This is a genomic window from Acidovorax sp. 62 (genome assembly GCF_002754495.1).
GTDB lineage: Bacteria > Pseudomonadota > Gammaproteobacteria > Burkholderiales > Burkholderiaceae_C > Acidovorax.
On the sequence record NZ_PEFJ01000001.1, the window covers coordinates 2,732,158 to 3,530,000 of the forward strand.

Here is a 797,843-nt window from a genome sequence, read left to right on the forward strand (position 1 = left end):
CGGCCTTGTTGCCTTCGGCCACCACCATCACAAACTTCTTGCTCTGGTCGGTGCCCACGGCACGCTCGTTGATGAGCACCGCCTGCGTGTTGCGCGCCTGGCCCATGCGGATGCGTGCAAACTGGCCAGGGATGAGTGCGCCGTCGGCGTTGTCAAACACGGCACGCACGCGCACGGTGCCGCTCTTAGCGTCCACCTGGTTGTCAATCAGCTGCAGGTGGCCGGCGTGCGGCGTGCCGCCACTGGTGCTGGTGCCCGTGCCCATTTGCACGGGGATGCGCTCCAGCAACTGGCGCGCACTTTGCCCCTTGGCGCCGCTGCCCAGGTCTTGCAGGGCCTTCACCACGATCTGCTCGTCGGTGTCAAAGCTCGCGTAGATGGGGCTGACAGAGACGAGCGATGTCAGCACCGGCGCGCCCGCACCGGCGGACACCAGGTTGCCCACCGTGACTTCGATGCGGCCCACGCGGCCCGCCACCGGCGCGCGCACCTGGGTGTACGACAGGTTCAGGCGTGCGGTTTGCAATGCGGCCTGCGCAGCACGCAGGTTGGCATCGGCCTCGCGGTGGGCGTTCTGGCGTTCGTCGTGCTCGCGCTGGGCGATGGCGCTTTCTTGCAGCAGACGGGTGGAGCGGTCCAGCTCACTGCGGGTGTACGACACCCGGGCCTGCGCGGCGGCCACCTGGGCTTCGGCGCGGTCCACCTCGGCGGCGTAGGGGGCGGGGTCCACCGTCACCAGCAGGTCGCCCTGCTTGACGAGGGCCCCCTCCTTGAAGTGCACGGCCTGCAGCGCACCCGCAACGCGGGGGCGCACCTCCACGCGCTGCACGGCCTCCAGGCGGCCCGAGAACTCGTCCCACAGGGCTATGTCTTTTTGCAGCACAGCGGCCACCGACACGGGCACGCCCTGCGGGGCGGCCCCTGCCGTGGGCGATTCAGCGTGCGAGTCTTGCAGGCCCAAGGCCGTGCCCCCCACAGCCACAGCCGCCGCAATGGCGCCTGCCGTGGCCCACCAGCGGCGGCGGGGCGAAGAGAGAAGTGCGTTGTTCATGGTGTTTTCCTCCGTGTCATTGATTCGGTTCATCAGGTCTGTCCAGGTCTGCCGGGCATGCCGCTGGTGGCGGGCCCGCAGGGCTCAAAAGGCTCTCAGCGCCATTCGGAGCTGTCTCAAACGCCCCATACAGGAGAGCGCTGCAAAGCACAAAAATCCAGGCAAAGCACATCCCTCCGGCACTTCGGGCCAGATTCAAAATAGGTTGCGAAATCCAAGGGCAAGGCTGCGCCCAGCCAGCTCTGCAAGCAGGCTGGGCCAGCGGCGATCAAGCGCCGGTCAAGGGGTCAAGGTCATCGGTGCGATCTGTGTCAGGACGGGGCCCGACATCGGGTGGCTTCAAAAAACCGCCGGAACTCCTCTTGCACCGCACCGGCGCAAGGGCATTCGTGCGGGCCAGTCTCCAGCAAAGGCTCAGGCCATTTCTCGGCTTTGGCAAACACATGCTGCGTCACCACCAAGCCTGCGGCGCGCAGCCGGGCGGCATAGGCCAGGGCCTCGTCGTGCATGGGGTCGGTGTCACCCACCAAAATCAGCGTGGGAGGCAAGCCTGCCAGGCGGTGCGCAGAAGCCGGTACCGCGTAGGGGTGCTCGGCATCGCGTGGGCAGCGCAGGAAGTTGCGCCAGCCCTCCACCCACTTGCAGTCCACCGCGTCACCTGTCACCTGCCGCTGCGAGGCTGTGCCCACGCAGGGGTCGAGCATGGGCGAGAGCAAAATTTTCCCAGCCAGCGGAGGGTGGGACTGGTCACGCGCCATCAGGGCCACGGCAGCAGCCAGGTTGCCACCAGCCTCTTCGCCTGCCAGGTACACCAGCGCGCCCTGTCCGCCCAGCTTGGTGCGGTTGCGGTGCACCCACTTGAGTACGTCGTAGCCGGTGTCCACGGGTTGTGGAAACGGAGTGAGCGGATAAGCCACCGACACCACCACGGCGCCAGCGCCTTCCAGCAGGCCACCCACGGTGCAGCCATTGTCCAGGTCACCCGACACAAAGGCTCCGCCATGAAAGTGCACCACCACTGGCGAGGTCTGGCCCGTCTTCTTGCGGCCGTACATGCGCACCGCCACGCTTTGGCCGGCAGCCAGTTCAATGGCGCTATCGACACAACGCGCTGCGGCTGGCTGCACCTTGGGTGCGGCGGCTGGCTTGGACTGCGGGGCGGGACGGGGGGCGTCGGGTTGCATGGCATGGCCCCGGAAAGGGGACCCTAAATCTTGGGATGGTTGAAATGTACCGACACAGCAGCACCTGATAAACCCGGCAAACACCACCGCAGTGTTTCCAAAAGCTCAACAATCAAGCCATAGGTTGCGTGTGAGAATTCTTCAGCCCCCGCAGAACAAAGTTCTGCGGGGGCTGATCAACCCGTTTCGAGGAGGGGCCATGGACCAAATTCAGGCCATGCGCATATTCACCCGTGTCGTAGAAGCAGGCACATTCACGCGGGCAGCCGACTCTTTGTCGCTGCCCAAAGCCACCGTCACCAAGCATGTGCAGGCGCTGGAGGAGCGACTGCGCGTGAAGCTGCTCAACCGCACCACGCGCCGCGTGACAGTGACTGCCGACGGCGCCGCTTACTACGAGCGTACGGTGCGCCTGCTGGCCGACCTGGACGACATCGAAGCCAGCATGACCAACGCCCGCGCCAACCCGCTTGGGCGGTTGCGGGTAGACGTGGGCACCTCGGTGGCGCAGTTGCTCATCATTCCGCACCTGGCCGAGTTCCAGGCCCGCTACCCCGACATCCAGCTGGACCTGGGCGTGAGCGACCGCACGGTGGACCTGATTGGTGACAACGTGGACTGCGTCATTCGCGGCGGGGCGCTGAGCGACCAGTCGCTGGTGGCGCGGCGCATCGGCAACCTGGAGTTCCTCACCGTAGCGTCGCCCGACTACCTGGCGCGCAAAGGCACGCCCGCGCACCCCCTGGAAGTCGAAGAAAAGCACTCCAGCCTGCTGTATTTCTCGCCCCAGTCTGGGCGGCACTACCCGCTGGAGTTCCGCAAGGGCACCGAGTCCATCGACATCCACGGGCCGTACCAGGTCAGCGTGAACGAGGCCAATGCCTATGTGTCTGCAGCGGTGCAAGGCCTGGGCATCGCGCAGATCACCAGCTTTCAGGCGCAGCGGCACTTGCAAAGCGGTGCGCTGGTGCAACTGCTGCCTGAGTGGACCCAGCCCTTGCTGCCCGTCTATGTGGTGTACCCGCCCAACCGGCACCTCAGCGCCAAGGTGCGCGCGTTTGTGGACTGGGCCGCAGAGCTGTTTCAGCGCGAACCTTACATGCAGCGCACCGAATCGCCTTCGGCGTGAGAACCTGTTCAAAGGCCGGTGCCCACAGCATCCAGTCGCTTTATGCTCTGGGCCTATGAACACACCCCAAGCGCCCCAGGGGCCGCAGCCCCACAGCACTGACGCGCCAGACGGCACCAGCCCCGTGGCCGCCCCCTCCACCACCCCAGAGCCCACGGTGGCCGCTCCTGCCCCACCCGCCAAGCAGGCGCGCAATCCCTTGCATGGCATCACGCTGGAGGCCATCGTGGTGGCACTGTCAGACCACTATGGCTGGGCAGAGCTGGGCCGACTGGTGCCGGTGCGCTGCTTTCAAAGCGACCCCAGCGTCAGCTCCAGCCTGAAGTTTTTGCGCAAGACGCCGTGGGCGCGGGAAAAGGTAGAGAGCCTCTACCTTTTCATGCTGCGCCAGCAACGGCGCAACGGGTAAACCGCGCCTGGCGCAGTGGTCAGCCTCAGTCGCTGACCGCCACCAAAAAGTCGCGGCTGATGCCCGCGCCCAACTCGTTCACCTTGTCGAGGAACTGGGTCAGGAAGGCATGCAGGCCCTGCGACAGGATCTCGTCGATGCGGCCATATTGCAGATCGGCCAGCAGACGGCCTGCGCGGCGCTGGGTTTCTGACGAGTGGTCGTTGGCCAGCACGCTCAGGTTCTCCACCACTTCATGCAGGCTGGCGTGCAGCGAGCGGGGCATGTCGCGCCGCAAGATCAGCAAGTCCGCCACCCGCCCGGGCGTGATCACGTCGCGGTACACCTTGCGGTACACCTCAAACGCCGAGACGCTGCGCAAGATAGCGCTCCAGTGGTAGAAGTCGTTCTCCTGGTTGCGCTCGCTGGCGCGGCCAAAGAAGTCGTTCTGCACAGCGTGGAATTTCACATCCAGCAAACGCGCTGTGTTGTCGGCCCGCTCCAGGAACGTACCCATGCGCAGAAAGTGAAACGCCTCGTCTTGCAGCATGGTGCCCAGCGTCACGCCGCGTGAGAGGTGCGAGCGGTATTTGACCCATTCAAAAAACTGCCCCGGGTCGCGCTCAAACGCATTGCCTTCCAGCTGGCGGTGCAGCTCCAGCCAGGTCTGGTTGATGGTTTCCCAGACCTCGGTGGTCAAGGCACCGCGCACGGCCCGTGCGTTTTCGCGCGCTGCGCGCAGGCACGACACGATGGACGATGGGTTGTTGCCATCACGCACCATGAACTCCAGCACACGCTCGGGCGTCACCTCGCCATGCTTGGTGGTGTAGGCAGGGATCAGTTCGCTGATGGACAGCAAGCCCTCCCACCCCTCTTGCGCGGCCTCGGCAGCCTGGGGCAAGAGCGAGGTGTCGTAGCTCACGTTGAGCATGCGGGCGGTGTTCTCTGCCCGCTCTGTGTAGCGAGACATCCAGAACAGATGGTCGGCAGTGCGGCTCAGCATGCGGCCTCCTTGATCGAGCAGGGCAGAGAACCCCGCACGTGCTGCGCACGCGCGCGGTGTTGTGTTGAAAGCGCGCCTGCGGCACGCTTTTCTGCCCGCTCGGTATAGCGAGACATCCAGAACAGATGGTCGGCAGTGCGGCTCAGCATGCGGCCTCCTTGATCGAGCAGGGCAAGTCGGTAATAGGGCTAAAGCTCAGCATCATTCAGTCCCTCCATTTCCCAGCACCCAGGTGTCTTTGGTGCCGCCGCCTTGTGACGAATTGACCACGAGTGAGCCCTCTTGCAAGGCCACGCGCGTGAGGCCTCCGGCCACCATCTGCACTTCGCGCCCGCTGAGCACGAAGGGGCGCAGGTCGATATGGCGTGGGGCAATGCCGCTGTCCACAAAGGTGGGGCAGCTCGACAGGCTGAGCGTGGGCTGCGCGATGTAGCCTGCCGGGTTGGCCAGCAGGGCACCGCGAAAGGCTTCGATCTCGGCCTGCGTGGCGGCAGGGCCGATGAGCATGCCGTAGCCGCCCGCGCCGTGCACTTCCTTGACCACCAGGTCCTTGAGGTTTGCCAGCACGTACTGCAGGTCGTCCTGCTTGCGGCACATCCAGGTGGGCACGTTTTTCAGGATGGGTTCCTGGCCCAGGTAGAAGCGAATCATCTCGGGCACATAGGGGTAGACCGATTTGTCGTCGGCCACGCCGGTGCCCACGGCGTTGCAGATGGCCACGTTGCCAGCGCGATACGCCTCCATCAGGCCGTAGCAACCCAGGGTGGACTTGGGCCGGAAGACCTGAGGGTCAAGGAAGTCGTCGTCCACACGGCGGTAGATCACGTCCACCCGCTGCAGGCCGCGCGTGGTGCGCATGTAGACGAACTTGTCGCGCACCACCAGGTCTTGCCCTTCCACCAGCTCCACGCCCATTTGCTGGGCCAGGAAGGCGTGCTCAAAGTACGCGCTGTTGTGCATGCCCGGCGTGAGCACCACCACGGTGGGGTCGTCCGCCGTGGCGGGGGCGCTGGCGCGCAGGGTGTCCAGCAGCATGTCGGGGTAATGCGCCACCGGCGCCACCTTGTACTGGCTGAACAGCTCGGGGAACAGCCGCATCATCATCTTGCGGTTTTCGAGCATGTAGCTCACGCCGCTGGGCACGCGCAGGTTGTCTTCGAGCACGTAGTACTCGCCCTTGCCCTGGGCATCGGGCGCACGCACGATGTCGATGCCTGCAATGTGCGCGTAGATGTTCTGCGGCACCTGCACGCCGGCCATTTCGGGGCGGTATTGGGCGTTGTTGAGGATCAGGTCGGCAGGCACGATGCCCGCGCGGATGATGTCTTGCCCGTGGTAGACGTCATGGATGAAGCGGTTGAGCGCAGTGACCCGCTGCACCAGGCCCTGCTGCATGCTGCTCCATTCGTGCGCAGGAATGATGCGGGGGATGAGGTCGAACGGGATGAGCCGTTCGTTGCCCGCGCCGCCCTCGTCCTTGGCGCCATAGACGGCGAAGGTGATGCCCACGCGCCGGAAGATCATTTCGGCTTCGGCCCGGCGGGCCTGCATCACGTCAGGGGGCTGTTGGGACAACCACTGCGCATAGCGCTTGTAGTGTTCGCGCACATCGCTGCCTGCATAAGGAAGCGTGGCGTACATCTCGTCAAATTTCTGCATGAACTGGCCTCCTGCGGTCAGGATAGCAAGTTGTGCGCCCGACTCTCGGCTGGATGCCCCGAAACCAGCACAAACCCTGACAAGGGTCGAAGGCGAACGCCGTTGCGCGCCCAATCCCTTGGGCGATCTCTCAGAACCTGTTCTCAGGGCACAGCGTGCTGCCAATACCGGCGCCCGGTGTCGCGCTCACAGGCCACGGCCTGGGGCTGCGCAGACGACCAGCTCGCCGCGCCGCAGCGGGCAGACTCCACCACCGGCACATTGCGCTGGGCATAGCGCTGCAGCACTTCGGGCGCGGGGTGGCCAAAGCGGTTGCGGTAGCCAGACTGCACCAAAGCAGTGCGAGGCTGGACGGCATCCAGGAACGCGCCGCTGGACGAGGTTTTGCTGCCGTGGTGCGGCACCAGCAGCACATCGGCCTTCAGGGGCGCCGCGCGGGCCAGCAGGGCCTGCTCTTGCGGGGCTTCGATGTCGCCCACCAGCAAGGCCACGGCCTGGACGCCCGGCACGCCTGCGGCACTGCTCACCCGCAGCACACAGCTCAGGGTGTTGGGGCGTACAGGGCTAATGGGGCGATCAAGGTGGTCGCTGCGGTCCAGCTCGGCGCCCGTGGGGTGCAGCACCTCCAACGCCACGCCATCCCACTCCCAGCGCTGCCCGGCCACACAAGGGGTGGCCGGGCGCAGGGCCTGCAGCGCATGCTCGGCTTCGATCGAGCCCGTCAACGCCGCTGCGGGCTGCTGGGCCAGCACGGCAGCCGCACCCCCGGTGTGGTCAGCATCGCGGTGGCTGAGCATGAGCACATCCACCCGCTCGCCCAATGCCCGCAGCAGCGGCACCAGCACGCGGTGGCCCGCATCGCTCTCGCGGCTGAAGCGCGGGCCTGCGTCGTACAGCAAGGTGTGCGTGGCCGTGCGCACCAGCACCGCGTTGCCCTGGCCAATGTCGGGCGCCAGCAGCTCAAACTGGCCCACCGCAGGCCGGGGCGCCTGCCAGCACAGCAGCGGCACCAGCAAGGGCAGCGCCCACAGACGCAACGGCCAGGGCAGGCGCATGGCCAACAAACAGCCACCCAGCAAAGCCAAAGCGCCAGCCCATAACGGCGCAGCAGGCAAGAACACCACGGCCCAGGGCCAACTGGCCAGCCACTGCAGCCCCGCGGCCAGGGGCTGCAAGGCCCACGCCGCCAGCGACCACAGCGGCGCCCACACCACCCCGGCCAGCGCCAGGGGCGTGACCACCAGCGTGACCCAGGGTATGGCCAGCAAATTGGCCGCAAACCCCACCACCGACACCTGGCCAAACAGCAGCAGGCTCAGCGGCGTGAGCGCCAGCGTCACCACCCACTGCTCTCGCAATAATGCATAAAAATGGCCTCTAGCGCTTTTAGGATAAGCGCTAGCAGCTACAAAATCAGTAGCAAACAACACCCCCACCGCCACAAAGCTCAGCCAAAACCCCGCCTGCCACAGCGCCCAGGGGTCCGTCAGCACCACGGCAGCACAGGCCAGCAGCCACACCTGCGGCCAGGGCCAGCGGCGGCCACTGAGCTGCAGGGCCGCCACCACGGCCAGCATGGTCACCGTGCGCTGGGCGGGCACACCCCAGCCGCTGAACAAGGCGTAGCCGCCCGCCAGCACCACGCCACACACCAGGGCCGCCGTAGGGGCAGGCACGGCCAGGCACAGGCGCCGCGAACGCCGCCACAGCGCCCCCACCACGGCCGCAGCCAGCCAGGCAAACAAAGTGATGTGCAGGCCCGAGATGCTCATCAAATGGGCCACGCCAGTGGCGCGGAAGATGTCCCAATCGGCACGGTCAATGGCCCGCTGGTCGCCAGTGACCAGCGCAGCCACCACGCCAGACACACGCGCTGCGGCAGGCGCACCCAGCGCACTCGGGGCATCCTCATCCCCCACGGGGCTGCCTGCCAGGCGCTGCACGATGGCGTCGCGCACCGACTGGCGCCACTGCTCCACCGGGTGGCGCCAGGTGCTGGCCAGCCGCTCTGGGGGCGGGTCCTTAGGCCCGCCACGGACGTAGCCTGTGGCCTGCACGCCCTGCTCCCACAGCCACAGCTCGTAGTCAAAACCGTGCGGGTTGCGCAGGCCGTGGGGGGCCTTCAGGCGCACCGTCATGCGCCAGCGCTCGCCCGCGCGCAACTCGGGCGGCTGGCGCTGCAGATCGGCCAGGCCCTGCGCGTCACGCAGCGCGCCGCCGTACCAAGACACATCGATCAATGCGGGCACCTGCGGCGCAGCGCCCTGCCGATCGGGTGGACGGGCCTTGCCCGGCGTCCCAGGCACCGTCGCCCATTCGGCCGACTCCACCTCCAGCCGCAGGCGCACCCCGGCCTCGCTGCGCTGGGGCATGGCCGCCACCACGGCGGTGATGCGCAGGTCCTGCCCCTCCAGGGCCGCAGGCAGGCCCTCCCCGGCAAACAAGCTGGCCCGCAAGCCACACAGGGCAAAGGCAGCCACCAACCCCCAAGCCAGGGCAGCCACCCACCACCCCGCCTGCCACCTGGGCGCCGCCCCCACAGCCCCCAAAGCACCTGCAGGCCCTGGGCGCAAAGCCCTGCCAAGCCATCGCCTGCGCAGGGATTTGCGCCACACCACGGCGGCGCCCGCCCCCAGGGCCCCCAGCAAAGCCCAGCCATACACCGCCACAGGCCACAGCACGGGTTGCCACAGTTGCAGGGCTGATCCCACCACCACACCCATGAGCACCGCAGACAAGCGCCAAGGCTGGCGCGAATCATCGTGGCCCTCATGCTCTCCATGCCCGCCGTGCGCCCCTTGCCCCGTGGCGCCGCCATCGCCCTCGCCCACCTCACGGGGCAGCGGCGGCGGGACATTAGAAGGACTTATGGCAAACATGGGCTGATGCTAATGCGCCTTGCAGCAGCCCCGCGCGCACGGTGCACAGCCACGGCTGTGTAACACTTGGCGCCGCAGCCCGGTGCAGGCATTGCCAGCACTGGGCCTTTATTTCTCGCACCGTTTTCCCGCGCCGATGGCGCACAGCAACCAAGGAAGTCCACCATGAGCGTTTACGACAAACTGAAAGAACTCAACATCACCCTGCCCCCCGTGTCGGCCCCCGCAGCCGCCTACGTGCCTTATGTGCAAACGGGCAACCTGGTGTTCCTCTCCGGCCACATCGCCCGCAAGGACGGCAAGCCCTGGGCCGCGCAGTTTGGCAAGAACATCACCACCGAAGAAGGCAAGCTGGCCGCACGCGCCGTGGCCATCGACCTGATGGGCACACTGCACGTGGCCACGGGCGGTGACCTCAACCGCATTCAGCGCATCGTCAAGGTGATGAGCCTGGTCAACTCGACCGGCGACTTCACCGAGCAACACCTGGTGACCAACGGTGCCAGCGAGCTGCTGGGCCAGGTGTTTGGCGACAAGGGCGTGCACGCCCGCAGCGCCTTTGGCGTGGCCCAAGTGCCCATGGGCGCTTGCGTGGAGATTGAACTGATTGCCGAACTGGCTTGATACCGAGCTACTGCGCACAACAAAAAAGCCAACCGGCGACGGTTGGCTTTTTTACTTTCAGGCCAGCGCGCGTCACTCCACGCGGGTCACCGCGTTGGGCTTGAAGCCCAGGTCTGCCGCCTTGCCCTTGCGGCCGCGCGCGGCACGGGCGTTGTTCAGGCTGCGAATCTCCAGCGTCTCATCGCGCACCTTGCCGCCCCGGCCGATACCGTCGAGGCGAATGCTGCGCGTGTAGGCTGCAGCGCCTGCGAGCTGGTCTTTGTCTTCCAGGTCGATCAGCATCAGGCCCCGGCCGCCGTTGGCCATGGTTTTCAGCTCGGTGATCTCGAACGTGAGGATGCGCCCGCCCGTGGAGGCGCAAGCCACATGCGTGGCGGGCAGCACCGGCTTGCTGCCCGTGGTGCCTGTGGCGTGCGATGGCACGCACACGGTTTCGCCCTCGCCCAGCGTGAGGAAGGCCTTGCCGCCCTTTTGGCGCGACACCATGTTCTCGACCGCTGCCAAAAAGCCATAGCCGCCTGAGTTGGACAAGAGCAGCGTGGCGTTGGCAGGCCCGGCAAAGTAGTGCAGCACCTGCGTGCCAGTTTCCAGCTCGATGAGCGTGGTCACCGGCTGGCCGTCACCGCGCGCACCGGGCAGCAGCGACACGGCCACCGAGTACACGCGGCCGTTGCTGCCAAAGGCCAGCAGGGTATCGACCGTGCGGCATTCGAACGTGCCATACAGCCCGTCGCCCGCCTTGAAGGCAAAGCTCGCGGCCTCGTGGCCATGGCCGGTGCGGGCGCGCACCCAGCCTTTTTGCGAGACGACCACCGTTACAGGCTCGTCCACCACCTTGACTTCGGCCACAGCCTTCTTCTCGGCCTGGATCAGGGTGCGGCGGGGGTCGGCAAAGGTCTTGGCGTCCGCCTCAATCTCTTTGACCATGGTGCGGCGCAGCGAGCCGGGGTTGTTCAGGATGTCTTCGAGCTTGCCCTGGCTTTCGCGCAGCTCTTTCAGATCCTGCTCGATCTTGATGGCTTCGAGCCGGGCGAGCTGGCGCAGGCGGATTTCAAGAATGTCTTCGGCCTGCCGGTCGCTGAGGTTGAAGCGCGCAATCAGCGCCGCCTTGGGCTCCTCGGCGTGGCGGATGATGGCGATCACCTCGTCGATGTTGAGCAGCACCAGTTGCCGCCCTTCGAGGATGTGAATGCGTTCCAGCACCTTGTTCAAACGGTGCTGGGTGCGGCGGGTGATGGTGGTCTGGCGGAAGGCAATCCACTCTTCCAGCATCTGCCGCAGGGATTTTTGGGTGGGTCGGCCATCGAGCCCCACCATCGTGAGGTTGATGGGGGCCGAGGATTCGAGGCTGGTGTGGGCCAGCAGCGCGGTGATCAGCTCCTGCTGCGGGGTCTTGCCTGTTTTGGGCTCGAACACCAGGCGCACAGGGGCGTCTTTGCTCGACTCGTCACGCACCACGTCCAGCACGGCCAGCATGCTGGCTTTGAGCTGAGTCTGGTCCTGGCTCAGGGCCTTCTTGCCCGCCTTGACCTTGGGGTTGGTGATTTCCTCGATCTCTTCGAGCACCTTTTGCGTGCTCACGCCGGGTGGCAACTCGTTGACCACCAGCTGCCACTGGCCACGCGCCATGTCTTCGATCTTCCAGCGCGCACGCACCTTGAGGCTGCCCCGGCCCGTGCGATAGGCATCGGCAATGTCGCCCGCGCTGCTGATGATCTGGCCGCCGCCGGGGTAGTCCGGGCCGGGCACCAGGGCCAGCAGTTCTTCCTGGCTCAGCGACGGCGTCTTGATGAGCGCAACGCAGGCGTCGGCGATCTCGCGCAGGTTGTGGCTGGGGATTTCGGTGGCCAGGCCCACGGCAATGCCGCTGGCGCCGTTGAGCAACGCAAATGGCAGGCGAGCGGGCAGCTGGCGCGGCTCCTCGGTGCTGCCGTCGTAGTTGGGCATGAAATCCACGGTGCCTTCGTCGATCTCATCCAGCAGCAGGCTGGTGATGCGCGACAGGCGGGCCTCGGTGTAGCGCATGGCAGCAGCGCCGTCGCCGTCACGGCTGCCGAAGTTGCCTTGGCCGTCGATCAGCGGGTAGCGCTGGGCAAAGTCCTGCGCCATGCGCACCAGCGCGTCGTAGGCCGACTGGTCACCGTGCGGGTGGAAGCGGCCCAGCACATCGCCCACCACGCGGGCGCTCTTGACGGGCTTGGCCGCCGCGCTGCGCGTGGGGCCGCTGTAGCCCAGGCCCATGCGGTCCATTGAATACAGAATGCGCCGCTGCACGGGCTTGAGGCCATCGCACACATCGGGCAGCGCACGGCCCTTGACGACCGACAGCGCGTATTCCAGGTAGGCGCGCTGGGCGTAGCCCGCCAGGCCCAGGGAGTCGCCCCCGTCGTCGCCTGCGGTGGTGAAATCTAAAGTGGGTTGGTCGCTCATTCGTTAGCGCTCATTCGTTCGGAATCGTCGGTAGAGGTTCGTTGCTGGCGCGGGTGTGCGCCACCAAAGTGTCGGGCGGCAGGTTGCCACGGCCTTGGGCGCCGCCCTGCAATTGCATGCGCACCCGCCCCGGCGCTGCGCGCTGGGCCAGCACGGGGGCGGGCGGCTTGAGCTGGGTGTACAGCGCCAGCACCGTGCGCACGTAGTTCTGGGTTTCTTTGAAGGCAGGGATCTGGTTACCGGCTTTTTGCACCGCGCCCTCGCCCGCGTTGTAGGCCGCCAGGGCCAGGTCCATGCGACCAGGGAACAGGTCGAGCAGGTAACGCAGGTAGCGCGTGCCGGTGGGCACGTTCACGGCGGGGTCGGTCAGCTTTTGCTCCAGCGAGCGCTTGGCATCGGCCCGCACGCCAAAGCGGCTGGCCGTGGCGGGCATGAGCTGCATCAGGCCCACCGCACCTTTGGGCGAGACGGCCTGCGCATCAAAACCCGACTCGGTGGCAATCAGCGCCTGCAGCAGTTCATAGTCCACCGCCTGCTGCTCTGCGGCGGCGCGCAGGTGGTGCTTGATGCTTTTGTAGCCCGGCGCGATGTCAAAAAACGCCAGCAGGCGCGCACCGGCGCTGGGCATGCCGTGCGGGGTGGCGGGCGCGCCTGAAGGCATGTCACGGGTCGAATCGAACTCGGTGCCCCGAAAGAAGAGCTGGTACCGCGCATCGAGCTGCTCGGCTGCAAAGTGCGTCACCCCGCGCTCGTCCACATGCGCCCACAGGTCGGCATGGGCATGCTGCTGCAAAAAGCAGAGCAGCAAGCCCAATACAGACCAGCGCCAGAGGCAGATTTTGCGAAGTGGTGTCATGGCAAGCAGCGTGGGCGCCTGTGGCTCAGCCCGTCAGATATCGATCTCGACCGCATCGCCATGCAGCTCCATCAGCTCGCGGCGCGCGGCGGCTTCGCCCTTGCCCATGAGCTTGGTGATGAGGCCTTCGGTGGCGGCAAAGTCCACGTCGCCCAGCTGCACGGGCAGCAGGCGGCGGGTGTCGGGGTTGAGCGTGGTTTCCCACAGCTGCTCGGCATTCATCTCGCCCAGGCCCTTGAAGCGGCTGATCTGGCACTTCTCCTTGGGTACGCCGTCCTTGGCGCATTTGTCGAGGATGGCCGTCAGTTCACCTTCGTCCAGCGCATACATCTTGGCCGCAGGCTTTTTGCCGCGCGCGGGCACATCCACACGGAACAGCGGTGGGCGTGCCACGTAGATGTGACCGGTTTCGATGAGCTTGGGAAAGTGGCGGAAGAACAGTGTGAGCAGCAGCACCTGGATGTGCGAGCCGTCCACGTCGGCATCACTCAGGATGCAGACCTTGCCGTAGCGCAGGCCGCTCAGGTCGGGCGTGTCATTGGGGCCATGCGGGTCCACGCCAATGGCCACCGAGATGTCGTGAATTTCGTTGTTGGCAAACAGGCGGTCGCGCTCCACTTCCCAGGTGTTGAGTACCTTGCCGCGCAGCGGCAGGATGGCCTGGCTTTCCTTGTCGCGGCCCATCTTGGCACTGCCACCGGCCGAGTCGCCCTCGACCAGGAAGACTTCGTTGTGGGCGATGTCCTTGCTTTCGCAGTCGGTGAGTTTGCCGGGCAATACGGCCACGCCGGAGCCCTTGCGCTTTTCAACCTTCTGCCCAGCCTTCTGGCGGGTTTGGGCAGCCTTGATGGCCAGCTCGGCCAGCTTCTTGCCGTATTCGACATGCTGGTTCAGCCACAGCTCGAGCGCGGGGCGCACAAAGCCGCTCACTAGGCGCACCGCGTCGCGCGAGTTCAGGCGTTCCTTGATCTGGCCCTGGAACTGCGGGTCGAGCACCTTGGCTGAGAGGACATAGCTGGCGCGCGCAAACACGTCCTCGGGCAGCAGCTTCACGCCCTTGGGCAACAGGCTGTGCAGTTCGATGAAGCTCTTGACCGCGTTGAACAGACCGTCGCGCAGGCCACTTTCGTGGGTACCGCCCGCGCTGGTGGGAATCAGGTTGACGTAGCTCTCGCGCACGGGCTGGCCGTCTTCGGTGAAGGCCACGCACCACGAGGCACCTTCGCCTTCTGCAAAGCTCTCATTGCCGCTGTCGGCGAAGCCTTCGCCTTCAAACAACGGGATCACCGGGTCGCCGTTGAGCGTCTGCATCAGGTAGTCGCGCAGGCCGCCTTTGTACTGCCAGGTCTGGGTGTCGCGCGTCTTCTCATTGACCAGCGATACGGACACGCCCGGCATGAGCACCGCCTTGCTGCGCAGCAGGTGGGTCAGCTCGCCCATGGGCAGCGCGCTCGACTCGAAATATTTGGCATCAGGCCACACCCGCACCGAGGTGCCCTGCTTGCGCTCGCCCGCCTCCAGCGGGCGGGCCACCAGCGGCTCGACCACATCGCCGCCCGAGAACACCAGGCGGGCCGACTGGCCCTCGCGGTGGCTGGTGGCTTCGAGCCGCGTGGCCAGCGCGTTGGTCACGCTCACGCCCACGCCGTGCAGGCCGCCCGAGAAGCTGTAGGCCCCGCCCTTGCCCTTGTCGAACTTGCCGCCCGCGTGCAGGCGGGTGAAGACCAGCTCAATCACCGGGGCCTTTTCTTCAGGGTGCATGCCAAACGGAATGCCCCGGCCATCGTCTTCGATGCTGACCGAGCCGTCGGCGTGCAGCGTGACTTTGATCTTTTTGCCGTAACCCGCCAAAGCCTCGTCGGCGGCGTTGTCCAGCACCTCCTGGATGATGTGCAGGGGGTTGTCAGTGCGGGTGTACATGCCCGGGCGTTGCTTGACGGGCTCCAGGCCCTTGAGCACGCGGATCGAGCCTTCGGAATATTCGCTAGCGGAGACAGTAGTGGGTTTGGCAGCCATGGCGCGGATTGTAGTGCGGCAGCGCAACAAAGGCTGGATAAAACAACAGCCCAAACGCCTCAGCGGCCCTCCTCCCGCAGCCCCGCCCCTGCTGCCAACTGTATTGGTCGCCTCTGTACCAGCGCATTTCCCTCAATCTGGCTACATTCCCCCGCATGCATATGAATCCTCCCAAACTATCCATGCTCCAGGTGCTGGCCTGCGGCGCGGCCATCGTCACTTTGTCGATGGGCATTCGCCATGGCTTTGGCCTGTGGTTGCAACCCATCACCCAAGAGATGGGCTGGACCAGGCAGTCATTTGCCTTTGCGATTGCGCTGCAAAACCTGTCGTGGGGGGTGATGGGCATTTTTGCGGGCATGGCGGCCGACCGGTTTGGCGCCTTCCGGGTGTTGATGGGGGGCGCCGTGCTGTATGGGCTGGGGCTGGCGGGCATGGCCCTGTCGCCCACCCCGCTGCTGTTTGCGCTGACCACCGGGCTGCTGATCGGCGCGGCGCAGGCGGGCACCACCTATGCGGTGATCTACGGCGTGCTGGGCCGCCAGATTGCGCCCGAAAAACGCTCCTGGGCCATGGGCGTGGCGGCGGCGGCTGGCTCGTTCGGGCAGTTTTTGATGGTGCCTGTGGAGGGCTGGCTGATCACCGGGCTGGGCTGGCAGCAGGCGCTGCTGGTGCTGTCGATGGCGGTGCTGATGATCGTGCCGCTGGCCTTTGGTCTGCGCGAGCCCGGGTTTCAGGGCGCGGCGGCGCCCAAGCGTGAGCAAACCATTGGCCACGCGCTCAAGGAAGCCTTCAGTTACCCCAGCTTCAATCTGCTGATGGCGGGCTACTTTGTCTGCGGCTTCCAGGTGGTGTTCATCGGGGTGCACATGCCCAGTTATCTCAAGGACCACGGCCTGTCGCCCCAGGTGGCCAGCTATGCGCTGGCGCTGATCGGGCTGTTCAACGTGTTTGGCACCTACATCGCAGGCACGCTGGGGCAGCGCATGCCCAAGCGGTTCATCCTGTCGTTCATCTATCTGGCACGTGCCGTGGTCATCACCATCTTCTTGCTGGTGCCGCTGTCACCGCTTTCGGTGTATGTATTCTCGGCCGTGATGGGTGCGCTGTGGCTGTCCACGGTGCCGCCCACCAATGCCACCATTGCCCAGATTTTTGGGGTGCAGCATCTGTCCATGCTGGGCGGCTTTGTGTTCTTCAGCCACCAGATCGGCAGCTTCCTGGGCGTGTGGCTGGGTGGCTATCTGTATGACGCCACGGGCAGCTACGACATCGTCTGGTACATCGCCATTGCGCTGGGCGTGCTGGCGGGGCTGGTGAACCTGCCGATCAAGGAAGCCCCCATCCAGCGGGCGCAACCCCACGCGGCCTGACACCTTAAAAACCGTATTGAAAGAGGCCTGCCGTGAACCCCTCCCAGCCCACCACCCCATCACCGCACGCCCCCCGCGCGCGGCGCAGCTGGCTGCGGGCGCTGGGCTGGCTAGCGGCCGTGGCCGTTTGCCTTGCGGTGTTTGCGATGTACACCGTGCCAGACTTCATGGTCATGGTGGCCGACAAAGTCTGGTCGTGCTTTTGATTTGTGGTATTTTAGGCCCCTAGCGCTTGATAGATAAGCGCCAGCAGCTACCAATTTAATAGCAAACAACACATGCACGGCACGGAAGCACCCTCTGCCTGGGTTCAGCAATGGACGCACTTGGTTCCACCGCACGCCCATGTTCTGGACGTGGCCTGTGGCGCGGGCCGCCACATGCGCTGGCTGCAAGCCCAGGGCCATACCGTCACGGGCGTAGACCGTTCGCCCGAGGCCATCGCCGCCTGCGCCGGATTGGGTGAGTTGATTTGCGCCGACCTCGAAAACGGCCCCTGGCCCCTGCAAGGCCAGCAGTTTGGCGCCGTGGTGGTGACGAACTACCTGTGGCGCCCCCTGCTGCCCACCTTGCTCGCCAGCCTGGCGCCCGGCGGCGTGCTGATTTACGAAACCTTTGCACAAGGGCACGAAACCGTAGGGCGCCCCAGCCGGGCCGACTTTCTGCTGCGCCCGGGCGAGTTGCTGCAGGCTTTTGGGACGCTGCGCACGGTGGCCTACGAGGACGGCTACCTCGAAAACCCGGCCCGGTTCGTGCAGCGGATCGCGGCGGTACGGGAAACACCTCACCCAGAGGCCCCCGCGCGCCATGGGCTGCAGCCCGCGTCTAGTTAGAATGCCCTTTTACCGTTTTCATCTGCGGACATGACCTCTTCCTCCGTGCCTCTTACCGGCAGCATCGTCGCCCTCGTCACCCCCATGCACGAGGACGGTAGCGTGGACTACCCCACCCTGCGCAAACTGATCGACTGGCACATCGCCGAGGGCACAGACTGCATCGGCGTGGTGGGCACCACGGGCGAATCGCCCACGGTGAATGTCGAAGAACACTGCGAGATCATCCGCGTGGCCGTGGAGCAAGCCGCCAAGCGCGTGCCCATCATGGCGGGCTGCGGTGCCAACTCCACCGCCGAAGCGATCGAGCTGGCCAAGTTTGCCAAGAAGGTCGGTGCCGACACGCAGCTGCAGGTCGTGCCTTACTACAACAAGCCCACCCAAGAAGGCCAGTACCTGCACTTCAAGGCGATTGCCGAGGCCGTGGGCGACCTGCCCACCGTCCTCTACAACGTGCCCGGCCGCTCGGTGGCCGATATGCAGCACGACACCGTGCTGCGCCTGGCCCAGGTGCCCGGCATCATCGGCATCAAGGAAGCCACAGGCAACATCGAACGCGCGCAGTGGCTCATCCGCGAAGCCCCCAAGGGCTTTGGCATCTACTCAGGTGACGACCCGACCGCTGTGGCACTGATGCTGTGCGGCGGCCACGGCAACGTGAGCGTCACAGCCAACGTGGCGCCCAAGCTGATGCACGAGCTGTGCGTGGCCGCCATTGCGGGCGACGCACGCTGCGCCATGGAAATCCAGTTCAAGCTGATGCCCGTGCACAAGCACCTGTTCGTCGAAGCCAACCCCATCCCCGTCAAGTGGGCCATGGCCCGCATGGGCTTGTGCGGCGGAACCATGCGCCTGCCCATGACTCCATTGACCCAGGGCAACGAAGCCGTGGTCGAAGGCGCCCTGCGCAGCAGCGGCCTGCTTTGAGCCTGCCCACCCCTCACCGACATTCCAAGGATTTCCGAGTGAAAGCAAATACCCGTCTGGGCCTGCTGGCCCTTGTTGCTGCCCTGTCAGCCTGCTCGACCCTTGAGGGCGACAAGATCGACTACAAAAGCGCAACCAAGGGCTCGACCCTGGAAGTGCCCCCGGATCTGACCCAGCTCTCCAAAGACTCGCGCTACGCCGTGCCCGGCGGCGCCGTGTCTGCCGCCGCGCTGCAGGCCAGCCAACAGGCTGCACAGCCCTCCGCAGCCAGCCAGGCAGCGGCCACCACCATTGGTGACGTGCGCATTGAGCGAGACGGCAACCAACGCTGGCTGGTGATAAACCGCCCTGCCGACAAGCTGTGGGAGCCTGTGCGTGAGTTCTGGCTGGAGAGTGGATTCATCTTCACCCAAGACCAGTCCAACCTCGGCATTCTGGAAACCGACTGGGCCGAAAACCGCGCCAAGCTGCCCCAGGACATCGTGCGTTCGACCCTGGGCAAGGTGTTTGAATCGCTGTATTCAACTGGCGAGCGCGACAAGTTCCGAACCCGCCTGGAGCGCAATGCCAATGGCGGCACCGACATCTACATCAGCCACCGCGGCATGATCGAGGTGTACACCAACACGCAAAAAGACCAGACCATCTGGCAGCCCCGCGCAGCCGACCCCGAGCTGGAAACCGAATTTTTGCGCCGCCTCATGGTCAAGCTGGGCGTGAGCCAGGAGCAATCCAAAGCGATTGCTGCCACCGCCACCCCAGTGCAAGTGGCACCCGCAGCCCGTATCGCCACGGTGAACAACGCACCCGCTGTGCAGTTGGCTGAGAACTTTGACCGCGCCTGGCGCCGCGTAGGCTTGGCACTGGACCGCACCGGCTTCACCGTGGAAGACCGCAACCGCAAGGACGGCCTGTACTTTGTGCGCTACGTCGCCCCCAACGCAGACAAGAAGGAGCCTGGCTTCTTCGGCAAGCTGTTTGGCGGATCGTCGGCAGCCATTCCGCCACTGAAGTACCGCATCGCCGTGCGCAGCGAGGGCAACGCCTCCACCGTGTCCGTGCTCAATGAAGCTGGCGCCCCGGAAACGTCGGCCAATGCCGAGCGCATCGTGCGCGTGATTGCGGACGAACTGAAGTAACCAGCGCAATGCGGGGCACAGCACCGTGCCCCAATCCCGCCCCGCAGCCCCACACAGGAGCTGCGGGGCTTTTTTAATGGACAACACGGGACGCTGGACATGCTGCGCCTCAAAAACCTTGGCAGCGGCAGCTCGGGCAATGCCACCCTGATTGAAGGCAGCGATGGCCTGCACACACGGCGTCTGCTGGTCGATTGCGGCCTGGGCATACGCCAGCTGGAGGCCCGCTTGGCAGAGGCCGGGCTGGCACTGGCCCAGATTGACGCCATCTTCATCACCCACGAGCATTCCGACCACATTGGCTGCGCCCGCTCGTTGGCACTGAAACACCGCATTCCCGTCTGGATGAGCCATGGCACCCACGCCGCCCTGGGCTCCCCCGACCTGGACGGGCTGCTGCGCACCGCACACGATCTGGAGCCCATTGATCTGGGCAGTTGGCAAGCCACCCCCTTCACGGTGCCGCACGACGCCAGGGAGCCCCTGCAATTGCACTGCACCGATGGCGCCACACGCCTGGGGGTGCTGACGGACCTGGGGCACGCCAGCGCGCATGTCAAAGAGCAATTGGCGGGCTGCCACACCCTGATGCTGGAGGCCAACCACGATCCGCAGATGCTGGAGGCGTCGCGCTACCCGGCCTTCCTCAAGCGCCGCATCAGTGGCAAATACGGCCACCTGGCCAACACTGCAGCAGCCGAACTGCTCTGCGCCTTGCAACACCCCGGTTTGGCCTGTGTAATTGCGGCCCACCTCAGCGCACAGAACAACACCCCGGCGCTGGCCCAGCAGGCGCTGGGGGCTGCATTGGGCTGGCACACCGAGCGCATCGCCGTGGCCAGCCCGGCCAATGGAACGCCCTGGATCACCGTCGGGGCCGCATAGCCACAAGGGGCTATTGAATGCACATGGGGCCGGAACAGCCAGCGCTTCCGAAAAAATGACGCCCCAATGCAAAAGCCCCGCTTTTTTGCAAAAGCAGGGCTTTGGTGTGTGGTTCAAGCCGCCCCTTGCGGGAGGCTATGACCCATCCACGAATTACTTGGCTTGCGAAGCAGCGCCGGTGGCAGCAGCGGCAGCAGTGTCAGCAGCAGCCTTGGCAGCGTCAGCAGCAGGAGCGGCTTCAGCGGAAGCAGCAGGAGCAGCTTCGGAGGCAGCAGGAGCAGCTTCAGAAGCAGCGGGTGCTGGAGCTGGAGCGGGTGCTGCCACGGGAGCTGGTGCTGCAGCTGGTTCTTCTTTTTTACCGCAAGCGGCCAGGGCAGCAGCAGCGATCAGGGCGGCCAGAACGACGGAGTTCTTCATTTCAATTTCCTAGTTGGACAGACAAAAAGCTTGAAAAGCCACGGCGACCGGCCAGTTAAAGCCCTGGTACGCATTGGCGCAATGCACTTGAGGGTTGCACCATTTTCAGGCGCAGCCATAAATTATATTGGTATTTAGTCAATAGTGACTAACACCGAAAAAAGGTTTACGGCAAGTTGACATAGGCGCAGACGCAACACCGCCGCGCGTGGCAGCCTCTCAGACCAAGCCACAGCCTCTTGATTCGGATCAAAGCCCCAGGGTGGTGGATGGAAAACCTGGGGAACTCTTGCTGCGCACCCACTCGTTCAACGACTCACGCACCAGAACGCGGCGATCCGACTCGGGGCCCGCCACGCCCACGCACCGTTCTGGGTCAAGCCGCTGCATCACCCAGGCAGGCGACCACAGCACGCTGGGCAAGTCCAGGGGATCTGCCGAAGGACTCTTGCGGCAAGTGATGATGTGGTCCCAGGTGCCACGCCACTGCACAAAGCGCGCATGGCGCCGGATGACCTCGTCGTAGTTCACTGCCAGCATGCTGAAACGGCGCCCGCTCCGCGCCCAGGCCTGGAGCGACTCCACCACCGCCCGCTCACCCAGCGGCCAATCGTGAAAGTGCGCGTCGCTGATCCAGATTTCAGGCCACCCCTCGCGCGCCGCCGTGGCAAAGGCATCGCGCACCATTTGCTGAAACGCCTCTCGCCCGCTGAAGCGCCCCTCTGGCAAGCCGGGCTGATCGGGAGAGCCATTTACGGGGTGGTCTGTGGAGGTCATGGGGTGGCTTCGTCGTCGGTGCAGGCGTGTGCCCAGCCGTCATCGCACCAGATGGACAGCAGCTCCAGCGCATCGTCGCTGGCGCGCTGGACGTCTTTGGCGCTGAGGTAACGCTGGTTGGCCAGGCGGCGCATCAAGGTGGCATCCTTGCCTGCGGCACGGTAGCTTTCACCATTGATGAAGACATGTTGGGCGTCGTACATCATGCGGGTGCGGCGGTCCAGGCGCACAGCCTCCATCATGGCGCCTTTGCCACTGGCGTCAAACCAGACGCTGGGCTTGGGGTCAGTAAGGTACTCACCCAGCGCGCGCTCCAGAGCCAAGGGCTGCGACAAGGCACGCTCCAGCGCTTCGCGGGCAAAGGCCTGCAGGGTGGCGGGGATGGCACCAGGCTCGGCCACGGCCTCTTGCTTGGCATCGCGGTACATCTGCACCTGCTCGTCGTCGGCCGCGTCTTCCGACAAGCGCACCAGCAGCTCCTGCGCCAGCTCAGCTCGGGCTGGAGAGCGAAAGCCGATGGAATACGTCATGCACTCGCCTTCGGCGATGCCGTCGTGCGCGTAGCGGGGCGGCAGGTACAGCATGTCGCCTGGCTCCAGCACAAACTCTTCCTCGGGTTCAAACTCGGCCAGCACCTTCAGGGGAATGCCCTCCTTGAGGGTCAGGTCCTTCTGGCGGCCAATGCGCCAACGGCGGCGGCCATGGGCTTGCAGCAGAAACACGTCATAGCTGTCAAAGTGCGGCCCCACCCCGCCACCATCGGTAGCGTAGCTGATCATGAGATCGTCCAGCCGGGCCTCAGGCACAAAGCGAAACTGCTGCATCAGGCGGTGCACAGCGTCGTCGTGCAAGTCCACGCCCTGCACCAGCAAAGTCCATTCGCGCTGGTTCAGCGCTGGCAGGGCTCGGCGCGAAAATGGGCCGTGGCGCAGCTTCCAGCCACCCTTGACTTGCTGCACCAGACGGGACTCCACAGACTCTTGCGCCGCCAGCGCAAACATTTCGGCGCGCAGCACCGGGGGCTGAAAATTCGGGATCGCCTGGCGCACCAGCAAAGGCTTTTTGTGCCAATGGCGGCGCATGAACTGCTCGGGGGTAAGCCCGCCCAGCAGGGACAAAGGTTGTTGGATATCCATGAAAAGGCACCTGCCCCTGGCGGGGCTGTTGGTCAAACTGCGACAATTCTCCTATGGAAATTACCCAACAATGTGTGGTCGCACTGACCTGGACCCTCAAAGACACCCTCGGAGAAGAGCTGGACGTGCTGGATGAGCCGGTGGAGTTCCTGCTCGGCGGCAACGATCTTTTGCCCCGCATCGAAGAAGCCCTGCAAGGCCACAGCGCAGGCGCCAAGCTGGCGCTGCACCTGGAGCCTGAGGATGCCTTTGGCGACTTCAACGACCAATTGCTTTTTTTGGAGCCGCGCCAGCTGTTCCCGGCCGAGATCGAGGAAGGCATGACCTTCGAGGGCTCCGCCCTGCCCGCCGAATGCAATCCGGCTGCGCCCCGCAGCGGCCTGTACACCGTGACCGAAATCTACCCCGAGCATGTGGTGCTGGACGGCAACCACCCGCTGGCAGGCATTGCGCTGCGCCTGCAGCTGAAAGTGGAATCGGTGCGCGAAGCCACCGAAGAAGAAGTGGGCCGGGGCACCACAGGCACGGGCTTCTTCCGCATTGAAGCCCAAGCCCCCGGCAGTCAATTGCTGCACTGACCCACGCCCCACGCCCACCAGCGCGCGGTGGGCGTGGGTGCAGTAGCTGTTCAGCTTACTGGCGGGAGATTTGCCCGTTGTAGAGGCGCACGCGGTCTCCGATGCGCAGATCGCCCGGCGAACCCACGTCATACACGCGGTAGCCGCCATGGTCCAGCTGGACGGAAATCCGGTAGCCCTCGACGTAGTCGCCAGAGCTGTTGCGGCCCTCGATGGCGTTGCCCGCCACGGCACCGCCAATCACCCCCACGGCAGTGGCGGCAGCGCGCCCGCTGCCCTTGCCCACCTGGTTGCCCAGCAAACCACCCACCACGGCCCCCAGCACGGCGCCGCCACCCGAGGTCTGGCCAGAGCCACGGCTTTGCAGCACTTCGATGTTGGAAACCCGCCCAAACTCCGTACCACGGGGGTTGTTGTTCACGGGATAGGACGGTGCGGCCCCTTGGTAACCACCGCCATAACCACCACCGTAGTAAGGGTCGGGCCGGTTGTGGCCGCAGGCGGACAGGGCCAGCACTGCGGCGATGGAGCAAGCCACGATGGCAGAGCGATTGAATTGGGGCATAAAAGGTCTCCTTGAGAGGATGTGCCGAAGGCCCTGTGGATTGCAAGGGCCCCGCACGGGGATCAGGTACAAATTACACCAACGCGCCAAGGATGCGCCCAGTGCACAGCCCCCTGATGAAGCGTCGGTAAAAAGCCCAACGAAACGTAAGAATCGACCGACGCCCCTGCTGGCGGCGCGCCAGAGGCACCGCAGCGATCAGGCCTTGCCTGTAGAACCGTACCCGCCCGCACCACGCTCGGTGGCCACAAAGTCCGTCACCACGTTGAACTCGGCCTGCACCACGGGCACGATGACCATCTGGGCCAAGCGCTCCATGGGCTCGATGGTGAAAGCGACATCGCTGCGGTTCCAGGCACTGACCATCAACTGGCCCTGGTAGTCGCTGTCGATCAACCCCACCAAGTTGCCCAACACGATGCCATGCTTGTGCCCCAGGCCCGAGCGGGGCAGGATCAGCGCGGCGTAACCGGGGTCCTTCAGGTACACGGCAATGCCCGTGGGCACCAGTTGCCAGGCATTGGGCTGCAGGGTCAGGGGGGCATCCAGGCAGGCACGCAGGTCCAGCCCCGCGCTGCCAGGGGTTGCGTAAGCCGGAAGCTGCTCGGCCATGCGGGGGTCCAGGATCTTGACGTCAATCTTCATAAGGTTCGCTCTCGAAATAAAACCAGGCGCAATGCCATAAAAAAAGCCCTCTGCGCTGGCATGGCCCGGCAGAAGGCGGTGCGTAGAAAAGGAGGGGCCGGTGGTACTGGTTGCCTACAGAGCTCTCAGCGCTGCAGGCGCCGGGCGATTTCGCCCACCAGTTGCTGGGCCAAGGCGCGCTTGGAGGCGCGCGGCAGTTCGCTGTGCCCCTGCGCATCCACCAACAGCAAGGCATTGTCATCCTGCCCAAACGTGGCGGGGCCAATGTTGCCCACCAGCAGCGGCACACCCTTGCGGGCACGCTTGGCCGTGGCGTGCGCCAGCAGGTCGTGGCTTTCTGCGGCAAAGCCCACGCAATACAGCGCCCCCGACTGGGACTGGGGCGACTGGGCCACGCGGGCGAGGATGTCGGGGTTCTCCACAAAATGCAGCGCGGGGGGTTGGCCCGAGCCGTCTTTCTTGATTTTCTCGGCCGACTGCGCTGCCACGCGCCAATCGGCCACTGCGGCAGTTGCTATAAATACAGTAGCACCTTGCGCTTGTTCCTCAACCGCTTGCAGCATATTTTGTGCAGATTTCACATCCACGCGCCGCACCCCGCGGGGGGTGGGCAAGTGCACAGGCCCAGCCACCAGGGTCACGTCGGCCCCAGCCTCGCGCGCCGCACGGGCAATGGCAAAGCCCATTTTTCCGCTGGAGAGGTTGGTAATACCCCGCACCGGGTCGATGGCCTCAAACGTGGGGCCGGCGGTGATCAGCACCCTCTGCCCGGCCAGCACCTTGGGTGCAAAAAAGGCGATCAATTCTTCCAGCAACTCGCTGGGCTCCAGCATGCGGCCATCGCCGGTCTCACCGCAGGCCTGGTCGCCATTGCCCACCCCCAGCACCGTGGCGCCATCTGCTGCCACCTGGGCCAGGTTGCGCTGGGTGGCAGGGTGTGCCCACATTTCGCGGTTCATGGCGGGTGCCAGCAACAGGGGCACGCGGTCGATGGGGCGGGCCAGGCACATCAGGCTCAGCAGTTCGTCCGCGCGGCCCTGCACCAGGCGGGCGATGAAATCGGCACTGCAAGGCGCAACCACGATGGCATCGGCCTCGCGGCTGAGGTTGATGTGCGGCATGTTGTTGGGCTCGCGCGCGTCCCACTGCGATCCGTACACGGGGCGGCCCGACAGGGCTTGCATGGTGACAGGCGTGATGAATTGCCCGGCCGCTTCGGTCATCACCACCTGCACGGTGGCCCCGGCCTTGATGAGCTGGCGGCAAAAATCGGCCGCCTTGTAGCAAGCCACGCCCCCACTCAGACCCAGAACAATGTGTTTGCCAGCAAGCTCATTCATGGGCGCGAATTTAGCAGACCCCGACCAGGGCTCAGCCGGCAGCTGCTTTCATGCCCCATCTATAATCCCAATTTCCCACCACCATAAAACGACATGACCAAATTTGTCTTCGTCACCGGCGGTGTGGTGTCTTCCCTCGGTAAGGGAATCGCCTCAGCCTCCCTTGCCGCGATCCTCGAATCGCGGGGACTCAAAGTCACCCTCATCAAGCTTGACCCCTACATCAACGTAGACCCAGGCACCATGTCCCCCTTCCAGCACGGCGAGGTCTTTGTGACCGACGACGGCGCGGAAACCGACCTGGACCTGGGCCACTACGAGCGTTTCATTGAAACGCGCATGAAGAAGTCCAACAACTTCACCACCGGCAAGATCTACCAGTCCGTGCTCGAAAAAGAGCGCCGTGGCGACTACCTGGGCAAGACCGTGCAGGTCATCCCGCACGTCACCAACGAAATCCAGGAATACATCAAGCGCGGCGCGGGCATTGGCACCGACGACGCGGTGGATGTGGCCATCTGCGAAGTGGGCGGCACCGTGGGCGACATCGAGTCGCTGCCGTTCCTTGAAGCAGTGCGCCAGTTAAGCCTCAAGCTGGGCCCCAACAACTCGGCCTTTGTGCACCTGACCTACCTGCCCTGGATTGCCACGGCTGGCGAGCTCAAGACCAAGCCCACCCAGCACACCGTGCAGGAGCTGCGCAAGATCGGCATCCAGCCCGATGCGCTGCTGTGCCGTGCACAAAAGCAGGTGCCCGAAGAAGAGCGCGAAAAGATCTCGCTGTTCACCAACGTGCCTGAATGGGGCGTGATCAGCATGTGGGACGTGGACACCATCTACAAGGTGCCACGCATGCTGCACGAGCAAGGCCTGGACGGCCTGATCTGCGACAAGCTGCGCCTGAACACCCCGCCCACCAGCCTCAAGCGCTGGGATGAGCTGGTGTATGAAACCGAACACCCTCGCGGCGAAGTCACCATCGCCATGGTGGGCAAGTACGTGGACCTGTCGGACAGCTACAAGTCCGTCAACGAGGCACTGCGCCACGCGGGCATGAAGAACCATGTGCGCGTGAAGATCGAGCACCTGGACTCGGAGACCATCGACAGCGCCAACGCTGCTGGCAAGCTGACCAAGTACGACGCGGTTCTGGTGCCCGGCGGCTTTGGCAGCCGCGGTGTGGAAGGCAAGATCAGCACGGCCCAGTTTGCCCGCGAGCACAAAGTGCCTTACCTGGGCATCTGCCTGGGCATGCAAGTGGCCACCATCGAATACGCCCGCCATGTGGCCGGGCTGGCCGATGCCAACAGCACCGAGTTCAACCCCACCACGCCCCACCCCGTGATCGCCTTGATCACCGAGTGGAAGGACGCGGACGGCACCATCAAGAAGCGCGACGAGAACTCGGACCTGGGCGGCACCATGCGCCTGGGCGCCCAAAGCTCGGATGTGTCCAAGGACACGCTGGCCCACAGCATCTACGGCGATGTGGTGACCGAACGCCACCGCCACCGCTACGAAGCCAACGTGAACTACCTGGATCAGCTACGCAAGGCGGGCCTGGTGATTTCGGCCCTGACGCAGCGCGAGCAGCTCACCGAAATCGTGGAGTTGCCACAAAACGTGCACCCCTGGTTCATCGGCGTGCAGTTCCACCCTGAGTTCAAGTCCACCCCCTGGAACGGCCACCCGCTGTTCAACGCCTTCATCAAGGCGGCGGTGGAACACCAAAAGCAAGCGGCGAAAGCCTGAGGAAAACGGCCATGCAACTGTGCGGATTTGACGTTGGCCTGCAGCAGCGCTTTTTCCTGATCGCAGGTACTTGCTCCATCGAAGGCCTGGAGATGTCGCTCGACGTCGCGGGGCAGCTCAAGGAAGCCTGCACGGCCTTGGGCATTCCCTTGATCTACAAGGGCTCGTTCGACAAGGCCAACCGCTCGTCTGGCACCAGCCAGCGCGGCGTGGGCATCGATGCGGGCCTGAAGATCCTCGATGAAGTGCGCCGCCAGTTGCAGTTGCCCATCCTGACCGATGTGCACGACACCTCCCACGTGGCCGAGGTGGCCAGCGTGGTCGATGTGCTGCAGACCCCCGCTTTCTTGTGCCGCCAAACGGATTTCATCCGTGCGGTGGCCCAAAGCGGCAAGCCGGTGAATATCAAGAAGGGGCAGTTTCTTGCGCCCTGGGACATGAAAAACGTCATTGACAAGGCCCGTGCTGCCGCCAAGGAAGCCGGCCTGTCGGAAGACCGCTTTCTGGCCTGCGAGCGTGGTGTGAGCTTTGGCTACAACAACCTCGTGGCCGACATGACCAGCCTGGCCGAGATGCGCAACTCGGGCGCGCCGGTGGTGTTTGACGTGACCCACTCGGTGCAAAAGCCCGGCGGCCTGGGCGCAGTGAGTGGCGGCGCCCGCGATATGGTGCCCGTGCTGGCCCGTGCGGGTGTAGCGGTGGGTGTGGCGGGCCTCTTCATGGAGACCCACCCCAAGCCCGCCGAGGCCTGGTCGGACGGCCCCAACGCCGTGCCGCTCAAGCACATGAAGGCGCTGCTGGAGACCTTGGTAGCGCTGGACGATGTCACCAAGAAAAACGGATTCCTTGAAAACAACTTTGGAGCCTGAGACATGAGCAGTGGTTACGTCATCGCATCCGTCACCGTCACCAACCCCACGCAGTACGAGGAGTACCGCAAGTGGAGCACCCTGGCCATGCAAGCCCACGGCGCCGAAGTGTGCGTGCGCGGCGGCAAGGTGGAAGTGCTCGAGGGCGACTGGAACCCCGGCCGCACCGTCATCCTGAAGTTCGCCAGCTTTGACGCGGCCCGCGCGTTCTACGACACGCCCGAGTACCAAAAGGCCAAGGCCGCGCGCGAAGGTGCGGCCATCATGCGCATGGTATGCGTCGAAGGCGTTTGACCGCCTTCGCACCTGATCGCTCACTAATTGATAGCTGCTAGCGCTTATTAGATAAGCGCTAGAGCCCGATTTGATTTAAAACTTCTGCAAAAGGAAAACCATGAGTGCCATCGTTGACATCGTAGGCCGCGAAGTGCTGGACAGCCGCGGCAACCCCACCGTCGAATGCGACGTGCTGCTGGAATCGGGCGTGATGGGCCGCGCTGCGGTGCCGTCGGGCGCCTCCACCGGCAGCCGCGAAGCCATTGAGCTGCGCGATGGCGACAAGAGCCGCTACCTGGGCAAGGGCGTGCTCAAGGCCGTGGAACACATCAACACCGAAATCAGCGAAGCCGTGCTGGGCCTGGATGCTTCCGAGCAAGCCTTCCTGGACAAGACCCTGATCGACCTGGATGGCACCGAGAACAAGAGCCGCCTGGGCGCCAACGCCATGCTGGCCGTATCGATGGCCGTGGCCCGCGCTGCCGCCGAAGAATCTGGCCTGCCCCTGTACCGCTACCTGGGCGGCATGGGCAGCATGCAGTTGCCCGTGCCCATGATGAACGTCATCAACGGCGGCGCACACGCCAACAACAGCCTGGACTTGCAAGAGTTCATGATCATCCCCGTGGGCGCCCCCACCTTCCGTGAAGCCCTGCGCTGGGGTGCCGAGGTGTTCCACGCCTTGAAGAAGATCCTGCACGACAAGGGCATCAGTACCGCCGTGGGCGACGAAGGCGGCTTTGCCCCCAGCGTCGAAAGCCACGAAGCCGCCATCTTGCTGATCCTGCAAGCGATTGAAGCCGCAGGCTACACCGCTGGCGAACAAATCGCCCTGGGCCTGGACTGCGCTGCCAGCGAGTTCTACAAGGACGGCCACTATGTACTCGAAGGCGAAGGCGGCATCAAGCTCACCGCCCAGCAATGGACAGACATGCTGGCATCGTGGTGCGACAAGTACCCCATCATCAGCATCGAAGACGGCATGCACGAAGGCGACTGGGACGGCTGGAAGATCCTGACCGACCGCCTGGGCAAGAACGTGCAGCTGGTGGGTGACGACCTGTTCGTGACCAACACGAAGATCCTGAAGGAAGGCATCGACAAGCACATCGCCAACTCGATCCTCATCAAGATCAACCAGATCGGCACGCTGACCGAGACGTTTGCCGCCATCGAGATGGCCAAGCGCGCGGGCTACACCGCCGTGATCTCTCACCGCTCGGGCGAAACCGAAGACAGCACCATTGCCGACATCGCCGTAGGCACCAATGCAGGCCAGATCAAGACCGGCTCGCTGTCGCGCTCGGACCGCATCGCCAAGTACAACCAACTGCTGCGCATCGAAGAAGACCTGGGCGACATCGCTCACTACCCAGGCCGCGAAGCGTTCTACAACCTGCGTTGATGCCACCACGGGCGGTGCGCCGCAGTGCACCGCCCGGCTGAACGGCACCGACTGACCGAGTCTTCGACCCCTCGCACCCTTCACCGACTTCATGAGCACCCGCCTTGTCCCTGTGATCCTGCTGGCCTTGCTGGCCGCAGTGCACGCCCAGCTTTGGCTGGGGCGCGGCAGCTTGCCGCAGGTGACAGCAATGCAGCAGAAGATCGACGAGCAAAAGACCGCCAATGCCCAAGTGCGCCAGACCAATGAGCGTCTGGCCTCTGAGGTCCATGACCTCAAAGAAGGGCTGGACATGGTGGAAGAGAAGGCACGCAACGAGCTGGGCATGGTCAAGCCCAACGAGGTGTACGTTCAGTTCACGCCGCGCTGATCACTCGCAAGCGATCGCGCCCCCCCGGTTGGCCTTTGCCAGCCCACTCCTCACATGACCGTCCACATCCTGGGTGCCGCCCACACGGGCGCAGAAGCGCTCTGGCAGGCCTTGGCCGAGCGGCTGGGGCCATTGGCTGGGCACTTGCACCCATCAGGGGCCGTGCCCGACGATGCGCCCGCCCTGACTCTGCCCGCCCTGGTGGTGCTGATGGGCCTGGACTGGCCCTGCTCCGCTGCGGAACAGTCCCAGCGCGCCGAACAGGATGCCCAGTTGCGCCAAGGGCTGGCATTGCGCGGCATCGCCTACCGTGTGTTGTACGGCCCACTGGAGCGCAGGCTGTCCAGTGTTTTAGCGGCCCTGGACGAGGGCAAGACCAAACCGCCACAGCCCGCCATGGCGGCATCGGCGCCCCCCGCGCCAGACAGTGAAAGCAACCCAGACACCCGAGCCAGGCTGCGCGCATGGGGATGCGAGAAATGCAGCGATCCGGTATGCGAGCACCTGCTCTTTACGTCTTTGAAACTGGCGCCACCAGCCTAGAAGCAGCCTTGGGGCCTGGCCCTAGGAGCCTGTCGGACTTGGAGCGTCGATAGCAAAAATCGGCCCCAGCGAGGACAGTTTTTGCCGAATTTGCAGCTCCATAGCCGAGCTATGGGGCAAAAAGGCGGTGTTTTCAAAGAGCGGCGAAGCCAAAAATGGACCGCTGCGGTCGATTTGCAGCCGACGATTTCCAAGTCCGACAGGCTCCTAGGCACTCTCCTGGCTCACGCTGTGCCGAATGGACTTGAGCAGGATGATGATCTGGTTGGAGGCAAAACGGTAACCCCCGTTGAGAATGGCCACCACGCGCTCCCACTCCCCTTGCTGGGCCAGCTCCACGATCTCGGCGGCTTGCTCGTGAAAGTAGCGGTGCCGCGCCAGCAGCATGGGGTATTCGGGGTGGTGACCCAGCATTTCGCGCCCGACGCCGTGCAGCCAGCGGCCCAAGGCGCTGTAGTTGTCGCGCCGAATCACTTCGGGGTCCAGCCCCACCTGAGAGCGCCCTTCCAGATAGTCCATCAGCCGCGCTTTCCAGCGTTCATGGGCATTGATGGCGGCATCCACATCCAGCTCGGCGGGCACCGAATCAACAGGGGGCGAGGCCAATGCCAGCGGGCCATCGGCTGGTGCGGTTGACGACACGGAATTCTGGGCCGACGCCCCCAAAAATCGGCGAAGAAAATCCATGAAAACCCTCCCTTATGGGGGCGAATCTTATGTGAGGACTTGTCGCCAATGTGTCAACAATCGTCACATACGGGGAGCGGTTTCCAGGGGCCTGCGACAGGCCGCAGCCCGCCATGGGCAGCATTCAAGGTGCGCGTTTTGGCAAAGAATCAGAAGCACAGCGTCAGATCGGCGCCCCAAGCCAGGGCGCCGCCGCCGTTACTGCACCCCTGAAGGTGCGGGCGGTTGCGCCACCGTGGGAGGCACAAAGATCTGGGCAGCATCCACGGCGTCAAAGCGGTACTGCTGGCCGCAAAACTCGCAGCCCACTTCGATCTCGTTGCGCTCGGCCAGGATGCTCTCGGCTTCTTCCGCCCCCAGGCTGCGCAGCATGTTGGCCACGCGCTCCCGGCTGCAGGTGCAGGCAAAGCGGGGGCCCGACTCCCCTTGCTGCGGCTCAAAGCGCAGCAGCTTTTCTTCCCAGAACAGGCGGCGCAGGATGGTGTCCACATCCAGCGTCAGCAGCTCATCGCGCGTCAGGCTGGAGGCCAGGTGCGCAATGCGGTTGTAGTCTTCGTTGTGGCCGATCTGGTCTTCGTTCTCACGGTGCGTCAGCCCCTGCGCCAGATTGCCTTCGCCCTTGAGCGGCATGCGCTGGATCAGCAGCCCGGCGGCGACCTGGCTGTTGGCGGCCAACACCAGCACCGTATCGAGCTGCTCGGACTGCAGCATGTAGTGCTGCAGCACGTCCGACAGGCGATCGAGCTTCTCATGGTGGTCGCCATGCAAAGGCACCACGCCCTGGTAGGGCTGTTGGCCTGGGTGACGGTCCTTGGGGTCCAGGGTGATGGCGCAGCGCCCGCCGCCGCCCACGTTCACCATCTGGCTCAACTTGGCATCTGGCGGCACCTCGCCATTGACCGTGGCAGTGGCCCGCAGGCTCAGGTCTGACTGCACCTCGGCCACGGCCACCTTGACGGGGCCATCACCAAAGACCTGCAGCACCAGCGCCCCATTGAACTTGATGTTGGACTGCATCAGCACACCAGCCGCAGCCATCTCGCCCAGCAGCTCCTGCACCGGGGCCGCATAGGCGCCCGTGGCTGAGTTGCTGGCACGGCGCTGCAACACATCGGTCCAGGCATCGGTCAGGCGCACGATCATGCCGCGCACAGGCTGGCCTTCGAAAAGAAACTTGTGGAGTTCAGACACTCAGGGATTCCAGAAAAGCGTAAAAAAGGAGACGCACAACCAGCGGGGCTGCCGCGCGTCAGTCGATGCGGCGCAAGCCCGCCTTGAAGCGGCGGGCGTTCTCGATGTAGTGCAGCGCACTTTGGCGAAGGCCCTCGATCTGCTCGGGCGTCAGCTCGCGCACCGCCTTGGCCGGGCTGCCGATGATCATGGAGCCATCGGGAAACTCTTTGCCCTCGGTCACCAGGGCCCCGGCGCCCACCAGGCAGTTCTTGCCGATCTTGGCGCCGTTGAGCACCACAGCGCCAATGCCGATCAGCGATTCGTCCCCAATCGTGCAGCCGTGCAGCATGACCTGGTGGCCCACCGTCACGCGCGCCCCCACCACCAGGGGTTTGCCAAAGTCGGCATGCAGCACGCTGGCATCCTGGATGTTGGTACCCGCACCGATGGTGATGCTGTCGGTGTCGCCCCGCACCACCGCACCAAACCACACGCTGGCGTCTTCACCCAACGCCACCCGCCCCATCACCTGGGCGCTGTCGGCCACCCAGGCCGATGCGGGCACCTGGGGGACCACACCATCCAGTTCATACAAAGCCATGCCACACACTCCGGTTGAGGTAAAGAAAGAAACCCATCAAGAAACAAATGGCTGCCAATTGTTTACAAAGCGTGAGCAGTGCGGTAGGTGGCAGGGCCTAGAATTGTAAGGATGGAGCTTCGCCAACGTGCACTGCAGGTTTTATGCCTGACAGACCCAGACCAAAAAGCGGCCGCAGCGCTTGATCTACAAGCGCAACTAGCTACATATTCGATAGCGGACACATTCCCCACCAATACCGTGGACCCGGCCAGCCTGCCCGGCCACCCGGCCCGCCCCGCGCTGATGCGCCACACCGAAGTGGCCCGGCGCTCACCCGCTACGGCGCAGGGCCGCGCCATCCTGATCCACGCCATTGCGCACATTGAGTTCAACGCCATCAACTTGGCGCTGGACGCCGTATGGCGCTTTGACGCCATGCCCGCTGACTATTACCGGAACTGGGTGCAAGTGGCGGCAGAAGAAGCCATGCACTTTGGCCTGCTGCGCGACCACCTGCGGGCCCAGGGGCATGACTATGGCGACTTTCCCGCGCACCAGGGCCTGTGGACCATGTGCGAGAAAACCCAGCACGACATCGTGGCGCGCATGGCGCTGGTGCCCCGCACCATGGAAGCGCGGGGCCTGGACGCCACCCCACAGATCCAGAACAAACTGCGGCAAGTGGGCACGCCCGACGCCCTCGCAGCGGTCGAGATTTTGAACACCATCTTGCGCGACGAGGTCGGGCATGTCGCCATAGGCAACCACTGGTACCGCTGGCTGTGCGAGCGCCAGGGGATCAACCCCGAGACGCACTACGCCGAACTGGTCAAAAAGTACGAAGCCCCCCGGCTCAAGCCCCCGTTCAACAACGCGGCCCGCCGCCAGGCAGGCTTTACCGAGGCAGAGTTGCAGTGGCTACAGCAAGGCTGAAAAGCCTGTCGGAATTGCGCGTTACCTACAATCGATGGCCCTGCCAGATGCCTTTCATGAACCGTCCACCCGTGAGTAACTCACCATGTCCAACACACCAGCCCCTGCAGCAGCCTACCCTGCAAGCGCCACACCGGGGCAATCCGCTGTGGCCATGATTGCTCGCCAGGCCATCGTCAATGCGCAGCAAGCGGTCATTGGCTATGAGCTGTTCAACCGATCACGCACGGGCATTGGGCACACGGCGGCCACAGACGTCACCCTGGTGTTCACAGCGCTGTCGCACGCAGGCACTGAAGAACTGGTGGGCAAGAAGCTGATTTTTGTGAACTGCACGCACGAGAGCCTCTCGGGCGGCCACCTGGAATTGCTGGACCCTGACAAGGTCGTGCTGGAAATCCCCCCCCTGGGCCATGCGGCGGCACAGGAAGTGGAGACCCGCCTGCCCATCCTGATGGGCCTGCGCGCACGCGGTTTCCATCTCGCGTTCAACCACACCGTGCTCGAATCGGCCTACGCGGCCTGGTTGCCCCTGGCGGACTACATCAAGCTGGACCTGTCGGTGCTGGCAGCGGACCAGCTGACGGTGCTCATCCGTTACGCGGCCCGCCACACCCAGGCCGAGCTGATTGCGGAGAAAGTGGAGACCGCGCAGCAGTACGACATGGTCTCCAGCCAGGGCGTGCAGCTGTTCCAGGGCTACTGGTTTGCGCGCCCCTCGCTGGTCGAGACCAAGCTGCTGTCCCCCGCGCAGACCAGCATCGTGCAACTCATCAACCTGGTGCGCAAACAGGCCAGCACCGACGACATCGAAGAGGTGCTGAAGAAAGACGCAGGCCTAGCCTTCAACCTGATGCGCCTGATCAACTCCGCAGGCTTTGGGCTGAACCGCGAGATCACCTCCTTTCGCCAGGCCGTCATGCTGCTGGGGCTCAAAAAACTGTTCCGCTGGGCGGCGCTGCTGCTCACTGCCGCACGCACGGGCGGGGCGCCCTCGTCGGTAGGCCAAACGGCCGTGGTGCGCGGCCGCTTGATGGAATTGCTGGCCCTGGAGAGCATGCCTGCGGAAGAAGCCGATCAGGCCTTCGTTGTGGGCATCTTCTCGCTGCTGGATGTGATGCTCTCCATCCCCATGGAATCGGCCCTGGGCCTGCTGACAGTGCCCGATGCCGTGGCCGCAGCCCTGTTGCGCCGCGAGGGCGTGCTGGGCGATCTGCTGACCCTGGCCGAAGCCTGTGAATCCAGCGACGACGCGGTGTTCCACAAGGCGGCGGGCACCCTGCACCTCACCAGCCAGCAAATCAACCTGGCCCACCTGCAGGCACTGGCCTGGGCCGATCAGATGGCCGACTGAGGGACGCGCCCTGCGCACGGGTGTGTGCCCTGCGCCACCTGGCACGGCCACAGGCGCATGGACCGGCCCGGCAGGCCCTAGAATCTTGTGAAGCGCTTCGCTCAACCCATTCTTTAGCCGCACCATGTCGAGTACCCCAGACCAAGACACCCCCGACGTCGAGACCGCAGCCCCACAAGAAGACGTTGCAGCCAGCAACACGGCAATCATTGCCCGCCAGCCGATCGTAGACCACCACCGCGCGGTGTATGGCTACGAGCTGTTTGACCGCTCTACCGCCGCAGACGCCCACACGGCGGCCAGCGATGCCGCCCTGCTGTTCAACGCCCTGTCTTATGCGGGCACCGAAGCGCTGGTGGGCAAGAAGACCGTCTTCATCAACTGCACGCACGAGAGCCTGGCTGGCGGCCACCTGGAACTGATCCACCCCGAGAAGGTGGTGCTGGAAGTGCCTCCCCTGCCCGACACAGCCACCCAAGAGCAGATCGATCAGCGCGTGCCCGCCTTGCAAGCGCTGCGCGAGCGAGGTTTCCGGCTGGCGCTGAACCAAAACGCCTTGCGCAAGCCCTACGCCAGCTGGATGCCCCTGGCCTCGTTCATCAAGCTGGACATGCTGGCGTTCAAGCCCGAGCTGGCTGGGCCGCTGGTGAAGTTTGCCAGCCAGTTCTCCAAGGCCACCCTGATTGCAGAAAAGGTCGAAACCGCCGAGCAGTTCAAGCTCATGTCCGACCTGGGTGTGAAGCTGTTCCAGGGTTTCTGGTTTGCCCAGCCCTCGCTGGTCAAGGCCACCACGCTGCGCCCCTCGCAAGCCACCATCATCCAGCTCATCAACCTGGTGCGCAAACAGGCCGACACGAGCGAGATCGAAGACCTGCTCAAGAAGGACCCCACGCTGTCCTTCAACCTGCTGCGCTTCATCAATTCGTCGGGCTTTGGCTTGTCGTGCGAGGTGACCTCCTTCCGCCACGCCGTGATGATCCTGGGCCTGAAAAAGCTGTTCCGCTGGGCGGCGCTGCTCATGACCACGTCACGCGATGGAGCCCCACCCGCCGTGGGTCAGACCGCCGTGGTGCGCGGGCGCCTGATGGAGCTGCTGGCCGCCGAAATGCTGCCCGCCGAAGAGTGCGACAACGCCTTCGTGGTGGGTGTTTTCTCGCTGCTGGACTCGATGCTCAACGTCACGATGGAGAAAGCCCTGGAATCGGTGGCCCTGCCCCAGTCCGTGACCGACGCGCTGCTGCACGGCACCGGCGTGTTTGCACCGTTCCTGGCACTGACCAAGGCCTGCGAAAGCGGCGACGACTCCATGTTTGCCAAGATGGCCGACGAGCTGCACCTGTCCAACCGCCAGGTGAACTGGGCCCACTTGCAAGCCCTGACCTGGGCCGAAAGCCTGAGCATGGACTGAGCGGTCATCGGCATACCAATGACCCCATCAAAAAGGGCTCCCATGGTGGAGCCCTTTTTGCATCTGCGCCCAGTACACCCAATGCACCCAGCGCGCTCAGTGCATCGACCCGGCTCAGTCCCCCTGGATGCGCGCCGCGCGGATGATGCGGGCGTTGTTCTCTGACTCCTGCGCAATCTGGCGGGCAAAGTCGGCGGTGGTGCCACCGGTGGGCACGTTGTCGGTCGCGTCCAGCTTGGCGCGCAGGTCCGCCTGGGCCAGGGCCTTGTTCACCTCTGCATTCAGGCGCGCCACCACGGCAGCAGGTGTCTGCGCCGGGGCAAAAATGCCAAACAGCGAGGACAGGTTGGCCGCCGGGTGCTTCAGCTCCGCCAGGGTGGGCACATCGGGCAGCGAATCCAGCCGTGCAGGCGCGCCCACTGCCAGCGGCTTGAGCTTGCCAGCCTTGATGTGTTGCAGCACCGCCGGGCCCGCGTTGGTGGAGAGCACTTCAAACTGCCCGCCCAGCGCATCGTTCATCTGCTGGCCGCCGCCCTTGTAGGGGATGTGCGTGATCTGCACCTTGGCCACGGACTGGATCTGCTCCAGCATGATGTGCCCAAGGGACGCCTGGCCCGAAGTAGCCCAGCGCACACTGCCCGGCTGCGCCCGCGCTGCGGCCACCAGGGCATTGAAATCAGCCGCCTTGCTGGCAGAGGTGCCCAGCAGCAGCACAGGCGAATACATCACGCTCACCACCGGGGCGATGTCCTTTTGCGGATCAAACGGCGACTTGCCCAGGTGCGGGTTCAGCGCCAGCGGGCTCACGGCCGCAAAGCCCAGCGTGTAGCCGTCTGGCGCGGCCTTGGCCACCGCGTCCATGCCCAGGCTGCCGCTGGCACCGGCCTTGTTTTCGATCACCACAGGCGTGCCCAGTTGCGCCGCCAGTTTGTCGGCCAAGGCACGCGCCACGTTGTCGCTCACGCCCCCTGCGGGGTAGGCCACCACGATGCGAATGGGTTTGGCGGTGGGCCAGGCCTGGGCCGCAGCCCAGGTGCAGGCACCCAGAAGAAAAAGGCCCGTCAACAGTTTTTTCATGGTCGGAGAAAAGAGAAATAAAGGAAGTAAAAAACGAGAAACACCGCAGGCAGCGCCGCTCGCTCAACCGCGTGGATGGTGCTGTGCATGCAGCGCCTTGAGCCGTTCACGCGCCACATGGGTGTAGATGGTGGTGGTCGAGATATCGGCATGCCCCAGCAGCAACTGCACCACCCGCAAGTCGGCGCCGTGGTTGAGCAAGTGGGTGGCAAACGCGTGGCGCAGCGTGTGCGGCGACAGCGGCACAGTGATGCCCGCCACCTGCGCCCACTTTTTGACAATCACCCAGAACATCACGCGGGTCATACCCTCGCCGCGCTGGGTCACAAACAGGTCCTCGGTCTGCTGCCCGCCCAGGATGGCGCCGCGCGCCTCCTGCAGGTAGCGCTGCAGCCAGCTGCGGGCTTCATCGCCAAAGGGCACCAGCCGCTCTTTGCTGCCCTTGCCCATCACGCGCAGCACACCTTCGTTCAGCCCCAATTGAAAGGTCTTGAGCGTGACCAGCTCCGTCACGCGCAGGCCGCTGGCGTACATCAGCTCGAGCATGGTGCGGTCGCGCACGCCCAGGGGGTTGCCCAGGTCGGGGGCGTTCAGCAACGCCTCCACATGCGCTTGCGACAAAGTCTTGGGCACCCGCAGGGGCTGGCGAGCGGCCTGCAGACGCAAGGTAGGGTCTTCAGTGATGCGCCGCTCGCGCAGCGCCCAGTGAAAGTACCGGCGCAGCACGGTGAGCCGCCGGTTGGCCGAGGTGGCCCGCGTCTGGTCGTGGCGCGCGGCAAAGTAGCCGTTCAGGTGCGCCTCTTCGGTGGCGTCCAGCGCCAGCGGGGGCTGCTGCTGCGCCAGCCATTGGGCATACAGCGTCAGGTCGCGGCGGTAGGCCGCCAGGGTGTTGCGCGAGAGGCCGTCCTCCAGCCACAGGGCATCCACAAAGGTATCGATGGCACTCAGGCTGTCTTCAAGCATCTGAAAACGATAGCACGCGAAGCGGCAAGGGATGTCCTGCATAACCCTCGCGAGGCGGTGATAGTGCGGGTCGGGATGGGCCACAAGGCGTCTTTTTGCAGCCAATAGCCGTGCTATTGGCAAGAAAAGCAACGCAGTGGACCGCACGAAGCCGTACTGTCACCGTCCGCAGGGAGTTATACAGGACATCCCTCTCCCATGAAAAAAGCCGCGCAGGCAGGGCCAGCGCGGCTTTGCAGAAGAGGACCCATCAGGCCGATCAGTCGAGCGTCAGCTTCTGCTTGGCCACCACGTCCTTGTACACGCTGTACTCGGCCTTGATCTGCTCGGCAAACTGCTCGGGCGTGTTGCCCACCACGATAGAGCCGGTGTCTTCGATGCGCTTTCGCACGGCGGGGTCTTCCAGCGCCTTGCGCACCGCAGCATTCACCTTGTCCACCACCTCCTTGGGCAAACCCTTGGGGCCCAAGATGCCGTAGTAGGCCATGCGGTTCACGGGCTCCAGCCCCACTTCCTTGAAGGTGGGCACATTGGGCAAAGCCGCTACGCGCTGGGGCGCCGCCACCACGATGGGCACCAGGCGGTTTTCCTTGATGAAGGGCAGCGCCGACGGCAGGTTGTCAAAAATCATCGGCACCTGGCCAGCCACCGTGTCGTTCAGGGCCGGGCCCGCGCCCCGGTAGGGGATGTGAGTCACGAAGACGCCCGTCAGGCTCTTGTACAACTCCATCTGCAGGTGGCCAATGCCCCCGGTGCCCGACGAAGAGTACGAGTACTTGCCCGCCGATTTCTTCAGCTCCGCGATGAAACCCTTGTAGTCCTTGGCCGGAAAGCTGGGGTGCACCGCAATGATGTTGGGCGTGGCCGCAATGTTCACGATGGGCGTGAAGTCAGTCAGCGGGTTGTAGGGCGTCTTGGGGTTGATGGCCGGGTTAGCGGCCGTGGTCGACACGGTGGCAATGCCCAGGGTGTAGCCATCGGGGGCCGACTTGGCCGTTTCGTTGGCGCCCACGATGCCGCCGCCGCCGGCCTTGTTTTCCACAATCACGCTCTGGCCCAGGGCTTTACCCAGCGGGTCGGCAATCACGCGGGCAATGATGTCGGTGGTGCCGCCGGGCGCAAACGGCACCTGCAGCTTGATGATCTTGTTGGGGTAGCCTTGTGCTGCAGCGGATCCTGCGGCCGTGGCCAGCGCCAGGGCCATCCAGTGGCGACGGTTCATTGAGTGCTCCTTTGTCAGGGTTTCAAACACCCGCGATGTTATGCGCAATCAATCCCCACACCGCTAGGGATCCTCTGCACGAATCGAGCTGGCCAAGTGTGCGCTGCGGATCGGGATGGGCTGCAAGGCGCAAAACGCAGCAATAGCCGTAGCTATTGCGAGTATTTGCAACGCAGCAGACCGCCCGAGGCCGCAGATGCACACGGCGCGGTGATTTGTGCAGAGGGTCCCTAGGGGAATACACACCGCCTCCGGCGCACCCCGAAGCAGACCACGCCGCCGCCCCGGCAGGGCCCTTTTGAGCCGCCCCTGCTTCAGTTATTCTCGAAACGTGAACTACGCCCAGCTCCTGATCCCCGACTTTTCGCTCATCCTATTTGGCTACCTGCTGTGCCGGTACACCGCCCTCAATCGCTCCATCTGGCAGCCGGTGGAAAGCCTGGTGTACTACCTGCTGTTTCCGGTGCTGCTGTTCCAGTCCATCGTCAAAAGCCCCATCGATGTGGGCGCGGCCTCCAGCCTGATCGCGGCGGGGCTGCTGTCTGGCGTGGCGGGCATTGCGCTGGCGTATTCGCTGCCCTACTGGCCCGGGCTGGGCCGTTTCATCGACCGGCGCGACCACGCGGCCAGCGCGCAGGTTGCGTTTCGCTTCAACTCCTTTATTGGCCTGGCGCTTGCCGAGCGGCTGGCGGGCACACAGGGCTTGCTCATGATTGCGGTGCTCATTGGCGTGTGCGTGCCGCTGTTCAACGTGGCCGCCGTGTGGCCCATGGCACGCCATGGAGGGCACGGCTTTGTGCGTGAGCTGCTGCGCAACCCGCTCATCCTTGCCACCGCCTCGGGGCTGGTGGCCAATTTGCTGGGGTTTCGCATTCCGGGCTGGCTGGAGCCCACGGTGAGCCGCATCAGCGCAGCGTCGCTGGCGCTGGGCTTGATGGCGGCGGGTGCAGGCATGCAGTTTGGCCTGCTCAGCCGGGGCAAGATGCTGACGGCCTCGGTGCTGGCCATCCGTCATTGGCTGCAGCCGCTGATCGCCTGGGGCCTGGCGCTGCTGTTTGGCCTCAACGCCGTGCAGACCACGGTGCTGCTGGCCTTCTCGGCCCTGCCCACAGCGTCCACCTGCTATGTCCTGGCCGCCCGCATGGGCTACAACGGGCCGTATGTGGCAGGGCTAGTGACGCTATCGACCGTGCTGGGGGTGGTGAGCCTGCCGTTTGCGCTGGGCTTTTTGCGCTGAACCCGCAGCGGCGCGGGGCCCATCGGCAGCCCCAGCGCAAAACGCTACTTATTTGATGGCTGCTAGCGCTTATTAGATAAGTGCTAGAGGCATAAAACACTTAAAAAATTTGGCGTCACGCCTGCGCCAGCGCCCAGGCCACATGCTCGCGCACCAGCGCGCTGGGGTCTTGCGCGCGCAGCGCCAGGGCGGCGCGCAGGTCGGCCGCCCCGGTCTGGCGCAGGGCATTGCCCAGGGCCACGGCCACGTTGCGCAGCCAGCGCTCGTGGCCAATGCGGCGAATGGGGCCGCCTTCGGTCATGCGCAAAAAAGTGGGCTCGTCCCACGCAAACAGATGCACCAGTTGCTGCCCCGCCAGGCCCTTGCGCTCATCAAAGTCTGGCAGGCGGCTGACCTGGGCGAACTTGTTCCACGGGCACACCAGCTGGCAGTCGTCGCAGCCATAAATGCGGTTGCCCATGAGCGGGCGAAACTCCAGCGGGATGGGCCCCGCGTGTTCAATGGTCAGGTACGAAATGCAGCGCCGCGCATCCACCCGGTGCGGCGCCACGATGGCCTGCGTGGGGCAGGCATCGATGCAGGCGCTGCAACTGCCGCAGTGGGCGCTGACGGGCTCGGTGGCGGGCAGCGCCATGTCCACATAGATTTCGCCCAGGAAGAAGGTCGAGCCCGCCTCGCGGTTGAGCACCAGCGTGTGCTTGCCGCGCCAGCCCTGGCCGCTGCGGGCGGCCAGCTCGGCCTCCAGCACGGGGGCTGAGTCGGTGAACACGCGGTGGCCGAACGGGCCCACGGCCTCGGCAATGCGGTCACTCAGCTTTTGCAGCCGCGCACGCAATACCTTGTGATAATCGCGCCCCCTGGCGTACATCGAGACAATGCCCTCACCGGGCTGCTGCAGGCGCTGCAACTCCATCGCTTGCCAGCCGCCCGCCTGGGCCACGGCCGGGTTGTGGTCGCGCCCCTGGGGCAGGTAGTCCATGCGCGCGGTGATCACGCTCACGGTGCCGGGCACCAGCTCTGCGGGCCTCGCACGCTTTAAGCCATGTGCGGCCATGTAATGCATGTCACCATGGAACCCTTGCGCCAGCCATTGCATCAACCCAGGCTCTGACGCGGACAAATCCACCCCCGCCACGCCGATTTGGGAAAATCCCAGCTCGCGGGCCCACTCCTGCATTTGAGGAACGAGTTGACTGTTGCACCACATACCGGCCAGATTGTAGAAAGCCCCAGCCCTGGCCCAGCCACATTCGTTTGGCGCAGCGAAGAAGACACCGCCGCCTGGGCTCAGCAGCTGGCCGCGCAGCCTGCGCTGGCCCATGCATTCGTCACCCTGCACGGCGACCTGGGCGCAGGCAAGACCACGCTGGTGCGCCACCTGCTGCGCGCCCTGGGCGTGCAAGGCCGCATCAAAAGCCCCACCTACGCCGTGGTGGAACCCCACGAGACAGCGCAGCTGGCCATCTGGCACTTTGACTTCTACCGCTTTGACGACCCGCGCGAGTGGGAAGACGCGGGGTTCAGAGACATCTTTGCCAGCCCGGGCCTCAAGCTGGCAGAATGGCCCGAAAAGGCTGCAGCGCTGACCCCGACTGCAGACCTTGCTATCACCATTGAAGCAATGGACGAGACCGAAAGGAAAGTCACCCTGCACGCAGGCACCGCCACCGGGCGCAGCCTGGTGCAAGGGCTGACCCAAGGATGGAGCCAAGGACCGAGCGCATGACTGCCGACGCAAGCATGGACCACCCCACCAAGACGGACAACGCCTATACCCCCAACCGCCGCCACCTGCTGCAGGCAGGCAGCCTGGTGCTGCTGCTGGGCACCCAGCAGATTGCGCGCGGCGCCACCATCGTGGCGGTGCGCGTGTGGCCCGCGCCCGAGTATTCGCGCGTCACCATCGAATCGGACACCAAGCTGGTGGCCAAGCAGTTCTTTGTGACCACGCCGCCGCGCCTGGCGGTGGACATTGAAGGCATTGACCTGAGCCCCGAACTGCGCGAGCTGGTGGCCAAGGTCAAGCCCGACGACCCGAACATCGCGGGCATCCGCGTGGGCCAGAACGCCCCTGGCGTGGTGCGCCTGGTGGTCGATTTGAAGCAAGCCGCGCAGCCCCAGGTCTTCACCCTGCCGCCCATTGCGGCCTACCAGCACCGCCTTGTGTTTGACCTGTATCCCGCAGAGCCCGTGGACCCACTGGAAGCGCTGATTGCCGAGCGGCTGCGCGACGCGGGCACCCCAGCCCACGGCGGCGACAAGACCGCCGCCGCACCTGCGCCAGCGCCTGCCAAGGCGGCAGAGCCCGCCGACCCGCTGGGCGACCTGATCGCACAGCGCAGCAACCGCCCTGGCCCCAGCGCAGCTCCCTCTGCGGCCGAGCCTGCAACCACCACAGTCGCAGCCCCGCCGTCCGTGGCGACCAACCGCGCTGGCGGGCGCGCCACGGCCACGCAGACCGACCGCATCATCATCGTGGCGCTGGACCCCGGCCACGGCGGTGAAGACCCCGGCGCCATCGGCCCCGCAGGCACGCGTGAAAAAGACGTGGTGCTGCGCGTGGCCCACCTGCTGCGCGACCGCATCAACGCCACTACCGTGGGCGGCAACCCCATGCGCGCATTCCTCACCCGCGACGGCGACTTCTTCGTGCCCCTGGGCACGCGGGTGGAAAAAGCCCGGCGCGTGCAGGCCGACCTGTTCGTCAGCATCCACGCCGACGCCTTCACCACCCCGGCCGCACGCGGCGCCAGCGTGTTTGCGCTGAGCCAAAGCGGGGCATCAAGCACCGCCGCCCGCTGGCTCGCCAACAAAGAAAACCAGGCCGACCTGGTGGGCGGGCTGAACGTGCAAAGCAAAGACCAGCATGTGCAACGCGCCCTGCTGGACATGAGCACCACCGCGCAGATCAACGACAGCCTCAAGCTCGGCACCGTGCTGCTGGGCGAGATTGGCAACATCGGCAAGCTGCACAAGCCCCGCGTGGAGCAAGCCGGGTTTGCCGTGCTCAAGGCCCCCGACATTCCCAGCGTGCTGGTGGAGACCGCCTTCATCAGCAACCCCGAAGAAGAGGCCCGCCTGCGCAGCAGCACCTACCAGCAGGAGCTGGCGGACGCGCTCATGCGCGGCATCACCCGCTACTTCGCCAAGAACCCGCCGCTGGCGCGCAGCCGGTCGGTGTAACGCTCCCTGGCCTGAGGGCACAGCCTGAGGAGCCTGTCGCGCTTCAGGCCTGTCTTCCTACAAGCTCCCATTCCGTTGGCCGACGCGGCAAACGCCGCGCCTGCGCCACAGTCTAGGCATGGGCTGCTGCACCGCAGTGGCTCAAGAAAAAGGTTCTCACCTAACCCCATGCCAAAGGAGCACACCATGCTGCAATCTCGTCACTGGATCGGGCTGACCGCCCTCACCGCCGCCCTGGCCCTGGGCGGCTGCGCCTCCAACCCCACCAATGCACAAATCGGCACCGGTGTAGGGGCTGCGGCAGGCGGCGTGGCAGGCCATGTGCTGCTGGGCGGCCCTCTGGGCACCATTGGCGGGGCCGCAGCGGGCGCCCTGGTGGGCCATGAGATTGGGGAAGACAAGGACCAGCGCCAAAGACGCCGCTGATCCCAAAAAAAATAGCTGCTAGCGCTTGATTAGCAAGCGCTAGCAGCTATTTAATTGATAGCAAAATCAATCAGGCCGTTGCCTTGGATGTGCGACCCGCGCGCCAGGCACCAAAGATAGCAATCAGTCCAGGCACAAAAATCATCGCCCAGATGATCTTGTCCAGGTTCTCCTTCACCCAGGCAAAGTTGCCGAAGAAGTAGCCCGCCGTGGCAATGCCCAGCACCCACAGCAGCGCGCCGCCCACGTTGAAGGCCGTGAACTTGGCACGGCCCATCTCGGCCACGCCCGCCACAAACGGGGCAAACGTGCGGATGAAGGGCATGAAGCGAGCGATCACGATGGTGATGCCGCCATAGCGTTCGTAAAACGCGTGGGCCTGGTCAAACGCCTTGCGGTTGAACCAGCGCGAGTCTTCCCACTGGAACACCTTGGGGCCAAAGTAACGCCCGATGGAGTAGTTGCACTGGTCGCCCAAAATGGCGGCGGCCACCAGCACGGCGCACGCCAGCGGAAAGCTCATCATCCCAGCGCCGCACAGTGCGCCCACGATGAACAGCAGCGAATCGCCCGGCAAAAACGGCATCACCACCACGCCCGTTTCCACAAACACAATGAGGAACAGCAGCGCATACACCCACATGCCGTAGGTCTGCACAAAGGCCTCCAGGTGCTTGTCCACGTGCAGGATGAAGTCGATCAGAAAGGTCACTATTTCCATGGGCTGGCCTTGAGGGCTTTGAGCGGGTTGAGGGGGCTTTGGGTTCAGCATGCATCCCAATGAACTGTTCACTGAGAGCAATCGAAGCGCTGCGCAAGGTTTCGACAAGCTCAACCCGAACGGATATTTCAAGTTCTAAGAATCTGCTCAATAAAAAGCAGGGCGCATTATCGCTATCGCCCTGTAACCAAATCCCCACCAGAGCGACGCCTAAAATCCGTCCGGTGAACCCAACCGACTCCACCACCGACGCCCCCCTGGCCTCGCGCCGTCCCATCCGTGACCTGCCCGACGAACTCATCAGCCAGATTGCGGCTGGTGAGGTGGTGGAGCGCCCCGCCTCGGTGGTGCGCGAGCTGGTGGACAACGCCCTGGACGCCGGGGCCACACAGATCACCGTGCGGCTGCTGGCCGGTGGGGTGCGGTTGATATCGGTCGAGGACGACGGCCTGGGCATTCCGCCCGAAGAACTGCCCGTGGCGCTGCGCCGCCATGCCACCAGCAAGATCACCAACCTGCACGACCTGGAAACCGTGGCCACCATGGGTTTTCGGGGCGAGGCGCTGGCGGCCATCAGCTCGGTATCGGAGATGGCCCTGCTCTCGCGCCCGCCCACGCAGGCCAGCGCCTTTTTGCTGGACGCCCGCAGCGGGGAGCTGCGCCCAGCCGCCCGCAGCCAGGGCACGACCATCGAGGTCAAAGAGCTGTTCTTCTCCACCCCCGCCCGCCGCAAGTTCTTGAAGACCGACGCCACCGAGCTGGCGCACTGCATTGAATCGGTGCGCCGCCACGCGCTGGCACGGCCCGATGTGGGCTTTGCCATCTGGCACGAGGGCAAGCTGGTGGAGCAGTGGCGCGCCACCTTTGTGCCCGGCGAGGGCCAGAGCCCCCTGGATGCGCAAGACGCACTGGCCCGCCGCCTCTCAGACGTGCTGGGCGAAGACTTTGTGCAGCAGTCCGTCACCGTGCAGCACCGCGTGGGGCCCGTCACCGTCACTGGCCGCGCAGGCCTGCCCGACGCCGCCCGCTCGCGGCCCGACCACCAGTACTGCTACGTCAACGGCCGCTTTGTGCGCGACAAGGTGCTCACCCACGCCGCCCGCGCCGCGTACGAGGACGTGCTGCATGGCCACAAACAGCCCATCTACGCGCTGTATGTCGAGATCGACCCCGCCCGCGTGGACGTGAACGTGCACCCCACCAAGATCGAAGTGCGCTTTCGGGACAGCCGCGAGGTGCACCAGGCCGTGCGCCACGCGGTCGAAAACGCACTGGCCGCGCCCCGCGCTGCGGCCCTGGCAGCGGCCAACGCCGCGCAAGCCGCTGGCGAAGGTGCGGCACCTGCGGCCCACACTGCAGACTTAGAACAAAAAAGGCCTCTAGCGCCCGCCTGGCAAGCGCAAGCAGCTATGAAATTTGAAGAACGTGGCCACCGCGTGCAAGACCTGCAGGCCCTGTGGGCGCCGCGCGAAACCCCTCCAGCAGCGGCACCAGATGCTGCGCTGGGCGGCCTGTGGGCGCCCTCGGCCCAGCCTGCGACCGTGCAGCCCGGCGAGGCCACGGCCCATGACACCGCCGCAGCCTCAATGGCCCCGGCCTCCGCTGCAGCAGGCGGGGCCGTGAGCCCCGCCACGGGCGATGCAACCCCCAGCGAGACCATGGCGTGGCCCGAGCAGCGCGGCGACAACGCATCTGCCTGGCCGCTGGGCCGCGCCGTAGCGCAGCTGCACGGCGTCTACATCCTGGCCGAGAACGCCCAGGGCATGGTGATTGTGGACATGCACGCCGCGCACGAACGCATCGTGTACGAACGCCTCAAGGCCCAGGTGGACAGCGGCGCCCGCATTGCCAGCCAGCCGCTGCTGATCCCCGCCACCTTTGCCGCCACGCCGCAGGAAGTGGCCACGGCCGAAGAATCGGCCGAGGTGCTGGCCACGCTGGGGCTGGAGGTGGTGCCCTTCTCGCCCAAAACCCTGGCCGTGCGCGCCGTGCCCACCACGCTGGCGCAGGGTGATGCCGTGGAGCTGGCCCGCAGCGTGCTGGCCGAGCTGGCCGCACACGACGCCACCACCGTGGTGCAACGCGCACGCAATGAAATCCTGGGCACCATGGCCTGCCACGGCGCCGTGCGGGCCAACCGCAAGCTCACGCTGGACGAAATGAACGCCCTGCTGCGGCAAATGGAAACCACCGACCGCAGCGACCAGTGCAACCACGGCCGCCCCACTTGGCGGCAGTTGTCGATGAAAGAGCTGGACGGGCTGTTTTTGCGCGGGCGCTGAGGCGGCGCACCGGCGCAGTCCTGTCCGCACCAGTTAGCCAGCTCAGGACTCGCGCATCTTCGCAAAGGCCGCCAGCTTCTCGTACTTACCGCTCTCTTCGGCCATGAAGCGGGTGATGTCTTCGCGCCCTGTGGCCAGCACCATGCCCGCGTCTTCCAGCTTCTTGCGCACGGCGGGGTCTTGCAGCGTGGCCTGCAGGTGGCTCGCCAGCAGCGCGGCCACGTCGGCGGGCAGGCCCTTGGGGGCCATCAGGGCGTACCAGCCCACCAGCTCATAGCCCTTGAGGGGCGCAAACTCCGTCATCGCGGGCACCTGGGGCAGGCTGCCCAGGCGCTGGGTGCTGCTCACGGCCAGTGCGGTGATGCGGCCGCTGCGGATGAAGGGCATGGCCGAGCTGGGCGACAGCACGGCAAAGTCCAGGCTGCCACCGGCCAGGTCGCTGGTGAGCGGCGCCACGCCCCGGTAGGGAATGTGCGTCATGTACACACCCGCCTTTTGCTTGAACAGCTCGCCCGCAAAGTGCAGCGTGGAGCCCACGCCCGAGCTGCCGTAGCTGTATTTGCCCGGGTTGCGCCGCAGCAGGTCCAGCAGCTCCGGGATGGACTTGATGCCCGTGTGCGGCGCAGCCGTGAGCACCACCGGGGCGGTGGCCATCATGCCGATAGGGGTGAAGTCCTTGAGCCCGTCGTAGCGCTGCGCGGGGTTGACCATGCGCGTTCCCACCAGTTCGTTGCTGGAGCCGACCAGCAGCGTGTACCCATCAGGCGCGGAGGTGGCCACGCGCTGCGCGGCAATCGCGCCCGCAGCGCCGCCCTGGTTGTCCACCACGGCCGTGGCCTTGATGCGCGGGGCCATGGCATCGGCCAGCACGCGGCCAATCAGATCCACCGAGCCCCCGGCGGGGTAGCCCACCACCAGCTTGATGGGCTTGGAGGGGTATGCCTGCGCATGCCCCGGCAGGGCCAGCCCGGCGGCGCCCAAGGCAGCCAGCGCGCGCAGCACGTCACGGCGGGATGAAGGGGTGCCGTGGAGTGCGTCGGCAGAGGTAAGGAAGTCGTTCATGGTCGTGGCTCGCAGAAGGGGGATGGAAAAGAGCGTCAGGCCGCCGCGTTGGCCGCCAGGAAGTGCTCGGTGAGCTGCACCCAGTACGAGGCCGCCACGGGCAGGATGCGGTCGTTGAAGTCGTAGCCCGGGTTGTGCACCATGCAGCCGCCCGTGCCATGGGTCTCGCCCACGCCGTTGCCCACGATGAGGTAGCTGCCCGGGCAGGCTTCGAGCATGAAAGAGAAGTCTTCGCTGCCCGTCAGGGGTTGCAGGTTGGGGATGAGGGCCTCCTCCCCCAGCCAGTCCACCACCACCTGGCGGGCGATGGCGGTGCAGGCGGGGTCGTTGACCAGCGCGGGGTAGCGCCAGCGGTACTCCACCTCGGCCTCGGCCCCCAGCGCAGCGGCCTGGGCATGGGCCAGCGCGGTGATGCGCTCACGCAGCTGCTGGCGCACCTCGGGCCGGTAGGCGCGCACCGACAGGCGCAGTTCCACCTCGTTCGGGATCACGTTGGGCGCATCGCCCGCATGGATGGCGCCCACGGTGACCACGGCCATGTCGCGCGGGTCCACATTGCGCGACACCACGGTTTGCAACGCCAGAATCAAATGGGCCGAGGCCACGACCGGGTCCCACGACAAATGGGGCGCCGAGCCATGCCCGCCCTTGCCGCGCACCTTGATGATGACGGTGTCAGACGACGCCATGAACGAGCCCGGCATGAAGCCAAACTGCCCTGCGGGGAAGCCCGGCATGTTGTGCAGCGCAAAGATGGCATCGCACGGAAACAGCTGAAACAGGCCGTCTTCCACCATCTTGCGCCCCCCGCCCAGGCCCTCCTCGGCGGGCTGGAAGATCAGGTGCAGCGTGCCATCAAAAGGCCGCGTCTGGGCCAGGTGGCGCGCTGCGGCCAGCAGCGTGGCGGTGTGCCCATCGTGCCCGCAGGCGTGCATCTTGCCCGCGTGGCGGCTGGCGTAGGGCAGGCCCGTGGCCTCGTGGATGGGCAGCGCGTCCATGTCGGCCCGCAGGCCCAGGCGCTTGCTGCCCTGGCCCACACGCAGCGTGCCCACCACGCCCGTGCCGCCCAGGCCACGGTGCACCTCGTAGCCCCAGGCGGTCAGGCGCTCGGCCACCAGGTCGCTGGTGGCAAATTCTTCAAAAGCCAGCTCGGGGTGGGCGTGGATGTGGTGGCGCAGGGCCACCATCTCGGTCTCCAGCGCGCGGATGCCGGGCAGCACGGCGGTTTGCAAAAGGTCTTGGGTCATGCGGCGCAGTCTAGGCAGCGCCTGGCAGCGGCAGAAGACCAGCATTGCTTGGCCCGACAAGCTGCGCCATGCCCCTGCAGACCCAAGGCACAGAAAGTGCATCATCCCAGGCATGGACGCCACGCGCACGCCCCCTCACCTGTCGATGAAGCTGCACCAGATCCGCTACCTGGTGGCACTGGCCGAGTGCGGCAGCGTGCGGGCCGCAGCGCGCACCCTGGGCGTGACGCAAGCCGCCGTGACCCAGGGCCTACGCGAGCTGGAAGAGGCCCACCGCCTGCCACTGTTCCAGCGCCACAGCAGTGGCATGGTGCTCACGGCTGCGGGGCAGGTGCTGCTGCGGCACGCCCAACTCGTCACCGGCCAGCTGGAGCAAGCAGAGGCCGAGATGGCCGCGCTGCGCGACCCGCAGGCCCACATCCGCCTGTCTGTGGCCGTCACGCCCTGGATTGCCCACAGCCTGCTGCCCCCGGTGCTGGCCAGCTTCCGTGCCGAGCTGCCCCAGGTGCGGCTGGAGCTGTTCGAGGGCCTGTCGGCCGTGGCCCTGCCCCGCCTGCGCGAGGGCAGCATCGACTTGCTGATTGGCCGCGTGCCCACCGGCAGCGCCGCACAAGACCTGCATGCCACGCCGCTGTTTCGCTACGAGGCGGCCGTGGTGGCGCGCACCGGGCACCCGTTGGTGCAAGCCCGGTCGCTGCACGAGTTGCACGACTGCGACTGGCTGCTGAACTACACGCCCAGCGAAGAAAGCGCCATTTTCGAAAAGCTGTTTTTGCGGCACGGCATCGCGGTGCCCACCCGGCGCATCCACCTGGTGCACTCGGCATCGCTGCTGCTGCACCTGGTGGCGCACAGCGACATGGTGTCGTTTTGCCCCTGGCCGCTGATAGAGACCGAAGGCCCCCACGGCCGCATCGCGCCGCTGCGGCTGCAGGAACCCTTTGAGCCCCACACCGCCGGGGTGCTACAGCGCGGCCACGGCCCCCTGCCCTTTGCAGCGCAGCGGTTTGTGGCGCACCTGCTGCAACAGGTGCACGCCTGCCAGCACACGGCCGACCCGCAGTTGCAGCGGGTGTTCCGCTCGATCGACGTGCTGGATTAAGAACCTACTCAAAGACAACGGCCATGCAGGCGGTGGGCTTGCATGGCCGTTGGTGCTGCGTGCCGCGCTGCGGCACGCGCTCATCCGGTGCCCGGTATCAGTTGTCCCGCGCAGCCTTGGCCGTGTCGGCAAAGTCGCTGAACACTCCGTCCACACCCAGGTTGAAGAACAGCTTGTACTCGGCCTTGGGGTCGCCCTTGAAGTCCGAGGCCAGGCGCTTGGCTTCGTTGCGGAAGGTGTAGGCGTGCACAAACAGGCCGGCCGCGTGGGCATCCTTCACCACCGAGGTGGCGGGCATCATCACGCGGTCGCGCTCGTCGATCTTGCCGTCGCCATTCAGGTCGTCGGCCTTGCCATCGTTGTTGGCGTCCACTTGCTTGGAGGGGATCAGGTAAGGCTTCCAGGGGCCAATGCCGTCAGCGTAGGTCTTGACTTCCTTGAGGCCTGCGGGGGTGAGCAGGCTGGCGAAGGTGCGGGCATCACCGGCCACCGCAAAGTCGTAGGGCTTGTCGTACGGGGCCACCAGCGACATGGTGCCATTGGGGTTCACATCGTCAGCATCGACCAATTGCACCAGGCGGATTTGCGTCTTGGTGCGCAGGTACTTGAGGTTGGACACCTCAAACGACTGCACGATCACTGGCGAAGCCTTGGTGGTGTAGCCGTATTTGGCCAGGATGGTGAGCAGGCGGTCTTCCAGCGGCAGGCCCAGCTTGGCGTGGAAGGTGGGGTGCTTGGTCTCAGGGTACACGCCCACGGTGCGGCCCGCTTTGGCGCCTTCGGTCTTGGCCAGGTCCAGCACTTCTTCCAGGGTCGGAATCGAGAATTTGCCGTTGTACGACTGATCGCGGTCCGACAGGGGCTGCACGGCGCGCAGGGTCTTGATTTCGGCCAGGGTGAAGTCCGAAACAAACCAGCCTTCTTCTTCCACGCCATCGACCACCTTCTTGGTCTTGCGGCTGGCAAATTCAGCGCGGGTGGAGACATCGGTGGTGCCCGTGATGTTGGGCTCATGGCGGGCGACCAGCACGCCGTCCTTGGTGGCGACCAGGTCGGGTTCGATGAAGTCGGCACCCATGTCGATGGCGAGCTTGTAGCCCTCCAGCGTGTGGTCAGGCCGGTAACCGGCCGTGCCCCGGTGGCCAATCACCAAAGGGGTCTCGCCGTTGAGCGTGGGGTAGCTGGGGCTGTCGTTGCCGCCGCAGGCCGCCAGGGCCAGCGCGGCGGCCAGGGCCAGCGCAGCGGGCCGAATGCCATGGGGAATGCCCCGGGCAATGTCTTTGGAAATGCGATCGATGTAGGTGTGCATTGCGGTTCTCCTCGTTGTATGTGATCCCAGCGGCGCACTGTGGGCCCGCCTTGTGACAGCGCCATGACGGTGTGCCAGCCGTGTCATGTGCCAGACATACCCACAGCATCAAAGCACCAAAACAGAGCAAAAACAGAAGGCAAAAGCACCAAAACAATGCAATCTGCCTATCGAATCACCAAGTTTGTGCATTACCTTATGACGGTTTGACATAATTTGGTGCGCAGCGCCTTGCCTGTTGTTTTGATGCAGAAAGCCTTTTCCGACATGAAATACGAATCCGTGGACAGCTTCCTCTCCCAGGTCTCTCTTCGCAATCCGGGTCAGCCCGAGTTTCTGCAAGCTGTCACAGAGGTGATGGAAAGCCTGTGGCCTTTCATCCAGAAGACCCCCCGCTACGCTGAGCACGGCCTGCTGGAGCGCCTGGTAGAGCCCGAGCGCACGGTGATGTTTCGCGTGTCGTGGGTGGACGACCACGGCAGCGTGCAGGTCAACCGGGGCTACCGCATCCAGCACAGCATGGCGATTGGCCCCTACAAGGGCGGGCTGCGTTTTCACCCCTCGGTGAACCTGTCGGTGCTGAAGTTTTTGGCGTTTGAGCAGACCTTCAAGAACGCACTGACCACCCTGCCCATGGGCGGCGGCAAGGGCGGCAGCGACTTTGACCCCAAGGGCAAGAGCGCGGGCGAGGTGATGCGGTTTTGCCAGGCCTTTGTGACCGAGCTGTACCGCCATGTGGGCCCCGACACCGATGTGCCCGCAGGCGACATCGGCGTGGGCGGCCGCGAGGTGGGCTTCATGGCAGGCATGTACAAAAAGCTGGCCAACAACGCGGCCAGCGTGTTCACGGGCAAGGGCCTGTCGTTTGGCGGCTCACTGATCCGCCCCGAGGCCACTGGCTACGGCACGGTGTACTTTGCGCAAGAAATGCTCAAGACACGTGGCCGCTCGTTTGATGGGCTGCGCGTGTCGGTCTCTGGCTCGGGCAATGTGGCGCAATACGCGGTGGAAAAAGCCATGGAGCTGGGCGCCAAGGTGATCACGGTGTCGGATTCGAGCGGCACCATCGTGGACGAAGACGGCTTTACCGCCGAGAAGCTGGCCATCTTGATGGACGTGAAAAACCACCACTATGGCCGCGTGAGCGACTACGCCCAGCGCACGGGTGTGAAGTTTGAAGCGGGTGTGCGCCCCTGGCATGTGAAGGTGGATGTGGCCCTGCCCTGCGCCACCCAAAATGAGTTGGACGCCAACGACGCCAAGCTGCTCATCCAAAACGGCGTGCTGTGCGTGGCCGAAGGCGCCAACATGCCCTCGACCATCGAAGCGGCCAAGGCCTTTGAAGCCGCAGGCGTGCTGTATGCGCCCGGCAAGGCCAGCAACGCAGGCGGCGTGGCCACCTCGGGCCTGGAGATGAGCCAGAACTCGGCCCGCCTGTCGTGGCCGCGCGAAGAAGTGGACGCACGCCTGCTGCAAATTATGCAGGGCATTCACACCGCCTGCCTGCGCTACGGCCAGCGCGCCGATGGCAGCGTGAGCTACATCGACGGCGCCAACGTGGCGGGCTTTGTGAAAGTGGCCGACGCCATGCTGGCCCAGGGCGTGGTGTAACGCACAGGCCCTCAGGGCCGCCAAGCAAGGGGGCTACAGGAACCTGTTCCAAGCCCCCTTTTTCATTTGGCCGACCACTCCAATGCCAGTATGCTGGCCGACAGTCTCCCGCCTGAGGCCAAGAACACCTTCGTGGCCCCGGCGGTGCAACCCGTGAAGGAACACAGCGCATGGAAATTTTCAACTTCCTGAACCTCATGGTCGAAAAAGGTGGCTCGGACCTGTTCTTCAGCGTGGGCGCGCCCGTCAACGTGAAGATCGAGGGCATCACCCACCCGCTCAAGATGCCTGCGCTGTTGCCGGGCCAGGTCAAGCAGCTGGCGTACTCGATCATGAACGAGCGCCAGATCAGCGAGTTCGAGGCCAAGCAGGAGATGAACCTGTCCATCTCGGCCGAGAACCTGGGGCGCTTTCGGGTGAATGTGTTTGTGCAGCGCGGCGAGACCGGCATGGTGGTGCGCTACATCAAGAACAAAATCCCGCCGCTGGCCGCCCTGGGCCTGCCCCCGGTGCTGGAGAAGCTGGTCATGCTCAAGCGCGGGCTGGTGCTGGTGACGGGCGCCACGGGCTCGGGCAAGTCCACCACGCTGGCGTCCATGCTCAACTTCCGCAACGAGAACACCACGGGCCACATCCTCACCATCGAGGACCCGCTGGAGTTTTTGCACTCGCACAAGCTCTCGGTGGTCGACCAGCGCGAGGTTGGCATCGACACCCAGTCGTACGAAGAAGCGCTGAAAAACGCGCTGCGCGAGGCGCCCGACGTGATCATGATCGGCGAGATCCGCGACCGCAACACCATGAAGCAGGCCATTGCCTATGCCGAGACGGGGCACCTGTGCCTGTCGACCCTGCACGCCAACAACGCCAACCAGGCCATGGAGCGGGTGATCAACTTCTTCCCGGAAGACGCGCACCACCAACTGCTGATGGACCTGAGCCTGAACCTGGCGGGCGTGGTGTCGCAGCGGCTCATCCCCGGCCTGCATGAAAAGCTGGTGCCTGCGGTCGAGGTCATGCTCACCTCGCCCTACATTGCCGACCTGATTGGCAAGGGCGAGTTTTCGGGCATCAAGGAGGCCATGGGCCACAGCACCGAAATCGGCATGTGCACCTTTGACCAGGCGCTGTACAAGCTCTACACCGAAGGCCGCATTGCGCTGGATGAGGCCCTGCACAACGCCGACTCGCGCACCGACCTGGCGCTGCGCGTGCGCCTGGCGGCAGGGGTCAACACCTCAGACGCCGGGGATTTGACCATTGAGCCCACATCGCCCCAGCACCGGGCTTCGCAGCATTTTTGATGCGTCTGCAGGTGTGATCCCGCAATACCCGTTCGGGCTGAGCCTGTCGAAGCCGGGGCGCCCCCCCAAACCGCGTAGGTCGGGTTAGCCCGCAAGGGCGTAACCCGACGCCCACAGGGCACGCAGCGCTAACGTCGGGTTGCACTGAGGCAACGTCGGGTTACGCTGCGCTAACCCGACCTACACGGCTGAGTTTGCCCACGCCCCGCGCAGCACTTCGACAAGCTCAGCGTGAACGGGTGGCTGTGGATGGATACCTACCCATGAGCGTCAAAGCACCAGAACTTTCTGCCCCTGGGCCGACTCAGTCGCTTTCATGAGACGCACGCCCCTCTTCATCGCCCTGGCCGCCGCCGTGGCCATCACCGCCGGTTGCGCCACGCTGGACGCCAAGCAGCGCGAATGGATCTTCCAGCCCAGCGACCGCAGCTGGGGCGGTGCCCAGTCCACCGAAGACATGCAGGACGTGTGGATCGAATTCCAGTCAACCACCACTGGCCGGGCCGAGCGCCTGCACAGCCTGTGGATGCCGCAGCCGCGCGCCGGCGCGCCCGTGCTGCTGTACCTGCACGGCGCACGCTGGAACGTGGCGGGCTCGTCTGGCCGCATAAGGCGCATGCACGAGCTGGGCTTTTCGGTGCTGGCGATTGACTACCGGGGCTTTGGCAAAAGCAGCGCGGGCCTGCCCTCCGAGGTGACCGCCGCCGAAGACGCCCGCGCCGCTTGGCAGTGGCTGGCGCAGCAGCACCCCGATGCGCCCCGCTACATCTTCGGCCACTCGCTGGGCGGCGCCATCGCCATCGAGCTGGCCCGCAGTGTGGACGACGAACGGGGCACCCTGGTGGAGGGCACCTTCACCAGCATCGCCGATGTGGTGAGCACCTTCCGCTGGGGCTGGCTGCCGGTGTCGCCCCTCATCACCCAGCGCTTTGAATCGGTGCGCAAGGTGGCAGACATTGGGTCGCCCCTGCTGGTGGTGCACGGTAGCGAGGACACCCTCATCCAGCCCGCCTTGGGCCGCAAGCTGTTTGAAGCCGCCCAGGAGCCCAAGCAGTTCATCCTGGTGGAAGGCGGCTCGCACCACAACACCAACGCCGTGGGCCAGGGGCAATACCGGCAGGCGCTGGCCTCGCTGTTTCAGATCAAAGCCCCCTGAATCCAGCGGGCATCCACCCGTCCGCAGAGGGGCTCTCCAGCCTCCCCATCTGGTACCCTCAGCCGGTTATGTCTGCCCCTTCTGCCACCGCAGGCGCTGCGCCGCTCACGCCTGCCACGCCGCCTTCGCCCACCCCCGGCCTGGCCATTCTGGTGCTGGCCCTGCTGCTGAGCATCCAGCCCGTCACCACCGACCTGTACCTGCCCGCGCTGCCCGCCCTCACCCGCGACCTGGGGGCCACCGTGGCCGCAGGCCAGCTCACGCTCAGCGCGCTGCTGCTGGCCTTTGGCTGCTCGCAACTGGTGTGGGGCCCACTGTCTGACCGCTTTGGCCGCCGCCCGGTGCTGCTGGCAGGCCTGGGCATTTACACCGCCGCCTCGGTGGCCAGTGCCCTGGCGCCCAGCATGGGCATGCTGATCGTGTGGCGCGTGCTGCAAGGCGCTGCCATGGGCGCGGTGGTGATGTGCGCCCGCGCCATCGTGCGCGACCTGTACACGCCGCTGACCGGGGCACGCGCCATGTCCAAAGCCCTGACGGGGCTGGGCGTGGTGGCCTGCCTGTGCGCTCCCCTGGGCGGCATGCTGGCGCAGTGGCTGGGCTGGCGCGCCGCGCTGCTAGCCCTCACGGCCTACGCGGTGGGCACGCTGGCCCTGGTGGCCCTGCGCATGCCCGAAACCGTGCAGCACAAAAACCCGCAGGCACTGCAGCCTGCCACCCTGCTGCGCACCTGGCGGCAGGTGCTGGGGCACCCCACGTTCTGGGCGTTTTCGCTGCTCACCAGCGCCACCTATGGCGGGCTGTTCACCTTTTTGGCCGCATCGTCGTTTGTGTTCATCGAGGTGCTGCAGCTCACGCGCACCGAATATGGCTGGATGCTGCTGTCCACCAGCGCGGCGTATTTTGTGGGCACCTTCTTGTGCCGCTATCTGCTCGCGCGCCTGGGGCTGCGCCGCACCGTGGCGGTGGCCGGGGGCATGAGCCTGCTGGGGGGCTGCGGCATGGCGCTGGTGGCACTGGCGGGCTGGCACCAGCCAGTGGCGCTGCTGGCGCCGTTTTACCTGTTCATGCTGGGCCACGGCATCCACCAGCCCTGCGGGCAAACGGGCTCGGTCGGGCCGTTTCCGCAGGCGGCGGGCGTGGCCTCGGCCCTCAATGGTTTTGTGATGATGCTGGCCGCCTTTGCCACGGGCGGCTGGATTGGCGCCCACCTCAACGGCACCATCTGGCCGCTGATCTACGGCGTGCTGTTTTGGTCGGTGGTGCTAGGCGCCACGTCCTGGACTTTGGTACAAAAATTTGGAGAACCGCGACATGCTGCCTGAACACCTGCCTAACATTGCGCTGGCAGGCCCCACCGCCTCGGGCAAAACCGCTGGGGCGCTGGCCCTGGCAGCGGTGCTGGGGCGGCGCATGCCGGTCGAGATCATCAGCGTGGACTCGGCCCTGGTCTACCGGGGCATGGACATTGGCACCGCCAAGCCCACGGCGGCAGAGCGCGCCGCCGTGCCCCACCACCTCATCGACATCCGCGACCCGTTGCAGGCTTACAGCGCCGCCGAGTTTGTGCAAGACGCCACCCGCCTCATCGCCGAGATCCGCGCACGCGGTGCCCTGCCCCTGCTGGTGGGCGGCACCATGCTGTACTTCAAGGCGCTGATCGACGGCATTGACGACATGCCCGCCGCCGACCCCGAGGTGCGCGCCCAGCTCGAAGCCCAGGCCCAGGCCATTGGCTGGCCCGGCATGCACGCTGAGCTGGCCAAGGTAGACCCCACCACCGCCGCCCGCCTGGCGCCGGGCGACAGCCAGCGCATCCAGCGTGCGCTGGAGGTGTGGCATGTGTCCGGCCAGCCGCTGTCGAGCTTTCACACTACAAAAAAAGGAGCTGCCAGCGCAAGCGCAGCAAGCGCTACAGCCCTTTTTTCTTTAGAACCCGACCACCGCGCCTGGCTGCACGAGCGCATTGCCCAGCGGTTTGACGCCATGCTGGCCGCAGGCTTTATGGACGAGGTGCGCGGCCTGCGCGCACGCGGCGACCTGCATGCCGACCTGCCATCGATGCGCTGCGTGGGCTACCGGCAAGCGTGGGACGAGCTGGACTACCAGGCCCGCAAAGGGCCCGATGCGCCGCTGAACATCGCCCACTTTCGCGAGCGCGGCATCGTTGCCACGCGCCAGCTGGCCAAGCGCCAGGTGACCTGGCTGCGCAGCATGCCCGAGCGCCACGCCATCGCCTGCGACCACCCCACCGCCGTGGCCTCGCTGGTGCAGGCCGTGCTGCAGCGGCTGGACCAGGCAGACAAGCCAGCCGCCGCATTCAAAGAAGCCAGCGCCTGAGCGCAAAGCCCCAACGGCCCTTTATCCCCTTGGCGCAATCCCCTGTTGGCCCCTCTGCCCACCCCGCGACTGCCCACCAGCCCACCCGCCCATGCCCGCCCACACGCTGAGCCCCACGCCCACCCTGTCCGTCCAGCACCTGGGCAAGCACTACGGCAGCACAGCGGTGTTTTCGCGGGTGGACTTCAGCGTAGCGCCCGGTGAGTTTGTGGCCATCGTGGGCGACTCGGGCGTGGGCAAGTCCACCCTGCTCAACTGCCTGGCCGGGCTGGACCAGTGGGACCAGGGCGACATCACCTACACCGCCCAGGGTGGCACCAGCACCCGCCTGGCGGACCTGGACGACACCGCCCGCGCCCTGTGGCGGCGCGCCCATGTGGGCTTTGTGTTCCAGGCCTTCCACGTGCTGCCGCACCTGGACGTGGCGCAAAACGTGGCCCTGCCGCTGATGCTGCTGGGCCAGACAGACCCAGCGCGTGTGAAAAAAATGCTCGATGCCGTAGGCCTGGGCACGCTGGGCAACCGCCTGCCGCAGCAACTGAGCGGCGGGCAACTGCAGCGCGTGGCCATCGCCCGCGCCCTGGTACACCGCCCCGGCCTGCTGCTGGCCGACGAGCCCACGGGCAACCTGGACCCCACCACGGCAGCTTTGGTCATGGACCTGCTGCTGGCCCAGACGCGCGAGCACGGCGCATCGCTGGTGCTGGTCACGCACTCAGACGCCGCTGCAGCCCGGGCCGACCGGGTACTGCGACTGACGGCCAGCGGCATGGTGGGCTGAGCCTGCCTACGCGTTCCACCGCCTCGCGCAGCGCTTCGACAAGCTCAGCGTGAACGGTCGGGGGAAGGCGCACCCCAAAGCCCCGCCCCACACGTTCAGACTGAGCCCGTCGAAGCCAGGGCACATCACCCCACCCGTTCGGGCTGGGCCCGCCATGGCACGGATCTCTTGGAACCCCAAATACCCGTTCGGGCTGAGCCCGTCGAAGCCGGGGCACGCCCACCCAGACCTCGTAGGTCGGGTTAGCCCGCAAGGGCGTAACCCGACGCCCACAGGGCACGCAGCGTTGACGTCGGGTTACGCTGCGCTAACCCGACCTACACAGCTGAATCTACCCACGCGTCGCACAGTGCAGCGCTTCGACAAGCTCAGCGTGAACGGTTGGGGAAAGCACATGCCCCCCAGCCCCCCATCCACTGGGGCTGAGCCTGCGATGGCCTGGGCCGCTTTGAACCAGCACTTTGAACTAGCCCACCCGTTCGAGCCTGTCGAAGCCAGGGCACACCCCACGCCAGCGGCACAATGCCCCCATGCTCGCACTGCTTCGCACCTTCTCGTGGCAAGACCTGCGCCACCACCCCTGGCGCAGCGCCGCCGCCGTGGCTGCCGTCATGCTGGGCGTGGCGCTGGCGTTTGCCGTGCACGTCATCAACGCATCGGCGCTGGACGAGTTTTCGCAGGCCGTGCGCGCCGTCAACGGCCAGCCCGATCTGGAAGTGCGCGCCATGCAGGGCACGTTGGGCGAAGACCTGTTTGCCCAGATCGCCAACCACCCCGACGTGGCCCGCGCCAACCCCGTGCTGGAAGCCACGGCCATGGCCCGCCCTGCAGCACCCACTGCATCCACAGCCCCCACCGAGGCACAAGCCCCCTCCAACGACGCCATCCCCCTGCGCCTGCTGGGGGCCGATGCCCTGCTGCTGCCCGCCATGGCCCCGGCCCTCATGCCCCGCCCGTGGGAAGGCGCGGCACGCGATGCACTGTTTGCCCCCGCCACCGTCTACCTCAACCCCGCCGCCCTGCAGGCGCTGGGCGTGCCGCCCGAGGGCACCCAGCCCCGCCCCACACTGCAACTGCAAACCGGCCTGCAAACCCTGACCGTGCAAGTGGCAGGCACCGTGAGCGCCCCCGGCGCACCGCTGGCGGTGATGGACATTGGGGCCGCGCAAGATCTGCTGGGCCGCGTGGGCTACCTCACCCGCATCGACCTGCAACTGCAGCCCGGCACCGACCGCAGCGCCTTCAGGCAAGCGCTGCAAGCCCTGCCCGGCTGGCCCGCACAAGCCACCCTGGCCGAGCCGGGCGATGCGGCGCAGCGGGTGAGCAACCTGTCTCGCGCGTACCGCGTGAACCTGACGGTGCTGGCGCTGGTGGCGCTGTTCACCGGGGCGTTTTTGGTGTTCTCGGTGCTGGCCCTCAGCGTGGCACAGCGCGGGCCGCAGTTTGCGCTGCTGGCGGTGCTGGGCGCTACGCCGCGCCAGCGGCTGGCGCTGGTGCTGGCCGAATCGGCCCTGCTGGGCGTGGTGGGCAGCCTGGCCGGGCTGGCGCTGGGCACGGCCCTGGCCAGCGCGGCGTTGCAGTTGCTGGGCGGCGACCTGGGCGGTGGCTACTTTGCCGGGGTGCAGCCCCGCCTGCAATGGAGCTTGAGCGCCGCCCTGCTGTACGGCAGCCTGGGCGTGGCCGCTGCGGTGGCTGGCGGCTGGTGGCCCGCCCGCGCCGCGCAGGCCCTGCCCCCGGCCCAGACCCTCAAAGGCCTGGGCAGCGCCAGCGGGCGCGCTGGGCGGGGCTGGGTTGGTATGGTTTTGATAGCTGCCAGCGCTGGTTTGGCGGCGCTTCCGCCCGTTTTTGGCATTCCTTTGGCGGCCTATGTAGCGATTGGCCTGCTGCTGGTGGGCGGCATTGCGCTGCTGCCCTGGGGCGTGGCCTGGCTGCTGCAACGTCTGCAGCCGCTGGCCGTGCGCCACCCGCTCACCCTGCTGGCGCTGGAACGCGCCCGCCGCATGCGCGGCACCGCCGCCATTGCCGTGGGCGGCGTGGTGGCCAGCCTGAGCCTGGCCGTGGCGCTGACGGTGATGGTGGCCAGCTTTCGCGGCTCGGTCATCCAGTGGCTGGACGCGGTGCTGCCCTCGCCGCTGTACGTGCGCTCGGCCCTACAAGCTGCGGGCGGCGACGCCGCCCTGCTGCCCCCCGGCTTTGCCGAAGCAGTGGCCCGCCTGCCGGGCATCGACAAGGTATCGCCCCTGCGCACCAGCCCCCTGCAACTGAGCGCCGCCCGCACCGCCCTCACAGTGCTGAGCCGCCCGCTGGGCAACGACCCCGCCCAGGTGCTGCCCCTCACCGGCCCCGCCCTGCCTGTGCCTGCGGGGCAGATCGGCGTGTATGTGAGCGAGGCGGTGGTGGACCTGTATGGCGTGCACCCCGGCCAGGCGTGGCCCGAGCTTTCCAAGGCTTTTATGCCTGTAGCGCCGGATAAACAAGCGCAAGCAGCTACGTTTTTTATAGCAGGCGTGTGGCGTGACTATGTGCGTCAGACCGGGGCCCTCACCCTCGACAGCGCCGCCTACCAGCGCCTGACGGGCGACACCCGCATCAGTGACCTGGCCCTGTGGCCTGCCGAGGGGGTGGACTTGGCCGTGCTGCAGGCGAACATTCGCAGCCTAGCCCAGCCATCAGCTTCACAACCCGGCGCGTCCTCCGGGGAAAGGGCCGACACATCGCCCCAAACCTCGTCCGCAGCAGCCGATGGAGCGCGGCCAAACGGCACAAGCAGCGATCACCCCAACGGCGCGGCCAACCCATCCCCCAGCCTCATCGAATTTGTTTCCGCCCAATCCATCCGCGAACGCTCCCTGCAAATCTTCGACCGCAGCTTCGCCGTCACCTACTGGCTGCAGGCCGTAGCCATCGGCATCGGCCTCTTCGGCGTGGCCGCCAGCTTCAGCGCCCAGGTGCTGGCGCGCCGCAAAGAGTTCGGCCTGCTCGCCCACCTGGGCCTCACCCGCCGCCAGATCCTGGCCGTGGTGGCGGGCGAAGGCGCGGCGTGGACGGGCATTGGTGCCATCGCTGGCGTGCTGCTGGGCCTGGCTGTGTCGGTAGTGCTGGTGCACGTGGTCAACCCACAGAGCTTTCACTGGACGATGGAGATGAACATCCCTGCGCCGCGGTTGTGGGCGCTGTGCGCTGCGGTGGTGGTGTCGGGGACGGTGACTGCGTGGCTGGCTGGGCGGGCAGCGGCGGGGAGGGATGCGGTGATGGCGGTGAAAGAGGATTGGTGAGGGCTAACTGGCAACTGAAGCAGCCGACTCAAGTAACCTTAGCAACTCTGCGTCACCCCACTCAGAAGCTCATTTCTCAGGCGCTGCAAAACACATGTCTTTAGCTCACATGAACAAAGCAAAGAAATCCATCCTTGCCATTGGATTATTTTTCTCAGCCGCCAACGTCGCGTTAAAAATCATCGGAAATTTACTGGACGGAGAAGCTAATGCGCTCAGCCCCAACCTGATCTGGACGGCCATCTTTTGGTTTTTTGGCGGTGTACTTATCGGCTCCTTTGTTCAGAAAAGTCGGGCCAAATGAATTTAGTAGCCTTGCAAGCCCGCTGCAACACCGTTCTGCTCTAAACCAAGCAGGTAAGCCAAAGAATCACGGCGAAGCCCGTCTTACATACCACCGCAATGAAGTCACTCTTTTCACGGTCAGAGAAAATATTCGCCTGCACAGTCGCAGTGGTTTTTTTGTTTGCGGCAGTTTGGGGTACTTGGCTTGAACCCGACTCCAATCCCCTCCCTGGGTTTCGAGCTATCTCCAAGAATCTATGGGCAGCATGGCCAGGAGCCGCTTTGAGCGTCTACATTGCCTTTGTTGTTTCTGTTTCTCGCAAGTCCTCAGCCGCCTCGCTTCTTTTCCTGTCGGGATTCACGGCCTGCGCATTCCTCAGCCTCGTTGCTTTCGTGTCCTCCGGAGCTGCGGTAGGTCTCGCTTTTCTGTCGAGCATGCTCTATCGGAAGGTAGCGGCCACATTGTGAGAGATTCCTTCTGATCTCATGCCAGTTAAAGCCCCCAGATCGGGCCAACAAGGCAAGTACCCAAAAATTTGCAAGACCAATTGCCGTCGAGATTGAACCGTCTTCAGCATTACGGCAAGACACAACCAATCCTCCATGACTCAGACTCCCTCCCCCTGGCTCCACGAAGCCTTCGCCTAAATCGAAGCCGACTACCAGAGCGACGCCAAACTAATACTGCTGCGGCGGTTGCGAGCCAATTTGCTTCAACGGAAAAGTCCATGACCAAACATTTGTCCGCACGCGCAAAGCGTAGAGAAGAGCTCCTCTCAGGCGAAATGATCCATCGCGTCATGGCAAACACATTTCCACGCCGCAACGACTTTGGCCAAGGCTCGTTCGAGGAGCTTGTACCTGAGCTTGCCAAATTTGGCATTACAACGCTGGGCAAATTCCAGCGGCTGATGATCAAGCACCGCAAAGAACTACTTCGAATTGACCGTGATCGACTCAGCCCCGCAGAGGAGCGCCAATATGTCGAGTGGTGGGGCGCAGCATTCGTCAAAGACGCCGTGCGCAGACAATATTGGTTTGCCTATCCGGGCCTGGTCCGTATCGCAGCCGAACTAGAGTTCGGTGAGGGCGCAGCCATTACCGCAACAGAGCTCGACCATGGAGATGGACCTTGATACGCTGCCTCCCATCGGTCAGCACTGACATTGGGTTGCCAGACAGGTAACGTCCAATCCAAGCATCGTAATTCGACTACACGCCTTCATTCTGTCTACTCCCATGAACCTCCCCTCCCCCTGGCTCCACGAAGCCATCGCCCGCATCGAAGCCGATTACCAGCGCAGCGCCGATACGCACCTGATCCCGCTGCGCCTGCCCGCCTTTGCTGCGCACGGCATTGACCTGTACCTCAAGGACGAGTCCACGCACCCCACGGGCAGCCTGAAGCACCGGCTGGCGCGGTCGCTGTTTTTGTATGCGCTGTGCAATGGCTGGCTGCATGAGGGCTCGACGGTGGTGGAGGCGTCGAGCGGCTCCACCGCAGTGAGCGAGGCCTACTTTGCGCGGCTGCTGGGCCTGCCATTTGTGGCGGTGATGCCGCGCAGCACCTCGCCCGAGAAGATTGCGCAGATCGAGTTTCACGGTGGGCGCTGCCACTTGGTGGGCAGTGCGGGCCAGGTGTATGAGGAGGCCCGCGCCATTGCGGCGGAGACAGGCGGGCATTACATGGACCAGTTCACCTATGCCGAGCGGGCCACCGACTGGCGGGGCAACAACAACATTGCCGAGAGCATGTTCACCCAGATGGCGCGCGAGCGGCACCCGGTGCCGCGCTGGATTGTGGTGGGCGCAGGCACGGGCGGCACCAGCGCCACCATTGGCCGCTATGTGCGCTACCAGCGGCACGCCACGCAGGTGTGTGTGGCCGACCCGGCGGGCTCGGTGTTCAGCGCTTATCACCGCACAGGCGATGCCAGCCTGACGGCCCCCGGCTCGCGCATTGAGGGCATTGGCCGCCCACGGGTGGAGCCCAGCTTTGTCCGCACGCTGGTAGACCGCATGGTGGATGTGGCCGATGTGGATTCGGTCGCGGCCATGCGGGTGCTGTCGCAACTGCTGGGGCGGCGCGTGGGGCCGTCCACCGGCACCAACTTTGTGGCCATGCTCACGCTGGCGCATGGGATGCGGGAGCGGGGCGAGAGCGGCTCCATCTTGTCGCTGCTGTGCGATGCAGGCGAGCGCTATTTGCCTACGTACTACAACTGCGACTGGGTGTCGGGCACGATGGGTGACTGCACCGAGGCGCAGGCGCGCATTGCTGCGCTGCTGGATTGATCGGCACAACGGCGAACGAACCAGATGCCGATGCGTGCGCAGCCACCCATGCCAGCACCTGCAATGGTGCGGGCCCTTTCGCGCCGCAGGTGGCTGGCCTGGGCGCTGGGGGCGATGGGTGCCGGGGCTGTGCCACTGGCCCGGGCACTGCCTGCGCGCGAGCTGCAGTTTCCGCGTGACCATGGCAGCCACCCCGAGCTGCGCACCGAGTGGTGGTACATCACCGGCTACGCCACGGCCGGGGGGCGTCCGTTTGGGTTTCAGGTGACGTTTTTCCGATCGCGCATGGATGCGACGCAGGGCATGCAGTCGGCCTTTGCGGCCAAGCAACTGCTGTTTGCCCATGCGGCCGTGACCGATGTGCAGGGCCGCCGCTTGCTGCACGACCAGCGCATGGCGCGGGCCGGGTTTGGGGTGGCAGAGGCCAGCGAGGCCGATACCGCCGTGCGGCTGCGGGACTGGGGCCTGCAGCGGCAGGACACGGCGCGGGGGAAGCCCGACACAGCCACCAGCCGCTACACCACCCAGGTGGTGGGCGAGCACTTTGGCCTGCAGCTGCAGTTTGACGCCACCCAGCCCTTGCTGTTGCAGGGCCAACAAGGGCTGTCGCGCAAAGGGCCGCAGGCAGCGCAGGCCAGCTACTACTACAGCCAGCCGCAGTTGGCGGTGAGCGGCCGCCTGGTGCTGGACGGGCGCACACTGCCCATCGACACCCAGCAGCCCGCCCGTGCCTGGATGGACCATGAGTGGAGCGAGGCCCTGCTGGCCAACGATGCCGTGGGCTGGGACTGGATCGGCATGAACCTGCTGGACGGCAGCGCGCTCACGGCCTTCAGTCTGCGGCGGGCCGATGGCACGGCGCTGTGGGCGGGCGGGTCGTTCAGGGCCGTGGGCCAGGCCCCCCGCGTGTTCACCGCCACCGAGGTGGCCTGGCGCCCGCTGCGCTGGTGGACCAGCCCCGAGAGCGGCGCCCGCTACGCGGTGCTGTGGGAGGTGCAAACCCCCGTGGGTACCTACACCGTGGCGGCGGTGCTGGACGCGCAGGAGCTGGACAGCAGCGCATCGACCGGGGCGGTGTATTGGGAGGGTTTGTCAGACCTGACACATGCCGATGGCAACGTGGCGGGGCGTGGGTATCTGGAGATGACGGGGTACACCCGGGCCATGCGGCTTTGAGCGCAGGGCTGGGGTGCGGTGGAGCGCTATGGCCCCCGCCCCAACGAGCCACTGACCAATTTCAATGAATAAGAGCCTGCGGCGGGTGGCCGCAGGCTCTTTGGGATGGCATTTAGCCGAATGAATCAGGCTGCGATTCAGTCCCTGGACAGCGCCAAGGCCTGACCCCGCTGGGGCGATGCGCTGCCACCCCATGCAGCCGCGCCACCGTGGTCGAGCTTGAAGCCTGCCACAGCATCGGCCAGCGCCACCGCTTGGTGCTGCAGCGACTGGGCGGCGGCCGTGGCCTCTTCGACCAAAGCGGCGTTCTGCTGGGTGGACTGGTCCATCAGCGTGACGGCGCTGCCAATTTCGGCAATGCCGGTGCTTTGCTCCTGGCTGGCCAGGCTGATGTCGGCCACGATGGTGGTGACTTTACGCACGCTTTCCACCACCTTGTCCATGGTCGCGCCTGCCTCTTGCACCAGCTTGCTGCCCGCATCCACTTGCGAGGCCGATTCGCTGATCAGCTCCTTGATCTCTTTGGCGGCCGTGGCGCTGCGCTGGGCCAGCGTACGCACTTCAGAGGCCACTACCGCGAAGCCACGCCCTTGCTCACCAGCGCGGGCCGCCTCGACGGCGGCGTTCAGGGCCAGGATATTGGTCTGGAAGGCAATGCCGTCAATCACACCAATGATGTCCACGATCTTGCGAGCCGAGGCATCGATGCCGCCCATAGTCTGCACCACCTGCCCCACCACGGTGCTGGCGTGCGATGCGACCTGCGATGCGCCAGTGGCCAGGTCGTTGGCCTGGCGGGCGTTGGCAGCGTTTTGCTGCACGGTGGCGGTCAGCTGCTCCATGGCGGCGGCGGTTTCTTCGAGGGAGCCCGCCTGTTGTTCGGTGCGCGCTGACAGATCGTGGTTGCCGCTGGCAATCTCAGTAGAGGCCAGCCGCACGGACTCGGACGATTCACGGATGCTCACCAGCACCTTGGCGATCTTGTCCACAAACTGGTTGAACGAGGCGGCGATGGTGGCCAACTCGTCATTGCCCTCGGTGGCCAAGCGGCGGGTCAGATCACCCTCGCCCGAGGCAATGTCGCGCAAGGCATCGCTCACCAACCCCAGGCGGCGCAGCTGGCGGCTGACCGCCACCGTCAGCAAGGCCACGGCCACCAGCACACTCAGCACGGTGATGACGGCGGCAATCTGCAGCATGACGGTGACGCCATGCGTGGCCTCGGCGCGGTCAATCGCAATCGCCAGCGTCCAGGGCGTGCCCTCGACCTTGGCGGCATACAGCATCTGGTCGGCGCCATCGATCAGCACATCGGCGCGGGCACTGTCAGCGGCCAACTTGGTCAACAAAGCGGCGTCCACGCCTTTGGCAATGTCGGATGCGGGCTTGAGCGAGAGGTCGGCCTTGGGGTGCGCCAGCAGCTTGCCTTCGCCGTCAATCAGGAACGCAAAGCTTTTGGAGATAGGACGGATGGCGGCGACCTTCTTGGTCACAGTGTCCAGGTGCATGTCGGTACCGACCACGGCGGTGGGCTGCCCGGTAGGCCCCACGGGCTCGACAAAGCTGATGGTGAGCTTGCCCGTGCTTGCATCCACGTAGGCCGGGGTCAAGGCTGGCCCCCCGGTTTGCACGGCCTGCTTGTACCAAGGGCGGGCCGTTCCGTCGTAGCCATCGGGCATGGGGTGGGCAAAGATGTTGCGCTTGTCGGCGTAGACAAAATACGTGTCGTCAAACGCCCCTGCCTGCTTGGCAGCCAGCAAAAATGGCACCGGCTCTGCCTGGCCCACGGCCAGTTTCAATGAGCTGGTGATGCGCTGCTTCTCTCGCACCCACTCCGCCAGTTCGTTGGCATGGGATCGGGTGAGCTGGCCCACACGGTCGTCAATGCCGTTCAAGGTGTCTTTGCGAACCACCACAAAAGTGGCCAGCGCCAGCGTCAGGAGTGAAAACACCGTGATCGCAACGCAAATGGCAATCAGCCGTGCACGCAGTGTTTGAAACATGTGGAGCGCCTTGAATGTAAGTGTTTGAAAATTATCTGCCAGCCGTTTCACAGGTGGCGCAAATTTTCGGTAACGGCCCACATGGTGGCTAGTTCGCAACAAAGTACGCACTAGCTACGGGAAAGTACTGGCCCGTAAAAACAGGCGATCTCCTGCAGATTGCAAGCCCAGCAAGCGCGGTTTTGCCTATGCAATGCACTGCATAGCCCTCTTTTGCTTTGGGGTATTGGAGATGGAACGGCAATGGAGAAAATTGGGCCGCCTGAGGGCGCCGTACATGAAGCCGCCAGCATCGTTACCCACCAAGGCTGGCCACCACAGCATCGGTTTATCCGGCATGGATCGATGCAACTCGCCACTGCAAATTGACCTGCGCCTTGGTCCGTGCGAGCCATGGCTGCTGCGCCCCGCCCCGAAAGAGGCAACTACTGCAAGGGCTCTTTCAGGACAGGCGGAAGGGGAAGCACGGCAATGCCTTCGTCCAGCAATTGCACGGTTTCCTGCAGCGTGGCTTGCCCGCGAATGGCACGCTCATCGGCATCACCCGCATGGATTTTGCGAGCCTCTTCGGCGAAGCGAGAGCCCACATCTTCTGACTCTGCCACCATGCGCCGGGCTTGCTGCAGCCAGGTGGCGAGTTGTTGCGGGGGGTGTGCTGGGGATTCAGGCGGGGGCGCTGATTGGCTGAGGGCCGAAGGCCCGGGCGGCGTTGCGCCCAGGTTCAAACGCGGGGCACTCAGGCGCTTGTGTACTTGGCCATCACCACACAGAGGGCACTGCACCAACCCCCTCTGGAGCTGAGACTGAAAGTCTTCTTCCGATGCAAACCAGCCTTCAAAGACATGTTCGCTACGGCACTGCAGATCAAGCACCTTCATGGCGGCAAGCTTGCGCGAGGGTCAGGCAATCAACCGCGACGGCGCACAAGGTAGCGGTAGATGAACCCAGGGAATGCCAACGTGACGAACAACGTACCCGTGATGGCGTAGAACTCCCAACCTTGCGGCGCATTCTGGCCTGCACGGCGCTCCAGCAGCATGGCACAGCCACCCACGACGAAATACAGCGCCACCAGCTCCAGCAGTCGAACAAACAGGGCTTTGTGAGGCTTTGCCACGGGCCCCACCAGCGCCAGCCGCTGGCTCAGAAACGGCAGGTTGGCCGCAACCAACGCCGCGAAAATCACCAACCAGATGGCGCCTGTTTGAGACACGGGTCAAAAATTCCGGATCAAGTCGCGAGCGCACGCACGATGGCGTTGGCGCACAGCGTCATCAGCCCGCCGGGCAACAGACCCAACACCAGCACCAAGGCGCCATTGATCGTCAGCACCACACGGACATCTACTGGAGCGGACACATGGGTCGCGGTGAGAGGCGCGTCAAAGTACATCACCTTGACCACGCGCAGGTAATAGAAGGCACCAATCAACGACATCATCACGGCAAACACGGCCAAGGCGATGTACAGATTTTGGCCCGATGCCAGCAGAGATTGCAGCACAGAGAGCTTGGCGTAGAAGCCCACCATGGGAGGGATACCCGCCATGGAGAACAGGCACACGGCCATCACGCCGGCATACAAGGGGCTGCGTTGGTTCAATCCAGCCAGATCGGAAATCTCTTCGCTTTCAAAGCCTTCGCGGGCCAAGAGCAGGATGACACCGAAGGTGGCCAGGGTGGTCAGCACATAGGTGATGACGTAGAACATCGAGGCGCTGTAAGCGTTCTCAGCCACTGCCGAGTTCACCTGGCCATTGATCACGCCCGACAACAGACCCAGCAGCACAAAGCCCATTTGTGAAATGGTGGAGTAAGCCAGCATGCGCTTGAGGTTGGTTTGCGCAATCGCCGCGAGGTTACCGACCAGCAAGGAGCCAATCGCCAACACAGCGAGCATTTGCTGCCAATCGATCGCCAGGGGCAGCAGACCATCCACCAACAGACGCATGGTGATGGCGAAAGCAGCCAACTTGGGCGCGCCACCAATCATGAGAGTGACGGCGGTAGGAGCACCTTGGTAAACGTCAGGGATCCACATGTGGAAAGGCACAACACCCAGCTTGAAAGCAAGGCCAGCCACCACGAACACCAGACCGAAGACCAGCACCTGGTGCTTGATTTGACCCGAAAGCACCGCCTTGAACACTTGGCCGATGTCCAAAGAACCGGTAGCACCGTAAAGCATGGACAGGCCGTACAGCAAGAAACCACTGGCCATCGCACCCAAAACGAAGTACTTCATGGCTGCTTCTGTGGCCGTCGCGTTGTCGCGACGCAAAGCCACCAGGGCGTAGCTGGACAGGGTCAACAACTCCAAGCCCAGATAGATCACCAGGAAGTTGTTGCCGGAGATCATGATGAACATGCCCAGCAAGGCAAACATGGAGAGCGTGAACATCTCACCACCACGCAGCATGTCGCGGTCCGCGGCGTAAGGGCGGCCATACACCAGCGTCACCATGACTGCAATGGTGGCAAAGCACTTGAGCCAATTGCCCATGGCATCGCTGACCACCATGTTGCCAAAGCCGTAGAAGGTGTTGCCACTGCTGGCGTAAACACCTTCCAGGGCAGCCACCACGGCCAAAGTGAGCATGGTCAGCACGTAGGTCGCAGTGCGCCGTGGGCTGTTGACCCCCAGATCGACCAGCGCAATCACGCAGGCCATCACAAGAAGCACGATCTCTGGGTAGACCGCAAGCCAGCTGATGTTGTCAATCATCTCAAATCTCTCAGTTCTGTCGGTCAGTTCAGCTTTTGCAAGGCCACGTGCTTGAGCAGTTCAGCCACCGAAGCGTCCATCACATCCGTGAACGGACGGGGGTACAGGCCCATCGCCAGCACGGCAATGGCCAAAAGCGCCAGCACCAAGAACTCACGGCTACCGATGTCCGTCAACTCCTTCACATGGCTGTTGCCCACAGGGCCCAGGTAGACGCGCTTGAACATCCACAGTGTGTAGGCAGCACCAAAGATCAACGCCGTGGCAGCGGCCAGACCCACCCAGAAGTTGGCCTTCACGGCGCCCAGAATGACCATCCATTCGCCCACGAAACCAGCAGTTCCGGGCAGGCCGCAATTGGCCATCGCAAACAGCAGTGCAAATGCGGTGAAGTTGGGCATGGTGTTGACCACACCGCCGTAGGCAGCGATCTCACGGGAATGCACGCGGTCGTACAACACGCCGATCGACAGGAACATCGCGCCCGACACAAACCCGTGGGCAATCATCTGTACCAAACCGCCGGACACGCCCAGGTCATTGAAGATGAAGAAGCCCAGTGTGACAAACCCCATGTGGGCAACGGACGAGTAAGCCACCAGCTTCTTCATGTCCTTTTGCACCATGGCCACCAGACCCACGTAGATCACGGCCACCAGAGACAAACCGATCATCAGCCAAGCCCACTCGCGCGAGGCATCAGGGGCGATAGGCAGAGAAAAACGCAAGAAACCGTAGGCCCCCAGTTTGAGCATGATGGCAGCCAGCACAGCAGAGCCGCCCGTTGGCGCTTCCACGTGAACATCAGGCAGCCAAGTGTGCACAGGCCACATGGGCACCTTCACGGCAAATGCAGCGAAGAAGGCAAAGAAAAGCAAGGTCTGTGCGGTGCTGCCCAGAGGCAGCTTGTGCCACGAAGCGATGTCAAAGCTGCCACCCGACTGGTTGTACAGGTAGATCAGCGCAATCAACATGAGCAAAGAGCCCATCAGCGTGTAAAGGAAAAACTTGAACGCTGCGTAGATCTTGTTGGGGCCGCCCCAGATACCGATGATCAGGTACATGGGGATCAGCGTGGCCTCGAAGAACACGTAGAACAGCATGCCATCGAGTGCCGTGAACACGCCAATCATCAGGCCCGACAAAATCAGGAAGGCGCCCATGTACTGGTTCACGCGCTCTGTGATCGACTCCCACGACGCCAGAACCACGATCACTGTGATGAAGGCCGTCAGTGGAACAAACCAGAAAGAGATGCCGTCCACACCCAGGTGGTAGTGGATATTGAAACGCTCAATCCAGGCAGCCTTCTCGACGAACTGCATGGCTGCAGTGCCCGTCTCAAATCCGCCATACAGGGGCAGCGTGACCAAAAAGCCAACCACGGCACCCACCAGTGCAATCCAGCGCACCGCGCGGGCATGCTCATCTCGCCCCAGGGCGAGCAACACGACCCCAAAGACAACAGGGGTCCAGATTGCGAGACTCAACAACGAACTCATTTTGTTTTTTTCCTTACTTGATGAGCTGCATGAAGAAGTCGCCCCAGACAAACCAGGTCATCAGCGCGAAGACACCCAAAATCATCACCAAGGCGTAATGGAAGATGAAACCGGATTGCATCCAGCGGATCACGCCGGACACAGCACCGACGAGTTTCCAGGAGCCGTTGACCAGACCGCCGTCGATGATGGCTTGGTCGCCCACCTTCCAGAGCCCTGTGCCCAACGCACGGGCGCCACGGGCCAGGATGTTTTCGTTGATCCAGTCCAGGTAGTACTTGTTTTCCAGCAAACGGTACAGCGGCTGAACACGAGCCTTGATGCCTGCGGGAAGCGCTGGGTTGACCATGTACATGTAGTAAGACAAGGCGACGCCCGCGAATGCCAACCAGAAAGGCGCCGTTTGCAGACCATGCACAGCCATGGCTACAGGCCCGTGGAATATCTCACCCAGCTTGGCCATCGCGGGATGCTTTGCAGCGTCCACAAAAATCACGTTCTTGAAGAAGTCGCCAAACAGCATCGGCTGAATGAACAGGAAACCGACAATCACCGAAGGAATAGCCAACAGCACCAGAGGCACAGTCACCACCCAGGGCGATTCGTGTGGTTCATGGTGGTCGTCGTGACCATGTCCATGGTGATCGCCGTGGTGCGCGTCGGGGTTCTGGTCAAAACGTTCCTTGCCATGGAAAACCAGGAAGTACATGCGGAACGAATAGAACGCCGTCACAAACACACCGGCCAGCACAGCAAAGTGTGCGAAGTGCGCTGCAGGCAGATGGCTGAAGTGCACCGCCTCAATGATGCTGTCCTTGGAATAGAAGCCCGCGAACAGAGGGGTACCGATCAACGCCAACGAACCCAGCAACGAAGTAATCCAGGTGATCGGCATGTACTTGCGCACGCCACCCATCCAGCGGATGTCCTGGTTGTGGTGCATGCCCATGATGACCGAGCCAGCGCCAAGGAACAGCAGCGCCTTGAAGAACGCATGGGTCATCAGGTGGAACACGGCCACCGAATAGGCCGAGGCGCCCAGAGCTACCGTCATGTAGCCCAGCTGCGACAGCGTGGAGTACGCCACCACGCGCTTGATATCGTTCTGGATGATGCCCAGGAAGCCCATGAACAGGGCGGTGATGGAGCCGATGATCAGAATGAAGTTGAGTGCCGTGTCCGACAGCTCGAACAGGGGCGACATGCGCGACACCATGAAGATGCCTGCGGTCACCATGGTCGCTGCGTGGATCAGCGCAGAGATGGGGGTCGGGCCTTCCATCGAATCAGGCAGCCACACGTGCAGTGGGAATTGTGCGGACTTGCCCATCGCGCCGATGAAAAGGCAAATGCAGATCACGGTGATCAGCATCCAGTCGGTACCGGGAAATGCCAGGCCACCGAGTTCGCCCGATTTGGCAAAAATCTCGCCGTAATTCAGCGTGCCGGTGTAGGCCGCGATCAGGCCGATACCCAAAATAAAGCCGAAGTCACCCACGCGGTTGACCAGGAAAGCCTTCATGTTGGCGAAGATCGCCGTGGGCTTGTTGAACCAGAAACCGATCAGCAGATAAGAGACCAGGCCCACCGCTTCCCAGCCGAAGAACAGCTGCAGCAGGTTGTTGCTCATGACCAGCATGAGCATCGAGAAGGTGAAAAGCGAAATGTAGGAGAAGAAGCGGTTGTAGCCTTCGTCTTCTTCCATATAGCCGATGGTGTAGATGTGCACCATCAGCGAAACAAACGTCACGACCACCATCATCATGGCCGTGAGGCTGTCAATGAGGAAGCCTACCTCCATCTTCAAGCCGCCGACCACCATCCAGGTGTAGAGGGTTTCATTGAAGCGGGCACCATCCAGAGCAACGCTCTTGAGCGTCATGGCGGACAGAACAAAAGCCACCAGCACACCCAGAATCGTCAAGGTGTGGCTAAGGCGACGGCCAATCCAGTTACCACCAAAGGTGGTGCCGAAAACGCCTGCCAGCAAAGCACCCGCCAGCGGGGCCAGCGGGACGGCCAGGAGCGTTGAAGCAGAGAGGGTTTGACTCATTATTGAGAACCTTGGGAATACGGGTAACTCATCAACCCTTGAGGGTGTTGAGGTCTTCTGCGTTGATGCTGGACTTGTTGCGGAACAGCAGCACCAGAATGGCCAGCCCAATGGCGGATTCAGCAGCTGCCACTGTCAGGATAAAAAACACGAACACTTGCCCGTGCATGTCGTCCAGATAGTGGGAAAACGCTACGAAATTCATGTTGACCGCCAACAGCATCAGCTCAATGGCCATCAGCAAAACGATCAAATTCTTGCGGTTCAAAAAGATACCAATGACGGCCAGCGCGAAAAGCATCGCCCCGAGCGATAGAAAGTGCCCCAATGTCAACGTCATGCTTTTTTCTCCTGAGCCTGAGCTTCTTCCAGCGAAGGTTCTGCAGGCTTCTGTGTGGCGGCAACCTTCACCACCTCAAGTCGATCACGTGCACGAACGCGCACCTGAACGGAGGGGTTGATCGCCTTGCTGTCCTTGCGCTGACGCAGCGTCAAGGCAATGGCGGCAATCATGGCCACCAGCAAAATCACGGCCGCAATTTCTACGGGGTACAAGTACTCGGTGTAGAGCAACTTGCCCAATGTCTTGGTGTTGGAATACTGAACCACCTGGCCTGCGGCATCCAGCAATGGAGCAGCCACCTTGGGCTCATCCAGCCCCCGGAACCCACCCATCAACACCGCAGCCATTTCCAGTGCGATCAACGCGCCGACCGTGGCGGCCAAAGGAAAGTGTTTCCAAAAGCCTTTTCGCACGGTGTCGATATGGATGTCCAACATCATCACGACGAACAAGAACAGCACCATCACAGCGCCGAGATAGACCAGCACCAAGGCAATGGCCAAAAACTCCGCCTTGAGCAGCAACCAAACTGCGGCAGCTTGGGAGAAAGCCAGGATGAGATAGAGCACCGCGTGCACAGGGTTGCGCGCGGTAATCACCCGGAAGGCGGCAAAAAGCAGCACAACCGAGAAGAGGTAGAAGAAACCAGTCTTGGCGTCCATGGATCGGGTCTTTATAGAAAGTCAGGCAAACAGGCTGAGTTCAACACCGATCAACGGTATTTGGCATCTGCTGCCTTGGCAGCAGCGATTTCGCCTTCGTACCGGTCGCCCACAGCCAGGAGCATGTCCTTCGTGAAATACAGGTCACCACGCTTCTCACCGTGGTATTCAAAGATATGGGTTTCCACAATCGAATCGACCGGGCAGCTCTCTTCGCAAAAGCCGCAGAAGATGCACTTGGTCAAATCGATGTCGTAACGGGTGGTGCGACGCGAGCCGTCTTCACGCACATCGGATTCGATGGTGATCGCCATCGCGGGGCACACGGCCTCGCAGAGCTTGCAGGCAATGCAACGCTCCTCGCCGTTGTCATAACGGCGCAGGGCATGCAAGCCCCGAAAGCGGGGAGACAGCGGAGTTTTCTCTTCGGGGAACTGCACAGTCACCTTGCGGCGAAAGGCATAGCGCCCAGTCAGGGCCATGCCCTTGATCAACTCCACGAGCATGAAGCTCTTGAAAAAGTCTTTGAACGAAAAAGGCGCAGCAGCAGCAACAGCAGTCATTCGTGTCCCCGCTTATTTCCAGATATTCCAAGGCGAGAGCAACCACCCGCCGACGATCACCAGACACACCAAAGTGACTGGGATAAAAATCTTCCAGCCCAAACGCATGATCTGGTCATAACGGAAGCGCGGGAACGTGGCACGAATCCAGATGAACATGGACACCACCAAGAATGTCTTGGCTGCCAACCAGATCCAACCGGGAACGAAGGACAAGATATCCAGAGGTGGCAACCAGCCCCCCAGGAACATCAGTACAGCAAGGATCGATACCAACCACATGCTGGCGTACTCGGCCAGAAAGAAGATCGCGAAGCCCATGCCCGAATACTCGACCATGTGACCGGCCACGATTTCAGCTTCGCCTTCCACCACGTCAAAAGGGTGACGGTTGGTTTCAGCAACGCCAGAGATCAGGTACACCAAGAAAATTGGCAACAGGGGCAACCAGTTCCATGACAGGAAGGTCAGGCCTTTGTCTGCAGCCATGCCCTTAGCTTGCGACATGACGATCTCGGTGAGGTTCATGCTGCCGGACACCATGATGACCACGAGGAAACAGAACCCCATCGCGATTTCATAACTCACCATTTGGGCCGAAGCACGCAGAGCACCCAGGAAGGCGTACTTGGAGTTCGACGCCCAGCCTGCAATGATCACGCCATACACCTCAATGGAGGTGATGGCCATCACCAACAGCAAGCCTGCATTGACATTGGCCAGGGCAACATCGGGGCCGAAGGGGATCGCGACCCACGCAGCCAGAGCGGGCATGATCGCCATGATCGGCCCGAGCACAAACAGCCCCTTGCTTGCAGCGGTGGGCTGGATGATTTCTTTGGTGAGCAACTTCAAGGCATCTGCAATAGGCTGCAGCAACCCCAAAGGGCCCACGCGATTGGGGCCGTGGCGCACCTGCATGAAGCCCAGCAGCTTACGCTCCCACAAAGTCAGGTACGCCACAGCGCCCATCAATGGGGCCAAGATGCAAACGATCTTGAGCAGAATCCAGAGTACCGGCCAGACCATGCCAGTCCACCAGCCAAAGGAAAGCAGGTTCAGGCCCGCGTTGTAGATCGCGTCGATCATGCGGCCACTCCTTCACGAGCCATGCGTGCGTCGGCAGTGAGCTGCAGCGACGTGGAACGGCGCACCAAGCCGTCCAGTTGATAAATGGAAGCAACCACTGGCTCGCCAACAACAGCCGCAGCAGCGGACACCGTTTTCACAGCGTTTGACAGTTGTGCTGCAGGCAGTTGGGTGACCGAACCCGCTGGTGCGTTCGTAGCGCGGGCCACCACGTCCTGGGAGGTTTCGAAATCGAAACCGGGCACGCCCAGCAAGTTGGCCAGAACACGCAGAACCTTCCATGCAGGACGGGTGTCCCCCAATGGGCGCACCACCGCGTGGAAACTTTGCAAGCGACCTTCGGCATTGACGAAGCTGCCAGACGTTTCTGTGAACGGAGCAATTGGCAACAGAACGTCACTGAACTCCATGTTGGCCTTGAAGGGGCTCAACGTGACCACCATCTCGGCACCAGTCAGAGCGGTTGCAGCTTGTGCACCCGCAGCGGAGTCATAGACCGGCTCGGTGTTGAGCAACACTGCAGCCTTCAAACCACCGGAGAGCATTTGGGCTGCATTCAGACCACCATTGACAGGGTGAGCACCCGCAAACTGTGCGCCCACAGTGTTGGCCGCCTCAGTCAGGTAACCCACCGTTGCGCCAGTGTTGTCGGCAATCCAGTTGGCGAGTGCCAACAACTGCGTGGCTTGCGCATGGTGTGCAGCGCCGTTGCCCAGCAGCACCGCCTTGCGTTCACCGCCCAGCAGGGAACGGGCGATGGCTTGCGCGGCGTCGCTGGCGGCAGCCGCGCCTTGAGGGGCAGCAACGCCCTTCTCTTGGGCTACAGCAAAAGCGATACCACCCAGCGTGGTCACCCACTCAGAAGCATTTTGTGCAACGAATGGCTGCACAGGCATGGCCCAATCCTGGACCGCAGAGCCGACGGCGCTGACTTGGCAACCGTGGCGCGCAGCCTGGCGAATACGCTGGGCAAACAGTGGATGGTCCTTGCGCAGGTTCGAGCCCACCACCAACACACGTTGCAGTGTAGACAACGAAGCAATAGAAGCACCCAGCCAACGAATACCTTCGGGTGCAGCAAATTCAGCGTTGCGCAGACGGTAATCGATGTTGTCACTGCCCAAACCACGCACCAGAGCACCAGCCAGATACAACTCTTCCAGCGTGCTATGCGGGCTGACCAAGGCACCAATGCTCTTGGCACCGTGATCGTTCTTGATGTTCTTGAGACCGTTGGCAACGTACTCGAGCGCAGTTTGCCAGTCGACTTCTTTCCACACCCCACCCTGCTTGAGCATGGGCTGGGTCAAGCGATCTTCGCCATTCAGCGCTTCGTAGGAGAAACGGTCACGGTCGGCAATCCAACACTCATTAACGGCTTCGTTCTCCAGAGGCACAACACGCATGACCTTGTGGTTCTTGACCTGGACAATCAGGTTGGAACCGGTCGAGTCGTGCGGGCTCACCGAGCGGCGACGGGACAGCTCCCATGTACGAGCGCTGTAACGGAAAGGCTTGCTGGTCAAGGCGCCGACAGGGCAGATGTCGATCATATTGCCCGACAGCTCGGAGTCCACCGTATCACCCGTGACCGTGGTGATCTCGGAATGCTCACCGCGGTGGATCATGCCCAGCTCCATCACGCCGGCCACTTCTTGGCCAAAGCGCACGCAGCGGGTGCAATGGATACAACGGCTCATTTCCTGCATGGAAATCAGCGGGCCAACGTCCTTGACCGGTACCACGCGCTTTTCTTCTTCATAGCGCGAAGAAGAGCCGCCGTAACCCACAGCCAAATCCTGCAACTGACATTCACCGCCTTGGTCACAGATAGGGCAATCCAGGGGGTGATTGATCAGCAAAAACTCCATGACCGACTGCTGCGCCTTGATGGCCTTGTCGCTCTTGGTACGCACGATCATGCCTTGTGTCACCGGTGTGGCACAGGCGGGCATGGGCTTGGGCGCTTTTTCCACATCCACCAGGCACATGCGGCAGTTGGCAGCGATGGAAAGCTTCTTGTGGTAGCAGAAATGGGGAATGTAGGTACCCGCCTTCTCGGCAGCATGCATCACCATGCAGCCTTCGGCGACTTCTACTTTCTGACCGTCCAGTTCAATTTCAACCATATGTTCTCTCGCGATCAGACGGACGTCGCAGCCTGTGGGGCGTTGTTCCGGATCAGTGCCTCAAACTCGGGACGGAAGTGTTTGATCATGGCGCGCACGGGCATGGCGGCAGCATCGCCCAAAGCGCAAATCGTGCGGCCCTGGATGTTGTCAGCCACGGAATTGAGCAGGTTCAGATCACCTTCGCGCCCCTGACCGTGCTGAATGCGATCAATGACGCGCCACATCCAGCCCGTGCCTTCGCGGCATGGCGTGCACTGGCCGCAAGACTCGTGCGAATAGAAATAGGACAAACGCAACAGGCTTTCAACCATGTTTCGGGAGTCGTCCATGACAATCACAGCGCCAGAGCCCAGCATGGAGCCTGCCTTGGCGATGGAGTCATAGTCCATCGTGCATTCCATAATGATGGATGCAGGCAGAACCGGGGATGACGACCCCCCTGGAATCACAGCCTTGAGCTGACGCCCCTTGCGCACGCCCCCTGCCAACTCCAACAGCTTGGAGAACGGAGTACCCAAAGGAATCTCATAGTTCCCAGGTTTTTCCACGTCACCGGAGACCGAGAAGATCTTGGTACCACCATTGTTGGGCTTGCCGCATTCGAGATAGGCAGCACCGCCGTTGCGAATGATCCACGGCACGGCCGCGAAGGTCTCGGTGTTGTTGATGGTGGTGGGCTTGCCGTACAAGCCGAAGCTGGCCGGAAATGGCGGCTTGAAACGCGGCTGACCCTTCTTGCCTTCCAGCGATTCGAGCAATGCGGTCTCTTCGCCGCAGATGTAGGCACCGAAGCCGTGTGCGGCATGCAACTGGAAGCTGAAGTTGCTACCCAAAATCTTGTCGCCCAGGTAGCCCGCGGCACGTGCCTCTTCGAGCGCTTCTTCGAAACGGTCGTAAGTCTGGAAGATTTCGCCGTGGATGTAGTTGTAGCCCACGGAGATGCCCATCGCGTAGGCCGCGATGATCATGCCTTCGATGACGATGTGCGGGTTGAACTGCAGGATGTCGCGATCCTTGCAGGTACCCGGCTCGCCTTCGTCGGAGTTGCACACCAGGTACTTCTGGCCGGGGAATGAGCGGGGCATGAAGCTCCACTTGAGCCCCGTCGGAAAGCCCGCACCGCCGCGACCACGCAAACCGGATTCCTTGACCGTCGCAATCACTTGGTCTTGGCTCAAACCTTCAGAGCCATCCTTGCCCAGGATGCGGCGAAGTGCCTGGTAGCCACCACGCGCCTCGTAATCCTTGATACTCCAGTTTTTACCATCCAAGTCCGCATAAATCTGCGGATTGATATGGCGATCATGGAAGCACGTCTGGACACCCGTGGATTGAAACTGGGAAAGAATTTGTGCAGCTGTCGTCATCACTTGCCCTCCGCAGCACGAAGGCCATCGACCAGCTGGTCGAGCTTGTCGTTGTCCATGAAGCTGCACATCGTCCGGTCATTGACAAGCATGACTGGTGAGTCAGCGCACGCACCCAGGCATTCACATTGCTGCAGAGTGAACAACCCATCAGCAGTTGTCTCCCCCATGGAAACACCCAGCTTTTTTTCCAGATGGTGCAAGGCCTTCTGACCGTCACGCAACTGGCAAGGAAGGTTGGTACAAACATTCAGCTTGTACTTGCCCACGGGCTGCTGGTTGTACATGTTGTAGAAGGTGGTGACTTCATGCACAGCGATCTGCGCCATGCCCAGATACTCTGCGATCACAGCTTCACTGTCAGGACTGACAAAGCCCTGCTCTTGCTGCACGATGGACAAACAAGCCATCACGGCAGACTGCTTTTGGTCTGCGGGGTACTTAGCCACTTCACGCGCAAACCGCGCCAGCGTCGCTTCGGTAATCATCGGTCAATCTCTCCGAACACGATATCCATGGTGCCAATAATGGCCACGGCGTCAGCAATCATGTGTCCGCGCGCCATCTCATCCAAGGTCGCCAAGTGCGCAAACCCAGGAGCGCGAATTTTCAAGCGATAAGGCTTGTTGGCACCATCACTTACCAAGTAAATGCCAAATTCCCCCTTGGGGTGCTCCACCGCTGCATAAGCTTCACCTTCAGGAACGTGAAATCCTTCAGTGAACAGCTTGAAATGGTGGATCAGCTCCTCCATGTTCGACTTCATTGACTCACGCGCAGGCGCAGCAACCTTGTGATTGTCAGTAATCACTGGACCTGGATTGGCCTTGAGCCAATCCACGCACTGCTTGATGATGCGGTTGGATTCGCGCATCTCCTGCATACGGACCAAATAACGGTCGTAGCAATCACCCGTCTTACCCAGCGGAATATCGAAATCCACCCGGTCATAGGCATCGTAAGGTTGGCTCTTGCGCAAATCCCAAGCGATGCCAGAGCCGCGCAACATCGGGCCAGTCATGCCCAGATTCAAAGCACGCTCCGGTGTCACAACACCAATCCCCACAGTCCGCTGCTTCCAGATCCGGTTGTCGGTCAAAAGTGTTTCGTACTCATCCACACAAGCCGGGAAGCGTTGCGTGAAATCGTCGATGAAATCCAACAAAGAACCCTTACGGTTCTGATTCATTGCCTCCAGCGCCTTGGCGTTCTTGATCTTGCTGACCTTGTACTGGGGCATGCTGTCAGGCAGATCACGGTAAACACCGCCGGGGCGGAAGTACGCTGCATGCATACGGGCGCCGGAGACAGCCTCGTACATGTCAAACAGGTCCTCCCGCTCACGGAAAGCATAGATCAGGATGGTGGAACTACCGCAGTCGTTGCCGTGCGACCCAAGCCACATCAAGTGGTTCAGCAGGCGCGTGATTTCCGAGAACATGACCCGGATGTACTGCGCACGCAAAGGCACCTCAAGACCCAGCAGCTTCTCAATGGCCAGGCAGTAAGCGTGCTCGTTGCACATCATCGACACATAGTCGAGCCGGTCCATGTAAGGCAAGGACTGGATGTAGGTTTTGTGCTCGGCCAGCTTTTCGGTGGCACGGTGCAGCAGACCAATGTGCGGATCCGCACGTTGCACCACTTCGCCATCCAACTCCAGCACCAGACGCAACACACCGTGCGCGGCCGGATGTTGCGGGCCAAAGTTCAGAGAGTAATTTTTGATTTCTGCCATGATGGATCACATGAGAGCAAAGCGACTCAGTGCAAACCTCCGTACTTGTCTTCGCGAACGATGCGAGGCGTGATTTCACGGGGCTCAATAGACACAGGCTCATACACCACACGACGCTGCTCAGCGTCGTAGCGCATTTCCACATGGCCAGACAGAGGAAAGTCTTTACGGAACGGATGGCCGATAAAACCATAGTCCGTCAGAATGCGCCGCAAATCGTTGTGACCGTCAAACACGATGCCAAACAAATCAAAGGCTTCGCGCTCATACCAGTTGGCCGAATTCCAGAGATCTGCCACAGAGGCGACCACGGGAAAGTCGTCGTCCTGGCAAAACACCTTCACGCGCACGCGCTGGTTCAGGCTGACAGACAACAGATGGGAAACGACGCAATAGCGCGCACCTTCGTTGACCACATCTGCATACTCAGAATAGTCCACACCACACAAGTCCACCAATTGCTCAAAGCGACAGGCTTGGGCATCGCGGAGTGTGCGCATGGCATCCAGATAGTCTGCCGCGGCAACGACGACAGTCACTTCACCCAAAGCCACAGTGATCTCGCGAACCTTGGCTCCCAAGGCTGCAGCGACGTTGTCTTTGAGTTTCTCGGGCCGAATGGCAACAGCAGTCATCATCAACCCTTCAGACGCGAGCAATGGTATTGGTGCGGCGGATTTTTTGTTGCAGCTGGATGATGCCGTAAATCAACGCTTCAGCCGTTGGGGGGCAACCAGGCACATACACATCCACAGGAACGATGCGGTCACAACCGCGCACCACAGAGTAGCTGTAGTGGTAGTAACCACCGCCATTGGCGCACGACCCCATCGACAGCACCCAACGTGGCTCCGACATCTGGTCATACACCTTGCGCAAGGCTGGAGCCATCTTGTTGCACAGCGTACCGGCCACGATCATCAAATCGGATTGACGCGGACTGGCGCGAAACACCTCCGCGCCAAAACGGCCAATGTCATAGCGAGCAGCAGCCGCATGCATCATCTCTACCGCGCAGCACGCCAGACCGAAGGTCATGGGCCACAAAGAACCGGTTTTAGCCCAATTCACCACCGAGTCATAGCTGGTGGTGATGAAGCCTTCCTTCATCACGCCTTCAATCATCGCATTCGTCCTCTTATTGAAGCTCGATCATTCCCAATCCAACGCGCCCTTTTTCCACTCGTAGGCAAAACCCACGACCAGAATGGCCAAGAAGATCGACACCGCCACGAAGCCTGTCACCCCCACCTCATGCAGCGTCACCGCCCAAGGAAAGAGAAACGCAATTTCAAGATCGAACAGGATGAACAAAATGGCCACGAGGTAGTAGCGCACATCGAACTTCATGCGCGCATCTTCAAAGGCCTCAAAGCCGCATTCATAAGGGGAGTTTTTGGCTGCATCTGGACGATTGGGGCCCAGTACATAACCAAGAATCAAGGGGACAACGCCGACGGCGATGCCAACCAAGATGAACAAAAGGACGGGGAGGTACTGATCGAGGTTCATCTTGAGGATGCTCACCGCTGTAGCCCGATCCGTCAAAATTTTACAAATTTTGCGGACAGGCTTTTGTTTTGGTGCCGTCGGCGAGACTCGAACTCGCACAGCTTTCGCCACTACCCCCTCAAGATAGCGTGTCTACCAATTTCACCACGACGGCTGTTGTTGCATGTCTGGATGGCATGAGGAACCATGAAGGTTTTGGCTTTCCAGACAATCCGGAATTCTACTCCGGAAAAACCCTGCACAAAGAACAGGGCGTCAATTTAGTGCGGATTATTTTGTCGGGATCTGGGCCGCACCAGATGCGGGCACGACAGGGGCCGCATGCACAGCATCCACACCACCCGAAGCTGGCGCACCAGAAGGCGCAACCGCAGCAGGCGTCTCCAGCACGCTACCAGAACTGGCTGGGCGGGCATTGCCAAAATAGGCCAACGCCAACGTGGAGACAAAGAACACAGCCGCCAAGACCGCCGTGCTGCGCGACAAAAAGTTGGCACTGCCGCTAGCACCGAAAAGGCTACCGGAAGAGCCACTGCCAAATGCGGCCCCCATGTCAGCACCCTTGCCGTGCTGAACCAGGATCAACCCAATCATTCCCAATGCCGCCAGCATCTGCACGGCCAAAATCACATTCACCAAAACACTCATTTTTACTCCTAATTGAATAGCTTACTGCGCACAGCTCATTGGGCCGCAGCGATGATCTTTAAAAAATCTTCCGGCTTGAGCGAGGCTCCACCCACCAACCCGCCATCAATGTCTGGCTGTGCCAACAACTCTGCGGCATTGGCGGCATTCATGCTGCCACCATAAAGAAGACGAACCCGGTCCGCATGCGCACTGGCAGCCGCCAATTGCGCACGCAGCACAGCATGCACTTGCTGCGCCTGCTCAGGAGACGCCGTACGTCCCGTGCCAATCGCCCACACAGGCTCGTAGGCAACCACGATTTCACTGATGCAATGGCCATTGACATGGATGACGGCGGCCAACTGGCGCTTGACGACTGCCTCTGTATGACCCGATTCGCGCTCTTGCAGAGTCTCCCCCACGCAAACAATCGGGGTAATGCCCAAAGCCAGGGCTTGACGGGCTTTTTCAGCCACCACGGCGTCTGATTCACCATGGTATTGGCGGCGCTCGGAATGCCCCACCAGCGCATAGCGCACATCGAATTCCTTGAGCATGCCTGCAGCCGACTCACCGGTGTACGCACCCGATGCATGCGCAGACACATCCTGCGAGGCCAAGGCAATTGGAGAGCCCGCAGTCAAAGCCTGCACCTGCGCCAGATAAGGAGCGGGCACGGCCACCGCGATATCACAAGACGGCGCCGAAGCCAGCCCCGCCAGAAGCCCCCGAACGAGCCCATCGTTGGCAGCCAAGCCGCCATTCATCTTCCAGTTGCCTGCAATGAGTTTCTTTTTCATGATTACCAGGTCAAAACAATCTTGCCCGTGTGCTGATTGGACTCCATGAGCGCATGGGCATCGGCGACCTCACTTGCATCAAACGTGCGATAGATCACCGGACGCACCTGCCCCGACGCGATCAAAGGCCACACATGCTGGCGCAGGGCTTGGGCGACGGCTGTCTTGAACTCCACCGATCGGGGCCGCAACGTAGAACCCGTGACAGTCAGCCTGCGGCGCAGCACCAACCCTGCATTGAAGGCACTTTTGGTGCCGCCTTGCACCGCAATGATGACCAACCGGCCATCCTCCGCCAGGCACTCCACCTCGCGGGCCACGTAATCGCCCGCAACCATGTCCAGCACCACATCAACGCCGCGCTGCCCAGTGATGCGACGCACTTCTTCCACAAAATCCTGGGTGCGGTAGTTGATCGCATAGGAAGCGCCCAGCGCCACGCAAGCGGCACATTTCTCATCACTGCCTGCTGTGGCAATCACCTGGGCACCCCAGGCCTTGGCCAATTGGATGGCCGTGACGCCAATGCCACTTGTACCGCCCTGCACCAGAAGCCATTCGCCCGGTTGCAAACGCCCCCGGTCAAACACATTGCTCCACACCGTGAAGAAGGTCTCAGGCAGCGACGCCGCCTCGATGTCCGTAAGCCCCCCAGGCACCGGCAGGCACTGCCCCACCGGCGCTACGCACCACTGGGCATAACCACCACCCGCCACCAAAGCACAGACCCGATCACCAAGCTGCAAGCCCGCCAAAGCCAAAGCCTGCGCATCGCCAGACTCAATGACACCCGCGACTTCCAACCCCGGAAGATCAGAAGCACCGGGCGGTGGCGCATAGTGCCCCGCGCGCTGCAAGACATCAGGACGATTGATGCCGCTGGCACTCACCCGAATCAGCACCTCACCCGCACCAGGCACCGGCACAGGGCGATCCCCCAGACGAAGCACACCAGGCGCTCCGAACGAGGATATCTCTACAGCACGCATGAGACGCTCAGTCATAAGTCGGTACGTTTAGGCAATTTAAGCCTCTAACGCCTATCAAATAAGCGGTAGAAGCTATAAATTTAATAGCGAACTACTTCAATTCACGGACCCGAAGGTCCGATAAATCACTGCTGTTGCTGCTCTTGCTGTTGTTGCTGCTCGGAGGGCTGGCGACCGCCATCACGACCGCCATCACGACCGCCATCACGACCGTGGTCACGGCGTGGCTCACGGTCACCGCGCTCGGCGGGCGCAGGGCGGTCACTGCCACCGGCAGGGCGGTCTGCCAACACCTTCATCGACAGCTTGATGCGACCCTTCTCATCGGTCTCCATGACCTTGACCTTGACGATCTGGCCTTCGGTCAGGTAGTCACCCACGCGCTCAACGCGCTCGTGGGCGATTTGGCTGATGTGCAACAGACCGTCCTTGCCAGGCAGCAGATTGATCAACGCACCGAAGTCCAGAATCTTGGTCACTGGGCCTTCGTAGATCTTGCCGATTTCAACTTCGGCCGTGATCTGCTCAATGCGCTTCTTTGCCTCGTCCGCCTTGGCGGCATCCGTAGCGGCAATGGTGATGGTGCCGTCTTCGTCGATGTTGATCTGGCAGCCGGTTTCTTCGGTCAGCGCACGGATCACCGAACCACCCTTGCCGATCACGTCGCGGATCTTCTCGGGGTTGATCTTCATCGTGTAGAGCTTGGGCGCAAAGTTCGACACTTCGGTCTTGGCTTCACCCATGGCCTCTTGCATCTTGCCCAGGATGTGAATGCGCGCTTCCTTGGCTTGGGCCAGGGCAACTTGCATGATTTCCTTGGTGATACCTTGGATTTTGATGTCCATCTGCAGCGCGGTGATACCGGCTGTGGTACCAGCCACCTTGAAGTCCATGTCACCCAGGTGATCTTCATCGCCCAGGATGTCGGTCAGCACGGCAAAGCGGTTGGCATCCTTGATCAAGCCCATGGCGATACCCGCCACGTGCGCCTTCATGGGCACGCCAGCATCCATCAGCGACAGGCAGCCACCACAGACCGAAGCCATCGACGAAGAGCCGTTGGACTCGGTGATTTCCGACACCACACGCATGGTGTAGGGAAACTCTTCCTTGGTCGGCAGCACAGCCACCAGAGCACGCTTGGCCAGACGGCCGTGGCCGATTTCGCGGCGCTTGGTCGAGCCCATGCGCCCCACTTCGCCGGTGGCAAAGGGAGGCATGTTGTAGTGCATCATGAAACGGTCTTCGTACTCGCCAGCCAGCGCATCGATGCGCTGTGCATCGCGCTCGGTACCCAGCGTGGTCACAACCAGCGCCTGGGTTTCGCCACGTGTGAACAGCGACGAGCCGTGGGCGCGAGGCAGCACGCTGCCGCGGATTTCGATGGGGCGCACGGTGCGCGTATCACGGCCATCGATACGGGGTTCGCCCGCCAGAATCTGGCTGCGCACGATACCGGCTTCAATATCAAACAGCATGCCTTCGACCTTGACCGCGTCGAATTCAACGCCATCGGCCTTCAGCGCAGCCATCACGGCGGCATAGGCTTCACGGCAGGCTTGGGTACGGGCTTGCTTGTTGCGGATCTGGTAGGCAGCGCGCAGCTTGTCGTCGGCCAGAGCCACCACCTTGGCGATCAGGGCTTCGTCCTTGCCAGGAGCTTCCCACTGCCACACAGGCTTGCCCGCATCACGCACCAGTTCGTGGATGGCGTTGATGGCCACATTGCCTTGCTCATGGCCAAACACCACGGCGCCGAGCATGATTTCTTCAGACAGCTGCTGGGCTTCGGATTCGACCATCAGTACAGCAGCTTCGGTACCAGCCACCACCAGATCCATCTGCGAGTTCTTGCGCGCAGTCTGGCCGGGGTTCAGCACGTATTCGCCGTTGATGTAGCCCACGCGCGCGGCACCGATGGGGCCGTTGAATGGAATGCCAGAGATGGCCAGGGCCGCGCTGGTAGCGATCAGGGCTGCGATGTCAGCATCCACTTCAGGGTTCAGCGACACCGTGTGGATCACCACATGCACTTCGTTGAAGAAGCCTTCGGGAAACAGCGGGCGGATCGGGCGGTCGATCAGGCGGCTGGTCAGGGTTTCGTGCTCGCTGGGCTTGGCTTCGCGCTTGAAGAAGCTGCCAGGGATCTTGCCGGCCGCATACGTCTTCTCGATGTAGTCCACCGTCAGGGGAAAGAAGTCCTGGCCAGGCTTGGCACCCTTGGAAGCCACCACAGTGGCCAGCACCACGGTGTCGTCAATGTTCACCAGCACAGCACCGGAGGCTTGGCGGGCGATCTCGCCCGTTTCCATGATGACGGTCTTGTCACCCCATTGGAAGGTTTTGGTGATTTTGTTGAAAATGCTCATGTTCAGCTCCTATTTTGATAGCTGGTAGCGCTCTACCAGATTGTCTTGGAGGGCAATTCAGAACACGATGCCATTCCAGGGAACCTGCACACCAACCCATGGCGGCAACTTCATTGGAATGACACAGCTTCGCTCCGTTTTGCGACTCCGAAGTAAAAAACGCCTGAGCTAGCGGACTAACCCAGGCGTTTTCGCATGCAATGAAAATTACTTGCGCAGACCCAACTTGGCGATCAGCGCGGTGTAACGGTCAGCGTCCTTGGCCTTCAGATAGTCCAGCAGCTTGCGACGACGGCTCACCATGCGCAGCAGGCCACGGCGACCATGGTGGTCCTTTGCGTGTGTCTTGAAGTGAGGAGTCAGTTCGTTGATGCGGGCCGTCAGCAGGGCCACTTGCACTTCTGGGCTACCAGTGTCATTGGCAGCACGGGCGTTCGCCTTGACGACTTCGGCCTTGATGGAGGATGCGATCATGTTTTTTCCTTGAATGTGACCCGCCGCAAGCGGAAGATCATGGTTTTTACTTGCGCCAGCAGCTGGAACGGCCACGGGCGTGCGTCTTGCACCATGCAAAACCTCACAATTATAGCCCGGGTCCGAATTTGGCTTGCCAAGCACCCAGCGATCCAGAACACTGCGCCCAATCTGCTGCAATAGCTCAGCCTCGAAAGCACCCAGCCATGCGACACCCGTTTTCCCCCGCAAGCACAGCCCCTCACTCCAGACCTTGGAACAAGCGCCTGCGGCTCGCAGTAACCACTGGTGCCATTGGCCTGTGCATCCTTGTTGCCCCTTCTTACGCGCTGGCCAAAGGCTCCGCTGGCGACAAAACTACAGCAAATAACACGACGACCAACAAGAAAAACACAGGCAAAGTCACCCACCAACGCAGCCCATCGGAAGAGTCGCGCGCCGAACGAGATCGTCGCCTTTACCGAGAATGCAAAGGAATGCCCAACGCCGGGGCCTGCTTGGGGTACACACGCAGGTAGTCGCCGCTCATCCCCACGCTAGCGCCACTGGTCACACAGGCTGTCGCTGCCCAACCACGAACTCCTTAGGATCGCCCTCATGCATGCACTGCCCCCATCTCTGGGAATTCCACACCCTAAAAACCAGCGCGGTTTTACAGCCATTGAATTGATGGTTGTTGTGGCCATTGTTGCGATTTTGGCAACATTGGCAGCCCCCAGCTTTACTCCATTGATTGAACGTTGGCGCGTGCGCAGTGCCACCGAAGGCCTCACATCGACCCTCTACTACGCCCGTTCGGAGGCTATCAAGCGCGGCGGCGGCATCGCCATTGACGCCACCGGCGGGTGGAGCCTCGGCTGGAAAGTCACTTCCACCCAAAACGGAGTCTCAACAGACCTGCAAGTAAGCCCAGCCCCGAACAAAGTCAGCATGACCCAAAGCAACAACAAAGACATGCTGTACGTGGACCGCTGGGGAATGCTTTCAGAGACCAGTGGCGGCGCACCAATGGCTGTCGACATCGCAATCTTCCCTGATGGGAAAAGCGCAACGGACAGCAGCGCCATCAGACTCTGCGCCAAGGGTGGACGCATCGCACAGATGAAACATGGCGCTGCCTGCCCTTAAGTCGCTAAACCTCACAAAGCCATGCACCCCCACCACCCACCGCGACCAAAGTCTCGGCACGTTGTGACCGGCTTCACTGCCATTGAGTTGATGGTGGTGGTGTCCATAGTCGCAATCCTCATCTCCTTGGCAGCCCCCAGCTTCACCCCCCTGATAGAAGGATGGCGTGTGCGAGAACCTGCAGAGCAGCTACAAACAAGTCTGCAATACGCACGCTCTGAAGCCATTAAACGCAGCGGGCAAGTGGTTCTGCAAAAAATACCCAACAACACCAATGGCTGCACCACTGCCAGCGGGACCCGTGACTGGGACTGCGGTTGGATTGTCTGCCATGACATCAATAACAACGGCACATGCAATGCCGCCGAGCCCGTACTGCAGCGTGTTGAATCTATGGGCAAAGTGCACGTCAACCGCACCGGTGGCGGCGCCAGCATCCAATTCAATCGCTGGGGCCTTGTTGATGGCGCTTGGCTAGGGTTCACCTTGGTCCCCCTGAACAAAAGCTCCGCACATGCGGGCTCACGTGGCGTCTGCATGAGCTCTGGCGGCCGCATCCGTGTCATCCCTCAAGAAGCTATTCCATGCACCGGCTGATACCCATGACTACCCCATTGCACCATTTTCCAAACCTTCATCAGCGCGGCATCACGCTGATTGAATCCCTCGTTGCGATCGTCATTGCTGCCTTGGGTATTTTGGGCATTTTGGGAGTGCAGATGCGCACGCTGACTGACACACAAACCACCGTGCGCCGAGCACAGGCTATTCGTCTCATAGAAGACCTCAGTGAACGCATCAAAGCCCATCCCAATGCACTACTGACTTTGGGCAACTACCAAAGCGGATGGACGGACCCATCCACTGCTGTGCCTGCCCCTGCCGTTGACTGCGCTACAACGGCGTGCACCAGCGATCAGCTCACCACATACGACGTAGCTGTTTGGCGGCGAACCGTTCAGCAAATGCTGCCCATCGGAGATGCGACTATTTTCTTGGCCCCTGGAGATACAGACGCAGCCAACCGTCGGCAATTGGGTGTCATGGTTCGATGGAGAGAGAACGAAATCGACATTAGCGACGCAACCGACAAAACGACCCACAGAGACAATATTGATGCGTCCAAGACCCGCGATACGGATGGCACATTCAAAAACGGTGGAGGCACAGGGGTTGGCGCAACGTCTTGCACCGCAAATTACACCTGTCACCTGCAATACATCCCCGTCTCTGCACGCTGCGCACCCTACGACATCGGCGGAGGCCTTAAGCAGTTCTACTGCGCCGGAGAATAAATATGAAAACTCACCTCTCACGCTTTTCCGGCAAACGCAAACCATTTCGCAGCCATTATCAACTGGGTGTCACGCTGATTGAATTGCTGGTCGGCCTCTCCATCGGCCTGCTCGTCATCGCTGTTGCAATGGGCGCCCTCATGGTCTCGCGTGGCGTCTCCGGAACCGTCAGCGATGCCAGCAATATTCAGCAACAGTCTGCTTACCTGATGCGCGTTATTGGCTTGCAATTGCGCCAAGCTGGCTCGCTGTACCTCAACCCCGACCCCAGCAGTACATCAACGGGTTTCCCCGCAATGGTTCCCGTGGCATTCGAAACCGTGGCGCCTGCAATTAGCGGAGGAAACGACTTCGACCCCATAACACACACGTTGGGCGCCCCTAGCGGCGGGCTCAGCACAGGCTACCGTCGCTACAAGGAATCTGTATACACCGCAGCCACAGATCAAACCATCGGGCGCAACTGTCTGGGTGGACCGACTGACGTCGCGACCAATACAGACCAACGGGTAGAAAGTATTTTTCAGCTCAGTGGTAACGAATTGCAATGCCAAGGCAACGGAGGTGTCGCACAACCTATTGCACAGAATGTGGCCAATTTTCAGGTTCGTTATCTGGTTCAAAACAACACAAACCCCACCAATCTGACTGTCCAATACGTAGCAGGAGCTGCGGTAACTGATTGGCTCACGGTACAAGCCGTGGAGGTTTGCTTTGTGCTGTACGGCGCGGAAGCCATCAATATGCCCACAGGCGGCGCAAGCACCTACCGTGACTGCGATGGAACAGCGATTGACATGACAACCCTCGCTGGAGCGCGCAACCAACGTATGCACGTGACCTACCGCAATGTCTTCCAAGTGCGCAGTCAAGGCCTCACAAAAGCACAGTTGCTTCCGCTCTAACCACCTTGAAGAACTGATCATGCACCGTGCAATTCACAACCCCTCCCACCGCAAGCACCAGCGTGGCGTGGCGCTGTTCGTCGTCATCATATTCGTCATGCTTTCCATGCTTTTGGCATTGTGGGCATCGCGGACTTCCCTTTTCAATGAATTGGTGGTTGGCAACGATGCCGATTACCAACGCGCCTTCGAAGCTGCCCAGTCCCTGCTTCAGGATGCAGAACTGGACATTCGCAATCAGAAAGCCGACGGCACTGAGTGTGTAGGCGTTGGCGATATTTGTCGCACAAGCACTGCTGAGAAAATCCCACTAGACATTACAGAGCGCGACCTCTTGCTTGCAGAACTGGGGCAAAAAACTACGGGATGCGGAAATGGTCTTTGTACCAAACGCACAGGTAAGCTGGATTTTTGGAACGATACAACCGCCCTGAATGCAATGATGCCTCCTGCAGCGACCACCGGGGCCAGATACGGGCAATTCACAGGCGCAGGCAAGGGCAGTATCAGCACCCCAGTCAATCCACTCCTGCAGTGGGACATTGCAACCCCCCCCAATCAAGGCGGCTGGTATTGGATTGAAGTATTGCGTTACGACGAAAGTAGCAAGAACTCAGGCGTCATTGTGGGATCGGGAGCGAAAAATCTACTACGGATGAATCTGGGTGGCAATACCAGTCCTAATTTGGTTTATCGCATTACAGCCCTCGCTTATGGCCGAAAGCCAGGCACACAAGTGGTTTTGCAGCAAACCTATGCACCACAAAAGACAATGGATTAATTGCTCAAATAATTAAGAGAGCAATTCGCACGCATTCAAAGCGCGTTAGCAGCTAATTTAATCAAAACACTGTTTTTCTGAGGAGTACGCTATGTACCACCACACGCCCCCTCGCTTTCGCAAAAACCTGCTCGCACTCGCTGCCATTGCAGCATTACTTCCCAGCGGCGTTTGGGCCGTAGATTTGGTGCAGGCCCCCCCCGGCACCGTGCAACCCAGAGTGACCCCTAACGTCATCATTTCTATTGATGATTCCGGCAGTATGGATTTTCGGGTTGATGCAGAAAGCGCAACAGGAGCGACCAACAATACAACGCCCAATGCCGATGGAACTTGGCCCAGCACCAGCCGGCGGATGAATGTACTGAGGTATTCGTTACAGTCGATTTTTGATACAACCCATCCCAAATACGACAGTGCGTTAATGTCAGACAAGAAAATTCGTCTGGCTTGGCAGTCGATGAACGGGAACAACGGCACACCCAAAACACTGCCTGGGACCACGGGAAGCGCCCCCACACTTGCAACAAACTCCATGAAGATCCTCGAAGGAACTCATCGGACCAACTTTCTTGCATTCCTTACCAACCTCAAGCCGAGCGGCTCAACACCGTCCCATGGCGTGCTCAAGCAAGCAGATGAGTACATGCGAGCCAACTTGGATAAAAATGGGCCTTGGGCATCCGTCCCTGGTACTACCGCCGCACCTTACCTTGGATGTCGGCGCAACTATCATATTTTCATGACCGACGGTCGTTGGAATGGAGCTGTCTCCGGGGGATCGCAAGACGACAACACCAAGAACATCTCGCTACCCAACACCACCGTATTTGGCAGCACCAATGCAGCCACAAGGCCCAAAAACGCCTTGTATGCCGATACTTACAGCGACAACTTAGCTGACTGGTCTTTTGCCAGTTGGTCTAAGAAGCTGCAAACCGCCGTTGACGACGTCAATGGCGCTACCGGCTTGAAAGGCCTACCCCAGCCCACAGCAGAGTACAACCAAGCACCTGCAACAGAAAATTTTGGCAAAGACAAAGCTGGCAATGATGCGATTCTGGATCGATTCTGGAACCCACGCTATAACCCAGCTAACTGGCCGCACATGGTGACCCACACCATTGGTCTGAGCAAAATGGCTTACACATGGCCGGGAACAGACGGTGGTGGTAATGCCTATTCACCGAATCGCTGCAATACCACTAACAAAATTCTCGCTCCTGGCCAAACGTGTGACGCCAGCAACAATGCCACCTTCAACTCCACACTGATGGTGCCGTTTAACTACGACAAGGGATCCAACGGCAGTCTGCCTGACTTCATCACTGGCAATATCAAATGGCCCAACATCAACACGGGTGGTGAGCCTGTTCGCTCACTCGATTTATGGCATACCGCACTTAATGGTCGGGGTCGTTTTTACGCGGTTGAAAAGGGTGAGGATCTGGCCAAGGCATTCCGCGACATCTTCCAGCAAATCAACACCACGGTGGACCCAGAGATGACTTCCACCGCCACCAGCGGTTCAAACATCTCTCGTAACTCGGTGGGCAAGTTCACTGGAAATTACGAACCCAAAAATGCTTGGAAAGGCTTTGTCACAGCCGAGACTGTCAAAAAGGATGGCACCACCGTCCCCACACCATCATGGGGTGGCAAAAATACAGCCGACAAATTGGATGACGCAACGTTCAGCCTCACTGGTCGATTGATTTTGAGTTGGAGTGACCAATGGGTCGCCACCAAAGACAAAGGCGGTGTAGCCTTCCAATGGGCCACTGACGAAAGCAACCTGAGCACCGCTCAAAAAGCATTATTGGGAAAAAACCCCAGTGATGCGACTGTGACTGTCGCTACGAACGGTCAAAACCGCCTCAACTTCATTCGAGGCGATATGACGCTGCAAGGCAGCGACACCACCGGCTACACCGTAGCCAAGCCATTCCGTGAGCGCAAGAGCCGCCAAGGGGATATTGTCAATTCGGTGGTCTGGTACACCGGTAGCCCTTCCAGCAGTTACGCCCTGAAAGGCTATGACACGTATACGCTGGCCAACAAAAGCCGCACCCCGATGATTTACGTGGGCGGCAATGATGGCTTGTTGCATGGCTTCTCTGCCGTTGACGGTACAGAGAAGATTGCCTATGCACCACGCGGAGTGATTGCAAGCCTGCCACAGCTGGTTGACCCCGCATACAACAACAAGCACCGATTCTTTGTTGATGGATCGCCCATGACCGGCGATGTAGACCAAGGGACAGTGGACCCAGGCAACCCCACAGTCCATGTGCCTGACTGGAGAACATTCTTGGTCGGCACCATGGGCGCTGGGGGCAAAGGCTACTTTGTGCTGGACGTCACCAACCCCAATGCAGCAGATACCGCCTCGGGCGTGCCCGGATTTTCAGTAGGTAACGCGCAGAAGTTGGTCGTACTCGACCGCACCAAAGATACCACTCGGGTAGCGGAAACCACTCCCAATTGCGCAACCATGACCGGAGCGCAGAAAACGGCTTGCGACACAGCTGAAGCGGAGGACAAGGATATTGGTAACATCACCGCACGCCCCGTGCTGGACGAGACCAACGCGCTGCGCGCCTCGCAGATCGCTCGCATGAACAATGATCGATGGGCAGTGGTCATGGGCAATGGCTACAACAGCGCCAACCAACGGCCTGTATTGTTGATTCAATATCTGGATGGAAATAAAGAGCTCAAGCGGATCCCTGCGGCCGCCAGCGATGCTGTCGGCAGTGGCAAAGCCAAGGACAACGGCCTGGCGGCGCCTCGCCTGGTAGACCTCAATGGCGATGGACGTCCAGATGTGGTCTACGCAGGCGACAACCTGGGCAATATGTGGAAATTCGACCTCACAAACATGAGCGACGCCAACTGGAAAGTTGCATTCAACGATAGCCCCTTGTTCACAGCCACAGGGCCCGCAACACTGGGCAGCAGTTCGCGCACCCTCTACCAATCCATTTCCACAGCTCCCACGGTACGAGCCAACGACCGAGTCATGGAAGTAGGCAGTGGCCCCAGTGCCAAGACAGTGGCAGTAGGCGGCATGATGGTTGGTTTTGGCACAGGCCGTAACGTGACCAAAGCAGATGAGAATGACTCCACCGTACAAACCTTGTACTCCGTACTGGATAACACGCGTTACAGCGTTGTGACCACCGCGCTGGGTAAGCGTCTGGAGGTAAACCCGGGAGTAGTAGGTTGCGCCAAAGGCTCCAACTGCGTTCCAGTACCCGCTGCCCTGGGGGAAGGGATTGCCACAGCCAAGCTCGCTCAACAAAAAATTTCAGACGTGACATCCACCTACGCCACCGTGGATGTGACCGATGAGTTGAAGGAGGACACTTGGAAGGACTACAACGGGTGGTACATGGACCTGCCTGCAGTGGGTGAGCGACTGCTCAAGCCCATGGAGTTCTATGATGGCAGCAACATTTTGGCGGTATACACGCAAGTGCCTGCCAAGGGTTCAGACGTGGACCCCAATATTGAGACCTGTGAATCCAATACGGTGGACGAAGAGCGCCAATACCTGACCCTGCTGAACCTCATGGACGGCAAGCGGCCGACCGTTCAGCTGATGGATTTTGATGGTAACGGCAAGTTCTATACACCGCCAACCAGCGGACCAGGCTCTTGTTCCACCTGCGGTGATGATAAAAATGTATCCCGCTCCCAGGTCACCAAAGGCTCCCACACCATGGTCCGCAAGGATACTGGCAGCTGCCTTAACCAAGATATCGATGTCAAAAACAATCGAAAAGACATCGCTTGCATGCCAGAGCAATCGCTGCGCCCTAGCTGGCGCCAACTGAAGTAAGAGAAACACCATGATTCGACATATGAGCAAAGCACAGCGGGGCTTCACCCTCATCGAAGTGATGATTGTGGTGGCCATTGTGGGCATCCTCTCTGCCATTGCCATCCCCAGCTACAGCGAATACATCCGACGGGGTCACCGGGCGGATGCCCGGGCCGGATTGCTGCAGGCACAGCAGTGGCTGGAGAGGTCTAGCACGGCGACAGGCGTTTATCCGACCGCCCTGCCCAACGCGCTTCAATGGCGACTGGCAGATGGAACGCCAGATCCCACCAAGCGTTACACAATCGGCTTTCAAGCCGGAAATACCAACGCGATGTTTACTCTGGCTGCGACGCGCAAGGCAGGCCCCCAAGGTACAGATCGCTGCGGGGACTTCACCCTTACCAATACAGGTGTGCGAGAGGCTATCAACAAAACGTCTGGCACCACGACCACTGAGTGTTGGAATAAGTAGCCCCTAAGCTACTATCACAGGCGCAATGACAATTTCCGCGCCCTCCCCTATCAATCAAGCGCTTGGGCTAGCCACCCAAGCGCTTTTTCTTTCCAACCCCAATCCTCGCGTCGGCTGCGTGATTGCCTCGGCCGGTGGGGTCGTTCTGGGCCAGGGGTTCACCCAGAGGGCCGGAGGCCCGCATGCCGAGATGATGGCGCTGCGCGATGCCCAGGCGCAAGGGCACGAGGTGCGCGGGGCTACTGCTTATGTGACGCTGGAGCCCTGTTCGCACCATGGACGCACGGGCCCTTGTTGTGATGCGTTGATTCAGGCAGGCATTGCCAAGGTGGTAGCGTCGATAGCGGACCCTAACCCCCAAGTGGCAGGAAATGGTTTTGCCCGCTTGCGTGCCGCTGGCGTTCAAGTAGAGGTGGGCGACGGCGCGGAGGCTGCGCGTGAACTGAACATTGGCTTCTTCAGCCGCATGGTGCGCAAGACGCCTTGGGTACGGATGAAGGTCGCCGCATCGTTGGATGGTGCCACGGCCTTGCCCAATGGGGCGAGCCAATGGATCACCTCTGCCGCAGCCCGCGCGGATGGCCATGCCTGGCGTGCACGCGCCTGTGCAGTGCTGACAGGCATTGGCACCGTGCTAGATGACAATCCCAGATTGGATGTGCGCGAGGTGCCCACGCCGCGCCAGCCCCATGTGGTGGTGGTGGACAGCCAACTGCAAACTCCCACGAATGCTCATTTATTCATAGCTGGCCGCGCTTGCTATATCTACTGTGCAGCCCCCAAAGATGTGCAATTTGAAGCACGCAAACGGTCTCTAGAGGCCCAAGGGGCGGAGGTGATTCACCTGCCCAACCCACAGGGCAAGGTGGATTTGGCGGCGATGCTGTGCGACTTGGCGCACAAAGGAGTGAACGAGTTGCATGTGGAGGCAGGCAACAAGCTCAATGGCTCGTTCGTGCGCGAAGGGCTGGTGGATGAGATGCTGGTGTACCTGGCCCCCAAGATGCTGGGCCAGGGGTTGTCGATGGCGCAGTTCGGCCCGTTGACAGCGCTAGACCAGGCCCTGGCGCTGGAATTCAAAAGCGTGGAGCAAGTGGGTGAGGATGTGCGCATTGTGGCCCGCGTGCGCGGGTGCGATGGCTTTGGCATCACACCGACAAGCAGTCACGCAGCTGACGCATAGGCCCTCAAAAGTACCGTGCGCAACATCCACAGAAGCACCACAGAAACACCCCCCAGCCTCACGACCATCACGGCCAAGAGGATGCGCTGTGCAAGGCTTCGACAAGCTCAGCCCGAACGGATGTTTCCAGTGCAAAGAGGTTGAAGCGATCACCTGAAAGAGAGGCCAGAGGCATGGTTCCCACACTGGTCCCCAAAAGCAGCTTGGCCACCATGGATTCGCCCATGCTCGATACTGCTAAGCGTTTGAGCCTTGGGCGCCGAGCCACATAGGCTGGCACAGCTGGCAGCTATCCATCGTTCATGACCTCACCATTGACACCCTGACACTTTCAAAACCATGTTCACAGGAATCATCACCGGCCAAGGCCGCATTGCAGAAGTCGCCCCTCTGGGCGCCACAGAAGCCCACGGCAAACGCTTGGTCATTCAAGCCCCAAAGGGGTATCTGGACGACGTAGGTCTGGGCGACAGCATTGCCCTGAACGGCGCCTGCATGACGGTGACCACGCTGGAGCCCCAAGCGCTGCAGTTCACCGTTGATATCTCGGCCGAATCGCTGCTCAAGACCACGGGGCTGGACACGCCCGGGCCCATCAACCTCGAAAAAGCGCTGCGCGCCCACGACCGGCTGGGGGGGCACCTGGTATCGGGCCATGTCGATGGGCTGGGGCAAGTGACGCACTTTGCCCAGGTGGGCGAGAGCTGGGAACTGCGGGTCTTGACACCGCGCGATCTGGGCAAGTACCTGGCCTACAAGGGCTCGATCACCATCAATGGGGTGAGTCTGACAGTCAATCGCATCACCGATACCGAATCTGGATGCGAGGCCAGCATCAACCTGATTCCACACACGGTCGAAAACACGGCGCTGGGGAGTTTGAAGATGGGATCGCGCGTGAACCTGGAGATTGATTTGATTGCACGGTATGTGGAGCGCATGCTGGCAGCACCAGCCGCCGCACAGTGACGGCAGTGCGCTGACCAGCGCACCCAGGCGAGTCAACGCGGCATCCCTCAGCCCTACCCTGCCTTAGCCGGGGCTTGCACAGGGCACTCCCGCATTGCCGACTGTACCAACGGCGCCATTCATTTACTACCAAATTAATAGCTGCTAGGGATGCTCTGCACGAATCCCTCTGAGATGTGCTTGAGCCAGTGTGCAGGCGAGGACAATACGCTCATGAAGCAAAGCAGCCTGGGCCTGAGCAATACCACCAAGCGCACCCGCAAGCGTGAGTTTCTTGATGCGATGGAGTTGGTGGTGCCCTGGGTCGAGTTGGTCTCGCTCATTGAGCCTTATGCCCCAGAGATCGGACGCCGGGGCCAGCAGCCCTTTGCAGTGCAGACCCTGCTGCGTATCCATTTCATGCAGCAGTGGTTCAAGCTCAGCGATCCAGCCATGGAAGAGGCGCTGCACGATGTGCCAGCCTTTCGTGACTTTGCCGGCCTGTCTCACTGGGACGAACACATCCCCAGTGAATCGAGCATCCTGCGTTTTCGGCATCTGCTAGAGCGCCACAAGCTGGCCGATCAGATACTCGCTACGATCAATGCACTGCTGCAAGCCAAAGGGCTGCAACTCAAGGCAGGCACCGTAGTGGATGCAACGCTGATTGCGGCGCCGACGTCCACCAAGAACGAAGGCAAAGCACGAGACCCCGAGATGCATCAAAGCAAGAAGGGCAACGAGTGGTACTTTGGCATGAAGGCGCACATCGGGGTGGATGCTGACTCTGGGCTGGTGCACAGCGTGCGCGGCACCAGTGGCAATGTGAACGACGTGATTGAGGCCAACAGCCTGCTGCACGGGCAAGAAACGGATGCCTTTGGTGATGCAGGCTATCAAGGTGTAGACAAGCGGCCCGATGCTAACAAGAGTGTCCGCTGGCATGTGGCCCTGCGACCAGGACTGCGTCGGGCTTTGGACAAAGACAAGCCTCTTGAGGCGCTGATCGACCAACTTGAACGCACCAAGGCCAGCATCCGCGCCAAGGTAGAGCACCCTTTCAGGGTGCTCAAGCAGCAGTTTGGGTACGTGAAGGTGCGCTACCGTGGGCTCAAGAAGAACACGGCGCAGATCGTCACGCTGTTTGCGCTGTCAAATCTGTGGATGGCAAGGCACAAACTGCTGATCAGCCAGGGACAGGTGCGTGTGCAGGGGGCGTGATGCCCAAAGATCAAGGGCCAATGGCCCCCGCGCAGCGTCTGAGGGCGCACTGCTCAGGCCGAAGTTACTCAACGTGAGTGCTTTTAACTTCGCTCTGCGCCGTGGAACAACCACACCCGATTCGTGCAGAGTTTCCCTAGCGCTTACTGAATAAGCGCTAGCAGCTATTTTTACTTAGATCACAGCCTAATGCAGTGCGGACTGTCTCACCGACAAGGGCATCCAAGAGAAGATCCCCTGACGACCAAAGCCGAGCCCATTCGTCGCAAGAACCTGATCGGCACGATCTTGCGACAACGCACGCCCCATGCGGCATGGCGCTGAGCGCGGCAGTCCATGGGGTGCACCACATTGCACCCAACACCTCGCCATAGAGCACATTTCAGGCGCATTTCTTGCTTTATTGTGGTGCAAATTTGGCCTGCGGCACCCACGCATGCACCAAAACAACCCAATCAAACGCAAGAGGACGATATGGAAGCACTCAAACAGGGCACGGACGCTCTGTTCATTTTGCTGGGCGCCATCATGGTGCTGGCCATGCACGCAGGCTTTGCCTTTCTGGAGCTGGGCACTGTGCGCAAAAAGAACCAGGTGAACGCTCTGGTCAAGATTCTGGTGGACTTCTCGGTGTCCACCGTCGTGTACTTCATGGTGGGCTACGGGGTCGCCTACGGCACACATTTCTTTGTGGGGGCCGAGACGCTGGTGCTGCAAAGTGGCTACGGGCTGGTGAAGTTCTTCTTCCTGCTCACCTTTGCCGCAGCCATTCCCGCCATCATCTCCGGGGGCATTGCAGAGCGGGCGCGCTTTTGGCCGCAGTTGCTGGCCACGGCGGTCATCGTGGGGTTTGTATACCCGTTCTTTGAAGGTATCGCCTGGAACCAGCACTTTGGCGTGCAGGCCTGGATCAAGTCGCTGACGGGCGAAGAGTTCCATGACTTCGCAGGCTCGGTGGTGGTGCATGCCATGGGCGGCTGGATTGCCTTGCCCGCCGTGGTGCTGCTGGGCTCGCGGGCCAACCGCTACCGCAAGGATGGCGCAATCTCGGCCCACCCGCCATCGAACATTCCATTCCTGGCCCTGGGCGCCTGGATTTTGATTGTGGGCTGGTTTGGCTTCAATGTGATGAGCGCCCAGAGCGTGGACAAACTCTCGGGGCTGGTGGCGGTCAACTCGCTGATGGCCATGGTGGGCGGCACGCTGACGGCCCTGGTGATGGGCAAGAACGACCCGGGCTTTGTGCACAACGGCCCCCTGGCAGGCCTGGTGGCGGTGTGCGCGGGATCTGATCTGATGCACCCGCTGGGCGCCCTGGTGGTGGGCGCAGTGGCAGGCGCCATTTTTGTGGTGATGTTCACCCTCACTCAGAACAAATGGAAGATCGACGACGTGCTGGGCGTGTGGCCACTGCACGGGCTGTGCGGCACCTGGGGCGGCTTGGCGGCGGGCATTTTTGGCAGCAAGGCGCTGGGTGGGCTCGGCGGCATCAGCTTTGCCGGGCAGCTCATGGGCACGCTGATGGGCGTGGCATGGGCACTCATCGGCGGTGTGGTGGTCTACGGCGTGCTCAAAGCCACCGTGGGCCTGCGACTGAGCCAGGAAGAAGAGTTTGATGGCGCCGACCTGTCCATCCACAAGATCAGCGCCACCCCCGACCGCGAGGTGAGCTGGTAAGCCACTGGCGCACACGGCGGCCCTGCACAACGCAGCCACGGGTAGGCGCGTTGTCTGACACCCAGGGCCCGCATGGGTGGGTATACATTGGGGCGCAGCCAGAACTGCGCCACCCACCCCACCTCTGCATGCGCCTCGCCCACCCACCCCTGCCCAGCCTTCGCCCCACGCACCGCAGGCCCTTGTCCGGCTCGGCTGGCTGGACTGGTGTGGGTTGGGTACTGACGGTTGCGGCACTGGGCGCCGCGCTCACAGGCTGCGCGGGTTTGCCTGAGCAGGTGGACCGCCCCGTCTCCACAGCGCTGGCAGACCCCAGCCTAACCCCTTTGGCGCAGTGGGCGCAGACACAACGCAGCGCTGACAAGGCACGCCACCCCTCGGGCTTTGTGCTACTGAGCGGCCCCCAGGCGGCCTACGGCAGCCGCCTGGCGCTGGTGGATGCCGCACAACAAACGCTGGACTTGCAGTACTACGCCATCCATGCAGACGCCAGCACCGAGCGGCTGATGCTGGCCGTGGTGGCCGCGGCCCAGCGGGGCGTGAGGGTGCGGGTGCTGCTGGACGACTTTCACAGCACCGGGCGCGATGCCCAGGTGATGCGGCTGGCGTTTGTGCCCAACATCGAAATGCGCATGTTCAACCCCCTGACGGGCGCCCGCAACTCCCAGCTGGGGCGCATGTTCAGCCTGTTGGGCGATTTTTCTCGCGTACAGCAGCGCATGCACAACAAGCTGTTCATCGCCGACAACGCCATGGGCATCGCCGGCGGGCGCAACCTGGGCAATGCCTACTTTGGCAATGACGAGTCAGGCAACTTTGTCGACCTGGATGTGCTGGCCACCGGCCCTGTGGTGCAGGCGCTGTCGCGCAGCTTTGATGCGTATTGGAACAACCCGCGCTCCTACCCTGTGCAGTCACTGATCTCGCGCCCCGAGCTGCTGCGCATGCGCGAGAGCCTGAACATGCCAAGCCGCCCCGCCACGCCCAATGGGCCGCGCCCACAACCCCAGGGTGAAGCCAGCAGTGGCAACCCCACCACCGCAGCCACCGCCGATGGGCAACAGCCCGCCAGCGCCCAACGCACGCGCATCTGGAACCAGCAACCCCTGGACCTGCGCCAGATGCGCTGGACCTGGGCCCCTGCCGCCGTGCTGGTAGACCAGCCCACCAAAATTCCTGCGGACAGCACCGAGCCAAGTCCCCCGGCGCCGCCGCAAACCGCCGTGCCCTCGCCAACACCCTCCCCAGGCGCGACCCCAGCCACGGCAACGGCAACGGCGAGCAAAGCAGCCACCCCACCCGCCGATACGGTGGTAGACGGCTTGCTCCAGCTCATGGGGCAAGCCACCCAGGAGCTGCTCATCGTCTCGCCCTACTTCGTGCCTGGGGCCGACATGAAGCAGGCATTTGCCAGCGCCATTGCCCGGGGTGTGCGGGTGCGGGTGCTGACCAATTCGCTGGCGTCTAACGATGCGCCCCTGGCCCATGCCGGTTACGCCCGGCACCGGGCAGACTTGCTGCAAGCGGGCGTGCAACTGTATGAAATGCGCAGCGAACTGTCGGGGCTGCGCAGCATGTTCCTGGGTACGGGCAGCAGTGGCGCAGCGGGGGGAAATTCAGGGTCAGCGGGCGTGGGCAACTCGCGGGCCATGCTGCACTCCAAACTGCTGGTGCTGGACGGGCGGCTGCTGGCGGTAGGGTCGATGAACCTGGACCTGCGCTCACAGCTGCAGAACACCGAGATTGCCCTGCTGATCCAAAGCCGCACGCTGGCCACCCAGGCCACACGCCAGATCGAAGCCGCACTGAGCGATGCCGCCTGGCGCGTGGAGCTGGATGCGCAGGGCCAACTGGCGTGGCGAGCCCCTGCCCACAGCGGCCTGCAAGACACCACCACCGAGCCTGACGCCAGTGCACCGCTGCGCTGGCTGCTGCACCTGATCGGGCCACTGGCGCCCGACCATCTGCTGTAGCCGCTTGGCTCACACGGACTAGGAGCCTGTCGGACTTGGAAATCGCCGGCTGCAAATCCGACAGGCTCCTAGCGCGCGCCTACCTGCGCCTGCATGGACGCAATCCACAGCGTGATCGCGCGCTGGTCCGTCAGCGTGCGCACATGCTCAAAGGCCAGCTCTGCCTCGGGAAAGCGCCTGCGCAGCAGATTCAGCCACTGCTTGAGGCGGCCCGCGCGCTGGCGCGGCTCCAGCCCATCGCACACCAGTTGCCAAAAGGCCGCCAGGTGGGGAACCAGATCGGCCCACACCACCGTGTCCGTGCCTGCACACCCGGCATCGGCCGCCCGGATGGCGCGGGCCAGCCCTGGGTCGGCCACCGCGCCGCGCCCCAGCATCAGCGCCTCGCAGCCTGACACGGCGCGGCAGCGCTGGGCATCCTCCACGGTCCAGATTTCGCCATTGGCCACCACCGGGATGCGCACGGCCGCACGCACTTCGGGGATCAGCTCCCAATACGCGGGCGGGCGGTAGCCGTCGGACTTGGTGCGGGCGTGCACCACCAGCTCCACCGCCCCGCCGTCTTGCATGGCCTGCGCGCACTCGCGCATCAACAGCGTGTCGTTGAAGCCCAGGCGCATCTTGGCCGACACCGGCAAATGCGCAGGCACGGCGCGGCGCACGGCCGACACCACAGCAGCAATGCGCTCGGGCTCTTGCAGCAGGGCCGCGCCCCCCCCGTGGCGGTTGACCACCTTGGCCGGGCACCCAAAGTTCAGGTCAATCCCCTCCGGCTGCAAGGCCGCCAGCCGCGCCGCGTTCTCGGCCATACACACCGGGTCTGAGCCCAGCAACTGCGCACGCACCGGCACACCTGCCAGGGTGCGGCTGCCGTGCAACAGCTCGGGCACGTAGCGCAAAAAGACCTTGTCGGGCAGCAAAGTGCCCGTGATGCGAATGAACTCGGACACGCAGCGGTCCACGCCCCCCACCCGGGTAAGCACGTCACGCAACACAAAATCCAGAAGCCCCTCCATCGGGGCCAGCAACAAGGTCATGCCAACTCACCCAGTCCCATGCGTTTGCGCGCGGCACTCGCAAATCAAAGAAAAAATGCGTCTAGCGCCCTTTGACAAAGCGCTATCAGCTATCAAATATATAGCACCACCAATGCACCGCCGCACGGGGCGGATTACACAACTCAGCGAAGCGGCCCTGGCCAGGCGTTCCGTCGCAGGCAGTGCAAGCAGTACGACAACACGGAACAACGACGCCAGGGGTTAGCTCCGAGCCTCACCCCGTCATCACCATGTCACGGCCCGCTGTTGCAATACCGGCCACTGCCTTCTGCGCCCCCGCCTTTGCCAACGCCCGCCATGCTGCTTCTCAAAACCGACAAAGCCCGACAAGAACTGGCACCCGGCATGCGCACCCTGAGCCTGCGCGAGCGCTCGCTGCTGCTGTTGGCAGAAGGCAAGCCCCAGGCCGAGCTGCAAGCCATGTACAACGGCGGCGGCGCCCAGATCGTGGAGCACCTGTTGAACCAGGGCTACCTGGCGCCAATGGCGCCCACCGCACCCGCAGCAGCAGCCCCCACAACCCACCCAAAAACCCAGCCAAGCCCTGCCAGTGCCCCCAAGGCGGTACCAGCGGCCGCAACGGCAAGCCAACCCACCGACAAACCCACCGAGCCCAGTGACGCCCTGCGCTCACTGGCCGGTGCCCGGATGTACCTGTTCGACATTTGCGAGCGGCTGTTTGCCCGGCGCGACCCGGCCATGGCCCAGCATTTTCACAGCGCCCTGCGCTCAGCGCGCGACCGCGACAGCATGCTGGACGTGGGCGAGGCCCTGCTGGAAGAAGTGGCCCAACTCGCGGGCACCGAGCGCGCTCAGACCATTCGCGAGCGCATGGCCCAACTGCTGCCGCGCGAAGCCAGTGCAGCCCCCGCCTGAAAACGCAGCCGCAGCAACAGGCCCAGCAAAGCCGCCAGGCAGCAACGTGGCGTGTCTCAGGCCACGCCCAGGCGCCACAACGAGGTCACCTCGGCAGCCCGCGCAGCGTGCAGGGCATCGGTGGCGTCCGTGGCCTTGGAGTGGTGCGGCTTCACATCATGGCGGCCCAGCACCTGCAGCCCGGCCTGCGCGATCCACTCCAGCAGCTGGGCACGGGGGCGCAGCTCCAGGTGCTCGGCCAGGTCCGACAAAATCAGCCAGCCCTCGCCCCCAGGCTCCAGATGTGCGGCCAAGCCTGTCAAAAACCCGCGCAGCATGCCACTGCCCTCGTCGTACACCGCACGCTCGATGGGCGAGCTGGCACGCGCTGGCAACCAGGGCGGGTTGCACACCACCAAGGGCGCACGCCCTTCGGGGAACAGATCGGTCTGCAGCAATTCCACGCGACCTGCCACGCCCAGGCGTTGCAGGTTCTCGCGGGCACAGGCGATGGCGCGCGGGTCCTGGTCGGTGGCCACCACGCGCTGCACACCTCTGCGTGCCAGCACGGCAGACAACACGCCAGAGCCCACCCCCACATCAAAGGCCAGCGCTTTGGACGGCAGCGGCGTTTGCGCCACCAAATCCACATACTCGCCCCGCACGGGCGAGAACACGCCGTAGTGCGGGTGAATGCGATTGCCCGGCGCGGCCCCCAGGGCGGGCACTTCCACGCCCTTTTTGCGCCACTCGTGCGCGCCCACCAGGCCCAGCAGCTCGCGCAGCGATGCCACCACGCGCTGGCCGCTGGCAGGGCCCCAGGCCTCGGCGCATGCCTGGCGCAAATCGGGCGCGCGGCGCAGCCCGATGGCGTAATCGCCTTCGAGCACGATCAACACCGACGACAGCACCCGCGCCCGCTGCGCCTGGGCCTGCCGGTGCAGGTGAAACGCCTGGGCCGGTGTGGCATCGGCCGCCTTTTTGGCGGCTTTGGCTGCAGCCTTGGCGGGCTTGCGATCGGTGCGGCGCATCAGCGCCTGCAGCAGCATGCGCGCGTTTTGAAAGTCGCCCGTCCACAGCAGGCCCGTGCCTTCGCAGGCGAGGCGGTATGCGGTGTCTGCGGGCAGGGTGTCGTCTGCGGCCACTACCCGGCGAGGGGCCGGGGCGCCGCTCTCAGAGCGCCAGTGGGCGGTGTGGGCCTGGCCCTGGCTGCTCCATTCGATCATGGGAGGATCAGCCGTTGATAGGGCGCTTCAGGCGCACTTCTTCGATCTTCACGCCGCCGATCACAGCCGTTTTGGCCGTGGACAGCTCGCGCTTGAAACCTGCCATCTCGTGAAAGCGCAGCGCGCGCTCATTGCGCAGCGGCACCCAGGCGGTGACATTGGTGCAGCCCTCTTCTTGCAGGCCATCACGGGCGGCATCCCACAGGGCCAGGCCCACGCCTTGGTTCCAATGCGTGGGGGCGGCGTAGATGGCCCAGATTTCACCGGTGGTGGGGCGGGATTTTTCATCGCGTGAGCGGTCGTAACCGACGAAGCCGACGATCTTCTCGCCGTCCACGGCCACTTGCACTTGTGGCTCGCAATATTCAATGGCCTCGCGCCAGTAGGCCTGGCGCTTTTCGACCGACATGGATTTCAATTGCTCGTCTGGCACCAGTCCTTTGTAGGCCTCTTGAGCAGAGACAGTGTGGATCTGGGCAATGGCTTTTGCATCGCGAAGCGTGGCGGGACGAACCTGGATACTGGACATGGAAAAACCGAACGAAAACAGGGTGTAAAAAAACGAAAGGACCGGCATTGTCGCCGCAAACGGTTTTCCACCCCTTTGCGCTCGGTTACAGCGCGGGTTCAAAGCGCCTTTTTTAGGCGCTTTTTGCTTCCTTCAAAGACCACGAAAACGTCGCGCAAAGCCGCTCAGGCAATGGCCATGGCATTGCCCATGGCGCCCGCGGCCATGGCCTGCGCCGCGCGCTGCACCAGGGCGCGCTTGTTGCGCGGGCGGGGCGCGTGCACGGCGGGCGGCTGGCCATTGATGGCCCCCAGGCTCAGCACCAGTGTCACGGTGCGGGAATCGTCCTCACGGTCATCGATGGCATAGGCGCGGTAGCTGCCATTGCCCTGCCCATGGCTGCGGCGCACCGCATGAAAAACCACCCGTGCGCTCGCCACCCGATTACCCCCAAAAGGCAGTACCCGCACGCGGGCATCGCGGTCCAGGGCCAGGCCCAGGCTTCCGGCGCGGTTGATCAAATCGGTGCGCACTGTGCGCCAGGTTTGCCCGGCATCGGTAGAGAACTGCCAGGTACCCACCTGGGCGTCCAACTGCTCAATCACCATGCCCGCGTGCAGCGCCAGCTCAGGGCAGTTGTCCTGCAGGATCTGGATCACGCTGTTCCCCCCCACCCCGCCTGCCGCAGGCGAGGCGGCGGCACCTGAGCGGCGCTCTGCAGCAGCGCGCTGTGCAGTGGAAGACGCGGCGGAAGAACGGTTGGCAAATGCGGTCATTTTGGGCCCCTCTGTGGATGTTGAATGCAATGGATGCGATGGTTCTGAGCAAGGTCGGTACGCATTGACATTTGCACTCCAAGGCACCGTTCAATGCATGGGAGAAAGTCTAGAAAACGGACTGCAGCGCGTCCATCGCACAAATGGACTAACAAAAATGGACTAGTCCAAACGGGTGGTTTGTGGGCAATACTTGGCGGATGTCTGCCCGCCTACTGCTTGTTGATGACCACACCCTGTTTCGCACAGGCTTGCGCCTGATCGTTCAGGACCACCCATCGGTAAGCTCCATCGCAGAAGCGGGCTCTGTGGCTGAAGCCTGCGCACTGCAGCTGGCCGATACAGACCTGGTGCTGCTGGACATCCAGTTGCCCGGCATGAGTGGCCTGGACGGCCTGCGCCTCATCCGCCAGGCTTGCCCCAAGGCGCGCATCGTGCTGGTGTCTGCCAGCGTGGCGCCAGATGCGGTGAACGAGGCCCGGGTGCGCGGAGCCGACGGTTTTCTACCCAAATCGGCCAGCGGTGAAGACATCCTGGACGCCATCACCTGCGCATTGGCAGGGCTGCCCTGCTTTCCGGCAGGCAGCGGCCAGGCCCCACCCGCTGCGCGCGGGGCCGGTGCGTCGGCCCTCACAGCGCGGCAGCTGGATGTACTGACGCTGCTGTGCGCAGGCAAGCCCAACAAGGTGATTGCACGCGACCTGGGACTGAGCGAGAACACCGTGCGGGTGCATGTGGCCGCCATCTTTGGGCAACTGGGGGTCAACAGCCGCAGTGCGGCGCTGCTCACAGCGCAGCGCATGGGCCTGGTCGCCACCCCCAGCCATGACACCCTCTGAGCCCACCCACCCAGAACCTGCCGCTGCGCCACCAGCGGTACCGTCGCCATTGCACACGCCCACCCCATCCCTGATGGGCCGCCTGGGCTGGGCCTGGCCACGGTGGGAGCGCGAGGAAATCCTTCGTGAGCAAGTCTCGCTGCTGCGCCACAACTTCCCGATGACTTTGCTGGCCTCGCTGGCCACGGCCTTTGGCACGCTGTGGGTGATGCGCCCGGTGGCAGATCCGCAGGCCATGCTCGCCTGGCTGATCTCACACATCCTGGTGGTGAGCTGTGTGTACGCCGTGCTGCTGGGCATTGACCGCCAAGGCACCGCACACCCCAAGCGCGCCGTGTGGCGGCTGATGGTGTGCATGAGCGCCATGGGCATCAGCTGGGGCAGCCTGGCCCACGTGGTGCTGTACTGGGGCAGTGGCGAGAGCGTGATTTACGCCATCGGCATCATCAGCACCGTGTCATCGGGCGCACTGGGGCTGGGGGCACCGCTGCTGTGGGGCTACATCATCTACCTCACGTTTGCCATTGGCGGGGTGCTGCTGGCACTGGCCATGGCGGGCGGCGTGGTGATGTGGCCCGCCCTGCTGATGGTGTGCGTGTACTACGCACTGACCTCCATGCACGCACGCACCGGCGAGCAGGCCACGTTGCGCTCCATCGTCCTCAAGCTGGAAAACGAGCGGCTGGTGACCGAGCTGCGTGCCGAGTCACGCCGCGCCCTGGCCGCCCAAGAAGCCGCAGAGCAGGCCGACCGCGACAAGTCCCGCTTTTTGGCCGCAGCCAGCCACGACCTGCGCCAGCCCCTGCACGCCATGGGCCTGTTTCTGGAAACCCTGCAGCGCAGTCCGCTCAACGCCCACCAGCACACCGTGCTGGGGCACGCGCACGCTGCCTCTGGCGCGGCGGCCGAGATGCTCACCACCTTGCTCGACTATTCGCGCCTGGAGGCCGGGGTCGTCAAGGTGCGCCCTGCGGCTTTCTCGGTGCAATCGCTGCTCACTTCGCTGGAGCAAGAGTTCGGTGTGCAGGCCGATGCTGCAGGCCTCATCTACCGCACGCGCGAGACCTCTGCAGCGGCCTTTGCCGACCGCTCGCTGGTCGATCTGGTCATGCACAACTTCATCTCCAACGCCCTGCGCTACACCAGCCGGGGCGGTGTGCTGATTGCCTGCCGCCAGCGCGGCGCCCGGCTGGCGCTGGAGGTGTGGGACACGGGCCACGGCATTCCCGAGCACCAGTGGGAGGACATCTTCAAAGAGTTCCACCAACTGGGCAACCCCGAACGCGACCGGCGCAAGGGCCTGGGCCTGGGCCTGGCCATCGTGCAGCGGCTGGCCCGCGAGATGTGCACCAACGTGGAGGTGCGCTCGCGCCTGGGCAAGGGCTCGGTCTTCAGGCTTTGGCTGGACAACTGGCAAGGCGCCCTGGAAGACGAAGCCCAGCCCGTGCTGGACCCGCAAAGCCTGGCAGGCCTGAGGGTGCTGGCCATCGACGACGACGAGGCCGTGCGCATGGGCATGCAATCGCTGCTGCAAAGCTGGGGGTGCGAATGCCTGACGGCCGAATCCGGCGCCGACGCCATGCAAAGCCTGGAGCGCATGACCCCCGAGTTGATCATCACCGACTTCCGCTTGCGGCATGAGGAAACAGGCAAGCAGGTGCTGCAAGCGCTGCGCTCCCAGCTGGGCGCCATGGTGCCCGCCATCATCATGACGGGCGACACCTCGCCCCAGCGCCTGCGAGATGCGCAGTCCACCTCGGCCCTGCTGCTGCACAAGCCCGTGTCCACCGGCCAGCTGCGCGACGCCATTTCGCTGCTGCTGCAGCAACCCCAGCCTGCTGCCTGGCAGGCCGAAGAAACGACTGCGGACCCGACCTGAGCCTGCGCAGGCTCGGCGCCCGCGCCAACTCAAAACCAGCGGCGCATCAAATCCATCAAACGCTGAAACCGGGCGCCATACGGTGGGTAAAGCAACGCACCCAAGGACCAGCGCGACTGCACCAGCACCGACTTCTGGTGGCAAAACCGCAGAAAGCCCTGCTCGCCATGGTAGGCCCCCCAGCCACTGTCGCCCACGCCGCCAAACGGCAGGTTGTCGTGGGCCACATGCATCAGGGTGTCGTTCACCGTCACGCCCCCGCTGACCGTGCGGGCCAGCACATCGTCGCGCACCGCCTCGCTTTGCCCAAACCAGTACAGCGCCAGCGGGCGCGGCCCGGCGTTGATGTGCGCAATGGCATCGTCCAGGCGCTCGTAGGAAATGACGGGCAGGATGGGGCCAAAAATTTCTTCCTGCATGAGCTGCATGGCCGACGTGGCGCCAAACACCAGCGTGGGCAGCATCTGGCGGCTGGCGCCATCGCCCAGCGTACCCACCGTGGGCACGGCGGGCTTGCCTGAAGCGGGCTTGCCCACGGACGGGTCAATGGTCTGCACCTCAGCGCCCAAGGTTTGCGCCTGCTGCAGCATGGTGCGCAGCCGTGCGTAGTGGCGCGCAGTGATGATGGAGGCGTAGTCGCCATTGCCCTCAATGCTCGGGAACAGGCGCAGCACGGCCGCGCCATAGGCCTGGGCAAACTCGGCCTCGCGTCCCCGGGGCAGCAGCACGTAGTCGGGCGCCACGCAGGTTTGCCCGGCATTGAACAGCTTGCCGTGGGCAATCTTCAGGGCAGCCTCCTGCAGGTCGCAGTGGCCGTCGATGATGCAAGGCGATTTGCCCCCCAGCTCCAGCGTGGTGGGGGTGAGGTTGTGCGCCGCCGCCTGCGCCACCTTGCGCCCCACGGCGGTAGAGCCGGTGAACACCAGGTGATCGAACGGCAGTGAGGCAAACAAGGCCGACAAATTGGCATCGCCCTGCACCACACAAAACTCGTCGGCGGAGAAGAACTGCGCCACCAACGCCGCCAGTTGCGCCGAGGTGTGCGGCGTGAGCTCGCTGGGCTTGAGCATGACGCGGTTGCCCGCCGCCAGTGCGGTAATAGCGGGGGCCAGCGCCAGTTGGATAGGGTAATTCCACGGCGCAATCACCCCCACCACCCCCAGCGGCTGGCGGGCAATCCAGGCACTGGCAGGCTGCAAAAACAGGGGGGTGAACACCCGCTGGGGCTTCATCCAGCGGCCCAGGTGGCGCAGGGTGTGCGACAGCAAACTGCGCAGCACAAACAGGTCTGCCACCTCTGTCAGGCGCGGCGAGCGCATGCCGAAATCGGCCTGCACGGCGGCGGCCAGCACGGGGGCGTGCTCGTCCAGCATTTTTTGCAAGCGCAGCAAACGCTCGCGGCGCACCAGCAGGGGCACCTCCACTTGCGCGCGGCTGGCCTGGTGCTGGAGTTGGAACTGGGCGTGTATTTCGGCAGGGGTCATGCAAAGATCATAGGAGACCCTACCAGCGGGTGCGTCACGAAAGGGCACATGCGGCGCCTGGGCACCGCGCCCCTGGCGCCCCTGCGTCAGGCACCCGACACAGGGAATGCAATGCCATCAGCGCAACCCGGCAAGCTCCAGAGGCTTCCTACCAATCGAGCGAGAAGTGTGCGCGCAGAACGCCCGAGACCGCAGAGGCACACGGCGCGGTGATTCGTGCAGAGGGTTCCTAACCCTCAGCGGACTTCGCGCGCTTCCACGTCCGTCACCTGGGCTGCCCCAGGCAAGATGCCGCCACGGTGCTGTGCGGCGGGCTCATCCACCACGCCATCACCCGATGCGGGTGCCCCAGGCGCACCACGGTGGCCACCCGTTGACCAACGCTGCGTGGAACGAAAGGCGGTGCTGAAGCCCGAGCGCGGGTCCATGCGCATGACCCAAGGCGTCACGGGCTTGCCCGTCAGCCGCGCCCAGGCGGCGCGCAAGGCCCACACCAGGGCCAGCACCAGCACGGCGGCCAGCAGGCTCAAGAAAAGCACCACGCCCATGGCCAACACCACCACACGCAGCACTAGGCGCAACAGGCCCGCAACAATTTCGTTCAACTCACACCTCTCATTCACAACATGGGCGGGGCGCGACACCGGTGTGTCCACCAGCCTGCGCACCCGCCACCGCCGCTTGGCAGGTCAACCCTGCGGCGCGGCGCTGAACTGGAACACCCCCGGCTCCAGCACCGGGTTCACGTTCACAGCAATGACGCTCTTGGGAGGGAACTGCCCCTCCAGCAAGAGCTTGGACAGCGGGTTCTCAATCCGCTGCTGGATCGCCCGCTTGAGCGGCCGCGCACCAAACACCGGGTCAAACCCCACCTTGGCCAATTCTGCCAAGGCGGCATCGGACACCTGCAACTCCAAATCCATCTTCGCCAACCGGGTTTGCAGCAGCTGCAGCTGGATCTTGGCGATCGAGGCGATGTGCTGCGCGTCGAGCGCGTGGAACACCACGGTCTCGTCGATGCGGTTCAGGAACTCAGGGCGGAAGTGGTTCTTCAGCTCGCCCCACACGGCGTCCTTGATGTCCTGCGAATCCTGCCCCACCATGGCCTGGATCAGGTGCGAGCCGATGTTGCTGGTCATCACGATCACCGTGTTCTTGAAGTCCACGGTGCGGCCCTGGCCGTCCGTCAGGCGGCCATCGTCCAGCACTTGCAGCAGCACGTTGAACACGTCGGGGTGGGCTTTTTCCACCTCGTCGAGCAGCAGCACGCTGTAGGGTTTGCGGCGCACGGCCTCGGTGAGGTAGCCGCCCTCTTCATAGCCCACGTAGCCGGGGGGCGCGCCGATCAGGCGGGCCACCGAGTGCTTCTCCATGAACTCGCTCATGTCGATGCGCACCAAGTGGTCTTCGCTGTCGAACAAAAAGCCCGCCAGCGCCTTGCACAGCTCGGTCTTGCCCACGCCCGTGGGGCCAAGGAACAGGAACGAGCCCGTGGGCCGGTTGGGGTCGCTCAGGCCCGAACGCGAGCGGCGGATGGCATTGGCCACTGCAGCAATCGCCTCTTGCTGGCCCACCACACGCTCGTGCAGCTTGGTCTCCATCTGCAGCAGCTTGTCTTTCTCACCCTGCATCATCTTGGACACCGGGATGCCCGTGGCGCGGCTCACCACCTCGGCAATTTCTTCCGCGCCCACCTGGGTGCGCAGCAAGCGGTTGGGCGTGGAGGCGCCGTCCTTGCCTTCTTCCTTGGCCTGGGCTTCCTTGAGCTTGCGTTCCAGATCGGGCAGGCGGCCGTACTGCAGCTCAGACACCTTGGTCAGGTCGCCCTTGCGGGTGAATTCAACAATCTGTAGCTTGATGCGCTCGATCTCTTCGCGCACCTGGGCCGAGCCCTGGGCCTGCGCTTTTTCGCTGGTCCAGATCTCTTCCAGGTCGGCAATTTCTTTTTGCAGGCGCTCGATCTCTTCCTCGATCAGGCCAAAGCGCTTTTGCGAGGCCTCGTCCTTTTCGCGGCGCACGGCTTCGCGCTCGATCTGCAACTGGATCAGGCGGCGGTCGAGCTTGTCGATGGCTTCGGGCTTGGAGTCGATTTCGATCTTGATCTTGGCTGCGGCCTCGTCGATCAGGTCAATCGCCTTGTCGGGCAAAAAACGGTCAGTGATATAGCGATGGGACAGCTCGGCTGCCGCCACGATGGCGGGGTCGGTGATCTCCACGCCGTGGTGCGCCTCGTACTTTTCCTGCAGGCCGCGCAGGATGGCGATGGTGGCCTCCACCGTGGGCTCGCCCACCAGAATCTTCTGGAAGCGGCGCTCCAGCGCAGCGTCCTTTTCGATGTACTTGCGGTATTCGTCCAGCGTAGTGGCGCCCACGCAGTGCAGCTCGCCGCGCGCAAGAGCTGGTTTGAGCATGTTGCCCGCGTCCATCGCGCCTTCGCCCTTGCCTGCGCCCACCATGGTGTGCAGCTCATCGATGAAGACAATGGTCTGGCCTTCGTCCTTGGCCAACTCGCTCAACACGGTTTTCAGGCGCTCTTCAAACTCGCCCCGGTATTTGGCACCGGCCAGCAGGGCGGCCATGTCCAGTGAGAGGACCCGCTTGCCTTTGAGGCTTTCAGGCACCTCGCCCGCCACGATGCGCTGGGCCAGGCCTTCGACAATCGCGGTCTTGCCCACCCCGGGCTCACCAATGAGCACGGGGTTGTTCTTGCTGCGGCGCTGCAGCACCTGGATGGCGCGGCGGATCTCGTCGTCGCGGCCAATCACCGGGTCGAGCTTGCCTGCTCGGGCGCGCTCGGTCAGGTCCAGGCAGTACTTTTGCAGCGCGCCGCGCTGGCCCTCGGCCTCGGCGCTGTCCATCTTCTGGCCGCCGCGCACGGCTTCGATCGCAGCCTCCAGACTCTTGCGGGTGAGGCCGTTGTCCTTGGCTATTTTTGCGGCCTCGCCCTTGCTGTCGATCACGGCCAGCAAGAACAGCTCGCTGGCAATGAACTGGTCGCCGCGCTTGATGGCTTCTTTCTCAGTGGCCTGCAGCACGCGGCCCAGCTCGGGACCGCCCTGCACCTGGTCGTTGCCTTGCACCTGGGGCAGGCGCTTGACGGCAGCTTCGGCCGCCGCCAGCAGGCCGGGCACATTGGCGCCCGCACGCTGCAGCAGCGCCTTGGGGCCGTCGTCTTGCTTGAGCATGGCCACGAGCATGTGCACGGGCTCGATGTAGGCGTGGTCGTTGCCCAGCGCAATGCTCTGTGCATCGCCCAGGGCTTCTTGGAACTTGGTGGTGAATTTGTCGAGACGCATGGTCTATATCCTCCGAATTGCCCTGCAGTTGGGGTGGGCACTGCCTCATTTCAAGGCAGCGGGCACAGGAAGAGATTGACCTGGATCAGTGGGGCGCCACGACGACGGAGCACGCAGTTACTATCAAATCAATAGCTGCCAGCGCTTATTTGATGAGCGCTGGCAGCTATTTTTATTGAAAAGAACAGCCCCCAACCTAGGCTCAGGCGTTGCGTGCCGTGATGCCCCAGCGCGCCAGCGCGGCGTCGTCGCTCACCCGGGCATCCACCCAGCGGGCGCCTTGGGCGGTTTCTTCCTTCTTCCAGAACGGTGCCTGGGTCTTGAGGTAGTCCATCAAAAATTCGCAGGCCTGAAAGCTCTGGCCCCGGTGCGCACTGGTCACCGCCACCAGCACGATCTGGTCGAGCGGCTGCAGCAGCCCCACGCGGTGGATCACCCGGGCACCCAAAATATCGAAGCGCTGGAAAGCCTCTTGCACCATGGCCTCGATGGACTTTTCGGTCATGCCGGGGTAGTGCTCCAGCTCCATCGAGGCAACCTTGTCGCCCTCATTGCGGTCACGCACCGTGCCCACAAAGCTGCACACCGCCCCCACGCCCTTGTCTTCACGGCGCAGCGCGGCAATTTCGGCAGACAGGTCAAAGTCTGCGGTCTGGATGGAAACTTGTGCGCGGGTCATAGGCCGTAGCTCATGGCGCGCGGTGCAAGCGGGGCGCGGCCAGCAAGGCCCGCTCCTCTTCCACAAAGTTCTGCAGCTGCTGCAGCGCGGGCGATGGCGGCAGTTTGGCCAGCTGGGTTTGCAGCCGCGTGATGTCGCCCACCGTGGGGGCCACCTTGATTTGCGCCACTGCGGCGGCGTGGTTGCCGGACTGGATCAAAGCCAGCACCTTGTTCGGCCATTCACTTTTGGATCGTGCCATGGGGATGTTTTCGGTAGTTCAACAGGGTTTCTACAGGACATGGCTTACGCAAACAGGGCTCAGCCAAGCGGCATGCCCGAAAGCCAAGGCGGTGGTTGCATCCCGCTTTGCATAAGCCCTACAGGAATGTCTGTAGCATTCGCCCGCACTGTACCCCCACCACGCTGGCCCGCCACGCGCCCTGCCCTTACTTTTTTGAGCCCATGGCCACACAAACCATCACCACCAACCAGTACAAGCTCTACCCTTCGCCCCGCAACCAATACCGCGAAATTTTTGAGCACCAGGTCTTTGTGCCCCACCCCTACGCCATCATTGACCTGGATGCCATGGAGCTGGCCGGCAAAACCACGCTGTATGCCGCCTGCCGCTTGTCGGACATGAAGATGGGCCAGGTGGTGACCTTTGAGCTGGCGGCAGACCAAGCCAAGTTCGAGCGCCTGTTCACTCCCGACTGACCCACCACGCGGTCCCACAAGCGCGCCATGGGGTGCCCGCCCCCAAAAACGCCCGAAGAATCGCGAACAAATACACAGGAGCCACCGGTCATTTCGCCCAACGGCGCGCGGCGGGCAGTTTGCAGGCCCCGTCTCTGGGACACTTCGCGCTTTTTGGGAGAGCCCTGTGAAAAAGCACCTGTTTCTGGCCTTGTGCCTGGCCGCCAGCACCGCTGTGTGGGCCCAAAACACCCCGACCACCCCGACCACCCCGGCTGCAACGGCCGCAAAAACCAGCGCTGCAGCCATCCCCCAGGCCCGCCTGGTGGGCAAATGGGAGCACACCCTGCAAACGTCCGAATGGCTGCTGCAGCAAACCACGGAACTCAAGGACAACCGCAAGTTCACGCAGCACGCGGTGTACAAGGGCCCGGACGGGGCCGTGCTGGCAGACAACACCTCCAGCGGCGACTGGTCTTTTGATGGCACCCACTTCAAGCGGGTCTTCACCCACATCAACAACCAAAAGCTCAAGCCCAACCGACAGGTGCTGATGGAGCAAAAGATCCTCTCGCTGAGCGATTCGAGCTTTGACTTCTTTGACCCGGAAACCCAGAAGAAGCTGGTGTTCAACCGCGTGCAGTGAGTGGGCCACAATCTGGCCATGCTCGAAGACGACAACCAGATCCACGTTCCGCCCTCGTTCATGGCGGTGTACGCCGACCACCGCCAGCGCCTGCGCGAACCCGTTTCCATCGTTCGTGCCCGCTACGAGCTGTGTGAAGACCTGTCGGGGCATCTGGTGGAGCACGCGCAAACGCTGTACCACGTGCAGGCCCCGTCCGAAACAGAGATCCTGCTGCGCATCCATGCGGGGCTGTGCACGGCCGAGTCGGGCGTGTCGGTGGCCGAGGCCACCTGGATCACGACCCGCCTGGCAGAACTGCTGAACTGGCCCTGCCCAGAACTGCCATCACCGACCAGCGGCGATGCCGCCCCCTTATCCCACTGAGAGCCGCCCCACAGGGCATTGCCCCAGAAAAAAACGCGGCCCCTTAGCAAGAGCCGCGTTCTTTTTGGCACCTAGCGCTTGATAAATAAGCGCTAGCAGCTATCAATTAAATAGCACCCAACACCTCAGGAGCCACCAAACGGCATCTTGGGCATGCCGCCCAGGCCTTTCATGCCGCCCATGCGCTTCATCATCTTCATCAGGCCACCGCCCTTCATTTTCTTCATCATGTCCTGCATCTGCTCAAACTCCTTGAGCAGGCGGTTGACCTCTTGCACATGCACACCGGCGCCGTTGGCAATGCGCTTTTTGCGGGTGGCCTTGATGAGATCGGGCTTGCGGCGCTCCAGCGGGGTCATGCTCTGGATGATGCCTTCCTTGCGCTTGATGTCCTTCTCGGCCTTGTCCATATCGATGGAGCCGGCCTTGGCGGTGAGCTGAGACGGCAGCTTGTCCATCAGGCTGGAGAGCCCGCCCATCTGCTTCATCTGCTGGATTTGCGAGAGGAAGTCGTTGAGGTCAAAGCCGTCACCGCTCTTGACCTTGGCGGCCAGCTTTTGGGCGGCTTCGATGTCCACCCCGGCCGTGACCTGCTCCACCAGCGCCACGATGTCGCCCATGCCCAGGATTCGGCCCGCATGGCGCTCGGCGTCAAACACCTCCAGGCCGTCGATCTTTTCAGAGACACCTGCAAACTTGATGGGTGCCCCCGTGATCTGGCGCACCGACAGCGCGGCACCACCGCGCGAGTCACCGTCGAGCTTGGTCAGCACAATGCCGGTGAGCGGCAGGGCTTCCTTGAAGGCCTTGGCGGTGTTGATCGCATCCTGGCCCTGCATGGCGTCCACCACAAACAGTGTTTCCACCGGGTTGAGGGCGGCATGCAGGTCCTTGATTTCTTTCATCAAGGCTTCGTCAATGGCCAGGCGCCCGGCCGTGTCCACCAGCAGCACGTCAAAGTAGTGCTTCTTGGCGTAGTCCAGCGCCGCGCGGGCGATGTCCAGCGGCTTTTGGTCCGGGGTGCTGGGGAACCACTCGGCACCGGCCTGCGCGGTCACGGTCTTGAGCTGCTCGATGGCGGCGGGGCGGTACACGTCGCCCGACACCGTCAGCACCTTCTTCTTGCGCCGCTCGATCAGGTGCTTGGCCAGCTTGGCGGTGGTGGTCGTTTTACCCGCACCTTGCAGGCCCGCCATCAGGATGATGGCCGGGGGCTGCGCGGCCAGGTTGATGTCCGCCACACCCTCGCCCATGGTGGCGGCCAGCTCCTGGTTGACGATGCTCACCAGCGTCTGCCCGGGCTTGAGCGAGCCCAGCACCTCCTGGCCCAGGGCTTTTTCCTTGACGCGGGCGATGAAGTCGCGCACCACCGGCAAGGCCACATCGGCCTCCAGCAGCGCCATGCGCACTTCGCGCAGCATGTCCTGCACGTTGGATTCGGTGATGCGGGCCTGGCCACGCATCTCCTTGACGAGTCGCGTGAGTTTGTCGGTAAGTGCGGAGGCCATAGGAGATTTTGGAAAGGTTCCAGGGTTACCCGTTACCCGCACACAGGTCAAATGTGGGCAGGTTTGCCAAAGCGCTGGCAGCGGGCGAAAGGCTAAACTGTGACCCATGATTTTACCCAGTGCTTCCCCCGTCAGCTGGTTGCTGGCCCTTGCCGCAGCCTTGGCATACGCCGCACCTGCCGCAGCCGCCGCCCGGTTGGGCGCCACCGCCTCACGCAACGCTCTGCTGGTGGCATGGGTGTTGCACGGTGCCCTGCTGGTCTGGGGGCTGTGGGGTGATGCGCCCCGCTTCGGTTTTGCCCCGGCCTTGTCGATGACGGCCTGGCTGGTATTGACGGTGTATGCCGTCGAGCGGCAGCTCTTTCCCCAGATGCAGGCACGCTGGGTGCTGGCTGCCCTGGGCGCCGCCACCATCGTGCTGGCTCTGGCGTTTCCTGGACAGCCACTGCATGTGGCGGCATCGGCCTGGCTGCCGCTGCACCTGGCCTTGGGCATTGCCTGCTATGGCCTGTTTGCCGCTGCCGTGGTGCACGCCTGGCTCATGACCCGTGCAGAACGCCACATCCGCCAAGCCGAAGACCCGCACAGTGGCATTCCTCTGTTGACGCTGGAGCGGCTGACCTTTCGCTTTGTGACGGCCGGTTTTGTGCTGCTCAGCGCCACCTTGCTGGCGGGCTGGCTGTTCAGCGAAACCCTGTACGGCCGCGCTTGGCGCTGGGACCACAAGGCCGTTTTCTCGATACTCTCGTGGCTCACGTTTGCCACCTTGCTGCTGGGCCGCGCACGCTTTGGCTGGCGCGGGCGCAATGCCGTGCGGGTGCTGTACGCAGGCGCTGCATTGCTGATGCTGGCGTACGTGGGCTCGCGTTTCGTGATGGAAGTCGTGCTGGGCCGCAGCGTATGAAATACCTGGTCCTGTTCATCGTGCTGGTGATTGCCGTGGGCGTATGGCGCAGCAAGCGCGAGCCCGCCCAGCCAGCACGCACCCCACCCGCAGCCCCCCCCAAACCCCAGGACATGGTGGCCTGTGCCCATTGCGGCCTGCACCTGCCCTACAGCGATGCGGTCGTGCAACGTGGCGTGGCCTATTGCAGCGCGGACCACCTGCGCGCTGGCCCAGCGCTGCGCCCATGAAAGAAACCCTGTTGGCCGACGCCCGGCTGAACACTGCGGACGCGCCCTTTGTGCGCCTGTGGCGCGGCTTTCTCACAGGACGGGTGATGATTGCCGTGGCGCTGCTGGTGCTGCAGACCCTGGGGCAGTGGTTCAACCAAGTCAGCGACCCTGTCTTGATGGCCGTATGCGGGGCCTACCTGTGCGCTGCCGTGCTGCTGCGCATTCTGGGGCGCCATGCCCCCCCTGCTGCGGGCACGGGCGTGCAGTGGCTTCCCTCCATTGGCGTGGACATTGCCGTGGTCAGCGCCCTGCAGCTCTTGCACACGGGCGCCATGAATTTCACCCCCTTGTTCGGCCTGCCCATTCTGATGGCGGCCGTGCTCGGCACCCTGACCCTGGCACTGGGCACCACCGCCGCCGTGACGCTGCTGCTTTTGCTGTGGGCCTGGTGGAGCAGCACCCAATCGCTGAGCGACGACACCCAGCGCTACCTGCAAAGCGCGCTGACGGGCACCGGGTATTTTGTGGTAACTTACTTGGTGCACCAACTGGCCACCCGGCTGGTGGGCGAGCAGGAAGTCGCCCAGCGCAGCAAGATGGCAGCGCAGGTGCAGACCCAGGTGAGTGCCCTGGTGATTGAGCATTTGAGCGACGGCGTGCTGGTGGTGGACGAAAGCGACGTGGTCCGCATGGCCAACCCGGCCGCTCAGGGCCTGCTGGGGGAGAGCCAGCACACCCAGCTGCCTTTTTCCCTGGGCCGGTGCGAAGGCTGGCAGCCCCTGGTGGACCTGGCACACCGCACGTTTGACCAGGAAGCCCCCCAAACGGCCGACGTCGCATTGCTGCACCCTGGCGAAAGTCCCACCGGGCTGCATGCACGCACCTGGATGACATCCACCCACGCCGACCCACAAAGCCGTGGAGAGCGCCTGTGCGTGATGTTCTTGCATGACCTGCGGGAACTGGAGGCCCGCCTGCGCACCGAAAAGTTGGCTGCCATGGGCCGCATGTCTGCTGCCGTGGCGCATGAAATCCGCAATCCGCTGGCCGCCATCGTCCAAGCCAACGCGCTGCTGGAAGAAGACCTGCAAGACCCTGGTCAAAAACGACTGGCACAAATGGTGCAGCAAAACGCCGACCGACTGGCACGCATTGCCGAGGAGGTGCTGGACATTGCCCGCGTGCAACACCAGATCAGCCATGCGCCGGCCTCCACGCTGGCACTGGATGCCAGCGTGGCCCAGGTGTGGAGTGACTGGTGCGCCCAGGACCCCGCCAAGCGCCAAGGGCAAATCCTGCTGAATGCGCCGATGCTGCACGTAGAGTTTGATACCGAGCACCTGCGCCGGGTACTAGTCAACCTGCTGGACAACGCCTTGCGCTACATGGGGCCCCATGAAGACTCGTTGCAGGTGCAGACCCGCACCAGCGTCACAGGCCAGATCACGCTGCAGGTCTGGAGCGACGGCGCCCCCATGGACAAATCCGTGGAGCGCCACCTGTTCGAGCCCTTTTTCTCCTCAGAGAGCCGCTCCAGCGGCCTGGGCCTCTATATATGCCGCGAACTGTGCCAAAGGCACGGCGCCTCCATCAGCTACCAGCGCACCCACCGTACCACCGCGCGTGGCAACACCGGCGGCAATGCCTTCACCGTGGCGTTCAGGCGCACCACACGCCCCCAAGAAGCCGCCACGCTATTCGACTCCATCGTGATCTGAGAACCATGAACGCCACCGCTGCCTCCATTTTGGTCATTGATGACGAGCCCGACCTGCGCACCCTGTACGAGTTGACCTTGCTGCGCGAGGGCTACCGCGTCGAGACCGCCTCGACCGTGCAAGAGGCCCGTGAACAGCTCAAGGGCCGCCCCTTTGATGTGGTGATCACCGACATGCGCCTGCCTGACGGCTTTGGCATGGAGATCCTGCAAGACCTGCGCGACCAGCAACGCCGCGAACGCTGTGTGGTCATGACCGCCTATGGGTCGGCAGAGAACGCGGTGGAGGCCCTGCGGTCGGGCGCGTTTGACTACCTGACCAAGCCGGTCGATCTCAAGCAGTTCCGCTCGGTCGTGGCCTCTGCCGTGCAGGGCACCGGCGCGACACCCGCCCCCCGAGCGCCCCGTGCGGGCACCACCCAGCGCACGTCTGCCTCTGGTGGCGAACAGGCTGCCACTGCGCCAGGGATCGTGCCTGCAGCGCTGGCACGCATGGTGGGGGACTCCGAAGCCATGCGCAACGTCAAGCAGCGCATCACCAAGGTCGCGCGCGGCATGGCCCCCGTGTTGGTGCACGGCGAATCAGGCACCGGCAAGGAGCTGGTGGCCCAGGCCTTGCACGCCTGCAGCCAACGCTCGGACGGCCCCTGCATCGCTGTGAATTGCGGCGCCATCCCGGAAAACCTGCTCGAAGCGGAGTTCTTTGGCGCGCGCAAGGGGTCGTACACCGGCGCCAACCAGGACCGGGACGGCTACTTCCAGGCGGCACGGGGCGGCACACTGTTTCTGGATGAGATCGGCGACCTGCCTCTGGCCATGCAGTCGAAACTGCTGCGCGCGATCCAGGAGCGCAGCGTGCGCCCCCTGGGTTCGACCCAGGAGGAAACAGTGGATGTGCGCATCGTCAGTGCCACCCACCGCGATTTGGCCGCCGATGTCCAAACCGGCCGTTTTCGCCAGGACTTGTACTACCGCCTGAATGTGATCGAGATCGTGATACCGCCACTGCGTGAGCGCCGGGAGGACTTGCCCGCCCTGTGCGCCACCTTGCTGGCGCGCATCAGCCAAGAGTCCGGCATGCCCGTGCCCCGACTGAACGAAGCGGCCTTGCAGGCCATCGCATCGCACCCCCTGACAGGCAACGTACGTGAGCTGGAAAACCTGTTGCACCGCGCCGTGGCGCTGAGCGAAGGGGACGAATTGCAAGTGGAGTGGCAAGGCGACGCCACACCGCCACAACCCTCAGCCCGCCCCGAGCCCACGCCCGACCAACACACCCACGGCACGCCACATGCGGCGGCAGATTGCCCCGCCTTGCCCAACGACTTGCAGGCCTGGCTCGACCAGCAGGAGCGGGACATTCTGGTTCGGGCGCTGAAGGAATCCGGGTTCAACCGCACCGCCACGGCAGCGCGGCTGGGCATCAGCCTGCGCCAGATTCGCTACCGCATCGCTCGGCTGAACATTGCGGTGCCCAACGACCAAGACTTTCTGGACGAGATCGGCTGACATGGCAGCAGCCCCATCGGCAGTCCTGTGGGACGGTGGCTGGCACCGCGATGCCGTGCGACTACCTTCCCCCAACCACGGCCCCCGCCCTGTGGACGCCAAGCAGTCGGTGGACTTGGTCGTGGTGCATTCCATCAGCCTCCCGCCCGGGCACTACGGCACCGGGGCCGTGCAACAGTTGTTCACCAACACCCTGGACTGGGAGGCCCATCCCTATTTCCAGCAGATCCGTGGACTGCAGGTGTCGGCCCACTTCTTTATTGAGCGCAGCGGGCGCCTGTGGCAATTTGTGGACTGCGACCAACGGGCGTGGCATGCAGGCCAGTCGGCCTATCGCGGCAGAACCAACTGCAACGATGACTCGATTGGCATTGAACTGGAGGGACTGGAGGGGCATCGCTTTGAATCCGCACAGTACCTCACCCTGGCAGCGCTTTGCCATGCCTTGGCCGAACGTTACCCTCTGCGATATCTGGCAGGGCATGAGCATGTAGCCCCCGGGCGCAAGCAAGACCCAGGGCCTGGATTCAATTGGCACAAACTGGCAGAGCTGCTGACCCAAAGCACCCTGGAACTCCCCAGTCAAGTGACCCCTCGCTAAACCCGACCTGTTTTCAGGTTTAAAAATCGGGGCAGATTCAGGGTAGGATCGCCCCCCTTCCAAAAAGACAAACCAAGCACTGAGCGCCGCAGCGGCCCAAATACCGCGACAGCCCGCACCACCACAAGGTCTGCTCTTCCAAACCGTGTGGCACAGCGGGTTTTCACGCTCTGCGCCAACCCCTAAAGGGGTGCAAAACAGCTGGTTTCCAGAAACCCAACACCCAAGGCATTACACTACCGGTAGTGTCTTGAACACAATCGACACACCATATATAGTGTGCGACAGCCGAAAGGCTGGTGCACCACTCTCGCCTTTGCAGCCGCCCCAGCGGCTGCCCACACACCCCAGTCAGCCCACAGAAGAGGACACCCATGCAAGCTGCTTTGAACACGCCCGCCACCACGCACGCCACCCCTGAAGAAGCCGCAGGCGACGCCGCCAACACGGCAGCCAACGCCCAAGGCCACTACCAGATCATTCGGCGCAACGGCGCGGTCGTGCCCTTCGAAGCACCCAAGATTGCCATCGCTCTGATGAAAGCCTTTTTGGCGGTGCATGGCACCCAGGGCGCAGCATCGGCCAGCGTGCGCGAGGTGGTAGACGCCTTGACGCAGGGCGTCAGTCGCGCGCTGATGCGCTCGCGCCCCGGTGGCGGCACGTTCCACATTGAAGACGTGCAAGACCAAGTCGAATTGGGCCTGATGCGCGGCGGCCACCATGAAGTGGCCCGCGCCTATGTGCTGTACCGCGAGCGCCGCACGCAAGAGCGCGCCAATCTGGTCAAGCAACATGCCCCCGCCGTGCCTGTACTCCATGTGCTGGACAACGGCCAGCGCGTCACGCTGGACCTGCACCGCCTACAGTCCCTGATCGAATCGGCCTGCGTGGGGCTGGGCAAAGACATCAAGGCAGACCCCATCGTGGCAGAGACCATGCGCAACCTCTATGACGGTGTGCCCATGGACGAGGTATACAAGGCATCCATTCTGGCGGCCCGCACCCTGATCGAGAAAGACCCCGACTACACCTACGCCACCGCACGCCTGCTGCTGCACACCATCGTGCGCGAAGTGCTGGGCCGGGACGTCACGCAAGACCACATGGGCGCAGCCTACGCCGAGTATTTCCCCCAATTCATCCAAAAGGGCGTGGACAACGAACTGCTGGATGCACGCCTGCTGAAATTCGACCTGGCCCGTCTGGCGGCAGCCCTGAAACCCCAGCGCGACCTGCAATTCGACTACCTGGGCCTGCAAACACTGTACGACCGCTACTTCCTGCACGTGCGCAAGAGCCGTATCGAGTTGCCCCAAGCCTTCTTCATGCGTGTGGCCATGGGCCTCTCGCTCAATGAGAAAAACCCGGAAGCCCGTGCCATCGAGTTCTACGAAGTGCTCTCCAGCTTCGACTTCATGTCCAGCACGCCCACGCTGTTCAACAGCGGCACGCTGCGCTCGCAGCTGTCGAGTTGCTACCTGACCACGGTGCCCGACGACCTGGATGGCATCTACGAATCCATCAAGGAAAACGCCCTGCTGTCCAAGTTTGCTGGCGGCCTGGGCAACGACTGGACCCGCGTGCGCGCCCTGGGCTCGCACATCAAGGGCACCAACGGCGAGTCCCAAGGTGTGGTGCCGTTCCTCAAGGTGGTCAACGATACGGCTGTGGCCGTGAACCAGGGCGGCAAGCGCAAGGGCGCCGTCTGCACCTATCTGGAAACCTGGCATCTGGACATCGAAGAGTTCCTGGAGCTGCGCAAGAACACCGGCGACGACCGCCGCCGCACGCACGACATGAACACGGCCAACTGGATCCCCGACCTGTTCATGCGCCGCGTGATGGAAAAGGGTACCTGGACCCTGTTCTCGCCATCCAACGTGCCCGATCTGCACGACCTGTTTGGCGCAGACTTCGAGAAGGCCTACGTGGCCTACGAAGCCAAGGCCGCCAGCGGCGAACTCAAGCCCAGCAAGACCTTGCAGGCGACCGACCTGTGGCGCAAGATTTTGACCATGCTGTTTGAAACAGGCCACCCCTGGATCACTTTCAAGGACGCCTGCAATGTGCGTTCGCCCCAACAGCACGCTGGCGTGGTGCACTCGTCCAACCTGTGCACGGAAATCACCCTCAACACGAGCGACACCGAAACGGCCGTGTGCAACCTCGGTTCGGTCAACCTGCGCCAGCACTTGAAGGATGGCCAGATCGATCACGACAAGCTGAAGAAGACCATCACGGTGGCCATGCGCATGCTGGACAACGTCATCGACATCAACTACTACGCCGTGACGAAAGCCCGCGACTCCAACCTGCGCCACCGTCCGGTGGGCCTGGGGCTCATGGCCTTCCAGGACAGCTTGTATGAGTTGCGCATTCCTTACGCGTCGCAAGAAGCCGTCGAGTTTGCCGACAAGTCGATGGAGGCCATCTGCTACTACGCCTACTGGGCATCGACCGAGCTGGCCAAGGAACGCGGCCAATACTCCAGCTACAAAGGCTCGCTGTGGGACCGCGGCATCCTGCCCTTCGACACCCTGGACATGCTGGCGCAAGCCCGTGGCGGCTACGTGGAAGTGGATCGCTCCGCCACGCTGGACTGGGATGCGCTGCGCAAGAAGATCGCGCAGGACGGCATGCGCAACTCCAATTGCGTGGCCATTGCCCCCACAGCCACCATCTCCAACATCATCGGAGTGGATGCCTCGATCGAACCATCGTTTGGCAATCTGTCGGTCAAGTCCAATCTGTCGGGTGAGTTCACCGTGATCAACGGCGGCCTGGTTCGCGACCTCAAGCGCCTGGGCCTGTGGGACGACGTGATGATCATGGACCTCAAGCACTTCAAGGGATCGCTGCACCCCATCGACCGCGTGCCCGCCGACATCAAGGCGCTGTACTCTACCGCCTTCGAAGTGGAACCGAAGTGGCTGGTGGAGGCGGCCTCGCGCCGCCAAAAGTGGATCGACCAGGCCCAGAGCTTGAACATCTACATGGCCGGTGCATCGGGCAAAAAGCTGGACGACACCTACAAGCTCGCATGGGTGCGTGGCCTCAAGACCACCTACTACCTGCGCACGCAAAGCGCGACACACGTGGAAATGAGCACCGTGAATACGCGCCAGCTCAATGCCGTCTCCTCCGGTACCGAAGGCACTTCGGCCCACGGCGCGCAAGCCCACGGCAACGCGCCCGAAGCCTCTGCCGCAACCACATCAGCAGTGCCAGCCACCGACGTTCAATTCACGGCGATTGACGATGTGGCTTGCGAGGCGTGCCAGTAACCACAACCACGCGGCACACCGACCCCAATTGGTGTGCTGCGCATGTGCTGTGAAGCAACAAATCGTTGCTGCATAACGCTTCAGTGCTTTCCTTTTTGCAGCACTGCTTTCATAATCCGAACACTGGAAAATCTATGCTGACCTGGGACGAAGAAGTCAAGCCCTCATCGCAAAATCAAACGGACGGCGGTCTGCAAAACAACCGCCAAGCAGAGCAGTCTCCGCTGTCTTTTGAGTCCACGGCATCGCAGCCTGCAACCAGTGCACAGCAGGCCCCTGCAGCCACACACCGCCGTGTCAATGCAGCAGACAAGCGCATCATCAACGGCCAGACGGACGTCAACCAGCTCGTCCCGTTCAAGTACAAATGGGCTTGGGAAAAATACCTCGCCACCTGCGCCAACCACTGGATGCCGCAAGAGGTGAACATGACGCGCGACATCGCGTTGTGGAAAGATCCGAATGGGCTGACCGATGACGAGCGCCGCATCATCAAGCGCAACCTCGGCTTCTTTGTGACCGCCGACTCGCTGGCCGCCAACAACATCGTGCTGGGCACCTACCGCCACATCACCGCCCCCGAGTGCCGCCAGTTCCTGCTGCGCCAGGCGTTTGAAGAAGCCATCCACACCCATGCCTACCAGTACATCGTGGAGTCGCTGGGCCTGGATGAAAGCGAAATCTTCAACGCGTACAACGAAGTCCAGTCCATTCGTGACAAAGACGAGTTCCTGATTCCCTTCATCGAAGCGATCATGGATCCGAACTTCCACACCGGCACCCTCGAAACCGATCAGACACTGCTCAAGTCCCTGATCGTTTTTGCCTGCCTGATGGAAGGGCTGTTCTTCTACGTCGGCTTCACACAGATCCTGGCGCTGGGTCGGCAGAACAAGATGACCGGCGCGGCCGAGCAATACCAGTACATCCTGCGCGACGAGTCGATGCACTGCAACTTCGGCATCGACTTGATCAACCAACTGAAGCTGGAAAACCCACACCTCTGGACCCCAGAGTTCAAGGCCGAGATCAACGCCCTGTTCATGAAGGCCGTGGAGTTGGAATACCGCTACGCCGAAGACACCATGCCGCGTGGCGTGCTGGGCATGAATGCGTCGATGTTCAAAGGCTACCTGCGCTACATCGCCAATCGCCGCGCCACCCAGATCGGCCTGGAGACCCTCTTCCCGAACGAAGAGAACCCCTTCCCATGGATGAGCGAGATGATCGATCTGAAGAAGGAACGCAACTTCTTTGAAACCCGGGTCATCGAGTACCAGTCGGGCGGTGCCCTGTCTTGGGACTGATCAGATCAGATCGCGCACTTTCGGCCATGGACGCTTACACCACACCCCGCCCACAAGTCCCCTCACAGAAGGGGCTCGGCGGTGGTGTTTCCGTATTCATGGTGATGGAGCTCAAGAAGCGTCCATCACCATGGATCGCTTCTTGTCCACTGCAGACAGGAAGTGCTCTTTGCTAATTGACCCAAGGAGAACATGATGGCAACTGCGAAAAAACCGGCCGTAAAGAAAGCCGCCCCTGTGAAGAAGGCTGCTGCCCCAGCGAAGAAGGCTGCTGCTCCAGCGAAGAAGGCTGCTGCTCCAGCGAAGAAGGCTGCTGCTCCAGCGAAGAAGGCTGCTGCTCCAGCGAAGAAGGCTGCTGCTCCAGCGAAGAAGGCTGCTGCTCCAGCAAAGAAGGCTGCTGCTCCAGCGAAGAAGGCTGCTGCTCCAGCGAAGAAGGCTGCTGCTCCAGCGAAGAAGGCTGCTGCTCCAGCAAAGAAGGCTGCTGCTCCAGCGAAGAAGGCTGCTGCTCCAGCGAAGAAGGCTGCTGCTCCAGCGAAGAAGGCTGCTGCTCCAGCGAAGAAGGCTGCCGCCCCAGCGAAGAAGGCTGCTGCTCCAGCGAAGAAGGCTGCTGCTCCAGCGAAGAAGGCTGCTGCTCCAGCGAAGAAGGCTGCTGCTCCAGCGAAGAAGGCTGCTGCTCCAGCAAAGAAGGCTGCTGCTCCAGCAAAGAAGGCTGCTGCTCCAGCGAAGAAGGCTGCTGCTGCAAAGAAAGTGGTGAAGGCTCCTGCCGTGACTGCAGCCCCTGCTGCTCAAACCACACTGAACCCCCAAGCTGCTTGGCCATTTCCTACAGGCTCCAAGCCCTAAGGAATTCGCACTTTACCAAGCCCAACCCGGTGCCCTGCACCGGGTTTTTTTATGTCCAAACACTAGTGAGAACCTGTTCTAAAAACGAGGCTGCGCCTGCCAACACCCTCTCTCAAAGTAGTGGGGCGCGCCACATCAGCAGCGCGCCATGGCACCACGACCTCAGGCGTATTCTGCCGGAGAGAAATCCAGGGTGTAGTTCTGCGGGCCGCGCTGCGCGATCTTGAGCGCCCCCACCCGGTTGCCCAACTCGGCACAGCGCACGAGCGACCAGCCCTGCTCCAAGCCGAACAGCAACGCACCGCGCCACGCATCGCCACAACCCGTGGGGTCCACCACCGCCGCAGGCTGAGCAGGTGCCACACGGATGCATTCGCCGGCCACCCACACATCCACACCCTCGGCACCCAGCGTGACGACCAAGCCCTGTACCTTGCGCGAAATGTCCGACAGACTCAGGCCCGTGCGGTCGCACAGCATCTTGCCTTCATAGTCATTCACCGTGACCCAAGTCGCCTGCTCGATGAACTGAGACAGCTCGGCACCATTGAACATGGGCAAGCCTTGGCCTGGATCGAAAACGAAGGGGATACCCGCCGCCACAAACTGTGCTGCATGCTCAAGCATGGCATCGCGACCGTCCGGCGAAATGATGCCAAGCCGGATCCGAGGGTCTGCAGTGATGCGGGTCACATGCGCCTGCATCATGGCCCCTGGGTGGAATGCCGTGATCTGGTTGTTGTCACGGTCGGTCATGATCATGGCCTGCGCTGTGTAGGTGCCATCCACCTGCTTCACAAACTGGTCGCTGATGCCCAAAGCCGAGAGGCGCTGCAGGTACTCCGCACCGTCCGTTCCCAAGGTGGCCATCGGCAAGGCCTCGCCACCCAGCAACTTCAGGCTGTAGGCGATGTTGCCCGCACACCCCCCAAAGTCACGGCGCAAAGACGGCACCAGGAAGGAGACGTTCAAGATGTGCAACTGGTCCGGAAGGATCTGCTCCGCAAAGCGCCCCTCGAAGGTCATGATGGTGTCGAACGCCAGAGAACCACAAATGAGAGCAGCCATAGGAAACAATCAAAAAAAGAAAAATCAAGGATAGAAAGCCAGCAGGCGGTAGCCCGCCACCCGCGCGCCCCCCGTGGTGACCAACACAGACACTGCGGCATTCCACTCGCCACCCGCAGGCAGCTCTTGGGGCGCCGACATCTCTGAGGGCAGCAGCACCCGCCGCAGCACCGGTTGGTCTTGCGCATCGGTCAGCGTCAGTTCCACGGCCGGCATTTCCAACGGAAGGGTGGCACGGCTCTTCATGGTGATGGCCAGCACATAGCTGTCACCGCGCGCTTTGTTGAAGGACGAGCTGTCGATCACTACATCGCTGATTTGCCGCTGGGGCGCCAGTGCGCACTGCAAGGGCTCGCACAGCGCCAACAAGGCGGGGCGCAGCCGAGGCTCCATGGCCGCCAGGCGATTGCGCTCGTGTACCGCCACCTGCCCTGCCAGCACCGCCAGCAAGCCAAGAGACACGGCCACCAAGGCCACTCGCACCAAGGGTTTTCGCCAAAACGCACGGCGGCGTGCGGCCTTCACAAAACTCACATCTTCGGTGGGCGCGGCATCTGCGGTTGCGTCGTCGCCATCATCGCCCGCCGCATCCGCCAGCAGCTCCGCCGGGGCGCTGGAGAAAGCTGGAGACTCCTTGCGCTCCGAATCGGTGGACACCGACGGAAACGCCACAGAAGGAAGCGCCAGAGCAGGGGCGACCTCGCCGTCGACATCGTCTACGACGTCCCGGCCGTCACCCAACACCGAGGTCTCCAGGGGCTGCTTTTTCGCACGCCCCGCATTGCCTGCATCACCCTCCAACCGCTCAAGCCGCTCCGCAGGCTGGCTCTGTGCAGCCTCCAAGGCCGACACCCGCACCGCTTGCTGGGCAGGCGGGTCTTGGGGCCTAGTGGGCAAGTCCAATGGAGGATACGGTGCATGGACCTGGGAATCAGACTCGGGCGTGGCCTGCGGTGCTGCCGCAGCAGCCCCATCGGCTGGCGCAGGCACAGCAAGGCCCTGCGGCAATTCCAGGTCCTCTGACAAACCCTCTGGGAGCAAGGCAGTGTCTGCAAAATCTTCTGCGTAGGGCAGCTCGTAGCCGCCGGGCAGTGGCACAGGTGCCTGGGCTACCTGTGCAGCAGGAGCCTCAGGGGCGGCCACGGGCACGGGGGCACGCGTGCCCTGAAGCACCAACTCCAACATATCGGCCGACAGGATGCGGCTTTCCTGCCGCTCCACGAGCACAGGCCGAACTGACACAGGCGTTGGAACTGAGGTCGAAACCTGGGGCGGACTCCGGGGAGTGGGAGCAGCAGGTGCGCCCCCCCACGCAAACGGCGCCAACGGCTCCAAACCCAGCTCCGTACCTTGCGGATGCCCATCGCGGTCACCCGCTGGGGCGGCGGCGAGAAAGGCCGGCAGCACAGGATCGGGAACCGCCAGCACCTCTGGCAAAGGGGCCTGCGCCCGGGCTGGGCTGCTGGCCGGGGCAGAAGGTGCTACGACCGCAGGGGCCTGCGGCTTGGCCACGGCAGCCCCTTTGGCGGCGACTGGTGCCGATGCAGGGGGAGCCCCCCAGGCCCTGGTCGATTCGTCGGCACGCGCCACGGGCTGGGGCGGTGGACGCACATCGGTCAGAGAGACATCGGGCAGCAAGGCTGGCGGCGGTGCGGGCATCAGAAACTCGGAGGCGTCAAACACCTCGGCGCAATTGCCGCAACGCACCCAGCCTTCAGAAATGCGCAGCTGATCCGCGACCACTTTGAACTGGGTCGAGCAGGCCGGGCAGCGTGTAATCTGGCTCATCTGCAATGGATTGTAGAGCGCACACCCCGCAGCCTGCGGGGCCTGCAGGCACAGATCAACGGCTGGCCGTCATCAAGATCCAGCCGTCTTCCTTGTCGGCCACCTGCAACTGAAGCCAAGGCGCGTACGCCTCTTGCAGCTCCTGGGCCTGGCGCTCCAGAATGCCGGCCAGCACCAGGTGCCCCCCGGCCGCCACATGGCTGCACAGCAAAGGCGCCAACACCCGCAACGGCGTCGCCAGGATATTGGCCAGCACCGTGCGGTACTCGCCCTGGGCCTTGTCAGGCAAACCCGCCTTCAGTTGCACGCCATTGGCCTGCGCGTTTTGCAAGGTGGATTCGACCGCTGCCGGGTCAATGTCCACCGCATCAATGTCCACGGCGCCAAACTTGGCAGCGCCGATGGCCAGGATGCCGGAGCCACAGCCGTAGTCCAGCACACGCCCCAAGGTGCTTGCGGTGCTTGTGCCATCGGCCGCCACAGCCCCATTGCGCGCAATCCAGCGCAGGCACATGCGGGTGGTGGGGTGCGTGCCCGTGCCAAAGGCCAGGCCCGGGTCCAGGCGAATGCTGCGCACCGCCTGCGCTGGCAACTCATGCCAGGTCGGCACGATCCAGAAGTCTGGGGTGATGTCCACCGGGACAAACTGCGATTGGGTCAGGCGCACCCAATCTTGCTCGGGCACATTGGCAATGCCCAGCACCTGGCAACCCTCAAAAAAGTCCTGCACTGCCAGCAACTGCTGCGCTTCTTCGGCGGCAGCCTGGGTGGGGAACAGCGCCACGACCCGGCTGCGCTGCCAGCCATCCTTGGGCGGAGGCATGCCCGGCTCGCCAAACAGCGCCTGCTCGGCATCGGTCTGCGCATCGGCGTCTTCCACCGAAACGCTCAAGGCGTCCAGCGCATCCAGCGCATCGCTCACCGCTTCGATGCGGTCTTCAGGGCACATCAGGCTCAGCTCAAACATGAAAAACGCCTCTTTGCAAAAATGAAATGCTGGCACCCGTCTCCGGGAGCCAGCATGTGAACCCACTGTGGCAGCACCAGCCCAGGACTGGAATCAGCCTAACAAACACCAAACGCCCGCAGCCCTCGCTCCGCAAGCGACCGCCGCGCAAGGGCCGTCCCGCCGCGCTGGCGGTGTCCCCCTTCCCGAATGGCGCTGCCATTCGAGAGAAGGGGGAAGGCGCGAAGCGCCTCAGGGGGTTGTACGCTGCCTAGCGCTTGTGTTGCGACAACCACTCTTCCAGGTAGTGGATGTTGGTGCCGCCGGCCATGAACTTGGCGTCCACCATCAACTCGCGATGCAGCGGCACGTTGGTGTTGATGCCTTCGATCACGGTCTCGGACAGCGCCGTGCGCATGCGGGCCAGGGCCTGCTCGCGCGTGTCACCGTGCACGATGATCTTGCCGATCATCGAGTCGTAGTTGGGTGGCACGAAGTAGTTGGTGTACGCATGCGAATCCACACGCACGCCAGGGCCGCCCGGGGGATGCCAGGTGGTGATGCGCCCGGGGGACGGGATGAACTTGTACGGGTCCTCGGCATTGATCCGGCACTCGATGGCATGGCCTCGGATTTCGATCTGGCGCTGGGTGAACGGCAGCTTTTCGCCCGCCGCAACCATGATCTGCGTCTTCACGATGTCCACGCCGGTGATCCACTCGGTGACAGGATGCTCCACCTGCACGCGGGTGTTCATCTCGATGAAGTAGAACTCGCCGTTCTCGTACAGAAACTCGAACGTGCCCGCACCGCGGTAGCCGATCTTCTTGCACGCGGCCACGCAGCGCTCACCGATCTTCTCGATCAGCTTGCGGGGAATGCCAGGGGCTGGAGCCTCTTCGATCACCTTCTGGTGGCGGCGCTGCATGGAGCAATCGCGCTCGCCCAGGTACACCGCGTTGCGGTGTTTGTCGGCCAGCACCTGGATTTCGATGTGGCGGGGGTTCTGGAGGAACTTCTCCATGTACACCGCAGGATTGCCAAACGCAGCGCCCGCTTCGGCCTTGGTCATCTGCACGGCATTGACCAGCGCGGCCTCGGTGTGCACCACACGCATACCCCGACCACCACCGCCGCCAGCGGCCTTGATGATCACGGGGTAGCCCACGGCCTTGGCGATGCGGCGGATCTGGACCGGGTCATCGGGCAGTTCGCCCTCAGAGCCCGGCACGCAAGGCACGCCCGCCTTGATCATGGCTTGCTTGGCCGACACCTTGTCACCCATGGTGCGGATGTTGTCGGGTGTAGGGCCGATGAACTGGAAGCCGCTCTTTTCCACGCGCTCGGCAAAATCGGCGTTCTCCGACAGGAAACCGTAGCCAGGGTGGATAGCCTCAGCGTCGGTCACTTCGGCGGCCGAGATGATGGCTGGCATATTGAGGTAGGACAGCGGCGAGGGCGCAGGGCCGATGCACACGGCCTCTTCAGCCAGCTTGACGTACTTGGCGTCACGATCGGCCTCGGAGTAGACCATCACGGCCTTCACACCCAACTCATGGCACGCGCGCTGGATACGGAGAGCAATCTCTCCGCGATTCGCAACGAGAATCTTTTTGAACATGGGCGCCTTATTCGATGACGAACAGCGGCTGTCCGTATTCCACGGCCTGGCCGTTTTCACCCAGGATGCGGGTCACGGTGCCCGACTTGTCGGCTTCGATTTCGTTGAGGATCTTCATCGCTTCGATGATGCAGATGGTCTCGCCTTCTTTGACCTGGCTGCCTACTTCCACAAACGCCTTGGCGCCTGGGCTGGACGAGCGGTAGAAGGTGCCCACCATAGGGGACTTGACCACATGGCCTGTAGGCGCCGCAGCCGCAGGGCTGGGCAACTCGGCCACAGGGGCGGCCACCGGGGCGGCAGCCGCCACGGGGGCTTGCATGGGGGCGGCCACATATTGCTGAACCACGGCGCCGCCGCTCTTGACGATACGGACTTTGCCTTCGGCCTCGGTGATTTCGAGTTCGGAAACGTTTGACTCGGAAACGAGGTCGATCAAGGTTTTGAGTTTTCGCAGATCCATGGAAGCTCCAACGGCTATAAAACTAAATAGGGCGCGAATTTACTCTAATTTCGTACTACCTCAGCGATTGGGAGGTAATTTTCACCAACATCAAAGCCAAAAAGGCGGATGAAACAGCGCCAAAGGCCAGGCAGGCGCCCTGCCAAAGCGCTGCAGCGCCTATCGCAAACGGGCCCACTGCTGCAAATCCTGGGCCGTGACCTGCCCCATTTTACGATGCAGCACGTTGCCCCCCTGCCCCAAAACCACGGTGAACGGCAGGCCACCGGTGAGGTTGCCCAGCGACCTCCCCAGCTCCGTGCCCCCCATGCCCGCCAGCCCCACGGGGAAATCCAGCGGCAAGCGGCCCAGGAACTTGCGCACAGCCGAGGGCTGGTCGATGGCCAAGCCCACCACCTGCCAGCCCTTGGGGGCGTTTTCGCGGTAGAAGGTGTTGAGCATGGGCAGCTCGTCCACACAGGGTGGACACCAGGTGGCCCAGAAGTTGAGCAACACCGGCTGGCCCTGCAAAGCCTTCATCACCAAGGGCGCGCCACCCGCAGGGGTGTCGAACTCCATGCCCCACAGCGCAGCTTCAGCACCCTCTTGCTGTGCATGGGGCTGCAAGCGCCACCACGCCAGCCCGGCGCCGCCCAGCGCCGCAGCCCCGGCCACGGCGCCATACAGCCAGCGCCTGCGCGCGGCCTGGGCCGTGTTGTCAACGGATGGGGCGGTAGATGAGGTATCAGGCGGCACGCTCATGGGGCAGTCTCTTCCAGCAGGCGGCGCACGGCCGTCACATCGCCACGGGGGGTGCGCCCCTTGGCGTCGGGCTTGAGGGCGCCCCGCAAATCGTCCAGGTCATAAATCATCAGGTGCACACCAATCATTTCATTGAGTTCTGCGCATTTGCTGCCCAGGCTGAGCGCTTCGACCGATTCGCCGTGGAATCCGGTCACCGTGCGCGGCTCGTAGTCCACATGGTGGTCGATCAGCGCAATCTCGGCCGACTTGGAATCATCGCAAAACAGCTGGATGTAAATGTCCGACAGGCGCGTGGCCGTGCCATGCCACACCGCCCCGGCCAGGTGCGGGCGAAACTCGGCCATGCGCACCATCCACACCAGGGCCAGTTGACGCAAGGCTCGCAGCTCACGGGGCTGGGTGTCGGCACAAAAAATATCCAGGTATTCGCGCACAGCGGCCTCCACCTGGTCGTTGTCCGGCAGCGGCGTGCGGGCGGGCAAGCCCATCTCGCGCACCGCACGGCGCTTGGCAGGGCCCCATTCCAGCCCCTCTTCCACGACGATGCGGGCCGTGGTAGCGGCGATTTCGGCACTCAATGGGGTGGGATTAGGCATAGGAAAACCCTGAGGGATTCAGCAGCCGCCATTGTGGCGCGAATGGGCGACGCAGCGGGCAGCACCGCCCGCACGGGTTCGAGGGTTTCTCAGCCAATGCCTGTGGACGGTTGTGCTGAGCAAAATTACTATCAAAACAATAGCTTCCAGCGCTTTATCCACCTGCTGTATCTCGGTTTTTATTGTGAATGAGCGCGCATCTGCGGCTTGCACAGGCCCCGCAGCAACAGCGCATGCCCCTCGGAGGGCACCACAGCGCGCTGCGGCGGAGAAATTCCCTATAAAAATGGCTGCTAACGCTTTATTTACAAGCGTTAGCAGCTATCATTTTTTACAAAATCGCCACATCCCAGGGGGCAGCGGGCGCGCTCACCCCCCTCAATCCAGGCTAGCGCCCGACTCCTTGACCACCTTGCCCCACTTTGCACTTTCGGCCTGGATGAAAGCAGCGAACTGTTCAGGGGTCTCGCTGTAGGTTTCTGCGCCCTGCTCGTTGATCTTCTTCGCCACGTCGGCCTGATTCAGCACCTTCACGAGCGCCTTGTTGAGCTGGGCCAGCACCGGCGCGGGTGTACCGGCGGGCGCAAACATGCCAAACCACGAGGTGGCTTCGTAGCCTGGCACCCCGGCCTCGGCGATGGTGGGCACGTTGGGCAGCTCGGGCGAGCGCTTGGCCGTGGTCACGGCAATGGGCACCAGCTTGCCGCTGCGCACGTGCTGGATGGCCGAGGGCATGTTGTCGAACATGATGGCGATCTGGTTGCCCAGCAGGTCTGTGACAGCCGGGGCGCTGCCCTTGTAGGGCACGTGCACCATGTCCACCTTGGCGAGGCTCTTGAACAGCTCGCCCGACAGGTGGATGGAGCTGCCATTGCCCGACGAGCCAAAGTTCACCTTGCCGGGGTTGGCCTTGGCGTAGGCGATCAGGTCCTTCACCGTCTTGAACGGCTGGTTGGGGTTGGCCACCAGCAGGTTGGGCACATTGGCCACGCGGGTCAGCGGCGCAAAGTCCTTGATCGGATCGAACGGCATCTTCTTGTACAGGCTGGCATTGATGGCGTGCGTGCCCACCGTGCCCATGAACAGGGTGTAGCCATCGGCCGGTGCCTTGGCCGCCATGGCGCCGCCGATGTTGCCGCCCGCACCTGCGCGGTTGTCGACGATGACGGACTGGCCCAGCTCAGCAGTCAGCGCCTGGCCGATGATGCGCGCCAGGATGTCGGTCGTGCCGCCAGCCGCAAAGGGCACAACGATGGTAACGGGCTTGGTGGGATAGCTCTGGGCCAGCGTGGCCGAGCTGCCCAGCAGGCCTGCACCAGCCAGGGCGGCGGCAGCCACGGCAGAAAGGGCCTGGCGGCGGGTGGTTGGAATGCGGTTCATGGTTTGTCTCCTTCAAAAGGTGGATGAAATCGGTGCCACGGCTGCGGCAACGGACCGCGCCATGGCCTCAACCAGGGCTCTGCGGCCCCGGGCGAGAAGGTGTTGCGCCCCTTTGGGGGCTGGGAAATCAGGACAGGGTGTGAGTTGCTCTAAACCGGGGCCACCCCCAGCGTGGTGCCACCGCACACGTACAAAACCTGGCCCGTCACGAAACCGTTGTCGGGCGACAGGAAGAACAACGCCGCACGCGCCACGTCATCAGGCGTGCCCATGCGGCCCACGGCAATGCTGTTCAGGATGCGCTGCGTTTGCGGCGCGCCGTCGGGGTTGCTCTGGCGGAACAGTTCGGTCGCAATCGGCCCGGGGCCAATCGCGTTGACGGTGATGCCGTCACGCCCCAGCTCCGTGGCCAGCGTGCGCGTCATGCCGATCATTCCGGCCTTGGTGGCCGAATACACGATGCGGTCGGCCTTGCCTAAAGCGGCGCGTGACGACATGTTCACGATGCGGCCCTGGCCGCTGGCGCGCAGGCTGGGCAAAAAGGCTTGCACCAGCAGCATGGGCGCGCGCAGGTGCAGGCCCACCACATCGTCCAGCTGCGCGGTGGTGGCGGTGTCGATGGTGCCGGGGCGCGTGGCGCCGGCGTTGTTCACCAGCGCGGTCACGTTGTGCTTTTCAGCGATCTCGGCGGCGCGTTCGCGGGTCGGTGCCTCGTCGGTCAGGTCGCCCTGGTAGGACGTGAGCAGCGGGTGGCTCCAGGTGGGCAGCACGTAGTCCAGGTTGACCACGGCGCGGCCCTGGGCCAGCAAGGCTTCGGCAATCGCGCGACCAATGCCATTGCTGGCACCGGTGACGACGGTGACGGGTGTGCGTTGTTCGGTCATGCTCACACGCGCTCCAGGATGATGGCAATGCCCTGCCCCACGCCAATGCACATGGTGCACAGCGCGTACTGGCCAGCGTGCTCGTGCAGGCGGTTCACAGCCGTGGTGACCAGGCGCGCACCGCTGGCGCCCAGCGGGTGGCCCAGCGCAATGGCGCCGCCCCAGGCGTTCACGCGGGCATCGTCGTCCTTGATGCCCAGCGCGCGCAGCACGGCCAGGCCTTGCGCGGCAAAGGCTTCGTTCAGTTCGATCACGTCCATGTGGTCGATGGTCAGGCCCGTTTGCGCCAGCACCTTCAGCGTGGCGGGGGTGGGACCAAAGCCCATGATGCGCGGCGCCACCCCGGCCACGGCCATGCCCACCACGCGGGCGCGGGGCTTGAGGCCGTACTTGGCAGCATGGGCCTCATCGGCCAACAGCAACGCGCAAGCGCCGTCGTTCACGCCCGACGCATTGCCCGCAGTCACCGTGCCATCGGGCCGCACCACGCCTTTGAGCTTGGCCAGCGCTTCCAGGCTGGTCTCGCGGGGGTGCTCGTCCTGGCTCACGATGAGGGCGTCGCCCTTCTTTTGGGGGATGTGCACCGGCACGATCTCGCGCGCCAGGTGGCCAGCCTTGATGGCCGCCACGGCGTTGAGCTGGCTGCGCAGGGCCATCTGGTCTTGCGCCTCACGCTCAATGCCAAAGTCGGTCGCCACGTTCTCGGCGGTTTCGGGCATGGAGTCCACACCGTACTTTTCCTTCATCAGCTTGTTGATGAAGCGCCAGCCGATGGTGGTGTCGTACACCGCGTTGTTGCGGCTGAAGGCCGACTCGGCCTTGGGCATGACGAAGGGCGCGCGGCTCATGCTCTCCACGCCGCCCGCGATCATCAGGCCCGCCTCGCCCGACTTGATGACGCGTGCTGCGGTGCCCACGGCATCGAGCCCCGAGCCGCACAGGCGGTTGATGGTGGCGCCGGCCACGTCGATGGGCAGGCCCGCCAGCAGGCTGCTCATGTGGGCTACGTTGCGGTTGTCTTCACCGGCCTGGTTGGCGCAGCCGTAGAGCACGTCGGACACTGCTGCCCAGTCCACGCCGGGGTTGCGGTCCATCAGCGCCTTGATGGGGATGGCGCCCAGGTCGTCGGTGCGCACGCTGCTGAGCGCACCGCCGTAGCGGCCAAAGGGCGTGCGGATGGCATCGCAGATAAAGGCTTGTCGTTGGCTCATGGGTTTGTCTCCTGGAATCTAAAAATGGAATCAGGCTGCAGGGCGGATGGGCAGGCCCACCAGTTGCTCCAGTTCGGCCAGTGACAGGCCGGGCACGGTGTCGATGAGTTGCAGGCCCGTGGGGGTGCAGGCCAGTGTGCACAGATCGGTGTAGATGCGCTTCACGCAGGCGACACCGGTGAGGGGGTAGGTGCACTGCGTCACCACCTTGCTGGCGCCCTGCTTGGTGAGCAAATCCATCATCACCCAGGTCTGCTTGGCACCAATGGCCAGGTCCATCGCCCCGCCCACGGCGGGGATGGCGCCGGGCTCGCCCGTGCTCCAGTTGGCCAGGTCGCCCGTGGCGCTGACTTGAAACGCGCCCAGCACGCAGATGTCCAGATGACCGCCGCGCATCATCCCGAAGCTGTCGGCATGGTGAAAGTACGCCCCACCAGGCAGCAGCGTCACGGGCTGCTTGCCTGCGTTGATGAGGTCATAGTCTTCCAGCCCCGCCGCGGGCGCCGGGCCCATGCCCAGGATGCCGTTCTCGCTTTGCAGGATGACCTCGCGGCCTGCCGGGATGTGGTTGGCCACCAGGGTGGGCTGGCCAATGCCCAGGTTGACGTAGGCGCCGTCGTGGATATCCTGAGCCACACGCTTCGCCAATTCTTCTTTACTACGTTTTTGATAGCTGCTCACGCCTGATCCTTTTGCGGTAGGGGCCGATTTCATGCCGATTTTTTGAAACCACCGGCCTGCGTGGCGGTGCGGTCGATCTTCACGACATGGGTCACGTAGATGCCGGGGGTGACGATGGCCTCCGGGTCCAGCGCGCCCAGCTCCACCACCTCGTGCACGGTGGCAATCGTGGTCTTGGCGGCCGTGGCCATCACCGGGCCAAAGTTGCGGGCCGACATGCGATAGGTCAGGTTGCCCCAGCGGTCGCCCTGCTCGGCCTTGATCAGGGCGACATCGCCGTGGATGGGGTACTCCAGCACGTAGTGCTTGCCGTTGATCTCGCGCGTCTCTTTGCCAGCGGCCAGCTCGGTGCCATAAGCCGTGGGGCAGAAGAAAGCGCCGATGCCCGCCCCCGCAGCGCGCAGGCGCTCGGCCAGATTGCCCTGGGGAACGAGTTCGAGTTCGAGCTTGCCGCTGCGGTACAGCTCGTCGAACACGTAGCTGTCCACCTGGCGCGGAAAGCTGCAGATGATCTTGCGCACCCGGCCGGTCTGAAGCAGCGCCGCCAGGCCCTGGTCGGCATTGCCCGCATTGTTGTTCACCATCGTCAGGTCGCGCACGCCGTGTTCCATCAGGGCGTCAATCAGCTCACCGGGAATCCCGGCCGTGCCAAAACCACCAATCAGCACCGTGGCACCATCGCGCACCCCGGCCAGCGCCTGTGCGGCCGAGTCGGCTATCTTGTTGATCATGAATCCTTGTCTCCTGCAAAACGGATGGATGGGACCACCACCCCGGCGCCCCAACCTTGGCTTGAACCGACAGCACGCCCATCAGCACATCGATTCCAAACACCGATTCCAAATGTTCGCATAAAGAACATTTGTTCGTATAATGAATTATAGAGACTAAGCCCACCATGCCTACCCCTGAAAACCCCGAGGCCACCTCGGGCTTGCCTGCGTCCGCCCCTTCATCAACCCCTGCAGCGGCCGAGCCGCCCAGCGCCCCCAAGCCGGGCGACAGCTATGTGCAATCGTTCGCGCGGGGGCTGGAGGTCATCCGCTCGTTCAGCGCCAGCGCACCCCAGCAAACCCTGAGCGAGGTAGCCGCCCAGACGGGCCTGACCCGCGCCGGGGCACGGCGCATCCTGCTCACGCTGCAAACGCTGGGCTATGTGGAAACGGACGGCAAGCTGTTTCGCCTGTCGCCGCGCATCCTGGACCTGGGCTTTGCCTACCTGTCGTCCCTGCCCATGTGGAACCTGGCCGAGCCGGTAATGGAAGACCTGGTGGAGCAGGTGCGCGAGTCGTCATCGGCCGCCGTGCTCGATGGACTGGACATCGTCTACGTGCTGCGCGTGCCCACCCACAAAATCATGCGCACCAACCTGGGCGTGGGCTCGCGCCTGCCCGCGCCCTGGACATCGATGGGCCGCGTGCTGCTGGCCGGACTGAGCGACGACGCCCTGCAAGCCCGCCTGTCCACGCTGGAGCTGCAACCCTTCACCGCCCACACCGCCGCCGACCTGCCCACGCTGCTCGAACGCATCCGCCAGGCCCGCACCCAGGGCTGGTGTCTGGTGAACCAGGAGCTGGAAGAAGGCCTGATCTCGATCGCCGCGCCCCTCACCAACCGCGCCGGACAAACCGTGGCCGCCCTCAACATCAGCGGCCAGGCCAACCGCACCAGCGCCGAGCTGATGCAGCAAACCCTGCTGCCGCCACTGCTGCGTGCCGCGCAGACCATCTCTCGCATGATGGGGGCGGCACGGCGCTGACGCGCTGACGCACTGCCCACCAAGCCCCGCTGAGCACAAGGCAAGAAGGGGCGTGCTACGCTCGCGCCCCATGTTCAGCCCCTCCCAAGCCGATGTGCGCCGCTTCCTGTGCGGCGTGCACGCCAAAGCCCAAAGCGGCGCGCCCATGGAAGCCATCGAAACGCTGGCCAGCCTGTGGATTGCCGAGCACCCCGAGTACCACGCAGACCTGTCGGATGTGGACGCGGCCATCGCGCGCAACTACGACGAGACACCGCAGCAAACCAACCCGTTTCTGCACCTGTCCATGCACCTGTCGATCAGCGAGCAGTGCAGCATTGACCAGCCGCGCGGCATTCGCCAGGCGGTGGAACTGCTGGCCAAGCGGCTCGACTCGCTGCACGACGCGCACCACGCCGCTATGGAGTGCCTGGGCGAGATGCTGTGGGAGAGCCAGCGCTCGGGCCGCCCGCCCGATGGCAATGCCTACATCGCTGCCGTGCAGCGGCGCGCCACCCGCGACTGAGGACCTGGGTTCTGGGCGGTACTGGCAACGCAGCCAAGCCGCCTATCAAACGCTATTATTTTGATAGCTTCTAGCGCCTATTCAATCAGCGCCAGAAGCTATTTTCATTTCGAAGGCAACCTGCAGCCGGGCCCGGCGGCACACTCTGCGCGCAGGCTGCCCGCTACACTTTGGCCACTTTGATTTCACACCCTGTTGTGCTGTACGCCATGCCTTCTTCACGCACCCACACCTTGCTCGCTGCCGCCTTGCTCCTGGGCGCCGGATGGCCCACGGCCTGGGCCAACACCTTGTACAAGTGCACGGACCCGCGCGGCCAGGTGGTCTACTCTGACAAGGACTGCCGCAGCAGCGAGCCCCCGGCAGCAGCCCCCACCAAAAGCACGGCGGGCTTCAACAATGCCGCCGTGAAGGGCAAGCTGAGCGAAGCTGCCATCAACAGCATCCTGCGCCATGCCGTGGACCTGGGCGTGCGTGGCGACTACAAGGCGCAATGCGCGCTGGCTGCGCCAGACATCACCTTCTCCATCACCGACAACTCCACCCAGCCCGCCACCACGATCTCTGGCAAACGCAGAGAACTGTGCGATGCCCAGCGCACCTCGGCGCAAACACTGGAGTTCAACAGCCTGCGGCCCACCGTGCAACAAACAGGCATCCAGATCAAGGTGAGTGCCGACGGCACCCAAGCCACCGCCAAGCACACGCACACCACCACGCTCAAGCAGCACGGGCAGGTGGTGCTGGTGCAGACCTGCCAGCAAGAAGATGCGTTTGGCATCTACGACGGCAAGATCCTCTACAACAGCGTCAAATCGGTGTGCAAGCAAAGGTCTTGAGCACGCGCTGAAGGGGCCTCGCAGCCACACTGCGATCAAGCCACTTCGATACGCTGAACACCCAAAAGCAAAAAGCCCGCAAGTGCGGGCTTTTTGCTGCGGGGGCTACGCCAGTCGGCGGATCAGCGAAAGCGTGACTGAGGCACCACCTGCAGATCGCCTTCGACACTGCCCAGGTAGCTGGCCAGGGCCTTGAGCTCGGCGTTGGAGAACTGCTTGGCCACGCCGCCCATGATGGCGTTGCTGCGGCCCAGGTTGGGGTTGCGCGCATCGGCCTTGTACGACTTCAGGGCCACAAACAGGTAGTCGGCGTGCTGGCCTGCCACCTTGGGGTAAGACGGGTCGATGGGCCTGGCAAAGTTGTCGCCGTGGCAAGAAACGCATGCGCCTTTCTTCAGCAACTCGGCCACTTGCACGCTGGGTTCGCGGGCAGGCTTGGCGGGCAGCTCGGCGGCCTTCTTGCCGTGTTGTTCGTAGTAGGCCGCCACGTCCGCAATGTCTTGCTCAGACAGCGAATCAGCGATGCCGCGCATGGTGGGGTGCTTGCGATCGCCCTTCTTGTAGGCGTCCAGTGCAGAGGCAATGTACTTGCCGCTTTGGCCCGAAATCATGGGCACTTTGTGCACTTCAGGAAAGCTGGCCTGGTAGCCCGGAATGCCGTGGCAGCCAATGCACATGGCGATTTTTTTCTCGCCTGCCTTGATGTCACCCTTGACTTCCTGTGCATGAGAAACAGCGGTCACGGAAGCGACAGCCAAGGCAAATATCGTGGTCAGCGTTTTGTTCATTTTGCGCGCACAATCTCGTGGAAGTTCGGTTCTGGGCCCCGCTCAGGGTTTGATTATACCGAGCACCTGTCAAGCCCATTCATCAACGTTTCGGTGATTTCCCTTATGAAATTTCACGGTTCCCAGAATTACGTTGCCACCCAGGATTTGATGTTGGCAGTGAATGCCGCCATCACCCTGCAACGCCCTTTGCTCATCAAGGGCGAGCCCGGCACAGGCAAGACCATGCTGGCCGAAGAAGTGGCACAGGCCCTGGGCATGCCACTGTTGCAATGGCACATCAAATCGACCACCAAAGCGCAACAGGGCCTGTATGAATACGACGCTGTGAGCCGCCTGCGCGACAGCCAGCTCAATGACGGCGACAGCGCCGAGCGCGTGAAGAACATCCGCAACTACATCATCCAGGGCGTGCTGTGGCAGGCCTTCACGGCCGACGAGCCCGTAGCCCTTTTGATCGACGAGATCGACAAGGCCGACATTGAATTTCCGAACGACCTGCTGCGCGAAATCGACCGCATGGAGTTCTACTGCTACGAGACGCGCGAACTCATCAAGGCCAAGCACCGGCCGCTGGTGTTCATTACCTCGAACAACGAAAAAGAGCTGCCCGACGCCTTCTTGCGCCGCTGCTTCTTTCACTTCATCAAGTTCCCCGAAGCCGACACGATGCGCCAGATCGTGAACGTGCATTTCCCCACGCTCAAGAGCGAGCTGCTCACCGTGGCGATGAAGACGTTCTACGACGTGCGCAACCTGCCGGGCCTGAAGAAGAAGCCATCGACCAGCGAGCTGATCGACTGGCTCAAGCTGCTGGTGGCCGAGGACATCCCGCTCGAAGCCCTGCAAAGCGCCGACAACAAGGTGGCCGTGCCCCCGCTGGTGGGCGCGCTGCTCAAGAACGAACAGGATGTGAGCCTGTTTGAAAAGCTGGTGTTCATGAACCAGCGCAACCGCTGAGGCCGGACATGAGCGAGTCCAAGCGCCTGCTGATCGAGGGCCTGTCTGACGCCGTGGGGTTTGTGGGCGGGGCTCTGCTGGGCTTTGGTGCAGGCCTGGTGTTGGGCCTGGACATCTTTGCACCGGGCTACGGCACCCGCAGCCTGATCGGCATTGCGCTGGTGGGGCTGGGCGGCGGGCTGGGGCTGCACGGCGCCCGGCGCTGGCGTGCAGCGCAGGCCAAGCCGCGCGATTGAGCCTTGCCGCATTGCTATCAACTTAAGAGCAGCCACCGCTCTCTTAATCAGCGCTAGAGGCCAAAACCATGCTGATCGACTTCTTCTACACCCTGCGCGCAGCCAAGCTGCCCGTGTCCGTGAAGGAATACCTCACCCTGCTCGAAGCCCTGCAGGCGGGCGTGGTGGGCCCCAAGTCCGATGACGCATGGGCGCTGGACGACTTCTACAACCTCTCGCGCCTCACGCTGGTCAAGGACGAGAAGCACTACGACAAGTTCGACCGGGCCTTCGGCGCCTACTTCAAGGGCGTGGAGATGGTGGCCGACTTCACCAAGGAGATTCCGGCCGACTGGCTGCGCAAGATCCTGGAGAACGAGCTGACGCCCGAGCAAAAAGCCGCCATCGAGAAGATGGGCTGGGACGAGCTGATGGAGACGCTGAAGAAGCGCCTCGAGGAACAGAAGGAACGCCACGAGGGCGGCAGCAAGTGGATAGGCACGGGCGGCACCAGCCCGTTTGGCCACGGCGGCTACAACCCGCAGGGCGTGCGCATTGGCGGCGCGGGCAAGAACAAGAGCGCCGTGAAGGTGTGGGAGCAGCGCGCCTACAAGGACTACGACGACCAGCAGGAGCTGGGCACCCGCAACATCAAGGTCGCGCTGCGCCGCCTGCGCAAGTTTGCGCGCGAGGGGCACGAGCTCGAACTCGATTTGCCCGACACCATCCGCAGCACCGCAGCCAATGCGGGCTACCTGGACATCAAGATGGTGCCCGAGCGGCACAACAACGTGAAGGTGCTGCTGCTGATGGACGTGGGCGGCACCATGGACGAGCACATCCAGCGCGTGGAAGAGCTGTTCAGCGCCGTCAAGAGCGAGTTCAAGCACCTGGAGTTTTATTACTTCCACAACTGCGTGTACGACTTCATGTGGAAGAACAACCGCCGCCGCTTTGCCGAGAAGTTTCCGACCTGGGACATCATCCGCAAGTACAACAAGGACTACAAGCTGATCTTTGTGGGCGACGCGACCATGAGCCCGTACGAGATCCTGCAGCCCGGCGGCAGTGTGGAATACAACAACGAGGAGCCCGGTGCCGAGTGGCTCCAGCGCCTCACGCACGCCTTCCCAAAGTTCGCATGGATCAACCCCGAGCCGCAGGGCGTGTGGCAGTACCGCCAGAGCATCAGTATCATCCAGCAGCTCATCGGCAACCGCATGTTTCCGCTGTCGCTCAAGGGGCTGGAAGAGACCATGCGGCTGCTGTCCAAGTAGCCGCATAGCCCCGCCATGCGGCGCAATGCCGCTGGTGCTCACAGTCCCTGTCCTACAGAACTGCCGGGGTTTTCAGGGCATAGTGCCAGGCAGTTGCCTCCATACTCAGGCACTACTGCAACACGATTGCGGCATTGCACCCCTGACATGATTTTTTTCACGCCCGTTTCTGCTGCCAGCGCGCGCACCGTGCGCAAGGCACTGCCCCATTCAACGCCGGCCCCATGGTCGGCGTTGCTGCTTTGCGGCACGCTGGCGCTGCAAGGCTGCAGCCTGTGGCCACGCCAAGCCCCCACAGACGACGAGACCCACACCACCACCGACGCAGCCACAGCGGCAGCGCAGGCGACGTTCAGCCTGGACGTCAAAGCCCCTGACACGGTGCGCGAAACGCTGGAGCGCCACCTGGAGCTGCAACGCTTTCGCCAGTTGCCCGACCTGCAGGCCGAAGAGCTGCGCCGCCTGCTGCACGCCGCCGACGCCAATGTGCGCGAGCTGCTGGGCACCCTGGGTTACTTTGCCCCGGATATCACCATCAGCCTGCGCGAAGCCCCCGCCGACGCTGCGCCCCCGACACCGCCCTACGCAGTCACCATCACCGTGGAGCCTGGGCCCCAAACGCGCATTGCCAGTGCCGACATCCGCTTCACCGAAGGTGCAGAGACGGAGCCCGATGCCCGGGTGCGCCAGCTGGAGCGCGTGCAACGCAACTGGGCCCTGCCCGAGGGCAGCGCCTTCACGCAATCGGGCTGGTCCAGTGCCAAAAGCGCTGGCCTGCGCCAGCTGCAGGCGCGCCGCTACCCCAGCGCCAGCATCACCAACAGCCGCGCCGAGGTGGATGCGGACACGCAGCAAGCGGCCCTGTCCGTCACATACGACCCTGGCCCCGCCTACCGCTTCGGGCCGCTGAAAGTGCAGGGCAACGAACGCTATGACCCCGACGGCGCGCGCCGCCTGGCGCGGCTGCCCACCGGCACCGTGTATGACGAGGCCGAAATGCTGGACGCCCAGCAGCGCTTGGCCAGCAGCGGCTACTACGACGCGGTGTTTCTGACGCTGGACACCGACAGCCCCACCCCACAGGCCGCCCCGGTGATCGCCCAGGTGCGCGAGGCCAAACTGCAAAAGCTGGTGTTTGGTGTGGGCGTGTCCACCGACAGCGGGCCGCGCCTGTCCATCGACCACACGCACAACCAGTGGCCCACAGAGGGCTGGCGTGCCATCAACAAGCTCTCGCTCGACAAGAAGGCGCAGCAAATCGGCACCGGCTGGACCGCCCTGCCCGGCGAAAACGGCTGGCGCTGGTTCACCTCGGGCCTGGCGCAACGCCAGCAAACGGGCGACTACGACGTCAACAGCGTGGAAGTGCTGGGCGGGCGCAGCCAAAGCACCAAGAACATCGACCGCACCTACTACCTGCGCTACGACACTTCGCGCGCCCAGGGCCTCAATGCTCCGGCGGACAGCGCTGCCCTGAGCGTGAACTACGGCTGGACGGGCCGCTACTTCAACAGCAACACGGCCCCCACGCGCGGCTACGGCATTGCGGTGGAGCTGGGCGCGGGCGTCACGCTGCGGCCTGAGCGCAACCCCTTCACCCGCACGCTGGTGCGCTGGCAATCGTTCTTTCCCGCAGGGCGGGTCGAGGCGGGCGACGGCGTGGCCCGCAGCGCCCGCATTGCCGTGCGCACCGAAGTGGGCGCCGTGCTGGCACGCGACAGCGCCGAGATCCCCGTCGCCCAGCTATTCCTGACCGGGGGCGACACCACCGTGCGCGGCTACGGCTACCGCGCCATCGGTGCACGCACCGACAACAACCTGCTGTACGGCGGGCGCTACATGGGCGTGGCCAGCGTGGAGTGGCAACGCCCCATCGTCTACGGCGGCAACATGACCGACTGGGAAAGCACCCTGTTTGTGGACGCCGGTGCCGTGGCCGACCGCCTGGGCGACCTGGACCCGCGCGTGGGCGTGGGCACAGGCGTGCGCTGGCGCAGCCCCGTGGGGCCGCTGCAGGCCGACCTGGCCTGGGGCGTTCAATCGAAAAAGCTGCGGCTGCACTTGCGACTGGGGTTCACCTTCTGATGCAGACACCACAAGACACGTCCTCGCCCACACCGCACACCCCACCCACGCCAGCCGCAGGCCCAGCCCCAACGGGCCATCCGGCCCGCAAGGTGCTGCGCTGGCTGCTGTGGGCGCTGGCAGCCCTGTGCATCACCCTGGCCTGCGTGGCCGGGGCCGCCTGGTGGTGGGCCGGGCAGTCCACCTCACTGGCCACCGCCCTGACGCAAGTAGTCCAGTGGCTGCCCGCAGGCCAAAGCCTGCAAAGCCGCGACGTCACAGGCTCGCTGCGCAGCGGCGGCCGCGTGGGTTGGCTGCGCTGGAGCAGCCCGACCCTGGCAGTGGAAGTGACCGATGCCCAGCTGGGCTGGCAACTGCCGCCCCTGCTGCAGCGCCAGTTGCAGCTGAGCACCGTGAGCGCGGCGCGGGTGCACATCACGCCACTGCCACGCCCGGCCAACGAGCCACCGCCCGCCACCGCCCCCCTGGAGCAACTGCTGCTGCCCCTGGCGATGGAGGTTCCGTTTGAGATCGCACAACTGCAATGGGGCCAGGCCGAACAAGGCTCGGAGGACCAAGCAAGTACCGCAACCGCCACCGACAAGCCCAGTGCCTCCCCACTGCAGGTGCACGGGCTGGCAGGCCAGTACCGTTTTGACGGACAGGCGCACCACCTGCGCATTGACCACCTGGCGCTGGCGCAGGGCCAGTACACCGCGCAGGCCACCCTGCAAGGCGCAGCGCCCATGGCACTGCAAGCCTCGGTGGATGGCACCCTCACCACCGCCCTGCCCGGCCGCACCGAAGCATTCGCAGCCACCGCCCACGCCAGCCTGCAAGGCACGCTGGCCACAGCAGCCGCCCAATTGCAGTTGCAGGCGGATGTGCAGCCTGGCACCTCACTGGCAGGCACCAAGGCCCAAGCAGCCGCCATGCGCGCCAGCGTGCAGGCCACGGTGCAGCCCTGGGCAGCCCAGCCCGTTCAGCAAGCCCAGGCCACCCTGCAATCCGTGAACCTGGCCGCCCTGTGGCCCCAGGCCCCCGCCACCGATCTGCGGGGCACCCTGAGCCTGGGCACCACGGCGGGCAATGCCCCACAACCCGCCACCTGGCAACTGGCGGCCGATGTGACCAACCGCCAGCCCGGCCCGTGGGATGCACAGCGCCTGCCCCTGGCCCAACTGCAAGCCCAAGCCACCTACAACGGCACGCAGTGGGCAGTGCCCAACGCCACCGCCACCGTGGGCGCTGGCCCCAACGCGGGCAGCCTCAGTGTGCAAGGCCGCTTCACGCCCGCCAGCGGCGTGCTGGAGGGCGAGGCCCGTCTGAGCCACCTGTCGCCCGCCGCGCTACACACCGCGCTCGCAGCGGCACCGCTGTCAGGCAGCCTGCAGGCCAGCGTGCCGTCGCAGGCCACGCAGACCGTGCGCTTTGTGGCCGATGTGCGCGCCGCCCGCCCAGGCGCTACAGCGGGCAATGCTGCAGCCCTGCGCATCGATGCGTTCTCGGCCCAAGGCCAGTGGAATCCCCTGGACAACGGTGGCACTGCGCACATAGAGAAGCTGAACCTGCAAGCCCTGCAACTGCAGGCCCAAGCCACCGACCTGCGCATCAGCCGGGGCCCAGCTGCGGAGGCGGCTGCACAGACGACCACACCCAACCCCGCCCCCACGCTGGCAGCGCAAGGGCTGTTGAACGTGACCGTGCCCGGGACCGAGCTGCGCCTGCAAGGGCAAATGGCACCGCGCGCAGGCCAGGGCAATGGCCTGCTGCGCGTGAACGATGCGGAGCAAACCCTGCGCTGGTTGGGCCGCCTACCCTGGGTGGGCACCGCCGTGCAAAGCGCGCTGGGCATGGCATCGGCCAAAGGCCAGGCGCAGCTGCAATGGCAGTGGAATGGCGGCTGGCACACGCTGCAGCAACAACTGCAAGCCGCCACGCAGGGCACGGCCTGGCCCGCAGGCCAGCCTGCCTTTAGCGTGCAAGCCACGCTGAGCACCCCCCAGCTGGAGACGGTGCTGCCCGCAAGCTCGTCCAGCAACGTCGCCACATCCATCCAATGGCGGGCGGTGAAGGCCGAGCTGCAAGGGCAAATGACCCAAGCCAACCTGACAGTGGAAGGCGAGGCGCGCACCGGCACACAGCGCTGGTCGCTGCAAACCCGCCTGAGCGGCGGCCTCAGCGCCCCGGCGGCAGGCACTGGGGCGGGTGCTGCAGCAGGCTCCAGCACATGGCAAGCCCAGTGGAGCCATCTGCGCGCCCAGTGGCAAGACACGCGCCAGAGCGGCACCTGGGTGGCCCAGCTCACCGAGCCGTGGAGCGTGTCGTTGCGCAGCGGTGCCCCAGCGGCCAAACTGCTTCCCAAAGAACAGCCCCGCAAAGCCGCTGCCCACACACCTCAGGGCTGGGCCGTGCAAGCCACGGCCGGGCAAGCCCAGATCAAAGGTCCCCTGCCCGGCACCGTGCAACTGCGCTGGCAGCCCCTGCGCCTGACCACGGTGGCAGGCACCCTGCCCCGCGTGCAAACGCAGGGCACGCTACAGGGCCTGCCACTGGCCTGGGTGGATGCGCTGAGCACCGAGCAGGCCACCTCCCCGGCAACCGGCACCACACCCTCGCCCACCGCCCCCACCCTGGCCCCGCAACCTTTGCTGGCCCGGCTGGGCTTGGCCACGGACATCTTGCTGGAGGGGCAGTGGAACGTAGACACCACCGACACCCCACGCGCCAGCGCCAGCCTGCGGCGCACACAGGGCGATGTGCGCATTCTGGGCGGCGATGCATCCACCGGCGTGGTCAGCCACAGCAGTGGCCAGGGGCTGGGAGATGGCAGCGTGCAAGCGGCCACCGCCGCAGCCGCCGTCAGCACGGCGGGCGTGCGCCAGGCAGAGCTGTCGGTGCAACTGCAGGCCGACACCCTCAGCGCCCGCCTGCAATGGGCCAGTGCTCGCGCGGGCGAGATCGATGCCAGTGCCAACACCCGCATCCAATGGGATCAGGGTGAGCCCCCCTGGCCCGCCGACGCACCGCTGGCGGGCACCCTGCGCGCACGGCTGCCCGACGTAGGCGTGTGGTCGGCCCTGGCCCCCCCCGGCTGGCGCGTGCGCGGCACGCTGGACGCCAACGCCACCTTGTCTGGCACCCGCAATGCCCCGCGCTGGGCAGGCACCCTGGCCGCAGACGACCTGGCCGTGCGCTCCCTGCTGGACGGAGTAGACCTGCAAGGCGGCCGCCTGCGCGCCAACCTGCGCGGCAACCAGGTGGAATTGACCGAGTTCCAGCTGCAAGGCGGGCGCGGCAGCAAAGCCCGCATCACCGGCCAAAGCGGCAACCGCACAGCTGCCCCTGACGAGCGCGGCACGCTCTCGGCCACAGGCCGCCTGGCCTGGACCGATGCCGACCCGGCCACCAATGCAGCGCCCCGCATCAGCCTGAACCTGCAAGCCCAGGCCAAAGCGCTGCAGGTGCTCGTGCGTGCCGACCGGCAAGTCAGCGTCTCGGGCAACCTGCAAGCCACGCTAGAGCAAGGCCAGTTCAGCCTGACCGGCCAGCTCACCACCGACCGCGCCACCATCTTGCTGCCCGACGAATCCGCCCCCACGCTGGGCTCGGACGTGGTGGTGCGCTCTGCCGCGCGCGACAAGCAGGCCCAGGCCAGCGCGCAAGCCGCCGCCAAGGCCCAGCAAAAAGCCGAACAGCCCTCCCCCGGGCCCACGGGGCAGGTCACCGCCGCCAAGCCCCCGGTGATGGCCGTGACGCTGAACCTGGGCCGCGACTTTGCCCTGCAAGGCCACGGCATCACCACCCGGCTGACTGGCGAGGTGGAACTGCGCAGCAGCCCCACACCCGGCGCGCCCCCACGCGTGACGGGCGAGGTGCGCACCGAAGAAGGCCGCTACCGCGCCTGGGGCCAGGTGCTGGACGTGGAGACCGGCCTCATCCGCTTCAACGGCCCGTACAACAACCCCTCGCTCGACATCCTGGCGCTGCGCCCCAACATCAGCGTGCGCGCAGGCGTGCAGGTCACCGGCTCGGCACTGGCACCCCGCGTGCGCCTGTACTCAGACCCCGAACTGCCCGACGCCGAAAAGCTCGCCTGGGTAGTTCTCGGCCGCGACGCCACCGCAGGCGGTGCCGAAGCTGCTGTGCTGCAGCAAGCCGCCCTGACCCTGCTGGGCAACCGGGGCCAGTCGGTCACCGCCAACCTGGCCAGCCGCGTGGGCCTGGACGAGATCGGCTTCAAAAGCGCCGCAGCCGGCGAAGACGCCAGCGCCGCCGCCCTCACCTTCGGCAAACGCCTGTCCAAGGACTTGTACGTGACCTACGAACGTACCCTGTCCGGCACCATGGGCGCGCTGTACATCTTCTACGACCTCTCGCGCCGCCTCACCCTGCGCGGGCAAGCGGGCAGCAACAGTGCGGTGGATCTGATCTACACGATGAAGTACGACTGAGGGCGGAACTCACGGCCGAAGCCCATACAATCGCCGCCTGCCTCTTCGTAGTTCAATGGATAGAACGAGTGCCTCCTAAGCGCTAGATACAGGTTCGATTCCTGTCGAAGGGACCAGTCCTGCATCCGCCAGAGTCCACGCTCTGGCGGATTTTTTGTGGGTGGACGGGAGAGGCACGGGCCACAGCGCAACACCCCGAAAGCAGCCTCCCAGCTTATCCGCTGGCAGCGGTCACACTGAAATTGTCATAAAAACAAGCTCTAGCGCTTGCCCATGAAGCGCCAGCAGCTATCAAAAGGTGAGCGATCACCCCCTGGTAGGTCGCCGGTCCGATCCCACCGGGCCAGGCCTCGCTCGCAACGCCACCCGACATCACGCCGACTGAGGCTGCACCGCCACAGCAGCGGACTGGCGTGCGGTGGCCGCACTGCCCATCGACGCCGCCACAATGCACCCAATGGCGAGCCACTGCACCGCGCTCAGGTGCTCGCCCAGCAGCGGCAGTGCCAGCAGCGCGGCCACGGCGGGCTCCATGCTGATCATGATGCCGAAGGCCTCTTTGGGCAGGCGCTTGAGGGCCATCATTTCCAGCGAGATGGGGATGGCGCTGGAAATGGCCGCCACGCACAGGCCCACCAGCAGCACCGAGGGGGACAGCAGCGCAGCGCCTGCGTGCGCCACGCCCACGGGCACCACCACCATCGCGGCCACCAGCAGGCCCAGCGATACCGACTGCCCCGCGTGCAAATGCCCGGCCCGCTTGCCATAGATGATGTACAGCGCCCAGAACACGGCGGCACCCACCGAATACATCACCCCCACCGGGTCCAGCGTGCTGCCGCTCAGCCCCAAAGGCAGGAGCAAGCCCAGGCCCACCATGGCCAGTGCCACCCACACAAAGTCCACAGCGCGGCGCGATGACCAGATGGCCACGGCCAGCGGCCCGGCAAACTCGATGGCCACGGCCAGGCCAAATGGCAGGGTCTGGATGGACATATAGAACATGAGGTTCATGGCGCCCAGCGCAGCGCCATACAGGGCCACGGCCTTGGCATCGGCCCGCGACAGGCGCCAGCGCCAGGGGCGCCACAGCAGCAGCATCAACACCGCCGACAGGCCCACCCGCACTGCCGTGGTGCCCTGCGCGCCTACGGCCGGAAACAACACCTGCTTGGCCCACGAAGTGCCAAGCCCCAAGGCAGTGACGGAGCCCAGCACCGCAAGGAAGGGAAAGAAACGTTGAAGACGGGATGCAGTCATGCGCAAAAATGTAGTGCGTATGGCGCGTGCTTTTGGCTCTGTTTTGGGGCCTTGAACGCAACTTTCGCTCACTCCAGGGGCCTTGCATGACCACCACCGCTGCACTTGACCGCTTTGACCTTGCCATCCTCAACATCCTGCAGTCCGACAACACCACGCCCCAACGCGTGATAGCGCAGGCCGTGAACCTGTCGGCGCCGGCCGTGCAGCGGCGCATCCAGCGCCTGAAAGACAACGGCGTGATCCGCGCCAACGTGGCGGTGCTGGACCCGGTGAAGGTCGGCAAGCCACTGACCATCGTGCTGGAAGTGCACCTGGAAAACGAGCGCCCCGACCGCACCGCCCCGCTGCGCGAGCGCATTGCCGCCGAAGAGGCCGTGCAGCAGTGCTACAGCGTGACAGGCGAAGCAGACTACCTGCTGGTGGTGAACGTGGCCTCGATGGCCGACTACGAGGCGCTGACGCAGCGCCTGTTTGAGGGCGACGACAACGTGCGGCGGTTTCGGACCTCGGTGGCGCTAGGGTGCCTGAAAGCGGGGCTGCATGTGGCATTGGAGACAACGCCCGCTACGCCCGTAGGTCGGGTTAGCGCAGCGTAACCCGACAGGGACACCATACCTACACCCCCAACATTCGCCGCATTTCCAGCCCAGACAGCCGCAACCTCGGCCCGCCCAGCAACTCGCACATCCGCGCACTCAATGGCACAGCCATGCCCTGCTGGGCAGCCAAGCGCACCACGGCGCCGCACAGGGCGTCGATTTCTGTCACCCGCCCGGCCTCCAGGTCGTCCCACATGGATGAGCGGGCCGTGGCGTCGATCTGCAGCATGCGCCGGGCCACCCGGGTGAACAGCCAGTTGGGCAGGCGCAGCACGTGGGGCAACAGGGTGGGCGACACGGCCGTGAGCTGGGCGGGGGCGATGCCCGCCTGGGCCATCACGCGCAAAGCCTCGGTTTGCAGGGCGGCCAAGACACGGCGGCAGTCGCGGTCGAGCAGCTCCTCGCGCAACGGCAGGTTGGACAGCGCATTGACCGGGTTGTTCAGATTGAGCAGCAGCTTGCCCCACTGCACGGCGCGGATGTCTGGCGGCAGCACGGTGGCCAGGCCTGCGGCGTTGAAGACTGGGGCGATGCGCTCGGTGATGGCGTCGCGCTGCCACTGCATGGGGCCTGCGGTGGCGCGGTGCACATGGGCCCCGCGCAGCACCACGTTGTAGGGCACCATGCCTGCCAGTACCCTGAGGCGTGGCGCCACCTCAGCAATGCACGCCACGTTGTCCACGCCGTTTTGCAGCGAAATCACTGGGGTGCCTGGTGCGCAAGCCGTCGCCAGTTCGCGCGCGGCAGATGCCGTGGCGCCGCTTTTGACGCACAGCAGCACGATGCTGTCTGGGCCAGGCACGGCCTGCGCCAGCGTGGCCGCCTGGGGCAAGGCAGCGGCAGGCACGGTGTGGTCGAAGCCGTCCAGGTCGCTCACCCTCAGGCCCTGCTGGGCGATGGGCGCAAGTGCATGCGTGCGCCCCACCAAGCACACCGAATGACCGTGCGCCGCCAGACGACCGCCCACATAGCAACCGATGGCGCCTGCGCCGAGAACGATGAAGTGCATGGTGAGAGAACCTGAAATAGCGCGGGGCCTGCGTGCCGTGCAGGGCCCTGGTCAGCGCGGTGTGGGCATTGTGCGGGCCCAGCCGAGCGCCGTCTGGCGCCCAGGCGACGCTCGGCCATACCGGCATTCAAGTTTCAGAACCTGTCGAAGGTCTGTTTGCCCAAAGTGCCCTGGCTTTGACAGGCTCAGCCCGAACGGTTGGGTGGATGGGCAGGCTGAGACGGGTAGTCAATCAAGAATTATTGGCCTCCAGCGCTTATCCAGCAAGCGCCAGAAGCTATCTATTTAATAGCAAATTGCACAGACACCCTCAACCCGCCCAAGCGTTCAGACACGCCCAGCGCCACCGTAGCGCCGTGCCTTTGGGCGATGGCCTGCACGATGGCCAGGCCCAGGCCGCTGCCGGGAGCGCTGTCCGGGGTGCTGTCGGCCGTCACGCGCACAAAGCGCTGCATGGCGCGCTCGCGGTGCTCGGGCGCAATGCCGGGGCCGCTGTCTTCCACCGTCAGCACGGCCTGGCCGCCCTGTGCACGCACCTGCACATCCACCTGGCCGCCCGGCGGCGTGTATTTGATGGCGTTGTCGAGCAGGTTGCGCACCAGCATGCGCAGCGCCTCGGCGTTGCCGGGCAGCGGGGCGGGGTCTGACTCAAGCAGGCCCACGTCCATGCCCCGCGCCTGCGCAGCGGGGGCCACGTCGGCCAGCGCCAGTTGCGCCACCGCACGCAGGTCCACGGGTTCGGCGGGTGCGCTGCCAGATTCCTGGCGGGCCAGGGTCAGCAGTTGCTCCACCAGCCGGGTGGCCCGGTCAATGCCTGCGGACAAGCGCTCGGCGGCAGCGGAGCGGGCAGCGTCGTCACCTGCACGCTGCAGGCCTTGCAGTTGCAGGCGCAGCGCGGCCAGGGGCGATCGCAGCTCGTGCGCGGCATCGGCCACAAAGTGCTGCTGGGCCTCAAAGGCGCGCTGCACGCGCTCGAACAGCAGGTTCAGCTCGCCCACCAGCGGCTGCACTTCGTCGGGCAGGGCGGCGTCGTTCACGGGCGAGAGGTCATCGGCCTGCCGCCGTGCGAGCTGGCGGCGCACGCGCTCCACAGGGGCCAGAGACCGGCTCACGCCCCACCACACGGCCAGCACCAGCAGCGGCGCCATGATGGCCAGGGGCGCCAGCGTGCGCAGCGCCAGGCTGCGGGCCATGCCCTGGCGCGCGGCCATGTTCTGCGCCACCTGAATGACCTGCGAGCGCGTCTGCATCGAAAACACGCGGTAGGTGCCGCCCCGCGCCTTCACATCGGTAAAGCCCAGCACCGCGATTTGCGGCAGCGCCGCGCCCACGGCCGATTCAAAAATGCGCAGGCCCTCGTTGGTCCACACCTGCACGATGAATTCGTGGTTCTCGTCCTCCGGGTCCAGCCCCGGCCCCAGACCTTGCGCATCCACAGGCAGACCCGAGCGCAGGGCCAGCGCGGTTTGTTGCATGTGGTAGTCGAACAGGGCATCGGCCTCGGCCAGCGCCGCCCGATAAGCCAGCGCCCCCTGCACCGCCCCGGCCAACACGATGGCCGCGAGCAAGAACACCAGCAGCTGCATGCGCAGGGAGCGGGGGAGCATGGACTGCAGCGCGCTGCGCCAGGAGGTTGTGTGCACGTTCGTCATCTCAATCCACCCCTCCATCTGCGTGTTGCCCCGTCGCATGCCCAGGGTGTGGGATTGCGCGGAGACAGCCAGCAAGGGCCGCCCCGCAGCAAAGGCTGTCGTCCCCTTGGGGGGATGTGGCGAAGCCGCTCAGGGGGGTCATGCCTTCGGCACCAGATAGCCGACGCCGCGCACATTCAGCACCAGCTCAGCCCCCAGCTTTTTGCGCAGGCCGTGGATGTAGACCTCCACCGCGTTGCTGCTGACCTCGTCGCCCCAACCGTAGAGCTTGTCTTCGAGCTGCTGGCGCGACAGCACCATGCCGGGGCGGGCGATGAGCGGCTCCAGCACCGCCCATTCGCGGCCCGACAGCACCACGGGTGCGCCCTGCACAGTCACCTCGCGCGTGGCGGGGTTGATGCACACGCCCTGATGCTCATACACCGGCTCGGCCCGGCCCGCCGCGCGGCGCAGCAGGGCGCGGATGCGGGCGAGCAGTTCGTCCAGATCGTAGGGTTTGAGCACGTAGTCGTCGGCCCCGGCGTCCAGCCCCTCGATGCGCTGGGCCACGGCGTCGCGGGCCGTGGCCACCAGAACCGGGGTGCGGATTTTGCGGGCGCGCAGGTCACGCAGCACCGCCAGGCCGTCGCGCTTGGGCAGCCCCAAGTCCAGCATGACCAGGTCATAGGCCTGCGTGCGCAGGGCGGTGTCTGCGGCTTCACCATCCCGCGCCCAATCCACCGCGTACTGTTCGGCACGCAGCAGGTCTTGCACGGCTTCGCCGATCATGGGGTCGTCTTCAACGAGTAGCAATCGCATGGTGGGCAAGCATAGCGAATGGTGGGGTGCCGAGGCTGTGACCTGGCTTCGACAGGCGCAGCCCGAGCGGACGGGGGAATGACAGGGGCAGGGAACACAGCACCTGGCATTCAGCTGATCGATTCAGCCAATCTATTCACCCCAATCCGTTCACACTGAGCTTGTCGAAGTGCCGCCGTAACCAGTTCCCGGCTTCAACAGGCTCAACCCGAGCGGGTCGGGGTCAAGGCAGATTGCACGGCCCCGCCCTCTTTGCCGCTTACCCCAGCCGCACCGGCACAAAGATCTTGTCGCCGTCGCGCTCAATGAGCAGCGCCACCGACTTGCCCGCCTTGGCCATGGCGGCGCGCACCTGGGCGATGTCTTTGACTGCGGCACCGTTGATCGCCAGCAGCACATCGCCCGGCTGCACACCGGCGGCGGCGGCAGGGCCACGGGCTTGCTCGATCACCAGGCCTTCGGCACCGCCGATTTCGCGGCGCTCTTGGGGATCAAGCGGGCGCAGCGCCAGGCCCAGCTGGCCTTTGCCCACGGCGTCTTCGGCGTTGGCCTGCTTTTTGGTCTTGTCGCTGGCATCGCCCAGGGTGGCGGTCAGCTCCACCGGCTTGCCTTTGCGCCACACCGACAAGCGGGCCTGTTGGCCGGGCTGGGCCTGCCCCACCCAGGCGGGCAGGTCGCCCGAGGCCACGATGGGCTGGCCGTCCACCTGGCGGATCACATCGCCCGGCTCCAGCCCGGCCTTGTCGGCCGCGCTGCCTTTGCTGACGCTGGCCACCAGCGCGCCCTCAGGCTTGTCGAGCCCAAACGATTCGGCAAACGCCTGGTTCACCTCTTGCACGGCCACGCCCAGTTGCGCGTGGCGCACCTTGCCGGTGGCGACGATCTGGTCTTTGATCTTGGCGGCCAGCTCGATGGGGATGGAGAACGACACGCCCTGGTAGCCGCCCGAGCGGCTGTAGATTTGCGAGTTGATGCCCACCACCTCGCCGCGCGCGTTGAACAGCGGGCCGCCCGAGTTGCCAGGGTTCACCGCCACGTCGGTCTGGATGAAGGGCACCAGGCTGTCGTCGGGCAGCGAGCGGCCCTTGGCGCTGACCACGCCCGCGGTCACGCTGTTTTCAAAGCCGAAGGGCGAGCCGATGGCCAGCACCCATTCGCCCACCTGCAAATCCCGCGTGCTGCCCAGGCGCACGGTGGGCAGGTCCTTGGCGTCGATCTTGAGCACGGCCACATCAGTCTTGGGGTCTGAGCCCAGCACCTTGGCGCGGAACTCGCGCCGGTCGGTGAGCTTGACGATGACCTCACTGGCGCCCTTGACCACATGGGCGTTGGTCAGCACCAGCCCGTCGGCGCTGACGATGAAGCCCGAGCCCTGGCCGTGCGTGGGCACATTGCGCTGGCCCTGCGCACCCGCGCCCGGAATGCCGAACTGGCGGAAGAATTCGTAGAACGGATCGTTCGGATCCAACTGGGGACCCCGGCGCGATGCGGGCTGGCCGTCGTCGTCATCGTCTTCGGCCAGGGCGGTTTTGGTAGAGCCCGTCACGCTGATGTTGACCACGGCGGGCCCGTTTTGCGCGGTGATTTGCGCAAAGCTGGGCAATGCGACGCCGCTGGCCGGTGCGGCTTGCAGGGCTGCGGGGGCGGTGATGGCTGGCGTGCTGGCCTGCGCCCGGTACCCCATGAGGAGCCCCGCGCCCGTGCCGCCCAGAGCCCCGGCGGCCACCAGGGCCAGGATGAGTCGGCGGGGTGTGCTTGCGATGGAGTTCATGGTCTGCCTTTCCTATCAGGGTTGCGATGGAAGGCAGTGTGGGCAGGGACACTTAGACGAAACTTAGGCGGCGAGGGCGTGCCCTGCACCAGCTCTAGCAAGAGCCAAGCACTCCTATTTTTATAGCTGCTAGCGCTTATTCAGAAAGCGCTAGAGGCCAAAAAGACTGAAAACCCGGTCTCTACAAGCCGCTGAGGCAGCCCATCACCCCGTGAACCGGTAGACGATGGCGCCCCGCACCACGTCACCCGGCAACCACCATTGCACCGGGAAGGCAGGGTGGTTGGGCGCGTCGGGGTATTCCATGGGCTCCAGGCAGATGCCGTCGCCCGGCTGCCACAGCCAGTTGCCCTGCCCTGGCCCACGCCCCAGGTCGCGGGCCGGGTCGGCCTTGAGGCCGTGGCCTGCATACACCTGCACACCGGGGGCCGTGCTCCAGACCTGCAGGGCCCGGCCCGAGGCGGGGTCGGCCAGCTGCGCGGCCAGGCGCAGCCCAGGGGTGGCAGCGAGGGCTACGGACACTGAGGCGGCATCGTCCAACACCAGGTAATGGTCCAGGCCACCGGCCCGTGCCAGTTGCTCGTGAGGCAGCGCGGTGGCATCGGCCACGCTGCAGGGCTGGCGAAAATCGAACGGCGTGCCCTGCACCGATTCGAGGGTGCCCGTGGGGCACACATCGGGCGCCAGCGGCACGTAGCGGCTGGCAGGCAGCTGCAGCGTGTGGCCCAGGGTGCTGCCCGCGCCCGCCAGGTTGAAGAAGGCGTGGCCCGTGGGGTTGAACACCGTGGGGGCATCGGCCACTTCGGCCATCCAATCCATGTGCAGCGCGTTGTCGGGGGTGACCTGCAGGTGCAGCGTCAGTCGCACGGTGCCGGGCACGGCGTCGTCTTCGGTGCGGAAGGTGTGGGTCAGCACCATGGCATCGGCCTGCACTTCGGTCACGCCAAACACCTGAAAGCGGCTGCCCAGCGGCCCACCATGGTGGTGGTGCGGGCCGCTGTTGGTGGGCAACTGCAGGGTGCAGCCACCGGGCACATGCAGCTGCCCCGCGCGCAAACGCCCCGCCCAGCGGCCAATGAAGGCGCCCATGGAGAGCTGTCCATCGAGGTAGCCCTGCAGGTTGTCGTAACCCAAGGCCACGTCCACCAGACCGCCCTGCCCGTCTGGCACGGCCACTTGCACCAGGCGCGCGCCGTAGTTGCTCACCGCCACCTGCAGGCCACCCGCACCGCGCAGGGTGAACAGGTCGGTGCGCTGGCCGTGCAGCTCTTGTTGAAACGCTTCGCGTGAAAGTGTGTAAGCCATGTGCCAATTTTATTTGGCTGGCGCAGAGGGTGCCTTGGGGGCCGGGGCATCGCGCGTCACGAGCCAGATGCCCGCGCACACCAGCACCAGAGCGAGCAGGTTCTTCCACTCCAGCAGCGCCTCGCCCAAGAAGATGGCCGACAGCACCGCCCCAAACACCGGCACGGAAAAGTTGAACACGGTGACCTGGCTGACCCGGTTGTGCTTGAGCAACAAGCTCCACAGCGAAAACGCGGCCGACGACAGCAGCGCCAGGTACACAAGCAGCAGGGTGGATTGCCAGGTGAAGCCGGTGAGCGAGCCCCCAAAGCCCCAGCCAATGGCCAGCAGCGCCGCACCGCCTAAGGCCAGTTGCCAGCCGGTCATGACCATCGAATCCATGCGCTGCGACACCTGCTTGCCGTAAATGCTGGCTGCGGCCAGCACGAAGGCGGCAATCACCACAAAACCTTCGCCCAGCAAGGTGAAGTCCATGTCCAGCGGGCCGCGCCCCAGGTTGACCACCATCACCCCCGCAAAGCCCACCACGCAGCCCCAGATCTTGGCGTGGCTCAAACGGTCGTTGTGATAGATCCAGTGCGCCAGCAGCACGCTGAAAAAAGTGCCCGTGGCGTTCATGATGGAGCCCTTGACCCCGGTGGTGTAGGCCAGCCCCACGTAGAAGAAGACGTACTGCAGTGTGGTCTGCGCCAGCCCCAGCACCACCAGCTGGCGCGCAGCCCCCGCACCCAGCCCCCACACCTGGCGGCGCGTGGCCAGTGCCAGGCCCAGCAGGGCCAGCCCCGCCCACAGAAAGCGCCAGCCCGCAAACACCAGCTTGGTGGGCACATCGTGGGCGGCAATGCCAAACCATTCATAACCTGTCTTGATGGCCGGGTAGGAGCTGCCCCACAGCAGGCAGCACAGCAGCGCCAGGGCCACAACGGTTTTACGGTCAGAAAAGCGGGTGGAACCCATGCAACGGTCTTTCAGCAAGATGCGCCGCCCCAGCCGGGTGCGGCGAAGAAAACAACGATGACGACAGGAAAGCCGAGGGACAAGGAAAAAACGGGCGGGAGCGCAAGGCACCCGCCCGTCAAGGCCTTTCGGCGTCTCCTCAGCAAACCATCAGCCGGTCTTCAAGATCAGGTTGGGCAACCACATCGAGAACGAAGGCACGTAGGTGACCAGGCCCAGCGCCACGATGAGTGCGCCATAGAAGGGCCAGATGGTCTTCATCACCGAGCCCACCGAGATGCCGCCAATGGTGCAACCGATGAACTGCGTGGTGCCTACGGGGGGCGTGTTCAGACCCAGCGCGCAATTGATCAGCATGACGATGCCGAACTGCTCGGTGGTCATGCCGAACTGCTGGCAGATGGGCAAGAAAATGGGCGTGCAGATCAGGATGGTGGCCGCCATGTCCAGGAAGGTGCCCAGGATGAAAAGGATCACGTTCACGGACAGAAAAATCACCCACGGTGTGGTGCTGAAAGAGCGCAGGGCCTCAGCCGTCAACTCGGCCACGCCATACAGGCCAATCAGGTAGCCGAACATGGACGAGATGCCGATCAGCAGCAGCACGGTGCCCGTGGTCTTGACGGCCTTGGAGGCGGCCTTGAGGAACTGTTCACGCGTCAGGCGGCGGTACACCACCGCCGACAGGAACAAGGCCCACACCACGGCCACCGAGGCCGACTCGGTGGCCGTGAAGGCCCCCGACAAAATGCCCGCAATGATGATGACCACCACGGCCAGACCGGGCACCGACGCCTTGAACGAAATCCACACAATCGCCCAGCCAGGGAAGGTGCCAGCGGGGTAGCCGCGCTTCACAGCCACCAGGTAGGCAGCCAACAGGTTACACACGGTGAGCAGCACGGCGGGCACGATGCCTGCCAGGATCAGCGCGGCAATGCTCACCTTGCCCCCTGCGGCCAGCGCAAAGATGATGAGGTTGTGCGAGGTGGGCATGAGCGCGCCCACCAGCGAGGCGTGCGTGGTCACATTCACCGCGTAGTCAGCGTGGTAGCCCTCTTTCTTCATCTGCGGGATGAGCACGGCGCCCATGGCCGACACGTCGGCCACTGGCGAGCCCGAGACACCGCCAAACAGCGTGCAAGCCAGCACATTGCTCATACCCAGGCCGCCGCGCACATGGCCGGCCACGCTCTTGGCAAAGTCCACGATCTTGTCGGCAATGCCGCCATACATCATGATTTCGCCCGCAAAGATGAAGAACGGGATGGCCAGGAACGAGAACGGGTTCATGCCCGAAATCATTTGCTGGAAACCCACCGCCAGGGGCAAGCCCTCGTACAGGATGGTGGCCAGTGAGGACAGGCCAATCGAAAACGCCACGGGCACGCCCAGCAGCAACAGCAGCGTGAAGCTCACGCACAGAATGGTCAACGCCATGATGAAAGTCTCGGTGGGTGTCTGGGGAAAAAGGGCTCAGTGCCAGGCAGGCTCGACCTCGGTGCCGCGCACCAGGGCAATGATGTGTTCCAGCGAGAACAGCGCCACCAGCACACCGGCAAACGCGGGCGGTACGTACTTGAACGCCTCAGAGATGCCCAGGGTGGGGATCTTGTAGTCCATGACGGATTCGGCCAGCACGCCGCAATTCCAGGCCATCACCACGCCAAAGACGAGCACCAGCACGTGGATCAGGATTTCCATCTTCAGGCGCAGCCATTCGGGCGCCAGCACCAAAAAGGACTCCAGGCCGATGTGGCCTGCATCGCGCACACCCACGGCCATGCCCAGCATGGTGACGTACAGCACCAGCAGCACCGCGCCGCTTTCTGCCCAGGTGGGGGTGTCGTTGAAGATGTAGCGGCCAATGACCTGGTAGAGCACCGCAAACACCAGCAACACCATGCCAGCGACGCCGACCTTCAGGCAGGTGCGGGCAATGAAGGCGCACAGTCGCGTGTAGAGATTGAACATACGAGTGATTTCAAAAATGGCTGCGGAGACCCCCCGCAGCCCACTTGCAGACCCTTGCGGGCGTTTACTTCACAGCCTCAATGCGCTTGACCATGTCTTGCAGCTTGGGGTCCTTCAGGAACTTGTCGTACACGGGCTTCATGGCCGTCTTGAAGGGGGTCTTGTCCACTTCGATGATTTCAGCGCCACCGGCCTTGACGATGGCCAGCGACTTCTCTTCACGCTCGTCCCACAGCTTGCGCATGTAGATCACGGATTCCTTGGCGGCAGCGCGGATGGCCTTTTGCTCATCGGCACTGAGCTTGTCCCACACGCGCTTGGAGAACAACAGGATCTCGGGCGCCATCGAGTGCTCGGTCTTGTTGAAGTACTTGGCCACTTCAAAGTGGCGCGAGCTTTCGTAGCTGGGGTAGTTGTTTTCCGCAGCGTCCACCAGGCCGGTCTTGAGCGCGGTGTACACCTCGCCAAACGGCATGGGGGTGGCGTTGGCGCCCATGGCTTCGAGCAGCGAGACCCACAGGTCGCTTTGCTGCACGCGCACTTTCATGCCCTTGACGTCGGCCAGGGTCTTCACAGGCTTCTTGGCCGTGTAGATGGAGCGCGCGCCGCTGTCGTAAAACGCCAGGCCCACAAAGCCTTGGGATTCACAGTCTTTCAGAATCTCATCGCCAATGGCACCGTCCAGCACCTTGCGCATGTGTTCCTTGTCGCGGAACAGGAAGGGCATGGTGGGCACCATGGTGGCGGGGCAGATGTTGTTCATCGGTGCCACGTTCACCCGCGTCATGGCGATGGCGCCCAGCTTGGTTTGTTCGATGGTGTCTTTTTCGATGCCCAGGGCGCCCTTGGAGAACACCTTGATGGAGTGCTTGCCGCCCGTGGCCTTGGCCAGCTCTTCACCCATGTGGCGCACGGCCAGCACGGTGGGGTAGTCATCGGGGTGGATGTCGGAGGAACGGAACTCGGTGGCTTGCGCGGCCAGACTGCCCAGCGCAATGCCGATGGCTACGGTGACGCGGCCCAACAGGTGTGGAAATTTCATGCTTGTCTCCTTGGGTAACGGGGTCATTGCCCCGATGTGGTCGATGAAAAAGGGGTTTCGGGCAGTCCGCAGACACCAGGGCGGGTGACGAACACCGCACCGCCATGGGCCACGTCGTCGCCCACGGGCTGGCCGGGGCGGATGGAGGTGATGAAGAGCTGGTCCAGGTTGGTGCCACCAAAGCTGCACATGGAGGGCTTGCTGGCTGGCACGCGGATGGAGCGGTCCAGACGGCCATCGGGCGTGAAGCGGTGCACCAGGCCTGCGTCGTTGGCGCAGATCCAGTAGCCGCCCTCGGCGTCCACAGCCGCACCATCGGGGCGGCCGGGCAGGTCTTTCATGTCCGCAAACAGGCGGCGCTCGCCCACCGACCCGTCGTCGTGCAGCGGCAGCGTCCAGATTTTTTGCACCGTGGGGTGGCTGTCGCTGAGGTACATGGTGCGGCCATCGGGGCTGAAGCCCAGGCCGTTTTGCGTAACCAGCCCCTGCACCAGCGGGGCCGAGAGCCCGGCGGCATCGGTGCGGTACAGGCCGCCCGCAGGCCGGGCCAGCGACATGTCGCGCACCATGGTGCCCGCCCAGAAGCGGCCCTGGCGGTCGCAGCGCCCGTCGTTAAAGCGCATGCCAGGCTCAGGGTGGTGCACCATGGCCAGCAGCGTGCAATCGAGCAAGCCGGCAGCGCCGGGGCGCACATGGAACACGCCCGTTTCCATGCCGGCAATCAAGCCGCCCTTGGCGTGCAGGGCCACGCAGGCAATGCGCTCTGGCGCAGCCCAGCTCGTGAGCTGGCCATCGGCCATGGACCAGCGGCGCAAGGCCGGGGCTTCAATGTCCACCCAGTACAGGGCTTGCTCGGCCACGCTCCAGACCGGGCTTTCGCCCACGGCATCCAGGTGGCCGGGCAGCAGGATGTCAACGGAGGGCTGCGTCATTCGAAAGGCCCCGTGCGCACGAAGGGGCCACCCTGGAAGATGACGGCCGGGTCGCTCATATCGGGGGTGGGGTCTGCCGCTTCGATCTTGGCGCGGAAGGGCTCGGTGCTGTCTTGCGGGCGGTAGCCAATGTGGCGCGCCAAGGTGTTGTCCCACCAGGTGGTGGTGTTGTCGCCCATGCCGTAGATGATGCTGTGGCCCACCACGGGGGCCGTGAGGCTGGCCACCACCAGGCGCTCCAGGTCGTCGTAGCTCATCCAGGTGGCCAGCATGCGGCGGTTGCGCGGCTCAGGGAAGGACGAGCCGATGCGCAGGCACACGGTCTCGATGCCGTAGCGGTCAAAGTAAAAGCGCGACAGGTCTTCGCCAAAGGCCTTGGACAGGCCATAGAGGCCGTCAGGGCGGGCGGGGTCCTTCAGGCCCACCACCTCGTCCTGGCGGTAAAAGCCCGTGACATGGTTGGAGCTGGCAAACACTATGCGCTTGACACCCTGCTTGCGGGCCGCTTCGTACAGGTTGTAGGCCCCAATGATGTTGGCCTGCAAGATGGGCTCCCAGGGCTGCTCGGTCGACACGCCGCCCAGGTGCACCACGGTGTCCACGTCCTGTAGCAGCGCATGCACGGCGGCTGCGTCTTCGAGCTTGGCGGGGTGCAGTTCTTCTGCCGGCTGGGCGTCGCCCAGGTCGGCAATGTCAGACAGGCGCAACGTGGTGCAGTAGGCCTTCAGGCGGGTGCGTAGCTCGCGCCCCAAGCCACCGGCTGCGCCAGTGAGCAAGATACGGTTGAATCGGATTGACGTCGGGTGACTAGGCATGGCAATTCGGCAGGTTCTTGGTACAGTGGCGCACTTGATAGGTTGAACGTCATCAGTTGTCGTACAACGAAATGCAATGTACTACGTAGTACCACGAATCCACATAGGGATAACACCGAGACATGAACACAGAACCCGCCCTTCGCCGCAAACCACGCACGTTGGCCCTGGAGCTGGTGGATTCCCTGGGCGACCGCATCCGTGATGGGCGTCTGGCTGTGGGCGACAAGCTGCCCACCGAGGCAGCCATCATGGCCGAGTTCGACGTCAGCCGCACTGTGGTGCGCGAAGCCATTTCCAAGCTGCAGGCCTCCGGCCTGGTAGAGACGCGGCACGGCATTGGCACCTTTGTGCTGGGCATGGGGCAGAACCCTGGCTTCAAGATCACCCCCGAGCAATTCAGCACCCTGCGCGATGTGATTGCCGTGCTGGAGTTGCGCATCGGCCTGGAGACCGAAGCCGCCGCCCTGGCCGCCCTGCGCCGCACCGACGCCAACCTGAACACCATGCGCCAGGCCCTGAACGCCGTGGCCCAGGCGGTGGACGAAGGGCGCGATGCAGTGGCGGCAGACTTTCAGTTCCACCTGGAGATTGCACGCGCCACCCAGAACAGCCACTTCACGGAATTGATGGGCTCGCTGGGCAGCATGATCATCCCGCGCGCACGACTGGAAAGCGCCGACGACCAAAGCGACGAACGCCGCCAGTACCTTCGCCGCGTGAACGGTGAGCACGAAAATATTTTTGACGCCATCGTGGGCCAAGACCCGGATGCAGCCCGCGCCGCCATGCGCACCCACCTGGCCAATAGCCGCGAACGCCGACGCCGCGCACAAGCCGAAGCCAGCTGACGCCACAAAACATCGCCTTATCCGTATTAACCCGGACACCATTTTTGCGATTCATGTTGTACGATGACATACAACATGAATCCCTCATGTTCCTGAGACCAGGCCACTGAGCCGCTGTTCTTAGCTGGTAGCAGGAATTCCACCCTTTTCATTCCTACGGAGCCCGACCATGTCCCCTCAAGAACTCAAAAGCGTATTGCAAGCTGGCCTGCTGTCCTTCCCGCTGACCGACTTCGACAGCAACCTGCGCTTTGCCCCCAAGCCCTACGCTGACCGCCTGGAATGGCTGCAGCCCTACGGCGCTTCGGCCCTGTTCGCCGCAGGCGGCACAGGTGAGTTCTTCTCGCTGGAGCCAGGCGAGTACAGCGAAGTGATCAAGGTGGCTTTGGCCACGTGCAAGAACCGCACCCCCATCATCGCGGGCGCTGGCGGCGGCACCACTCTGGCCATTCAATATGCACAAGAAGCCGAGCGCCTGGGCGCCCAAGGCATTTTGCTGCTACCCCACTACCTGACCGAAGCCAGCCAGGAAGGCCTGATTGCCCACGTGCAAGCCGTGTGCAAGAGCGTGAAGTTTGGCGTGGTGGTCTACAACCGTGGCGGCTGCCGCCTGACCCCCGCCAGCCTGCAAGTGCTGGCCGACACCTGCCCCAACCTGATTGGTTTCAAGGACGGGTTTGGCGACATCGAGAAGTTCGTCAGCATCCGCCAGACGCTGGGTGACCGCTTCGCCTACCTGGGCGGCCTGCCCACCGCCGAGCTGTTTGCCGGTGCCTACAAGGCCATGGGCTGCCCCGTGTACTCGTCGGCCGTGTTCAACTTCATCCCCAAGACGGCGATGGAGTTCTACAACGCCCACGCTGCGGGCGACACCGCCACCTGCGACCGCCTGATCCGCGACTTCTTCATCCCCTACATTGCCCTGCGCAACCAAGGTGAAGGCTACGCCGTGTCGATCGTGAAGGCTGGCGCCACCATCATCGGCCACAGCGCTGGCCCCGTGCGCCCACCGCTGTCCGACCTCAAGCCCGCTGAAGTCGAGCAACTGCGCGCACTGATGGCCCCCCTGGGCCCTCAGTAAATCGCCCCACGCAGAACGCATAACCAAAAGGCGCACGAACTTCTGAACAGGTTCCAAGCGCCATCCCGGCCCCAGCCCTCTGGGGCTTTCTGCTTTTCCAACCACCATCCTGAGGAGACAACCATGAACCCATTCAATTCCCGCTGGAGCCTGCGCTGCGCACAAGGCGTGACCCTGGCCGCTGCGCTGGTCACCGCCCCCCTGGTGGCGCACGCCCAAGCCTCTGCCGAAGAGCAAGCCGTGGCTTCGGTCGTAGAGAAGCTGCGCGTCGCCATGGTCGACCCAGACCAGGCCACGCTGACCGGCCTGACCAGCCCCCTGCTGAGCTATGGGCACTCGGGCGGCAAGGTGGACACGCAAGCGAGCTTCATCGGCGCGCTGATGGACAAGTCTTCTGACTTTGTCTCCATCACGCTCTCGGACCAGACCATCAGCATCTCGGGCAACGTGGCCGTGGTGCGCCACACCCTGGCCGGAGCCACCAATGACCGTGGCACCCCCGGTAACGTCACCATCAAGGTACTGACCGTCTGGCAAAAAGATGGCGGCCAATGGCGCCTGCTGGCCCGCCAGGCCGTTCGCCCTACCTGAGCCTCCAGCCCAATCGCCGCACCCACTGCACTGACCCCACCCCATGCACACCTTGAACCGCATCCTCCAGGCTGGCAAATTGGTACCCGCGCTGGAACAAGCCCTGCACGCCCGCTACAACGTGCACCGCCTGACCGACGAACCCGATCCGGCCGCTTTCCTGGCTGCGCAAGGAGCACAGTTTGATGCCGTGGTCACCAGTGCAGCGATTGGCTTGTCGGCCCAGCACCTGGCCGCACTGCCCTCGGTCAAGGTGATTTCCAGCTTTGGGGTGGGCCTGGACAAAGTGCCGGTCGATGCGGCCAAGGCCCGGGGCATTGCCGTGGGCTACACCCCCGATGTGCTCAACGACTGCGTGGCCGACACCGCGTTTGCGCTGGTGCTGGACGTGGCCCGCCGCACCGCCGAGGCCGACCGCTTTGTGCGCGCTGGGCAATGGGCCCGCCTGGGCGGTAACAGCTTCGGGCTGGGCCGCAAGGTCAGCGGGGCCCGCATGGGCGTGGTGGGGCTGGGCCGCATCGGGCAGACCATCGCGCGCCGCGGCCTGGGCTTTGACATGGAGGTGCGCTACCACACGCGCCGCCCCGTAGCCGGGGTGCCCTGGGCGCACGAGCCCTCGCTAGTCGAGTTGGCTGCCTGGTGCGACTTCCTGGTGGTGGTCACCTCCGGCGGCCCGGCCACCCGCCATCTCATCAACGAAGCCGTGCTCAACGCCCTGGGGGCCCGCAGCTTCCTGGTCAACGTGGCGCGCGGCACGGTGGTGGATGAAGCCGCGCTGATCCGCGCCCTGCAAGACGGCCGTATTGCCGGTGCCGGGCTCGACGTGTTCGAAAACGAGCCCCAGGTGCCCGAGGCCCTGCTGGACATGGACAACGTGGTGCTGCTGCCGCACATTGCCAGCGCCACGCACGAAACCCGCCAGGCCATGGGCCAGCGGGTGATGGACAACCTGGAGGCGTTTGAACGCACGGGACAACTGGTCTCTGCCGCGCATTGAACGCTATCCCAAGCCACTCAACGCTATCAAACGCCTCTTCCCTTTTTCTTCTCACCAACCCACCCAAGTGACCATGAAACAAAACCTCATCGGCGGCCAATGGATCGAAGGCGTCCGCACCTACCAAAACACCAACCCGTCTGACACCCGCGACGTGATCGGCGACTACGCCGTCGCCAGCCGCGAGCAGGCTCTGGAAGCCGTGGCCGCCGCGCACGCCGCGTTCCCGGCCTGGAGCCTTTCCACGCCCCAGCAGCGCTTTGACATCCTGGACGCTGTCGGCAACGAAATCATCGCCCGCAAGGCCGAGCTGGGCGACCTGCTGGCCCGTGAGGAAGGCAAGACCTTGCCCGAAGCCATTGGCGAAGTGGGCCGCGCTGCGGCCATCTTCAAGTTCTTCGCCGGTGAGGCCCTGCGCCCCGGTGGCGAGGTGCTGCCCTCAGTGCGCCCTGGCGTGGGCGTGGAAATCACCCGCGAGCCCCTGGGCGTGATCGGCCTGATCACCCCCTGGAACTTCCCCATCGCCATCCCTGCGTGGAAGATTGCCCCGGCCCTGGCCTACGGCAACACCGTGGTGTTCAAGCCCGCTGAAGTGGTGCCTGGCTCGGCCTGGGCGCTGGCCGACATCCTGCACCGCGCGGGCCTGCCCGCAGGCGTATTCAACCTGGTGATGGGCCGTGGCTCTGAAGTGGGTGCCGTGCTGCTTGAAGACGAGCGCATCGCAGGCGTGAGCTTCACCGGCTCCGTCGGCACCGGCCAGCGCGTGGCCGCTGCCTGTGTGGGCCGCGGTGCCAAGGTGCAACTGGAGATGGGCGGCAAGAACCCCTTTGTGGTGCTGGACGATGCCGACCTGAACGTGGCCGTGGGCGCTGCGCTGAACAGCGGCTTCTTCTCCACCGGCCAGCGCTGCACCGCCAGCAGCCGCGTGATCGTGACCGAAGGCATCCATGACCGCTTCGTGGCCGCCATGGTCGAGAAGATGAAGACCCTGAAGGTGGACGATGCCCGCAAGGCTGGCACCGACATCGGCCCTGTGGTGGACGACCGCCAGCTGGCGCAAGACCTGGAGTACATCGCCATCGGTCAAAAGGAGGGCGCCAAGCTGCACGGCGGCGAAGCCCTGGCCACCAACGCCGACGGCGCCCCGGGCTACTACCTGCGCCCCGCCCTGTTCACCGAAACCACACCCGAGATGCGCATCAACCGCGAAGAAATCTTTGGCCCCGTGGTGAGCGTGCAGCGCGTCAAGGGCTACGACGAGGCCCTGGCCTTGGCCAACGACACGCCTTTTGGCCTGGCCAGCGGCATTGCCACCACCAGCCTCAAGCACGCCACGCACTTCAAGCGCCACGCCCAAGCGGGCATGGTGATGGTGAACCTGCCCACCGCCGGGGTGGACTACCACGTGCCGTTTGGTGGCCGCAAGGGCAGCAGCTACGGCTCGCGCGAGCAAGGCCGCTACGCTGCCGAGTTCTACACCACCGTCAAGACGGCCTACACCCAGGCCTGATAACCGCAGGGGGTGCAACGCCCCCTGCAGATTTCCGCGCCCCTGCTACCTCTTCAGAGGGACATCGGCACCGCAGGGGTGCGGACTCTTGGCCTGAGCACCGACCCGACCCCAGAGCCCTGCAGGCCCTCATTAGAATCCCCGGCCATGCACATACACATACTCGGAATTTGCGGAACCTTCATGGGCGGCCTGGCGGCGCTGGCCCGCGAGGCAGGGCACAAGGTCACGGGCTGCGATGCCGGGGTCTACCCCCCCATGAGCGACCAGCTGCGCGCCCTGGGCATTGAGCTGATCGAAGGCTTTGGCGCCGACCAGCTTGCGCTGCAGCCCGACATGTTTGTGGTGGGCAACGTGGTCAGCCGCGCCCGGCTGGCCGATGGCAGCCCGAAGTTTCCGCTGATGGAAGCCATTTTGGATGCGGGACTGCCTTACACCAGCGGCCCCCAATGGCTGGCCGAGCATGTGCTGCAAAGCCGCCATGTGCTGGCCGTGGCGGGCACGCATGGCAAGACCACGACCACCTCCATGCTCTCGTGGATTCTGGAAAGCGCCGGATTGCAGCCTGGCTTCCTGATCGGCGGGGTGCCGCTGAACTTCGGCATCTCGGCCCGGCTGGGCGCCAGCCAGCGCCCTCAGCCCGGCCCGGGCGCGCAAGGCCAACGCCCACTGTTCGTGATCGAGGCCGACGAGTACGACACCGCCTTCTTCGACAAGCGCAGCAAGTTTGTGCACTACCGCCCCCGCACGGCGGTACTGAACAACCTGGAGTTTGACCACGCCGACATTTTTGATGACTTGGCCGCCATCGAGCGCCAGTTCCACCACCTGGTGCGCACCGTGCCGCCTTCGGGCCGCGTGGTGGCCAATGGGCTGGAAGAAAGCCTGACCCGCGTGCTGAACACTGGCTGCTGGAGCCAGGTGAGCAGCTTTGGAGCCACCGTGAGCGACTTCAGCGCCGAGGGCAACCCGCAGGCTTTTGATGTGCTGCACCAAGGCGCCAAGGTGGCGCGGGTGGAGTGGGCGCTGACCGGCGTGCACAACCAGCTCAACGCCCTGGCTGCCATTGCAGCGGCGCACGATGTGGGGGTGGCGCCCGCAGTGGCCGCTGCGGCCCTGGGCCAGTTTGAGAACGTCAAGCGGCGCATGGAGCTGCGCGGCACGGTGCGCGGCATTGCCGTGTACGACGACTTTGCCCACCACCCCACGGCCCTGCGCACCACACTGGACGGGCTGCGCCGCAGCCTGAGCCCTGAGGCACGCATCCTGGCCGTGTTCGAGCCCCGCAGCAACACCATGAAGCTGGGCGCCATGAAAAGCCAACTGCCCTGGGCGCTGGAGCCTGCCGACCTGGCGTTTTGCCACACCGCCGGGCTGGACTGGGATGCCGCCGCCGCCCTCGCCCCGCTGGGCGTAGGCCCCGGCCAGCGCGCCCAAACCGCGCCAGACATTGCCACGCTGGTCACGCAAGTCACCCAAGCAGCCCGCCCGGGCGATCACATCGTGTGCATGAGCAATGGCGGCTTCGGCGGCATCCACGCGCGCCTGCTGGAATCGCTGAGGGGTTAAGGATTCTCCCCACTGCCCGCTCGATCAGCGCATGTCACGCGCTATAAAAACAATAGCTTCTAGCGCTTATAGATAGTGCGCTAGAAGCTATTTTTCTTTCAAATGCCCTGCCACCTCATGGGCAGAGTCTGCATGGGTAGGCCGACTCAATAGGTCACGGCCATGGCGGGCACGTCCACCCGCACAATGGGGCGGGCCAGTGCGGCACTGGCAGCGCGTGCAAACCGCTGGCCCCAGTCAGGCTGCGACAGCAAGCTGGCACCTGCGGCCTGCGCCACCGTCAACACTTTGTCGGCCAGCAGCACTTTGCCACTGGCACGCAGGGGTTCGCAGTCGAGCGCGGTGAATTGCTCGTCCAGCCACAGGCGCCCAGCCTCGTGGGCCATGGGCTCGGCGCCTGCCAGGTCAAAACGAAACTCCTGGTCTGCCGCCAGGCGGACCGATACTTCACTGTGCATGGGGTACCTCTTCTTGAATGCGTCGGGAGGGTGAAAACTGGTTCAAAGAGCCCTTGAAAAAGCGGCCGGACTGCGCGTGCCCGGCCGCTTTCAGGCACTCTCCGTCAACAGAGCTTACACGCTGCGCCGGGGCCGCTGCCTGGGTCTTTTCCCTGACACAGCAGCCCTCCACACAACGCCACCCTGCCCCCATCTCAGCGTGCGCGGCGCGCCTGCACGGCGGCCGACAGGTCGGCCAACGCGGCCAGCGAGTCGTCCCAGCCCAGGCAGGCGTCGGTGATGCTCTTGCCGTATTCCAGCGCGCAAGCATCGTCCTTGCCGGGGGTGAACTTTTGCGCACCGGCATTGATGTGGCTTTCGATCATCACGCCGAACACGCTGCGCGAGCCGCTGGCGATCTGGCCACCAATGTCGCGCGCCACATCGAGCTGACGCTCGTGCTGCTTGCTGCTGTTGGCGTGGCTGCAGTCCACCATCAGCGTGGCGGGCAGTTTGGCGGCTTCCAGGTCCTTGCAGGCCACGGCCACACTGGCGGCGTCGTAGTTGGGCGTCTTGCCGCCGCGCAGGATGACGTGGCAGTCCTTGTTGCCATTGGTGTTGACGATGGCCACCTGGCCATTCTTGTGCACCGACAGGAAGTGGTGGCCCCGGCTGGCCGATTGGATGGCGTCGGTGGCGATGCGGATGTTGCCGTCCGTGCCGTTCTTGAAGCCAATGGGTGCCGAGATGCCCGAGGCCAGCTCGCGGTGCACCTGGCTTTCAGTGGTGCGGGCACCAATGGCGCCCCAGCTGATGAGGTCACCGATGTACTGGGGCGAGATCACATCCAGGAACTCGCTGCCCGCAGGCATGCCCAGGCGGTTGATGTCGATGAGCAACTGGCGCGCAATGCGCAGGCCTTCGTCGATGCGGTAGGTTTCATCGAGGTAGGGGTCGTTGATCAAGCCCTTCCAGCCCACGGTGGTGCGAGGCTTTTCGAAGTACACGCGCATCACAATCTCCAGCGTGTCCTTGTACTGCTCACGCACCACCTTCAGGCGGCGGGCGTAGTCGAGCGCGGCCACAGGGTCGTGGATGGAGCAAGGGCCAATGATGACCAGCAGGCGGTCGTCCTGGCCAGCCATGATGTTGTGGATGTTCTTGCGGGTCTGGCTGATGAGCCCTTCCACCGGCGTATTGCTGATGGGGAAAAAGCGGATCAGATGCTCTGGAGGAGGCAACACGGTGATGTCCTTGATACGTTCGTCGTCGGTCTGGCTGGTTTTGTCGACGCTGCGGTACCAGGCATCGCTGGTGGGGTTGGCTTGCACGCTCATGTTGGCTTCCTCGTGTGGATTGAAAGGGTGAAAAACAGGGGGCTGAAAAAACAAAAACCGCCGGGCTTTGCAGCTGCGGCGGTTGGTATGGGGAGGTGTTTTAGTTGCTTGCGCGTTTTCCTCTCATCCGCCTAGGACCGAGATAAAAAACCAAAAATAAAACGCGCTGCGAACTTGCATGTCGATCAATGTAGCACAGCCCCCGGGTGGTTCCGCAAGCCCGTTGCGCAAAGCGGGGCCCAAAAAGCCACACAAAATTGCGCAGCCAAGGGTTACCACCAAGCGACTGGAATTCGGATTTTGGCGCGCTGAGCGGCGCGCAAAGCACCCCACCGCCGTTCAGCGGCCCCGCCCCAACCAGCGGCGCGCACGCTGCCACCAAGAAGGCGGTGGGCGTGCGGAACTCTGCTCCGTGGGCGTTTCCACGCGCCCATCGCACTCATACATGTCGATCAACAGCAGCGCCTCGCCCAGGGTGCGCCAGGCCAGCAGCTCGAATTTGTCGAAGCAGATCGCCTCGCTGGCGTGGCGCTGCTCCAGCGCCTCCTTCCAGGCGGCGATGGCGGTGCGCAGCTCCCACAGGGCACGCTGGTAGGCGGTGAATTCGTACAAGCCATGCCAAGCAGAGCCCAGCCCCGTCAGTAGCAACTGGTGCTCGCGAGCCCCCTGAAACAAGGCCCCCGCTGTGCGCTGAATGGCCTCGGTATCGGTGCTGGTGCGCCGTGTGCGCACGGCGTCTTCAATCAGCCCCGACAAATGGCCCAGGCTGTCGCGCAGCTGGCGGGAGTCTTCGTCGGCCACCCCTTCGCGCAAAAAGCGGCTGATGTCCCCGAACGACTGGAGACTTTGCGGCAAAAGGGTGCGCGACGCGGGCATGCAACCATTTTGCGCTGGGCGGTGGCATCTGTGGAGAGGTTTACCCACTCGCCAAGGCGCGCAACCAACACACGCCCCCCAGAGCAAGCTACTTTGAACAGGTTTTTAAGCCCGCACTGGGGTCACGCCGCCATCACATCAGGCGGTGCCGCCCACCGTCAGGCCTTCGATGCGCAGGGTGGGCTGGCCCACGCCCACGGGCACGCTCTGGCCTTCCTTGCCGCAGGTGCCTACGCCGCTGTCCAGGCGCATGTCGTTGCCGATCATGGTCACCTTCTTGAGCGACTCAGGGCCGCTGCCCACGATGGTGGCGCCTTTGACGGGGTACTGGATCTTGCCGTTTTCCACCCAGTAGGCTTCGCTGGCAGAGAACACAAACTTGCCCGAAGTGATGTCCACCTGGCCGCCACCAAAGTTGCTGGAGTACAGCCCCTTCTTGATGCTGGCAATGATTTCCTGCGGGTCCTTGTCGCCACCCAGCATGTAGGTGTTGGTCATGCGGGGCATGGGAATGTGGGCGTAGCTTTCGCGGCGGCCATTGCCCGTGGGGGCCACACCCATGAGGCGGGCATTGAGCGAATCCTGGATGTAGCCCTTCAAGATACCATCCTCGATCAGCACATTGCGCTGGCTGGGGTTGCCCTCATCGTCCACGTTCAGCGAACCACGGCGGTCGGCAATGGTGCCGTCGTCCAGCACCGTCACGCCCTTGGCGGCCACGCGCTGGCCAATGCGGCCGCTGAAGGCGCTGGAGCCCTTGCGGTTGAAGTCCCCTTCCAGGCCATGTCCTACGGCCTCGTGCAGCAAAATGCCAGGCCAGCCCGAACCCAGCACCACGGTCATTTCGCCCGCCGGTGCGGGGCGCGACTCCAGATTCACCAAGGCTGCGTTCACAGCCTCGTCCACATACTTGCCCAGCAAGGCGTCGTCGAAATACGCCAGGCCAAAGCGGCCACCGCCACCGGCCGATCCCACTTCGCGGCGGCCGTTTTGCTCGGCAATCACCGTGATCGACAGGCGCACCAGCGGGCGCACATCGGCCGCCAGGGTGCCGTCGGCACGGGCCACCAGCACCACGTCGTATTCACTGGCCAGCCCGGCCATGACCTGGGCCACGCGTGGGTCTTTGGCGCGGGCGCGCTGCTCCAGGCGCTCCAGCAGGGCCACCTTGGCGGTGCTGTCCAGCGAGGCAATCGGGTCCACGCCCTGGTAGAGGCTGCGGCTGGTAGCAATCTTCTTTGCGGGCACGCGCACCCGGCCACCCTGCGCCGCTGACGAGATCGAGCGCACCGTGCGCGCAGCGTCCAGCAGCGAGGCTTCAGAAATATCGTCGGAATACGCAAACGCGGTTTTCTCGCCACTGACGGCGCGCACGCCCACGCCCTGGTCGATGCTGAAGGAGCCGGTTTTCACGATCCCCTCTTCCAGGCTCCAGCCTTCGCTGCGGGTGTACTGGAAGTACAGGTCCGCGTCGTCCACCTGGTGGGCGCGGATTTCTGCCAGAGCACGCGCCAGGTGCCCTTCGTCCAGCCCAAAGGGCGTCAGGAGCAGTTCACGGGCGACATCGATGCGTTGGGTGGTGGCGGCACGCTGGGGCGCAGCAGTAGAGGAGCGAAAGGTCATCGCTGCATTTTAGGCGCCCCGCCCCGCCCGCGCGGCACAAGGGGGAAACAGGCCCCCAGCGGATAGCCAGAGCCTATGGCGCCGTCAGGTCATGCAGGCTGGCCGCCAGCGCGTGGCTTTGCACTGCCTCAATCCCGGCATCACGGGCCTTGGCGCCCGCGTACATCTGGCTTTGGCCAATCACCTGGCCATTGGCCGCCTTGAGGGTGAAATAAGGGGCACCGTTGCGGGCACACAGCCGACCGTAGCGGGTGTCGTTCGGGGCATGCTTCTTGACCGACTCGATGCCCTGCAGGGCACCCGCGTGCGAGTCATAGGTCTCGCTGGTCAAAATCACCTGGCCATTGGAGGCCAGCAGGTTGAAAACGAACTTGTCATTGGTCGTCTTCTTGAGCTCAAACTTCGCTGCCATCGGAAACACCTCCAGGGGATGTGAAAACCAACAGCCCGGTTTTTAACCGCAGCCCCCCCGTCCGGCAAGGGTGGGGACCCTTGTCCCTACGCCGTGGCGGGCTCTGCGCAGGGGCCACAGGCAAAGTGAGTGAACGCTACAGCGGCGTGCGCGCCTTCTCTGGCTCCTGGCGCTGCGCCCGTGCCACCGACATCAAAATCCCCAGCGCCAGCCCCAGCGTGACCATGGCTGTGCCGCCATAGCTGACGAACGGCAGCGGCACCCCCACCACGGGCAAGATGCCACTGACCATGCCCATGTTCACAAAGGCGTAGGTGAAGAAAATCATCGACACCGCCCCGGCCATGAGGCGGCCAAACAGGGTGGTGGCGCCCAGGGCGATGTACAGCCCACGCCAGACCAGCATCAAAAAGCACACGACCAGAAACAGGTTGCCGGCCAGACCAAACTCTTCGGAATAGGCGGCAAAGATGAAGTCGGTGGTGCGCTCGGGGATGAACTCCAGGTGCGTCTGCGTGCCCGCCATGAAGCCCTTGCCGGTGATGCCGCCGGAGCCGATGGCGATCATGCCTTGGATGATGTGAAAGCCCTTGCCCAGCGGGTCGCGGGTGGGGTCCAGCAGGGTGCAGATGCGCTGTTGCTGGTAGTCGTGCAGCACGGGCCAGCGCACCCCATCGGCGCACAGTTGCGGCTCAAACCACACGATGAGCGCGATGCCAATGCCGCCCAACACCACGGGGGGCAGCACCAGCTTCCAGGACAAGCCCGCAAAAAAGATCACCGACAGCCCCGCCGCCAGCACCAGCAGCGAGGTGCCCAGGTCTGGCTGCTTCATGATCAGGCCCACGGGTATGGCCAGCAGCAGCCCGGCGGCAGCAAAGTCCAGCGGGCGCAATTGCCCCTCGCGCTTCTGGAACCACCAGGCCAGCATCAAGGGCATGGCGATTTTCAAAATCTCGCTGGGCTGGATTTGCGTGACGCCGATGCTCAACCAGCGGGTCGCCCCCTTCTTGGTAATGCCAAACAGTGCCACAGCAAACAGCAGCGCCACGCCTGCGGCATAAAGCGGCACGGCAAAGACCATGATCTTTTGGGGCGGCACCTGTGCCACCAAAAACAAGAGAGTGGCGGCGATCAGCATGTTGCGCCCATGGTCTGCAAACCGCGTGCCGTGGTCGTAACCCGAGGAGTACATGGCCACCAACCCGGCGCACGCCAGCATCAGCACCACAAGGAGCAAGGGCAGGTCAAACCCCCTGAACAGGGGCAGTACGCGCTGCGAGAGCGAGGTCTTTTCAAAAACGGCGGCCATCCCGCGATTATCGGGCTGCCTGACCTCAGCCCGCTTGCCGAAAGGCCATCACCGCCTGGTTGCGCAGTGTGCGCAGCAAACCCAGGGCCTTGTCATCCACCACAATGCCGCCCACCGCAGACTGGTCGGCGTAAATGAGTGCAAAAGTCTGCCCCTTGATCTGCAGCGGCAGCAACAAGAACGAAGGCGCGTTGATGCCGCCCAGGTACCACTGCGGCAGGCGTGCCTGCATGCGCGGCTCCGTGGCGTCGTTGATGAGCGTATCGGCGCCGCGCAGGCACACGGCCGCAAACAGGTCGCCCGGGGTCTTGAGCGGCACCTTCATGGCGCGCACGGCCACCTCGCTGCCTTCGCCCAGACCAAACCGACCCGTCAGCACCTCCGTCTTGGCGTCGCGCAGGCAAAACACCATGCGCCGAAAACCCAGCGCGCGGAACATGGTCTCCAAGATCATGCGCAGCACATCGTTGAGCTGAAAGCTGTCCACCATGGCATTGGTGATGTCCTGAATGCCTGCGGCCAGCACTTCATTGACCTGCGCCACCGACACCGCGCCACCGGCCTGGGATGCCAGCACGGCAGGCAGGGGCTGGCTCTCGCTGGCCTTGAGCTCATGGGACCTGATAGCGTCATCAGGCGCCACCACGGCACCAGCCGCCAGGGGGAGCTTGAGCAACCGGGCCGCAGGCGATCCTGGCTCCACCCGCAAGTCCAGCGCCTGGGCCAATGCCACCAGTTTGTGGCGCGCACGCAGGGTGGCCTCTGCAATCGCCTCGGCCGACAAGGCCAGCGTGCGCGCGTAGCGGGTGCCGACCTGCGCCAACTGCGCCTCCAGTTGGGCAGGTTCACTGAACAGCAGCGCACTGGCCACCTCGTTGGCGGCCATGGCCGCCCAGCGCAAGCGCTCCACCCCTTGCTCGGGGGCGCGCTGCGTGGGCGAACCCAGCGGCTTGCGCATGCAACGCTTCAGGCTCTCAGGCAACCCCCAGACACGGGCGACCCCCACGCCCAGGTCCTCAAACCCCAGCCCCAGCACCTGCAAAGCGGCCGACTCCTCGCCGCCCTCCATCCGCCCCGAGGCCACCAGGCTGCGCACCTGCCGGGCCTCTTCGGGAAAGTAAAACTCGCACAGCATGCGTCCCAGGTTCTGGAACATGGCGCCAATGAAGGCCTCCTCGGCGGCCTGGCTGGTGCTGCACAGCTCCGCCGCCACCGACCCGGCCATCATGGCGCGCAAAAACTCTTCACGCATCTGGCTGGCGTGGGCCTTGTCCTGCATGTGGTCCAGCAGCACCAGGCTCAGGGCCATGTTGCGCACGGCATTGAAGCCCACCAGGCTCACCGCACGCGACACCGTGCTGATGGTGCCCCGGCTGGCGTGGGCGTAGTGCACGCTGTTGACCAGACGCAGCAGCTTGTTGGTCAGCGCCACGTCTTTCAGGATTTCGTGGGTCAGGTCGCTGATGCTGTCGTCTTCCGAGTTGGCCACGCGCTGGATGCGCGCCACCGAATCCGACAGCGCAGGGAAATCGCTTTTGTGGCGCATGCGCCGCAGCAAAAAATCCAGCGTGGCATTGCTCGCCGCCGTGGGGGCGCTCGCTGGGGCAGCCCAGGCGCGCAGCGCATCGCGAAACTCGGCCGCTGACGCATACCGCTCGCTGGGTCGGCGCGCCATGCCGCGCTGCAAAATGGCCCGCAGGCCGTCGTCCACGCCCGGCCCCAGGTCGTCAGGCAGCGCCAGGTCTTCATGGGCCACGCGGTACAGCGCCTGCCAAGGGTCCGTCTGGTGAATAAGGGGTTTGCCCGTGAGCAGTTCAATCAGCACCAACGCGGCGGAATACACATCCATGGCCGGGGTGGGCGCGGCGCCTTCGACGGCTTCCGGGGCCATGTAGGCAGGTGTGCCGCTGATCTGCTGCGGATCGGACGCACCCTGCACCGGCGCCGCCACCCCAAAATCCATCACCCGGGCATGGCGATGGACATCGACCATGATGTTGGAGGGCTTGAGGTCGCGGTGCACGATGCCCGCCTGGTGCGCCGCTTGCAGGCCATCCAGCACCTCCAGCATGAACGCCACGGCATCGTGCGGCGTGCAACGCCCTTGCTGGGCCAGGTGCGCGGCCAGCGTGCGGCCGGGCACATACTCAAACACGATGTAGGGCTGCAGGCCCTGCACATCGGCCTCGAACACCGGAACGATATTGGGGTGGGCCAGGCGCCCCACATGGCGCGCCTCGCGCAGCCACGGCTCCAGCACGGAGGGGTCCTGGTCCTGCAAGGGGCGCATGAGCTTGATGGCCACCTCGCGCTGCAGGCGCGGGTCCACCGCCAGCCACACCGTGGCCTGGGCACCGCGGCCCAGTTGCGTCTTTAACTCAAACCGGCCCAGTGAGGCAGGAGGCTTGTCGCCTGATCCGAGCGCCCATCGTCTGGCTGCGGAAAGCGGGGCAAAATCGGTCATGGTGCAGGTAGCAAAACAAGGCACTGCACGGCGCAGCGCACCTTGTGCTGCACATCTTATGCCTGAGCCACCCCGCCAAAAGCAGTGATTCCCCTGCCCCATGCCGTCCGCCCCTTGCGTGCCTCCATGACCACCACCCACCTCCTGTACTTGCACGGCTTTCGTTCTTCACCCGCCTCAGCCAAGGCACGCCAGATGGCGGCCCATGTGGCGCGCCACCATCCAGCGGTCACCTTTTGGTGCCCCCAGCTGCCGCCATCGCCCCAGGCGGCGATGGCGTTGGTGGTACAGGGTATTGCCCAGTGGCCTCGGGAGGCGATGGGCGTGATCGGATCGTCACTGGGCGGGTTTTACGCCAGCTGGGTGGCCCAGCATGCGGGCTGCCCCAGTGTGATGCTGAACCCCGCCGTGGACCCAGCCCGGGACCTGGCGCGCTACATCGGCGAGCAAACCACCTGGCAAAACCCCGAGGAGCGGTTTTACTTTCTCCCGGAATACATTGCCGAGTTGCAAGCGCTGGACCTGCGCGGCCAGCCCGCCCGGGCGCCCGAGCTGGCCATCATTGCCAAGGGCGACGAGGTGCTGGACTGGCGCGAAATGACAGCCCGCTACCCCCAGGCCAAGCTGTGCCTGCTGGAGGGCGGCGAGCATGCGCTGAGCGACTTTGAAGACCACCTGCCCCGCATCACCCGCTTTCTGGCCCTGGCTTAGGGGGACTTCGCGCTTGCTCAAGGGGCAGCGCTGGCCCCGGGCTCCCGTTCCTCTGTGATGTCTTCAGCGCCATCGGCGGCCGCCCGCGCGGACTCAGAGGCCAGCCAGCGCGCATGGTCTGCCGGGTAGGCGATGCGGTAGCGCTGCACATGGAAGGCCACCTCATCGTCGCGCCCCAGGGCCTGGGCACTGGCGATGAGTTTCTCGACCACCCGGGGTTCGGGCGAAAAATGCAGCAACGCCAGTGCTGCGGCATGCATCTGTGGGGCGTTGGCCGCCGTCAGCGCATGCGTAGTGAGCCAGGCAAAGCGCACCTGGTCCGGGAACAGGGTGCCCGAAGGCACGGGCACGGCGCGCACATCGCGCAGGGCTGCCGGGCGCTGGTCCGCGGGTTTGTAGAGCTGGCTCACGGTGCGGTACTGGTAGGCCGCCGTGGCCAGCAAGCCCACACCCACCAGGCAGGCCAACACCCCCAGGCGCCACAGCCACCGCCCTGGACACCAACCCCTCCGCGCCCAGCCCCCGCCGCAGCGCCCCAGCAGCAACAGCAGCGCAAACACCGTCGCCACCTGGAAGGGGCCGTACCACAGCGGATATTCAAGCAAGCTGTGCGCACCCACCAGGGCCAGCAGGCCCCAGGCCAGTTGGCGCACGGGGTCGGTCTCGCGCCAGGGACGCGCACGGGCCACCACCGTGGCGCCCCCCACGCACAGCAGCAGTGCGGCAGGCAGGCCCAGTTCCACGGCCAGGTGCAGGGGCAGGTTGTGGGCGTTGTCCAGCAGCATGCAAAAGCGCTCGTCCGGGAACAGCGTCACATAGTGGGCATAACCCATCTCGCCCCAGCCCCAGCCCGTCCAGGGCTTGAGCGAAATCAGGTGCAGCATGTTCGACCACAGCACCTGGCGGCTGGCGCACTGGCGCCCATCGCCTGCCAGGCGCGCAAACAGCCCCTCGCCCTGCACCCCGGTCAGGTGCAGCAGCACCTGGGGCAAGGCCCAGGCCGCCAGCACATACACCGCAAGGCCCAGCAGCGCCACGGGCAAGGCGCGCCTGGCGGGCGTGCCGCGCCACAGGCACAGCAAGACCACCATCAAGCCCCACTGCAACGCCCCGGTGCGCGACACCGTGGCCGCCGATGCCAAGGCCAGCAGCGGCAGCAGCGCCGCCAGAGACACCCCCAGCCAGCGCAGGGCGGCCTGCGCGGTACGCACCCACAGCCACAACAGCGCCCACACCCCCATGGCCACCAGAGTGGCCTGCTGGTTGCGCTGGCGCAGGTTGCCCACCGCCTGCCCCGGGCTGGAGGGGTGAATCCACGGCGAGCCCCAGGGCTCTGCACCCAGGTACTGCAGCAAGCCCACCACGCCACCCACCACAGCCGCCAGCAGCAGGCCCCAGGCCAAAACCAGGGCGGCCTGCCGGTACAGGCGGCCGCCCTGCGCACGGGTCTGCACCTGGGCACCCCGCACCAGCGCCCCCACCGCCAGCACACCACCACAACCCCAGGCAAACACCAGCGGCCAGAAGTTGGGCGACGGCGGCGCCGTCACCGCAAACAAAAACGGCAGGGCTACGGCCAGCACGGCAAACACGCCCAAAGGCATTGCAAAAGCAGAGAACGGCATCGGCAAGGGTTCGCGAAATCGGCGGGGAACGCGCTAAAGCCGCGCAGAAAAACGCGCGGGAGATGGGGCCAGGGGCCGAAAAGACGGGGTGAAGGGTGGGGATGATAGTGGCGATCCGCACAATCCATGCCAAATAGGCCTCTAGCGCTTTTTAGATAAGCGCAAGCAGCTATCAAATAAATAGCAAAAATCCCAAAGCCGACCAAGATGAGGTGACACGGAGGGCGCCCACCGCTGCGCGGCCAAAAAACAACCTTGCAGCCAACGGTAACCAGCGCACCTGATCGCCCATGGGAGAATCCCCGGATGCATGCACTGTTTGAAGAAGCCGGCAAATTCATGGCCGGACGTATCCTGTCCGAGGCGGAAAGCTCCGCCCAAGTCGAGCTCGATTCGGGCAAGCGGGTCAAGGTCAAGGCCGCCAACATCCTTTTGCGATTTGAAAAACCCGCGCCGTCCGAGCTGATCGCCCAGGCGCAAGCCGTGGCCGAGAGCATTGAGCTGGACTTGGCCTGGGAATTCGCGCCCGAGGACGACTTTGGCTTTGCCGACCTGGCGCGCGACTATTTTTCCGAGAACGCCACCCTGGTCCAGCAGGCAGGCGCGCTGTTCCGCTTGTACGACGCGCCCCACTACTTCCGCCGTGCGGGCAAGGGCCGGTTCAAGAAGGCCTCAGCCGAGATCCTGCAGCAGGCGCTGGCCGCCATCGAAAAGAAAAAAGCCCTCCTGGCGCAAATCGACGAGTGGGCCGCGGCCCTGGGCCGGGGCGAATGCCCACAGCCCATCCGCGAGCAACTCTACAAAATCCTGTTCAAGCCCGACAAGAACGCGCCCGAATACAAGGCCGTGGTCGAGGCCAGCCGCGCCACGCACACCGCGCCGCTCGATCTGCTGCAAAAGGCTGGCGCCATCGATTCAAGCTACCAGTTCCACTGGAAGCGCTTTTTGTTCGAGAACTTCCCCAAGGGCACGGGCTTTCCGGCCGTCACGGCACCGGCCATTGCGGACGAACTGCCGCTGTCCACCGCACAGGCGTATTCCATCGACGACTCGCAGACCACCGAAATCGACGATGCGCTATCCGTCCAGGGCCTAGGGACCGGCACCGTGGTGCTGGGCATCCACATCGCCGCGCCCGGGCTGGCCATCCAACCCGGCAGCGCCATTGACCAGCTGGGCCGCGCGCGCCTGTCCACGGTGTACATGCCCGGCTACAAGATCACCATGCTGCCCGACGATGTGGTGCAAACCTACACGCTGGACGAAGGCCGCGCGAACCCGGCCGTGTCGCTGTACGTCACCATCGACGAGGCCACGCTGGAGTTCAAGGGCTCTGAGACCAAGCTCGAGCGCGTGCACGTGGCCGCCAACCTGCGCCACGACCAGCTCGACAGTGTGGTGACCGAAGAATGGCTCAGCAACCCAGCGTTTGAGCACCAAAACGACCCGCAGCGCTTGTCTGACCTGCGCCCGCAGCTATCCTTTTTGCACCGACTGGCCAAAGAGCTCAAGGCCCGCCGCGAAGTGGTGCGCGGCAAGCCCGAGAACTTCAACCGGCCGGACTACAACTTCCGCCTGGTGGGCAACAACGGCGCCGAGCCCACGGGCCACGAGCAAGTGCAGATCAGCGTGCGCCAGCGCGGCGCGCCGCTCGATCTGATCGTGGCCGAGGCCATGATCGTGGCTAACAGCACCTGGGGCAGCTGGATGGCCGAGCTGGGCGTGCCCGGCATCTACCGCAGCCAGGCCAGCATGGCGCCGGGCGTGAAGGTGCGCATGGGCACCAAGGCGCTGCCGCACGCGGGCATTGGCGTCAAAGCCTATTCGTGGGCCACATCGCCCCTGCGCCGCTACACCGACCTGGTCAACCAGTGGCAAATCATTGCCTGCGCGCGCCATGGCGCCACGGCCGCGCTGGCAGCGCCGTTCAAGCCCAAGGATGCGGACCTGTTCTCCATCATCAGCAGCTTTGACGGTGCCTACAGCGCCTACAACGGCTACCAGGCAGGCATGGAGCGTTTCTGGACGCTCAAATACGTCGAGCAAAACGGCATCACCGAGCTGAACGCCACCGTCTTCAAGGAAGGCCCCGGCGGCAGCTTCCTGGTGCGGGCCGACGACATTCCGCTGGTCTTCCCGGTGCTGGGCGCGCAAAACCTGCCGCGCGGCGCGCGCCTGAAAGTCAAGCTGGGCGAGGTGGACGAAATCACGCTGGACCTGCACGGCACCGTGCTCGAGCGGCTGGACGACCCCGCCGATGCCAGCGATGATGCGCCCCTGGAAGACGACGGCGACGACGAAGCCGTGGCTGGCCCCATCGCCATTGCCGTGGACGTCAATGAGGCCGACACCCCCACCAACGCCAACGCTGACCACCCAACGCCGTGAACCTCCGCTCGCTCTTTCGCTCCTTCAGCACGCTGCAGATTGCACTGGGCGTGTCGGTGGCCGTGCACGCGGCCCTCATCTCCGTGCGCTTCATCGACCCCGAGGGCTTCAACCGCGTGTTCCAGGACACGCCGCTGGAAGTCATCCTGGTCAATGCCAAGTCCAACGAACGGCCTGAAAAAGCCCAGGCCATCGCCCAGTCCAACCTGGCGGGCGGCGGTGAAGCGGCCCAGGGCCGGGCCACCAGCCCCCTGCCCTACTCGGCCCTGACGGCGGTGGGCGACGACTTTGAAGAGATGCAGCGCAAGATGGACGCGATGCAAGAGCAGCAAACCCAGCTGCTCACGCAACTGCGCAAGCAGCTGGCCACCATGCCCGAGCCCGACCCGCGCAAGCAAAGCGACAGCGGCGAGCAGATGTCGCAAGAAGAAAAGCGCCGCCAGCTCGTCAAGCTGCTGGCCGAGATTGAAAAGCGCATCAACGAAGAAAACTCGCGCCCCAAAAAGCGCTACATCAGCCCCGCCACGCGCGAAGAGGCCTACGCCATCTACTACGACGCGCTGCGCCGCAAGGTGGAAGACAAGGGCACCGAGAACTTCCCCGAGCAAGGCGGCAAAAAGCTCTACGGCGAGCTGATCATGATCGTCACCGTCAACCACGACGGGCGCGTGCTCTCCACCGAAGTGGTGCAAGGCTCTGGCAAGGGCGCCCTGGACCGCCGGGCCGAAGCCATCGCCCGTTCGGCCGCCCCGTTTGGCCACTTCACCCCCGAAATGCGAGCCAAGGCCGACCAGGTGGCCATGGTCGCCCGCTTCAAGTTCACCCGCGACCAGACGCTGGAAACGAGTGTGAGGTAGCCCCCCTGAGTCGCCTGCGGCGCCTTCCCCTAAGGGGGACGCCGCCAGCGGCTTGGCCAAGCCAGTTTCGCGGCGGCCCTGGCCTGAGAGGCAGAGAAACCCTCAGCCTCTGCCCCGCCCCCTGCATGCAGCCCTTGTTGTTCCCATGACCTCTTCGCCGCTCCCCGCCGACCTGTACTGCGTGATGGGCAACCCCGTCGCCCACAGCCGCTCGCCCGCCATCCACGCCCGCTTTGCCGAGCTGACGGGCCAAGCCATCCACTACGAGCGCTGCCTGGTGCCGCTGGACGGCTTTGCCCAGGCCGTGCGCCACTTTGCAGTCCAGGGCGGGCGGGGCTGCAATGTCACCGTGCCGTTCAAGTTTGAAGCCCCCCAACTCGCCACCATGTGCAGCGAACGCGTGCACCTGGCAGGCGCGGCCAACACCCTCAGCTTTCAGGCCGACGGCAGCATCCACGCCGACAACACCGACGGCCTGGGCCTGGTGGCCGACATCACCCGCAACGCCGGTGTGCCCTTGCAAGGCGCCCGCGTGTTGCTGGTGGGCGCGGGTGGCGCCGCAGCAGGCGTGCTGGGCCCCCTGCTGCACGCCGGGGTGCACCACATCACCATTGCCAACCGCACCGTGGCCAAGGCCGAGGCGCTAGTGGCATCGCATGGCGCACTGGCATTGCTACAAAAAGCAGAGCTGCTAGCGCTTACACCACAAGCGGTAGAGGGTGATTTTGATGTCATCATCAACGCCACCGCCAGCAGCCTGAGCGGTGAAGCAGTGCCTGTGGCCGCCAGCGTGCTGCGCCCTGGCAGCCTGGCCTACGACATGATGTACGGCCCTGCCGCACAAGGCTTCATGGACTGGGCCAGCGCCCACGGCGCCACGGCACGCGACGGCCTGGGCATGCTGGTAGAGCAAGCCGCCGAGGCCTTTGCCATTTGGCGCGGGGTGCGCCCGCCCGCCGCCCAGGTGCTGGAAGAAATGCGCCAGACCGCCTGAGCCATGAATCGCCATGAACTTGCATGAACTGGATAGACCGTTCGGGCTGAGCCTGCCCGAGCCTTGCGCGGCGCTTCGACCAGCTCAGCGTGAACGGTTCAAGGAGAGCCATCAGCAGCGCCCCACTTTTGGAGCCATGCAACCATGAAGGCACTGGCCCGCTGGCTGGGCCTGGTGCTGATCGCACTGGTGGCCCTGCAACTGTTCTTTGTGCTGCGCATTGCGGCCATGGCGGTGGTCAACCCCGAGTCCACCACCTTCGAGCGGTCTGAAGCCTGGACGCTGCTGAGCAGCAAAGGCAGCATCCCCTGGCGCCAGCAGTGGGTGCCCTACGCCAAAATTTCCGACCACCTCAAGCGCGCCGTCATTGCCTCGGAAGACGATGGTTTTGTAAACCACGAAGGCGTGGACTGGACCGCCATCGAAAAAGCCTGGGAACGCAATGCCAAGGCCGAAGCCCAGGTGGCCAAAGCCCAAAACCGCACCCCCGACCGCCCCGTGCGCGCCCCCAAAATCCGTGGCGGCTCCACCATCACCCAGCAGTTGGCCAAAAACCTGCTGCTGTCGGGCGAGCGCACCCTGCTGCGCAAAGGCCAGGAGTTTGTGCTGACCCTGCTGCTGGAGCAGCTGCTGAGCAAAGAGCGCATCCTCGAGATCTACCTGAACAACGTGGAATGGGGCGAAGGCGTGTTCGGCGCTGAGGCCGCCGCCCAACACTACTTTCGCAAAAACGCCGCCCAGCTCACCCCCACCGACGCCGCCCGCCTGGCCGTGATGCTGCCCGCGCCCAAGCGGTTTGAGAAAACGCCCGGCTCGGCCTACCTGGCAGGGCGCACGCGGACGATTCTGGGGCGGATGGGGAGTGCGGAGCTGCCGTGAGGCAGCCAATGTTCAGCAGAGGAGGGATCGACTGATGAAACTCACGCAAGCTGAGCGCTGGATAGCAGCCACGAACATTGCGTTGGTTGCTGTATTCAGCGCCTGGAGCATCGGAGTTGCCTATGACCGAATTCCGATTTCAGCATGCTGCAACGTCCCGGGCTATGCCGAGACAGTGCTAGCCGCACTGAACTTCCCTTCATGGTTTCCCGCCGCACTTGCCGCGAAATCGCTTTACGGACAAGACTTCACTACCTTTGTTGCGTTCAAGCAGTTGGTATGGCTCGCCCTCTGCGGGCCGCAATGGTGGGCCTACATCTTCATCTTTCGGTTTTTGAGAGATCGACGACGCAAATCTGCGTAAATGCGCTTCCACGTCCGCCTCGCCTTGAGGCTGCCCGCGCCCAAGCGGTTTGAGAAAACGCCCGGCTCGGCCTACTTGGCGGGCCGCACGCGGACGATTCTGGGGCGGATGGGGAATGCGGAGCTGCCGTAGAACCTTGTCCGAGGTAGCCCTGCATCGCTCAGCCCACCACCCCAGGCCGAGGTTTCAGGCCATGGTAGAAAGCCCACGCCGCGCCCACATAGACGCACGGATAGGCGGCCACCCAGCCCAGTACCGCCAGGAAGGCAGACAAGGGCTCGTCTGAGGCCCACCCCGCCCGCACCAGCACAAAGCCCAGCCTGAGGGTGCAGCCCAACAAAGCCAGGTAGGCAACGCCGCAGACCATCACCCACCAGCCGCGCCGCTGTGGGCAAAAGTGGAGTTCCGCCCTCCAAAGCTGTTTGGGGATTTGGTACAGCTTCTGCAAGGCAAGTACCAAGACCAGCGGGAAGATCAACGCGGGCAATACCAACATAAGCCTTGACTATGCGCCACCCAAGATCAGCCCCTGCGCTCTAGCCACACCGACACCCGCTCCTCAGGCCGCAGCGTCACGTTCAAGCGGGGCGCGCAAGCCGGTGCGGCATCAGGCCAGCGCACGGTGTAGCGCTGCAGCAGCATGGCCGCCAGCAGCGTCATCTCCAGCATCGCAAAGTGCTGGCCAATGCACACGCGCGGCCCCAGGCCAAAGGGGATCCAAGCGCCCTTGGGGACAGGCGGCGCGCCGTCCAGAAAGCGCTCGGGCTGGAACTGCTCGGGCTGCGCAAACCAGCGCGCATCGCGGTGCAGCACCCAAGGGGTGATGCGCAGCAGGGCGCCCTGCGGCACGGCCACCCCACCCAGGGTGATGGGGGCAGTGGTGCGGCGGTTCATCAGCGCGGCGATGGGTGGGTACAGGCGCAAAGCCTCCTTGAGTGTGGCGCCCAGCCAGGGCAACTGGGCCAGGTGCTCTGGGCCGGGCACACCGCCTTGCAGCACCGCGTCCACCTCGGCCTGGGCGCGCGCGGCGGCTTCGGGGTGCTGGGCCATTAACGTCGTCCACCACAGCAAGGTGGTGGCACTGGTCTCGTGCCCAGCCTGGAAGGTGACCAGGCACTGGTCCAGCACTTCCTGTGGCGACAGGGTCTCGCCCGTGCTTTCGTCGCGCAGGGCCAGCAGCATGTGCAGCAAGTCGCTGCGCTCGGGCTTACCCGAGGCCCCATCGGCCACAGGGGCTTCGCTCTGGCGGGCGTCAATGTGCCGCTGCACCAGCCCCTTCAGCGCCCCCAGGGCCCGGCGCTTGTCGGCTTTGCCCGGCAGAGGCAGCCAGTCGGGCAGTGTGAAGGGCATGAACATTTCCCGGAAGGCCGCCTCCGACAGCGTCTGCGTGGCCCAGGCGGCATCGCGGGCATCGGCCTGGGCCGACTCGCTGAACAGCGTGCGCAAGATCACGTCCATGGCCACGTCCGTCCACAGCGCATCCACCGGCACCAGCGCGCGCGGCTGGCCCGTGGGCACGGCAGCGTCGAGTGCACGGCGGGCGGCATCGGTCATGAGCTGTGCATAGCCCGCCACACGCCTGGGGGTGAAGGCGGGCATGAGCATGCGGCGCTGGCGCTGCCAGGTGGCGCCCTCGGTCACCAGCACGCTTTGGCCAAACACTTCTTCAAACACCTCCATGCCCCGCTCCCAGCGGATCAATCGGTCGGCATGGGTGATGAGCGCCTCGCGCACCAGGTCGGGGTGCATCAGGTCCCAGGCGTCTTCGTAACCCAGGCGCATGCGGGTCAGGTCGCCGTGCTGCTGGTGCAGGCGCGTGACAAAGCCCAGGTAGTCGGCACGCATGTCACGCAACAGGGGCAGGCCCCACCAGGGGCTGCGCGGGCCACTGAGCTGCAAGGGGCGAGGAACATCGGCTGGGTCTGCCACCGCCGCCATGGCAGCGGTGGCAGAGGTGGCAGCGGTCAGCCCGGTCTGGACGGAGGGGGATGCGTGTACGGAGGTGTTCATGCCCCGCATGGTGTGTCACACGGTGCTGCGCGTATTGAACGAATACGACACCTGCGGCCAGGGATCCTCTGCACAAATCGCGTCGGCCAAGTGTGCGCTGCGGATCGGGACGGGCTGCAAAGCGCAGCCATCGCCGTCGCCGTCGCCATCGCCATCGCCATCGCCATCGCTATCGCTATCGCTATCGCCATCGCTATCGCTATCGCTATCGCTATCGCTATCGCTATCGCTATGCGAGTATTTGCAACACCGCAGACCGCCCGAGACCCCAGATGCAAACGACGCGGTGATTTGTGCAGAGGGTTCCTGGGTACACTCCGCGGCCATGGCCACCTTGGCACCTTTATCTGCAGACCACCCGCCCGGGTTGATCCCTTCAGGCCAACTCTGGCTGCCCAGGGCCTCGCTCACCTCTTGCCTGCGCGCCGCCATGGTGCGCAGCACCATGGGGTATGAGCTCACCGACGCGCAGCGGCTCAACCACTTCCCGGCCTCGCCCCTGTGCAGCCTGAGCTGGTGGTTTGAGGGTCAAGGCGAGACGCTGGTCCCGCGCAACCCAGGCACAGTGGCCACACTGGGCTGCGAGCGCGCCCCATTGCCCGGCCGCTGGGTGCTCAGCGGCCCACAGACGGCGCCAAGCACAAGCTGGTGCCCTGACCCCACCGAAGGCATGATGGTTTTGCTGCTGCCCGATGCCCTGCACCAGTTGACAGGGCTGGAGCCCGAAGCCCTGACCAACCGCTTTGTCGATGCCCAGGCCGCATTGCCGCCTGACTGGCGCCCCCTGCTGGAAGCCGTGCAATCACAGCCAGACAGCGCCAGCCGCCTGGCGTGCCTGGAAGACTTTTTGGAGCCCCGCTGGCAGGCTTGCCGACCCACTACCCTGCACAGTGCACACCGCTACACCGACTGGGCCAACCATCTGGCCCAACGCGCGGCACTGTCCGCCCCCGGCCGCAGCCTGCGCCAGCTAGAGCGGCGCATCAAGCGCTGGGCTGGGCTGCCCCTGCGGGAGCTGCGCGGCATGGGCAAATCAGAGCAAGCCTTTTTTGATGCGCTGACCGCCCATGTCGACCAAGGCACCGTGTCATGGGCTGAAGTAGCCGTGGGGGCAGGCTATGCCGACCAGTCGCACCTGTGCCGTGTCACGCGCCGCATCACGGGCTTTACGCCGCAGGCGCTGTATGACGGCATCCTGCGTGAAGAGGCGTTCTGGGCGTACCGCATCTGGGGGTAAGCACCGCCCGAGCCGTGCGGCACACCCCAAAATCCGCAGTTTCACAGCGCCCAATCTGCTCACGATCTGTGAATGCGCCGAGCCGCCCGGTCGCAGCGGTCTGCTCAAATCCTCACCAGTCAGCACAGCCCATCCAGCATGCCCATCGGCCCCCTCAGAAACGCTATGCAGTTTTCAATATTTCAAAAATTCAGACTTTTGGTTTTGTGCATTTTTGTAGAGAGCATTTACTACATCTTGGCACTAGTTCCTGCTGCGGTGATCACCTGGCTTTGCGCCGTCTTTTACTCGCCCAAGCCAGCGCCACTGGCGGGAGCAACGCTGTTCTTGGTCGTGCTGTGGGCCAATCGGCCAGACCCCATTGATGACCGCGATGCCATCGCCGTAGCACCAGGGAGTGTGCTTCACCGCTGGGTCACTGAGCTTTCGAAGACAGTGGGCCAATGCAAGATCCACCACATCGTTTTGACCGAAGAATTGAACGCATCGGCCTATGTATCACCCGGCTTTTTGGGGTTCGGGGCACGGAAAACGCTGCGCATAGGGCTGCCACTGCTGCAGTACCTGAGCAGCGACGAAGTCAAGTCCGTTGTGGCCCATGAACTGGGGCACTTCTCTCGTCAGCACAACCGGGTGGGCCAATGGATTTACCGGGTCCGATACAAGTGGAGCATTTTTCTGCTGAGCCGCAGATCAGAACAGGACGGATTTATTCAGTCGCTGCAAAAGCTCGCAGCCCGAAGGTTCATTCCTGCTTTCCTGCGCCAGTCCTCAGCATGGTCGCACCAATGCGAATACGAAGCCGACGACTGCGCCAAACGCGCCGGCCTGGCCAAGTGCTTGATCGATGCTCTGGTGAAGATGGAACTGCACGAGCACATCCAGCACCATGCAATGCAAAAAGATTGGGTGCAATGGAAGCTGCAGTCCGACACTCCACCCCAAAACATTCTTGAGATGATTCTCACGAAGGTGCAGTTTTATGCAGAGGAGTCCTTTGCATCCACGCTGACAACCGCCAAAACACGCCCACTGAGCCTGTACGACACCCACCCGCGCCTCCAGCAGCGGGCCGACCACCTCTGCGTCGCGATAGAGCCACCGCAGTGGAATAGCGTCTGCGCTGGCGTAGAAGCCTTCCCGGATAGCTGGGCGTCCATCTTTCGCGACTACCAAACGTCATGGATCAATAAACACCAGCATTCGTGGTGCTTCGATCACTACCGCATGCGCTGGCTACACGCCGAGGCGGAGGCCAATCCAGGTGATCTGGTTTTGCAAGCCGTTGCGACAGCATCGCTGTCTGCATCCACTACCGCACTGGATGCACTCCGGGCAATGGTGGCGACACATCCATCAGATGCGTACCTGAACTACGAGCTCGGCCGCGCTTTACTGGAGGGCAACCATGAGGAGGGCATTCAGCACCTGCAGACAGCCATCCGGTTGAACAAAAAGATAGCTGCTGTGGCCCTACAAAGGATCAGCGACTACCACCTAAGCCGCGACAACGCTGACACCATAGAACGATCTATCAGGAAGCTAGACGCCGCATTGGGCTGGACATCCCGTTTTATCGATGAAAACCTATGGACTCGCTTCGCCAACGAGCCACTGGAACCCCTTTGTGCCACGGCGCGTAACCTATTTCGCGACGCGATCAGCGAGAACCCGCACATAGATGGATGCTGGGTAGGGAGCCTCCCATCGAAACAGATTGATGGGTTCCAGTTCAAGATCAATCTGGTCATATTTCGCATGGATGGCTCCGTTGAATTCACCCCGCACAGCACGGAAGATCACATGAGGGCGCACATGGCCCATCTGCTGGAAACGGTGATCAAACCTGATGAATTGGTCTACGTGAAAGCGGTGTTTTACACCGAGCCAATGAACCCTAAACTCTTGCAAAACATCAATAGGTACCCTGGCGTCTGCATCACGCAACCCCAGGGGCCTGTAAACCACAACCTGGTCAGAATCGACGTGCTTTGAATAGCCCGCTGAGCCGGTTGCGACAGCAAGCAGAAGCATCGGTTGACTTGGCACAGAACAAGTGAGATGCCAGGAAGATCCCTGGCAATGCGAACTGCCCACAGCCATCGCCGCGTCGCTGGCCTGCACCCCCGTATCATCCCCGCCATGCTTGCCAAGTTAATGAGTTTCCTTTTGCTGGGCGTGGTGCGTTTCCTCACCGGGTCCCAGGCGCGTTGGTACGGGTGCCCGCCCAAGGCGGAGCAGCGAATCTACTTTGCCAACCACCAAAGCCATGCCGACATGGTGCTGATCTGGGCGGCGCTGCCGGAGGAATTGCGCAGCATCACGCGCCCCATTGCCGCCAAGGACTATTGGACCAAGACGCCGTTCAAGCAGTGGATCACCACGGCGGTGTTCAACGCGGTGTATGTGGACCGGCAAGCCAGCCCGGCACGCACGCCCGGCGCAGCCGCCGCGTCTTCAGCCGCCCCTGCGGCCCCCGCTGTGGTCGATACCGCGCAGGCCACTGCAGCGTTGGCCGTGCCACCGTCCAGCACCGAGGCCGAGACCGCCGCCGCTGGTGGCCCCGACCCGGCGCCCGATGCGCCGCCCCGTGAGCCGAGCCCCGAGGAGTTGCGCGCCGCGCTGCCCGAGGGCGACCCGCTCGCCCCGCTGGTGCACGCGCTGGAGAGTGGGGATTCGATCGTGATCTTCCCGGAAGGCACGCGCGGCCATGGCGATGAGCCCCAGCCGTTCAAGTCCGGCCTGTTCAAGCTGGCGCAGATGTTCCCGAACGTGGTGCTGGTGCCTGCATGGATCAACAACGTGCAGCGTGTCATGCCCAAGGGCGAGGTAGTGCCCGTGCCCATCCTGTGCTCGGTGACGTTTGGCGCGCCGATTGCGCTGGAGTCTGGCGAAGAGCGCCGCCCGTTTCTCGACCGCGCCCGCCGCGCTGTCATGGCCCTGCGCGAGGTGTGAGATGAAGCCCCCCCTAAAAGCGGCTCACAAAACTCCCCTGGCGTCGTTGTCCCGCCTTGTCGTACTGCTTGTACTGCCTGCGGCGAAACGCCTAGCCAGGGCCGCTTCGCTGAATTTTGTGAGCCGCTCTAAGCCGCTTCGCGCCTTCCCCCCGAGGGGGGACTACGCCCTCGCTGCAGGGCGGCCTTTGCTCGGCGTCCCTGGCAGGGGCAGCGCCCACCACAAAGGCAGCATTGAATGGGCCGATATGGGATTCTTGGAATGAATAGTTTTTTGCGCAATCTCACCCCCTCCCAGCAGATTGGTGCCTTGTTCATCGTCATGTTTGGCGTGCTCTCGCTGGCCACCCTGTGGGGCTTTGCCAAAACGCTGCGCGAGCATGCCAGTGACGACCCGTTGGCCGATGCGCGCATGCAGGAAGCCAAGCGCTTCTGGGGCCTGATCAAAACCTCGTGGATGATGGCCACGGTGTTCTGGATTGGCTGGGCGCTGGGCGATACGATGGCCACGGTGCTGTTTGCCATCGTGGGTTTCTTCGCGCTGCGCGAGTTCATCACGCTCTCGCCCACGCGGCGTGGCGACCACCGCAGCCTGGTGCTGGCCTTCTTTGTGGTGCTGCCGCTGCAGTTCACCATCGTGGGTAGCAAGATGTTCGACCTGTTCACGGTGTTCATCCCGGTGTACGTGTTTTTGGCGCTGCCGGTGGTGAGCGCGCTGGCCAACGACCCTGAGCGTTTTTTGGAGCGCAACGCCAAGCTGCAGTGGGGCATCATGGTCTGCGTGTATGGCATGAGCCATGTGCCCGCGCTGCTGCTTTTGGACTTTCCGGGCTACCGCGAAAAGGGTGCCTTCCTCGTCTTCTTCCTGGTGTTTGTGGTGCAGACCTGCATGCTGGTGCAGCACCTGCTGGGGCGGCGCTTTCCGCACAAGCCGGTAGCGCCGCAAGTGAGCCAGAGCTTTCAGTGGGCGAGCTGGCTGGCCGGTGTGGCCGCTGGCGGGCTGGCGGGCGGGCTGCTGTCGTTCATCACGCCGTTCAAGCCTGGGCAGGCACTGGGCATGGCGCTGCTGGCGTGCTTTGCGGGCAGCCTGGGGCATTTGGTGATGAAGGCGCTCAAACGCGACCGGGGCGTGACCAGTTGGGGCATGCAGGGCATGTCGGTCACCGGCGCGGGGGGGCTGCTGGACCGGGTGGACTCGCTGTGCTTTGCCGCCCCCGTGTTCTTCCACTCGGCACGCTGGTACTTCGGGCTTTAAACAAAATTGGCCTCTAGCGCTTATTAAATAAGCGCTAGCAGCTACAAATTCAATAGCAAATGCGCATCTTAGGGATTGACCCCGGCCTGCAGACCACCGGCTTTGGCGTGGTGGACATGGATGGCCACAAGCTCAGCTATGTGGCCAGCGGCACCATCCGCACCACCACCTTGGCGCTGGGCGACTTGCCTGGGCGGCTCAAGATTCTGTTTGACGGCATTACCGAGGTAGCGGCCCGCTACGAGCCCGATGTGGCCTCGGTCGAAATCGTGTTCGTCAACGTCAACCCGCAATCCACCCTGCTGCTGGGCCAGGCGCGGGGCGCGGCCATCACGGCCCTGGTGGCCAGCAACCTGCCCGTGGCCGAATACACCGCGCTGCAGATGAAAAAAGCCGTGGTGGGCCATGGCCGCGCGGCCAAAAGCCAGGTGCAGGAGATGGTGCGGCGTCTGCTGAGCCTGCCCGGCCTGCCCGGCACCGACGCGGCCGACGGCCTGGGCATGGCCATCACCCACGCCCACGCAGGCGCCGCCATGGGCCGCCTGGGCGAAGCCGCTACGCTGAACCGGCGCCAGCACGCGATGTACAAAGGCGGGCGCAGTTACTGAAGGGTGAAGGGGCCAAAGGCGGCGAGGCGTTGCGCGCAGAGCGCCCTGGCTTCGACAGGCTCAGCCCGAACGGATGGGGCGTCATCTGGGGTATGTGACGCACCAGGGGCATCAGGGGCATGCAATATGCCAAGAGAATTGCCCCACAGTGCCCGCAAAGCAAGCGCAAGCAGCTCACTTATTCATAGCAAAACACGCTGAATTTTCAGCACTGAATGCTGCGCTGCGCTCAGCGCCCCAGGCCGCGCTTGAGTTCTTTGAGCAGCAACAGCACCTGGTTGGATGCATGGCGGCAGCTGGTGTTGAACAGGTGCTGCGCCTTGGCCCCGTCGCCAGCCTGGGCCAGGTCGATCGCAGCGGCGGCTTGCTGGTGAAAGTACTGGTGGCGGGCCACCAACATGTCAAACGCCGGGTAGTGGCCCAGCCGCAGGCGCCCGGTGCCGCCCAGCCAGCGCCCCAGGTCGCAGCGGTCGGCCTGGCAGGTGGGGTCAATCTGCGGGACTTCGGGGGAGCGGCCGTGCACCAGATCGTCCAGTTGCATGCGCCAGGCCTCGTGGCTGGTGATGGCGGCATCCAGGTCCAGCTCGGTCATCAGGGTGGCGGCGTACTCGGGGTCCAGCACCAGCTCGCTGCCGTTGTCCTCCAAGGCCCAGGTGGTCTCTGCACTGTCTGGGTCTTGCTCGCGGATTTTGAAAAAACGGCTGAAAAAGCCCATGCTTTGCCTTGGTTGATGAACGGGAGAGAGGTACACCGCGAAGGGCAAATACACCTCCGTGAAACATTTTGTATCGCAACCTGTGTTTTGGCTATCAAAAAAATGCACTCCCGTTCGCCCCGTGCCGCAGCAACCCCGCTGCGGACAGCGGCTAGCGCCCGCGCCCAGCAGCCACGCTGGCACCAGCAGACAATGAAGGCATGACCACTGCACTTGCCCCCACCCTGCGCCGCCCCGCCCTTTCAATGCTTGACCTGGTCTCTGTGCGCGAAGGCGGCACGGTGGCAGAAGCCCTGAAGATTGCGCTGCGCACCGCCCAGCATGCCGAGACGCTGGGCTTTACCCGCTACTGGCTGGCAGAGCACCACAACATGGCGGGCATTGCCAGCTCGGCCACGGCCGTGCTGGTGGGGCACATCGCGGGGGGCACCTCGCGCATCCGCGTGGGTTCGGGCGGGGTGATGCTGCCCAACCATGCCCCGCTGGTGGTGGCCGAGGCCTTTGGCACGCTGGCCGAGCTGTACCCCGGCCGCATCGACCTGGGCCTGGGCCGCGCCCCTGGCACCGACCCCACCACCATGCGCGCCCTGCGCCGCAGCCGGGTAGAGACGGCCGACGACTTTCCGCAAGACGTGGCCGAACTGCAGCGCCTGCTGGGCCCGGCCGAACCCGGCCAGCGGCTGGTGGCCACGCCCGGGGCGGGCACCAACGTGCCCATATGGCTGCTGGGCTCCAGCCTGTTCTCCGCCCAGTTGGCGGCTGAACGGGGTTTGCCGTATGCTTTTGCATCGCACTTTGCGCCGCGCTTTTTGCACCAGGCGATTGACCTGTACCGCAATCTGTACCGCCCGTCGGCCGCCTGGCCCAAGCCCCATGTGGCGATTGGCGTGCCGTTGATTGCGGCCCCCACCGACGACGAGGCCGAGTACCTGGCCAGCAGCACCTACCAGCGCGTACTAGGCATCCTGACGGGCAGCCGCATCAGCCTGCAGCCCCCCATTGAGGGGTTTGCCGCCCGGCTGCAGCCGCAAGAGCGGGCGGCGATTGGCGATTTTCTGGCGGCCGCCGTGATCGGCGGGCCCGACACCGTGCGCGAGGGCTTGGCCCGGCTGGTGCAGGACACGGGGGCCGACGAGCTGATCCTGGTGTGCGATGTGTACGACCCGGCACTGCGCTTGCGTTCGCTGGACATTGCCGCGCAGGCACTCGCCGATATGGCGAGCGAGCCCACCGCACTGGCCTGAGCCTAGGGATCCTCTGCACGAATCACCGCGCCAGATAGCCGCCATCGACGGGGTAATACCCCCCGGTGACGAACGAGGCTTTGTCCGACGCCAGCCAGGTCACCAGCTCGGCCACCTCCTCGGGCTGGCCCAGCCTGCCGATGGGGTGCGAGGCCACAAGCATGGCCTGCACGGCGGCGTTGGCCTCCAGCCCGCTGATCATGGGGGTGTGGATAAAGGCCGGGCCCACAGCATTGATGCGCACGCCCTGGGCGCTGTACTCCAGCGCGGCGGCCTGGGTCAGGCCCACCACCCCGTGCTTGGCGGCCGTGTAGGCCGGTGCCGTGGCAAACCCCACGGCGCCCAGAATGGACGCCATGTTGACGATGGCGCCGCCTCCGCCTTGCAGCATGGCCGCGATCTGGTACTTCATGCCGTAGAACACGCCCGAGAGGTTGATGTTGATGACCTGCGCCCAGCCGTCCAGGGGGTAGTCGGCAGTGAGGGCCTGCGGGCCGCCAATACCGGCGTTGTTGCAGGCCAGGTCCAGCCGCCCATAGTGCGCCACGGTGCGCTGCACCAGGGCTTCGCTATCAGCGGCGCTGCCCACATCGGCGGCCACAAACAGCGCATCGCCCCCTTGGGCACGCACAAGCGCCGCAGTCTCCTCGCCCGCAGCGGTGTTCACATCGGACACCACCACCTTGGCGCCCTCCCGCGCCCACTGCAGTGCAATGGCGCGGCCAATGCCTGACGAAGCCCCGGTCACAAGTCCCACTTTGGTTTTGAGCATGCTTCACTCCCTGGTGTTTGACTGACATGGCCTGCCGCCCCGTGCCGCAGGCGCAGAGGCATTGTGCGACCATCAGAAAAGATATCAATAAACGCTGGGGCCCTGGGCCGCCCTTGGTTCACACCAAGCGGCTACCATCGTGGGCGGCGCAGCGCCCTGCCCTGCCCTGCCCACTTTGCAACCCGACACCGCTTGCCACCCGATACATGCCCGCTTTTTCATTTGAAGCCCTGGACGCCCAGGGCCAGACCCGCAAAGGCCTGCTGGAGGCCGACACCGCCAAGTCCGCACGCGGCATGCTGCGCGCCCAGGGGCTGGTGCCCATGTCGGTGGAGCTGGTGCAAACAGGACAAAACACCGCAGGGGGCAGCAGCGCGCTGGGGCAGCGCCTGTTCACCCGCCCGGTGTTTGGTGCCACGGCGCTGGCGATCTGGACCCGGCAGTTGGCCGGGCTGGTGTCTTCGGGCCTGCCGCTGGAGCGGGCGCTCACCGCGCTGAGCGAAGAAGCCGACGACGACCGACAAAGCCACCTGGTGGCCGCGCTGCGCGCCGAAGTGAATGCAGGCTCGACCTTTGCCCGGGCGCTGGGGCAGCACCCGCGCGAGTTTTCAGACATCTACTGCGCCGTGATTGGCGCAGGCGAGCACAGTGGCGACCTGGGCATAGTGCTCGAGCGCCTGGCCGATGACCTGGAAGACCGCCAGGCGCTCAAGGCCAAGCTCATCGGCGCGGCGCTGTACCCGGCCATCGTGACGGTGGTGGCCATCGTCATCGTGCTGTTTTTGGTGGGCTATGTGGTGCCCCAGGTGGCCAGCGTGTTTGCAGGCACCAAGCGGGCGCTGCCGTTTCTCACGGTGATGATGCTGACCATCAGCGACTTGGTCCGCCACTATGGCTGGTTGATGCTGATCACTCTCATTTTGATAGCTGCTGGCGCTCGCTGGGCGCTGACTTTCGAGTCTTTTCGTGAAAAGTTTGACGCCGCCTGGCTGAACCTGCCCGTGGTGGGCAAACTGGCACGCGGCTACAACGCAGCCCGCTTTGCCGGCACGCTGGCCATGCTGGCAGGCGCGGGCGTGCCCATCCTGAAGGCGCTGCAGGCCGCCGCAGAAACACTGAACAACCGCGCCATGCGCGCCGATGCGCTGGATGCGCTGGTGCTGGTGCGCGAAGGCGCCCCGCTGGCATCGGCTCTGGCACAGAAGAAGCGCTTCCCGGGGCTGGTGTCCATGTTTGCCCGCCTGGGCGAGCAGACGGGGCAACTGCCCTTGATGCTGCAGCGCGCAGCCACGCAAATTTCAACCGAAGTGCAGCGGCGCTCGCTGCAACTGGCCACCATCCTGGAGCCGCTGCTCATCGTGAGCATGGGCCTGATCGTGATGACCATCGTGCTGGCGGTGATGCAGCCCATCATCGAGCTGAACAAGTTTGTGAAATAAAGCCCCTCCGGAACTCACACCATGGCCGTAACGCTGGACGACAAACTGGTGGTGGCGATCTCGTCACGCGCGCTGTTTGACTTTGAAGAAGAAAACCGCGTCTTTGACCCGCTGGACCCGCGGGCCTACATGGAGCTGCAGCAAGCGCGCCTGGAGGTGCCCGCCAAGCCCGGCGTAGCGTTTCAGCTCGTGCGCAAGCTGCTGGCCTTCAACACGCCCCAGGCGCGGCGGGTGGAGGTGGTCATCCTCTCGCGCAACGACCCAGTCAGTGCGCTGCGTATCTTTCGCTCGGCCAAGGAGGCTGGGCTGCCGCTGGAGCGCGGCGTGTTCACCCAGGGGCGCGACCCCTTCCGCTACCTGCGGCCGCTGGGCGCGCACCTGTTTTTGTCGGCCAACGAGCAAGACGTGAACGCCGCTTTGGCGCTGGGCTTCCCTGCGGCGCGGGTGCTGACCGAATCGGTGGCCGCCGGGGTGGACTACCCCAACGAGCTGCGGATCGCGTTTGACGGCGACGCGGTGCTGTTCTCGGACGAAGCCGAGCGCGTGTACCAGGCCGAAGGGCTGGCGGCCTTCCAGACGCATGAAATCAGCAAGGCGGCCCTGCCGCTGTCTGGCGGCCCGTTCAAACCCCTGCTGGCCGCCCTGCACCAACTGCAACAGCAAGCGGGTGCCTCGGGCATGCGCCTGCGCATTGCACTGGTCACGGCCCGCAGCGCCCCGGCGCATGAGCGCGCCATCAACACCCTGATGAAGTGGAACCTGGCGGTGGACGAGGCCATGTTTCTGGGCGGGCTCGAAAAAGGCCCCTTCCTGCGCGAATTTGAGCCTGACTTCTTCTTTGACGACCAGACGGGGCACGTCAACTCGGCGGCGCAGCATGTGCCATCGGGCCATGTGAGCAGCGGCATCGCCAACACTCCGGCCCATTCCAGCGCACCAAGCACCCCGGAATAACCGGGCCCTGGCGATGCGGGCACCTATGCCGTCACGGTAAACGGCGGTGAAGAACTGCAACCTTTGGTGAGCCAGCGGACTCACACGCTTGCAAATGCGTTGCCAAGTCCCAAGCTGCCCTGACGACCCAACGGGAGCAGCGATGGGGTCTGGGTCTGCAGGGCCCTGATGACGCCCGCCGGCCCGCAGCCATCCCCCGAACCACCCAGGAGCGCGCCCATGTCTTTTCTGAAAACCCTGCTGGCCTGCGGCACCGCCCTGGCGTGCAGCCTGGCGCTGGCCCAAAGCCCAGCCCCCGCCCCAACAGAAACCAGCACTGCCAACGCAGCCCCCAGCAAGGGCGAGCAAAAGGCCATGCGCGAGTTCAAGATGTTGGATTTCAATGGCGACGGCAAACTCAGCCGCACCGAGGTCAAGCTGTTCCCCCGCCTTTCGGCAGCGTTTGACGAGGCCGACACCGACCACGACAACTACGTTTCATACGAGGAAGTGCGCGCCTTTGCCGCCAAATACCGTGCAGAGCGCGATCGCCAGAAAGCCGCCCAGGCGGCCCAGCCTTCGCACAATCAGGCACCGGAACAAGCCGCGCCCGCTGAAAACGTCAGCGCAGGCGCCAAGGCGGAATAAAACACGGGCCCGGCAGAGCCCCAGGCCTCGGTCAGAGCCCGGCCGTGCGCTTGATCTTGGGGTCGGAGTAAGTCAACTCTTCTTGCTTGACTTGCTGGGCCAGCCGCTCTTGCTGGGTCATCTTGTTGATGTCCTGCGCCACCTCCACGGCGCTACCGCTGGCGCGCCACATCGACTGGATCAGCTCCAGCAGTTGCTTGTAGATGGGCTCTTTGGGCGGCTCAGGCGGTTCCTCCACCGTTTCCTTCTTCTTGACTTCGGTCCAGTCACGGTTCTGGGTGTCGGTGGCAGACGGCTTGTCAGGCTCTCGCACGGTCGCCCCCTCGCCCAGTCGGTCCGCAGACTCGACGGGATTGGGTGCGTTGATGGGACGCACCGCAGGGGCGCCGGAGGCGCCAGTGGAATACAAATCAGCGCCCTGAGGACGCCAACTCGGCGATCGGTCGACAGGTGGCATTTGCATGGCAGTGGCCCGTGGTGAAGTGAAAACATGCGGTGGCTCTGCCACCTTCTTCGTACTTCATTTCGGCAAAAAGAAGGGCAAATTAAGGCCTTTTTTGCCAATTGGACCAAATCTAGGGTTTACCCCTAGAAACTACCCGCCACCCAGACCATCGCCGCTTACAAAAAGCGCTCCAGCAACTTGCGCGAATGCTTGTCCAGCGCCGTGGTGTCGGGCACCTTGAACTGCCCCCCCTCGCCCGCCGCAATCAAAAGCCGGGTACGGCCCGCCAGGCGGCGAATGTCTTCTTCGGCCTTGAGCACCAACCGGGCGGCACCTCGGTCGGTCTGCACATCCCAGGTGCTTGGGGTTGAGAAGCTAGACACTGCAATGATTTTTTCGATAGTAGGCACAAACTCCCGCACTGCCAACTCTTCTTCAAGCAATTGGCGCTGGGGGGCTGGCAAGGTGTCCAGTCGATCGATCCATTGCAGCTCATGCCCATCTGCGCCCACCAGGGACAAGCCTTCATGGGGCGCAGCAATGGGGAACGCGCGCACGGGCACCACACCCTCATGTGCGGTGCCATCAGGCAGGGTGAGCACCAAGCGGCCATGGGGGTTGCGGTGCAATTGCCCCGAGAAACCGGTGGATGAGGAGACAGGGGAAGTGGTCTGGGCAGTCATGGTTCTTCTTCTGTCTCAAGGGTTGCCCGCAGGGTGGGCGGGGTGCAGCAAGCTGCTGTCAATGATCACGCCAGCGGCCTGGGCGTCCTCTTCGGCTCGGCGGGCCTGGGCTTCATACAGGCGCCAGTAAGCGCCCTGCTTTTCCATCAGCTCGTCGTGCGGGCCCACTTCCACCACCTCGCCACGGTCCATCACCACCAGGCGGTCCGCCTTGCGCAGGGTGGACAGGCGGTGGGCAATGGCAATGGTGGTGCGGCCTTGCACCAGGTTGTCGAGCGCCTTCTGGATTTCCTTCTCGGTTTCCGTGTCCACGGCCGAGGTGGCTTCGTCCAGGATCAGGATGCGGGGGTCGATCAGCAGCGCACGGGCAATCGAGATGCGCTGGCGCTCACCGCCTGACAGGCCCTGGCCGCGCTCACCCACCAGCGAGTCGTAGCCATGCGGCAGGCGCAGGATGAATTCATGGGCATGGGCAGCACGCGCAGCCGCCACGATTTCTTCGCGCGTGGCGTGGGGCTTACCGTAGGCAATGTTCTCGGCGATGGTGCCAAAGAACAGGAACGGCTCCTGCAACACCAGGCCGATGTGGCGGCGGTAGTCCGCCACCGCAAAACGGCGGATATCGATGCCATCGACCTGGATGGAGCCATCGCTCACGTCGTAGAAGCGGTTGATCAGATTGACCAGGGTGCTCTTGCCCGAGCCGCTGTGGCCCACCAGGCCGATCATTTCGCCCGCGCGGATTTCCAGGTCCAGCCCCTTGATAACGGCACGGCTGCCGTAGCGAAAACCCACGCCCTGCATGGTGATGGAGCCCTCTACCTTGTCCACCTTCACGGGCTGGGCCGGGTCGGGCACGTTGCTGACGTGGTCCAGGATGTCAAAAATACGCTTGGCGCCCGCGGCAGCCTTTTGCGTCACGGACACGATGCGGCTCATCGAATCCAGCCGACCATAGAAGCGCCCAATGTAGGCAATGAACGCGGTGAGCACACCCACCGTGATCTGGTTGTGCGACACCAGCCAGATGCCGAACGCCCACACCACCAGCAAGCCGATTTCAGTGAGCAGCGAAACGGTAGGGGTGAAAAGACTCCAAGTCTTGTTGAGCTTGTCGTTGACTTCCAGGTTGTGCTGGTTGGCATCGCGAAAACGCTGGGCTTCGCGCTTTTCTTGCGCAAAGGCCTTCACCACGCGGATGCCGGGAATGGTGTCGGCCAGCACATTGGTCACTTCAGACCACACGCGGTCAATCTTCTCAAAGCCGGTGCGCAGGCGGTCGCGCACGGTGTGGATCATCCAGCCAATGAACGGCAGCGGCACCAACGTGACCAGCGCCAGCCAGGGGTTGATGGAGAACAGGATGGCCGCCGTCATGCAAATCATGAGCACGTCGGTCACGAAATCCAGCGCATGCAGCGACAGGAACACGTTGATGCGGTCCGTCTCCGAACCGATCCGGGCCATCAGGTCCCCTGTGCGTTTGCCGCCAAAGTAGTCGAGCGACAGGCGCAGCAGGTGCTCGTACGTGGTGGTGCGCAGGTCAGCGCCAATGCGCTCAGACACCAGCGCCAGGATGTAGGTGCGCGCCCAAGACAAGCCCCAGGCCGCCAGCGCCGCCAGCAGCAGCCCGCCCAGGTACACCATCACCAACGTAGGGTCGATTTTCTGACCGTTTTGGTAGGGAATCAGAATGTCGTCCATCAGCGGGATGGTGAGGTACGGCGGCACCAAGGTCGCAGCCGTGGACGCCATCGTCAGCGCAAAGCCTGCTGCCAATTGCTTGCGGTAGGGCCGCGCAAAGCGCCACAGGCGCAGCAGCACCCAGGTGGACGTTTGCGGGGGTTGGGCGCGTGCGCAGGCCGGGCACTCTTCGGTGTCGGGCGGCAGCGGGGTGTGGCAGATGGGGCAGGCGGGGTCGTCGGCCTCTTGTGCGGCGCTCGCCGGGTCCGCCGCATACGCCCGTTGCTGCTCAAACCGCTGCACCAGGCGTAGCGCCTGCGGGTGGTTGCCCAGGGTGAATCGCCAGAACGCCAGGCGCTTTTCGGGGCTGTGCAGCTCCAGCGTGCCCACACCACCGTGGTCTTGCATCTTCAGCGACAGCCCCTCTCCCACAGCCCAGGTTTGCCAGGTGGTGGAGCCCGCATCGCAAGCCATCAGGCGGTTGGCGGTCACGACCACCCAGCCCTTGGCAAAGCGCAAATCCACGCTCAGGTCAACCTGTAACGTAGCCAACACGTTTTCTTGGGGCGCGAGCATGGCCCGCAAATCGGCCCCCAAAGGGCCAGAAAAGACACCCGAGGCGTCTACAGAATGGTGATGTTGCATATTCTTTGTTTTTCAGCAGTCCACAGTCCAAAACTGCAGCCTGTGCAGATGCGGGAATTTTGACCGAAACACGGCCCTCCTACGAAAGCTGACACTTACATCTCCTCTTCCCGCCAATTTCCAGCCCAACCGGGCGCACAATTGCAACCCTGTCCGGCCCGTCCGGTGTCTCTGAACCGCTCCGATCCATGGCAAAAATCGACGACATCCAACTGCTTCGCATCAACTACCTGCGTGGCCCCAATATCTGGACCTACCGCCCCGTGCTGGAAGTCTGGCTGGACCTCGGGGTTCTGGAAGACCATCCCTCCAACGCACTGCCTGGTTTCAACGAACGCCTGACCGCCTGGCTGCCCGCCCTGATCGAGCACCACTGTGGCGTGGGCGAGCGCGGCGGCTTTTTGCAGCGCCTGCAAGAAGGCACCTGGTGCGGCCACGTGCTCGAACACATCGTCATTGAACTGCTGAACCTGGCGGGCATGCCCACCGGCTTTGGCCAAACCCGCAGCACCTCAGTGCGCGGCGTGTACCGCATGGTCTTCCGTGCCCGCGACGAGAGCGTGGCGCGTGTGGCGCTGGCCCAGGGCCATGCACTCATCATGGCCGCCATCAACGACGAACCCTTTGATGTGCAAGCCGCCGTGGCCCGCGTGCGCACCGAGGTAGACGACCAGTACCTTGGCCCCAGCACGGCTTGCATCGTCACCGCCGCCACCGACAGGGGCATCCCCCACATCCGCCTGAACGACGGCAACCTGGTGCAACTGGGTTACGGCGCCAGCCAGCGCCGCATCTGGACGGCCGAGACCGAGCGCACCAGCGCCATCGCCGAAGGCATCGCCAGTGACAAAGACCTCACCAAGAGCCTGCTCAAGGCTTGCGGCGTTCCGATTCCGGAAGGCCAGGTGGTCAACAGCCCCGAAGAAGCCTGGGAAGCCGCCCAAGACATCGGCCTGCCCGTGGTCGTCAAACCGTCTGACGGCAACCATGGCCGGGGCGTGACGCTGGACCTGCGCAAGAAAGAAGACATCGAAGCGGCCTACCACGTGGCTTACCCCGAGGGCAGCGATGTGATGGTGGAAAGCTTCATCCCTGGCGACGAGCACCGCATCCTGGTGGTGGGTGGCAAGGTCGTGGCGGCGGCACGGGGCGAGGTGGTCAGCATCACCGGCAATGGCCGCTCCACCGTCAAGGAACTCATCGACACTCAGCTCAACTCCGACCCACGCCGGGGCTACGAGGAAGAGTACCCGCTCGAAATCATCGATCTGGCCACCGACACCAAAGTGCTGCTTGAACTCAAGCGCCAGGACTTGGACGCCGACTCCGTACCCGCAGCAGGCCGCCAGGTGGTGGTGCAGCGCAACGGCAACGTGGCGGTGGACTGCACCGATGACGTGCACCCCGAGGTCGCCTACATTGCCCAGCTCGCCGCCAAGGTGGTGGGCCTCGATATTGCCGGTATCGACATGGTGGCCAAGGACATCTCCAAGCCCCTGCACACCCAGGGTGGCGCGATTGTGGAAGTGAACGCAGGCCCTGGCCTGCTGATGCACCTGAAGCCCGCCGTGGGCGCCCCCCGCCCCGTGGGGCAGGCGATTGCAGAGCACCTGTTCCCTTCCGAAGAGCACCAGGAAGGCACGGCAGGCCGCATCCCCGTGGTGGGCGTCGCGGGTACCCGCGAAACCGCCACCATTGCCCGCGTGGTGGCATGGCTGCTGCACCTGGGTGGCCACCACACCGGCCTGGCGTGCCGCGATGGCCTGTTCCTGGACCGCCGCCGTGTGGAATCTGCCGACAGCGCCCACTGGGAAGCTGCCCACCGCCTGCTGATGAACCAGATGGTGCAAGCCGCTGTGATCGAAAGCGATGCCCGTACCATCTTGCGCGATGGCCTGGCCTACGACCGCTGCAAGGTGGGTGTGGTGACCGACATGGACGGCCTGGGCGCGCTGGCCGAATTCGATGTGCACGAGCAAGACCAGATGACCAAGGTGCTGCGCACCCAGGTGGATGTGGTGCTGGACGACGGCGCCGCCGTGCTCAACGCCGCCATCGACCAGGTGGCAGCCCTCGCCCCGCTGTGCGACGGCGCCGTGGTGCTGTATGCGCAGAACCCCGATTTGCCTGCCATCGTGGAACACCGCGCCAAGGACAACGGCCGCGCCGTGCTGGTAAAGAACGGCCGTGTGGTGCTGGCCACGGGCAGCGCTGAACATGTGCTGGGCACCCTGGGCGAGTTGACCTTTGGCCGCAACGCCGTGGTGCCCAACACCGACGCCTTGCTGGCCGCCATTGGCGCAGCCTGGGCGCTGGACATTGCCCCCGACTTGATCGGCGCTGGCATCAAGACCTTCGAGCCCGAGCTGCAAGCCCCGGTGAGTCCCCGCCCCGCGTCTGTGACGACCCTGGGCACCCACTGAGCCGCACAGAGCCACCTTGGCAGACACCCCCTTCTTGTTGCACGCGATGACACCAGAGTGCACAGCGCACAGCACCGCACACTGACGGAACATAGAGAGAGAAATTCATGGACGTAACCCGCACCCGGGCCCTGCGCGGCCCCAATCTCTGGAGCCGCCACATGGCCATTGAGGCCGTGGTGACCTGCAGCGAGACCGAACGCGCCATTGGCAAGATCGCCGGTTTTGAAGCACGCCTGCGCGCCCTGTTCCCAGCCATCGGGGTACTGCACCCCGAAGGCGGCGACAGCGACATCTCGCTGGCGCATGTGCTGCAAACCGCGGCCCTGGCCTTGCAGGCGCAGGCCGGTTGCCCTGTGACGTTCGCCCGCACCACCGCCACCACCGATGTGGGCGTGTACCAGGTGGTCGTCGAATACAGCGAAGAAGCCGTGGGCCGCAAGGCGTTTGAAGACGCACAACAACTCATCCAGGCAGCGCTGGGCAACGGCAGCTTTGACGCCGAAAAGGCCGTGGCCGACCTGCGCGAGCTGGACGAAGACGAGCGCCTGGGCCCCAGCACGGGCTCCATCGTCGAAGCCGCCGTGGCCCGTGGCATTCCCTACCGCCGGCTCACGCGCGGCAGTCTGGTGCAGTTTGGCTGGGGTTCCAAGCAGCGCCGCATCCAGGCCGCCGAGGTCGATTCGACCAGCGCCGTGGCCGAATCCATTGGCCAGGACAAAGACCTGACCAAGCGCCTGCTGCACGCTGCGGGCGTGCCCGTGCCTCTGGGCAAACCCGTCGAAACCGTGGAAGAAGCCTGGGAAGTGGCCCTCAAGGTCGGCCTGCCCGTGGTGGTCAAACCGCAAGACGGCAACCAGGGCAAGGGTGTGACGGTGAACATCACCGACCGCGCCCAGCTGGAAGAAGCCTACAAAAACGCCGCCGACTACGGCACCGTGATGGTCGAGCGCTTTTTGCCCGGCCACGACTTCCGCCTGCTGGTGGTGGGCGACCAACTGGTGGCCGCCGCACGCCGCGAGCCGCCCCAGGTGCTGGGTGACGGCCAGCACACGGTGCGCCAATTGGTCGAAGTGGTGAACCAGGACCCACGCCGTGGCGAGGGCCATGCCACCTCGCTCACCAAGATCCGCCTGGATGACATTGCCGTGGCCCGCCTGGCCATGCAAGACCTGACCCCCGACTCGGTGCCCGCCAAGGGCCAGCGCGTCATCCTGCGCAACAACGCCAACCTGTCCACCGGCGGCACCGCCACCGATGTGACCGACGACGTGCACCCCGACGTGGCGGCCCGCGCCATTGCAGCAGCCCAGATGGTGGGCCTGCACATTTGCGGCGTGGACATGGTGGCCGAGACCGTGCTGCGCCCGCTGGAAGAGCAAGGCGGCGGCTTTGTGGAAGTGAACGCCGCCCCCGGCCTGCGCATGCACCTGGCCCCCAGCTACGGCAAACCCCGCAACGTGGGCCAGGCCATGGTGGACCGCCTCTACGCCCATGGCGACGACGGCCGCATTCCCACCGTGGCCGTGACCGGCACCAACGGCAAGACCACCACCGCACGCCTGATTGCGCACCTGTTCACGGCACAGGGCCTGCGCGTGGGCATGACCAACACCGACGGCGTGTACGTGAACGGCCGCCAGATCGACAGCGGCGACTGCAGCGGCCCCAAGAGCGCCCGCAACGTGCTGCTGCACCCCGAGGTGGACGCCGCCGTGTTCGAGACCGCCCGTGGCGGCATCCTGCGCGAAGGCCTGGGCTTTGACCGCTGCCAGGTGGCCGTGGTGACCAACATTGGCGAAGGCGACCACCTGGGCATGAACTACATCACAACGGTGGAAGACCTGGCGGTGCTCAAGCGCGTGATCGTGCAGAACGTGGCCCCCACGGGCTATGCCGTGCTCAACGCCACCGACCCCATCGTGGCGGCCATGGCATCGGCCTGCCCCGGCAAGGTGATCTACTTTGCGCTGGACCGCCACCACCCCGTGATGGCCACGCACCGCGCGCAAGGCCACCGCACCGTGTATGTGGACGGTGACTCGGTCGTGGCGTCCGAAGGCTCCTGGCGCGAGTCCATCCACCTGCGTGATGTCCCCATCACGCGCAACGGCCGCATTGGCTTCCAGGTCGAGAACGTCATGGCTTCCGTGGCTGCGGCCTGGGCTGCGGGCGTGCCCTGGCAGACCATTCGGCGCGGCCTGTCGGGCTTTGTGAACGACAGCGACAACGCCCCGGGCCGCTTCAACGTGATGGACTACCACGGCGCCACCGTGATTGCCGACTACGGCCACAACCCCGACGCCATGCGCGCCCTGGTGCAGGCTGTGGACGCCCTGCCCGGCAACCGCCGCAGCGTCGTCATCAGCGGGGCGGGTGACCGCCGCGATGAGGACATCCGCGCACAAACCGTGATCCTGGGCGCCGCCTTTGACGAAGTGATCCTGTACCAGGACGCGGCCCAGCGCGGCCGAGGCGACGGCGAGGTGATGGCGCTGCTGCGCGAAGGCTTGGCGGGCGCCAGCCGCACCAAGCATGTCGAAGAAATCCGGGGCGAGTTTGTGGCCATTGACTTTGCACTGGCCCGCCTGCAACCGGGCGACCTGTGCCTGGTGCTGGTGGACCAGGTGGAGGAAGCGCTGGCCCATCTGGCGCAGCGCTGCACCGAAGCCGGGCCTGCCGCATGATGGCGCCCACGTCCGCCCGCCGCATGGCATGCCACACGCTGGCGGCCCTGGCCCTGCTGGGAGCCGCCGTGCCGGGGGTGGCCCTGGCCGCATCGGGCGAGAAGATTGGCACGGTGGATACCGCCTTCCAGTGGATCGGCCGCGACCACGACATCATCGTGGAGGCCTATGACGACCCCGGCGTGCAGGGCGTGACCTGCTACGTTTCGCGGGCGCGCATCGGCGGCATCAAGGGCACATTGGGCCTGGCAGAAGACCGTGCCGAGGCGTCCATCGCCTGCCGCCAGGTGGGGCCCATCAGCATCCCCGAGCCGCTCAAGAAACAAGAAGAAGTGTTCAGCGAACGCATGTCCATCTTGTTCAAGCGCCTGCGCATCGTGCGCATGGTGGATGCCCCGCGCAACACGCTGGTGTACCTGACGTATTCCGAAAAGCTCATCGACGGCTCGCCGCAAAACAGCCTGACCGCCGTACCAGTGGACCGGGCCACGGCCATTCCTGTGCGCAAGTAAGCCACCCGCCTCACCACAAACGCCCCGCAGCGGCCATCGCTGCGGGGCGTTTTCCATTCAACATCAAAATACCCTCTAGCGCTTTATCTGCAAGCGCTAGCAGCTATCATTTTTGACAACCACTCAGGCCTCTGCAGCAATCTGCCGCAGCGCCTGCTCAAACACCTCCACCGGCTGGCCGCCCTGGATCAGGTGGCGCTCGTTGACGATGATGGCGGGCACCGAGTGGATGCCGTTTTGCAGATAGAACTGCTCGCGCTCGCGCACCTCGTCGGCATAGCGGCCCGATGCCAGCACCTCACGCGCCTGGGCCGCATCCAGCCCCACATCGCTCGCCACACGCACCAGCACCTCGTGGTCGCCAGGGCTCTGGCCGTCGGTGAAGTAGGCCTGGAACAGCGCCTTCTTCAGCGCACTCTGCAAGCCCTGTTCTTCGGCCCAGTGCAGCAGGCGGTGGGCGTCAAAGGTGTTGTAGATGCGGCTGCGCTTGTCCATGCGAAAGGTGAAGCCCAGCTCGGCCCCGCGCGCGGCGATAGCGTCACGGTTCTTCTGGCTTTGCTCGGGCGTGGCGCCGTACTTTTCCTGCAAGTGCTCACCAATGTCCTGGCCCTCGGGGCCCATCTGCGGGTTCAGCTCAAACGGCTGAAAGTGCAAATCCAGCGCCACCTGGCCCTGCAGCCGCTCGGCCGCTTGCTCCAGCGCCTTGAGGCCAATGATGCACCAGGGGCAGGAGACATCGGACACGAAATCGATCTTGAGGGTGGTGGTCATGAGAGGGCCTTGGTGAGCGAAAAGCAAGATGGTAGGTGTGGCGGGATAACCGAGAGAAAACGCGGTGTACTGTGGCGCCGCAAATTGATTGTGGTCAAGGTAAGCGGCATACCGGGCACGTCCGTTTTCCCTGGCGCAGGTATTACTACGCCCAATGGATGCTTTGCATAGTCGGTGCCATCTGCCATTTTTTATGGCTGGAATCAGATTCGCGCTCGTTAAGATAAGACCAAGGAGCGCAGGGAAAAGCATGAAACTTATCGACAACATCAACGACCTGTTGGGCGACGATATCAAGCAGTCCATCCGCCCCGGCGCAAAGATCAAAATCGCGGCCTCCTGCTTTTCCATCTACGCGTATGAAGCCTTGAAGACTGAGCTGGAATCTGTTGATTCTTTCGAGTTCATCTTCACCTCTGCAGCCTTCATGCCCGACGAAGTAACGGATGCCGCCAAAAAGGAGCGGCGCGAGTTCCATATCCCCAAACCTCCTTCCGAAGCGAAAACCGAGCGCAGCTTCTACGGCACGGAGTTTGAGGTCCAGCTTAAAAACAAACTGGCCCAACGCGCCATCGCGCGGGAATGCGCGGACTGGATGCGCCGCAAGGCCCAATTCCGCACCAACAGCGGCAACGCTCCTATGCAGCAGTTTGCAGCGGTGCAGGCGGCCACAACAGAAGACGCGCCCAATGCTGTCTACATGCCATTGCATGGGTTTACCGCAGTGGATCTCGGCTACCAACCCGGCAACGCCGTATCCAACATCGTTAACAAGTTCAACGAGCCCGCCAACACGGGCATGTTCCTGAACTTGTTCAATCAGATCTGGGCCGACCCAGCCAAGCTGAACGACGTCACCAACTTGGTGTGCGAGCACATTGCATCGGTGTACCAAGAGAACTCGCCCGAGCGCATCTACTTCCTGATGCTCTACAACATCTTCAATGAGTTCCTCGAAGACATCAATGAAGATGTACTGCCCGACGACCGCACAGGCTACCTGGACACGCAGGTGTGGCAGCGGTTATTCAACTTTCAGCGTGATGCGGCAACGGGCATCATCAACAAGCTTGAAACCTACAACGGCTGCATCTTGGCCGACAGCGTGGGCTTGGGGAAGACCTTCACGGCGCTGGCCGTCATCAAGTACTACGAACTGCGCAACCGTTCAGTGCTGGTGCTGTGCCCCAAGAAGCTGGCCGACAACTGGCTAACCTACAACCGCAACCTCACCACCAACATATTCGCCACAGACCGCTTCAACTACGACGTTCTTTGCCACACCGATTTACAACGCACCAGCGGCGAATCCTTCGGCACGCCCTTGAACCGGGTGAACTGGGGCAACTACAACCTGGTGGTGATCGACGAATCGCACAACTTCCGCAACAACGACGCCTACAAAGACAAAGAGACGCGATACCAAAAGCTGATGGACTCCGTCATCCGGCAAGGCGTGAAGACCAAGGTGCTGATGCTGTCCGCCACCCCCGTCAACAACCGCTTCAACGACTTGCGCAACCAGTTGGCGCTGGCTTACGAGGGCAACTCCTTGCAACTGGGCGACAAGCTGCACACCGAGAAAGACGTGGAAGAGATCTTTCGCCGGGCACAGGCCGCATTCAACAACTGGACCAAGCTGCCGCCCGAAGAACGCACGGCCGACGCTATCTTGAGCGCCTTGGACTTTGACTTTTTCGAGCTGCTGGACAGCGTCACCATTGCCCGGTCCCGCAAGCATATCGAGACGTTCTACGACACCAAAGACATCGGCAACTTTCCAGAACGCCTTACGCCGAAGTCTTTCCAATGCCCATTGACCCAGCGCCCCGATGTCATTGGCTTCAACGACATCTTCAACCAGCTCTCGCTCCTGAAGCTGGCCGTATACGCGCCTGTGGGCTACATTTTGAAGAGCCGCAAAAAGAAGTACGAAGACATGTACGACACCGAGGTTCCTAGCGGTGCCGGTTGGTTCAAACAGGCGGACCGAGAAAAGAGCTTGCAGGCGTTGATGACCGTCAACCTGCTCAAACGCCTTGAAAGTTCAGTCGCCTCCTTCCTGCTCACCTTGCAGAGTCTGCAAAGCAATCACCAGAAAGCGCTGGCCCAGATAGCCGCATTCAAGCAAACGGGCCAGGCAAAGCCGTTCACCGATCAGGCATCGGTTTTTGAGGACGCTGATTTCGACGACGAAGAACTGCCCGACTTTGACGACACAGGCGAGAGCACCACCGGAGGCAAGGTCAAAATTGATCTGGCCGACATGGACCTGCCATCCTGGGAGCATGACCTGAGTACCGACCTGGGCGTGATTGACGGCCTGCTGGCCGAGATGGAAAAGATCACCCCGGCTGACGACGCCAAGCTGCAACACCTCAAAGGCGAGATCGATAAAAAGCTCGCCAACCCCATCAACCCAGGCAACCGCAAGCTGCTGATATTTACCGCATTTGCAGACACCGCCAACTACCTGTACGACAACCTGGCGGCCAGCCTGCTCCAGGGCCACGGCATTCATGTGGGCAAGGTGACGGGCACCACCGAGCCCAAAACCACACTGCGGCTGGCCGCCAACCCGCGCCAAGGCATCGACTTTCAGACCCTGCTCACCCTCTTTGCGCCGCGCGCCAAAGACAAAGCACTGACCCTGCCCCACGAGCCCGGCGAGATTGACGTGCTGATCGCCACGGACTGCATCTCCGAAGGCCAGAACCTGCAGGACTGCGACACCGTCATCAACTACGACATCCACTGGAACCCCGTGCGCATCATCCAGCGCTTTGGCCGGGTAGACCGCATTGGCTCGCCCAACGCGCGCATCCAGCTGGTCAACTACTGGCCCGACATCAGCCTGGACGAATACATCCGCCTCAAAGAGCGGGTGGAGAGCCGCATGATGATTGCCGACGTTACGGCCACAGGCGATGACAACGTGTTGTCCGCACAGTCCAACGACGTGGCCTACCGCAAAGAGCAATTGCGCCGCTTGCAAGAAGAGGTCATCGAAATGGAAGACCTCAAAACCGGCGTGTCCATCACCGACCTGGGGCTCAACGACTTCCGCATGGACCTGCTGAACTACGTCAAGGCCCATGGTGACCTGTCTCGCCTTCCCAACGGCTTGCATGCCGTGGTTCCCTCCGATGCAGAAAAAGGCTTGCATCCTGGCGTGATCTTCACGTTGCGCAACCGCCAGCTCAATAGTGCTTCGGGTGCGGTGGTACGGCAAAAAAACCGCCTGCACCCCTACTACCTAGTGTACATCGGCATGGACGGCACCCTCATTGCCGACCACACCGAGGTCAAGACCCTGCTGGACCTGGCCCGCAATGCCTGCAAAGGCCGCAGTGACCCTGTGCCCGCCGTATTTGAGCCCTTCAACGCAGCCACCAACGATGGCCGCGACATGGCGGTGTATTCGTCGCTGCTGGACCAGGCCATCCACACCATGATCGAGCGCCAGCACGAGCAGGACGTGGACAGCCTTTTCTCGCCGGGCAAGACCAGTGCCTTGGTGCACGACGTGGCCGGGCTGGACGACTTCGAGCTGGTCAGCTTCCTGGTGGTGCAGCCTGCATGACCGAGCCGACTTGCCTGCCCACGCCCTCGCCAACCACCGCGCGCGCACGTGCACTTTGCGCCTGGCCCGCAAAAGCCACCGTGCTCCGGCCCGTGGCCAAGGCCAAAATCTATGCGCACGCCAAACCCACCCCTGCCTTGCGAAAGCTGTTTGCGCAGCAGGTCGAGAGCATCACCTGGGCCTACAAGCTGGCCCCAGAAAGCATCAACCTGCCCGCCACGCCTGAAGTGCCCGAAATCGAGGTATTTGAAATTGCGTTGAAGCGGCCGGATGTCAGCCACGCCGTGCTGCGGTGCATCGACAAGGCCATCCCCTTCCCCATCCTGTTTGTGCTGCGGCACGGTGGCCGCAGCCAGCCGATTGCCGCCTACAAGCGCCCCAGCGAAGCCGCCCACCCCCCACCCGGCCACGCCGTCACGCAATGGGTGCTGGACGACTACCATGCCGCGCCGTGGCAGCCGGACGACCTGCCGCGCCACGGCTTGCCCCTTGCGCTGGACCTGCAAGGCCTGTACGAACAGCTGCTGCGCCAGCACCTGGCGGTGCCCGCCCGCGCTGGCGAGACTTTGCGCGACCAGCTGGACCGGCTGGCGCAACTGCAAGCCAAACAGGTTGCGGCGGCCAGGCTGGAAACCCAGCTGGCCCAAGAAAAGCAGTTCAACCGCAAGGTCGAAATCAACGCCCAGTTGCGTACCATGCGCAGCGAGCTGCATGCGCTGGCCTCCTGAATGGGCAGCGCCACCCAATTTGCTACATATTTTATAGCTATTAGCGCTTTATAGATAAGCGCTAGAGGCCATTTTTACCATGAATAAACTAAAACTACACAGCCCCGACCTGACCCAGGCCAACATCGACAAGATGGCGGAGCTGTTCCCCAACTGCCTGACCGAGACACGGGGCACCGATGGCGTGGTCAAGCGCAGCATCGACTTTGACCTGCTGCGCCAGGAGCTGTCCACATCCATCGTGCAAGGCCCGCAGGAGCGCTACCAGCTCAACTGGCCCGGCAAGCGCGAGGCGCTGCTGACCGCCAATGCCCCCATTGCCAAGACGCTGCGCCCCTGCCGCGAGGAGAGCGTGGACTTCGACACCACGCAGAACCTGTTCATCGAGGGGGACAACCTTGATGCGCTGAAACTGCTGCAAGAGACCTACCTGAACAAGGTCAAGCTCATCTATATCGACCCGCCGTACAACACGGGGAACGACTTCGTCTACGAGGATGATTTTGCAGAGGATTCGGTATCATATTTCGAACGTTCAAATCAAAAGGACGACGCAGGTAGACGCTTAAATGCAAACACGGAATCCAACGGGCGGTTCCACTCCGATTGGCTCTCCATGATGTTTTCGCGCTTGAAGTTGGCCCGCAACTTACTCCGTGACGATGGTGTCATCTTCATCTCAATCGATGACAACGAGCAAGCCAATCTGAAGCGCATGTGCGATGAAGTTTTCGGCGATGAAAACTTCGTAAGCACCATAGTGTGGGAGAAGCGGTACAGCCCTCAAAACGCCGTGAAATGGTTTTCCGAATCGCACGACTTTTTGCTGGTTTTTGCGAAGAACAAGCTGAATTGGTTTCCGAACTTATTGGAGCGATCAGATGAGATGAACGCTCGTTACAAGAATCCTGACAACGACCCTCGCGGAGTTTGGAAGCCAGTAGATTCGACTGCACAGGGCGGGCACGGAACCAAAAGCCAGTTTTACGAGTTGACAGCTCCAAACGGTAAACGCCATACCCTGCCCAACGGCCGATGCTGGCTTTACACCGAGCCAGTTCTGAAAACGCTGATTGCTGATAACCGCATCTGGTTCGGAGCGGATGGAAACAACGTTCCTGCGGTCAAGCGGTTCCTGACGGAAGTCAAGCAGGGAACGGCGTGTCAAACGATCTGGAAGTACGGCGATGTGGGGCATAGCCAAGATGCAAAAAAAGAAGTCAATGATCTATTCCCGGAAAGCTCGGTTTTTGACACACCTAAACCGACTCGGTTGATCAAGCGGATTCTTCAAGTTGCTACCGGAGCAAATGACATTGCTCTTGACTTTTTCTCTGGTTCGGCGACCACTGCCGACGCAGTGATGCAAATGAACGCGGAAGATAGCGGCAACCGAAAATTCATTTTGGTGCAGATGCCCGAGGCTTGCGACGAACAATCGGACGCAGCCAAAGCTGGCTATCAAAATATCGCCGAAATTAGCAAAGAGCGAATTCGCCGCGCGGGGAGAAAAATCAAAACCCATCACGCCGGCAGGAAGGGTATTGACCGACTAGACATTGGATTTCGTGCGTTGAAGATCGATACCTCCAACATGAAGGAAGTGTTCTACACCCCCGATGCGGTAACCCAAGACTTGCTGTCCGATCAAGTCAACAACATCCGCGAAGACCGCACAGCCGAAGACCTGTTGTTCCAGGTGCTGCTGGACTGGGGCGTTGACCTGGCGCTGCCCATCACGCAGGAGACCATGGCGGGCAAGGCGGTGTACTTTGTGGATGCGAACGTGCATGGCAGCCCGGCGCTGGCCGCGTGCTTTGAAGAAGGCATCAGCGAAGACTTCGTCAAGCTGCTGGCCCAGCGCGCGCCACTGCGCGTGGTGTTCCGCGATGCGGGCTTTGCCACCGACAGCGTGAAGATCAATGTGGAGCAAATCTTCAAGCTGATGAGCCCCAGCACCGAAGTCAAAACCATTTGAGGTGATGGCCATGGACAAAGCTGCGTTGGAGGCCGTGCTTGGCCGCTTGATCTCCCGCTGGGAAGGCGAGGTGGTGGAGTTCAAGCAAGCCGGTAAGGACTATGACACCGACAAAATTGGCCGCTATTTTTCGGCCATGGCCAATGAGGCTAATTTGCGATCGGAGGATGGCGCTTGGCTGGTGTTTGGCGTGGACAACGCAACCCGCGCGGTGGTGGGAACGGATTACAGGCCCGAAGCTGAGCGTCTGCAAAGCTTGAAGATTCAAATTTCCAGTGACACCGAGCCCAGCATCACTCTGCGCGACATTCACGAGTTGCAGACGGACCGAGGCCGCGTGCTGTTGCTGGAGATTCCCGCTGCGCCGCAGGGTATGCCGATTGCATGGAAGGGGCACTACTACGCGCGCGCTGGCGAGAGCCTGACGCACTTGGGCTTGGACAAGCTGGACGAGTTGCGGGCCCAAGTAGGCGCCGCCGATTGGACAGCGCAGCAGGTGCCGGGGGCGACCCTTGCTGACTTGGACACTGCGGCACTGGCCAAGTCGCGCGAGTCTTTTGCGTTGAAGTACGCCAACCGCTTCACGCCGCAAGAGGTTGCCGCATGGCCCGACGCGGTGTTTTTGGACCGTGCACGGCTGACACAAAGCGGCAATATCACCCGAGCCACCTTGCTGCTGCTGGGCAAAGCGGAATCGGCCTATCGTTTGTCGCCCCACCCTGCGCAGATGACCTTGAAGCTGGCAGGCGAGGAGCGTGCATACATGCACTTCGCGCCCCCGTTTTTGCTGACCACCACCGAGCTGTACCAAAAAATACGCAATTTGCCGCTGCGCATCTTGCCGGACGACCAGCTGGTGCCCGTTGAGGTCGCTAAGTACGACCGGAAAATTGTGTTGGAGGCATTGCACAACTGCATTGCCCACCAGGATTACACGCGCAATGGGCGTGTAGTCGTCGTCGAAAAACCTGACCGTCTTGTGTTTGAGAGTGAAGGCGCGTTTTACGAGGGGCAACCCACCGACTACGTGAGCGGCCACAAGACGCCCAGGCGCTACCGCAATCCATTTTTGACGCAGGCCATGGCGGAGCTGAACATGATTGACACCATGGGCTACGGCATTCATGAAATGCACTTGGGCCAGGCGCGGCGGTATTTCCCGATGCCGGACTATGACCTGAGCGAGCCGCAAACTGTGAAGATGACGCTTTACGGGGCGGTAGTGGATGTGGCTTACAGCCGCATGCTGATTCAGAACACCAATTTGCCGCTTTCAGACATCTTGGCGTTGGACCGTGTGCAAAAGAAGTTACCGATAGACGATGCGGTGGCGAAGCGCCTTCGCCATGCCAAGCTGATTGAGGGGCGCAAGCCGCATTTGTACGTTTCGGCGACAGTGGCATCCGCTACTTCGGCGAAGGCCGACTACATCAACACACGTGGCCAGGACGATGAGTTCTACATCAAGCAGATCGCGGACTACCTGACCAAGTTTGGCTCCGCAAGTCGCCAAGAGATTGACAAGCTGCTGTGGAGCAAGCTGAGCGACGCGCTGGACTCCACGCAAAAGCAGAACAAGATTGGCAACCTGCTGACGGGCATGCGCATCGGTGGGGTGATCACCAATGCAGGCACCCGCAAGGTGCCCAAGTGGGTGTTCAAAAAAGAATAAAAAGAATAGGCCAAAGAATAGAGCTCCGTAACCCATTGATTTGATTTATGTTTTGTAAATTTCGTGGCGAGGCGTGGTGGTTGTCTTGTGGAGCGCCTGGACTCCACTAGGAGCGTTGTGGAGCCCAAAACAGAAAATGGACTCCACAAGAATGGCAATCGTCCCGCAGGCCGTGGGACAACTTGCCTCAAATCGACAGAAAAATGAGAAGTTGCAGAGAAATTTGCAGAGAAGCGCATGAAGCTCAAATTCAAAAAACAGGCCTACCAGACCCATGCCGTGGAAGCCGTAGCAGATTGCTTTGCCGGGCAGCCCAAGCGCGAGGGCTTGAACTACCGGCTAGACCCAGGCCGCGCAGTGGACGCCAGCGGCCAGGCCGTGGCTGCGTTGGAGTCATCCGGGTTCAAGAATGCGGATCTGGCGCTGACGCATGGCCAGGTGCTGGAAAACATCCACGCCGTGCAACGCAGGCAAAACCTGCCGCAGTCTGCCGCTTTGGTCAAAACCAAGGTGTGCGACATCAATCTGGATGTGGAGATGGAGACCGGCACGGGCAAGACGTATTGCTACGTGAAGACCATGTTCGAGCTGAACGCCCGGTATGGGTGGAGCAAGTTCATTGTGGTGGTGCCCAGCATTGCCATTCGTGAAGGCGTATTCAAGTCGCTGGAAATCACGGCAGAGCACTTTCTGGATGATTACAAGAAGCGCGCACGCTTTTTTATCTATAACTCCAAGCAGTTGCACAACCTGGAGAGCTTTTCGAGCGATGCGGGCATCAACGTCATGGTCATCAACGTGCAAGCGTTCAATGCCACGGGCAAGGATGCACGCCGGATTGGCATGGAGCTGGACGACTTTCAGTCCCGCAGGCCCATTGACGTGATCAGTGCCAACCGGCCCATCCTGTTTCTGGACGAGCCGCAGAAGATGGAAGGCGGCAAAACGCTGGATTCGCTGGCCAACTTCAAGCCGCTGGCGGTGCTGCGGTATTCGGCCACGCACAAGACAACGCACAACAAGATCCATAGGCTGGACGCGCTGGATGCCTACAACCAGAAGCTGGTCAAGAAAATTGCAGTGCGCGGCATATCGGTCAAGGGCCTCACTGGCACCAATGCCTACCTGTACCTGGAGTCGATTGAGGTGTCCACCAGCGCCCCGGTGGCGCGGGTGGAGTTGGAGATCATGCAGAACAACGGCATCAAGCGGGTGTTGCGCAAGCTATCGCGCAACGACAACCTGTTCGACCTGTCGGGCGGCTTGGAGCAGTACCGGGGCTTTGTGGTGGCCGACATCAATGCGTTGACCAACACCGTGAGCTTTACCAATGGGCACGAGCTGGTGGCGGGCGAAGCCACGGGCGATGTCAGCGAATCCGCGTTGCGCCGCATCCAGATCCGCGAGGCCGTCAAAGCCCACTTCGAGAAGGAGCAGGCCTTGTTTGCGCAGGGCATCAAGGTGCTGTCGCTGTTCTTCATCGACGCGGTGAGCAAGTACCGCAGCTATGACGAGGCGGGCGAGCGCAATGGCGAGTACGCCCAGATGTTTGAGGAAGAGTACAACCTGCAATTGGCCGAGGTGATGACGCTGGAAGATACGCCCTACAACCGGTATCTCAAAGGCATTGCCACGACGCGCACGCATGAAGGCTACTTCTCCATCGACAAGAAGAGCAAGCGCATGGTGGACCCCGAAACGGGCAAGAAGTCCACGGAAACCGACGACGTGGATGCGTATGACCTGATTTTGCGCAAGAAGGAGCAGCTGCTCAAATTTGAAGAGCCGGTGCGCTTCATCTTTTCTCACTCTGCTTTGCGCGAAGGTTGGGACAACCCCAACGTGTTCGTGATCTGTACGTTGAAGCACAGCGACAACACCATCAGCCGTCGGCAAGAGGTGGGGCGCGGATTGCGCTTATCTGTCAATCAGCAGGGCGACCGCATGGACGCGCCTGCAACGGTGCACCAGGTCAACGTGCTGACGGTGGTGGCCAGCGAGAGCTACAAGGACTTCGTAACCGCCTTGCAGCGGGACATGAGCGAAGGCTTGTCGGAGCGGCCACGGGTGGCCGACGAGTCCTACTTCACCGGCAAGGTGCTCAAAACCAGCGCTGGCGATGTAGAGGTAACCCCGCAATTGGCCAAGCAGATATACAAGTACCTGCTTAAAAACGACTACACCGACGACAAGGACCGAATCGCGGATGTCTACCATGAGGCCAAGAAGGAAGGAACGCTTGCCGCGTTGCCGCCAGACTTGGCGGCCCATGCCGAAGCGGTTTTTGCGCTGATCGACACCGTGTTCAGCGATACGAAGTTGCCATTGCCGGAGGACGACCGCAAGGCCAAGACCAATCCGCTGAACAGCAATTTTGAGAAAGCCGAGTTCAAAGCGCTGTGGAGTCGCATCAACCGCAAGGCCGCGTACACGGTGGAATTTGAAACGCCGGAGCTGGTGGCCAAGTGCGTGAAGGCCTTGGAAGCCGAACTCAAAGTGAGCCCCATGCAGTACACCGTGGTGGCCGGGGAGCAGCATGAGACGGCAACTTATGACGGCATTCGCCAGGGCGAGTCCTTCAAGGTCACCGAGTCCACGACGGACTACCACCGTGCATCCGCCCATTCCGCCGTCAAGTACGACCTGATTGGCCGCCTGGCCGATGAGACGCAACTGACGCGTGCCACGGTCGCCAGCATCTTGCAGGGCATCAACAAGGCCGTTTTCAGCCAGTACCGCACCAACCCCGAAGACTTCATGCGCAAGGCCGCGCGCCTGATGAACGAGCAGAAGGCCACGGTGATCGTGGAGCACATCGCCTACGACCCTACGGGTGAAACGCACACCATGGACATCTTCACCCAGGACAAGCCCAAGGAAGATTTCAGCAAGGCGGTGAAGGCCAACCACCACATCTACGACTACGTTTTCACGGACTCAAAGAACGAGCGCGACTTTGTGCGCGAGCTGGATGCCAGCACCGAAGTGGTGGTGTATGCCAAGCTGCCGCGTGGGTTCTTCATTCCAACGCCGGTGGGTAACTACAACCCGGACTGGGCCATTGCGTTCCAAGAGGGCAAGGTCAAGCACGTGTACTTTGTCGCCGAAACCAAGGGATCGATGTCCAGCATGGACTTGCGCAAAATCGAGGAAAGCAAGATCGAGTGCGCCCGCAAATTCTTCGCCAAGATCACGTCTGACCAGGTCAAGTACGAAGTGGTGGATGGCTATGGGAAGTTGATGGAGCTGGTGGCGTAAGAACGGATCGGCCGATTCCACGCGACATCGCCCGGCCCACCCTGCGACGCACGGACTGCGCTGGCGCAGCGTAGCGCGACGCACCATGCCCAACGCCCTCAAGATCAGCCCGCCGCATCAAGAAGCACCCGGTGACCACGCGCGCCCAAATCCCCACAGGGTGTGGCGTTGAAACCCGGTTGCCTAGACTGCATCTGGTCTTGGTGCGCAGCGGCCAAGCGGCGACCGACCCGCCAAGCTCTGCGCCCCACCGTTTTCACCCCACGCCTTTGCAGGCAACACGCCATGAACCTGGACCAGCAAAAATCCATTCTCACCATCGCCCTCCTGGCCGCGTTTGCGGACGGCAACAAGGACGACGCCGAGCGCGAAGAGATCCGCCGCATTGCCCAGTCGCTCGCGGGCGACGCGGGCATGGCGGACCTCCCGCGCATTTACCAGGATGTGCTCCTCAAGCGCACCAGTGTGCAAGCGGTGGTGCAAAGTCTGAGCGACCCCATGCACCGCCAGCTGGCCTACGAGATGGCGGTGTGTGTGTGCGATGTGGACGGCCGCCAGACAGTGGAGGAACGCGAGTTTTTGAACGATTTGAAGGTGGCTTTGCAACTGGGCGCCCCGCAGACGGCAGCCTTTGATCAGGAAGCCGACGCGCTGGTGGAGGAGGCTGAAAAGGCCGTGCCAAAATCAGTGCCCACCACGATCCCTGTGGCTGCAGCTGCCGCAGCACTGTCGGCAGCTGCAGCCCCGGGCAGCGCCCTGGATGCCGAGCTGGACAAATCCATCCTGAACTACGCCTTGCTCAATGGCGCGCTGGAGCTGCTACCCCAGTCCTGGGCCTCGATGGCCATCATCCCGCTGCAGATCAAGATGGTGCACGCCATCGGCAAGGCACACGGCGTGGAACTGGACCGGGGCCACATCAAGGAATTCATCGCCGCCGCCGGGGTGGGCATGGCGTCTCAGTATGTCGAGCAGTTTGGCCGCAAGCTGCTGGGCGGCCTGCTGGGCAAGGTGGCAGGCAAAACCATCGGCGGGCTGGGCGGGGCGGCCACTGGCATGGCGTTTTCATTTGCCACCACCTATGCACTGGGCCAGGTGGCCAAGCGCTACTACGCCGGCGGGCGCACCATGGACACCGCCCTGCTGCGCGACACCTTTCAGAGCCTGCTCGGCCCCGCCAAGCAAATGCAAACGCAGTACCTGCCGCAAATCCGGCAAAAGGCCGCCACGCTGGACGCCGGACAAATCATGGCCATGGTGCGCGGGGCCTGAGGCGTTTTCACAGGAACGGGTGGGTGACCCGTGATGTGACGGCCTCCAGCGGGGCTCGCGCTTTACTCCTTTTTTGATAGCTGCTAGCGCTTATCCATCAGGCGCTAGCGCCATTTGTGGTACATCAAAGTGCCACACGGGGCCAGCAAGAGCCCCCGCGCGGCCCGGGCACCGCCCAAACCGCGCTTTTCCACCGATCAAATCCTGGCAGGGCATGCCAGAATGGGCTATGCCCGCCCCATCGGTTCATGCCCCCCACATTCCTCTGATGTCCTTGGACTCCCCTTCCGACAGCGCCGTCACCACCCTCTACCGGGCCGCGCTGGGCCCTGTGAACACAGAGCGCTACGTTCAGGCGTTTGCCCGGCTCGACGCCATGGGCCGCACCCTGACCAGCTGGCACGGGGCCGCCTGCTTCTTCACCCTGGGCTGGATGGTGTACCGCCAGCTCTGGGGCGCCGCACTGGTGTATGTGGCCGCTGCCGAAGGCGTGGCGCTGCTGGTGTTTGGCCTGGGCCGCCCGCTGCTGCAGTGGCCGCAGGCAGTGGAATGGGGCGTGGTGGGCGCCTTTGCCGTGCTGGGCAGCGTGGTGCCGGGCCTGTATGCCCACGCCATCCTGCACGCCGACATCCGCAAACGCGTGACCAAAGCACTGGCCGCATCGGCCAACATCCCCGAAGCCTGCGACTTGCTGGCCAAGCAGGCGGTGTCGCGCAAACGGCTGACCTGGGTCATCGCAGGGCATGCATTGTTGGCGGGTGCAGCACTGCTCGCTTACCTGGTCTTCCCGCAAGGCACCTTCACGGGCGAGTCGCCAGCCCAGGCGGCAGCGCCGCAGGCCGCGGCCCCCAGCGCCAGCTGGAACACACCCTCCCCCACCCTCACCCCCGCCAGCCGCCCTGTGGCAGAAAAGGCCGACATGGCCGCTGTGCAGCCCAAGCCGCAGCCGCCCAGTGCACCCACAGTGGCCGTGGCCGCTGCCGCAGAAGATGCGCCGCCCGCAGCCGCCGTGGCCGCAGCACCACCGCAAGCCATTGCCGTTAAGCCCACTGCAGCACCAGCAGACAAAGCCCCTGCCGATGGGGCCAAGGGAGCCTCTCAAACGACGGACTCTGTCGCTGGTAAAGCGACCGAGAAAACACCAGCCAAGCCAGCGGATAAACCCGTCGAAAAGCTGGCCGAAAAACCAGCGGCAAAAGCCACCGAAAAGCCCACAGAGAAACCTGCTGACAAAGCCAAGGAAGCCCCGGCGCCCAAAGCCAGCGCGCAGCAGGCGGCAGCCTCCAAAGCCGTAGCAGCCAAGGCCTCAGAGTCCACGCGTGCCAAGCCTGTACCAGCAGGCAAAACACCTGCCGCATCCTCCGCGGCCCGCCAGGCTGAGGGCAAGGCCTCTGCCGCCAGCGACACCACCGTGGGCGCCGCGCCTGGTTTTTATATCAACGTGGGTCTGTTTGCCGATGAAAGCAATGCACGCAAAGCCCAGTCCCGCCTGCTCAACGAAGGCCTGCCCGCCTTCCGGCAGACCCTGGACAGCGCCAAAGGCACCCGCACCCGGGTGCGGGTGGGGCCTTTCGCCTCGCGCTCTGAGGCCGAGTCGGCTGCATCCAGCATCCGTGCGCTGGAACTGGATGCCGTTATTTTTCAAAAATAGAAGCGCAGCGGCGCAACAAAATCGGACCACTGGCACCGGGCATTAATAGCCCACGGCGCCCAAAGGTTTCTAAATGTAAACATATCCAGCCAGGGGTGGTAAATTGGCGCAAGATGGGGCGGGTCAACCAGCGCTCTCATTCCATTCGACGCATTCGGTAACCCATTGACAGGCAGTTTTGTGGACCTCAGCCGAGACTTTCAACGCCGCAAGGATTTCCTGTCGCTGACGCCGCAGGACGAAAGCGCGTTACAGCGCCTGAACGGGTTGCTGGGCGACAAAGCCCCCGGCTTCATTGAATCGTTTTACGAGCACCTGCTGTCCTTCAGCGAAACGCGTGCACTCATTCCGGACGAAGGCACCCTCGCCCGTCTTAAAAAGTCCCAGTCCAGCTATTTCAAGTCCCTGATTGCCGGGGTGTACGACCGCGCCTATCTGGAAGACCGCCTGCGCGTCGGCCTGGTGCATGCCAAGGTGGGCCTGTCGCCAGGCTGGTACCTGGGGGCCTACAGCCACTACCTGACCGAGCTGCTGCCGCGCATCGCGCAGGGGCTGAGCAGTGCCTCGGCCGAAGAGTTGCTGCACACCTTCCAGGCCCTCATCAAGGTGGTGTTTTTGGACGTGGGCCTGGCCATTGACAGCTACATCGCCCACCGCGACGAACTGATTGCCGACCTGCGCGACTACGGCGCCGCCTTTGCCAACCTGCCCTACGGCACCATGGTGGCCACCCCCGATTTGAAAGTGGTGTTTGCCAACCGTGCCTTTGAAAAGCTCTTTGGCTTTGCCCCCAACAGCCTGCGCGGCTGCCCCTTGGCCAATGTGATGGATGTGGCCAACATCGCCACCCTGATTGATGCCGCGCTGCGCCTGCAAAACGCCCGCGACACCGTGGAGGTGCGCCCCCACCACAACCCGCTGGCCGTGCCCGTGAGCATCACGGCCCACACCCTGCCCGCACCCGAGGCGGGCCAAGACCAGCGCCTGCTGCTGGTGTTTGAAGACCTGCGCGAGCAAACCCAACTCACGCGCGACCTGCTCAACGCCCAGGCCGTGGCCAACATCGGCACCTGGCAAACCCATTTTGATGGCGCCTTCGTTCTCACCCCCCAGGCAGCGCGCCTGCTGGGCTGGCCTGTGGCCAAACCATTCACCTACCCCGACTTTCTGACCTGCGTGCACGAAGACGACCGCCAGCGCGTAGATGGCGAATGGACAGCCGCGCAACGGGTGGGGCGCTTTCGCTACGAATGCCGAGTGCACTCCAGCCCCGGCGTGCGCTGGATTGAAGCGCGCGGTGTGATCGAAAAGGACCACCAGGGCAACCCGATCCGGGGCTATGGCACGGTGCTGGACATCACCGATCGCAAGTCCACCGAACAGGCCATGGAACGCCTGGCCTTCTACGACTCGCTGACAGGGCTGCCCAACCGCACCAACGGCATGATGCTGGCGCAGCAAATGCTGTACCGCGCGCAGCACCAGGGCCTATCGGCCGCCGTGCTGTTTGTGGACCTGGACCGTTTCAAGGAAATCAACGACACCCACGGCCATGTGGTGGGCGACAACGTGCTGGCCGAGCTGGCCACCCGCTTTCGCGCCGCCTGCGCCAAGGACGACGTCTTTGCCCGCGTGGGCGGCGACGAATTCATGTGCGTGTACGCCCTGGCGCCAGGCGAGGACAAACTGCTGCGTGCCCAGCAATTGCAAGCGGCGCTCACCCGCCCGGTGCTCATCGACAGCCTCAAGTTCGAGGTGGGGGCCAGCATTGGCGTGGCCACCTTCCCCGACCAGGGCGAGGACGTGGAAGACCTGCTCAAGCACGCAGACATCGCCATGTACGAAATCAAGGCGCGCGGGGGCGGCAGCCACCTGTACTCCGACTTACTGGGGCTGAAGCTGGAGCGCCGCATCTCCCTGGGCACCAAGCTGGCCCGCGCCTTGGCGCAGTCGCAACTGCAATTGCACTACCAGCCCAAAGTGCACCTGGCCACCGGCGCGCTGTGCGGGGTGGAGGCGCTGTCGCGCTGGTGCGATGAAGATGGCCACTGGATCAGCCCCGGCGAATTCATCCCCGTGGCCGAAGAGCGCGGCCTCATCGGCGAGCTGGGCGACTGGACGCTGACCCAGGCCGCCCGCGACATTGCCTACTGGCAGCAAGCCGGGGCCGCCGTGGTGCCCCGCGTGGCCGTCAACGTGTCGGCCGCGCAGATGATGGACGAGGGCTTTGCTGAACGTGCAGAGCGCCTGGTGCGCGCCCAGGGCGTGGCGCCCGGCATGATCGAGCTGGAGATGACCGAATCCGCCCTGATGAACGAGCCCGAGAAGGCACGGCTGGTGGCATCCAGCCTGGTCGAGGCGGGCTTTTGCCTGTCCATCGACGACTTTGGCACCGGCTACTCGTCGCTGGAGCGGCTGCAGAGCTTTCCGGTGTTCAAGCTCAAGATCGACATGTCGTTCGTGCGGGACATGGACACCCACGCAGGCAACCGCGCCATCGTCACTGCCGTGATCGGCATGGCCAAAGCCCTGAAGCTGGAGACCGTCGCCGAAGGCGTGGAAACCGCCGCACAGGCCGCGCTGCTGACCCAGCTGCATTGCGACGAGGCCCAGGGCTACCTGTATTCCAAGGCCATCGCGGCCGAGCCCCTGTTGCGGCAATGGCTGCACGGCCAGCCTGTGCAGCCGGCCCTGCCCACCGCGCCCTGACCTCCGCCCACGCGCGATGTCAGCAAGCACACACCTCCTGTTGCGCCCAGCCCCACAACCAGGGCAATGCATCTGGTGGCAAAGGCTTTCATGGCCTATGCTACGCCCCAGACTTTCCTGATCAACGCACCGCCTCCAGCCACCATGAGCCACCAAGATAAACCCGTCGTATTCGGCACCGAAGACCTGCTGATGAGCCTGTGCAACTCCGTCACGCGCGTGCTCTCCGTCGCCACGCAAAGCCAGGTGCACTACTCCGGCATGGTGCAACGTATCTCCAAAACCTGCCTCAAACCCGACATCGGCTGCTTCGTGCTGTTCGATGGCGGCTTCTCCGGGCTGGTCATCATCAACTTCTCGGCCTCGGCCGCGATGGAGCTGTACCAAAGCTACCTGCTGAGCATGGGCATGTCCAAGGACGACCTGGTCACCTCCTACACCTCGGACGAAGTCAGCAACGTGATGGGCGAGCTGATGAACCAGGTGGTGGGCGACTTCACCGGCAAGATCCGCCGCGAGCTGCAAACCCACATCACCCAGAACCAGCCCAAGATGCTGGTGCTGAACAAGCAAGTGATGCTGAGCGTGGACGCCAACCTGGACAACCCCGAAGCCCGCCGCGTGACCTTCTACACCGGCAACAACAACATCTTCTATCTGGAACTGGCGATGGACCGCACCGAGTTCATCAAGCTCTACGACTTCGAGGCCCAGGAAGCCCCAGACCCCGACGCCCTGATGGCCCAGTCCCACAACGCGCCCGCACCCGCCCCATCGACAACGGCCAGCGGCGACAGCGACACCGACGACCTGCTCAAGTCGCTGGGGATGTAACCCCCGCGCCGAGGCTAAGAACCTGTTCCCCCCAAAGCACCGCCAGTCGGTGCTTTTTTCCTGCCATCATTTCCATATTTCAATTATCATTGAATTATGGAAACCAACGATATCGTCAAAGCCCTGGCCGCACTGGCCCAAGCCTCGCGCCTGGAGATTTTTCGCGCCCTGGTCGTGGCGGGCACCGAGGGCCTGACGCCCAGCGCACTGAGCGAGGCCCTGGGCGTGGCACCCAACACGCTCTCGTTCCACCTCAAGGAGCTGACCCACGCCGGGCTGGTGGCGCAAGAGCGCGCTGGCCGCAACCTGATCTACCGCGCCCAGTTCGAGCGCATGAACGCGCTGATCGGCTACCTGACCGAGAACTGCTGCCAGGGCCAGGCCTGCCTGCCCAGCGCCGCCACCGCTGGTTGTGCCTGCTGAGCCTTCCCCTTTTTACTGCCGCCAAGAACCTGTTCCAAGGAGCCCCACCATGAAGCGCTTTCACGTTCACCTGCATGTTGACGACCTTGCCGCCAGCATCGCCTTCTACTCGCGCCTGTTTGCCGCCACCCCTGCGCGGGTGGAGGCCGACTACGCCAAATGGATGCTGGAAGACCCGCGCGTGAACTTTGCGATCTCGACCCGGGGCAACCAGCCGGGGCTGGACCACCTGGGCTTTCAGGTCGACGACGCGGCCGAACTGGCCGATTTGAAAGCCCGCGCCAGCGCCGCCGACATGGCGCTCTTGGACGAAGGCGCCACCACCTGCTGCTACGCCCGCAGCGAAAAGCACTGGGTGACCGACCCACAAGGCGTGGCGTGGGAGCACTTTCACACGCTCGAAAACATTCCTGTGTTCAATGAGGCGGCAGCGGCGCCGCAAGGCGCCTGCTGCGCCCCCAAAGCAGCTGCGGCACCCCAGGCCTCCACACAGGCCGCGTGCTGCGGCCCGTCCAAATCCTCTTCTTCCCATTGCTGCTGACCTGAGGCCCCGAATGACCGAATCCGCCACCCCCCTGAACGTTCTTTTTCTGTGCACCCACAACTCGGCGCGCAGCATCCTGGCCGAAGCGCTGCTCAACACCATGGGCGAAGGGCGCTTCAAGGCGTACTCCGCTGGCAGCAGCCCGCGCGATAACCAGCAGCCCAACCCGCTGGGCCTGCAGGTGCTGCAAAAAGCCGGTATCCCGACCGAAGGGCTGCGCAGCAAAAGCTGGGACGAATTTGCCACCCCCGGCGCACCCCACATGGACCTCATCATCACCGTGTGCGACAACGCAGCGGGCGAGGTGTGCCCCTTCTGGCCCGGCCACCCGGCCACCGCCCACTGGGGCTATGCCGACCCCTCCGAAGGCGATGGCAGCGAGGCCGAGAAATTGGAGGCCTTTCGCAAAACCCTGCACGCCATCCAGCGCCGCCTGTCGCTGTTGATCAGCCTGCCTGCCGACAAGCTGCAGCACACCGTGCTGCAAAGCTCCGCCCGCGAGCTGTCAGACCACTGATCCCCTCTCACACCAATTGCCCAAAGAGCCCCATGACAACCACGGCCCCCGCCAGCCCTCCCGCCCCCCAAACCATGAGCGTGTTCGAGCGCTACCTCACCGTCTGGGTGTTCCTGTGCATCGTGGTGGGCATTGGGCTGGGGCAGCTGTGGCCCGGGGCCTTCCAGGCCATTGGCCGCATGGAAGTCGCCCAGGTCAACCTGCCCGTGGGCGTGCTGATCTGGGTGATGGTGATCCCCATGCTGATGAAGGTGGACTTTGCCGCTCTGGGCGAAGTGCGCCAGCACCTACGGGGCATTGGCGTCACGCTGGTGGTGAACTGGCTGGTCAAACCGTTTTCGATGGCGCTCTTGGGCTGGCTGTTCATCCGCCACTGGTTTGCCCCCTGGCTGCCTGCCGAGCAGATCGACAGCTACATCGCCGGGCTCATCCTGCTGGCCGCTGCGCCCTGCACGGCCATGGTGTTTGTGTGGAGCCGCCTGACCGGGGGCGACCCGCTGTTCACCCTGTCACAAGTGGCGCTCAACGACAGCATCATGGTGCTGGCCTTTGCGCCGCTGGTGGCGCTGCTGCTGGGGGTGTCGGCCATCACCGTGCCGTGGGCCACGCTGCTCACTTCGGTGGTGCTGTACATCGTGATTCCCGTGCTCATCGCACAAGCCCTGCGCCGCGCCCTGCTGGCGCGTGGCCCGGCTGCGCTCGATGCCGCACTGCAGCGCATTGGCCCCTGGTCCATCGGTGCACTGCTGGCCACGCTGGTGCTGCTGTTTGCCTTCCAGGGCGAGGCGATCCTCACGCAGCCGCTGGTCATCGCCCTGCTGGCCGTGCCCATCCTCATCCAGGTGTTCTTCAATGCGGGCCTGGCCTACTGGCTCAACCGCGCTGTGGGCGAAAAGCACAGCGTGGCCTGCCCGTCGGCCCTCATTGGTGCGTCCAACTTCTTTGAGCTGGCCGTGGCCGCCGCCATCAGCCTGTTCGGCTTTCACTCCGGCGCCGCACTGGCCACGGTGGTGGGGGTGCTGATTGAAGTGCCCGTGATGCTGCTGGTGGTGCACATCGTCAACCGCAGCAAGGGCTGGTACGAGCGCGGGCTGAGCACGGGTTGAAGGCAGACTGAGCGCAGCCTGCGCACCATACGCTACCAAAAAGATAGCTGCCAGCGCTTTATTAATAAGCGCTAGGCAGCTTTTTTATGCAAAGAGCCGGTATGTTTAAACCACCTCTCACCGTTCGGGCTGAGCTTGTCGAAGCCCTGCGCGGCGCTTCGACAAGCTCAGCGTGAACGGATGGGGGTGAGGCGTAGGCAAGGACAAGCCTTGCCCCCCGTCACACGCGGCGCTGCGCAGCCAGGCGCTGCACCACCGCCACCAGCCGGTCGATCTCGTCAAAGGTGTTGTAGAACGCAAGCGACGGTCGCACCGTGGTCTCCACCCCAAAGCGGCGCAGGATGGGCTGCGCGCAGTGGTGGCCCGTGCGCACGGCAATGCCCTCTTCGTTCAGCGCCTTGCCCACCTCTTCGGTGGTGTAGCCCGCCAGCACAAACGACATCACGCTGGCCTTGTGGGCCGCCGTGCCAATCAGCCGCACGCCCCGGATGGCACCCAGGTGTTGCATGCCGTATTCGAGCAGCTCGTGTTCGTAGCGGGCAATGTTCTCGATGCCCACGCGGTTCACGTAGTCGATGGCCGCACCCAGGCCCACGGCATCGGCAATGTTGCCGGTGCCTGCCTCGAACTTGTTGGGGATGGGCTGGAACACCGTTTTCTCAAACGTGACATCGGCAATCATGTTGCCGCCGCCTTGCCAGGGGGGCATGTCCTCCAGCACCTCACGCTTGCCCCACACCACGCCAATGCCAGTGGGCCCGAACACCTTGTGGCCTGAGAAGACGAAGAAGTCCGCACCCAGGTCCTGCACGTCCACCCGCATGTGCGAGATGGACTGCGCGCCATCGACCAGCGCCTTCGCACCTGCCCGGTGGGCCATGGCCACGATCTCTTTGACCGGCACCACTGTGCCCAGCGCGTTCGACACCTGCGTGACGGACACGATTTTGGTGCGGCTGTTCAGCAGCTTCTGGTATTCGTCCAGCAGCACCTGACCCGAGTCGTCCACCGGAATCACCCGCAGCTTGGCCCCCTTGGCAGCGGCCAGTTGCTGCCAGGGCACGATGTTGGCGTGGTGCTCCAGGTTGCTGACGATGATCTCGTCGCCCTCGCCAATGTGCTGCGCACCCCAGCTCTTGGCCACCAGGTTGATGGCCTCGGTGGTGCCGCGCACAAAGATCACCTCGTTCACATCCGGCGCGTTGATGAAGCGCTGGACCCGCTGGCGCGCGCCTTCGTAGGCGTCCGTGGCGCGGGCAGCCAGCTCGTGCGCTGCGCGGTGGATGTTCGAGTTTTCGTGCTCGTAGAAGTAGCTGATGCGGTCGATGACCGCCTTGGGCTTGTGCGTGGTGGCCGCGTTGTCAAACCACACCAGGGGTCGCCCATTCACGCGCTCGGACAGCACGGGAAAGTCGCGGCGGATGGCGTGCACATCAAACGCCGGGTGCGCGCTGCCTGCCACCGCAGGCACGGCCCCCGCCCGCTGCGCCGCAGGGTGGCCCGGCGTGGTGTACCCCCCGGGCAGCACCACGGCATTGGCAAAGTAGAACTGCGGCTGGGCCGATGGCACCGTGCTGGGCACGCCCGGGCCTGCCGTGGGTGATGTGACCTGGGGCACATGGGCTGCGTCAAACGACTGGAACGGCAGGCGCGACAAGGCATCCAGCCCATCCCCCCTCTCTGGCGCTGACTGCGCCACCGCGCCGGATGGGCGCTCGCCCACAAAGTAGTACGGCGCAGAGGCAACAGGCGCGGAAGCACCCGAAGGCAGGGAAGCCACCGGCGCCACACCCAGCACCCCCGAGCCCAAGCGCGGCTCGTAGGCAGGCAAGGTGCTGACCACAGTATCGGGCAGGCCATTGCCCGCCGAGGCATGCGGCACCAGCGCAGGGGCGCGGTGCGCCAGCGACAACACGGGCGTGGGCGACGCAGGCACTAAGTTGCTGCCCGGAATCTGCCCTTGCGGGATGGGCGTGCCTGGCACCGAGGGGCCCAGCCCGGCCGGGCTGGCCAGGGGCGAGCCGGCAGGGGCCAGGTTCACCGGCGCCTGCACGCCGGGCGGAAAACCCGCCGCAGCAGGGCGCGGCACGGCAGAGGCTGCGCCAGATAGGTCCGGCTGCTCGCCCGGCAGGGCCGCAAACAGGGCCGATGCCATACGGGCCAGCGCAGCCGTGTCCAGCGGAGACTGAGGCGCAACCCCCGACGGGAGCGAGGAAGTGTGAGAGAGGTTCGTCACCGCGCGGCCACCTTATTTGTAGGTGTCTGGGTAGTCGTGGTACTTGTTGATCTCCACATCGTCCAGCACGGCCAGCGCGTCGGGCGTGAGCACCGCCAGCGAGCAGTACAGCGAGATCAGGTACGACGCAATCGCATGGTTGTTGATGCCCATGAAGCGCACCGACAGGCCGGGGCTTTGCTCGCCCGGCAGGCCCGGCTGGTACAGGCCCACCACGCCCTGGCGCTTGTCGCCCACGCGCAGCAGCAAGATCTTGCTCTTGCCATCGGCCACAGGCACCTTGTCCGAGGGGATCAGCGGCACGCCGCGCCAGGTGATGAACTGCGAGCCAAACAGGCTCACCGTGGGCGGTGGCGTGCCACGGCGCGTGGCTTCGCGGCCAAAGGCGGCAATCGCCAGCGGGTGGGCCAGGAAGAAGGCGGGCTCCTTCCACACCTTGGTCAGCAGCTCGTCCAGATCGTCGGGCGTGGGTGCACCGGTCAGCGGGAAGATGCGCTGCTCGTCCGTCACCTGCGCCAGCAGGCCGTAGTCGGCGTTGTTGATCAGCTCGCTTTCCTGGTTCTCTTTGATGGTCTCGATGGTCAGGCGCAGCTGCTCTTTGACCTGGTCGTGCGGGCTGCTGTACAGGTCGGAGATGCGGGTGTGCACGTCCAGCACCGTGCTCACCGCGTTCAGGAAGTACTCGCGCGGGTTCTCTTCGTAGTCCACGAAGGTGCGGGGCAGCTGGTTTTCCTTCTCCTTGGCGGTGCAGGCCACCTTGATGGCCTCGGGGTTCTTGACCTGGTTCAGACGGTAGATGCCCGCCTCCACCGGCAACCACTGCAGCAGGTGCGTAAGCCAGCGCGGCGAGATGGTGGAAAGCTGGGGTGCCGTCTTGGTTGCATTGGCGAGTTGCCGTGCGCCGCTATCGCTGAGTGCGGTGGTTCCGCCCACTGTTGCCGACATGTGAATACTCCGTGAGGTTGAAAACAAACAAGAAAAAAATCAGAAAACCCGCCCGCCCGATACAGTGCCCCACATCCCCACCTCTCGGTGCAGACCAGGGTGCGCACAGGCCAGCCAGTCACTGCTGCAGTGTCAAAGCTCCAGCGCCCCGCTTCAACAGGCTATAGCCGCCAACTGCAGGCCGCGCACCAGTTGCCTCTGGTGCACGGACTCGCCGCGTGTGACCAGCACCGAGGGCGCAACGCCCAGCGCGCTGGCCAGCTTCTCGACGGTGTGCAGGGATGCGATGACGCTGCCGCGCTCGATCTCGCCCACGTACGAGCGGTTGAGGTCCGACTGCTCGGCCAGCCGCTCTTGCGACCAGCCCTGCGCCTCGCGCGACTGGCGCACCGCAATGCCAAAGCCTTTGACGAGCGTGGTCACAGCGCCACCTCGGCCAGGATGGACGGGAAGCGCCCCGATGCCTGCGCACTGGCCTGCGTGACATGGCCGCCCGCAGGCACGTCGTGCGTAACCCACACGTTGCCGCCAATCACCGCCCCCTTGCCCAGCGTGACGCGGCCCAAAATGGTGGCGCCCGCGTAGATGACCACGTCGTCCTGCACCAGCGGGTGGCGCGGCAGGCCTTTTTGCAGCACGCCATCGGCATCGGTCGGAAAGCGCTTGGCCCCCAGCGTCACGGCCTGGTACAGGCGCACACGCTTGCCAATCACCGCCGTCTCGCCAATCACCACGCCCGTGCCGTGGTCGATGAAAAAGCCCGCGCCAATCTGCGCGCCGGGGTGGATGTCAATGCCCGTCTGGCTGTGCGCCAGCTCCGACACGATGCGCGCGAGCAGCGGCAGCCCCAGCAGGTACAGGCGGTGCGCAATGCGGTGGTGGATCATGGCCAACACGCCGGGGTAGCACAGCAGCACCTCGTCCACACTGCCCGCCGCCGGGTCGCCCTGGTAGGCGGCCAGCACATCGCTGTCGAGCAGGCGGCGGATGTCGGGCAGCGACTGGGCCAGGTCCTGCGCGGCCTTCAGGGCCTGCTGCTCCACGTCCTGGGCGTCGCGCGGCTGGTGGCGCGCGCCGTATTTCAGCTCCAGCACCATCTGCGCGTGCAGGGTGTGCAGCGCGGCGTCCAGCGTGTGGGCCACGTAGAAGTCTTCGCTCTCCTGGCGCAAGTCGGGCGGGCCCAGCCGCATGGGAAAGAGCGCGCCCTTGAGCTGCTCTACCACCCGCGCCAACGCATCGCACGACGGAAACTCGCGCCCGCCGGGCTCCTGCGATCGCTTTTGCGCATCGCGCCAGTCGCGGCGCACACCGTGCAGCGATTGCACGATCTGTTCAATGTCAAAGATGGCCATGGCTCGTTCCTCGTTGCAACCTGTCAGTCCTGCACCCAGGGCAGGCCGTGAAAGCGCCAGCCGTCGCTGCCGCCCCGGTGCAGTTGCGCGTCGATCTCGCCCTCAAAGCCTTCCAGCACATTGAAGACATGGGCAAACCCGGCAGCGGCTGCGGCCTCTGCCGCCAGCACCGAGCGCTTGCCGCTGCGGCACAGCAGCAGCACGGCGGCGTCCTTGCCGCCGTCTTTGGCCAGCTTGGCTTCCAGCTCGCGCACAAAGCGCGGGTTGCGCACCAGCGCTGTGCCGGTAGCCCAGGCCACGTGCAGGCTGCCGGGCACATGGCCCACAAACTTGCGCTCTTCGCTCGATCGCACGTCCACCAGCACGGCCTGGTTGGCCTGCACCAGGCGCCAGGCCAGTACGGGGGGCACGCCACCGGCGTAGGTCAGGCCCTCGGCCTGGGCAGCAGTGTGGAGGGTTTGCAGTTCTGGGGCGAGGGTCAGAGTGTCCTGTGCGGTGGTCATGGGGGGCTTTCAATAAAAACAGGCTCTAGCGCTTATCTATCAAGCGCAAGCAGCTATTCATTTAATAGCAATAAGTGGACGAACCGATTCAGTACGGCACATCGCCCAGCACGGTGGCGCGATGCATCACGCGGCGGTGGGGCAGGTAGTCCACCGTGGCGTAGTGCTGGGTCAGGCGGTTGTCCCAGAAGGCCAGGTCGTAGGGCTTCCAGCGCCAGCGCACGGTGAACTCGGGCTTGGCAATGTGCACCCGCAGGAAGGCCAGGATCGCGTCGCTCTCCTTCTTGTCCAGCTCCACGATGCGGCTGGTAAAGCCTTCGTTGACGAACAGGCCGCGCTTGCCGCTGACGGGGTGGGTGCGCACCACGGGGTGCGGAATGTCGGGGTACTTGGCCGCAGCGCTCTCCCACACCTTTCGCTCTTCAGGCGTGCGGGCATAGCGCCAGGCGGGGAAGGACTGCACAAAGCTGTGCTCGGCATGCAGCGGATCGAGAAACTTGCGCAGCGGCTCTGACAGCGCCTCGTACGCCGCAATGCCGCTGGCCCACAGCGTGTCGCCGCCCGAGGGCGGCAGGTGCCGCGCCGACAGCAGCGCACCCATGGGCGGCTTGTCGATGAAGGTCACGTCGGTGTGCCAGTTGTCGTTGTCGGGCGGGTTGTTGTCATCGGTGTCCAGCACGATGATTTCCACCGCGTCCGGGTGCGTGGGGTACACGGGATGGATGTGCAGCTCGCCAAAACGCCGCGCCAGGTCGCGCTGCTGCACGGGGGTGACGGGCTGGTTCTCAAAGAACAGCACATGGTGCTGGAGCAGCCCGGCCAGCAGCGCATCGCGCTGAGCGTCGCTCACGGGCTGGGTCAGGTCGATGCCGGTGACAAGGGCGCCAATGGCGGGGCCCAGGGCTTGGATGTGCAAGGTCATGGTGGCAGCTAATGCAAAAGATGGCTAAAGGCGGCTGAAAGTGGCCTCAAGCATCCCGCCAACCGCGCGGCGCACCAAGCTCGTTATTTGCATTTGCTATGTTGATTTCCTTCCATATCAACTTATTCATCTAAACATAGGATTTCCGTGACGCCCCTGCACCGCAGGGACAAACCCCTCGATCACCCCGATCACCGACACGGAGACCTTTTCATGAAATTCTGGAAACCCCTCGCCATCGCCGCCGCAGGCACCCTCGCCCTGGCCAGCGCCTTCAGCGCCCTGGCCGCCGACAAGAAAGTGGTGGTGGGCTACCAGACCGACGCCCTACCCTCGGCCGTGGCCATTGCCAATGGCGATTTCGCCAAGACCACGGGCTACCAGATCGACTTTCGCAAGTTCAACTCGGGCGCCGACGTGGTGGCCGCCATTGCCTCGGGCGACGTGCAAGTGGGCTATGTGGGCTCCAGCCCCTACGCAGCGGCTGCCTCGCGCGGGCTGGACATCCAGGGCTTTTACCTGGCCTCCATCTCAGGCACCGACGAAGCCCTGGTGGTGCGCAACGGCTCGGGCATCAAGAGCGTGAACGACCTCAAGGGCAAGCGCCTGGCCGCAGCGCCCGTGTCCACCGACCACTACCAGCTGCTGGCCCTCATCAAAAGCCAGGGCCTCACCGAAAAAGACGTGACGGTGCTGGCCATTCCGCAGCCCGAAATCGTGGCCGCCTACAACCGGGGCGATATCGACGGCGGCTTTGTGTGGGACCCCGCCCTGACCGAACTCAAAAAGAACGGAGCCGTGCTGGTCACCTCCAAAGACGTGGCGGAAAAAGGCGCCCCCACCTTCAGCGCCTGGGTGGCCACAGGCAAATTTGCCAAAGAGCACCCCGAGTTCCTGAAGAACTATGCCGCCGTCATCGACAAATACAGCCAGTCCTTCGCCACCGATAAAGCTGCCTGGGGCCCCGACAGCGAGAACACCAAGCAACTGGCCAAACTGCTGGGCGGCACCCCTGCCGACCAGGCCGCCGGGCTCAAGAACCTGAACCTGGTACCCCGCGGCGAGCAAGTCAGCGAAGCCTGGCTGGGCGGCGGCGAGAAATCCGGCGTGGCCAAGATCCTCAAGGAAACCTCGGCCTTCCTGAAGGAGCAAAAGAAGATCTCGCAGGTGCAAGGCAGCTACGCCAAGTACGTCACGCCCACAGCGCTGAAGTAAGCACCCTACCGCCCCACCGGAGCCCCACCATGCTGTCTGTGCGCGACGCCAGTGTTTTCTTTGAGGCCCGCGACGGCCGCGCTGTGCAGGCGCTGCACCGGGTCTCGCTCGACATCCCGCCGCGCGGCTTCGTGGTGGCCCTGGGCACCTCGGGCTGCGGCAAGTCCACCCTGCTCAACGCCATGGCGGGGTTTTTGCCGCTGTCCGAAGGCAGCATCACGCTGCACAGCCGACCCATCACCCGCCCCGGTGCAGACCGTGGCGTGGTGTTCCAGAAAGACACGCTGCTGCCCTGGAAATCGGTGGCGGAGAACGTGGCCCTGGGCCTGCAGTTTGCCGGTGCCAGCCGCGCCCAGCGGCGCGAGCGTGCGCAAGAGCTGCTGGAGCTGGTGGGCCTGCAAGACTTTGCCGACGCCGCGCCGTATGAGCTGTCTGGCGGCATGCGCCAGCGCGTGGGCCTGGCCCGCGCCCTGGCGCCCAACCCCGACATCCTGCTCATGGACGAGCCCTTTGGTGCGCTGGACAGCATGACGCGCGAGCAGATGCAAGAGCTGCTCGTGTCCGTGTGGCAGCGCACGGGCAAGCAGGTGTTCTTCATCACCCACTCCATCGAGGAAGCCATCTTTCTCGGCACCGAAGTCATCGTCATGTCGCCCCGCCCAGGGCGCATCGTGGCCCGGTTTGACCTGGACTACGTGCAGCGCTTTGCCCAAGAAGGCAACGCCAAGGCCATCAAGACCCTGCCCGGCTTTGCGCAGCTGCGCGAACAGATCCGCGACATCGTCCACCTCTCAGAACACACCGACAGCGCCCACAGCGCTGACAGCACTGAGCACGCCGCTGCGCACGCCAAACAAGGAGCCCTGGCATGAACGACCTGGTTTTGAACTACCTGCTGCCCACCGCAGAAAAGGGCGATGAATACGGAAGCGCTGAGGCGCCCGCCAAGACCAATGCGCCCATTCCCCCCGCCCCGCGCACCGTCAAGCCCCGGGGCTTTGGCGTAGGCGAGCGCTCCACCGTGCCCATCAGCATCGGCGCCGCGCTGGCCCTGCTGCTGGCCTGGTGGCTGGTGGCGCAAACCGGCTGGGTGCCCAGCCTGTTCATGCCCACGCCAGCCGAGGTGTGGGCCACGGGCGTGAGCATCTTCACCGAGGGCTATGCCAACGCCACCCTGTGGGAGCATGTGGCCGCCAGCCTGACGCGCATCGTCAGCGCCGCCGTCATCGCCGTGGGCCTGGGCGTGCCACTGGGCCTGCTGATGGGGCTGAACCGCTGGGCCAAGGGCGTGCTCGATGCGCCCATCGAGTTCTACTGGCCCCTGCCGCCACTGGCCTACCTGCCGCTCATGATCATCTGGCTGGGCATTGGCGAGACCTCCAAAATCGCCCTGCTGGCCCTGGCCATGTTTGCGCCCGTGGTGCTGTCGGCCCAGGCCGGCGTGCGCGCCCTGCCGCTGGAGCGGGTCAACGCCGCCCTGTCACTGGGCGCCACGCGGGGGCAACTGTTCACCCACATCGTGCTGCCCTCGGCCCTGCCCGAAATCCTCACCGGCATCCGCATCGCCCTGGGCGTGGGCTGGGGCACGCTGGTGGCGGCCGAGCTGATCGCCTCCACCCGGGGCATTGGCTACATGATCATGTCGGCCTCGCACTTCCTGGCCACCGACGCCGTGTTTGTCGGCATCGGCGTGATCGCCGCGCTGGCGTTTTCCTTCTCCCTGGCCATGCGCCTGGCCGAGCGGGTGCTGGTGCCGTGGAAGGGCAAGCACTGAACCGCAAACGCCATGCAAGGCGAAGTCAAAGCGCACGTCCTCGGGGTGAGCACCGTGCCGGGGGCAATGGACTGAGGACTGCAACGCTGGTGTCCCTTCAAGGCGCGAGACTCAGAAAAACCCAGCCGCCTCTGCAAAATTGGCGTTTTGCACGGCCTGGCTGCGCAACTCAGTCACCAGTGGTCGCAAGTCATCCCGGCGGGTGTGCAACGCATAGTCCAATCGCCCCAAGGGAACGGCGCTGGACAACTCCTGGAGCACCTTGCGTCGGCACATGGTCTGCGCGAGCCCTTCCGGAAGCAGGCCCACGCCCTGACCATACGCAAGCAACCCAACGATGCCCCCCCAATGGTTGCAGACCAGTCGCCGTGGTTCCGGTGCAGCAGCCTGCCGCAGCCAATCGTCCAGCAGGTGAGTGACCCCGGAGCCATGCGGCAAGGTGACCAATGGATGCCGCAACAACGTATCGGCATCCATGCGACGCACACCGTTTGCAACACGGGGCGCAGCGCACCACATGAATGCCGCCTGTGCCAGCGGCACCGACGTCAAGGCGCTGCGGCTGGCCGCACCCGCGATCACAGCGGCATCCAACTCGCCCTTTTCCAGCCGATCGGCCAGGGCCTCGCCCACGTCCACATGCACGCTCAGGTCCAGCTCCGGGTGCGCATCGACCAAGGCTGTGACCAGCAGGGGGAGCCAGGTCAACGCCGTGAGCTCGCCCACCCCCAGGCGGCAGGGCCCGCGAAGGCCGGTGGTGCTGCCCATTTCCTGTTGCAGGCGGTCTGCCTGCTGCAGCAGAGCACCGGCCAGTGGCACCAGGCGCGTTCCAGCCTCGGTCAACGCGGCGCGGTGCCCGGCGCGGTCAAACAGCACCTGGCCCAGAGAAGTTTCCAGCTCGGTGATGCGTTTGGACAGCGATGACACCGACAGGTGCACCCGCTCGGCCGCAGTGGCAAAGCTGCTGCACGTGGCAGCCCAGTAGAAGGCTTCGAGCTGCTTGAGGGTCATGTCATCGCCTTGTTTTCCATTTCATTCTGATTTGGCGAACAAATGAGTGTCAATAAATTCGCTTTCTTGATTATTGCGGTTTCAGGACACTGCCCTCCAGCCCTCTTTGAACCCCCTTGCCCGCTCTTGCCTGGAGCCGAGCCATGTCCACCTCCTCCCGCACCTCCACACCCCAACCACCCACCCCCAACGCCTGGGGCTCTTTCAGCGGCACGCGCCGCAGTGGCCGCACTGCCAATCTTCTGTCGCTGGACGACTTTGAAGCCGCCGCCCGCCGCGTGCTGCCGCGCCCCATCTTTGGCTACGTGGCCGGGGCAGCCGAGGACAACCAGGCGCTGGGCGACAACCGTCAGGCTTTTGCCGAGCTGGCCCTCGTCCCCCGCGTGCTGCGCAACGTGGCCGAGCGCGACCAGAGCGTGACGCTGTTCGGCCAGCGCTATGCCAGCCCCTTCGGCGTTGCGCCCATGGGCATTGCCGCCCTGTCGGCCTACCGGGGCGACATCGTGCTGGCCCGCGCGGCGGCGGCAGCAGGCATCCCTGCCGTGCAAAGCGGCAGCTCACTGATCCGGCTCGAAGATGTCATGGCCGCAGCCCCGGGCACCTGGTTCCAGGCCTATCTGCCCGGCACCCCCGAGCGCATCGACGCGCTGCTGCAGCGCGTGAAGAAGGCTGGCGTGCAGACCCTGGTGGTCACGGTGGACATCCCCGTGGCGGGCAACCGCGAGAACAACATCCGCGCGGGCTTCTCCACCCCGCTGCGCCCCAGCCTGCGCTTGGCGTGGGACGGCCTGGTGCGCCCACGCTGGCTGGCGGGCACGCTGCTGCGCACCCTGGCACGCCACGGCATGCCGCATTTTGAAAACTCGTTTGCCGAGCGCGGCGCGCCCATCCTGTCCTCACGCGTGCAGCGCGACTTTGCCGCCCGCGACCACTTTGATTGGAGCCACATCGCCCACATCCGCCGCCAGTGGCAGGGGCCGCTGGTGGTCAAGGGCATCCTCAGCCCGCAAGACGCCGCACTGGCCCGCCAGCACGGGGTGGACGGCATCATCGTCAGCAACCACGGCGGCCGCCAGCTCGACGGCGCCGTGGCCCCGCTGCGCGTGCTGCCCGCCATTGCCGAGCAGGTCGGCAGCGGCATGACGGTGATGCTGGACGGTGGCATTCGCCGGGGCACTGACGTGATCAAGGCCCTGGCGCTGGGTGCGCAGGCAGTGTTCGTGGGTCGCCCCTTCAACTATGCCGCTGTAGTGGACGGCGAGGCGGGCGTCGTCGCCGCCATCGACCTGCTGCGCGCCGAGGTGGACCGCAACCTGGCGATGTTGGGTGCCACCACCTGCGCAGAGCTGGGGCCAGAGCACCTCATGGACCGGCGAGCGCTCTGGGCATTGAACCCGCCAGCCGCCCATCCCCCGCGCTGATTCCGAAGCCAAACCCCAACCAACCAGGAGACAAAACCCATGAACCCTACCTTGCGCGCCTTTCACCCCGTGCCCCAGGCGCTCCACATGCGCCCACGTTGCTTGCCGGCCAGCGCCGCCACCGCAGCAGCAGTGAGGTCGGTAGCCGTAGCACTGTGCGCCAGCGCGCTCATCGCACCCGCAGCGCATGCCCAGCCCCCCGCGCAGACAGCCTACCCCATCAAACCCGTGCGGCTCATCGTGCCGTTTGCTGCGGGCGGCACCACCGACATCATTGCCCGCGTGGTGGCCACTGGCATGGCGTCTGCGCTGGGGCAGCCCGTGGTGGTGGACAACAAAGGCGGCGCCGGGGGCGCGTTGGGCACGCAAGAGCTGGCCCGCCAGCCCGCCGACGGCTACGTGCTGGGCATGGCCACCGTGTCCACCACAGCGGCAGGGCCCGCCATCAACCCCAAGGTGGGTTATGACCCGACAAGCGACTTCACTCCCATCATCAACGTGGCCGCCACACCCAACGTGCTTGCCGTGCACCCCAGCCTTGCGGTACGCGACTATCAGGAGTTTGTGCGTGCGCTCAAGGCACAGCCTGGCAAATACAGCTACGCCACCGCAGGCACAGGCTCCATCGGGCACATGCAGATGGAGCTGTTCAAAAGCCTCTCGGGCACCTTCATCACCCACATCCCCTATCGCGGCTCGGGCCCTGCGCTCAACGACACCATGGCAGGTCAGGTGCCCATCGTGTTCGACAACCTGCCCTCAGCTCTGCCCTTCATCCAGTCGGGGCGGCTGGTGCCCATCGTGGTGGCGGCCCCCCAGCGCCTGCCCCAGTTGCCGGGCGTTCCCACCTTCAAAGAGGTGGGCCTGGAGCCCGTGAACCGCATGGCCTACTACGGCATCGTGGGCCCCAAAGGCCTGCCCAAGGCAGTGGTGGAAAAACTGGCCGCCGCTGTGATCCAAGCCACCGACAAGCCCGATGTGAAAAAACGCATTGAAGACACGGGCTCGCAGCTGATCCTGAACACCCCCGACCAGTTTGCCGCTCAAATCCGCGCCGAGCTGGATGTATACAAACGCGTGGTGGAGAAGCAGCGGCTCACACTGGACTGAGCGAAGCGCCCAGGGCCTGAACTGCCCGCACAAGTTGGACAGCGGCCATCCCGCCAAAGGGAGCGAATCACAAGACTCAGCCAGGTGGCCCTGGCTAAGCGGTGCGACAAGGCGAGGCAACAACGCCGGGGGATCTTTGTGAGCCGCTCTCAGGCCGCCTCTTCAGTAGGCATTCCACCGGGTTGAGTCCTCGCAAGCTCAGTGTGAGCGGGCGGGCCTTGTCCAGCGCCCATCGGGCACCACGCTCTGGCGCCCGTGCTTCGTCGCTTTGAACAGCCTCAGAACCTGTTCTCAGGCCAGCTGCGAGAACTGGCTGTCAAACGTCTTGCTCACATCGAGCTTTTGCTTGACCAGGCCCACCTTCAGGTAGAAGTCTGCGGTGCGCTGCTGGTCGGCCACCACCTGCGCGTCAATCGGCAGCCAGCGGGTGGCGCGGCGCTCAAACTGCAGGCGCGCGGCCTCTTCGGGGATGCCGATGACGCGGGCCAGTGCGGCGCCAAACTCGGCCGGGCGTTGGTACGACCAGACCTGGGCACGCTCCACGCGGGCCTTGAAGTCTTGCAGCACGGCGCGCTTGTTTTGCAGGGCCGATTCTGTGGCCGCCAAAAAGCTCAGGCCAGACGACAGGCCGCGCCCGCTGACCAGCACGCGCGCGTGCTTGCTGGTTTCGGCCAGCGCGGTGTAGGGCTCCCAGGTGGCCCAGGCGTCCACTGCGCCTTGCGTCAGCGCCAGCTTGGCATCGGCGGGCGGGATGAACTTGATCTGCACATCGTCGGCCGTGAGCCCCACCGCTTCCAGCGCCTTGAGCGTGACGTAGTGCCCGATGGAGCCCCGGTTGGTAGCAATGCTCTTGCCCTTGAGGCTGCTGGCGTCCTTGAGCGTGGACTGCGGCGTGACCAGGATGGCCGTGCCATAGGGGTCAGAGCGGTTGGCGGCAAAGGCCTTGACGCGGCTGCCTGCGGCCAGGGTGAAGAGCAGCGGCGCGTCGCCAATGGGGCCGAAGTCCACCGCGTCGGCGTTGAGGGCCTCGGCCAGCGGCGCAGCGGCAGGAAACTCCGTCCACTTGATGTCGTAGCTCAGGTCTTTAAGCTCACCCGCCGCTTCGAGCAGGGCGCGCAAGCCACCTTTTTGGTCGCCCGCACGCAGCACGGTTTTGGCCTGTGCATGCACCAGCACGGGCGAGAGGAAAGAGGCGGCTGACACCGAGGCGGTGAGCAGGCGATGGAACTGGCGGCGTTGCATGGTCATGGCAGATCAGATGAGGGGCAGGATGAACTTGCACCCATTGCATCAGCCCGCCCCCCAAACACCAACGAAGCGTTTTGCAGTTGGATATGCGGTTTGCAGTGGCGGTGTCTTGCGGCCGTTCGGCACTGCGCGGCGGCAGGCCATGCCCAGGCTTTCAGTAACTACCGTGGCCCCGCACCAGATCGTGCAGGGCCTCGCCGCGCACATAGCGCCCCAGGTTGTCTGCAAACTTTTGCGCCGTGAGCGCAGGCGCATTGGCGGCAGACCACGAGAGGTGCGGAGTGAGCACCACGCGGGGGTGGTGGTACAGCGGGTGGCCCTCGGGCAGGGGTTCGGGGTCGGTCACGTCCAGCGTGGCACGGGCGATGCGGCCGTCGTCCAGCGCCTGCAGCAAAGCGGTCTGGTCCAACAGCGCGCCACGGGCAATGTTGACCAAGTGCAAGCCAGGGCGGGCGTGCTGCAATGTCTGTGCGTTCAGCACCTGGTGGGTCTGCGCCGTCAGCGGCAAGGCCAACACCAAGTGGTCTGACTGCGCCAGCAAGGCCTCTAGCGAATCCACCCACTGCACCGCATCGGCAGGCGCGCGAGACGGGGGCTGAGGCGCTGTGGCCGATGCCGCAGGCGTGCGCCGCCAGGCCAGCGTGCGCAGGCCCAGCGCTGCAGCGCGCTGGGCGATGGCCTGGCCAATGGCGCCATAGCCCGCCAAGCCCAGCGTCTGCCCTTGCAACAAGGCCAGCGGGCTGTGGGTGGCGCGATCGAACGTGGCCCGCCACTGCTGCGGGCTGTGCACGCGCAGGCTGGTCCAGTTCTTGGCATGGTCCAGCAGGGCGGCCAGCACGTATTCGGCAATGGGCACTGCGGCCACGCCACGCGAGCAGCTCACCTGCGGCACGTCCCACAGCCAGGGCGGGTAGTAGTCCACCCCGGCCGACGTCACGTGCACCCAGCGCAGGCGCCCAGGCCAGCCTGCAGGCCGCGCTGGTGGTGGCTTCAGCCAGCCGTTGCGCGGGCCGGTCAGCAGCACATCGCCCTGCGCGGCCACGGCCCAGGGGGCATCGCTTTCTGCGTCCAGCAGCTGCACGCCCAGGCCCGCAGCCTGCACGGCCTGGGCAGCAGCGCGGCCCGCCTGGTTGATGACCACGGGGCGTGGCAAAAACAAAGGCGAAGGCGAAGGCGAAGAGAGGGAAGAAGGCACAGCGGCCACGTTCACAGCCCCAGCGCCAGGCGCCCCGCCGCCACACGGGCGCTGTCGTCTTGCGGAGTGTGGATGCGGCCGCACAGCACGTCGCGCAGGTGGCGCTCCAGCGGGTTCTTGCGGGCCAGGCCGTGGTTGCTGGTCAAGGCCAGGGCCTGCTCCACCGCCTGCACGGCGTTGCCAGTGGTGATGGATTTGATGAGGCCGCTGTGCACGGCCGACAGGGGCGCGCCCTCGTCCGCATCGCGGGCCAGGCTGGCCACCAGGCGCTGGTTGGTCAGCAGCAGCGCCTCGATGCTGCCCAGGGCCTCTTGCGCACGCGGCAGGGTAGCCAGCGCTGCGCCCAGGCTGGCGGGCTTGCGTTCGTGCAGAAAGCGCACCAGCCAGTCGCGCGCGGCCTGGGCCACGCCGGTGTAGAGCGCGCCCAGCATCACCGCCATCTCCACCTGCAGCCAGGGCTCGCCGCCAGCCCAGTCGGCCGGGGCGCGCAGGTCGATGGCGTGGTCGAGCGGAATGAGCACATCGTCCAACACCACGTCGTGGCTGCCGCTGGCGCGCAGGCCCAGGTGGTCCCAGGTCTCGACCATGCGCGCGCCGGGCAGGCCCGCTTGCACCAAAAAATTACCAACACGGGGAACCACCTCGTCGGTGCGCGCCCACACGCTGTACCAGCGCAGGATGGGCGAGCCGGTGGAATAGATTTTGTGGCCGCTGATGCGCCAGCCCTCGGGCGTGTGCCGCGCCACGGTGGCGGGCAGGCCGCCGCGTGCGGGCGAGCCCAGCTCGGACTCCACGCGCAGGGCGTTGACCAGGGATACGCCTGCCGCCGCCTCGGCCACCAGCTTGCGCGCCAGTGGCTCGGGCCACGAGCGCGCCGGGCGCGAACCGGGTACGCGGCCCATGCTGCGGTGCTGGATGTACTGCATGGTCAGCACCAAAGCCGTGGCCGGGCAGGCGTAGCCAATGGCGCCGATCACGCTGCCCAGCTGTGCCAGCGTGGCGCCCTGCCCGCCCAGCGCCTGGGGGGCGGCCAGCGTCAGCAGACCGGCCTGGTGCAGCGCCTCAAAGTTCTCGAACGGAAAGCTGCCATCGGCGTCGTGCGCCGCAGCGCGGCTGGCAAACTCCACCGCCAGCGTGCGCGCCGTCTGCTCCCAGGTCAGTGGCGCATTCACTGCAGCACCTCGGGCTGCTGGCGCACCACGATGTCGTACAGGCTCTGGAACGCATGCTCGGCCCCGCCGGGGCGGCCGATTTGCGAATGCGTGAGCGCCGCCACCTCGGGCGAAATCGGGCTGGGTGTACCGGCCGCCTCGGCCAGCAGCTGGGCCTGGCAGGCGTTCTCTAGTGCGATGTACCACCACGCGGCCGACTCCACCGAAGGCCCGGCCGTGAGGATGCCGTGGTTCTTCAAGATCACGGCCTTGTGCTGGCCCAGCGCCTTGCCGATGCGAAAGCCCTCGTCCGTCTCCAGCACCACGCCGCTGAAGTCGTCAAACAGGCCATGATCGCCGTAGAACACGCAAGAATCCTGCGTGAGCGGGTCGAGCTTGCGGCCCAGGGCCGACCAGGCCTTGCCGTAGGTGGAATGGGTGTGGGCGGCCGCCACCACATCGGGGCGCACCTCGTGCAGGGCGGCGTGGATGGCGAAGGCCGCACGGTTCAGCGGCCCCTCGCCCACCACGATCTCGCCTGCAGCATTGACCAAGAGCAGGTCAGACACCTTGATCTGCGAGAAGTGGATGCCCAGCGGGTTGACCCAGAAGTGGTCGAGCCGCTCGGGGTCGCGGGCCGTGATGTGGCCCGCCAGGCCGTAGTCAAAACCAAACTGCGCAAACAGCCGAAAGGCCACGGCCAGGCGCTCCTTGCGGTAGCGGCGCTCGGCCTCCAGCGTGGGGCGCGCAGGGGCCGGGTCAAACCAGTCTTTGCGCTGCGGGTGGGGGTTGACGGCCAGGGCCGAGGGCGCAGAGTGGACGGAGGCATCGGCAAAGACATCGGGCACGGGCTTGAGAACGGCGGACATGGCGGCGGCTTTCAGTGGGGGTGGTTTCAAAAAGGAAGAGAAGGCAGTGCGCCCCCACCATAGAAGCCTGCGCCCCCACCGCCAACGAAGAAATCCGCGTGACCACATGCGGTTTTGGCATGTGCAGCAGCGGCGCCCGCAGCCACGGCAGGGCAGCGGCAAGACGCCCTCATTTCTTGCATATCGATGCTACGCAACAGTCTTTGCACAGTGGCCGCGCTTGGCCGAATCTCGCGGTCTTCTCCATCGATCCACGTAACCCGCCTCACTCCTGCCATGTCTGACACCCATCCACTGAACCGCCGCCACCTCCTGCAAGCCAGCCTGAGCGCCGCCGCCTGGGCCACCACGGCCAGCATGCCGGCGTGGGCCGCGCCCCCGGCCCCCACAGCGGCCGACCTCTCCAAAGTCACGCTGCGCATCGGCTATTACAAGGGCCTGTGGCGCCCGCTGATTACCGCTGCAGGCCTGGCACAACCGCCATACCGCATTGAATGGCGCGAACTGAACAACGGCGTGCTGCACATCGAGGCCCTGAACGGCGATGCACTGGACGTGGGCTCGGGCAGCGAGATCCCGGCCCTGTTTGCCGCACGCCAAAAGGCGCAGGTGCGCTTCATCGCCGTGGTGCGCGAAGACCTCAACAACCAGGTCACGCTCGCGCGCAAGGACGCGCCCATCCAGCGCATTGCCGACCTCAAGGGCAAGCGCGTGGGCTATGTGCGTGCCACCACGTCGCATTATTTTTTGAGCAAGCAACTGGCCGAGGCGGGCCTGAGCTTCAACGACATCCAGGCCATCAACCTCACCCCGGCCGACGGCCTCTCGGCCTTTGACCGGGGCGACCTGGACGCCTGGGCCATCTATGGCTACAACGGCCAGCTGGCGCGGCTGCGCTATGGCGCGCGCGTGCTCAAAACCGGGCTGGGCTACCTCTCGGGCAACTTCCCCATCTATGCCAACCCGCGTGCGGTGGACGACCCGCTCAAACACGCCGCCATTGCCGACTACCTGCAACGCCTGCGCCGTGCCTACCTGTGGGCCAACAGCAACTACCTGGCCTACGCCCAGGCCCAGTCTGCCGAAACCCGCGTGGCCGTGGGCGACTTGATTGAGCTGTGGAACAACCGCAGCACCGACTACGACCTGCGCGCCGTGGACGACAGCGTGGTGCAAGGCCACCAGGCCGTGGCCGACACCTTTTTGCAACTGGGTGTGCTGGACGGGCCCGCACAGGTGGCGCCGCTGTGGGACAAGAGCTTCAAGGCGGCGCTGGCGGCGCCCCTGGCCGCGCAGGTGGCAAAGGCTGCATAAAACACCGCCAGCCCGGCACGCTGACCGCTTACCATCCGGCACTCAACCGACGCAAAAGGGGACCAGGATGACAGCGATAAATAAACGCAATTTTGTGGCGGCTGGCGTGGGCCTAGCAGGCCTGTGGGGTGCGGCCAGCGCCAGCCAGGCGGCCCAGAAAGCGGCCCCCAAAACCGCCCTGCGCGGCCCGGCGCTGCTGACCGTGAGCGGCGCCATCACCCAGCCCAACCGGGGCGCGCTGGACACCACCATCGACCAGATGATGGGCAAGCACGGCATTCAGTTCAACGCGGCCTACGCGCTGGACGCTGCCGCGCTGCAGCGCATGCCCCAGGTCACCATCCGGCCCACGCTGGAGTACGACGCCAAGCGCCACACCCTGCAGGGCCCGCTGCTCACCACCGTGCTGGCCGCTGCGGGCGTGCCCGCCAACAGCCCCGTGCAACTGGTGCTGCGCGCCGTGGATGGCTACACCGTCAACATCAGCCTGGCCGATGCCCATGCCTACCGCATGCTGGTGGCCACCCACATCGACGGCCAACCCATGGCCCTGGGCGGCCTGGGCCCGCAGTGGGCCGTGTACGACGCCGATGTGCTGCCCGCCTTCCAGGGCAAAACCCTCAAGGAACGCTTTGCCCTGTGCCCCTGGGGCCTGTACCACATCGACGTGCAAAAGGCCTGATTCCACCGGTGTACGAACCCAGCGGGTGGACGTTAGCGCCGACCCAATCGCTATCATTTCAATAGCTTTTAGCGCTTAATCCAAAAGCGCTAGAGGCACTTTTCATCCATCACCGGCCCGCCAGCCGCACACCCAGCGCTGCCAGCGACCCCGCCGTGGCCAGGGCCACCACACCCAGCCAGCCCCACTGTGCCAGCGCCAGGCTGCCCAGCGCCGCCCCGGCCGACATGCCGATGAACATGCCGGTGAACAGCAGCGCATTGAGCCGGCTGCGCGCTGCGGGGTCGATGCCGTAGACGATGGTCTGGTGCGCGACCAGTGTGGCCTGCACGCCAAAGTCAAAGCCAATGGCGCTGACCACGATGAGCCCCAGCTGCGCCTGCGCAGGCAGCAGCGGTGCCAGCGCCATCAGTGCAAACGAGGCAGCGGCCAGCCCTGCGCCATAGCGCGTGACCACCTCGGGCCCGCGCTTGTCAGCCAGGCGCCCGGCCAGCGGCGCAGCCAAAGCCCCTGCCGCACCCGCCAACCCAAAAGCCCCCGCCGCCGCCGTGCCCAGCGCAAACTGGCTGTGCAGCATCACCGCCAACGTGGACCAGAACGCGCTGAAGCCCACGGCCAGCAGCCCCTGCGCCCAGGCCGCGCGGCGAAGCGCCGCGTGCTGGCGCCACAGCGCCACCATCGAGCCGATCAGCGCGCCATAGCCCAGCTGCGTGGTCGGCGCAAAGCGCGGCAGCCCGCGCCACACCGCCACCGTCAGCAGCGCAATCGCCACGGCCGCCGCCACATACACCGTGCGCCAGCCCCACTGCTGCGCCACAAAGCCGCTGACCACACGCGACAGCAATATGCCCAGCAGCAGCCCCGTCATCACAATGCCCACCATGCGCCCGCGCTGTGCGGCCGGGGCCAGCGTGGCGGCAGCGGGCACCACGTCTTGCGCCACCGTGGCCGCCAGCCCCACGGCCAGGCTGGCCGCCAGCAGCGCGCCCATGCCGGGCGCCAGGCCGCTCAGCAGCAGCGCCAGCATCAGCGCGATGGACTTGATGACGATGATGCGGCGCCGGTCATACCGGTCGCCCAGCGGCGCCAGCAGCAAGATGCCCAGCGCATACCCCAGCTGCGTGAGCGTGGGCACCAGACCCACCACGCGGCTGTCGGCCTGCATGTCGGGCCCCAGCACGCCCAGCATGGGCTGGCTGTAGTACAGCGAGGCCACGCTCAGCCCCGCCGTGGTGGCCAGCAGCAACAGCAGCGGCGCGCTCACCGCGCCCACGCCCTGCTCTGCGGACGCAGCGGCCGGGGCTGCACCCGTAGCACCGCTTTCATGCACATTTTGAATGGAAGACATCACAACACCATCGGTTGAAAAGGAATGGGGCGATTGTTCTGTCCAGACGTCGCTCTGGGTAGTGGGCTGAATTGCAGATTCGTTATACGCTTGGCGTATGACCGCCAACCTGCCAGCCCTCCCCCCCCGCCACCCGGCGCCGACCGCATCGAGCTGATGCAGACTTTTGTCCGCATCGTCGAAGCCGGCAGCCTGTCTGCCGCCGCACAGCAACTAGGCACCAGCCAGCCCACCGTCAGCCGCCGCCTGCAGGCGCTGGAGCGCAGCCTGGGCATCAAGCTGCTGCAGCGCTCCACCCATGTGATGAAGCTGACCGAAGACGGCGACCGCTGCTTTGCCCATGCCAAGGCCCTGCTGGAAGACTGGCGCGCCATGGAAGACGACCTGCGCGGCACGGCCGACACCCCGCGCGGCACCCTGCGCGTGCTGGCACCGCACGCCTTTGGACAAGACCAGTTCATCGCCCCGCTGATGGCCTACCTGCGCCGCTACCCCGAGGTGGACGTGGAATGGATGCTGCACGACCGCCGCCCCAACTTCATCGCCGAAGGCATCGACTGCGCCATCCAGGTCGGCGCGGTGGACGACCCCAGCGTGGTCGCGGTGCGCCTGGCCGAAGTGCCCCGCATCGTGCTGGCCGCCCCTGCCCTGATGGCCGGGCGCCCCACGCCCCGGCACGCACAAGACCTGCAGCCCCTGCCCTGGCTGGCACTGAGCACCTTCTACCGCCGCGAAGTTACGCTGACGCAAGAGCCCGGCGGCGAGGCCCACACCTTCGGCATCACGCCCCGCCTGGCCACCGACAGCCTGTACGCCCTGCGCAGCGCCGCCCTGGCCGGGCTGGGGGCGTGTATTTCATCGGCATGGATCGTGGACAACGACGTGCGCCAGGGACACCTGCTGCACCTGGTGCCCAACTGGCATGCGGCGCCGCTGCCGGTGTACTTGGTGTACCCATATGCGCGGTTTTATCCGGCACGGCTGCGGTTGTTTTTGGAGGCGATGCGGGGGGCGATGCCGGGGTTGGTGGGGATGCGGGCGGTGGGGTCGTGAGACCATGGCGACCCCGCCCATACAAGCCGGCTGTCACGCAATCATCCAAGGAGCCGCTTCCGCCATGCCGCACCGCTTTAATGTTTTTGGACGCATCATCGCCATCGAACGATCAGAGGCCGGATGGTCCGCGTTCCACGTCAGCAACGAGGGCAAGCGCCGCCCCGCAGGCCTGGCGATTCCCTCTGATGTACCACCGGCCGAGCTGACGCAGTACCTGTACGACATCTACCATGAGTCGGCGACACCGACGAACGGGGATGTCTTTGAGATTGCGCCTGGGCGCAGTGGCTAGCGAAACAGAAGCAAAGGCATCCGAGGATGCCGTCGCTCAGAACTTCAGGCCCAGCGACGCCGCCACAGATTCAAACGTGCAGCCACGGTCCGCAAAGTGGTCGGCCTCGGCCTGCACCAACCGCCGCGCATCTTCCAAATGGCCCACGGCATAGGCAATCAGCGCAGGGAAGCTCCAGGGCACAGCGCGCGCCCAACCCAACGCATCGAAATCCTTCACGTTGTGCACCGCAGCCAGCGGTTGCACGTAAACACGCTCCACCACAGATGCGATTTCGCGGGCAAAGGCCTCCATCGGTGTGTCAGTCGGCACGCCATAGAACGCCGGTAGCGCCGTATCCAGGCACTCCAGCCTCACCATGAACTGGCAATGTTCGTACTTGGGCGTGGGCGGAACCAACTCGCCACGCAGGGCAAAAATCTCGTCAAACATCACCCCGGCGTTGAGATAAAACACTCCCTCGTCGCCTCGGTTCCATTGAGAGAGTTGCACGTTGAAGTAATGGGTAACCGCCCCTGCGGACCGCCAAAAATTCAGGCCGCTTTTTCTGAAACCATGGGCTTTGAACATGGGCGCAAGTCCCCGCGCCACAACGTCTTTGATGCGATCTTTGGAACTTTGCATGGGTGCCCCGCAGGCTCGCGGGTGGGTATCAAAAACGAATTACGTGGGGCACCACAAACAACACATCACTGATGTGAGAGCGATAGCGCAGGACAGTGCCTCAACTTTGGCACGTTGCGCTCAGTGTGAGCGCGATGGTCAACCGTTCTCCCGATCGTAAGAGCCAGTGCGCACGGGAGGATCGAGCGATTCGCCGGACTCAAAATAGTCTGACACCACGCCGTGTGCATATTCATGCCAAGACGAGGCTTCACTCGGTATATGCACCACGTTGACCGCCCCCAGGTTTTCGTCTTCCGTGGGCTTGGCGCGCTCCAAAAAACACAGCTTGGGGAAATAGCGCACGTTCTCTTCCTGAAACCAACCCGCATCCAGTTCATACGCTTGGCTGAACATGAACTGCGCGCAGATCTCTTGCCGCTGTTCAGACGACGCAATGCCGTTCTCACGCAGCGCCGCGTTCAAGCGATGGGTCATGAGCGCCATGAACGTCATGGAGACTTCATCGAGCGTTTCGACGGTGTGGTCATCGTCGTGCTGGATCTGGATGGGCATGTGGACGTTTCCTTCGAATGTGGAAAAGTTCGGCGCTACCTTGGAAGTCAGGAAGCTGGCCGGAATTTGTCTCTATCTTTATCTAGTAGTTCGATTTGAACCGCAGAAACACCAGCCCGATGACAGAGCCCACAAAGCCTGAAAGTGCAGCGGCCAGATAAATCTCGCGATCAGACAGCCAATGGGCTGTGAACACAAACTTGAGCAAACCTGCCACCAGGAAGAAGCCGAGCAAAGCGCCGATGCCCGAATACATGCGGGCATCCAACGTATGCGCAGCCTTTTTGAATTGCTTTGAATGCCCTTCGGCCTCGTAAATCAACGTGGTCCTGCAATTCAGGCACCGCACGTCAGTGGCCGCATTGAATTGACTACAAGTTGGACATTGCACTAGACGCTCCCTCGGCTTTGTTGGTTTAAGTAGCCGAAGTGTAGCCAGAGACCCGGCTCAACAACAAATGAAGTTCGGCGTGTATCCCATGGAGGTGGCCGTAGCGACTTGGCCAAATCCGTCTTCCCGCTGATGCACCGCACCCACTGGACAACCTGTCCACTGCGTTCGCAGCGATGCCCCCTATGATCAACGGACGCAGCCCGCTTCATGCTGGCAGCTCGCTTTTAGAGCGCTTTGTGCCCCCTGTTCCATCACACCCAACCTGACACCATGGCCCAGATCAAATCCAAGTGGACCGACTCGGTCTACACCCGCGTCAAGGTACTCAACCACTCCAAGGGCCTGCGCCTGGAGCGCTTTACCAGTGAAGAACTGGACCAAATTGCCGACTGCGACGATGTGCTCGAACTGACGCTGGACCGCAGCAAGATGAAAGAGCCCTTGGACTTGGCGCGCATCGCCCACATCGCCAGCCTGCGCAAGCTGGAGCTGCAGGGGCTGAAGTTCACCAACCTCCAGGCGCTGCGGGCACTGCCGCGCCTGGGGACGCTGATCATCGACAACTGCCGGTTCTCGGACTTTGATGCGCTCAACGGCTTCAAGGTGTTGAGCCACCTGTTCCTGTTCAACAACAAGTTGACGGCCATTCCTGCAGGGCTGGACCTGCCGCAGCTCAAGGCCCTGTTCCTGTCGGGCAACAACATTGCTGACCTGCACTTCGTACAGAGCTACCCCGGTCTGGCCTTGCTGCATGTGGACCGCAACCAGATCACCGATCTGTCCCCGTTGGCCGCATGCCCGGCCGTGGTGGACCTGGACGTGCAGGAAAATCCCGTCACCAGCCTGGCACCGCTGGCGGGCAGAAAATTCACCAGCTTTTACGCAGACCCACAGCACCACGAAGAGCAGATCGCCCTGCGGCTTAAGCAGGATGAATGGCCCAGGGGGGAGCCCGTCGCAGAAGACCTTAAGGCAACGCGCCACGTGGCCGACCTGATGGCGAAAAATGATTGGCCAGCGCTCTACGCCATCACCGATTTGGCGCTGCTGGGCCGGGCCTTCGCTAGCTTATTGAATCGGCGTGGTGACGCAGCGACCCTGCGCGGTGCACTGGCGCACCCGGCGGAGGGCGCATTCCACGCCATGGTCGCCAACGGCCTGCGCCCGGACAAAGCGATGTCGGACTTGCTGGCGTACGTGCTCTGTGAAAACGGCGAACGCACCATCGCGCCGATGACCGAGTGCTTTTACACGGCGCTGGCACGGCCCACCTACCAGGAGGAGTTCTACGTCGGCAAGATGGAGTCCGAGCACGAGATCATCATGTGCGTCCTGACGGGTATCGCCAGCCCGGCCTGCACCGAGCTGTTCCTCGCCTTCTTCAACGAGCGCGAAGGCTTCTCTGAGAACTATCTGTACCTCTGCAAGCACCTGCTCGACGTGGTGGGTAAGACCAAGTCTGCGCAGTTGGCGGAGCCCATCATGGACCTGCTGCGCTTTGAGCAGAAAATCATCGGCGGCGACCCAGCCTTCATGAAAAAGATCTTCAAGGCCATTGGCCAACTGGGCCGCAAGGCCGACGCCGCCATGCTTGCCAGCCGCTTCAATGCGGCCGCTGAAGAAAGACCGGATGTGCTGCTGGCGTATGAAGCCACGCTGGCGCGTTTGGAGAAAAAGAAAGCCTGAGACGTTCAGAGCAGCGGGGATGGCATGGGCCCGGCAAGCTGCAGGGCTTCGTCCCATGCACTCCAGCCTCGACGAAGTAAGAGCAAAGAGCAGCACCCAAACGCTCTCATTTCAATAGCTGCCAGCGCTTATTCTTTAAGCGCTGGAGCCATTTTTGATTCAAATCCGGGGCTGCAGCCCGATCAGGCAGCCCCGCGCCACACCTGCGCATCCGTGATCGCCGCCACATCCACCCGTGTGGGCAAGATGCCGTCGCGGGCGGAGCGATCGGCCACCGTCTGCAGGGCTGCGATGTCTGCCTGCGTCACTGGACGGGCCGCGATGGCGGCGCGGCCGGTGATGATGCGCGACGCTTCGATGGGCAGGCGGGTGAGCTGGGTGTAGACCTGGGCATAGGCCTCGCGGTTGGCCAGGGCCCAGTCGCCAGCGCGGGCCAGGCGGTCGAGGTACTGGACGATGGCGGCGCGTTTGGCGGGGTCGGCCAGAGCGGCGTCGGTGGCGGTGATGAAGCCCAGCGCGGTGTTGATGCCGCGCCCGTCGCGCAGGATGCGGCCGCCTTGTTGCAGGGCGATGGTGTAGTAGGGGTCGAAGATGGCCCAGGCGTCGATTTGCCTGGACGCGAACGCAGCAGCAGCATCGGTGGGCAGCACAAATTTGACGGTGACTTCTTCGCGCTTGACGCCCGCTTCTTCCAGCGCGCCGTAGAGCTGGTATTGCGAGATGCTGCCGCGTGCGGACGAGACGATCACGGTTTTGCCGCGCAGGTCGGCCACGCTGCGCAGGGCGGAGTTGCCTTGCACCACGATGCCCAGCGAGTCGGGCTGACCCACCCGGGTGGCCACGATTTTGAGCGGGGTCTTGCCCACGGCGGCGGCCAGCACGGGCAGGTCGCCCGCCATGGCGGTGTCTACCGCGCCGCTGCGGTGCGCTTCAAACAGCGGGGCTGCGCCCTGGAAGTTGGCCCAGCGCCAGGCAAAGGGTGCGCCGTCGAGCGTGCGCGCTGCCTCGAACAGGGCGCGCAGGCCGCCGGCCTGGTCGCCCAGCACCAGGGCGGCCTGTCCACTGGATTGGGCGCTGGTTTGAGCCCAGGTGGCAGCGCCCGACAAGGTGCCTGCCATGCCCAGCGATGCGGCGCCCATGTGCTGCAGCCAGCGGCGGCGGGTGCCGTGTGCGGGGGGGATCGGGACGGTGGGAATCAAAGGGCTCATAGCGTTTGCAGGTTCCGTGGGTTGCACGTCGGCAAGGGGGTGCACGGGCATCACGCGGCCTTGCGTTCGGCGGGCTGGGCGGCGCGTGCGGCTTCGCGCTCGGCTACTTTGGCGCGCACCAGGGGCAGCAGGTCGCGGCCATAGGCAATGGCGTCCAGCAGCGGGTCAAAGCCCCGGATGAGGAAGGTGGTGATGCCCAGGTCGTAGTACCTGAGCAGCGCGTTGGCCACCTGCTCGGGCGTGCCGACCAGCGATGTGGTGTTGGAGCGCCCGCCGGTTTCGCGGGCAATGGCCGTCCACAGGTGTTCGTCCACGCGGTCGCCCTTGGCGGCATCGGCCAGCAGGCGGCGTGCGCCTTCGCTTTGCTGCGGGCCACCGCGTGCGTAGCCTTGGTCCACGCGCAGGCGGCGGGTTTCTTCGAGGATGCGGTAGGCGCGGGCCCAGGCTTCGTCTTCGGTGGCGCCCAGGATGGGGCGGAACGAGATGCTGAACTGCACGGTGCGGCCGTGGCGCGCGGCCTCGGCGCGCACGCGGCGCACCAGGTCGCCCGCCTGCTCCAGCGATTCGCCCCACAGGGCGTACACATCGGCGTGCTTGCCCGCCACCTGCAAGGCGGGGGCGGATGCACCGCCAAAGTAGATGGGCACGTAAGGGGCCTGCACGGGCTTGACCTCTGACCACGCGCCTTTGACACGGTAGTACGCGCCTTCGTGGTCAAAAGGTTTGTCGGCCGTCCACACCTGGCGCAGCAGGCCCAGGTACTCGTCCGTGCGGGCGTAGCGCTCGTCGTGGCCGACAAAGTCGCCATCGCGCTGCTGGTCTTCGTCTGAGCCGCCGGTGATGTAGTGCACGGCTACGCGGCCACCGGTGTAGTGGTCGAGCGTGGCGAGTTGGCGTGCCGCCAACGTGGGCGCCACAAAGCCGGGGCGGTGGGCCAGCAGGAACTTGATTTTGTCGGTGACGGACGCTGCGTAATTGACGGTGAGCAGCGTGTCAGGGCTGGAAGAGCTGGCGGGCACCAGGATGCGGTCAAAGCCCGCGTGCTCGTGCGCCTGCGCAAACACGCGCACGTAGGCTGGATCGACTGCCGGGCCTTTGCGGGTGATGGTTTCAGAGACTTCGTGCGGCTGGATCATGCCGATGAACTGGACGGACATAGCGGGCTCCTGGAACAGGGAAGAGGGGGAAAAGTTGCAGCCCATGATCTGCGCCCGCCCCGGCCACGCCAACGAAGAAAAACGTGTTTGTAAACTCTGGCTTTGCATACCTGGCCACCGCAAGGCAAGCACAGCACGCAAAACCCGCGAAAGCGGCGAAAGGTGCTGATCGTGTGGTGGCGAGCCCAGGACATTGCAAGCGTGACTGCGCCGCACCGAGGCGCAACCACAGACGGACAGGACGAGCCCCCTCAACCAGCCAGGAGCCCCCGATGCCATCCACACCCCAAGCCAGCGCCGCCACATTGGCCACCGAACGCGTGCTGCACGCCAGCCCGCGCAAGGTGTTTCAAGCGTTCAAACAACCCGAGCTACTGGCCCGCTGGTGGGGGCCTGCTGGCTTCAGCAATGCCTTTGAGCAGTTCGACTTCACGCCTGGGGGGCGGTGGGTGTTTGTGATGCACGGCCCGGACGGCAAGCACTACCCCAACGAGTGCGTTTTCCGGGCCATCGAGCCCGATGCACTGGTGGTGATTGAGCATGTGGTGGCCCCGCACTTCACGCTGACGGTGCAGCTGCGCCCGCAGGGTGAAAACCACACACACCTGGCGTGGGCCCAAACGTTTGACAGCGCAGAGGTGGCCGCCCAGCTGCGCGACTTTGTGGTGCCTGCCAACGAACAGAACCTGGACCGGCTGCAAGTGGTGCTGCTGAGCCAGTCGCAAAGGGCGTAGCCCAGGCAGAGGGGACACACCATGCTCTCTCATGTATTCGTGGGCATTTCCGACTTTGAACGCGCCCTGGCGTTTTACCGGCCGGTGCTGGCAACGCTGGGCGCCCAAGAGCGCTTTTGCGATGCCGCGCGGCCCTGGGCGGGGTGGGAGTCCACGCCAGGGCCCCGGCCGCTGTTTGTGATTGCCCGCCCCTTCAACGGCGAAGTCCCCAGCCCAGGCAACGGCCAGATGGTGGCCTTTATGGCCGCCACGCGAGGCCAGGTGGATACCGCACACGCAATGGCGCTCGCCCTGGGCGGCCAGTGCGAAGGCCGCCCGGGCCTGCGGCCCGAGTACCACGCGGACTACTACGGTGCGTACTTTCGGGACCCGGATGGCAACAAGCTGTGCGTGGTGTCGCATGGGGTGGCATAGCGCCAAGATATTTAACCAAAACGGCACCTAGCGCTTTATCCATAAGCGCTAGCAGCTATTAAATTGTGAGTAAACGGTGCACCACTGCACCACACACCTCAATGTGGAAATCCACCCCGGCGCAGGCGCACGGGCTCGGCGTCCATGCGGCGGATGAGGGCTTCGAGGCCATCAGCGGCGGGCGGAGTGGATGCTGCTGGCCGGGTGGGAGCCGCATTGGCGGGCCCAGCGGCACGGCAGACCAGGTCATCCTCCGACCACCCGCCCTGCCCTGGCAGCGCGCGGGCACGCAGCCAGCCGTTGCGGTCTGCCAGCATTTGCGCGCCCTGCGCGCCTTGCAGGCCCTGATCCCCATCGACCGCTTGCCCCAGCACCCAGGCCAGCACAGGCAGGGCATCGGGCTCTTGCACGGTGCATTCGGCGCGGTCGGCAGGGTCGCCAGCCGCCACCGCCTGGGCAGGCACCCACAGGGTGAGCAGGCGCGGGTCGTCTGGCGGCAGCGCGGCAACCCCGCCGCCCAGCACCACACGCAGGCGCTGGCCCTGCAGCTGGCGCACGCTGGTGGCACCTGTGTGGCGGCAGTGCACCCGGGCCTGGGGCATGCGCACGGGCTGGGCCCAGGCGCCGGTGTCGCGCAGCAGCTGGCCTGCCGCGTGGGCCTGCAGGTAGTCCAGCACCTGCCACACCTGCTCGTCGGCCAGGTCGGCAAAGGCGGGCATGGTCTGCACACCCGCAGCGCTCTGCATGCCGTGGCGCACGCGCCAGAAGAGCTCGCCCTCCAGCCGCTTCCACAGCAGCGATCCGTTCAGCGTGGGTGGCCACATGGGTAAGCCTGCGGCATCGGGCCCCTCGCCCTTGCCGTCAGCACCGTGGCAGCGCACGCACTGCTGCTGGTAGATGTGCGCCCCCTGCGTGATGGACTGCACCGTGAACCCTGTGGGCGATCGGTGCCAGCTGGTGGGCACAGCCGGGGCCTGCAACAGGGCCAGTGCGGGCCAAGGGGCAGTCAAGGCGACCACCAACAGGGCCGGGGCCAAGGCCCAGCGCGCCCACCGCCAGCGCAGCGCCAACAGGGCCAGCACCCCCAAGCCGAGCACACAGGCCAGCAGCGCCGTGGCCTGGCGGGCCAGCTGGGGTTCTTGCGCCAACACCTCGGCCGCCAGGCGCTGCACCCACGGCCACGCGGGCTGACCGTGCACGTCGGGCAGCCAGCCCACGGCGTGCAGTGCTGCTTGCAGGGCTTGCTGACTGCGCTGGGCCAGGGCCAGCAAGGCGTCCAACAGATCAGCGGGCAAGGTCCAGGCCATCATGCAGCGCCCACGCTGCGGCAAAGGGCGGTGGCAAGGTCAAACGCAGTCGTCACCAACTCGCGTCCAGCCCCAGCAGTGCCAGCGCCTGGTGCCGCAGCTCGGCCAGGCGCGGGTGGCCCCGGTGGCGCGGGTAAGGCAAGTCGTTCACCAACACCTGCTGGATGGTGGCGGGCCGCTCCGACAGCACCACCACGCGCTGCGCCATGAACAGGGCTTCTTCCACATCGTGCGTAACCAGCAGGGCCGAAAAGCCGGTGCGCTGCCACAGGTCCACCAGCTCGGTCTGCATGGCCAGGCGGGTGAGCGAGTCGAGCTTGCCCAGAGGTTCGTCCAGCACCAGCAGGCTGGGGTCGTTGACCAGGGCCCGTGCCAGCGCCACACGCTGCGCCATGCCGCCCGAGAGCTGGTGCGGAAAGGCCTTGCCAAAGGCCTCCAACCCCACCAGTTGCAGTGCCTGGTCCACGCGGTGGCGGTGGGTTTTGAGCAAGCCCCGCGCCTGCAGGCCCAGGGCCACGTTGTCCCACACAGTGCGCCAGGGGAACAGCGTGGGGTCTTGGAACACCACGATGCGCGATGGGTCAGGCTGGGTAATGGGCGCGCCGTCTTGCAGCAGCTCGCCCGCCGTGGCGGGCTCCAGCCCCGCCACCAGCCGCAGCAGAGTGGATTTGCCGCAGCCGCTGGGGCCCAGCAGGGCCACAAACTCGCCGGGCTCAATGGCCAGGTCCAGCTCGTCAATCACCTGCAGGGCGCCACCGGGCAGGTCAAACCAGTGGCTCACGTTGCGCACGTCGATGCGAGCACCCGTGGAGGTGGCCGCCTTAGCTTCCGCAGCGGGGGCTGCAGGGACGTGGGTTGAAGTCACCATTTCACAATCCCCTTTTGCCAGGACAACACCCGGTCACGCAGCGCAAACAGCAGCGAGATCACGCCCGAAAACAGCAGCGCCATGATGATGAGCGCGCCATACATGTTGGGGTAGCTGGCCCAGCCCTGCGCCCAGGTGAGGTACCAGCCCAGGCCCGATTTGACGCCCAGCATCTCGGCCACCACCAGGGTGGAAAACGCCGCGCCCAGCCCCATGAACAGGCCCACAAACACCTGCGGCAGCGAGGCCGGGATGGCCACGCGCAGCACCAGGAACCACGGCGATGCGCCCATGGTGCGGGCCACGTCGTAGTAGTTCTTGTGCACGCTGGCCACGCCCGACCAGGTGAGGATGGCCACCGGGAAGGCTGTGCCCAGCGCAATCAGAAAGATGGCCGTGGACCAGCTGGAGGGGAAAAAGTAAAACGAGATGGGCAGCAGCGCCGTGGTGGGCACCGGGCCCAGCACCCGCAGCACGGGGTGAATCCAGTAATTGGCACTGCGCGACCAGCCCATGAGCACGCCCACCACAAAGCCCACGCTGGCGCCAATCGCAATGCCCAGGGCCAGCAGCTTGAGCGAGTTCCAGGCGCTGTCGAGCAACCGCGCCCAGTCGGTCACGTACACCTCGGCCAGACTTTGCGGCGGGGCAAAGAACGGCGGGGGCAGCGTGCCCAGTTTGGCGGTGTAGACCTCCCACACCGCCAAGCCCACGGCAATGGCCACCAGCCAGGGGCCTGCGCCGCGCAAGCGTGCGGCCTGGCGCCCGAGCAGCCCGGGCCAGGCCACCAGCAGCCACAGCACAGCGGCAACGCCCCAGGCGGCCACGGCAAATTCCTGCGTGTAGGCCCAGTCGCTAAAGCCCACGGGCAGGTTGGGCCAGAACCAGGTGATGGCGCCCAGCGCCGTCCAGGCCAGTGCGGCGAACAGGCCCGTCCACCACAGGCGGGCCTGGGGTGCCCTGGCTGCGGGGGTTGCCTTGGGCATGGCGCGTGCAGCGGCGGGAAGTGATGGCCGTGCCGTGTGTGCGGGTGCAGCCGCCGTGGGCAAGCCCGTGGGGGTGAGCGTGGTGCTGTGTGCCATGGTGCAACTCCTGGGGCGCGGTCAGGCCAGCACGTCCACCGTCACATGCTGCGCAAAGCGCGCGGCATCGGTGTTGGGCTTGAGAACGCCCACCAGCTTGAAGTCGCGGGCGTAAAACTCCACCTCTTTTTGCAGCGCCACACCGCTGGGGTGGTTGCGGTGCGTGAGGGTGCCCAGCACAGCGCGCAAGTCGTCCACCGGCACCTTGGAATAGGGGCTGTAGATCTTGGCGGTTTCGTTGGGGTAGTCGGCCACAAACTCCGAGCCCTGGTTGATGGCGCGCACCAAGGAGGCCACCAGGGGCTTGTCAGAGCGGATGAGCTTGCCGCCCACGCCCACCACGCAGCAGGTCTTGGCCGCGTATTCGCCTGAGAGGTTGGTGGCCAGCTCCACCAGGCCCTTGGTGCGCCGCTCTATCAGGAAGAGGTTGGGGTCGCCATCGGCAATGGCGTGGGCCTCGCCCTTTTCTACCGCCAGGCCCAGCATGTCGCCGGGGAACTGGCGCCAGCTCACGTCTTTTTCCGGGTCGAGCCCGGCCTTGGTCAGCAGCACGGCAAAGAAGTTCTTGCCGGGGCTGTTGAGGTCGGACACCGCAATGGTTTTTCCCTTGAGCTTGGCGATGCTGGTGATGCCCGCCGGGCCATAGCCCACCAGGCGCGAGCAGCCGCCGTGGCTGCTGCCCACCAGCTTCACGTCCAGGCCCGACTCCAGCGGCTTGATCCAGCGGTGCACCATGCCCACGGCCGCATCGGCCTTGCCGGTGGCGATGGTTTCGAGCAACTGGTCGGTAGAGCCCGCAAAGTTCACCAGCTCGACCTTGAGGCCCTGCTTTTCAAAAAAGCCGCGCTCAATGGCCACGGGCACGGCAGACAGGCACACGGCATTGGCGTTCCAGGCCAGCGTGAGCGGGCGCAGCTTGCTGCTTTGGGCCAGCACACTGCTGCCCACCACGGCCGCCGCACCGGCCACTCCGGCGCCTGCTGCCGTGCGCAGCACGCGCCGCCGCGACCAACCACCCGATGCTGCTGCCCCTTGATCCTTGCCCATGCGAACCTCCTGTGAATGCAGTGAAACTGTTGAAGCCTGTGAAACGCCAAAGCAGGGATGAACCCGTGCCTATCGACCGTGGCGCTATTGCAAGGCCAACCCGCGCTCGGGAGAACGAACAAAATCACGCATCGATATGCAAAAGTTTCAGCAGCACAAAAGCCGCAAATGCGGTGCAATGCGAACATGAGCACAACCCCCACCCTCGCCCGCCTGCGCGAATTTGTGCAGGAGCTGGCCGCGCTGCTGCAGCGCAACCCCACCGAGCCCGATGTGCTGGAACGCGGCGGCGCCCTGCTGGGCCGTCTGGTGGCGCACGACGACTGGCTGCCCACCGCCTATGCCAAGCCGCACCCCGACCGCTACCAGCAGTACCTGTTGCACGCCGATGCACTGGGGCGCTTTTCGGTCGTGAGCTTTGTGTGGGGGCCGGGCCAGTCCACCCCTATCCACGACCACACGGTGTGGGGCCTGATTGGCATGCTGCGCGGCGCAGAGGTGGCCCAGCACTACGCCCAAACCCCGGAAGGCCGCTGGGCCCCCGAAGGCGCGCCCACGCGGCTGCTGCCGGGCCAGGTGGAGGCGGTGTCGCCCCGCATTGGCGACGTGCACCGCGTGAGCAACGCACTGGCCAACCAGACCTCCATCAGCATCCATGTGTATGGCGCCAACATTGGCGCGGTGGAACGGTCGGTGTACCTGGAAGACGGCACGCGCAAGCCCTTTGTCTCGGGCTACAGCAATACCGAGTTGCCCAACCTGTGGGACCTGTCAGCCGAGCGCAATGCCGCGCTGCGCGCAGCCACGGCAACGCCCCAGCCGGCCCCTTGAATCGCCCCAATCGTCCCCTCTGATTTCTTTGCCTAACCCCCATGACCCAAGCCCAGCCCATATCGCAAGAAGCGCCCCATGTGCCCCTGAAGACCACCGCCGATGTGCGCAACGCCCTGCTGGCGCAGCAGGAGATTGCCCTGATCGACGTGCGCGAAGAACACCCCTTTGCCCAGGCCCACCCGCTGTTTGCCGCCAACTTCCCGGCAGGCAAGCTGGAGATCGAGGTCTACCCCCGCATCCCCCGGCGCAACACGGCCATCGTGGTGTATGACGACGGCGAAGGCCTGGCCGAGCCCGCAGCACGCACCCTGCAGCGCCTGGGCTACACCGATGTGGCGCTGCTGGCCGGGGGCCTGCAAGGCTGGCGCGATGCCGGGGGCGAGGTCTTTATCGACGTGAACGTGCCCAGCAAATCGTTTGGCGAGCTGGTAGAGGCCGAGCGCCACACGCCCTCGCTGCCTGCGCAAGCAGTGAAGGCCCTCATCGACCAGAAGGCCGACGTGGTGGTGCTGGACGCGCGCCGGTTTGACGAATACCAGACCATGAACATCCCCACCGGCGTGAGCGTGCCAGGGGCCGAGTTGGTGCTGCGCGCACGGGCACTGGCCCCCCGGCCTGAGACACAGATCATCGTCAACTGCGCGGGCCGCACACGCAGCATCATCGGCACGCAGTCGCTCATCAACGCGGGGTTGCCCAACCCCATTGCGGCGCTGCGCAACGGCACCATCGGCTGGCTGCTGGCGGGCCAGGAGCTGGAACGCGGTGCCAGCCGCCGCTTTGACACCCAGCCCACGCACCACACACACGACACACCCGAGCAGCGCGCCGCCGCAGCGCAAGGCGCCCGCAAGGTGGCCGACCGCGCCGGTGTGCGGCGCGCCCGCACCGAGCACCTGCACGCCTTTGCACAGCAGGCCGAGCGCACCACCTACTTGCTGGACGTGCGCACGCCCGAAGAATTCAACCGGGGCCATGTGCCGGGCTTTCGCAATGCGCCCGGCGGCCAGCTGGTGCAAGAGACCGACCACACCGCCCCCGTGCGTGGCGCCCGCCTAGTGCTGGCGGACGACGACGGTGTGCGCGCCAACATGAGTGCATCGTGGCTGGCGCAGATGGGCTGGGATGTGTGGGTGCTGGACGGCCTGCAGAGTGCGGACTTTCACGACACCCGCCCGGCCCCGCAGCCCGTGCCTGAGCTGCTGGAGCCCGCGCAGTGGATCACCCCCGCCGACCTGGCAGAGCGCCTGCAGCGCGAGGCCCCCGGCCAGACGGTGGTGCTGGACCTGACCACCAGCGCCAACTACACCTTGCGCCACATCCCCGGCGCGTGGTTCGTGGTGCGATCGCAGCTGGCACAGGCCCTGCAGACCATTCCCAAAGCGCCGCACTATGTGCTGACCTGCGGCAGCAGCCTGCTGGCCCGCTATGCGGCGGTGGATGTGGCCCGCCTCACTGGCGCCACGGTGCAGGTGCTCGAAGGCGGCACCCTGGCCTGGATTGCCCAGGGCCTGCCGCTGGAGCAAGGCGAAACCCACCTGGCCTCGCCCCGCATTGACCGCTACCGCCGCCCCTACGAAGGCACGGACAGCCCACGCGAGGCCATGCAGGCGTATCTGGACTGGGAGTTTGGACTGGTGGAACAACTGGGGCGTGACGGCACGCATGGGTTCCGGGTGATCTGAGCGATCGCCAGGATGGCCGGATGCCCTGCAGCGCCAGGGTGCTGGAAAGACAAAAGGCCCGGAGCTTTCACTCCGGGCCTTTTGTCTTTCTGCGGGGCATGGGGACGGTGCCCCACGCAAACTATGCAGCCACCGCCTCGGGCAAAGGCTCTGCCACCTTGCCACCTACCGTACCCGGCTTTGCACGCGCAGCGGTGTAGCGGTTGGCAGGCACAGGCAAACCCAGGTTGCCCCGGAAGGTGGAGGCCGTGTACTCCTTGCGGTAGATGCCACGCGCTTGCAGCACGGGCACCACCAGTTCGGCAAAGTCCTTGAGTGAGGTGTTGGGCAGGGCTTCAAAGAAGTTGAAGCCGTCGGCGCCGCCTTGCTCAAACCAGCGCTGGATCTCGTCTGCCACCTGCTCGGCCGTGCCCACAAACGTGCGCTTGGGGCGGGCGTGCCACAGGGCCACCTCGCGCAGCGTGAGGCTGTGGGCCTTGGCGTGCTGCTTGATCTTGTCGCTGGCGCTTTGCTGGCTGTTGCGGCCCAGGTCGCCCAGGTCGGGGAACGGCGCATCCAGCGGGTATTTGGAAAAATCGTGGTCGTTGAACGGCCGGGCCAGGGCCGCAATGGCGTTCTCGATGGGCACCAGGGCGGCCAATGCTTCGTATTTGCGCTCCGCCTCTTCGGCAGTGCGGCCCACGATGGGACGGATGCCGGGCAGCAGGAACACCTTGGCTGGGTCGCGCCCCTCGGCGGCCACACGGGCCTTCACATCGCGGTAGTAGGCCTGGGCTTCTTCCAGCGTGTCGGCATGGAAGAAGATGGCATCGGCGCGCTGCGCGGCAAAGCGCTTGCCATCTTCGGATGCCCCCGCCTGAAAGATCACCGGCTGCCCCTGGCGCGAACGGCTGATGTTCAGCGGCCCTTCCACCGAAAAGAACTCGCCCTGGTGGTCCAGCCGGTGCAGCTTGGCGGGGTCGAGAAACTGGCCCGTGGCCTTGTCGCGCACCAGGGCGTCGTCCTCCCACGAATCCCACAGGCCCTGGACCACGTCCAGGTGCTCTTGCGCCAGGCGGTAGCGCACGCCATGGTCGTAGTGCTCTTTGCGGCTGTAGTTGCGGGCGCTGCCGTCCAGCCACGAGGTGACCACGTTCCAGCCCGCACGCCCGCCGCTGATGTGGTCGAGCGACGCAAACTGGCGCGCCACCGTGAAGGGCTCGCTGTAGCTGGCCGTTACCGTAGCCACCAGGCCGATGTGCGAGGTGGCTCCGGCCAGGGCCGACAGGATGGTGAGGGGCTCAAAGCGGTTGAGGTAATGCGGGCTGGAGCGCTCGGTGATGTGCACGCTGTCGGCCACGAACAGGAAGTCAAACCGCGCCTTCTCGGCCAGCTGCGCCTGCTCTTTGTAGAAACCGAAGTTCACGCTGGCATCGACCACCGCGTTGGGGTGGCGCCAGTCGCCCCAGCCCGCGCCCACGCCGTGCAAGACAAAGCCGAAGACCAGCTGGCGGGGGAGGGATGAGGGTGTGGATACGGGAGACGAAAGGGGTTGGGTCATGGAGCGGCCTGCGAGCAGTGGTGAATGACATCCAGCATCGGGAGCCCTTCGCTGGTCGTGCAGACAGCTTAGGAAGGACGCCCCACAGGGCGAAGGAATCAAAACAGATATGGATATGCGGTGCCGTACCTCACCCGGCGCCCCCCACTGCGCTCACTTCTCAACTTACTCCTGCGCTGGCAGGTCCCGCACCGCGCGCTCCACCGCCTCGCGGGTCAGCGTCGGGGCAAAGGTTTCGATGAAGCTGTACGCATAGCCCCGCAGCCAGGTGCCGCGGCGCACGCCCAGGCGGGTGACGTTGACCTCGAACAGGTGGCGCGCATCGAGCATGCGCAGGTGGCGGTCGCGCTCGGGGTCCACCGCGATGGAGGCCACGATGCCCACGCCCATGCCCAGTTCCACATAGGTCTTGATCACGTCGGCATCCATGGCAGACAGCACCACGTCGGGCTTGAGCCCCTCGCGGGCAAAGGCCTCGTCGATGTGCGAGCGGCCGGTGTAGCCCAGCTCGTAGGTGATGATGGGGAACTCTTGCAACTGCTGCAGCGTCACGGGCTCTTGCAGATCGAGCAGCGGGTGGCCCGGCGGCACGACGATGCTGTGCGTCCAGCGGTAGCACGGCAGTGTGACGAGGGTGTCGTAGTGCGACAGCGCCTCGGTGGCCACGCCAATGTCGGCCTCGCCGCTGAGTAGCATCTCGGCCACCTGCTTGGGCGAGCCCTGGTGCAGGTGCAGCGACACCTGCGGGAACATGGCCCGAAAATCGCGCACCACATGGGGCAAGGCATAGCGCGCCTGCGAGTGCGTGGCCGCGATGGACAGGCGCCCTTCGTGGCTGGAGCTGTAGTCCTGCCCGGCACGCTTGAGGTTGTCGGCATCCTGCAGCAGACGCTCCACAATCGGCAGCACCGCCTGGCCAGGGGGCGTGAGACCGGTCAGCCGTTTGCCTGCGCGCACAAAAATCTCGACGCCCAGCTCTTCCTCCAGTTCACGGATCTGGCGGCTCACGCCAGGCTGCGAGGTGTAGAGCAAGGCGGCCACCTCGGTCAGGTTGAAGCCGCAACGCACGGCCTCGCGAACGGAACGCAATTGTTGGAAGTTCATTGTTGTGTGGCTCTTTCGCAAGCGATGGGGAAAGCGAAAGGAGCCACAGGTGGCGGCCATGGCGACAACCAGCTACGACCAGCCACTGCAAGCCTCAGGCATGCATACCGTGCAGCCCCTTCGCGTGGCAGGTGCCAGGGACTGACACACGCCATGCCCTCACTTTAGGAGGCTGCGTGCATATCGATAAATGGTCATTCGCAATAAGCTAGGACTCAGCTCTTTTCGGCGTGAGCTCATGCCCCAGGGCTATGAGGAATGGAGGGCGAGCCTCCACGGCCATCGCCAGAGCAAGGACATCGAATAATCAAAAATGATAGCTACTAGCGCTTATTGGACAAGCGCTAGAGCCTATTTTTATTGAAACCCCTGACAGGCCGGTGCGCAATCAGCTCGCCAAAAGTTTCTGCGCCGCCTTGTTGCGTTTGACCACCGCCAGCTGCAGCGGCGTGCGGCCTTGGCGGTCACAGAAGGTGCGGTCCGCCCCCGCTTGCAACAGCAATGGGATGCAATCGGTCGCCTTGTACAGCACCGCCTCATGCAAGGCATTGCCCCCGTGGTACAGCACCCGGTTTGGGTTGGCACCGTGGGCCAGCAGCAGCGCCACCTTGGCTTCGGACTGGGCGTTGATAGCAGCCTCCAAGGGAGTGTGCTGCGCATCGGCCGGTGGCTCAGCGGGCAAGCCGAGCGCGAGCACCATCTCCAGCAACGCCACAGGCCGGTCCACGATGCGGCTGGTGAAATCCTTCAGGCAGCTGTTGGCGGCATTCAGCCAGGCGGTATCGCGCGTGGGAAAGGCCTCGGGCGCGCTGCGCTGCACCAGGTCTCGCATCGTGGCCACGTCCGTGCCTTCGTGCTTCGTGGTGCATTCCGCCAGCAACCGGGGCTCCGGGGTTGCGTCGATGCACATCAGCGCATGGTCTCCCGGCCGCCACAGCCGGTCCAACGCTGGGAGGTTCCCTTCGTCCACAGCCCTGCTCAGCAAGCCATGCCGATGGGCTTCGTCCGGCGGCGCCTGCGCCAGCAATTCATCCAGCAGCGCATGGTCGTGGTACGAAATCGCGTTGAGTTGCTGCTGCGGGGCGTCGTACTCCAGCGCGTAGTGCGGCCAGATTACCCGGCCGCCATGTGCCATGAGGAGATCGCGCAGCGCCTGGTGCACGCCCCCGGCCAGGGCCGAATCCCCGTGCTGGCTCACGGCGTTGACCGCTGCGCCCCGCTCCAGCAGCCACTGCGCGGCCTGCACGGCCATGGAGACGGGCTTGCTCAAATAGTGCGTTGCATCGGCCAGTTGCATCAAGGGTGTGCGCCCCTCGTCGTCCACCGCGTTCACATCCACGCCCGCATCCACCAGCGCCTGCATCAGGGCAATGTCGAACGCCCGGGCCGCGCAATGCAGCGGAAACACCGGCAAGGTGTAGCCGGGCATGCGGGTGACCAGCGCCAGCGGGTCAGGCCGCGCCCCGGCTTGCAGCAGGGCGATGATGGCCTCGGTGGGCAGCACGCCGCTGGCCTTGCCTGCCTGCGGCGTGAGCAAATGCACGATGAGCGGCCGGTGGTACAGCACCGTGTTGGGGTCCAGGCCGTGGTGGTGCACCAGGTTCAAGACCGCGCCGTATTGTTCTTTGGAGAGCAACTGGTGGACTTCTTCCAACGGGTCCAGCTTGCGCACCGCAGCTTCAAACTGCTTGCGCGTGACGGGTTTGGCACCGTTGAGAAAAAAGCCTTGCGCCTTGGGCCCGTCGTGCCATTCGCAGCTCAGCAGCTTGGCCCCCCGCGCCATCAAACCGGGTGGCCATTCTTCGGCAGGCAGCAGGTTCCACGGCCCCAGCACGGCCAGCTCTGCACACAACTGTGCCGCCCCCGCAAACTCAAAAGAGACCCCGGAGTCTTCACCCAAGCCGAGCATCGCGCCTAGCACGCGGGCTTGCTCTGGCGACGACAGCTGGGCGGTGGCCTCGGCCTCAGCAGCCCAGGCGGCCGCTTGGGCGCGGGACTCAAAGTAAACGGTGTAGTGCAGTCGGGATTCAGACATGGGATGGGTTCAACGGCAGAGACAAAACACAGCGTCATGCGGTGGCGGGGCTGCAGCGCATTAGCTCTTTTTCTTTTCCAGCTTCTTGAGGGTGGCCTCGTAGGCCTCGGCCACATCGGTGCGGGCTTCGACAGACACATCAAAGCGGCCAGCCAGCACGGCCGCATCGGCCCTCGTGCCCAGCTGGCCAATGGCCTTGAAGACCTTTTTCATGAACGCCGCATCGCCGCCCAGGATGTGCTTTTCGAACCGCAGCAGGTCGATGATGGGCTCCACCAGCTGCGGAGACTGCACTTTGCCCACCCCATCGAGCAGCTGCTTGTAGTGGTGCAGGTGGGCTTCGGAGAAGCCCTCGCGCAGGTTGAAGAACGCCAGGAACAGGTCGGCAAACGCGGGGATGGGAGCTTCCACCAGGATGCGGGCGATGGTGGCGTGCTCGTGCTTGAGTTTGCCCGCGTAAAACGGTTCGTACTCAGGGTAAAAAGCCAGCTCGGCATGAAAGCTCTGGGTCAGTGGCGCCACCAAGCGCTCGCCAAAGCTGCTGAGCACCGACACCAGCAGCTTGGATTCTTCCCAATAGTGCGGTCGCAATCCGTGGGTCACCATTGCATCGAACGCACCTGGAGCCGGGTGTGCCAGTGCGCCGCGCACCGTCTCCTCGTCAAAGTGCCCGTGCACCAGGCTAGCGAACGCGTCGCCCAACAACGCCACGTCGGTGATGGCGTAGAGCTGCGGCCAGTCCTTGGCCTCCATCAGCTTCGCGATGCGCGAGGCTTCGATGCTTTCCGGGTCGCGCACATACGCTTCCTCGGGCAACTCCAGCTGCAAGGCCGCACGCTCCGCACTCAACTCGTTGCTGACATGCAGTCGCTGGTAGCGCCGACCTGCCAGGGGCGCCAGTGTGGTCAGCGGGTTGTCATCGACCCACAGGGTCTCCAAGGCCGCGCAGCCAGCCAACGGAGCCAGGTCGGTGATCCGGTTGCCGTTCACATGCAAGCATTTGAGGGTGGGGTAGCTGGCAACGAACGACAGGTCGGTGATGCGGTTGTGTGACAGGTACAGACTCTCCAGCCTGGGCAACTGGAGCCCCGCCGGGAAGTGGGTGAACTTGTTGTTCCACACGAACAGCGTCTCGACATTGAGCCCGTTGAGTGCCTCGAAGTCTTTGAAGTCGCAGTATTCAATGGTCAGCGAATTCAGGTGCGGCAAGGCTTTGAGGGCCTGCAGGTTGGTGAACTGCATGCGATCCAGGCTCAAACGCCGAAGCCCCTGGATGTGCGCCAGGCGTGACAGATCGACCGGCTGCGCCGTGCGGTTGCTGCGCAGGTGGATGTCCAGGATGTCGTCGCAGTCGGCGATCTGGTCCAGATCGGCATCGGTGAATTTCTCCAGGTGCAGGCCATCGGCGTGGTTCAGCACGCGAATGGGGCTATGGATGCGGTCGGTCCACTTGGGCTTGGAGGTCATGGGATCGGGCGATTGAAAATGGGAGAGATGGGGCTGTGGCACGCGCTCAATCGGCGTCATGCCTGGGTATTGAGGTAGCGGGCGCACAGCTGGCCGATGGTGTCGCACAGCACCTCGGTGGTGGGCGGTGCGCCTGGGGCCATGGGCAAATCAATCGCCTCGCGCAGCACCCAGTCGTCGTTTTCCACCTGCGAGAAGCGGATGCGCATGACAGACCAATCGAAGACATGGACACCCATTTCCACCGCGCCGCTGCGGCTGAGGTACGACTTGGTGCGCGACAGCTTCAGGCCACGAAAGTAGTCGTCGTATTCCAGGTACAGCACGCCAGGCGGCACGCGCGGGTCTGCGCCCGACCCCAGGTGGGCGATCACGCCCTTGAGGCAGGTGCGCAGCCAATCGGGGTATTGGCTGGCGGTCCAGTCCGTGGGCCCGTCGATCAATCCGGGCGCACGCTCCCAGGTGGCGCGCTGGGCGGAGCCATCCGCAGCGGCCTTGGGCTTGGCGGGCTTTTTGGGGGCTACGGAGGTGGTCAACGCCGCCACGCGGGATTCGTATTCGGTGCCCCGGAACAGGCGCACGTCGGCAGCCACCAACTTGCCCTGGGCCGCCAGGGCTTCGGCCAGCACGGCAGCCACATTCAGGTTGCCTGCGCTGACGGCCAGGCGCAGTGGGGTGCGAGCGCGCGCGTTGGCTGCAGCGGGGTCCAGGCCCCAGTCGAGCAGCTGGCGGGTGGTGGCGACAGGGTCGACCCCTCGCTGCCACGCCACCGAAATGCCAGCCCGGCTCAGGTTCAGACCGTCCACATCGCCAGCACAGTGCATCAGCGCGTTGGTGCCTGCGGGGGTGGTGAAGTGCACATTAGCGCCGCGGTCCTTCAAAAAGCGTAACAACGGCACACTGCCCATAGAGGCGGCCATGAGCAAAGGGTTGTACATCTCACGGTGGTCCATGGCTTCTATGTCAGCCCCAGCTTGGAGCAGCAGGACGATGGCCTGATAGACGGCCTCCGCATGACTGGCCGGGGCGTCTTCGCGAAACGGCATGCTGAAAATTTCGCCGCGCATGTCGCCCAGCCCGAGGACAAGGCACAGCGCTGGTTCTTTGGTCTTGCGGGGGTCGCCGCCTGCTGCCAGGATCAGCGCCAGCCGCTCCAGCGCGCGGTGTTCCGCATAGCTTGAAAACTCCGTGCAGCACTCGGCCAGGGGGGTGGAATTGCGGTTCTTGCGCCGGTTGGGGTCACCGCCCTTTTCCAACAGCAGGCGCAACAGCGCGAACTGGGCATCCACCCGCCCGGGCACGCTGGCGTCGTCTGGACGGTCGTAATAGGCCCAGCGCGCAGAGCACGCCCACTGCATTGCAGACTCCTGGGATACGCTGATACGGTCGGGGTGTACGCCGGAGCGCACCAAGCGGTCTATGGACGACAGGATGTGATCAAACCCTGAGTCGTGCTCAAGGACAACAGCGGACGAGCTTGCCATGGCGAGGTGACTCCAGCCGTTTACCAGCGCACCGATGGGCCGTCGAAATCCAGCGTCACCACATGCTTGCCCCCGTCACGGAACTGAAGCTCCAGCAGTCCCGCATCTTCGTCCGCAAAGGCCAGGCCATCAATCATGGGGGCGTCGGCCAGGTCCTCGCTGTCGATGGCGATCACTTCATCCGTACGCAAATCCAACAAACGCAGTTCGGGGTAAACCATGTCTTCGCCGTATTCGATATAAGCGACCAGAGCCTTCGAGGCATGCAAGACGATGGCTGCGACCAGCCCGTCGCCCTCTCCTTCATGCGCCCGATCTTGCACGGCACCCCAGAGGGCTTTGTGGTCTTGGACCACCGAGGCATAGCGGGACTCAGGCGGCAGTGCGGGCGTGACAGATGCGTTTTGTGCGGTCATTGAAAGTTCCTCGGTCAAAAATTCCACTCTATTCAAAGCATGCGTATTTGGATGCAACGGCTCACGCAGCAGAGCGTGTGTCCCTGCCCAACACAGCCAACTCCTGGCGCAGCAGCTGCTCCACCTCGCTGGGCTCAAACTGGCCCTGCAGCAGCGGGATGGCGAAACGGTATTCGGCCTCTTGCTTGCGCAGCACGTAGGCCAGTTGCAGGCGGGCCAGCGACTGGCGCAGGGCCTGCGCATCGGCCGTGATGCCGTGGCTTTGCAGCAGCTGCGCCAGGGCCACCAAGCTGGTCTGCCCGGTCTGGGCGGTGTGGTAGACCACCACACGGTCAAGGCGGCAGGCGGCTTCGTCCTGGCTCAGGCGGCCCCAGCCGGCCAGCGCGTCTTGCACCGCCTGCGAGGCCAGGGCCTGGTTCAGGTGGAGGGCCTCGATGGCGCGCTCACCGGGTTGCAGGGCCTCCAGGCATTCCTGGCACAGGATGGCCACCAGGTTGGCGCGCTGACCGCTGGCATCGATGAGGCGCTCGACCAGCGCATCGCTGGCAAAGCCCAGGCGCAGGCGGCGCAGCGGCTCCGTGGCCAGCTCGCGGCAGGCGGCGCGCTCTAGCCCGCCGATGGTCAGCACCTCGCCGAAGTTGCGCAAGGGGCTTTGGTAGTCGAGCACGGCCGTGGCGTACAAGTCCCAAAACCCTGCCAGCATGAACCAGCAGCGCCCCTCTTCGCTGAGCGAGCGCAGGGTGGACAACTGGGCGTAGCCTTGGTCCGACTCGGCACGGAAGAACTGGTCGGCCTCATCAATCAGCAGCACCAGCCGCTTGCCCACCGCCTGCGCCTGCAGGTGGGCCACGATGTCCTCCAGCGCGGTGGCGGCGGGCAGGCCCAGTTGCAGTGCCAGGCGCGGGGCCAGTCGGTGGTCGCGCAGCGATACGTAGTGGCACACGGTGTGCGGGTGGCCCTGCAGGCGGCGCTGCACGGCCTTGAGCAAGCTGCTTTTGCCCAGCTGGCGCCCGCCCACCACCAGGTAGTTGGCAGGCTCGCGAGTGACCACGCGGGCCAGCAGCTGCGCGCGGCCAAAGAACGAGCCTTCGCGCGTGACGCCGCCGCGCGTCTGGTACGGCGAGATGCGGGTGATGCGCAACTGGGTGGACAGCAGGCGCAGCAGCACCTGCAGGGCCTGGCCGCCCAGCAGCCATTCAGTGAGGCTGGCGCTGTCCACCATCACATGCAGGTTGGCGCTGTCTTCGCAATGGGCACGCAGCAGAGGGAACGGATTTTCAGTGCTGTGCTCGCTCAGCACCAGCAGCACGTCGCTGCCGGTCTGCGCAGCGCGCAGGCTTTGCACCAAGGCGGCTTCGTCGAGCCCCGGCGTGGGCACCAGCACCAGGCATCGGTCCAGCGACACGGGCAGGTCGGGGGCAAACTGCCACTCCAGCACCACGCCGGGCAGCGCCCAATCGGCACTGGCCTGCTGGCGGGCCACCACTTTGTCGGCCAGGGCCTGGGCCAGGCCAGTGGCGTAGTCAAGCCCGTTCGCCTGCGCGCACAACACAGCGCGGCGCCAGTCTGCCGTGCGGACTTCAGCGGCCTGCAAGGTGGCATCCAGCCGCCCCATCCAGCGCAGCAAGCGGTCGATTTTCGGCAGGCGGTCCAGGGGCGTGCGGCGCAGGCGCGCGGGGCGCAGTTGGCCTGAGCCAATCAGGGGATGGCGCACCACCCACACCACCGCCCCGGCGCAAAAGATCACAGCACACCCAATGATCAATGACCGCAGCCACCCAAAGGGATCGGAGGCGGACGCGGAAGATGGCTTGCTCGGCTCCCTATCGTCGGTCACGCCGTCATCGCAATTGATGGGGAGGTAGCCTGGCGGAACGGGCGGATTGCCTCGGCGGCAGCTCCAGGTATAGGAGTCAGGATGGAACTCAATGATCACCTGCGTGCCAGCGATCTTGCCCAGCTCGGGGTGGTTGGCAATGTCACCCTGCAACACGTTGGGGCGTGGCGAGGTGACGCGCAGCTTGGCGTTGGCAATGGGCGGGGCGTATTTTTGGATGTCCGGCGGCCAGTCACCCAGCTCGTTGCGCGCATCGATCATGGCGGCGCGCCATTGCGCCACCTCGCCCCACACCGGGCCGACATTCATGGCCGCAAGAAAGGCGCTGCGCGTGAAGGGGTTGAGCTGGGGGGTGAAGATGGCGCTGGCCACAAACAACGTCACCACGGCAATGACCATGGCGCGCAGCACAGGGCGCGAGAGCAGCGGGCTCATTCGTTCGAGCATGATTCCAGCACCATCAAGCCAGCCTCGCGCACGATAGGGCAGCGCCAATGCAGCCGCGCCGCATCGCCCGCACCGCGCACCTGGACCAGGTTGCCCCAAAACAATCGGCGCAGGTCGTCGTCTTGCAGGTAGGGCCGGGCACGGCCCAGGTCAGCGGCCTGCAGCAGCTGCGCCAGGCGCTGGCGCGAGGCCGGTGCCTGTGCCAGCGGCAAAAAGGTTTGCCACAGGCGCGCACTGCCCAGCAGGTGGCTGCGCAGCTCGCCCGCTGCCACCACATCGCCTTGCAGTGCGGCGGTGCCATGGTCTACCAGCCATTGCAGCCCTTCTTCAAACAAGGCGGGGTGTGCGCCGCTGAGGTCTTGCAGAGCGGCCAGCACGGGCACGGCCCAGGGCTGCTCGGGCCAGCGGTGGCGCGCCAGCACCACCAGGTCGTCCAGCGTGGGCTCGGGCCAATGGTTGACCTGGGCAATGTTGAGCAGCGACAAGTCGCCGCTGCGGTACTTGAGGTCGGCCAGCGCCTCGCCTCCGCACAGCAGCAGGTGCAGACGGCCGCTGTGCATTTCGCTCAGGCTGCGCAAAATGCCCGCCAGGGTTTCGCGCAGTGCAGGGGTGCCCTGCTCAAAGCGGCTGACCAGGCAAAACAGCCGCTCGCCCGCCAGCAGGCGCTGCTCCAGCGCGGCTTCAAATTCGTAGTCGGAGGTGACTTCGCCCAGCCCGCACTGGCGGCCGATGGCGGCAAAGTATTCGTCGGCCGCCGTGCTCACGCTGTAGGGCGGCTGGATGTGCAGCACCGCGCCCTCGCCGTATTGCGCGCGGGCACGGGCCAGCAGCTCTTGCCGAAACGGCGGCTGGCCCCAGTGCGCGGGCGACAGCAGCAGCGAGATGGGGTACGGCATGGCCTGCGCCAGCTGGGCAAACAGCTTGTCCTGGAACACCGCAAACGGCTGTGCGCCCACCGATTCGGCCTGCAGCGGAAACTCGGGTTCAAACCCGGCCGCGCTGAGCAGGCGGTTGGACTCGGTCTCCGTCAGGCGCAGGTAGCGGGTGCAGGCCACCACGCGGTCACGCGAGCGGGGGTTGGGCACTGACACACCGTTGCGCCAGTTGTTCACGGCTTCACGGCTCAGGCCAATCTCCGTCGCCACCCCCGAGGCGCTGGCACGGATACGCCGCATGTAAAGCGAGAGAAGCACGGAGAAAGAATCGCTGGCCATGGAGGAAAAGGAGGTACGGGCTGGAAAAGGGAACGGCCTGGACAGGACACGCACAAGGCATGCCTGTCTGTGGATGCAGGCCGTTGAAAAAGCGCTTAGCGCTGCAGCAGCGATTGCACCATGGGCCAAGCCTTGTAGCAGCCCAAAGCGCAGACGACAAACACCGGGCTGTAGAGCAGCAGCATGCCCAGCACGGTGTAGAAGGTGCCGACCTCCTCGTCATCGTCATCGTCCTCGCTATCGCCCTCACCGCCTTCGCCCTGGCCTTGCTTCCCCTGGCTCGCCTGCACCGATGCCAGCGCAGCTGGCTCCAGCATGCGGGTCTCGGGGGCGTCTGTCACCACACTGGCGCTACCTTGACCCGTACCTGCGGCCTTGGCCTCTTTGGCGGTCTGGATGTTGTCCCAGATTTCCATACCCAGCGTAGCCACCATGGCCAGCAGTGCCACCGCCAGCACGCCCAGGTAGGCGTAACGCAACCCCGGGCGCTCCAGCGGGTAGAAGTAGCCCGCCAGCACCACAGCCGGGGCCAGAAAGAACACATGCGAGAGCAGCCGGTTGGCATCAAACCCTGCATCCTTGTCCAGCGCACCAATGGCCATGCGATACACCACGGCGCCCACGATAAACAGCACGCCCCCCCACCATTCAATCTCGGTCAACATCGTTTTTTCTCCCTCGTTTCTGTGTTTTCAATGTGTTGTATGCGGCCCATGCCATCAGACGCTCGTTCAGGAGAACAGCGACTTGCGCTCCGTGCTCATGTAGTACAGCGGCAGCACCACCGCCAGCAGCAGGCCCAGACCCATCCACAACCAAAAGCCCTTGAACAGCAGCACCGTGACCAAGGTGAACAGCGCGGCGTGCACCAGCCCCTTGAAGCCCGCCTTCAGCATGAAGATGCCCATGATTCCGTCCACCGGGTTGACGCCGCTTTCGCGCATGTCCTTGAACATGCCGACCATGGCATCCACCGCTTCGCGGCCTTCCCGCTCGCGTTCGTCCTGCTGGGTGCGCAGGGTGCCAATGGGCACCGGCTTGCGTGGGTTCTTGGTGCCGTCGCTGGCACCCTCCTCGTCTTCTTCTCCCGCTCTCTCTTCTGTATCGTCGTCAGCGCGTTCCACCACAGCCTTCAGGGTGGGGTTGCTGGCATAAAAAGACTGGCGGGTTACCCACATGCCTTGCTCGAAGAACATGCGCTCGGTCTCACCCACCTGGTCGTAAAACACCTCGGCCACGGCAGAGCGCAGGCCGTGAGCAAACAGCTCTTCCAGTATCTGCAGCGGAATCCCGTCGTGCGTGCTCGAATCAAAGTTCAGCACCAGCCCCGGGCCTTGGGCACGCACGCCATGGTTGAACCAGTCACTGTCCCACAGTTTGGCCAGGTCAGCCCCGCCCAGCTTTTCGGCCCAGCGCTCGGCCTGCTCGGTGTTGTCGGATTGCAGGTACTGGAACACCAGCTGGCAGTATTTGAGCCGGATGGGGTCTTCAAAGAACAGGTGCAGGGTGTGAACGTTTTGGGACATGGCGGGGGAATGGGTTCAGGGGCGATGGGGTGCGGTGATTGGCACGGATTGTTACCGGATATGACGCAGGCTGCGCTCTCAGGCTTGTCAGGTGCACTGGCCACCACACTGGACGAAATGTCCAGTGAAGGCCCCACGGGCGCCCGGGGACATTGATCCAGACCCGGCTCAGCTCCCGAGGCCACCCCTACAATAAACATTCCATACGGATGGTTTGTAGTGATGACAGAAGCCCACCGCCGACAAAAACAGCCCGAACTGATCCGCAGCCAGTTACTGATGGTGGTGCGCGACATCCTGGTACAAGATGGCCCCCACGCCGTGACGCTGGACGCCGTATCCCGCCGCGCCAGCGTGACCAAGGGCGGCCTGCAGCACCACTTTCGCAGCAAGCAGGCCTTGCTGCAGGCGCTGTGCGATCAGCTGTTTGAAGAATTCCAGGCGAACCTGGCACTGGCGTTTGAACGTGAACCCGCCGGGCCGGGGCGCCATGCCCGCGCCTACATTCGCACCTGCTTTGACACCCACAACCAACTGAACCAGGTCGAGACCCAGCGGGCCATTGGCCTGCTGGCCTTGACCCTGCCCGAAGCCCGCGAGCGCTGGCACCAGACCATGCAGACCGAGCTGGCCGCAGACGCCGAAACACCTGGCGCGGCAGACCGGCTGCTGGTGTGCCGGATGGCCGCAGATGGCTTCTGGTTTTCGCAAATGCTGGATGTGTATGCCCTGGACGACGCGCACCGCGCCCGCATCCTGGCCTTGTTGCTGCAACTGTGCGGCCAGAAAGAAGACTGATGCCCCTGCCCGCTTACGCCCTGCTGGGCGCCGCCATCTTGGCCGAGGTGATTGGCACCAGCGCCCTCAAAGCCTCCGAGGGCTTCACTCGCCCCCTTCCCTCGGCGTTGACCGCCGTGGCCTACGTAGCGGCGTTCTATGCGCTGTCGCTCACGCTCAAGACGGTGCCACTGGGCATTGCCTACGGGGTGTGGTCAGGCGTGGGGATTGTGCTGGTGTCTGCCGTGGGCTGGGTGGTTTACGACCAGCGCCTGGACACCGCAGCGCTGCTTGGCATAGGCCTCATTCTGGCGGGGGTACTGGTGATTCACCTGTTCTCCCGCAGCACGGGGCACTGAAGCCCTCCGGCACCCTGCCCTCTTGGGTTTTTCACCCACCGCCTTCTGCGCCCCATGGTTTCGTTGTTCATGACCTCCACCCCCAGCACCACAGCCACCACCACGGCCACCAGCCCCGTGACCGATCAACACCTGTCGCGGGCCGATCTGCAACGCCTGGTGGCCGACGCCCCTGCAGCACTGCAGTTTGAGCGTTGCACCTTTGACGGCGAGGATTTGTCACAGATGGACCTGCGCGGCGCCACCTTTATCGGATGTACCTTCGCAGACGCCGCACTGGAAGCCGCCACCCTCACCAGCACCCGCTGGCTGGACTGCCGCGCTGCGCGGGCCCAACTGCAACGCGCAGACTGCACCGATGCGCGCTGGCACCGCTGCGACCTCAACAACACCGACTGGACACGCGCAAGGCTGTCCAGCGCGCTGTTTGCCGAAGTCAAACTCACCGGGGCACACTTTCGCGAGGCGCACACCCTGGGGCTGGAGTTCCACGAATCACTGCTCGTGGGCGCCGATTTGCGGGGGCTGTCGTTTCGCAAGCAAACCCTGGCGCAGCTTGACCTGTCCGAGGCCGATCTGGGGGGCTGCGATTTTCGGGATGCGCTGTTTGAAGGCGGCAGCTTGCGAGACGCCCATTTGAAACATACGCGCTTTGACGGCGCCGACCTGCGCGGCGTAGACCTGGGCGGCCTGAAACTGGCGCAGGTGGCACCCTTCTTCAAGGGCGCCATCATCTCTGGCGACCAGGCGGCCGCGCTGGTGGGGGAATTGGGAGTGCGGGTGCTCTGAGCTCAGGAGGCCAGCGCCCGCATCTCAGCGATCAAGTCTGATTTACCCTCAAATCCAATGCCCGGCAGCGGCGGCAACGTCACGTAGCCGTTTTCGACCTTCACCCCATCGGGGAAGCCGCCGTAGGGCTGGAACAGGTCCGGGTAGCTCTCGTTGCCGCCCAGGCCCAGGCCTGCGGCAATGGCCAGCGACATCTGGTGGCCGCCGTGGGGAATGCAGCGGCTGGGGGACCAGCCATGTTCCTTGAGCATGTCCAGCGTGCGCAGGTACTCCACCAAACCATAGCTCAGGGCGCAGTCGAACTGCAACCAGTCCCGGTCCTTGTGCATGCCGCCGTGGCGGATCAGGTTGCGCGCGTCCTGCATCGAGAACAGGTTTTCGCCCGTGGCCATCGGGCCTTGGTAGACCTCGCCCAGCTTGGCCTGCAGCTCGTAGTCCAGTGGGTCGCCTGCTTCCTCGTACCAGAACAGCGGGTACTGCGACAGGGCCTTGCCGTATTCGATGGCGGTGTTCAGGTCGAAGCGGCCGTTGGCGTCCACGGCCAGCTGCTGGCCCGGGCCCAGGATCTTGAGCACCGACTCGATGCGCTCGCAGTCTTCGGCCAGGGTGGCGCCGCCAATCTTCATCTTGACCACCGAGTAGCCGCGCGCCAGGTAGCTTTCCATTTCCTTCTTGAGGCCGTCCAGCCCCTTGCCGGGGTAGTAGTAGCCACCGGCCGCGTAGACAAACACGCGCGGGTTGGGCGTGCCGTTGCCATAGCGCTCGGCCAGCAGCTGGAACAGCGGCTTGCCCGCTATTTTTGCCGTGGCATCCCACACGGCCATGTCGATGGTGCCCACGGCCACCGAGCGCTCGCCGTGGCCGCCGGGCTTCTCGTTGATCATCATGCGGGCCCAGACCTTGTGCGGGTCCAGGTTCTCACCGGTGGCGTCGAGCAGGCTGGCGGGCTCGGCCTCCAACACGCGCGGGATGAAGCGGTCACGCATCAGCGCGCCCTGGCCGTAGCGGCCATTGGAGTTGAAGCCATAGCCGATCACGGGCTTGCCGTCGCGGATCACGTCGGTGACCACAGCGACGAGGCTGAGCGTCATATTCGAGAAGTCGATGTAGGCGTTGCGGATGTCTGACTTGATGGGGCGGGTGGATTCAAGGATGTTGACGATCTTCATGGTGTTTGCGGTGTTGGAACAATGAAAGCGCGTGCGCTCGAAGCGATTGCCAATGGCCCCCCAAGCAAAGCGCTGGGGCCGTACAAGGTGCCAACACCCACCGATAATTCAGGCGGCTTGCGTGCAGTGCATGCGTTGGACAAGGCTTTGTGCGTCACGAAAGGCATCATTTCCTCAGTGCCGCCTGGCGTCCAATACTCCAATCGCATACATCTATCTGTGCACCCAGCCCCCACCACCTCGTGTAGACACCGCAGAAAGCAGACCCCATGGGACCTGGCAATCGCCCCCTCGACCTGGAATGGCTGGAAGACTTTCTGGCTTTGTGCGAAAGCGGCAATTTTTCGCGCGCGGCAGAGGCCCGCGCCATCGCCCAACCGGCCTTCAGCCGCCATATCCGCGCGCTGGAGGAATGGGTGGGGGTGGATTTGTTTGACCGCAGCGCGCACCCTGCCGTACTCACCGCCGCTGGGCAACGTTTTGAGCCACTGATCGAAGCAGTGCTGGCCCAGTTGGAGGCCGCCCGCACCAAGGCCCGTGCGGCCCACCACATGGCGCAAGCCAGCTTGCGCTTTGCGGCGACCCACGTGCTTTCGCTCACGTTTTTTCCACGCTGGTTGTCTGGGGTGGAAGCCCATCTGCAGGTGGGGCCGATACAGACTCTGTCTGACAGTTCACACGCTTGCGAAGACCTGATGCTGCAGCGCCGCGTGCAATTCGTTTTGTGCCATGGGCATGCCGATGCTCCCAGCCGTCTGGACGAGGCGCAGTACCCCATGCTTCGGCTCTCGGGCGATGTACTGCGGCCCGTGTCTGCAGCCAAGGTGCAGGCCAAGCCCATGCAGGGCGCCAGCGACACGCCAGCGCTGCAAATGCTGGCCTACAGCGATGCCTCGGGCCTGGGCAGGATCATGCGCTCGCACCTGTCTCGGCTGGAAAAGGATGCCCCGCAGACAGCGGCGTTCGGCGATGCGCCCACGGTCTTCACCTCGCACCATGCCGTGCTGCTCAAAACCATGGTGCTGGAGGGGCGTGGCGTAGCCTGGCTGCCCCAGAGCCTGGTGGCAGAGGAGTTGCGCAGCGGCCTGCTGGTGCCTGCGGGTCCAGCCCCCTGGAACGTGCCGGTCGACATTCGGCTGTACCGCCAAAAAGGGGAGATGACGCCCCTGGCCGAAGAGCTATGGCAATTGGCCAAGGGGCAGTCCTGAGCGTTCCCTATGCAGCCCCGGAGAACAAGGCCAGGGCTGGCAGACCTCACAAACGCAGCCCCAGGCCTGCGCCTTACACCGCGCCGTGGGCCTCGACGTACAGGGCATACAGCGAGTGGCTGCTGGCCATGTACAGGCGGTTGTTCTTGGGGCCGCCAAAGCACAGGTTGGCACAGCGCTCGGGCAAGCGGATGTGGGCAATGGCTTTGCCCTGGGGGTTGAAGACCATCACCCCATCCAGCTCCTCGGGCTTGCCCTTGAGCAGGAAGACCTTGCGCCCGCCTTGCTCCGAGGCCTCGGCCTGCAGTGCGCCATTGCTGCCCCAGCCGCACCACAGGTTGCCATCGCGGTCCACCTTGAAGCCGTCCAGGGCGCCTTGGTCAGCGGCATCGATCAGCTTGGTCTTGTTGCCCACCGTGCCGTCGGCGTTGACGTCATAGCTCCAGATGCTGCGGTTGGGCGTGCCCTTCCACTCAACGACATACAACTTCTTCTCATCAGGCGAGAAGGCCAGGCCGTTGGGGTTGACGATGTCGGTGATGACCGCCGTCAGCTTGCCGTCGGTACCGATGCGGTAGACATTGGTGGTGGCTTGCTCTGGCTTGGCGCGGGAGCCTTCCCACTCGCCGTTGATGCCAAACAAGGGGTCGGTGAACCACACGGTGTCGTCGGACTTGACCACGATGTCGTTGGGCGCGTTGAGCTTCTTGCCCTCATAACTGTCGGCCAGCACCGTGAGGCGCCCGCCCTTTTCGGTGCGCACCACGCGGCGGGTGACGGAGTGCTCGCAGGTGATGAGGCGCCCCTGCCGGTCACGCACATTGCCGTTGGCCCAGTTGGCAGGCTGGCGGAACACCGTGAAGCTGCCGTCTCGCTCGCTGTACTTCATGATGCGGTTGTTGGGGATGTCGCTGACCAGCACATAGCCCCCATCTTCCGGGAAGTACACCGGGCCTTCGGCCCAGCGCATGCCTGTGGCGACCTGCTCCACGGTGCTGCTGTAGATGCGGTACTTGGCGAAGCTGGGGTCCAGGATCTGAACGGCCGGATCGGGATAGCGCTGGTTGGGTCTGAAGTCGAAAGACTGCGCCAAAGCCCCTGAGCCCCAAACGGCCAGCCCGGTGCCTGCTGCCGCCTTGAGGAATTGACGGCGCGGTTTCTGGGTGGATGGTTGCATGCTTGTCTCCATTTTTATCGTTGGCATGCCAGGTGCTAGCGAACCCAAAATCTCGGGGCGCCGGCCAGGCCCACGATGCCCCACACCACCCCGTGGTGTGCAGGCTGGATTCCCACACCTGCTGCCGGTAGCAGCCGACAGCGATTCACGTCATGCGAAGGACCCGGGGGCCGCTTCGCACAGGCCACATCAACGCACCATGCAGGGCATCTTGTGGTTGAACTTCCAGCCCGGGATCAGGTACTGCATGGCGATGGCATCGTCGCGCGCACCCAGGCCATGCTGCAGGTACAGCTGGTGGGCCTTTTCCACTTCGACCATGTCCAGCTCCACGCCCAGGCCCGGCTTCTGGGGCACTTGCACGTGGCCGCCCACGATCTGCAGTGGGTCCTTTGTCAGGCGTTGGCCGTCTTGCCAGATCCAGTGGGTGTCGATGGCCGTGACGCGGCCCGGCGCTGCGGCACCCACATGGGTGAACATGGCCAGCGAAATGTCGAAATGGTTGTTGGAGTGCGAACCCCAGGTCAGACCCCAGTCGCGGCAGGTCTGCGCCACGCGCACAGAGCCCGCCATGGTCCAGAAATGCGGATCGGCCAACGGGATGTCCACGCTCTGCAGCGACAGCGCGTGGGTGAACTGGCGCCAGTCGGTGGCCACCATGTTGGTGGCCGTGGGCAGGCCGGTGGCTCGGCGAAACTCGGCCATCACTTCACGGCCGCTGAAGCCGTCTTCGGCGCCGCAGGGGTCTTCGGCATAGGCCACCACACCGCGCATTTTCTGGCCCAGGCGGATCGCGTCCCTGAGCAGCCAGCCGCCATTGGGGTCCAGCGTCACACGGGCATCGGGGAAGCGCTCGTGCAGCGCTGTCACGGCCTCCACCTCTTCGTCGCCGCGCAGCACGCCGCCCTTGAGCTTGAAGTCGTTGAAGCCATAGCGCTCGCGGGCCGCCTCGGCCAGGCGCACGATGGCCTGGGCGTTCATCGCCTTTTCGTGGCGCAGGCGGAACCAGTCATTCTCGGCCCCTGGGTCTGTGGCGTAGGGCAAATCGGTCAGTGCGCGGTCGCCCACATAGAACAGGTACCCCAGCATTTCCACCGAGGTGCGCTGCTGACCCTCGCCCAACAGGGCAGCCACCGGCACCTCCAGGTGCTGACCCAGCAAGTCCAGCAGGGCCGATTCCACCGCCGTCACAGCGTGGATGGTGGTGCGCAAGTCAAAGGTCTGCAAGCCACGGCCACCGGCATCGCGGTCGGCAAAGCTCTGCTGCACGCGCTGCAACACGCTTTGGTAGGAACCAATGGGCTGCCCCACCACCAGGGCGCGGGCGTCCTCCAGGGTTTGGCGAATCTTCTCGCCACCAGGCACCTCACCCACCCCGGTGTGGCCCGAGCTGTCCGTGAGAACCAGGATGTTGCGCGTGAAAAACGGGGCATGCGCACCGCTGAGGTTCAGCAGCATGCTGTCGCGGCCAGCCACAGGAATCACACGGAGTTCGGTAACAAGGGGGGTAGATGCGTTGGACATAGGTTCAGAGATGAAAAGAGCTTGGCTGGCGTGGGCGCACACAAAGACGGCGCCGGTGCAAAAACGCAGCCGCGGCCCCAAGAGGCAGCGGCTGCGCAGGCATCAATCGGCCTTGATGTTGCGTGCGGCGATCAGGTTCTTCCAGCGCGCAAACTCTGCGGCCTGGAAGGCGGCGAATTGCTCGGGCGTGTTGCCCACGATTTCAAAGCCCAGCTCCAGCAGCTTGGGCTTGACCTGGGGGTCATTCAGCCCCGCAACAATGGCAGCGTTGAGCTTGGCCTTGATGTCTGCGGGCAGGCCACGGGGGGCCGCAATCGCTTGCCAAGAGTACACGTTGGCGTCTTTGATGCCCGCTTCTTCCAGCGTCTGCACGTTGGGCAGTAGAGGGGAGCGCTTGGCGCTGGTGATGGCCAGCGCCTTGAGCTTGCCCGCCTGGATCTGCGGCATGGCGGTGTTGATGTTCATGAAGGACGCATCCACTTGCGCACCCAACAGGTCAGTCATCACGGGGCCGCCACCACGGTAGGGCACGTGGATGCCGCTGGTGTGGGTCTGCAGCCAGAACAGCTCGGCCGTGAGGTGGTCGCTGCTGCCGTTGCCCGAGGAGGCAAAGGTCATCTTGTTGGGGTTGGCTTTCTGAAAGGCAATCACATCGGCCAGGGACTTGTGGGCCGAGGATGCGGGCACCACCAGCACGTTGGGGGCCTGCACCGCCACGGTAAGGTAGTCAAAGTCCTTGAGGGCGTCGTAGGGCACCTTGGTCAGCAGGTGCGGCGCAATCACAAAAGGGCCCAACGAAGAAACCAGCAGCGTGTGCCCGTCCGCCGGGGCGCGTGCCACGGCGCCTGCACCAATCGTGCCTGTCGCGCCAGCCTTGTTGTCCACAATGAATGTGCCACCCAGCTTGTCTTGCAGCTTGGGAATCAGGGTGCGGGCGATCAGGTCGGTGGAGCCACCAGGTGGGAACGGCACGACCAAGGTGACAGGCTTGTCGGGCCAGGCAAACGCCGACCCCATGGTGAGGGCCGCAGCCAGAGTGCAGAGCAGTTTCTTCATGGTTGTCTCCTACAGGTTTTGGAAAGAGGTGTGGGCCGCGCACCCTTCACATCAACAGCATGCGGGCGCTACGGTAGATGCGGCCCTGCATCCAGGCCCTGGGTGCTTGCCGATTCATGGCGCACCTTTTCTCAAAGCCCAAATTTGGTACCGCTACCAAATCTTCAATGCGCAAATGGTAGCGGTACCAAATTGGGTCGTCAACGAGGGTTTAATGAGGGTTTTCCCTGAAATTTGGACCATCCATAGCGCGCGACGACACAAGCCGCAAACCTGCGAGCCCGCCTTGCAAATGGCCCCAAAAGGCACTCAGGTGGTATCGCGCTCCACGATGGAAAAGTCCACCTCGACCACCCGGCGATCCACCGAACGCCCTTCGGCGCAGTCGATCAGGTAGCGTGCCGCCAGATGACCAATGTGCGCGCCATTGATATGCACCGTGCTCAGTGCGGGCAGCAGGTCGGCCACGAAAGGCACATCGCCAAAGCCCATGATGGCCAACTGACCGGGCACAGACAACTGGCGGGCGCGGGCTTCCGTGACCACCCCCAGGGCCAGCAGGTCGGAGCTGCAGAACACGGCATCCACCTCAGGGCATTGCTGCAGCAGGCGCCCCAGGGCATCGCGGCCACTGCGCAGTGAACGCTGCGCCCCCACACTGATGGTGGTGACCGGCGGCAGTCCCGCCTGCACCACGGCCTCTGAAAACGCGGCGGCACGGCGCCCTGCCCGCTCATCGTCGGCAGTCACCAGCGCGAAGCGCTTGCGCCCCCGCTCCATGAAGAAGCGCGCCACGGCCCGGCCAATGTCCAGATGCGAAAAACCCACCAGCATGTCGATGGGGGTGGGGGTGAGGTCCCAGGTCTCGACCACCGGAATGCCCGACGCCACCAACCGCGTGCGCCCCTTGCCCGCACCCATGATGCCGGTGAGAAAAATGCCATCGGGGCGGCGGCCGATGATGGCCTCCAGCAGCAACTCCTCCCGCGCGGCAGAGTACCCCGACTGGCCCAGCATGAGCTGGTAGCCCGCATCGAACAGGGTGCTGTTGAGGGACTCGATGGTTTCCATGAACACCGACATCACCGTGCTGGGCACCACGGCCGCGATCAGGCGGCTGCGGGCCGAGGCCAGCCCACCGGCCATGCGGTTGGGCACGTAACCCGTGCGCTGCACAGCTTCGAGCACGCGCTGGCGCACCTCTTCAGACACCTGGTCTGGCGTGTTGAGCACGCGCGATGCGGTGATGGGCGCCACCCCCGCCAGCTTGGCCACGTCACGCAGGGTGATGGCCCCGCTGCTGCGGCGGGAACGCTTGGGGTTGTCTTTTTCTGTCATTGGTGGTTTAAAATGGTACCGCTACCAAACCCGTGATGCAAGACCACAGGCTGCACGCGAAGCGACCGATCATAGGAGACATGGATGTCCGAAACCCCACTCTCAGAGACACTGAAGCCCCTGACCATCCGGATGCATGAGAGCGACAACGTTGCCATCGTGGCCAACGATGGCGGCCTGCCTGCCGGCACTACGCTGCCTGAAGGCCTGACCTTGCGTGACAAGGTGCCCCAAGGGCACAAGGTAGCGCTGGTGGACCTGCCCGCTGGCGGGGCCGTGCTGCGCTACGGTGTTCCCATCGGCTACGCCATCGATGCCATCGCCGCAGGCAGCTGGGTGCACGAGCGCCTGCTGAAAATGCCCGAGGCACGTGAGCTGGACGCCTTGCCCATGGCGACCACCCGGGGCGTCATGCAGCCCGCACTGGAGGGCTTCACCTTCGAGGGCTACCGCAACGCCGATGGATCGGTGGGAACGCGCAACATTCTGGCCATCACCCAGACCGTGCAGTGCGTGGCGGGCGTAACGGACTTTGCCGTGCAGCGCATCAAATCAGAACTGCTGCCCAAGTACCCGAATGTGGACGATGTGGTGGCACTGGAGCACGGCTACGGCTGCGGTGTGGCCATTGATGCGCCCGACGCTGTGATCCCGATCCGCACCCTGCGCAACATCAGCTCCAACCCCAACTTTGGCGGCGAGGTCATGGTGGTGAGCCTGGGCTGTGAAAAGCTGCAGCCCGAGCGCCTGCTGCCCCCAGGCTCGATTCCCTTGGTGGATGAGCGCAGCAACACCCCTGCCGCACTGGACGTGGTGTGCCTGCAAGACGAGGCCCATGTGGGCTTCATGTCGATGGTGGAATCCATCATGCGCCAGGCCGAAGCCCACCTGCGGCGCCTGAATGCCCGCCGCCGCGAAACCGTGCCTGCCAGCGAGCTGGTGGTGGGTGTGCAGTGCGGCGGCAGCGATGCGTTCTCGGGCGTCACAGCCAACCCGGCCGTGGGCTTTTGCACCGACCTGCTGGTGCGCGCCGGCGCCAGCGTGATGTTCTCTGAAACCACCGAGGTGCGCGACGGCATTGCCCAACTCACCGCCCGTGCCACCACCCCCGAGGTGGCCCAGGCCATGGTGCGCGAGATGGCCTGGTACGACGCCTACCTGCAGCGTGGCAGTGTGGACCGCAGTGCCAACACCACGCCAGGCAACAAAAAGGGCGGCCTGTCCAACATCGTGGAAAAGGCCATGGGCTCCATCGTCAAGTCCGGCTCGGCGCCCATCGCCAATGTGCTGGCCCCGGGCGAAAAGCTTCAAGCCAAGGGCCTGACCTACGCGGCCACACCGGCCAGTGACTTCATTTGCGGCACGCTGCAGCTGGCCGCAGGCATGAACCTGCACGTGTTCACCACCGGGCGCGGAACGCCCTACGGCCTGGCCGAGTGCCCCGTCATCAAAGTGGCCACCCGCAGTGACCTGGCGCGGCGCTGGCACGACCTGATGGACGTGAACGCGGGCACCATTGCCGAAGGCTCCGCCACCATCGAGCAGGTGGGCTGGGAGCTGTTCCACCTGATGCTGGACGTGGCCAGTGGCCGCAAGAAGACCTGGGCCGAGCAGTGGAAGCTGCACAACGCACTGGTCTTGTTCAACCCGGCCCCAGTGACCTGATCGACAGACCCAACCCGGTCAGCCCAGCCGGTGTGCCAGCGTGTTCTGGCCCACCGGCTTTTTTGTGTGTGCAACGGGCTGCAGGGTCATTCCCCGGCGCTCTGCTCTTGCGCCGCCCAGCTGCCACCCAAGGCCTTGAACAGCGTCATGCGGTTGACCAGGTCGGCCAGTTGCAGGCTGATGCGCGCTTGCTGCGCCGTGTACAGCGACCGCTGTGCGTCCAGCACATTCAGATAGCTGTAGGAGCCATATTGGTAGCGCGCCTGCGAAAGTGTCAGGCTGCGCTGCCAAGCCCCCACCAGCGAGTTCTGCGCCGACAGCCGCTCGGCCAGGGACGCGCGAACCGCCAGCGCATCCGCTACCTCGGTAAAGGCAGTCTGCACGGTCTTTTCATAGGTCGCCACCTGGATGTCGCGGCTGACCTCGGCCACCCGCAGTTCCGCACGCGACGCCCCTCCGTCCAGCAGCGGGATGGTCAGCGACGGCACAAAGCTCCAGGCTCCGCCCTGGAACAGGTTGGAGAGGCTGCGGCTGGCTGTGCCCACCGAAGAGGTGAGGCTGATGCGGGGGAACAAGGCCGCACGGGCTGCGCCAATGTCGGCATTGCTGGCCTTGAGCACATGCTCGGCCGCCAGCACATCCGGGCGGCGCTGCAACACCGACGAGGGCACGCCCGCAGGCACGCCCAGCACCACAGCGCCAGAGGCCAGGTCCACCGCCCCGGTGGGGAGCAGATGCTCAGGCACCGCCGTGCCCACCAAGAGCTCCAGCGCGTACTTGTCCTGGCGCACCTGGCTTTCATACGCAGCCACATCGCGGCGGGCGCTGTCCACCGTGGTTTGCGCCTGTGCCAGCGTCAGGCTCGAATCCGCACCCAGTTGCTGGCGCTTGGCCACCAGGTCAAAGGTGGCTTGCTGGCTGCGCAGGGTGTCCTGCGCCAGCACCAGCAACGAGCGGTCTGCCGCCATGGTCAGCCAGGCCGTCGTGACCTCGGCCACCAGCGAGAGCTGCACGCTGCGCTGGGTCTGCTCGGTGCTCAGGAAGTTCTGCAGCGCCGCCTCTTGCAGATTGCGCACGCGGCCAAACACATCCACCTCATAGGCCGAGGTGCCCACCCCCACGCTGTAGCTGCGCGAGGTGCTGGACACGCCCGAGGCACTGGCCTGGCCCGGTGTGCGCGCAGCGCTCATGGATGCTGTGCCGTTGAGCGTGGGCCATGTCGCGGCCTCCTGGATGTTGTAGGTGGCGCGGGCCTTCTCGATCGCCAGCACCGCCAGCCGCACATCGCGGCTGTTCTGCAGCGCCAGTGTGACGGTGTCACGCAGCGGCTGCAGGGCCAGCAGGTCTGTCCATTCCACAGCAGGTGCCGCTGCGGTCTCCCTCGCCGCAGAGGCCTTGACGCCCAGCTCCTGCGGCCATTGCGCGGCCACAGGGGCTGGCGGCTGAACATAGTCCGGCGCCAGATTGGCGCACCCGGCAAAGAACGGCACCGCACAGCAGGCCAAGAGGGACAAGGCTTTGTGGTGCTTCATCATGCGGCCTCCTTCACTGCGATAGGTGCCTGGTCAGGGGCAGCCCCTTTGCGGGCCAACATACCGCGAATCAACACAAAGAACACCGGGACAAAGAAGATGCCCAGCACCGTGGCGCTGGCCATGCCGCCCAGCACGCCCGTGCCAATGGCCCGTCGGCTGCCCGCCCCCGCACCGCTGGCCAGCGCCAGGGGCAGCACGCCAAACATGAAGGCCAGAGAGGTCATCAAAATCGGCCGCAGGCGCTGGCGCACGGCCTGCAAAGTGGCATCGACCAAGCCCACGCCCTGCTCCTGCAGGTGCTTGGCAAACTCCACGATCAAGATCGCGTTCTTGGCCGCCAACCCCACGGTGGTGAGCAAGCCCACTTGAAAGTACACGTCGTTGGTCAACGAAGCCAGCGAGGTGAACACCAGCGCCCCAATCACCCCCAGGGGCACCACCAGCATCACCGAGAACGGCACCGACCAGCTCTCGTACAGCGCTGCCAGGCACAAAAACACAAACAGCACCGACAGCGCATACAGCGCCGGAGCTTGCGAGCCCGAGAGCCGCTCCTGGTACGACTGCCCTGACCATTCGTAGCCAATGCCTGGGGGCAGTTGCCGAATCACTTCCTCCACCGCGGCCATGGCCGTGCCCGAGCTGACGCCCTTGGCCGCCTCGCCCACCACCTCGTACGAACCCATGCCGTTGTAGCGCTCCAGCTTGGGTGCACCATAGGTCCAGGAGGTTTGCGCAAAGGCCGAGAACGGCACCATCACGCCCTGCGCATTGCGCACAAACCACTGCATGATGCTGTCGGTGTTCATGCGAAAGGCGGCATCGCCCTGGGCATAGACCTTCTTGACGCGGCCCTGGTCCACAAAGTCGTTCACGTAGGTGCCGCCCAACGCGGTGGACAAGGTGCTGTTGATATCGCTGGTGCTCAGCCCCAGCGCGCCCGCCTTGCGGTCATCGATGGTGATGCCCAGCTGGGGGGCATCGTCCAGCCCGCTGATGCGCACCTGGCTCAACTCGGGGCGCTTGCGCGCCAGCTCCAGGAACTGGTCCCGCGCCTTGGCCAGGGCTTCGTGCCCCAGGCCGCTGCGGTCTTGCAGCTGCACCACAAAGCCACCGCTGGAGCCCAACCCCCGGATGGTGGGCGGCTGCATCACAAACACGCGCGCATCGCGCAGGCTCGACAGCTCCTGGTTGGCGCGGCGGGCAATGTCTGCAGCACTCTGGCCCGCGCCCTTGCGCTCCGACCAGTCCTTGAGTCGGATGAACGCCCGGCCCGAGGCCTGGTCGCCACTGATCCCGGTGATCATGGTGTAGCCCTCGACATCCGCCTGCTGGCCCAGCCAGTTCTCAAACGCCTGCAGCGAGGCCTTCAGGCGCTCATCGGTCGCCCCTGCGGGCAGGCGCACCTCGGCCATCAGCACGCCCTGGTCTTCGTCCGGCAAGAACGAGGTGGGCAACTGGTGGTACAGCGCCACCATCGCCACCACCAGCGCGCCATACACCACCATCATGCGTTTGCTGCGACGCAGCAGCCCGCCGGTCACGGACTCCACCGATGCACTGCCCCGCTCAAACCCGCGATTGAACGCCTGGAAGAACTTGCCAAGCCACCCACGGCGGGCCACGGCGTGGTGCCCGCCCTCTGGGGCGTGCTGGAGCAAGGTCACGCACAGCGCGGGCGTCAGGCTCATGGCCACCGCCACCGACAGCAGCATTGACGACACCACGGTGATGGAGAACTGGCGGTAGATCACGCCGGTTGATCCGCCAAAAAATGCCATGGGAATGAACACCGCCGACAGCACCAAGGCAATGCCCACCAAGGCGCCCGAGATTTGCTGCATGGACCGCTGCGTGGCCTCCTTGGGCCCCAGCCGCTCTTCGGTCATCATGCGTTCGACGTTCTCCACCACCACGATGGCATCGTCTACCAGCAGCCCGATGGCCAGCACCATGCCAAACATGGTGAGGCTGTTGACCGAATACCCAAACGCCGACAGCACACCAAACGTTCCAAGCAGCACCACCGGCACCGTAATGGCGGGAATCAGGGTGGCCCTCCAGTTCTGGAGGAAGACATACATGATCAAGACCACCAGCGCGATGGCCTCGAACAGCGTCAGCACCACCTCTTCGATCGACACCTTCACGAACGGCGTGGTGTCGTAAGACATCACCGGCTCCAGGTGGTAGGGGAAGCTGGGCTGCAGCTCGGCCAGCTTGGCCTTGACGGCATTGGCCACGCCAATGGCGTTGGCCCCAGCCGCCAGCTTGACCCCCATGGCCGCAGCAGGCTGCCCCTTGTAGCGCGATGCGATGGAATAGCTCTCGCCTCCCAGCTCCACCCGCGCCACGTCGCGCAGGCGCACCACGCTGGCATCACTGCCCGTCTTGAGCACGATCTCCTCAAACTGCGCCACGGTCTGCAGCTTGCTGCGGGCGGTGATGGTCACATTGAGTTGCTGCCCCGCTGTGGCGGGCAGCCCGGCCACCTGGCCTGCAGACACCTGGGCGTTCTGCGCCGTGATGGCGGTGCTGACGTCCGAGGGCATCAGCGCAAAGCTGGCCAGCTTGGCAGGGTCCAGCCAGATGCGCATGGCGTGCCCTGTGCCCAGGGTCTGGATGTCGCCCACGCCGTCCACCCGGCTGATGATGTCCACCAGGTTGGAGGAGATGTAGTCCCCAATGTCAATCGCGCTGGCACTGCCGTCGCCCGATACAAAGGCAATCACCATCAGGAAGTCCGTGCCGGTCTTGGTGACCGTAACCCCTTGGCTTTGCACCGTTTGCGGCAGCTGGGCCATGGCTTGCTGCAGCTTGTTCTGCACCTGCATCTGGGCCACATCAGAGTTGGTGCCCGACACAAAGCTCAGGGTGATGCTGGCCGTGCCTGCCGATGAGCTGCTGGAAGACATGGCCAGCAGGCCATCGAGCCCCTTCATTTTCTGCTCGATCACCTGCGTGACCGAGTCTTCAATCGTCTTGGCCGAAGCCCCCGGGTAGGTGGCGTTCACCGTCACACGGGGCGGAGCGATGTCGGGGTATTGCTCCAGCGGCAAGGACGTGATGGACAAGGCCCCCGCCAGCATGACCACAATGGCAAGCACCCACGCGAAGATGGGGCGGTTGATGAAAAAACGTGCCATGGTTCAGCCTCTTAGCGCGCGGCCACGGTTGCTGTTGCGTTTGCCGCAACTTTTGCCGCTGCACCTGCCGCAGCCACCACCTGCGCTTGCACCACCTCACCCGCCTTGACCTTCTGCGAGCCCTCGACCACCACCTTGTCGCCCGCCGCCAGGCCCTCGCTGACCAGCCAGCGATTGCCCACTTGCCGGTCGGCCACGATGGCGCGCTTTTGCACCTTGTTGTGTTCGTCCACCACCAGCACCGAGGCCGACCCCGTGCTGGTGCGGCTCACCGCCTGCTGGGGCACCAAGATCGCCTGCTGGGCCACCGCTGCCTGCACCACGGCACGCACGTACATGCCGGGCAGCAACAGGCCATCGGGGTTGTCAAAGCTGGCGCGCAGCGTGATGGAGCCGGTGCCCGTGTTCACCGACACCCCGCTGAACTTGAGCTTGCCAGTGCGGGCATAGGTGCTGCCATCCTCCAGCAGCAGCTTCACGGGCACATCGTCCTTGCCCACGCGCTGCAAGCGCCCCTCGGCCAGTTCGCGCTTCCAGCGCAGCAGCTCGGCGCTGGACTGGGTGATGTCCACCTGGATGGGGTCGATCTGGCGCACGGTGGTGAGTGCGGTCGTCTGGTTCTCGGTGACCAGGGCACCCGGCGTCACGGTCGACACATCCACCAGGCCCGAGATGGGGCTGTCGATGGTGGTGCGCGACAGGTTGATGCGCGCCGTCTCCTGCGCAGCACGGGCCACCGCCAGCTCGGCCTGCGACTGTTTGAGCGCCGCCTGCGCATCCTGGTGTTCTTGCTGGCTCACGGCCTCGATGGCGGCCAAGGCCGCCTGCCGCTGGGCGGTGAGCTTGTTCGCATCCACCACGGCCTCTGCCTTAGCCACGCTGGCCTGGGCACTGGCGTAGGCGGCTTGGTAGCTGGCAGCGTCGATCTGGTACAGCGCCTGCCCGGCCTTCACCAGAGCCCCTTCCGCAAAGCGGCGGGTCTTGATGATGCCGCCCACCTGGGGGCGAATCTCTGCCACCAGGGGCGATGCCACGCGCGCAGGCAGTTCGGTGTCCACATCCAGCTTCTCGGGGGCCAGCACCACCACCCCTACGGCGATGGCCTTGGTCTCGCCGGGCGCGGCACCGGCCCGGTCCACACAGCCGCCCAGCCCCAACACTAGGGCCAGGCACGCGCAACCCACCAGGGATGCGCGAAAGGGCAACAACGAACGGTCTTTGAGAGACCGCAATTCAGACAAAACGGGCATGGCAACGCACTCACTTCACATTGGGATGGCGCCATGCTCGCGCCCAAATGTGGAGGAAATTTGGAGCCCCTGGCCGCCTCTCTGGCAAATGGGCCCGCGCTTTGCGCCACGCACCCGCTGGGGGACAATGCCATCCTCCCCAGGGCCCCGTATGCGACGCACCAGCATCACCGTTCAGCTTTTTCTTGCCATGCTGGCCATCGCCATGCTGGTCACGCTGCTGCTGGGCGCCACCACGCAGTACAGCTTTCAGCGGGGCTTCATTGGCTACATCAATGAACAAGCCACCTTGCGCATGGAGGCATCGCTGCCCCGGCTGCAAGAAGCCTATGCAGAGCACCAGGACTGGGAGTTTGTGAGGCACAAGCCGCCGGTCTGGTTTGGCCTGGTCCGGGCAGAAAAGCACAAGGGCCAAATGTGGGACGTTGACGATGCCACCCAGGGGCTGATCGCCTCTGACCTGCTCGGCGCGGGGCTGCGCATGTCCTTGCTGGACAGCCAGCGCCAGCATGTCATCGGCTTTCCCCACATCCTGGCCAACAGCGTGCAACGGGAAATCACCGTGCAGGGCCAGACTGTGGGGTGGCTGGTGATGGCCCCGGTGCAGAGCGTGACCGACGCCGCCTCCCTGCGCTTTCTGGACGATCAACTCAAAGCCAGCCTGGCCACCGGCGGGCTGGCTGTGCTGCTGGCCGCCACGCTGGCCTGGTGGACGGCCCGGCGGCTGATGGCCCCGGTGCGCGCCGTGGCCAAGGCCACCCACAGCCTGGCCGCTGGGGCCTACACCACACGGGTCCACACCGACCGCCAAGACGAAATCGGCCAGCTGGCCCGAGACTTCAACCAGCTCGCGCTCACCCTGGAGCGCAACGAGCAGCTGCGCCGCAACTACATCGCCGACATCTCGCACGAGCTGCGCACGCCGCTGGCCGTGCTGCAGGGCGAGCTGGAAGCCATGGAAGACGGCATCCACCCTGCGACACCGCAGGCGTTTGCGATGCTGCAGCAAGAAGTGCATTCGCTGTCCAAACTGGTGAACGACCTGCACGAGTTGTCCATGGCCGACCTGGGCGCCCTGCAATACAAGAAAGAGCCGCTGGACCTGGCCGCCCTGGTGGAGCGCGAGGCCCAAGGTTTTGTGGCGCGGTGCAAGGACTTGGGGCTGGAGCTGGTTCTGCCGCCCCCCGCACCCTCCCCTCTCATGGTGCAGGCCGACCCAGGTCGCCTGCGCCAGTTGATCCACAACCTGCTGTCCAACGCTGCCCGCTACACCCAGGCGCCTGGCCGCTTGCAGATCACCCTGCAGCGCGAGGGCGACAACGCCGTGCTGGACATCCAGGACTCTGCCCCTGGGGTGGACGCTGCGCTGCTGCCCAAACTGTTTGAGCGCTTTTTCCGGGTGGAGTCCTCACGCAGCCGCAGCAGCGGCGGCAGCGGCCTGGGCCTGTCCATCTGCGAGAGCATTGTGCTGGCGCATGCGGGCAGCATCCGCGCCATGCCGTCGCCCTTGGGAGGCCTGTGGATACAAGTCCAGCTGCCACTCGCACCGACACAACCCACACTCTCATGACGCCAGGCCACCTCAGCGGAAAAATCCTGATCGTCGAAGACGAACCGCGCCTGGCGCAGTTGCTGAGCGACTACCTGGCGGCGGCAGGCTACCTGAGCTGCATTTGCAGCGATGGCGATGCCGCCCTGCACATGCTGCGCCAGCAGCGCCCCGACCTGGTGCTGCTCGACTGGATGCTGCCCGGCCGCGACGGGCTGGGCATTTGCCAGGAGGTGCGCCAGTTCAGCAATGTGCCCATCATCATGGTGACGGCCAAGATCGAAGAGATGGACCGGCTGATGGGCCTGGAGACCGGTGCAGACGATTACATCTGCAAGCCCTTCAGCCCCCGCGAGGTGGTGGCCCGCGTCAAGGCACTGCTGCGCCGGGCTCCGCCGGGTGCATCGGCACCGGCCCACAGCGACAGCGCGGGCGAGCTGGTCATCGACGCCGCCCGCTACCAGGCCACCCTGATGGGGCAGGCGCTGGATTTGACGCCGCTGGAGTTCCGCCTGCTGTGCACCCTGGCGCAGGCCCCAGGCCGGGTGCTGTCGCGCTCGCAGCTCATTGACCGCCTGCATGAAGACCAGCGCGCCATCAGCGACCGGGCCATCGACAGCCACATCAAAAACCTGCGGCGCAAGCTGGCGCCCGTGACACCGGGCACCGAGCTCATCGGCTCCATCTATGGCGTGGGCTACAAGTTTGAAGGCGCGCAGGTGCGCTGCGTCACCGGCTGACGCAAGCCAGGTGCCCCCTGCTGCCTATGCGGCGGCCAACGGCCCAAACCGCCATTGCACGCTCAGGCGCAGCGCCTCCCCCTTGGCCAGCACCCGCAGGCCTGGCTGGCCGGGCAGGTGAAAGGCATCGATGGGCTGGGTGATGGGCTCAAAGCAAAACGCCGAGCCTTGCGGCGGCCGGTAAATCAGGCAGTAGTGCTGCGCAGCCCCACCGTCTTGTGCAAAGTCCGGCATGTGCGCCTGCAGCCGCACGCCCCACTCGGGCCAGTCGATTTGCGCCGTGCCGCCCCAGCCGGTGTAGGCGTTGTCAATCAGATCGCCGTGGGCCGAGATGCCGGCATTCAAGTCCCAACCGGGCGGGAAGTCTGCCGTCTCGCGCACAGGAATGGGGTCATCTCCGCACAGCCACACCGAGGCCACCGGGGCGCTGATGCGTGTGCGCAGGGTGCGCAAAAACCAGGGGTGCAAACCCAGGCCATAGGGCATGGGCTCTGCACCCCGGTGGCGCACCAGCACCTGCTGGTCCAGCCCGCCGGGCACCAAGCGAAAGGTCTGCACTGCCTCGTAGTCATAAGGGTTGCCCTGGAAGCGGTCAGAGCGCAGCGACATCTCCAGCGTGTCGTCCCCCACCTGGCGCCAATCCCAAGGCTGCAGCCAGCCATCGCCGTGGATGGGATATGGCTCGCCCGCACGGTTGGGCTGCATGGGGTGGAATTGCCCCCCCTGCGCAAAGCCACCGCCGCTGATCCGGTTGGACCAGGGCACCATCGCAAACGAGGCCATCTGGTACAGGTCTGCCGCAGCGCCATCCCAGGGGCGCCAAAGGTTCAACCGCCCCTCGGGGCTGGCAGCGTGGTCCATTTGCCAGGCAGCGACGCTGCCGCCCAAGGTGGGCACCAGGCCCAGGTGCTGGTCGGCATGGCTCAGCCAGACGACGGGGTGGAAGGCTGGGTTGGATGCAGGGGTCATGGGGTTGTGTCTTTCGATCAAGGGATGACTCAGAGCGGGTGCAGCGCAGACTGGACTGCGCATGGCCTGCACCTATCCACCAAACAAATGCGCAGGCACGCCAGGGCTGCCCACATCCACGGCAAACAGGCCCCCAGCCAAAGGCTGCGCGGTCAGTTGCTCCGGCGACAGGCCCGTGCGCGCGGTGGAGATGAACAGCGTCTGCAGGTCTGCGCCGCCAAAGGCGCAGTTGGTGACATGGCTGGTGGGCAGGTGCACACGCCCCAGCTCTTGCGCTGTTTCGGGGTGGTGGCAGCTGACGCAGGCGCCGCCCCAGTGCGCAATCCACACACGGCCCTCGGCATCGGTGGTCATGCCATCGGGTACGCCATCGCCCTCGGCCAGGCGCAGCCACAGTTGCTTGTTCGACACGCTGCCACGCACGGAATCGAAGTCGTAGCGGTACACGCAGCCCTGCACCGTGTCGTTGAAGTACAGGTGCCCACCCTGCGCCGCCCCGGCCCAGGTGGGGCCGTTGGTGACGACAAAGCCTTCGTCGTGCCGCGAGCACTGTCCGTCGGGGTCGTAGCGATACAGCGCGCCCGTGGGTTGTTGGCAGTCAAAGTCCATGGTGCCGCCCCAGAAACGCCCCTGGGCATCGCACTTGCCATCGTTGAAGCGGTTGCCAGATGGCTCGGCAGGCTGGTGCACATAGCGCGGTGCGGCGCCCGTGGCCGGGTCAAACCAGGCGAAGCCCCGGCGCAGGGTGACCAGCAAACCGGTGGCATCACGGCGCTCCGCCACGGCCGAGATCTCTTCGTCAAACGTCCACTGGGCCCGTTCGCCATCGCCCAGGCGCCAGCGGTGCAACTGCCGCCCCAGGATGTCGACCCAGTACAGGGCCTGCTCGCGCACCGACCACAGCACGCCCTCACCCAAGGCCGCCCCTGCGGCGTGCACGCAGCGCACAGCGCCCACAGGGGGCATGGCCCACGCCGCGCCCACCCCATCCGCCGCACCCGGCATTTTCAAAAGGCCCACGTTGGTCTCCGTTGTGTTTTTTGAACCGTTTTAGGGGCCGCTCAGGGCGATGCCTCTTGACGGCGGGCATCTTATCAACGTCAATTGATACTTGAATACTTATTTTTATTCATTGATTGATATTTAAATTGATATGTCAAATTTTTCAAGCGCTTCTGCCCCTGCCCTATCCACCCCTGCCATGGCACGTTTTCCCAGCCTGAATGGCCGCAGCGTCTTCGTCACCGGCGGCGGCAGTGGCATTGGGGCGGCCATCGTGACGGCCTTTGCAGAGCAAGGGGCCAAAGTGGCCTTCATCGACGTGGCCCAGGAGGCCAGTGAACGGCTGGTGCAGCAATTGGCCGACGCAGGCCTGCCCAAGCCCTGGTGGCGTGCCTGTGATGTCAAGGACATTGCAGCCCTGCAAGCGGCCATCCACGACGCAGCGGCGGCCCTGGGCGATTTCTCGGCCCTGGTGAACAACGTGGCCAGCGACGACCGGCACAGCCTGGAGTCGGTGACCCCCGATTACTACGACGAGCGCATCGCCATCAACGAGCGCCCCGCGTTCTTCGCCATCCAGGCAGCGGTCCCCGGCATGCGGCGGCTGGGGGCGGGCTCGATCATCAACCTGGGCTCCACCGGCTGGCAGGGCAAGGGCACGGGCTACCCGTGCTATGCCATTGCCAAGTCGTCGGTGAACGGGCTCACCCGGGGGTTGGCCAAGACGCTGGGGCAGGACCGCATTCGCATCAACACGGTGTCGCCGGGCTGGGTGATGACGGAGCGCCAGATCAAGCTGTGGCTGGATGCGGAGGGCGAGAAGGAACTGGCGCGCAACCAATGTCTGCCCGACAAGCTGCAGCCGCATGACATCGCCCGCATGGTGTTGTTTCTGGCATCGGACGATGCGGCCATGTGCACGGCGCAGGAGTTCAAGGTGGATGCTGGGTGGGTTTGATTTTTTTATTCAAAAATGGCTCTAGCGCTTATTTAGAAAGCGCTGGCAGCTATCATTTTTAAAGCAATTCTGCATTCTTGCGCAGGGGCGTTTAGGGTTGCGTGGAGCACAACCCCACCCGTTCGCGCTGAGCCCGTCGAAGCCTGGGCTTGCGCGCTGATCGGACGGCATGCTTGATTTGAGGGCGGGTGCCGGGATGTGCCCCCGGCGGGGCACCTTCTTTTCTTGCGTCGCCAAGAAAAGAAGGCAAAAGAAGGCGACCCCACTGTCTGCGTCCCCAGCGCTACGCACTGGGGCAACCTGCGGTGCTCGCGTCCAGCGGGGTCTCGCTCAAACTCGCTGCGCTCAAACAGTCGCGAGCCCTGATCCGCTGGCCGCTGCGCTCCTCGGCGCATACAGAGGGGTGGGACAACCAACATCCATTCGAGCCATTGCTTCGCTCGGCCCTGCCTGCGCAGCGCGTAGCGCTTGCGCCCGCGAGGTGGGGTCGAGCACAGCGACGACCCGTCTGGATGTTTGGATGTCCTTGGCTGCCCACCCCCTGTGGCTGCGCCTGCGTCGGGGCGGTTGCGGGGTGGCATGGGCGTCGAAGCGCCCATGCTTCGTCATCTGACTCGCTGCGGCTGTTTGAACGGAGCGCCCCAGGCGCGCAGTGAGTTCCGCAGCGCACCCCGCAACCGCCACGACGCAGGTTTGCCCCTTCGCAAAGCGAAGGGGTCGCAGACTTGGGGTCGCCTTTTCTTTGCTTACTTTCTTTTGGCGAAGCAAAAGAAAGTGAGTCGCCCGCCGGGGCGACAACCCGGCCCCCACCCTGGGCAAAGGCATGCTGTCCGATCAACGCACACGCCCTGGCTTCGACAGACTCAGCCCGAACGGACGGAGGGCGAACTGGACAGATGTCCCGAGACACCCCGCCCAATCACTACAAATTTAATAGCTGCTTGCGCTTATTCCACAAGCTCTAGCAGCGCATTTCACCCCAAACCATCAATCCCCCAACTCCAACCGCCGCCCATACTGCACCAGACTCGTCTGCTTGATCGCCTTCATCATCACCTTGGCCGCTGGCGACAACAACCGATCGGCCCGGGTGATGATGCCAAACGCATCCATGTGACACGGCATCGCCAACGGCAACACCGTCACGATGCCATGCGAGGCGTAGTACTGCGCCACATCCAGCGCCAGCACCGCCACCATGTCACTTTGCTGCAGCATGCGCGTGATGAACAGCAAGGCCGAGGTCTCCACCGTATTGGTCGGCGGGGCAAGGCCGTCTTGCTGGAACATCAGGTCAAAGCGATGGCGCAGCACACTGCCCGCAGGCGGCACGATCCAGCCGGCCGAGACCACATCGCGCAGCGTCAACCCCGTCATGCCCGACAGCGGATGCCCTGGCCGGGCCACCGCGCAGACCATCTCCTCGGTCAAAGGCTCGTAGCGCAGATTGCCCTTGTCGTGCTCGGCAAACAGCCGTCCCATCACGATGTCCAGCTTGCCCTGGTCCAGCCGCTCCAGCAGCACCGGGCTGGTTTCGATGTCCAGCGTGATGCGCAGGCTGGGGTGCTCCTGCTTGACCAGGGCAATCGCGGCGGGCAGCAGGCTCAGCGCGGGCGAGGTGATGGCCCCCACCCCCACCTGCCCGAAATGGCCCGACTTGAGCGCCACCAGCTCATCGTGCGCCTGGTTCAGGTTGGCCAATGCCATGCGCGCGTACCGGATCATGGTCTCGCCGTACCAAGTGGGGCGCATGCCGCGCGGCAAGCGCTCGAACAGCGGCACCTCCAGCACATCCTCCAGGTCCTTGAGCAGCTTGGAGGCCGCAGGCTGGGTCATGCTGAGCACCTGGGCGGCCCGGTGGATGTTGCCCTCCTCGGCCAAGGCCACCAGCAACAGCAGCTGCCGCGTTTTCAAACGGGCACGGATGAACCAGTGGTTGTAGTTGCTCATGGGGTTTTCCAGAATGCAGAGAGTGATATCTATTTTGCCTAAAAAACGATTGGATTGATATCAAAACACAACCTAGACTTTGCCACTCATCCATAGCAAAGGTCTCCATGCGACTCGGCGATATGCAGCAAACCCCCAGAAACCTCATCAACGGTCGCTGGGAGATTGGCACCACCACGGGGGTCAGCACCAACCCATCCGACACCCGTGAAGTGGTAGCCGAGTACGCACGCGCCGACCGCAACCAGACCGAGCAAGCCATCCGCGCCGCAGCCGACGCCCTGCCCTACTGGAGCCAAAGTACCCCACAGCGGCGCGCCGATGTGCTCGACCAAGTGGGCAACGAGCTGCTGGCCCGCAAAGACGAGCTGGGCACGCTGCTGGCCCGCGAGGAAGGCAAAACACTGCCCGAGGCTGTGGCCGAGGTGGCCCGCGCCGGGCAGATTTTCAAGTTCTTTGCCGGTGAGGCACTGCGCATTCAGGGCGAGCTGATGGCATCAGTGCGCCAGGGCGTGCAGGTGGATGTGACCCGCGAGCCTGTGGGGGTGGTGGGCATCGTCGCGCCCTGGAACTTCCCCATGGCGATTCCGGCCTGGAAGATTGCGCCCGCCCTGGCCTACGGCAACACCGTGGTCTTCAAACCTGCCGAGCTGGTGTCGGCCTGCGGCTGGGCACTGGCAGAAATCATCCACCGCTGCGGGCTGCCTGCGGGCGTGTTCAACATGGTGATGGGCAGCGGCCGCGAAGTGGGCCAAACGCTGGTGGAGCACCCGCTGGTCAACGCGGTGAGCTTCACCGGATCGGTCGCTACGGGCGAGCGCATCCTGCGCTCGGCCACGCTGCGCCGCGCCAAGGTGCAGCTGGAGATGGGGGGCAAGAACCCGCTGGTGGTGCTGGCCGATGCCGACTTTGAGCAGGCCATTGATTGCGCACTGCAAGGCTCGTACTACTCCACCGGGCAGCGCTGCACCGCATCAAGCCGCCTGATCGTGGAAGCCCCCGTGCACGAAGCCTTTGTCGCGCGGCTGCGCCAACGGCTCTCGACCCTCAAGGTCGGCCATGCGCTGGAGCGCGGCACCGAAATGGGCCCTGTGGTGGACAGCCACCAGCTGGCACACAACCAAAGCTACCTCGACATCGCCAGGAACGAGGGCGCCGAGCATGTGTGGGGCGGCGAGCTGTTGGAGCGCCCCACGCCCGGGCACTACATGAGTCCAGCGCTGTTCCTGGCGCAGCCAGAGCACCGCATTGCCCGCGAAGAGGTCTTCGGCCCCGTGGCCTGCGTGCTCAAGGCCGACGACTACGACCACGCGCTGGCGTTGGCCAACGACACCCCGTTTGGCTTGTGCGCAGGCATCTGCACCACTTCGCTCAAGCGCGCCATGCACTTCAAGCGCCATGCCGCTGTGGGCATGACCATGGTGAACCTGCCCACCGCGGGCGTGGACTTCCATGTTCCGTTTGGTGGCCGCAAGGAATCGAGCTACGGCCCCCGCGAACAAGGCCGCTACGCCGCCGAGTTCTACACCACCGTCAAGACCGGTTACATGCTGGCCTGAACCCACCCCCTATTTACGGTGCGCAACAGCGCCGCTCCTGTCTGAAAGACGCGGCGCCACGCAACGCACCTGCAGCGTTCCCCCTCACCCAAACCATAGCAACAACAGACAGGAGACAACACACCATGACCATCAATCGCCGCACCTTCGGGTCCGCCATCGCCTGCGCCTCGGCCGCCGGGCTGCTGGCGCCCACCGCCTGGGCCCAAAAGCCCCTGGTTCTCGGGTTCAGCCAGGTCGGGGCCGAAAGCGAATGGCGCACCGCCAACACCGAGTCCATCAAGTCTGCCGCCAAAGAAGCCGGCATTGAGCTTAAGTTCTCGGACGCGCAGCAAAAGCAGGAAAACCAGATCAAGGCCATCCGCGCCTTCATTGCCCAGAAGGTGGATGTGATCGCCTTCTCGCCCGTCGTCGAATCGGGCTGGGAGCCCGTGCTGCGCGAGGCCAAGGCCGCCAAGATCCCCGTGGTGCTGACCGACCGCGCCGTGAACACCAAGGACACCTCGCTGTACGTCACCTTCATGGGCTCGGACTTTGTGGAGGAAGGCCGCAAGGCTGGCCGCTGGCTGGTCGAAAAGATGAAGGACCAAAAGGGCGAAGTCAACATCGTCGAGCTGCAAGGCACCGTGGGCTCCGCCCCGGCCATCGACCGCAAGAAGGGCTTTGAGGAAATCATCAAGGCCGACCCCAAGTTCAAGGTGGTGCGCTCGCAAACCGGCGACTTCACCCGCGCCAAGGGCAAGGAGGTGATGGAAGCCTTCCTCAAGGCCGAGGGCAAGAAGATCAACGTGCTGTACGCGCACAACGACGACATGGCCATTGGCGCCATCCAGGCCATCGAAGAAGCGGGCATGAAGCCCGCCAAGGACATCACCATCATCTCCATCGATGCCGTCAAGGGCGCCTTTGAAGCCATGATGGCTGGCAAGCTGAATGTGTCGGTGGAATGCAGCCCCCTGCTCGGCCCGCAGCTGATGAGCGCCGTCAAAGACATCAAGGCCGGCAAGCCCGTACCCAAGCGCATCGTGACCGAGGAAGGCATCTTCCCGATGGAAATCGCGGCACAAGAGTTCCCTAAGCGGAAGTACTGATTCCCCCTGAGCCGCCTGCGGCGTCTTCCCCCTGAGGGGGACGCCACCAGCGCGGCGGGGCGGCCCTTGCGCGGTGGCACTCGCCTGGGGCAGCGACAGTTTCATAAGGTCCGGCGTACCCGAGCCTCAGCCCATCAAAACAACACTAGGAGACAGAATCAAATGAAGCGAGCAATTTTCAAGGCCGTCTTGGCAACCGTCGCACTGGCCGCCGTGGGTGCCACATCGCTGGCATCGGCCCAGGACAAGGGCAGCATCGGGATTTCGATGCCCACCAAGTCGTCTGCGCGCTGGATCGCTGATGGCGACAACATGGTCAAGGTGCTCAAGGAGCGCGGCTACAAGACCGATCTGCAATACGCCGAAGACGACATTCCGAACCAGCTGGCGCAGATCGAGAACATGATCACCAAGGGCGCCAAGGTGCTGGTGATTGCGTCGATCGACGGCACCACGCTGTCGCGCGTGCTGCAAAGCGCGGCCGACAAAGGCGTGAAGGTCATCGCGTACGACCGCCTCATCAAGGGATCGAAGAACGTGGACTACTACGCCACGTTCGACAACTTCCAGGTGGGCGTGCTGCAGGCCACATCGTTGGTGGACAAGCTCGGCCTCAAGCAAGGCAAGGGCCCGTTCAACATCGAACTGTTTGGCGGCTCGCCCGACGACAACAACGCCTTCTTCTTCTATGACGGCGCCATGAGCGTGCTGCAGCCCTACCTGGACAGCGGCAAGCTGGTGGTGCGCAGCAAGCAGCTGGGCATGAACAAGGTGGGCACGCTGCGCTGGGACGGCGCCGTGGCGCAAGCGCGTATGGACAACCTGCTCTCGGCCTACTACGGCAAGGACAAGGTGCACGCGGTGCTGTCGCCCTATGACGGCATCTCCATCGGCATCCTGTCGTCCCTCAAGGGCGTGGGCTACTGCACCGCCCAGCAGCCTTGCCCCGTGGTCAGCGGGCAAGACGCTGAGGTGCCCTCCATCAAGTCCATCCTCAAGGGCGAGCAGTACTCCACCGTGTTCAAGGACACCCGCGAGCTGGCCAAGGTGGCGGCCAACATGGTGGACGCGGTGCTGACGGGCAAGCAGCCCGAGATCAACGACACCAAGACCTACAACAACGGCGTGAAGGTGGTGCCCTCGTACCTGCTCAAGCCCGTGGCGGTGGATGCCTCCAACTGGAATGGCGTGCTGATCGGCAGCGGCTACTACACCGAAGCGCAGGTCAAGTAAGCCTGCACCCCGATGGGTGGGGCCACGCACCACGGGTGCCCGGCCCCATCCCGCCCTATCGATCACCGGCTGTAAGCCTCCGTGCACGAGCCATCCAGATCAGACACCACCATGTTGCTAGAGATGCGGGATATCCGCAAAACCTTCCCTGGCGTCGTTGCCCTCAACAAGGTCAACCTGCGGGTACGCGCCGGAGAAATCCACGCCATCGTGGGCGAGAACGGCGCGGGCAAATCCACGCTGATGAAAGTCCTCTCGGGCGTTTACCCCCACGGCAGCTACAGCGGCGCCATCGTGTTTGAAGGGGAAGAGCGCAAGTTCCAGGGCATTCGCGACAGCGAACACCTGGGCGTGGCCATCATCCACCAAGAACTGGCCCTGGTGCCCCTCTTGTCCATCACCGAAAACGTCTTTCTGGGCAACGAGCCCGCCAAGCGGGGTGTGATCGACTGGATGGCTGCACACCAGATGACGCAGGCCCTGCTGCACAAGGTCGGACTCAAAGAGTCGCCCGACACCCTCATCACCCACCTGGGCGTGGGCAAGCAGCAATTGGTCGAGATTGCCAAGGCCTTGTCGCGCAAGGTCAAACTGCTGATCCTGGACGAGCCCACGGCCAGCCTGAACGAAACCGACAGCCACGCCCTGCTGGAGTTGCTGCTGGAGCTCAAAAGCCAGGGCATCACCTGCATCCTGATTTCGCACAAGCTCAATGAAATTTCCCACGTGGCCGACTCCATCACCGTGCTGCGCGATGGCAGCACCGTCGAGATGCTGGACTGCCACGCGCAGGCGGTGAGCGAGGACCGCGTCATCCGGGCCATGGTGGGCCGCGAGATGGCCGACCGCTACCCGCAGCGCCAACCCAACATCGGCGAGGTGGCCTTTGAGGTGCGCAACTGGCGCGCCTACCACCCCCAGCGCAACGAGCAGCCCTTCATCAAAGGCATTGACCTGCAGGTGCGGCGCGGCGAGATCGTCGGCATTGCCGGGCTGATGGGCTCGGGCCGCACCGAGTTGGCCATGAGCCTGTTTGGCCGCTCATGGGGTCGCCGCATCAGCGGCGAGGTGCTGCGCAACGGCCAGCCCATCGATGTCAGCACCGTGGGAAAGGCCATACACAACGGCCTGGCCTATGTGACCGAAGACCGCAAGGGCAACGGTTTGGTGCTGAACGAAGACATCCAGTTCAACGTCTCGCTGGCCCACCTGCAAGGGGTGGCCACAGCGGGCGTGATCGACCACGGCAAAGAGCACCAGGTGGCGCAGGACTACCGCCACAAGCTGCGCCTGCGCTGCTCAGGCGTGGACCAAAAGACGCTCAACCTCTCGGGCGGCAACCAGCAAAAGGTGGTGTTGGCCAAATGGCTGTTCACCAACCCCGAGGTGCTGATCCTGGACGAGCCCACCCGCGGCATCGACGTGGGCGCCAAGTACGAGATCTACACCCTCATCGCCCAGATGGCGGCCGAGGGCAAATGCGTGATCGTGATCTCGTCAGAGATGCCCGAGCTGCTGGGCATCTCCGACCGCATCTACGTGATGAACGAAGGCCGCTTGGTGGCCGAGATGCCCACGACTGAGGCGTCGCAAGAAAAAATTATGCGAGTGATAGTGAATGCTCCCCCTGAGGCGCTTCGCGCCAGCCCCCCCGAGGGGGACGCCGCCCGTGCGGCAGGGCGGCGCGACCAGCAAAGGCCTTTGCACGGCGGCACTGGCATGGACCGCGCCAGCACAACCGCATCGGGCAGCCCCCAGCACAACGAAAACCGGATATGAGCCAGATGACTACTTCTTCCCCAACGGCCTCGGCTGCAGCCCATACACCTGCCAAATCGGCGCGGTCACTGCTGGACCACGCCAAACACAACCTGCGCGAATACGGCATGTTGATCACGCTGGTCGCGATCATGGGGTTCTTCCAGTACATGACCGACGGCACGCTGATGCAGCCGCTCAACCTGACCAACCTGATCCTGCAAAACAGCTACATCGTCATCATGGCGCTGGGCATGCTGCTGGTGATCGTGGCGGGGCACATCGATTTGTCGGTGGGGTCTGTGTGCGGCTTCATCGGCGCGCTGGCTGCGGTGCTGATGGTGCAGTACCAGTGGCACTTCGTGCCCGCCACGCTGGCGTGCCTGGTGTGTGGCGGCCTCATTGGTGCGGTGCAGGGCTGGTTCGTGGCGTTCTCGCGCATTCCTTCGTTCATCGTCACGCTGGCAGGCATGCTGGTGTTCAAGGGCCTGGCGCTGGCGTTGCTGGCAGGGCAGTCGGTGGGCCCCTTTCCTGAGTCGTTTCAGATGCTCAGCTCGGGCTTCATTCCCGACTTTGCCAACGGCGAAGGGCTGCGCATCACATCCATGGTGCTGGGCTTGGCAGTGGCTGTGGCCCTCACGGTGTCGGCGGTGCGCGAGCGTGCCAACCGCCTCAAGCACGGCGTGCACACTGAGCCTGCGGCTTTCTTCGCGATCAAGACGGCGGTGTTTGCCTTGCTGCTGATTGCCTTCAGCTACCTGCTCGCCTCGTACAAGGGCCTGCCCAACGTGCTGGTCGTCATGGCGCTGCTGATCGTGTTTTTTGAATTTGTCACCAGCCGCACCACGGTGGGCCGGCGCATCTACGCCATGGGCGGCAATGAAAAAGCCGCCAAGCTCTCCGGCGTCAAGACCGAGCGCCTTTCGTTCTATGCCTTCATCAACATGGGCGTGCTGGCCGCCCTGGCAGGCCTGGTGTTTGCCGCGCGGCTGAACACCGCCACGCCCAAGGCGGGCCTGGGCTTTGAGCTGGACGTGATTGCCGCTTGCTTCATTGGCGGGGCCTCTGCCTCAGGCGGCGTGGGCAAGGTCATGGGCGCAGTGATTGGCGCCTTTGTGATGGGCGTGATGAACAACGGCATGTCCATCCTGGGCATTGGCATTGACTACCAGCAGGTCATCAAAGGCGTGGTGCTGCTGGCCGCCGTTCTGGTCGACGTTTACAACAAAAACAAAGCATGAGGAATGAAGCACCCCCTGAGTCGCTTCGCGCCTTCCCCCTCTCTCGACTCGCTACGCGATTCGGGAGGGGAACGCAACCAGCGCGGCGGGGCGGCCCTTGCGCGGCTGCCCGCGCTTGCATCGCGCCCGTATCGCGGACTGAAGGCATGACCGAGGCCTCCAAAAATTCATGAACACCGCTACTTCCAATCCCGTGCTGCAGCTCTCGGGCATCCACAAGCAGTTTGCGGGCATCCCCGTGCTGCGCGATGTGCAGCTCAACCTGTACCCGGGCGAGATCCACGCGCTGATGGGACAGAACGGTGCGGGCAAGTCCACGCTGATCAAAGTGCTGACGGGCGTGCTGGAAGCCAGCGGCGGGCAGATGCGACTGGGGGAAGAAGCCGTGTGGCCGGATTCGCCCCTGGCGGCGCAACGCCTGGGCATCAGCACGGTGTACCAGGAGGTCAACCTCTGCCCCAACCTCTCGGTGGCCGAGAACATCTTTGCGGGCCGATACCCCCGCTGCGGCTGGGCGCAGGGCTTTCGCATCGATTGGAGCGCAGTACACCAGCGCACCCAGGCACTGGTGCAACGCGTGGGGCTGGACATCGACGTCACGCGCTTGCTGTCGGACTACCCCGTGGCCGTGCAGCAGCTGGTGGCAATTGCGCGGGCCATCAGCATCGAATCGCGCGTGCTGATTCTGGACGAACCCACCTCCAGCCTGGACGACGACGAGGTGCAAAAGCTCTTTCAGGTGCTGCGCAAGCTGCGCGGCGAGGGGCTGGCCATCGTGTTCGTGAGCCACTTTCTGAACCAGGTGTATGCCGTCTCTGACCGCATCACCGTGCTGCGCAACGGCAGCTGGGTGGGCGAATGGCTGGCCAGCGATTTGCCCGCGCCAGCCCTGATTGCCGCCATGCTGGGGCGAGAGCTGGCCGCACAAAGCGCCCATGCCCCCGCGCCCCATGCCATGGACGCCGCCACGCCCGCACTGGTGCAAACCGAGGGCCTGGGCAAGGCGGGGCAGCTCAAGCCGCTGGACTTGCAAATCCGGGCGGGTGAAGTGGTGGGGCTGGCGGGGCTGCTGGGCTCGGGCCGCACCGAGCTGGCAAGGCTGTTGTTTGGCATGGAAGCCCCGGACCGGGGTGTGCTGCGGGTGGACGGCAAAGCCATCACCTTCGCGAGCCCCATGGACGCCATTGCCAGCGGCCTGGCGCTGTGCCCTGAAGAGCGCAAGACCGACGGCATCGTGGCCGAGCTGTCGGTGCGCGAGAACATTGCGCTGGCGCTGCAGGCCCGCCTGGGGCTGTCGCGCTTTTTGTCGCGCGCCGAGCAAGCCGAGATGGCGCAGCGCTACGTGCAACTGCTGGGCATCAAAGCCGCCAGCGTGGACACGCCCATTGGCCTCTTGTCGGGCGGCAACCAACAAAAGGCCATTTTGGCGCGCTGGCTGGCCACCGAGCCCCGCCTGCTGATCCTGGACGAGCCCACGCGCGGCATCGACGTGGCCGCCAAGCAGGAAATCATGGAGCAGATCCTGCGGCTGGCACAGGCGGGCATGGCGGTGCTGTTCATCTCCTCCGAAATGAGCGAAGTGGTGCGCGTGGCACACCGCATCGTAGTGCTGCGCGAACGCGAAAAGGTGGGTGAGTTGCCCGCAGGCAGCAGCGAAGACGATGTGTATGAATTGATTGCAGCCAACCATGCCTGAAAACAAACCCTCTGTACTTCGGGCTCTCATGGCCCACCGGCTGGCCTGGCCGCTCATCACCCTGCTGTTGCTGCTGGGTGTGAACACCGCATTCAACAGCAGCTTCTTGCACCTGGAGTGGCGCGATGGGCATCTGTACGGCAGCCTCATCGACATCCTCAACCGCGCAGCCCCACTGGTGCTGGTGTCGCTGGGCATGACGATGGTGATTGCCACGCGCGGCATCGATATCTCGGTCGGTGCGGTGGTGGCCATTGCCGCTGCCGTGGCAGCCTGGATGGTTGGCGGTGCGGTGTCGGGCACCGAGAGCCGGTTTCCGCTGCCCGTGGCCATTGCCGGGGCCATCGGCATCGCGCTGCTGTGTGGCCTGTGGAATGGCTTGCTGGTGGCCAAGGTGGGCATGCAGCCCATCATTGCCACGCTGATCCTGATGGTGGCGGGCCGGGGCATTGCCCAGCTCATCACCGACGGGCAGATCATCACCATCTACTACACGCCGTTTTTCTTTCTCGGGGGCGGCTACCTGCTGGGGCTTCCGTTCTCGCTGTTTGTGGTGGCCGCCGTGTTTGCCGTGCTCTACCTGGCCGTCACCCGCACGGCGCTGGGGCTGTTTGTGCAGGCCGTGGGCATCAACCCTGCGGCGGCACGGGTGGCCGGGGTGCAGGCCCGGCGCCTGGTGGTGGCGGCCTATGCGTTTTGCGGCGTCTGCGCGGGCATGGCCGGGCTGCTGATCTGCTCCAACGTCAAAAGCGCTGATGGCAACAACGCAGGCCAGCTGCTGGAGCTGGACGCCATCTTGGCGGTGACGCTCGGGGGCACTGCCTTGACGGGTGGGCGCTTCAGCCTGGTGGGCAGTGTGGTGGGCGCGCTCATCATCCAGTCGCTCACGTATGCCATTTACTCCCTGGGCGTGCCGCCAGAGATCAACCTGGTCGTCAAAGCCATCGTGGTGTTCCTGGTGATGCTGCTGCAATCCCCCGAGTTTCGGGCGAGCGTGGGCGCCATGGCTCGCCGCCCCGCAGCGACAGGAGTTTCGGCATGAGCAGCCTGCCCCAACCCCTGATGAACGCCGCCCCATTGAGCGAGGCCCCGCATCCAGCCCAAGTGCCTGCAGCTTCGGCAGCGTCCCGCCCTCGCCTGAACCCCAAATACCTGCCCCTGGCCACCACCATCGCGCTGTTCACCGCCATGGCCACAGCGGGCTCTGTGCTGTACCCCGGCTTCTTTTCAGCACAGGTGTTTCTCAACCTGCTGATCGACAACGCCTTCCTGGTGATCGTGGCGGTGGGCATGACGTTTGTCATCCTGTCGGGCGGCATCGACCTCTCGGTGGGCTCTGTGGTGGCGCTGACCACGATGGTGCTGGCATCGCTGGTGGAGCGCCATGGCTGGAGCCCCACCGCCGCCATTCCACTGGTCTTGGCGATGGGCACGGTGTTTGGTGCCTGCATGGGCTTTTTGATCGAGCGGTTTCGGCTGCAGCCCTTCATCGTGACGCTGGCGGGCATGTTCCTCGCACGCGGCCTGTGCTATCTCATCAGCATTGACTCGATCAGCATCACCCACGAGGGCTACTCTGAGATGGCCCAGTGGCGCTGGTCGCTGGGCGAATCCATGTCGATTTCGCTGGGCGCCTTGATCGCCCTGGGGGTGTTGCTGGCCGCAGCGTTCATCGCGCACTGCACGCCCTTTGGCCGCAACGTGTATGCCGTGGGCGGCAGCGAGCACTCGGCCGTGCTGATGGGGCTGCCCGTGCGCCGCACGCTGGTGGGCGTGTACACGCTGTCGGGCCTGTGCTCTGCGCTGGCGGGGGTGGTGTTCACCTTCTACATGCTGTCGGGCTACGGCCTTCACGCCACGGGCATGGAGCTCGATGCCATTGCCGCCGTGGTGATTGGCGGCACCTTGCTCACCGGCGGCGTGGGCTATGTGGCGGGCACGCTGTTTGGCGTGCTGATGCTCGGAATCATCCAGACCCTGATTTCCTTCGACGGCACGCTCAGCTCCTGGTGGACGCGCATCGTCGTCGGGGTGCTGCTGTTTGTCTTCTGCCTGCTGCAACGCCTGCTCACGCACCGCACCGCCCAGCGCCACTGATTCAACGCTCTCTTTCTCCCTCTCTGATTCTCTCTGACCCCCACCATGACTACCCCCAAGCGCAAACTCCGCTCCACCGAATGGTTTGGCACCGCCGACAAGAACGGCTTCATGTACCGCAGCTGGATGAAGAACCAGGGCATCCCGGACCATGAGTTCGACGGCCGCCCGATCATCGGCATCTGCAACACCTGGTCTGAACTGACGCCCTGCAACGCGCACTTTCGCAAGATCGCCGAGCACGTGAAGCGCGGCATCTACGAGGCCGGCGGCTTTCCGGTCGAATTCCCGGTGTTCTCCAACGGCGAATCGAACCTGCGCCCCACGGCCATGCTCACGCGCAACCTGGCCAGCATGGACGTGGAAGAAGCCATTCGCGGCAACCCCATCGACGCGGTGGTGCTGCTGGTGGGCTGCGACAAGACCACGCCTGCGCTGCTGATGGGCGCTGCCAGCTGTGACGTGCCGGCCATCGTGGTCACGGGCGGGCCCATGCTCAACGGCAAGCTCGACGGCAAGGACATCGGCTCGGGCACGGCCGTGTGGCGCCTGCACGAATCGCTGAAGGCGGGCGAGATCAACGAGCACCAGTTCTTCGCGGCCGAAGCGGGCATGTCCCGCTCGGCAGGCACCTGCAACACCATGGGCACGGCCAGCACCATGGCCTGCATGGCCGAATCGCTGGGCACCTCGCTGCCGCACAACGCCGCCATACCCGCCGTGGATGCGCGCCGCTACGTGCTGGCCCACATGTCAGGCCGCCGCATTGTGGAAATGGCGCACGAAGGGCTCACGCTCTCCAAGATCCTGACCCGCGAAGCCTTCGAGAACGCGATCCGCACCAACGCGGCCATCGGCGGATCGACCAACGCGGTCATCCACCTCAAAGCCATTGCAGGCCGCATCGGCGTGCAGCTCGACCTGGAGGACTGGACACGCATCGGCCGCGGCACGCCCACGCTGGTGGACCTGCAGCCCTCGGGCCGTTTTCTGATGGAGGAGTTCTACTACGCGGGCGGCCTGCCCGCCGTGCTGCGCCGCCTGGGCGAGAACAACCTGCTGCCCCACCCCAACGCCCTCACTGTCAACGGCAAGACGCTGTGGGACAACGTGCGCGAGGCGCCCCAGTACAACGACGAAGTCATCCGCACGATCGACAACCCGCTGATTGCCGACGGTGGCATCTGCATCCTGCGCGGCAACCTGGCGCCACGCGGTGCGGTGCTCAAGCCCTCCGCCGCCTCGCCCGAGCTGCTCAAGCACCGGGGCCGCGCCGTGGTGTTCGAGAACCTGGAGCACTACAAGGAGCGCATCGTCGATGAGAACCTGGACATCGACGCCAGCTGCGTGATGGTGATGAAGAACTGCGGCCCCAAGGGCTACCCCGGCATGGCCGAGGTGGGCAACATGGGCCTGCCCCCGAAGCTGCTGCGCCAGGGCGTCAAAGACATGGTGCGCATCTCCGACGCCCGCATGAGCGGCACCGCCTACGGCACCGTGGTGCTGCACGTGGCGCCCGAGGCGGCGGCGGGCGGCCCGCTGGCTGCCGTGCGCGATGGCGACTTCATCGAGCTGGACTGCGACAACGGCCGACTGCACCTGGACATCAGCGACGAGGAGCTGGCCGCGCGGCTGGCCGCATTGGCTGGCACGGACAACGGCGGGCGCGGCGGCTACCAGCGCCTGTATGTGGACCATGTGCTACAGGCCGACGATGGTTGCGACTTTGACTTCCTCGTTGGCTGCCGGGGCGCCGGTGTGCCACGGCACTCGCATTGACATGGAACACCCCCCTGAGTCGCTTCGCGCCTTCCCCCCGCTCTCGCATTGCTGCGCAATGCGGGCAGGGGGACGCAGCCAGCGCACGGAGCGAACGCGACATCGTCCATGTCGGGGCGGCCCTTGCGCGGCTGCCCGCGTCTGGGCCACGCCCCTTGCAAAATTCGCTACAAATTTAATAGCTACTAGCGCTTTATGGAAAAGCGGTAGAGCCCTATTTCAATCAATTTACCTATACCCGCCATGCCTGTCACGCATTCCCTCCAGAACCCTCGCTACCGAGGCATCTTCCCTGTCGTGCCCACCACCTTCCACGACGACGGCACCCTGGACATCGAAAGCCAGAAACGCTGCCTCGACTTCATGATCGACGCCGGTGTGGACGGCGTTTGCATCCTGGCCAACTTCTCTGAGCAGTTCTCGCTGTCGGATGCCGAGCGCGAAGTCCTCACCCGCACATCGCTGGAGCATGTGGCGGGCCGCGTGCCCGTCATCGTCACCACCACCCACTACGGCACCCGCGTGTGTGCCGAGCGCAGCCGCGCTGCGCAAGACATGGGCGCCGCCATGGTGATGGTGATGCCGCCCTACCACGGCGCCACCTTCCGCGTGCCCGAGGCGCAGATCTACGAGTTCTATGCCCGCGTGTCCGACGCGATCCGCATTCCGATCATGGTGCAGGACGCGCCTGCCAGCGGCACCGTGCTGTCGGCCCCGTTCCTCGCGCGCATGGCGCAGGAGATCGAGAACCTGGCTTACTTCAAGATCGAGGTACCCGGCGCCGCCAGCAAGCTGCGCGAGTTGATCCGCCTGGGTGGAGACGCCATCGAAGGCCCTTGGGATGGCGAAGAGGCCATCACCCTGCTGGCCGACCTGGATGCCGGGGCCACGGGTGCGATGACGGGCGGCGCCTTCCCCGATGGCATCCGCCCCATCATCGAGGCGCACCGCCAGGGCGATGCCGACCTGGCCTTTGCGCTGTACCAACGCTGGTTGCCCCTCATCAACCACGAGAACCGCCAGGGCGGCATCCTCACGGCCAAGGCACTGATGAAGGAAGGCGGCGTGATCGCCTGCGAAGCGGGCCGCCACCCCTTCCCGGCCATGCACCCCGAAGTGCGGCGCGGCCTGATCGATATTGCGCGCCGCCTGGACCCGCTGGTGCTGCGCTGGGGCAAGTGAGCCGCCATGGCAGACACCGCCCACCTCTCTGACACCCGCCTGGTGGCCCTGGACTGGGGCACCAGCGCGCTGCGTGCCTTTCGCCTGGATGACCAAGGACAGGTGCTGGAACAGCGCCACCGCCCCTGGGGCATCATGAACCTGCCCCCGGCACCGGCAGGCCACACCGATACGGAACCCGGCGCGGCCTTCGAGCGTGCCTTGCAAGACGCCTGCGGCGACTGGTTGGCCGCCCTGCCCTCTGTGCCGGTGCTGGCCTGCGGCATGGTAGGCAGCGCGCAGGGCTGGCGTGAGGCCAAGTACCTGGACACACCCACCTCGCTCGACGCCCTGGCACGCGGGCTGACTGTGGTGCACCGTGGCAACGCAATGCCCCTGCACATCGTGCCCGGTCTGCTGCAGCGCGGGGCCTTGCCCAATGTGATGCGCGGGGAAGAAACGCAGGTGCTGGGCGTGCTGGCGGATGCCGCCCTGGCGGGCCCAGGCCCGGTACTGGTGGGCCTGCCTGGCACACACAGCAAATGGGTGGTGGCGCGGCAGCACCGCATCGAGCAGTTTCACACCTTCATGACGGGCGAGGTGTTTGCCGCCCTGCGCGGGCACACCATCCTGGGCAAGACGATGCAGGCACCGGCCGCGCCCGACGACGCCGCGTTTGCGCAAGGCCTGCAGGTGGCACGCGGCAGCGATGCGGCACTGGGGCTGCTGTCGCACATCTTCAGCACGCGCACGCTGGGCCTGACCGGCGCCCTGCCCGCGACCGCGCAGGCCGACTACCTCTCGGGCCTGCTGATTGGGCACGAGATGGCCAGCCTGGCGCGCCTGTACCCGCCTGCCCCACACGCGAGTGACTCGCCCATGCCCCTGGTGCTGTGCGGCGAGGCTGACCTGTGCCGCCGCTATGCCATCGCCCTGCAGGCCTATGGATTCAACGCCCCCACGGTGGCCGCACAGGCCACGGTGAGCGGCCTGTGGCACATCGCCCAGGCTGCTGGGCTGGCAGCCCCAGGCCCGCTGCACACCCCAACAACCCAAAGCCAAGCCGCATGAATCCCACCCACACGCCATTGATCCAGGCCCTGCAGCAGTGCGGCCTGATCGCCATCCTGCGCGGGGTGCAGCCCCACGAAGTGGTGGCCATTGGCCACGCGCTGTACGACGCTGGCTTTCGCGCCATCGAAGTCCCCCTCAACTCCCCCGAGCCCCTGGCCAGCATTCGAGCCCTGCGCGATGCGCTGCCTGCCGACTGTCTGGTGGGCGCGGGCACCGTGCTCACACCCCAGGCCTGCGCCGACGTGGCCGCTGCGGGCGGGCAAGTCATCGTCATGCCGCACAGCGACCCCACGGTGATCCGCGCGGCCAAGGCGGTGGGCATGGCCTGCGCCCCCGGGGTGGCCACGTTGACCGAGGCCTTTGCGGCGCTGGCCGCTGGGGCCGATGTGCTCAAGCTGTTCCCGGCCGAGGCCTTGGCCCCGGCGGTGCTCAAGGCCTGGCGCGCCGTGCTGCGCCCGCCCGTGGCCTTGCTGCCCGTGGGCGGCATCACCCCCGACAACCTGGCGCCCTATGCCGCCGCGGGGGCCAGCGGCTTTGGCCTGGGCTCGGCCCTGTACCGCCCGGGCGACAGCGCCGAGCAAGTGGCCCGCAACGCGGCTGCATTCGTCCAGGCCTGGCGCCACGCTTATCCGCCCAGCGCGGTTTGAACACAACCTTCTACGGTCTTTTTTGCATCCATGAAAATCACCCGACTGACCACCTACCTTGTGCCACCCCGCTGGTGCTTTCTCAAGATCGAAACCGATGAGGGCATCGTGGGCTGGGGCGAGCCCATTTTGGAAGGCCGCGCCCAGAGCGTCGCCGCCGCCGTGGCAGAGCTGGGCGAGTACCTGATCGGCAAAGACCCCCGGCGCATCGAAGACCACTGGACGGTGCTGTACCGGGGCGGTTTTTACCGGGGCGGCGGCATCCACATGAGCGCGCTGGCGGGCATTGACCAGGCGTTGTGGGACATCAAGGGCAAAGCCCTGGGCGTGCCGGTGTCTGAACTGCTGGGGGGCAATGTGCGCGACCGCATCCGGGTCTACAGCTGGATTGGCGGCGACCGCCCCAGCGAGACCGCCGCCGCTGCCAAAGCGGCCGTGGCGCGGGGCTTTACCGCCGTGAAGATGAATGGCACCGAAGAACTGCAGTACGTGGACACGTTTGACAAGGTGGAGCGCTGCCTGCAGAACGTGGCCGCAGTGCGCGAGGCCGTGGGGCCCAACGTGGGCATTGGCGTGGATTTCCATGGACGGGTGCACAAGCCCATGGCCAAGGTGCTGTTCAAGGAGCTGGAGCCGTATCGGCTGATGTTCATCGAGGAGCCCGTGCTGAGCGAGCACTACGAGGCCCTCAAGGAGTTGGCCCACCTGTCGTCCACGCCCATTGCGCTGGGGGAGCGGCTGTACTCGCGCTGGGACTTCAAGCGCATCCTGTCGGAAGGCTATGTGGACATCATCCAGCCCGATCCGTCGCACTCGGGCGGCATCACCGAAACGCGCAAGATCGCCGCCATGGCCGAGGCCTACGATGTGGCCCTGGCCCTGCACTGCCCCCTGGGGCCGATTGCGCTGGCAGCCAACTTGCAGCTGGACGGGGTTTGCTACAACGCCTTCATCCAGGAGCAAAGCCTGGGCATCCACTACAACGCCAGCAACGACTTGCTGGACTATGTGAGCAACCACGAAGTCTTCTCTTACGAGGACGGCATGGTGGCCATTCCACAAGGCCCTGGGCTGGGCATTGAAGTGAACGAAGCCTATGTGCAGGAGCGCGCCCAGCAAGGCCACCAATGGCGCAATCCGGTGTGGCGCCACCGGGACGGCAGCTTCGCAGAGTGGTGATTCTCAAGCCTCCGTCGCAAATTGTGTCTTGATCGTGACGGACTTGATATTAATCAATTAGGCTTTTTGGGGGCACTCGTACAGTCGGCGCTTTACTGCTCCAACGCACTGCCATGGCCATCGAACTCTATCGTGACAAGAACCACGCCTGTCTCATGTTCACCGACCTCATCGAGGAAGATGGACAGGCAGTGCAGGCCAATCAGTTTTTGATCGTGGACGATGACACCGGGGCCATCATCGACCCCGGTGGCAACCTGGCATTCAACGAGCTGTTCATGGGGATGACCAAGCATTTCCCCCCACACAAGCTGTCGTACCTGATCGCCTCCCACGCCGACCCAGACATCATTGCCTCGCTGGACCGCTGGATGACCAGCACCAAGGCCACGCTGGTCATCTCGCGGGTGTGGGAGCGCTTTGCACCGCACTTCACCAAGGTGGGCAAGACTGAGAACCGCGTGATCGGCGTGCCCGACGGCGGCGGCCATCTTCCCCTGGGTCGGCACGAGCTGGTGCTGCTGCCTGCGCACTTCATGCATTCCGAAGGCAACTTCCACTTCTACGACCCGGTCAGCAAGATCCTGTTCACAGGCGACCTGGCGGTGTCCATGATGTCTGGCGCAGAAGCCGCGCGCCCCATCACCGACCTGAAGGCGCACATACCGCGCATGGAAGGCTTTCACCGCCGCTACATGGTGTCTAACAAGATCCTGCGACTGTGGGTGGCCATGGCACGGCAGTTGGACATCGCCATGCTGGTGCCCCAACACGGCGCCCCCATCATGGGCAAGCAGGCCATCAACGACTTTTTCGACTGGATCGAAAACCTCAAGTGCGGCATTGACCTGTTTGACGACCGTGCCTACCAAATCCCCACGGCCCACATCGACCCTGTGACGCGCCAAATGCGCCCTGCCTTGCGGCAAGTCGCAGGCTGAGCAGATTCGGGCCAACGCGGCTGCAGGCGGCCGTGCGCGCCCTGCAGTCCGTCAGGCCGCCGCAGGCTCGGCCCAGAGGTGGCAGGCCATGTCGCCCACGCGTGCCAGGGCCTGCAAATGCTCCAGCGACCAATCCCCGCCCACCCCAATGCGCAGGCAGTTGCGAAAGCGGCCACTGGCGCTGAACAGCGTGCCAGGCGCTACCAAAATGCGCTCGGGCAAGCAGGCCTCGTGCAAGCGGTTGGCGTCCATTCCGCGTGGCAACTCCACCCACAGCAGCAGGCCCCCTGGCGGATCGCTGACCCGCGTGCCTTGCGGGAAATGTGCGGCGATGGTGCTGCGCACCGCGTCCATGCGGGCCGCCACCGCAGCACGCAGTTGGCGCATGGACGCCGCATGGCCCGCCTGGGTGATCAGATCGGCCAGTGCCAGCTCCAGCACCGCCGACTGCCCGCCCGCCTGCAAGTCCTTGATGCCCCGCAGCTTGCTGGCCCAGCGCCCGGCCTCCACCCACCCCAGGCGCAGCCCCGGTGCCAGCGTTTTCGAGAACGAGTCGCACAGCATGACGTGGCCCGTGGTGTCGTATGACTTCACGGCACGGCGCATCTCATTGACCTCGACCAGATCGTTGTAGATCGCATCCTCGATCACCGCGATACCGTGGCGCGAGGCCATCTGCGCCAACCGCTTGCGCTCGCCCTGCGGCATGCAACTGCCCAAGGGGTTGCTCAGGGTCGGCACCACCAACACGGCCTTGACGGGTTGCGTGTCCAGCGCCAGTTGCAACGCATCCAGCGACAAACCGTGGCGTGGGTGGGTGGGTATCTCCAGCGCCTTGAGGTGCAGGCCCTGCAGCACCTCCAGAAACGAAAAATGCGTGGGGGACTCCAGCGCCACCACATCGCCCGGCTGGGTGACGGTGCGCAGGCACAGGGCAATGCTGTCCATGCAGCCGCCAGTGACCACGATGTTCTCCGGGTCCAGGCTGCAACCCAATCCCACGGCGTAACGCGCCAGCGCACGGCGGGCCTCCTCGTGCCCTGAGGACGACGGGTAGGTGCACAGCAAGTGCCGGTGCCTCTGCGCCGCCCGGGTCACGGCGCGGCGCACGCGGTCGGGGTTGAACAAGTCCGGCCCGGGGGTGCCACTGCTGAACGAGAACATGCCCTCGGGCTGCTGGCGCCCCAGAATGCGCTGCCCCAGCCAGTCCACCGACACGTCACGCGGCCGGCGCATGGGGCGGGGGGTGCTGGGCTCAGGCAGACTCACAGGCCGCGCCGCCACAAAAAACCCTGAGCGCGGGCGCGCAGTGACCAGCCTGGCATCTTCCAGCCAGTGGTAGGCCTGCACCACCGTGGTTTGCGCCACGCCGTGCTGGCGCGCCAGTTCACGCACCGAGGGCAGCTTCTCGCCCCGGGCCAAGGTGCCGTTGCGAATCAGCTGCGCCAGCTGCTCGGCAATCTGAAGGTACAGCGGTGGGGAGTCATCGGTAGCCATGGCTGCATTCTGTACTGACAAGCCCACGGGCATCCAGTACAGAGCCGCATGGGTGCGTACAGTACAGATGCACTGTACTGCCCATCTGTACTGCCCCAGATAGCGCCTGCCTGTGGCTGGCCTTCAGCGCCGCCTGCCCGCACAGTGGACGCCATGAACACACAGCCCCGCCCCCTCCCCTCGCCGCCCACCGCCGCCCAACCTGCGCCGGGTGCCCTGTCCCTTCAATGGAAGCGCCAACCCCTGCCGCCGCGGCAGGCCGTGCAGGTGCTGGACTTCCGCGCGAGCGAAATCGCTTTGCTGGAAGTGGAAGACGGCCGCGTCTGGGTCACCTGCGACGGGTTGTTGGAAGACTATTTTCTGGAAGCAGGCCAGCGCCTGTCCTTCACCGGCCCGGCCCGCCTGCGGGTGAGCGCCGAGGGGCCACGGACAGCACGCCTGCTGTGGGCGCAGCACCAGGCCGAGGCGGGCGCGGCCTACCCGCCCGCATTGACGGTGCCAGCGTCACCACTGAGCGTAGTACCCGCTGCAGCCGCCGCACCGTCGCAGCCGCTGCCGCGCGGGGCGATCAGCGCGGCTTGAGGGGGGTCTTCAGGCGCATCTCGGCCGCCTGTGCGTGGGCCTGCAGGCCCTCGCCGTAGGCCAGCTCGGCGGCGATGGTGCCCAGCACCTGGGCACCGGCCTCGCTCACCTCGATGAGGCTGCTGCGCTTTTGGAAGTCGTACACGCCCAGCGGGGATGAGAAGCGCGCCGTGCCGCTGGTGGGCAGCACGTGGTTGGGGCCTGCGCAGTAGTCGCCCAGGCTTTCGGAGGTGTAGGCCCCCAGGAAGATCGCGCCCGCGTGGCGCAGCAGCGGCTCCCAGCGGTGCGGGTCGGTGCTGCTCACTTCCAAATGTTCGGGCGCGATGCGGTTGCTGATCGCGCAGGCTTCTTCCATGTCCTTGGTGAGGATCAGCGCGCCGCGGCCGGTGAGGCTCTTGGCGATGATCTCGGCGCGCGGCATGGTAGGCAGCAGGCGGTCGATCTCGCGCTGCACGGCGTCGAGGTAGGCGGCGTCGGGACACAGCAGGATGCTCTGGGCCAGCTCGTCGTGCTCGGCCTGGCTGAAGAGATCCATGGCCACCCAGTCGGGCGGCGTGCTGCCGTCGGCCAGCACCAGGATTTCGCTCGGGCCTGCAATCATGTCGATGCCCACGGTGCCGAACACGCGCTTCTTGGCGCTGGCCACGTAGGCGTTGCCGGGGCCGGTGATCTTGTCCACCTTGGGCACGGTGGCCGTGCCGTAGGCCAACGCGGCCACGGCCTGTGCACCGCCGATGGTGAAGGCGCGCGTGACGCCCGCCACGTACGCGGCGGCCAGCACCAGCTCGTTGCGCTCGCCCTTCGTCGAGGTGCCCTCGCCCGTTCCGCCTGTCGCCACGCTGCCGCGCACGGGCGTGGGCACAACCATGATGATTTCCTGCACGCCCGCCACATGGGCCGGGATGGCGTTCATCAGCAGGCTCGACGGGTAGGCGGCCTTGCCGCCGGGCACGTAGATGCCCACACGGTCCAGGGGCGTGACCTTCTGGCCCAGCAGGGTGCCGTCTTCGTCGCGGTAGCTCCAGCTCTCGCCCGAGGCCTTCTTTTGCGCCTCGTGGTAGCTGCGCACGCGCTTGGCAGCGGCCTGCAGCGCGTCGCGCTGGGCCTGCGGAATGGCGTCGAACGCGGCCTTGAAGTCGGCCTGGGTCAGCTCCAGCGCCGCCATGTCGGGGGCCGAGAGGCCATCGAAGCGGGCGGTGTACTCCAGCACCGCCGCATCGCCGCGCTTTTGCACATCGGCCAGGATGTCGGCCACGCGCTGCTCGATGGCCGCATCGGTGTCGGCAGACCAATGCAGACGGGCTGCAAAATCAGCCTCAAAAGTGGCCGCAGCGGTTGAAAGACGAGCGGGAGCAGCTACTAAATTCATAGTGTGGTGCGCGGGGTGCGGTTCAGTTCTTTTCGGCAGGGATGGCAGACGCAAAGGCATCAATGATGCGGCGCAGCGGCTCGCGCTTGAGCTTGAGCGCCGCCTGGTTGACCACCAGCAGCGAGCTGATGTCCATGATGCGCTCCACCTCAACCAAATGGTTGGCCTTGAGGGTGTTGCCGGTGGAGACCAGGTCCACGATGGCATCGGCCAGGCCAGTGAGCGGGGCCAGCTCCATGCTGCCGTAGAGCTTGACCATGTCCACGTGCACACCCTTGGTGGCAAAGAATTCGCGGGCGATGGAGGTGTACTTGGTGGCCACCTTCAGGCGCGAGCCTTGCTTGACGGCGCGCTCGTAGTCAAAGTCTTTGCGCACGGCCACGCTCACGCGGCACTTGGCAATGCGCAGGTCCAGCGGCTGGTACAGGCCTTGGCTGCCGTGTTCGATCAGGGTGTCCTTGCCCGTCACCCCCAGGTCAGCGCCGCCGTATTCCACATAGGTGGGCACGTCGGACGCACGCACCAGCACCACGCGCACATCGGGCTGGTTGGTGGGCAGGATGAGTTTGCGCGATTTCTCGGGGTCTTCCAGCACCTCAATGCCCGCAGCGGCCAACAGCGGCAGGGTTTCTTCAAAAATGCGGCCCTTGGAAAGCGCCAGGGTGATCATGTTGCTGCTCATGCTTTTACTCGCTCGATGTCGGCACCGATGCCGCGCAGTTTGGCTTCCATGCAGTCATAGCCACGGTCCAGGTGGTAGATGCGGTCCACCATGGTTTCGCCATCGGCCACCAGGCCGGCAATGACCAGGCTGGCCGAGGCGCGCAGGTCGGTCGCCATCACCGTGGCGCCCGACAGGCGTGGCACGCCCTCGATCACGGCCACCTTGCCGTCCACCTGGATTTTGGCGCCCAGGCGCACCAGTTCGTTGACGTGCATGAAGCGGTTTTCAAAAATCGTCTCGGTCACCGTGGCCGTGCCCTGCGCGATGCAGTTGAGCGCCATGAACTGGGCCTGCATGTCGGTAGGGAAACCGGGGTATTCGGTGGTGCGAAAGCCCTGCGCCTTGAGCGTGGCCGCGCCCGCGCTTTGCACGCGGATGCCGCCATCCACCGCTTGCACGGTGGCGCCCGCTTCGCGCAGCTTTTCAATCACGGCGTCGAGGTGATCGGCGCGCCCATGGCGCAGCACCACATCACCACCCGTGGCGGCCACGGCGCACAGAAAGGTGCCCGCCTCAATGCGGTCGGCCACCACGCGGTGGGTGCAGCCGTGCAGTTTTTCAACGCCCTGGATGCGGATGCGGCTGGTGCCGTGGCCTTCGATTTGGGCGCCCATGGCGATCAGCATCTCGGCCAGGTCGGTGATCTCGGGCTCTTGCGCGGCGTTTTCCAGCACCGTTTCGCCCTCGGCCAGCGCTGCGGCCATCATGAAGTTCTCGGTGCCCGTCACCGTGACCATGTCGGTGGTGATGCGGGCGCCCTTCAGGCGCTTCCAGCCTGCGGGCAATTTGGCGATCATGTAGCCGTGCTCGACCACGATCTCGGCCCCCATGGCGGCCATGCCTTTGATGTGCTGGTCCACCGGGCGCGAACCGATGGCGCAGCCACCGGGCAGCGACACCGTGGCTTCCCCAAAGCGCGCCAGCAGCGGGCCGAGCGCCAGCACCGAGGCGCGCATGGTCTTGACCAATTCGTACGGGGCTTCGGGCGTGTTAAGCGCGCTGGCGTCGATGCGCACGGTGCCGTCGTCCGAGCGGTCGGCGGTCACGCCCATGTTGCGGATGAGTTTGAGCATGGTGCTCACGTCCTGCAGCTGGGGCACGTTGAGCAGGGTCACGGGCTCGGCCGTGAGCAGTGCGGCGCACAACTCCGGCAGGGCGGCATTTTTGGCACCAGACACCAGCACCTCGCCTTGCAAGGGGTGGCCGCCGCGAATCAGGAGTTTGTCCATCTCAAAAAACCAGAATAATAATAAAAAGTGCCTCTAGCGCCTATCCAATAAGCGCTAGCAGCTATCAATACAGGAGCAAACCACTCAGGCTTACTGGGCCGCCCACTCGGCGGGGGTGAACGTTTTCATGGACAAGGCATGCACCTCGTCGGTCTGCATCCGGTTGCCCAGGGTGGCGTACACGGCGCGCTGGCGCTGCAGGGTGCGCTGGCCCTCGAACGTGGCCGAAACGATGGTCGCATACCAGTGGCGGCCATCGCCTTCGAGCGTGATGTGTTCGCAAGCGATGCCAGCGGCGATGAGGTCTTTGAGTTGGTCAGCGGTCATAGAGGGGCGCTCGGAGTCAGTGAGGACTGACGCAAATCGGGATGCAACATCCGCCTCGCCCTAGAGGGAAGCGCTTACCTGAACCTTGTTTTGCGTCAGTCATGTCAGTTTCTAATTTTGTAGCCGGTGCGCAGCAGGTGCACGGCCAGCGCGCTCACGGCCAGCCAGGCGATGCCCACGATGCCCAGGCTCAGCCAGGGGGACGTGTCGCTCTGGCCAAAGAAGCCATAGCGAAAGCCGTCGATCATGTAGAAGAACGGGTTGAGGTGGCTCACCGCCTGCCAAAAAGGCGGCAGCGACTGGATCGAATAGAACACGCCCGACAGAAAGGTCATGGGCACGATGATGAAGTTCTGGAACGCCGCCATCTGGTCGAACTTGTCGGCCCAGAGCCCGGCAATCAGCCCCAGCGTGGCCAGCAGCGCGGCCCCCAGCAGGGCAAACACCAGAATCCACAGGGGCGCCGCAAACTCGGGCCGCGCAAACGCCAGCGTGACGACAAACACCCCCAAGCCCACCGCCAGCCCCCGCACAATGGACGAGCCCACATAGGCCACAAACCAGGCCCAGTGCGACAGCGGCGTGAGCAGCACAAACACCAGGCTGCCCATGATCTTGCTCTGGATGAGGCTGGACGAGCTGTTGGCAAAGGCGTTTTGCAGCACGCTCATCATCACGAGGCCGGGCACCAGGAACGCGGTGTAGCTGATGCGGTCGTAGACCTTGACGTGGTCTTCAAGCACATGGCCGAAGATCAGCAGGTACAGCACGGCGGTGAGCACGGGCGCGGCCACGGTCTGGAAGCTGACCTTCCAGAACCGCAAAACTTCTTTGTAAAACAGCGTTTGCCAACCCGTCATATCGCGACGCCCTCCAGGCGGATGTTCGATGCCGAGGTACCGGACATCACCTGCAAAAACACGTCTTCCAGATCCGGCCGGCGGATCTCCATGTCCTGCACATCGACGCCCGCAATGCGCAGCGCAGCCAGGTGGTTCTCGATCTCGGCGGCGTCGTGCGCAGGCAATTGCACGATACGGCCGGTGACCCGGGCCACGGCAGCCAGCGCGGGCGGCAGCATGGCGTCGGTCTTGAACTGCAGCACACTGCCCGAAGCGGCCTTGAGCAGCTCGGACGTGCGGTTGAGCGCCACCACCTGCCCCGCCTTGAGCATGGCGATGCGGCCACACAGGGCCTCGGCCTCTTCCAGGTAGTGGGTGGTGAGCAGCACGGTGTGCCCTTCCTTGTTCAGCCGGGCGATGAAGTGCCACAGCGTCTGGCGCAGTTCCACATCCACACCTGCGGTGGGCTCATCGAGCACGATGATGGGCGGCTTGTGCACCAGTGCCTGGGCCACCAGCACGCGGCGCTTCATGCCGCCCGAAAGCTGGCGCATGTTGGCGTTGGCCTTGTCGGCCAGGCCGAGGTTTTCGAGCAGTTCGTCGATCCAGGCGTCGTTGTTCTTCACGCCGAAGTAACCCGACTGGATGCGCAGCGCCTCGCGCACATTGAAGAACGGGTCAAACACCAGCTCCTGCGGCACGATGCCCAGCTTGCGGCGGGCGTCGGCGTAGTTCGCCTGCACATCGCTGCCTTGCACCAGCACGCGCCCACTGCTGGCACGGGCCAGCCCGGCGAGGATGCTGATGAGGGTGGTTTTGCCGGCCCCGTTGGGGCCGAGGAGTCCGAAGAACTCGCCTTGTTCAATGTCCAGGCTGACCTGGTTCAGTGCCTGGAAAGGGCCTTTGGGCGTAGCAAAGGTCTTGGAGATGGCTTGGAATGAGACTGCGGGCATGAAGCCCCTGATTTTAAGGCTTGGGCAACATCTGCGCTCGCCTGCGCCCATCAAACTGCGTGGTTCAGCAGGCCATCCACCCCATAAAGGCCGGCCATGCCCGCCAACGCACCGGGCAGCCCCTGCACGCCAAACCCCAGGCCCGAAGCCAGCGCCTCGCGCCGGAATTCAAGCAGCACCGCCAGCGCCGAGGTGTCAAACACCTGCAGGGGCGCAGCGTCCACCACCAAAGCGCTGCCGGGCAAAGCCCCCTTCAGGGACTGCAGCAACTGGGCCAGGCAGGCCGTGGCCTGCCGGTGGGTCAGCTCGGCGGGCAGGCGCAGTGCGGCGGGGGCAGTGGTGGTCATGGCCTTGAGAACCTCAGGAGTGTGCAAACAGCGCTATCAGAGGAGCCTTCAGCCCTTGGCGGCGTTGGACTTGTTGCGCGCCACCAGGGTTTCGATCAGGCCGTCGATGCCCTTGGCATTGATCTCCTGCGCGAACTGGCTGCGGTAAGTCTCGACCAACCACACGCCCAGCACGTTGAGGTTGTAGATCTTCCAGCCAGCGCCCTCACCCGGCGTCTTCTCCAGCCGGTATTCCAGCTGGATCGGGTCGCCCTTGCCCACGATTTCGGTGCGCACCAGCACATCCTTGTCCTCGGCTCCGGCACGCAGGGGCTTCATCTGCACCGTCTGGTCGTTCACCTGGGCCAGGGCACCGGCATAGGTGCGCACCAGCAGGATCTTGAACTCTTCCTGCAAGCGCTTTTGCTGCTCAGGCGTGGCCTGGCGCCAGCCTGGCCCCACGGCCGCAGCGGTCATGCGGCGGAAGTTGACGTTGGGCATCACGGTCTTGTCGACCAGTGCGATCACCTTGTTGATGTCCCCCGCCTGGATGGCCTTGTCACCGCGCACGGTGTTGAGCACATCCACCGACAGGCGCTTGATCAGCGCATCCGGTGTCTCATCGGCCGCCATGGACACCATGGGCAAGCCCAGGGCCAAAACGGTGCCAGCAACCAGGGCCACACGGCCCAACAAACGTCGATTCATCATGTCTTTTCAGCTCCGGCCGCACACCGTGCGGCCCTTCGTAGGATTTTGTGGTCATCCACCTGCACAGAGGCTTCAGCCGTGTACCAAGGTGCAAGCAACTGCAACATTCAGGCCAAGCTGCTCAGCCCACCCATGCGCAGCCTGCGCCGCTCAGCGGTCTGGCTCTGGGGGCAGCATGCCGTCGTTGGCGCCTTTGTCGGCATCGTCCCGGAACAGAGGTTCGCTCGACTGCCCTTGGCGTACCTGCATGAACACGTCCCGCGTGAAGGAGTATTTATCGAGCGCAGCGCTGTCGATCACCGCCCCCGCACGCAGCAAATTGGCCCGCGTATCGACGATGCGCAGCGCGTACAGCGAATTGCGCGCCGCCACAGGGTCCACATACCGCACCGGGTTGCCAGCCGCATCGACAGGCAGTGCCACGGTGTCGCGCAATGTGGAGGGCCCCAACAGCGGCAGCACCACGTAAGGCCCGGTGCCCACACCCCAGCGCCCCAGCGTCAGACCAAAGTCCTGGCGCGAGCGGTCGATGCCCAGTTCACTGGCCACATCCAGCAAGCCACCCAGGCCAAACAGGGTGTTCACGTTCACGCGCATGAAGCTGTTGGCGGCGCCTTCGGCGCGCAGTTGCAGCACGTTGTTCACAAACGACCACACGTCGGCCAGGTTGCCAAAGAAATTGCTCACGCCAGTGCGCACGGGTGCAGGCGTCACCTCCACATAGGCCGTGGACACCGGCTTGAGGACCGCCTCATCCACATGGTCATTGAAGCGGGTCATGCTGCGGTTGTAGGACTCAAACGGGTCGTCCGGGTTGGAGTGCGGCCCCGTGGCGCAACCTGCCAAGGCGGCTACCGCCAGCAAAGGAATGGCTCGGCGGGCCTGGCGCGCAGCAAAGGCGTGCAACGCTGTGGAGCGGGCCACCCGCGTGGCTGTCAATGTCGTTTTCATTTGATCGTCCCCGCTGCGGCGGGCTTGCTGCCGTCTTCGGCCTTGTTGTAGAGGAATTGCCCGATCAGGTTTTCGAGCACCACCGCCGACTGCGTGGCGGTGACGGTGTCGCCCGCAGCCAGGTTCTTTTCATCGGCCCCGGCTTCAATGCCGATGTACTGCTCGCCCAGCAGGCCGCTGGTAAGGATTTTCAGCGAGCTGTCTTTGGGGAAAGCATAGCGATCCTCCATCGACAGCGTGACCCGCGCCTGGAAGGTCTTGTCGTCAAACGTGATGGATTCCACGCGCCCCACGAGCACGCCTGCGCTGCGCACGGCCGCCTGGGGCTTGAGTCCGCCAATGTTGTCAAAACGCGCCGTGATGCGGTAGCCCTTTTGAAAGCTCAGGCTCAGCAAATTGGCCGACTGCAGCGCCAAAAACACCAGCGCCACCGCCCCCAGCATCACAAACAATCCTACCCACACATCATTTTTTGAGCGTTGCATCGCTGCTTCCTTCCACCACCGGCCGGGCCGGGGTCAAATACTGAACATCAAGGCCGTGAGGACAAAGTCCAGCGCCAGCACCGACAGAGAGGCAATCACCACCGTGCGGGTGGTGGCCCGTGCCACGCCCTCAGGGGTGGGGCGGGCCACAAAGCCCTGCAAAAGCGCCACAAAGGTCACGGTGAAACCAAACACCAGGCTCTTGAGCACGCCATTGCCCACGTCTTTCCAGACATCGACGCCGCCTTGCATCTGGCTCCAGAACGCGCCGGGATCGATACCGATCATCAGCACACCCACCACCCATCCACCAATCACCCCCACCGCGCTGAACACAGCAGCCAGCAAAGGCATGGTGATGACGCCCGCCCAAAAGCGCGGCGCCAGAATGCGGCGAACCGGGTCCACCGCCATCATCTCCATGGCGCTGAGCTGCTCGCCCGCGCGCATCAAGCCAATCTCAGCCGTGAGGGACGTGCCCGCACGGCCTGCAAACAGCAAGGCGGTGACCACGGGCCCCAGCTCACGCACCAGCGACAAGGCCACCAACAAGCCCAGCGCCTCGGAAGACCCATAGCGCTGCAGCGTGTAATACCCCTGCAGCCCCAGCACGAAGCCCACAAACAGGCCCGACACGGCAATGATGGCCAGCGAGTAGTTGCCCAAGAAATGCACTTGGTCGCGCACCAGAGCGGGCCGCGCAAACACCGCCCCCACCAATTGCAGCAGCCGGGCAAACAGGCGGGCGCCATGCCCCACATCGGCCAACTTGGAGCGCACGGCAAAGCCCACGCTTGCGGGGTGGAACCAGTTCATGAGCGGGTGCCTGTGAGAGGGCCAAAATCCTGCGCAGCGTCAGGCCCCGGGTAATGAAACGGCACAGGCCCCACGGGCAAGGCATGCACAAACTGGTGCACCAGCGGATCGGTGCTGGCCATCACCTCGGCGGGCGTGCCCTGCGCGGCCACCACACCGGCGCCCAAGATGATGACGTGATCGGCCAGCCGGAACGTCTCGGCCAGGTCGTGCGAGACCAGCACACTGGTCAGCCCCATGGCATCGTTGAGCTGCCGGATCAGTTGGGCTGTGGTGCCCAGCGAAATCGGATCGAGCCCCGCAAAAGGCTCGTCGTACATGATGAGCTCTGGGTCCAGCGCGATGGCGCGGGCCAGCGCCACGCGCCGGGCCATGCCGCCGGAGATCTGGCTGGGCATCAGGTCGCGCGCGCCGCGCAGGCCCACGGCGTTGAGCTTCATGAGCACCACGTCACGGATCAGCGCCTCAGAAAGATCGGTGTGCTCGCGCAGCGGAAAGGCCACGTTTTCAAACACGCTCAGGTCGGTGAACAGCGCGCCAAACTGAAACAGCATGCCCATGCGGCGACGCACAGCAAACAGGCCTGCCGTGTCCATGCGGCCCACCTCTTGCCCATCAAACAGCACCTGGCCGTGCTGGGCACGCTGCTGCCCGCCAATCAGGCGCAGCACCGTGGTTTTGCCACCGCCCGAGGCGCCCATCAGCGCCGTGACTTTGCCTCGCGGCACTTGCAGAGATACGTCGCGCAGGATCACCCGGTCCCCATAGGAGAAGGTCACGTTGCGCAAATCAACGAGGACAGAAGCGTCAGGCATTCAAAAAGAAGGGAGAGTCGAGAAGACAGGGGCAAACCCGGATTGTCGCGGACAGCGATTCGCCACAACGGCCGCTATGGTAACGCAAGGCAACATACATACATTCGTGTTTGTTTGTTTCCCAAACACGAATGCTGTGTTCGCCAAAACCGGGCCAGTGCGGGGCAACCTCACAGCATGTGGTTCAAGAAAGCGCGGCTGCGCTCATGTCCCGGCCCCGCAAAAAACTCGGCCGCAGGGCGGGTTTCCAGCAATTCGCCCTGGTCCATGAACGCCACGGTGTGCGCCACTTCGCGGGCAAAACCCATCTCGTGCGTTACCACCAGCATGGTCATGCGCTCCTGGGCCAAGGCGCGCATGGTGCGCAGCACCTCGCCGGTCAGTTCAGGGTCCAGGGCCGATGTGGGCTCGTCAAACAGCATGATGTCGGGCTCCATGGCCAGCGCCCGGGCAATGGCCACGCGCTGCTTTTGCCCACCCGACAGGCGCGAGGGATAGTTGTCCTGCTTGGCGCGCAGCCCCACCTTGTCCAGCAATGCCTCGGCACGGGCCACGGCCTGATCGCGCGCCATGCCCTGCACCACCATGGGCGCTTCGATGAGGTTCTCCAGCACCGTGAGGTGCGGAAACAGGTTGAAGTGCTGGAACACCATGCCGGTTTTGCGGCAGATGCGGCGCACCTCGGTCTCGCTCGCGTAGCTGCAACGCCCGGCAGCATCGGTCTGGGCCAAGGTTTGGCCTTCAATGGCGATGTGGCCACGGTCGATGGTTTCGAGGTGGTTCAGGCAGCGCAAAAACGTACTCTTGCCAGACCCCGAAGGCCCGATCAGCGCCACCACTTCGCCCTGCCCCACCGTGAGCGACACATTGCGCAGCACAGGCACCCGGCCAAAGGCCTTGTGGATACCGCGCGCCTCGATCATGGGCTGGCCTGGGTTGTCCATGGCCCCATGCTCACTCGTCGTGCTTGGCATAACGCTTCTCCAGACGCTGGAAGCCCCAGGTCAACACCAGGGTCATGACAAGGTAAAAAGCCGCCGCCGCGATAAAGGGCGTGGTGGTGAAGTCGCGCTGCACAATGCCCCGCGCTGCGCGCAAAAGGTCGTTGAGGGCCAGCACGTAGATCAGCGAAGTGTCTTTGACCAGGGTGATGGTTTCGTTGCTCATGGGCGGCAAAATGCGCCGCACCATTTGTGGCAGCACGATGCGGCGCATCGTTTGCCCATAGGTCATGCCCAGCACCTTGGCGCCTTCATACTGACCCCGGTCGATCGACTGAATGCCCGAACGAAAGATCTCTGCAAAGTAGGCGGCATAGTTCAGCGCAAAGGCCACCACCGCCGCCGGAAAATCCGGCAGCCGCACGCCAATGACAGGCACAAACGGCAGCGCAAAGTAGATGAACAGCATCTGCAGCATGAGCGGCGTGCCCCGCATGAGCCAGATGTAGCCGTTGACGAAGCCCGACAGGGCCTTCCTGCGCGACACCCGCGCCAGCGCCAGCGCCAGCCCAAGCGGCACGGCCAGCGCCAGCGTGATGGCGAACAGCTTCAGGGTGACCGTGGCGCCCTGCGCCAGCGGTCCCAGGAGGGAGAGAACGTAGTCCATGCTGTCGCGACAGTTCAGTATGTTTTGTACGCGGCCGTCAGCACGGGCGCGGCCCAAGCCAGCGGCCACCGCGCAAGGGCCTGAGCTGGCCGCGCCGCCCCGCCGCGCTGGTGGCGTCCCCCTTCCCGGCTCGCGCAGCGAGGCGAGAGAAGGGGGAAGCGGCGCAGCCGCTCAGGGGGTTGTACCTTGTTATTTGATGATGTTCTTACCAAACCATTGCTCAGCAATCTTGGCGGCAGCACCGTCGGCCTTCATGTCGGCCAGGGCCTTGTCCAGCTTGCCTTGCAAAGCGGCGTCGTCCTTGCGCACGCCTACGCCATAGTCTTCGGTGCCAAAGTGGGCATCCAGCACCACGTATTCCTGGGGCTTCTTGGCCACGTAATAGCGGCCCACCACCTCATCGACCACCACCGCATCCAGACGGCCGGTGGACAGGTCCATCAGCGCGGTCACGTTGTCACCAAAGGTCTTGAACTCCTTGAAGGTCTTGAAGACCGCGTCTTCCTTCTTCACGGCGTCCACCGCACTGCTGCCCTCCTGGGCCCCCACGGCCTTACCCGCCAGATCGGCCTTGGTCTTGACGTTGGACTGCGCGGCCACCACGATGATCTGGTGGTTTTCCATGTACGGCGCGGTGAAGGCAATGTTCTGCTTGCGCTCTTCGGTGATGGTCAGGCCGTTCCACAAGGCGTCCACGCGCTTGCCCGACAGCTCGGCCTCTTTGGCGCTCCAGTCGATGGGCTTGAACTCCACCTCGGCACCCAGGCGCTTGGCGGCTTCGCGGGCCATGTCGATGTCAAAGCCCACCAGCTCGTTCTTGTCGTTGCGAAAGCCCATGGGCGGAAAGTTGTCGTCCAGACCCACCACGATTTTGGTGACGGCGGCAGGCGCTGGCGCAGCAGCAGGTGCGGGGTTGTCGGTTTTGCTGCATCCAGCAATCAGGGCACCCAGCAGGGCCAGGGCGGCGGCGGTTTTTTTCATGGCTATCGGCTCTCAAATCACAAACAGGAAACCCAGCGCGCGCAGGCAACCTGCAGCGCAAAACCCTCTATTGTCCGCTATGGCGCTGCCCGTACCCCATGGGCGCTTGCGACGCCAAGGGCACTTTGAGCCAAACCATGGCCTAGCGCTTATTTGATAAGCGCTAGCAGCTATCAATTAAATAGCAAAAGAAAAAGCGCCCCGCAGGGCGCTTGGGTGGGCCACAGCGCAAGCGCCGCGGGCTCTATCAACGTGGCAGGTCGGAGTAGCCCATCAGGAACTCGTCCACCGCACGGGCGGCCTGGCGGCCTTCGCGGATGGCCCAGACCACCAGCGACTGCCCCCGGCGGATGTCACCGGCCGCAAACACCTTGGGCACGTTGGTGGCATAACCGCCGTCGAACTCGGTGGTGGCGCGGGCGTTGCCACGGGCATCCTTGTCCACGCCAAAGGCGTCGAGCACGGCGGCCACAGGGCTCACAAAGCCCATGGCCAGCAGCACCAGGTCGGCCTGGTAGTGCTTTTCGGTGCCTGGGATCTCGACCAGCTTGCCGTCCTTGAACTCGACCTGCACGGTGGTCAAGCTCTTGACCTTGCCTTTTTCGCCCGTGAACTCCTTGGTGGAGATGGCGAACTCGCGCACGCAGCCTTCGTCGTGGCTGGAGCTGGTGCGCAGCTTGAGCGGCCAGTAAGGCCAGGTCAGCGGGCGGTTTTCCACCTCGGGGGGCTGGGGCATCACCTCGAACTGGGTCACGCTAGCCGCGCCATGGCGGTTGCTGGTGCCCACGCAGTCGCTGCCGGTGTCGCCGCCACCGATCACAATGACATGCTTGCCCGTGGCCAGGATCTGGCCCTTGAGCTTGTCGCCTGCATTGACCTTGTTCTGCTGGGGCAGGAACTCCATGGCGAAGTGAATGCCATCGAGGTCACGGCCGGGCACAGGCAGGTCGCGCGATTGCTCGGCGCCACCGGTCAGCAGCACGGCGTCGAACTCTTTGTTCAACTGCTCGGGCGTGATGGTTTCCTTGGCCCAGTTGGTGACCTTGGAGTCCTTGCCCAGGCCGTCCTTGGCGGCGCCCACGAACACGCTGGTACGGATGACCACGCCTTCGGCTTCGAGCTGCTTGGCGCGGCGGTCGATGTGCGACTTCTCCATCTTGAAGTCAGGAATACCGTAGCGCAGCAAGCCGCCCACGCGGTCGTTCTTTTCAAACAGCGTGACGCTATGACCGGCACGGGCCAGTTGCTGTGCTGCCGCCAAACCTGCAGGGCCCGAGCCCACCACAGCGACCTTCTTGCCTGTTTGGTGCTTGGCAGGGCGGGGCTTGACCCAGCCCTCTTCCCAGGCGCGGTCGATGATCGCGTGCTCGATGGACTTGATGCCCACGGCGTCGTCGTTCACGTTGAGCACGCAGGCTGCCTCGCACGGTGCGGGGCAGATGCGGCCGGTGAACTCGGGGAAGTTGTTGGTGCTGTGCAGCACCTCGATCGCGCTCTTCCAGTCCTGGTGGTACACCAGGTCGTTGAAGTCCGGAATGATGTTGTTGACCGGGCAGCCGTTGTTGCAGAACGGCGTGCCGCAGTCCATGCAGCGCGCGCCTTGCACCTTGGCCTGGGCGCTATCGAGCCCGATGACAAATTCCTTGTAATGCTTCAAGCGCTCGGCAACGGGCTTGTAGCCCTCTTCGATGCGCTCGTATTCCATGAAGCCGGTAGTTTTTCCCATGACGGTGTCCTTGTTTATGAATGCTGTGCGAAGGTGAACGGCGCTGCCTTACTTGGCAGGGGCCGCTTCTTTTTTGGTAGCAGCTACCGCTGGTGTAGCGGACTCCTCCAGCACTTTTTGTTCATAAATTTCAGCCAGGGCACGCTTGTACTCGGTCGGGAAGACCTTGACGAACTTGCCACGCGATGCCGCCCAGTTGTCCAGCAGTTCGCGCGCACGCTTGCTGCCCGTCCAGCGGTTGTGGTCCTCCAGCAGCTTCTTGAGCTGGGCTTCGTCCGTCTGGCCGTTATGCCAGATGGCGCGCGGCACCGTGGCCTCTTGCTCCGAGGCAGGCAGGATGCGCTCCAACGTGACCATGGACATGTTGCAACGCGTGTCGAACTGGCCGTCTTCGTCGTAGACATAAGCGACACCGCCGCTCATGCCCGCTGCGAAGTTGCGGCCGGTCTTGCCCAGCACCAGCACGGTGCCGCCGGTCATGTATTCGCAGCCGTGGTCACCCGTGCCTTCGACCACCGCCGTGGCACCCGACAGGCGCACCGCAAAGCGCTCACCGGCCACGCCGCTGAAGAAGGCCTCACCCGTGGTGGCGCCGTACATCACGGTGTTGCCCACGATGGTGTTGCGCACCGCGTCGCCGCGGAAGTCGATGCTGGGGCGCACGATGACGCGCCCGCCCGACAGGCCCTTGCCCGTGTAGTCGTTGGCATCGCCAATCAGGTACAGCGTAATGCCGCGTGTGAGGAACGCACCGAACGACTGACCGCCCGTGCCTTCCAGCTGGATGCGGATGGTGTCGTCAGGCAGGCCTTCGGGGTGGGCGCGGGTGACAGCCCCCGAGAGCATGGCGCCCACGGAGCGGTTCACGTTGCGGGCCACTTCGATGAACTGCACGCGCTCGCCCTTTTCAATGGCGGGCTGGCTGCGCTCGATGAGCTTGCGGTCCAGCGTGTGCTCGATGTTGTGGTCTTGCACATCGACGTGGAAGCGCGGCACGTCGGCAGGCACGCTGGGCTGAGCGAACAGGCGGCTGAAGTCCAGGCCGCGTGCCTTCCAGTGCGAGAGGCCAGCGCGCATGTCGAGCAGGTCGGTGCGGCCGATCAGGTCGTCGAACTTCTTGATGCCCAGCTGGGCCATGATCTGGCGCACTTCTTCCGCGATGAAGAAGAAGTAGTTCACCACATGCTCAGGCTTGCCCGAGAACTTCTTGCGCAGCTCGGGGTCTTGCGTGGCCACGCCCACGGGGCAGGTGTTCAGGTGGCACTTGCGCATCATGATGCAGCCCTCGACCACCAGCGGAGCGGTGGCGAAGCCGAACTCGTCCGCGCCCAACAGCGCGCCGATGGCGACGTCGCGGCCGGTCTTCATCTGGCCGTCGGCCTGCACACGGATACGGCCGCGCAGGCGGTTCAGCACCAGGGTCTGCTGGGTTTCGGCCAGGCCGATTTCCCAGGGGCCGCCGCAATGCTTGATGGACGACCAGGGCGAAGCGCCCGTGCCGCCGTCGTGCCCGGCGATCACCACGTGGTCGCTCTTGCACTTGGCAACGCCCGCCGCAATGGTGCCCACGCCCACTTCAGACACCAGCTTGACGCTGATGCCCGCGTGAGGCGCAACGTTCTTCAGGTCGTGGATCAGCTGGGCCAAGTCCTCGATGGAGTAGATGTCGTGGTGTGGTGGTGGCGAGATCAAGCCCACACCCGGCACGCTGTGGCGCAGCTTGCCGATGTAGTTGGAGACCTTGCCACCCGGCAGCTGGCCGCCTTCACCGGGCTTGGCGCCCTGGGCCATCTTGATCTGGATTTGGTCGGCCGACGACAGGTATTCGGCCGTGACGCCAAAGCGGCCCGACGCCACCTGCTTGATGCGGCTGCGCAGCGAGTCACCGTCCAGCAAAGGCAGATCGACTTCGACGTTTTCCACACCGATCACGCTCTTGAGCGTGTCGCCCTTCTTGATCGGGATGCCCTTGAGTTCGTTGCGATAACGCGCTGCGTCTTCGCCGCCTTCACCGGTGTTGCTCTTGCCGCCGATGCGGTTCATGGCCACGGCCAGCGTGGCATGGGCCTCAGTACTAATGGAGCCCAGCGACATGGCGCCGGTGGCAAAGCGCTTGACGATTTCCTTGGCGGGCTCAACTTCGTCGATCGAAATGGCCTTGGCGGGATCGATCTTGAACTCGAACAGGCCGCGCAGCGTCATGTGGCGCTTGCTCTGGTCGTTGATCAGCTGGGCATATTCCTTGTACGTGTTCCAGTTGTTGGCGCGCGTGCTGTGCTGCAGCTTGGCAATCGCGTCAGGCGTCCACATGTGGTCTTCACCCCGGGCGCGCCAGGCGTATTCACCGCCAGCGTCCAGCATGGTTTCGAGCACGGGATCGTCGCCAAACGCCGCCTTGTGCATGCGGATGGCTTCTTCGGCGATCTCAAACACGCCGATGCCTTCCACACGGCTGGCGGTGCCGGTGAAGTACTTGCCCACGGTTTCCGTGTTCAGGCCGATGGCCTCGAACAGCTGGGCGCCGCAGTAGCTCATGTAGGTGCTCACGCCCATCTTGGACATGATCTTGGACAGGCCCTTGCCAATCGCCTTGACGTAGTTGTAGATGGCCTTGTCGGCCGACAGGTCGCCGCCCAGCTCTTTGTGCATGTCGGCCAGGGTTTCCATGGCCAGGTAGGGGTGCACGGCTTCGGCGCCGTAGCCCGCCAGCACGGCGAAGTGGTGCACTTCGCGGGCGGTGCCCGTCTCAACCACCAGGCCTGCCGTGGTGCGCAGGCCTGCGCCCACCAAGTGCTGGTGAATGGCCGACAGGGCCAGCAGCGCGGGAATGGCCACTTGCGTGGCGCTCACCGCGCGGTCGCTGATGATGAGGATGTTGGCGCCGCCCTTGATGGCGTCCACGGCCTGTGCGCACAGCGAGGCCAGCTTGGCTTCCACGCCCTCACGGCCCCAGCTCAGCGGGTAGGTGATGTCGATGGTGGCGCTCTTGAACTTGCCTTGGGTGTACTGCGCGATGTCGCGCAGCTTGGCCATGTCGGCAAAGTCGAGCACGGGCTGGCTCACTTCGAGCCGCATCGGCGGGTTGACCTGGTTGATGTCCAGCAGGTTGGGCTTGGGGCCGATGAAGCTGTTCAGCGACATCACGATGGCCTCGCGGATCGGGTCGATCGGCGGGTTTGTCACCTGGGCGAACAACTGCTTGAAGTAGTTGTACAGCGGCTTGTTCTTGCCCGAGAGCACAGCCAGCGGGCTGTCATTGCCCATCGAGCCAATGCCTTCTTCACCGTTTTTGGCCATGGGCGCCATCAGGAACTTGATGTCTTCCTGGGTGTAGCCAAAGGCTTGCTGGCGGTCCAGCAGGGGCAGGTCTGCAGCCTGGGGCGCAGCCGCCTGGGCACCGGCTTCGATGCTGTCGAGCTTGATGCGCAGGTTCTCGATCCACTGCTTGTAGGGCTTGGTGTTGACGACGTTGGCTTTGAGCTCGTCGTCGTCGATCATGCGGCCTTGCTCCAGATCGATCAGGAACATCTTGCCGGGCTGCAGGCGCCACTTGCGCACGATCTTGTTCTCAGGCACGGGCAGCACGCCCGACTCCGAGCCCATGATGACCAGATCGTCGTCGGTGATGCAGTAGCGCGATGGGCGCAAGCCGTTGCGGTCCAGCGTGGCGCCGATCTGGCGGCCGTCGGTGAACACGATGGAGGCCGGGCCGTCCCAGGGCTCGAGCATGGCTGCGTGGTATTCATAGAAGGCGCGGCGGCGCTCGTCCATGGTGGTGTGCTGCTCCCAGGGCTCGGGGATCATCATCATCACGGCCTGGCTGATGGGGTAGCCAGCCATGGTCAGCAGTTCCAGGCAGTTGTCGAACGTGGCGGTATCGGACTGGTCGGCAAAGCTGATGGGGTAGAGCTTTTGCAGGTCGGCCGCCAGCACGGGCGAGGCCATCACGCCTTCGCGGGCCTTCATCCAGTTGTAGTTGCCCTTGACGGTGTTGATTTCACCGTTGTGCGCCACGTAGCGGTACGGGTGGGCCAGCGGCCACTCGGGGAAGGTGTTGGTGGAGAAACGCTGGTGCACCAGGCCGATGGCCGAGATGCAGCGCTCGTCCGACAGGTCCTTGTAGTACACGCCCACCTGGTCGGCCAGCAGCAGACCCTTGTAGACCACAGTGCGGCTGGACATGGACGGAACGTAGTATTCCTTGCTGTGCTTGAGCTTGAGCGCCTGGATGTTGGCGCTGGCCGTCTTGCGGATCACGTACAGCTTGCGCTCCAGCGCGTCCTGCACGATCACGTCGTTGCCACGGCCGATGAACACTTGGCGCAGGATGGGCTCCTTCTTGCGCACGGTGGGAGACATGGGCATGTCCACGTTGACCGGCACATCGCGCCAACCCAGCAGCACCTGGCCTTCGGCCTTGATGGCGCGCTCCATCTCCTGCTCGCAAGCCAGACGCGAGGCATGCTCCTTGGGCAGGAAGATCATGCCGACGCCGTATTCGCCAGACGCTGGCAAGGTCACGCCTTGCTTGGCCATTTCTTCACGGTACAGCGCGTCGGGAATCTGGATCAGGATGCCGGCGCCGTCGCCCATCAGCGGATCGGCCCCGACAGCACCACGGTGGTCGATGTTTTCCAGAATCTTCAAGGCCTGCGTCACGATGTCGTGGCGCTTGATGCCCTTGATATGGGCCACAAACCCGAGGCCGCAGGCGTCGTGTTCGTTACCCGATGAATACAAACCGTGTTGTTGCAGATGCTGGATCTCGGCAGCCGTGGTCATGGCGCACTCCTCATATTTTTCGCAGGGATGCCGAGATTAGTGCAATGCAACATGGGATGCAAGCAGATTAAATAGGGTCAGATACTATTTAAATTCCAACAAAATTCATCAACAAATTATTGGGGACATATCAAATTAGGGCGCACCATCCCTTTGGGCAGCTCGCAATCAGTGGTCAGTCTGCGCTTTGCGAGGCCTTCCAGGCTGAGAGCGAGTCACGCGGCGCACTGTCTTCGCCTGGATTTCTTCCAAGAACGTCGCAGACCCCAGCGCCCACCCGTTCAAAGCAGAGTCCACCAGAGACTTTTGCTGCGATGCGGCCAAGCCAGACTCGAGCAGGGCCAAATAGGCAGCTTCGCGCGCGAAAGGAGTGTTGCCCAGCGCCCAATAGCAGGCATGGGGTGATAGGACGCGGTCATGGCGCAGGCCAAGCCAATGGGATGCACTGGACCACCGGTAGTCAGAGGCTTGCACCACCAAGCCACTGCGCACCGGATTCAGGTCCAAAAACACCATGCAAGGCAAAAGATAAGCCTCCGCTTCCAGCACCGTAGAGCGGTAGCGCCCTTCCCACAAAGTACCTGTGCGCCCATGGCGGCGGTTGAAGTACTGCGCATAAGTGCGGCCCACAGATTGCATCATCTTGGGCAGCCCGTCTGCAGAATCAGGTGTCGCCAGCAAGTGGAAGTGGTTCTCCATCAGCGCATAGGCATGCACTGCCACGCCATGCTTGAGCGCCTGCTCGGTCAATTGCGCCAGGAAGGCATCAAAGTCGTCGGCATCGGCAAAAATGGGCTGGCGGTTGTTGCCCCGCTGAATCACATGGTGCGGGTAACCGGGCAAAGTCAGTCGGGGCAAACGGGCCATGGGAGGCGTTGGCCAAAGCGGCCATGCGGCAAAAAGGGACGATGATAAATGCGTCCCCTATTTCCGCCGTGCGCCTGCACCCAATGGAGGTTATGACAGCGCTGCCTCAGCCTCCAACCCAAATCTGTGACCCATGGACTGCTGAAGGCCAAACTCATCCAACAAGGCCGCCAAGCGCTCTACCGCGCTGCGCTTCTTTTGCCCGGTGTAGCGGGCAATGATCAGCTCATTTTTCATGCTGTGCTCCCACCCCACCAGCTCCGTCACCGTCACTTGGTAGCCACGCGCCTCCAGGTACAGGCACCGCAACACGTTGGTGACTTGGCTGCCCAGCTCGCGGGTGTGCAGCGGGTGCCGCCAAAGCTCTGCCAATGGAGTGCGCGCCAACTGCAGCGCCTTGTCGCGGCGCAAGCAGGCGGCCATCTCAGCCTGGCAACAGGGCACCAGCACCATGGCACGGGCCCGCTTTTGTAGACCAAACGCAATGGCATCGTCGGTGGCGGTGTCGCAGGCATGCAAAGCCGTCACCACGTCCATCTGCTCTGGCAACTCTGCCACCCCCATGGACTCGGCCACAGAGAGATTCAAAAACGACATGCGATCAAAGCCCAGCTGGGACGCCAATCCACGCGACCGCTCCACCAGCTCGGCACGCGTTTCAATGCCGTAAATATGCCCGCGCCCCAGTTGCTTGAAGAACAAGTCGTACAGGATAAAGCCCAGGTAAGACTTGCCAGCCCCGTGGTCGGCCAGTCCCGGACTTCGCCCCTCTTCTGAAAACTCTTTCAGTAAAGGCTCGATGAAATTGAAGAGGTGATAGACCTGCTTGAGCTTGCGACGGGTGTCTTGGTTCAGGCGGCCATCGCGGGTCAGTATGTGCAGCTCTTTGAGCAGCTCAACAGACTGCCCCGGGCGCAACTCATCCAGCACAGAAGATGACTCTGACGGCCTTTTGCCGCCAGCCGCTCCGCTGGGTGCGCGACCTGCATCCGGCATAACTTTGCGTTTTGTTTGTGAGCTTGCCATGCCTTACTCTCCTTCACCAGAGCGATCCATGACGCCGTGCACGGGACAGCGTGCCCCCACATCCAACTCAGCCCAGCCCTGGGTGCCAAGACCTTCCAGAACTTCGATATTTCGCTCAAAAATGGCGTCCGCCTCTGGAAACACCGCCACCGCCCGGTCAATGCTCTCTTCGCGCAGCAGGTGCAAGGTGGGGTACGGCGTTCGGTTGGTGCAGTTGGAGACATCGTCCAGCTGCGTGCCAGCAAACTGAAATTGTGGGTGGAAAAAAGCCACTTGCAGCAGGCCATCTAAATCCAACGCCTGGACCAAATCGTCCACCAAAGCCGTGAAATCGTTGAAGTCCAGAAAATCAGCCATGCAGCGAGGTGCCATCAGGAGCGTGGTGTCTCGAACCTCCGGGGAGATGTCAGACAAAGCCAGCAACTCCCGACGCACATCCGCCAGCAAGGTGCCGGCCTCCGTGGCTGCGCTGACGACATAGTGCACTTGCCCTTTGACATGCACGCCCTTGGCAAAGGGGCAGAGGTTGAGCCCAATCACGGCGCGCTCCAGCCAACGGACGGTGTCTTCAATCACGATCGCCTCCGAGCCATCCTGGGTCAAAAGGGTCGCGTTGGAGCTATCTGGGGTGGTCGAAGTCATCGCACAAAGAGGCCAAAGCCGCAGCAAGAAAGAGGCGGATTGTATGCGTGCCCCTTTCTACCCCCTTCTGGATCAACCCATCAGACGCTGACCAGACAAGCGCTCGTGCTCCCGAATGGCAAACCGGTCGGTCATGCCAGCGATGTAATCGGCCACGATCACAGCCCCGGCCTGCGCATCACCCAGCTGTGCTTTTTCGGCATAAGCCGGTTTCATCTCAGCAGGGCGCTCCACATAGATCGCAAACAACTCCCGTACGATGCGTTTGGCATTGCCCGTGGTTTCCATCACTTGCGGATGGCGGTACAAAGCCCGAAACAAAAACCGCTTGAGCTCCAAGGATTGCTCACGCATGAATGCACTGAACTGGACCAGCACAGGCATCCTGCGTACAGCCTGGACATCGGCGGGCTGACACTCATCCAGTGCCAAGCGCGTTGCCGCAATCACGTCATACACCTGCGCACTGAGCATGCGACGAATCGACTCATGCAAACAGCGCCGCTGCATGGATGGCGAAGCCAGCTGAGGGTGTTCTTTCAGCGCTTCTGCACGATAGCGGTCAAACAAGGCCACTTCTTCCAACTGGGCCATGGAGAGCAACCCAGAACGCACACCATCATCAACATCGTGGGCGTTGTACGCGATCTCATCCGCCAGATTGCACAACTGGGCCTCCAAGCTGGGTCGCATTTTTTGCAAGAACCTCGCCCCCACCCCCTGCGGCTCGCTCATCTCAAGCAACTGAGCATTTGCAGGCGAACAGTGCTTCAAGATTCCCTCTCGGGTCTCAAAGCTCAGGTTCAGGCCATCGTAGGCGGGATAGCGCTCTTCCAAGCGGTCCACCACCCGCAAACTTTGCAGATTGTGCTCAAAGCCCCCAAAGGGCTTCATGCATTCATTCAACGCATCCTGCCCCGCATGCCCAAACGGCGTGTGCCCCAAATCGTGCGCCAGTGAAATCGCCTCGACCAGGTCTTCGTTAATACACAGCGTGCGGGCAATAGACCGCCCTAACTGTGCGACTTCCAAAGAATGGGTCAGCCGAGTACGAAATAAATCCCCTTCGTGGTTCAAGAAGACCTGCGTTTTGTAAACCAGCCGCCGAAACGCGGTGGAGTGAACAATCCGATCCCGGTCCCGCTGGTACTCCGTACGCGTTGGCGCTGCAATCTCTGGATATTGGCGCCCCCTGCTAAACGCAGGATCACAGGCGTATGGAGCAAGCAATGGAAGTTCCATTCAAAACTGACTCTAGCGCTTTAACAGAAAGCGTTAGAAGCTATCAAAAGCATAGCAATTAAGCACAACAGGCGTCGATCACTTCACGCACCAAAGCGTCTGGCGCTGGACGGACCACAGCCTTGCCCGGCCCATCGATCAACACAAACCGGATTTCACCAGCTTCCGATTTCTTGTCGATGCGCATCAGTTCTAGGTAGCGACCTGCATTGTCCTTAGGGTCGATAACCGGGCCCTTGATTGGCAACCCCGCTCGCTGAATCAGCGCTTTTAAACGCTCGACGAAGGCAGCATCCACCATCCCCAAACGGTGAGACAACTCTGCCGCCATGACCATGCCTGCAGCAACACCTTCACCATGAAGCCAAACACCGTAGCCCATACCTGTCTCAATGGCATGACCGAAAGTGTGACCGAAATTCAGGATGGCGCGCAGGCCGGACTCTCGCTCATCTTCCGCAACCACCAGGGCTTTAATTTCGCAGCACCGCTTGATGGCATATGCCAACAATGAATGATCTTTGGACATCAATCCATCCATCGATGACTCAAGCCAGTCCATGAAGTCAGCATCGTAGATGGGGGCGTACTTGATCACCTCTGCCATACCCGCACTCATCTCTCGGGCAGGCAGGGTGTCCAGCGTGTCGACATCACAGATTACCAGCTGTGGCTGATAGAAGGATCCAATCATATTTTTGCCCAGGGGATGATTGATAGCCGTCTTTCCACCCACAGAAGAATCCACTTGCGCCAGAAGCGTCGTAGGCACCTGCACAAACGGGATACCGCGCATATAGGTCGATGCGGCAAAACCGGCCATATCCCCAATAACACCACCACCGAGGGCAAAAATTACTGTCTTTCGATCACAACCATTTTCCAAAAGACAGTCGAATATTTTACTTAAGGAATTCCAATTTTTCTGGGACTCACCATCCTTTAAAACCAAAACAATAACATTAGAAAATTTATTATCTATTTTCCCAATCAATAGATTGGTGTAAATTGGAGAAACAATGTCATTCGTAACAATCAATGCAGAAGAGCCTAATGGAATGTAAAAATCATCGCCTGCATCAAAAAAACCTTGACATATTTCAATCAAATAAGATCGCCCCTCCAAACCAACACAAACACTTGAGAATTTGCGATACATATTTAAAAATTCAATATCAATTCACAAAGCAAAAAGAGCAGACTAGCTGCTCTTTTTGAACAATCACCTACAATTTAATTGGGGGAATTGCACCCCAAGGCTCCATAGGGCGGCTTTCTAAAAGAGCCATTAGCAACGTCAGCCTCAAGTGCCTGGGTCAGATAGAGCTTCTCAACAGAACCTTCAGAACCTGCAACATTGGTCGTTACCTTTACAGCATAGTCAATCCAATAAGCAACGCTCTGGGGATACTCAACTTGAATAGTTGCTCGACCGTTAGTACCAGTCACTTGCCCACCGACATACGAAATAATCACATCAGCTTTTCTCGGTTCAATGACACCATTACTATTGACATCTTCACCAGCATCCAAAAGACCATTGCGATTGGTATCTTCATTCAAACAGATCGAAGGTGTGCTTGTATAAGTAATCGCATCACTGACGACATCAATTCCGGCAGCTTTTCTATAATAGCGCAAATCTACGCTTGCAGAAATTTGAGCATTAGAAACAGCATTACCAGCCGCATCAGCGACAGCCACATCAAATTTCTTAATGTATGTCAGACTATTGGCCCCTGCGGTGAGCAAATTATTATCACCTAATGTGATCGAAAGTGGAGAGTTCGCAACCGTCATCGTTGCGGAGCGCGAATCAGGGCAAGCACCATTTGCAATTGCAGCATCCGTTAGTGCGTAACACGCGCGAATCAATATTCCATTCGTTGGGCTGGAACGGGTGCCAGAGATATAATCAGCTGTTGCAACACCATTTTGGTCCGTATAGACAGTTGCAGATCCGGTAGAAATTTGCTCACCAGCACCCAAACTAGGTTCTACAATTTCGAATCTGACTCGAATATTTTTAATCGCACGGTTTGACGCATCTTGGAATATTGCACGCAAAGCAGCTTTATTTGTCGTAGCACCGTTCAGATTTGGTGCAATGGTATTTGGCGTAATCGCGAGGCTCGCTGCTGAAATCACGCCAACCGCATCCGGCACGCTACCAGTAGGACCCACGATCTGAATTTCACGGCTTTTCGTGACACCCGATGCCGCTGTTACTACGGTGTAGGTCCCTACGGTCGTGGGAGCAGCCGACAAATTCGCTGTTGCAGTACCTGTGGAGTCCGTGGTCACAGTGCCTTTGAACCCCAAGCTTCCAGAAAGAGAAATAGGAGTATTACCAATACCCACGCCATTGACATCCACAACCTTGACGGTCAAAACAACACTAGCCCCCGGTGCAGGCGCGGCAGGTACTGTCGACAACGCAATGTCGCTCCCCGTCACGGTGATGGTGTCAGTCTTTGCCTTGCCACCTACAGTCATATTTACAGTAATAGTTCTATTCGATTTATTACCGCCCATCGAAATCTTTCCAACGGCCTTCCCCGACGTATCGGTAGTCGTATTCGTTGGCGTATAAATACCAGAACTCAAATTGACCTTGAAATCCACACCTGACACAGGATTGTTGTTTGCATCCAGTGCTGTCGCAGTTAATGTCGCCTCATCCGCACCAGAATTTGAAATAGAACTCTTATCTAACACGTAGTCAAAACTTGCAACAGTGGCTGTAGTACCACCGGGCGTCGTACCAGCGCTGCCACCGCCGCCACCGCAAGACGCAAGGAGTGCGACAGTCGCTATCGCAAATAAATTTCCGAAAAATTTCATAATTCAACACCCTCTTTTCAAAAAGAATCAACGACTAACGGTGCGATCCGTAATAACTTTTGGCGTTATAAAAACCAACATCTCACGCTTGACCGATTCTTTTGTTCTATTTTTAAACAAATTACCAACAACAGGAACATCGCCCAATAAAGGAATCTTATTTTCCTGATTGGATTCTTCCATTTCGAAAATACCGCCAATCACCACTGTTCCGCCATTCTCAATAAGAACTTGAGTCTTAATGTGCTTTGTATCAATAGCAACGCCCTGCGATGTGGTTTCGCCCCTGCTGTCCTTGCTAACATCCAAGTCAAGAATAATATTTCCCTCGGGAGTAATCTGAGGGGTAACCTCCAATTTCAAAACGGCTTTCTTGAACGCAATGGTAGTGGCCCCATTGGGTGCCGTTACGGAGTAAGGGTACTCCGTACCCTGCTCAATCAAGGCCTTTGTTTGATCAGCAGTAATCAAACGCGGGCTAGATACAATCTTACCTTGCCCATCCGCCTCCATGGCAGAGAGTTCAAGAGTTAAAAATCTATTCGCTGCCGAATTGAATATAGAAAGAGCGAAAGATCCAAAATTATCAACACCAGAAAGCGATGCCGGTAAATTAACGAATGTTCCACCAGTATTGACTGTAGTTCCATAGCCCGCCGAGCTTGTGGCGTTTGCGTAACTCGTACCAAAAGCGACACGGTTATTTCCACCGATTCCATAGCCGCCGTCACCGCCCAACTGTGCGCGAAGATCACCTCCGCCCAGTTTTACACCAAGAGAGCGACCAAAAGTATCGCGGGCCTCAACAATGCGCGCTTCAATCATCACCTGACGCACTGCGACATCTAGCGTTGATAGCAACTTACGGACCTCCTCCAATTTGCTTGGAGTATCCGTGACAAAAAGCTGATTGGTGCGAGGCTCAGATATAGCACTTCCTCGCTCAGAAAGAAATCTATTGGACGTTCCACCACCACCGCTGCTAGACGAACTGGTAGTCAACTGCGTCACCATATCGGCCGATTTAGCGTAATTCAGCTGAAATGCTTGGGTTTTTAATGGCTCTAGCTTTTGAATTGAAAGTGCCGCTTCATAATCTTTTTTGGTGCGATCATCTATTTCATCTTTTGGCGCAATCCACAAAACACTACCGGTCTTGCGCATCCCCAAACCCTTGGCATCCATAATGATCTGCAAGGCTTGATCCCACGGTACATCCTTTAATCGAAGGGTCAATGCACCGGTAACCGTATCAGAAGTGACAATATTGAAATTGGTAAAATCAGCAATCACCTGCAAGAGAGATCGAACTTCAATATTTTGAAAATTCAAAGAAAGCTTTTCGCCACTGTAATTGGGGCCTTGGGTCAATTTTGATAAATCAACTTTCTTCTGCCGAACTTCGATGACAAATTGATTGTCGCTCTGATAGGCACTGTGCTCCCAATCACCTATGGGCTCGACAAGCATACGCACCTTGTCGCCTTGTTGAGTCGTGGTGATTGACTGAACGGGAGTCCCAAAATCAGCCACATCCAAACGCCTACGCAGCCCCTCGGGCAAACTTGATCGCAAGAACTCGATAGCTAAGCCTTTCCCCTGTTGCCGGAGGTCCACGCCAATCTGATTGTTTGGCAGCTCAACAACAATTCGACCAGCCCCATCAGCGCCTCGCCGAAAGTCGATGTCCTTCAGTGTTAAAACTTCATTGTTATAGCTATCGGCAAACTTTGCGGTTTGCTGCACAGGAGCGCTTGAAGAAGCACTGACTGGATCTAGCATGATAAGCAGCGCACTACCCTGAATTTCAGCCCGATACGACGTAGGCTGCTTCAAATTGAGGACGATGCGCGAACGCCCGCCAGCTTCCACGACATTGGCAGACTTCAAATTACCCTGATTGATGTCAACAGCATTTTTTCCAGTTGCATTGGAGGCCCCTGGAAAATCCAAAGCAATACGCGCAGGCGATTGAGTCGCAAAGCCGGTTGGCAAACCTGCAAGAGGCTCCGCCAAATCAACCCGCAGAACCTCAGCTCCACCTTGCAATGAACCGGTCACAGACCGAATAGCTTGCTGTGCCAGCGCAGCTGTTGACAAACAAGTGATGCAGATTGCAACAGCTGTATGTTGGAAAACTTTCATTATGGAATCACTTTGTTGCTTCATTTTTTGGCACCCTCTTGTAGGTCAAGTGAAGTCATTCGCTCTGTCCAATCTCCGGTTGCATCTTGAACAATTTCTCGAATTTTTATTTCTGATTCAGAAATACTCAGAATACGTCCGTAGTTTTGCCCCAAATAGCTTCCGACCTGAACTTGATGCAAGAGCTTATCGACTTTAAGCAAAGCTGTAGGCTTTCCACTCTTACTCAAACTACCAACCATTACCATCGCATCCAACGGAAATGCCTCTAAAGGCTCTTTGCGCCTGATTTGCTCTGGCGCTATTAGTGCTGCATTTGCCCCTGTCTGCGAAGAATCACGCTTCAAAGCCTGCGTCAATTTGAGCGAGTTGAAAGGGTCCAACTCCGAAGCCACGGTGTAGGCCTGTGGTTCGAATTTCTTAGGCTCTGTAATCGGTGTGATTCTAGGTTTCGCTTGAGCACGTTCGCTGGCCATCCACTGGCGCAAATCGTCCTCTCCCGAAGAAATACACCCAGAAGTTAGAGCAATGACCGTTACAGCCAATAATGCTTTAAAAGCACTCATTTAGCGCCTCCTGCTTTTGTCGCAGTTGCTTTGCGTTGGGCTTGAATTTCTTCACTGTCCAAATAACGGAAGGTGCGAGCAGTACCCTCTAGGGTCAAAGCACTTGGATCTTTGGGATTAGCTGTCACAGACAAATCATTCAAGGTCACAATCCGCGAGAGATGAGCAACATCCGATGCAAAAGCACCAATATCGTGGTATTTACCCGCAACCTTCAACGAAATTGGCAATTCAGCATAGTAGTCTCTTGCAACCAGTTGCCCTGGCCTGAAAAGTTCAAACTGAAGACTCCGCCCCAAGCCTGCCTGATTGATGTCTGACAAAAGCGCTGCCATTTCAGCTTTGCTAGGCAACTGCTTCTCTAGTTGAATCACATATTGCTGCACTTGTTCACGTTGTTTCTTCAACGCATCAAGGCTGACGGCCTTTATCAATTTCTTTTGATAATCTGCGCGCAATGTAATTTCAGTGTTGCGCTCCGTCTCTAACTCAGCTTCGTAGTCTTTAATGACAACAAACCATAGAAGAACAGCGACAACGACTGCGGTGACGACATACAACAGCGCCCGCGGCAGAGCGGGCCAAAGAGATGGATCTTTGGTGTCCAGCCCGCTAAATTGCCTGGTTAGTTTTCCTTGAAACTCCGCAAAATCAAATTGCGGCGAGGACTTTTTCTTGGCCATTTTATGGTTTCCCCGTCACACCGGCCTTGCCAGCCGCCACATCTGAAGATTTTGCCGAATCGACAGGGCTCATCAACGTGAATGTCATTTTGAAAGCAGAAACGCGACGCTGATCTTTGGCTGACAGAGGCACATTCGCAGACACAATTTCAACCAGTTCAGGCTTGGAAATCCAAGGGGTGTTGCTAGAGAGATTGCGCAGCAGCTCTGAAACTCGCTCATTGGACTGAGCCATGCCTTGCATCGTTACAGTCTTGTTTGTCTGCTTGAAATTGCTGATAAACACGCCATCTGGGAGCTGCTTGACCAGCTCATTGAGCAAATGGACAGGAATATTCCGATCTGACTGGAGATTCTCGACAGCCTTTTGTCGCGCAACCAAGGCTGCGATTTCATCTTCAATCGTGGCAATTTCCTTGATTTGGTTTTCAAGAACAGCAATCTCTTGCTTGAGGAACTTATTTTTGTCCTGCTGCTCAGTTATCAATAACTGCAACCACCAGTAGATGGCTCCAGCAATGACCAAACCCATCAAAAACGATGCGAACAACGCAGCTTGGAACGCTTCGCGGCGGCGCTTTCGCGCGGCTTCACGGTGCGGAAGTAGATTGATCAAGATCACCGCAGGAACCTCCGCATTGCCAACCCACAAGAGGTGAGATATGACGGCGCCTCACGCACCATCTTTTTCAGACGTACTCCGCTACCGATTTCCATGCCATCAAACGGATTGACGGAACTGCATGCAAACCCCGACTGCTGAGTCACAGCTTCTGTCAAACCAGGCAGAGGAGCAGATCCTCCTGCAAGCAAAATGTGATCAACGCGGTTATGGGGCGTACTTGTGAAGAAGAACTGCAGCGCACGCACAATTTCCTGTGCCATGCTGTCAACGAAAGGACGCAACACAGCCGACTGATAATCTTCTGGAAGGTCACCGCTTCGTTTTTTGCTTTCCGCCTCTTCGACAGAAAATCCGTATTGACGAACAATCAACTGCGTTAGCTGCGCACCACCAAAGGCTTGATCTCGGTCGTACAGAACCTCTTCGTTCAGCATAACTTGCATGCTTGTCGTCAGAGCACCCACTTCAAACAGCGCGACCATCGCATTGGAGCCCTTGCCTGGAAGTGCTTCAATGAGACGACCCGCAGCCAATCTAGAAGCGTTCGACTCAATGTCGACAACGATGGGCTTGAGGCCTGCGGCTTCTGCCAGACCTTGTCGGTCCTGCACTTTTTCTCGTCTGGACGCAGCGATCAAAACTTCAACGTCCCCCGGCGAGCTTTTGCTAGGGCCGATGACGCAGAAGTCCAAACTCACTTCGTCCAAAGAAAAGGGAATGTATTGATTGGCTTCAGACTCCACCTGCACTTCAAGCTCTTGCTCGGTCATTCCACCGGGCAAAGTGATTCTTTTGGTGATCACGGCAGATGAAGGCAAAGCCAACGCCACGTTCTTCGTGCGTGTCCCGCTTTTTTTCACAAGGCGACGCACTGCCTCAGCAACCTCATCGAACTTTTCGATGTTGCCGTCAGTGATCCATCCCCGCTCCAGCGGTTCGATAGCGCAACGTTCCAGAACAAGGCCTCCCGCCTTATCCCGCCCTAACTCCACCAGCTTGACGCTGGATGAGCTGATGTCGATACCCAGCAGAGGCGCAGCCTGGCGACTGAACAAAGATCCCATTGAGATCAAGATTGGTCCCCTGTAACTTGTCAAAATGACGCAACAAAACTTAACACTTCACTTCAATGCTATCAGTAAGATAGTTCTCCAGCAAAGAATTTTGCCCGCCTTTGAACTGCAGAGCGTTGCCAAAACCAGACGATTTTTTCAGCGCCCGTAGCATCCGCAATCTCGCCAATCCAGAACAATGGATACGGCCGAGCCCCCAAAGACAAGTTCCAGACCGTAAATTTGTGTCAGCATTTTTATAATGCTGCGAACAGCCATTCGGAGCGATATGACGCCCCCCTCTCCCGACCAGACCCCTCAGCAAAAAACGTCCAAAAGAAGCGCAGGCAGCCGATGGTTGAGTGTCATTCTGAAAACTCTGCTTTGGTGCGCAGGCCTTGCCGCCGCTGCAGCCTTTGGCTTGGCTTTGACCATCGCCATAGCGCTGGCCGTTGCCTACCCCAACCTTCCCGATGTATCTGACTTGGCGGACTACCGCCCCAAGCTTCCTCTTAGGGTGTTCTCCTCCGAGGGAGCCTTGCTGGGCGAGTACGGTGAGGAGCGTCGCAATCTCACGCCGATCCAGGAAATTCCGCAGGTGATGAAAGACGCGGTGCTAGCCATTGAAGACACCCGCTTCTTTCAGCATGGCGGCGTCGATTACAAGGGCATGGTGCGCGCGGGTCTGGCCAACATGGGCAGGGTAAAAAGCCAGGGCGCATCCACCATTACCATGCAAGTGGCCCGAAATGTTTACCTTTCTTCAGAAAAGACATTTACTCGCAAAATTTACGAAATATTACTCACATTCAAACTAGAGCACATGCTCTCCAAAGATCAGATTCTTGAGATTTACATGAATCAGATTTATTTGGGTAACCGTGCCTATGGTTTTTCTGCTGCAGCTGAAGCCTATTTTGGCAAACCGCTGAAATCCATTTCGATTGCGGAAGCCGCCATGCTCGCGGGCCTGCCCAAAGCGCCATCGGCCTACAACCCCATCAGCAACCCCAAGCGGGCTCGGTCACGGCAGCTGTACATCATTGAGCGCATGGAAGAAAACGGGTTCATCACCGAGCAAGAGGCGGTGGATGCCAAGAAGGAAGAGCTCAAGATCCGCTCCGGTCTGAGCAACACCCGCGTGCACGCGGAATACGTAGCCGAGATGGCACGCCAGTTGATCTTCACCCAATACGGTAACGAAGCCTACACGCGCGGCTTGAACGTCTACACCACACTGAACGCAGGCGATCAGGAAGCGGCCTACACGGCCCTGCGCCGCGGCATCATGGACTATGAACGCAGGCAGCAATACCGGGGCCCCGAAAAGTTTGTCTCGCTTCCTGCGGGCACTGGCCAGGAGGTTGAGGAAGCCATCGACGATGCGCTGACCAACCACGTGGACAACGGTGACGTGCTGGCGGCCGTGGTGCTGGAAGCCTCCGCCAAAAAAGTGGTGGTGGCCCGAGGCAATGGCGATGCCATTGAAATCACAGGCGATGGACTCAAGCCCGTTCAATCCGGCTTGAGCGACAAAGCGCCCCCCAACATCAAGATTCGCCGGGGCGCAATCATCCGGATTGTGAAGACCCCCAAAAACACCTGGGAAATCACCCAACTGCCTGAAGTAGAAGGCGCGTTCGTGGCGGTCGATCCACGCTCCGGGGCCATCAAGGCCTTGGTCGGCGGCTTCGACTTCGACAAGAACAAGTTCAACCACGTCTCGCAGGCCTGGCGCCAGCCTGGCTCCAGCTTCAAGCCTTTCATCTATTCAGCATCTCTGGAAAAAGGCTTCACGCCTGCCACAGTGATCAACGACGCACCGCTGTTCTTCGATGCGGGCGTGACGGGCGGACAGCCCTGGGAACCGAAAAACTACGACGGTAAGTACGACGGGCCCATGACCATGCGCACGGGCTTGGCACGCTCCAAAAACATGATATCGATTCGGATCTTGCAGGCCGTCGGCCCCAAGACGGCGCAGGAATGGGTTTCGCGCTTCGGCTTTGACCCAGAGAAACACCCCGCCTACCTGACCATGGCGCTGGGAGCGGGCTCGGTCACTCCGTTGCAAATGGCGTCGGCCTACTCGGTCTTTGCCAATGGCGGCTACCGCATCAACCCCTGGCTCATCACCAAGGTGACCGATCACAAGGGCCGTGTCCTGTCCGAGACCACCACACCCGTGCTGGAAGAGCAAAACCGTGCCATTGATGCCCGAAATGCTTTCGTCATGAACAGCCTGCTGCAAGAGGTGACCCGCTCTGGGACCGCTGCCCGGGCGCAAGCCACGCTCAAGCGGCCTGACTTGGCTGGCAAGACCGGGACGACCAATGATTCGGTGGACGCATGGTTTGCGGGCTATCAGCCGACCATGGCGGCGGTGACATGGATTGGCTACGACACCCCACGCAATCTGGGCAGCCGTGAAACAGGCGGTGGGCTGAGCCTGCCGGTGTGGATCAGCTTCATGGAGCGCGCACTCAAGGGAGTCCCTGTTTCAGAGCCCAAGGTGCCCACTGGGTTGGTGAACATGGGCGGTGAATGGTTCTACGAAGAATATGCCCGCAGCGGCGTTCCAAGCGTCGGGCTGGAAGACCGCAACCCCTCTGCAGCGCCCACTGCGGGCCCCGCCGCTGCATCCGCCGCGCAGCCTCCTGTGACCGAAGAGCGCAAACGCATTCTCGATTTGTTCCGCAATTGAGAAAAAGGGCCTGGGAACACTCTTCCCGGCCCTGTCAATCCGCTGCTCACAACAGCCCCACCCAAGGCAAGGCCCCGCGTTCACGTGGGGCCTTTTGCTTGGAAAGCGACTAATCCTGCTGAAACGCCAGGCGCATTCCTGCTTGCGCAGAGGCATCGCGGCTCAGGCATGCGAAGAACTCACCACCGCCCTTGGTGTCTTGCCAAACACTGCCATCGTGGCGGTAGTGATAGCCCCCCGACTTGGCAGCCATCCAGACCTCGTGCAGCGGCTTTTGCAGGTTGATGACGATCTGGCTGCGGTTAGGGAAGGTGATGGTAATCATCCCGCCCGACCGCTGGTTGTCGATGTCCGCATCTGAGGTTTCGTTAATCGAGTCACAACTGCGCTCGACTGCGCCCAGGAGCTTCTCGGCGATATCCATGAATTCAAGATCGGTCATTACAATTCGCACATGTTGAAAGCAACCCAAATTCTAGTCAGGGTCATTGTCCTTGCAGTCAGTGCGGCAGCCTTTGTGAGCTGTGGACAGCGCGGGCCGCTGTACCTTCCCAGTGCACCAGAAGCACAGCAGCGCGCCACGCTGCCTGAGACGCTGAATCCAACGACCAAGTCCGACGCGGAAAAGCCCGCCAAATAGGCGCCTCCCACTCAGCCTCTCAACAAAAAAGCCCTGCCCCTCACATCGAGGGGCAGGGCTTTGCTGTTAGCGCAGCGGACTCTACGGTGGTGGCACCCTGGGGATGCCCGTTCTCACAGCGACCTCAGAAACGCCAGCAGCGCGTCTCTGTCGGCGGTGCCCAGCTTTTCGAAGCGCTGCCGCGCACGCTCGGCCTCGCCACCATGCCAAAGGATCGCCTCCGTCAAAGTACGGGCACGGCCGTCGTGCAAATAACCCGCCTTGCCGCCGTTGCCCATCACTTTGTCGGAGTAGCCAATGCCCCACAGCGGCGCGGTGCGCCACATGGCGCCCTGTGCTTGCCCTTCTGCGTACCGGTCGGCCAGGTCTGCCCCCATGTCGTGCAACAGCAGGTCGGTGTAGGGGCGAATGGTCTGCCCTCTCAGTTCCGCCATCAGATGGCCCGTGCCCGTTTTCATCTCAGCCGCATGGCATGCGGTGCAGCGCACTGACTGGAAGATTTTGGAGCCCAAAGTCACCTGGGCAGAATCCACCCGGTGCTCGTCCAGCGGCGCCACGCCTTTGGGGAAGCCGCTGGGCAAACTGCGCTGGGCGGGTACGGCCACCAGGGCCAGGTAGTTGGAGATGGATTGCAGATCCGCTTCAGAGATACCGCGCTCCGCTGCCCCAGATTTGCAGGTGGCAGCCCCACCCACGCAAGCGCGCTGCGGGTACACCGGAGAGGTGACGGACATGTCCAGCACCAGCGCTGCTGCGGCCTGGTGGCGCAGGCTCGCCTTCGATGCCTTCCAGCCAAAACGGCCCAAGCGGGTCTCGCCCGTCTCGGGGTCCAGCACGTAGTTGGCAACCCCCTTCACGCCGTCCTCGTCCGGCACGCTGCGCACCCGCGCCAGCACATCGGCCTCTGCGATCGCTTCCAGCAGCCCACCGCCCAGCATCGGTTGCGCAGCACGCAAGGAATAAACCTCAGGCACCGGCCCATCGAATGCCAGCGTCGGCTTGGACAACTCCACCACCAGCCCATCGGCCAGGCGCACCGTGCGCTTTTGAAAGCCTGACACCCTCACACCGTTGCCCCAATCGCGCTTGCTGCCACCGGCCGCTACCGCGTTCATCTGGATGGCGGCGCCATACACCGGGTGCGTCAACTGCTGCCCATTGGCGCCCAGCGAAGCTGTGCGAATGGCCATCTGATCCAGACGCTGATTGGCAGCCAGGGGCGCCGGGCTGCGGCCATTGTTGACGTGGCAAGCGACGCAGGCCGATTGATTGAAACGTGTGCCCTGCAACCCCACCGCCGCGGCATAGCGGTCATTGCCTGGCTCGTTGTGGTCACCGGTGGTGAAGTTCGTGTGGATGATGCGCCGCCCCTCCACAAACCGCTGCATGTTCTGCATGCCCGTGTGGTTCTGGGGCTGCTGGAACATCTGGTCGCCATTGTCCGAATAGTTGTACGACACAGACCCGAGCCCCCCCGTGAGGGTGTCTGCAGGCAACGGAACCGAGTTCAGCCGAGGCTGCACGCCATACCAGGGCACCAGCCCCGTGCCCACCACATAGACCCACTCGCCCGAGTAGTAACGGATGCCGCCATCGTCCCCCCGTGCGGCCATGGCCTCCCGCGTAGAGAACATGGAAGGCGCCACTTCAATCACATCACCCACCACAAGCGAACGGGCGGGCACGTTCTTGCCATTGGGGAAGCCATCGGCATCCAACGCACTGTGGCCCGGGTAATTTTTGATCAGCAAGGAGCAAATCGGATTGCCCAGCTTGCCGTTGGCCGGGTAAGGCATGGGAGGGCAGATGCTGGGGTTGCCCACCACCTCGCCGGGGTTCATCCACCCGTAGCCCGTGACCCCCACCCGGTCAAAGCCCCGGAAGAACGCAATGCCGCCCACCAGAAAATCCACCGTGTTGAACTGGTTGACCTGCAAGGTCGGCTTGGTCACGCCCGGCACCCGGCTGTTGTCCAGAATCTCCAGGCCCCAGGTGCGGTTCTTGAAATACTGCGGCACAAAGGGCAGATAAGCACCCGGCCCCTTGTCGCGCGGCGCACCGGTGGCCGCGTCCACCGTTTCATTGGGGCCATAGCCCACCTCGTTCCACTCCTCACCGCGCTCACGGCCATGGCGCCCCATCGCGCGCGCGCCAAAGCGCGTCACCAGCGTGCCATCGGCCAGCTTGAACTGGAGGGTCTCCAGCGGCTCCTGCGCCTTGGGCAGCGGCACCAGGCCCGCGCCGTTGGCTGGGAAGGCCAGCGCCACAGGGGCCACGGGGGCAATGGTGTTGTCGCTGCCCGGCGCCTTGAACTCCACCTCAAACAGCGAATAGCCGTACTGCGTCGCGCGCGCCACCCCACGAATGCGGACAAAGCGGGTTTTGGCCCCCAGGTTCAAAAATTCCTCGGTGCCGCCCGTGCCCTTGCCCACATAGCGCAGCGGCGCCCAAGATGCGCCGTCGTCCGAGGTCTCGATGGCGTACTCCTTGGCATAGGCGTTCTCCCACACCAGCTTCATCGCGCCCAGATAGACCACTTGGCCAAAGTCAAACTGGATCCACGAGTTGTCTTCAAACTTGCTGGCCCAGCGCGTGCTGGCGTTGCCATCCACCGCCATGGCTGCCGCCGTGCCACCGTTCTCTGACGACGACGCTGTGACCGCCACAGGCCGGAGCGCGGCCCCAGGGCGCGTCAACACATCGGGCGGCAGCGTGGGGTCGATGGGAGTGGTTGGCACCGGAGTGGGCACTGGCGCCACCTGCCCGCCTGAGAAAACGCTGATTTCATAAATCGAATATCCGTACCCCCCCGAGCGCTTGACACCCTGCATGCGCAGGTAGCGCCCGCTGGCGGCCAGGCCGCTCCAATCCTCTACACCGCCCTGCCCCGACGTCACGGCCTTCACCGTGGTCCAGGTGACCTGGTCGTTAGACACCTGCAGCAGGTAGCTGCTGGCGTAGGCGGCCTCCCACTGGATCTTCACGCGGTCAATGGCCACCGTTTTGCCGAAGTCCAGCACCAAAAACTGGTTGTCTGAAAAGCTGCTGCCCCAACGGGTCGCCGGGTTCTTGTCGATTGCCGCCGCCGCTGACAAGTCGCCCCGCTCCGCCGAGCTGGCCGTGGCTTGCACCGCCACCAGCTCCACCTCGGCCGTTGCCGCTTTGGCCTGCGCTGTCACCGCCTCTGCGGCCTGGTTCGCATCGGCCACGCCCGACTGCGTGCCATCGCCTCCGCCGCACCCAGCGGCCAGCAGGGCCAAAGCCTGCGCAGCCACCGCCCAGCGGTGCCTGCGAAATACGGAATACATCATGGGAAATCCCTCTCTCTCGGTGTTTTTGAATACAGCGCCAGCCCATCAGGCCCCACGGCATGCGCCTTGTTGGTGTTCCCCCATGCGGGGGTTGGGAGCCCCCCCGATTACAGCAACGCAACCCCAGAAAAACTGCTGGATTTTGTAAACAGCCGGCACGCCTGGTTCGCGCCACGCCGCCGACTCTGCCGCGCCCCTTTGGCGGCTCACCCGCCGTCAGAGGCCTGCACGCAACCAACGCCTTCCCAAGCATCAATTGCTATTATTTTTATAGCTTTTAGCGCTTATCAATCAAGCGCTAGAGCCACTTTTCATCTAAAACTCTTCCCAGAATGTCCTACTGGGACCAACGCTGCGACCAGGGATTGACAGGGCAGGCGGCCCCAGCGTCGGGCTCCACATATGGATAGACGGAATGATTCATTGGCGCGCAGGCCAGGTCGCTGGATCATCGACCGACACTTTTGATCCCTCAGCCCGCCATGAGCCACACCAGCCCCACCGCAGACCGCGCATCGCCCACCCCCACGGCCCTTCGCGCCGCCCCCGCCACGCCAGAACCCGGCTTTGTCCCGCACCGCACCGGCGTGGTGCAAGTGCCCGGCGATGCCGCCGAACTGCGGGCACGCATCAAAGTGCTGCTGCCCGAAATCGCGGCGGGCGCGTCCCACCGCGAACGGAGCAGGCAACTGCCCTACGCTTGGATACGCACGCTGGCCGAGGCAGGCCTGTTCGCCCTGCGCATCCCCCGCCAACACGGGGGGCCTGGGGGCACGGTGCGCGACCTGTTCGAGCTGCTGCTGGACATTGCCGCCGCCGACTCCAACATCGCGCAAGCCCTGCGCCCCGGCTTTGGCTTCGTTGAAAGCCTGCTGGCGGCAGGCGATGCCGCGCAGCTGCAGCACTGGCTGCCCCGCCTGCTGGACGGCGAAATCTTTGGCAACGCAGGGTGGGAGCGTGGCGGCCCCAATGGGCAAATCACCGCACGCATCACGCAAGACCCACGCACTGGCCAACGGCACATCACCGGCACCAAGTTCTACAGCACCGGCGCGCTGTATGCCGACTGGGTCAGCTCCTTCGCTCTGGACGACAACGGCCAGGAGACCGGCTTCGTCGTACCACGCGCACGCCCTGGCCTGGACCTGGTGGACGACTTTGATGCCATCGGCCAGCACCTCACGGCCAGCGGCACCACGGTGTTCACGCAGGTCGAAGTGCAACCGCAAGAGATTCGCCCCTCCATGCCGCGCGACCGGCGCTCGCCCCTGCCCCCGTACTACCAGCTGGTGCTGGCTGCGGTGGAGGCCGGCATCGCCCGCAATGCGCTCAACGACGCCATCGCATTCACCCGCGAGCACGCCCGCCCCATCAAGCACAGCACGGCCACCCGCTCGGTGGACGACCCCTACGTGCAGGAGACCGTGGGCCAGATTGCAGCGCAAGCCTATGCCGCCGAAGGTGCCGTGTTGCGCGCCGCCCTGGCCATCGACGCCGCCTGGCAAGCGGGGCTGACGCAAGAGGCTCTGACCACCGCATCCATCGAGGTTGCCCAGACCCAGCACTTTGCCGTGCAGGCGGCCCTGAAGGCCGCAGAGCTGGTGTTTGACGTGGCTGGCGCCACCGCCACGCTGCGCACCCACAACCTGGACCGGCACTGGCGCAACGCGCGCACCGTGGCCAACCACAACCCCCGCCAATGGAAGGCTGCAGCCGTGGGCAACTGGCTTTTGACCGGCACCCAGCCTCCCACCTCGGGCCTGTTTTGACAGCCCCGTTGGCCGCCACTCACCGCAACACACCATGAGCACCTTGGACACCCGCGTGCGCGATGCCCTGGACCAGGCCATCATTGAGCGCGCCGACGTACTGGCCCGCCAGATGGCGCCCAGCGTGGCGCAGCACGACCGTGATGGCCGCTTCGCGCACGACCACCTCGCCCTGCTGCGCGCCGACGGCGCCCTGGCGCTGACCTTGCCCACGGCCTTGGGTGGCGAAGGCCTTTCGCTGTACCGCACGCTGCTTTGGCAAAACCAGCTGGGGCGTGCGGCGCCCGCCACCGCGCTGTGCCTGGGCTGGCACCTCATGGCGCTGGGCTGCCTCTCGCACACCGCCTCGTGGCCCGCCGAGGCCTTCGCCCGCCTGGCGCACGACGTGGTGCACAAAGGCCACCTGATCAACATCCTGGTGACCGAACGCGACCACGGCAACCTCATGCGCGGTGCAGCCCCCGGCACCGTGGCCCGGCGCAGCGCCCAAGGCTGGGTGCTGCAGGGGCGCAAGGCCTATTGCTCATCGGCCCCGGCCTTGGCGCAGATGGTGGTGTACGCCCGCATTGAGGGCGAAGCGTCCTACGGCGAGTTTCTGGTCCCCCGCGGCGAGGGGGTGCACATCATCGACACCTGGGACACGGCAGGCATGCGCGCCACCGAAAGCCACGACATCGAGCTGCGCAACGTCTGGGTGCCCGACAGCGCACTGGTGCACCGCTACGGCCCGGGGCCTGATCGCCCCAGCAGCTTCTCCATCGGCAGCCGGGCCTGGGGCCTGCAGCTGCCCGCCTTGTACCTGGGCATTGCCGAAGCCGCCCGCGATGAAGCCCTGGCATTTGCCCGCAACTACCGCGCCGCCAGCCTGGGCGGCCAGGCCGTGATCGACGCCCCGGCCGTGCAGGCCAAGCTGGGCGAGATCGCCTTCTTGCTCACCAGCGCCCGCAGCCAGCTCTACGGCGTAGCCGAGCACTGGGAGCGCAACCCGCACCTGCAAGAACACCTGGGCGACGCCGTGGCCGTGGCCAAAGTGGCCGTGGGCCGCTGCGCCACGCAAGTGGTGCAACTGGCGGTGGAGATCGTTGGCGGCCAGGCCCTGTCGCGCCAGCACCCGCTGGAGCGCATGTTGCGCGACGTGCAGTGCCACCGCTTCAACCCACCCCAGGCCGATGCCGTGCTCTCAGGCCTGGCCCGCAGCCTGACCGCAGCCACAGACGGGCCCCACCCGCCCGTCCACGCAGCGCCTTCCGCCACGCCCCGCAACCCCTCCTTCGCCACCACAGCGCAAGCCGCACTGGCCACCGCCGCCTGAGCCCCACCATGAGCCCCACACCCACCACCCGCCAACGCAAGCCCATCGTCCTGAACGCGTTCAACATGAACTGCGTGGGGCACATCAACCATGGCCTGTGGACGCACCCGCGTGACCGATCCACCGAGTACAACACCCTGCCCTACTGGACCGACCTGGCCCGCACCCTTGAGCGCGGGCTGTTCGACGGCCTGTTCATCGCCGACATCGTGGGCGTGTACGACGTGTACCAAGCGGGCATCGACCTCACCTTGCGCGAGTCGATCCAACTGCCGGTGAACGACCCGGTGGTGCTGGTCTCTGCCATGGCGGCCGTCACCCAGCACCTGGGCTTTGGCGTCACCGTCAACCCGACCACCGAACACCCCTACCTGCTGGCCCGCCGCTTTGGCACGCTGGACCACCTCACCACGGGCCGCATTGGTTGGAACGTGGTCACCGGCTACCTCGACAGCGCGGCCCGCGCCATTGGCCTGCCCCAGCAAATCGGCCACGACGACCGCTACGACCAGGCCGAGGAGTTCCTCGATGTGTTCTACCAGTTGCTCGAAGGCAGCTGGCGCGACGATGCAGTCAAAGCCGACAAGGGCGCGCGCATTTACACCGACCCCGCCGCCGTGCGCAAGATCGCGCATCACGGGCGCCACTACCAGGTGGAGGGCGTCAACCTGACGGCCCCCTCACTGCAGCGCACGCCCGTGATCTACCAGGCAGGCACGTCCGACCGGGGCAAGGCCTTTGCCGCCCGCCATGCCGAGGCCGTCTTCATCTCGGGCAACAACAAAGCCCTCGTGCGCGAGAGCGTGGTCGCCCTGCGGCAAGCCGCTGCGGACGCAGGCCGTGCGCCAGAGGACCTGAAGATCGTGCTGGGCGTGAGCGTGGTGCCCGGCCACACTGAGGCCGAGGCCCGCGACAAAGACGCCGAGTACCGCCGCTACGCCAACCCCGAGGCTGGCCTGGCCCACTTTGCCGCAGGCACCGGTATCGACTTTGCACGCTACGGGCTGGACGAGCCCATTGCCTACGGCCAGACCAACTCCATCCAATCGGCCGTGGCTCTGGCCAAGCGCCAGGGGTGGACGCGGCGCGGCATGCTGGAGCAATACGCCCTGGGAGGCCGCTACCCCGCCATCGTCGGCACCGGCGACCAAGTGGCCGATGCCTTGCAATCGTGGGTGGACGACACCGGCGTGGACGGCTTCAACCTGACACGCACCGTGGTGCCCGAGAGCTTTGAGGACTTCATCGACATCGTCGTCCCCGAGCTGCAGAACCGGGGCCTGCACAAAAGCAGCTACACGCAGGGCAGCCTGCGCCACAAGCTGTTTGGCAAAGGCGATCGCCTGCCCGACCAACACCCCGCCGCCCGCTGGCGGCATGCCGCCCCTGCGGCGGCCCATCCACCGGCCACGGCACACAGCGCCACACCCACCACCACACCGACCACGGAAGAGAGCCCCGCATGACCTACCCCGCACGCATCCTGAGCACCCTGTTCGCCACCCTGGCCATCGCCCTGGGCGCACAGGCACAGACCTTGAAAGTAGGCGCATCCACCGGCGTGCATGCCGACGCCCTGCACGCCGCAGCGGCCGAGGCCCGCAAGCAAGGGCTGGACGTGAAGGTGATCGAGTTCACCGACTGGACCACACCCAACGAGGCCCTGGCCTCTGGCGATCTGGACATCAACTACTTCCAGCACCAAGCGTTTCTGGACAACGCCATCCGTCAGCGCGGCTACCCATTTGATGTGGCCGGCGTGGGCGTGCTGCCCAACATTGGCCTGTACTCCTACAAGATCAAGAACTTCAGCGAACTCAAGGAAGGCGCCCGCGTGAGCGTGGCCAACGACCCCGTCAACCAGGCCCGGGGCCTGGGCCTGCTGGAGAAAGCCGGGCTCATCCAGCTCAAGGAAGGACTGGGCGCCCGGGCCACGGTGAACGACATCGTGAGCAACCCCAAAAAGCTCAAGTTCATTGAAGTGGAAGGCCCCCAACTCGTGCGCGCCATTGACGACGTGGACCTGGCCCAGGGCATCCCCGCACACTTTGTCTCCGCTGGCAAGCCCGAGGTGGCCAGCAAGGCCTTGCTTTACACCGGGGCCTCGGACAGCTACTACGCCATCCGCTTCGTCACACGCAAAGACAACGTCAACGACCCACGGGTGCGCAAGTTTGTGCAGATCTTCCAGTCAGCACAAGCCGTGCGCGACCAGACCCACACATCGTTTGGCGGCGACACCAAGCTCTACACGCTGGCCTGGCTCAGCAAGTAAGGCACGGCCACCCCTGCAGCAACCCACCCCAAGGAACCCACCCATGCACACCACCACCCGACGCATCGCCCTGGCCATCGCAAGCGCACTCACCGGCACCCTGCTGGCCACCTGGAGCCTGGCCTCCACCGCACAGACGCTCAAGGTCGGCGTCACCCCCGGCGCACTGGCCGACTCGGTGCAAGTCGCCATCCAGGAAGCCAAGAAGCAAGGGCTGGACGTGAAGCTGGTCGAGTTCACCGACTGGACCACCCCCAACGAAGCCCTGGCCTCCGGGGACATCGACGTCAACTACTTTCAGCACCAGGCTTTTCTGGACAACGCCATCAAAGAACGCGGCTACAAATTTGGCGTGGCGGGCGTGGGCGTGCTGTCCAACATCGGCCTGTACTCCTACCGCATCAAACGCTTTGAGGACCTGAAGGAAGGCGCCAAAGTGGGCGTGGCCAGCGACCCCGTGAACCAGGGCCGGGGCTTGCTGCTGCTGGAGAAGGCCGGTCTCATCAAGCTCAAAGACGGCGTGGGCACCCGCGCCACCGTCAACGACGTGGTGGCCAACCCCAAGAAGCTCAAGCTGCTGGAAGTGGAAGGCCCCCAGCTGGTGCGCGCCATCGACGACCTGGACCTGGCCCAGGGCTACCCCAGCCACTTTGTGGCCGCAGGCAAGCGCGACATTGCCAGCTCGGCGCTGCTGTATTCCGGCATCTCGGACAACTACTACGCCATTCGCTTCGTGACACGCCAGGACAAAGTGGCAGACGCCCGGGTGCTGCGCTTCATCCAGCTCTACCAAGAGTCGCCCGCTGTGCGCGAACAGCTGTTCAAGTCCAACGCCAACGACGCCAAGCTCTACACGCTGGCCTGGCAACCCAAAGGCTGACAGCCACCGACGGCAGCACGCCCCACGCGCACCGCCCCACAGCCCTGACCAGGAGCCCCCCATGTCACTGAACCGCATCTTGCTGCCCGGTATTGCGTACTTTCGCGAGCAAAGCCCTCACGCAAAGCCCCCCAGCACCACCCACCTCCCCACGCCCCACACGGTGGCCACGGCCTCCCCCGCCAGCGGGGCAGACACCATCGGCTCGCCCCGCCACGATGCCGTCCGTTTTGACAAGGTCGGCAAGGTCTACGCCGCCAGCACGGGGGCCGTCGACGCACTGCAGGGCATTGACCTGTCGGTGCCTGCAGGCAGCATCTTCGGCATCATCGGGCGCAGCGGGGCGGGCAAATCCAGCCTGCTGCGCACCATCAACCGGCTGGAAAACCCCAGCACCGGGCATGTGTACGTGGCAGGGCAAGACATTGCCACGCTGGACGAAGACGGGCTGGTGGCCCTGCGCCGGCGCGTAGGCATGATCTTCCAGCACTTCAACCTGCTGTCGGCCAAAACGGTGTTTGACAACGTGGCCCTGCCCTTGCGGGTGGCCGGTGTGCGGCCCGCGCAGGTGCGCGAGCGGGTGAACGAACTGCTCCACCTGGTGGGACTGGACGGCAAGCAGAACGTGTACCCGGCACGCCTGTCGGGCGGACAAAAGCAGCGCGTGGGCATTGCCCGCGCCCTGGTGCACCACCCCGACATCCTGCTGTGTGACGAGGCCACCTCGGCGCTGGACCCCGAGACCACCCACGCCATCCTGGCGCTGCTGCGCGACATCAACCGCAAGCTCGGCCTGACCATCGTGCTCATCACCCACGAGATGAGCGTGATCCGCGAAATCTGTGACCAGGTGGTGGTGCTGGAGCAAGGGCGCATTGCCGAACAAGGCCCCGTGTGGAAGGTGTTTGGGCAACCCGAGCACGATGCCACCCGCGCCCTGCTGCGCACCGTGGAGCAGGGCCTTCCGCACGATTTGCTGCACAGCATTCAGCCTGCGCCCCCCGCCACGGGCGAGGCGCTGCGCGTGCTGCAGCTCACCTTCACCGGCGAGGGCGGCATCGAGCCCGACCTGGGCCGCATTGCCGACACGCTGGGCCACAAGGCGCAGCTGCTGCATGGCGGCATTGACCGCATCCAGGGCCATGCCCATGGCCGCCTCATCATCGCCACGCGCAGCAACGTCCCGGCGGAAACCCTGGTTCTGGGCCACCTGGCCCACCACGCGAAGGAGCTGGGCTATGTCTGACATCATGCTCGAGCGCCTGTGGCTGGCGCTGCTGGACACCATCACCATGGTCGGCGTCTCCGGCGGCATTGCGCTGCTGGCAGGCACACCGCTGGCGGTGCTGCTGGTGCTGACCACCCCCGGTGGCATCCTGCCCTGGCCCCGCTTCAATCGCATTGCCGGGGCCATCATCAACGCGTTCCGCGCCACCCCGTTCATTGTGTTGCTGGTGGCGCTGATCCCGCTCACACGGCTCATCACGGGCTCCACCATTGGCCTGTGGGCGGCGGTGGTGCCGCTGTCCATCAGCGCCACGCCCTTCTTTGCGCGCATTGCCGAAGTCAGCCTGCGCGAGGTGGACAAGGGCCTCATCGAAGCCGCACAGGCCATGGGCTGCAGGCGCTGGCACATCGTGCGCCATGTGCTGTTGCCCGAGGCCCTGCCCGGCATCATCGGGGGCTTCACCATCACCCTCGTGTCCATGATTGGGGCATCGGCCATGGCAGGCGCCGTGGGCGCCGGTGGGCTGGGCGACCTGGCCATCCGCTACGGCTACCAGCGCTTTGACACCACCGTGATGGTCGCCGTGATCGCGGTGCTCATCGTGCTGGTGAGCCTGGTCCAATTTGCCGGAGACTTCTGGGTGGGGCGCCTGAAGTCCCGCTGACGGGGGCAATGCCCCTCTTTTTTGCCAGAAAATCCGCTGCGGTACTGAGCGCAAGCAACGCAAGCAGCGGCGATTGCGCTATAAACCGGGCATCTTCAACTTTTTTAACCTAGAGCATCTATGAACCGCGCAGAACTCGTTGAAATCCTGGCTTCCAAGAATGACCTGTCCAAAGCAGCCGCCAACGCTGTGTTGGAAACCCTGATCGACACCGTCCAGACTGCCGTCAAGAAGGGCGATGCCGTCCAACTCGTGGGCTTTGGCACCTTCAAGTCCGCCAAGCGCGCTGCACGCACTGGCAAGAACCCCTCCACCGGCGCAGCCCTGAAGATCCCTGCAACCACCGTGCCCAAGTTCGTGGCCGGTGCCAAGTTCAAGGCCGTGGTGGACCCCAAGGCCGCCAAGCGCAAGGCTGAAAAAGCAGGCAAGTAAGCCCGGACTGACATCGGTCTGAACCGGGGTCTGAAAGAGCCGCCAGGTGCTGTAAAGCGCTGGCGGTTTTTTTATGCCCGGTGCAGTGGCAAGCCCGCCGCAGGCATTTCGGCGCGCAGCACACGGCCGTGGGTCGAATCGGTCACGTACACCGTGCGCCGACCCTCGCCGCCAAAGGCCAGGTTGGTGGTCGAGCTGCCCGGCGCACCGCGCAGCACCTGCACGGGCTCGGCCCGGTGGTTCAGCACCCACACATAACCCAGACCGGGGTTGGCCACCAGCAGGTGGCCTTCGGCGTCCACCGCCAGGCCGTCGGGGCCGCTGGGGCCATACGAGGTGAAGAACTGCCCCACCTTGGCCACGCTGCCATCGGGCAGCAGCGGCACGCGCCACACGCAGTTGCCGCGCGTCACGGCCAGGTACAGCACGCGGCCGTCGGGCGACAGGGCCACGCCGTTGGGGCTGGGCACGTTGTGCAGCAGCAAATCGAGCTGGCCGTTGGGCCGCAGGCGGTACAGGCGGCCGCTCGGGTCGTGCAGGCCGCTTTGGCCCTGGTCGGTGAAGTAGAGGTTGCCTTCGGCGTCAAAGATCAGGTCATTCACGCCCTTGAAGCGCTCGCTGTTGCGGCGCTGCAGGTACGGGGTGACGGCGCCGGTGGCCACGTCCAGCTGCATCAGGCCGTTCTTGTAATCGGTGATGAGCAGCGTGCCGGGCTTCAAGAACTTGAGACCGTTGGGCTCACCGTCGTACTCGGCCACCAGCGCCCAGTCGCCCTGCGGGTTGATGCGAAAGACCCGGCCCCAGGGGATGTCGCTGACGTAGAGGCTGCCTGCGTCGTCGAACACCGGGCCCTCCAGGAACGAATCGGTGATGGTGCCGCCCCGGTTGGCGTCAGCCCAGTCGCTGCGCTGGCGGCGGCGAAAGGGCTCGGGCATGGTGGTGAAGACGTCGAGGTCTCGGACCTCAGGGGCTTGCAGCAAAAACATGGCGGGTCTTTCCAATTCATTCAGGCGAGGGCGGCGGCATCGAAACCATACAGCCGCGCCGGGTTGTCGACCAGGATGCGGTCCATGGCCGCGTCGCTGCCAGCCCAGGCCTGCAGCAGGTCCACCAGATCGGCGTCGTTTACGGTGCCAGGCGTCTCGGTGGTGTGCGGCCAGTCGCTGCCCCACACCAGGCGCTCGGGCGCGGCCTGCACCAGGGCCTGGCCCAGCGGCAGGGTGTCGGCGTAGCTGGGGCCATGCACGGCTGAGCGCATGTAGGCGCCCGAGAGCTTGACCCAGGTGTTGCCACCATCGAGCAGGCCGCGCACCACGCCGTAGGTCTCTGCGGCCGGGCCTTCGGCGGGATCGATGCGGCCCAGGTGGTCGATGACCAGGGGCACAGGCAGCGCATGCAACTGGGGCGCGAGCGCGATGAGTTGCTCAGGCTGCGCAAAGATCTGGATATGCCAGCCCGCGCAGGCCGGGTGCTCGGCCACCTTGCGGGCCAGGGTGGCCAGCATGGCAGGCGTGGTGTTGCCCCACGATTGGGGCGAGACGAAATTGACCCGCAGCCCGCGCACACGGCGTGCGGCCAGGTGGCTCAGCTCGTCGGCGCTCACGTCCTCGCCCACCACAGCCACGCCTCGGGAATCCATGCCCAGTTGGTCCAGCGCATCCAGCGTGCAGGCGTTGTCGGTACCGTAGGTGGAGGGCGTGACCACCACCGTGCGCGTGGTGCCCAGGCGCGCCTGCAGTTGCCGGTACACCGCCACGGGCGCCACCGGTGGCGTGCGCGGCCAGTGGGCTGACGGCGCAAAGCGCGGGTCAAAGATGTGCATGTGGCTGTCGCACGCGCCGGGCGGCAACTCGCGCTGCGGGCGGTTCAGGCCCACGGAGTGGGGCACGGGGGTGGTCAGCGCTGGCAAAGGCATCGGTCAATCCAGCTTGATATTGCCCTTCTTCACCACCTCGCCCCACTTCGCGTCTTCCTTCTTCAGGAAGGCGGCAAAGTCTGCGGGCGTGGAGCAGATGGGCTGGGCGCCCAGGTCGGCCAAGCGCTGCTTCACTTCGTCTTCCTTCAGCACCTCTTGAAGGGCCTGCTGCAGTTTGGTGGCCACGTCGGCAGGCACGCCCGCAGGCAGAAACACGCCGTTCCACTCATAAGCCTCATAACCGGGGATGGCCGCCTCGGCCACCGTAGGCACATCAGGCAGGCGCTTGGAACGCTCGGGCGCCGACACGGCCAGCGCGCGCAGCTTGCCGCCCGCCACATGCGGGTAGGTGGCGGCCACCGTGCCGAACATGAAGTCCACCTGGCCGGCCATCACATCGGTGATGGCGGGGCCGCCGCTCTTGTAGGGCACGTGCACCATATCGAGGCCCAGCTTCTGGGCCATCAGCTCCGCCGCCAGGCGCTGCACCGTGCCGCTGCCGCCCGAAGCAAAGTTGATCTTGCCCGGCTGCGCCTTGGCCTTGGCGATCAGCTCGCCCACGTTTTTGTAGGGGGCATCGGCCTTCACGATGAGCACGTTGGGCGCCAGCAGCACCAGCGACAGCGGCTGCAGTGCGTTGGCGGCATACGGCATCTTGGGGAACAGGTGCGGGTTGATGGAGTACGGCGTGGCGTCGTACAGCATGGTGTAGCCATCTGCCGGAGCCTTGGCCACGAAGCTGGCGCCAATGGTGCCGCTGGCACCGGCCTTGTTGTCCACGATCACGCTGGCGCCCAGCTTGGCGCCCAGGCGGGTGGCGACCACACGGGCCACGGCATCGGCCGCGCCGCCGGGGGCATAGGGCACGACGATGGTGATGGGCCGCTCGGGGAAGGCGGCGTGGGCCACGCCAGCGGCCAGGGCGCAGGCGGCGATCAGGGGTTTGAGGAAGCGAAACATGGGTGTCTCCAATCAGTTCTAGGTTCTACAACAGGGCGGCTCAATCAGCTTTGAGATCAAGCGCCTTGGCAATCTGGCTATAGGTGGTCACCTCGCGGGCCACACGGGTCGCAAAGGTATTGCCACACACCGATTCGGCATCCATCCCCAGGCCGCGCAGCTTGTCAGCGGCCGATTCGCTCTTGGCAAAGTCGGCGGCCGTGCGCTCCAGCGCCTGGGCGATGGGCTCGGGCAAGCCCGCAGGGGCCAGCACGCCGTACCACACGTCGGCGGCATAGTTGCCACCGCCCGCCTCGGCAAACGTTGGCACCTCGGGCACCAGGGCCGAGCGCTGGGGCGCGCCCACGGCCAGCGCGCGCAGCTTGCCGCTCTTGATCTGTGGCAGCACCGAGCCCAGGGTGGCAAACGAGCTGTCGAGCTGGCCGCCCATCAGGTCGGTCACCGCGGGCGCCGCGCCCTTGTAGGGCACGTGGTTGAGCTGCAGGCCCTGGGCGCGGGCGAAGATCTCGGTGGCAAAGTGGCCCGAGCTGCCCACCCCGGCCGTGCCTGCGGTCACGCGGCCGGGCTCGGCGCGGGCCTTGGCTTGGTAGTCGGCCAGGGTCTTCACCGGCAGGCTGGGGGCCACAACCAGCACTGTGGGGCTGCCGGCCACCGTGCACAGGGGGCGGAAGGACTTCACCGCATCGAACTTGACGCGGCCCTTGTACAGCGCCGGAATCATGGTGTGGTTGGTGGCACCGAACAGCAGCGTGTAGCCATCGGCCGGTGCACTGACCACGGCCTGCGCGGCGATGATGGTGCCCGCGCCCGGCTTGTTGTCGATGATGAACGGCTGGCCCAGCGCGCGGCTGGCGTGGTCGGCAAATGTACGCGCCACCACATCGGTGGGGCCGCCTGCGGCAAAGCCCACCACCAGCTTCACGGGCTTGGTCGGGTAGGCCGCGGCGCCGGTTTGAGCGTGGGCGGCGCCAGACGCTACTAAAACAATAGCTGCCAGCGCATGAGGGATGAGCGCCATAGGCATTTTTTTCTTCAACATGGTGAAGGCCCCTTCAATCCATGCGGATGCCGGCAGTGCGAATCACCTCGGCCCACTTGGTGGTTTCAGTTTTCAGGAAGGCGCTGAACTCCTGCGCGCTGGAGCCTACGCCCTGCACGCCCAGTTCGGCAAAGCGCTTCTTCATTTCGGGGCTGGCCACGATGGCACGGGTTTCGGCCTCCAGCCGCTCCAGTACCGGGCGCGGTGTGCCTGCGGGGGCGAACAAGCCGTTCCACTCGCTGACCTGAAAGCCGGGCACGCCAGACTCGGCCACGGTGGGCACGGACTCCCAACCCTCGGCGCGGCGGGGCGATGTGATGGCCAGCGCACGCAGCTTTCCGCTTTTGACGAATGGGCCGCTGGCCGTGGTGGCGCTGAACATCACATCCACCTGCCCGCCGATCAGGTCGGTGAGCGCAGGCGCCCCGCCACGGTAAGGGATGTGGGTGATGGCCACTTTCTGCCCCTGCTTGAACAGCTCGCCCGCCAGGTGCTGCGCGCCGCCGTTGCCGGCCGATGCGTAGGTGAGGTGGCCCGGCCGCGCCTTGGCGACCTTGGCGACATCCGCCACCGACTGGAAAGGCGAGTTGGCGGGCACCACCATGAGCAGTGGCACCTGCAGCACCAGCGAGATGGGCGCAAAGTCTTTGGTCGCATCGAACGGCAGCTTGGGGAACAGGCTGGGGTTGACGGTGAAGGCTGTGGCATCGAGCAGCAGCGTGTAGCCATCGGCCGGCGCCTTGGCCACGGCCGTGGCACCAATCGTGCCGCTGCCGCCAGGGCGGTTGTCCACCACCACCTGCTGGCCCAGGCGCTGGCCCAGTTGCGTGGCCAGCAGGCGTGCGGTGTTGTCGGCATTGCCGCCGGCCGGGTACGGCACCACCAGCTTGAGGGGCTTGTCCGGCCAGGTGCCTTGGGCCTGTGCAGGCGCTGCGCCCAGCGTGCCTGCAGTGGCGGTTACTACCAAAACCATAGCTGCCAGCGCTTTATTCACTAGCGCTACCGGCCCATTCTTCATGAAACGTTGGGGCATGTTGCTTGTCTCCAGGGGGTGCCGGTGTCGCGCATCACTCCAGCGTGCGCGGCACGGGCACCTTTGTTGTTGTGGATGGAATCTGCGATCAGGCAGCCACGGCGCTGCGGGCCAGCACGGCCAGCAGGTTCTTCGCGGCACCCACGCCCATGTTCACGTAGGCGTCGCTCGTCACACCGCCGATGTGGGGGCTGAGGACGAAGTTCTTCTCGCCCTGGAAGGGGTGGCCTGCCGTCATCGGCTCCACCGCAAAGCTGTCGAGCCCTGCCGCCATGACCTGGCCCGAGCGCACGGCGGCCAGCAACGCGGCCTCTTCGATCAGACCGCCGCGTGCGGTGTTCACCACAATCACGCCGCGCTTGCATTGCGCCAGCGTGGTGGCGTTGAGCATGCCCCGGTTGTCGTCGGTCAGCGGGCAGTGCAGCGAAATCGCATCCGATTCGCGCCAGATTGTGTCCAGGTTCACCGCCTGCACGTACGCGGGCAGGTTCTTGGCAAACGGATCGAAGCCGATCACGCGCATGCCCAGGGCGTCGGCCATCTTGGCAAAACGCAGGCCAATGGCGCCCAGGCCCACCAGGCCCACGGTGCGGCCACCCAGTTCCAGGCTCTTGTGGGTGGCCTTGTCCCAGTGACCGGCGTGCATGCGCGCATCGAGTTGCACCACCGATTTGGCACAGGCCATCAGCAGCGCCAGTGCCTGCTCGGCCACGGCGGCGGCGTTGGCGCCCACGGCGGCCACCACTTCAATGCCACGGGCTTTGGCGGCGACCTTGTCGATGGTGTCGGTGCCGCTACCGTGCTTGGAGATGACCTTGAGCGCGGGGGCTGCGTCCATCACGGCCGCGCCCACCTTGCCGTAGCGCACGATCATGGCTACGGGGTTGTGCGTGCGGCACAAGGCCACCAGGTCTTCTTCCGTGGGCGCCTTGCCTGCGTAGACGATTGCATAGTCCGTCAGCAGGTCGAGGGCTTGTTGCGCCAGGTCTGCGCCAGTCACGATGATGGTAGGTTGACTCACAGGGTTTCTCCTTCTTTCAGCACGCCCGCGGCGCGTAGGGCGGCGGGCAGCCACTTCGAGGCGGTATCGCCCCGGGCAATGGCTTCGATGCGGGCGGCTTCATCGGCCACCTTCTTGTCGGCCAGGGCCAGCATGGCGGGGGCTTTCTCGCGCTCGATGACGACCACGCCATCGGCGTCGCCCACCACCAGATCACCGGGGTTCACGGTGGCACCACCGGCGCTGATGGGATGGTTGATGCGGCCGGGCACAAATTTGGTAGGGCCTGCGGGGTTGAAGCCCGCGCTGAACACGGGGAAGTCCAGCTCCAGAATCTCCAGCTTGTCGCGGATGGCGGCGTCCACGATCACGCCCGCCAAACCACGCTTCTTGCAGGCACTGAGCATCAGCGTGCCCATCAGCGCCGCCGTCTGGTCGCCCTTGCCGTCGATCACCAGCACATCACCTGGCTGGGCCAGGGCGATGGCGGCGTGGATCATGAGGTTGTCGCCGGGGCGCACCTCCACGGTGAAGGCGGGGCCCGCCACCTTCATGCTCTGGTGCACAGGTGCCACGCGTCCATGCATGGTGCCGCGGCGGCCTGCCACGTCGGCCAGGATGGCGGCTTGGTAGGTGGCGGCTTGGGCAACAACGTCGCCGCTCACGCGGTCCATGGTGCGGATGATTTCAGGGAGTTGGCTCATGGGAGTGGTCCGGTTGAGGGAATGAAAACGAGGAAGCAGCGGTATGTTGTTGACAGGTGGTGGATCGCGGGTATCAGTCGGCCTTGATGCCGCCGTCTTTGATCACCTTGGCCCACTTGGCAGAGTCGGCCTTTTGCAGGTCGCCCAGCTGCTGGGGCGTGCCGCCCACCAGCGTCACGCCCAGCTTGTCGGCCAGGGCGATGAGGGCGGGGTCTTTCAGCGTGGCGGCGATCTCGCGGTTCAGGTGCTGCACGATGGCGGCGGGCGTCTTGGCGGGCGCAAACACGGCCTGCCACTGCTCCACCACAAAGTCCTTGAGCCCCGCCTCGCCCATGGTGGGCACAGCAGGCAGGGCCTTGAGGCGCTGGGCAGACGTGACGGCCAGGGCGCGCAACTTGCCCGACTGCACATGCGGCAGCGCGGCAGCTGCGGGGGCAAACATGAACTGCACCTGCTCGGCCAGCGTGTCTTGCAGCGCGGGGGTGTCGCCCTTGTAGGGCACATGGATGAAGCGCGCGCCGGTTTGCTGCTGCAGCAGTTCGCCCTGCATTTGCAAAATGGTGCCGTTGCCGCCTGAGGCAAACGCCAGCTTGCCGGGTTGGGCCTTGGCGACGGCCAGCAGGTCGGCCACGGTGTTGAAGGGCTGGTTGGCGCCCACCACCAGGATGTGCGGGATGGTGCCGATGGTGATCACGGGCTCGAACGCCGTGAGGTGGTCGTAGGGCAGCTTGGCCATCAGGTGTGGCGCAATGGCCTGCGGGCCGATGGAGGTGCCCAGCAGCGTGAGCCCGTCGGGCGCCGCCTTGGCCACATAAGCCGCGCCAATGGTGCCCGTGGCCCCGGCCTTGTTGTCCACGATGACGTTGGTGGACAGGGCCGCGCCCAGCTTGAGGGCGATGTTGCGGCCCAGCACATCGGTGCTGCCACCGGCGGGGTAAGGCACCACCCAGGTGATGAGCTTGCCCGCAGGCCAATCGTTTTGCGCCCAGGCGGGTAGCCCCATCCCCACACCAGCGCCCGCAAGAGTCAGGGTGGTCAACAGGTGGCGGCGCTGCGCGCCGTGCGTGGAAAGGAGAGATACCAAAGAGGTCATGGTGCAAGGCCCTCAGACAGGGTTGGGGGATGAAGAAGTCGAGACCGGCGAGAAGCCGTAGAGCGCGGCAGGGTTGGTGACCAGCACGCGGCGCAGGGCATCCGCACCGGCCTGATCACACCAGCGCGCCAGGGTGTCGGTTTGCAATGCGTCGTCCGGCACGGGGTGCAGGCCAGCGCTGGCGGTGGCGTGGGGCCAGTCGCTGCCCCACAGCACCTGCTGCGGTTCGGCACGCAGGTAGCTGGCGGCCAGCGCGTCAAGCGCCGGGTCGTCCACCGCGTGGGTGGCGCTAACGATGTAGCCGCCCGAGAGCTTGACCCAGGCCCTGCCCTCGCCCAGCAGCTGCAGCAGCAGTGCGTGGGCCGGATGCGTCCCGGCTTGCTCGGGTGCGATGCGGCCCAGGTGGTCAAACACCAGCGGCACCGACACACGGCGCAGCACATCGCCCAGGCAAGCCAGCACATCGGGCGGCATCAGCAGTTGCAGGTGCCAGCCCCAGGGCGCAATGCGCCGGGCCAGCGGCAGGATGGAGTCCACCGAGCCCGTGACGCCCAGCGACAGGTTCAGCCGCACGCCGCGCACGCCCGCGTCGTGCAGGGCTTGCAGCTGGGCATCGCTCTCGCGGCCATCGATCACGGCCACGCCTCGGGCGTTGTCACCCAGTGCGGCCAAGCCCTGCAGCATGCAGCGGTTGTCCGCACCGTAGGTGGAGGGCGTGACCAGCACGGTGCGCTGGGTGCCGATGCGCTGTTGCAGCGCGCGGTAGTCCTGCACCGACGCGTCGGGCGGCAGCAGCTTGGCCCCCGGCGCTGCGGGAAAGCGCTGGTCGTACACGTGCATGTGGCTGTCGCACGCCCCCGCAGGCAGCGTGGTGTGCGGTGCGGCCGTACCCGCCGAGAACGGTACGGGCGTAGCAAAGCAATCGCGGGTCATGGCGATGGGCTGTCAGCGGGGATGAGCGTGGCGCGGCGCTATCAGTCCAGGCTGGCGCCCGAATCCTTCACGATCTTGGCCCAGCGAGGAACTTCGGTACGCAGCAAGGCGCTGAACTGCTCTGACGTGCCGCCCAGCACATCGCCGCCTTCGGACTTGAGTTTGTCAATCACATCCGCTTGCTGCAGCGCCTGGTTGATGGCCTTGTTGAGCTGCGCCACGATGGGGGCTGGCGTGCCTGCGGGCGCCAGGATGCCGAACCAGGTCACGGCCTCAAAACCCTTGTAGCCCTGCTCTGCCAGCGTGGGCACATCGGGCAGTTGCGATGAGCGCTTGGCCGAGGTGATGGCCAGGATCTTGAGCTTGCCGTTGCGCACCTGCCCCAGCAGCGTGGGCACCGACGACATGTACAAATCAATCTGCCCACCCACCAGGTCCGTCATGGCCTGGGCCGCGCCCTTGTAAGGGATGTGGCGCAGCTGGATGCCTGCGGCGTTTTCAGCAAGTTCACCCGCCAGGTGGGCCACGGTGCCGTTGCCCGAATAGCCCAGGGTGAGCGCATCGGGCTTGCCCTTGGACGCGGCCACCACGTCGGCAAAAGTCTTGAAGCGCGAGTTGGCCGGTGCCGCCATCACGATGGGCGAGGAAGACACCAGCGCCACAGGGGCCAGGTCCTTGATCGGGTCGTAGGGCAGCTTGGCGTAGAGCGAGGGGTTGATCGCCAGGTTGCTGGTCTGGCCCATGACCAGCGTGTAGCCGTCGGCCGCGGACTTGGCGGTGGCGTCCACCCCCAGGTTGCCGCCTGCGCCAGGGCGGTTGTCCACGATGACGTTCCACTTGTTCTGGTCCGCCAGTTTTTGCGCCACGGTGCGCGCAATCATGTCGGTGCCGCCGCCGGGCGGGAACGGCACGATGAGGCGGATGGGCTTGTTGGGGTAGGCGGCTTGTGCCAGCACCGAGGCGGTGGGCAGGGCCAGGGCCAGGGCAGCGGCAGCTGCCACAAACAGGCGCGAACGCAAGGAACGCGTGGGCGTGGAAATAGGCATGGCGATTTGTCTCCGTGATGGGTGTACCGGTCCCACGCTTGCTGCGTGGTGTGGCGCGACTTTATAAAAACGTTTCAACCCATACAATTGCGTTTCGCACAACGAAACACATTGCACCATGAGCAACCGCCTGCCACGCGCCCGCCCTCCAGCCGCAGCGGCCCCTTTGCCCTCCCTTGCTGCGGCCCCTTCACCCGCCGTTGCCCCCCCCGCAGACAGCGATGCCACCAAGGAAAGCGGCGGGGTGATTGCCGTGACCCGCGCCCTGCAGTTGCTCGAAGCCTTTGCGCTGGGCGAATCGCACCTCTCGCTGGCCCTGCTGAGCCGCCGCTGCGGCCTGCACAAGACCACCGTGCTGCGCCTGGCACGCACCCTGGCCCTGTCGGGGTACATGGTGCAGCGTGACGATGGCGAGTGGCGCCTGGGCCCTGCTGCGGGCTGGCTGGGCGCGCGCTACCAGGCGGGCTTTGATGTGCAAAACGTGCTGGAGCCCGCGCTGCGCGCCCTCACCCAGGCCAGCGGTGAAAGTGCCGCTTTTTACGTGCGCGAAGGCAATGTGCGCACCTGCCTGGTGCGGGTGGAAGGACCGCAAGCCCTGCGCCACCACGCGCGCATGGGCGAGGGGTTGCCGCTGGACAAGGGCTCGCCCGGGCGCGTGATCCTGGCGTTTTCAGGCGAGCCGGGCGATGTGTATGAGGAGATCCGCAGGCGCGGCTACCACTGCTCGATTGGCGAACGCGAGCAAGGCGTGGCCACCGTGTCGGCCCCCGTGTTTGGCATGCACTGGCGCCTGCTGGGCTCGGTGTGTATTTCCGGGCCCGCATCGCGCCTGCCCATGGCCAAGCTGGAGACCCTGGCACAGACCGTGGTCACCGCAGCCAATGCCTTGTCTTATGCACTGGCTGGCAACACCTCGGCCACCAGCGCGGTGCCTGCGCGTGCCAGCCACTGGCACCCTTGAGGCCGCACGGGGCTAGCGGCAACACGCGCTAGCGCCAGGCCCTCGCCCAGGCGTCAGCCATGTCAAAGGTGTGCAGGCAGGCGGCCTCATCGCCCACCGAGCACACGGCGCGCTCCAGCAGCTGGATGTCCGCCTCGTGCTGGCGGGCCACGTGCACGTCTTCAAAAAAGACCACCTTCTGGCAGCGGCGGTCCAGCACCAGCTCGGCAATCTGGGCATCGCCGCCCATGGGGCCGCTGCGAAACGGGTGCACCCAGGGCGTGTCGGCAGGCCAACCCCGGGCCCACGCCAGTTCATTGAGCTTGCGCCCCGTGGTGCCCGTGGCGTAGCGCACCGGCGTGCGCGACAGCACCTCGAAATGCTGGTCCGCAAACTCCACCATGCGCGCCTTCATGGAGTCGTGCGCAATCAAGGCCAGCGCCTGCTGCGCCAGGGGCCGGATGCCGCCTGCCGCATCGCCACGCAACGCGGGGCCACCGGCGTTGGCCCACTCCACCGCCATCCATTCAATGGCCGCAGCCACGGTGAGCAGCAGCGGCTTGCGGTGGGTGATGCATTGGCGCTTGAGCGCTTGCGCCTCGGGGTACAGCGAGGACGGGTCCAGCGGGTCCATCAGGTAGACCACACCGGCCAGCTCATCCTCAGGCCGAATGCCCCCTGCCACGCGGGAGACCAGCTTCATCAACCCACCCTCGTGCCCATACGGCAGGCGGTGCAATGCGGGCAAGGTCTGCAGCAAGCCCAGCCGCTCCAGCGCATCGGCAGCCCCACCCACGGCAGCAATGCGCAGTTGCAGGGCCCGCACAGCGGGCTCGCTTGCGTGGGCCCAATGCGCCAATGCGCAGGTGTGCGCGCTGCCATGCGCGGTGCGGTGCCGCCGGTGCGCCACCAGCCCGTAGGTGCGCGGCACCGGTGCGGCCTCGCCGAGGACACCGCTGGCGGCCAGGGGTGGGATCGCGCTCATGCGTGCTCTCCTTGCGGGGCCACACAGGCGCAGGCGTTCTGCCAACGCAGGCCCGCAATGCGGGGGTCAAGGGCGGCCACGAAGACTGGGGCGATGGAGACTGGGGCCGTGAGGGCAAGGGCTGGGGCGGCGCGGGTCATGTGCGTTGGGGGGTGATGGGCCAAATGCCCGGGTCAAGGAATGCTCTGCCCCGAAGTTACCCGACTTTGCAGCCAGCGTGCTGAAGGCAGCGGCCAGCGGATGGCGGCAGGCGGCGCATGGCCCCTTGGCCTGCCCGGGCATGCGGCCCGTGTGCGCCAGTACAACCAGCCCCACAGCGCGTTGCGGGTGCCCCCAATCCACTGCGCCGTGGCGATGCAGTCCGAAAATGCTATTAAAACAATAGCTTCCAGCGCTTTATCTGGTTGCGCTAGCGCATCATTTCATTCAAAACCGTGAGCCTGAAGCGCCCGCCGCCTCAAAACACCCGCCCCTCCTGCAGGTGCGTGGTCACACCGTTGAGGTGGTAGTCGCCCAGCACCCGGGTCTTTTGCAGCACCGGGGCTGAAGGCAGGGCATTGCGCCAGCCTCATGAAACCATGGAAACCTTGATCGACGGGGGGCTGTGGAGTTGGGTGCCTGGTGTTTAATCCGCTCACAGGCGGTAGGTAGCCACGGCATACCCGCCTTTTTGATTGAGCCGCATGCCACTTGATGGCACCACCTTATGACCAGTCACACCGATCCAGCCCCCTTTCCCTACAACGGCCCAGAGGAGCTGCGTCAGCCCATCTTGACCGCGTTGCGCCGCGTGGTGGACCCGGAGGTGGCCATGAATGTGGTGGATGTGGGCTTGATCTACGGCGTCGCGGTGGCCGCAGGCAAGCTCCATGCTCTGGTCACCATGACCTCTGCGGCCTGCCCGGTGACCGAGCTGATCATCGAAGAGATCGAAACCGAACTGGACCGCGACATGCCGCCCGATTTGCAGATTCAAGTGGAACTGGTCTGGGAGCCACCATGGACCACCGAACGCATGAGCCCGAGCGCCAAGCGCTTCATGGGATGGTGACCCCTCCCCCGCCCACCCACCTCGCCCGCAACCCAGCGGCGGCGGCCAAAGCCAGCGCCTGGCCCTTGGTGGTGCTGGCTCTCGGCATGGCGGCGTTGCTGGGGGGCATGGCCGGTGGTTTGCTGCGTGCAGGGGTGCCACTCCCACAGGCCATGGCGCCCACCGGCTGGGCAGGCCACGCCGCCGTGGCCCACGGCGCCTTGATGGTGTGCGGGTTCATGGGCACCGTCATCAGCATCGAACGGGCCGTGGCTGTGAAGCGGTTGTTTGCCTGGCTGGCACCCGCCGCGTCCGGCGCGGGCGGGCTGTGCCTGATGGCGGCAGAAACCGCTCTGGCAGCCGTCTTGCTCATCATCGCGGCCGCCGTCTTTGTCGGGGTCAACCTGGTGGTAGTGCAGCGCCAGCGTGCAGCCCACACCGCGCTGTTGCTTGCGGGCGCACTCGCATGGCTGGTGGGTTGCCTGCTGTTTTGGCACCAGCCGGGCAACACGGCCTGCCTGCCCTGGTGGTTTGCCTTCCTGGTGATGACGATTGCCGCCGAGCGGCTGGAGATGACGCGGCTCATGCGCCGGCGGCCAGGCGCCCAGCTGGCGCTGGGCGTGCTGCTGATCGCCCTGGTCGCAGGGGCCAGCGTGACCATCTTCTCGGCGCGCACAGGTGGTGTGCTCTACGGCCTTTCGCTGTTGCTGCTGGCGCTGTGGCTAGGCGTTTTTGACATTGCACGGCGTACCGTGGCTGCCCCAGGGCTGCCACGCTATATGGCCGTTTGCCTGCTGGGTGGCTACGCCTGGCTGGCCCTGGCAGGGGTCGCCTGGGTGGCCACAGCCCTGGGCTGGCCCTTGCGCGACGCCGCCCTGCACGCGCTGGGGCTGGGCTTCATCGTGAGCATGATCATGGGCCATGCGCCGGTGATCTTGCCTGCCATCGCGCGCATCAAGCTGCCGTTCAGCCGCCTTTTCTATCTGCCCCTGCTGGCACTGCACCTGTCACTGGTGGTGCGGCTTTTCGCTGGCCTGCATGACCTCACATGGCGAGGCAACGGCGCCCTGCTCAATGCCGTGGCCATCGGCCTTTTTGCCGCCACGATGGCGGGCACAGCGCTGCGATGGAAGCTGCGCGCCCTGCCCAAGAGCCCGCCACCAAAGCAGGGCTGATGTGTGGCGGCGGCGCCAACGTGGCATCCGCGCTTTAGGCGGTAGCCCGCAGGTCAGGCGGGCGTGGCGCACGCATCGTCCGTCTGCGCATGCACGTGCAGTCCGTGCATGAGAGTGGTCTCCACCAGCATCTGGGTGTAGGCATGCTGGGCAGCCCCGGAGCACAGGGAGGCAGTGTCGATGGCTTCAACGATGCGGCCTTGCTGCATCACCCCCACCCGATCACAGAGGTGCGCCACCACGCCCAGGTCGTGCGTGACCAAGAGGTACGTCAGGCCCTCCTGCTTGCGCAGCGATACGAGCAGGTTGAGGATTTCAGCTTGCACCGAGACATCCAATGCCGAGGTCGGCTCGTCCAGCAGCAGCACCCGGGGCTCCAAGATGAGCGCCCGCGCAATCGCCACGCGCTGCCGTTGCCCCCCAGACAGCTGGTGCGGATACCGGTGCCTGAAACTGTCGTCCAGCCCGACCTTGCGCAGCATCGCGCCAATGCGCTCATCCTGGGCGTCCATCTGGTGGATTTGCAACGGCTCGGCCAGCGTGGTTTGCACCGTGTGGCGCGGGTGCAGTGAGCCATAGGGGTCTTGAAAGACCATCTGCACCATGCGGGCCCTGGCGCGATCGAAGGTACGCCCCAGCGGTTGGCCTCCCAGACTCAAGGCGCCACTCCAGTGCATGAACTGGCCCGCCAGGCAGCGCAGCAAGGTGGTCTTGCCAGAGCCAGACTCGCCCACCAGGCCAAAGGACTCTCCTTGTGCCACAGAAAACGAGACATCGTGCAGCACGCGTGCGGCGCCAGGGCCTTGTCCAAAAGAGAGGCTCAGTTGTTCAACGTCAATCATGCGGCGACTCCGTCAACCCAGGCTGGGTCGCGTTGCAGGGTGGGAAGGTGCTCACGCCGGTTCTGCATGCTGGGCAGCGCCTCCAACAGTCCACGGGTGTAGGGGTGGCGGGCTTGGCCCAGGTCTGCAGCGGCAATGCTCTCCACCACGCGCCCGGCATACATCACCAGCACACGGTCACAGAAGTGGCGCACCAGGTTCAGGTCGTGGCTGATGAAGATCAGGCCCAGCCCTCTGCTGGCGACCAGCTCATTGAGCACGTCCAGCACCTGCATGCGTACCGAGACATCCAGCGCGGACGTGGGCTCGTCCGCAATCACCACCTCGGGCTGAGGGACCAGCATCATGGCGATCATGATGCGCTGCCCCATCCCCCCCGAGACCTGGTGGGGATAGAGCCCGTACACACGCTCAGGGTCGCGGATGCGCACGGACTCCAGCATGGCCAGCACCTGCTGGCGCGCTTGTGCTCGGCTGGCGCGGTGGTGGGCCAGATAGGCCTCTGCAATCTGGTCGCCAACGCGCATGACCGGGTTCAGCGAGTACTTCGGGTCTTGCATGATCATGGACATGCGCCGCCCGCGTATCCCGCGCATTTGTGCCGCGCTGGCCTGCAGCAGGTTGACATCGTCAAACTGCAATCGGGTGGCGTCTACCTTGGCATTGCGCGGGTGCAACCCCAGCAAGGCCCTGCCCACGGTGGACTTGCCCGAGCCCGATTCGCCAACGATGCCGAGCTTCTCGCGCCCTAGCGCGAAAGAGACTCCGCGCACGGCGTTGGATGTGCTGCCGTCGGGCGAGGTGAACTGCACGCGCAGATCCTGCACTTGCAAAAGAGGAGATTCGCTGGAGGTTGTCATGTGTGCCTCGATTCCTTGGTGCTTATTCGCTGCGCGGGTCCAGTACGTCATACAGGCCATCACCCAGCAGATTGAACGCGAGGCTGACCAGCAAGATGGCACCGCCGGGTGCAGCCACCAGCCACCACGAATCCAGCATGTACCTGCGCCCCTCGGAAATCATGGCGCCCCACTCGGGCAGCGGCGCCTGCGCCCCCAGCCCCAGAAAGCCCAGCCCCGCCGCCGTCAGGATGATGCTGGCCATGTTCATGGTCAGACGCACCACCACCGACGACAGGCACAACGGCGCGATGTACCGCAGCAGAATGCGCGAGGCAGACGCGCCTTGCAGGCGCGCTGCGGTGATGAAGTCGGCGTGCCGCAGCGACAGGGTCTCGGCCCGGGCCAAGCGCGCAATCGGGGGCCAGCTGGTCAATGCGATGGCGATGACAGCATGGTCCAGGCCAGGCCCCAAGGCCGCCACAAACGCCAGGGCGAGCACCAAGCCAGGAAACGACAGGAAGATATCGGTCACGCGCATCATGGCGGTGTCCACCCATCCACCAAAGTAGCCCGAAACAATGCCCACCAGCAAGCCAATGGGCCCCACGATCACGGTCACCAACGCCACCACATACAGCGTGATGCGCGCGCCATGCACCAAGCGGGAGAAGACATCTCTGCCGTACTCGTCGGTGCCGAACCAGTGCGCAGCGCTGGGCGCTTGCAAGGCCGCAGAGAGGTCTTGCGCGTAGGGGCCTTGGGTTGCAATCCAGGGAGCAAGCAACGCCACGGCCACCAGGCCCAGAATCACAGCCACACCGGCGGCTGTCAGCGGGTTGCGCAGCAATCGGCGCGACATGCGTGCCAGCTCGCGCAGCAGGGCCTGGGTGGCGGTGGTGGCTTGGGTGGTGGGAGCAGACTGGGACATGGCTATGGGCACAGCGGCAACATCGGCCGAAGGGTTCAAGGTCTGAGAGGTGTTCATCGGGATATTCCCTGGGCGTAAGCGGTAGCGACGGCGTGGGCTTTAGCGTTGCTGCTGGGTGCGGGGGTCAAACACCCGGTACAGCGCATCGGTGACGAGGTTGATCACCACGAAGATCACCCCCACCACCAGCACCGAGCCCATGACGGCACTCATGTCGCCCAGCAACAGGCTGCTGGTGAGGTACTGGCCAAAACCTGGCCACCCAAAAACGGTTTCAATCAGCACTGCCCCTTCCAGCAACCCACCGTAGGCCAACGCCACGATGGTGAGCAGTTGCACCAGGATGTTGCGAAAGGCGTGGCCCCACACCACCGTGCGCTCCGGCAGGCCCTTGACCCTTGCGGCCAGCACGTACTCTTGCGACAGCTGGGCCAGCATGAAGCTGCGCGTCATGCGGCTGATGTAGGCCATGGAGTGCAAGCCCAGAATGCACGCGGGCAAGGTGATGTGCCGCAAGGCACTGCGAAAGGCCGCAACGTCGCCTGACAAGAGGGTGTCCACCAACAAGAACCCCGTGACGACTGGCACGGCCCCCTCAAAGGCAATCCCCACCCGCCCAATGCCTCCGGCCCAACCCAGCCAGGCATAGAAGACCAGCAACCCCATCATGCCGAACCAGAAGACCGGCGTGGAATAGCCCATGAGGCTGAACAAGCGCATGCAATGGTCACCCCAGCGCCCCTTGCGCGTGGCGGCGTACACGCCCAAGGGAACCCCCAGGCCCGTTCCCAGCAAGATGGCCAGCGTGGCCAGCTCTATCGTTGCGGGCAGCACCCGCGCCAGGTCACTCACCACGGGGTGGCCCGTCAATACCGCTTGCCCCAGATTGCCGTGCAACAGGTCGCGCAGGTAGTAGCCAAATTGCACCCACAAGGGCTTGTCCAGCCCCAGTTGCCGGTACACCTGTTCATAGGTCGATCGGTCGGCGTCGGGCCCCACGATGGAGAGCACCGGGTCCAATGGCATGACCCGGCCAATGACGAAGGTCAGCGCCAAGAGGCCCAGCAAAGTCATCAAGACCGTCAGCGCCCGCGCCCCGACCGAATGGAACTGGCGCGCAAAGCGGCGTGCACGAGACTCGCCGTGTGCAGGCAAGGCTATGGATGTGGACATGTGAATCTGTCTCCGTGCTGTCTTTATTCAGACAGTCTATTGATTGAACAAACGCTCGGCAGGCCCATCCGCGCTCGGATCTTCAGCCATGGCCCGCCGCACCCAATGGCGCCGATGCCTTGAACACCCCATGCAAACGGGTGGTTGCCGAGGGGTGCCCCACATAGCCTTGCACGGTGTTGCGGTACACCACGGTCTCCACCATCTGGGAGATCGGCAAGATGGGCCCCACCTCTTCTTCGTATACCCGCTGGATGGCCTGGTAGGCCCGCTGTTGCGCCCCTGGGTCTGGCTCCAGCAAGGCCTGCTCAATCATCCCGTTCAACCGTGGGCTGTAAAACCCGGTCCGCCAGCCCTGGAAGTTGGTCAGGCGGGCGGCATCGCGGTTGTCAGTGTTGTAGGCCAAGGCCCGCAAACTGGAGTGAGGATGGGGCTCGGCCCCACCCCCACCCCGCCCCACCACGATCTCGAACTTGCGCTCGCGCATGGCCCCGTAGACCTGGTTGCCCGTGCCCGGCAGCACCGATGCGCGGATACCCGCCTGCGCCAAGGTGGACTGCACGCTGGTGGCAATGTTGATGAAAGGCGCTTCGGCCACCACCCGGATCGTGGTGTCAAACCCGTCGCCCAAACCCGCTTGCGCCAACAACGCTCGCGCTGCCGGAACGTCCAGCACATACCCGGGCTGCGGCAACGTGGCCGACAAACCCAGAGGCACAGGCCGCTGCTGCAGCCGCCCGTAAAAGGGCATCACGGCACGGTCGATACCCTGGTAGTCGATAAGGCTGCGCACCGCCTGCCGCACCCGCGGATCGGCAAACTTGCTGTCTTGCATGCTCATGGCCACGTAGTACATCGTCCCGCGCTGCACTGTGTGCACCACCATGCCGGGCGTGGTCTTGAGCGCCTGGATGTCCGGCACCGACAGCCCCGTGGCCATGTCCAGATCGCCACGCGCCAGCATGAGGCGCAGCGACTGCGATTCCGTCATGTGCCGCATGACCACCCGGCGCAATCGGGCAGGCCCGCGCCAGTACCCGTCAAAGCGGCTCATCATCAAAATCTCTTTGGCCCGCCACTGGTCGAGCCGGAACGCTCCCGAGCCCGCAGCATGGGTGTTGAGCCAGGCAGCCCCCAAGTCACCGTCTTTTTCGTGCAAGAGCACGGTCTGCCGGTCCAGCACGGCGGCGCTCACCGATGTGGCCAAGGTGTAGAGCACCATCTTCGGATCGGTGGCGATCGGCAGATCGATGCGCAAGGTGCGCTCGTCCAAAGCGCGAATCTGGCGCTCTGCATTTTTGGCGGTAAAGCCATAGCCCTTCCAAGGCGTGGCCAGTGCCAGGTTCAGGCGCAAGACCCGGTGCAGCGACCAGGCCGCATCCTGCGCAGTGACGGGCGCGCCGGACTGAAACCGCGCCCCCTCGCGCAGGTGAAAAACCAGGCTGCGCCCGTCGGCCCCCACCTCCCAGCGCTGCGCCAGTCCAGGCTCAATGCGCGTGGTGTCCTCGGGATGGAGTTCGATGAGGAAGTCGTAGAGGTTGGCCGCAATCTCCACCACCCCATTTCCCGTCGCACCGGCAGGGTCCAGGGACAGCAGGTTGTTCATGCTGATCCCCATGATCAGCTGGTCTTGCGGCGTGGCAGAAGGCGTTACCTGCACGGCCACTGCGTGAGCGGCTGGCCATAGCGCAGTGGCGGCACCTGCGGTCAACGCCATCGCCATCCATTGCCGACGGTGCAGCAACGCAGGCGAGGAGGGCATGCTCTCAAATTGGCTTGGCATGGCAAATGCGCTTGGGAAAGCTGAAAGTAGTTAAAGGACGCGAGGGACGCACAAGGGCAACGGGGTAGCAGCCTGAATCAACCGCCCTGGCATCAGTAGCGAGACACAGCGTGCGCCTCGATGTACTCGAAATCAATATCCTCCCCCAGGCCCGGCTGCTGCGACAAATGCACAAAGCCATCGCGGTCCATCGGGTCGGGCAGGCTGCGCAGGTAGGCGGGCTTGTCGTCGTATTCCAAAAATGGGTGCAGCAGCCCGCGCTCGTACCAGCGGCAGTTGCGAATGGCAGCACACACAGCCAGGTTGGCGGCGCCGTTGCCATGCACCTCGCAGTCCATCCCAAACGATTCCGCCAAGTGGGCCACCTTCAGGGTGGGGGTGATCCCGCCCACACCCGGCACGCCCGCCCGCAGAATATCGCAGGCCCCGGCGCGCACCCAATCCGCACGGCTGTGGTGCTTGCCGCCCAGGCTCTCAGGCCCCACGATGGGAATGTCCAGCTGCGACGACAGCCAGGCGTAGGACGCCATGCTCTGCTCGTTCATCATTTCCTCGAACCAGGCAAAGTTCAGCTTCTCCAGCGCGCGGCCGATGCGCAGCGCATCCATGCGGCTGTAGTTGTGGTAACCGTCGAGCATCAGCGCAATGTGGGGCCCGACGGCCTCACGCACGGCCGCACAGGCCTTGATGTCCATGCCCGGGTCGGGCGCAAACGACACCGGAGGCATCCAGGTGTGCAGCTTGATGGCCTTGTAGCCACGCGCCACCAATTTCTCGGCAAAGGCCGCATATTCCTCGGGGGTGGACAAGCCCCCTTTCAACTCGTCACCGCACATGGTGCTGCCATAAGCGGGCACCTTGTCCCGATAGCCACCCAGCAACCGATAGACCGGCTGCCCCAGTGCACGCCCGGCCAAGTCCCACAGCGCCTGCTCGATGGCAGCCAAAGCCCGGTCGGTGAATTGACCCGCACTGCCACGCTGCCAATGCTCCAAAGACATCCAGAGCTTTTCACGCATGAAGGGGTCGGCCCCCACCAGCACCTTGCGCGCATAGGACTCCACCACATACGGCCGAATCACCTCAGGGGGGGCAAAGGCATGGCCTTGGTGCCCATCGTCTGTGGTGATGGTCAGCATGGCCATGCGCCCTTGCGTCTCAGGCCCTGGATGGGAATGCCCTGCGCTGTCTACGACACGGAAGGTAGGAAAGGTGAATACGGTGCCTGTGACACGCTCGATTTTCATGAGATTTTCTCGTCAGTCGTCTGATGAGTTGATTGTTAGTTAGACATACGCCCAGCGAATCAGGACAAACCCTAAACCCAGCACACCACCCACATCCACACCAAGCCAGAGACCCAGCACCGCAAGATATAGTCGAAACACACCGGCCACCCCTCATGAGTGCACAAACCTCCACCCCAACCCCGCCAGCGCGCGCCATCAGCCAACCCCAGCGCGTGGTCGACGGCGTGACCGAACGCATTCACAACGGCACGCTCCAGCCAGGCGACCGCGTCCCCCCGGAGCCCGAGTTGATGCGCGAATTTGGCGTCAGCCGGTCTGTGGTGCGCGAGGCCGTCTCCCGGCTGCAGGCCAGCGGTCTGGTGACCACACGCCAAGGGGTGGGCACCTTTGTGCTGGAGAGCTCTCAGCAAACACGCCCCCTGCTGGCCGCCACGGCACGCGACGTTCGCATCCAGCAAGTCCTGGCCATGCTGGAGCTGCGCATCAGCCTCGAATCAGAGGCCGCCCACCTGGCAGCCCTGCGCCGCACAGACGCCCACCTCATCGCCATGCGGGCGGCGCTGGACGCCTTTGAACAACACCGGCGCTCAGGCGCCAGCACCACGGAAGACGACTTCAACTTCCATGTGCAAATTGCCGGCGCCACAGGCAATGAATACTTTGAAGAGGTGCTGCGCAACCTGGGCAGCGCCACCATTCCGCGCCCCCGCGCAACCCCTGCCGACACACCGCCCCAGGCTCCCTCGTTCGGAGCACCCCTCGCCTCGCTAGAGCACAACAAGGAAATCACACAGCGCGAGCACGAAGAGATTTACGACGCCATCCGCCGCCAGGATGCCGCCGCCGCCCGCGCCGCCATGCTCATGCACCTGATCCACAGCCGCGAGCGACTGCGCATTGCCCGCGGAGACGCATAGGGATCCTCTGCACCAATCACCGTGCCGCGTGCATCAGCGTGTGCCTCTGCGGGCTCGGGCGGTCTGCGTCGTTGCCAATGCTCGCAATAGCCACTGCTATTGCTGCGCTTTGCGCCTTGCAGCCCATCCCGATCCACAGTGCCCACTTGCCGCGCGATTCGCGCAGAGGATCCCTGGTCCACCTCGGGTTTGTCCGAATCCCTAAATTTTCAACTTTGCGCACACTCCAACACGTCAGACGACTGATGTTAATAAATCAAAGGAGACTCTTGTGCGAAGTTTGAAATCCCTGCGTGCCCCTGCCACCACTTGTGGGCTGGCCCTGGCCGCCTGCCTGGGCTGGGGCCCCACGGCAGCACACGCCCAAAGCGACCACCTCACGCTCTACGGCATCGTGGATGGCTGGGCGGGTGTACAGAAAACCAAGGCCGGTGCAGCCACCGGCACGGTGGGCATGGTGGAGAGCGGCGGCGCCCAAGCCAGCCGGTGGGGCATCAAGGGCACCGAAGACCTGGGCGGCGGGCTAAAGCTGAACTTCGTCCTGGAGCAGGGCATTGCCATCGACACAGGGGGCATCAGCACCGTGTCTGCCTCCAACGGCGGCTTCAACCGCAACAGTTTTGTGCGCCTGAGCGGGCCGTTTGGCGAACTCAAGCTCGGACGCCTGCTGACGGCCTACGACGCCTTGCGTGGGCCCATCAACCACTTGTACGACTCGTCCGGCTTTGCATCGACAGGCCAAACCTGGTCCGCCAGCACCACCGCAGGCAACGGGTTGCCCGCAGTGAGCGGAAGCGACTACCTCGCACGCACCAACAACACCATCCAGTATGGAACGCCCGAGTACCGCGACTTCAGCGCCGCTGTCAGCGTGGGCATGGGCGAAGGCGGCGTCACCGCCACCGCCGCCCCCCGCACCGTGACAGGCAATGTGATCTATGACGACGACACCACGCGCGTGGGCTATTCCTTTCAGCGCGAGTTCTACACCACGGGCGAGAACCGCTACCACCTGGTTTCCGGCAAGCACCGCTTCAAGGCCTTCACCGTGGTTGCGTCATTGCAAAGGCAAACCGACCACCGCGTGACTGGCGGCCAAACCGCCAACGAATACCAGGTGGGCGTGGATGTGCCCTTTGGGCAAGCCACCGTAGCCCTGGGCTACGCCAGCTCGCTTAACCGCGACGCACAAGACCGCAAGGTGATCGACGCCAGCGGCATCAGCGCCATGGTGACGTACGACCTGTCCAAGCGCACACGCCTGTACACCGCAGTGCGGCAACTGGAAGTCAAACGCGGTGACGGCAGCGTGTCCAGCGACGTGTTGCGCTGGGGGGTTGGCGTCACCCACCGCTTCTAACTCACTCCACGGTCACGCTTTTGGCCAGGTTGCGTGGCTTGTCCACATCGGTACCCCGTGCGCAGGCGGTGTGGTAGGCCAGCAGCTGCAGCGGCACCACGTGCAGCAGTGGGCTCAGGGGGCCGTAGTGCTCGGGCATGCGGATCACGTGCAGGCCTTCGGCACTTTCGATGTGGGTGTCGGCGTCGGCCAGCACGTAGAGCACACCGGCGCGGGCGCGCACTTCCTGCATGTTGCTCTTGAGCTTTTCCAGCAGCGCGTCGTTGGGCGCCACGGTCACCACCGGCATGGCGCTGGTCACCAGGGCCAGTGGGCCGTGCTTGAGTTCACCCGCAGGGTAGGCCTCGGCGTGGATGTAGCTGATTTCCTTGAGCTTGAGCGCGCCTTCCAGGGCGATGGGGTAGTGCAAGCCCCGGCCCAGGAAGAGTGCGTTTTCCATGCGGGCGAAGTCTTCGGCCCAGCTGATGATTTGCGGCTCCAGGGCCAGCACGCCCTGCAGGGCCACGGGCAGGTGGCGCATGGCTTTGAGGTGGGCGGTTTCTTGCTCTGCCGTCAGGCGGCCTTTGCTTTGCGCCAGGGCCAGCGTCAACAAGAAGAGCCCCGCCAGTTGCGTGGTGAAGGCCTTGGTGCTGGCCACGCCAATCTCCACACCCGCGCGGGTGATGTAGGCCAGCTTGCATTCGCGCACCATGGCGCTGGTGGCGACGTTGCAGATGGTGAGCGTGTGCTGCATGCCCAGGCTTTGCGCGTGGCGCAGCGCGGCCAGGGTGTCGGCGGTTTCGCCGCTTTGGCTGATGGTGACGACCAGGGTGCGCGGGTTGGGCACGCTGGTGCGGTAGCGGTATTCGCTGGCCACCTCCACCTGGGTGGGGATGCCCGCGATCTCTTCGAGCCAGTATTTGGCGGCACAGCCGCTGTAGTAGCTGGTGCCGCAGGCCAGGATGAGGACGTTGTCGATCTCCTTGAACACGCGCCACGCGGCGGCACCGGGCTCGCCGTGCAGGCCTGCGCCGTCAAACAGCTCGGGCACGATGCCTTCCACGCCTTCGAGCGTGTCGGCAATGGCACGGGGCTGCTCGAAGATTTCCTTTTGCATGTAGTGGCGATAGGGCCCCAGCTCGGCCGCGCCGCTGTGGGCCAGCACGGTGCGCACGGGGCGCTGTGCAGGCGTCAAGGCATTGCCGTCCTTGCCCACGATCCAATAGCGGCCCAGTTGCAGGTCCACCAGGTCGCCTTCTTCCAGGTAGACGATCTGGTCCGTCACACCCGCCAGGGCCATGGCGTCGCTGGCCAGAAAATGCTCACGGGAAGCCGACGCACCGGCGCTGGCGTCCTTGCCCACACCCAAGATCAACGGCGAGCCTGCGCGTGCGCCCACCACGCGATGCGGCTCGTCCTTGTGGATGACTGCAATCGCATAGGCGCCGTGCAACTGGGCCACGGTGGCCTGCACGGCCTCAAACAAATCGCCTTGGTAGAGGCTGTCGACCAGGTGGGCAATGACTTCGGTGTCGGTCTGACTCACAAACACGTAGCCGCGTGCCTGCAGGGCGGCGCGCAGTTCTTCGTGGTTTTCGATGATGCCGTTGTGCACCAGCGCCACCCGGCCTGGCTGGCTGGCAACATCGCCCGTGCCGTGGCTGAAGTGGGGGTGGGCGTTGTGCATGGCGGGCGCGCCGTGCGTGGCCCAGCGGGTGTGGGCGATGCCGGTGGCGCCATCGACATGGTCGGTGGCCACCTGCTCCAGCAGCTCGGCCACACGGGCGGTGCTGCGGGCGCGCTGCAAGCCGCCCTGGGGCGTGCCGTGGCGCGAGGCATCGAGGCTGGCGGCATGCACCGCCACGCCGCAAGAGTCATAGCCGCGGTATTCGAGCCGCTGCAGGCCCTGCACAAGGATAGGAACGATGTTGCGCGTGGATACCGCGCCGACGATGCCGCACATGGTGGATGCCTCCGTTAAAACCGATGGGGCGATGGTAGGCAGGCACCTAAGAAATATGCACTCAACATATCTTCAATTTTGAAATTTAATTTCTACAATTTACTACGGAGAAATTAAATTTCAAAAACAAAGCAATCATGGAATCCATATCACTCGATGCCATCGACCTGCAGCTGCTGGACCTGCTGCAGCACGATGCTGCCCAAAGCAACCAGGCCTTGGCCGAACGGGTGCATGTGTCGCCCCCCACCTGCCTGCGGCGGGTCAAGCGGCTGCACGATGTGGGGCTGATCGAGCGGCAGGTGGCCCTGCTGCAGCCCGACCGACTGGCCGCCGTGCAGGGCCACGGGCTGGCCTGCATTGTGGAAGTGAGCCTGGACCGCCAAAGCACCGAGGCGCTGGATGCCTTTGAAGCCCGCGCCGTGGCCGATGCCGAGGTGCAGCAGTGCTGGCGCGTGTCGCCGGGGCCCGACTTTGTGCTGGTGGTGCACACGCGCGACATGCCGGGCTACCTGGCGTTGTCGCAGCGGCTGTTCACCGCCGATGCGAACGTGCGCAACGTCAAGGCGTTCTTTAGCACCAAGCGGGCAAAGTTTGAAACAAAAGTGCCGCTAGCGCCTACCCAATAAGCGCTAGCAGCTATATTTTCAATAGCAAATCAAACCACTGCCGCAGGCCACTCCACCCGCACGGTGCAGCCCTGCCCCACCGCCGCCGTGGCGGTGATGTGGGCGCCGTGGCGCTCGGCAATGGTGCGGCACACGGCCAGACCTGCGCCCACGCCGTCAAATTCGGTTTCGCGGTGCAGGCGCTGGAAGATGCCGAACAGGCCCGCAGCGCGCTCGGGGTGAAAGCCCGCGCCGTTGTCTTGCACCTCCCATGCCACCCAGCCAGCGCCGCGCTCCGCAGGCACAGCGCGCACTGCAACGCAGGCAGCCGGTTGGCGTTGGCTGAACTTGAGGGCGTTGCCTAACAACTGCACCAGCAACTCGTGCAGCAGGGCCGGGTCAGCCTGCAGGGTGGGCAGGCCGGTGGCCACCGCCCACTGCACAGCGTCGGCGCCCGCCAACGCGGACAGGGCGGCCCGCGCCTTGGCCACCGCTGCGGCCAGGTCCACCGGCTGCAGTTGCAGCGGTGCGCGGCCCACGCGCGACAGGGCCTGCAGCCCGTCCAGCATCAGCACCATGCGGCGGGCCGACTGCTCCATGGTGCCGACGAACTCTTGCGCCTCTTGCAGCGGCGGGCTTTGCAGCACATCGGCAGGCAGGTCGCCCAGCACCTCTCGCACCAGCTTGCCGTACGACGTGATGTGGCGCAGCGGCGCACGCAGGTCGTGCGAGACCACGCGCAAGAATGCCTCTTGCGCAGCCGCCATGTCGGCCACCTGCTGCTGGCTGGCGGCCAGGGCGGCGCGCAGCTGGTCAGGGGTGAGGTCGGGGGTCATGTCTTCGTCAAGCATGGCGCTCGGCTCTCAGCTTCTCAAGCCTTCGGCAGCTTCTTCGGGCGTTGCCAGTTGGCAATGCTGACTTGTTTGCCCCGCGCTACGCTCAGTGCGCCGGGCTCGGTGCTCTTGGTGATGGTGCTGCCGCCACCCACCGTGCCGCCCGCGCCAATCGTCACCGGCGCCACCAGCACGCAGTTGCTGCCAATGTGCACATCGGCTTCGATCACCGTGCGGTGCTTGTTGGCGCCGTCGTAGTTGGCGGTGATGCTGCCTGCGCCGTAGTTCACGCGCTCGCCCACCGTGGCGTCGCCCAGGTAGGCGAGGTGGTTGGCCTTGGCACCGTCGGCCAGCGTGCTGTTCTTCACTTCCACAAAGTTGCCGATGTGCACTTCGCGGCCCAGCTGTGCGCCGGGGCGCAGGCGGGCAAAGGGGCCGATCAAGGCGCCCTCGCCCACGGTAGCTCCGGCCTTTTCGCCGTCGATGTGGGTGTAGGGATGGATGACTGCGCCCGCCGCGATGCGGGCATTGGCAATGCAGCAGTTGGCGCCAATGCTCACGCCCTCGCCCAGCTCCACACGGCCGGTGAAGACGCAGTTCACGTCGATCTCCACGTCCTGCCCGCAGACCAGCTCGCCGCGCACGCCGGTGCGGGTGTCGTCGCGCAGGTCAAAGCGGGCGGGATCGGCCAGACGCACGCCTTGCTCCATCAGCCCTCGGGCCTGGCGCAGCTGGTGGGCACGCTCCAGCTCAGCCAGTTGCAGCGGGCTGTTCACGCCCGCCACCTGCAATGCGTCGGTGATGCGGTGGGCGACCACGGGCACACCGTCGGCCACGGCCATGGCGACGATGTCGGTGAGGTAGTACTCGCCCTGCGCGTTGTCGTTGGTGAGCCGCGCCAGCCAGGGGGTGAGCAGCCGCGCGGGCACGGCCATGATGCCGCTGTAGACCTCGGTGATGGAGCGCTGGGCTTCCGTGGCGTCTTTGTGCTCGACGATGCCTTGCACGGCGCCTTCGGCGTTGCGCACGATGCGGCCGTAGCCCGTGGGGTCGGGCAGGGTCACCGTCAGCAGGGCCAGCTTGCGGCCTTCGCTGGCGGCCACCAGGGCGCGCAGGGTGTCGGCCTGGGTCAGGGGCACATCGCCCGAGAGGACGACCGCCGTGCCATCGTCACGCAGGTGGGGCACCGCCTGCTGCACCGCGTGGCCGGTGCCTAACTGCGGCTCCTGCCGCACAAACTTGAGGTCAAAACTGCCTGCAGCGCTTGCTGCACAAGCGGTAGCTGCTTCTACTTCTGTAGCACCGTGCCCCGTGATGACGATGGCGCTGCGGGCCTGCAGGTGCGCAGCCTGGTCCAGCACATGGTGCAGCAGCGGGCGCCCAGCCAGGCGTTGCAGCACTTTGGGGGTGCGGCTTTTCATGCGCGTGCCCTTGCCGGCCGCCATGATGAGGATATCGAGTTGCGTCATGGAATGGGGGGTATGGAGTGGCCCGCAGTGCCGCCACTGCGCAGGCCTGCCCGCATTATCGGCGCCAATGGCGGCTGACAAACGCCCACTAGCCGCGCACTAACCACCAACCAACCGCCCACCAATTGCCCACCATTCGCTATCAAAACAGAAGCTGCCAGCGCTTTATCTGCAAGCGCTAGCAGCCCATTTGATTGAGAAAATGTTCTAACGGACTCAGGCCAACCTGCGCGGCCACGCCCCTGCCAGGCGGTAGGCCGCAAACCGCGCTAAGCCCAGCACCAGCCGCCCCACCGCACCGGCGGCATCGGCCGCAGCCCCCACCACGGCGCGGCCGCCCTGCCCCAGGGCCAGGCGCAAATCGCGCAGGGGTTGCGCCACAGCGCGGTCCCAGCACACCACCACGGCAGCCGCCCCCTCGGCACGCACAGGGGCAGATGCCACAAGGCCTGCTGCGGGAAGGGCACAGTCCCAGCGAAAGGCCAGCGCGCCAGCAGCATCCACCGCGCCAGGGAGCCCCCAGGCCTCGACCACCGCATGCTGGCCGGGCAACAGGCTCAGGCGGTCTCCGGCGTGCAGCACGTGGTCTGCGGGCAAGGCCTGTGCGGCCCCGGTCAGCGTGACCCAGGCCCGGCCCTGGGCAATTTCCAACACACCAGGCTCACGCGGGCGCAGTGAGAGGGCGCGGCGTGCCTCCAGCTTCCAGCATCCCGCCAACAGGGCGGCGGGGCTGGCGGGACTCACGGAGGATTGCGATGCGGGAACAACATGGCATGGCATGTGGGACTCCTTTCTGCCACGAAGGGCTTTAATGAGGCCCAATGATCCGGCTGCAAACCCTTTGCGTCCAATGAAAACGCGCTACCCTATTGATGCGAAGACCGCATGAATACACCCACCGCCGCGCCATGTCCAACGACCCCAACGCCCCCGCCATCCAACGCACCCGTCCCGTCGCCGTGGGGCACTGGCGCGCCTTTCTGGCCGTGGCCCGGCACCTGAACTTCCGGGCCGCAGCCGATGAGATGGCCTTGACCCAATCGGCCGTGAGCCGCCAGATCCAGGCGCTGGAAGAAGAAGTGGGCGTGCCCCTGTTTCTGCGCCACACCCGCGCGGTGGAACTGACCAGCGCGGGCGCACAACTGCAACGCGCCGTGGTGCCCGCCCTGGAGCGCATGGACGCCGCCGTGCGCCTGGTGCGCCAGACCGCCGGGCGCAAAAGCGTGGCCATCACCACCTGGGCCAGCTTTGCATCGATGTGGCTGATTCCGCGCATGGAGGAGTTCCAGCACCAACACCCGGGCATTGACCTGCGCATTGATGCCAGCGACGTGAGCGTGGACCTGGACACCTCGGACGTGGACATTGCCCTGCGCTACGCCCTGCCCGGCCCCGGCATGCAGGGCGCACGCCGCCTGTGCGGTGAGCAACTGGCCGTGGTGGCCAGCCCCTGGCTGCTGAAAACAGCGCCCCCCATCCGCAAACCAGCCGACCTGGCCCAGTTCACCCTGATTGAAGCAGGCGACGCGCACCGCACCCAGCACCTGGAGTGGCTGAGCTGGCGGCGCTGGTTTGATGTGCAGCAGTGCCCCAAGCTGCAGCCCCAGCGCTGGCTGTACTTCAACTACGCGCACCAGATCGTGCAGGCCACGCTCAGCGGCCAGGGCCTGGCGCTGGCCCGCATGCCGCTGATTGCCGACGCACTGGCCTCGGGCGACCTGATCGAGGTGCTGCCGGGACACCGGCTGGATTCGCCGCTGGCCTACTGGATGCTGGTGGGCCCGCGCAGCGGGCACCGGCCCGAGGTGCAGGCCTTCAGCGCCTGGCTGGAGACCCAGGCCGCCGCCACCCGCGCCGCCATTGGCGATGTCCCCGACCCCGATACGCAAGACCATCTGGACTGAGAACCTGTTCAAGGAGCCCTGTGGGCGATCTCGCAGGCCACCGTCAAGCAGCGCCAAAGCCCCCCGTGAAAACACCAGCCACAACCCGCCCACGCAGGAGGACACTGGGGGCCTAGTTCACTCAGCCCCTGCCGCCCCACCCAACACCGCATCCACAGCCACCCGCCGCACACACCGCACCAGCCCCTTGGCCCCATGCACACCATCGAGCCCCCACCAGACAACTTCCGCTTACTGATCCGGCACGCATCAGCACTGTGCATGCTGGTGCACAGCCTGTACATCGCGCTGTTTGTCTGGGCTGACGTCGATGCCCTGGCGGCGCTGAATGTGCTGAGCGTGGCCACGCATGCGCTGGCCTTTTGGCTGGCCCGCCCCGATGGGCACCTGCGGGCGGCCACGTTGCTGCTGATTGGCGAAATCACCGTGCACGCCGCGGCTGCCACAGTGTTCATCGGCTGGGGCACGGGGTTTCACTACCTGATGCTCCCGGTCATCCCGGTGGCCATGCTGTCATCGAACGACCACAAAACCACCAAATATGCGATTGCGGTGTGTCTGTCGTTCATCTACCTGGGGCTGGACGGCTGGAGCAGCCAGAACGAACCCGTCTACGCCCTGGGCAACACGCTGGAAAGCCTGCTGCGCTACCAGAACATCGTCACGTTGCTGCTGACGTTCATCATCTTGTCCCGGGGCTACTACAACGTGGTGACCCAGGCGCAAGAGGTGCTGACCCGGCAGGCATCGACCGACCCCCTCACCGGCGCCATCAACCGCCGCAGGCTCATGGAAATTGGCCGCGCCGAGCTGGCCCGCCAGCCCCGGCAGGCACAGCCCATTGCCCTGCTGCTGTGCGACATCGACCATTTCAAGCGCATCAACGACACCCTGGGGCACAAGGCAGGCGACCAGGTGCTGCAGGACTTTTACCGCCGGGCGCTGGGGGTGACCCGCGCCAGCGACAGCATTTGCCGCTGGGGCGGTGAAGAGTTCCTGATCCTGCTGCCCGACACCGACGCACCGGGCGCCGACCACCTGGCAGAGCGGCTGCGCCAGGCCATCAGTGCAGATCTGTTCAAACCCGGCCACACGCCGCCTTTGCAGGTCACCGTCACCATCGGCGTGGCCACCGTGCAGGCGGACGAAGGCTTGCTGGACGCAGTGCACCGTGCCGACGAGGCGCTGTACCGGGGCAAGCAGCAGGGCCGCAACCAGGTGGTCAGCAGCCTGCCACCGGCAGCCCGCCCGGCGGCGGCAGAACCCCCTTTGCGCTGGCAGAAATAGGAACGGGCGCCAAAAAGCCCGCTTCAGAACCCCAGCACCGTTGACGCTGCGGTTGTGCCAAGGCATGACGCCCATAAAAAAGCGCAGAACGCTACACTTTCGATAGCTTCCCGCGCTTATTTGAAGGGCGCTAGCGCCCTTTTTCACATAAATCCGAATCAACCCAGCTGCACACGCGCAAACTTGCGCTTGCCCACCTGCACCACGTAGGTGCCAGCATCCAGCTTCAGGCCCTTGTCGCTGACCACGTTGCCGTCCACACGCACACCGCCGCCATCGATCAGGCGGTTGGCTTCGCTGCCCGAGGGGGCCAAGTTGGCCTGCTTGAGCAGCGCGCCAATGCCCAGTGGCGCGCCCGTCAGAGCCACTTCGGGGATGTCGTCCGGCACGCCGCCCTTGCTGCGGTTGGTGAAATCCTGCTCCGCCGCATCGGCCGCCGCCGCGCTGTGAAAGCGCGTGGTGATCTCCTTGGCCAGCATCACCTTGGCGTCTTTGGGGTTGCGCCCGCCGGCGATCTCGGCCTTGAGCGCAGCGATCTCGGCCAGGCTCTTGAACGACAGCAGCGTGTACCAGTCCCACATCAGCGTGTCCGAAATCGACAGCACCTTGGCAAACATGGTGTTGGGCTCTTCGGTGATACCGATGTAGTTGTTCTTGGACTTGGACATCTTGTCCACGCCGTCCAGCCCCACCAAGAGCGGCATGGTGAGCACGCACTGCGGCTCCTGCCCATACTCCTGCTGAAGATGGCGGCCCATCAGCAAATTGAACTTCTGGTCCGTGCCACCCAGCTCCAGGTCACTCTTCAAGGCGACCGAGTCGTAGCCCTGGAGCAGCGGGTACAAGAACTCGTGCAGGCTGATGGAACTGCCATCGGTAAAACGCTGGTGAAAGTCGTTGCGCTCCATCATGCGCGCCACCGTGTACTTGGCCGACAGCTGGATCATGCCCCGCGCACCCAGGGCATCACACCACTCGCTGTTGTAGCGGATCTCGGTGCGCGCAGGGTCCAGAACCTTGGCGGCCTGCGTGTAGTAGGTCTCTGCGTTGAACTTGATTTGCTCGGGCGTGAGCGGCGGGCGCGTGCTGTTGCGCCCGGAAGGGTCACCGATCAAGGTGGTGAAGTCACCGATCAGGAAGATCACCTGGTGGCCCAGATCTTGCAACTGTCGCATCTTGTTGAGCACCACGGTGTGGCCGATATGAATGTCGGGGGCCGTGGGGTCCAGGCCCAGCTTGATGCGCAAGGGTTGACCAGTGGATTCCGAACGCACCAGCTTCTTGGTCCACTCATCCTGCGGCAGCAATTCTTCCACGCCGCGCAGCGAAATTTCGAGGGCCTGGCGTACACCATCGGACAGCGGGCTTGTTGTAACAGCTGATTGATTCATAAGGGTTTTTTTCGATGTCTGAGGATGACGCGCCGCTATACTCGGGCTCCATTGCAAAGGCGGATTCTAGTAGGCCCGCCGTTTCGGCCCGGGTTTCACCCGCTGAAAATTGCCTTGTTTGCATCTCTGTGCCTCCGACTTCCGCAGGGCCCCTGGCCCAGGTCTTGAGCGAAGACACACTCACCTCTGGGGATAGAACATTGATTCACGGCTTGACCACCGCCAGCTTGGCTTTGCTTGATCGACTGTCCCAGACCGCTCAAAAACACCCCCGACGTATCACTGCCGCCATCGCAGCCCTGCTGCTGACCGGCGGCGGTGGCGCATTCGCCGTGGCCTCGCTGGGGCCCGACGCCTCTGAGCTGCCCACCAAGACGGTGAGCTACCCCGTCGAATCGCTGGCAGAAAACCTGGCCCTGGAATCGCTCGACGCCCCCGGTTTTTCGCTGTACCGCTCTGAACAAACCCGCAGCAGCGACACGGCAGAGTCTCTGCTGCAGCGCATGGGCGTGGCAGACCCGGCAGCGGCCGCTTTTTTGCGTTCTGACAATGCTGTGCGACAAAATTTGCTGGGCCGAGCTGGTCGGCTGATTTCGGCAGAGACCACCGACGACCACCGCCTGGTGCGCCTGACTGCACGCTGGGCCCCCGATGACAGCGGCACCTTCCGCCGCCTGGTGGTAGAGCGCCAGGACGAGCGCTTTTCCTCGCGCATCGAAACCGCACCACTGACCAAAGGCACGCGCCTGGCCGGGGGCGTGATCCGCAGCTCCCTCTTTGCAGCCACCGACGCCGCCAACATCCCCGATGGCGTGGCCGTGCAAGTGGCCGAGATCTTCTCAGGCAACATCGACTTTCACCGTTCGCTGCGCAAGGAAGACCGCTTTGCCGTGGTGTACGAAACGCTGGAGGCCGATGGCGAGCCCCTGCGCAGCGGCCGCGTGCTGAGCACCGAGTTCCGCAACAACGGCAAGACCCACCAGGCCGTCTGGTTCCAGGAGACCGAAGCCTCCAAGGGCGCCTACTACACCCTGGAAGGCGAGAGCATGCGCCGCGCCTACCTGGCCTCGCCGGTCGAGTTCTCCCGGGTGACCAGCGGCTTCAAGATGCGCCTGCACCCCATTTTGCAAACCTGGCGTGCCCACCTGGGCACCGACTACGCAGCCCCCACAGGCACCGCAGTGCGCACGGTGGGCGATGGTGTGGTGGAGTTTGCTGGCGTGCAAAACGGTTTTGGCAACGTCATCTTCGTCAAGCACCGCAACCAGCATGTCACCGTCTATGCCCATTTGAGCCGCATCGACGTGAAGAACGGGCAATCGGTCTCGCAAGGCCAAACCGTGGGGGCCGTGGGCTCCACCGGCTGGGCCACAGGCCCGCACTTGCATTTTGAATTCCGCATCAACGGCCAGCACCAAGATCCGCAAACCATCGCCCAGCAAAGCGAAGCAGCCGCCCCCGTGTCGGCCTCCGCCCGCGCTGCGTTTGACCGCCTGGCATCTGCCATGCGCATCCAGCTGTCATCGGCAGAGCTGATTCAGCAAGCCAGCGCCCAGTAACGCCAAGCCCACTCGGCCAGCCCCAGCGGGCCGCAGCTTGCCTCACACCGCTTGACGGCCCGATCCATGCGCGAGCTTTATATTGGCCTGATGTCTGGCACCTCACTCGATGGTGCCGATGCAGTGTTGGTGGACTTTGCAGGGCCCCAACTCCAGGTCTTGGGCTACCGCGCTCAGCCCTTTCCAGAGGGGCTCAAGAGCGACCTCCTCGCACTCAACACCCCGGGCGCAGACGAGCTGCACCGCGCTGCACTGGCAGGCAATGCGGTGTCTCGCATCTACGCCGAGCTGGTCAACACCCTGCTCCAGGACGCCCATGTCCAGGCGAGTGAAGTGCGCGCGATAGGCGCCCATGGCCAGACGGTGCGGCATCGCCCCCAGGAATTTGACGGCACGGGCTACACCCTGCAGCTGCAAAATCCCGCCCTGCTGGCAGAGCTCACAGCCATTGCGGTCGTGGCCGACTTTCGCAGCCGGGATGTTGCCGCAGGCGGCCAAGGCGCACCGCTGGTACCCGCATTCCACCAAGGCATCTTTGGAAGCGCCACAGAGACAGTGATGGCGCTAAACATCGGCGGCATTTCCAACATCAGCATCCTGCCCGCCCACGGACCGGTCATCGGCTTTGATTGCGGCCCGGGCAATGCACTCATGGACCACTGGTGCCAGCGGCACACAGGCCACCCCTACGACGCGCAAGGCCAGTGGGCTGCAAGCGGCTCCGTACACCCAGGGCTGTTGGCCGACTTCCTGCAGGAGCCGTTTTTGCAGAAGTTGCCGCCCAAAAGCACCGGGCGCGATCTCTTCAATGTGCACTGGCTGGATGCCAAGTTACAGGCCTATCCCGACATCCCACCTGCGGATGTGCAGGCCACTCTCACCGAATTCACCGCCCGCGCCTGTGCCGACAGTGCCACCTTGCACGGGCAATGCGCCACCCGCTTGGCGGTGTGCGGCGGGGGCGCATTGAACACCCACCTCATGCAAAGGCTGCAGGCCCTGCTAGGCCCCGTCTTGGTACAACCCTCGGACGCCCTGGGCTTGCCTGTCATGCAGGTCGAAGCCAGCGCATTTGCCTGGCTGGCCCGCCAAACCCTGCAAGGGCTGACGGGCAGCCTGCCAAACGTCACGGGCGCCCAAGGCGCCCGTGTACTCGGGGCGATCTACCCCGCATAAGCCCCCCTCAAAAAGGGGCGACATCTGTTGATCAGGTCGAAAAGCTCGAACCGCAACCGCAGGTCGTGGTGGCGTTCGGGTTCTTGATGACGAACTGGGCGCCTTGCAGGTCTTCCTTGTAGTCGATCTCTGCACCCACCAGGTACTGGTAGCTCATGGCATCGATCAGCAGCGACACACCGTTTTTAGTCATGGTGGTGTCGTCTTCGTTGGTGATCTCATCGAAAGTGAAGCCGTATTGGAAGCCAGAGCAGCCGCCACCCTGCACAAACACCCGCAACTTCAAATCGGGGTTGCCCTCTTCAGCAATCAGATCGGCCACCTTGGCGGCGGCACTGTCCGTGAACAGAATCGGGGCAGGCATCTCGGTGGAGACATTTTCGGCAACAGCGCTCATGGGGAACTCCGGGTTCAGTATTTGGCTGGGATGGTACTGCAACACGGCAGCGCCACCGCCTCAGGAATTGTTTGACGCTAGTTTGAGTGGGGGCTTTTCTTCCACCAACACGGCGGCAGGGAAGAGCTGCCCGGCAATCATGGCCCCCTGGTGCATCTCCAGCGCACGGTAGTGCACGTTGCCAGTGATGCGCGCCTTGGGCTGCAGCTCCAGTAGCTCTGCGGCATGCACAGGCCCCACCACCGAGCCATTGACGATGACATGGTCCGCATGCACCGCCCCATCCACCCGCGCTGTCTCCGAAATCACCAAAATGCTGGGCTGCTCTGTGGCGGCGCGGATATCACCAATGACATCGCCATCAATCCGAATGCCCTCCTCAAACAGCACATTGCCCTCGATCCGGGTGCCATGGGCAATCAAACTCTTGATGGGAGGCTGTTTTTTACGCGAGAACATAAAGGGACTCCTGAAGTGCACATCAAGGCACCAAATGAAGGAAGGGATCAGGGCAAGCCACAGAATGCCCCGCACATGGGTAATCTAAAGTCTGCCGAATGCTTGGCAGCGACTGGCATGGCCTAGTGCGCGCCTGCGGGCACCAGGGTCGCAGCCAAATCCCGCCGTCGATGTCAATCCAACTCAGTGGCCTGGACTGCACGCACCGCCTGCCCCTCCAAGACACGGGCAGTCACAGTTTTTACCACGACATTCACAGGCAGCGGAAGCAAGCCGTCCAGACGCCTGTACTGCCGAAATTGCAGCGGCTGCCCCTCGGGCGGCAAAATCTGCGTCCAAGGCTTACCCTCCCGGGTGCCGGTCACAACCAACTCCAGCCGTCCCTTGAAGTCAGACGCGTTGCGGGCCGCCGCCTGGATCACCAGCACCTGCCACCGCAATTGCACCCCACCCACCACCTCCGCCTGCAAGCCCCGGATGGCTACGCCGTCCGTATTGGAAACGGGCATCAGTTTTTCAAAAAAGCCCAGATCATCCCGCAGCATGCGGTTTTCAGTTTCCAGTTGCCGCACTTGGGCCGTCAAACGCTCCAGGGTCGCGCGGTCAGCGGTGAGCAGACTCTCGGCGGTCTGCGACAAGGTCTGGCGTTGCTGCGACTGCTCCCGCAGCTCTTCCACCTCTGTGCGCAGGCGCAGGATGTCATCACGGGTACCAGACTCCAGGCCAGCGATGGATTTTCCAAACTCGAACGCCCACAACGCCGCTGCGCCACTGAGTCCCATCACCAAGGCCAAAACCAGCCAGCGCAGAGGCCAGGGCAGTGCGCTACGCACCGCCACGCGGGGCGCACTGATCGTCAAACGACGACGAAGCAAACGAAAACGCATGAACGGTCCATCCCTCTTTGCGAAGTGCGCACCATAAACGAAAAAACCGCCCGAAGGCGGTTTTTGAGAGACAGGGTGCAAGCCCCTGCCTCGCAAGGTCGCGAAGATTAACGCTTCGAGAACTGCTTTGCACGACGTGCAGAGCGCAGACCGACCTTCTTACGTTCCACTTCACGCGCATCACGCGTCACGAAGCCAGCTTGGCTCAGTGCGGGCTTGAGCGTCGTGTCGTAGTCGATCAGAGCACGGGTGATGCCGTGGCGGGTTGCACCGGCTTGACCGGATTCACCACCACCATGGACATTGACCTGGATGTCGAAAGTTTCGACATGGTTGGTCAGCACCAGGGGTTGCTTGGCAATCATGATCGATGTTTCACGGCCGAAGTAGGACTGGATGTCCTTGCCGTTCACAGTGATCTTGCCGGAGCCTTTTTTCAGAAACACGCGGGCGACGCTGGACTTGCGACGGCCGGTGCCATTGTTCCATTCACCAATCATCTCAAGGCTCCTTAGATTTCCAGCACTTTGGGCTGCTGGGCGGCGTGGGGATGCTCTGCACCGCCATACACCTTGAGTTTCTTGATCATTGCGTAGCCAAGGGGACCCTTGGGCAGCATGCCCTTGACAGCCTTTTCCAGAGCACGGCCAGGGTGCTTGGCTTGCATGTCGCGGAAGTTGGTGGCTGTGATACCGCCGGGATAGCCCGAGTGACGGTAGTACACCTTGTCCAAGGACTTGGTGCCAGTGACCTTGAGTTGTGCTGCGTTGATAACGACGATGAAATCACCGGTATCGACGTGAGGCGTGTAAATGGCCTTGTGTTTGCCGCGCAAACGGAGAGCAACTTCGCTGGCTACTCGTCCGAGGACCTTATTGGTCGCGTCAACCACAAACCACTCGTGCACGACCTCAGCGGGCTTTGCGCTGAATGTAGACATGAGTTTCTCTTTTCAAGAGGGGTTTGAGGGCCCTTTTCCACGGTCGGTGCTTCTCTGAAGGAAGCCTCTTAGGTGGTAAGAAGTGTTCGCCGCGGGGCCACTAAATCGCTGCGAAGCCTGCCATTATACGAAGTTCAACGCAACTAGCACAAGCCTGATCTGCCGACAGAAAGAACACCGACCACTCAGAAAGGCTGTTCAACAAAGAACCGAGGCGCGGCCAGCGCCCAGAATGATCGACTCAGTTGGACATTTGCCGCGCACGCTGCTCGTCCGCTTCGTAGCGCTTGCGCGTTTCGACGCAGATGGCTAACCCAGCCTGCGAAGGCTTTTGGCACTCCTGGTGAATGCACATGGGCTTTGCAAAAAAGCTCGCATTGGCACACACCTCTTGGGGACTGGGAGCCCGTACAGGGGTGGGCCTGGGCTTGGGTTCTGGCGGCGGCGGGGGTGGCGGGGGTGGGGCTTCCACCACCTGGGGAGCAGGCGCTGGCTCGGGTTGGGCTTTTTTGGCCGCAGCACTGCGCGCCGTTGGCTTTGCGGGCGGGACTGCAGCCGAAGCTGTCGAGGCCGGGGACGCATCGACCGCGGCAGCCGACGCAGCTGCAGCCACAACCTCGCTGGCCACAAGCAACGGCTCCGATGCAGTCGTGTCAGGGGCCGATGCCTCCAGCATCGGTGGTGCGATCGCAGGCTGCGCCAGCTCTGTGATGATGTCGTCTTCCACAGTCGCTTTGCGTCCGTGGGTCCACCAAGCGGCAGCCCCGACCACCAACAAAGACGCCGCCAAGACGACACCCCAGCCCACGCCACGGCTGCGCCGCGCCCCGGAGGCGCGATGCGCACGCCGAGGCGTCGCGTCCTGCACGCCGCCCGACTTGCTGGCGCGTCCCTTGTGCGAGGAAGCAGCCACCGCGCGCGCGTCTGCGGCATGGCTTGCCCCATACTCGTCTTGCACCACGGTGTCCCCGGGATCCATGAAAACGGTGTCTGCCGCATCTACCGCCACCGTATCGGGCCCTGAGGCTGCATACGAGGCATCCCCATCAGAGGCTTTGCGCAAGGACGCCTCATTGGCTACCGAAGCGTCTTGCACCCCCAACACCTTTTCCGTCTGCGCCTGGATATCCGCGATGATTTTGGGCGCAGAGGTCACATCCACCGTCGGGGTCACCAAACCAGGGCCCGGCTGATCGGCAGGCTCTACCCAGATGTCCTCCAAATCGGCTCGGAAGTCGAAATCGGCAACCCCCTCGGGGGGCGACTCCATCTCCATGGCGTGCAAAAAGGCCTCAATGCTCTGCGGCCGATCCTCGGGGCGCAATGCCAATGCCTGGCCGATGGCGGCGACAAAGGGCGCGGAATACTCCACGCCCAATTGGCGCTTGACGGTTTTGGCCACGCGAGAGAAAGGCACCATGCGATCACGGATGGAGCGCAAGGTGGCGGGCAGCGGAGTGTCGTTGCACAGACAGCCATGCACCACTGCCGCCAAAGAGTAGAGGTCACTCCACGGCCCTTGGCGCAGATCCTCATCGGACTCGGAATACTGCTCGATCGGCGCGTAATTGACCTTGAGCACCGCCGTGTGCTGACGCCCCTGGTCGTTGATGGCATGGCGTGCAGCCCCCAAATCGAGCAACACTGGGGGGCCGTAGTCCTGCAAGAAAATATTGTCCGGCGAAATATCGCGGTGCAGCGTCTTGCCCTCATGCAACACCTGCAAGGCACCGAGCACCGACCACAGCACCTTGCGCAGCCAGACCTCTGGCGGCGGAATGCGCATTTGTGCCCTGGCTTGCTTGAACGTCATGCCGCTGTACAGGGGCATGACCATATAAGCCGTGTTGTTCGCCTCCCAAAACCGGAACACCTTCACCAGGGAGGGATGGTCAAACTGCGCCAGAAGACGCGCCTCGCCCACAAAAGAAGCCAGGCCCGCCTGGAAGGTCTGCTGGTCTGACGAAGAGCGCACCCACAGCGACTGTCCCTGCGCACGTCCGGCCAGGGCCGAGGGCATGTATTCCTTGATCGCGACAGCGCGGTGCAGCGAGTGGTCAAACGCCTTGTAGACCATGCCAAAGCCACCCACCCCTAGCAACGCCAGAATCTCGAACTCCGCCAAGCGGGTGCCAGGGGGCAGCGCATCGACGTGGCTTACGCCGCTGGCAGAGGTTTGACTGGAACGTTCGGTCATGGTGAAAAAAGCGTGGCAGTCCAGCGTCTAAAGCAAAATTCAGCGGGCACCAGCCCAGCGCCAGCCCGCTGACACAGGCGATGATGCTGCATCACCGCAGGTACAAAGGCAACAAAAAGCAGACTGTCTGCCAAAAACATCACAGCCTGCCCGAATGCCCTCGATTTTGCCTTGAACGCACGCACCACTGGCCGAGATAGATCAGGGTACGCCCCAAGAGACGGCCCGCAATCGTTACCATAGCGACATGTTCAGTTACCGCCACGCCTTCCACGCGGGCAACCATGCCGATGTGCTCAAGCACACCGTTTTGATTGCCACTTTGCAATACCTTACGGAGAAAGACGCGGCACTGACCGTGCTGGACACCCATGCGGGCGCCGGCCTGTACCGCCTGGACGGTGACTACGCCAGCACCAGCGCCGAAGCCGCCGATGGCATCTTGCGGCTGGTCGCCCCGGAAGTACCGCCCCTGACCCCGGCGCTGGCAGCCTACGTAGACATGGTGCGCGCCTTCAACCAGGGCACCAAGACCAAGGTGTATCCCGGCTCCCCCTTCATCAGCCAACGGCTGCTGCGCGAACACGACAAGCTCAAGGTGTTTGAGTTGCACCCGACCGACATGCGCGCACTGGCGGGCAATGTGGCCCAGCTCAATGCGGGCAGGCAAGTGGCCGTGCTGCATGAAGACGGCTTTGAAGGCATCAAGAAATTCTTACCGCCACCGGCCCGCCGCGCTTTGCTGCTGTGCGATCCCAGCTATGAAATGAAGAGCGACTACGGCAAGGTGCTGGACATGGTGGCCGATTCGCTCAAGCGTTTTGCGACGGGTACGTACGCCGTGTGGTACCCCATCATTCCGCGCCCCGAGGCCCATGACCTGCCCCGCCGACTCAAGACCATGGCCACCAAGGCCGGCAAGAGCTGGCTGCATGCCACGCTGACCGTCAAATCGAGCAAGATAACGGAAGACGCAGCAGGCGAAGTCAAGCGCCCAGGCCTGCCTGCCAGCGGCATGTTCCTGATCAACCCACCCTTCACGCTGAAAGCCGCGCTGAAAGAAGCGCTGCCACAAATGGTGGAGTTGCTGGCCCAGGACAAGCACGCCACGCATACGCTGGAATCCGGGGGCTGACCATCCATGCCCTGGCCCGGCCCTCCATCGGGCCAGGCCACCGTTCCAAGCTACTCAGGGCGTTTGGGCGGGCAAGTGTCTTCGCCAGAGCCCAGCGGAAACACATCCACCGGTTTAAGCCCCAAGCCGCCCATGCCCAGCGCCAACGCCGCGCCACGGCTTAAATCCAGCACCCGGTTGGCCACATGCGGACCGCGGTCGTTGATGCGCACCACCACCCCACGGCCTGTGGCCTGGCTGCGCACACAGACCAGCGTGCCAAACGGCAGCGTGCGGTGGGCGGCCGTCAGGGCATGCATGTCAAAGCGCTCTCCGCTGGCCGTGCGCCGCTTGTGAAAACCTGGTCCATACCAGGAAGCCAGCCCGGTCTCGCTGGGCTGCACGTCGGCGTCGTCGTCCTCTTCCACACCATCTACATCCGCCAGCAAATCAATGGACGAACGCTGTGCTGCGCGCCGCGCATCCGAGGCGGGAGACGGAGCAAGAACCTCCACCAAAGCGGGGGAACTGGCCTCAAGCGCTGCAGACACGGCAGGCACACCGGCCGCGGCGGGTGCCGCTGGCGCCAGGCCCTGCGCCAGCGCATCTGTGGATGCAACCAAGCCGACCCAAATGGCTGCACAGCCACCACACCGCCACACCAGTGCCAGCGCAGCGTGCAGGGAGTCCATTGCGCGGCAGTGTGCCTGCGCCCAGAGGGCGCCCTGTCGCAGCGGCACGCCTACAGCTCCAGACGGCGGCAGATTTCCAAAGTCGCGGCGCTTTGGTTCATGGTGTAGAAATGCAAGGCAGGCACGCCCGCACTGCGCAGTTGATCGCACAGGTCTGTCACCACGTCCAGGCCAAACGCCTTGATGCTGGCGGTATCGTCGCCAAAGCCTTGCAGACGCAAGCGAATCCAGCGGGGGATTTCAGCGCCACAGGCGTCGGAGAAGCGCATCAACTGCGTGGAGCTGGAGATGGGCATGATCCCTGGCACCACGGGGATGTTGGCGCCCAGCTTCTGGGTGTCTTCCAAAAACCGGAAGTAGGCATCGCTGTTGTAGAAATACTGGGTGATCGCGGCATCTGCGCCCGCTTGCACCTTGGCCACATAAGCCTTCAAGTCAGCCTCTGGCGAACGTGCCTGGGGATGCACCTCTGGGTAGGCAGCCACCTCGATGTGGAAGTCGCGGCCCGTTTCTTCGCGGATGAAGGTAACCAGATCGCTGGCGTACTGGAACTCGCCGCCCGCACCGTAGCCGCTGGGCAGATCGCCCCGCAATGCGACCAGGCGGCGAACCCCCATGCCCTTGAGCACGGCCAGTTGCTCACGCACCGACTGGCGGGTGGCGCCGATGCACGAGAAGTGCGATGCGGCGCTCACGCCCTCAGCGAGGATTTCACGCACCGTAGTGAACGTGCCCTCCTGCGTGGAGCCCCCGGCGCCGTAGGTCACGGAGCAAAACTCAGGGTGCAGCGCATACAGCTGCTGGCGCACAGCGCGCAGCTTTTCAGCCCCTTCGGGCGTTTTCGGGGGGAAAAACTCCAGACTCACCGGGAATCCGGTGGCTTCTGTCTTGGCAGCGTTCATGCCGTCCTCCTTGCATCCACAAAAAATTCCCGGTTGCCATCGCCGCCCTGGATGGGGCTTTCCATCCACGCAAGCACCTGCAAGCCCAGCTCTGCGCAGCAATCACGGATGCGTTTTTCCACGACGGCATACAAAGCCTCGTCGCGCACAATGCCGCCCTTGCCGACCTGGCCAGGCTGCAATTCGAACTGCGGCTTGACCAGCATGAGCAAACGGCCCTGCGGCGCCATCAGGGGCACCAGGGCGGGCAGCACCAAGGTCAGCGAGATGAACGACAGGTCACCCGTTACCAGGTCAAACACGGGCGTGACCTGCACGTCCTCTCGCCCCTCCCGGCGCTGGCGCACCACGGGCAAAGTGCCCTCAGCCCGCGCGCGGGCCTTGGCGGCTCGTTCGGCCTTGAAGGTCTCTACGTCTTGCTCTTTGGCGTCGTCGCTGTCGTCGTACTCTTCATCGATCAAGCCGCCATTGCGCATCCAGCTGTAGGGGGCCACCGGCTGGGTGTCGTTGTCTTCATGGTCTTGCACCAGCTCTTCGGACAAGGCCGCCTCGCAGCCTTCCAGCAGCGACTCGGCCGTCATCGCCCGGGCGTTGAGCCCTTCCACGCCCACCACGCGCACATCGCCCCGCAGGCGCTCGTGCAACTGCCCATGGCCCACGTCCACGCCCACCACCTGGGTCGCACCGTGCTGCAGCAGACAATCCGTGAAGCCCCCGGTGCTCTGCCCCACATCCAGGCAGCGCAGCCCTTGGACGGCCAGGCCCGTGGCCTGCAAAGCGCCTTCGAGCTTGAGCCCGCCACGCGAGATGTATTTGGCCTCGGCATCGTCCAGCAGCCGCACCTCGGCCACCGAGGGAATGTCATCCCCGTTCTTGGCCACTTTGTTCCAGGGCGACAAGGGCGTCAGGCGCCACTCCACCCCCGAGGCGATCAAGCGCTGCGCTTGCGAGCGCGTGGCCGCATGGCCGCCTTCCACCAAAAATACGTCTGCGCGCATGCATTCTCTCTCGTCGGTCGACGAACATTCAGATAAAAACAGGGGCTAGCGCTTACCAGATAAGCGCTAGCAGCTCCTAAATCAGGAGCAATCTCTCACCCCAGCCATCAATAACGGTAGGTGTCAGGCTTGTAAGGGCCTTGCTTGGGCACGCCGATGTAGGCCGCTTGCTCGTCCGTCAGCTCCGACAGCATGGCGCCCACCTTCTTCAGGTGCAGGCGTGCCACTTTTTCGTCCAGGTGCTTGGGCAGCACATAGACCTTGCCGTTTTCATAGAAGTCGCTGTGCGTGAAGAGTTCAATCTGCGCAATCGTCTGATTGGCAAAGCTCGACGACATCACAAAGCTGGGGTGGCCTGTGCCGCAGCCCAGGTTCACCAGACGGCCCTTGGCCAGCAGGATGATGCGCTTGCCGTCAGCAAAAATCACATGGTCCACCTGGGGCTTGATCTCTTCCCACTGGCAGTGCTCTTCGAGCTTGGCAACCTGGATTTCGTTGTCGAAGTGGCCGATGTTGCAGACGATGGCCTGGTCCTTCATTGCCTTCATGTGCTCGAACGTGATCACGTCGCGGTTGCCCGTGGTGGTCACGAAGATGTCAGCCTTGTCGGCGGCATATTCCATGGTCACTACACGATAGCCTTCCATCGCGGCTTGCAGGGCGTTGATGGGGTCGATCTCGGTCACCCACACTTGGGCGCTCAAGGCACGCAAAGCCTGGGCCGAGCCCTTGCCCACATCGCCGTAGCCAGCCACGACCGCCACCTTGCCAGCGATCATCACATCGGTGGCGCGCTTGATGCCGTCCACCAGCGATTCGCGGCAGCCGTACAGGTTGTCGAACTTGCTCTTGGTCACCGAGTCGTTCACGTTGATCGCACGGAACATCAGGTTGCCCTTGGCCGACATCTCCTTCAAGCGGTGCACGCCTGTGGTGGTCTCTTCGGTCACGCCAATGATCTGGGCGCTCTTGCGGCTGTACCAGGTGGCGTCCACCGCCAGCTTGGCCTTGATGGCGGCAAACAGGATGCGCTCTTCTTCGCTGCCAGGGTTGGCCAAGACCTTCTGGTCCTTTTCGGCCTGCTTGCCCAGGTGCATCAGCAGCGTGGCGTCGCCGCCATCGTCCAGAATCAGGTTAGGGCCTTCGCCCTCTGTACCGGCAGCGCCAAAGTCAAAAATGCGGTGGGTGTAGTCCCAGTAGTCGACCAGCGTCTCGCCCTTCACGGCAAACACAGGAGTGCCCGCAGCGGCAATGGCAGCAGCAGCATGGTCTTGCGTGGAGAAAATGTTGCAAGAAGCCCAGCGCACTTCAGCGCCCAGCGCTTGCAGTGTCTCAATCAGCACCGCCGTCTGGATGGTCATGTGCAGCGAGCCCGTGATGCGCGCACCCTTGAGCGATTGCTTGGGCGCGAATTCCTCGCGGATGGCCATCAGGCCGGGCATCTCGGTTTCAGCGATGCGGATTTCCTTGCGGCCCCATTCGGCCAGGCCGATGTCGGCAATGATGCAGTCAGTGTTGACCGGGGCGTTGACGCGTGCGTTCATGGTGTGCTCCAAAGCAGGTTTGAAAAGCCACTTGACGGGGGAAGATGCAACTCACCGCACGAAAAGTGGATGAGCGTCGTTGCTTGATGACTCCGAGCCTCACGCCCCGCAGGTAGCAGGGGGCGCTGCAACGCTCCTCGGATGGGCGGATTATAGAAGCAAGACTTTCAACGGGCACCCGCTCTGACAGGTAACGATCCGGACACGAATCGAAGAGACCACCAAGGTACGATTCAGCCTGCAGCGCCTGCGCAGACCTTGCACACTAGGTAACAACCTGCGCAGCCGCAGTTTCACGCATAGGTAAAATAATTGTTAACTGCGCTGTTCTTCAGCGCAACAACAGACCTTTGCAAAGTCTGATCTGGCAATGCTGCAACCTGCAGCGCTTGCCCTCCCATTCCAGGAACTTCCGTGTCCCACGCCCCAGAAACCCGGCGCCGCCGCACCTTTGCCATCATTTCCCACCCCGACGCGGGTAAAACGACGCTGACCGAAAAGCTGCTGCTGTTCTCGGGCGCCATCCAGATCGCCGGGGCCGTCAAAGGCCGCAAGGCCAGCCGCCACGCCACCTCCGACTGGATGGAAATCGAAAAGCAGCGCGGCATCTCGGTGGCATCGTCGGTGATGCAGATGGCCTACCGCGACCACGTGGTCAACCTGCTCGACACCCCTGGCCACAAGGACTTCTCCGAAGACACCTACCGCGTGCTCACGGCCGTGGACTCGGCCCTGATGGTCATTGACGCCGCCAACGGCGTGGAAGCGCAGACCCGCCGCCTGATCGAGGTCTGCCGCCAACGCGACACACCCATCATCACCTTCGTGAACAAGATGGACCGCGAAGTGCGCGACCCGCTGGACATCATGGACGAGGTCGAGCGCGAGTTGGGCATGCCCTGCTGCCCCATGACCTGGCCTGTGGGCCAGGGCAAGGCCTTCGGCGGCATCATCAACCTGCGCACCAAGACCATGACGGTGTTCGAGTCCGGCAGCGAACGCCGCCCGCAGGACTTCGAGGCCATCCCCCTGTCCGATGAAACCACGCTGCGCGCACGCTTCGGTGCCGAATTTGATGCCGCGCTGGAGAGCATGGAACTGGCCGTGGGCGCATCGCCCGCGTGGGACCACGACGCCTTCTTGGCCGGCAAGCTGACCCCCGTGTTCTTCGGCTCCGGCGTGAACAACTTCGGGGTGATGGAAGTGCTGGACGCGCTGGTGGACATGGCCCCGCCCCCCGGCCCCCGCGTGAGCACACTCGAAGTCAACAAGCAGCCGGTGGTCAAAACCATCCAGCCCGAAGACGAAGGCTTCTCCGGCGTGGTGTTCAAGGTGCAAGCCAACATGGACGCCAACCACCGCGACCGCATCGCCTTTGTGCGCGTGGCCTCGGGCAAGTACACCCCCGGCATGAAGCTCAAGGTGCAGCGTACTGCCAAAGAACTGCGACCCACCAGCGTGGTCACCTTCATGAGCCAGCGCCGCGAAGCGGTGGAAGAAGCCTATGCGGGCGACATCATCGGCTTCACCACGCACGGCGGCGTGCAGCTGGGCGACACCATCACCGATGGTGCCAACCTGCAGTTCACGGGCCTGCCCTTCTTCGCGCCGGAACTGTTCATGACCGTGATCCTCAAGAACCCCCTGCGCACCAAGCAACTGCAGCAAGGCCTGGCCCAACTGGGCGAAGAAGGCGCTATCCAGGTCTTCAAACCCGACGCGGGCGGCGCCATGCTCCTGGGCGCTGTAGGCCAACTGCAGTTTGAAGTGGTGCAGCACCGCCTGAAAGCAGAGTACGACGCCGACGTGCGCCTGGAAGGCTGCCAATACACAGGTGCCCGCTGGATTACCGCAAACACCCCCGCCGAATTGCGCGAGTTTGAAAACGCCTACCCCCTGCGCATGGCCCACGACGCAGCCGACACGCTGGCGTATTTGTGCACCTCACCGTACGACGTGCGGCTGGCGCAGGAGCGGTTTCCGAAGATTCACTTTCATCCGCTGCGGGAGCATGCGGGGTTGGCATTGCAAGCCGCGATTTAAATCCAATGACGAGCACAATCAAAATAACGGAAGAACACAGTTCAGACGCAAAGTTTTTTGGAGTTTTCTTTTCGCTTTTAGCACTGATATATGCAGGTTGGCTATTTGTTTTTTGGCCTGGAGTATTAGGCGAAGATAGCCGAGCCATACTTCTGGAAGTGATGAATCCAGATACGCAAAATTCGGGGAAACCAGTTTTTTGGTACTACTTTGTGCGCATTTTTTATCTACCGCACGAACGTGTAGAGTCGCCAGTTTTCGCCATGCTGATGATCTCAGCATTTATCCAAGCCCGAATTCTTGGATGGTGCTGGGCTAGACGCTTCTTCAAAACTGCGCTATTTTTATTTTTTTTCATATCTCTAGCGCCTCACTTCGTATTCTTCGCAGGATCACTGTACCCAGACGGACTTTTCGCTATCGGCACTGCAGGTTTGTTATTTGAAATTTGGCTAATTGCAAAGCAACGCCAAACCACAGCACTTTCGCTTGCGATTATTACTATATCGCTACCCATTGCCGCATTCGCACGAGCCAACGGCATCATTTTTTTACTTCCTTTCATCATATTGATTTTTCTGGCAACCCCTCAAGGACGATGGTGGCTGGGAAGCATCTTGATGGGGTGGTGCTCTTTGATGGCAGTAGGAACCCAATTTCACAAAAGCCAGGGTCAAGGCGTTTTATACCCTCTCGCCATATTCGAGACTGTCAATTTTTTGCAACCACGACCAATGAACCTTTGGGTGGCAGCACCTCGCATTTCACCGCTTACAGTTGAAACGCTGCAAAAATATAAGCCAATTGACAATTACATTAGTTATTATGACCCCGACTATTGGGATACATTGGTTTTCCAACCTGAAGGACCAAGAGTTATGTCTCTATCCAAACAGGATCAAAAAATCATCACCAAGCAGTTTTTCAAATATAACCTATGGCACAACATTCCATCATTCATTGGAAGCAGGGTCAATATTTTTCTAGTATCAGCACTTGCTCAAGGTGGTCTTCCAAGCTTTGACTATGCAGAGCATGTACTAAAATTCACAAAATCAAAATCCCAATACAGACAACACGATTTAAAATCCTCAGAAAATCTACTAAGAGCACACTATGAGCTTAGTTATAAATACAGATTTTTGTTATGGACACCATTTATTGGGATAGGCTTACTATTTTGGGCATTAAGACATGGAACAATAAAGCGCGACCTGGCATTGCTAATAATTTCCGCGCCCATGCTGATTCAACTGGGAGCCATATTTATTTTTTCGATAGCGGGAGAATACCGTTATATCCTGCCTTTCTTCACACTACCACTGGTACTATTGCCAGTGCTTGCAGCAACAAAAAAACATTAAAAAAATAATTTAATTATGTGTGCGTGAGCAAAAATATGCCTCCATTGATTATATTTTCGACCATTATTTGCGTATTTGGAATCTCTATTGGGCAAATGTTGTTCAAGAAGGCCGCACTTGTACTACCGACCAGCCCCACCTGGCATGATTGGATTTTCAACGGTTGGTTAGTTGCAGCCGTTCTTCTGTATGGAGCAACTACATTAGCGTGGGTGTGGATTTTGCGAAACGCACCATTACATCTGGCCTATCCGTTCATGGGGTTGGCCTTCTTAATCGTGCCCTTGCTGGCTTGGACGCTATTGGGAGAGCCTCTGCATTGGCGCACATTGGCAGGTGGAGCACTCATATTGAGCGGCGTAGTGCTGGCCTCAACGTCGTGAGACTCACACTTATGCGAATCGCTGTCGCCATACCATGCTTCAGAGTGACCCAACACATACTTGGAGTAATCGCGTCCATCGGCACCGAAGTTCACACAATCTATGCAATCGACGATGCATGCCCAGATGGCAGTGGTCGCTTTATCGAAGAGCACAATAAAGACCCACGCGTACGGGTGCTGTTCAATCCAGAAAACTGCGGTGTCGGCGGTGCCGTCGTCACCGCTTACAAAGCAGCCATCGCTGACGGCATGGACATCGTGGTAAAGATTGATGGCGACGGACAAATGAACCCCGCTCTTTTGCCCAAGTTTGTCCGTCCATTGCTGCGTGGAGAAGCGGATTACACCAAGGGGAATCGGTTTTTCCGTCCTGAATCCGTTCAAAGCATGCCGCCCATTCGGTTGTTCGGCAATGCGGTGCTGTCTTTCATGACCAAGCTCAGCTGCGGATACTGGAACATCATGGACCCCACCAACGGGTACACGGCGGCTCGAACCTGTGTGCTGGCAGAGCTGCCGTTGGACAAGTTGGAGAAGCGCTATTTCTTCGAAACAGACATGCTGTTTCGACTCAACACGCTGCGCGCCGTTGTCAAAGACATCCCCATGGACTCTGTCTATGCCAACGAGGAGTCCAACCTCAAGATCGGCAAAGTGCTGCCGGAGTTTTTGAGAAAGCACGCGTCACGCTTGTGGCGCCGGTATGTGTACAACTACCTGGTGAGGGACTTCAATGTCGGCACGCTCTACAGCATCTTTGGAACATTGCTGGTGATCGTTGGCTCGGCATTTGGAGCTATGCACTGGCTCGATAGCGCGCTGTCCAACCACCCGGCAACCAGTGGCACGGTCATGTTGGCTGCGCTACCGATCCTGATTGGCATTCAGTGCCTGATTGCTTTCTTGCACTACGACGTGAGCAATCTCCCGACCGAACCCCTAAGCCTTTCGTTAGAGTCCCCCGCTAAGGGCGATACCCAATGAATCAGATACTGAACCTGCGATTTGCGACGCTCGCATTTTTGATAGCCAACGGCATACCTGCGCATGCGCAGCAACCCATGCCAATCCAGCGCACGCCCATGGTCATCGCCCCCACGGTAGAGGGGATGTACCTGTGTGATGAGGCTGTCGCTGATGCAAGCGTGAAAGACATTGATGCAGCCTACGCCTATTGCAGCCAACGCAAGCGCAACGGCTCGGCCGCCATATCGCGTCTGCTGGACACGCTGGAGCCCGGGGGGGCCAAGGGCAGCGTGCAAGTAGGTTACACAGCCACCTTGCAGTTGCTATCGATCTATCAGAAGACACCTCAAGGCTGGGCCATCGACAAGGCCAAGGTCGACCAATTTTTAAATGTCATTGCAGAAGTGAAACGCCCTGTGGTGGTGTACTTTTCTGCAGATCACTTTGACTCCGTGAGCCCGCTGGCGGACGCACTGCGCAAAGACCCGGTCAACCTCATGCAGTTGCGGGACGGCAAGCCTCTGGAACTCAACTACTTTGGCTATCGGATCATCCCGTACACGCTGTCCGCAGATGCGGCCATTCCAGTCAACCAGTACCGATTTGAAGCACTGGACTACTTGGCCAAGCGCATCAAGGCGTTGCCCAAGGCCGTACAAAGCCGCATTGTGGCCTACACCCTGGCAGGGGAGCTGCATCACATGTTTCCCAACTTTGAAGGAGGCATGGGAAGCTACCAAGACATCCAGGTAACGGATTACAGCAGCAGCTCAGTCGCGGGCTTTCGTCAGTGGCTGCGAAACAAGTACAAGAGCATTGAACAATTCAACGCCCGCAACGGGTTCGCTTACGCCTCATTTGATGTTGTGCCGGCCCCCTCGAAAGACATTCGCAAAGAAAAGCTGACGTCATTCGGCGAACACTACGATGCCCATGCAGACGGCACGCTGCCTATTGCGGGATGGCTATGGGATCCCAACAAAACAATCGAGCAACTGGATTTGTACGTCAATGGGCAACGGGTAGGCCCCGTTGAGCGCGGGATGAACCGGCTGGACGTATACAGAGCCGAAGAATCCATCACCACACCCAACACGGGCTACCGCATTGACTACGACTACAGTGCGCTGCCCGCAGGCCGGTACACGGCCCAGGTGATAGCGCAATCGCGGGGAGCGCAATACAAAGTGGGCGAGGTGGAGTTTGCCGTGGTCGCCCGAGATCAAGGGCCGGTGAAGCCCGTGCGATTCACGGCCATCAAAGATGTTCAGAATTCCAAAAAACTGCCTGGCGTACGGACCTGGCTCGATATGCCACGTGGTTTGCAGGACGTGTACTACAACCCCTTGGCCCGCGACTGGAATCTGTACCGAGAGTCACAGGTATATGGTTTTTTGAATGTTTTTTATGACCGCGCCCTGCGTGCTGGCCTGCCTGCAGAAAAGCTGTACTCACACCAGATCGTTCCCCGCGTCAATTCTTCCTGGAACCCCCAGCTTTTCGCGGCCGATCAAACTCTGAACGGCAGCGCACCCTGGAAGCAAGGTTTGAACATGTACGGTGGTGCCACCGACAGTGCATGGGTGCGGGAGTTTATTGCGCAGCGCAAAATCACCGACTACGGGGTTCCAGAGTTCAACCCACAGCAGTGGAAACTCAGTGGCACGCATGTGGCTGCGATGCAGTCGCACTACAACGGTGGCGCAAGATTCATCAGCCCGTACTACTTCTCCGTGATCCCCGACCGCTTCAAGGGAGGGGCTGAGCATGGCGTGAACCGGATGGAACTACGGCCTGACAACCCCAAAGACGGCTCCGATCATTTTTACCGCGCCATCGTCGAATTCGCCAAGCAATGACAACTGCTGAGGCGACAACGTCGGGCATTGCTGTGCATTCGCCCATTCCGCCCCTTGCTAGCTGGCTCGGCAAACCATATCCCCCTTTGTGCGGGGTGTTCACCGACATCGACGACACCCTCACCACCGATGGCGCCATCACCCCAGATGCCCTGCAAGCGCTGGCAGACCTCAAAGCCGCAGGGCTGAGCGTGGTGGCCATCACCGGCCGCCCAGTGGGTTGGAGTGAGCCGTTTGCGGCGCAGTGGCCCGTGGATGCCATCGTGGCAGAGAACGGGGCTGTTGCACTGCGGCGGGCGGCAGAAGATTTGAATGAAATCGGCCTCCAGCGCTTATCAAATAAGCGCTGGCAGCTATCAAAATCATATCAACAGGCTCCAGCCATTCGGCAGCAAAACTATGCGCGCATGCAGCAGGTGCTGGCGCAGATCGAGGCCGAGGTGCCTAGTGCCCGCAGGGCTACGGATTCTGCGGGGCGGGAGACGGACATTGCGATTGACCACAGCGAGTTCACGCACCTTCCGCAGGACGCCATCGACCATGCCGTGCGCCTCATGCGTGCGGCGGGCATGAACGCCACGGTGAGCAGCATCCACATCAATGGCTGGTTTGGCGATCACAACAAGCTCGAAGGTGCACGCTGGATCGTGCGCGAGCTGTGGGGACGGGATCTGGATGCGGAGATGGACCGCTGGGTGTATGTGGGCGATTCGACCAATGACCAGTTGATGTTCCAGCACTTTGAGCACAGCGTGGGCGTGGCCAACGTAGCGCGGTTTGTGCCGCAGCTGCAGCATCTGCCGCGCTATGTGACGCAGGGCGAGCGCGGCGCGGGGTTTGCTGAAGTGGCGCGGGCCATCCTGGCCAACCGTTGATCAGTGCCCCTCGCAGCAGATGAGGGACATGCATCTCATGCAAAAAAAGCCGTATCGCGCGCCAATAAAGCGCAAGCAGCTATTGATTCAATAGCAAATCAACACTATTGATCCGGCCTGAGCCTACTTGAACCGCTCACTGAGCGCAGAGTCCAAGGCTGCGCTGGGTTTCGACAGGCTCAACCCAAACGGATATTTCAAGTTCAAAGAGGTCGAGTCCATGATCGTGCTGCGCGGGCATCACGCCTTGAGAAAAATCTCATGGTCTGGCGCAAAGCAGGCGTGCAGTGGCAGCAGTGCGCCGCCCAGGGCCCGGGCGTCCGAGCCGATGCTGCCCAGTTCCAGCCGAGGCGGCTGGTGCAGTCCTTCCCAGTTGTAGTCGGCCAGCGCCTGGCGCACGCCTTCGCACAGGGCTTGCAGCAGCTCGGGGGCGGCGGCGCCATCGAGCACCACGGCATCGAGGTCCAGAAAGGCCGCGCCCGACACCACGCAATGCGCCAGCGCCCGCGCGGCGTGGGCGATCCAGGCACGGCTATGCTCCAGCCACGGGGCCTGCAGCACGCGCTTGTCGTAGGCGGCCATGGGGTCCAGGCCATGTTCGCGAAAGCGCTGCTCCAACTCCCACAGGGATGCCTGGCTGATGAGCTGCGCAGGGGCCTGGCCTGGCTGGGCCGGTGCCAACGGCAGCGAGGCCACCGCGCCTGCGTTGCCATGCAGGCCGCGGTGCAGATGCGAGTTGATGACCAGCCCGCCACCCACAAAGGTGTCCATGAACAGGTACAGAAAGCTCGGGATGTCGCGCCCGCGCCCCTGCAACAGCTCGGCCACGCAAGCGGCCGAGGTGTCCTTGGCAAAGCTCACGGGCAGCTCGGTCATCTGCTGCACCTGCTCGGCCAGGTCGATGTTGTTCCAGGCCTCGGATTGCGCCTCGGTCAGCCCCAGCATGCGGTGCCAGCCACCCAGCTGAAACGGTGCCGCGACACCCACCCCCACCACGCGCGAGCGCAGCGGGCCCAGGCCGTCGAGCAACTGGTTCAGGTGCGTGCGGATGGCAGGCAGTAGCACGTCGATGTCGGGGAAGGCGTAGTCGAGCACCACGCGCTCGCGCACGTGGCCGGTAAAGTCCACCAGCAGCCAGTCGGCACTGCGCCGGCCAATCTTGATGCCGATGGCAAAGGCGCCGTCCGGGTTCAGGCCGATGGGCACAGAGGGCTGGCCCACGCGGCCGCGCACGGGGGCTTCGCGGCGCAGCAGTTGGTCCTCGTCCAGCCGGGCGGTGATCAGGCCGATGGTTTGTGCGGTGAGGCCCGTCACCCGCGCCATCTCGGCCTTGGCCAGGCTGCCGTGGGTGCGCAGGGCCTGCAGCACCACGCGCTCGTTGAACTGGCGCAGCCCTACGTGGTTGGAGCCGCGCTGGCGCAGCAGGGCCGGGCCGTTGCTGGGAGGTTCGCCCAAGTCTGCAGGGGGTGGGGATGGGTCAGTTTCCAGCATCGCGGGCGGGAGGTTCATACCAAGTGGCCTTCGAAAATACAAAACCGTTCACGCTGAGCTTGTCGAAGCGCCGCGCAGGGCTTCGACAAGCCTGTCCTGAGCCTGTCGAAGGGCTCCGCCCGAACGGTTCCCGGTGATTGAACACGAGCCCGATCAATCCCGCAGAGTTTCGCCGATGACGCCCTTGCGCAGCAGGAAATTGCCCCAGGGCTGCAGCTCGCCCGTCACAACGATGGCATAGGCCTTTATGACGCGCTCGTAGAAGGCAAAGCGCTCCACGCCCTCGGCCTGCGCACTGCTCACACCCTCGCATGCCAGCACGGCCAGCGTCTCGCGTTGCAGGGCAGACTGGTACGGCGCCTCGGTGCCACCCACCTGCATGTAGGCCACGGGGTGCGGCACATCTTGCGCCAGGGGCAGCACACTGGCCACGGCCTGCACGGCGCGCGCCATGCCAATGCCCGGCAGACGCAGCACGGGCTTGCCCGCGCCCAGGCTCATGGCGGTGAAGTTGGCGTCGGCCAAAACAATGGCGTCATCGTGGCCCATCTCGGCCAGCACCTTGAGCAGGTCGGGGGTCAGCAGGGGGTCGATGTTTTTCAGCATGGCAGCGTCTTCAGGCAAGGCATTCGGCGGGCAGGTCAGACGCGGCCATGGCGCCCGTCATCACGGCCACGGTGTCGCTCATGCTGATCTTTTTGGGGTTGACCACCGCCGCACGCTTGCCCAGGCGGGCGATGTGGATGCGATCCGCAATCTCGAACACATGGGGCATGTTGTGGCTGATGAGGATGACGGGCAGGCCCTTGTCGCGCACACGGCGGATCAGCTCCAGCACCATGTTGCCCTCCTTCACGCCCAGGGCCGCGGTGGGCTCGTCCATGATGACGACGTGGCGCGCAAAGGCAGCCGCCCGCGCCACGGCCACGCACTGGCGCTGGCCGCCTGAGAGCGTCTCGACCGCCTGCGTCATCGAGCGAATGCCGACCTTGAGCTCGGCCATGCGGGCCACACTTTCTTCCAGCATCTTTTTCTTGTCGAGCATGCGCAGCACGCTGCCCAGCAAGCCGGGGCGTAGCAGCTCGCGGCCCAAGAAGAGGTTCTCGGCGATCGTCATGGCGGGGGCCACGGCCAGGTCTTGGTACACGGTTTCGATGCCCGCCTTGCGCGCATCGATGGGGCTTTTGAACTGGATGCGCTGGCCGTCGAGCAGGATCTCACCCTCATCGGGCACGGTGGCACCCGATAGCGCCTTGATCAGGCTCGATTTGCCGGCGCCGTTGTCGCCAATCACAGCCAGGATCTCCCCGGCGCGCAGCTCAAAGTCAGCGCCATCGAGCGCCGTGACCTGCCCGTAGCGTTTGACCAGGCCCTTGGCCTGCATGACCAGCGGGGCGTTCGTTGTGTGTGTGGAGGCGGTCATGATCAACGCACTCCTTTGCGCGAGAGTTGGTCAGTGGCCACGGCCAGGATCACGAGGATGCCGGTGACGAGGATTTGGTACACGGACGACACGCCCATCAACGTGAGCCCGTTGCGGAACACGCCCACGATGAGCGCGCCCACCAGCGTGCCCAGGATGACGCCGCGCCCGCCAAACAGGCTGGTGCCGCCCAGCACCACGGCGCTGATGGCGTCCAGGTTTTCCGTCTGCCCGGCATTGGGGTCGCCCGCGCCGGTGCGCGCCACGGACAACAGCGCGGCAACGCCATAGAACACCCCGGCCAGCATGTACACACCCAGCAGCACCTTGTCGGTGGCAATGCCGGTGAGGCGCGTGGCCTCGGGGTTATTGCCCACCGCATACACATGGCGGCCGGGCGCCGTGTTGCGCAGGAAGAACCACATGGACACGTACAACGCCAGCATCAGCACCGCACCCCACACCACGGCGGTACCACCCAGCTGGAAGGTGTTGCCCAGGAAGGTCATGCCCTCTGGAATCTCGGTGATGGTCTGCGCGCCCGAATACAGCTGCGTGGCGGCAAAGGCGATGTTGAGTGTGCCCAGCGTGACGATGAACGGGGGCAGCTTGACCTTGGTGACCAGCAGGCCGTTGACCATGCCGAACAGCGTGGTCACCGCCATGCCGCAGGCAATGGCCACGGGGGCCGAGAGGCCGTAGTCCGACGCCACCTTGGTCATGACCACACCGCCCAGCGCCATCACCATGCCGCACGACAAATCAATGCCTGCCGTGAGGATGACCAGCGTTTGCCCGATGGCGATCACGCCCACCACCATCACCTGCTGCAGGATGAGGGCGAAGTTCTGGCCGGTCAGAAACCGGTCGCTCTGCAGCGCAAAGAAGCCGCAGGCCAGCAGCAGCGCAATGAAGGGCCCGAGCGTGGCCAGCGGCGGGAGCTTGGAGGCAGTGGTGTTCATGGCTTGGAAAGAGGTCGGTCAGTCAGCGCGCCGGGCATCGGCCCGACGCAACGCGGTCAGCAGCGAGGAGCCAAAGGCTTACTTCGCGCCCCAGCACAGATCGGTGCCCGTCTTCACATCCTTGCTGTCCACACCGGGCAGGGGCTTGGCAGAGATCAGTGTCACGCCGGTGTCGGTGTAGCCGCTCACCTTCTTGCCAGACTGGGCGTATTCCACGCCTGCCGCCACGCCCAGCGCAGCCATGCGCAGCGGGTATTGCTGGCTGGTCGCAGCGATCACGCCCCGGCCCACATCGGCAATCCCGGCGCAGCCGCCGTCCACCGACACGATGAGGGCGCTCTTGTCCTTGCCTGCCGCCTTGAGGGCGTTGTAGGCCCCAGCTGCTGCGGGCTCGTTGATGGTGTAGACGAGGTTGATGTCGGGGTTCTTCTGCAGGCAGTTCTCCATGGCGGTCTGGCCCTTGGCGCGGTCGCCAAAGCTGTCGGCCATGCAGGCCACCTCGGCAGGGCGCGAGAGTTCGTTGCTCTTGGCATCGTTGGCCTGCAGGCCAAAGCCCTTCAAAAAGCCGTTGTGCCGCTGTGCGCCCACGGGGTGGCCGGGGTGCAGGTCCAGCATGGCAATCACGGGTTTCTTGCCCGCCAGCGCGGCCTTGGCGTACTGGCCGATCAGCTCGCCGGCCTTGTAGTTGTCGGTGGCAAACAGCGCATCGGTCGCGTCGGCCGGATCGGTGGGGCTGTCCAGGGCAATCACCATCACGCCCTTGGCCTGTGCCTTCTTGATGGCGGGGACGATGGCCTTGGCGTCGCTGGGGGTGATGAGGATGGTCTTGGCACCTGCGGCCATCAGGTTTTCCATGGCCGTGACCTGGCCTGCGTTGTCGCCATCCGTCTTGCCTGCGGCAGACACCACCTTGGCGCCCAGCTTCTTGGCTTCGGCCGTGGCGCCTTCTTTCATCTTCACAAAGAAAGGGTTGGTCTCGGTCTTGGTGATCAGGCCGATCACGGGCTCGGCCGCCTGGGCCAGGCCACAGGCCATAGCGCCCGACAGAGCGATGGCAGAAAGTACAAAAGCGGGGGCACGTTGCATCACGGTTGTCTCCTGTGAATAGGCTGCGAACACCCGGCGGCGCGTCAGCTGCGGCCCCTCGGGTCAACCACCCTTGCCGGGTGGATGGGATCGAACTATAGTGCGCCACAACTTAATAAATCAAGTGGATTTACTTATGGTTTTCCCTAGCCAAACAGCGGCCCACGCCACAGGCCCAACCCCCCAGCCCAGTGCTGCAGCCACCCCATCACAAGGCCTGACATTGCCGCCCCCAAGGCCGTCCCCCTTGCTGGTAGCCACGGCGGGAGAAGCACTGTTTGACCTGATCGAAGAACCCGATGGCCGCCTGCGCCCCTGCGCGGGCGGCGCGGTGTACAACCTGACGCGGGCGCTGGGTTTGCAAGGGGTGGGCACGCTGTACCTGAACCCGCTGTCGGGCGATCTGCTGGGCAGGCAGCTGACCCAAGGGCTGCAGGCGGCGCAGGTCACACTGGCTGCACCGGCGCCCGTGCGCGAGCCCAGCGCGCTGGCCCTGGCCGCGCTGGATGCGCAAGGCAAGGCCAGCTACAGCTTTTACCGCGACGGCGTGGCCGACCGGGCCGTGACGGCCGAGGCCCTGAACGCCGCGTGCTCCGCCCACCCTGGCCTGCAAGTGGTGGCCACGGGGTGCCTGGCCCTGGTGGCCCAGGATGCCGCTGTCTACCAGCCCTGGCTGGCCGCCCAGCGTGCTGCGGGGCGCATGGTGGTGGTCGATGCAAACTTGCGCCTGTCGGCCGTGGACGATGCCCCTGCCTACCGCGCCAACGTGATGGCCGCGCTGCAGCAAGCCCACCTCATCAAGGTGAGCGACGACGATCTGGAGGCCCTGGGCACGCCGGGCGCCAACGCGCTGGAGCGCGCCCACCACCTGCTGCAGCACACGCCAGCGCAGTGGCTGGCGCTGACACTGGGGCCCGACGGTGCCTGGCTGTTGCAAAGGGATGGCCTGGCAGAGCACGCCCGCGAGGCAGCGCCGCTGGCGGTGGTGGACACCGTGGGCGCGGGCGACTGCTTTTTGGCGGGGCTGATCACCGCCCTGCTGGCGGGCCCTGAGCGCGGCCAGCAGGCCTTGGCCCTGCGCCCCGGCGGGCTCACCGCGCCCCTGGACGCAGCACGCCTGCGCAGCACGCTGCAGCACGCCCTGGCCAGCGCCAGCCACTGTGTGGAACGGGCGGGCTGCACGCCCCCGAGTTACGACGAAGTGCGCGCACGGTGGGCCGTGCGGGGCTGACAGCCCATCCGCACAACACCGCAGCGCTGCCCGATTGAGAGCGGCCCACAAAACTCCCCTGGCGTCGTTGTCTCGCCTTGTCGTACCGCTTGTACTGCCTGCGGCGAAACGCCTAGCCAGGGCCGCTTCGCTTAGTTTTGTTCGCCGCTCTTACCCTGCCGACTTGTCCGCTGGCTTGCGTGCCCGGCTGCGCGGGCGCGCTGGCGCTTTGGCAGGGGCTTGGGCCTGTGCCTCGGCAGGCGATGGGGCCTCAGCGGCAATGGGCAGGGCGGGCTGGGCAGCCCCTGTGCTCTTTGCGCTGCGCGCGCGCGGGGCTGCCGCCCTGCTGCCCGCTGCTGCGCTCTTGCCCGCACTGCTGCGCCCCTGGGCCCGAGGGCGGCTGGTCGCGGGTGCGGCCTCATTGGCTTCATCGCCTGGGCCTGTCACCGCAGCCTCCTGCGCTGTGGTCTGCTCCTCCGCCGCGGTCTCAGCGTGGGCCACCACACCGGTGGGCGGCACGGTCGACTCCGCTGCAACAGGCACTGCAGGCGTCGAGAAATAGCGGCTCACCGGACGGTCCATCGGGGGCTCTGCCGCAGGCTGATGCGATGCGGCGTGCATGCCTTCATCGCTCTCCGCCAAGGCCTCTGAAACTGCCTCTGCACGGCCCTGAGCCTCGCCACGGCGACCACGCGACCGGCCTGCAGTGCTGGGGGCATCACCGCCCCCCACTGGCCGCTCTGGCGCGACTGCCACCGCATGAAAGTCATGCCGCGCAGGGGCGCTGTGGTCCGCGCGTTCTGCCGCCGCATCTGGCTGCGCGGTCTGTCGCGGGTCCTGCCGCAAGTCCTGCCTCACGGAGGTGCCCCCTCCCGCGCCTTGGCCCAGGCTGCGAAACACATAGGCACCCGATTTTTCATCGCGGCCAAACTCCAGCAGGCCCCGTGCCTGGGCTTCTTCCAGCAGGTTGCCAAAGGTGCGAAAGCCGTAGCGGCCTTCGCTGAAATCAGGCTTGCGGCGCTTAATGGCCTCCTTGAGCACCGAGGCCCAGATCTTGCCGGTGTCACCCCGCTCAGACAGCAGGGCCTCAAACGTCTCGGCCGCCAGCTCCACACCCTGGGTGCGGCGTGCGTCCTGGCTTTCCTTGCGGCTGCGTTCCTCCTCAGGGCTGCGACGGGGCGCAGGTGGCGGGTTGCTGCCAGGGTTCTGGCGGCGGGCCTGAGCACGCTGGTTTTCGCGCACCAAGTCGTCGTAGAAGATGAATTCGTCGCAGTTGGCGATCAGCAGGTCGGACGTGGACTGCTTCACGCCCACGCCGATCACCTGCTTGTTGTTCTCGCGCAGCTTGGACACGAGCGGCGAAAAATCCGAGTCGCCGCTGATGATGACGAAGGTGTTGACGTGCGACTTGGTGTAGCAGAGGTCCAGCGCGTCCACCACCAGACGGATGTCGGCCGAGTTCTTGCCCGACTGACGCACATGGGGGATTTCGATCAACTCGAAGTTCGCCTCGTGCATGGTGGCCTTAAAGCCCTTGTAGCGCTCCCAGTCGCAATAGGCCTTCTTGACCACGATGGAGCCCTTGAGCAGCAGGCGCTCCAGGATGGGCTTGATGTCGAACTTTTCGTACTGCGCATCGCGCACACCCAAGGCGACGTTTTCAAAGTCGCAGAACAGGGCCATGCTGATGCTGTCGGAGGGGGATGCCATAAATGCTCGCGGTGTTCCGTTCAATGTTGGGACGGATCATCACACGGAACGTCATACGCCCTCCAGAGGCCTCGTCGCGGTACCGATGAATAGCTTGAGCGCGGACCTTCAGTGACAAAAGTTTGCCAGCGAAACGTCGTAACTGGCGCGTCCCAGGCCAGTGCCCCCGCGCAAGGGCCGCCAAGCCGCTTGCGGCGCTTCACTTCCGTGCGCTGGGGGCGTCCCCCTCACGCCAGCGCAGCGCAGCGAGAGAGGGGGAAGCGGCGCAGCCGCTCAGGGGGAGCTCACTTCAACTCGGTTTGGCCAGGCCCAGTTTTTCGACCAGCGCCTTCTCGCGCGTGAAGGTGTCCTGCGCAAACTTCTTGTACGCCGACGTGCTCATGTACATCGGCACCATGTCGTAGCGGGCCAGCGCCGTCTTGTAGCTGTCCTGCTCCATCGCCTGCTTGAAGGCATCGTGCAGGCGCTTGACCACCGCCTCGGGCGTGCCCTTGGGCGCGCCAATGCCAAAGGGCGAGTTCTGCACCAGGTCGAGCCCCAGCTCCTTGAGCGTGGGTGCGTCAGGAAACTTGGCCAGGCGCTCGGCGCCCCAGGTGTTGAGCACGCGCAGTTTGCCGGCCTCCACCTGCGGCGCAAAGCCGGTGGAGTCGGCCGCCGCCATGATCTGCCCGCCCAGGATGGACTGCATCAGGTCGGCGCTGCCCTTGTAGGGCACGTGCAGCAACTCCAGGCCCAGCTGCTGGGCGATGAGTTCCATCGTCAGGTGCGGGCTGGTCATGGTGCCGGTGGACCCGTAGCTCAGCTTGCCGGGGTTGGCCTTGGCCCAGGCCACAAAGTGCGTCCAGGTCTTGAGCGGGGAATCGGCTGGCACCACCAGGCCGAAGGCGTAGCCGGTGACATTGAGCACGTAGCTGATGTCCTTGACCGGGTCCCAGTTGATCTTGGTGGTGTAGGGCAGGCGGAACACGCCCAGAGGAATCTGCGCCACGGTGTAGCCATCGGCCGCCGCGCCCTGCAGCGCCTGCGCGGGCAGCGTGCCACCGGCGCCGGGCTTGTTCTCCACGATCACGGGCTGGCCCAGGATCTTGCTGGCGTTGTCGGCCAGCGAGCGCATGGTGATGTCGGTGGGGCCACCCGCCGGGAAGGCGATCACGAGCTTGATGGGCTTGCTTGGAAAGCTCTGGGCCTGCGCCAAAAATGCCGGGGCGGCGAGGCCGGCGCCCCCCCATTGGAGGATCTGGCGACGTTGCATGGCGGAGCTCCTGAACAAGCAAAACAAAGACTGCGCCATTGGACTGCAGACACGGGCGCAAGGGCATGCGGAAACCCCCTAGGCGCTGTCGCGAATGTGGCACAACCCCCTGAGTCGCTTCGCGCCTTCCCCCTTCTCTCGAATTGCTACGCAATTCGGGATGGGGGACACCGCCAGCGCGGCGGGGCGGCCCTTGCGCGGCGGTCGCCTACCTGCACCGCGCCAGTTTCACGCCCCGTGGGCTTAGCTTGCTTTGCCCATCTTGAGCCTCACGCCTTGTAGGTGGACAGCAGGATGCTGGTTTCGGTATTGGCAATGCCCGGGGTCAGGCGGATGCGCCCCAGCGCGGCGTCAAACGCCTCCAGGCTTTCAGAGCGCACCTCAGCCACGATGTCCCAGCGCCCGTTGGTGGTGTGCAAGGTGCCCACGGCAGGCTCGCCGCGCAGGGCATGGATGACCTCGGGTGCGGCATTGCCTTCGACGGCAATGCTCATCCACGCCCGGATGCGCTGGGGCTCGGACTCCGGGCGCAGCCGCACCGTGTACCCGGTGATGACGCCACTGTCCTCCAGCTTGCGAAGGCGGTTCTGCACGGTGCCCCGGGCAATGCGCAGCTTTTGCGCGAGGACCGCCACCGGGGTGCGGGCATCGGCCCGCAGGATGCTCAGGATCTCGCGGTCGGTGTCATCGATTTTGAACATTTAGCCACCTCAATCAGACAAAACGCCAATTTACAGGACTATTTGAGCAGCTTGTGGGCTGTTCGCTGGCGCATGCCCTCCGGAAAATTCCCCTCAGCACACCACAACGCTGAACTGGAGACACCCCATGACCCGCCTGATCGACCTGCCCACCCTCGCCCAGTTGGTCCACGACATCACCCCCGCCCGCTTCATGACCGAGCTGGCAGAGCACCTGCAAAGCGACTACCTGCGCTGGCCCGACTTTGACAAAACCGCCCGCGTGGCCAGCCACAGCGCGGGCGGTGTGATCGAGCTGATGCCCGTGGCCGACAGCGCCTTCTACAGCTTCAAGTACGTCAACGGCCACCCGGGCAACCCCAACCGGGCTACGGGAAGCCTGCCTACGGTGATGGCCTTCGGAGTGCTGTCCGAGGTGGCCACGGGCTACCCGCTGCTGGTGTCCGAGCTGACGCTGACCACCGCGCTGCGCACGGCCGCCACCTCGGCCATGGCGGCGCGCGCCCTGGCCCGCCCCGGTGCGCGCCGCATGGCCCTCATCGGCAACGGCGCGCAAAGCGAATTCCAGGCCCTGGCGTTCCATGCGCTGCTGGGGGTGGACGAGCTGAGGGTGTTCGACATTGACCCCGCTGCCACGGCCAAGCTGCAGCGCAACCTGGCCACGGTGCCCGGCCTGCGCGTGGTGCCAGCCGCCTCGGTGGCAGAGGCGGTGCGGGGTGCCGACATCGTCACCACCATCACTGCAGACAAGGCCAACGCCACCATCCTCACGCCCGAGATGATCGAGCCCGGCATGCACCTGAACGCCGTGGGCGGCGACTGCCCTGGCAAGACCGAGCTGCACGCCGATGTGCTGCGCGGCGCCCGCATCTTTGTGGAATACGAGCCGCAAACCCGCATCGAAGGCGACATCCAGCAACTGCCCGCTGACCACCCGGTGACGGAGCTGTGGGGCGTGCTCAGCGGCCAGGCGGCAGGACGCCAATCGGCACAGGAGGTGACGGTGTTTGACTCCGTGGGCTTTGCGCTGGAGGACTACTCGGCCCTGCGTTACGTGCACCAGCTGGCCACCGCACGCCACCTGGGCACTGAGGTCGAGCTGGTGCCCACCGATGGCGACCCCAAGGACTTGTTTGGCCGCACCCGGGGAGACCGCCAGCGCGTGGCCCTGCGCCGCGTGGCGTGAATACCGACACAGCACCGCCATGACTGCGACGACATCCCCTGCCCTGCCCCACGGCCAGCGCCCACGCCCGTCCATGCAAGCCCCCGCCGCCGTGGTGATGGTGCGCCCGCACCACTTCCACCCCAACCCCGAAACCGCCGCCGACAACGCCTACCAGCGCAGCAGCGGTGCGCCGCCCACCGAGCTGGCACGCCGCGCCCATGCCGAGGTGACCGAGGCCGCGGCCCGCATCGCCCAGGCGGGCGTGCGCGTGCACCTGTTTGACGACACCGGCGCACCGGGGCAGCCCGGCACGCCCGACTCGGTGTTCCCCAACAACTGGTTCTCCACCCACGCGGGCGGCCATGTGGCGCTGTACCCCATGTACGCGCCCAGCCGCCGCCGCGAGCGGCGCCACGACATCATCGAGCAGCTCAAGGCCCAGTACCGCGTGCAAGAGGTGGTGGATTACTCCGGCCTGGAGCAGGACGGCGTGTTCCTCGAAGGCACAGGCGCCATGGTGCTCGACCACATCGGCCGCGTGGCCTACACCGCCCAGTCGCACCGGGCCAACCCGGTGGCGCTGGAGCGCTTTTGCACCCACTTCCAGTACGAGCCCATGGTGTTTGCCACGGCCGATGGGGCAGGCCAGCCCTGCTACCACACCAACGTGATGCTGTGCATTGGCACCGGCTTTGCAATGGGCGGCTTTCACATGGTCAGCGACGCAGCCCGGCGGCGCGAGGTGCAGGAGCGGCTGTGGGAGAGCGGCCGCACCGTGATCGACCTGAGCCCGGAGCAGATCGCAGACTTTGCCGCCAACGCGCTGGAACTGCAGGGCACGGTGGGCCCCGTGCTCGCCCTGTCGGCGCGGGCGGCCGCCAGCCTCACGCCCGCACAGCGCCAAGCCGTGGAGCAGCACGCCACCCTGCTGCCCCTGGCGGTGCCCACCATCGAACTGGCCGGGGGCTCGGTGCGTTGCATGCTGGCAGGCATCCACCTGGCACCACGGCTGGGCGCGCAGGCCACACAGCCGCCCGCTGCAGAGTTTCAAACCATATTGGCACCTAGCGCTTGATAGATAAGCGCTAGCAGCTATTATTTCAATAGCAAACTACTTCTCAGAAGATGTGGGCTGCACCCGCAGTTGCGCATCGCACCCCACGCCCGAGGCAATCCACCGCCGCGCCAGGCGCGACAAGCCGCGCACCACCCAGGGGTGGCGCCAGCCGGTCACGCTGGCCGGGTCGGCCACCATGCCGCACCAGTAGCGCTGGTCAGCATCGCTCCAGCGCAGGGCCACGCAGGCGCCATGGCGGCGGCGTGACACCAGCACGCCCAACGGGCAGGGCTCGGCCAGGCAACACAGGCCGCAGCCGTTGCAAGGCGCACCCTCGGCAGGCTTGGGCGGCGCGGCGGGGTGCAGCCACACCACTTGCCCCGATGGGGGCGAAGGGTGAGGACCGGGCGCTTGCGGGGTATCCATGTCACTCACCGTGTGGGGCCTGGGCCCACCGCTTTGGGGCACGGCTCGGCACGCTGCGGCCCGCAGTACCGGAAATACGGGAAATGCGATAAGTGGCGGCGGTGAAGGAATGGGGGCATGGTGCAGGGCCCGTCAGAGCGGAGGAGGCAAGCGCCCGGGGGAAGCCATCCCCCATTCTGCGCAAGCACTTCAGCGTGAGCGTTTGATTGTGCATGCCTTGCAATAAAAAATCCCGCTCGCCCAGGAACTGGGGGAGCGGGATAAAAAGACCGGTCAAAGAGGGGAGGGAGGAGAGAACGACCGGTCCCAGGGGTAACCCCGTGCTGACAACCTGCATCACCGACCACGGGATCTGCGGGCTGGGCACTGGGGCTATCGTAGGCACAGCGCCCCACTGACCACATCAGACAGCCACCCACCTGCCTGTAGGACAGCGCCGGACACGGCGCCCAGCGCCCGATGCCCCAGCCCGGGGCCCCTCAGCGTTGCCCCAGGCGCTCCCGCAGCTTGTCTGCAGCGGCGCCTTTGGGCGCCAGCTCCAGATAGGTCGCATAAGCCTTGTTGGCACGCTCGGCATCCCCCGCCTTTTCATGGGCTTCGCCCAGGTTCAGGTAGGCCACGGCGCGCGAGGGGTCCATGCGGATGGCGTTGTCAAACCAGCGCGCCGCCTCTACAAACTTGTCCTGGCGGTAGTAGATGAAGCCCAGGTTGTTGGCGGCCAGCGCAAAGTCGGGACGGAGCTTGAGGGCTTCGGTGAACTGGGCCTCGGCCTGCTCGTACTGCTTTTCGCGGTAGAGCTGCAGGCCCCGGTCGTTGGCGCGCTGTGCCAACTGGCGGTTGGACAACGCCACCGCCTGCGGGGGCGTGATCTTCTGGTCATTGCCTTGCAGGTCCTTCACCACCACGGGCGCCACCACCTTGGGCACGGGGCCTGCGGCACCAGAGGCGGCAGACTGAGGCGCTGGCACGGCGGCAGGCTTGCCCGCATCGAGCTTGGTGTTCATGGCAATCGCTTCGCTGCCCAGCTGGGTGCTCTGCGCGCTCAAGAACTCGGTTTCGGTGGGCAGCTCAAACACGAAGTCGCCACCTTCGGAGCCCGGCAGGCTGCCAAACGCGGGCGTCTGGCTGGAGGCTGAGGCCACAGCAGGCGCCACATACGCGGCCAGCTCGGTGGCGGTGATGATGCCGTCACCGTTCAAATCGCCCTTGCCGCCCAGGCCCTGCAGCAGCGCCCAGGTGAACACTGAATGCCCGTTGGGCCCGCCATCGGCCACCAGTTGGTCGGCGCCACCGGCCGTCAGCATCTGACGCCCCACGCGCTTGGCGTTGTCGCGCAGGAAGTTGCCATTGCCGCCCCCGCGCGTCAGGCCCAGGCCGCTATAGCAGGCGTCCATCACAAACAACGTGTGCTTGGCGGTCACGCTCTCGGCAATGTTCTGCAGCTCGCTCATGGGAATGGCGTCGGTCGCAAACTGCTGTGGGTCGGAATCAACCGGGATGATGTAGCCCAGGTCACGCCCCGAGGTGAGCTTGCGCGTGGCACCGTGTCCGGCGAAGAAGACGAACAGGCGATCGTTCTTCTGCATGCCGCCATGGGCCAGCTTGTCGTGGAAGGCGGCCAGGATATTGGTGCGCGTGGCTTCCTTGTTCTCCAGCGTGACGATGCGCTCGGCCGCAAAGCCGAACTTCTGGATCAGCGTCTCACGCACCGAGCGTGCATCGCGCACGGCGTACTGCAGGCGCGGCCAGCGGGCGTATTCGTCAATGCCCACCACAATCGCCCACGACTGGCTGTAGCCACCCGCCGCAGCAGCGGGGCCCGGAGCCGCAGCAGCAGCGGCTTGCGCGCCCTTGGGCACCGCAAAGGCTTTGCCATCCCAGGTGGCGAACTGGTAGCCATCGGCCACCAACTTGGACAGGATGCCGGGCAACGCCTTCACGGTGCGCTCGTGGATGTCGTGGAACAGGATGATGCCCCTGCCCTCCTTCTCCAGCGTCGACAGCACGCGCTGCGCAATCGATGCAGGCACCGGGTCGGCCCAATCCAGCGAGTCCACATTCCACATGACTGAGCGCAGGTGCGCCGCGCTCAGGATGTCCATGCCCTCGGCGTTGCGCGCGCCGTACGGAAAGCGGAACAGCACGGAGCGGCGCTCGTCCACCGAGGTCAGCAGCTTGTCCGTCACCAGGATTTCATCACGCAGCGCATCGCCACTGCGCTTGGACAACTGCGCATGCGTGAGGCTGTGGTTGGCCAGCACATGGCCCGCCGCCTGCAGCTGCTTGCTGACCTGGGCTCGCGCATTCAAATGCGGCTTGCCGTCGGCCCCCACGGTGCCCAGGTTGCTGCCCACCTGGAAGAAAACGCCCGGCACGTCGTACTGCTTGAGGATGGCCGCGATCTCGGGCGTGTAAGTGCCGTGCGGGCCGTCGTCAAAGGTCAGAACGATGGTCTTGGGGGGCAAGTCGCGGCCCGAGAACTCCGCGCCTTCAGTGGTCTTGGCCTTGCCTTTGCCCTTATCGCTGGCCCCTGACGCAGCGGCGGGCTCGGGGTATGGCAACACCACACCATGGTCGCGCAGGATGGCCTCGCGCGGGTACAGGCGCTGCAACTGGGCCACGTAGTCGTCCCAGCGCTCGCGCTTCAAGGTGATGCCCCGGCTTTCAAAGCGGCCAAAGACCTCACGGATTTCTTTTTCGTAGTTGCGCTCGATCTCGGCCAGCGCATCCAGGTCTTCGCCAATGCGCTTGTGCAGCTTGATGGCGGGCAAAGTGCCGTCGCGTGCCATGGTGGCCTGCCACTGGCGCAACACCTCGCGAAAGGCCAGCCGGTCGGCGTCAAACAGTTCCGGGTCGCTCTCCACATAGTCGAGCAGCGCGGGCAGCACCTGCAGCCGCACACGCGGTGCGGCCAATGGCCCCTCTTCCAGCAACGCCACCAGCTCTTTGGCTTTGGCAATGTTGGCATGGAACAGCGCCATGCCCGCCTGGTTGGCGGCGGCTTTCTCCGCCGCCCCCAGCTTGGCCTCATCGGCCAGCAGCACGATGATCTTGCGGTAGTTCGCCAGCACCTCGCGCAGCGGCACCATGGCCTGATCGCGCTGCGCGCTGTCCGCATCCCCTCGCCCCACGGCACTGGCCATTGCGGGCTGCCCTGCACCACCGCTCAAGGGCTGCGCACCTGCCACATGCTGCTGCACCCCACCAAACCAGATTCCTGCGGCCAAACCCGCCAGCACCACGCCAGCACCCGCCACTGCCAGCCAAGGCTTCACTTGCTTCACCTGCATCCCCACCCCCTGAGATTGTTCTGCCGCCGCAGATCCAGCGGCGGTCAAAACCCGAGTATCTCAGTCTTGCAGAGGGGCCCCGCTGGCGCGCAGGGCGGGGGCAGCATCAACAACCCGCAGGTCGGTTAGGGCGCATGGGCACAATGCCGCTGACACGCACCGTGGCCCCGGACCCATCGGTGGCCGTGAGCACCTTGCGCGTCAGCTCCACACGGTCAAGGCTGCGAACCACCGCCGTGTCAATGGCGTCGCCACTGGCAAATTCACGGCCGGCAAAGGTGAGGTACGCCACGTACAGTGCCTCGGTATTGCTGCGGTAGCGCAAGTCGCCAAACGCAGTGGCCGACGAACCCACCTTGTTGGCACCATCAAAGCGGAAGGCGCACAGCTCGGGCGTGGAACCAATGGGGTTGGAGCGCTCGACGTCCGTCAGATTCAAGGCCCCGTTGCCGTAGACCCCGTTGAGGCCATCCACCGTGGATTCAGTCACGGTGAGCACCCCAGGCTCATTGCTGGGCGTCGGGTCGTCGTCATTGCCACCGCCACAGGCGACCAACAACACAGAAGCTGCAGCAACAGCGGTACAGGTTTTGATGAGAGAGTTCATGGTGCTGGATATCCTCGAAAGTGGATGGAAACAGGGACAAAGCCCCTGAAACCCATCGTAGGAATCCAACACCACACAGCGCGTGCGCCATGTTCAGCGCCGCGCGTAGGACATCGGGCAGCACGGTTGTGCGCGCCCCATCCACAACGTGCAGCACTCTGCCGTACGGCCATCGGCCAGAACGCGACCGGTGGCCCGTGAAGCGCAGGCTCAGCGCGCCAACACCGCCGCCAGCGCCTTGCCGGTGTGCGTGCCCGCAGCCACCACGTCCTCAGGTGTTGCTGCAGCCACAATGCGCCCGCCCGCGTTGCCGCCCTCCGGCCCCAGGTCCAGAATCCAGTCGGCCTCGGCGATCACATCCAGGTCGTGCTCGATCACGATCACGCTGTGGCCGCCATCCACCAGGCGGTGCAGCACGCGGATGAGCTTGTCCACGTCGGCCATGTGCAGGCCCACGGTGGGTTCGTCCAGCACATACAGTGTGTGCGGCGCCTTCTGGCCCCGTCGGCCCACCTCGTCGCGCACCTTGGTCAGCTCTGTCACGAGCTTGATGCGCTGGGCCTCGCCACCACTCAGCGTGGGCGACGGCTGGCCCAGTGTGAGGTAGCCGAGGCCCACGTCCTGCAGGAGCTGCAGTGGGTGCGCAATGCTGGGCATGGTGGCGAAGAAGCCCACGGCCTCGTCCACCTCCATCTGCAGCACATCGCCGATGCTCTTGCCGCGCCAGGTCACGGCCAGCGTTTCGGGGTTGAAGCGCGCGCCGTGGCAGGTTTCGCACGGCACCTTCACATCGGGCAAGAAGCTCATCTCGATGGTGCGCACGCCCGCGCCTTCGCAGCTGGGGCAGCGGCCTTCGCCGGTGTTGAAGCTGAAGCGCCCGGCCGCGTAGCCACGGGCCTTGGCCTCCAGCGTCTCGGCAAACAGCTTGCGGATGGTGTCCCAGAAGCCGATGTAGGTCGCGGGGCAGGAGCGCGGCGTTTTGCCGATGGGCGTCTGGTCCACTTCGAGCACGCGGTCGATGCTCTCGAAGCCCGACAGGCCTGTGCAACCCACCAGCGGCGGCGCCTTGCCTGCATCCATGGCATCGCGCCCGGCCTTGGTACTGCGCTGTTGCACCCAGGCCTGCACATTGGCCAGCAACACATCGCGCGCCAGGGTGGACTTGCCCGAGCCACTCACCCCCGTCACCGCCACCAGGCGGTGCAGCGGCACCGTAGCGGTCACGTTCTGCAGGTTGTGCAGCCGCGCTCCATGCACGGTGAGCCAGCGCATGGCCGCGCGTTCCTTGGCCTCGGTCAACGCGTCAGCCGCCAGCGATGCGGCCTGGGCTGCGCGCTTCTTGACGGCAGCGCTTTGCCGGCCGGTGGGCGCTGCGGCTTCGACCCGGGCGTAGGCAGCCGTCGCTTCGGCACTGACCTCGCTGGCCGACATGCTGCGGCGCAGTTGCAGCGGGTGCTTCATCGCGTGCAGCAGGTAGCGGCCGGTCTGCGAGTCTTCGGCCCCCGTGATGTCGGCCACGCTGCCCTGCGCCACCAGGCGCCCACCGCGTTTGCCCGCACTCGGGCCGATGTCGATGATGTGGTCCGCGCGGCGGATGGTGTCCTCGTCGTGCTCCACCACCACCAGCGTGTTGCCCTTGTCGCCCAGCTTGTGCAGGGCATTGAGCAGGATCTGGTTGTCGCGTGCGTGCAGGCCAATGGTGGGCTCGTCGAGCACGTAGCACACGCCCTGCAGGTTGCTGCCCAGCTGCGCGGCCAGACGGATGCGCTGCGCCTCGCCGCCGCTGAGCGTGGGCGCCCCCCGGTCCAGCGTGAGGTAGCCCAGGCCCACTTCTTCCAAAAATTCGAGGCGGCACTGGATCTCGGGCACCAGGTCGCGGGCGATGTCGGCCTCGCGCTGGGTCATTCCACCTTCGATGCGCAGGGTCTCGATCCAGCGGCGCACATCGGTCACTGAGAGGGCCGCGATATCGGTGATGCCTACACCGGCAAATCGGACCGCTCTTGCTGTGGCGTTTAGCCGCGTGCCACTGCAGCTAGGACAGGCGGTGTCTGCCAAGTCTTCCACCTCGGGCTCGGCAAAGGTCTGCTCGCGGCCTTTTTCCTTGTCGTCCTGCACCGAGTCGTCAAACACCTTGCGCTGGTCCTTGGTGAGCTTGACGCCTGTGCCCACGCAGTCGGGGCACCAGCCGTGTTTGCTGTTGTAGCTGAACAGGCGCGGGTCCAACTCGGCATAGCTGGTGGCACACACGGGGCAGGCGCGCTTGGTCGAGAACGCTTGCAGGTGGCCAATGCCCGCTGTGGCAGCGCCGCTTTGCATGGCCTCCGCCAGCGTGCCGATGCTGCTGAGCACATGCACCACGCCCTTGCCATGCGTGAGCGCGTCGGCTAATGCGGTGCGCAGTGCGGCTTCGTTCTCGGGCGACACATCGAGGCTGGCCACAGGCAGCTCGATGGTGTGTTCCTTGAAGCGGTCGATGCGCGGGAAATTGGTGGTGGGCAAGAAGTTGCCATCCACCCGCAGGTGCGTGTAGCCGCGCGGACGCGCCCAGTCGGCCAGCTCGGTGTACACGCCCTTGCGGTTCATCACCAGCGGCGCGAGCAGGCCGATGTGCTGGCCGCGGAACTGCGTGAGCAGCTGCGCGGCGATGCTCTCGGGCGTCTGCGGCTGCACGGCGGCGCCGTCTTTCACGCAATGCTGCGTGCCGAGCTTGACGTACAGCAGGCGCAAGAAGTGCCATACCTCGGTGGTGGTGCCCACGGTGGACTTGCGCCCGCCGCGCGAGAGGCGCTGCTCAATGGCCACGGTGGGCGGGATGCCGTACACCGCATCCACCTCGGGCCGACCGGCCGGTTGCACGATGCTGCGTGCGTAGGCGTTGAGCGATTCGAGGTAGCGGCGCTGGCCTTCGTTGAACAGGATGTCGAACGCCAGCGTGGACTTGCCCGAGCCGCTTACGCCGGTGACCACGTTGAACTTGCCGCGCGGAATGTCCACGCTCAGGTTCTTGAGGTTGTGCTCTTTGGCGTTGACGATTTGTATGGCATTTTTGGCCTCGAGCGCTTTACCATCAAGCGCTACCAGCTCTCTTTTTCGTAGCGCTGCGGCCTTTTCGTGCACCGAGTGACCGCCAATGCCCAGCGTCAACTCATAGTCGCGCAGTGCCAGGCCGGTGTGCGAGGTGGCGTGCTGGCGCACGTCCTCGGGCGTGCCCTCGGCCACGACGAGGCCGCCTGCGTAGCCGCCTTCCGGCCCCAGGTCGATAAGCCAGTCGCTGGCGCGGATCACGTCCAGGTTGTGCTCGATGACGATGAGCGAGTGCCCCGCATCGATGAGCTTGCGCAACGCGCGCATGAGCTTGGCGATGTCGTCAAAGTGCAGGCCGGTGGTGGGCTCGTCGAACAAAAACAGCGTGCCCTTGCGCGCCACCGCCTGGCGCGATTTGGACGCGCTGCGCGCGGCCTCGGCCAGGAAGCCCGCGAGCTTGAGGCGCTGCGCCTCGCCGCCGCTGAGCGTGGGCACGGGCTGGCCCAGCGCCACGTATTCGAGCCCCACATCGACGATGGGCTGCAGCGCGCGGATCACATCGCGGTCGCCCGCAAACAGGTCGGCTGCCTCGGCCACCGTGAGGGCGAGCACGTCCGCCACGTTGAGGCTGCGGCCGCCGCGTTCGATGGTGATTTCCAGAATCTCGGGCCGGTAGCGCTTGCCATCGCAGTCGGGGCAGCGCAGGTACACGTCCGACAGGAACTGCATCTCCACATGCTCAAAGCCCGAGCCGCCGCAGGTGGGGCAGCGTCCATCGCCGCTGTTGAAGCTGAACTTGGCGGCGGTGTAGCTGCGCTGCTTGGACAGCGGCGCCACGGCAAAGAGTTCGCGGATGCTGTCCCATGCACCCACATAGCTCACGGGGTTGGAGCGCGCGGTCTTGCCGATGGGCGACTGGTCCACAAACACCACGTCCGACAGGTGGTCGGCGCCCAGCATGCGGTCGTGCGCGCCCGGCGCATCCGTGGCCTTGCCGAAGTGGCGCAGCAGCGCGGGGGCCAGCACGTCCTGGATCAGGCTCGACTTGCCCGAGCCGCTCACGCCGGTGACGGTGACCAGGCGCTGCAGCGGAAACTCGACCGACACGTTCTGCAGGTTGTGCTCGCGCGCGCCTTCCAGGATGAGGCGCGGGGTGGATTCGGTCACCATGCGCTTGAAGCCGAAGCCCACCTGCTTGCGGCCGCCCAGGTAAGCACCGGTGAGCGTATCGGCCTGGCGCAAATCGGCCGTGGTGCCGTCAAAAACGATCTGCCCGCCCAGGCGTCCGGGGCCGGGGCCCATGTCGATCATGCGGTCGGCCGCAAGCATCACGGCCGGGTCGTGCTCCACCACCACCAGGGTGTTGCCCGCATCGCGCAGGCGCAGCATGGCCTCGGTGATGCGGTGCATGTCGCGCGGGTGCAGGCCGATGCTGGGTTCGTCCAGCACAAACAGCGTGTTGACCAGGCTGGTGCCGAGGGCCGTGGTCAGGTTGATGCGCTGCACCTCGCCGCCGCTGAGCGTGCGGCTTTGGCGGTCCAGCGTGAGGTAGCCAATGCCCACGTCGCACAGGTATCTGAGGCGCGTGGTGATTTCTTCGTGCAGCAATTTGAGCGCTTGCGCATCGCCGCCTTTGGCATCGTCGCCTACCGGCAACTGCATGCGATCAAAGAACCTTCGCAGACGGTCAATAGGCAGCAGCATCAGGTCATGCAGGCACAGGCCGGGCAGCGCCTCGAGCTGCTCGCGCGACCATTGCACCCCATCGGGCATGAACCGTTTGCCAGGCTCCAGCACCGCATCGGCGTCTTCCTTGCGACCGATGCGCCAGAGCAGGCTTTCGGTCTTGAGCCGCGCGCCCGCACAGGTGGGGCACGGCGTGTAGCTGCGGTACTTGGACAAGAGCACGCGGATGTGCATCTTGTAGGCCTTGCTTTCCAGGTATTCAAAAAAGCGCTTGATGCCGTACCACTGCTTGCTCCACTGCCCGTCCTTGTAGCCGGGCGCGCCACCAATGACCCATTTCTTCTGGTCGTCCGTGAGCTTGTACCAGGGCGTGTCGCGCGGAATGCCCGCTGTTTCGGCGTGGCGCATGAGGTCGTCCTGCGCCTCTTTCCACGCGGGGGTCTGGATGGTTTTGATGGCACCGGCGCGCAGCGTGAGCTTGTCGTTGGGGATGACCAGGCCGTAGTCCACCCCAATCACGCGGCCAAAGCCCCTGCAGCTGTCGCACGCACCCACGGCGGAGTTGAACGAGAAGGCCGAGGGGATGGGGTCGCTGTAGCGCAGGTCGCTGTCGGGGCAGTGCAGGCCTGTTGAAAAGCGCCAGAGTTCCGGCTCACCCTCGTCCACCAGGCGGTAGACATTTAAGCGCCCCGTGCCGCGCTTCAGTGCCACCTCTATCGCCTCGATTACACGCACCTTCTCGGCATTGCCCAGCCGGAACCGGTCCGCCACCACATCCAACACCTTGCGCGGGCCGGTGGGCGTGCCCACTTCGCGCTCGGCCTGCACCTTGGTGAAGCCACTGGCAGACAGCCATTGCTCGACCTGCTCTGCGCTGGTGTTCGCAGGCAACTCCACGGGGAACGTCAGCACGATGCGCGGGTCGCCCGCTGCGGCGCTGCGCTGCTGTAGCTCCGCATAAATGGTCTCGGGCGTGTCGTGACGCACCTGCTGTGCCGTCTGCTTGTCGAACAACTGGCCCGCGCGTGCGAACAGCAGCTTCAGGTGGTCGTTTAGCTCCGTCATCGTGCCCACGGTGGAACGGCTGGAGCGCACCGGGTTGGTTTGGTCGATGGCAATGGCCGGGGGTACGCCTTCGACCTTGTCCACGGCGGGCTTGTCCATGCGGTCGAGGAACTGGCGCGCATAAGCACTGAAAGTTTCCACATACCGGCGCTGGCCCTCGGCGTAGAGCGTGTCGAACACCAGACTGGATTTGCCCGAGCCGCTGGGGCCGGTGACCACCGTCAACTCGCCGGTGCGGATGTCCAGGTCCAGGTTCTTGAGGTTGTGCTGGCGTGCGCCACGGATGCGGATGGTTCCCTGGGTCATGGAGTGCTTTGTAGGTGGACGTTGGGGAGTGAGGCGAAACATTCTAGGCAGCCCCTGCTGACAACGCCATGGCAGCAGCACGAGACCCCAAAAACAGTACCGGCGCAAACCAGTGCGCCCAGCAAGGGCGCTTTCAGTTGGTTACAAGAGTCCGTTAAAGTACCGGCAACAAAGAAACACAAGGAGACAACCATGCGTGCATGGAAACAATGCGGGGCTGCCGTGGCCCTGTGCGCGGCGCTGGGCGCTGCAAATGCCCAACTCTTGATCGGGCAAACCGCTGGGTTCACCGGCCAGGTGGCGGCTGGCGTGAAGGAAACCTCAGACGGTGCCAAGCTTTACCTGGACAGCGTCAACGCCAAAGGCGGTGTCAATGGACAAAAGATCGAGGTGGTGGCGCTGGACGACAAGTTTGACCCCAAACTTGCGGCCGATAACGCCCGCAAGTTGATCGAAGAAAACAACGTGCTGGCACTGTTTCTGAACCGGGGCACACCGCACACCGAGGCCATCATTCCGCTGCTCGACAAGCATGGCGTGCCGTTGGTGGCGCCCTCCACCGGCGCCATGGTGCTGCACCAGCCCGTGCGCAAATATGTCTTCAATGTGCGCGCCACGTATCAGCGTGAGGCCGAAAAGGCCATGACCCACTTGGCCTCCATGGGCATCTCTCGCATCGGCGTGGTCTATGCCGATGACAGCTTTGGCGCCGATGGCCTTGCCGGTGCACAAAAGGGCCTGGTCGCCGCCAAGATCACCCCCGTGCTGCAAGAGAAGTTCGACCGGGCCAAGCCAGAGTTCACGCCCATTGCGGCCAAGCTCGCCAAAGCCGACGCGCAAGCGGTCTTGATCATTGCATCGGGTTCTGCCGTGGTGGATGCCAACAACGCCATTCGCGCCGCAGGCTCTGCCGCGCAGATCGTGACGCTGTCCAACAATGCCTCGGCGGGCTTTGTCAAAAGCCTGGGGGCCAATGCACGGGGCGTGATCGTGACCCAGGTCTACCCCAATGAGCGCGCAGTGACCTACCCCATGGTGAAGGAGGCACAGGAGCTGGCGCGTGCCAAGGGCCTGGGCGACATCAGTCCGGCCATGCTGGAAGGCTTTGCAGCAGCCAAGGTGCTGGTGGAAGGCCTGAAACGCGCCGGCCCCAAGCCCACCCGCGAAAAAGTGCAAGTGGCGCTGGAGAGCCTGCGCAAGTTCGACCTGGGCGGGCTGGAAGTCACCTACGGCCCTGACGACCATACGGGGCTGGGCTTTGCCGATCTTTCCATCGTCGGTACGGACGGCAAGTTCCGACGCTGAATGGAGGGCTCGTCGACGATTCCGCAGGGAATCGTTAACAGACCCTCACCCCAGGCTGGCGGCTTGCTGACAGCCCAAACCCCTATGGGAGGTTGGTGTCACCATTTGTAAATACACTGCGGGCACCCGCAGAAAAGACAAAGGAGACATCCCCATGAAACCATCCCTTCCGTGGTTGCGCACTAGCCTGGCGCTGGCCCTGCTGGCCTGGGGCACTTGCCAGGCCCAGATCCTGATTGGGCAGACGGTGGGGGTCACCGGCTCGGCCGCTGCCACCGTGCAAGAGGCATCCCAAGGTGCTTCGCTGTACCTGGACCATGTCAACGCCAAGGGTGGCGTGGGCGGGCAGAAGATTGAGCTGCTGACGCTCGACGACAAATTCGACACCAAGCTGACGCTGGACAACGCACGGGTGCTGATCGAGCAAAAGGGTGTGCTGGGTCTGTTCATGACCCGGGGCACCCCCCACACGCAGGGCATCTTGCCGCTGCTGGAGCAGCATGGCGTGCCCCTGGTGGGCCCATCAACCGGGGCCATTGCACTGCACAAGCCTGTGCACAAGTACGTGTTCAACGTGCGCGCGCCCTACCAGCACGAGGTGGAAAAGGCGATATCCCACCTGAACACCTTGGGCATCAAGCGCATTGGCGTGGTGCACGTGGACGACACCTTCGGCTCGGACGCCCTTGCGGGCGCCATGTCGGGCTTCAAGGCCAATCAGCTGGAAGCCCTGTTTGTGGAGAAGTTCGACCGCACCAAACCCGACTTCACGGCACTGGCACCGCGCGTGGCGCAAAAGCAGCCCCAAGCCGTGGTGTTTGTGGGCACCGGGGCTGCGGTGGTGGATGGCATCAAGGCGCTGCGCGGCGCGGGCGTTACCGGGCAGATCGTGACCTTGTCCAACAACGCCTCGGGCGGCTTCATCAAGGCGCTGGGCGACAGTGCACGGGGGGTTGTGGTCACCCAGGTGCTGCCGTCAGAGCGTTCGCTCAACTACCCGCTGGTGAAGGAAGCCATGGACTTGGCCAAGGCCAAGAACATTGCGGACCTCACCCCGGCCATGCTGGAGGGCTTTGTCAGCGCCAAGGTCCTGGTCGAAGGCATCAAGCGCGCAGGCCCCAAGCCTGACCGGGCCAAGCTGCAGGCGGGCCTGGAGAGCATCAAGAAGCTGGACCTGGGTGGGCTGGAGTTGTCTTACAGCGCCACCGACCATTCAGGGCTGGATTTTGCGGACCTGGCCATCATTGGCGCCGACGGCAAATTCAAACGCTGACCCACAAGAATGGCAGCAGCCCAATGAAAAGGCCCGCGTCCTTGAAGGACGCGGGCCTTTTCATTAGGTGACGCGAGTGATGCGAGCAGCGCAGACTGCCCTACCGGGTCGCATCAAGGCGCACTGGCGGCCGGGGCGGGGGTGCTGGCGGCTGCGGCGGGCTCGGGGGCGTGCACGGCATCAGCCCCGTGCTTTTCACCGCCCATGTCGGCCTTATCCCCGGCCTTGATGATCACAAAAATCGACAGCGCCGCGAACAGAGCAAAACCAACGGCAATCTTCCACATACGTATCTCCTGAGATGGGGTTGTTCAACGAAGAGGCCTCAGGCAGAGCACAGCCACCCAGATCGGTGGCGCGGACACCCGAAGCCTCTTGATTCAACACAGGGCCTGCGTGCAGCAGGCCCTGTACTCAGCACATCAGCGCATCAGCGCCTGGCTCAGTCGTTGGCGTAGATGTCCACGTCCTTGGTTTCCTTGATGAACAGGCCACCGATCACCACCGTCGCACCGGCGATGATGATGGGGTACCACAGGCCGTTGTACATGTTGCCGGTCTGGGCCACGATGGCAAACGCCGTGGTGGGCAGCAAGCCGCCGAACCAGCCATTACCGATGTGGTACGGCAAGGACATGGACGTGTAGCGGATGCGGGTGGGGAACATTTCCACCAACATGGCGGCGATAGGGCCGTACACCATGGTCACCAGCAGCACCAGATAGGTCAGGATCACGGTGACCATGACCTTGTCGATGCGTGCAGGGTCGGCCTTGGTTGGGTAGCCAGCGGCCTTGAGCGCATCGGCCACGGCCTTCTTGAACTCGCCGTCCTTCTTCTTGGCTTCATCAGCGGGCAGGCCCTTGCTGGTGTACGAGGCAATGACGGTTTCACCGATCTTGATGGAGGCGGGGGTGCCAGCGGCGCCCACGGCGTTCTCATAGCTCACCGAAGCGCCAGCCAGCACCTGCTTGGCGATGTCGCACGAGCTGGTGAACTTGGAGGTGCCAGTGGGGTTGAACTGGAACGAGCATTCCTTGGGATCAGCGGTCACGATCACCTGGTTCTTGGCCTGGGCTTCAGCCAGGGCAGGGTTGGCTGCCTTGGTGAGGGCGCCGAACACAGGGAAGTACGTCAGCGCGGCCAGCAGGCAGCCTGCCAGGATGATGGGCTTGCGGCCAATCTTGTCCGACAGCGAACCGAACACGATGAAGAACGGCGTGCCAATCAGCAACGACACGGCCACAAAGATGTTGGCAGTGGCACCATCGACCTTCAGCGCTTGCGTCAGGAAGAACAGCGCATAGAACTGGCCCGAGTACCACACCACGGCCTGGCCAGCGGTCAAGCCCACGAGTGCCAGGATCACGATCTTCAGGTTCTTCCACTGGCCGAAGGACTCGGTCAGCGGGGCCTTGGAGGTCTTGCCTTCGGCCTTCATCTTCTGGAAGGCAGGCGATTCGTTCATCGACAGGCGAATCCACACCGAGATCGCCAAAAGCAGGATCGACACGATGAACGGAACACGCCAGCCCCAGTCGGCAAAGGCCTCTTCACCCAGAACGGTGCGGGTGCCCAGAATCACCATCAGCGACAGGAACAGGCCCAGTGTGGCAGTGGTCTGGATCCAGGCTGTGTAGGCGCCGCGCTTGCCGTGCGGTGCGTGCTCGGCCACATAGGTGGCTGCACCGCCGTACTCCCCCCCCAGCGCCAAGCCTTGCAGCAAGCGCAGGATGATCAGGATGACCGGAGCGGCCACACCGATCGACGCATACGTGGGCAAGATGCCCACGATGAACGTGGACAAACCCATGATCAAGATGGTGACCAGGAAGGTGTACTTGCGGCCAATCATGTCGCCCAGGCGGCCAAAGAAGATGGCACCAAAGGGGCGAACAATGAAGCCCGCCGCAAACGCCAGCAGGGCAAAGATGAAGGCAGAGCCCGCATCCAGCCCGCTGAAGAACTGCTTGGCAATGATGGCGGCCAGCGAGCCGTATAGATAAAAGTCGTACCACTCAAAGACGGTACCGAGTGACGACGCGAAGATGACTTTCCTCTCTTCGGGCGACATCGGCCGCGGTGCGGGATGGGTTGTTGCCATGGTGTGTGTCTCCTGTATAGGTTTTTTCGGATGCGTAAAAGGCAATACACCAAACAGCCTCGCCGCTCCGTGAGGCGCAATATCAAGCCGTTATCTGACCGAAAACTGACAAGGTCACACACCTGTTTCCGGCCCAAAAAACAATTCTCCGGCGCAGGAAGCCTGGATCAGTGCCAACCCTTATGGCGTTTTTCTTCATGCGAGAAATCGGCGTTTTTTCGAGTGAAAACGCCGGACTCTGTCCAATGGGCGACGCAAGGCGTTGGGGTAAATCCGTACCCCGCCCCTACGGGGGAACCCTGCCAAGGACAAACCCCTAGACCAACGCGCGCCCTGCGTAAGTGGGCGGTCAGTCCCCGTTTTCAGAATCGTTCTCGGCATGTAGCGGCATTCGCATGGCGCTGCAGAAGATCCCGAAACCTATGGAGATGAACATGACCGACCCCGTGGCAGAAAGAATTCAGAGCCACCCGAAGTACCTGGAGCTCAAGCGCGAGCGCAACCGTTTTGGTTGGCTGCTTACCGCATTGATGCTTTTCGTTTATTACGGGTACATCGCACTGATCGCCTTCAACAAGCCCTTCCTCGCGCAGCCCATCGGTAACGGTGTCACCACGCTGGGGGTCCCCCTGGGCTTTGGCGTCATCGTGTTCACCATCGTCATCACCGGCATCTACGTGCGCCGCGCCAATGGGCGCTATGACGCATTGACCCAAGCCATCCTCAAGGACGCCGCACGATGAAAACGCAAAACTTCGCTGCCACTGCGGCAGCCCTCGCCGCGCTGGCCTTCGTCCCTCTGGCCCATGCAGCCGGTGGAGATGTGGGTGAAGCGGCCAAGCAGTCCACCAACTGGACCGCCATCATCATGTTCGGTCTGTTCGTGGCGGGCACGCTCTGGATTACCAAATGGGCCGCAGCCAAAACCCGCTCGGCGGCTGATTTCTACACCGGCGGCGGCGGCATCACCGGCTTCCAAAATGGCTTAGCTATTGCAGGCGACTACATGTCGGCCGCATCGTTCCTGGGCATCTCTGCGGCGGTGATGGCGTCGGGCTACGACGGCCTGATCTACTCGATCGGCTTTCTGGTAGGCTGGCCCGTCATCACCTTCCTTATGGCCGAGCGGCTGCGCAACCTGGGCAAGTTCACCTTTGCCGACGTAGCGGGTTATCGCTTTCAGCAAACCCCCATCCGTGCGTTTGCCGCCAGCGGCACGCTGGTGGTGGTGGCGTTCTACCTGATCGCCCAAATGGTGGGCGCAGGCCAGCTGATCAAGCTGCTGTTTGGCCTGGACTACTGGATCGCCGTGGTGCTGGTCGGTGGACTGATGATGGTGTATGTGCTCTTTGGCGGCATGACAGCCACCACCTGGGTGCAGATCATCAAGGCCTGCCTGCTGCTGGCCGGGGTGACCTTCATGGCCTTCATGGTCATGGCGCAGTTTGGCTTCAGTCCCGAAGCGCTGTTTGCCAAGGGCGTTGCGGTGAAGACCGCAATTGCCACCAACTCTGGCAAGCCTGCCGAAGAAGCCGCCAAGATCGGCCTGGCGATCATGGGCCCCGGTGGCTTTATCAAAGACCCCATCTCCGCGATCAGCTTCGGCATGGCACTGATGTTCGGCACGGCCGGCCTGCCCCACATTCTGATGCGCTTCTTTACTGTGCCTGATGCGAAGGAAGCCCGCAAGAGCGTGTTCTGGGCCACCACCTGGATCGGCTACTTCTATGTGCTGATCTTCATCATCGGCTTCGGCGCCATCACACTGGTGCTCACCAACCCTGAGTTTGCAGACACCGTCACGGGCGTCATCAAAGGCGGCGCAGGCACCGCCAACATGGCCGCCGTGCTGGTGGCCAAGTCGGTGGGTGGCGACGTTTTCTACGGCTTCATCTCTGCCGTGGCCTTTGCCACCATCCTGGCGGTGGTGGCAGGGTTGACACTGTCGGGCGCCTCTGCGGTGTCGCACGACCTGTACGCCACGGTGTTCAAGAAAGGCAAGGCCGATAGCGCCGCCGAACTGCGCGTATCCCGCATCACCACGCTGGCGCTGGGCCTTGTGGCCGTGGTGCTGGGCATCGTGTTCGAAAAGCAGAACATCGCGTTCATGGTGTCTTTGGCCTTTGCCATTGCCGCATCGGCCAACTTCCCGGTGCTCTTCATGAGCGTGCTGTGGAAGGACTGCACGACCAAGGGCGCTGTGATCGGTGGCTTCATGGGGCTGGTCTCCTCCGTGGGCCTCACGGTGGTATCACCCTCTGTGTGGGAAGCGGTGCTGGGCAACCCCAAAGGCAGCGCACTGTTCCCCTATACCTCGCCCGCCTTGTTCTCCATGGCCATTGGTTTCGCGGGCATCTGGATCTTCTCGCTGCTTGACCGCAGCGCGAACGCCCAACGCGAACGGGCCGCCTTCCCTGCGCAGCAAGTGCGCTCGGAAACCGGGCTGGGCGCCTCCGGCGCATCGGGCCACTGAGCGATTGCCGGGCCTGGCGGTACTTCAGGCGCTGCGAAGCAGCCGCCGCCAGGCTCCCGCCAAACTCACTCATCAAGGGCGGCAACAGCCCGTCAAGAGCCCCCTGCCAACGCGCAGGGGGCATAGGCATAGGGCAGCACCCACAGTGTGCCCGCCCTCATCTCCCCAAATTCCTTCTGAAGCCAGTCCGCAGGCGAGGGCGCGCGGTCTCTCCACACTAAGCCCTCCGTGGGGATGGCAGCGCCTGCCAAAGCCCTTGGGAAAGGCCAGCAGGTACCTCAAGTGTCCAACAGATCGACACCTTCAGAGGCGGCTGAAACAGATGTTCCGGCAAGAGATGGCGATTGCCAGAACTCACTGGAGTAGATGCTCATCTCGCACATCCACGCCATACAGACCCAAAACCCCCGCCCTCCTGGAAACTCGGCAGAACACGGCAAACAGCGCAGCAGGTTGGCGGGGATGGGCAAGATAACCTCCCCAGCGGTCCGGCTTGCCACCCACCATCACCTCCGTTGCTAGGCCCCAAAGCAAAAAAGCCTCGCATCCCAAAGGATGCGAGGCTTTTTCTCTATCAAGCCAAGACTGGCAACCTAGGCTGCCAGCATTGAAGCCCAATTAGAAGTTGTGGCGGATACCAACGGCCACGGAGCTGAAGTCAGCACCAGCCACGCCAGATTGGTAAGCAGCGTTGCGGCTGTTGTTCACGTGGGTGTAGTAACCGTACACCTTGGTGCGCTTGCTCAGGTTGTAGTTGTAGCCCAGAGTGTATTGGGTAGCGTCGCTGTCGTTCAGGTTCTTGTACTCACCAGCGCGGCCCACGTTCACGTGGAATTCGGAAGCGCCCAGGTTGTAAGCACCAGCCAGACGGAAGGTGTTGCGCTTGCCGCCGTTCAGGACGTAAGCGTCTTCGTCACGCTGAATGTAGCCGCCAACGGTGAAAGCACCGAAGGTGTACAGAGCGCGGGCTGCGAATTGGTTCACGTCGCCTTGCTTGGAGTAGCCAGCGCCCAGGGCCAGAGCACCCAGGTTGTAGTTGGCAGCCAGATCAAAAGCGTTCTTGCCAGCCTTGCCGGTAGGCTGCTCGTGCAAAGCCACAGCGGCGTCAATGGTCAGGCCACCGAAAGTGGGAGTGCGGTAAGCGATCTTGTTGGCATCGGGCATCACGTAAGCGTAGAACGCATCGGACGACGAACCGGTGTCATGGTTGTGCATGCTGACGTAGTCAGCAGTGGCGTAGTAGGACTCAGCAGTGAAACGGCCCAGACGCACGGCACCGAAGCCGCCGGACAGGTTCACTTCGCTTTGACGGCCGAAGAAAGTAGTGGCGGAAGCGCCAGTGTCAGAGTTGAAGCCGCTTTCCAGTTGGAAGCCAGCCTTCAGGCCGCCACCCAGGTCTTCAGAACCCTTGAAGCCGAAACGCGAGGAGTTGTTGAACAGGCCAGTGGTCTTGGCATCGCCCACTTCTTGGCGTTCCACCGTGGTGTTCACACGGCCATACAGCGTAACGCTGCTTTGAGCGAAAGCAGCGGTGGTGGTGCCCAGGAGAGCCAGCACAGCCAGTGCCAAACGATTCGTCTTTTGCATGAGGTTTCCTTGTTTGCTTTTAGTCCATCAGGAGGAGTGGCATCTCAGCTTGTGCGGGGTCTCCGCCCGAGCTGCAGCTACAACTTGCGAAATTTTAGGTGTTACACCCTGCCGAACTGGCTGCAAATCGCCACCAACGCCTTGATTTATGCATTTACGCAACACTTTGAAACGCCTCCGTCAAAATTCTGCAACGTTTTTCACGGCGAACCACCGTTTTCAAACCCTGGAGATGTCCTGCATAACTCCCTGGGGTCTTTGATAGCGCGGCCCTCAGGAAGAACGCAAGTGCTTTAACTTGATGAAAGCCAGCGCCGCCATCACCGCATCGTTGATGGCATCGTGCGCATCGCGTTCAGGCAGCTCCAGGTCGCGCATCAAGGTGCTCAGGCGCAGGTCGATGTCCGCGTTGGCGTGCTGCTGGTAGGGGGGCAACTGGTGGAACTTGTAGTCGTAGTACATCGCCGACACCTCGATGCACGGCTGCGGCAAGCCAATGCCCAGCAAGGGGCGCACGGCCCGGTTGAGCATGGCCACGTCAAACTCCAGGTAGTACCCAACGAGCGGGCGGCTGCCGACGAAGGCCAGCAGCTGCTCAATCGCTTCGTGCAGCGGCAGGCCGTCGGCGAGGTCTTGCGTGCGCAGACGGTGGATGCGTACGCTGTGTGCAGAGACGGCGCGCTCGGGCCGCACCAGCAGTTCCAGCCGCTCGCTGGTCAGGATACGGTCTCCCACAATGCGCACGGCGCCGATGGAGACGATCTCGTCACTGCGGACGTCCAGGCCCGTGGTTTCGCAGTCCAGCGCCACCCACTCATTCGCAGGCGGCGGCTGCAGCAGTGGCTGAAAGCGGGCATCGCGCAGGCGGTGGGCCAGCCAGCGGCGGCGCAGCGCCCCCCAGCCGGGCACCAGTTGCGGGCGCTGCCCGTCGGCGCCTGGGCGTGCCCAGCCCGTCAGCGCGCTGCCCATCACAGCGCCCCCAGGTGAAAGCGGGTGCGCAGCAACTGCTGAAAACGCTTGACCACGCCCAGTGCGTCCTTGAGCAGATCCCGGTCCAGGCTGCTGAGCTGCGGCAGCGTGACCGTGCCACTCACCGGCCTTGCCTGTGCCTGCTCGGCCAGTCCGGTCTTGAGCTTGAGGGCCATGAGCACGTGCAGTGCCTCCACCAGGTCCTCCCCCTCGCCCGGCGACAAGGCACCCAGGCCCACCAGCGCCTGCACCCGCGCCGTGGTCGAGGTGGCGCGCACCTGGTGCGCCAGGGCCAAGCTGCGCACACCATGCACCAAGGGAAAGAGCCCCTCCTTCTTCAAGTGCAGCGGTGCGGGCGATTCGCCCAACGAGAACAGCTTGCTCAGCCACCCGCCATGCGATCCAAAGGCGTCGATGGCGGCGGCAAACCGGCCCAGCAAGGCGTCGTTGTCGGTGGCCGACTGGTGCAGGCTGTCACTGACCTGGGCCAGCAGCTTGGCGTCACCCGCCACGGCGTGGGCGTCCATGAAAATGGCCAAGTGCATGAGGTTGTCGCCATCGGGCTGCCACACCCATTGGCGCAGCGTGGCCACAAAATCGGGTACCGAACGGCGCCAGGCGGGGTTGCTGAGCATGATGCCGCCAGGGCACGGGGGGTAGCCAAACTGGCCCAGTGCTTCCGAAAACTGCGCACAGATCTCGGCCAGATCGGCCGGTGGTGCATAGCCCTCACGCAAGACCAGGCCGTTGTCCTGGTCGGTCTTGAGCAGCTGCTCACCACGCCCCTCGCTGCCCATCACAAAAAGGCAGCTGTTGGCCACCAGCTCAGGCGGCGCAATGAGCTGCCAGGCCCGCTCAAACAGCCGGGCATTGAGCTGCTGCACCAGCCGCGCAATCAAGCCCACCCGCGAGCCGCTGCGAAACAGCAGCGCAATCACCTTGCTGATCTTAAGCGCCGCGCTGCCCAGGCTCTCCAGGTCGCGGGCCTGCTCGATTTGCAGCGTGACGATGTGCGACTGGTTGGAGAGGTAGCTCAGCAAATCCAGCGCTTCGAGCACGCCCAGCATCTGCCCGCCCTCTTCCACCACCAGGCGGTGGATGCGGTGGTGCAGCATGATGGCCATGGCGTCGCCCAGCGGCTCCGTGGAGCGGATCTCGATCAGCGGGTACTTCGACCAGTCCCCCACGGGCATGGACTGCAGGGGGCGCCCATCCAGAATGGCCTGCTGCAGCAAGGTGCGGCTGAAAATCCCCTTGCGCCCCGCCACCGCGTCCAGCACCACCACGCTGGAGGTGCGCTGCTCGCGCATCAGGCGCACCACGCTCAGGATGTCGGTGCCCGCATCCACGCTGTGCACCGGCCGCAAAAAGGCCTCGCCCACGCGTGACAGGCTCAGCGACGGCAACTCGCGCGGCTGCTGGCGTTCGGCCAGCACACTGAGCTTATGCCCCAGGTCAGAAAACAGCAACGCGCCAAACGTGGCGTTGCTGGCAATCAACTCAATCACCGTCTGCCGCGCCAGCTGGTAGGCCACCACCTCTTGCGCCGCCACAAACCGGCTGCTGACGCGCCCGGCCACCAGGCTGCGCCCGTCAAAGCAATCGTCCGGCCCCAGGGTGGCCACCACGTCGCCATCGTCGAGCTGCTGCACATAGCCTTTGACGATGACGAACAGGTGCAACGGCGTCGCCCCAGGCTCCAGGATCACCGCGTTCTGCGGAAAGTAGGCAATGTCCACACTGCCGCGCACCTGGCGCTGTTCGTCCGGGTCCAGGCAGTCAAAAGGCGACAAGGAAAACGGAAAGGCGTTGGGCATGCGGGGCTGTCTCCAAGGTGTGCAACCAAGTGCGCCCATTGCACCACCGCGCGCTTGCTGGGGGCTTGCAATCGCACGGCCCAGCGGTCCGGGCAGGCACTTTGCCAAAACCCAAGACAAATTGACCGCCAGCGCTTTATCTACAAGCGCAAGCAGCTATACATTCAATAGCAAAAAACTCAGGCCTTCAGGGCGATCGCATCTAAACGGCGATGCCCAAGAGGAGTTCCAAATAACCCAGACTCCACCCCGCGCGCTTGCGCTTGGCCTGCAGGCCGATCTTCACCGAGGTGTCATTCTTGAGCACCTGCAGCGCCATGCGTCGCAGCACCGTTTGGTTGTGCGGACTTTGATCCTTGTATGACTGCGCTGCATCCTCGCGCATCGCTACATCCAAACTCCAGTGCAACTGGTTCTCTACGCTCCAGTGCGCGCGAATGCTATGCGCCAGCACATGCGCCTGCGTGTGTGCTGGCAAACTGCTGATGTAGTAGCTCACCTCTTCGCTGTCCGGCTGGCCCGCCTGCTGGCGCTGGCGCACGACCTGCACCACGCTGGCCAGCCCCGGTCAGTGGGCTGCCGCTCGTTGCAACGCCTCGGGCACAGGGCTGAGCCGGTAGCTGCGTAGTTCCTGACGCCCGTGCCCGCTGCAGCTCTCGGTATAGGTGTTCTCATCGAACCGCTCTTGGCTACCCTGCACTTCAAAGTGCTTTTGCACCACTTGGTGCATGTGCCGCTGATTGCCCTTGAGACTCAGCACATAGTCCGCGCCATGCTCGTGAAGCTGCTGGGCGATGCTCTTTTGGCAGCCGATGGCATCAATGGTGACGATGCAGCCTTGCAGGTGCAGCAAGCGCAGCAACTTGGGGATGGCCGTGATCTCGTTGCTCTTGCCATCGACCTTGCACTGGCCCAGCAGCAACCCCATGTCAGCCGCCCAGGCGCTGACCATGTGCAGTGGCCTGCGAGCATCTCCTTTGCTGCTGCCGCGCACGCTTTTACCGTCAATGGCCACCGTGCCGTGCACCCTGCCTGCCACCTGGGCGAGCCATTGTTGACAGGCCAGCTCCAACTCGTTGGCATCGAGCAGGCGAAACACCCGTGCAAAGGTATCGTGCGAGGCAATGCCTGAGGGCAGTGGCACCAAGCGCTCAAACCAGTCTTGGTGCTGTTGGCCGAACTCGGCCATCTCTACGCAGTTGTCTGCGCCTGCAATGGTGGCGCACAGCGCTACTACCAAGATCGATTGCAGTTCGTGGCGGCGTGTGCGCTGCACGCGGGGATCGGGAATGTTTTGCAGGTATTGCAGCAGGCTCATCTCAACAGCGTTTGGCAAATGACTCAAGCGCTGCAGTGTCGCCGGGTTTAAGGCTCACTTTTAGATGCGATTGCCCTGCTCAGGCCTTGCGTTCGGCGGGCGTCGGCAGGCCGGATGGCACCTGCTGCACCGCATCCCACTGCGGGCCGTCAAACCAGGCGTCCCCCGCCAGGTAGGCCCGCAGCATGGGCAAGCCGTCGAGCCCCCAAAACACCTTGCCATCCACCCCAAACGCGGGCACGCCAAACACCCCGGCGGCCTGCGCCGCCTCGGTATTGGCGCGCAGCAGCGCCTTGGGGGCATCGCTGTGCATGTCCTGCCCAGGGCGCATCTGCTCGCTCAATTGCGCGGCCAGCACCTTCAGCCGCTCGGCGTCCAGCGCGTCGTGCCCGCCCTGCCACACATGGCGCAGCACCGCACCCGCCACAAAGCGGTTGATGCGGCCGTCGTCACTGCACGCCAGCGCCTGGCGCAGCAATGGCAGCGGGTTGAACGGGTGGCGCGCAGGCATCTGCAGTGGCGTGCCCTGCGCGTGGCCCAGCCAGGTCACGTGGCGGTAGGTCCAGTCGCGCTTGGGGGCAATGCCCGCCGGGCCGGGGTTGCCGTGCTGCTGCAGCAAGGCCCCAAGCAGCACCGGCTGGTAGGCCACGCTATAGCTCAGGCCCTCCAGCGCATCGGGCAAACGCTCAAACGCCAGCCAGGCGTAGGGCGACACAAAGTCCAGATAAAACGTGATGTGCTTCATGGGCTGGGCTCCTGGGTTACACACAGAGGCTGAACCCGATCACGCACGGCGCGGCGCTTCGACAGGCTCAGCGTGAACGGATCTATAGGACTCGCGCCAATTCAAGACGCAACGCCATGCGCGGCCAACGGTGCAGGCAAGGCCACACCAGCCCGCTGCAACAACGTCACCCAGATGGCACGCCGCTGCGCACTGTCGGCGCCCGACCAGGCGCGGATTTCGTCAATCGTGCGAAAGCAGCCTTCGCAGCGCGTGCGGTCGTCCGTCAGGCGGCACACCGAAATGCACGGCGATGGCACCACTTCGTCAGAGTTCAAATCAAAATAGCCCGCATCGCTCATCAATAAAGCGCGAGCAGCTATGGATTCAGTAGCACTCATACGCCAGCGCTCCCTGTGACTGGGGCGTCCACCGGGGCCGCAGGTGCCACCGCCTGCACCACGTCCACCACTGGGGCGCCCGTCAGGCGCTGCAAGTCGCTCGGGTGCAGAGGAAACACGCCATGCGGATGGCCCGCAGCAGCCCACACCACGTCAAAGCGCAGCAGGTCCTGGTCAATCAGCGTCACGGGCGGTGTGGCATGGGCCACGGGCGAGACGCCGCCAATCGAAAACCCCGTGCGCGATTTGACAAAGTCCGCATCGGCGCGGCCCACCTTGCCCACATGGGCTTCGACCTTCTTTTCGTCCACACGCCGGTCGCCCGAGGTGACCACCAGCACGGCCACGTCGTCGCTCTTGCGCCGAAAAATGATGCTCTTGGCAATCTGCCCCACGGCAATGCCCAAAGCGTCGGCGGCTTCCTGTGCCGTGCGGGCCGAGTTGTCGAGCATGCGCGGGGCATGCGGGTGGCCTTTGTCCAGCAAGGCGGCAGCCACGCGCTGCACGCCATCGGGCAAGGGGGTCAGTTCACTTCCACACATAGGTCTATCCTCAAGGTCCACCGCGACGCAGCACGCACCGCGCTTTGAACAGGTTCTCTGCGCTCAACCCGCACGCCGGGTCAGCAGGGCATTGGCCGCACGCGAGTTGGGCTTGCGGTCCAGAAAGCCGCTAATGTAAGCGCCAGCGTCAATCAGCTGGTCCAGGTCAATCCCCGTTTCGATGCCCATGCCGTGCAGCATGTAGACCACATCCTCGGTCGCCGCATTGCCGGTGGCGCCCTTGGCATAGGGGCAGCCACCCAGCCCGGCCACAGAAGACTGGTAGTTCCACACCCCCAGCTCCAGCGCCGCCAGCGTGTTGGACAGCGCCTGGCCGTAGGTATCGTGGAAGTGGCCCGACACATCGTCGATGCCGAAGTGCTGCAGCGTCGCCTCCAGCGCCTTCTGCACCTTGCGCGGCGTGCCCACACCAATGGTGTCGGCCACATCCACCCGCTGCACGCCAATGCCTTTGAGCAGGCCTGCGAGGTAATCCACGCGCTCGGGTGCAATCTCGCCCTCGTAGGGGCAGCCCACGGTGCAACTCATGGCCCCCCGCACGCGGATGCCTGCCGCCAGCGCGGCCTGCACCACGGGCGCAAAGCGCTCAATGCTCTCGGCAATGCTGCAGTTGATGTTGCGTTGGCTGAAGGCCTCGCTGGCGGAGCCAAAAACGACTATTTCATCGGGCTTATCGAGCACCGCCGCCTCAAAGCCCTTGAGGTTGGGCGTGAGCACCGAATACGCCACGCCGCTCTGGCGGGTGATGCCCGCCATCACCTCGTGGTTGTCGGCCATCTGCGGCACCCACTTGGGGCTGACGTAGCTGGTGACTTCGATCTCTTTCAGGCCGGCCTGCTGCAGGCGGTGCACCAGCTCGATCTTGACGGCGGCGGGCACCGGGGTCTTTTCGTTCTGCAGGCCGTCACGGGGGCCAACGTCGATGAGGCGGACGCGGGAGGGAATGCTCATGGGGCTACCAAGGGTGGACAAGGAATCTCGCCATTGTCTCGCTACCGCCTCCACACGGCGACCTCATATCGTGCCAGACCATTCGCCGGACGTGCCATCGCCCTCCACCTCCTGCCGCAGCAGCACCACCATGGCCTGCGCCGCCAGCGACAGCGGCCGCCCGCGCAGCGTGATCAGCCCGATGGGCCGATGCAGCACGGGCGCCTTGAGCGGGCGTGTGACCACCTCGGGCCGGCGCACCACCTGGGCGGCCAACTCGGGCAGCGCGCTCACACCCAGCCCCGCCGCCACCATGGCCGCAATGGTGGCCAGGTGTTCCACCTCGTAGCGGGGTTCAAAGCGGATGCGGTGCGTCAGCAAGGCCTCTTGCGCGTACTGCCGCACGCTGGTGCCCGCGGGCATGGAGATGTGGTGCAGCTCGGCCACGTCGGCCCAGGCGATGGCACCCCGCCCACGGGCCAGGGCGTGCGTGCGCGGCATCAGCAGCACAAACCGGTCGGACACCAGTGGGGTGTAGTCCAGATCCGCATAGGCGGGGTTGGCGGCGGTGAGGGCAAAGTCCACCCGCCCGGCGCGCACCATGTCAAACGCCGGGCCCGCCAGGCTGTCGATCAGCTCCATCTGCACACCCGGGTGCTGCGCGGCAAACCGGGCAAACGCGCGGGGCACGGCCCCGGCTGCCAGCGACGGCAGCGCAGCCAGCGCAATGCGACCCACCTGCAGCTGCGCCACCCCCTGCACGCGGCGCACGGTCTCCTCCATCTGGTGACGCAGAAACCGCGCCTGCTCGGCAAACACCTCGCCCGCCAGCGTGAGCTGCACGGTGCGCGTCGTGCGCTCGAACAGGCGCACGTCCAGCATCTCCTCCAGCCGCGCCACCGTACCCGACACCGCCGACTGCGACAGGTGCATCTGCAAGGCCGTGCGCCGAAAACTCAGCGTCTCGGCCAACGACAGGAACACATCCACCTCGCGGGCGGACCAATTGATCTTCATAGCCGATCAGTCTATCGAAAAAGACGTCTGGACCGCGCAATGCGAGCCCCCTAGACTGAATTCAACGCAAGCACACCGCTTGAGCAAATTGAGAGCAACAAGGAGACACGATGGAGAACAGTTCGCCGCGCAACGCACGCACCGTGGTGGTAGGCGGAGGCACCATGGGGGCCGATGTGGCCGTGGTCCTGGCCCGTGGTGGCGCACAGGTCACGGTGGTGGACCCCCACGCCGCCCGCCGCGAACACTTGCGGCCGCACATTGCGCAGGAGCTGGCCGCCGCAGGCCAAGCTACCCACGCCGGCCCGGTGCAGGTGTGCGCCAGCCTGCAGGATGTGGACTGGAACGGCGTGGTGCTGGTGGTGGAATGCATCACAGAGCAACTGGCAGCCAAACAAAAGCTGTTTGCCGAGCTGGAAACCGTGGCGCCCCCCAACGCCGTGCTGGCCAGCAACAGCTCGGGTTTTCCCATCAGTGCCATCGCCCAGGGGCTGGCCACGGCGCAGCGCATGCTGGGCCTGCACTTCTTCATGCCCGCCCACCTGGTGCCCCTGGTGGAGGTGGTGCTGGGCGAGCGCAGCGACCCGGCACTGGGCACCTGGCTGCACGCCTTCATGCGCGGCTGCGGCAGCGTGCCGGTGCTGGTCAAGAAGGACAAGCCCGGCTTTCTGGCCAACCGCATGCAGCACGCGCTCTCGCGCGAGGCCTTTGCACTCATCGACGAAGGCATTGCCTCGCCCGAAGACGTGGACGCCGCCGTGCGCTTTGGCTTCGGCTTCCGCTTTCTGGCGGCGGGGCCGGTGCTGCAGCGCGACCACGCGGGCATCGAGGTGCACACCGCAGCAGCAGCCACCATGTACCCCACGCTGTCGAACACCGACGTACCCGCCCAGGCCTTGCGCGACAAGGTGGCCCAGGGCGAGCTCGGCATGAAGACGGGCAAGGGCTTTTTTGACTGGCCCGAAGACCGCAAGCAGGCCGAACGCGCGCGCTACGACACGCTGCTGCGCCAGGGCCTGGCCCTGCTTGCCAGCGAGCTGCCCACCATCGAGCCCCCCACCGACACGTCACAGACGGACACCCCATCGACCACCGGAGCCCGCGCATGAGTGCATCGCCCGCATCACCCACCATTGCCAGCCAGTGGATTGACCCGCTGATCGTGACCGTGGCGCCCAACGGCGCCTACAAGCAGCCTGTCGACCATCTGGCCGTGCCCATCACACCGGCCACGCTGGCCACCACGGCCAAGGCCTGCCTGGACGCGGGAGCGGCCATGCTGCACATGCACATACGCGACGCGCAAGGCCGCCACAGCCTCGATGTGGAGGGCTACCGCGAGGCGCAGCGCGTGGTGCGCCAGGCTGTGGGCGGCGCGATGGTCATCCAGATCACCAGCGAAGCCGCAGGCGTGTACCAGGCCCCCGCGCAGATCGCCATGGTGGAGGCCCTGCAACCCGAAGCCGTGTCCATCGGCCTGCGCGAAGTGGACAAGCCCGAAATCGGCGAAGCCGGACTGCAGCGCTTCTTCACTGGCCTGGCCCAGCGCCGCACCATGGTGCAGGTCATCCTGTATGACGTGGCCGACTTGCGCCGCTGGCAGGCACTGCGCGCCAGTGGCGTGGTGCCGGATGCGCCTTGGTTCCTGCTGTTTGTGCTGGGCCGCTACAGCGCGGGCCAGACCTCCAGCCCGCGCGATCTGCTGCCTTTTCTGAACGCCCATGACGGCAACGAGCCCTGGGCTGTGTGCGCCTTCGGGGCGGCAGAGAACGCCTGCGTGGCCGCCGCCGCCGTGTTTGGCGGCCACGCCCGCGTGGGGTTTGAAAACAACCTGCTGTGCAAGGACGGCAGCGTGGCCCCCGACAACACCGCGCTGGTGCGCCAGGCGGTGGAAGCCGCGCAGGCGCTGGGGCGCCCACTGGCCACTGCCACCGACATCCGAAAACGCTTCGGCGCAGCCTGAGAACCGTTATCCAACACCATCAGCCCACACCAGATGGGTTTCATCCTCCAGGAGACAGACATGCCCCACCCAACGCCTTTACCCTCACTGCGCACAGCCCGGCGCGCCCTGCTGCACGCCGCCTGCGCATTTCCGCTGGCCCTGGGCTTCGCAGGCCAAGTCGCCGCACAAGCAGCAGCCAACACCTGGCCCAGCAAGACCATCCGCTTCGTCGTGCCCTACCCGCCCGGCGGCCCCACTGACCTGATGGCTCGCATGCTGCAGCCCGAGCTACAAAGTCGGCTCGGTGTGACCGTGATCGTGGACAACAAAGGGGGCGCAGGTGGCAACACCGGCAGCGCCGAGGTTGCCAAGCAAGCCCCTGCCGACGGCCACACACTGCTGCTGGCTGCCAGTGGCCCCATGGCGGTGAATGCATCGCTGTACAGCAGCATGCCTTTCAACCCGTTGACTGACCTGGCCCCGGTGGTGCAACTGTCGGCCTTTCCTCTGGTGCTCGAAGTGCACCCATCGTTGGGGGTGAAAACGCTGGCCGAGTTTCTGGCCATGGCCAAAGCGGGCAAGCCGGTGCTGAGCTACGCCTCTGCGGGCAACGGCACGCCCCAGCACCTGGCGGGCGAGTTGTTCAACAGCACGCTGGGTGTGAAGCTGGCGCACATCCCCTACCGGGGCGCGGGCCCGGCGCTCAACGATCTGATCGGCGGCCAAGTCAATGTGATGTTTGACATCGTTGGCAGCTCGCTGCCCCATATTCAGGCAGGCAAGCTGATACCGCTGGCCGTGACTTCCAGCGAACGCGCCAAGGTGCTACCCACTGTGCCCACATTGGCCGAGGCTGGCGCGCCGGGCTACCAGATCACCGGCTGGCACGGCATTGCCGTGCGGGCAGGCACACCGCAGCCCATCATCGACAAGCTCAATGCCACGGTGAACGCTATCTTCAAGGAACCCGCCTTCCGCGCTAAATGGGAGGCCATTGGCACCCCCGTGGTGGCGGGCAGCGCTGCGGACTTTGGTGCGCTGATCAAGGCCGATGCCCAGCGCCTGGGCAAGCTGGTGCGCGATGCGGGCGTGACGGTGGACTGAGCCACCGCACTGACTCTACGGCTCAATACCCACGCACCGGGTCCACCACCCCGGCAATCGCCTCGCCCCGCTGCAGCGCCGCCATCTTGCGCGCGATCTGGGCAATGCTCTCCTCGCGCAGCGTGCGCGCCGAGGTGTGGGGGGTGATGGTGATGCGCGGGTGGTTCCAGAACGCGTGGCCCGCAGGCAGCGGCTCGGTGCGAAACACATCGAGCGTGGCGCCTGCCACATGGCTGCTGTCGATGGCGGCGAGCAAATCCTCGTCCACCAGGTGCGCGCCACGCGCCACGTTGATCACGTAAGCACCGGGCTGCAGGCGGGCGAGCGCATCCCTGTTGATCACGTTGGCCGTGTCGGGCGTGAGGGGCAGCAGGTTGACCAGCACCCGGCTGGCGGCCAGGAAATCATTGAATTGGTCTGCACCGGTGAAGGCCCGCACGCCCTCGATGGCCTTGGGGCTGCGGCTCCAGCCGTTGACCGGGAAGTCAAACTGCGCGAGCGCCTTGGCCACCCGCTCGCCCAGCACGCCCAGACCCATCACACCGATGGAGAAGTCGCTGCGCAGACGGGGCTTGCGGTAGCCCCAGCGGCCCTCCGCCATGTCGGCCTCGTAGCCATCGAACTCACGAAAGTGGCGAATGACCGCGTGGCTCACGTACTCGGCCATCTGCACGGCCATGCCCGCATCATCGAGCCGCACCACCAGCGCGCCGGATGGCAGGCGCAGCTTGAGCAGCGCATCCACACCCGCGCCGATGTTGAACAAGGCCTTGAGGCCCTGCTGCTCGTCCATGAACTGCTGGGGCGGCGCCCAGACCACGGCATAGTCGGCCTGCGGCGCGCCGGGCTGCCACACGGAAATATCAGCGCCGGGCAGCGCGGCGGCAAGGCCCTGCAGCCAGGGCTCGGCTTTGGTGTCGGTACAGCAAAAGGTGATTTTCACTACTTTGCAGTTCTCAAAAGAAATTCGATGTTTCGGGACCACTCAGTACATAACTTCCGAAAAGACCGGCTTCGATCAAATGCCAGCTGTAAATCCATGCGAGCGGAGAAGCCTGGTTGATCAGTCGTCTCGCGATATGCACCATTCGTCATGCGGTCACGCATCCAACCTTTTGCATTGCGCGGCACTTCAGCACCTACCAGGTCATCGCGATGTTGATACACAAAAGACCTCACTCCATCCAATGACTTTGCGGCTGCGATAAACCATGCTTCATATTCGCGATTTGCCAAAACGACCCCAACAGACCGATGAGGTACAACAGCGGCAGCACGTCGCGCTATATCGCCTCCTCGTAACACAGGGCAATCATCATCGGCATCCAAGAGTATCAATATCCAACCCATTTCTCCCGACTTAGCAGCTGCGAGTTGCAAATGCCGACTGAACTCTTCCTCCCTATTCAAAAACCGGTCCTTATAGACGCGGATGGGAGCCAGAACATCGACATAGACCTCGGGCGTTCGCCACTCTGCTATGCGTCGTAGGAGCACCGGTAAGGCAGCTACCTCCCCATCTCCCTCAACGATTGCCGATAGGGAAATCATGAAGAAATATTTCCAAAAAGATCTGTTTGGCGCTGCGCCTCTAAGAATGCGCGGTCGGGCGCCAATTGATTCAAACGCAGCAACTCTCCTGCCGAGAAAAGATGGTCCCGCATCACAGATTTAGATGCTTCATCAAGGGGGGCTATCCGTGTTTCCCCTCCCTCGGAGACAACTGCGAGCAATTGATCAGGCGAAATATTGGGCGAATCGAGAAGGTCTGGGCTATGGCTAGTAACAATAATCTGAGTTTTCTCAGCCGCTTTTGAAAGTGCTTCGCGCAACGCTGCACTGGCGGCGGGGTGCAGCGCAGTTTCTGGCTCCTCGATCCCAATTAACATGGGCGAGTAGTCTCTGTTACCCTGGAAAAGTGCCGTTAATACACCTAACGCACGCAACGTTCCATCGGACATATTTTGAGCGGGGAAGCGCCAGGGATGCTTAGAACCTGCCATATCTTGCCGAAACTCTAACGTTTCCAATGGCCCAATCTGTTTTCTCTCAACACCATGAACCATTGGGACCACTGTCTGCAGATAACGTTGAATTTCCTCCATCTGCTCCGGAGCGACACGTTCAAGATGACCGAGAACGCTCACAATATTCTCCCCTACGGGCTTGAGTAGCCTGCCATCTTGAGGCTTCTGCGGTTCACGCATTAGCTTGGGGTTTAAGTTGTAAAAACCCATAGAGGTAAGGGCATCAAAGACTGGTCGAAAGACAGCCATTCCGGAAACACTTACCAGCGCCAATCTGTCAGAAGTTATAGCTGGGAATGTGGCCTCACTGCTTGAATGAAGCACCCCACGCTCCACACGGAAATAAGGCCCTTTACCCTTAGCGTTCACTACGCACTCCTCAGCCTGCACCTCGTAACCGCGCCCGGGAAGCGCACCAACATTGAAGACGTAGTGCCCCGGCAGACCTCCCGCCAGAGTGAACTCAAGCCGGATACCAAAATTGGTTGGATGGCCACTTGAGCGCCTACGGACCTCAGTCAACCCCCCACGCTCATTCAGCGCATTGTCCAGCGACCCCGACAAAGCGTCGCGAACCAAATGAAGGGCATCCAGAAAGTTACTTTTCCCAGATCCGTTCGCGCCGACCAAATAGGTCAGAGCACCTAGGCGAACATCGCAGCTACCAATACTTTTGTAGTTTCTCAGCACTATCCGATGCAAAAAAATAGGAAACTTCATTGGAACCTCTCATGGTCACCCTTAAAGCAACACGGGGTTTTCTGTAAAGGAGCGAAGGCTTTGATAGGGTCTGGAGATGATTTCGGCATACCTCCATTCTGAATCAACCCTCAACACCCTCTCTACACCACCAGCTTGAGCAGCTCTGCCCCCTCGGTCACCTGGTCGCCTGGCGCGTACAGCAGCTCCTGCACCACGCCGTCGGCCGGGGCGGCGATGGTGTGCTCCATCTTCATGGCCTCCATCACCGCCAGTGGCTGCCCCTTGGCAACCTTGTCGCCCGCCTTCACGGCAAACGACACCACCTTGCCGGGCATGGGGGCCGTGAGGCGACCACCCTCGGCGGCCGCTTCACCCGAATGGGCCAGCAGGTCGATGGCCTTGATCTGCGTGGCACCCTGCGGGGTGAACACGTGGTCCACCTCACCTTGCGCGTACACGGCAGCGCGGGTGCGCCGGCCGGCAAACTGCAGCTCGATAGCACCCCGGGGCGCGGCGCCAAACACCAGCGGCCCTGCCACCGCCGCATCGCCCTCACCCACCGTCAAGTGCAGGCTGCCACCGCGCTCGTAAGTGAGCAGCGCCTTGGCGTGCTCACCGCCAAATTCAAATTCAAACCGGCGCTGCACCACGCCATGCGTGTGAAAGCCGTCGCGGCGGCTGAACGGGTCCACGCCCTCGCTCGTGCGCTCATTCAGCAAGGCCTGCGCCACGGCCGCCGCAGCGGCCAGGGGCAAGCCCACGGGCTCCTGGTGGAACAACACGGCCTGCTCGCGCGGGATCAGCACCGTGTCCAACTTGGCGCTGGCAAACGCATCGGTGCGTGCCACGCGGCGCAAAAACTGCACGTTGGTTGCCAGGCCCACGATGTGGGTCTGGGCCAGCGCCTCGTCCAGCCGCGCCAGCGCCTGTTCGCGCGTGTCGCCGTGCACGATGAGCTTGGCCACCATGGAGTCATAGAACGGGCTGATCGCATCGCCCTGTCGCACGCCGGAATCCACGCGCACCGCGCCTCTTTCAAACGTCACGCAATCGGGCAGCGCATACACATTGAGCGCACCGGTCGCGGGCAGGAAGTTGTTGTCGGGGTTCTCGGCACAGATGCGGGCCTCGATGGCGTGGCCTGTGATGCGCAGGTCTTGCTGCTGGAGCGGCAAGGGCTCGCCCGACGCTACACGCAGCTGCCACTCCACCAGGTCGAGGCCGGTGATCGCCTCGGTCACGGGGTGCTCCACCTGCAGGCGGGTGTTCATCTCCATGAAGTAGAACTTCATCTGCTCGGGGGCGTCGTAGCCGCCCGGCTGCTCCACGATGAACTCCACCGTGCCCGCGCCCACGTAGTTCACAGCCTTGGCGGCGGCCACAGCGGCCTCGCCCATGCGGGCGCGCAGCTCCGGCGTCATGCCGGGCGCAGGTGCTTCCTCCAGCACCTTCTGGTGGCGGCGCTGCACAGAGCAATCGCGCTCAAACAGGTACACCACGTCCCCGTGCGTATCGCCAAACACCTGGATCTCGATGTGGCGCGGGCGCTGCACGTACTTTTCGACCAGCACCGCGTCGTCACCAAAGCTGTTGATGGCCTCGCGCTTGCAGGAGTCGAGCGCCGCCGCAAAGTCCTCGGCTTTGTCCACGGCGCGCATGCCCTTGCCGCCACCGCCGGCGCTGGCCTTGATGAGCACGGGATAGCCAATACGGTCCGCCTCGCGTTGCAGCAGCGCCGGGTCCTGGTCAGCACCGTGGTAGCCGGGCACCAGGGGCACCTGTGCCTGCTCCATGAGGCGCTTGGACTCGGCCTTCAGCCCCATGGCATTGATGGCGCTGGCGGGGGGGCCAATGAAAACCAGGCCCGCGTCAGCACAGGCCTTTGCGAAGTCTTCGTTCTCGCTCAGAAAACCGTAGCCAGGGTGGATGGCCTGCGCGCCCGTGGCCTTGGCGGCCTCGAAGATGCGCTCCCAGCGCAGGTAGCTGTCCTTGGGGGCGCTGCCGCCAATGTGCACGGCCTCGTCGCAGACGGCGACATGCTTGGCTTGCGCATCGGCGTCGGAGTACACGGCGACGGTTTTCACGCCCAAGCGTTTGGCGGTGGCCGCGACACGGCAGGCAATCTCGCCTCGATTGGCAATCAGGATTTTGTTGAACATGTTTAGGCCACCTTGGCAGAACCAGAAAAGAAAGAAGAAAGGCGCCGCACCACGGCGCGCAGAAACTTGAACAGCACCACCAGCAGCAGCACCGACACGACCACCATCAGCACCAGCGCAATGCCGAAGGCCACCGGGTACTGCGTGGCCAGCCACACCACGGCGACTACCAGCCCGTCTTCAAAGAAAGACAGCCCCCAGTTGGAAAAAGGCTCGGGCGAGGTGTTCACGGCGGCGCGGGTGGTCATCTTCGTGGCCAAGGCCGTGGCAGAGAGCGAGCCGCCCAGCAGTCCCGCCACCACGGCCATGGTGGCGTTGTCGGCGCCAAACACGCCATAGGCCAAGGCGGCGCCCGCAGGCACGCGGATGAAGGCGTGGATGGCGTCCCAGGCGCTGTCCACCCAGGGCACCTTGTCGGCAAAAAACTCCACCATCAGCATGAAGCCGCTGACCATCAGCACCAGCGGGTGCTGCAGCATGGCCAGGCCGGGCGGCAGGGGCATCCAGCCCAGCACGCCCATCATGCCGACCAGGAACGCCACGGCATACAGCCGGAACCCGCTGGCCCAGCCCAGTGCGGCGGCCAGCGCCAGCAGGCTGGGCATGTCGAGCTTCGCAGTTGCTGTAGCTGCCGCGTCGCCCACGGCGCGCGCGGTACCGCCATCCACATGCAGTCCCAGCGTGTGGAGCCACTGCACGATGTTGAACCAGAGGGTGTCCATGGCCTGCAGTTACCGATCAGCCCAGCCAGTTGGGCTTGCGCTTGTTCAGAAAAGACTGCACACCTTCCTTGCCTTCGTCGCTGGCGCGGATGTCGGCAATGCCCTGCACCGTGGCAGCGATCAAGCCTGCGTTGATCTCACGCTCGGCCACATCGAGCACCAGTTTCTTGCACACCCGCACGGCGTTCGGGCTGGCGCTGGTCAGGGCTTTGAGCAGTTCATCGACCTTGGCATCCAGCTGATCGACAGCCACCACGGCGTGCACAAAACCGATGCGCAGCGCCTCGGCCGCATCAAAGCGCTCGGCCGTCAGGAAGTAGCGGTGCGCAGCGCGCGCGCCCATGGCTCGGATCACATAGGGGCAGATGGTGGCGGGGATAAGCCCCAGCTTCACCTCGCTCAGGCAAAAGCCCGCCGTGTCCACCGCCACCGCCATGTCGCACGCCGCCATCAGGCCCATACCACCTGCGTACACATCGCCCTGCACGCGGGCAATCGTGGGCTTGGGGCATTCGTAGATCACACGCAGCATCTCGGCCAGCTTGCCGGCGTCGGCGATGTTTTCATCGCGCGTGTAGTCGGCCATGCGGCGCATCCAGTTGAGGTTGGCACCGGCGCAAAAAGCAGGGCCTTCTGCGGCGAGCACCACGGCGCGCACATCGGCACGCCCCCCCACCTCGGTGAAGGCAGCGGTGATCTCGGCAATGACCTCATCGCTGAAGGCGTTGCGGATCTCAGGCTGCGTGAGCGTGATGCGCGCCACGGCGCCTTGGTAGGTGATTTGCAGGTTGCTGCTCATGGGGAGACTCCGGCCTGTTCGGCCTGCAGGAAATAGACAAGGTCCAGCTCAGGACAGGGCTGGCCCAGGGCGGTCAGCGCGGCGGTGATCTGGCCCCGATGGTGGGTGCCGTGGTTGAACACATGCGCCAGCGTTGCAGCAAAGGGCAGCGACGCGGCCGTGCCGCGCATGGTGGTGTAGTCCAGCGTGCCACTCCAACGGTCTTGCGAGAAAGAGGCGATCAGCGGTGCCCATCGGGCTGCGCCTTCGAGCAAGCGCAGTGCCAGTGCCTTCCGGTCTGCCTCCACTTCAGCATCCAGCGCCACCCGGGGCGATGTACCTTCCGAAAATCGCACAAACCACAGCAGATGCTCACCCACCAGCAGATGGTTGAGCGTGCCGTGAATGCTGCGAAAAAACAGCGCGACATCGCGGCGATAGTCCGCTTCAGGCAAGGCCGCCACGGCATCGAGCAAGCGGGCGGTGGCCCACTGGTTGTAGCGGGCCAGCTGGCTGAAATGGGCTGTGGGGTTCATGGTGCCTTTCGAGCGCCCAGCACCCGGCTCCAGAAAGATTGCAGGGCTGCCTGAGATTCGGTTCGTGCCTGTGGGTTGCCCCCCTGGTGTACCCCTTGGACGGACGTTCCGTTGGGTACATCCCCCCGCAGGCGCACGGGGTCTTTGCCATCAAAGCCGTGGTAGCTGCCCTCGTACACATGCACCGTTACATCACTGCCCGCGCGGGCCTTGAGGGTGGTGGCCCAGTCCACGCAGGGTTGGGCCGGGGTCCAGTCGTCCAGCGCACCGAGCTGCATCAGCAGCGGCACGCTGTCTGCCACGGCCTGGTGTTTGAGCAGGGGCCCGCAGCCTGGGTAAAACACCGCCGCACCGGCCAACGCGGGCTCACCTTCTTGGGGGTGGGTGTGCCGCTGCACGAGCAGGTTCAAGGTGGTGGTGCCGCCGTTGGACCAGCCCATCACGCCGATGCGCTGGGCATCCACACCCGGCTGCGCCGCCAGCCACACCAGGGCGGCGCGAGCGTCCTGCACCCGTTCGTTCACGTTCAAGGTCCGGTCGCTGTAGCGGGTCTGGCATACATCGCGCAAACCGCGCGATCCAAAGCTGTCGGGCATCAGCACCGCATAGCTTGCGGCGTGCAAAGTATCAGCCGTCTCCCGGTAGCGCGAGGACAGCGCCCCACCCTTGGCGTACAAGCCTCCGCAGCCATGCAGTGCGAGCACCGCAGGTTGGGCAGAGGGCTGAGCCTGTGCGGCAGACTGCGGCGCTGGCAGCCAGTGGGCGCGCAGCACCGTGCCGGACGGCAATGGCAGCTCCACGCGCTGCATGGGGCTTGCCACGGCAGCAAGGCAGGCACCAGTCCAGGCCATCAGGACAAGGGATTTTCGAGAGTAAAAAAGCTTGAAGCGCATGCTGACGCCTTTAGTGGGGGGCCACAGGAGCAAACCCATTCGCATCCAGAAACTCGGACACGGCAGGCTGCCACACTTGCGGGAAGCGGGTGAAAAGGGAATGCCCATCTTCGCCATGCGGCGGGAACTGCACAAAGCTCGCCTTGCCCCCTGCCTTGGTGAATGCGGCATGCCACTGGCGCGGCAGTTGGGCGCCAAAGTACATGTCGTTCTCGGTGTAGACCCACAGCATGGGCACCTTGGCCTGCGCGCCATACGCCTGAAAGGTGCGCTCCAGCGCGGGCTGAGAGCAGGGGTTCTGCGGTCGGCCCTTGGGGTCGCCACCGCTGCCGCCCGCAAAATTGATGGCGGCCACCACGCCGGGCGGGTTTATCGCGGCCAGCGCCACCGTACCCCCGCCACCAAACGACTGCCCTATCACCAGCACCTTGTCGGGCGCCACATCAGGCCGCTGGCGCACCGCGCTCAGTGCGGCCAGCATTTGCACGGCAGCGGCGTCGAACCCTGGCGGGTAGTTGCGGTTGTTGCACGCCCCCGTGTCCTCCACGTCCTCGCCACCGCTCACGCCATAGCCCACACGGGTGGGCACGGCCACCACAAAGCCACGGCGCAGCAAGTAGCGCGATGCATCGGTATAGCGCGCGCGGCCCAGGCTAGCCCGGCCTTGCGCATCGGGCGCGCGGCCATGGTTGACGAGTGCAATCGGGGAGGGCTGGGGGTTGGTGTCGTCGGACCAGACCGTGACACGGATGGTGTGGGCCACCGGTTTGCCCCAGGCGTTTTTCACCTGCACGGGCACATCGATCTGCTCTTCCACCACCCGGGCGTGCGTGGCACCAGCCAGCGCCGCCAGTGCCAACCCCACAGCCCATCCATAAGACACGCGCATGTTTCCAGGCCCCTTTACATGCGGAACAGGCCGAACTTGGTGTCTTCGATGGGTGCATTGCGCGTGGCGGCCAGCCCCAGCGCCAGCACACGGCGGGTGTCGGCCGGGTCGATCACTCCGTCGTCCCACAGGCGGGCCGTGGCGTAGTAGGGATGACCCTGGTCTTCGTATTGACGGCGGATGGGGGCCTTGAAGGCCTCTTCCTCCTCCACGCTCCACTGGCCGCCTTTGCCTTCGATGCCGTCGCGCTTCACCGTGGCCAGCACACCAGCGGCCTGCTCGCCGCCCATCACGCTGATGCGCGCGTTGGGCCACATCCACAGGAAGCGGGGCGAGTACGCGCGGCCGCACATGCCATAGTTGCCCGCGCCAAAGCTGCCGCCGATGATGATGGTGAACTTGGGCACGCTGGCCGTGGCCACGGCCGTCACCATCTTGGCGCCGTTGCGGGCGATGCCTTCGTTCTCGTACTTGCGGCCCACCATGAAGCCGGTGATGTTCTGCAAGAACACCAGCGGGATCTTGCGCTGGCAGCACAGCTCGATGAAGTGCGCGCCCTTGAGAGCCGACTCGCTGAACAGGATGCCGTTGTTGGCGATGATGCCGACCATCATCCCCTCGATGCGCGCAAAGCCCGTGACCAGCGTGGTGCCGTAGCGGGCCTTGAACTCGTCAAACTCGCTGCCATCGACGATGCGGGCAATGATCTCGCGCACGTCAAAGGGCTTGCGCGTGTCCACCGGGATCACGCCATACAGCTCATCAGCTACAAACTTAGGAGCTACTGGCGCTTGATCTGCGTGCGCTAGAGGCTTATTTTTATTCAAATTGCGCACTGCATTGCGTGCCAGTTGCAGCGCGTGCAAGTCGTTCTGCGCCAGGTGGTCGGCCACACCCGACAGGCGGGTGTGCACGTCACCGCCGCCCAGGTCTTCGGCCGTCACGACCTCGCCCGTCGCGGCCTTGACCAGCGGCGGGCCACCCAAAAAGATGGTGCCCTGGTTCTTGACGATGATGGACTCGTCGCTCATGGCTGGCACGTAGGCGCCGCCCGCCGTGCACGACCCCATGACCACCGCGATCTGCGAGATGCCCATGGCGCTCATGTTGGCCTGGTTGAAGAAGATGCGGCCGAAGTGGTCGCGGTCGGGGAAGACTTCGTCCTGATTGGGCAAGTTGGCGCCGCCGGAGTCCACCAGGTAGATGCAGGGCAGGTGGTTCTGCTGCGCCACCTCTTGCGCACGCAGGTGCTTCTTGACGGTGAGCGGGTAGTAGGTGCCGCCCTTCACCGTGGCGTCGTTGCACACGATCATGCAGTCCACGCCGCTCACGCGGCCAATGCCCGCAATGAGCCCCGCGCTGGGCGCATCGTTGTTGTACATGTTGAGCGCGGCCAACGGCGCCAGCTCCAGAAACGGCGTGCCCGGGTCCAGCAGCATCTGCACACGTTCGCGCGGCAGCAGCTTGCCGCGCGCGGTGTGCTTGGCGCGGGCGGCTTCACCGCCGCCCTGGGCGACCTTGTCGAGCTGGGCGCGCAGGTCGTCGACCAGCGTGCGCATGGCCGCGGCATTGGCCAGGAAGTCCGCCGAGCGGGCGTTGAGTTGGGTGTCGAGAATGGTCATGCTGTGTTGCTTCTTTGTTTCATGCCGTTTGGGATTCGACCAACCCAAGCTGGTCCTTCATCTCGTCGCGGATCTTGAACTTCTGGATCTTGCCCGTCACCGTCATCGGGAAGCTGGTGACGAAGCGGATGTAGCGTGGCACCTTGTAGTGCGCGATCTGGCCCTTGCAGAAGGCGCGGATGTCGTCTTCTGTTGGCTGCGTGCCGGGCTTGGCGATGATCCAGGCGCAGAGTTCTTCGCCGTACTTCTGGTCGGGCACGCCCACCACCTGCACGTCCTGCACCTGGGGGTGGCGGTACAAAAACTCTTCGATCTCGCGCGGGTAAATGTTTTCGCCGCCACGGATCACCATGTCCTTGATGCGGCCGACGATGTTCACATAGCCCTCGGCATCCATGGTGGCCAGGTCGCCGGTGTGCATCCAGCCGCCGTCGTCGATGGCCTCGCGGGTCTTGGCCTCATCGCCCCAGTAGCCGTGCATGACGGAATAGCCTTTGGTGCAGAACTCGCCGCGCTGGCCGATGGGCACGATGGCGCCCGTGTCAGGGTCCACGATCTTCACCTCCAGGTGAGGCTGCACCTGGCCCACGGTGGAGACGCGCTTATCCAGCGGCGTGTCGGTGCTGCTTTGGCAGCTCACGGGGCTGGTCTCGGTCATGCCGTAGGCGATGGTGATCTGCGAGAGGTGCATCTGCTCCACCACACGCTTCATCACCTCGGTGGGGCACGGCGATCCGGCCATGATGCCGGTGCGCAGGGTGCTGAGGTTGAACTCGGCAAAACGCGGGTGGTCCAGCTCAGCGATGAACATGGTGGGCACGCCGTGCAGGCCGGTGCAGCGCTCGTCCTGCACCGTCTGCAGCACGGTCAGCGGGTCAAACCCGTCGTTGGGGTAGACGATGGTCGAGCCGTGCGTCAAGCAGGCCAGGTTGCCCAGCACCATGCCAAAGCAGTGGTACAGCGGCACGGGGATGCACAGGCGGTCGTCGGGCGTGAGCTTCATGCATTCGCCGATGAAGAAGCCGTTGTTCAGGATGTTGCGGTGCGTGAGCGTGGCCCCCTTGGGGAAGCCCGTGGTGCCGCTGGTGAACTGGATGTTGATGGGGTCGGTGGCCTTGAGCGTGGCGGCGATCTGCGCCAGGCGCGGGTCGGCCGCGTTGCCGCGCGCCAGCAGGTCGGTAAAACGCAGCAGGCCGGGCTCGTCGGCGCCCTGCTCCGCCTCCCCTACGCCGGGTGCATCAATCCACACCACGGTGTTCAGGTGGGGCAGCTTCACGGAGCCCAGCTGGCCCGGCTGCTGGTGGTGCCATTCGGGCGCCAGCTCGCGCAGCATGCCCAGGTAGTCGCTGGTCTTGAAGCGGGCCATGGTCACCAGCAGCTTGCAGCCCACCTTGTTGAGCGCGTATTCCACCTCAGACGTGCGGTAGGCCGGGTTGATGTTGACCAGCACCAGGCCCACCTGCGCGGTGGCCAGCTGCATCAGCACCCATTCGGCATTGTTGTGCGACCAGATGCCTACGCGGTCGCCAGGGGTGAGCCCCATGCCCAGCAGCGCGCTGGCCAAGCGGTGGGCTTCAGCCTGCAACTGAGCGTAGGTGTAGCGGCGGCCCTGGTGCACGCTGACCAGTGCCTCGCGCTCCGGCTGGCGGGCCACCATGTCGGCAAAAAAGGCGCCGATGGTCTGCTCGATCAGGGGCACATTGGTGGCACCACGGGCGTAGCTGTCTGCCAGCGGTGCGGATTGTGTTGCGGCTGCACTCGTCACGGGTTTGTCTCCTCTGTCATCCGGCCCAAGCCTCAAGAACACGCGGGCGGGCGATTCGCAAGCATAGGCAAGCATAGAAGCCCACGCCCCGGCCAGGTTGCCACAATGGTTGCAAATCGTGCCACGGCTGGCACACTCTGCGGCGTGAAACCGACCCACCATCCCAGCAACCGATTGGCGCCACCCGCCGCAGTCCCCACCGCTACGCCCATCGCACCTGCGGCAACGCCTATCGCATTCGTGCGCGCCATTGTTCTGGCGTACGAGCGGCGCAGCCTGAGCCCCGCGCGCGCCCTGGCCCAGGCACAGATTGCGCCGCAACTGCTGCAGGACGACAGCGCCCGCATCACTGCCTGGCAGATGGAGCAGATCTCCGACGCCGCCATGCAGGAGCTGGACGACGAAGCCCTGGGCTGGTTCAGCCGCCGCCTGCCCTGGGGCAGCTACGGCATGCTGGCGCGCGCCAGCATCAGCTCGCCCACACTGCAGGTGGCCCTGGCCCGCTGGTGCCGCCACCATGGTCTGCTGGCGGACGACATTGCGCTGCACCTCACCACCCAGGGCGACACCGCCACCCTGGCCATCACCGAGGCCCGCGACCTGGGTGCGCTGCGCGAGTTCTGTCTGGTGTCGGTACTGCGCAATGCCCATGGCCTGGCTTGCTGGATGGTGGACTCGCGCATCCCCCTCATCGCCGCCGAATTTGCGTTTGACGCACCGCCGCACGCCGATGCCTATGCCGTGTTATTCCGTGGCCCCGCCACCTTCCACGCGCCGCGCACCGCCCTGCACTTTGACGCCCGCTACCTGCACCTGCCCCTGCGCCGCGACGAACAGGCCCTGCGCCAGATGCTGCAGCACGCCCTGCCCCTGACCGTGCTGCACTACCGCCGCGACCGCCTGCTGGTGCAGCGCGTGCGCCAGTTGCTGGCCACCCCCCTGCCTGGCCAGCCCGCCCACGCCCTGCCCCAGCACAGCGCCGAATCCCTGGCCGCGCTGTTGCACGTATCGCCCCGCACGCTGCACCGGCAGCTGAAGGAAGAAGGCGCCACGCTGCAGGGCCTGAAAGACGAAGTGCGCCGCACACGCGCGGTGGAGCTGCTGCACCGCACGCAACGTCCCATCAAGCAGGTGGCGGAGGCGGCGGGGTTTGTGAATGAGAAGAGTTTTATCCGGGCGTTCCGGGGGTGGACGGGGCAGTCGCCAGCGGAGTTTCGGAGGACCAGGGAGACAATTCTTAGATGACTGATTCTCGCAATCATCACTACATACCGCAGGGCTACTTGCGCGGCTTCGGCTGGAAGCGCGGCAAGCACCACATGGTGATAGTCCACGATTTCAATGACAAAAAAACTTACGAAACCAATACGCGCAACGTCTGCGCTCAGCGCGATTTCATGCGATTCGAATTCAACGATCGAGCACCTGACTGGCTCGAGATCGAATTTGGAAAACTCGAATCGAGGTCTGTGACAGCAATACGCGAAGTTGTGTCTTCAGGGATATTTGACGGCGAGAACAAGGACTACATACTCAACCTGATGGCACTGCTCGCAGTGCGCTCGCCTGAGCAACGGGAAAACATGCGGGAGTTTCAAGCGCGCGTGACACAGCGCATGATGGACTTGGTGCTCGCGAAGAAAGAGTACTGGGAATCTCAAATGGAGGAGATGAAAGAAAGAACTGGCAAGTCGTCCCTAGTGACCTATGAGGAAGCAAAAGACTTCCACATGCGAGGCGAATACAAAATCGAGGTGGCGCGCGAACGCCATATTCAAACGGAGATCGGTCTGCATCACACAGTGTTGCAATTGCTTGGCCGGCGGAAGTGGACCCTGTACATCGTGTCCGGAGACTATGGCGAATTCATTACTACGAATCGACCTGTCGTTATTGCTTACATCAATCCCGAAAACGTGCCAATACTCCTGAGACACAGCCCAGGCTTTGGCCTCAAAAACACTGAAATTTATTTTCCACTGACAAGCCGCGCACTCCTAATAGGTCGTTGGACTGGGAACGAGGCGACAGTCAACCCAGCAAATCAGTCGTTCATAGGGGTGATGAACAACCAAATGATTCAGCACTCAAACGGTTTGGCTATTTCTTCATGCCGCACAGTGCTCTACCACGACCCACTACTTCGCCTTAGATACGATGACCAATTGATCAACAGATTCACAACTCCCCCAAGTGCGGAGGAGTTAGCAGAATTCAAAGCCAGTCACGGAATCGCCGACATCTCAGAAGCTAGTCAGGAAGATTGATCTAAGCCAGCTAAAAACTCAACCTATCTGTCTACTGATCACGCTGAAACTAGACAACGACGTCACTCCGCAGCCCCCATGCTCCACCTACACCACTGCGTCAGCGCCCGCTCCTTCCGCCCCCTGTGGATGCTCGAGGAGCTGCAACTGCCCTACCAGCTCCACATGCTCCCCTTCCCGCCCCGTGCCAAGGCCCGGTGGTTCCTCGACGAGAACCCGCTGGGCACGGTGCCCCTGCTGGTGCAAGGCGATGTGCGCATGACCGAATCGGCCGCCATGTGCCAGTACCTGGCCACCACGCACCCTGACGCGGGGCTGGATGTGGCGGCCACACACCCGGCCTATGGTGCTTATCTGAACTGGCTGCACATGAGCGATGCGACGCTGACGTTTCCGCAGACGCTGGTGCTGCGCTATGGGCGTTTTGAGCCCGCAGAGCGCAAGCAGCCGCAGGTGGTGGAGGACTACACGCGCTGGTTTCTGGCACGGCTAAGGGCGGTGGAAGCTACCGTGGCGCACAGCGACTACCTGTGTGCGGGCCGCTTCACGGCGGCCGATGTGGCGGTGGGGTATGCGCTGCTGTTGGCGCAGCACCTGGGACTGATGGAGCAGTTTGGCCCGGCCACGCAGGCCTATTGGCAGCGGCTGCAGGCGCGGCCTGGCTACCAGCGGGCCATGGCTGCGCAAACGCGTGCGGCAGAAGGACAAGACGTGCCAACCACCCCGGCCCCCGACACACGGCCTTGAACGGCCGTGGGTGCGACTGCGGGTTCTTTGTGCCCCCCGCGCCTTTACCTTCTTGGCGGCTCCCAGCCAGTTCGGTCCAGGCAGAGTGGTCTACCGCTCAATCCTGCGCCTGCAGCCGTGCAGGTGGTGCAGGTGGTGCAGCCGCTCCCTTCAGCGACCGCACCAGCGCCTGAAACTCTGGCGAATGGCGCAGCACGCTGCCCCCGGCTTCGATGAGCCCCGTGACTTCGTCGGGTGCAATCGAGAACGCCGTGGGCACTTGCAGCAGCCTGCGGCGGGCCACGGCGTCTGGGGCGTCGCGCAGGTTGACGGGGATGACGTGGACCTCGGCATCGTCGGCAAACGCATCAAAGCCGCCGCGTGCGCCCTCGGCCAGGGATTTGCGCCAGCGCTGGGTGATGTCGCGCAGAAACTCCTGCGTCTCGCGGGTGGAGCGCGAACCAGCGCCAAACAGCAGCGTGTCCACCACCTGCGCAATGTTGGGCACGGTGTCCTGCGCATCGATGTGGTACGAGGGGTCGCGCTCGGCATTCACGGTGATCAGCACCAGCTTGCGGATGCTGCGCGGGGGGATGCCGACCTCGCTGAAGGTCTCGCGCAGGCCGCCACCGGCCATGGCACGGTCAAGCAAGCGCTGCACGCCCAGGTTGTCGGCCAGCCCGCCATCGACCAGGTGGATGTAGGGCCTGCGCTCTGCGTCCTGGTAGCTCACCTCGTGTGCACGGTACAAGCGTGCCCGGTAGTCGTTGGCAGCAGCGCGCTCAGCGGCGACGGTGGTGGTGCGTTGGCGCTCGGGGCATTGATCGGCGTAGTTGCGCAGGGTGACGGGGCTGAGCAACAAGGGCACGGCCGAGGAAGCCGCCACCGCAAACGACAAGGGCACTTTGCGCAGGTCGGAGCAGATTAACGCAAACTGCTCCCAGGTGAACTCAAACCCCGTGCCCAGCGACATGTCGGTGGCGGTGATGAAGAGCTGCGGGTGGCGTGGGCGCTTTTCCACATCGCCAAAGGTGCGCCCTTCGTACAGCTCGTCCAGGCGGCGGGCCAGCAAGTGGGTGCGCCCCAGCCAGGGCGAGGTGAGGTCGATCAGGTTGCCGGGCCGCAGGGCCTGGGTGATGAGGCTGTTCTGAAAGTTCTGGCGCAAAAAGTCTTGCTCAAAGCGCGGCAGCCCCTCGATGCCGTGCGCAGCAAAGTAGGCGGCCACAATGCTGCCGCCCGACACGCCACTGACCACATCCGTCGCATCCAGCAGCGTGGTGGGCTGGCCGTCCCATTCAAAGCGGGTTTGCTGCATCTCCGTCAGCACCCCAAAGCCAAACGCCGCAGCGCGCGCGCCGCCGCCCGACAAGGTCACGGCCACCAGGATGGAGGGGTCGCGCTCGGACTTGCGCAGGGGCACGCTCTGGTCCTCTGCTGGCAAAGGCTCGTTGACCCAGGGCCGCACGGATGAGCAGGCACTCAAAAGCCCCAGTCCCACGATGAGCGCTGAGTGGGCCATCCAACGCCGCAGGGGGCTCAGGCGCTGGTGGGTGTTTGTGTGAAGAGGCACGTTGGCAACCCGGTGAAACATGGAACGGCTGCGCTCAGCAGCCCAGCAATGCAGGCAGATCGGCCATGCTGCGAAAGACCTGCACGGCCCCTGCTGCGCGCAGTGCGGCGCCGTCGTCCAGCGGGGCGTAGGCAAACACGGTGGCACCGGCGGCCACACCGGCCGTGACACCGGTCACGGTGTCTTCCACCACGGCACAGCGCTGCGGCGGGGTTTGCAAAGCGGCGGCAGCGGCCAGGTACACATCGGGGGCGGGCTTGGTGGCGGGCATTTCGTGGCCGCTGAAAATGCGGCCGTCAAAAAATGGGGTGAGCCCCACCTTGGCCAGTTGCATCTCGACCTTGAGCCGATCGGCCCCCGAGGCACAGGCGATGCGCCCGCTGTGGTGGGCGTGCACCCGCTCGATGGTGGGGTGGATGTGCTCGATGGCCGTGAGGCGGGCCTCCAACTCGGCGTTGCGCCGCGCATAGAACACGGCCATCCAGGCGTCCGTCAGCGGCTGGCCGGTGTGCAGCTCGATGCGGGCCGCCTCGCTGCGCACCGTCTTACCGATGAAGATGTCCATGCATTCCTGCGCACCGATGGCCCAACCGGCCTCGTTGAGCATGGCGCACAGCACGCCGTTGGTGATGGGTTCGCTGTCGACCAGCACGCCATCGCAGTCAAACAATACCGCGTCAAATTGCATCATCCGTTCACACTCGCTTGTACCCGTGGGGGATTCCCGTCTGGAGGGGGTTTTCAGTTTGGGGGGTTGCCTGCAGGCTCTGCCATCCGCTCACACAGGCCCGTGGCTTGCGCGGCCTCGCGGCGCGCCAGCTCGCGAACACCGGACACCTCAGGAGCTTGCAGGGCCGACCCGGGAGGGCCGCACCAGCGCATGGCCCAGTATGCACCGGGCTTGGCGCGGCGCAGGATGTCGGCACGGGTCTCTTGCGCCTGGCCGGTGTCACCCAGCCGCTGCATGACGGCCCACCGGTCCAGCTGCCACAGCGCATCACGCCGGGGCGACGCCGCATTGCGGGCGGACTGCAGCCAGGCCTGCCAGTGGGAGCGCAAGCTGGCAGAGTCTTGGCGGGCCATGGCCGACCACACCAGTGTCTCCAGCGCCCGATCTTGCAGGTGCACCCAGCTGGCGGTGACCGGTGCAGGCACCTGCGCCAGCACCTGCTGGGTGAGGGGCACAGCACGGTCGGTAGCCCCTTGGTCCATCAGCAGCCAGGCCAGGTCCAGCTGCGCATCGGCACGGCCCACGCGCGCAGCCAAGGCGCCGCGGCTGCGGTCGCCTTCGGCGGGGGTGGGCCAGGCATCCACATTGCGCTGCAGCAGGCGCTGGGCTTCTTGCTTTGCCTCTTGGGCATCACCCTCCCCAGCCTGCTGCATGCGCCAGCGCGACAAGGCGGAGCGCGCCGTGGCCGCGCTGTAGAACGAGGGCGAGAGGCCAGAGCGTGTGGCAACGGGTGGGCCAGCGGGTGGCCGGGCATCAGCCGCCTCCCACAGGGCCAGCGCGCGTTGCATGCGCTCGATGGATTCGTTCAGCGAGGCAGCGCTGTGGGCCAACGAGGACTCGGCCCGGGCCTGCAACAGGCGCAGCGACGCATCGGCGTCCGCAGGCATCTCGGCCAGCAGGCGCAGCCCCCAGGCGCGGGACTCTTGCGGGTCTTCCGTCGCCTGTAGCAGCCCCAGCAAGGTGCGCGCCCGCAGCGGGTTGCTGGCAGGCAATGGCTCGGCCAGTGCCCAGGCCTGTTGGTAACGGTCCAGCGCGGCCTGGGTGTCTTCCAGCTCCAGGGCGTCGTCTGCGGCCTCCACGTACAGCGGCAAGCGCTGGGACTCGGGCAGGGTGTCGGCTTTTTCGAGGCGGCGCGTCCATTCCTCAGGGGTGACAAAACCGCTGGCAGGTGCGCTGTAGGTGGGTGGGGATTTCTCATCGACCACATCGGGCAGGTACTGGGGCGCCGAGCGCGCCGCCATGAACAAGGGCCCGGCCCCAGTGGCCCACAACGCCGCTGCGGGCAAAGCAAGGCAAGCCAGATACAGCGCCAAACCTGCCAGGGTGCCAAGCAACCCGAGGCGCGTGCCCTGCAGCTCGGGCAGCAGGGCACGCACAGCGCCCAGGCGCTGTGCGAAGGACCAGCGAGCAAACTGCGGCTGCTGCAGAGCGGTGAACACCCGGGTCGCCGCCTCGGCCTCGGTCAAGGCCTTCCCCGCTGCGGGGCGTGGCACCTGGCGGTCCACACGCATCAGCCGCCAGTGGTGGGACAAGCCCAGGGCCAGCAGCCCCGCCAGGGCCAGCGTGATGGCATCGTGCAGCAACCAGCCCAGGGCCCCCAATGCCACCATGCCTGCGAGCACAAAGACAAAGCGCAGTACCGGCCAGCGCACGAACAGCAGCGACTCCACCACGCGCCCGCCGTCCAGCGGATGCACGGGCAGCAGGTTCAGGTAATTGACGATGAGGCACATCAGGACAAAGTCTTGCACCCACTCTGACGGCGCCAGCCAGCCCTTGGTCAATGCGCCCATCAGCCCCATGGCCAGCAACAGCCCTGGCACCGGCCCGGCCAGGTACACCGCCAGCTTGTTCCAGGTGGACGCGCTGGGTTTGTGGCCCAGGGCCACACCGCCGAGCCCCGGGATGAACAGCACCGAGAGGTTGCGGTAGCCCAGCGTGCGCATGGCCAGCCAATGCCCGCCCTCGTGCAAACCGATGACCACGAGCAGCACCAGGGCGCTGCGCCAGCTCATCAACACGCCCCCCACCAGCACAAACAGGGCGGCCGTGGCGCCCAGTGCCAGCCACTTGCGCCGCGGGCGGGCGGCAACCTCGGCCTGGTGCGACTGGTGTTGAGCAAAGGCCTGCAGGTCTGCATGCAATGCTGCGTTCACGCCCGCTGGCGAGACGGCGTCGGACAAAGGAGCCGAGGTTGCAAAGGAAGCGGCAGGCACTGGCGAGCGCGCCATCACCTGGGCGGCGCGGCGCATGCCACGCACCAGCGTGGGCGCCTGCCGCAGCGCGGCCCATCCGCGCATGCGCCACAGCGGCAAAGTGGGTGCGGCGGTTTCGCTGAGCGGCGATGCAGCCACCTGCGTCGAGATCGGCGTCGAGATGGGCTCCGGGATGGGTGCGAGGTAGCCACGGGCCTGCCCCTCGGGCAGCATGCCTTGCAGCAAGCCCAGGCACACCTCGCGCACCGCAGCCACATCGGTCACCGGCTGTCGGCCTGCAGCGCAGGCAGCGTCTACGCGGCGCTGGTGCCCGGCCCAGGCCTGTGGCACCGATGGCAGGTAGTCGTCGTGCACCTGCCAGGTGGCAGGCCACCACAGCAAGAAGTGGCGAAAGCAATGCACCGTCAGGTCATGCGGCCCGGCATCGGCCCACACGGTGGCCCACTGGAACGTGCAGGCGCGCCCGGCCTCGGGCAAGGTGGAGGGGGACACCTGCAACTGCGTGCGCCCGTCGGCCGACACATACACATCGCTGTACACCCAGGGCATGCCCGCAATGCAGGCCGTGGGGCTGCACTGCAGGCTGTAGCCGTAGGTGAACCCCATGGCCATCACATCGATAGCTGCGGCATCGAGAATGCCCCGGTGCGGCGCAGGCACGGCGGCGCGGTCCAGCACCTGCACGGCCACGGGCTGCAGCCGCAACTGCGCGAGGCTGCGGGCCATGGCCAGCCACATCCACAGGGGCAAGGCCACGGCAAGCAAGGCCGCCGCAGCGGCCACGGTCATCCAATGGTTCATTCCATCCCTCTCACGTTGTCTGGGCGCACCGGTGTTTCCCGGCGTCACCATGCGGGCTGTGCAGCCCCATCCTGATCACCAAGCGCTCAGCGGTGATCCCCGTCCACATAAAACCACCGCCCGCCTTCGCGCACAAAGCGGCTGCGTTCGTGCAGGCGCACGGCGCGGCCGCCCAGGCGGTGGCGGGCGACGAATTCGACTTCAGCGTGGTCGGCGTCTTGCACCCAGTGGCCGCGCACTTCCAGGCCCAGCCACTGGGTGGCCGGGTCAAAGTCGAGCGATTCGGGGCGGTGGCTGGGGTGCCAGGTGGCCTGCAGGTAGTCGGCACGCTCACGCACAAAGGCGGTGTAGCGCGATCGCATGAGGTGCTCGGCATCGGGGGCCGCCGCAGTGTCCCAGTGGTCCAGGTAGCGGCCACAGCAATCGGCATACGCCACGGGCTGGGCTTTGGCGCCCGTGCCTTGCTGGCGGCCACAGGGGCAGGCCGCCGTGGCAGGGGCCGCTTTCTTGGGGTTCAACGCAAGGCCCCAAACACCTTTTGCAGGATGGCGCTGCCCGCGCCTGCGGGGTTCTGGCGGATCTTGCGCTCTTCCTCGCCGATCATGAAGAACAGGCCGTCCAGCGTTTTGCCGGTGACGTAGGTGGCCAGGTTGGACTCTTCGGGCTTGAGCAGGCCAAAGCTGGCGGCCTTGCCCGCAAAGGCGTTGTACTTCTGGGTCAGGCCCACCTTCTCGGTGGCCTGGTTCACCACGGGCAAAAAGCGCTCGGCCAGCGGGGCGCGGGTCTTGGTGACGAAGAACTGGGTGACGGAGGTATCGCCGCCCGCCAGGATGTTCTTGGCGTCGGTCACGCTCATGGACTGCACGGCACCCACCAGCAGATCCTTGCCCATGGGCACGGCGGCCTCGGCTGCGCGGTTGATGGAGGTGACCAGTTCATCAATGCGCTTGCCCTGGCCCATGGACTTCATGACCTTGGCCGCGTCTTGCAAGTAGCCCGGCAGGCCGATGCGCACCTGCGGGTTGCCCAAAAACCCGTCGGTGCGCCCGAGCAAGGACACCGCTGCCTGTGCGCCTTGCGCCAGTGCGGCCTTGAGGCCGCTGGAGGCATCGGCATTGGTCAAATCGCCCAGAGACAGGGCCCAGGCACGGGAATCAATGGCCAACAACAGGGCACCCAGCGCCCCTGCGCTGGCTTGGTGGAAATGGCGGCGCTGCATGGTGGGGGTCTTTCAGTGGAGGTGGACAACACACTGGCGGCGCGGAGGGCGCCAGTGCGGCAAACAGGGCTGATTTTCGCCGAGAGGAGCCAGGCCCTAGACTGGCATCGCCAGACAAGGTGCAACAAGGAGTAGTGCAATGTGGCAAATGAGCGTGCCGTGGTGGGAGTTTGTCGTGCGGGGCATGGTGGTGTATGTGTTCCTGCTGGTGTTTTTGCGGCTGACGGGCAAACGCCAAACCGGGCAGTACGCGCCCTTTGACCTGGTGCTGCTGCTGGTGCTGTCCAACGCGGTGCAGAACTCGATGAACGCGGGCGATAACTCGCTGGTGGGCGGGCTGATCTCGGCCCTGACACTGATCGGCTGCCATGTGGTGCTGGCGCAGCTGACCTTTCGCTCGCCCTGGCTGGCCCGGTGGGTGGACGGCACGCCCCAGGTGCTGGTGGACAAGGGGCAGGTGAACAAGCGGCTGATGCGCGAGGAGCTGATCACCGCCGACGACCTGGGCGCCGCCTTGCGCGCCAGCGGCTGCCTGGCATTGCACGAGGTGGAGCGCGCCACCATCGAGACCAACGGCCAGATAACGGTGGTGCTGAAGCCGCGCAGCACACCCTGAATCTTTAAACCAAAATGGCCGCTAGCGCTTATTCAACAAGCGCTAGAAGCTATAAAATCAATAGCAATCACTCTGCAAAGGGTGGACCTCAGGCCAGCGCACGCTGGATGAGGATCTTCTGCACGTCGCTCGTGCCTTCGTAGATCTGGCACACGCGCACGTCGCGGTAGATGCGCTCCACCGGGAAGTCGTTCACCACGCCATAGCCGCCCAGCGTCTGGATGGCAGCGCTGCACACGCGCTCGGCCATCTCGCTGGCAAACAGCTTGGCCATGGCGGCTTCCTTCAGGCAAGGCTTGCCCGCATCGCGCAGCGCGGCGGCGTGCCAGATGAGCTGGCGCGCGGCCTCGATCTGCGTGGCGCACTCGGCCAGGCGAAAGCCCACCGCCTGGTGGTTGAAGATAGCGGTGCCAAAGCTTTCGCGCTCTTTGGAATACGCCAGCGCCACGTCGAACGCGCTGCGCGCCATGCCCACGCTTTGCGCGGCGATGCCGATGCGGCCGCCTTCGAGCGCGCCGAGCGCAATCTTGTAGCCCTCGCCCTCGGCACCGATCAGGTTCTCGGCCGGGATGCGGCAGTTGTCGAAGTTGATCTGCGCCGTGTCGCTGCTGTGCTGGCCCAGCTTGTCTTCCAGCCGCGCCACCACATAGCCTGGGTTGCTGGTGGGCACGAGGAAGGCGCTCATGCCCTTCTTGCCCGCGCCCTTGTCGGTAACGGCGATGACGATGGCCACGTGGCCGTTCTTGCCGCTGGTGATGAACTGCTTGACGCCATTGATGACGTATTCATCGCCCTGCTTCACTGCCGTGGTGCGCAGCGCAGATGCGTCCGAGCCCACATGCGGCTCGGTCAGGCAAAACGCGCCCAGCATCTCGCCACGCGCCAGCGGCGTGAGCCAGTCGCGCTTTTGCTGCGCGTTGCCGTAGCGCATGAGGATGGCGTTGACGGGGCAGTTGGTCACGCTGATGGCGGTGCTAGTGCCGCCGTCACCGGCAGCGATTTCTTCGAGCACCAGCGCGAGCGTGAGGTAGTCGAGGTTCGCGCCGCCAAACTCTTCGGGCACGCAAATACCGTAGGCGCCGAGGGCGGCCAGGCCCTGGTGGGCTTCTTTGGGGAAGTGGTGCTCCTTGTCCCAGCGGGCGGCGTGGGGCCACAGCTCGGTTTGGGCAAAGTCGCGCACAGCGTCGCGGATCATTTCCTGGTCTTGGGTGAGCAGCATGGTGGTTTGTCTCCAGAGTTTTTATATGTGATGAGGGGGTTGCGGCGGCGGCCTACCAGTGGCTGGCACGGCGGCCGTCGTGGTGCAGCAGCCGCCCTTTGTCGGCAGGCATGACGCTGGCCAGCGTGTTGCGCAAGCCACGCACGCTGTCCTCCACCGACAGCGGCGCGGTGCCGCCGCCCATGTCGGTCTGCACCCAGCCGGGGTCGATGGTGACCAGCGTGGCGCCGGGGTAGTTGTGCTGGGCGGAAGCCACGGCCATGTTCAGCGCCGCCTTGCTGGTACGGTACAGCCATGACTCGCTGTTGGGCACGCTGCCGATCTGCGACATGGAAGACGACAGGAACGCGAACACACCGCCCGCATCCGCGACCAAAGGTGCCACCTGCGGGATGGCCTGCATGGCGCCCAGCACGTTGGTGCGCATGACGGCATCAAAGTCTTGCTGGGTGGGCGGGGTGAGCGCGTTGGGGCGGCGGATCACGCCCGCCACGTACAGCGCCAAGTCGAGCTTTTCGCCGTCCAGCTGCCAGGCCAGGCCGCTGACGCTGGCGGGGTTCGACACATCCACCGTGAGCACGTCAGCGCCCAGGGCCTGCACGCGCTCGCGCCCGGCGTCGTCGCGCACGGTGGCAATCACGCGGCGGCCCGCTTCGGTGTACTGGCGCACCAGCTCCAGGCCAATGCCACGGGAGGCGCCGATGATGAGGATGGATTTCATGGATAAATTGGAATGAAATGAGGCTCTAGCGCTGATTCATCAAGCGCAAGCAGCTACAAATATAGGAGCATTTGCAACCACGCCATCGCATGGGGACACAGTTCGACGCACCACTCGCAGTCCACGAAACTGGCACGGCCCAGGCGAGAGACACCTGGCAAGGGCCGCCCTGCAGCGAGGGTGTCGCCCCCCCTGCTGGGGCTGAGAGGCGCGGCTCCAAACCTGCCTGCGAAGGTTTGGACGTCCTCGAAGAGCAACCGCCTCTGGCGGCTGCACCGAGGCGACGAAGGCGACCCAGGGGGTGCACCATGTCACGCATCGCCCAATTGCTGCTCTTGCGCCAGTTGGGCGCGGTAGCGCTGCAGCATGGCGGCGTGGGTTTCGGGCTCGGTGGCCAGGCCGATCTGGTCGTGGATCATCTGGTTCATGGACGGCAGCACGCTGCGGTCCACCTGCGCATCGGCCTGCCACAGGCGCGAGCGCATGAAGGCTTTGGAGCAATGCAGGTACGCCTCGGCCACTTGCACTTCAATGACCAGCCGGGGGCGCTGGCGCTCGCCAGCAAACAGGTCGGTGAAAGCGGCCTCTTCGCGCAGCCGGGCGGTGCCGTTCACGCGCAGGGTTTCGTCCACACCGGGGATCATGAACAGCAGACCGATGCGCGGGTCGGCCAGCAGATTGGTCAGCGTATCGAGCCGGTTGTTGCCGCCCGAGTCTGGCAGCAGCAGCGTATGGGCATCGGGCGCTTTGACAAAGCCCGGGGCACCGCCGCGCGGCGATGCATCGAGCAGCGCCCCACCCTGCCCCACTGGCTCACTCTGCGCCGTGGCCGCACCCGCGGAGGCCACCACGCAAAACGGCGACAGGGCGATGAAGTGCCGGCAATGGGCTTCAAGCAACGGCTGTTGTTTGCGCAGGGCCCGCTCGGCGGGTTGGGCGTACAGGCTGCGCAGCTGCTCCAGGGTTTCGATCATGGGGACTCCAGCGCTTTAGCGGTGACGGCGGACGTGGCCCGCCAGCGGGTGGACAAAGGGTTAAGAAGGATCAGGACAGGTAGCCCGCGTACTCAAAGTAGCCCGACCATGCGGGGTCAAACCCCACCTTCAGCTCCAGCGAGGCGGCCTCTTCACGCAGCAGCAAAGGCGCCAAGGTTTGCTTGGCCAGTTGCTCATCGCTCACGTAATACAGGGCCTGGCGGCGGCCAGCGCGCATCAGCGTCATCGCCAAGATGCCCAGTTGCGGCACCTGCAGCAGCGTGGCGGCCTGGTCGTGCAGGTCTTGCACGGCCGTGAGGGTTTCGCTGTTGGGCACGGCCAGGTCCAGCGTCAGGGCGTAGGCCAGATCGGCGCGCATGGCCACAGCGTTGGCACTGGTGTTGATCATCACCACGCCGGTTTCCTGCGGGCCTTCTTCGCCATCGCCGTCCTCTTCGACGTCATTGCCCTCATCATCCACAGCCACGTTGAACTGCAACTCCAGCCCGTCCCACGAGGGCTCGCCTTGCGGGAAGTGGCCGGTGCGCCCCAGGGTCTGCACCCAGTAGGCGTCGAACACGGGCTGCAGCTGGCTCAGGGGCGTCCAGGGCACATCCTGGTCGTAGTCGTCGCCCACAAAGTCCACGGCGCCGACCTTCACGGCAAAGTCAAATTCGCCCAGCACGTGGTCCATCATGATGAAGGTCATGTGGCGGGCGTGGTCCTCGAAGTCGTGCGGAATCTCGCGGGCAAAGCGCAGCTCTAGCGCCACCTGGCCGTTGTCTTGCTGCAGGGCCACCAGCACGTCGTTGGTGGACAGCTCAAACCCGTCCATGCCGATCGGAAAGTCAGGGTGCTTGCTGCGCTCGCGGAACGCCGTCACGCGGTAGTGCGCCAGTTTGGGCGCGGCGGCCACCACCTGCGAGAGCAGCGGAAAGTTCTCGATGCTGCCGTGGGCGGTGACGATCAGCTCGATCACCTCATCGTCGGGTCCACCCTGCATCTCCAGCGCCAGGCCCTGCACATGGGGCGTCAGCAGGTCATTGGCCTGCTCAACGCGCTCGCGCAGCGGCACGGCCTGGAGGGTGGCTTCGGCGGCTGCGAAATCGCGCCAGAACGCGGCGATGTGGGGAGTAGACGGCATGGGGTTCCTGAGGGGGTGAAAACCCGTAGTATTTCAGAAGCAGCAGCCCACTCCGCGCGGGATGGGCTGCTTTACATCAAGGCCAGCGGCGGGCCGTCACACCAGCTCAATGGCCATGGCGGTGGCCTCGCCACCGCCAATGCACAGCGTGGCCACGCCCCGGCGCAGGCCACGGGCCTGGAGGGCATGGATGAGCGTGACGATGATGCGCGCGCCGCTGGCACCGATGGGGTGGCCCAACGCACAGGCACCGCCATTCACGTTCACCTTGTCGTGGGGCAGGTTCAGCTCTTTCATGAGGGCCATGGGCACCACGGCGAAGGCTTCGTTGATTTCCCACAGATCCACATCGCCCACCTGCCAGCCCGCCTTGGCCAACACCTTGTGCGTGGCGCCCACGGGGGCGGTGGCAAACCATTCGGGCTCTTGCGCATGCGTGGCGTGCGCCACGATGCGGGCCACAGGCTGGCTGCCCAGCTGCTGGGCGGTGGACTGGCGCATAAGCACCAGCGCCGCAGCGCCGTCGTTGATGCTGGAGCTGGAGGCGGCAGTGATGGTGCCGTCTTTCTTGAAGGCGGGCTTCAAGGTAGCGATCTTTTCCAGCTTGACCTTGCCGGGGCCTTCGTCCACCGACACCACCACCTCGCCCGCGCGGGTCTTGACGGTGACGGGCACGATCTCGGCGGCGAATGCGCCGGATTCTGTGGCTGCCTTGGCGCGCTGCACGCTGGCGGTGGCAAAGGCGTCTTGCTGCTCGCGGGTGAACTGGTACTTGGCGGCGCAGTCTTCGCCAAAGGTGCCCATGGAGCGGCCGGCCTCGTAGGCGTCTTCCAGGCCGTCGAGCATCATGTGGTCAAAGATGCGGTCGTGGCCCAGGCGGTAGCCGCCTCGGCCCTTTTGCAGCAAATAGGGGGCGTTGGTCATGCTTTCCATGCCACCCGCCACCATCACGTCGTGCGTGCCGGCCAGCAGCATGTCGTGCGCCATCATGGCGGCCTTCATGCCCGATCCACACATCTTGCTGAGCGTGACCGCGCCCGCCTCTTTGGGCAAGCCGCCCTTGAAGGCCGCCTGGCGTGCGGGTGCCTGGCCCTGGCCTGCCATCAGGCAGTTGCCAAACAGCACCTCACCCACGGCACCGGGGGCAATGCCCGCACGCTGCACGGCAGCCTGGATGGCCACGCCGCCCAGGTCGTGCGCGGCCAGCGCAGCAAAGTCGCCCTGCAGCGCGCCCATGGGCGTTCGCGCGGCGCCAGTGATGACGATGGGGTCTTGGTGGGCGGGGGCTTGAGGTGTCGGCATGGAGGTCTCCTGTTTTAAAAAGTGGAAAGAAGCATGGGGAACTGCGGTCGGCGTGTGCGCACCATTCAGGCGGGGGAGTGCACAAAACGCCGCTCCTGGTCGTAGGGAAACACGTCGATCACGTGGCCGGCCTGGATGCGGGTTTTGTGCGCCTGCCAGAAGGCGGCATCCAGCAGGTCGGCGTGGTGCTGCATGAAGGCATCGCGCACCACTGGCTGGGCCAGCAGGAAGGGGCCGAAGGTTTCGGGAAACACGTCACGTGGGCCCACCGTGTACCAGACCTCGCCGCTCATCTCGTCCTCTTCGCTGCGGGGCGGTGGCACGCGGCGGAAGTTGCAATCGGTGAGGTATTCGATCTCGTCGTAGTCGTAGAAAACAACCTTGCCGTGGCGGGTGATGCCGAAGTTCTTCCACAGCATGTCGCCCGGGAAGATGTTAGCGGCCACCATGTCTTTGATGGCGTTGCCGTACTCGACCACGCAGCGCTCGATCTGCTGGCGCGCATGCGGGTCATCAGGGCCTGCGTCCAGTGCCTCTTGCAGGTAGATGTTGAGCGGGATCATGCGCCGCTCGATGTACAGGTGCTTGATGATGACTTCGGTCTGGCCATCGCCATCACGGTCGCTGATCTCCAGCTGCCTGGGCGCAAATTTCTCGATCTCGGCAATCAGCTCGTCGCTGAAGCGGTCACGCGGAAACGCCACCTCGCTGTATTCGAGCGTATCGGCCATGCGCCCCACCCGGTCGTGCTGCTTCACCAGCAAATACTTGCCCTTGACCTGCTCGCGCGTCGTATCCTTTTGCGGCGGATAGTAGTCTTTGATGAGCTTGAAGACGTACGGGAAGCTGGGCAAGTCAAACACCAGCATGACCATGCCCTTGATGCCGGGCGCAATGCGGAACTGGTCGGTGGAGTGCCGCAGGTGCTGCAGAAAATCGCGGTAAAACAGCGTCTTGCCCTGCTTGGCCAGCCCCAGCGCGTTGTAGATTTCAGCCCGGGGTTTGCGGGGCATGAGGCTGCGCAGAAACTGCACGTAGGCGCTGGGCACTTCCATGTCGACCATGAAATACGCCCGCGCAAAGCTGAACAGAATTTGCAGGTCTTCCTCGCCAAACAGCGCGGCGTCGATGGTCAGTTGGCCCTGGTCGTCGTGCAGGATGGGCAGAGCAAAGGGCACCTCGGTAAAGCCATTGATGATCCGCCCCACCACGTAGGCGCCCTTGTTGCGAAAGAACAGGCTGGTGAGCACCTGGATCTGGAAGTTGGCCCGCAGCTTGACCTGCGCCAGCCGGGTTTGCATGGCAGCCAGCACATGGCGCGTGTCGCGCTCCAGATGGGCAAAAGCGCGCTGCAGCCCGAAGTTCTCGACGATGGTGATCAGCGTCTGGTGCAGCGTATCGCGCGAGGGGTAGTAGGCGCGGTAGGTGGGCTTGGCCGTGGGCTCGTCACTCTCGATGTATTCGGTGCTGACGGCCGGGCGCACAAAAATGAAGTCGTTCTGAAAATGCGTGCGGTGCAGGATCTTGCAGGTGACCGAGTTGAAAAACGTCTCGGCCAGTTCGGGCTGGTGGTGGTTGACCAACAGCCCGATGTAGTGGAGCTTGGCCTGGTGCCAGACGGCCATGGGCTGCGCCCCCGCACCAAATTCTTTCTCCAGCCGCCGCACGCATTCCTTCACGCGCAGATCGTAGAACTCGATGCGCTCGCGCTGCGCCCGCTGCTGGCCCAGCCAGTCAGCCGTTTCAAAGCGGTGCTTGGCACGGGCCGATTCGGTGCGAAACAAGCGGTAATGGCGGTTAAAACCATCCATCATCGCCTTGGCGATGGCATAGGCCTGGGGAGAGTCGAGCCGCTGGGGGAACATGGCAGCGAAGGTGGGAGCTGATCGCCGGATTGCCCAGGGCCCGTTCTGGCGCCTTAACCCCGCCGTGTGGCAGCCACGCCAGCGATGGCCGCGCGGTACAGGGCGTCCAGGCCTTGGGTGCTGTCCACCGTCATGTGCAGGTTGTTGATGAGCCCGTCCTTGAGGCCGTAGCACCAGCCATGCAAGGTCACCTTCTGGCCACGGCCCCAGGCGTCCAGCATCACGGTAGTCTGCGCAATGTTGACCACCTGCTCGATGGCATTGAGTTCGCACAGCACATCGTGGCGCCATTGCGGCTCCACCGAAGCGATCAGATCGCGGTGGCGGTCACGCACGTCCGTCACATGGCGGATCCAGTTGTCTGCCAAGCCCACGCGAATGCCCTCCAACGCCGCCAGCACGCCGCCACAGCCGTAGTGGCCCACCACCATCAGGTGCTCCACATGCAACTGGTCTACCGCATATTGGATGGTGGACAGGCAGTTGAGATCGGTAGGCACCACCACATTGGCCACGTTGCGGTGGACAAAGACCTCGCCCGGCTCCAGCCCCGTGATCTGGTTGGCTGGCACCCGGCTGTCGGAACACCCCACCCACATGTACTTGGGCTTTTGCTGGGCCAACAAGCTGGTGAAAAAGCCGGGCCGCTCACGCTCCATCTGGGCCGCCCAGGCGCGGTTGTGTACAAACAGGTCGTCGATGGATGTGGGCATGGTGTCCTTTGGTTTTTGGGAATATCGGTCAGCAGGTCTCGGCAAACAGCTCACGGCCAATCAGCATGCGCCGGATTTCGCTGGTACCGGCGCCGATTTCGTACAGCTTGGCATCGCGCCACAGGCGACCCAACGGGTATTCGTTGATGTAGCCATTGCCGCCAAAAATCTGCACGCCTTCTCCCGCCATCCAGGTGGCCTTTTCGGCACACCACAGAATGACACTGGCGCAATCCTTGCGCACTTGGCGAACATGGTCCGTCCCCAGCATGTCCAGGTTCTTGGCCACGGTGTAGGCGAACGAGCGCCCCGCCTGCAGCACGGTGTACATGTCTGCGACCTTGCCCTGGATGAGCTGGAATTCACCAATGCTCTGCCCGAACTGTTTGCGGTCGTGAATATAGGGGATGACGTTGTCCATCACCGCCTGCATGATGCCCAAAGGCCCGCCAGTCAGTACGGCACGTTCGTAGTCCAGGCCGCTCATGAGCACCTTGGCGCCTTGGTTCACCCCGCCCAGCACGTTCTCGGCGGGCACTTCAACGTCCTGGAACACCAACTCGCCGGTGTGGCTGCCGCGCATGCCGAGCTTGTCGAGCTTTTGGGCTATGGAAAACCCCTTCATGCCTTTCTCGATCAGGAAAGCCGTGACGCCGCGCGCGCCCAATTCGGGCTCCGTCTTGGCATAGACCACCAGGGTGTCGGCGTCCGGGCCATTGGTGATCCACATTTTGTTGCCGTTGAGCAGGTAGTAACCGCCCTTGTCCTCGGCCTTGAGCTTCATGCTGATCACGTCCGAGCCCGCACCGGGCTCGCTCATGGCCAGGGCGCCCACGTGCTCACCGCTGATGAGCTTGGGCAGGTACTTGGCCTTTTGCACCCCGTTACCGTTGCGATTGATCTGGTTCACACACAGGTTGCTGTGTGCGCCATAAGACAGCCCCACCGAGGCGCTGGCGCGCGAGATTTCTTCCATCGCCACCATGTGAGCCAAGTAGCCCATGGCGGCGCCGCCGTACTGTTCAGTCACGGTGATGCCGAGCACGCCCAAGTCGCCCATCTTGCGCCACAGGTCCATCGGAAATTGGTCTGTGTGATCGATCTCCGCAGCGCGGGGCGCAATTTCCGACTGCGCAAAATCCCGCACGGCATCTCGCAAAGCATCGATGTCTTCACCCAGTTGGAAGTTCAAACCAGGAAGGTTGGATGGAAGGCTCATGGGGTTGTCTCCTTATCAGAATGGTTGGTGTCAATCACGCAGTTGCTCGCGCCCCGCTACCGCCATCAAGGTGCAGCCCATGGTGGCAACGAGCTTTTCGTGCCCCGCCTGCAGCGCAAAGGCACGGCCTTCAGATACGGTGATCGTGCGCCCAGACTTCAGCACACGACCTTCCATGCGAAAGCGTTCTCCCGAAGCGGGTGCCAGCAGATTGATCTTGAACTCGACGGTGAGGACCGCAACATCCTCAGGCATGAGCGTCAAGGCGGCATAGCCGCAAGCGGAGTCCAGAGCAGTAGAGACGACTCCGGCGTGCAAAAAACCATGCTGCTGGGTCAGTCCGGCAGCCCAGTCCAGTTCAATATCGACCGCGCCCGGTGCAATAGCAGCCAAGCGAGCGCCCAGCGTGGCCATCGCGCCTTGTTTGCGAAAGCTGTCTTCAACACGGGACCGGAATGATGTGCACCGAGGCTCAAACTTAGAAGCGGTCACGAAAGCACCATGAATTGACGTTTACGTAAACGTCAATTATGAATCATTTTTGCTTTTCTGACTTCAACAACAAAGCACGCGCCTCTTTTTCGTGGTCTCGGACTTCTTCCAGATTGGCTTGGAGGTCTGCCAATTGCGCCTCCAACTGCTTGCGATGGACTGCAAGCACATCCAAAAATTTTTTCAACTGCACGCCCGTATCTCTGGGACTGTCATACAGATCGATGATCTCTTTGGCCTCCGTCAGGGAGAGGCCTAGACGCTTGGCCCGCAGTGTCAAACGCAGACGCGTTCGATCACGCGCACTGTAAATACGCGCCCGCCCCCCCACCCCTGTGCGGTCAGGCTGCAACAAGCCCATGTCTTCGTAAAAACGGATAGCCCGTGTAGTGAGATCGAACTCTTTGGCGAGCTCGCTGATGGTGTAGGTGTTAGCCATGCTGAAGGAAACCGTGTCGCGGAGCCCAAAAGCACCACTCGGTTCAAATTGACGTTTACGTTTTCGTCAATGCTATAGCAAAGCGGACTATGTAGCTGGAGTAATGCCGTGAGCAGTCGACTGAGCGGCTTTGATCCCTTCGCCGAGCAGAAGTTAGCCTGCTGGAGCAAGGCTAGTTTCTCTCCATCCGAGGTTGGGGATAGTGTTCATTTCGATGGCCCCATAACGCAAAACCCCCCAATCCGTTGGGACTGGGGGGTATTGGGGCTATAAGAGCCTGACGATGACCTACTTTCACACGGGAACCCGCACTATCATCGGCGCAAAGTCGTTTCACTGTCCTGTTCGGGATGGGAAGGAGTGGTACCAACTTGCTATGGTCATCAGGCATAACTTGGTGCTGGGCTGTTCGTGGAACAGCCTGGCGAATTCATAGAGTTTGGAATCAGATTTTATGTGTTTTGACTGCGTCAACTTGGCATAACAATCTTTGAGCTTTTCACACAAGCATGACTGCTTGAGCGTTGGCTATCAAAGTTATAGGGTCAAGCCTCACGAGCAATTAGTATCAGTTAGCTTAACGCATTACTGCGCTTCCACACCTGACCTATCAACGTCCTGGTCTTGAACGACTCTTTAGGGGGCTCAAGGCCCCGGCAGATCTCATCTTGAAACGAGTTTCCCGCTTAGATGCTTTCAGCGGTTATCTCTTCCACACTTAGCTACTCGGCAATGCCACTGGCGTGACAACCGATACACCAGAGGTGTGTCCACTCCGGTCCTCTCGTACTAGGAGCAGGCTTCCTCAAATCTGCAGCGCCCACGGAAGATAGGGACCAAACTGTCTCACGACGTTTTAAACCCAGCTCACGTACCTCTTTAAATGGCGAACAGCCATACCCTTGGGACCGGCTACAGCCCCAGGATGAGATGAGCCGACATCGAGGTGCCAAACACCGCCGTCGATATGAACTCTTGGGCGGTATCAGCCTGTTATCCCCAGAGTACCTTTTATCCGTTGAGCGATGGCCCTTCCATACAGAACCACCGGATCACTATGTCCTGCTTTCGCATCTGCTCGACTTGTCAGTCTCGCAGTTAAGCACGCTTATGCCATTGCACTATCGTCACGATGTCCGACCGTAACTAGCGTACCTTCGAACTCCTCCGTTACGCTTTGGGAGGAGACCGCCCCAGTCAAACTGCCTACCATGCACTGTCCCCGATCCAGATAATGGACCTAGGTTAGAACCTCAAACACACCAGGGTGGTATTTCAACGTTGGCTCCATGAGAACTAGCGTCCTCACTTCAAAGCCTCCCACCTATCCTACACAGATCTGTTCAAAGTCCAATACAAAGCTACAGTAAAGGTTCATGGGGTCTTTCCGTCTTTCCGCGGGGAGATTGCATCATCACAAACATTTCAACTTCGCTGAGTCTCAGGAGGAGACAGTGTGGCCATCGTTACGCCATTCGTGCAGGTCGGAACTTACCCGACAAGGAATTTCGCTACCTTAGGACCGTTATAGTTACGGCCGCCGTTTACTGGGACTTCAATCAAGAGCTTGCACCCCATCATTTAATCTTCCAGCACCGGGCAGGCGTCACACCCTATACGTCCACTTTCGTGTTTGCAGAGTGCTGTGTTTTTATTAAACAGTCGCAGCCACCGATTTTTTGCAACCCCTTTGGGCTCCCTCTGTACGAGTTCACCTACTTGGGGCATACCTTCTCCCGAAGTTACGGTATCAATTTGCCGAGTTCCTTCTCCTGAGTTCTCTCAAGCGCCTTAGAATACTCATCTCGCGCACCAGTGTCGGTTTGCGGTACGGTCGTCAATAGCTGAAGCTTAGTGGCTTTTCCTGGAAGCAGGGTATCACTCACTTCGTCTGCAAGCAGACTCGTTATCACCCCTCATCTAAGCCCGGCGGATTTGCCTACCAGGCACGACTACAGGCTTGAACCAACATATCCAACAGTTGGCTGAGCTAACCTTCTCCGTCCCCACATCGCACTATTGATCGGTACAGGAATATTGACCTGTTTCCCATCAGCTACGCATCTCTGCCTCGCCTTAGGGGCCGACTCACTCTACGCCGATGAACGTTGCGTAGAAAACCTTGCGCTTACGGCGAGGGGGCTTTTCACCCCCTTTAACGCTACTCATGTCAGCATTCGCACTTCTGATACCTCCAGCATCCGTTACCAGACACCTTCACAGGCCTACAGAACGCTCTCCTACCACGTGCAATAAATTGCACATCCGCAGCTTCGGTAACTGGCTTAGCCCCGTTACATCTTCCGCGCAGGACGACTCGATCAGTGAGCTATTACGCTTTCTTTAAATGATGGCTGCTTCTAAGCCAACATCCTGACTGTTTTAGCCTTCCCACTTCGTTTCCCACTTAGCCAATTTTAGGGACCTTAGCTGGCGGTCTGGGTTGTTTCCCTCTTGAGTCCGGACGTTAGCACCCGGTGCTCTGTCTCCCAAGCTGTACTCGTCGGTATTCGGAGTTTGCATAGGTTTGGTAAGTCGCCATGACCCCCTAGCCTAAACAGTGCTCTACCCCCGACGGTAATACTTGAGGCACTACCTAAATAGTTTTCGGAGAGAACCAGCTATTTCCAAGTTTGTTTAGCCTTTCACCCCTATCCACAGCTCATCCCCTAGTTTTGCAACACTAGTGGGTTCGGACCTCCAGTACCTGTTACGGCACCTTCATCCTGGCCATGGATAGATCACTTGGTTTCGGGTCTACACCCAGCGACTGATTCGCCCTATTCGGACTCGATTTCTCTACGGCTTCCCTATTCGGTTAACCTTGCCACTGAATGTAAGTCGCTGACCCATTATACAAAAGGTACGCAGTCACCCTTGCGGGCTCCTACTTTTTGTAAGCATGCGGTTTCAGGATCTATTTCACTCCCCTCCCGGGGTTCTTTTCGCCTTTCCCTCACGGTACTGGTTCACTATCGGTCGATTACGAGTATTTAGCCTTGGAGGATGGTCCCCCCATATTCAGACAGGATTTCTCGTGTCCCGCCCTACTTTTCTCTAACTTAGTACCACACGTCTGTTTTCGCATACAGGGCTATCACCTGCTATGGCCGAACTTTCCATTTCGTTTTGCTAACAGTCGTGCTATCACTAGAAGGCTCTTCCGATTTCGCTCGCCACTACTTTCGGAATCTCGGTTGATGTCTTTTCCTCGAGCTACTGAGATGTTTCAGTTCACCCGGTTCGCTTCGCATACCTATGTATTCAGTATGCGATACCTCTTGCGAGGTGGGTTTCCCCATTCAGAAATCTCCGGATCAAAGCTTATTTGCCAGCTCCCCGAAGCTTATCGCAGGCTATCACGTCTTTCGTCGCCTGTAATCGCCAAGGCATCCACCACATGCTCTTAGTCACTTGACCCTATAACTTTGACATCTCTTTCAAGATATCGCCATTATTTTCAAGGACTTGCCAGGTCTTTCACCTGACGCGTTATGCCGTAATGTGAATAATTCCTCGACTCCAGGTATTTCTACCTTTCATCTGAGAACATTCGTCATTACTGAATTTCAATCAGCTTTCGCTTATTGAATATTCGTTTTGACGCAATCAAAAAATTGTCATCAGAGGCACGGTCTGCACTAAACCTTTACGAATGTGCAGTTTCCTCTGACAACTCTGATTCGACTCTATGAATTTTTAAAGAACAGCCGATTGATCAATCGATATTGATCAACAACAAAGTGGCCTTTTGCAAAGCCGCTTTGGTGTTGAAGTCCGATGCTTGTTGGTGGTGGAGGATGACGGGATCGAACCGACGACCCCCTGCTTGCAAAGCAGGTGCTCTCCCAGCTGAGCTAATCCCCCAGTTTCCTCTCACGTATCCGTCTATTGGAATATGGTGGGTCTAGTTGGGCTCGAACCAACGACCCCTGCGTTATCAACACAGTGCTCTAACCAGCTGAGCTACAGACCCATTCCGCCTTCTTGCGAATGACTTCGCAAGTCAGCAGCTTGTTCCAACAACCGATAAGTGTGGGCGTTCAATATTGAATGCAGTTTTCCAGAAAGGAGGTGATCCAGCCGCACCTTCCGATACGGCTACCTTGTTACGACTTCACCCCAGTCACGAACCCTGCCGTGGTAAGCGCCCTCCTTACGGTTAGGCTACCTACTTCTGGCAGAACCCGCTCCCATGGTGTGACGGGCGGTGTGTACAAGACCCGGGAACGTATTCACCGCGACATTCTGATCCGCGATTACTAGCGATTCCGACTTCACGCAGTCGAGTTGCAGACTGCGATCCGGACTACGACTGGCTTTATGGGATTAGCTCCCCCTCGCGGGTTGGCAACCCTCTGTACCAGCCATTGTATGACGTGTGTAGCCCCACCTATAAGGGCCATGAGGACTTGACGTCATCCCCACCTTCCTCCGGTTTGTCACCGGCAGTCCCATTAGAGTGCCCTTTCGTAGCAACTAATGGCAAGGGTTGCGCTCGTTGCGGGACTTAACCCAACATCTCACGACACGAGCTGACGACAGCCATGCAGCACCTGTGTTATGGCTCTCTTTCGAGCACTCCTCTATCTCTAAAGGATTCCATACATGTCAAAGGTGGGTAAGGTTTTTCGCGTTGCATCGAATTAAACCACATCATCCACCGCTTGTGCGGGTCCCCGTCAATTCCTTTGAGTTTCAACCTTGCGGCCGTACTCCCCAGGCGGTCAACTTCACGCGTTAGCTTCGTTACTGAGTCAGTGAAGACCCAACAACCAGTTGACATCGTTTAGGGCGTGGACTACCAGGGTATCTAATCCTGTTTGCTCCCCACGCTTTCGTGCATGAGCGTCAGTACAGGTCCAGGGGATTGCCTTCGCCATCGGTGTTCCTCCGCATATCTACGCATTTCACTGCTACACGCGGAATTCCATCCCCCTCTACCGTACTCTAGCTATACAGTCACAAATGCAGTTCCCAGGTTGAGCCCGGGGATTTCACATCTGTCTTATATAACCGCCTGCGCACGCTTTACGCCCAGTAATTCCGATTAACGCTTGCACCCTACGTATTACCGCGGCTGCTGGCACGTAGTTAGCCGGTGCTTATTCTTACGGTACCGTCATGGACCCCAGGTATTAACCAGAGTCTTTTCGTTCCGTACAAAAGCAGTTTACAACCCGAAGGCCTTCATCCTGCACGCGGCATGGCTGGATCAGGCTTTCGCCCATTGTCCAAAATTCCCCACTGCTGCCTCCCGTAGGAGTCTGGGCCGTGTCTCAGTCCCAGTGTGGCTGGTCGTCCTCTCAGACCAGCTACAGATCGTCGGCTTGGTAAGCTTTTATCCCACCAACTACCTAATCTGCCATCGGCCGCTCCGTTCGCGCAAGGCCTTGCGGTCCCCTGCTTTCATCCTTAGATCTTATGCGGTATTAGCAAAGCTTTCGCTTCGTTATCCCCCACGATCGGGCACGTTCCGATGTATTACTCACCCGTTCGCCACTCGTCAGCATCCGAAGACCTGTTACCGTTCGACTTGCATGTGTAAGGCATGCCGCCAGCGTTCAATCTGAGCCAGGATCAAACTCTACAGTTCGATCTTGATAAATTTAAAGTCTTTCGACTTAACTCATAAAAACGGAATTGAAGTGAACTTCACTTCTATTCTCATGAGCGTTTGTAGTGCTAAGCACTAGTTCCAAAGAACTTGGCACTCGCCATCAAACGCCCACGCTTATCGGCTGTATATTTTTAATGAACCGGATCACAAAGCAACCGAAGTTTTCTTTATTTTCCCGACTTAGCTGCAATCAGCTGAGCCTTGAATTCTAGCACAGGTTTTAAAGTTCTGTCAAACTTTAGGGTCTTTGCAGTTTGCAGCAATCACCCTTTTCAGAACAACCACCGCATTTAGCGCAGCCTTAGATTGTACAACAGTTTTTAACTCGCCGACAACAAAAACCTAACTTTCTGCAATTCCCTTCGCTACCCTAACAATCTAAACCGTCTCAGTAGCGAAGCCCTCAATCATAGCACCGTTTTTGAGACTCAAACAAGTCAGCAAGAGATTGTTAAGAACCTACTCCGCAAACCCGGCACCCCATAGCAGCAGACAGAGAGCCGCCTCAGAGGGTGAATCGAGTGAGCCACTCATAATTCAGGCCTTATGGCACTCATCACACTCATCAATGCGCAACTGGCCTTCGGCCACGTTGCATTACTAGACCATGCAGGCTTCTCTCTTGAGCAGACCGAGCGTGTAGGTCTGATTGGTCGCAACGGCGCAGGGAAGTCGTCCTTGCTCAAGATTCTGGGAGGACTGGCAAAGCCAGATGACGGCAGTCTGCAGGTACAGCAAGGCGTACGCATTGCGTATGTGGCACAGGAGCCCATCCTAGACGCCGAAGCTACGATCTTCCAGGCAGCATCAGCAGGCTTGCAGCGAGTGATTGCCATACGGGAGCAGTACCTGGCAGCCGAGGAAGGTGTGGACCTGGACGCCCTGCAATCAGAAATTGAAGCGTTTGATGCCTGGAACTGGGAGCAGCGCGTGGAAGAAACTCTTCAAAGGCTTCACCTTCCACCCGAAGCGATCGTAGGTACTCTTTCGGGAGGAACCAAGAAGAGAGTGGCGTTAGCCCAAGCACTCGTGTCGCGCCCAGATGTATTGTTGTTGGATGAACCGACCAACCACTTGGATCTGGACTCCATTGAGTGGCTGGAAGATTTGCTGCTGGACTTTCCGGGCAGCGTAGTCACCATCACACACGATCGGGCATTCCTTGATCGGATTGCAACCCGGATTGTGGAGCTAGATAGAGGCCAGCTGCGCTCGTATCCTGGCAACTTCGCTCAGTACCAACTCCAGAAGGAAGATCAGCTCGCGCAAGAAGCCGTCATCGCGGCCAAAGCCGACAAGCTGCTGGCACAAGAAGAAGTGTGGATTCGCAAAGGTGTGGAAGCAAGACGCACCCGAAGCCAAAGCCGAATCAGCCGACTGGAAGCTTTGCGCCAGAAGCGTGAAGCACGGCGCGACGTGGTGGGCAGCGTCAAAATGGACGTCGCAACCGGATCAGGCAACGGATATCAAGGCAAGATCGTTGCAGAACTCACTGATGTGGGCAAGGCATTTGGCCCCAAACAGATTGTCCAAGGCTTTACTGGCACTATTTTGCGCGGCGACAAGGTCGGCTTGATCGGTCCTAATGGCGCGGGCAAAACCACCTTGCTGAAACTCATTTTGGGCGAACTCCAACCCGACGAGGGCAGCATCAGGCAAGGAGCGAATCTTCAGATCGCGTACTTTGACCAAATGCGCCATGCCATCAATCTCGATGCGACGCTGGAAGACTTCATCAGCCCTGGCAGCGAGTGGATTGAGATTGGCAATCAACGCAAACACGTCAAAAGCTATCTCAGCGATTTCCTGTTCTCACCAGCCCGCGCTCATTCACCGGTGAGCTCACTCTCAGGGGGAGAGCGCAATAGATTGCTTCTGGCAAGACTGTTTGCACGGCCAGCCAATGTTCTGGTGCTAGACGAGCCTACGAACGATCTGGACATCGACACACTGGATCTGCTGGAAGAGCTGCTGGAAAGCTATCCGGGCACCGTCTTCTTGGTCAGCCACGATCGAACCTTTCTGGACAACGTCGTCACCAGCACCATTGCATTCGAGGGCAACGCTCACTGGCGGGAGTACGAAGGCAGCGTTCAGGACTGGTTGATCCAATCCAAGCGTGCCCGCGCTCAAGCACCCGCAGACAATAAAAAGGTTTCTGCGGAGATTCCAGCTCCAACAGCAGTCCAGGGCTTATCTAATAAGCGCGAGCAGCTATCAAAAAAGAAGCTGAGCTACAAAGAGCAGAAAGAACTGGAACAACTACCGGCGACCATAGAGGCGCTAGAGGTAGAACAAAAGATGCTGAACGAGCAGCTTGCCGATGGAAGCCTGTATGCATCTGATGGGATCAAGGCAACAGCAATGATGACAAGGGTCGCAGCCATTGAAGAGGAGCTGCTCTTGGCACTAGAGCGCTGGGAAGCACTGTCTGCCTAACCCTCAAAGCACTTGGCAACCAAACTACTCCACCGATTGCCAAGTGCTTTTCTCACGCACTCGGGCGATCATCGCCCGATGGACCGCTCTCAGGATCAAATGCGGTGCAGCACCCGATCCGAAGAGCCCCTCAACTTGGCCAACAGCGCGCCCGCAATTTGGCCCAGCGGAAGAACCTCATCCGCAGCGCCATGCGCTATGGCCTCCCTGGGCATGCCAAACACAATACAACTGGCCTCATCCTGCACATAGTTGTAGCTGCCAGCGTCCTTCATCTCTCGCATCGCAGCGGCGCCGTCATTACCCATTCCGGTCAACATAATGCCAAAGGCGTTGCGCCCAACCACTGCAGCGGCTGATTTAAACAAGACCTCAACGGAAGGCTTGTGCCTATTGACGGCAGGTCCGTCATCAACGACAGCTACGTAGTTGGCGCCACTGCGCGCCACATGAAACTGCTTTCCGCCGGGCGCAATATAAGCATGCCCGGGCAATATCCGTTCACCGTTCACTGCCTCTTTCACAATGATCTGGCAAAGCCCATTGAGCCTGGCGGCAAAACTGGTGGTGAAGCCTGGCGGCATGTGTTGTGTGATCACAATCGCAGGGGAATCCGCAGGCATCTGCACCAAAACCTCTTTGATGGCTTCAGTCCCGCCTGTGGATGCACCAATGCAGATGAGCTTTTCAGTAGACAGACGTCCCAGCAACCCCATGGCAGACACGGGGGCTGCAGCGGCCCCGCCCGCATGCAGGGGCGCAGGCGCCTGAGCAGGCGTCTCGCGGATGACGCCACGGCGCACTTGCGCAACAGCAGCCACACGGATTTTGTCCACAATTTGCTCGGCCAGATCATTCAAACCATTGGCCAACCCCACACGCGGCTTCGCAACAAAATCAATGGCGCCCAACTCCAGCGCCTTCATAGTCACTTCAGCGCCCCGCTCTGTCAGCGTGGAAATCATCACAACAGGCATGGGACGCAAACGCATCAACCGCCCCAGGAAATCGATGCCATCCATCCGGGGCATTTCGACATCCAAGGTAATCACGTCTGGATTGAGTTCCCGAATCATTTCTCGTGCGATCAGAGGGTCGTTGGCTGTTCCAATGCACTCCATATCACGCTGGCGGTTGATGATCTCGGCGAGCAGGCTACGAACCAGAGCCGAGTCATCCACAACAACCACCCGAATTTTCTTACTCATCAACTCGACCTTTTATCAAAACAAGTCCACAGAGCCACCCGCATTGCTCTTGGCGACAGTGGCAGCATTGCCCCGAACTTCTTGCGCGACATCTGGATGGGCATGGGCCAATCGCTTGACCATCGCCTTGCCAGTGACCGGGAAGAAAACCACCTTCCTGGGATAAATATCGAGAACGTCTTCAGAAACAATCGGAATTCTTTCCGTGTGCAGGTAATTCAGTACGAAATTTGTATTTCGCTCACCGACATTCATTGTTGTGAAATTATGCATAACCTGCGCACCACCAAATATTTTGGCTTGCATTGTTTCTCGCCTAGCGCCCAGCTTCAACATTTCATTGATCAACACTTCCATTGCATAAGAACCATATCGACCAGATGAGTCAGCCATATCTCCATCAGGAAGCATAAAGTGATTCATGCCACCGATGTGTGCACGACTGTCCCACAAACAGGCCGCAATACATGACCCCAGGACAGTCATGATCACCATATTCTCATTGGCAACAAAATACTCGCCGGGCAACACCTTGACAGCATTGTGCTGAAAATGATGATCTAGGTAGAAAAAAGATGCTTCACCGGGGCGTTTAGGCCGGGCCTTCAACTCATCTAAAGAAGAGTCCCTTGCCGCCCCTCCAGCAGAATAAATATCCGCACTCAGTGGTGCTATTCGCGGAGCTCTACGCCGCTCAAGGCCAGCCTGAGATGCCATTCCAGCAGCACCAGAACTGGAGGATACACCAGAGTGAAAGTTGGTCATGGGAACGGTGGCTTTATTGTTCAACAAGGTCAACGGCGTTCATAAACCGTCTTCCCCCGCAAAGTAAAAAGATCCTTGGATTCGCTGAAATTTTCAGCGTGCCCGACAAAAAGCATCCCACCTGGCTTCAGTACACGGTGAATTTTTTCCAGAACGCGCCTTTGCGTCGGAGCATCAAAATAAATCATGACATTCCGGCAAAAAACCACATCAAAGGGCTCTTTGAAAGGCCAATCGTCCCTGATCAAATTCACGCTCATGAAGTCAATCAACCGACGCAACTCCGGCTTGACTCGCACCATCCCTGAATTAGCGCCTTTTCCTTTCAAGAAAAACCGCTGCATCTTGTCTTGGCTAACCCCCTTCATGCTGTCAAGACGATAAACCCCATTTCCAGCAGTTGCCAAAACTTTGGAATCAATATCGCTGGCAACCAATTTAAAAGAGGGGTTCGAACCCAGTGCTTCAAAGGCCGTCATGACAATAGAATAGGGCTCCTCACCAGTAGATGCAGCGTTGCACCAAACCTTCCATTGAGCCCCCGAGGGGCGGCTTTGAAGATGGGAAGCAAATATTTCAAAATGATGCTGCTCCCGAAAAAAAGCTGTGAGATTTGTCGTCAACGCATTGACAAATTCCTGCCATTCAGGACCATCGTTGGTTTCAAGCCAGCTTAAATAGTCATGGAAACTAGCATGTCCCGTCTCTCTCAAACGGCGGGAAAGCCGACTATAAACCATTGCATGTTTTCCATCATGCAAACTAATTCCCGCACGCTGGTAAATCAGTGATTGAACTCTGGCGAAATCAGCATTTGTCCACACAAACTCTCTGCCCTGTGCAAGAGGTCCAGTGGATGCTGCACCATTACCCTCTACATCAATTCGAGCAACGGGTGCACGGGTGTTTTTCAATGCGTTAGTGGCTTGGGGCATATTTCATCCGAAGGGAATATTTTCTAGCACATATTTCTTGCCCATCACAAGCAAGCCAACACAAGCCCTTTCATCTGCACCACGTGCAGACAAGTAAATTTCACAAATTACTCGTCAACCGTGACCAACCCCATATCGACACCAGACATCAGCTTTTCAATATCCAGAAGAATTAGCATCCGCTCTCCCACGGATCCCAACCCTAAGATGCAACTGTTATCAATCGCACTTTCAATATCGGGTGCAGAACGAATACTATCCGCAGTCAACTCCATAACATCACTCACAGAATCCACAACAATTCCGACGACTCTATTGCGCAAATTCAAAATAATAACAACAGTAAAACTATTGTAATCTGCCTGCGCGCAATTGAATTTGAGTCGCATATCAACAATAGGAACGATAGTTCCTCGAAGATTCACGACCCCTTTAATGAATGCGGGGGCATTGGCGATACGAGTTGGTTGCTCGTACCCTCTGATTTCTTGAACCTTCAAGATATCAATGCCGTACTCCTCTTGATCCAACCGAAAAGTCAGATACTCCCTGGCCCCAGCTGGAGCCACATCTGCAGTTTTTCCAACAACACTCATAACAGCTCCTCAAATTGCGATCAAAACCAAATTCACTGATCACAACTTCTATTTAATGCCTCGCCCGGCGGACCAGGCCACCCGTATCCAAAATCAATGCAACGGTTCCATCGCCCAAAATAGTAGCACCAGATACATTTGGAACCTTGCGGTAATTAGACTCGAGGTTTTTCACCACAACTTGGTGTTGTCCAAGCAATTCGTCTACAAGCAGCGCAACACGACTGCCATCGGCCTCCACCACGACCATAATATTGCTTGATTTATTCAAATCAAATCGTGGGACTTGGAATATTTTCTCCAGCGCGATGACAGGCATATATTCATCACGAACTTTAACCAGTTGGGAGCCTTGCGCAACCGTACTCACATCATCAGCATTGACCTGGAAAGACTCAACCACAGAGGAAAGCGGCAAGATATAAACCTCTTCTCCGACCCCAACCGACATCCCATCCATGATGGCCAGTGTCAATGGAAGGCGCACGGAAACCTTCATGCCATAGCCTTCTGCCGAATCGATTTCAACAGAGCCATTGAGTGCGGCGATATTCCGCTTGACAACATCCATACCAACACCGCGACCAGATACGTCCGTAACCTCTTCGGCAGTAGAGAATCCAGGGGCAAAAATCAGCTGCCACACTTCTGAGTCCGTCATCTGATCAGATACATCAAGCCCACGCTCTTGGGCTTTTTTCAGTATCTTTTCACGAGACAAGCCCCGACCATCATCGCGGACATCAATCACAATCGATCCGCCCTGGTGGGATGCCGACAAAGTGATCGTTCCGTGCTCAGACTTGCCTTTCGCCAATCGATCTGCAGGCAATTCAATCCCATGGTCACAACTATTTCGAACCAAGTGCGTCAAGGGATCTGTGATTTTCTCGACCAGTCCTTTGTCCAATTCAGTGGCTTCACCCAAAGTCACCAAATCCACTTTTTTACCCAGCTTGTTCGCCAAGTCTCGCAACATCCGTGGGAAACGGCTGAACACAATAGACATGGGGATCATGCGAATCGACATGACCGACTCTTGAAGGTCTCGGGTGTTGCGATCCAGATCTGCCAAGCCAGCTAGCAATTGTTGGTACGCACCAGCATCCAAACCCCGGCTGTTCTGCGCCAGCATGGCTTGTGTAATCACCAACTCACCGACGAGATTGATCAGTTGATCCACCTTGTTCACGGCCACACGAATGGTTGTTGACTCCATCTGTGCTTGTGATGGCGCCTTTTGCTCGGACGACTTAGGCGCCACGGCCTTGGCGCGGGGTGCTTCATCGGCCACAGGAACCACAGCGTGTACAACCTCTGCGACCGCACCAGGAGCTCCTGGTGCATCATTAAAAAATCCATAGGCCGCGTCTGTATCGGACGCTGCTACAGGGGCCATCTCCGCGTCAGGCAAAACAGCAACCGTCGCCGCACCAGGATCCACGAAACGGACTTGATCTTTGGATACATGGAAAGCAAAGAGGTCAAGCAAATCTTCAGTGGAAGACGTTGTCTCTACCGCAAACACACGCATATCAGGAACTGCACCCGAAATATCCTGAATGGAGCCCAGCCCCGCAATGTCACGGAACAACTCTTTGATCGCATCGGCTTGCTCTAGGCGCTCAAGCGGTCCGATGTGAATCTCCAGTTGCCGAATCTGACCAGGGACATGAGGTGCTAGCGCTGGTGCTGCAGCTACAACCGGAGGAGCAGCAACGGAAGCCGGAGCATAAGCAGGCGGAGCCAAAGGCGTTGAATCCGACGGAGGAAGGCCTGCAGCAAGGTCACTGATGCGCTTTACCAAAGCAGTGGTGGAGACAGCTTCACCTTGCCCACCAGCCTGATGCCGGGCCAGCAAACTGCGAGAGGCATCTGCCGACTCCAGCAGAACGTCTACCATTTGTGGGATGGGCTGAAGTTCGTGTCGACGCAGCTTGTCGAGAAGCGACTCCATCTGATGGGTCAACTCAGCCACATCAGAAAAGCCAAAAGTTGCAGCCCCCCCCTTTATGGAGTGAGCGCAGCGGAAAATCCCGTTGAGCTCTTCATCATTGGCGTTGCTTAAATCCAGATCCAAAAGCATTTGCTCCATTTGGTCTAGATTTTCCCCAGCCTCTTCGAAAAAGATCTGATAGAACTGACTCAGATCAAAATCAGCGCCTGACCCAGATCCTTCTTGGTAGGTTTCTGCCATGGTTGGCTCCTATTGGATTTTCTAAACTAGGCCGCTTTAGCGGATTACCTTTTGAATCACTTCAATGAGTCGATTGGGATCAAAAGGCTTAACCAACCACCCCGTAGCACCCGCAGAGCGCCCTGCCTGCTTCATTTGGTCACTGGATTCGGTTGTCAAAATCAAAATAGGAATGGTTTTGAACTTTGGATGCTCACGGAGTTTTCGCGTGAGGCCGATACCGTCCAGCCTTGGCATGTTCTGGTCCGCCAAAACCAGGTGAATGTCATGGCTTTCCGCTTTTTCAAGGGCATCTTGCCCATCCACCGCCTCCACCACGTGGTAACCCGCACCAGTCAAGGTGAAAGACACCATTTTTCGCATGGATGGTGAATCATCTACGGCAAGTATCGATTGCATGTAAGGCTCCAACTGACTTGAATATTTAGGTTAGCCAATAACGTGACGATCAGAATAAATCGACGGAACCAGCATCCATTTCGCTCTGTGTAACAGGGTTTGGCCTGTCGGGCGCCATTTCGGCAAAGGGTGCAGCTTCTTCACCCTCCTCTTGCCCCATGGCTTCTGAAGCAAGGCGAAAAGCACAGCCTTGTAATACCTTGGTGGTGTGCCAAATCAACTGAGACGCCATGTCCTGAAACTGCAATTCAGTCACAGCACTGCGCAAGGCATTTTTCGCAGCCTGCAGTTCAGGAGAGTCTGCAACAAAGGAATCCGTCAAAACGGCATTGGCCTCGCCAAAGCGTTCGAGCAAGTTGTCTGTTGCATGACTAAGCAGGCCTTCCAAGCGGTGCAAGTCGTGCATGACAACCAGCAACGAGTCCTGGAGTTCTGCTGCCACCATGACAGGAACTTGAACCCCTGGCCCTCCAGGCGTTGTTAGCGTAGATTGCATCGTTTCTCCATCGCAAAAGCAGCCACAAAGCACGCGCGTGCCATCAAAGACGGCGTTTTATGGACATTTTGCTACTAGCAAGCCCAATTGCCTGAACTTATTGGACGCTGGGCAACCAACCCCCTCAATCGGACAAACACCCTTGTTTGTTCCAAGATGTATCCTATGATAACGCCCCTATGGTCACGATAGCACCAGAGCAACAGCTTCAAATACTCCACCTTGAAGATTCGCTTGCTGATCAAAAACTGGTGCACCGCGTCATTCTTCGGTCGTACCCCTCGGCTGCCATCACACCGGTTGACTCTCTGGATGCCTTTGCGACACTTGTTTCCCTGAGGTCATTCGACATCATCCTAGCGGACTACAGGCTCAACGGGTTTACGGCGCTTGATGCATGGCAACATGTTGCGCAATTGCATCACCGCCCCCCCTTCGTTCTGGTTTCAGGAGCGGTTGGCGAAGCTGCTGCGGTCGACGCCATGCACCTCGGCATCGCCGACTACCTTCTCAAAGACGACATTGGCCGACTCCCCCATGTCATGGCGCGCGCCATTGAAGTGCACCAAGCCAATAAAGACCGCGAGCTGGCCGTGGCAGAGTTGGCAGAGTCTCAAAAACGGCTGGCGGCTTTAGCGGAGCACTTACAGACATCCATTGAGCAAGAGCGCGCAGCCATCGCACGCGAAATTCACGATGACATCGGCGGGGCACTGACCGCAGTTCGCTTCGACATCGCATGGATAGGTCGGCACGCCACGACCGACGCCATGAAAGAGCATGCAGCGGCGGCCACAGACATGTTGCAGCATGCTGTGGGTGCCAGCCAGCGCATCATGATGAACTTGCGCCCCCCGGTGCTGGAGCAAGGGCTGGCCGCGGCGGTCAAGTGGCTGGCATCAGGTTTTGAGAGAAGAACAGACATCCCGACTCACGTGCGCCTCAACAAGGAAGACATCCATGTCAGTCCAGAAATCCAACTGGTGGCGTACCGCACCGCCCAAGAGGCACTGACCAATATTGGCAAATACGCGCAGCCCAGCAAAGTGAGCATCGACCTATCCGACTACGAGGGCGTCCTGACCTTGGAAATTGCAGACAACGGATGCGGCATGGGCCCCGAAATGCGAACCAAGCCCAAAGCCTTTGGGCTCAAAGGGCTTCAAGAAAGAGCTCGCACTGTTGGCGGCTGGCTGGATATCAGCAGTCAACCCACAAAAGGCACATGCATCACGCTGACAGTCCCGCTAACATCATCACCAACAAAATACCAAGAGGGGGAAGTTTGTGGCGATTAATGTTGTTCTGTGCGATGACCATGCCGTACTGCGTCGGGGCATCCGCGACACGTTGATTGAAGCCCATGACATTCAGGTCGCAGGAGAGGCTGGCAGCTACTCAGAGCTTCGGGAAGTTTTGCGCAGCGCGCCCTGCGACGTTTTGCTCCTTGATCTCAACATGCCTGGCCGCAGTGGACTGGAAGTGTTGGCAAGCCTGAAAGAGACAAATTCGGAGATCAAGGTACTGGTGGTGTCCATGTACCCAGAAGACCAATACGCCCTGCGATGCCTCAAAGCAGGCGCCCAAGGATATGCCAACAAGGCAGGGGATCCCGTGGCACTGATTGCAGCGGTTCGCACCGTCATGCAGGGACGCAAGTATTTGACTGCCGAGGTGGCACAGATGCTGGCAGAAAGTCTTTCGCAGCCTGTGCAAGAAACACCCCACGCCGCACTGTCTGAGCGCGAACTGCAAACACTCATCAAAATTGCATCAGGCCGTCGCCTGTCGGATATTGCAGAAGAACTGATGCTGAGCCCCAAGACAGTGAGCGTCTATCGCTCCAGGGTTCTTGAGAAGCTGCAACTCACCAACAATGCAGAACTGACGGTGTACGCAATACGCAACCAACTGGTATAGCAGACGCGTGGTAGCTTGCAGCAAGCGCACTGTATCGGTCAGCCGCGAACGAGGGCTATCTCTGTGCGGCAAAAATATCCACAGCCTGCTGCATGAGCGTCAAGATAGGCTGCTCGAGCATGGGTAAGGTGGCTGTAATACCGAGCATCCCGACCGTGAGTGTCACAGGGAACCCCACGGCATAAATATTCATCTGTGGTGCAACGCGGGATATCACCCCCAACGCAAGATTGACGAATAGCAGCAAGGCAATCATCGGCAGCGCAATCCACAAAGCGCTCGAGAACAGCGATGCCCCTAGTTCGTACAACCGCATCTGATTCAAGGCACTTAAAAAATTGCCGTTCACGGGAAATCGATCGAAGCTCTTGACGACCGCCATCACCACCATCAAGTGCCCATTAACCACGATGAACAACAACATGGACACATTGCCGAAAAAGCGAGCTACTGCACTGATTTGTGCATTGCTTGCCGGGTCAAAAAATGAAGCGAAATTCAACCCCATCTGCAAACCAATGATTTCCCCTGCCAGCTCCACAGAAGAAAACACCAAACGGACAGCGAAGCCAATCGATAAGCCAATCACCACCTGCTGCACGACGGCCCCAATCGCATCTCGCCCATTGATATCCACGATTGGCTGATTGACCAAAATACCCTGGGCACAGAGGGCAACAAGAAACGCTAAGCCAATCTTGACCCGCATGGGAATCATGCGCATGGAGAAAATCGGCGCCACAGAAAATACCGCCAGCACCCTCAAAAATGGCCACAGCACTGGCGATAGCCACGCAACCAGTTGCGCCTCATTGAAGGTGATCACGCGCAATCCAACGTCAACCGACAACGCTTGGAATGGATTCAATGGTCCGACGGATGTAATCCACCAAAGTGCTGATCATCCAGGGGCCACCAATGGCAAACACAATCATGGCTGCGATCAGCTTGGGCACAAAAGCCAGCGTCGCCTCATGGATCTGCGTCACTGCCTGAAAAATGCTGACCACCAAGCCCACAGCCATGACCACGCCCAATACGGGCATCGAGATCATGAGCAACAAGGTCAGGGCATCTCGCCCCATGGTCAAAACCATCTGAGAAGTCACCGCAAGCTCCTCGGGTCAAGTCACAAAGCTGGCAGCCAATGAACCCAGGAGAAGGTTCCATCCATCGGCCAGAACAAATAGCATGAGTTTGAAAGGCAGTGCAACCAGCACAGGGGACAACATCATCATCCCCAAAGACATCAAGATACTGGAAACCACCATATCGATAACCAGAAATGGGATGAAGATCATGAACCCTATCTGGAAAGCAGATTTCAACTCACTTGTCACAAACGCCGGCACCAGCACCCGCAGCGGCGCTGTTTCGGCGGTCACATCAGACCCCAAACGTGCCAAACGGGAAAACAGGGCAAAGTCTGACTGCCGCGTTTGCTTGAGCATGAATTCGCGCATGGGCGCCTCTGCTTTTTGCAACGCTTGTTCAAAACCAATGGCATTCGCGGTGTAAGGCACATACGCATCCTGGTACACCCTGTCCAAAGTCGGCCCCATCACGAACATCGTCAAGAAGAGGGAGAGTCCAATGATGACTTGGTTGGGGGGAGCCGATTGGGTGCCCAGCGCCTGCCGGAGAAGCGACAAGACAATCACGATGCGCGTAAAGCCTGTCATCAACAGCAGCACGGCAGGCAAAAAGGAAAGCGCCGTGAAAAATAGCAGTGTCTGAATGGGCACAGAATAGCTATTACCGCCAGAGCCTGCCCCCACCAGGATCGGTAAAGAACTTCCTGCCGTTTGGGCCATGGCGGGCGACTGCGCCAGTGCCAGTACCAGCCCTGTAGCAACCCCTGCCAACGCCTGCGAAGGCCGCAACCCGTGCGCCCACGCGAGGCCGTGGCGCACTGGGCTACGCATCTGCTTCTTTCAAAGCTGACGCCTGCGCTATTTCCTGCGCAAAAGAGACGTGTCGCTCTGCTGTCGGTAGGGGAACAGGGGAGGCCGGAATGGTATGCAAACAACTCACATGCTGCGCAGTCACCCCTAAAACCAGCAGTGTTCTGGCGTGCTCAGGCCCCACCTCCACTGTCACCACCCGCTGCTGAGGGCCTATGGCCACTGCCGAGAGCACCTTGGACGCAGCCGCGGCACCAGAGACGCCCGAGGCGCCCTTTCGTTGTTGCACCCAACGCACCAACCATGGCAAGCACGCCATGCCTGCAATGAACAGAACAACAACCAACAAGGTCTGGGTCATACCTGGACTATCCACGGCTCACGCGCCGCAGACGCTCTGAGGGCGTCACCACATCGGTGAGACGGATACCGAACTTGTCGTTCACGACCACCACTTCGCCTTGGGCAATCAAGTAGCCATTCACCAGCACATCCATTGGCTCACCCGCCAATGCATCCAACTCCACCACTGAGCCCTGAGCCAATTGCAGGATGTACTTGATCGGAACTTTGGTGCGCCCCAATTCCACGGACAGTTGAACAGGAATGTCCAACACCATGTTGATGTCATTGACTGTTCCATCACTGCCACCGGAGAAAGGCCGCACAGGCTCTCCAGACAGAGGCCCCCCCTGCTCTGCATCGGCAGGTTTGTCGTCACGCTTTTGCTCTTCCAGTGCTTCAGCCCAACCAGCAAATGGATCGTCTGCAGCGTCTTTGTTGTTTTCTTCAGTTGACATCTTTTTCTCCAAGCCAGCTCATGTCCGCACTTCGCAAGCACTCTTCAATGCGAATAGCGTATTTAGAGTTGTGCGTTCCGTACTGGCATTCAAAAATGGGAACCCCACCAATAGAGGCCTTGATACGCGGCTCTCGGTCCAGTTCAATAAAGTCACCTGGCTTCATCGCCAGCAATTGCTCCACAGTGGCATCGGCTTTGGCAAGTTCGGCCACCAGCGTCACTTCAGCGGCCTGGATCTCACGGGTCAAAACACGGACCCAGCGACGATCTACCTCAATGGAGTCGCCTTGGGTCGATGAATACAAAACATCACGAATAGGCTCCAACGTGGCATAGGGCATGCACACATGGATCGCGCCGGACAGGTCTCCGATTTCCAACTGAAACGCCGTAGACACCACGATTTCGCTCGGGGTCGCAATATTGGCAAACTGGGGCTGCATTTCTGAACGCTGATACTCCAGTTCGAGCGGGTAAATACCGTGCCATGCTTTTTTGTATTCCGCACAGATCACGTCCACCAAGCGATTGATCACCCTTTGTTCCGTGGGCGAAAAATCCCGCCCCTCGATACGGGTCTGGAATTTCCCCACACCGCCGTACAAGGTGTCGATGATGCCGAACACCAGCGAAGGCTCACACACAATCAAACCGCTGCCGCGCAACGGACGAATGGCCACAATATTGAAGTTCGTGGGTACAGCCAGTTCGCGCAAGAACGCGCTGTAGCGCTGCACGGAGACAGTACCCACCGATATCTCTGGGCTGCGGCGGATAAAGTTGAAGAGCCCGATACGGAAATTGCGAGCAAACCGTTCGTTGACGATTTCCATCGTCGGCATGCGGCCACGTACGATGCGCTCTTGGCTCGAAATGTCATAGTTACGGACCGAGCCAGCCTCGGCGACTTCCTCGACCGACTTCTGGCTCTCGCCCGTGACCCCCTCAAGAAGTGCATCAACTTCTTCTTGCGACAGGAACGAATCACTCATAGATGACCCCCTTGCGCGTCACTGAATGATGAAGCTCGAAAAGAGTACCCGTTTCACTGGGTTCTTATCGGCCTTGCGCCTCGCAGCGCGCTCTTCGGGATCTTCTTCTTCACCTTCAGCAACCACCCGTTTCTTAGCAACGGGCACTGAAAACCCCAGTGGTTTGGACACTTCCCGAAGAATGTCATTGGCCAGCTTCTCCTTGCCTTCGCGCTGGAGCAATTCGCCCGATGTTCGCTGCGACACCACCATCAGGATGCCGCTTCGAATCGAAGGCAAGTACTGCTTGACTTGGTCTGCTGTTTTGGCATCAACCACCTCCAGAGTGATACCAATCTGCGCAAAGCGCTCGCCCCCAGGGTCAGCCAAATTCACCACCATGTTGTCCATGGGTAAAAAAGTCGGTGGCGTCTTGGCGGCCTCTTTAGCTGGCGCGGGCTCTTCTGCGGCCTCGTCATCCTTGGGATGGGCACGACTGGAAAGAAACCAAGCGGCAGCGCCGCCTGCAACCACCAGCAAGGCGACCACCACAATGATGATCACCAGCATCTTCTTGCTTTTGGTCTTCTCCTTGGCCGGAGCGGCGGGTGCATTGGCAGACACGGGGCGGATTCCTTGCTGTGTTCAGCTGCCCAATCATGCCCAACAAGGCAATGACCAGACGCTAGGTTGCATTGTCGGGCGGGTACTCAACCAATAATAGCCAGAATAAAAGCCCAAAACCATGACTGTCCGGCACCTCACGCTACCGACGGCGCCATAGAACAAGCGTCTTCGGCTGCCTGTGGGCACACTCAAACAAATACATCCAGTGCGCGGCGCCCATCCACCCCGGCTGATTTACGCTCCGTGGCGCTATCCGCCGCAACAACCTTCGCTTGGCCCGTGCGTGAATCTGACCCTTGCTGGGCCTCGCCCCCCCGCGATTGGCCATCACGCGCCGAAGTCCCCACACTGGCACCCGACAAGATCAAACCTTGATCACGCAGCATGTCACTCAATTGCGCCATGCTGCCGTCCAGCATTTGGCGAGTTTGCTCCTGGTCGCTGCGAAAAGTCACATGGGCCTCGTTACCAGACAGAGAAACTGAAACTTCCACAGGTTGGCCGTCCCTCGTCAAAGTCATTTCTGCATTCTGGGTTTTCTGATTCACCCAGTAGGTGACCTGCTCGGCCAACGCATCTTCCGCTCCGGGAGGCACCAATCCATCCGAGCCACCGGCAACTGCCGTACCGCCATCGGAACGGGCTGCATCTGACTCCAGAGCCTGCGCGCCCCAGCCCCCTTCACCGCCATAGCTTGTCGCACCCATATCGCTGGAGTCACGCAACCAGCTTTCAGCACCGCCACTTCCTTGTAGTTCTGCCAACACGGCTGCGCTGTCCAGCCCAGCCAGCCCCAAAGACTCTCGCCCCCCCAAACCTTCATGCACTGCGGGCACAACGCCAGACTCACGCGTGGGCGCCACGGAAGCAAGGGCCCCTGACAATACCGTCGCAGCATCAGCAGCCCCATTGGCGGATTTACCTGGCTCTGCCCCTCCCGACTTCCCGGCCAGGGAACCCGCCAGTGCACTCAGGGCTTCACTGCGTTGAGCAAAACTCGTGGTGCCGCGCGCAAGTGTGGGGCGCCCTTGAGCCAGCAAGCCTGCTGCGGTATCGCCGTCCTTGACATCACCCAGCTTGTCCAGCACAGCGGTTTGCGCAACCAAGCCATCACCCATGGGATCCAGAGCCCAAGCAACGCGAAAACTGCCCACCAAACCGTCGCCCCCCGCTTGACCAACCGCCCCCGGCAAACCACTGGTACTGGCACTGGGAGCAGCACTTCCCAGAGCCGAAGCCAAGAAGCCCTGCACGTTAGAGAGTGCAGCGGGGTCATACATCTGCCCGGCAGCAGCAGACAAAGGGTCGATGATCGCGCCAAGATCCGATGGCTCTGTCGCATCATCGGCAGGCAGTCCATCCCCCAGTGCAGCCATCAGGGCCATAAAGCCCCCTTGCGCCGCCGGATCCTGCGCAGCGTCGTTAGCGGTCTTGGTTGCGCCTTTGGCGCGGACGGCGGCATGGGCACCCTGCGAGGACTGCTGGTTGGTAATTCGAGACTGTTCCATTTCAACTCTCCTGCCCTACAGGGCCATTGGCAGTACTGTGGTACTTGATTGCGGCTCGCTCGTCCGTTTGCTTTTGTTCGCGGCGTGCTTGCTGCAACGCCACATCACGGCGACGCGCCTCTAACACCTTTCGCAAACTGGCCAAACGCAGCTCAGCCGCCAAAAGCTGCCGAGATGCGGCATCCACCCGCTGAACCAGCTCCTGCACCACCCCTGACTGAAGGCCCGCTGCATGCCCCAAGCGACCCATGAACTGGTTGTGGTGGTACATCACCTCGGGCTTGAGGGTGGCACCTTCTTTGGCCCCCCAGCGCCCCTGGATCTCCTGTGCATAGCCCTCCAGTTGCGACAACTGGTTCAGCGCCGCTTGTTGCGACGCCTGGGCGTTCTGTAGCGTTTGCCGCGCCTCATCGCGCTTGCGCTCCGCAACGCTCACGGCCACCATCAGAGCATTCAGGGCAGACATGACATCCCCCTGGGCTAACTGTCAAGCACTGCAGCCATGGCTGCAACGCTCTGGTCCATGGACGCGGCATCAAACATGTCCTGCTGCAGGCATGCGGCCATTTGGGGTTGCAACCGGATCGCTTCATCCAAGGCTGGATCTGAGCCGCTCATGTACGCCCCCACCTGCACCAGATCGCGGCTCTTCTGATAGCGCGAGTAAACCGCCCTGAAGCGTCGAGCCAAATCAAAGTGCCCCCTGGATACCACGTTGTGCATCACGCGCGAAGCCGATTGCTCAATGTCGATGGCAGGAAAATGCCCGGACTCCGCCAACGCCCGGGACAAAACAATGTGTCCGTCCAAAATCGCCCGCGCCGCATCAGCAATAGGATCCTGCTGGTCATCCCCCTCCGACAACACCGTGTAGAAAGCCGTGATCGACCCCACGCCATGCAGACCATTGCCACTGCGCTCCACCAACTGAGGCAACTTGGCAAAGCATGAAGGGGGATACCCCTTGGTCGCCGGTGGCTCACCAATGGCCAATGCAATTTCACGCTGGGCCATGGCATAGCGGGTCAGCGAGTCCATCAGCAGCAACACGTGCTTGCCCTTGTCACGGAAGTGCTCAGCCACAGCCGTGGCGTAAGCAGCGCCTTGCATCCGAAGCAGAGGCGGCGCATCGGCAGGGGCAGCCACTACCACCGATCTGGCACGGCCCTCCTCCCCCAAAATATCTTCGACGAACTCCTTGACCTCGCGGCCCCGCTCGCCAATCAAACCCACCACGATGACATCGGCACGGGTGTAACGGGCCATCATGCCCAACAGCACGCTTTTGCCCACACCAGAGCCTGCAAACAAACCCAGGCGCTGCCCCCGCCCTACGGTAAGCAATGCATTGATGGCACGCACCCCTGTGTCCAACGACTCACGCACTGGATCACGGTCCATGGCATTGATCTGACGGCGGTCCATCGGCTCAGCCACCACATCTTGCACAGGCCCACCATGGTCCAAAGGCAGCCCCTGCGCATCCACCACGCGACCCAGAAGTCCATCCCCCATGGGCAGCCGCAGCACCCCGGCCCGTGGAACAGGGCGTGCCGTCTCGCCCAGACGAGGTGTGGGCACATAGGGCGCAGCAGGCACAACACTCGCCCCACTGGACAAACCATGGATATCTCCAGCAGGCATCAAAAATGCCTTGTCAGACGAGAAACCCACCACCTCAGCCAACACCGGCGCATGGCCAGGCATCTGAACCATGCACTGCGAACCGACAGGTACGCGGATACCGGCCGCCTCCAGCACCAACCCCGTCAAGCGCGTGAGGGTTCCACGCGTCTCCAGCGGGGTGCCTGCGGCCACGCGTTCACGTGCGTCGGTCATAAACCGCTCCCAAGACGAGGCAGGTTCAATCGGCATGCTCATCCCCCTCCAAAGAGGGCTCTTGCCAGGGAGACTGCAGCCCCAAAGTAGCCACAGCGCGATCCCAGCGCTTGGCAAGCGTCGCATCTACGACCGTGCCACCAGACTCAACCTGGCAATCACCTGCGGCAATCGCTGCATCCGGCAACCATTGCACCCCCGAGCCCCCAACCAATGAAGTCAGCGGTGCTTGGACCGCCTCCATGTCTGACGGGTTCATGCGCACCACGGCGGGCCGCCCTTCAGACAGCAGCATACCGACCGCCTCCTGAACAACCGGGAGCAAAACCTGCGGATTGCAAGACAACTCTTGGCGCACCACTTCTCGGGCGATATCGCAGGCCAGGGCCAAAACATCCTGGGCCATCTTTTGCTGGATACCCGCCAAAGACGCGTCCAGAGACTGCGACACAGCATGCAGGCTTTGCGCCAGCTCCTGCCCTTGCTGTGCCACATAGTCATCCATGCGGCGCTGCCACTCCAAGGCCGTTTCAGCCTGCGCCTGAGCAAAGCCTTGGGCATAGGCATCATCACAAGCCTGTTGCACAAGGGCCAACTGCGCCGCTTCATCAATCACCGGGACTTCCGGCAACGCCTCTGGCTCAGGTTCTGGCTCCACCAAATCAGAGCCATCCACCGCGCCAAACTTCCACTGCGTGACGGCACCCACCTCTTCGCTGGGGATGAAGCGGGAGTAGTAACGCTGATTAGACGAAGGCATCATCACCACCACCGCCAATCACAATCTGACCTTCGTCCGACAGACGGCGCACGGTCTTGAGGATTTCCTTTTGCTGCGCCTCCACCTCGGACAACCGCATCGGGCCACGCGACTCCAGGTCGTCGCGCAAGGCCTCTGCCGCGCGAGAAGACATGTTGGAAAGAAACTTCTCGCGCAACTCTGGAACAGCCCCTTTGAGCGCCACGATGAGCGTTTCCGAAGCAACTTCCTTGAGCACGGTCTGGATTGCCTTGTCGTCGAGCTTGAGCACGTCTTCGAACACGAACATCTTGTCCATGATCTTCTGGGCCAAATCCGGGTCGTAACCACGAATGGACTCCAGCACCACCGCATCCATATTGCCGCCCAGCAAGTTGATGATCTCCGCAGCGGCCTTGACCCCGCCCAGCGAGCTCTTGCGAATCTTGTCGCCACCGGCCAGCACCTTGAACAACACCTCGTTGAGGTCTTTCAAGGCCGTAGGCTGAATACCCTCAAGGGTTGCAACGCGCAGCAATACCTCGCTGCGCTGGCGGTCTGTCAGTTGCATCAGCACCGCAGCCGCCTGCTCAGAGTCTAGGTGCACCAAAATCGCGGCCACGATCTGGGGGTGCTCATTGCGCAGCAACTCCGCCACCGAAAGAGGGTCCATCCACTTCAGGCTTTCAATGCCCGAGACATCCCCGCCCTGCAAAATCCGGTCGATCAGCAAAGAAGCCTTGTCATCGCCCAGCGCACGCCGCAGCACAGAGCGCACATAGTCACCCGTGTCAGACACCAGCAGGCTTTGCGCAGATGCTGCATCCGAAAAACGGTTGATCACGCTGTCCACTTTTTCGCGCGAGACCGACTTCATGCGAGCGATGGTTTCGCCCAGCTTCTGCACTTCTTTGGGTGACAGATGCTTGAAAACCTCTGCGGCCTCTTCCTCGCCCAGAGACATCAGCAAAATCGCCGCGTCGTTGAGACCTTGTTCATCCATGGAAAATCGTCCAGTCAGTCATGGGCTCAGGCACCATCGCCATGCACCCAGGTTTTCAGGATATTCGCAACGGCCACCGGATTGGCCTTGGCCAATACCCGCGCTTCTTCCAGGCGCAGTTGCTCTGGGGTCACCTCTACGACTTCATCCTTCTTGGCCGGTGCAGGCAACGCGGGACGATCGGGCTCCTCAGACTCCAGCGCATTGAGCTGACCACCTGCCACTGGTGTGACATCCACAGGCTTAGCCGTGGAGCTCTTCAAGGCAGGCCTCACCAAACCCAGCAAGACCAACGCGGCAAACAACACCGCGCCCAGCGGCCAAGCAAAGGTCTTGGCCAAGTCCAGCACTTCAGGCTGCTTCCACAGTGGCACAGCTGCCGTTGGGGCTTCATCCATGAGGAACGGCGTATTCATCAGGTTCACCGAATCACCACGGTCTTTGTTAAAGCCGATGGTCTCGCGCACCAAACCCGTCATCTGCTCCAGTTGCTCTGGCGTCAGTGCCTTGACTGACGGTTTACCCTTTTCCTCGGCCCCAGCCTGGTAGTTGACCACCACGGCGGCGCTCAGGCGTTTGATAGCCCAGTTATTGCCCCGGGTCACACGCACCGTCTTGTCCACCTCATAGTTGGTGGTGGACTCGCGCTTGCTGTTGGACTCTTCTGTCCCTTGCTGGCCACCAGCTGCGGGCGCTGGATTGGCACCATTGACTGGCGCAGTGGACGGGGCAGGAGGTTGATTAGAGACAGCGCCTGGCACCCCAGTGGCTGTCTTATTGGCATTGCCTTTGCTCTCAAGCACCTGCTGGCTGCGAATGGCGCTGGAGTCGGGTGTTTGGTTGGGACGGAATTGCTCCGAAGTGGACTCGGTCTGGCTGAAGTCCAACTCGGCACTGACCTGTGCCTTGACGTTGTTGCGCCCCACCACCGGCTCCAGGATGTCCATGATCCGGCGCGTGTACTGCTGCTCGATCTGCTGCACGTACAACAGCTGCTGCGCATCCACCCCATTGTTGGCGGCCGCATCGGGCGATTGAGACAGCAGCTTGCCAGTGTCGTCCAACACGCTGACGGCAGAAGGCGCCAGCTCTGGCACGCTGGAAGCCACCAAGTGAACGATACCGGCCAGCTGAGCACGGTCCAGCATGCGGCCAGGGTGCAAACTCACCAAGACTGAAGCCGAAGGCTTTTGCTGCTCGCGGAAAAACCCATTCTGATTGGGCAAGGCCAAATGCACACGAGCACCTTGCACCGAAGAAAGCGCCTGAATCGAGCGGGTCAATTCGCCCTCAAGCCCGCGCTGGAAGTTCAGGCGTTCCTGGAACTGGGTCATGCCAAAGCGATTGGCCTCCATCAACTCAAACCCGGCCACCGAACCACGGGGCAGGCCCTGCGTAGCCAGGCGCAAGCGCACATCGTGCACACGCTCCGAAGGAATCAAGATCGCCCCACCGCCATCGGCATGCTTGTAGGGAACGTTCATTTGCGACAACTGGGCGATGATGGCGCCGCCGTCTTTGTCGTTCAAGTTCGCAAAAAGCACCTTGTAATCCGGCTGCCGCCCCAGCACCGTCGCAGCGACGGCGGCTGCCACCAGCAGCGCCACGCCAGCACCCAAGCGCATACGCTGGCCCCGGTCCAGAGTAGACAACCGCTGCAGCCAGTTGGGGCTTGCGGGAGGGGTGACGAGAGGGACTTCAGCAACAGCAGACATCTTGCTTTCCAATATGACAGGCCCGGCGAAAGACCTAGCGTTGGAGCGATTATTCGGCGAAGGCTCTCCGACGTTGGCTGGATAAGCCGCGCCTTTGTCCATCTATTCCGCAGGATCAGTACCTGCGCCCTCGATAGGATTGCAGCATACCCCGATTCCCTACGGACACTGCCATGGACCTTCGCATCTCCAGCTCCACAGCCCCCTTGGCGGGCGCCGGCCTGGCGCGCCGCGCAGTCGCCCCCCAGGCAGACAGCAACGACGTCGGCTTTTCCAGTGCGCTGAAAGGCGCACTGCAGTCGGTCAGCGCAGCACAAAACCGCTCAACCGAGCTGCAAAAAGAAGTGCAGATGGAGAACCCTGCGGTCAGCTTGGAAGAGACCATGGTGGCCATCCAAAAAGCACAGGTTGGCTTCCAAGCCACGCTGCACGTTCGCAATCGCATGGTCCAAGCTTACACAGACATCATGAACATGCAGGTGTGAGCCTCCCACCACCCCATAAAAAAAGCGCTTGCAATGCAAGCGCTTTTTTTATGGGTGATTGATCGCCAAGCCCCGGTACACGGGGCCAGGGAGTCAATGCATCATCTGCGGCTGACCTTCAAACAGGTGCTCAAACTGGGCCAGCCAAGGCTCGGCCAAGCAGCGGATCTGGGCATCGTTGCGCAAGATGCGCTGCATGATGCGCGTCTTCTCACGGCGGTGCTCAGGCAACAACTCATGCTCTTGCGACTTGAAGCGCAATTGCTCAATCAACACGGCACAAGCGCCTTCATAGCGTACCACCCCGTCCCAATCCTTGAGCTTGGCGGCCTCCAGCATCTTGGCGCTGCTGTCTTCAATGGCTTTGTAGTAATCAATCAACATGCTGGACATGATTTAAGCCTCCATCAGCACTGGCTTTCCAGACATGGCTGGCACAGCAACTTGCGGAGACATGGCGTTCTTTTTGATTTCGTTCCAACCCGTAGCGATGGGCTCTATCAAGCGCATGACTTCTTGCAACATGGCGTCGTCGTTTTGCGCATTGGCAGAGATCAGCTTTCGCACACAGTAGTCATACAGCGCGCCCAGGTTTTCCGCCAACTGGCCACCATCGACGCGGTCCAACGCCGTGCTCAAACCTTCTTCAATGATGCGGATGGCTTTGGCAATGCTGTTGCACTTGACCTGGACATCGCCGCGCGCCAATGCACCCCTGGCCGTGGCCACGGAACCAAGCACGCCTTCATACAACAGACTGACCAGCTGGTGCTGGTCAATGGTGTGCATGCTGGTTTCTACATTGATACGCTGGTAAGCGTTGACTGCACGAGGGTTGTGGGCGGTAAACATGCTGACAATCCTTCCGAGGTGATGATTTAGTTATCGGCCAATGCCGCGCAAACTAAAGGCCATCAACCCGAGGATTTATTCCATGTGGTGACTTGCTGGGAAATATAGGCATTCAAGGCCGTCAGGCTGGACATCTGGGTGTCCAGCGCGTTGTAGCGCGCCGTGATCCGCTTCTCAAAAGCGTCTACCTTGTCATTCACCCGGGTCACCTCGCTCGCATTGCGCTTGAGCGCCAATTGCAAGGCGTTGTCTTTGGACTTGAAGAACCCTGCATCCGAGAGCAAGTTGGTGGCCATGGCCTTGACTTTGACGGCAACACCATCAGCCGAGCCACCACCCGTATTGCGGAACATGTTCTTGAGCTCGTCCATGTTCTCGGTCATGGCTTTTTTCAGCTTGGTACTGTCCACCGCCAAATCGCCACCCCGCTGCTGGGTAATGCCAACATCCGCCAGGCGTTGAAACACCGAAGAGCCCGTCGTCACCGTTTGCACCGCAGAGCGCAACATGTTCTGCAAGGAAATGGTGGTCGAGTCGCCCTGCAACAACGCCCCCGTGCCAGCCGTCGAGTCGAACTTGGTTGCCTCATTGATCAGCTGATTGATGGCGTTGTACGCAGACACAAACGCGTCGATATTGGTCGAAACTGCTGAAGTGTCTTGCGCCACCGATATCTCAATCGGAGCGGTAGTGACCTGCACCGCAGTGAACGACACACCAGAGACAGTGCTCGCAAAGGTGTTGGTGCCGGAGGAGACGGCAATGCCATTCACCGTGGCTTTGGCGTCTGCCGCCGCTTGGGTCACCGTGCTGCCATTGACCAAACGCGACAGACCGGAGGCATCCGTATTGGCAGCACTGGTGATGTCGGTATCCCCGCCCTCCATCGCACTCAAGCGAAACCCTGCCGCCTCACCCGTTGTTTTGCTGCGCAGCAGCAGCCGCTCACCAGATGCGTCACTGAGGATGCTGGCCGTCACCCCCGCATTGGCACCATTGATCTTGCTGGCCACATCACTGAGCTTGTCGGAAGCAGAAATAGCGATATCCACAGGCACACCCGAACCCGGTGTGAACGAAGACGGAGACACGCTCCACTTGCCTAACTCAAGCCGCAACGTGCCAGCCCCCAGGGCACCACCTACGGGCAAGAGTGCAGAAGAGGCGGTGGCCTGCGCCTTGGCGAGGCTTTGCACCTCCACACTGAAAGTGGTGGGCAAAGTCCCACCCACTGCGGTTGCACTGACGTACTTGCTGTCTGAGGAGGTAGTGGACACTGCATTCCAGCCTGTCACGCTGCTGAGTTTGCTCGCAGCATCTGACAAAGTGGATACCAGCGACTTCATCTGGCCAAATGCGGAAATCTTGGCGTTGACCGTGGCCTTCTGGGTGGTGAGCGTGGTCAGCGGCGCCTTCTCCAACTCCACCAGTTTCTTAATGATGCTGGCGGAATCCAGCCCAGCGGTACCAACCCCAACCGATGAAATAGTAGCCATGGGAACCTCCTGAACTGCTTCTACAGAAATTATGGCGCCGATCACGCACCAAGAACGCCCGTAAACACGCCAGGAAACCCGTCAATTCGGACGCTCCCGGCTTGCACGTCCAAACACTGTGCCGACTTGCGGCGTTGAAAGGCCAAATGGCGGCGGCAGAAAACTGCCGCCGCCATGCCAATCAAGGTGTTTCTACACCTCTTGCTGCGACTCGCTTAACGCAGCAGAGACAACACACCTTGAGGCAACTGGTTGGCCTGGGCCACCATGGCGGTACCGGCCTGTTGCAGGATCTGGGCACGCGACAGGTTGGCGGTTTCCGAAGCGAAGTCAGCATCCAAGATACGCGAACGCGAGGATGACAAGTTTTCAGAAGTCACCTGCAGGTTCGAAATCGAGGTTTCGAAGCGAGACTGCAAAGCGCCGAGTTTGGCGCGCTCACCGTTGATGAACGACAGGGCCGAGTCCACGGTCTTCAGGGCATTGGTGGACTTGTCAAAGGTGGTTACATCCAGGTCAGACACCTTTTGCAAGGATGAGCCCCCTGTGGTCAACGCATTGCTGGCCGATGTCACCGAGAAAGACTTGTCCGAGTCCAGGGTGATGTAACCGCTCACCGTAGTGGAGTCAGCGGCAGTATCAGCTGTCAGAGTCACTGTGCCACCCACCGCTGTACCGTCAGCTTGCAGCTTGGTCACACTGGTGGTGCCTGCATTCGTCACCGCGGTATCGCCCACCACAATGTCATTGCCCGTGGCGTTGGTCAGAATCACGCGGTCACCAGCGCTGTTGAGCGAGGCGGTCACACCCGTCTTGGCAGACTGGTCGTTGATAGCCGACACGGCGGCCGACAAGCGGTCAGCGCCCGAGGTAGCAGTCAGGGTGAACGACACGTTTTGGGCCGTCGTGTTGTCGCCCTTGATCGACAGCGTGTACGAACCGGCAGTCGCAGCAACATTCAACTCAACTTGGGTGCGGGCCGTCGCCGTTACGCCAGAGTTGGCCTTGACCGCATTGATTTGGTCGGCAATGGTCTTGGCCGACGAGCTGCTGGCCACGCTCAAAGTAGCAGTGCCCAATGAGCCGCTGATAGACACCGCACCCGAGGTCACGCCGTTGGCTGGAACCGAAGTGGCAGCGGCTGCAGCGGACACCCCCGCACCGGCCGACGACAAATTCTGGTTGTTGCCATAGACGCTCGTACGCAAGTTGGCAGTGGATGCCGTGATGGTCTGGTTGGCGTTGGCGCCCACTTGGAACTGCTGGGTACCAAAAGTGCCGTCCAGCAGCTTTTGGCCGTTGAATTCAGTCGTTTGCGAGATGCGGTCCAACTCAGAAACGAGTTGCGAGACTTCTTGCTGCAGGGCTTGACGGTCGCCAGCGCTGTTGGAGGCATTGGCCGATTGCACAGCCAGCTCACGCACACGTTGCAGGATGTCGCCAGACGCCTTGAGCGCGCCTTCAGCGGTTTGCGCCAGGGAGATACCGTCGTTGGCGTTACGCACCGCTTGGTTCAAACCCTTGATCTGCGAAGTGAAACGCTCCGAAATCGCCAGACCGGCCGCGTCGTCCTTGGCGCTGTTGATGCGCAGGCCCGACGAAAGGCGCTGAATGGAAGTGTTCAGCGAACTCTGGCTTGCACCCAGATTGCGCTGTGCGGTCAACGAAGCAACGTTGGTATTGATAGTGGCTGCCATGGCAAATCTCCTGAAAAGAACTGACTGAATATGGCGTTTCCGCCAACTGAACGCCAGGTCTACCTGGCCACAGTGCTCACCAGCAGCTCCAGGGCTTTCGGGTGAACGGCGGGCCTCACTCTTGTGTCATGCGTCCCGTTGCATAGGTTTTCGGGTGTTCCTGGGAAAACTTTAGGGGCAAACGCACAGATTGAGCGGTTTTTCTGTGTCTTATCGCCCTAACACAAAAACAGCCGCTGCCCACAATTCATCCATCGTTCCCAAGAAGTCCGCCGGAGGGGCAACGCTTAAACCGGCAGAAATGTTTGTCTTCAGCTCTGCAGGAGTAACGCAATGGCATCCACTATCAATACCAACGTCGCATCGTTGACCGCGCAGCGCAACCTCGGCATGAGCCAAAGTTCGCTGAACACCTCCATCCAACGCCTGTCGTCGGGCCTGCGCATCAACAGCGCCAAGGACGACGCCGCAGGGCTGGCGATTTCAGAGCGCTTTACCAGCCAAATCCGCGGGCTGAACCAGGCGGCACGCAATGCCAACGACGGTATTTCTCTGGCGCAAGTCACAGAAGGCGCCATGAAGGCCGCTGGCGACATCCTGCAGCGTGTGCGGGAACTGGCTGTGCAATCGGCCAACGCCTCCAACAGCGCTGGCGACCGCCAAGCCCTGCAGCAAGAAGTCGGGCAATTGGTGGCCGAACTGGACAGAATCTCGCAAACCACCGAATTCAACGGCCAAAAACTGCTGGACGGCACCTTTGGTACCCAGCAGTTCCAAGTGGGCGCCAACGCCAACCAAACCATTGTGGCGGCCACAGCCAATCTGCGCACCAGCGTGTACGGTAACAACCAGAATTTGTCATCGGCTGGTGCGGGGGTGTCCGCAGCCGCCGCTGCCACTTCGGTTCCAGCCAACGGCGTGACTTCGGGTGCAGTGTCTATCAGCGGCTCATTGGGCACCGCTACTTTGAGCGTGGCCAGCAGCTCGTCGGCCAAGACCATTGCCGACCAGGTAAATGCGGTCAAGGCAAACTCTGGCGTGACGGCGACGGCCCGCACAGAGGTAGAGCTGGACATCGCAGCGGTAGCTGGCTCCTTCACCCTATCGCTTCAAGCAGACAACACGACGCCAGTCACCGCATCGTTCACATTGACTGCAACGGCAGGGGCAGACCGGCTCTCGGCCGCTGTCGCGGCCATCAACGACCAGTCTGCCAAGACGGGGGTGACGGCCTCGCTCAACACCACCGGTGACCGCGTGATTCTGACCAACGCCACGGGCAACGACATTGTGGTGGGCGACACGGCTGTGCAGAATGCAGGCACCACCACCGTGACCAAATTGCAGGCCGATGGCACGGCGGCGGGTGGTACGGTCACGCTGGCGGCAGACACCAATGCCAACTTCACGACCGTCAGTGGCTATATCACTCTGGATTCGGACAAGTCCTTTGCCGTGACGTCTGCCTCCAACGCGCTCACCACTGGTGGCTCGACCCTCAAGCGGGTGGCGGACCTGGATGTGACCACCTTTGGCAAGGCTACGGAATCGCTTAAAACCGTAGACTCCGCGCTGGCCTTCATCAGTGGCGAGCGCGCCAAGCTCGGCGCCTTGCAGGCGCGGTTTGAGTCCAGCATTGCCAGCCTGAACATCACGTCCGAAAACCTGTCAGCTTCACGCTCGCGCATTCTGGATGCCGACTTTGCGGCAGAAACCGCCAACCTGTCGCGCGCCCAGATCCTGCAACAGGCCGGTACCGCCATGGTGGCCCAGGCCAACCAGATCCCGCAGGGCGTGCTGTCGCTGCTCAAGTAAAAAAGCGCCATTGCCCTTGGACGGCAGGTTGGTGGACCTGCAGTCCACCCTGCCCTCACACCCCGGTGGCCGTCAAAGGTACCGGGGTTTTTTGTTGCCTAGCACCACGAGGTGCGGCGATGCACGCCAAAGCATCAAAAATAATAGCTGCCAGCGCTTATTGGTATTGGCTTAGAGCCATTTTTTATCAAAACCCTGCACTCCGGCTGCGCAAGGCCACACGCGTGGAACACCGGGCAATGCAGGCCCCCACGCTCGCCAGCGGGCCGCTGGCGACACCCCAGCGTGCAAACGGCTCAGCGCCGGAAGATGTCTTGCAACGGATCGCGGCGCGTGGGCTTGAAGACCACCTGCCCGCTTTGGCCGGGGTACACGGTGCAGTGGCCGGGCGTGGCCGTGTTGACCAGGCTGGTGCCCTGCGACAACACGGTGCCTTCACCCACCTGGCAGCCGCCGATGATGGCGGTGCCCGCATACATCACCACCCCCTCGCCCAGCACCGGGGCCGCGCCGTGGTTTTTGCCCACGGTGGAGTTCTGGTACACCACTAAATAGTTGCCGTAAGTGGCCTTGGCAAAGACGATGCCCACCGAGTGGCCAATAAACATCACCTCCGGCATCTCGATCTCGTAGAACAGATCGATCCCGTTGAGCGCCTTGTTCAGGCCAAACAGCTTGGTGCACAGCGTGCGGTTACCTGTCGCCTTCCAAATCGTATTGGCTAGGTAATAGAGAAACAGCGTGTACTGGGTGGAATGCAAATGGTCAAACTCATTGGGCGCCCACCAACGTACCTCGTTGATGCAGCGGCCCAGCCGCGCCAGGGCGGCATCCATATGGGCCGCCAGCACCGTGGGGGCATCGGTATCCAGCCCATCGGGGTAGAAAGTCGCCAATTGACGGGCCACATACGTGGAGAGTTCGTTGCGCGACAGATGCAGTGGCTTGAGCATGCTCAGGCTCCTTGGCCAGTGGTCAAAAGTTGGTCCAGCGCGGCCAGCAGCCCGCGGGGCTGCCATTGCAGCTCCGTGCACATGCGCTCGGTGCTGATACGCGGCGTGGGAGCTGGCCGGGTGTCCAGCAAGGGCTGCACGGCACAACCCCAGCGCTGCTTCAGGTAATCAAACAGTTCGGCATTGGACACGTTGACCCCAGAGGCCACGTTGTACACCGGCGCCTGCCCCCGCACGGCAATGCGGATCAGGGCATCGACCACGTCGTCCAGGTGCACGTAGTCGCGTGCGAAATGGGGCGATGACTGCACGGCGATCTGCCTAGCTCCGGAGGCATGGGCCTGCAGCACTTGCTTCAGCAAGGCGGGCAGAAAGCCATCGGCATCCTGTGGGCCTTCGTACACGCACGCCAGCCGCGCCACGCGGGCCCGGCCCTGCCCTGCCACATGGCACAGGGATTCCCCCAGCCCCTTGGAGAGGTCATACAGATGGCGGGGGTTGGCCGGGTCTATGGGCAGCACGGCATCCTCGCGGGCCTCGCCCTCACCACCTAAATCCCCCAAACCGTCGTACAGCCGGGTGGACGACAAATAGACCAGCGACTGCAGCGTGCCCTGCGACAGCCCGTGCTGAAGCACCTGCGCCAGGTGGCTGACATGGGCTTGCACGGTGTCGAAGGGGCGAGCCAGGTAGTCGGCCGTGAGCCCGGCGCAATACATGACATGGCCCAACACATGACCATGACCGGGCGGTGGCTGCCAGGACAACATCTCATGGCGGTCCGGTGCCCAGACCTGTGCGCCACGCGACCGCAAGGTGGCACACAGCCGCTGCCCCACAAAACCTGCCGCCCCCACTACGGTGAAGTGCTGGCCTTGCAGATCAAGGTCATCCGCACGCGACATCAAAAGCACACCCCGTCAGAACCCGCCCACGGGGTGGTGCAGGTGCGGGTCTTTGTGCGGCAGCAGCTTGGGGCTGACACCTTCCACGATGCGGAAGGCACTGCCCTGCACACGCGCCGCGTCGGGCACAGCCAGCATGTTGAAGCCATGGGGCGGGCCTTCCAGGTACACCGAATCGATCGGCACCAGCTCCACGGGCTGGTTGGGCATCTCGCGGTGGGAGTTGATGTCGCGCACCGCGTACACGGTGTAGCCCAGGTCCAGCAGCAGGCGGCACAGGGGCGTTGCGCGCAGGCCCTGAGACCAGTCTACGTAAGTGCGGTGCAGTTCGAACACCACATGGGGCTTGTCACGCGCCAGCACTTGCTGCGCGCCTTGCAGCGCCGCCAGCTCGGCCCCTTCAATATCCAGCTGGATCAGGCCAATGCGGCGGCCCTGTTGCTGGGCGTAGTCGTCCATGGCCACGGTGTCAAAGCCGCTGCCGTCCTGCACGCTGACCATGTTGGCAAACGAGTCAAACCCGTCCAGGCGCATGCGCTCGCCGCTGCGGCTCCACAGGCCCGCCACGTTCACCACCACGTTGCTCAGGTGGTTCAGGTCGATATTGCGCTGCAGCATGGCGGCCTGCTGGGGATTGGGCTCAAAGCAATGCACCTTCAGGTCACGCCCGGCGAGCTGACGGGCCACCAGCACGGCCTGATCGCCAAAGTACGCACCGCCCACCAACACGTCGCCTTGCAGGTCACGCCCCAGCTCCAGCAGCAGCTTGGTGGTTTGCGGCTCCCAGACATGGGTGGGGTGCTCCGCCTCGGACAGCAGAAAGTCGCGGGCGATCTTGGTGCGGTACAGAAACTGAAAGCGCGTGCCGTCGACCAGCACCTTGTCGTACTGGTCGGTGTCCAGGTGCAGGGCGTCGATGATGGGGCCCACCACCTCGTCGCGCACAGAGCCCGCAAAGGCAATCTGGCCCTCGCACTCGCGCAACAGGGCAATCATGCGGGCGCGCATCGCCGGATCGCGCCCCAAGGTTTGCATGGCGAGCTGCAGGCGCTTGCCGTCCAGGTCACGCGGGTCATTGCTGGTCATGGCAGGGGTGGAAGTCATGGCACAGGGCTCCTCAAATTCAAGCGATAGGGCAATTCAAAACACTTCCAGCCGCGGCACGGCCACAGCGAACTGGCCGCCCCAGCTGCGCACATCGCCCAGCTGGCTGGCGACTTCATCCCGCAGGTTCCAGGGCAGGATCAGCACCCGGTCAGGCCGGTGCGCGCGCAGGTGGGCTTCATCGACGATGGGGATGCGGCTGCCCGGCAGGTACTGACCCTGCTTGGCGGGGTTCTTGTCCACCACGTAGGGCAGCAGGTCGGGCCGCACACCCGCAAAGTTGAGCAGGGTGTTGCCCTTGGCGGCGGCACCGTAGGCCCCCACGGTGAGGCCTTCGGCCTGGCATTGCAATAAAAACGATAGCAGCTCGCGCTTGATCCGCAAGGCCTGGGGCTGAAAATCGCTGTAAAAACGTTCGCCCAGCAGGCCTGCAGCCGCTTCGGTGGCCAGCAGTTGCGCCACGCGGGCGGCGCCTTCGGGCGTGGCCTGTGGGTGGGATGCCGCATCCGCGCGAGCGGCAAACACGCGCAGGCTGCCACCGTGGGTGGGTAGCTCTTGCACATCCACCACCACCAGCCCATTGGCCGCAAAGATGCGCTGCACGGCGGTGAGTGAAAGGTACGAGTAGTGCTCGTGGTAGGCCGTGTCAAACTGGCAGCCCTGCACCATGCGCAGCAGGTGCGGAAACTCGAAGGTAGCCACGCCCCGGGGCTTGAGCAGGCGCGCAAAGCCCGCCACAAAATCGTTGATGTCGGGCACGTGGGCCAGCACATTGTTGGCGGCGATCAGGTCGGCCTGCCGCCCGGCGCCGGCCAACTCGTCGGCCAGGGCCACGCCAAAGAATCGCTCGACCACCGTGAGCCCCAATGCCCGCGCCGCCTTGGCCGTGCTGGCCGTGGGCTCGATGCCGTAGCAAGGGATGCCCGCCTGCTGCACATACTGCAGCAGGTAGCCGTCGTTGGATGCCACTTCGACCACGCAACTGCCTGCGCCCAGGCCCAGGCGCTGCTGCATGGCCTGCACATAAGCCTGCGCATGGGCGAGCCAGGAGGTAGAAAACGAGCTGAAGTAGGCGTAGTCGTGCGTGAACAGCGCTTCGCGCCCGGCGTGGTCTTCGGTCTGCACCAGCCAGCAGTGCGTGCACACCAGCACGCGCAGGGGGAACCAGACCTCGGGCGCGCGCAGGGCGGCCTCGCTCAGGTAAGCGTTGGAAGGGGGCGCGCTGCCCAGGTCCAGAAACGGCAGGTGCAGCGGCTGGCCGCAGTGTCGGCACTTCACAGGCGCACTCCTTCAAACGATTCGGTCAGCAGCGCGTGGCTGCGGTCGCGTTCGGACATCTCGCCCACCGGCAACGGCCAGGGCAGTGCCAAGTGCGGGTCCAGCGGGTTCAGCCCGGCCTCTGCGCCGGGCGCGTAGGCGGCGGAGTGCAGGTAGAGCAGCTCCGCGTCTTCCGTCAGCGCCTGAAAGCCATGCGCAAAGCCGGGCGGGATGAGCAGCGCGCAGGCGTTATCGGGCGACAGGCGCTCGGCGTGCCACTGCAAAAAGGTGGGCGAGCCTGCGCGCAAGTCCACCGCCACGTCCCACACCTCGCCGCGCAGGCAGCTCACCAGCTTCATCTCGGCATGGGGCGGGCGCTGGTAATGCAGGCCGCGCACGCTGCCGCGCTGGCGGGTGATGCTGTGGTTGATCTGAGCGATGGGCTGGGTCCAACCCACGGCGGCCAACTCGTTGGCGCAGAACATACGCTCGAACAGGCCGCGCGCGTCTTGCAAGGGCTGGCGCTGCACGCGCACCAAGCCGTGCAGAGGCAAGGGGGTGCAGACAAAGCGCGAACTCACTGTGCGGCCTCCCACGCATCCAGGTCGGCCAGGCACAGAGCGCGGGCATCGGCCCCGCCGTGCTGGGCGCGGTACCAAGCCATGGTGCGGGCCACGGCGGTGTCCAGACCCCAGCGGGGGGCCACGCCCAAGGCTTGCCGAGCGTGGGCGGTTTCCAGCGCCAACCAGCCCGCTTCGTGCGGGTTTTTACTATGATTTTCATAGCTGGTTGCGCTTTTTGGATAAGCGCTAGAGGCCATTTTTATGACATCCCCCACTGTGGCGGCCTCGTGCGGCAGTGGGCCAAAGTTGTAGGCGCCGGCGCGGGTGGGGTTGGCCCACAGGCGCTCGGCCAGGCACAGGTAGGCGGCCAGCGGCTCGATCACATGCTGCCAGGGGCGCGTGGCCTCAGGGTGGCGAATGTGCAGGGGCTGCCCGGCGCTCCAGGCGCGCACGGCGTCGGGCAGCAGGCGGTCGGCCGCCCAGTCCCCCCCGCCAATCACATTGCCCGCCCGCGCCGTGGCCACAGCCACACCTTGCGCGGCCAAAAAGGCGTCGCGGTAGCTGGCGGTGACGATCTCGGCCGCCGCCTTGCTGGCGCTGTAGGGGTCGTGGCCGCCCAGCGGGTCATCTTCGCGGTAGGGGTAAGCCCATTCGCGGTTGCGGTAGACCTTGTCGGTGGTCACCACCACCACGGCACGCACATCGGCCTGGCCCCGCAGCGTATCGAGCACATGGGCCGTACCCATGACATTGGTGGCGTAGGTGCCCAGCGGGTCGGCATAGCCTGCACGCACCAGCGCCTGTGCGGCCAGGTGCAGCACGATCTGCGGGCGCCCCGCCTGCACGTGGGCGGCCACGGCCTTTGCGTCGCGCACATCGCACTCGTGGCTCGCATGCATGTCGTCGGCCACGCGGGCCAGGGTGAACAGGTTGGGCTCGGTGGCGGGCGCCAGGGCCAGGCCCGTCACCTCTGCGCCCATGCGCGCCAGCCACAGGGCCAGCCAGCTGCCTTTGAAGCCGGTGTGCCCGGTCAGCAGCACGCGCTTGCCGCGCCAAAAGTCAGGGGTGGGACGCACGCGGCGCTGCATTACCAGCACTTCCACGGCGCTTGGCCGCTTTGCCACAGGTCTTCGAGCAGGTTTTTCTCGCGCAGCGTGTCCATGGGCTGCCAAAAGCCGGTGTGCTCAAAGGCGCGCATCTGGTTGCCTTGCGCCAGCTGCTGCATGGGTTCGAGCTCCCAGCTGGTGGTGTCGCCCTCGATCAGGTCAATCACTTCAGGCTGCAGCACAAAGAAGCCACCATTGATCCAACCGCCATCGCCCCGGGGCTTTTCCTCAAAGCCTGCCACCACATCACCACTGCGCACCAGCGCGCCGTAACGGCCGGGCGGCTGCACGGCTGTGACGGTGGCTTGGCAGCCGTGCGCGCGATGGAAGGCGAACTGCGCTGTCATGTCCAGGTCCGACACGCCGTCGCCATAGGTAAAACAAAACGGCTGGCCGGGCTCCAAATACTCTTGCACACGGCGCAGGCGCCCGCCGGTCATGGTGGTTTCGCCCGTGTCCACCAGCGTCACGCGCCAGGGTTCGGCGTGGCGGTGGTGCACTTCCATGCGGTTGTTGGCCATGTCAAAGGTCACGTCGGACATGTGCAAGAAGTAGTTGGCGAAGTATTCCTTGATGACGTAGCCCTTGTAGCCCAAGCAGATGATGAAGTCATTGACGCCATGCGCGGCATACATCTTCATGATGTGCCACAGAATGGGCCGCCCACCGACCTCGATCATCGGCTTGGGTTTGAGGTGTGACTCTTCGGAGATGCGGGTTCCGAGCCCGCCAGCGAGCAGTACGGCTTTCATGGCGTCAAGCATAGTGAGTCAAGTCCGACGGGCAAAGCTGGTGTCGGGGGGGAAAGACGGTGCATCTTGGGCCATTGTCTATCACCAAATGACTCCTGAGCCCCAGGTCCCCACATTGAGCACTACTGAGATGTTGCGCACCAACGGGCAAACATCTGGTCATAGGCGTCCTCCACATCGCGGGCGAAGCCGGGTTCGTCCATCAGGGCCGAGGTCTGCATCTGTAGCCGCAGCCGACGGCGGATATCCGCGAGCCGAGGAAGATCGGAGGCCAGAGCCACCAGCTTGTCCACGTACTCAGCCTCAGAATGCGCGATCCATTCCGGCCGCCCCACTGCGGCCAGTACCGAAGCGCCGAGGGTTCCCATGCTGGGCGTGCCCGCCAGGGACACGAATGGCAGCCCCATGTAGAGCGATTCCATCAGCGTGGTGCCGGAGTTCTGAGGGAAACAATCCAGTGCAATGTCAATACGGCGCAGGACATTCCACGGCGGGCTCTCAAAGCCCATCACCACACGCTCCCGCGCAATGCCAAGGGCCTCAAATCGCTGCCACCATTGCTCTTGCTCGTTCGCCTGGCTGAAATTGCCGCTGTTGAGCTCCAGACGCGAATGGGGCACCCGCTTGAGCAGCTCAGCCCAGGCACGGATGACCCGCTCATTCAGTCGCACGGCGCGGGTCAACGAACCAAAGGTAACGCACCCTTGAGCCAGTGCAGGCAATTCGCTGACCTCTCCTGCGTCGGGATTTGCCCGGTACACCAATGCAGTGTGCGGCAAACGCCAGGGCGTTTCCGAAAAGAGATGCTCGTAGCCGGGTGGAACGGTAACGGCATCGGTGAGGTAGTAATCAATGGCTGTCAATCCGGTGGTGTAACCCGAATCCAGCCAGTGCAACGATACCGGCGCCGGCTTGCGCGCAAACGCACCCAGCCGATGCCCCTTGGTCTGCCCAGCAATGTCCACCAAAATATCAATGCCGTCCGCACGGATGCGGTCGGCCAACTCATCGTCGCTCATCTGGCGGGTATCTATCCAATGCTCGAACAAGGTTCGATAGTGATCAGTGACGTCATCCTCAAGCTCGTAAAGACCGGAGTAGGCAAACAACTCCACCCGATCATGCGAGTGGTGCTCCAACAAGGGCATCAGAAAGGGCCGACAGGCATGCGTGCGAAAGACCGGTGCCACGTAACCCACCCGCAAGCGCCGCCCCGGCTCACGCACGTTCGTGTGCGGGCGCCAGTGGCCCCGGTAGGGCTTTCCAAAATGCTCATTGAATCGTTGATATGCCGCGTAGCGCACCAGCGGGTCCATGTCCGGAATGCAGTTGGACACGAACAGCAAACAGCTGTGTGCGGCCTGGTCCTTGGGATCCACCTCCAGTGCATGTCGCAACACCTCCATGGCTTCTGGCAAGCGCCCCTGGTCTTTGAGCAGCATGCCCAAGCTCACATGCGCCTGCGCCTGGGTCGGCTCCAGCTCTATAGAGCGCCGCGCGCGCGCTTCGGCCTCTGCGAATCGGTTCATTTCGCCCAGCAGGATCGCCAAGTTCAGCAACGCCCGGGACTCCTCCCCCCCTGCATCCATGCAACTGAGGTAAGCCTTCTCAGCATCTTGCAGACGGGCCTGGGCACGCATCACGATGGCCAGATTGAACCAACCCTGCTTGAACTTGGGCGCATGGCGCACTGCGCGGCGCAGCAACACCTCGGCCTGCACCATGTCGCCCTTCACTGACCGCGCCAGCCCATAGTTGCTGAGCATGTCCACATCACCAGGATGGAGTGCCAGCGCTCGCTGCATTGGCTCAATCGCTTCGTCGGAGCGATCGAGCCGCATCAAGGCTGCACTGAGAGACTTCCATCCCATGGCGCATTGCGGATACTGCCGGGTCATCTTGCGCCCCAAGGTCAAGACTTCTTCAAATCGCTGCTCATCAAAAAGGCGCGTAATCTCCCGAATCTGGCTCTGGGGCGGCATGCGGCCCTGCACAGGCTTGGACTGCCAAGCCGCATGCACAGCAATGTTCACCAGGCGCTCCACCATCTCCCCAACGGCTGCAGGCGCCAGCCCTGCACGGCGCGCATCCTCCAAGATATCTGCCGCCAGTTCGTTCTCTCCAGCTTGCATCAGCGCATCCACCAAACTCACCCAGTACTGGCGGTTTTTGGGGGTGGCCTGCAAAGCCGTCTGAAAAAAGGGCACCGCCGCCAAGAACTGCCCACACTCCACCGCTATCGCCCCCAAGTTGTGGTTCGCATCGGGGTGGTCTGGCGCAAGGCTCAGCACCGCACGGTAGAGCTCCTCGGCCTGCGAAAGGTCCTTGGCTCGATGGCGATCTAGCGCAAGGGCCATGGTTTGCGCCAGCAGTACCTGCACGGGGTGAGAGGCCTCTTCAGGCGACCGTCCCGTGGATTCGAGCACCGCTTGCGCCATAGAAGCATCAGTGTGTTGTGTGGCTTGCATCTGTCAGGGTATCTCGGGTGTTCAAACACGACCCCAATGACCGCCCGCACCGGCCAAGCGGTGCCAGAGAGCCAGTCAAAGGCGCAACGCATGGAGCATAAGCATTGCCCACGGGGTGTAAAGGCCGAAAAAGCAGAGAAACCAAGAACACTCAGCGAACGACATGGGCGTCTGCAGCACTTGCCGCCATGCAACCCAAAAACCACACCCGGCCAACAAGCCTGAATGAGAGCGGTGGTTTGCCACTTGCTTGCTTGTTTGGTTCGCGCACAATCAGATACAGTGAACTACAGGTGCGCAAACTCGGCGTGCCGCCCCCCTCTTTACCCAACCGAAGGCAGGCTCACGCCACCGCAACCACCGCACCAGCATGTTTGTCATCATCGGCTACGTCGTCAGCATGGTCTGCATCTTCGGCGTGTACATCTTTCACGGCGGGAATATCAAGGTCATCTTGACGGCCCTTCCCTTCGAGCTGATCACCATTGGCGGCAGCGCTATGGGCGCATTTGTGGTGAACAACCAGCCCAAGGTCCTCAAGGCCACGCTCAAGGCGATTCCGGATGCCCTCAAGGGTAGCAAGTACACCAAGGCCCGCTATATGGAATTGCTGGCCATGCTGTTTGACATCCTGCAAAAGGCCCGCAAGGAAGGCCTGATGGCCATCGAAAAAGACGTGGAAGCCCCCCACGAGTCCGAAATTTTCAAGAAATACCCAGTGGTCGGGCATGACCACCATGTGATCGAGTTCACCACCGACTACCTGCGCATGATGGTGTCGGGCAACCTCAACTCGCATGAGATTGAGGCGCTGATGGATGCCGAAATCGACACCCACCATGCAGAAGCACACGCCCCCGTAGCGGCGATTGCCCGCCTGGCAGGTGCGTTGCCTGCGTTCGGTATCGTGGCCGCCGTGTTGGGGGTGGTGAATACCATGGGCTCGGTGGGCCAACCCCCTGCAGTGCTCGGGGGCATGATTGCCTCGGCCCTGGTGGGTACCTTTCTGGGCATTTTGCTGGCCTACGGCTTTGTGGAGCCCTTGGGCGGCTTGATGGAGCAAAAGACCGAAGACGCTGCCAAAGAGTTCCAGTGCATCAAATCTACGCTGCTGGCCAGCATGCAGGGCTACAACCCGGCCACAGCCATTGAATTTGGCCGCAAAGTGCTCTTCTCGACCGACCGCCCCACTTTCTCGGAGCTGGAAGGCCACGTGAAGGGCAAGAAGTAACCGGACCTTGCTGTGGCAGAAAAGAAACTCCAGCCCATCATCATCAAGCGCGTCAAGAAGGGCGGCCATGCAGTCCATGGTGGCGCCTGGAAGATCGCCTACGCCGACTTTGTGACGGCCATGATGGCGTTCTTTTTGCTGATGTGGCTGCTGGGCTCCACCACCGATGGCGACCGCAAAGGCATTTCAGACTACTTCAGCGCCCCCCTGAAGGTGTCGCTGCAGGGCGGCCCAGGCTCGGGGTCCAGCTCCAGCATCCTCACGGGCGGCGGTGGCACCGACCTCACGCAGAGCGCCGGGCACGTCAAGCGGGCCGAAACGACATCCGAGAAGCCCAAGAAGCTCAACGAGGCCGATGTGAAGGCCGAGCAAGCCCGCCTGGATGCCCAGCGCATCAAGGCACTGCAGGCCAAGATTGATGCGCTGATCACAGAAAACCCGCGCCTGAACGAATACAAATCGCAGATCCGGATCGACGTGACCCCCGACGGGTTGCAAATCCAGATCGTGGACGACCAGAACCGCCCCATGTTTGACAGCGGCAGCGCGCTCGTCAAGCCGTACATGCGCGACATTCTTCGAGAGATTGGCGCCGCCCTCAATGGCGTGGAAAACCGCGTGAGCCTGGCCGGGCACACCGATGCAGTGCCCTACGGCAACAGCGAGCGTGGCTACAGCAACTGGGAGCTGTCGTCTGACCGCGCCAACGCCTCACGCCGCGAACTGGTGGCCGCTGGCATGCCCGATGCCAAACTGGGCCGCGTGGTCGGGCTGGCCGCCAGCGATTTGCTGGAACCCAACACCCCACGCTCTGCAGCCAATCGTCGCATTACCATCACGGTATTAACCCGTGAGGCAGAAGAAAGACTCATGGGGAAAGGGATTCCCACCGTAACATCGACAGAACTGACGATTGAAAAGCGGGAAAATCCTGACGAAGGCAGGTAGACGTTACGCCTTGTCACAAAACCTGCCACACTTGACAATACCTCCAGCCATTTTCGACCGAAAGGGTCCCAAGTGACCACAGCCCTTCGCTTCCTCATCGTTGACGACTTCTCCACCATGCGCCGCATCGTCCGCAATCTGCTCAAAGAAAGCGGGTTTGCGGATGCTGACGAGGCTGAAGACGGCGTCGCAGCACTCAACAAACTTCGCAATAGCAAGTTCGACTTTGTAGTGTCCGACATCAACATGCCAAACATGAACGGCTTTCAATTGTTGGCCGAAATCAAAAAGGACGACAAACTCAAGCACCTGCCCGTGCTGATGGTGACGGCCGAGGCGCGCAAGGAAGACATCGTGGCAGCCGCGCAAGGCGGCGCTGCGGGTTACATCGTCAAGCCCTTCACCAAAGCCACCCTGGAAGAAAAAGTTCTGCTGATTCTCAAAAAGATGGGAATGTGACGCCATGGACACGCCAGAAAACACCCACGCAGAGCCCGCTGCAGACGTCCATCAGAAGATTGGACTGCTGACACGGCAGCTCCACGATTCGCTGAACGAGTTGGGCTTCGCTGAAAAACTGCGGGGCTCCATGGGTGAACTGCCCGACGCGCAGAGCCGCCTCTCCTACATTGCCCGCCTGACGGGCGAAGCCGCAGAGAAGGTGCTCAGCCGGGTGGAGCTGGCCAAAGCACAGCACGACTTCATCGCCTCGGAAACCCGCCGCGTGGTGGGCTCTCTGGTCAAAGACCCCGTGGCAGCGGTCGCCAAAGGTGAGATCTTCAACTTCCTGACCGACGTAGAGCGCGTCACCAAGGAAGCCGATGTGCACCTGACCGAAATCATGATGGCGCAGGACTTCCACGACCTGACAGGCCAAGTGATTGCCAGGGTGGTGAATCTGGCCGCAACGATTGAAGACCAGCTGGTGCAGCTGCTCATTCAGACAGCGCCTCCCAATGCCCACGTGCCAGTGGCTGCGCCCGAGCCTGTGCGCCTGCAAGGCCCCGTGGTGGACCCAGAGAACACGCCCGACATCGTCACCGACCAATCCCAAGTGGACGATCTGCTCGCCAGTTTGGGATTCTGATCGAACCAGCGTTTTTGCATCGTTGAAAAAGGGGCCCCAGCGGCCCCTTTTCAGCCTTTAGGTTTTCGGGTCGCTCACGACAATGGCATGACACCAGCCGTCATGCCATCATGGACTCCAGCCAAGACAAAGAACTACCCGCCACGGAGCGCAAATTACAGAATGCGCGCAAGGATGGCCAGGGCGCGCGTTCGCGCGATTTGTCGCACCTGGCGATCCTGGGGGTTGGCGCCGCCAGCGTTCTGGCCTTGGCTCCCACCCTGATGGACCACCTGCAGCACGCCCTGGGTCGGCAGCTGATGTTCGATGCCAAAGTGGTCATGACTCCAGCCTCTATGCTGGAGCGCATGCAGGTCATGGTGATGGTGGGCCTGGTGGCCAGCGTGGTCTTCGCCCTGCTGACCAGCGCAGCGGCCATCATCAGCGCAGTGGGCGCGGGCGGCTGGATTTTCAGCGCCAAGCCCATCACCCCCCAGTTCAGCCGCCTGAACCCGCTCACCGGTTTCACCAACCTGTTTTCCAAGCAGCAACTGGCCAATGTGGCCAAGATGGTGTTCATGACCTCTGTGCTGTCGTTCGTGGCATGGAAATACATGGGCAACAGCATCGAAAGCATTGCCATGCTGGTGGCCCAGCCCTCCACCAGCGCCATCCGCTTCATGGCCGACTGGCTCACCACGGGTGTGAGCATGCTGTTGCTGGTGGTGTTTCTGGCAGCACTGGTGGACATTCCACTGCAAGCCTTCTTCTTCAAATCCGGGCTCAAGATGTCCCACGAAGAAGTGAAGCAAGAGCACAAGGAATCCGAAGGCGACCCTCACACCAAGGGACGCATCCGCCAAAAGCAGCGCGAACTGGCAGACCGCGCCAGCGTGAGCGCCGTGCCCAAGGCCGACTTTGTGGTGATGAACCCCACCCACTACGCCGTGGCCCTGAAGTACGACGAAGCCACCATGGCCGCGCCCCAGGTGATTGCACGCGGCACCGACCTGGTGGCCATGCGCATCCGCGATCTGGCCAAGGGCCACGAAATCCCCGTATTGCAATCGCCCATGCTGGCGCGGGCACTGTATGCCCACGCCGAACTGGACCAGGCCATTCCTGCCACGCTGTACACCGCCGTGGCCCAGGTGCTGGCCTATGTGTACCGACTCAAGGCCGCGCTGCGCGGCGAAGGCCGCATGCCTGGCGAGCTGATTGAGCCCTATGTCCCCCCTGAGCTGGATCCGCTGAACAAGCTCTCTGCCAAAGGCGCTGCTGTATGAACACCTCTGTCAACTCCCTGAGGCTGTGGGCAGGCAAGAACACCTCCGTCTTGCAAGGCATGTCCGCACCACTGCTGGTGGTGGCGATCCTGGCGCTGATGGTGCTGCCCATCCCCGCCTGGCTGCTGGATGCCTTTTTCACCCTGAACATCGCCGTGGCCTTGATGGTGATGATGGTGGCGGCCTACATGATCCGGCCACTGGACTTTGCAGCTTTCCCGTCCGTGTTGCTGCTCACCACGCTGATGCGCCTGTCGCTGAACGTGGCTTCCACCCGCGTGGTGCTGCTCGAAGGCCACACGGGCCCCGGCGCCGCTGGCGCGGTGATTGAGGCCTTCGGGCACTTCCTGATCGGCGGCAACTTTGCTGTCGGTCTGATCGTGTTTGCGATTCTGGTGGTCATCAACTTCATCGTGGTGACCAAGGGCGCCGAGCGTATTGCCGAGGTGTCTGCCCGCTTCACCCTGGACGCCATGCCAGGCAAGCAAATGGCCGTGGATGCCGACCTGAACGCAGGCCTGATCGACGAAAAGGAAGCCAAGCGCCGCCGCGCTGAAGTGGGCGAAGAAGCCAACTTCTTCGGCTCCATGGACGGCGCCTCCAAGTTCGTGCGAGGGGACGCGGTGGCCGGTATCCTGATTTTGCTGATCAACATCGTGGGTGGCTTCACGATCGGCATTCTTCAGCACGGCCTCACGGCCAAGCAGGCTGCCGACAGCTACATCCTGCTGGCCATCGGTGATGCACTGGTGGCGCAGATTCCTGGCCTGTTGATCTCGGTGGCGGCTGCCATGGTGGTCTCGCGCGTGGGCAAAGAGCAGGACATGGGTCGCCAGATCGTGCAGCAGCTGTTCATGTCGCCCCGTGTGCTGGGCGTGACGGCAGGCATTCTGATCATGCTGGGCCTCATCCCTGGCATGCCGCACATCGTGTTTTTGGTGATTGGCGGCTCGCTGGGCTACTGGGCTTGGGTGCTGTACCAGCGCCAGCAAATCCCGCCAGAGCCCGAAGCCCCGCCCGCCCCCATCGCAGCCGATGGGGAGGCCACCTGGGACGACCTGCAGCCCATTGACCTGCTGGGCCTGGAACTGGGCTACCGACTGATTTCGCTGGTGGACAAAAGCCGCCAGGGCGACCTGCTCACCCGCATCAAGGGCGTGCGCCGCAAGTTTGCGCAAGAGGTGGGCTTCCTGCCCCCTGCTGTGCACGTGCGAGACAACCTCGAACTCAAGCCCAGCGGCTATCGCATCACCCTGCGCGGCGTGGTGGTGGGCGAGGGCGAAGCCTTCCCCGGCATGTTCCTGGCCATCAACCCCGGCGGCATCACCACACCCCTCATCGGCACCCCCACCACCGACCCCGCTTTCGGTTTGCCTGCGCACTGGATTGACGACCGGCAAAAGGAAGCGGCACAAATGGCGGGTTTTACCGTCGTTGATTCAGAAACCGTGATGGCGACGCATTTGTCACACTTGATGCAAGTCCAGGCAGCCAAGCTCCTCAGTCGCACCGAAACCCAGCAACTGGTGGAACACGTGGCAAAACTGGCCCCCAAGCTCATCGAAGAAGTGGTTCCGAAAATGGTCTCGATCGCAACGTTCCAGAAAGTTCTCCAGCTGCTGCTGGAAGAGTCTGTGCACATCCGCGACATCCGCACCATCATCGAAACCCTGGCAGAGCATGCAGGCTCCGTCGCAGACCCTGTGGAGCTGGCCCGGCGCGTGCGCATTGCACTGTCGCCTGCCATCGTCCAGCAGATCTACGGCCCGACCCGCGAACTCAACGTCATCGCCATCGAGCCTGGGCTGGAACGCCTTCTGGTGCAGGCCTTGGGCAACGCCTCCGGCCCCGCGCTGGACCCCGGCGTCGCCGACATCCTGACCCAAAAGGCGGCCGAAGTGGCACTCAAACAGGAAGAGATGGGCTTACCCGCCTGCCTGCTGGTGCCTGACCAGATCCGCAACGCCATCTCCCGCCTGGTGCGCCGCGTCGCCCCCCGCCTGCAGGTGCTTGCGCACAGTGAAATTCCTGAGACCCACACCATCCGGATTGGGCCCATTCTCAAAGGTGCATCAGCATGAACATCAAACGCTTTACCGCCCCCACCTCCCGCGAGGCATTGGCCAAGGCGCGCATGGCCTTTGGCGAGGGCACCCTCATCCTGTCCAACCGCCCCACCGCCAACGGCGTGGAAGTGGTGGCTACTGCAGAAGACACCTTGTCGGCACTCGACAACGCAGCCCAGAACGCAGGCGGCCCGACGGGCTCCATGGGCTCGCAAGGCAAGTCGCTGCAAGGTGGCCGTGATTTTCAGGATTCGCGCAGCGCCCTGCACGAGCCCCTGCTGGCCCCCAAGAGCGCCGCCCGTGCACCGGTACGCCCCATGCAGATTGCGGCCACTGCCAACCGTCACAACCCGGTGGAAGAAGACACCGAGCAACTGGCCATGAGCACGCTGTCCTTCCAAGACTACGTGCGTGAACGCATGCTGCGCCGCCGCCATGAAGTGATGAACGGCCCGGCCGAGCCGCCAACGTTTGCCGAGCGCAGCCGCGACCAAGACCGCGACTTCCCCCGCGAGCGCCCCGCTGCCCCAGCCGTGGTGCGCCACAACCCTCTGCGCTCCATCCCGATGGACCTGCCAGAGCCGCCTCCTCGCCGCAAGGCCGAAGCCGCAGCGCCCGCCGCCTCCATGGCCCAGCAGCAAAGCCTGATGAACGAGCTGCAGGCCATGAAGGAGATGATTGAAGACCGCTTCAACACCATGGCCTGGCTGGGCCAGGCCAAGCAAAACCCCATCCAGTCGAACCTGATGCTGAAGATGATCCGTGCAGGCTACTCGCCCGCACTGGCCCGCGCCGTGCTGGAGCGCATGCCCGAGGACCTGTCGGCAGGCGACGCTGTGCGCTGGCTCATGGATGTGCTCGAGCGCAACCTCAAGACCGACGAGAACGAAGCGCCGCTGTACGAGCAAGGCGGCATCTTTGCCCTGGTCGGCTCTACCGGCGTGGGCAAAACCACCACCACCGCCAAGCTGGCCGCGCTGTGCGCCCGCGTGCATGGCCCTGGCAGTGTGGGCCTGATCACGCTGGACACCTACCGCGTGGGGGCCCACGAACAACTGCGCACCTACGGCCGCATGCTGGGCATCGTGGCGCACCTGGCCCACGACCGTGCCGCACTGCAAGACCTGCTGGGCCTGCTCAGTGGCAAGAAAATGGTGCTGATCGACACCACTGGCGTCGCGCCGCGCGATCCCCGCAAGCGCAGCATGCTGGACGTGCTGGACCTGCCCCGCGTGAACCGGCTGCTGGTGCTCAATGCCGGCTGCCACGGAGACACGCTGGACGATGTGCTCACCTCTTTCAAGACCGCTGGCTCGCAGCAGGCCATCCTGTCCAAGGTGGACGAAGCCGTGAAGCTGGGGCCCTCGATTGATGCGCTGATCCGCCACCAGATGGTGCTGCGCGGCGTCACCAACGGCCAGCGGGTGCCTGAAGACTGGGAACCCGCCGAAGCGCACAAACTCATCAGCACCTCCATGCGCGCGCCCGTGAAGTCGGCGTTTGACCCCAAGGCGTCAGACCTGAACTACTACTTCTCGAACGCCCCCGAGGCCCTGACAGAGAAAGGACTTGTGGATGCTTGATACCGGCTTTCACCAGGCGGCAGGCCTGAGCAGCTTCACACCGCAAGCCCAGTTGCGCGTGCTGGCGGTGGCCAGCCAGGAGCGCGCCTCCAGCGGGCTGGAGATGCTCTGGCAGATTTGCGCCAACCTGCAGCGCCTGGGCTACCCCGTGATGGTGCTGGACGGTACCGCACTGGAAACCGACGACACCCCAGGCCTGAGCCATGTGCTGCAGCAAGCCCCCTGGAACGACGGCCTGGGCTCCAGCGCCAGCGCCTCGGTCACCTCGGTGGCCGTGATCCCTGCGGCGAGGGGCCTGCACCAACTGCAGCGGCAGGCCTACACCGAAGGCGCCCCACCGCTGCAAGGGCTGCTGCCGTATTTCCGCGCCTACGGGCTGCTGGTGTTGCACGCCCCGGCAGGGCTGTTGGGCCCCTTGCTTACGCACACCAGCACCATCCCGCTGGCGGTGATGGAGGGCGGCTCCGCCGGTGTTTTGTCCTGCTACAAAAGCCTCAAGCAAATTGCCACGCACTCCGGCCTGCCCTGCACCGTGGCCTCGGTGCTGCAAGGCGATGGCGCCAGCGAACGTCGCCGCACGCTGGGAGCGTTACGCACCTTGCAAGACTGCGCCGAACGCCACCTGGGCGGGCGCGTGCGCACGACCACCGTCTCGGCCAATAACCCTCATGACGTTCAACGCTTGGCCTTGCAACTGCTGGAAAACGCGGGCACCATCAGCGGACCGCTGACTGCGCTACCATCCAGCCACGTGACGGGTTTGTCGGGCACACCTGAGCCAACGCCCACCGTCTGGAGCCACTGATCTGATGTACACCGCCAAAGGCCAGCTCGATCGTGATGCGATGATCCGCCAGCATGTTCCGCTGGTGAGGAGGATTGCGCACCACATGATTGCCAAGCTGCCTCCCAACGTGGAACTGGACGACCTGATCCAGGTCGGCATGATGGGCTTGGCGGATGCCCTGTCGCGCTACGAAATGGCCCAGGGCGTTCAGTTTGAGACCTTTGCCACCCAGCGCATCCGTGGCGCCATGCTCGACGAATTGCGCGAGGGCGACTGGATGTCGCGCAGCTCCCGCAAGAGCCAAAAAGACATTGAGCACGCCGTGCACCGGCTGGAGCAAAAGCTGGGGCGCAGCCCGCTGGAGTCTGAAATTGCCGATGAGATGGAGCTGAGCCTAGCCGACTACCAAAGCCTGCTGGGCAAGGTGCGCGGCACGCAGCTGGTGTACCTGGAAGACATGACCCACGGCGAGGACGATGACGGTTTTCTGGACCGCCACGTGGCCGACGCTGCGGCCGACCCGGTGGAGTTGCTGCGCGACCAGCGGTTGCGCACATCGCTGGTCAACGCCATCAAAAGCCTGCCCGAGCGCGAGCAGCACATCATGGGCATGTACTACGAGCACGACATGAATCTCAAAGAGATTGCCGCCGTGCTGGGCGTAACCGAATCGCGCGTGTGCCAGCTGCACAGCCAGTCCATCGCCCGCCTGCGCGCCAAGATGCGCAGCCACTGACCCGGCCGCACTTAAACAAAATAGCTGCTAGCGCTTGTAAATAAAGCGCCAGCAGCTATTATTTTTATAGCAATTCAAACCCAAGAGATTCAACCCTGCGCCAGATTGCGCACGGGAAGTGGTGGCCGTCCGCTCAACCCAACGAGCGATAGATGCGCGCTACGCCGCCCGCCTTCGCGCCTGCGGCTTGCGGGTTGCCATAGGTGGCGGTCTGGGCTCCATCGGCCTGCGGCACCACCACGGCCACCTGGCGGTCGGTCAACACCGCCACACGAGCCAGGTTGTCTCGCTGGATGGCCAAGTGTTGGCCAACGGCTGCCAGGCGCTGCTGGAATTGGGGGGGAAGTTCAGAAACTTGCTGGTGCTGCGCTTGCTCCAGCACCCAGGTGAAGCGCGCCGCCGCATCGCGCAGCGCGGTGCTGGCAATCTCCAGCGAGGGAGCGTCCAGTGCCAGCAAGGCGGCAGACACCTTTTCGATGTGTTGCTCTACCGTGGTGAGGGCTTCTTCTAACGACATGGTGGTGGTGCGCTAGACAAAGCCTGGGATCAGGCGTTTATCCGCGGGCGCGAGAAAAGATTTCTTGCGCATTGGACAGCAATTTGTCCGCAATCGCATCCGCATCCACCGAAAAAGTGCCGTTATTGATGGCAGCACGCACTTCGCTCACGCGCTTGGCGTCGAAATCGCTGGTGGTGCGACCAGGCTGCTCCAGGGCACGGGCCGAGCTGGACACAGTGACAGGCACACCGGCGGCCGACGCAGCAGCAGCGCCTTTTGCCACCCCTTCCGCAGCAGGGGCTGGACTTTTGGCTTGCTTGGCAAGCCCCGTCTGCGCCAATGCGCCCGGGAGTTCCGGTTTTTGACCTATCTTCATCGCTCTCTCCACCACCCCGTGTGATGTGGGGCTCAGTAGCAATGTTTTCGACCCGTTTTGGGCGGACTTTAGCTATTTGTGCGGGCAAATCCTCAAAGAGTGATGGTCACTGTTCCATCTTCAGCCACAATGCCGCTCACTACGCGACCATTATCCATTCTGACGCGCACAGTCTGCCCGACGGTGCCTGCGGACAACGCTTGCCCTGCAGAAACCACAGCATAACCCGGCCCCTGGGCAGAAACACGCACCTGCGCACCTGCGCGGAAAATGCTGGGCGCCTTGACCATGGATTGGCGCAAGGCCTGCCCGGCCATCAACTGGCGCGAGGCGGTCTGGCCCACCCAGGCCTCAGGGTTGGCCACCACCGGGGCGGGGTCGGCCGCCCAGTCCACCTCGGCTTGCGTGGCGTCGTTGGCAGTCAGCACGGCGCCGGGCGCCACGTTGCCGGTCAGCACCCAGGCGGGGCCCCAGGCCTTGATGGTGACGGGCAAGAACACATTCCAGGGCGAACGCCCCTCGACGCACCGCAGCCCCAGCCGGGTGCGCCCCCACAGGCGCGAGCCTGCAGGCAAATACGGCTCCACCCTGGCACAGGGGGCCAGGTTCAAGCGGCTGTCCAGCGCGCCCACGCTCACTTCCATGCGCAGCGTGGCGCCTGCCGCCTGGTTGCGGGCCAGGGCGTCGTCCAGCCAGTGCTGGGTCAGGTTGCCCAGCTCGGCGGCGGGGTCAGCCACCGCCTGGGCCTGGGCGGCGCCCACGGCCAATACCCCCCAAAGTGCCATGAGGGCCAGGCCAACGCTGCGCAGGGATGAAAGGGAAGGCATGGTGCGCTCTCCGGTAAAAGCGCCGACAAACCGCGGCGCGGTGGGACGGACCAGCGCCACGCCGTCCGCCTGAAGGGCCCGCGCACGGTTGCCAGGGAGCACCGCCAGCGCAGCAGGGCTCTGGGTACAGCACCCAGGCCTGCGGGCCATTCCAACGCATTCACTATAGGCCGCCAAGCCCCAGGGCAAAGCCCGAAACTGCCCAGCCATTTCCGCGTTCTTCGGGCTTTAGAAAAAAGCCGCCATTTCCATAATCGAACCACGCCAAAACCCGCACCGGGCCGTGGCGGCAAGCGATACAGGATGTGAGGCAACCATGCTTGACAAGATGACCAACCAGCTGGGATTTCAAGGCAACGCGCTGATACTGCGCGCCGAGCGCCAGCGCATCATCGCCAGCAACATTGCCAACGCAGACACCCCCGGCTACGTGTCGCGGGATTTCGACTTTGCCAAAACCTTGCGTGAAGCCACTGAATCGGGTGCCAGCAGCGTCGTGAAGAACCTGGCCACCGGTGGCACAGGCCCCGCCGTGAGCACCGCCACGTCAGACCCCCGGCATTTTCAAGCCACCACCACAGGTTCGGGCTCGGCATCCGCACTCTCAGGCCCCAGCAAGCTGGGCTATGCCGTGCAGACCCAGCCCGCGCTGGACAACAACTCGGTGGACCTGGACCGCGAACGCTCGAACTTCGTGGACAACGCCGTGCGCTACGAGGCCACGCTGCGCTTCATCAACGGCAACGCCAAAACCATGCTCAGCGCCATCCAGGGCCAGTAAGCCAGCGCAGAAAGCGAGACGCCCCATGTCCATGTTCTCCATCTTCAATGTGTCCAGCAGCGCCATCAGCGCGCAGTCACAGCGCCTGAACGTCGTGGCCAGCAACCTGGCCAACGTCGATGCGGTGGCGGGCCCCGATGGCAAGGCGTACAAGGCGCGCCAGGTGGTGTTTCAAACCGCCCCCATGGGCTCAGACGCCGCTGCAGGCGTGAAAGTGACCTCCATCAAGGAAAGCGATGCGCCAGGCCGCAAGGTGCATGACCCCTCACACCCCTCGGCCGACGAGCAGGGCTACGTGACGCACTCCAACGTGAACGCCGTGGAGGAAATGGTGAACATGATTTCCGCCTCGCGCTCGTACCAGAACAACGTCGAGGTCATGAACACGGCCAAGTCGCTGCTCCTCAAAACCCTGCAAATGGGCCAGTAAGCCCCAGGAGACTTCAGCATGATCCTCAGTTCGACCAAAGCCACCACCTCGACCTCGTCCACCAGTGGTACGTCCAGCTCCACCACCAGCGTGGCAGACCCCAACACCGACCCCAATGCAGCGCAGGACCGGTTCCTCAAACTGCTGGTGGCGCAGCTCAACAACCAGGACCCGATGAACCCTCTGGACAACGCCCAGATGACATCGCAAATGGCGCAGATCAACACAGTGACGGGCATCCAGCAGCTGAACCAGACCATGGCCAGCATGTCAGCGCAGTTCAACTCGCTGCAGGTCATGCAGGGCACGGCCCTGGTGGGCCGCAGTGTGATGACCGAAGGCAACAGCGTGTCCATCACCGACAAGACCGGCAAGGGCGGGTTCGAACTGGGCTCTGCAGCCACCGGGGTCAAGGTCGAGATCCTGACCGCTGGCGGCCAAGTGGTGGACACCGTGGACCTGGGCGCACAAAGCGCCGGTCGCCACACCTTTGACTGGGATGCCAGCAAGTACACGGGCTCTACCGAAGGCCTGCAGTTCCGCGTCACCGCCGTCAACGGCTCCACCAAGCTCGACTCCACCGCGCTCGCGCTGTCCAAGGTGACCGCTGCAGGCGCTGAGGACGGCCAACTGGTGCTGAGCCTGTCCAACGGCAAGACCATCAATTACAGCCAGATCAAGGCCCTGGTGTAACGCCAGACCCCAACGCATCGCACGCACTGCCCAACCAGGAGAACACCATGAGTTTCCAGCAAGGCCTCTCTGGCCTGAACGCCGCCAGCAAGAACCTGGACGTCATCGGCCACAACATTGCCAATGCCAACACCACCGGCTTCAAGGCCTCGCGTGCAGAGTTTGCCGAGATGGTAGCTTCGGCCATTGGCTCCACAGGCGGAACCAACGCTGGCATTGGCGTGGAAACCGCCAACGTGGCACAGCAATTCACCCAGGGCAACCTGACCATCACGGGCAACAGCCTGGATGTGGCCATCAATGGCAATGGCTTCTTCACCGTGACCCAGCCTGACGGAACGCTGGCCTATACCCGCGCCGGCAACTTCAAGCTGGACAAAGAAGGCAACATGGTGACCAACGACAACGACAAGGTCATGGGTTACCCCGTAGACCCTGTCACCGGCCTGCGCACCGGCACCGACCCGATACCGCTGGTGTTCCCCACAGCCCAGCCTATTCCGGCCAAGCAGACAACAAAGATCACGGCCGACTTCAATCTGCCAGCCACTGCCCCCGACGCAGCGGGCAACCCCACGGCGACGCCCCCCGTGCCCGCCACACCACGTGCCACGTACGGCACATCGATCAACGTCTACGACAGCCAAGGCGTGGCCAAGCCGATCAATCTGTACTTTCAGAAAACCGCCACGGCCAACACCTGGGACGTGTACGACAAGCTGGACGACCCCACCGCGGCGCCCCCAGTGGTGGCCACGCCCATTGGGCAGATCACCTTCGACAACACCGGCAAAATCATTGGCCCCGCCGCAACACCTCCGGCCACGGGGTTCCAGCTGCCACTCAGCGTCAACCCAAGCCCCCCCAACCCCAACAACCTGCCAGCATTCAACGTGGCCGTGAGCCTGGACAACGTTTCGGAGGGTGGGTCGAAATTTACCGTGTCCAACCTCAGCCAGGATGGCTACACCATTGGCGAGCTGACAGGCATCAACATCGAAAACAACGGGATGATCATGACCCGTTACTCCAACGGGGTAACCCGCTCGGAGGGGCAGATCGCGCTGTCGAGCTTTCGCAACACCCAGGGCCTGGCCTCGGTGGGCGGTAACAAATGGGTGTCGACCTTTGAATCCGGCCAACCCGTCGTGGGCACCGCCACCGATGGCAATTTTGGTGGCCTGCGCTCAGGCGCCCTGGAAGACTCCACCGTCGACCTGACGGCCGAGCTGGTCAACATGATGACCGCCCAGCGCGCCTACCAGGCCAACGCCCAGACCATCAAGACGCAAGACCAGGTGATGTCCACCCTGGTGAACCTGAGATGACACACCCCCTGAGTCGCTGCGCGCCTTCCCCCTCTCTCTACGCGCTGCGCGCTATGGGAGTGGGACGCAGCCAGCGCGGCGGGGCGGCCCTTGCGCGGCTGCCTCGGCTTGGGCCGCGCCAGCTGCACGCGCTGTGGACTGCGTGCGGAAACACAGGGAACTGAGAGGAACATCACGCCATGGACCGCATCATCTACACCAGCATGACAGGGGCCAAAGCCGCAGAGCACCGGCAAGCGGTGCTGGCCAACAACCTGGCCAATGCGTCCACCAACGGCTTTCGGGCAGAGATGTCCACCTTCCGCTCGGTGCCCGTGCAAGGCAATGGATCGACCACGCGAGTCTTCGCGCTGGAGGCCACCTCGGGCTACCTGAACACGGCAGGCCCCGCCAAGACCACTGGCCGCAACCTCGACGCCATGGCCATGGGCAACGCCTGGTTTGCCGTGCAAGGGCTCGACGGGCTGGAGGCCTACACCCGTGCGGGCTCGTTCGATGTGTCGGCCGCCGGCCAGCTGGTCACGCCCTCGGGCCTGCCGGTGCTGTCTGACGGCGGAGCCCCGATTGACGTGCCCCCCCGCGCCGAAGTGACCCTGGGCGCCGACGGCACCATCACGGCCAAGACGGCAGGCCAGCCCCCGCAGGCGCTGGGGCGGCTGAAGCTGGCATCGCCCACGGCAGAAGACCCGCTCAAGCGCGGGGACGACGGCCTGTTTCGCACCGCCTCGGGCGACCCCATGCCCAACGATGCCACAGCCCGCATGCTCAGCGGTGCGGTGGAGGGCTCGAACGTGAACACCGTGGAAAGCATGGTGGGCATGATCGCCGCGTCCCGCCAGTTCGAGCAACAGATGAAGCTGCTGCAAACGGCTGAAACCAACGACAAATCGGCTGCGCAGTTGCTCAGCCTCAATGGCTGAGGCCAAGCCCGTCGCCCCACGCTGAACCGAACGCAAGGAAACCGCCATGTTCACCGCCCTCTACACCGCCAAGTCCGGCATGACTGTGCAGCAGACCAATATCGACCTGCACTCGCACAATCTGTCCAACGTATCCACCACGGGCTTCAAGCGCAACTTCGCCAACATCGAAGACCTGGCCTACCAGAACTACCGCCAGGTGGGTGCCGCCGCCACCGAGCAAAACCAGTTGCCCACCGGGCTGCACATGGGGCTGGGGGCGCGCACGGTGTCCATCGGGCGCAACTTTGAGCAGGGCAGCCTGCAAGAGTCCAAGAACAACCTGGACGTGGCCATCAACGGCAATGGCTTTTTTGAAGTGACCATGCCCGACGGCACCATCGGCTACACCCGCGACGGCTCGTTCAAGGTGGATGCGCAAGGGCGCATGGTGACCTCGGGCGGCCTGCCGGTGGCCAATGGCATCACCGTGCCCGCCAATGCCACCAGCATCAGCATCAGCAGCGATGGCGCCGTGTCGGCCACCGTGCCGGGCAACACTGCGCCCCAGCCGCTGGGCACGCTGGCCATGTCGGGCTTTGTGAACGTTGGCGGGCTGGAGCCCATCGGGCAAAACCTGTTCAAGGAATCGGCGGCGTCGGGCCAGCCCCAGCAGGGCACGCCCGGCACCAACGGTCTGGGCATCATCAAGCAAGGGTTTTTGGAGTCGTCCAACGTCAACGTGGTGGAAGAACTGGTGAACATGATCCAGACCCAACGTGCTTACGAGATGAATTCCAAGGCCATCACCACCACCGACCAAATGCTGGCCAAGCTGAGCCAGCTGTAACCCACACGCACCACGGACCCTACCCCAGGTCCCCAGGAAGGCACGCCATGAACCGCACCACTGCAGCCCCCTTGGTCGCAGGCACACATACCGCCTGCACACGCACTGCCCGCCCACGCCATGGGCTTTGGGCGGTCACGGGCGTGCTCGCCAGCCTGCTAGCCACGGGCTGCGCCAGCCTGTCGCCAACACCGCCTGTGGACATCCTGCCCACCACCCCGCCGCAGCTCAGCATTGCGCCGCGTGCGGCGCCTCAGCCAGCCAACGGAAGTTTGTTCAACACCGCCAGCTACCGGCCAGCGTTTGAAGACCGCCGGGCCCGGCTGGTGGGCGATCTGGTCACGATCCAGATCGTGGAAAACGTGACGGCCAAGCAAGAGTCCTCCTCCACACTGGACCGCTCGGCCAACGTCTCCAATGCCGTAACAGCACTGCCCTTTGTGGGGGCAAGCGATGTCGGCAAGCTGGGACTCGGCGCCAAGTCTGGCAACGCGTTCTCCGGCAAGGGCGGCACCGAAAGCGCCAACACGTTCTCTGGCTCCATCACCGCCACTGTGATCGATGTCTTGCCCAACGGGCACCTCGTGGTGGCTGGCGAGAAGCAAATCGGCGTGAACCAGAACGTGGACGTGCTGCGCTTTTCCGGCACCATCGATCCGCGCGTGATGCAGCCCGGCAGCATCATCAACTCCACCCAGGTGGCCAACGTGCGCATCGAGTCGCGCGGCCGTGGCTCGCAAGGCGAGGTGCAGGCACAGGGCTGGCTGGGCCGGTTCTTCAACAAGGTCACGCCGTTCTGATCCGCACATGCCGGTGCCAAAGCGCCGCTGGCTGTCTGCATGCGCAGGGGGCCAGCGGCTTTTTCATGTCCGGACTGCACGTGCCGCACGCACCACACGCTTCAATTACTATCAAATTTATAGCTGCCAGCGCTTTACCAGTGCGCGCTAGGTGGCATTTTTATTGATATTTCTCGCCAAGTGGCGTCTAGGGCGGCGCCCACGCTTGAAGCGGCGGGCACCGCGCAGATCGCAGGCAAAAGGCTGGTGAACCGGCTTCTTTTTGGGTTTTAGTTTTTGCCATGGCAACCCACAATGGAAGCCATGAAAGCCTCGTCCCACTCCCTTTGGCCGCGCAAACTGCGCGCACTCTGGCTCCTGCTGGCCGCAGTGCTGGCGGCCGCCGCGCCCACCGCGCACGCCGTGCGCATCAAGGAAGTGGCGGCGGTGCAAGGCGTGCGCAGCAACCAGCTCACAGGCTATGGCCTGGTCGTGGGGCTGGACGGCACGGGTGACCAGACCACCCAGATGCCCTACACCACGCAGGCTATGTCCAACTACCTGCAGCAAATGGGCATCACCCTGCCGCCCGGCACGGCCTCGCAGCTGCAGCTCAAGAACGTGGCGGCCGTGATCGTCACCACCCAATTGCCCGCTTTTGCCCAGCCGGGGCAGATGCTGGATGTGAATGTGTCATCGATGGGCAACTCCAAGTCGCTCAAGGGCGGCACGCTCATTGCCACCCCGCTGCGCGGCGCCGACGGCGAGATCTACGCCCTGGCCCAGGGCAACCTGGTGGTGGGCGGCGCAGGCGCTTCGGCAGGTGGCAGCAAAGTGCAAATCAACCACCTGTCGGCAGGTCGTATTCCACAAGGCGCCCAGGTCGAGCGGTCGGTCCCCACCCCGTTGAACGAGGGCGACACCATCAACCTGGGGCTGAACGCATCGGACTTCCAGACCGCACGCAAGGTGGCCCAGACCATCAACGCCAAGCTGGGCAACGGCCTGGCCACCGCCCTGGACGGGCGCACCGTGCAGGTGCGCGCACCGCAAGACCCAGGCGCACGGGTGGGCTTCATTGCCGATCTGGAAGAGCTGCCACTCGAAAATTCCACCCCCGCCGCCAAGGTGGTCATCAACGCCCGCACTGGCTCCATCGTGCTGAACCAGGCCGTGACGCTGGGCTCATGCGCCATTGCGCACGGCAACCTGTCCATCACCATCAGCTCCACCCCGGTCATCAGCCAGCCCAACCCGCTGTCGCAAGGGCAAACCGTGGTCACGCAAAAGAGCGACATCACCATCAACCAAGAGCCGGGCAACATCATCCAGATGCCGCCCTCGGCCCAACTGGCCGATGTGGTGCGCGCGCTGAACCAGCTGGGCGCCACGCCGCAAGACCTGCTGGCCATCTTGCAGGCCATCAAGGCGGCAGGTGCGCTGAATGCGGAGCTGGAGGTGATCTGACATGGCCGTGACCCTGCCCTCGTCCACATCGACCGGCGCGCACCAGGCGCTGGCGGTGGACACGCGCTCGCTCAACAACCTCAAGTACGAAGCCGGACAAAACAGCCCCGAGGCCACCAAAGAGGCGGCCAAGCAGTTTGAGTCGCTGTTCATGCGCGAGCTGATCAAGAGCATGCGCGAGGCCACCATGAAGTCGGGCATGCTCGACAGCGCCGGAGGCGACCTGGGCACCGACATGCTGGACCAGCAACTGTCGGTGCAGATGTCGGGCCAGCCCGGGGGCTTGTCTGAGGCCATCGCCCGGCAACTGTCGCGCCAGATGGGTGCGGCCGAGCCCACGTTCTCCGTTCCCTCCACCTTGAGCCTGCAGCAAGTCACTGGGCGCAGCACTGCGGCCACCAAGGCGGCTACAGGCTCCGCCAGCATCGCGGGCGTGACCACTACCCCCGCCCCCAAAGGGCGCGATGAATTTGTGCAGCACCTGAGCAACACGGCCGAAACCGTGGCCAAGGAAAGCGGCATCCCCGCCAGCTTCATGCTGGGCCAGGCAGGCCACGAAACCGGCTGGGGCAAGAGCGAGATCCGCAACAAGGATGGCTCCACCTCCTACAACCTGTTCGGCATCAAGGCCGGCAAGGGCTGGACAGGCAAGGTGGCCGAGGTGACGACCACCGAGTACGTGGACGGTGTGCCCCGCAAGGTGGTGGCCAAGTTCCGCGCCTACGACTCGTACGAAGCATCGTTCCGGGACTACGCCCAGCTCATCACCAACAGCCCCCGCTACGAAAAGGCCCAAGCCACCGCCAAGACGGGCTCGGCTGTGGCTTATGCCACCGAGCTGCAAAAGGCGGGCTACGCCACCGACCCGGAATACGCCAGAAAGCTCAGCGGTGCGATCCATAGCGCGCTGCGGGCCCAAAAGGCACAAGCGTGATGGAAGCGGGGTAAATCATGGGACTGCTCAACGTAGGCGCCCGCGCCCTGATGGCCAACCAGGTCGCGCTGCAAACCGCAGGCAACAACATTGCCAACGTCAACACGCCCGGCTACTCGCGCCAGACCGTGGTGCTGCAAACCGTGCAGGGCCAGTTCACGGGCGGCGGCTACATCGGCCAAGGTGTGGATGTGCAAACCATTTTGCGCAACCAAAGCGAGCTGCTCACCCGTCAGTCGGCCGCAGCAGGCTCGGTCAGCGCCGCCGACACGGTGCGGGCCGAACGGCTGAGCCAGTTGCAAGAGATTTTCAGCGGCGGCACGGCCGGGCTGGGCGCCGCCATCACCGACATGATGAATGCGTTCTCGGACGTCGTGGCCTCCCCCACCGACCTGTCGGCGCGCACGCTGGTGCTCACACGCATTGATGAAACAGCGGCCCGCATGCGCACATCGGCCGATCGCATCAACGAGATCCAGTACACCGTCTCCCAGCAGCTGCAAAACAGCGCCAACACCATCAACAACCTGGCCCAGCAAATGGCCTCGGTGAACGAGCAGATTGCCCGCGCCACCGGCAACGGGCAAACGCCCAACGACCTGCTGGACCAGCGCGACCAGATCATCCGCGAGATCAACCAGTACGTTCAAACCACACAGATCCCAGCCGACGACGGCACCGTGGGCCTGTTCGTGGGGGGCAGCCAGCCCCTGGTGCTCGGCACCACGGCCACCACGGTCTCGATTGCAGACTCCTCCACCTTCCCCGCCAGCGGGCAGCTCAAGCTGCTCTTCAACCGACCCGGTTCACCCTCCATCGAACTGGACGAAAACACGCTGGGCGGCGGCAGTGTGACCGGCCTGCTCAAGTTCAACAACACCGATCTGGCCGAAGGGCGCAACCTGCTCGGGCGCATGGCCATGGCCATCGGCATGACGCTCAACGAGCAGCAAAACCAGGGACTGACGCTGGACGGCCAGCTGGGCAAAGACCTGTTTGCCCTGCCCACCAGCATGCCGGGCACCACCAACGGCACAGCCGTGGGCAATGTCACCTTCACCGACGCCACCCAGTTCGCCGCGTCGGACTACGAAATCCGCTTTACCACGCCCCCCGCCGGGCAAGTGGTGCGCCTGTCCGACGGCAAGGCCACAGCCTTCACCAACGCTGCCAATTTGGCCAGCCAGCAGATTGATGGGTTGACCTTCAACCTCACGGCCACCGGCGCTGCGGGTGAACGCATGCTGTTCAAGCCCTTCAGCACGGCCGCGGCCAACATGCAGGCACTGGTGTATTCGCCGCGCGATCTGGCTGCGGCCAACCCGGTGAATGCGGCCATGGGCACATCCAACGCAGGCACGCTGCAGCTGTCCAGCCTCACGGCCAAGAGCGGGTTCACCGCCCCTCCAATCCCCGCAGGTGTGCAGCTGACCTTTGCAGCAGGCCCCCCAACGACTTACAGCGTGACAGGCTCGACCACCCCCCCATCAGGCACCACGGGCCTGGCCTACACGGCGGGCACGCCCATCGTCATCGACGGCTGGGAGATCACCCTCAAAGGCACGCCCAAGACGGGTGACACCGTGAAGGTGGGCAATGCACTGGACCCCCAATACGGCGACAACTACACCCGCAATGCAGGCAACGCCACGGCGCTGATGAACCTGCGCGATGTGAAGATGTTTGACGAGTCCACCATGAGCGACGGCTACGCCAGCGCCATGGCGCAGGTGGGTACACGCACGCAAAGCGCGCTGTTTGCCTCCGAGCTGTCCACCACCATCGCCAAGAACCTGGAAAACGACCGCACCTCCGTGTCCGGCGTCAACCTGGACGAAGAGGCGGCCAAGCTGCTGCAGTACCAGCAGGCCTACCAAGCGTCGGCCAAAATGCTGCAGATTGCGCAGAGTGTCTTTGACACCCTGATCCAGAACCTGGGTCGATGACACCCTCTGAAGTCCTCCGTAGGAGCCTGACATGAGCAATACCATCTTTCGCGTTGGCACCGCCAACATGTATGACAACTCCATCCGCAACGTGTCGGCGCGGCAGGCTTCGCTGGTCAATCTGCAAGAGAACCTGACCTCGGGCAAACGCGTGGTGCGCGCCAGCGACGACCCTGTCTCAGCCGCCCAGGCCGAGCGGGCGATGACCCGCATGACCCGCATCCAGACCGAGCAGCGCGCACTGGAAACCCAGCGCAACGCCATTGCCCAGGCCGAGTCATCGGTGGGCGATGCCGTGAGCCTGGTGCAAGAGGTCCGCGAACTGATGGTGAACGCTGGCAACGCATCCCTGAGCAGCAGCGAGCGCGCCACCATTGCTAACCAGTTGCAAAGCCTGCGCGACCAGCTCACGGCCGTGGCCAATCGCACAGACACCAACGGCCTGCCGCTGCTGGGCGCCCTGGGCAGCGCGCAATCGCCCTTCATGGGCCCCTTGAGTGGCACGCCCGACTACCTTTTCTCGGGCCAGGCGGGGCAAAACGCCAGCACTGGGGTGTCGATTCCCAACACCCTGGATGGGGATGCCGCCTTCATGTTCGACGCCAACCGCGATGGCAGCTTTCACGCAACGATCACGCAAGGCACCAGTACTGTGATCCTGCCCGGCGCCACCACCGGCTCGGTGCCCACGGGCGCGCAACCCAGCCGCGCGCTGAACACCTCGGCCATTGACATTGCCCCAGGCACCACCTTTAACAAAGACCCCGCCACCGGGCAGGCCTACACCTACAGCGTGAGTTTTTCTGGCGTCACGCTCAACCCGGCCACCAACACCCTGTCGGCCACCTACAACATCACCAGCACCGACCCGGCCTTTGTGCCCCCCGCTGCGCAGACACTGAACCCGATCAAGATCGGCGAGAAGAATGAGTTCAGTATCAATGGGCTGCCCACCGGCATGTCGATGAAGATCACGGCCACGCCCACCAAGGCCGTGGACGGCACCATCACCGTGGCGCCCGCCAATGGCGACACACTCAATATCTCGCCCAACGCCAGCCTGTTCAGCGTCATAGACAAAGCCATCACCGAGCTCAAGGCGGCCCCTAACTCCAACGTGGCGGCACAGGCATCGGGGCAGGCGCTGGCCAACATCGACATCGGGCTTGAACGCCTGAGCAATATCCGCAGCTACGCGGGCGAGTTGCTCAACCGCGCAGACCGCATCACCGGCGACCAGGACAAGCGCTCCGTTCAGCTGGAAGCCGACCGTTCCAGGGCCGAGGATCTGGATATGATCAAAGGCATTTCGGACTTCCAGAACCAGCAGACGGGCTACCAGGCAGCGCTGCAGACCTATGCATCGGTTCAGAAGCTTTCGCTGTTCAACTACATCGGCTAGCGTTCCGACCCGCGCAGCGCGCCGGGTCGGCCAGACGGCCCACATCGCCTGAGAGCACATGGTCCAATCCGTTCTTGGCAGTTTGATTCTGGGCTACCGCCCCTTGTGGAACCGCGCCCGCAAACTTGCCGGTGTGCAGCTGTACTTGCACAACGAATCTTCGACGATGGTCGATGCGGGCCACCTGCTGCGCACCCTGCAAGAACTGTGGTCGGCCAGCTCGCCACCGCTGCTGCTGTCGCCCCAAACGCACCAGTTGCTCTCCAGCCTCCTCGAAAGCGCGCCGCGCGGCGCCCCCTGGATCGAGGTGCGCAACGACTGGCTGAACGACTCCACCATCTTCAACCAGGTGCGCGCCGCACACCGGCGGGGCCTCAAGCTGGTGTGGCGCGGCGAAATCGCCAGCCTGCCCCCCGCCGAAATTGCCCGCTGCTTTGACAACAGCCTGCTCACCCTGCGGCCTGAAGACACCATTGCGGCCCTGCAACGCGCACCGCAGCAGCCCGGCAGCCCCAAGCCACCGCCGCGCAACCTCAGCCCCATCCTGGCGGGGCAGATGTACGAAAACGTGGCCAGCCGCGCGCTGATGGAGCATTGCCTGGACAACAACGCCCTGGCACTGGCTGGCTGGCCCGCCGAAGACGTGCTCTACAGCATGCGCCACACCCCGCAGCAGCCTTCGCACGCAGTGATCCACAAGCTCATGCGCGCCATCGACGCCGAGCAATCGCTCGAAACGTTCGAAGACATCATGAGCGAGGACCCCATCCTGGCCTACCGGTTCATGATCTACACGAACTCGGCAGCGCTTGGGCTGCGCACCGGCATCGACTCGCTGCGGCGCGGGCTGGTGATGATGGGCTATGGCTCCATCCAGCGCTGGCTGTCTGACCAGCTACCGCATTCCAGCACCGAGCCCAACATGCAGCCCATCCGCGAAGCGATGGTGATGCGCGCGCACCTGACCACCCAGCTGCTCAACCCCGGCATGGAAAACGAGCTGCGCCGCGAGATTTACCTGTGCGCGCTGCTGTCGCAAATGGACGAGCTGCTGCGCGAGCCCCTGGGCACCATCCTGCACCGCATTCCGCTGTCCGAGCGCATTTACGACGCCACCGTGCTGCGCACCGGCCCCTACGCACCCAGCCTGCAAATGGCCTGCGCGCTGGAGGGAGACGACGCCAGCGTGATCCGCCGCCTGTGCGAAGAACACGAGATGGACCTGGAAGAGGTCAACCGCGCCCTGCTGCGGGTGCTGAGCGAGCTGGAAGTGGAACGCCCCCCGGCCAGCCGCTGAGGAAGGCTTAGGCGACTTAGAGCGGCTCACAAAACTCAGCGAAGCGGTTATGGTCAGGCGCTGCGTCGCAGGCAGTACGAGTAGCACGACAAGACGCTGCAACGACGCCAGAAGAGTTTTGTTAGCCGCTCTTACTCCAGCACCCCAGGCTGCGTGACCAAGTAGCTGTGCAATGCCGCAATGGCCTGGCGCACCTTGGCCGGCTGCGCATCGCGCTGGGGCGTGACGGCCCAGATATCGAGCGTGCCAAACGACCACTGCGGCAGCAGCCGCACCAGCCGCCCACTGGCCAGTGCGTCTTGCACATCCATGCTGCCCATCAGCGCCAAACCCAGACCGGACTCACACATCTGCTGGATCGACAACTGGTTGTTGCTGGCAATGCGTGGCTGCACCCGCAGGCTGCGCGTTGCGCCATCGGCATGGTGCAAGTCCAGCAGCAGGCCACCGCCTTCGCGCGCAAAGCCCAACCAACTGTGGGCCAGCAGCGCGTCGGGCGTGTCTGGCGCGCCATGCTGCGCCACCCAACCGGGTGACGCACACAGCCACCACTGCAACGCCCCCAAACGACGCGCCGCCCAGCTTGAATCGGCCAGGCGGCCAAAGCGCACGGCCAGGTCCACACGGGCGTTGATGAGGTCGATGGGCGCATCGTCTACCAGCAGCCGCAGACGCAGCGCTGGGTACTGCGCCAGCAAGGTGCCCAGCGCAGGCGCAATGTGCCGCGCAAAACCCACCGTGGCCGACAGGCGCAACTCGCCGCTGGGCGCATCGCGCGAGGCGGCCAGCTCGGCCCGCGCCTGCTCGGCCGCCGCGCACATGGCGGCGCACTGCGCGTGGTAGCGCTGGCCTGCCTCGGTCAACGCCAGTTTGCGGGTAGAGCGGTGCAGCAGCGTGACGCCGCCCTCGCGCTCCAACTGGCGCACCTGCTGGCTCACGGCCGAAGGGCTCATGCCCAGGGCCCGCGCCGCACCCGTCATCGAGCCATGCTGCACCACCGTGGCAAACACCGCCATGCGCTTGAGATCGTCCATTGTTTCACCCTTTGATGTCCATGGCCCAGCGCACCAAGCAAACAGGCCAACCCGGCCAATTCAGCCCATTGTGAAGCACAGCTTCAAAGACAAAGCCAATTTTGCCCTCTACCGCGAGGGCGTTGTTAGCCATAACCTTGCTCCATCTTCACTTGGAATAGCAACTCAGACTTGCAGGAACACACCATGCACATCGCACTGATTGGCGCCACCGGCTTTGTGGGCACCGCCCTGTTGAACGAACTGCTGCAGCGCGGCCACCGCGTCACAGCCCTGGCACGCACTCCCAGCAAAATCGCCCCGCGCGAAGGCCTGAGCGTGGTGCAAGCCGACGTAACCGACCCCGCCCAGGTGGCCCAGGCCGTGCGCGGCACCGACGCCGTGGCCAGCGCCTACAACCCCGGCTGGACGCACCCCGACCTGCACGACGAATTCCTGCGCGGCAGCCGCGCCATCACCGCAGGCACCAAAGCCGCAGGCGTGCAACGCCTGCTGGTGGTGGGCGGTGCTGGCAGCCTGTATGTGGCGCCTGGCGTGCAACTGGTGGACACCCCCCAGTTCCCTGCCGAGTGGAAAAACGGCGCATTGGCCGCCCGCGAAGCGCTGAACCTGTTGCGCCAGGAATCCACCTTGCAGTGGACCTTCTTGTCCCCCGCCATCTTGCTAGAGCCCGGCGAGCGCACCGGCCAGTACCGGCTGGGCACTGAATCGCCCCTGATGAATGGCGAGCAGCCCGGCAAGATCAGCGTGGCCGATCTCGCCGTCGCCATCGTGGACGAGCTGGAAGCGCCGCGCCACCTGCAGCAGCGCTTTACGGTGGCGTATTGAGCTGGGGGGTTGATTGCGTGAGGGCGTCTGCCAGCCAGCTCACAGCACGCGTTGCTCCACCACCATGCGCGTGAGGTGAATGGCCGACTCTGCCTGCATCTTGGCCAACACCCGGCCACGGTGCAGCTCCACGGTCTTGGAGCTGATGTTCAGGTCTCGGGCAATCACTTTGCTGATCTTGCCGTCCACCACACCCTGCATGACCTGGGTTTCACGCACCGTAAGCCCTGCCAATCGGCGCTGAAACTCAGGACAAGGCGCAGCCTGTGGGACTGCGTCCGCGCGAGGCGCAAACGCACGGGCCAGGGCTGACTCCAGCGCGCTCTCTTCAAACGGCTTTTCCAAAAACGTCACCGCACCTTTTTCCATCGCCTGCACCGCCAGCGGTACGTCGCCATGCCCTGTCATGTAGATGATGGGCAACGCCCCCCCGGGCCCCGCAACGCCGCAGGCAATCAGCGCATCGTGCACCTGCAGCCCGCTCATGCCGGGCATCCGCACATCCAGCAGGAGACAAGAGCGACCCAACTCCTGTGCGCTGAGCGCCTGCAGCGCAGCAATGGCCGCCTGTCCATCCTCAAAATCCACCACGTCATAGCCCGCACCGCTCAGCCACCACTTGGCCGTGGTGCGGAAATCCGTGTTGTCGTCCAACAAATACAGCGTGCGTGGCACGTCGGAAACAGCCTGTTCGGTCATGCGACAAAGTCTTTCGAATCGAGAAATTCAGGTAGCTGCTCTGCCTCGTCCATCAACGCCAGGGGCAACGCCACATAAAAAGTGCACCCACGGACCGCATTGGGCGTAAACCACAAGCGCCCCTGGTGCAGCTCAATCAGGCTGCGGCAAATGTTCAGCCCCACGCCCATGCCTGTGGGTTTGGTGGAGAAAAAGGGCATGAAAAGCTGCGCCGCCGCATCCTGCCCCACCCCGCAACCAGCGTCCGTGATCGCAATCTCTACCCGGTCATCCACCGCATCCACACGGCACACCACATCCAGGCGACGCTCTGCCACGGGCGTTTCCACCATGGCATCGATGGCATTGCGCAGCAGGTTCACCAACACCTGCTGCAGCATCACGCCATCACCCGCCACGGGCGGCAAAGCGCCCCCGCCAGGCAGATCCGCGGACACCGAAAACTGCACATGGTGGCGCGCCAAGTCCCAGTCCAGCAGCGTCAGGCTGTTGTGCAACAAGGCCATCACATCCACCCGCTCGCGCCGGGGCTGGTGCGACTGCGTGTAGTCGCGCACCCGTCCAATGATGCGGGCCGCGTACTGCACCTGGTCCGACGCCAACTGCACCCCCTGCGCCAACTGCTGCAGCGCCTGCGGCGTGGGCGGCACAGGCTGCGCCTGCACGGCAGCCAGGCGCGCCTTCAAGCCACGCAGCACATTGCCCACCGCCCCCAAGGGCTGGTTCAACTCATGCGCCAGCGTGCTCGCCATCTCTCCCACCGCCAAGCTGCGCGAGGTAAACAGCAAACGCTCCCGGTCCTCCATATGCCGCCGCGTCGCACTGCCCAGCTCCACCTCCGCCCCCAGGCGCAGCACCCAAAGCCCTGAAAGCCCGCTGTCACGCCCACCCGAAACTCGCGCGACATCCGCCTCCAGCGCACACAACCGCGCCGCCAGCCACCTGGGCTCCTGGCCCGGCAACACCCTCAACCCCAGCGCTCCCGCCCAGCCCTGCTCGCCCCCTGCGTGGGCAACATGCACCGCATGCGCAGCCCGCGCCGCCGCCACACCGGCAGCCAAGCCCTCCAGGCGTGCGGCCAAAATTCCCAACGGTAGTCCCTCGGGCACCACACCACCCGCCAAGGGCAGCAAATCGGCAAACGACGCACTGCACCACACAAGGCGCCCCGCCCCCACCACATCCAACACAGCCGCGGCATCGCCCAGCGCATCGAGCAGACGCACCACCACAGAAAGACTCCCCCCATCCGTCAGGCTCACCTGCCAACGCTCCATATCTACCCCATCTGAAACCACTGAAACGCTGCCAGCGCGGACATCACGGCACTACAGCAACCAACGACCCGAACGCCATCAACGGCGCCCACACCGCCATCAAGCTGCAGCCTGCCCAGCCGCCCCCGTACCGTCCAGCGGCAACGGCACCCGCAGCGCCACCAAAGTCCACTGCGATCCCAGCAACCGCCGCAAGCGGCGCGGCTCCTGCAGCGCAATGCGCTCAGACGCGCCCGGCCCGCCCGCCGCAGACTCTGCCGCACCATTCACAACCAACAGCGGCGTGTGCCGATCAGGCCGCGAAGCCCCCAGCCCCCAACGCCCCGCCGCATCCAGCTCCTGCCGCAAACGCCACACCCGCCACTGCGTGTCCGCAGGCATCGTGGCAGACCAACGCGCCATCAGCGGCCATGCCAGGCCAGCAGAGCCCGCAGTCAAACCCGCGCCCGCACCATCGGGGCGCAGCACATGGCCCCACAGCCGCATGTGCGACACATCGGGCGGCGCCAGCACCAGCACACAGCGGCCCGCCTCCAGCTCACGCAGCAGCACCTGCTGCGCATTCGCCTGCAGCCACACCCACAGCGCCCGGTAATGCTGGGCCGCAGCCTCGCGGCTCACATCGGCAGCAGCCTGCGCGCCATCAGCACCCGCCTCGGCATGCGCACCATCGGCCCCATCGCCGTCATCGCCCGCGCCTCCATCGCCGTCGCCCCAGGCGTCCAGCAAATCCTCGTCCTCCAGCTCCGCCCCACCGTGGCGCGGCATATCGCGCTCCACACGTTCCACACGGTCTTGCGAAGCCCGCCGCCGCACCTTCGGCGCCAGCGCCAAGGCCATGGCCATCGCATGCGGAACATCCGCCGCATCGCCAGCCCGCGCACGCCGCTCGGCCACACCATCCTCAGGCGCCGCCGCATCGCCCACAGCCGCACCCAGCGCAGGGGCCAGCTGCCCAGGGCGCACCACAGGCCCCTCAGCACCGCGCGCATCAGCACGCCGCCCATCGGCCACACGGCCCTGCCCCGGCCCTTGCATGGGCACCTGCGCCCCATCGGGACGCTGCCGCGCACCCAGCGCCACCCCATCGGCCCGCCCAGCCCGCTGCGCCAGTTCGGGCGAACGCGCCGCCCCCAGCCGGTCTGCGCCCGCAGCCATAGCCCCATCGCCCAGCCGCGACGCCCGCAGCGCCCACTGCGCCTGGGCCAACGCCATCGCAGCGCCCCCTGCGGTCATCTGCCCTGCCATCGTGCGCCCCACCGCCTGGGCCAACGCAGCCTGCGCCTGTACCACCGCCGACTGCGCACCACCCGCACGCCCGGCAGCCACCGCCACCGCGCCGCCCCGGGCATCCGCAGGCACACCCTGACCACCCGCAACGCGCGCAGCCGCGCCCTGGGCCCCACCAGCCTGCGCCGATACCAACGACTGGACTTGTTGTGTTTGTGTTTGAGATTGCGCTTGAGACGACTGCGCGGGCGTGTTCGCCACCCCGACAGACTGCGCCTGGAAAGCAGGCGCCCCCACGGCGCTCTTCACCGAGACCGAAGTCGACGCATAAGCCCCAGCATCCCCCCTGGCACCTGCGCCAACCGAAACACCAGCAGCCACGCCCGCCGGAACACCCACGGCCACACCAGCAGACACGCCCCCGGCGCCCCGCCCCTGGCCCGAAACACCCGCACCCACGGTGCCAGCGCCAACACCGGCCCCAACATTGGCCCCAACGCTAGTGCCCGGCCACGGGCCAGCACCTTGGCCCACAACCTGGCCCACGCCCTGCCCACGCCCCGCACCCTGGCCGCCGCCCTGGCCCACGCCAAAGCCCCAGCCAACCCCTTGCCCCGGCACCGACGAGCCACCGGCCACCCCCGGCGCAAAAGGCGACTGTCCCGCCCCCGTCTGCCCAGCAGCCCCACCCCCCTGGCCGCCCTGCGGGCTACCGACCGCAGGCGAGCCACCTTGGGGCACATAGCCCACCGGCACATTGGAGCCAGCCACCAGGCGCCCGTCGCCAGCACTGACATAACCCCCCCCACCAGCGCCCACCGTCCCCGAAAAATCCGGGGACGCAAAGCCACCACCCAGCCCGCTCGGGCCAGCTGCACCGGCACCGACACCGGGGCCAGTTCCAACACCGGTGCCACCGCCTATGCCCAGGCCACCCGCATCCGCACTGCCAGTCCCACCACCTTGTCCCTGCCCCTCGGTGCCGCCGGTATGCGGCGACCCCGCAGCCCCCGCGTCGCCACGGGAGCCATCGGCCAAAGAACCAGAGGAAGGAGAAGAGTCGCCACGCCCCACAGCGTCGGGTTGCTTGCCGACGACTGCGGGGTTGTCTCCTGCCGGAGTGGCACTCAATGGAGGATCGGCAGGTGTGTGAGGGAGACCAAGCGCCGGTGGCTGCGCCGGAGCCTCCGGCAAAGTAGCCGGCAGGTCAACTGCCTGTGAACCGGCCGCTTGGCTCGAGGGAACTTTACCAGACTGCATTATTTATGCATGGCACAAAAATTGTTTAGCCACGCAAATTAAAAACTGTGGCTTAAGCCTACCCCATAGTTATTAAAGTCCGATGTACGGGTATAGACAACATAAGCCGCCGTCCTCTTCGAAAACGAGTAAGCCCCACTCAGGCCGATATTTGTATACTTCTTCCCATCGAAACTAGAATTGCCAACAACATATTCAGATTTAGTGTCTCTAGCAATATCAAATCCCGCAGCAAAGCGATCCCAAGTAGCCTTGGCACCTAAAACAATCCCATTCGATTTAAACAATGCACCAGGCACACGCATTCTGGTTATGGGATCAAAATAAATTCCACTCGGCGTGCTGTAGTATGCAGACGATACTTCAATATTTTGATACTGGTATTTTGCACCAACTCCATAATTGGCATCGAGACCACTATTTTTGTTATACGCACCACCCAAAGTCAGCGCACCAACTTTATATGTGGCGGCCAAATCAACCTTACTACGATTAACACCGTCACGCAAATTTTCGTCCTTGGGTACATAAGCAGCCTCAACAGCCAAACCACCCAATTGCGGGGTGCGATAACTAATCTGGTTAGATTGGCGTTTTCCCTCGGCACCAACAATCCCATAAGTGGGAATCGCGATGGAATTATTTCCGCCAGCCATCACATCCCAAGACCTCATGGCGTTATAGCTAGGTGTATTGGCTCGCCCCAATGTAAATCGCCCCCAAGAGCCCCCCAGCCAAATATTGGCGCCATGAGCAAAAGCACCTTCAGGATCTGCGGTACCGCTGGAAGCATCCAAAGCTTGCTCCAGCTGAAAACCCACTTGCAGCCCACCGCCAATGTCTTCCACACCTTTGAAACCGACAAAGCTGTCCTGCAAATTCACACCCGAGGAGCTTTGCAGACCAATTTTCCCCGCTCTCAGTTGAGACAAATCCGATGGAACCTCCTTACCCACCGACATATCCACTGCACCATAAATCGTCACAGTCGATTGCGCCCAAGCAGGAGCGCATGCCGCCAAGGTAGCCAAAGCCAAGCCAGTCAGTTGGATCTTTTTCATGATTGCCTTATGTAGAAAAACGATATTTCTGTAAATTCGCGTAACAGATAATCCCCTGCCACGCAAAACCCGCCCATTACAGCAAATACCCCCATCCCTATCGACCTTGCTCACGGCCCAATGGCGGATAAGCAACATCAGGTGTTACCGCACCATAAGGGGGCGTGAAAAGAATGTTGCTTTTGTTTGCAATTGATTGGGGCACTCCGCCGCAGTTTGGGCGCCCCCGCGCCAACGGCCAGCGGGCGATAACAGCCGTGCCAAACACACCCCACCGCGCAGCAAACGCCTGCGCACCTGCAAACCGCTATGTTATTCATAGCTGCTAGCGCTTATAGATAGAGCGCTATAGCCCACTTTTACGCATTTCACAGCCCCGCCCCCGCAACAACCGCCCCGCCGCTCGTGGCCCACGCAGCCAAAGAAACCGCCCCGACCGATCGCGCAGTGCCAGCATGTAGAAGGGGTGAGCCAAAGCGGGGCTACGCCTCCGGCCTGGCCGGGGCCAGGTCTTGCCGGTGGCGCAGCTTCATCAGACGGTTGTTCACTTACCCAGCCATGCCCAGGGTTTGCCGTTGAGTTGCCCAGACATCCCTTCCCGCACCCGTCACGCCACCAACCCTTCCACCATGGGCCAGCCGTCGCGTTCACTGCGGCTGGCTGTGCTGAGGCTGCACGGAATGACCAAAGCCGCGAAGGCGCAGATTGAGGAGGATTCAGTGAACAAACGCTATTCAATTGATAGCTGATTGCACTTGACAGCAAAGCGCCAGATTCGGATTGGACTTGTGAGAGATGTGCTTGAGTGCAAGGGAAAAGGCACGACCCTAGCGCCTCGCTATCGGACCTGAGGAACACCAGGCTGTCGGTCTTCGTGACACTGGCCCCAAACTATCAAATCCGCCGTCATATGAAGTCTGGAGGCCATTTCTTGAATAAGGTCTGCGTTCTTAGAGTATGGGGCCTCTGCGACTAATACGCGTGCAGCGCTATACAGTTCCTTAAATGGAGCGCGTGGGATGGCTTGACTTCCTTTTAGCAAACGAGCCCATTCGCGTGATGATTGGTCAAGCTTTTCAAAGACGTCTTCGTTGATTTCCTTGCTGGTTTGCAACGGCAATAAGAAGTCAAAAATGTGGCGGCACATCTCGCCACCGACTCGCTCAATTTCACTCATTGAATATTTCCTCGATTCACTGGAAGACGGGGGCCGCCGAGAACCAAGCCATAAGTTAACGGCTTAACCACCGATATATGGCTTAGCGGACCACCAATGGCCTCAATCGGAACGTGCTGATAGATAGACACTTCTTGCGCCCAGATTGAACGATGGTAGGCCAAGGAGTCTACGGTATTGGACGTCTTAGTTGTTTCCACAGCTCAACTTGATTCTGCGCAGGCACCTTACCCAAGTAAATCGAAGCAACACCATTGCCTGTTTCTACTCCAGAAATTCCGCGACGATATTCATCTGCAACGTCATACCGGCGAGACGTTGCAATCCACGGATTGTTCATTCGAGCACCGCCTAGACCCGGGCCGTCATTCAACACGTGCTGTTCAGTGTTCCACATCCCGCGAGGTGCTTTTGCGGATAACCCCAGCCCTTCGTTCCATGCTGCAGAATCTTGGGATGTAAGACCCCTATACACAGTGTTGTTGAAAACCTCGTTCTCCGCAAGGCGCAGACCTTGGCCCGCAGAGGCGACTCCTGCCAAGAATGGAATGCCGTTATCAACGGCACGCGCTAGAGTAGATGATCCCGTGGACGACTCGACAAATTGGTATGTGATTGTCGGATTACGCCCCAACCCCACCAGGCGATTGAACCCCGTGCCGATGCTGTCGCCGCCATGGAATGCCAATGGGACACCAAGTACTGCGCCTGGACCTGTGGCGCTCAGGCTGATGGCGCCTGCCACTTCTAACCCACCACCAACCATCTGCGCTCCCCCTTGTGCCTCATCGGAATTGCGGAAGTAGTACTTGGTAGTGCCCCACGCCATATTTAACTTGTCGGCAAACGACAAATCGCTACCTGCAATTCCGCCCAACGAAGCCCAATATCCCTGGTCTGCTTTGATTGAGTCGTCTTGTGAGGCGGTTGGACCTCCGTCGGAGAACAGGCTGTCCCAGCTCGTACCGATACTGTTAGAGACCTGCGACGTGTATTTGAAATCAGCCAAGCCTGTTTCGGGGTTGACCAACAAACCCGCAGCTGGCGACGTATCTCGCACATCACCTGCGCCGCTGGCATACAGATCAGAGGAGAGTTGGGACGCTCTTGCCTGCGCAGCACGCCCGTTGCTGGCGCTCGAACTGGCAGCCAGAGCAGAGGCTTCCTCAAACAGGCTGATGTCACTGCTGACTTGCAGGCGGTCTGTACCACCCATGCCCATGCCGTTGTACCCCGGCCCTGCAGCCAACTGAATGCCATCACCACCATCAAACGAGGTGGGGTTGCTGAACGCATTCACAAACTGCTCATACACCGCAACATCGTTGCTAAGCCCCAGCCCATCACTCCAATCGGCGGGGAAGCGCAACCCCGTTGTGCTTAGGCCTGTCCCACCAAGTCCGTACGCGGTGGTCGGCGCAGCAGGTTGCAAGCTTTCCGCCAAAGAACCACCCAATGCGTTGCCAAGCCCGTCTCTCGACTGGCCATGACTAACCCCACCAATCCCATCACCCCAGCCTGACAGCGCATCACCCGAGACCCGCAGGCCTTGGCCGCTGCGCCCGGGCTGTAGGCCTTGGGCCTGGGTGGGGTCTACGTCACTGGCGCCCAGGCTTTGCACCCATCCGTTGTTGGGCTTGTCACCTGGGGTGGGTTGACTTGCTTTTTGGTATTGCTCTTCCAGCACGCCGCTGAGAAAGTCATTCGCAAACCCCGAGGCAGGGTCGTTGCTACCCGCCACACGCAATGCACTGGCAGCGGCACGGCTCATGAGCTTCAGTGCGCTGGATTGCTCGGGGCTGAGGTCTTTGAGCTCACGGATCTGACTGTCAAGGTGGGCTCCAACCTCGCCTGCAACACTGGCCAGTGCGCTGTTGATGAAGCCATCTTTGAACTTACCGCCGGTGGCTTCTTGCAGCACCCCTTGCAGGCCTGCCTTGCCAAAGCTGGCGAGGCTGCGTGTGCCCAGGTCGGTGCTTTGGAGCATCTCCCTCATGCCAGAAAATTCCATGACGCCGCTGGTGATTCCCCCGGTCAAGGCTGAGCGCAGCATGCTGCCAAAGTTGAGCTCACCCGTGGAGGCCAGCTGGGTGATGGAGCTGCCCAGTGCGCCCATCACTGCCCCTTGGACAAAGGTGCCTGCCCCGGCCTGAGCCAGGAAGTTACCAACGGGAGGCAATCCCATAAAGCTCAGCGCTGCGCCAAACAGGGTTGGCATCGCTTTGTCCAGGAAGCTGCTGCTGGGCCGGATGTTGTTCTCCAGGTCCGTGCTCCAGCCGTTGACGGGGTCAAACCACAGGTATTCGTTGTTGATGAGCCTGCGGTTTTGTTCGGGGGTGAGTTGGGTTTTTTCCAGGGTGGCGTCACGCCAGCCGCCAGGGTTGCCGTTGTCGTCCACGGTCTGGCCACCCGTGACCAGCTTGCTTTCGCCCAGGGTGTAGTAGGCTGGGTTAATGAATGGCCCGGCGTCACCGCCGCCGTATTCCTCGGCTTCGTGGAACTGCAGTGGCTCCTTGCCGTGCAAGCTGGCAAACGCCTTTTGCGCGGGGCTGTCGCCTGCGGCGTAGGCTTTGGCGAATTCGGCGGGGTCGGTCATGTGCCAATCGGTGCCCACGCGACCGCTCATGCCAAACTTCAATCGCTCGTCGATTGCTTTGAGATCACTTTCCTGAGAGGCGCTTGGCGGGTAGGTGACGGTATAGAGCGACTTCTCCGTTACATCACCGTCTCGCCAGTTTTCATGGCGCTCGATGAGTTCGCTGCCAGCCACATTGGGCCCAGGGTGTTGCTGGGCTTCGTCCAGGGCTTTGAGGAATTGGCCGCGCACGTTGTTTTGCGCTTCCTGCAGCTGCGTCAATCGCGCACCCAGGTTTGTGCCAAAGCGTGCCTGGATGCCTTGGCCCACGTCCGTGCCAGTGTTCAGTGGCGCCAGCGGCGGGCCAAACTGGGCGATCATTTCCTGGTTGGCGGGCTCTGCCAGCAACAACTCCAGCGCCGCAATTTCCATGGCGCTGGCTTTGGGGGCGGCCACGGCGGTGGCGGAGTCTGGGCTGGCTGCCTGCATTGCCGATTCGGGCGCGATCTGCAGGGGTTTGGTGTGCACCAGCTCCGCCGACTCACCCGTGGCGGGGTCCATCAGCAGGGGCTTGTTGTAGCCAATGTCGAAGTGGGGTGCGCCGTCGATCTGCAGCGGCTTGTTCACGCCATAGCCCACGGGGCCGCTGCCGTCCAGGCTGATCTGCAAAGGTTTGGTGTGCATCACCTCCAGCGCTTCGCCTGTGGCGGGGTCTACCAGCAGGGGTTTGGTGTAGAGGATCTCAAAGCCCGGCGCAGGTCCTTGCTGCAGAGGTTGGGGCTCTGCAGTGTCGTAATAGCCTGCGTTGCTGTCTTGCTGCTGGGGCGGGCTGTCCAGGGTGCCGCCGTTGTCGGGGTTGCTCGGGTCGTAGGCATTGACTGATGAGGGGAGGATGGGCTCGATGGTGGGGGCATCCCACGCGGCGGCAGCGCCGGACGATGTGACTTGCATGGCGGCGCAGTGTGCCGATGCGCTGCGCTGCGCTGCGCGTAACTGGGATGCTTCCTAGCTGGGAATCACCCTAGCTGGGAAGAACACCTATGTGCGCGGTAGTGCACAGGCGGGCAATTGCTATGAAAGGGATAGCTGCTTGCGCTTGATGGGTGCGCCATGGAGGCGAATTTCACCTCAAATTCGGTGGCCCATTTTTAAAAGTTTGCAGCACTTTACCCAGCCCTCACACCGCTTGATGCGGGGTTCACCGTGGCCTTCTCACAATGGGCGTTTGCTGAAAGGAGCTCAACATGAACTTTGTGAAAGCGGCTGCGTTGTCGTTGACTTTGCTGGCCTCGGGGGCCTGGGCGCAGCCTGCGGGCGGCCCACCTGGGGGTGATCGGCCGCAAATGAGCGCGGAGCTGAAGGCTGCGTTTGAAGCCTGCCAGGCGCAGGGCAAGCCGGGCGATGCGGCGTTTGAGGCGTGCATGACGGCCAAGGGTTTCAAAAAGCCCGAGGGGGCGCCCAAGCCGCCATCGCAGTGACGCGTTGAAAGGGGCCATCAGCCGTTGTCCCCATTTCGACTTCAACGCTCTGTCAAAGCCCCGCACCTGCGGGGCTTTTTTGTGGCTGGGGTATGGACCCAAGGCCGGTGGACGGGCGCTGACCTACGCCTCCTCTCCCGTTCATCACCGATGACCCATCGCAACTATTTCATGGCCGCCACCACGTGCTGGTAGGTCTGCCAAAAGGCGGCCTCCTGCGTGGTGGCGAAGTTGATGCGCATGAGGGTGCTGGGCTTGCGCTCGGCGTGGAACAGGGCGCCGGGGGCAAGCAGGTAGCCTTCGTCCAGCATGCGCTGGGCCAGGGCGTCGGTGTCCACGCCGGTGTCCACCCAGCCGAACAGGCCCACGGGCTCTGCTGCGAAGGTGCAGCCCGCCTGCAGGGCCAGCTTGACGCTGCGCGAGCGGGCAGCGTCAAGCCGGGTGCGGATGCGCTCGGCATGGCGGCGCAGCTGGCCTTGCTCGATGCACAGGGCCAGGGCTTTTTCCAGCAGCGCGGGGGTGGTGAGGGTGGCCAGCAGCTTGGTGTCGAGCAAGGGCTCGATCAGCCCTGGCGGCGCGGCCAGGAAGCCGATGCGCCAGTTGGGCGCGAGGATTTTGGCGAAGCCGCTGACGTAGATAGTGCGCTGCAAGCCATCGAGCGCGGTGAGGCGGGTGGCGTGCTCGGGGGCAATGTGGCTGTAGGTGTCGTCTTCGACCACATGGAAATTGTGCTGGTTGGCCAGCTGCAACACGCGGTGGGCGCTGCCGGGCGACAGGCAATACCCCGTGGGGTTGTGGAACACGCTCACGCTCACGTACAGCTTGGGTTTGTGCACTTCGCAGTAGCGGGCCATCACCTCCAGATCGGGCCCATCGGCGCGGCGCGGCACGGGCAGGATGTGCATGCCCAAAGCAGCCAGCCGCGCAAACTCCACCGCCCAGCCGGGCTCTTCCACCATGACCGGATCGCCCGGGCGCAGCAGGGTGCGACTGACGATGTCAAGCGCGTGCGTGGCCCCCACCGTGGTGATGATGTGCTCGGGCACCGTGTGCACGTTGAGGGTGGAGAGCTTTTTGGCCAGCAGGCGGCGCAGGCCCGCATCACCCAGTGGCTCGCCGTATTGCAGTGAGAAGTCTTGCAGGCTGCGCGAATGGGTGACCTTGCGCACGGCGGCGGGCATGAAGGTGGACTCCAGCCACGCGGGCGGAAACACGCCCATGCCGGGCTGCGGCTTGTCGCTGATCTTGTGGAACATGCCACGGATGAGGGCAGTGGCGTTCACCGGCGACACCCCTGGCGCCGCACGCCCGGCGGCCCGGGCGGCAAACCAGTGGGCGGTGCTCCAGTTGGCGGCAGAGCTTTCCAGCGCCGGGTCCACCGCCGCCGCATCCACGCCGTCGGCATCGGCTGCGTCCCGCATGGCATCGGTGGCGCGGCCGTTCTCGCGCACAAAAAAGCCGCGGTTCTTGCGCGCCTCGACCAGCCCTTGCGCCAGCAACTGGTCGTACGCAGACACCACGGTGGAAGGGCTGACCCCGTTTTGCTGCGCACACTGGCGCACCGAGGGCAAGCGCGCGCCGGGGGCAAGCAGCCGGTTGCGAATGCGCTCGGCAAACCGGGCAGACAGCTGCTCGGTGAGCGACTGGGTGGGCGATTTCATCAGCATAGGGTTATCCCGAAGGCGTCGACAGGTGTGGGTTTGTGTACTGTTCTGCCAGGCAATACAGATTGAAAAGTGCGCTGACTGTCTGTACTGGTTGTGTATTGGTTTGCAAGATTACATTGAATGCCTGTTCCCGACAACAAGACCTTCCCTGCCCCACCCCATGAGCGCCGCCGAACTCACCGCCCTGCTGCTGTTTTGCACCGCCATGAGCTTTTCGCCGGGGCCTAACACCACCTTGTCGACCGCGCTGGCGGCCAACCTGGGCCTGCGCCGCGCCTTGCGCTTTTGCCTGGCCGTGCCCACGGGCTGGACGCTGCTGATGCTGGCCAGCGGGCTGGGCCTGGGCGCCCTGATCACCGGGGTGCCCGCACTGCGCTGGGCCGTGACCTTGCTGGGGGTGGCCTACATGCTGTGGCTGGCGGCCAAGCTGGCCCGCGCCGGGCAGATGGGCACCGTGGACGCTTCGCGCCTGCAGGTCACCTTCTGGCAAGGCGTGGGGCTGCAGTTTGTGAACATCAAGGCCTGGATGCTGGCGCTCACCCTGTCGGCAGGCTGGGTGGTCAACGCCGCCGGGCAGCCCGCCACCAACCCGGGTGAGCGGCTGGCCATCATCTGCGTGGTGATGATGCTCTTCGCCTTCACCAGCAACTTTGTGTATGCGCTGGTGGGCTCGCTGCTGCGGCAGTGGCTGGCGCAGGGCGCACGGCTGCTGTGGTTTAACCGCACGCTGGCCCTGGTGCTGGTGCTCACCGCCACCTGGATGCTCACGCTATGACCATGAACGCCGCCCAAGAAAAAGAAGCCCTGCTGTGGGGCATGGTGGGCATCACCCTGTTTGCCGCCACCCTGCCCATGACCCGGCTGGCGGTGGGCACCACAGAGCTGCCCCAGCTCTCACCCTGGTTCGTCACCTTCGGCCGCGCGGCGGTGGCGGGGTTGCTGTCCATGGGCTACCTGCTGTGGCAGCGCAGTCAAGGTCGACTGAAGTTGCCCGTGCGGGCCGAATGGCCGCTGCTGGCGGTCACGGCGTTTGGGGTCATCGTGGGGTTTCCGCTGTTTTTGGCGCTGGCGCTGCGGCATGTGCCCAGCACGCACGGGGCCGTGGTCACGGCGCTGCTGCCGCTGTCTACCGCCGTGTTGGGCGCGCTGTGGTTTCGCCAGCGGCCCTCCAACGGGTTTTGGGTCTGCGCCGTGGTGGGCAGCGGCCTGGTGCTGGGCTTCATGGTGTGGCGCGCGGGCGGCATCTACCTGGGCGCGGCCAACATCTACCTGTTGATTGCCATGACCACGGGCGCACTGGGCTACATCGGCGGCGCGCGCCTCACCCCCCGCCTGGGGGCCGAGCAGGTGATTTGCTGGGTGCTGGTGTGCAGCCTGCCGCTCACGCTGCCGGTAGCGGCCTGGTTTGCGCCCAGCCATGCCACCGAGATCCGGGCCACCAGCTGGATGGGCTTTGTCTATGTCTCGCTGTTTTCGATGTGGATCGGCTTTTTTGCCTGGTACCGCGCCCTGGCGCTGGGTGCCGTGCGGGTGAGCCAGATCCAGCTGATCCAGCCGTTTTTGAGCCTGCTGTTTGCCGTGCCCCTGGCCGGTGAGCGGCTGGACGCCACCACACTGGTGTTTGCCCTGACCGTGATCGCCACGGTGTACATGGGCAAGAAGATGCCCATCGCCGCCCACCCCGCCCCAGCCACCACCGCCAAAACCACTGCCACAAAGCCCGCATGAAGCTCAACCACATCCCCTTTGCCACCACCGACTGGGCCGCCCTGCCCCGCGAAGAAAAAAGCGCGCAGGCGGGCCAAGCCTTCTGGCGCACGCAGCAGTTTGGCGACGTGCGCGTGCGCATGGTCGAGTACACGCCGGGCTACGTCTCTGACCACTGGTGCACCAAAGGCCACGTGCTGCTGTGCCTGAGCGGCGAGCTGCACACCGAGCTGCAAGATGGCCGCCAGTTCACCCTCAAGCCCGGTATGAGTTACCAGGTGGCGGACAATGCGGAACCACACCGGTCCACCGCACCACAGGGGGCTACCCTGTTTGTGGTGGACTGAGGGACCACCATGCGCACATCTATGGAGCAAGGATTGCTGCAGTTGCCGGGCCCCAACGGCGAGCGCTTTGCAGTGCTGATGGCCCACGGCAGCATGCGCACCGAGCTGTATGCACCGCGCGGCCACGATCCGCAGCAGCCTCACGCGCAGGATGAGCTGTATTTCATCCAGCGCGGCCATGGTGAGTTTGTGCAAGGTGATGAGCGCCACCGCTTTCAGGCGGGTGACGCGTTTTTTGTGCCTGCGGGGCAAGTGCACCGCTTTGAGCATTTTTCGGACGATTTTGTAACGTGGGTGGTCTTTTGGGGACCATCCGGAGGAGAACGAGAGTGAAACTGAACGACCTTCCACAGACCAGCACCTGGACCCTGGCACGCCGTGCCGAGCGCATGAACCCCTCGGTCATCCGCGAAATCCTGAAGGTCACGGAAAAGCCCGGCATCATCAGCCTGGCCGGTGGCCTGCCCTCGCCCAAGACCTTCCCGGTGTCGGCCTTTGCCGAAGCCTCGGCCGCCGTGCTGGCCAACGACGGCCCGGCCGCCCTGCAATATGCCGCCAGCGAAGGCTTTGCCCCGCTGCGCCAAGCCATCGCCGACTTCCTGCCCTGGGATGTGGATGCCGACCAGGTGCTGATCACCACCGGCTCGCAGCAGGCGCTGGACCTGATTGCCAAGGTGCTGATCGACGAAAACAGCCGCGTGCTGGTCGAAACCCCCACCTACCTGGGCGCGCTGCAAGCCTTCACCCCCATGGAACCCGCCGTGGTGTCCGTGGCCAGCGATGATGAAGGCGTGCTCATCGACGACCTGAAAGCCAAGGTGGGCACCGGTGCCGACAAGGCACGCTTCCTGTACGTGCTGCCCAACTTCCAGAACCCCACCGGCCGCACCATGAGCGATGCGCGCCGCGCTGCGCTGGTCAAGGCAGCCGCCGAGCTGAACCTGCCGCTGGTGGAAGACAACCCCTACGGCGACCTGTGGTTTGACAACCCACCACCCGCACCGCTCACGGCCCGCAACCCCGAGGGCTGCATCTACATGGGCTCGTTCTCCAAGGTGCTGGCCCCTGGCCTGCGCCTGGGCTTTGTGGTGGCACCCAAGGCGGTGTATCCCAAGCTGCTGCAAGCCAAGCAGGCGGCCGACCTGCACACGCCCGGCTACAACCAGCGCCTGGTGGCCGAGGTGATGAAGGGCAACTTCCTGGACCGCCATGTGCCCACCATCCGCGCGCTGTACAAGCAGCAGTGCGAAGCCATGCTGGCTGCGCTGACGAAGGAGATGCAGGGCCTGGACGTGCACTGGAACCGCCCCGACGGCGGCATGTTCCTGTGGGTGCGCCTGCCAGAAGGCATGAGCGCCATCGAGCTGTTGCCCAAGGCGGTAGAGCGCAACGTGGCCTTCGTGCCCGGTGCGGCCTTCTACGCCGACAACGCCGACCAGCGCACGCTGCGCCTGTCGTTTGTCACGTCCACGGCAGAGCAAATTGCCACCGGCATCGCCGCGCTCGCCGCCGCGATCCGTGAGCACAAGGGCTGATCCAACATGCTGAGACTGTGGGGGCGCCTGTCGTCCATCAATGTGCGCAAAGTGGTGTGGGCTGCGCAAGAGCTGGGCCTGCCCCTGCAGCGCACCGACGCGGGCGGACAGTTTGGCCTGGTGCGCGAAGCAGAATATTTGCAACGCAACCCCAACGGCCTGGTGCCGCTGATGGAAGACGACGACACCGGCTTGGTGCTGTGGGAGTCGAACGCCATCGTGCGCTACCTGTGCGCCCGGCATGCGCCCGGCAAGTTCTACCCCGAGGAGCTGCCCGCCCGCTTTGTGGCAGAGCAGTGGATGGACTGGCAACAGACCACCCTCAACCCCGCCGGGCGCGATGCCTTCATCCAGTGGATACGCACACCTGCGGCGCAGCGCAACAGTGCGCTGATTGCGGCCTCGGTGGCCGCCACCGAGCCTCTGCTGGACATGCTGGAGCAGCACCTGTCCACCCACCCGTTCATGGCGGGTGAGCGCTTCACCATGGCCGACATCCCCGTGGGCTGTGAGCTGCACCGCTGGTGGGGCCTGCCGCAAGAGCGGCCCGCACGCCCGGCGCTGGAGCGCTGGTACCGCACCGTCAGCACCCGTGCTGGCGCGCGGGGGGTGCTGGACCAACCCCTGGCCTGACCGAAGGGAAGGCCACCGGCCATGTACCCGCGCCCATTCAAGCAAATTGACGTGTTCAGCAACCGCCCTGGCGACGGCAATGCCCTGGCCGTGGTGATTGATGCCAGCCACCTGACGGACACCGCCATGCAGCGCTTTGCTGCCTGGACGAACCTGTCGGAGACCACGTTTTTGCTGCCCCCCACCGAGGCCGCGCGCGCCGCAGGGGCGGACTACCGCGTGCGCATCTTCACCCCCGGCTACGAGCTGCCGTTTGCAGGCCACCCCACACTGGGCAGCTGCCACGCCTGGCTGCAGGCGGGCAACACACCGCGTGAGGAAGGGCTGGTGGTGCAAGAGTGCGGCGCCGGACTGGTACGCATCCGATTGCAGGACGACGGCAGCATGGCCTTTGCTGCACCGCCCCTGGTGCGCGGCCCCGCCAGCCCCGCGCTGGTGCCCCTGATTGCGAGTGCGCTGGGCCTCAAGCCCTCGCAGATCCGCGCCAGCCAGATGCTGGACAACGGCCCCGTGTGGCTGGGCCTGCTGCTGGACAGCGCCGCCACCGTGCGCAGCCTGCGCCCGGACCACGCTCGCCTCAAGGACCTGGGCCAGGACGTGGGCGTGATCCACGTCACCCCCGATGCGGGCGACGACCCCGATCGCCCCTGCGCCGTGGTGCGCGCCTTTGCCGCCCCCATGGGCAACAACGAGGACCCCGCCACCGGCAGCCTCAACGCCAGCCTGGCCCAGTGGCTGATTGCCGAGGGCCTGGCCCCCACCCATTACCTCGCGTCCCAGGGCGAAAGCCTGGGCCGCGCCGCACGCATCCGCATCGCGCAAGACAGCCACGCCCAAGTGTGGGTGGGCGGCCACGCGGTGACCTGTATCGAAGGCACGGTGCTGATGTGAGCGGCCCCCGACAACCCATTTTCTGACCCGCTGCGGTGCGCAGGCATGGCCCCAGGCCAGCCCCCGGCGTGCGCACACCGCCCTCTTTTTTTGACGTTTCCAGTTTCACGTTTCACCGCAACCAGGAGAGCCCATGCACCACCGCCCCTTCCAACAAGTCGATGTGTTCACCGCCACCGCCTACCGTGGCAACCCGCTGGCCGTGGTGCTGGACGGCACGGGCCTGTCCACCGACACCATGCAGACGTTCACGAACTGGACCAACCTCTCTGAAGCCACCTTCGTGCTGCCCCCCACCCCCGAAGGCCGCGCCGCTGGCGCCGACTACCACGTGCGCATCTTCTGCCCTGGGCGTGAGCTGCCGTTTGCCGGACACCCCACGCTGGGCACCTGCCACGCGTGGCTGAAGGCGGGCGGCCAGCCCCAGGTGGCGGGCAAGGTGGTGCAGGAATGCGGTGTGGGCCTGGTCACGCTGCGCCAGCAAGGCGAGCAACTGGCCTTTGCCGCGCCCCCCTTGATCAAGAGCGGCCCCCTGGCGGAAGAAGACGTGGTGCTGATCGCACGCGGCCTGGGCGTGGCGCGCAGCGACATCCTGCACCACGCCTGGTGCGACAACGGCCCGAACTGGCGCGGCGTGATGCTGCGCAGCAGCGAGCAGGTGCTGGCACTGAAGCCCGACGCCAGTATCCTGGGCCAGTTGGATGTGGGCGTGGTCGGGCCTACAGCAGGAAGCGGCGCCTCCGCGCCGCGTGGCAAGGTCGGCGTGGTGGGCAGCACCGATGCCGAGGGCATCGCCTTTGAAGTGCGCGCCTTCTTCCCCGGCAACAACGGCCTGGCCGAAGACCCCGTGACCGGCAGCCTGAACGCCGCACTGGCGCAGTGGCTGATCGGCGCAGGCCTCGCCCCCGCGCAGTACGTGGCCAGCCAGGGCACCTGCCTGGGCCGCGCCGGGCGCGTGTACGTGGAGCAAGACGGCGACACCATCTGGGTGGGCGGCAGCAGCGTGACCTGCGTGTCGGGCGAGGTGCTGCTATGACAGCGAACCCCTTGGCCCCGTGCGTAGACCACTTGGTCGTGCTGGCTGCCGACCTGGCCAGCGGCGTGGCCTGGTGCGAGCGCACACTGGGCATCGCGCCCACGGCGGGTGGCGAGCACCCGCTGATGGGCACGCACAACCGCATCATCAACATCAGCAGCCCCGCACACCCGCGCGCCTATCTGGAGGTCATTGCTATCAATCCAGGAGCTACCAGCGCTCGACCAGCGGGCGCTAGACGCTGGTTTGACATGGATGATTCCACGCTGCAGGAGCAGGTGGCGCGCCACGGCCCGCAGCCCATCCACTGGGTGGCCAGCGTGCCCAACGTGGCCGAGCGGTGCGCCGCCCTGGAGGCGCTAGACATGGACCGTGGCCCCATCCTCACCGCCAGCCGCCCCACGCCGAACGGCCTGCTGCAGTGGCAGATCACCGTGCGCGACGACGGCCTGCGTTTGATGGACGGCTGCCTGCCCACCCTCATCCAATGGGGCGCCGTGCACCCTTGCGACAGCCTGCCTGCCAGCGGCGTGCAGCTGCAGCAGCTCACGCTGCAGCACCCGCAGGCAGCCACATTGCACGCGGCGTGCGCAGCCATCGGGGTGGCCACGAGCGTCGCCATCACCCCCGGCGATGCACCGCGCCTCACTGCGCAGCTCGCCACCCCACGCGGGCCTGTGGCCATCACATCCTTCACCCCGGAGACCTGACCATGCTGTTTTCGCCGCAAGAACTGCTGCTTTTCGCGCTCGCCGCCCTCGTGCTGGTGCTCACGCCCGGCCCCAACATGGTGTACTGCGTCTCGCGCAGCCTCACCCAGGGGCCGCGTGCCGGGCTCATTTCGCTGACCGGGGTGGTGCTGGGTTTTGTCGTGCACCTGCTGGCGGCGGCGCTGGGCCTCACCGCGCTGCTGGCGGCCGTGCCGCTGGCGTTTGATGCCATCCGCTACGCCGGGGCCGCCTACCTGCTGTGGATGGCCTGGCAGGCCGTCAAACCGGGCGGCGCCGCACCGTTTGAAGCGCGCAACCTGCCGCACGACAGCCCGCGCACGCTGTTCCTCATGGGGTTCATGACCAATCTGCTCAACCCCAAGGTCGCGATGTTCTACCTGTCGTTCTTCCCACAATTCCTGCACCCCGAGCGCGGCCAGCTGCTGCTGCAAAGCCTCACGCTGGGCGCGGTGCAGATCAGCACCAGCGCCGCCGTGAACGCCCTGCTGGTGCTGGGCGCCGCCCGCGTGGCCCTGTTCCTCAACCGCAACGCCGCCTGGATGCGCGCCCAGCGCTATTTCATGGGCACCGTCCTCGGTCTGCTCGCCCTCAAATTGTTGACTGAAAAGAAAGCCGTCGCATGAACGCCCGCCTCGACATCGCATCCCTGCTGCCCACCCTGGCCGACATCGAAGCCGCCGCCCAGGTCGTGTACCGCGACTTCGCCGCCACGCCCCAGTACCGCTGGGGCCTGCTCAGCCAGCGCCTGGGCACCGACTGCTGGCTCAAGCACGAGAACCACACGCCCGTCGGCGCATTCAAGATCCGGGGCGGCCTGACCTACTTTGACCAGCTCGCCCAGCGCGGCGCGCTGCCTGCTGAAGTGATCAGCGCCACGCGCGGCAACCATGGCCAGAGCATGGGCTGGGCCGCGCGCCGCCACGGCGTAGCCTGCACCATCGTCGTGCCACGCGGCAACTCGGTGGAGAAGAACGCCGCCATGCGCGCCCTGGGCGTCACCCTCATCGAACACGGAGACGACTTTCAAGAAGCGCGCGAGCACGCCATGCAGCTCGCGGCCCAGCGCGGCGCCCACATGGTGCCCAGCTTCCACCCCGACCTGCTGCGTGGCGTGAGCACCTACTGGTGGGAGTTCTTGCGCGCCGTGCCGCAGCTCGATGTGGTCTACGTGCCCATCGGCCAGGGCTCGGGCGCGTGCTCGGCCATTGCCGCCAAGCTGGCCCTGCAGCACCCCGTTCGTGTGGTCGGCGTAGTCAGCAGCCACGCCACCACCTACGCCGACTCGCTGGCCGCAGGCCACGTGGTCGAGGCGCCGGTGACCACCCAGCTCGCCGACGGCATGGCGTGCCGCGTGGCCGACCCCGAGGCCCTGGCCGTGCTGGCCCCGCACATCGACCGCATCGTGCAGGTGAGCGACGCCGAAGTGGCCGCCGCCATGCGCGCACTGTTCACTGATACGCACAACGTGGCAGAGGGCGCGGGCGCTGCCGCGCTGGCGGCTGCGCTGCAAGAGCGTGACCAGCTCCAAGGCCTGCACGTGGGCCTGGCGTTGACGGGCGGCAACGTGGATGCGCCCGTGTTTGCACAAGCGCTGCAGGCTGGCACTGCTTCTTGAAGGCAAAGCAGCGCCCATGAAAAAAGGGGGCGACAAGCCCCCTTGGTGTTGGTGCTGCTGGTGCACAGCAGCGGCGCACAAATTACTTGGCAGGAGGACGGCACTTGCCGCCTTGGGCCATCTCCAGTTTGGCGACGTCTACTTTGCCCTGCTCTTCCGACACCTGTTCCAGATCAGCTCCACCCACTAGTACACCCATCTTGATGAACTGGCGGATGAAGTAGTTCTTGCCAGATTCAAACATCACTTCCAACTTGTTCGGCGAGAACTCCGACTCGGTCTCCACCACGTGCTTCTTGCCACCGTCCACCTGGGTATAGAAGAAAACGCTGGGGGCGCTGGCACCCACGCAGTTGCCGTCGATACGCAAATCCTTGCTCAGCCCTTGGCCGAAAGCGCTGTTGCGATACAGGTAGACGCCGGCCTTGCCTGCGGGCGGCTTCTGGAATTCCTTGGCTTTGGCCGATTGCTCTTTGGAAGCCATATCGACAGACGCGCAGCCGGTCATCAAAACAGACAGAGCCAACGCGAAATACAGTGATTTTTTCATGGTGTTGCAGTGGTTGAGATCGCAAAGCCCGCTGGTCGCCTACGGCAGACCCAGCCCTCCTCGTGCTTTGCCGACGGGATTCTAGTCAGCCTTCACTACCGATTCGGGGTGCGTTACCGAGGGTTACGCCTAGCCTTCAAGGGAATTTTGCGAAGCAGCAAATTAACTCCCAAATTGATAGCATCCGTCGCACTAGCGACAAGCGCTCAACGCGCACTTCATCACAATCTGCCGCATGGGAACCCTCTACCTCGTGCGCCATGGCCAGGCCTCGTTTGGCGCTGCAGACTATGACCAGCTCAGCCCCCTCGGCCGCCAGCAGGCGGTGCGCCTGGGCGAGCATTGGCGCGCACGTGGGCAGGGGTTTGATGCCGTCATCACCGGCACACTGCGCCGCCACACGCAAACGCTGGAGGGCATTGCCGAGGGCTTGCAGACCCAGCCCGAGGTGCTGCAGCTGCCCGGCCTCAACGAGTACGACAGCCATGCGCTCATCAGCGCCATCCACCCCCAACCCTTGGGCCCAGCCGACACGCCCGAGCGCTACCGCGCGCACTTTCGCATCCTGTGTGACGCGCTGGCGCAGTGGATGGCGGGCGTCATCAGCCCCCAGGGCATGCCCACCTGGGACGAATTTGCAGGCGGCGTGCGCGCCGCGCTCGACCACGTGCGCCACCACCATGCGGGCCAGAACGTGCTGCTGGTGAGCAGCGGCGGCCCCATCTCCACGGCGGTGGGCGAGGTGCTGGGCACCGCGCCCGAGGTGACGATCGCACTGAACATGCGCATCCGCAACAGCGCGGTGACAGAGTTCTCGATTTCGCCCAAGCGGTTGATGCTGCAGACGTTCAATACCTTGCCGCATTTGAATGAGGTGGAGCATGTGGGGTGGGTGACACATGCGTGAGGTTTTTGATTTTTTTGGCCGCCAAGGCTTATGGAATGAGCGCTGAAAGCTACTGAATCCATAGCATTTAGCTGGCGGGAAATGTTCCTGCCCCCACCGTTCGAGCTGAGCTGATCGAAGCCAGGGCGCCACCCCCACCCGTTCGGGCTGAGCCTGTCGAAGCCGGGGCTTGCGTGCTGATCTTGCCGCGTGCCTTTGCCCGGGGCGGGAGCCGGGGAGTGCGCCCGGCGGCGCAGTAACTTTCTTTCGCTTCGCCGAAAGAAAGTCACCAAAGAAAGGGCGACCCCACTGTCTGCGTCCCTGCGCTTCGCTTTGGGCAACCTGCGGTGCTCGCGTCCAGCGGGGTCTCGCTCAAACTCGCTTCGTTTCACTGCGCTCAAACAGTCGCGAGCCCTGATCCGCTGGCCGCTGCGCTCCTCGGCGCATACAGAGGGGCTGGGCAGCCAACATCCATTCGGGCCATCGCTGCGCTCGGCCCCACTTCGCGGGTTCAAGCGCCTCGCGCTGGGCGCAACACTGACGGGGTCGAGCGCAGCGACGACCCGTGTGGCTGTTCGGCTGCTCGGCTGTCCACCCCCTGTGGCTGCGCCTGCGGCGGGGCGGTTGCGGGGTGGCATGGGCGTCGAAGCGCCCATGCTTCGTGAACTGACTCGCTGCGGCTGTTTGAACGGAGCTGCTACGCAGCGCAGTGAGTTCCGCAGCGCACCCCGCAACCGTCCCGACGCAGGTTTGCCCCTTCGCAAAGCGAAGGGGTCGCAGACTTGGGGTCGCCTTCTTTTGCCTTCTTTTCTTGGCGACGCAAGAAAAGAAGGTGCCCCGCCGGGGGCACGTCCCGGCACCCGCCCTCAGCAAAGGCATGCGTCCAAACCAACCAACGAGCCCTGGCTTCGACAGGCTCAGCCCGAACGGATGGCGGTGTGAATGGACTGAGGCGGTGCCCACGCTTCGACAAGCTCAGCCCGAACGGACAGGAAAGGCTCAGGGCATCACTACAAATTTCATAGCTGCTAGCGCTTACCAATAAAGCGCCAGAGCCCCAAAACACCTCAAACCCTGCGCCCCCACTTCACCACACACGCATCCACCGCAGCCAACACCACCATCGACACCCCCACCAACGGAAACACCACCCCGCCCACCGCCAGCACAACCACCACACCCACAAGAGCGCGACGATGCACAGGCAACGGCGGCACCCCCACACCGCCCGCAGGCCGACGCTTGAACCACATCACCGCGCCCGACACACACAGCAGCACAATGCCCGCGCACACCGCCACCAGCAGCAGCTGGTTGGCCACGCCCCACTCCTGCCCCAGATGGATGTTGATGCCCCACTCCAGCCAACGCCCCAGCGGGCCGTAGTCGGCGTACGACATGTCGAGCAGCGGCTGGCCGGTGAACTGGTCCAGGTGCACCACGCGCTGGCGGGCCAGGTCGTGCGGGTAGACGGAGGCGGTGAACACGCCCTGCGCACCCTGGGGCGGGTTGACGGTGTAGCCGGGGGCCAGTTGCAAGCGCTGCACCCGGGCCATCACAGAGTCAATGTCCAGCGCAGCGCGTACAGAGCCAGCAGTTGCGGGTGCAGGTTGCGCAGCCGCCCCCTCGCCATGCAGGGCGTGTGGGTTGTCTTCTGTCTTGACCTGGGCATGCGCTGGGTGGCCTTGATGACCTTCATGAACCGCACCGCCCGGCTGCTGCGTGTGCTGCAGCGTCCACGGCAGGTGCGCCGCATCGGCCAGGGGCTGGCCGGACATGGGCAACTGCACGCGCACTCCAGCCGGGTAGCCAAAGTTGTGGCCGTTCGCCCACGCATTGGCCTGGGCACCCCACAGCACCGACCAGGGCATGCCGGTGATGGCGAGGAACAGCAGGCCCACGCCCACCACCAGCCCAGTCACCGCATGCAGATCGCGCCAGTACACACGCTGGCGCGGGGTGCCGCGCACGCTGACCACACCGCCCCGCCCCGCTTTGCCTTTGCCTGCATCACCTGATCCACGCGGCCACCACAGGTACAGGCCAGTGAGCACCAGCAGAACAGCCCAGCCCGCCGCCATCTCGATGAAACCGCGCTGCACGGGGCCAAAGTATTTGAGGCTGTGCAGCTTGCGGATCGTCCAGCCCAGCGTGCCCCGATCGCTCAGGGTGCCCAGCACCTGGGCGTTGGCGGGGTTCAGGTACACGGCCACCTTGGCCCCATCCACCGTGCGCACGCCCACCTCGGCAGATTGGCCCGGTGCGGCGGCGGGCGTGTACTTGAACCACGCCCCCGGCTGGGCTGCCAAGGCAGCGGCCAGCACCGCGCTGTGCGATGCTGGCTCGACCGCAGGCGCTGCGGGCACGGGCACCGTCAGCAAGTCGGCGTGCACGCGCTGGTCGATGGCGTCATGGTAGATGTAGAGCGCGCCCGTCACCGCCAGCCAAATCAGCAGGGGCAGCACCAGCAGCCCGGCATAGAAGTGCCAGCGCCACACGGCGCGGTACAGGCTGCTGTGGGTCAGCGCATGGCCCGGCCCTGCCTGCCCATCGGCCTCAGAAGTGAGAGCGCGTGCCATGGTCAGAACTTCCAGTTCAGGCTGGCGTAGGCGCTGCGGCCATCGCCGGGCGAGTAGCCCGACGAGCCACTGTCGTACCACGCGTAGACATACTTGCGGTTCGTGACGTTCTTGAGCTGCACGCCCACATCCAGCGTGGGCGACAGGCGCCAGGTGGCCCCCAGGTTGAGCAGCGCGTAACCCCCGGTGCGGCCCAGGGTGTTGGTGCGCTCCAGGTAATAGTTGCCTTGCGCATTGGCCCAGGCGCTGAGCTTGAGCTGCGTGCTGGCCTGGTAGTCCACGCCCAACGTGGCCAGATAGTGCGGCACGTTTTCAATCTCTTTGCCGCGCGTGGCGGGAGCGCTGGGGTCGGGCTCCACAATGCGCGCGATTTGCGACGAGTAGCCCACCCAGCCGCTCCACTGCGCGTTCAGGCGTGCGTTGAGCTGCAGGTCCACGCCCTTGCGCAGGGTGCGGCCCACATTACCCTGGCCGCCGGGGTCGGGCAGGCCGTTCACGCCCAGCACGCGGGCCACTTCACCGCTGGCGCGTTGCTCCCAATAGGCCACGCGGGTTTCGATGCCTGCAGCAGGTTGCCACTTCACGCCCGCCTCCCAGCCATCGTTGAGCGATGGGTCCAGGTTGCGGCTTTGCGATGCGGTGCGGTAGCTGTCGATGCCCGTGCCGATCTGGAAGGTGCGGCCCCAGTTGGCGTAGACGCTGGTGTCGGGCCGCACGGCGTAGGCCACGCTGATCTTGGGCTGGGTGATGGTGCCGTAGTCGTGCACGGGCGATGTGGTGTGGGTGAGCCCGTCGGTAAAACTGCCGTTCACGCGGTCCACGCGCAGCGCGGGAATGATCTTGAGTGCCTGCACCGGCTGCACCACGGCCTGCACGTAGGCGCCCCGGGTGTTCAGGTCAAAGTCCCAGTCGCGGATCTGCGAGGTGCGCGCCTGCTGCACCGTGCGGTAGCGCTGGGCATCGTTGTCCTGCCACTGGGCATCGAAGCCGCCTTCAAGCGTGAAGGCATGCGCCCACGCCACCTTGGGCCGCCAGGTCAGCGTGGTGATCAGGCCTCTGTGGGTTTCATCGCCATCGCGCTCTTGCTGCACACCCGCTTCTGAAAAGCGCACAAAGCGCTGGTTCTCGTAGTGCTGGGTGTAGGCCTTGGCGGTCCAGGCCAGGTCGTTGGGCAGTTGGCCGTCCAGGTGCGCGCTCAGTTGCGTGGTCTCGCGTTCGCTGCGGTCCCACGCGGCGTAGGTGGGCGAGCTGCGCGGGGCGCGGGCGGCCTGCTCGGCCGTGAGGTAGCCGGATTCAAGCGCCTTGTTTTTGTAGTAACGGGCGATGACGCCCGCGCGCCACTGTCCGCCGTCGCTGGTATAGAACCACTTGCCCGCCAGCGCCTTTTTATCGGCATCGGCATGGTCGCGGTAGCCGTCCGATTCGCGGGTGGCCACAAAGTAGTTCTGGCTCCAGTTGCCACTTTCAAAGCCCTTGGCCAGTTGCAGCTCGCGCGTGCCGTAGCTGCCCAGCGTCACGCTGGCCTGGCCGTCGTTGCCGCCCTGGCGGGTGATGACGTTGGCATTGCCTGCAATGTTGTTCAGGCCGTAGCGCGGGTCGTTGGTGCCGCGCACGATCTCGATGGCTTCAATGTCCAGCGGAAACACCGCGTCCAGAAACGGCATGCCGCCCGCGTTGTCGTTGCTGGGGATGCCATCGATCAGCAGCTTGACGGCGTTGACCCGGCCTTCGCCGTTGAAGCCTCGCATCGAAAACCGCCCGGCGTCCGTGCCCTGCTTAAACTGCGTGACCTGCACGCCGGGGGCGCGGGCGAGCAGCTCCCAGCTGTAGTCCACATGCTGGTCTTGCAGCACGCTGGCGCCCAGGATATCGACCGAGCTGAACACATTGCGCACATTGAGCGCGCCCGAGGGCGCCGACTGCACGGTGATGGTGCCCAGCGTGAGGGCGGCGTCGTTGGCAGATTCGGAGACAGCGGTCTGGGCCCAGGCAGATGCAGCGAGCGAAGCGATGGCTGCGCCCACGGCGACAGCGATGAGGGAGCGGGCAGGCCGTGCAGGGCACGCAAAACGCACGCCCAAGGAAAGATAAGAAGACATGGTTGGCAAAGGGTTCACAACGCGCCCCCGGCACGGCACACCTGCACGCGGCCCACTCCGCTCACGCCTGCGGCCCCACCAGGATCGCTACAGGCGCGCAACAAAGCCGGGCCCCATGGGCGGGCGGTCTCGGGATCAGCGCAAAAAGAATCGGATCAAGAACGGCGCACCGCAGGCGAACCAAGCGCCTGCCGCATGCACCCCAAAGTCAGACCGTTGTGAACCCCGGCGGCCCCCGCGCAGGCAGCGGCGCGCCGTGCCATGAGGCCGTGAACACCCGCGCCTGCCAGGGCACGGGCACAGGCTGCGCCGCCACACGGGGCACCGCCACGGGCGGCAGGCTGGGCGGGGGCGCTTGCAGCTGCAGGCACAGAGTGCAATCGAGCCCGTGCGGGCCCAGCGCTTGCTGGCGGGGCGTTGATGCATCGTCGCCGGCCGCGCTCACCACCACCAGCTTGACGGCCCCGGAGGCACCGCACACCAGCTCCAGCGACTGCGGATGGATGAGCGGCGCCGCACCCGCCAGTCCGACCACGCCCAAAAACCACGCCAGCACCAGGCGGGCGAGGAAGGGAGTGGTGCGCAGGCGGTGCATGCCGCAGATTATGGCGGGTGGCTGGGGGTTGCGGTGGGGCTAAAAAGTGCAGGGGTGATGGAGATCAATTCAAAGAAATTTGGGCGCTAGCGCTTTGGGATCAAGCGCTACAAGCTATCAACTTCATAGCAATCAGACCAACCCGGGCCACCGCCGTTTGGATGGAGCCTGTCGAAGCCGAGGCACGCGCAAAGACGGATTCGGCATGGGCATGGAAATGCCAAGGCCCAACCCCCGCCAGTGCCCCCAGTTTCCCCAGTGCACTCCTGTTCTGTCGCACCACCACCGGGTGGCGCCGGGAAGGGCATGTCCGAAAGCAGCGCGCGTGGAACCCGCCGCCGCAGTGCAATGGCGGCTGACCCAACCACGACCGAAGAGGTGAAGCCATGAAACTGTCCGTACAGGGGATTCCGAGCGAGGTGGCGCGGCGACTGCAAGCGGGCGGCGACGACGCGAATGGGCAGACGCCATTGCAGACCGTGGCCCAAGGCCAGGCCAACCCGTGCCGCCACTGCCTGCAGCTGATCGCGCCCGGCGACGCCATGCGCGTTCTCTCTTACCGACCCTTTGCCGATTTGCAGCCTTATGCAGAAACGGGGCCGATCTTTTTGCATGCGCACGATTGCAAGCACTACCAAGCAGACCGACTGCCCGACTGGTTTGCCTATCTGGACCCGGCCGTGATTCGCGGCTACGGGCACAACCACTGGATACGGTACGAAACGGGGGCCATCGTTGCGGGCAAGGAACTCACCGACAGGTGCCGCCAGATTCTGGCCGACCCCGAGGTCGCGTATGTGCACATCCGCTCCAAGTTCAATTGCTTCCAATGCCGCGTGGACCGGGGATGAAATTGGCACAGCCACGCTGGCGACTGCGCGTGGCGCGGGTGCAAGCGGCAGCCCGTCTGGCGTACCCTGGTTGCGCCAGGGCAGCCCGCAAAACGCTATCAATTCAATAGCTTCTAGCGCTTATTGGACGGGCCAAACAGCCAAAAACATCGAAAACCTACCGCCGCACCGTCTCCAGAGGCAACGCCACCAGTTCGGCCAGCAGGGCCGCCAAGGCCTCGCCCGCAGCCTCCACCACCGCACGGCCTTTGTCGGCCGTAGCCGCATCGGCCTGCCCCACAGCGCCGCTCTCGTGATAGTCCTCCATGGCCCAACCCATCTTGGCGCTTTTGCCGTTACCCAAGATGGCGTGGCGCTCGGACCGATCTTGCGAGGTGGAGCGGAAGTTCTGCGCGTGTTCCATGCGGACGGTGCCGCGCGCCAGGTGCAACATCATCGACGTTTCAATATCACCCGCATGGATGCCGAAGCGGTGCTCTGCGGCGCTGAACAGGCCTTGCACCTCGGACGGCTGGGGCAGGCTAAACCAGCTGGCGCTGTACACCAGCAGGCCGTGGCGCTGGCGCAGCTCGCGCGCCACGATGTCCATCACCGCCACATTGCCGCCGTGGCTGTTGAAGAGGAGCAGCTTCTTGACCCCCGCCCGCGCCACGCAGGCGCCCAGCTCCGTCCACAAGGCGATCACCGTGGCGGGGGACAGGGTGAGCGTGCCCGCAAAATTTTCATGCTCGGTGCTCAGGCCAATGTTTTGCGGGGGCAAAAACAGCGCAGGCACGTCAGCCCCCAGGTGCGGCAGGGCGGCGTCGATCACGCCTTGCAGCAGCGTGGCATCGACCGACAACGGCAGGTGCGGGCCATGCTGCTCCACCGCCGCCACAGGCAGTACAGCCACCAGATGCTCTGCTTGGCCGCTGGCCTGCAGCGCGGCAAAGTCGCGGGTAGACAGGTCGGCCCAGAAGCGGGAGGACAAGGCAGAGGGTGCGGCGGCAGAAGTCATGACCCGCATGGTAGCGGTGCAGCAGCGCCGTGTGACTGAAATGCAGCCAGCGCAGCGGCAAGTTTGCCAGCGCCCGCTAACATCACCCCATGACCCAAGACCTCTTCCGCCAAGACGCCTACCTGCGCGAATGCAGCGCCCAACTCACCGCCGTGACCGAAGCGGGCATCGTGCTGGACCGCACGGTGTTCTACCCTTTGGGCGGCGGCCAGGCGGGCGACAGTGGGGTGCTGGTGCTGGCCGATGGCGCCCAGCTGGCGATTGCCGACACCCGCAAGGGCAAGGATGCCGAGGGCAACCCCACCAGCGACATCGTGCATGTGCCCGCACCGGGGCAAGAGGCCCTGCTGGCCACGCTGGCACCCGGCACCACCGTCACCGCCCGCATCGACTGGGAACGCCGCCACCGCATGATGCGGCTGCACACCACATCGCACCTGCTGTGCCATGTGGTGCCGCAGTTGGTCAATGGCTGCTCCATCACCCCCGACTACGCCCGGCTGGATTTCGCCATGACCGACCCGCTGGACAAGGAGCAGCTCACCGCCGCCATCGCCGCGCTGGTGGCTGCAGCCCACCCGCTCACGGTGGCGTCGATCAGCGACGAGGAGCTGGACGCCAACCCCACTTTGGTCAAAAGCATGAGCGTGCAACCGCCCCGGGGCACGGGGCGCATTCGCACTATCCGCATTGGCGGCGATGGCAGTGATGGCGGCGCGCCATTGATCGACCTGCAGCCTTGCGGCGGAACGCACGTGGCCAACACCTCCGAGATCGGCCCCATCGTAGTCACAAAGATTGAAAAGAAAAGCGCCACCACCCGCAGGGTGGTGCTGGGCTTTGCCCCATGAGCGCAGCGAATAGCGCTTTTCTTCGAGGTGCACTCGTTGGCGCGCAGCGCCAGTGGGGGCACACCAGAAGCCACGGAATGCCCGCCACCACCCGCAGGGTGGTGCTGGGCTTTGCACCGTGACGCTGCCGCGCTCTACAAAAAGATACTTCTGCAGCATGCCGGGCGCTGTTACCTTTGCACCTCTGTCCGCGTTGAAACCAGCCACGGGCCCGCAGCACCCCACGGTGTGCAGGGCCCCAGCCCACTTCATTTTCTGACCCTCCATGCCAGCCCCTTTGCGCGCCCTGCTCGGCCACCCCCAACTCATCGCCCTGCGGCAACGCCGCTGGTTCAAGCCCGCCACACGGGCGCTGGCCGCACTGCTGGGGGTGTGGGCACTGTCGTGGTTGTCGGTCCCCGCCCTGGTCAAGGGGCCGCTGGAGCGCCTGGCCAGCGAGCAGCTGGGCCGCACCGTCACGGTGGGCTCGCTCGACTTCAAACCCTGGTCACTGGAGCTGACGCTGCGCGACATTGCCGTGGCAGGTGCCAAAGGTAGCGAGGCAGGCCCCGCGCAGTTGACCATTGGGCGCGTGTATGTCGATGCCGAGCTGCAGTCGCTGCTGCGCCTGGCGCCGGTGGTAGATGCCTTCACGGTGGAAAACCCCGTGCTGCGCATCACCCACCTGGGCCAGGGCCGCTATGACGTGGACGATGTGATGGCCAAGCTGACGGCCCCCAAGGACGCACCAGAAACGCCCCCATCGACCGAGCCCGCGCGGCTGGCGCTGTACAACCTGCTGCTGCAGGGCGGGCGCGTGGACTTTACCGACAACGCTGTGGGCAAGACCCATTCGGTGCAGGACCTGTTGCTCTCCGTGCCGTTCATCAGCACGCTGGCCGACACAAAGGAAGTGCGCGTGGAGCCCCGGCTGGCCTTCACGCTGGAGGGCAGCCGCTTTGACTCGTCGGCCCAGAGCACGCCGTTCGCCCAAACGGGGCATGCCGACGCCCAGATCCGCTGGGAGGGCCTGAACCTGGCCCCCTACCTGGGCTACCTGCCCGCCAGCCTGCCCATTCGGCTGAAGGCCGCCACGCTGGACGTGGACGTGAAGCTGGCCTTTGAGCAGGCGCCGCGCATGGCTGTGAAGCTCTCGGGCAAGGTGCAGACCCGCGATGTGCAACTGACCGACCGCGAAGGGCAGGACCTGCTGACCTATGAGCGCCTGACGGTGGACATGGCCGATGTGCGCCCGCTGGACCAGGTGGTGGACCTGGCCCAGGTGGAGCTGGCCGCCCCCGTGCTGCACGCCCGCCGCGATGCCGCCGGGCTGCTGAACCTGGCGCAATTGGGCAACAGCCCGGCCGCAGGGGCGCCCAACGCAGCCACCGCGACGGCTGCCGCGCCTGAACCAGCGGCCTCCGCCGCAGCCGGTGCCGGTGCCGAGGGCAGCGAGCCCGCCAGCGCAGCCGCATCGGTCCCGGCCAGCGCACCAACCAGGGCATCCAGCAGCACGGCCAAAGCCAGCAGGCCCACCAAGCAAGCTGCCGCACCTGCTGCGCAACCCCCCGCCCCCTGGAAGGTGACCGTGGCCCGCGCCACAGTGCACCAAGGTACCGTGCACTGGGACGACCAAACCACCCGCCCCGCCGCCGCGTTGCAGGCGCAGCAACTGGCGCTGGAGTTGACCGGGCTGGCCTTGCCGCTGGAAAAGCCCGTGGCCTTCAAAGGCGCCATGGTGTTGCCCAATGCCAATGCAGGCAGTGCGGCCAGCGCGACCAACGCCACCGTGCCCCCCGCCCGACAGACGGGCAAAGCCAAGGCAGGTGCGTCCAAAGCGGTGGCAGCGAAGACAGACACACCAGCAGCCCCTGAAGGCAAGCTGGCGTTTGAAGGCGAGGCCACCGAGCAAAAAGCGCAGCTGCAAATCACCACCGAAGCGCTGGCGCTGCAACTGGCGGCGCCCTACGTGGCGCAGTACCTGGAGCCCAGCTTGGCGGGCCAGCTCACCGGCACCCTGGGGCTGCAATGGCAGGCCCCAGGCCAAAGCTCGGCCAAAAACGCCACAGGCCTGACAGTGACCGCAGGCCCGCTGGCGCTGGAGCAACTGGCCCTGCGCCAGGGCAGCAAGTCCCTCGTCAGCCTGGCCAAGCTGGAGGTGAAGGGCCTGCAGCTGCCGCTGGACGAGCGCACCATGACGCTGGAATCGCTGAGCCTGAACACTCCCCAGCTGGCCGTGGAGCGCGGCAGCGACGGACGCTGGATGTTTGAGCGCTGGGCCAAGGCCCAGGCACAGACACCCACCGCAGCGAGCGAGACCACGGCAGCAAAAACGCCCACCGAAGCCCCCTGGGTGGTGCGCGTGGGCGAGTTGGCCCTGCAAGGCGGCGCTGTGGCCTTTGCCGACAACGCCCAGCCCCGCCCCGTGGCCCTGGAGGTATCGGCCCTCGACGTGAGCGCCAAAAACCTGGCCACCGACAGCGGCAAGCCCGGCGCCTTCACGCTGAGCGCCCGCGCAGCGGCGGGCAAGGGCAACACCAAGAGCACAGCCGGCAAGATCGACTACCAGGGCACGCTGGCCCTGCAGCCCCTGGCCACCCAGGGCAAGCTGGACGCCACCCGCGTACCCGTGCACGGGCTGGACGGCTACCTGGCCCAGCAGTTGGCCATTGAGCTGCTGCGCGCTGATGTGGGCTTTCGGGGGCAGGTGGCGTTTGCGCAGTCTGACAAAGGCCCTAGCCTGAAGCTGGCGGGCGATGCGGCCATTGAAGAACTCAAGGCCAACAGCACGGGCGCATCCACCCCACTGACCGAAGCCCAGGTGGGCGAGGAACTGCTGGCCTGGAAGAGCCTGAACCTGCGTGGCCTGAGCGTGGCCACGGCCCCCGGCACCGCCCCCAAGGTGCAGGTGAGCGAGACCAGCTTGCAGGACTTTTTCGCGCGCATCACCATCAACGAGGCCGGGCGCATCAACCTGCGCGACATCGTGAAGGGCGATGCCGAGGCCACCGCAACGGCACCTGCAACCACGGCATCCGCAACGGCAGCTTCGTCACCCGCGCCTGCGGCGTCTGCGGCATCGGCCCCGCAGCCCGTGCAGACGGCAGCGCGCGACCCGCTGGCGCCGGTGGTGCAGTTTGGCCCGGTGAGCCTGGTCAATGGCAAGGTGCTGTTTTCTGACTTCTTCATCAAACCCAACTACTCGGCCGACCTGAGCGAGCTGACCGGCAAGCTGAGCGCCTTCTCGTCGCAGGCGCCGGGTGGCGAGCCCCAACTGGCCGCGCTGGAGCTGCTGGGCCGCGCCGAGGGCTCGGCCTCGCTGGAGGTCACGGGCAAACTCAACCCACTGGCCCAGCCGCTGGCGCTGGACATTGCGGGCAAGGTGCGCGACCTGGACCTGCCCCCGCTGTCGCCGTATGCGGTGAAGTACGCAGGCCATGGCATTGAACGCGGCAAGCTCAGCGTGGACGTGGCCTACAAGGTGCTGCCCAACGGGCAGTTGACGGCCAACAACCGCATCGTGCTGAACCAGCTGACCTTTGGCGAGCCCGTGGCGGGCGCGCCCAACAGCCTGCCGGTGCGCCTGGCCGTGGCGCTGCTGGCCGACCGGCGCGGCGTGATCGACCTGGACCTGCCCATCAGCGGCTCGCTGAACGACCCGCAGTTCCGCCTGGGGCCGGTGATTGGCAAGGTCATCCTCAACCTGATCGGCAAGGCCCTGACCTCGCCCTTCAGCCTGCTGGCCAGCGCCTTTGGTGGCGGTGAGGAGATGAGCAGCGTGGCCTTTGCCCCCGGCAGCGCCACCCTCAGCCCCGAGGCACAGCAAAACCTGGGCAAGGTCGCCAAGGCCCTAGCCGACCGCCCCACCCTCAAGCTCACCGTGACAGGCACCGCCAACCTGGCCGAAGAGCGCGAGGGCCTGCAGCGCGAACGCTTGCAGCAGCTGGTGCGCGCAGAAAAGCGCCGCGCCCAGCCTGACAGCACCGAGCCCGTCACCGCCGACGAGTACCCCGCCCTGCTCAAGTCCGCCTATGGCCGCGCCAGCATCCCCAAGCCCCGCAACCTGGTGGGCCTGGCCAAAGACCTCACGGCGCCCGAGATGGAAGCCCTGCTGATGGCCAACCAGCCCGCCACCGAAGCCATGGCGGCCGAACTGGCCGCCCAGCGCGGCCACGCCATCCAAAGCTATCTGGCCGCACAAAAGCTGCCTGCCGAGCGCCTCTTCCTGGCCGCTCCCAAAACCGGCAGCCAGGTGCCCAAGGGCGCACCGCATGCGGAACTGAGCCTGGCGACGCAGTGACCCCCCCTGAGTCGCCTGCGGCGCGGCGGGGCTGCCCTTGCGTGGGGGCACTGGTACTGGCGCCGCGTCAGTTTCCAAGGGATTGGGGGGCTCCGAGCACAATGGTGGGTTGAGAATCGAAACCATGGCGGGGCCGGAACCAAACCCGCCCTGCCCGCTCCCACACTGCACCATGCCTTCACGCCTGTCCCATCGCCTCGCAGCCACTCTCATTTTTATAGCTGCCAGCGCTTTATGGACAAGCGCTAGCGCTCAATTTGGCTCTAAATTGACCAACCAGGGCAGCAGCACCGTCACCACGCCCCATGTGCAGGCCGAGCTGATCGCCCACGCGCCGCAGGGCGTCACCCCCGGCCAGCCGCTGTGGCTGGGCCTGCAAATCACCCACCAGCCCGACTGGCACACCTACTGGAAGAACCCCGGCGACTCGGGCCTGCCCACCGAGCTGAGCTGGCAACTGCCCGCCGGGCTGGATGCGGGCGACATCGCCTGGCCCGTGCCGCACAAAATCGCCATCGGCACCCTGGCCAACTATGGCTACGAAGGCACCGTGCTGCTGCCCGTGCCCGTCACAGTGCCCAGCACCTTTGCCCCCGGCCCGCTGGCCAAAGACATCACCGTGCAGCTCAAAGCCTCGTGGCTGGTGTGCCGCAAAGAGTGCATTCCCGAAGAGGGCCAGTTCACCCTGCAGCTACCCATCCGTAGCACCACCGCGCTGAACGGCGCCGCCTTTGACGCCGCCCTCAAGGCGCAACCCCAGGCACTGCCCAGCGCCACGGCGAGCGACGCCCGCCAGGCCCGTGTGGACGGCGACAGCCTGCAGGTGCGGGTGCAAGGCCTGCCCGCCGCGCTGCACGGCAAAACGCTGGACCTGTACCCCGAGACGCCTGAAGTGCTGCACAACGCCGCCCCCGGCACCCAGCAGTGGGATGGCACGGTATGGACCGCACGCATCCCGCTGGCCGAGCAGCGCAGCGGCAGCCCCACCCTGCTGCCCGTGGTGCTGGCCGAGCGCGTGCAAGGCACCACACCCCGCCCCGGCTACCGGGCCGAGCTGCAGGTGCTGGGCACCTGGCCTGCGGCAGCCACCAAGGCCGCGGTATCGCCCGCGCTAGAGGCCGCCCTGCAAGCCAATGCGGCGATCGCATCGGGCAGTGGTGGCCCCTTGGCGCCTTCGGGGGCCTCCAGCCTCACGCTCACCGCCGCGCTGCTGGGCGCCTTGCTGGGCGGGCTCATCCTCAACCTCATGCCCTGCGTGTTCCCGGTGCTGGCCATCAAGGTGGTGGGCTTTACCCGCCATGCGCAAGACCGGCGCGCCCACCGTACCAGTGGCCTGGCCTACACCGCTGGCGTGGTGCTGTCGTTCCTGGCCCTGGGCGCCCTCATGCTGGGCCTGCGGGCTGCGGGCGAGGCCGTGGGCTGGGGCTTTCAGCTGCAGTCGCCCGCCGTGGTGGCCGCACTGGCCGGGCTGTTCACCCTCATCGGGCTGAACCTGGCGGGGGTGTTTGAGTTTGGGAACATGCTGCCCTCCTCCGTCGCCAGCCTGCAGGCACGCCACCCCGTGGCCGACAGCTTCTTGACCGGCGTGCTGGCCGTGGCCGTGGCATCGCCTTGCACGGCGCCGTTCATGGGCGCATCCATGGGCCTCACAGCCACGCTGCCAGCGGCGCAAGCCCTCGCAGTTTTTGCCGCCCTGGGCCTGGGCCTGGCGCTGCCTTATCTAGCTGCCAGCCTGTGGCCCGCTGTGGCACGCGCCCTGCCTCGCCCCGGCGCATGGATGGACACCTTCCGCCGCTTCATGGCCTTCCCCATGTTCGCCACCGTGGTGTGGCTGGTGTGGGTGCTGGGGCAACAAAGCGGCATCGACGGCGCAGCCGCCCTGCTGATCTTGCTGGTGGGCCTGGGCCTGCTGGCCTGGTCACTGGCCCTGCAAGGCCGCGCACGGCGCTGGCTGGGCAGCGTGGCCACCGTGGCCATGGCCCTGCTGCTGTGGGCCTTTGGCCCCCACGTCACGCGCATGGCCGATCTGGCGGAAGCACCCGCCAGCAGCACCGCCACCACGGCCATCACCGCGCAAAGCTGGCAACCCTGGGCCCCCGGCGCCGCCGAACAGCTGGTGGCCAGCGGCCGCCCCGTGTTCGTGGACTTCACCGCCGCCTGGTGCGTGACCTGCCAGTACAACAAGAAAACCACCCTCGCCAACGCTGAGGTGCTGGCCGACCTGCAAGCCAAGAACGTGGCCCTGCTGCGCGCCGACTGGACGCGCCGCGACCCGCGCATCACCACCGCCCTGGCGCAACTGGGGCGCAATGGGGTGCCGGTGTATGTGTTCTACCGGCCGGGCAAGCCGCCGGTGGTACTGACCGAGGTGCTGAGCGTGGACGAGGTGCGCAGCACCATTGCCGAGTTGTAGGGCAACGACAGGCTCGCTACCCAGCGGTGGCGCCTTCATTTCTGGCTCACTAAGATGCGGCGATGCACTGTGAACAATGCCACCGCCCACTGGCACATGCTGAGGATATTTGCCCAGTGTGTGCCGTGGAGCTGTCTCAGTCCACCGAAGCCGTACCGGACCTCACGGGCGCCGGGGGCCGCTTTCAATGCCCCGCGTGCCACGGAAAATTTGACCACTGGACCACCGCGCTGCATCCAGCCAATGCGCGCTGGTATGTGCCACAAGACCACAAGCCGACCTGCCCCAGGTGCGCGGCACCGCTGGAATGGAAGCGCTTGCCGGAGCCCCTGCAACTTCCACAAGACTTGCAGGGCATTGCGCTAGGCACGGCCTGGGCGCTCTGGAGCACCGTCCCGCCCGCACTCAATCAATGGATCAAAACGCAACTGGGCTGGGGGTTCGTCATCCTGACGCCGCTGGCATTGATCGCGCTCTTTTTTCTTGCCGTGCGCCCTGCCATGTGGACCACGGCGGGCCAAGGTACAGGTCACTTTGTCTTATCACACAGCACCGGGGCTTCGCGCAGAAAACCTTGGATGACTTTGCTGAGCATCGTGGGGTTCGCAGGCTGCTACTGGGCAACGCCGCAGGACCACAAACTCACTGTGTGGGCTGCGGGATTCGGCCTTGCCGTCATGGGATGCCTGCTCGCCGTTATCTGGCGCATCCGCACCGAAAAGCGATTGCGCAGGTCAGCACCCTGACCTGCTGATACCGCAGCACCCCATGCAGAGGTGCTGCGGTGAAAAAGCCCGGTCACGCAGCGGAGACCGGGCTTTTTGCTTACAAGCTCTTGAGCGCCACCACGTCCTTGCCCTTGAACGTGAACACCGTCACGGCCGAGGAGCGCAAATCATGCTTGGCGTCGTAGGCAAACTCGCCCGTCACGCCCATGTATTTGCCAGCGGCGATGTGCTCGGTCACCTTCTTCACGTCCAGCGACTGCGTGGCTTCCACGGCCGCGGCAATCAGGTGCATGCCGTCGTAGAACGCAGCGGCGTAGGTCAGCGGGTCGCGCTTGTATTCAGCACGGTAGGTGGCAGCAAACTTCTGGCCCTTGTCGCTGCGGTCGAGCATGGAGCCGCCCTGGGTGCAGAAGGTGTTGAGGTCACCCGTGACCTGCGACAGCATGGCGGTCTCTGACGAGCAGATGCCGTCGCCGCCCAGCAGGGCCGCCGTAATGCCCAGCGCGCGCATTTGCTTGAGCAGCGGGCCGCCTTGAGGGGAGTAGCCGCCGTAGAACACGGCATCGGCCTTGGCCGCGCGGATGTTGGTCAGGATGGCGCTGAAGTCGGTGGCTTTATCGGTGGTGAACTCGTTGGCGACGATCTTCAAGCCCAGGCGCTTGGCCTGTTCGGTGAATTCGCGCGCCACGCCCTGGCCGTAGGCCGTGCGGTCGTCGATCACGGCCACGGTCTTGATCTTCAGGTCTTGCGCCGCGTAGGTGGCCATCTTGGCGCCCAGCTGGTTGTCGCTGGCCCCGATGCGGAACAGCGTGGCATAGCCCTGCTCGGTCACCTTGGGGTTGGATGCCACGGTGAAGACACCCATGCCAGCATCGGCCAGCACGCGGGATGCGGGCATGGTGACGCCCGAGTTGTAGGGGCCCAGGACGAACTTCACCTTTTGGTCAGACAGCCGCTGAGCGACTTGCACGCCTTGCTTGGGGTCGGCCCCGTCGTCGTTGATGTCCAACTCGAACTGCACGGCCTTGCCGCCCACCTTGATGCCCTTGGCATTGATTTCCTTGAGGGCGAGCAAAGCGCCATCACGGTTGTCGATGCCGTTGGCGGCCTGGGGGCCGGTCACGGGGCTCATGAAGCCGATGCGCACCCGCTCTTGGGCAGACACGGAGAAGGCGGCAGTCAGACCGCAGGCGGCCAGCGCCAGCACGAGGGCTTGTTTTTTCATAGCTTGTTTTTTCATTGGAAAGGTACTCCTCAGGATAGGGGCAGCGCGCAGATCGTGTCCGGCCCGCCGCCCGCGCAGGAGTATGCAGCAAAGGGCCCGCCGCTCCGGGGCTGTCCGGCCTGCGCCCCAACCTCGCTGCGGGCAGGGTTGTCGCCCCCTTTGCCACAATGGGCCACAAAGACAGGACCCTCGCATGCCAGCCGATCCCCATCTGCCCATCTTTGAGCGCACCCAGACCATCGCCATCGTTGGCCTATCACCCAAGCCCGAACGCGACAGCCACCATGTGGCGCAGTACCTGCAGGCGCAAGGGTTTCGCATCGTGCCCATCAACCCTGCGGCCAACGAAGTGCTGGGCGAGCGCTGCTGGCCTTCATTGACCGAAGCCGCAAAGCACCACCGCATTGACCTGGTGGATGTGTTCCGGGACAGCGCCGCCGTGCCCCCGATTGCCGACGAAGCCATCGCAATTGGCGCCCAAGCGCTGTGGCTGCAAATTGGCGTGCGCCACGATGCCGCGCTGGCCAAAGCCCAGGAGGCCGGGCTGGCGGTGGTGCAAGACCACTGCACGCTGGTGGAGCACCAGCGGCTGCGGGCTGTTGGTCTGTTGCCACCCCATTGACGCTGGGGCCAGCGCCCACAAAGCAGCAGGCTAGCGCCCGCGTGCCCAACGGCGCCTGCGCTGCAGAGCGGGGGTTAGCCACAGCAGTTGAACGGCGGCATAGCCCAGCAGTGCCATCAGGGCCGCCAAGGTGGGCAAGCCCACCAGCAGCGGCGTGCCCAAGGCCTGCATCCAGGTGACCAGCGCTTGCACAGAGAAGTCACCACCTGGGGCCACGCTGCCCCACGCAGGCAGGGGCTGCTCGCCCGGCATGACCAAGGCCCCCAGGTAAAAGGCCAGCGCGTACAGCGGCACGGTGGTGAGGGGGTTTGTGTAGAACGTGGCCACGCCTCCGGCCACGATGTTGCCGCGCAGCCAGGCGCACACCAGCAAGGTGCCCGGAATCTGCAGCGGCCCGGGGATGAGTCCACAGAACATGCCAGCCGCCACGCCCCGCGCCAGGGGCTGGCGCTGAAAGCGGAACATCGCCCGCTGCTCCAGCCAGGGCTGAAAGCGTGCCAGCCAGCTCCCCTCTATCCGGCCCCGCACCTGTGGCTCCAGCCCACGCAGCCAGCGGCGCAGGGTGCACAGCATTTGCATCATGGGCCCCTCAACCCATCAGCACTGCGGCCGCAGTGCCTGCGCCCCACAGCGTCGTCAAAGTGGCCAGCAGCCCCACGTCTCGCAGCTCGCTGCCCGCCCAGCGGGCCGTTACCGTGGCGATCAGCAGGGCAACCAGCATGCACACCATTACCGATTCAAGCATGTCCATGGTGTGCGCCTTTCAGTCCTTGGGGGGCAGAGCAGCAGGCTGGCCGCCGTGCGCGCTTTCACCCGAGCTGCGCAGCGACAGGATGATGGAACCCGCAATCAGCGAAGCGGTGACCAGCAGCGCGTAGCCAATCGGGATCTTGACCAGGTCGATGAGCAGCATCTTGCCGCCGATGAACACCAGCACCAGTGCCAAGCCATAAGCCAGCAGGTGAAAGCGGTTGGCCAGATCGGCCAGCAGAAAGTACAAAGCGCGCAGGCCCAGGATGGCAAAGATGTTGGCCGTGAGCACGATGAACGGGTCGCTGGTGATGGCGAAGATGGCCGGGATGCTGTCTACCGCGAAGATGATGTCGGTGGTGCCGATGAGCACCAGCACCACGAACAGCGGGGTGTAGTGCTTGGCGCCGTTGATCAGCGTGGAGAGCTTTTCGCCATCGAACTGATCGGTGATGCGGATGCGCCTTTTCAGGAACTTGAGCACCGGGTTGGTCGCGATGTCAGGCTCTTGCCCCGCAGCAAACCACATCTTGGCGCCGGTGATGACGAGGAACGCACCAAACACATAAAGCAGCCAATGGAAGGTGGCCAGCAGCCAGGCGCCCGCCAGGATGAGCAGCGTGCGCAGCACGATGGCGCCGATGATGCCGATGATGAGCGCGCGCTTTTGGTACTGGGGTGGCACCGCAAAGTAGCTGAACAGCATCAGGAAGACAAAGATGTTGTCGATGGACAGGCTCTTTTCCACCAGATACCCGGTGATGAACTGCATCGATACCGTGTTGGCCACCTCGCGGCCTTGGGTGCCGTTCAGGTACCACCACAGGATGGCGACAAACACAAACGCCAGCGAGAACCACAGCGCGCTCCAGCGCAGCGCCTCGCCCATGGTGACCTTGTGCGCCCCCTGGCGCTCCATCACCAGCAAATCAATGCCGATGGCCACCACCACAAAGACGGCAAAACCCGCCCACATCCACCAGGTTCCTATTGTTTCCATGCGTCCTCTCCAAAAAGTTGTTTGCCCGCCCATGCGGGAAGCCCGCACACAGCCCCGCACTGTAGGGATACAGCCACTCTTTAAAAACCTGTCATATTGATAGTATTGGTTCGGTTTTTACGAACCAATGCACTCCATTGGACTGCCCCAAACGCACCACGCCCCCGAGGTCGCCATGAGCCAAAGCTTCAACTACCGCCACCTGTACTACTTCTGGGTGGTGGCCAAAGAGGGTGGCATTGCCCGCGCTGCCGAGCGGCTGGACATGGCCGTGCAAACCATCAGCGCCCAGGTGCGCGAGCTGGAAAAAGCGCTGGGCGTGAGCCTGCTGCGCAGCGAAGGGCGTAACCTGGTGCTGACCGACGCCGGGGTGGCCGCGCTGCACGAGGCCGACCACATCTTTGCCCTGGGCGAGCAACTGCCCCACCGGGTGCGCGAAGCCGCCACGGGCCCCACGCTGCGGCTGAACCTGGGCATATCGGACGGCATTGCCAAGCTGGCGGTGCACCGGCTGCTGACCCCGGTGCTGGACGAGCCCCATCTGAAACTGCTGTGCCACGAGGGCGAGTTCCAGCCCCTGCTGGGCGAGCTGGCCATGCACAAGCTCGATGCCGTGCTGGCCGACCGCCCCGCGCCCCCCAACCCCGCGCTGAAGACCACCAGCCAGCTGCTGAGCACCAGCGCCGTGGCCTGGTACGCCCCTGCCGTGTGGGCCGATGCGGCCAGCCACGCCTTTCCCAAAAGCCTGGGCGTCGTGCCGGTGCTGCTGCCCACCGACCACGCCGCCATGCGCGCACGCATCGACCACTGGTTGGAGCGCGAACGCATCCGCCCTCGCATTGCGGGCGAGTTTGAAGACAGCGCCTTGCTGAGCACCTTTGCCGCCACTGGCATGGGCGTGATGCCTGCGCCCGTGTTCCTGGGCGAGCACCTGAAAGCCACCCACGGCCTGGTGCACGTGGGCACCACGCCAGAGGTGGAGGAGCACTTTCACCTCATCTACAGCGCCCGCAAGGTGATGCACCCGCTGCTGCTGCGCTTGCTGAGCCCAGCGGGCTGAGTACCCGTTCAAACACTGCCTGGGCCACTCACCTCACCTCACATCGGCCCCTGCACCCAACACGGACAGTTACGCACACAAAAAGGGCAGCAGCCGTGCATCACGGTCCACGGTGCCACAAAGTGAGGCGAGACGGGAAAACCGCCGTAACCCATTGATTTGTATAGCACCGCATTGCCTGCCTTTTTCTCAGGCAACGCAAGCAAAGCCAATGCTGACAAGGCCTTGCGAAGGGTGCCACCGGGATATCAACAAAGTTATCCACAGAAATCCTGAACTTCCGGCGAAAGCCCTGGCAAATCAAGCACTTGCGGTGCAATCTGCACAATCCACAGAAAAAAAGACCTGCAACCGGGGTGGTGCTGCAAACGCGTCGGCCGCACTTGTGCACACCAATCGGTGGGCGCGACATGCGCGGCTGCATGCCCGCCCATAGCACAAGCGCAGCACCAAAAACCTGTCAGATGATTGATTCATAAGGACTTTTTACCTTGCCCAATTACAAGGCAATCTGTCCAAAGCCTTATGCCATGCGGGTTTGGCGCAAGTGCCGACAGCATGTCAACAAAGTTATCCACAGAAATTTGGGATGATTGTTGTCCCGTGTCCAGGGCACGCAAGTTCATGCCGTTTGCGCGCTGGGCGAGGCCTTTGCCCTGCAGAGGCGTTGGTACAGAGATATGCTGTGGCGCGTGGCCCAAAACTGCTCATAACACGCCACTGCCTCCGGCCTTCCGCCACCCGCCGCCCGTCTGCGGCCCCTCTTGCACACGCCAACGCCATGTCCTCATCGACTTCTTTGTGGAGCCCCCTGCGCCAGCCTGCCTTTCGGGGCATGTGGCTGTGTGGCGGCGTGTTCTTCATTGGCAATGGGATGCAGGCCATGGCGGCGGCCTGGCTCATGGTGGAGCTGACGGGCTCCTCGTTTTTGGCGGCGCTGGTGCAAACCGCCGTGTTTTTGCCCATGTTTTTGCTGGCGCTGCCCGCCGGGGTGCTGGCCGACACGACCGACCGCCGGCGCTTGATCTCTGGCGCGCTCATCGCCCAGACCCTGGCGTTTGCGCTGCTCACGCTGCTGGTGCTGGCGGGCTGGGGTGGGCCCGCCACGGTGCTGCTGCTGGTGTTTGTGGGCGGGTGCTGCACGGCCATGCTGACCCCGGCCTGGAACTCGTCGGTGATCGACCCGGTGCCGCGCGACGAATGGCCCCAGGCCATCACGGCGGTGAGCATTGCCTACAACGCCGCCCGCGCCGTGGGCCCCACCTTGGCCGGGCTGGTGTTTGCGCAATTGGGTGCGGGGTGGGTGTTTGCGGTGTCGGTGCTGTCCACGGTCGTCATGTGGGAGTCGATTCGCCGCTGGCCGCCGCGTGCACATCCGCCCTCACGACTGCCACCCGAACGCCTGTGGGGCGGCATGCTCAGCGGCCTGCGCTTTGCCTGGCACTCTGAGCTGATCCTCGCCCAGCTGGTGCGGGTGATGGCGTTCAGCGGCGCGGGATCGGCCCTGTGGGCGCTGCTGCCGGTGATTGCAGCGCGCCAACTGGGCACGGGCGCGCAAGGGTTTGGCCTGCTGATGGGCTGCCTGGGCACCGGGGCGGTGGCCGTGGGGCTGGTCATTGGCAAGCTGCGCGCGCGCTTCAGCCTGGATGCGATTGTGCTGGTCAGTTGCCTAGTGTTTGCAGCGGCCATGCTGGTGGCGGCACTCACCAAATCGGCCCCACTGGTGTACCTGGCCATGGTGCTCGGTGGCGCGGCGTGGATGTCGGCCATGTCCACCTTCAACACGGCCACCCAGGCCAGCGCTCCCCCCTGGGTGCGCTCGCGGGCAGTGGCGCTGCACATGGTGTCTACGCTGGGGGCGTTTGCGATTGGCTCGGCGTTTTGGGGCGCGGTGTCGGACGTGGTGGGCCTGACCCCCACGCTGTGCGTGGCGGCGGCGGCCATGGGCATTGGCCTGCTGCTGGCGCGCTCCATGCCCTTGCGCATGGGGGCACTGCACGAGGTGACCCCCGCCACGCCGTGGGACGAGTTGTTCATCGAAGCCGAGCCGCTGCCCGAGGCCGGGCCCGTGGCGGTGGAAATTGGCTACCGCATTGCGCCCGGCGCCGATGCCGCCTTCCTCGAATCCATCAGCCGCCTCAAGGCCCCACGCCGCCGCGATGGCGCCACCTTCTGGCGCGTGTACAAAGACCTGGGCGAGCCTTCGCGCTACGTGGAGCGGTTCATCGTGGAATCATGGGCCGACTACCTGCACCAACGCGCCCGCGCCACAGTGGCCGACCAGACCCTGGAGACCGAGGTGCGCACCTTCCTCGCGCCCGGCGAGACTGCCAGCATGTCGCACTACATCGCAGAACGCTGAAGCGCACCACGGCGAGGCAAGCAAGGCAGGACTGCGGTCTTGCCCTAGATCAATGTGGGCGCAATCCCCAAGGCGTGCGCGCCACATGGCCTGGAAGGTCTGGCACTCACCCTGCGACAATCAGCGGATGAGCTACGCCCCCCTCACCAACGACACCTTCCTGCGCGCGTGCCGCCGTCAGGCCACCGATTACACCCCCCTGTGGCTGATGCGCCAGGCCGGCCGTTACCTGCCGGAGTACAAGGCCACGCGCGCCCAGGCGGGCAGCTTCATGGGCCTGGCCACCAACGTCCAGTACGCCACCGAAGTGACGCTGCAACCGCTGGAGCGCTTCCCACTCGACGCAGCCATTTTGTTCAGCGACATCCTCACCGTGCCCGACGCCATGGGCCTGGGACTGACCTTTGCCGAGGGCGAGGGCCCGCGCTTTGCCAAGGTGGTGCGTGACGAAGCCGCCGTGGCCGAACTGGCCGTGCCCGACATGGACAAACTGCGCTACGTGTTCGACGCCGTGACCAGCATCCGCAAGGCACTCAATGGCCGTGTGCCCCTCATCGGCTTCTCGGGCAGCCCCTGGACGCTGGCCTGCTACATGGTCGAAGGCAAGGGCAGCGACGACTACCGCCTGGTCAAAAGCCTGATGTATGCGCGCCCCGACCTGATGCACCGCATCCTGACCATCAATGCCGACAGCGTGGCCGCCTACCTGAACGCCCAGATCGACGCGGGCGCCCAGGCTGTGATGATTTTTGACAGCTGGGGCGGCGTGCTGGCCGATGGCGCCTTCCAGGAGTTCAGCCTGGCCTACACCCGGCGGGTGCTGGCGCAGCTTAAGCGCACCGGCGTGGACGGCACCGACGTGCCCCGCATCGTCTTCACCAAGGGCGGCGGCATCTGGCTGGACGACATGAAGGACATCGACTGCGAAGTGCTGGGCCTGGACTGGACGGCCAACCTGGGCCGCGCCCGTGCCATCGTCGGTGGCCAGGTAGGCGGCCCCGGCAAGGCGCTGCAGGGCAACATCGACCCCAACGTGCTGTTTGCGCCACCTGCGCAAATCGAGCAGCAGGTGCGCCATGTGCTCGACAGTTTTGGCACCCCGCACACCGACCGCACCACCACCGGCCCGACCCACATCTTCAACCTGGGCCACGGCATCAGCCAGTTCACGCCCCCCGAGCATGTGGCAGCGCTGGTCGAAGCGGTGCACAGCCACTCGCGCGCGCAGCGCCAGCGCGGCTGAACAGAACGCCGTCCTGCCGGAATCCACCGGGCCTGCGCAGGCCCGGTTGTGCACAGCCCTGGTGCATACCTAAAAATCCCAAACGCTAGGCCGGTGGCGATTGATATTTTCAAACGTCATCGGCCTTGCGCCGCTAAGTGGTTGATTCGTATAGCACCACACCGGTTGCCACTTTGCTAGGCAACCTACCCCAACCCCAGCATTTCAAGGGGTTGCGGCGCGCATCCAGGGGATATCAACAAAGTTATCCACAGAAATTCTGGATTTCTTGCAAACCCTCGCCAAATCAAGCACTTAGCGGCCAAAGTGCACCCACTACGCCAAGCACTGGTGACGGCCGCTCACACATTGCGCAGGCCCCACCTATTGACGACGCTGAACATTGCACTTATGCACACGCAGCGGCAGGCAGCAGAGCCACCACTGGGTGGCAAGCCTTAGCACAGAAAAAACCCGTAAAAACCCTTCAGATGATTGATTCATAAGGATTTTTTCTGTACTGCCTATTTGCCGGGCATTCTGTTGAAAGCCTTATGCCACGCGGGTTTAGCACGGGTGGCTACAGGCTTTCAACAAAGTTATCCACAGAAAAACGGGATGAGTGCACGGCACCCGATGGAACCCGTCGATGGGCAAGTGTGTGCACATGTGGATATATGCCAAATTGGCCCCTAGCGCTCATGCAATAAGCGCAAGCAGCTATCAATACAGTAGCAAAACCACACATGGCGGCACGGCAGGATCCCACACACGATCGGCTACCCCGCGTGGCTGGCAAAGTAAACCACCCGCCAACCACGGCCCGGCAACCAGCGCAGGCGCACACCCAGCAGGCAAGTGCCTTCAAACTCGACACGCACCTCGTCCATGTCTACGCGCTGCCCGCGCAGTGCCCGGCGCAGGCGGTTTCCATGGGTTTGCAATGGCGATGTGCCCACCACGCGCCCCGACCGGCAACTGTGCCTGGCAGCTACGGCCTGCAGCGCCTGGGGTGTGGCGCCCGTGTAGCCCCCTTGCGTCGTCAGGGCCCAGGCCTCAGCGTACTGGTCCTGCTGCAAATGGCCCAAAAAGCGCTCGGCCACCGCAATAGGCTCGGTAGGCTGGTGCGCAGACCGGGCCCAGAGGCCAAAAAGCAGCCCGGCGAGCCCCAGCAAGCCCAAGGCACCCAGCGTCCAATTTTGGGTTTTCTTGTCCAACAAAGCACCCCTTTTGCCCGCCACCCCAACACGGCAGCCACTGCCCCAGCACAGTGCACGACGCGGCACCTACGCACAGGTGCACCGCACCCAGCCTCTTTTTTCTGATCCGGCGCAATTTTCTGGAAAAAATCGCCAAGGCATCGCTAAGTGGTTGATTTTATTCACATCGACACCACTGCCTTTTTCATGGGCAAACCACTGAAAGGCCCGATTTCACGGGGCTGGCGCGCGGTACACAGCGGATATCAACAAAGTTATCCACAGAAATTTGGGATTTCTCGCAAACCCTTGAAAAATCAACCATTTAGCCCGCACAGTGCATCTGAAGCAGGAATTTCACCGCACGGCGCTAGCACAAATTGACCGGGGCCAACGCTATTGACGCCAGCCCCGCACTGACTTATGCACACGGCGCCCGCTACGGCAGCCACACCCACCCAGCCCAGGCACTAGCACAGAAAAAACCCGCAAAATTCGTTCAGATGATTGATTCATAAGGATTTTTTCTGCGCTGCCCATTTACTGGGCATTCTGTTGAAAGCCTTACGCCATGCGGGTTTAGCGCGGGTGGCTACAGGCTTTCAACAAAGTTATCCACAGAAAGACTGGAAGACTTGTGAATCGTCTGTGAACTTGAAACCTGCTCTTACCCGCAGGCACTGGCAGCGACAATCAAGCGTCTCGCTCATCCCATCTCACCGTCGCCTTGTCTGCCCCCGCCCCATTCATTGTCCAAGTGGCTTTGCAAACCCCCTCGCACAGCGGCGTTGTGGATTTGCTGAGCTACGCCAGCCACGCACCCTTGCCTGCGGGCACGCTGGTGCGCGTGCCCCTGGGCCGCCGCGAGGTGCTGGGCGTGGTGTGGGACGCCGAAGAGGCCACCGGCGAGCTGCCCGATGGCGCCACTCTGCGCTCACTAGCGGGCGTGCTGGAAGGTGTGGCGCCGCTGGATGCGCACTGGCGCCGCCTGGTGGCGTTTGCGGCGCGCTACTACCAGCGTGCGCTGGGCGAAGTGGCCCTGGCCGCCCTGCCCCCGCAGTTGCGCGACCTCCAACCCGAGCAGTTGGCCCGGCGCCTGCGCCGCCCGGCCAAAGAGACTGGGAAAGCGGGAAAAGTAGGAACAACAGAAGAGTTGGGCGACCCACAAAATGCTATACAAAACATAGCACTTAGCGCTGAACAGGAAAGCGCCAGGGCCCGAATTTCTGCAGAAAAAGGCCCGTTTCTGCTGTTTGGCAGCACCGGCAGCGGCAAGACCGAGGTGTACCTGCGCTGCGTGCAAGAGATGCTGGAGGCCGACGCCACGGCCCAGGCGCTGGTGATGGTGCCCGAAATCAACCTGACGCCCCAGCTCGAAGAACGCTTTGTGGGCCGCTTTGCCCCGCGCTTTGGGGCGGGCGCCGTGGTGTCACTGCACAGCGGCATGACGAACCCGCAGCGCCTCAAAAGCTGGCTGGCCGCGCACAGTGGCGCGGCGCGCATTGTGCTGGGCACACGCATGGCCGTGTTTGCCAGCCTGCCGGGGCTCAAGCTCATCGTGGTCGACGAGGAGCACGACCCCAGCTACAAACAACAAGAAGGCGCCCGCTACTCGGCGCGCGACCTGGCCATCTGGCGTGGGCGCGAGCAAGGCGCCAAGGTGCTGCTGGGATCGGCCACGCCCTCGCTAGAGAGCTGGCACGCCAGCCGCCCGCCCACGCCCGAAGACCCCGAGGGCGGGCGCTATGTGCGACTGCACATGCCCAGCCGCATTGGCGCGGGCGCACTGGCCCGCGTGCGGCGGGTGGACATGAACCAGCAGCCCCGGCGTGCCGTGTTCAGCGCGCCGCTGCTGCAGGCCATCACCGAACGCGTGGCGCGCGGCGAGCAGAGCATGGTGCTGCTCAACCGCCGGGGCTACGCGCCCGTGCTGCACTGCGTGGACTGCGGCTGGAAAAGCGACTGCCCGCACTGCAGCGCGCACCAGGTGTTCCACAAGACCGACCGCACCCTGCGCTGCCACCACTGCGGGTTCACGGTGCGCGTGCCAGCGCACTGCCCCAGCTGCGGCAGCCCCGACATCCACCCCATGGGCCGAGGCACCGAACAGCTGGAAGAACAACTGGCCGCCCTGCTGCGCAACGTGCAACGCGCTGACGGCAACGCCGCCCGTGTGGCCCGCATCGATGCCGACACCACCAAGGCCAAAGGCGCGCTGGAGGCGCAACTGGCCCAGGTGCACGCGGGCGAGGTGGACGTGCTGGTGGGCACGCAGATGATTGCCAAGGGCCACGACTTTCGCCGCATCACGCTGGTGGCCGCCGTGCAGCCCGATGGCGCGCTGTTCAGCAGCGACTTTCGTGCGCCCGAGCGGCTGTTTGCGCTGCTCATGCAGGCCGCAGGCCGCGCCGGGCGCGACGCCGCCTACATGGCCGCCCAAGGCACGCCGTGCGAGATGTGGGTGCAGAGCTTTCACCCCGACCATGCCGTGTTTGAGGCGCTGCGCCGGCACGACTACGAGGCCTTTGCCGCGCAGCAATTGAAAGAGCGCCAAGAGGCCGCCATGCCCCCGTTTGCCTACCAGGCCTTGGTGCGGTCCGATGCCCGCACGCAGGAGGTGGCCCAGGGCTTTTTGAGTGCAGCCACCGCAGCCGCGCACGCCGCGGGCCTGCCTGGGCTGGAGCAGGTGACCCTGTTCCCACCCGTGCCACTCACCATCCAGCGCGTGGCCAATGTAGAGCGCGCACAGATGCTGATGGAAAGCAGCAGCCGCACCGCACTGCAGCGCTTTTTGGCCGCATGGCAGCCCGTGCTGCAAACCACGCGCAGCCAGCCAGAGCACAAGGGCCTGGTGCGCTGGCTGGTGGATGTGGACCCGCTGACGATTTGAGCTGCATTTGCGGCAATGTCCAGGGGGCAGAAGCGCTCAATCGATAGGCGGAACAGCCAACTGCGCGGATCCAAGAGGGCGCTTATCGAAGGTATTGCACGGCGCTACTGCCGGTAGCCCCTGGCTGGGCAGGGGCTGAAATCTGACACCACAGGCAGCACGCCCCAGGACACTCCCGGACACCGCCACCACAGTACATACTCCGGACACCGTCCATCCCTGCCCCAATGCGTTACTACACCAACCTCCTGCCCCCGCTGTGGACCACCATCGCCGTTGCAGTGGCCACCCTGGCGACCAACTGGATCTGGGCATCGTGGTTCATCAAAGCCAAAGGGACAGGCCTGGCGGTGCTGATGGTCTACAGCATCTTCGGGTGGCCGCTGATGCTGGCCGCCATCTACCTGGCTCTGGGTTTTATCCTCAGGCTCTGCGAGGGCCTGCCCTGGCTGCGCATGGCCATCGTGCTGGCAGTGATCGGGGCTGGCTTTGCCGTGTTTGGCGTGCCTGGCCCGTGGAACCTGCTCCTGTGCGCCGCCCTCGCCCTGTCTGTGGGGCTCCAGGCCATGCGCACGGCACAGGACGATGCCGATCTGGAGAAACTGTAAATGGCCGTCAAAGAGAGGCCGCCAAGCGGTCTGCTGGCCAGCTTTTCGGCGCCGCTGTGGGAGCGGCTGGGCCTGGTTGGCGTGCGGCCTGAATGGATCGTCAAAGGCCAGCACCGGGGCTATGACTGGATGGCCATCGAGCTTGACCACCGGCCCACGGGCATGTTCCAAGAGACGTACGTCACCACCACCGTCTTTGTGGTTCGGCTGCCGCACCAGTCCCCGGACTGGTATCTGCCCAGCCACCGCATCACGCCCGAGCAGCAGGTGTGCGTGGACGACGCCTGCGTCTACGCCGCTGCACTGGGGCAGCAGCCCCGTGTGCGCACATGGACTCACTGGCTGGACCTGGCCGTGGACGCGGCCGAGGAGGTGATCCGCACCGAAGGCATGCGCCGCAATGACAGCCCGCAGCAGAAAGCCGAGCGGGCCGACGAAGCCAGTTGGAACCCGTCTGATATGAGCCTGCTCCTTCTCTGGCTGGTGCCGATGGCGGTCTTCAGCTTTCTGAACGTGATGATGCTGCTGGAGGCCTATGGCGACTGGCAGCGCCACGGCGCCATCCTCCGCTGCCATCCCAAAACCGCCATGGGCACCTATCTGCAAGACTGGAAGGCAATGGCCTATGCCGCTTCGCTGGCAGTCCCCCTGTTGATCGTGCCCAAGGCGCTGTACACCATGGCCACGCGCATGTACAAGCCGGGTTTTCTGTTTCAGCTCTGCGTCGAAGGGGCAATCTGGGCAGGAACCACGTATGCGCTGTACCACGCCCGGCAGGCCCTGGTGGAATCGGTGCAGCGGGCTTGCTAAGAACCTGTTCAAACAGCAACCGCCCTGTGCAAGGGCCCCTGTGCGATGTGATTGAAAATGCCCTGATGACAAAACCATGGGCACATGGTGCCCGGTGTGCTGGCTGGTGGATGTGGGCCTGCGGACGGTTTGAGCGCCTTCACGGCGCAGAGCCAAACACCGCCAGCGCCGTCTGTTTATTGAGTAAATTTCGGCTCTAGCGCTTTCACAGAAAGCGCTAGAAGCTATAAAAACAGTAGCAAAACCACACCAACCTCCAGTCAAAACCCATTCAAGACCCAGAGGAGACAACCATGGCCCCCGATGCATTTGCCCAGACCCTTGCCGTGCAAGGCTTTGAGCCTCCAGTCACCGTGCAGCGCGAAGCCCACGGCATGCTGGCCCAGCACACCCACCCCTTCGAGGCCATGGCCTTGATCCTGGCGGGCGAGATCCGCATCGCCGCACATGGCACTGAGCGCACCTACCGCAGCGGTGACATCTTTCACTTGCCCGCCCACGAGCCCCACACCGAGCACTATGGCCCCGAGGGCGTGACCTATCTGGTGGGGCGCAAGGCGGGTTAAAGGGCTGGCGGCCCTCTGCTCAGGCAGCCGTCAACTGGGCATGGAAGCGTTGTACAACCGCAGGTAGCACACTTCGTTCGCCTGCAAGATGAGGCCCACTGTGCATTGCGGCGAGTACCCCGTAGGCACTTTGAACTGCCCGCCTGTGGCAGGCGTCAGCGCCGTGATGCGCTGGGGCTGGCTCGTCGTGTTCTGGACGGTGTAGACATAAAAGCGGTCACCAAAAAACAAAGCGGTCTTATGGGGAAGGTGGCCTATCCCTCCCGCAGCCTGGTCCAGCACTACCTCGGCAGGTCCCATCACAGCCAGGGCCGGTGCGCTCCACTGCGCGCCCACAAAGGCCGCGCAGGCCAGCAGGCCCGCCGCCAACACCTTGAGGGCCGCATGGCCCTGGCGCTTCATGGTGCGGTAGGCGCACGCCGTCAGCACTGCGGCCATGGCGATCAATGCCCATTCCGACAAGGTCGGCACGCTTTGGGAAGCCAGCGGTGAGTAAGCCACCGTCCCCATCGATTGCGCGCTCGCGCTTTGCGCTATCACCCCTGCAGCGGCGGCCAACACACCTTGCCGCATCCAAACCATCCATTGCTTCATTTGTTCACCAGCGTTGAAAAAGGGCGGATTCTGAAAGCGCCCTCGCCAAGTGCAAAGCACCAAATGGCAACCCAGCAAAACCTGCGGATAACGCAATGAATCATTGACACGGGGCCGCACAAAACAAAACGGCGCACTGCCTGGGCAGTGCGCCGTTCATGCCTTGGGGCAGCGGCCCCAAAAGCCGCAGCCTCGTTCAGGCCTGGATCACATCGCTGTCATCGGGCCACGGGCATCACAGTGCCCCGTCGCCCAGCACAATGCCCTCGCGGCGGGGGTCTACGCCGCCTTCGAGCTTGGTCTGGCCGTTGCGGTTGACGCGCATGATGGTGGACACGCCGCTGGACTGCGCGCCGTTGTTCACCGTGTGGCCCTTGGCCTTGAGGCCGTCGATCAGCCCCGTGAGGTTGAGCGCCGTGTTGGCACCGTCCACGTTGGTGGTGGCGCTGTTGGTGGCGCCAATGTTCACCAGCGAGGTGGCCTGCTGGGCATCGAGCCCCCAGTCCAGCGCGCCGACCACGGTCTTGAGCACGTACTGGATGATGGTGCCGCCGCCGGGCGAACCGGTGGCCATGACAAAGTCGCCGGGCGCAGTGCCCTTGAACACCAGCGTGGGGGCCATGGTGCTGCGGGGGCGCTTGCCAGGGGCCACGCGGTTGGCCACGGGCACACCGGCGGTGTCTGCGGGCTGGGCCGAGAAGTCAGTCAGCTGGTTGGTCAGCAAAAAGCCGCCCACCATGTGGTACGAGCCCATGCTGGACTCGACGGTGGAGGTCATCGACACCACGTTGCCGTAGGCATCGACGATGGAGAAGTGGGTGGTGCCCTTCTCCACGGTCTTGTCCACGCCCAGTGGCACATCGCCCAGGTTGCCCGCCGTGGCCGTGCCCATGGACTTGCCATCGGCGTTGATCAAAGCGGCGCGCTGCTTGAGGTAGGTCTTGTCGATCATGGACGACACACCGTTGCCAGGCAGCGGGATGAAGTCGGTGTCGGCCACGTACTTGTCGCGGTCGGCATAGGCCAGGCGCTCGGCTTCAGACACCAGGTGCACGCCCATCACGCTAGGCACGCCGCCTTCGTTGGCGGGGTTGGTCGGGCCGTATTTGGACAGCTCGAAGTTCTCCAGAATGCCCAGCGACTGCGCAATGGCGATGCCGCCCGACGAAGGTGGCGACATGGTGCAGATGTAGTAGCTGCTGCGGTACGTGGTGCACACGGGCTCGCGCTTCTTGGCCTGGTAGGCCTTGAGGTCGGCCACGGTCATCAGGCTGGGGGTGATGGGCGTCTTGGCCGTGTCATCGCCCACCGACTGGGCGGCCTTGGCCACGATGGCATCGGCCATGGCGCCAGAGTACATGGCCTCTGCGCCGCCGGACGCGATGGTGCGCAGCGACTGCGCATAAGGCAGGTTGGTGGTCACGGTGCCGCTGGTCTTGGGGGTGCCGTCGGCGTTGAAGTAGGCCGCCACGGCGTTGGCGTCCAGGCGCAGGCTGGCTGCGTTGGAGGCAATGGCGTCACCCATGCGGGTCGGAATCTTGTAGCCATTGGTGGCCAGGTTGACGCCTTCATTGAACAACTGGCCCCAGGCCAGCTTGCCGTGTTCTTTGTGGGCCATGTCCAGCATGCGCATCACACCGGGCACACCGATGGAGCGGCCGCTGCGGCGGGCACTGGGCACGGGCGCGGCGGACGACGCGTCGGCCTGGTTCTGACGCACCAGGTAGTAACCGGTGGCGGCTGCAGGGGCGGTTTCACGGCCGTCGTAGGCCACCACTTTCTTGGTGGCGGCGTCGTAATACATCATGAACGCGCTGCCTGCGATGGTGCTGGACTGCGGCTCGACCAAGCCCAGCACGGCCTGCACGGCCACGGCCGCATCCACGGCGGTGCCGCCGGCCTTGAGCACGTCGCATCCGGCCTTGGTGGCCAGCGGGGTGTTGGCCACCACCATGTAGTTGCTGGATTGCTTGGCCTTGTAGCCCAGGCGGTAGCCCGAGGCAGCCTCGGGCGCTGCGGGGTCGCCCGCCAGGCCCGAGCCCACCACCACGGGCGCGCCCGTGCTGGAGACGATGGAACAGCTCTGGGCGTTGGTGTCTACGATCAGGTCAGAGTCGGAGCCGCTTCCGCACCCATACAGCGACAAGGCCACGGCCACGGGCGTCAGCGCCCAAAGCCACACTTTTTTCTTCATTCCAGACTCCTGTGATGTCAAAACGGATTGCAGTGTCACACTGCGGAAACATTTTGACGCAACAAGCGTGCCGACGTGGGTGCGGGGCCTCTACCGAGGGAAAACCCTCGGAACCTGTTTGCGATCCCCCAGCCGCACCATTTTGGTGTCTGGCCGTTCTGGGGACTCAGGCGAGCAGGGCCACAGCCGCAGAAAAGCTCAAAAACGCCAGCGCGGTAGACACCAAAATGATGCGGGCGATGCGCCCGTTGTTGGCGCCAAACCGCTCCGCCAGCAGCGAGACATTGCTGGCGCTGGGCAAGGCCGACAGCAGCACCAGCACCGTGAGCGCAAAGGGCGTGAGCGGCACCCCCAAGGCCATGGCCGCAGTGCCTGCGCCCCACACCAGCAGCGGGTGCACCAGCAGCTTGGCCAGGGCGATGGGCACGTAGTCGCGCGCAGGCACCTGTTCATGCGCATTCATTTGCGAGCGGGCGAGCACCGCACCAATGGTGAACAGCGCCACGGGCGACGCCGCATCGGCCAGCATGGCCACCGTTTTGTCGACCGGGCCGGGCAGCTTGAACTGCAGGGCCGAGGCCAGCGCCCCCAGCGCTATCGACCAGGGCATGGGGTTGGTGGCCATGCCCTTGAAGGCACTGCGCAACGCCACGCCCACGCCGTGGGTGCCCGCTCCATCCAGGCGCGACAACGCAATACACAGGGAGCTGGTGATGACCATGTCCACCACGATGGTGACGATGGCTGGCCCCGCACTTTGCGCGCCCAGCAGCGCCACCAGCAGCGGCACGCCCATGAAGCCGGTGTTGGGGAAGGCCGCCACCAGCGCGCCAAAGGCGGCATCGTTCCAGCCCAGGCGTGCGTTGCGGGTCAAAGCCACGGTGGCCCCCACCATGACCAATGCACACAGCAGGTACACGCCCGCGACGGCAGGGTCGAGCAACTGGCCAATGGGCGTGCTGGCACCAAAGCGGTACAGCATGCACGGCAGCGCGAAAAACAGCACAAACGCATTGAGCCCCGGGATGGCGGGCTGCGGCAACACCCCCCGCCGGGCGGCCAGATAGCCGCACAGCACCAGGGCAAAGAAAGGGAAAGTGATGGTGAGGACGGACAGCACGCTTGCATTGTCCTTGCAGCGCCTGACCCCGGGGCCTGCAGCCCCTGAGGTGGTCAGCGCAAAGTCAGGTGGGTGGACTCGCGGGTGGCGAGAGCTGGCACCGGGTCACTGCTTGCGCTGCACGATGAGGTTGCGCTTGGCATCCTCAGGGTAGGCAAAGGTGATGGCGCCGTTCTTCACCATGCCCACCACCAGCATGTTGCGGGTGATGGCGTCTTTGTCGCTGGCGCTGAAGGGGTGGTCGTAGGTGGTGACCACGCCATAGTAGGTCTTCATCTTGCCTTCCAGCGATTCCTTGATGGCCTGGCCCGTCAGGTTGCCGTCGCGGATACCGAGGAACGAATACATCAGCAGGTAGGTGGCGTCGTAGGCGTTGGCGGCGGCCATGGGCACGGCGGGCTTGCGCTGGAACTTGCGGCTGTAGCCTGACAGGAACGAGGCCCGGCGCTCGTTGCTGGGCTCGGCCACAAAGGTTTGCACCGTGAGCGCGCCTTCGGCAGCATCTTTGGCGCCGTCCAGAAAGAAGGGGAAAGACAGCGTCCAGGGGCCGACTTGGGACACCTTCCAGCCCAGGGCCTTCTTGCCATTGGCGATGACGGCGTTCTCTGGCCCGACGGTGTAGCTGTAGATCACGTTGGCGCCCGCATTGCGCGCGGCAGACAGCTCCGCACTCAGGTCCTTCACCCCCAGCGGAAAACGCGCCACATGCACCGGCTTGAGGTTCTTGGCCGCCAGGGCGTCCACCACATCTTTGTAGCCGCCTTCACCGTAGCCGGTGGTGTCGGCAAAAATCGCCACCTTGTCCCAGCCGCGCTTGACGACCTCGTCCACCATCATGGGCGCCTGCAACGCATCGCGCCCCTGCACGCGGAAGATGTAGCTCTCTGGGGCGGGGTAGGTACTGGTGATGGCCGAGCCCGTGGCGCAAGGCACGATCAGGGGGGTTTTGGCTTGCTGGAACAAATCCAGCGACTTCAAGGCCACGCCGGAGTTGCAAAACCCCAGCACGGCAGACACTTTCTCAGACAGCAGCTCTTGCGCGGCTTGGCGCCCCCGGGCGGGGTCCGCCATGTCGTCTTTCACCACCAGTTCCATCGGGCGGCCCATGTAGCCGCCCACAGCGTTGATTTCTTCGACCGCCAGCTTGATGCCGTTGAGCATGGGCACACCAAAATCGGCCGAGGCACCGGTGAACGGCCCGATCACACCGATGCGCACAGGCACATGCGAGCCCTGGGCCTGGGCCCAGGGGGCACAGCCCAGCGCAAGCACAGCCCCCGCAGCGACCAGCGCGGTACGCAACAGGGAGACCGGTGCGGCAGGCCGCAAGGTCAGGGGGCTGGAAAGGCGGGGGGAAAAGCGAGAAACGGAGGAAGGGAAACGGAAGGAGAAGCGAAAGGCCTGCACTGTGTTGTTCTCTCTGATTTTTGGAATGCCGGGATGTGCGAAGCAGTATCTCGACAAGCACCAGAGCCCCCAAGCGGGATTTCCCGCAAGGGAGTGCAAACAAATGTTACAGACCTAGACCCCAAATATCAGAACTGCAGGGTCTTCTCAACCTCTTGTACCTTGCGGCGCGCCAGGGCCAGATTGGCCTTGGACTTGTCCAGCACCAGATACATAAAGATGCCATCTTTGCTGGCCATGGGGCGAATGATGTGGTACTGCTTGCCCAGGGTGATCAGGATGTCATCGATCACATCGTCCAGCCCCAGCGCGCGCATGGTCTTGACCTTGGCGCGGACCACTTCAGTGTTGCCAGCGGCAGCCAGCTCCATGTCAACGCCGCCACCAGCGCTGCCCAGCAGCATGCCACTTGCACTGTCCACAATGGCGGCGCACAGGGCACCATCGACAGCGATGAGTTGGCTCAGGGATTCATTCAGATTGGACATTTGCTTTCCTTTGATCGCACTGGCTTTGTTATGAAACAGGCGGTGGCTGCCAATGAAACGCCACGCCCGACCCTCAAATTCAACGCAGGCCAGCGGCCTGCCTGGCCCGCAGCATCAGCGCTGCCCAGCCAGGGTTTGGGAGATTTCTCCGGCAGACCACAGCGCCCGCCCCAGCACGGCCCCGGGCCTAAGCACCAGGCACAGAATGCAGGGAAAGTCGCCGCCAATGGCCTGAAAGACCACTACGTTGCCCTCGGCCTCAAAAGTGAGGCGGTTGCAGTTGGACACCTGGATCTCACGCCCCACCGCACGGCCCATGGCCATGAGCGAGCTGGCCATAGCGGCCAGCCGGTTGACTTGCAGGTCGGAGCGATTGCGCAGCGAAGCGATCTCAAAGCCGTCGGGGGTGGTAAGCAGCGCCATCTGCAACCCATCGATGGGAGCGGCATAGCTGTCTAACGCTTGCTTGGCAGAGGTCACCAAAGACGCCGGGATAGAGGGGTGGGATGGCTTCATAGAGACTCGTTACGCAATGACAACATCGTCACCAAAACCCCCAGGGCCTGCAACATCTGATTTCGGTCCCTGACGTCCACGGGCAACACCGGCACGACGCCATGCCCCGCGGCCATCAGGCCTGCGGCAAAGGCTTCGATCTGCGCTTGCGACGCCTCTCGGGCGCTGAGCACCAGGGTCACAGGGGGCAAGGGCACGGCCGCGGTTTCGTGCAGCAAGGCGCTGGTGAGCTCCAGGGCGTCCGGGGCGTGTAGGTCGGCCATGACGAAGATGCCCACGGACACCGAGATGACCCACTGGCGCATGAAATCAAACCGGTCTTGCCCGGGGCAGCCGCACAGCTGCACGCGCTCGCCGTCGCCCAGGTCGATCTCGCCAAATTCGGCGCCCACCGTGGTGTATTCCTTGGCGTGGGCCACACGGTCGAGGTTGGGCACATCGGTGGAGACCATGTCGCTGCCGCACAGCGCATGGATGGCAGTGGTTTTGCCAATGCCCATGGGGCCCAGCAAGGCAATGCGGTGCATGCCGCCGGGACCCTGAGCGGGGGTTGAAGGGTGTGTCATGTGCGAATGGCTCCACGCAGCCAGTGCGTCAAGCGCTGCACCAAGCGCCGCTGGCCCGCCCCCGGCGCGGGGTGCCCAGGTTGCACGCCCACCGGCTGTGCAGCCACCACCTGGGTGCGCAGCACACCGCGCTGGCGCAGCTCTACCAGCAAAGCACGCGCTTGTTCAGGTGCCAGGCCGCCATGCTCTTGCAGCTGAGCCACCGTCACGGCCTCGCGGGCCAGCATGGCCAGGGCGCGCAGGTAGCTGGGCCCGTTGAAGGGGGCGGCCAGCGCCACCCAGCTGGCCAGGCGGTAACGCGCCGTGGCATCAGCGCCCTGGCCGGTCGCCAGGGCCTGGGCGCCCACGGGCACAAAGGCGGGTTGGGGTTGGCGGGCCTTCCAGTCCATCAAGAAGACGGCGGCACGGTCCAGCATGTCAATCAAGTCGGCCACGGTGTAGTCCGGTGGCAAGCGCCCCACCCAGGTGGACGCCCGCATCCAGCGCGCGGGCTGCTCGCCCACCCAGATGACGCACGGAGGCCAGTGCGGCAGATCGATATGACCCGCCGAGGCATCGAGCACCAGCACTTGCGCACGCAAAAGTGCGGCCTCGCGCCAGGCAAACACCGACTTGCGCGATGCAACGGAAAACAGTTCGAGAAAACGGGCCCGCAGGGCCGGCGACAGCAAACCGGTTGCAATATCGCCACTCAAATTCTTTTTCATGCCAGGTCTCGTGGAGGGGTTGCAAATGGGCGTTAGAACCGGCTCAGAAAGAGCATGGCGCCGCTCAATAAGAGGTCAGCCCGGCCATCAACTGCTTTGTGGCGGGTCCGACAACGGCAACGGACACAATCTGCAACAGACTCCAAAAGAATAAGCCAGCTGACGATAAATTGCTGGGGTAAATACGGATTAAGAGCGCGCGGCAACCCTAGTTGACAATTGCACTGCACGGCTCGCAACACCGATGCATGTGCCCCTTGCCTGAAATCAACGCGGGGTATCATTCGCCCCCCTTGCACCTGCCGTGCATGTCCGCTCTCCCCCTCTCACTACCCCCCATCTAGCGCTCCATGTCTGCCGGTCTCAACCTCGCCCAGCTCCAGGCTGTCCACTACACCGACGGTGCCTGCCTGGTGCTGGCCGGCGCAGGCTCGGGCAAGACGCGGGTGATCACCATGAAGATCGCCCACATGATCGAAAAGGGGATGGACCCCAAGCGCATTGCGGCCATCACCTTCACAAACAAGGCGGCCTCTGAAATGCGCGAGCGTGCGCAGCACCTGATTGGCCGCCGCGCCAAGGATGTGCTGGTGTGCACCTTCCACGCCCTGGGGGTGCGCATGGTGCGCGAAGATGGCCATGTGCTGGGCCTCAAGCCCCAGTTCAGCATCCTGGATGCCGACGATGTGACGGGCATCCTCAAAGACGCCTCGGGCGGCACCACCGACATGGCCACGGCGCGCCAGTGGCAGTGGGTGATCAGCAAGTGGAAGAACATGGGCCTGACCTCCGAGGAGGCTCTGGCGCAGGCGGCGGACGACAACGAGCGCATCATCGCCACGCTGATGGCGCGCTACGAAGAGCGCCTGACGGCCTACCAGAGCGTGGACTTTGACGACCTGATCGGCATGCCGCTGCGCCTGCTGCGCGACTTTCCGGAAGTGCGCGCCAAGTGGCAAGCGGCGCTGGGCCATGTGCTGGTGGACGAGTACCAGGACACCAACGCCACGCAGTACGAGCTGCTCAAGCTGCTGGTGGGCAAGGACGGGCACTTCACGGCCGTGGGCGACGATGACCAGTCCATTTACGGCTGGCGCGGCGCCACGCTGGACAACCTCAAAAAGCTGCCGGTCGATTACCCGCACCTCAAGGTCATCAAGCTGGAGCAGAACTACCGCTCCACCAGCGCCATCCTGCGCGCAGCCAACAACGTGATCGGCCCCAACCCCAAGCTGTACCCCAAGACGCTGTTCAGCGAACTGGGCGAGGGCGAGCCAGTGCGTGTGGTGGACGCCGACAACGAGGAGCACGAAGCCGACCGCGCCGTGGCGCGCATCCTGAGCCTGCGCGCCTCGGTCAACCCCATTCCGGACTGGAAGAGCTTTGCCATCCTGTACCGCGCCAACCACCAGGCCAAGCCGTTTGAAAAAGCACTGCGCAAGGCCAACGTGCCGTACAAGGTGTCGGGCGGCACCAGCTTTTTTGACCGCGCCGAAATCAAGGACCTGTGCGCCTGGTTTCGCCTGTGGATCAACAACGACGACGACCCAGCGTTTTTGCGCGCCATCACCACGCCCAAGCGCGGCATCGGCCACACCACGCTGGCATCGCTGGGCGCCTTTGCCACGCAGCACAAGCAGAGCATGTTTGGCGCACTGTTCAACGGCATGCTGCCTGCAGCGGTGCCCAAGCGCGCCATGGACGGCCTGCATGAGTTTGGCCGCTACATCAATTACCTGGAATACAGCGCGCGCCGCACGCACGGCGCCGAGGATGCCCGCACATTCCTGAACGACTGGCTCAAGGAAATCGGCTACGAGCAGCACCTGTACGACAACGAAGACAGCGAGAAGGTGGCCGCCGCCCGCTGGAGCAACGTGATGGAGTTCTGCGACTGGATGGCGCAGCGCGCGGGCGGCCAGATCGACGACACGGCCGGCGCCGTGGTGGCCAAGGAAACCAAGAGCCTGCTGGAGGTCTCGCAGACCATTGCGCTGCTGTCCACCATCAGCGAGCGCGAGAAGGACCAGGACATGGTCACGCTGTCGACCCTGCACGCCAGCAAGGGGCTGGAGTGGCCCCACGTGGTCCTGGTGGGCGTGACCGAGGGCATGCTGCCCTTCAAGCTCGACGACGATGAAGGCCGCCAGCAAAAGATAAGTGACGACACGCTGCAGCGCCTACAGGAAGAGCGCCGCCTGATGTACGTGGGCATCACCCGTGCCCAGCGCACGCTGGCCGTGAGCTGGACCAAGCGCCGCAAAAAGGGCCGCGAAATGGTGGCCGCGCAGCCCAGCCGCTTCATCGCCGAAATGGGCCTGGACAAAACCACCGTGCGCGAAGACCCCCGCGAAAAGCTCAAAGCCTTGCGCGCCGAGTTTGCCGCCAAGAAGGCGCAGGCAGCCGGCACACCACCCGCCGCCTGAGCGGTGCCGCACCCCAGCAAAGCCACGCCATGCTCCGTTCCACCCTCCTGCCACTCCACCGCTCTTTGGCATCAGCCGCTTTGATTTTGATAGCTATCAGCGCTTGTCCTACAAGCGCTAGAGGCCAAAACAACCCACAATCCGGCGCAGCCTGCACGGCGGCGGTGGCCATGACCCACCAGCACCTGCAAGGGCGCTGGCACGCGGAACTGCCAACGGTCACAGCCGGTGCATCGCCCCCGCAACCACCCACCCAGGCGGTGCTGCAACTGGGCCCGCACCCGGAGCTGGCACACAGCGTGCGTGGTACCGTGCAGCGCAGCGGCGCCACGGCCCAGGTCAGTGGCGACGTCGATGACGGCGACCTGACGCTGGAAGAATCGATCAACGGCACCAACATCAGCGCCACCTGGACAGGCCGGGTGGTGGAAGGCAGTTGCGGCAAGGAAATACGCGGAACATGGAACAACTCCCAAACACCCAACACCCAGCAGCCCTTCATCCTGCGCAAGCAGGCGGGCTGGCAGTGACCCCCGCCCACTCGGGCCGCCGCAGCGCTTGGCCTGCAGCCTTGGCCCTGTTGCTGGCCCCTGCTGCCGCCATGGCGCAGACCGCGCCCGGCACACCCGCTTCCACGGCTTCCACCGCCTCGGCCAACGACGCCGCCTGGCGCCGCTGCGCCGCCCTGTCGGGCGACAGCACGGCACGCCTGGCTTGCTTTGACGCCTGGGCCGGACAGCAGGCCTGGCAGGCCCCTGCAGCGTCGGCATCGGCCTCTGCAGCAGCCTCGCCGGTGGCCGATGCCAACGCGCCTGCCACGCCGGTAGACACCACCTTGCCCGCCACGCGCATCATCGAAGTGGCCCGCACCGAAGGCTGCCGCGACCCGCAGTACAGCGACCTCTCGCGCTTTTGGGAGCTGGAGTCGGGCAGCGATTGCGGCACCTTCAGCTTCCGGGGCTACCGGCCCATCACCGTGTCGGTGGTGGCATCAGACTCGGTCAACCGCCAGCCCACATCGCCGTCTCCCGGCCATTCGGCCACCGAGAGCACGCCCTACCGCACCACCGAAAACCGCATCCAGCTGTCGGTGCGCACCAAGCTGGCGCAGGGGCTGCTCACGCAGGGGCACCCCACGCTCAAGGACTCGGTGTGGTTTGGCTACTCGCAGCAGTCGTACTGGCAGCTGTTCACGCCCCAAATCTCGCGCCCCTTCCGCGCCACCGACCACGAGCCCGAGGTGATGTACGTCTACCCCACCACCGCCCAGTTGCCTTTTGGCTGGCGCTGGCGCTACAGCGGCGTGGGTCTGGTGCACCAGTCCAACGGCCAAAGTGAGCCCCTGTCGCGCAGCTGGAACCGCGTCTACCTGATGAGCGGCATGGAGCTGGACAACCGCTGGAGCGTGAACGCCAAGCTGTGGAAGCGCCTGTCTGAAAGCGCGGACAGTGACGACAACCCTGGCATCAGCGACTATGTCGGCCGGGGCGAGCTGGCCGTGTTCTGGAACGCCAACAAGGACAACACGCTGGGCGCCACCTTCCGCAGCGCCCTGTCCAGCAGCGGCCGGGGCTCGGTGCGGCTGGAATGGATGCAAACCCTGGGCAGCGGCCTGTGGGGCAGCAAGAGCAACCTGCGCCTGCACACCGCGCTGTTCAGCGGCTATGGCGACAGCATGATCGACTACAACCGCAAGCGCACCGTGTTCAGCCTGGGGTTGAGTCTGGTGGATTTTTAAGCAGGCACATCCCCCTGAGGCGCTGCGCGCCTTCACCCCTTCTCTCGAATGGCTGCGCCATTCGGGAAGGGGGACGCAGCCCTCGCTGCGGGGCGGCCCTTGCTTGGCTGCACTGGCCTAGGCAGCGCCAGTTGCGTACGCATCTTGCCAATAAAACGGCCGGGCGCAGCCTGGGGCCAGACGCGCCAAACACCCCGCTCACAACTCGTTACGACATCTTCCTCAAGTTTCACAGAATGGTGCCGAGTGGCCGCCACAATGGCACGCGCACAACAACAGGCGTAGCCCTCTGTGAAAAGCGCTCAATAAGAGCCACTTTCCCATCGTTTTACCAGCCATTGCCTGCCCTGTGCGCCCTCGACAATGCCGACAAAGAGGAACACACCCATGGACATGCAATACCAGCTCAAAGCAGGCAGCTACTACCTGTACGACATGCGTGAAACGCCCAGCGCCGTCACGGGTGAGCGCAGGTTCAAGCTCAAGACGGACACCGTCGCCATTGCCTTTGACGCCCACACGGGCCAGGTGCACCAGCACGGCAGCCCCACCCGCATCCAGTCCTGGGCCAACAACACCCGCCGCCGCCTGCGTGCCGCAGGGGCACAGCAAGAGGCCAACGACATCGTCGTGGTGTCTGGACCCCTGCCGGTGGACGAACTCAATAAATGCCTGTGGGTCAGCGGCTACGTGCGCCGCATGTTCTCGCGCCTGGCCACCCTGCCCCACGGCAAGCTGCAGCGCCCTGCCGAGCCGTTTCGCAAGGCCGCCTGAGCGGGTCACCCCGCCTCCCGCCGCCGTAGCGCGGGGCACAAAAAAAGGCCGCATCGCGGCCTTTTTGCTGGGCGATCGCAAAGACCACCGGGCGGGCAAACCTCAGTCTTCTGTGTCCAGCAGCTCCACCACCTGGGCATGCTTGACGATGGTGACCGGCACGGCACTCGCCCGCGCCACCTCTTGCGACACCGAGCCCAGCAGCGCACTGCTCAAGGCCCCATGCCCCTTGGCGCCAATGACCACGAGGTCGACCCCATTGCGCTCGGCCATGTCCACCAGCGTGTGGGCCACGTCGCCCACACCAATGTCGGTTTCGCAGGCCACGCCCGCCGCATCCAGCAGCGCACGCGCTGAGGCCAGCAGGTGTTCACCCGCCTCCACACTCGCTGCTGCGATCAGGTCCGGGTCGCGGCTGGTGACCAGCTCGTACAACGTGGCGGGCTCTTGCACATGGGCCAGCACCACGCTGGCTTGCAGCCCTTGCTTCAGCAATTGCAGGGTGTGTTGCACCCCATCAAGCGACAACTCCGAACCGTCCACCGCCACCAGAATCTTGAGCATGCTGTTCTCCTTGTGCGTTGCTGAAAAGCCCAGTGTAGTCATGCCGCACAAGCCCTTTCAGACCCAACGCAAACGGGCTGCAAATTCCGGTGTCTGGAGGTTTCGGCCGAGGCTCTGGGACAATTGCACCCATGCTTCAGTTCGACCTTCTCAAAACAGACCCCTCCAGCCACGCTCGCCGTGGCACCCTCACGCTCAACCACGGCGTGGTGCAGACCCCCATCTTCATGCCCGTGGGCACCTACGGCACCGTCAAGGGCGTGATGCCGCAAAGCCTGCACGACATGGGCGCGCAGATCATCCTGGGCAACACCTTTCACCTGTGGATGCGCCCGGGCCTCGACGTGATGCAGAGCTTTGGCGGACTGCACGGCTTTGAGAAGTGGGACAAGCCCATCCTCACCGACTCGGGCGGCTTCCAGGTGTGGAGCCTGGGCGCCATGCGCAAGATCACCGAAGAAGGCGTGACCTTTGCCAGCCCCGTCAACGGCGACAAGCTCTTCATGTCGCCCGAGGTGAGCATGCAGATCCAGACCACGCTCAACAGCGATATCGTGATGCAGCTTGACGAGTGCACGCCATACGAGACCAAAGGCCACCTCACCACCGAGGCCGAGGCGCGCAAATCCATGGAGATGAGCCTGCGCTGGGCCAAGCGCTCGCGCGACGAATTCCAGCGGCTGGAGAACCCCAATGCGCTCTTCGGCATCGTGCAAGGCGGCATGTACAAAAACCTGCGCCAGGAGTCGCTGGAAGCGCTGGTCGAGATGGACTTCCCCGGCTACGCCGTGGGCGGCGTGAGCGTGGGCGAACCCAAGGACGAGATGCTGGACATCATGGCCCACACGCCCCACCGCCTGCCCGCCCACAAGCCGCGCTACCTGATGGGCGTGGGCACGCCCGAGGACTTGGTGCAGGGCGTGGCCGAAGGCGTGGACATGTTCGACTGCGTGATGCCCACGCGCAATGCGCGCAACGGCACCTTGTTCACCCGCTATGGCGACCTGAAGATCCGCAACGCACGCCACAAGTCAGACCACCAGCCGCTCGACACCAGCTGCACCTGCCACGCCTGCGCAGGCAAGGACGGCGTGGCCTGGGACCAGGGCGGGCGCGGCGGCTTCTCGCGCGCCTACCTGCACCACCTGGACCGCTGCGGCGAAATGCTGGGCCCCATGCTCACCACCGTGCACAACCTGCACTACTACCTGAACCTGATGCGCGAAGTGCGCGAGGCGCTGGACGCGGGCACCTTCAGCCAGTTCCGCGCCCAGTTCAAGGCAGACCGCGCACGGGGCGTTTGATGCACGGAGACAGGGTCGGCACCTTTGAACTGGAAATATCCGTTCGGGCTGAGCCTGTCGAAGCCTTGCGCAGCGCTTCGACAGGCTCAGCGTGAACGGTTCAAGAGGATTCAGGCCAAATCAAAACCACCAAAGCACCTCAACTCCGGTGCTGCCAAGTCATTCGCAAAACCATCAAGAGCCGGTGGAGCCGATCTCAGAGCAGATCCGCCCACCGGCTTTGTGCTTTCAGCGGCCTACGTCCGCCAGATCGATCTGGCTGGTTTCGCGGCTGGTCCACAACGCAGCCAGTGTGAACAAGCCATTGGCCGCCAGGTACAAGCCCACGCCGCCCAGGCCATAGGACTTGTTCAAGTCAATCGCAATCAAGGTGGGCAACGACGCCCCCACGATGGACGACAGGTTGTAGGCCATCGACGCGCCCGAGTAGCGCACCTCGGTCGGGAACAGCTCGGGCAGCAAGGCCGCCATGGGGCCAAAGGTGCAGCCCATCAGCGCCATGCCGATCACGATGAACAGCAGCACCGAGCCTGGCGTGCCATGCGTGAGCAACGCAGGCATCAGCGCACCAAACGCCATGATGCCTACGGTCACAGCCATCATCCAGCGGCGGCGGCCCCATTTGTCGGCCTGGTGCCCGGCCACCATGCAGAAGATGCCAAACACGATGGCCCCTATCAACAAGATGCCGGTGAACGTGTTGGCCGGGATGCCCAGCCCTGTGGGGTGGCCTGCGGCCGAAACGCCCGCCGGGCTTTTGGAGTACACCTGCACAAACGCCGTCATCAGGTAGAACAGCACGTAGGTGGTGGTCATGATGAGTGCGCCCTGCAGCACCTTGCCGCCATGCTGCGTGAACACGGCGCTGACGGGGGCTGCCAGCTTGCGGCCGCTTTTCTCCACGTCCTGGAAGACCTGGCTTTCGTGCAGCGTCAGGCGCACATACAGCCCCACCGCCACCAACACGATGGACAGCACGAACGGAATGCGCCAGCCCCAGGCGATCATGGCGTCGGGGCCAATGAGGGCGGTGATGATGAAGAACACGCCGTTGGCCGCAAACAGCCCGATGGGCGCTCCCAGCTGCGGGAAACTGCCAAACCAGCCCCGCTTGCCGGGGGGCGCATTCTCGGTGGCCACCAGTGCGGCACCGCCCCATTCGCCCCCCAGGCCAATACCCTGGCCGATGCGGAACACACACAGCAGCAGCGGCGCGGCCAGGCCGATCTGGTCGTAACCCGGCAGCAGGCCAATCGCTACCGTGGACAGGCCCATGGTCAGCAGCGAGGCGACCAGCGTGCGCTTGCGACCAATGCGGTCACCAAAGTGGCCGAACAGCGCCGAGCCAATGGGCCGCGCCAAAAACGCCAATGCCAGGGTGGACAACGACAGCAGCGTGGCCACGGCCGGATCGCCCTTGGGGAAAAACTGCGAGTTGAACACCAGCACCGCCGCAGCGGCGTAGATGTAGTAATCGTAGAACTCGATGGCCGTGCCGATCAGCGAGGCCACGGCCACCTTTTGGGGTGAGTTGCGGGGAGGGGTGTGCGGCGCATCGGCTGCGCTGGCGGGGGAAGCAGACATCAAAACCTTTCGCAGCAGAAGGCAGGCAACCGCCCGGACTCCCGCCTAGGGAAAACCCTCGATTTTAAAAACCGGCGCCCACACACCTGGGCACAGGCACCCCCTTCAGCATCTCGATACAAGATGTCACACATCGCTTTGAGCGATGGCAAAACACGGGCTGGCGAGGGCCATCCGGGACGCACAAGTCCCAGCGCCCGCAGGCTGCGCACAATGGGCGCGACGGGGCATCCTCCCCTACACGCAGACACAAGGAAATCTCACCATGCAGGTCTTGATCACAGGCGGCACCGGGTTCATCGGCCAGGCCCTGGTGCAGCGGCTGATGGCAGCGGGCCACGCCGTCACCGTCTGGAGCCGCAACCCCGCGCAGGCCGCCCGGCAACTGGGCGCTGGCGTGCGGTGTGTGTCCGCGCTCAACGCCATTGCCGCCACGGACCGCATCGACGCCATCGTGAACCTGGCCGGGGCCCGCGTGGTCGGCCCGCCCTGGACGGCCGCACGCCGCCAGGTACTGCTGGACAGCCGCGTGGGCACCACCCAGGCCCTGCTGCAATGGCTGCAGCAGACTGGGCAGCGCCCATCGGTGTGGGTGCAGGCCTCGGCCATCGGCTTTTATGGCGTACGCCCGGCCGAGGAGACCCTCACCGAGACCAGCGCGCCCGGCCAGGGCTTTATGTCAGAGCTGTGCGTGCGCTGGGAGCAAGCCGCCGCGCAGGCCACCGCCCTGGGCATACGGCAAGTGGTGCTGCGCCTGGGCGTGGTGCTGGGGCCTGGCGGCGCGCTGCCGCCGCTGCTGCGGCCCATCCGGCTGGGGCTGGGCGGGCGCATGGGCTCTGGCCAGCAGGTGATGAGCTGGATCCACCGCGACGATGTGCTCACGCTCATCACCACCGCGCTGCTCGGCACGCCCAACAGCCCGCAGAACAGCCCATCCATGCAGGGCATCTACAACGCCACCGCCCCTGAGCCCGTGCCCCAGGCCACCTTTGCCCGCACTGCAGGCCAATTGCTGCACCGCCCTGTGTGGCTGCCCGTGCCCGCAGCGCCCCTGCGCTGGGCCCTGGGCGAGATGGCCCAGCTGTTTGTCGATGGGCAAAACGTCGTGCCCGCCCGGCTGCAGCGCGAGGGGTTTGCCTTCGCCTACCCCGGCTTGCGAGAAGCCTTGCGCAGCCTGGTTTAGGCGCCCGTCAGGTCAGGCCACCCCCCCAGTGACCCGCGCGCGGGCTCCAGCCAAGGGTTCTCCAGTGGTACGACATCAGACATCAACTCCTATACTCCCGCCCCAGTGCAGGCGGCAGCGCTGGGGCAACCCAGGCCGCTGACCCGCACGCCATGCCCGCATGGCGACAACAACAACGACTGGAGACTGAACCATGCCATTTTTGAGAGCAGCGGTGTGCGTGCTCGCCGCTTTTTCCGCCTCTTTCGCCCTGCCCGCCGTGGCGCAAGAGAACTGGCCCACCAAGCCCTTGCGGCTGATCATTCCCTTCCCGGCAGGCGGCAGCAGTGACCAGTTGGGCCGGTTGATGGCCAAGGAGCTGGGGCAAAAACTGGGGCAGCCGGTGCAGGTGGAAAACACCGACGCCAAGGGCACCAAGGCCGCCGCCGGGGCTGCGCCCGATGGCTACACGCTGGTGCTGTCAGGCGTGGGCACCAACGCCATCAGCCATGCGCTGAACCCCAACCTCGACTACGACTCGCTCAAGGACTTCGTGCACATCTCGCAGTTGTCCGAAGGACCCAACGTGCTGGTGGTGGGCGCCGCATCGCCCCTGAAGTCGCTGCAAGACCTCATCGAAACAGGCAAAGCCCACCCCGGCAAACTCACCTATGCCCAGGTGCACGCCTCTTCGGGCCATTTGTCGATGGAGCTGCTCAAGCAAACCGTGAGCACCTGCGTGAGCGGCTCGTCCGGCGCCCGCAACTGCACCACGCTGGGGCTGACGGGCGTGCCCTTCACCGGCGCCAAGCCCGCGCTGGACGCGGTGCTGGACAACAAGGCGGGCATGATGTTCACCAACCTGGACGCCGTGGCGCCGCATGTGCGCAGCGGCAAGCTGCGGGCACTGGCCGTCACCAGCCTGTTCCGCAACCCGCAACTGCCCGATGTGCCCAGCATCTCCGAGGCGGGCTACCCGGGCTTCAAGGCCGTGTCCTGGGTGGGCATCTCGGCCCCCAAGGGCACACCACCCGCCGTGGTCGCCCGGCTCGAAAAGGAGATGGAGGCCGCCTTCAAGGCCTCGGACACCCGCAAGCAACTGGAGGCGCAAGGCCTGGTGGTGGTGGTCTCTCGGTCGGCCGACTACACCGACTTCATCCGCAAGGAAATCGAGCGCTGGCGCCGGGTGGTGAAGGTAGCGGGCATCCAATCGCCTGCGTAACGCCAAGGCAGCCAAATCACGGCAAGCCAGGGCCCTGGCTTGAGAAACCGCCGCTTGGCTTCAACTAAGCGGCTTGCACCCCTCTTGCTGCAGGCCCCATGTGCCGGAGCATGGGGCCTTCAATGCTATTACTTCAATAGCTGCCAGCGCTTTATTAATAGGCGCTAGAGGTCTATTTGATGCCCAAACCCCACTGGCTTCTGATCCCCCTGCGCTGGCTGGCCCATCTGGGCACCTGGCTGCTGGCCGTGCTGGTGGCCTTTGAGGAATGGGGCTGGGAGCCTCTGCAGCGCGTGCTCGCACGCATCGGGCGCTGGCCTGGGTTTCGGTGGATTGAGGGCTTTGTGCGCTCGCTGCCGCCCTGGGCTGCGTTGGCGCTGTTCGTGCTGCCGTCCCTCACCTTGCTCCCCATCAAGCTGCTGGCCCTGTGGGCCATGGGGCATGGCCATGTGGGGCTGGGCATGCTCATCATTCTGGGGGCCAAGGTGGTGGGCACCGCCGTGCTGGCGCGCCTGTTCACGCTGACGCGCCCGGCACTCATGCAGCTGCACTGGTTTGCCTGGCTGTACCAGCACTGGGTGGGCTTCAAGGAACCCCTGCTGGTGCGCGTTCGCGCATCGTGGCCCTGGCGGGCGGCCCGCGCCATCAAGCGGCGGCTGGGCACGCGCTGGCGCGTCTGGTGGCGGGGGCACACGCCGCCGGGGCCGGGTGCCTGACCCTCAACACCTGCACTGCATGTATCCGTCGCTTGGGTTCAGTTGCCCTCTTGGTAACTCATTGGGATGCTGCAATTTCATGGAAGGTTACTTATCCCGCATCGACTCAAGCACTCCAGGCAAATCCCGCAGTTTCGCGACTACCTGTGTCCCATGCCGCTCAACCTGCATACGGATGTGAGGCGCCATGTACGAGTCAGCCCTAAACACATCGATGTAGGGCGCATACATCGCGTGCATTGCATCAGGAAACTGACTATCACTGGGTAACTGGCGACGAGTTCCCCCCACATTGTCCCAAACCGAAGACAACATGGAACGCACTGTTGCATCGATTCCTGGGCAGTACAGGGCCAATTCATTCGCAGGGATTGTCCCCTCCAGCCTCATGCCGCCTTCAAGGGCAATACCGCGAACGGCACTTTCCATATGACCGCTTACCCAATTCTCCCAAGCAACCTTATCCGTGAGTAGTGCAAGGCTTGGCAGTATCTCGTTACTAAGTCCGTCGCCATCAGATGCCTTCAATTGCGCAGCAAGCGCCACGAGCGATCTCATCGCACTACCCAAGGTTTGCCCTGGCGCCCTGACCATGTCAGCAAGCGGAGCAGCCATTTCTGGATTCGCGGTGAACCAACGCATCAAACGACTTGGGTCACGAAAAGATGCACGCATGGCTTCCGTTGCTTCATCTTTGCCTGCTTGGCCAAGCGCGTAGCGTCTGAAAACGTGTGCATGGGCGGGATCCATGGGTAACGTCGAAACGAGAGCCTGCACATAAGATTCAGCGGTTTCGGCATGAATCGCTGCCTGAACTTCCGGCCGAAGCCCGCCATTCTTGAAGAACTTTCGCTCTGCTTCACGACGCTGTGGTCTAGCCATCGCCCGAACTTGGGGATCAGCGTTAAAGCGCTCACGTACCGCATCGACGAGCGGAGTGGTGTCCTCAAACTCGACACGGGGAAACCAGTCCTCCGTTTGATCAACATGCGCGCGCGGCAAAGTTTGATGCTCTGCCAGAGCCCTGACTTCACTTTGAACAAGGTCATTCGGGCATATCAATGCATTTCTTCCGCATAACTGCGCAAGGAGGTCACCACGGCGTATCGCGTAATCGACGGCGTGAGATCCGGTAGGAGCCGCCTCGGATACGACAAGCGCTGAAAACACAAACCGAACCTCCCCCAATGCTGCCATGCTCAGCAGCGCATTCTTCACATACGCAAGGTCGGGCCTCAATTGCGGTTCGGAGAGCGCCGAGTAGTCTTGACTATCCAAGTACACAGTAAGCATGCTGACTCCAGATACAACCTGTTCGTTAAGAATGGATGCGTACGCATCCCAGCCGACTCACGCCACCACGTAGTCCGGGTGCCGGGCGCAAATCTCGTCGAGCTGGCTCAGCGTGCCGGAGAGGTGGGCGCGCAGCTGGTCCTGGGCATCGGCCGGGTGGCCCGCCGCAATGGCATCGACGATGGCGCGGTGGTCTTGCACCACGGCGGCGGTTTTGCCCTCGGTGGGCAGGTGCAGGCGGCGCAACCGGTCCACATGGCCGGACATGCGGCGCACCAAGTCCCACAGGCCGGCCACCCCGGCCGCCTCGTACATCAGGCGGTGAAAGTCCTGGTCGGCGGCCACGAACTCGCTGTAGTGCTCGGGCCCCATCACCAGGACCATGCGCTCCACTTGGGCGCGCAGGCGCTCCAGCGTGGCCTGGTCGGGCTGCTGGGCCAGGGTGCGTACCACCTCCAGCTCAATGGAGCGGCGCAGGTAGTGCGCCTGCTTGGCCGCGCTGATGTCAATGCGGCTGACCACGGTGGCGTGCTGCGGAAAGATGTCGACCAACCCCTCCTCGCCCAGCTTGAGCAGCGCGTCGCGGATGGGGGTCTGGCTGATGCCGAACTGCTCGGCCAGCTCGGCGCGGGCCAGCACGGTGCCGGGCACCAGGTCCAGCGCAACGATGGCCTCGCGCAGTTTTTCAAACACCTGGGGCGCGGCATGGCGCGAGCGGTCCAGGCGGACTTTTTCGATCACTTTTTCAATCACGGGCATGGGCGGGATTGTCGCATTGACGCACTAATATATTAGTGCTTTAATGTTTTTATGACTCGCCGTACCTACGACTCTCTGCGCAGCGCCCGCTGGTTTGCCCCGGACGACCTGCGCTCTTTTGGCCACCGCTCCCGCATCATGCAAATGGGCTACGCGCCCGAGGACTGGGTGGGCAAACCCATCATTGCCATCGTCAACACTTGGTCTGACATCAACCCCTGCCACGGCCACTTCAAGCAGCGGGTCGAAGACGTGAAGCGCGGTGTGCTGCAGGCGGGGGGCTTTCCCATCGAGCTGCCTGCCATCTCGCTGGCCGAGGCCTTCGTCAAGCCCACCACCATGCTCTACCGCAACATGCTGGCCATGGAGACGGAAGAGCTGCTGCGCAGCCACCCCGTGGACGGCGCGGTGCTGATGGGCGGCTGCGACAAGACCGGCCCCGGCCTGCTGATGGGCGCGATGAGCGCAGGCCTGCCCTGCATCTTTGTGCCCGCAGGCCCCATGCTGCGCGGCAACTACAACGGGCAGATCCTCGGCTCGGGCTCGGACGCCTGGAAGCTGTGGGACGAGCGCCGCGCAGGCAACCTGAGCAAGACCGAATGGCTGGGCGTGGAGGCTGGCATTGCCCGCAGCCACGGCACCTGCATGACCATGGGCACCGCCGCCACCATGACGGCGATTGCCGAGGCCATTGGCATGACGCTGCCGGGCGCGTCGTCCATCCCCGCGCCCGACGCCAACCATGTGCGCATGAGCGCCGAAAGCGGCCGCCGCATTGTCGAGATGGTGTGGGAAGACCAGACGCCCGCCCGCCTGCTCAGCCGCGAGTCCTTCCTCAACGGCATCAACGTCGCCATGGCGGTGGGCTGCTCCACCAACGCCATAGTGCATCTGGTGGCCATGTCGCGCCGTGCCGGTGCGCACTGCGCCGTGACGCTGGACGACTTTGACGCCGCCAGCCGCCGCGTGCCCGTGCTGGCCAATGTGCGCCCCAGCGGTGACACGTATCTGATGGAAGACTTTTACTACGCGGGTGGGCTACTGGGCCTGATGTCGCGCATGCGCGAGCACCTGCATTTGGGCGCAGCCACCGTCACCGGCAAACCGCTGGGCGAGAACATCGAAGGCGCCAAGGTGTTCAACGACGACGTGATCCGCACCACCGAAACCGCCATCTACGCCGAAGGCGCGCTGGCCGTACTGCGCGGCAACATCGCCCCCAACGGTGCGGTCATCAAGCCCAGCGCCTGCGCCCCCCACCTGCAGCAGCACACAGGCCCCGCGCTGGTGTTTGATGACTACCCCAGCATGAAGGCCGCGGTGGAAGACCCCGACCTGGACGTGACGGCCGAGCACATCATGGTGCTGCGCAACGCGGGCCCCCAGGGCGGCCCCGGCATGCCCGAGTGGGGCATGCTGCCCATCCCCACCAAGCTCGTCAAACAAGGCGTGCGCGACATGCTGCGCCTGTCCGACGCGCGCATGAGCGGCACCAGCTACGGCGCCTGCATCCTGCACGCCTCGCCCGAGGCCTACATCGGCGGCCCGCTGGCGCTGGTGCAAACGGGCGACCTCATCACCGTGGACGTGCCAGCGCGCCGCATTCACCTGGAGGTGAGCGATGCCGAGCTGGAGCGCCGCCGCGCCGCCTGGGTGCCACCGCCACCGCGCTTTGAACGCGGCTACGGCTGGATGTTCAGCCGCCACATCCTGCAGGCCGACCAGGGTTGCGACTTTGACTTCCTCGAAACCGGCTTTGGCGCGCCCGTGCCCGAGCCCGACATCTTCTGACTCCCCTTCGGCCCCCACCTTTTTGCATTGAGCCCCACACCCATGGCACTGAACTCCACCACCCGCGCCTTGCTGGCCAAAGTCAGCACCGCCACGCTGTGCACCGCCCTGTTCAAGCGCGGCCTGCGCAACCAGTTTTTGCAAGACGTGCACCCGCTGCGCACCGGCCGCGCCAACATGGTGGGCGAGGCTTTCACGCTGCGCTACATCCCGGCGCGGGAGGACCTCAACCCCATCAGCGTGTTCCAGAACCCCGACCACCCGCAGCGCAAGGCGGTAGAGGACTGCCCGCCCGGTGCCGTGCTGGTCATCGACAGCCGCAAGGACGCACGCGCCGCTTCGGCAGGCTCCATCCTGGCCTCGCGCCTGATGCAGCGCGGCGTGGCCGGGCTGGTGACGGACGGCGGCTTTCGCGACACGCCCGACATTGCGGCGCTGGACATGCCGGCCTATCACCACCGCCCCTCGGCCCCCACCAACCTCACGCTGCACCAGGCCATCGACATCAACGTGCCCATTGGCTGCGGTGATGTGGCCGTGTTCCCCGGTGACGTGGTGGTGGGCGACAGCGAGGGCGTCATCGTCATCCCCGCCCACCTGGCCGATGAGATTGCCGCCGAGGCGACCGAGATGACGGCGTTTGAAGACTTCGTGACCGAGAAGGTGATGGAGGGCCGCACCATCATCGGCCTGTACCCGCCCACAAACCCGCAAACACTGACCGACTTTGCCGCGTGGCGGCAGGCGCACGGGCGCTGAAGGCTCGACACATTTATCCCCATCCAAGGGCCCGCAGAGGCCCTGGCCTTTTCATCCTTTGCAGGAGACATGTATGCAACCCGTTCCATTAACCCTTCACCACCCACTGCGCCGCGCCGCGCTGGCTCTGTGCGCCGCAGCGCTGCTGCCCGCACTGGGCACACTGACGGCCACCCAGGCCCATGCCCAGACGGGCGACTGGCCCAATGCCAAGCCCATCAGCTACGTGGTGCCCTTCACCGCCGGTGGCTCCACCGACATCATTGGCCGCACCATCGCCAACAAGCTGCAAGAGTCGCTGAAACAGGCCGTGGTGGTCGAGAACAAGCCCGGCCAGGCAGGCGGCATTGGCGCATCGTTTGTGGCCAAGGCAGCGCCCGATGGCTACACGCTGTTTGGCGGCACCATCAGCACGCACGCCATCAACGCCAGCCTGTACAAGAACCTGTCGTACCACCCGGTCAAGGACTTTGAGCCCGTGGCCCTGGTGGCCACGCTGCCCAACGTGCTCATCATCAACCCCTCGCTGGGCGTGAACAACGTGGCCGAGCTGATTGCGCTGCTCAAGAAAGACCCGACCAAGCGCATGTTCGCGTCCTCGGGCGCGGGCACCTCCACCCACCTGGCGGGCGAAATGTTCGGCGACCTGATTGGCGTGAAGCTCACCCACATCCCGTACAAGGGCACGCCCCCCGCACTCACCGACGTGGCTGCGGGCCAGGTGTCTTTCATGTTCGACCAGATGACCGCCGCCCTGCCCCTGGCCAAGGCCGGCCGCGTGAAGCTGCTGGCTGTCACAACCGGCAAGCGCATCCCCCTCGCCCCCGAGCTGCCGACCATGATCGAGTCCGGCGTGCCAGGCTTCGAGATGTCGTCATGGCAGGCCATCTACGCCCCCAAGGGCACACCCAAGGCCATCGTGCAAAAGCTCAACGCCGAAATCGTCAAAGCCCTCAAGCAGCCCGATGTGCAAGCCAAACTGCACGACCAGCTGGGCATGAACATTGTGGGCAGCACGCCCGAAGAGCTGGCCGCGCACATGGACAAAGAGATTCCGCGCTGGGCTGATTTGGTGAAGAAGTCGGGCGCAACGCCAGACTGATCTGGGTGACGACGGTGCAGGGCGAGTGCCTCCCTGCACCGAGCAGTGCGGTCAGCCCGCCAGGGGAGACGGTGGGCTCACAATCTCTTCAGGTTTTGAAAAATTCTGCCGAAATTAGCTGTGACATTCATTCGGAGCAATGAGGGCAGCAATGGGCATTCACATCAATATCCCCTCCGCAGGAACAGGCCGTCACCAACCAATCATCAAAGTCGACAGAGCCATCGCTGAGACAAGCAAGATATCTACATCGGCCACCTCAAGGCCTGAAATCGATCAGACGAGGGCCACTTTTTCAGCCAAAGCCCTGTCGCTGTCAAACCAGCAAATGGATGCGAACGATCCGGACAGCGTTCGAGCGTTTCTGTCCAATTTCGATTTCAGAAACATCAGCCCTGCAGACTTAGCGTATGTGGGAAGCACCCTCGCGGAAGCTGGCGTGATTGAGGATAAAGACGCCTTTCCCTTGATCGGTACAGAGTTGACATACGAACAGCCGCTGGATCGAAACAAAGCTGTCGATTCGTTCAAGATATTCGATGACACTCTGGCGACGAATATTGCAGCGGGCCCGACGGCGCTGGCGGGAAGGGACTATCACGTTCGAGCCGCTGATTTCATACGAAGACTGGATTCATTTGCCAGCTCAGACAGAAGCGAAATTTGAGTCTGGCAGCCCCCTCCCGAAGAACTCGCCGCGCACATGGACAAAGAGATTCCGCGCTGGGCTGATTTGGTGAAGAAGTCGGGCGCGACGCCGGACTGATCTGGGTGACTACGGTGCAGGGCCCGCGCCACCCTGCACCACGCTTTGCTGCCAGCCCAGCAACTGCGCCTGCAAGGCCCGGCACTGCGCAGCCGGGGCGGGCACGTCGCTGCTGCGGTGGCTGCTGCCATCTTTGAGCACCACCCGCACATAGCAAGGCCTGCCGGGCTTGGCAGAACCCACCAGCACGGTGTGAATCTCGTCGGCCTGCAGGCGCACCGGCAACTGCCAAGACCCGGCGTAGCGCAGCTCCAGCGCAGTGGCCTGCGCATGCAGTGCGACAAATCGGCCCCAGTGGCTGGCATACGCCCAGAACGCCCCCACGCAGCACAGGCCGAGGTAGCCCCACACCACCCAGCGCCCGCGCAGCGGCGTGGCCAGCTGGCGCCCACCCACCCAGGCCGCCAGCGCCATGGCGGTGAAGGTGATGCCCAGGCCCACCAACACTGCAGCAAAGTCCCCAGCCACCTGCGCCGGGGTGGCAAACTCAATGTCCATGCATTCCCCCTTTTGAAGCCCATTGTGCAGGGCTTGCAATCGCTATATTTTTAGTAGCTGCTCGCGCTTATCAATCAAGCCCTACAGGCCAATTTGATTCAAAATCGCACACCGATAGGCCACGGGCTTGCCTTTGCAGCCCGACGCCTTTGTAATCGGCTTCGCGCTTGCCATTGCCCCCTTTTACCCATCAGGCTTTTTTGATGAACTCTCCCGAGGACGATTCGCGCTTTGTCGCCGGTGACGGCCCCGTCAACCGGCGCACTGCGCTGCTGCACGAACGCCAGGCCCGCGCCACCGAGGAGCCCCCGGCCCACACCGAACTGGCCGAGCGGCTGCACCGCGCCCATGCGCGCACCCAGCTGGGCACGCCGCTGGCCGACTACTTTGCCGCGCCGCCGCTGGCGCATGTGGCGCCCTCGGCGCTGCACATTGCCACCAGCGTGCTGGCGGCGGGCGGTGCGGTGGTGGTGTTGCTGGGGCTGATCCAGTCGGCGGTGCTGCCGCTGGCAGCGGGCGCGGGTGCCACCCTGCTAGGTGCGCTGGGCTGGTGGCGCACACGCCCCGCACGGCCTGCCCACAGTGCGACGGCCCCGGCGGCGGCCTTGTTTGACACAGAAGCCCTGCAAGCCTTTGACCGCGCCCTGGAGGCCGCCGCCCCCGAGCTGGGCGAGCAGGCCACGCAGCGCCTGCTGGAGACCAAGGAAGCCTTCCAACGCATGGGCCACGAGCGGCCCACGCACGACGAACACTTCACCGTGGAAGACCGCCTGTTTCTGCGCGAGTGCCTGCGCCGCTACCTGCCCGACACGCTGCAGGCCTACCTGCGGGTGCCCGCAGCACAGCGCCGCCAGGTGCTGCACGAAGGCCAGCCCTCGGCCCACGATGCACTGCTGCAGCAACTGGCCCTGCTGCACGGTGAAATCCTGGCCCGCGAAAAGAAAATCGGCCGCAGTGCGGCCGAAGTGCTTGCAAAGCAGCAGCGGTTTCTGGAATCCAAGAAATCGCGCTGAAGGCAGCACCCGCCAACGAACAGGCGGGCGCTGCCCAATGGATCAGGAGGCTTCGCTGCCTTCGCGAGCACGGGCAGCGCGGCGCTCCAGCAGCTCGGCCTCTTGCGCATCGCGCACGGTTTTGGACAGCGTGAAGGTGGAGCTGACCAGGAACAGCCAGCTCACCAGCATGTAGTACTTCTGCCATTCGTCGATCTTCATGCGCCACAGGCCCCAGCCGGTCAGCAAGATGGCCGCTGCAAAGGCCACCCACACGGTGATGACCCACTGCGATGTGTCCACCGCCCCGTCGCGGTTGTCGCGCTGGGTCTTGGCCACGGCAAAGGTGCTGAACAGGCAAAAGAACAGGCCGATGGCCAGGAAGGCGCGGTCCAGCTCCTGGCCGGGCAAGTTGATCACGCCGATGGCGGCGCACAGCACCGACAAGGCAAAAGAGACGCGCACTTGCAGACGCCATGCGGTGGTGTCGCGTTGAACCATGTAGCGGGTTGCCATTTCAGTTTTCCTTCGTCAAGTTAAAAATAAGGGACACGGGAGAGACACGGGAAACAAGCAAAGTCAGAGCTTCACGGGCCCGCTGAGCTGCGACGAAGTGGCCTTCTTGGCCTGCTCCATGCGCACCTTGTCGATGTATTGCTCGGCCCGCTGGATTTCGGACGCGATCATCGCGTTGTTCTGCCCCATCACCACGATAGCCTTGGAGCGGAAGTCGTCCATCGCGTCCATGGCCTTGAAGGTCTGGTCGAACATTTCCTTGAGCTTGTCGATGCCCACCATGGGGTTCTGCGCAAACTGCGTGGTCTTGTCCACATGGGTGTTGAGCTGGCGGCCGGTTTCGGCGATCAGGTTCTCGATGGTGCTGTTCACGCCGGTGAGCATGTCCATCACCTTGATCTGGTTGCCGGTGGCGCGCGCCACGGTCTGGGCCACGGCCAGCGCGCTCATGCCGGTGGTGGCCACGCGCGAGCAGCCGTTCATCATCTCGCGCCCGGTCTTCTTGAGCACATCCAGCGCCAGGTAGCCGTTGGTGCACACGGCCTGCTGGGTCAGCATGTCTTGCAGGTTTTGGCGGGCGTAGAACAGCACCTCTTGCTCCAGCGCCTTGGCGCGCTGTGGCTCGGTGGCCCTCAGCGATTCGACCTTGGCCATGAGCCGCTCATCCAGCACCTGCGCAAAGCGCATGGCGCCGGTGAGCTTTTGCATGGCGTCCCACAGCTTGGTGCGGGTGGCTTCAATCTCGACCACATCGCGCTGCATGTCGTCGCGTGCGGCGTAGAGCTGCTCCATGCTTTTTTGCAGCTGGCCGCCCGCGCTTTCAAAGCGGCGAAAGTAGTTTTGCAACCGGTTGCCAAAGGGGATGAAGCCCAGCAGCTTTTGCGGCTGGAACAGGTCGCCCTCTTTGCCGGGGTTGAGCGTGTCGAGCTGGCGGCGCATGTCCTGGATGGCGCGAAAGGCGGTGCCGTCTTCCACGCCCACAAAGTTGCGCTCCATGAAGCGCCCCTGCATCAGGCTGGCTGCCACCGAGATTTCCTCGCGCCCCAGGGCAAAGGCGCTGTCGAGCTTGGCGCGAAAGCCTTCGCTTTGCACGTCTTCGGACATCAGGCTGTCGACGAAGCGGCTCACCTGGTCTTCCACGGCGCGCGCCACTTCGGGGGCCAATGGCACGGCCGTGCTGGCCACTTCGTTGCTGACGGGCTGCACCACCTCGGGTGGGGTCAGCACAAAGGTGCCTGCCGCTGCGCTGGGCGCAGGCTGTGCGGTCTGCACGGGGGTCGGGTTGGACATGCGCTTCTCTCCTCGGTTTGTCGTTGATTCTAGGGATGGGCGGGGCCTGCAGGGCGGCCCGCCGCGGCCCCTTGGGGCATCTGCGCAACACCCTCTGCTGCGCTATCAGTCGCGCTTTCAGCAGTGCTGGGGGTGCCGCACGAAAAGCAGTAGCGCGAGAACGCGTTCTTGCGGGTGCTGCAGTGGCCGCAGCGGTCAAACAGGCACAGGCCGCAATGGGGGCAGTAGTCGATGGCCTCGTTCTTGAGGTCCACCGCCCGCTCGCAGCCGGGGCACACGCTCTTGGCCAGACGGGCCATCACCACGTCGTAGCCCAGTTCTTCACGGCGCTGGGCGTCGGGCAGGGATTCGGCCAGCCTTTGGCGCTCCAGGTAGCGGTTCAGCGCCAGGATGGCGTAGCGCCCCACCAGCACCGTGATGCCAATGCCCACCACGTAGCGCACGTAGCCACCGTAGCTGGGCAGGTAAGGCACCAGCTCCACAAAGAAGGCAAACAGCGCAAAGAAGATGAAGCCCCACACAAACGGCCAGTAGGTGCCCTTGCGCTTTTTGACGAACAGCCAGCCCGCCGCCACCAACAGTGGCAGGGTCAGGGCCAGGCGGTACAGAAACACGCGCAGCTCCACCTTGCGGCTTTCCACACGCAGGCGCTCGTAGCCATCGGTTTCCAGATCGCTGAGCTGCCTTTGCGTGGCCGCCGCCGTCTGGCGGGCATCCAGCGCGGCCTGCTGCTGGGCCTCCACCCCGCGCAGGGCCTGGCGCTCGGCCTGCTTGAGCTGGTCCAGCTGGCGGGTGCGGGCCAGCACCTCGGGGTCGTGCTCGGCGCGCTCGGTCACGCGGCGGGTGGCCAGCCAGTTGTTGAAGGTTTCGCGCTCGGCCTGGTTGTCGCTTTGGGCCTTGCGGTGCTGCAGCTGGGCCTGCTCCAGCGCGGTCTGGGCGTCTTGCTCGGCCTCGCGCTGGGTGCGGATTTTGTCGCGCAGCGCCTGGGCCTGCGCCTTGTCCAGAAAATCATCCACCCGCAGGGGCCGCTCCACCTTGGGCAAGTCGCCCACCACGGTGCCCCCCAGCCCGATCAGAAAGCTGGCAAACACCACGGCCACCAGCCACAGCCCCCGCCGAAACCACTTCTCTGACAAACGCAAAGACTTGCTCATGGCTACCCCCACCTTAATTTGCTATTGTTTTCATAGCTGCCAGCGCTTTATTAGAAAGCGCTAGCAGCCATTTTTACTTCAATTGAATGGCTTCAGCGCTTGGCCTGCACACCCACCGGCGCTGCCGCCAGCTGTGTGCGCTGCATCCACGACAGCACCGAGTCCACTGTCACCGTCTCAATGCGATCGGAATACCGCTTGTCATTGGGATGGTCGTCAAACGCAATGTTGGCCGAGCCCACGCGCCCACCCAGCCGGGTCAGCGGCCCCAGCTTCAGCGCCGTGGGCTCGTAGCCCTTGAAGCGCAACCACGCCTGGGCCTGCTCACGGGTGCGCACGGTGGCGGGCTCCATAGCAAAGGCCAGGGTCTCCAGCGCCCACTGGTTGGACTGCTGGTACTTGGTGCCCCACGCGTAGCTGACCATGCTGTAGGGCTGGGCGTGCAGCATGGTGGCGCGGCCGTTGTCGCTGAGCACCGGCAGCAACTGGGCCTGCACAGCGGGGCTGGGCACGGCCAGCACGGCCTCAAAGCGCCACAGGTCGTCCAAAAAGAACTCGCCCAGGCCCTGGCGGTACACATGGCCTACAGCCGTTCCGCATTCGTTGAGCTTGTGCGCCACACGCCACGGGCCTTCGGCTGTTTTGTAGGCCCAGCCGAAGTGCGAGTAGCGCAGGCCGTACTTGCTCAGGTCTTGCCCGGCCCGGCCAATCAGCACCACCGTGGCGCCGCTGCGCTCGTTCTCGGCATCCAGCGCCTGCGAGGTTTGCGCCGCCAGCGCCATGCCACGCTCGATCACCTGGGCAGTGACGGGCTTGCGCTCGTCACAAGCGCGGCCTGCATGGGCGGGTGCTGCAGCCAGCACTGCGGCTGTGGCCAGCACGACACACCAGTGCATGGAACTGGCGCGGCCTAGGCCAGAGATGCCGAGCAAGGGCCTGGGCCGGCCGCACCGCCCCGCAGTGAGGGCATCGTCTCCCTTCCCGCACGCAGTGCGAGAGAAGGGGGAAGCCGCGTAGCGGCTCAGGGGGTTGTTGGTCATAGTTACAAGCGTTCGTTGTGCAGCAGGGCGCGGCCGATGGCATTGGGCACAAAGGCCAGCGCCTCGCCCGCCACCGACAACACCACCCCAGTGCCGATCACGCTGCAGGTCACGGTGGTGCCCACCGCCTGGGCCGAGGCCCCCACCCCGCGCCCGACCACCTCCACGCTGACCCGGGCGCCGTCCGAGGCACGCTCCAGCACATACAGCGTGCCCGCGGCAGACGCCTCCACCGACTTCACCACCAGCACGGCGCCCGTCACCGACAGCGCTGCAGGCACGGCCACCACGGCCCCGGCCGCCGCCGAAACTCCTCCAGCCACCGCCACCACCGAGGCCACCGGCAGCAGCGACAGCACTGCAGACGCCTCGCTGTGCGCGTGGGCTGGCGTCACAGCCGTTACAGCCAGCGCGCCCAGCGCCCCGGCAGCCAACAGCACACGCACCAGCGCCTGCTTCCACCGAGGGGCGGCCAAGGATGGGCTTGCCAGTGCCTGGCGGGGCGGGGCCACGGCGATGGCCTGAGAGACAACATTGCGGCGAAAGAGTCGCATGGGATGGGGGTGCTCCATGAAGGAGCCTGGGTTGAACACGGTGCGAATAGTGCCAACTCGTAACTTGCGTGTCTGCGTTCGAACGTAACAGTGCCTGCCCACCGGCCAAAAAGTACCGTTTTTTTGTACTTTTTGCGTCAAACCCGCTCCTGAGAGCTGCGTCAAAGCGCTTCACTGCCACCCATGCACCTGCGCGACAGCCTGGCAACCGGGCTGCCCAGACAATGCCCGCGAACCTGGTGCGCCCCACGCACCCACCTCCCATCCAGGCATCGCAGCCCTATTTTTTGAACCCCATTGCCATGACCAAAACCTTTGACCTCGTCGTCCACGGCGCCACCGGCTTCACAGGCCGCCTGGTGGTGGAATACCTGCTGCAACGCTACCCCGCAGGCAGCGGCCTGCGCTGGGCCATGGGCGGGCGCAACGCCGACAAGCTCGCCGCCGTGCGCGACGAACTGGGAGCCCCCGCCGACACCCCACTGGTCGTGACCGACACCTCCAACCCCGCCAGCCTGCAAGCGCTGATGAACACCACACGCCTGGTGCTGACCACCGTGGGCCCCTACCAGCTGTATGGCAACGAACTGGTGGCGGCCTGCGCCGCCAGCGGTGTGGACTATGTGGACCTGTGCGGCGAACCCGCCTGGATGCGCCAGATGATCGACGCCCACGAAGCCACGGCCCAGGCCAGCGGCGCACGCATCGTGTTCTCGTGCGGGTTTGACTCCATCCCGTTCGACCTGGGCGTGTACCTGTTGCAAAAGGAATTTGCCCAGCGCTTTGGCCACCCCGCCCCCCGGGTGCGCGGCCGCGTGCGCAAGATGAAGGGCACCTTCTCAGGCGGCACCGCCGCCAGCCTCAAAGCCACGCTGGTGGCCTCGGCCGCCAACCCTGCTGTGCTGGATTTGCTGCGCAACCCCTTTGCGCTGACCCCGGGGTTCGAGGGCCCGCGCCAGCCCTCGGGCAGCAAGCCCATGGTCGACGAGGCCCTGGGCACGGTGAACGGCGCGGGCATCTGGGTGGCGCCGTTTGTGATGGCGGCCATCAACACGCGCAACGTGCACCGCTCCAACCTGCTGCTGCAGCACGCCTGGGGCCAGGACTTTGTCTACGACGAAATGCTCATCACCGGCCCCGGCGACAAGGGTGAAGCCTTCGCCAACGCCGTGGCGGGCGACAAATCGATGGGCTCCGACCAAGGCCCCAAGCCGGGCGAAGGCCCCTCGCGCGAGGAGCGCGAAAGCGGCTTTTACGACGTGCTGTTTTTGGGCACCGATGCCGCAGGCCACACCCTGCGCGTGGGCGTCAAAGGCGACCGTGACCCGGGCTATGGCTCCACCTCCAAGATGATCACCGAAGCCGCCGTCTGCCTGCTGCAAGACGCCACCGCCACGCCCGGCGGCATCTGGACCACGGCACCGGCGATGGGCGACAAGCTGATTGCGCGGCTGCAGGCGAATGCGGGGTTGAGTTTTGGGGTGGAGGGGATGAGTTGACAGCAAGCCGGGCCAGCCACAACGGCACGGGTTGTTCAATGGGTAATGCGAAGACGCACATTTTTGCTATAAAAAATATAGCTTTTCGCGCTTTACCCATAAGCACCACATGCCTTTTTTGCTTGCATCATCCCCTCCAAGAGTTTTGAGCAGTTCGCCAGAGCATCGAGCGTCTTGATCGTGACCCACACCAGCACCGACACGCTGGGCGGTGGACAAACTGTCCAGCCGTGCGCTGTTCTCCGCGTCTAAGATATTGGCGCGGCCTTCGTATCCGCAAAGCCGATTCCGTGGCCACCACGCCCACCAACGAACCGATCAAGGAAGTCCATGTCGATGTCGAATTACCTGCTGATGCCCATCAGCAAGGAAGCGTTTGCAAACCCAGAAAAAACCAGGCAAGTGCTGGATTTACTGATAGGGGAGGGCCTGGCATCTGCCGATAACCCAACCGATGTGTGGAGCTACCCCTATGACGCAGAAGATGAAGACTATGGCGAGGCAAAACTTCCGTACACGACACTTCGCGAATTGAGGGATGCGCTCGACCGGGTGGATATGCAAGAAGTCAACTTTGACGTGGGCTTCAGTCGGTACGGCCTGGAAAGCAAGGACGACCTACCGGGCATGAACCAACTCACTGAGGAGTTGCAGACCCACATGGCTGAGTTCTGCGCAAGCCATGCGATCGATTACACGCTCGACGTTTACGGGCATGTGACCATCGGGTTCATTGCCCCAGACAGTGAGGACGAACAGGGCGAGCTTCGTGGCATCGGAGTGATGTGCGACGGGAGCTCTGCCGTCTTCATGGAAGAGGCGGGCTACCTTGAGGCAGCCAAGGAAATCGGCATTTATCGTGTCTTTGAAAAGATAGCGGCGATATACGGAGAAAAGCCGTCTCTTCAATTTCGGAACTGAAGGGGGTGTTGCACTTCAGATTTGAGGCCGCCTGAAGTAACTTTCATGATCCATGGACAGCTCTGCCTCCGAAGTCATAAACCTAGAACGGCTAACACGACCCAGCCTGTCCGTTTTTGACTGGGACGAGGCTGTCTTCCGCATAGCGCAGCCCCGGGTCCACGCGGACAATGGCACATCTTCCGTTGTGACCGCCACCGCCCCATGAACCTCCCCATGCGCCCCCGCGACCTATGCCTTGCCCTGCTCGTCATCGTGGTGTGGGGCTTGAACTTTGCCGTCATCAAGGTGGGCCTGCACGGCGTGCCGCCCATGCTGCTGGGTGCGCTGCGATACCTGCTGGCGGCGTTTCCGGCGCTGCTCTTTGTGCGGCCACCCAAGGTGCCGCTGCGCCTGTACCTGCTGTACGGCATGACGATGGCGGTGGGCCAGTTTGCGCTGCTGTTCACGGCCATCCACATCGGCATGCCTTCGGGGTTGGCATCGCTGGTGCTGCAGTCGCAGTCGTTCTTTACCCTGCTGCTGGCGGCCTGGTGGCTGCGTGAGAGTTGGCAAGGCAACCAGATGGCTGGGCTGATTCTGGCCGGGGCCGGGCTGGTGCTGATTGGCAGCGCGCACGGGGCCTCGATGCCACTGGCGGGGTTTGCGCTCACCGTGGCTGCCGCAGCGCTGTGGGGCTGCGGCAACATCGCCACGCGGGCGGTGGGGCGCTATGGGCCGATGAACCAGTTTGCGTTCATCGTGTGGTCCAGCCTGGTGGCGCCGCTGCCGTTTTTAGCGCTGGCGGTGTGGATGGACGGAGCGAGCGCCGTGCTGGCCGCTGTGCAAAACCTCTCGCTCACCTCCCTAGCAGCGGTGGGCTACATCGCCTGGGTCTCGACCTTGCTGGGGTTTGGGCTGTGGACTTTCCTCATGTCCCGCTACCCCGTGAACCGCGTGGCACCCTTCACGCTGCTGGTGCCCGTGGTGGGGCTGACGACGGGCTGGTGGGTGTTTGGCGAGCAACTGCTGCCCGTGCACTTTGCGGGCGCTGGGCTGCTGATGGCCGGGTTGCTGGTGAATGTGTTTGGAGGCCCCGCCTGGGCTGCGCTGAAGGGGCGCCTGGGCGCTGCGCCCTGAGGGAGCCAAGTTGGGGGATTGGCCTCAGGGGCGTCAAAGCGCCAGCGGCAGCTCGGTGGAGGACAACACATTGCGCAGCACCATGAACGAGCGCACCTGCCGCACGCCGGGCAGGTAGATGAGCTGCTCGGCATGCAGGCGGTTGAAGCTTTCGCTGTCGCGTGTGCGCACCAGCATGAAGTAGTCGAACTCGCCGGTGACCACATGGCACTCCATGCAGCCCGAGATCTTGATGGCGGCTTTCTCGAACTCGGCAAAGGACTCGGGCGTGGAACGGTCCAGCACCACGCCAATCATCACCAGCATGCCCGCGCCCACGGCCTTGGGGTTGAGCAGCGCCACCACCCCATCAATGAGCCCCAGGCGCTTGAGCCGCTCCACCCGGCGCAGGCAGGCGGGGGCGCTCAGGTGCACCTTCTCGGCCAGGGCCACGTTGGACAGGGAGGCATCGCGCTGCAGCTGGCGCAGGATGGCTTTGTCGGTGCGGTCCAGCTCGGCGGACACATCCGCCTGTTGCACATTCTTGGCACGAACTTTTGTTGCGCACATGGCTGTTTTCAAGAAATTTAGTAATGACTAATTTTCATATGAAAAACCAAAAAACCGAAATTTTGACAAAATTCACAACCCATTGATTCAGGCATTTTTCTACGATGAAGGCACTGCAAGCCCGCTTGCATACCCCCTCCTTCCATCGACCGGAAACGCCATGAACTTGCAAAAATTCCCCCGCCACCCGCTCACCTTCGGCCCCTCGCCCATCACGCCACTGTCGCGCCTGTCGGCCCACCTGGGCGGCAAGGTGCACCTGTATGCCAAGCGCGAGGACTGCAACTCGGGCCTGGCCTTTGGCGGCAACAAGACGCGCAAGCTCGAATACCTGATCCCCGAGGCGATCGATGGCGGCTACGACACGCTGGTGTCAATTGGCGGCATCCAATCCAACCAAACGCGCCAGGTGGCCGCCGTGGCCGCGCACCTAGGCATGAAGTGCGTGCTGGTGCAGGAGAACTGGGTGAACTACTCCGATGCGGTGTACGACCGCGTGGGCAACATCGAGATGAGCCGCATCATGGGCGCCGACGTGCGCCTGGACGCGGCGGGCTTTGACATTGGCATCCGCCCCAGCTGGGAGCAGGCCATGGAAGATGTGAAGAAGGCCGGGGGCAAGCCCTTCCCGATTCCAGCCGGTTGCTCAGAGCACCCGTACGGCGGCCTGGGCTTCGTGGGCTTTGCCGAAGAAGTGCGCCAGCAAGAAAAAGAGCTGGGCTTCCAGTTCGACTACATCGTGGTCTGCTCGGTGACCGGCAGCACGCAGGCGGGCATGGTGGTGGGCTTTGCGGCCGACGGCCGGGCGCGCAAGGTGATTGGTATCGACGCCTCCGCCAAGCCCGAGAAGACGCATGCCCAGGTGCTGCGCATTGCCCAGAACACCGCCAAGCTGGTGGAGCTGGGCCAGGAGATCACGGCCGAGGACGTGGTGCTGGACACGCGCTACGGTGGCCCAGAGTACGGCCTGCCCAACGAGGGCACGCTCGAAGCCATTCGCCTGTGTGCGCGCCAGGAGGGCATGCTGACCGACCCGGTGTACGAAGGCAAGTCCATGCACGGCATGATCGACATGGTGCGCAAGGGCGAGTTCCCCGAAGGCTCGCGCGTGCTGTATGCCCACCTGGGCGGGGTGCCAGCGCTCAACGCCTACAGCTTCCTGTTCCGCAACGGCTGAGCCTGCCGCGGGCTGATCGCAGCCCCACTCCTTCGGGCCGCTGCGCGGCCCGGCATTCCGCAATCCTGCCCCATCCGCGCATCGGTGCGCAGGGTTGCGTTCTCTGGCAGTCATCAGCAAGAGGAGCATGGATATGAAGAGTGATCTACGCCCAACCCGGCGCGCCTGCGCCGCAGTGGCCATTGCAGCATGGGCCGCCTGCACCCTGACACCTGCCGCACAGGCACAGACGTACCCCACCAAGCCCGTTCAACTGGTCGTTCCGTTTCCACCCGGCGGGGCCGTGGACATCGTGGCCCGGCTCATCAGCAAAAAGCTGGGCGAACACCTGGGCCAGCCCATCGTGATCGAGAACAAAGGCGGCGCAGGCACCATCGTGGGAGCATCCTTCGTGGCCAATGCACCAGCCGATGGGTACACGCTGCTGATCAGCTCGGGTTCGACCTTCACGGTGAACCCGGCCCTCAACCCCAAGCTGCCCTACGACCCCGTCAAGAGCTACGAGCCCATTGGCATGGTGGCGCGGGTGCCCTTGATTTTGCTGGCCCACAAGGATGTGCCCGTGAGCAACCTGAAGCAGCTGACGGCGGCCGTCCGCGCCACCCCCGACAAGTATGTGTATGGTTCGTTCGGCAACGGCACCACCGGGCACTTTGCGGGCGAGCTGATGTGGTCGGCCCTGGGCATCAAGGTCACGCACATCCCCTACAAGGGCAGCGCCCCCGCGATGAACGATCTGATCGGCGGGCAGATTCCACTCTCGGTCGACACCGTGGCAGCGGCGCTGCCGCAGCTCAAGGGGGGCAAGATCAAGGCGATTGCGGTGACGGGTGCCACGCGTGCCACGCAATTGCCGGATGTGCCCACCGTGGCCGAAGGCGGCTACCCAGGCTTCTCGGCAGATTCATGGCTGGCCATCGTGGCGCCGCGCGGCACGCCCGCCGATGCCAAGGCCAAGCTACAAAAGGCCTTGTCTGAGACCCTGGCAGACCCCGAGGTGCGCAGCAAACTGGTGGCCAGCGGCCTGGAGCACGCCTACGAAAGCGCCGCCGCCGTGGCCGCCCGCATTGACGACGAACTGCCGCGCATGCGCGCGATTGCGCAGCGGGCCAATATCCGGGCGGAGTGAAGGACTGGGGTGCGCAGCCACCACTACGGCTGCGCACTGAGTCCCTATCTCATCAAGCCCGCAGCAACCCCGCCACCCGTTCGCGCAGCACGGCGGGCTGCACCTGGGTGGCCTCCATCGCAGGCCCCACATTCAAGCCCACGCGGTTGAACATGCCCCGGCGGAAGGGCTTCGCCATGGCGGTGCCCTGCTCCACGCGGCTGAAGAACGAGCCCCACAGGTTGGTCAGTGCCATGGGCACCACGGGGGCCTGCACACCGTCGGCCTGGGCACGCTCGATGATCTTCATGATGCCGCCCTTGAACTCTTGCAGCTCACCGTCCTTGGTGATGCCGCCTTCGGGGAAGATGGCCAGCAAATCGCCCTCGCGCAGCACCTGGGCGGCGCGGTCAAACGCGGCCTGGTAGGTGGCAGGGTCGTCCTTTTGCGACGCCACCGGGATGGCCTTGGCCAAACGGAACAGCCAGCCCAGCACCGGCACGCGGAAGATGCGGTGGTCCATCAGGAAGTAGATGGGCCGGGGGCTGGCGGCCATGAGCAGCACGGCATCGACAAAGCTCACGTGGTTGCACGCCAGGATGGCCGCGCCCGTGGTGGGAATGTGCTCATCGCCGCGCACCTTGAAGCGATAGATAAAGCGCGACAGCACCCAGGCCACAAAGCGCAGCAGGTATTCGGGCACCAGCAAAAAGATGTAGGCGGCTACCACGGCATTGGCAATGCCGGTGAACAGGAAGACTTGCGGCACCGTGAAGCCCGCGCCCAGCAAGGCCCCGGCGATGACGGAGCTGCCGATCATGAACAGCGCGTTGAGGATGTTGTTGGCCGCGATGATGCGGGCGCGGTGCGTGGGCTGGCTGCGCATCTGGATCAGGGCGTACATGGGCACGCTGTACAGCCCGGCAAACAAACTCAGCAGTGCCAAGTCCAGCAGCACGCGCCAGTGCTGGTGTTGCGCAAGAAAGGCGGCAGCGCCCATCATCTCGGCTGCGGGCAGGCTGCGGGTGGCAAAGTACAAATCCACCGCAAACACGCTCATGCCGATGGCGCCCAGGGGCACGAGGCCGATTTCGACATGGCGGCGCGACAGCACCTCGCACAGCAGCGAGCCCACGCCAATGCCCACCGAGAACACCACCAGCAGCAGCGAGGCCACTTGCTCGTTGCCGTGCAGCACCTCTTTAGCCAGGGCCGGAAACTGCGACAGGAACACAGCGCCAAAGAACCACATCCAGCTGATGCCCAGCAGCGAGCGGAACACCACCACATTGCCATGCGCCAGCTTGAGGTTGCGCCAGGTTTCGGTGAAAGGGTTCCAGTTGATGACCAAGCTGGGATCGGTGGCGGGGGCGGATGGAATGAACTGCGCCACCAAACGCCCGACCAGTGCCAGTGCGACGCAGCCCACGGCCACCGCAGTGTGGCCAATGCCAGGGATGGCCACCAGCAGGCCACCGGCCACCTGGCCCAGCAAGATGGCGACGAAGGTGCCCATCTCCACCATGCCGTTGCCGCCTGTCAATTCGCGCTCGCTCAGCACCTGGGGCATGTAGGCAAACTTGACCGGCCCGAACAGGGTGGAGTGCAGCCCCATAAGGAAGGTGCACAACAACAGCACCGGCACGTTGTTGGCCACAAAGCCCACGGCCGCCAGCGCCATGATGGCGATCTCCAGGTTCTTCACGAAACGGATCATCCGCGTCTTGTCGAACTTGTCGGTGAGCTGGCCGGAGGTGGCCGAGAACAGCAAAAACGGCAGGATGAACAGCGCACCGATCACCAGCCCCGCCATGGTCGGCGGCAGCCACGACACGCTGAGCTGGTAGGTCACCATCACCGTGAAGGCGAACTTGAACAGGTTGTCGTTGCCTGCGCCTGCAAACTGCGTCCAGAAAAAGGGCGCAAACCGGCGCTGGCGCAGCAGGGCAAACTGGTTGGGCTCTTCGTGGGCCGGGTGCGCAGGGTGCGCGGCGGGCTGCCCGTGCTGGGGGGTCATGCGGTTCTCCTCAAGGCTTTTTGTAGGGTGGTGTGCGGTGCGCACGGTGTCACTGCCCATGTTGCCCGCCATTCTGCATGGCGCGGCGTGGCACGGGCGCAGCGATATAGCGGCTGTGGTGCAGACGCGCCATGGCAAACAGCACGGGCAAGGCGGCGCCAGCGGCCAGCAGGTGCTTGAGGGTGTGGCCCGACACCCACCCGGCCGTGGCTTCGTACACGGCATGGTCGGCCAGCTCCATGGCCTTGGCGGCGGCATACCAGGCGATCACGGCACCCAGCTGCAACGCCAGCGCACCATGGCGGTGGGGCAAACATGCCAAGGCCAACACCACCAGCATGCCGCCGATTTGCACCACCGCCCAAGGCAGCAGGTTGCCCGTGTGGGCCCACACCAGCACGGCAGCCGGTGCGGCCACCAGCAGACCCAGCGCTGTGGCCAGCCCGGCGCGGGGGCTGATGCGGCCCACGACGGCCAGCCCCAGCAGCCCGGCAAACGCCACCGACATGCCCAGGCGGTCCCACAGCAGGCCCGCATCGTCCGGCTGCCAGTGGTACCAGCTAGAGCCTGCGGTGGTGACCACCAGCCCCACAAAGAACAGCGCTGCCGTGGCGCGGGTGGCCAGGCACAACCGCAGGGCGCCCAGGCGGCGCAGCCACACCAGCCCCCACACGCCCGCCACGGCAAACGGCAGGTTGCTGAGCACATCCAGCGCGCAGGGCAGGCCCCACCAGCCACGCTGGTCGGCAAAGTTGTGCTGGTGGGCACTGGCGGGCAGGTGTGGCCCCCACACGGCCAAGGCCAGCAGCACGATGGCGGCGATGAGAAATCCCCACTCGGCACGCTGCAGTGCAGGCCAGCGGCGGGTGGATGAAGGCAAGGAATGGACAGCGTTCATGGCAAGAGCCCCTTTCAGGGCGGCAACACAAGATGGAACGCAGTGTGCAAAGGCCCACAGGTTTTTCCCTCATAAAGTCGCGTGCAGGGCTACCCAAAGCACTTCGGGTATCCATAATCGATACCCAATCGCCACAACCGATGAGCCGCCCATGAGCACGACCGCCGATCTTGTTGCCGCGCTGAAAAAAGAGTTGAAGAACGCCCAGATGACCTATGCCGACCTGGCGCAGGCGCTGGGCATGGCCGAGTCCAGCGTCAAGCGCATGCTGGCCAAGGGGGACATGCCTCTGTCGCGCATCGACGCCATCTGCCGCTCCCTGGCGCTGGACTTTGCCGACCTGGCCCGGCGCGTGGCCGATGAGCAGCCGCTGCTCAAAGAGCTGACGCAAGAGCAGGAAGCCGCCGTGGTGGGCGACAAGAAGCTGCTGCTGATGGCGATTTGCGTGCTCAGCCAGTGGACGCTGGAGCAGGTGGTGGCCACCTACCGGCTCACCGAGGCCGAGGGCATCAAGTACCTGGCACAGCTCGACCGCATCGGCATCATCGAGCTGCGGCCGCTGAACCGCTACCGCCTGAAGCTGGCCAAAACCTTCCGCTGGCGCCCCCACGGGCCGGTCATGCATTACTTTCGCGACCACGCGCTGCTCAACTACTTTGCCGGGGGCTTTGACGGCCCTGGCGAAGGCGTGCTGCTGGTGCACGGCTCCATCAGCCGGGCACTGGCCCCCGCCTTCATGGAGCGCATGCAGCGCGTGGCGCAGGACTTTGCGCAGCAGCACCTGGCCGACCAAAAGCTGCCCCCGCGCGAGCTGGAGGGCTACACCGTGCTGCTGGCCATGCGCAGTTGGGAGTTTGATGTGTTTGCCAGCATGCGCCGCATGGCGGGCTGATGGCCTGATGCCTCTACACAATCACTATCAATTTAATAGCTGCCAGCGCTTTATTCATAAGCGCTACAACCCAAAATATCTCAAATATGCCCGCTACACAGCCACGCCCGCCCGTTCAGACAACGCAGGTGCCACCGGGCACGGCCATCCATGCCAGCCTGCCCGCCGCACAGTTTTACGACGCCTACCAGGTGGCCGACCCGGCCCCAGCCCGCAGCGCATTGCAGACCTGGCTGGACCTGGTCGCCCAAACACCGCGCTGGACGCAGCACTTGATGGCGACACGCAACCGACTGGTGCGCATGGTCGGACTCAAGGACCTGGGGCAGTTGCACGACAGGCACCCCACCGCAACAGGCCAACTCTCGCGGAACGCTAGCGATTACCAAGTGGGCGATCGGGTGGGCATCTTCCTCATCCGCCACCTCAGTGACACCGAGGTGGTGATGGGCCAGGACGACAAGCACCTGGACGTGCAGGTGTCCTTGCACAAATACGCCCCTGCCGGGCACGCCCCCATGGTGGTGGTCAGCTCGGTGGTGCACATCCACAACGCGCTGGGGCATGCCTACATGGCGGTGGTCAAGCCTTTTCACCGGCGCATCGTGCGGGCCATGCTGGGGCGGCTGCAGTAGCCGCGGCACATTCCGTCACAACACTTCGCACTGCGCCTACAAACGCTTGACGTACCAGCGGCACCATGAAGGCTCCGGTTCTGAGAACCTGTTCTGAAGGAGCAAACACCATGGCACACACAGCCCGCAACCCGCGCAATGCCCACCACGCACTCACGGCCGCAGCGCTGGCCTTGCTCAGCCTGTGCACCCTGGCCCCCGCACACGCGCAAAGCTCGGCGGTGGTGGTCCAGGCAGGCAACGTGCAGGTGCAATACACACAGGCACCACCGCCGCCCCGCCACGAAGCCACACCCCGCCCCCGGCGCGGCATGGCCTGGGTGCCAGGGCACTGGGAATGGCGCGGCCACCGCCACGTGTGGATGAATGGCTATTGGGTCAAAGCCCGCCCGGGCTACCACTACCGGCCGGTGCAATGGCAAGAGCGCGACGGCCGCTGGCACATGCAGCCCGGCGGGTGGGACCGCGATGGCGATGGCATCGCCAACCGCTACGACCGCGACCGGGACGGTGACGGTGTGCCCAACCGGCATGACCGCCGCCCGGACAACGGGCACCGTTATTGAATGAAATATGGAGCGAAAACCATGCACCCAGCCTTGGCAGGGCGCATGGCCGGGTCAGAACAAAGGCACAAAGCAAAGGCACAAAGGCGCGTCTTCATCCCGGCTGACCCGTTGCATGGTCAGTTCAGCCCCACCGAACTACGCAATGCAACGCAGCTCTGCGCGCCCCACCCCACCCAGCTCAGCCACCACCACGGAGCCCGGGGCCACCAGCAGGTTGCCGGTGCACGAGCCCGTGGTCACCCACTGGCCTGCGCGCAGCCCCCCCAGGCTGTGGGCGCCCTCGTTGGCCAGCCACACCAGCAGGCGCAGCGGGTCGCCCGCCGGGTTGCCCCAGGCGGCGCGCTGCACGGCCAGGGTGCCATTCACCCACAGGCCCACGGGCAGTGCCAGCGGATCTAATGCCGCCAGGTCTGCCGGGCTGGTCAGGCCGCTGCCCACCACCAGCGCGCCGTGGCTGCCCTGGTCGGCCAGGCGGCTCCACGCGCTTTGCACGCCCCAGGCGGCGTAACGGGTGTCACACACTTCAATGGCGGCGCGGGCAGAGCGCATGGCCGCCAGCACCTCTGCGCGCGAGTAGGGCTGCGCACGCGGGGGCAGGTCGGTGCCCAGTTCATAGACCAGTTCGGCCTCCACCCCGATGACCACGTTGCCGCCGCAGGACAACGCTTGCGGCTGCCCCTGGGCGCAGACCCACACCGAGTCTTGCGTGAGCGCGCCCCGGGAGGGGGGTGCATCCGGCCCAGAGGCCCCCACCTTCCAGCCCGCCACCACACCCCGCGCCTGCACCACGGCGTCTTGCACGGCGTAGGCCTGCGCGGCGTTTTGCGGCTGCAGCGCAGCGGGCAGGTCGAATGGCCGGGGGCCTTGGCCCAGGCGTGCCTGGGTCAACACGGTGGCACTGGTCAGGGCATCAAAGGGAGCGAGCGCAACAGATTCAGACGTCATTCAAAAACCTTTTAAGGGGGTTAGGGCACAAAAGTGACGAAGGCGGCAAAGGCGGCTGATCCATCAGGGCTTGGCGCCCGTGGACTGCGCCACAAAGCGGGCCACGGCCTGCATGTCTTGCTCGGTCATTTTCTCGGCAAATGAGGGCATGGCGCCAATGCCGTTGCGCAGCGCTCGCAGCACCCGCTCGGCGTTGGGCTGGATCTCGTCCAGCACAGGCCCCACCTGCCCCTGCGCGCCCGCCGCCTGCAAGGTGTGGCACACAGCGCAGGCAGGCTGCAGCGTCAAAAAGAGCTGTTTGCCACGCGCCAGCTCCGCAGGGTCTGCGGCCCAGCTGGCTCCCGCAAGGCTGGCCAGCAGCCACAAGGCACCGGCCTGGGCCACTGCGCGGCGCACTCCAACAACCACCAGCACCTCAGGCCACCACCAGCGTCACGGCGTGGTCCAGCCAGCTGGCGTTGTTGTAGCCGCCCACGTTTTCCTCGCGCTGCTCGGGCTGCACGTTGCCAGCGGCATCGGTGGCCCGGCTGGCCAGCACATGGGTGCCCGCGCCCAGACGCACCGGCAGCACAAACTGGCGCCAGGCAAAACGCCCCAGGTCCGGGCCCACGAGTTGGGCGGCTTGCCAGGTTTTGCCACCATCGACCGACACATCCACGCCCTTGACGCCACGGGTGCCGCCAAAGGCCACGCCATGCACCTGCACCAGGCCGGGCTTGAGCGCCCCGCCTTCGGGCAAGGGGCCGTTGATCCAGGACTTGACCGTCATCTCCCACACCGAGGGCTGGTCGGGGCTGGCCTTGGCGCCGGGCGGCGTCATGCGGTAGCCGTGCTGCATGATGCGCGCCTGCGACTGGGCCTCGGTGAACGCCAGGCGCCGGATGTACTTGATGTTGTTCACGCCCTGGTAGCCCGGCACGATCAGCCGCAAGGGCCCGCCGTGCGCCAGCGACAAGGGCTCGCCGTTCATCTCCCACGCCAGGATGGCGTCGTCCATTGCCTTGATGGGCACCGAGCGCTCGACCAACACGGTCAGCGGGTCTACGCCTTCGGGCAGCTTCTCGCCGCCGGTGCCCGTCACGTAGGCCATGCCCCCGGCAAGGCCACCCAGGGCTGCCACCACATTGCGCACGGGCACCCCGCTCCAGACCACGCAGCCTGCGGCACCCACCGTCCAGGGCGTGCCGCTGGGCTTGCTGGGGAAAAAGCCGCGCCCATTGCCCGAGCACTGCAGCACGGTGGCCACGGTCTCCAGCCCCAGGGTCTTGAGTTCTGCCAGGGTGAGTTCACGCGGGGTTTTCACGCCCTCCACGCGCACCGCCCAGGCATCGCGGTTGTCCAGAATGGCGGCATCGGGCGCGGGCAGGTTGTTGCGCACATACAGCTGGTTGGCGGGCGTGATCACGCTGGTGCCGAAGGCTGCGCGGCGGGTTTCAAGCGTGCTGCTGGTGTGCACGATCAGGGCATTGCCACTCTTCCAGCCCGCGTAGGCGGGCAGCGCTTTGGGGGCGGCCGCTGCAGCAGCCTGGGCACTGGCAGCGCCCGTCCAGCTGGCCAGGCCCGCAGCGCTCAAGGCGGCGGCGCTGGCAGCCAGAAGGTGGCGGCGTGGCAGGGTGGACGAAGGGTTCATGAATGCACTCCTGTGGGTGGAATAAACAATGCGCCTGCAGCTGCGAGCCGACGTGGCACCGGGGGTGCAAGAAGCTCTGGGGGCGCGCTGCCAAACGGCAAACCGGCTCCATTCTGGAGGGCATGCTAGGTTGCCGCACACCGCTCGCCCACGCACATGTAAGCAACAGAAACAGTTGCGTAACAAGCGTTGACACCGAAGCATGCCGGTGCATATTTAACAGTTAGACAACAATAAAAACGACAGATTTCCGCGCAGGCCTCGTCCGCAAGGCCCGTGCAGCCCCATGTCTGTGAATGAGGAGAGACAACCATGAGCCAGAGTGTTCGTATGCGTTGGGTGCCGTTCGTGTTGGGGCTGTACCTGCTGGCCAGCAGCGCCGCGCACGCACAGCTCACTGCCATCGTGGCGGTGGAGCCCACCGAGAAAAAAGCCGGGCATTCCATCTTGCGCAGCGCGCTGGAAGCAGGACTTTCCCAGGCTACGGGCCAGGCCGTAAAGGTGACCACCACCGAAGACCTGGCCGACGTCATGCGCGCCACGCGCAGCGCGGGGTTTGACATCTTCATTGGCCCGCCGCAGGTGGCGGCCTCAGCACTGCAGCGCGGCTACGAGCTGGTGGGTTGCTCCCAAAAGTCTGACCACTATGTGCTGGTGGGCCTGACCCAGATCGAAACCGTGGCGGCCATGAAAGGCAAGCGCTTGTACCTACCGCAGCAGGACTCGGTCTACACCTACATGGCGCGCGGCATGCTGAACGAAGCCGGGCTGTCGTTCAAAGACCTCAAGGCGGTGCGGCACGAAAAATACCCGCAGGCTGGACTGAGCGCACTGACCCTGGGCACCACCGATGCCACCGTGGTGCGCGCCGAGGAGTGGGCCTTGTGGGCCACGACCTACCCCGGTGTGGCCAAGGTGCTCGCCACATCGCGCCCCGTGCCCGGCGGCTTCAGCGCCGTGATGCGCAAGGACCTGCCCAGCGACGTGCGCAGCAAGTTGTCGCAGTGGCTCAGCACCGCATCGGCCAGCGCGGGCCTGGCACCCATTGGCCTGCGCCCCGAGGCACAGGAGTACCAGAAGGTGGCAGAGCTGGGGCTGTTCACCCCCAACGCCTTGCCCGGCGTGAAACGCATCACCGCCAAAGACGCGCTGCAGCTGCAGGCCCAGGGCGCCCTGGTGGTGGACACGCGCACCGAGAAGGAATACCGCACCAAGCGCATACGCGGTGCGGTGTGGGCGGCCTATGGCGAGAAAAGCCTAAAGGACGTGGCCTTCAATGCGGAGCAGGATGACTTCAAGGCCCTGGAGTCGCTGGACCGCACCAAACCGCTGATTTTTTCGTGCAACGGCGCGGAGTGCTGGAAGTCGTACAAAGCCGCCCGGGTGGCCGCCGACAAGGGCTTTGCCAACGTGTACTGGATGCGCGGCGGCCTGCCAGAGTGGGATGCCGAAGGGCTGCCGACCGAAGGGGGCTGAAGCGCGCAGCGGCCCGCCAGCGCAGCGCCACCGGGCCGATGGCGCACCTCAAGCGTCAGTAAAGACCGTGAGCACGCCGGTGTAGCCGTACAGGTGGTGGTGCGCGATTTCGCCACCTGCAAAAAACCCGACCAAGGGCACATCGCCCAGTGCGTGGCGCACGATGTGCAGCTCGGCACTGGGGCCGCCAAAGTGTGGGCCGCCCCGGCCGGAGCAACTCACGTAAATGGCGCCCCGGATGGTGCGCCCCGCCAGCGGCGGCGTGTCTGCCAGGCCATTGGTGCCGGGCGCTGGGGCCACCGTGCCAGCGGCATCAGCGGTGCGGGCCCCACCCTCTGCCAGCGGCGCGTGCTCGAGTTCCTCGGGCGATAGTTCTTCGCGGATTTCGGCGCAGATGCGCATCAAATCGGCCCGCGCCGCCGCCACATTGCGCTGGCAAAACGCCAGGTGCATGCCGGGCTGCACCGGCTCGGCCAGGGCCACGCCACGGCGCGAGCCATCCAGCCCCACGATGTGGCGCACCCGCGTGTCGGTGCCAAAGTGGCCGGTGCGCTGGCGCCCCATGGGCTGGGTGCCCGCATCGACCAGCCCGGCCAGCGTAGCGCGCACCCGCCGCAGCGCGGGCTGGGGGTCGCCACCGTCCAGCGTCACTTGCAGGGTGTCCAGCAGCACGTCCAGCGCGGGTTCGTGGTCCAGCTCCAGCACCACGTTGTCGTTAGCCGCGGTGATGGTGCGCAAGGCCCCCACGGGTTGGCAGCCTTGGGTCACGCGCGAGAGCAAGGGCACGCGGGGGCCAAAGGCCACGCCCGACAGGCCGCCATCAAACACCCCGCTGGCAGCGCCCTGCCCGGCCATGTTGCCGTTGCCCGCCACAGCAAACTGCACGCTGGCCGCACGGCTGGCACTCAAGCCGCCAAAGAGGTAACCCGTCTCGGTACGGCCCGCCATTTCGTGCAGCAGCTCGGCCAGCTCGGGCGTGTGCCCATCGGCGTGTACCAGCGCCGTCTGGGCCACAAAGCCGCTGGCCGGGTGGCGCGGCAGCGGCGCCACGCCAGAGAACACGCGGTATTGGTCCGCAGGCACATCGAGCAGCATGACCGACAGCGCGGGCTCGTCAAAATACTCGGCGTTGTTGGCTGACACGCCCACGCCCACGGTGCCGCTCCAGTCGGTCACCTCGGGCAGCTCGCTGGCCAGGTAGTCGAGCAGTTCACGCGAGTCGTTGGCGTAATGGTCGGTGATGTACAGCAGCCCCAGGGTGGGCGCGGCGGCATACATGGGCAGCGCCATTTGTGCACGCAGCTGCGCCAGCACCAGCGCTGCCGCCATGCGCCACTGGGGATGGGTGGCGTGGCCTGTAGGAAAGAGGGTCATAGTGCGACGACTTTAGCGCGCCAGCGGCGTCTGCGCCCAGGCGCTGGGCTTGACCACGCGCTGCTCGGGAGTTCAGCCCCGGCCGCGAGCAGCCTTTTTGGCGGCGGCTGGCTTTTTGGCGGCAGGCTTCTTCGCCGCCACTTTGGGGCTGGCCGCAGGGGCGCGGCGGGTGGGCTTGGCGGCGGCCTTGGGGGCGGCGGCGTTCCTGGCGGGTGCTTTCTTGGCCGGGGCTTTCTTGGCAGATGCCGCCTTGGCCGGTGCCTGCGCCGCACGGGCCGCTTCTTGCAGGCTGTGCACACCCTGCGCGGCCAGGTGGCTGGCCATGTCGGTGGCTTTTTTCAGCGCGTCTTTGGCAAAGTGCTGGGTGCTGTCGAGGGTGCTGCTGTGCTGGGCCGCGTCCTTGAGGGCGTGGGAAGCGATCTCCTGGAACTGGGTGGTCAGCGCGCTCCACCAGTGCAAGGGGTCCACTACGCCGGGCTTGGGGGCGTCGGGCTCTGCGGCGGCCTCTGCCGCGGGGCTGGGGACTGCGGGCGGTGGCGCAGGGGGTGCCGGGGCAGGCTCTGGCGCGGCAGGCTGCGGGGCCGGGCTGGCGGCCGCACGGGCTGCGCCGCTGAAGGTCTCGGCCGCTTTTTGCATGCCCTGCATCACCGAATCAGCCCCCTGGAACTTGAACGCATTGGCCACGTCGCCCATGCTCATGTTCATGCCCTGCAAGGTGGCCAGCGTCATCTTTTGCACTTCCAGTGCCTGGATGGTGGCGGTGAGTGCGCGGCTGTTTTGCTCCAGCCAGAACTGCACGGCTTTGAGTTCGTCAATGCGCTTTTCCAGCTCTTCCACGCTGAGGGTGGGAGCCACCCAGTTGGAGAGCTGGGGCATTTGTGGAATGCCGCTGGACGCGCCTTTAGCGAGGCTTTGCAGGAAGTCAAAGCCGGGGACAAATTTGCCAAAACCAAAGTGGGAGGTATCGCTCATGGCCGCTGCGCTTTCTGGTGGAGGATGCTCGGCAGCTTACTCCACCAGGCGGCACATGGCGATGCGTGCCGACCCCAGATTGCAGGGCCGGGTGCAAGGGCGCTCAGTGCTTGTGGGCTCCGTGCTGGTGGTCTGCCGCTGCGGGCGCCGCCGCAGCGCCGGGGGCCGTGGTGGCCACGGGCAGGTTCAGCTCCTGCTTGCTTTCGGCGCCCTTGGCGTCCTTGAAGGTGAGCGTGACGGGCACGGTGGTGTCTTTGGCCAGCGGGGCCTTCAGGTCCAGCAGCATGATGTGGTAGCCGCCGGGCTTGAGTTCGACGGTTTTGCCTGCGGGCAAATCCAGCACCGGCAGGGCACGCATCTTCATCACGTCGCCGTCCATCTTCATCTCGTGCACCTCGGCCACACCTGCGGCGGGGGACGAGGCGCCCACCAGCTTGGCGCCTTCGGGGGCCGTGAGCTTCATGAAGGCGCCGGTGCCTTTTTGGCCCTGCACGGTGGCACGGGCCCAGGCCCCTTCGACCTTGACGCTGGCGGTTTGGGCAAAAGCAGTGCCGGTCAAGGCAACGGCGCTCAACAGGCAGGCCAGGGCCACAGTGGTACGGATCAAAGACATGGAATCACTCCTAAAAAAACGAAAGACACAGAGACGATAGAAAACCAAGAGGGTGGTGCTGCCATCAATGCTGGTGGCCCGCGCCGCCCGCCTGGGGCAACACTTCCAGCAGCGCGGCTGGGGCCTTGAGGTCGTGCAGCTTCTGGCCCGCTTTGGGGACTTCAGTCCAGTCATTGCGGCCTTCGGCACACACTTGGCGCACGGGCCAGTAGATGGAACCGGCGTTGTCAGGTGTCTGGCCCACCAGCACAAATTCATCATAGTGGGCACTGGGCAGCGCGTCTTCGGCGGTCTTGGCTGTCCAGGTGATGCGTGTGGTGTCCTCCGTCACGCTGCGGCCATGGCTGGTGTAGGGCGTGGCCAGCTTGCTGCGCTGCACCTCCAGTGTCCAGCCCGGCTTGGGCTGCGGGCGTGCGCCCTTGAAGCCCTCAGGAATGTCCACCACCACCTGCCGCGTAGGCGATGCGCCGCAGCCGTGGCCGACCTTGAAGGTGGCCTTGTAGCTGGCGCCCGCCGGGGCGACCTGGTATTCGAGCACCACATGGGCCGATGCAGTGCCAAACAGGGCTGTAGCGCTTATCAAGCAAGCGCAAGCAGCTATCTTTTTCATAGCATTCGCTTTCATATTTCGACCTTTTCGTTTCAACGGTTCATTGCCTTAAAAACTGACGCTCGCCAAGGCCAGAGCCACCGCGGAACCGGCTTTGCCGGGCCGCTGGAGGCGTCCCCCTGGGGGGATGCGGCGCAGCCGCTCAGGGGGCTTACAAGTCCACTTTCAGCTCCGCCATGTAGCTGCGCTGCGGGTAGGGGTGGAAGTTCCAGAACTGGTAGTTGTTGAGGTTGTCAATGCCCACGGCGGCGCTAACCTGCTTGGTGATCTGGTAGCGCACGCGCACATCGGTGGTGAAGTAGCGGCTCGCGCCCTGGTAGGCAAAGCCGTTGGGGTCGCTGTTGTCGAGCGTGCTGTACTGCTTGCCGCTGTAGCGCGCGCCCAAGGTGTACGACCAGGTGGCGTCGGGCCGGTAGGTGGCCACCGCAGTGGCGCGCCACTCGGGGATGCGGGGCTGCCATTGGCCGACGCTGGCCGGGAACTTGTCGTTCTTGGTGATCTTGGAATCCGTCCAGGTCAGGCTGCTGCCCAGCTCCAGCCCGCGCACAAAGACGTTGGCGACCTGGTACGACAGCTCAATGCCCTTGGTACGGATGGCATCCACGTTCTGCACGTTGGTCACGTTGGGCGTGACGAGCACATTGGTTTGCGAGTACAGCGCGTCCTTGGTGCGCTCAAAAAACGCGGTCAGGCGCAGCAGGCCATTGCCCATGTCCCGCTCGGCGGTCAGCTCGGTGGTCCAGCTCTTCTCGGGTTTCAGATTGGGGTCGTTGTTGATGAGCGTGCCACTGCCGCTGATGCCGCCCTGGTACAGCTCGGCCACGGTGGGCATGCGCACGGCGCGGCCAGTGGAGGCCTTGAGCACCCACAGGTCGCTGGCCTGGTAGGCCACGGCAGCCTTGGGCGACACATAGGTTTCGTTGCGCTCGGGGTGGCTCAGCGTGGTGGTGGCGTTGCCGGTCTGGCCATTGCTGGCGCTCCAGCGCTCGGCGCGGGCGCCCAGCACGGCCTTCCACCGTGGCGCGATCTTCCAGGTGTCTTGCGCCCACAGGCCAATGAGCTGCGTGTCGCCGTTGAAGGCCTGGTTGCGGGCGCCGGCATCACCGCTGATCCAGTTCGTCGTAGCGTTTTCGATAGTGCGCAGTTGGTAGCTGTCGCGCTGCAAGCCAAAGTCCACGATGTGCGTGCCCTGCAGCCCATCGGGCCGCCAGGTGCCCTTGGCGGCCAGCGTGTTCCAGCCCGTGCCCTTGCTGTTGACGATGCGCCCTGCCCCGCCGTTCAGCGCGGCAGGCAGCGCCACGGTAGCAGCGCGCAGGGTGTCGGTCTGGTAGTCGTACAGGCTGGCGGCCACTTCCCAGTCGAACACGCCCTGTGTGCGGCTCTTGACCGACAGACCGTGCATGAAATGCGTGAGGTCTTCGTTGGAGACGTTGAAGTCGGTGGGGGTGAGCGCAAACGAGCGGCCATTGATGTTGACCGTGCCGCTGTAGACCGCATTGCCATTGGCATCGCGCAGGTAGCTGGTGGGGCGGCCTTCGGATTCGTTGTGCCACCAGCCAAAGGTGTAGGCGGCGCGCACGGTGGGCGAAAAATCGTAGGCGATCTTGGCCTTGATGTGGTCTTGCTGCGTGTGGTACTGCGTGGCCGTGCCCAGCAGGTACCAGGGCTGGTTGCTGCGGTTGTTGCCCAGCACTGCCCCCGTCACCGGCGTGCCCGCATTGCCCACGGTCCCCGCAGACACGAGGCGCGTGGGGAAGGTGAGCGGCTGGCCTTCGCTGTCGGTCTTGTTGAAGTTCAGGAACCACGACCAGTCGTCATTTTTGTTGCCCACCGAGGCGCTCACCTGCTTGCCGCCGTAGGTGCCGTTGGTGTTGTACAGGTCAAAGGGCTGGTGCTGATAGCTGACCTGCCCGTGCGCCTCGAACTTTGTCGGCATGCGCGTGGCGTAGTCCACCACCGCACCCACCGAGTTGCCTGCGTAGGCGGCCGAAAACGGGCCGTAGAGCACGTCCACGCGCTCAATTTCTTCCGGCGTGACCAGCATCCAGCGTGGCGCGTTAGTGGGGCCGTTGCCCAGGTAGTTGCTCAGCAAAATGCCATCGGCAAACACCATGGACCGCGCCGGGTTGCCCGTGCCCGAGGCGCGGGTGGACAGCACGGCGTGGTTGTAGTCGCCGATGTAGCGCTTGCGCACCAGCAGACTGGGCAGGTACTTGAGGGCGTCTTCGCTGTCGGTGGCGTTGATCGCATGCTCGATCTGCTCGCGCGTGACGCCCTCGATGGTGGTGGGGATCTGCGTGGGCAGCGAGGTGGGCTGCCCGCCGGTGATGGTGACCACACCCAGTTCCTTGACGGGGGCATGGCTGGTGGTGGTGTCAGCGGTCTGGGCGAATACGGGCACGGCCACGATGACCGGCAAGGCAAGGACGATGGGAAAGGCACTGGTCACGGCCAGCGCCATGCGGCTTTTGCGCATGGGAACTCCTGATAACAAGCCAAATAGGCCGCTAGCGCTTATCAATCAAGCGCAAACAGCTATCAAATAAATAGCAAATCAGGAGAACGCAGGGGGCCCGCGCGGCGGCAGCGGCGCGGCGGTGCGCGCAGCAATGTGCGCGGCAGGAATCGGGCGCAACGCCTGCGCCAGGGGATGGACCACAGGCAGCTGGGCCTGCGCGGTGGGCGGCGGTGCGCCGACATGCGCGCACAGGGGGCAGTCCAGCGTGTGGCTGGGCATTTCCTTGGCGCCATCGTCGGTCTTGACCAAGAGCTTGATCGCGCCCGAGCCCGAGCAGATCAACTCCATCGCCTGAGGGTTGACCAGTGGCGACGCCACCGCAACGCCGATCGACAAAACAAACCACGCCAGCACAAGGCGGGCGAGCCAGCGGAGGCTGCGAATGGTTTGCATAACGCGCATTGTAGAAGCGCATCCCGCAAAACCCTTGATCGGCGTCATGCGATGGCTTCACCACGTGGCTGGCACACCAGCCATCGCACAGCCAGGTGCGGGCCTGTTCAGAGCTTGACCTCTGTCAACGCATCGCGCATCAGACCGGCGCACCATGAAAGCGTTCAGAGCAGCAAAGAAAACTCGACAAAGCGGTTCTGGCGAGGCGCCGTGTCACACGCAGTACGGTATGTGCGGCAGGACGCAGCAGCAACGCCGAAAGAGTTTTGTGAGCCGTTCCCCATCACTTGCAGGAGTTGACCGCATGGACAAGACACAAGCCACTTCGTACCGCAAACAACTGCTGGAACAGCAAGCGGGCATTCAAGCCCAGTTGGCCCAGCAACGCGGCGAGGCCACGGGCCGGGTAGAGGCCGCTGCTGAGCATTTCACGCAGGCAGAAGACTCCCGAGCCCAGGTCGCTTCGGAGCGCACGCTGGAATTTGCCCTGGAAGACCGAGAGGCAGAGCACCTCAATGCCATCGCCGCCGCCCTTGCCCGCATCGACGCAGGCACCTATGGCGAGTGTGCCGACTGCGGCCAGGACATTGCCGCCGCCCGCCTCAACGCCACCCCAGAGGTTGCGCGCTGCGTGCACTGTCAGGAGGCCATTGAGGCCCACCACAGGCCGGGCCACTAGGCCGCAGCACACCCACCGCACAGGCGTTATTCGATCACCCGTTTCCCTTTTTTCTTCACTTCAAGAAAGTAGACCCATGAGCACTTTTCACGCTGTTGTCTGGATGGACCATTCCGAAGCCCATGTCGTCATGTTTGACCGCGAACATGTGCAAGCGCAACGCATCAAATCCCGCAGCCACCACAAGCACCAGGGCAAGGGCGACGACGCCAGCGCCTTCTTTACCGATGTGGCGCAGGCCCTGCACGGCTCGCACGAAGTTCTGCTTTGCGGCCCCGGCTTGGCGCGCAACCAGTTCCGCGACTGGTGCAGCAAACACAGCGCCGCCGTAGCGGCCTCCGTGGTCGATTCGGTGGCTGCAGACCACCCCAGCGACGCCCAACTGGTCGCCATGGCGCGCCAGTATTTCAAGAAGTTTGACAACATGGCGGCAGACCCGTCTATGGCCTGATTCGACCCCAAGCCAAGGGCGACCACGGCTGCGCAAGGCCTGGGGCAATCCCAGGCCTTCTTTTCTGAGCCACCGCAACGGCAGCGCGACCTTCGCGCGCCTCCACTCAGGGCTCTGCGCTCAGCGGCGAGGGGCCAGCGGCAAGGACCCCAAGGCAAACACCGAATTGGGAATTTGCAACCGCGCCATCAAAGGGCGGGCCACCGGAGCAATCCCAGAGGTTTTCCGCAAGGTCTTTGCCTCAGGCTCAGGGGCAGTCACCACGCCCTGCGCTTGCGCTTGCTCCATCAGGTCCTTGAGCGAGACCGATTGCAGATATTCCAGCACGCGGGCATTGAAAGACACCCACAGCTCGCCAGTCATGGCCTTGAGCTGCGCCACCTGGGGGGCGGTCAGGGGCTGGTAGTCGTCCACGTCCATGTTCTCCACCGCCAGAATGATCTCGGCCACGGCAATCTGCTCGGCACGGCGCGCCAGGGCGTAGCCGCCGCCTGGGCCACGGGTGCTTTCCACCAGGCCGGCACGGCGCAACGCGCTGAACAATTGCTCCAGGTACGACAGCGACGTGCCTTGACGCTGGCTGATCGTCGTCAGCGACACCGGCTTCATCCTCTGATGCAAAGCCAGATCCGTCATGGCCGATACAGCGACTTTTCCTCGGGTCGTAATACGCATGGCAACTCCTTGTGAACACCCATCTGTGAAACGACTGGCAAGGCTCTCATCGCCTTGCCAGAAACCCACTGTAGTGCGTTCAACACTTCGCGTATATTCGTTTTATTGATAAAAACACTTCGATTTTTGCGATCAATAAAGCGACACCATGAACTTCAAACACCTCCGATACTTCTGGACAGCCGCCAAGGCCGGTGGCGTTATGCGCGCGGGGGAACAATTGCACACCACCCCCCAAACGCTGTCCGGGCAGATCAATCAACTGGAAGAATGGCTGGGGCATGAGCTGTTTCGCAAACGCGGCCGGGGCTTGGAGCTGACCAACGAGGGGCGCATTGCCTTGGGCTATGCGGAACAGATTTTTGCGCTGAGCGATGAGTTGGAAAAGTCCATTCGCCTGCCCCGGGGGCACTCTAAACCTCTGGAGTTCAAGGTGGGCGTGGCAGATTCGGTCGCAAAATCCGTCGCTTACCACCTGCTGGAGCCCGCGCTGGGCATGAAGGAGCAGGTGCACATGACCTGCCACGAAGGCAAATTCCCCGAGCTGCTCGCCCAGCTCAGCATCCATCGGCTGGACCTGCTGCTGGCCGATGAACCAGCCTCCAAGAAAATTGGGGTCAAGGCCTTCAACCATGCACTGGGGTCGTCCAGCATGAGTTTCTTCTGCGCACCAGCACTCAAAAACGAGCTGCAGGGGCCATTTCCACAGTGTCTGCATGGCGCCCCCATGCTCATCCAGGGGCCGCAATCTTCAGTGCGGCAGCAATTGGATCACTGGCTGAACAAGCACCACCTGCAGCCACGCATCGTGGGCGAGTTTGACGATAGCGCGCTCATGAATGCTTTTGGGCGGGAAGGACGGGGCATCTTCACGTCACCGACGGTGCTGGAACAAGAGACCCAGACTCAATTTGGCGTGGAAGCCATTGGCCGCTCCAGCGAATTGGTGGAGGAGTTTTTTGCGATTTCTGTGGAGCGCCGCATCAGCCACCCCTGCGTCGTGGCCATCACGGAGTCCGCCAGGTCAGACCTGTTTGGCCACTGAACGCAGGCAAACACTCCATTTTTCAGCGAAGACGCCACTCCGAGAGTGCCGCACTGACGCGAGTCCTGGCGCCCCATTCAAAGCCCCGCAAAGGACGGCTCGGGCGACCGCTCAGCAGCGCGCCATCTTGGGCTGCGGCACACTGACTCTCTAAACTGCTATTGCAACCCATCGAAAGATGGACCACGACCGACGCCTTTACAAACGGGCAAAAAAAAGCCCTCTAAAAGAGGGCTTTTTGATACGGCTTACGCCATGTTTGGTTGCGCGAGAAGGATTTGAACCTCCGACCTTTGGGTTATGAGCCCAACGAGCTACCAGACTGCTCCATCGCGCGGTAGATTTAAATTATACCCTATTATTCGGCTGCTGCCGAAGAATTTTCAGTTTCTGCAGCGCGGTCCACCAATTCAACCAGGGCCATAGGCGCATTGTCACCCACGCGGAAGCCCATCTTCAGAATGCGTGTGTAGCCACCTGGACGCGCGTTGAAGCGGGGGCCCAGGTCGTTGAACAGCTTGGTAACACTGTCACGGTCGCGCAGGCGGTTGAAGGCCAGGCGGCGATTAGCAACGGTGTCAACCTTGGCCAGGGTGATCATGGGCTCAATCACGCGGCGCAGTTCCTTGGCCTTAGGCACCGTGGTCTTGATGGCCTCGTGCTCGATGATCGAGTTCATCATGTTTTGCAGCATCGCAAGGCGGTGCGAGCTGGTGCGATTGAGTTTGCGAAGGCCGTGTCCGTGGCGCATGGTGCTTTCCTTTTTACTTTGATTAAATCAGGCAGCCGTATCAGGTACTGCCCAATGCACTGTTCCCGAAAAGGGGAAACCGAAATTATAACTTAACGCTTGTCCAAGCCAGCTGGCGGCCAGTTTTCAAGCTTCATGCCCAAAGTGAGGCCACGGGAAGCCAGAACTTCCTTGATCTCATTGAGCGATTTGCGACCCAGGTTAGGCGTCTTGAGCAACTCGTTCTCGGTGCGCTGAATCAGGTCACCGATGTAATAGATGTTCTCAGCCTTCAGGCAGTTGGCGGAACGCACGGTCAATTCCAGCTCGTCCACAGGGCGCAGCAGGATAGGATCGAACGTAGCACCACCGCGTGGGCCCGAAGGTGTTTCAAAAGCGGTCAACTCGCCGCCTTCCAACTGTGCAAACACTGCCAGTTGTTCCACCAAAATTTTGGCAGACGCACGCACCGCATCTTCCGCAGTGATGGCGCCGTTGGTTTCAATTTCAACCACCAGCTTGTCCAGATCGGTGCGCTGCTCTACACGGGCGCTTTCCACGGTGTAGCTGACGCGCTTGACTGGAGAGAAAGACGCATCCAGAACAATGCGACCGATGGATTTGGTTGCTTCGTCGGCATAACGACGCATGCTGCCGGGCACATAACCACGGCCCTTTTCCACCTTGATCTGCATGTCCAGCTTGCCGCCTTGCGACAGATGTGCAATCACATGATCAGGGTTGACGATTTCCACGTCATGGGGCGTCTGAATGTCACGGGCAGTCACCACGCCTTCACCATCCTTGCGCAGGCTCAGTGTGACTTCATCGCGGTTGTGGAGCTTGAAGACCACGCCCTTCAGGTTCAAGAGAATGTTCACCACATCTTCTTGCACACCGTCAATCGACGAGTACTCGTGAAGCACGCCAGCAATGGTCACTTCAGTCGCTGCGTAACCCACCATAGACGAAAGCAGAACGCGTCGAATGGCATTGCCCAGCGTATGGCCATAGCCACGCTCGAACGGCTCCAAAGCCACCTTGGCACGATTGTGGCCAAGCTGCTCAACATTGATCGCCTTGGGTTTCAGCAAATTGGTTTGCATTCAGACTTCCTCTCAATACCCCCAGCTCGTTACACCGGTAAGGCTGGTGAAGCGCCTAAACCGCGATGCCTCGCGGTTTAGGAACGGTTTACTCGAAAAATTAGTTCGAGTGATTAGCGCGAGTACAACTCAACGATCAGCGATTCGTTGATGTCTGCACCGAACTCATCACGATCAGGCACCTTCTTGAAGACGCCTTCTGCCTTGTCGGCATTCACATCGACCCACGCTGGCATGCCTACTTGGGCGGCCAGTTGCAGAGCTTCAGTGATACGGGATTGCTTCTTGGATTTTTCACGCACAGCAACCACATCACCCACCTTCACAAGGTACGAAGGGATGTTGACCGATTGGCCGTTCACCGTGATCGCCTTGTGCGACACCAGCTGACGGGCTTCTGCACGCGTGGAGCCGAAGCCCATGCGATACACGACGTTGTCCAGACGGGACTCCAACAGGAACAGCAGGTTCGCGCCAGTGTTGCCCTTCTTGCCGTCAGCAGCTTCAAAGTAGCGGCGGAATTGCTTTTCCAGAATGCCGTACATGCGCTTGACTTTTTGCTTTTCGCGCAGTTGCAGACCGTAGTCGGAAGTACGGGCACCGGAAGTGCGGCCGTGCTGACCAGGCTTGGAGTCGAACTTGGACTTGTCAGCGATCGAACGACGAGCGCTCTTCAGGAACAGGTCCGTGCCTTCACGGCGGGAGAGTTTGGCCTTGGGGCCGAGGTAACGTGCCACTTGAGCTTCCTTTTATGTCATCTACCGCAAACCATTGCGGGAGCCACCTGGAGCGCTTTCGCGTCTACAGGTGGCGGTGGGCTTGGGAAAATTAGATACGGCGGCGCTTTTGAGGGCGGCAGCCATTGTGCGGCACAGGCGTCACATCGGAAATCGATGTGATGCGAATACCCAGGGCGCCCAGAGCGCGCACAGAAGATTCACGACCAGGACCAGGACCCTTGATTTCAACATCCAGGTTCTTGATGCCTTGGTCAATGGCTGCACGACCTGCCACTTCGGAAGCTACCTGAGCAGCAAACGGAGTGGACTTGCGGGAGCCCTTGAAACCTTGACCACCAGACGAAGCCCAAGACAATGCATTGCCTTGGCGATCGGTGATGGTGATGATCGTGTTGTTGAAGGATGCATGCACGTGAGCGATGCCATCCGAAACGTTCTTGCGAACCTTCTTGCGAACGCGTTGAGCTGCGTTATTGGCAGGAGACTTAGCCATAATGATCTTTCAATCTCTTTATTTCTTCAGTGCAGCTGCACCCTTGCGCGGACCCTTGCGAGTACGGGCGTTGGTACGCGTACGCTGACCACGCATCGGCAAACCACGACGATGGCGGAAACCACGGTAGCAGCCAATGTCCATCAAGCGCTTGATGTTCATGGTGGTTTCGCGGCGCAGATCACCTTCAATGGTGAACTGCTCGATTTGCTCGCGAATTTTTTCCAGGTCGCCGTCCGTCAGATCTTTGATCTTCTTGGAGTAAGCGATGCCAGTTGCTTCGCAAATCTTGCGAGCGCGGGTGCGACCAATACCAAAAATGGAGGTCAGACCGATTTCCGCATGCTTGTGGGGCGGAATATTGATGCCAGCGATACGTGCCATATGCGTCCTCTAATACTTTCCAATCAACCCTGGCGCTGCTTGTGACGCAGATCCGTGCAGATCACGCGCACCACACCTTTGCGGCGGATGATCTTGCAGTTGCGGCAGATTTTTTTGACCGAAGCCGAAACTCTCATTGCATTCTCCTAAAACTTTTCCATCCGTCCCGGCTATTCTGCACGGAACACAATGCGTGCCCGCGAAAATTCGTGGGGCGCTCACTTAACTTATTCGTGCCAATCAATGACCACTTGATAGTGGTCATTGCGGCACCTTAACCACCACTGCCACCCTTGAAGTTTGCCTTCTTGAGCAGAGACTCGTACTGCTGCGACATCATGTAGTTTTGAACCTGGGCCATGAAGTCCATGGTCACCACCACAATGATCAACAGAGAAGTACCGCCGAAATAAAACGGCACGTTGTACTTGAGAATCAAAAACTCCGGCAGCAAACACACAAAGGTGATGTAGACGGCACCGGCAAGAGTCAAGCGAACGAGAATCTTGTCAATGTAGCGGGCAGTCTGCTCACCAGGGCGAATGCCAGGAATAAAGGCACCGCTCTTTTTCAGGTTGTCTGCAGTTTCACGGCTGTTGAAAACCAGCGCTGTGTAAAAGAAGCAGAAGAAAACAATGGCAGCGGCGTAGAACATCACATAGATGGGCTGACCAGGGGTCAGAGCACCAGAGATATCCTTCAACCAGCGCATTGAATCACCAGCACTGAACCAGTTCACCACTGTCGCAGGCAACAGAATGATCGACGATGCAAAGATCGGCGGAATCACACCAGCCATGTTCAACTTCAGGGGCAAATGCGAAGCCTGACCACCGTAAACCTTGTTTCCAACCTGACGGCGGGCATAGTTCACGAGGATCTTGCGCTGCCCTCGTTCAACGAACACAACAAAGTATGTTACCAGACCAACCACCAACACGATAAAAATCGCAGCAGGGGCGGACATTGCACCAGTACCAACCAGTTCCAGCAAACCACCGATAGAGCTGGGAAGCCCCGCAGCGATGCCAGCGAAGATCAGTATCGAGATACCGTTCCCCAAGCCACGCTCGGTAATTTGTTCACCCAACCACATCAAAAACATGGTGCCTGCAGTCAAACTGACCACCGCTGTCATGCGGAAACCAAAACCAGGGCTGAGAACCAGACCAGCAGAGCTTTCCAACGCTACAGCAATACCGAACGACTGAAACAGAGCCAGCCCCAAGGTACCCGCACGGGTGTATTGGGTAATTTTCCGGCGACCCGCTTCGCCTTCCTTCTTCAATTGCTCAAAGGTAGGAATGACGTAGGTCATCAGCTGCAGGATGATCGATGCCGAAATGTACGGCATGATCCCCAGAGCGAAGACCGTGAAACGAGACAGAGCACCACCCGAGAACATGTTGAACAGGTTCAGGATGCCGCCCTGTTGTCCGCTGAACAATTGCTGAAGTTGGGCTGGATCGATGCCTGGCACAGGGATATGGGCCCCGATGCGATACACGACCAGCGCAAGCAACAGAAAAACCAGACGGCGACGGAGATCGCCGAACTTGCCGGTCTTTGCAATTTGAGCTGCGCTAGTTGCCACAGATGCCTTCCTTGAGGAACGCTATCAGGCTACAGAGCCACCAGCAGCTTCAATCGCTGCCTTGGCACCAGCCGTTGCGCCCACACCCGTCAGCTTGACAGCCTTGGTCAAAGAACCGCTCTTGATGACCTTGACCACCTTGGCCAGTTCACCGATCAGACCGGCTTGCTTCAGAGCCAAAACGTCGACTTCAGGCAGACCCAACTGGTCCAGAGCAGACAGCGTGACTTCTGCGTTGAACTTCAGCAAATGGGACTTGAAACCGCGCTTGGGCAGACGGCGTTGCAAAGGCATTTGACCGCCTTCAAAACCCACTTTGTGGTAGCCACCCGAACGGGACTTCTGACCTTTGTGACCACGGCCAGCGGTCTTGCCCAGGCCGGAGCCGATGCCACGGCCTACACGGCGCTTGGCATGCTTGGCGCCGTCTGCGGGCTTGATGCTATTGAGTTCCATGATCGATCTCTCAGACGATTTTGACCAGATAGCTGATCTTGTTAATCATGCCGCGCACTTCGGGCGTGTCTTGCAATTCGCTGATGCTGTTCAGCTTGCGCAGACCCAGACCACGGACGGTGGCGCGGTGCGACTCTTTGGTGCCAATCGGGCTGCGCACCAGTTGAATCTTGACGGTTTGTTGCGTTGTCATATTCAGGCTCCGGTTCAGGCGAAGATATCTTCGACTGTCTTGCCGCGCTTGGCTGCCACATTCGACGGGGTCGTCGAATTGACGAGCGCGTCAAACGTTGCACGAACCATGTTGTAAGGATTGGAAGAACCATGGCTCTTTGCCACGATATCCGTCACACCCAACACTTCGAAGACTGCGCGCATAGGACCGCCAGCAATGATGCCGGTACCCTTAGGAGCGGGAGCCATCATCACAACAGCGGCGCCATGGTGGCCAGTCACGTTGTGGAAAATGGTGCCGTTCTTCAGCGAAACCTTGACCATGTTGCGACGGGCCTCTTCCATCGCCTTTTGCACGGCAGCAGGCACTTCCTTGGACTTGCCCTTGCCCATGCCAACGCGGCCATCACCGTCGCCGACCACAGTCAGTGCAGCGAAGCCGAGAATACGGCCGCCCTTCACGACTTTGGTCACGCGGTTCACCGCGATCATTTTTTCGCGCAGACCGTCGTCTTGACCTTCGCTCTGCACTTTGGGTTGAAATTTAGCCATTTTTTATTCCGCTCCGCTTAGAACTGCAGACCAGCTTCGCGGGCTGCATCGGCCAAAGCCTTGACGCGACCGTGATAAGCGAAACCTGCACGATCAAATGCAACCTTCTCAACGCCTGCTGCCTTCGCTTTTTCAGCGATGCGCTTGCCGATCAGTTGGGCTGCAGCGGCATTGCCACCCTTGCCCGAACCGCCCAAGGACTTGCGCACATCGGCTTCTGCCGTGGAAGCGCTGGCCAGCACTTGGCTGCCGTCGCCGGAAATCACACTGGCGTAGATATGGAGGTTCGTACGATTCACAGTCAAACGGGCCACGCCTTGCTGGGCAATGCGGATGCGTGTTTGACGGGCACGACGAAGACGCTGCTCTTTCTTTGTCAACATGTTGCAGCTCCTTATTTCTTCTTGGTCTCTTTGATCGTGATCTTCTCATCCGCGTAGCGGATGCCCTTGCCCTTGTAAGGCTCGGGAGGACGAACAGCACGAATCTCAGCGGCAATTTGACCTACGCGCTGACGGTCGGCACCCTTCACTACCACTTCGGTAGGGGTAGGTGTTGCGACAGTGATGCCAGCGGGCATTTCGAAATTGACGGGATGGGAATAACCCACAGCCAGGTTCAACTTGGAACCGGATGCAGCAGCTTTGTAACCCACACCAACCAAGCTCAGCTTCTTTTCAAAGCCTTTGCTCACGCCAACAACCATGTTGTTGACCAGCTGACGCAGCGTACCGCTCATGGCGTTGGCTTCACGCGAGTCATTCACAGGCTCGAAGCTCAACTTGCCATCATTGCTGGACACTTTGACCAACACGTTTTGTGCCAGTGTCAGTGCGCCACCAGAACCCTTGACGGAGATCTGGTCATCTTTGATCGACACATCCACACCAGCGGGGATGGTCACGGGCATTTTTCCTACTCGGGACATTTCAGTTACTCCTCAATGCCGCGGTTAGGCCACGTAGCACAGCACTTCGCCACCGACACCGGTAGCACGCGCTTTGCGATCAGTCATCACGCCCTTAGGAGTCGTGACGATTGCCACACCCAGACCGTTCATAACTTGTGGAATGGAATCACGGCCTTTGTAGACACGCAGACCAGGGCGGCTGACGCGCTCAATGCGCTCAATCACTGGACGGCCTGCGTAGTACTTCAGGGCGATTTCGAGTTCGGACTTGCCAGCTTCAGTTTTCACTTGGAAGCCGTCGATATAACCTTCGTCCTTCAGCACTTGGGCGATGGCGATCTTCACTTTGGAAGAAGGCACCAGAACCGTGGCCTTGGAGACCATCTGTGCATTACGGATGCGGGTCAGCAAGTCAGCGATGGGATCACTCATGCTCATGTTTAATCTCTCCTGCCTGCTTACCAGCTGGCTTTGGTGACACCGGGGATGTCGCCTGCAAAAGCCAGTTCACGGATCTTGGCGCGGGCCAGACCGAATTGACGGAAGGTACCGCGAGGGCGGCCGGTGATTTCACAACGGTTGCGCTGACGCGTTGGGTTGGCGTTGCGTGGGAGCTTTTGCAAGCCCAGACGAGCAGCTTCACGCTCTTCGTCACTACGCTTGGCATCGCCAGCAATTGCCTTCAGTTCCGCATACTTGGTTGCGTACTTGGCAGCCAGTTTTTCGCGCTTCAGTTCGCGCTGGATCAAAGCTACTTTAGCCATGCTTCGCCTCAGTTCTTGAACGGGAAACGGAAACCAGCCAGAAGCGCCTTGGCTTCTTCGTCGGTCTTGGCCGTTGTGGTGATGCTGATGTTCAGGCCACGCAGAGCGTCAACCTTGTCGTACTCGATTTCAGGGAAAATGATCTGTTCCTTGACACCGATGTTGTAGTTGCCACGACCATCAAAGGCACGGCCAGAGATACCACGGAAGTCACGAACGCGGGGCAGTGCCACGGTCACGAAACGGTCCAGGAACTCATACATTTGCACGCCACGCAGCGTGACCATGCAGCCAATAGCTTGACCTTCGCGGATCTTGAAACCAGCGATAGCCTTCTTGGCCTTGGTCACCACAGGCTTTTGACCAGCAATCTTGGTCAGATCAGCCACGGCGTTGTCCATCACCTTCTTGTCCGACACGGCTTCGCTCACACCCATGTTCAGGGTGATTTTGGTCAGACGTGGAACCTGCATGGGCGAGGTGTAACCGAACTGTTTGGTCAGCTCGGGGGCGACTTTGTCGCGGTAAATTTCTTGCAGTCGTGCCATGTTTACCCCTTAGGCCGCCTTGATTTCAGCGCCGCTGGACTTGAACACGCGAATGCGCGAACCATCAGCCTGCACCTTGATACCCACGCGATCAGCCTTGCCGGTAGCCGCATTGAAGATGGCCACGTTGGACTGATGGATTGGCATAGCCTTTTCAACGATGCCGCCAGTTGTGCCCTTCATGGGGTTTGGCTTGGCGTGCTTCTTGACCAGGTTGATGCCGTCGATGACCACATAAGAGTCATCCTTGCGCAGCGACACTGTGCCGCGCTTGCCCTTGTCGCGCCCTGTCAGCACGATGACTTCGTCGCCTTTGCGAATCTTGTTCATGGCGCGTCCTTAGAGAACTTCAGGAGCCAGGGACACGATCTTCATGAACTTTTCGGTACGCAGCTCGCGCGTCACGGGTCCAAAGATGCGGGTGCCGATAGGCTCCAACTTTGCATTCAGCAACACCGCAGCGTTGCCATCGAATTTGACGAGCGAACCGTCGCCGCGACGAATACCCTTCGCCGTGCGAACCACCACTGCGCTGTAAACCTCGCCTTTTTTGACGCGGCCACGTGGAGCGGCTTCTTTGATGCTCACCTTGATGATGTCGCCAACGCTTGCATAGCGACGCTTAGAGCCACCCAGCACCTTAATGCAAAGGACGGACTTAGCGCCGGTGTTGTCGGCAACCTCTAACCGAGATTCTGTCTGGATCATTTCAATATTCCCAACTTGCACCAGAAGACAACAGCCCCAGAGAACTTCTCAAGGGCTGCAAATCAGCCAGTCAGTCTTGGGCCCGTCGTCCGCACCGCAAACCATTTGCAGCACTTCCCGCTGGGCAGAAACTTCACGCTTTAAACGCGAAGCCTTTGATTATTGCAAACCCAAAGCGCCAAGTCAAGCGCCTATCACATTTCTGGGCGCAAATATTGTGGTGCCAATGCCAAAAAAGCAGGCAACTGCGGGTCGCCACCCAACTCTTCTCGCAGGATCTCTGCAACGGCAGGGGCAACCTCCTGGGCAAGGCGGGCGTCCAGGAACAGCATGCGCGAGCGGCGCGCCAGCACGTCCTCGACGGTTCGGGCGTATTCAAAGCGTGCAGCAAACCGCACCATCGCCTCGGTCAATCCACCGCCCAAGGCATTGGATGCCCCTGGCAAACCCGCCACTTGCGCGGCATCTGCCCCATAAGAATGCATGCCTGGCGCGTCGCTGATGCGGTGGCGCACCGCCTCGGTCGGGGTACCCACCAGCGGCAGCTGGTTGGTCACACCCGCAGCCTTGGGCGGCAAAGCCCCAGTATCAAAGCACTTTTGCAGCACGTCTTCGGCCATGGCGCGATAGGTCGTCCACTTGCCGCCCGTCACGGTGACCAGGCCGCTGCGGCTGGCCAGCACGGTGTGCTCCCGACTAATGCTCTTGGTGTTACCGCCGTCATCGTCCTGCGGCTTGACCAAGGGGCGCAACCCGACCCAGATGCTGCGAATGTCCTCGGGCTTGGGCGCGCGGGTCAGGTAGCGGGCAGACTCGTTCAGGATGAAGGCGACTTCTTCCTTGAACGGCAAAGGCTCGCGCACCACATCCTGGCGGGGGCTGTCTGTGGTGCCCAAAATGAGCTTGCCCAGCCACGGAACCGCAAAAAGCACCCGCCCGTCCGCCGTCTTGGGCACCATCAGTGCATGGTCTGACGGCAAAAATTCTTTGTCCACCACGATGTGAACGCCCTGGCTGGGCGCCACGATGGGCTTGACGGGCTTGCCAATGGCCTCCCCGTCCATTTGGCGCAGGCCATCCACCCACACACCCGTGGCATTCACCACGCAACGCGCCTTGACCGTGAAAGCACGGCCAGATTCCACGTCTTCACACTCGAACCCAGCCACCCGCCCACCTTCATGGACCAACTTCTTGGCGGGGCAGTAGTTCACCAGCAGCGCTCCGCGGCTGGCAGCGGTGCGCGCCAGCGCCAGGGCCAGCCGGGCGTCATCAAACTGGCCATCCCAATACTTCACGCCGCCTTTGAGCCCGTCTTTACGGGCCGTGGGCAGGCACTGCAAGGTGCGTTCGCGCCCCAGGAACTGCGTGGCACCCAGCCCGGCCTTGCCCGCCAGGGCGTCGTACATCATGAGGCCGATGCCGTAGAAGGGCGTCTCCCAAAAGCGGTAAGACGGCATCACAAACGGAAGGGGCTGCGCCAGGTGGGGGGCGTTGCTCAGCAGCGTGGTGCGCTCGTGCAGGGCCTCGCGCACCAGGGAGATATTGCCCTGCGCCAGGTAGCGCACGCCACCGTGCACCAGCTTGGTGGCCCGGGATGAGGTGCCCTTGGCGAAATCGTGCGAATCCACCAGCACCACACTGAAACCACGCGCCGCCGCATCCAAGGCCACCCCCAGGCCCGTGGCGCCCCCACCAATCACGGCCAGGTCATACAAGTGCGGCTGGGCCAAGCGGTCCAGAAGTTCGGCACGCGGGGTGGGAAGGGGGGCTAAAACATTGGTCATGGGTGCTGATTGTCCATGGGAGGCCACAGTTTTTAAGGGTTAACCCTTGATTTTGTAACACCAGTGGAGGGCTTGGGTAACAAACCTTGCGCCAGCACCAGGCGGGCGCAAGGTCAAAGAGGCAACAAAAAAGACACAAACACCCTGGGGCTGCCCACCACCATCGCCCCAGGGAGGGCGGCAGGCACGGCACACCTTGCTGTGCCGTGCGCAGCCATCAAACTACCCGCGCATCAGCGCACCTTGCCAGCCTTCCAGGCGTCCAGCAGGGTTTGGTAGGCGATGGTTTCGCCCTTCGGCTTTTCGTTGGCCAGCTTCTTCCAGGGGGCTTGCTTGTCGCTCAGCCACTTGTTGGGGTCTTCCTTCTTGTTGAGCTTGGGCGCGCAATGGGCCATGCCAGCGCGCTCCAGGCGGGCCATCACCTGGTCCATCTCGTCGGCCAGCGTGTCCATGGCGCCTTGCGGGGTCTTTTCACCCGTCACGGCCTGGGCTACGTTCTTCCACCACAGCTGGGCCAGCTTGGGGTAGTCGGGCACGTTGGTACCGGTGGGCGACCATGCCACGCGGGCGGGGCTGCGGTAGAACTCCACCAAACCGCCCAGCTTGGGCGCTGCATCGGTCATGGCCTTGGACTGGATGTCGCTCTCGCGGATCGGGGTCAGGCCCACCAGGGTCTTCTTGAGCGAGGTGGTCTTGGCCGTCACGAACTGGGCATAGAGCCAGGCAGCAGCGGTCTTGTTAGCGTCGTGGTCCTTGAAGAAGGTCCAGCTGCCCACGTCCTGGTAGCCGTTTTGCATGCCTTGCTTCCAGTACGGGCCGTTGGGGCCAGGGGCCATGCGCCACTTGGGGGTGCCGTCGGCGTTCACCACAGGCAGACCGGGCTTGGTCATGTCGGCCGTGAAGGCGGTGTACCAGAAGATTTGCTGTGCGATCTGGCCCTGGGCGGGCACAGGGCCCGCTTCGCCGAAGGTCATGCCGGTGGCTTCCTTGGGCGCGTACTTCTTCATCCAGTCCACGTACTTGGTCAGAGCGTAGACGGCGGCTGGCGAGTTGGTCGCGCCGCCACGGGATACAGAAGCACCCACCGGTGTGCACTTGTCGTCGGCCACGCGAATGCCCCACTCATCGATGGGCAGGCCATTGGGCGCACCGATGTCGGCGGTGCCGGCCATCGACAGCCAGGCATCGGTGAAGCGCCAGCCCAACGATGGGTCCTTCTTGCCGTAGTCCATGTGGCCGTAAATGGCCTTGCCGTCGATCTGCTTGACGTCATTGGTGAAGAACTCGGCGATGTCTTCGTAGGCAGACCAGTTCAGTGGCACGCCCAGGTCGTAGCCGTACTTGGCCTTGAACTTGTCCTTGATGTCCTTGCGCTCGAACAGGTCGGCGCGGAACCAGTACAGGTTGGCGAACTGCTGGTCGGGCAACTGGTACATCTTGCCGTCAGGGCCGGTGGTGAACTTGGTGCCGATGTAGTCCTTGATGTCGATGCCGGGGTTGGTCCACTCCTTGCCGGTGCCGCTCATGTAGTCGGTCAGGCTCATGATCTTGCCGTAGCGGTAGTGCGTGCCGATCAGGTCCGAATCAGAGATCCAGCCGTCGTAAATCGACTTGCCCGACTGCATGGAGGTCTGCAGCTTCTCGACCACGTCGCCTTCCTGGATCAGGTCGTGCTTGACCTTGATGCCCGTGATTTCCTCGAACGCCTTGGCCAGCGTCTTGGATTCGTATTCATGGGTGGTGATGGTCTCGGACACCACCGAGATTTCCTTGACGCCCTTGCCCTGGAGCTTCTTGGCGGCGTCGATGAACCACTTCATCTCGGCCATCTGCTGGTCTTTGCTCAGCGTGGATGGCTGGAACTCACTGTCGATCCACTTCTTGGCTTCGGCCTCGCCGGCCCAGGCGGCTTGCCCCAGGGCCAGGGTGGTGGCGGCGAACGCGATCGCCGTGAACTGCATCTTCATTGTTGTCTCCTCAGATGGAACCCCCATGGTGGATGAACACCGGCCCTGGGGGGAATCGGGCCGGGGCTTGTCATCATCAAAAACAATAGCTGCTAGCGCTTGCTGCACCTATGCTTCAGATACTTTTTTATCTCAATCACTTACCAAATAAGCGCAGGCAGCTATCGTTTTGATACCGCACAGATGCCCAAGCGCCCATCACCCCTTGCGCATCACCAGCGCCAGCAGCGCCATCGACAGCACAAAGCTGATCCAGATGGACGGATCGCCATCCAAGCTAAACCACTGCGCCAGCTTGCCGCTGATGCCGACAAAAATCAGGTTCACATAGGCCGCCGACAGCAGCCCGATAAACAGCCGATCACCGCGCGTGGTCTCCAGCGGCAAAAAGCCCTTGCGCATCGTTGTGGGCGATTTCACCTCCCACACCGCCATGCCGATCAGCATGAGCACGATGCAGATGAAGAACACCGCCACGGGCAACGTCCAAGCCATCCAGTCAAACATTTGAAGCATTCCTTTCCATTAGCGTGGCGTCAGATACCGCCAAAGCACATCCCTACTGGCACGCCCAAGGCCAGGGACGCCGAGCCAGGGCCGCCCCGCAGCGAGGGCGTCGTCCCCCTGGAGGGGGAAGGCGCCGCAGGCGACTCAGGGGGTGCATCACACCCGTCCCATCGCGAAACCCTTGGCGATGTAGTGGCGCACAAACCAGATCACGATCGCACCCGGCACGATGGTCAGCACACCCGCCGCCGCCAGCGTCGCCCAGTCCATGCCGCTGGCGCTCACCGTGCGCGTCATCGTGGCCACGATGGGCTTGGCGTTCACGCTGGTCAGCGTGCGGGCCAGCAGCAATTCGACCCAGCTGAACATGAAGCAGAAGAACGCCGCCACGCCCACACCGGCCTTGATGAGCGGCAGGAAGATGGTGAGGAAAAAGCGCGGAAAGCTGTAGCCGTCGATGTACGCCGTCTCGTCGATCTCGCGCGGAATGCCACTCATGAAGCCTTCCAAAATCCACACCGCCAGCGGCACGCTGAACAAAAGATGCGCCAGCGCCACGGCAATGTGCGTGTCCATCAGCCCTACGGTGGTGTAGAGCTGAAAGAACGGCAGCAAAAACACGGCCGGCGGCGTCATGCGGTTTGTGAGCAGCCAGAAGAACACATGCTTGTCACCCAGGAAGCTGTAGCGCGAGAACGCATACGCCGCTGGCAGCGCCACGGTAAGCGTGATCACCATGTTGATGCTGACGTAGATCAGGCTGTTGATGTAGCCCGAATACCAGCTCTCATCGGTGAAGATGGTCTTGTAGTTGTCCCACGTAAAGTGCTGCGGGAAAAAGGAGAACGTCGAGAGAATTTCGGCATTCGTCTTGAAGCTCATGTTCACCATCCAGTAGATGGGCAACAGCGCAAACAGCAGGTACGCGATCAGGAACAGCGTGCGTTTTTGAAAGCGTTTTTCATTCATGGCCAGCCCCTTCGTCGCTGACGGTGCCCACCCGCTGCATCCAGTTGTAGAGGATGAAGCACAGCAGCAAGATGATGAAGAAATAGATCAGCGAGAACGCTGCAGCAGGGCCCAGGTCGAACTGGCCCACGGCCTTGGTCGTGAGGTACTGCGACAGGAACGTGGTCGCATTGCCCGGCCCGCCGCCTGTGAGCACAAAGGGCTCGGTGTAGATCATGAAACTGTCCATGAAGCGCAGCAGCACCGCAATCATCAGCACGCCGCGCATCTTGGGCAGCTGGATGTAGCGGAACACCGCCAACTTGCTGGCACCATCAATGCGGGCCGCCTGGTAATACGCATCGGGAATGGACCGCAGCCCGGCAAAGGCCAGCAGCGCCACCAGCGGTGTCCAGTGCCACACGTCCATCAGCAGCACCGTCAGCCACGCCTGCGTGGCGTTGCCGGTGTAGCTGTATTCAATGCCCATCTCCTGCAGCATGCGGCCCATCAGGCCAATGTCGGCCCGGCCATAAATTTGCCAGATGGTGCCCACCACGTTCCAAGGAATCAGCAGCGACAGTGCCACCACCACCAGCACGGCGGACGACTTCCAGCCCTGCGCGGGCATGGACAGCGCCAGCAAAATGCCCAGCGGAATCTCCACCGCCAGCACGGCCAGCGAGAAGGTGATCTGCCGCCACAGGGCCGAGTGCAGCTCCTCGTCGCGCATCACGGCGGCAAACCACTCGGTGCCCACAAACACTCGGCGCTCGGGGCTGATGATGTCTTGCACCGAATAATTCACCACCGTCATCAACGGCAAGATGGCCGAGAAGGCCACGCAGAGAATGACCGGCAGGATCAGGAACCAGGCCTTCTGGTTCACGGGTTTGGTGGTTGCGCTCATGCCAGCAACTCCTCATTCTTGTAAAAGCAGGTGTGCTCACCCAGCACCTGCAGCCACACCGTGTCGCCTGCCGAGGGCAGCCGCGTCTCGGGGCTGAAGCGGGCCTTGAGCGTGTGCTCGCCCACTTTCGCGGTCAACATCAGGTAGGTGCCGATGTCCTGCACCTGTGCCACGCTGCAGGCCAGGGCGCCGGGCTGCTGCGCAGCGGCCAGCGCCAGGTATTCGGGGCGAATGCCGACCTGCAGCGAACCAACGGGCAGCACGCGCCCTGCGGGGGCCGCCAGGCGATGGCCCGCTACGGTCAGCTCGGCACCGTCCGACTGTGCAGGCAAAAAGTTCATGCCCGGCGAGCCAATGAAGTGCCCCACAAACACGTGCTGCGGCCGCTCAAACAGCGCATCGGCCGAGCCCACCTGCACCGCGCGGCCGCGGGTCATCACCACCACCTGGTCGGCAAAGGTCAGTGCCTCCACTTGGTCGTGGGTCACGTAGATCAGCGTGAGCTTGAGCTCGTGGTGGATCTGCTTGAGCTTGCGGCGCAGCTGCCACTTCAGGTGCGGGTCGATCACCGTGAGCGGCTCGTCAAACAGCACGGCCGCCACGTCCGATCGCACCAGGCCACGGCCCAGCGATATTTTTTGCTTCTGGTCGGCCGACAGGCCCGCTGCGCGCATGTTGAGCTGGTGGCTCATCTCCAGCATCTCGGCAATCGCGCCCACGCGCTCTTTGATCTGGGCTTCGGGCACCTTGCGGTTCTTCAGCGGAAAGGCCAGGTTCTCGGCCACCGTCATGGTGTCGTAGATCACCGGGAACTGGAACACCTGCGCAATGTTGCGCTCCTGTGGGCTGGCGCGGGTCACGTCGCGGCCATCAAACAGCACCTTGCCGTGCGATGGCACGAGCAGGCCCGACATGATGTTGAGCATGGTGGTCTTGCCACAGCCCGAGGGGCCCAGCAGCGCATAGGCGCCGCCGTCTTCAAATTCCATCTTCAAGGGCAGCAGCGCGTAGTCGCTGTCCTGCTGCGGGTGGGGCTTGTACGAATGCGCCAAGTCCAAACTGATACGCGCCATCTCAGCGACCTCCTTGTACAGCCAGGTGGCGGGCAGGCGCCCACACCAGGCGCTCGTCTGCGCCAAACACATAGGCCTGCGCCGGGTCCAGGTGCAAGGTGATGCTTGTGCCCAGCTCAAAGTAGTGCACGCCGGTGAGCTGTGCCACCAGCTCGCCCCAGGGCGTGTGGGCGTGCACAAAGGTGTCCGAGCCCGAGATTTCGGCCAGCTCCACCACGCCGCTCACGCTCACATCGCCGGGGTGGGCATGCACGCGCAGGGCACTGGCGCGCACGCCCACCGTCAAGGCGCCAGCGGCGCTGCCTGCGGGCAGTGGAATGGCCAGATCTCTACCGCCTTGCAACCGCACGCCTTGCGGCAATGGCGTGGCAGGGATCAGGTTCATCGGCGGGTCGCTGAAGGCGCGCGCCACACTCAGTGAATTGGGCGCATGGAATACCTCGGCCGTGGGGCCGTATTGCAGCAACCGACCTTCATCGAGCACGGCGGTGTAGCCGCCCAGCAGCAGCGCCTCGCCCGGCTCGGTGGTGGCATACACCACCGTGGACTGGCCTGCGGCAAACAGCTGCGTCAGTTCTTCGCGCAGCTCTTCGCGCAGCTTGTAATCCAGGTTCACCAGGGGTTCGTCCAGCAGCATCAGCGGCGCGCCCTTGGCCAGTGCACGCGCCAGCGCCACACGCTGCTGTTGCCCGCCCGACAGCTCGGCCGGGTAGCGGTCCAGAAACATGTCGATGTGCAGCCGCCCGGCCAACTCGCGCACCCGGGCGTCAATGTCCTTGTCGCCGCGCAGCTTCAGTGGCGAGGCGATGTTGTCAAACACCTTCATCGAGGGGTAGTTGATGAACTGCTGGTACACCATGGCCACATTGCGCTCGCGCACGGGCATGCCCGTCACGTCCACACCATCCACCGTCACCTTGCCTGCGGTGGGCGTGTCCAGCCCCGCCATGATGCGCATCAGGCTGGTCTTGCCTGCCTGGGTGGCGCCCAGCAGCACCGTCACGGCATTGCTTTGCAAGACCAGGCCCATGTCATAAAGCCAGGTCTGCGCCCCCACCCTTTTGCTGATGCTGTCCAGTGCCAGCTGCATGAAGCATCCTCTTCCGGCCCAACGGCCTGTGTGACAAGACGACCCGCATGGATGCCAGCCGCCCGTAATTTTCGATATTTTTCATTTTTGTTCTTTTTGATTCGAATTGAATCCAGGTTTACCCTTAATCATTTCGTTTTCGTTCGATTTAAAGTCCAGCAAAGCGTACGGCGTTCGCTTTCTGTTCATTTCAGTTTCGTTACGATTCGATGACAAAACACCGCCTGCACCACCCAGGCGAGCCCCCCGAACGCACAACCCATCCGTCTGCCCGTGAACACCAACCCCCGCCAACTGCAACTGCTTGAAGAAGTGCGCACCCGCAAGTCCGCCACCGTGGAACAACTGGCCGACACCCTGGGCGTAACCCTGCAGACCGTACGCCGCGATGTGCAGCGGCTGGCCGAGTCAGGCCTGCTCACGCGCTTTCATGGCGGGGTGCGCGTGCCCAGCTCCACGGTGGAGAACCTGGCCCACACCCAGCGCGAAACCCTGCACGCCGAAGGCAAAGCCCGCATTGCCCGCGCCGTGGCCGAACAGGTGCCTAACAACTGCTCGCTGATCCTGAACATCGGCACCACCACCGAGGCCATCGCCAAGGCCCTGCTGCACCACCGCGGCCTGCGCGTCATCACCAACAACCTGAACGTGGCGGCCATCCTGTGCAGCAACCCCGAGTGCGAGGTCATCGTGGCCGGCGGCGTGGTGCGCCCGCGCGACCGGGGCATCGTGGGCGAAGCGGCGGTGGATTTCATCCGCCAGTTCAAGGTGGACATCGCCCTCATCGGCATCTCGGGCATCGAGCCCGACGGCTCGCTGCGCGACTTTGACTACCGCGAGGTGAAAGTGGCCCAAACCATCATCGGCCAGGCCCGCGAGGTGTGGCTGGCGGCCGACCAAAGCAAGTTCAACCGCCCAGCCATGGTGCAACTGGCCACACTCAATCAGATTGGGCGGCTGTTTACCGATGCGCCACCGCCTGAGCCTTTTCCCGCGTTGCTGCAAGATGCCGGTGTGATCTGCACCGTGGCAGCCTGACCCCTGGATTTTTGACCATGACCTACCTGCTCGCACTCGACCAAGGCACCTCCAGCTCCCGCAGCATCGTGTTCGACGAACGCGGCCACATCGTGGCGCAGGCGCAGCTGGAGCTGCCGCAGATCTACCCCCAGCCCGGCTGGGTGGAGCACGACCCACTGGAAATCTGGCGCACCCAGCTGGCCACCGCACGCGATGCGCTGGCCAAGGCGGGCATTGCGGCCAGCGCTGTGCGTGCCGTGGGCATCACCAACCAGCGCGAAACCACGGTGCTGTGGAACCGCAAGACGGGCCAGCCCGTGCACCACGCCATCGTGTGGCAGGACCGGCGCGCCGAACCCGCCTGCGCCCAGCTGCGCGAACAAGGCCACGCCGCCACCATCCAGGCCAAGACGGGCTTGCTGGTGGATGCCTACTTCTCCGGCACCAAGCTGCAGTGGCTGCTCGACCATGTGCCCGGTGCGCGCGACGCGGCCGAACGCGGCGAACTGGCTTTTGGCACGGTGGACAGCTGGCTCATGTGGAAGCTGACCCACGGCCAGGTGCATGTGACGGACGTGAGCAACGCCGCGCGCACCATGCTGTTCAATGTGCATACCAACCAGTGGGACGACGAACTGCTGGCGCTGCTGCGCATCCCCAAGGCGCTGCTGCCCGAGGTGCTGCCCTCGGCCGCCCACTTTGGCGACACGGCGGCCGACCTGCTGGGCCACCCCATCCGCATCGGCGGCGTGGCGGGCGACCAGCAAAGCGCGCTGTTCGGCCAGGCCTGCTTCACGGCGGGCATGGCAAAGAACACCTATGGCACGGGCTGCTTCATGCTCATGCACACAGGCAGCACCTTTCAGACATCGCAAAACGGCTTGCTCACCACCAGCGCTGCGCAGGCTTCCAAGCAGCCCGAGTTCGCCATGGAAGGCTCGGTCTTCGTGGGTGGTGCAGTGGTGCAGTGGCTGCGCGATGGCCTGCGCGCCATCACCAACAGCAGCGAGGTCGAGTCGCTCGCGCAAAGCGTGCCCGACTCGGGTGGCGTGATGATGGTGCCCGCATTCACCGGCCTGGGCGCCCCCTACTGGAAGCCCGACGCACGCGGCACCATCACGGGCCTCACGCGCGGCAGCACCATTGCCCACATTGCCCGCGCGGCGCTGGAGAGCATCGCCTACCAAAGCGCCGCCTTGCTGCTGGCCATGAGCCGTGACGCCGTGGCCGCCGGTGGCGCCCCGGTGAGCGAGCTGCGCGTGGATGGCGGCGCGTGCGTGAACGACCTGCTGATGCAGTTCCAGGCCGACCTGCTGGGCATCCCGGTGGTGCGCCCTGCGGTCATCGAGACCACGGCGCTGGGCGCGGCCTACCTGGCAGGCCTGTCGAGCGGCGTGTACGCCAGCACCAGCGAACTCTCCCACCTGTGGCGCGCCGACCGCCGTTTTGTGCCCACCCTTAGCAACAGCCGCGCGCAAGAGTTGATGGCGAACTGGGAGCATGCAGTACGGCAGACTACGGCTGCATGACCTGCGCATGGAGACCGACTGCGGTGCAGTAGCCTCGCTTCAGCATCATGAAGCCTACAGCAAACCGTAGCGGCAGGCGGCAGGCCTGAGGCACCCGCGCTACCATCGTGGCCCTTCCAGACTGTTGACCGACCATGAGCACCACCTCTGCCCCCGCTTCTGCCTCCACCCTGCCCGTCATCGCTTTCATCGGCGGCGGCAACATGGCCAGCGCCATCATTGGCGGGCTGATCCACCAGGGCCTTCCGGCCAGCCAGATCGAGGTGGTGGAACCCTGGGCCGAAGCACGCGAGGCGCTGCGCAAAAACTACGGCATTGAAGCCCAGGCAGAGGCCGGCCCCGCCCTGCAGCGCGCAGGCATCGTGGTCTGGGCCGTCAAGCCGCAAACCTTCAAGGACGCGGCCGCACAGGCCAAGTCCCACACCCCGGCCGCCCTGCACCTGAGCGTGGCCGCAGGCATCCGCTCCAGCAGCATCGCCCAGTGGCTCGGCACCGAGCGCATCGTGCGCACCATGCCCAACACACCGGCCCTGGTGGGCAAGGGCATGAGCGCCATCTACGCCCGCCCTGCCGTGACGCCAGCCGAGCGCCAGAGTGTGGAAGCCATCATGGCGTCCACCGGCGAGTTCCTGTGGGTGGAGAGCGAAAAGCAGCTGGATGCCGTCACGGCCCTCTCCGGCTCGGGCCCGGCCTATGTTTTCTACTTCCTCGAAGCCATGACCCGCGCCGGCGTGGGCATGGGCCTGAGCGAGCAGCAAGCGCACCAACTGGCCGTGGGCACGTTTGTGGGCGCCTCTGAACTGGCCCGCCGCTCCGACGAGCCCCCGGCCGTGCTGCGCCAGCGCGTCACGTCCAAGGGCGGAACCACCTACGCGGCGCTGCAATCCATGGAAGGCGCTGGTGTGGGCCCAGCCTTTGAGCGCGCCATGGAAGCCGCACGCCAGCGGGCGGACGAACTGGGCAACGAGTTCGGCGGCTGACGCACCCAACACCAAGCCAAATAGACTGATCAGCGAGCTGCCTCAGACAGCTCATCCCCCAGCCGTTCGGGCTGAGCCTGTCGAAGCCAAGGCGCCTTTTGCAAACAGCCCTTCGACGGGCTCAGGGCGAAGGGTCTACCTGAGGCAGGCAACTATTTAAACAAATAGGCTTCTAGCGCTTATTGAACAGGCGCTAGAAGCTATATTTTTAATAGCAAACCAAACCCAAACGGCGAACGCCCCTCAGGCACGCCCCGCCGTCAGCCAGGCCACCAGCTCGTCGCTGATGAGCGACTGGTTGATGGCATCGTCCGACTGCTGCACCCATTGGCGCACCCGGTTCACCGCCGTGAAGCCCACGTTGCTGAACTTGTCCCCCAGGCCCTGGATGTAGGGGAACTGGGCGGACTGGTTGCTCACCCCCAAAAAGTGAAAGTACACCCCGTCGCCCCGCGCCTGTGAGGCAGACAGCAGCGCAGTGGTCCGGGCCTCGTCGGCGCTTTCGCCGTCGGTCACAAAGAAGATCAGCGTCTGGCGCGGCTTGGCGGCAGGAGCCGGGGCTTCGCCGCCGCCGAACAAGCGGCTCAGAAAGCCCTTGGGCTTCTCGGTCATCCACCCGAAATCGGTCAGCACACGCTCCAGCACGTAGGAGTAGTCGGTCGCGCCCATGTAGCCGGGGCAGCCAATGATTTCGCGCTGCACATAGCCCGCGTAGTTCTTGGCGCTCACATCCGTGGCGTGGTGCACATTGCGGGGGCCGTTGGAGAAGGTGTAGACCTCCATCTTTTGGTCCGGGTCGAACAGCGCGGCCCAGGGGATCAGGCGTGTGAGCAGGTCGTTGGTCACGCCCTGGCGGTGCTCGTCGTCAAACGAGCCGGAAACATCCATCACAAACGCTACGTCCACTTTGGGCGGTTCGCTCACGCCCGCCTTGGCCAGGTTGAGCACCAGGGCTTGTTGCGATTTGTTCAGGTCCAGGGTGAGCGCCATGTTCGGTCGTCCGTCAAGTTAAGAGAGGTGGAGCAGGCCCAGCAGGCCTTGCAGTTGCTGCGCCAGGGCGTAGCGTTCGGTGTCGTTCAACTGCCGCGCCTGGGTGGCCAGGGCCACTTTTTCTGTCCACGCAGGCAGGGCCATCAGCACGGTGTCCTGGATGCGGTGGACCAGCCCATCCAGGCTGTGCTGGCTGCCTTGGCGCAGCTGCAGGCCCCCATGGATGTGCAGCACGGTTTGCGCCAGCGCGCTGGCGCGTTGCAGCAGGGCATGGGCGCGTGGATCGGCGCCAGAGTCCAGCAGATCGGCCAGGTAGTGCGCGGCCAGGCTTTGCGCCTCCAGCCGCACGGCCAGCGGAGCCAGTTCGCTGCCAATGCCTTGCAGCTCGGCCTGCAGGCTGCGCAGGGCGGGCAAGGCCTCGGCCAGGTGCTGGCGCAGTTGCGCCAGCTCGCCCTGGCTGGCCTGCAACAGCGCGGCGGGCCCGGCGCTGGTCTTCCAGAACAGCAGCGGCGACTTGGCGGGGGCCAGCCATTCGTCGGCAATGCCTTGCAGCAGCGCATGCAAACGTGCCACATGGCGCAGGCTGGTCTGGAGCGTGGTGGCCTGGGTGATCTGCAACGAGGCATCGACCAGCGCGCCATAGCGCTGCTGGGCCTCTTCGCCCCAGCGGGCGGCCTGGGTTGCGCTCAGGGTATCGACGATGGTGGCCTGCAGCAGGCGCTGGGCTTGCTGCAGCGCCTCGGGCATCGCGGCCGGAAAGCGCTGGACCAGCTCCGGCAGGCTGACCTCCACACCCCGGCGAATCGTGCCCGGCACCACCGAGGGCGGGGCCTTTTGCGCCCCGGATGAAGCACTGGGCGATGCAATGGGTGCAACACCCGGCTGCGGCGCCACCGTGGTGGGCGCGGGGCGCGATGCTCCCTGCACCGTGGCAGGCACCCCACCCGGCGCAATGACCGTGGCCCGCAAGCCCGCGCCAACTGCGGCGTCAGGCCCCGGCGTGGCGGCTGCTTGCGCCTGCGGGCTGGCAGGGGTGTGGGTGATGACTTTGGGCTTCATCCGGCAAGGGGCATGGATTCAAAGGGGGCGTTACAGAACACGGACTGCGCCCCCGCCTCGCCGCTCACGAAAAGTGCGACAGGATGAAGTTGAAATCGCCGTTGAACCCGCTGCCTGCGGCCAGGTAATGCCAGCCGCTGCCGTCCAGCAGCAGGCTGCCCATCTGCACCGCGTTGAAAGGGCCGAATTCGTTGGACAGCAGGTACTCGCCCAGCACCAGGCCCTGGTCGTTCTTGATGCGGATGCCCGCGTTTTTCACGGACGAGAAGTTGGCGCCAGCTGCGGCGTGGATGGTCACGAAGATCGGGATCTCGTTCACGCCCGCAGGGATCTTGCTGCCGTCAATCGACAGGGTTTCGTCCACGTCCAGGTTCACGCCGGTGCGTGCATCGCCCGAGTGGGTGATGCCGCCTTCGGGTGTGGAGAACGAGCCATCGGCGTTGGTGGTCAACACGCCTTGCGGGTTGGTCTTCTTGGCGTTGTAGGTGCTCAGCACCTGGTCAAAGCTGGTGACCTTGGCGCCACCGCCGCCATTGCTGGCCAGCAGCGCATGGGTGTCCAGGTCGTGCGCCGAATCCCACGACAGCTCCACCGTGAAGCGCGCGGGCTTGGCCAGGTTCAGAGACAGTTTGGGGGCGGTATCGCCGGGCTTGGAGAGCTTCAGTTCAAGGGCCATGTCGGTTTCCTTCGGGGCAACATCAGGGGGTGTCTGGGCGCCCCGCCCTCACAGCGCATTGCGCGGGGCGGGCCGGGGGCCAGGGTCAGTATTTCAGGGCCTGGTCGGGGCGCAGCTGCTGGCCCACGGCCAGCATGTCCTGGCGGGCCTGGGCAAACATCTCGCGGGCCTGGGCAAACTTTTGCTGGTTGTCGGCACGGGCTTGCTCCACCACGCCCACCAGCTGCGCGGTGTCGGCCACGATGGCCTGCAGCTGCTGCGCCTGGGCCAGGCGGTTGTCGCCCGGCGCGTTGGCGGCCTTGGTCACCACGTCTTTCATCAGCGCCGAGCGCACACCGGCCAGGTTCTGGTCCAGCGCGGCGCCTTGGTCGGCCAACTGCTGCACCGACTGGGTGACCAGCGCGCCGTGCAGGGTGAGCAGCGTCATCTTGATGCTGGCAAAGCGGCTCGATGCGGTGGTGGTGGTTTCTTGCAGCGTGGCAATGGCGGCGTTTTGCAGTTGACGGATCACCAGCTGGTCGGCAGGCAGGCGGCTGAGCGTGCCTTCGAGCGCCAGCGCGCGCGATTCCAGCGCCTGCAGCTTGTCCTTGAGTTCGGTGACGTGGGCCGTGTCCTGCGGGTTGCCGGGCTGGGCGCTCAACTCGGCCTGCGCCACCTGCTCCCGCGCACGCGCCAAAAACAGCGACAAGAAGGCCACCACCACGACAAAGTCGCTGTAGCGGTCACGGTACGACTCCTTGAGCTGCTCCAGCGCACGGATTTCGGTGTCGAGCTTGTGCTGCTCCTGGCGCAACTCGGCATCCATCTTTTGCACCACGTCGACCAGCGTCTTGGTCTTGCCCAGGGCGATGCGACGGGTTTCCTCCCACACGGCGGCCAGCGCCTTGGCCGCAGCCGCCTTGTTGAACAGGCCACCAATGCGCGAGAGCAAAGTGGGCTCGGGGTTCAGGATGCGCTGCGCCAATGCGGGCAGGTCTTCCTTGTCCACGGCCTCTTTGAGGCTGGCGATCAGCTTGAAGATTTTGGGGTCGTTGCCCTGGTCGATGCGCGAGAGAAAGCCATCGAGCGTGCGGTGCAGGGCCGTTTCCACGTCGCCGCCCAGGGTGACGACCTCGCGCGTGGGCAGGGTCAGAAAGTCCACCTGCGACAGGTTTTGCTGCACCAGCTGCTGTTGATCGGCGTGGAGCGTGACGGGAAAGTGCGCAGGCAACGCCACAGGAGCGGCCGAAACCGCAGCCACGGACAGCGCCTCCTGAGCGGGGGGTTGCGTCACGACGGCGTTGCCGCCAATCACAGTAGCGGTCAGTGGATTGCGGGTCATGGGCGTCTCTGGGAGTTCATCGGCAGCGGCCGAGTTTAATGGCGAACCCATGGCGCTGCGGCGGGCGCCAGGGCTGCTTCAAAGGGGCGGCGCGGGTCCCGCTCAATACATCCCTTGCGGGCACTTGGCCTTTTGGGCGGGCTTGATCTCCACAGGCTGCCAACGGTCATCCAAGGCCCACGCACTGGCCCGCTTGCGGGTCATTTGGTTGCCTTTGCCCAGGCTGCTCACGTTGATGGCCACCACCTTGTTGAACTTGCCAAAGCTGCAATCGACCTCAAACTCCAGCCCCTCCTTGGCAGAGACCACAGGCAGGGGAACCTCCACCAGTTTCAGCGGGGACTTGGCCATTTCAGCGGGGGGCAAGCGGTCATAGTCGCTCGTCACATCCACCACAAAGCCCGCCCGGGAAAACCGTTCCAGGCCATTGCCTGCGGTGCTGCCTGCGGTCGACTGGGCCCAAAAGCCCGCGCTCTTGCCCGCCACGGTGTCAGACGACAGGTTGGACCATTGCTGGCGCAGTTCTTTGCGCGATGGCAAGGGCCCACCGGAGGGCTGCGGGGCGGAAAGGGGCACGGGCGCAGCGGACGGCGCGGCAGCCGCTGGTGCGGGTGCCGCCTTGGCCACAGGCATGGGGGCCGCTTCGCCCTTGAATTGGTACTTGCCGTCAAACGGCACATCGCCCCAGGCACTGGCACAGGTCTCGACATGCAGCTGCATGCCACCTGCCGCGCGCTTCAAGGTCATGCTGCACCGTCCTTCGCTGAAGCTCCAGCCGCCAGGCGCGTCGGACAAACGGCCTTCGCCAGCACCACTGCGCAACTGGCCCGGCTTGCCGATCTCCGAGACCTCCAGCGTGAACTTGCCATTGGGCTTGACGGTCAACACGCGCTCGAACCGGCTGTCGCTGGCGTCGTACACCCCGGCCTTGGGGTAGGGGCTGTAGTCGGCAGACAGCGCGGGGGCCGCCAGGCTCAGCAGCGCGGCTGCGGTAAACAGGCAACGTGCAGCACGGGGGAAGGTGGGTGATTTCATGCAAGCCAGACGAGAAGAAGGGGACAAGGAAGGGGGAACCGGCACCCATCGCTCGGCAGACCGAGGCTGCACAGGGCGCACGATCTTATCGAGCCCCCCTGCTCAGGAAAGCGCCACAAAGCGCCATCCACACACCTCCCAACAATCCTTACACCTTGCAACCATCCGCGCCACGAGTGCAGAAACTGGGGCCAGTTGGACGCGCTGCGCCGAAGAGGCCTCCAAGCGATCGCCAGGCCGCTGCGGCGCCGTGCAGCCTCAAGCCCCAACCACCCCCAGCCACCGCAGCAGGTAACTGCCCGCAATGCCCGCAAACACCGTGGCGCCCAGCCAGTGGTTGATGCGAAACGCCTTGAAGCAGCCCTCGCGGGTGCGCGTGCGGATCAGAGTGAAGTGCCAAACGGCCTGGGCCAGTGCCGCAGAAAGTGCTATATAAAAAATAGCGCCTAGCGCATAAGGAGCAAGCGCTACAGCCCAAATTCCTATGAAAAGCAGATAAAACAGCACGATGCCTGCCACATCAAAACGCCCCAGGGTGATGGCCGAGGTCTTGATGCCGATCTTGAGGTCGTCGTCGCGGTCCACCATGGCGTATTCGGTGTCGTAGGCCAGCACCCAGAACATATTGCCCAGCCACATCCACCACGCCACGGCGGGCACGCTGCCCTGCACCGCAGCGAAGGCGATGACGATGCCAAAGTTGAACGCAATGCCCAGCACCGCCTGCGGCATGGAGATAAGGCGCTTGGTGAACGGGTAGGCAATGGCCACCAGCACGGCAGGCACGGACCAGAGGATGGCGGCGGTGTTGGTGGTGAGCACCAGGCCAAACGACACGAGGGCCAGCACAGCGCCCAAACCCAGCGCCTCTTTCACCGACACGGCGCCCGTGGTCACGGGCCGCTGCGCCGTGCGCTTGACGTGTTTGTCAAAGTCGCGGTCGGCCACGTCGTTCACGCAGCAGCCCGCGCTGCGCATGAGGAAGGTGCCCAGCACAAACACCACCAGCAGATGCCAGCCGGGGAAACCATCGGCCGCAATCCACAGCGCAGACAGCGTGGGCCACAGGCACACCAGCCAGCCGGCGGGGCGGTCCCAGCGGATAAGGTCGAGATAAAGCGAAAAGCGGCTGCGGGGGACGGTGGTGGCGGCGGTCATGGGGCGGGATTTTCCCAGATGCAGGCCCGGCATCGGCCCGGCAAGAAAAACGCCCGGGGCCTTGCGGCCGCCGGGCGTTCGGTTCACAGCGCAGCGGCTGGCTTAGAGCGGGTAACAAAACCCAGCGCAGCGGTTCTGGCTAGGCGCCGCGTCGCAGGCAGTACAAGTAGTACGACAAGACGCGGCAACGACGCCAGAAGGGTTTTGTTAGCCGCTCTTACTCTTCGAGCAGCGAGCGCAGCATCCACGCCGTCTGTTCGTGCACCGTCAGGCGCTGCGTCAGCAGGTCCGCCGTGGGCTCGTCGCTGGCTTTGTCGGCCAGAGGGAACAGGCTACGCGCAGTGCGGGCCACGGCCTCGTGGCCTTCGACCAGCACACGCACCATGTCCAGCGCCTTGGGCGGCTTGGCGGGGGCGTCGGGCACCGTGGCCAGCTTGCCAAACTCGGCGTACGAGCCCGGCGCCACATGGCCCAGCGAGCGGATGCGCTCGGCAATCGGGTCCACCGCGTTCCACAGCTCGGTGTACTGCGCCATGAACATGGTGTGCAGCGTGTTGAACATGGGGCCCGTCACGTTCCAGTGGAAGTTGTGGGTGGTGAGGTACAGGGTGTAGGTGTCGGCCAGCAGGCGCGACAGGCCCTGGGCGATGGCAGCGCGATCCTTGTCGCTGATGCCGATGTTGATGCTGGGGGCAGAGGTCTTGCCGGGTGCGGCTTTGCCAGGAGCTTTGGCCATGGGGGTCCTTCCGTGCTGAAACATGAAACGCCCCGCGCTGGCTGGCCCGTGTGAGCGCTGCGCGCGGAGTCCTCAGCCACTGTAGCGCAAGCCACCGGCATCGCCTGTCAGCCGATGCCGATGTCTTGCACCTGGATCAAGAACCGGGGCCCAGAAAACACACGGGAGGCCCCCACCCGCAGGCTCACTGCATCTGCGGCAGGTTGCCGATGCGCACCAGCATTTCGGTGAACATCTGCATGTCCGCGTCCAGGTCCACCACTTCCTTGAACTCCTTGGCGTTGTGGGCCGTGTACTTCTTGCCGGGCATGGCGGGGCCAAAGTTGATGGCGTTGGGCATCAGCTTGGCCGTGGTGCTGCCAGCCGTTGGCACAGGCTGCGCGGGCAGGCCGGTGGTGTCGCCAAAGGTGTTGAGCAGCGTGGCCAGCCAGGCGCCCTTGGGGTCGCGGGCCATCCAGTTGCCTTGGTTGTGGTCCACCTCGACCGCCACACCGGCCTGGGTGCCCCAGGCCTTGATGCGTTCGGTGGTGGCCTTGGCCAGGGCTTCGGGCGTGTTGCCACGGGGCATGCGCACGTTCACCAGCACATCGACCTTGCCGTCTTTCTCACGGATCAGGTTGGGCGACATGGTCAGCGGGCCCATGAAGTCGTCGCTGTAGGCCAGGCCGATGGTGCGGCCCAGGTAGTCCACGCCATACAGGTCCGCGATGTAACGCACGGCCTGGGCATAGCCATTGGCGGCCACCGCCACCCCCGATTGCTGCAGGAACAGCGCCAGACGCGGCAGCGGGTTCACGCCTTCTTCAGGGCGCGAGCCGTGGGCCGAGACGCCCGTGACCTTGACCAGCACGTCTGCGCCTTCACGCGTCACATCGATGCTGAACTTGCCGCCCTGGCCGGTGTATTTGCCGACAAAGGCGTCCTTGCCAGCACTGAGCTGGCGGGCGGTGGCATCGGCGTTGCCGCCACGCAGGCGGGCCGTGGCCGTCTGGGGCACGGCGTTGGCCGATGCGGCGCCCGCCATGGCCACGATGGTGGGCTGGTTGCCTGCGGTAGCGCCCAGGGCAAAGGTGGTGCGCAGCGCGCCCGAGCCCTTTTCTGCCACCACGGCGGGGTACTTGCTGTCGAGCACGATGTTGTACTCAGGCAGCGTGGTCTTGGTGCGGTAGTACTTCATCGCGTCGCCACCGGTTTCTTCGGTGGTTTCGATCATGAGGCGGATGGTGCGGGCCAGCGGCAGGCCGCTTTCTTTCACCGCCTTCATGGCATACAGCACGGTGGCGATGGAGCCCTTGTCGTCAATAGAGCCCCGGCCGTACAGGTTGCCGCCCACGCGGGTCAGCTTGAAGGGGTCAAGCTTGGTGCCGTCGTCCAGCACCCATTCGTCGGCCACCACGGGCACCACGTCGGCGTGGGTCAGGATGCCGAACTCTTCGGGGCCGCTGCCGGGCAGCTTCACTTCAAAGATGCGGTTGTCCACGTTGCGGTATTGCAGGCCAAACTCTTTGGCCATGCCTTCCACCAGGGTGCCGAAGGCAATGATGTGCGGGTCTTCGTGCGGCGGCACCTTGTCGGATCGCACCGTGGGAATGGCCACCATCTTGGCGGTGGCGTCGATCACGGCGGTCTGGTTCTTCAGGCGGTTGTACAGGCCCAGCAGGCGGCTGATGTTGACGAGGTCATCGCCCTGCAACGCGGCCTTGCTGTTGTAGGCCGCCACGGCGGGGGCCAGCTCGGGCTGCATTTGCGCCGACAACGCCAGGAACTGGCTAAAGCTGCCGGACGCGGCGGTGGCCGACATGGCGGCGGGCGCTGCGGCAATGCGGTCCATCTCGGCTTTTTTGAGGGGGCCGCTGGCCTGGGGCACAGTGGAACAGGCGGACAGGGCAGCCACCAGCGTGGCGGTGAGCCAAAGCTTCTTCATGAGAACCTCTCTCTTCTTGGAGTCATAAGCCGCCGTTGCCATGTGGTCGGCAACGTTGCGGGTCAGGGGAATGCAAACACAATGCAAACGCCGGGCACGCGGTGCCAGCGCGGCGCGAGTGTAGCCCCGCCCAGTGACGGAGCGGGGGTAACAAAAAGTTTCATCCATCGACCACCGCGACGGGCCAGCAGGCCCCCCATCCCGCGCCAGCCAGCGTCAGGACAGGCGCGTCACACCCGGCAGTTCGCAAGCGTAAATGGCGTTGCGCAGCGAGGCAATGGCCTCATAGCGCGTGAAACTGCGCCGCCAGGCCAGCACCACGCGCCGCACGGGTGGCGGGCCGCCGTCTTTCTCCTGAATGGGCAGGTAGCGGATGTAGCTCTCGTCGCTCTTGCGCCGGCGCGACACGGTGAGCAGCGCATCGCGCGGCACCGACAGGCGCGGCACCAGCGTCACGCCCATGCCGGCAGCCACCATGTGCTTGATGGTCTCCAGTGATGAGCCTTCAAACGACTTGCGGATGCCCTCGGCATTGCTCGCAAAGCGCGCAAACTCGGGGCACACCTCCAGCACATGGTCCCGGAAGCAGTGCCCCGCCCCCAGCAGCAACATGGTTTCGTTCTTGAGTTCGGCCGCCGTGACCGACTTCTTGGCCGCCAAGGGGTGCGTGCTGGGCACCGCCGCCATGAAGGGCTCGTCATACAGCGGCGCCATGGCCAGGCCGGTGTCGGGGAAGGGCTCGGCCAGGATGGCGCAGTCGATCTCGCCCGTGCGCAGCATCTCCAGCAGCTTGACGGTGAAGTTCTCCTGCAGCATCAGCGGCATCTGCGGCGTGCGGGTGATGGACTGGCGCACCAGCTCGGGCAGCAGATAGGGTCCGATGGTGTAGATAACCCCCAGCGTGAGCGGACCGGCCAGCGGGTCCTTGCCGCGCTTGGCGATTTCCTTGATGGCCGCTGCCTGTTCCAGCACGCTTTGCGCCTGGCGAACAATGTCTTCGCCCAGCGGCGTCACCGTGACTTCGCCCGCGCTGCGCTCGAACAACTTCACATCCAGCTCTTCTTCCAGCTTCTTGATGGCCACCGAGAGCGTGGGTTGCGACACATAGCAGGCATCGGCCGCATGGCCAAAGTGCTTCTCGCGGGCCACCGCAACGATGTACTTGAGTTCGGTGAGTGTCATAGCGGCGCTCCTGAACCGTCATTGTGCAACGCCACGCGGCGCGCCACCCAGGGTACGACGAACGCCCGGTGCAGGGAAACACCCGTGAGCAGGACGAACACAGCCACCAACACCACCGGCAGCGGTGTGGCGAAGCTGCTGTTCGCCAGCGCATCGTCAAAGATCAGGCTGCGCAGCGCCTGCAGGGCCGCCAGCAACAATGTCCCCCAAGCCAGCGCCAGCACAAGGTGCGGCGCATGTGCGGGCAGGTCCCGGGCCGGGGCACGGTGGTGCTGCCAGGCTGCCAGCAGCAGGTGCAGCCCCACCACCGCGGCGGCGCACAACAGCGCGGCCCACCAGAACGTGGCCACACCCGACGCGAACAACGCGTGCACGCGCCTCCAGTGCAGAAGGGGCGACGCCGCCGCGATAGCCGCATGCACCATGGTGAGCGCGACAAGCAGCGCGGTGGCCAGCCATGCGCCGAGCAGCCCCGCGCAGTCCCAGGTCGGCACGGGACGCACCGGCAGACCCGCACCGCGCGCCAGCGCCAGCACCGCCTGCAAGGCACGCCCGGCATCCTGCCCAGGCTGCGCAAACCCGCTGACGGGGATGAAGTACGACTCTATCGATACAGCGCGGTACAGACGCAGCCCCGTCACATCTACGCTCACGGCCTTGAACCAACTCCAGCGCGAGCGCGCCTCGTGGCGCAGCGTGCCGTCGGGCGCCGTTAAGCGATAGACGAGGTCGTCGGCCGCAAACTCCCAGCGCGTGGCGTCGCCCACAAAGCCGTACTGGCGCTCCGTGGCTTTGAGCATCACGTGGTAAGTCTGCCCCACCCCCAGCGCCAGCAGCACCACGGCCAGCCCCAGCGCAGGCACATGCGCCAGGAAAGGGTCCGTGCCGTAGAGGCTGCCCAACAGCCCCCAGGGCGAAAACACCAGCGCGCAGCTCAGTCCAATCCACAGCGGCCCCATGAAGCGTGCCCAGGCAGGTCGGTCGAAAAGGGCCATGCGCACGGCACGGTCGCGGTAGGTACCGTCGCGCCCCCAGGCGGCCACTGCGGGCTGCACGATGTCAGAAGCAGGAAGGGTATCGGGCTGCGGCATGGGCATGGGTGCGTCAATCAGGCCTTGAGATAGTCCGATTTTCCCCCCAACCAGCGCGCCACATGTTTGGCGGCCAATTCCGGGTAACGATCCAGCATCTGGGGGGCCAGCTCGCGCGCCCATTCCAGCAGATGGGTATCGGTCGCCAGGTCGGCAAACCGCAGCAGCGCATCGCCTGATTGGCGGGCGCCCAGAAACTCGCCGGGGCCCCGGATCTCCAGATCGCGCCGGGCGATTTCGAAGCCGTCGTTGGTCTCGGCCATGGCGCGCAGGCGTTCCTTGGCGGTTTCGCCCACGCGGCCGCTGTCGTTGGTGGCGTACAGCAGTACGCAGGCCGAGGCCGCCGCGCCGCGCCCCACGCGGCCGCGCAGCTGGTGCAATTGCGAGAGGCCAAAACGCTCGGCATGTTCAATGACCATGAGCGAGGCGTTGGGCACGTCCACGCCCACTTCAATCACCGTGGTGCTGACCAGCACGCCCATCTGGCCGCTGGTGAAGAGCGCCATCACGGCCTTCTTTTCGGCGGTGGGCATGCGCGAGTGCAGCAGACCAACCATACAACCCGGCAAGGCCTCGCTCAGGTCGGCGTGTGTGGCGGTGGCGTTGGACAAGTCCAGCGCCTCGCTCTCTTCAATCAACGGGCACACCCAGTACACCTGCCGCCCGGCCTCCACCTGCGCGCCGATGCGTTCGATCACCTCGTCCTTGCGGCTGTCGGCAATGAGCTTGGTCACGATGGGCGTGCGGCCTGGCGGCAGCTCGTCGATCACCGACACATCCAGGTCGGCGTAGTAGCTCATAGCCAAGGTACGCGGGATGGGCGTGGCGCTCATCATGAGCATGTGCGGCTCCATGCCGTGGGCCGCCAGCTTTTGCCGCAAGGCCAGCCGCTGCGCCACGCCAAAGCGATGTTGCTCGTCGATGATGGCCAGCGCCAGGTTCTTGAACTGCACCTGCTCCTGGATCACGGCGTGCGTGCCCACCACCAACGCGGCTTCGCCGCTGGCCACCAGCGCCAGCATGGCGGTGCGGTCCTTTTTCTTTTGCCCGCCCACCAGCCAGGCCACCTTGCGGCCGCGCGCGGCCAGCAGCGGCTCCAGCCAGCCGATCATCTTGGCGAAGTGCTGCTCGGCCAGGATTTCGGTGGGCGCCATCAGCGCGCACTGCCAGCCCGCGTCCATGGCCAGGCAAGCGGCCAGGGCCGACACCACGGTTTTGCCCGATCCCACATCGCCCTGCAGCAGGCGGTGCATGGGCACGCGGCGGGCCAGGTCGGCCGCAATCTCTTCGCCCACGCGGCGCTGGGCCGCAGTCAAATCGAACGGCAGCACGGCCATGAGCTGCTCGTGCAGGGGCAACGCGCCCTCCTGGCCCATCTGCGGGCGCAGCACCGGAGCGCGCAGGCGGTCACGCTCACGGCGCGACTGGTATTGGGACAGCTGCTGGGCCAGCAGCTCCTCGGCCTTCAGGCGCTGCCAGGCGGGGTGGCTGTGGTCTTCGAGTGTGGACAGCGCCACATCGGGCGTGGGGTGGTGCAAAAAGATGAGCGCCTCGCGCAAGCTCCACGAGCCTTGGCGGCCATTTTGATGCCTAAAAACAGCAAAAGGCGGCTCTACCCCCGGCGGCAGGGTGTCCGACAAATCCACCCGCGCCAGCGCATTCACCACCGCACGGCGCAGATAGGGCTGCGCCAAACCGGCCGTGGTGGGGTACACGGGAGTGAGCGCGGCGGGCAGCTCGCCACCCGCCTGGCGAAACGCCGGGTGCAGCATCTGCCGCCCCCAAAACCCGCCCTTGACCTCGCCTCGAATGCGCAAGCGCGCGCCCACCGCCAGGGTCTTCTGGTGCGAAGGGTAAAAACTGAAAAAGCGCAGCTCGCAAGTGCCCGTGGCGTCTTCCACCTGCACCAGCAATTGGCGGCGCGGGCGCAGTTGCACCTCGCTGGCGGTCACGGTGGCTTCGATCTGCACGGTTTGCCCATCGCGCGCGCTGCCCAGGGGGGTGATGCGGGTCTCGTCCTCGTAGCGCAGCGGCAGGTGCAGGGCCAGGTCGATGTCGCGCCGAAGACCCAGCTTCTGCATGGCTTTTTGGGCAGCACTCTGGGCTGCCGGGGCGGTGGCCCTGGGGGCTGCGGGCATTTTCTTCAAAGGGGGTGGCAATTGGCGATGGCGTTGTCTGACAAAAAGGCTAACATGGTTACTGTTTGTTCTCCGTGTTTCCGGCAGTCTGCGATCTGGATAGTTGTCATGCTCAAGCGAATCAGTATTCAACATCTCACCCTGGGCATGTACCTGCACGAATTTTGTGGGTCCTGGATGGATCACCCCTTCTGGCGTGCCAAATTCGTGCTGAAAGACCCCAAGGATCTGGCACGCATCCAGTCAACGGCCATTGACGAGGTATGGATCGATACGTCCAAAGGGCTGGACGTGGCCGCTGGCGTGACCTCGGTGTCGCGCGAAGAGGCGGATCTGCAGATCGACTCGGAGTTTGCGCTGCTGGAGGACATGCCGGCCATCGTCATGGCCCCCCCTCCCCCACCGCCACCACCGCCCGTGCCCCCACGGGGTCGCCTGCCCGCGACGATGCAAAACGAGCTTCGGGTGGCCGCCTCGATTTGCAGTGAATCCAAGCGCGCGGTGGTGTCGATGTTCAATGAAGCACGCCTGGGCAAAGCGGTGGACTCGGCCAGTGCGCAGAACCTGGTGGAAGAAATCTCCGACTCTGTCACCCGCAACCCGGGTGCACTGATCAGCCTGGCGCGCCTGAAAACGGCGGACGACTACACCTACATGCACTCGGTGGCCGTGTGCGCAATGATGGTGGCGCTGGCCAAGCAAGTGGGGCTGAGCGAGGAACACACCCGCAGTGCGGGCATGGCAGGCCTGCTGCACGACCTGGGCAAGGCCGCCATCCCGCTGGCGGTGCTGAACAAGCCGGGCAAGCTCACCGACGACGAATTTGAGGTGATCAAAAGCCACCCCGTCGAGGGCTACAACATGCTCAAGGAGGGGGGCAGTGTTGAAGACTCTGTGCTGGACGCCTGCCTGCACCACCATGAAAAAATCGACGGATCGGGCTACCCCGACAAGCTCAAGGGCGACGAAATCACCCTGATTGCCCGCATGACGGCGATTTGCGACGTGTACGACGCCATCACCTCCGATCGCCCCTACAAGCGCGGCTGGGACCCCTCTGAATCGCTGCGCCGCATGGCCGAATGGACCAAGGGCCACTTTGACCCGCGCCTGTTCCAGGCTTTCGTCAAAAGCATCGGCATCTACCCCGTAGGCTCTCTGGTGCGGCTGACGTCCGGGCGCATTGGGGTGGTGATGGAGCAGGGCGAGAAATCGCTCACCTCGCCCCGCGTCAAGGTGTTTTTCTCCACCAAGTCGGACCTGCGCATCCCGCCCGAGGTGGTGGACCTGGCAGAGCCCGGCTGCAATGAAAAAGTGGTGGCCCGGGAAGATCCGGACAAATGGCGCTTTCCGGACCTCAACGAGCTGTGGTCCGGAATGCCCGAGCGCCCCTGGTAAGGCAACGCAGGGGCGGCCCGAGGCGCCCCTCGGATTCCCAGCCGCTCCACGGCTTGCCCCACAGCCCGCAATGACCCATTTTTTGACGCTCACGCTCAACCCGGCGCTGGACATTGCCACCCGCACCGAGCAAGTGCAAGCCACCCACAAGCTGCGCTGCGCAGGCGTGCAACGCTACCCCGGTGGCGGTGGCATCAATGTGGCCCGGGTGCTGCAACGTCTGGGCGCCCCAGTGCAAGCCTGGGCCCTGGCAGGCGGCCCTGCGGGCGCCCAGCTGCAGCAGCTGCTGGCGCGCGAAGGCGTGCCAACCCTGGTGCACCCAATCAGCGGCGACACCCGCGAAAACCTGTCGGTGCTGGAGACCTGCACCGGGCGCGAATTCCGTTTTGTGCTGCCGGGCCCCACGGTAGGGCCCGCAGACTGGCAGGCAGGCCTGGAGTTGCTGCGCACACCCCCACCGATCACTCTGTCTGCAGCACCCCACTGGGTCATCGCCAGCGGCAGCCTGCCGCCGGGCGTGCCCGATAACTTTTACGCCCAGGCCGCCCTCCTGGCCAAGGCCCAGGGCAGGCACGTGGTGCTGGACACCTCGGGCCCGCCCCTGGCCGCCGCCCTGCAGGCGGGCGTCACCCTCGTCAAGCCCAGCCTGCGCGAGCTGCGCGAATTGCTGCAGCAGCCCCTGGCCAGCCTGCCAGAGCAAAGCCAGGCAGCGCAGTCGCTGGTGTTGCGCGGCGCAGCCGACATGGTGGCGCTATCGATGGGCGAGGACGGCGCCCTGCTGGCCACCCGCCACGGTGTGTGGCAGGCCCCGGCGCTGAATGTGCCCGCCGCCACCGGGACAACGGGCGCGGGCGATTGCTTTTTGGCCGCCCTGGTCTGGGCGCTGGCGCAGGGTGAGGCGCCCCCCGACGCCTTGCGCTGGGGTGTGGCCGCAGGGTCTGCGGCTTTGCTGGCACCCGGTACGGCATTGGCCCAGCGCGAAGAGATTCTCCGGCTGCTTGCTACAGTCCCTGCGCCGCAAGCCGTGGCCAGCCCTGGCTGACTGCAGGCCGCCGTTGCCGTGCGCCCCCCGTGGGACAATAGCGCCCCCGTTTTGACGGCTACGTTTCTCCCGTCTTTTCCTCTTCCTTCTTGGCACGGGCCCGTTCGGCCCTCAAGCACATGACAGACATCACGCCCGCAGCCCCCGGCGCCCCTCGCGCCTACACCCTCAGCGACTTCGACTTCTCGCTGCCCCCCGAACTGATTGCCCAGCACCCCGCCTCCGAACGCAGCGCCTCGCGCCTGCTGGACGGCCGGGCCATGCAGCCGGTGGACCGCATCTTCCGCGACCTGCCCAGCCAACTGCGCGAGGGCGACCTGCTGGTGTTCAACGACACCCGCGTGGTCAAAGCGCGCATCTTTGGCGAGAAAGCCAGCGGCGGCAAGCTGGAGCTGCTGATTGAACGCGTGTTGCCCGCCGAGGCCGGAAACCAGGGGAATGAAGTCGTAGCCCACATGAAGGTCAGCAAAAAGCCCCTGCCCGGTAGCCTGGTGCACATGGCGGGTGGCCGCAAGGGCGGGGGTTTTGACGCACTGCTGCTCGGCCGCTGGCCCACCGAGGACGGCCCGCTGTTCCGCTTTGCGCTGCTGGGCCCCGCAGGCGAATCGCCCTGGGAGCTGATGGACCGCCACGGCCACCTGCCGCTGCCGCCCTACATCGAGCGCCACCAGAACACCGACCACGACCCAGACGAAGCCGAAGACAGCCAGCGCTACCAGACCGTGTTTGCGCGCGCCCCCGGCGCCGTGGCCGCACCCACCGCCGCGCTGCACTTTGACGAAGGCGTGCTGGCCGATCTGGCCGCACGCGGCATTGAACGCGCGAGTGTCACGCTGCACGTGGGCGCAGGCACCTTCCAGCCCTGCAAGACCGAAAACCTGGCCGAGCACCAGATGCACAGCGAGTGGTACGAAGTGCCCCTGGCCACACTGGCAGCGCTCGAGCGCTGCCGCCAGCGCGGCGGGCGCGTGGTGGCGGTGGGCACCACCACGGTGCGCACGCTCGAATCCTGGGCGCGCACCGGCCTAGCGACGGGCGACACGAATATTTTCATCACCCCGGGCTTCAGCTTCCAGGTGGTGGATGTGCTCATCACCAACTTCCACCTGCCCAAAAGCACGCTGATGATGCTGGTAAGCGCCTTTGCGGGCTACGCCCATGTGATGGGCCTGTACCGCCATGCCATCGCCCAGGGCTACCGCTTTTTCAGCTACGGCGACGCCATGCTGCTGGAGCGCAGCGCCCAGGCCTCCAAAGAGGCACCCCAAGTCCCTCCAACGGCCCGCTGAGCCGCCCATACAGCCCCGCAAACTCGGCAAAACTGCACAGAGTGTGGGTTTGCCGACACAGCGCCGGTGCGTGGCTGGCGTACCGGCCACCTACACTCGGCCACCTACACTCGGCCAGCCCTGCACACGGGTGGCCAGCCCCCCCGCACACAGGCGATCGGGCCACCCCGTGCGGGAGCCTGATTGCCTTATCCACAGGCATGCCCACTCAAGGCATGCTTCACCTCTCTCGGACCAGCCCTCATGAACTCTTTGGTTTCGCGCTTTGCGGTCATCCCCTGCACTTTGTCTGTTGCACTGATTCTGGGCGGCTGCGCATCTGCCCCAGCCCAACAGGCACCCGCCGCTTCGCCTGAAAACTCTGCGGCCAGTACAGCCTCATCCGCTTCATCGGGCAGCCAGACCGCCACTGAAGTCGGCAAGGCCATCACCTCGCCCCTGGGGGATCTGAACCTGGTCAAAGCCGACATCCCGGCCGTGCTGGCCGCTGCACGGCAAGCCCCCTACGCCGCCCCTGCCGACCGCAGCTGCACAGCACTGGCCGAACACATCCAGGCACTGGACACCGTGCTGGGCGCCGACCTGGACACCCCGTCCACCGACCGCAACCCCAGCCTGATCGAACGTGGCGCAGGCGCCGCCAAGAAGGGCGCGATCGGTGCCGTCAAAGGTGCCGCAGAAGGCATCGTGCCCATGCGCAGCTGGGTGCGCAAACTCACCGGGGCAGAGAAGTACGCCCGAGAGGTCGAAGCCTCCATCACCGCAGGCACCATCCGCCGCAGCTACCTCAAAGGCCTGGGCCAGGCCGCAGGCTGTGAAGCGCCAGCGGCACCACGGGCACCGGTGGCGGAGTAAACCCAAGGCACCGGACTCGGTGCGATCGTCCAACTCTGTGAAACAGGCCAAAGGCAGGCATCGCGGCGAAATCAGCCCTGGGTCTGCCCCGGCCATGTGCCTGCCCCCTATGGCGCATTCACAACACTTGCAGCCTGCCCATGGGGTTTGGGCCATACGCTTTTAGAATCCTACCCCAGCCCACTCAGAAACAAAGCCCGTCCAAGATTGGATGGAGTCAGGCTGTGTCCTGCTTGGCTTGCCGAGCGAGCCACCCACCGCCTGCATTGGCTGCGCAAGCGAAGCTGTCCGAGCAACCCAGGGTTCCTTTGGTGGTTGCCCCCTCTACCCTTTGAGCTGATCTATGCCCCGCAAGCATCGCCCATCCCGACTTCCCTTGCTCTTGCTGTCTCTGATCGCACCATTCTGTGTTCAGCCCGCGCAGGCCCAAGGCTCCGTCACCCTCCAACCCGATGGCAGCTTGCTGTACTCCGGTGATGCTGCACGCTTCTCCATTGGCTACTCCAAAGGCGGCAAGTTCCAGGGAGAGCTTTCAGGCGTGCTGCACGAACAGGCCAACAGCGCCTGGCTGGGCGAAGGCTGGGTGGCCCAGTCTTCTGGTGGCCTCAAGCTCAGCTACCACCAGCTGCAGGGTGCAACGGTACACAAATACTTTCTGGCCCATGACCAGAACCCCACCCGGGATCGCAAGATCACCTTGGGCTATGGCCGTGAAGAAAGCGACTGGTTTGGCAACCTGAATTTGAGCCGGGCCATCACAGGACGCCGCCTCATGGGCACGACGTCCAGCACAACGACATTGGACGAAACTGGGGTCGCTGACGGTCGCCCCTATATCGACACCATTACCCGTACCCAAAGCACGCGGTTCTACGAAAAAGCCTACGACTACGGCGTTGGCGTGCGGGCTGGTCGCACATTTGACAACCGCCAAGTCCGCGTCACTGCCGGGTACGACTACGAATGGGGCCGCAGCAATGCCCACCAGCACACGGTATCGCTGATGGCTGAAAAGGCGTTTGTGGGAACACCCCACAGCGTCGCACTGCAGGTGGACCGCATCTTCAAGAGCGGCGACCTGGACACCACCCGCAATGAAACCCGTGCGATGGTGGTGTACCGCTATGCCCTGGGGGGCAACAACAGCCAACCAGAGCGTCTGTTCCGCGTCACCCCCGTTGACACACCTGCCGCAGCGCCCTCTACAGAGCCAGCGATGGCCCAGCACCAGGCACCGCAAGAGCCTGTCAAACAGTGGGTGAAAACCAAGGCCAATATGACGGCCGAGGCGTTCTTCGCATTCAACAGCGCGCGCCTGACCCCTTCGGCCAAGGCAGAGCTGGACCGCGTGGCCCAGCAACTCAAAACCCAAGGGCACGAAGGCAACGTACTCATCATTGGCCACACCTGCGACCTGGGCAGCGACGCCGCCAACGACAAGCTGTCCCTGCAGCGTGCCACTGCGGTGCGTGACTACCTGGTTGCCGCCGGCGCATTTGGCGCGACCGAGTCCCTGGCAGAAGGCCGAGGCAAGCGCGACCCCAAGTACCCCGCAGAGCCAGCCACCCGCGAGAAGAACCGCCGCGTGGAATTGGAGTTCTACAGCTTTGTGGACGAAGAGCAAGAGGTGGCCCCTGCACCCGCCCCTGCGTCCACGACAACCGCTGCAGTCGCCCCTCAGCCCCCTGCCGTCACCTACGAGCGCGAACTGGTGGACCAACCCCCGGCCTGGGTTCGTCAAGCCCTGCGCACACCAGCGCTGCACAAACGCACGGTGGATGTGTATCGCACCAAAGAAGAAACGCAGACGGAAAATCGAAGCCGTACATGGGTCAACCGAGCGCCTACGGCCACCGATGACAGCTATCAGGTGGCACAAGGCTCCACCACCACCCTTCCCATCTTGGCGAATGACACAGACCCGGACCAGGGAGACACCTTGACGCTGGTCTCTGTGGGACAACCAGCGCAGGGCCGTGTGCGCATCGAAGGCTCGCAGGTTGTCTACATAGCACCGAGCAATTACGCAGGAGCTGACAAGTTCACTTACTCCATCCGCGACCAGCAAGGACTGACATCGACTGCTCAGGTCGTGGTTCAAGTCACGGGCAACGCGTCCAACCGTGCGCCAGTTGCCGTAGGAGATACCTACTGGGTCAGTGGAACGACCGCCGTCATGCTCTCTGTGCTGGCCAACGATACGGACCCGGATGGCGATACCCTTTCGATCGTTGGAGTGACGCAGCCTGACAACCTGTCGGGTACCGTGCAAATCATGGGATCGCAGATTCTCTTCACGCCCAAGGCCCCGTTCTACGCAGACACCTTCACCTATACCATCAGCGATGGCAAAGGCGGAAAATCCACCGCCATGGTGCACCTGCTGGACCCTTGAGGTGCAGAGCATGGCCTAGCGGCTGTGCCCCTCTCAAAAGCAAAGGGCGCTCTAGGCGCCCTTTGCTTTTGGGGGTTACCTCGCGAGGAGCCATGTCAGCGCCAGAGCCATCCAGCGCTCCCACGGAAGGTCAGAAAGCAGCAGCTACCCATGCTATGCGCAAAAGTCACTCCCGATGCCGCTCCCGAAACTCACGCGCCTGCCCAAAATGTCCGTTGCCGATGAATGGCACCGGGGGCCGCAAGGCAGACAGCGGCGAGGGGTGGTTGGAGGTGAGTACCAAATGGCCGCGATCCTGCGGAATGAAGGCGCGCTTGGACTGGGCGTGTGCGCCCCACAGCATGAAGACGACGGGGCGATCGCCCTCGGCCACATGGCGGATCACCGCGTCGGTCAGTAGCTCCCAGCCTTTGCCAGAGTGGCTGGCGGCCTGGCCCTCCTCCACCGTCAGGCAGGTGTTGAGCAGCAGCACGCCGCTTTGCGCCCACTTCACCAGGCTGCCGCCGGGGTTGGGAAACGGCGGGAAGGGCACCCCCAGGTCGCGCTGCATTTCCTTGAAGATGTTTTGCAGCGAGGGCGGCAGGCGCACCCCAGAGGCGACAGAGAATGCAAGCCCCTCGGCCTGGCCGCGCCCGTGGTACGGGTCCTGCCCCAGGATGACCACACGCACGGCCTCGGGCGGGGTCAGCTCCAGCGCCCGCAGAGGGCGCGGAGGGAAGATGGCCGCACCCGCCTCGATGCGGCCTTGCAGGTAAGCCAAGAGCTTTTGCCCCACGGCGCCGCCAAAGAACCCGTCCACCAGCGGCTGCCAACCTGCAGCCACAGGCCATTGCACAGGGTTGGCGGTCTGCAATTGGGTGGCAGCAAAGTCCTCAGATGCGGTATTCATGGTCAAAAATGCCTCTAAGGCTTGTTTAACAAGCGCAAGCAGCTATCAAATAAATAGCAATTATTGAAACAGCTTGGCCAGCGCCAGGCCCGGGTCGTCGGCCCGCATGAAGGCCTCGCCCACCAGGAAGGCGTGCACGCCCGCATCGCGCATGGTTTTCACGTCCTGAGGCTTGAGGATGCCGGACTCGGTGACCAGCAGGCGGTCTTGCGGTACGTCTTTCATCATGCCCAAGGTCGTGTCCAGCGTGACCTCGAACGTGCGCAGGTTGCGGTTGTTGATGCCCACGAGCGGGGTCTTGAGCTTGAGCGCACGCTCCAGCTCGGGGCGGTCGTGCACTTCCACCAGCACCGCCATGTCCAGGCTGCGGGCGATGGCTTCAAAGTCGGCCATCTGGGCGTCGTCCAGGCAGGCGGCGATCAGCAGGATGGCGTCGGCGCCCATGGCGCGCGATTCGTAGATCTGGTACGCTTCCACCATGAAGTCCTTGCGCAGCACAGGGAGCGTGGTGCTGGCGCGGGCCTGCTTCAGGTAATCGGGCTGGCCCTGGAAAAACTGGCGGTCGGTCAGCACCGACAGGCAGGCCGCACTCACCTTGCCATCGCCTTCCATGTAGCTTTGGGCAATGTCGGCGGGCTCGAAATCGGCACGCAGCACGCCCTTGCTGGGGCTGGCCTTCTTGACCTCGGCAATCACGGCCGCCTGGCCCTTGGCGATCTTGGCGCGCAGCGCACCTTCAAAGTCGCGCGTGAGCACGCGGCTCTCGGCATCGGCGCGAATCACGTCAAACGGCAGGCGCTTTTTGGCGGCGGCCACTTCCTCATGTTTGACGGCAACGATTTTGTTCAGGATGTCGGACATGATTTCACTTTCAAAAATGGACGATCGGGCAGGTCATTAGGTGCGTACACGCTGCCGCCTCGTACGCCTCACGCAGGGTCTGGCTTGGCGCTGCGAGGCAAGCCCGGCAGCGGTGCGCCCGAGCGACGGATCTCCAGCCGCTGCGCGAGGCGGCTGACAAAACGGTCTAGTGTTGCCATCTCTTCGGGTTTGCCGGAGTTGGCATGGATCAGCGCCAAAGCAGCCACAGGCCCCCGGCGCGCATGGCGCAACTCCAATTGCCAAGCGGCATCTTCGCCGTCACCCCCCACGTAGCAGCCCAAGCTGTAGTCCGGCCCCAGGGTAATGGCAGAGTGACCGTGCAGTCCGACCGGGGTCAACGTGCGCTGCTCGAAATGGACCTCCCAACCCTGTTGCTTTTTGCGTTGGCGCTTTTGCACCAAGGCCCATGTGGCCCAAGTCGCCAAGGCGCCCAGCACCAGCATCCAAACAAGCCATCCCAGCCCGCCAAGGCGCAACGATACAACGATGGAAAAGAAGAGCCCAGCAACGGCGGCCCACGTATTGAGCACTTCCAACCAGAGCACCCAAGCCCCTCCACCCGCATGCTGCGGCAACCACAGGCGAGGCTGTTGTTCTACCGCTGCAGCTAGGCCATTGAGGCTATGCTGCCGTATCAAGGGCCGACGGGTAGCGCTCACGGTTGTGCCTTGTCCTCAGGGGGGTGGGCCACGCTGTCGCCCTCCGGCCCCTTCAGTACACGCACAAACACGCGGTGCAGCACCACCCCCACCGCAATGAACAGCGCGGAAACGCCCAGGGCAATCCACAGACCAGGGTCGTGCCACATGGCTGCTTAGCCCGCCAGCGCGTGCGTACGCGTGACCACCTGCTCCAGCTTGGCCAGCGCGGCGCCGGAGGCAATAGCAGCGCGTGCCTTGGCAATGCCAGCCTGGATGGAGTCGGCCACATTGGCGGCGTACAAGGCCACGCCTGCGTTCAGGCAGACGATGTCCTGCGCGGCGCCGGGCTCGCCCTTGAGCACACCGATCAGCATCTCGCGCGACTGCTCCGGCGTCTCGACCTTGAGGGCGCGGTTGCTCGACATGGCCAGGCCGAAGTCCTCGGGGTGGATCTCGTATTCGGTGATCTGGCCGTTCTTCAGCTCGCCCACCAAGGTGGCGGCGCCCAGGCTCACTTCGTCCATGCCGTCACGGCCGTAGACCACCAGCGCGTGCTCGGCGCCCAGGCGCTGCAGCGCGCGCACCTGGATACCGACGAGGTCGGGGTGGAACACGCCCATCAAGATGTTGGGCGCACCGGCCGGGTTGGTCAGCGGGCCCAGGATGTTGAAGATGGTGCGCACGCCCAATTCCTTGCGCACCGGGGCCACGTTCTTCATGGCGGGGTGGTGGTTGGGCGCGAACATGAAGCCGATGCCCACCTCAGCGATGCACTGGGCGATCTGCTCGGGCTTGAGGTTGATGTGGATGCCCAGGGCCTCCATCACATCGGCGCTGCCGCTTTTGCTGGACACCCCCCGCCCGCCATGTTTGCTGACCTTGGCGCCTGCGGCGGCGGCCACGAACATCGAGCAGGTGGAGATGTTGAAGGTGTTGGCCCCGTCGCCGCCCGTGCCCACGATGTCCACCATGTGGGTGGGGTCCTTGACGTGCACCTTGGTGCTGAACTCGCGCATCACCTGCGCGGCAGCGGTGATCTCGCCGATGGTTTCCTTCTTCACGCGCAGGCCGGTGATGATGGACGCGGTCATGACGGGCGAGAGTTCGCCGTTCATGATGAGCCGCATCAGGTGCAGCATCTCGTCGTGAAAGATTTCGCGGTGCTCGATCGTGCGTTGCAGCGCTTCCTGTGGGGTAATGGGCATGGAATGTCTCCTGGTATTTATGCAGAGGGCTGGTCTGTGAAGGCCAGCTTGAGCCCGAAGCCGATGAACATGGCACCGGCCACGCGATCCAGCCAGTGCATGCCGCGCTGAATCACCCCGGCGCGCCGTGCCATCCACGATGCAGCCAGCGCCCAGCCCACGTTGACGGGGATGGCGTTGAGGTTGAACAGCACGCCCAACAGCACGAAGGCCAGCGCCTTGTTGTCCGTGCCCGGCGCGATGAACTGCGGCACAAAGGCCAGGAAGAAGATCGCGACCTTGGGGTTGAGCACATTGGTCCAGAAGCCACCGAGGAACACCTTGCGCAGCGGTGTGTGCTGCGCAGGGGCCGCCTGCGCGGCTGCCAGCGCTGCGCTGTTGCCCCCGTCCGCACCGGGCTTGGACAACAGCATGCGCACGCCCATCCACACCAGGTACGCTGCACCGATCCACTTGAGCACGGTGAACGCCGTGGCCGATGCGGCCAGCAGCGCGCCCAGGCCCACGGCCGCCGCAAAGATGTGCACAAAGCACCCGGCCGTGATGCCCAGCCCCGCCACGATGCCCGCGCGGGTGCCGGACTTGAGCGCATTGGTCACGATGTAGAGCACATCGGGCCCGGGCGTGAGGTTGAGCAGCCAGCCTGCGGCTATGAACATGAGTAGTTGATGGAATTCAGGCATAGATATGTCTAACAGAATGACGTTGAAGCAGAGTTACTCGTATTGGCGAAATGTGTGAATACGCGCTCCGAGCCATTCGCACAGTTCTCTCGCGAGTTGGGCAACCATTTCTGGATCAAAGTGGGTGACATCGGGCCCATAGCGCAGCTCACCCGGGTAACTCGAAATCGACTCCCATTGAGTAGCCTCCACAAAATGCCCAAAGCCTAAGTACCCACCATTCTTGGTAACCCTCAGATCCCGTATTACAACGCCCCGCCCCTGTCCCAGCGCATGCGTGAATGAACAACCGCCGACCGCCTTGGAAAGCGTCAGCAAGTTGTGACTCATCCGGCGGATGTCATTGACCGGCATACCCGCCTGCTCCAAAGCCGCTTTCAACGCCAGCTCAATTGACACGTGCGCTAGATACAGACAATTCCGGGGTCTTACTCCGCCGTCATGTGCCTGCTTTTCAAGCCCATCAATCGCCAGCTGCGCAAGATCGGCAGCCTGAGACAGGCTGTATTCAGGCAACGCGCTGCTCCAGAAAGTTCTTGAGCATGGCGTGGCCGTGTTCGGTGAGGATGCTTTCGGGGTGGAACTGTACGCCTTCGATCGCCAGCGTCTTGTGGCGCACGCCCATGATCTCGCCATCCTCCGTCCAGGCCGTCACCTCCAGCACATCGGGGCAGGTGGCGCGCTCAATGGCCAGCGAGTGGTAGCGGTTGACGGTGAACTGCTCGGGCAGCCCGGCAAACACGCCCTTTTGCGTGGTGGTGATGACGCTGGTCTTGCCGTGCATCAGCTCCTGCGCGCGGATGATGTTGCCGCCGAAGGCCGCGCCAATGCTCTGGTGGCCCAGGCACACGCCCAGGATAGGCAGCTTGCCGGCAAAGTGCTTGATCGCAGCCACCGAGATACCCGCCTCTGCGGGCGAGCAAGGGCCGGGCGAGATGACCAAGCGGTCGAGCTGCCCGGCATTCAGGCGCGCCTCGATCTCGGCCACGGTGATCTCGTCGTTGCGGAACACCTCGACCTCGGCGCCCAGTTCACCAAAGTACTGGACGATGTTGTAGGTAAAGCTGTCGTAGTTGTCGACCATCAAGAGTTTCATGCGGCGCTCCCAGCAAGGGCGGGCTCGCGCAGACGGGCGAACTCGCGGTGTTCATAGGCAATGCAGGCTTCCATGAGGCTGCGGTAGATGGCGTCCATCACGTCGGCGTCACCGCCTTCGGCCTGGGCGCGCTCGCGCACGCGGGCCACGATGGCCTCGATGCGCGCTTCATCGCGCACCTGTTCCACACCTTGCTTGATGCGAGCGGCCTGGGTCATGTAGCCCACGCGCTCCACCAGCAGGGGCACCAGCACGTCGTCCAGCGCATTCACTTCACGGCGCACGTCCTGCATGGTGGTGCAGGCCTTCACTTTGGCAATGGCGCGGGTCATTCCAGGCCCTCCTCGACCAGTTCGGCGGCGCGCAGCAGCGCGCGGGCCTTGTGCTCGGTTTCTTTCCATTCCAGCTCGGGCACCGAATCGGCCACCACACCGGCGGCGGCCTGCACGTACAGCGTGCCGTTCTTGATGATGCCGGTGCGGATCGCAATCGCCACGTCCATGTCGCCCGCGTAGCTGAGGTAACCACAGGCGCCGCCATACAGGCCGCGCTTGGTGGGTTCGAGCTGGTCAATGAGTTCCATGGCGTGCACCTTGGGCGCGCCGGTGAGTGTGCCGGCGGGGAAGGTGGCCTTGAGCACGTCCATGCTGGTCATGCCGTCGTGCAGGATCCCTTCCACGTTGCTCACGATGTGCATCACGTGGCTGTAGCGCTCCACGGCAAAGGCCTCGGTCACCTTCACGGTGCCGGTTTTGGCGATGCGGCCGATGTCGTTGCGCGCCAGGTCGATCAGCATCACGTGCTCGGCGCGTTCCTTGGGGTCGTTGATGAGTTCAACCTCGGTGGCCTTGTCCTTCTCGGGTGTGGCGCCGCGCGGGCGGGTGCCGGCCAGGGGGCGGATGGTGACCTTGGTGCCTTCTTCGGTCTTCTCCTGGCGCACCAAAATTTCGGGACTCGCACCCACCACGTGGAAGTCGCCGAAGTCGTAGAAGTACATGTACGGCGACGGGTTCAGCGAACGCAGCGCACGGTACAGCGATAGGGGCGACTCGGTGTAGCGCTTGTGGATGCGCTGGCCCACCTGCACCTGCATGAAGTCGCCCGCAGCAATCAGCTCCTTGGCGCGGTGCACGGCGGCCAGGTAGTCGGCCTTGGCAAAGTCGCGCTGGGCGGGGTGGCTTTCGGTGGCTTTGACCACCGGGGCGCTCACCGAATACTTGAGCTGCTCCTTGAGATCGCGCAGGCGCTTTTTGGCGCGGGTGTAGGCCTCGGGCTGGGCCGGGTCGGCGTACACGATGAGGTAGAGCTTGCCCGAGAGGTTGTCGATGACCGCCAGCTCCTCGCACTGCAACAGCAGGATGTCAGGGCAGCCCAGGGTGTCGGGCGGGCAGGTGTTTTCGAGCTTTTTCTCGATGTAGCGCACGGCGTCGTAACCAAAGTAACCCGCCAGGCCGCCACAAAAGCGCGGCAGGCCGGGGCGCAGCGCCACCTTGAAGCGCTTTTGGTAGTCGGCAATGAAGTCCAGCGGGTTGCCTGTGGCGGTCTCGACCACCTGGCCGTCGGTGACGACCTCGGTGCGCGCCGCAGCGCCAAAGCCGCTGGCCCGCAGCAGCGTGCGTGCGGGCAGGCCGATGAAACTGTAGCGGCCGAAACGCTCGCCACCCACCACGGATTCGAGCAGGAAGCTGTGCTTGCCGCCGTCCTTGGTGTGCGCCAGCTTCAGGTACAGCGAGAGCGGGGTTTCCAGGTCCGCAAAGGCCTCGACCATGAGCGGAATACGGTTGTAGCCTTCGCTGGCCAGGCTTTTGAATTCAAGTTCTGTGATCACGGGGAGAGCTCCCAGCTGTCGCAGCGCGTGTCCCTGTGCAGTAGAAAGGGGCGCTGCGGTCCATTCAATCGGCCTCACCGCATCGGGGTGGAGGCCACGGGTGCACGCTGGGGCGTCGTCGGCCCAGGTGCCATCAGGCGTTCAAAAGGACAGGCTGACGCCAGGGCCAGGCTCCCCGGTCGCTGCAACCTGTGATGAACACGTGATGAATGAACATGGGCCAAAGTGTAGCAAACGCGGTCATTGATTTTTGACAGAGCCCCTCAGCACAACACAACCTGCCGGCATCCCATCGAAAACCCTGTTGCGATGCGCTCACGGTGCAGCAACAATTTGAAACGAACGATCGTTCTTTTCTGACCATTCTTTTCCTATAGGGAGCTGTGCATGAAACTCATGGAGCGATGGGCGGTGGGCCTGTGCGCCTGCATTCTGGCAAGCAGTGCCTGGTGCCAGGCCGTGACGGTGGCCGATGTGAAGTACGACGCCACCAGTGCGCTGGGCGATACGGCCTTGCAACTCAACGGCGCTGGGGTGCGCTACAAGGCCGTGTTCAAGGTCTACACCGCCGGGCTGTACCTGGAAAAGAAAGCCTCCACCACCCAGGAAGTGGCCGCCCAGCGTGGCCCCAAGCGCATGAGCATCACCATGCTGCGCGAGATCGACTCCACCGAACTGGGCAAGCTGTTCTCACGCGGCATGGAAGACAACATGGACCGCGCCGCGTTCTCGCGCATCGTGCCGGGCGTGCTGCGCATGAGCCAGATCTTTTCAGAACACAAAAAGCTGCAGCCGGGCGACCAGTTCATGATCGACTGGATTCCGGGCACCGGCACGGTGATCACGGTCAAGGGCAAGCCCCAGGGCGAGCCGTTCAAGGAGCCCGAGTTTTTCAACGCCCTGCTGGGCATCTGGCTGGGCAACCTGCCCGCCGACTTCAAGCTCAAAGACGCACTGTTGGGCAAGCCGGCCTGATCCGACCAATGGAGTGGTGCCACAGCGCTATCCGCATCAACTGCCAAGCAATGCGCTGAGCGCGTCCACATACCCATCGGCATCCACCCCGCGCACCGGCTGGCCATGGTTGTAGCCATAGGTCACCAACACCACGGGGCACCCAGCAGCACGGGCGGCCTGTGCGTCGTTGCTGGAGTCGCCCACCATCAGCGTGCGCGCAGGCTGGCTGCCCAGCGCTTCGCAGGTCTTGAGCAGGGGCAGCGGATCGGGCTTCTTGCGCTCAAAGCTGTCGCCCCCAAACACCTTGCCAAAAAATCCCGCCAGCCCCTTAGCCTGCAACAAAGGCCGCGCAAATGACAACGGCTTGTTCGTCAGGCAAGCCATGCGCAGGCCCGCGCTGTGCAGGGCTGTCAGCCCCTCCACCACACCGGGGTACACCGCCGAATAGCTGCCGTTGATCTCCAGGTAATGGCGCTGGTAGCTGGCCCAGGCCTGGGGAAATAATGCTTCTGTTTTGATAGCTGCTTGCGCTTTATCCATGGTCGCTAGCACATGATTGAGCACAGATCGCAGCAAATGCTCCGAGCCCTTACCCACCATGCTCTCGATGCACTCGGCCTCGATGGCAGGTAAGCCCAGGTCGCGCAGCATCCGGTTCAGCGCCTCGTTGAAATCGCCCATGGTGTCCACCATGGTGCCATCCAGGTCCACGATGACGGCGTCGGTGCGGGACAGCATAGAAGACAGGGCGGTGGCGTGATCGGGCATGGGACGGGCTCTGATGAAAAAGACCGCCAAGTTTAAAGAGCCAACACGCTCACCTCTGCACACACTTCAGCGCAAGCTCAGCGTCTGCCGCTTCCACGCTGGGTCTTGCCAACGCTGGAACAAGGGCAGCGCTGCCACATCGCCCGTCACGCGCTCGGTGGTCAAGCCCTCCAGCCGCACCACCTCAAAACTCTTGCGGTAGCGGCCCTGGCCCCGGGCTTCGCGTGCCACCAGCATCTGCTGGCCGCCGGGCACCCAGCCCGCCCATTCGGCTACACCGGTCTCGGGCGTGGCAGCGGCGGGCGGCAGCACATCGGCCAGCCAGCTGCCTTCGGTTTTGCGCAGCACCCACAGCTCGCGCCAGCCTTCAATGGGCTGCACGGCCAGGGCCAAGGCTGTGCCTTCGCGGTTGGTGCTGGCCGATGCAGTCCACACCACGCCGTAGGTGCAGCGGCGCAGCAGCGGGGCCTTGGCGCTGTGCTGCACGTCCACCAGCAGCACGCAGGTTTCGCCGGGGGCGCCGGGTTCGGTCAGCAGCGTGGGGCGGGCTCCGGCGGCAGTCGCGACAGGCGCCGCAGCAGGCACCAGCGCCCAGCGTACGGCGCTCACGCGCATGGCAGCGTCGTTGTAGGCGCTCTGGTCCTCGTCGGGCAGGTCAGCCTTGCTCACGCCAGTGAATTCCGTCAGGGCGCGTGCGGCGGCTGCGGTCACCGCCGGGTCGGCTGCGTTCTTGCGGGCTTGCTGGAAGGCTGCGGCGCCCCACACGCTGGCGCGGCGCATCTGCACGCGGTTGCGCAGGTAGCCAGGCAGGCCCGCCACGTCCACGCGCTCCAGTACCTCCGCCTGCCAGGTGGTGACCTTGGCACGCTCGTGTGCGGGCAGGTCGGGGTTGATGCATTCGGGGCGGGTCAGCGCCAGGACGGCGCGGGCGCGCTGCTCGGCATCGGCCACGGGCATGGCCAGCAGGCGGCGAAAGGCCTCGCCCTCGTAGCAAACCTGCATGCGGCCTTCGACCTCGTAGGTGGCAAAGCGCACGCCGTAGCCATTGGCAACATCCAGGTGGGCCGACAACGTGGCGCCCGAGGCCTTGCCCGGCACGGCCACCGAGGCACGGCGGGCCAGCCGGTCGGCAAAGGTGCCCAGGGCATCGAAAGCCTGGGCACCCTCCACACCCGCCAAAGCCTTGGCGGGCGCGGCTTGCAGGTAAGCGGCGGTGAGGCCAATGCCCAGCGCCTCGGCACCCGGGGTGTCCTGCACAAAGCGCATCACGGCCAGCAGCGCGGGGCCTTCGGCCTCGGTCAGGGCCACGCGGCGCACATCGCTGGCGCGGATGAAGCCACCGCGCTCACGCTTGTGGTCCCACACCTGCAAATAGTCGAGGCGTTCGCCGCGCACTTCGAGCACTTCGCCCTGCCACAGGCTGGCCTGCTGCTGGGCACCATCGCGCGGTGCTGCGCGCAGACTGGCCTGGTCTTGCACCACGATGGCGCTGCCCTGGGCGCTGGGCGATGGCTGGGGGGCGGCCTCGGCCGCCACGGTCACTGCAGCGCTGGCGACGGCTGCCAGCAAAGTTGCGAAGGTGGCGTTCATGTTCACTGCTCCACGGCTTGGGTGGTGGTGGCGTCGTCGGCCACGGCAGCAGCCTGTGCGGCCCCGGCCTGGGCGTTCCGGTTGCCGCCTAGCAGCGCGGCACCAATGAAGTCGCCATTGGTGGGCGGGGGCGCGATGATGACCTGGATCTTGTCCGAGAGCTTGTCGGCCAGCGTCTTCTGGATAAGCAGCGGGTGTTTGGTCACCAGCGCGCCTTCGCGGGCCATTTGCTCGGCGTTGACCTTGCCCACGCGGTCCATGCGGTAGGCCTCGGCCTCGGCCAGCTTCTGGCGGGCGTCGGCCTCGCCGTTGGCTTCGATGCGGCGGGCCTGGGCGCTGCCTTCAGCGGCTTTGACGCGGGCCACGCGTTCGGCTTCGGCCTCCAGCTGGCGCTGCTCGATCTGGCGTTGCTTGAAGGGCAGCACATGCTTCATGGCTTCTTCCTGGGCCTTGGCGGCGATGACCTGCTCGCGCGCGGCGGCTTCGGCGGCCACTTCGCGACGCACCTTGTCGGCGTTGGCGTCCAGTTCGGTTTCACGCACACGCTTGTCTTTCAGCTCCAGCGTGTAGCGCATTTTTTCGGAGGCCAGCTCCTCGGCCAGCAGGCTGTCCATGCCCCGGCGGTACTCGGCGGGCAGGTCCACCTTGCCGATCTGCAGGCTGCGCAGCGTCACGCCATCAGCGGCCAGGCGGGCGCGCAGTTCGGTTTCGATGATTTGCGAAATCTCGGCGCGCTTGGACGAGAAGATTTCACGCACTGTGTAGCGGGCAAACACCTTGTAGACCAGGCCCTGCACCGCGGGCTCCACGATGTCGACACCCACGTTGTCGGGCAGGTTGCCGGCCTTGACGGAGGGCGAGTTGGAGTCCAGAGCGTAGCGCACGCTCAGGTCCAGGCCCAGCGACAGGCCTTCCACCGACTGCAGCGGCGCGCTGCCCGTGGCCTGGCGCATGGCTTCAGGGCGGTAGCTCTGGTCGCGCAAAGAGAACACGCGCACCGTGTGCAGGCCAGGCACCACCCACACGCTGCCATCACGCCACAGGCTCACCGCGCCGGTGAACTGGTTCAGGCGCACACCCAGGTCGCCTTGCGCCAGGTGTTGCACCGGGGGGTTGCGGTACACCATCAAGCCTGCGGCCGCCACCACCGCGCCAGCGGTCAGCCAGCGCACGGTGCGGGCGGTGGGCAGCAGGTAAGCCCAGTTCAGGCGAGGGGCATCGGCACCGCGTGCATCGGCTGCCACAGGGCTTTGCGATTCAGCGTCCAGCACGGGCTCCGTGCCTGCTTCGGACAACGGGGTAGAGCGACGGCCCTTCAGGGTCTGCACGATGCGGTTCCAGGTGGCTTTCATGGTGTTTCTCTCTCGGGTTGGTTCGGTGTTGTTGTCGTTTCTGAGCTGCCGCTGTGGCTTGCTCATTGAGGACCGATTGTTCGGATCCACCCCGGAAGCAACAATGCAGCGCGGCCCCCAATGCGCTCACACCGCCCGCACGAACCTTCCGGCCCCGGAAGAAAAACTCACACCGGCCAGAACCGGCCACCGGGATAATCTGCCCACCCTCTACTGCCCGCCCTGCCCATGACCCGCATTGCCGTGATCGAAGACGACCTGCCCACCAGCAACCAATTGGCCGGGTGGATACGCAGCGCCAAGAGCGGCATCGTCATCGACCAGTGGTTCACCCGCGACGAGGCCGAGGCCGCGCTGGCCCGCGAGCACTACGACGCGGTGGTGCTGGACATCGAACTGGGCCGCGAGCGCCATGCGGGCGTGGCCCTCATCAACGCCATCAACAAGCTGCGCCAGGGCACGCCGGTGCTGGTGGTGTCCGCCATGCCCGCGGCCATCTACCGCAGCATCATGAAGGCGCTGGACGCGTGGGACTACCTGCAGAAAACCACGTTCGAAGAGGCCGATTTCATCGAGACCTTTCTCGACATCCTGCGTACCACACAAGCCCAGGCCCCAGCCAGCGCGCCCCCCGCCCCCGTGGGTGATGCGCTGGTGCTGGACCCGCTGTGGCAACGCACCCCCACCTGGCGCGGCGAGCGCATCAACCTGCCACTGACGGCCCAGCGCATCCTGGCCACGCTGCACCAGCGCAGTGGCGAGGTGGTGTCGTATGACGAACTGTTCGAGGTGGTGAAAAGCGGGCGCAATCGTGACAACGTGCGCAAGCATGTGAGCACCATTCGCGAGGCGCTGCGTGAAGTCGATCCTGGATTTGAGGGAATAGAAAACGTGCCCATGCGCGGGTTCCGCTGGACGGTAAAGTGAACACCCCCCTGAGGCCCTGCGGGCCTTCCCCCCGCTCTCGCATTGCTGCGCAATGCGGGCAGGGGGACGCCGCCAGCGCGGCGGGGCGGCCCTTGCGCGGCGGCCCTGGCCTGGGCCATGCCAGTTTTGGCAGCCCTGCACGGTACTTTCACGCGAGAGGAATGGAGTGAAACGCCTACTGCACCCCGCACTTGAAATATCGCGTCTGGAAATGCCCCGCCTGGGCCTGCCCGCGTTCCGCCTGCGCATTCTGGTGCGCGGGGTGTTTGTGCTGCTGGCACTGGCCACGGTGGCGCTGAGCGTGGTGGTGCTCAAGGACGAAAAGGAGCGCGCCTGGCAGGCCTACCAGCATGGGTTTGTGCGCAGCCAGGCCGAGGTCATGGCACGGCTGCGCCACCCCTCGGGCCAGTTGGCGCTGCTCAACGCCAGCCACCTCGGCCAGGGCGTGACGCCGCTGGCGCCGCTGCTGCTGCCCTACGCGGCCATCGACTTTGACGACCCGCAAAAATCGCAACAGGCTGTGGAGATGGCGGGCTGCTCCGTGCAGTACCCCGATGGCGCCTCGGTGTGCGCGGCGATTGGCAACAACCCCTATGCGGGCGGCTTCATCTACCTGGTGGGCAGTTTTTATGCGGGCGAGCTGACGCCCCGCGAGCGCGGCGCCTTGGTGCCCGCCGAGGCACACCGTGCACGCATCACCCTGGACATGCGGGGTGCCACCTACCGCTGGATTGCGCCGTATGAGGCCATGCCCCCACAGGGCAGCGCGGCCGTGCGCGGGCGCCTGACGGGGTTTGTGGACAACGGCACGCCGCAGCTCGACGCCCGCGCGCGGCCCGTGCGCGACTTTCGCGGCTGGCTGTGGCAAAACGGCCAGTGCCGCGACCTGCCCCCCCCATCGGCCAGCTCGCCCACTGGCGAGGCCACCACCACTGACTGCCTGCGCCGCACCCACTACTCCATCCGCCTGCCGGTCGAACTGTTCCGCGAAGCGCTGTTTCGCAAGGACGAGCGCTTGGTCTGGCCGCCGGAAGACCTGGGGCAGATGCGGGTGCGGGTGGAGATGCTGGCACCGGGCGAGGACACCAAACCGCTGTTCGACAGCGACGCACCCGGCGCGCAACTGGCCGCATCGCTGGGCGACCTCTCGCGCAGTCTGCTGCCGGGTGAGCGTGTGCAGATCCGCAAAATGGGCAGCGACGAAGCCAGCGCCATCACCCTCAAGGGCGTCGAAGTGCAGGCCGATCCCTCAGCCCCCTGGCTGCTGCGCCTGATCCGCTGGCTGCCGCTGGAAGCCGCAGGCGTGGGCCCGGCAGCAGCCACGCCCGCCGCCCCCACGGCCCTGGACATTCTGGACACGCCCACGGGCAACTACGTGGTGAATTTCACCGGCCACCTGCGCGGCGTGGAGCAAGGCCTGGCCGCTGTGGCCACGCGCCTGTCGTGGTACCTGGGTGCCATGCTGGGCGCCATTGCGCTGGCCTGGCTGGTGGTGGAGGTGGGCCTGATCCGCCGCGTGACGGCCCTGACCCGCCGCGCCGCCGCCGTGTCGTACAACGTGCAGCCTGGCCACACCGGCCCCCGGCTGGGCGATCTGGATGTGTCGGACCTGCGCGGCTCGGACGAGCTGGGCATTCTGGCCGGTGGCTTGGCCGACCTGCTGCAGCGCGTGAAGGACGACCTGCAGCGCGAGCAGCTGCGCGCCCAACAAGAGCGCGACATGTGGCACGCCGTAGGGCACGAGATCATGTCGCCCCTGCAGTCGCTGATGGCGCTGAACGGCCCACAAGACCCCGGCCACCGCTATGTGCAGCGCATGCAGCAGGCCATCCATGTGTTGTATGGCACGGCATCGCCCGCCGAAGCGCTGCAGGCCGCCGATGTGCCCGAGGGGCGGCTGGACCTGGATGCCTTCTTGCGCAACGTGGCCGACAACGCCCACTTTGCAGGCATTCTGGATGTGGTGTACGACCTGGGCCCAAGCCACCCTGGCCCGGTCATCGTGCGGGCCGATGAGTTTGCGCTCGAAGACGTGGTGACCCACATCTTGCGCAATGCCGACCGCTATCGCCCCACAGGCAGCCCCATCAGGCTGACGCTCACCGCGTCGGAATCCACGGCCAGCGCCACGCTGCACAACCAGGGCTCGACCATTGCCGAAGACCTGCTGGAGCGGATTTTTGAATTGGGTGTATCAGACCCGGACAGCCCCACCCCGCTGGGCAAGGGCGAACACCGGGGCCAGGGCCTGTTTGTGGCCAAGACCTACATGGCCAAGATGGGCGGCACCATCAATGCCCGCAACACCGAAGGTGGCGTGGCGTTTGTGCTGACGTTTCAACGGCTGGGGTAGCCCCACCAGCCGTGGTGGGCCACCCCGCCCGCCATCAAGCGGCCCTTATGCAGCCAGTTGCACGCGCATGGCGTCGATCACGCCCTTGTAGTCAGGCTTGCCAAAAATCGCGCTGCCCGCCACGAAGGTGTCGGCGCCCGCATCTGCCACACGGCGGATGTTGTCAGCCTTGATGCCGCCGTCCACCTCCAGGCGGATGTCCTTGCCCGAGGCGTCGATGCGCTTGCGCACGGCTTCGATCTTGCGCAGGGCCGAGTCGATGAAGCTCTGGCCGCCAAAGCCAGGATTCACGCTCATGATGAGGATGAGGTCGATGTCGTCGATCACCCAGTCCAGCACATCCAGCGGCTCAGCGGGGTTGAACACCAAACCCGGCTTGACGCCCTTGGAGCGGATGGCCTGGATGCTGCGGTGCACATGGCCCGAGGCATCGGGGTGGAAGCTGATGTAGTCCGCACCCGCGTCGGCAAACGCGGCGGCCAGGGCGTCCACCGGCTGGATCATCAGGTGCACGTCGATCGGCACGGCCACGCCCGCAGGCGTTTTGGCATGCGGCTTGAGGGCCTGGCACACCATGGGGCCGAAAGTGAGGTTGGGCACGTAATGGTTGTCCATCACGTCGAAGTGGATCCAGTCTGCGCCAGCGGCAATGACGTTGCGCACTTCTTCACCCAGGCGGGCAAAGTCGGCAGAGAGGATCGAGGGGGCGATTTGGAAGGTGCGGCTCATCCCCCGATTGTCGCAAAGCTCGATCCCTGGGGTTTTACAGGGGTGCAAGCCCCCGCAAATGGGCCGCCACGGTTACCATCCGGCCCATGTCAAAGTACCAGTTTGCGGTGGAAGTCCTGCCCGAGTATCTGCCCGAGCAATCGGAGCCAGACAGCGAGGTGTTCAGCTTCGCCTACACCATCACCATCACCAACACGGGGGATGCGCCCGGACAGCTGATCTCGCGCCACTGGATCATCAGCGATGCCCGCGGCCACACCGAAGAAGTCAAAGGCCTGGGCGTGGTGGGCCAGCAACCCCTGCTCAAGCCCGGTGAAGCCTTTCAGTACACCAGCGGTTGCCGCCTGCGCACCTCCAGCGGCACCATGCACGGCACCTTTCACTGCGTGGCGGAAGACGGCGAGCCCTTCGACACGCCCGTGCCCTTGTTTGTGCTGGAGGCCATCCAGCACGGACCCTCGGGCCAGCCCTTGGGCACCAGGGTGCTGCATTGAGCCGCCCCGACGACCTGGCCGGCATCCTGGCCGCACTGCAGCCCCAGGCCGACCTGGCCCACCGCCACCTCTGGCTCATCCACCTGCTGGACTGGGTGCGCGGCCAGCGCGACTCGGTGCCCGGTGCGGTGGCCCGGTTTCAGCTGTTTCTGGACGCCGTGCAGGCGCGCCCCGAGCTGCAGGCCCGCCTGCAGGCCTGGTGGGCCAGGCTGATCGACACCGTTGACATCACCACCTTGCTGGCCGACTTTGGCTTTGCCCCGCGCACCGCACTGGTCAGCGAGCTGGCGGTGCGCCTGCGCACCAAATGGCTACCCGGCACGCCAGAAACCATCGATGCCTCGGAGTTGTTCGTACTGGCCCTGCCGCACGAGTTCGATGCCCAATGGGTGTCTGCACTGGACGAAACCCATCTGAACCGCCTGGCAGCGCTGCTGGCGCCCGCAGAGGGCACTGGCATCTCGCCTTGGCACAGGGCCCTGCTCAACGCCATGACGTACTGCGCGGGCCAGATTCTCTCGACCGGCTTTGCCCCCGAGCTGCGGCTGCGCATGAGCGAAGCCGCGCGCGATGCGCAGCCGTTTCATGCCCTCATCAGCGATGTGGAGAGCCTGCGCGTGGAAGTGCAGCACGCCCTGCGCACACCCGACCGCCTCAACGAAGCCGCGCAGCGCCTGCGCGAGCGGCTGGAGGCCTGCCGCGCCGCCGCAGCCACGGTGTACACCCACTTTGAAGACAACGGGATTTCGGTGGGGCTGGTGTTTCGCCTGCGCCAGTTGCGCGAGCGCATTTTGCGTGTGCGCTTGCTGCTGGACTGCCTGCTCTCGCCCAAACCCGCCGCTGCGGCCGCCAAGCTCATGGCCTCGCTGGTGCAGGTGGGGCAAGAGCGGCGCAGCCTGCGGGCGCTGTATGCGTCCAACTCATCGTTAGTGGCCGCCAAGGTGGCCGAGCGCAGCGCCGAGACGGGCGAGCACTACATCACCCGCACGGCGGCCGAATACCGCTCCATGGTCAAAAAGGCGGCGGGCGGCGGGCTGGTGATTGCCTTCACCACCCTGGCCAAGTTTGCGCTGTATGCACTGGCCTTGTCCGCCTTCTGGGCGGGTTTTTGGGCGGGGTTCAATTACGCCGTGAGCTTTGTGCTGGTGCAACTGCTGCACTTCACCGTGGCCACCAAACAGCCCGCCATGACGGCCCCCGCCATGGCCGCCAAGCTCAAGGAACTGGGCACAGGCGACGCCATTGAATCGTTTGTGGACGAGATCACCCACCTGGTGCGCTCGCAAGTGGCCGCCGTGCTGGGCAACGTGCTGGTGGTGTACCCGGTGGTGCTGGGCATTGCGCTGCTGATGCTGCACACCCTGGGCCAGCCGCCCATCAACACCAAACAGGCCGAGCATGTGCTGGAGTCCTTGCACCTGCTCGGCCCTTCGGTGCTGTTTGCGGCCTTCACCGGGGTGCTGCTGTTTGCCTCCAGCATCATTGCGGGCTGGGCAGAAAACTGGTTTGTGCTGGCGCGGCTGGACTCGGCCATCCAGTACAACCCACGCATCACCCGCTTTTTGGGAGCCCCTCGGGCCGCGCGCTGGGCGCACTTCCTGCGCGACAACATCTCCGGCTTTGCGGCCAACATTTCGCTGGGCTTCATGCTGGGCCTGGTGCCGGTGATTGCCACCTTCTTTGGCCTGGGGCTGGACGTGCGGCACGTCACGCTGTCGGCCGGGCAGATTGCCGCCGCCAGCGCCACCCTGGGGCTGGATGTGCTGCACCAGCCCTCCTTCTGGTGGGCCGTCGCCACACTGCCGCTCTTGGGCGCACTCAACGTGGGCGTGAGCTTCTACCTGGCCTTCAACCTGGCCATGCGCGCGCGCAGCGTGAGCGGGGTAGACCGCTCGCGCATTTACGCGGCCATTCGAGCGCGCCTGCGTCGGCGACCGCAGGACTTCTTCCGCCCCCCACCACAGCCTGCCACTGCCAAGTAGTGCAGCAAAACGGCATGCCAACATCGTCGCCTGCATTCTGGGCGTTCCCCAGATGCCGACTGCGTGCGACAACCACAGGCCAATTGCACTAAGGGCGCGGGGGGAAGGTACCCGTGGTGGCAATACACCAAGTGATAACCGTAATGGGATTGCGAATGTCCAGCGGTGCCCCCGAGCCTGTCACCCCCGTGTTCCCAGCCGCCCAGGTGGTGGCAGCCCCACCGGCATCGGCATAAATGCCCGCATTCTGGGCATGGGCCAACTGACGACCCGAAGCAGGCGCCGAATGGGTGGCGACACTGGTGCTGGCGGAGAAGGTCTGGGAATGGGAGTGCTCTGGCATGTTCGAAGCGCTCAACCTGATCTCCTCTTGCCCCAATGTCTGGCCACGCGTAAGCGGGGACAGCCCCGGGCCTTGCCCCTCGTGCACCGCTACGCGACCTCGTAAATCGGGCACTGCAAACGTTGACGCGCCATTGCCGCCATAGGTGGTGCCCAGCAAAGCAAACAGAGCCTGATTTTGAGCTATCGACATAGTCTGTCCGTTGGCCACCACCCACCCCTTAGGACAAAAACTGTTTGCTATGGGCATCAACTGCCCAAGAAACGGATCTGTTTGCGCATGTACCGCCCCAACCGAAACGATGGCCGCCGCAGCCACCACCCAAGCCCTGGCGCACTGCAGCTCGTGCCGTTTCGTCCACTTATGCACGCTCAACGTTTCCATGATCCACCTCTCACCATATTTACCATCCAATGTGCCGAGTGCTGTGCTTCTACGCGCCAGCACGAATCAAACGCGGCAACCACGCTAGGCCGTCGCGCAATCACTGCTGGGTGGGATACATGCCTTGGGTCGCAATACACCACATCATCACAATCGTTGGATTGCGAATGTCCACAGGGGTATTGCCCCCCGCGGCACCCGTGCTCAGGCTCTGGGTTGCCATCGGGGTGGTGGCGCCTCCCGCATCGGCATAGATTCCTGCATTCTGGGCCTGCGCCAGCATGCGATTCGAGGCCGGCTGCGAATGGGTGGCAGGGTTGGTGGTCGCAGCCATGCCAAGCGTGTGGCTGTGCGCTGGCAGGTGGGAGGCCTGCAGCTGCACCTGCTCCGCCCCCACCCTCTGGCCCGGGGATAGCACGGTGCCCTGAGAGGTTCGCCCCAAATGCACTGGCGCACGCCCTCGAAGATCAGGCAAGGCAAACGTGTTCTGGCCATCGCCACCATACATAGTCCCGTACAGCGAATAGAGCTCGTTGTGCTGGCCAATGTCTAAGATACTGCCGTTGGCAGGCAGCCACCCAACCGGGCAATACCCCGCCGCCGTGAGCATCACTTGCCCTAGCAACGGCGCAGATTGGGCATGCACCAGTGCCCCACCTCCAAGCGCCCCCACGGCCAATACCACGGCCAGGGCACGTGGCACCCAATGACGCATCATCCCATCACGCATACTGATTCACCTTCCCAAAATAAAGCACACCGCAGGCTCCACACCCGTGGGCCGGTTGGCACAACGCCGCTGGGTCTACCAGACCTGCCTCCCAGAAAGAGCCTTGGACACTGCGTGGGCGCAGCCCGCGCACAGCCACAGCGGATCAGTCGCGCTGGGGGTAGACACCAACGGTGGCAATGCACCAGTTCATCACCAACGCCGGACTGCGAATGTCTAGAGCGGCCCCCGATCCCGTCACCCCCGTGTTACCCGCCTCTAACGGCACCGTCGTCCCACTAGCGTCGGCGTAAATACCCGCGTTCTGAGACTGGGCCAACTGACGCCCAGCGGGTGCCGAATGGGTGGCGGCGCTGGTGCCTGCAGAAAGAGACTGGGAGTGGGAGTGCGCAGGCAAGTTTGAGACGCTCAACGCCGTCCGCTCAAGTCCCAAGGTTTGGCCGAGCGCCAGCCAGGACAGCCCCGGGCCCGCCCCCTGGTGCACCGCTGCGCGGCCCTGCAAATTGGGCAAGGCAAACGTTCTGACGCCATCGCCGCCATACGTAGTGCCCAACAAAGCAAACAAAGTCTGATTTTGTGCAACCGACAAAAGCTGTCCGTTAGCGTACACCCAACCCTTAGGACAAAAAGGGGCCCCTGTGAGCATCAACTGCCCAAGTATTGGCTGTTCCTGGGCACTAACCACCGGAGCTATGACGACTCCTGCCACAGCCACCCCCCAAGCCGTAGCGCATTGCAGCCAGTGGCGTTTCACCCACTTATGCATCGTCAACGTTTTCATGATTCACTTCTCACAACTTTCACCGTCCACTGCGTCGGGCGCTCCACTCAACGCGCCAGCCAAAAACAAATACGTTGGATGGTCTCCCCACCAGCGTCCAGCCAGCCGGGGGTGAGAGTGATACCAGCACTGGGATTCCCGCCCGAGGCCAAGGCGAGCGCACGGCCCGTGCTGGTGCGTCCATCCAGCATCAAGCTGTAGTTGCCCGCGCCCACCGCTGGGCTGAAGCTGACCGTGTACACCCCCGAGGCAAGGACCACGCTGTAACCCGAGCCAGAGGCCACAGTGCCTGCAGCGTCAAAGCACCCGTGGTGCACTTCGGTCACCCCGCTCACTCCGCCTGCGCCAGGAGGGCCTTGAATGCCCTGTACACCCTGCACGCCTTGGGCGCCGTTACAGGCATAGCGGGTGCTGGTGATTTCTCCTGCATCCAGTACGTTGTTGGCGTTGGCGTCCTTCCCAACATCCAGCCGATACCCACCTGAGGCGCAGTTCGCCCCAACCGCCTCTGCCGTGGCATTGACCATCCAGGCGTCGCCTTTAGGCCCTTGCACACCCGCAGCACCTTGAGGCCCTGTAGCTCCCGCTGGCCCAGCAGGCCCTGCCGGGCCTTGCGTGCCCGCCAAGGCGGCAGGGTCGCAACGGCCCAGCGTGCCGTTAGCGTCATGGCACACCGCCGTGGTGCCTGCGGCGGGTGTGGCGGCAATGCCGGGCAACTGCACCTCTCCATTGGACTGCACCCGCAGGGCCGCAGCCCCAGCAGCCGATTGAATAATGGTCGCGCTGCCCGCAGCGGGGGTCAAGGTCATGTCTGCAGCAACTGCCAAAGTGCTCACCCCTCCCAGGGCGACAAGAACCGCAAGGGCATGGGCCGATCGAGAAAAAACAAATGTCATGAAATAGCCTCAGAAAAATTCTCAGGGGGCTGGGGCTTCTGCAGCCCTGCGTGCGCGCAAGCTCCGCATTCCCCATATCCCTACCAACCCCACCAACATCAGCAAACCCCATTCGCCAAGGGTGGGCACGGCTTGGACGTTGCCCGGCGTTACAGCCCCCAGCGACAACGGAGCCATCGGATCGCTGATCGCACCCACCGTCGGGTCGCTGTCGCCATCTCCGTTGTCGGACACGGTGTACGTCACCACATCGCCTCCGGCGCCAGAACTGACAGACAGCCCCGGAGGACTGAACCAGCCTGTTTGGGCCGGCTGGCCAAAGGGTCCGTATTTGCGTACCGTGAGCCCAGAGAGGCTCCCGGCCGGGTAGGTGACTTGCACGGTGACCGAGGCCCCAGCGCAACCTGCCGCATTGAAGCGCAGCACACCCAGTGGGGTCGCCGCATTGGTCGGCAGCGCGGGGGCGCTATTGGAAATTTGCACACTGCCAGGCACCACGGTGCAACTGCCCGTGCCGCTGACCAGCACTTGCGCAGCACCTCCACTGCCGCCGGGCAATGGCACCGCGATGGGCACAGGAGCCGCCAGTTGCACAGGCCCCGCAGGGCCCACCACAGGGCACCCGGCAGAGGCCACTCGGGTGACGCCGCCAGTGGTAACCGTGACCGTGCCTTGGTTCACCCACTGCTGGGCCAAATCGACCGTGCCAGCCCCCACATTCAGTTGCGCACCTGCAGCCACTTGCACGTTGCGGGCCGATCCGGCAGAGCCCCCGGACAACGAGAGCGCGCCAGCCAACTGCAAATCCGTGCAGCCCAAGCGGGCCGAGCCGCCCCCCAGCTGCACGCTAGCACCCACAGGCAACACCCAGTCGGCTTGCACAGAGCCAACGGCAGCCACACCCGCAAAGAGCAAAAGAGGCCCTGCCAGCCTGCGGCCAGCCACATTGAAAAGCTTCATGAACAGTCAAAAGTTAAAGCAGAAACCGTGCAACCACCGGTGCGAATAACGCGGGGGCGATGCAGCCTGAAGCCACCTCAAAACACGAAGTGGCAGGCTGCAACAAAGGCGGTCTGCAAAGGAAAACTTTTATATCGCAGGCTTTTTGAAACGCAAAACAAAAACTGCGCAAGTGCTGCAACGCACCTGCAGCAGTCCAGCAGCACCCATGGATTGATCGAAGAGGCACAGCACAAATCAGGGCCTGTCCTACACCGAGCGAATGTGTCTTTCCGTAAATTCAAGCCCTCAGAACCCGCCGCCTCTTCACATACCAGAACAGTGCTGGCGCGCACCAACGCCAAGCCTGTGGTGAGGAGCAAAGTGGCGGGCTTTCTTTCTCCCTCGGGCGGGCAACTGCCACCCCGTTGTCAAGGCGACTGATATGAACGAACTTTTCAGCTTCTGGGCCCAATGGCTCAGACCCTCGGCGGGGCTGCCCACCGTGCAGTGGTCGCTGTTGCTGGCCGTGGCGGCCATGGTGGGCTATCTGGTGCATCGGCACTCGGGCCTGCCCAAAGTGCTCGGCTACTCGCTGGTCGGCACGGCAGCGGGCCTGGCGGGCTTTAGTGGGGCAGTGTGGCCGCTGCAGGGCATTGGCCTGTTTTTGCTGGAGCTGGGCATTGCCATCGTGCTGTTTGAGTGCGGTGGGCGCATCTCGTTGCGCTGGTTCCGGCACAACCCCATGGTGCTGGTGCAGAGCATTGCCGAATCCACGCTGACGTACTTCGCGGTGTATGGGATGTTGCTGTGGCTGGACCAGCCCGCGCAAGTGGCCGGCCCCCTGGCCCTGGTGGCGCTGGCCGCGTCGCCTGCAGTGCTGACCCGCGTGGTGGCCGACACCCGCGCGGCCGGCCCGGTGACTGAGCGCGCGGTGGTGCTGGCCACGCTCTCCACGCTGTACGCCCTCACGCTGGGCTCGGCCTGGTCTGAGCAGATGAACCGCCACAGCGCCACGCTAATGAGCACCGTGTACCCCATTGTGGTGGTGCTGGGCGTGTCGATCATTGTTGCCGCAGTGCTGGCGCTGGTGCTGCGCACGGCGCTGCGCTTTATGAGCCCCACGAGCGAGAACACCTCCATGCTGCTGCTGGCCCTCATTGCCGCAGGCACGGCAGTAGCGGCCCACATGGGCGGCTCGGCCCCGCTGGCGGCGCTGCTGGCGGGCATTTTGCTCAAGCAGCTCAACCCCCGGCCCTGGGCCTGGCCACGGCAGCTGGGCAATGCGTCCTCGCTGCTCACCATGCTGATGTTTGTGCTGGTCTCCACCGTGGCCGCGCAGGCCGACTGGAGCGGCCCCGTCGCAGGCCTGGTGCTGGCCCTGATTGCCGTGCGCCTGCTGGCCAAGGCGCTGGGCGTGGCGGTGGGCAATGTGGGCAGCGGTGCCAGCTGGCGCCAGGCGCTGTGGGTGGGTTGCGCGATGACGCCCATGTCATCCATTGCGCTGCTGATTGCCTCGCAGTTCGTGGTCGCCTCACCCTCCACCGGCTACCAGATTGCCAGCGTGGCGCTGCCCGCCATCTTGCTGATGGAGGTGCTGGGCGCCGTGATTGCCACCGTGGCCATTTACCGTGCGGGCGAAAGCTCGAAACCCTGGGCACCGCTGCTGCGCGGTGGCCGCAACGGAGAGTCCCATGAGTCTTGAAGCCTTTCACCACTCCGAACCGCTGACGCTGGGCGTTGAGCTGGAGCTGCAGCTCGTCAACACCAACGACTACGACCTGGCCCCCTATGCCGAGGACATGCTGCGCCTGATGAAGAAAACCCCGCTGCCCGGCAGCGTGGTGCCCGAGATGACGAACAGCATGATCGAAATCTCCACAGGCATCTGCCACTCGGCCAGCGAAGTGGTGGGCCAGCTCACGCCGATCCGCGATGCGCTGGTCAAAAGCGCCGACAAGCTCAACATCGCCGTGGTGGGCGGTGGCACGCACCCGTTCCAGCAGTGGCACGAGCGCCGCATCTACGACAAGCCGCGCTTTCGCGAACTGTCGGAGCTGTATGGCTACCTGTCCAAGCAGTTCACCATCTTCGGCCAGCACGTGCACATCGGCTGCCCCGACGCGAACGCCGCGCTGCTCATGCTGCACCGCATGTCGCGCTACATCCCGCACTTCATCGCACTGTCCGCGTCAAGCCCCTATGTGCAGGGGCAAGACACGGCATTTGACTCGGCGCGGCTGAACTCGGTGTTCGCGTTCCCGCTGTCGGGCCGCGCACCTTTTGTGCTGACCTGGGAAGCGTTTGGCCAGTACTTCGACAAGATGACCCGCACCGGGGTCGTGAAAAGCATGAAGGACTTTTACTGGGACATTCGCCCCAAGCCCGAATTCGGCACCATCGAAATCCGCGTGTTCGACACCCCCCTGACCATCGAGCGCGCTGCCGCGCTGGCAGGCTACGTGCAGGCCCTGGGCTCATGGTTCCTGGCCGACCAGCCCTTCATGCCGCAGGAGGACGACTACCTCGTCTACACCTACAACCGCTTCCAGGCCTGCCGCTTTGGGCTGGACGCGGTGTATGTGGACCCGGCCACGGGTGAACACATGCCGCTGCGCGAGCACATTTTGCAGACGATGAACCAGATTGCAGGCCACGCCGCCGTGCAAGGCGCCGCCAACGCGCTGCACCTGCTGCGCACCGAGACCGAAGCGGGCCAGAACGATGCCCGCTGGCTGCGCGAGCGCCAGCGCGAAGAGCAGTTGCTGGCCGAGGTCAGCCGCCAAGCAGCGCAGCGCTTTCGCGGCGTGCCGGTCTGAGCCCCCGACGGATCGACTGTTGCAGCCCCAACCCATCGACAATCGGAGCATGGGTGAATTTGACTTGATCGCGCGCTACTTCACGCGCCCCGTGCGCCACGCCGCTTTGGGCGTGGGCGACGACTGCGCCTTGCTGGCCCCGCGCCCCGGCATGCAGCTGGCCATCAGCAGCGACATGCTGGTCGAGGGCCGCCACTTCTTTGCCGATGTGGACCCTGAGGCCCTGGGCCACAAGGCGCTGGCCGTCAACCTGTCGGACCTGGCCGCCTGCGGCGCCAAGCCGATGGCCTTCACGCTGGCTTTGGCCCTGCCCCGGGTGGATGAAGCGTGGCTGGCGGGCTTCTCACGCGGGCTGCTGGCGCTGGCCGATGCGCACGGCTGCGAGTTGGTGGGAGGCGACACCACGCAGGGCCCGCTCAATATCTGCATCACCGTGTTTGGCGAGGTGCCTGCGGGCCAGGCCCTGCTGCGCAGCGGCGCGCGGGCGGGCGACGACATCTACGTGAGCGGCACGCTGGGCGATGCGCGCCTGGCGCTGGAAGCCCTGCTGGGCCACATCCACCTGCCCAACGACCTGCTGGCCCAGGCCCGCCTGCGGCTGGAGCGGCCCACGCCCCGCGTGGCGCTGGGCCTGGCGCTGCGCGGCATTGCCAGCAGCGCCATGGACGTGAGCGACGGCCTGCTGGGCGACTTTGCCCACATCCTCAAGGCCTCGGGCGTGGGGGCGTGCATTCACACCCATGAAACTATCAAATTGATAGCTGCTAGCGCTTATTTATCAAGCGCCACAGGCCTATTTGATACTCAAACCAGCGCACCGCTGCTGCACCAGTGCACGCTGGCAGGCGGGGACGACTACGAGCTGGTGTTCACCGCCCCGCCAGCGCACCGCGCCGCCGTGGCGGCGGCCGCCGCGCAAAGCCAGACGCCCGTGGCACGCATTGGCCAGGTGCAGGCCGAGCCCGGGCTGCGGCTGGTGGATGCACAGGGCCAGCCAGTGGAGCACCGCTTCGCCTCGTTCGATCACTTCGCCTGACGCACCCATCAGCGTGCAGGTGGGTGCGCTGATCGGCACGCGCATCCGTGCGCAGCGGGCAGCTCGCCCCCCCGCGCCCTCACTTGTTGGCGATGATGCTGAGCAGCTCTTCGCGCGTGGTGGGATCGTTCATGTACTTGCCGTACAGCGGCGACATGCGGCGCACGAAGGGCGATACGTCCTTGACCCGCACAAACTGCGCGCCCTGCTTGGCCGTGGTCTCCTGCGCCTGGGCCACGCGCTTGTTCCACAGCTCGCGCATCAGCAGGGCCGATTTTCCACCGGCGTCTTGAAAGACCTTGCGGTCGGCCTCTGACAGCTTGCCCCACAGCGCGGCCGACACCACCAGCGCCTCGGGCGAGACCACGTGGTTGGTCACGTACACGTTTTTGGCGACCTTGTAGTGGCCCGTCGCCTCGTACGACGGCATGTTGTTCTCGGCGCAGTCGATGGTGCCCTTTTCAAATCCGGCCATCACCTCTTTGAAGGGCAGCGGCACGGGCTTGGCGTCCAGCAGCTTGACCATTTCAATGTAGATCTCCGACTGCTGCACCCGGATGGAAGCCCCCGCCAGATCGCGCAGATTGTTCGGGCTGCGGCCAGCGCAGTAAAACGAGCGCGCCCCGCCGTCGTACCAGCCCAGCACCACAAAGCCAGCGCCTTTGAGGTTGGAGGCAAAGCGCTCGCCCAGCTTGCCGTCCAGGTGGCGGAACATGTGGGCCGAGTCGGTGAACAGGAAGGGCAGGTTCAGCACCTTGATGCCAGGCACCGCGTCGGACAGCGGTCCCGAGCTGAACTCGGCCAGATCAATCTCGCCGCTCTTGAGCATCTGCACCGCCTTGGGCTGGTCGCCAAGCGTGGCGTTGGAGAACACCTCGATCTGGTAACGCCCCTGCGTGCCCTTGTTCACCTGGTCGGCAAAGCTCTTCATCGCCTCGGTCACGGGGTAGCCGTCGGGGTGAATATTCCAGGCCCGCAGCTTGGTTTGCGCGCTGGCAGGCGCCACGGCGCAGGCCAGGCCCAGCGCCAGCGCCAGCGGGGCCGCCCATTGGCGGGCCTGCCGCAGCAGTTGGTGTGTCATCTCCTCACTCCTTTTTTGTGGGCTCGACCCCCTTGGGCGAACCATCCTCGGCTATTACTTATTAGTACGATGTCATATCAATTTGCACATCACTGAATACCGATTGCGGGATGGAAGGCACCCACGCCACCGGCTTTTCAGTTTGCAATTTTCCTTTGACACTTTTTCAGTGCATACCGCTTCGTTTCATTTTTCAGAGAGACGACAAGCATTTCATCTGCGAATGCATCCCATTTTTCAGCAACATTTGCTAACCAGCCATACGGGTAAACGCCATTCATGTGACAAATCAAACTCCAGAGAATCGCCTCTTGTTGTACGACATCATTTCTCTAAGTAATGTCCACACAACCTCGGCATCCAGACCGGACCTGTGGCGCCCCCCTGGCGGGCTGCCCCAGGCACACATCCATTCAATGAGGAGACAGACACATGAAGCGCAGAGACTTTGCCCTGACCGCAGCCCTTTCACCGCTGCTGATGACCGCCTGCGGCGGCGGGGGCAGCAATGGGGGCGTGGAGTTCAGCGGCGCCAAGGCCGAAGCGGCCGCGGGCCTCAAGCGCGCAGCACAGTACATGGACGAAGTGGTGTCCTACCAGGGCGGCTACGTGTGGTCGTACTCGCCCGACCTGAAGCAGACCTTTGGCGAGATGGAGGCCTACCGCACCATGTGCTGGATCCAGCCGCCCGGCACGCCCTCGGTGGGCCACGTGTACCTGGACGCCTACCACGCCACCAGCGACGAGCGCTACTACCAGGCCGCCGAGCGCACCGCCCTGGCCATCGCGGCCGCGCAGCACAGCTCGGGCGGGTGGAACTACATCCACGACTTTGCGGGCGAAGAGTCGCTCAAGAAGTGGTACGACACCATTGGCAAGAACGGCTGGCGGCTCGAAGAGTTCCAGCACTACTACGGCAACGCCACGTTTGACGATGCAGGCACCGCCGTGGCCTCGCAGCTCATGCTGCGCATGTACCTCGAAAAGCGCGACGCTCGCTTTCTGGCGCCGCTGCAAAAGGCCATCGACTTCATGGTCAAGTCTCAGTTTGGGCCTGAATACGGCATTGCCAACGGTGGCTGGCCGCAGCGCTTCCCCCACTTCCCTGGCTCGGTCAGCAGCATGCCGCAGCCCAATGCAGGGCAGATTCCGCCCGGCGGCATTGCGGGCATGGGCGATGGCGACTACACCCTGCACGTCACCTTCAACGACGACGTGATGGGCGAGAACATCAAGTTCCTGACCCTGTGCGTGATTGCCCTGGGCGAGACGCGCCTGATCAGCAACATCGAGCGCGCCATGGAATGCATGCGCCTGATGCAGCAGCCCGGCCCCCAGGCGGGCTGGAGCCTGCAGCACCTCTCGCGCCCCACGGGCGGCCGCCCCGCAGGCGCGCCCGCAGGTGCGCGCAGCTACGAGCCCCGCTCGCTGGCCACGCACACCACGCAGACCAACATCAACCAGCTGTTCAACTACTTCCAGCTCACGGGCGACAAGAAGTACCTGGCCCGCATCCCCGAGGCGATTGCCTGGCTCAAGAGCTGCCCGCTGCCTGCCGATGCGGCCACCAAGAACCCGCTGCTCGCCGGGGGCCGCACGCACCCCACCTTCATCGAGCTGGGCACCAACGACGGGCTGTACATGCACCGCTACGGCTCCAACATCCACAACGGCGCCTACTACGCCGACAAGGACTACACCAACACCATCAGCCACTACTCGGCAGGCCGCACCATCAACATCGCCACGCTGGAGGCCACCTACAACAAGCTCAACGCGATGACGAGCGCCGAGATCGCGGCCATGGTGGCCAAGTCACCGCTCAAGACCACCGGCACCCGCGCGCTGCCCAAGTACTTCTCGATCCGCGAGGTGGACTTCCCCGATCTGTTCGCTGGCGCCGTGATGGCCACGCCTACCGTGCCAGACACCGAGGTGCAGACGCTGCTCACCGAGCTGGGCACCAAGAACTACTGGACCTCGCCCGTGCCCGAGATCGTCAACCCCTACAAGGCAGACGGCCCCAGCACCGCCTACACGGGCACGGCCTACCGCAGCAAGCATGTGGGCGATGTGTACGACACCTCGCCCTACCCGGCCGACAACCCACCCGAGATCGAGCCCTACGTGAAGCGCGAGAAGCCGCAGTTCATCGTCACCTCAGAGTGGATCCGCCGCATGGGCCGCCTGATCGCCTACCTGACGCCCGTGGCCTGACACCAGCGGCCTGATCCGTACCGGGCCGTGCGACGCGGCTCGCCCTCAGCGCATCTGGAACAGCTCTTGGTGAAAGCTGCGCGGCCTGCGTCCCAGGCGCTGCATGGCGCTGCGCAGCGCCTGGCCAAAGCCCTGCGGCCCGCAGAACCACACGCTGGCCTGCGGCCCGGCGCTGGCCAGCAAAGCCTCGGCGGCCACCGGGCCCGCAGCGTCGCTGTGGTGCACGTGCAGCGTCACGCTGGGCAACTGCGCACACAGCTGCTGCATGCGCTGGGCAAACACCGCCTCGCCCGCATGGCGCACGCAGTAGTGCAGTTGCACCACGGGGGCCCGGGCCGGGTCAGCCACCAGCGATTCCAGCCACGCCACAAACGGCGTGGCGCCAATGCCCGCCGCCACCCACACCTGCTCGGGTGCGCGGTCTTGGCGGAAGTCGAACCGCCCATAAGGCCCCTCCACCCACACCGACTGGCCCACGGCCACGCGCTGGGCCAGCTGCGCGGTGTAGTCGCCCAGCGCCTTGATGGCAAAGCGCACTCGGCCATCGCCTGCATCGGCGTTGACCAGCGTGAAGGGGTGGTGCCCCTCGCCCGCCTGCAGGGTCAAGAAGGCAAACTGCCCGGCCTGGTGCTTCCAGGCGCCCTGCACCTGGCACTCCAGCTCCACCACGCCGCTGGGGTGGGCCTGCACCGCCACCACCTGCGCCGCATGGCGGCGGCTGCCGCCAATGCGCCCGGCCAGCGAACGCACGGCGCACAACACGCCCGCCAGGGTGGCCACGGCCACGAACGCGCCCGCAGGCTGCGCCCACCATTCGGGCGGCACCAGCACCACGGCATGGAAGGCCAGCACCAGGTACACCACCGCCAGCAGTTTGTGCAGGTAGCGCCACACGTGGTACGGAAACCGCTGCCACAGCGTGATGACCAGCATGGCCGCCAGGAACCACACCGCCCACTCGCCCATCTCTTCCGCCAAATGGCGGAAGGTGTTGAGCCACCAGTCAGCACGCGGGGCCTTTACAGGGCGGCCCACCCAGGCCACCAGCAGGCTCTTGGACAGCTGCGTTCCATAGTGCAAAAGCGACAGCACGATGGCCCCAATGCCCGCCCACTTGTGCAGGCGGTAGACCTTGTCCATGCCGCCCAGCGGCCGCTCCAGCCACGCGGGCCGCAGCGACAGCACCATGATCAGCGACATCAGCGCCCAGGCGCCCAGCCCGGTCAGCAACAGCACTTGGTTGCGCCACCACCAGACATTCATCACCGGCGTCGCTGGATCCTGCCACGGCACGGCCATGGCCCACAACAGCACCGCCAATGCCAGCGTGCTTCCCAAAACCTTTTTCATCATCGACCGTGTCCTTGTTTTGTCGGTCTTGCCACCATAGCCCCAGGGGATGAAGGGCGCCTTAACCCAACATAAACAAGCCGTAAAGCGTTGCGCCCCAGCGTTGGCAAGCGGCCCCACGCTGCTAGCATTCCACCCACCGCAAAGCGCGCGCCGCAGCGCCTGCGCCGTTTTGCCCCTCTGCCCCTCCCAGGAGCCCCGCCGTGAAGCACACCACCCCTGCCCGCCCCTTGCCCCCTGCCGCCATGACCACCCTGGCCACACTGGTCGCCCTGTGGGCCGCCGCCACCCCGGCGCTGGCGCAAGACACCGCCTCGCGGATTGCCCGCGTCACCGTGTACCCCGGCAGCGCCACGGTCGAGCGCGTGGCCAAGGTGCCTGCAGGCGCGCGCAGCATCACGCTGGGCTGCCTGCCCGCGTCGCTCGATGCGCAAAGCCTGCAGATCAACGCCGACCCCGCCGTGCGCGTGGGCGAATTCAATGTGCGCACCGAAGACCGCGACGTGGTGGCCGCCTGCGCCAGCCCGCTCGATGGCCGCATCCGCGAGCTGGAAGACCAGATCGCCGCCATCAAGGCCGAAGCCGCCTCGCTGCAACTGGTCGATGGCTACCTGAAGAACGTAGCGACAGGGGGAGCCGGCACCGAAACACCCGCAGGCCGCCTGCAAGCCACCACACCCGCACAGATCGCAGCCACCGCCGACGCACTGCGCAAATCGGCGCAAGAGTCGCAAACCCGCGCCCACCAACTGCAGCGCAAGCAAGAGGCGCTGGAACTGGCCCTCAAACCCCTGGCCGCCGAGCGCGAACGCACGGCCAGCCAGCGCGCGCAGGTGGTCTCCGTCACCGTCACGCTGGCCACCGACCGCGAGGCCGAGCTGCGCCTGTCCTACCAGGTGCGCGGCACCGGCTGGCAGCCCACCTACCGAGCCACGCTGGACGCCGCCAAACCCAGCGTACTGCTGGAGCGTCAGGCCCTGGTGGCACAAAACAGTGGCGAGGACTGGAGCAATGTGCAGCTCACCCTCTCCACCGGCCAGCCCGGGCGCGCCACCCAGGGCCGCCTGCCCCGCCCCTGGACGCTGGACATTGCACCGCCCATGCCCAAGGGCCCGCCGATGGCGGCAATGGCCCTGTCGGCCCCTGCCCCAGCCGCCATGCCCGTGGCACGCCGCGCCAGTGCCGAAGACGCCCTGCCCAGCTTTGAAGTGAGCAGCACCGACAAGGCCTTTGCCACCGAATTTGCGGTGCCGCAGCGCATCACCGTGCCCTCCAACGGCCAGCGTGTGACGCTGGCCCTGGGCAACTACACCGCACCCGCCACGCTACTGACCCGCGCGGCCCCAGCGGTGGAAGAGGCCGCCTACCTCGTGGCCGAGCTGGCACCGCCCCCCGGCGTGTGGCCCGTGGGCACAGCCAACCTGTACCGCGATGGCGCCTTTGTGGGCACAGGCCGCATCGACTTTGCCACCGCCACCAGCACCAACGGCACCAGCAGCCTGGCCTTTGGGCGCGACGAGCTGATCACCGTGCGCGCCGAGCCCGTGCAAGACCTGACGGGCAGCACCGGCTTCACCGGCTCGCGCATCGAGCGCCGCACCCGCCGCGCCTACACGGTGGAGAACCGCCACAAGACGCCCGTCACGCTGCAAGTGCTGCACGCAGCACCCCAGTCGCGCAACGAGAAGATCGAGATCGAATCGCGCTACCAGCCCCAGCCCACCGACCTGGCCTGGAACCGCAACCCCGGCACCGTGGCCTGGCAGCAGCCCCTGGCCGCAGGCGCCACCGCGCAGTTCAGCGCCGAGCACACCATCCGCTACGCCAAAGACCTGGACGTGCAGGAACGCCAATGACCTTTGACGCCCAAACGCCTGCCACGCCAACGCCCGCAGCCCCCGGCATGGGCGCACCGCGCCGCGCCAGCGCCGCCTTCATGCTGGCCCACCCGGCCCACGCCATCGCGCTGGGCTTTGGCTCGGGCCTCTCGCCCATCGCGCCTGGCACCGTGGGCACGCTGTGGGGCTGGATGTCGTTTTCGGTGCTCAAGCCCTGGCTCAATGCCTGGCAGATGGGCGCACTGATCGCAGGCGGCACCCTGGTGGGCTGGTGGGCCTGCACCACCGCCGCCCGCAACCTGCGCGTGGCCGACCCTGGCGCCATCGTGTGGGACGAAATCGTGGCCTTCTGGCTCGTGCTGTGGCTGGCCATGCCCATGGGCCTCACGGGCCAGATCGCGGCCTTCGCCCTGTTCCGCTTTTTTGACGCCGCCAAGCCCGGCCCCGTGGGCTGGGCCGACAGCCTGTTCAAAGGCTTTGGCTGGCGCGGTGGCTGGGGCATTTTGTTTGACGACTTTGTGGCCGCCTTCTGCACGCTGCTGGTGATTGCGCTGTGGAGGTTCTTTGCATGAGCGCCGCCAACTCACCCAGCGCACCGGCTGCGGATTTGCTACCAAAAAGTGAGCTTCCTGCGCTTATCCATCAAGCGCCAGAGGCCGATTTACTCCAAATTTCCACCACCCTGCTCGCCCGCGGCTGGATGCTGGCCACCGCCGAGAGCTGCACCGGCGGCATGATCGCCGCCGCCTGCACCGACCTGGCGGGCTCCAGCCAGTGGTTTGAGCGCGGCTTTGTCACTTACTCGAACGAGGCCAAGACCGAACTGCTGGGCGTGCCCGCTGCGCTGATCGCCGAGCACGGCGCCGTGAGCGAGCCCGTGGCCCGCGCCATGGCCCAAGGCGCCGTGGCCCACTCTCGCGCCCAGGTGGCCGTGGCCGTCACCGGCATTGCCGGCCCCACAGGCGGCAGCGCCGACAAGCCCGTGGGCACCGTCTGGTTTGGCTGGAACGTGAACGGCACCGTGACCACCGCCACCCGCCGCTTCGACGGCGACCGCGCCGCCGTGCGCCAGCAGACGCTGCACTGGGCCTGCGAGCGGTTGAACGCGCTGCTCAACGCAAGCAGCTGAGTCGCTCCACGCGCTGCGTCTTTCAGGGGGTGCGGCGCGCACCTCGCTTATGCCAAAACCGAGCATGCATATGCGCCCACCGATGCAAGCAAACCCAGTGCCTATGCGGGTTTGCGGCAGATCAAACGCTGGTGCAGGCGCATTCGAACAATGGGGCTTTCCTTCATTCCTGATGCTGAAAGTCCCTCATGAGCCTCAACGTTTTCTGGTTTCTTCCCACCCACGGCGATGGCCGTTACCTTGGCAGCACGCAGCAAGCGCGGGCGGTCGACCAAACCTATTTGCAGCAGATTGCACAGGCGGCTGAGCGCCTGGGCTACGGCGGCGTGCTGGTGCCCACAGGGCGCTCGTGCGAGGACTCGTGGGTCATCGCCTCCAACCTGGCGGCCGTCACGCGCACGCTCAAGTTTTTGGTGGCGCTGCGGCCCTCCACGTTCTCCGTCACGGCCAATGCGCGCATGGCCGCCACGCTGGACCGCCTCTCGGCTGGGCGCCTGCTCATCAACGTGGTGGCCGGGGGCGATGCGGGCGACCTGGAGGCCGATGGCACCTTTCTCTCGCACGATGCGCGCTACGACCATGCGCGTGAATTCCTCACCGTGTGGAAGGGCCTGCTGGCGGGCGAGACGGTGGACTTTGATGGCGAGCACGTCAAGGTCAAAGGTGCGCGCCAGCTCTTTCCACCGCTGCAGCAGCCGCACCCGCCGCTGTACTTTGGTGGCTCGTCCCCCGCTGCGCACGACCTGGCGGCCGAGCAGGTGGAGCTGTACATCTCGTGGGGCGAGCGCCCCGAAGATGTGGCTGCCAAGTTTGCCGACCTCCGCGCCCGCGCCGCCGCCAAGGGCCGCACCGTGCGCTTTGGTGTGCGCCTGCACGTGATCGTGCGCGAGACCGAGCCAGAAGCCTGGGCCGCCGCCGACCGACTGATCAGCGAGCTGGACGACGACACGGTGGCCCGCGCACAGGCGGCACTGGCGCGCCTGGACTCGGAAGGCCAGCAGCGCATGAGCGCACTGCACGGCGGCAAGCGCGACAAGCTGGAGATCAGCCCCAACCTGTGGGCCGGCGTGGGCCTGGTGCGCGGCGGCGCGGGCACGGCCCTGGTGGGCAACCCGCAGCAAGTGGCAAACCGCCTGAAGGAATACGCGGCACTGGGGGCTGACACGTTTGTGCTCTCAGGCTACCCGCACCTGGAAGAGGCCTACCGCTTTGCCGAGCTGGTCTTTCCGCTGCTGCCCGTGGCGGTGCAAGAGAAGGTGGGCGCCACGCTGCTGAGCCCGTTTGGAGAAGCCATTGCCGATGGCGCCGTGCCCCGGCTCAAGGTCGCGCAGAGCTGATACGGCGGCCGGGCGGCATGCTGAACTGCGGCCAGCGTCGCCCAGGCGGCAGTGCGGCCACCGCCCAGCGGGTAGCATGGGCGCCCACATTCAGGAGGAGACCCATGCACCCCAACGCCCAGACCCTGCAGCGCTTTTACACCGCCTTCAGCCAGCTCGACCACGCCACCATGGCCGCCTGCTACGCGCCAGACGCTACGTTTGACGACGAGGCCTTCTCGCTCAAAGGCCGCGAGCAGGTGGGCGGCATGTGGCGCATGCTGTGCAGCGCCACCCAAAAGCCTGGCGCGGCCGAGCACTGGAAGCTGGAGTTCAGCGGCATCGAAGCCGACACCAACGGCGGCCGCGCGCACTGGGAGGCGCACTACCTCTTCAGCGCCACCGGGCGCAAGGTGCACAACATCATCGACGGCACCTTCACCTTCACGCCCGACGGCCTCATCGCCACGCACCGCGACCGCTTCAGCTTCTGGCGCTGGTCGCGCCAGGCCCTGGGCCTGCCGGGCGTGCTGCTGGGCTGGTCGCCTTCGCTCAAACGCAAGGTGCGAAGTACGGCGGCGGGGAACTTGAAGAAGTTTTTGGCGCAGGGGTGATGGGGGTTGCTGTTCACTGGCAATAGCGTCTGAGACAGCGCGAAGGTCCGCTGCAGGCTCATGCGCGACGCGTCCGCGAGTGAGTACTATCGGCCAGAAACAGTCTTTCGATGCCGGATGGGCGACCGGCTACCCACATTCTGCAGCGGCCAGCTGGGCCGAGAAGCTAAACGTCCGCTTCTTGCCGATGAGGCAGGGGGCGCTTTCGCCTTGAGTGTGCGCTGTCGGTTTGGGAATGCATGAATGCCATGGACCGGCGTGGGATGGGTTGGCCCTGCCACTGAACCGGCCGGCGTGCAGCGCATCGGGAGCCTTCGAGTGGACAACTCGTCCACCGACCAGGTCTGGGGTTTCGCCACAATAGGCCATTGGCAGATGTCGCCGTACCTGCTGTCTCTGCCGCATGTCCGAAAAGCCGTTTGCGCTGCACCCTCCATTGCAGTCGCGCAGCTAGGCCCGCGCCTGGGCCGATGAAGCCTCTCTTCGGTCGCGAGCGGTGCGCGGGTGATGGCGGCAAGCGGCCCCCATGCAAGCGGTTCGAGGGCGACAGGCCGGCCCCCTTCGAGCCGTTCGAGGCGCCAGCCTCCAAGACGGGCTCGCTGCAAGAGGTACGCCCATGAAGGCGGCAGATCCGGCGGCCGATTCACGAAGGAAAATTTTGATCTACCCAACCCTCAATTTCGCAAACGGTGTCTTTTCCAAAGACAAGGCATTTTATTTTCGAGCTGGTTTGGTCAACAAGGTGGAGAACGGTGCTCTCAGCCTTGCCCACCCCTGCGAAAGGGTGGCAGACCCTTTGGTGGCCGCCGACGGCGCCGTTCTGAAACAGGCACACACCGGCAAGGACAGTATCGGGTTCAATCTCGAGTTGTTGCACCACCATGAAACGGCAAATTTCACCGACTGCGCGCTGATCAGCTTCGCAGACGGATGGCTTGTTCTCAAGGAGACCGATACGCCGAAATTCATCGCGTACAACTACCTGGAACAGCGCCGCCTGGAATTCAACAACGCCAGGGTGCGGGGCCTGCATCACGCGGCTGGCTTCTTCTTTGAAGAAGGCCGGCGGGGATGGGTGGTTTACGACCACAAAGGCACTAAGGTGTGCGAATGCGCTGTTGTCAGCGATGGCGATCGTCCAGTCAATGCGATCGACTTTTTGAGGATGGGCGACACCGTCTATCTCGGCACCGGCGGTGAAAATGGCGCGGCGTTCCTCGTCCCTTTTTCTCTGAGCCGAGGCACGCCGGGGCCTCAGATAGAGCGACCCAGCGGGTATGTTTTTTCCACGGTTCAGACACCGGATGGAATTTTCTTCGCAGACAGATCAGGCATTTTCAAAGCCGCATCCGATGATTTGCTGCTTGCAGAGAAAATTGCCGCTTTCGATCCAGACCAGTTCAAGGGTACGCTGCTGTTCTGGCACAACGAAGAAGCCCTGTATGCAGCGTCGTGTGGGGCTGATCTTCTCAACAGCTATGGACCTGATGGCACGGTGGTTAGCTCGGTTGTCCTGCCATCGCGCTGGAAATTCTGGCTGGGCAACCCTGCCCACCTTCAGGTGGCAGGCGGCCATAGCCTCGTTTACCTGTGTCCCGAGGATTACCACCAGTGGGGCTATGGGGCATTTTTGTCCATACCGGCAGGTACCTTGCTCAACCAGGCGATCTTCGAGGAAGAAAGTCTGCAGTCATTGGACATCCGCCAGACCATGGCGGCCGACGGCTCCCACGGATACCGCATGAAGATCGGCTCCGTTGACGCAGAGGTGGCCACCCGGCACGCCGCCCATCACCTGGCGAGCCTGGTGAACAAGGTGGCGGTGGGCCTCATGAACAGCGGCTTTACCCAGGACAAGAACTTCAATGGCACACTGGAACTCGAACTGGTCACACCGCAGCCCATCCGCCGCGAGTCCCTGCACATGGGCTACCTGGAAGAATTGTTCCGCCAGATGCAAACCACTCCGCAGAGCTACAACGCGGGCAACCGCAAAGGCCCGCTGCACCTGAGCGTGTTCTGGCATACCGATGCCGGTGAGCCTGAGGAACTGGTGTTTTCAAGCACGTGAGCGATTGCCGTCTTGCGCGCTGTGGATAACAGCTGCCCGCTAAACCTGCCGGCGCGGGCGCTTCGAGCCACCTGGGGCCGAACATCGAAAGTCTTTGGGCTACCCGACCCCGCCGCGCGAGCGAGCCCTCAGCCCAGTCATGCCGTTTGCGCAGCGCTCTTCCACAGGTCGGTGACACTGGCGACCCCATTCGGGTTGCCGATCTAAATTGCTGCCAGTTCAAATCGACCGGACAGCGAACCGAAGATTCGGGCGGCCGCCAGTTCTCCGCAGTTCGAGAAGTCCGGTGGTGTCATCCGGTGGTGTCAAAGCGACCTCCTGACCATGCTCTGTGCGTGTCACTTCAGCGTTGCCCCAGGGCAGCCTGACTCAGTGGACAACTTGTCAAGCCAGCGTGCACCAGGCCCCGACACAATGGCGCCTGGCCTCTGTGGCCCGGTCCACCCAGCTCACTTCAGAACTCGCTTTCGCTGCACCTGCATGTCCAGCCACGCGCCTAGGCGCGCACTGGCGAAGGCCGGGTCCACGGCCCGCCTGTAGGTGGCGGCGCGGTGCCACGCGCTGGCTTGCATGCGGGGCCTGCCCGGGCTGAAATGCGCGGCCCATGCAAACTGCTGCCCGGCAGCGGCGGGCCAGCGCGCGCTGTGTAAACGCATCTTGCGGAAAGAAACCTTCTACGCAGAGCCAAGGCTCTGGATTCGGAAAACTCGGTTAACTCCGCTGCCTCGTCGCCAATCTTTTCGCCTCTCAACTCCAGCCCCATGTCTTCCAACATCCTGACCTTTACCTGCATCGGTGCCGATGCCCTCATGCTTTCTGCGCTGCACGGTCATCTGCAGGGCGCCGTCGGCCAGTACGCCGACCAGTGGCCCGCACCCCTGCAAGAGTGCTTCGACGACTGGGAGAAGCCCTTCTTGGCCAGTGCGTCGCTGCGCGGCGAGACGCTGCGCTTCGTGGTCGACAGCTCATCCGGCGACGAACTGGAGAAAGCGCACATCCAGGCATTGCACGACGCTGGCGCGACGCACATCCGGGTACGCATCTGGTACGGGCAGGTCGGCGAAACGCGAACGCTGCACTACCAGGGCGGCAAGAAGGTTGCGGCCAAGGCCTTCCCGGCGCCGACGCTGACCGAGGAGGAGGAGCTGCTGGAGTTGCTGCTCGAGGGCAAGGAAGCAGCCTTCGCCAAGGCCATCAAGGGCGGTGCACCGAAGGACGCGCTCGTCGATGGCGCGCCGCTACTGGTACATGCGGCCAAGGCCAGCCTTGGCAAGGCGGTGTCGGCCTTGTTGAACGCCGGAGCTGACGTGATCGCTTGCCTTGCTTGGGTCGACGAGATCGCTGGGGCGATTCAGCGCCACGGCGGTAAGGCGGCACCGGCACTGCTGCGCACGCTCGTCGAGGCGCCGCAGGCCGATCCCTCGGCGCTGTGGCGTTCCGCAAATGTGCTGCTTGTGCTCTGCGAGTATCCTGAGCTATTGGCCTTGCTGGCGTCGCTCGAGGGCGTTGACGTCAACGCGCAGATCCGCTGGGCCCACAAGGGCCAACTGGAGGGGAGTCTGCTCTTCAACAGCAGATTTCTATTCGACAACCGGCCAGGCGTACTGGCCGTGTTGGAGGCATTGGGGGCGCGCTCCGTACCGCCGCCGACCATGAGTGATCAACGCCGCCTCGAGCGAATGTACTTTCAGGAACGCGACGCCGACACCGTTGCCGAGCTGGTCGCCGCGGGGGTGGACCTGGACACTCCGCTGTGGGATGACCGCCCCATCTCCTTGCTGCGCAACTTGTTTCGTCACCCCACGATGGGATGCAGACCGTTGACCCTGGCCAACGAACTTCTCGCAAGCGGTGCGAGCGCTGCATTCTGGATGGAGCCAGATGCGTTTCAGGACCAGGTGCTAAAGGGCCTTTTCGATACCGATAATCTGGCCTGGATAACCGATGCCACGCTAAGCGACGAGCGCCGTTTTGTCCCGCAGCGCGATGCCAACCTGGTCGCCAACTTCATTGGCGGGCTGCTTGCCCGAGGCCTGGACGCAAACATGACGGTGCGCCTGTGCGTGGAAAAGCTGTCGAGCAAAGGCAGAGGCGCGGCGGGTAGCTACAAGAGCCTGCATTGGCGCGGACCTCTTCTCGGTGCCGTCGCGTTGCTCCTGTGCGGTCGAGGCACGGAGATGCGTTCGATCTGCCTGCCACTTGTCGAGCTGCTGTTGAGCCACGGAGCCAACCCGGATACCGAAGGCGAGTTGCTCGACGCCATGAAGAACGAGACAAACTGGGTAGTCCATCTGCGTGGCGACTGGACCATCGAAGCGTGGCGAGACCATGCCGCAACAGGCACGGTGCTTGAACGCCTCCGGCAACGGCAGGCACAGGATCCGGACGAGGTCGATGCGGTCTTGATTGCCAGCATGGAGCGGACCGTCGCCTCCGCACGATGAGTTTGACTTGACCATGTCCACTTGCATTGAGTTGAACCTGGTCGAAAGTCCGCTCTGGGCCCAAAGCACCCTATCGCAACCCTGTTCACTCGGCAGCCGCATTCACACCAGCTGCACGCAGTGGCCCGAATACAAACCAAACAGGCCTCTAGCGCTTTCTAAGCAAGCGCCAAAAGCTATCAAATACATAGCAAACTCACCATACAGCGGGGCAACAGGCCTGGCTACCGCATTGGCGGGGCCGCCAGCCTGCACGTGCCGCACTTTGCCCGCCAACCCGCCCTACAGATTCCCCCCAACGCGCCGATAAATAGATAACTGTTTGTCAACCCAACACCCCGGGAGGGAATGCCCTTGACGTCGCTATCGCCGTTGTCTGCCGTGCGCGGGGCTGTGCCAACGCCTTCCATCGATCGCGAGGCGCTGCGCCAGCGGGTGCAAGAGGCGGGCGGCAGCGCGCAGGCCTCGGTGTCTGTGGCGGCCACGGCGCTGACCTTGGCCTCTGACGATGCGGCCCCCACGGCGTCGCTGATCTGGAGCCCCCTGCCGCAAGACCGGGTGGTGCCGCCCGACAACACCTACGGGCCGCTGGTGTCGGTCGCCTGGGGATCGGGGCCCAAGGCTGAACTGCCCGACAGCCCGGCGACAGAGCCGCAGCGTGTGCAGGCCTGGGCCACCGCGCCCGCTGGCGATGCCATCAGCCGCCAGATGGCGCGCAACGAGTTTCGCAGCACCGAGCGCACCCTGGCCAGCCAATGGAACGGCCTGGGCAGTGCGCTGTTGTCGCTGGCCTCCGCCCCGTCCACATCGCCGCTCAATTACCAGCAGACCTTGCTGTCGGCGGCAGACCCAACGCAGCCCCTGAAAGAGCAGTTTGACCGCCTTCAGAAAGGCGCCACCACCGTCACGCTGCAGATCAAAACACGGTCGGGGCAGACGGTGGACTTGCAGATTGCGGTCAACCGGCAGCCAGGGGCATTGGGCGAGGGCAGCAGCCAGGGCTTGCAGGTGTCCGTCAGCAGCACCGGGCCGCTGAGCGAGACCGAGCGTCGGGCACTGGCCGCGCTGTCGCAGGGGCTGGAGGACACGCTGGCCGGGCTGGGCGATGCCGATGCGCCGGAGATCGACCTCTCGGGCCTGCTGGCCTATGACCGCAGCGCGTTTTCGCAGCTGAATCTGGACATTCAGAACCCTACGGCTTCGGCGGCCCTGGGGTCATTTGCCTTGCACCTGGGCGATGGCGGCAGTTCGCTGTCGTACCAGGGCGCTGCGGGCAAGATGGACCTGCGGCTGGACGCCACGCCACCCTTTCAAACGGGCAGCGCGCAGCAGCGCCAGGCGGCCATTGCGCAGCAGTTGCAGCTCATCGATGCCGCCGCAGACCGCGGCCACGCCGATGAAAAGCTGGTGGCCTTGTTCAAAAGCAGCTTTTCGCAATTGCACGGTGCAGCGCCCACCACGGCGAGCGACACCCCTGTGGGCGAGACCGGCGCGGTGGACGCGGCCCTGGTCGAGAAGGTGCAGCCTCTGCTCAGCGGCCTGGTGGACTTTGAGGCCAGCTTCAGCGGCGACTTCAGCCGTAACAACCGCTGGGGCAATGTCAACGAACAGGGCAAGGCGCAATACGCCATCAACCAGAAGACCACCGTCGATGCGGACCGCAAGGAAAAGACGGCAGGCATCATTCAGACGCAAAGCGAGCAGCTGCAATCGAACTACGCCAAGGCGCGCTATGACGGCGCACTCAACGTGGAATCGGGCAACTTCGACCGGTATGCCATCCAGGACCACCGCACCGTGAGCACCCTGATCAGCGCAGCCGATAACAAGCTCACCAGTGCCGTGCGCAGCACCGACCGGCAGCAGCTGGAAACCCATGAAACGGTGGTGAAGCACCGCGTGGTGGACCGGCGCGAGACGCCGGACCAGCAGCACCTGCTGACGCTGCTGATGTAATGCGCGGCTCCCCGGTCTTTGCGCCCAGGCCATCGCTGAAGTGAATATCTGGTCCAGTGGCGAGGCCGGCCCACACCGCTCTCAGGTATGCACGACGCTCTGTGCCTCGGTCTAGCTATGACTTGTGCACGTCTCTAAAAATGAGCATTTCGGCGAGCGTTCGGACCTCGCGTCGTCGCCCCCAAAGCGGTGTAGCGCTCTTTGGGGTTAGTCCACGTGCCGAACAGCAGATCCCACAAAGGCAGCCCATAGTTCTGGGCGTGGTGGTCTATTTCGTGGTGCACGGTATGCATTTCAGGGCGCTGTACGAAGTAACCCAGCCACTGGGGCGCTCGCAGGTCGCTGTGCAGAAACAGGCCGACCGGGGCGGCCGAGCGCACTGGGAGACGCACTATCTCTTCAGCGCCACCGGGCGCAAGGTGCACAACATCATCGACGGCACCATCACCTTCACACCCAACGACCTGATCGCAACGTACCGTGACCACTTCAGCTTCTGGCGCTGGTCAAGCTAGGCTCTGGGCATGCCGGGCGTGCGGCTGGGCTGGTCACCCTCGCTCAAGCACAAGGTGCGGAGCACGACGGCAGGAACTTGAAGAAGTTTTTGACGCAGGGGTAATAGCCCAGCATGTTGGCGTGAACGCAGATATTTTTGTTTCTGCTGCCCAGCGGCAAGCTCAGGGGGCACCGGACACCTCCCGCGCCGGAGTGATTCACACAGCCCTCGGGCATGCGACGCTCAAACCACCGCAAAAACTAACTTCTGCGCCAGCGGATAAAAGAAGCAAGAAGGAGAATGAGACCGGTAATGGCGGCACCGGTTGTGTTGGCCGTGTGGTCATCGTATCGAACCAATTTGGGATTGTTCGAGACGTAAGTAACCAGGACATCTTGGCCACTGATCATTCTGTCAACGACCCAACTGGGGACACCAGCTGAAACCTCAATACGCTCTTTATTTGCCGTCATGAAATAGGTCGAGATACCCTTACTTTTGTATTCCCTGGGCGTGTTATCGAAGAAGGGGCTGTCTCTTTTTCGCTTGAATGTTGTGGTTTTATCAATATAACTATCGATGGGGGCTAATTGGGCTTTCAGCCCATACAGCCGAAAAGCTTTGTTCTCGACATAGCATCCCCAAGATAGGCCAAACATACCGATGGCAGCCAAAAAACAAACAACACGAGCCAACACGATCCATCCTCCCGCTCATCTAATTTTGATAATTCAAAAGCAGCCGTACTGCTACCTGGGCGTAGCGTCAGACCACTGACTGAAAATCATACGCCGAGCGATATATAACTCCCTCCTGCTGACGTTGTCTCGTGGTACCCGAACCACAGAGGGTGGGTCTGCCAGCGGTTCGCTAAATAAACGCAGCCGACGCCGACGGGCAAGCACTTACACATCCGGCGGATGGAAGGGTAGGCGGTCGCCCCAGGTTAGCCTGATAAGTCGGCGAATTATTGACCACACGCTTAGCTCGTATCGTCCAAAGCGCAGTTGTGCAGTTAGATCGGCTAACCAATTTTTTGCCTGCTGGCCGGTTGGTGGCAAGCGCCGGGAGGGTGCTGACACAGTAGGCAGTCAAGCAAAGCGTGAAAGGGAACACCGCATCGTTGAAACGCCTGTCTCGCCCTGCGGCGCCACGGCAGGTGTCACGTCACCCCAATGCGGTCAACCAGCACCGCGCTGGCCTCATTGAGCCCCAGCACCTGCACCGTGCAGCCGTGGTGGCGCAAGCGCTGCACCACCTTGTCGAGTGCAGCCACAGCGGTGATGTCCCAGAAGTGCGCGTGCGTCACGTCGATGCACACCGCGCGGCCTTCGGCGCCCAGTACGTCAAACGCCTCGATGAACGCATCGGCCGAGGCAAAGAACACCTGGCCGGACACGTGCCAAGTGCGTTGGCCGGTCTGGGCATCGTCGTGCATGCGCACATCGAGCATGCGCGAGACCTTGAACGCAAAGAACACCCCACTGAGCACCACACCCACGGCCACCCCAGCGGCCAGGTTGTGGGTGGCGATGGTGACGGCCACGGTGGCCAGCATGGCGGCGCTGGACAGGCGCGGGTGGCGCACCAGGGCGCCCAGCGATTTCCAGTCAAACGTTTCGGCCGACACCATGACCATGATGGCCACCAGCGCAATCACCGGCACCTGCGACACCCAGGGCTTGAGCGCCACCATGAGGATGAGCAGGAACACCCCGGCAAACAGCGTGGACAGGCGCCCGCGCCCGCCGTACTTCACGTTGCCCACGGCCTGGCCGATCATGCCGCAGCCCGCAATGCCGCCAAACAGGCTGGCTGCGATGTTGGCAAGCCCCAAGCCCGCGCATTCGCGGTTCTTGTCGCTGGGGGTGTCGGTCAGTTCATCGACCACGGCGGCGGTGAGCACCGATTCGAGCAGGCCGACCATGGCAATCGCCAGTGCGGGCAGCAGGATGATGCGCAGCGTGTCGAGCGACGCGGGCACCTGCGGCAGCGCAAACACGGGCAGTGCATCGGGCAGTTGGCCCAGATCGCCCACCGCGGGCAGCTTCAGCCCCAGGGCGGACGCCAGCACCGTGAGCACCACCACGCAGATCAGCGGCGACGGGATCACGGACAGCGCAGGCCACGCCAGCCGCTGGCCCAGCCACGGCAGGCCGTAGATGAGCGCCAGCCCCAACGCCAGCGCACCCCAGGTGGCCACACTGGCGCCGTGCAGGTGCGGCAGCTGCGCGGCGAAGATGAGGAGGGCCAGCGCATTCACGAAACCCGTGCGCACCGAGCTGGACACAAAGCGCATCAGCACGCCCAGCTTCATCAGCCCAAACGCCACCTGCACCGCGCCTGCCAGCAACCCCGCCGCCAGCAAATAGCCCAGCCCGTGCGACTGCACCAGCGGCGCGGCCACCAGCGCCACCGAGCCCGCCGCCGCCGACACCATGGCGGGCCGCCCGCCCGTGAAAGCGATGACCAGGCTGATGACAAACGAGGCAAAGAGCCCCACCGAAGGGTCCACGCCTGCCACGAAGGAGAAGGCGATGACTTCGGGGATCAGCGCAAAGGTGGCCACGGCCCCGGCCAGCAGCTCGCGGGGAATGCTGGGCGCCCATTCGGCGCGCAGGCGGGTGAGGAAAGATGGATTCATGGAAGCTGCAAAGCAAAGCGCGCCCGAAGGCGCGCTGCGAGACATATCAAACAAAAAGGCTCTAGCGCTTACCTACAAAGCGCAAGCAGCTATAAATTAAATAGCAAAAACACATTACATCTCACCGAGGATAGGGGGTCACAAGTTCGCATCAATCCCGATCTCGTCGGTGCGCGCAGCCCTACCAGCGGCCACCGCGCAAGGGCCGCCAACCTGCGCGGGCGGCGCTTTGCTTGCAGGCGCTGGTGGCGTCCCCCTTCCCGAATCGCATAGCGATTCGAGAGAAGGGGGAAGGCGCGTAGCGCCTCAGGGGGTTGTACTCATCCTCCGTGGCACTTCTTGTACTTCTTGCCGCTGCCGCAGTGGCAAGGGTCGTTGCGGCCAGGCTCTGGGGCTTTGCGCAGGGTCTCCACGCGGGGGCCCATGCTCTTCCACAGCTGGCGCAGGTCGTACACGGCCCAGATGGCTTCGCCAAAAGTCTCCACGCGCGCCTGGCTGGTGCTGGGGGGGCCGTCTTCGTTGTACATGCAGACTTCGGGCTTGCCGGTGTCGTCTTCCGTCAGGGCGACGACGCTGCTGAGCGCATCGTCCAGCCACTTGGCGGCTTCCTTGTCGCGGGGGGCGGCCCAGTCTTCGGGCCAGTTTTCTACGGCGAACATGAAGCCGAGGGCCCACACCTGGCCAAAGGACGGGATTTCCTGGCCCGCCATCTCGGCCCGTTCCTCCTCGGGCAGGCTGGCCACGGCGCCGCGCATGTCCATGGCTTCGGGCTGGAAGGTGCGGTCGTCGTCCAGCGTCTTCACGTCGGTGTCGAGCTGGGTCACGATCTCGTTCCAGCGGCGCATCCACAGGTCCATGAAGCGCGCTTGCTGGGCGGCATCGGCAAACGCGGGCAGCAGGGGCAGGGGTTCGCCGTCGGCCACTTCCAGCTCAGCGCCGTCGCCCAGCAGCATGGGCAGGTATTCGGCCGGGGCGATGGGGCGGCGGCTGCAGATCAGCGCGGTCATGAAGCCGTCGCAGAACTCCCACTGCGGGATTTCTTCGCCGCGCGTGCGCAGGTCGTCCAGCAGGTTGTCGAGCTCTTCCAGCTCTTCGGGGGCCAAACCGACGGTGCTGTCGGCAGGCGCGGCGTTGGCAGGGGTCAGGTCGGCGTCGGCCTGCGGTGTGGAGGATTCGGTGGGGGTCATGGATGAGGGCTCCGATAGGGGGAAGGCAGCCGGGGCGCGCAGGTGGCAAAGCTCTTATGATGCCTCGCACCGGCCCGCCCGGCCGGGGCGCAAAGCGGCCCCAAAATCGGCGGGTGCGCGCCGCGCCAAGGCGGCGAGTGTAGCCCGCCGCATCCCGAACCCCTCTAGCGACCGCCATGATCCACCAACTCAACCAGCTCTACCCGGTGCGCTACACAGCCTTTGCGCTGTGCATTGCCGCCCTGCTCTTCAATGCGGCGGCCCTGGTGGTCTGGGGGCCTGCACTGGTGTGGCTGGCCACGCTGGCGGTGCTGGCGGCCCTGGTGGCCCTGGGCATTTACGACGTGCGCCAGCAGCGCCACGCCATCTTGCGCAATTACCCGGTCATCGGTCACATCCGCTTCATGCTCGAATACGTGCGGCCCGAGGTGCGCCAGTACTTCATTGAAAGCGACAGCGAGGCCGCACCGTTCTCGCGCGCACAGCGCTCGCTGGTGTACCAGCGCGCCAAGGGCGACCCGGACAACCGCCCCTTTGGCACGCACCTGGATGTGGGGGCGCAAGGCTATGAGTGGGTCAACCACTCGATGGCGCCCACGCAACTGGCCTCACACGACTTTCGGGTGTGGATTGGCGGCAGCCCGGATGCGGCATCGGCCTCGGCGGCGCCATGCACCCAGCCCTACCAGGCCAGCGTGTTCAACATCTCGGCCATGAGCTTTGGCGCGCTGTCGGCGCAGGCCATCAAGGCGCTGAACCTGGGCGCCAAGAACGGCGGCTTTGCGCACGACACGGGCGAGGGCAGCATCAGCGAGCACCACCGCGTGCATGGCGGCGATTTGATCTGGGAGATTGGATCGGGCTACTTTGGCTGCCGCAACGACGATGGCAGCTTCAGCCCCGAGCGCTTTGCGGCCAACGCGCAAGACCCGCAGGTGAAGATGATCGAGCTGAAGCTGAGCCAGGGAGCCAAGCCCGGCCACGGCGGTGTGCTGCCCGGCGCCAAGGTGACGGCCGAGATCGCCGCCGCCCGGGGCGTGCCCGAGGGCCATGCCTGCATCTCGCCCGCACGGCACAGTGCGTTCAGCACACCGGTGGAGATGATGCAGTTCATCGCCCGGCTGCGGCAGCTCTCGGGCGGCAAGCCCACGGGCTTCAAGTTCTGCCTGGGCCACCCGTGGGAATGGTTTGCCATCGTCAAGGCCATGCTGGAGACCGGCATCACCCCCGACTTCATCGTGGTCGATGGGGCCGAGGGCGGCACGGGTGCTGCGCCGGTGGAATTTACCGACCACGTCGGAGCCCCGCTGCAAGAGGGCCTGCTGCTGGTGCACAACACGCTGGTGGGTGTGAACCTGCGCGAGCGGGTGCGCATTGGCTGCGCAGGCAAGGTGATCAGCGCCTTCGACATCGCCCGCATGATGGCGCTGGGGGCCGACTGGTGCAACGCCGGGCGCGGCTTCATGATGGCGCTGGGTTGCATCCAGGCGCAAAACTGCCACACCGGCCACTGCCCCACAGGCGTGGCCACGCAAGACCCGCAGCGCCAGCAGGCCCTGGTGGTGCCCGACAAGGCCACGCGCGTGGCGCAGTTCCATCGCAGCACGCTGCATGCGCTGCAAGAGCTGGTGCAGGCGGCGGGCCTCATGCACCCGAGCGACATCACCGCGCACCACATCGTGCGCCGCATCAGCGACACCGAGGTGCGCCTGCTCTCCAACCTGATCGCCCGCGTGGAGCCTGGCGCGCTGCTGGGACCGCTGGAGGCGCAGCACAATGTGTTCCGCCAATACTGGCCCCTGGCCAACCCCTACAGTTTTCAGGCCCACACTGCGGTGTAGCCTGCCGCCTGCGCTTTCCGCTTTCGCTTCCCGCTGTCCGCCTTCATGAATTTGCCCGCCATTTCAGAGCACCTGCAGGTGCCCGCCCCCGCCCCGGCGGTGGACTACGCCGCCTTCCTGGCCCGCCAGCTGCAAACCCAGCAATTCAATGCCGCCTGCTACCGCCTGGGCGACGAGCAGGTGTGGGTGAAAAAAGCCAACACGCCGCACGGCATGGCGCGCTACCGCGTGCTGGGCGCGCTGGCGCTGCTGTTTGGCCTGCCCGTGCTGCAGCCTGTGCCCAACCTGGGTGGCAACATTGCCATCGCCACCGAGGTGCAGCGCCTGCGCGACCTGGCCGCACGCGGCCTGCGCGTGCCCACGGTGCTGGCCGCGCAAGACAACGGCTTTTTGATGCGCCACCTGGGGCGCCCGGCCGAGCAAACGCCCTCGCTGGGCAACGAGATCGAGGCGGCCGTGCCCGCAGGCCCTGAGGCCGTGCTGCGCCTGTGGGTGCAGGGGCTGCGCGCCATTGAGCTGGTGCACAACCAGGGCGCCTGCCTGAGCCAGGCCTTTGCCCGCAACCTGGTGCGCTGCCCGGATGGCGTGGTGGGCTACGTGGACTTTGAGGACGACCCCATGGCCGTGCTGCCGCTGCCTCTGTGCCACGGGCGCGATGCGCTGTGCTACGCGCACTCCACCGCCATTTACCTGCGCCAGTGCGGCGCACTGGAAGACGCGCGCCCGCTGTGGGCGCAGTGGATTGCGGCCCGGGGCCCGGCCCTGCAAGCGGTGATGGCACAAAGCGTGCGCCGCCTGCGCCTGGCCCACCACCTGCCCCAAAGCCGCAAGCTGGGGCGCGATGTGCAGCGCGTGCGCGCGGCGTATGACTTGATGGCCTGAGAGGCGGGTTCAGATGCAGGCAGATGCAGATCGGGCGAGCCGCAGGCATCACCCGTCAGGCCGTGCCCAAACCAAAGAACGTCGGGTTACGCTGCGCTAACCCGACCTACGGGACGCAGCAAGGCCCAGCAAGGGTTCAACGGCGTAGGTCGGGTTAGCCGAAGGCGTAACCCGACAGCCCCCCGACAAAACCACCACCACACCACCCACACGTAGGGTTACGCTGCAGCGACCTCTGCGGCCACGGCGGCATCACTTGCTACCAAAACAATAGCTATTGCCGCTTGCGTATCCAGCGCCAGCAGCCGTTTTCGCATGCAAATGACGGCCTTGTCCTTGCTGAGCAAGATGGCGCGGTGCGCCACGGCCAGGTCGATGAACTGCTGGTCGTCGGCGTCCTTGCACACGGCCGACACGCGCGGGGCCACGTCCACCCAGCGCACCTGCGCGTCGTAGCGGGCCAGCACATCGGCGGCGGTGAGCTGGTAGTAGGCCAAGCGCGGCACGATTTGCGGGTAGGCCAGCACGCGGGCCAGCTCGGTGCGCATGGCCTGCGTGGCCACCCATTGCAGGCGGCCTGCGGCCAGCAGCGCCCGCACCGGGGCCACGGCCTCGTCGGCAAACACCAGCAGGTCGAGCACGATGTTGGTGTCCAGCACCAGGGGGCGCACGGGCTCGTCGCCCACCGGCTGGGCGGGCAGCGCCAGCACGGCGCGCAGGGGTTTACTGGCCATGGTTGGCCGGGGGTTGGGCGCCGCCCTCGCCCGCAGCCCCTGCACGGGGTGCGCGCACCGAGCCCTTGATGAGATCGAAGCGGAACATGCGGCATTCGATGGGGCCGTTCCACATGGGCACGCGGCGCGATTCCTTCAGGCGCATCTTGCCGGGCAGTTTGAGGTCGGGCGTCAGCATCCAGGCCGTCCAGCCGCTGTAGTTCTTCTTCCAGTGCGTGGCCAGTTGGCTGAAGAACTCGCCGCCATCGTCGGTGTGCGCCTCTTCGCGGCCCACGGCCATGCCCTGGGCACGGTCAGCGGCGCGCTCGCTGGCGTTGCGGCCCGCGCTACCTGCGGCGGCAATGCGCTCGCCGTAGGGCGGGTTGAGCAGCATCACGCCGGGCTGCTCGCACGGCGGCATGCGCTGCAGGGCATCGCCACCGCGCAGTTGCACGGCGTCGGCCACGCCCGCACGCTCGGCGTTGCGTTGGGCAAAGTCCACCATGCGGTGGGCTACATCGCTGCCAAAAATGGGCACAGGGCTCTTGCAGATGGCGCTGTCAGCTTCGTTTTTGATAGCAGTCCAGACATGCGCCTGGAAGGGCAGCAGCTTTTCAAAAGCAAAGCGGCGCAGCATGCCCGCGGGGATGCGGCAGGCGATCTGCGCGGCTTCGACGGCAATGGTGCCGCTGCCGCAGCAGGGGTCGTACAGGGGCTGGGGGTTGTCACCGAGCGGGTCCCAGCCGCTGGCGGCGATCATGGCGGCGGCCAGTGTTTCCTTCAGGGGCGCGTCGCCCTTGTCCTCGCGCCAGCCGCGCTTGAACAGCGGCTCGCCCGAGGTGTCGATGTAGATCGTGGCTTCGTCGGTGGTCAGGTGCAGGTGGATGCGCACATCGGGCCACTGGGTGTTCACATCCGGGCGCACACCGGACTTGGCACGGAAGCGGTCGGCCACCGCGTCTTTCACCTTGAGGGCAGCGAAGTTCAGGCTCTGCAGCGGGCTGTGCTGGGCCGTGACTTCGATCTTGAAGCTCTGGCGCGTGGTGAACCAGATCTCCCAGGCCACCTCGCTGGCCATGGCATACAGGTCGTTTTCTGAGCGGTAAGGCCGGTGGGCCAGTTGCACCAGCACCCGCTGGGTCAGGCGGCTGTGCAGGTTCAGCTGCAGCGCATGGCGCCACGAGCTGCGCAGCAGCACGCCGCCCCGCCCGACCAGCAGGTCTTGCCCCGTGAGGCCGGTGATGCCATGCACCTCATCGGCGAGGAAGCCCTCTACGCCAGCGGCGCAGGGAAGAAAGAGTTGGAGTTGGTTCATAAATTGGGCGTCAGGATACGCGGTCAGGGCACGCCCTGGCGTTTAAAGCGGTGTGGAAGCCCCCGCAGCGCTTGGCGCACGCGCCAGCAGCAGTTGGCGAATGGAGTCAGGGATGGGCGCTACCTTGCGGTCACTGCGGTGGACAAACACGATGCCCACTTTGCCACGGGCCACAGCGCGGCCGCTGGTTTTTTCGGTCATGCGAAACAGCAGGTCGAACCCGTAGCGGTTGAAGTCGGTCGGCGCCATCTCCACCCGCATGGTTTCGCCGTGAAAGCCCTCGGATTGGTACTGCGCCACGATGTCGCCCACCACGGTGGAGAGGCCGCCAACATCGGCCTCCGGATAGCCCAGCGACTTGAAAAAGCGCACGCGCGCCTCAGACACCAGGCTCAACAGCTGTGCGTTGTCCAGGTGCCCGCCCTGGTTCACGTGGCTGATGTAGATCTGCATCTCGGTGGCAAAGCCAAGCTGCTCGGGAAGGTCGAAAACAATGCGGGACATCGCGCGAAGGGAGTGAATGGTGGTGGCTGGTGGGCAGCGCCCTTGGGGTATGCCGGGCCGGGGGGCAACAAGTGGCCCGGCGGTGGCAGGCCCAGTGGCAGGTTCGGCAGGTTCAGTGGGGCTTCGCCACATCCAGGCGGGGCTCTGGCGGGTGGCAACGCGCTTTGGCAAGGCGGCCCCAGCACCTGCACCTGCTACCCGCCCTATGCAACAGTGGCGATTTTAGCGGCTGCCCCGCGCCATGGCCCTGGCTAGGCGTTTAGCCGCAGGCAGTACAAGGAGTACGACAAGGCGGAACAACGACGCCAGGGGAGTTTGGTGAGCCGCTCTTAGCCACGCAGGTGGTTACAGTGCTGTACCTCTGACTCCCACCCTGTTTCGCCCCATGCTCCGCCGACTCATCACCCTGCTGGCCCTGGCCTGCGCCCTGCCCGTCCATGCCGAAGAACTGCGGGTGGCCTTGCCCGGCCACGACGATCTGGTCATCGACCTCCCCGCCCAATGGCACGCCCAAGTCCGCCGCCCCCGGGCCGAGCTGCCGCCTTCGGTGGCCATCAGCGGCCCCGACGCGAGCGCACTGCAAATGGTGGTCACCCCCATCTGGCCTGTGAATGGCGCGCAGCCTGCCACCCCCAGCGAGCTGCGGGCACAGGTGCAAGGCGCAGCCACGCGGGCCAAGCCCAAAGCCGTGGAGGCCGAGCTGCCGCTCAAAGACCTCGGGGCCTCGGGCAAGGTGGGGTATTACTTCTCGGCCACGGACCGGGCACCGGATACCGGCGGCTTCAAGCACCTGACCCAAGGCGCCCTGGGCATGAATGAACTGCAAGTGACCTTCACGGTACTGGCCAACGGCCAGGCCGAAGAGCCCACGGCACTGGCGCTGGAAATGCTGCGGTCTTTGCGGCGCGCCCCTGCCGCCAAGTAAACCCGGGCTCAAGCCCGAGAGCTCTGGAACCTGCCGGTGGCAGGCTCTCAGAGCGACTTGCGCAAATTGGCTGGCGCAATCTTGAGCGATTCGCGGTACTTGGCCACCGTGCGGCGGGCGCATTCGATGCCCTGCTCCTTGAGCATTTCGGCCAGTTGGCTGTCCGACAAGGGCTTGGTGGGGCTTTCAGCGGCCACAAACTGCTTGATGAGGGCACGCACCGCGGTGCTGGAGGCGTTGCCCCCGGTTTCGGTGCCCAGGCCGGAGCCGAAGAAGTACTTCAACTCGTAGGTGCCGATGGGCGTGGCCATGTATTTGGCCGTGGTCACGCGGCTGATGGTGGACTCGTGCAGGCCCAGCTCGTCGGCAATGTCGCGCAGCACCAGCGGGCGCATGGCCAGCTCGCCGTGGGTGAAGAAGCTCTTTTGCCGCTCCACGATGGCGCGCGAGACACGCAAGATGGTGTCAAAGCGCTGCTGGATGTTCTTGATGAACCAACGCGCCTCTTGCAGGCGCTGCTGCATGCCCTGGTGGCCCTCGCCGCCCTTGTGGCCACGCAGCGCACCGGCGTAGATGTCATGCACGCGCAGGCGCGGCATCACATCGGGGTTCAGCGCCACGATGAAGTTCTGCTGCCCGCTGTTGCCATTGGCGCGCCCGGCTTTGCGCACGATCACATCGGGGATGATGATGTTGCGCTCCACGTCGGCAAAGCGGCGCCCGGGGCGCGGCTCCAGCCGAGCAATCAGGGCCATGGCGGCGCGGGTGCGTTCTTCACCCGCAGCGCCGCCTTCGGTGCAGGCCTGGGTGAGGCGGCGCACGTCGCGGCGGGCCAGCATCTCCAGCGGCTGCTGGCAGATCAGCAAGGCGGTCTGTACCACGGCCGCAGGGGCCTCGCTGTCAGGGTCGGCCGCCAGGGCGCTGAGTTGCAGGGTCAGGCATTCGGCAAGATTGCGGGCGCCCACGCCCACAGGCTCCAGGGTTTGCAGCAGGCGCTGGGCCACCGTAAAGCGGTGCACCAGCTCGTCAATCTGCTCCAGGTCATCCGGGCCCGCGAGGCTGACGGCCAGCTCTTGCAGCGGCTCTTCCAGGTAGCCATCGTCGTTCAGCGATTCGATGAGGAAGCGCAAGGCAGCGCGGTCCACCTCGGACAAGCGCAGCGCCAGGGCCTGGCGGTGTAAAAAGGCAGTGAGGGACTCTTGCGAGCGTGCCAGCTCCGTGGCATCGGCCTCGTCACCCTCCATGTCGTTGCGGGTGCGCGGGGGGGCATCGCCACCCCACTCGCTCTCATTGGGCGCCATCTCCACCGTGCCGTCCCCGCCCCAATCGGGCTCGTCAGAGGCGGTGCTGCTGGTGTAGTCGGCATCGCCCGAGGCGTCACTTTGCGCATCAGAAGTGGCCTCAGCGCTTGTGGATGAAGCGCTGGCAGCTCCTGAATAGATAGCATCGTCTGCGCTGTACTCGTCGGCCTGCACGGGGGTGTCGGCGTGCTCCAAGCCAAACTCTTCGCGCACGGCTTCATCGGCGTTGCGCTCCAGGAAGGGGTTTTCGTCGAGCATCTGCTCAACCTCTTGCCCCAACTCCAGGGTCGACAACTGCAGCAGCCGGATGGACTGCTGCAACTGCGGCGTGAGGGCCAGGTGCTGCGAGACCCGCAGGGACAGGCCGGGCTTCATGCCTCAGCCCCCTGCAACACCGCACGATCCGTCACACACCGCATAGCCACACCGCGCCAAGCCATCACATGCGGAAGTGTTCGCCCAGGTACACACGGCGCACCTCGGCGTTGTCCACGATCTCAGTCGGCGTGCCCTGCGCCAGCACACGGCCATCGCTGATGATGAAGGCGTGGTCGCAAATGCCCAGGGTCTCGCGCACGTTGTGGTCGGTGATGAGCACACCAATGCCGCGCGCCTTCAGGAAACCGATGATGCGCTGGATCTCGATCACCGCGATGGGGTCAATGCCCGCAAAGGGCTCGTCCAGCAGGATGAAGCGGGGCTGCGTGGCCAGGGCGCGGGCGATTTCGACGCGGCGGCGCTCACCACCCGACAAAGCCAGCGCGGGCGAAGCGCGCAGGTGGTCCACCCGCAGCTCTTGCAGCAGCGAGGTGAGTTGCTCTTCAATCGCCGCCCGCGACAGGGGGGCGTTGTGTTCATCGCGCTGCAATTCCAGCACCGCGCGCACGTTCTCTTCCACCGTCAGCTTGCGGAAGATGGAGGCTTCTTGCGGCAAATACGACAGGCCCAGCCGCGAACGGCTGTGGATGGGCATGTGCGCCACCGATTGGCCGTCGATGCGGATATCCCCCGCATCGCTGCGCACCAGCCCCACGATCATGTAAAACGAGGTGGTCTTGCCCGCCCCATTGGGGCCCAGCAAACCGACGACCTCGCCTTTTTGCACCACCAGGGACACGTCCTTGACCACCTTGCGGCTGCCGTATGACTTGGCCAGGTGGGCGACCTCAAGGCGACTGGAAGACGGCCCCGCTGCCGAGGCTTGCACGGAACGATCGTTCACTGGGTGGCACCGCCCAAAGAGGTGCTGGGCCGCAGCACGGGCGCCGAGGCTGCAGGGGCCGGGCTGGTCGCGCTGGAGCCCGGTGCCGAAGCTGGCGTCTTGGGGTCTTTGGGGGCCAGCACGGCCCGCACGCGGCCACCGCTGCTGGCCTGGCCTTCAGAGCCACTGGCGGGCAGGGACTTCTTTTGGCCATCGACCGTGAAGACATCGGTCAGGTTGTTGTAGACGACAACCGCACCGGTGATCTCGTCACTCAAGGCCCCGCCACGGTAGCGCCGCAGCTCGGCACGGGTGATGAAGCGCACGTTGTCGGTACGGCCGTCGTACTCGATAACTTCGCCTTCGCCTTCGATGAACTCTTCGGGCGCGCCCGGCAGAGTGTCACGCTTTTGGCGGAAGAACGCGCGTTTGCCCGCTTCGGCCGTGACGATGCCGGACTGGTAGCCCTCGGCATCCTGGCGCACATCCAGCCGCGCACCGCGCAGCACGATGGAGCCTTTGGTCATGACCACGCGGCCAGAGAACACGCTGGTTTGCTTGACTTCATCGTGGCGCAGCGCATCGGCCTCGATGTTCATGGGCTTGCTGCGGTCGGCCTTTTCAGCTTGCGCCACGCCAAAGGCGCAGGTCAAGGCTGCAAGCACAAGGAGGGGGGTAATGCGATGTTTCATGAGGGCACGAATCTTGCAATCATTGTAGCCATGCATTGCACCCCAGAACAAAAAAAGCCCGCTTGCGCGGGCTTTTGGTAGCGAGGTGGCACGGCGTATGCCGCAGGCGCATCAGCCCTTGCGGACCGAGCTCACCAGATAGTCCACCACTTGCAGCACGGTTTGCATGCTGCCAGCCATGGTGCCATCGGTGTAATAACGGCCTGCCACGCCCATGGAGGGCACGCCTTCGACGCCATAGTCGGCTTGCAACTGGGCCGCACGGCGGGCCTGGTTGGCCACGTTGAAGGAGTTGTAGATCTCCTTGAACTTGGCTGCGTCCACCCCCTGGTTGCCCACCCAGGCAAAAATATCTTCGTCCTTGGTCAGCTTGAGCTTTTCAACGTGGATAGCGCGGAACACCTTGGCATGCACAGCGTCGAGCTTGCCCATGCCTTCCAGGGCGTAGTACAGCTTTTGCTGCGACAAAAAGCTGGCGTTGAACGCCACGGGCACGCGGCGAATGACCAGGTCCTTGGATGCCGCCTTGATCCAGGCGTCCAGCACGGGCTCAAAGGCGTTGCAGTGGGGGCAGCTGTACCAGAAGAACTCGATGACTTCGATCTTGCCGGCAGCCGCTTCGGTCGCGACGGGCTTGGAGAGCTTTTGGAAGTCCTTGCCCTCCTTGAACTGGCGCACTTGCGCCACAGCGGGGGTGGCCATGGGCAGCGTGACGGCAGAGGCAGCAACCGCCGTAGCGGCGGACAGGGAAAACTCGCGACGTTTCATGAAAAGAACACTCCTTGATCTGGTCTTGGGGATGTGAGCGGCGTACCTGGAAAAAGTTCAGCAACGGCCGGGCGCAAAAACGTCAGCGCTGCACGCGCACCAGCGCGGACTCCACGCCGGTGTCGTCCAGTTTGTCCTTCAGGGCGGCAGCGTCATCCCGTTTGGCGAACGGGCCCACCCGCACGCGGAAGACCGGGCGGCCATTTTGCTCGCGCTCGCTCACCCGGGCTTCCCAGCCCATCATGGCCAGTTTGGCGCGCTGGGCGTCGGCATCGGCCTGGGTGCGGAAGGCCCCGGCCTGCACAAAATAATCGTAGGGGTCGGCCCCACCGGATTCTGCGGCCTTGGCTTTGGCCAGGTCGCCCAGCGGGTCGGCACTGGTGGCGGCGGGTTTGGCAGTGTCGGTTTTTTCCGGCTTACTGGCAGCCGCTTTAGGGGCCGATGCGGCCGTCGCCTTGGGGTCTGGCGTGGCGGCAGCCGTCTGGGCTGGCGTCACCGGGCCACTGGCGGCGGGGGCCGATGCGGCAGCCGCTGCCTGCGCAGCGGCCTTGGCCGCAGACTTGCTGCGCAACGGCGAGTTGGGGTCCCAGTCCTTGTTCTTTTGGGCCTCGGCGGCGTCTTGGTCCACCCCGCGTGCACTGCCTTTGTTCAAGAACGGCACGGGCACCTTGGTCACATACACGGCCACGGCCAGGGCAGAACCCAGTCCCACGATGACGCCCAGAATGAAACCCAGGATGGTTCCGCCCAACTGCTTTTTCTTCATGGTAGTTCCTGCTTACATTCTGGCCGGAGCCGACACACCCAGCACGGCCAGGCCGTTGTGCAACACCTGCGCCGTCGCGGCAACCAGCGCCAGGCGGGCTTTCTTGATCGCTTCGTCGTCCACCAAAATGCGCTCGGCATCGTAGTAGCTGTGGTAGGCCGATGCCAAGTCGCGCAGATAGAAAGTGACGTCGTGCGGGGCCTCGCCGTCGGCTGCGGCCGTGAGCATCTCGGGGTACTTGGCCAGCTGCAACATCAGGGCCTGGGCCTGCGGGCCTTCCAGGGCCGACAGATCCACAGCCTTGAGCGCAGCGACATCCCCACCGCCCGCCTCTTGCCACGCACGCAGCACCGATTGGATACGGGCATGCGCGTACTGCACGTAGTACACGGGGTTGTCGTTGTTCTGGGCCACAGCCAGGTCCACGTCGAAGGTGTACTCGGTATCGGGCTTACGGCTCAAAAGGAAGAAGCGCACGGCGTCCTTGCTCGTCCACTCGATCAAATCGCGCAGCGTGACGTAGCTGCCCGCGCGCTTGCTGATCTTGACCTCTTCGCCACCGCGCACCACGCGCACCATGGTGTGCAGCACATAGTCTGGGTAGCCTTGTGGAATGCCCACATCGGCCGCCTGCAGGCCAGCGCGCACCCGCGCGATGGTGCCGTGGTGGTCGGTGCCCTGGATATTGACGACCTTGGTGAAGCCGCGCTCCCACTTGGCGATGTGGTAAGCCACGTCGGGCACGAAGTAGGTGAAGGTGCCGTCCTGCTTGCGCATGACGCGGTCCTTGTCGTCGCCATAGTCGGTGCTCTTGAGCCACAACGCACCGTCTTGCTCGTAGGTCTTGCCGTTGGCCACCAGCTTGTTCACCGTGGCCTCGACGCGGCCGCTGGTGTACAGGCTGGATTCAAGGTAGTACTCATCAAAGTGCAGATTGAACGCCTGCAGGTCCTTGTCCTGCTCGTTGCGCAGGTAGGCCACCGCAAACTGGCGGATGTTGTCGTAGTCCTCGACATCGCCATTGGCGGTGAATTCGCGGTCATCGGCCTTGACGGTGGCTTTGGCCTTGAAGGCCTCTGCAATGTCGGCGATGTAGTCACCGTTGTAGAAGTTCTTGGCCAGCGGGTTTTCGCTGTCGGTGGGCCAGCAGTCGTCGCCGGGCTTGAAGCCCTTGGCGCGCAGTTGCGTGCTCTTGGTCAGGGTGTCGATTTGCACGCCCGCGTCGTTGTAATAGAACTCGCGGTGCACGTTCCAGCCCTGGGTGCTGAACAGGTTGCAGATGGCATCGCCCAGCGCAGCTTGGCGGCCATGGCCCACGTGCAGCGGGCCCGTGGGGTTGGCCGACACAAACTCAACCAGCACGCGCTGACCTTTGTCAGGCTGATAACCAAAGCGCTCGCCAGCGGCCAACACCTCGCGCACGATTTCTTGCTTGGCGGCAGGCTGCAGGCGGATGTTCAGAAAGCCTGGCCCGGCGATTTCAATGCCCGCCACCCAGCGGGCAAAAGCGGGCGTGGCCTCCAGTGCGGCCTTGAGTTGCTCGCCCAGCGCACGGGGGTTGAGCTTCAGCGGCTTGGCCAATTGCATGGCTGCGGTGCAGGCAAAGTCGCCATGGGCAGCAACCTTGGGGGATTCAAAGGCCGCCTTGGCGCCTGCGCCGGGCGAAATGGCATCCAGCGCGGTAGCCAATGTGGCCAGGAGTTCGTTTTTGACAGAGAGCATCGGAGGATTTTACGGGGCGCCACCTGTGGCGCTGTAAACGCAGTGACCAAGCACGCCACAGACCAGGGGCCACAGCGGCCCGAAAGCACCGATCAACACCCGCCACGGCCTCAAAGTGAGCAGGGCCATGATCGATAAGTCACCGATTGGCGTGAAGCGCAACAGATCGTAAGAAACAGGCCCCATGATGCGGAACTGTCAGCGCCGCCAGAATCTGGCGCGTTGAAACCCTACCATCCATACCGGATTGGTTATCGATGTTCCTAAAACATTCTGGAGCCCCTATGAAAAAGCTTCTCTCCCTGACCGCCCTGAGCCTGGCCCTTTCGATCAGCGCAGCCCATGCCGCCGATGCACCCGCCGCCGCTGGGGCCGCAGCACCTGCAGCCAAGACCGCTCCAGCCCCCGCCGCCGCACCGGCAGCAGCAGCGCCCGTGGCAGCCGCCCCTGCGACGCCTGCCTCCACTCCAGCAGCAGCGCACACCAAGCAACAATCCAAAATGGCCACCTGCAACACAGAAGCGGCGGACAAGAAGGGCGATGAACGCAAGGCGTTCATGAAGACTTGCCTGAGCAACAAGCCTGCGACGCAGCAAGACAAGATGAAGACCTGCAATGCAGACGCTAAGGCCAAGACGCTCAAGGGCGACGAACGCAAGGCATTCATGAGCGAGTGCCTCAAGAAGTGAGGGACTGGGCGGTTCCCACTATCCGCCCACCCCAAACGGAAAAGCCCGCCAGATGTGAGTCTGGCGGGCTTTTTCATTGGGGCTATGTACCGCGCTCAGTGCCCGTTACCACCCACGCGCCCAGAACACGGCAATCACCGCAACCACGGGCAGGATGTGGGACTGCACCATGACCCAGCGGCGGGTGCTGCGCACTTCGGCCTCGCCGGGCAATGCACCCGTGCTGTTCAGCACTTTGAGCCAGCGGCGAAAGGTCAGCGTGGGCTTGATGGAGATCAACCCCATCAACACGAACAAGGTGATCTTGATGTGGAACAGCGGCTGTGACACATACCAGGACAGCCCTTTCACCCCCAGATACAGGCGCGCCAGACCCGTTGCCAAAAGCACCACGGCCGTGATGCCGTAGATCAGGTCCAGCCGCGCCAGGCGCTTGACCACAGCGGGGCTCATCCATTCCGAGCGGCAAAGTGCGGCTTCGCTGGTCAAAAAAACCACCAGCGTGAGGATGGCCAGCAAGTGCAATGCGGCCAAAACGGCTTCGAGAGTCATGGAGTTTCCTTGGTATGCCCCGGTGAGAACGCCATTGTGCTTGAGGCAAATCCCACACGGCCCCAGAAAAAACGCGGCGCAGGCCCTGAAGCCTGCGCCGCGTTGGTCGAACCCCAGGGGAGGCGGATCAAGCCACCGTGCGTGCCGCAGCCCCCACAGGCACGTCGGCAGTCACCACCGGTGCGGCGGCCGCTACGGCGGGCGCAGGCAGCGCATGACCGTTGAGTGCGGCGTCCAGGCGTTCGTGGTCCAGCGCGTTTTCCCAGCGCGAGACAACCACGGTGGCCACGGCGTTGCCGATGAAGTTGGTCAGCGAGCGGCATTCGCTCATGAAGCGGTCCACGCCCAGGATCAGCGCCATGCCGGCCACAGGCACTTCGGGCACCACGGCCAAGGTGGCGGCCAGGGTGATGAAGCCCGCGCCCGTCACGCCTGCCGCGCCCTTGGACGACAGCATCGCCACCAGCAGCAGCGCCACCTGGTGGCCCAGCGTCAGTTCGGTGTTGGTGGCCTGGGCGATGAACAGCGCAGCCAGCGTCATGTAGATGTTGGTGCCGTCCAGGTTGAAGGAGTAGCCCGTGGGCACCACAAGGCCCACCACCGACTTGCTGCAGCCGGCCTTTTCCATCTTTTCCATCAGTGATGGCAGGGCGGATTCGGACGACGAGGTGCCCAGCACCAGCATCAGCTCGGCCTTGAGGTAGCGGCACAGCTTGAGCACCGAGAAGCCGCACAGGCGGCAGACAAAGCCCAAGATCACCAGCACGAACAGCAGCGAGGTGATGTAGAACGAGCCCACCAGCCACGCCAGGTTGACCAGCGAGCCCAGGCCAAACTTGCCAATGGTGAACGCCATGGCCCCGAAGGCGCCCAAAGGTGCTGCCTTCATGACAATGCCCACCACCTTGAACACGGGGGTGGTGAGGGCTTCCAGGAAGTTCAACACCGGACGGCCAGGCTCACCCACCATGGCCAGGCCGACGCCGAACAGCACGGCCACCAGCAACACCTGCAGGATGTTGTCGCCCACGAAGGGGCTGACCAGGGTCTTGGGGATGATGTCCAGCGCAAAGCCGGTGAGCGTCATCTCGTGCGACTTGGCCACGTAGCCCTTGACGGCCGTCTGGTCCAGGTCAGCGGGGTTGATGTTCATGCCCGCGCCGGGCTGCACCACATTGGCCACCACCAGGCCCACCACCAGGGCCAGCGTGGAGAAGAACAGGAAGTACGCCATGGCCTTGCCAAAGACGCGCCCCACGGTGGAGAGCTGCGACATGCCTGCGATGCCGGTCACAATGGTCAGGAAGATCACCGGGGCGATGATCATCTTCACCAGCTTGATGAAGGCATCGCCCAGCGGCTTGAGCGCCTCGCCATAAGAGGGCTCGAAGTGGCCCAACAGCACGCCCAGGACGATGGCCAACACCACCTGGAAGTACAGTTGCCGATAGAAGGGCAGCTTCAAGGTCGAAGCGGCTGGAGCGGAATGGTTGTGCATGGGGCGGGTCTCCAAAAATCGCGGGGCGCACCACCGGGGTGCGACAGGTGCGCGTTAAGGGTGCCGTTTGTACCGCTGCAATTTGTTTCAGCCGATAACCTATTGGTATTAGTCCCAAGCCGCCCCATAGGAGAGCACACGCGCCCCATCAGGGTAACTACCTAGCCCCCAACAGGGTGCGCACACTCTCACCCGCCCCAGACTGCACAACGCCCTCTCCACCACGCCCCCTCAGACATGTCTACGCCCCGCCTTCGCCAACTCTGGACGCTGCTGATCCTGCTCGCCGGCACGGTGGGCAGCATGTTGGTGGCCGGGCAATGGGCGTGGCACCGGTCGCTGCACGACGAAAGCGACAGCGTGCAGCGCCAGCTGGGCCTGTATGGCCAGACATTGGCCCAGCGCATCGACCGCTACCGCACCCTGCCGGAGGTGCTGGCGCTGGACGCGCAGTTGCTAAGCGCCCTGCAACGCCCCCTGCGCCCGGCCGAGGTCGAGCAGCTCAACCTCAAGCTGGAGCAGGCCAACGGCGCCAGCCAGTCGTCCACCCTCACCCTGCTCAACCGCGAGGGCCTGGCCGTGGCCGCCAGCAACTGGCGCACCGCCACCAGCAACGTGGGCGTGGACTACAGCTTTCGCCCCTACGTGCAGCAGGCGCTGGCCCAGGGGCGCGGCAGCTTCTACGGCATTGGCGTAACCACCGGCGAGGCGGGCTACTTCCTGTCGCAGGCCATTCGCGACGAAACCGGCCACATCCTGGGGCTGGTGGCCATCAAGATTGCCCTGCAGGAGCTGGAGCGCGAGTGGCTGCAGACGCCCGACATCGTGCTCGCGTCGGACGCGCACGGGGTCGTCTTTCTGGCCAGCCAGGACGCCTGGCGCTACCGCCTGCTGGAGCCGCTGGACGACGAAGAGCGCCGCGAGCTGACGGCCACGCGGCAGTACTCCGACCAACCCCTGCGGCCGCTGGAGTTGCGGGTGGACGACCGTCTGGACAACGGTGGCCGGCTGGTGCGCCTGCTCTCTGCCGATCTGCCCCCCCTGCCCGGCCGCGCGCTATGGCAAACCCAGCCGCTGCCCGGCACCCCCTGGCAATTGCACCTGGTGCACGAAACCCACAGCAGCCTGGCCGACAGCCGCTGGGCAGCTGCGGCTGGCGGGGGCGGCTGGCTGGCCTTGTCGCTGCTGGTGCTGTTTGTGCGCCAGCGCCAACGCCTGGCCCGCCTGCGCCAGCGCAGCCGCCAAGAGCTGGAAACTGTGCTGCAACAGCATGCGCAAGAGCTGCGCACCGCGCAGGACGGCATCGTGCAGGCCGCGCAGCAGGCCGCCCAGCAGACGGACACGGGCTTGAGCCGCAGCCTGGAGCACCTGCCCCAAGGCGTGGTCATCATCGATGCCGAACTGAACCTGGTGGCCTGGAACTCGCGCTACGTGCAGCTGTTTCGCTACCCCGCAGACCTGATGCAGGTGGGCCGCCCCATTGCAGACCTGCTGCGCCACAACGCCCGCCGTGGGCTGCTGGGGCCCGGCCGGGTGGAGGAATCCATCGAGCGGCGGCTGGAGCACCTGCGCAGCGGCACGCCCCACCTGCACGAAAGCGCCAAGGACGACGGCACCGTGCTGGAGATCCGGGGCAACCCGCTGCCCGAGGGCGGTTTTGTGACCAGCTACGCCGACATCACCAGCTACAAAAACGCCGCACGCGAGCTGCGATCGCTGGCCGATGCGCTGGAGCAGCGCGTGGCCGACCGCACCCGCGACCTGGACGCCGCGCGGCGCGAGGCCGAGCAGGCCAACCGCTCCAAAACCCGCTTTGTGGCCGCCGCCGTGCACGACCTGTTGCAACCGCTGAACGCCGCGCGCATGTTCACCTCGCTGCTGCGCAGCCACCTGCAGGGGGATGCAGCGCAGCATGCCGCCGACAGCATCGAAGGCGCGTTGGCCGCGCAAGACGCCATCCTGGGCAGCCTGCTCGACATCTCGCGCATGGAATCGGGCCAGCTCGACGTGCACATCCACGACGTAGCCCTGGGCCCACTGCTGCAGGTGCTGGCCCACAACTTTGGCGTGCTGGCCGAGAGCCAGGGGCTGAAGCTCAGCTGCGTGCCCACGCGCGCCGTGGTGCGCACCGACGAGAACCTGCTGCGGCGCATCGTGCAAAACTTTGTCTCCAACGCCATCCGCTACAGCCGACGCGGGCGCATTGTGGTGGGCTGCCGGCGGATGAAGCGGGCGGACGGCGAGCACCTGCGCATTGAGGTGCATGACCAAGGCCCCGGCATCCCCGAGGCACTACAGCGCGAGATTTTTGAGGAATTCCGCCGTCTGGACGAGGGCCGCGCCGACGACCGGGGCACAGGCCTGGGCCTGGCCATCGTCGAGCGCCTGGGCCGCCTGCTCGGGCACGAGATTGGCCTGCGATCGCAGCTAGGGCGTGGCAGCGTGTTCTGGGTGTGCGTGCCTTTGGGCGACCCGGCTGCGGCACAGCAGGCCGCTGCCCCCGCAACCACACAGCAGCCCGGCGACGATGCGCCCCTGCAAGGCAGCAGCGCCTGGGTGATTGAGGACGATGGCCCGACCTGCGCCGCCACGAAGGCCCTGCTGGAACGCTGGGGCTGCGCAGTGCCACTGGCGGGGGGCGCGCTGCAAGCGCTGGAGCAAGCCCAGCCCGGCTTGGCGCCTCAGTTGGTGCTGCTGGATGTGCACCTGGGCGCGAGCCACCTCGGCCCCGAGGTCTATACCGAGCTGTGCCAACGCTGGGGCCAGGCGCCCGCCGTGATCCTGGTCACCGCCGAGCGCGATGCCACCTTGCGCCGCCAAGCCGCCGAGCGCGGCTGGGGCTTTCTGGCCAAACCCGTGCGCGCGCCCGCACTGCGGGCGCTGGTGAGCCAGACCTTGCTCAGGTTGAAGCCAGGCTCACACCCCTGAGCCACTGGCGCGGCGCCCTGTGCTGCGCCTGACTCCTTGCCTTGGCAATTCGCTTCTTTTTTGATAGCTGCTCGCGCTTTATTGATAAGCGCTAGCAGCCTATTTCATTCAAACATCGGCAATCCGGCACCGCATCCAATGCGTGGCATCAGCCTGCAGAGCCGTCCTCTGCCTCCAGGCTCTTGACCAGCACCGCCGCCTGCGTGCGGCTGTAGCAAGCCAGCTTCTTCAGGATGGCGGTGACATGCACCTTCACAGTGTTCTCGGCCAAGCCCAGCTCGGCGGCGATCTGCTTGTTGAGCAAACCATCCGCCAAACACAGCAGCACGCGGAACTGCTGGGGGGTGAGCTGCGCCAGTCGCGCGGCCAGCTCGGCGTCGGCTTCGGAGCGCTCGGCCGCCATGGGCGGGAACCAGCTGCCGCCGTCGAGCACGGCGGCAATCGCTTCGCCCATGGCCTCGGCGGGGGCCGACTTGGGGATGAAGCCCGCCGCGCCAAACTGCTGCGCGCGGCGGATGACGCGCGGGTGGTCGTTGGACGAGATGATCACCACCGGCAACTCGGGATATTCGCCGCGCACATGCAGCAGGGCCGAGAAGCCGCGCGTGCCGGGCATGCTCAGGTCCAGCAGCACCAACTCCACCTCAGGGTGCTCTTGCAGCGCCTGGCCCAGGGTGGCGGCGCTGGCCGCCTCCAGTGTGCGGAACTGCGGCAGGCGCTCGCGCAGCACATGCAGCACAGCAGCGCGGAACAAGGGGTGGTCGTCAGCGACGAGGAGCGTGGGCTCGGACATGGGCTCAGTCTGCCACGGCGCGGGCGGCCTGGGTTGGAAAATGGGGCGCGTGGAGGGGAACGCGAAGGGGCATCACCGCCCCTCCCAGAACGCGGGCCGTGCGTATTGCTGCTTGAGGTAGTCGATCCACAGCCGCACGCGCAGGGGCAAGTGCTTGCGCTGCGGGAACACCACGTAAATGCCGTTGGGCGGCGCAGCAAACTCGCCCAGCACCTCCACCAGGCGCCCAGCGGCGATCTCGGACTCCACCTCCCAGGTGCTGCGCCAGGCAATGCCGTAGCCCGACAGGCACCAGTCGTGCAGCACCTGGCCGTCGGAGCAATCCAGCGGGCCGCCGGGCTTGAGGTGCAGCACCTCATGGCCGCCGCCCTCGGCCGGGATGCGGAACGCCCAGCCACGCACTTGCGAGGCTTCGCTGGAGAGCGTGAGGCAGTCAAACTGCACCAGCTCGCTCGGGTGGCGGGGCGTGCCGTGGCGGTGCAAATAGGCGGGCGTGGCCACGCACAGGCGGCGGTTGTCGGCAATGCGCACGCTCACCAGGGACGAATCGGGCAGGTCCCCCACGCGCACGGCGCAGTCGTAGCCCTCGCCCGCCATGTCCACCACGCGGTCGCTGAGGTTCAGGGAGATGGTCACATCCGGGTGCAATTCACGAAAGCGCGGCACCAGCGGGGCTACATGGCGGCGGCCAAAACCCGCCGGGGCGGTGATGCGCAGCTGCCCCGTGGCTTTCACCCCGCCCGCCGAAACGCTGGCTTCGGCATTCGCCACGTCCGACAGCATGCGCTGGCAGTCCTCCAGGAAGGCACTGCCCTCGTGCGTGAGGCTGATGCGCCGCGTGGTGCGCACCAGCAGCTTCACTCCCAGGTGGGCCTCCAGCGCATCCAGGCGGCGGCCCATGATGGCCGGGGCCACGCCCTCGGCCTTGGCCGCTGCGGTGAGGCTGCCGCGTGTGGCCACCGACACGAACGATTCAAACGCTTTGAGTTTGTCCATGGCCTCACTTTTGCATAAAAGTCATTGGTTTTGAGATTTTGATGATCTTTATATCGTCAAACATTTGCAATACAGTGACCCACAAGCTGTTCCCCAGGCCCCCTGGCAACTGGGAAAGACCCTCCTTTCAACCATTGCAACCATCGCTAGAGGCACGCACCATGACCGATCGCACCACCGTCCACGGCCTGCAAGTGGCCAACTCCCTGTTCCGCTTTGTCGAAGACAAGGTGCTGCCCGGCACGGGGGTCGATGCCGCCGCCTTCTGGAAGGGTTTTGATGCCATCGTGGCCGACCTGGCCCCGCGCAACATCGCCCTGCTGGCCGAGCGCGACCGCCTGCAGACCGAGCTGGACACCTGGCACAAGGCCAACCCCGGCCCCATCCAGAACATGGTGGCTTACCGCAGCTTTCTCGAAAAAATTGGCTATCTGGTGCCCCAACCCGCCGAGGTGAAGGCGACCACCGCCAACGTGGACGACGAGCTGGCCACCCAAGCCGGGCCGCAGCTGGTGGTGCCCATCCTGAACGCACGCTATGCGCTGAACGCCGCCAACGCCCGCTGGGGCAGCCTGTATGACGCGCTGTATGGCACCGATGCCATCAGCGAAGAAGGCGGTGCGGAAAAGGGCAAGGGCTACAACCCCGTGCGCGGCGCCAAGGTGATTGCATTTGCACGCCAGGTGCTGGACGACACCGCGCCGTTGGCCAGCGGCTCGCACAAGGACTCCACCGGCTACCGCGTCGAAGGCGGCCATCTGGTCGTGTCACTGGCCAACGGCAGCACCACAGGCCTCAAGGACGCGTCGCAGTTCAAGGGCTACCAGGGCAGTGCCGCCGCTCCGTCGTCGGTGCTGCTGCAGCACAACGGCCTGCACCTGGACATCCAGATCGACCGCAGCACGCCCATCGGCCAGACCGATGCCGCGGGCGTAAGCGACCTGGTGCTCGAAGCGGCCCTGTCCACCATCCTGGACCTGGAAGACTCCGTGGCCGCCGTGGACGCCGAAGACAAGGTGCTGGGTTACAGCAATTGGCTGGGCATCATCCAGGCCACGCTGACCGAGCAGGTCGCCAAGGGCGGCAAGACCTTCACGCGCGGGCTGAACCCTGACCGCGTCTACACGGCCCCCCAAGGCGGAGAAGTGCGCCTGCATGGCCGCTCGCTGATGTTCCTGCGCAATGTGGGCCACCTGATGACGAACCCGGCCATCCTCTGGACCGACGCGCAGGGTGCCGTGCGCGAAATCCCCGAAGGCATCATGGATGCGGTGGTGACCACGGCGATTGCACTGCACGACCTGCAGGGCCATGGACAAAACGGCATCCGCAACTCCCGCAAGGGCAGCGTCTACATCGTCAAGCCCAAGATGCACGGCCCCGCCGAAGTGGGCTTCGCCGCCGAGCTGTTCGGCCGCGTGGAGAAGCTGCTGGGCCTGGAGGGCAGCACCGTCAAGCTGGGCATCATGGACGAAGAGCGCCGCACCTCCGTCAACCTCAAGGCCTGCATTGCCGCCGCATCGAGCCGCGTGGCCTTCATCAACACCGGATTCCTGGACCGCACCGGCGACGAAATGCACACCGCCATGCTGGCCGGCCCCATGATCCGCAAGGGCGACATGAAGACCAGCGCCTGGATCCAGTCGTACGAGAAGAACAACGTGCTGGTGGGCCTGAGCTGTGGCCTGCGCGGCAAGGCGCAGATCGGCAAGGGCATGTGGGCCATGCCCGACCTGATGGCCGAAATGCTCAAGCAGAAGATTGGCCACCCCAAGGCCGGTGCCAACACCGCCTGGGTGCCCAGCCCCACGGGCGCCACGTTGCACGCGCTGCACTACCACCAGGTGAAGGTGAGCGACATCCAGATCGAGCTGGAAAAGACCGACGTGAACGCCGAGCGCGACAACCTGCTGACCGGCCTGCTGACCATCCCCGTCACTGGCACCCCGAACTGGACGGAGGCCGAAAAGCAGCAAGAGCTGGACAACAACGCCCAGGGCATTCTGGGCTACGTGGTGCGCTGGGTGGACCAGGGTGTGGGCTGCTCGAAGGTGCCCGACATCAACGACGTGGGCCTGATGGAAGACCGGGCCACGCTGCGCATCAGCAGCCAGCACCTGGCCAACTGGCTGCACCACGGCGTGGTGACCGAGGCGCAAGTGCGCGAAACCTTCGAGCGCATGGCCGCCAAGGTGGACAAGCAAAACGCTGGCGACGCGCTCTACCAACCCATGGCCGGAAACTTTGGTAGCAGCATGGCCTACCAGGCGGCGTGCGATCTGGTCTTCAAAGGCAAGGAACAGCCCAGCGGCTACACCGAACCGCTGCTGCATGCCTGGCGCCTGAAGGTGAAGGCCTTGGCAAAGTAAGAGACCACTATAAAAACAATAGCTGCTAGCGCTTATATATCGGGCGCTAGCGGCTTTTTTATGCTTAATTTGAGGCATTTCCGCACTGCAAGCTATGCCGCTTACAGCCGCAACGCATGGCTGCAAAGACGTAACTTATCTAAAGTTTGAGAAAGGTCATGTCGTAATGGCAGGGTAAACCCTCGATTCGACATGCACATCCACCACCTCTCCATCGGTAGCCGCTTGGCACTGGCGTTTTCTGCCGTGATTTTCCTCACAGCGGCCATTTTGGGCATCGGCATCTGGCAGCTGCAGGCCATTGCCAGCGAGACCGATGCCATGATGGAGCGGCCGCTGACCAAGGAGCGCCTAGTCTCCGACTGGTACCGCACCATCCACACCAGCGTGCGCCGCACCACCGCAGTGGCCAAGAGCTCCGATCCGTCCCTGGCCACCTTCTTCGCCCCTGAAAACGCAGAGGCCTCGCGCAACTCCACAGAGCAGCAAAAGCAAATCGAGGCCTTGCTGGAGACGCCCGAGGAAAAAGCCCTGTTTGCCACGTTGTCGCAAGCCCGCCAGCGCTACATTGCGGAACGAGACGCGGTGAACAAAGCCAAAGCCGATGGTCAGGCCGAGGAGGCAGAAAAACGCTTCAACAGCGATTTCCGCCCCGCAGGCGCGGCTTATCTGGACAGCCTGCAAGCCCTGCTGGACCAGCAGCGCACCAGCATCAACACCGCCGCAGCGAACGTGCAAAGCGGCTACACCCGGGGCCGCGTGCTCATGATCGGCCTGGGCGCGCTGGCACTGCTCACCGCTACGGCTCTGGCGTACATCATCACCCGCAGCATCACCCGCCCCCTGCACCGCGCCGTGGTGGTGGCCCAGACAGTGGCCAGTGGCGACCTGAGCACGCAGGCCGGTGCCGCTGCCAGCGCCCGCGACGAAACCGGCCAACTGCTGCGCGCACTGGACGCCATGAGCGAGCAACTGCGCTCCACCGTCGGGCAAGTGCGCCAGGGGGCAGAGACGATTGCGCTGGCCTCCAGCGAAATTGCGCGGGGCAATCTGGACCTGTCCAGCCGCACAGAAGAGCAGGCCAGTGCGCTGCAAGAGACGGCTGCGTCCATGGAGCAGATGACCGCAACCGTGCGGCAAAACGCGGACAACGCCCGGCAGGCCAATCAGTTGGCACAAGACGCCTCCAGCCTGGCCCAGCGGGGTGGCACCGTGGTGGGCAATGTGGTGAGCACGATGGGTGGCATCCACACCGCCTCACGCAAAATCGTGGACATCATCTCGGTCATCGATGGCATTGCCTTCCAAACCAACATCCTGGCCCTGAACGCGGCCGTGGAAGCCGCCCGCGCAGGTGAGCAGGGACGCGGCTTTGCCGTGGTGGCTGGCGAAGTCCGCACCCTGGCCCAGCGCAGTGCGGCGGCTGCCAAGGAGATCAAGGGCTTGATCGACGACTCGGTACAGCAGGTGGACGCGGGCAACCGGCTGGTGGAGGAAGCAGGCACCGTCATCCGCGACGTGGTGAGTGGCGTGCAGCGCGTGACCCACATCGTGGGCGAGATCAGCGCGGCCAGCCAGGAACAGACGGGCGGCCTGGAGCAGGTGAACCGGGCCATCGCCCAAATGGACCAGGTCACCCAGCAAAATGCCGCCCTGGTGGAAGAGGCCGCCGCCGCCACAGGTTCGCTGGAATCCCAAGCCACCCAGCTGGTGCAGGCCGTGGCGGTGTTCAGTTTGGGCAATGCAGACACCGGCCGGCTGCAGCGCCATCCCGGCGCTGCGTTGTCCATCGCGGCCTGACACTGGGCACGGCGCCCTCGGGCCGAGGGCTGGCAAAAAGGCACGCCAGCCCCCTACACTGCACGAGCCCTCTGCCCCCTCATCCCGATTGAACGCCGTGACCCCAGACCCATCGTCGTGCCCCGTGTGCGGCCAAAGCAACCAGTGCGCCGTGGAAGCGGGGCTGGGCATTGAGGCGTGCTGGTGCACCGCGACCCCCATTGAGCCCACGGCATTGCAGGCCATCCCCCAAGCTTCGCAAGGCAGGGCCTGCCTGTGCCCCGCCTGCGCCACCCGGGCCCACCCGCCACAGGGTGGCGGGCTAGCCAAGGCAAACCCGAGTGGGCACTAGGCACGGACCACGCCGATATGATGGGCCTTTAGCGTTTTCAACCCGAAAGGACTCCCCCCATGCCCACCTATCACATCGAAATGATGGAAGGCCGCACGATCGAGCAGAAGAAAAAACTCGTCGCAGAAATCACCCGCGTCTCGGTCGAAATTCTGGGCGGCTCGCCCGAGTCGGTCGACATTCTCATCACCGATGTGAAGCGGGAAAACTGGGCCACCGGCGGCACGCTGTGGACTGAGCGCAGCTAACCCCAACCCTGACCGGCATTTCCATGGGCACGCAACCATCCGGCTCGCTGGCCGTATTGCAAGAACGCTACGGCCAACGCTATCGGTGGTTGCTGCTGCTTTCGGTGATGGTGGGCACCATGGCCTCCATCATGTCATCCACCATTGTGAATGTGGCCATCCCGGACATGAGCCATTACTTCACGTTGGGGCAAGAGCGCGCCCAATGGGTGACCTCTGGCTTCATGGTCGCCACCACCGTGTCCATGCTGACCACCCCGTGGCTGCTGGCACGCTATGGGTACCGGGCTACGTATGTGGGCGCCATGCTCATCCTGCTGCTCGGTGGCGTAGGGGGTGGGTTGGCACAGAACTTTGGCTTGGTCTTACTGGCCCGCGTGGCAGAGGGCCTGGCCGCAGGGGTCGTACAGCCCATTCCTGCTGTCATCATTCTTTATGCATTTCAGCCCCATGAACAAGGCCGCGCCAGCGGCATCTTTGGCATGGGTGTGGTGCTGGCCCCGGCAATTGGCCCCAGCATTGGCGGCCTGCTGGTCGACTGGTTCGGCTGGCGCTCCATCTTCTTCATGGTGGTGCCGCTGTGCCTGGCCTCCATCTGGCTGGCCTACCGGTTTGTGCCCATGACAGCCCCAGGGGGAGTCCCCGCCAATCGATCCGGTGAAGGGCTGGACTGGCGCGGCCTGCTACTGGGCACAGTGGGGACCTTGTGCTTGCTCAACGGGCTGGTGTCGCTGCATGGCGGCACGGGCGCGGAAGCGGGCGTCTTGCTGCTGGTGGCGGTGGGAGCCTTTTTCGGGTTCATCGCCTGGCAAAAGCGCATGGCGAGCTTAGGAAAAAAGCCGTTGATGGATTTACGGCTCTTCCAATTTCGCCAATTTGCGATGGGCAGCATCGTGGCCTTTATCTACGGCACCGCCCTGTTTGGCTCCACCTACCTGCTGCCGGTGTTCATGCAGCTGGGGCTGGAGCTCACTCCCTCGCACGTGGGCACGTTGATGCTGCCCGCAGGCATTGTTTTGGCCATCACCATTGCCTGGGTGGGCCGCCTGGCAGACAGCCATCCCACCCATGTCCTGGTCAGTGCGGGCCTGGCACTGCTAGCCGCCTCGTTCGCGCTCATGCTACTGATCGGCTTGCAGTCCACGCTGTGGATGCTTATCGCATTCGCCATCCTTGGGCGCATTGGCCTGGGCTTCATTCTTCCCTCGCTCAACCTGGGAGCCATGCGCTCGCTGGACAAGGCGCTGATTTCTCAGGGTTCCAGCGCTATCGGCTTTGTGCGCATGCTCGGTGGCGCAGCTGGCGTGAGCCTATGCGGCATTGTTCTGGAGTGGCGCATCGCCGCCCATGGCGCATCCTTGTCGCTAGGCCCCAGCAATCCTCAAAGGATTGCAGCCTTCGGAGAGACCTTCCTCATGCTGGCCGCGCTGTGCCTGATCGCCATGGTGGCTGCGTGGCAATTGCGAGAAAAACCCGCAGCCGGCCCAAAATCTGCAAACTAACATTTAATCGCGCTCATCATGTGCCAACTGCTGGGAATGAACTCCAACACGCCCACGGACGTGACTTTTAGTTTCAAGGGCTTTGCCCAACGTGGCGGCAACACTGCCGATCACTCTGACGGCTGGGGCATCGCATTTTTTGAAGATCGGGGCCTCAGGCACTTTGTGGACCACCTGCCTGCGGTGGATTCACCGATTGCAGACCTGATTCGGCGTTATCCCATCAAAAGCCGCAACGTCATTGCCCATATCCGCAAGGCCACCCAGGGCGCGGTCGCACTGCAAAACTGCCACCCTTTCGTGCGCGAGCTGTGGGGGCGCTATTGGGTGTTTGCCCACAACGGCGATTTGAAAGACTTCCGCCCTCGGTTGCACTCCCATTTCCATCCCGTGGGCAACACCGATAGCGAGCATGTTTTTTGTTGGCTGATGCAGGAGTTGGCCAAGTCACATGCCTGTTTGCCACCGATTGACGAGCTCACCCTGACCCTCAAAGAGCTCACACGCTACATAGCGCCCCATGGGACTTTTAATTGCTTGCTCTCCAACGGCGAGGCCTTGTGGGCCCACGCCACAACCCAGCTTCATTACATCGAGCGCCAGCACCCCTTCAGCGAGGCACAACTGTCTGACGAAGATGTACGCATTGACTTTGCCAAAGAAACGCAACCCACAGACCGTGTGGCCATCATCGTCACAGCGCCGCTGACCAACAACGAGCGCTGGACCGCCTTCAACGCTGGCGAATTGGCTGTTTTTGCTGATGGGGTGAGGCGGAGCTGATTGAACTGTCCGCAGTCCTGACACAACGAGCGCGCAGAACAGGCGATCTGGCTTACTGGCGCGCGCAGGCATCAAAAGCGAAGGCGTCGGATACTCGAACAGCAGCCGCCACTAGGGGCTGTTGAGAATCAAGCACAACGGCTCGGAGGGCTGTGATGCAATAGGCGCATGAGCATTCGATGGGTACTGACAGACGAGCAATGGGCCAAAATGGAGCATCAATGCCTTGGCAAGCCAAGTGATCCTGGACGCAGCGGCACAGACAACCGCCGCTTCGTTGAGGCAGTGCTGTGGATTGCCCGCACAGGTAGCCCCTGGCGAGACCTGCCGTCAGAGTTCGGCAAGTGGAACACGGTGTTCAAACGCTTTAGAGACTGGGTTAAGGCCGATGTGTTCCAACGCCTGTTCGATGCAGTGAGCGAGCAGCCGGACATGGAATACGCGATGGTGGATGCCACGATTGTGAAAGTGCATCGGCACGGCCAGGGGGCAAAAGGGGGACTTCGGGCCAGGCCATAGGCCACTCGAGGGGTGGCATGAGCACGAAGATACTGGCGCTGACGGATGCGTTGGGCAATCTGGTGAATTTCGTCTTGATGCCAGGGCAGCGCCATGACACCAAAGGAGTCAAAGAGCTGATCGCTGATGTGCGCTTTGAAGCCTTGCTCGCCGACAAGGCCTTCGATGTGAACTGGCTGATCCAGGAGTTGGACAAGCGCGGGGCGCAGGTGGTGATCTCACAGATGCCGCGAAGGAGAGCGCCACTGGAGATTGACCGGGAGGTCTACAAATGGCGTCACTTGATCGAGAACTTCTTTTGCAAGCTCAAGGAGTTCAACCGTATCGCAATGCGCAGCGACAAGACGGATAGCAGCTTCGCAGCGATGATCTATCTCGCAGCTGGGGTTATTAACTCCCGTTGATTCTCAACACGCCCTAGAGCAAGGCTAGCGTGTGGCCATCCAAGGTTGGGGATAGTGTTCATTTCGATGGCCCCATAACGCAAAACCCCCCAATCCGTTGGGACTGGGGGGTATTGGGGCTATAAGAGCCTGACGATGACCTACTTTCACACGGGAACCCGCACTATCATCGGCGCAAAGTCGTTTCACTGTCCTGTTCGGGATGGGAAGGAGTGGTACCAACTTGCTATGGTCATCAGGCATAACTTGGTGCTGGGCTGTTCGTGGAACAGCCTGGCGAATTCATAGAGTTTGGAATCAGATTTTATGTGTTTTGACTGCGTCAACTTGGCATAACAATCTTTGAGCTTTTCACACAAGCATGACTGCTTGAGCGTTGGCTATCAAAGTTATAGGGTCAAGCCTCACGAGCAATTAGTATCAGTTAGCTTAACGCATTACTGCGCTTCCACACCTGACCTATCAACGTCCTGGTCTTGAACGACTCTTTAGGGGGCTCAAGGCCCCGGCAGATCTCATCTTGAAACGAGTTTCCCGCTTAGATGCTTTCAGCGGTTATCTCTTCCACACTTAGCTACTCGGCAATGCCACTGGCGTGACAACCGATACACCAGAGGTGTGTCCACTCCGGTCCTCTCGTACTAGGAGCAGGCTTCCTCAAATCTGCAGCGCCCACGGAAGATAGGGACCAAACTGTCTCACGACGTTTTAAACCCAGCTCACGTACCTCTTTAAATGGCGAACAGCCATACCCTTGGGACCGGCTACAGCCCCAGGATGAGATGAGCCGACATCGAGGTGCCAAACACCGCCGTCGATATGAACTCTTGGGCGGTATCAGCCTGTTATCCCCAGAGTACCTTTTATCCGTTGAGCGATGGCCCTTCCATACAGAACCACCGGATCACTATGTCCTGCTTTCGCATCTGCTCGACTTGTCAGTCTCGCAGTTAAGCACGCTTATGCCATTGCACTATCGTCACGATGTCCGACCGTAACTAGCGTACCTTCGAACTCCTCCGTTACGCTTTGGGAGGAGACCGCCCCAGTCAAACTGCCTACCATGCACTGTCCCCGATCCAGATAATGGACCTAGGTTAGAACCTCAAACACACCAGGGTGGTATTTCAACGTTGGCTCCATGAGAACTAGCGTCCTCACTTCAAAGCCTCCCACCTATCCTACACAGATCTGTTCAAAGTCCAATACAAAGCTACAGTAAAGGTTCATGGGGTCTTTCCGTCTTTCCGCGGGGAGATTGCATCATCACAAACATTTCAACTTCGCTGAGTCTCAGGAGGAGACAGTGTGGCCATCGTTACGCCATTCGTGCAGGTCGGAACTTACCCGACAAGGAATTTCGCTACCTTAGGACCGTTATAGTTACGGCCGCCGTTTACTGGGACTTCAATCAAGAGCTTGCACCCCATCATTTAATCTTCCAGCACCGGGCAGGCGTCACACCCTATACGTCCACTTTCGTGTTTGCAGAGTGCTGTGTTTTTATTAAACAGTCGCAGCCACCGATTTTTTGCAACCCCTTTGGGCTCCCTCTGTACGAGTTCACCTACTTGGGGCATACCTTCTCCCGAAGTTACGGTATCAATTTGCCGAGTTCCTTCTCCTGAGTTCTCTCAAGCGCCTTAGAATACTCATCTCGCGCACCAGTGTCGGTTTGCGGTACGGTCGTCAATAGCTGAAGCTTAGTGGCTTTTCCTGGAAGCAGGGTATCACTCACTTCGTCTGCAAGCAGACTCGTTATCACCCCTCATCTAAGCCCGGCGGATTTGCCTACCAGGCACGACTACAGGCTTGAACCAACATATCCAACAGTTGGCTGAGCTAACCTTCTCCGTCCCCACATCGCACTATTGATCGGTACAGGAATATTGACCTGTTTCCCATCAGCTACGCATCTCTGCCTCGCCTTAGGGGCCGACTCACTCTACGCCGATGAACGTTGCGTAGAAAACCTTGCGCTTACGGCGAGGGGGCTTTTCACCCCCTTTAACGCTACTCATGTCAGCATTCGCACTTCTGATACCTCCAGCATCCGTTACCAGACACCTTCACAGGCCTACAGAACGCTCTCCTACCACGTGCAATAAATTGCACATCCGCAGCTTCGGTAACTGGCTTAGCCCCGTTACATCTTCCGCGCAGGACGACTCGATCAGTGAGCTATTACGCTTTCTTTAAATGATGGCTGCTTCTAAGCCAACATCCTGACTGTTTTAGCCTTCCCACTTCGTTTCCCACTTAGCCAATTTTAGGGACCTTAGCTGGCGGTCTGGGTTGTTTCCCTCTTGAGTCCGGACGTTAGCACCCGGTGCTCTGTCTCCCAAGCTGTACTCGTCGGTATTCGGAGTTTGCATAGGTTTGGTAAGTCGCCATGACCCCCTAGCCTAAACAGTGCTCTACCCCCGACGGTAATACTTGAGGCACTACCTAAATAGTTTTCGGAGAGAACCAGCTATTTCCAAGTTTGTTTAGCCTTTCACCCCTATCCACAGCTCATCCCCTAGTTTTGCAACACTAGTGGGTTCGGACCTCCAGTACCTGTTACGGCACCTTCATCCTGGCCATGGATAGATCACTTGGTTTCGGGTCTACACCCAGCGACTGATTCGCCCTATTCGGACTCGATTTCTCTACGGCTTCCCTATTCGGTTAACCTTGCCACTGAATGT

Annotated in this window: 713 protein-coding genes, 5 tRNA genes, 5 rRNA genes, 5 pseudogenes and 1 riboswitch (2 of these 729 only partly in view); of the genes and pseudogenes, 305 read left to right on the forward strand and 423 right to left on the reverse strand. The window is 63.7% G+C overall.

The window, feature by feature from the left end; translation table 11 throughout:
- Together CLU86_RS12255 and CLU86_RS12260 are read right to left on the reverse strand one after the other, a co-directional pair.
- Nucleotides 1-1,051, reverse strand: partial view of an efflux RND transporter periplasmic adaptor subunit gene (locus CLU86_RS12255; protein WP_099743541.1) — the 5' portion only. Its footprint begins 212 nt before the window's first position; the window shows 1,051 of its 1,263 coding nt (coding positions 1-1,051); its start codon is at nt 1,049-1,051; the stop codon falls past the left edge of the window.
- Between the two features lie 311 nt (nt 1,052-1,362).
- Entirely contained in the window at nt 1,363-2,235 is an 873-nt protein-coding gene (locus CLU86_RS12260; RefSeq protein ID WP_099656317.1) for an alpha/beta hydrolase, read from the reverse strand.
- Nucleotides 2,236-2,434: 199 nt separating this feature from the next.
- Here CLU86_RS12260 and CLU86_RS12265 point away from each other — a divergent pair, with 199 nt between their 5' ends.
- Nucleotides 2,435-3,364 carry a LysR family transcriptional regulator gene (locus tag CLU86_RS12265; protein ID WP_099741790.1) on the forward strand — a complete coding sequence of 310 codons (930 nt, stop codon included), beginning with the start codon at nt 2,435-2,437 and terminating at the stop codon, nt 3,362-3,364.
- Nucleotides 3,365-3,419: 55 nt separating this feature from the next.
- Nucleotides 3,420-3,773: a VF530 family DNA-binding protein gene (locus CLU86_RS12270; RefSeq protein ID WP_099741791.1), complete on the forward strand. Its 354-nt coding sequence runs from the start codon at nt 3,420-3,422 to the stop codon at nt 3,771-3,773.
- 25 nt (nt 3,774-3,798) lie between these two features.
- On the opposite strand, the gene CLU86_RS12275 is transcribed toward CLU86_RS12270, so the two are convergent.
- The 4 genes from CLU86_RS12275 to CLU86_RS12290 all read right to left on the reverse strand — a co-directional run bounded on the left by CLU86_RS12275 (nt 3,799) and on the right by CLU86_RS12290 (nt 9,140).
- Nucleotides 3,799-4,758, reverse strand: a complete 960-nt coding sequence (locus tag CLU86_RS12275; protein WP_099656320.1) for an alpha-E domain-containing protein — start codon at nt 4,756-4,758, stop codon at nt 3,799-3,801.
- On the reverse strand, nt 4,752-4,907 hold the full coding sequence (locus CLU86_RS12280; protein WP_099741792.1) for an alpha-E domain-containing protein: 156 nt from the start codon (nt 4,905-4,907) through the stop codon (nt 4,752-4,754). The genes CLU86_RS12275 and CLU86_RS12280 overlap by 7 nt, the downstream gene beginning before the upstream one ends.
- A gap of 52 nt (nt 4,908-4,959) precedes the next feature.
- Nucleotides 4,960-6,417 carry a circularly permuted type 2 ATP-grasp protein gene (locus tag CLU86_RS12285; protein WP_099741793.1) on the reverse strand — a complete coding sequence of 486 codons (1,458 nt, stop codon included), beginning with the start codon at nt 6,415-6,417 and terminating at the stop codon, nt 4,960-4,962.
- A 143-nt stretch (nt 6,418-6,560) separates the two neighbouring features.
- Complete coding sequence (locus CLU86_RS12290) at nt 6,561-9,140, reverse strand: DNA internalization-related competence protein ComEC/Rec2 (RefSeq protein ID WP_233195275.1); 2,580 nt, start codon at nt 9,138-9,140, stop codon at nt 6,561-6,563.
- Nucleotides 9,141-9,461: 321 nt separating this feature from the next.
- Here CLU86_RS12290 and CLU86_RS12295 point away from each other — a divergent pair, with 321 nt between their 5' ends.
- Nucleotides 9,462-9,920, forward strand: coding sequence for a RidA family protein (locus CLU86_RS12295; protein ID WP_099741795.1), 459 nt, complete (start codon nt 9,462-9,464; stop codon nt 9,918-9,920).
- A 72-nt stretch (nt 9,921-9,992) separates the two neighbouring features.
- On the opposite strand, the gene parC is transcribed toward CLU86_RS12295, so the two are convergent.
- Genes parC through CLU86_RS12310 form a run of 3 tightly spaced genes read right to left on the reverse strand, consistent with a single transcriptional unit; the run spans nt 9,993 to nt 15,222 of the window.
- Nucleotides 9,993-12,350, reverse strand: a complete 2,358-nt coding sequence (parC, locus tag CLU86_RS12300; RefSeq protein ID WP_099741796.1) for a DNA topoisomerase IV subunit A — start codon at nt 12,348-12,350, stop codon at nt 9,993-9,995.
- Nucleotides 12,351-12,360: 10 nt separating this feature from the next.
- Nucleotides 12,361-13,206, reverse strand: a complete 846-nt coding sequence (locus CLU86_RS12305; RefSeq protein WP_099741797.1) for a lytic transglycosylase domain-containing protein — start codon at nt 13,204-13,206, stop codon at nt 12,361-12,363.
- Between the two features lie 33 nt (nt 13,207-13,239).
- A complete protein-coding gene (locus tag CLU86_RS12310; protein ID WP_099741798.1) occupies nt 13,240-15,222 on the reverse strand; it encodes a DNA topoisomerase IV subunit B in 1,983 nt (660 codons plus the stop codon).
- A gap of 155 nt (nt 15,223-15,377) precedes the next feature.
- On the opposite strand from CLU86_RS12310, the gene CLU86_RS12315 reads away from it, so the two are divergent.
- The 6 genes from CLU86_RS12315 to CLU86_RS12335 all read left to right on the forward strand — a co-directional run bounded on the left by CLU86_RS12315 (nt 15,378) and on the right by CLU86_RS12335 (nt 20,379).
- Complete coding sequence (locus CLU86_RS12315; RefSeq protein WP_099656326.1) at nt 15,378-16,595, forward strand: MFS transporter; 1,218 nt, start codon at nt 15,378-15,380, stop codon at nt 16,593-16,595.
- Nucleotides 16,596-16,627: 32 nt separating this feature from the next.
- A complete protein-coding gene (locus CLU86_RS22830; protein ID WP_158236327.1) occupies nt 16,628-16,801 on the forward strand; it encodes a hypothetical protein in 174 nt (57 codons plus the stop codon).
- Between the two features lie 72 nt (nt 16,802-16,873).
- Nucleotides 16,874-17,428, forward strand: coding sequence for a bifunctional 2-polyprenyl-6-hydroxyphenol methylase/3-demethylubiquinol 3-O-methyltransferase UbiG (locus tag CLU86_RS12320; protein ID WP_099741799.1), 555 nt, complete (start codon nt 16,874-16,876; stop codon nt 17,426-17,428).
- Nucleotides 17,429-17,458: 30 nt separating this feature from the next.
- On the forward strand, nt 17,459-18,355 hold the full coding sequence (gene dapA, locus CLU86_RS12325) for a 4-hydroxy-tetrahydrodipicolinate synthase (RefSeq protein WP_099741800.1): 897 nt from the start codon (nt 17,459-17,461) through the stop codon (nt 18,353-18,355).
- A 38-nt stretch (nt 18,356-18,393) separates the two neighbouring features.
- Nucleotides 18,394-19,494, forward strand: coding sequence for an outer membrane protein assembly factor BamC (bamC, locus tag CLU86_RS12330; RefSeq protein WP_099656329.1), 1,101 nt, complete (start codon nt 18,394-18,396; stop codon nt 19,492-19,494).
- A 99-nt stretch (nt 19,495-19,593) separates the two neighbouring features.
- On the forward strand, nt 19,594-20,379 hold the full coding sequence (locus CLU86_RS12335; RefSeq protein WP_099741801.1) for an MBL fold metallo-hydrolase: 786 nt from the start codon (nt 19,594-19,596) through the stop codon (nt 20,377-20,379).
- 153 nt (nt 20,380-20,532) lie between these two features.
- On the opposite strand, the gene CLU86_RS12340 is transcribed toward CLU86_RS12335, so the two are convergent.
- From CLU86_RS12340 to CLU86_RS12350, 3 genes are all read right to left on the reverse strand, one after another.
- On the reverse strand, nt 20,533-20,796 hold the full coding sequence (locus CLU86_RS12340; RefSeq protein WP_099741802.1) for a hypothetical protein: 264 nt from the start codon (nt 20,794-20,796) through the stop codon (nt 20,533-20,535).
- 249 nt (nt 20,797-21,045) lie between these two features.
- Nucleotides 21,046-21,573: a hypothetical protein gene (locus CLU86_RS12345; protein WP_099741803.1), complete on the reverse strand. Its 528-nt coding sequence runs from the start codon at nt 21,571-21,573 to the stop codon at nt 21,046-21,048.
- Entirely contained in the window at nt 21,570-22,709 is a 1,140-nt protein-coding gene (locus tag CLU86_RS12350) for a cupin domain-containing protein (protein WP_099741804.1), read from the reverse strand. Before CLU86_RS12350 ends, CLU86_RS12345 begins: the two co-directional genes overlap by 4 nt.
- Before the next feature lie 53 nt (nt 22,710-22,762).
- Between CLU86_RS12350 and CLU86_RS12355 the strand changes: the two genes are divergently transcribed.
- Nucleotides 22,763-23,287 carry a peptidylprolyl isomerase gene (locus tag CLU86_RS12355; RefSeq protein WP_099741805.1) on the forward strand — a complete coding sequence of 175 codons (525 nt, stop codon included), beginning with the start codon at nt 22,763-22,765 and terminating at the stop codon, nt 23,285-23,287.
- 55 nt (nt 23,288-23,342) lie between these two features.
- Here CLU86_RS12355 and CLU86_RS12360 read toward each other — a convergent pair whose 3' ends face one another.
- The 3 genes from CLU86_RS12360 to coaBC all read right to left on the reverse strand — a co-directional run bounded on the left by CLU86_RS12360 (nt 23,343) and on the right by coaBC (nt 25,837).
- Nucleotides 23,343-23,852, reverse strand: a complete 510-nt coding sequence (locus CLU86_RS12360) for a glycine zipper 2TM domain-containing protein (RefSeq protein ID WP_099741806.1) — start codon at nt 23,850-23,852, stop codon at nt 23,343-23,345.
- 198 nt (nt 23,853-24,050) lie between these two features.
- Nucleotides 24,051-24,497 carry a dUTP diphosphatase gene (gene dut / locus CLU86_RS12365; RefSeq protein WP_099656336.1) on the reverse strand — a complete coding sequence of 149 codons (447 nt, stop codon included), beginning with the start codon at nt 24,495-24,497 and terminating at the stop codon, nt 24,051-24,053.
- A 125-nt stretch (nt 24,498-24,622) separates the two neighbouring features.
- On the reverse strand, nt 24,623-25,837 hold the full coding sequence (gene coaBC / locus CLU86_RS12370; protein ID WP_099741807.1) for a bifunctional phosphopantothenoylcysteine decarboxylase/phosphopantothenate--cysteine ligase CoaBC: 1,215 nt from the start codon (nt 25,835-25,837) through the stop codon (nt 24,623-24,625).
- Nucleotides 25,838-25,930: 93 nt separating this feature from the next.
- On the opposite strand from coaBC, the gene CLU86_RS12375 reads away from it, so the two are divergent.
- The 6 genes from CLU86_RS12375 to CLU86_RS12400 all read left to right on the forward strand — a co-directional run bounded on the left by CLU86_RS12375 (nt 25,931) and on the right by CLU86_RS12400 (nt 31,052).
- A complete protein-coding gene (locus CLU86_RS12375) occupies nt 25,931-27,589 on the forward strand; it encodes a CTP synthase (protein ID WP_099656338.1) in 1,659 nt (552 codons plus the stop codon).
- An 11-nt stretch (nt 27,590-27,600) separates the two neighbouring features.
- Entirely contained in the window at nt 27,601-28,458 is an 858-nt protein-coding gene (kdsA, locus tag CLU86_RS12380) for a 3-deoxy-8-phosphooctulonate synthase (RefSeq protein WP_099656339.1), read from the forward strand.
- 3 nt (nt 28,459-28,461) lie between these two features.
- On the forward strand, nt 28,462-28,752 hold the full coding sequence (locus CLU86_RS12385) for a DUF1330 domain-containing protein (protein WP_056173684.1): 291 nt from the start codon (nt 28,462-28,464) through the stop codon (nt 28,750-28,752).
- Between the two features lie 100 nt (nt 28,753-28,852).
- Entirely contained in the window at nt 28,853-30,139 is a 1,287-nt protein-coding gene (gene eno, locus CLU86_RS12390; RefSeq protein WP_099741808.1) for a phosphopyruvate hydratase, read from the forward strand.
- Between the two features lie 91 nt (nt 30,140-30,230).
- Nucleotides 30,231-30,509 (forward strand): septum formation initiator family protein, encoded by a 279-nt coding sequence (locus CLU86_RS12395; protein ID WP_099741809.1) that lies wholly within the window; start codon nt 30,231-30,233, stop codon nt 30,507-30,509.
- 54 nt (nt 30,510-30,563) lie between these two features.
- A complete protein-coding gene (locus tag CLU86_RS12400; protein WP_099741810.1) occupies nt 30,564-31,052 on the forward strand; it encodes a hypothetical protein in 489 nt (162 codons plus the stop codon).
- Nucleotides 31,053-31,259: 207 nt separating this feature from the next.
- Here CLU86_RS12400 and CLU86_RS12405 read toward each other — a convergent pair whose 3' ends face one another.
- From CLU86_RS12405 to CLU86_RS12415, 3 genes are all read right to left on the reverse strand, one after another.
- The gene (locus tag CLU86_RS12405) at nt 31,260-31,739 is read right to left on the reverse strand and encodes a CZB domain-containing protein (protein ID WP_099741811.1); all 480 of its coding nucleotides are present in this window, start codon (nt 31,737-31,739) and stop codon (nt 31,260-31,262) included.
- A 198-nt stretch (nt 31,740-31,937) separates the two neighbouring features.
- Nucleotides 31,938-32,930 (reverse strand): Hsp33 family molecular chaperone HslO, encoded by a 993-nt coding sequence (locus tag CLU86_RS12410; protein WP_099656344.1) that lies wholly within the window; start codon nt 32,928-32,930, stop codon nt 31,938-31,940.
- 58 nt (nt 32,931-32,988) lie between these two features.
- Entirely contained in the window at nt 32,989-33,513 is a 525-nt protein-coding gene (locus CLU86_RS12415) for a gamma carbonic anhydrase family protein (protein ID WP_099741812.1), read from the reverse strand.
- Between the two features lie 111 nt (nt 33,514-33,624).
- On the opposite strand from CLU86_RS12415, the gene CLU86_RS12420 reads away from it, so the two are divergent.
- From CLU86_RS12420 to CLU86_RS12430, 3 genes are all read left to right on the forward strand, one after another.
- The gene (locus CLU86_RS12420) at nt 33,625-34,428 is read left to right on the forward strand and encodes a ferritin-like domain-containing protein (RefSeq protein ID WP_099741813.1); all 804 of its coding nucleotides are present in this window, start codon (nt 33,625-33,627) and stop codon (nt 34,426-34,428) included.
- Between the two features lie 85 nt (nt 34,429-34,513).
- Nucleotides 34,514-35,782: an EAL and HDOD domain-containing protein gene (locus CLU86_RS12425; protein ID WP_099741814.1), complete on the forward strand. Its 1,269-nt coding sequence runs from the start codon at nt 34,514-34,516 to the stop codon at nt 35,780-35,782.
- Nucleotides 35,783-35,906: 124 nt separating this feature from the next.
- Nucleotides 35,907-37,190, forward strand: coding sequence for an EAL and HDOD domain-containing protein (locus tag CLU86_RS12430; protein ID WP_099741815.1), 1,284 nt, complete (start codon nt 35,907-35,909; stop codon nt 37,188-37,190).
- Nucleotides 37,191-37,304: 114 nt separating this feature from the next.
- Here CLU86_RS12430 and CLU86_RS12435 read toward each other — a convergent pair whose 3' ends face one another.
- The 3 genes from CLU86_RS12435 to CLU86_RS12445 form a co-directional block, all read right to left on the reverse strand.
- Nucleotides 37,305-38,267 (reverse strand): tripartite tricarboxylate transporter substrate binding protein, encoded by a 963-nt coding sequence (locus tag CLU86_RS12435; protein ID WP_099741816.1) that lies wholly within the window; start codon nt 38,265-38,267, stop codon nt 37,305-37,307.
- A gap of 63 nt (nt 38,268-38,330) precedes the next feature.
- On the reverse strand, nt 38,331-39,230 hold the full coding sequence (gene xerD, locus CLU86_RS12440; RefSeq protein WP_099741817.1) for a site-specific tyrosine recombinase XerD: 900 nt from the start codon (nt 39,228-39,230) through the stop codon (nt 38,331-38,333).
- Between the two features lie 259 nt (nt 39,231-39,489).
- Nucleotides 39,490-40,452: a tripartite tricarboxylate transporter substrate binding protein BugE gene (locus tag CLU86_RS12445; RefSeq protein WP_099741818.1), complete on the reverse strand. Its 963-nt coding sequence runs from the start codon at nt 40,450-40,452 to the stop codon at nt 39,490-39,492.
- Between the two features lie 331 nt (nt 40,453-40,783).
- On the opposite strand from CLU86_RS12445, the gene CLU86_RS12450 reads away from it, so the two are divergent.
- Complete coding sequence (locus tag CLU86_RS12450) at nt 40,784-41,689, forward strand: AEC family transporter (RefSeq protein ID WP_099741819.1); 906 nt, start codon at nt 40,784-40,786, stop codon at nt 41,687-41,689.
- A gap of 115 nt (nt 41,690-41,804) precedes the next feature.
- Here the strand turns inward: CLU86_RS12450 and queG are convergent, their stop codons facing one another.
- Nucleotides 41,805-42,866, reverse strand: a complete 1,062-nt coding sequence (queG, locus tag CLU86_RS12455; RefSeq protein WP_099741820.1) for a tRNA epoxyqueuosine(34) reductase QueG — start codon at nt 42,864-42,866, stop codon at nt 41,805-41,807.
- A 12-nt stretch (nt 42,867-42,878) separates the two neighbouring features.
- Between queG and tsaE the strand changes: the two genes are divergently transcribed.
- The 3 genes from tsaE to CLU86_RS12470 all read left to right on the forward strand — a co-directional run bounded on the left by tsaE (nt 42,879) and on the right by CLU86_RS12470 (nt 45,298).
- Nucleotides 42,879-43,415, forward strand: a complete 537-nt coding sequence (tsaE, locus tag CLU86_RS12460; RefSeq protein WP_099741821.1) for a tRNA (adenosine(37)-N6)-threonylcarbamoyltransferase complex ATPase subunit type 1 TsaE — start codon at nt 42,879-42,881, stop codon at nt 43,413-43,415.
- Nucleotides 43,412-44,872 carry an N-acetylmuramoyl-L-alanine amidase gene (locus tag CLU86_RS12465; protein ID WP_199175119.1) on the forward strand — a complete coding sequence of 487 codons (1,461 nt, stop codon included), beginning with the start codon at nt 43,412-43,414 and terminating at the stop codon, nt 44,870-44,872. The genes tsaE and CLU86_RS12465 overlap by 4 nt, the downstream gene beginning before the upstream one ends.
- 186 nt (nt 44,873-45,058) lie before the next feature.
- Nucleotides 45,059-45,298 carry a glycine zipper 2TM domain-containing protein gene (locus CLU86_RS12470; RefSeq protein WP_099658755.1) on the forward strand — a complete coding sequence of 80 codons (240 nt, stop codon included), beginning with the start codon at nt 45,059-45,061 and terminating at the stop codon, nt 45,296-45,298.
- 70 nt (nt 45,299-45,368) lie between these two features.
- On the opposite strand, the gene CLU86_RS12475 is transcribed toward CLU86_RS12470, so the two are convergent.
- On the reverse strand, nt 45,369-46,019 hold the full coding sequence (locus CLU86_RS12475) for a DedA family protein (protein ID WP_099656356.1): 651 nt from the start codon (nt 46,017-46,019) through the stop codon (nt 45,369-45,371).
- A 224-nt stretch (nt 46,020-46,243) separates the two neighbouring features.
- Between CLU86_RS12475 and mutL the strand changes: the two genes are divergently transcribed.
- On the forward strand, nt 46,244-48,301 hold the full coding sequence (gene mutL / locus CLU86_RS12480; protein ID WP_099741822.1) for a DNA mismatch repair endonuclease MutL: 2,058 nt from the start codon (nt 46,244-46,246) through the stop codon (nt 48,299-48,301).
- Between the two features lie 42 nt (nt 48,302-48,343).
- Here mutL and CLU86_RS12485 read toward each other — a convergent pair whose 3' ends face one another.
- Together CLU86_RS12485 and CLU86_RS12490 are read right to left on the reverse strand one after the other, a co-directional pair.
- Nucleotides 48,344-49,363, reverse strand: coding sequence for a tripartite tricarboxylate transporter substrate binding protein (locus CLU86_RS12485; protein WP_099741823.1), 1,020 nt, complete (start codon nt 49,361-49,363; stop codon nt 48,344-48,346).
- 35 nt (nt 49,364-49,398) lie between these two features.
- Nucleotides 49,399-50,610: a M20 aminoacylase family protein gene (locus tag CLU86_RS12490; protein WP_099741824.1), complete on the reverse strand. Its 1,212-nt coding sequence runs from the start codon at nt 50,608-50,610 to the stop codon at nt 49,399-49,401.
- Here CLU86_RS12490 and CLU86_RS12495 point away from each other — a divergent pair.
- A complete protein-coding gene (locus tag CLU86_RS12495) occupies nt 50,609-51,712 on the forward strand; it encodes a LysR family transcriptional regulator (RefSeq protein ID WP_233194985.1) in 1,104 nt (367 codons plus the stop codon). The two genes, CLU86_RS12490 and CLU86_RS12495, sit on opposite strands and share 2 nt — an antisense overlap.
- A gap of 97 nt (nt 51,713-51,809) precedes the next feature.
- Here CLU86_RS12495 and CLU86_RS12500 read toward each other — a convergent pair whose 3' ends face one another.
- Nucleotides 51,810-53,021: a glycerophosphodiester phosphodiesterase gene (locus CLU86_RS12500; RefSeq protein WP_233194988.1), complete on the reverse strand. Its 1,212-nt coding sequence runs from the start codon at nt 53,019-53,021 to the stop codon at nt 51,810-51,812.
- Nucleotides 53,022-53,288: 267 nt separating this feature from the next.
- Between CLU86_RS12500 and gdhA the strand changes: the two genes are divergently transcribed.
- The 11 genes from gdhA (at nt 53,289) to CLU86_RS12555 (ending at nt 67,241) form a co-directional block, all read left to right on the forward strand.
- The gene (gdhA, locus tag CLU86_RS12505) at nt 53,289-54,632 is read left to right on the forward strand and encodes an NADP-specific glutamate dehydrogenase (RefSeq protein WP_099743545.1); all 1,344 of its coding nucleotides are present in this window, start codon (nt 53,289-53,291) and stop codon (nt 54,630-54,632) included.
- Nucleotides 54,633-54,802: 170 nt separating this feature from the next.
- Nucleotides 54,803-55,936: a PilT/PilU family type 4a pilus ATPase gene (locus CLU86_RS12510; protein ID WP_099741825.1), complete on the forward strand. Its 1,134-nt coding sequence runs from the start codon at nt 54,803-54,805 to the stop codon at nt 55,934-55,936.
- A 316-nt stretch (nt 55,937-56,252) separates the two neighbouring features.
- Complete coding sequence (locus CLU86_RS12515) at nt 56,253-57,092, forward strand: alpha/beta hydrolase (protein WP_099741826.1); 840 nt, start codon at nt 56,253-56,255, stop codon at nt 57,090-57,092.
- 68 nt (nt 57,093-57,160) lie between these two features.
- Nucleotides 57,161-58,414 (forward strand): multidrug effflux MFS transporter, encoded by a 1,254-nt coding sequence (locus CLU86_RS12520; RefSeq protein WP_099741827.1) that lies wholly within the window; start codon nt 57,161-57,163, stop codon nt 58,412-58,414.
- On the forward strand, nt 58,404-59,429 hold the full coding sequence (gene miaA, locus CLU86_RS12525) for a tRNA (adenosine(37)-N6)-dimethylallyltransferase MiaA (RefSeq protein WP_099741828.1): 1,026 nt from the start codon (nt 58,404-58,406) through the stop codon (nt 59,427-59,429). The genes CLU86_RS12520 and miaA overlap by 11 nt, the downstream gene beginning before the upstream one ends.
- Nucleotides 59,430-59,520: 91 nt before the next feature.
- Entirely contained in the window at nt 59,521-60,210 is a 690-nt protein-coding gene (locus CLU86_RS12530; RefSeq protein WP_099741829.1) for an ABC transporter ATP-binding protein, read from the forward strand.
- A gap of 530 nt (nt 60,211-60,740) precedes the next feature.
- On the forward strand, nt 60,741-63,485 hold the full coding sequence (locus CLU86_RS12535) for an FtsX-like permease family protein (RefSeq protein ID WP_099741830.1): 2,745 nt from the start codon (nt 60,741-60,743) through the stop codon (nt 63,483-63,485).
- 109 nt (nt 63,486-63,594) lie between these two features.
- Nucleotides 63,595-63,789, forward strand: a complete 195-nt coding sequence (locus tag CLU86_RS12540; RefSeq protein WP_099741831.1) for a hypothetical protein — start codon at nt 63,595-63,597, stop codon at nt 63,787-63,789.
- Between the two features lie 709 nt (nt 63,790-64,498).
- Nucleotides 64,499-64,906: a hypothetical protein gene (locus CLU86_RS12545; RefSeq protein WP_099741832.1), complete on the forward strand. Its 408-nt coding sequence runs from the start codon at nt 64,499-64,501 to the stop codon at nt 64,904-64,906.
- Nucleotides 64,907-65,009: 103 nt separating this feature from the next.
- Nucleotides 65,010-66,065, forward strand: coding sequence for a PLP-dependent cysteine synthase family protein (locus tag CLU86_RS12550; protein ID WP_099741833.1), 1,056 nt, complete (start codon nt 65,010-65,012; stop codon nt 66,063-66,065).
- Between the two features lie 48 nt (nt 66,066-66,113).
- Nucleotides 66,114-67,241, forward strand: coding sequence for a lipocalin-like domain-containing protein (locus CLU86_RS12555; RefSeq protein WP_369803822.1), 1,128 nt, complete (start codon nt 66,114-66,116; stop codon nt 67,239-67,241).
- Between the two features lie 137 nt (nt 67,242-67,378).
- Here the strand turns inward: CLU86_RS12555 and CLU86_RS12560 are convergent, their stop codons facing one another.
- The 23 genes from CLU86_RS12560 to rpsO form a co-directional block, all read right to left on the reverse strand.
- Entirely contained in the window at nt 67,379-69,244 is a 1,866-nt protein-coding gene (locus CLU86_RS12560; protein ID WP_099656368.1) for a methyl-accepting chemotaxis protein, read from the reverse strand.
- A gap of 425 nt (nt 69,245-69,669) precedes the next feature.
- Nucleotides 69,670-70,122 carry a DUF1178 family protein gene (locus tag CLU86_RS12565; protein WP_099741834.1) on the reverse strand — a complete coding sequence of 151 codons (453 nt, stop codon included), beginning with the start codon at nt 70,120-70,122 and terminating at the stop codon, nt 69,670-69,672.
- Between the two features lie 29 nt (nt 70,123-70,151).
- Entirely contained in the window at nt 70,152-70,457 is a 306-nt protein-coding gene (locus CLU86_RS12570; RefSeq protein WP_099741835.1) for a DUF2818 family protein, read from the reverse strand.
- Between the two features lie 17 nt (nt 70,458-70,474).
- Nucleotides 70,475-71,968 (reverse strand): NADH-quinone oxidoreductase subunit NuoN, encoded by a 1,494-nt coding sequence (gene nuoN, locus CLU86_RS12575; protein WP_099656371.1) that lies wholly within the window; start codon nt 71,966-71,968, stop codon nt 70,475-70,477.
- Between the two features lie 23 nt (nt 71,969-71,991).
- On the reverse strand, nt 71,992-73,470 hold the full coding sequence (locus CLU86_RS12580) for an NADH-quinone oxidoreductase subunit M (protein WP_099656372.1): 1,479 nt from the start codon (nt 73,468-73,470) through the stop codon (nt 71,992-71,994).
- 13 nt (nt 73,471-73,483) lie between these two features.
- Nucleotides 73,484-75,523, reverse strand: coding sequence for an NADH-quinone oxidoreductase subunit L (gene nuoL, locus CLU86_RS12585; protein ID WP_099741836.1), 2,040 nt, complete (start codon nt 75,521-75,523; stop codon nt 73,484-73,486).
- A 31-nt stretch (nt 75,524-75,554) separates the two neighbouring features.
- Complete coding sequence (nuoK, locus tag CLU86_RS12590) at nt 75,555-75,863, reverse strand: NADH-quinone oxidoreductase subunit NuoK (RefSeq protein ID WP_099656374.1); 309 nt, start codon at nt 75,861-75,863, stop codon at nt 75,555-75,557.
- Nucleotides 75,860-76,528, reverse strand: coding sequence for an NADH-quinone oxidoreductase subunit J (locus tag CLU86_RS12595; protein WP_099656375.1), 669 nt, complete (start codon nt 76,526-76,528; stop codon nt 75,860-75,862). The genes nuoK and CLU86_RS12595 overlap by 4 nt, the downstream gene beginning before the upstream one ends.
- Nucleotides 76,529-76,578: 50 nt before the next feature.
- Entirely contained in the window at nt 76,579-77,091 is a 513-nt protein-coding gene (gene nuoI / locus CLU86_RS12600; RefSeq protein WP_099741837.1) for an NADH-quinone oxidoreductase subunit NuoI, read from the reverse strand.
- Nucleotides 77,092-77,103: 12 nt separating this feature from the next.
- Entirely contained in the window at nt 77,104-78,180 is a 1,077-nt protein-coding gene (gene nuoH / locus CLU86_RS12605) for an NADH-quinone oxidoreductase subunit NuoH (RefSeq protein WP_099741838.1), read from the reverse strand.
- On the reverse strand, nt 78,177-80,309 hold the full coding sequence (gene nuoG, locus CLU86_RS12610; protein WP_099741839.1) for an NADH-quinone oxidoreductase subunit NuoG: 2,133 nt from the start codon (nt 80,307-80,309) through the stop codon (nt 78,177-78,179). Before nuoG ends, nuoH begins: the two co-directional genes overlap by 4 nt.
- A gap of 14 nt (nt 80,310-80,323) precedes the next feature.
- Nucleotides 80,324-81,679 carry an NADH-quinone oxidoreductase subunit NuoF gene (gene nuoF / locus CLU86_RS12615; protein ID WP_099656379.1) on the reverse strand — a complete coding sequence of 452 codons (1,356 nt, stop codon included), beginning with the start codon at nt 81,677-81,679 and terminating at the stop codon, nt 80,324-80,326.
- Nucleotides 81,679-82,167, reverse strand: coding sequence for an NADH-quinone oxidoreductase subunit NuoE (gene nuoE, locus CLU86_RS12620; protein ID WP_099656380.1), 489 nt, complete (start codon nt 82,165-82,167; stop codon nt 81,679-81,681). The genes nuoF and nuoE overlap by 1 nt, the downstream gene beginning before the upstream one ends.
- Nucleotides 82,164-83,417 (reverse strand): NADH-quinone oxidoreductase subunit D, encoded by a 1,254-nt coding sequence (locus tag CLU86_RS12625; protein ID WP_099656381.1) that lies wholly within the window; start codon nt 83,415-83,417, stop codon nt 82,164-82,166. The genes nuoE and CLU86_RS12625 overlap by 4 nt, the downstream gene beginning before the upstream one ends.
- Nucleotides 83,418-83,443: 26 nt before the next feature.
- Nucleotides 83,444-84,052 (reverse strand): NADH-quinone oxidoreductase subunit C, encoded by a 609-nt coding sequence (locus tag CLU86_RS12630; protein WP_099743547.1) that lies wholly within the window; start codon nt 84,050-84,052, stop codon nt 83,444-83,446.
- Nucleotides 84,053-84,062: 10 nt separating this feature from the next.
- The gene (locus tag CLU86_RS12635; RefSeq protein ID WP_007849129.1) at nt 84,063-84,542 is read right to left on the reverse strand and encodes an NADH-quinone oxidoreductase subunit B family protein; all 480 of its coding nucleotides are present in this window, start codon (nt 84,540-84,542) and stop codon (nt 84,063-84,065) included.
- Nucleotides 84,543-84,569: 27 nt separating this feature from the next.
- Nucleotides 84,570-84,929, reverse strand: a complete 360-nt coding sequence (locus tag CLU86_RS12640) for an NADH-quinone oxidoreductase subunit A (protein WP_099743548.1) — start codon at nt 84,927-84,929, stop codon at nt 84,570-84,572.
- Nucleotides 84,930-84,998: 69 nt separating this feature from the next.
- Nucleotides 84,999-85,083, reverse strand: a tRNA-Leu gene (locus CLU86_RS12645).
- A gap of 116 nt (nt 85,084-85,199) precedes the next feature.
- Nucleotides 85,200-85,577, reverse strand: coding sequence for a preprotein translocase subunit SecG (gene secG / locus CLU86_RS12650; protein ID WP_099741840.1), 378 nt, complete (start codon nt 85,575-85,577; stop codon nt 85,200-85,202).
- A gap of 35 nt (nt 85,578-85,612) precedes the next feature.
- Nucleotides 85,613-86,359, reverse strand: coding sequence for a triose-phosphate isomerase (tpiA, locus tag CLU86_RS12655; RefSeq protein ID WP_099741841.1), 747 nt, complete (start codon nt 86,357-86,359; stop codon nt 85,613-85,615).
- A 2-nt stretch (nt 86,360-86,361) separates the two neighbouring features.
- Nucleotides 86,362-87,348, reverse strand: coding sequence for an NAD(P)H-quinone oxidoreductase (locus CLU86_RS12660; protein ID WP_099741842.1), 987 nt, complete (start codon nt 87,346-87,348; stop codon nt 86,362-86,364).
- Nucleotides 87,349-87,473: 125 nt separating this feature from the next.
- On the reverse strand, nt 87,474-89,717 hold the full coding sequence (pnp, locus tag CLU86_RS12665) for a polyribonucleotide nucleotidyltransferase (protein ID WP_099741843.1): 2,244 nt from the start codon (nt 89,715-89,717) through the stop codon (nt 87,474-87,476).
- 207 nt (nt 89,718-89,924) lie between these two features.
- Nucleotides 89,925-90,191: a 30S ribosomal protein S15 gene (gene rpsO / locus CLU86_RS12670; RefSeq protein ID WP_005793232.1), complete on the reverse strand. Its 267-nt coding sequence runs from the start codon at nt 90,189-90,191 to the stop codon at nt 89,925-89,927.
- Between the two features lie 597 nt (nt 90,192-90,788).
- On the opposite strand from rpsO, the gene CLU86_RS12680 reads away from it, so the two are divergent.
- From CLU86_RS12680 to ribD, 8 genes are all read left to right on the forward strand, one after another.
- Entirely contained in the window at nt 90,789-91,319 is a 531-nt protein-coding gene (locus tag CLU86_RS12680) for a GspH/FimT family pseudopilin (RefSeq protein WP_099741845.1), read from the forward strand.
- A 21-nt stretch (nt 91,320-91,340) separates the two neighbouring features.
- Complete coding sequence (locus CLU86_RS12685) at nt 91,341-91,916, forward strand: GspH/FimT family pseudopilin (RefSeq protein WP_099741846.1); 576 nt, start codon at nt 91,341-91,343, stop codon at nt 91,914-91,916.
- Between the two features lie 5 nt (nt 91,917-91,921).
- On the forward strand, nt 91,922-92,614 hold the full coding sequence (gene pilV, locus CLU86_RS12690) for a type IV pilus modification protein PilV (RefSeq protein ID WP_099743549.1): 693 nt from the start codon (nt 91,922-91,924) through the stop codon (nt 92,612-92,614).
- A 2-nt stretch (nt 92,615-92,616) separates the two neighbouring features.
- Nucleotides 92,617-93,519, forward strand: a complete 903-nt coding sequence (locus tag CLU86_RS12695; RefSeq protein WP_099741847.1) for a PilW family protein — start codon at nt 92,617-92,619, stop codon at nt 93,517-93,519.
- 19 nt (nt 93,520-93,538) lie between these two features.
- Entirely contained in the window at nt 93,539-94,300 is a 762-nt protein-coding gene (locus CLU86_RS12700; protein WP_099741848.1) for a PilX N-terminal domain-containing pilus assembly protein, read from the forward strand.
- 91 nt (nt 94,301-94,391) lie between these two features.
- A complete protein-coding gene (locus CLU86_RS12705) occupies nt 94,392-98,144 on the forward strand; it encodes a pilus assembly protein (RefSeq protein ID WP_099741849.1) in 3,753 nt (1,250 codons plus the stop codon).
- 22 nt (nt 98,145-98,166) lie between these two features.
- Entirely contained in the window at nt 98,167-98,601 is a 435-nt protein-coding gene (locus CLU86_RS12710) for a type IV pilin protein (RefSeq protein WP_158236370.1), read from the forward strand.
- Between the two features lie 25 nt (nt 98,602-98,626).
- Nucleotides 98,627-99,784, forward strand: a complete 1,158-nt coding sequence (ribD, locus tag CLU86_RS12715) for a bifunctional diaminohydroxyphosphoribosylaminopyrimidine deaminase/5-amino-6-(5-phosphoribosylamino)uracil reductase RibD (protein WP_099741851.1) — start codon at nt 98,627-98,629, stop codon at nt 99,782-99,784.
- A gap of 67 nt (nt 99,785-99,851) precedes the next feature.
- Here ribD and CLU86_RS22835 read toward each other — a convergent pair whose 3' ends face one another.
- Nucleotides 99,852-100,010 carry a hypothetical protein gene (locus tag CLU86_RS22835; RefSeq protein WP_158236328.1) on the reverse strand — a complete coding sequence of 53 codons (159 nt, stop codon included), beginning with the start codon at nt 100,008-100,010 and terminating at the stop codon, nt 99,852-99,854.
- Nucleotides 100,011-100,123: 113 nt separating this feature from the next.
- Between CLU86_RS22835 and CLU86_RS12720 the strand changes: the two genes are divergently transcribed.
- The 4 genes from CLU86_RS12720 to CLU86_RS12735 all read left to right on the forward strand — a co-directional run bounded on the left by CLU86_RS12720 (nt 100,124) and on the right by CLU86_RS12735 (nt 105,603).
- On the forward strand, nt 100,124-100,753 hold the full coding sequence (locus tag CLU86_RS12720; RefSeq protein ID WP_099741852.1) for a riboflavin synthase: 630 nt from the start codon (nt 100,124-100,126) through the stop codon (nt 100,751-100,753).
- Between the two features lie 213 nt (nt 100,754-100,966).
- Nucleotides 100,967-101,953, forward strand: a complete 987-nt coding sequence (locus CLU86_RS12725) for an IS5 family transposase (protein ID WP_099740912.1) — start codon at nt 100,967-100,969, stop codon at nt 101,951-101,953.
- Nucleotides 101,954-102,427: 474 nt separating this feature from the next.
- On the forward strand, nt 102,428-103,630 hold the full coding sequence (locus CLU86_RS12730; RefSeq protein ID WP_099656394.1) for an ammonium transporter: 1,203 nt from the start codon (nt 102,428-102,430) through the stop codon (nt 103,628-103,630).
- Between the two features lie 128 nt (nt 103,631-103,758).
- Complete coding sequence (locus CLU86_RS12735; protein ID WP_099741853.1) at nt 103,759-105,603, forward strand: phospholipase D family protein; 1,845 nt, start codon at nt 103,759-103,761, stop codon at nt 105,601-105,603.
- A 68-nt stretch (nt 105,604-105,671) separates the two neighbouring features.
- Here the strand turns inward: CLU86_RS12735 and CLU86_RS12740 are convergent, their stop codons facing one another.
- Nucleotides 105,672-106,640, reverse strand: a complete 969-nt coding sequence (locus CLU86_RS12740) for a tRNA-dihydrouridine synthase (RefSeq protein WP_099656396.1) — start codon at nt 106,638-106,640, stop codon at nt 105,672-105,674.
- A 318-nt stretch (nt 106,641-106,958) separates the two neighbouring features.
- Between CLU86_RS12740 and CLU86_RS12745 the strand changes: the two genes are divergently transcribed.
- Nucleotides 106,959-107,537, forward strand: a complete 579-nt coding sequence (locus CLU86_RS12745; protein ID WP_099741854.1) for a hypothetical protein — start codon at nt 106,959-106,961, stop codon at nt 107,535-107,537.
- Between the two features lie 56 nt (nt 107,538-107,593).
- Here CLU86_RS12745 and CLU86_RS12750 read toward each other — a convergent pair whose 3' ends face one another.
- From CLU86_RS12750 to CLU86_RS12760, 3 genes are all read right to left on the reverse strand, one after another.
- On the reverse strand, nt 107,594-108,742 hold the full coding sequence (locus tag CLU86_RS12750) for a class I SAM-dependent methyltransferase (RefSeq protein ID WP_099741855.1): 1,149 nt from the start codon (nt 108,740-108,742) through the stop codon (nt 107,594-107,596).
- A gap of 7 nt (nt 108,743-108,749) precedes the next feature.
- The gene (locus tag CLU86_RS12755; protein WP_099658765.1) at nt 108,750-109,271 is read right to left on the reverse strand and encodes a GNAT family N-acetyltransferase; all 522 of its coding nucleotides are present in this window, start codon (nt 109,269-109,271) and stop codon (nt 108,750-108,752) included.
- 164 nt (nt 109,272-109,435) lie between these two features.
- The gene (locus tag CLU86_RS12760; RefSeq protein ID WP_099741856.1) at nt 109,436-110,026 is read right to left on the reverse strand and encodes a hypothetical protein; all 591 of its coding nucleotides are present in this window, start codon (nt 110,024-110,026) and stop codon (nt 109,436-109,438) included.
- Nucleotides 110,027-110,226: 200 nt separating this feature from the next.
- On the opposite strand from CLU86_RS12760, the gene CLU86_RS12765 reads away from it, so the two are divergent.
- Together CLU86_RS12765 and CLU86_RS12770 are read left to right on the forward strand one after the other, a co-directional pair.
- A complete protein-coding gene (locus CLU86_RS12765) occupies nt 110,227-110,865 on the forward strand; it encodes a response regulator transcription factor (RefSeq protein ID WP_099741857.1) in 639 nt (212 codons plus the stop codon).
- Nucleotides 110,852-112,744 carry a hybrid sensor histidine kinase/response regulator gene (locus tag CLU86_RS12770; RefSeq protein WP_233194990.1) on the forward strand — a complete coding sequence of 631 codons (1,893 nt, stop codon included), beginning with the start codon at nt 110,852-110,854 and terminating at the stop codon, nt 112,742-112,744. Before CLU86_RS12765 ends, CLU86_RS12770 begins: the two co-directional genes overlap by 14 nt.
- A gap of 29 nt (nt 112,745-112,773) precedes the next feature.
- On the opposite strand, the gene CLU86_RS12775 is transcribed toward CLU86_RS12770, so the two are convergent.
- From CLU86_RS12775 to CLU86_RS12795, 5 genes are all read right to left on the reverse strand, one after another.
- Nucleotides 112,774-114,228, reverse strand: coding sequence for a coniferyl aldehyde dehydrogenase (locus CLU86_RS12775; RefSeq protein ID WP_099741859.1), 1,455 nt, complete (start codon nt 114,226-114,228; stop codon nt 112,774-112,776).
- A gap of 236 nt (nt 114,229-114,464) precedes the next feature.
- Nucleotides 114,465-114,833, reverse strand: a complete 369-nt coding sequence (locus tag CLU86_RS12780) for a hypothetical protein (protein WP_099741860.1) — start codon at nt 114,831-114,833, stop codon at nt 114,465-114,467.
- Nucleotides 114,834-114,917: 84 nt separating this feature from the next.
- Nucleotides 114,918-117,524, reverse strand: coding sequence for an ATP-dependent chaperone ClpB (gene clpB / locus CLU86_RS12785; RefSeq protein WP_099741861.1), 2,607 nt, complete (start codon nt 117,522-117,524; stop codon nt 114,918-114,920).
- Between the two features lie 202 nt (nt 117,525-117,726).
- The gene (locus tag CLU86_RS12790) at nt 117,727-118,203 is read right to left on the reverse strand and encodes a molybdenum cofactor biosynthesis protein MoaE (RefSeq protein ID WP_099741862.1); all 477 of its coding nucleotides are present in this window, start codon (nt 118,201-118,203) and stop codon (nt 117,727-117,729) included.
- Nucleotides 118,204-118,213: 10 nt separating this feature from the next.
- Nucleotides 118,214-118,444, reverse strand: a complete 231-nt coding sequence (locus CLU86_RS12795) for a hypothetical protein (protein WP_099656406.1) — start codon at nt 118,442-118,444, stop codon at nt 118,214-118,216.
- A 203-nt stretch (nt 118,445-118,647) separates the two neighbouring features.
- Here CLU86_RS12795 and CLU86_RS12800 point away from each other — a divergent pair, with 203 nt between their 5' ends.
- From CLU86_RS12800 to CLU86_RS12810, 3 genes are all read left to right on the forward strand, one after another.
- Nucleotides 118,648-118,902 carry a hypothetical protein gene (locus CLU86_RS12800; protein WP_099741863.1) on the forward strand — a complete coding sequence of 85 codons (255 nt, stop codon included), beginning with the start codon at nt 118,648-118,650 and terminating at the stop codon, nt 118,900-118,902.
- Nucleotides 118,903-119,068: 166 nt separating this feature from the next.
- Nucleotides 119,069-119,527: a hypothetical protein gene (locus CLU86_RS12805; protein ID WP_099741864.1), complete on the forward strand. Its 459-nt coding sequence runs from the start codon at nt 119,069-119,071 to the stop codon at nt 119,525-119,527.
- An 18-nt stretch (nt 119,528-119,545) separates the two neighbouring features.
- Nucleotides 119,546-119,893: a hypothetical protein gene (locus tag CLU86_RS12810; RefSeq protein ID WP_099743550.1), complete on the forward strand. Its 348-nt coding sequence runs from the start codon at nt 119,546-119,548 to the stop codon at nt 119,891-119,893.
- A 125-nt stretch (nt 119,894-120,018) separates the two neighbouring features.
- Here CLU86_RS12810 and ffh read toward each other — a convergent pair whose 3' ends face one another.
- Complete coding sequence (gene ffh / locus CLU86_RS12815; RefSeq protein WP_099656409.1) at nt 120,019-121,401, reverse strand: signal recognition particle protein; 1,383 nt, start codon at nt 121,399-121,401, stop codon at nt 120,019-120,021.
- Between the two features lie 106 nt (nt 121,402-121,507).
- On the opposite strand from ffh, the gene CLU86_RS12820 reads away from it, so the two are divergent.
- The 8 genes from CLU86_RS12820 to CLU86_RS23050 all read left to right on the forward strand — a co-directional run bounded on the left by CLU86_RS12820 (nt 121,508) and on the right by CLU86_RS23050 (nt 131,778).
- Nucleotides 121,508-122,305: an inner membrane protein YpjD gene (locus CLU86_RS12820; RefSeq protein WP_099741865.1), complete on the forward strand. Its 798-nt coding sequence runs from the start codon at nt 121,508-121,510 to the stop codon at nt 122,303-122,305.
- Entirely contained in the window at nt 122,302-122,535 is a 234-nt protein-coding gene (locus tag CLU86_RS12825; RefSeq protein WP_099741866.1) for a PP0621 family protein, read from the forward strand. Before CLU86_RS12820 ends, CLU86_RS12825 begins: the two co-directional genes overlap by 4 nt.
- Nucleotides 122,532-124,235 (forward strand): ATP-binding protein, encoded by a 1,704-nt coding sequence (locus tag CLU86_RS12830; RefSeq protein ID WP_099741867.1) that lies wholly within the window; start codon nt 122,532-122,534, stop codon nt 124,233-124,235. The genes CLU86_RS12825 and CLU86_RS12830 overlap by 4 nt, the downstream gene beginning before the upstream one ends.
- Nucleotides 124,236-124,240: 5 nt before the next feature.
- The gene (locus CLU86_RS12835) at nt 124,241-125,743 is read left to right on the forward strand and encodes a sigma-54 dependent transcriptional regulator (RefSeq protein WP_099741868.1); all 1,503 of its coding nucleotides are present in this window, start codon (nt 124,241-124,243) and stop codon (nt 125,741-125,743) included.
- A 1-nt stretch (nt 125,744) separates the two neighbouring features.
- Entirely contained in the window at nt 125,745-126,344 is a 600-nt protein-coding gene (ampD, locus tag CLU86_RS12840; protein ID WP_099741869.1) for a 1,6-anhydro-N-acetylmuramyl-L-alanine amidase AmpD, read from the forward strand.
- 374 nt (nt 126,345-126,718) lie between these two features.
- A complete protein-coding gene (locus CLU86_RS12845; RefSeq protein ID WP_099741870.1) occupies nt 126,719-129,628 on the forward strand; it encodes a ribonucleoside-diphosphate reductase subunit alpha in 2,910 nt (969 codons plus the stop codon).
- 134 nt (nt 129,629-129,762) lie between these two features.
- Complete coding sequence (locus CLU86_RS12850; RefSeq protein WP_099741871.1) at nt 129,763-130,935, forward strand: ribonucleotide-diphosphate reductase subunit beta; 1,173 nt, start codon at nt 129,763-129,765, stop codon at nt 130,933-130,935.
- A 195-nt stretch (nt 130,936-131,130) separates the two neighbouring features.
- Nucleotides 131,131-131,778, forward strand: coding sequence for a histone (locus tag CLU86_RS23050; protein WP_099743551.1), 648 nt, complete (start codon nt 131,131-131,133; stop codon nt 131,776-131,778).
- A gap of 162 nt (nt 131,779-131,940) precedes the next feature.
- Here CLU86_RS23050 and CLU86_RS12860 read toward each other — a convergent pair whose 3' ends face one another.
- From CLU86_RS12860 to CLU86_RS12915, 12 genes are all read right to left on the reverse strand, one after another.
- Complete coding sequence (locus CLU86_RS12860) at nt 131,941-132,846, reverse strand: carbohydrate kinase family protein (protein ID WP_099741872.1); 906 nt, start codon at nt 132,844-132,846, stop codon at nt 131,941-131,943.
- 24 nt (nt 132,847-132,870) lie between these two features.
- Nucleotides 132,871-134,634: a zinc-ribbon and DUF3426 domain-containing protein gene (locus CLU86_RS12865; protein ID WP_099741873.1), complete on the reverse strand. Its 1,764-nt coding sequence runs from the start codon at nt 134,632-134,634 to the stop codon at nt 132,871-132,873.
- Between the two features lie 55 nt (nt 134,635-134,689).
- Complete coding sequence (gene prmA, locus CLU86_RS12870) at nt 134,690-135,601, reverse strand: 50S ribosomal protein L11 methyltransferase (protein WP_099741874.1); 912 nt, start codon at nt 135,599-135,601, stop codon at nt 134,690-134,692.
- A 250-nt stretch (nt 135,602-135,851) separates the two neighbouring features.
- Nucleotides 135,852-137,201, reverse strand: a complete 1,350-nt coding sequence (accC, locus tag CLU86_RS12875) for an acetyl-CoA carboxylase biotin carboxylase subunit (RefSeq protein WP_099656420.1) — start codon at nt 137,199-137,201, stop codon at nt 135,852-135,854.
- Nucleotides 137,202-137,208: 7 nt separating this feature from the next.
- On the reverse strand, nt 137,209-137,664 hold the full coding sequence (gene accB, locus CLU86_RS12880; RefSeq protein WP_099656421.1) for an acetyl-CoA carboxylase biotin carboxyl carrier protein: 456 nt from the start codon (nt 137,662-137,664) through the stop codon (nt 137,209-137,211).
- Nucleotides 137,665-137,823: 159 nt separating this feature from the next.
- Nucleotides 137,824-138,405 carry a TlpA disulfide reductase family protein gene (locus tag CLU86_RS12885; RefSeq protein WP_099741875.1) on the reverse strand — a complete coding sequence of 194 codons (582 nt, stop codon included), beginning with the start codon at nt 138,403-138,405 and terminating at the stop codon, nt 137,824-137,826.
- Nucleotides 138,402-139,004, reverse strand: a complete 603-nt coding sequence (locus CLU86_RS12890) for a hypothetical protein (protein WP_099656423.1) — start codon at nt 139,002-139,004, stop codon at nt 138,402-138,404. The genes CLU86_RS12885 and CLU86_RS12890 overlap by 4 nt, the downstream gene beginning before the upstream one ends.
- 378 nt (nt 139,005-139,382) lie before the next feature.
- A complete protein-coding gene (locus CLU86_RS12895) occupies nt 139,383-140,384 on the reverse strand; it encodes a tripartite tricarboxylate transporter substrate binding protein (RefSeq protein ID WP_099741876.1) in 1,002 nt (333 codons plus the stop codon).
- A 149-nt stretch (nt 140,385-140,533) separates the two neighbouring features.
- The gene (locus CLU86_RS12900; protein ID WP_199175121.1) at nt 140,534-141,268 is read right to left on the reverse strand and encodes an SDR family NAD(P)-dependent oxidoreductase; all 735 of its coding nucleotides are present in this window, start codon (nt 141,266-141,268) and stop codon (nt 140,534-140,536) included.
- Nucleotides 141,269-141,270: 2 nt separating this feature from the next.
- Nucleotides 141,271-142,479, reverse strand: coding sequence for a 3-oxoadipyl-CoA thiolase (gene pcaF, locus CLU86_RS12905; RefSeq protein WP_099741878.1), 1,209 nt, complete (start codon nt 142,477-142,479; stop codon nt 141,271-141,273).
- Between the two features lie 30 nt (nt 142,480-142,509).
- Nucleotides 142,510-143,160, reverse strand: a complete 651-nt coding sequence (locus CLU86_RS12910; protein ID WP_304528978.1) for a 3-oxoacid CoA-transferase subunit B — start codon at nt 143,158-143,160, stop codon at nt 142,510-142,512.
- Nucleotides 143,161-143,189: 29 nt separating this feature from the next.
- Entirely contained in the window at nt 143,190-143,891 is a 702-nt protein-coding gene (locus CLU86_RS12915; protein WP_099741880.1) for a 3-oxoacid CoA-transferase subunit A, read from the reverse strand.
- 167 nt (nt 143,892-144,058) lie between these two features.
- Between CLU86_RS12915 and CLU86_RS12920 the strand changes: the two genes are divergently transcribed.
- The 3 genes from CLU86_RS12920 to CLU86_RS12930 all read left to right on the forward strand — a co-directional run bounded on the left by CLU86_RS12920 (nt 144,059) and on the right by CLU86_RS12930 (nt 146,263).
- Entirely contained in the window at nt 144,059-144,919 is an 861-nt protein-coding gene (locus tag CLU86_RS12920; protein WP_099741881.1) for an IclR family transcriptional regulator C-terminal domain-containing protein, read from the forward strand.
- 70 nt (nt 144,920-144,989) lie between these two features.
- Entirely contained in the window at nt 144,990-145,424 is a 435-nt protein-coding gene (locus tag CLU86_RS12925) for a DUF1841 family protein (RefSeq protein ID WP_099656429.1), read from the forward strand.
- A 209-nt stretch (nt 145,425-145,633) separates the two neighbouring features.
- Nucleotides 145,634-146,263, forward strand: a complete 630-nt coding sequence (locus tag CLU86_RS12930; protein WP_143226705.1) for a hypothetical protein — start codon at nt 145,634-145,636, stop codon at nt 146,261-146,263.
- 122 nt (nt 146,264-146,385) lie between these two features.
- Here CLU86_RS12930 and CLU86_RS12935 read toward each other — a convergent pair whose 3' ends face one another.
- A complete protein-coding gene (locus CLU86_RS12935; RefSeq protein ID WP_099741883.1) occupies nt 146,386-147,051 on the reverse strand; it encodes a cytochrome c in 666 nt (221 codons plus the stop codon).
- Between the two features lie 105 nt (nt 147,052-147,156).
- Here CLU86_RS12935 and CLU86_RS12940 point away from each other — a divergent pair, with 105 nt between their 5' ends.
- The 6 genes from CLU86_RS12940 (at nt 147,157) to CLU86_RS12965 (ending at nt 156,137) form a co-directional block, all read left to right on the forward strand.
- Nucleotides 147,157-148,011 carry a MoxR family ATPase gene (locus tag CLU86_RS12940; protein ID WP_099656433.1) on the forward strand — a complete coding sequence of 285 codons (855 nt, stop codon included), beginning with the start codon at nt 147,157-147,159 and terminating at the stop codon, nt 148,009-148,011.
- 8 nt (nt 148,012-148,019) lie between these two features.
- Nucleotides 148,020-148,247, forward strand: coding sequence for a hypothetical protein (locus CLU86_RS12945; protein ID WP_099656434.1), 228 nt, complete (start codon nt 148,020-148,022; stop codon nt 148,245-148,247).
- Between the two features lie 68 nt (nt 148,248-148,315).
- Nucleotides 148,316-149,503 carry a VWA domain-containing protein gene (locus CLU86_RS12950; RefSeq protein ID WP_099656435.1) on the forward strand — a complete coding sequence of 396 codons (1,188 nt, stop codon included), beginning with the start codon at nt 148,316-148,318 and terminating at the stop codon, nt 149,501-149,503.
- 147 nt (nt 149,504-149,650) lie between these two features.
- On the forward strand, nt 149,651-151,588 hold the full coding sequence (locus tag CLU86_RS12955) for an autotransporter assembly complex family protein (protein ID WP_099741884.1): 1,938 nt from the start codon (nt 149,651-149,653) through the stop codon (nt 151,586-151,588).
- On the forward strand, nt 151,588-156,021 hold the full coding sequence (locus CLU86_RS12960; RefSeq protein WP_099741885.1) for a translocation/assembly module TamB domain-containing protein: 4,434 nt from the start codon (nt 151,588-151,590) through the stop codon (nt 156,019-156,021). Before CLU86_RS12955 ends, CLU86_RS12960 begins: the two co-directional genes overlap by 1 nt.
- Before the next feature lie 41 nt (nt 156,022-156,062).
- A tRNA-Arg gene (locus CLU86_RS12965) sits at nt 156,063-156,137 on the forward strand.
- A 256-nt stretch (nt 156,138-156,393) separates the two neighbouring features.
- Here CLU86_RS12965 and CLU86_RS12970 read toward each other — a convergent pair.
- A complete protein-coding gene (locus CLU86_RS12970) occupies nt 156,394-157,281 on the reverse strand; it encodes an EamA family transporter (protein WP_099741886.1) in 888 nt (295 codons plus the stop codon).
- Nucleotides 157,282-157,367: 86 nt separating this feature from the next.
- Between CLU86_RS12970 and CLU86_RS12975 the strand changes: the two genes are divergently transcribed.
- Nucleotides 157,368-157,880, forward strand: coding sequence for an Lrp/AsnC family transcriptional regulator (locus tag CLU86_RS12975; RefSeq protein ID WP_099741887.1), 513 nt, complete (start codon nt 157,368-157,370; stop codon nt 157,878-157,880).
- A 19-nt stretch (nt 157,881-157,899) separates the two neighbouring features.
- Here the strand turns inward: CLU86_RS12975 and CLU86_RS12980 are convergent, their stop codons facing one another.
- From CLU86_RS12980 to CLU86_RS13030, 11 genes are all read right to left on the reverse strand, one after another.
- Complete coding sequence (locus CLU86_RS12980) at nt 157,900-158,892, reverse strand: 2-dehydropantoate 2-reductase (protein ID WP_099741888.1); 993 nt, start codon at nt 158,890-158,892, stop codon at nt 157,900-157,902.
- A gap of 281 nt (nt 158,893-159,173) precedes the next feature.
- Nucleotides 159,174-160,499: an ATP-binding protein gene (locus tag CLU86_RS12985; RefSeq protein WP_233195280.1), complete on the reverse strand. Its 1,326-nt coding sequence runs from the start codon at nt 160,497-160,499 to the stop codon at nt 159,174-159,176.
- A gap of 183 nt (nt 160,500-160,682) precedes the next feature.
- Nucleotides 160,683-161,342, reverse strand: a complete 660-nt coding sequence (locus CLU86_RS12990; protein WP_099741889.1) for a response regulator transcription factor — start codon at nt 161,340-161,342, stop codon at nt 160,683-160,685.
- 259 nt (nt 161,343-161,601) lie between these two features.
- On the reverse strand, nt 161,602-163,113 hold the full coding sequence (locus tag CLU86_RS12995) for a DegQ family serine endoprotease (protein WP_099741890.1): 1,512 nt from the start codon (nt 163,111-163,113) through the stop codon (nt 161,602-161,604).
- Between the two features lie 204 nt (nt 163,114-163,317).
- Nucleotides 163,318-164,418, reverse strand: coding sequence for an aldose epimerase family protein (locus CLU86_RS13000; protein ID WP_099741891.1), 1,101 nt, complete (start codon nt 164,416-164,418; stop codon nt 163,318-163,320).
- A 9-nt stretch (nt 164,419-164,427) separates the two neighbouring features.
- Complete coding sequence (locus CLU86_RS13005; RefSeq protein WP_099741892.1) at nt 164,428-165,375, reverse strand: DMT family transporter; 948 nt, start codon at nt 165,373-165,375, stop codon at nt 164,428-164,430.
- Nucleotides 165,376-165,525: 150 nt separating this feature from the next.
- Complete coding sequence (locus CLU86_RS13010) at nt 165,526-166,815, reverse strand: TRAP transporter large permease (protein WP_099656461.1); 1,290 nt, start codon at nt 166,813-166,815, stop codon at nt 165,526-165,528.
- A 36-nt stretch (nt 166,816-166,851) separates the two neighbouring features.
- Nucleotides 166,852-167,349, reverse strand: a complete 498-nt coding sequence (locus CLU86_RS13015) for a TRAP transporter small permease (RefSeq protein WP_099656462.1) — start codon at nt 167,347-167,349, stop codon at nt 166,852-166,854.
- A 64-nt stretch (nt 167,350-167,413) separates the two neighbouring features.
- The gene (locus CLU86_RS13020) at nt 167,414-168,391 is read right to left on the reverse strand and encodes a TRAP transporter substrate-binding protein (protein WP_099656463.1); all 978 of its coding nucleotides are present in this window, start codon (nt 168,389-168,391) and stop codon (nt 167,414-167,416) included.
- A gap of 23 nt (nt 168,392-168,414) precedes the next feature.
- Nucleotides 168,415-169,323 carry an SMP-30/gluconolactonase/LRE family protein gene (locus CLU86_RS13025; RefSeq protein WP_099741893.1) on the reverse strand — a complete coding sequence of 303 codons (909 nt, stop codon included), beginning with the start codon at nt 169,321-169,323 and terminating at the stop codon, nt 168,415-168,417.
- Entirely contained in the window at nt 169,320-170,138 is an 819-nt protein-coding gene (locus CLU86_RS13030; protein WP_099741894.1) for an NAD(P)-dependent oxidoreductase, read from the reverse strand. The genes CLU86_RS13025 and CLU86_RS13030 overlap by 4 nt, the downstream gene beginning before the upstream one ends.
- A gap of 122 nt (nt 170,139-170,260) precedes the next feature.
- Here CLU86_RS13030 and CLU86_RS13035 point away from each other — a divergent pair, with 122 nt between their 5' ends.
- From CLU86_RS13035 to mpl, 6 genes are all read left to right on the forward strand, one after another.
- Nucleotides 170,261-170,989 carry a FadR/GntR family transcriptional regulator gene (locus CLU86_RS13035; protein ID WP_099656466.1) on the forward strand — a complete coding sequence of 243 codons (729 nt, stop codon included), beginning with the start codon at nt 170,261-170,263 and terminating at the stop codon, nt 170,987-170,989.
- 169 nt (nt 170,990-171,158) lie between these two features.
- Nucleotides 171,159-172,070 carry a 5-dehydro-4-deoxyglucarate dehydratase gene (gene kdgD, locus CLU86_RS13040; RefSeq protein ID WP_099656467.1) on the forward strand — a complete coding sequence of 304 codons (912 nt, stop codon included), beginning with the start codon at nt 171,159-171,161 and terminating at the stop codon, nt 172,068-172,070.
- Between the two features lie 123 nt (nt 172,071-172,193).
- Nucleotides 172,194-172,661 carry a nuclear transport factor 2 family protein gene (locus tag CLU86_RS13045; RefSeq protein ID WP_099741895.1) on the forward strand — a complete coding sequence of 156 codons (468 nt, stop codon included), beginning with the start codon at nt 172,194-172,196 and terminating at the stop codon, nt 172,659-172,661.
- 43 nt (nt 172,662-172,704) lie between these two features.
- The gene (locus tag CLU86_RS13050) at nt 172,705-173,658 is read left to right on the forward strand and encodes a 2-hydroxyacid dehydrogenase (RefSeq protein ID WP_099741896.1); all 954 of its coding nucleotides are present in this window, start codon (nt 172,705-172,707) and stop codon (nt 173,656-173,658) included.
- Between the two features lie 73 nt (nt 173,659-173,731).
- The gene (locus CLU86_RS13055) at nt 173,732-175,168 is read left to right on the forward strand and encodes an aldehyde dehydrogenase family protein (RefSeq protein ID WP_099741897.1); all 1,437 of its coding nucleotides are present in this window, start codon (nt 173,732-173,734) and stop codon (nt 175,166-175,168) included.
- A 147-nt stretch (nt 175,169-175,315) separates the two neighbouring features.
- Nucleotides 175,316-176,737 carry a UDP-N-acetylmuramate:L-alanyl-gamma-D-glutamyl-meso-diaminopimelate ligase gene (gene mpl, locus CLU86_RS13060; RefSeq protein WP_099741898.1) on the forward strand — a complete coding sequence of 474 codons (1,422 nt, stop codon included), beginning with the start codon at nt 175,316-175,318 and terminating at the stop codon, nt 176,735-176,737.
- Between the two features lie 146 nt (nt 176,738-176,883).
- Here mpl and CLU86_RS13065 read toward each other — a convergent pair whose 3' ends face one another.
- The 7 genes from CLU86_RS13065 to CLU86_RS13095 all read right to left on the reverse strand — a co-directional run bounded on the left by CLU86_RS13065 (nt 176,884) and on the right by CLU86_RS13095 (nt 185,198).
- A complete protein-coding gene (locus CLU86_RS13065; protein WP_099656472.1) occupies nt 176,884-177,195 on the reverse strand; it encodes a hypothetical protein in 312 nt (103 codons plus the stop codon).
- 194 nt (nt 177,196-177,389) lie between these two features.
- Nucleotides 177,390-178,511, reverse strand: coding sequence for a 3-deoxy-7-phosphoheptulonate synthase (locus CLU86_RS13070; RefSeq protein WP_099656473.1), 1,122 nt, complete (start codon nt 178,509-178,511; stop codon nt 177,390-177,392).
- A 339-nt stretch (nt 178,512-178,850) separates the two neighbouring features.
- The gene (locus CLU86_RS13075) at nt 178,851-179,387 is read right to left on the reverse strand and encodes a hypothetical protein (protein WP_099741899.1); all 537 of its coding nucleotides are present in this window, start codon (nt 179,385-179,387) and stop codon (nt 178,851-178,853) included.
- 138 nt (nt 179,388-179,525) lie between these two features.
- Nucleotides 179,526-181,010 (reverse strand): metalloprotease TldD, encoded by a 1,485-nt coding sequence (tldD, locus tag CLU86_RS13080; RefSeq protein WP_099741900.1) that lies wholly within the window; start codon nt 181,008-181,010, stop codon nt 179,526-179,528.
- Between the two features lie 73 nt (nt 181,011-181,083).
- The gene (locus CLU86_RS13085; protein WP_099656476.1) at nt 181,084-181,422 is read right to left on the reverse strand and encodes a YegP family protein; all 339 of its coding nucleotides are present in this window, start codon (nt 181,420-181,422) and stop codon (nt 181,084-181,086) included.
- Between the two features lie 136 nt (nt 181,423-181,558).
- Nucleotides 181,559-182,734, reverse strand: a complete 1,176-nt coding sequence (rodA, locus tag CLU86_RS13090; protein WP_099741901.1) for a rod shape-determining protein RodA — start codon at nt 182,732-182,734, stop codon at nt 181,559-181,561.
- Between the two features lie 25 nt (nt 182,735-182,759).
- Nucleotides 182,760-185,198, reverse strand: coding sequence for a serine/threonine protein kinase (locus CLU86_RS13095; protein ID WP_099741902.1), 2,439 nt, complete (start codon nt 185,196-185,198; stop codon nt 182,760-182,762).
- A 126-nt stretch (nt 185,199-185,324) separates the two neighbouring features.
- Here CLU86_RS13095 and CLU86_RS13100 point away from each other — a divergent pair, with 126 nt between their 5' ends.
- Complete coding sequence (locus tag CLU86_RS13100) at nt 185,325-185,909, forward strand: YqiA/YcfP family alpha/beta fold hydrolase (protein WP_099743553.1); 585 nt, start codon at nt 185,325-185,327, stop codon at nt 185,907-185,909.
- Nucleotides 185,910-185,926: 17 nt separating this feature from the next.
- On the opposite strand, the gene CLU86_RS13105 is transcribed toward CLU86_RS13100, so the two are convergent.
- Nucleotides 185,927-187,513: a Wzy polymerase domain-containing protein gene (locus CLU86_RS13105; protein WP_233194991.1), complete on the reverse strand. Its 1,587-nt coding sequence runs from the start codon at nt 187,511-187,513 to the stop codon at nt 185,927-185,929.
- Nucleotides 187,514-187,840: 327 nt separating this feature from the next.
- Here CLU86_RS13105 and CLU86_RS13110 point away from each other — a divergent pair, with 327 nt between their 5' ends.
- The 6 genes and pseudogenes from CLU86_RS13110 to CLU86_RS23055 form a co-directional block, all read left to right on the forward strand.
- The gene (locus tag CLU86_RS13110) at nt 187,841-189,922 is read left to right on the forward strand and encodes a ribonuclease catalytic domain-containing protein (RefSeq protein WP_099741904.1); all 2,082 of its coding nucleotides are present in this window, start codon (nt 187,841-187,843) and stop codon (nt 189,920-189,922) included.
- On the forward strand, nt 189,919-190,779 hold the full coding sequence (locus CLU86_RS13115; protein ID WP_099656482.1) for an energy transducer TonB: 861 nt from the start codon (nt 189,919-189,921) through the stop codon (nt 190,777-190,779). The genes CLU86_RS13110 and CLU86_RS13115 overlap by 4 nt, the downstream gene beginning before the upstream one ends.
- 145 nt (nt 190,780-190,924) lie before the next feature.
- Entirely contained in the window at nt 190,925-191,773 is an 849-nt protein-coding gene (gene aroE, locus CLU86_RS13120; RefSeq protein WP_099741905.1) for a shikimate dehydrogenase, read from the forward strand.
- 144 nt (nt 191,774-191,917) lie between these two features.
- Nucleotides 191,918-192,652, forward strand: coding sequence for a monofunctional biosynthetic peptidoglycan transglycosylase (gene mtgA, locus CLU86_RS13125; protein ID WP_099656484.1), 735 nt, complete (start codon nt 191,918-191,920; stop codon nt 192,650-192,652).
- A gap of 34 nt (nt 192,653-192,686) precedes the next feature.
- Complete coding sequence (locus CLU86_RS13130) at nt 192,687-193,016, forward strand: hypothetical protein (RefSeq protein WP_099741906.1); 330 nt, start codon at nt 192,687-192,689, stop codon at nt 193,014-193,016.
- Nucleotides 193,017-193,031: 15 nt separating this feature from the next.
- A pseudogene (locus tag CLU86_RS23055) lies at nt 193,032-193,148 on the forward strand (monofunctional biosynthetic peptidoglycan transglycosylase); the annotation flags it as partial.
- A 28-nt stretch (nt 193,149-193,176) separates the two neighbouring features.
- Here the strand turns inward: CLU86_RS23055 and CLU86_RS22635 are convergent.
- The 3 genes from CLU86_RS22635 to CLU86_RS13150 are packed head-to-tail and all read right to left on the reverse strand — an operon-like array spanning nt 193,177 to nt 195,473.
- The gene (locus CLU86_RS22635; protein ID WP_143226706.1) at nt 193,177-193,512 is read right to left on the reverse strand and encodes a hypothetical protein; all 336 of its coding nucleotides are present in this window, start codon (nt 193,510-193,512) and stop codon (nt 193,177-193,179) included.
- Between the two features lie 26 nt (nt 193,513-193,538).
- Nucleotides 193,539-195,026 carry a cytochrome P450 gene (locus CLU86_RS13145; protein WP_233194992.1) on the reverse strand — a complete coding sequence of 496 codons (1,488 nt, stop codon included), beginning with the start codon at nt 195,024-195,026 and terminating at the stop codon, nt 193,539-193,541.
- Nucleotides 195,027-195,041: 15 nt separating this feature from the next.
- A complete protein-coding gene (locus tag CLU86_RS13150; RefSeq protein WP_199175218.1) occupies nt 195,042-195,473 on the reverse strand; it encodes a hypothetical protein in 432 nt (143 codons plus the stop codon).
- On the opposite strand from CLU86_RS13150, the gene CLU86_RS13155 reads away from it, so the two are divergent.
- From CLU86_RS13155 to ruvC, 5 genes are all read left to right on the forward strand, one after another.
- Complete coding sequence (locus CLU86_RS13155; protein WP_233194993.1) at nt 195,457-196,263, forward strand: helix-turn-helix domain-containing protein; 807 nt, start codon at nt 195,457-195,459, stop codon at nt 196,261-196,263. The genes CLU86_RS13150 and CLU86_RS13155 overlap by 17 nt on opposite strands.
- Nucleotides 196,264-196,401: 138 nt before the next feature.
- Nucleotides 196,402-198,258: a M48 family metalloprotease gene (locus CLU86_RS13160; RefSeq protein WP_158236329.1), complete on the forward strand. Its 1,857-nt coding sequence runs from the start codon at nt 196,402-196,404 to the stop codon at nt 198,256-198,258.
- A gap of 147 nt (nt 198,259-198,405) precedes the next feature.
- Entirely contained in the window at nt 198,406-199,218 is an 813-nt protein-coding gene (locus tag CLU86_RS13165; protein ID WP_099741910.1) for a 1-acyl-sn-glycerol-3-phosphate acyltransferase, read from the forward strand.
- A gap of 261 nt (nt 199,219-199,479) precedes the next feature.
- Nucleotides 199,480-200,472: a phosphatidate cytidylyltransferase gene (locus CLU86_RS13170; RefSeq protein WP_099741911.1), complete on the forward strand. Its 993-nt coding sequence runs from the start codon at nt 199,480-199,482 to the stop codon at nt 200,470-200,472.
- A gap of 59 nt (nt 200,473-200,531) precedes the next feature.
- Nucleotides 200,532-201,080 carry a crossover junction endodeoxyribonuclease RuvC gene (gene ruvC / locus CLU86_RS13175; protein WP_099656490.1) on the forward strand — a complete coding sequence of 183 codons (549 nt, stop codon included), beginning with the start codon at nt 200,532-200,534 and terminating at the stop codon, nt 201,078-201,080.
- A 229-nt stretch (nt 201,081-201,309) separates the two neighbouring features.
- Here ruvC and CLU86_RS13180 read toward each other — a convergent pair whose 3' ends face one another.
- Nucleotides 201,310-201,795 carry a CZB domain-containing protein gene (locus tag CLU86_RS13180; protein ID WP_099656491.1) on the reverse strand — a complete coding sequence of 162 codons (486 nt, stop codon included), beginning with the start codon at nt 201,793-201,795 and terminating at the stop codon, nt 201,310-201,312.
- 200 nt (nt 201,796-201,995) lie between these two features.
- On the opposite strand from CLU86_RS13180, the gene CLU86_RS13185 reads away from it, so the two are divergent.
- The gene (locus tag CLU86_RS13185) at nt 201,996-203,039 is read left to right on the forward strand and encodes an LLM class flavin-dependent oxidoreductase (protein ID WP_199175122.1); all 1,044 of its coding nucleotides are present in this window, start codon (nt 201,996-201,998) and stop codon (nt 203,037-203,039) included.
- A gap of 22 nt (nt 203,040-203,061) precedes the next feature.
- On the opposite strand, the gene CLU86_RS13190 is transcribed toward CLU86_RS13185, so the two are convergent.
- Nucleotides 203,062-203,811: an SDR family oxidoreductase gene (locus CLU86_RS13190; RefSeq protein WP_099741913.1), complete on the reverse strand. Its 750-nt coding sequence runs from the start codon at nt 203,809-203,811 to the stop codon at nt 203,062-203,064.
- A gap of 206 nt (nt 203,812-204,017) precedes the next feature.
- On the opposite strand from CLU86_RS13190, the gene gspF reads away from it, so the two are divergent.
- The 3 genes from gspF (at nt 204,018) to CLU86_RS13205 (ending at nt 206,831) form a co-directional block, all read left to right on the forward strand.
- Entirely contained in the window at nt 204,018-205,250 is a 1,233-nt protein-coding gene (gene gspF / locus CLU86_RS13195; protein ID WP_099741914.1) for a type II secretion system inner membrane protein GspF, read from the forward strand.
- A gap of 21 nt (nt 205,251-205,271) precedes the next feature.
- Complete coding sequence (locus CLU86_RS13200; RefSeq protein ID WP_099741915.1) at nt 205,272-206,204, forward strand: 5'-nucleotidase; 933 nt, start codon at nt 205,272-205,274, stop codon at nt 206,202-206,204.
- Between the two features lie 219 nt (nt 206,205-206,423).
- Nucleotides 206,424-206,831 (forward strand): EF-hand domain-containing protein, encoded by a 408-nt coding sequence (locus CLU86_RS13205; RefSeq protein ID WP_099741916.1) that lies wholly within the window; start codon nt 206,424-206,426, stop codon nt 206,829-206,831.
- A gap of 31 nt (nt 206,832-206,862) precedes the next feature.
- On the opposite strand, the gene CLU86_RS13210 is transcribed toward CLU86_RS13205, so the two are convergent.
- From CLU86_RS13210 to CLU86_RS13220, 3 genes are all read right to left on the reverse strand, one after another.
- On the reverse strand, nt 206,863-207,294 hold the full coding sequence (locus CLU86_RS13210; RefSeq protein WP_099656496.1) for a hypothetical protein: 432 nt from the start codon (nt 207,292-207,294) through the stop codon (nt 206,863-206,865).
- Between the two features lie 158 nt (nt 207,295-207,452).
- On the reverse strand, nt 207,453-207,959 hold the full coding sequence (locus CLU86_RS13215) for a DUF1854 domain-containing protein (RefSeq protein WP_099656497.1): 507 nt from the start codon (nt 207,957-207,959) through the stop codon (nt 207,453-207,455).
- A gap of 15 nt (nt 207,960-207,974) precedes the next feature.
- The gene (locus tag CLU86_RS13220; RefSeq protein ID WP_099656498.1) at nt 207,975-210,287 is read right to left on the reverse strand and encodes an ABC transporter ATP-binding protein; all 2,313 of its coding nucleotides are present in this window, start codon (nt 210,285-210,287) and stop codon (nt 207,975-207,977) included.
- Nucleotides 210,288-210,475: 188 nt separating this feature from the next.
- On the opposite strand from CLU86_RS13220, the gene cphA (CLU86_RS13225) reads away from it, so the two are divergent.
- From cphA (CLU86_RS13225) to CLU86_RS13235, 3 genes are all read left to right on the forward strand, one after another.
- A complete protein-coding gene (gene cphA, locus CLU86_RS13225) occupies nt 210,476-212,710 on the forward strand; it encodes a cyanophycin synthetase (RefSeq protein ID WP_099741917.1) in 2,235 nt (744 codons plus the stop codon).
- Nucleotides 212,711-212,817: 107 nt separating this feature from the next.
- Nucleotides 212,818-215,397 (forward strand): cyanophycin synthetase, encoded by a 2,580-nt coding sequence (cphA, locus tag CLU86_RS13230; RefSeq protein ID WP_099741918.1) that lies wholly within the window; start codon nt 212,818-212,820, stop codon nt 215,395-215,397.
- A 23-nt stretch (nt 215,398-215,420) separates the two neighbouring features.
- Nucleotides 215,421-215,909, forward strand: coding sequence for a CreA family protein (locus tag CLU86_RS13235; RefSeq protein WP_099658777.1), 489 nt, complete (start codon nt 215,421-215,423; stop codon nt 215,907-215,909).
- Between the two features lie 123 nt (nt 215,910-216,032).
- Here the strand turns inward: CLU86_RS13235 and CLU86_RS13240 are convergent, their stop codons facing one another.
- Complete coding sequence (locus tag CLU86_RS13240; protein ID WP_099741919.1) at nt 216,033-216,680, reverse strand: DsbA family oxidoreductase; 648 nt, start codon at nt 216,678-216,680, stop codon at nt 216,033-216,035.
- Nucleotides 216,681-216,930: 250 nt separating this feature from the next.
- On the opposite strand from CLU86_RS13240, the gene CLU86_RS13245 reads away from it, so the two are divergent.
- The 13 genes from CLU86_RS13245 (at nt 216,931) to arsB (ending at nt 236,955) form a co-directional block, all read left to right on the forward strand.
- Nucleotides 216,931-220,263, forward strand: a complete 3,333-nt coding sequence (locus tag CLU86_RS13245; RefSeq protein ID WP_099741920.1) for a helicase-related protein — start codon at nt 216,931-216,933, stop codon at nt 220,261-220,263.
- Nucleotides 220,260-220,991, forward strand: a complete 732-nt coding sequence (locus tag CLU86_RS13250) for a DUF4391 domain-containing protein (protein ID WP_099741921.1) — start codon at nt 220,260-220,262, stop codon at nt 220,989-220,991. Before CLU86_RS13245 ends, CLU86_RS13250 begins: the two co-directional genes overlap by 4 nt.
- A gap of 79 nt (nt 220,992-221,070) precedes the next feature.
- Nucleotides 221,071-222,969 carry a site-specific DNA-methyltransferase gene (locus tag CLU86_RS13255; RefSeq protein WP_099741922.1) on the forward strand — a complete coding sequence of 633 codons (1,899 nt, stop codon included), beginning with the start codon at nt 221,071-221,073 and terminating at the stop codon, nt 222,967-222,969.
- A 10-nt stretch (nt 222,970-222,979) separates the two neighbouring features.
- Nucleotides 222,980-224,641: an RNA-binding domain-containing protein gene (locus CLU86_RS13260; RefSeq protein ID WP_099743556.1), complete on the forward strand. Its 1,662-nt coding sequence runs from the start codon at nt 222,980-222,982 to the stop codon at nt 224,639-224,641.
- 237 nt (nt 224,642-224,878) lie between these two features.
- Nucleotides 224,879-227,899 carry a type III restriction-modification system endonuclease gene (locus CLU86_RS13265; protein ID WP_099741923.1) on the forward strand — a complete coding sequence of 1,007 codons (3,021 nt, stop codon included), beginning with the start codon at nt 224,879-224,881 and terminating at the stop codon, nt 227,897-227,899.
- A gap of 285 nt (nt 227,900-228,184) precedes the next feature.
- Nucleotides 228,185-229,171, forward strand: a complete 987-nt coding sequence (locus CLU86_RS13270) for a YcjF family protein (RefSeq protein WP_099741924.1) — start codon at nt 228,185-228,187, stop codon at nt 229,169-229,171.
- A 268-nt stretch (nt 229,172-229,439) separates the two neighbouring features.
- On the forward strand, nt 229,440-230,822 hold the full coding sequence (locus CLU86_RS13275; protein ID WP_233194995.1) for an SPOR domain-containing protein: 1,383 nt from the start codon (nt 229,440-229,442) through the stop codon (nt 230,820-230,822).
- A gap of 180 nt (nt 230,823-231,002) precedes the next feature.
- Nucleotides 231,003-233,531 (forward strand): EAL domain-containing protein, encoded by a 2,529-nt coding sequence (locus tag CLU86_RS13280; RefSeq protein ID WP_099743557.1) that lies wholly within the window; start codon nt 231,003-231,005, stop codon nt 233,529-233,531.
- 144 nt (nt 233,532-233,675) lie between these two features.
- Entirely contained in the window at nt 233,676-234,365 is a 690-nt protein-coding gene (locus CLU86_RS13285; RefSeq protein ID WP_099743558.1) for a DUF3334 family protein, read from the forward strand.
- A 96-nt stretch (nt 234,366-234,461) separates the two neighbouring features.
- Entirely contained in the window at nt 234,462-234,788 is a 327-nt protein-coding gene (locus CLU86_RS13290) for a helix-turn-helix transcriptional regulator (RefSeq protein WP_099741926.1), read from the forward strand.
- A gap of 49 nt (nt 234,789-234,837) precedes the next feature.
- Nucleotides 234,838-235,329 carry an ArsI/CadI family heavy metal resistance metalloenzyme gene (locus CLU86_RS13295; RefSeq protein ID WP_099741927.1) on the forward strand — a complete coding sequence of 164 codons (492 nt, stop codon included), beginning with the start codon at nt 234,838-234,840 and terminating at the stop codon, nt 235,327-235,329.
- Nucleotides 235,330-235,342: 13 nt separating this feature from the next.
- Complete coding sequence (locus CLU86_RS13300; RefSeq protein ID WP_099741928.1) at nt 235,343-235,849, forward strand: arsenate reductase ArsC; 507 nt, start codon at nt 235,343-235,345, stop codon at nt 235,847-235,849.
- A gap of 32 nt (nt 235,850-235,881) precedes the next feature.
- Complete coding sequence (gene arsB, locus CLU86_RS13305) at nt 235,882-236,955, forward strand: ACR3 family arsenite efflux transporter (protein WP_233194996.1); 1,074 nt, start codon at nt 235,882-235,884, stop codon at nt 236,953-236,955.
- Between the two features lie 220 nt (nt 236,956-237,175).
- On the opposite strand, the gene CLU86_RS13310 is transcribed toward arsB, so the two are convergent.
- The 6 genes from CLU86_RS13310 to tauD form a co-directional block, all read right to left on the reverse strand.
- Nucleotides 237,176-239,110 carry a family 2A encapsulin nanocompartment cargo protein cysteine desulfurase gene (locus CLU86_RS13310; RefSeq protein ID WP_099741929.1) on the reverse strand — a complete coding sequence of 645 codons (1,935 nt, stop codon included), beginning with the start codon at nt 239,108-239,110 and terminating at the stop codon, nt 237,176-237,178.
- A 93-nt stretch (nt 239,111-239,203) separates the two neighbouring features.
- Nucleotides 239,204-240,136 carry a family 2A encapsulin nanocompartment shell protein gene (locus CLU86_RS13315; RefSeq protein ID WP_099741930.1) on the reverse strand — a complete coding sequence of 311 codons (933 nt, stop codon included), beginning with the start codon at nt 240,134-240,136 and terminating at the stop codon, nt 239,204-239,206.
- Nucleotides 240,137-240,289: 153 nt separating this feature from the next.
- Nucleotides 240,290-240,559: a helix-turn-helix domain-containing protein gene (locus CLU86_RS13320; RefSeq protein WP_099741931.1), complete on the reverse strand. Its 270-nt coding sequence runs from the start codon at nt 240,557-240,559 to the stop codon at nt 240,290-240,292.
- The gene (epsC, locus tag CLU86_RS13325; protein WP_099741932.1) at nt 240,556-241,488 is read right to left on the reverse strand and encodes a serine O-acetyltransferase EpsC; all 933 of its coding nucleotides are present in this window, start codon (nt 241,486-241,488) and stop codon (nt 240,556-240,558) included. Before epsC ends, CLU86_RS13320 begins: the two co-directional genes overlap by 4 nt.
- Before the next feature lie 23 nt (nt 241,489-241,511).
- The gene (locus CLU86_RS13330) at nt 241,512-241,991 is read right to left on the reverse strand and encodes a rhodanese-like domain-containing protein (RefSeq protein WP_099741933.1); all 480 of its coding nucleotides are present in this window, start codon (nt 241,989-241,991) and stop codon (nt 241,512-241,514) included.
- 88 nt (nt 241,992-242,079) lie between these two features.
- Nucleotides 242,080-242,913 (reverse strand): taurine dioxygenase, encoded by an 834-nt coding sequence (tauD, locus tag CLU86_RS13335; RefSeq protein ID WP_099741934.1) that lies wholly within the window; start codon nt 242,911-242,913, stop codon nt 242,080-242,082.
- Between the two features lie 213 nt (nt 242,914-243,126).
- Between tauD and tauA the strand changes: the two genes are divergently transcribed.
- Genes tauA through CLU86_RS13350 form a run of 3 tightly spaced genes read left to right on the forward strand, consistent with a single transcriptional unit; the run spans nt 243,127 to nt 245,902 of the window.
- The gene (tauA, locus tag CLU86_RS13340; RefSeq protein ID WP_099741935.1) at nt 243,127-244,128 is read left to right on the forward strand and encodes a taurine ABC transporter substrate-binding protein; all 1,002 of its coding nucleotides are present in this window, start codon (nt 243,127-243,129) and stop codon (nt 244,126-244,128) included.
- A 29-nt stretch (nt 244,129-244,157) separates the two neighbouring features.
- A complete protein-coding gene (locus tag CLU86_RS13345) occupies nt 244,158-245,000 on the forward strand; it encodes a taurine ABC transporter ATP-binding protein (protein WP_099741936.1) in 843 nt (280 codons plus the stop codon).
- Nucleotides 244,997-245,902, forward strand: coding sequence for an ABC transporter permease subunit (locus tag CLU86_RS13350; protein WP_099741937.1), 906 nt, complete (start codon nt 244,997-244,999; stop codon nt 245,900-245,902). The genes CLU86_RS13345 and CLU86_RS13350 overlap by 4 nt, the downstream gene beginning before the upstream one ends.
- Nucleotides 245,903-246,013: 111 nt before the next feature.
- On the opposite strand, the gene CLU86_RS13355 is transcribed toward CLU86_RS13350, so the two are convergent.
- Entirely contained in the window at nt 246,014-246,913 is a 900-nt protein-coding gene (locus tag CLU86_RS13355) for a LysR family transcriptional regulator (RefSeq protein ID WP_099741938.1), read from the reverse strand.
- Between the two features lie 143 nt (nt 246,914-247,056).
- On the opposite strand from CLU86_RS13355, the gene CLU86_RS13360 reads away from it, so the two are divergent.
- Nucleotides 247,057-248,334 (forward strand): alpha-hydroxy acid oxidase, encoded by a 1,278-nt coding sequence (locus CLU86_RS13360; RefSeq protein ID WP_099741939.1) that lies wholly within the window; start codon nt 247,057-247,059, stop codon nt 248,332-248,334.
- Between the two features lie 87 nt (nt 248,335-248,421).
- Nucleotides 248,422-249,444, forward strand: a complete 1,023-nt coding sequence (locus CLU86_RS13365; protein ID WP_099741940.1) for a tripartite tricarboxylate transporter substrate binding protein BugE — start codon at nt 248,422-248,424, stop codon at nt 249,442-249,444.
- Nucleotides 249,445-249,735: 291 nt separating this feature from the next.
- Here CLU86_RS13365 and CLU86_RS13370 read toward each other — a convergent pair whose 3' ends face one another.
- The 4 genes from CLU86_RS13370 to CLU86_RS13385 form a co-directional block, all read right to left on the reverse strand.
- Nucleotides 249,736-250,686 (reverse strand): ABC transporter substrate-binding protein, encoded by a 951-nt coding sequence (locus CLU86_RS13370; RefSeq protein WP_369803876.1) that lies wholly within the window; start codon nt 250,684-250,686, stop codon nt 249,736-249,738.
- 160 nt (nt 250,687-250,846) lie between these two features.
- On the reverse strand, nt 250,847-251,887 hold the full coding sequence (locus tag CLU86_RS13375; RefSeq protein ID WP_233194998.1) for an NAD(P)-dependent oxidoreductase: 1,041 nt from the start codon (nt 251,885-251,887) through the stop codon (nt 250,847-250,849).
- An 11-nt stretch (nt 251,888-251,898) separates the two neighbouring features.
- Entirely contained in the window at nt 251,899-253,059 is a 1,161-nt protein-coding gene (locus CLU86_RS13380) for an acyl-CoA dehydrogenase family protein (RefSeq protein ID WP_099741941.1), read from the reverse strand.
- A complete protein-coding gene (locus CLU86_RS13385) occupies nt 253,056-253,907 on the reverse strand; it encodes a class II aldolase/adducin family protein (RefSeq protein WP_099741942.1) in 852 nt (283 codons plus the stop codon). The genes CLU86_RS13380 and CLU86_RS13385 overlap by 4 nt, the downstream gene beginning before the upstream one ends.
- Nucleotides 253,908-254,183: 276 nt before the next feature.
- Here CLU86_RS13385 and CLU86_RS13390 point away from each other — a divergent pair, with 276 nt between their 5' ends.
- Together CLU86_RS13390 and CLU86_RS13395 are read left to right on the forward strand one after the other, a co-directional pair.
- Complete coding sequence (locus CLU86_RS13390; RefSeq protein WP_099741943.1) at nt 254,184-255,221, forward strand: ABC transporter substrate-binding protein; 1,038 nt, start codon at nt 254,184-254,186, stop codon at nt 255,219-255,221.
- Nucleotides 255,222-255,297: 76 nt separating this feature from the next.
- On the forward strand, nt 255,298-255,903 hold the full coding sequence (locus CLU86_RS13395; RefSeq protein ID WP_099743561.1) for a molybdopterin-dependent oxidoreductase: 606 nt from the start codon (nt 255,298-255,300) through the stop codon (nt 255,901-255,903).
- Nucleotides 255,904-256,012: 109 nt separating this feature from the next.
- Here the strand turns inward: CLU86_RS13395 and CLU86_RS13400 are convergent, their stop codons facing one another.
- Complete coding sequence (locus CLU86_RS13400; RefSeq protein ID WP_099741944.1) at nt 256,013-257,251, reverse strand: MFS transporter; 1,239 nt, start codon at nt 257,249-257,251, stop codon at nt 256,013-256,015.
- Between the two features lie 156 nt (nt 257,252-257,407).
- On the opposite strand from CLU86_RS13400, the gene CLU86_RS13405 reads away from it, so the two are divergent.
- Nucleotides 257,408-258,304, forward strand: a complete 897-nt coding sequence (locus tag CLU86_RS13405; protein ID WP_099743562.1) for a LysR family transcriptional regulator — start codon at nt 257,408-257,410, stop codon at nt 258,302-258,304.
- Between the two features lie 64 nt (nt 258,305-258,368).
- Nucleotides 258,369-258,599 carry a hypothetical protein gene (locus CLU86_RS13410; protein ID WP_099741945.1) on the forward strand — a complete coding sequence of 77 codons (231 nt, stop codon included), beginning with the start codon at nt 258,369-258,371 and terminating at the stop codon, nt 258,597-258,599.
- Nucleotides 258,600-258,635: 36 nt separating this feature from the next.
- On the opposite strand, the gene CLU86_RS13415 is transcribed toward CLU86_RS13410, so the two are convergent.
- The 3 genes from CLU86_RS13415 to CLU86_RS22840 form a co-directional block, all read right to left on the reverse strand.
- Entirely contained in the window at nt 258,636-259,223 is a 588-nt protein-coding gene (locus CLU86_RS13415; protein WP_099741946.1) for a DUF4304 domain-containing protein, read from the reverse strand.
- A gap of 138 nt (nt 259,224-259,361) precedes the next feature.
- On the reverse strand, nt 259,362-259,778 hold the full coding sequence (locus tag CLU86_RS13420) for a hypothetical protein (protein ID WP_099741947.1): 417 nt from the start codon (nt 259,776-259,778) through the stop codon (nt 259,362-259,364).
- 82 nt (nt 259,779-259,860) lie between these two features.
- Nucleotides 259,861-260,034 (reverse strand): hypothetical protein, encoded by a 174-nt coding sequence (locus CLU86_RS22840; protein ID WP_158236330.1) that lies wholly within the window; start codon nt 260,032-260,034, stop codon nt 259,861-259,863.
- 408 nt (nt 260,035-260,442) lie between these two features.
- Between CLU86_RS22840 and CLU86_RS13430 the strand changes: the two genes are divergently transcribed.
- On the forward strand, nt 260,443-261,858 hold the full coding sequence (locus CLU86_RS13430) for a leucine-rich repeat domain-containing protein (protein ID WP_099741949.1): 1,416 nt from the start codon (nt 260,443-260,445) through the stop codon (nt 261,856-261,858).
- 182 nt (nt 261,859-262,040) lie between these two features.
- Here CLU86_RS13430 and CLU86_RS13435 read toward each other — a convergent pair whose 3' ends face one another.
- Together CLU86_RS13435 and CLU86_RS13440 are read right to left on the reverse strand one after the other, a co-directional pair.
- Nucleotides 262,041-263,066, reverse strand: a complete 1,026-nt coding sequence (locus CLU86_RS13435; RefSeq protein WP_199175123.1) for an ABC transporter substrate-binding protein — start codon at nt 263,064-263,066, stop codon at nt 262,041-262,043.
- A 50-nt stretch (nt 263,067-263,116) separates the two neighbouring features.
- A complete protein-coding gene (locus tag CLU86_RS13440) occupies nt 263,117-264,223 on the reverse strand; it encodes an LLM class flavin-dependent oxidoreductase (protein WP_099741950.1) in 1,107 nt (368 codons plus the stop codon).
- A 272-nt stretch (nt 264,224-264,495) separates the two neighbouring features.
- Here CLU86_RS13440 and CLU86_RS13445 point away from each other — a divergent pair, with 272 nt between their 5' ends.
- Entirely contained in the window at nt 264,496-264,957 is a 462-nt protein-coding gene (locus CLU86_RS13445) for an SRPBCC domain-containing protein (protein WP_099656526.1), read from the forward strand.
- 21 nt (nt 264,958-264,978) lie between these two features.
- On the forward strand, nt 264,979-265,371 hold the full coding sequence (locus CLU86_RS13450; RefSeq protein WP_099741951.1) for a VOC family protein: 393 nt from the start codon (nt 264,979-264,981) through the stop codon (nt 265,369-265,371).
- A gap of 98 nt (nt 265,372-265,469) precedes the next feature.
- On the opposite strand, the gene CLU86_RS13455 is transcribed toward CLU86_RS13450, so the two are convergent.
- From CLU86_RS13455 to CLU86_RS13470, 4 genes are read right to left on the reverse strand one after another with little or no spacing between them, the layout of a single operon-like run.
- Nucleotides 265,470-266,678 carry a cytochrome c gene (locus CLU86_RS13455; protein ID WP_099743564.1) on the reverse strand — a complete coding sequence of 403 codons (1,209 nt, stop codon included), beginning with the start codon at nt 266,676-266,678 and terminating at the stop codon, nt 265,470-265,472.
- A gap of 52 nt (nt 266,679-266,730) precedes the next feature.
- The gene (locus CLU86_RS13460; protein WP_199175124.1) at nt 266,731-267,546 is read right to left on the reverse strand and encodes an ABC transporter ATP-binding protein; all 816 of its coding nucleotides are present in this window, start codon (nt 267,544-267,546) and stop codon (nt 266,731-266,733) included.
- The gene (locus CLU86_RS13465) at nt 267,540-268,628 is read right to left on the reverse strand and encodes an ABC transporter permease (protein WP_099741952.1); all 1,089 of its coding nucleotides are present in this window, start codon (nt 268,626-268,628) and stop codon (nt 267,540-267,542) included. Before CLU86_RS13465 ends, CLU86_RS13460 begins: the two co-directional genes overlap by 7 nt.
- Nucleotides 268,629-268,649: 21 nt before the next feature.
- Complete coding sequence (locus CLU86_RS13470) at nt 268,650-269,675, reverse strand: ABC transporter substrate-binding protein (protein WP_099741953.1); 1,026 nt, start codon at nt 269,673-269,675, stop codon at nt 268,650-268,652.
- A gap of 186 nt (nt 269,676-269,861) precedes the next feature.
- Here CLU86_RS13470 and CLU86_RS13475 point away from each other — a divergent pair, with 186 nt between their 5' ends.
- Together CLU86_RS13475 and CLU86_RS13480 are read left to right on the forward strand one after the other, a co-directional pair.
- A complete protein-coding gene (locus tag CLU86_RS13475) occupies nt 269,862-270,506 on the forward strand; it encodes a cysteine dioxygenase (protein WP_099743566.1) in 645 nt (214 codons plus the stop codon).
- 41 nt (nt 270,507-270,547) lie between these two features.
- Nucleotides 270,548-272,194, forward strand: a complete 1,647-nt coding sequence (locus CLU86_RS13480) for a rhodanese homology domain-containing protein (RefSeq protein ID WP_099741954.1) — start codon at nt 270,548-270,550, stop codon at nt 272,192-272,194.
- Between the two features lie 121 nt (nt 272,195-272,315).
- Here CLU86_RS13480 and CLU86_RS13485 read toward each other — a convergent pair whose 3' ends face one another.
- The 10 genes from CLU86_RS13485 to CLU86_RS13530 all read right to left on the reverse strand — a co-directional run bounded on the left by CLU86_RS13485 (nt 272,316) and on the right by CLU86_RS13530 (nt 285,264).
- Nucleotides 272,316-273,734, reverse strand: coding sequence for an LLM class flavin-dependent oxidoreductase (locus CLU86_RS13485; protein WP_099741955.1), 1,419 nt, complete (start codon nt 273,732-273,734; stop codon nt 272,316-272,318).
- Nucleotides 273,735-273,899: 165 nt separating this feature from the next.
- Nucleotides 273,900-274,838 (reverse strand): CysB family HTH-type transcriptional regulator, encoded by a 939-nt coding sequence (locus CLU86_RS13490; protein WP_099741956.1) that lies wholly within the window; start codon nt 274,836-274,838, stop codon nt 273,900-273,902.
- A 388-nt stretch (nt 274,839-275,226) separates the two neighbouring features.
- Nucleotides 275,227-276,873, reverse strand: coding sequence for an ankyrin repeat domain-containing protein (locus CLU86_RS13495; protein ID WP_099741957.1), 1,647 nt, complete (start codon nt 276,871-276,873; stop codon nt 275,227-275,229).
- A 60-nt stretch (nt 276,874-276,933) separates the two neighbouring features.
- Nucleotides 276,934-278,340 (reverse strand): leucine-rich repeat domain-containing protein, encoded by a 1,407-nt coding sequence (locus CLU86_RS13500; RefSeq protein ID WP_099741958.1) that lies wholly within the window; start codon nt 278,338-278,340, stop codon nt 276,934-276,936.
- Nucleotides 278,341-278,396: 56 nt separating this feature from the next.
- Nucleotides 278,397-279,824 (reverse strand): ankyrin repeat domain-containing protein, encoded by a 1,428-nt coding sequence (locus CLU86_RS13505; protein WP_143226708.1) that lies wholly within the window; start codon nt 279,822-279,824, stop codon nt 278,397-278,399.
- Between the two features lie 20 nt (nt 279,825-279,844).
- Complete coding sequence (locus CLU86_RS13510) at nt 279,845-280,240, reverse strand: hypothetical protein (protein ID WP_099741960.1); 396 nt, start codon at nt 280,238-280,240, stop codon at nt 279,845-279,847.
- A 61-nt stretch (nt 280,241-280,301) separates the two neighbouring features.
- Entirely contained in the window at nt 280,302-282,524 is a 2,223-nt protein-coding gene (locus CLU86_RS13515; protein WP_099741961.1) for an AAA family ATPase, read from the reverse strand.
- The gene (locus tag CLU86_RS13520; protein ID WP_099741962.1) at nt 282,509-283,738 is read right to left on the reverse strand and encodes a hypothetical protein; all 1,230 of its coding nucleotides are present in this window, start codon (nt 283,736-283,738) and stop codon (nt 282,509-282,511) included. The genes CLU86_RS13515 and CLU86_RS13520 overlap by 16 nt, the downstream gene beginning before the upstream one ends.
- Nucleotides 283,739-283,833: 95 nt before the next feature.
- The gene (locus CLU86_RS13525; protein WP_099741963.1) at nt 283,834-284,403 is read right to left on the reverse strand and encodes a hypothetical protein; all 570 of its coding nucleotides are present in this window, start codon (nt 284,401-284,403) and stop codon (nt 283,834-283,836) included.
- Between the two features lie 66 nt (nt 284,404-284,469).
- The gene (locus tag CLU86_RS13530) at nt 284,470-285,264 is read right to left on the reverse strand and encodes a hypothetical protein (RefSeq protein WP_099741964.1); all 795 of its coding nucleotides are present in this window, start codon (nt 285,262-285,264) and stop codon (nt 284,470-284,472) included.
- A gap of 222 nt (nt 285,265-285,486) precedes the next feature.
- Between CLU86_RS13530 and CLU86_RS13535 the strand changes: the two genes are divergently transcribed.
- The 3 genes from CLU86_RS13535 (at nt 285,487) to CLU86_RS13545 (ending at nt 287,189) form a co-directional block, all read left to right on the forward strand.
- Complete coding sequence (locus tag CLU86_RS13535) at nt 285,487-286,062, forward strand: TetR/AcrR family transcriptional regulator (protein ID WP_099741965.1); 576 nt, start codon at nt 285,487-285,489, stop codon at nt 286,060-286,062.
- A 5-nt stretch (nt 286,063-286,067) separates the two neighbouring features.
- Nucleotides 286,068-286,400, forward strand: coding sequence for an SMR family transporter (locus tag CLU86_RS13540; protein ID WP_369803877.1), 333 nt, complete (start codon nt 286,068-286,070; stop codon nt 286,398-286,400).
- 69 nt (nt 286,401-286,469) lie between these two features.
- Nucleotides 286,470-287,189, forward strand: coding sequence for a pentapeptide repeat-containing protein (locus CLU86_RS13545; RefSeq protein ID WP_099743567.1), 720 nt, complete (start codon nt 286,470-286,472; stop codon nt 287,187-287,189).
- A gap of 2 nt (nt 287,190-287,191) precedes the next feature.
- On the opposite strand, the gene CLU86_RS13550 is transcribed toward CLU86_RS13545, so the two are convergent.
- The gene (locus tag CLU86_RS13550; RefSeq protein WP_099741967.1) at nt 287,192-288,358 is read right to left on the reverse strand and encodes a mandelate racemase/muconate lactonizing enzyme family protein; all 1,167 of its coding nucleotides are present in this window, start codon (nt 288,356-288,358) and stop codon (nt 287,192-287,194) included.
- Between the two features lie 269 nt (nt 288,359-288,627).
- On the opposite strand from CLU86_RS13550, the gene CLU86_RS13555 reads away from it, so the two are divergent.
- On the forward strand, nt 288,628-289,566 hold the full coding sequence (locus CLU86_RS13555) for a LysR family transcriptional regulator (RefSeq protein ID WP_099741968.1): 939 nt from the start codon (nt 288,628-288,630) through the stop codon (nt 289,564-289,566).
- A gap of 73 nt (nt 289,567-289,639) precedes the next feature.
- Here CLU86_RS13555 and CLU86_RS13560 read toward each other — a convergent pair whose 3' ends face one another.
- The 4 genes from CLU86_RS13560 to CLU86_RS13575 all read right to left on the reverse strand — a co-directional run bounded on the left by CLU86_RS13560 (nt 289,640) and on the right by CLU86_RS13575 (nt 294,661).
- On the reverse strand, nt 289,640-290,743 hold the full coding sequence (locus CLU86_RS13560) for an SMP-30/gluconolactonase/LRE family protein (RefSeq protein ID WP_099743568.1): 1,104 nt from the start codon (nt 290,741-290,743) through the stop codon (nt 289,640-289,642).
- Between the two features lie 189 nt (nt 290,744-290,932).
- Nucleotides 290,933-292,267 (reverse strand): glucarate dehydratase, encoded by a 1,335-nt coding sequence (gudD, locus tag CLU86_RS13565; protein ID WP_099741969.1) that lies wholly within the window; start codon nt 292,265-292,267, stop codon nt 290,933-290,935.
- Nucleotides 292,268-292,369: 102 nt separating this feature from the next.
- Nucleotides 292,370-293,323: a tripartite tricarboxylate transporter substrate binding protein gene (locus CLU86_RS13570; RefSeq protein WP_099741970.1), complete on the reverse strand. Its 954-nt coding sequence runs from the start codon at nt 293,321-293,323 to the stop codon at nt 292,370-292,372.
- A gap of 309 nt (nt 293,324-293,632) precedes the next feature.
- A complete protein-coding gene (locus tag CLU86_RS13575) occupies nt 293,633-294,661 on the reverse strand; it encodes a LacI family DNA-binding transcriptional regulator (protein WP_099656553.1) in 1,029 nt (342 codons plus the stop codon).
- 84 nt (nt 294,662-294,745) lie between these two features.
- Here CLU86_RS13575 and garD point away from each other — a divergent pair, with 84 nt between their 5' ends.
- The gene (garD, locus tag CLU86_RS13580; protein ID WP_099656554.1) at nt 294,746-296,326 is read left to right on the forward strand and encodes a galactarate dehydratase; all 1,581 of its coding nucleotides are present in this window, start codon (nt 294,746-294,748) and stop codon (nt 296,324-296,326) included.
- Nucleotides 296,327-296,412: 86 nt separating this feature from the next.
- Here garD and CLU86_RS13585 read toward each other — a convergent pair whose 3' ends face one another.
- Genes CLU86_RS13585 through CLU86_RS13595 form a run of 3 tightly spaced genes read right to left on the reverse strand, consistent with a single transcriptional unit; the run spans nt 296,413 to nt 302,257 of the window.
- Nucleotides 296,413-297,858 (reverse strand): efflux transporter outer membrane subunit, encoded by a 1,446-nt coding sequence (locus CLU86_RS13585; RefSeq protein ID WP_099741971.1) that lies wholly within the window; start codon nt 297,856-297,858, stop codon nt 296,413-296,415.
- A complete protein-coding gene (locus CLU86_RS13590; protein WP_099741972.1) occupies nt 297,858-301,007 on the reverse strand; it encodes an efflux RND transporter permease subunit in 3,150 nt (1,049 codons plus the stop codon). The genes CLU86_RS13585 and CLU86_RS13590 overlap by 1 nt, the downstream gene beginning before the upstream one ends.
- 11 nt (nt 301,008-301,018) lie before the next feature.
- On the reverse strand, nt 301,019-302,257 hold the full coding sequence (locus CLU86_RS13595) for an efflux RND transporter periplasmic adaptor subunit (protein WP_099741973.1): 1,239 nt from the start codon (nt 302,255-302,257) through the stop codon (nt 301,019-301,021).
- 151 nt (nt 302,258-302,408) lie between these two features.
- Here CLU86_RS13595 and CLU86_RS13600 point away from each other — a divergent pair, with 151 nt between their 5' ends.
- A complete protein-coding gene (locus CLU86_RS13600; protein ID WP_099741974.1) occupies nt 302,409-303,827 on the forward strand; it encodes an ATP-binding protein in 1,419 nt (472 codons plus the stop codon).
- Nucleotides 303,824-304,546: a response regulator gene (locus tag CLU86_RS13605; protein WP_099741975.1), complete on the forward strand. Its 723-nt coding sequence runs from the start codon at nt 303,824-303,826 to the stop codon at nt 304,544-304,546. The genes CLU86_RS13600 and CLU86_RS13605 overlap by 4 nt, the downstream gene beginning before the upstream one ends.
- A 24-nt stretch (nt 304,547-304,570) precedes the next feature.
- Here the strand turns inward: CLU86_RS13605 and CLU86_RS13610 are convergent, their stop codons facing one another.
- Together CLU86_RS13610 and CLU86_RS13615 are read right to left on the reverse strand one after the other, a co-directional pair.
- Complete coding sequence (locus tag CLU86_RS13610; RefSeq protein ID WP_099741976.1) at nt 304,571-305,515, reverse strand: aldose 1-epimerase; 945 nt, start codon at nt 305,513-305,515, stop codon at nt 304,571-304,573.
- Nucleotides 305,516-305,587: 72 nt separating this feature from the next.
- Nucleotides 305,588-306,481 (reverse strand): SMP-30/gluconolactonase/LRE family protein, encoded by an 894-nt coding sequence (locus CLU86_RS13615; protein WP_233195283.1) that lies wholly within the window; start codon nt 306,479-306,481, stop codon nt 305,588-305,590.
- A gap of 235 nt (nt 306,482-306,716) precedes the next feature.
- Between CLU86_RS13615 and CLU86_RS13620 the strand changes: the two genes are divergently transcribed.
- Entirely contained in the window at nt 306,717-307,475 is a 759-nt protein-coding gene (locus CLU86_RS13620) for an SDR family NAD(P)-dependent oxidoreductase (protein WP_233194999.1), read from the forward strand.
- 987 nt (nt 307,476-308,462) lie between these two features.
- Here the strand turns inward: CLU86_RS13620 and CLU86_RS13630 are convergent.
- On the reverse strand, nt 308,463-309,425 hold the full coding sequence (locus CLU86_RS13630) for a LysR family transcriptional regulator (protein ID WP_099656558.1): 963 nt from the start codon (nt 309,423-309,425) through the stop codon (nt 308,463-308,465).
- Nucleotides 309,426-309,532: 107 nt separating this feature from the next.
- Between CLU86_RS13630 and CLU86_RS13635 the strand changes: the two genes are divergently transcribed.
- From CLU86_RS13635 to CLU86_RS13700, 14 genes are all read left to right on the forward strand, one after another.
- Nucleotides 309,533-310,984, forward strand: a complete 1,452-nt coding sequence (locus CLU86_RS13635) for an aldehyde dehydrogenase family protein (RefSeq protein WP_099741980.1) — start codon at nt 309,533-309,535, stop codon at nt 310,982-310,984.
- 125 nt (nt 310,985-311,109) lie between these two features.
- On the forward strand, nt 311,110-312,075 hold the full coding sequence (locus CLU86_RS13640) for an ABC transporter substrate-binding protein (RefSeq protein WP_099741981.1): 966 nt from the start codon (nt 311,110-311,112) through the stop codon (nt 312,073-312,075).
- A gap of 162 nt (nt 312,076-312,237) precedes the next feature.
- Nucleotides 312,238-313,308, forward strand: coding sequence for a multiple monosaccharide ABC transporter substrate-binding protein (gene chvE, locus CLU86_RS13645; RefSeq protein WP_099656561.1), 1,071 nt, complete (start codon nt 312,238-312,240; stop codon nt 313,306-313,308).
- Nucleotides 313,309-313,419: 111 nt separating this feature from the next.
- Entirely contained in the window at nt 313,420-315,087 is a 1,668-nt protein-coding gene (mmsA, locus tag CLU86_RS13650) for a multiple monosaccharide ABC transporter ATP-binding protein (protein WP_099741982.1), read from the forward strand.
- Entirely contained in the window at nt 315,084-316,307 is a 1,224-nt protein-coding gene (gene mmsB, locus CLU86_RS13655; RefSeq protein WP_099741983.1) for a multiple monosaccharide ABC transporter permease, read from the forward strand. The genes mmsA and mmsB overlap by 4 nt, the downstream gene beginning before the upstream one ends.
- Nucleotides 316,308-316,476: 169 nt before the next feature.
- Nucleotides 316,477-318,003, forward strand: coding sequence for a sugar ABC transporter ATP-binding protein (locus tag CLU86_RS13660; protein WP_099741984.1), 1,527 nt, complete (start codon nt 316,477-316,479; stop codon nt 318,001-318,003).
- Complete coding sequence (locus tag CLU86_RS13665) at nt 317,996-319,045, forward strand: ABC transporter permease (protein WP_099741985.1); 1,050 nt, start codon at nt 317,996-317,998, stop codon at nt 319,043-319,045. The genes CLU86_RS13660 and CLU86_RS13665 overlap by 8 nt, the downstream gene beginning before the upstream one ends.
- Nucleotides 319,046-319,065: 20 nt before the next feature.
- Entirely contained in the window at nt 319,066-320,100 is a 1,035-nt protein-coding gene (yjfF, locus tag CLU86_RS13670; RefSeq protein WP_099743569.1) for a galactofuranose ABC transporter, permease protein YjfF, read from the forward strand.
- Between the two features lie 45 nt (nt 320,101-320,145).
- Nucleotides 320,146-321,879 carry an IlvD/Edd family dehydratase gene (locus tag CLU86_RS13675; protein WP_099741986.1) on the forward strand — a complete coding sequence of 578 codons (1,734 nt, stop codon included), beginning with the start codon at nt 320,146-320,148 and terminating at the stop codon, nt 321,877-321,879.
- 243 nt (nt 321,880-322,122) lie between these two features.
- On the forward strand, nt 322,123-323,061 hold the full coding sequence (locus tag CLU86_RS13680) for a dihydrodipicolinate synthase family protein (RefSeq protein WP_099741987.1): 939 nt from the start codon (nt 322,123-322,125) through the stop codon (nt 323,059-323,061).
- A gap of 6 nt (nt 323,062-323,067) precedes the next feature.
- On the forward strand, nt 323,068-324,111 hold the full coding sequence (locus CLU86_RS13685; RefSeq protein WP_099741988.1) for a 2-dehydro-3-deoxygalactonokinase: 1,044 nt from the start codon (nt 323,068-323,070) through the stop codon (nt 324,109-324,111).
- On the forward strand, nt 324,108-324,761 hold the full coding sequence (locus CLU86_RS13690; protein WP_099741989.1) for a 2-dehydro-3-deoxy-6-phosphogalactonate aldolase: 654 nt from the start codon (nt 324,108-324,110) through the stop codon (nt 324,759-324,761). Before CLU86_RS13685 ends, CLU86_RS13690 begins: the two co-directional genes overlap by 4 nt.
- A 30-nt stretch (nt 324,762-324,791) precedes the next feature.
- On the forward strand, nt 324,792-325,940 hold the full coding sequence (dgoD, locus tag CLU86_RS13695) for a galactonate dehydratase (RefSeq protein WP_099741990.1): 1,149 nt from the start codon (nt 324,792-324,794) through the stop codon (nt 325,938-325,940).
- Nucleotides 325,941-326,053: 113 nt separating this feature from the next.
- Nucleotides 326,054-326,881, forward strand: coding sequence for an MBL fold metallo-hydrolase (locus CLU86_RS13700; RefSeq protein ID WP_099656571.1), 828 nt, complete (start codon nt 326,054-326,056; stop codon nt 326,879-326,881).
- A 51-nt stretch (nt 326,882-326,932) separates the two neighbouring features.
- Here the strand turns inward: CLU86_RS13700 and CLU86_RS13705 are convergent, their stop codons facing one another.
- Nucleotides 326,933-328,378, reverse strand: a complete 1,446-nt coding sequence (locus CLU86_RS13705) for a PLP-dependent aminotransferase family protein (protein WP_099656572.1) — start codon at nt 328,376-328,378, stop codon at nt 326,933-326,935.
- A 153-nt stretch (nt 328,379-328,531) separates the two neighbouring features.
- On the opposite strand from CLU86_RS13705, the gene CLU86_RS13710 reads away from it, so the two are divergent.
- Nucleotides 328,532-328,960 (forward strand): DUF2917 domain-containing protein, encoded by a 429-nt coding sequence (locus CLU86_RS13710; protein ID WP_099741991.1) that lies wholly within the window; start codon nt 328,532-328,534, stop codon nt 328,958-328,960.
- Here CLU86_RS13710 and hisD read toward each other — a convergent pair.
- The 28 genes from hisD to CLU86_RS13845 all read right to left on the reverse strand — a co-directional run bounded on the left by hisD (nt 328,947) and on the right by CLU86_RS13845 (nt 359,318).
- A complete protein-coding gene (hisD, locus tag CLU86_RS13715) occupies nt 328,947-330,329 on the reverse strand; it encodes a histidinol dehydrogenase (RefSeq protein WP_099741992.1) in 1,383 nt (460 codons plus the stop codon). The genes CLU86_RS13710 and hisD overlap by 14 nt on opposite strands.
- Before the next feature lie 22 nt (nt 330,330-330,351).
- Nucleotides 330,352-331,011 carry an ATP phosphoribosyltransferase gene (gene hisG / locus CLU86_RS13720; RefSeq protein ID WP_233195002.1) on the reverse strand — a complete coding sequence of 220 codons (660 nt, stop codon included), beginning with the start codon at nt 331,009-331,011 and terminating at the stop codon, nt 330,352-330,354.
- Complete coding sequence (gene murA, locus CLU86_RS13725; RefSeq protein ID WP_099741993.1) at nt 331,008-332,282, reverse strand: UDP-N-acetylglucosamine 1-carboxyvinyltransferase; 1,275 nt, start codon at nt 332,280-332,282, stop codon at nt 331,008-331,010. Before murA ends, hisG begins: the two co-directional genes overlap by 4 nt.
- A gap of 90 nt (nt 332,283-332,372) precedes the next feature.
- A complete protein-coding gene (locus CLU86_RS13730) occupies nt 332,373-332,609 on the reverse strand; it encodes a BolA family protein (protein WP_099741994.1) in 237 nt (78 codons plus the stop codon).
- 104 nt (nt 332,610-332,713) lie between these two features.
- Nucleotides 332,714-333,469 (reverse strand): ABC transporter permease, encoded by a 756-nt coding sequence (locus CLU86_RS13735; RefSeq protein WP_099656578.1) that lies wholly within the window; start codon nt 333,467-333,469, stop codon nt 332,714-332,716.
- Complete coding sequence (locus tag CLU86_RS13740; RefSeq protein ID WP_099656579.1) at nt 333,466-334,404, reverse strand: ABC transporter ATP-binding protein; 939 nt, start codon at nt 334,402-334,404, stop codon at nt 333,466-333,468. The genes CLU86_RS13735 and CLU86_RS13740 overlap by 4 nt, the downstream gene beginning before the upstream one ends.
- 50 nt (nt 334,405-334,454) lie before the next feature.
- Nucleotides 334,455-334,751, reverse strand: coding sequence for a lipid asymmetry maintenance protein MlaB (locus tag CLU86_RS13745; protein ID WP_099656580.1), 297 nt, complete (start codon nt 334,749-334,751; stop codon nt 334,455-334,457).
- A 48-nt stretch (nt 334,752-334,799) separates the two neighbouring features.
- A complete protein-coding gene (locus tag CLU86_RS13750; protein ID WP_162995903.1) occupies nt 334,800-335,441 on the reverse strand; it encodes a phospholipid-binding protein MlaC in 642 nt (213 codons plus the stop codon).
- Between the two features lie 150 nt (nt 335,442-335,591).
- Nucleotides 335,592-336,392 carry a VacJ family lipoprotein gene (locus CLU86_RS13755; RefSeq protein WP_099656581.1) on the reverse strand — a complete coding sequence of 267 codons (801 nt, stop codon included), beginning with the start codon at nt 336,390-336,392 and terminating at the stop codon, nt 335,592-335,594.
- Nucleotides 336,389-336,877: an outer membrane lipid asymmetry maintenance protein MlaD gene (gene mlaD, locus CLU86_RS13760; protein WP_099741995.1), complete on the reverse strand. Its 489-nt coding sequence runs from the start codon at nt 336,875-336,877 to the stop codon at nt 336,389-336,391. The genes CLU86_RS13755 and mlaD overlap by 4 nt, the downstream gene beginning before the upstream one ends.
- Before the next feature lie 33 nt (nt 336,878-336,910).
- Nucleotides 336,911-337,693, reverse strand: coding sequence for a lipid asymmetry maintenance ABC transporter permease subunit MlaE (gene mlaE, locus CLU86_RS13765; protein ID WP_099656583.1), 783 nt, complete (start codon nt 337,691-337,693; stop codon nt 336,911-336,913).
- Nucleotides 337,690-338,508: an ABC transporter ATP-binding protein gene (locus tag CLU86_RS13770; protein WP_099741996.1), complete on the reverse strand. Its 819-nt coding sequence runs from the start codon at nt 338,506-338,508 to the stop codon at nt 337,690-337,692. The genes mlaE and CLU86_RS13770 overlap by 4 nt, the downstream gene beginning before the upstream one ends.
- 170 nt (nt 338,509-338,678) lie before the next feature.
- Nucleotides 338,679-339,482: an amino acid ABC transporter ATP-binding protein gene (locus tag CLU86_RS13775; protein ID WP_099741997.1), complete on the reverse strand. Its 804-nt coding sequence runs from the start codon at nt 339,480-339,482 to the stop codon at nt 338,679-338,681.
- Nucleotides 339,463-340,116 carry an amino acid ABC transporter permease gene (locus tag CLU86_RS13780; protein ID WP_099658793.1) on the reverse strand — a complete coding sequence of 218 codons (654 nt, stop codon included), beginning with the start codon at nt 340,114-340,116 and terminating at the stop codon, nt 339,463-339,465. The genes CLU86_RS13775 and CLU86_RS13780 overlap by 20 nt, the downstream gene beginning before the upstream one ends.
- A 189-nt stretch (nt 340,117-340,305) precedes the next feature.
- A complete protein-coding gene (locus tag CLU86_RS13785) occupies nt 340,306-341,097 on the reverse strand; it encodes an amino acid ABC transporter substrate-binding protein (RefSeq protein WP_099741998.1) in 792 nt (263 codons plus the stop codon).
- A 247-nt stretch (nt 341,098-341,344) separates the two neighbouring features.
- A complete protein-coding gene (locus CLU86_RS13790) occupies nt 341,345-342,823 on the reverse strand; it encodes a glutamate synthase subunit beta (protein ID WP_099741999.1) in 1,479 nt (492 codons plus the stop codon).
- A 48-nt stretch (nt 342,824-342,871) separates the two neighbouring features.
- The gene (locus CLU86_RS13795; protein WP_099742000.1) at nt 342,872-347,605 is read right to left on the reverse strand and encodes a glutamate synthase-related protein; all 4,734 of its coding nucleotides are present in this window, start codon (nt 347,603-347,605) and stop codon (nt 342,872-342,874) included.
- Nucleotides 347,606-347,773: 168 nt separating this feature from the next.
- Nucleotides 347,774-348,472 carry a transposase gene (locus tag CLU86_RS13800; protein ID WP_099742001.1) on the reverse strand — a complete coding sequence of 233 codons (699 nt, stop codon included), beginning with the start codon at nt 348,470-348,472 and terminating at the stop codon, nt 347,774-347,776.
- A gap of 90 nt (nt 348,473-348,562) precedes the next feature.
- Nucleotides 348,563-349,468, reverse strand: a complete 906-nt coding sequence (locus CLU86_RS13805) for an SAM-dependent methyltransferase (RefSeq protein ID WP_099742002.1) — start codon at nt 349,466-349,468, stop codon at nt 348,563-348,565.
- 33 nt (nt 349,469-349,501) lie between these two features.
- Nucleotides 349,502-350,140 carry a DUF1415 domain-containing protein gene (locus CLU86_RS13810; protein WP_099742003.1) on the reverse strand — a complete coding sequence of 213 codons (639 nt, stop codon included), beginning with the start codon at nt 350,138-350,140 and terminating at the stop codon, nt 349,502-349,504.
- Nucleotides 350,141-350,212: 72 nt separating this feature from the next.
- A complete protein-coding gene (locus CLU86_RS13815) occupies nt 350,213-351,382 on the reverse strand; it encodes a deoxyguanosinetriphosphate triphosphohydrolase (protein WP_099742004.1) in 1,170 nt (389 codons plus the stop codon).
- 58 nt (nt 351,383-351,440) lie between these two features.
- The gene (aroB, locus tag CLU86_RS13820; RefSeq protein WP_099742005.1) at nt 351,441-352,541 is read right to left on the reverse strand and encodes a 3-dehydroquinate synthase; all 1,101 of its coding nucleotides are present in this window, start codon (nt 352,539-352,541) and stop codon (nt 351,441-351,443) included.
- 74 nt (nt 352,542-352,615) lie between these two features.
- Nucleotides 352,616-354,226 carry an Ig-like domain-containing protein gene (locus CLU86_RS22640; RefSeq protein ID WP_143226709.1) on the reverse strand — a complete coding sequence of 537 codons (1,611 nt, stop codon included), beginning with the start codon at nt 354,224-354,226 and terminating at the stop codon, nt 352,616-352,618.
- A gap of 27 nt (nt 354,227-354,253) precedes the next feature.
- Nucleotides 354,254-356,371: a type IV pilus secretin PilQ gene (gene pilQ, locus CLU86_RS13825; protein ID WP_233195003.1), complete on the reverse strand. Its 2,118-nt coding sequence runs from the start codon at nt 356,369-356,371 to the stop codon at nt 354,254-354,256.
- Between the two features lie 20 nt (nt 356,372-356,391).
- The gene (locus CLU86_RS13830) at nt 356,392-356,937 is read right to left on the reverse strand and encodes a pilus assembly protein PilP (protein ID WP_099742007.1); all 546 of its coding nucleotides are present in this window, start codon (nt 356,935-356,937) and stop codon (nt 356,392-356,394) included.
- Nucleotides 356,934-357,620 carry a type 4a pilus biogenesis protein PilO gene (locus CLU86_RS13835; RefSeq protein WP_099742008.1) on the reverse strand — a complete coding sequence of 229 codons (687 nt, stop codon included), beginning with the start codon at nt 357,618-357,620 and terminating at the stop codon, nt 356,934-356,936. Before CLU86_RS13835 ends, CLU86_RS13830 begins: the two co-directional genes overlap by 4 nt.
- Before the next feature lies 1 nt (nt 357,621).
- Nucleotides 357,622-358,242 (reverse strand): PilN domain-containing protein, encoded by a 621-nt coding sequence (locus CLU86_RS13840; protein ID WP_099656597.1) that lies wholly within the window; start codon nt 358,240-358,242, stop codon nt 357,622-357,624.
- The gene (locus tag CLU86_RS13845; RefSeq protein ID WP_099656598.1) at nt 358,239-359,318 is read right to left on the reverse strand and encodes a pilus assembly protein PilM; all 1,080 of its coding nucleotides are present in this window, start codon (nt 359,316-359,318) and stop codon (nt 358,239-358,241) included. The genes CLU86_RS13840 and CLU86_RS13845 overlap by 4 nt, the downstream gene beginning before the upstream one ends.
- A 268-nt stretch (nt 359,319-359,586) precedes the next feature.
- Here CLU86_RS13845 and CLU86_RS13850 point away from each other — a divergent pair, with 268 nt between their 5' ends.
- On the forward strand, nt 359,587-362,001 hold the full coding sequence (locus tag CLU86_RS13850; protein WP_099742009.1) for a penicillin-binding protein 1A: 2,415 nt from the start codon (nt 359,587-359,589) through the stop codon (nt 361,999-362,001).
- Nucleotides 362,002-362,110: 109 nt separating this feature from the next.
- Here CLU86_RS13850 and cyaY read toward each other — a convergent pair whose 3' ends face one another.
- Nucleotides 362,111-362,443 carry an iron donor protein CyaY gene (gene cyaY / locus CLU86_RS13855; RefSeq protein WP_099656600.1) on the reverse strand — a complete coding sequence of 111 codons (333 nt, stop codon included), beginning with the start codon at nt 362,441-362,443 and terminating at the stop codon, nt 362,111-362,113.
- A gap of 12 nt (nt 362,444-362,455) precedes the next feature.
- On the opposite strand from cyaY, the gene CLU86_RS13860 reads away from it, so the two are divergent.
- Complete coding sequence (locus tag CLU86_RS13860) at nt 362,456-362,641, forward strand: lipoprotein (RefSeq protein WP_099742010.1); 186 nt, start codon at nt 362,456-362,458, stop codon at nt 362,639-362,641.
- 113 nt (nt 362,642-362,754) lie between these two features.
- Here the strand turns inward: CLU86_RS13860 and CLU86_RS13865 are convergent, their stop codons facing one another.
- Complete coding sequence (locus tag CLU86_RS13865) at nt 362,755-365,952, reverse strand: di-heme oxidoredictase family protein (protein ID WP_233195004.1); 3,198 nt, start codon at nt 365,950-365,952, stop codon at nt 362,755-362,757.
- Between the two features lie 482 nt (nt 365,953-366,434).
- Between CLU86_RS13865 and CLU86_RS13870 the strand changes: the two genes are divergently transcribed.
- From CLU86_RS13870 to CLU86_RS13905, 8 genes are all read left to right on the forward strand, one after another.
- A complete protein-coding gene (locus CLU86_RS13870) occupies nt 366,435-367,721 on the forward strand; it encodes an acyl-CoA dehydrogenase family protein (RefSeq protein WP_099742011.1) in 1,287 nt (428 codons plus the stop codon).
- Between the two features lie 34 nt (nt 367,722-367,755).
- Nucleotides 367,756-369,033: an acyl-CoA dehydrogenase family protein gene (locus CLU86_RS13875; protein WP_099742012.1), complete on the forward strand. Its 1,278-nt coding sequence runs from the start codon at nt 367,756-367,758 to the stop codon at nt 369,031-369,033.
- Between the two features lie 8 nt (nt 369,034-369,041).
- On the forward strand, nt 369,042-370,499 hold the full coding sequence (locus tag CLU86_RS13880) for an LLM class flavin-dependent oxidoreductase (RefSeq protein WP_099742013.1): 1,458 nt from the start codon (nt 369,042-369,044) through the stop codon (nt 370,497-370,499).
- A complete protein-coding gene (locus tag CLU86_RS13885) occupies nt 370,496-371,308 on the forward strand; it encodes a MetQ/NlpA family ABC transporter substrate-binding protein (protein WP_099742014.1) in 813 nt (270 codons plus the stop codon). Before CLU86_RS13880 ends, CLU86_RS13885 begins: the two co-directional genes overlap by 4 nt.
- A 43-nt stretch (nt 371,309-371,351) precedes the next feature.
- A complete protein-coding gene (locus CLU86_RS13890) occupies nt 371,352-372,188 on the forward strand; it encodes a MetQ/NlpA family ABC transporter substrate-binding protein (RefSeq protein WP_099656605.1) in 837 nt (278 codons plus the stop codon).
- A gap of 61 nt (nt 372,189-372,249) precedes the next feature.
- The gene (locus tag CLU86_RS13895; RefSeq protein ID WP_099742015.1) at nt 372,250-373,434 is read left to right on the forward strand and encodes a methionine ABC transporter ATP-binding protein; all 1,185 of its coding nucleotides are present in this window, start codon (nt 372,250-372,252) and stop codon (nt 373,432-373,434) included.
- Entirely contained in the window at nt 373,427-374,080 is a 654-nt protein-coding gene (locus CLU86_RS13900; RefSeq protein WP_099742016.1) for a methionine ABC transporter permease, read from the forward strand. Before CLU86_RS13895 ends, CLU86_RS13900 begins: the two co-directional genes overlap by 8 nt.
- Nucleotides 374,081-374,200: 120 nt before the next feature.
- Nucleotides 374,201-374,512 carry an HU family DNA-binding protein gene (locus tag CLU86_RS13905; RefSeq protein ID WP_099656608.1) on the forward strand — a complete coding sequence of 104 codons (312 nt, stop codon included), beginning with the start codon at nt 374,201-374,203 and terminating at the stop codon, nt 374,510-374,512.
- A 71-nt stretch (nt 374,513-374,583) separates the two neighbouring features.
- Here the strand turns inward: CLU86_RS13905 and CLU86_RS13910 are convergent, their stop codons facing one another.
- The 10 genes from CLU86_RS13910 to CLU86_RS13955 all read right to left on the reverse strand — a co-directional run bounded on the left by CLU86_RS13910 (nt 374,584) and on the right by CLU86_RS13955 (nt 384,235).
- On the reverse strand, nt 374,584-375,498 hold the full coding sequence (locus CLU86_RS13910; protein WP_099742017.1) for an SMP-30/gluconolactonase/LRE family protein: 915 nt from the start codon (nt 375,496-375,498) through the stop codon (nt 374,584-374,586).
- 20 nt (nt 375,499-375,518) lie between these two features.
- Nucleotides 375,519-376,427: an amidohydrolase gene (locus CLU86_RS13915; RefSeq protein WP_099742018.1), complete on the reverse strand. Its 909-nt coding sequence runs from the start codon at nt 376,425-376,427 to the stop codon at nt 375,519-375,521.
- Between the two features lie 3 nt (nt 376,428-376,430).
- Entirely contained in the window at nt 376,431-377,387 is a 957-nt protein-coding gene (locus CLU86_RS13920; RefSeq protein WP_099742019.1) for a tripartite tricarboxylate transporter substrate binding protein, read from the reverse strand.
- A gap of 40 nt (nt 377,388-377,427) precedes the next feature.
- Nucleotides 377,428-378,426 (reverse strand): tripartite tricarboxylate transporter substrate binding protein, encoded by a 999-nt coding sequence (locus CLU86_RS13925; RefSeq protein WP_099742020.1) that lies wholly within the window; start codon nt 378,424-378,426, stop codon nt 377,428-377,430.
- A gap of 13 nt (nt 378,427-378,439) precedes the next feature.
- A complete protein-coding gene (locus CLU86_RS13930) occupies nt 378,440-379,399 on the reverse strand; it encodes a tripartite tricarboxylate transporter substrate binding protein (protein ID WP_099742021.1) in 960 nt (319 codons plus the stop codon).
- Nucleotides 379,400-379,547: 148 nt separating this feature from the next.
- Nucleotides 379,548-380,480 carry an NAD(P)-dependent oxidoreductase gene (locus CLU86_RS13935; protein WP_099742022.1) on the reverse strand — a complete coding sequence of 311 codons (933 nt, stop codon included), beginning with the start codon at nt 380,478-380,480 and terminating at the stop codon, nt 379,548-379,550.
- Nucleotides 380,477-381,163, reverse strand: coding sequence for a methyltransferase (locus CLU86_RS13940; protein WP_099742023.1), 687 nt, complete (start codon nt 381,161-381,163; stop codon nt 380,477-380,479). The genes CLU86_RS13935 and CLU86_RS13940 overlap by 4 nt, the downstream gene beginning before the upstream one ends.
- A gap of 73 nt (nt 381,164-381,236) precedes the next feature.
- Nucleotides 381,237-382,256 (reverse strand): tripartite tricarboxylate transporter substrate binding protein, encoded by a 1,020-nt coding sequence (locus tag CLU86_RS13945; RefSeq protein ID WP_099742024.1) that lies wholly within the window; start codon nt 382,254-382,256, stop codon nt 381,237-381,239.
- 12 nt (nt 382,257-382,268) lie between these two features.
- Nucleotides 382,269-383,189 (reverse strand): amidohydrolase, encoded by a 921-nt coding sequence (locus tag CLU86_RS13950; protein WP_099742025.1) that lies wholly within the window; start codon nt 383,187-383,189, stop codon nt 382,269-382,271.
- Nucleotides 383,190-383,230: 41 nt separating this feature from the next.
- Complete coding sequence (locus CLU86_RS13955) at nt 383,231-384,235, reverse strand: tripartite tricarboxylate transporter substrate binding protein (RefSeq protein WP_099742026.1); 1,005 nt, start codon at nt 384,233-384,235, stop codon at nt 383,231-383,233.
- A 118-nt stretch (nt 384,236-384,353) separates the two neighbouring features.
- On the opposite strand from CLU86_RS13955, the gene CLU86_RS13960 reads away from it, so the two are divergent.
- Nucleotides 384,354-385,196 carry an IclR family transcriptional regulator gene (locus CLU86_RS13960; RefSeq protein ID WP_099742027.1) on the forward strand — a complete coding sequence of 281 codons (843 nt, stop codon included), beginning with the start codon at nt 384,354-384,356 and terminating at the stop codon, nt 385,194-385,196.
- Between the two features lie 28 nt (nt 385,197-385,224).
- Here CLU86_RS13960 and CLU86_RS13965 read toward each other — a convergent pair whose 3' ends face one another.
- Together CLU86_RS13965 and CLU86_RS22845 are read right to left on the reverse strand one after the other, a co-directional pair.
- Nucleotides 385,225-386,160, reverse strand: coding sequence for a methylglyoxal synthase (locus CLU86_RS13965; RefSeq protein WP_233195005.1), 936 nt, complete (start codon nt 386,158-386,160; stop codon nt 385,225-385,227).
- Nucleotides 386,157-386,300: a hypothetical protein gene (locus CLU86_RS22845; RefSeq protein WP_158236331.1), complete on the reverse strand. Its 144-nt coding sequence runs from the start codon at nt 386,298-386,300 to the stop codon at nt 386,157-386,159. Before CLU86_RS22845 ends, CLU86_RS13965 begins: the two co-directional genes overlap by 4 nt.
- A 566-nt stretch (nt 386,301-386,866) precedes the next feature.
- Between CLU86_RS22845 and CLU86_RS13970 the strand changes: the two genes are divergently transcribed.
- Both CLU86_RS13970 and CLU86_RS13975 read left to right on the forward strand, forming a co-directional pair.
- Complete coding sequence (locus tag CLU86_RS13970) at nt 386,867-387,211, forward strand: metal-sulfur cluster assembly factor (protein WP_099742028.1); 345 nt, start codon at nt 386,867-386,869, stop codon at nt 387,209-387,211.
- On the forward strand, nt 387,160-388,365 hold the full coding sequence (locus tag CLU86_RS13975) for a hypothetical protein (RefSeq protein WP_233195006.1): 1,206 nt from the start codon (nt 387,160-387,162) through the stop codon (nt 388,363-388,365). Before CLU86_RS13970 ends, CLU86_RS13975 begins: the two co-directional genes overlap by 52 nt.
- A 53-nt stretch (nt 388,366-388,418) precedes the next feature.
- Here CLU86_RS13975 and CLU86_RS13980 read toward each other — a convergent pair whose 3' ends face one another.
- From CLU86_RS13980 to CLU86_RS14005, 6 genes are all read right to left on the reverse strand, one after another.
- Nucleotides 388,419-389,207, reverse strand: coding sequence for an ABC transporter ATP-binding protein (locus CLU86_RS13980; protein WP_099742029.1), 789 nt, complete (start codon nt 389,205-389,207; stop codon nt 388,419-388,421).
- Nucleotides 389,204-390,067, reverse strand: a complete 864-nt coding sequence (locus CLU86_RS13985; RefSeq protein WP_099656632.1) for an ABC transporter ATP-binding protein — start codon at nt 390,065-390,067, stop codon at nt 389,204-389,206. The genes CLU86_RS13980 and CLU86_RS13985 overlap by 4 nt, the downstream gene beginning before the upstream one ends.
- A gap of 22 nt (nt 390,068-390,089) precedes the next feature.
- Nucleotides 390,090-390,977 (reverse strand): ABC transporter permease, encoded by an 888-nt coding sequence (locus CLU86_RS13990; protein ID WP_199175192.1) that lies wholly within the window; start codon nt 390,975-390,977, stop codon nt 390,090-390,092.
- Between the two features lie 99 nt (nt 390,978-391,076).
- Nucleotides 391,077-392,150 (reverse strand): ABC transporter permease, encoded by a 1,074-nt coding sequence (locus CLU86_RS13995; RefSeq protein ID WP_099656633.1) that lies wholly within the window; start codon nt 392,148-392,150, stop codon nt 391,077-391,079.
- Between the two features lie 82 nt (nt 392,151-392,232).
- On the reverse strand, nt 392,233-393,933 hold the full coding sequence (locus CLU86_RS14000; protein WP_233195009.1) for an ABC transporter substrate-binding protein: 1,701 nt from the start codon (nt 393,931-393,933) through the stop codon (nt 392,233-392,235).
- Nucleotides 393,934-394,025: 92 nt separating this feature from the next.
- Nucleotides 394,026-395,180 carry a mandelate racemase family protein gene (locus CLU86_RS14005; protein ID WP_099656634.1) on the reverse strand — a complete coding sequence of 385 codons (1,155 nt, stop codon included), beginning with the start codon at nt 395,178-395,180 and terminating at the stop codon, nt 394,026-394,028.
- 155 nt (nt 395,181-395,335) lie between these two features.
- Between CLU86_RS14005 and CLU86_RS14010 the strand changes: the two genes are divergently transcribed.
- Complete coding sequence (locus CLU86_RS14010) at nt 395,336-396,100, forward strand: FadR/GntR family transcriptional regulator (RefSeq protein ID WP_099742030.1); 765 nt, start codon at nt 395,336-395,338, stop codon at nt 396,098-396,100.
- Between the two features lie 271 nt (nt 396,101-396,371).
- Nucleotides 396,372-397,460: a porin gene (locus CLU86_RS14015; protein ID WP_158236332.1), complete on the forward strand. Its 1,089-nt coding sequence runs from the start codon at nt 396,372-396,374 to the stop codon at nt 397,458-397,460.
- 1 nt (nt 397,461) lies between these two features.
- On the opposite strand, the gene glmS is transcribed toward CLU86_RS14015, so the two are convergent.
- Nucleotides 397,462-399,402 (reverse strand): glutamine--fructose-6-phosphate transaminase (isomerizing), encoded by a 1,941-nt coding sequence (glmS, locus tag CLU86_RS14020; RefSeq protein WP_099742032.1) that lies wholly within the window; start codon nt 399,400-399,402, stop codon nt 397,462-397,464.
- A gap of 137 nt (nt 399,403-399,539) precedes the next feature.
- Between glmS and CLU86_RS14025 the strand changes: the two genes are divergently transcribed.
- Entirely contained in the window at nt 399,540-400,031 is a 492-nt protein-coding gene (locus CLU86_RS14025) for an Lrp/AsnC family transcriptional regulator (RefSeq protein ID WP_099742033.1), read from the forward strand.
- A 29-nt stretch (nt 400,032-400,060) separates the two neighbouring features.
- On the opposite strand, the gene CLU86_RS14030 is transcribed toward CLU86_RS14025, so the two are convergent.
- From CLU86_RS14030 to CLU86_RS14040, 3 genes are all read right to left on the reverse strand, one after another.
- Nucleotides 400,061-400,861, reverse strand: a complete 801-nt coding sequence (locus CLU86_RS14030) for an ATP-binding protein (protein WP_233195011.1) — start codon at nt 400,859-400,861, stop codon at nt 400,061-400,063.
- A gap of 20 nt (nt 400,862-400,881) precedes the next feature.
- Nucleotides 400,882-402,312 carry a bifunctional UDP-N-acetylglucosamine diphosphorylase/glucosamine-1-phosphate N-acetyltransferase GlmU gene (glmU, locus tag CLU86_RS14035; protein ID WP_099742034.1) on the reverse strand — a complete coding sequence of 477 codons (1,431 nt, stop codon included), beginning with the start codon at nt 402,310-402,312 and terminating at the stop codon, nt 400,882-400,884.
- A 216-nt stretch (nt 402,313-402,528) separates the two neighbouring features.
- A complete protein-coding gene (locus CLU86_RS14040; protein ID WP_099742035.1) occupies nt 402,529-403,092 on the reverse strand; it encodes a DUF2917 domain-containing protein in 564 nt (187 codons plus the stop codon).
- Nucleotides 403,093-403,220: 128 nt separating this feature from the next.
- Between CLU86_RS14040 and CLU86_RS14045 the strand changes: the two genes are divergently transcribed.
- Nucleotides 403,221-404,216 carry a LysR substrate-binding domain-containing protein gene (locus CLU86_RS14045; protein WP_099743577.1) on the forward strand — a complete coding sequence of 332 codons (996 nt, stop codon included), beginning with the start codon at nt 403,221-403,223 and terminating at the stop codon, nt 404,214-404,216.
- Between the two features lie 195 nt (nt 404,217-404,411).
- A complete protein-coding gene (locus CLU86_RS14050) occupies nt 404,412-405,503 on the forward strand; it encodes a diguanylate cyclase (RefSeq protein WP_099742036.1) in 1,092 nt (363 codons plus the stop codon).
- A 158-nt stretch (nt 405,504-405,661) separates the two neighbouring features.
- Here CLU86_RS14050 and tyrS read toward each other — a convergent pair whose 3' ends face one another.
- Nucleotides 405,662-406,894 (reverse strand): tyrosine--tRNA ligase, encoded by a 1,233-nt coding sequence (gene tyrS, locus CLU86_RS14055; protein WP_099742037.1) that lies wholly within the window; start codon nt 406,892-406,894, stop codon nt 405,662-405,664.
- Nucleotides 406,895-407,094: 200 nt separating this feature from the next.
- Between tyrS and CLU86_RS14060 the strand changes: the two genes are divergently transcribed.
- Nucleotides 407,095-408,453 carry a M23 family metallopeptidase gene (locus CLU86_RS14060; protein WP_099742038.1) on the forward strand — a complete coding sequence of 453 codons (1,359 nt, stop codon included), beginning with the start codon at nt 407,095-407,097 and terminating at the stop codon, nt 408,451-408,453.
- A gap of 66 nt (nt 408,454-408,519) precedes the next feature.
- Nucleotides 408,520-409,629 (forward strand): anhydro-N-acetylmuramic acid kinase, encoded by a 1,110-nt coding sequence (locus tag CLU86_RS14065; RefSeq protein WP_099742039.1) that lies wholly within the window; start codon nt 408,520-408,522, stop codon nt 409,627-409,629.
- Between the two features lie 31 nt (nt 409,630-409,660).
- Here CLU86_RS14065 and erpA read toward each other — a convergent pair whose 3' ends face one another.
- The 6 genes from erpA to CLU86_RS14095 all read right to left on the reverse strand — a co-directional run bounded on the left by erpA (nt 409,661) and on the right by CLU86_RS14095 (nt 414,509).
- The gene (gene erpA, locus CLU86_RS14070) at nt 409,661-410,026 is read right to left on the reverse strand and encodes an iron-sulfur cluster insertion protein ErpA (RefSeq protein ID WP_099656675.1); all 366 of its coding nucleotides are present in this window, start codon (nt 410,024-410,026) and stop codon (nt 409,661-409,663) included.
- A gap of 60 nt (nt 410,027-410,086) precedes the next feature.
- Nucleotides 410,087-410,485 carry a polymer-forming cytoskeletal protein gene (locus CLU86_RS14075; protein WP_099656676.1) on the reverse strand — a complete coding sequence of 133 codons (399 nt, stop codon included), beginning with the start codon at nt 410,483-410,485 and terminating at the stop codon, nt 410,087-410,089.
- A 173-nt stretch (nt 410,486-410,658) separates the two neighbouring features.
- Nucleotides 410,659-411,372, reverse strand: a complete 714-nt coding sequence (locus tag CLU86_RS14080; RefSeq protein ID WP_099742040.1) for a DUF6776 family protein — start codon at nt 411,370-411,372, stop codon at nt 410,659-410,661.
- Nucleotides 411,373-411,479: 107 nt separating this feature from the next.
- The gene (rpsI, locus tag CLU86_RS14085) at nt 411,480-411,872 is read right to left on the reverse strand and encodes a 30S ribosomal protein S9 (RefSeq protein WP_099656678.1); all 393 of its coding nucleotides are present in this window, start codon (nt 411,870-411,872) and stop codon (nt 411,480-411,482) included.
- An 11-nt stretch (nt 411,873-411,883) separates the two neighbouring features.
- Nucleotides 411,884-412,312, reverse strand: a complete 429-nt coding sequence (gene rplM, locus CLU86_RS14090) for a 50S ribosomal protein L13 (protein ID WP_099656679.1) — start codon at nt 412,310-412,312, stop codon at nt 411,884-411,886.
- A gap of 241 nt (nt 412,313-412,553) precedes the next feature.
- Complete coding sequence (locus CLU86_RS14095) at nt 412,554-414,509, reverse strand: serine/threonine-protein kinase (protein WP_099742041.1); 1,956 nt, start codon at nt 414,507-414,509, stop codon at nt 412,554-412,556.
- Between the two features lie 247 nt (nt 414,510-414,756).
- Between CLU86_RS14095 and CLU86_RS14100 the strand changes: the two genes are divergently transcribed.
- A complete protein-coding gene (locus CLU86_RS14100; RefSeq protein WP_099656681.1) occupies nt 414,757-415,644 on the forward strand; it encodes a 23S rRNA (adenine(2030)-N(6))-methyltransferase RlmJ in 888 nt (295 codons plus the stop codon).
- A 50-nt stretch (nt 415,645-415,694) separates the two neighbouring features.
- Here the strand turns inward: CLU86_RS14100 and CLU86_RS23060 are convergent, their stop codons facing one another.
- The 4 genes from CLU86_RS23060 to ahcY all read right to left on the reverse strand — a co-directional run bounded on the left by CLU86_RS23060 (nt 415,695) and on the right by ahcY (nt 419,759).
- Entirely contained in the window at nt 415,695-416,315 is a 621-nt protein-coding gene (locus CLU86_RS23060; RefSeq protein ID WP_233195013.1) for a septal ring lytic transglycosylase RlpA family protein, read from the reverse strand.
- A 50-nt stretch (nt 416,316-416,365) separates the two neighbouring features.
- Nucleotides 416,366-417,217, reverse strand: coding sequence for a methylenetetrahydrofolate reductase [NAD(P)H] (gene metF, locus CLU86_RS14110; protein WP_099656683.1), 852 nt, complete (start codon nt 417,215-417,217; stop codon nt 416,366-416,368).
- Nucleotides 417,214-418,215 (reverse strand): TlyA family RNA methyltransferase, encoded by a 1,002-nt coding sequence (locus CLU86_RS14115; protein WP_099742042.1) that lies wholly within the window; start codon nt 418,213-418,215, stop codon nt 417,214-417,216. Before CLU86_RS14115 ends, metF begins: the two co-directional genes overlap by 4 nt.
- A gap of 107 nt (nt 418,216-418,322) precedes the next feature.
- On the reverse strand, nt 418,323-419,759 hold the full coding sequence (gene ahcY / locus CLU86_RS14120) for an adenosylhomocysteinase (protein ID WP_099742043.1): 1,437 nt from the start codon (nt 419,757-419,759) through the stop codon (nt 418,323-418,325).
- 64 nt (nt 419,760-419,823) lie between these two features.
- Nucleotides 419,824-419,904: riboswitch (S-adenosyl-L-homocysteine riboswitch) on the reverse strand.
- A 269-nt stretch (nt 419,905-420,173) separates the two neighbouring features.
- Here ahcY and CLU86_RS14125 point away from each other — a divergent pair.
- Genes CLU86_RS14125 through CLU86_RS14150 form a run of 6 tightly spaced genes read left to right on the forward strand, consistent with a single transcriptional unit; the run spans nt 420,174 to nt 427,251 of the window.
- Nucleotides 420,174-421,802 (forward strand): peptide chain release factor 3, encoded by a 1,629-nt coding sequence (locus CLU86_RS14125; RefSeq protein WP_099742044.1) that lies wholly within the window; start codon nt 420,174-420,176, stop codon nt 421,800-421,802.
- A complete protein-coding gene (locus CLU86_RS14130; protein WP_233195015.1) occupies nt 421,697-423,166 on the forward strand; it encodes a hypothetical protein in 1,470 nt (489 codons plus the stop codon). Before CLU86_RS14125 ends, CLU86_RS14130 begins: the two co-directional genes overlap by 106 nt.
- 35 nt (nt 423,167-423,201) lie before the next feature.
- Nucleotides 423,202-423,549, forward strand: a complete 348-nt coding sequence (locus CLU86_RS14135; RefSeq protein ID WP_099742046.1) for an EamA family transporter — start codon at nt 423,202-423,204, stop codon at nt 423,547-423,549.
- A gap of 11 nt (nt 423,550-423,560) precedes the next feature.
- Nucleotides 423,561-424,535 (forward strand): glycosyltransferase family 2 protein, encoded by a 975-nt coding sequence (locus CLU86_RS14140; RefSeq protein ID WP_099742047.1) that lies wholly within the window; start codon nt 423,561-423,563, stop codon nt 424,533-424,535.
- A complete protein-coding gene (locus tag CLU86_RS14145) occupies nt 424,532-426,376 on the forward strand; it encodes a hypothetical protein (protein WP_099742048.1) in 1,845 nt (614 codons plus the stop codon). The genes CLU86_RS14140 and CLU86_RS14145 overlap by 4 nt, the downstream gene beginning before the upstream one ends.
- Before the next feature lie 44 nt (nt 426,377-426,420).
- On the forward strand, nt 426,421-427,251 hold the full coding sequence (locus CLU86_RS14150) for an HAD-IIB family hydrolase (protein WP_099743579.1): 831 nt from the start codon (nt 426,421-426,423) through the stop codon (nt 427,249-427,251).
- Between the two features lie 240 nt (nt 427,252-427,491).
- Here the strand turns inward: CLU86_RS14150 and CLU86_RS14155 are convergent, their stop codons facing one another.
- From CLU86_RS14155 to CLU86_RS14175, 5 genes are all read right to left on the reverse strand, one after another.
- Entirely contained in the window at nt 427,492-428,742 is a 1,251-nt protein-coding gene (locus tag CLU86_RS14155; RefSeq protein WP_099742049.1) for an ROK family transcriptional regulator, read from the reverse strand.
- Nucleotides 428,743-428,895: 153 nt separating this feature from the next.
- Complete coding sequence (locus CLU86_RS14160) at nt 428,896-429,348, reverse strand: RbsD/FucU family protein (RefSeq protein ID WP_099743580.1); 453 nt, start codon at nt 429,346-429,348, stop codon at nt 428,896-428,898.
- 10 nt (nt 429,349-429,358) lie between these two features.
- Nucleotides 429,359-430,165 (reverse strand): ATP-binding cassette domain-containing protein, encoded by an 807-nt coding sequence (locus tag CLU86_RS14165; RefSeq protein ID WP_099742050.1) that lies wholly within the window; start codon nt 430,163-430,165, stop codon nt 429,359-429,361.
- 2 nt (nt 430,166-430,167) lie between these two features.
- On the reverse strand, nt 430,168-431,127 hold the full coding sequence (locus CLU86_RS14170) for an ABC transporter permease (RefSeq protein WP_099742051.1): 960 nt from the start codon (nt 431,125-431,127) through the stop codon (nt 430,168-430,170).
- A 78-nt stretch (nt 431,128-431,205) separates the two neighbouring features.
- A complete protein-coding gene (locus CLU86_RS14175; protein WP_099656693.1) occupies nt 431,206-432,213 on the reverse strand; it encodes a sugar ABC transporter substrate-binding protein in 1,008 nt (335 codons plus the stop codon).
- 247 nt (nt 432,214-432,460) lie between these two features.
- Here CLU86_RS14175 and CLU86_RS14180 point away from each other — a divergent pair, with 247 nt between their 5' ends.
- Nucleotides 432,461-433,444 carry a PfkB family carbohydrate kinase gene (locus CLU86_RS14180; RefSeq protein ID WP_233195017.1) on the forward strand — a complete coding sequence of 328 codons (984 nt, stop codon included), beginning with the start codon at nt 432,461-432,463 and terminating at the stop codon, nt 433,442-433,444.
- Between the two features lie 150 nt (nt 433,445-433,594).
- Here CLU86_RS14180 and CLU86_RS14185 read toward each other — a convergent pair whose 3' ends face one another.
- The 3 genes from CLU86_RS14185 to CLU86_RS14195 form a co-directional block, all read right to left on the reverse strand.
- Complete coding sequence (locus tag CLU86_RS14185; protein ID WP_099742053.1) at nt 433,595-435,133, reverse strand: NYN domain-containing protein; 1,539 nt, start codon at nt 435,131-435,133, stop codon at nt 433,595-433,597.
- A gap of 289 nt (nt 435,134-435,422) precedes the next feature.
- Nucleotides 435,423-436,385 (reverse strand): tripartite tricarboxylate transporter substrate binding protein, encoded by a 963-nt coding sequence (locus tag CLU86_RS14190; protein ID WP_099742054.1) that lies wholly within the window; start codon nt 436,383-436,385, stop codon nt 435,423-435,425.
- A 269-nt stretch (nt 436,386-436,654) separates the two neighbouring features.
- Nucleotides 436,655-437,086 carry an Lrp/AsnC family transcriptional regulator gene (locus tag CLU86_RS14195; protein WP_099656697.1) on the reverse strand — a complete coding sequence of 144 codons (432 nt, stop codon included), beginning with the start codon at nt 437,084-437,086 and terminating at the stop codon, nt 436,655-436,657.
- Nucleotides 437,087-437,213: 127 nt separating this feature from the next.
- Here CLU86_RS14195 and CLU86_RS14200 point away from each other — a divergent pair, with 127 nt between their 5' ends.
- Both CLU86_RS14200 and ctlX read left to right on the forward strand, forming a co-directional pair.
- Nucleotides 437,214-438,272, forward strand: a complete 1,059-nt coding sequence (locus CLU86_RS14200) for an ornithine cyclodeaminase (protein WP_099742055.1) — start codon at nt 437,214-437,216, stop codon at nt 438,270-438,272.
- A 19-nt stretch (nt 438,273-438,291) separates the two neighbouring features.
- Entirely contained in the window at nt 438,292-439,329 is a 1,038-nt protein-coding gene (ctlX, locus tag CLU86_RS14205) for a citrulline utilization hydrolase CtlX (protein ID WP_233195018.1), read from the forward strand.
- Nucleotides 439,330-439,365: 36 nt separating this feature from the next.
- Here ctlX and CLU86_RS14210 read toward each other — a convergent pair whose 3' ends face one another.
- The 4 genes from CLU86_RS14210 to uvrA form a co-directional block, all read right to left on the reverse strand.
- Nucleotides 439,366-439,737 (reverse strand): hypothetical protein, encoded by a 372-nt coding sequence (locus CLU86_RS14210; protein WP_099742056.1) that lies wholly within the window; start codon nt 439,735-439,737, stop codon nt 439,366-439,368.
- 479 nt (nt 439,738-440,216) lie between these two features.
- A complete protein-coding gene (locus CLU86_RS14215) occupies nt 440,217-443,027 on the reverse strand; it encodes a polysaccharide deacetylase family protein (RefSeq protein WP_099742057.1) in 2,811 nt (936 codons plus the stop codon).
- Nucleotides 443,028-443,133: 106 nt separating this feature from the next.
- On the reverse strand, nt 443,134-443,634 hold the full coding sequence (locus CLU86_RS14220) for a hypothetical protein (RefSeq protein WP_099742058.1): 501 nt from the start codon (nt 443,632-443,634) through the stop codon (nt 443,134-443,136).
- Between the two features lie 210 nt (nt 443,635-443,844).
- Nucleotides 443,845-449,718, reverse strand: coding sequence for an excinuclease ABC subunit UvrA (uvrA, locus tag CLU86_RS14225; RefSeq protein WP_099742059.1), 5,874 nt, complete (start codon nt 449,716-449,718; stop codon nt 443,845-443,847).
- Between the two features lie 192 nt (nt 449,719-449,910).
- Here uvrA and CLU86_RS14230 point away from each other — a divergent pair, with 192 nt between their 5' ends.
- Both CLU86_RS14230 and CLU86_RS14235 read left to right on the forward strand, forming a co-directional pair.
- On the forward strand, nt 449,911-451,023 hold the full coding sequence (locus CLU86_RS14230) for an ABC transporter substrate-binding protein (protein WP_099742060.1): 1,113 nt from the start codon (nt 449,911-449,913) through the stop codon (nt 451,021-451,023).
- Nucleotides 451,024-451,177: 154 nt separating this feature from the next.
- On the forward strand, nt 451,178-452,296 hold the full coding sequence (locus tag CLU86_RS14235) for an ABC transporter substrate-binding protein (protein WP_099742061.1): 1,119 nt from the start codon (nt 451,178-451,180) through the stop codon (nt 452,294-452,296).
- Nucleotides 452,297-452,409: 113 nt separating this feature from the next.
- Here CLU86_RS14235 and CLU86_RS22915 read toward each other — a convergent pair whose 3' ends face one another.
- Both CLU86_RS22915 and CLU86_RS14240 read right to left on the reverse strand, forming a co-directional pair.
- Nucleotides 452,410-452,583, reverse strand: a complete 174-nt coding sequence (locus tag CLU86_RS22915; protein WP_162995897.1) for a hypothetical protein — start codon at nt 452,581-452,583, stop codon at nt 452,410-452,412.
- 155 nt (nt 452,584-452,738) lie between these two features.
- Nucleotides 452,739-454,400, reverse strand: a complete 1,662-nt coding sequence (locus CLU86_RS14240; RefSeq protein WP_099656705.1) for an MFS transporter — start codon at nt 454,398-454,400, stop codon at nt 452,739-452,741.
- A gap of 434 nt (nt 454,401-454,834) precedes the next feature.
- Here CLU86_RS14240 and CLU86_RS14245 point away from each other — a divergent pair, with 434 nt between their 5' ends.
- Together CLU86_RS14245 and CLU86_RS14250 are read left to right on the forward strand one after the other, a co-directional pair.
- On the forward strand, nt 454,835-455,143 hold the full coding sequence (locus tag CLU86_RS14245) for a DUF485 domain-containing protein (RefSeq protein WP_099658808.1): 309 nt from the start codon (nt 454,835-454,837) through the stop codon (nt 455,141-455,143).
- Nucleotides 455,140-456,873, forward strand: coding sequence for a cation acetate symporter (locus CLU86_RS14250; RefSeq protein ID WP_099656706.1), 1,734 nt, complete (start codon nt 455,140-455,142; stop codon nt 456,871-456,873). Before CLU86_RS14245 ends, CLU86_RS14250 begins: the two co-directional genes overlap by 4 nt.
- A 618-nt stretch (nt 456,874-457,491) precedes the next feature.
- Here the strand turns inward: CLU86_RS14250 and CLU86_RS14255 are convergent.
- The 9 genes and pseudogenes from CLU86_RS14255 to CLU86_RS14300 all read right to left on the reverse strand — a co-directional run bounded on the left by CLU86_RS14255 (nt 457,492) and on the right by CLU86_RS14300 (nt 466,199).
- On the reverse strand, nt 457,492-458,460 hold the full coding sequence (locus CLU86_RS14255; RefSeq protein WP_099742062.1) for a porin: 969 nt from the start codon (nt 458,458-458,460) through the stop codon (nt 457,492-457,494).
- Between the two features lie 273 nt (nt 458,461-458,733).
- Nucleotides 458,734-459,429, reverse strand: coding sequence for a 3'-5' exonuclease (locus CLU86_RS14260; protein WP_099742063.1), 696 nt, complete (start codon nt 459,427-459,429; stop codon nt 458,734-458,736).
- Nucleotides 459,429-461,246 carry a DUF294 nucleotidyltransferase-like domain-containing protein gene (locus CLU86_RS14265; RefSeq protein WP_099742064.1) on the reverse strand — a complete coding sequence of 606 codons (1,818 nt, stop codon included), beginning with the start codon at nt 461,244-461,246 and terminating at the stop codon, nt 459,429-459,431. The genes CLU86_RS14260 and CLU86_RS14265 overlap by 1 nt, the downstream gene beginning before the upstream one ends.
- A gap of 202 nt (nt 461,247-461,448) precedes the next feature.
- Nucleotides 461,449-462,564 (reverse strand): annotated as a pseudogene (locus CLU86_RS14275) (ISAs1 family transposase).
- A gap of 79 nt (nt 462,565-462,643) precedes the next feature.
- On the reverse strand, nt 462,644-463,309 hold the full coding sequence (locus tag CLU86_RS14280; RefSeq protein ID WP_099742067.1) for a 2-hydroxychromene-2-carboxylate isomerase: 666 nt from the start codon (nt 463,307-463,309) through the stop codon (nt 462,644-462,646).
- Nucleotides 463,310-463,410: 101 nt separating this feature from the next.
- Nucleotides 463,411-463,689 carry a DUF1289 domain-containing protein gene (locus tag CLU86_RS14285; RefSeq protein ID WP_099656712.1) on the reverse strand — a complete coding sequence of 93 codons (279 nt, stop codon included), beginning with the start codon at nt 463,687-463,689 and terminating at the stop codon, nt 463,411-463,413.
- Nucleotides 463,686-464,231, reverse strand: a complete 546-nt coding sequence (locus tag CLU86_RS14290) for a YbaK/EbsC family protein (protein ID WP_099742068.1) — start codon at nt 464,229-464,231, stop codon at nt 463,686-463,688. Before CLU86_RS14290 ends, CLU86_RS14285 begins: the two co-directional genes overlap by 4 nt.
- Before the next feature lie 63 nt (nt 464,232-464,294).
- The gene (locus tag CLU86_RS14295; RefSeq protein ID WP_099742069.1) at nt 464,295-465,203 is read right to left on the reverse strand and encodes a hydroxymethylglutaryl-CoA lyase; all 909 of its coding nucleotides are present in this window, start codon (nt 465,201-465,203) and stop codon (nt 464,295-464,297) included.
- Nucleotides 465,204-465,266: 63 nt separating this feature from the next.
- Complete coding sequence (locus CLU86_RS14300) at nt 465,267-466,199, reverse strand: LysR family transcriptional regulator (protein ID WP_099742070.1); 933 nt, start codon at nt 466,197-466,199, stop codon at nt 465,267-465,269.
- Between the two features lie 110 nt (nt 466,200-466,309).
- Between CLU86_RS14300 and CLU86_RS14305 the strand changes: the two genes are divergently transcribed.
- From CLU86_RS14305 to CLU86_RS14315, 3 genes are read left to right on the forward strand one after another with little or no spacing between them, the layout of a single operon-like run.
- On the forward strand, nt 466,310-467,308 hold the full coding sequence (locus CLU86_RS14305) for a 3-hydroxyacyl-CoA dehydrogenase family protein (RefSeq protein ID WP_099742071.1): 999 nt from the start codon (nt 466,310-466,312) through the stop codon (nt 467,306-467,308).
- Complete coding sequence (locus CLU86_RS14310; protein ID WP_099742072.1) at nt 467,305-468,162, forward strand: 3-keto-5-aminohexanoate cleavage protein; 858 nt, start codon at nt 467,305-467,307, stop codon at nt 468,160-468,162. The genes CLU86_RS14305 and CLU86_RS14310 overlap by 4 nt, the downstream gene beginning before the upstream one ends.
- Before the next feature lie 60 nt (nt 468,163-468,222).
- Nucleotides 468,223-469,248 carry a tripartite tricarboxylate transporter substrate binding protein gene (locus CLU86_RS14315; protein WP_099743582.1) on the forward strand — a complete coding sequence of 342 codons (1,026 nt, stop codon included), beginning with the start codon at nt 468,223-468,225 and terminating at the stop codon, nt 469,246-469,248.
- Nucleotides 469,249-469,270: 22 nt separating this feature from the next.
- Here the strand turns inward: CLU86_RS14315 and CLU86_RS14320 are convergent, their stop codons facing one another.
- The 11 genes from CLU86_RS14320 to CLU86_RS14370 form a co-directional block, all read right to left on the reverse strand.
- On the reverse strand, nt 469,271-470,191 hold the full coding sequence (locus tag CLU86_RS14320; RefSeq protein ID WP_099742073.1) for a glyoxylate/hydroxypyruvate reductase A: 921 nt from the start codon (nt 470,189-470,191) through the stop codon (nt 469,271-469,273).
- Nucleotides 470,191-470,799 carry a DUF4276 family protein gene (locus tag CLU86_RS14325; protein ID WP_099742074.1) on the reverse strand — a complete coding sequence of 203 codons (609 nt, stop codon included), beginning with the start codon at nt 470,797-470,799 and terminating at the stop codon, nt 470,191-470,193. The genes CLU86_RS14320 and CLU86_RS14325 overlap by 1 nt, the downstream gene beginning before the upstream one ends.
- A complete protein-coding gene (locus tag CLU86_RS14330; protein WP_099742075.1) occupies nt 470,796-471,995 on the reverse strand; it encodes an AAA family ATPase in 1,200 nt (399 codons plus the stop codon). Before CLU86_RS14330 ends, CLU86_RS14325 begins: the two co-directional genes overlap by 4 nt.
- Nucleotides 471,996-472,117: 122 nt before the next feature.
- The gene (locus CLU86_RS14335; protein WP_099742076.1) at nt 472,118-474,136 is read right to left on the reverse strand and encodes an acetyl/propionyl/methylcrotonyl-CoA carboxylase subunit alpha; all 2,019 of its coding nucleotides are present in this window, start codon (nt 474,134-474,136) and stop codon (nt 472,118-472,120) included.
- A 2-nt stretch (nt 474,137-474,138) separates the two neighbouring features.
- A complete protein-coding gene (locus CLU86_RS14340; protein ID WP_099742077.1) occupies nt 474,139-474,858 on the reverse strand; it encodes a DUF4126 domain-containing protein in 720 nt (239 codons plus the stop codon).
- Between the two features lie 16 nt (nt 474,859-474,874).
- On the reverse strand, nt 474,875-475,657 hold the full coding sequence (locus tag CLU86_RS14345) for an enoyl-CoA hydratase/isomerase family protein (RefSeq protein WP_099742078.1): 783 nt from the start codon (nt 475,655-475,657) through the stop codon (nt 474,875-474,877).
- On the reverse strand, nt 475,654-476,172 hold the full coding sequence (locus CLU86_RS14350) for a DinB family protein (RefSeq protein ID WP_099742079.1): 519 nt from the start codon (nt 476,170-476,172) through the stop codon (nt 475,654-475,656). The genes CLU86_RS14345 and CLU86_RS14350 overlap by 4 nt, the downstream gene beginning before the upstream one ends.
- Nucleotides 476,169-477,065, reverse strand: a complete 897-nt coding sequence (locus CLU86_RS14355) for a dienelactone hydrolase family protein (RefSeq protein WP_158236334.1) — start codon at nt 477,063-477,065, stop codon at nt 476,169-476,171. Before CLU86_RS14355 ends, CLU86_RS14350 begins: the two co-directional genes overlap by 4 nt.
- A 10-nt stretch (nt 477,066-477,075) precedes the next feature.
- Nucleotides 477,076-477,954 carry a dienelactone hydrolase family protein gene (locus tag CLU86_RS14360; protein ID WP_099742081.1) on the reverse strand — a complete coding sequence of 293 codons (879 nt, stop codon included), beginning with the start codon at nt 477,952-477,954 and terminating at the stop codon, nt 477,076-477,078.
- Nucleotides 477,955-477,968: 14 nt separating this feature from the next.
- Nucleotides 477,969-479,576 (reverse strand): carboxyl transferase domain-containing protein, encoded by a 1,608-nt coding sequence (locus CLU86_RS14365; RefSeq protein WP_099742082.1) that lies wholly within the window; start codon nt 479,574-479,576, stop codon nt 477,969-477,971.
- A gap of 19 nt (nt 479,577-479,595) precedes the next feature.
- On the reverse strand, nt 479,596-481,341 hold the full coding sequence (locus CLU86_RS14370; protein ID WP_099742083.1) for an AMP-binding protein: 1,746 nt from the start codon (nt 481,339-481,341) through the stop codon (nt 479,596-479,598).
- Nucleotides 481,342-481,446: 105 nt separating this feature from the next.
- Here CLU86_RS14370 and CLU86_RS14375 point away from each other — a divergent pair, with 105 nt between their 5' ends.
- The 3 genes from CLU86_RS14375 to CLU86_RS14385 all read left to right on the forward strand — a co-directional run bounded on the left by CLU86_RS14375 (nt 481,447) and on the right by CLU86_RS14385 (nt 484,355).
- The gene (locus tag CLU86_RS14375; RefSeq protein ID WP_233195020.1) at nt 481,447-482,586 is read left to right on the forward strand and encodes an AraC family transcriptional regulator; all 1,140 of its coding nucleotides are present in this window, start codon (nt 481,447-481,449) and stop codon (nt 482,584-482,586) included.
- Entirely contained in the window at nt 482,583-483,608 is a 1,026-nt protein-coding gene (locus CLU86_RS14380) for a DUF4238 domain-containing protein (RefSeq protein ID WP_099742085.1), read from the forward strand. Before CLU86_RS14375 ends, CLU86_RS14380 begins: the two co-directional genes overlap by 4 nt.
- Before the next feature lie 78 nt (nt 483,609-483,686).
- A complete protein-coding gene (locus CLU86_RS14385) occupies nt 483,687-484,355 on the forward strand; it encodes a glutathione S-transferase family protein (protein WP_099742086.1) in 669 nt (222 codons plus the stop codon).
- 97 nt (nt 484,356-484,452) lie between these two features.
- On the opposite strand, the gene CLU86_RS14390 is transcribed toward CLU86_RS14385, so the two are convergent.
- From CLU86_RS14390 to CLU86_RS14410, 5 genes are all read right to left on the reverse strand, one after another.
- On the reverse strand, nt 484,453-485,904 hold the full coding sequence (locus tag CLU86_RS14390) for a patatin-like phospholipase family protein (RefSeq protein ID WP_233195021.1): 1,452 nt from the start codon (nt 485,902-485,904) through the stop codon (nt 484,453-484,455).
- Between the two features lie 34 nt (nt 485,905-485,938).
- The gene (locus tag CLU86_RS14395; RefSeq protein WP_099743584.1) at nt 485,939-486,592 is read right to left on the reverse strand and encodes an HAD family phosphatase; all 654 of its coding nucleotides are present in this window, start codon (nt 486,590-486,592) and stop codon (nt 485,939-485,941) included.
- A gap of 53 nt (nt 486,593-486,645) precedes the next feature.
- The gene (locus CLU86_RS14400; protein WP_143226711.1) at nt 486,646-489,651 is read right to left on the reverse strand and encodes a site-2 protease family protein; all 3,006 of its coding nucleotides are present in this window, start codon (nt 489,649-489,651) and stop codon (nt 486,646-486,648) included.
- A gap of 86 nt (nt 489,652-489,737) precedes the next feature.
- A complete protein-coding gene (locus CLU86_RS14405; RefSeq protein ID WP_099742088.1) occupies nt 489,738-490,169 on the reverse strand; it encodes a YchJ family protein in 432 nt (143 codons plus the stop codon).
- Nucleotides 490,166-490,870 carry a DUF4197 domain-containing protein gene (locus CLU86_RS14410; RefSeq protein WP_099742089.1) on the reverse strand — a complete coding sequence of 235 codons (705 nt, stop codon included), beginning with the start codon at nt 490,868-490,870 and terminating at the stop codon, nt 490,166-490,168. The genes CLU86_RS14405 and CLU86_RS14410 overlap by 4 nt, the downstream gene beginning before the upstream one ends.
- Nucleotides 490,871-491,009: 139 nt before the next feature.
- On the opposite strand from CLU86_RS14410, the gene CLU86_RS14415 reads away from it, so the two are divergent.
- On the forward strand, nt 491,010-491,486 hold the full coding sequence (locus tag CLU86_RS14415) for a DUF421 domain-containing protein (protein ID WP_099742090.1): 477 nt from the start codon (nt 491,010-491,012) through the stop codon (nt 491,484-491,486).
- Between the two features lie 88 nt (nt 491,487-491,574).
- Here CLU86_RS14415 and CLU86_RS14420 read toward each other — a convergent pair whose 3' ends face one another.
- The 15 genes from CLU86_RS14420 to CLU86_RS14495 all read right to left on the reverse strand — a co-directional run bounded on the left by CLU86_RS14420 (nt 491,575) and on the right by CLU86_RS14495 (nt 507,170).
- Entirely contained in the window at nt 491,575-492,705 is a 1,131-nt protein-coding gene (locus tag CLU86_RS14420; protein ID WP_099742091.1) for an acyl-CoA dehydrogenase family protein, read from the reverse strand.
- Nucleotides 492,706-492,757: 52 nt separating this feature from the next.
- Nucleotides 492,758-493,426 carry an SDR family oxidoreductase gene (locus CLU86_RS14425; protein ID WP_099742092.1) on the reverse strand — a complete coding sequence of 223 codons (669 nt, stop codon included), beginning with the start codon at nt 493,424-493,426 and terminating at the stop codon, nt 492,758-492,760.
- 311 nt (nt 493,427-493,737) lie between these two features.
- Nucleotides 493,738-494,400, reverse strand: coding sequence for a pyridoxamine 5'-phosphate oxidase family protein (locus CLU86_RS14435; protein WP_099742094.1), 663 nt, complete (start codon nt 494,398-494,400; stop codon nt 493,738-493,740).
- 70 nt (nt 494,401-494,470) lie between these two features.
- On the reverse strand, nt 494,471-495,544 hold the full coding sequence (locus CLU86_RS14440) for a DUF695 domain-containing protein (protein ID WP_099742095.1): 1,074 nt from the start codon (nt 495,542-495,544) through the stop codon (nt 494,471-494,473).
- A 96-nt stretch (nt 495,545-495,640) separates the two neighbouring features.
- A complete protein-coding gene (locus CLU86_RS14445) occupies nt 495,641-496,846 on the reverse strand; it encodes an acetyl-CoA C-acyltransferase (RefSeq protein ID WP_099742096.1) in 1,206 nt (401 codons plus the stop codon).
- Between the two features lie 65 nt (nt 496,847-496,911).
- Nucleotides 496,912-498,711, reverse strand: a complete 1,800-nt coding sequence (aceK, locus tag CLU86_RS14450) for a bifunctional isocitrate dehydrogenase kinase/phosphatase (RefSeq protein WP_099742097.1) — start codon at nt 498,709-498,711, stop codon at nt 496,912-496,914.
- Between the two features lie 53 nt (nt 498,712-498,764).
- Nucleotides 498,765-499,424, reverse strand: coding sequence for a carbonate dehydratase (gene can, locus CLU86_RS14455; RefSeq protein WP_099742098.1), 660 nt, complete (start codon nt 499,422-499,424; stop codon nt 498,765-498,767).
- A 28-nt stretch (nt 499,425-499,452) separates the two neighbouring features.
- Entirely contained in the window at nt 499,453-500,643 is a 1,191-nt protein-coding gene (locus CLU86_RS14460) for an isovaleryl-CoA dehydrogenase (protein ID WP_099742099.1), read from the reverse strand.
- Between the two features lie 30 nt (nt 500,644-500,673).
- Nucleotides 500,674-501,057 carry a PaaI family thioesterase gene (locus tag CLU86_RS14465; RefSeq protein ID WP_099742100.1) on the reverse strand — a complete coding sequence of 128 codons (384 nt, stop codon included), beginning with the start codon at nt 501,055-501,057 and terminating at the stop codon, nt 500,674-500,676.
- Between the two features lie 121 nt (nt 501,058-501,178).
- Complete coding sequence (locus tag CLU86_RS14470) at nt 501,179-501,574, reverse strand: MerR family DNA-binding transcriptional regulator (RefSeq protein WP_099742101.1); 396 nt, start codon at nt 501,572-501,574, stop codon at nt 501,179-501,181.
- A 275-nt stretch (nt 501,575-501,849) separates the two neighbouring features.
- A 5S ribosomal RNA gene (rrf, locus tag CLU86_RS14475) occupies nt 501,850-501,962 on the reverse strand.
- A gap of 153 nt (nt 501,963-502,115) precedes the next feature.
- Nucleotides 502,116-504,994: ribosomal RNA gene (locus CLU86_RS14480) — 23S ribosomal RNA — on the reverse strand.
- Between the two features lie 371 nt (nt 504,995-505,365).
- A tRNA-Ala gene (locus CLU86_RS14485) sits at nt 505,366-505,441 on the reverse strand.
- 32 nt (nt 505,442-505,473) lie between these two features.
- Nucleotides 505,474-505,550 (reverse strand) — tRNA-Ile (locus CLU86_RS14490).
- A 91-nt stretch (nt 505,551-505,641) separates the two neighbouring features.
- A 16S ribosomal RNA gene (locus CLU86_RS14495) occupies nt 505,642-507,170 on the reverse strand.
- The 16S, 23S and 5S rRNA genes sit together here with 2 tRNA genes alongside, the layout of an rRNA operon.
- 570 nt (nt 507,171-507,740) lie before the next feature.
- Here CLU86_RS14495 and CLU86_RS14500 point away from each other — a divergent pair.
- Nucleotides 507,741-509,633 (forward strand): ATP-binding cassette domain-containing protein, encoded by a 1,893-nt coding sequence (locus CLU86_RS14500; protein ID WP_099742102.1) that lies wholly within the window; start codon nt 507,741-507,743, stop codon nt 509,631-509,633.
- A 95-nt stretch (nt 509,634-509,728) separates the two neighbouring features.
- Here CLU86_RS14500 and CLU86_RS14505 read toward each other — a convergent pair whose 3' ends face one another.
- From CLU86_RS14505 to CLU86_RS14535, 7 genes are all read right to left on the reverse strand, one after another.
- Nucleotides 509,729-510,841, reverse strand: a complete 1,113-nt coding sequence (locus CLU86_RS14505; RefSeq protein ID WP_099742103.1) for a chemotaxis response regulator protein-glutamate methylesterase — start codon at nt 510,839-510,841, stop codon at nt 509,729-509,731.
- Between the two features lie 15 nt (nt 510,842-510,856).
- Nucleotides 510,857-511,558 carry a chemoreceptor glutamine deamidase CheD gene (cheD, locus tag CLU86_RS14510; protein ID WP_099742104.1) on the reverse strand — a complete coding sequence of 234 codons (702 nt, stop codon included), beginning with the start codon at nt 511,556-511,558 and terminating at the stop codon, nt 510,857-510,859.
- 77 nt (nt 511,559-511,635) lie between these two features.
- Nucleotides 511,636-512,541, reverse strand: coding sequence for a CheR family methyltransferase (locus CLU86_RS14515; RefSeq protein WP_099742105.1), 906 nt, complete (start codon nt 512,539-512,541; stop codon nt 511,636-511,638).
- Between the two features lie 107 nt (nt 512,542-512,648).
- Nucleotides 512,649-513,137, reverse strand: coding sequence for a chemotaxis protein CheW (locus tag CLU86_RS14520; protein WP_099656744.1), 489 nt, complete (start codon nt 513,135-513,137; stop codon nt 512,649-512,651).
- Nucleotides 513,138-513,189: 52 nt separating this feature from the next.
- Nucleotides 513,190-515,334 (reverse strand): chemotaxis protein CheW, encoded by a 2,145-nt coding sequence (locus CLU86_RS14525; protein WP_099742106.1) that lies wholly within the window; start codon nt 515,332-515,334, stop codon nt 513,190-513,192.
- A gap of 36 nt (nt 515,335-515,370) precedes the next feature.
- Nucleotides 515,371-515,733, reverse strand: coding sequence for a response regulator (locus CLU86_RS14530; protein ID WP_007853722.1), 363 nt, complete (start codon nt 515,731-515,733; stop codon nt 515,371-515,373).
- A 49-nt stretch (nt 515,734-515,782) separates the two neighbouring features.
- A complete protein-coding gene (locus CLU86_RS14535; protein ID WP_099656746.1) occupies nt 515,783-516,229 on the reverse strand; it encodes a hypothetical protein in 447 nt (148 codons plus the stop codon).
- Between the two features lie 179 nt (nt 516,230-516,408).
- Here CLU86_RS14535 and CLU86_RS14540 point away from each other — a divergent pair, with 179 nt between their 5' ends.
- Together CLU86_RS14540 and CLU86_RS14545 are read left to right on the forward strand one after the other, a co-directional pair.
- Nucleotides 516,409-517,527, forward strand: coding sequence for an ATP-binding protein (locus CLU86_RS14540; RefSeq protein WP_099742107.1), 1,119 nt, complete (start codon nt 516,409-516,411; stop codon nt 517,525-517,527).
- Nucleotides 517,517-518,149 (forward strand): response regulator transcription factor, encoded by a 633-nt coding sequence (locus CLU86_RS14545; RefSeq protein WP_233195024.1) that lies wholly within the window; start codon nt 517,517-517,519, stop codon nt 518,147-518,149. Before CLU86_RS14540 ends, CLU86_RS14545 begins: the two co-directional genes overlap by 11 nt.
- Nucleotides 518,150-518,204: 55 nt before the next feature.
- Here the strand turns inward: CLU86_RS14545 and fliR are convergent, their stop codons facing one another.
- From fliR to fliF, 13 genes are all read right to left on the reverse strand, one after another.
- A complete protein-coding gene (gene fliR / locus CLU86_RS14550; RefSeq protein ID WP_099658813.1) occupies nt 518,205-518,975 on the reverse strand; it encodes a flagellar biosynthetic protein FliR in 771 nt (256 codons plus the stop codon).
- Nucleotides 518,976-518,988: 13 nt separating this feature from the next.
- Complete coding sequence (gene fliQ, locus CLU86_RS14555) at nt 518,989-519,258, reverse strand: flagellar biosynthesis protein FliQ (protein WP_099656748.1); 270 nt, start codon at nt 519,256-519,258, stop codon at nt 518,989-518,991.
- A 15-nt stretch (nt 519,259-519,273) separates the two neighbouring features.
- Nucleotides 519,274-520,074, reverse strand: a complete 801-nt coding sequence (gene fliP, locus CLU86_RS14560) for a flagellar type III secretion system pore protein FliP (protein ID WP_369803823.1) — start codon at nt 520,072-520,074, stop codon at nt 519,274-519,276.
- Nucleotides 520,067-520,414, reverse strand: a complete 348-nt coding sequence (locus CLU86_RS14565) for a flagellar biosynthetic protein FliO (RefSeq protein WP_099742108.1) — start codon at nt 520,412-520,414, stop codon at nt 520,067-520,069. Before CLU86_RS14565 ends, fliP begins: the two co-directional genes overlap by 8 nt.
- A 7-nt stretch (nt 520,415-520,421) precedes the next feature.
- The gene (gene fliN, locus CLU86_RS14570) at nt 520,422-520,853 is read right to left on the reverse strand and encodes a flagellar motor switch protein FliN (RefSeq protein ID WP_099656751.1); all 432 of its coding nucleotides are present in this window, start codon (nt 520,851-520,853) and stop codon (nt 520,422-520,424) included.
- Nucleotides 520,843-521,847 (reverse strand): flagellar motor switch protein FliM, encoded by a 1,005-nt coding sequence (gene fliM / locus CLU86_RS14575; protein WP_099656752.1) that lies wholly within the window; start codon nt 521,845-521,847, stop codon nt 520,843-520,845. Before fliM ends, fliN begins: the two co-directional genes overlap by 11 nt.
- An 18-nt stretch (nt 521,848-521,865) precedes the next feature.
- The gene (gene fliL / locus CLU86_RS14580) at nt 521,866-522,450 is read right to left on the reverse strand and encodes a flagellar basal body-associated protein FliL (protein ID WP_233195025.1); all 585 of its coding nucleotides are present in this window, start codon (nt 522,448-522,450) and stop codon (nt 521,866-521,868) included.
- Nucleotides 522,451-522,641: 191 nt separating this feature from the next.
- Entirely contained in the window at nt 522,642-523,961 is a 1,320-nt protein-coding gene (locus CLU86_RS23065; RefSeq protein WP_233195028.1) for a flagellar hook-length control protein FliK, read from the reverse strand.
- 1 nt (nt 523,962) lies between these two features.
- Nucleotides 523,963-524,427 (reverse strand): flagellar export protein FliJ, encoded by a 465-nt coding sequence (gene fliJ, locus CLU86_RS14590; RefSeq protein ID WP_099742109.1) that lies wholly within the window; start codon nt 524,425-524,427, stop codon nt 523,963-523,965.
- A gap of 14 nt (nt 524,428-524,441) precedes the next feature.
- Nucleotides 524,442-525,800 carry a flagellar protein export ATPase FliI gene (gene fliI / locus CLU86_RS14595; RefSeq protein WP_233195030.1) on the reverse strand — a complete coding sequence of 453 codons (1,359 nt, stop codon included), beginning with the start codon at nt 525,798-525,800 and terminating at the stop codon, nt 524,442-524,444.
- A 25-nt stretch (nt 525,801-525,825) separates the two neighbouring features.
- A complete protein-coding gene (locus CLU86_RS14600; protein WP_099743589.1) occupies nt 525,826-526,563 on the reverse strand; it encodes a flagellar assembly protein FliH in 738 nt (245 codons plus the stop codon).
- Nucleotides 526,547-527,542: a flagellar motor switch protein FliG gene (gene fliG, locus CLU86_RS14605; protein ID WP_099656755.1), complete on the reverse strand. Its 996-nt coding sequence runs from the start codon at nt 527,540-527,542 to the stop codon at nt 526,547-526,549. The genes CLU86_RS14600 and fliG overlap by 17 nt, the downstream gene beginning before the upstream one ends.
- A gap of 26 nt (nt 527,543-527,568) precedes the next feature.
- On the reverse strand, nt 527,569-529,257 hold the full coding sequence (gene fliF, locus CLU86_RS14610; protein WP_099743590.1) for a flagellar basal-body MS-ring/collar protein FliF: 1,689 nt from the start codon (nt 529,255-529,257) through the stop codon (nt 527,569-527,571).
- Nucleotides 529,258-529,430: 173 nt separating this feature from the next.
- Between fliF and fliE the strand changes: the two genes are divergently transcribed.
- Nucleotides 529,431-529,742, forward strand: coding sequence for a flagellar hook-basal body complex protein FliE (fliE, locus tag CLU86_RS14615; protein ID WP_099742110.1), 312 nt, complete (start codon nt 529,431-529,433; stop codon nt 529,740-529,742).
- Nucleotides 529,743-529,835: 93 nt separating this feature from the next.
- Here fliE and CLU86_RS14620 read toward each other — a convergent pair whose 3' ends face one another.
- From CLU86_RS14620 to CLU86_RS14635, 4 genes are all read right to left on the reverse strand, one after another.
- Complete coding sequence (locus CLU86_RS14620; RefSeq protein ID WP_099656757.1) at nt 529,836-530,135, reverse strand: flagellar protein FliT; 300 nt, start codon at nt 530,133-530,135, stop codon at nt 529,836-529,838.
- A 3-nt stretch (nt 530,136-530,138) separates the two neighbouring features.
- A complete protein-coding gene (gene fliS, locus CLU86_RS14625) occupies nt 530,139-530,594 on the reverse strand; it encodes a flagellar export chaperone FliS (RefSeq protein WP_099656758.1) in 456 nt (151 codons plus the stop codon).
- 62 nt (nt 530,595-530,656) lie between these two features.
- A complete protein-coding gene (gene fliD / locus CLU86_RS14630) occupies nt 530,657-532,090 on the reverse strand; it encodes a flagellar filament capping protein FliD (RefSeq protein ID WP_099742111.1) in 1,434 nt (477 codons plus the stop codon).
- A 215-nt stretch (nt 532,091-532,305) separates the two neighbouring features.
- Nucleotides 532,306-533,787 (reverse strand): flagellin, encoded by a 1,482-nt coding sequence (locus tag CLU86_RS14635; RefSeq protein ID WP_099742112.1) that lies wholly within the window; start codon nt 533,785-533,787, stop codon nt 532,306-532,308.
- 333 nt (nt 533,788-534,120) lie between these two features.
- Between CLU86_RS14635 and CLU86_RS14640 the strand changes: the two genes are divergently transcribed.
- Nucleotides 534,121-535,602: a flagellin gene (locus tag CLU86_RS14640; RefSeq protein WP_099742113.1), complete on the forward strand. Its 1,482-nt coding sequence runs from the start codon at nt 534,121-534,123 to the stop codon at nt 535,600-535,602.
- Nucleotides 535,603-535,898: 296 nt separating this feature from the next.
- Here CLU86_RS14640 and CLU86_RS14645 read toward each other — a convergent pair whose 3' ends face one another.
- The 8 genes from CLU86_RS14645 to CLU86_RS14680 all read right to left on the reverse strand — a co-directional run bounded on the left by CLU86_RS14645 (nt 535,899) and on the right by CLU86_RS14680 (nt 544,710).
- Entirely contained in the window at nt 535,899-536,555 is a 657-nt protein-coding gene (locus tag CLU86_RS14645) for a hypothetical protein (RefSeq protein ID WP_233195032.1), read from the reverse strand.
- A gap of 2 nt (nt 536,556-536,557) precedes the next feature.
- Nucleotides 536,558-537,460, reverse strand: coding sequence for an NAD(P)-dependent oxidoreductase (locus CLU86_RS14650; protein WP_099742114.1), 903 nt, complete (start codon nt 537,458-537,460; stop codon nt 536,558-536,560).
- A gap of 15 nt (nt 537,461-537,475) precedes the next feature.
- The gene (locus CLU86_RS14655) at nt 537,476-538,564 is read right to left on the reverse strand and encodes an FkbM family methyltransferase (protein WP_233195034.1); all 1,089 of its coding nucleotides are present in this window, start codon (nt 538,562-538,564) and stop codon (nt 537,476-537,478) included.
- Between the two features lie 36 nt (nt 538,565-538,600).
- Entirely contained in the window at nt 538,601-539,842 is a 1,242-nt protein-coding gene (locus CLU86_RS14660; protein WP_099742115.1) for a class I SAM-dependent methyltransferase, read from the reverse strand.
- Nucleotides 539,839-540,402, reverse strand: a complete 564-nt coding sequence (locus tag CLU86_RS14665) for a dTDP-4-dehydrorhamnose 3,5-epimerase family protein (protein ID WP_099742116.1) — start codon at nt 540,400-540,402, stop codon at nt 539,839-539,841. Before CLU86_RS14665 ends, CLU86_RS14660 begins: the two co-directional genes overlap by 4 nt.
- Nucleotides 540,399-541,472 (reverse strand): CDP-glucose 4,6-dehydratase, encoded by a 1,074-nt coding sequence (gene rfbG, locus CLU86_RS14670; protein WP_099742117.1) that lies wholly within the window; start codon nt 541,470-541,472, stop codon nt 540,399-540,401. Before rfbG ends, CLU86_RS14665 begins: the two co-directional genes overlap by 4 nt.
- Nucleotides 541,472-542,242: a glucose-1-phosphate cytidylyltransferase gene (rfbF, locus tag CLU86_RS14675; protein WP_099743593.1), complete on the reverse strand. Its 771-nt coding sequence runs from the start codon at nt 542,240-542,242 to the stop codon at nt 541,472-541,474. Before rfbF ends, rfbG begins: the two co-directional genes overlap by 1 nt.
- Nucleotides 542,243-542,364: 122 nt before the next feature.
- Entirely contained in the window at nt 542,365-544,710 is a 2,346-nt protein-coding gene (locus tag CLU86_RS14680) for a tetratricopeptide repeat protein (RefSeq protein ID WP_099742118.1), read from the reverse strand.
- 370 nt (nt 544,711-545,080) lie between these two features.
- Between CLU86_RS14680 and motA the strand changes: the two genes are divergently transcribed.
- The 9 genes from motA to CLU86_RS14725 all read left to right on the forward strand — a co-directional run bounded on the left by motA (nt 545,081) and on the right by CLU86_RS14725 (nt 554,413).
- Nucleotides 545,081-545,941, forward strand: coding sequence for a flagellar motor stator protein MotA (gene motA / locus CLU86_RS14685; RefSeq protein ID WP_099742119.1), 861 nt, complete (start codon nt 545,081-545,083; stop codon nt 545,939-545,941).
- A 12-nt stretch (nt 545,942-545,953) separates the two neighbouring features.
- Complete coding sequence (motB, locus tag CLU86_RS14690; protein WP_099742120.1) at nt 545,954-546,889, forward strand: flagellar motor protein MotB; 936 nt, start codon at nt 545,954-545,956, stop codon at nt 546,887-546,889.
- A gap of 72 nt (nt 546,890-546,961) precedes the next feature.
- On the forward strand, nt 546,962-547,348 hold the full coding sequence (cheY, locus tag CLU86_RS14695; RefSeq protein ID WP_099742121.1) for a chemotaxis response regulator CheY: 387 nt from the start codon (nt 546,962-546,964) through the stop codon (nt 547,346-547,348).
- A 4-nt stretch (nt 547,349-547,352) separates the two neighbouring features.
- Nucleotides 547,353-547,976 carry a protein phosphatase CheZ gene (locus CLU86_RS14700; RefSeq protein ID WP_099742122.1) on the forward strand — a complete coding sequence of 208 codons (624 nt, stop codon included), beginning with the start codon at nt 547,353-547,355 and terminating at the stop codon, nt 547,974-547,976.
- Nucleotides 547,977-548,086: 110 nt separating this feature from the next.
- Nucleotides 548,087-549,241, forward strand: a complete 1,155-nt coding sequence (locus tag CLU86_RS14705) for a flagellar biosynthesis protein FlhB (protein ID WP_099656770.1) — start codon at nt 548,087-548,089, stop codon at nt 549,239-549,241.
- Nucleotides 549,238-551,322 (forward strand): flagellar biosynthesis protein FlhA, encoded by a 2,085-nt coding sequence (flhA, locus tag CLU86_RS14710; RefSeq protein WP_099656771.1) that lies wholly within the window; start codon nt 549,238-549,240, stop codon nt 551,320-551,322. The genes CLU86_RS14705 and flhA overlap by 4 nt, the downstream gene beginning before the upstream one ends.
- A complete protein-coding gene (gene flhF, locus CLU86_RS14715; RefSeq protein ID WP_099742123.1) occupies nt 551,319-552,890 on the forward strand; it encodes a flagellar biosynthesis protein FlhF in 1,572 nt (523 codons plus the stop codon). Before flhA ends, flhF begins: the two co-directional genes overlap by 4 nt.
- On the forward strand, nt 552,883-553,695 hold the full coding sequence (locus CLU86_RS14720) for a hypothetical protein (RefSeq protein WP_099742124.1): 813 nt from the start codon (nt 552,883-552,885) through the stop codon (nt 553,693-553,695). Before flhF ends, CLU86_RS14720 begins: the two co-directional genes overlap by 8 nt.
- Before the next feature lie 4 nt (nt 553,696-553,699).
- The gene (locus CLU86_RS14725) at nt 553,700-554,413 is read left to right on the forward strand and encodes an RNA polymerase sigma factor FliA (protein WP_099742125.1); all 714 of its coding nucleotides are present in this window, start codon (nt 553,700-553,702) and stop codon (nt 554,411-554,413) included.
- 133 nt (nt 554,414-554,546) lie between these two features.
- On the opposite strand, the gene CLU86_RS14730 is transcribed toward CLU86_RS14725, so the two are convergent.
- The 3 genes from CLU86_RS14730 to flgA all read right to left on the reverse strand — a co-directional run bounded on the left by CLU86_RS14730 (nt 554,547) and on the right by flgA (nt 556,115).
- Nucleotides 554,547-554,930, reverse strand: a complete 384-nt coding sequence (locus CLU86_RS14730) for a hypothetical protein (protein WP_099742126.1) — start codon at nt 554,928-554,930, stop codon at nt 554,547-554,549.
- A 37-nt stretch (nt 554,931-554,967) separates the two neighbouring features.
- Nucleotides 554,968-555,288, reverse strand: a complete 321-nt coding sequence (gene flgM, locus CLU86_RS14735; RefSeq protein WP_099742127.1) for a flagellar biosynthesis anti-sigma factor FlgM — start codon at nt 555,286-555,288, stop codon at nt 554,968-554,970.
- 92 nt (nt 555,289-555,380) lie between these two features.
- The gene (gene flgA / locus CLU86_RS14740; RefSeq protein WP_099742128.1) at nt 555,381-556,115 is read right to left on the reverse strand and encodes a flagellar basal body P-ring formation chaperone FlgA; all 735 of its coding nucleotides are present in this window, start codon (nt 556,113-556,115) and stop codon (nt 555,381-555,383) included.
- 316 nt (nt 556,116-556,431) lie between these two features.
- On the opposite strand from flgA, the gene flgB reads away from it, so the two are divergent.
- The 12 genes from flgB (at nt 556,432) to CLU86_RS14800 (ending at nt 568,921) form a co-directional block, all read left to right on the forward strand.
- Nucleotides 556,432-556,896, forward strand: a complete 465-nt coding sequence (gene flgB, locus CLU86_RS14745; protein ID WP_099742129.1) for a flagellar basal body rod protein FlgB — start codon at nt 556,432-556,434, stop codon at nt 556,894-556,896.
- Nucleotides 556,897-556,921: 25 nt separating this feature from the next.
- Nucleotides 556,922-557,326 carry a flagellar basal body rod protein FlgC gene (gene flgC / locus CLU86_RS14750; protein WP_099656779.1) on the forward strand — a complete coding sequence of 135 codons (405 nt, stop codon included), beginning with the start codon at nt 556,922-556,924 and terminating at the stop codon, nt 557,324-557,326.
- Between the two features lie 18 nt (nt 557,327-557,344).
- Entirely contained in the window at nt 557,345-558,019 is a 675-nt protein-coding gene (locus tag CLU86_RS14755; protein WP_099656780.1) for a flagellar hook assembly protein FlgD, read from the forward strand.
- 47 nt (nt 558,020-558,066) lie between these two features.
- Nucleotides 558,067-559,347 (forward strand): flagellar hook protein FlgE, encoded by a 1,281-nt coding sequence (flgE, locus tag CLU86_RS14760; RefSeq protein ID WP_099742130.1) that lies wholly within the window; start codon nt 558,067-558,069, stop codon nt 559,345-559,347.
- A gap of 179 nt (nt 559,348-559,526) precedes the next feature.
- The gene (gene flgF, locus CLU86_RS14765; RefSeq protein ID WP_099742131.1) at nt 559,527-560,267 is read left to right on the forward strand and encodes a flagellar basal-body rod protein FlgF; all 741 of its coding nucleotides are present in this window, start codon (nt 559,527-559,529) and stop codon (nt 560,265-560,267) included.
- A 46-nt stretch (nt 560,268-560,313) separates the two neighbouring features.
- Nucleotides 560,314-561,096, forward strand: coding sequence for a flagellar basal-body rod protein FlgG (gene flgG / locus CLU86_RS14770; protein ID WP_099656783.1), 783 nt, complete (start codon nt 560,314-560,316; stop codon nt 561,094-561,096).
- Nucleotides 561,097-561,143: 47 nt separating this feature from the next.
- The gene (locus CLU86_RS14775; RefSeq protein WP_099742132.1) at nt 561,144-561,896 is read left to right on the forward strand and encodes a flagellar basal body L-ring protein FlgH; all 753 of its coding nucleotides are present in this window, start codon (nt 561,144-561,146) and stop codon (nt 561,894-561,896) included.
- A 294-nt stretch (nt 561,897-562,190) separates the two neighbouring features.
- Nucleotides 562,191-563,342, forward strand: coding sequence for a flagellar basal body P-ring protein FlgI (locus CLU86_RS14780; RefSeq protein WP_099742133.1), 1,152 nt, complete (start codon nt 562,191-562,193; stop codon nt 563,340-563,342).
- Nucleotide 563,343: 1 nt separating this feature from the next.
- On the forward strand, nt 563,344-564,276 hold the full coding sequence (gene flgJ / locus CLU86_RS14785; RefSeq protein WP_099742134.1) for a flagellar assembly peptidoglycan hydrolase FlgJ: 933 nt from the start codon (nt 563,344-563,346) through the stop codon (nt 564,274-564,276).
- 17 nt (nt 564,277-564,293) lie between these two features.
- Nucleotides 564,294-566,222 carry a flagellar hook-associated protein FlgK gene (gene flgK / locus CLU86_RS14790; RefSeq protein WP_099742135.1) on the forward strand — a complete coding sequence of 643 codons (1,929 nt, stop codon included), beginning with the start codon at nt 564,294-564,296 and terminating at the stop codon, nt 566,220-566,222.
- Nucleotides 566,223-566,253: 31 nt separating this feature from the next.
- Nucleotides 566,254-567,624, forward strand: a complete 1,371-nt coding sequence (gene flgL / locus CLU86_RS14795) for a flagellar hook-associated protein FlgL (RefSeq protein ID WP_099742136.1) — start codon at nt 566,254-566,256, stop codon at nt 567,622-567,624.
- A gap of 58 nt (nt 567,625-567,682) precedes the next feature.
- Entirely contained in the window at nt 567,683-568,921 is a 1,239-nt protein-coding gene (locus CLU86_RS14800) for an HDOD domain-containing protein (protein ID WP_099742137.1), read from the forward strand.
- Nucleotides 568,922-569,052: 131 nt separating this feature from the next.
- On the opposite strand, the gene CLU86_RS14805 is transcribed toward CLU86_RS14800, so the two are convergent.
- Entirely contained in the window at nt 569,053-569,955 is a 903-nt protein-coding gene (locus tag CLU86_RS14805) for a LysR family transcriptional regulator (RefSeq protein ID WP_099742138.1), read from the reverse strand.
- Nucleotides 569,956-570,141: 186 nt separating this feature from the next.
- Here CLU86_RS14805 and CLU86_RS14810 point away from each other — a divergent pair, with 186 nt between their 5' ends.
- A complete protein-coding gene (locus CLU86_RS14810; RefSeq protein WP_099743594.1) occupies nt 570,142-570,783 on the forward strand; it encodes an NAD(P)-dependent oxidoreductase in 642 nt (213 codons plus the stop codon).
- 39 nt (nt 570,784-570,822) lie between these two features.
- Here CLU86_RS14810 and CLU86_RS14815 read toward each other — a convergent pair whose 3' ends face one another.
- The 6 genes from CLU86_RS14815 to CLU86_RS14835 form a co-directional block, all read right to left on the reverse strand.
- Nucleotides 570,823-571,482, reverse strand: coding sequence for a response regulator transcription factor (locus tag CLU86_RS14815; RefSeq protein ID WP_099742139.1), 660 nt, complete (start codon nt 571,480-571,482; stop codon nt 570,823-570,825).
- A complete protein-coding gene (locus CLU86_RS14820; RefSeq protein ID WP_143226712.1) occupies nt 571,479-572,759 on the reverse strand; it encodes a sensor histidine kinase in 1,281 nt (426 codons plus the stop codon). Before CLU86_RS14820 ends, CLU86_RS14815 begins: the two co-directional genes overlap by 4 nt.
- 99 nt (nt 572,760-572,858) lie before the next feature.
- The gene (locus tag CLU86_RS23240) at nt 572,859-575,120 is read right to left on the reverse strand and encodes a hypothetical protein (RefSeq protein WP_158236335.1); all 2,262 of its coding nucleotides are present in this window, start codon (nt 575,118-575,120) and stop codon (nt 572,859-572,861) included.
- A 167-nt stretch (nt 575,121-575,287) separates the two neighbouring features.
- Nucleotides 575,288-576,310: a porin gene (locus CLU86_RS14830; RefSeq protein WP_158236336.1), complete on the reverse strand. Its 1,023-nt coding sequence runs from the start codon at nt 576,308-576,310 to the stop codon at nt 575,288-575,290.
- A gap of 838 nt (nt 576,311-577,148) precedes the next feature.
- Nucleotides 577,149-577,487, reverse strand: a complete 339-nt coding sequence (locus tag CLU86_RS22650) for a hypothetical protein (protein WP_143226713.1) — start codon at nt 577,485-577,487, stop codon at nt 577,149-577,151.
- A 169-nt stretch (nt 577,488-577,656) separates the two neighbouring features.
- Nucleotides 577,657-581,013 carry a hypothetical protein gene (locus CLU86_RS14835; RefSeq protein ID WP_099742143.1) on the reverse strand — a complete coding sequence of 1,119 codons (3,357 nt, stop codon included), beginning with the start codon at nt 581,011-581,013 and terminating at the stop codon, nt 577,657-577,659.
- A 293-nt stretch (nt 581,014-581,306) separates the two neighbouring features.
- On the opposite strand from CLU86_RS14835, the gene CLU86_RS14840 reads away from it, so the two are divergent.
- The gene (locus CLU86_RS14840) at nt 581,307-581,540 is read left to right on the forward strand and encodes a hypothetical protein (RefSeq protein ID WP_099742144.1); all 234 of its coding nucleotides are present in this window, start codon (nt 581,307-581,309) and stop codon (nt 581,538-581,540) included.
- Nucleotides 581,541-581,704: 164 nt separating this feature from the next.
- On the opposite strand, the gene CLU86_RS14845 is transcribed toward CLU86_RS14840, so the two are convergent.
- Nucleotides 581,705-583,207 (reverse strand): PLP-dependent aminotransferase family protein, encoded by a 1,503-nt coding sequence (locus CLU86_RS14845; RefSeq protein ID WP_099742145.1) that lies wholly within the window; start codon nt 583,205-583,207, stop codon nt 581,705-581,707.
- Between the two features lie 160 nt (nt 583,208-583,367).
- Between CLU86_RS14845 and CLU86_RS14850 the strand changes: the two genes are divergently transcribed.
- The 11 genes from CLU86_RS14850 to CLU86_RS14900 all read left to right on the forward strand — a co-directional run bounded on the left by CLU86_RS14850 (nt 583,368) and on the right by CLU86_RS14900 (nt 591,702).
- A complete protein-coding gene (locus CLU86_RS14850; protein WP_099742146.1) occupies nt 583,368-583,982 on the forward strand; it encodes a LysE family translocator in 615 nt (204 codons plus the stop codon).
- 2 nt (nt 583,983-583,984) lie between these two features.
- Nucleotides 583,985-584,935, forward strand: coding sequence for a DMT family transporter (locus tag CLU86_RS14855; protein WP_099743595.1), 951 nt, complete (start codon nt 583,985-583,987; stop codon nt 584,933-584,935).
- Nucleotides 584,932-585,261 (forward strand): DHCW motif cupin fold protein, encoded by a 330-nt coding sequence (locus CLU86_RS14860; protein WP_099656802.1) that lies wholly within the window; start codon nt 584,932-584,934, stop codon nt 585,259-585,261. Before CLU86_RS14855 ends, CLU86_RS14860 begins: the two co-directional genes overlap by 4 nt.
- A 9-nt stretch (nt 585,262-585,270) precedes the next feature.
- Nucleotides 585,271-585,594: a cupin domain-containing protein gene (locus CLU86_RS14865; RefSeq protein WP_099742147.1), complete on the forward strand. Its 324-nt coding sequence runs from the start codon at nt 585,271-585,273 to the stop codon at nt 585,592-585,594.
- Nucleotides 585,591-586,796 carry a PLP-dependent aminotransferase family protein gene (locus tag CLU86_RS14870; RefSeq protein ID WP_199175128.1) on the forward strand — a complete coding sequence of 402 codons (1,206 nt, stop codon included), beginning with the start codon at nt 585,591-585,593 and terminating at the stop codon, nt 586,794-586,796. Before CLU86_RS14865 ends, CLU86_RS14870 begins: the two co-directional genes overlap by 4 nt.
- A 6-nt stretch (nt 586,797-586,802) precedes the next feature.
- Nucleotides 586,803-587,429: a glutathione S-transferase family protein gene (locus CLU86_RS14875; protein WP_099742148.1), complete on the forward strand. Its 627-nt coding sequence runs from the start codon at nt 586,803-586,805 to the stop codon at nt 587,427-587,429.
- A 21-nt stretch (nt 587,430-587,450) separates the two neighbouring features.
- On the forward strand, nt 587,451-588,320 hold the full coding sequence (locus CLU86_RS14880) for a PhzF family phenazine biosynthesis protein (RefSeq protein WP_099656804.1): 870 nt from the start codon (nt 587,451-587,453) through the stop codon (nt 588,318-588,320).
- Nucleotides 588,321-588,453: 133 nt separating this feature from the next.
- Nucleotides 588,454-589,356 (forward strand): PhzF family phenazine biosynthesis protein, encoded by a 903-nt coding sequence (locus CLU86_RS14885; protein WP_099742149.1) that lies wholly within the window; start codon nt 588,454-588,456, stop codon nt 589,354-589,356.
- Nucleotides 589,353-590,066: a VOC family protein gene (locus CLU86_RS14890; protein ID WP_099742150.1), complete on the forward strand. Its 714-nt coding sequence runs from the start codon at nt 589,353-589,355 to the stop codon at nt 590,064-590,066. Before CLU86_RS14885 ends, CLU86_RS14890 begins: the two co-directional genes overlap by 4 nt.
- Nucleotides 590,067-590,068: 2 nt before the next feature.
- The gene (locus CLU86_RS14895; RefSeq protein WP_099742151.1) at nt 590,069-590,710 is read left to right on the forward strand and encodes a LysE family translocator; all 642 of its coding nucleotides are present in this window, start codon (nt 590,069-590,071) and stop codon (nt 590,708-590,710) included.
- Nucleotides 590,707-591,702 (forward strand): threonine dehydratase, encoded by a 996-nt coding sequence (locus CLU86_RS14900; RefSeq protein WP_099742152.1) that lies wholly within the window; start codon nt 590,707-590,709, stop codon nt 591,700-591,702. The genes CLU86_RS14895 and CLU86_RS14900 overlap by 4 nt, the downstream gene beginning before the upstream one ends.
- 82 nt (nt 591,703-591,784) lie before the next feature.
- Here the strand turns inward: CLU86_RS14900 and CLU86_RS14905 are convergent, their stop codons facing one another.
- Nucleotides 591,785-592,252 (reverse strand): DUF2846 domain-containing protein, encoded by a 468-nt coding sequence (locus CLU86_RS14905; RefSeq protein WP_099742153.1) that lies wholly within the window; start codon nt 592,250-592,252, stop codon nt 591,785-591,787.
- Nucleotides 592,253-592,487: 235 nt separating this feature from the next.
- Between CLU86_RS14905 and CLU86_RS14910 the strand changes: the two genes are divergently transcribed.
- A complete protein-coding gene (locus CLU86_RS14910) occupies nt 592,488-593,159 on the forward strand; it encodes a histidine phosphatase family protein (RefSeq protein ID WP_099742154.1) in 672 nt (223 codons plus the stop codon).
- 1,046 nt (nt 593,160-594,205) lie between these two features.
- On the opposite strand, the gene CLU86_RS14915 is transcribed toward CLU86_RS14910, so the two are convergent.
- From CLU86_RS14915 to CLU86_RS14925, 3 genes are all read right to left on the reverse strand, one after another.
- Complete coding sequence (locus CLU86_RS14915) at nt 594,206-595,717, reverse strand: PepSY domain-containing protein (protein WP_099742155.1); 1,512 nt, start codon at nt 595,715-595,717, stop codon at nt 594,206-594,208.
- A 2-nt stretch (nt 595,718-595,719) separates the two neighbouring features.
- On the reverse strand, nt 595,720-597,816 hold the full coding sequence (locus CLU86_RS14920) for a TonB-dependent receptor (protein ID WP_099742156.1): 2,097 nt from the start codon (nt 597,814-597,816) through the stop codon (nt 595,720-595,722).
- Nucleotides 597,817-598,024: 208 nt separating this feature from the next.
- A complete protein-coding gene (locus tag CLU86_RS14925) occupies nt 598,025-598,411 on the reverse strand; it encodes a DUF2946 family protein (protein WP_099742157.1) in 387 nt (128 codons plus the stop codon).
- A gap of 386 nt (nt 598,412-598,797) precedes the next feature.
- On the opposite strand from CLU86_RS14925, the gene CLU86_RS14930 reads away from it, so the two are divergent.
- Nucleotides 598,798-599,262, forward strand: coding sequence for a DUF1203 domain-containing protein (locus tag CLU86_RS14930; RefSeq protein ID WP_099742158.1), 465 nt, complete (start codon nt 598,798-598,800; stop codon nt 599,260-599,262).
- Nucleotides 599,263-599,419: 157 nt separating this feature from the next.
- Here CLU86_RS14930 and CLU86_RS14935 read toward each other — a convergent pair whose 3' ends face one another.
- Entirely contained in the window at nt 599,420-600,259 is an 840-nt protein-coding gene (locus CLU86_RS14935) for a creatininase family protein (protein ID WP_099743597.1), read from the reverse strand.
- Nucleotides 600,260-600,348: 89 nt separating this feature from the next.
- Between CLU86_RS14935 and CLU86_RS14940 the strand changes: the two genes are divergently transcribed.
- The 4 genes from CLU86_RS14940 (at nt 600,349) to CLU86_RS14955 (ending at nt 608,548) form a co-directional block, all read left to right on the forward strand.
- Nucleotides 600,349-601,110 carry an alanyl-tRNA editing protein gene (locus CLU86_RS14940; RefSeq protein ID WP_099742159.1) on the forward strand — a complete coding sequence of 254 codons (762 nt, stop codon included), beginning with the start codon at nt 600,349-600,351 and terminating at the stop codon, nt 601,108-601,110.
- A 265-nt stretch (nt 601,111-601,375) separates the two neighbouring features.
- A complete protein-coding gene (locus CLU86_RS14945) occupies nt 601,376-605,389 on the forward strand; it encodes a DUF748 domain-containing protein (protein ID WP_099742160.1) in 4,014 nt (1,337 codons plus the stop codon).
- Between the two features lie 172 nt (nt 605,390-605,561).
- Complete coding sequence (locus CLU86_RS14950; RefSeq protein ID WP_099742161.1) at nt 605,562-607,802, forward strand: protein-disulfide reductase DsbD; 2,241 nt, start codon at nt 605,562-605,564, stop codon at nt 607,800-607,802.
- A gap of 317 nt (nt 607,803-608,119) precedes the next feature.
- Complete coding sequence (locus CLU86_RS14955; protein WP_143226714.1) at nt 608,120-608,548, forward strand: hypothetical protein; 429 nt, start codon at nt 608,120-608,122, stop codon at nt 608,546-608,548.
- 79 nt (nt 608,549-608,627) lie between these two features.
- Here CLU86_RS14955 and CLU86_RS14960 read toward each other — a convergent pair whose 3' ends face one another.
- Nucleotides 608,628-609,755: a branched-chain amino acid ABC transporter substrate-binding protein gene (locus tag CLU86_RS14960; RefSeq protein ID WP_099656819.1), complete on the reverse strand. Its 1,128-nt coding sequence runs from the start codon at nt 609,753-609,755 to the stop codon at nt 608,628-608,630.
- Between the two features lie 193 nt (nt 609,756-609,948).
- Between CLU86_RS14960 and CLU86_RS14965 the strand changes: the two genes are divergently transcribed.
- A complete protein-coding gene (locus CLU86_RS14965; protein WP_099742163.1) occupies nt 609,949-610,377 on the forward strand; it encodes a CoA-binding protein in 429 nt (142 codons plus the stop codon).
- A gap of 30 nt (nt 610,378-610,407) precedes the next feature.
- Here the strand turns inward: CLU86_RS14965 and CLU86_RS14970 are convergent, their stop codons facing one another.
- Genes CLU86_RS14970 through CLU86_RS14975 form a run of 3 tightly spaced genes read right to left on the reverse strand, consistent with a single transcriptional unit; the run spans nt 610,408 to nt 612,127 of the window.
- Nucleotides 610,408-610,959, reverse strand: coding sequence for a DUF2062 domain-containing protein (locus tag CLU86_RS14970; protein ID WP_099742164.1), 552 nt, complete (start codon nt 610,957-610,959; stop codon nt 610,408-610,410).
- 7 nt (nt 610,960-610,966) lie between these two features.
- Complete coding sequence (locus tag CLU86_RS22925) at nt 610,967-611,128, reverse strand: hypothetical protein (protein ID WP_162995887.1); 162 nt, start codon at nt 611,126-611,128, stop codon at nt 610,967-610,969.
- A gap of 12 nt (nt 611,129-611,140) precedes the next feature.
- Nucleotides 611,141-612,127 carry a TerC family protein gene (locus CLU86_RS14975; protein WP_099742165.1) on the reverse strand — a complete coding sequence of 329 codons (987 nt, stop codon included), beginning with the start codon at nt 612,125-612,127 and terminating at the stop codon, nt 611,141-611,143.
- Nucleotides 612,128-612,302: 175 nt separating this feature from the next.
- On the opposite strand from CLU86_RS14975, the gene CLU86_RS14980 reads away from it, so the two are divergent.
- The 3 genes from CLU86_RS14980 to hemE all read left to right on the forward strand — a co-directional run bounded on the left by CLU86_RS14980 (nt 612,303) and on the right by hemE (nt 616,792).
- The gene (locus CLU86_RS14980; RefSeq protein WP_099658825.1) at nt 612,303-613,187 is read left to right on the forward strand and encodes a LysR family transcriptional regulator; all 885 of its coding nucleotides are present in this window, start codon (nt 612,303-612,305) and stop codon (nt 613,185-613,187) included.
- Nucleotides 613,188-613,968: 781 nt separating this feature from the next.
- Nucleotides 613,969-615,549, forward strand: a complete 1,581-nt coding sequence (locus tag CLU86_RS14985) for an MFS transporter (protein ID WP_099742166.1) — start codon at nt 613,969-613,971, stop codon at nt 615,547-615,549.
- A 127-nt stretch (nt 615,550-615,676) separates the two neighbouring features.
- Nucleotides 615,677-616,792 carry a uroporphyrinogen decarboxylase gene (hemE, locus tag CLU86_RS14990; protein ID WP_099742167.1) on the forward strand — a complete coding sequence of 372 codons (1,116 nt, stop codon included), beginning with the start codon at nt 615,677-615,679 and terminating at the stop codon, nt 616,790-616,792.
- A gap of 758 nt (nt 616,793-617,550) precedes the next feature.
- Here hemE and CLU86_RS14995 read toward each other — a convergent pair.
- Nucleotides 617,551-617,988 carry a hypothetical protein gene (locus tag CLU86_RS14995; RefSeq protein ID WP_099742168.1) on the reverse strand — a complete coding sequence of 146 codons (438 nt, stop codon included), beginning with the start codon at nt 617,986-617,988 and terminating at the stop codon, nt 617,551-617,553.
- A gap of 150 nt (nt 617,989-618,138) precedes the next feature.
- Here CLU86_RS14995 and CLU86_RS23075 point away from each other — a divergent pair, with 150 nt between their 5' ends.
- The 5 genes from CLU86_RS23075 to CLU86_RS15015 all read left to right on the forward strand — a co-directional run bounded on the left by CLU86_RS23075 (nt 618,139) and on the right by CLU86_RS15015 (nt 622,844).
- Nucleotides 618,139-618,354, forward strand: a complete 216-nt coding sequence (locus CLU86_RS23075; RefSeq protein WP_143226715.1) for a hypothetical protein — start codon at nt 618,139-618,141, stop codon at nt 618,352-618,354.
- A gap of 373 nt (nt 618,355-618,727) precedes the next feature.
- On the forward strand, nt 618,728-620,860 hold the full coding sequence (gene priA, locus CLU86_RS15000) for a primosomal protein N' (RefSeq protein WP_233195036.1): 2,133 nt from the start codon (nt 618,728-618,730) through the stop codon (nt 620,858-620,860).
- 227 nt (nt 620,861-621,087) lie between these two features.
- The gene (locus CLU86_RS15005) at nt 621,088-621,468 is read left to right on the forward strand and encodes a hypothetical protein (protein WP_099742170.1); all 381 of its coding nucleotides are present in this window, start codon (nt 621,088-621,090) and stop codon (nt 621,466-621,468) included.
- Nucleotides 621,469-622,278 carry a hypothetical protein gene (locus CLU86_RS15010; protein WP_099742171.1) on the forward strand — a complete coding sequence of 270 codons (810 nt, stop codon included), beginning with the start codon at nt 621,469-621,471 and terminating at the stop codon, nt 622,276-622,278.
- Nucleotides 622,279-622,571: 293 nt separating this feature from the next.
- The gene (locus tag CLU86_RS15015) at nt 622,572-622,844 is read left to right on the forward strand and encodes a cupin domain-containing protein (RefSeq protein WP_099742172.1); all 273 of its coding nucleotides are present in this window, start codon (nt 622,572-622,574) and stop codon (nt 622,842-622,844) included.
- Between the two features lie 30 nt (nt 622,845-622,874).
- Here the strand turns inward: CLU86_RS15015 and CLU86_RS15020 are convergent, their stop codons facing one another.
- From CLU86_RS15020 to CLU86_RS15055, 8 genes are all read right to left on the reverse strand, one after another.
- Entirely contained in the window at nt 622,875-623,438 is a 564-nt protein-coding gene (locus CLU86_RS15020; RefSeq protein WP_099742173.1) for a midcut-by-XrtH protein, read from the reverse strand.
- A 235-nt stretch (nt 623,439-623,673) separates the two neighbouring features.
- Complete coding sequence (locus tag CLU86_RS15025) at nt 623,674-625,632, reverse strand: gamma-glutamyltransferase family protein (protein ID WP_099742174.1); 1,959 nt, start codon at nt 625,630-625,632, stop codon at nt 623,674-623,676.
- Between the two features lie 166 nt (nt 625,633-625,798).
- Nucleotides 625,799-626,752 (reverse strand): AEC family transporter, encoded by a 954-nt coding sequence (locus CLU86_RS15030; protein WP_099742175.1) that lies wholly within the window; start codon nt 626,750-626,752, stop codon nt 625,799-625,801.
- Between the two features lie 105 nt (nt 626,753-626,857).
- Nucleotides 626,858-628,081 carry an ABC transporter substrate-binding protein gene (locus CLU86_RS15035; RefSeq protein WP_369803824.1) on the reverse strand — a complete coding sequence of 408 codons (1,224 nt, stop codon included), beginning with the start codon at nt 628,079-628,081 and terminating at the stop codon, nt 626,858-626,860.
- Between the two features lie 206 nt (nt 628,082-628,287).
- Nucleotides 628,288-628,647, reverse strand: a complete 360-nt coding sequence (locus tag CLU86_RS15040; protein WP_099742176.1) for a hypothetical protein — start codon at nt 628,645-628,647, stop codon at nt 628,288-628,290.
- 114 nt (nt 628,648-628,761) lie between these two features.
- Nucleotides 628,762-629,163, reverse strand: coding sequence for a roadblock/LC7 domain-containing protein (locus CLU86_RS15045; protein ID WP_099742177.1), 402 nt, complete (start codon nt 629,161-629,163; stop codon nt 628,762-628,764).
- On the reverse strand, nt 629,160-629,729 hold the full coding sequence (locus CLU86_RS15050) for an ATP/GTP-binding protein (protein WP_099742178.1): 570 nt from the start codon (nt 629,727-629,729) through the stop codon (nt 629,160-629,162). Before CLU86_RS15050 ends, CLU86_RS15045 begins: the two co-directional genes overlap by 4 nt.
- Complete coding sequence (locus CLU86_RS15055) at nt 629,726-630,436, reverse strand: hypothetical protein (RefSeq protein WP_099742179.1); 711 nt, start codon at nt 630,434-630,436, stop codon at nt 629,726-629,728. The genes CLU86_RS15050 and CLU86_RS15055 overlap by 4 nt, the downstream gene beginning before the upstream one ends.
- 350 nt (nt 630,437-630,786) lie before the next feature.
- Between CLU86_RS15055 and CLU86_RS15060 the strand changes: the two genes are divergently transcribed.
- From CLU86_RS15060 to CLU86_RS15075, 4 genes are all read left to right on the forward strand, one after another.
- On the forward strand, nt 630,787-632,862 hold the full coding sequence (locus CLU86_RS15060; protein WP_099742180.1) for an ATP-dependent helicase: 2,076 nt from the start codon (nt 630,787-630,789) through the stop codon (nt 632,860-632,862).
- A 170-nt stretch (nt 632,863-633,032) separates the two neighbouring features.
- Entirely contained in the window at nt 633,033-633,392 is a 360-nt protein-coding gene (locus CLU86_RS15065; RefSeq protein WP_233195038.1) for a hypothetical protein, read from the forward strand.
- The gene (locus CLU86_RS15070) at nt 633,323-634,600 is read left to right on the forward strand and encodes a phospholipase A (RefSeq protein WP_099742182.1); all 1,278 of its coding nucleotides are present in this window, start codon (nt 633,323-633,325) and stop codon (nt 634,598-634,600) included. The genes CLU86_RS15065 and CLU86_RS15070 overlap by 70 nt, the downstream gene beginning before the upstream one ends.
- A gap of 387 nt (nt 634,601-634,987) precedes the next feature.
- Complete coding sequence (locus tag CLU86_RS15075; protein ID WP_099656839.1) at nt 634,988-635,374, forward strand: hypothetical protein; 387 nt, start codon at nt 634,988-634,990, stop codon at nt 635,372-635,374.
- A 102-nt stretch (nt 635,375-635,476) separates the two neighbouring features.
- Here the strand turns inward: CLU86_RS15075 and CLU86_RS15080 are convergent, their stop codons facing one another.
- Complete coding sequence (locus CLU86_RS15080; RefSeq protein WP_099742183.1) at nt 635,477-635,938, reverse strand: universal stress protein; 462 nt, start codon at nt 635,936-635,938, stop codon at nt 635,477-635,479.
- A gap of 131 nt (nt 635,939-636,069) precedes the next feature.
- Here CLU86_RS15080 and tgt point away from each other — a divergent pair, with 131 nt between their 5' ends.
- A complete protein-coding gene (gene tgt / locus CLU86_RS15085; protein WP_099656841.1) occupies nt 636,070-637,242 on the forward strand; it encodes a tRNA guanosine(34) transglycosylase Tgt in 1,173 nt (390 codons plus the stop codon).
- A gap of 228 nt (nt 637,243-637,470) precedes the next feature.
- Here tgt and CLU86_RS15090 read toward each other — a convergent pair whose 3' ends face one another.
- Nucleotides 637,471-638,826 (reverse strand): MFS transporter, encoded by a 1,356-nt coding sequence (locus tag CLU86_RS15090; RefSeq protein WP_099742184.1) that lies wholly within the window; start codon nt 638,824-638,826, stop codon nt 637,471-637,473.
- Nucleotides 638,827-639,091: 265 nt separating this feature from the next.
- Between CLU86_RS15090 and CLU86_RS15095 the strand changes: the two genes are divergently transcribed.
- The 3 genes from CLU86_RS15095 to CLU86_RS15105 all read left to right on the forward strand — a co-directional run bounded on the left by CLU86_RS15095 (nt 639,092) and on the right by CLU86_RS15105 (nt 641,926).
- The gene (locus tag CLU86_RS15095) at nt 639,092-640,009 is read left to right on the forward strand and encodes a TIGR01777 family oxidoreductase (RefSeq protein WP_158236337.1); all 918 of its coding nucleotides are present in this window, start codon (nt 639,092-639,094) and stop codon (nt 640,007-640,009) included.
- Between the two features lie 193 nt (nt 640,010-640,202).
- On the forward strand, nt 640,203-641,210 hold the full coding sequence (locus CLU86_RS15100; protein WP_099742186.1) for a tripartite tricarboxylate transporter substrate binding protein: 1,008 nt from the start codon (nt 640,203-640,205) through the stop codon (nt 641,208-641,210).
- Nucleotides 641,211-641,389: 179 nt separating this feature from the next.
- Nucleotides 641,390-641,926 (forward strand): hypothetical protein, encoded by a 537-nt coding sequence (locus CLU86_RS15105; protein ID WP_199175129.1) that lies wholly within the window; start codon nt 641,390-641,392, stop codon nt 641,924-641,926.
- 87 nt (nt 641,927-642,013) lie between these two features.
- Here CLU86_RS15105 and CLU86_RS22660 read toward each other — a convergent pair whose 3' ends face one another.
- Nucleotides 642,014-643,219 carry a hypothetical protein gene (locus CLU86_RS22660; RefSeq protein WP_143226716.1) on the reverse strand — a complete coding sequence of 402 codons (1,206 nt, stop codon included), beginning with the start codon at nt 643,217-643,219 and terminating at the stop codon, nt 642,014-642,016.
- Between the two features lie 57 nt (nt 643,220-643,276).
- Entirely contained in the window at nt 643,277-643,978 is a 702-nt protein-coding gene (locus tag CLU86_RS15120; RefSeq protein WP_099742189.1) for a GntR family transcriptional regulator, read from the reverse strand.
- A gap of 51 nt (nt 643,979-644,029) precedes the next feature.
- On the opposite strand from CLU86_RS15120, the gene araD reads away from it, so the two are divergent.
- The 4 genes from araD to CLU86_RS15140 all read left to right on the forward strand — a co-directional run bounded on the left by araD (nt 644,030) and on the right by CLU86_RS15140 (nt 648,297).
- Nucleotides 644,030-645,769 carry an L-arabinonate dehydratase gene (gene araD, locus CLU86_RS15125; RefSeq protein ID WP_099742190.1) on the forward strand — a complete coding sequence of 580 codons (1,740 nt, stop codon included), beginning with the start codon at nt 644,030-644,032 and terminating at the stop codon, nt 645,767-645,769.
- 42 nt (nt 645,770-645,811) lie between these two features.
- A complete protein-coding gene (locus CLU86_RS15130) occupies nt 645,812-646,528 on the forward strand; it encodes a ribonuclease activity regulator RraA (RefSeq protein ID WP_199173444.1) in 717 nt (238 codons plus the stop codon).
- Nucleotides 646,529-646,601: 73 nt separating this feature from the next.
- A complete protein-coding gene (locus tag CLU86_RS15135; protein ID WP_099742191.1) occupies nt 646,602-647,630 on the forward strand; it encodes a tripartite tricarboxylate transporter substrate binding protein in 1,029 nt (342 codons plus the stop codon).
- Nucleotides 647,631-647,781: 151 nt separating this feature from the next.
- On the forward strand, nt 647,782-648,297 hold the full coding sequence (locus CLU86_RS15140; RefSeq protein ID WP_143226717.1) for a hypothetical protein: 516 nt from the start codon (nt 647,782-647,784) through the stop codon (nt 648,295-648,297).
- Nucleotides 648,298-648,405: 108 nt separating this feature from the next.
- On the opposite strand, the gene CLU86_RS15145 is transcribed toward CLU86_RS15140, so the two are convergent.
- Entirely contained in the window at nt 648,406-648,894 is a 489-nt protein-coding gene (locus tag CLU86_RS15145) for a hypothetical protein (RefSeq protein WP_099742193.1), read from the reverse strand.
- Nucleotides 648,895-649,097: 203 nt separating this feature from the next.
- Here CLU86_RS15145 and CLU86_RS15150 point away from each other — a divergent pair, with 203 nt between their 5' ends.
- On the forward strand, nt 649,098-649,907 hold the full coding sequence (locus CLU86_RS15150; protein WP_099742194.1) for a hypothetical protein: 810 nt from the start codon (nt 649,098-649,100) through the stop codon (nt 649,905-649,907).
- Between the two features lie 42 nt (nt 649,908-649,949).
- Here CLU86_RS15150 and CLU86_RS15155 read toward each other — a convergent pair whose 3' ends face one another.
- The 5 genes from CLU86_RS15155 to CLU86_RS15175 form a co-directional block, all read right to left on the reverse strand.
- On the reverse strand, nt 649,950-650,402 hold the full coding sequence (locus tag CLU86_RS15155; RefSeq protein ID WP_099742195.1) for a YiaA/YiaB family inner membrane protein: 453 nt from the start codon (nt 650,400-650,402) through the stop codon (nt 649,950-649,952).
- Nucleotides 650,403-650,465: 63 nt separating this feature from the next.
- Entirely contained in the window at nt 650,466-651,692 is a 1,227-nt protein-coding gene (locus CLU86_RS15160; RefSeq protein ID WP_099742196.1) for a toxic anion resistance protein, read from the reverse strand.
- A gap of 29 nt (nt 651,693-651,721) precedes the next feature.
- Nucleotides 651,722-652,846 (reverse strand): serine endopeptidase, encoded by a 1,125-nt coding sequence (locus CLU86_RS15165; RefSeq protein WP_099742197.1) that lies wholly within the window; start codon nt 652,844-652,846, stop codon nt 651,722-651,724.
- A 92-nt stretch (nt 652,847-652,938) separates the two neighbouring features.
- Entirely contained in the window at nt 652,939-653,742 is an 804-nt protein-coding gene (locus tag CLU86_RS15170) for a DUF2145 domain-containing protein (protein WP_099742198.1), read from the reverse strand.
- 146 nt (nt 653,743-653,888) lie between these two features.
- Nucleotides 653,889-654,440, reverse strand: a complete 552-nt coding sequence (locus CLU86_RS15175; protein WP_233195039.1) for a hypothetical protein — start codon at nt 654,438-654,440, stop codon at nt 653,889-653,891.
- Between the two features lie 302 nt (nt 654,441-654,742).
- Between CLU86_RS15175 and CLU86_RS15180 the strand changes: the two genes are divergently transcribed.
- The 3 genes from CLU86_RS15180 (at nt 654,743) to CLU86_RS15190 (ending at nt 657,979) form a co-directional block, all read left to right on the forward strand.
- A complete protein-coding gene (locus CLU86_RS15180) occupies nt 654,743-655,939 on the forward strand; it encodes a trans-acting enoyl reductase family protein (protein ID WP_099743601.1) in 1,197 nt (398 codons plus the stop codon).
- Nucleotides 655,940-656,269: 330 nt separating this feature from the next.
- The gene (locus CLU86_RS15185; RefSeq protein ID WP_143226718.1) at nt 656,270-656,860 is read left to right on the forward strand and encodes a hypothetical protein; all 591 of its coding nucleotides are present in this window, start codon (nt 656,270-656,272) and stop codon (nt 656,858-656,860) included.
- 204 nt (nt 656,861-657,064) lie between these two features.
- Complete coding sequence (locus CLU86_RS15190; RefSeq protein WP_099742200.1) at nt 657,065-657,979, forward strand: EamA family transporter; 915 nt, start codon at nt 657,065-657,067, stop codon at nt 657,977-657,979.
- 33 nt (nt 657,980-658,012) lie between these two features.
- On the opposite strand, the gene CLU86_RS15195 is transcribed toward CLU86_RS15190, so the two are convergent.
- Nucleotides 658,013-658,528 carry an Lrp/AsnC family transcriptional regulator gene (locus CLU86_RS15195; RefSeq protein WP_099656856.1) on the reverse strand — a complete coding sequence of 172 codons (516 nt, stop codon included), beginning with the start codon at nt 658,526-658,528 and terminating at the stop codon, nt 658,013-658,015.
- 160 nt (nt 658,529-658,688) lie between these two features.
- On the opposite strand from CLU86_RS15195, the gene CLU86_RS15200 reads away from it, so the two are divergent.
- Both CLU86_RS15200 and CLU86_RS15205 read left to right on the forward strand, forming a co-directional pair.
- Complete coding sequence (locus CLU86_RS15200) at nt 658,689-659,705, forward strand: 1-aminocyclopropane-1-carboxylate deaminase (RefSeq protein ID WP_099742201.1); 1,017 nt, start codon at nt 658,689-658,691, stop codon at nt 659,703-659,705.
- A 133-nt stretch (nt 659,706-659,838) separates the two neighbouring features.
- Nucleotides 659,839-660,834 (forward strand): tripartite tricarboxylate transporter substrate binding protein, encoded by a 996-nt coding sequence (locus CLU86_RS15205; protein ID WP_099742202.1) that lies wholly within the window; start codon nt 659,839-659,841, stop codon nt 660,832-660,834.
- A 52-nt stretch (nt 660,835-660,886) separates the two neighbouring features.
- Here the strand turns inward: CLU86_RS15205 and CLU86_RS15210 are convergent, their stop codons facing one another.
- Nucleotides 660,887-662,830 carry an MFS transporter gene (locus tag CLU86_RS15210; RefSeq protein WP_099743602.1) on the reverse strand — a complete coding sequence of 648 codons (1,944 nt, stop codon included), beginning with the start codon at nt 662,828-662,830 and terminating at the stop codon, nt 660,887-660,889.
- A gap of 49 nt (nt 662,831-662,879) precedes the next feature.
- Nucleotides 662,880-663,728 (reverse strand): hypothetical protein, encoded by an 849-nt coding sequence (locus tag CLU86_RS15215; protein WP_199175130.1) that lies wholly within the window; start codon nt 663,726-663,728, stop codon nt 662,880-662,882.
- 151 nt (nt 663,729-663,879) lie between these two features.
- Between CLU86_RS15215 and CLU86_RS15220 the strand changes: the two genes are divergently transcribed.
- The 3 genes from CLU86_RS15220 (at nt 663,880) to CLU86_RS15230 (ending at nt 665,821) form a co-directional block, all read left to right on the forward strand.
- A complete protein-coding gene (locus tag CLU86_RS15220) occupies nt 663,880-664,620 on the forward strand; it encodes a helix-turn-helix transcriptional regulator (protein ID WP_099742203.1) in 741 nt (246 codons plus the stop codon).
- An 86-nt stretch (nt 664,621-664,706) separates the two neighbouring features.
- On the forward strand, nt 664,707-665,255 hold the full coding sequence (locus tag CLU86_RS15225) for a DUF2867 domain-containing protein (protein WP_099742204.1): 549 nt from the start codon (nt 664,707-664,709) through the stop codon (nt 665,253-665,255).
- 110 nt (nt 665,256-665,365) lie between these two features.
- Nucleotides 665,366-665,821 carry a YXWGXW repeat-containing protein gene (locus tag CLU86_RS15230; RefSeq protein WP_099742205.1) on the forward strand — a complete coding sequence of 152 codons (456 nt, stop codon included), beginning with the start codon at nt 665,366-665,368 and terminating at the stop codon, nt 665,819-665,821.
- 138 nt (nt 665,822-665,959) lie between these two features.
- Here the strand turns inward: CLU86_RS15230 and CLU86_RS15235 are convergent, their stop codons facing one another.
- From CLU86_RS15235 to CLU86_RS15245, 3 genes are all read right to left on the reverse strand, one after another.
- Entirely contained in the window at nt 665,960-666,769 is an 810-nt protein-coding gene (locus tag CLU86_RS15235) for a 2-keto-4-pentenoate hydratase (RefSeq protein ID WP_099742206.1), read from the reverse strand.
- Between the two features lie 63 nt (nt 666,770-666,832).
- Nucleotides 666,833-667,183: a cytochrome c gene (locus tag CLU86_RS15240; RefSeq protein ID WP_369803825.1), complete on the reverse strand. Its 351-nt coding sequence runs from the start codon at nt 667,181-667,183 to the stop codon at nt 666,833-666,835.
- 1 nt (nt 667,184) lies between these two features.
- Nucleotides 667,185-668,399: a sulfite oxidase gene (locus tag CLU86_RS15245; protein WP_099742207.1), complete on the reverse strand. Its 1,215-nt coding sequence runs from the start codon at nt 668,397-668,399 to the stop codon at nt 667,185-667,187.
- Between the two features lie 312 nt (nt 668,400-668,711).
- Between CLU86_RS15245 and CLU86_RS15250 the strand changes: the two genes are divergently transcribed.
- Nucleotides 668,712-669,875 carry a PhnD/SsuA/transferrin family substrate-binding protein gene (locus CLU86_RS15250; protein WP_199175131.1) on the forward strand — a complete coding sequence of 388 codons (1,164 nt, stop codon included), beginning with the start codon at nt 668,712-668,714 and terminating at the stop codon, nt 669,873-669,875.
- A 48-nt stretch (nt 669,876-669,923) separates the two neighbouring features.
- Here the strand turns inward: CLU86_RS15250 and CLU86_RS15255 are convergent, their stop codons facing one another.
- From CLU86_RS15255 to CLU86_RS15280, 6 genes are all read right to left on the reverse strand, one after another.
- On the reverse strand, nt 669,924-671,249 hold the full coding sequence (locus CLU86_RS15255; protein ID WP_099742209.1) for an FIST N-terminal domain-containing protein: 1,326 nt from the start codon (nt 671,247-671,249) through the stop codon (nt 669,924-669,926).
- 72 nt (nt 671,250-671,321) lie between these two features.
- Entirely contained in the window at nt 671,322-672,221 is a 900-nt protein-coding gene (locus tag CLU86_RS15260) for a PhaM family polyhydroxyalkanoate granule multifunctional regulatory protein (RefSeq protein ID WP_099742210.1), read from the reverse strand.
- Nucleotides 672,222-672,324: 103 nt separating this feature from the next.
- The gene (locus CLU86_RS15265; protein ID WP_099742211.1) at nt 672,325-672,834 is read right to left on the reverse strand and encodes a copper chaperone PCu(A)C; all 510 of its coding nucleotides are present in this window, start codon (nt 672,832-672,834) and stop codon (nt 672,325-672,327) included.
- A gap of 64 nt (nt 672,835-672,898) precedes the next feature.
- Nucleotides 672,899-673,444 (reverse strand): YcnI family protein, encoded by a 546-nt coding sequence (locus CLU86_RS15270; protein ID WP_233195041.1) that lies wholly within the window; start codon nt 673,442-673,444, stop codon nt 672,899-672,901.
- A 151-nt stretch (nt 673,445-673,595) separates the two neighbouring features.
- Complete coding sequence (locus CLU86_RS15275) at nt 673,596-675,920, reverse strand: TonB-dependent receptor (protein ID WP_099742213.1); 2,325 nt, start codon at nt 675,918-675,920, stop codon at nt 673,596-673,598.
- 78 nt (nt 675,921-675,998) lie between these two features.
- A complete protein-coding gene (locus tag CLU86_RS15280) occupies nt 675,999-676,364 on the reverse strand; it encodes a DUF2946 family protein (RefSeq protein WP_099742214.1) in 366 nt (121 codons plus the stop codon).
- Nucleotides 676,365-676,659: 295 nt separating this feature from the next.
- Between CLU86_RS15280 and CLU86_RS15285 the strand changes: the two genes are divergently transcribed.
- Both CLU86_RS15285 and CLU86_RS15290 read left to right on the forward strand, forming a co-directional pair.
- Complete coding sequence (locus CLU86_RS15285; protein ID WP_099742215.1) at nt 676,660-677,034, forward strand: TraR/DksA family transcriptional regulator; 375 nt, start codon at nt 676,660-676,662, stop codon at nt 677,032-677,034.
- A 76-nt stretch (nt 677,035-677,110) separates the two neighbouring features.
- Nucleotides 677,111-677,485 carry a hypothetical protein gene (locus CLU86_RS15290; protein WP_099742216.1) on the forward strand — a complete coding sequence of 125 codons (375 nt, stop codon included), beginning with the start codon at nt 677,111-677,113 and terminating at the stop codon, nt 677,483-677,485.
- 120 nt (nt 677,486-677,605) lie between these two features.
- Here CLU86_RS15290 and CLU86_RS15295 read toward each other — a convergent pair whose 3' ends face one another.
- Nucleotides 677,606-678,160, reverse strand: coding sequence for an Rrf2 family transcriptional regulator (locus tag CLU86_RS15295; protein WP_099656874.1), 555 nt, complete (start codon nt 678,158-678,160; stop codon nt 677,606-677,608).
- Nucleotides 678,161-678,308: 148 nt separating this feature from the next.
- Between CLU86_RS15295 and nhaR the strand changes: the two genes are divergently transcribed.
- A complete protein-coding gene (gene nhaR, locus CLU86_RS15300; protein WP_099656875.1) occupies nt 678,309-679,205 on the forward strand; it encodes a transcriptional activator NhaR in 897 nt (298 codons plus the stop codon).
- 260 nt (nt 679,206-679,465) lie between these two features.
- Here nhaR and CLU86_RS15305 read toward each other — a convergent pair.
- The 25 genes from CLU86_RS15305 to CLU86_RS15425 form a co-directional block, all read right to left on the reverse strand.
- Nucleotides 679,466-679,542: transfer RNA gene (locus tag CLU86_RS15305), tRNA-Met, on the reverse strand.
- A gap of 21 nt (nt 679,543-679,563) precedes the next feature.
- The gene (gene rplQ, locus CLU86_RS15310; RefSeq protein WP_099656876.1) at nt 679,564-679,956 is read right to left on the reverse strand and encodes a 50S ribosomal protein L17; all 393 of its coding nucleotides are present in this window, start codon (nt 679,954-679,956) and stop codon (nt 679,564-679,566) included.
- A 92-nt stretch (nt 679,957-680,048) separates the two neighbouring features.
- A complete protein-coding gene (gene rpoA / locus CLU86_RS15315) occupies nt 680,049-681,041 on the reverse strand; it encodes a DNA-directed RNA polymerase subunit alpha (protein ID WP_099656877.1) in 993 nt (330 codons plus the stop codon).
- A 113-nt stretch (nt 681,042-681,154) separates the two neighbouring features.
- Nucleotides 681,155-681,778, reverse strand: coding sequence for a 30S ribosomal protein S4 (gene rpsD, locus CLU86_RS15320; protein ID WP_099656878.1), 624 nt, complete (start codon nt 681,776-681,778; stop codon nt 681,155-681,157).
- Between the two features lie 91 nt (nt 681,779-681,869).
- Nucleotides 681,870-682,274, reverse strand: a complete 405-nt coding sequence (gene rpsK / locus CLU86_RS15325; protein ID WP_005793662.1) for a 30S ribosomal protein S11 — start codon at nt 682,272-682,274, stop codon at nt 681,870-681,872.
- A gap of 18 nt (nt 682,275-682,292) precedes the next feature.
- Nucleotides 682,293-682,658 carry a 30S ribosomal protein S13 gene (rpsM, locus tag CLU86_RS15330; protein ID WP_099656879.1) on the reverse strand — a complete coding sequence of 122 codons (366 nt, stop codon included), beginning with the start codon at nt 682,656-682,658 and terminating at the stop codon, nt 682,293-682,295.
- 23 nt (nt 682,659-682,681) lie between these two features.
- Complete coding sequence (rpmJ, locus tag CLU86_RS15335; protein WP_005793651.1) at nt 682,682-682,795, reverse strand: 50S ribosomal protein L36; 114 nt, start codon at nt 682,793-682,795, stop codon at nt 682,682-682,684.
- Between the two features lie 137 nt (nt 682,796-682,932).
- Nucleotides 682,933-684,252 carry a preprotein translocase subunit SecY gene (gene secY / locus CLU86_RS15340; RefSeq protein WP_099656880.1) on the reverse strand — a complete coding sequence of 440 codons (1,320 nt, stop codon included), beginning with the start codon at nt 684,250-684,252 and terminating at the stop codon, nt 682,933-682,935.
- Nucleotides 684,253-684,276: 24 nt separating this feature from the next.
- Nucleotides 684,277-684,708: a 50S ribosomal protein L15 gene (gene rplO / locus CLU86_RS15345; RefSeq protein ID WP_099656881.1), complete on the reverse strand. Its 432-nt coding sequence runs from the start codon at nt 684,706-684,708 to the stop codon at nt 684,277-684,279.
- A 10-nt stretch (nt 684,709-684,718) separates the two neighbouring features.
- Complete coding sequence (gene rpmD, locus CLU86_RS15350) at nt 684,719-684,901, reverse strand: 50S ribosomal protein L30 (protein ID WP_044399276.1); 183 nt, start codon at nt 684,899-684,901, stop codon at nt 684,719-684,721.
- Nucleotides 684,902-684,915: 14 nt separating this feature from the next.
- Nucleotides 684,916-685,434 (reverse strand): 30S ribosomal protein S5, encoded by a 519-nt coding sequence (gene rpsE / locus CLU86_RS15355; protein ID WP_069103887.1) that lies wholly within the window; start codon nt 685,432-685,434, stop codon nt 684,916-684,918.
- A gap of 17 nt (nt 685,435-685,451) precedes the next feature.
- Nucleotides 685,452-685,817, reverse strand: coding sequence for a 50S ribosomal protein L18 (gene rplR, locus CLU86_RS15360; RefSeq protein WP_099656882.1), 366 nt, complete (start codon nt 685,815-685,817; stop codon nt 685,452-685,454).
- Nucleotides 685,818-685,828: 11 nt separating this feature from the next.
- Nucleotides 685,829-686,362: a 50S ribosomal protein L6 gene (gene rplF / locus CLU86_RS15365; RefSeq protein WP_099656883.1), complete on the reverse strand. Its 534-nt coding sequence runs from the start codon at nt 686,360-686,362 to the stop codon at nt 685,829-685,831.
- 24 nt (nt 686,363-686,386) lie between these two features.
- Nucleotides 686,387-686,782, reverse strand: coding sequence for a 30S ribosomal protein S8 (rpsH, locus tag CLU86_RS15370; protein WP_005793636.1), 396 nt, complete (start codon nt 686,780-686,782; stop codon nt 686,387-686,389).
- 20 nt (nt 686,783-686,802) lie between these two features.
- Nucleotides 686,803-687,108, reverse strand: coding sequence for a 30S ribosomal protein S14 (gene rpsN / locus CLU86_RS15375; RefSeq protein ID WP_099656884.1), 306 nt, complete (start codon nt 687,106-687,108; stop codon nt 686,803-686,805).
- A gap of 8 nt (nt 687,109-687,116) precedes the next feature.
- A complete protein-coding gene (rplE, locus tag CLU86_RS15380) occupies nt 687,117-687,656 on the reverse strand; it encodes a 50S ribosomal protein L5 (protein ID WP_099656885.1) in 540 nt (179 codons plus the stop codon).
- Nucleotides 687,657-687,665: 9 nt separating this feature from the next.
- Complete coding sequence (gene rplX / locus CLU86_RS15385) at nt 687,666-687,986, reverse strand: 50S ribosomal protein L24 (protein ID WP_099656886.1); 321 nt, start codon at nt 687,984-687,986, stop codon at nt 687,666-687,668.
- Between the two features lie 9 nt (nt 687,987-687,995).
- Nucleotides 687,996-688,364 carry a 50S ribosomal protein L14 gene (rplN, locus tag CLU86_RS15390; RefSeq protein ID WP_007861702.1) on the reverse strand — a complete coding sequence of 123 codons (369 nt, stop codon included), beginning with the start codon at nt 688,362-688,364 and terminating at the stop codon, nt 687,996-687,998.
- Nucleotides 688,365-688,558: 194 nt separating this feature from the next.
- Entirely contained in the window at nt 688,559-690,151 is a 1,593-nt protein-coding gene (locus CLU86_RS15395) for a glycerol-3-phosphate dehydrogenase/oxidase (RefSeq protein WP_099742217.1), read from the reverse strand.
- A gap of 233 nt (nt 690,152-690,384) precedes the next feature.
- A complete protein-coding gene (locus CLU86_RS15400; RefSeq protein ID WP_099742218.1) occupies nt 690,385-692,118 on the reverse strand; it encodes an ABC transporter substrate-binding protein in 1,734 nt (577 codons plus the stop codon).
- A 198-nt stretch (nt 692,119-692,316) separates the two neighbouring features.
- On the reverse strand, nt 692,317-692,625 hold the full coding sequence (locus CLU86_RS15405) for a DUF2160 domain-containing protein (RefSeq protein ID WP_099656889.1): 309 nt from the start codon (nt 692,623-692,625) through the stop codon (nt 692,317-692,319).
- A gap of 156 nt (nt 692,626-692,781) precedes the next feature.
- A complete protein-coding gene (locus CLU86_RS15410) occupies nt 692,782-693,594 on the reverse strand; it encodes a carbohydrate ABC transporter permease (RefSeq protein WP_099742219.1) in 813 nt (270 codons plus the stop codon).
- Entirely contained in the window at nt 693,587-694,483 is an 897-nt protein-coding gene (locus tag CLU86_RS15415) for a carbohydrate ABC transporter permease (protein WP_099742220.1), read from the reverse strand. Before CLU86_RS15415 ends, CLU86_RS15410 begins: the two co-directional genes overlap by 8 nt.
- Entirely contained in the window at nt 694,480-695,556 is a 1,077-nt protein-coding gene (locus CLU86_RS15420; protein WP_099743604.1) for an ABC transporter ATP-binding protein, read from the reverse strand. The genes CLU86_RS15415 and CLU86_RS15420 overlap by 4 nt, the downstream gene beginning before the upstream one ends.
- 1 nt (nt 695,557) lies before the next feature.
- Nucleotides 695,558-696,646, reverse strand: coding sequence for an ABC transporter ATP-binding protein (locus tag CLU86_RS15425; protein WP_099742221.1), 1,089 nt, complete (start codon nt 696,644-696,646; stop codon nt 695,558-695,560).
- A gap of 273 nt (nt 696,647-696,919) precedes the next feature.
- Here CLU86_RS15425 and CLU86_RS15430 point away from each other — a divergent pair, with 273 nt between their 5' ends.
- The 3 genes from CLU86_RS15430 (at nt 696,920) to proC (ending at nt 700,175) form a co-directional block, all read left to right on the forward strand.
- The gene (locus CLU86_RS15430; RefSeq protein WP_099742222.1) at nt 696,920-697,684 is read left to right on the forward strand and encodes a DeoR/GlpR family DNA-binding transcription regulator; all 765 of its coding nucleotides are present in this window, start codon (nt 696,920-696,922) and stop codon (nt 697,682-697,684) included.
- A 17-nt stretch (nt 697,685-697,701) separates the two neighbouring features.
- Nucleotides 697,702-699,195: a glycerol kinase GlpK gene (gene glpK, locus CLU86_RS15435; RefSeq protein ID WP_099742223.1), complete on the forward strand. Its 1,494-nt coding sequence runs from the start codon at nt 697,702-697,704 to the stop codon at nt 699,193-699,195.
- Nucleotides 699,196-699,329: 134 nt separating this feature from the next.
- Entirely contained in the window at nt 699,330-700,175 is an 846-nt protein-coding gene (gene proC, locus CLU86_RS15440; RefSeq protein ID WP_099742224.1) for a pyrroline-5-carboxylate reductase, read from the forward strand.
- Between the two features lie 243 nt (nt 700,176-700,418).
- On the opposite strand, the gene CLU86_RS15445 is transcribed toward proC, so the two are convergent.
- From CLU86_RS15445 to recG, 11 genes are all read right to left on the reverse strand, one after another.
- Nucleotides 700,419-701,165 (reverse strand): VWA domain-containing protein, encoded by a 747-nt coding sequence (locus CLU86_RS15445; protein ID WP_099742225.1) that lies wholly within the window; start codon nt 701,163-701,165, stop codon nt 700,419-700,421.
- Between the two features lie 18 nt (nt 701,166-701,183).
- The gene (locus tag CLU86_RS15450) at nt 701,184-702,224 is read right to left on the reverse strand and encodes a hypothetical protein (RefSeq protein ID WP_099742226.1); all 1,041 of its coding nucleotides are present in this window, start codon (nt 702,222-702,224) and stop codon (nt 701,184-701,186) included.
- A 64-nt stretch (nt 702,225-702,288) separates the two neighbouring features.
- Nucleotides 702,289-702,900: a TerD family protein gene (locus CLU86_RS15455; RefSeq protein ID WP_099742227.1), complete on the reverse strand. Its 612-nt coding sequence runs from the start codon at nt 702,898-702,900 to the stop codon at nt 702,289-702,291.
- An 85-nt stretch (nt 702,901-702,985) separates the two neighbouring features.
- Nucleotides 702,986-704,221: a hypothetical protein gene (locus CLU86_RS15460; protein WP_143226719.1), complete on the reverse strand. Its 1,236-nt coding sequence runs from the start codon at nt 704,219-704,221 to the stop codon at nt 702,986-702,988.
- A 102-nt stretch (nt 704,222-704,323) separates the two neighbouring features.
- Nucleotides 704,324-705,256 carry a hypothetical protein gene (locus CLU86_RS15465; RefSeq protein ID WP_199175132.1) on the reverse strand — a complete coding sequence of 311 codons (933 nt, stop codon included), beginning with the start codon at nt 705,254-705,256 and terminating at the stop codon, nt 704,324-704,326.
- 258 nt (nt 705,257-705,514) lie between these two features.
- Entirely contained in the window at nt 705,515-706,414 is a 900-nt protein-coding gene (gene ubiA / locus CLU86_RS15470; RefSeq protein ID WP_099743605.1) for a 4-hydroxybenzoate octaprenyltransferase, read from the reverse strand.
- Nucleotides 706,415-706,631: 217 nt separating this feature from the next.
- On the reverse strand, nt 706,632-707,150 hold the full coding sequence (locus CLU86_RS15475) for a Dps family protein (protein ID WP_056647935.1): 519 nt from the start codon (nt 707,148-707,150) through the stop codon (nt 706,632-706,634).
- A gap of 184 nt (nt 707,151-707,334) precedes the next feature.
- The gene (locus CLU86_RS15480) at nt 707,335-709,074 is read right to left on the reverse strand and encodes a dipeptidase (protein ID WP_099742229.1); all 1,740 of its coding nucleotides are present in this window, start codon (nt 709,072-709,074) and stop codon (nt 707,335-707,337) included.
- Between the two features lie 216 nt (nt 709,075-709,290).
- The gene (locus CLU86_RS15485; protein ID WP_099656901.1) at nt 709,291-710,256 is read right to left on the reverse strand and encodes a LysR substrate-binding domain-containing protein; all 966 of its coding nucleotides are present in this window, start codon (nt 710,254-710,256) and stop codon (nt 709,291-709,293) included.
- The gene (locus tag CLU86_RS15490; RefSeq protein WP_233195043.1) at nt 710,253-711,347 is read right to left on the reverse strand and encodes a hypothetical protein; all 1,095 of its coding nucleotides are present in this window, start codon (nt 711,345-711,347) and stop codon (nt 710,253-710,255) included. The genes CLU86_RS15485 and CLU86_RS15490 overlap by 4 nt, the downstream gene beginning before the upstream one ends.
- 17 nt (nt 711,348-711,364) lie before the next feature.
- Nucleotides 711,365-713,485: an ATP-dependent DNA helicase RecG gene (gene recG, locus CLU86_RS15495; protein ID WP_099743606.1), complete on the reverse strand. Its 2,121-nt coding sequence runs from the start codon at nt 713,483-713,485 to the stop codon at nt 711,365-711,367.
- A gap of 108 nt (nt 713,486-713,593) precedes the next feature.
- On the opposite strand from recG, the gene CLU86_RS15500 reads away from it, so the two are divergent.
- From CLU86_RS15500 to CLU86_RS15520, 5 genes are all read left to right on the forward strand, one after another.
- Nucleotides 713,594-714,883, forward strand: coding sequence for an HD-GYP domain-containing protein (locus CLU86_RS15500; RefSeq protein ID WP_099656905.1), 1,290 nt, complete (start codon nt 713,594-713,596; stop codon nt 714,881-714,883).
- 70 nt (nt 714,884-714,953) lie between these two features.
- The gene (locus CLU86_RS15505) at nt 714,954-715,925 is read left to right on the forward strand and encodes a 1-phosphofructokinase family hexose kinase (RefSeq protein WP_099742231.1); all 972 of its coding nucleotides are present in this window, start codon (nt 714,954-714,956) and stop codon (nt 715,923-715,925) included.
- A 119-nt stretch (nt 715,926-716,044) separates the two neighbouring features.
- Nucleotides 716,045-717,214, forward strand: a complete 1,170-nt coding sequence (gene queA / locus CLU86_RS15510) for a tRNA preQ1(34) S-adenosylmethionine ribosyltransferase-isomerase QueA (protein WP_099742232.1) — start codon at nt 716,045-716,047, stop codon at nt 717,212-717,214.
- A gap of 243 nt (nt 717,215-717,457) precedes the next feature.
- Complete coding sequence (locus CLU86_RS15515; RefSeq protein WP_233195048.1) at nt 717,458-718,069, forward strand: hypothetical protein; 612 nt, start codon at nt 717,458-717,460, stop codon at nt 718,067-718,069.
- A gap of 343 nt (nt 718,070-718,412) precedes the next feature.
- A complete protein-coding gene (locus tag CLU86_RS15520; RefSeq protein ID WP_099742233.1) occupies nt 718,413-720,464 on the forward strand; it encodes an Ig-like domain-containing protein in 2,052 nt (683 codons plus the stop codon).
- Nucleotides 720,465-720,630: 166 nt separating this feature from the next.
- Here CLU86_RS15520 and CLU86_RS15525 read toward each other — a convergent pair whose 3' ends face one another.
- The 10 genes from CLU86_RS15525 to trpE all read right to left on the reverse strand — a co-directional run bounded on the left by CLU86_RS15525 (nt 720,631) and on the right by trpE (nt 727,688).
- Entirely contained in the window at nt 720,631-721,353 is a 723-nt protein-coding gene (locus CLU86_RS15525; RefSeq protein WP_099742234.1) for a uracil-DNA glycosylase, read from the reverse strand.
- Between the two features lie 60 nt (nt 721,354-721,413).
- Entirely contained in the window at nt 721,414-722,214 is an 801-nt protein-coding gene (gene trpC / locus CLU86_RS15530) for an indole-3-glycerol phosphate synthase TrpC (RefSeq protein ID WP_099742235.1), read from the reverse strand.
- Between the two features lie 68 nt (nt 722,215-722,282).
- Nucleotides 722,283-722,894 carry a hypothetical protein gene (locus CLU86_RS22855; RefSeq protein WP_158236338.1) on the reverse strand — a complete coding sequence of 204 codons (612 nt, stop codon included), beginning with the start codon at nt 722,892-722,894 and terminating at the stop codon, nt 722,283-722,285.
- The gene (locus tag CLU86_RS22930; RefSeq protein ID WP_199175133.1) at nt 722,891-723,043 is read right to left on the reverse strand and encodes a hypothetical protein; all 153 of its coding nucleotides are present in this window, start codon (nt 723,041-723,043) and stop codon (nt 722,891-722,893) included. Before CLU86_RS22930 ends, CLU86_RS22855 begins: the two co-directional genes overlap by 4 nt.
- A 6-nt stretch (nt 723,044-723,049) precedes the next feature.
- On the reverse strand, nt 723,050-724,081 hold the full coding sequence (gene trpD / locus CLU86_RS15540; protein WP_099742237.1) for an anthranilate phosphoribosyltransferase: 1,032 nt from the start codon (nt 724,079-724,081) through the stop codon (nt 723,050-723,052).
- A 17-nt stretch (nt 724,082-724,098) separates the two neighbouring features.
- On the reverse strand, nt 724,099-724,764 hold the full coding sequence (locus CLU86_RS15545) for a LysE family translocator (RefSeq protein WP_099742238.1): 666 nt from the start codon (nt 724,762-724,764) through the stop codon (nt 724,099-724,101).
- 33 nt (nt 724,765-724,797) lie between these two features.
- On the reverse strand, nt 724,798-725,280 hold the full coding sequence (locus CLU86_RS15550) for a hypothetical protein (RefSeq protein WP_099742239.1): 483 nt from the start codon (nt 725,278-725,280) through the stop codon (nt 724,798-724,800).
- Nucleotides 725,273-725,860 (reverse strand): aminodeoxychorismate/anthranilate synthase component II, encoded by a 588-nt coding sequence (locus CLU86_RS15555; protein ID WP_099742240.1) that lies wholly within the window; start codon nt 725,858-725,860, stop codon nt 725,273-725,275. The genes CLU86_RS15550 and CLU86_RS15555 overlap by 8 nt, the downstream gene beginning before the upstream one ends.
- Nucleotides 725,857-726,192: a chorismate mutase gene (locus CLU86_RS15560; protein WP_099742241.1), complete on the reverse strand. Its 336-nt coding sequence runs from the start codon at nt 726,190-726,192 to the stop codon at nt 725,857-725,859. Before CLU86_RS15560 ends, CLU86_RS15555 begins: the two co-directional genes overlap by 4 nt.
- Nucleotides 726,189-727,688: an anthranilate synthase component I gene (gene trpE, locus CLU86_RS15565; protein ID WP_099742242.1), complete on the reverse strand. Its 1,500-nt coding sequence runs from the start codon at nt 727,686-727,688 to the stop codon at nt 726,189-726,191. The genes CLU86_RS15560 and trpE overlap by 4 nt, the downstream gene beginning before the upstream one ends.
- Nucleotides 727,689-728,075: 387 nt before the next feature.
- On the opposite strand from trpE, the gene CLU86_RS15570 reads away from it, so the two are divergent.
- Nucleotides 728,076-728,663 carry a chalcone isomerase family protein gene (locus tag CLU86_RS15570; protein WP_099656916.1) on the forward strand — a complete coding sequence of 196 codons (588 nt, stop codon included), beginning with the start codon at nt 728,076-728,078 and terminating at the stop codon, nt 728,661-728,663.
- A 36-nt stretch (nt 728,664-728,699) separates the two neighbouring features.
- On the opposite strand, the gene CLU86_RS15575 is transcribed toward CLU86_RS15570, so the two are convergent.
- From CLU86_RS15575 to CLU86_RS15585, 3 genes are all read right to left on the reverse strand, one after another.
- Nucleotides 728,700-729,413 carry a phosphoglycolate phosphatase gene (locus CLU86_RS15575; RefSeq protein ID WP_099742243.1) on the reverse strand — a complete coding sequence of 238 codons (714 nt, stop codon included), beginning with the start codon at nt 729,411-729,413 and terminating at the stop codon, nt 728,700-728,702.
- A 66-nt stretch (nt 729,414-729,479) separates the two neighbouring features.
- Nucleotides 729,480-731,003: a hypothetical protein gene (locus tag CLU86_RS15580; RefSeq protein ID WP_233195050.1), complete on the reverse strand. Its 1,524-nt coding sequence runs from the start codon at nt 731,001-731,003 to the stop codon at nt 729,480-729,482.
- 2 nt (nt 731,004-731,005) lie between these two features.
- Nucleotides 731,006-732,355, reverse strand: a complete 1,350-nt coding sequence (locus CLU86_RS15585) for an SPFH domain-containing protein (protein WP_099743609.1) — start codon at nt 732,353-732,355, stop codon at nt 731,006-731,008.
- A gap of 228 nt (nt 732,356-732,583) precedes the next feature.
- Here CLU86_RS15585 and CLU86_RS15590 point away from each other — a divergent pair, with 228 nt between their 5' ends.
- Both CLU86_RS15590 and CLU86_RS15595 read left to right on the forward strand, forming a co-directional pair.
- Nucleotides 732,584-733,282 (forward strand): response regulator transcription factor, encoded by a 699-nt coding sequence (locus CLU86_RS15590; RefSeq protein WP_099742244.1) that lies wholly within the window; start codon nt 732,584-732,586, stop codon nt 733,280-733,282.
- A gap of 166 nt (nt 733,283-733,448) precedes the next feature.
- Complete coding sequence (locus CLU86_RS15595; RefSeq protein WP_099742245.1) at nt 733,449-735,635, forward strand: HAMP domain-containing sensor histidine kinase; 2,187 nt, start codon at nt 733,449-733,451, stop codon at nt 735,633-735,635.
- Nucleotides 735,636-735,680: 45 nt separating this feature from the next.
- Here the strand turns inward: CLU86_RS15595 and rpe are convergent, their stop codons facing one another.
- A complete protein-coding gene (gene rpe, locus CLU86_RS15600; protein ID WP_063462344.1) occupies nt 735,681-736,364 on the reverse strand; it encodes a ribulose-phosphate 3-epimerase in 684 nt (227 codons plus the stop codon).
- Between the two features lie 86 nt (nt 736,365-736,450).
- Here rpe and apaG point away from each other — a divergent pair, with 86 nt between their 5' ends.
- Together apaG and CLU86_RS15610 are read left to right on the forward strand one after the other, a co-directional pair.
- A complete protein-coding gene (gene apaG / locus CLU86_RS15605; protein ID WP_099656923.1) occupies nt 736,451-736,858 on the forward strand; it encodes a Co2+/Mg2+ efflux protein ApaG in 408 nt (135 codons plus the stop codon).
- A complete protein-coding gene (locus CLU86_RS15610) occupies nt 736,855-738,840 on the forward strand; it encodes a site-specific recombinase (RefSeq protein ID WP_099742246.1) in 1,986 nt (661 codons plus the stop codon). Before apaG ends, CLU86_RS15610 begins: the two co-directional genes overlap by 4 nt.
- Nucleotides 738,841-738,928: 88 nt before the next feature.
- Here the strand turns inward: CLU86_RS15610 and CLU86_RS23305 are convergent, their stop codons facing one another.
- From CLU86_RS23305 to CLU86_RS15635, 6 genes and pseudogenes are all read right to left on the reverse strand, one after another.
- The gene (locus CLU86_RS23305) at nt 738,929-739,567 is read right to left on the reverse strand and encodes a phage tail protein (protein ID WP_099742247.1); all 639 of its coding nucleotides are present in this window, start codon (nt 739,565-739,567) and stop codon (nt 738,929-738,931) included.
- Between the two features lie 100 nt (nt 739,568-739,667).
- Nucleotides 739,668-739,901 carry a hypothetical protein gene (locus CLU86_RS23080; protein WP_233195051.1) on the reverse strand — a complete coding sequence of 78 codons (234 nt, stop codon included), beginning with the start codon at nt 739,899-739,901 and terminating at the stop codon, nt 739,668-739,670.
- A gap of 126 nt (nt 739,902-740,027) precedes the next feature.
- Nucleotides 740,028-740,297, reverse strand: a pseudogene (locus CLU86_RS23310) (phage tail protein); the annotation flags it as partial.
- Nucleotides 740,298-740,442: 145 nt separating this feature from the next.
- Nucleotides 740,443-741,078: a phage tail protein gene (locus tag CLU86_RS23315; RefSeq protein WP_199175134.1), complete on the reverse strand. Its 636-nt coding sequence runs from the start codon at nt 741,076-741,078 to the stop codon at nt 740,443-740,445.
- A 47-nt stretch (nt 741,079-741,125) separates the two neighbouring features.
- On the reverse strand, nt 741,126-741,887 hold the full coding sequence (locus CLU86_RS23085) for a hypothetical protein (RefSeq protein WP_233195052.1): 762 nt from the start codon (nt 741,885-741,887) through the stop codon (nt 741,126-741,128).
- Nucleotides 741,888-741,995: 108 nt separating this feature from the next.
- On the reverse strand, nt 741,996-742,934 hold the full coding sequence (locus CLU86_RS15635; RefSeq protein ID WP_099742249.1) for an IPTL-CTERM sorting domain-containing protein: 939 nt from the start codon (nt 742,932-742,934) through the stop codon (nt 741,996-741,998).
- 424 nt (nt 742,935-743,358) lie between these two features.
- Here CLU86_RS15635 and CLU86_RS15640 point away from each other — a divergent pair, with 424 nt between their 5' ends.
- Genes CLU86_RS15640 through thiL form a run of 3 tightly spaced genes read left to right on the forward strand, consistent with a single transcriptional unit; the run spans nt 743,359 to nt 746,768 of the window.
- Nucleotides 743,359-744,618, forward strand: coding sequence for a cation:proton antiporter (locus CLU86_RS15640; protein ID WP_099742250.1), 1,260 nt, complete (start codon nt 743,359-743,361; stop codon nt 744,616-744,618).
- Nucleotides 744,608-745,732: a YbdK family carboxylate-amine ligase gene (locus CLU86_RS15645; RefSeq protein WP_099656926.1), complete on the forward strand. Its 1,125-nt coding sequence runs from the start codon at nt 744,608-744,610 to the stop codon at nt 745,730-745,732. Before CLU86_RS15640 ends, CLU86_RS15645 begins: the two co-directional genes overlap by 11 nt.
- A 49-nt stretch (nt 745,733-745,781) precedes the next feature.
- Nucleotides 745,782-746,768 (forward strand): thiamine-phosphate kinase, encoded by a 987-nt coding sequence (gene thiL, locus CLU86_RS15650; RefSeq protein WP_099742251.1) that lies wholly within the window; start codon nt 745,782-745,784, stop codon nt 746,766-746,768.
- 79 nt (nt 746,769-746,847) lie between these two features.
- Here thiL and CLU86_RS15655 read toward each other — a convergent pair whose 3' ends face one another.
- Complete coding sequence (locus CLU86_RS15655) at nt 746,848-747,849, reverse strand: TRAP transporter substrate-binding protein (RefSeq protein ID WP_099742252.1); 1,002 nt, start codon at nt 747,847-747,849, stop codon at nt 746,848-746,850.
- Between the two features lie 432 nt (nt 747,850-748,281).
- Between CLU86_RS15655 and CLU86_RS15660 the strand changes: the two genes are divergently transcribed.
- Nucleotides 748,282-750,066: a pectate lyase gene (locus tag CLU86_RS15660; RefSeq protein WP_099742253.1), complete on the forward strand. Its 1,785-nt coding sequence runs from the start codon at nt 748,282-748,284 to the stop codon at nt 750,064-750,066.
- Nucleotides 750,067-750,111: 45 nt separating this feature from the next.
- On the opposite strand, the gene CLU86_RS15665 is transcribed toward CLU86_RS15660, so the two are convergent.
- Nucleotides 750,112-751,416, reverse strand: coding sequence for a ferric reductase-like transmembrane domain-containing protein (locus CLU86_RS15665; RefSeq protein WP_099743612.1), 1,305 nt, complete (start codon nt 751,414-751,416; stop codon nt 750,112-750,114).
- A gap of 245 nt (nt 751,417-751,661) precedes the next feature.
- Between CLU86_RS15665 and CLU86_RS15670 the strand changes: the two genes are divergently transcribed.
- The 8 genes from CLU86_RS15670 to CLU86_RS15710 all read left to right on the forward strand — a co-directional run bounded on the left by CLU86_RS15670 (nt 751,662) and on the right by CLU86_RS15710 (nt 762,784).
- Complete coding sequence (locus tag CLU86_RS15670) at nt 751,662-753,272, forward strand: DUF4139 domain-containing protein (RefSeq protein ID WP_099743613.1); 1,611 nt, start codon at nt 751,662-751,664, stop codon at nt 753,270-753,272.
- Nucleotides 753,269-753,826 (forward strand): phosphatidylglycerophosphatase A, encoded by a 558-nt coding sequence (locus CLU86_RS15675; protein ID WP_099742254.1) that lies wholly within the window; start codon nt 753,269-753,271, stop codon nt 753,824-753,826. The genes CLU86_RS15670 and CLU86_RS15675 overlap by 4 nt, the downstream gene beginning before the upstream one ends.
- Nucleotides 753,823-754,383: a CinA family protein gene (locus CLU86_RS15680; protein ID WP_099742255.1), complete on the forward strand. Its 561-nt coding sequence runs from the start codon at nt 753,823-753,825 to the stop codon at nt 754,381-754,383. Before CLU86_RS15675 ends, CLU86_RS15680 begins: the two co-directional genes overlap by 4 nt.
- A 188-nt stretch (nt 754,384-754,571) precedes the next feature.
- Nucleotides 754,572-755,720, forward strand: a complete 1,149-nt coding sequence (ssuD, locus tag CLU86_RS15685) for an FMNH2-dependent alkanesulfonate monooxygenase (protein ID WP_099742256.1) — start codon at nt 754,572-754,574, stop codon at nt 755,718-755,720.
- Between the two features lie 104 nt (nt 755,721-755,824).
- Nucleotides 755,825-756,313, forward strand: coding sequence for a nuclear transport factor 2 family protein (locus CLU86_RS15690; protein ID WP_099742257.1), 489 nt, complete (start codon nt 755,825-755,827; stop codon nt 756,311-756,313).
- 616 nt (nt 756,314-756,929) lie between these two features.
- Nucleotides 756,930-758,384, forward strand: a complete 1,455-nt coding sequence (locus tag CLU86_RS15695) for a hypothetical protein (protein ID WP_143226720.1) — start codon at nt 756,930-756,932, stop codon at nt 758,382-758,384.
- A gap of 761 nt (nt 758,385-759,145) precedes the next feature.
- On the forward strand, nt 759,146-760,828 hold the full coding sequence (locus CLU86_RS15705) for a hypothetical protein (protein WP_099742260.1): 1,683 nt from the start codon (nt 759,146-759,148) through the stop codon (nt 760,826-760,828).
- Nucleotides 760,829-761,182: 354 nt separating this feature from the next.
- On the forward strand, nt 761,183-762,784 hold the full coding sequence (locus tag CLU86_RS15710; RefSeq protein ID WP_143226721.1) for a hypothetical protein: 1,602 nt from the start codon (nt 761,183-761,185) through the stop codon (nt 762,782-762,784).
- Between the two features lie 134 nt (nt 762,785-762,918).
- Here the strand turns inward: CLU86_RS15710 and CLU86_RS15715 are convergent, their stop codons facing one another.
- Entirely contained in the window at nt 762,919-763,164 is a 246-nt protein-coding gene (locus CLU86_RS15715; RefSeq protein WP_233195294.1) for a sterol desaturase family protein, read from the reverse strand.
- Between CLU86_RS15715 and CLU86_RS23090 the strand changes: the two genes are divergently transcribed.
- Nucleotides 763,045-763,299: a hypothetical protein gene (locus tag CLU86_RS23090; protein WP_233195349.1), complete on the forward strand. Its 255-nt coding sequence runs from the start codon at nt 763,045-763,047 to the stop codon at nt 763,297-763,299. The genes CLU86_RS15715 and CLU86_RS23090 overlap by 120 nt on opposite strands.
- A 241-nt stretch (nt 763,300-763,540) precedes the next feature.
- Here CLU86_RS23090 and CLU86_RS15720 read toward each other — a convergent pair whose 3' ends face one another.
- The 3 genes from CLU86_RS15720 to CLU86_RS15730 form a co-directional block, all read right to left on the reverse strand.
- Nucleotides 763,541-763,978, reverse strand: a complete 438-nt coding sequence (locus tag CLU86_RS15720; protein WP_143226722.1) for a hypothetical protein — start codon at nt 763,976-763,978, stop codon at nt 763,541-763,543.
- A 464-nt stretch (nt 763,979-764,442) separates the two neighbouring features.
- The gene (locus CLU86_RS15725; protein WP_099742263.1) at nt 764,443-765,924 is read right to left on the reverse strand and encodes a SulP family inorganic anion transporter; all 1,482 of its coding nucleotides are present in this window, start codon (nt 765,922-765,924) and stop codon (nt 764,443-764,445) included.
- Nucleotides 765,925-766,244: 320 nt separating this feature from the next.
- Nucleotides 766,245-767,111, reverse strand: a complete 867-nt coding sequence (locus tag CLU86_RS15730; protein WP_233195055.1) for a UPF0149 family protein — start codon at nt 767,109-767,111, stop codon at nt 766,245-766,247.
- 176 nt (nt 767,112-767,287) lie between these two features.
- Here CLU86_RS15730 and CLU86_RS15735 point away from each other — a divergent pair, with 176 nt between their 5' ends.
- Both CLU86_RS15735 and CLU86_RS15740 read left to right on the forward strand, forming a co-directional pair.
- The gene (locus CLU86_RS15735; RefSeq protein ID WP_099742264.1) at nt 767,288-768,952 is read left to right on the forward strand and encodes an FMN-binding glutamate synthase family protein; all 1,665 of its coding nucleotides are present in this window, start codon (nt 767,288-767,290) and stop codon (nt 768,950-768,952) included.
- A gap of 45 nt (nt 768,953-768,997) precedes the next feature.
- The gene (locus tag CLU86_RS15740; protein WP_099742265.1) at nt 768,998-769,834 is read left to right on the forward strand and encodes a hypothetical protein; all 837 of its coding nucleotides are present in this window, start codon (nt 768,998-769,000) and stop codon (nt 769,832-769,834) included.
- Nucleotides 769,835-770,052: 218 nt separating this feature from the next.
- On the opposite strand, the gene CLU86_RS15745 is transcribed toward CLU86_RS15740, so the two are convergent.
- The 3 genes from CLU86_RS15745 to CLU86_RS15755 are packed head-to-tail and all read right to left on the reverse strand — an operon-like array spanning nt 770,053 to nt 772,366.
- Nucleotides 770,053-770,568, reverse strand: coding sequence for a putative toxin-antitoxin system toxin component, PIN family (locus CLU86_RS15745; RefSeq protein ID WP_099742266.1), 516 nt, complete (start codon nt 770,566-770,568; stop codon nt 770,053-770,055).
- Nucleotides 770,558-771,862 (reverse strand): class I SAM-dependent RNA methyltransferase, encoded by a 1,305-nt coding sequence (locus CLU86_RS15750; protein WP_099742267.1) that lies wholly within the window; start codon nt 771,860-771,862, stop codon nt 770,558-770,560. Before CLU86_RS15750 ends, CLU86_RS15745 begins: the two co-directional genes overlap by 11 nt.
- A 42-nt stretch (nt 771,863-771,904) precedes the next feature.
- Nucleotides 771,905-772,366: a thioesterase family protein gene (locus tag CLU86_RS15755; protein ID WP_099742268.1), complete on the reverse strand. Its 462-nt coding sequence runs from the start codon at nt 772,364-772,366 to the stop codon at nt 771,905-771,907.
- Between the two features lie 385 nt (nt 772,367-772,751).
- Here CLU86_RS15755 and CLU86_RS15760 point away from each other — a divergent pair, with 385 nt between their 5' ends.
- Nucleotides 772,752-773,291, forward strand: a complete 540-nt coding sequence (locus CLU86_RS15760) for a hypothetical protein (RefSeq protein WP_099742269.1) — start codon at nt 772,752-772,754, stop codon at nt 773,289-773,291.
- 47 nt (nt 773,292-773,338) lie between these two features.
- Here CLU86_RS15760 and CLU86_RS15765 read toward each other — a convergent pair whose 3' ends face one another.
- The 6 genes from CLU86_RS15765 to argS form a co-directional block, all read right to left on the reverse strand.
- Entirely contained in the window at nt 773,339-774,967 is a 1,629-nt protein-coding gene (locus CLU86_RS15765; protein ID WP_099742270.1) for an RNA polymerase factor sigma-54, read from the reverse strand.
- Between the two features lie 64 nt (nt 774,968-775,031).
- Nucleotides 775,032-775,814 (reverse strand): LPS export ABC transporter ATP-binding protein, encoded by a 783-nt coding sequence (lptB, locus tag CLU86_RS15770; RefSeq protein WP_099742271.1) that lies wholly within the window; start codon nt 775,812-775,814, stop codon nt 775,032-775,034.
- Nucleotides 775,811-776,485 (reverse strand): lipopolysaccharide transport periplasmic protein LptA, encoded by a 675-nt coding sequence (lptA, locus tag CLU86_RS15775; protein WP_099743615.1) that lies wholly within the window; start codon nt 776,483-776,485, stop codon nt 775,811-775,813. Before lptA ends, lptB begins: the two co-directional genes overlap by 4 nt.
- Before the next feature lie 111 nt (nt 776,486-776,596).
- The gene (locus tag CLU86_RS15780; RefSeq protein WP_099742272.1) at nt 776,597-777,253 is read right to left on the reverse strand and encodes a thiol:disulfide interchange protein DsbA/DsbL; all 657 of its coding nucleotides are present in this window, start codon (nt 777,251-777,253) and stop codon (nt 776,597-776,599) included.
- An 82-nt stretch (nt 777,254-777,335) separates the two neighbouring features.
- Nucleotides 777,336-778,019 carry an SPOR domain-containing protein gene (locus CLU86_RS15785; RefSeq protein WP_099656946.1) on the reverse strand — a complete coding sequence of 228 codons (684 nt, stop codon included), beginning with the start codon at nt 778,017-778,019 and terminating at the stop codon, nt 777,336-777,338.
- 12 nt (nt 778,020-778,031) lie between these two features.
- Entirely contained in the window at nt 778,032-779,741 is a 1,710-nt protein-coding gene (gene argS, locus CLU86_RS15790) for an arginine--tRNA ligase (protein WP_099742273.1), read from the reverse strand.
- Nucleotides 779,742-780,025: 284 nt separating this feature from the next.
- Here argS and CLU86_RS22665 point away from each other — a divergent pair, with 284 nt between their 5' ends.
- Nucleotides 780,026-780,430, forward strand: coding sequence for a PsiF family protein (locus CLU86_RS22665; protein WP_143226723.1), 405 nt, complete (start codon nt 780,026-780,028; stop codon nt 780,428-780,430).
- Between the two features lie 105 nt (nt 780,431-780,535).
- Here CLU86_RS22665 and CLU86_RS15805 read toward each other — a convergent pair whose 3' ends face one another.
- Nucleotides 780,536-780,982, reverse strand: a complete 447-nt coding sequence (locus CLU86_RS15805; RefSeq protein ID WP_099656948.1) for a DUF2214 family protein — start codon at nt 780,980-780,982, stop codon at nt 780,536-780,538.
- Nucleotides 780,983-781,109: 127 nt separating this feature from the next.
- On the reverse strand, nt 781,110-782,480 hold the full coding sequence (locus tag CLU86_RS15810) for a dicarboxylate/amino acid:cation symporter (RefSeq protein ID WP_099742274.1): 1,371 nt from the start codon (nt 782,478-782,480) through the stop codon (nt 781,110-781,112).
- Nucleotides 782,481-782,717: 237 nt separating this feature from the next.
- Between CLU86_RS15810 and CLU86_RS15815 the strand changes: the two genes are divergently transcribed.
- On the forward strand, nt 782,718-785,408 hold the full coding sequence (locus CLU86_RS15815; protein ID WP_099742275.1) for a PAS-domain containing protein: 2,691 nt from the start codon (nt 782,718-782,720) through the stop codon (nt 785,406-785,408).
- Between the two features lie 148 nt (nt 785,409-785,556).
- Here the strand turns inward: CLU86_RS15815 and CLU86_RS15820 are convergent, their stop codons facing one another.
- A complete protein-coding gene (locus CLU86_RS15820) occupies nt 785,557-786,201 on the reverse strand; it encodes a response regulator transcription factor (RefSeq protein ID WP_099656951.1) in 645 nt (214 codons plus the stop codon).
- A gap of 72 nt (nt 786,202-786,273) precedes the next feature.
- A complete protein-coding gene (locus tag CLU86_RS15825) occupies nt 786,274-787,197 on the reverse strand; it encodes a LysR family transcriptional regulator (protein ID WP_099742276.1) in 924 nt (307 codons plus the stop codon).
- 161 nt (nt 787,198-787,358) lie between these two features.
- Here CLU86_RS15825 and CLU86_RS15830 point away from each other — a divergent pair, with 161 nt between their 5' ends.
- The 7 genes and pseudogenes from CLU86_RS15830 to CLU86_RS15860 all read left to right on the forward strand — a co-directional run bounded on the left by CLU86_RS15830 (nt 787,359) and on the right by CLU86_RS15860 (nt 795,153).
- Nucleotides 787,359-789,566, forward strand: coding sequence for a malate synthase G (locus tag CLU86_RS15830; RefSeq protein WP_099742277.1), 2,208 nt, complete (start codon nt 787,359-787,361; stop codon nt 789,564-789,566).
- 192 nt (nt 789,567-789,758) lie between these two features.
- Nucleotides 789,759-791,366, forward strand: a complete 1,608-nt coding sequence (locus tag CLU86_RS15835) for a methyl-accepting chemotaxis protein (protein WP_099742278.1) — start codon at nt 789,759-789,761, stop codon at nt 791,364-791,366.
- Nucleotides 791,308-791,697, forward strand: a complete 390-nt coding sequence (locus CLU86_RS15840) for a cysteine-rich CWC family protein (RefSeq protein WP_099742279.1) — start codon at nt 791,308-791,310, stop codon at nt 791,695-791,697. Before CLU86_RS15835 ends, CLU86_RS15840 begins: the two co-directional genes overlap by 59 nt.
- A gap of 56 nt (nt 791,698-791,753) precedes the next feature.
- Nucleotides 791,754-791,945 (forward strand): annotated as a pseudogene (locus CLU86_RS15845) (4-oxalocrotonate tautomerase); the annotation flags it as partial.
- A gap of 23 nt (nt 791,946-791,968) precedes the next feature.
- Nucleotides 791,969-793,447 carry an MFS transporter gene (locus CLU86_RS15850; protein ID WP_099742280.1) on the forward strand — a complete coding sequence of 493 codons (1,479 nt, stop codon included), beginning with the start codon at nt 791,969-791,971 and terminating at the stop codon, nt 793,445-793,447.
- An 18-nt stretch (nt 793,448-793,465) separates the two neighbouring features.
- The gene (locus tag CLU86_RS15855; RefSeq protein WP_099742281.1) at nt 793,466-794,230 is read left to right on the forward strand and encodes a class II glutamine amidotransferase; all 765 of its coding nucleotides are present in this window, start codon (nt 793,466-793,468) and stop codon (nt 794,228-794,230) included.
- Nucleotides 794,231-794,440: 210 nt separating this feature from the next.
- Nucleotides 794,441-795,153: pseudogene (locus CLU86_RS15860) on the forward strand (IS5 family transposase).
- 127 nt (nt 795,154-795,280) lie between these two features.
- Here CLU86_RS15860 and rrf (CLU86_RS15865) read toward each other — a convergent pair.
- Nucleotides 795,281-795,393 (reverse strand): 5S ribosomal RNA (gene rrf, locus CLU86_RS15865).
- 153 nt (nt 795,394-795,546) lie between these two features.
- Nucleotides 795,547-797,843, reverse strand: a 23S ribosomal RNA gene (locus CLU86_RS15870) (it continues 582 nt past the right edge of the window).

Bases quoted from the DNA above. Each gene is read 5' to 3' on its own strand.
- CLU86_RS13575 (WP_099656553.1), bottom strand. From the start codon at position 294,661: ATGACAGAAAAAGACAACCCCAAGCGTTCCCGCCGCAGCAGCGGGGCC.
- CLU86_RS13145 (WP_233194992.1), bottom strand. From the start codon at position 195,026: ATGAACACCTCCGTACACGCATCCCCCTCCGTCCAGACCGGGCTGACC.
- cphA (WP_099741917.1), top strand. From the start codon at position 210,476: ATGGCAAAAATCGACGACATCCAACTGCTTCGCATCAACTACCTGCGT.
- CLU86_RS13705 (WP_099656572.1), bottom strand. From the start codon at position 328,378: ATGGCTACCGATGACTCCCCACCGCTGTACCTTCAGATTGCCGAGCAG.
- CLU86_RS12490 (WP_099741824.1), bottom strand. From the start codon at position 50,610: ATGACCCAAGACCTTTTGCAAACCGCCGTGCTGCCCGGCATCCGCGCG.
- CLU86_RS14315 (WP_099743582.1), top strand. From the start codon at position 468,223: ATGCCCCACCCAACGCCTTTACCCTCACTGCGCACAGCCCGGCGCGCC.
- arsB (WP_233194996.1), top strand. From the start codon at position 235,882: ATGACAACCACGGCCCCCGCCAGCCCTCCCGCCCCCCAAACCATGAGC.
- accC (WP_099656420.1), bottom strand. From the start codon at position 137,201: ATGTTCAAAAAGATTCTCGTTGCGAATCGCGGAGAGATTGCTCTCCGT.
- CLU86_RS14190 (WP_099742054.1), bottom strand. From the start codon at position 436,385: ATGCAACGTCGCCAGATCCTCCAATGGGGGGGCGCCGGCCTCGCCGCC.
- CLU86_RS12565 (WP_099741834.1), bottom strand. From the start codon at position 70,122: ATGAAGGTGCTTGATCTGCAGTGCCGTAGCGAACATGTCTTTGAAGGC.
- CLU86_RS14285 (WP_099656712.1), bottom strand. From the start codon at position 463,689: ATGAGTGCTACTGAATCCATAGCTGCTCGCGCTTTATTGATGAGCGAT.
- CLU86_RS15830 (WP_099742277.1), top strand. From the start codon at position 787,359: ATGACCGATCGCACCACCGTCCACGGCCTGCAAGTGGCCAACTCCCTG.
- CLU86_RS13250 (WP_099741921.1), top strand. From the start codon at position 220,260: ATGACCGAGCCGACTTGCCTGCCCACGCCCTCGCCAACCACCGCGCGC.
- fliJ (WP_099742109.1), bottom strand. From the start codon at position 524,427: ATGTCTGCCCTGAATGCTCTGATGGTGGCCGTGAGCGTTGCGGAGCGC.
- CLU86_RS14220 (WP_099742058.1), bottom strand. From the start codon at position 443,634: ATGAACTCTCTCATCAAAACCTGTACCGCTGTTGCTGCAGCTTCTGTG.
- CLU86_RS14620 (WP_099656757.1), bottom strand. From the start codon at position 530,135: ATGTCCAGCATGTTGATTGATTACTACAAAGCCATTGAAGACAGCAGC.
- CLU86_RS12340 (WP_099741802.1), bottom strand. From the start codon at position 20,796: ATGAAGAACTCCGTCGTTCTGGCCGCCCTGATCGCTGCTGCTGCCCTG.
- CLU86_RS14885 (WP_099742149.1), top strand. From the start codon at position 588,454: ATGCACCACCGCCCCTTCCAACAAGTCGATGTGTTCACCGCCACCGCC.
- CLU86_RS12845 (WP_099741870.1), top strand. From the start codon at position 126,719: ATGCAAGCTGCTTTGAACACGCCCGCCACCACGCACGCCACCCCTGAA.
- CLU86_RS12835 (WP_099741868.1), top strand. From the start codon at position 124,241: ATGAACGCCACCGCTGCCTCCATTTTGGTCATTGATGACGAGCCCGAC.
- CLU86_RS14895 (WP_099742151.1), top strand. From the start codon at position 590,069: ATGCTGTTTTCGCCGCAAGAACTGCTGCTTTTCGCGCTCGCCGCCCTC.
- CLU86_RS13245 (WP_099741920.1), top strand. From the start codon at position 216,931: ATGAAACTTATCGACAACATCAACGACCTGTTGGGCGACGATATCAAG.
- CLU86_RS13640 (WP_099741981.1), top strand. From the start codon at position 311,110: ATGACCATCAATCGCCGCACCTTCGGGTCCGCCATCGCCTGCGCCTCG.
- CLU86_RS13480 (WP_099741954.1), top strand. From the start codon at position 270,548: ATGACCCAAGCCCAGCCCATATCGCAAGAAGCGCCCCATGTGCCCCTG.
- CLU86_RS13700 (WP_099656571.1), top strand. From the start codon at position 326,054: ATGGCCATCGAACTCTATCGTGACAAGAACCACGCCTGTCTCATGTTC.
- CLU86_RS13210 (WP_099656496.1), bottom strand. From the start codon at position 207,294: ATGCAAATGCCACCTGTCGACCGATCGCCGAGTTGGCGTCCTCAGGGC.
- CLU86_RS13600 (WP_099741974.1), top strand. From the start codon at position 302,409: ATGCGACGCACCAGCATCACCGTTCAGCTTTTTCTTGCCATGCTGGCC.
- CLU86_RS12275 (WP_099656320.1), bottom strand. From the start codon at position 4,758: ATGCTGAGCCGCACTGCCGACCATCTGTTCTGGATGTCTCGCTACACA.
- CLU86_RS13420 (WP_099741947.1), bottom strand. From the start codon at position 259,778: ATGCCCATCCAGATCCAGCACGACGATGACCACACCGTCGAAACGCTC.
- cyaY (WP_099656600.1), bottom strand. From the start codon at position 362,443: ATGACCGATCTTGAATTCATGGATATCGCCGAGAAGCTCCTGGGCGCA.
- CLU86_RS13495 (WP_099741957.1), bottom strand. From the start codon at position 276,873: ATGTCTGAATCCCGACTGCACTACACCGTTTACTTTGAGTCCCGCGCC.
- CLU86_RS13215 (WP_099656497.1), bottom strand. From the start codon at position 207,959: ATGACTGCCCAGACCACTTCCCCTGTCTCCTCATCCACCGGTTTCTCG.
- CLU86_RS15805 (WP_099656948.1), bottom strand. From the start codon at position 780,982: ATGACTCTCGAAGCCGTTTTGGCCGCATTGCACTTGCTGGCCATCCTC.
- CLU86_RS13635 (WP_099741980.1), top strand. From the start codon at position 309,533: ATGCGACTCGGCGATATGCAGCAAACCCCCAGAAACCTCATCAACGGT.
- CLU86_RS15555 (WP_099742240.1), bottom strand. From the start codon at position 725,860: ATGAAACTCTTGATGGTCGACAACTACGACAGCTTTACCTACAACATC.
- CLU86_RS12820 (WP_099741865.1), top strand. From the start codon at position 121,508: ATGATTTTACCCAGTGCTTCCCCCGTCAGCTGGTTGCTGGCCCTTGCC.
- tyrS (WP_099742037.1), bottom strand. From the start codon at position 406,894: ATGAATCAATCAGCTGTTACAACAAGCCCGCTGTCCGATGGTGTACGC.
- CLU86_RS13430 (WP_099741949.1), top strand. From the start codon at position 260,443: ATGGCCCAGATCAAATCCAAGTGGACCGACTCGGTCTACACCCGCGTC.
- CLU86_RS12700 (WP_099741848.1), top strand. From the start codon at position 93,539: ATGCACCGTGCAATTCACAACCCCTCCCACCGCAAGCACCAGCGTGGC.
- CLU86_RS14330 (WP_099742075.1), bottom strand. From the start codon at position 471,995: ATGAAGTTTCCTATTTTTTTGCATCGGATAGTGCTGAGAAACTACAAA.
- CLU86_RS12425 (WP_099741814.1), top strand. From the start codon at position 34,514: ATGTCCAACACACCAGCCCCTGCAGCAGCCTACCCTGCAAGCGCCACA.
- CLU86_RS15780 (WP_099742272.1), bottom strand. From the start codon at position 777,253: ATGAAACGTCGCGAGTTTTCCCTGTCCGCCGCTACGGCGGTTGCTGCC.
- CLU86_RS23085 (WP_233195052.1), bottom strand. From the start codon at position 741,887: ATGACCTTGACCCCCGCTGCGGGCAGCGCGACCATTATTCAATCGGCT.
- CLU86_RS13005 (WP_099741892.1), bottom strand. From the start codon at position 165,375: ATGGGTTCCACCCGCTTTTCTGACCGTAAAACCGTTGTGGCCCTGGCG.
- pnp (WP_099741843.1), bottom strand. From the start codon at position 89,717: ATGAGCATTTTCAACAAAATCACCAAAACCTTCCAATGGGGTGACAAG.
- CLU86_RS12625 (WP_099656381.1), bottom strand. From the start codon at position 83,417: ATGGCAGAAATCAAAAATTACTCTCTGAACTTTGGCCCGCAACATCCG.
- CLU86_RS13805 (WP_099742002.1), bottom strand. From the start codon at position 349,468: ATGCCGGATGCAGGTCGCGCACCCAGCGGAGCGGCTGGCGGCAAAAGG.
- CLU86_RS12395 (WP_099741809.1), top strand. From the start codon at position 30,231: ATGAGCACCCGCCTTGTCCCTGTGATCCTGCTGGCCTTGCTGGCCGCA.
- CLU86_RS13405 (WP_099743562.1), top strand. From the start codon at position 257,408: ATGCAGACTTTTGTCCGCATCGTCGAAGCCGGCAGCCTGTCTGCCGCC.
- flgE (WP_099742130.1), top strand. From the start codon at position 558,067: ATGAGTTTCCAGCAAGGCCTCTCTGGCCTGAACGCCGCCAGCAAGAAC.
- rpsK (WP_005793662.1), bottom strand. From the start codon at position 682,274: ATGGCTAAGTCTCCTGCCAATAACGCAGCTCAACGCGTTCGCAAGAAG.
- CLU86_RS12755 (WP_099658765.1), bottom strand. From the start codon at position 109,271: ATGTCCAGTATCCAGGTTCGTCCCGCCACGCTTCGCGATGCAAAAGCC.
- CLU86_RS23065 (WP_233195028.1), bottom strand. From the start codon at position 523,961: ATGGAACAGTCTCGAATTACCAACCAGCAGTCCTCGCAGGGTGCCCAT.
- CLU86_RS14460 (WP_099742099.1), bottom strand. From the start codon at position 500,643: ATGAGCCTTCCATCCAACCTTCCTGGTTTGAACTTCCAACTGGGTGAA.
- CLU86_RS13795 (WP_099742000.1), bottom strand. From the start codon at position 347,605: ATGACCACGGCTGCCGAGATCCAGCATCTGCAACAACACGGTTTGTAT.
- CLU86_RS13110 (WP_099741904.1), top strand. From the start codon at position 187,841: ATGCATGCACTGTTTGAAGAAGCCGGCAAATTCATGGCCGGACGTATC.
- CLU86_RS15285 (WP_099742215.1), top strand. From the start codon at position 676,660: ATGGACAAGACACAAGCCACTTCGTACCGCAAACAACTGCTGGAACAG.
- CLU86_RS13400 (WP_099741944.1), bottom strand. From the start codon at position 257,251: ATGTCTTCCATTCAAAATGTGCATGAAAGCGGTGCTACGGGTGCAGCC.
- CLU86_RS13630 (WP_099656558.1), bottom strand. From the start codon at position 309,425: ATGAGCAACTACAACCACTGGTTCATCCGTGCCCGTTTGAAAACGCGG.
- CLU86_RS14395 (WP_099743584.1), bottom strand. From the start codon at position 486,592: ATGCAATTTGACGCGGTATTGTTTGACTGCGATGGCGTGCTGGTCGAC.
- CLU86_RS13730 (WP_099741994.1), bottom strand. From the start codon at position 332,609: ATGACCGCTGACCAACTCAAAGACCTCATCGCCGCTGGCATCGCTTGC.
- CLU86_RS15485 (WP_099656901.1), bottom strand. From the start codon at position 710,256: ATGACACTCACCGAACTCAAGTACATCGTTGCGGTGGCCCGCGAGAAG.
- CLU86_RS13790 (WP_099741999.1), bottom strand. From the start codon at position 342,823: ATGGGAAAAACTACCGGCTTCATGGAATACGAGCGCATCGAAGAGGGC.
- CLU86_RS13900 (WP_099742016.1), top strand. From the start codon at position 373,427: ATGTCTGACATCATGCTCGAGCGCCTGTGGCTGGCGCTGCTGGACACC.
- CLU86_RS14880 (WP_099656804.1), top strand. From the start codon at position 587,451: ATGTACCCGCGCCCATTCAAGCAAATTGACGTGTTCAGCAACCGCCCT.
- CLU86_RS13745 (WP_099656580.1), bottom strand. From the start codon at position 334,751: ATGACCACCACTGCCCCCGCCGCACTGCGCCTGCCCGCCGAGCTGACC.
- proC (WP_099742224.1), top strand. From the start codon at position 699,330: ATGAGCACCACCTCTGCCCCCGCTTCTGCCTCCACCCTGCCCGTCATC.
- CLU86_RS15745 (WP_099742266.1), bottom strand. From the start codon at position 770,568: ATGGCCAGTAAACCCCTGCGCGCCGTGCTGGCGCTGCCCGCCCAGCCG.
- CLU86_RS14465 (WP_099742100.1), bottom strand. From the start codon at position 501,057: ATGGCCACGCTGGGCGCTCGCTTGGCTGCTATTGCACCGGGCGCGGTC.
- CLU86_RS14325 (WP_099742074.1), bottom strand. From the start codon at position 470,799: ATGATTTCCCTATCGGCAATCGTTGAGGGAGATGGGGAGGTAGCTGCC.
- CLU86_RS12825 (WP_099741866.1), top strand. From the start codon at position 122,302: ATGAAATACCTGGTCCTGTTCATCGTGCTGGTGATTGCCGTGGGCGTA.
- CLU86_RS15660 (WP_099742253.1), top strand. From the start codon at position 748,282: ATGAAGCGCAGAGACTTTGCCCTGACCGCAGCCCTTTCACCGCTGCTG.
- CLU86_RS14375 (WP_233195020.1), top strand. From the start codon at position 481,447: ATGGTTGCAAATCGTGCCACGGCTGGCACACTCTGCGGCGTGAAACCG.
- CLU86_RS13130 (WP_099741906.1), top strand. From the start codon at position 192,687: ATGAAACTCACGCAAGCTGAGCGCTGGATAGCAGCCACGAACATTGCG.
- pcaF (WP_099741878.1), bottom strand. From the start codon at position 142,479: ATGAGCCAACGACAAGCCTTTATCTGCGATGCCATCCGCACGCCCTTT.
- ctlX (WP_233195018.1), top strand. From the start codon at position 438,292: ATGACTGCGACGACATCCCCTGCCCTGCCCCACGGCCAGCGCCCACGC.
- CLU86_RS15505 (WP_099742231.1), top strand. From the start codon at position 714,954: ATGACCCATTTTTTGACGCTCACGCTCAACCCGGCGCTGGACATTGCC.
- CLU86_RS14095 (WP_099742041.1), bottom strand. From the start codon at position 414,509: ATGACCGAACGTTCCAGTCAAACCTCTGCCAGCGGCGTAAGCCACGTC.
- CLU86_RS13025 (WP_099741893.1), bottom strand. From the start codon at position 169,323: ATGACGCAGCCCTCCGTTGACATCCTGCTGCCCGGCCACCTGGATGCC.
- CLU86_RS15170 (WP_099742198.1), bottom strand. From the start codon at position 653,742: ATGCACTGGTGTGTCGTGCTGGCCACAGCCGCAGTGCTGGCTGCAGCA.
- tauD (WP_099741934.1), bottom strand. From the start codon at position 242,913: ATGACCTTGCACATCCAAGCCCTGGGCCCCGCCATTGGCGCCCTTGTC.
- CLU86_RS14845 (WP_099742145.1), bottom strand. From the start codon at position 583,207: ATGCTGATGAAATCGCCCACCCAGTCGCTCACCGAGCAGCTGTCTGCC.
- CLU86_RS14445 (WP_099742096.1), bottom strand. From the start codon at position 496,846: ATGCCGACACCTCAAGCCCCCGCCCACCAAGACCCCATCGTCATCACT.
- CLU86_RS14235 (WP_099742061.1), top strand. From the start codon at position 451,178: ATGAAACCATCCCTTCCGTGGTTGCGCACTAGCCTGGCGCTGGCCCTG.
- flgL (WP_099742136.1), top strand. From the start codon at position 566,254: ATGAGCAATACCATCTTTCGCGTTGGCACCGCCAACATGTATGACAAC.
- CLU86_RS12730 (WP_099656394.1), top strand. From the start codon at position 102,428: ATGGAAGCACTCAAACAGGGCACGGACGCTCTGTTCATTTTGCTGGGC.
- CLU86_RS14310 (WP_099742072.1), top strand. From the start codon at position 467,305: ATGAGTGCATCGCCCGCATCACCCACCATTGCCAGCCAGTGGATTGAC.
- fliI (WP_233195030.1), bottom strand. From the start codon at position 525,800: ATGACCGACGCACGTGAACGCGTGGCCGCAGGCACCCCGCTGGAGACG.
- queG (WP_099741820.1), bottom strand. From the start codon at position 42,866: ATGCAGGAGTGGGCCCGCGAGCTGGGATTTTCCCAAATCGGCGTGGCG.
- CLU86_RS15090 (WP_099742184.1), bottom strand. From the start codon at position 638,826: ATGTCTGCTTCCCCCGCCAGCGCAGCCGATGCGCCGCACACCCCTCCC.
- CLU86_RS12680 (WP_099741845.1), top strand. From the start codon at position 90,789: ATGCATGCACTGCCCCCATCTCTGGGAATTCCACACCCTAAAAACCAG.
- CLU86_RS14875 (WP_099742148.1), top strand. From the start codon at position 586,803: ATGCTGAGACTGTGGGGGCGCCTGTCGTCCATCAATGTGCGCAAAGTG.
- CLU86_RS14890 (WP_099742150.1), top strand. From the start codon at position 589,353: ATGACAGCGAACCCCTTGGCCCCGTGCGTAGACCACTTGGTCGTGCTG.
- rplR (WP_099656882.1), bottom strand. From the start codon at position 685,817: ATGTTGACAAAGAAAGAGCAGCGTCTTCGTCGTGCCCGTCAAACACGC.
- CLU86_RS12350 (WP_099741804.1), bottom strand. From the start codon at position 22,709: ATGGATATCCAACAACCTTTGTCCCTGCTGGGCGGGCTTACCCCCGAG.
- CLU86_RS15020 (WP_099742173.1), bottom strand. From the start codon at position 623,438: ATGAAGCAATGGATGGTTTGGATGCGGCAAGGTGTGTTGGCCGCCGCT.
- CLU86_RS14970 (WP_099742164.1), bottom strand. From the start codon at position 610,959: ATGATGCAAATGCTGTGCACCCTGCGCCGCTGGCTGCGTGGGCTGGAG.
- CLU86_RS15105 (WP_199175129.1), top strand. From the start codon at position 641,390: ATGCCCAAACCCCACTGGCTTCTGATCCCCCTGCGCTGGCTGGCCCAT.
- CLU86_RS13620 (WP_233194999.1), top strand. From the start codon at position 306,717: ATGGCACGTTTTCCCAGCCTGAATGGCCGCAGCGTCTTCGTCACCGGC.
- CLU86_RS14185 (WP_099742053.1), bottom strand. From the start codon at position 435,133: ATGGCATCCCCCTCCGACAGCATCAGCATGGCCCTGTTCTGCGACTTT.
- CLU86_RS14290 (WP_099742068.1), bottom strand. From the start codon at position 464,231: ATGTGTGGAAGTGAACTGACCCCCTTGCCCGATGGCGTGCAGCGCGTG.
- CLU86_RS13445 (WP_099656526.1), top strand. From the start codon at position 264,496: ATGCCATCCACACCCCAAGCCAGCGCCGCCACATTGGCCACCGAACGC.
- CLU86_RS15580 (WP_233195050.1), bottom strand. From the start codon at position 731,003: ATGAACGCCACCTTCGCAACTTTGCTGGCAGCCGTCGCCAGCGCTGCA.
- CLU86_RS14345 (WP_099742078.1), bottom strand. From the start codon at position 475,657: ATGAGCAGCAACCTGCAAATCACCTACCAAGGCGCCGTGGCGCGCATC.
- CLU86_RS12530 (WP_099741829.1), top strand. From the start codon at position 59,521: ATGCCCGCCCACACGCTGAGCCCCACGCCCACCCTGTCCGTCCAGCAC.
- CLU86_RS12265 (WP_099741790.1), top strand. From the start codon at position 2,435: ATGGACCAAATTCAGGCCATGCGCATATTCACCCGTGTCGTAGAAGCA.
- CLU86_RS22635 (WP_143226706.1), bottom strand. From the start codon at position 193,512: ATGTTGGTATTGCCCGCGTTGATCTTCCCGCTGGTCTTGGTACTTGCC.
- CLU86_RS12865 (WP_099741873.1), bottom strand. From the start codon at position 134,634: ATGAGCCAGATTACACGCTGCCCGGCCTGCTCGACCCAGTTCAAAGTG.
- CLU86_RS13415 (WP_099741946.1), bottom strand. From the start codon at position 259,223: ATGCAAAGTTCCAAAGATCGCATCAAAGACGTTGTGGCGCGGGGACTT.
- ssuD (WP_099742256.1), top strand. From the start codon at position 754,572: ATGAGCCTCAACGTTTTCTGGTTTCTTCCCACCCACGGCGATGGCCGT.
- CLU86_RS15220 (WP_099742203.1), top strand. From the start codon at position 663,880: ATGAGCACGACCGCCGATCTTGTTGCCGCGCTGAAAAAAGAGTTGAAG.
- CLU86_RS13290 (WP_099741926.1), top strand. From the start codon at position 234,462: ATGGAAACCAACGATATCGTCAAAGCCCTGGCCGCACTGGCCCAAGCC.
- CLU86_RS14295 (WP_099742069.1), bottom strand. From the start codon at position 465,203: ATGAGCATTCCCTCCCGCGTCCGCCTCATCGACGTTGGCCCCCGTGAC.
- CLU86_RS15275 (WP_099742213.1), bottom strand. From the start codon at position 675,920: ATGCGCAAAAGCCGCATGGCGCTGGCCGTGACCAGTGCCTTTCCCATC.
- CLU86_RS13595 (WP_099741973.1), bottom strand. From the start codon at position 302,257: ATGCCCGTTTTGTCTGAATTGCGGTCTCTCAAAGACCGTTCGTTGTTG.
- CLU86_RS12790 (WP_099741862.1), bottom strand. From the start codon at position 118,203: ATGACCCGCGCACAAGTTTCCATCCAGACCGCAGACTTTGACCTGTCT.
- CLU86_RS15640 (WP_099742250.1), top strand. From the start codon at position 743,359: ATGAACGAACTTTTCAGCTTCTGGGCCCAATGGCTCAGACCCTCGGCG.
- rpmD (WP_044399276.1), bottom strand. From the start codon at position 684,901: ATGACAACGCAACAAACCGTCAAGATTCAACTGGTGCGCAGCCCGATT.
- CLU86_RS22840 (WP_158236330.1), bottom strand. From the start codon at position 260,034: ATGTATTCGGGCATCGGCGCTTTGCTCGGCTTCTTCCTGGTGGCAGGT.
- CLU86_RS13550 (WP_099741967.1), bottom strand. From the start codon at position 288,358: ATGAAGATCGTCAACATCCTTGAATCCACCCGCCCCATCAAGTCAGAC.
- CLU86_RS13925 (WP_099742020.1), bottom strand. From the start codon at position 378,426: ATGTTGAAGAAAAAAATGCCTATGGCGCTCATCCCTCATGCGCTGGCA.
- CLU86_RS13095 (WP_099741902.1), bottom strand. From the start codon at position 185,198: ATGACCGATTTTGCCCCGCTTTCCGCAGCCAGACGATGGGCGCTCGGA.
- erpA (WP_099656675.1), bottom strand. From the start codon at position 410,026: ATGAGCGCTGTTGCCGAAAATGTCTCCACCGAGATGCCTGCCCCGATT.
- CLU86_RS12360 (WP_099741806.1), bottom strand. From the start codon at position 23,852: ATGCCCCAATTCAATCGCTCTGCCATCGTGGCTTGCTCCATCGCCGCA.
- CLU86_RS14820 (WP_143226712.1), bottom strand. From the start codon at position 572,759: ATGGAGCGTTGGCAGGTGAGCCTGACGGATGGGGGGAGTCTTTCTGTG.
- CLU86_RS15855 (WP_099742281.1), top strand. From the start codon at position 793,466: ATGTGCCAACTGCTGGGAATGAACTCCAACACGCCCACGGACGTGACT.
- CLU86_RS13965 (WP_233195005.1), bottom strand. From the start codon at position 386,160: ATGAGCGCGATCCCACCCCTGGCCGCCAGCGGTGTCCTCGGCGAGGCC.
- CLU86_RS12850 (WP_099741871.1), top strand. From the start codon at position 129,763: ATGCTGACCTGGGACGAAGAAGTCAAGCCCTCATCGCAAAATCAAACG.
- CLU86_RS14725 (WP_099742125.1), top strand. From the start codon at position 553,700: ATGTACACCGCCAAAGGCCAGCTCGATCGTGATGCGATGATCCGCCAG.
- flgK (WP_099742135.1), top strand. From the start codon at position 564,294: ATGGGACTGCTCAACGTAGGCGCCCGCGCCCTGATGGCCAACCAGGTC.
- CLU86_RS14805 (WP_099742138.1), bottom strand. From the start codon at position 569,955: ATGGACGATCTCAAGCGCATGGCGGTGTTTGCCACGGTGGTGCAGCAT.
- CLU86_RS15245 (WP_099742207.1), bottom strand. From the start codon at position 668,399: ATGAACCCTTCGTCCACCCTGCCACGCCGCCACCTTCTGGCTGCCAGC.
- CLU86_RS13085 (WP_099656476.1), bottom strand. From the start codon at position 181,422: ATGGCAGCGAAGTTTGAGCTCAAGAAGACGACCAATGACAAGTTCGTT.
- CLU86_RS13590 (WP_099741972.1), bottom strand. From the start codon at position 301,007: ATGGCACGTTTTTTCATCAACCGCCCCATCTTCGCGTGGGTGCTTGCC.
- CLU86_RS13535 (WP_099741965.1), top strand. From the start codon at position 285,487: ATGACAGAAGCCCACCGCCGACAAAAACAGCCCGAACTGATCCGCAGC.
- glmS (WP_099742032.1), bottom strand. From the start codon at position 399,402: ATGTGCGGCATCGTCGGCGCGGTATCCACGCGCAACATCGTTCCTATC.
- CLU86_RS15655 (WP_099742252.1), bottom strand. From the start codon at position 747,849: ATGACACACCAACTGCTGCGGCAGGCCCGCCAATGGGCGGCCCCGCTG.
- dut (WP_099656336.1), bottom strand. From the start codon at position 24,497: ATGAAGATTGACGTCAAGATCCTGGACCCCCGCATGGCCGAGCAGCTT.
- CLU86_RS14470 (WP_099742101.1), bottom strand. From the start codon at position 501,574: ATGGCTAACACCTACACCATCAGCGAGCTCGCCAAAGAGTTCGATCTC.
- CLU86_RS13285 (WP_099743558.1), top strand. From the start codon at position 233,676: ATGAGCCACCAAGATAAACCCGTCGTATTCGGCACCGAAGACCTGCTG.
- CLU86_RS14360 (WP_099742081.1), bottom strand. From the start codon at position 477,954: ATGCGCGTGTCTTATGGATGGGCTGTGGGGTTGGCACTGGCGGCGCTG.
- rpsE (WP_069103887.1), bottom strand. From the start codon at position 685,434: ATGGCTAAATTTCAACCCAAAGTGCAGAGCGAAGGTCAAGACGACGGT.
- CLU86_RS12975 (WP_099741887.1), top strand. From the start codon at position 157,368: ATGACCACCACCGCTGCACTTGACCGCTTTGACCTTGCCATCCTCAAC.
- flgA (WP_099742128.1), bottom strand. From the start codon at position 556,115: ATGCCTTCCCTTTCATCCCTGCGCAGCGTTGGCCTGGCCCTCATGGCA.
- CLU86_RS13885 (WP_099742014.1), top strand. From the start codon at position 370,496: ATGACCTACCCCGCACGCATCCTGAGCACCCTGTTCGCCACCCTGGCC.
- CLU86_RS13615 (WP_233195283.1), bottom strand. From the start codon at position 306,481: ATGCCCCCTGTGGGCGCTGTGCGCTGCGTGCACGCCGCAGGGGCGGCC.
- gudD (WP_099741969.1), bottom strand. From the start codon at position 292,267: ATGTCCAACGCATCTACCCCCCTTGTTACCGAACTCCGTGTGATTCCT.
- CLU86_RS15730 (WP_233195055.1), bottom strand. From the start codon at position 767,111: ATGACCCCCACCGAATCCTCCACACCGCAGGCCGACGCCGACCTGACC.
- ubiA (WP_099743605.1), bottom strand. From the start codon at position 706,414: ATGACCGCCGCCACCACCGTCCCCCGCAGCCGCTTTTCGCTTTATCTC.
- CLU86_RS13260 (WP_099743556.1), top strand. From the start codon at position 222,980: ATGGACAAAGCTGCGTTGGAGGCCGTGCTTGGCCGCTTGATCTCCCGC.
- CLU86_RS23060 (WP_233195013.1), bottom strand. From the start codon at position 416,315: ATGGACTCCCTGCACGCTGCGCTGGCACTGGTGTGGCGGTGTGGTGGC.
- CLU86_RS14140 (WP_099742047.1), top strand. From the start codon at position 423,561: ATGCGAATCGCTGTCGCCATACCATGCTTCAGAGTGACCCAACACATA.
- CLU86_RS13750 (WP_162995903.1), bottom strand. From the start codon at position 335,441: ATGATGAATCGACGTTTGTTGGGCCGTGTGGCCCTGGTTGCTGGCACC.
- pilQ (WP_233195003.1), bottom strand. From the start codon at position 356,371: ATGAAAGTTTTCCAACATACAGCTGTTGCAATCTGCATCACTTGTTTG.
- CLU86_RS15590 (WP_099742244.1), top strand. From the start codon at position 732,584: ATGACCCGCATTGCCGTGATCGAAGACGACCTGCCCACCAGCAACCAA.
- CLU86_RS15130 (WP_199173444.1), top strand. From the start codon at position 645,812: ATGGCACTGAACTCCACCACCCGCGCCTTGCTGGCCAAAGTCAGCACC.
- fliP (WP_369803823.1), bottom strand. From the start codon at position 520,074: ATGCGTAGCCCAGTGCGCCACGGCCTCGCGTGGGCGCACGGGTTGCGG.
- CLU86_RS23080 (WP_233195051.1), bottom strand. From the start codon at position 739,901: ATGGCTGCGACCACCAACCCTGCCACCCATTCGCAGCCGGCCTCGAAT.
- CLU86_RS13870 (WP_099742011.1), top strand. From the start codon at position 366,435: ATGAGCCACACCAGCCCCACCGCAGACCGCGCATCGCCCACCCCCACG.
- nhaR (WP_099656875.1), top strand. From the start codon at position 678,309: ATGAACTTCAAACACCTCCGATACTTCTGGACAGCCGCCAAGGCCGGT.
- CLU86_RS13055 (WP_099741897.1), top strand. From the start codon at position 173,732: ATGAAACAAAACCTCATCGGCGGCCAATGGATCGAAGGCGTCCGCACC.
- CLU86_RS22660 (WP_143226716.1), bottom strand. From the start codon at position 643,219: ATGCTTACTGTGTACTTGGATAGTCAAGACTACTCGGCGCTCTCCGAA.
- CLU86_RS13785 (WP_099741998.1), bottom strand. From the start codon at position 341,097: ATGAAAAAAACCGCCGCCGCCCTGGCCCTGCTGGGTGCCCTGATTGCT.
- CLU86_RS12485 (WP_099741823.1), bottom strand. From the start codon at position 49,363: ATGAACGACTTCCTTACCTCTGCCGACGCACTCCACGGCACCCCTTCA.
- flhF (WP_099742123.1), top strand. From the start codon at position 551,319: ATGAACATCAAACGCTTTACCGCCCCCACCTCCCGCGAGGCATTGGCC.
- rplN (WP_007861702.1), bottom strand. From the start codon at position 688,364: ATGATCCAGACAGAATCTCGGTTAGAGGTTGCCGACAACACCGGCGCT.
- CLU86_RS13235 (WP_099658777.1), top strand. From the start codon at position 215,421: ATGGCATGCCACACGCTGGCGGCCCTGGCCCTGCTGGGAGCCGCCGTG.
- araD (WP_099742190.1), top strand. From the start codon at position 644,030: ATGACTCGCCGTACCTACGACTCTCTGCGCAGCGCCCGCTGGTTTGCC.
- CLU86_RS14700 (WP_099742122.1), top strand. From the start codon at position 547,353: ATGGACACGCCAGAAAACACCCACGCAGAGCCCGCTGCAGACGTCCAT.
- CLU86_RS15200 (WP_099742201.1), top strand. From the start codon at position 658,689: ATGAACTTGCAAAAATTCCCCCGCCACCCGCTCACCTTCGGCCCCTCG.
- glpK (WP_099742223.1), top strand. From the start codon at position 697,702: ATGACCTACCTGCTCGCACTCGACCAAGGCACCTCCAGCTCCCGCAGC.
- CLU86_RS14975 (WP_099742165.1), bottom strand. From the start codon at position 612,127: ATGGAAACAATAGGAACCTGGTGGATGTGGGCGGGTTTTGCCGTCTTT.
- CLU86_RS13945 (WP_099742024.1), bottom strand. From the start codon at position 382,256: ATGACCTCTTTGGTATCTCTCCTTTCCACGCACGGCGCGCAGCGCCGC.
- CLU86_RS12630 (WP_099743547.1), bottom strand. From the start codon at position 84,052: ATGACTGCTGTTGCCATTCGGCCCGAGAAACTCAAAGACAACGTCGCT.
- CLU86_RS14960 (WP_099656819.1), bottom strand. From the start codon at position 609,755: ATGAAAAAACAAGCCCTCGTGCTGGCGCTGGCCGCCTGCGGTCTGACT.
- CLU86_RS13035 (WP_099656466.1), top strand. From the start codon at position 170,261: ATGAACACAGAACCCGCCCTTCGCCGCAAACCACGCACGTTGGCCCTG.
- CLU86_RS13460 (WP_199175124.1), bottom strand. From the start codon at position 267,546: ATGGTGACTTCAACCCACGTCCCTGCAGCCCCCGCTGCGGAAGCTAAG.
- CLU86_RS12895 (WP_099741876.1), bottom strand. From the start codon at position 140,384: ATGAACCGCATTCCAACCACCCGCCGCCAGGCCCTTTCTGCCGTGGCT.
- CLU86_RS12560 (WP_099656368.1), bottom strand. From the start codon at position 69,244: ATGTTTCAAACACTGCGTGCACGGCTGATTGCCATTTGCGTTGCGATC.
- CLU86_RS14565 (WP_099742108.1), bottom strand. From the start codon at position 520,414: ATGACCCAGACCTTGTTGGTTGTTGTTCTGTTCATTGCAGGCATGGCG.
- CLU86_RS12310 (WP_099741798.1), bottom strand. From the start codon at position 15,222: ATGGCTGCCAAACCCACTACTGTCTCCGCTAGCGAATATTCCGAAGGC.
- CLU86_RS15180 (WP_099743601.1), top strand. From the start codon at position 654,743: ATGACCAAAACCTTTGACCTCGTCGTCCACGGCGCCACCGGCTTCACA.
- CLU86_RS13015 (WP_099656462.1), bottom strand. From the start codon at position 167,349: ATGTTCAATCTCTACACGCGACTGTGCGCCTTCATTGCCCGCACCTGC.
- CLU86_RS14800 (WP_099742137.1), top strand. From the start codon at position 567,683: ATGGTCCAATCCGTTCTTGGCAGTTTGATTCTGGGCTACCGCCCCTTG.
- nuoI (WP_099741837.1), bottom strand. From the start codon at position 77,091: ATGACTGCTGTTGCTGCTGCTGCGCCTTTTTCGTTCAAAGACTTTTTC.
- CLU86_RS13955 (WP_099742026.1), bottom strand. From the start codon at position 384,235: ATGCCTATTTCCACGCCCACGCGTTCCTTGCGTTCGCGCCTGTTTGTG.
- CLU86_RS14915 (WP_099742155.1), bottom strand. From the start codon at position 595,717: ATGGCACGCGCTCTCACTTCTGAGGCCGATGGGCAGGCAGGGCCGGGC.
- CLU86_RS12305 (WP_099741797.1), bottom strand. From the start codon at position 13,206: ATGACACCACTTCGCAAAATCTGCCTCTGGCGCTGGTCTGTATTGGGC.
- CLU86_RS15570 (WP_099656916.1), top strand. From the start codon at position 728,076: ATGAAACTCATGGAGCGATGGGCGGTGGGCCTGTGCGCCTGCATTCTG.
- CLU86_RS14645 (WP_233195032.1), bottom strand. From the start codon at position 536,555: ATGCTCAAGCCACTGCATCTGTCGCGCAACGAACTCTCCACGTATGTG.
- CLU86_RS13330 (WP_099741933.1), bottom strand. From the start codon at position 241,991: ATGACCACCGCACAGGACACTCTGACCCTCGCCCCAGAACTGCAAACC.
- CLU86_RS14215 (WP_099742057.1), bottom strand. From the start codon at position 443,027: ATGCAGGTGAAGCAAGTGAAGCCTTGGCTGGCAGTGGCGGGTGCTGGC.
- CLU86_RS14000 (WP_233195009.1), bottom strand. From the start codon at position 393,933: ATGCCAAGCCAATTTGAGAGCATGCCCTCCTCGCCTGCGTTGCTGCAC.
- CLU86_RS13350 (WP_099741937.1), top strand. From the start codon at position 244,997: ATGAACGACCTGGTTTTGAACTACCTGCTGCCCACCGCAGAAAAGGGC.
- CLU86_RS14815 (WP_099742139.1), bottom strand. From the start codon at position 571,482: ATGACCGAACAGGCTGTTTCCGACGTGCCACGCACGCTGTATTTGTTG.
- CLU86_RS14135 (WP_099742046.1), top strand. From the start codon at position 423,202: ATGCCTCCATTGATTATATTTTCGACCATTATTTGCGTATTTGGAATC.
- CLU86_RS14335 (WP_099742076.1), bottom strand. From the start codon at position 474,136: ATGTTCAACAAAATCCTGATTGCCAATCGAGGCGAGATTGCCTGCCGT.
- CLU86_RS15075 (WP_099656839.1), top strand. From the start codon at position 634,988: ATGGACATGCAATACCAGCTCAAAGCAGGCAGCTACTACCTGTACGAC.
- CLU86_RS15755 (WP_099742268.1), bottom strand. From the start codon at position 772,366: ATGTCCCGCATTGTTTTCGACCTTCCCGAGCAGCTTGGCTTTGCCACC.
- CLU86_RS13265 (WP_099741923.1), top strand. From the start codon at position 224,879: ATGAAGCTCAAATTCAAAAAACAGGCCTACCAGACCCATGCCGTGGAA.
- CLU86_RS15400 (WP_099742218.1), bottom strand. From the start codon at position 692,118: ATGAAGATGCAGTTCACGGCGATCGCGTTCGCCGCCACCACCCTGGCC.
- accB (WP_099656421.1), bottom strand. From the start codon at position 137,664: ATGGATCTGCGAAAACTCAAAACCTTGATCGACCTCGTTTCCGAGTCA.
- CLU86_RS13030 (WP_099741894.1), bottom strand. From the start codon at position 170,138: ATGCCTAGTCACCCGACGTCAATCCGATTCAACCGTATCTTGCTCACT.
- mlaE (WP_099656583.1), bottom strand. From the start codon at position 337,693: ATGAACTGGTTCCACCCCGCAAGCGTGGGCTTTGCCGTGCGCTCCAAG.
- CLU86_RS13000 (WP_099741891.1), bottom strand. From the start codon at position 164,418: ATGGCTTACACACTTTCACGCGAAGCGTTTCAACAAGAGCTGCACGGC.
- mlaD (WP_099741995.1), bottom strand. From the start codon at position 336,877: ATGCAACGCTCAAAAAATGATGTGTGGGTAGGATTGTTTGTGATGCTG.
- CLU86_RS13455 (WP_099743564.1), bottom strand. From the start codon at position 266,678: ATGGCCTGGACCTTGCCCGCTGATCTGTTGGACGCCTTGCTGGCCCTG.
- CLU86_RS15680 (WP_099742255.1), top strand. From the start codon at position 753,823: ATGAGCGCCGCCAACTCACCCAGCGCACCGGCTGCGGATTTGCTACCA.
- motA (WP_099742119.1), top strand. From the start codon at position 545,081: ATGTTTGTCATCATCGGCTACGTCGTCAGCATGGTCTGCATCTTCGGC.
- CLU86_RS13100 (WP_099743553.1), top strand. From the start codon at position 185,325: ATGACCACCACCCACCTCCTGTACTTGCACGGCTTTCGTTCTTCACCC.
- CLU86_RS13605 (WP_099741975.1), top strand. From the start codon at position 303,824: ATGACGCCAGGCCACCTCAGCGGAAAAATCCTGATCGTCGAAGACGAA.
- CLU86_RS15645 (WP_099656926.1), top strand. From the start codon at position 744,608: ATGAGTCTTGAAGCCTTTCACCACTCCGAACCGCTGACGCTGGGCGTT.
- CLU86_RS14835 (WP_099742143.1), bottom strand. From the start codon at position 581,013: ATGCAAGTCACATCGTCCGGCGCTGCCGCCGCGTGGGATGCCCCCACC.
- CLU86_RS14420 (WP_099742091.1), bottom strand. From the start codon at position 492,705: ATGCTGCTCACCCAAGACCAGGAAATGATCCGCGACGCTGTGCGCGAC.
- CLU86_RS15175 (WP_233195039.1), bottom strand. From the start codon at position 654,440: ATGCGACTCTTTCGCCGCAATGTTGTCTCTCAGGCCATCGCCGTGGCC.
- hisG (WP_233195002.1), bottom strand. From the start codon at position 331,011: ATGAGCAGCAACATGATCACCCTGGCGCTTTCCAAGGGCCGCATTTTT.
- CLU86_RS15465 (WP_199175132.1), bottom strand. From the start codon at position 705,256: ATGAAATCACCCACCTTCCCCCGTGCTGCACGTTGCCTGTTTACCGCA.
- CLU86_RS22835 (WP_158236328.1), bottom strand. From the start codon at position 100,010: ATGGGCGAATCCATGGTGGCCAAGCTGCTTTTGGGGACCAGTGTGGGA.
- CLU86_RS13570 (WP_099741970.1), bottom strand. From the start codon at position 293,323: ATGAAGAAACTGCTCTGCACTCTGGCTGCGGCCCTCACCATGGGGTCG.
- CLU86_RS15205 (WP_099742202.1), top strand. From the start codon at position 659,839: ATGAAGAGTGATCTACGCCCAACCCGGCGCGCCTGCGCCGCAGTGGCC.
- ruvC (WP_099656490.1), top strand. From the start codon at position 200,532: ATGCGCATCTTAGGGATTGACCCCGGCCTGCAGACCACCGGCTTTGGC.
- CLU86_RS13070 (WP_099656473.1), bottom strand. From the start codon at position 178,511: ATGAGCGTGCAAGCCAACCCCACCAGCGATGCCTGGTACCGCAGCGTC.
- CLU86_RS13800 (WP_099742001.1), bottom strand. From the start codon at position 348,472: ATGGCCCGTTTGCCCCGACTGACTTTGCCCGGTTACCCGCACCATGTG.
- CLU86_RS13915 (WP_099742018.1), bottom strand. From the start codon at position 376,427: ATGCCTTTGCCAGCGCTGACCACCCCCGTGCCCCACTCCGTGGGCCTG.
- CLU86_RS22925 (WP_162995887.1), bottom strand. From the start codon at position 611,128: ATGGACATGCTTGAATCGGTAATGGTGTGCATGCTGGTTGCCCTGCTG.
- CLU86_RS14080 (WP_099742040.1), bottom strand. From the start codon at position 411,372: ATGCGTTTTCGTTTGCTTCGTCGTCGTTTGACGATCAGTGCGCCCCGC.
- CLU86_RS12660 (WP_099741842.1), bottom strand. From the start codon at position 87,348: ATGCGTGCTGTAGAGATATCCTCGTTCGGAGCGCCTGGTGTGCTTCGT.
- CLU86_RS15475 (WP_056647935.1), bottom strand. From the start codon at position 707,150: ATGGCCAAAGCTCCTGGCAAAGCCGCACCCGGCAAGACCTCTGCCCCC.
- CLU86_RS13775 (WP_099741997.1), bottom strand. From the start codon at position 339,482: ATGCCAAGCACGACGAGTGAGCATGGGGCCATGGACAACCCAGGCCAG.
- CLU86_RS14435 (WP_099742094.1), bottom strand. From the start codon at position 494,400: ATGATCGAAACCCTGGAGCAGCTGCGCAGCCTGTACGCCCAACCCGCC.
- CLU86_RS13075 (WP_099741899.1), bottom strand. From the start codon at position 179,387: ATGCCCGCGTCGCGCACCCTTTTGCCGCAAAGTCTCCAGTCGTTCGGG.
- CLU86_RS14920 (WP_099742156.1), bottom strand. From the start codon at position 597,816: ATGTCTTCTTATCTTTCCTTGGGCGTGCGTTTTGCGTGCCCTGCACGG.
- fliS (WP_099656758.1), bottom strand. From the start codon at position 530,594: ATGTTTACCGCCCACAACCCTCGTGCAGTCAACGCTTACCAGCGTATC.
- fliE (WP_099742110.1), top strand. From the start codon at position 529,431: ATGGACCTTCGCATCTCCAGCTCCACAGCCCCCTTGGCGGGCGCCGGC.
- CLU86_RS12970 (WP_099741886.1), bottom strand. From the start codon at position 157,281: ATGACTGCATCCCGTCTTCAACGTTTCTTTCCCTTCCTTGCGGTGCTG.
- CLU86_RS13165 (WP_099741910.1), top strand. From the start codon at position 198,406: ATGCTTGCCAAGTTAATGAGTTTCCTTTTGCTGGGCGTGGTGCGTTTC.
- CLU86_RS13850 (WP_099742009.1), top strand. From the start codon at position 359,587: ATGACGCCCCCCTCTCCCGACCAGACCCCTCAGCAAAAAACGTCCAAA.
- CLU86_RS15765 (WP_099742270.1), bottom strand. From the start codon at position 774,967: ATGAAGCCCGGCCTGTCCCTGCGGGTCTCGCAGCACCTGGCCCTCACG.
- CLU86_RS14230 (WP_099742060.1), top strand. From the start codon at position 449,911: ATGCGTGCATGGAAACAATGCGGGGCTGCCGTGGCCCTGTGCGCGGCG.
- hemE (WP_099742167.1), top strand. From the start codon at position 615,677: ATGAGCTACGCCCCCCTCACCAACGACACCTTCCTGCGCGCGTGCCGC.
- CLU86_RS12535 (WP_099741830.1), top strand. From the start codon at position 60,741: ATGCTCGCACTGCTTCGCACCTTCTCGTGGCAAGACCTGCGCCACCAC.
- fliD (WP_099742111.1), bottom strand. From the start codon at position 532,090: ATGGCTACTATTTCATCGGTTGGGGTTGGTACCGCTGGGCTGGATTCC.
- CLU86_RS13500 (WP_099741958.1), bottom strand. From the start codon at position 278,340: ATGACCTCCAAGCCCAAGTGGACCGACCGCATCCATAGCCCCATTCGC.
- CLU86_RS13295 (WP_099741927.1), top strand. From the start codon at position 234,838: ATGAAGCGCTTTCACGTTCACCTGCATGTTGACGACCTTGCCGCCAGC.
- cphA (WP_099741918.1), top strand. From the start codon at position 212,818: ATGGACGTAACCCGCACCCGGGCCCTGCGCGGCCCCAATCTCTGGAGC.
- CLU86_RS14005 (WP_099656634.1), bottom strand. From the start codon at position 395,180: ATGAAAATCGAGCGTGTCACAGGCACCGTATTCACCTTTCCTACCTTC.
- CLU86_RS13170 (WP_099741911.1), top strand. From the start codon at position 199,480: ATGAATAGTTTTTTGCGCAATCTCACCCCCTCCCAGCAGATTGGTGCC.
- nuoF (WP_099656379.1), bottom strand. From the start codon at position 81,679: ATGACGACAGCTGCACAAATTCTTTCCCAGTTTCAATCCACGGGTGTC.
- fliG (WP_099656755.1), bottom strand. From the start codon at position 527,542: ATGGATGAACAAGGTCTCAACGACGCGGCGATTTTGCTGATGTCTCTG.
- CLU86_RS13585 (WP_099741971.1), bottom strand. From the start codon at position 297,858: ATGAAGCACCACAAAGCCTTGTCCCTCTTGGCCTGCTGTGCGGTGCCG.
- CLU86_RS14730 (WP_099742126.1), bottom strand. From the start codon at position 554,930: ATGTCGTTAGAAGAAGCCCTCACCACGGTAGAGCAACACATCGAAAAG.
- nuoL (WP_099741836.1), bottom strand. From the start codon at position 75,523: ATGAGTCAAACCCTCTCTGCTTCAACGCTCCTGGCCGTCCCGCTGGCC.
- CLU86_RS15295 (WP_099656874.1), bottom strand. From the start codon at position 678,160: ATGCGTATTACGACCCGAGGAAAAGTCGCTGTATCGGCCATGACGGAT.
- CLU86_RS13390 (WP_099741943.1), top strand. From the start codon at position 254,184: ATGTCTGACACCCATCCACTGAACCGCCGCCACCTCCTGCAAGCCAGC.
- CLU86_RS12705 (WP_099741849.1), top strand. From the start codon at position 94,392: ATGTACCACCACACGCCCCCTCGCTTTCGCAAAAACCTGCTCGCACTC.
- kdsA (WP_099656339.1), top strand. From the start codon at position 27,601: ATGCAACTGTGCGGATTTGACGTTGGCCTGCAGCAGCGCTTTTTCCTG.
- CLU86_RS14280 (WP_099742067.1), bottom strand. From the start codon at position 463,309: ATGAAGCACATCACGTTTTATCTGGACTTTGTGTCGCCCTACGCCTGG.
- CLU86_RS12760 (WP_099741856.1), bottom strand. From the start codon at position 110,026: ATGACCGCATTTGCCAACCGTTCTTCCGCCGCGTCTTCCACTGCACAG.
- rodA (WP_099741901.1), bottom strand. From the start codon at position 182,734: ATGGCCGCCGTTTTTGAAAAGACCTCGCTCTCGCAGCGCGTACTGCCC.
- CLU86_RS13930 (WP_099742021.1), bottom strand. From the start codon at position 379,399: ATGGTTTTGGTAGTAACCGCCACTGCAGGCACGCTGGGCGCAGCGCCT.
- CLU86_RS12270 (WP_099741791.1), top strand. From the start codon at position 3,420: ATGAACACACCCCAAGCGCCCCAGGGGCCGCAGCCCCACAGCACTGAC.
- ampD (WP_099741869.1), top strand. From the start codon at position 125,745: ATGGCAGCAGCCCCATCGGCAGTCCTGTGGGACGGTGGCTGGCACCGC.
- CLU86_RS12720 (WP_099741852.1), top strand. From the start codon at position 100,124: ATGTTCACAGGAATCATCACCGGCCAAGGCCGCATTGCAGAAGTCGCC.
- CLU86_RS15760 (WP_099742269.1), top strand. From the start codon at position 772,752: ATGCTCCGCCGACTCATCACCCTGCTGGCCCTGGCCTGCGCCCTGCCC.
- yjfF (WP_099743569.1), top strand. From the start codon at position 319,066: ATGAACGCCGCCCCATTGAGCGAGGCCCCGCATCCAGCCCAAGTGCCT.
- tldD (WP_099741900.1), bottom strand. From the start codon at position 181,010: ATGACCTTTCGCTCCTCTACTGCTGCGCCCCAGCGTGCCGCCACCACC.
- CLU86_RS14145 (WP_099742048.1), top strand. From the start codon at position 424,532: ATGAATCAGATACTGAACCTGCGATTTGCGACGCTCGCATTTTTGATA.
- CLU86_RS15545 (WP_099742238.1), bottom strand. From the start codon at position 724,764: ATGCCTGAATTCCATCAACTACTCATGTTCATAGCCGCAGGCTGGCTG.
- CLU86_RS12985 (WP_233195280.1), bottom strand. From the start codon at position 160,499: ATGCTCCCCCGCTCCCTGCGCATGCAGCTGCTGGTGTTCTTGCTCGCG.
- rplO (WP_099656881.1), bottom strand. From the start codon at position 684,708: ATGGAACTCAATAGCATCAAGCCCGCAGACGGCGCCAAGCATGCCAAG.
- CLU86_RS12800 (WP_099741863.1), top strand. From the start codon at position 118,648: ATGGCCACACAAACCATCACCACCAACCAGTACAAGCTCTACCCTTCG.
- CLU86_RS13220 (WP_099656498.1), bottom strand. From the start codon at position 210,287: ATGCAACATCACCATTCTGTAGACGCCTCGGGTGTCTTTTCTGGCCCT.
- flgF (WP_099742131.1), top strand. From the start codon at position 559,527: ATGGACCGCATCATCTACACCAGCATGACAGGGGCCAAAGCCGCAGAG.
- CLU86_RS14100 (WP_099656681.1), top strand. From the start codon at position 414,757: ATGTTCAGTTACCGCCACGCCTTCCACGCGGGCAACCATGCCGATGTG.
- CLU86_RS14705 (WP_099656770.1), top strand. From the start codon at position 548,087: ATGGACTCCAGCCAAGACAAAGAACTACCCGCCACGGAGCGCAAATTA.
- CLU86_RS12475 (WP_099656356.1), bottom strand. From the start codon at position 46,019: ATGGAAATAGTGACCTTTCTGATCGACTTCATCCTGCACGTGGACAAG.
- clpB (WP_099741861.1), bottom strand. From the start codon at position 117,524: ATGCGTCTCGACAAATTCACCACCAAGTTCCAAGAAGCCCTGGGCGAT.
- CLU86_RS12830 (WP_099741867.1), top strand. From the start codon at position 122,532: ATGAAAGAAACCCTGTTGGCCGACGCCCGGCTGAACACTGCGGACGCG.
- CLU86_RS12890 (WP_099656423.1), bottom strand. From the start codon at position 139,004: ATGCCTAATCCCACCCCATTGAGTGCCGAAATCGCCGCTACCACGGCC.
- CLU86_RS13310 (WP_099741929.1), bottom strand. From the start codon at position 239,110: ATGGCATCGGCCCTGTTTGCGGCCCTGCCGGGCGAGCAGCCGGACCTA.
- CLU86_RS12930 (WP_143226705.1), top strand. From the start codon at position 145,634: ATGCCTTCTTCACGCACCCACACCTTGCTCGCTGCCGCCTTGCTCCTG.
- CLU86_RS14010 (WP_099742030.1), top strand. From the start codon at position 395,336: ATGAGTGCACAAACCTCCACCCCAACCCCGCCAGCGCGCGCCATCAGC.
- CLU86_RS23050 (WP_099743551.1), top strand. From the start codon at position 131,131: ATGGCAACTGCGAAAAAACCGGCCGTAAAGAAAGCCGCCCCTGTGAAG.
- CLU86_RS12960 (WP_099741885.1), top strand. From the start codon at position 151,588: ATGCAGACACCACAAGACACGTCCTCGCCCACACCGCACACCCCACCC.
- CLU86_RS14640 (WP_099742113.1), top strand. From the start codon at position 534,121: ATGGCATCCACTATCAATACCAACGTCGCATCGTTGACCGCGCAGCGC.
- CLU86_RS23315 (WP_199175134.1), bottom strand. From the start codon at position 741,078: ATGAAAACGTTGACGATGCATAAGTGGGTGAAACGCCACTGGCTGCAA.
- CLU86_RS13365 (WP_099741940.1), top strand. From the start codon at position 248,422: ATGCGCCCACGTTGCTTGCCGGCCAGCGCCGCCACCGCAGCAGCAGTG.
- CLU86_RS14775 (WP_099742132.1), top strand. From the start codon at position 561,144: ATGAACCGCACCACTGCAGCCCCCTTGGTCGCAGGCACACATACCGCC.
- rpsO (WP_005793232.1), bottom strand. From the start codon at position 90,191: ATGATCGCATCCTCCATCAAGGCCGAAGTCGTCAAGGCGAACGCCCGT.
- kdgD (WP_099656467.1), top strand. From the start codon at position 171,159: ATGTCCCCTCAAGAACTCAAAAGCGTATTGCAAGCTGGCCTGCTGTCC.
- CLU86_RS13970 (WP_099742028.1), top strand. From the start codon at position 386,867: ATGACCAGTCACACCGATCCAGCCCCCTTTCCCTACAACGGCCCAGAG.
- CLU86_RS12385 (WP_056173684.1), top strand. From the start codon at position 28,462: ATGAGCAGTGGTTACGTCATCGCATCCGTCACCGTCACCAACCCCACG.
- recG (WP_099743606.1), bottom strand. From the start codon at position 713,485: ATGCCCGCAGCCCCCAGGGCCACCGCCCCGGCAGCCCAGAGTGCTGCC.
- CLU86_RS22650 (WP_143226713.1), bottom strand. From the start codon at position 577,487: ATGAGTGAAATTGAGCGAGTCGGTGGCGAGATGTGCCGCCACATTTTT.
- CLU86_RS13520 (WP_099741962.1), bottom strand. From the start codon at position 283,738: ATGGCCAGCGATTCTTTCTCCGTGCTTCTCTCGCTTTACATGCGGCGT.
- xerD (WP_099741817.1), bottom strand. From the start codon at position 39,230: ATGCTTGAAGACAGCCTGAGTGCCATCGATACCTTTGTGGATGCCCTG.
- rplX (WP_099656886.1), bottom strand. From the start codon at position 687,986: ATGAACAAGATTCGCAAAGGCGACGAAGTCATCGTGCTGACAGGGCGC.
- CLU86_RS15410 (WP_099742219.1), bottom strand. From the start codon at position 693,594: ATGAATGAAAAACGCTTTCAAAAACGCACGCTGTTCCTGATCGCGTAC.
- CLU86_RS14025 (WP_099742033.1), top strand. From the start codon at position 399,540: ATGGAATCCATATCACTCGATGCCATCGACCTGCAGCTGCTGGACCTG.
- CLU86_RS15695 (WP_143226720.1), top strand. From the start codon at position 756,930: ATGAAGGCGGCAGATCCGGCGGCCGATTCACGAAGGAAAATTTTGATC.
- CLU86_RS13440 (WP_099741950.1), bottom strand. From the start codon at position 264,223: ATGTCCGTCCAGTTCATCGGCATGATCCAGCCGCACGAAGTCTCTGAA.
- CLU86_RS14195 (WP_099656697.1), bottom strand. From the start codon at position 437,086: ATGTTCAAAATCGATGACACCGACCGCGAGATCCTGAGCATCCTGCGG.
- CLU86_RS14755 (WP_099656780.1), top strand. From the start codon at position 557,345: ATGATCCTCAGTTCGACCAAAGCCACCACCTCGACCTCGTCCACCAGT.
- flgC (WP_099656779.1), top strand. From the start codon at position 556,922: ATGTCCATGTTCTCCATCTTCAATGTGTCCAGCAGCGCCATCAGCGCG.
- CLU86_RS13155 (WP_233194993.1), top strand. From the start codon at position 195,457: ATGGTGCGCAGCACCATGGGGTATGAGCTCACCGACGCGCAGCGGCTC.
- CLU86_RS14780 (WP_099742133.1), top strand. From the start codon at position 562,191: ATGGAAGCCATGAAAGCCTCGTCCCACTCCCTTTGGCCGCGCAAACTG.
- CLU86_RS13980 (WP_099742029.1), bottom strand. From the start codon at position 389,207: ATGATTGACGTTGAACAACTGAGCCTCTCTTTTGGACAAGGCCCTGGC.
- CLU86_RS14415 (WP_099742090.1), top strand. From the start codon at position 491,010: ATGTGGCAAATGAGCGTGCCGTGGTGGGAGTTTGTCGTGCGGGGCATG.
- CLU86_RS12510 (WP_099741825.1), top strand. From the start codon at position 54,803: ATGGAAATTTTCAACTTCCTGAACCTCATGGTCGAAAAAGGTGGCTCG.
- CLU86_RS15395 (WP_099742217.1), bottom strand. From the start codon at position 690,151: ATGACCAATGTTTTAGCCCCCCTTCCCACCCCGCGTGCCGAACTTCTG.
- CLU86_RS12955 (WP_099741884.1), top strand. From the start codon at position 149,651: ATGATTTTTTTCACGCCCGTTTCTGCTGCCAGCGCGCGCACCGTGCGC.
- CLU86_RS15010 (WP_099742171.1), top strand. From the start codon at position 621,469: ATGGCCGTCAAAGAGAGGCCGCCAAGCGGTCTGCTGGCCAGCTTTTCG.
- CLU86_RS14980 (WP_099658825.1), top strand. From the start codon at position 612,303: ATGAGCCAAAGCTTCAACTACCGCCACCTGTACTACTTCTGGGTGGTG.
- CLU86_RS13815 (WP_099742004.1), bottom strand. From the start codon at position 351,382: ATGGAACTTCCATTGCTTGCTCCATACGCCTGTGATCCTGCGTTTAGC.
- CLU86_RS14525 (WP_099742106.1), bottom strand. From the start codon at position 515,334: ATGGCAGAAACCTACCAAGAAGGATCTGGGTCAGGCGCTGATTTTGAT.
- CLU86_RS12545 (WP_099741832.1), top strand. From the start codon at position 64,499: ATGACCAAACATTTGTCCGCACGCGCAAAGCGTAGAGAAGAGCTCCTC.
- CLU86_RS15665 (WP_099743612.1), bottom strand. From the start codon at position 751,416: ATGAAAAAGGTTTTGGGAAGCACGCTGGCATTGGCGGTGCTGTTGTGG.
- CLU86_RS15235 (WP_099742206.1), bottom strand. From the start codon at position 666,769: ATGACGTCTGAATCTGTTGCGCTCGCTCCCTTTGATGCCCTGACCAGT.
- trpC (WP_099742235.1), bottom strand. From the start codon at position 722,214: ATGTCCGACATCCTGAACAAAATCGTTGCCGTCAAACATGAGGAAGTG.
- CLU86_RS15265 (WP_099742211.1), bottom strand. From the start codon at position 672,834: ATGTCTTTGATCCGTACCACTGTGGCCCTGGCCTGCCTGTTGAGCGCC.
- rpmJ (WP_005793651.1), bottom strand. From the start codon at position 682,795: ATGAGAGTTTCGGCTTCGGTCAAAAAAATCTGCCGCAACTGCAAGATC.
- CLU86_RS13185 (WP_199175122.1), top strand. From the start codon at position 201,996: ATGACCACTGCACTTGCCCCCACCCTGCGCCGCCCCGCCCTTTCAATG.
- CLU86_RS15480 (WP_099742229.1), bottom strand. From the start codon at position 709,074: ATGAAGAAGCTTTGGCTCACCGCCACGCTGGTGGCTGCCCTGTCCGCC.
- CLU86_RS13665 (WP_099741985.1), top strand. From the start codon at position 317,996: ATGCCTGAAAACAAACCCTCTGTACTTCGGGCTCTCATGGCCCACCGG.
- CLU86_RS15675 (WP_099742254.1), top strand. From the start codon at position 753,269: ATGACCTTTGACGCCCAAACGCCTGCCACGCCAACGCCCGCAGCCCCC.
- CLU86_RS14165 (WP_099742050.1), bottom strand. From the start codon at position 430,165: ATGACCGCCTCCACACACACAACGAACGCCCCGCTGGTCATGCAGGCC.
- CLU86_RS14030 (WP_233195011.1), bottom strand. From the start codon at position 400,861: ATGCTTGACGAAGACATGACCCCCGACCTCACCCCTGACCAGCTGCGC.
- CLU86_RS15785 (WP_099656946.1), bottom strand. From the start codon at position 778,019: ATGAAGAAAAAGCAGTTGGGCGGAACCATCCTGGGTTTCATTCTGGGC.
- CLU86_RS15525 (WP_099742234.1), bottom strand. From the start codon at position 721,353: ATGAATACCGCATCTGAGGACTTTGCTGCCACCCAATTGCAGACCGCC.
- CLU86_RS12320 (WP_099741799.1), top strand. From the start codon at position 16,874: ATGCACGGCACGGAAGCACCCTCTGCCTGGGTTCAGCAATGGACGCAC.
- CLU86_RS13370 (WP_369803876.1), bottom strand. From the start codon at position 250,686: ATGCAACGCCGCCAGTTCCATCGCCTGCTCACCGCCTCGGTGTCAGCC.
- CLU86_RS13475 (WP_099743566.1), top strand. From the start codon at position 269,862: ATGAGCACAACCCCCACCCTCGCCCGCCTGCGCGAATTTGTGCAGGAG.
- CLU86_RS12465 (WP_199175119.1), top strand. From the start codon at position 43,412: ATGACTGCCGACGCAAGCATGGACCACCCCACCAAGACGGACAACGCC.
- CLU86_RS15690 (WP_099742257.1), top strand. From the start codon at position 755,825: ATGCACCCCAACGCCCAGACCCTGCAGCGCTTTTACACCGCCTTCAGC.
- CLU86_RS15520 (WP_099742233.1), top strand. From the start codon at position 718,413: ATGCCCCGCAAGCATCGCCCATCCCGACTTCCCTTGCTCTTGCTGTCT.
- CLU86_RS12420 (WP_099741813.1), top strand. From the start codon at position 33,625: ATGGAGCTTCGCCAACGTGCACTGCAGGTTTTATGCCTGACAGACCCA.
- CLU86_RS12520 (WP_099741827.1), top strand. From the start codon at position 57,161: ATGTCTGCCCCTTCTGCCACCGCAGGCGCTGCGCCGCTCACGCCTGCC.
- tgt (WP_099656841.1), top strand. From the start codon at position 636,070: ATGCTTCAGTTCGACCTTCTCAAAACAGACCCCTCCAGCCACGCTCGC.
- CLU86_RS15560 (WP_099742241.1), bottom strand. From the start codon at position 726,192: ATGACCCGCGCCATTGCCAAAGTGAAGGCCTGCACCACCATGCAGGAC.
- flhA (WP_099656771.1), top strand. From the start codon at position 549,238: ATGAACACCTCTGTCAACTCCCTGAGGCTGTGGGCAGGCAAGAACACC.
- CLU86_RS12995 (WP_099741890.1), bottom strand. From the start codon at position 163,113: ATGAACTCCATCGCAAGCACACCCCGCCGACTCATCCTGGCCCTGGTG.
- CLU86_RS13045 (WP_099741895.1), top strand. From the start codon at position 172,194: ATGAACCCATTCAATTCCCGCTGGAGCCTGCGCTGCGCACAAGGCGTG.
- CLU86_RS13485 (WP_099741955.1), bottom strand. From the start codon at position 273,734: ATGACCCAACCCCTTTCGTCTCCCGTATCCACACCCTCATCCCTCCCC.
- CLU86_RS23305 (WP_099742247.1), bottom strand. From the start codon at position 739,567: ATGGAAACGTTGAGCGTGCATAAGTGGACGAAACGGCACGAGCTGCAG.
- CLU86_RS14680 (WP_099742118.1), bottom strand. From the start codon at position 544,710: ATGCAAGCCACACAACACACTGATGCTTCTATGGCGCAAGCGGTGCTC.
- CLU86_RS14300 (WP_099742070.1), bottom strand. From the start codon at position 466,199: ATGAAGATCAATTGGTCCGCCCGCGAGGTGGATGTGTTCCTGTCGTTG.
- CLU86_RS14520 (WP_099656744.1), bottom strand. From the start codon at position 513,137: ATGAGTGTTGTTGGAAAAACTGCAGATGTGGCTCCAGCTGGGGCCAGG.
- CLU86_RS13560 (WP_099743568.1), bottom strand. From the start codon at position 290,743: ATGCAACCATCCACCCAGAAACCGCGCCGTCAATTCCTCAAGGCGGCA.
- CLU86_RS13895 (WP_099742015.1), top strand. From the start codon at position 372,250: ATGTCACTGAACCGCATCTTGCTGCCCGGTATTGCGTACTTTCGCGAG.
- CLU86_RS15850 (WP_099742280.1), top strand. From the start codon at position 791,969: ATGGGCACGCAACCATCCGGCTCGCTGGCCGTATTGCAAGAACGCTAC.
- CLU86_RS15065 (WP_233195038.1), top strand. From the start codon at position 633,033: ATGACCCACCAGCACCTGCAAGGGCGCTGGCACGCGGAACTGCCAACG.
- CLU86_RS12795 (WP_099656406.1), bottom strand. From the start codon at position 118,444: ATGGCACGATCCAAAAGTGAATGGCCGAACAAGGTGCTGGCTTTGATC.
- parC (WP_099741796.1), bottom strand. From the start codon at position 12,350: ATGAGCGACCAACCCACTTTAGATTTCACCACCGCAGGCGACGACGGG.
- CLU86_RS14355 (WP_158236334.1), bottom strand. From the start codon at position 477,065: ATGCGCTTCAAGCTTTTTTACTCTCGAAAATCCCTTGTCCTGATGGCC.
- CLU86_RS13835 (WP_099742008.1), bottom strand. From the start codon at position 357,620: ATGGCCAAGAAAAAGTCCTCGCCGCAATTTGATTTTGCGGAGTTTCAA.
- CLU86_RS14860 (WP_099656802.1), top strand. From the start codon at position 584,932: ATGAAGCTCAACCACATCCCCTTTGCCACCACCGACTGGGCCGCCCTG.
- thiL (WP_099742251.1), top strand. From the start codon at position 745,782: ATGGGTGAATTTGACTTGATCGCGCGCTACTTCACGCGCCCCGTGCGC.
- CLU86_RS14175 (WP_099656693.1), bottom strand. From the start codon at position 432,213: ATGCAACGTGCCCCCGCTTTTGTACTTTCTGCCATCGCTCTGTCGGGC.
- CLU86_RS14305 (WP_099742071.1), top strand. From the start codon at position 466,310: ATGGAGAACAGTTCGCCGCGCAACGCACGCACCGTGGTGGTAGGCGGA.
- CLU86_RS13735 (WP_099656578.1), bottom strand. From the start codon at position 333,469: ATGACGGGTTGGCAAACGCTGTTTTACAAAGAAGTTTTGCGGTTCTGG.
- queA (WP_099742232.1), top strand. From the start codon at position 716,045: ATGACAGACATCACGCCCGCAGCCCCCGGCGCCCCTCGCGCCTACACC.
- CLU86_RS15250 (WP_199175131.1), top strand. From the start codon at position 668,712: ATGAGCCAGAGTGTTCGTATGCGTTGGGTGCCGTTCGTGTTGGGGCTG.
- glmU (WP_099742034.1), bottom strand. From the start codon at position 402,312: ATGACGCAACTCGATATCCTCATCATGGCGGCCGGCAAGGGCACGCGC.
- CLU86_RS13960 (WP_099742027.1), top strand. From the start codon at position 384,354: ATGAGCAACCGCCTGCCACGCGCCCGCCCTCCAGCCGCAGCGGCCCCT.
- CLU86_RS15230 (WP_099742205.1), top strand. From the start codon at position 665,366: ATGGCACACACAGCCCGCAACCCGCGCAATGCCCACCACGCACTCACG.
- murA (WP_099741993.1), bottom strand. From the start codon at position 332,282: ATGGACAAACTCCTGATTCGCGGCGGCCACCCCTTGCAAGGCGAGGTG.
- CLU86_RS15835 (WP_099742278.1), top strand. From the start codon at position 789,759: ATGCACATCCACCACCTCTCCATCGGTAGCCGCTTGGCACTGGCGTTT.
- CLU86_RS15060 (WP_099742180.1), top strand. From the start codon at position 630,787: ATGTCTGCCGGTCTCAACCTCGCCCAGCTCCAGGCTGTCCACTACACC.
- rpsM (WP_099656879.1), bottom strand. From the start codon at position 682,658: ATGGCACGTATCGCTGGCATCAATATTCCGCCCCACAAGCATGCGGAA.
- ribD (WP_099741851.1), top strand. From the start codon at position 98,627: ATGACAATTTCCGCGCCCTCCCCTATCAATCAAGCGCTTGGGCTAGCC.
- CLU86_RS13810 (WP_099742003.1), bottom strand. From the start codon at position 350,140: ATGACTTCGACCACCCCAGATAGCTCCAACGCGACCCTTTTGACCCAG.
- CLU86_RS13985 (WP_099656632.1), bottom strand. From the start codon at position 390,067: ATGACAACCTCCAGCGAATCTCCTCTTTTGCAAGTGCAGGATCTGCGC.
- CLU86_RS13465 (WP_099741952.1), bottom strand. From the start codon at position 268,628: ATGGCACACAGCACCACGCTCACCCCCACGGGCTTGCCCACGGCGGCT.
- CLU86_RS22640 (WP_143226709.1), bottom strand. From the start codon at position 354,226: ATGAAATTTTTCGGAAATTTATTTGCGATAGCGACTGTCGCACTCCTT.
- CLU86_RS12405 (WP_099741811.1), bottom strand. From the start codon at position 31,739: ATGGATTTTCTTCGCCGATTTTTGGGGGCGTCGGCCCAGAATTCCGTG.
- CLU86_RS15070 (WP_099742182.1), top strand. From the start codon at position 633,323: ATGGAACAACTCCCAAACACCCAACACCCAGCAGCCCTTCATCCTGCG.
- CLU86_RS13860 (WP_099742010.1), top strand. From the start codon at position 362,456: ATGTTGAAAGCAACCCAAATTCTAGTCAGGGTCATTGTCCTTGCAGTC.
- CLU86_RS13270 (WP_099741924.1), top strand. From the start codon at position 228,185: ATGAACCTGGACCAGCAAAAATCCATTCTCACCATCGCCCTCCTGGCC.
- CLU86_RS13880 (WP_099742013.1), top strand. From the start codon at position 369,042: ATGAGCCCCACACCCACCACCCGCCAACGCAAGCCCATCGTCCTGAAC.
- CLU86_RS13740 (WP_099656579.1), bottom strand. From the start codon at position 334,404: ATGCCCGCAGTCTCATTCCAAGCCATCTCCAAGACCTTTGCTACGCCC.
- CLU86_RS13190 (WP_099741913.1), bottom strand. From the start codon at position 203,811: ATGCTCAAAACCAAAGTGGGACTTGTGACCGGGGCTTCGTCAGGCATT.
- CLU86_RS15100 (WP_099742186.1), top strand. From the start codon at position 640,203: ATGCCATTTTTGAGAGCAGCGGTGTGCGTGCTCGCCGCTTTTTCCGCC.
- CLU86_RS13505 (WP_143226708.1), bottom strand. From the start codon at position 279,824: ATGGCAAGCTCGTCCGCTGTTGTCCTTGAGCACGACTCAGGGTTTGAT.
- CLU86_RS13180 (WP_099656491.1), bottom strand. From the start codon at position 201,795: ATGGGCTTTTTCAGCCGTTTTTTCAAAATCCGCGAGCAAGACCCAGAC.
- CLU86_RS13680 (WP_099741987.1), top strand. From the start codon at position 322,123: ATGCCTGTCACGCATTCCCTCCAGAACCCTCGCTACCGAGGCATCTTC.
- flgB (WP_099742129.1), top strand. From the start codon at position 556,432: ATGCTTGACAAGATGACCAACCAGCTGGGATTTCAAGGCAACGCGCTG.
- CLU86_RS12740 (WP_099656396.1), bottom strand. From the start codon at position 106,640: ATGACCTTGTTGCTGGCCCCGATGGAGGGGCTTCTGGATTTTGTGTTG.
- CLU86_RS14935 (WP_099743597.1), bottom strand. From the start codon at position 600,259: ATGACTTCTGCCGCCGCACCCTCTGCCTTGTCCTCCCGCTTCTGGGCC.
- CLU86_RS22845 (WP_158236331.1), bottom strand. From the start codon at position 386,300: ATGACCCGCGCCGCCCCAGCCCTTGCCCTCACGGCCCCAGTCTCCATC.
- gdhA (WP_099743545.1), top strand. From the start codon at position 53,289: ATGAAATACGAATCCGTGGACAGCTTCCTCTCCCAGGTCTCTCTTCGC.
- nuoN (WP_099656371.1), bottom strand. From the start codon at position 71,968: ATGATTGACAACATCAGCTGGCTTGCGGTCTACCCAGAGATCGTGCTT.
- CLU86_RS14910 (WP_099742154.1), top strand. From the start codon at position 592,488: ATGGGAACCCTCTACCTCGTGCGCCATGGCCAGGCCTCGTTTGGCGCT.
- CLU86_RS12750 (WP_099741855.1), bottom strand. From the start codon at position 108,742: ATGATCGAATGGAGCAGCCAGGGCCAGGCCCACACCGCCCACTGGCGC.
- CLU86_RS14050 (WP_099742036.1), top strand. From the start codon at position 404,412: ATGCACACCATCGAGCCCCCACCAGACAACTTCCGCTTACTGATCCGG.
- CLU86_RS13830 (WP_099742007.1), bottom strand. From the start codon at position 356,937: ATGAGTGCTTTTAAAGCATTATTGGCTGTAACGGTCATTGCTCTAACT.
- CLU86_RS15750 (WP_099742267.1), bottom strand. From the start codon at position 771,862: ATGAACCAACTCCAACTCTTTCTTCCCTGCGCCGCTGGCGTAGAGGGC.
- CLU86_RS15055 (WP_099742179.1), bottom strand. From the start codon at position 630,436: ATGAAAAAGAATTTGAGTGGCGATATTGCAACCGGTTTGCTGTCGCCG.
- CLU86_RS15165 (WP_099742197.1), bottom strand. From the start codon at position 652,846: ATGAGCAAGTCTTTGCGTTTGTCAGAGAAGTGGTTTCGGCGGGGGCTG.
- flgG (WP_099656783.1), top strand. From the start codon at position 560,314: ATGTTCACCGCCCTCTACACCGCCAAGTCCGGCATGACTGTGCAGCAG.
- CLU86_RS15255 (WP_099742209.1), bottom strand. From the start codon at position 671,249: ATGACCCTCTTTCCTACAGGCCACGCCACCCATCCCCAGTGGCGCATG.
- CLU86_RS14720 (WP_099742124.1), top strand. From the start codon at position 552,883: ATGCTTGATACCGGCTTTCACCAGGCGGCAGGCCTGAGCAGCTTCACA.
- CLU86_RS14045 (WP_099743577.1), top strand. From the start codon at position 403,221: ATGTCCAACGACCCCAACGCCCCCGCCATCCAACGCACCCGTCCCGTC.
- CLU86_RS12950 (WP_099656435.1), top strand. From the start codon at position 148,316: ATGCTGATCGACTTCTTCTACACCCTGCGCGCAGCCAAGCTGCCCGTG.
- rpe (WP_063462344.1), bottom strand. From the start codon at position 736,364: ATGAGCCGCACCTTCCAAATCGCCCCCTCGATCCTCTCTGCCGACTTT.
- CLU86_RS14830 (WP_158236336.1), bottom strand. From the start codon at position 576,310: ATGAAAAAGATCCAACTGACTGGCTTGGCTTTGGCTACCTTGGCGGCA.
- CLU86_RS14810 (WP_099743594.1), top strand. From the start codon at position 570,142: ATGCACATCGCACTGATTGGCGCCACCGGCTTTGTGGGCACCGCCCTG.
- CLU86_RS12495 (WP_233194985.1), top strand. From the start codon at position 50,609: ATGCGGCGCAGTCTAGGCAGCGCCTGGCAGCGGCAGAAGACCAGCATT.
- CLU86_RS13770 (WP_099741996.1), bottom strand. From the start codon at position 338,508: ATGCCTGACGCTTCTGTCCTCGTTGATTTGCGCAACGTGACCTTCTCC.
- CLU86_RS12920 (WP_099741881.1), top strand. From the start codon at position 144,059: ATGCCTACCCCTGAAAACCCCGAGGCCACCTCGGGCTTGCCTGCGTCC.
- CLU86_RS14240 (WP_099656705.1), bottom strand. From the start codon at position 454,400: ATGGCAACAACCCATCCCGCACCGCGGCCGATGTCGCCCGAAGAGAGG.
- CLU86_RS15095 (WP_158236337.1), top strand. From the start codon at position 639,092: ATGCAGGTCTTGATCACAGGCGGCACCGGGTTCATCGGCCAGGCCCTG.
- CLU86_RS13920 (WP_099742019.1), bottom strand. From the start codon at position 377,387: ATGTTTCGCTTCCTCAAACCCCTGATCGCCGCCTGCGCCCTGGCCGCT.
- CLU86_RS12375 (WP_099656338.1), top strand. From the start codon at position 25,931: ATGACCAAATTTGTCTTCGTCACCGGCGGTGTGGTGTCTTCCCTCGGT.
- CLU86_RS14850 (WP_099742146.1), top strand. From the start codon at position 583,368: ATGAGCGCCGCCGAACTCACCGCCCTGCTGCTGTTTTGCACCGCCATG.
- CLU86_RS15450 (WP_099742226.1), bottom strand. From the start codon at position 702,224: ATGAAGCCCAAAGTCATCACCCACACCCCTGCCAGCCCGCAGGCGCAA.
- CLU86_RS12550 (WP_099741833.1), top strand. From the start codon at position 65,010: ATGAACCTCCCCTCCCCCTGGCTCCACGAAGCCATCGCCCGCATCGAA.
- metF (WP_099656683.1), bottom strand. From the start codon at position 417,217: ATGAACGCTGCCAAGACAGAAGCCACCGGATTCCCGGTGAGTCTGGAG.
- fliN (WP_099656751.1), bottom strand. From the start codon at position 520,853: ATGTCAACTGAAGAAAACAACAAAGACGCTGCAGACGATCCATTTGCT.
- mpl (WP_099741898.1), top strand. From the start codon at position 175,316: ATGCACATACACATACTCGGAATTTGCGGAACCTTCATGGGCGGCCTG.
- CLU86_RS12445 (WP_099741818.1), bottom strand. From the start codon at position 40,452: ATGAACCGTCGCCACTGGATGGCCCTGGCGCTGGCCACGGCCGCAGGA.
- CLU86_RS14160 (WP_099743580.1), bottom strand. From the start codon at position 429,348: ATGCTGAAAAACATCGACCCCCTGCTGACCCCCGACCTGCTCAAGGTG.
- CLU86_RS14855 (WP_099743595.1), top strand. From the start codon at position 583,985: ATGAACGCCGCCCAAGAAAAAGAAGCCCTGCTGTGGGGCATGGTGGGC.
- CLU86_RS12945 (WP_099656434.1), top strand. From the start codon at position 148,020: ATGAGCGAGTCCAAGCGCCTGCTGATCGAGGGCCTGTCTGACGCCGTG.
- CLU86_RS13240 (WP_099741919.1), bottom strand. From the start codon at position 216,680: ATGACCACCACCCTCAAGATCGATTTCGTGTCCGATGTCTCCTGCCCC.
- CLU86_RS13010 (WP_099656461.1), bottom strand. From the start codon at position 166,815: ATGGCGTTGACCATTCTGTGCGTGAGCTTCACGCTGCTGTTGCTGCTG.
- aroE (WP_099741905.1), top strand. From the start codon at position 190,925: ATGACCTCTTCGCCGCTCCCCGCCGACCTGTACTGCGTGATGGGCAAC.
- gspF (WP_099741914.1), top strand. From the start codon at position 204,018: ATGCCCGCTTTTTCATTTGAAGCCCTGGACGCCCAGGGCCAGACCCGC.
- epsC (WP_099741932.1), bottom strand. From the start codon at position 241,488: ATGGCCATCTTTGACATTGAACAGATCGTGCAATCGCTGCACGGTGTG.
- ahcY (WP_099742043.1), bottom strand. From the start codon at position 419,759: ATGAACGCACGCGTCAACGCCCCGGTCAACACTGACTGCATCATTGCC.
- CLU86_RS13990 (WP_199175192.1), bottom strand. From the start codon at position 390,977: ATGTCCCAGTCTGCTCCCACCACCCAAGCCACCACCGCCACCCAGGCC.
- eno (WP_099741808.1), top strand. From the start codon at position 28,853: ATGAGTGCCATCGTTGACATCGTAGGCCGCGAAGTGCTGGACAGCCGC.
- CLU86_RS14600 (WP_099743589.1), bottom strand. From the start codon at position 526,563: ATGATGCCTTCGTCTAATCAGCGTTACTACTCCCGCTTCATCCCCAGC.
- CLU86_RS13345 (WP_099741936.1), top strand. From the start codon at position 244,158: ATGCTGTCTGTGCGCGACGCCAGTGTTTTCTTTGAGGCCCGCGACGGC.
- CLU86_RS12295 (WP_099741795.1), top strand. From the start codon at position 9,462: ATGAGCGTTTACGACAAACTGAAAGAACTCAACATCACCCTGCCCCCC.
- CLU86_RS12940 (WP_099656433.1), top strand. From the start codon at position 147,157: ATGAAATTTCACGGTTCCCAGAATTACGTTGCCACCCAGGATTTGATG.
- CLU86_RS14900 (WP_099742152.1), top strand. From the start codon at position 590,707: ATGAACGCCCGCCTCGACATCGCATCCCTGCTGCCCACCCTGGCCGAC.
- CLU86_RS14985 (WP_099742166.1), top strand. From the start codon at position 613,969: ATGTCCTCATCGACTTCTTTGTGGAGCCCCCTGCGCCAGCCTGCCTTT.
- CLU86_RS13610 (WP_099741976.1), bottom strand. From the start codon at position 305,515: ATGACCCCTGCATCCAACCCAGCCTTCCACCCCGTCGTCTGGCTGAGC.
- CLU86_RS14250 (WP_099656706.1), top strand. From the start codon at position 455,140: ATGAAAACGCAAAACTTCGCTGCCACTGCGGCAGCCCTCGCCGCGCTG.
- CLU86_RS12290 (WP_233195275.1), bottom strand. From the start codon at position 9,140: ATGGGTGTGGTGGTGGGATCAGCCCTGCAACTGTGGCAACCCGTGCTG.
- CLU86_RS15080 (WP_099742183.1), bottom strand. From the start codon at position 635,938: ATGCTCAAGATTCTGGTGGCGGTGGACGGTTCGGAGTTGTCGCTTGAT.
- CLU86_RS14635 (WP_099742112.1), bottom strand. From the start codon at position 533,787: ATGGCAGCCACTATCAATACCAACGTTGCTTCGTTGACCGCACAGCGC.
- CLU86_RS12640 (WP_099743548.1), bottom strand. From the start codon at position 84,929: ATGAACCTCGATCAGTACCTCCCCGTCCTTTTGTTCATCTTGGTTGGC.
- CLU86_RS12990 (WP_099741889.1), bottom strand. From the start codon at position 161,342: ATGCGATTGCTACTCGTTGAAGACGACCCCATGATCGGCGAAGCCGTG.
- CLU86_RS13435 (WP_199175123.1), bottom strand. From the start codon at position 263,066: ATGAGCCCTTTGATTCCCACCGTCCCGATCCCCCCCGCACACGGCACC.
- rpoA (WP_099656877.1), bottom strand. From the start codon at position 681,041: ATGCAAACCAATTTGCTGAAACCCAAGGCGATCAATGTTGAGCAGCTT.
- rfbF (WP_099743593.1), bottom strand. From the start codon at position 542,242: ATGAAAGCCGTACTGCTCGCTGGCGGGCTCGGAACCCGCATCTCCGAA.
- CLU86_RS13555 (WP_099741968.1), top strand. From the start codon at position 288,628: ATGGGACCTGGCAATCGCCCCCTCGACCTGGAATGGCTGGAAGACTTT.
- CLU86_RS14425 (WP_099742092.1), bottom strand. From the start codon at position 493,426: ATGAAATCCATCCTCATCATCGGCGCCTCCCGTGGCATTGGCCTGGAG.
- mtgA (WP_099656484.1), top strand. From the start codon at position 191,918: ATGAAGGCACTGGCCCGCTGGCTGGGCCTGGTGCTGATCGCACTGGTG.
- CLU86_RS15500 (WP_099656905.1), top strand. From the start codon at position 713,594: ATGCTCAAGCGAATCAGTATTCAACATCTCACCCTGGGCATGTACCTG.
- garD (WP_099656554.1), top strand. From the start codon at position 294,746: ATGTCCGAAACCCCACTCTCAGAGACACTGAAGCCCCTGACCATCCGG.
- CLU86_RS13690 (WP_099741989.1), top strand. From the start codon at position 324,108: ATGAATCCCACCCACACGCCATTGATCCAGGCCCTGCAGCAGTGCGGC.
- CLU86_RS14840 (WP_099742144.1), top strand. From the start codon at position 581,307: ATGAACTTTGTGAAAGCGGCTGCGTTGTCGTTGACTTTGCTGGCCTCG.
- CLU86_RS12980 (WP_099741888.1), bottom strand. From the start codon at position 158,892: ATGCACTTCATCGTTCTCGGCGCAGGCGCCATCGGTTGCTATGTGGGC.
- CLU86_RS15280 (WP_099742214.1), bottom strand. From the start codon at position 676,364: ATGCGCGTTATGCAAACCATTCGCAGCCTCCGCTGGCTCGCCCGCCTT.
- CLU86_RS13315 (WP_099741930.1), bottom strand. From the start codon at position 240,136: ATGTCGGCAACAGTGGGCGGAACCACCGCACTCAGCGATAGCGGCGCA.
- aroB (WP_099742005.1), bottom strand. From the start codon at position 352,541: ATGTATCGCAAATTCTCAAGTGTTTGTGTTGGTTTGGAGGGGCGATCT.
- uvrA (WP_099742059.1), bottom strand. From the start codon at position 449,718: ATGACCCAGGGAACCATCCGCATCCGTGGCGCACGCCAGCACAACCTC.
- miaA (WP_099741828.1), top strand. From the start codon at position 58,404: ATGCTGCCTGAACACCTGCCTAACATTGCGCTGGCAGGCCCCACCGCC.
- CLU86_RS15820 (WP_099656951.1), bottom strand. From the start codon at position 786,201: ATGTCCGAGCCCACGCTCCTCGTCGCTGACGACCACCCCTTGTTCCGC.
- CLU86_RS12285 (WP_099741793.1), bottom strand. From the start codon at position 6,417: ATGCAGAAATTTGACGAGATGTACGCCACGCTTCCTTATGCAGGCAGC.
- CLU86_RS14940 (WP_099742159.1), top strand. From the start codon at position 600,349: ATGACCCAAGACCTCTTCCGCCAAGACGCCTACCTGCGCGAATGCAGC.
- CLU86_RS15810 (WP_099742274.1), bottom strand. From the start codon at position 782,480: ATGCACAACCATTCCGCTCCAGCCGCTTCGACCTTGAAGCTGCCCTTC.
- CLU86_RS14440 (WP_099742095.1), bottom strand. From the start codon at position 495,544: ATGCCGTCTACTCCCCACATCGCCGCGTTCTGGCGCGATTTCGCAGCC.
- CLU86_RS22930 (WP_199175133.1), bottom strand. From the start codon at position 723,043: ATGTGGCACGACCCTGGTCTGTGGATTGCCCTGGGCGTTTCCGCGCTG.
- CLU86_RS15270 (WP_233195041.1), bottom strand. From the start codon at position 673,444: ATGAAAAAGATAGCTGCTTGCGCTTGCTTGATAAGCGCTACAGCCCTG.
- CLU86_RS12335 (WP_099741801.1), top strand. From the start codon at position 19,594: ATGCTGCGCCTCAAAAACCTTGGCAGCGGCAGCTCGGGCAATGCCACC.
- CLU86_RS13685 (WP_099741988.1), top strand. From the start codon at position 323,068: ATGGCAGACACCGCCCACCTCTCTGACACCCGCCTGGTGGCCCTGGAC.
- CLU86_RS13510 (WP_099741960.1), bottom strand. From the start codon at position 280,240: ATGACCGCACAAAACGCATCTGTCACGCCCGCACTGCCGCCTGAGTCC.
- CLU86_RS15225 (WP_099742204.1), top strand. From the start codon at position 664,707: ATGCCCGCTACACAGCCACGCCCGCCCGTTCAGACAACGCAGGTGCCA.
- CLU86_RS13530 (WP_099741964.1), bottom strand. From the start codon at position 285,264: ATGTCCCAAAACGTTCACACCCTGCACCTGTTCTTTGAAGACCCCATC.
- CLU86_RS15015 (WP_099742172.1), top strand. From the start codon at position 622,572: ATGGCCCCCGATGCATTTGCCCAGACCCTTGCCGTGCAAGGCTTTGAG.
- CLU86_RS13995 (WP_099656633.1), bottom strand. From the start codon at position 392,150: ATGTCCACATCCATAGCCTTGCCTGCACACGGCGAGTCTCGTGCACGC.
- CLU86_RS15195 (WP_099656856.1), bottom strand. From the start codon at position 658,528: ATGTGCGCAACAAAAGTTCGTGCCAAGAATGTGCAACAGGCGGATGTG.
- CLU86_RS13890 (WP_099656605.1), top strand. From the start codon at position 371,352: ATGCACACCACCACCCGACGCATCGCCCTGGCCATCGCAAGCGCACTC.
- CLU86_RS22665 (WP_143226723.1), top strand. From the start codon at position 780,026: ATGAAAAAGCTTCTCTCCCTGACCGCCCTGAGCCTGGCCCTTTCGATC.
- CLU86_RS12765 (WP_099741857.1), top strand. From the start codon at position 110,227: ATGTCTGCCCGCCTACTGCTTGTTGATGACCACACCCTGTTTCGCACA.
- CLU86_RS13660 (WP_099741984.1), top strand. From the start codon at position 316,477: ATGAACACCGCTACTTCCAATCCCGTGCTGCAGCTCTCGGGCATCCAC.
- CLU86_RS14965 (WP_099742163.1), top strand. From the start codon at position 609,949: ATGCCAGCCGATCCCCATCTGCCCATCTTTGAGCGCACCCAGACCATC.
- CLU86_RS15815 (WP_099742275.1), top strand. From the start codon at position 782,718: ATGTCTACGCCCCGCCTTCGCCAACTCTGGACGCTGCTGATCCTGCTC.
- rfbG (WP_099742117.1), bottom strand. From the start codon at position 541,472: ATGCAGCGCCGCGTGCGTCCCACCCCTGACTTTTGGCGCGGCAAGCGC.
- CLU86_RS12745 (WP_099741854.1), top strand. From the start codon at position 106,959: ATGCTGCTTCTCAAAACCGACAAAGCCCGACAAGAACTGGCACCCGGC.
- trpD (WP_099742237.1), bottom strand. From the start codon at position 724,081: ATGCCCATTACCCCACAGGAAGCGCTGCAACGCACGATCGAGCACCGC.
- rplQ (WP_099656876.1), bottom strand. From the start codon at position 679,956: ATGCGCCACGGACACGGCCTTCGCAAACTCAATCGCACCAGCTCGCAC.
- CLU86_RS13205 (WP_099741916.1), top strand. From the start codon at position 206,424: ATGTCTTTTCTGAAAACCCTGCTGGCCTGCGGCACCGCCCTGGCGTGC.
- CLU86_RS13755 (WP_099656581.1), bottom strand. From the start codon at position 336,392: ATGAAAACGACATTGACAGCCACGCGGGTGGCCCGCTCCACAGCGTTG.
- CLU86_RS14650 (WP_099742114.1), bottom strand. From the start codon at position 537,460: ATGTCGCGTGCGGATGACCTTGATCTGCAAGGCCAGCACTTCACCGTA.
- flgJ (WP_099742134.1), top strand. From the start codon at position 563,344: ATGGCCGTGACCCTGCCCTCGTCCACATCGACCGGCGCGCACCAGGCG.
- CLU86_RS14515 (WP_099742105.1), bottom strand. From the start codon at position 512,541: ATGCCCCAAGCCACTAACGCATTGAAAAACACCCGTGCACCCGTTGCT.
- CLU86_RS14340 (WP_099742077.1), bottom strand. From the start codon at position 474,858: ATGGACACCCTCTGGTTCAACATCGTGCAGTGGCTCCACACGCTGGGA.
- CLU86_RS13710 (WP_099741991.1), top strand. From the start codon at position 328,532: ATGAACACACAGCCCCGCCCCCTCCCCTCGCCGCCCACCGCCGCCCAA.
- CLU86_RS15185 (WP_143226718.1), top strand. From the start codon at position 656,270: ATGTCGATGTCGAATTACCTGCTGATGCCCATCAGCAAGGAAGCGTTT.
- CLU86_RS22915 (WP_162995897.1), bottom strand. From the start codon at position 452,583: ATGTGGAAGATTGCCGTTGGTTTTGCTCTGTTCGCGGCGCTGTCGATT.
- CLU86_RS13515 (WP_099741961.1), bottom strand. From the start codon at position 282,524: ATGCTCGAACGAATGAGCCCGCTGCTCTCGCGCCCTGTGCTGCGCGCC.
- CLU86_RS14350 (WP_099742079.1), bottom strand. From the start codon at position 476,172: ATGAACCCCACAGCCCATTTCAGCCAGCTGGCCCGCTACAACCAGTGG.
- CLU86_RS14500 (WP_099742102.1), top strand. From the start codon at position 507,741: ATGGCACTCATCACACTCATCAATGCGCAACTGGCCTTCGGCCACGTT.
- nuoG (WP_099741839.1), bottom strand. From the start codon at position 80,309: ATGGTTGAAATTGAACTGGACGGTCAGAAAGTAGAAGTCGCCGAAGGC.
- CLU86_RS14200 (WP_099742055.1), top strand. From the start codon at position 437,214: ATGACCCGCCTGATCGACCTGCCCACCCTCGCCCAGTTGGTCCACGAC.
- CLU86_RS12315 (WP_099656326.1), top strand. From the start codon at position 15,378: ATGCATATGAATCCTCCCAAACTATCCATGCTCCAGGTGCTGGCCTGC.
- CLU86_RS14410 (WP_099742089.1), bottom strand. From the start codon at position 490,870: ATGCAGCGCCGCCATTTCCACCAAGCCAGCGCAGGGGCGCTGGGTGCC.
- CLU86_RS12810 (WP_099743550.1), top strand. From the start codon at position 119,546: ATGCTCGAAGACGACAACCAGATCCACGTTCCGCCCTCGTTCATGGCG.
- CLU86_RS14365 (WP_099742082.1), bottom strand. From the start codon at position 479,576: ATGACCATTCTCGACACCCAACTCAACGCCCGCTCGGCGGACTTCCTG.
- CLU86_RS13300 (WP_099741928.1), top strand. From the start codon at position 235,343: ATGACCGAATCCGCCACCCCCCTGAACGTTCTTTTTCTGTGCACCCAC.
- CLU86_RS15405 (WP_099656889.1), bottom strand. From the start codon at position 692,625: ATGTTTGACTGGATGGCTTGGACGTTGCCCGTGGCGGTGTTCTTCATC.
- CLU86_RS15155 (WP_099742195.1), bottom strand. From the start codon at position 650,402: ATGGCAACCCGCTACATGGTTCAACGCGACACCACCGCATGGCGTCTG.
- CLU86_RS12435 (WP_099741816.1), bottom strand. From the start codon at position 38,267: ATGAAAAAACTGTTGACGGGCCTTTTTCTTCTGGGTGCCTGCACCTGG.
- CLU86_RS14170 (WP_099742051.1), bottom strand. From the start codon at position 431,127: ATGAACACCACTGCCTCCAAGCTCCCGCCGCTGGCCACGCTCGGGCCC.
- CLU86_RS13910 (WP_099742017.1), bottom strand. From the start codon at position 375,498: ATGTTTTTGCTGCAAGCCCCTGAGGTCCGAGACCTCGACGTCTTCACC.
- CLU86_RS13160 (WP_158236329.1), top strand. From the start codon at position 196,402: ATGCCCATCGGCCCCCTCAGAAACGCTATGCAGTTTTCAATATTTCAA.
- CLU86_RS15190 (WP_099742200.1), top strand. From the start codon at position 657,065: ATGAACCTCCCCATGCGCCCCCGCGACCTATGCCTTGCCCTGCTCGTC.
- CLU86_RS14210 (WP_099742056.1), bottom strand. From the start codon at position 439,737: ATGGATACCCCGCAAGCGCCCGGTCCTCACCCTTCGCCCCCATCGGGG.
- CLU86_RS13385 (WP_099741942.1), bottom strand. From the start codon at position 253,907: ATGTCCGCCGTTCTCAAGCCCGTGCCCGATGTCTTTGCCGATGCCTCC.
- CLU86_RS14950 (WP_099742161.1), top strand. From the start codon at position 605,562: ATGCCTTCACGCCTGTCCCATCGCCTCGCAGCCACTCTCATTTTTATA.
- CLU86_RS12540 (WP_099741831.1), top strand. From the start codon at position 63,595: ATGAACAAAGCAAAGAAATCCATCCTTGCCATTGGATTATTTTTCTCA.
- CLU86_RS14400 (WP_143226711.1), bottom strand. From the start codon at position 489,651: ATGAACCATTGGATGACCGTGGCCGCTGCGGCGGCCTTGCTTGCCGTG.
- CLU86_RS15635 (WP_099742249.1), bottom strand. From the start codon at position 742,934: ATGAAGCTTTTCAATGTGGCTGGCCGCAGGCTGGCAGGGCCTCTTTTG.
- rpsN (WP_099656884.1), bottom strand. From the start codon at position 687,108: ATGGCTAAAGTAGCTTTGATCCAGCGCGAACTGAAGCGCGAAAAACTG.
- CLU86_RS15445 (WP_099742225.1), bottom strand. From the start codon at position 701,165: ATGGCGCTCACCCTGGACCTGAACAAATCGCAACAAGCCCTGGTGCTC.
- CLU86_RS12580 (WP_099656372.1), bottom strand. From the start codon at position 73,470: ATGAGTTCGTTGTTGAGTCTCGCAATCTGGACCCCTGTTGTCTTTGGG.
- CLU86_RS14245 (WP_099658808.1), top strand. From the start codon at position 454,835: ATGACCGACCCCGTGGCAGAAAGAATTCAGAGCCACCCGAAGTACCTG.
- CLU86_RS14505 (WP_099742103.1), bottom strand. From the start codon at position 510,841: ATGAGTAAGAAAATTCGGGTGGTTGTTGTGGATGACTCGGCTCTGGTT.
- CLU86_RS14115 (WP_099742042.1), bottom strand. From the start codon at position 418,215: ATGCGCGCAGACGTATTTTTGGTGGAAGGCGGCCATGCGGCCACGCGC.
- CLU86_RS13905 (WP_099656608.1), top strand. From the start codon at position 374,201: ATGAACCGCGCAGAACTCGTTGAAATCCTGGCTTCCAAGAATGACCTG.
- fliM (WP_099656752.1), bottom strand. From the start codon at position 521,847: ATGAGTGATTCGTTCCTGTCGCAAGAAGAAGTTGATGCACTTCTTGAG.
- CLU86_RS15515 (WP_233195048.1), top strand. From the start codon at position 717,458: ATGAACTCTTTGGTTTCGCGCTTTGCGGTCATCCCCTGCACTTTGTCT.
- CLU86_RS15415 (WP_099742220.1), bottom strand. From the start codon at position 694,483: ATGAGCGCAACCACCAAACCCGTGAACCAGAAGGCCTGGTTCCTGATC.
- CLU86_RS12935 (WP_099741883.1), bottom strand. From the start codon at position 147,051: ATGAACAAAACGCTGACCACGATATTTGCCTTGGCTGTCGCTTCCGTG.
- rplM (WP_099656679.1), bottom strand. From the start codon at position 412,312: ATGTCTACATTCAGCGCAAAGCCCGCTGAGGTCGTGCACGAGTGGTTT.
- CLU86_RS14925 (WP_099742157.1), bottom strand. From the start codon at position 598,411: ATGCACCGCCTGCGCACCACTCCCTTCCTCGCCCGCCTGGTGCTGGCG.
- mmsB (WP_099741983.1), top strand. From the start codon at position 315,084: ATGAGCCAGATGACTACTTCTTCCCCAACGGCCTCGGCTGCAGCCCAT.
- CLU86_RS12860 (WP_099741872.1), bottom strand. From the start codon at position 132,846: ATGGCTGCTCTCATTTGTGGTTCTCTGGCGTTCGACACCATCATGACC.
- CLU86_RS12415 (WP_099741812.1), bottom strand. From the start codon at position 33,513: ATGGCTTTGTATGAACTGGATGGTGTGGTCCCCCAGGTGCCCGCATCG.
- rpsH (WP_005793636.1), bottom strand. From the start codon at position 686,782: ATGAGCATGAGTGATCCCATCGCTGACTTGCTGACCCGCATCCGTAAT.
- CLU86_RS13275 (WP_233194995.1), top strand. From the start codon at position 229,440: ATGTCCTTGGACTCCCCTTCCGACAGCGCCGTCACCACCCTCTACCGG.
- ffh (WP_099656409.1), bottom strand. From the start codon at position 121,401: ATGGCCTCCGCACTTACCGACAAACTCACGCGACTCGTCAAGGAGATG.
- CLU86_RS14380 (WP_099742085.1), top strand. From the start codon at position 482,583: ATGACTGATTCTCGCAATCATCACTACATACCGCAGGGCTACTTGCGC.
- CLU86_RS15670 (WP_099743613.1), top strand. From the start codon at position 751,662: ATGACCACCCTGGCCACACTGGTCGCCCTGTGGGCCGCCGCCACCCCG.
- CLU86_RS15840 (WP_099742279.1), top strand. From the start codon at position 791,308: ATGCAGACACCGGCCGGCTGCAGCGCCATCCCGGCGCTGCGTTGTCCA.
- CLU86_RS15260 (WP_099742210.1), bottom strand. From the start codon at position 672,221: ATGAGCGATACCTCCCACTTTGGTTTTGGCAAATTTGTCCCCGGCTTT.
- CLU86_RS15150 (WP_099742194.1), top strand. From the start codon at position 649,098: ATGAACTCTCCCGAGGACGATTCGCGCTTTGTCGCCGGTGACGGCCCC.
- CLU86_RS15490 (WP_233195043.1), bottom strand. From the start codon at position 711,347: ATGCCGCAGCCCGATACCCTTCCTGCTTCTGACATCGTGCAGCCCGCA.
- tpiA (WP_099741841.1), bottom strand. From the start codon at position 86,359: ATGAAAAAGAAACTCATTGCAGGCAACTGGAAGATGAATGGCGGCTTG.
- nuoK (WP_099656374.1), bottom strand. From the start codon at position 75,863: ATGACGTTGACATTGGGGCACTTTCTATCGCTCGGGGCGATGCTTTTC.
- CLU86_RS15460 (WP_143226719.1), bottom strand. From the start codon at position 704,221: ATGACCCGCAATCCACTGACCGCTACTGTGATTGGCGGCAACGCCGTC.
- dgoD (WP_099741990.1), top strand. From the start codon at position 324,792: ATGAAAATCACCCGACTGACCACCTACCTTGTGCCACCCCGCTGGTGC.
- rpsI (WP_099656678.1), bottom strand. From the start codon at position 411,872: ATGATTGGTGAATGGAACAATGGCACCGGCCGTCGCAAGTCCAGCGTC.
- CLU86_RS13525 (WP_099741963.1), bottom strand. From the start codon at position 284,403: ATGTTGACCGAGATTGAATGGTGGGGGGGCGTGCTGTTTATCGTGGGC.
- nuoH (WP_099741838.1), bottom strand. From the start codon at position 78,180: ATGATCGACGCGATCTACAACGCGGGCCTGAACCTGCTTTCCTTTGGC.
- flgM (WP_099742127.1), bottom strand. From the start codon at position 555,288: ATGAAGATAGGTCAAAAACCGGAACTCCCGGGCGCATTGGCGCAGACG.
- CLU86_RS12555 (WP_369803822.1), top strand. From the start codon at position 66,114: ATGCCAGCACCTGCAATGGTGCGGGCCCTTTCGCGCCGCAGGTGGCTG.
- rplE (WP_099656885.1), bottom strand. From the start codon at position 687,656: ATGGCACGACTGCAAGAAATTTACCGCGACAAAGTCGCCCCCGAGCTG.
- CLU86_RS14535 (WP_099656746.1), bottom strand. From the start codon at position 516,229: ATGCAATCTACGCTAACAACGCCTGGAGGGCCAGGGGTTCAAGTTCCT.
- CLU86_RS13875 (WP_099742012.1), top strand. From the start codon at position 367,756: ATGAGCACCTTGGACACCCGCGTGCGCGATGCCCTGGACCAGGCCATC.
- CLU86_RS13355 (WP_099741938.1), bottom strand. From the start codon at position 246,913: ATGACCCTCAAGCAGCTCGAAGCCTTCTACTGGGCTGCCACGTGCAGC.
- CLU86_RS12280 (WP_099741792.1), bottom strand. From the start codon at position 4,907: ATGCTGAGCCGCACTGCCGACCATCTGTTCTGGATGTCTCGCTATACC.
- CLU86_RS13255 (WP_099741922.1), top strand. From the start codon at position 221,071: ATGAATAAACTAAAACTACACAGCCCCGACCTGACCCAGGCCAACATC.
- CLU86_RS13050 (WP_099741896.1), top strand. From the start codon at position 172,705: ATGCACACCTTGAACCGCATCCTCCAGGCTGGCAAATTGGTACCCGCG.
- CLU86_RS14655 (WP_233195034.1), bottom strand. From the start codon at position 538,564: ATGACTTCCACCCCTGCCATGACCAGCAATGACCCGCGTGACCTGGAC.
- CLU86_RS13470 (WP_099741953.1), bottom strand. From the start codon at position 269,675: ATGGGCAAGGATCAAGGGGCAGCAGCATCGGGTGGTTGGTCGCGGCGG.
- CLU86_RS12775 (WP_099741859.1), bottom strand. From the start codon at position 114,228: ATGACCCCTGCCGAAATACACGCCCAGTTCCAACTCCAGCACCAGGCC.
- CLU86_RS13975 (WP_233195006.1), top strand. From the start codon at position 387,160: ATGGACCACCGAACGCATGAGCCCGAGCGCCAAGCGCTTCATGGGATG.
- CLU86_RS15825 (WP_099742276.1), bottom strand. From the start codon at position 787,197: ATGGACAAACTCAAAGCGTTTGAATCGTTCGTGTCGGTGGCCACACGC.
- CLU86_RS12260 (WP_099656317.1), bottom strand. From the start codon at position 2,235: ATGCAACCCGACGCCCCCCGTCCCGCCCCGCAGTCCAAGCCAGCCGCC.
- CLU86_RS12735 (WP_099741853.1), top strand. From the start codon at position 103,759: ATGCGCCTCGCCCACCCACCCCTGCCCAGCCTTCGCCCCACGCACCGC.
- CLU86_RS12400 (WP_099741810.1), top strand. From the start codon at position 30,564: ATGACCGTCCACATCCTGGGTGCCGCCCACACGGGCGCAGAAGCGCTC.
- pilV (WP_099743549.1), top strand. From the start codon at position 91,922: ATGACTACCCCATTGCACCATTTTCCAAACCTTCATCAGCGCGGCATC.
- CLU86_RS15705 (WP_099742260.1), top strand. From the start codon at position 759,146: ATGTCTTCCAACATCCTGACCTTTACCTGCATCGGTGCCGATGCCCTC.
- CLU86_RS13065 (WP_099656472.1), bottom strand. From the start codon at position 177,195: ATGCACAGTGAAGTATCGGTCCGCCTGGCGGCAGACCAGGAGTTTCGT.
- CLU86_RS12915 (WP_099741880.1), bottom strand. From the start codon at position 143,891: ATGATCAACAAGATAGCCGACTCGGCCGCACAGGCGCTGGCCGGGGTG.
- CLU86_RS13410 (WP_099741945.1), top strand. From the start codon at position 258,369: ATGCCGCACCGCTTTAATGTTTTTGGACGCATCATCGCCATCGAACGA.
- CLU86_RS12885 (WP_099741875.1), bottom strand. From the start codon at position 138,405: ATGAGCGTGCCGCCTGATACCTCATCTACCGCCCCATCCGTTGACAAC.
- CLU86_RS15425 (WP_099742221.1), bottom strand. From the start codon at position 696,646: ATGCAGCTGGCACTGGACAGCATCAGCAAAAGGGTGGGGGCGCAGACC.
- CLU86_RS15725 (WP_099742263.1), bottom strand. From the start codon at position 765,924: ATGAATCCATCTTTCCTCACCCGCCTGCGCGCCGAATGGGCGCCCAGC.
- CLU86_RS14260 (WP_099742063.1), bottom strand. From the start codon at position 459,429: ATGGGCAGCGCGCTGACGGGCTGGGCACGCCCAGGCGCCGACGGGCAG.
- CLU86_RS15145 (WP_099742193.1), bottom strand. From the start codon at position 648,894: ATGGACATTGAGTTTGCCACCCCGGCGCAGGTGGCTGGGGACTTTGCT.
- apaG (WP_099656923.1), top strand. From the start codon at position 736,451: ATGTCAAAGTACCAGTTTGCGGTGGAAGTCCTGCCCGAGTATCTGCCC.
- cheD (WP_099742104.1), bottom strand. From the start codon at position 511,558: ATGGCATCTCAGGCTGGCCTTGAGCGGCGTAGAGCTCCGCGAATAGCA.
- CLU86_RS12900 (WP_199175121.1), bottom strand. From the start codon at position 141,268: ATGACCGAACAACGCACACCCGTCACCGTCGTCACCGGTGCCAGCAAT.
- CLU86_RS15160 (WP_099742196.1), bottom strand. From the start codon at position 651,692: ATGTCCAACCCGACCCCCGTGCAGACCGCACAGCCTGCGCCCAGCGCA.
- coaBC (WP_099741807.1), bottom strand. From the start codon at position 25,837: ATGAATGAGCTTGCTGGCAAACACATTGTTCTGGGTCTGAGTGGGGGC.
- CLU86_RS14945 (WP_099742160.1), top strand. From the start codon at position 601,376: ATGCCAGCCCCTTTGCGCGCCCTGCTCGGCCACCCCCAACTCATCGCC.
- prmA (WP_099741874.1), bottom strand. From the start codon at position 135,601: ATGTTTGAGCTGAGCCTGATGTGCCCTGAAGACCGCATCGAAGCGGTG.
- CLU86_RS12710 (WP_158236370.1), top strand. From the start codon at position 98,167: ATGAGCAAAGCACAGCGGGGCTTCACCCTCATCGAAGTGATGATTGTG.
- CLU86_RS12725 (WP_099740912.1), top strand. From the start codon at position 100,967: ATGAAGCAAAGCAGCCTGGGCCTGAGCAATACCACCAAGCGCACCCGC.
- CLU86_RS14385 (WP_099742086.1), top strand. From the start codon at position 483,687: ATGCTCCACCTACACCACTGCGTCAGCGCCCGCTCCTTCCGCCCCCTG.
- can (WP_099742098.1), bottom strand. From the start codon at position 499,424: ATGCCCACATCCATCGACGACCTGTTTGTACACAACCGCGCCTGGGCG.
- CLU86_RS15215 (WP_199175130.1), bottom strand. From the start codon at position 663,728: ATGAACGCTGTCCATTCCTTGCCTTCATCCACCCGCCGCTGGCCTGCA.
- CLU86_RS12515 (WP_099741826.1), top strand. From the start codon at position 56,253: ATGAGACGCACGCCCCTCTTCATCGCCCTGGCCGCCGCCGTGGCCATC.
- CLU86_RS15210 (WP_099743602.1), bottom strand. From the start codon at position 662,830: ATGACCCCCCAGCACGGGCAGCCCGCCGCGCACCCTGCGCACCCGGCC.
- fliF (WP_099743590.1), bottom strand. From the start codon at position 529,257: ATGTCTGCTGTTGCTGAAGTCCCTCTCGTCACCCCTCCCGCAAGCCCC.
- CLU86_RS12770 (WP_233194990.1), top strand. From the start codon at position 110,852: ATGACACCCTCTGAGCCCACCCACCCAGAACCTGCCGCTGCGCCACCA.
- CLU86_RS15455 (WP_099742227.1), bottom strand. From the start codon at position 702,900: ATGGCCCTTGAACTGAAGCTCTCCAAGCCCGGCGATACCGCCCCCAAA.
- CLU86_RS13450 (WP_099741951.1), top strand. From the start codon at position 264,979: ATGCTCTCTCATGTATTCGTGGGCATTTCCGACTTTGAACGCGCCCTG.
- dapA (WP_099741800.1), top strand. From the start codon at position 17,459: ATGACCTCTTCCTCCGTGCCTCTTACCGGCAGCATCGTCGCCCTCGTC.
- rplF (WP_099656883.1), bottom strand. From the start codon at position 686,362: ATGTCCCGAGTAGGAAAAATGCCCGTGACCATCCCCGCTGGTGTGGAT.
- CLU86_RS12430 (WP_099741815.1), top strand. From the start codon at position 35,907: ATGTCGAGTACCCCAGACCAAGACACCCCCGACGTCGAGACCGCAGCC.
- CLU86_RS14540 (WP_099742107.1), top strand. From the start codon at position 516,409: ATGGTCACGATAGCACCAGAGCAACAGCTTCAAATACTCCACCTTGAA.
- CLU86_RS12470 (WP_099658755.1), top strand. From the start codon at position 45,059: ATGCTGCAATCTCGTCACTGGATCGGGCTGACCGCCCTCACCGCCGCC.
- tauA (WP_099741935.1), top strand. From the start codon at position 243,127: ATGAAATTCTGGAAACCCCTCGCCATCGCCGCCGCAGGCACCCTCGCC.
- CLU86_RS14265 (WP_099742064.1), bottom strand. From the start codon at position 461,246: ATGCCCAACGCCTTTCCGTTTTCCTTGTCGCCTTTTGACTGCCTGGAC.
- CLU86_RS14255 (WP_099742062.1), bottom strand. From the start codon at position 458,460: ATGCAAAAGACGAATCGTTTGGCACTGGCTGTGCTGGCTCTCCTGGGC.
- lptA (WP_099743615.1), bottom strand. From the start codon at position 776,485: ATGAAACATCGCATTACCCCCCTCCTTGTGCTTGCAGCCTTGACCTGC.
- CLU86_RS12595 (WP_099656375.1), bottom strand. From the start codon at position 76,528: ATGGACGCCAAGACTGGTTTCTTCTACCTCTTCTCGGTTGTGCTGCTT.
- CLU86_RS14155 (WP_099742049.1), bottom strand. From the start codon at position 428,742: ATGCTGGAAACTGACCCATCCCCACCCCCTGCAGACTTGGGCGAACCT.
- CLU86_RS14905 (WP_099742153.1), bottom strand. From the start codon at position 592,252: ATGAAAAAATCACTGTATTTCGCGTTGGCTCTGTCTGTTTTGATGACC.
- CLU86_RS15575 (WP_099742243.1), bottom strand. From the start codon at position 729,413: ATGCCCGATCACGCCACCGCCCTGTCTTCTATGCTGTCCCGCACCGAC.
- CLU86_RS13105 (WP_233194991.1), bottom strand. From the start codon at position 187,513: ATGCCTTTGGGCGTGTTTGCCGTGCTGGCCGTAGCCCTGCCGTTTTTG.
- mmsA (WP_099741982.1), top strand. From the start codon at position 313,420: ATGTTGCTAGAGATGCGGGATATCCGCAAAACCTTCCCTGGCGTCGTT.
- CLU86_RS13780 (WP_099658793.1), bottom strand. From the start codon at position 340,116: ATGGACTACGTTCTCTCCCTCCTGGGACCGCTGGCGCAGGGCGCCACG.
- CLU86_RS15135 (WP_099742191.1), top strand. From the start codon at position 646,602: ATGCAACCCGTTCCATTAACCCTTCACCACCCACTGCGCCGCGCCGCG.
- CLU86_RS12925 (WP_099656429.1), top strand. From the start codon at position 144,990: ATGTTCAGCCCCTCCCAAGCCGATGTGCGCCGCTTCCTGTGCGGCGTG.
- CLU86_RS15025 (WP_099742174.1), bottom strand. From the start codon at position 625,632: ATGAAGAAAAAAGTGTGGCTTTGGGCGCTGACGCCCGTGGCCGTGGCC.
- CLU86_RS14930 (WP_099742158.1), top strand. From the start codon at position 598,798: ATGAAACTGTCCGTACAGGGGATTCCGAGCGAGGTGGCGCGGCGACTG.
- CLU86_RS15040 (WP_099742176.1), bottom strand. From the start codon at position 628,647: ATGTCCAATCTGAATGAATCCCTGAGCCAACTCATCGCTGTCGATGGT.
- CLU86_RS12355 (WP_099741805.1), top strand. From the start codon at position 22,763: ATGGAAATTACCCAACAATGTGTGGTCGCACTGACCTGGACCCTCAAA.
- CLU86_RS14040 (WP_099742035.1), bottom strand. From the start codon at position 403,092: ATGCCATGCCATGTTGTTCCCGCATCGCAATCCTCCGTGAGTCCCGCC.
- nuoE (WP_099656380.1), bottom strand. From the start codon at position 82,167: ATGATTACCGAAGCGACGCTGGCGCGGTTTGCGCGTGAAGTGGCTAAG.
- CLU86_RS13545 (WP_099743567.1), top strand. From the start codon at position 286,470: ATGACCTCCACCCCCAGCACCACAGCCACCACCACGGCCACCAGCCCC.
- CLU86_RS13200 (WP_099741915.1), top strand. From the start codon at position 205,272: ATGGCCGTAACGCTGGACGACAAACTGGTGGTGGCGATCTCGTCACGC.
- CLU86_RS13950 (WP_099742025.1), bottom strand. From the start codon at position 383,189: ATGACCCGCGATTGCTTTGCTACGCCCGTACCGTTCTCGGCGGGTACG.
- argS (WP_099742273.1), bottom strand. From the start codon at position 779,741: ATGCTCTCTGTCAAAAACGAACTCCTGGCCACATTGGCTACCGCGCTG.
- chvE (WP_099656561.1), top strand. From the start codon at position 312,238: ATGAAGCGAGCAATTTTCAAGGCCGTCTTGGCAACCGTCGCACTGGCC.
- CLU86_RS12695 (WP_099741847.1), top strand. From the start codon at position 92,617: ATGAAAACTCACCTCTCACGCTTTTCCGGCAAACGCAAACCATTTCGC.
- CLU86_RS13675 (WP_099741986.1), top strand. From the start codon at position 320,146: ATGACTACCCCCAAGCGCAAACTCCGCTCCACCGAATGGTTTGGCACC.
- CLU86_RS13360 (WP_099741939.1), top strand. From the start codon at position 247,057: ATGTCCACCTCCTCCCGCACCTCCACACCCCAACCACCCACCCCCAAC.
- CLU86_RS15740 (WP_099742265.1), top strand. From the start codon at position 768,998: ATGAATTTGCCCGCCATTTCAGAGCACCTGCAGGTGCCCGCCCCCGCC.
- CLU86_RS14065 (WP_099742039.1), top strand. From the start codon at position 408,520: ATGCGCGAGCTTTATATTGGCCTGATGTCTGGCACCTCACTCGATGGT.
- CLU86_RS12500 (WP_233194988.1), bottom strand. From the start codon at position 53,021: ATGCACACCTACATCGATCGCATTTCCAAAGACATTGCCCGGGGCATT.
- CLU86_RS13150 (WP_199175218.1), bottom strand. From the start codon at position 195,473: ATGGTGCTGCGCACCATGGCGGCGCGCAGGCAAGAGGTGAGCGAGGCC.
- CLU86_RS12345 (WP_099741803.1), bottom strand. From the start codon at position 21,573: ATGACCTCCACAGACCACCCCGTAAATGGCTCTCCCGATCAGCCCGGC.
- CLU86_RS13940 (WP_099742023.1), bottom strand. From the start codon at position 381,163: ATGAGCCAACTCCCTGAAATCATCCGCACCATGGACCGCGTGAGCGGC.
- aceK (WP_099742097.1), bottom strand. From the start codon at position 498,711: ATGTTCCCCCAGCGGCTCGACTCTCCCCAGGCCTATGCCATCGCCAAG.
- CLU86_RS15290 (WP_099742216.1), top strand. From the start codon at position 677,111: ATGAGCACTTTTCACGCTGTTGTCTGGATGGACCATTCCGAAGCCCAT.
- CLU86_RS12635 (WP_007849129.1), bottom strand. From the start codon at position 84,542: ATGATTGAAGGCGTGATGAAGGAAGGCTTCATCACCACCAGCTATGAC.
- CLU86_RS13020 (WP_099656463.1), bottom strand. From the start codon at position 168,391: ATGAAATTTCCACACCTGTTGGGCCGCGTCACCGTAGCCATCGGCATT.
- CLU86_RS15005 (WP_099742170.1), top strand. From the start codon at position 621,088: ATGCGTTACTACACCAACCTCCTGCCCCCGCTGTGGACCACCATCGCC.
- CLU86_RS15050 (WP_099742178.1), bottom strand. From the start codon at position 629,729: ATGACACACCCTTCAACCCCCGCTCAGGGTCCCGGCGGCATGCACCGC.
- CLU86_RS12685 (WP_099741846.1), top strand. From the start codon at position 91,341: ATGCACCCCCACCACCCACCGCGACCAAAGTCTCGGCACGTTGTGACC.
- hisD (WP_099741992.1), bottom strand. From the start codon at position 330,329: ATGAATTTAGTAGCTGCTCCCGCTCGTCTTTCAACCGCTGCGGCCACT.
- CLU86_RS15420 (WP_099743604.1), bottom strand. From the start codon at position 695,556: ATGGCGCGTATCAGTTTGGACTTGGCGCATTCGTACAAGCCCCACCCG.
- CLU86_RS15585 (WP_099743609.1), bottom strand. From the start codon at position 732,355: ATGAAAGCCACCTGGAACCGCATCGTGCAGACCCTGAAGGGCCGTCGC.
- CLU86_RS15735 (WP_099742264.1), top strand. From the start codon at position 767,288: ATGATCCACCAACTCAACCAGCTCTACCCGGTGCGCTACACAGCCTTT.
- CLU86_RS14530 (WP_007853722.1), bottom strand. From the start codon at position 515,733: ATGCAATCGATACTTGCCGTAGATGATTCACCATCCATGCGAAAAATG.
- CLU86_RS14865 (WP_099742147.1), top strand. From the start codon at position 585,271: ATGCGCACATCTATGGAGCAAGGATTGCTGCAGTTGCCGGGCCCCAAC.
- CLU86_RS13865 (WP_233195004.1), bottom strand. From the start codon at position 365,952: ATGATGTATTCCGTATTTCGCAGGCACCGCTGGGCGGTGGCTGCGCAG.
- secG (WP_099741840.1), bottom strand. From the start codon at position 85,577: ATGAGTGTTTTGGTGAATGTGATTTTGGCCGTGCAGATGCTGGCGGCA.
- CLU86_RS14075 (WP_099656676.1), bottom strand. From the start codon at position 410,485: ATGTTCTCGCGTAAAAAACAGCCTCCCATCAAGAGTTTGATTGCCCAT.
- CLU86_RS15120 (WP_099742189.1), bottom strand. From the start codon at position 643,978: ATGCCCGTGATTGAAAAAGTGATCGAAAAAGTCCGCCTGGACCGCTCG.
- CLU86_RS15045 (WP_099742177.1), bottom strand. From the start codon at position 629,163: ATGAAGCCATCCCACCCCTCTATCCCGGCGTCTTTGGTGACCTCTGCC.
- CLU86_RS13490 (WP_099741956.1), bottom strand. From the start codon at position 274,838: ATGAACTTCCAACAATTGCGTTCCGTTCGCGAGGCCGTGCGTTGCGGC.
- CLU86_RS15140 (WP_143226717.1), top strand. From the start codon at position 647,782: ATGGGCATTCACATCAATATCCCCTCCGCAGGAACAGGCCGTCACCAA.